General features: G+C 59.8%; 806 protein-coding genes, 22 tRNA genes, 10 rRNA genes, 1 other RNA gene, 12 pseudogenes and 11 riboswitches (1 of these 862 cut by a window edge). Of the genes and pseudogenes, 353 read left to right on the forward strand and 498 right to left on the reverse strand.

Annotated elements, in window-relative coordinates; translation table 11 throughout:
* A protein-coding gene (locus ACT7DV_RS00515) for a polyribonucleotide nucleotidyltransferase (RefSeq protein ID WP_146278028.1) crosses the window boundary here: on the reverse strand, window positions 1-937 show its 5' portion. It extends 1,295 nt beyond the left edge of the window; 937 of the gene's 2,232 nt are visible here — the first part of the coding sequence; its start codon is at window positions 935-937; its stop codon lies off the left edge, out of view.
* A 346-nt stretch (window positions 938-1,283) separates the two neighbouring features.
* Entirely contained in the window at window positions 1,284-2,183 is a 900-nt protein-coding gene (locus ACT7DV_RS00520; RefSeq protein ID WP_444660420.1) for a helix-turn-helix transcriptional regulator, read from the reverse strand.
* Window positions 2,184-2,316: 133 nt separating this feature from the next.
* Here ACT7DV_RS00520 and ACT7DV_RS00525 point away from each other — a divergent pair, with 133 nt between their 5' ends.
* The 3 genes from ACT7DV_RS00525 to ACT7DV_RS00535 all read left to right on the forward strand — a co-directional run bounded on the left by ACT7DV_RS00525 (window position 2,317) and on the right by ACT7DV_RS00535 (window position 5,261).
* Window positions 2,317-3,567: an MFS transporter gene (locus ACT7DV_RS00525; RefSeq protein ID WP_444660421.1), complete on the forward strand. Its 1,251-nt coding sequence runs from the start codon at window positions 2,317-2,319 to the stop codon at window positions 3,565-3,567.
* Window positions 3,568-3,811: 244 nt separating this feature from the next.
* Entirely contained in the window at window positions 3,812-4,858 is a 1,047-nt protein-coding gene (locus ACT7DV_RS00530) for an NAD(P)-dependent alcohol dehydrogenase (protein WP_444660422.1), read from the forward strand.
* A 100-nt stretch (window positions 4,859-4,958) separates the two neighbouring features.
* Window positions 4,959-5,261 carry a DUF1883 domain-containing protein gene (locus ACT7DV_RS00535; protein ID WP_444660423.1) on the forward strand — a complete coding sequence of 101 codons (303 nt, stop codon included), beginning with the start codon at window positions 4,959-4,961 and terminating at the stop codon, window positions 5,259-5,261.
* Window positions 5,262-5,398: 137 nt separating this feature from the next.
* On the opposite strand, the gene ACT7DV_RS00540 is transcribed toward ACT7DV_RS00535, so the two are convergent.
* The 4 genes from ACT7DV_RS00540 to ACT7DV_RS00555 all read right to left on the reverse strand — a co-directional run bounded on the left by ACT7DV_RS00540 (window position 5,399) and on the right by ACT7DV_RS00555 (window position 9,407).
* Window positions 5,399-6,061, reverse strand: coding sequence for a GntR family transcriptional regulator (locus tag ACT7DV_RS00540; protein WP_444660424.1), 663 nt, complete (start codon window positions 6,059-6,061; stop codon window positions 5,399-5,401).
* A gap of 96 nt (window positions 6,062-6,157) precedes the next feature.
* A complete protein-coding gene (locus ACT7DV_RS00545) occupies window positions 6,158-7,150 on the reverse strand; it encodes a transketolase family protein (protein ID WP_444660425.1) in 993 nt (330 codons plus the stop codon).
* Entirely contained in the window at window positions 7,150-8,037 is an 888-nt protein-coding gene (locus tag ACT7DV_RS00550; protein WP_444660426.1) for a transketolase, read from the reverse strand. The genes ACT7DV_RS00545 and ACT7DV_RS00550 overlap by 1 nt, the downstream gene beginning before the upstream one ends.
* Before the next feature lie 29 nt (window positions 8,038-8,066).
* Entirely contained in the window at window positions 8,067-9,407 is a 1,341-nt protein-coding gene (locus tag ACT7DV_RS00555; protein ID WP_444660427.1) for an MFS transporter, read from the reverse strand.
* 229 nt (window positions 9,408-9,636) lie between these two features.
* On the opposite strand from ACT7DV_RS00555, the gene ACT7DV_RS00560 reads away from it, so the two are divergent.
* From ACT7DV_RS00560 to ACT7DV_RS00580, 5 genes are all read left to right on the forward strand, one after another.
* Entirely contained in the window at window positions 9,637-10,410 is a 774-nt protein-coding gene (locus ACT7DV_RS00560) for an SDR family NAD(P)-dependent oxidoreductase (protein WP_444660428.1), read from the forward strand.
* 548 nt (window positions 10,411-10,958) lie between these two features.
* A complete protein-coding gene (locus ACT7DV_RS00565; RefSeq protein WP_444660429.1) occupies window positions 10,959-11,984 on the forward strand; it encodes a 3-oxoacyl-ACP synthase III in 1,026 nt (341 codons plus the stop codon).
* Window positions 11,981-14,569 (forward strand): alpha/beta fold hydrolase, encoded by a 2,589-nt coding sequence (locus tag ACT7DV_RS00570; RefSeq protein WP_444660430.1) that lies wholly within the window; start codon window positions 11,981-11,983, stop codon window positions 14,567-14,569. The genes ACT7DV_RS00565 and ACT7DV_RS00570 overlap by 4 nt, the downstream gene beginning before the upstream one ends.
* On the forward strand, window positions 14,566-15,582 hold the full coding sequence (locus ACT7DV_RS00575; protein WP_444660431.1) for an NAD-dependent epimerase/dehydratase family protein: 1,017 nt from the start codon (window positions 14,566-14,568) through the stop codon (window positions 15,580-15,582). The genes ACT7DV_RS00570 and ACT7DV_RS00575 overlap by 4 nt, the downstream gene beginning before the upstream one ends.
* Window positions 15,583-15,668: 86 nt before the next feature.
* Complete coding sequence (locus tag ACT7DV_RS00580) at window positions 15,669-16,529, forward strand: prephenate dehydratase (RefSeq protein ID WP_444660432.1); 861 nt, start codon at window positions 15,669-15,671, stop codon at window positions 16,527-16,529.
* Window positions 16,530-16,989: 460 nt separating this feature from the next.
* Here the strand turns inward: ACT7DV_RS00580 and ACT7DV_RS00585 are convergent, their stop codons facing one another.
* Both ACT7DV_RS00585 and ACT7DV_RS00590 read right to left on the reverse strand, forming a co-directional pair.
* Window positions 16,990-17,664, reverse strand: coding sequence for a response regulator (locus ACT7DV_RS00585; protein WP_444660433.1), 675 nt, complete (start codon window positions 17,662-17,664; stop codon window positions 16,990-16,992).
* Window positions 17,665-17,674: 10 nt separating this feature from the next.
* Window positions 17,675-19,285: a sensor histidine kinase gene (locus tag ACT7DV_RS00590; RefSeq protein ID WP_444660434.1), complete on the reverse strand. Its 1,611-nt coding sequence runs from the start codon at window positions 19,283-19,285 to the stop codon at window positions 17,675-17,677.
* Window positions 19,286-19,486: 201 nt separating this feature from the next.
* Here ACT7DV_RS00590 and ACT7DV_RS00595 point away from each other — a divergent pair, with 201 nt between their 5' ends.
* From ACT7DV_RS00595 to ACT7DV_RS00610, 4 genes are read left to right on the forward strand one after another with little or no spacing between them, the layout of a single operon-like run.
* Window positions 19,487-20,500: a Bug family tripartite tricarboxylate transporter substrate binding protein gene (locus ACT7DV_RS00595; RefSeq protein ID WP_444660435.1), complete on the forward strand. Its 1,014-nt coding sequence runs from the start codon at window positions 19,487-19,489 to the stop codon at window positions 20,498-20,500.
* Complete coding sequence (locus ACT7DV_RS00600) at window positions 20,497-21,000, forward strand: tripartite tricarboxylate transporter TctB family protein (protein WP_444660436.1); 504 nt, start codon at window positions 20,497-20,499, stop codon at window positions 20,998-21,000. The genes ACT7DV_RS00595 and ACT7DV_RS00600 overlap by 4 nt, the downstream gene beginning before the upstream one ends.
* Complete coding sequence (locus ACT7DV_RS00605; RefSeq protein ID WP_444660437.1) at window positions 21,001-22,635, forward strand: tripartite tricarboxylate transporter permease; 1,635 nt, start codon at window positions 21,001-21,003, stop codon at window positions 22,633-22,635.
* Window positions 22,632-23,033: a universal stress protein gene (locus ACT7DV_RS00610; protein WP_444660438.1), complete on the forward strand. Its 402-nt coding sequence runs from the start codon at window positions 22,632-22,634 to the stop codon at window positions 23,031-23,033. Before ACT7DV_RS00605 ends, ACT7DV_RS00610 begins: the two co-directional genes overlap by 4 nt.
* Before the next feature lie 69 nt (window positions 23,034-23,102).
* Here ACT7DV_RS00610 and ACT7DV_RS00615 read toward each other — a convergent pair whose 3' ends face one another.
* Both ACT7DV_RS00615 and ACT7DV_RS00620 read right to left on the reverse strand, forming a co-directional pair.
* On the reverse strand, window positions 23,103-23,477 hold the full coding sequence (locus ACT7DV_RS00615) for a DUF4282 domain-containing protein (RefSeq protein WP_444660439.1): 375 nt from the start codon (window positions 23,475-23,477) through the stop codon (window positions 23,103-23,105).
* Between the two features lie 352 nt (window positions 23,478-23,829).
* Window positions 23,830-24,534, reverse strand: a complete 705-nt coding sequence (locus tag ACT7DV_RS00620) for a GntR family transcriptional regulator (RefSeq protein ID WP_444660440.1) — start codon at window positions 24,532-24,534, stop codon at window positions 23,830-23,832.
* A 201-nt stretch (window positions 24,535-24,735) separates the two neighbouring features.
* Between ACT7DV_RS00620 and ACT7DV_RS00625 the strand changes: the two genes are divergently transcribed.
* Genes ACT7DV_RS00625 through ACT7DV_RS00640 form a run of 4 tightly spaced genes read left to right on the forward strand, consistent with a single transcriptional unit; the run spans window position 24,736 to window position 28,568 of the window.
* A complete protein-coding gene (locus ACT7DV_RS00625; RefSeq protein WP_444660441.1) occupies window positions 24,736-25,650 on the forward strand; it encodes an ABC transporter substrate-binding protein in 915 nt (304 codons plus the stop codon).
* A 6-nt stretch (window positions 25,651-25,656) separates the two neighbouring features.
* Entirely contained in the window at window positions 25,657-26,616 is a 960-nt protein-coding gene (locus ACT7DV_RS00630) for an amino acid ABC transporter permease (RefSeq protein WP_444660442.1), read from the forward strand.
* Window positions 26,613-27,377: an amino acid ABC transporter ATP-binding protein gene (locus ACT7DV_RS00635; RefSeq protein WP_444660443.1), complete on the forward strand. Its 765-nt coding sequence runs from the start codon at window positions 26,613-26,615 to the stop codon at window positions 27,375-27,377. Before ACT7DV_RS00630 ends, ACT7DV_RS00635 begins: the two co-directional genes overlap by 4 nt.
* Window positions 27,378-27,404: 27 nt before the next feature.
* Window positions 27,405-28,568: an alpha-hydroxy acid oxidase gene (locus tag ACT7DV_RS00640; protein ID WP_444660444.1), complete on the forward strand. Its 1,164-nt coding sequence runs from the start codon at window positions 27,405-27,407 to the stop codon at window positions 28,566-28,568.
* A 120-nt stretch (window positions 28,569-28,688) separates the two neighbouring features.
* Here ACT7DV_RS00640 and ACT7DV_RS00645 read toward each other — a convergent pair whose 3' ends face one another.
* Window positions 28,689-29,786 (reverse strand): pyridoxal-phosphate-dependent aminotransferase family protein, encoded by a 1,098-nt coding sequence (locus ACT7DV_RS00645; protein ID WP_444660445.1) that lies wholly within the window; start codon window positions 29,784-29,786, stop codon window positions 28,689-28,691.
* A 362-nt stretch (window positions 29,787-30,148) separates the two neighbouring features.
* On the opposite strand from ACT7DV_RS00645, the gene ACT7DV_RS00650 reads away from it, so the two are divergent.
* The 3 genes from ACT7DV_RS00650 to ACT7DV_RS00660 all read left to right on the forward strand — a co-directional run bounded on the left by ACT7DV_RS00650 (window position 30,149) and on the right by ACT7DV_RS00660 (window position 32,683).
* Window positions 30,149-30,691 carry a Chromate resistance protein ChrB gene (locus tag ACT7DV_RS00650; RefSeq protein WP_444660446.1) on the forward strand — a complete coding sequence of 181 codons (543 nt, stop codon included), beginning with the start codon at window positions 30,149-30,151 and terminating at the stop codon, window positions 30,689-30,691.
* On the forward strand, window positions 30,691-31,860 hold the full coding sequence (locus ACT7DV_RS00655; protein WP_444660447.1) for an MFS transporter: 1,170 nt from the start codon (window positions 30,691-30,693) through the stop codon (window positions 31,858-31,860). The genes ACT7DV_RS00650 and ACT7DV_RS00655 overlap by 1 nt, the downstream gene beginning before the upstream one ends.
* A gap of 91 nt (window positions 31,861-31,951) precedes the next feature.
* Complete coding sequence (locus ACT7DV_RS00660) at window positions 31,952-32,683, forward strand: type 1 glutamine amidotransferase domain-containing protein (RefSeq protein ID WP_444660448.1); 732 nt, start codon at window positions 31,952-31,954, stop codon at window positions 32,681-32,683.
* Window positions 32,684-32,736: 53 nt separating this feature from the next.
* Here ACT7DV_RS00660 and rpsO read toward each other — a convergent pair whose 3' ends face one another.
* From rpsO to truB, 6 genes are all read right to left on the reverse strand, one after another.
* On the reverse strand, window positions 32,737-33,006 hold the full coding sequence (gene rpsO, locus ACT7DV_RS00665; protein ID WP_013348393.1) for a 30S ribosomal protein S15: 270 nt from the start codon (window positions 33,004-33,006) through the stop codon (window positions 32,737-32,739).
* Between the two features lie 107 nt (window positions 33,007-33,113).
* Window positions 33,114-33,899 carry a class I SAM-dependent methyltransferase gene (locus tag ACT7DV_RS00670; protein ID WP_444660449.1) on the reverse strand — a complete coding sequence of 262 codons (786 nt, stop codon included), beginning with the start codon at window positions 33,897-33,899 and terminating at the stop codon, window positions 33,114-33,116.
* 5 nt (window positions 33,900-33,904) lie between these two features.
* Window positions 33,905-34,858 carry a bifunctional riboflavin kinase/FAD synthetase gene (locus tag ACT7DV_RS00675; RefSeq protein ID WP_444660450.1) on the reverse strand — a complete coding sequence of 318 codons (954 nt, stop codon included), beginning with the start codon at window positions 34,856-34,858 and terminating at the stop codon, window positions 33,905-33,907.
* A gap of 64 nt (window positions 34,859-34,922) precedes the next feature.
* Window positions 34,923-35,390 carry a hypothetical protein gene (locus ACT7DV_RS00680; protein ID WP_444660451.1) on the reverse strand — a complete coding sequence of 156 codons (468 nt, stop codon included), beginning with the start codon at window positions 35,388-35,390 and terminating at the stop codon, window positions 34,923-34,925.
* A gap of 11 nt (window positions 35,391-35,401) precedes the next feature.
* Window positions 35,402-35,764 (reverse strand): hypothetical protein, encoded by a 363-nt coding sequence (locus ACT7DV_RS00685; protein ID WP_444660452.1) that lies wholly within the window; start codon window positions 35,762-35,764, stop codon window positions 35,402-35,404.
* 18 nt (window positions 35,765-35,782) lie between these two features.
* Window positions 35,783-36,706 carry a tRNA pseudouridine(55) synthase TruB gene (gene truB, locus ACT7DV_RS00690; RefSeq protein WP_444660453.1) on the reverse strand — a complete coding sequence of 308 codons (924 nt, stop codon included), beginning with the start codon at window positions 36,704-36,706 and terminating at the stop codon, window positions 35,783-35,785.
* Window positions 36,707-37,004: 298 nt separating this feature from the next.
* Between truB and ACT7DV_RS00695 the strand changes: the two genes are divergently transcribed.
* The 4 genes from ACT7DV_RS00695 to ACT7DV_RS00710 all read left to right on the forward strand — a co-directional run bounded on the left by ACT7DV_RS00695 (window position 37,005) and on the right by ACT7DV_RS00710 (window position 40,948).
* Window positions 37,005-37,667, forward strand: coding sequence for a fasciclin domain-containing protein (locus ACT7DV_RS00695; RefSeq protein ID WP_444660454.1), 663 nt, complete (start codon window positions 37,005-37,007; stop codon window positions 37,665-37,667).
* A 174-nt stretch (window positions 37,668-37,841) separates the two neighbouring features.
* Window positions 37,842-38,423, forward strand: a complete 582-nt coding sequence (gene sigK, locus ACT7DV_RS00700) for an ECF RNA polymerase sigma factor SigK (protein WP_444660455.1) — start codon at window positions 37,842-37,844, stop codon at window positions 38,421-38,423.
* Window positions 38,423-39,247: an anti-sigma factor domain-containing protein gene (locus tag ACT7DV_RS00705; RefSeq protein ID WP_444660456.1), complete on the forward strand. Its 825-nt coding sequence runs from the start codon at window positions 38,423-38,425 to the stop codon at window positions 39,245-39,247. Before sigK ends, ACT7DV_RS00705 begins: the two co-directional genes overlap by 1 nt.
* Before the next feature lie 198 nt (window positions 39,248-39,445).
* A complete protein-coding gene (locus ACT7DV_RS00710; protein WP_444664732.1) occupies window positions 39,446-40,948 on the forward strand; it encodes a molybdopterin-dependent oxidoreductase in 1,503 nt (500 codons plus the stop codon).
* 732 nt (window positions 40,949-41,680) lie between these two features.
* On the opposite strand, the gene ACT7DV_RS00715 is transcribed toward ACT7DV_RS00710, so the two are convergent.
* From ACT7DV_RS00715 to rimP, 6 genes are all read right to left on the reverse strand, one after another.
* Window positions 41,681-42,127 (reverse strand): YdeI/OmpD-associated family protein, encoded by a 447-nt coding sequence (locus ACT7DV_RS00715; protein ID WP_444660457.1) that lies wholly within the window; start codon window positions 42,125-42,127, stop codon window positions 41,681-41,683.
* Between the two features lie 188 nt (window positions 42,128-42,315).
* Window positions 42,316-42,750, reverse strand: a complete 435-nt coding sequence (rbfA, locus tag ACT7DV_RS00720; protein WP_444660458.1) for a 30S ribosome-binding factor RbfA — start codon at window positions 42,748-42,750, stop codon at window positions 42,316-42,318.
* Window positions 42,751-42,851: 101 nt separating this feature from the next.
* On the reverse strand, window positions 42,852-45,794 hold the full coding sequence (gene infB / locus ACT7DV_RS00725) for a translation initiation factor IF-2 (RefSeq protein WP_444660459.1): 2,943 nt from the start codon (window positions 45,792-45,794) through the stop codon (window positions 42,852-42,854).
* Window positions 45,795-45,969: 175 nt separating this feature from the next.
* Complete coding sequence (locus ACT7DV_RS00730; protein WP_444660460.1) at window positions 45,970-46,290, reverse strand: YlxR family protein; 321 nt, start codon at window positions 46,288-46,290, stop codon at window positions 45,970-45,972.
* A 139-nt stretch (window positions 46,291-46,429) separates the two neighbouring features.
* Window positions 46,430-47,413 (reverse strand): transcription termination factor NusA, encoded by a 984-nt coding sequence (gene nusA, locus ACT7DV_RS00735; RefSeq protein WP_195181188.1) that lies wholly within the window; start codon window positions 47,411-47,413, stop codon window positions 46,430-46,432.
* A gap of 2 nt (window positions 47,414-47,415) precedes the next feature.
* Window positions 47,416-47,982, reverse strand: a complete 567-nt coding sequence (gene rimP / locus ACT7DV_RS00740) for a ribosome maturation factor RimP (protein WP_444660461.1) — start codon at window positions 47,980-47,982, stop codon at window positions 47,416-47,418.
* 174 nt (window positions 47,983-48,156) lie between these two features.
* On the opposite strand from rimP, the gene ACT7DV_RS00745 reads away from it, so the two are divergent.
* Both ACT7DV_RS00745 and ACT7DV_RS00750 read left to right on the forward strand, forming a co-directional pair.
* Entirely contained in the window at window positions 48,157-49,224 is a 1,068-nt protein-coding gene (locus tag ACT7DV_RS00745; RefSeq protein WP_444660462.1) for a hypothetical protein, read from the forward strand.
* Window positions 49,225-49,685: 461 nt separating this feature from the next.
* The gene (locus ACT7DV_RS00750; protein ID WP_444660463.1) at window positions 49,686-50,132 is read left to right on the forward strand and encodes a hypothetical protein; all 447 of its coding nucleotides are present in this window, start codon (window positions 49,686-49,688) and stop codon (window positions 50,130-50,132) included.
* A gap of 18 nt (window positions 50,133-50,150) precedes the next feature.
* On the opposite strand, the gene ACT7DV_RS00755 is transcribed toward ACT7DV_RS00750, so the two are convergent.
* From ACT7DV_RS00755 to ACT7DV_RS00815, 13 genes are all read right to left on the reverse strand, one after another.
* Entirely contained in the window at window positions 50,151-50,942 is a 792-nt protein-coding gene (locus tag ACT7DV_RS00755) for a sulfite exporter TauE/SafE family protein (RefSeq protein WP_444664734.1), read from the reverse strand.
* Between the two features lie 56 nt (window positions 50,943-50,998).
* A complete protein-coding gene (locus ACT7DV_RS00760; RefSeq protein WP_444660464.1) occupies window positions 50,999-52,786 on the reverse strand; it encodes a proline--tRNA ligase in 1,788 nt (595 codons plus the stop codon).
* Between the two features lie 382 nt (window positions 52,787-53,168).
* Window positions 53,169-53,909 (reverse strand): hypothetical protein, encoded by a 741-nt coding sequence (locus ACT7DV_RS00765; RefSeq protein WP_444660465.1) that lies wholly within the window; start codon window positions 53,907-53,909, stop codon window positions 53,169-53,171.
* A 78-nt stretch (window positions 53,910-53,987) separates the two neighbouring features.
* Entirely contained in the window at window positions 53,988-54,779 is a 792-nt protein-coding gene (locus ACT7DV_RS00770) for a hypothetical protein (RefSeq protein WP_444660466.1), read from the reverse strand.
* Between the two features lie 13 nt (window positions 54,780-54,792).
* The gene (locus ACT7DV_RS00775; protein WP_444660467.1) at window positions 54,793-55,479 is read right to left on the reverse strand and encodes a hypothetical protein; all 687 of its coding nucleotides are present in this window, start codon (window positions 55,477-55,479) and stop codon (window positions 54,793-54,795) included.
* Between the two features lie 114 nt (window positions 55,480-55,593).
* Window positions 55,594-56,418: a GNAT family N-acetyltransferase gene (locus ACT7DV_RS00780; protein ID WP_444660468.1), complete on the reverse strand. Its 825-nt coding sequence runs from the start codon at window positions 56,416-56,418 to the stop codon at window positions 55,594-55,596.
* Between the two features lie 25 nt (window positions 56,419-56,443).
* Window positions 56,444-57,610 carry a flavodoxin-dependent (E)-4-hydroxy-3-methylbut-2-enyl-diphosphate synthase gene (gene ispG, locus ACT7DV_RS00785; RefSeq protein ID WP_060701048.1) on the reverse strand — a complete coding sequence of 389 codons (1,167 nt, stop codon included), beginning with the start codon at window positions 57,608-57,610 and terminating at the stop codon, window positions 56,444-56,446.
* Between the two features lie 142 nt (window positions 57,611-57,752).
* Window positions 57,753-58,307, reverse strand: coding sequence for an NAD(P)H-dependent oxidoreductase (locus ACT7DV_RS00790; RefSeq protein ID WP_444660469.1), 555 nt, complete (start codon window positions 58,305-58,307; stop codon window positions 57,753-57,755).
* Between the two features lie 119 nt (window positions 58,308-58,426).
* A complete protein-coding gene (arfB, locus tag ACT7DV_RS00795) occupies window positions 58,427-58,849 on the reverse strand; it encodes an alternative ribosome rescue aminoacyl-tRNA hydrolase ArfB (RefSeq protein WP_444664735.1) in 423 nt (140 codons plus the stop codon).
* A 114-nt stretch (window positions 58,850-58,963) separates the two neighbouring features.
* The gene (locus tag ACT7DV_RS00800; protein ID WP_444660470.1) at window positions 58,964-59,263 is read right to left on the reverse strand and encodes a YciI family protein; all 300 of its coding nucleotides are present in this window, start codon (window positions 59,261-59,263) and stop codon (window positions 58,964-58,966) included.
* 23 nt (window positions 59,264-59,286) lie between these two features.
* A complete protein-coding gene (locus tag ACT7DV_RS00805) occupies window positions 59,287-60,636 on the reverse strand; it encodes a M50 family metallopeptidase (protein ID WP_444660471.1) in 1,350 nt (449 codons plus the stop codon).
* On the reverse strand, window positions 60,633-61,847 hold the full coding sequence (gene dxr / locus ACT7DV_RS00810; protein WP_444660472.1) for a 1-deoxy-D-xylulose-5-phosphate reductoisomerase: 1,215 nt from the start codon (window positions 61,845-61,847) through the stop codon (window positions 60,633-60,635). The genes ACT7DV_RS00805 and dxr overlap by 4 nt, the downstream gene beginning before the upstream one ends.
* A gap of 81 nt (window positions 61,848-61,928) precedes the next feature.
* Complete coding sequence (locus ACT7DV_RS00815) at window positions 61,929-63,083, reverse strand: acyl-CoA dehydrogenase family protein (protein ID WP_444660473.1); 1,155 nt, start codon at window positions 63,081-63,083, stop codon at window positions 61,929-61,931.
* A 242-nt stretch (window positions 63,084-63,325) separates the two neighbouring features.
* On the opposite strand from ACT7DV_RS00815, the gene ACT7DV_RS00820 reads away from it, so the two are divergent.
* Complete coding sequence (locus tag ACT7DV_RS00820) at window positions 63,326-63,943, forward strand: TetR/AcrR family transcriptional regulator (RefSeq protein WP_444660474.1); 618 nt, start codon at window positions 63,326-63,328, stop codon at window positions 63,941-63,943.
* 69 nt (window positions 63,944-64,012) lie between these two features.
* A complete protein-coding gene (locus ACT7DV_RS00825; protein ID WP_444660475.1) occupies window positions 64,013-64,474 on the forward strand; it encodes a GNAT family N-acetyltransferase in 462 nt (153 codons plus the stop codon).
* 77 nt (window positions 64,475-64,551) lie between these two features.
* Here the strand turns inward: ACT7DV_RS00825 and ACT7DV_RS00830 are convergent, their stop codons facing one another.
* The 12 genes from ACT7DV_RS00830 to pdhA all read right to left on the reverse strand — a co-directional run bounded on the left by ACT7DV_RS00830 (window position 64,552) and on the right by pdhA (window position 80,526).
* Window positions 64,552-64,746 (reverse strand): hypothetical protein, encoded by a 195-nt coding sequence (locus ACT7DV_RS00830; protein ID WP_022875994.1) that lies wholly within the window; start codon window positions 64,744-64,746, stop codon window positions 64,552-64,554.
* Between the two features lie 98 nt (window positions 64,747-64,844).
* Window positions 64,845-66,536, reverse strand: coding sequence for an ABC transporter ATP-binding protein (locus ACT7DV_RS00835; protein WP_444660476.1), 1,692 nt, complete (start codon window positions 66,534-66,536; stop codon window positions 64,845-64,847).
* Complete coding sequence (locus tag ACT7DV_RS00840; protein ID WP_444660477.1) at window positions 66,533-67,591, reverse strand: ABC transporter permease; 1,059 nt, start codon at window positions 67,589-67,591, stop codon at window positions 66,533-66,535. Before ACT7DV_RS00840 ends, ACT7DV_RS00835 begins: the two co-directional genes overlap by 4 nt.
* Before the next feature lie 17 nt (window positions 67,592-67,608).
* Complete coding sequence (locus tag ACT7DV_RS00845; RefSeq protein ID WP_444660478.1) at window positions 67,609-69,126, reverse strand: ABC transporter permease; 1,518 nt, start codon at window positions 69,124-69,126, stop codon at window positions 67,609-67,611.
* A 139-nt stretch (window positions 69,127-69,265) separates the two neighbouring features.
* Window positions 69,266-71,065, reverse strand: a complete 1,800-nt coding sequence (locus ACT7DV_RS00850; protein ID WP_444660479.1) for an ABC transporter family substrate-binding protein — start codon at window positions 71,063-71,065, stop codon at window positions 69,266-69,268.
* A 439-nt stretch (window positions 71,066-71,504) separates the two neighbouring features.
* Window positions 71,505-73,148, reverse strand: coding sequence for an ABC transporter ATP-binding protein (locus ACT7DV_RS00855; RefSeq protein WP_444660480.1), 1,644 nt, complete (start codon window positions 73,146-73,148; stop codon window positions 71,505-71,507).
* A 3-nt stretch (window positions 73,149-73,151) separates the two neighbouring features.
* Complete coding sequence (locus ACT7DV_RS00860; protein WP_444660481.1) at window positions 73,152-74,165, reverse strand: ABC transporter permease; 1,014 nt, start codon at window positions 74,163-74,165, stop codon at window positions 73,152-73,154.
* Window positions 74,158-75,084, reverse strand: coding sequence for an ABC transporter permease (locus ACT7DV_RS00865; RefSeq protein WP_444660482.1), 927 nt, complete (start codon window positions 75,082-75,084; stop codon window positions 74,158-74,160). Before ACT7DV_RS00865 ends, ACT7DV_RS00860 begins: the two co-directional genes overlap by 8 nt.
* 190 nt (window positions 75,085-75,274) lie before the next feature.
* Entirely contained in the window at window positions 75,275-76,906 is a 1,632-nt protein-coding gene (locus ACT7DV_RS00870; RefSeq protein ID WP_444660483.1) for a peptide ABC transporter substrate-binding protein, read from the reverse strand.
* 196 nt (window positions 76,907-77,102) lie between these two features.
* Window positions 77,103-78,407 (reverse strand): dihydrolipoamide acetyltransferase family protein, encoded by a 1,305-nt coding sequence (locus ACT7DV_RS00875; RefSeq protein ID WP_444660484.1) that lies wholly within the window; start codon window positions 78,405-78,407, stop codon window positions 77,103-77,105.
* On the reverse strand, window positions 78,407-79,396 hold the full coding sequence (locus ACT7DV_RS00880) for an alpha-ketoacid dehydrogenase subunit beta (protein ID WP_444664737.1): 990 nt from the start codon (window positions 79,394-79,396) through the stop codon (window positions 78,407-78,409). Before ACT7DV_RS00880 ends, ACT7DV_RS00875 begins: the two co-directional genes overlap by 1 nt.
* Before the next feature lie 14 nt (window positions 79,397-79,410).
* On the reverse strand, window positions 79,411-80,526 hold the full coding sequence (pdhA, locus tag ACT7DV_RS00885; protein WP_444660485.1) for a pyruvate dehydrogenase (acetyl-transferring) E1 component subunit alpha: 1,116 nt from the start codon (window positions 80,524-80,526) through the stop codon (window positions 79,411-79,413).
* Between the two features lie 149 nt (window positions 80,527-80,675).
* Here pdhA and ACT7DV_RS00890 point away from each other — a divergent pair, with 149 nt between their 5' ends.
* Complete coding sequence (locus tag ACT7DV_RS00890; protein WP_146278282.1) at window positions 80,676-81,152, forward strand: Lrp/AsnC family transcriptional regulator; 477 nt, start codon at window positions 80,676-80,678, stop codon at window positions 81,150-81,152.
* A 77-nt stretch (window positions 81,153-81,229) separates the two neighbouring features.
* On the opposite strand, the gene ACT7DV_RS00895 is transcribed toward ACT7DV_RS00890, so the two are convergent.
* Together ACT7DV_RS00895 and ACT7DV_RS00900 are read right to left on the reverse strand one after the other, a co-directional pair.
* Window positions 81,230-82,855 (reverse strand): solute symporter family protein, encoded by a 1,626-nt coding sequence (locus ACT7DV_RS00895; RefSeq protein WP_444660486.1) that lies wholly within the window; start codon window positions 82,853-82,855, stop codon window positions 81,230-81,232.
* A complete protein-coding gene (locus tag ACT7DV_RS00900) occupies window positions 82,856-83,200 on the reverse strand; it encodes a DUF485 domain-containing protein (RefSeq protein WP_060701026.1) in 345 nt (114 codons plus the stop codon).
* 195 nt (window positions 83,201-83,395) lie between these two features.
* Between ACT7DV_RS00900 and ACT7DV_RS00905 the strand changes: the two genes are divergently transcribed.
* The 4 genes from ACT7DV_RS00905 to ACT7DV_RS00920 are packed head-to-tail and all read left to right on the forward strand — an operon-like array spanning window position 83,396 to window position 87,214.
* Window positions 83,396-84,577 carry a sensor histidine kinase gene (locus ACT7DV_RS00905; RefSeq protein WP_444660487.1) on the forward strand — a complete coding sequence of 394 codons (1,182 nt, stop codon included), beginning with the start codon at window positions 83,396-83,398 and terminating at the stop codon, window positions 84,575-84,577.
* A gap of 29 nt (window positions 84,578-84,606) precedes the next feature.
* Window positions 84,607-85,323, forward strand: a complete 717-nt coding sequence (locus ACT7DV_RS00910) for a LytR/AlgR family response regulator transcription factor (protein ID WP_444660488.1) — start codon at window positions 84,607-84,609, stop codon at window positions 85,321-85,323.
* Between the two features lie 15 nt (window positions 85,324-85,338).
* On the forward strand, window positions 85,339-85,746 hold the full coding sequence (locus ACT7DV_RS00915; protein WP_444660489.1) for a hypothetical protein: 408 nt from the start codon (window positions 85,339-85,341) through the stop codon (window positions 85,744-85,746).
* Entirely contained in the window at window positions 85,739-87,214 is a 1,476-nt protein-coding gene (locus ACT7DV_RS00920) for a sodium/solute symporter (RefSeq protein ID WP_444664740.1), read from the forward strand. Before ACT7DV_RS00915 ends, ACT7DV_RS00920 begins: the two co-directional genes overlap by 8 nt.
* Here ACT7DV_RS00920 and ACT7DV_RS00925 read toward each other — a convergent pair.
* Window positions 87,171-88,097 carry an EamA family transporter gene (locus ACT7DV_RS00925; protein ID WP_444660490.1) on the reverse strand — a complete coding sequence of 309 codons (927 nt, stop codon included), beginning with the start codon at window positions 88,095-88,097 and terminating at the stop codon, window positions 87,171-87,173. The two genes, ACT7DV_RS00920 and ACT7DV_RS00925, sit on opposite strands and share 44 nt — an antisense overlap.
* Before the next feature lie 39 nt (window positions 88,098-88,136).
* Between ACT7DV_RS00925 and ACT7DV_RS00930 the strand changes: the two genes are divergently transcribed.
* A complete protein-coding gene (locus ACT7DV_RS00930; protein WP_444660491.1) occupies window positions 88,137-88,640 on the forward strand; it encodes a MarR family winged helix-turn-helix transcriptional regulator in 504 nt (167 codons plus the stop codon).
* A 98-nt stretch (window positions 88,641-88,738) separates the two neighbouring features.
* Here the strand turns inward: ACT7DV_RS00930 and ACT7DV_RS00935 are convergent, their stop codons facing one another.
* From ACT7DV_RS00935 to rpsB, 6 genes are all read right to left on the reverse strand, one after another.
* The gene (locus ACT7DV_RS00935; RefSeq protein ID WP_444664742.1) at window positions 88,739-89,371 is read right to left on the reverse strand and encodes a DivIVA domain-containing protein; all 633 of its coding nucleotides are present in this window, start codon (window positions 89,369-89,371) and stop codon (window positions 88,739-88,741) included.
* Window positions 89,372-89,435: 64 nt separating this feature from the next.
* Window positions 89,436-90,737: a phosphatidate cytidylyltransferase gene (locus ACT7DV_RS00940; RefSeq protein ID WP_444660492.1), complete on the reverse strand. Its 1,302-nt coding sequence runs from the start codon at window positions 90,735-90,737 to the stop codon at window positions 89,436-89,438.
* Window positions 90,737-91,294: a ribosome recycling factor gene (frr, locus tag ACT7DV_RS00945; protein WP_060701018.1), complete on the reverse strand. Its 558-nt coding sequence runs from the start codon at window positions 91,292-91,294 to the stop codon at window positions 90,737-90,739. The genes ACT7DV_RS00940 and frr overlap by 1 nt, the downstream gene beginning before the upstream one ends.
* Before the next feature lie 78 nt (window positions 91,295-91,372).
* A complete protein-coding gene (gene pyrH / locus ACT7DV_RS00950) occupies window positions 91,373-92,095 on the reverse strand; it encodes a UMP kinase (RefSeq protein ID WP_444660493.1) in 723 nt (240 codons plus the stop codon).
* A gap of 204 nt (window positions 92,096-92,299) precedes the next feature.
* On the reverse strand, window positions 92,300-93,136 hold the full coding sequence (tsf, locus tag ACT7DV_RS00955; RefSeq protein ID WP_444660494.1) for a translation elongation factor Ts: 837 nt from the start codon (window positions 93,134-93,136) through the stop codon (window positions 92,300-92,302).
* A 145-nt stretch (window positions 93,137-93,281) separates the two neighbouring features.
* Window positions 93,282-94,106 (reverse strand): 30S ribosomal protein S2, encoded by an 825-nt coding sequence (rpsB, locus tag ACT7DV_RS00960; protein ID WP_444660495.1) that lies wholly within the window; start codon window positions 94,104-94,106, stop codon window positions 93,282-93,284.
* 394 nt (window positions 94,107-94,500) lie between these two features.
* Between rpsB and ACT7DV_RS00965 the strand changes: the two genes are divergently transcribed.
* Together ACT7DV_RS00965 and ACT7DV_RS00970 are read left to right on the forward strand one after the other, a co-directional pair.
* A complete protein-coding gene (locus tag ACT7DV_RS00965; RefSeq protein WP_444660496.1) occupies window positions 94,501-95,040 on the forward strand; it encodes a M23 family metallopeptidase in 540 nt (179 codons plus the stop codon).
* Window positions 95,041-95,124: 84 nt separating this feature from the next.
* Window positions 95,125-95,436, forward strand: a complete 312-nt coding sequence (locus ACT7DV_RS00970; protein WP_444660497.1) for a hypothetical protein — start codon at window positions 95,125-95,127, stop codon at window positions 95,434-95,436.
* A 54-nt stretch (window positions 95,437-95,490) separates the two neighbouring features.
* Here the strand turns inward: ACT7DV_RS00970 and ACT7DV_RS00975 are convergent.
* The 7 genes from ACT7DV_RS00975 to ACT7DV_RS01005 all read right to left on the reverse strand — a co-directional run bounded on the left by ACT7DV_RS00975 (window position 95,491) and on the right by ACT7DV_RS01005 (window position 101,594).
* Window positions 95,491-95,564: transfer RNA gene (locus tag ACT7DV_RS00975), tRNA-Ile, on the reverse strand.
* Between the two features lie 98 nt (window positions 95,565-95,662).
* Entirely contained in the window at window positions 95,663-96,850 is a 1,188-nt protein-coding gene (locus ACT7DV_RS00980; RefSeq protein WP_444660498.1) for a glycosyltransferase, read from the reverse strand.
* 51 nt (window positions 96,851-96,901) lie between these two features.
* On the reverse strand, window positions 96,902-97,813 hold the full coding sequence (locus ACT7DV_RS00985) for a DMT family transporter (protein WP_444660499.1): 912 nt from the start codon (window positions 97,811-97,813) through the stop codon (window positions 96,902-96,904).
* A 90-nt stretch (window positions 97,814-97,903) separates the two neighbouring features.
* Complete coding sequence (locus ACT7DV_RS00990; RefSeq protein WP_444660500.1) at window positions 97,904-98,743, reverse strand: phage holin family protein; 840 nt, start codon at window positions 98,741-98,743, stop codon at window positions 97,904-97,906.
* A 271-nt stretch (window positions 98,744-99,014) separates the two neighbouring features.
* Window positions 99,015-99,090: transfer RNA gene (locus ACT7DV_RS00995), tRNA-Asn, on the reverse strand.
* A 139-nt stretch (window positions 99,091-99,229) separates the two neighbouring features.
* The gene (locus ACT7DV_RS01000) at window positions 99,230-100,303 is read right to left on the reverse strand and encodes a glycosyltransferase family 4 protein (RefSeq protein WP_444660501.1); all 1,074 of its coding nucleotides are present in this window, start codon (window positions 100,301-100,303) and stop codon (window positions 99,230-99,232) included.
* Between the two features lie 43 nt (window positions 100,304-100,346).
* Window positions 100,347-101,594, reverse strand: a complete 1,248-nt coding sequence (locus ACT7DV_RS01005; protein WP_444660502.1) for an MFS transporter — start codon at window positions 101,592-101,594, stop codon at window positions 100,347-100,349.
* A gap of 326 nt (window positions 101,595-101,920) precedes the next feature.
* On the opposite strand from ACT7DV_RS01005, the gene ACT7DV_RS01010 reads away from it, so the two are divergent.
* From ACT7DV_RS01010 to ACT7DV_RS01020, 3 genes are read left to right on the forward strand one after another with little or no spacing between them, the layout of a single operon-like run.
* On the forward strand, window positions 101,921-103,444 hold the full coding sequence (locus tag ACT7DV_RS01010; RefSeq protein WP_444660503.1) for a pyridoxal phosphate-dependent decarboxylase family protein: 1,524 nt from the start codon (window positions 101,921-101,923) through the stop codon (window positions 103,442-103,444).
* Entirely contained in the window at window positions 103,444-104,787 is a 1,344-nt protein-coding gene (locus ACT7DV_RS01015; protein WP_444660504.1) for a lysine N(6)-hydroxylase/L-ornithine N(5)-oxygenase family protein, read from the forward strand. Before ACT7DV_RS01010 ends, ACT7DV_RS01015 begins: the two co-directional genes overlap by 1 nt.
* A gap of 13 nt (window positions 104,788-104,800) precedes the next feature.
* Window positions 104,801-107,149 carry a GNAT family N-acetyltransferase gene (locus tag ACT7DV_RS01020; RefSeq protein WP_444660505.1) on the forward strand — a complete coding sequence of 783 codons (2,349 nt, stop codon included), beginning with the start codon at window positions 104,801-104,803 and terminating at the stop codon, window positions 107,147-107,149.
* Window positions 107,150-107,216: 67 nt separating this feature from the next.
* On the opposite strand, the gene ACT7DV_RS01025 is transcribed toward ACT7DV_RS01020, so the two are convergent.
* Complete coding sequence (locus ACT7DV_RS01025; RefSeq protein ID WP_444660506.1) at window positions 107,217-107,846, reverse strand: maleylpyruvate isomerase family mycothiol-dependent enzyme; 630 nt, start codon at window positions 107,844-107,846, stop codon at window positions 107,217-107,219.
* A gap of 212 nt (window positions 107,847-108,058) precedes the next feature.
* Here ACT7DV_RS01025 and ACT7DV_RS01030 point away from each other — a divergent pair, with 212 nt between their 5' ends.
* The 4 genes from ACT7DV_RS01030 to ACT7DV_RS01045 are packed head-to-tail and all read left to right on the forward strand — an operon-like array spanning window position 108,059 to window position 110,335.
* Entirely contained in the window at window positions 108,059-108,403 is a 345-nt protein-coding gene (locus tag ACT7DV_RS01030) for a PadR family transcriptional regulator (RefSeq protein WP_444660507.1), read from the forward strand.
* 2 nt (window positions 108,404-108,405) lie between these two features.
* On the forward strand, window positions 108,406-108,768 hold the full coding sequence (locus tag ACT7DV_RS01035) for a DUF1048 domain-containing protein (protein ID WP_444660508.1): 363 nt from the start codon (window positions 108,406-108,408) through the stop codon (window positions 108,766-108,768).
* Window positions 108,769-108,779: 11 nt separating this feature from the next.
* The gene (locus tag ACT7DV_RS01040; RefSeq protein ID WP_444660509.1) at window positions 108,780-109,571 is read left to right on the forward strand and encodes an ABC transporter ATP-binding protein; all 792 of its coding nucleotides are present in this window, start codon (window positions 108,780-108,782) and stop codon (window positions 109,569-109,571) included.
* Window positions 109,568-110,335, forward strand: coding sequence for an ABC transporter permease (locus tag ACT7DV_RS01045; protein WP_444660510.1), 768 nt, complete (start codon window positions 109,568-109,570; stop codon window positions 110,333-110,335). Before ACT7DV_RS01040 ends, ACT7DV_RS01045 begins: the two co-directional genes overlap by 4 nt.
* A 298-nt stretch (window positions 110,336-110,633) precedes the next feature.
* Here the strand turns inward: ACT7DV_RS01045 and map are convergent, their stop codons facing one another.
* On the reverse strand, window positions 110,634-111,407 hold the full coding sequence (map, locus tag ACT7DV_RS01050; RefSeq protein ID WP_146277960.1) for a type I methionyl aminopeptidase: 774 nt from the start codon (window positions 111,405-111,407) through the stop codon (window positions 110,634-110,636).
* A gap of 46 nt (window positions 111,408-111,453) precedes the next feature.
* Between map and ACT7DV_RS01055 the strand changes: the two genes are divergently transcribed.
* From ACT7DV_RS01055 to ACT7DV_RS01075, 5 genes are all read left to right on the forward strand, one after another.
* Complete coding sequence (locus ACT7DV_RS01055; protein ID WP_444660511.1) at window positions 111,454-111,723, forward strand: helix-turn-helix domain-containing protein; 270 nt, start codon at window positions 111,454-111,456, stop codon at window positions 111,721-111,723.
* A gap of 745 nt (window positions 111,724-112,468) precedes the next feature.
* Complete coding sequence (locus tag ACT7DV_RS01060) at window positions 112,469-113,890, forward strand: MFS transporter (protein ID WP_444660512.1); 1,422 nt, start codon at window positions 112,469-112,471, stop codon at window positions 113,888-113,890.
* Between the two features lie 40 nt (window positions 113,891-113,930).
* Window positions 113,931-114,260 (forward strand): carboxymuconolactone decarboxylase family protein, encoded by a 330-nt coding sequence (locus ACT7DV_RS01065; protein ID WP_444660513.1) that lies wholly within the window; start codon window positions 113,931-113,933, stop codon window positions 114,258-114,260.
* A gap of 77 nt (window positions 114,261-114,337) precedes the next feature.
* A complete protein-coding gene (locus ACT7DV_RS01070) occupies window positions 114,338-115,360 on the forward strand; it encodes an LLM class flavin-dependent oxidoreductase (RefSeq protein ID WP_444660514.1) in 1,023 nt (340 codons plus the stop codon).
* Window positions 115,361-115,469: 109 nt separating this feature from the next.
* Window positions 115,470-115,907 carry a 6,7-dimethyl-8-ribityllumazine synthase gene (locus ACT7DV_RS01075; protein WP_444660515.1) on the forward strand — a complete coding sequence of 146 codons (438 nt, stop codon included), beginning with the start codon at window positions 115,470-115,472 and terminating at the stop codon, window positions 115,905-115,907.
* 75 nt (window positions 115,908-115,982) lie between these two features.
* On the opposite strand, the gene ACT7DV_RS01080 is transcribed toward ACT7DV_RS01075, so the two are convergent.
* The 5 genes from ACT7DV_RS01080 to ACT7DV_RS01100 form a co-directional block, all read right to left on the reverse strand.
* A complete protein-coding gene (locus tag ACT7DV_RS01080; protein ID WP_444660516.1) occupies window positions 115,983-117,209 on the reverse strand; it encodes a glycerate kinase family protein in 1,227 nt (408 codons plus the stop codon).
* A gap of 46 nt (window positions 117,210-117,255) precedes the next feature.
* Window positions 117,256-118,815 (reverse strand): SLC13 family permease, encoded by a 1,560-nt coding sequence (locus ACT7DV_RS01085; RefSeq protein WP_444660517.1) that lies wholly within the window; start codon window positions 118,813-118,815, stop codon window positions 117,256-117,258.
* Window positions 118,812-120,335 (reverse strand): ATP-binding protein, encoded by a 1,524-nt coding sequence (locus ACT7DV_RS01090; protein ID WP_444660518.1) that lies wholly within the window; start codon window positions 120,333-120,335, stop codon window positions 118,812-118,814. The genes ACT7DV_RS01085 and ACT7DV_RS01090 overlap by 4 nt, the downstream gene beginning before the upstream one ends.
* Window positions 120,325-120,516: a hypothetical protein gene (locus ACT7DV_RS01095; RefSeq protein ID WP_444660519.1), complete on the reverse strand. Its 192-nt coding sequence runs from the start codon at window positions 120,514-120,516 to the stop codon at window positions 120,325-120,327. Before ACT7DV_RS01095 ends, ACT7DV_RS01090 begins: the two co-directional genes overlap by 11 nt.
* 257 nt (window positions 120,517-120,773) lie before the next feature.
* Window positions 120,774-121,583 (reverse strand): hypothetical protein, encoded by an 810-nt coding sequence (locus ACT7DV_RS01100; RefSeq protein ID WP_444660520.1) that lies wholly within the window; start codon window positions 121,581-121,583, stop codon window positions 120,774-120,776.
* 289 nt (window positions 121,584-121,872) lie between these two features.
* Between ACT7DV_RS01100 and ACT7DV_RS01105 the strand changes: the two genes are divergently transcribed.
* Complete coding sequence (locus tag ACT7DV_RS01105) at window positions 121,873-122,700, forward strand: hypothetical protein (protein WP_444660521.1); 828 nt, start codon at window positions 121,873-121,875, stop codon at window positions 122,698-122,700.
* 49 nt (window positions 122,701-122,749) lie between these two features.
* Here ACT7DV_RS01105 and ACT7DV_RS01110 read toward each other — a convergent pair.
* The 4 genes from ACT7DV_RS01110 to dusB form a co-directional block, all read right to left on the reverse strand.
* Window positions 122,750-122,822 (reverse strand) — tRNA-Asn (locus tag ACT7DV_RS01110).
* A gap of 53 nt (window positions 122,823-122,875) precedes the next feature.
* Window positions 122,876-124,753 carry a DNA primase gene (dnaG, locus tag ACT7DV_RS01115; RefSeq protein ID WP_444660522.1) on the reverse strand — a complete coding sequence of 626 codons (1,878 nt, stop codon included), beginning with the start codon at window positions 124,751-124,753 and terminating at the stop codon, window positions 122,876-122,878.
* Between the two features lie 9 nt (window positions 124,754-124,762).
* A complete protein-coding gene (locus tag ACT7DV_RS01120) occupies window positions 124,763-126,046 on the reverse strand; it encodes a deoxyguanosinetriphosphate triphosphohydrolase (protein ID WP_444660523.1) in 1,284 nt (427 codons plus the stop codon).
* 54 nt (window positions 126,047-126,100) lie between these two features.
* Window positions 126,101-127,303, reverse strand: a complete 1,203-nt coding sequence (gene dusB, locus ACT7DV_RS01125; protein ID WP_444660524.1) for a tRNA dihydrouridine synthase DusB — start codon at window positions 127,301-127,303, stop codon at window positions 126,101-126,103.
* Window positions 127,304-127,388: 85 nt separating this feature from the next.
* Here dusB and ACT7DV_RS01130 point away from each other — a divergent pair, with 85 nt between their 5' ends.
* Both ACT7DV_RS01130 and ACT7DV_RS01135 read left to right on the forward strand, forming a co-directional pair.
* Window positions 127,389-127,853: a hypothetical protein gene (locus ACT7DV_RS01130; protein WP_444660525.1), complete on the forward strand. Its 465-nt coding sequence runs from the start codon at window positions 127,389-127,391 to the stop codon at window positions 127,851-127,853.
* Window positions 127,853-129,502 carry a DUF5671 domain-containing protein gene (locus ACT7DV_RS01135; protein ID WP_444660526.1) on the forward strand — a complete coding sequence of 550 codons (1,650 nt, stop codon included), beginning with the start codon at window positions 127,853-127,855 and terminating at the stop codon, window positions 129,500-129,502. The genes ACT7DV_RS01130 and ACT7DV_RS01135 overlap by 1 nt, the downstream gene beginning before the upstream one ends.
* Window positions 129,503-129,518: 16 nt before the next feature.
* Here ACT7DV_RS01135 and chrA read toward each other — a convergent pair whose 3' ends face one another.
* The 4 genes from chrA to ACT7DV_RS01155 form a co-directional block, all read right to left on the reverse strand.
* On the reverse strand, window positions 129,519-130,724 hold the full coding sequence (chrA, locus tag ACT7DV_RS01140) for a chromate efflux transporter (protein WP_444660527.1): 1,206 nt from the start codon (window positions 130,722-130,724) through the stop codon (window positions 129,519-129,521).
* A gap of 60 nt (window positions 130,725-130,784) precedes the next feature.
* Entirely contained in the window at window positions 130,785-131,807 is a 1,023-nt protein-coding gene (locus ACT7DV_RS01145) for a DMT family transporter (protein WP_444660528.1), read from the reverse strand.
* An 86-nt stretch (window positions 131,808-131,893) separates the two neighbouring features.
* On the reverse strand, window positions 131,894-132,823 hold the full coding sequence (locus ACT7DV_RS01150; protein WP_060700984.1) for a GNAT family N-acetyltransferase: 930 nt from the start codon (window positions 132,821-132,823) through the stop codon (window positions 131,894-131,896).
* Between the two features lie 6 nt (window positions 132,824-132,829).
* Complete coding sequence (locus ACT7DV_RS01155; protein ID WP_444660529.1) at window positions 132,830-134,215, reverse strand: glycine--tRNA ligase; 1,386 nt, start codon at window positions 134,213-134,215, stop codon at window positions 132,830-132,832.
* A 180-nt stretch (window positions 134,216-134,395) separates the two neighbouring features.
* On the opposite strand from ACT7DV_RS01155, the gene ACT7DV_RS01160 reads away from it, so the two are divergent.
* The gene (locus ACT7DV_RS01160; RefSeq protein WP_060703304.1) at window positions 134,396-134,626 is read left to right on the forward strand and encodes an RNA-binding S4 domain-containing protein; all 231 of its coding nucleotides are present in this window, start codon (window positions 134,396-134,398) and stop codon (window positions 134,624-134,626) included.
* On the opposite strand, the gene ACT7DV_RS01165 is transcribed toward ACT7DV_RS01160, so the two are convergent.
* Together ACT7DV_RS01165 and ACT7DV_RS01170 are read right to left on the reverse strand one after the other, a co-directional pair.
* On the reverse strand, window positions 134,627-135,277 hold the full coding sequence (locus tag ACT7DV_RS01165; RefSeq protein ID WP_444660530.1) for an alpha/beta hydrolase: 651 nt from the start codon (window positions 135,275-135,277) through the stop codon (window positions 134,627-134,629).
* A gap of 430 nt (window positions 135,278-135,707) precedes the next feature.
* A complete protein-coding gene (locus tag ACT7DV_RS01170; RefSeq protein WP_444660531.1) occupies window positions 135,708-137,267 on the reverse strand; it encodes a DUF222 domain-containing protein in 1,560 nt (519 codons plus the stop codon).
* A gap of 285 nt (window positions 137,268-137,552) precedes the next feature.
* Here ACT7DV_RS01170 and ACT7DV_RS01175 point away from each other — a divergent pair, with 285 nt between their 5' ends.
* The 3 genes from ACT7DV_RS01175 to ACT7DV_RS01185 are packed head-to-tail and all read left to right on the forward strand — an operon-like array spanning window position 137,553 to window position 138,880.
* Window positions 137,553-137,864 (forward strand): hypothetical protein, encoded by a 312-nt coding sequence (locus ACT7DV_RS01175; RefSeq protein ID WP_444660532.1) that lies wholly within the window; start codon window positions 137,553-137,555, stop codon window positions 137,862-137,864.
* Between the two features lies 1 nt (window position 137,865).
* Window positions 137,866-137,964, forward strand: a complete 99-nt coding sequence (locus tag ACT7DV_RS01180) for an SHOCT domain-containing protein (RefSeq protein ID WP_444664744.1) — start codon at window positions 137,866-137,868, stop codon at window positions 137,962-137,964.
* A gap of 58 nt (window positions 137,965-138,022) precedes the next feature.
* Window positions 138,023-138,880: an SGNH/GDSL hydrolase family protein gene (locus ACT7DV_RS01185; RefSeq protein WP_444660533.1), complete on the forward strand. Its 858-nt coding sequence runs from the start codon at window positions 138,023-138,025 to the stop codon at window positions 138,878-138,880.
* Between the two features lie 69 nt (window positions 138,881-138,949).
* On the opposite strand, the gene metX is transcribed toward ACT7DV_RS01185, so the two are convergent.
* Together metX and ACT7DV_RS01195 are read right to left on the reverse strand one after the other, a co-directional pair.
* Complete coding sequence (gene metX, locus ACT7DV_RS01190; protein ID WP_444660534.1) at window positions 138,950-140,083, reverse strand: homoserine O-acetyltransferase MetX; 1,134 nt, start codon at window positions 140,081-140,083, stop codon at window positions 138,950-138,952.
* A gap of 2 nt (window positions 140,084-140,085) precedes the next feature.
* A complete protein-coding gene (locus tag ACT7DV_RS01195) occupies window positions 140,086-141,444 on the reverse strand; it encodes a bifunctional o-acetylhomoserine/o-acetylserine sulfhydrylase (protein WP_444660535.1) in 1,359 nt (452 codons plus the stop codon).
* Between the two features lie 90 nt (window positions 141,445-141,534).
* A riboswitch (SAM riboswitch) is annotated at window positions 141,535-141,655 on the reverse strand.
* A 172-nt stretch (window positions 141,656-141,827) separates the two neighbouring features.
* Between ACT7DV_RS01195 and ACT7DV_RS01200 the strand changes: the two genes are divergently transcribed.
* A complete protein-coding gene (locus ACT7DV_RS01200) occupies window positions 141,828-142,472 on the forward strand; it encodes a VOC family protein (protein WP_146277937.1) in 645 nt (214 codons plus the stop codon).
* Window positions 142,473-142,529: 57 nt separating this feature from the next.
* On the opposite strand, the gene ACT7DV_RS01205 is transcribed toward ACT7DV_RS01200, so the two are convergent.
* A complete protein-coding gene (locus ACT7DV_RS01205; protein WP_444660536.1) occupies window positions 142,530-142,949 on the reverse strand; it encodes a GNAT family acetyltransferase in 420 nt (139 codons plus the stop codon).
* 18 nt (window positions 142,950-142,967) lie between these two features.
* The gene (locus tag ACT7DV_RS01210) at window positions 142,968-143,723 is read right to left on the reverse strand and encodes a CPBP family intramembrane glutamic endopeptidase (protein ID WP_444660537.1); all 756 of its coding nucleotides are present in this window, start codon (window positions 143,721-143,723) and stop codon (window positions 142,968-142,970) included.
* Window positions 143,724-143,784: 61 nt separating this feature from the next.
* Between ACT7DV_RS01210 and ACT7DV_RS01215 the strand changes: the two genes are divergently transcribed.
* Window positions 143,785-144,630 (forward strand): phosphotransferase family protein, encoded by an 846-nt coding sequence (locus ACT7DV_RS01215; protein WP_444660538.1) that lies wholly within the window; start codon window positions 143,785-143,787, stop codon window positions 144,628-144,630.
* Between the two features lie 100 nt (window positions 144,631-144,730).
* Here the strand turns inward: ACT7DV_RS01215 and tpx are convergent, their stop codons facing one another.
* The 8 genes from tpx to tdh all read right to left on the reverse strand — a co-directional run bounded on the left by tpx (window position 144,731) and on the right by tdh (window position 153,698).
* Complete coding sequence (tpx, locus tag ACT7DV_RS01220) at window positions 144,731-145,228, reverse strand: thiol peroxidase (RefSeq protein ID WP_444660539.1); 498 nt, start codon at window positions 145,226-145,228, stop codon at window positions 144,731-144,733.
* An 81-nt stretch (window positions 145,229-145,309) separates the two neighbouring features.
* A complete protein-coding gene (gene hutI, locus ACT7DV_RS01225; RefSeq protein ID WP_444660540.1) occupies window positions 145,310-146,500 on the reverse strand; it encodes an imidazolonepropionase in 1,191 nt (396 codons plus the stop codon).
* Window positions 146,501-146,685: 185 nt separating this feature from the next.
* Window positions 146,686-147,633 carry a carbohydrate ABC transporter permease gene (locus ACT7DV_RS01230; RefSeq protein ID WP_444660541.1) on the reverse strand — a complete coding sequence of 316 codons (948 nt, stop codon included), beginning with the start codon at window positions 147,631-147,633 and terminating at the stop codon, window positions 146,686-146,688.
* Window positions 147,630-148,769 (reverse strand): carbohydrate ABC transporter permease, encoded by a 1,140-nt coding sequence (locus ACT7DV_RS01235; protein ID WP_444660542.1) that lies wholly within the window; start codon window positions 148,767-148,769, stop codon window positions 147,630-147,632. The genes ACT7DV_RS01230 and ACT7DV_RS01235 overlap by 4 nt, the downstream gene beginning before the upstream one ends.
* 68 nt (window positions 148,770-148,837) lie before the next feature.
* The gene (locus ACT7DV_RS01240) at window positions 148,838-150,196 is read right to left on the reverse strand and encodes an ABC transporter substrate-binding protein (protein WP_444660543.1); all 1,359 of its coding nucleotides are present in this window, start codon (window positions 150,194-150,196) and stop codon (window positions 148,838-148,840) included.
* A 132-nt stretch (window positions 150,197-150,328) separates the two neighbouring features.
* Window positions 150,329-151,345, reverse strand: coding sequence for a LacI family DNA-binding transcriptional regulator (locus ACT7DV_RS01245; protein ID WP_444660544.1), 1,017 nt, complete (start codon window positions 151,343-151,345; stop codon window positions 150,329-150,331).
* Window positions 151,346-151,414: 69 nt separating this feature from the next.
* Window positions 151,415-152,614, reverse strand: a complete 1,200-nt coding sequence (locus tag ACT7DV_RS01250; RefSeq protein WP_444660545.1) for a glycine C-acetyltransferase — start codon at window positions 152,612-152,614, stop codon at window positions 151,415-151,417.
* A gap of 31 nt (window positions 152,615-152,645) precedes the next feature.
* Window positions 152,646-153,698, reverse strand: a complete 1,053-nt coding sequence (gene tdh / locus ACT7DV_RS01255) for an L-threonine 3-dehydrogenase (protein ID WP_444660546.1) — start codon at window positions 153,696-153,698, stop codon at window positions 152,646-152,648.
* Between the two features lie 133 nt (window positions 153,699-153,831).
* Here tdh and ACT7DV_RS01260 point away from each other — a divergent pair, with 133 nt between their 5' ends.
* The 9 genes from ACT7DV_RS01260 to ACT7DV_RS01300 all read left to right on the forward strand — a co-directional run bounded on the left by ACT7DV_RS01260 (window position 153,832) and on the right by ACT7DV_RS01300 (window position 161,032).
* Window positions 153,832-154,737 (forward strand): LysR family transcriptional regulator, encoded by a 906-nt coding sequence (locus tag ACT7DV_RS01260; RefSeq protein WP_444660547.1) that lies wholly within the window; start codon window positions 153,832-153,834, stop codon window positions 154,735-154,737.
* A 209-nt stretch (window positions 154,738-154,946) separates the two neighbouring features.
* Complete coding sequence (locus ACT7DV_RS01265) at window positions 154,947-155,450, forward strand: hypothetical protein (RefSeq protein WP_444660548.1); 504 nt, start codon at window positions 154,947-154,949, stop codon at window positions 155,448-155,450.
* 104 nt (window positions 155,451-155,554) lie between these two features.
* Window positions 155,555-155,923: a hypothetical protein gene (locus ACT7DV_RS01270; protein ID WP_444660549.1), complete on the forward strand. Its 369-nt coding sequence runs from the start codon at window positions 155,555-155,557 to the stop codon at window positions 155,921-155,923.
* Between the two features lie 71 nt (window positions 155,924-155,994).
* A complete protein-coding gene (locus tag ACT7DV_RS01275; RefSeq protein WP_444660550.1) occupies window positions 155,995-156,414 on the forward strand; it encodes a hypothetical protein in 420 nt (139 codons plus the stop codon).
* Between the two features lie 17 nt (window positions 156,415-156,431).
* Complete coding sequence (locus ACT7DV_RS01280; RefSeq protein WP_444660551.1) at window positions 156,432-157,262, forward strand: MFS transporter; 831 nt, start codon at window positions 156,432-156,434, stop codon at window positions 157,260-157,262.
* 221 nt (window positions 157,263-157,483) lie between these two features.
* The gene (locus ACT7DV_RS01285; RefSeq protein ID WP_444660552.1) at window positions 157,484-157,804 is read left to right on the forward strand and encodes a hypothetical protein; all 321 of its coding nucleotides are present in this window, start codon (window positions 157,484-157,486) and stop codon (window positions 157,802-157,804) included.
* Window positions 157,805-157,993: 189 nt separating this feature from the next.
* Window positions 157,994-158,791: a DUF4240 domain-containing protein gene (locus ACT7DV_RS01290; RefSeq protein WP_444660553.1), complete on the forward strand. Its 798-nt coding sequence runs from the start codon at window positions 157,994-157,996 to the stop codon at window positions 158,789-158,791.
* Between the two features lie 305 nt (window positions 158,792-159,096).
* Window positions 159,097-159,411 (forward strand): YybH family protein, encoded by a 315-nt coding sequence (locus tag ACT7DV_RS01295; RefSeq protein ID WP_444664746.1) that lies wholly within the window; start codon window positions 159,097-159,099, stop codon window positions 159,409-159,411.
* 352 nt (window positions 159,412-159,763) lie between these two features.
* Window positions 159,764-161,032 carry an amidase domain-containing protein gene (locus ACT7DV_RS01300; RefSeq protein ID WP_444660554.1) on the forward strand — a complete coding sequence of 423 codons (1,269 nt, stop codon included), beginning with the start codon at window positions 159,764-159,766 and terminating at the stop codon, window positions 161,030-161,032.
* A 1,638-nt stretch (window positions 161,033-162,670) separates the two neighbouring features.
* Here the strand turns inward: ACT7DV_RS01300 and ACT7DV_RS01305 are convergent.
* Window positions 162,671-163,501, reverse strand: coding sequence for an aldo/keto reductase (locus ACT7DV_RS01305; protein WP_444660555.1), 831 nt, complete (start codon window positions 163,499-163,501; stop codon window positions 162,671-162,673).
* A 44-nt stretch (window positions 163,502-163,545) separates the two neighbouring features.
* The gene (locus ACT7DV_RS01310) at window positions 163,546-164,724 is read right to left on the reverse strand and encodes an MFS transporter (protein WP_444660556.1); all 1,179 of its coding nucleotides are present in this window, start codon (window positions 164,722-164,724) and stop codon (window positions 163,546-163,548) included.
* 114 nt (window positions 164,725-164,838) lie between these two features.
* Here ACT7DV_RS01310 and ACT7DV_RS01315 point away from each other — a divergent pair, with 114 nt between their 5' ends.
* Together ACT7DV_RS01315 and ACT7DV_RS01320 are read left to right on the forward strand one after the other, a co-directional pair.
* Complete coding sequence (locus ACT7DV_RS01315; RefSeq protein WP_146277908.1) at window positions 164,839-165,285, forward strand: MarR family winged helix-turn-helix transcriptional regulator; 447 nt, start codon at window positions 164,839-164,841, stop codon at window positions 165,283-165,285.
* A 31-nt stretch (window positions 165,286-165,316) separates the two neighbouring features.
* Window positions 165,317-165,994 carry an HAD family hydrolase gene (locus ACT7DV_RS01320; protein ID WP_444660557.1) on the forward strand — a complete coding sequence of 226 codons (678 nt, stop codon included), beginning with the start codon at window positions 165,317-165,319 and terminating at the stop codon, window positions 165,992-165,994.
* A gap of 39 nt (window positions 165,995-166,033) precedes the next feature.
* On the opposite strand, the gene ACT7DV_RS01325 is transcribed toward ACT7DV_RS01320, so the two are convergent.
* On the reverse strand, window positions 166,034-166,636 hold the full coding sequence (locus ACT7DV_RS01325) for a maleylpyruvate isomerase N-terminal domain-containing protein (protein WP_444660558.1): 603 nt from the start codon (window positions 166,634-166,636) through the stop codon (window positions 166,034-166,036).
* A gap of 108 nt (window positions 166,637-166,744) precedes the next feature.
* The gene (locus tag ACT7DV_RS01330) at window positions 166,745-167,662 is read right to left on the reverse strand and encodes an aminoglycoside phosphotransferase family protein (RefSeq protein ID WP_444660559.1); all 918 of its coding nucleotides are present in this window, start codon (window positions 167,660-167,662) and stop codon (window positions 166,745-166,747) included.
* Between the two features lie 159 nt (window positions 167,663-167,821).
* On the opposite strand from ACT7DV_RS01330, the gene ACT7DV_RS01335 reads away from it, so the two are divergent.
* Window positions 167,822-168,379: a HutD/Ves family protein gene (locus tag ACT7DV_RS01335; protein ID WP_444660560.1), complete on the forward strand. Its 558-nt coding sequence runs from the start codon at window positions 167,822-167,824 to the stop codon at window positions 168,377-168,379.
* Window positions 168,380-168,544: 165 nt separating this feature from the next.
* A complete protein-coding gene (locus ACT7DV_RS01340; RefSeq protein WP_444660561.1) occupies window positions 168,545-169,018 on the forward strand; it encodes a mycothiol transferase in 474 nt (157 codons plus the stop codon).
* Window positions 169,019-169,035: 17 nt separating this feature from the next.
* On the opposite strand, the gene ACT7DV_RS01345 is transcribed toward ACT7DV_RS01340, so the two are convergent.
* Both ACT7DV_RS01345 and ACT7DV_RS01350 read right to left on the reverse strand, forming a co-directional pair.
* Complete coding sequence (locus tag ACT7DV_RS01345) at window positions 169,036-169,575, reverse strand: GNAT family N-acetyltransferase (RefSeq protein ID WP_444660562.1); 540 nt, start codon at window positions 169,573-169,575, stop codon at window positions 169,036-169,038.
* Window positions 169,576-169,664: 89 nt separating this feature from the next.
* The gene (locus ACT7DV_RS01350) at window positions 169,665-170,240 is read right to left on the reverse strand and encodes a cysteine hydrolase family protein (RefSeq protein ID WP_444660563.1); all 576 of its coding nucleotides are present in this window, start codon (window positions 170,238-170,240) and stop codon (window positions 169,665-169,667) included.
* A gap of 70 nt (window positions 170,241-170,310) precedes the next feature.
* Between ACT7DV_RS01350 and ACT7DV_RS01355 the strand changes: the two genes are divergently transcribed.
* Together ACT7DV_RS01355 and ACT7DV_RS01360 are read left to right on the forward strand one after the other, a co-directional pair.
* On the forward strand, window positions 170,311-171,258 hold the full coding sequence (locus ACT7DV_RS01355; protein WP_444660564.1) for a GlxA family transcriptional regulator: 948 nt from the start codon (window positions 170,311-170,313) through the stop codon (window positions 171,256-171,258).
* A 345-nt stretch (window positions 171,259-171,603) separates the two neighbouring features.
* Window positions 171,604-172,149, forward strand: a complete 546-nt coding sequence (locus tag ACT7DV_RS01360) for a HutD/Ves family protein (RefSeq protein WP_444660565.1) — start codon at window positions 171,604-171,606, stop codon at window positions 172,147-172,149.
* A 159-nt stretch (window positions 172,150-172,308) separates the two neighbouring features.
* Here ACT7DV_RS01360 and gatB read toward each other — a convergent pair whose 3' ends face one another.
* The 4 genes from gatB to ACT7DV_RS01380 all read right to left on the reverse strand — a co-directional run bounded on the left by gatB (window position 172,309) and on the right by ACT7DV_RS01380 (window position 176,299).
* Window positions 172,309-173,817 (reverse strand): Asp-tRNA(Asn)/Glu-tRNA(Gln) amidotransferase subunit GatB, encoded by a 1,509-nt coding sequence (gene gatB, locus ACT7DV_RS01365; RefSeq protein ID WP_444660566.1) that lies wholly within the window; start codon window positions 173,815-173,817, stop codon window positions 172,309-172,311.
* A gap of 5 nt (window positions 173,818-173,822) precedes the next feature.
* On the reverse strand, window positions 173,823-175,361 hold the full coding sequence (gene gatA / locus ACT7DV_RS01370) for an Asp-tRNA(Asn)/Glu-tRNA(Gln) amidotransferase subunit GatA (RefSeq protein ID WP_444660567.1): 1,539 nt from the start codon (window positions 175,359-175,361) through the stop codon (window positions 173,823-173,825).
* A gap of 4 nt (window positions 175,362-175,365) precedes the next feature.
* Window positions 175,366-175,662, reverse strand: a complete 297-nt coding sequence (gene gatC / locus ACT7DV_RS01375) for an Asp-tRNA(Asn)/Glu-tRNA(Gln) amidotransferase subunit GatC (protein ID WP_022875011.1) — start codon at window positions 175,660-175,662, stop codon at window positions 175,366-175,368.
* An 85-nt stretch (window positions 175,663-175,747) separates the two neighbouring features.
* Window positions 175,748-176,299, reverse strand: a complete 552-nt coding sequence (locus tag ACT7DV_RS01380; RefSeq protein ID WP_444660568.1) for a maltokinase N-terminal cap-like domain-containing protein — start codon at window positions 176,297-176,299, stop codon at window positions 175,748-175,750.
* Window positions 176,300-176,382: 83 nt separating this feature from the next.
* Between ACT7DV_RS01380 and ACT7DV_RS01385 the strand changes: the two genes are divergently transcribed.
* The gene (locus ACT7DV_RS01385) at window positions 176,383-176,979 is read left to right on the forward strand and encodes a GNAT family N-acetyltransferase (protein ID WP_444660569.1); all 597 of its coding nucleotides are present in this window, start codon (window positions 176,383-176,385) and stop codon (window positions 176,977-176,979) included.
* On the opposite strand, the gene ACT7DV_RS01390 is transcribed toward ACT7DV_RS01385, so the two are convergent.
* Both ACT7DV_RS01390 and ACT7DV_RS01395 read right to left on the reverse strand, forming a co-directional pair.
* Window positions 176,961-178,874, reverse strand: coding sequence for a penicillin-binding transpeptidase domain-containing protein (locus ACT7DV_RS01390; protein ID WP_444660570.1), 1,914 nt, complete (start codon window positions 178,872-178,874; stop codon window positions 176,961-176,963). The two genes, ACT7DV_RS01385 and ACT7DV_RS01390, sit on opposite strands and share 19 nt — an antisense overlap.
* Before the next feature lie 91 nt (window positions 178,875-178,965).
* Window positions 178,966-179,496 (reverse strand): GNAT family N-acetyltransferase, encoded by a 531-nt coding sequence (locus ACT7DV_RS01395; RefSeq protein ID WP_444660571.1) that lies wholly within the window; start codon window positions 179,494-179,496, stop codon window positions 178,966-178,968.
* A 187-nt stretch (window positions 179,497-179,683) separates the two neighbouring features.
* On the opposite strand from ACT7DV_RS01395, the gene ACT7DV_RS01400 reads away from it, so the two are divergent.
* A complete protein-coding gene (locus ACT7DV_RS01400; RefSeq protein WP_444660572.1) occupies window positions 179,684-181,036 on the forward strand; it encodes an amidohydrolase family protein in 1,353 nt (450 codons plus the stop codon).
* 17 nt (window positions 181,037-181,053) lie between these two features.
* Complete coding sequence (locus ACT7DV_RS01405; protein WP_444660573.1) at window positions 181,054-181,347, forward strand: hypothetical protein; 294 nt, start codon at window positions 181,054-181,056, stop codon at window positions 181,345-181,347.
* 98 nt (window positions 181,348-181,445) lie between these two features.
* On the opposite strand, the gene ACT7DV_RS01410 is transcribed toward ACT7DV_RS01405, so the two are convergent.
* Complete coding sequence (locus tag ACT7DV_RS01410) at window positions 181,446-182,468, reverse strand: YdcF family protein (protein ID WP_444660574.1); 1,023 nt, start codon at window positions 182,466-182,468, stop codon at window positions 181,446-181,448.
* Here ACT7DV_RS01410 and ACT7DV_RS01415 point away from each other — a divergent pair.
* The 6 genes from ACT7DV_RS01415 to ACT7DV_RS01440 all read left to right on the forward strand — a co-directional run bounded on the left by ACT7DV_RS01415 (window position 182,467) and on the right by ACT7DV_RS01440 (window position 185,636).
* Window positions 182,467-182,622, forward strand: coding sequence for a hypothetical protein (locus tag ACT7DV_RS01415; protein ID WP_444660575.1), 156 nt, complete (start codon window positions 182,467-182,469; stop codon window positions 182,620-182,622). The genes ACT7DV_RS01410 and ACT7DV_RS01415 overlap by 2 nt on opposite strands.
* 126 nt (window positions 182,623-182,748) lie before the next feature.
* Entirely contained in the window at window positions 182,749-183,168 is a 420-nt protein-coding gene (locus tag ACT7DV_RS01420; RefSeq protein ID WP_444660576.1) for an AAA family ATPase, read from the forward strand.
* A gap of 260 nt (window positions 183,169-183,428) precedes the next feature.
* Window positions 183,429-184,016: an NADPH-dependent FMN reductase gene (locus tag ACT7DV_RS01425; protein ID WP_444660577.1), complete on the forward strand. Its 588-nt coding sequence runs from the start codon at window positions 183,429-183,431 to the stop codon at window positions 184,014-184,016.
* Window positions 184,017-184,145: 129 nt separating this feature from the next.
* Complete coding sequence (locus tag ACT7DV_RS01430) at window positions 184,146-184,598, forward strand: SRPBCC family protein (protein WP_444660578.1); 453 nt, start codon at window positions 184,146-184,148, stop codon at window positions 184,596-184,598.
* A 155-nt stretch (window positions 184,599-184,753) separates the two neighbouring features.
* Window positions 184,754-184,972 (forward strand): hypothetical protein, encoded by a 219-nt coding sequence (locus tag ACT7DV_RS01435; protein WP_444660579.1) that lies wholly within the window; start codon window positions 184,754-184,756, stop codon window positions 184,970-184,972.
* Window positions 184,962-185,636 (forward strand): aspartate/glutamate racemase family protein, encoded by a 675-nt coding sequence (locus ACT7DV_RS01440; protein ID WP_444660580.1) that lies wholly within the window; start codon window positions 184,962-184,964, stop codon window positions 185,634-185,636. The genes ACT7DV_RS01435 and ACT7DV_RS01440 overlap by 11 nt, the downstream gene beginning before the upstream one ends.
* Before the next feature lie 95 nt (window positions 185,637-185,731).
* Here ACT7DV_RS01440 and ACT7DV_RS01445 read toward each other — a convergent pair whose 3' ends face one another.
* Complete coding sequence (locus ACT7DV_RS01445) at window positions 185,732-187,198, reverse strand: chlorohydrolase family protein (protein ID WP_444660581.1); 1,467 nt, start codon at window positions 187,196-187,198, stop codon at window positions 185,732-185,734.
* 320 nt (window positions 187,199-187,518) lie between these two features.
* Here ACT7DV_RS01445 and ACT7DV_RS01450 point away from each other — a divergent pair, with 320 nt between their 5' ends.
* Window positions 187,519-187,884, forward strand: a complete 366-nt coding sequence (locus ACT7DV_RS01450) for a hypothetical protein (RefSeq protein WP_444660582.1) — start codon at window positions 187,519-187,521, stop codon at window positions 187,882-187,884.
* A gap of 25 nt (window positions 187,885-187,909) precedes the next feature.
* Here the strand turns inward: ACT7DV_RS01450 and ACT7DV_RS01455 are convergent, their stop codons facing one another.
* A complete protein-coding gene (locus tag ACT7DV_RS01455; RefSeq protein WP_444660583.1) occupies window positions 187,910-189,232 on the reverse strand; it encodes a YjiH family protein in 1,323 nt (440 codons plus the stop codon).
* Window positions 189,233-189,574: 342 nt separating this feature from the next.
* Entirely contained in the window at window positions 189,575-189,814 is a 240-nt protein-coding gene (locus ACT7DV_RS01460; RefSeq protein ID WP_444660584.1) for a MerR family transcriptional regulator, read from the reverse strand.
* Between the two features lie 181 nt (window positions 189,815-189,995).
* Here ACT7DV_RS01460 and ACT7DV_RS01465 point away from each other — a divergent pair, with 181 nt between their 5' ends.
* Together ACT7DV_RS01465 and ACT7DV_RS01470 are read left to right on the forward strand one after the other, a co-directional pair.
* On the forward strand, window positions 189,996-190,430 hold the full coding sequence (locus tag ACT7DV_RS01465; RefSeq protein ID WP_444660585.1) for an Hsp20/alpha crystallin family protein: 435 nt from the start codon (window positions 189,996-189,998) through the stop codon (window positions 190,428-190,430).
* A 396-nt stretch (window positions 190,431-190,826) separates the two neighbouring features.
* Window positions 190,827-191,063, forward strand: a complete 237-nt coding sequence (locus ACT7DV_RS01470; protein ID WP_444660586.1) for a hypothetical protein — start codon at window positions 190,827-190,829, stop codon at window positions 191,061-191,063.
* 635 nt (window positions 191,064-191,698) lie between these two features.
* On the opposite strand, the gene ACT7DV_RS01475 is transcribed toward ACT7DV_RS01470, so the two are convergent.
* From ACT7DV_RS01475 to ACT7DV_RS01525, 11 genes are all read right to left on the reverse strand, one after another.
* On the reverse strand, window positions 191,699-192,922 hold the full coding sequence (locus ACT7DV_RS01475) for an amidohydrolase family protein (protein WP_444660587.1): 1,224 nt from the start codon (window positions 192,920-192,922) through the stop codon (window positions 191,699-191,701).
* A 40-nt stretch (window positions 192,923-192,962) separates the two neighbouring features.
* Window positions 192,963-193,961 carry an ABC transporter ATP-binding protein gene (locus tag ACT7DV_RS01480; protein ID WP_444660588.1) on the reverse strand — a complete coding sequence of 333 codons (999 nt, stop codon included), beginning with the start codon at window positions 193,959-193,961 and terminating at the stop codon, window positions 192,963-192,965.
* A complete protein-coding gene (locus ACT7DV_RS01485) occupies window positions 193,958-194,965 on the reverse strand; it encodes an ABC transporter ATP-binding protein (protein WP_444660589.1) in 1,008 nt (335 codons plus the stop codon). Before ACT7DV_RS01485 ends, ACT7DV_RS01480 begins: the two co-directional genes overlap by 4 nt.
* A gap of 2 nt (window positions 194,966-194,967) precedes the next feature.
* Entirely contained in the window at window positions 194,968-195,969 is a 1,002-nt protein-coding gene (locus ACT7DV_RS01490) for an ABC transporter permease (RefSeq protein WP_444660590.1), read from the reverse strand.
* A gap of 10 nt (window positions 195,970-195,979) precedes the next feature.
* The gene (locus ACT7DV_RS01495) at window positions 195,980-197,695 is read right to left on the reverse strand and encodes an ABC transporter substrate-binding protein (RefSeq protein WP_444660591.1); all 1,716 of its coding nucleotides are present in this window, start codon (window positions 197,693-197,695) and stop codon (window positions 195,980-195,982) included.
* Window positions 197,696-197,749: 54 nt separating this feature from the next.
* A complete protein-coding gene (locus ACT7DV_RS01500) occupies window positions 197,750-198,748 on the reverse strand; it encodes an ABC transporter permease (protein WP_444660592.1) in 999 nt (332 codons plus the stop codon).
* Window positions 198,749-198,942: 194 nt separating this feature from the next.
* Window positions 198,943-199,245, reverse strand: a complete 303-nt coding sequence (locus tag ACT7DV_RS01505; RefSeq protein ID WP_444664747.1) for an FCD domain-containing protein — start codon at window positions 199,243-199,245, stop codon at window positions 198,943-198,945.
* The gene (locus ACT7DV_RS01510; protein ID WP_444660593.1) at window positions 199,230-199,427 is read right to left on the reverse strand and encodes a GntR family transcriptional regulator; all 198 of its coding nucleotides are present in this window, start codon (window positions 199,425-199,427) and stop codon (window positions 199,230-199,232) included. The genes ACT7DV_RS01505 and ACT7DV_RS01510 overlap by 16 nt, the downstream gene beginning before the upstream one ends.
* Before the next feature lie 11 nt (window positions 199,428-199,438).
* A complete protein-coding gene (locus ACT7DV_RS01515) occupies window positions 199,439-200,425 on the reverse strand; it encodes an ornithine cyclodeaminase family protein (RefSeq protein ID WP_444660594.1) in 987 nt (328 codons plus the stop codon).
* A 243-nt stretch (window positions 200,426-200,668) separates the two neighbouring features.
* Window positions 200,669-202,174 (reverse strand): amino acid permease, encoded by a 1,506-nt coding sequence (locus tag ACT7DV_RS01520; protein ID WP_444664749.1) that lies wholly within the window; start codon window positions 202,172-202,174, stop codon window positions 200,669-200,671.
* An 86-nt stretch (window positions 202,175-202,260) separates the two neighbouring features.
* Window positions 202,261-202,959, reverse strand: a complete 699-nt coding sequence (locus tag ACT7DV_RS01525) for a GntR family transcriptional regulator (protein ID WP_444660595.1) — start codon at window positions 202,957-202,959, stop codon at window positions 202,261-202,263.
* 308 nt (window positions 202,960-203,267) lie between these two features.
* On the opposite strand from ACT7DV_RS01525, the gene ACT7DV_RS01530 reads away from it, so the two are divergent.
* A complete protein-coding gene (locus ACT7DV_RS01530; RefSeq protein WP_444660596.1) occupies window positions 203,268-203,879 on the forward strand; it encodes a hypothetical protein in 612 nt (203 codons plus the stop codon).
* On the opposite strand, the gene ACT7DV_RS01535 is transcribed toward ACT7DV_RS01530, so the two are convergent.
* The 7 genes from ACT7DV_RS01535 to ACT7DV_RS01565 form a co-directional block, all read right to left on the reverse strand.
* On the reverse strand, window positions 203,876-204,676 hold the full coding sequence (locus tag ACT7DV_RS01535) for an inositol monophosphatase family protein (RefSeq protein WP_444660597.1): 801 nt from the start codon (window positions 204,674-204,676) through the stop codon (window positions 203,876-203,878). The two genes, ACT7DV_RS01530 and ACT7DV_RS01535, sit on opposite strands and share 4 nt — an antisense overlap.
* 3 nt (window positions 204,677-204,679) lie before the next feature.
* On the reverse strand, window positions 204,680-206,956 hold the full coding sequence (ligA, locus tag ACT7DV_RS01540; protein WP_444660598.1) for an NAD-dependent DNA ligase LigA: 2,277 nt from the start codon (window positions 206,954-206,956) through the stop codon (window positions 204,680-204,682).
* A 47-nt stretch (window positions 206,957-207,003) separates the two neighbouring features.
* Entirely contained in the window at window positions 207,004-207,960 is a 957-nt protein-coding gene (locus ACT7DV_RS01545; RefSeq protein ID WP_444660599.1) for a PP2C family protein-serine/threonine phosphatase, read from the reverse strand.
* Window positions 207,960-209,171 (reverse strand): adenylate/guanylate cyclase domain-containing protein, encoded by a 1,212-nt coding sequence (locus tag ACT7DV_RS01550; protein ID WP_444660600.1) that lies wholly within the window; start codon window positions 209,169-209,171, stop codon window positions 207,960-207,962. Before ACT7DV_RS01550 ends, ACT7DV_RS01545 begins: the two co-directional genes overlap by 1 nt.
* A complete protein-coding gene (locus tag ACT7DV_RS01555) occupies window positions 209,168-209,716 on the reverse strand; it encodes a hypothetical protein (protein WP_444660601.1) in 549 nt (182 codons plus the stop codon). The genes ACT7DV_RS01550 and ACT7DV_RS01555 overlap by 4 nt, the downstream gene beginning before the upstream one ends.
* Before the next feature lie 85 nt (window positions 209,717-209,801).
* Window positions 209,802-210,668, reverse strand: a complete 867-nt coding sequence (locus tag ACT7DV_RS01560; protein WP_444660602.1) for a biotin--[acetyl-CoA-carboxylase] ligase — start codon at window positions 210,666-210,668, stop codon at window positions 209,802-209,804.
* A 51-nt stretch (window positions 210,669-210,719) separates the two neighbouring features.
* On the reverse strand, window positions 210,720-211,577 hold the full coding sequence (locus tag ACT7DV_RS01565; RefSeq protein WP_444660603.1) for an SDR family oxidoreductase: 858 nt from the start codon (window positions 211,575-211,577) through the stop codon (window positions 210,720-210,722).
* Between the two features lie 195 nt (window positions 211,578-211,772).
* Between ACT7DV_RS01565 and ACT7DV_RS01570 the strand changes: the two genes are divergently transcribed.
* Window positions 211,773-213,383: an acyl-CoA carboxylase subunit beta gene (locus tag ACT7DV_RS01570; protein WP_444660604.1), complete on the forward strand. Its 1,611-nt coding sequence runs from the start codon at window positions 211,773-211,775 to the stop codon at window positions 213,381-213,383.
* A gap of 46 nt (window positions 213,384-213,429) precedes the next feature.
* On the forward strand, window positions 213,430-213,651 hold the full coding sequence (locus tag ACT7DV_RS01575; RefSeq protein ID WP_146277876.1) for an acyl-CoA carboxylase subunit epsilon: 222 nt from the start codon (window positions 213,430-213,432) through the stop codon (window positions 213,649-213,651).
* A 92-nt stretch (window positions 213,652-213,743) separates the two neighbouring features.
* Here the strand turns inward: ACT7DV_RS01575 and ACT7DV_RS01580 are convergent, their stop codons facing one another.
* Genes ACT7DV_RS01580 through ACT7DV_RS01620 form a run of 9 tightly spaced genes read right to left on the reverse strand, consistent with a single transcriptional unit; the run spans window position 213,744 to window position 230,719 of the window.
* A complete protein-coding gene (locus ACT7DV_RS01580; RefSeq protein ID WP_444660605.1) occupies window positions 213,744-214,445 on the reverse strand; it encodes a hypothetical protein in 702 nt (233 codons plus the stop codon).
* 24 nt (window positions 214,446-214,469) lie between these two features.
* On the reverse strand, window positions 214,470-216,017 hold the full coding sequence (locus ACT7DV_RS01585; RefSeq protein ID WP_444660606.1) for a serine/threonine-protein kinase: 1,548 nt from the start codon (window positions 216,015-216,017) through the stop codon (window positions 214,470-214,472).
* On the reverse strand, window positions 216,014-217,810 hold the full coding sequence (locus ACT7DV_RS01590; RefSeq protein WP_444660607.1) for an FHA domain-containing protein: 1,797 nt from the start codon (window positions 217,808-217,810) through the stop codon (window positions 216,014-216,016). Before ACT7DV_RS01590 ends, ACT7DV_RS01585 begins: the two co-directional genes overlap by 4 nt.
* On the reverse strand, window positions 217,807-218,628 hold the full coding sequence (locus ACT7DV_RS01595; protein ID WP_444660608.1) for a PP2C family protein-serine/threonine phosphatase: 822 nt from the start codon (window positions 218,626-218,628) through the stop codon (window positions 217,807-217,809). The genes ACT7DV_RS01590 and ACT7DV_RS01595 overlap by 4 nt, the downstream gene beginning before the upstream one ends.
* Window positions 218,625-219,800, reverse strand: a complete 1,176-nt coding sequence (locus ACT7DV_RS01600; RefSeq protein WP_444660609.1) for an RDD family protein — start codon at window positions 219,798-219,800, stop codon at window positions 218,625-218,627. The genes ACT7DV_RS01595 and ACT7DV_RS01600 overlap by 4 nt, the downstream gene beginning before the upstream one ends.
* Window positions 219,791-222,142 (reverse strand): transglutaminaseTgpA domain-containing protein, encoded by a 2,352-nt coding sequence (locus tag ACT7DV_RS01605; protein WP_444660610.1) that lies wholly within the window; start codon window positions 222,140-222,142, stop codon window positions 219,791-219,793. The genes ACT7DV_RS01600 and ACT7DV_RS01605 overlap by 10 nt, the downstream gene beginning before the upstream one ends.
* Complete coding sequence (locus tag ACT7DV_RS01610; RefSeq protein WP_444660611.1) at window positions 222,139-223,458, reverse strand: DUF58 domain-containing protein; 1,320 nt, start codon at window positions 223,456-223,458, stop codon at window positions 222,139-222,141. Before ACT7DV_RS01610 ends, ACT7DV_RS01605 begins: the two co-directional genes overlap by 4 nt.
* Complete coding sequence (locus ACT7DV_RS01615; protein WP_444660612.1) at window positions 223,458-224,477, reverse strand: AAA family ATPase; 1,020 nt, start codon at window positions 224,475-224,477, stop codon at window positions 223,458-223,460. The genes ACT7DV_RS01610 and ACT7DV_RS01615 overlap by 1 nt, the downstream gene beginning before the upstream one ends.
* Before the next feature lie 53 nt (window positions 224,478-224,530).
* Complete coding sequence (locus ACT7DV_RS01620) at window positions 224,531-230,719, reverse strand: Ig-like domain-containing protein (protein ID WP_444660613.1); 6,189 nt, start codon at window positions 230,717-230,719, stop codon at window positions 224,531-224,533.
* A gap of 246 nt (window positions 230,720-230,965) precedes the next feature.
* Here ACT7DV_RS01620 and ACT7DV_RS01625 point away from each other — a divergent pair, with 246 nt between their 5' ends.
* A complete protein-coding gene (locus ACT7DV_RS01625) occupies window positions 230,966-232,633 on the forward strand; it encodes a DUF885 domain-containing protein (protein ID WP_444660614.1) in 1,668 nt (555 codons plus the stop codon).
* A gap of 46 nt (window positions 232,634-232,679) precedes the next feature.
* On the opposite strand, the gene ACT7DV_RS01630 is transcribed toward ACT7DV_RS01625, so the two are convergent.
* Window positions 232,680-233,069 carry a VOC family protein gene (locus ACT7DV_RS01630; protein ID WP_444664751.1) on the reverse strand — a complete coding sequence of 130 codons (390 nt, stop codon included), beginning with the start codon at window positions 233,067-233,069 and terminating at the stop codon, window positions 232,680-232,682.
* 193 nt (window positions 233,070-233,262) lie between these two features.
* On the opposite strand from ACT7DV_RS01630, the gene ACT7DV_RS01635 reads away from it, so the two are divergent.
* From ACT7DV_RS01635 to ACT7DV_RS01660, 6 genes are all read left to right on the forward strand, one after another.
* Complete coding sequence (locus tag ACT7DV_RS01635; protein WP_444660615.1) at window positions 233,263-233,568, forward strand: DUF2975 domain-containing protein; 306 nt, start codon at window positions 233,263-233,265, stop codon at window positions 233,566-233,568.
* Window positions 233,568-233,741 (forward strand): hypothetical protein, encoded by a 174-nt coding sequence (locus ACT7DV_RS01640; protein ID WP_444660616.1) that lies wholly within the window; start codon window positions 233,568-233,570, stop codon window positions 233,739-233,741. Before ACT7DV_RS01635 ends, ACT7DV_RS01640 begins: the two co-directional genes overlap by 1 nt.
* Before the next feature lie 256 nt (window positions 233,742-233,997).
* On the forward strand, window positions 233,998-235,377 hold the full coding sequence (locus ACT7DV_RS01645) for a dicarboxylate/amino acid:cation symporter (RefSeq protein ID WP_444660617.1): 1,380 nt from the start codon (window positions 233,998-234,000) through the stop codon (window positions 235,375-235,377).
* A 132-nt stretch (window positions 235,378-235,509) separates the two neighbouring features.
* Complete coding sequence (locus tag ACT7DV_RS01650) at window positions 235,510-236,187, forward strand: TetR/AcrR family transcriptional regulator (protein WP_444660618.1); 678 nt, start codon at window positions 235,510-235,512, stop codon at window positions 236,185-236,187.
* 4 nt (window positions 236,188-236,191) lie between these two features.
* On the forward strand, window positions 236,192-239,695 hold the full coding sequence (locus ACT7DV_RS01655) for an MMPL family transporter (RefSeq protein WP_444660619.1): 3,504 nt from the start codon (window positions 236,192-236,194) through the stop codon (window positions 239,693-239,695).
* Window positions 239,692-240,333: a Maf family protein gene (locus ACT7DV_RS01660; RefSeq protein ID WP_444660620.1), complete on the forward strand. Its 642-nt coding sequence runs from the start codon at window positions 239,692-239,694 to the stop codon at window positions 240,331-240,333. The genes ACT7DV_RS01655 and ACT7DV_RS01660 overlap by 4 nt, the downstream gene beginning before the upstream one ends.
* A 30-nt stretch (window positions 240,334-240,363) precedes the next feature.
* Here ACT7DV_RS01660 and ACT7DV_RS01665 read toward each other — a convergent pair whose 3' ends face one another.
* Window positions 240,364-240,567 carry a hypothetical protein gene (locus ACT7DV_RS01665; RefSeq protein WP_444660621.1) on the reverse strand — a complete coding sequence of 68 codons (204 nt, stop codon included), beginning with the start codon at window positions 240,565-240,567 and terminating at the stop codon, window positions 240,364-240,366.
* Window positions 240,568-240,592: 25 nt separating this feature from the next.
* On the opposite strand from ACT7DV_RS01665, the gene ACT7DV_RS01670 reads away from it, so the two are divergent.
* On the forward strand, window positions 240,593-241,111 hold the full coding sequence (locus tag ACT7DV_RS01670; protein ID WP_444660622.1) for a CGNR zinc finger domain-containing protein: 519 nt from the start codon (window positions 240,593-240,595) through the stop codon (window positions 241,109-241,111).
* 3 nt (window positions 241,112-241,114) lie between these two features.
* On the opposite strand, the gene ACT7DV_RS01675 is transcribed toward ACT7DV_RS01670, so the two are convergent.
* Window positions 241,115-241,333, reverse strand: a complete 219-nt coding sequence (locus ACT7DV_RS01675; protein ID WP_444660623.1) for a hypothetical protein — start codon at window positions 241,331-241,333, stop codon at window positions 241,115-241,117.
* Window positions 241,330-241,539: a hypothetical protein gene (locus tag ACT7DV_RS01680; protein WP_444660624.1), complete on the reverse strand. Its 210-nt coding sequence runs from the start codon at window positions 241,537-241,539 to the stop codon at window positions 241,330-241,332. The genes ACT7DV_RS01675 and ACT7DV_RS01680 overlap by 4 nt, the downstream gene beginning before the upstream one ends.
* Before the next feature lie 215 nt (window positions 241,540-241,754).
* On the opposite strand from ACT7DV_RS01680, the gene ACT7DV_RS01685 reads away from it, so the two are divergent.
* Window positions 241,755-243,536 carry an acetyl/propionyl/methylcrotonyl-CoA carboxylase subunit alpha gene (locus tag ACT7DV_RS01685; protein ID WP_444664753.1) on the forward strand — a complete coding sequence of 594 codons (1,782 nt, stop codon included), beginning with the start codon at window positions 241,755-241,757 and terminating at the stop codon, window positions 243,534-243,536.
* A gap of 86 nt (window positions 243,537-243,622) precedes the next feature.
* Here the strand turns inward: ACT7DV_RS01685 and ACT7DV_RS01690 are convergent, their stop codons facing one another.
* The 4 genes from ACT7DV_RS01690 to ACT7DV_RS01705 all read right to left on the reverse strand — a co-directional run bounded on the left by ACT7DV_RS01690 (window position 243,623) and on the right by ACT7DV_RS01705 (window position 248,126).
* A complete protein-coding gene (locus ACT7DV_RS01690; RefSeq protein ID WP_444660625.1) occupies window positions 243,623-244,078 on the reverse strand; it encodes a DUF6176 family protein in 456 nt (151 codons plus the stop codon).
* Between the two features lie 42 nt (window positions 244,079-244,120).
* Window positions 244,121-244,861 carry an SDR family oxidoreductase gene (locus tag ACT7DV_RS01695; RefSeq protein ID WP_444660626.1) on the reverse strand — a complete coding sequence of 247 codons (741 nt, stop codon included), beginning with the start codon at window positions 244,859-244,861 and terminating at the stop codon, window positions 244,121-244,123.
* 130 nt (window positions 244,862-244,991) lie between these two features.
* Entirely contained in the window at window positions 244,992-246,380 is a 1,389-nt protein-coding gene (locus tag ACT7DV_RS01700) for an MFS transporter (protein WP_444660627.1), read from the reverse strand.
* Window positions 246,381-246,713: 333 nt separating this feature from the next.
* Window positions 246,714-248,126 (reverse strand): NAD(P)H-quinone dehydrogenase, encoded by a 1,413-nt coding sequence (locus ACT7DV_RS01705; RefSeq protein ID WP_444664755.1) that lies wholly within the window; start codon window positions 248,124-248,126, stop codon window positions 246,714-246,716.
* Between the two features lie 123 nt (window positions 248,127-248,249).
* Here ACT7DV_RS01705 and ACT7DV_RS01710 point away from each other — a divergent pair, with 123 nt between their 5' ends.
* The 5 genes from ACT7DV_RS01710 (at window position 248,250) to ACT7DV_RS01730 (ending at window position 252,470) form a co-directional block, all read left to right on the forward strand.
* Complete coding sequence (locus ACT7DV_RS01710; protein ID WP_060700899.1) at window positions 248,250-249,050, forward strand: purine-nucleoside phosphorylase; 801 nt, start codon at window positions 248,250-248,252, stop codon at window positions 249,048-249,050.
* Window positions 249,051-249,103: 53 nt separating this feature from the next.
* Window positions 249,104-250,834 (forward strand): phospho-sugar mutase, encoded by a 1,731-nt coding sequence (locus ACT7DV_RS01715; protein WP_444660628.1) that lies wholly within the window; start codon window positions 249,104-249,106, stop codon window positions 250,832-250,834.
* 59 nt (window positions 250,835-250,893) lie between these two features.
* Window positions 250,894-251,580 carry a deoxyribose-phosphate aldolase gene (deoC, locus tag ACT7DV_RS01720; protein WP_444660629.1) on the forward strand — a complete coding sequence of 229 codons (687 nt, stop codon included), beginning with the start codon at window positions 250,894-250,896 and terminating at the stop codon, window positions 251,578-251,580.
* Between the two features lie 34 nt (window positions 251,581-251,614).
* Window positions 251,615-251,872, forward strand: coding sequence for a hypothetical protein (locus ACT7DV_RS01725; RefSeq protein WP_444660630.1), 258 nt, complete (start codon window positions 251,615-251,617; stop codon window positions 251,870-251,872).
* 103 nt (window positions 251,873-251,975) lie between these two features.
* Entirely contained in the window at window positions 251,976-252,470 is a 495-nt protein-coding gene (locus tag ACT7DV_RS01730) for a tetratricopeptide repeat protein (protein ID WP_444660631.1), read from the forward strand.
* Window positions 252,471-252,482: 12 nt separating this feature from the next.
* Here ACT7DV_RS01730 and mfd read toward each other — a convergent pair whose 3' ends face one another.
* Window positions 252,483-256,094, reverse strand: coding sequence for a transcription-repair coupling factor (mfd, locus tag ACT7DV_RS01735; RefSeq protein ID WP_444660632.1), 3,612 nt, complete (start codon window positions 256,092-256,094; stop codon window positions 252,483-252,485).
* Between the two features lie 246 nt (window positions 256,095-256,340).
* Here mfd and ACT7DV_RS01740 point away from each other — a divergent pair, with 246 nt between their 5' ends.
* A complete protein-coding gene (locus tag ACT7DV_RS01740) occupies window positions 256,341-256,835 on the forward strand; it encodes a DUF2505 domain-containing protein (RefSeq protein ID WP_060700894.1) in 495 nt (164 codons plus the stop codon).
* Window positions 256,836-257,004: 169 nt separating this feature from the next.
* Window positions 257,005-258,354, forward strand: a complete 1,350-nt coding sequence (gene nhaA, locus ACT7DV_RS01745; RefSeq protein ID WP_171918726.1) for a Na+/H+ antiporter NhaA — start codon at window positions 257,005-257,007, stop codon at window positions 258,352-258,354.
* A gap of 86 nt (window positions 258,355-258,440) precedes the next feature.
* Here nhaA and sufU read toward each other — a convergent pair whose 3' ends face one another.
* The 8 genes and pseudogenes from sufU to ACT7DV_RS01785 all read right to left on the reverse strand — a co-directional run bounded on the left by sufU (window position 258,441) and on the right by ACT7DV_RS01785 (window position 264,863).
* Window positions 258,441-258,893, reverse strand: coding sequence for a Fe-S cluster assembly sulfur transfer protein SufU (gene sufU, locus ACT7DV_RS01750; RefSeq protein ID WP_171918727.1), 453 nt, complete (start codon window positions 258,891-258,893; stop codon window positions 258,441-258,443).
* A complete protein-coding gene (locus ACT7DV_RS01755) occupies window positions 258,894-260,186 on the reverse strand; it encodes a SufS family cysteine desulfurase (RefSeq protein ID WP_444664757.1) in 1,293 nt (430 codons plus the stop codon).
* Window positions 260,187-260,440: 254 nt separating this feature from the next.
* Window positions 260,441-261,022 (reverse strand): aminoacyl-tRNA hydrolase, encoded by a 582-nt coding sequence (pth, locus tag ACT7DV_RS01760; RefSeq protein WP_444660633.1) that lies wholly within the window; start codon window positions 261,020-261,022, stop codon window positions 260,441-260,443.
* Window positions 261,023-261,064: 42 nt separating this feature from the next.
* Window positions 261,065-261,337: pseudogene (locus ACT7DV_RS01765) on the reverse strand (50S ribosomal protein L25); the annotation flags it as partial.
* Between the two features lie 214 nt (window positions 261,338-261,551).
* Complete coding sequence (locus tag ACT7DV_RS01770; RefSeq protein WP_444660634.1) at window positions 261,552-262,052, reverse strand: hypothetical protein; 501 nt, start codon at window positions 262,050-262,052, stop codon at window positions 261,552-261,554.
* Between the two features lie 100 nt (window positions 262,053-262,152).
* Window positions 262,153-263,133 (reverse strand): ribose-phosphate diphosphokinase, encoded by a 981-nt coding sequence (locus ACT7DV_RS01775; RefSeq protein WP_146277848.1) that lies wholly within the window; start codon window positions 263,131-263,133, stop codon window positions 262,153-262,155.
* Window positions 263,134-263,205: 72 nt separating this feature from the next.
* Entirely contained in the window at window positions 263,206-264,657 is a 1,452-nt protein-coding gene (gene glmU, locus ACT7DV_RS01780; RefSeq protein WP_444660635.1) for a bifunctional UDP-N-acetylglucosamine diphosphorylase/glucosamine-1-phosphate N-acetyltransferase GlmU, read from the reverse strand.
* A 134-nt stretch (window positions 264,658-264,791) separates the two neighbouring features.
* A tRNA-Gln gene (locus tag ACT7DV_RS01785) sits at window positions 264,792-264,863 on the reverse strand.
* A gap of 163 nt (window positions 264,864-265,026) precedes the next feature.
* Between ACT7DV_RS01785 and ACT7DV_RS01790 the strand changes: the two genes are divergently transcribed.
* Both ACT7DV_RS01790 and ACT7DV_RS01795 read left to right on the forward strand, forming a co-directional pair.
* Window positions 265,027-266,820, forward strand: coding sequence for an ABC-F family ATP-binding cassette domain-containing protein (locus ACT7DV_RS01790; protein ID WP_444660636.1), 1,794 nt, complete (start codon window positions 265,027-265,029; stop codon window positions 266,818-266,820).
* A 116-nt stretch (window positions 266,821-266,936) separates the two neighbouring features.
* Window positions 266,937-267,233 carry a putative quinol monooxygenase gene (locus ACT7DV_RS01795; protein ID WP_444660637.1) on the forward strand — a complete coding sequence of 99 codons (297 nt, stop codon included), beginning with the start codon at window positions 266,937-266,939 and terminating at the stop codon, window positions 267,231-267,233.
* Between the two features lie 9 nt (window positions 267,234-267,242).
* Here ACT7DV_RS01795 and ACT7DV_RS01800 read toward each other — a convergent pair whose 3' ends face one another.
* The 5 genes from ACT7DV_RS01800 to ACT7DV_RS01820 form a co-directional block, all read right to left on the reverse strand.
* Complete coding sequence (locus ACT7DV_RS01800) at window positions 267,243-268,613, reverse strand: NAD(P)/FAD-dependent oxidoreductase (RefSeq protein ID WP_444664759.1); 1,371 nt, start codon at window positions 268,611-268,613, stop codon at window positions 267,243-267,245.
* A 152-nt stretch (window positions 268,614-268,765) separates the two neighbouring features.
* On the reverse strand, window positions 268,766-269,698 hold the full coding sequence (locus ACT7DV_RS01805; protein WP_444660638.1) for a 4-(cytidine 5'-diphospho)-2-C-methyl-D-erythritol kinase: 933 nt from the start codon (window positions 269,696-269,698) through the stop codon (window positions 268,766-268,768).
* Window positions 269,699-269,700: 2 nt separating this feature from the next.
* The gene (gene rsmA / locus ACT7DV_RS01810) at window positions 269,701-270,585 is read right to left on the reverse strand and encodes a 16S rRNA (adenine(1518)-N(6)/adenine(1519)-N(6))-dimethyltransferase RsmA (RefSeq protein ID WP_060700882.1); all 885 of its coding nucleotides are present in this window, start codon (window positions 270,583-270,585) and stop codon (window positions 269,701-269,703) included.
* Window positions 270,586-270,685: 100 nt separating this feature from the next.
* A complete protein-coding gene (locus tag ACT7DV_RS01815) occupies window positions 270,686-271,852 on the reverse strand; it encodes a transglycosylase family protein (RefSeq protein ID WP_444660639.1) in 1,167 nt (388 codons plus the stop codon).
* 261 nt (window positions 271,853-272,113) lie between these two features.
* The gene (locus ACT7DV_RS01820; RefSeq protein WP_444660640.1) at window positions 272,114-273,073 is read right to left on the reverse strand and encodes a TatD family hydrolase; all 960 of its coding nucleotides are present in this window, start codon (window positions 273,071-273,073) and stop codon (window positions 272,114-272,116) included.
* A 209-nt stretch (window positions 273,074-273,282) separates the two neighbouring features.
* Between ACT7DV_RS01820 and ACT7DV_RS01825 the strand changes: the two genes are divergently transcribed.
* The 3 genes from ACT7DV_RS01825 to ACT7DV_RS01835 all read left to right on the forward strand — a co-directional run bounded on the left by ACT7DV_RS01825 (window position 273,283) and on the right by ACT7DV_RS01835 (window position 278,004).
* On the forward strand, window positions 273,283-274,245 hold the full coding sequence (locus tag ACT7DV_RS01825) for an AAA family ATPase (protein ID WP_444660641.1): 963 nt from the start codon (window positions 273,283-273,285) through the stop codon (window positions 274,243-274,245).
* 94 nt (window positions 274,246-274,339) lie between these two features.
* Complete coding sequence (locus tag ACT7DV_RS01830; protein WP_444660642.1) at window positions 274,340-275,578, forward strand: DUF58 domain-containing protein; 1,239 nt, start codon at window positions 274,340-274,342, stop codon at window positions 275,576-275,578.
* The gene (locus ACT7DV_RS01835; RefSeq protein WP_444660643.1) at window positions 275,578-278,004 is read left to right on the forward strand and encodes a transglutaminase TgpA family protein; all 2,427 of its coding nucleotides are present in this window, start codon (window positions 275,578-275,580) and stop codon (window positions 278,002-278,004) included. The genes ACT7DV_RS01830 and ACT7DV_RS01835 overlap by 1 nt, the downstream gene beginning before the upstream one ends.
* Before the next feature lie 72 nt (window positions 278,005-278,076).
* Here the strand turns inward: ACT7DV_RS01835 and ACT7DV_RS01840 are convergent, their stop codons facing one another.
* Both ACT7DV_RS01840 and rsmI read right to left on the reverse strand, forming a co-directional pair.
* Window positions 278,077-279,564 carry an NAD-dependent succinate-semialdehyde dehydrogenase gene (locus ACT7DV_RS01840; protein WP_444660644.1) on the reverse strand — a complete coding sequence of 496 codons (1,488 nt, stop codon included), beginning with the start codon at window positions 279,562-279,564 and terminating at the stop codon, window positions 278,077-278,079.
* 136 nt (window positions 279,565-279,700) lie between these two features.
* Window positions 279,701-280,561: a 16S rRNA (cytidine(1402)-2'-O)-methyltransferase gene (gene rsmI, locus ACT7DV_RS01845; protein ID WP_444660645.1), complete on the reverse strand. Its 861-nt coding sequence runs from the start codon at window positions 280,559-280,561 to the stop codon at window positions 279,701-279,703.
* Window positions 280,562-280,629: 68 nt separating this feature from the next.
* Here rsmI and ACT7DV_RS01850 point away from each other — a divergent pair, with 68 nt between their 5' ends.
* Both ACT7DV_RS01850 and ACT7DV_RS01855 read left to right on the forward strand, forming a co-directional pair.
* Entirely contained in the window at window positions 280,630-282,240 is a 1,611-nt protein-coding gene (locus ACT7DV_RS01850; RefSeq protein ID WP_444660646.1) for a dolichyl-phosphate-mannose--protein mannosyltransferase, read from the forward strand.
* Window positions 282,241-282,318: 78 nt separating this feature from the next.
* Window positions 282,319-284,160 (forward strand): AMP-dependent synthetase/ligase, encoded by a 1,842-nt coding sequence (locus ACT7DV_RS01855; protein ID WP_444660647.1) that lies wholly within the window; start codon window positions 282,319-282,321, stop codon window positions 284,158-284,160.
* A 64-nt stretch (window positions 284,161-284,224) separates the two neighbouring features.
* Here the strand turns inward: ACT7DV_RS01855 and ACT7DV_RS01860 are convergent, their stop codons facing one another.
* Complete coding sequence (locus tag ACT7DV_RS01860; RefSeq protein ID WP_444660648.1) at window positions 284,225-285,685, reverse strand: TIGR01906 family membrane protein; 1,461 nt, start codon at window positions 285,683-285,685, stop codon at window positions 284,225-284,227.
* 181 nt (window positions 285,686-285,866) lie between these two features.
* Window positions 285,867-286,253, reverse strand: a complete 387-nt coding sequence (locus ACT7DV_RS01865; RefSeq protein ID WP_444660649.1) for a DUF3499 domain-containing protein — start codon at window positions 286,251-286,253, stop codon at window positions 285,867-285,869.
* Window positions 286,254-286,353: 100 nt separating this feature from the next.
* Between ACT7DV_RS01865 and ACT7DV_RS01870 the strand changes: the two genes are divergently transcribed.
* Window positions 286,354-286,815, forward strand: a complete 462-nt coding sequence (locus ACT7DV_RS01870; protein ID WP_444660650.1) for a metallopeptidase family protein — start codon at window positions 286,354-286,356, stop codon at window positions 286,813-286,815.
* Here ACT7DV_RS01870 and ACT7DV_RS01875 read toward each other — a convergent pair.
* Genes ACT7DV_RS01875 through ACT7DV_RS01890 form a run of 4 tightly spaced genes read right to left on the reverse strand, consistent with a single transcriptional unit; the run spans window position 286,806 to window position 294,364 of the window.
* Window positions 286,806-287,735: a COX15/CtaA family protein gene (locus tag ACT7DV_RS01875; protein ID WP_444660651.1), complete on the reverse strand. Its 930-nt coding sequence runs from the start codon at window positions 287,733-287,735 to the stop codon at window positions 286,806-286,808. The genes ACT7DV_RS01870 and ACT7DV_RS01875 overlap by 10 nt on opposite strands.
* 25 nt (window positions 287,736-287,760) lie before the next feature.
* Complete coding sequence (locus tag ACT7DV_RS01880) at window positions 287,761-290,364, reverse strand: DUF5719 family protein (RefSeq protein ID WP_444660652.1); 2,604 nt, start codon at window positions 290,362-290,364, stop codon at window positions 287,761-287,763.
* Window positions 290,364-293,894 carry a glycosyltransferase gene (locus ACT7DV_RS01885; protein WP_444660653.1) on the reverse strand — a complete coding sequence of 1,177 codons (3,531 nt, stop codon included), beginning with the start codon at window positions 293,892-293,894 and terminating at the stop codon, window positions 290,364-290,366. The genes ACT7DV_RS01880 and ACT7DV_RS01885 overlap by 1 nt, the downstream gene beginning before the upstream one ends.
* The gene (locus ACT7DV_RS01890) at window positions 293,840-294,364 is read right to left on the reverse strand and encodes a WhiB family transcriptional regulator (protein ID WP_075972560.1); all 525 of its coding nucleotides are present in this window, start codon (window positions 294,362-294,364) and stop codon (window positions 293,840-293,842) included. The genes ACT7DV_RS01885 and ACT7DV_RS01890 overlap by 55 nt, the downstream gene beginning before the upstream one ends.
* Window positions 294,365-294,652: 288 nt before the next feature.
* Between ACT7DV_RS01890 and ACT7DV_RS01895 the strand changes: the two genes are divergently transcribed.
* On the forward strand, window positions 294,653-295,381 hold the full coding sequence (locus tag ACT7DV_RS01895; RefSeq protein ID WP_444660654.1) for a TIGR03089 family protein: 729 nt from the start codon (window positions 294,653-294,655) through the stop codon (window positions 295,379-295,381).
* Here ACT7DV_RS01895 and ACT7DV_RS01900 read toward each other — a convergent pair.
* Window positions 295,378-295,947 (reverse strand): GtrA family protein, encoded by a 570-nt coding sequence (locus ACT7DV_RS01900; RefSeq protein WP_444660655.1) that lies wholly within the window; start codon window positions 295,945-295,947, stop codon window positions 295,378-295,380. The two genes, ACT7DV_RS01895 and ACT7DV_RS01900, sit on opposite strands and share 4 nt — an antisense overlap.
* 176 nt (window positions 295,948-296,123) lie before the next feature.
* On the opposite strand from ACT7DV_RS01900, the gene ACT7DV_RS01905 reads away from it, so the two are divergent.
* From ACT7DV_RS01905 to manA, 4 genes are all read left to right on the forward strand, one after another.
* Window positions 296,124-297,284 carry a 5-(carboxyamino)imidazole ribonucleotide synthase gene (locus ACT7DV_RS01905; protein WP_444660656.1) on the forward strand — a complete coding sequence of 387 codons (1,161 nt, stop codon included), beginning with the start codon at window positions 296,124-296,126 and terminating at the stop codon, window positions 297,282-297,284.
* 76 nt (window positions 297,285-297,360) lie between these two features.
* Window positions 297,361-297,891 (forward strand): 5-(carboxyamino)imidazole ribonucleotide mutase, encoded by a 531-nt coding sequence (gene purE / locus ACT7DV_RS01910; protein WP_171918595.1) that lies wholly within the window; start codon window positions 297,361-297,363, stop codon window positions 297,889-297,891.
* An 18-nt stretch (window positions 297,892-297,909) separates the two neighbouring features.
* Window positions 297,910-299,547: an LCP family glycopolymer transferase gene (locus ACT7DV_RS01915; protein ID WP_444660657.1), complete on the forward strand. Its 1,638-nt coding sequence runs from the start codon at window positions 297,910-297,912 to the stop codon at window positions 299,545-299,547.
* A gap of 65 nt (window positions 299,548-299,612) precedes the next feature.
* Window positions 299,613-300,821, forward strand: a complete 1,209-nt coding sequence (gene manA, locus ACT7DV_RS01920) for a mannose-6-phosphate isomerase, class I (RefSeq protein WP_444660658.1) — start codon at window positions 299,613-299,615, stop codon at window positions 300,819-300,821.
* 93 nt (window positions 300,822-300,914) lie between these two features.
* Here manA and glpX read toward each other — a convergent pair whose 3' ends face one another.
* Window positions 300,915-301,949 (reverse strand): class II fructose-bisphosphatase, encoded by a 1,035-nt coding sequence (glpX, locus tag ACT7DV_RS01925; protein ID WP_060703296.1) that lies wholly within the window; start codon window positions 301,947-301,949, stop codon window positions 300,915-300,917.
* A gap of 184 nt (window positions 301,950-302,133) precedes the next feature.
* Here glpX and ACT7DV_RS01930 point away from each other — a divergent pair, with 184 nt between their 5' ends.
* The 3 genes from ACT7DV_RS01930 (at window position 302,134) to ACT7DV_RS01940 (ending at window position 305,011) form a co-directional block, all read left to right on the forward strand.
* Window positions 302,134-302,769, forward strand: a complete 636-nt coding sequence (locus ACT7DV_RS01930; RefSeq protein ID WP_444660659.1) for a DUF4245 domain-containing protein — start codon at window positions 302,134-302,136, stop codon at window positions 302,767-302,769.
* Window positions 302,770-302,837: 68 nt separating this feature from the next.
* Window positions 302,838-303,467 (forward strand): carbonic anhydrase, encoded by a 630-nt coding sequence (locus ACT7DV_RS01935; RefSeq protein WP_444660660.1) that lies wholly within the window; start codon window positions 302,838-302,840, stop codon window positions 303,465-303,467.
* 131 nt (window positions 303,468-303,598) lie between these two features.
* On the forward strand, window positions 303,599-305,011 hold the full coding sequence (locus ACT7DV_RS01940) for a class II fumarate hydratase (protein ID WP_444660661.1): 1,413 nt from the start codon (window positions 303,599-303,601) through the stop codon (window positions 305,009-305,011).
* Window positions 305,012-305,159: 148 nt separating this feature from the next.
* Here ACT7DV_RS01940 and ACT7DV_RS01945 read toward each other — a convergent pair whose 3' ends face one another.
* On the reverse strand, window positions 305,160-305,729 hold the full coding sequence (locus ACT7DV_RS01945) for a GNAT family N-acetyltransferase (RefSeq protein ID WP_444660662.1): 570 nt from the start codon (window positions 305,727-305,729) through the stop codon (window positions 305,160-305,162).
* A gap of 113 nt (window positions 305,730-305,842) precedes the next feature.
* Here ACT7DV_RS01945 and ACT7DV_RS01950 point away from each other — a divergent pair, with 113 nt between their 5' ends.
* Both ACT7DV_RS01950 and ACT7DV_RS01955 read left to right on the forward strand, forming a co-directional pair.
* On the forward strand, window positions 305,843-306,508 hold the full coding sequence (locus tag ACT7DV_RS01950; RefSeq protein ID WP_444660663.1) for a TetR/AcrR family transcriptional regulator: 666 nt from the start codon (window positions 305,843-305,845) through the stop codon (window positions 306,506-306,508).
* A gap of 33 nt (window positions 306,509-306,541) precedes the next feature.
* Entirely contained in the window at window positions 306,542-308,251 is a 1,710-nt protein-coding gene (locus tag ACT7DV_RS01955) for an MDR family MFS transporter (RefSeq protein ID WP_444660664.1), read from the forward strand.
* Window positions 308,252-308,338: 87 nt separating this feature from the next.
* Here the strand turns inward: ACT7DV_RS01955 and ACT7DV_RS01960 are convergent, their stop codons facing one another.
* Together ACT7DV_RS01960 and ACT7DV_RS01965 are read right to left on the reverse strand one after the other, a co-directional pair.
* Entirely contained in the window at window positions 308,339-308,803 is a 465-nt protein-coding gene (locus tag ACT7DV_RS01960) for an NUDIX hydrolase (RefSeq protein WP_060700854.1), read from the reverse strand.
* Window positions 308,804-308,807: 4 nt separating this feature from the next.
* Window positions 308,808-309,311, reverse strand: a complete 504-nt coding sequence (locus ACT7DV_RS01965; protein WP_444660665.1) for a prepilin peptidase — start codon at window positions 309,309-309,311, stop codon at window positions 308,808-308,810.
* An 83-nt stretch (window positions 309,312-309,394) separates the two neighbouring features.
* Here ACT7DV_RS01965 and ACT7DV_RS01970 point away from each other — a divergent pair, with 83 nt between their 5' ends.
* Window positions 309,395-310,174, forward strand: coding sequence for a hypothetical protein (locus tag ACT7DV_RS01970; protein WP_444660666.1), 780 nt, complete (start codon window positions 309,395-309,397; stop codon window positions 310,172-310,174).
* Between the two features lie 92 nt (window positions 310,175-310,266).
* Here the strand turns inward: ACT7DV_RS01970 and ACT7DV_RS01975 are convergent, their stop codons facing one another.
* From ACT7DV_RS01975 to mca, 5 genes are all read right to left on the reverse strand, one after another.
* Window positions 310,267-311,583 (reverse strand): PhoH family protein, encoded by a 1,317-nt coding sequence (locus ACT7DV_RS01975; protein WP_444660667.1) that lies wholly within the window; start codon window positions 311,581-311,583, stop codon window positions 310,267-310,269.
* Window positions 311,584-311,832: 249 nt separating this feature from the next.
* Window positions 311,833-312,594 (reverse strand): isoprenyl transferase, encoded by a 762-nt coding sequence (locus tag ACT7DV_RS01980; RefSeq protein ID WP_444660668.1) that lies wholly within the window; start codon window positions 312,592-312,594, stop codon window positions 311,833-311,835.
* Window positions 312,595-312,705: 111 nt separating this feature from the next.
* Window positions 312,706-314,835 (reverse strand): thioredoxin domain-containing protein, encoded by a 2,130-nt coding sequence (locus ACT7DV_RS01985; protein ID WP_444660669.1) that lies wholly within the window; start codon window positions 314,833-314,835, stop codon window positions 312,706-312,708.
* Between the two features lie 32 nt (window positions 314,836-314,867).
* Window positions 314,868-315,149: a hypothetical protein gene (locus ACT7DV_RS01990; RefSeq protein WP_444660670.1), complete on the reverse strand. Its 282-nt coding sequence runs from the start codon at window positions 315,147-315,149 to the stop codon at window positions 314,868-314,870.
* 43 nt (window positions 315,150-315,192) lie between these two features.
* On the reverse strand, window positions 315,193-316,059 hold the full coding sequence (gene mca, locus ACT7DV_RS01995) for a mycothiol conjugate amidase Mca (protein ID WP_195181314.1): 867 nt from the start codon (window positions 316,057-316,059) through the stop codon (window positions 315,193-315,195).
* A 241-nt stretch (window positions 316,060-316,300) separates the two neighbouring features.
* Between mca and ACT7DV_RS02000 the strand changes: the two genes are divergently transcribed.
* Complete coding sequence (locus tag ACT7DV_RS02000) at window positions 316,301-316,720, forward strand: DUF4307 domain-containing protein (RefSeq protein ID WP_444660671.1); 420 nt, start codon at window positions 316,301-316,303, stop codon at window positions 316,718-316,720.
* Between the two features lie 291 nt (window positions 316,721-317,011).
* Complete coding sequence (gene greA, locus ACT7DV_RS02005) at window positions 317,012-317,506, forward strand: transcription elongation factor GreA (RefSeq protein ID WP_444660672.1); 495 nt, start codon at window positions 317,012-317,014, stop codon at window positions 317,504-317,506.
* 81 nt (window positions 317,507-317,587) lie between these two features.
* Here the strand turns inward: greA and ilvA are convergent, their stop codons facing one another.
* The 24 genes and pseudogenes from ilvA to ACT7DV_RS02125 form a co-directional block, all read right to left on the reverse strand.
* Complete coding sequence (gene ilvA, locus ACT7DV_RS02010) at window positions 317,588-318,859, reverse strand: threonine ammonia-lyase (RefSeq protein ID WP_444660673.1); 1,272 nt, start codon at window positions 318,857-318,859, stop codon at window positions 317,588-317,590.
* A gap of 3 nt (window positions 318,860-318,862) precedes the next feature.
* Entirely contained in the window at window positions 318,863-320,170 is a 1,308-nt protein-coding gene (locus ACT7DV_RS02015) for an AI-2E family transporter (RefSeq protein WP_444660674.1), read from the reverse strand.
* A 115-nt stretch (window positions 320,171-320,285) separates the two neighbouring features.
* A complete protein-coding gene (locus ACT7DV_RS02020) occupies window positions 320,286-321,092 on the reverse strand; it encodes a Bax inhibitor-1/YccA family protein (protein ID WP_444660675.1) in 807 nt (268 codons plus the stop codon).
* A gap of 267 nt (window positions 321,093-321,359) precedes the next feature.
* Window positions 321,360-321,444, reverse strand: a tRNA-Leu gene (locus ACT7DV_RS02025).
* A 117-nt stretch (window positions 321,445-321,561) separates the two neighbouring features.
* On the reverse strand, window positions 321,562-322,929 hold the full coding sequence (locus tag ACT7DV_RS02030) for an NAD(P)/FAD-dependent oxidoreductase (protein ID WP_444660676.1): 1,368 nt from the start codon (window positions 322,927-322,929) through the stop codon (window positions 321,562-321,564).
* A gap of 191 nt (window positions 322,930-323,120) precedes the next feature.
* Window positions 323,121-324,653, reverse strand: coding sequence for a S8 family serine peptidase (locus tag ACT7DV_RS02035; RefSeq protein WP_444660677.1), 1,533 nt, complete (start codon window positions 324,651-324,653; stop codon window positions 323,121-323,123).
* Window positions 324,654-324,685: 32 nt separating this feature from the next.
* Window positions 324,686-325,624, reverse strand: coding sequence for a Ppx/GppA phosphatase family protein (locus ACT7DV_RS02040; protein WP_444660678.1), 939 nt, complete (start codon window positions 325,622-325,624; stop codon window positions 324,686-324,688).
* Window positions 325,624-326,325, reverse strand: a complete 702-nt coding sequence (locus ACT7DV_RS02045; protein WP_444660679.1) for a DUF501 domain-containing protein — start codon at window positions 326,323-326,325, stop codon at window positions 325,624-325,626. Before ACT7DV_RS02045 ends, ACT7DV_RS02040 begins: the two co-directional genes overlap by 1 nt.
* A gap of 30 nt (window positions 326,326-326,355) precedes the next feature.
* On the reverse strand, window positions 326,356-327,195 hold the full coding sequence (locus ACT7DV_RS02050; RefSeq protein ID WP_444660680.1) for a septum formation initiator family protein: 840 nt from the start codon (window positions 327,193-327,195) through the stop codon (window positions 326,356-326,358).
* Window positions 327,196-327,319: 124 nt separating this feature from the next.
* Window positions 327,320-328,600 (reverse strand): phosphopyruvate hydratase, encoded by a 1,281-nt coding sequence (gene eno / locus ACT7DV_RS02055; RefSeq protein ID WP_146277811.1) that lies wholly within the window; start codon window positions 328,598-328,600, stop codon window positions 327,320-327,322.
* Window positions 328,601-328,690: 90 nt separating this feature from the next.
* A complete protein-coding gene (locus ACT7DV_RS02060; RefSeq protein WP_444660681.1) occupies window positions 328,691-329,389 on the reverse strand; it encodes a MazG nucleotide pyrophosphohydrolase domain-containing protein in 699 nt (232 codons plus the stop codon).
* Window positions 329,390-329,497: 108 nt separating this feature from the next.
* The gene (locus ACT7DV_RS02065; protein WP_444660682.1) at window positions 329,498-330,700 is read right to left on the reverse strand and encodes an adenosine deaminase; all 1,203 of its coding nucleotides are present in this window, start codon (window positions 330,698-330,700) and stop codon (window positions 329,498-329,500) included.
* Window positions 330,701-330,791: 91 nt separating this feature from the next.
* Window positions 330,792-331,466 carry a DedA family protein gene (locus tag ACT7DV_RS02070; protein ID WP_444660683.1) on the reverse strand — a complete coding sequence of 225 codons (675 nt, stop codon included), beginning with the start codon at window positions 331,464-331,466 and terminating at the stop codon, window positions 330,792-330,794.
* A gap of 286 nt (window positions 331,467-331,752) precedes the next feature.
* Window positions 331,753-333,066: a thymidine phosphorylase gene (locus ACT7DV_RS02075; protein ID WP_444660684.1), complete on the reverse strand. Its 1,314-nt coding sequence runs from the start codon at window positions 333,064-333,066 to the stop codon at window positions 331,753-331,755.
* A gap of 43 nt (window positions 333,067-333,109) precedes the next feature.
* A complete protein-coding gene (locus ACT7DV_RS02080) occupies window positions 333,110-333,520 on the reverse strand; it encodes a cytidine deaminase (protein WP_444660685.1) in 411 nt (136 codons plus the stop codon).
* A 9-nt stretch (window positions 333,521-333,529) separates the two neighbouring features.
* Window positions 333,530-334,774 (reverse strand): ABC transporter permease, encoded by a 1,245-nt coding sequence (locus ACT7DV_RS02085; protein WP_444664761.1) that lies wholly within the window; start codon window positions 334,772-334,774, stop codon window positions 333,530-333,532.
* 23 nt (window positions 334,775-334,797) lie between these two features.
* Window positions 334,798-336,009, reverse strand: coding sequence for an ABC transporter permease (locus tag ACT7DV_RS02090; RefSeq protein WP_444660686.1), 1,212 nt, complete (start codon window positions 336,007-336,009; stop codon window positions 334,798-334,800).
* Complete coding sequence (locus tag ACT7DV_RS02095; RefSeq protein ID WP_444660687.1) at window positions 336,006-337,607, reverse strand: ABC transporter ATP-binding protein; 1,602 nt, start codon at window positions 337,605-337,607, stop codon at window positions 336,006-336,008. The genes ACT7DV_RS02090 and ACT7DV_RS02095 overlap by 4 nt, the downstream gene beginning before the upstream one ends.
* 140 nt (window positions 337,608-337,747) lie before the next feature.
* Window positions 337,748-338,836: a BMP family lipoprotein gene (locus tag ACT7DV_RS02100; RefSeq protein WP_444660688.1), complete on the reverse strand. Its 1,089-nt coding sequence runs from the start codon at window positions 338,834-338,836 to the stop codon at window positions 337,748-337,750.
* Window positions 338,837-339,122: 286 nt separating this feature from the next.
* The gene (locus ACT7DV_RS02105) at window positions 339,123-340,319 is read right to left on the reverse strand and encodes an amidohydrolase (protein ID WP_444660689.1); all 1,197 of its coding nucleotides are present in this window, start codon (window positions 340,317-340,319) and stop codon (window positions 339,123-339,125) included.
* Between the two features lie 142 nt (window positions 340,320-340,461).
* Complete coding sequence (locus ACT7DV_RS02110) at window positions 340,462-342,033, reverse strand: GMC family oxidoreductase (RefSeq protein ID WP_444660690.1); 1,572 nt, start codon at window positions 342,031-342,033, stop codon at window positions 340,462-340,464.
* A gap of 16 nt (window positions 342,034-342,049) precedes the next feature.
* On the reverse strand, window positions 342,050-343,600 hold the full coding sequence (locus tag ACT7DV_RS02115; protein ID WP_444660691.1) for an aldehyde dehydrogenase family protein: 1,551 nt from the start codon (window positions 343,598-343,600) through the stop codon (window positions 342,050-342,052).
* Window positions 343,593-345,898, reverse strand: a pseudogene (gene betT / locus ACT7DV_RS02120) (choline BCCT transporter BetT). Before betT ends, ACT7DV_RS02115 begins: the two are co-directional and overlap by 8 nt.
* A gap of 79 nt (window positions 345,899-345,977) precedes the next feature.
* Entirely contained in the window at window positions 345,978-347,093 is a 1,116-nt protein-coding gene (locus tag ACT7DV_RS02125; RefSeq protein WP_444660692.1) for a mannose-1-phosphate guanylyltransferase, read from the reverse strand.
* A 246-nt stretch (window positions 347,094-347,339) separates the two neighbouring features.
* Here ACT7DV_RS02125 and sdhC point away from each other — a divergent pair, with 246 nt between their 5' ends.
* The 4 genes from sdhC to ACT7DV_RS02145 are packed head-to-tail and all read left to right on the forward strand — an operon-like array spanning window position 347,340 to window position 350,829.
* Window positions 347,340-347,753, forward strand: a complete 414-nt coding sequence (sdhC, locus tag ACT7DV_RS02130) for a succinate dehydrogenase, cytochrome b556 subunit (RefSeq protein ID WP_206693663.1) — start codon at window positions 347,340-347,342, stop codon at window positions 347,751-347,753.
* Between the two features lie 3 nt (window positions 347,754-347,756).
* Window positions 347,757-348,203 carry a succinate dehydrogenase hydrophobic membrane anchor subunit gene (locus ACT7DV_RS02135; protein ID WP_264277013.1) on the forward strand — a complete coding sequence of 149 codons (447 nt, stop codon included), beginning with the start codon at window positions 347,757-347,759 and terminating at the stop codon, window positions 348,201-348,203.
* Between the two features lie 56 nt (window positions 348,204-348,259).
* A complete protein-coding gene (sdhA, locus tag ACT7DV_RS02140; protein WP_444660693.1) occupies window positions 348,260-350,047 on the forward strand; it encodes a succinate dehydrogenase flavoprotein subunit in 1,788 nt (595 codons plus the stop codon).
* Window positions 350,047-350,829, forward strand: a complete 783-nt coding sequence (locus tag ACT7DV_RS02145) for a succinate dehydrogenase iron-sulfur subunit (RefSeq protein ID WP_060700823.1) — start codon at window positions 350,047-350,049, stop codon at window positions 350,827-350,829. Before sdhA ends, ACT7DV_RS02145 begins: the two co-directional genes overlap by 1 nt.
* A 65-nt stretch (window positions 350,830-350,894) precedes the next feature.
* On the opposite strand, the gene dctA is transcribed toward ACT7DV_RS02145, so the two are convergent.
* The 8 genes from dctA to ACT7DV_RS02185 form a co-directional block, all read right to left on the reverse strand.
* Entirely contained in the window at window positions 350,895-352,316 is a 1,422-nt protein-coding gene (dctA, locus tag ACT7DV_RS02150) for a C4-dicarboxylate transporter DctA (RefSeq protein ID WP_444660694.1), read from the reverse strand.
* Window positions 352,317-352,416: 100 nt separating this feature from the next.
* Window positions 352,417-353,514 carry a tartrate dehydrogenase gene (locus ACT7DV_RS02155; protein WP_146277798.1) on the reverse strand — a complete coding sequence of 366 codons (1,098 nt, stop codon included), beginning with the start codon at window positions 353,512-353,514 and terminating at the stop codon, window positions 352,417-352,419.
* Window positions 353,515-353,628: 114 nt separating this feature from the next.
* Window positions 353,629-354,534: a LysR family transcriptional regulator gene (locus tag ACT7DV_RS02160; RefSeq protein ID WP_444660695.1), complete on the reverse strand. Its 906-nt coding sequence runs from the start codon at window positions 354,532-354,534 to the stop codon at window positions 353,629-353,631.
* A 7-nt stretch (window positions 354,535-354,541) separates the two neighbouring features.
* Window positions 354,542-355,045: a 2'-5' RNA ligase family protein gene (locus ACT7DV_RS02165; RefSeq protein WP_444660696.1), complete on the reverse strand. Its 504-nt coding sequence runs from the start codon at window positions 355,043-355,045 to the stop codon at window positions 354,542-354,544.
* A complete protein-coding gene (gene trpS, locus ACT7DV_RS02170; protein ID WP_444660697.1) occupies window positions 355,045-356,061 on the reverse strand; it encodes a tryptophan--tRNA ligase in 1,017 nt (338 codons plus the stop codon). The genes ACT7DV_RS02165 and trpS overlap by 1 nt, the downstream gene beginning before the upstream one ends.
* 8 nt (window positions 356,062-356,069) lie before the next feature.
* Window positions 356,070-356,909 (reverse strand): exodeoxyribonuclease III, encoded by an 840-nt coding sequence (locus ACT7DV_RS02175; protein ID WP_444660698.1) that lies wholly within the window; start codon window positions 356,907-356,909, stop codon window positions 356,070-356,072.
* A 90-nt stretch (window positions 356,910-356,999) separates the two neighbouring features.
* On the reverse strand, window positions 357,000-357,497 hold the full coding sequence (locus ACT7DV_RS02180; RefSeq protein ID WP_060700817.1) for a hypothetical protein: 498 nt from the start codon (window positions 357,495-357,497) through the stop codon (window positions 357,000-357,002).
* A 69-nt stretch (window positions 357,498-357,566) separates the two neighbouring features.
* Entirely contained in the window at window positions 357,567-358,355 is a 789-nt protein-coding gene (locus ACT7DV_RS02185) for a GAP family protein (RefSeq protein WP_444660699.1), read from the reverse strand.
* Between the two features lie 110 nt (window positions 358,356-358,465).
* Here ACT7DV_RS02185 and ACT7DV_RS02190 point away from each other — a divergent pair, with 110 nt between their 5' ends.
* Together ACT7DV_RS02190 and ACT7DV_RS02195 are read left to right on the forward strand one after the other, a co-directional pair.
* Window positions 358,466-359,632, forward strand: a complete 1,167-nt coding sequence (locus ACT7DV_RS02190) for a sensor histidine kinase (protein WP_444660700.1) — start codon at window positions 358,466-358,468, stop codon at window positions 359,630-359,632.
* Window positions 359,629-360,294 (forward strand): response regulator, encoded by a 666-nt coding sequence (locus ACT7DV_RS02195; RefSeq protein ID WP_444660701.1) that lies wholly within the window; start codon window positions 359,629-359,631, stop codon window positions 360,292-360,294. Before ACT7DV_RS02190 ends, ACT7DV_RS02195 begins: the two co-directional genes overlap by 4 nt.
* On the opposite strand, the gene ACT7DV_RS02200 is transcribed toward ACT7DV_RS02195, so the two are convergent.
* Both ACT7DV_RS02200 and ACT7DV_RS02205 read right to left on the reverse strand, forming a co-directional pair.
* Window positions 360,242-360,598: a VOC family protein gene (locus tag ACT7DV_RS02200; RefSeq protein WP_444660702.1), complete on the reverse strand. Its 357-nt coding sequence runs from the start codon at window positions 360,596-360,598 to the stop codon at window positions 360,242-360,244. The genes ACT7DV_RS02195 and ACT7DV_RS02200 overlap by 53 nt on opposite strands.
* Window positions 360,599-360,630: 32 nt before the next feature.
* Window positions 360,631-361,530: a LysR family transcriptional regulator gene (locus ACT7DV_RS02205; protein WP_444660703.1), complete on the reverse strand. Its 900-nt coding sequence runs from the start codon at window positions 361,528-361,530 to the stop codon at window positions 360,631-360,633.
* A 116-nt stretch (window positions 361,531-361,646) separates the two neighbouring features.
* On the opposite strand from ACT7DV_RS02205, the gene ACT7DV_RS02210 reads away from it, so the two are divergent.
* Complete coding sequence (locus ACT7DV_RS02210) at window positions 361,647-363,032, forward strand: MFS transporter (protein WP_444660704.1); 1,386 nt, start codon at window positions 361,647-361,649, stop codon at window positions 363,030-363,032.
* Window positions 363,033-363,078: 46 nt separating this feature from the next.
* On the opposite strand, the gene ACT7DV_RS02215 is transcribed toward ACT7DV_RS02210, so the two are convergent.
* The 5 genes from ACT7DV_RS02215 to ACT7DV_RS02235 form a co-directional block, all read right to left on the reverse strand.
* A complete protein-coding gene (locus ACT7DV_RS02215; protein ID WP_444660705.1) occupies window positions 363,079-363,309 on the reverse strand; it encodes an SHOCT domain-containing protein in 231 nt (76 codons plus the stop codon).
* A 121-nt stretch (window positions 363,310-363,430) separates the two neighbouring features.
* The gene (locus ACT7DV_RS02220; protein WP_444660706.1) at window positions 363,431-363,769 is read right to left on the reverse strand and encodes a TM2 domain-containing protein; all 339 of its coding nucleotides are present in this window, start codon (window positions 363,767-363,769) and stop codon (window positions 363,431-363,433) included.
* Between the two features lie 90 nt (window positions 363,770-363,859).
* On the reverse strand, window positions 363,860-364,531 hold the full coding sequence (locus ACT7DV_RS02225) for a response regulator (RefSeq protein WP_444660707.1): 672 nt from the start codon (window positions 364,529-364,531) through the stop codon (window positions 363,860-363,862).
* Window positions 364,528-365,631 carry a sensor histidine kinase gene (locus tag ACT7DV_RS02230; RefSeq protein WP_444660708.1) on the reverse strand — a complete coding sequence of 368 codons (1,104 nt, stop codon included), beginning with the start codon at window positions 365,629-365,631 and terminating at the stop codon, window positions 364,528-364,530. The genes ACT7DV_RS02225 and ACT7DV_RS02230 overlap by 4 nt, the downstream gene beginning before the upstream one ends.
* 120 nt (window positions 365,632-365,751) lie before the next feature.
* Complete coding sequence (locus ACT7DV_RS02235) at window positions 365,752-366,615, reverse strand: bifunctional methylenetetrahydrofolate dehydrogenase/methenyltetrahydrofolate cyclohydrolase (RefSeq protein WP_444660709.1); 864 nt, start codon at window positions 366,613-366,615, stop codon at window positions 365,752-365,754.
* A gap of 40 nt (window positions 366,616-366,655) precedes the next feature.
* Window positions 366,656-366,732: riboswitch (ZMP/ZTP riboswitch) on the reverse strand.
* A gap of 32 nt (window positions 366,733-366,764) precedes the next feature.
* On the opposite strand from ACT7DV_RS02235, the gene ACT7DV_RS02240 reads away from it, so the two are divergent.
* Genes ACT7DV_RS02240 through ACT7DV_RS02250 form a run of 3 tightly spaced genes read left to right on the forward strand, consistent with a single transcriptional unit; the run spans window position 366,765 to window position 369,264 of the window.
* A complete protein-coding gene (locus ACT7DV_RS02240; RefSeq protein WP_444660710.1) occupies window positions 366,765-367,826 on the forward strand; it encodes an FAD-dependent oxidoreductase in 1,062 nt (353 codons plus the stop codon).
* Window positions 367,827-367,865: 39 nt separating this feature from the next.
* Window positions 367,866-368,708, forward strand: a complete 843-nt coding sequence (gene purU, locus ACT7DV_RS02245; protein ID WP_444660711.1) for a formyltetrahydrofolate deformylase — start codon at window positions 367,866-367,868, stop codon at window positions 368,706-368,708.
* Window positions 368,709-368,745: 37 nt separating this feature from the next.
* Window positions 368,746-369,264 carry a gamma carbonic anhydrase family protein gene (locus tag ACT7DV_RS02250; protein ID WP_444660712.1) on the forward strand — a complete coding sequence of 173 codons (519 nt, stop codon included), beginning with the start codon at window positions 368,746-368,748 and terminating at the stop codon, window positions 369,262-369,264.
* On the opposite strand, the gene ACT7DV_RS02255 is transcribed toward ACT7DV_RS02250, so the two are convergent.
* The 5 genes from ACT7DV_RS02255 to ACT7DV_RS02275 all read right to left on the reverse strand — a co-directional run bounded on the left by ACT7DV_RS02255 (window position 369,261) and on the right by ACT7DV_RS02275 (window position 375,780).
* Window positions 369,261-370,910 (reverse strand): HNH endonuclease signature motif containing protein, encoded by a 1,650-nt coding sequence (locus tag ACT7DV_RS02255; RefSeq protein WP_444660713.1) that lies wholly within the window; start codon window positions 370,908-370,910, stop codon window positions 369,261-369,263. The two genes, ACT7DV_RS02250 and ACT7DV_RS02255, sit on opposite strands and share 4 nt — an antisense overlap.
* 63 nt (window positions 370,911-370,973) lie before the next feature.
* Window positions 370,974-371,843: an AraC family transcriptional regulator gene (locus tag ACT7DV_RS02260; RefSeq protein ID WP_444660714.1), complete on the reverse strand. Its 870-nt coding sequence runs from the start codon at window positions 371,841-371,843 to the stop codon at window positions 370,974-370,976.
* Between the two features lie 71 nt (window positions 371,844-371,914).
* Window positions 371,915-373,129 carry a cystathionine gamma-synthase gene (locus ACT7DV_RS02265; protein WP_444664762.1) on the reverse strand — a complete coding sequence of 405 codons (1,215 nt, stop codon included), beginning with the start codon at window positions 373,127-373,129 and terminating at the stop codon, window positions 371,915-371,917.
* Window positions 373,129-374,430, reverse strand: a complete 1,302-nt coding sequence (locus tag ACT7DV_RS02270) for an O-acetylhomoserine aminocarboxypropyltransferase/cysteine synthase family protein (protein ID WP_444660715.1) — start codon at window positions 374,428-374,430, stop codon at window positions 373,129-373,131. Before ACT7DV_RS02270 ends, ACT7DV_RS02265 begins: the two co-directional genes overlap by 1 nt.
* Window positions 374,431-374,515: 85 nt before the next feature.
* A riboswitch (SAM riboswitch) is annotated at window positions 374,516-374,606 on the reverse strand.
* Between the two features lie 232 nt (window positions 374,607-374,838).
* Window positions 374,839-375,780 carry a LysR family transcriptional regulator gene (locus ACT7DV_RS02275; protein WP_444660716.1) on the reverse strand — a complete coding sequence of 314 codons (942 nt, stop codon included), beginning with the start codon at window positions 375,778-375,780 and terminating at the stop codon, window positions 374,839-374,841.
* Between the two features lie 122 nt (window positions 375,781-375,902).
* On the opposite strand from ACT7DV_RS02275, the gene ACT7DV_RS02280 reads away from it, so the two are divergent.
* The 3 genes from ACT7DV_RS02280 to ACT7DV_RS02290 are packed head-to-tail and all read left to right on the forward strand — an operon-like array spanning window position 375,903 to window position 378,490.
* On the forward strand, window positions 375,903-376,895 hold the full coding sequence (locus tag ACT7DV_RS02280) for a DUF1852 domain-containing protein (RefSeq protein ID WP_444660717.1): 993 nt from the start codon (window positions 375,903-375,905) through the stop codon (window positions 376,893-376,895).
* A 19-nt stretch (window positions 376,896-376,914) separates the two neighbouring features.
* On the forward strand, window positions 376,915-377,955 hold the full coding sequence (locus ACT7DV_RS02285; protein ID WP_444660718.1) for a methionine synthase: 1,041 nt from the start codon (window positions 376,915-376,917) through the stop codon (window positions 377,953-377,955).
* Complete coding sequence (locus tag ACT7DV_RS02290; RefSeq protein ID WP_444660719.1) at window positions 377,942-378,490, forward strand: flavin reductase family protein; 549 nt, start codon at window positions 377,942-377,944, stop codon at window positions 378,488-378,490. The genes ACT7DV_RS02285 and ACT7DV_RS02290 overlap by 14 nt, the downstream gene beginning before the upstream one ends.
* 76 nt (window positions 378,491-378,566) lie before the next feature.
* On the opposite strand, the gene ACT7DV_RS02295 is transcribed toward ACT7DV_RS02290, so the two are convergent.
* Window positions 378,567-379,733, reverse strand: coding sequence for a hypothetical protein (locus ACT7DV_RS02295; protein WP_444660720.1), 1,167 nt, complete (start codon window positions 379,731-379,733; stop codon window positions 378,567-378,569).
* Between the two features lie 380 nt (window positions 379,734-380,113).
* Here ACT7DV_RS02295 and ACT7DV_RS02300 point away from each other — a divergent pair.
* The 3 genes and pseudogenes from ACT7DV_RS02300 (at window position 380,114) to ACT7DV_RS02310 (ending at window position 383,568) form a co-directional block, all read left to right on the forward strand.
* A pseudogene (locus ACT7DV_RS02300) lies at window positions 380,114-381,055 on the forward strand (methionine synthase).
* Window positions 381,042-381,320, forward strand: a complete 279-nt coding sequence (locus tag ACT7DV_RS02305; RefSeq protein ID WP_444660721.1) for a hypothetical protein — start codon at window positions 381,042-381,044, stop codon at window positions 381,318-381,320. Before ACT7DV_RS02300 ends, ACT7DV_RS02305 begins: the two are co-directional and overlap by 14 nt.
* Before the next feature lie 331 nt (window positions 381,321-381,651).
* Complete coding sequence (locus ACT7DV_RS02310) at window positions 381,652-383,568, forward strand: hypothetical protein (RefSeq protein ID WP_444660722.1); 1,917 nt, start codon at window positions 381,652-381,654, stop codon at window positions 383,566-383,568.
* A gap of 87 nt (window positions 383,569-383,655) precedes the next feature.
* On the opposite strand, the gene ACT7DV_RS02315 is transcribed toward ACT7DV_RS02310, so the two are convergent.
* Complete coding sequence (locus ACT7DV_RS02315) at window positions 383,656-384,540, reverse strand: IS3 family transposase (protein ID WP_444664763.1); 885 nt, start codon at window positions 384,538-384,540, stop codon at window positions 383,656-383,658.
* Complete coding sequence (locus ACT7DV_RS02320; protein WP_444660723.1) at window positions 384,507-384,989, reverse strand: helix-turn-helix domain-containing protein; 483 nt, start codon at window positions 384,987-384,989, stop codon at window positions 384,507-384,509. The genes ACT7DV_RS02315 and ACT7DV_RS02320 overlap by 34 nt, the downstream gene beginning before the upstream one ends.
* Window positions 384,990-385,122: 133 nt before the next feature.
* Between ACT7DV_RS02320 and ACT7DV_RS02325 the strand changes: the two are divergent.
* Together ACT7DV_RS02325 and ACT7DV_RS02330 are read left to right on the forward strand one after the other, a co-directional pair.
* Window positions 385,123-385,434 (forward strand): annotated as a pseudogene (locus ACT7DV_RS02325) (IS5/IS1182 family transposase); the annotation flags it as partial.
* An 825-nt stretch (window positions 385,435-386,259) separates the two neighbouring features.
* On the forward strand, window positions 386,260-387,153 hold the full coding sequence (locus tag ACT7DV_RS02330) for a hypothetical protein (RefSeq protein WP_444660724.1): 894 nt from the start codon (window positions 386,260-386,262) through the stop codon (window positions 387,151-387,153).
* Window positions 387,154-387,277: 124 nt separating this feature from the next.
* Here the strand turns inward: ACT7DV_RS02330 and ACT7DV_RS02335 are convergent, their stop codons facing one another.
* Complete coding sequence (locus tag ACT7DV_RS02335; protein ID WP_444660725.1) at window positions 387,278-390,970, reverse strand: YobI family P-loop NTPase; 3,693 nt, start codon at window positions 390,968-390,970, stop codon at window positions 387,278-387,280.
* A 471-nt stretch (window positions 390,971-391,441) separates the two neighbouring features.
* Between ACT7DV_RS02335 and ACT7DV_RS02340 the strand changes: the two genes are divergently transcribed.
* The 9 genes from ACT7DV_RS02340 (at window position 391,442) to ACT7DV_RS02380 (ending at window position 404,442) form a co-directional block, all read left to right on the forward strand.
* Window positions 391,442-393,043 carry an ATP-dependent nuclease gene (locus ACT7DV_RS02340; protein ID WP_444660726.1) on the forward strand — a complete coding sequence of 534 codons (1,602 nt, stop codon included), beginning with the start codon at window positions 391,442-391,444 and terminating at the stop codon, window positions 393,041-393,043.
* Window positions 393,040-394,143, forward strand: a complete 1,104-nt coding sequence (locus ACT7DV_RS02345) for a UvrD-helicase domain-containing protein (protein WP_444660727.1) — start codon at window positions 393,040-393,042, stop codon at window positions 394,141-394,143. The genes ACT7DV_RS02340 and ACT7DV_RS02345 overlap by 4 nt, the downstream gene beginning before the upstream one ends.
* Before the next feature lie 334 nt (window positions 394,144-394,477).
* Window positions 394,478-396,439, forward strand: a complete 1,962-nt coding sequence (locus ACT7DV_RS02350) for a type I restriction-modification system subunit M (protein WP_444660728.1) — start codon at window positions 394,478-394,480, stop codon at window positions 396,437-396,439.
* On the forward strand, window positions 396,436-397,776 hold the full coding sequence (locus ACT7DV_RS02355; protein ID WP_444660729.1) for a restriction endonuclease subunit S: 1,341 nt from the start codon (window positions 396,436-396,438) through the stop codon (window positions 397,774-397,776). The genes ACT7DV_RS02350 and ACT7DV_RS02355 overlap by 4 nt, the downstream gene beginning before the upstream one ends.
* A complete protein-coding gene (locus tag ACT7DV_RS02360) occupies window positions 397,763-400,846 on the forward strand; it encodes a type I restriction endonuclease subunit R (RefSeq protein WP_444660730.1) in 3,084 nt (1,027 codons plus the stop codon). Before ACT7DV_RS02355 ends, ACT7DV_RS02360 begins: the two co-directional genes overlap by 14 nt.
* Window positions 400,847-401,007: 161 nt before the next feature.
* A complete protein-coding gene (locus ACT7DV_RS02365; protein WP_444660731.1) occupies window positions 401,008-401,613 on the forward strand; it encodes a hypothetical protein in 606 nt (201 codons plus the stop codon).
* A 1,435-nt stretch (window positions 401,614-403,048) separates the two neighbouring features.
* Window positions 403,049-403,459, forward strand: coding sequence for a hypothetical protein (locus tag ACT7DV_RS02370; RefSeq protein ID WP_443444750.1), 411 nt, complete (start codon window positions 403,049-403,051; stop codon window positions 403,457-403,459).
* Between the two features lie 200 nt (window positions 403,460-403,659).
* The gene (locus ACT7DV_RS02375) at window positions 403,660-403,827 is read left to right on the forward strand and encodes a hypothetical protein (protein ID WP_444660732.1); all 168 of its coding nucleotides are present in this window, start codon (window positions 403,660-403,662) and stop codon (window positions 403,825-403,827) included.
* A gap of 48 nt (window positions 403,828-403,875) precedes the next feature.
* Window positions 403,876-404,442, forward strand: coding sequence for a YdeI/OmpD-associated family protein (locus ACT7DV_RS02380; RefSeq protein WP_443439096.1), 567 nt, complete (start codon window positions 403,876-403,878; stop codon window positions 404,440-404,442).
* A gap of 280 nt (window positions 404,443-404,722) precedes the next feature.
* Here ACT7DV_RS02380 and ACT7DV_RS02385 read toward each other — a convergent pair whose 3' ends face one another.
* Window positions 404,723-404,956 carry a hypothetical protein gene (locus ACT7DV_RS02385; protein WP_444660733.1) on the reverse strand — a complete coding sequence of 78 codons (234 nt, stop codon included), beginning with the start codon at window positions 404,954-404,956 and terminating at the stop codon, window positions 404,723-404,725.
* A gap of 132 nt (window positions 404,957-405,088) precedes the next feature.
* On the opposite strand from ACT7DV_RS02385, the gene ACT7DV_RS02390 reads away from it, so the two are divergent.
* Together ACT7DV_RS02390 and ACT7DV_RS02395 are read left to right on the forward strand one after the other, a co-directional pair.
* Complete coding sequence (locus tag ACT7DV_RS02390; protein WP_444660734.1) at window positions 405,089-406,009, forward strand: 2-hydroxyacid dehydrogenase; 921 nt, start codon at window positions 405,089-405,091, stop codon at window positions 406,007-406,009.
* Window positions 406,010-406,049: 40 nt separating this feature from the next.
* Window positions 406,050-407,582: a deoxyguanosinetriphosphate triphosphohydrolase family protein gene (locus ACT7DV_RS02395; protein ID WP_444660735.1), complete on the forward strand. Its 1,533-nt coding sequence runs from the start codon at window positions 406,050-406,052 to the stop codon at window positions 407,580-407,582.
* A 31-nt stretch (window positions 407,583-407,613) separates the two neighbouring features.
* Here the strand turns inward: ACT7DV_RS02395 and ACT7DV_RS02400 are convergent, their stop codons facing one another.
* From ACT7DV_RS02400 to ACT7DV_RS02420, 5 genes and pseudogenes are all read right to left on the reverse strand, one after another.
* On the reverse strand, window positions 407,614-408,645 hold the full coding sequence (locus ACT7DV_RS02400; protein WP_444660736.1) for an RNase H family protein: 1,032 nt from the start codon (window positions 408,643-408,645) through the stop codon (window positions 407,614-407,616).
* 739 nt (window positions 408,646-409,384) lie between these two features.
* A pseudogene (locus ACT7DV_RS02405) lies at window positions 409,385-410,567 on the reverse strand (IS3 family transposase).
* A gap of 246 nt (window positions 410,568-410,813) precedes the next feature.
* Window positions 410,814-412,274, reverse strand: coding sequence for a hypothetical protein (locus ACT7DV_RS02410; protein WP_444660737.1), 1,461 nt, complete (start codon window positions 412,272-412,274; stop codon window positions 410,814-410,816).
* Window positions 412,275-413,135: 861 nt separating this feature from the next.
* Window positions 413,136-415,358, reverse strand: coding sequence for an NADP-dependent isocitrate dehydrogenase (locus ACT7DV_RS02415; protein WP_444660738.1), 2,223 nt, complete (start codon window positions 415,356-415,358; stop codon window positions 413,136-413,138).
* Window positions 415,359-415,578: 220 nt separating this feature from the next.
* Window positions 415,579-416,178 (reverse strand): TetR/AcrR family transcriptional regulator, encoded by a 600-nt coding sequence (locus ACT7DV_RS02420; RefSeq protein ID WP_257745949.1) that lies wholly within the window; start codon window positions 416,176-416,178, stop codon window positions 415,579-415,581.
* Window positions 416,179-416,325: 147 nt separating this feature from the next.
* Between ACT7DV_RS02420 and ACT7DV_RS02425 the strand changes: the two genes are divergently transcribed.
* The 7 genes from ACT7DV_RS02425 to ACT7DV_RS02455 all read left to right on the forward strand — a co-directional run bounded on the left by ACT7DV_RS02425 (window position 416,326) and on the right by ACT7DV_RS02455 (window position 425,996).
* Window positions 416,326-417,792 (forward strand): DHA2 family efflux MFS transporter permease subunit, encoded by a 1,467-nt coding sequence (locus tag ACT7DV_RS02425; protein WP_444660739.1) that lies wholly within the window; start codon window positions 416,326-416,328, stop codon window positions 417,790-417,792.
* A 158-nt stretch (window positions 417,793-417,950) separates the two neighbouring features.
* On the forward strand, window positions 417,951-419,636 hold the full coding sequence (locus ACT7DV_RS02430) for a formate--tetrahydrofolate ligase (RefSeq protein WP_444660740.1): 1,686 nt from the start codon (window positions 417,951-417,953) through the stop codon (window positions 419,634-419,636).
* Window positions 419,637-419,746: 110 nt separating this feature from the next.
* Entirely contained in the window at window positions 419,747-420,505 is a 759-nt protein-coding gene (locus tag ACT7DV_RS02435) for a LamB/YcsF family protein (protein WP_444660741.1), read from the forward strand.
* The gene (locus ACT7DV_RS02440) at window positions 420,502-422,136 is read left to right on the forward strand and encodes a carboxyltransferase domain-containing protein (RefSeq protein WP_444660742.1); all 1,635 of its coding nucleotides are present in this window, start codon (window positions 420,502-420,504) and stop codon (window positions 422,134-422,136) included. Before ACT7DV_RS02435 ends, ACT7DV_RS02440 begins: the two co-directional genes overlap by 4 nt.
* 15 nt (window positions 422,137-422,151) lie before the next feature.
* Complete coding sequence (locus tag ACT7DV_RS02445) at window positions 422,152-423,891, forward strand: acetyl/propionyl/methylcrotonyl-CoA carboxylase subunit alpha (RefSeq protein ID WP_444660743.1); 1,740 nt, start codon at window positions 422,152-422,154, stop codon at window positions 423,889-423,891.
* A 52-nt stretch (window positions 423,892-423,943) separates the two neighbouring features.
* Window positions 423,944-424,621 carry a GntR family transcriptional regulator gene (locus tag ACT7DV_RS02450; protein ID WP_444660744.1) on the forward strand — a complete coding sequence of 226 codons (678 nt, stop codon included), beginning with the start codon at window positions 423,944-423,946 and terminating at the stop codon, window positions 424,619-424,621.
* Between the two features lie 385 nt (window positions 424,622-425,006).
* Complete coding sequence (locus ACT7DV_RS02455) at window positions 425,007-425,996, forward strand: adenosine deaminase (protein ID WP_444660745.1); 990 nt, start codon at window positions 425,007-425,009, stop codon at window positions 425,994-425,996.
* 72 nt (window positions 425,997-426,068) lie between these two features.
* Here the strand turns inward: ACT7DV_RS02455 and ACT7DV_RS02460 are convergent, their stop codons facing one another.
* The 4 genes from ACT7DV_RS02460 to ACT7DV_RS02475 all read right to left on the reverse strand — a co-directional run bounded on the left by ACT7DV_RS02460 (window position 426,069) and on the right by ACT7DV_RS02475 (window position 430,952).
* Window positions 426,069-426,878 carry a putative hydro-lyase gene (locus ACT7DV_RS02460; protein ID WP_444660746.1) on the reverse strand — a complete coding sequence of 270 codons (810 nt, stop codon included), beginning with the start codon at window positions 426,876-426,878 and terminating at the stop codon, window positions 426,069-426,071.
* 12 nt (window positions 426,879-426,890) lie between these two features.
* Complete coding sequence (locus ACT7DV_RS02465; protein WP_444660747.1) at window positions 426,891-428,111, reverse strand: NRAMP family divalent metal transporter; 1,221 nt, start codon at window positions 428,109-428,111, stop codon at window positions 426,891-426,893.
* A 296-nt stretch (window positions 428,112-428,407) separates the two neighbouring features.
* Window positions 428,408-430,078, reverse strand: a complete 1,671-nt coding sequence (gene purH / locus ACT7DV_RS02470) for a bifunctional phosphoribosylaminoimidazolecarboxamide formyltransferase/IMP cyclohydrolase (RefSeq protein WP_444660748.1) — start codon at window positions 430,076-430,078, stop codon at window positions 428,408-428,410.
* 97 nt (window positions 430,079-430,175) lie between these two features.
* Window positions 430,176-430,952 carry a hypothetical protein gene (locus ACT7DV_RS02475; RefSeq protein WP_444660749.1) on the reverse strand — a complete coding sequence of 259 codons (777 nt, stop codon included), beginning with the start codon at window positions 430,950-430,952 and terminating at the stop codon, window positions 430,176-430,178.
* Window positions 430,953-431,101: 149 nt separating this feature from the next.
* Here ACT7DV_RS02475 and ACT7DV_RS02480 point away from each other — a divergent pair, with 149 nt between their 5' ends.
* The 8 genes from ACT7DV_RS02480 (at window position 431,102) to ACT7DV_RS02515 (ending at window position 447,896) form a co-directional block, all read left to right on the forward strand.
* Entirely contained in the window at window positions 431,102-432,439 is a 1,338-nt protein-coding gene (locus tag ACT7DV_RS02480; protein ID WP_444660750.1) for an MFS transporter, read from the forward strand.
* 131 nt (window positions 432,440-432,570) lie between these two features.
* Entirely contained in the window at window positions 432,571-433,068 is a 498-nt protein-coding gene (locus tag ACT7DV_RS02485; protein ID WP_444660751.1) for a hypothetical protein, read from the forward strand.
* A gap of 732 nt (window positions 433,069-433,800) precedes the next feature.
* On the forward strand, window positions 433,801-440,796 hold the full coding sequence (locus ACT7DV_RS02490) for a DNRLRE domain-containing protein (protein WP_444660752.1): 6,996 nt from the start codon (window positions 433,801-433,803) through the stop codon (window positions 440,794-440,796).
* A gap of 1 nt (window position 440,797) precedes the next feature.
* Window positions 440,798-441,073 carry a hypothetical protein gene (locus ACT7DV_RS02495; protein ID WP_444660753.1) on the forward strand — a complete coding sequence of 92 codons (276 nt, stop codon included), beginning with the start codon at window positions 440,798-440,800 and terminating at the stop codon, window positions 441,071-441,073.
* A 433-nt stretch (window positions 441,074-441,506) separates the two neighbouring features.
* Entirely contained in the window at window positions 441,507-442,511 is a 1,005-nt protein-coding gene (locus tag ACT7DV_RS02500; protein ID WP_444660754.1) for an RHS repeat-associated core domain-containing protein, read from the forward strand.
* Window positions 442,512-442,769 (forward strand): hypothetical protein, encoded by a 258-nt coding sequence (locus tag ACT7DV_RS02505; protein ID WP_444660755.1) that lies wholly within the window; start codon window positions 442,512-442,514, stop codon window positions 442,767-442,769.
* A 957-nt stretch (window positions 442,770-443,726) separates the two neighbouring features.
* The gene (locus tag ACT7DV_RS02510; RefSeq protein ID WP_444660756.1) at window positions 443,727-444,449 is read left to right on the forward strand and encodes a hypothetical protein; all 723 of its coding nucleotides are present in this window, start codon (window positions 443,727-443,729) and stop codon (window positions 444,447-444,449) included.
* Window positions 444,450-444,875: 426 nt separating this feature from the next.
* Entirely contained in the window at window positions 444,876-447,896 is a 3,021-nt protein-coding gene (locus tag ACT7DV_RS02515; RefSeq protein WP_444660757.1) for an alpha-mannosidase, read from the forward strand.
* 83 nt (window positions 447,897-447,979) lie between these two features.
* On the opposite strand, the gene ACT7DV_RS02520 is transcribed toward ACT7DV_RS02515, so the two are convergent.
* A complete protein-coding gene (locus tag ACT7DV_RS02520; protein WP_444660758.1) occupies window positions 447,980-448,498 on the reverse strand; it encodes a COG4315 family predicted lipoprotein in 519 nt (172 codons plus the stop codon).
* 170 nt (window positions 448,499-448,668) lie between these two features.
* Between ACT7DV_RS02520 and ACT7DV_RS02525 the strand changes: the two genes are divergently transcribed.
* Complete coding sequence (locus ACT7DV_RS02525) at window positions 448,669-449,202, forward strand: sigma-70 family RNA polymerase sigma factor (RefSeq protein ID WP_444660759.1); 534 nt, start codon at window positions 448,669-448,671, stop codon at window positions 449,200-449,202.
* A 9-nt stretch (window positions 449,203-449,211) separates the two neighbouring features.
* On the opposite strand, the gene ACT7DV_RS02530 is transcribed toward ACT7DV_RS02525, so the two are convergent.
* Window positions 449,212-450,726 (reverse strand): SDR family NAD(P)-dependent oxidoreductase, encoded by a 1,515-nt coding sequence (locus ACT7DV_RS02530; protein ID WP_444660760.1) that lies wholly within the window; start codon window positions 450,724-450,726, stop codon window positions 449,212-449,214.
* Window positions 450,727-450,789: 63 nt separating this feature from the next.
* A complete protein-coding gene (gene purN, locus ACT7DV_RS02535; protein WP_444660761.1) occupies window positions 450,790-451,359 on the reverse strand; it encodes a phosphoribosylglycinamide formyltransferase in 570 nt (189 codons plus the stop codon).
* A 108-nt stretch (window positions 451,360-451,467) separates the two neighbouring features.
* Between purN and ACT7DV_RS02540 the strand changes: the two genes are divergently transcribed.
* A complete protein-coding gene (locus ACT7DV_RS02540; protein ID WP_444660762.1) occupies window positions 451,468-451,998 on the forward strand; it encodes a DinB family protein in 531 nt (176 codons plus the stop codon).
* Between the two features lie 89 nt (window positions 451,999-452,087).
* Here ACT7DV_RS02540 and ACT7DV_RS02545 read toward each other — a convergent pair whose 3' ends face one another.
* The 4 genes from ACT7DV_RS02545 to ACT7DV_RS02560 form a co-directional block, all read right to left on the reverse strand.
* Window positions 452,088-453,398, reverse strand: coding sequence for a cell division protein PerM (locus ACT7DV_RS02545; protein WP_444660763.1), 1,311 nt, complete (start codon window positions 453,396-453,398; stop codon window positions 452,088-452,090).
* Window positions 453,399-453,482: 84 nt separating this feature from the next.
* Window positions 453,483-454,292, reverse strand: a complete 810-nt coding sequence (locus ACT7DV_RS02550) for an aldolase/citrate lyase family protein (RefSeq protein WP_444660764.1) — start codon at window positions 454,290-454,292, stop codon at window positions 453,483-453,485.
* On the reverse strand, window positions 454,277-455,062 hold the full coding sequence (gene hpaH / locus ACT7DV_RS02555) for a 2-oxo-hept-4-ene-1,7-dioate hydratase (RefSeq protein WP_257745923.1): 786 nt from the start codon (window positions 455,060-455,062) through the stop codon (window positions 454,277-454,279). The genes ACT7DV_RS02550 and hpaH overlap by 16 nt, the downstream gene beginning before the upstream one ends.
* A gap of 132 nt (window positions 455,063-455,194) precedes the next feature.
* Window positions 455,195-455,881, reverse strand: coding sequence for a CE1759 family FMN reductase (locus tag ACT7DV_RS02560; RefSeq protein WP_444660765.1), 687 nt, complete (start codon window positions 455,879-455,881; stop codon window positions 455,195-455,197).
* Window positions 455,882-456,002: 121 nt separating this feature from the next.
* On the opposite strand from ACT7DV_RS02560, the gene kynA reads away from it, so the two are divergent.
* Together kynA and ACT7DV_RS02570 are read left to right on the forward strand one after the other, a co-directional pair.
* Window positions 456,003-456,869 (forward strand): tryptophan 2,3-dioxygenase, encoded by an 867-nt coding sequence (gene kynA / locus ACT7DV_RS02565; RefSeq protein WP_146277729.1) that lies wholly within the window; start codon window positions 456,003-456,005, stop codon window positions 456,867-456,869.
* Window positions 456,859-457,737, forward strand: a complete 879-nt coding sequence (locus ACT7DV_RS02570; protein WP_444660766.1) for a PaaX family transcriptional regulator — start codon at window positions 456,859-456,861, stop codon at window positions 457,735-457,737. The genes kynA and ACT7DV_RS02570 overlap by 11 nt, the downstream gene beginning before the upstream one ends.
* Here the strand turns inward: ACT7DV_RS02570 and ACT7DV_RS02575 are convergent.
* Both ACT7DV_RS02575 and ACT7DV_RS02580 read right to left on the reverse strand, forming a co-directional pair.
* Entirely contained in the window at window positions 457,699-459,066 is a 1,368-nt protein-coding gene (locus ACT7DV_RS02575; RefSeq protein ID WP_444660767.1) for a CoA transferase, read from the reverse strand. The genes ACT7DV_RS02570 and ACT7DV_RS02575 overlap by 39 nt on opposite strands.
* Before the next feature lie 111 nt (window positions 459,067-459,177).
* Window positions 459,178-459,924 (reverse strand): transglycosylase family protein, encoded by a 747-nt coding sequence (locus ACT7DV_RS02580; protein WP_444660768.1) that lies wholly within the window; start codon window positions 459,922-459,924, stop codon window positions 459,178-459,180.
* A gap of 674 nt (window positions 459,925-460,598) precedes the next feature.
* Between ACT7DV_RS02580 and ACT7DV_RS02585 the strand changes: the two genes are divergently transcribed.
* Window positions 460,599-461,756 (forward strand): YihY/virulence factor BrkB family protein, encoded by a 1,158-nt coding sequence (locus tag ACT7DV_RS02585; RefSeq protein WP_444660769.1) that lies wholly within the window; start codon window positions 460,599-460,601, stop codon window positions 461,754-461,756.
* Here the strand turns inward: ACT7DV_RS02585 and ACT7DV_RS02590 are convergent.
* Window positions 461,739-462,458, reverse strand: coding sequence for a M50 family metallopeptidase (locus ACT7DV_RS02590; RefSeq protein WP_444660770.1), 720 nt, complete (start codon window positions 462,456-462,458; stop codon window positions 461,739-461,741). The genes ACT7DV_RS02585 and ACT7DV_RS02590 overlap by 18 nt on opposite strands.
* Before the next feature lie 159 nt (window positions 462,459-462,617).
* Between ACT7DV_RS02590 and ACT7DV_RS02595 the strand changes: the two genes are divergently transcribed.
* Together ACT7DV_RS02595 and ACT7DV_RS02600 are read left to right on the forward strand one after the other, a co-directional pair.
* Window positions 462,618-462,938, forward strand: coding sequence for a hypothetical protein (locus ACT7DV_RS02595; RefSeq protein WP_146277725.1), 321 nt, complete (start codon window positions 462,618-462,620; stop codon window positions 462,936-462,938).
* Window positions 462,939-463,047: 109 nt separating this feature from the next.
* Window positions 463,048-466,503, forward strand: a complete 3,456-nt coding sequence (locus ACT7DV_RS02600) for a TM0106 family RecB-like putative nuclease (protein ID WP_444660771.1) — start codon at window positions 463,048-463,050, stop codon at window positions 466,501-466,503.
* Window positions 466,504-466,523: 20 nt separating this feature from the next.
* Here the strand turns inward: ACT7DV_RS02600 and ACT7DV_RS02605 are convergent, their stop codons facing one another.
* Window positions 466,524-467,780 carry a polysaccharide deacetylase gene (locus ACT7DV_RS02605; RefSeq protein ID WP_444660772.1) on the reverse strand — a complete coding sequence of 419 codons (1,257 nt, stop codon included), beginning with the start codon at window positions 467,778-467,780 and terminating at the stop codon, window positions 466,524-466,526.
* A gap of 224 nt (window positions 467,781-468,004) precedes the next feature.
* Here ACT7DV_RS02605 and ACT7DV_RS02610 point away from each other — a divergent pair, with 224 nt between their 5' ends.
* The 3 genes from ACT7DV_RS02610 to ACT7DV_RS02620 are packed head-to-tail and all read left to right on the forward strand — an operon-like array spanning window position 468,005 to window position 473,478.
* Complete coding sequence (locus ACT7DV_RS02610; RefSeq protein WP_444660773.1) at window positions 468,005-469,465, forward strand: DUF3375 domain-containing protein; 1,461 nt, start codon at window positions 468,005-468,007, stop codon at window positions 469,463-469,465.
* Complete coding sequence (locus ACT7DV_RS02615; protein ID WP_444660774.1) at window positions 469,462-470,148, forward strand: DUF4194 domain-containing protein; 687 nt, start codon at window positions 469,462-469,464, stop codon at window positions 470,146-470,148. Before ACT7DV_RS02610 ends, ACT7DV_RS02615 begins: the two co-directional genes overlap by 4 nt.
* A gap of 3 nt (window positions 470,149-470,151) precedes the next feature.
* Window positions 470,152-473,478, forward strand: a complete 3,327-nt coding sequence (locus ACT7DV_RS02620) for an ATP-binding protein (RefSeq protein WP_444660775.1) — start codon at window positions 470,152-470,154, stop codon at window positions 473,476-473,478.
* Between the two features lie 66 nt (window positions 473,479-473,544).
* On the opposite strand, the gene ACT7DV_RS02625 is transcribed toward ACT7DV_RS02620, so the two are convergent.
* The 5 genes from ACT7DV_RS02625 to ACT7DV_RS02645 all read right to left on the reverse strand — a co-directional run bounded on the left by ACT7DV_RS02625 (window position 473,545) and on the right by ACT7DV_RS02645 (window position 478,683).
* The gene (locus ACT7DV_RS02625; RefSeq protein WP_444660776.1) at window positions 473,545-473,889 is read right to left on the reverse strand and encodes a DUF6176 family protein; all 345 of its coding nucleotides are present in this window, start codon (window positions 473,887-473,889) and stop codon (window positions 473,545-473,547) included.
* A gap of 101 nt (window positions 473,890-473,990) precedes the next feature.
* Complete coding sequence (locus tag ACT7DV_RS02630) at window positions 473,991-476,486, reverse strand: FtsX-like permease family protein (protein ID WP_444660777.1); 2,496 nt, start codon at window positions 476,484-476,486, stop codon at window positions 473,991-473,993.
* A gap of 3 nt (window positions 476,487-476,489) precedes the next feature.
* Window positions 476,490-477,239, reverse strand: coding sequence for an ABC transporter ATP-binding protein (locus ACT7DV_RS02635; protein ID WP_060700735.1), 750 nt, complete (start codon window positions 477,237-477,239; stop codon window positions 476,490-476,492).
* Window positions 477,240-477,382: 143 nt separating this feature from the next.
* Entirely contained in the window at window positions 477,383-478,309 is a 927-nt protein-coding gene (locus ACT7DV_RS02640) for a cation diffusion facilitator family transporter (protein WP_444660778.1), read from the reverse strand.
* 2 nt (window positions 478,310-478,311) lie between these two features.
* Window positions 478,312-478,683 (reverse strand): ArsR/SmtB family transcription factor, encoded by a 372-nt coding sequence (locus ACT7DV_RS02645; RefSeq protein ID WP_444660779.1) that lies wholly within the window; start codon window positions 478,681-478,683, stop codon window positions 478,312-478,314.
* A 319-nt stretch (window positions 478,684-479,002) separates the two neighbouring features.
* On the opposite strand from ACT7DV_RS02645, the gene ACT7DV_RS02650 reads away from it, so the two are divergent.
* Both ACT7DV_RS02650 and ACT7DV_RS02655 read left to right on the forward strand, forming a co-directional pair.
* Window positions 479,003-479,596, forward strand: coding sequence for a DNA-3-methyladenine glycosylase I (locus ACT7DV_RS02650; protein WP_444660780.1), 594 nt, complete (start codon window positions 479,003-479,005; stop codon window positions 479,594-479,596).
* A 5-nt stretch (window positions 479,597-479,601) separates the two neighbouring features.
* A complete protein-coding gene (locus ACT7DV_RS02655) occupies window positions 479,602-480,453 on the forward strand; it encodes a DNA-3-methyladenine glycosylase family protein (protein ID WP_444660781.1) in 852 nt (283 codons plus the stop codon).
* 354 nt (window positions 480,454-480,807) lie between these two features.
* Here ACT7DV_RS02655 and ACT7DV_RS02660 read toward each other — a convergent pair whose 3' ends face one another.
* The 8 genes from ACT7DV_RS02660 to ACT7DV_RS02695 form a co-directional block, all read right to left on the reverse strand.
* Complete coding sequence (locus ACT7DV_RS02660; protein WP_444660782.1) at window positions 480,808-481,662, reverse strand: siderophore-interacting protein; 855 nt, start codon at window positions 481,660-481,662, stop codon at window positions 480,808-480,810.
* A gap of 63 nt (window positions 481,663-481,725) precedes the next feature.
* The gene (locus ACT7DV_RS02665) at window positions 481,726-482,193 is read right to left on the reverse strand and encodes an acyl-CoA thioesterase (RefSeq protein WP_444660783.1); all 468 of its coding nucleotides are present in this window, start codon (window positions 482,191-482,193) and stop codon (window positions 481,726-481,728) included.
* A 14-nt stretch (window positions 482,194-482,207) separates the two neighbouring features.
* The gene (locus tag ACT7DV_RS02670) at window positions 482,208-483,281 is read right to left on the reverse strand and encodes an App1 family protein (protein ID WP_444660784.1); all 1,074 of its coding nucleotides are present in this window, start codon (window positions 483,279-483,281) and stop codon (window positions 482,208-482,210) included.
* Window positions 483,282-483,372: 91 nt separating this feature from the next.
* On the reverse strand, window positions 483,373-484,230 hold the full coding sequence (locus tag ACT7DV_RS02675) for a 3-hydroxyacyl-CoA dehydrogenase family protein (protein WP_444660785.1): 858 nt from the start codon (window positions 484,228-484,230) through the stop codon (window positions 483,373-483,375).
* A 35-nt stretch (window positions 484,231-484,265) separates the two neighbouring features.
* Window positions 484,266-485,729 carry an aldehyde dehydrogenase family protein gene (locus ACT7DV_RS02680; RefSeq protein WP_444660786.1) on the reverse strand — a complete coding sequence of 488 codons (1,464 nt, stop codon included), beginning with the start codon at window positions 485,727-485,729 and terminating at the stop codon, window positions 484,266-484,268.
* 31 nt (window positions 485,730-485,760) lie between these two features.
* Window positions 485,761-486,939, reverse strand: coding sequence for an acyl-CoA dehydrogenase family protein (locus ACT7DV_RS02685; protein ID WP_444660787.1), 1,179 nt, complete (start codon window positions 486,937-486,939; stop codon window positions 485,761-485,763).
* A 49-nt stretch (window positions 486,940-486,988) separates the two neighbouring features.
* Entirely contained in the window at window positions 486,989-488,182 is a 1,194-nt protein-coding gene (locus tag ACT7DV_RS02690; RefSeq protein ID WP_444660788.1) for a CaiB/BaiF CoA transferase family protein, read from the reverse strand.
* Window positions 488,183-488,242: 60 nt separating this feature from the next.
* Window positions 488,243-488,962 (reverse strand): GntR family transcriptional regulator, encoded by a 720-nt coding sequence (locus ACT7DV_RS02695; protein WP_444660789.1) that lies wholly within the window; start codon window positions 488,960-488,962, stop codon window positions 488,243-488,245.
* A 170-nt stretch (window positions 488,963-489,132) separates the two neighbouring features.
* Here ACT7DV_RS02695 and ACT7DV_RS02700 point away from each other — a divergent pair, with 170 nt between their 5' ends.
* On the forward strand, window positions 489,133-489,999 hold the full coding sequence (locus ACT7DV_RS02700) for an inositol monophosphatase family protein (RefSeq protein ID WP_444660790.1): 867 nt from the start codon (window positions 489,133-489,135) through the stop codon (window positions 489,997-489,999).
* 70 nt (window positions 490,000-490,069) lie between these two features.
* Window positions 490,070-490,282 (forward strand): hypothetical protein, encoded by a 213-nt coding sequence (locus tag ACT7DV_RS02705; protein WP_146277706.1) that lies wholly within the window; start codon window positions 490,070-490,072, stop codon window positions 490,280-490,282.
* A gap of 95 nt (window positions 490,283-490,377) precedes the next feature.
* On the opposite strand, the gene ACT7DV_RS02710 is transcribed toward ACT7DV_RS02705, so the two are convergent.
* The 4 genes from ACT7DV_RS02710 to ACT7DV_RS02725 form a co-directional block, all read right to left on the reverse strand.
* Window positions 490,378-492,021 (reverse strand): thiamine pyrophosphate-binding protein, encoded by a 1,644-nt coding sequence (locus ACT7DV_RS02710; RefSeq protein ID WP_444660791.1) that lies wholly within the window; start codon window positions 492,019-492,021, stop codon window positions 490,378-490,380.
* Window positions 492,021-493,007 (reverse strand): agmatinase, encoded by a 987-nt coding sequence (gene speB, locus ACT7DV_RS02715; protein WP_444660792.1) that lies wholly within the window; start codon window positions 493,005-493,007, stop codon window positions 492,021-492,023. The genes ACT7DV_RS02710 and speB overlap by 1 nt, the downstream gene beginning before the upstream one ends.
* A gap of 306 nt (window positions 493,008-493,313) precedes the next feature.
* Complete coding sequence (locus ACT7DV_RS02720; RefSeq protein WP_444660793.1) at window positions 493,314-493,730, reverse strand: hypothetical protein; 417 nt, start codon at window positions 493,728-493,730, stop codon at window positions 493,314-493,316.
* 96 nt (window positions 493,731-493,826) lie between these two features.
* The gene (locus ACT7DV_RS02725; RefSeq protein ID WP_444660794.1) at window positions 493,827-494,390 is read right to left on the reverse strand and encodes a helix-turn-helix domain-containing protein; all 564 of its coding nucleotides are present in this window, start codon (window positions 494,388-494,390) and stop codon (window positions 493,827-493,829) included.
* A 175-nt stretch (window positions 494,391-494,565) separates the two neighbouring features.
* On the opposite strand from ACT7DV_RS02725, the gene ACT7DV_RS02730 reads away from it, so the two are divergent.
* The 3 genes from ACT7DV_RS02730 (at window position 494,566) to ACT7DV_RS02740 (ending at window position 496,774) form a co-directional block, all read left to right on the forward strand.
* Entirely contained in the window at window positions 494,566-495,150 is a 585-nt protein-coding gene (locus ACT7DV_RS02730) for a DinB family protein (RefSeq protein WP_444660795.1), read from the forward strand.
* A gap of 72 nt (window positions 495,151-495,222) precedes the next feature.
* Window positions 495,223-495,335, forward strand: a riboswitch (SAM riboswitch).
* Window positions 495,336-495,348: 13 nt separating this feature from the next.
* On the forward strand, window positions 495,349-495,615 hold the full coding sequence (locus ACT7DV_RS02735) for a hypothetical protein (protein ID WP_444660796.1): 267 nt from the start codon (window positions 495,349-495,351) through the stop codon (window positions 495,613-495,615).
* Between the two features lie 55 nt (window positions 495,616-495,670).
* The gene (locus tag ACT7DV_RS02740) at window positions 495,671-496,774 is read left to right on the forward strand and encodes a VIT1/CCC1 transporter family protein (protein WP_146277701.1); all 1,104 of its coding nucleotides are present in this window, start codon (window positions 495,671-495,673) and stop codon (window positions 496,772-496,774) included.
* On the opposite strand, the gene ACT7DV_RS02745 is transcribed toward ACT7DV_RS02740, so the two are convergent.
* On the reverse strand, window positions 496,771-497,589 hold the full coding sequence (locus ACT7DV_RS02745) for a 5'-nucleotidase, lipoprotein e(P4) family (protein ID WP_444660797.1): 819 nt from the start codon (window positions 497,587-497,589) through the stop codon (window positions 496,771-496,773). The two genes, ACT7DV_RS02740 and ACT7DV_RS02745, sit on opposite strands and share 4 nt — an antisense overlap.
* A 145-nt stretch (window positions 497,590-497,734) precedes the next feature.
* Window positions 497,735-498,922: an LOG family protein gene (locus tag ACT7DV_RS02750; protein ID WP_444660798.1), complete on the reverse strand. Its 1,188-nt coding sequence runs from the start codon at window positions 498,920-498,922 to the stop codon at window positions 497,735-497,737.
* Between the two features lie 86 nt (window positions 498,923-499,008).
* Here ACT7DV_RS02750 and ACT7DV_RS02755 point away from each other — a divergent pair, with 86 nt between their 5' ends.
* The 3 genes from ACT7DV_RS02755 (at window position 499,009) to ACT7DV_RS02765 (ending at window position 504,910) form a co-directional block, all read left to right on the forward strand.
* Window positions 499,009-502,356, forward strand: a complete 3,348-nt coding sequence (locus ACT7DV_RS02755; RefSeq protein WP_444660799.1) for a DEAD/DEAH box helicase — start codon at window positions 499,009-499,011, stop codon at window positions 502,354-502,356.
* Window positions 502,357-502,518: 162 nt separating this feature from the next.
* The gene (locus tag ACT7DV_RS02760; RefSeq protein ID WP_444660800.1) at window positions 502,519-502,803 is read left to right on the forward strand and encodes a hypothetical protein; all 285 of its coding nucleotides are present in this window, start codon (window positions 502,519-502,521) and stop codon (window positions 502,801-502,803) included.
* A gap of 556 nt (window positions 502,804-503,359) precedes the next feature.
* Entirely contained in the window at window positions 503,360-504,910 is a 1,551-nt protein-coding gene (locus ACT7DV_RS02765; protein ID WP_444660801.1) for an MFS transporter, read from the forward strand.
* Window positions 504,911-505,048: 138 nt separating this feature from the next.
* Here ACT7DV_RS02765 and ACT7DV_RS02770 read toward each other — a convergent pair.
* From ACT7DV_RS02770 to pcrA, 6 genes and pseudogenes are all read right to left on the reverse strand, one after another.
* Window positions 505,049-505,582 (reverse strand): annotated as a pseudogene (locus ACT7DV_RS02770) (IS3 family transposase); the annotation flags it as partial.
* Complete coding sequence (locus tag ACT7DV_RS02775) at window positions 505,507-505,962, reverse strand: IS3 family transposase (protein ID WP_444664764.1); 456 nt, start codon at window positions 505,960-505,962, stop codon at window positions 505,507-505,509. The gene ACT7DV_RS02775 and the pseudogene ACT7DV_RS02770, both read right to left, overlap by 76 nt.
* Window positions 505,899-506,219 (reverse strand): helix-turn-helix domain-containing protein, encoded by a 321-nt coding sequence (locus tag ACT7DV_RS02780; RefSeq protein ID WP_444660802.1) that lies wholly within the window; start codon window positions 506,217-506,219, stop codon window positions 505,899-505,901. The genes ACT7DV_RS02775 and ACT7DV_RS02780 overlap by 64 nt, the downstream gene beginning before the upstream one ends.
* A 336-nt stretch (window positions 506,220-506,555) precedes the next feature.
* The gene (gene sucD / locus ACT7DV_RS02785; protein WP_060700714.1) at window positions 506,556-507,458 is read right to left on the reverse strand and encodes a succinate--CoA ligase subunit alpha; all 903 of its coding nucleotides are present in this window, start codon (window positions 507,456-507,458) and stop codon (window positions 506,556-506,558) included.
* A 16-nt stretch (window positions 507,459-507,474) separates the two neighbouring features.
* On the reverse strand, window positions 507,475-508,647 hold the full coding sequence (gene sucC / locus ACT7DV_RS02790; RefSeq protein WP_060700713.1) for an ADP-forming succinate--CoA ligase subunit beta: 1,173 nt from the start codon (window positions 508,645-508,647) through the stop codon (window positions 507,475-507,477).
* A 241-nt stretch (window positions 508,648-508,888) separates the two neighbouring features.
* Window positions 508,889-511,267: a DNA helicase PcrA gene (pcrA, locus tag ACT7DV_RS02795; RefSeq protein WP_444660803.1), complete on the reverse strand. Its 2,379-nt coding sequence runs from the start codon at window positions 511,265-511,267 to the stop codon at window positions 508,889-508,891.
* An 83-nt stretch (window positions 511,268-511,350) separates the two neighbouring features.
* Here pcrA and ACT7DV_RS02800 point away from each other — a divergent pair, with 83 nt between their 5' ends.
* Together ACT7DV_RS02800 and ACT7DV_RS02805 are read left to right on the forward strand one after the other, a co-directional pair.
* Window positions 511,351-512,013: a hypothetical protein gene (locus tag ACT7DV_RS02800; protein ID WP_444660804.1), complete on the forward strand. Its 663-nt coding sequence runs from the start codon at window positions 511,351-511,353 to the stop codon at window positions 512,011-512,013.
* A gap of 65 nt (window positions 512,014-512,078) precedes the next feature.
* Window positions 512,079-512,152: transfer RNA gene (locus ACT7DV_RS02805), tRNA-Arg, on the forward strand.
* A 139-nt stretch (window positions 512,153-512,291) separates the two neighbouring features.
* Here ACT7DV_RS02805 and ACT7DV_RS02810 read toward each other — a convergent pair.
* On the reverse strand, window positions 512,292-513,521 hold the full coding sequence (locus ACT7DV_RS02810; protein WP_060700703.1) for an ROK family transcriptional regulator: 1,230 nt from the start codon (window positions 513,519-513,521) through the stop codon (window positions 512,292-512,294).
* A 187-nt stretch (window positions 513,522-513,708) separates the two neighbouring features.
* Between ACT7DV_RS02810 and ACT7DV_RS02815 the strand changes: the two genes are divergently transcribed.
* Complete coding sequence (locus ACT7DV_RS02815) at window positions 513,709-514,119, forward strand: NUDIX hydrolase (RefSeq protein ID WP_146277695.1); 411 nt, start codon at window positions 513,709-513,711, stop codon at window positions 514,117-514,119.
* Between the two features lie 45 nt (window positions 514,120-514,164).
* On the opposite strand, the gene ACT7DV_RS02820 is transcribed toward ACT7DV_RS02815, so the two are convergent.
* The 4 genes from ACT7DV_RS02820 to ACT7DV_RS02835 all read right to left on the reverse strand — a co-directional run bounded on the left by ACT7DV_RS02820 (window position 514,165) and on the right by ACT7DV_RS02835 (window position 518,034).
* The gene (locus ACT7DV_RS02820) at window positions 514,165-514,659 is read right to left on the reverse strand and encodes an HNH endonuclease (RefSeq protein ID WP_060700701.1); all 495 of its coding nucleotides are present in this window, start codon (window positions 514,657-514,659) and stop codon (window positions 514,165-514,167) included.
* A gap of 239 nt (window positions 514,660-514,898) precedes the next feature.
* Window positions 514,899-515,729, reverse strand: coding sequence for a C40 family peptidase (locus tag ACT7DV_RS02825; protein WP_444660805.1), 831 nt, complete (start codon window positions 515,727-515,729; stop codon window positions 514,899-514,901).
* 4 nt (window positions 515,730-515,733) lie between these two features.
* A riboswitch (cyclic di-AMP (ydaO/yuaA leader) is annotated at window positions 515,734-515,904 on the reverse strand.
* A gap of 123 nt (window positions 515,905-516,027) precedes the next feature.
* The gene (locus ACT7DV_RS02830) at window positions 516,028-517,074 is read right to left on the reverse strand and encodes a M23 family metallopeptidase (RefSeq protein WP_444660806.1); all 1,047 of its coding nucleotides are present in this window, start codon (window positions 517,072-517,074) and stop codon (window positions 516,028-516,030) included.
* 4 nt (window positions 517,075-517,078) lie between these two features.
* Window positions 517,079-517,244, reverse strand: a riboswitch (cyclic di-AMP (ydaO/yuaA leader).
* Window positions 517,245-517,335: 91 nt separating this feature from the next.
* Window positions 517,336-518,034 (reverse strand): metal-dependent transcriptional regulator, encoded by a 699-nt coding sequence (locus ACT7DV_RS02835; RefSeq protein ID WP_060700698.1) that lies wholly within the window; start codon window positions 518,032-518,034, stop codon window positions 517,336-517,338.
* Window positions 518,035-518,295: 261 nt separating this feature from the next.
* Here ACT7DV_RS02835 and serC point away from each other — a divergent pair, with 261 nt between their 5' ends.
* The gene (serC, locus tag ACT7DV_RS02840; RefSeq protein WP_444660807.1) at window positions 518,296-519,417 is read left to right on the forward strand and encodes a phosphoserine transaminase; all 1,122 of its coding nucleotides are present in this window, start codon (window positions 518,296-518,298) and stop codon (window positions 519,415-519,417) included.
* A 68-nt stretch (window positions 519,418-519,485) separates the two neighbouring features.
* On the opposite strand, the gene ACT7DV_RS02845 is transcribed toward serC, so the two are convergent.
* Both ACT7DV_RS02845 and ACT7DV_RS02850 read right to left on the reverse strand, forming a co-directional pair.
* Complete coding sequence (locus ACT7DV_RS02845) at window positions 519,486-520,085, reverse strand: DUF3027 domain-containing protein (protein WP_444660808.1); 600 nt, start codon at window positions 520,083-520,085, stop codon at window positions 519,486-519,488.
* A 3-nt stretch (window positions 520,086-520,088) separates the two neighbouring features.
* On the reverse strand, window positions 520,089-520,472 hold the full coding sequence (locus ACT7DV_RS02850; RefSeq protein ID WP_060703278.1) for a cold-shock protein: 384 nt from the start codon (window positions 520,470-520,472) through the stop codon (window positions 520,089-520,091).
* A 253-nt stretch (window positions 520,473-520,725) separates the two neighbouring features.
* Between ACT7DV_RS02850 and ACT7DV_RS02855 the strand changes: the two genes are divergently transcribed.
* From ACT7DV_RS02855 to ACT7DV_RS02875, 5 genes and pseudogenes are all read left to right on the forward strand, one after another.
* Window positions 520,726-520,944, forward strand: a complete 219-nt coding sequence (locus ACT7DV_RS02855; protein WP_444660809.1) for a hypothetical protein — start codon at window positions 520,726-520,728, stop codon at window positions 520,942-520,944.
* 59 nt (window positions 520,945-521,003) lie between these two features.
* Window positions 521,004-521,715 (forward strand): annotated as a pseudogene (locus ACT7DV_RS02860) (response regulator transcription factor).
* A gap of 73 nt (window positions 521,716-521,788) precedes the next feature.
* Window positions 521,789-523,282: a sensor histidine kinase gene (locus ACT7DV_RS02865; RefSeq protein ID WP_253917386.1), complete on the forward strand. Its 1,494-nt coding sequence runs from the start codon at window positions 521,789-521,791 to the stop codon at window positions 523,280-523,282.
* A gap of 124 nt (window positions 523,283-523,406) precedes the next feature.
* Window positions 523,407-523,697 carry a WXG100 family type VII secretion target gene (locus ACT7DV_RS02870; RefSeq protein WP_022874761.1) on the forward strand — a complete coding sequence of 97 codons (291 nt, stop codon included), beginning with the start codon at window positions 523,407-523,409 and terminating at the stop codon, window positions 523,695-523,697.
* 42 nt (window positions 523,698-523,739) lie between these two features.
* The gene (locus ACT7DV_RS02875; protein ID WP_444660810.1) at window positions 523,740-524,630 is read left to right on the forward strand and encodes a DUF4031 domain-containing protein; all 891 of its coding nucleotides are present in this window, start codon (window positions 523,740-523,742) and stop codon (window positions 524,628-524,630) included.
* A 90-nt stretch (window positions 524,631-524,720) separates the two neighbouring features.
* On the opposite strand, the gene groL is transcribed toward ACT7DV_RS02875, so the two are convergent.
* The 3 genes from groL to ACT7DV_RS02890 form a co-directional block, all read right to left on the reverse strand.
* On the reverse strand, window positions 524,721-526,358 hold the full coding sequence (groL, locus tag ACT7DV_RS02880) for a chaperonin GroEL (protein WP_444660811.1): 1,638 nt from the start codon (window positions 526,356-526,358) through the stop codon (window positions 524,721-524,723).
* A gap of 295 nt (window positions 526,359-526,653) precedes the next feature.
* Entirely contained in the window at window positions 526,654-527,265 is a 612-nt protein-coding gene (locus tag ACT7DV_RS02885) for a LytR C-terminal domain-containing protein (protein WP_444660812.1), read from the reverse strand.
* A gap of 42 nt (window positions 527,266-527,307) precedes the next feature.
* Window positions 527,308-527,598, reverse strand: coding sequence for a DUF3263 domain-containing protein (locus ACT7DV_RS02890; protein ID WP_060700690.1), 291 nt, complete (start codon window positions 527,596-527,598; stop codon window positions 527,308-527,310).
* Window positions 527,599-527,754: 156 nt separating this feature from the next.
* Between ACT7DV_RS02890 and ACT7DV_RS02895 the strand changes: the two genes are divergently transcribed.
* Window positions 527,755-528,528 (forward strand): uracil-DNA glycosylase, encoded by a 774-nt coding sequence (locus ACT7DV_RS02895; RefSeq protein WP_444660813.1) that lies wholly within the window; start codon window positions 527,755-527,757, stop codon window positions 528,526-528,528.
* Here ACT7DV_RS02895 and ACT7DV_RS02900 read toward each other — a convergent pair.
* Window positions 528,525-530,162 carry a threonine/serine ThrE exporter family protein gene (locus ACT7DV_RS02900; protein WP_444660814.1) on the reverse strand — a complete coding sequence of 546 codons (1,638 nt, stop codon included), beginning with the start codon at window positions 530,160-530,162 and terminating at the stop codon, window positions 528,525-528,527. The genes ACT7DV_RS02895 and ACT7DV_RS02900 overlap by 4 nt on opposite strands.
* A 234-nt stretch (window positions 530,163-530,396) precedes the next feature.
* Here ACT7DV_RS02900 and ACT7DV_RS02905 point away from each other — a divergent pair, with 234 nt between their 5' ends.
* A complete protein-coding gene (locus ACT7DV_RS02905) occupies window positions 530,397-531,443 on the forward strand; it encodes an Atu2307/SP_0267 family LLM class monooxygenase (RefSeq protein ID WP_444660815.1) in 1,047 nt (348 codons plus the stop codon).
* 66 nt (window positions 531,444-531,509) lie between these two features.
* On the opposite strand, the gene ACT7DV_RS02910 is transcribed toward ACT7DV_RS02905, so the two are convergent.
* Window positions 531,510-531,583: transfer RNA gene (locus ACT7DV_RS02910), tRNA-Val, on the reverse strand.
* A gap of 413 nt (window positions 531,584-531,996) precedes the next feature.
* Between ACT7DV_RS02910 and ACT7DV_RS02915 the strand changes: the two genes are divergently transcribed.
* Entirely contained in the window at window positions 531,997-532,614 is a 618-nt protein-coding gene (locus ACT7DV_RS02915; RefSeq protein WP_444660816.1) for a GNAT family N-acetyltransferase, read from the forward strand.
* A 3-nt stretch (window positions 532,615-532,617) separates the two neighbouring features.
* Here the strand turns inward: ACT7DV_RS02915 and ACT7DV_RS02920 are convergent, their stop codons facing one another.
* The 5 genes from ACT7DV_RS02920 to ACT7DV_RS02940 all read right to left on the reverse strand — a co-directional run bounded on the left by ACT7DV_RS02920 (window position 532,618) and on the right by ACT7DV_RS02940 (window position 537,573).
* Window positions 532,618-533,544, reverse strand: a complete 927-nt coding sequence (locus ACT7DV_RS02920; RefSeq protein WP_444660817.1) for a hypothetical protein — start codon at window positions 533,542-533,544, stop codon at window positions 532,618-532,620.
* 2 nt (window positions 533,545-533,546) lie between these two features.
* Entirely contained in the window at window positions 533,547-535,196 is a 1,650-nt protein-coding gene (locus tag ACT7DV_RS02925; protein ID WP_444660818.1) for an HsdM family class I SAM-dependent methyltransferase, read from the reverse strand.
* A 112-nt stretch (window positions 535,197-535,308) separates the two neighbouring features.
* A complete protein-coding gene (locus ACT7DV_RS02930) occupies window positions 535,309-536,259 on the reverse strand; it encodes a DUF808 domain-containing protein (protein WP_444660819.1) in 951 nt (316 codons plus the stop codon).
* A 200-nt stretch (window positions 536,260-536,459) separates the two neighbouring features.
* Window positions 536,460-536,536, reverse strand: a tRNA-Thr gene (locus ACT7DV_RS02935).
* 170 nt (window positions 536,537-536,706) lie between these two features.
* The gene (locus tag ACT7DV_RS02940) at window positions 536,707-537,573 is read right to left on the reverse strand and encodes a DsbA family protein (protein ID WP_444660820.1); all 867 of its coding nucleotides are present in this window, start codon (window positions 537,571-537,573) and stop codon (window positions 536,707-536,709) included.
* Window positions 537,574-537,975: 402 nt separating this feature from the next.
* On the opposite strand from ACT7DV_RS02940, the gene ACT7DV_RS02945 reads away from it, so the two are divergent.
* The 3 genes from ACT7DV_RS02945 to ACT7DV_RS02955 all read left to right on the forward strand — a co-directional run bounded on the left by ACT7DV_RS02945 (window position 537,976) and on the right by ACT7DV_RS02955 (window position 541,392).
* On the forward strand, window positions 537,976-539,439 hold the full coding sequence (locus tag ACT7DV_RS02945) for an alpha,alpha-trehalose-phosphate synthase (UDP-forming) (protein ID WP_444660821.1): 1,464 nt from the start codon (window positions 537,976-537,978) through the stop codon (window positions 539,437-539,439).
* A gap of 40 nt (window positions 539,440-539,479) precedes the next feature.
* Complete coding sequence (otsB, locus tag ACT7DV_RS02950) at window positions 539,480-540,259, forward strand: trehalose-phosphatase (RefSeq protein ID WP_444660822.1); 780 nt, start codon at window positions 539,480-539,482, stop codon at window positions 540,257-540,259.
* A 65-nt stretch (window positions 540,260-540,324) separates the two neighbouring features.
* Window positions 540,325-541,392, forward strand: coding sequence for an ABC transporter ATP-binding protein (locus ACT7DV_RS02955; protein ID WP_444660823.1), 1,068 nt, complete (start codon window positions 540,325-540,327; stop codon window positions 541,390-541,392).
* 118 nt (window positions 541,393-541,510) lie between these two features.
* Here the strand turns inward: ACT7DV_RS02955 and rrf (ACT7DV_RS02960) are convergent.
* The 16 genes from rrf (ACT7DV_RS02960) to ACT7DV_RS03035 form a co-directional block, all read right to left on the reverse strand.
* Window positions 541,511-541,627: ribosomal RNA gene (rrf, locus tag ACT7DV_RS02960) — 5S ribosomal RNA — on the reverse strand.
* A gap of 226 nt (window positions 541,628-541,853) precedes the next feature.
* A complete protein-coding gene (locus ACT7DV_RS02965; protein ID WP_444660824.1) occupies window positions 541,854-542,483 on the reverse strand; it encodes an IclR family transcriptional regulator in 630 nt (209 codons plus the stop codon).
* Window positions 542,484-542,647: 164 nt separating this feature from the next.
* Window positions 542,648-542,764, reverse strand: a 5S ribosomal RNA gene (gene rrf / locus ACT7DV_RS02970).
* Window positions 542,765-542,928: 164 nt separating this feature from the next.
* Window positions 542,929-546,061 (reverse strand): 23S ribosomal RNA (locus ACT7DV_RS02975).
* Between the two features lie 642 nt (window positions 546,062-546,703).
* Window positions 546,704-548,229: ribosomal RNA gene (locus tag ACT7DV_RS02980) — 16S ribosomal RNA — on the reverse strand.
* Together the 16S, 23S and 5S rRNA genes form the textbook arrangement of a ribosomal RNA operon.
* 1,837 nt (window positions 548,230-550,066) lie before the next feature.
* Window positions 550,067-550,139, reverse strand: a tRNA-Glu gene (locus ACT7DV_RS02985).
* Window positions 550,140-550,187: 48 nt separating this feature from the next.
* Window positions 550,188-550,259, reverse strand: a tRNA-Gln gene (locus ACT7DV_RS02990).
* A 276-nt stretch (window positions 550,260-550,535) separates the two neighbouring features.
* A tRNA-Pro gene (locus ACT7DV_RS02995) sits at window positions 550,536-550,612 on the reverse strand.
* A 104-nt stretch (window positions 550,613-550,716) separates the two neighbouring features.
* A complete protein-coding gene (locus ACT7DV_RS03000) occupies window positions 550,717-552,078 on the reverse strand; it encodes an FAD-binding oxidoreductase (protein WP_444660825.1) in 1,362 nt (453 codons plus the stop codon).
* Between the two features lie 297 nt (window positions 552,079-552,375).
* Window positions 552,376-552,492 (reverse strand): 5S ribosomal RNA (gene rrf / locus ACT7DV_RS03005).
* A gap of 164 nt (window positions 552,493-552,656) precedes the next feature.
* Window positions 552,657-555,789, reverse strand: a 23S ribosomal RNA gene (locus ACT7DV_RS03010).
* 642 nt (window positions 555,790-556,431) lie between these two features.
* Window positions 556,432-557,957, reverse strand: a 16S ribosomal RNA gene (locus tag ACT7DV_RS03015).
* A 559-nt stretch (window positions 557,958-558,516) separates the two neighbouring features.
* The gene (gene rlmB, locus ACT7DV_RS03020; protein ID WP_060700607.1) at window positions 558,517-559,464 is read right to left on the reverse strand and encodes a 23S rRNA (guanosine(2251)-2'-O)-methyltransferase RlmB; all 948 of its coding nucleotides are present in this window, start codon (window positions 559,462-559,464) and stop codon (window positions 558,517-558,519) included.
* Between the two features lie 44 nt (window positions 559,465-559,508).
* The gene (cysS, locus tag ACT7DV_RS03025; protein ID WP_444660826.1) at window positions 559,509-560,960 is read right to left on the reverse strand and encodes a cysteine--tRNA ligase; all 1,452 of its coding nucleotides are present in this window, start codon (window positions 560,958-560,960) and stop codon (window positions 559,509-559,511) included.
* 86 nt (window positions 560,961-561,046) lie between these two features.
* Window positions 561,047-562,285, reverse strand: coding sequence for a 2-C-methyl-D-erythritol 4-phosphate cytidylyltransferase (ispD, locus tag ACT7DV_RS03030; RefSeq protein WP_444660827.1), 1,239 nt, complete (start codon window positions 562,283-562,285; stop codon window positions 561,047-561,049).
* Window positions 562,286-562,390: 105 nt separating this feature from the next.
* Window positions 562,391-562,876 (reverse strand): CarD family transcriptional regulator, encoded by a 486-nt coding sequence (locus ACT7DV_RS03035; protein ID WP_022877089.1) that lies wholly within the window; start codon window positions 562,874-562,876, stop codon window positions 562,391-562,393.
* A 353-nt stretch (window positions 562,877-563,229) separates the two neighbouring features.
* On the opposite strand from ACT7DV_RS03035, the gene ACT7DV_RS03040 reads away from it, so the two are divergent.
* The gene (locus ACT7DV_RS03040) at window positions 563,230-563,769 is read left to right on the forward strand and encodes a DNA modification methylase (protein ID WP_444660828.1); all 540 of its coding nucleotides are present in this window, start codon (window positions 563,230-563,232) and stop codon (window positions 563,767-563,769) included.
* 79 nt (window positions 563,770-563,848) lie between these two features.
* On the opposite strand, the gene ACT7DV_RS03045 is transcribed toward ACT7DV_RS03040, so the two are convergent.
* Window positions 563,849-564,529, reverse strand: a complete 681-nt coding sequence (locus tag ACT7DV_RS03045; protein WP_060700604.1) for a response regulator transcription factor — start codon at window positions 564,527-564,529, stop codon at window positions 563,849-563,851.
* Window positions 564,526-565,731, reverse strand: a complete 1,206-nt coding sequence (locus ACT7DV_RS03050; RefSeq protein WP_444664766.1) for a sensor histidine kinase — start codon at window positions 565,729-565,731, stop codon at window positions 564,526-564,528. The genes ACT7DV_RS03045 and ACT7DV_RS03050 overlap by 4 nt, the downstream gene beginning before the upstream one ends.
* Window positions 565,732-565,966: 235 nt before the next feature.
* Here ACT7DV_RS03050 and phoU point away from each other — a divergent pair, with 235 nt between their 5' ends.
* Complete coding sequence (gene phoU / locus ACT7DV_RS03055; protein ID WP_060700603.1) at window positions 565,967-566,620, forward strand: phosphate signaling complex protein PhoU; 654 nt, start codon at window positions 565,967-565,969, stop codon at window positions 566,618-566,620.
* Between the two features lie 176 nt (window positions 566,621-566,796).
* Here the strand turns inward: phoU and ACT7DV_RS03060 are convergent.
* From ACT7DV_RS03060 to ACT7DV_RS03075, 4 genes and pseudogenes are all read right to left on the reverse strand, one after another.
* Window positions 566,797-567,100: pseudogene (locus ACT7DV_RS03060) on the reverse strand (DUF4193 domain-containing protein).
* A 198-nt stretch (window positions 567,101-567,298) separates the two neighbouring features.
* Complete coding sequence (locus tag ACT7DV_RS03065; protein ID WP_444660829.1) at window positions 567,299-568,045, reverse strand: phosphoglyceromutase; 747 nt, start codon at window positions 568,043-568,045, stop codon at window positions 567,299-567,301.
* 130 nt (window positions 568,046-568,175) lie between these two features.
* On the reverse strand, window positions 568,176-568,493 hold the full coding sequence (locus ACT7DV_RS03070; RefSeq protein ID WP_146277670.1) for a DUF2516 family protein: 318 nt from the start codon (window positions 568,491-568,493) through the stop codon (window positions 568,176-568,178).
* Window positions 568,494-568,541: 48 nt separating this feature from the next.
* Entirely contained in the window at window positions 568,542-569,699 is a 1,158-nt protein-coding gene (locus ACT7DV_RS03075; RefSeq protein WP_444660830.1) for a trans-sulfuration enzyme family protein, read from the reverse strand.
* 146 nt (window positions 569,700-569,845) lie between these two features.
* Between ACT7DV_RS03075 and tmk the strand changes: the two genes are divergently transcribed.
* The 4 genes from tmk to ACT7DV_RS03095 all read left to right on the forward strand — a co-directional run bounded on the left by tmk (window position 569,846) and on the right by ACT7DV_RS03095 (window position 573,365).
* Window positions 569,846-570,499: a dTMP kinase gene (tmk, locus tag ACT7DV_RS03080; protein WP_444660831.1), complete on the forward strand. Its 654-nt coding sequence runs from the start codon at window positions 569,846-569,848 to the stop codon at window positions 570,497-570,499.
* Window positions 570,496-571,650 carry a DNA polymerase III subunit delta' gene (locus tag ACT7DV_RS03085; RefSeq protein ID WP_444660832.1) on the forward strand — a complete coding sequence of 385 codons (1,155 nt, stop codon included), beginning with the start codon at window positions 570,496-570,498 and terminating at the stop codon, window positions 571,648-571,650. The genes tmk and ACT7DV_RS03085 overlap by 4 nt, the downstream gene beginning before the upstream one ends.
* Before the next feature lie 22 nt (window positions 571,651-571,672).
* Entirely contained in the window at window positions 571,673-573,211 is a 1,539-nt protein-coding gene (locus ACT7DV_RS03090) for an alpha/beta hydrolase (protein ID WP_444660833.1), read from the forward strand.
* Between the two features lie 82 nt (window positions 573,212-573,293).
* Window positions 573,294-573,365: transfer RNA gene (locus ACT7DV_RS03095), tRNA-Thr, on the forward strand.
* A 65-nt stretch (window positions 573,366-573,430) separates the two neighbouring features.
* Here ACT7DV_RS03095 and ACT7DV_RS03100 read toward each other — a convergent pair.
* The 6 genes from ACT7DV_RS03100 to ACT7DV_RS03125 all read right to left on the reverse strand — a co-directional run bounded on the left by ACT7DV_RS03100 (window position 573,431) and on the right by ACT7DV_RS03125 (window position 578,861).
* On the reverse strand, window positions 573,431-573,745 hold the full coding sequence (locus ACT7DV_RS03100) for an EthD family reductase (protein ID WP_444660834.1): 315 nt from the start codon (window positions 573,743-573,745) through the stop codon (window positions 573,431-573,433).
* A gap of 90 nt (window positions 573,746-573,835) precedes the next feature.
* Window positions 573,836-574,678, reverse strand: coding sequence for an aldo/keto reductase (locus ACT7DV_RS03105; protein ID WP_444660835.1), 843 nt, complete (start codon window positions 574,676-574,678; stop codon window positions 573,836-573,838).
* Between the two features lie 68 nt (window positions 574,679-574,746).
* Window positions 574,747-575,196 carry a hypothetical protein gene (locus ACT7DV_RS03110; protein WP_444660836.1) on the reverse strand — a complete coding sequence of 150 codons (450 nt, stop codon included), beginning with the start codon at window positions 575,194-575,196 and terminating at the stop codon, window positions 574,747-574,749.
* Window positions 575,197-575,344: 148 nt separating this feature from the next.
* Window positions 575,345-575,536 carry a YbdD/YjiX family protein gene (locus ACT7DV_RS03115; protein ID WP_444660837.1) on the reverse strand — a complete coding sequence of 64 codons (192 nt, stop codon included), beginning with the start codon at window positions 575,534-575,536 and terminating at the stop codon, window positions 575,345-575,347.
* A gap of 2 nt (window positions 575,537-575,538) precedes the next feature.
* Entirely contained in the window at window positions 575,539-577,782 is a 2,244-nt protein-coding gene (locus ACT7DV_RS03120; RefSeq protein WP_060700594.1) for a carbon starvation CstA family protein, read from the reverse strand.
* A 101-nt stretch (window positions 577,783-577,883) separates the two neighbouring features.
* Entirely contained in the window at window positions 577,884-578,861 is a 978-nt protein-coding gene (locus ACT7DV_RS03125; protein WP_444664767.1) for an NAD(P)H-quinone oxidoreductase, read from the reverse strand.
* 62 nt (window positions 578,862-578,923) lie between these two features.
* Between ACT7DV_RS03125 and ACT7DV_RS03130 the strand changes: the two genes are divergently transcribed.
* Window positions 578,924-579,011: transfer RNA gene (locus ACT7DV_RS03130), tRNA-Ser, on the forward strand.
* Between the two features lie 47 nt (window positions 579,012-579,058).
* Here ACT7DV_RS03130 and ACT7DV_RS03135 read toward each other — a convergent pair.
* On the reverse strand, window positions 579,059-581,062 hold the full coding sequence (locus ACT7DV_RS03135; RefSeq protein WP_444664769.1) for an FAD/NAD(P)-binding protein: 2,004 nt from the start codon (window positions 581,060-581,062) through the stop codon (window positions 579,059-579,061).
* 69 nt (window positions 581,063-581,131) lie between these two features.
* Here ACT7DV_RS03135 and ACT7DV_RS03140 point away from each other — a divergent pair, with 69 nt between their 5' ends.
* Together ACT7DV_RS03140 and ACT7DV_RS03145 are read left to right on the forward strand one after the other, a co-directional pair.
* On the forward strand, window positions 581,132-583,219 hold the full coding sequence (locus ACT7DV_RS03140; protein WP_444660838.1) for a prolyl oligopeptidase family serine peptidase: 2,088 nt from the start codon (window positions 581,132-581,134) through the stop codon (window positions 583,217-583,219).
* A gap of 63 nt (window positions 583,220-583,282) precedes the next feature.
* Window positions 583,283-583,374: transfer RNA gene (locus ACT7DV_RS03145), tRNA-Ser, on the forward strand.
* 214 nt (window positions 583,375-583,588) lie between these two features.
* Here ACT7DV_RS03145 and ACT7DV_RS03150 read toward each other — a convergent pair.
* Entirely contained in the window at window positions 583,589-584,503 is a 915-nt protein-coding gene (locus tag ACT7DV_RS03150; RefSeq protein WP_444660839.1) for a hypothetical protein, read from the reverse strand.
* 30 nt (window positions 584,504-584,533) lie between these two features.
* Complete coding sequence (locus tag ACT7DV_RS03155) at window positions 584,534-586,654, reverse strand: RecQ family ATP-dependent DNA helicase (protein ID WP_444660840.1); 2,121 nt, start codon at window positions 586,652-586,654, stop codon at window positions 584,534-584,536.
* Between the two features lie 176 nt (window positions 586,655-586,830).
* Here ACT7DV_RS03155 and ACT7DV_RS03160 point away from each other — a divergent pair, with 176 nt between their 5' ends.
* The 4 genes from ACT7DV_RS03160 (at window position 586,831) to ACT7DV_RS03175 (ending at window position 590,590) form a co-directional block, all read left to right on the forward strand.
* A complete protein-coding gene (locus ACT7DV_RS03160; RefSeq protein ID WP_444660841.1) occupies window positions 586,831-588,255 on the forward strand; it encodes a phosphomannomutase/phosphoglucomutase in 1,425 nt (474 codons plus the stop codon).
* A gap of 12 nt (window positions 588,256-588,267) precedes the next feature.
* Window positions 588,268-588,738, forward strand: a complete 471-nt coding sequence (locus ACT7DV_RS03165) for a hypothetical protein (protein ID WP_444660842.1) — start codon at window positions 588,268-588,270, stop codon at window positions 588,736-588,738.
* A 77-nt stretch (window positions 588,739-588,815) separates the two neighbouring features.
* Window positions 588,816-589,274 carry an RrF2 family transcriptional regulator gene (locus ACT7DV_RS03170; protein WP_444660843.1) on the forward strand — a complete coding sequence of 153 codons (459 nt, stop codon included), beginning with the start codon at window positions 588,816-588,818 and terminating at the stop codon, window positions 589,272-589,274.
* A gap of 143 nt (window positions 589,275-589,417) precedes the next feature.
* Window positions 589,418-590,590 carry a globin domain-containing protein gene (locus tag ACT7DV_RS03175; protein ID WP_444660844.1) on the forward strand — a complete coding sequence of 391 codons (1,173 nt, stop codon included), beginning with the start codon at window positions 589,418-589,420 and terminating at the stop codon, window positions 590,588-590,590.
* A 66-nt stretch (window positions 590,591-590,656) separates the two neighbouring features.
* Here ACT7DV_RS03175 and ACT7DV_RS03180 read toward each other — a convergent pair whose 3' ends face one another.
* The 3 genes from ACT7DV_RS03180 to ACT7DV_RS03190 form a co-directional block, all read right to left on the reverse strand.
* The gene (locus ACT7DV_RS03180) at window positions 590,657-591,697 is read right to left on the reverse strand and encodes an alpha/beta fold hydrolase (RefSeq protein ID WP_444660845.1); all 1,041 of its coding nucleotides are present in this window, start codon (window positions 591,695-591,697) and stop codon (window positions 590,657-590,659) included.
* Window positions 591,694-592,221, reverse strand: coding sequence for a PadR family transcriptional regulator (locus ACT7DV_RS03185; RefSeq protein ID WP_060700584.1), 528 nt, complete (start codon window positions 592,219-592,221; stop codon window positions 591,694-591,696). Before ACT7DV_RS03185 ends, ACT7DV_RS03180 begins: the two co-directional genes overlap by 4 nt.
* A gap of 177 nt (window positions 592,222-592,398) precedes the next feature.
* Window positions 592,399-594,231, reverse strand: a complete 1,833-nt coding sequence (locus ACT7DV_RS03190; RefSeq protein WP_444660846.1) for a phosphoenolpyruvate carboxykinase (GTP) — start codon at window positions 594,229-594,231, stop codon at window positions 592,399-592,401.
* 315 nt (window positions 594,232-594,546) lie between these two features.
* Between ACT7DV_RS03190 and ACT7DV_RS03195 the strand changes: the two genes are divergently transcribed.
* From ACT7DV_RS03195 to ACT7DV_RS03205, 3 genes are all read left to right on the forward strand, one after another.
* Window positions 594,547-594,620, forward strand: a tRNA-Arg gene (locus tag ACT7DV_RS03195).
* Window positions 594,621-594,677: 57 nt separating this feature from the next.
* Complete coding sequence (locus ACT7DV_RS03200) at window positions 594,678-595,223, forward strand: GNAT family N-acetyltransferase (protein ID WP_444660847.1); 546 nt, start codon at window positions 594,678-594,680, stop codon at window positions 595,221-595,223.
* Window positions 595,224-595,384: 161 nt separating this feature from the next.
* Window positions 595,385-595,458 (forward strand) — tRNA-Arg (locus tag ACT7DV_RS03205).
* A 68-nt stretch (window positions 595,459-595,526) separates the two neighbouring features.
* Here ACT7DV_RS03205 and ACT7DV_RS03210 read toward each other — a convergent pair.
* From ACT7DV_RS03210 to ACT7DV_RS03235, 6 genes are all read right to left on the reverse strand, one after another.
* The gene (locus ACT7DV_RS03210) at window positions 595,527-596,540 is read right to left on the reverse strand and encodes a LacI family DNA-binding transcriptional regulator (protein ID WP_444660848.1); all 1,014 of its coding nucleotides are present in this window, start codon (window positions 596,538-596,540) and stop codon (window positions 595,527-595,529) included.
* A gap of 104 nt (window positions 596,541-596,644) precedes the next feature.
* Window positions 596,645-598,063 carry a GH1 family beta-glucosidase gene (locus ACT7DV_RS03215; protein WP_444660849.1) on the reverse strand — a complete coding sequence of 473 codons (1,419 nt, stop codon included), beginning with the start codon at window positions 598,061-598,063 and terminating at the stop codon, window positions 596,645-596,647.
* Window positions 598,063-598,950 (reverse strand): carbohydrate ABC transporter permease, encoded by an 888-nt coding sequence (locus tag ACT7DV_RS03220; protein ID WP_444660850.1) that lies wholly within the window; start codon window positions 598,948-598,950, stop codon window positions 598,063-598,065. The genes ACT7DV_RS03215 and ACT7DV_RS03220 overlap by 1 nt, the downstream gene beginning before the upstream one ends.
* The gene (locus ACT7DV_RS03225; protein ID WP_444660851.1) at window positions 598,943-600,043 is read right to left on the reverse strand and encodes a carbohydrate ABC transporter permease; all 1,101 of its coding nucleotides are present in this window, start codon (window positions 600,041-600,043) and stop codon (window positions 598,943-598,945) included. Before ACT7DV_RS03225 ends, ACT7DV_RS03220 begins: the two co-directional genes overlap by 8 nt.
* Before the next feature lie 90 nt (window positions 600,044-600,133).
* The gene (locus tag ACT7DV_RS03230; protein ID WP_444660852.1) at window positions 600,134-601,465 is read right to left on the reverse strand and encodes an ABC transporter substrate-binding protein; all 1,332 of its coding nucleotides are present in this window, start codon (window positions 601,463-601,465) and stop codon (window positions 600,134-600,136) included.
* 267 nt (window positions 601,466-601,732) lie between these two features.
* Window positions 601,733-603,649 carry an ExeM/NucH family extracellular endonuclease gene (locus tag ACT7DV_RS03235; protein ID WP_444660853.1) on the reverse strand — a complete coding sequence of 639 codons (1,917 nt, stop codon included), beginning with the start codon at window positions 603,647-603,649 and terminating at the stop codon, window positions 601,733-601,735.
* A 198-nt stretch (window positions 603,650-603,847) separates the two neighbouring features.
* Between ACT7DV_RS03235 and ACT7DV_RS03240 the strand changes: the two genes are divergently transcribed.
* Genes ACT7DV_RS03240 through ACT7DV_RS03250 form a run of 3 tightly spaced genes read left to right on the forward strand, consistent with a single transcriptional unit; the run spans window position 603,848 to window position 607,565 of the window.
* On the forward strand, window positions 603,848-604,627 hold the full coding sequence (locus ACT7DV_RS03240) for an ABC transporter ATP-binding protein (protein ID WP_444660854.1): 780 nt from the start codon (window positions 603,848-603,850) through the stop codon (window positions 604,625-604,627).
* Window positions 604,627-606,957: a YhgE/Pip family protein gene (locus ACT7DV_RS03245; RefSeq protein WP_444660855.1), complete on the forward strand. Its 2,331-nt coding sequence runs from the start codon at window positions 604,627-604,629 to the stop codon at window positions 606,955-606,957. The genes ACT7DV_RS03240 and ACT7DV_RS03245 overlap by 1 nt, the downstream gene beginning before the upstream one ends.
* The gene (locus ACT7DV_RS03250) at window positions 606,954-607,565 is read left to right on the forward strand and encodes a TetR/AcrR family transcriptional regulator (protein WP_444660856.1); all 612 of its coding nucleotides are present in this window, start codon (window positions 606,954-606,956) and stop codon (window positions 607,563-607,565) included. Before ACT7DV_RS03245 ends, ACT7DV_RS03250 begins: the two co-directional genes overlap by 4 nt.
* Here ACT7DV_RS03250 and ACT7DV_RS03255 read toward each other — a convergent pair.
* From ACT7DV_RS03255 to ACT7DV_RS03270, 4 genes are all read right to left on the reverse strand, one after another.
* Entirely contained in the window at window positions 607,519-609,123 is a 1,605-nt protein-coding gene (locus ACT7DV_RS03255; protein WP_444660857.1) for an ABC transporter transmembrane domain-containing protein, read from the reverse strand. The two genes, ACT7DV_RS03250 and ACT7DV_RS03255, sit on opposite strands and share 47 nt — an antisense overlap.
* Before the next feature lie 8 nt (window positions 609,124-609,131).
* Window positions 609,132-610,259 carry a DUF1611 domain-containing protein gene (locus ACT7DV_RS03260; RefSeq protein ID WP_444660858.1) on the reverse strand — a complete coding sequence of 376 codons (1,128 nt, stop codon included), beginning with the start codon at window positions 610,257-610,259 and terminating at the stop codon, window positions 609,132-609,134.
* Window positions 610,260-610,487: 228 nt separating this feature from the next.
* Window positions 610,488-611,015, reverse strand: a complete 528-nt coding sequence (locus tag ACT7DV_RS03265) for a SixA phosphatase family protein (protein WP_444660859.1) — start codon at window positions 611,013-611,015, stop codon at window positions 610,488-610,490.
* Window positions 611,016-611,084: 69 nt separating this feature from the next.
* The gene (locus ACT7DV_RS03270; protein ID WP_444660860.1) at window positions 611,085-611,870 is read right to left on the reverse strand and encodes a winged helix-turn-helix domain-containing protein; all 786 of its coding nucleotides are present in this window, start codon (window positions 611,868-611,870) and stop codon (window positions 611,085-611,087) included.
* A 616-nt stretch (window positions 611,871-612,486) separates the two neighbouring features.
* On the opposite strand from ACT7DV_RS03270, the gene ACT7DV_RS03275 reads away from it, so the two are divergent.
* On the forward strand, window positions 612,487-613,227 hold the full coding sequence (locus ACT7DV_RS03275) for a response regulator transcription factor (RefSeq protein WP_022875560.1): 741 nt from the start codon (window positions 612,487-612,489) through the stop codon (window positions 613,225-613,227).
* Window positions 613,224-614,741, forward strand: coding sequence for a sensor histidine kinase (locus tag ACT7DV_RS03280; protein WP_444660861.1), 1,518 nt, complete (start codon window positions 613,224-613,226; stop codon window positions 614,739-614,741). Before ACT7DV_RS03275 ends, ACT7DV_RS03280 begins: the two co-directional genes overlap by 4 nt.
* Before the next feature lie 31 nt (window positions 614,742-614,772).
* Here the strand turns inward: ACT7DV_RS03280 and upp are convergent, their stop codons facing one another.
* On the reverse strand, window positions 614,773-615,420 hold the full coding sequence (gene upp / locus ACT7DV_RS03285; protein WP_060700568.1) for a uracil phosphoribosyltransferase: 648 nt from the start codon (window positions 615,418-615,420) through the stop codon (window positions 614,773-614,775).
* Between the two features lie 147 nt (window positions 615,421-615,567).
* Between upp and tadA the strand changes: the two genes are divergently transcribed.
* From tadA to ACT7DV_RS03300, 3 genes are all read left to right on the forward strand, one after another.
* Complete coding sequence (gene tadA / locus ACT7DV_RS03290; RefSeq protein WP_444660862.1) at window positions 615,568-616,044, forward strand: tRNA adenosine(34) deaminase TadA; 477 nt, start codon at window positions 615,568-615,570, stop codon at window positions 616,042-616,044.
* 94 nt (window positions 616,045-616,138) lie between these two features.
* Window positions 616,139-616,226, forward strand: a tRNA-Ser gene (locus ACT7DV_RS03295).
* A gap of 125 nt (window positions 616,227-616,351) precedes the next feature.
* Entirely contained in the window at window positions 616,352-616,561 is a 210-nt protein-coding gene (locus ACT7DV_RS03300) for a hypothetical protein (protein ID WP_444660863.1), read from the forward strand.
* 119 nt (window positions 616,562-616,680) lie between these two features.
* Here the strand turns inward: ACT7DV_RS03300 and ACT7DV_RS03305 are convergent, their stop codons facing one another.
* The 9 genes from ACT7DV_RS03305 to modA form a co-directional block, all read right to left on the reverse strand.
* Window positions 616,681-617,883, reverse strand: coding sequence for a glycerophosphodiester phosphodiesterase family protein (locus tag ACT7DV_RS03305; protein WP_444660864.1), 1,203 nt, complete (start codon window positions 617,881-617,883; stop codon window positions 616,681-616,683).
* 97 nt (window positions 617,884-617,980) lie between these two features.
* Entirely contained in the window at window positions 617,981-618,523 is a 543-nt protein-coding gene (locus tag ACT7DV_RS03310; protein ID WP_444660865.1) for a YaeQ family protein, read from the reverse strand.
* A gap of 58 nt (window positions 618,524-618,581) precedes the next feature.
* The gene (locus ACT7DV_RS03315; protein WP_444660866.1) at window positions 618,582-620,036 is read right to left on the reverse strand and encodes an HNH endonuclease; all 1,455 of its coding nucleotides are present in this window, start codon (window positions 620,034-620,036) and stop codon (window positions 618,582-618,584) included.
* Between the two features lie 94 nt (window positions 620,037-620,130).
* Window positions 620,131-620,403 carry a DUF6457 domain-containing protein gene (locus ACT7DV_RS03320; RefSeq protein ID WP_444660867.1) on the reverse strand — a complete coding sequence of 91 codons (273 nt, stop codon included), beginning with the start codon at window positions 620,401-620,403 and terminating at the stop codon, window positions 620,131-620,133.
* A 1-nt stretch (window position 620,404) separates the two neighbouring features.
* Window positions 620,405-620,986 (reverse strand): molybdenum cofactor guanylyltransferase, encoded by a 582-nt coding sequence (gene mobA, locus ACT7DV_RS03325; RefSeq protein WP_444660868.1) that lies wholly within the window; start codon window positions 620,984-620,986, stop codon window positions 620,405-620,407.
* Window positions 620,983-622,230, reverse strand: a complete 1,248-nt coding sequence (locus ACT7DV_RS03330; protein WP_444660869.1) for a molybdopterin molybdotransferase MoeA — start codon at window positions 622,228-622,230, stop codon at window positions 620,983-620,985. The genes mobA and ACT7DV_RS03330 overlap by 4 nt, the downstream gene beginning before the upstream one ends.
* A complete protein-coding gene (locus ACT7DV_RS03335) occupies window positions 622,227-622,979 on the reverse strand; it encodes an ATP-binding cassette domain-containing protein (RefSeq protein WP_444664771.1) in 753 nt (250 codons plus the stop codon). The genes ACT7DV_RS03330 and ACT7DV_RS03335 overlap by 4 nt, the downstream gene beginning before the upstream one ends.
* Window positions 622,976-623,782 (reverse strand): ABC transporter permease, encoded by an 807-nt coding sequence (locus ACT7DV_RS03340; RefSeq protein ID WP_444660870.1) that lies wholly within the window; start codon window positions 623,780-623,782, stop codon window positions 622,976-622,978. Before ACT7DV_RS03340 ends, ACT7DV_RS03335 begins: the two co-directional genes overlap by 4 nt.
* Window positions 623,775-624,545, reverse strand: a complete 771-nt coding sequence (modA, locus tag ACT7DV_RS03345; protein ID WP_444660871.1) for a molybdate ABC transporter substrate-binding protein — start codon at window positions 624,543-624,545, stop codon at window positions 623,775-623,777. Before modA ends, ACT7DV_RS03340 begins: the two co-directional genes overlap by 8 nt.
* Window positions 624,546-624,677: 132 nt before the next feature.
* Here modA and moaA point away from each other — a divergent pair, with 132 nt between their 5' ends.
* The gene (gene moaA, locus ACT7DV_RS03350) at window positions 624,678-625,718 is read left to right on the forward strand and encodes a GTP 3',8-cyclase MoaA (RefSeq protein ID WP_444660872.1); all 1,041 of its coding nucleotides are present in this window, start codon (window positions 624,678-624,680) and stop codon (window positions 625,716-625,718) included.
* On the opposite strand, the gene ACT7DV_RS03355 is transcribed toward moaA, so the two are convergent.
* The gene (locus ACT7DV_RS03355) at window positions 625,715-626,260 is read right to left on the reverse strand and encodes a DinB family protein (protein ID WP_444660873.1); all 546 of its coding nucleotides are present in this window, start codon (window positions 626,258-626,260) and stop codon (window positions 625,715-625,717) included. The genes moaA and ACT7DV_RS03355 overlap by 4 nt on opposite strands.
* 104 nt (window positions 626,261-626,364) lie before the next feature.
* On the opposite strand from ACT7DV_RS03355, the gene ACT7DV_RS03360 reads away from it, so the two are divergent.
* The gene (locus ACT7DV_RS03360; protein ID WP_444660874.1) at window positions 626,365-627,321 is read left to right on the forward strand and encodes a helix-turn-helix transcriptional regulator; all 957 of its coding nucleotides are present in this window, start codon (window positions 626,365-626,367) and stop codon (window positions 627,319-627,321) included.
* 470 nt (window positions 627,322-627,791) lie between these two features.
* Here ACT7DV_RS03360 and ACT7DV_RS03365 read toward each other — a convergent pair whose 3' ends face one another.
* A complete protein-coding gene (locus tag ACT7DV_RS03365; RefSeq protein ID WP_444660875.1) occupies window positions 627,792-631,514 on the reverse strand; it encodes a YobI family P-loop NTPase in 3,723 nt (1,240 codons plus the stop codon).
* 729 nt (window positions 631,515-632,243) lie between these two features.
* Window positions 632,244-632,651 carry a molybdenum cofactor biosynthesis protein MoaE gene (locus ACT7DV_RS03370; RefSeq protein WP_444660876.1) on the reverse strand — a complete coding sequence of 136 codons (408 nt, stop codon included), beginning with the start codon at window positions 632,649-632,651 and terminating at the stop codon, window positions 632,244-632,246.
* A 612-nt stretch (window positions 632,652-633,263) separates the two neighbouring features.
* Here ACT7DV_RS03370 and ACT7DV_RS03375 point away from each other — a divergent pair.
* On the forward strand, window positions 633,264-634,457 hold the full coding sequence (locus tag ACT7DV_RS03375; protein WP_444660877.1) for a M20 metallopeptidase family protein: 1,194 nt from the start codon (window positions 633,264-633,266) through the stop codon (window positions 634,455-634,457).
* Between the two features lie 16 nt (window positions 634,458-634,473).
* On the opposite strand, the gene ACT7DV_RS03380 is transcribed toward ACT7DV_RS03375, so the two are convergent.
* The 6 genes from ACT7DV_RS03380 to ACT7DV_RS03405 all read right to left on the reverse strand — a co-directional run bounded on the left by ACT7DV_RS03380 (window position 634,474) and on the right by ACT7DV_RS03405 (window position 638,308).
* Window positions 634,474-635,181 (reverse strand): GNAT family N-acetyltransferase, encoded by a 708-nt coding sequence (locus tag ACT7DV_RS03380; RefSeq protein WP_444660878.1) that lies wholly within the window; start codon window positions 635,179-635,181, stop codon window positions 634,474-634,476.
* A gap of 372 nt (window positions 635,182-635,553) precedes the next feature.
* Complete coding sequence (locus ACT7DV_RS03385; protein WP_444660879.1) at window positions 635,554-635,856, reverse strand: hypothetical protein; 303 nt, start codon at window positions 635,854-635,856, stop codon at window positions 635,554-635,556.
* Between the two features lie 93 nt (window positions 635,857-635,949).
* Window positions 635,950-636,264, reverse strand: coding sequence for a hypothetical protein (locus tag ACT7DV_RS03390; RefSeq protein WP_444660880.1), 315 nt, complete (start codon window positions 636,262-636,264; stop codon window positions 635,950-635,952).
* Entirely contained in the window at window positions 636,258-636,674 is a 417-nt protein-coding gene (locus ACT7DV_RS03395; protein ID WP_444660881.1) for a hypothetical protein, read from the reverse strand. Before ACT7DV_RS03395 ends, ACT7DV_RS03390 begins: the two co-directional genes overlap by 7 nt.
* Window positions 636,675-636,722: 48 nt before the next feature.
* Window positions 636,723-637,130, reverse strand: coding sequence for a molybdenum cofactor biosynthesis protein MoaE (locus ACT7DV_RS03400; RefSeq protein WP_444660882.1), 408 nt, complete (start codon window positions 637,128-637,130; stop codon window positions 636,723-636,725).
* Window positions 637,127-638,308: a ThiF family adenylyltransferase gene (locus tag ACT7DV_RS03405; protein WP_444660883.1), complete on the reverse strand. Its 1,182-nt coding sequence runs from the start codon at window positions 638,306-638,308 to the stop codon at window positions 637,127-637,129. The genes ACT7DV_RS03400 and ACT7DV_RS03405 overlap by 4 nt, the downstream gene beginning before the upstream one ends.
* A gap of 37 nt (window positions 638,309-638,345) precedes the next feature.
* On the opposite strand from ACT7DV_RS03405, the gene ACT7DV_RS03410 reads away from it, so the two are divergent.
* From ACT7DV_RS03410 to ACT7DV_RS03430, 5 genes are read left to right on the forward strand one after another with little or no spacing between them, the layout of a single operon-like run.
* Entirely contained in the window at window positions 638,346-638,597 is a 252-nt protein-coding gene (locus tag ACT7DV_RS03410) for a MoaD/ThiS family protein (protein WP_444660884.1), read from the forward strand.
* Between the two features lie 3 nt (window positions 638,598-638,600).
* Window positions 638,601-639,833, forward strand: a complete 1,233-nt coding sequence (locus ACT7DV_RS03415) for a molybdopterin molybdotransferase MoeA (RefSeq protein ID WP_444660885.1) — start codon at window positions 638,601-638,603, stop codon at window positions 639,831-639,833.
* Complete coding sequence (gene moaC / locus ACT7DV_RS03420; RefSeq protein ID WP_060700544.1) at window positions 639,826-640,302, forward strand: cyclic pyranopterin monophosphate synthase MoaC; 477 nt, start codon at window positions 639,826-639,828, stop codon at window positions 640,300-640,302. Before ACT7DV_RS03415 ends, moaC begins: the two co-directional genes overlap by 8 nt.
* Window positions 640,292-640,783 carry a MogA/MoaB family molybdenum cofactor biosynthesis protein gene (locus ACT7DV_RS03425; RefSeq protein ID WP_444660886.1) on the forward strand — a complete coding sequence of 164 codons (492 nt, stop codon included), beginning with the start codon at window positions 640,292-640,294 and terminating at the stop codon, window positions 640,781-640,783. Before moaC ends, ACT7DV_RS03425 begins: the two co-directional genes overlap by 11 nt.
* A gap of 35 nt (window positions 640,784-640,818) precedes the next feature.
* Window positions 640,819-641,028: a DUF1653 domain-containing protein gene (locus tag ACT7DV_RS03430; RefSeq protein WP_444660887.1), complete on the forward strand. Its 210-nt coding sequence runs from the start codon at window positions 640,819-640,821 to the stop codon at window positions 641,026-641,028.
* 322 nt (window positions 641,029-641,350) lie between these two features.
* Here ACT7DV_RS03430 and ACT7DV_RS03435 read toward each other — a convergent pair whose 3' ends face one another.
* Window positions 641,351-641,782 (reverse strand): MarR family winged helix-turn-helix transcriptional regulator, encoded by a 432-nt coding sequence (locus ACT7DV_RS03435; RefSeq protein ID WP_444660888.1) that lies wholly within the window; start codon window positions 641,780-641,782, stop codon window positions 641,351-641,353.
* 78 nt (window positions 641,783-641,860) lie between these two features.
* On the opposite strand from ACT7DV_RS03435, the gene ACT7DV_RS03440 reads away from it, so the two are divergent.
* The gene (locus ACT7DV_RS03440) at window positions 641,861-642,958 is read left to right on the forward strand and encodes a hypothetical protein (RefSeq protein WP_444660889.1); all 1,098 of its coding nucleotides are present in this window, start codon (window positions 641,861-641,863) and stop codon (window positions 642,956-642,958) included.
* Between the two features lie 41 nt (window positions 642,959-642,999).
* On the opposite strand, the gene ACT7DV_RS03445 is transcribed toward ACT7DV_RS03440, so the two are convergent.
* The 4 genes from ACT7DV_RS03445 to ACT7DV_RS03460 form a co-directional block, all read right to left on the reverse strand.
* Window positions 643,000-643,782, reverse strand: coding sequence for an IclR family transcriptional regulator domain-containing protein (locus ACT7DV_RS03445; RefSeq protein WP_444660890.1), 783 nt, complete (start codon window positions 643,780-643,782; stop codon window positions 643,000-643,002).
* 79 nt (window positions 643,783-643,861) lie between these two features.
* Window positions 643,862-644,518 (reverse strand): 3-oxoacid CoA-transferase subunit B, encoded by a 657-nt coding sequence (locus tag ACT7DV_RS03450; protein WP_444660891.1) that lies wholly within the window; start codon window positions 644,516-644,518, stop codon window positions 643,862-643,864.
* Complete coding sequence (locus tag ACT7DV_RS03455; RefSeq protein ID WP_444660892.1) at window positions 644,518-645,189, reverse strand: 3-oxoacid CoA-transferase subunit A; 672 nt, start codon at window positions 645,187-645,189, stop codon at window positions 644,518-644,520. The genes ACT7DV_RS03450 and ACT7DV_RS03455 overlap by 1 nt, the downstream gene beginning before the upstream one ends.
* A gap of 18 nt (window positions 645,190-645,207) precedes the next feature.
* Complete coding sequence (locus ACT7DV_RS03460; RefSeq protein ID WP_444660893.1) at window positions 645,208-646,419, reverse strand: thiolase family protein; 1,212 nt, start codon at window positions 646,417-646,419, stop codon at window positions 645,208-645,210.
* Between the two features lie 206 nt (window positions 646,420-646,625).
* Here ACT7DV_RS03460 and ACT7DV_RS03465 point away from each other — a divergent pair, with 206 nt between their 5' ends.
* The 8 genes from ACT7DV_RS03465 to pcaC all read left to right on the forward strand — a co-directional run bounded on the left by ACT7DV_RS03465 (window position 646,626) and on the right by pcaC (window position 654,112).
* Entirely contained in the window at window positions 646,626-647,819 is a 1,194-nt protein-coding gene (locus ACT7DV_RS03465) for an MFS transporter (RefSeq protein WP_444660894.1), read from the forward strand.
* A 9-nt stretch (window positions 647,820-647,828) separates the two neighbouring features.
* Entirely contained in the window at window positions 647,829-648,578 is a 750-nt protein-coding gene (locus tag ACT7DV_RS03470; protein ID WP_444660895.1) for an IclR family transcriptional regulator, read from the forward strand.
* 181 nt (window positions 648,579-648,759) lie between these two features.
* Window positions 648,760-649,956, forward strand: a complete 1,197-nt coding sequence (locus ACT7DV_RS03475) for a 4-hydroxybenzoate 3-monooxygenase (RefSeq protein ID WP_444660896.1) — start codon at window positions 648,760-648,762, stop codon at window positions 649,954-649,956.
* Between the two features lie 32 nt (window positions 649,957-649,988).
* The gene (gene pcaH, locus ACT7DV_RS03480; protein ID WP_444660897.1) at window positions 649,989-650,795 is read left to right on the forward strand and encodes a protocatechuate 3,4-dioxygenase subunit beta; all 807 of its coding nucleotides are present in this window, start codon (window positions 649,989-649,991) and stop codon (window positions 650,793-650,795) included.
* A complete protein-coding gene (gene pcaG / locus ACT7DV_RS03485) occupies window positions 650,795-651,373 on the forward strand; it encodes a protocatechuate 3,4-dioxygenase subunit alpha (protein ID WP_444660898.1) in 579 nt (192 codons plus the stop codon). The genes pcaH and pcaG overlap by 1 nt, the downstream gene beginning before the upstream one ends.
* 138 nt (window positions 651,374-651,511) lie before the next feature.
* Window positions 651,512-652,918: a lyase family protein gene (locus ACT7DV_RS03490; RefSeq protein WP_444664773.1), complete on the forward strand. Its 1,407-nt coding sequence runs from the start codon at window positions 651,512-651,514 to the stop codon at window positions 652,916-652,918.
* A complete protein-coding gene (locus ACT7DV_RS03495; protein WP_444660899.1) occupies window positions 652,900-653,697 on the forward strand; it encodes an alpha/beta fold hydrolase in 798 nt (265 codons plus the stop codon). Before ACT7DV_RS03490 ends, ACT7DV_RS03495 begins: the two co-directional genes overlap by 19 nt.
* Window positions 653,698-653,713: 16 nt before the next feature.
* Window positions 653,714-654,112, forward strand: a complete 399-nt coding sequence (gene pcaC, locus ACT7DV_RS03500; protein ID WP_444660900.1) for a 4-carboxymuconolactone decarboxylase — start codon at window positions 653,714-653,716, stop codon at window positions 654,110-654,112.
* A 62-nt stretch (window positions 654,113-654,174) separates the two neighbouring features.
* On the opposite strand, the gene ACT7DV_RS03505 is transcribed toward pcaC, so the two are convergent.
* Together ACT7DV_RS03505 and ACT7DV_RS03510 are read right to left on the reverse strand one after the other, a co-directional pair.
* Window positions 654,175-654,621, reverse strand: a complete 447-nt coding sequence (locus tag ACT7DV_RS03505; protein ID WP_444660901.1) for an acyl-CoA thioesterase — start codon at window positions 654,619-654,621, stop codon at window positions 654,175-654,177.
* A gap of 49 nt (window positions 654,622-654,670) precedes the next feature.
* Window positions 654,671-655,804, reverse strand: coding sequence for a hypothetical protein (locus tag ACT7DV_RS03510; RefSeq protein ID WP_444660902.1), 1,134 nt, complete (start codon window positions 655,802-655,804; stop codon window positions 654,671-654,673).
* Between the two features lie 173 nt (window positions 655,805-655,977).
* Between ACT7DV_RS03510 and ACT7DV_RS03515 the strand changes: the two genes are divergently transcribed.
* Both ACT7DV_RS03515 and ACT7DV_RS03520 read left to right on the forward strand, forming a co-directional pair.
* Entirely contained in the window at window positions 655,978-657,825 is a 1,848-nt protein-coding gene (locus tag ACT7DV_RS03515; RefSeq protein ID WP_444660903.1) for a calcineurin-like phosphoesterase C-terminal domain-containing protein, read from the forward strand.
* A 126-nt stretch (window positions 657,826-657,951) separates the two neighbouring features.
* Window positions 657,952-658,923 (forward strand): D-2-hydroxyacid dehydrogenase family protein, encoded by a 972-nt coding sequence (locus ACT7DV_RS03520; protein ID WP_444660904.1) that lies wholly within the window; start codon window positions 657,952-657,954, stop codon window positions 658,921-658,923.
* Here ACT7DV_RS03520 and ACT7DV_RS03525 read toward each other — a convergent pair.
* Window positions 658,892-659,605, reverse strand: coding sequence for a phosphatase PAP2 family protein (locus ACT7DV_RS03525; RefSeq protein ID WP_444660905.1), 714 nt, complete (start codon window positions 659,603-659,605; stop codon window positions 658,892-658,894). The two genes, ACT7DV_RS03520 and ACT7DV_RS03525, sit on opposite strands and share 32 nt — an antisense overlap.
* Before the next feature lie 63 nt (window positions 659,606-659,668).
* Here ACT7DV_RS03525 and rlmH point away from each other — a divergent pair, with 63 nt between their 5' ends.
* The 5 genes from rlmH to ACT7DV_RS03550 all read left to right on the forward strand — a co-directional run bounded on the left by rlmH (window position 659,669) and on the right by ACT7DV_RS03550 (window position 662,550).
* Window positions 659,669-660,127: a 23S rRNA (pseudouridine(1915)-N(3))-methyltransferase RlmH gene (rlmH, locus tag ACT7DV_RS03530; protein ID WP_444660906.1), complete on the forward strand. Its 459-nt coding sequence runs from the start codon at window positions 659,669-659,671 to the stop codon at window positions 660,125-660,127.
* A gap of 61 nt (window positions 660,128-660,188) precedes the next feature.
* Window positions 660,189-660,662, forward strand: coding sequence for a hypothetical protein (locus ACT7DV_RS03535; protein WP_444660907.1), 474 nt, complete (start codon window positions 660,189-660,191; stop codon window positions 660,660-660,662).
* A complete protein-coding gene (locus ACT7DV_RS03540; protein ID WP_444660908.1) occupies window positions 660,646-660,945 on the forward strand; it encodes a transcriptional regulator in 300 nt (99 codons plus the stop codon). The genes ACT7DV_RS03535 and ACT7DV_RS03540 overlap by 17 nt, the downstream gene beginning before the upstream one ends.
* 222 nt (window positions 660,946-661,167) lie before the next feature.
* The gene (locus ACT7DV_RS03545; RefSeq protein ID WP_444660909.1) at window positions 661,168-661,776 is read left to right on the forward strand and encodes a GNAT family N-acetyltransferase; all 609 of its coding nucleotides are present in this window, start codon (window positions 661,168-661,170) and stop codon (window positions 661,774-661,776) included.
* Window positions 661,777-661,977: 201 nt separating this feature from the next.
* On the forward strand, window positions 661,978-662,550 hold the full coding sequence (locus tag ACT7DV_RS03550; RefSeq protein WP_444660910.1) for a nitroreductase family protein: 573 nt from the start codon (window positions 661,978-661,980) through the stop codon (window positions 662,548-662,550).
* Between the two features lie 235 nt (window positions 662,551-662,785).
* Here ACT7DV_RS03550 and ACT7DV_RS03555 read toward each other — a convergent pair whose 3' ends face one another.
* Window positions 662,786-663,241 (reverse strand): GNAT family N-acetyltransferase, encoded by a 456-nt coding sequence (locus ACT7DV_RS03555; protein ID WP_444660911.1) that lies wholly within the window; start codon window positions 663,239-663,241, stop codon window positions 662,786-662,788.
* Window positions 663,242-663,502: 261 nt separating this feature from the next.
* On the opposite strand from ACT7DV_RS03555, the gene ACT7DV_RS03560 reads away from it, so the two are divergent.
* The 4 genes from ACT7DV_RS03560 to ACT7DV_RS03575 all read left to right on the forward strand — a co-directional run bounded on the left by ACT7DV_RS03560 (window position 663,503) and on the right by ACT7DV_RS03575 (window position 671,044).
* Window positions 663,503-668,167 (forward strand): ATP-dependent helicase, encoded by a 4,665-nt coding sequence (locus ACT7DV_RS03560; protein ID WP_444660912.1) that lies wholly within the window; start codon window positions 663,503-663,505, stop codon window positions 668,165-668,167.
* Between the two features lie 25 nt (window positions 668,168-668,192).
* Window positions 668,193-669,017 carry a DNA-formamidopyrimidine glycosylase family protein gene (locus ACT7DV_RS03565; RefSeq protein ID WP_444660913.1) on the forward strand — a complete coding sequence of 275 codons (825 nt, stop codon included), beginning with the start codon at window positions 668,193-668,195 and terminating at the stop codon, window positions 669,015-669,017.
* Window positions 669,018-669,055: 38 nt separating this feature from the next.
* Complete coding sequence (locus ACT7DV_RS03570; RefSeq protein WP_444664775.1) at window positions 669,056-670,069, forward strand: pseudouridine synthase; 1,014 nt, start codon at window positions 669,056-669,058, stop codon at window positions 670,067-670,069.
* Between the two features lie 75 nt (window positions 670,070-670,144).
* On the forward strand, window positions 670,145-671,044 hold the full coding sequence (locus ACT7DV_RS03575) for a hypothetical protein (RefSeq protein ID WP_444660914.1): 900 nt from the start codon (window positions 670,145-670,147) through the stop codon (window positions 671,042-671,044).
* A 20-nt stretch (window positions 671,045-671,064) separates the two neighbouring features.
* Here the strand turns inward: ACT7DV_RS03575 and ACT7DV_RS03580 are convergent, their stop codons facing one another.
* Together ACT7DV_RS03580 and ACT7DV_RS03585 are read right to left on the reverse strand one after the other, a co-directional pair.
* A complete protein-coding gene (locus ACT7DV_RS03580; RefSeq protein WP_444660915.1) occupies window positions 671,065-671,841 on the reverse strand; it encodes an SDR family NAD(P)-dependent oxidoreductase in 777 nt (258 codons plus the stop codon).
* 141 nt (window positions 671,842-671,982) lie between these two features.
* The gene (locus ACT7DV_RS03585; protein ID WP_444660916.1) at window positions 671,983-673,431 is read right to left on the reverse strand and encodes an MDR family MFS transporter; all 1,449 of its coding nucleotides are present in this window, start codon (window positions 673,429-673,431) and stop codon (window positions 671,983-671,985) included.
* Window positions 673,432-673,639: 208 nt separating this feature from the next.
* On the opposite strand from ACT7DV_RS03585, the gene ACT7DV_RS03590 reads away from it, so the two are divergent.
* The gene (locus ACT7DV_RS03590) at window positions 673,640-674,179 is read left to right on the forward strand and encodes an NUDIX hydrolase family protein (protein WP_060700512.1); all 540 of its coding nucleotides are present in this window, start codon (window positions 673,640-673,642) and stop codon (window positions 674,177-674,179) included.
* Window positions 674,180-674,181: 2 nt separating this feature from the next.
* Here ACT7DV_RS03590 and ACT7DV_RS03595 read toward each other — a convergent pair whose 3' ends face one another.
* Complete coding sequence (locus ACT7DV_RS03595) at window positions 674,182-675,273, reverse strand: FUSC family protein (protein ID WP_444660917.1); 1,092 nt, start codon at window positions 675,271-675,273, stop codon at window positions 674,182-674,184.
* Between the two features lie 133 nt (window positions 675,274-675,406).
* Here ACT7DV_RS03595 and tgt point away from each other — a divergent pair, with 133 nt between their 5' ends.
* Window positions 675,407-676,705 (forward strand): tRNA guanosine(34) transglycosylase Tgt, encoded by a 1,299-nt coding sequence (gene tgt / locus ACT7DV_RS03600; protein WP_444660918.1) that lies wholly within the window; start codon window positions 675,407-675,409, stop codon window positions 676,703-676,705.
* 69 nt (window positions 676,706-676,774) lie between these two features.
* On the opposite strand, the gene ACT7DV_RS03605 is transcribed toward tgt, so the two are convergent.
* From ACT7DV_RS03605 to ACT7DV_RS03620, 4 genes are all read right to left on the reverse strand, one after another.
* On the reverse strand, window positions 676,775-677,230 hold the full coding sequence (locus ACT7DV_RS03605; protein WP_444660919.1) for a GNAT family N-acetyltransferase: 456 nt from the start codon (window positions 677,228-677,230) through the stop codon (window positions 676,775-676,777).
* A 9-nt stretch (window positions 677,231-677,239) separates the two neighbouring features.
* On the reverse strand, window positions 677,240-678,841 hold the full coding sequence (locus ACT7DV_RS03610) for a hypothetical protein (RefSeq protein ID WP_444660920.1): 1,602 nt from the start codon (window positions 678,839-678,841) through the stop codon (window positions 677,240-677,242).
* Complete coding sequence (locus ACT7DV_RS03615) at window positions 678,831-679,526, reverse strand: ABC transporter ATP-binding protein (RefSeq protein ID WP_444660921.1); 696 nt, start codon at window positions 679,524-679,526, stop codon at window positions 678,831-678,833. Before ACT7DV_RS03615 ends, ACT7DV_RS03610 begins: the two co-directional genes overlap by 11 nt.
* 66 nt (window positions 679,527-679,592) lie before the next feature.
* On the reverse strand, window positions 679,593-680,303 hold the full coding sequence (locus ACT7DV_RS03620; protein ID WP_060700507.1) for a queuosine precursor transporter: 711 nt from the start codon (window positions 680,301-680,303) through the stop codon (window positions 679,593-679,595).
* A 351-nt stretch (window positions 680,304-680,654) separates the two neighbouring features.
* Between ACT7DV_RS03620 and ACT7DV_RS03625 the strand changes: the two genes are divergently transcribed.
* The 5 genes from ACT7DV_RS03625 to ACT7DV_RS03645 all read left to right on the forward strand — a co-directional run bounded on the left by ACT7DV_RS03625 (window position 680,655) and on the right by ACT7DV_RS03645 (window position 687,467).
* Window positions 680,655-681,362, forward strand: a complete 708-nt coding sequence (locus tag ACT7DV_RS03625) for a TetR/AcrR family transcriptional regulator (protein ID WP_444660922.1) — start codon at window positions 680,655-680,657, stop codon at window positions 681,360-681,362.
* Window positions 681,363-681,488: 126 nt separating this feature from the next.
* Entirely contained in the window at window positions 681,489-682,103 is a 615-nt protein-coding gene (locus ACT7DV_RS03630) for a hypothetical protein (RefSeq protein WP_444660923.1), read from the forward strand.
* Window positions 682,104-682,138: 35 nt separating this feature from the next.
* The gene (gene thiD / locus ACT7DV_RS03635; protein ID WP_444660924.1) at window positions 682,139-682,960 is read left to right on the forward strand and encodes a bifunctional hydroxymethylpyrimidine kinase/phosphomethylpyrimidine kinase; all 822 of its coding nucleotides are present in this window, start codon (window positions 682,139-682,141) and stop codon (window positions 682,958-682,960) included.
* A gap of 370 nt (window positions 682,961-683,330) precedes the next feature.
* A complete protein-coding gene (locus ACT7DV_RS03640; protein ID WP_444660925.1) occupies window positions 683,331-683,819 on the forward strand; it encodes an FBP domain-containing protein in 489 nt (162 codons plus the stop codon).
* 360 nt (window positions 683,820-684,179) lie between these two features.
* Window positions 684,180-687,467, forward strand: coding sequence for a S8 family serine peptidase (locus ACT7DV_RS03645; RefSeq protein WP_444660926.1), 3,288 nt, complete (start codon window positions 684,180-684,182; stop codon window positions 687,465-687,467).
* Window positions 687,468-687,558: 91 nt separating this feature from the next.
* On the opposite strand, the gene ACT7DV_RS03650 is transcribed toward ACT7DV_RS03645, so the two are convergent.
* A complete protein-coding gene (locus ACT7DV_RS03650; protein ID WP_444660927.1) occupies window positions 687,559-688,599 on the reverse strand; it encodes a glycoside hydrolase family 3 N-terminal domain-containing protein in 1,041 nt (346 codons plus the stop codon).
* Between the two features lie 19 nt (window positions 688,600-688,618).
* Between ACT7DV_RS03650 and ACT7DV_RS03655 the strand changes: the two genes are divergently transcribed.
* The gene (locus ACT7DV_RS03655; RefSeq protein ID WP_444660928.1) at window positions 688,619-688,792 is read left to right on the forward strand and encodes a hypothetical protein; all 174 of its coding nucleotides are present in this window, start codon (window positions 688,619-688,621) and stop codon (window positions 688,790-688,792) included.
* Window positions 688,793-688,868: 76 nt separating this feature from the next.
* Here the strand turns inward: ACT7DV_RS03655 and ACT7DV_RS03660 are convergent, their stop codons facing one another.
* The 3 genes from ACT7DV_RS03660 to ACT7DV_RS03670 all read right to left on the reverse strand — a co-directional run bounded on the left by ACT7DV_RS03660 (window position 688,869) and on the right by ACT7DV_RS03670 (window position 691,781).
* Window positions 688,869-690,161 (reverse strand): Y-family DNA polymerase, encoded by a 1,293-nt coding sequence (locus ACT7DV_RS03660; protein WP_444660929.1) that lies wholly within the window; start codon window positions 690,159-690,161, stop codon window positions 688,869-688,871.
* The gene (locus tag ACT7DV_RS03665) at window positions 690,151-690,567 is read right to left on the reverse strand and encodes a LexA family protein (protein ID WP_444660930.1); all 417 of its coding nucleotides are present in this window, start codon (window positions 690,565-690,567) and stop codon (window positions 690,151-690,153) included. The genes ACT7DV_RS03660 and ACT7DV_RS03665 overlap by 11 nt, the downstream gene beginning before the upstream one ends.
* A 71-nt stretch (window positions 690,568-690,638) precedes the next feature.
* Window positions 690,639-691,781, reverse strand: a complete 1,143-nt coding sequence (locus tag ACT7DV_RS03670; RefSeq protein ID WP_444660931.1) for a glycosyltransferase 87 family protein — start codon at window positions 691,779-691,781, stop codon at window positions 690,639-690,641.
* A 443-nt stretch (window positions 691,782-692,224) separates the two neighbouring features.
* Here ACT7DV_RS03670 and ACT7DV_RS03675 point away from each other — a divergent pair, with 443 nt between their 5' ends.
* Window positions 692,225-693,079, forward strand: coding sequence for an NAD-dependent epimerase/dehydratase family protein (locus ACT7DV_RS03675; protein WP_444660932.1), 855 nt, complete (start codon window positions 692,225-692,227; stop codon window positions 693,077-693,079).
* A 67-nt stretch (window positions 693,080-693,146) separates the two neighbouring features.
* Here ACT7DV_RS03675 and ACT7DV_RS03680 read toward each other — a convergent pair.
* Window positions 693,147-694,451: pseudogene (locus tag ACT7DV_RS03680) on the reverse strand (NAD(P)/FAD-dependent oxidoreductase); the annotation flags it as partial.
* A 296-nt stretch (window positions 694,452-694,747) separates the two neighbouring features.
* On the opposite strand from ACT7DV_RS03680, the gene ACT7DV_RS03685 reads away from it, so the two are divergent.
* The gene (locus tag ACT7DV_RS03685) at window positions 694,748-695,953 is read left to right on the forward strand and encodes a hypothetical protein (protein ID WP_444660933.1); all 1,206 of its coding nucleotides are present in this window, start codon (window positions 694,748-694,750) and stop codon (window positions 695,951-695,953) included.
* Between the two features lie 323 nt (window positions 695,954-696,276).
* Here the strand turns inward: ACT7DV_RS03685 and ACT7DV_RS03690 are convergent, their stop codons facing one another.
* On the reverse strand, window positions 696,277-697,479 hold the full coding sequence (locus ACT7DV_RS03690; RefSeq protein ID WP_444660934.1) for a sensor histidine kinase: 1,203 nt from the start codon (window positions 697,477-697,479) through the stop codon (window positions 696,277-696,279).
* 312 nt (window positions 697,480-697,791) lie between these two features.
* Between ACT7DV_RS03690 and ACT7DV_RS03695 the strand changes: the two genes are divergently transcribed.
* Together ACT7DV_RS03695 and ACT7DV_RS03700 are read left to right on the forward strand one after the other, a co-directional pair.
* A complete protein-coding gene (locus tag ACT7DV_RS03695) occupies window positions 697,792-698,466 on the forward strand; it encodes a response regulator (RefSeq protein ID WP_444660935.1) in 675 nt (224 codons plus the stop codon).
* Window positions 698,467-698,591: 125 nt separating this feature from the next.
* Window positions 698,592-701,150 (forward strand): ATP-dependent Clp protease ATP-binding subunit, encoded by a 2,559-nt coding sequence (locus tag ACT7DV_RS03700; RefSeq protein WP_444660936.1) that lies wholly within the window; start codon window positions 698,592-698,594, stop codon window positions 701,148-701,150.
* 120 nt (window positions 701,151-701,270) lie between these two features.
* On the opposite strand, the gene ACT7DV_RS03705 is transcribed toward ACT7DV_RS03700, so the two are convergent.
* On the reverse strand, window positions 701,271-701,912 hold the full coding sequence (locus tag ACT7DV_RS03705; protein ID WP_444660937.1) for a hypothetical protein: 642 nt from the start codon (window positions 701,910-701,912) through the stop codon (window positions 701,271-701,273).
* A 245-nt stretch (window positions 701,913-702,157) separates the two neighbouring features.
* On the opposite strand from ACT7DV_RS03705, the gene ACT7DV_RS03710 reads away from it, so the two are divergent.
* From ACT7DV_RS03710 to ACT7DV_RS03720, 3 genes are all read left to right on the forward strand, one after another.
* Complete coding sequence (locus tag ACT7DV_RS03710) at window positions 702,158-702,613, forward strand: GNAT family N-acetyltransferase (protein ID WP_444660938.1); 456 nt, start codon at window positions 702,158-702,160, stop codon at window positions 702,611-702,613.
* 64 nt (window positions 702,614-702,677) lie between these two features.
* A complete protein-coding gene (locus ACT7DV_RS03715) occupies window positions 702,678-703,589 on the forward strand; it encodes a hypothetical protein (protein ID WP_444660939.1) in 912 nt (303 codons plus the stop codon).
* Window positions 703,590-703,650: 61 nt separating this feature from the next.
* Window positions 703,651-704,313, forward strand: a complete 663-nt coding sequence (locus ACT7DV_RS03720; RefSeq protein ID WP_444660940.1) for an alpha/beta hydrolase family protein — start codon at window positions 703,651-703,653, stop codon at window positions 704,311-704,313.
* On the opposite strand, the gene ACT7DV_RS03725 is transcribed toward ACT7DV_RS03720, so the two are convergent.
* Both ACT7DV_RS03725 and ACT7DV_RS03730 read right to left on the reverse strand, forming a co-directional pair.
* Window positions 704,310-705,035, reverse strand: coding sequence for an AAA family ATPase (locus ACT7DV_RS03725; RefSeq protein ID WP_444660941.1), 726 nt, complete (start codon window positions 705,033-705,035; stop codon window positions 704,310-704,312). The two genes, ACT7DV_RS03720 and ACT7DV_RS03725, sit on opposite strands and share 4 nt — an antisense overlap.
* Window positions 705,036-705,039: 4 nt before the next feature.
* Window positions 705,040-706,593 carry a helix-turn-helix domain-containing protein gene (locus ACT7DV_RS03730; protein WP_444660942.1) on the reverse strand — a complete coding sequence of 518 codons (1,554 nt, stop codon included), beginning with the start codon at window positions 706,591-706,593 and terminating at the stop codon, window positions 705,040-705,042.
* Window positions 706,594-706,746: 153 nt separating this feature from the next.
* Here ACT7DV_RS03730 and ACT7DV_RS03735 point away from each other — a divergent pair, with 153 nt between their 5' ends.
* The 5 genes from ACT7DV_RS03735 (at window position 706,747) to ACT7DV_RS03755 (ending at window position 712,754) form a co-directional block, all read left to right on the forward strand.
* On the forward strand, window positions 706,747-707,367 hold the full coding sequence (locus ACT7DV_RS03735; protein ID WP_444660943.1) for a thymidylate kinase: 621 nt from the start codon (window positions 706,747-706,749) through the stop codon (window positions 707,365-707,367).
* A 9-nt stretch (window positions 707,368-707,376) separates the two neighbouring features.
* Entirely contained in the window at window positions 707,377-707,979 is a 603-nt protein-coding gene (locus tag ACT7DV_RS03740; RefSeq protein WP_444660944.1) for a HutD family protein, read from the forward strand.
* Window positions 707,980-708,513: 534 nt separating this feature from the next.
* Complete coding sequence (gene aceA / locus ACT7DV_RS03745) at window positions 708,514-709,827, forward strand: isocitrate lyase (protein WP_444660945.1); 1,314 nt, start codon at window positions 708,514-708,516, stop codon at window positions 709,825-709,827.
* Window positions 709,828-709,906: 79 nt separating this feature from the next.
* Window positions 709,907-711,544, forward strand: coding sequence for a malate synthase A (gene aceB, locus ACT7DV_RS03750; protein ID WP_444660946.1), 1,638 nt, complete (start codon window positions 709,907-709,909; stop codon window positions 711,542-711,544).
* Between the two features lie 130 nt (window positions 711,545-711,674).
* Window positions 711,675-712,754, forward strand: coding sequence for an alpha/beta hydrolase (locus ACT7DV_RS03755; protein WP_444660947.1), 1,080 nt, complete (start codon window positions 711,675-711,677; stop codon window positions 712,752-712,754).
* Here the strand turns inward: ACT7DV_RS03755 and ACT7DV_RS03760 are convergent.
* On the reverse strand, window positions 712,751-713,320 hold the full coding sequence (locus tag ACT7DV_RS03760) for a histidine phosphatase family protein (RefSeq protein ID WP_444660948.1): 570 nt from the start codon (window positions 713,318-713,320) through the stop codon (window positions 712,751-712,753). The two genes, ACT7DV_RS03755 and ACT7DV_RS03760, sit on opposite strands and share 4 nt — an antisense overlap.
* Window positions 713,321-713,562: 242 nt before the next feature.
* Here ACT7DV_RS03760 and ACT7DV_RS03765 point away from each other — a divergent pair, with 242 nt between their 5' ends.
* A complete protein-coding gene (locus ACT7DV_RS03765; protein ID WP_444664776.1) occupies window positions 713,563-714,912 on the forward strand; it encodes an amino acid permease in 1,350 nt (449 codons plus the stop codon).
* 70 nt (window positions 714,913-714,982) lie between these two features.
* Here the strand turns inward: ACT7DV_RS03765 and ACT7DV_RS03770 are convergent, their stop codons facing one another.
* Window positions 714,983-715,705: a YoaK family protein gene (locus tag ACT7DV_RS03770; RefSeq protein WP_444660949.1), complete on the reverse strand. Its 723-nt coding sequence runs from the start codon at window positions 715,703-715,705 to the stop codon at window positions 714,983-714,985.
* Between the two features lie 129 nt (window positions 715,706-715,834).
* On the opposite strand from ACT7DV_RS03770, the gene ACT7DV_RS03775 reads away from it, so the two are divergent.
* Window positions 715,835-716,524 (forward strand): DsbA family oxidoreductase, encoded by a 690-nt coding sequence (locus ACT7DV_RS03775; RefSeq protein ID WP_444660950.1) that lies wholly within the window; start codon window positions 715,835-715,837, stop codon window positions 716,522-716,524.
* A gap of 19 nt (window positions 716,525-716,543) precedes the next feature.
* Here ACT7DV_RS03775 and ACT7DV_RS03780 read toward each other — a convergent pair whose 3' ends face one another.
* Complete coding sequence (locus ACT7DV_RS03780; protein WP_444660951.1) at window positions 716,544-717,170, reverse strand: LytR C-terminal domain-containing protein; 627 nt, start codon at window positions 717,168-717,170, stop codon at window positions 716,544-716,546.
* Between the two features lie 72 nt (window positions 717,171-717,242).
* Window positions 717,243-717,554: a type II toxin-antitoxin system VapB family antitoxin gene (locus tag ACT7DV_RS03785; RefSeq protein WP_075972394.1), complete on the reverse strand. Its 312-nt coding sequence runs from the start codon at window positions 717,552-717,554 to the stop codon at window positions 717,243-717,245.
* 555 nt (window positions 717,555-718,109) lie between these two features.
* Between ACT7DV_RS03785 and ACT7DV_RS03790 the strand changes: the two genes are divergently transcribed.
* Window positions 718,110-719,150 (forward strand): isopenicillin N synthase family dioxygenase, encoded by a 1,041-nt coding sequence (locus tag ACT7DV_RS03790; protein ID WP_444660952.1) that lies wholly within the window; start codon window positions 718,110-718,112, stop codon window positions 719,148-719,150.
* Between the two features lie 108 nt (window positions 719,151-719,258).
* On the opposite strand, the gene ACT7DV_RS03795 is transcribed toward ACT7DV_RS03790, so the two are convergent.
* Window positions 719,259-719,624, reverse strand: a complete 366-nt coding sequence (locus ACT7DV_RS03795) for a VOC family protein (protein ID WP_444660953.1) — start codon at window positions 719,622-719,624, stop codon at window positions 719,259-719,261.
* A 129-nt stretch (window positions 719,625-719,753) separates the two neighbouring features.
* Window positions 719,754-719,841 (reverse strand) — tRNA-Ser (locus ACT7DV_RS03800).
* Between the two features lie 188 nt (window positions 719,842-720,029).
* Between ACT7DV_RS03800 and ACT7DV_RS03805 the strand changes: the two genes are divergently transcribed.
* From ACT7DV_RS03805 to ACT7DV_RS03850, 10 genes and pseudogenes are all read left to right on the forward strand, one after another.
* On the forward strand, window positions 720,030-721,562 hold the full coding sequence (locus tag ACT7DV_RS03805) for a DUF222 domain-containing protein (RefSeq protein WP_444660954.1): 1,533 nt from the start codon (window positions 720,030-720,032) through the stop codon (window positions 721,560-721,562).
* Window positions 721,563-721,671: 109 nt separating this feature from the next.
* Window positions 721,672-721,768: signal recognition particle sRNA small type (gene ffs / locus ACT7DV_RS03810), an RNA gene on the forward strand.
* A gap of 28 nt (window positions 721,769-721,796) precedes the next feature.
* Window positions 721,797-722,717 carry a tRNA glutamyl-Q(34) synthetase GluQRS gene (gene gluQRS, locus ACT7DV_RS03815; RefSeq protein ID WP_444660955.1) on the forward strand — a complete coding sequence of 307 codons (921 nt, stop codon included), beginning with the start codon at window positions 721,797-721,799 and terminating at the stop codon, window positions 722,715-722,717.
* 9 nt (window positions 722,718-722,726) lie between these two features.
* Window positions 722,727-726,302, forward strand: a complete 3,576-nt coding sequence (locus ACT7DV_RS03820) for a DNA polymerase III subunit gamma and tau (RefSeq protein WP_444660956.1) — start codon at window positions 722,727-722,729, stop codon at window positions 726,300-726,302.
* 80 nt (window positions 726,303-726,382) lie between these two features.
* A pseudogene (gene recR / locus ACT7DV_RS03825) lies at window positions 726,383-726,973 on the forward strand (recombination mediator RecR); the annotation flags it as partial.
* A 399-nt stretch (window positions 726,974-727,372) separates the two neighbouring features.
* Entirely contained in the window at window positions 727,373-729,073 is a 1,701-nt protein-coding gene (locus ACT7DV_RS03830) for a DHA2 family efflux MFS transporter permease subunit (protein ID WP_444660957.1), read from the forward strand.
* A 10-nt stretch (window positions 729,074-729,083) separates the two neighbouring features.
* Complete coding sequence (locus ACT7DV_RS03835; protein ID WP_444660958.1) at window positions 729,084-729,560, forward strand: MarR family winged helix-turn-helix transcriptional regulator; 477 nt, start codon at window positions 729,084-729,086, stop codon at window positions 729,558-729,560.
* Between the two features lie 104 nt (window positions 729,561-729,664).
* Complete coding sequence (locus tag ACT7DV_RS03840; protein ID WP_444660959.1) at window positions 729,665-730,216, forward strand: hypothetical protein; 552 nt, start codon at window positions 729,665-729,667, stop codon at window positions 730,214-730,216.
* 172 nt (window positions 730,217-730,388) lie between these two features.
* Entirely contained in the window at window positions 730,389-731,675 is a 1,287-nt protein-coding gene (locus ACT7DV_RS03845) for an aspartate kinase (protein WP_444660960.1), read from the forward strand.
* Between the two features lie 655 nt (window positions 731,676-732,330).
* Complete coding sequence (locus tag ACT7DV_RS03850) at window positions 732,331-732,681, forward strand: hypothetical protein (RefSeq protein ID WP_444660961.1); 351 nt, start codon at window positions 732,331-732,333, stop codon at window positions 732,679-732,681.
* Between the two features lie 628 nt (window positions 732,682-733,309).
* Here ACT7DV_RS03850 and ACT7DV_RS03855 read toward each other — a convergent pair.
* Window positions 733,310-734,263 (reverse strand): hypothetical protein, encoded by a 954-nt coding sequence (locus tag ACT7DV_RS03855; RefSeq protein ID WP_444660962.1) that lies wholly within the window; start codon window positions 734,261-734,263, stop codon window positions 733,310-733,312.
* A gap of 671 nt (window positions 734,264-734,934) precedes the next feature.
* Window positions 734,935-736,545, reverse strand: coding sequence for an alkaline phosphatase D family protein (locus tag ACT7DV_RS03860; protein WP_444660963.1), 1,611 nt, complete (start codon window positions 736,543-736,545; stop codon window positions 734,935-734,937).
* A 115-nt stretch (window positions 736,546-736,660) separates the two neighbouring features.
* On the opposite strand from ACT7DV_RS03860, the gene ACT7DV_RS03865 reads away from it, so the two are divergent.
* The gene (locus tag ACT7DV_RS03865) at window positions 736,661-737,416 is read left to right on the forward strand and encodes a phosphotransferase (protein WP_444660964.1); all 756 of its coding nucleotides are present in this window, start codon (window positions 736,661-736,663) and stop codon (window positions 737,414-737,416) included.
* A 10-nt stretch (window positions 737,417-737,426) separates the two neighbouring features.
* On the opposite strand, the gene ACT7DV_RS03870 is transcribed toward ACT7DV_RS03865, so the two are convergent.
* Both ACT7DV_RS03870 and ACT7DV_RS03875 read right to left on the reverse strand, forming a co-directional pair.
* Complete coding sequence (locus ACT7DV_RS03870; protein WP_444660965.1) at window positions 737,427-738,098, reverse strand: response regulator; 672 nt, start codon at window positions 738,096-738,098, stop codon at window positions 737,427-737,429.
* Window positions 738,095-739,789: an ATP-binding protein gene (locus tag ACT7DV_RS03875; RefSeq protein ID WP_444660966.1), complete on the reverse strand. Its 1,695-nt coding sequence runs from the start codon at window positions 739,787-739,789 to the stop codon at window positions 738,095-738,097. Before ACT7DV_RS03875 ends, ACT7DV_RS03870 begins: the two co-directional genes overlap by 4 nt.
* A gap of 186 nt (window positions 739,790-739,975) precedes the next feature.
* Here ACT7DV_RS03875 and ACT7DV_RS03880 point away from each other — a divergent pair, with 186 nt between their 5' ends.
* On the forward strand, window positions 739,976-741,400 hold the full coding sequence (locus ACT7DV_RS03880; RefSeq protein ID WP_444660967.1) for a CitMHS family transporter: 1,425 nt from the start codon (window positions 739,976-739,978) through the stop codon (window positions 741,398-741,400).
* Between the two features lie 138 nt (window positions 741,401-741,538).
* Here ACT7DV_RS03880 and ACT7DV_RS03885 read toward each other — a convergent pair whose 3' ends face one another.
* The 3 genes from ACT7DV_RS03885 to ACT7DV_RS03895 all read right to left on the reverse strand — a co-directional run bounded on the left by ACT7DV_RS03885 (window position 741,539) and on the right by ACT7DV_RS03895 (window position 745,113).
* A complete protein-coding gene (locus tag ACT7DV_RS03885) occupies window positions 741,539-742,678 on the reverse strand; it encodes a ferrochelatase (RefSeq protein WP_444660968.1) in 1,140 nt (379 codons plus the stop codon).
* A 215-nt stretch (window positions 742,679-742,893) separates the two neighbouring features.
* Window positions 742,894-744,243, reverse strand: coding sequence for a TIGR01777 family oxidoreductase (locus tag ACT7DV_RS03890; RefSeq protein ID WP_444660969.1), 1,350 nt, complete (start codon window positions 744,241-744,243; stop codon window positions 742,894-742,896).
* 312 nt (window positions 744,244-744,555) lie between these two features.
* On the reverse strand, window positions 744,556-745,113 hold the full coding sequence (locus ACT7DV_RS03895; RefSeq protein WP_444660970.1) for a mycothiol transferase: 558 nt from the start codon (window positions 745,111-745,113) through the stop codon (window positions 744,556-744,558).
* A 69-nt stretch (window positions 745,114-745,182) separates the two neighbouring features.
* On the opposite strand from ACT7DV_RS03895, the gene ACT7DV_RS03900 reads away from it, so the two are divergent.
* Genes ACT7DV_RS03900 through ACT7DV_RS03910 form a run of 3 tightly spaced genes read left to right on the forward strand, consistent with a single transcriptional unit; the run spans window position 745,183 to window position 748,180 of the window.
* Window positions 745,183-746,091, forward strand: coding sequence for a 3-methyladenine DNA glycosylase (locus ACT7DV_RS03900; RefSeq protein WP_444660971.1), 909 nt, complete (start codon window positions 745,183-745,185; stop codon window positions 746,089-746,091).
* A gap of 32 nt (window positions 746,092-746,123) precedes the next feature.
* Window positions 746,124-746,552: a hypothetical protein gene (locus tag ACT7DV_RS03905; RefSeq protein WP_444660972.1), complete on the forward strand. Its 429-nt coding sequence runs from the start codon at window positions 746,124-746,126 to the stop codon at window positions 746,550-746,552.
* Between the two features lie 50 nt (window positions 746,553-746,602).
* Window positions 746,603-748,180, forward strand: a complete 1,578-nt coding sequence (locus ACT7DV_RS03910; RefSeq protein ID WP_444660973.1) for a cation:proton antiporter — start codon at window positions 746,603-746,605, stop codon at window positions 748,178-748,180.
* Here the strand turns inward: ACT7DV_RS03910 and ACT7DV_RS03915 are convergent.
* Window positions 748,177-749,307 carry a methyltransferase domain-containing protein gene (locus ACT7DV_RS03915; RefSeq protein WP_444660974.1) on the reverse strand — a complete coding sequence of 377 codons (1,131 nt, stop codon included), beginning with the start codon at window positions 749,305-749,307 and terminating at the stop codon, window positions 748,177-748,179. The genes ACT7DV_RS03910 and ACT7DV_RS03915 overlap by 4 nt on opposite strands.
* Window positions 749,308-749,487: 180 nt before the next feature.
* On the opposite strand from ACT7DV_RS03915, the gene ACT7DV_RS03920 reads away from it, so the two are divergent.
* Window positions 749,488-750,483, forward strand: coding sequence for an ankyrin repeat domain-containing protein (locus ACT7DV_RS03920; protein ID WP_444660975.1), 996 nt, complete (start codon window positions 749,488-749,490; stop codon window positions 750,481-750,483).
* Between the two features lie 3 nt (window positions 750,484-750,486).
* Here the strand turns inward: ACT7DV_RS03920 and ACT7DV_RS03925 are convergent, their stop codons facing one another.
* On the reverse strand, window positions 750,487-750,897 hold the full coding sequence (locus ACT7DV_RS03925; RefSeq protein WP_444660976.1) for a YchJ family protein: 411 nt from the start codon (window positions 750,895-750,897) through the stop codon (window positions 750,487-750,489).
* A gap of 221 nt (window positions 750,898-751,118) precedes the next feature.
* Between ACT7DV_RS03925 and purS the strand changes: the two genes are divergently transcribed.
* The 3 genes from purS to purL are packed head-to-tail and all read left to right on the forward strand — an operon-like array spanning window position 751,119 to window position 754,434.
* Window positions 751,119-751,370, forward strand: a complete 252-nt coding sequence (purS, locus tag ACT7DV_RS03930) for a phosphoribosylformylglycinamidine synthase subunit PurS (RefSeq protein ID WP_038991933.1) — start codon at window positions 751,119-751,121, stop codon at window positions 751,368-751,370.
* Window positions 751,370-752,122 carry a phosphoribosylformylglycinamidine synthase subunit PurQ gene (gene purQ / locus ACT7DV_RS03935; protein WP_060700452.1) on the forward strand — a complete coding sequence of 251 codons (753 nt, stop codon included), beginning with the start codon at window positions 751,370-751,372 and terminating at the stop codon, window positions 752,120-752,122. The genes purS and purQ overlap by 1 nt, the downstream gene beginning before the upstream one ends.
* The gene (gene purL / locus ACT7DV_RS03940; protein WP_444660977.1) at window positions 752,119-754,434 is read left to right on the forward strand and encodes a phosphoribosylformylglycinamidine synthase subunit PurL; all 2,316 of its coding nucleotides are present in this window, start codon (window positions 752,119-752,121) and stop codon (window positions 754,432-754,434) included. The genes purQ and purL overlap by 4 nt, the downstream gene beginning before the upstream one ends.
* Before the next feature lie 68 nt (window positions 754,435-754,502).
* Here purL and ACT7DV_RS03945 read toward each other — a convergent pair whose 3' ends face one another.
* On the reverse strand, window positions 754,503-754,952 hold the full coding sequence (locus ACT7DV_RS03945) for a GerMN domain-containing protein (RefSeq protein WP_444660978.1): 450 nt from the start codon (window positions 754,950-754,952) through the stop codon (window positions 754,503-754,505).
* A gap of 386 nt (window positions 754,953-755,338) precedes the next feature.
* On the opposite strand from ACT7DV_RS03945, the gene ACT7DV_RS03950 reads away from it, so the two are divergent.
* The gene (locus ACT7DV_RS03950) at window positions 755,339-756,400 is read left to right on the forward strand and encodes an LLM class flavin-dependent oxidoreductase (RefSeq protein WP_444660979.1); all 1,062 of its coding nucleotides are present in this window, start codon (window positions 755,339-755,341) and stop codon (window positions 756,398-756,400) included.
* Window positions 756,401-756,420: 20 nt separating this feature from the next.
* Window positions 756,421-757,071: an NADPH-dependent F420 reductase gene (locus ACT7DV_RS03955; protein WP_444660980.1), complete on the forward strand. Its 651-nt coding sequence runs from the start codon at window positions 756,421-756,423 to the stop codon at window positions 757,069-757,071.
* 46 nt (window positions 757,072-757,117) lie between these two features.
* Here ACT7DV_RS03955 and ACT7DV_RS03960 read toward each other — a convergent pair whose 3' ends face one another.
* Both ACT7DV_RS03960 and ACT7DV_RS03965 read right to left on the reverse strand, forming a co-directional pair.
* Window positions 757,118-757,747: a cysteine hydrolase family protein gene (locus ACT7DV_RS03960; protein WP_444660981.1), complete on the reverse strand. Its 630-nt coding sequence runs from the start codon at window positions 757,745-757,747 to the stop codon at window positions 757,118-757,120.
* 51 nt (window positions 757,748-757,798) lie between these two features.
* Window positions 757,799-758,869 carry an LLM class flavin-dependent oxidoreductase gene (locus ACT7DV_RS03965; protein ID WP_444660982.1) on the reverse strand — a complete coding sequence of 357 codons (1,071 nt, stop codon included), beginning with the start codon at window positions 758,867-758,869 and terminating at the stop codon, window positions 757,799-757,801.
* An 81-nt stretch (window positions 758,870-758,950) separates the two neighbouring features.
* Between ACT7DV_RS03965 and ACT7DV_RS03970 the strand changes: the two genes are divergently transcribed.
* On the forward strand, window positions 758,951-759,535 hold the full coding sequence (locus ACT7DV_RS03970) for a CGNR zinc finger domain-containing protein (protein WP_444660983.1): 585 nt from the start codon (window positions 758,951-758,953) through the stop codon (window positions 759,533-759,535).
* A gap of 210 nt (window positions 759,536-759,745) precedes the next feature.
* On the opposite strand, the gene ACT7DV_RS03975 is transcribed toward ACT7DV_RS03970, so the two are convergent.
* Window positions 759,746-760,093, reverse strand: coding sequence for a zinc ribbon domain-containing protein YjdM (locus tag ACT7DV_RS03975; RefSeq protein ID WP_060700445.1), 348 nt, complete (start codon window positions 760,091-760,093; stop codon window positions 759,746-759,748).
* A gap of 206 nt (window positions 760,094-760,299) precedes the next feature.
* Between ACT7DV_RS03975 and ACT7DV_RS03980 the strand changes: the two genes are divergently transcribed.
* The 3 genes from ACT7DV_RS03980 to fepB all read left to right on the forward strand — a co-directional run bounded on the left by ACT7DV_RS03980 (window position 760,300) and on the right by fepB (window position 762,836).
* Window positions 760,300-761,469 carry a siderophore-interacting protein gene (locus ACT7DV_RS03980; RefSeq protein WP_444660984.1) on the forward strand — a complete coding sequence of 390 codons (1,170 nt, stop codon included), beginning with the start codon at window positions 760,300-760,302 and terminating at the stop codon, window positions 761,467-761,469.
* A 335-nt stretch (window positions 761,470-761,804) separates the two neighbouring features.
* A complete protein-coding gene (locus ACT7DV_RS03985) occupies window positions 761,805-762,014 on the forward strand; it encodes a hypothetical protein (RefSeq protein WP_444660985.1) in 210 nt (69 codons plus the stop codon).
* A 6-nt stretch (window positions 762,015-762,020) separates the two neighbouring features.
* A complete protein-coding gene (gene fepB, locus ACT7DV_RS03990) occupies window positions 762,021-762,836 on the forward strand; it encodes a Fe2+-enterobactin ABC transporter substrate-binding protein (protein WP_444660986.1) in 816 nt (271 codons plus the stop codon).
* Here fepB and ACT7DV_RS03995 read toward each other — a convergent pair.
* The 3 genes from ACT7DV_RS03995 to ACT7DV_RS04005 form a co-directional block, all read right to left on the reverse strand.
* The gene (locus ACT7DV_RS03995) at window positions 762,833-764,161 is read right to left on the reverse strand and encodes an NtaA/DmoA family FMN-dependent monooxygenase (RefSeq protein ID WP_444660987.1); all 1,329 of its coding nucleotides are present in this window, start codon (window positions 764,159-764,161) and stop codon (window positions 762,833-762,835) included. The genes fepB and ACT7DV_RS03995 overlap by 4 nt on opposite strands.
* Entirely contained in the window at window positions 764,158-764,958 is an 801-nt protein-coding gene (locus tag ACT7DV_RS04000) for a 3-oxoacyl-ACP reductase (protein WP_444660988.1), read from the reverse strand. Before ACT7DV_RS04000 ends, ACT7DV_RS03995 begins: the two co-directional genes overlap by 4 nt.
* An 85-nt stretch (window positions 764,959-765,043) precedes the next feature.
* Window positions 765,044-765,137: riboswitch (TPP riboswitch) on the reverse strand.
* Window positions 765,138-765,160: 23 nt separating this feature from the next.
* Window positions 765,161-765,745, reverse strand: coding sequence for a hypothetical protein (locus ACT7DV_RS04005; protein WP_444660989.1), 585 nt, complete (start codon window positions 765,743-765,745; stop codon window positions 765,161-765,163).
* 251 nt (window positions 765,746-765,996) lie between these two features.
* Between ACT7DV_RS04005 and ACT7DV_RS04010 the strand changes: the two genes are divergently transcribed.
* From ACT7DV_RS04010 to ACT7DV_RS04020, 3 genes are all read left to right on the forward strand, one after another.
* Window positions 765,997-766,704, forward strand: a complete 708-nt coding sequence (locus tag ACT7DV_RS04010; protein WP_444660990.1) for an HNH endonuclease family protein — start codon at window positions 765,997-765,999, stop codon at window positions 766,702-766,704.
* Between the two features lie 137 nt (window positions 766,705-766,841).
* Window positions 766,842-767,054, forward strand: coding sequence for a hypothetical protein (locus tag ACT7DV_RS04015; RefSeq protein ID WP_444660991.1), 213 nt, complete (start codon window positions 766,842-766,844; stop codon window positions 767,052-767,054).
* Between the two features lie 173 nt (window positions 767,055-767,227).
* Window positions 767,228-769,513: a 5'-nucleotidase C-terminal domain-containing protein gene (locus tag ACT7DV_RS04020; RefSeq protein ID WP_444660992.1), complete on the forward strand. Its 2,286-nt coding sequence runs from the start codon at window positions 767,228-767,230 to the stop codon at window positions 769,511-769,513.
* Between the two features lie 72 nt (window positions 769,514-769,585).
* On the opposite strand, the gene ACT7DV_RS04025 is transcribed toward ACT7DV_RS04020, so the two are convergent.
* The 8 genes from ACT7DV_RS04025 to ACT7DV_RS04060 all read right to left on the reverse strand — a co-directional run bounded on the left by ACT7DV_RS04025 (window position 769,586) and on the right by ACT7DV_RS04060 (window position 776,049).
* Complete coding sequence (locus ACT7DV_RS04025) at window positions 769,586-769,909, reverse strand: putative quinol monooxygenase (RefSeq protein ID WP_444660993.1); 324 nt, start codon at window positions 769,907-769,909, stop codon at window positions 769,586-769,588.
* 4 nt (window positions 769,910-769,913) lie between these two features.
* A complete protein-coding gene (locus tag ACT7DV_RS04030; protein ID WP_444660994.1) occupies window positions 769,914-770,333 on the reverse strand; it encodes an MmcQ/YjbR family DNA-binding protein in 420 nt (139 codons plus the stop codon).
* A gap of 11 nt (window positions 770,334-770,344) precedes the next feature.
* A complete protein-coding gene (locus tag ACT7DV_RS04035; protein ID WP_444660995.1) occupies window positions 770,345-770,761 on the reverse strand; it encodes a CoA-binding protein in 417 nt (138 codons plus the stop codon).
* 101 nt (window positions 770,762-770,862) lie between these two features.
* A complete protein-coding gene (locus ACT7DV_RS04040) occupies window positions 770,863-772,281 on the reverse strand; it encodes an NtaA/DmoA family FMN-dependent monooxygenase (protein ID WP_444660996.1) in 1,419 nt (472 codons plus the stop codon).
* 2 nt (window positions 772,282-772,283) lie between these two features.
* Window positions 772,284-773,501, reverse strand: coding sequence for an acyl-CoA dehydrogenase family protein (locus ACT7DV_RS04045; protein WP_444660997.1), 1,218 nt, complete (start codon window positions 773,499-773,501; stop codon window positions 772,284-772,286).
* A 93-nt stretch (window positions 773,502-773,594) separates the two neighbouring features.
* On the reverse strand, window positions 773,595-774,467 hold the full coding sequence (locus ACT7DV_RS04050) for a MetQ/NlpA family ABC transporter substrate-binding protein (RefSeq protein ID WP_444660998.1): 873 nt from the start codon (window positions 774,465-774,467) through the stop codon (window positions 773,595-773,597).
* Window positions 774,468-774,509: 42 nt separating this feature from the next.
* Window positions 774,510-775,226 (reverse strand): methionine ABC transporter permease, encoded by a 717-nt coding sequence (locus ACT7DV_RS04055; protein WP_444660999.1) that lies wholly within the window; start codon window positions 775,224-775,226, stop codon window positions 774,510-774,512.
* A gap of 16 nt (window positions 775,227-775,242) precedes the next feature.
* Window positions 775,243-776,049, reverse strand: coding sequence for a methionine ABC transporter ATP-binding protein (locus tag ACT7DV_RS04060; RefSeq protein WP_444661000.1), 807 nt, complete (start codon window positions 776,047-776,049; stop codon window positions 775,243-775,245).
* An 85-nt stretch (window positions 776,050-776,134) separates the two neighbouring features.
* Window positions 776,135-776,224, reverse strand: a riboswitch (SAM riboswitch).
* 284 nt (window positions 776,225-776,508) lie between these two features.
* Between ACT7DV_RS04060 and ACT7DV_RS04065 the strand changes: the two genes are divergently transcribed.
* Together ACT7DV_RS04065 and ggt are read left to right on the forward strand one after the other, a co-directional pair.
* Complete coding sequence (locus ACT7DV_RS04065) at window positions 776,509-777,372, forward strand: SDR family oxidoreductase (RefSeq protein ID WP_444661001.1); 864 nt, start codon at window positions 776,509-776,511, stop codon at window positions 777,370-777,372.
* A gap of 216 nt (window positions 777,373-777,588) precedes the next feature.
* The gene (ggt, locus tag ACT7DV_RS04070) at window positions 777,589-779,412 is read left to right on the forward strand and encodes a gamma-glutamyltransferase (RefSeq protein ID WP_444661002.1); all 1,824 of its coding nucleotides are present in this window, start codon (window positions 777,589-777,591) and stop codon (window positions 779,410-779,412) included.
* An 85-nt stretch (window positions 779,413-779,497) separates the two neighbouring features.
* Here ggt and ACT7DV_RS04075 read toward each other — a convergent pair whose 3' ends face one another.
* Window positions 779,498-780,898, reverse strand: coding sequence for an LLM class flavin-dependent oxidoreductase (locus tag ACT7DV_RS04075; RefSeq protein ID WP_444661003.1), 1,401 nt, complete (start codon window positions 780,896-780,898; stop codon window positions 779,498-779,500).
* A gap of 48 nt (window positions 780,899-780,946) precedes the next feature.
* Complete coding sequence (locus ACT7DV_RS04080; protein ID WP_444661004.1) at window positions 780,947-782,287, reverse strand: acyl-CoA dehydrogenase family protein; 1,341 nt, start codon at window positions 782,285-782,287, stop codon at window positions 780,947-780,949.
* A gap of 16 nt (window positions 782,288-782,303) precedes the next feature.
* Window positions 782,304-782,395: riboswitch (SAM riboswitch) on the reverse strand.
* 267 nt (window positions 782,396-782,662) lie between these two features.
* A riboswitch (SAM riboswitch) is annotated at window positions 782,663-782,765 on the forward strand.
* 18 nt (window positions 782,766-782,783) lie between these two features.
* On the opposite strand from ACT7DV_RS04080, the gene ACT7DV_RS04085 reads away from it, so the two are divergent.
* Together ACT7DV_RS04085 and acs are read left to right on the forward strand one after the other, a co-directional pair.
* Window positions 782,784-783,035, forward strand: a complete 252-nt coding sequence (locus ACT7DV_RS04085; RefSeq protein WP_444664889.1) for a hypothetical protein — start codon at window positions 782,784-782,786, stop codon at window positions 783,033-783,035.
* Between the two features lie 52 nt (window positions 783,036-783,087).
* A pseudogene (gene acs, locus ACT7DV_RS04090) lies at window positions 783,088-785,073 on the forward strand (acetate--CoA ligase); the annotation flags it as partial.
* Between the two features lie 74 nt (window positions 785,074-785,147).
* Here the strand turns inward: acs and ACT7DV_RS04095 are convergent.
* On the reverse strand, window positions 785,148-787,004 hold the full coding sequence (locus ACT7DV_RS04095; protein ID WP_444661005.1) for a BCCT family transporter: 1,857 nt from the start codon (window positions 787,002-787,004) through the stop codon (window positions 785,148-785,150).
* 662 nt (window positions 787,005-787,666) lie between these two features.
* Between ACT7DV_RS04095 and ACT7DV_RS04100 the strand changes: the two genes are divergently transcribed.
* Window positions 787,667-788,101: a Fur family transcriptional regulator gene (locus ACT7DV_RS04100; protein ID WP_444661006.1), complete on the forward strand. Its 435-nt coding sequence runs from the start codon at window positions 787,667-787,669 to the stop codon at window positions 788,099-788,101.
* A gap of 88 nt (window positions 788,102-788,189) precedes the next feature.
* Window positions 788,190-790,370 (forward strand): catalase/peroxidase HPI, encoded by a 2,181-nt coding sequence (katG, locus tag ACT7DV_RS04105; protein WP_444661007.1) that lies wholly within the window; start codon window positions 788,190-788,192, stop codon window positions 790,368-790,370.
* A gap of 93 nt (window positions 790,371-790,463) precedes the next feature.
* Here the strand turns inward: katG and ACT7DV_RS04110 are convergent, their stop codons facing one another.
* Window positions 790,464-791,801 (reverse strand): MFS transporter, encoded by a 1,338-nt coding sequence (locus ACT7DV_RS04110; protein ID WP_444661008.1) that lies wholly within the window; start codon window positions 791,799-791,801, stop codon window positions 790,464-790,466.
* Between the two features lie 179 nt (window positions 791,802-791,980).
* Here ACT7DV_RS04110 and ACT7DV_RS04115 point away from each other — a divergent pair, with 179 nt between their 5' ends.
* On the forward strand, window positions 791,981-792,838 hold the full coding sequence (locus ACT7DV_RS04115; protein WP_444661009.1) for a shikimate dehydrogenase family protein: 858 nt from the start codon (window positions 791,981-791,983) through the stop codon (window positions 792,836-792,838).
* On the opposite strand, the gene ACT7DV_RS04120 is transcribed toward ACT7DV_RS04115, so the two are convergent.
* From ACT7DV_RS04120 to ACT7DV_RS04130, 3 genes are all read right to left on the reverse strand, one after another.
* Window positions 792,835-793,464, reverse strand: a complete 630-nt coding sequence (locus ACT7DV_RS04120) for a methylated-DNA--[protein]-cysteine S-methyltransferase (protein WP_444661010.1) — start codon at window positions 793,462-793,464, stop codon at window positions 792,835-792,837. The genes ACT7DV_RS04115 and ACT7DV_RS04120 overlap by 4 nt on opposite strands.
* Entirely contained in the window at window positions 793,461-793,958 is a 498-nt protein-coding gene (locus tag ACT7DV_RS04125) for an RNA polymerase sigma factor (RefSeq protein ID WP_444661011.1), read from the reverse strand. Before ACT7DV_RS04125 ends, ACT7DV_RS04120 begins: the two co-directional genes overlap by 4 nt.
* Before the next feature lie 95 nt (window positions 793,959-794,053).
* Window positions 794,054-794,614: a histidine phosphatase family protein gene (locus ACT7DV_RS04130; protein WP_444661012.1), complete on the reverse strand. Its 561-nt coding sequence runs from the start codon at window positions 794,612-794,614 to the stop codon at window positions 794,054-794,056.
* A 111-nt stretch (window positions 794,615-794,725) separates the two neighbouring features.
* Window positions 794,726-794,820, forward strand: a riboswitch (SAM riboswitch).
* Between the two features lie 118 nt (window positions 794,821-794,938).
* Between ACT7DV_RS04130 and ACT7DV_RS04135 the strand changes: the two genes are divergently transcribed.
* The 7 genes from ACT7DV_RS04135 (at window position 794,939) to ACT7DV_RS04165 (ending at window position 802,985) form a co-directional block, all read left to right on the forward strand.
* A complete protein-coding gene (locus tag ACT7DV_RS04135; protein WP_444661013.1) occupies window positions 794,939-796,312 on the forward strand; it encodes an O-acetylhomoserine aminocarboxypropyltransferase/cysteine synthase family protein in 1,374 nt (457 codons plus the stop codon).
* The gene (locus tag ACT7DV_RS04140) at window positions 796,312-796,806 is read left to right on the forward strand and encodes a CoA-binding protein (protein ID WP_444661014.1); all 495 of its coding nucleotides are present in this window, start codon (window positions 796,312-796,314) and stop codon (window positions 796,804-796,806) included. Before ACT7DV_RS04135 ends, ACT7DV_RS04140 begins: the two co-directional genes overlap by 1 nt.
* 369 nt (window positions 796,807-797,175) lie before the next feature.
* The gene (locus ACT7DV_RS04145) at window positions 797,176-797,952 is read left to right on the forward strand and encodes a DeoR/GlpR family DNA-binding transcription regulator (RefSeq protein WP_195181628.1); all 777 of its coding nucleotides are present in this window, start codon (window positions 797,176-797,178) and stop codon (window positions 797,950-797,952) included.
* Window positions 797,949-798,929, forward strand: a complete 981-nt coding sequence (locus tag ACT7DV_RS04150; RefSeq protein WP_444661015.1) for a 1-phosphofructokinase family hexose kinase — start codon at window positions 797,949-797,951, stop codon at window positions 798,927-798,929. The genes ACT7DV_RS04145 and ACT7DV_RS04150 overlap by 4 nt, the downstream gene beginning before the upstream one ends.
* The gene (locus ACT7DV_RS04155) at window positions 798,926-800,974 is read left to right on the forward strand and encodes a PTS fructose transporter subunit IIABC (protein ID WP_444661016.1); all 2,049 of its coding nucleotides are present in this window, start codon (window positions 798,926-798,928) and stop codon (window positions 800,972-800,974) included. Before ACT7DV_RS04150 ends, ACT7DV_RS04155 begins: the two co-directional genes overlap by 4 nt.
* Window positions 800,971-802,653 (forward strand): phosphoenolpyruvate--protein phosphotransferase, encoded by a 1,683-nt coding sequence (gene ptsP, locus ACT7DV_RS04160; RefSeq protein ID WP_444661017.1) that lies wholly within the window; start codon window positions 800,971-800,973, stop codon window positions 802,651-802,653. Before ACT7DV_RS04155 ends, ptsP begins: the two co-directional genes overlap by 4 nt.
* A 53-nt stretch (window positions 802,654-802,706) precedes the next feature.
* Window positions 802,707-802,985 carry an HPr family phosphocarrier protein gene (locus ACT7DV_RS04165; RefSeq protein WP_195181632.1) on the forward strand — a complete coding sequence of 93 codons (279 nt, stop codon included), beginning with the start codon at window positions 802,707-802,709 and terminating at the stop codon, window positions 802,983-802,985.
* Window positions 802,986-803,131: 146 nt separating this feature from the next.
* Here the strand turns inward: ACT7DV_RS04165 and ACT7DV_RS04170 are convergent, their stop codons facing one another.
* The 10 genes from ACT7DV_RS04170 to ACT7DV_RS04215 all read right to left on the reverse strand — a co-directional run bounded on the left by ACT7DV_RS04170 (window position 803,132) and on the right by ACT7DV_RS04215 (window position 814,399).
* Entirely contained in the window at window positions 803,132-804,118 is a 987-nt protein-coding gene (locus ACT7DV_RS04170) for a LysR family transcriptional regulator (RefSeq protein WP_444661018.1), read from the reverse strand.
* 100 nt (window positions 804,119-804,218) lie between these two features.
* Complete coding sequence (locus ACT7DV_RS04175; protein WP_444661019.1) at window positions 804,219-804,998, reverse strand: SDR family NAD(P)-dependent oxidoreductase; 780 nt, start codon at window positions 804,996-804,998, stop codon at window positions 804,219-804,221.
* Window positions 804,970-805,965 (reverse strand): fumarylacetoacetate hydrolase family protein, encoded by a 996-nt coding sequence (locus ACT7DV_RS04180; protein WP_444661020.1) that lies wholly within the window; start codon window positions 805,963-805,965, stop codon window positions 804,970-804,972. The genes ACT7DV_RS04175 and ACT7DV_RS04180 overlap by 29 nt, the downstream gene beginning before the upstream one ends.
* Entirely contained in the window at window positions 805,965-807,032 is a 1,068-nt protein-coding gene (locus ACT7DV_RS04185; RefSeq protein ID WP_444661021.1) for an amidohydrolase family protein, read from the reverse strand. Before ACT7DV_RS04185 ends, ACT7DV_RS04180 begins: the two co-directional genes overlap by 1 nt.
* Window positions 807,029-808,153 carry an FAD-dependent monooxygenase gene (locus ACT7DV_RS04190; protein WP_444661022.1) on the reverse strand — a complete coding sequence of 375 codons (1,125 nt, stop codon included), beginning with the start codon at window positions 808,151-808,153 and terminating at the stop codon, window positions 807,029-807,031. The genes ACT7DV_RS04185 and ACT7DV_RS04190 overlap by 4 nt, the downstream gene beginning before the upstream one ends.
* A gap of 36 nt (window positions 808,154-808,189) precedes the next feature.
* A complete protein-coding gene (locus ACT7DV_RS04195) occupies window positions 808,190-809,173 on the reverse strand; it encodes a cyclase family protein (protein WP_444661023.1) in 984 nt (327 codons plus the stop codon).
* On the reverse strand, window positions 809,170-810,108 hold the full coding sequence (locus ACT7DV_RS04200; protein WP_444661024.1) for a fumarylacetoacetate hydrolase family protein: 939 nt from the start codon (window positions 810,106-810,108) through the stop codon (window positions 809,170-809,172). The genes ACT7DV_RS04195 and ACT7DV_RS04200 overlap by 4 nt, the downstream gene beginning before the upstream one ends.
* A 4-nt stretch (window positions 810,109-810,112) precedes the next feature.
* On the reverse strand, window positions 810,113-811,132 hold the full coding sequence (locus ACT7DV_RS04205; protein WP_444661025.1) for a VOC family protein: 1,020 nt from the start codon (window positions 811,130-811,132) through the stop codon (window positions 810,113-810,115).
* A 154-nt stretch (window positions 811,133-811,286) separates the two neighbouring features.
* Window positions 811,287-812,897 (reverse strand): GMC oxidoreductase, encoded by a 1,611-nt coding sequence (locus tag ACT7DV_RS04210; RefSeq protein WP_444661026.1) that lies wholly within the window; start codon window positions 812,895-812,897, stop codon window positions 811,287-811,289.
* Window positions 812,898-812,911: 14 nt separating this feature from the next.
* Window positions 812,912-814,399: an MFS transporter gene (locus tag ACT7DV_RS04215; RefSeq protein WP_444661027.1), complete on the reverse strand. Its 1,488-nt coding sequence runs from the start codon at window positions 814,397-814,399 to the stop codon at window positions 812,912-812,914.
* Window positions 814,400-814,780: 381 nt separating this feature from the next.
* On the opposite strand from ACT7DV_RS04215, the gene ACT7DV_RS04220 reads away from it, so the two are divergent.
* Window positions 814,781-816,040 carry an ROK family protein gene (locus ACT7DV_RS04220; RefSeq protein WP_444661028.1) on the forward strand — a complete coding sequence of 420 codons (1,260 nt, stop codon included), beginning with the start codon at window positions 814,781-814,783 and terminating at the stop codon, window positions 816,038-816,040.
* 88 nt (window positions 816,041-816,128) lie between these two features.
* Here the strand turns inward: ACT7DV_RS04220 and ACT7DV_RS04225 are convergent, their stop codons facing one another.
* The 13 genes from ACT7DV_RS04225 to ACT7DV_RS04285 form a co-directional block, all read right to left on the reverse strand.
* Complete coding sequence (locus ACT7DV_RS04225) at window positions 816,129-817,133, reverse strand: sugar phosphate isomerase/epimerase family protein (RefSeq protein WP_444661029.1); 1,005 nt, start codon at window positions 817,131-817,133, stop codon at window positions 816,129-816,131.
* An 11-nt stretch (window positions 817,134-817,144) separates the two neighbouring features.
* Entirely contained in the window at window positions 817,145-818,305 is a 1,161-nt protein-coding gene (locus tag ACT7DV_RS04230; RefSeq protein WP_444661030.1) for a Gfo/Idh/MocA family protein, read from the reverse strand.
* Complete coding sequence (locus ACT7DV_RS04235) at window positions 818,302-818,700, reverse strand: C-glycoside deglycosidase beta subunit domain-containing protein (RefSeq protein ID WP_444661031.1); 399 nt, start codon at window positions 818,698-818,700, stop codon at window positions 818,302-818,304. The genes ACT7DV_RS04230 and ACT7DV_RS04235 overlap by 4 nt, the downstream gene beginning before the upstream one ends.
* 34 nt (window positions 818,701-818,734) lie before the next feature.
* Window positions 818,735-819,760 carry a sugar phosphate isomerase/epimerase family protein gene (locus ACT7DV_RS04240; protein WP_444661032.1) on the reverse strand — a complete coding sequence of 342 codons (1,026 nt, stop codon included), beginning with the start codon at window positions 819,758-819,760 and terminating at the stop codon, window positions 818,735-818,737.
* 20 nt (window positions 819,761-819,780) lie between these two features.
* Window positions 819,781-820,884, reverse strand: a complete 1,104-nt coding sequence (locus ACT7DV_RS04245) for a sugar phosphate isomerase/epimerase family protein (RefSeq protein ID WP_444661033.1) — start codon at window positions 820,882-820,884, stop codon at window positions 819,781-819,783.
* The gene (locus ACT7DV_RS04250) at window positions 820,881-821,276 is read right to left on the reverse strand and encodes a C-glycoside deglycosidase beta subunit domain-containing protein (RefSeq protein ID WP_444661034.1); all 396 of its coding nucleotides are present in this window, start codon (window positions 821,274-821,276) and stop codon (window positions 820,881-820,883) included. The genes ACT7DV_RS04245 and ACT7DV_RS04250 overlap by 4 nt, the downstream gene beginning before the upstream one ends.
* A 40-nt stretch (window positions 821,277-821,316) precedes the next feature.
* Window positions 821,317-822,876 (reverse strand): GMC oxidoreductase, encoded by a 1,560-nt coding sequence (locus ACT7DV_RS04255; RefSeq protein ID WP_444661035.1) that lies wholly within the window; start codon window positions 822,874-822,876, stop codon window positions 821,317-821,319.
* Window positions 822,873-823,649 (reverse strand): TIM barrel protein, encoded by a 777-nt coding sequence (locus tag ACT7DV_RS04260; protein WP_444661036.1) that lies wholly within the window; start codon window positions 823,647-823,649, stop codon window positions 822,873-822,875. Before ACT7DV_RS04260 ends, ACT7DV_RS04255 begins: the two co-directional genes overlap by 4 nt.
* Window positions 823,650-823,762: 113 nt before the next feature.
* Window positions 823,763-824,599, reverse strand: coding sequence for a carbohydrate ABC transporter permease (locus ACT7DV_RS04265; protein ID WP_444661037.1), 837 nt, complete (start codon window positions 824,597-824,599; stop codon window positions 823,763-823,765).
* 3 nt (window positions 824,600-824,602) lie between these two features.
* Entirely contained in the window at window positions 824,603-825,601 is a 999-nt protein-coding gene (locus ACT7DV_RS04270) for a carbohydrate ABC transporter permease (RefSeq protein ID WP_444661038.1), read from the reverse strand.
* 49 nt (window positions 825,602-825,650) lie between these two features.
* Window positions 825,651-826,943, reverse strand: coding sequence for an ABC transporter substrate-binding protein (locus ACT7DV_RS04275; protein ID WP_444661039.1), 1,293 nt, complete (start codon window positions 826,941-826,943; stop codon window positions 825,651-825,653).
* Window positions 826,944-827,182: 239 nt separating this feature from the next.
* Window positions 827,183-828,661, reverse strand: a complete 1,479-nt coding sequence (locus ACT7DV_RS04280) for a TIM barrel protein (RefSeq protein ID WP_444661040.1) — start codon at window positions 828,659-828,661, stop codon at window positions 827,183-827,185.
* The gene (locus tag ACT7DV_RS04285) at window positions 828,654-829,979 is read right to left on the reverse strand and encodes a C-glycoside deglycosidase beta subunit domain-containing protein (RefSeq protein WP_444661041.1); all 1,326 of its coding nucleotides are present in this window, start codon (window positions 829,977-829,979) and stop codon (window positions 828,654-828,656) included. The genes ACT7DV_RS04280 and ACT7DV_RS04285 overlap by 8 nt, the downstream gene beginning before the upstream one ends.
* Before the next feature lie 329 nt (window positions 829,980-830,308).
* On the opposite strand from ACT7DV_RS04285, the gene ACT7DV_RS04290 reads away from it, so the two are divergent.
* Window positions 830,309-831,613, forward strand: coding sequence for an MFS transporter (locus tag ACT7DV_RS04290; protein ID WP_444661042.1), 1,305 nt, complete (start codon window positions 830,309-830,311; stop codon window positions 831,611-831,613).
* An 87-nt stretch (window positions 831,614-831,700) separates the two neighbouring features.
* On the opposite strand, the gene ACT7DV_RS04295 is transcribed toward ACT7DV_RS04290, so the two are convergent.
* The 5 genes from ACT7DV_RS04295 to ACT7DV_RS04315 form a co-directional block, all read right to left on the reverse strand.
* On the reverse strand, window positions 831,701-832,132 hold the full coding sequence (locus tag ACT7DV_RS04295) for an SRPBCC family protein (protein WP_146277483.1): 432 nt from the start codon (window positions 832,130-832,132) through the stop codon (window positions 831,701-831,703).
* Between the two features lie 116 nt (window positions 832,133-832,248).
* A complete protein-coding gene (locus tag ACT7DV_RS04300) occupies window positions 832,249-832,617 on the reverse strand; it encodes a hypothetical protein (RefSeq protein ID WP_444661043.1) in 369 nt (122 codons plus the stop codon).
* Between the two features lie 139 nt (window positions 832,618-832,756).
* Complete coding sequence (locus ACT7DV_RS04305) at window positions 832,757-834,373, reverse strand: tetratricopeptide repeat protein (protein ID WP_444661044.1); 1,617 nt, start codon at window positions 834,371-834,373, stop codon at window positions 832,757-832,759.
* 21 nt (window positions 834,374-834,394) lie between these two features.
* A complete protein-coding gene (locus tag ACT7DV_RS04310) occupies window positions 834,395-835,711 on the reverse strand; it encodes a tetratricopeptide repeat protein (RefSeq protein ID WP_444661045.1) in 1,317 nt (438 codons plus the stop codon).
* A 105-nt stretch (window positions 835,712-835,816) separates the two neighbouring features.
* Window positions 835,817-837,472, reverse strand: coding sequence for a thiamine pyrophosphate-dependent enzyme (locus ACT7DV_RS04315; protein ID WP_444661046.1), 1,656 nt, complete (start codon window positions 837,470-837,472; stop codon window positions 835,817-835,819).
* A 355-nt stretch (window positions 837,473-837,827) separates the two neighbouring features.
* Here ACT7DV_RS04315 and ACT7DV_RS04320 point away from each other — a divergent pair, with 355 nt between their 5' ends.
* Window positions 837,828-839,357, forward strand: a complete 1,530-nt coding sequence (locus ACT7DV_RS04320) for a sodium:solute symporter (protein ID WP_444661047.1) — start codon at window positions 837,828-837,830, stop codon at window positions 839,355-839,357.
* A gap of 92 nt (window positions 839,358-839,449) precedes the next feature.
* Here the strand turns inward: ACT7DV_RS04320 and ACT7DV_RS04325 are convergent, their stop codons facing one another.
* Together ACT7DV_RS04325 and ACT7DV_RS04330 are read right to left on the reverse strand one after the other, a co-directional pair.
* The gene (locus ACT7DV_RS04325) at window positions 839,450-839,980 is read right to left on the reverse strand and encodes an LOG family protein (RefSeq protein WP_444664778.1); all 531 of its coding nucleotides are present in this window, start codon (window positions 839,978-839,980) and stop codon (window positions 839,450-839,452) included.
* Window positions 839,893-840,429, reverse strand: a complete 537-nt coding sequence (locus tag ACT7DV_RS04330) for an NUDIX hydrolase (protein ID WP_444661048.1) — start codon at window positions 840,427-840,429, stop codon at window positions 839,893-839,895. The genes ACT7DV_RS04325 and ACT7DV_RS04330 overlap by 88 nt, the downstream gene beginning before the upstream one ends.
* 545 nt (window positions 840,430-840,974) lie before the next feature.
* On the opposite strand from ACT7DV_RS04330, the gene ACT7DV_RS04335 reads away from it, so the two are divergent.
* The gene (locus ACT7DV_RS04335; protein WP_257745801.1) at window positions 840,975-841,235 is read left to right on the forward strand and encodes a hypothetical protein; all 261 of its coding nucleotides are present in this window, start codon (window positions 840,975-840,977) and stop codon (window positions 841,233-841,235) included.
* Window positions 841,236-841,272: 37 nt separating this feature from the next.
* On the opposite strand, the gene ACT7DV_RS04340 is transcribed toward ACT7DV_RS04335, so the two are convergent.
* Window positions 841,273-841,944, reverse strand: a complete 672-nt coding sequence (locus ACT7DV_RS04340; protein ID WP_257745800.1) for a hypothetical protein — start codon at window positions 841,942-841,944, stop codon at window positions 841,273-841,275.
* A 459-nt stretch (window positions 841,945-842,403) separates the two neighbouring features.
* Here ACT7DV_RS04340 and ACT7DV_RS04345 point away from each other — a divergent pair, with 459 nt between their 5' ends.
* Window positions 842,404-842,607, forward strand: a complete 204-nt coding sequence (locus ACT7DV_RS04345; RefSeq protein WP_444612545.1) for a hypothetical protein — start codon at window positions 842,404-842,406, stop codon at window positions 842,605-842,607.
* 296 nt (window positions 842,608-842,903) lie between these two features.
* Here the strand turns inward: ACT7DV_RS04345 and ACT7DV_RS04350 are convergent, their stop codons facing one another.
* Window positions 842,904-844,193 carry an adenylosuccinate synthase gene (locus ACT7DV_RS04350; RefSeq protein ID WP_444661049.1) on the reverse strand — a complete coding sequence of 430 codons (1,290 nt, stop codon included), beginning with the start codon at window positions 844,191-844,193 and terminating at the stop codon, window positions 842,904-842,906.
* Window positions 844,194-844,347: 154 nt separating this feature from the next.
* The gene (locus ACT7DV_RS04355) at window positions 844,348-845,001 is read right to left on the reverse strand and encodes a Pr6Pr family membrane protein (protein WP_444661050.1); all 654 of its coding nucleotides are present in this window, start codon (window positions 844,999-845,001) and stop codon (window positions 844,348-844,350) included.
* Between the two features lie 186 nt (window positions 845,002-845,187).
* On the opposite strand from ACT7DV_RS04355, the gene ACT7DV_RS04360 reads away from it, so the two are divergent.
* Entirely contained in the window at window positions 845,188-845,970 is a 783-nt protein-coding gene (locus ACT7DV_RS04360) for a MerR family transcriptional regulator (RefSeq protein WP_444661051.1), read from the forward strand.
* Here ACT7DV_RS04360 and ACT7DV_RS04365 read toward each other — a convergent pair.
* A complete protein-coding gene (locus ACT7DV_RS04365) occupies window positions 845,967-847,202 on the reverse strand; it encodes an ROK family transcriptional regulator (RefSeq protein ID WP_444661052.1) in 1,236 nt (411 codons plus the stop codon). The two genes, ACT7DV_RS04360 and ACT7DV_RS04365, sit on opposite strands and share 4 nt — an antisense overlap.
* 132 nt (window positions 847,203-847,334) lie before the next feature.
* Here ACT7DV_RS04365 and xylA point away from each other — a divergent pair, with 132 nt between their 5' ends.
* Genes xylA through ACT7DV_RS04380 form a run of 3 tightly spaced genes read left to right on the forward strand, consistent with a single transcriptional unit; the run spans window position 847,335 to window position 851,266 of the window.
* Window positions 847,335-848,522 (forward strand): xylose isomerase, encoded by a 1,188-nt coding sequence (gene xylA, locus ACT7DV_RS04370; protein WP_444661053.1) that lies wholly within the window; start codon window positions 847,335-847,337, stop codon window positions 848,520-848,522.
* Window positions 848,523-848,560: 38 nt separating this feature from the next.
* Window positions 848,561-849,988, forward strand: coding sequence for a xylulokinase (xylB, locus tag ACT7DV_RS04375; RefSeq protein WP_444661054.1), 1,428 nt, complete (start codon window positions 848,561-848,563; stop codon window positions 849,986-849,988).
* 9 nt (window positions 849,989-849,997) lie between these two features.
* Complete coding sequence (locus ACT7DV_RS04380; RefSeq protein ID WP_444661055.1) at window positions 849,998-851,266, forward strand: FAD-binding protein; 1,269 nt, start codon at window positions 849,998-850,000, stop codon at window positions 851,264-851,266.
* On the opposite strand, the gene ACT7DV_RS04385 is transcribed toward ACT7DV_RS04380, so the two are convergent.
* The 3 genes from ACT7DV_RS04385 to ACT7DV_RS04395 all read right to left on the reverse strand — a co-directional run bounded on the left by ACT7DV_RS04385 (window position 851,187) and on the right by ACT7DV_RS04395 (window position 853,702).
* Complete coding sequence (locus ACT7DV_RS04385) at window positions 851,187-852,188, reverse strand: DMT family transporter (protein WP_444661056.1); 1,002 nt, start codon at window positions 852,186-852,188, stop codon at window positions 851,187-851,189. The genes ACT7DV_RS04380 and ACT7DV_RS04385 overlap by 80 nt on opposite strands.
* Window positions 852,185-852,754: a TetR/AcrR family transcriptional regulator gene (locus tag ACT7DV_RS04390; RefSeq protein WP_444661057.1), complete on the reverse strand. Its 570-nt coding sequence runs from the start codon at window positions 852,752-852,754 to the stop codon at window positions 852,185-852,187. The genes ACT7DV_RS04385 and ACT7DV_RS04390 overlap by 4 nt, the downstream gene beginning before the upstream one ends.
* A 66-nt stretch (window positions 852,755-852,820) precedes the next feature.
* The gene (locus ACT7DV_RS04395; RefSeq protein ID WP_444661058.1) at window positions 852,821-853,702 is read right to left on the reverse strand and encodes a LysR family transcriptional regulator; all 882 of its coding nucleotides are present in this window, start codon (window positions 853,700-853,702) and stop codon (window positions 852,821-852,823) included.
* Window positions 853,703-853,819: 117 nt separating this feature from the next.
* Here ACT7DV_RS04395 and ACT7DV_RS04400 point away from each other — a divergent pair, with 117 nt between their 5' ends.
* The gene (locus ACT7DV_RS04400) at window positions 853,820-854,986 is read left to right on the forward strand and encodes an FAD-dependent oxidoreductase (RefSeq protein WP_444661059.1); all 1,167 of its coding nucleotides are present in this window, start codon (window positions 853,820-853,822) and stop codon (window positions 854,984-854,986) included.
* A 22-nt stretch (window positions 854,987-855,008) separates the two neighbouring features.
* Complete coding sequence (locus ACT7DV_RS04405) at window positions 855,009-856,259, forward strand: allantoate amidohydrolase (RefSeq protein ID WP_444661060.1); 1,251 nt, start codon at window positions 855,009-855,011, stop codon at window positions 856,257-856,259.
* Window positions 856,260-856,699: 440 nt separating this feature from the next.
* Here ACT7DV_RS04405 and ACT7DV_RS04410 read toward each other — a convergent pair whose 3' ends face one another.
* From ACT7DV_RS04410 to ACT7DV_RS04420, 3 genes are read right to left on the reverse strand one after another with little or no spacing between them, the layout of a single operon-like run.
* On the reverse strand, window positions 856,700-857,830 hold the full coding sequence (locus tag ACT7DV_RS04410) for a tyramine oxidase subunit B (protein ID WP_444661061.1): 1,131 nt from the start codon (window positions 857,828-857,830) through the stop codon (window positions 856,700-856,702).
* A gap of 38 nt (window positions 857,831-857,868) precedes the next feature.
* A complete protein-coding gene (locus tag ACT7DV_RS04415) occupies window positions 857,869-858,216 on the reverse strand; it encodes a P-II family nitrogen regulator (protein WP_444661062.1) in 348 nt (115 codons plus the stop codon).
* Between the two features lie 24 nt (window positions 858,217-858,240).
* Window positions 858,241-859,479 (reverse strand): ammonium transporter, encoded by a 1,239-nt coding sequence (locus ACT7DV_RS04420; protein WP_444661063.1) that lies wholly within the window; start codon window positions 859,477-859,479, stop codon window positions 858,241-858,243.
* Between the two features lie 377 nt (window positions 859,480-859,856).
* Here ACT7DV_RS04420 and ACT7DV_RS04425 point away from each other — a divergent pair, with 377 nt between their 5' ends.
* Together ACT7DV_RS04425 and ACT7DV_RS04430 are read left to right on the forward strand one after the other, a co-directional pair.
* Complete coding sequence (locus tag ACT7DV_RS04425; RefSeq protein WP_444661064.1) at window positions 859,857-860,603, forward strand: gamma-glutamyl-gamma-aminobutyrate hydrolase family protein; 747 nt, start codon at window positions 859,857-859,859, stop codon at window positions 860,601-860,603.
* A 40-nt stretch (window positions 860,604-860,643) separates the two neighbouring features.
* Window positions 860,644-861,177 (forward strand): TetR/AcrR family transcriptional regulator, encoded by a 534-nt coding sequence (locus tag ACT7DV_RS04430; protein WP_444661065.1) that lies wholly within the window; start codon window positions 860,644-860,646, stop codon window positions 861,175-861,177.
* 231 nt (window positions 861,178-861,408) lie between these two features.
* Here ACT7DV_RS04430 and ACT7DV_RS04435 read toward each other — a convergent pair whose 3' ends face one another.
* From ACT7DV_RS04435 to kynU, 5 genes are all read right to left on the reverse strand, one after another.
* Window positions 861,409-861,591 (reverse strand): hypothetical protein, encoded by a 183-nt coding sequence (locus ACT7DV_RS04435; protein WP_444661066.1) that lies wholly within the window; start codon window positions 861,589-861,591, stop codon window positions 861,409-861,411.
* 68 nt (window positions 861,592-861,659) lie between these two features.
* On the reverse strand, window positions 861,660-862,103 hold the full coding sequence (locus ACT7DV_RS04440; protein WP_444661067.1) for a hypothetical protein: 444 nt from the start codon (window positions 862,101-862,103) through the stop codon (window positions 861,660-861,662).
* A gap of 73 nt (window positions 862,104-862,176) precedes the next feature.
* Window positions 862,177-862,800 carry a thymidine kinase gene (locus ACT7DV_RS04445; RefSeq protein WP_444661068.1) on the reverse strand — a complete coding sequence of 208 codons (624 nt, stop codon included), beginning with the start codon at window positions 862,798-862,800 and terminating at the stop codon, window positions 862,177-862,179.
* 138 nt (window positions 862,801-862,938) lie between these two features.
* Window positions 862,939-864,354, reverse strand: coding sequence for an amino acid permease (locus ACT7DV_RS04450; RefSeq protein WP_444661069.1), 1,416 nt, complete (start codon window positions 864,352-864,354; stop codon window positions 862,939-862,941).
* A gap of 104 nt (window positions 864,355-864,458) precedes the next feature.
* Complete coding sequence (gene kynU, locus ACT7DV_RS04455; protein WP_444661070.1) at window positions 864,459-865,739, reverse strand: kynureninase; 1,281 nt, start codon at window positions 865,737-865,739, stop codon at window positions 864,459-864,461.
* A 104-nt stretch (window positions 865,740-865,843) separates the two neighbouring features.
* Here kynU and ACT7DV_RS04460 point away from each other — a divergent pair, with 104 nt between their 5' ends.
* The 4 genes from ACT7DV_RS04460 to ACT7DV_RS04475 all read left to right on the forward strand — a co-directional run bounded on the left by ACT7DV_RS04460 (window position 865,844) and on the right by ACT7DV_RS04475 (window position 868,945).
* The gene (locus ACT7DV_RS04460) at window positions 865,844-866,329 is read left to right on the forward strand and encodes an Lrp/AsnC family transcriptional regulator (RefSeq protein ID WP_444661071.1); all 486 of its coding nucleotides are present in this window, start codon (window positions 865,844-865,846) and stop codon (window positions 866,327-866,329) included.
* A gap of 69 nt (window positions 866,330-866,398) precedes the next feature.
* On the forward strand, window positions 866,399-866,839 hold the full coding sequence (locus tag ACT7DV_RS04465; RefSeq protein ID WP_444661072.1) for a hypothetical protein: 441 nt from the start codon (window positions 866,399-866,401) through the stop codon (window positions 866,837-866,839).
* Window positions 866,832-868,280 carry a sensor histidine kinase gene (locus ACT7DV_RS04470; protein WP_444661073.1) on the forward strand — a complete coding sequence of 483 codons (1,449 nt, stop codon included), beginning with the start codon at window positions 866,832-866,834 and terminating at the stop codon, window positions 868,278-868,280. The genes ACT7DV_RS04465 and ACT7DV_RS04470 overlap by 8 nt, the downstream gene beginning before the upstream one ends.
* Window positions 868,277-868,945, forward strand: a complete 669-nt coding sequence (locus tag ACT7DV_RS04475; protein WP_444661074.1) for a response regulator transcription factor — start codon at window positions 868,277-868,279, stop codon at window positions 868,943-868,945. The genes ACT7DV_RS04470 and ACT7DV_RS04475 overlap by 4 nt, the downstream gene beginning before the upstream one ends.
* A 16-nt stretch (window positions 868,946-868,961) precedes the next feature.
* Here the strand turns inward: ACT7DV_RS04475 and ACT7DV_RS04480 are convergent, their stop codons facing one another.
* The 6 genes from ACT7DV_RS04480 to ACT7DV_RS04505 all read right to left on the reverse strand — a co-directional run bounded on the left by ACT7DV_RS04480 (window position 868,962) and on the right by ACT7DV_RS04505 (window position 874,531).
* The gene (locus tag ACT7DV_RS04480) at window positions 868,962-869,780 is read right to left on the reverse strand and encodes a polyphosphate polymerase domain-containing protein (protein WP_444661075.1); all 819 of its coding nucleotides are present in this window, start codon (window positions 869,778-869,780) and stop codon (window positions 868,962-868,964) included.
* Window positions 869,777-870,448 (reverse strand): DUF4956 domain-containing protein, encoded by a 672-nt coding sequence (locus ACT7DV_RS04485; protein WP_444661076.1) that lies wholly within the window; start codon window positions 870,446-870,448, stop codon window positions 869,777-869,779. The genes ACT7DV_RS04480 and ACT7DV_RS04485 overlap by 4 nt, the downstream gene beginning before the upstream one ends.
* 253 nt (window positions 870,449-870,701) lie before the next feature.
* A complete protein-coding gene (locus tag ACT7DV_RS04490) occupies window positions 870,702-871,118 on the reverse strand; it encodes a DUF3151 domain-containing protein (protein WP_060700319.1) in 417 nt (138 codons plus the stop codon).
* Between the two features lie 2 nt (window positions 871,119-871,120).
* Window positions 871,121-872,143: a class II fructose-bisphosphate aldolase gene (gene fbaA, locus ACT7DV_RS04495; RefSeq protein WP_060700318.1), complete on the reverse strand. Its 1,023-nt coding sequence runs from the start codon at window positions 872,141-872,143 to the stop codon at window positions 871,121-871,123.
* Between the two features lie 197 nt (window positions 872,144-872,340).
* Entirely contained in the window at window positions 872,341-873,768 is a 1,428-nt protein-coding gene (locus ACT7DV_RS04500) for a peptidoglycan DD-metalloendopeptidase family protein (RefSeq protein WP_444661077.1), read from the reverse strand.
* Window positions 873,769-873,874: 106 nt separating this feature from the next.
* On the reverse strand, window positions 873,875-874,531 hold the full coding sequence (locus tag ACT7DV_RS04505; RefSeq protein ID WP_444661078.1) for a TrmH family RNA methyltransferase: 657 nt from the start codon (window positions 874,529-874,531) through the stop codon (window positions 873,875-873,877).
* Window positions 874,532-874,669: 138 nt separating this feature from the next.
* Between ACT7DV_RS04505 and ACT7DV_RS04510 the strand changes: the two genes are divergently transcribed.
* The 4 genes from ACT7DV_RS04510 to ACT7DV_RS04525 all read left to right on the forward strand — a co-directional run bounded on the left by ACT7DV_RS04510 (window position 874,670) and on the right by ACT7DV_RS04525 (window position 877,795).
* Window positions 874,670-875,512 carry an HAD-IIA family hydrolase gene (locus ACT7DV_RS04510; RefSeq protein WP_060700315.1) on the forward strand — a complete coding sequence of 281 codons (843 nt, stop codon included), beginning with the start codon at window positions 874,670-874,672 and terminating at the stop codon, window positions 875,510-875,512.
* A 92-nt stretch (window positions 875,513-875,604) separates the two neighbouring features.
* Window positions 875,605-876,243, forward strand: a complete 639-nt coding sequence (locus tag ACT7DV_RS04515; RefSeq protein WP_444661079.1) for a TetR/AcrR family transcriptional regulator — start codon at window positions 875,605-875,607, stop codon at window positions 876,241-876,243.
* 35 nt (window positions 876,244-876,278) lie between these two features.
* On the forward strand, window positions 876,279-877,070 hold the full coding sequence (locus tag ACT7DV_RS04520) for an ABC transporter ATP-binding protein (protein ID WP_444661080.1): 792 nt from the start codon (window positions 876,279-876,281) through the stop codon (window positions 877,068-877,070).
* On the forward strand, window positions 877,070-877,795 hold the full coding sequence (locus tag ACT7DV_RS04525) for an ABC transporter permease (RefSeq protein ID WP_444661081.1): 726 nt from the start codon (window positions 877,070-877,072) through the stop codon (window positions 877,793-877,795). Before ACT7DV_RS04520 ends, ACT7DV_RS04525 begins: the two co-directional genes overlap by 1 nt.
* A gap of 3 nt (window positions 877,796-877,798) precedes the next feature.
* Here the strand turns inward: ACT7DV_RS04525 and ACT7DV_RS04530 are convergent, their stop codons facing one another.
* The 4 genes from ACT7DV_RS04530 to ACT7DV_RS04545 are packed head-to-tail and all read right to left on the reverse strand — an operon-like array spanning window position 877,799 to window position 883,410.
* Window positions 877,799-880,129, reverse strand: coding sequence for a glycoside hydrolase family 3 N-terminal domain-containing protein (locus ACT7DV_RS04530; protein ID WP_444661082.1), 2,331 nt, complete (start codon window positions 880,127-880,129; stop codon window positions 877,799-877,801).
* A 49-nt stretch (window positions 880,130-880,178) separates the two neighbouring features.
* Complete coding sequence (locus ACT7DV_RS04535) at window positions 880,179-881,066, reverse strand: carbohydrate ABC transporter permease (RefSeq protein WP_444661083.1); 888 nt, start codon at window positions 881,064-881,066, stop codon at window positions 880,179-880,181.
* Entirely contained in the window at window positions 881,063-882,103 is a 1,041-nt protein-coding gene (locus ACT7DV_RS04540) for a carbohydrate ABC transporter permease (protein ID WP_444661084.1), read from the reverse strand. Before ACT7DV_RS04540 ends, ACT7DV_RS04535 begins: the two co-directional genes overlap by 4 nt.
* A gap of 8 nt (window positions 882,104-882,111) precedes the next feature.
* Entirely contained in the window at window positions 882,112-883,410 is a 1,299-nt protein-coding gene (locus tag ACT7DV_RS04545) for an extracellular solute-binding protein (RefSeq protein ID WP_444661085.1), read from the reverse strand.
* Between the two features lie 223 nt (window positions 883,411-883,633).
* Between ACT7DV_RS04545 and ACT7DV_RS04550 the strand changes: the two genes are divergently transcribed.
* On the forward strand, window positions 883,634-884,707 hold the full coding sequence (locus tag ACT7DV_RS04550; RefSeq protein ID WP_444661086.1) for a LacI family DNA-binding transcriptional regulator: 1,074 nt from the start codon (window positions 883,634-883,636) through the stop codon (window positions 884,705-884,707).
* 65 nt (window positions 884,708-884,772) lie between these two features.
* Here ACT7DV_RS04550 and pyrE read toward each other — a convergent pair whose 3' ends face one another.
* Window positions 884,773-885,330, reverse strand: coding sequence for an orotate phosphoribosyltransferase (pyrE, locus tag ACT7DV_RS04555; protein WP_171919695.1), 558 nt, complete (start codon window positions 885,328-885,330; stop codon window positions 884,773-884,775).
* Window positions 885,331-885,369: 39 nt separating this feature from the next.
* On the opposite strand from pyrE, the gene ACT7DV_RS04560 reads away from it, so the two are divergent.
* Window positions 885,370-885,807 (forward strand): MarR family winged helix-turn-helix transcriptional regulator, encoded by a 438-nt coding sequence (locus ACT7DV_RS04560; protein ID WP_146277380.1) that lies wholly within the window; start codon window positions 885,370-885,372, stop codon window positions 885,805-885,807.
* A 99-nt stretch (window positions 885,808-885,906) separates the two neighbouring features.
* Window positions 885,907-886,731 carry an ammonia-dependent NAD(+) synthetase gene (nadE, locus tag ACT7DV_RS04565; RefSeq protein ID WP_444661087.1) on the forward strand — a complete coding sequence of 275 codons (825 nt, stop codon included), beginning with the start codon at window positions 885,907-885,909 and terminating at the stop codon, window positions 886,729-886,731.
* Between the two features lie 3 nt (window positions 886,732-886,734).
* Here the strand turns inward: nadE and ACT7DV_RS04570 are convergent, their stop codons facing one another.
* The 4 genes from ACT7DV_RS04570 to ACT7DV_RS04585 form a co-directional block, all read right to left on the reverse strand.
* Window positions 886,735-887,034, reverse strand: a complete 300-nt coding sequence (locus ACT7DV_RS04570) for a winged helix-turn-helix domain-containing protein (RefSeq protein ID WP_444661088.1) — start codon at window positions 887,032-887,034, stop codon at window positions 886,735-886,737.
* On the reverse strand, window positions 887,031-887,471 hold the full coding sequence (locus tag ACT7DV_RS04575; RefSeq protein WP_444661089.1) for a hypothetical protein: 441 nt from the start codon (window positions 887,469-887,471) through the stop codon (window positions 887,031-887,033). Before ACT7DV_RS04575 ends, ACT7DV_RS04570 begins: the two co-directional genes overlap by 4 nt.
* Window positions 887,468-887,671 (reverse strand): hypothetical protein, encoded by a 204-nt coding sequence (locus ACT7DV_RS04580; protein ID WP_444661090.1) that lies wholly within the window; start codon window positions 887,669-887,671, stop codon window positions 887,468-887,470. Before ACT7DV_RS04580 ends, ACT7DV_RS04575 begins: the two co-directional genes overlap by 4 nt.
* A 111-nt stretch (window positions 887,672-887,782) precedes the next feature.
* A complete protein-coding gene (locus ACT7DV_RS04585; RefSeq protein WP_444661091.1) occupies window positions 887,783-888,925 on the reverse strand; it encodes an acyl-CoA dehydrogenase family protein in 1,143 nt (380 codons plus the stop codon).
* Between the two features lie 72 nt (window positions 888,926-888,997).
* Between ACT7DV_RS04585 and ACT7DV_RS04590 the strand changes: the two genes are divergently transcribed.
* Window positions 888,998-889,501, forward strand: coding sequence for a MarR family winged helix-turn-helix transcriptional regulator (locus tag ACT7DV_RS04590; protein WP_060700301.1), 504 nt, complete (start codon window positions 888,998-889,000; stop codon window positions 889,499-889,501).
* On the opposite strand, the gene mmsB is transcribed toward ACT7DV_RS04590, so the two are convergent.
* The gene (gene mmsB, locus ACT7DV_RS04595; protein WP_444661092.1) at window positions 889,496-890,392 is read right to left on the reverse strand and encodes a 3-hydroxyisobutyrate dehydrogenase; all 897 of its coding nucleotides are present in this window, start codon (window positions 890,390-890,392) and stop codon (window positions 889,496-889,498) included. The two genes, ACT7DV_RS04590 and mmsB, sit on opposite strands and share 6 nt — an antisense overlap.
* A complete protein-coding gene (locus ACT7DV_RS04600; protein ID WP_444661093.1) occupies window positions 890,389-891,444 on the reverse strand; it encodes a 3-hydroxyisobutyryl-CoA hydrolase in 1,056 nt (351 codons plus the stop codon). The genes mmsB and ACT7DV_RS04600 overlap by 4 nt, the downstream gene beginning before the upstream one ends.
* Before the next feature lie 102 nt (window positions 891,445-891,546).
* Here ACT7DV_RS04600 and ACT7DV_RS04605 point away from each other — a divergent pair, with 102 nt between their 5' ends.
* On the forward strand, window positions 891,547-892,347 hold the full coding sequence (locus ACT7DV_RS04605) for an exodeoxyribonuclease III (RefSeq protein ID WP_444661094.1): 801 nt from the start codon (window positions 891,547-891,549) through the stop codon (window positions 892,345-892,347).
* Between the two features lie 2 nt (window positions 892,348-892,349).
* The gene (locus tag ACT7DV_RS04610; RefSeq protein ID WP_444661095.1) at window positions 892,350-893,204 is read left to right on the forward strand and encodes a hypothetical protein; all 855 of its coding nucleotides are present in this window, start codon (window positions 892,350-892,352) and stop codon (window positions 893,202-893,204) included.
* A gap of 49 nt (window positions 893,205-893,253) precedes the next feature.
* Here ACT7DV_RS04610 and ACT7DV_RS04615 read toward each other — a convergent pair.
* The 4 genes from ACT7DV_RS04615 to ACT7DV_RS04630 all read right to left on the reverse strand — a co-directional run bounded on the left by ACT7DV_RS04615 (window position 893,254) and on the right by ACT7DV_RS04630 (window position 893,716).
* A tRNA-Asp gene (locus ACT7DV_RS04615) sits at window positions 893,254-893,330 on the reverse strand.
* 60 nt (window positions 893,331-893,390) lie between these two features.
* A tRNA-Phe gene (locus ACT7DV_RS04620) sits at window positions 893,391-893,463 on the reverse strand.
* A gap of 49 nt (window positions 893,464-893,512) precedes the next feature.
* Window positions 893,513-893,586 (reverse strand) — tRNA-Asp (locus tag ACT7DV_RS04625).
* 57 nt (window positions 893,587-893,643) lie between these two features.
* A tRNA-Glu gene (locus ACT7DV_RS04630) sits at window positions 893,644-893,716 on the reverse strand.
* 133 nt (window positions 893,717-893,849) lie between these two features.
* On the opposite strand from ACT7DV_RS04630, the gene ACT7DV_RS04635 reads away from it, so the two are divergent.
* Entirely contained in the window at window positions 893,850-894,221 is a 372-nt protein-coding gene (locus ACT7DV_RS04635) for a metallopeptidase family protein (protein ID WP_444661096.1), read from the forward strand.
* A 539-nt stretch (window positions 894,222-894,760) separates the two neighbouring features.
* Window positions 894,761-896,425, forward strand: a complete 1,665-nt coding sequence (locus ACT7DV_RS04640; protein ID WP_444661097.1) for an NlpC/P60 family protein — start codon at window positions 894,761-894,763, stop codon at window positions 896,423-896,425.
* A gap of 80 nt (window positions 896,426-896,505) precedes the next feature.
* Here ACT7DV_RS04640 and ACT7DV_RS04645 read toward each other — a convergent pair whose 3' ends face one another.
* Entirely contained in the window at window positions 896,506-897,480 is a 975-nt protein-coding gene (locus ACT7DV_RS04645; protein WP_444661098.1) for a universal stress protein, read from the reverse strand.
* Between the two features lie 169 nt (window positions 897,481-897,649).
* On the opposite strand from ACT7DV_RS04645, the gene ACT7DV_RS04650 reads away from it, so the two are divergent.
* A complete protein-coding gene (locus ACT7DV_RS04650; RefSeq protein ID WP_444661099.1) occupies window positions 897,650-899,101 on the forward strand; it encodes an NCS2 family permease in 1,452 nt (483 codons plus the stop codon).
* Between the two features lie 91 nt (window positions 899,102-899,192).
* On the forward strand, window positions 899,193-899,702 hold the full coding sequence (locus ACT7DV_RS04655; protein WP_444661100.1) for a DUF2087 domain-containing protein: 510 nt from the start codon (window positions 899,193-899,195) through the stop codon (window positions 899,700-899,702).
* A 3-nt stretch (window positions 899,703-899,705) separates the two neighbouring features.
* On the opposite strand, the gene ACT7DV_RS04660 is transcribed toward ACT7DV_RS04655, so the two are convergent.
* Both ACT7DV_RS04660 and ACT7DV_RS04665 read right to left on the reverse strand, forming a co-directional pair.
* Entirely contained in the window at window positions 899,706-900,539 is an 834-nt protein-coding gene (locus tag ACT7DV_RS04660) for a spermidine synthase (protein WP_444661101.1), read from the reverse strand.
* Window positions 900,532-901,038 (reverse strand): GNAT family N-acetyltransferase, encoded by a 507-nt coding sequence (locus ACT7DV_RS04665; RefSeq protein ID WP_444661102.1) that lies wholly within the window; start codon window positions 901,036-901,038, stop codon window positions 900,532-900,534. The genes ACT7DV_RS04660 and ACT7DV_RS04665 overlap by 8 nt, the downstream gene beginning before the upstream one ends.
* A gap of 181 nt (window positions 901,039-901,219) precedes the next feature.
* Here ACT7DV_RS04665 and ACT7DV_RS04670 point away from each other — a divergent pair, with 181 nt between their 5' ends.
* Complete coding sequence (locus ACT7DV_RS04670; RefSeq protein WP_444661103.1) at window positions 901,220-901,573, forward strand: hypothetical protein; 354 nt, start codon at window positions 901,220-901,222, stop codon at window positions 901,571-901,573.
* A gap of 16 nt (window positions 901,574-901,589) precedes the next feature.
* On the opposite strand, the gene ACT7DV_RS04675 is transcribed toward ACT7DV_RS04670, so the two are convergent.
* The 6 genes from ACT7DV_RS04675 to ACT7DV_RS04700 are packed head-to-tail and all read right to left on the reverse strand — an operon-like array spanning window position 901,590 to window position 905,241.
* The gene (locus tag ACT7DV_RS04675; RefSeq protein WP_444661104.1) at window positions 901,590-902,279 is read right to left on the reverse strand and encodes an O-methyltransferase; all 690 of its coding nucleotides are present in this window, start codon (window positions 902,277-902,279) and stop codon (window positions 901,590-901,592) included.
* On the reverse strand, window positions 902,276-902,602 hold the full coding sequence (locus ACT7DV_RS04680; protein ID WP_444661105.1) for a thiamine-binding protein: 327 nt from the start codon (window positions 902,600-902,602) through the stop codon (window positions 902,276-902,278). The genes ACT7DV_RS04675 and ACT7DV_RS04680 overlap by 4 nt, the downstream gene beginning before the upstream one ends.
* Before the next feature lie 52 nt (window positions 902,603-902,654).
* Window positions 902,655-902,972, reverse strand: a complete 318-nt coding sequence (locus tag ACT7DV_RS04685) for an AzlD domain-containing protein (protein WP_444661106.1) — start codon at window positions 902,970-902,972, stop codon at window positions 902,655-902,657.
* Window positions 902,969-903,691, reverse strand: coding sequence for an AzlC family ABC transporter permease (locus ACT7DV_RS04690; protein WP_444661107.1), 723 nt, complete (start codon window positions 903,689-903,691; stop codon window positions 902,969-902,971). The genes ACT7DV_RS04685 and ACT7DV_RS04690 overlap by 4 nt, the downstream gene beginning before the upstream one ends.
* Window positions 903,681-904,367 (reverse strand): hypothetical protein, encoded by a 687-nt coding sequence (locus tag ACT7DV_RS04695; protein WP_444661108.1) that lies wholly within the window; start codon window positions 904,365-904,367, stop codon window positions 903,681-903,683. The genes ACT7DV_RS04690 and ACT7DV_RS04695 overlap by 11 nt, the downstream gene beginning before the upstream one ends.
* Window positions 904,368-904,371: 4 nt before the next feature.
* Window positions 904,372-905,241 carry a glycerophosphodiester phosphodiesterase gene (locus ACT7DV_RS04700; RefSeq protein ID WP_444661109.1) on the reverse strand — a complete coding sequence of 290 codons (870 nt, stop codon included), beginning with the start codon at window positions 905,239-905,241 and terminating at the stop codon, window positions 904,372-904,374.
* Between the two features lie 186 nt (window positions 905,242-905,427).
* On the opposite strand from ACT7DV_RS04700, the pseudogene ACT7DV_RS04705 reads away from it, so the two are divergent.
* A pseudogene (locus ACT7DV_RS04705) lies at window positions 905,428-905,817 on the forward strand (hypothetical protein).
* A gap of 58 nt (window positions 905,818-905,875) precedes the next feature.
* Here ACT7DV_RS04705 and ACT7DV_RS04710 read toward each other — a convergent pair.
* From ACT7DV_RS04710 to ACT7DV_RS04760, 11 genes are all read right to left on the reverse strand, one after another.
* Window positions 905,876-906,433, reverse strand: a complete 558-nt coding sequence (locus ACT7DV_RS04710) for a dihydrofolate reductase family protein (RefSeq protein WP_444661110.1) — start codon at window positions 906,431-906,433, stop codon at window positions 905,876-905,878.
* Window positions 906,434-906,658: 225 nt separating this feature from the next.
* Window positions 906,659-906,775 (reverse strand): 5S ribosomal RNA (gene rrf / locus ACT7DV_RS04715).
* Between the two features lie 164 nt (window positions 906,776-906,939).
* Window positions 906,940-910,072: ribosomal RNA gene (locus ACT7DV_RS04720) — 23S ribosomal RNA — on the reverse strand.
* Between the two features lie 642 nt (window positions 910,073-910,714).
* Window positions 910,715-912,240, reverse strand: a 16S ribosomal RNA gene (locus ACT7DV_RS04725).
* A gap of 626 nt (window positions 912,241-912,866) precedes the next feature.
* Entirely contained in the window at window positions 912,867-913,631 is a 765-nt protein-coding gene (locus ACT7DV_RS04730) for a hypothetical protein (protein ID WP_444661111.1), read from the reverse strand.
* Between the two features lie 256 nt (window positions 913,632-913,887).
* Window positions 913,888-914,964, reverse strand: coding sequence for a hypothetical protein (locus ACT7DV_RS04735; RefSeq protein WP_444661112.1), 1,077 nt, complete (start codon window positions 914,962-914,964; stop codon window positions 913,888-913,890).
* Window positions 914,965-915,005: 41 nt separating this feature from the next.
* Complete coding sequence (locus ACT7DV_RS04740) at window positions 915,006-916,658, reverse strand: thiamine pyrophosphate-binding protein (protein ID WP_444661113.1); 1,653 nt, start codon at window positions 916,656-916,658, stop codon at window positions 915,006-915,008.
* A 224-nt stretch (window positions 916,659-916,882) separates the two neighbouring features.
* Window positions 916,883-918,082, reverse strand: a complete 1,200-nt coding sequence (locus ACT7DV_RS04745) for an RtcB family protein (RefSeq protein ID WP_444661114.1) — start codon at window positions 918,080-918,082, stop codon at window positions 916,883-916,885.
* Window positions 918,083-918,702: 620 nt separating this feature from the next.
* On the reverse strand, window positions 918,703-919,698 hold the full coding sequence (locus ACT7DV_RS04750; protein ID WP_444661115.1) for a tripartite tricarboxylate transporter substrate binding protein: 996 nt from the start codon (window positions 919,696-919,698) through the stop codon (window positions 918,703-918,705).
* Window positions 919,699-919,737: 39 nt separating this feature from the next.
* The gene (locus tag ACT7DV_RS04755) at window positions 919,738-921,243 is read right to left on the reverse strand and encodes a tripartite tricarboxylate transporter permease (protein ID WP_444661116.1); all 1,506 of its coding nucleotides are present in this window, start codon (window positions 921,241-921,243) and stop codon (window positions 919,738-919,740) included.
* A 1-nt stretch (window position 921,244) separates the two neighbouring features.
* Window positions 921,245-921,745 (reverse strand): tripartite tricarboxylate transporter TctB family protein, encoded by a 501-nt coding sequence (locus ACT7DV_RS04760; RefSeq protein WP_444661117.1) that lies wholly within the window; start codon window positions 921,743-921,745, stop codon window positions 921,245-921,247.
* Between the two features lie 138 nt (window positions 921,746-921,883).
* On the opposite strand from ACT7DV_RS04760, the gene ACT7DV_RS04765 reads away from it, so the two are divergent.
* Window positions 921,884-922,663, forward strand: a complete 780-nt coding sequence (locus ACT7DV_RS04765; protein WP_444661118.1) for an IclR family transcriptional regulator — start codon at window positions 921,884-921,886, stop codon at window positions 922,661-922,663.
* The last annotated feature ends 83 nt before the right edge of the window (window positions 922,664-922,746 follow it).

Raw genomic sequence — 922,746 nt, forward strand, 5'->3', positions numbered from 1 at the left:
CAGCCAGCGAAGCAAGGACCTCGTCCTTGTAGGCGCCGGCAGCGTTGTCGCGCTCCTGCTTGTCAGCGATGGTGTAGATCTCTGCCAGGCGGGTCGAAGCAGCAGCCTCGACAGCGGCGAAGGCATCTTCTTCGTAATCGCGGAAGACTGGGAACTCAACGGTTTCCTTGGCAGCGCGGGAAGCCAGGTCAGCCTGGGCCTCGCACAGGACCTTGATGAATGGCTTGGCAGCCTCAAGGCCTTCGGCAACAACCTCTTCGGTTGGTGCCTGGGCGCCGCGTTCCTTGATCAGTTCCCAAGCGTTGTCGGTAGCTTCGGCTTCCACCATCATGATGGCAACGTCGTCGCCAGCGATGCGGCCGGCAACAACCATGTTGAAGACAGCGTTCTTCAGCTCGGAGTGGCGTGGGAAGGCAACCCACTGCGCGCCGTTTCCGTCGTCAACCAGTGCAACGCGAACGCCGCCGATTGGCCCGGAGAATGGCAGGCCCGAAAGCTGGGTGGACATCGAGGAAGCGTTGATTGCTACGACGTCGTACAGCTCATCTGGCTCGATGGACAGGACGGTGACGACAACCTGGACCTCGTTGCGCAGGCCCTTGACGAAGGCTGGGCGCAGCGGGCGGTCCATCAGGCGGCAAGCCAGGATGGCTTCGGTCGATGGGCGGCCTTCGCGGCGGAAGAAGCTGCCCGGGATGCGGCCGGCTGCGTACATGCGCTCTTCGACGTCCACGGTCAGTGGGAAGAAGTCGAAGCCCTCGCGCGGGTGCTTGCCTGCGGTGGTTGCCGAGAGCAGTGCGGTCTCGTCGTCGATGTAGACCATGGCCGAGCCAGCAGCCTGCTTGGCAAGGCGGCCGGTTTCGAAGCGGATGGTGCGGGTGCCGTAGCGACCGTTGTCGATCTGCGCTTCGGCGAATTGGATTTCTGGACCCTCCATTAAGGGGGTGCTCCTTTCGATCGCTCCCAGCTAGGTGGATGAGCGAACCGCGTGGCCCTACCCAGATCTGGTCTTCGATCGAGACCCGCGCTGGAACCCTGGATGGTCCTAGCGAAAGCCACTACCGAGGACCGCGAAACTGGCGGTCGGGACCAACGGTCAGTCAGCCCTGGGAGTTATTTTCATTCGGGACCGGCATAGAACATGCAGGCCCAGGTACTAGCCTACCGGGAATTGGCCAAAGGTGCAGATCCCGACCGGGCGGCGCTTGGCTGTGTCCTTCGGAATCTGCTGTTTTCGCCGCTCCTCACCGAAAGCGGAAAACCCGCCGGCAGCGGGCCTGCACCTAGGATTTGGCGGTTGGCTCGGTGCTGGTTGTCAGCGCCCAGCTGGAGAGCATCTTGAGTCTTTCTTCACTCGGGCTTCCTGGCTGAGCAACATAGATGCTCATTTCGTGGGTAGCGCGCGGCACCTGGGTAATGTCGAAGGAACGATAGGCCAGATCAAGCTGGCCGACCACAGGATGCTGAATTCGCTTGGTGCCTTCATGGGTGAATCTGATGTTGTGGGTGGCCCACAGGGCACGAAAGTCTTCGCTGAGCGTGGAGAGCTCCCCGATCAGATCATGCAGCGCCTTGTCATTCGGTTCGCGCCCTGCCTCTGCACGCAAGAGTGCCGCGGTAGCCGCCGCTCCGCCTTCCCAGTCAAGGAAGAAGTCCTTGGCTGCCGGATCTAAAAAGTGGAAGCGCGCAAAATTTGCGTACCCATTGGCAACCGTCGTCGCGCTATTAAACATCGGCGCATGCAGTGCCCGGCCCAGCTCGTTCGACGCAACCACATCAAGGCGGCCATTGCGCACAAAACCGGCCGAGAGCGTCGCCGAATCCAAGAACCATTGAACCGGCTCTGCAATGGGTCCGGTTTTCTTCCGCCGTGCCGGCTTTCGTGCACTGCCTTTGGCCGTGTGCGCCAGTTCGAAGAGATAGATGCGTTCTTCTTCATTCAGCTGGAGCGCAGAGGCCACTGCTGTCAGGACATCTTCCGAGACACCGGCGATATTGCCCTTTTCCAACCGGGCGTACCATTCGGGGCTGACCCCGGCGAGCACAGCCACTTCTTCCCGGCGCAGTCCCGGCACTCTTCTGCGGTTGCCGGCCGGCAATCCGGCTTCCTCCGGACGCAGCCTCGCTCGGCGGCTGGTCAAGAAATCTTTAATATTGCTGCGCTGGGCATCGGGTTCGGTCATGCTTCCACGGTAAACGACGTTCACGGTTTTTCGGGGGTACAGATAATACCCCTATAAGCTCGCCCTTCTTAGCAGCTGGCAACCACGATGTACTTGAATTACATCCAAGGCGAGTCCAGAGAACAGGAACTTGATGAACGTCGACGAACGTCGTCCTTTGGTGCCAACCGGCACCAGTACACGAGGCACCACCGGCCGGCCGATCCCGCTGGTGGTCTATATCCTTGCTGTTGGCACTTTTACGATGCTGACTACCGAGTTCATCGTTGCTGGAATCCTGACGCAGCTAGCGGCGGATTTGGAAGTCAGCGTTTCGCAGGCTGGCCTGCTCATCACCATATTTGCCGCGGGCATGGTTATTGGCGCTCCGCTAATGGCGCTGCTCACCTTGCGTCTGCCCCAACGCCTGACGCTCATCCTGGCATTGGCAGTTTTTGCTGCCGGGCACGTCGTCGTTGCTTTGGGCACGAGCCTTCAGTTGTTGCTCGCGGCACGCTTCGCCACGGCTCTTGCCACGGGAGCTTTCTGGGCCATCGCAGGAGTCGTGGCTGCCAAAAGCGCAGGCCCTGGAATGGCTTCGCGAGCCTTGGGGATCATCAATGCTGGTGGCATGCTCGCCACCGTTCTGGGGGTGCCTTTGGGTGCCTTTGCTTCCCAATACTTTGGATGGCGCGGATCGTTCTGGGGCTTGGCGGGGCTAGCGGTCCTCTCCGCATTCCTCATTGCCCGGCATGTGCCTCACAACTTGGCACCGCATTCCGCCGTATCAATACGCAAAGAAATTTCCGCGCTTCGTTCTGCGCGATTGTGGCTAGTCTTGGCAGCCTGCGCCACCACAACCGGCGGTGTATTAGCTGCCTATTCCTATATTTCTCCGTTGCTCATTGACGGCACAGGATTCAGCGAGCCAGTGATTCCGCTGGTGCTGATCGGATTTGGCGTCGGTTCCCTGATTGGTTCCCTGGTAGGCGGCAGGCTAGGAGATGCGCACCCGCATCTGCTCACCTTGATTGCCCCCGCTGCTTCAACAGTGATCCTGCTGGCCGTGTGCCTGCTCTCGGATCTGCAGTTGCCGATGATCATCTTGATTGCGCTGCTGGGGTTCTTCGGGCTCGGCGCCAACCCGATTCTTGCGTCCTTGGCCATTGCCTATGGCAAGAATGCTCCAACACTGGCATCTTCGCTAACTGTCGCCGGCTTCAACGCTGGCACAGTGGTTGCATCATGGGCTGGTGGCAAGGCTTTGGAGTCGTCATTGGGCAGCATTGGTCCAGTCCTGCTCGGAGCCAGCGTCGCAGTACTGACCTTGATCCCGGTGATCGCCCTGTCCGTTATTGCTAAGCGCGGCGCCCGCCAAGATTTGCTGCCAGCATCCAGCAGTTAACCTGCCAGCTGCCTGCCTGCTGAAAATAAAAGGCACAAATCTCGTCCAGATGGGATTATTTGCTAATCGACCGCTGTTGTCGCTAGAGGGAATAAGTCATATTTCTCCCGCTGGACGTCAGATCCCACAAGGCCAGCCAGCGGCAATGCGCGAAAATCTGGATTCGCCAGCAACTGAATACCTCCGTGAACCGACATCGGTGAACGGTAACAAGTAAACAGAAAAACAAAGGAAGAACACTCCTATGACAACTATGGCCAACGCCTACGCAGCCCCATCAGCAACTGAGCCACTGGCTCCGATCCAGATCGAACGTCGCGACGTCGGCCCGCACGATGTCTTGATTGACATCAAGTTCGCAGGCATCTGCCACTCCGACATCCATACCGTCCGCGGCGACTGGGGACCACAGTCATACCCGCTGGCTCCAGGCCATGAAATTGCCGGCATCGTGGCGGAAGTTGGTTCCGAAGTCACCAAGCACAAGGTCGGCGACCGCGTCGGCGTGGGCTGCATGGTCAATTCCTGCGGCAAGTGCGAGCAGTGCCTCGACGGCCTGGAACAGTTCTGCGTTGAGGGCATGGTCGGCACCTACGGCGCCATCGACCGCGACGGCACCGTAACCCAGGGCGGCTACACCACCAACGTGGTTGTGACCGAGGATTTCGTGTTGAGCATCCCGGATGGCCTCGACCTTGACGTTGCCGCTCCCCTGCTCTGCGCCGGAATCACCACCTACTCGCCATTGCAGCACTGGGGCGCAGGTCCAGGCAAGAAGGTGGCCGTGATCGGCCTTGGCGGCTTGGGCCACATGGCAGTAAAGATTGCCAACGCGATGGGTGCCGACGTGACTGTACTGTCGCAGTCTCTCAAGAAGAAGGAAGATGGCCTGAAGCTCGGTGCCAGCGACTACCGTGCCACCAGCGATGAGAGCACTTTCAAGGATCTGCACAAGAAGTTCGACCTGATCATCAACACGGTCAGCGCGTCAATCGATATCAGTGCCTTCCTGCAGCTGCTGCGCATTGACGGCACTTTGGTCAACGTTGGCGCACCAGCCGAGCCGCTTCCAGTCAACGCTTTTGCCCTCATCGGTGGCCGCCGCTCCTTCGCTGGATCACAAATTGGTGGAATTCAGGAAACCCAGGACATGCTGGACTTCTGTGGCGAGCACGGCCTCGGTTCAGAAATTGAAGTCATCTCCGCAGATCAGATCAACGAGGCTTACGAGCGCGTCCTGAAGTCGGATGTTCGCTACCGCTTCGTCATCGATACCGCGACGATGGCCTAAGCTTCAATGCGCTAACGGCGTCCGATTCATCAGCTGATATGTTGGTGTTTCGGACGCCGTTCGCTTATCCGATAATTCTTTTTCGCCGGAAAGTTTCCACGTGGCTGAATCAAATTTTGCAGAACATTCATGGGACTACTTGGAACGCGGAAGCGTCCTGGTGGTGACACTCAGCGGACCGGCCAATGTGCGGTTGATGGATCCGGAGAATTTCGCTGCGTTTGAAGATGGTGAAAAATACGAATTCCACGGTGGAATCGCTCGCCGGGCACCCTATCGGCTAAAGGTTCCCCATTCCGGTCCTTGGTTTCTAGCCATTGATCTTGATGGCTTGCCTGGCCGAGGCGTGCGCCATGAAGTCAGCATCGTTCCACCGCAGAAACTCGAAGAACGCAGATCCTAGGGACCGGCTCCGAGCTCCAGCATTAAAAGTCCACCCCAAGAAAAGCAACGCGCAAGAACCAATTAAAACTACTGGTACTTGCGCGTTGCCTTGGATCGGAGCTTGTGGTGCCGGCCTGGTCGATCAGGCCGCTGATGCTACGAAGTTACGAGTACTTCCGCCGCGGTATCCATGTGGGCACTGATGACCGTGGCAGCCAAGGCAACATCCGCCGAGTCAATTGCATCGACTATTTCTGCATGTCGCGAGACGCTCATATTCTTGACGCCGCGCTCTTTGCCCGCCCACATGATGGACATGCGAATGCTTCCTTCGAGCTGTTCCCATGCATGGAGCAAGGACTCGTTGTTGGTCAGCCGACAAAGCACTCGGTGAAAATCGAGGTCTGCTTCGATTCCGCGCTCAATGCTGTGCTTGACCTCTTGATCCATGATCTTCAGAGCAGAGCGCAGTTGGGCAACAGCCTCGCTTCGGTCATCGAGCCGGCACAGCGTCTGCGCGGCCAGGATTTCCAAGGCGGCACGAACTGCAAAGATATCCCTGATCTCTTTTACGTCTAGGCTGCGTACGGCCAGCCGGCCTCGCGGGCCAGGTGCAACCAGGCCCTCCTGCTGCAGCTGGCGCAAGGCTTCGCGCAAGGTGCCACGGGAAATGTTCAGCATTTCGGACAGCTCGGTTTCAACCAAGTGTTTTCCTGGCGCCAGTTGACCGGTGGTGATGGCTTGGCGCAAAGCGGTCAGGGTCTGTTCCCTCAGGCTCGTTTTTGCAAGCCCCAACAAAGCCATTGGTTCAGCAGCCATGGTTCCACCCTCTTTTATGAGTCAACAGTCGACAGTTGCACGTCTGGTTCCATAGTAGTCCCCGGGAACCGCTAATAATGCAGTTCCCGGCAATTGCTACAGCGCGGAGAGCACCTTCTGGACAATGCGGCCCACCGACAGGCCGTAACGATCATGCAGGGTTGGCAAGGCGCCAGCATGCAAGAACTCATCAGGAAGTCCAACGGGGAGCACCTGCCTGCTGACTCCTGCCTGGACCATCGCCGAAGCCACCGTTTCAAAGAGCCCGCCGACCACCGTGTGGTTTTCCAAGGTCAATGCCAAGCGATCAGTATTCAGCTCGCGCAGCACGGTCTTAGCATCGAACGGCTTGATGGTTGGCGTGTGCACTACCGAAACGTCGACGTTGTGCTTCTCCAATTCCTTGGCAGCGCTCAAAGCTCGCATGGTCATCAATCCGCTGGAGACCATGACAACGTCGTTGCCGGGACGCAGCACCTTGGCCTTGCCCAGTTCAAAGGTGTAGTCGTACTCGTCGAGCACCGTGGGAACATTGCCTCGCAGCAATCGCAGGTAGGTTGGGCCATCGCTGGCGGCCAGCTGAGGCACAGCCTGTTCGATGTCCACCGAGTCGCACGGATCAACGATGGTCAGGTTTGGCATCCCGCGGAAGATTGCCATGTCCTCGGTGGCCTGATGGCTCGGGCCGTAGCCCGTAGTCAGCCCGGGCAGGCCGCCGACGATGTTCACGTTCAGATTCGGTTCGGCAGCGTCGAGGCACAGGAAGTCGTAGGCGCGACGGGCAGCGAACACCGAGTAGGTCGAGGCAAAAGGCACCAGGCCAGTTTGCGCCATGCCGGTTGCCGCCCCAATGAGCAGCTGTTCTGCCATGCCCATCTGGAAGAAGCGTTCCGGGAAGGCCTTCGCGAAGATGTGCATGTCCGTGTATTTGCCAAGGTCCGCGGTCAACCCGACGATTGCCGGGTTTTGCTCAGCGGCCGCGGCAAGCGCATGGCCAAAGGGCGCCGGAGCGGTCTTCTGGCCCGGATCCGCAAAGGAGGCGATCATGGCCGAGGTTTTCAGCCGGGTCTTTGCCGGGGTGCTGGTCATTACTTCTCTCCTTCATAGCCCGCAGTGAGTTGCTCACGGCAGATCTTCCATTCGTGTTCTTCGATCCGCATGAAGTGCGCTTTCTCGCGCTGCTCCAGCAGCGGCACTCCGCGCCCGATGCGGGTGTCGCAGAGGATGACCGACGGGCGCGCGGCGTTCTTTGCTTCGACTGCCACTGCGTCAAATGCGGCGAGCAGGGCACCGGCGTCATTGCCGTCGATCCGCTGGACGAACCAGCCGCTGGCCGCCCATTTGTCAGCCACCGGTTCCGTACGCAAAACGGTGTCCGTTTTGCCATCCGCTTGCAGGGCGTTGATATCCACCAGCACGGTCAGGTTTCCGAGGCCATGGTGATGAGCGCCCATCACCGCTTCCCATGTCGACCCTTCATCAAGTTCGCCGTCTGACATGAAGTTGATGACCCGCGCCGAGGAACCCTGGTGGCGCAGGCCCAAGGCTGTTCCAATGGCGACGGGAAGCCCGTGGCCCAGTGACCCTCCGGAGATTTCCATGCCCGGGGTGTAGGTGGACATTCCGGACATTGGCAATCGGGAGTCATCCGAGCCGTATGTTTCCAGCTCCTGGACGGGAACGATCCCTGCCTGGGCAAGTGCCGCATAGTGTCCGATGGCGTAATGGCCGGTGGAGAGCAAGAACCGATCGCGCTGCTCCCATTCCGGGTCTTGCGCGCGATAGTTCAATTGGTCAGCGTATACCGCTGCAAACATATCGGCCGATCCCAGCGCCTGGCCCACATAGCCCTGGCCCTGGACCTCGCCCATATTCAGCGCATGGTGACGAGCTTGGTAAGCGAATTCTTCAACCTTTTGACGGCGCTCGGTGCTCACCGCCGCGGAAGTGGTGGTGGCAACTACTGGTGCATTCATGTCTGTTCCTTCAGTAATTCTGAGCCTGCTCAGGCTTCGATCGTGTGTGCTGGAGTGGCGTGCTCTGCTTCATCAGCCAGTTGGCGCTCGGTCTTGCCCCAGGTTTCGCGGGTTACCAACGCGGCCCAGAGGCCGATGGCTCCGTAGAAGCTGAAGAGCAACGCCGGGCCGACCCAGCCGAAGCCGACAAAGAGCAAGGTGGTGATGAATGGAGTGAACCCGGAGACCATAGCGGAGATCTGGTAGGCAAGGGAGGCGCCCGAGGAACGCGTCTTTGCCTGGAACAGTTCCGGGAACCAGGCTCCCTGCACGCCGGCCAGGGAATTCTGGCAGACCGCGTAGGAGATGACGACGGTGGCAATGACCAGGACGAACAGTCCGGTGTTGACCAGGAGGAACATCGGAATACCGAAAAGCACTGCAAAGACTGTGGATGCCAGATACAGCGGACGGCGGCCAATCTTGTCGGTCAGCGAACCCCAGAACATGGTGGCAAAGATGCCAATCGCCGCTGCGATGCACAGCGCCACCAGCGTCTGGGTCTTGTCAGCCAGTTCGCTGTCATGCAGGTAGGAAATCATGTAGGTGATAGATACTGCGTAGCCGGCGGTTTCCGCTACCCGCAGCCCGATGCCCCGCAAGATATTGCGCCAGTCGTCGCGAACAACCTCGATGATGGGTGAACGAGAAATGTTTCCCGAGTTCTTCACTTCCTCGAATACGGGAGATTCCGGCACCTTGGAGCGAATCAGCAGCCCAACGAATACCAGCAGCAAGCTGGCAAGGAATGGAACTCGCCACGCCCAATCGCCGTCCAGATTCACGCTATAGAGGAAAACGATGTTGGCCAGCAACAACCCAACGGGGAATCCCGCTTGGACTATTCCGGTGTACTTTCCTTTTTTCTTCCACGGCGCATGCTCGTAGCTCATCAAGATTGCGCCGCCCCATTCAGCGCCGAAGGCCAGGCCCTGGATAATGCGGATCAGCACCAGCAGCGCGGGTGCCAGCATGCCCGCTTGGGCGAAGGTCGGAAGCAGCCCGATGGCGAAGGTGGATAGCCCCATCAGCACCAGCGAAGCAACCAGCACAGGCTTGCGGCCCAGCCTATCCCCCAGATGTCCGCCGAGGATGCCGCCCAATGGGCGGGCAGCAAAGCCGACACCCAAGGTTGCGAAGGCTGCCAGGGTTCCGGTGACAGCATTGTCACTTGGGAAGAACGCCGTACCGAAATACAGCGCGGCGGCGGTGCCGAAGCCGATGAAGTCATAAGTCTCAATGACGGCTCCAACGCTGGAACCGATAGCGACGCGTTTAGCATCCTTCGTGCCGTGGACGTGTCCACGCATCGCAAGTCCTTGGTTCGTCATGTCACTAACCTTTCAGGATGACAGCCCTTCATTGGACGGTCATTGTCAACAGTCAACAGGATACGTCCACAAGTGTGTTCCATGCCACTCACCATTGTCAACAGTCGACATTAGATTATTTTAAATAGTTGACTGTTGACAGTCAACAATAATAAAGTTGCTTCCATCACAGAACGAGACGATGGTGTCGCGGTGAAGCGCGAGCCGTCCAAATTCCAAGGAGTCCACCATGGGCAACGTTTCACGTACCGCAATCATCACTGGTGCGGCATCACCGCAAGGCATCGGCATGGCAACTGCAGAGCGCTATGCCAAAGAGGGTTGGGCTGTTGTAATCCTCGATCTTGATGGAGCCAAGGCTTCTGAAGTAGCTCAGGAAATCGGCGCAGCTCACAACGTTCCAGCTTTCGGCTTCAGCGTTGATGTCGCTGATGAAAATTCCGTCACCTCGGCCCAGCAGGCGGTTAAAGCTGAAGTAGCCGCCGGCAAGCTTCCGGCAGTCGGCGCCGTTGCCAACATTGCAGGTATCACCTCGCCGGTCGCCTTTCTGGACACCACCCGCGAGCTATGGGACAAGATCATTGCCGTGAACGCCACCGGAACCTACCTCGTAACCAAGGCCTTCCTGCCGGATATGCTTGAGAACGGATGGGGGCGAATCGTCAATATGTCCTCGGTGTCTGCGCAGCGCGGCGGTGGCGTTTTTGGAAAAGTTCCCTACTCAGCAGCCAAGGCTGCGGTGCTTGGATTCACCAAGGCCCTGGCCCGCGAACTTGGAGACAGCGGCGTTACGGTCAATGCTGTAACGCCAGGTGCCGTCGACACGAACATCCGCGTTGGCTCAACACCTGAAACCGAGGCAGCAATCGCCCGGGACATCCCTATCGGCCGCACTGCGACGACAGAAGAGGTGGCATCAATCATCACTTTCCTATCCAGCGAGTCCGCTTCCTACCTCACCGGCACCACTCTCGACATCAATGGCGGAAGCCACATGCACTAGGCATGTAAGCGCGACAAATATTCACCGGCGCGCCATTCGCACCTGTGAAATTGTTCCCGAAAGCTGGACTGGCCGAATAATGGTCCTGTATTAGGCTGCAAGGGTATGGCATCGATCTTCCATCGGTGCCATGCCCTTCAGTCGTTCCTGGCACCGGCTCAGGCCATCGCACCCCTGCCTTCTTGCGCAGATGTTCCGGCATGGCGCTCAGGCATTGCGGGCTCTCGCCGCGGTGCCCACAGCGCCAGAACAGGTCCGTCGGATTTTCCCGGGTTCGCGATACACCGCGGAATTATTCACAATTGCCGGATGTGAGATGAGGATCTTTCCATGAATCTCAAAGGACAACTCTGTAGGATCGACTTAGTCTACGTTGTTTCCATTTCGTGCCCTCGGCTGAAATTGGCTGCTCAAGTTCTTCTCACAGCCGGTCAAGGAATAATGTAGAAGAGCAAACTTACCGTCGGCGCTACCCGCGCCCACTCGGTCAAGACGTTTCATCGCAGAATGCAACACACAGATAGTCCAGCAGAAACGAAGGCAACACTTTGAACGGCAATGCCACCTTTAAACACCACAACGTTGCGCTTTTATCAGTGAACAGCGTACTCGCGCCAGAGGTGGTGAGCTCAGCAGAATTTGATGAGCGGCTGGCTCCAAGTTTGAAGCGGCTGAGGCTTTCCAAGAAACTCCTCGAACGCGTTTCCGGTGTCAAGGAACGCCGCTGGTGGGCTGATGGCGTCGAGTTCGACGATGCGGCAATCCTCGCCGGCAAAAAGGCTTTGGCCCAGGCTGGTGTTGATGCCAGTGAAATCGGCCTGCTTATTAATACGTCGGTGACCCGGCGCAACCTCGAACCATCTGTCGCGTCCAAAGTGCACAACGGCCTGGGCCTGCCGTCCTCGGCAATGAACTTCGACGTGGCCAACGCATGCCTCGGGTTTGTCAACGGCATGAGCCTGGCTGCAAACATGATCGACTCCAGGCAGATCAAATACGCGCTGATCGTCGCCGGCGAGGACGCCAAGGCCACACAGGAAACCACTTTTGAGCGCCTGAATGCCGAAACTTCCACCCGCGATGACTACATGCGCGAATTTGCCACCCTGACCCTGGGTTCTGGTGCCGCAGCAGCGGTGATCGGCCCAGCCGACGCCCATCCAGAGGCCCACCGCATTCTCGGTGGCGTTTCCCGTGCGGGAACCGAGCACCATGAACTGTGCGTTGGCGGACCGAACGGCATGTACACCGATACCAAGGGCTTGCTGGACAACGGCCTGGACTTGGTGGTCAACGCCTGGGACGAAGCGCACCGCACCGGATGGAACTGGAAGAGCATGGACCGCTATGTCACCCACCAGGTCTCCAAGTCGTACACCAATGCCATCATCAAGGCGGTCGGCCTGATCAAGGACCGGGTCCCCATCACCTTCTCGAAGTGGGGCAATGTTGGCCCGGCTTCGCTGCCCATGACCCTCTCGCAGGAGGCTGAATCCCTCAAGCCAGGCGATCGCGTACTGTGCATGGGCGTGGGATCCGGATTGAACACCGCGATGATGGAGATTGTCTGGTGACCGAGATTTTCCCCGGCGTCAAGGAAATCTACTCAAAATATCTGTCCGTTCCATCAACTTCCGCAGTTGACGGACAAGGCGCCAGCAACCGTTGGCATGTGCTGGATAACCAGGAAGAACTGGCACAACGAGGCATCACGCCGGTGGGTACGCTGGTCTGCGTCCATGGCAATCCCACCTGGTCCTACCTATGGCGAAGCCTGTTCAACCACGTCTCGGATCACCATCTGGCGTGGCGCATCGTCGCAGTCGACCAGCTGGATATGGGCTTCTCTGAACGCACCGGAAAGTTCCGCCGCCTCGCCGACCGCGTCAACGACCTCGGCGATCTGATTGATGCCCTGGATCTTGGCGATAGCATCACGACCGTCGGCCACGACTGGGGCGGGGTCATCTCCCTTGGCTGGGCAACAGCTCATCAGGAGCGGCTGGATCATGTGGTGCTGACAAACACCGCGATCCATCCTGCAGGCTTCCAATTGCCCTCCGCCTTGAAGCTGGCCTCGCATCCTGCAGTCCACACCTGGGGCACCAAAACCACTCGCGCATTCCTGCAGGTAACCCATTCGCTGGCCCAGCCTGCCTTGGCGCCAGAGGTGCGCAAGGCGTTTATGGCGCCGTATGCCAGCGCAGAAAAGCGTGACGGCGTAGCCAACTTCGTCGCTGATATTCCCTTTGACCCCCAGCACCCCAGCAGAGCGGCGCTGGATGGGATTTCCGAAGCGGTCCGCTCACTCACGGTCCCTGCGCTGATGCTTTGGGGCCCGAAGGATCCGGTATTCTCTGATCGTTATCTGCGCGATCTGATGGGCCGGCTGCCCCAGGCCCAGGTGCACCGATTCGAAGGTGCCAGCCACCTCGTGGGCGAAGACCGGGATATCGCATCCCCGATTTTCAGCTGGCTGGACAGCCAGCCCGAATCCGCTGGATCCTCCCGGGTCAAGGGTCCCGGCGAATACCGTCCGATGCTAGCCGAATTGGATTCGCGCCAGACAGACCAGAGCACCGCGGTAGTCGACATCCATCCTCCCCGCTCGTTGTCCTGGGCAGAGCTCGGCGAACAGGTCAACGCCCTTGCCGCCGGGCTGCAGCAGATCGGCGTGAAGGCCGGGGACCGGGTGAACCTCCTGGTTCCGCCGGGCATCGAGCTGACTTCCCTGATCTATGCGTGCCTGCGTCTTGGCGCGGTGATTGTTGTTGCCGATGCAGGATTGGGCACCAAGGGCCTGGGCCGCGCCATTAAGGGTGCGGGTCCCAGCTTCCTCGTCGGAATTGACCGGGCCTTGGCCGGTGCACGGGTGCTGGGATGGCCGGGCACCCGGATTGCGGCAGGACACCTGTCCGCTGCCAGGCGCAAGGTGTTGGGCGTGGTCCATACCCTGGATGAGCTGCTGGGGGCCGGAAGCAAGATCGCGGCCGATGGGCCGAACTTTGCTCCGGCCGACCCCGACGCCGATGCAGCGGTGCTGTTCACTTCCGGGTCCACCGGTCCTGCCAAGGGGGTCGTGTACACCCACCGGCAGCTGGCCGCCATGCGCGATACGCTGCGTGAAACCTACAATTTGAAAGCCGGATCGGCCCTCGTCGCCGGGTTTGCCCCCTTTGCCTTGCTGGGCCCTGCGCTGGGTGCCACCTCGGTGACCCCTGACATGGATGTCACGGCACCACGCACGCTCACCGCCAGCGCCTTGGCCGATGCCGCCGTCGCGGTTAATGCAACCACGGTCTTCGCCTCCCCGGCAGCCCTGGCCAATGTCTTGGCCACAAAGGCAGAGCTGAACACCGCGCAGCGCAAGACCCTGACCGGCGTCGAGCTGATGCTCTCGGCCGGTGCCCCGATTGCCGAACCGCTCTTGGCCCAGGTCCAGGAGCTGGTTCCCAACGCCAAGGTGCATACCCCCTATGGCATGACCGAGGCCTTGCCGGTGACCGATATCGATCTGGATGGCATCCGCGCGGCCGGGCACGGCAACGGCGTCTGCGTTGGCACTGCCGTAGCCGGTGCCACCGTGGCCATCGCGCCGATTGACGAGCTGGGCGTGGCCGGGGATCAGCCGCAATACACCCCGAATGTCACCGGAGAAATACTGGTCCGCGCTCCGCATGTCAAGGACCGCTACGACCGCTTGTGGATCACCGAGCAGGCCAGCAGTTCCATCCCGGGCTGGCATCGCACCGGCGATGTCGGACACCTCGATGATGAAGGGCTGCTCTGGGTTGAAGGCCGGCTGGGCCATGTCCTGAGCACCCCTTCCGGGGCGATCACTCCGGTGGCAGCCGAGCATGCGGTGCAGTCAGTCATCGGTGCCGGACGCGCTGCGCTCGTGGGAGTTGGACCAGCCGGGACCCAGGCCGCTGTGGTGGTGATGGAAACCGTGCCCGCTGCTCGCAAGGCCGAACCGGCATCCAGTGAATTGGCCAGCAAGGTCAGGGCCGCGGTCGCCTCCACCGGCACCGATGTCGCCGCCGTGCTGGTGCTGCCCACCCTGCCCACCGACATCCGCCATAATTCCAAGATCGACCGTGCGGCATTGGCCCAGTGGGCCAGCGCAACGCTTGCCGGTGGAAGGATCCACACCCCATGAGCGCAACCGAGACCTCGCACAGCGCCCGCAGGGTCCTGGTCACCGGTGCCAGCGGCATGCTCGGCGGTGCCGTGGCCCAGCTGCTGCGCGACCAGGGCCACCACGTTCGCACATTCCAACGCCGCGCTTCGGCCGGCGCCGTGGACGAAGTCCAGGGTTCGCTGACGGATCAGAAAGCCGTGGAACAAGCCGTCGGCTCCATGGATGCAGTGATTCACCTTGCGGCCAAGGTGTCCTTCACGGGCCATTGGCAAGAGTTTGTCGATACCAACATCACCGGCACCAGCAATCTGCTCAAGGCTGCACGCAACGCCGGGATCAAGGACTTCGTTTTTGTTTCCTCGCCTTCGGTGGCGCACTTCGGGGATTCCTTGGCTGGAGCGGCAGCCGGGACCGCCAACCCGCAGCTGGCCCACGGCAATTATGCCCGCTCCAAAGCGGCAGCAGAGCTGGATGCATTGGCCGCTGATTCTGCGGATTTCCGGGTGGCGGCCATCCGCCCGCATGTGGTGTGGGGCCCCGGGGACACCCAGCTCGTGGAGCGGGTCATCCAGCGTGCCAAGGCCGGACGCCTTCCGCTGCTTGACCACGGTGCGGCGCTGATCGACACAACCTATATCGATAACGCCGCGTCGGCGATTGTCCGCGGCCTGGAGCGCATGGACCACGCGCACGGACGCGCCTTGGTGGTCACCAATGGCGAGCCTCGTCCCGTGGGCGAGCTGATGGCCGGGATCTGCCGGGCTGGGGGCGCACCAGCTCCCAAGCTCAATCTCCCGGGCTGGATGGCCCGTGGCGCTGGATCGGTCATTGAAAAGATCTGGTTGGCCGCAGGCTCCCGGGGCCTGGTCCACGATGAGCCGCCAATGACACGCTTCCTGGCTGAGCAGCTTTCCACCGCGCATTGGTTTGACCAGCGCGAAACCCATGAGGTTCTGGATTGGAAACCTGCAGTGGGCATCGATGAAGGCCTGCGCAAGCTCTCCGCCCACTATTCGAAGGATCATGCCTAGCCACCCGCAGTGCCTTGCTGCCTAACGCGATGTCATGAAGCGGCGCCAATAAGGCGCTTGGGGCCAAACAGCGGTACCTTGAAATGATGGGCAACAAGATTTCTTACCAAGGTGAAGCCGGCTCCAACTCGAATATGGCCTGCACCCAGCGATTCCCCGACATGCAGGCAGTTCCTTGTGCCAGCTTCGAGGACGCCTTCGCCATGGTCGAAACCGGTGAAGCCGAGCTGGCCATGATCCCCATTGAAAATTCATTGGCGGGACGAGTCGCCGACATTCACGTTTTGCTGCCCGAATCGAACCTCCAGATTGTGGGCGAGCACTATCTGCGGATCCGCTTTGACCTTTTAGGACTGCCCGGCAGTTCCGTTGGCGAAGCAACTGAAGTGCACAGCCACATCCATGCCCTGGGCCAGTGCCGCAAAATCATCCGTGAACACCAGCTGACCCCGGTTATTGCCGGTGACACCGCCGGGTCTGCCCGCGAAGTCAGGGACTGGAACGACCCGACAAAGCTCTCCCTGGCCCCGCCTTTGGCGGCCGAACTGTACGGGCTGGAAGTCCTAGCCTCGTCGGTGGAGGACGATCCCACCAACACCACGCGATTCGTGGTCCTTGCGCGCAAGCAGGAACTGCCGACTCGCAGCGAGCTTCCCGAAACGGCTGTCACCACCTTGGTTTTCCAGGTCCGAAACGTTCCCAGTGCGCTGTACAAGGCGCTGGGCGGCTTCGCAACCAATGGAGTGAATATCACCCGGCTGGAGAGCTACATGGTTGGCTCCTCATTCGCCGCGACGACTTTCATGATCGATATCGAGGGGCATCCAGAAGATCTGCCCGTGCGCTTGGCCTTGGAAGAGCTGGAGTTCTTCACCTGGGAAATCAAGATTCTCGGCACCTACGCGGCCAGTGAGCACCGCAACAGCGTTTCAGCGGCATTCGTCTAGGAGCTCAGCGGGCAAAAGCGATTCGAAAAAGTGCTGGCCAGGATTCAACTTGGGAAGCGCTAGGTCTGCTGCGTGGCGGTATGTGTTGCACTCCACCAGTACGCTGGTCACCGGCATCCGATGAGCATAGCCGACTACAACTCCCCATTTCGGATGATCCGCGTCCCCGATGACCGCCTTGGTCCAAACTGCATTACCCCTGCTGAGGATATCTTCTTCGTGCAGGGCAGCTAGTTCTCTTGCTCATCTTGCTCGCGCCACCATAAAACCGCGGCCGCAAGTACGGCACCGCCAGCTATCAACCAGTTGGAGATGGTTCCCAAGACTATGAACAGTGCATCCCAATCCATGCCAGCAGATTTTCAAGCGATCCGCCGAATAGGACAGGAGCCTAACTGAGTCATGCGAACGAGCGCATCAGCGCACAGTTCAGGACAATGAGCCAATTCCACGGCGCTGCTCACTTCTTCCAGGAATAGCGGCGCTCAGGCCGGCCCACTCCCCCGTAGCGAAGGTTCACCTGGGCCAAGTTTTCCTCAGCCAAGTACTCCAAATACCGGCGAGCGCTCACCCGCGACGTCCCGAGCTTTTCAGCAGTTTCAGTTGCGGAGATCGGCTCGTTTGCGTCCTTCACGATGTTTTCCACCAGCGTCATGGTTTCAGCGCTGCAGCCCTTGGGCAGCGGACGCCGCTGCTGTCCCCCGAGGCCGAAAAGGCGGTTCACATCTGCCTGTTCCAGTTCTTGGTCCGCCGCAGCTTGCAGCGGCTGGTAGGTCTTGGCGTAGTGCTTCAATCGTTCACTCAGGTCGTCCCATGAAAATGGTTTCATCAGGTAGTGGACAATTCCACCACGAAGCGCCTTGCGAACGGTATCCATTTCCCGGGCTGCGCTAATGACAATGACATCCAGCTCTGGCTGGACTTCGCGTAGTCGCTGCAGCAAGTCAAGCCCGTTCATATCAGGCAGGTGAATGTCGAGCAGGGCAAGATCCGGAGATAGTTCGGTAGCAGCCTTGATGGCGTCACCGGCAGTATGCGCTATCCCTACCACGGTGAAACCCGGCTCTTTGCTGACGAATCCGGCATGCACCTTTGCCACCATGAAGTCGTCATCGATTACCAAAACTTGGATCACGAGTCTTGCCCTACTTTCTGAGTGTGGCAGTAAATTGTGCGCCCTGGTCATTTACTGCTGTGATATCCCCGCTGCGGCGACGGCAGACCAGCCTGCTCAACGCCAGGCCGAACCCCCGGCCTCCGGAGACCGTTGCATCCTTGGTCGAAAAGCCTTGGGTAAAAATTTCCTTCATCGCGTCATCAGCAATCCCGGGTCCATTGTCGCTGACTCTTACGGTAATGAGGTTATCGGCTTCTTGAACTGAAAGCATGATTTTCGGCTTCGGCACCTCAGCGACGGCATCCATGGCATTATCAATGAGATTGCCGACGACCGTGGTCAAGTCCCTTGCAGTCTGCTCATCGCCACGGCCCAGCTGGGAATCTTTTGAAACTTCGAGCAGGATTCCGCGCTCGGTGGCGACGCTTGCCTTGGCAATCAGTAGCGCTGCGATGGTCGGCTCTTCAATGTGCGCCGATACGTCTTCGAATACCTTGCTGCGGCTGAAGCTAACTCCGTCGATAAATCGGATGACTTCCTCATACTCCTGCAACTGGATCAGACCGGAAATGGCATGCAGGTGATTGGCAAACTCGTGGGTCTGTGCCCTGAGCATGTCGGCTGTAGCTTTGCTGTCGCCCAGTTCCTGCTCCAACAGTGTCAGCTCAGTGCGATCCCTGAAGGTGGTCACTGATCCGAGGTCCTTTCGGGCCGTTTTCACGGGCATGCGGTTGAAGACAACAACTCGTTCGCCAATGAGGAACTGGCGGTCGGGTTGCTGTTGTTGCGTTGTAAGCGCCCGGGTGACTTGTGGTGCCAGATCCAATTCGGTCAAGGTCTGGCCCACACAGCTCAGGGGAAGCTGAAGCAGTTCAATGGCAACGTCATTGGCCAGCATGATCCGGCTATCCGGGGAGACAGAAATAATGCCTTCTTTGACACCATGCAACAAAGCTTCGCGGTGTTCAAATAGTTCTGCGATTTCACGCGGCTCCATGCCTCGGGTTTGGTGCCTGACCCTGCGCGAGAGCAGCACCGACCCGGTAGCGCCCAGAACCACAGCAATAATCAGGGTGCTCAGCGCGCTGGGCGCAATTTCCTGGATCAACTCCCGCGTGCTGGGATAGCTTTGCCCTGCGCTGACTATTCCGACCATTTGCCCTGTGTCATCCAGGACTGGAACTTGGGCGATGAGCACATGGCTGCCGTTACGGGTGATTTCGCCCGTCCATCCCCTGCCTTCCTCCACTTTTGATTCCGGGTGCAGGATCGAGGAACCGACATCGTCGGGGTACGTAGAAGTAATAACCGTTCCGTATCGGTCAGCCAGGATAACAAACTGCAAGCCGGAGATGCTTCGAGTTGTTTCTGCCATCGCTGGCAGAGCGGAGCCCATTTCCGGGGCCGCACTGGGTATCAGTGCCCTGAGCAGCGGGTTGGACGCCAGCGATTCCGCAGCGGACAAGCTGCGGCGTCCTTCAATTTTTTCGAAGTTATTGGTGGACTGGGTCAAGGAAACAACCACCACACCGGCCAAGACGACAGCAATAATCAGCAATTGGAGAATCAGGTACTGCCCAGCCAAAGAAAACCGGTGAGCAAAAACGGCGCCTAGCCGTGATGCCTTTATTTCCACCACTGCGCTCCTTGCCGCTGAATCCCCGATAGCCCATCTTTGGGGCACTGGGCAACCTTACCGAACTTTTAGATGATCGAAATCACTGTTATTGGTTACACAATGAACAGTATTTTCTTTGAGTACGCAAGCGTGACCCAGTTCACAACATTGCCTACTGTGGAGTTACTCGCAACTCCGATGAAAGCAACGAGGCTGAAATCAATGAAAAACTTCAAATCCTTCCGTGCGCTGACGGCCCTGGCAGCCACCGCCGCTCTCGCTTTGGGGGCGACCGGCTGTGGCGTCACCTCCGAATCCTCCAACGATGACGCCACCAAGTCAGAGGGTCCCATTGCCAACCTGCGCATCATGGTTCCAAACACCCCTGGTGGCGGCTACGACACCACCGCACGTGTTGCCGCCAAGGTCATGGATGATGCCAGCCTCGCCAGCAACCCGGAAGTCTTCAACCTTGCCGGTGCCGGCGGCACCGTGGGGCTGGCCCGCCTGATCAATGAAAAGGACAATGGCGACTTGGCCATGCTGATGGGCCTTGGCGTGGTCGGCGCCAGCTACACCAACGACACCGATGCCAAGCTGACCGAAGCCACTCCCATCGCCAAGCTCATCGAAGAGCCGGGTGCGATCATGGTTTCCAAGGATTCCCCATACAAGACCATTGACGATCTGGTGAAGGCTTGGAAGGAAGACCCAAGCAAGCTCTCGGTCGGCGGCGGTTCCTCGCCGGGCGGTCCGGACCACCTGCTGCCGATGCAGCTGGCCGAAGCCGTAGGCGTTGATCCCAAGGAAGTGAACTTCGTTTCCTACGATGGTGGTGGCGATCTGCTTCCGGCCATCCTGGGCAACAAGCTGGCATTTGCCGCTTCCGGCGCTGGCGAGTACATGCAGCAGATCGAAGAGGGCTCGGTTCGCGTACTGGCCACCAGCGGCGAAGAACGCCTCGAGGGCGTTGACGCGCCAACCCTGAAGGAATCAGGAATCGACCTGGTCTTCTCGAACTGGCGCGGCCTGGTTGCCCCGCCTGAGATCTCCGACGAAGACAAGGCCAAGTGGGTCGAGCTGGTCACCAAGATGCATGATTCCGCGGAATGGAAGGAAGCACTGGAGACCAATGCTTGGACCGATGCGTTCATGACCGGCGACGAGTTTTCCAGCTTCCTCACCGATCAGGACGAGCGCGTAGCCAGCGTCCTGAAGACCCTGGGTCTGGCGTGAGCGAAGTAAGCACCGCAAAGAAGAAACGCGTCGAGCTCCTGTTCGCCGCGTTTCTTCTTATCGTCGGAATCATCGTGTTCATTGATGCGTCACAGCTGCATGTGACGTACTCCCAGGCGGATGCCGTCGGCCCTAAGGCCGTTCCCTACGCCGTCTCGGGCATTCTCATCGCGTCATCAATCGCTCTGGGCATTACCATTCTCCGCGGAAACCTGGCCGAAGGAGAAGAAGGCGAAGATGTGGACCTCAGCCAGCCATCGGACTGGAAAGTCCTGCTGCCACTGCTGGGCGTTTTCGTTTTGAATCTATTGCTGGTCAATTGGGCGGGCTGGGTCGTTTCCGGAACGATCATGTTCTTCGGTGCCGCCACGTGTCTGGGCGCCCGGCGCTGGGTGCTGACCCTGGTCATCTCTCTGGCGTTGGCCCTCGGGTCCTTCTACGGCTTCTACATGGGCCTGGGCATCAAGCTCCCAGCCGGAATACTCTCGGGGGTGCTGTAAGTGGATACGCTCAGTCTGTTGATGGATGGCTTCGCTGCGGCGCTGACTCCAGTCAACCTCCTCTTCGCGTTGGCAGGTGTCATCCTGGGCACCGCCGTCGGCGTGCTGCCCGGCATCGGACCGGCCATGGCCGTGGCCCTGCTGCTGCCGCTGACCTTCGGCATGGAGACTTCCAGCGCGCTGATCATGTTCGCCGGAATCTACTACGGCGGCATGTACGGCGGTTCAACCACCTCCATCCTGCTCAATACGCCGGGGGAATCGGCCACGGTGATCACAGCCATCGAGGGACACAAGATGGCCAAGGCCGGACGTGCCGCCCAGGCATTGGCCACTGCAGCCATTGGTTCCTTCGTGGCTGGCACCATCGGCACCGCGCTGCTGGTAACCGTGGCCCCGATCGTGGTGAAGTTCGCGGTCAGCCTCGGCGCACCGAGCTACTTTGCCATCATGGTGCTCGCCCTGGTCACTGTCACCGCTGTTTTGGGTTCCTCCAAGATTCGCGGCTTCGCGGCCCTGGGGCTGGGACTGGCCATCGGGTTGGTCGGCATGGATCCGGTTTCCGGGCAGCAGCGGCTGACCTTCGGTTTCGCGCCGCTGGTTGACGGGCTGGATATCGTCGTGGTGGCTGTGGCCATCTTCGCCATCGGCGAAGCGCTGTGGATTGCCGCGCACCTGCGCAGGAATCCTGCGCGGACCATTCCAGTGGGCGCTCCGTGGATGGGCAAGGAAGATTGGAAGCGTTCGTGGAAGCCTTGGCTGCGCGGCACGGCTTTCGGCTTCCCATTCGGCGCCCTGCCAGCTGGCGGTGCCGAGGTGCCAACCTTCCTTTCCTACGTCACGGAAAAGAAGTTGTCCAAGCATCCCGAAGAATTCGGCCATGGAGCCATTGAGGGTGTTGCCGGTCCTGAAGCAGCCAACAATGCGTCGGCTGCAGGAACCTTGACCCCGATGCTGGCCTTGGGGCTGCCGACCAACGCGACTGCCGCCGTGATGCTGGCCTTCCTGACAATGAAGGGCATCCAGCCAGGTCCGTTGCTCTTCGAGAACGAGCCGGATTTGGTGTGGGCGCTGATTGCCAGCCTGTTCATTGGCAACACGTTGCTGTTGTTGATCAACCTTCCCCTGGCTCCGCTGTGGGCCAAGCTGCTGAAGATCCCGCGTCCTTACTTGTACGCAGGAATCTTGTTCTTTGCGACTCTGGGCGCCTTCTCGGTGAACATGCAGGTGGCTGACCTCTGGCTGCTGCTGCTCATAGGCTTGCTGGGCTTCGCCCTGCGCCGTTTCGGCTTGCCGGTGTTGCCATTGATTCTTGGCGTCATCATCGGCCCGATGGCCGAGGAGCAGTTGCGAAAGACTTTCCAGCTCTCTGCAGGCAGCATCAACGGTTTGTGGAGCGAACCTCTCGCAGTGGGAATCTACATCCTCATCGCAATCCTGTTGCTGCTGCCCGTGCTGATTTCCGTAGTCCGCCGTGCCCGTGGCAAGGATTCGATCCTGACCGCCGGGTTATCCGAAGGCGGGGGAATCACCGAAGACGAGGTGGTTCAGTTCGATGCTGCTGCCACCGCGGCAAGGCACAAGGCCGAAGGCAAGCACGATCGTAGCAGCGGTACCGAAAGGGATGAATCATGACCATAGTAGTGGGCTACATTCCCTCGCCTGAGGGTGAAGCCGCCCTGGAACGGGCCATCGTCGAGGCGAGTCGCAATGATTCAAAGTTGGTCGTGGTGAATTCCTCGAAGGGCGATCAGCTGGTGGATGACCGTCTGATCGATGCGAAGCAGTTCCACGAGCTGGAGGCCAGGCTGAGTGCTGCCGGGATCAATTATTGGATCGAGCGCCGTTCCCAGGGGGCCGATGCGGCTGACCAGATCCTCCAGGTGGCACAGGCGCAGCGGGCCGAGCTGATCGTGATCGGGCTGCGCAAGCGCAGCGCCATGGGCAAGTTCCTCATGGGGAGCAACGCGCAGCGCATCCTGCTCCAAGCCGAATGCCCGGTGCTTTCCCTGAAAGCGTCTGCCGACTGGTAAGCACGAAGTACTTGAACCGATACCGACAGCGGGCCTGCACCAACTGGTGCAGGCCCGCTGTCGTTTCATTTACTGCTGGTAGGGATTTGCCGGTGGCCTATTTCCGCCGTCGGGCTTGGGCGTGTTGCCTGGGACCGGCAAGTTGCCGGCCTCCGCTGGCGGTGTTCCACCAGCCAGGCGAACCAGCTCGGCGGTATTCTGCGCAGTGCGAATCTGGGCGATCAGCGATTCAAGGCCAGCACGAGCCAGTGCCAGGTAAACCAGCGCAAACAGCGGGCCGACGATGAGCAGCATCAAGAAACCAACGGCAGTGTTAAATTGGAAACCGGTCACGACTATTCCGATATAGCCAAAGGCCAGGAAAATCATGATCAATATATAGACAATCTTGATGATTGACGGCGTGACAAACTTCCTGAATTCGAAATCAAAGAGGGCCTTCATCGCTATTCCTTACTTTCGGCCGACGAAATGAATGGCAAAGCTGACGTTACCCAATTCTTCGTCTCAGGGATAGTGGATCTAGAAAATACTCCCTACTCGCCGTGCCGAATTAGCGGATCTGTTACGGATATTTTGATACCTGGCCGGGCCCCTGGATATTCATGAAACCGATCGGAACTTGGCCTGCCTGTTGCCGGTGCGCGGCGCACCGGAAAGCCCGGCGGCAGCAGTCCGGAGAATTCCGTTCGCCCCTGGGCCCATTGCGGGCTTCGCACGTGAACAAATAATTGCCAAAAATCTCCAAGAACGGTGAGTGCGGACTGAGCAGAGGCGCCGTTTGGGCGCGGAGGGCTTACTCGGGATTCTGCTGGCTGGCAAAGCTGTGCTCTGCGCGCTGAGCGATGCCTGAGATATGCGCTTGCATGGCCTCTTGGGCAGCCGAAGGATCATCGGACCGGAAGGCCTCAATGATCTTGGTATGTTCCTCAATGGTGTGCTCGCCGCTCATGACGTTCTGCACCACCAGCCGGAAGCGCTGGATGTGCCCCTCGATGGATGAGTAGGCCCTGTCGAGGAATTCGTTGTCCGCGGCCTCGACGATTGTTCGGTGGAATAATTCGTCAGCTTTCCAGTAGGCCCGGTAGTCCGCGAAAGCTTGTCCCCCACGCGCTGCGTTGAGCTCCGAGTTGCACGCTTCAAGCTTGCTGATCAGCTCGTCGTCCTGGTGCGCGCAAGCCAGCGCGGCGATGCCCGGTTCCAGCATGGACCGTGCCACGTGCAGTTTCTGGATGTCATCTGCCGTCGGCTCGGGAGCGACGCGGTAACCGCGCAAGGCTTCGCGCCGCACCATGCCTGTTGATTCCAGGCGTGCCAGGGCTTCGCGAACCGGGGTTGAGGAAACCTGGAACTTCTTCGCCAGGCCGTCAATGCCAAGCTGCGACCCAGTAGGCAATTTGTCATCCAGCAGCAGCATCAAGATGGCGTCGAATACCTGATCTGCCAGCATCGGGCGTGCGGCAATCAGAGGTGTTGACTCTTCTGACGGCATTGCGTTCATGTTGAAATCCTATCCAACGTAAGCTCCGGACCAATCTTGCGCAACGAATCAGCGGTCAAGCTTCATAAGGCGCTCAAGCTATTGAAACTAAATCGTGCACGATGTACGGTACATGATATCGGAAAACATGACCTTCCTCACTAAATGACCACGGTCATTGTTCTGACGTTCGGACCATTTCCCCATAAAAACAGAGAGGGCATGATCATGCACTCGCACTTCAAGATCTCGTCACTGGCCGTAGCCGGACTTCTGGCACTGACACTGGCCAGCTGCTCGAACCCCGAAGCGCCGACCAGCGAATCAGGCGCCGCAACCGATGGCAAAGACGCCATCGGGGTGGAGGTCAACCAGGCTGCCCACGACGCCCTCCCCCAGAAGTACAAGGACAGCGGCAAGATGGTTGTCACCATGAGCGAAAGCTCCCCGCCTCTGCATTTCATCTCCGATGACGGGCACACCACAGTCGGCGTCGACCCGGAGCTGGCCAAATCCCTCGGTGAGGCAATGGGAGTTGAAGTCACCATTGAAAGCGGCAGTTTCGATGCCATCATTCCAGGAATATCTGCCGGAAAATTTGATCTTGTCGTCTCCCAGATGTCGCCTTCCAAGGAGCGCATGAAGGTGCTGGACTTCGTTGACTATTACCAGTCGGGCAGCGGCATCGGCGTCGCACCTGGCAATCCCAAGAAGCTTGCGGTTGATGAGCTGTGCGGCGTGAAGGTCGGCGTACTGAAAGGTTCATTCCAGGATCTCAAGCGGGTTCCGGAAGCCTCGAAAAAGTGCGTCACTGATTCCAAGCCGGCTGTCGACGTCATGACCTACCCGGACATGCAAGCCCCCATCCTCGCCTTGTCATCCGGGCGCATCGACGCAGTCTACGTTGATGGCCCGACCTTGGGCTACGCCATCAAGCAGGGAGGGAAAGTCGAACTGCTCGGCGAGAAGGATGTCACGCCCGTCAGCATCGCCTTTGCCAAGGACGCCGGGCTTGAGAAAGCCGTGCAGCTGGGTCTGGAATCCTTGACCGAAAGCGGCCGTTACCAGCAGGTCCTCGACGACTGGGGCGTAGGCAGCGGCGCTGTCACCGACTTCGCCTTCAACAAGGCCCAGTAGTTTCCGATGACTAGCATTTCAAGGTATCCGGATTCTGCCGCGGCTTCAGTCGACGAGCAGCACGAACTGCTGATGAGCCGCCCGCGGACCAGCCACAAGATGATGTGGCTGACCGCGGGGATTGTACTCGTGGCAGTGGCCCTCATAGCCACCTCGCTGATCACCAATCCCCGGTATGAGTGGGACGTGGTCTTCAGCTGGTTCGCTTCAGAAAGATTATTTTCAGGACTCGTCAATACGCTGATCCTGACTGTGATCTCCATGGCGGTCGGCATTGTGGTCGGCGTCCTGCTCGCGCTCGCCCGGCTGGCGCCGAACTACGTCATCGCATCGGTAGCTGCCTTCATGATCTGGTTCTTCCGCGGCGTGCCCGTATTTGTTCAGCTGTTGTTCTGGGGATTCATTGCAGCAATTTATCCCCGCATCGAAATGGGAATTCCGTTCGGCCCCGAATTTTTCTCGGTCGACGCAAATGCTGTAATCACCCCCTTCCTGGCCGCGATTCTCGGACTTGGCCTGAACGAGGGTGCCTACATGTCCGAGATCGTCCGGGCAGGATTGCTCAGCGTTCACAAGGGCCAGACCGAAGCCGCCAAGGCGCTTGGGATGAAGCGTGGTTTGATTCTTTGGCGCATCGTGCTGCCGCAAGCCATGAAAATCATCATCCCTCCCACGGGCAATCAGACGATTTCCATGCTCAAGACGACGTCGCTGGTCAGCGTCTTGGCCTTCCCGGAACTCTTGTACTCGGCGCAAATGGTCTACAGCTCGAATTTCAAAACCATCCCCCTGCTGATCGCTGCAAGCTTGTGGTACTTGGCTATCACCAGCCTGCTGAGCCTGGGACAGTTCTACATTGAACGCCATTTCAATCGCGGCTCGGGAAACAGGACTGAGCAAAAGCTGTCCTCGCGATTCAACCCGCTGAAAAGAAGCCAGCCAACGGTCCAGAAAGTCCAATTATGAGTGACGTCATTGCCGAAGCACGCGAAGTGCGCAAGCACTTCGGGCACCTGGAAGTGCTCAAGGGAATCAATCTCACCGTCAAGCGAGGTGAAGTCACCTGCATCCTGGGACCGTCCGGCTCGGGGAAATCCACCTTCCTGCGTTGCTTCAACCAGTTGGAAACCATGGACGGCGGATACATCAAGATCGATGGCCAACCGCTGGGTGTCCGAATCAAGAACGGCATCCTGCGCAAGCAGGCCGAAACAGAGATTGCCAAGTCGCGCGAAAACATCGGCATGGTATTCCAGGGCTTTAATCTCTTTCCGCACATGACCGTTCTGGAGAATATCTGCGAAGCCCCCATTCGCGTCAGGAAGGAAGAGCGCAAGACGGTGACCGCCCGGGCACACGAGCTATTGAAACGAGTGGGACTGTCTGAAAAAGCTCATTCCTACCCGGTGTCCCTCTCTGGCGGCCAGCAGCAACGTGTCGCCATAGCCCGTGCGCTGGCCATGGAGCCCAAGCTCATGCTGTTTGACGAGCCGACGTCAGCCTTGGACCCCGAGCTTGTCGGCGAAGTACTCGATGTCATGCGGGACTTGGCCAAAGCCGGCATGACCATGATCGTGGTGACCCATGAAATCGGCTTTGCCCGCGAGGTCGGGGACAACCTGGTCTTCATGGACGGCGGCTACGTGATCGAACAGGGCGATCCGCGCGAGGTCTTGAGCAATCCGCAGCATGAACGCACCCAGCAATTCCTCGCCAAAGTCCTCTAAACCATTCCAAATTGGAGTCTTCTCACCATGCGTAACAAATGGATTGTCAGTATCGATGACTACCGTCGAGCATCACGTTGGCATCTTCCAAAAATGATCACCGACTATTTGGATGGTGGCGCTCTCGATGAGATCACCACACGGGCCAACCGCGAAAGCCTCGACGCACTGATGCTGCGACAGCGGTCCATGGTGGACCTCAGCGACCTGCGCACCGATGCCACCGTCTTGGGCCAGCAGATCGATCTGCCATTGATCGTTGCACCCATGGGCATGCTGACCATTTTCCATCCGGGATCGGACCCAGCGGTCGCCCGTGCGGCGGTGAACGCCGGTTCGATTTTCATCCACAGCGCTTGGGCAGGGTGCGCCTTGGAAGAGGTAGCGCCCATCGCCGGCGACAAGCTCTGGGCACAGGTCGCCTTCTGGAAAGACCCCGAGGAAACCGAAAGCTACATCAAGCGCGCCCGGAATACCGGCGTCAAGACCCTGGTCGTGGCCGGCGACGTCGGATCCTCGAGCAAACGCGAAAGGGACCTGCACCACGGGCTGTCCATGCCACCGAGGCCTCCGATGGTCGACTACCTGACCACCGCCATGCGCCCGCAATGGATCTACCGCTGGCTCACCGGACGCAAAATGACCTACGGCAACTACTCCATCGACGGCCAACCGCTGCGCATGGACGAAATGAACCAGTGGATGGCCAAGAACAAGAACCCTGGAGCCAACTGGGCCGATTTCGCTCGGCTTCGCGAGCAGTGGGATGGAAATTTGGTCATCAAGGGAATCATGGATCCCGAGGATGCCGCGCGGGCCGTCGATGAGGGCGCCGATGGAATTTTCATTTCCAACCACGGCGGCCGCCAATTCGATGCCCAGCCTGCCACCATCGATGTCCTCCCCTCGATCGTTTCGGCGGTCAACGGCCGGGCGGAAATCTACCTCGATGGCGGGATCCGCCGGGGCCACGACATGGTCAAGGCCATCGGACTGGGAGCGACCGCAGTGATGGCTGGACGACCCTTCGCCTATGCCCTGGCCACCGGTGGCGAGCCAGCTGTCAGCAAGGCGTTCAAGATCCTGCACGACGAGTTCAAGGGCGCCATGGGATTTGTCGGGAAAACACGTGTTTCCGAGATTGACGAGTCCGTCTTCGCCCAGTGCAACCGCATCACCGATTACGTCTAGAATCACCGCAATACCTACAACGCCAACGGCCCGGATTCCCCGCAAAGGAAATCCGGGCCGTTGGCGCATGCTCAATGCGTCTAGTTGGCAACAAATTCTTACTGCACCCAGAACATCCGGCTACGCCTTGGCAATCGCTTCTTTCAAGGCCGCCAGCAGCAGGGCTACCGAACCCGGATTGGCGTTCGGCCCCATCATCCCGATGCGCCACACGGTGCTGGCATACTGGCCCACGCCACCGCCGATTTCAATATTGAATCGCTCCAGCAGGTAGCCTCGAACCTTCGACGAATCCACTGCCTCAGGTACATAAACGGTAGTCAGCTGCGGCAAACGGCTGCCTTCCTGGGCAAACAGTTCCAGCCCCATCTCCTGCAGGCCCTGTTGCAACAGGCTGCCGGCTTCCTGATGCCGAGCGGTTACCGCGTCCAGGCCTTCGGCGAGAATCCGGTCAATGCCAGCTTCAAGCGAAGCAACCATCGCCACCGGTGCAGTGTGGTGGTAGGTGCGCCCGCCTCCTGTGGCACCAGTGGCATACCCGCCCAGCAAGCCCAAATCCAGGTACCAGGACTGCGGCTTCTGGACCCTGCGCTCGAACGCGCGGTCCGAAATGGTGAACGGTGCCAAGCCGGGTGCCACGCCGACGCATTTCTGGGTTCCGGCGTAGCCCACATCGATCCCCCACTCGTCTGCCAGCACCGGCATGCCGCCAATGGAGGTCACGGCGTCGGTGATCAGCAGGGCATCGCCCTTGATAGCGCCCAGAGCGGCAATATCCGAAACCACGCCGGTGCTCGTCTCGGCGTGCACACCGGCAATCACGGTCGGGTTGGGGTGGGCGTCAGCCACGCGCTGGGCGTCAATCGGCGTGCCGTATTCATGTTCAACGCGCACCACCTCGGCGCCCACACGCGAGGCTACTTCGCACATGCGTTCGCCGAACAGCCCGTTGATCGCAATGACGGCGACATCACCTGGGTTGATGGTGTTGACAAAAGCTGCCTCCATGCCCGCCGAGCCGGTGGCGCTCAAGGGCAGGGTGCGCACGTTCTTCGTTCCCCACAGAGTGCGCAGTCCCTCGCCCACGCGATCCATGCGGGCAATGAATTCAGGGTCAAGGTGGCCGAGCAGCGGCAGGCCAAGGGCGGAAGTGGCTTCCGGGTACGGGTTGCATGGACCCGGACCAAAAAGGTGGCGCTGAAGAACGGTCTTGCTCATGACGGCTCGCTTTCATCTCATAGGGTTATCCCAACTGCGCTTCAGCTTATCCCGCCTCCAACTGCATGGCGAAAGGACCGATCTGAATGACATCATGTTCAGCTCCGTTCCGCGATTCCGCCGCGTTTGCCCAACTGGCAGGCAGGCCTGGTCGCGTGGACGCGCCAGCTGCGCACTTCACGGTGCTGGTTCGACGCCCTTGGTGTGAGGGAGCCCAAGATGGGACAAGGCCAGCGCCACTGGCTCATGGATTGCGGCGGCAGCCCAAACGGTGGCCCGGACTCATCCGGGATTCAGCAGGACTATCCGAGAGTCCTAACCTGAAACAATTTGCAGATGTAACAACTGTTACTCTAGAAACTGTGACTGACACCATTAAATGGCTGGTACTGCTAGTGCAGGTGCCCGCCGAACCATCCCGGCATCGCGTGGCAGTCTGGCGCCAGTTGCGCAAAACTGGTGCGGCTCCGATCCACTCCGGCTCCTGGGTCATCCCCGATGCGCCTGCCTTCACCGAGGGCATCGAGCGAGCCAAGGAGCTGTGCCGGAATGCCGGCGGAAGTTTCACCATCCTGCACGCCTCGCCTGACGATGCCCAGTCCACCCACGCCCTGGATAGTGCCTTCCGCGCGGCACGCGTTGATGAATGGAATGAATTCCTGGGCGACTGCAACAAACTCATGCAGGAAATCGCCAAGGAAATATCTATCGAGAAGTTCACCTATGCCGAGCTGGAAGAAGAAGACCAGAGCTTGGAACGGCTGCGCCGATGGTACCGGGAACTGAAGAAACGCGATGTGCTCTGGCTGGAAGAAGCCGTCCAGGCCGATGAAGCGCTGCGCGCTGGATCGCTCGCGTTGGAAGAGTACGCCCGTCTGGTCTATGCAGCCGAAAACGAAATCTGATGGCCACGAATACACTGGGAAATTCCAGAATTGCGCCACTGTATGCCGCCGGGTTCACCACCGCTTTTGGCGCCCACAGCATCGCGGCGGGCCTCGGCTCCGAATTTGAATCGCTGGGCAGCAGCCTGCTTGCCTTGGGCATCCTACTGGCGGTCTATGATGTCGCCGAGGTCATCCTCAAGCCGGTCTTCGGCTCCTGGAGCGACCGCATCGGTGCCAAGCCGATCATTCTCGGCGGTCTCGCCGCGTTCACCCTGTTCTCGTTCCTCGGGGTCTTTGCGCATGGTCCTCTCGCTTTGGGGCTGGTTCGACTGGGCCAAGGAGCCGCGGCTTCGGCCTTCTCGCCGGCAGCTTCCGCCGCCGTGGCCAAGTTGTCCGGCAAAAGCACCGGACGCTATTTCGGCCGCTACGGAGCGTGGAAAACCCTTGGCTATGTCTGCGGTCCGCTGCTCGGAGCGGTGTTGATCTGGTGGGGAGGATTCCCGGCCTTGTTCATGTGCATGACCGCGATTTCGCTGGCAACCGCTGTCTGGGTCGGCGTGAGCATGCCGAAGCTGCCTGTGCTTCCCAAGGTCCGCTACACCCTCAAGGACCTGGCGCGCCAAATCTTGGAGCCCGGCTTCCTGGTGCCCACGATGGTTCTGGCTGCATCGACCGGAGCGCTGGGGACCGCCGTGGGATTCCTTCCGTTGATGGGCACCAACGTGGGGTTGAACAGCGTGCAGAGCATGGGCGTGGTTTCCCTGCTGGCGATCAGCTCGGCATTGATCCAGCCGTGGGTGGGCAAGCTGAAGGACCAGTCGCGCCTGTCTTCTCTCACCGGCATGGTGTCTGGGCTTGTGCTGATCGCTGCCGGGCTTGCCCGCGCAGCCCTCTGGCCTGCTTTCCTCTCCCTGCTGGCCTGCGCTGTGCTGTCCGGGGCAGGAATCGGAATCACCACGCCACTGGGCTTTGCCCATTTGGCCGCTTCGACCCGCCACGACCGCATGGGAAGGACCATGGGTTCCGCGGAGCTGGGAAGGGAGCTGGGCGATGCCGGCGGCCCCCTCCTGGTCGGTGCCATCGCTGCCGCCATCAGCCTGTCGGCAGGATTATGGACGCTGGCTTCGGCAGTTCTGGCCGTTGCGCTCCTAGCCCTCGGGCTGCTCCGAGCCCCTAAAGCGCTGTGAACCGTGGCACTTGCTGGCAACGGGCTGCAATGGCTTGCGGCTTCGCATTGAATGTACAAGGGTGGGAGGACGAGTCTGAAAGGAGAATCCCGTGAAGAAAATCCTCATGGTTCTGACCAGTGTTTCAGAGATGGGCGAAAGCAAGGAACCCACCGGCTACAACGTCGCAGAAGCCTCGCATCCTTGGAAGGTGTTTCGTGATTCCGGCCATTTTGTCGACTTCGCCTCCATCAAGGGCGGCCAGCCGCCGCGTGACACCGTGGATCAGGACGATCCGATCCAGGTCCAGTTCACCACGGATGAAACGACCCGTGCCGGCTTGTACAACACAGCCAGGGTCGGAGTAATTGATCCCGAACAATATGATGCCGTGTATCTGGTGGGCGGCCACGGAACGATGTGGGATTTCCCGAACAACGAAGGCCTGCAAAAGCTGGTCGGCGCAATTTACAACAAGGGCGGGGTGGTCGGCGCGGTCTGCCATGGTCCGGCCGGGCTGCTTGACGTCGAATTGCATCACGGCCTGAAACTGCTCAGCGGCAAGGATGTTGCGGCATTCACCAACGACGAGGAAGTCGCGGTGGGCAAGGACAAGATCATCCCGTTTTTCCTCGCCGACAAATTGGCAGAGCAAGGGGCCAACCACATTGCGGCAGAAAATTTCGCGGAGAACGTCCAAGTCTCCGAACGCCTGGTGACCGGGCAGAACCCGGCCTCTGCGGCGGGCGTTGCCAAGGAAATGGAAAAGCTGCTGGCCGAGGCGATCCACCAGGAAAAGGCAGCCGAGGCGCGGGCTGCTGCTGAAGCCGAAGATTCCGAATAAAGAAGATCCCGGTTCCTTCAGAAGGAACCGGGATCAACTTGAACTGCTGGGGACTACTTGCGCAGGCCCAGACGCTCGATCAGCGAACGGTAACGCTCGATGTCGGTGTTCTTCAGGTAGCCGAGCATGCGACGACGACGACCAACCAGGGCCATTAGGCCACGGCGGGTGTGGTGGTCATGCTTGTGCATCTTCAGGTGCTCGGTCAGGTCCGAAATACGGCGGGACATGACGGCAATCTGAACCTCAGGTGAACCGGTGTCACCCTCGTGGGTAGCGTAAGCCTTGATGATTTCGTTCTTGATAGTGGCATCCAATGCCATAACAAACTCCTAGAGTTGGACCGCGTTCATAAGTCGGTGCAAACGCCGAAGCGTTCACGGTGGATGCTCGCAACCGCGGACTGCAGCGAGAACCATCGTCAATCATATCACTGACGGGTGCGCCGGCGGGACCTCCAGGCATGGGTGAGATAGGGCACCTGCACCTTCTCGGACCGCTCGTATCCGAGGTGCTCGGTCCAGTACCACGCGAGATTTGCCTCAACCCTGGCTCGGGTTGTTCCTGTCGCCTTGCGGTAATAGCTGCGCGATTTGGTCAGTTCGATGATCTCCTGAAAATCCAACGGCATCGACCAATGCCATATGCCGTGCTCCGGCTTGCCGAATTCCTGCCCCAAGGGAGGTTCGAGCTCCGGGCGGTGGACATCACCGGCATGCATGATCCGGGCCAACCGGTGAACCCATGGAATGGACACATCAAGCTGGTTCCACAATAGCGTTAGCCAGCCATGGCCATGCAACAGCCTGGCAGCTTCCGCGCTGGCTTTGGGATGATCGACCCAGTGCCAAGCCTGGGCATAGGTGACCAAGTCAAAATGGTTTTCAGCCAGGCCCGTGTCCTCTCCGGAGGCACAGAGCGTAGCAATGTCCGGCAGGCGCTTTGCCAGGACCGAAAGCATGTCCTGGGAAGGGTCAACAGCGGTGGTCTCCACGCCGCGGGCCACAAGCTGTTCGGTGAAAATTCCCGAGCCGCACCCGATATCTACCGCAGTGGCCGGATGATGCTGCAGTGCAAAATCCAGTGCGGCTTCAGGATAGGACGGACGGATCCTGTCATAGCTTTCGGCATCCGACAGGAATGCTGAGGCCAACTCATCACGCCGCTGAGCGCTCACCACGAAGGCCCGCTGCGGCAGGGAAGGAATTTCTGCCATGGCTACTAATGGCGTTCGGAAGCCAAGACTGTCCGAGCCTGGTCGACGTCTTCGGTCATTTGCTCAATCAGTGCTTCGATGCCGCGGTAGGCAACCATGGGGCGCAGGTGTGCAATGAATTCCACCACGATCTGCTGGCCGTACAGGTCGAAATCTTCCACGCCCTCTTCAGGACGGTCGATCACGTGGGCCTCGACAACTCTCGAAACCCCTTCAAAGGTTGGGTTTGAGCCCACGGAAATGGCCGCAGGCCACCGAACATCAGCCTCGTCGATGACCCAGCCGGCATATACCCCGTCAGCCGGGATGATGCCGGTGGCTTCAGGATCCAGATTGGCGGTGGGGAATCCCAATTCACGCCCGCGGGCGTGGCCATGGACCACCTCGCCGCGCATCCGGTGTGGCCTGCCAAGAATCCCGGCGGCGGCTTCGACGTTGCCGGCGGCAAGTTCTTCACGGACCCAAGTCGATGAGAGGCGGCGCTTGTCCCCCACGTCTTCAACACCAATCACGTCAAAATCGTATTTCTTGCCCAGCTCTTGCATGTAGCCGAAGTCGCCGGAATTGTTCTTGCCAAAGCGTACATCGTGGCCAACCACTACGGCCACTGCATGCAGTTTCTCCACGATGATGGAGCGGACAAATTCTTCGGCGCTTTGCTCAGCAAAATCCAGCGTGTAATGGATCATCAACGTGGCGTCCAAGCCAACGCCCGCCAGGGTATCAATCCGGTCGGCTATGCCCATGATCAGTTCCGGGGCATTATCCGGACGGTGGACCAATGCGGGATGCGGGTCGAAAGTAATGGCCACCGATAGGGCAGAGCGTGCTTTTGCCTGCGTCACCGCGGCATCCAGGACTTCGCAGTGCCCCAAATGAACACCATCAAAGTTGCCAATGGTCACGACAGTGGGAGCCATATCCGCGGGGACGGCGTCCAAGCCCTTCCAATAGTGCACTTTGCTCCTTTAGAAATTCTTCTGTGGCAGGCGGGAAACCCGCCGAGGCAATTCTTACACGTCTTTAGGCGCGACGCTCACTGCGGTTACGGTAAAGCCACCACAAGCCGACCATCGGAAGTACCAGCGGAATGTACCCGTAGCCTTCCCCGAATCCGCTCCACACCGAGGGGTGGGCAAAGATTTCCGGGTGCGTCAGCGACAAGATACCCACGACGATCACGCCGGCAAGCTCGATGCTCACTGCCCACAAGGACAGCAGCCAGGCTTTCGGCTTGGCCGACGACAAGGAGAAGGTCGCCAAAATGTAGATCAATCCCGAAATCAATGACAGCGTATACGCCGCGGGAGCTTCATCGAATTTGCTCGCGATCTGATACACGCCGCGGACCGTGGCGGCCAGGGCCAAGATGCCATACACGGCAATGATGACCCGCCCCAGTCCGGTGGACCGGCTTGGCTTGGGTGCTTTGCCTCCGGAGCGCGCTTCTGCGGCTTGAAGGATGCGCGAGTTGCGTGGCTTGTCGCCCATGGCTTTAACTCCTAGTGCCAGATCTGTTCCATGCGGAACAGCATGATGAAAGTGACCAGTGCCGAAGCGCCAAGAACCGCATTGGACCAGCGGCTCTTTTCGCTGATTGCCCAGAAGAAAGCCACCGGTGGCATGACCAATGCAGTGATCAGATACCCCCAGAATTCCCACGGATCACCCTGCACCGCATTGCCGGCCGCTTGCCTGGTCGCCGCGGCAATGCCGTAGGCCACCAGAAAAACCTCGGTGCAGGCGGCACCGATCAGTGCCCAATCATCGGGATGCTTCCGGATCGCCGTAGCTACCACGGCAACCACAAGGGCCAGCGCGCAGATCACTGCGCCAGCAATAAAAAATCCGTTCAAGGCAAACAACGGCTCGTCCTTTCGGGATTACTTCGCGGTGAATACGAGGGCAGTGCGAGCTTTATCGCCCTTGTCCTCCAGCAAGGCCACGAGTACGCCGTTGGGTGCGAACGCCGCTACGGTCTGTCCCGGCTCAATATCCATGTCCAGGTGCGACGCTGGGATGGTCCGGCCAAATGACAGCTCAATTGCTTCATCCACGCTGACCGTCCGGTTGGGGAACAAGGCGGCGGCGGCCTTCTCGATAGGCAGCATGGCAAATTCCTCCGCCAGCTGTTCGAGCGTACGGGTGAGCTCGATCTTATATGGGCCCACCTCGGTCCGGCGCAGAGCAGTCAGGTGGCCGCCCACGTCCAGGGCTTCGCCCAGGTCGCGTGCCAGAGCCCGAATGTAGGTGCCGGATGAGCATGAAACAGTGACGTCCACATCGAGAATCTTGCCGCCGTTCTCGCGGCGGATTTCGTGGATGTCGAAGCGCGAGATGGTGACCGGACGGGACTTGAGCTCAACCTGCTCGCCGGCGCGCACCCGCGCGTAGGAGCGCTTGCCGTCCACCTTGATGGCCGAGACCTGGCTTGGGATCTGCTCGATTTCACCGCGCAGCTTGGCCACTTCGCGTTCAATGTCTTCGTCCGAGACGGCGGCGGCAATGCGCTCGGAAATGATCTCGCCTTCGGCATCGTCGGTGACGGTGTTCTGGCCCAGTCGGATTGTCGCGGTGTAAGTCTTGTCGTGGCCGACAATGTAGGTCAGCAGCCGGGTCGCCTTGTTGACGCCGATCACCAGAACGCCTGTGGCCATCGGATCCAGAGTCCCGGCGTGGCCCACCTTGCGGGTGCCAGCAAGCCGCCGGATGCGTCCTACCACATCGTGGGAGGTCATTCCCTGGTCTTTGTCGACTAATACGAGGCCCGAGGCCTGCTCTTCAGTGTTCTGCCCGGCTTTACTCACGCTTTCCAGTATATGGCTTCGGCCGGAAATTAGCCTGCCACTGGTTGCAAGCGTGGCCGATCCCACGTGCTGTCCGCTGCCTTGGCACCGGGTGCGCCAGGGCTGTGCTCAGGGGGGAAACTCATCGCAGCTGTGCTCCTGCCACCTGGCTATGAGCGTTTCAGGGAATACTTTTCATAAATAATTTCCGAGATTCCCATCCGCTTGGAGCTGTGCCCCGAATGCTTCATGAGAACCCGCTCCGCACGGACGGGAGAAGGACCCTCGACGACAGTCGCGGCGAAGCAAGGAGAATATCATGAAGCGCACATATAGCAAGGTCGCTGGGGCATTCGGGATCATCGCGGCCGCCGCCATGGGACTCAGCGGCTGCTCGACCGGTTCGGAAACCATGGAATCGCCAATGGCGTCCACCTCGGAATCCAGCTCCCCGATGGCCAGCGAATCAGCTATGGATCCAGCCGGCAATCTCGTTGGATCCGGCTGCGCCGCTTACGCCGAAGCCGTCCCGACAGGTGATGGTTCGGTCGCCGGAATGGCACAGGACCCCGTGGCCGTGGCAGCATCGAACAACCCGCTGCTGACCACCTTGACCGCAGCCGTCTCCGGCAAGCTCAACCCGGATGTGGATCTGGTGGACACCCTTAACGGTGGCGAATTCACTGTTTTCGCACCGGTTGATGATGCGTTCGCCGCGATCCCCAAGGATGATCTTGCTGCCGTCGCCAAGGATGCCGACACCCTGACCAGCATCTTGACCTACCACGTTGTCCCCGGCCAGATTGCTCCAGAGGATCTATCCGGAAAGCTCGCCACCGTCCAGGGCGGGGATGTTGAAGTCACTGGCAGCGGTGATGATCTCGAAGTCAACGGTGCTTCGGTTATCTGCGGTGGAGTGCAGACGGCCAACGCGACCGTGTACCTGGTGGACACCGTCCTGATGCCTCCGGCAAAGAAGTAGCTTCCACACAAGGAAGGCCGCGGGCAACCGGCACGAAGGTGATGCATGGAGTCCACTCCAGGCATCACCTTTGGCGGTGAAGCGGGCTCTTCGTGCCTTGGCCATTGCGATACGCAAAACGCCACGCCACAGGAGACAAGCAGAATGATACAAATGCGTGAGACTCTTAGATTCATGAGTTCAAATAGGCTCGATGCGAAGGAAGACGACACCGTGCAGACGCCAGACGCCCTGATGCAACAGGTCGCGCTGGGGCACGAATCCGCCTTCGAGTTGCTCTACGACGCCATGGCATCCCGGGTTTTCGGACTGGTTTTGCGGGTGCTCAGGGACAATGCGCAGAGCGAAGAGGTCACCCAGGAAGTATTCGTCGAGGCGTGGCAACAGGCACGGCGCTTTGATCCAGTGCGTGGCAGCGCGGCTTCCTGGCTGCTGACCATTGCCCATCGCCGGGCGGTGGATCGGGTCCGTTCCAGCCAAGCGAGCCAGGACCGGGATTTGCGCATTGGAATCAAGGAATTCCAGGACAGCTACGACGATGTGGAAGAAAACGCCATCTTGCATGATGAGTCCCTCCGCGTAGCCCAGGCGTTGCAGCGTCTCACCCAGGCCCAGCGCGAAGCCATACATCTTGCATACTTTGGCGGGTATACGCACATGGAAGTCGCGGAGCTGCTGAAGATCCCGGTGGGAACAGCTAAAACGCGAATACGCGACGGAATGAACAAACTTCGAGAACTGATGGGAGTAGCGTGATGGATAAGCATGAGAATGAGCTGGCCAACAGCTTCGCCCTGGACGCTCTGGGAGACAAAGAGCGCGAAGAGCTCCTGCACGGCCAAGAGCCTTCCCCGCAAGCACGCGGGGAACTGGACGCCCTGCAGGAAACCGCCGGGCTGCTCGGCCTTGCGGCCACGCCCGTCGCTCCCCCGGCACGGCTCAAGAACAGCGTCATGGATGCCATTCGCCAAACCAAGCAGCTGGAACCGGTTGAGGATATTTCCTCCGTCGCGGACAGCACGTCAGCAGCGGATTCCTCTCCGGCGGCTGAACAGGAATCCGAGCCCTCTGATCCACCGGCCTCAGTTGAACATGGCGGGGGCCGCGGAACTCAACGGTTCTTCGCACTGGCCGCCGGCGTCCTGCTGTTGGCTGCGGTGGCTCTGGGTGGCTTGGCCATCAACCAGAATTCCGAGCAGCGCGAACTGGAAAGCCAGATGGCAGCCATGGCTGCTCATCAAGAAGCGCTGGCCAGGATCATCAGTGCCCCCGACGCGCAGTCCAAGACGCAGACCCTGGAAGACGGTGCCCGGATCACTCTTTCCTACTCGGCGGGTGAAGGGCTCATGGCGGTGTCGACCTCCGGGATGCCGAGCCTGCCCAGCGACAAGGGGTACGAGCTGTGGCTGATTTCTTCTGACGGGGCGGTTTCGGCAGGAATGCTGGACGGCAGCAATGCCAACGGCATGATGCTGGTTTCTGACCCCATGAAGGGAATGACCCATTTCGGGATTTCCGTGGAGCCAGCGACGGGCTCGCCCGCCCCGACCACAGATCCGATCATGGTCCAGTCTCTATGATCCGGCGGGAATTCTTGTAGCCGAATCCAATCCATTTCATTGGCTGTTCCGAAAACACTGTGAGTGGTTGTTCCCCTGCACACCGCAGGGGAACATGGATCGCAACGCATGAGGTGAGCAGCAGTGGGTATTCCGAAGAAGGCCAGCAGCAAGGTTCTTGTTTTTCACGCAATTGCCGGGTTCTGTTCGGCAGCAGTCATGTTTGCCGTTGCACAGTTTGCCTCGGCGTTCGTCAGCAGCGCTTCTTCGCCGTTCTTCGCGCTGGGCTCGGCCATTATCGATTTGACTCCGCCATGGCTCAAGGACTTCGCCATCGCGACCTTCGGCACCAATGACAAGCTCGCGTTGTTCGTCTCCATCGGCATCGTGGCAACTTTCTTGGCTGCCCTGATCGGAGTGCTGGCCAAACGGAGTTTTGCCTGGGCCTGCACCGTCATCGTGGCCCTCGCCGTCTTGTTGGGCAGCGCTGTGGCAGCTCGTGCGTCAACCGGCATCCTCGATATTGTTCCGACAGTGCTCGGTGCCATTGCCGGCATCGGGATTCTGCGTTGGCTTACCAATCTGGCCGGGTCCGCGGCCCCGGGAGTGCCAGCCGGTGCAAGCTCCCACAACAGTGCCTCTGCCGCTGGCACCAGCCGCAGGAACTTCCTGCTGGGCTCGGCAGCGTCCCTGGCTGCTGCTGCCCTGGCCACCGGCGTTTCCACGTCGCTGTCGGCAACCCGCAATATGGCTGCTGCTGCCCGCATGGCGCTGCGGCTGCCAGCGGCCCGCACCAAGGTCATGGATCTGCCCCAAGGCGTCCAGATTGACGAGCCTGGCATGCCGCGCTTCATCACTCCCAACCAGGATTTCTACCGGATCGACACCGCGCTGTCGGTACCCCAGATTGATCCATCCCAGTGGTCCCTGCGCATCCACGGCATGGTGGAGAACGAATTCACGATGAGCTTCGACGAGCTGCTGGGCGAAGAACTCGTGGAAACCTATCTCACGTTGACCTGCGTTTCCAACCCGGTGGGCGGCGACTTGGTCGGCAATGCCAAGTGGCTGGGCTATCCGCTGCGCAAGCTCTTGGAGCGGGCAGTTCCGCAAGCCGGCGCCGACATGGTCCTGTCCACCTCCCATGACGGATTCAGTGCCTCCACCCCGCTGGAAGTCCTGACCGATGAACGGATGGCCTTGCTGGCCGTTGGCATGAACGGCGAGCCGTTGCCCTTCGATCATGGTTTCCCGGTGCGCATGGTGGTTCCTGGACTCTACGGCTACGTCTCAGCCACCAAATGGGTGATCGATTTGGAAGTAACGAGGTTCCAGGACAAAACCGCCTACTGGACCACGCGCGGTTGGTCAGAACGCGGCCCCATCAAGATGTCCTCGCGGATCGATACCCCGCGCCCCTTTGCCAAGGTCCCTTCGGGAGAGGTTGTGCTTGGTGGAACAGCCTGGGCGCAAACCCGGGGCATTTCGCGAGTACAGGTGCAGATCGATGACGGGCCGTGGGAAGATGCCGAATTGGCGTCCGAAGCTTCCTTGGATACATGGCGGCAGTGGCGCCATGTCTGGTCCGGGGCACGCCCCGGAATGCATACCGGACGGGTTCGGGCCTACGACGCCTCCGGAGAACTGCAGACCAGCGACAGGGCCAATCCCGTCCCCAATGGTGCCAGCGGCTGGCACCAGGTGCAGTTCTCGGTGGAATGACCCACCGATACTCCGGGTCGTTCCTCCAGCGCCAGCAGTCTGCGGACTTCCCGAGGCTGCGGACGGACGACGAGCCAGCCGCATTTCACGGGCCGATTCAACGCCTGCTCCGCGCAGCGGCTCGCAGCCCGGTACCCGCCCAGCCCGAATCACGACAAGTTCGGCGAAGGGACCGGAGATTTCCTCGTCGCCACCCTGGCTGTAATCTATGCCAGTTGCCACCATGCGCAGGGATTTGAGCATGGGGCGGCTTCCGAGCACGAGTCCCGTGTGCGCCCCCGAAGATCAACCTCCACTTCGGCCAGCAACGTACATTGCCCAACAGGGCAGCCTGTTGATCAATCGCGCCTATTGCGCACAGCGGGGCGCTCGCAGTATTGGACGAGACATCGAGCACCGCTGGTCGCAGTTGATCGGCGCCACAGACTTCGCGGAAGAGTCTTCTGGAATATTTTCGCCCGCACTTGGAGCGGCATCAGGCAGGATCAGTCTAGGATCCCGTGCTTCACGAGTTCCATCCTGGCTGGCTGCATCTCTGCAGCGGGGCTCCACTGACTTGTAGTTGCCCGGTACTCTTGCAGCTCCCGAGCAGCGCACACGAACCGGTTTTCATCCGCCCCAGCGCATTGTCCACCAGCAATTCTTACACTGCGGCAATTTTCCGAAGATAAAACTGCACTGCACTGGCTCTTTGGGCTTGGTGGCCGTGGGACTACAACTTCGTGTTGCAGGCTACTGGCTGCGCAGCGCCTTGATGACCTTCTCGACCCGGCGCGTCCTGGTGTCCTCGCCGCGGGCTGCCACGATGGGATCCACGTGGCCTCGCTGCTTGCTGTAGGACAGCTTGTTCCAGGCTTCAAGCAGCTCTGGCTCCGCGGAGAGCAGCACGGCCAGCGGTTCAGGTACTTCGACGGTCCGCGGCTCTTCGTCCAGTTCGAGGTTGACCCTGACTTCGTCGCCGGCGCCCTTGCCCGTGGCCGCCCTGGTTTCAGCGTTGAAGGAAATAAGGAACTGCCCGTGCATGGAAGAAATGCTGTTCAGGTAGGTGTAGTCCCCGTCAATGCACACAACGACCGGGACGCGTTTGCCACGGCCGAATCCGAGCACGATGTCATCGGGAACGACGATGCCCACGTTTTTCCCGCCAGTGGCGCTGAGCGTTGTAGTGAATTCTGGCATGTGCGGCACCTTTGGTCGGATCCGGCGGTTTCTGACCACGCTATCCCACGGCCTGCCCGGCGACCAGCCCCCTGCCGGGATTCCTGCTTCGCTATGAGGGGAACCGGGCTTAAAGCACAACGCCCCGGCCAGCACGCGATGCGTGTTGTCCGGAGCGCTTGCCCAGGAAGGGCCCAGCCCAGAAGCCCTTAGGCTTCTTCGGCGTCCTCGTCCTTCTTGTACGGGTCCTGGTCGCCGGCGAAGTCCTTGCCTTCGCGCAGCGCCGCAACCTCGGCGTCCTTTTCGCGGGCCTTGGCCAGCAGCTCCTCCAGGTGCGAGGCACCCTCGGGGATTTCGTCAGCAACGAAAGCCAGCGTCGGGGTCAGGCGAATGGTCAGATTGCGGCCCAATTCCTTGCGCAGTGCACCGCCACGCTTCTCGAGCATGGCAGCGACGTCTTTCTTCATCTCGCCATCGCCGAAGACGGTGTAGTACACCGTGGCGTGCTGCAGGTCGTTGGTGACGCGGGCGTCGGTCACGGTGACATTGTCAATGCGCTCGTCCTTGATGACATTGCGCAGCGACTGGGCCATGAGGACCTGCACGCGCTTGGCCAGGCGTGCGGCGCGGGCTGAATCAGCCATGGTTTTCTCCTAATGGTTCAAAACTCGTGGGCGCTTGACCAAAGCCTATCGGTCAAACGCCCACGAATCTGTGAGTCACACTGCTAATTGCTGGTGAGCAATTAGTCGCGTGGCTTTTCGCGCATCTCGAAGGTCTCGATGATGTCGCCTTCCTTGATGTCGTTGAACGACCCCAGGCCGATACCGCATTCGAAGCCCTCGCGCACCTCGGTGACATCGTCCTTTTCGCGGCGCAGCGAGTCAATCGACAGGTTGTCGCCCACGACGTTGCCGTCGCGTACCAGGCGTGCCTTGGAATTGCGCTTGATGCTGCCCGAGCGGATGATCGAACCGGCAATGTTGCCGAACTTCGAGGAACGGAAGACCATGCGGATCTCGGCGGTACCGAGGGCCACTTCTTCGTATTCCGGCTTGAGCATGCCCTTGAGCGCAGCTTCGATGTCGTCGATTGCGGAGTAGATGACCGAGTAGAAGCGCATATCCACGCCTTCTTTGTCGGCCAGTTCAGACACGCGCTCGGCTGGGCGGACGTTGAAGCCAATGATGATGGCGTTGTCCACGGTAGCCAGGTTGACGTCGTTCTGGGTGATAGCACCCACGCCGCGGTGGATAACGCGCAGCTGAACGTCGTCGCCGACCTCGATCTTCATCAGCGAGTCTTCCAGTGCTTCAACAGCACCCGAAGCGTCACCCTTGAGGATCAGGTTCAGGGTATCGATCTTGCCATCTGCAACGGCCTTATCGAAGTCTTCCAGCGTGATGCGCTTGCGGCGCTTGGCCAGCATGGCATTGCGCTCTGCGGTTTCGCGCTTGTCAGCGATCTGACGGGCGGTGCGCTCGTCTTCGGTGATCAGGAAGCCGTCACCGGCGCGAGGCACCGAGGACATGCCCAGGACCTGAACCGGACGCGAAGGCAGTGCCACGTCCAGGTTCTCGCCGTTTTCGTTGAACATTGCACGCACGCGGCCGTGGGCGGTGCCCACCACCATGGTGTCGCCAACGCACAGGGTACCGGACTGAACCAGAACGGTAACCACCGAGCCGCGGCCCTTGTCCAGGTTCGCTTCAATGGCTACACCACGAGCGGACTTGTCCGGGTTGGCCTTCAGTTCCAGCACGTCGGAAGTCAGCAGGACAGCGTCGAGCAGATCGTCGATACCCTGCTTCTGCAGTGCCGAAACCTTCACGAACATGGTGTCGCCACCGTATTCCTCGGGAACCAGGCCGTACTCGGTCAGCTGGCCCATGACCTTGTCGGGGTTGGCGCCTTCCTTGTCGATCTTGTTCACCGCGACGATGATCGGCACGCCAGCAGCCTGTGCGTGGTTCAGTGCTTCAACGGTCTGCGGCATAACCCCGTCGTCCGCTGCAACAACCAGCACGGCCACGTCGGTGACCTCGGCACCACGGGCACGCATGGCGGTGAACGCCTCGTGGCCCGGGGTATCGATGAAGGTCATCGCGCGATCGCGGCCCTCATGCTGGTGGTTGATCTGGTAGGCACCGATGTGCTGGGTGATGCCGCCGTGCTCGCCCTCGATAACGTTCGACTTGCGGATAGCATCCAGCAGTCGGGTCTTACCGTGGTCGACGTGGCCCATGATGGTGATGACCGGGGCGCGCTCTTCGAGCACGTCTTCGCCTTCAGCCTCAAGTTCGGCATCCAGGTCCAGGCCGAAGCCTTCGAGCAGTTCCTTGTCCTCGTCCTCCGGGGAGACCACCGAAACCTTGTAGCCCAGCTCTTCGCCGAGCACTTCGAAGGTTGCCTCGTCCAGGGACTGGGTGGCCGTAGCCATTTCGCCGAGGTGGAACAGCACGGTGACCAGTGCTGCCGGGTTGGCGCCAATCTTGTCAGCGAAGTCGGTGATCGAAGCACCGCGACGCAGACGGATCTCGGTGTCTCCGGTACCTCGAGGTACGTTCACACCGCCCAGGCTTGGAACACTCATCTGCTCCAATTCCTGGCGCTTTGCGCGCTTGGACTTGCGCTGCTTGCCGCGACCGGCGCCTCCCTTGCCGAAAGCACCGCCAACGCCACCGCGACCACGTGGTGCACCTGGGCGGAAGCCGCCACCGGTACCGCCACCATTGCCGCCGCCGCCACCTGGGCGACCGCGTCCGCCGCCACCGGCACCTGGACGTCCGCCACCGGCTGGTGCTGGACGATCAGTGCGGTTAGGCATCATGCGCGGGGTGGCAGTGGTTCCTGCGCCAGCGCCTGCGCCTGGGCGTGGACCGCCGGCACCTGCACCCGCTGGGCGCGGACCACCCTGGCCGGCTGGGCGTGGGCCGCCCTGGCCTGCCGGACGCGGGCTGCGCTGGCCGTCGCGTGCTGGACGTGGACCGCCCTGGGCATCGCGTGGTGGACGCGGACCGCCCTGGCCCTGTCCTGCTGGACGCGGGCCGCGCTGGCCGTCACGCGGTGGGCGCGGGCCACCCTGGCCGCCTTCGCCGCGCATTCCCTGCTGGGAGGAGAACGGGTTGTTGCCTGGGCGTGGGCCACCTGGGCGCGGAGCGCCCGGACGTGGTGCGCGGTTGCCATCGCGGTTCTGGCCACGACGTTCGCCGGAGTCAGTCGAACGCATGCCCTGCTGGGATGAGAACGGGTTGTTGCCTGGACGTGGTGCCCCTGGCTTTGGTGCTGGCTTGCTGCCTGGCTTTGGTGCTGCGCCGGGCAGTGGTGCACCCGGGGTAGCCTTCGCTGCCGGTGCCGCCGGTGCTGCAGGGGCGGCCGGCTGGGCCGGTGCCGGGGTTGCTGCTGCTGGCTTGGCGGCAGGCTTTGCAGCAGAGCTAGCAGCCGGGGTTGCAGCTGGCTTGGAAGCCGGCTTTGCAGCACCCGGGGTTGCTGGCTTTGCGGATGCCGGCTTGGCAGCTGCCGCATTGTTCGAACCTGGGAAAGCATCGCGCAGCTTGCGCGCTACTGGAGGCTCAACGGTCGAGGATGCCGAGCGAACGAATTCGCCCATGTCCTGCAATTTGGTTAGTGCTTCTTTTGAAGTGATTCCGAGCTCTTTAGCGAGCTCGTGAACGCGGGGTTTAGCCACATCTCTCCTGTATTGATGTGATCTGCTCAAACCCCAGCTTCAAAGAAAAATCTTTAATCAGGAGGTCTGGCAAATCAGCTGTGTAATTCGTGAAATTCTTCCGTCGCACGGTGGATCACGCAGAACTGATAATTCATCGTTGTGCGCTCAACATTGCCGACTCATCGGGTTGCCATCAGATTTCTGACCCGCTTTCATCATGTTTGCCAGATTGCTGGCGTGCTGCCAGCTGATCTTCGTATGCGGCGAATTCCTGCACAACCTGCGAATCGTCCACGGCGGACCGGAAGGTCCTCGCGAACGCTTTTCGCTGTACAGCTTGCCGCACACACTTTTCTGTACCGTGAGTCCAGGTTCCTCGCCCAAAGGCAGAACCCTGCAGATCCAGGCCCACCACACGCGGTGATGCGCCCTCCTTGAGGACCCAACGGAGCAGCTCGTTTTTACCGGTAACAGTTCGACAGCCAATGCACGTTCGTTGCTGATGCAGCTTCATGCGAGCGCCGTCGCCACCTTCCCTAGTTATGCGAGCCAACTACTAGTCTAGCGCGTTTGGCAGCCATAGCGCGCATGAGTTGTGGCTCACACAGCGCCAGGCTGCCGACGCTCGACCAAGTTTTCCTGGAACAGCGTCTTTAGAGCTGTGGCTCCTTGCCACCGGAGGCCGCCAGGATGTCAATGCGCCAGCCGGTCAGCTTGGCGGCCAGGCGGGCGTTCTGCCCTTCCTTGCCGATAGCCAGCGACAGCTGGGAGTCGGGAACCACTACGCGGGCACGGCGTTCGGCCTCATCCAGGATCTCCACCGAGACAACCTTGGACGGCGACAGGGCCGCTGCGATGAACTTCGCTGGATCCTCGTTGTAGTCAACGATGTCGATCTTCTCGTCGTTCAGCTCGTTCATCACGGCGCGCACTCGGGTGCCCATTTCGCCAATGCAAGCGCCCTTGGCGTTAACGCCAGGCTTGGTGGCCTGCACGGCGATCTTGGTGCGGTGGCCGGCCTCGCGTGCCAGCGCCTCGACAACAACGGTGCCGTCGGCGATTTCTGGAACTTCCATTTCGAACAGCAGTCGAACCATACCCGGGTGCGAACGCGACAGCGTTACTGCCGGACCCTTGTTGCCGCGCTCAGCGGAGACCACGAAGGCACGAAGGCGATTGCCGTGAATGTACTTCTCGCCTGGGGACTGCTCTACCGGTGGCAGCAGCGCCTCCAGGTCGCCGATCTTCACCTGCACCATATGCGCCGAGTAGCCCTGCTGGATCACGCCGGAGATCAAGGTACCCACGCGTGCGGAGAATTCCCCGACAACCTGTGCATCCTCGGCTTCGCGCAGTCGTTGCATGATGACCTGGCGTGCGGTCGAGGCGGCAATGCGGCCAAAACCGTGTGGAGTGTCATCGAATTCGCCGAGCAGAACACCAGCGTTGTCGCGGTCCTCCACCATGATGGCTACATGGCCGGTGCTGCGCTCAATGTGGGCGCGAGCCCCCGGCATGGCGCCTTCGGTCTTGTTGTAAGCCAGCAGCAACGCCGACTCGATGGTCGGAATCAGGACATCCATGGGGATGTCGCGGTCTTTTTCCAGAATGCGCAGTGCGTTGAGATCAATATCCACGCTTAGCCCTCCAAATCTTCAGAATCAACGGTGTCTAATAGTGCGTCATCGAAGTTCAGTTCTGGATCGACAACAGCTTTACGGATATTTTCAAAAGCATGGAGGGCCGGGTCAAGAACCTTAGACTTCATGCCTTTTTTGGCCGGCTCGCGGTGCTCGGCTACCAGGACATCAGCATCGTTGACTTCAAGCAGGCGTCCGCGGAGTTTGGTTCCATCGCTGAGCGAGATTTTGACCATGCGGTTGATGGCTCGCACCCAGTGGCGATGCGCCGTCAGTGGGCGGGAGAGGCCAGGCGAGCTCACTTCAAGCTCATATGGATCTGCAGATGCGTAGGCAGCATCTTTGTCCAGTGCATTTGAGATGGTGGTGGTAACTTCACCGAGTTCATCGAGATTCACCGAATCGCGGCCGTCGGCCTTGTCGACGATGATCTGAACGATCATTTGCTTGCCGGAAGGGCGCAAAGCGACTTCTTCTAAGAGAAGCCCGTGGGGTTCTACTTCCTTGGAAAGCAATGCAGTCAGTCGCTGCGCTTCCTGTTCGGTATCGGCCGGCATTCCGGTCATGGATATCCTCCCACGCTATTCGATGTTGTCCTTTAAGCCTATAGTGCCTTTCGCTCGTTGAGAACTGCCAAACCGTCTCAGGTGAAAGAACTCACGCACTTTTTCTTTCAGTGGTGGCGCGCAACACCACTATTGCCTGAAATCGCCGGCCGATCATGGCATGATCGAATCGCTATGACTGAAAATTCTCCTCATAATTCCCGCCGCAGGAAGACAACAGCACACCGCGCACCGGGCTGGATCGCTCCTGCGCTGGCTGGAGCAGTGGCGGTTGCCGTGACGTGGGGAATCGGCAGTACCTTGTTCCACGGCGCGTTGGTCGAACAAGGGCTGCCGGAACAAGTCAAAGATGCATCTGACGACGAACGCACCATGTGGGTTCAAGGTGCCGCGTTGGCCGATCTGGCTGCGCGGGCCAACAAGTTGGCCGAACTGGCCCAAGGCCAGGAATCCGAAGCGCTCGCGATTCTGGGGACCTCCTTGTCCCAGGGCGCTGCCCTGCTTGGTGAATTGCAATTCGAAGAAGAGTCTCCCGCGCCGGTTGCGCAAAGCTACTCCCCCGAACTGGTTGTTGCCCTGGTGCAGGACGTGGCGAATTTCTCCGCTTCGATGCCCGGTTTTGAGGATCCCTCCATGGAACGCAATGAGTTGCTGGCGCAGATCGCGTTCCAAACCAACTTTGACGCGCGCGATGCCTTGCAAGCCCTCGACGAGAAAGACGCTCCCAAACTCGCCAAGCCCCTGAGCAGATCAGCAGAGGCGGGCAATTCCGAACAGGTCGGCTGCTTGCCATCCCCGGATTTGCTTGATCCGGCCGCCAAGGCAGGTGAACCGGACGACTTTGAACCGGTCGCCGTTGCCCGCGCATTAGATCGTGGCTACGCATTGGACTTTGTTCTCCAGCTGCACGCGGCCCGTGGCACGTCCTCGCAAGTTGACGGAATCGAAGAACAACGCACCGCGCTGGGCAAGCAGCTAAACACCCTTCGATCGGTGGTTGACCAGAAATGCGGCGATCTGCGCCAGCCAGCCTACGCCCTGCCCGAAAACGGGCTTGAGGCCCTGGACAAAGTCGTTGCCAACGCGCAAGAAGACTTTGACCGGGCTCTGGTCACCGCAGCGGGCAACGCCGATGGAGAAGCTGGAAAGCGCATCGCAACGCTGGCGTATGAAGTACTCAGCGGCCTCTCAACTGCTCATTCGGATCAGCGCATCTTGGAATCCGGAACGGGCGTTAACTGACCCTGTGAGCATGCGGGATTCCTTGCACACTGGCACTGATGTCCGTATTACAAAATAATCACAACGATATTTTCTGCTTCATACGTCGAGGAATGAACAGGATTAAATCTGGAGGCAATCGACCACCTGCGTGATGATCATTTACATCTGCTCGCATACCTGGCGCGGCAGGATTTCCCACGTGAACAACCATGCCAATGTACGTTTTCCATTGCACACAGGGTCGCATTACGTATCGATTAGGACAGCGCATTGCCGATTCATGGGGAAAAAGAAATAATGTGAATTCTTTCCTGGCATTCGCCCTCTCGCATTTCATCCCATTAACGGCTATGGTGAATTAAAGGGCCGGCGGTTCGTGATTTGACTCCCGCATTAGCTACGGAGAAGCAATCCGCATCGAGGGCGCCAGCATGGGGATCCAGACACTCGTTACAACTTCGTAAACAGGAGGATGGATAATGCCAGGTCGATTTGTGCGATCAAAAATTGCGCAATTAGTCAGCGAAATCATCAATTCAAGGCAAGGCCGCGCCCAGCTCAGCGCTCACGGTTGGGTACACGGAATGCCTATCGTCATCGCGCAGCAAGACGAACAGCTCAGCGATGTCATGTCCCTCGTCGCCGCGCACCAGCCACCGGTACTGGTAGCCACCACCGACCCAGAGAATGGCGATCTGTGGTTCATGTATGTGTCCATCGGCTGCGTTACCTTGCAAGTTGTAGAGCCACTGCCGCAGAACACCAGCATTGGAGAGCTGTACCGCTTGGCATCGCAGTCGAGTTTCTTGACATTCCGCATTGACCAGATGACAGCCAGCTCGGTAGTCCACGCCATTGCGCCACAGCATGTGAGGCACCACGCAGGTTATACGACGGTCGAGGCCTCTACCTCACGCACCGTCTAGAGCGGGTGCCTTCCCGGCTCACTGTCCGGCAAAAATCATGTCTGCTCCGAGCTTGACGATAAGCGCGCTGACTACGACGACAAATACGATGCGGATAAATGCGCTTCCCTTGGAAATAGCCATGCGTGCTCCAAGGTAGCCGCCGATCATGTTCATCACGCCCATGGCCACCCCTAAGCCGACCAGCACATGTCCGGTAGGGACGAACAACAGCAGGGCGCCGAGATTCGTGCACAGGTTGACAATTTTGGCCTTTGCTGAGGATTGCAAGAAGTTGTAGCCAAGAACGGTCACCATGGCAATGATCAGGAAAGAGCCAGTGCCCGGGCCAACCATTCCGTCATAGCCGCCGATAATCAGGCCGATCAAGATGGCCCTGAGATAATGCTGGTGCCCGGTGTAGCGAAGGCGGGAAAGCTCTCCGGCCTTAGGTTTAAAAATCGTGAACAGCAGAACCGCGATCAACGCGGCGATAATGATCGGCTTGATTGCTTCGGAAGGCAGCAGCGTAGCTAGGGCCGCCCCGCCAAAAGCACCGATCAGTGCTGTCAGCGCCATCGGTATCGCGGTTTTCAAATCCGGGCTGGTCCGCCGGTAGTAGGTAATGGCACTGGTAGTGGTGCCAAAGATCGATCCTAGTTTATTGGTGGCCAGCGCTTGAACCGGAGTGATGCCGGGAAAAAGAAGCAGCGCGGGCAATTGAATGAGGCCTCCGCCGCCAACGACCGCGTCGATCCATCCGGCCCCCAAGGCTGCCAGTAAAAGCAGGACCAAGGGCCAGAAGGATACGGGTTCACCGTTGACGGACAGGAATTCCACTATCTCTTGCACCGCGCTACTCCCCTATTCAGTTATCTTCAAGGCGCTCAGGCAGTCAGCTCTTGAACAACGTCCTCGACCTTGACGTCGCGGCGTTCGCCGGTGGCCCGATCCTTGACCTCAACCACGCCATCGGCCAAGCCGCGGCCAACTACGACGATGGTTGGAATGCCGATCAGCTCGGCATCCGAGAACTTCACACCAGCCGAAATCTTTGGACGGTCGTCAAGGATGACGTCCTGGCCCGAAGCTTCAAGCTCGGCAGCCAGCTTTTCAGCGGCCTCGAGCATCTCTGCCCCCTTGCCGGTGACAACAATGTGCACGTCGGCAGGCGCAATCTGCTTAGGCCAGGCCAGACCGTTCTCGTCGTGGTAAGCCTCAGCCAGGGCGGCAACAGCGCGGGTGACACCGATGCCGTAGGAACCCATGGTGACAACCTGCAGCTTTCCGTTCTGGTCCAGCACCTTCAGATCCAGTGCCTTGGCATACTTGCGGCCAAGCTGGAAGATGTGTCCCATTTCAATACCGCGCTCGGTGCGCAGCGGGCCGGAGCCATCCGGTGCCGGATCGCCTTCGAGGACATTGACTGCTTCGATGGTTCCATCAAAAGCGAAGTCGCGGCTGGCTACCAGACCGAAGACGTGCTTGCCGTGCTCGTTGGCGCCGGTGATCCAGGTGCTGCCGGAAACCACGCGTGGATCAACCAAGTAGGTGATTCCGCCTTCGGTCTCCTTGCCTAACAGCTGCTGGTCCAGTCCAAGAGCGGGGCCCAGGTAACCGGTGACGATCTCCGGGTGGCTCTTGAGGTCTTCGGCGGTGGCCTGCTCAACGGAAACCTCGCCGTTGATGCCCAGGGCGACACCGATGGTTGCTTCCAGACGCTTCTCGTCCACCTGGCGGTCGCCTGGCACGCCAAGAACGACCAAGTGGCGGTTGCCCTCTGGATCGATGACAGCCAGCACCACGTTCTTCAGGGTGTCCTTGGCTTCCCACGCACGATCCTGGCGAGGGCGTAGTTCATTGGCGGCCGCAACCAGGGTATCGATGGTCGGGGTGTTAGGCGTCTCGACGACTTCGAAGGCAGGAGCAGCGGTGTAGTCGATGGCGTCTGGCACCACAGTGGTGACAGCTTCAACGTTGGCCGCGTAGCCACCGGGCGAGCGAACAAAGGTGTCCTCGCCGATGGCGGTTGGGTGCAAGAACTCTTCGGACTTCGAACCGCCCATGGCACCTGCCTGGGCGAAAACAGGAACAACTTCCAGGCCAAGGCGCTGGAAAATCTTCAGGTAGGCACCGCGGTGAGCCATGTAGGCCTCGTCCAGTCCGGCATCATCAATGTTGAAGGAGTAGGAGTCCTTCATGATGAATTCGCGGCCGCGCAGCAGGCCCGCGCGCGGGCGAGCTTCGTCGCGGTACTTGTTCTGGATCTGGTAGAGATAGACCGGCAGGTCCTTGTAGGAGTTGTACAGGTCCTTGACCAGAAGGGTGAACATTTCCTCGTGGGTCGGTGCCAAGAGGTAGTCGGCGTCTTTGCGGTCCTTCAGACGGAACAGGCCATCACCGTACTCAGTCCAACGGCCGGTCTGCTCATATGGTTCGCGCGGCAGCAGTGCAGGGAAATGCACTTCCTGGCCGCCGATGGCGTTCATTTCCTCGCGCACAATAGCTTCAACGCGCGCAAGGACTTTCAAACCCAGCGGCAACCAGGTGTAGATGCCCGGGGCCGCACGGCGGATATAACCGGCGCGTACCAACAGCTTGTGGCTGGCGACTTCGGCGTCAACCGGATCTTCACGCAAGGTGCGCAAGAAGGTAGTGGAAAGCTTCAAAACCACTCGGGGGCGTCCTATTCCGTCCGTCGACGACCGAAAAGTATTTTCGGTGTCGACTAGCTATGCAAAATCAATGGGTTTTCGGCCGTAAAGTCGACCGATTCCAATGCTACCGCTTCGGGCCACTTCCCAATAAATTCAAGGGCTACGAGCTGGCTCGTGTTGCGAAAAGCGCCGCTAGGAATCGGGACCGGGACGATCCAAAAAACGGTTTTTCCGATCCAGATGGCAATCGAGGGCCGCACTACCGTAATTCACGGTTAGGATGACAGGTCTCGGCGAACGCGTCCACCGATGCACAGGGGCGGTGAAGTGGCCAATAAAGCCGAAAGGCTCCCACCGGTCCCATGAAGGAAACCGGAGAGAGCCAAACGAATTGGGCTTCCTACTTGGCTGCCGACTTAACTTCAGCAACAGCCTTGTTCAATTCACCCGTGAGCTTGTCCAGCACTTCTGCTTCAGGTTTGTCTCCGCCACCTGAGTAAACGACCATCACAGCATTAGCCCCGACCAGGCCCTGCATCTGGTAAGAACCGCCCGGGACCTCGGTACCGTTCACGGTCATGCTGGTCTGGGTGGCAATGGTGGTATCGGCATCAGAGCTGGCGTCGAGGACCTTGGCCGAAGCTGAAATCTCCTGGCCCGACATGGACATCGTGAACTTGTCGCAGCCCTGCAAATCCTTGTTTTCCGCCATGGACTTTGCTTGCTCAAGCTTGGCTGAATCCTCGTAGCCGAGCACCGAGTACGTCGTGGACTCCATGCCCTCGCCAGGGACGACCGCGACAGCCATGTTGGTGCCTTCAAGATCCTGCGTCCCCTGCTGTGCCACGAATTCGGCGCACTTTTCGGGGCTTATGTTCATTTGCTCAATCAATTTCTTCGATTCAGGCAATGACGCCTTAATAGTGTCGCCATCCAGAACCTGCGCCTTGGAGTTATCACCCACTAGCGACTTGACCACCGCAGAGACCTGTTCAGCGGTCAGCGCCGCGGTTTCGCTTGCCTGTTCTTGCGCAGCACCCGAACCGTCGGAGCTACCCGAAGATTCGTTACCCGAGCTGCCGCAACCGCTCAAAGCGAGTGCTGCCGCCATCGGCAGCACCCAGAAAGCTTGCTTCTTCATGGTGTAATCCTCACGTTGATGGTGAAAAGCCATCTCTAGTATTACACAACACGTTCGAAATAAAACCACATACCGGAACTATTGCGCCGCTTTGATTTCATCAAACGCTTGATCTGCAAGCTCCACTGCCTGAGTCGCCAATTCTGCAGGTTGCATCGAACCCGTTTGCAAGGTGACTAGAACAAAATTGTTTCCGTCTAACGCTTGAACGGCGGCCGAACTCAATGTTTGCCCACCGCCGGCATCCATAATGGTCGACATGCTCAACGATCTCTCGGCTTTGACAGCCAGCGGCAAGATCTGGCGCTGGGCCTTGATTTCTTGTCCGCCCTGTTCAATGGTGACCGTTTCACAGCCCTCAAGGTCATCCAGTGCCAGTGCATCGTGCACGTTTTTTCGCGTGGCTTCGTCAGTCAACGAAAAAACCTGCACGACTTTACCCATTTGCTCGGAGCTGCTCGTCGAAGTGGCAGCCACTGAGCCGGTCAGGTCAGTGACCGTATATTTGGCGTTGAGTTCTGCGCATTTCTCCGGCTTGATTCCGTCAGGCACCTTGGCGTTCTTGGCTGCGGAAAGCTGCGGTTGCATCTGTTCGTTGCCGATCACCTGCACCGCGGGGTCGCCTTCAAGCAATTTGGAGGCGATGTTTTCGACTTGCGTTGCGTCTAGTGTTTTACCCGTAGTCGGTTCTTCGGCACTACTTTGTTGGTCCGATGGGCTCGTGGACTCGGATGAATTCGGCCTCTGATCAGATGAGCCGGCGGAGCAACCTGCCAGGGCCAATGATGTCGCCAGCGGCAATGCCCAAAATACCAATCGCTTGGTCATGAAGTTTTCCTTTGTTGTCCTTGCAGAGAAAGTTGAGAGCACGCCGCTAATTTCTCTAGTTCAGCTCGCTCAGCAATTCGTTGATCGTCGCTGCTGCGCCGTGGACTTGCTGTTGTGTTTGCCCTTGGGTCGTGGGTTGCTGGATGCCGATCAACACGTTAGACGTGGCGGCACGAACCATGAGCTGTTGCTGGGTGATTTTCCCATCACTGCTGGTAACCACGTAGCTTTCATCTTGTTCGGCTTCAGAGTCCATTGGTTGCTTTGCCAGATGGTAGGCGATAGATTCATTGCCCGAGGTGACAGAGTAGCGAGAGCATTGCTCATTGGCCGACGCATTTGCATCCCACTGCTTTTTCAAAACTTGTGGATCTTTGTAGATGGCCACTGTGAGATAGCGGTCCTCGAATTCAATGGCACCCATCGTGGAATTCTGCAGTTGGTCCGCTACTGGCTCAGCAAAGGCAACTCCGCATTTGCTCGGATTGACCTTGACGCTTTCAATCCATTCTTGGGCTTTCGGGATAGTCGCTCGCAACTTCTTATCGGTGATGACCACGGCGTTTGCATCTGCCTTAGAAAAGTCTTCAAGAATTTTCTGCAACTGGTCAGCGTTGACCTTCACTGGCGCTTGAGGAGTCGGCTCAGGAGCAGGTTGAGCAGCGCTGCAGCTTGCCAATGCCATCGTTGCAAGGCAAAAAGCAACGGCCAGATACGACTTGAAACCATTGGCTTGGGGCACAAAATTTCCTATCCCATTTAGCTTTACCCTCTAGAGTCTAGAAGATCGTCGGCAAATGCGACGAGATTGCGACTTAACCGGTCCCACGCGTCAACAAGTTCAAGTTGCCATTGCCTAGAACAAGATCGTTGCAAAGGTGCCAACCTGCTCAAACCCAATACGTTGATAGGTCTTAAAAGCTGGCACATTAAAATCATTCACGTACAGGCTGGCGATCGGAGCGAATTGCATGGCGTAATCCACCGTTGCGCTCATATACCCAGAGGCTAAGCCGAGCCCCCGATATTTGGGATTAACCCACACTCCCTGGATCTGGACAACTTCGTCAGTCACGGTGCCCAAATCGGCTTTGAAGACGACCTCGCCGTTGTCATCGCAGTCGATGAGGGTATGTGCTTCGCGGATCAGTTGTCGGACTCGGCTTCGATAAAAACTTCCGCCGTTTTCCAGTGGGGAATAACCCAGTTCTTCTTCAAACATTGCGGCACTGGCTGGGAGCACCAGATCAAATTCGTGAATTCGTGCAGGACGAAGCTTGTTGCGCCGGATACCAGCAGGCCGCTGCGAAATAGTCAGCAGAGGTTGGTTCTCCCGGACATCGAAGATTTCTTGCGGGCCCTCGAGTAGTACCTCATGCATGGCCAGCACAGATTGCGCCGGACCAAAAACGGAGGCGAATCGCTGCCGAGATTCCAAGGCATACTGCGCATATTTTTTAGCCTCGTCCTCGGTCATGAGGGTTGGTGCCACATTGGCACCTACCCAACATGCCGATTCGAGACCGGCGTCACCGTCGAGCCCGACGATACGGGCGTAGCCATCCGGCGCAGCTGAACGGTGCAAGTTCACCTGAGAACGGGTGAAAATATTAGCGACGGGGTCGCGGTCGAGCAGCTCGATGAGCGCCGTCGTGTCACGGCGGTTCAGTGTCCGCGGCACCCTTTTGTCGCTTCGCCGGCTGTCTTTAGCTGACGGAGACCACGGGAGAACCCGAGGCAGGATTCTCGTCATCGTTCAGTCCCATTTCGTCAGCCAAACGGTTGGCTTCTTCAATCAGCGTCTCAACAATCTGGTCTTCTGGCACTGTCTTGATGACTTCGCCCTTGACAAAAATCTGGCCCTTGCCATTGCCTGAAGCCACTCCAAGGTCAGCGTCGCGAGCCTCGCCGGGCCCGTTGACAACACAGCCCATAACGGCCACACGCAACGGAGCCTTCATGCCTTCAAGGCCCTCGGTGACCTGTTCAGCCAAGGTGTAAACGTCTACCTGGGCACGTCCGCAGGATGGGCAAGAGACGATGTCCAGTTTACGAGGACGCAGATTCAGCGATTCAAGAATCTGGTTACCGACTTTAACTTCCTCAACCGGAGGAGCAGAAAGCGAAACGCGAATAGTGTCGCCGATGCCTTTGGAAAGTAGTGCACCGAAAGCAGTGGCGGACTTGATGGTTCCCTGGAACGCCGGACCTGCTTCGGTCACGCCCAGGTGCAGCGGCCAGTCGCCGCGCTCAGCCAGTAGTTCGTAGGCACGAACCATGATGACCGGGTCGTTGTGCTTCACCGAGATCTTGAAGTCATGGAATCCGTGCTCTTCAAACAGCGATGCTTCCCAAACTGCCGATTCGACCAATGCCTCAGGCGTCGCCTTGCCGTACTTCTGCAGCAAACGCCGGTCCAGCGAACCCGCATTAACACCGATTCGAATCGAGGTGCCGTGGTCCTTGGCCGCCTGGGCGATTTCCTTGACCTGGTCATCGAACTGGCGGATATTGCCCGGATTCACCCGAACGGCGCCGCAACCAGCTTCAATGGCCGCAAAGACGTACTTTGGCTGGAAGTGGATATCGGCAATGACTGGGATCTGCGACTTCATCGCAATAATGCTCAGAGCCTCCGCATCCTTGTCGGTGGGGCAGGCTACACGCACGATGTCACAACCGGCAGCGGTCAGCTCAGCGATTTGCTGCAGCGTCGCGTTGATGTCGTGAGTCTTGGTGGTGGTCATCGACTGGACCGAAATCGGCGATTCAGAGCCGACCCCGACCGACCCAACCTGAAATTGGCGGGTCTTGCGACGTGGTGCGAGTACCGGCGGTGGGCCTGCCGGCATACCTAGGCTGACCGAAGTCAATGGACGCCTCCGAATAAATTGTGGGTAAATCTCTTAGTCCAAGTATGTCACCGTATCGAGGTGAGCGGGTACTCATGCGAGAAAGGCCACGGGGTCGCCGTGGCCTTTCTCGCAAATTCAAAGCCGTTGAGCCAGTATGCGCCTAGTTTGCTTCAGCAATTTCCTTGATGCTGTTGAGCACCGTAGTAACCTGCTCAACGACTTCAGCGTCATCCTTCGGGTGCAGTTCGGCGAAGCGAACGACCGAGTTCGGAATGGCCAGCTTGACGTCGTCCAGAACGTTCGCGCCTGCGATGTTCAGTGCCTTGCGAGCTTCGTCCTGAGCCCATACGCCACCGTACTGGCCGAATGCGGTGCCAACAACAACGGTTGGCATACCCGAAACCGCACCAGCTCCGAACGGGCGGGACAGCCAATCAATTGCGTTCTTCAATACAGCTGGCATGGTGCCGTTGTACTCCGGGGTGACCAGCATCAGCGCGTCTGCCTCGGCTGCTGCGTCGCGCAATGCCTGAGCGGCGGCTGGAACGCCACCTTCAACGTCGTTGTCCTCGTTGTAAAAAGGAATGTTCTCCAGGCCACTGAATACGGAAACTTCCATGCCTTCAGGGGCGTTATGCGAAGTTGCTTCTGCCAACTGCTGGTTGGTCGAACCGTTACGCAGGGATCCGACGAGGGTGAGGACCTTAGTGGCCATGGGATGTACTCCTAAATCAGAAAATCAAAACAAGCTGACGCTTCATCTACTTTCAACTATCGGTGATTCCCATCAATTCCGCGAATTAAAGTGATCTAGAACACGATTGCCAATTTCGTCTACTCTTGCCCCGGTTTTCTCCGAAGTTGCTTGGTGATGGATCGGCTGGATTTCGCATTTAGCCGTCTGCGTTGCGATCCCCTGGTTGGCTTGGTGGCCTTTCGCTGCGGAGCGTCCTCGGCAAGCCCCTGGTCGACTAGTCGTCGCAGCTTCTCCATGGCAATCTGCCGGTTTCGCCACTGGGACCGTTCTTCCGAAGCCGTCACCACTATGGATCCGGCGACTAGTCGGGCTGCATATTTGTCGAGCAACCGCTGACGCTGCCATGCAGATAGCGAGCCCGATGCACTGATGGACCAAGATAATTCGACCCTGGAATCCGAAGTATTCACGTGTTGGCCACCGGGACCTGAGGAACGCGTGAAATGCCAAGCAAGCTCGGCAGAAGGAATGCTCAGACTGTCGTTGACGTGCAAATCCATAATTCCCCCTCCCGGATCCTTGGTGCCTGTCACGTGATCATTTCAAAGAATTCTTAAATTGATAAGCTCCCGCCCTTCTGCAAAAGAAGCGCGGGAGCTTAGCTCGCTGACGTGCTAGGCCGAGAATTCCTGCAGCAACCCGATGACCGGGTTCCATTCGGAGATATTGGCCTGAGCAATCGCACCGACCTTGTTGAACGGATCATTGGCCAGCAGCTCGTTCAACGCAGCTTCGGATTCAGCTGCAATGATCAACAAGGCGCCATCGGTAGCAGGAGTCGGTCCCGATGCCAGGACTCGGGCCGGGCCCTCGTTGACGAATCCGACGAGGTATTCGCGGTGTGCCGGACGGTGTTCATTACGCAGCTCAACAGAGTCCTCGGCGTAAACGTATTCAACAGCAAAAACAGTCATAGCTACACCCTATTTCCCTAGGCTCAGAACAGTTGTATTGGCTTAAAGATGTCTGCGTATATTAAGAGGCCACCCATAACCAACATGGCCACCACAACAACATAAGTCAGTGGCAACAGCTTGACCGTGTCCACCGGCTTAACATTTTTCATCTTGAAGATCCGGGCAAACATTCGTTTGATGCCGTCGTAGAGGGCGCCAATCACATGTCCGCCATCCAATGGCAGCAGCGGGATCAAGTTGAATGCGAACAAGGCGAGGTTCAATCCCCCGACCAGCGAAAGCAAAGTCGCGAATTTATCGCCAACTGAAATGGAATCTTCCGCGCTGATTTCCCCGGCAATTCGTCCCACGCCAACAATTGACACAGGACCATTTGGATCACGCTGGCCATCGCCAAACGCTGCCTGGGCCACATCCACCATGCGCTGCGGCAGGTGCAAGATGACGTTTCCAATGGTCAGCAACTGGTTGCCGATAACGCCAGGCACGGCGCTCAGCGGCTGCGTCAAGTCCTGCTGCAACGAGCTCATCCCAACAAACCCGACCTTGGTCAGGATGTAATTGCCTTGGTCATCGGTGAGCACATAGCCATTTTCATCAGTAGCTGGCCGATCAGTAAGGTACGGGGTCAACGTGGTGGTGCGGTTTTGACCGTGTCGCTGATAATCGAGCGTAATCGATTGCCCTGGATTCACCCGGATTACGTCGGTTAGCTTGTTCCACTCGCCCTGCTCAACGGCATTGCCGTTGACTGCAGTGATGGTATCGCCTGGGCGCAGTCCAGCTTCATAGGCCGGCGCCGGAACATCCTTATCCGTGCATTCGGTCTGCTCGGCATTCTGCGCGCTGGCGATGCACTGATACACCTCGGAAACGGTTGTCGTCGGTGTAGCCTGCCCGAAGCTGGTGAGAACAATGGCAATGACAACAAAACCGATCACCAAGTTCATCAACGGTCCGCCAAGCATGATGATCACGCGTTTGTAGACCGGAAGCTGGTAGAACAGGCGGCCTTCATCGCTCGGCCGGACATTTTCATTGGCTTGAGAACGAGCATCATCGACCATCTGCCCGAAGACTTTTTGGAACAGTCCCGGCTTCTTGGCTGGCTGCTCCCCTGCGGCTTCCGGGCGTGGCGGATACATACCCACCATCGAGATGTAGCCGCCCAGTGGTAGCGCCTTGATCCCGTATTGGGTTTCCCCTCGCTTGAAGGAAACCAGTGTCTTGCCAAAGCCGATCATGTACTGCGGTACTCGCAACTTGAAGAGCTTTGCCGGGACGAGGTGCCCAATTTCGTGCAGCGCGATGGAAAGGCCCACGGCGACCACCATGAAAAGTACGCCGGCAATGAACAGAATTACGCTCATGCTTTTGCCTCCACAATCTTCGCAGCGTACGCCCTCGCCCAGCGGTCGGTTTCCAGAACGGTCTCGACGCTGAGTGCAGCGTTCACCGGAGTGTAGTCGTCGAGCACGTGCTCGATGGTTTCGACGATGTCGGTGAATCGAATCTTTCCATCGTGGAAGGCATCGACGGCAACTTCATTGGATGCGTTGTAGACGGCCATGTGGGTACCCGAAGCCGCCGCGGCTTGCTTCGCCAGTTTGACGGCCGAGAACACTTCTTCGTCCAACGGCTCGAAGGTCCAGTTGGAGGACTTGGAGAAATCACAGGCCTTGGCGGCGCCGCTAACGCGATGCGGCCAATTGATGCCCAAGGCAATCGGCAGACGCATATCTGGCGGAGAAGCCTGGGCAATCACCGAACCGTCAATGAATTCCACCATGGAATGAATGATTGATTGGCGGTGAACCACCGGCTCTATTCGCTCCAACGGAACGTCGAAGAGCAAATGCGCTTCGATTACTTCCAATGCCTTGTTGACCATGGTCGCTGAGTTCGTCGTCACCACGCGGCCCATGTCCCAGATGGGGTGCGCTAGCGCCTGGGCAGGGGTCACCTCGCGCAATTGATCGTAGGTGTAACCGAAGAAAGGTCCTCCCGATGCGGTCACCAATAGTTTGGATACTTCCTCTGGCGTACCTGATCGAAGGGCCTGAGCCAAGGCCGAGTGTTCAGAATCAACGGGGGAAATTTGCCCGGGCGCAGCGATCTGCTTCACGACCTGCCCGCCGATAATCAAGGATTCCTTGTTGGCCAGAGCCAGCAGGTGTCCAGCTTCCAACGCGGCAATGGTAGGAGCCAGCCCGATGGCACCGGTGATGCCATTGAGCACCACGTCTGCTTCGCTGAACGCGGCAACTGTTGTCGCCGCCTGCGCCCCCGCAACCAGTTCTGGCTCGTAGCCGCTGACCGAGGCTTGGCTGGCTGCACGTTTTATGGCGGTTGCAAGTTCATCCACAGAGTCACTGGCACATCCAACCAATGCCGGGCGGTATTTGACCGCTTGCTGCGCGAGCAATTCCAAGTTGTATCCGCCAGAAAGGGCGGCCACCGAGAATTTTTCCGGTGCCTGGCTAATGACGTCCAAGCCTTGGGTGCCGATTGATCCTGTAGAACCGATCAGGGAGATCCTGCGGGGGTGTCCGGCCGGGGTAAAAGTTTTTTGGAAGCTCACCCATCCATTATGGTTCGTCTAACTGTGAGCGCCCAAAGCGCGCCACGCCTTGTGCATGGCATGGCGCGCTCTGCGGCAAAACTACAGCCCCAAGCTGCGGGCAATGAGCATCTGCTGAACCTGGGTTGTCCCTTCTCCGATTTCCAGGATCTTGGAGTCGCGGTAATGACGGGCCACCAGGGATTCGTTCATGAATCCATATCCACCGAAGATCTGTGTCGCGTCGCGGGCGTTGTCCATGGCAGCTTCGCTGGCAATCAGTTTGGCGTGGGCGGCCTCAATTTTAAAGTCCTTCCCAGCGAGCATTTTGGCAGCGGCTGCGTAGTAGGCCAAGCGCGCGGTATATGCACGAGAAGCCATGCGGGCAATCATGAATGAAACACCCTGGTTCTTGCCGATGACAGTGCCAAAGGTCGTGCGCGTCTTGGCATACTTGACGGCTTCATCGAGGCAGCCTTGCGCTGCGCCGGTAGCCAACGCGGCAATGGCGATGCGTCCCTCGTCCAGGATTTCAAGGAAGTAGGCATAACCGCGTCCACGCTCCCCCAAAAGATTTTCCTCGGGTACCCGCGCAGAATTAAAACTCAACGGATGGGTGTCGCTGGCGCGCCACCCCACCTTGTCGTAGGCCTTCTCGGCGGTAAACCCCTCGGTTCCCGTAGGCACGATGATGGCCGAGATTTCCTTCTTCCCTGTCGCCTCATCGACCCCCGTGACGGCCGTAGCCGTGACATGCGAGGTGATATCGGTGCCGGAGTTGGTGATGAATTCTTTTGCTCCGTCAATCACCCACTGTCCATCTTCCAGCTTTGCTTTGGTGAGCGCAGCCGAGGCATCCGAACCGGCGCCCGGTTCAGTAAGTCCAAATCCAGCAATGCGTTCGCCGGTGGCCAGCGGCTCTAGCCACTGCCGTTTTTGGGCTTCGCTGCCAAACCGGTAAATGGGCATGGCGCCAAGAGAAACGCCGGCTTCCAGGGTGATGGCTACGGACTGGTCAACCTTGCCCAGTTCTTCCAACGCGAGCGCCAGGTGGAAATAGTCGCCTCCTGAGCCGCCATATTCCTCGGAGATCGGCAGGCCGAAAAGCCCCATCTGCCCCATTTGCTTGACGATGTCATAGGGGAAGGAATGATTGGCATCATTGGCAGCGCTTTGTGGCGCGACTACTTCTTGAGCGAATTCTCGGACCATGTTGACCAGGTCTTGGTACTGTTCATCGAGTTCGAGGTTAATCATCAGGCTCTCTCTTCGTTGAGGGATGGACCGATATCGAATTACTGGATCTGCAATATGTCGATATGGGAATTTTTCTGAGACCAGCGCGCGAGCGTCTTGGAAGCAAGAGTCACGGCGCGTATGGTTAATTATTATTAACTGATTACCGCCTACTGGTGGGTAAACAGCTTCATTTTTGACAGTAGTGGCACCCGTCACACTTGTCCAGAGTTCAACTTGGCAATCGTAAGGAGACGATGGTGATGGCGAGCAGGTATCAACCCCTCAACGAACCAACTGACCGCGAACGCGCCAAGGCAGAACGGCGTGACGCGCTGTTACGGGAAGCCACCCGGCTCTTCGCGCTCCACGGTTATGCAGGGGTGTCTCTGGAAGATCTCGGCGCTGCCTGCGGCATATCCGGTCCAGCGGTCTACCGCCACTTTGCAGGCAAGCAGGCAGTGCTTATCGCTTTGCTGGTTGACATGTCCAAGGACATCTATGCCGGTGGCCAGAAGGCCTCCGAAGCCGGCGGGTCACCGCTCGACGTCCTCTCGCGCCTGGTTGATTTCCACACCGACTTTTCGCTTTCGCGCCCGGACATCCTGCAGGTTCAAGACCGCGATCTAAAGTCGCTGCCTAAAGCCGAATTGTCATTGGTCCGTAAACTACAGAACTCCTACATCGAGTTATGGACCAATGAACTGGCGAAATTGCATCCCACCGGCGGCAAGCAGTCCCACCGTTTCCGGGCCCACGCCGTCTTCGGCTTGCTCAACTCAACCGCTCACTCGGCGCACTCGCCCAGAACAAAAAAATCAGGCTTGAAACCACTATTGTCCAATATGGCACTTGCCGCGTTGACTTCCCCGGTAGTGTAGATCCCAAGCCATTGTTCCGCAGCGTTCCGAAACCGGCATGCTGACCCACCCGATTGAAAGGCCTTTATCGTGCAGCTACGTGAAGTCCGCCCTTCCGACTTGGACTCATTCTTTGCTCACCAGCAAGAACCCGAGGCGAACCTCATGGCCGCTTATCAGGCGCGTAACCCAGCCGACCGCGCGGTATTCGACCACCACTGGAACTCGATCTTGAACGATCCAACTGTTCTGGTTCGCACCATCGAGCACGAAGGCGACGTGGTTGGTTCCATCTTGGTATTTGACGGTGAAACCCCAGAGATCAATTTCTGGACTTCCACCAAGTACTGGGGCAAGGGAATTACCACCAGCGCTGTGGATGCCTTCCTGGCCGAGTACACCAAGCGCCCGCTGACGGCACACGTTGTCCAGGACAATCTGGGATCCATCAAGGTCCTGGAGCGCCGCGGATTCAAGACCATCGGCACCGAGCAGATCTTCTCAAACGCCCGTGCAGAAGTAGTGACCGAAAACGTAATGCAGCTGGACTAGGGAACGCACGCCCTATTCACCCTGAGACCGCAGGAGCTGGCCCGTGAGGGCCAGCTCCTGCGGTCGTTTACCCGTGGTTATTGCCGAGGTCCGTAATACCCCTTGCCGCGGTCAATATCTTCACGTGCTTTGCGCAATGCTTTCGACGTTTCTGGGTCACGGCTTTCCAACTCGTCGGCCTTTCGATCGAGTCCCCTGAATGCGCCGATGATAAAAGGAAACGCGCACAGCACAATCAACGCTGCGACGATGAAAATGGAAGCTAAATCCATAAGATCTCCCGGAGAGTGAGTGCGGTCCAAGGCAAAACTACTCAAGAAACAGGCAAGGAGCCAGAAATAATCCCGGCTCCTTGCTTGTATGCACGTAGTTACTTGCTGTTATTCAGCAAGCGCCATGCCTCGCGTCGAACAGCCTGCTCATGGGGATCAGGCACCGGCGCAGCGGCTAGCAAACGCTTGGTGTAGTCGTGGGTTGGCGAGTGCAGCACGGTCTCAACCATGCCCTGCTCGACGGCCTTGCCCGAGCGCATCACAACCACCGCGTCGGCCAGCATGTCAACCACGGCCAAATCGTGGCTGACGAACAAGCAGGCGAAGTTGAAGTCACGCTGCAAGTCCTGGAGCATTTCCAGCACGACGGCCTGCACCGAAACGTCCAACGCGCTGGTCGGCTCGTCGGCAATCAGCAGTTCCGGGTTCAAAGTCAGCGCACGGGCGATGCAGATGCGCTGGCGCTGGCCGCCCGAGAGCTCGTGCGGGTAGCGGTTGATGACGTTGCGCGGCAACTTGACCGCATCCAGCAGTTCCTCGGCACGCTTGATGCGAGAAGCCTTGGTGCCCACCTTGTGCACCACCATCGGCTCGGTGATGCACTCGCCAATCGGGAAGCGGGGGTTCAGCGAAGCCGCCGGGTCCTGGAAGATGACGCCGATCTGCTTGCGCACCGCGCGAGCTTCCTTGGGCGAGAGCTTTGGCAAGTTGTGCCCCTTGACCGAGAGCGTGCCTTCGGCTACGGGAAGAAGGCCGATCACCGCCTTGGCGATGGTGGACTTGCCCGAACCGGACTCGCCCACGATGCCAAGCACTTCGCCCTTGGCGATATCGAAGCTCACTCCTTCAACGGCGCGGAAGATCTTGCCGCGCATGTTGTATTCCAGCACTAGATCCTTGGCTTCAAGTACCAGTTCACGCCCGGCAGGAGCGGTCCTGCTGCTGTGCGGCGCGTTTTCGGTGATGATCGCAGGCGCGGATAGCCGTGGAACGGCGGCCAGAAGCCGCTGGGTGTATGCATGCTGCGGGTTCAGCAATACCTGATCCACGCTGCCGGTCTCCACCAGGTTGCCTTGGAACATCACTGCCACCTGATCAGCCATGTCGGCCACCACACCCATATTGTGGGTGATCAGCAGGATGCCGGTGTTCAGGCGGTCCTTCAGCTCGCGCAGCAGGTCCAGGATCTCGGCCTGCACGGTCACATCCAGCGCGGTGGTCGGCTCATCGGCGATGATGACCTTCGGGTCGCAGGAAATCGCCATGGCGATCACGATGCGCTGGCGCTGGCCGCCGGAGAACTGGTGCGGGTACTGCTTGATGCGCTTATCGGGCTCCGGTATTCCGACCATGTCTAGCAATTCGATGGCCCGGTCGGTAGCGGCTTTGCCGTATGCAATGCCATGCAGTTCCAGGGCCTCGGTCAACTGGCGTTCGATGGTCAGCACCGGGTTCAGTGCGGTCATCGGTTCCTGGAAGACCATGGCAATGTCGGTGGCTCGCATCTTTCGCATCTTGCCCTGTTCAAGGCCCACCACATTGACGTTGCCGATCTTCGCTTCGCCGGAAATGTTCGCGTTCTCCGGCAGCAGGCCCATGGCCGCGGTGGATGTCACCGATTTGCCCGAGCCCGATTCGCCCACGAGGGCTACGACTTCGCCTGGACGCACTGCCAGGGACAGGCCCTTGACCGCGTGGACCAGAGGCCCAGAGGTTTCAAAGGTGACTTTGAGGTCGTTGAAGCTCAGTGCGTATTCACCGGCGGTATCTTCTGGAGCGACGTGGCTCATGGCTTCTCCTTACGGGTTGGCAGGGCAAACAGTCCTGCGCGCCGGCGGCGGCGTTTGCCCGTCTGGCGTGGGTCGAAGGCATCGCGCAGGCCATCACCGAGGAAGTTCACCGCGAGCGCGATGACCACGATGATCATGCCCGGCCACCAGAACAGCCACGGGCGGGTGACAAAAGCATTCTGGTATTGGCTGATCAGCAGGCCAAGGGAAGATTCCGGTGGCTGAACGCCGAAGCCAAGGAAAGACAGCGAAGATTCGAGCAGGATCGCGCCGGCGATCGCAAAAGTCGCGTTCACGACGATCACGCCAATGGTGTTGGGCAGCAGGTGCTTGAAGATCACGCGTGACGTGCGCGATCCCATGGCCTGCGCGGCGGAGACGTATTCGCGTTCGCGCAGGGAAAGGATCTCGCCTCGCACCAGTCGGGCCAAGCCGGTCCAGGTGACCAAACCGAGCACCAGAGCCAGAGCGAAAATCGACCCTGAGCTTCGTCCCGCGATCTGTCCGAGCACCGCGGCCAGTACCAGCAGCGGGATCACGATGAACAGATCGGTGATGCGCATCAGCACTTCATCAACCCAGCCGCGGAAGTAGCCGGCAACTGCGCCGATGACGGCGCCGAGGAAGGTGGCAACCAAGCCCACGACAAGGCCAATAATAATGGACTTCTGCGTGCCATTCATGACCAAGGCGAAATAGTCCTTGCCTACCGAGTCCTGGCCAAATGGATGCTCGCCGATGGCGATGCCGGATCCGCCAAGCCAAGTCGGCAGCAGGGAGAAGGTCGGCTTGCCGCTGTTGACGACGGTGCCGGCATCCAGGTAGCTCTGCTTCCACCAGCCCGGCAGTGGTCCTATTCCAATAGAAGTGAAAGCGACCACCGTGATGACCACCAGAACTACAGCGGAGATCATTGCGGGCTTGTGCTTGATAAATCGCCCGAAGACAATTTGCGACTGGCTCTTGGACTGTTCAGTCGAGGCTGCGAGTTTCGCGTCTTCGACTTCTGCAATAGAGGTCAAGTTTTTCGGAGTTTGTCCGTTTAAGTTAGTCATCGATTGTCCTAAATTCCCTAGACCCGGATCCGCGGATCAAGCAGCGCGTAGACGATGTCAGCCAGCAGGTTGAACAGGATTGCAGCGCTACCGGTGACCAAGAAGAATGCCATCACAGGGGCCGGGTCCACGGAATGCAGACCGGTGTTGAACATATCGCCCATGCCCTTCCAGCCGAACACCGTCTCGGTGACGACTGCGCCGCCGATCAGTCCAGCGAAGTCGAATGCCGCGATGGTGGCGATGGGAATCAACGCGTTGCGGAATGCATGGCGGAAGATCACGGTGCGTTCGCTCAAGCCCTTGGAACGTGCGGTGCGGATGTAGTCCTGCTGTTGCACCTCCAGCATCGAGGAGCGCGTGTAGCGCGAGTAGCTTGCCAGGGAGATTATGGCCAGCACGATCGTTGGAAGAAGCAGCTGCGTTGCGTTGTCCAGGAAGGTATCCCAGAAGCCGCCACCAAGGTTTGCGGTGGAGGAACCAATCGTTCCGATGGGCCGGCCCTTCAGCTGCAGGAATCCAGGCCATGCGCGGAAGATATGATCCAGCACTGTGAGACCGGCACCAACGACGCCAACGAGGACCGATACGCCGGCAGCATTCCGGGCGAGACGGCCACCCATGAATTTGCCGATCAGGCCAGGAATGACCACTGCCAAGATGGCGCCGAAAAGCAGGATCCAAGCATTCGCGTCTTTCAACAGCCAGAAGGTTGCGTAGTACATGACCAGCACCAGTACCACGGTGATCAGCGCAGGGTACAGGACTTTCTTCTCCTTGAGGCCAACGCTCATGGCGGTGGCAGACAGGGCAAGCAACAAGGTCAGGACAACGATGATTGCTGGGCCCATCTGAGGGTAGCGGTAGAAGTTCAGCCAGAGGCTGTACTGCAGCATCAGCGGAACAAAAACCGCCGTGACGATGAACGTCAGCCCACGGCGTTTGAGCGATCCTGCCAGCAGCATTTGCAGCACGATTCCGGCAACCACACCTATGAGGATGCTCGTGCCGATCGATATCTGCGGATTTTCAAGCCAGTCGTTGTAACCGATGGCCATGTATTCCTTGAGCAGCACGGCAGCCCAGAAAACAGGAAGGGAGAAGAAGAGGAAGGTCAGGAAGGTGACGAGGTAGTCCAGCCCGGAATATTGGCGTACCGCGGTCAGCACACCAATCGCGATGCCGAGAATGGCCGCGATGATGGTAGCCAGCAAAACAAGCCGGAGAGTCGAAGAAGCGGCGTTGGCGAGCAAGCCGCTGACTTCGACACCATTTATGTTCCGACCTAGGTCGCAGGCGCCTCCGAAGCATTTGCCGACTCCCCCCAGCCAGGTCAGGTACCGCAGGTACCAAGGCTGTTCCAGATTCATGTATTCGATGCGTTGCTGCATCAGATACTCGCGATTTTCAGCGTTGCTTTCGCGTAAATCGCCCAGCGGGTCGCCGGAGTTGATGACCAAGATATAGAGCAGCAACGAGGCGCCAAACAGCACACCGACGGCCGATCCTAATCTCTTGAGAATGAACTTCAACACGGTTCTAATGTCCTCTTTCTTCTCACCGTAAAGCGCAGGTGTCACCCGGTGATGGTGGCAGACACACCACGGGGCCCGATGGTGATCGGGCCCCGCAGGCGCTCACAGTTGGTGTTAGCAGCTAGTTTGCCCTCGGGACTTACTCAGCTCGCTGCCACTGCTCGGCGTTCCACACGATGCCATTCTGGGTAGCGGTGTGGCGAACATTCTGAACATCGGAGCCCGAAGCGCTCAGGCCTGGGTGCGCGAAGACCGGAATGCCGAACAGGTCATCCCACAACAGCTTTTCGATGACCTTGGTCTGCTCGGCGTGAACTGCCGGGTCAAGCGAGGTTGCCAGCTTGGTCCATGCTTCGTCCACTGCCTTGTTGGAGTACTTGCCGTAGTTCTGTGGCTTACCCGTGGCGTAGATGTTCTGGCCCGAAGTGATCTGGCCCGAACCTGCCCAAGCGAACAGTGCAACTTCGTAGTCGCCACGTTCCTGGGTGCCGCCCGGTGCGAAGAACTTGGCATCGCCAGCGTCTTCAACCTTGAAGCCTGCCTTGTCGCAGGAGGACTTGATGGCAGCAACCTCGTTGGTACGACGCTCGTTTGGAGCGGAGTAGCCGATGCGGATCTTGGTGCCTACAGCGTCCTGCTCCTCAAGGATCTTCTTGGCACCATCGATGTCTACCTGGTCGTAGCGACCGTCGTAGGAGGCATCAACGACTTCCTGGTAGTTGTCCTGGAACGGGAAGACTTCGCGGGCGTTCATCACGGTGGCTTCTGGGTTCAGAGGCTTGACCAGGTTGTCGACAATTTCCTGACGTGGAACACACATGGCGAATGCCTTGCGCAGCTCCAGGTTGGTCATCTCGTTACCCTTGGCGAAGTTGAAGTCCAGATGCTCCCAGGTCAAGGTGTCACCCTGCTGGATGTTCACCGACTTGCCCAAGCCTTCTAGCTGAGCGAGGGTGTCAACGGTGGGCTGAGGAGCAATGACGTCAACGTCCTTGTTCTGCAGCGCCTGGACCATGCCGGTGTCAGCCAAGAAACGGAAGGTCAGCTTCTTGGTAGCAGCCGGGGTGCCGTAGTACTTGTCGTTTGCGGTCAGGGTGACCGACTCGCCGGCCTTCCACGATTCCAGCTTGTACGGTCCGGAAACTGGCATTTCAGCTTCATCAGGAAGGGAGCCTGGCTTGGTCATCCAGCCTTCGTTCCAGAACTTGGCAGCCTTCTCCAGCTTCTTGGAATCGCCGTCCTGGATGGCCTTGACCAGCTCCTCGGTGCTCAGGCCACCCTTCTTGGCAACAACGTGTGCTGGGTGCGACATCCAAGTCTGCAGCTGCCAGTCTGGATCTGGATCCTTGAACGTGACGGTGAATTCCTTGCCGTCAGCAGCGCCTTCTGGCCCCTTAGGCACGGTATCGCCCAAGTCGGTGGAGACCGAGTTGAACAGCGGCTTGTCCTTGGAACCGTTGTTGAGATTCAGGTTCTGCGTGCCCCACGCCAAAACGGCATCTGCCACGGTGATCGGAGTTCCATCAGACCACTGTGCATTGTCGTTGATCTTGTACTTGATGGTCAGTGGATCATCGCTGACCTTCTCGTAAGATCCCAGATCATTGTTCTGGTAGATGGTTCCATCGGTACCCATGTAGTAGAAGCTGGCGAACATGCGATCCACGATGGACGAGTTATAGGTCGAGTAGGTCTGTGGAGTCAAGCCGTTGTAGCTGATGAATTCTGGGGCACCAACGGTGACGTTGAAGGTACCGTCCTTGGTGGTGACATCGCCCAGATCGGCGAGGCCGGAGTTGGTGACCTCTGCGCCACCATTTGACTCGGCGCTCTTGCTTGCCTCCGGAGCAGCGTCGCCGCCGCCCGGCGCACATGCCGAAAGTGCCAATGCCAGGGCAGCGCCTACAGCTACTGCTTTCGAAACGCGCTGAATCCGCATTTCGCCTCCTTGAGATCGTGATGATACGAGTTGTGAATCGGTGAGATTCAATGTGGACCAAATCACATGACCGATCCATTGAGGAATACACTAACCTGAATTTTCTGGCTTGGATAGAGAAAGATTCGTTTCACATCTCCCCCTTCGAACAGTTCTTGAGAGCGATTTGCAACGAGCTTGTTACCAGCGAGTTCATGCGATCCATGCCACATCCGCGAGATTTCAAGGGTTTCTTTCAGATTGGGAAAATTCAATCAGAACACCCACGTTACGAGTATGTTTCATGGATGGCTTTATAACGGTTTTGCAACATTTGCTTCAGTTTGAAAAAATCTGAAATATTCGTTGAATATGACGAAGCACGAGGCTTTCTTTAACGAGCAAGGGGACGTCGAAACCAATGGTTTCGACGTCCCCTTGAGGCGTCTTCGGCGACCGATTAGATCAGTGAAGCACCTGGAATCGCACCCAGCAGGTTACGGGTGTATTCGCTCTTGGGAGCATTGAAAATCTCGTCGGCAGTTCCCTGCTCGACGATCTTTCCATGTTCCATCACGCAGACATTGTCCGCAATCTGCCGAACCACTGCCAGGTCGTGGGTGATGAACAAGTAGGTCAGTCCCATATCCCGTTGCAGTTCATCCAGAAGCTCCAGGACCTGCGCCTGGACCAAGACGTCCAAAGCAGATACCGCCTCGTCGCAGACGATCATCTCAGGCTGCAAAGCCAGTGCACGGGCGATAGCAATACGCTGGCGCTGGCCACCGGAGAGCTCATTCGGGAATCTGTGCATGGTCGAAGCCGGCATGGATACCTGCTCCAGCAGTTCCTTGACCTTTTTCTGGCGCGACGCGCTGTTGCCAATCCCGTGGATGCGCAGGGGCTCCTCGATCGTTCGATAAATCGAATACATCGGATCAAGCGAACCATAGGGATCCTGGAAAATCGGCTGCACGCGGCGACGGTACTTGAACAATTTCCTCTCGCTCAAATTCCCGATCTGTTCGCCGTCGAAGACGATCTCACCCTCGGTTTTGTCCAAGAGATTCAGTACCATCTGGGCGATGGTGGACTTGCCGGAACCGGATTCGCCCACCACTGCCGTGGTGGTGCCCTTCGGAATTTCGAAGGATACGTTGTCCACCGCGGTGAACTGTTCCTTCTTGCCGAAGCCCTTGCGGATGTCATAGACCTTGGTCAGGTTGCTGACCTTCAGCAGTGGCTCGGCCTTGCCCGGAACGATTTCGTCAACAATGGCCTCATGCTTGTCGCCGCGCTGTGCAGACAAGGATGGAGCAGAGTTGATCAGCCGCTTGGTGTATGGATGCTGCGGGTTGCGCAGGATGTCCAGTGCTGGGCCGTATTCAACGACTCGGCCCTTGTACATCACTACAACTTTTTCCGCGCGCTCTGCAGCCAGTCCGAGGTCGTGGGTGATCAACAGGACTGCGGTGCCCAGCTCGGTGGTCATCGTATCCAGATGATCCAGAATCTGCTGCTGGACGGTCACGTCCAAGGCACTGGTGGGCTCATCGGCAATCAGCAGGCGCGGACGGCATGCCAGGCCAATAGCAATCAATGCACGCTGGCGCATGCCACCGGAGAACTCGTGGGGGTATTGTCCTGCGCGAACCTCCGGGTTGGGCAAGCCTGCATCAGCAAGGACCTGGGCGACGCGTTCCTTGGGGTTATCCCCCGCAAGGCCGTTCGCCTTCAGAGTTTCCTTGACCTGGAAGCCAATCTTCCACACCGGGTTCAAGTTGGACATTGGATCTTGGGGAACCATGCCAATGTGATTGCCACGCAGTTCAACGAATCGCTTTTCGCTGGCGTGCGAAATGTCTTCGCCATCGAACAGGATCTGGCCCGAAGAAACCGAACCGTTGCCGGCCAGCAGACCGATAGCGGCCAGTGCCGAGGTTGACTTGCCGGAACCGGACTCGCCCACAATGGCCACGGTCTCCCCTGGCATCACGGTGAAGTTTGCATCGCGCACGGCGTGTACTGGTCCATCAGGAGTGGAGAAGGTAATCGCCAAGTCCTTGATTTCCAGCAACGGCTTTGGTGTTGCGGTTTCAGTCATCGTCTAGGCTCCCTTCCGGGCCTTGGGATCCAGCGCGTCTCGCACTGCATCGCCGAGCATGATGAAGCTCAAGACTGTCACCGACAGGAACAGAGCAGGCCACATCAGCATCATCGGGTTGTTGCGAAGCTGCTGTTGGGCAGTCGAGATGTCGTTGCCCCAGCTCATGATTTCAGGCGGCAAACCGACACCAAGGAAGGACAGCGTCGCTTCGGCAACGATGTACACGCCCAGGTTCACGGTCGCCACAACAATGATCGGTGCCAACGAGTTGGGAATGACGTGCTTGAGCAGCGAATTGAACTTGGAGAGCCCCAAAGCGCGCGATGCTTTCACATAATCGGCGCTCCGCGCTTCAATCACAGCACCACGGGTAATTCGTGCCAGCTGCGGCCAGCCGAAAATCGCCAGCGTGACAATAACGGTCCACACGCTTCGGTTGTCTCGGAATGCAGGAAGCTGCATCACGATGATGGCTCCAAGGATCAGTGGCAGCGCGAAGAAGATATCGCCCAAACGTGCCAGAACAGCATCAATCCATCCGCCATAGAAGCCGGCCAGTGCACCCAGCGCGCCGCCGACGATGACAACGATCAGGGTGGTGAAGACGCCGACCAGCAGCGATGCGCGCGTGCCGTAGATGACGCGTGAATAGATATCGCAGCCCTGGAGGTTGAAGCCCATGATATGGCCAGCCCGGCCAGGTTCATTCGAGTTCTCTAGGGCGCAATAGGTTGGGTCCTGCGAGCTGAACAGCTGCGGGAAAGCCGCAACGACAATGATCGCAAGAATCAGAATCGCGGAAATGATGAACAGCGGCTGCTTGCGCAGTGAACGCCAAGCCTCTGCCCACATGGACAGCGGCTTGCCGGTTTCCTTGACGGAGTCGACTGCTTGCAATGGCGTCTCGTCCAAGGGAGCAACAAAATGCTCGATCTTGTACTTGGAAACTTTGCCGGCGCGGACCTTGCTGATGGGCAGTCCGTCTTCCGGATTAAAATTCTGGTTCTCAGGCATAACGGATCCTTGGGTCAAGCAGTGCGTACAGCATATCCACGATCAGGTTGGCGACGACGAAGACGATCACCAGCACACCGACGATGGCGACAACGGTCGGGGTTTCGCCCTTTTGAATTGCCTGGTACAGCAGGTGTCCAACACCGGGCACGTTGAAGATGCCTTCGGTGACAATTGCGCCACCCATCAGCGAGCCGAGGTCCGCTCCGAGGAACGTCACGACAGGAATCAGCGAGTTGCGAAGGATGTGCACGGTGACAACGCGATTGCGGCTCAAGCCCTTGGCAGTGGCAGTGCGCACGAAGTCCGCGGACTTGTTTTCGATCACCGAGGTCCGAGTCAAGCGAACCACGTAGGCCAGCGAAACCAGGCCTAGCACGAGGGCCGGCAAGAAGAGTTCGCCCCAGGTTGCCGCGCCGGAAACAGTGGGCTTGGCCCATTCGAGTTTCACGCCAACGACGAACTGCAGAACGAAGCCGAGCACGAAGGTTGGCACAGCGATCACGATCAGCGAAGCAACCAGAATGGTCGAGTCGAACCACTTGCCCTTGCGCATACCCGCGATGACACCGAAGATGATGCCGAAAATGCCTTCAATCAGCAGGGCCAGAATCGCAAGGCGTGCGGTGACTGGGAAGGCGCGGCCCAGCAGGGCGCTGACTTCCTGACCTGAGAACGAGGTTCCAAGATCGAAGGTCACCAGGTTCTTCAAGTACAGGCCATACTGAACCCAGAATGGCTTGTCCAAATTGTATTGGGCTTCGAGGGCTGCACGAGTCGCATCGGACATCGGCTTGCCACCGGAAAGCGCGGCGATAGGATCACCGGGCGTGGCAAAAACCAAGAAGTACACCAGCAGTGTTGCACCGATAAATACCGGGATCAGCTGGGCAATTCTCTTGAGCATGAAACTTAACATGCGTGCACCTCACCTCGAGATGCTGGACGGCACTTGGCCATTATTTCCCTCTTCCCGTCGATAAGTATCTCGACGTTTATTTTTGGGAGGCAGATCAAACATGCCAAAGGGAGACCCTTTGTACCTTGGGTCTCCCTTGACATGCCTTTCAGCCAATTTCGGACTTGAACAGTCCGAATGCTGAAATTACTTACTTACCAGTGATTTCGTTGTACATTGGAACGCCGTTCCAACCGAACTCAACGTTGGCGACGTTCTCGCTCCAACCACCCTGGACTGCTTGGTACCACAGTGGGATGGCAGGAAGATCCTTGAACAGGATCTCCTGGGATTCGTTGAAGATCTTTGCGCCTTCAACTGGGTCGGTTGCAGCTAGACCCTTGGCCAGCGACTCGTCAAATTCCTTGCTGGAGTACTTGCCATCGTTCGAACCTGCACCTGTACCAAACAGCGGGCCCAGGAAGTTGTAGAGCGATGGGTAGTCGGCCTGCCAGCCCGTGCGGAAGCCACCGGTCATGGTGTAGGCGGTAACCTTGGCGCGCAGTTCCTTGAAGGAGCTGAACGACTTTGCGGTTGCGTTGATGCCGAGGTTGTTCTTCAGCTGGTTGACAATTGCCTCAACGAATTCCTTGTTGCCGGCGCCATCAACGTTGTAGCCGATGGAGAATTCCTTGTCAGCGTCCCACTTGCTGATCTTGTCGGCGTCAGCCCAAAGCTTCTTGGCTTCGGCATCATCGAATTCGAGGACTTCGCTGCCAGGCAGCTTGTCGTCGTAGCCTTCGAGCACTGGAGCGGTGAAGTCCTTGGCGATAACCTTGCCGCCCTGGTACACCTTGTCGATGATCAGCTGGCGGTCAATTGCACGCGAGATCGCTGCACGGCGGAGGTTGCCCTCTTCGTCCTGCTTGAAGTGATCCAGGTAGCCGGGAATGGTGATGGTCGCGTTACCGGCGTATGGCGAGTTGACCGAGCGGTCGCCCAGGTCAGACTGGTAGGAAGCAAGCTGGCTCGGTGGAATCTGGTCCAGCACGTCCAGGTTGCCGGAAACCAGGTCCTGGTAGGCCGAGTCGGTGGACTGGTAGACCTTGAAGTCGATGCCGCCGTTCGCAGCCTTGCGTGGACCGTCGTACTTCTCGTTGATGTCCATCTTCAAGTTGACGTCGTGGTTCCACTCGGTCAGCTTGTACGGACCGTTGCCAACTGGCTTTTCGCCGAAGGCCTTGGGATCCTCGAAGGCTGCCTCTGGCAATGGCATGAAGGCAGTGTAGCCCAGACGCAGCGGGAAGTCGGATTCCGGCTGGGAAAGCTCGACGGTGAAGGTAGTGTCATCGACAACCTTCAGGCCTTCCATCTTGTCTTCCTTGGACTTCTCGGCGTTGACCTTGTCGAAGCCCTTGATGGACTCGAAGAAGTAGGAGTTCAGCTGGGCGTTCTTGGCTGCGGCACCGAAGTTCCAGGCATCCACGAACGAAGCAGCGGTTACTGGGGATCCATCGGAGAAAGTCTGGCCCGACTTGATCTTGATGGTGTAGTTCTGGGAATCCTTGGTCTCGATGGACTCTGCGAGTTCATTGACCGGAGCACCCTTTGCGTCATAGCTGACCAGGCCCGTGAAGAGCAGGTCCATAACGCGACCGCCACCAACTTCGTTGGTGTTGGCCGGCAGTAGGCCGTTTTGTGGTTCGGTGGTGTTTGCGGTGACGACGTACGAGCCGTCTGCTTCGCCGCCTGCGGAATCATTCGAACCGCCGCCACAAGCCGACAGGGTCAGTGCCAAGGCTGCTGATAGAACGACAGCCTTAGATGCGTGCGAGTATCGCATCCTATTTCTCCTCAACATAAGGTTGCTGCTTCTGCATTTCGCAGAGCCGTGCAGGCAAGCGTGAGCTGTAGCACGTAGTGAATGAGATTACATCAAATATTGCGAAACAACCAATGAATATTCATGAAAGCAATGCTTGAAATCCATTTTGTCATTCGTTCAAAATTATTTTGAGCTAGTCAAAATCTCTAGATTCTCAAATAAAAATATTCATCAATCCTGGGTCCTCCAAAACCGAACCGACACCTGCGAGGAACTCGCTTGCTTCCTTGCCGTCAACGACTCTGTGATCAAATGACAAAGCCAAAGTCATGGTATGGCGAAGGGCTACTTCGCCCTGGTACTCCCAAGGGCGCCGCTTCACCTGGCCCAGGGCCAAGATCCCGGCCTGCCCGGGCGGCAGGATCGGCGTTCCAGCATCCACGCCAAAAACGCCGACGTTCGTGATTGAGAAGGTGCCTCCCGACAACTGAGCTGGAGCAAGAGTTCCGGCACGCCCCTGGACAATAATCCCGCTCAACGCCGTGGCCAACTGGGGCAGCGGCAAGTCCTGGGCATTCTTCACCACTGGCACAAGCAAACCCCGGTCAGTAGCTACTGCCATTCCCAGATTCACCGAACCGAATTCTATAATTTCGTCGGCTTTTTCGTCCCACATCGAATTCAACGCTGGATAGGTACGCAACAGGCGGGTCACGACCAAGGCAGCCAGCGTCGTGATATTCAGCTTGATGTCCTTCAACAGAGGATGGGAACGCAACCGCTCAACCAGGGCCATCGATTCCGTGACATCCACGGTCAAAAATTCGGTGGCATGCGGGGCGGTGAACGCCGACTGCACCATCGCCTTGGCTGTGGCGCGACGCACCGCAGTGATCTTTACATGCCTGTCCCCTAGGCCGCCCGGCCGGACCGGCGCATCAAGAGCGGCAGGAGATGCAGTGGCCCTTGGCCCATTCCCGGCATCAATCGCCTGCTGGACATCGCGGCGAAGCACTAGCCCATCTTCGCCACTGCCGGTGAGCATCGAAATATCCACACCGTGATCACGGGCGAGCTTGCGAACCGGCGGAGTGCATCGAGTCACCGCCCGACGCTGTTCTTCATGGCGCTCGGCCACAGCTGCACCCGAGGTGCGCGCCGAACGGGACTTGCGCTGGGGCCGGGCACCAGTTGCCGCTGGTGCGCCATAGCCTACAAGAGTAGGCGTGCGCTCCCCCGCGCTGGGTTGCGGTTCTGGATCTTTTCCTCGTGCTGGTTCGTCATCTCCAAAGGTGACGAGCGGGCCGCCAACCTGGACGACCTGGCCTTGGGCGGCATGAATCTGCTGGACTACCCCGGCATAAGGTGAAGGCAGTTCAACTACAGCCTTGGCGGTTTCCACCTCGGCGATCACCTGGTTCAGCGCCACGTGCTCGCCGACCTTGATTTTCCAGTTCAGCACCTCGGATTCGGTCAGCCCCTCGCCAAGATCCGGAAGCTTAAAAGTTTGATCCGTCATCACTGGGCAGTTCCTTTGCTTGCCTCATGGTGTCGCATCACGGTATCCACCGCGTGCATCACTCGATCCAGGTCGGGTAAATGGTGGCTTTCAAGCCGTGACGGTGGATAGGGAACATCGAACCCTGTCACGCGCAGCGGCGCATGTTCCAAATAGTCGAAGCAGCGCTCGGTGATCTCGGCACAAATTTCCGCGCCCAAACCGCTGGTGCGGCTGGCCTCATGGACCACGACAAGCTTCCCGGTGCGCTGCACCGACTGGGCGACAGTGTCGATATCCAGCGGGTCCAGGCTGCGCAGATCAATGACCTCCAGGCTGGTGCCTTCATCTTCGGCAGCCAGGGCCACATCTATCAGCGTGTAGGTGGTTGGGCCATAACCGACCATGGTGACATCGGTACCGGCGCGGATGATCTTCGCCTTGGGCGAGGCATCGGGCTGAACTGCGCCCAGTTCCGCCTCGGTCTTCTCGTGGTAACGGCGTTTTGGCTCAAAGAAGATCACCGGGTCATCGCAGGTGATTGCCTGGCGCAGCATCGCGTAGGCATCTTCAACGCTGGAGGGCGCAAACACGCGAAGCCCGGCGGTATGCGCGAAGTAGGCTTCTGGCGACTCGGAATGGTGCTCCGGAGAACCGATGCCGCCGCCGTACGGGATGCGGACGGTCACCGGCATCTTCACTCGCCCGCGGGACCGGTAGTGCAACTTGGCCAGCTGCGAAACCAGCTGGTCAAAAGCGGGATAGGTGAAGCCGTCGAATTGGATCTCGACCACCGGGCGGTAGCCGCGGTAGGCCAGGCCGATGGCCGTGCCGACGATTCCAGATTCGGCCAGCGGGGTATCAACGACTCGATGCTCCCCGAATTCGGCCTTCAGCCCGTCGGTCACGCGGAAGACTCCGCCAAGTGTTCCGATATCTTCGCCGAGCAGGATGACCTTGTCATCCTCGCTCAGGGCATCATGCAGCGACTTGTTCAGTGCTTTGAGCATGGTGGTAGCCACGGCTATTCACCACCCTCGAAGCCGGCCAGGTAATCGAGGTAGCTCTTCGCTGCCCGCTCGGTGGGTTCATGCGGCTGGGCATAAACGTTGGAGAACAGTTCTTCCACCTTCGGATCTTCCATCGTGGTGATCGCGGCACGCAGCTTGGCAGCCATGTCATCGGCTGCGTTCTGGGCGCGCTGTTCATAGGACTGCACATCGGCGCCCATTTCGTGCAGGTATTTCACCAAGCGATCGATCGGGTCCTTGGCTTTCCATTCTTCGAGCTGCTCGGCCTTGCGGTAGCGGGTGGGGTCATCGGCAGTGGTGTGCGAACCCATGCGGTAGGTGACAGCTTCGATGAACGTCGGCCCCAGGCCGTGCCGGGCGTGGGCCAGGGCCGCCTTGGTTGCCGCGTACACTGCGAGGATGTCGTTGCCATCAACCCGCCAGGTCTTCAGACCGAAGCCGTGGGCCCGGTCAGCGATATGGGTGCGGCTTTGCAGGGCCACCGGTTCCGAGATGGCCCATTGGTTGTTCTGGCAGAAGAACAGGACGGGTGCCTGATAGCTGGCCGCGAAAACCATGGCCTCACTAACGTCGCCCTGGCTGGTGGCGCCATCGCCAAAGTACGCCACGGAGACTTGCCCGCCTCCATCGAATTTGATGCCCATGCCATAGCCGGCCGCATGCAAGGCCTGCGAACCGATGACAATTTGCTGGCAGGCGATATTCACTTCATTCGGGTCCCAGCCGCTGGCCTGGGCTCCGCGCCAAACGCTGAGCAGGTCCTCGGCCTGGACTCCCCTGGCCCACGCCACTCCATGCTCGCGATAGGAAGGGAAAATGAAATCATCGTCCTCGGTAGCCCGCACCGATCCGATTTGCGCGGCCTCCTGGCCAAGCAATGGCGCCCAGAGGCCCAGTTGCCCCTGGCGTTGCAGGGCGGTGGCCTCATTGTCCATGCGCCGAAGCACGACCATATCGCGCAGAAAATCTGCAAGGTCCGCTTCCTTGAGGTCCTTGAGGTAGTGGTCAAGTTCTTCGTCCGGAATTCGTTTCCCGTCGACGTTCAGCAGCTGATGCGTTGGTAGGCTTCCAGCGGCTACGTCCATGTGCTGTGTGGACACGATCGGCATCCTTACTCTCACGTAGTCTGTGGCGGAATTCTTCGTCGAACCCCGCTTAATGTGATGCTACTCACGCAACGCAATACGCACAATGGTGATTCGAAAATTAGCGCAAAACGCCCTATTTATCCTTTTCGTCCAGTGCTAACGTGCTCATTATGCACCTCTTGGACATCACAGATCGGCGAATCCTGCTAGCCATGGCCAGCGCCAAAAAACGCACCGGCTCAGCCATCGCCACGGCACTGAACCTGGGGCGCAATACGGTGCAATCTCGGATGACCCGATTGGAGAATGAAATCCTGGAATCCCCGGACCGCCGGATTCCACCAGCCGCCCTGGGCTACGGACTGCTGTCATTTATCGAGCTTCACGTTGACCAGCGATACCTCGAAGAAATTTCGGCCAAGCTGGCCACCATCCCCGAAGTCCTCGAAGCCCACGGGCTGACCGGCAATGCCGATATCCTGGTGCGCGTGGCCGCCAAGGATGCCGAACAGCTCTTCAGGGTCCACGGCCAGCTCTTGCATATCGATGGGGTGAACCGCGCGGATTCAGCGCTGTCCATGGCACAGCTGGTCCCCTACCGGACCACCGCCCTGCTGCGGCATTCGCTGAAATCCCCCGCACAGTAGAAGCCAATGGCAAGGCCCTGAGGACCAACGATAGTTGTTCCCCAGGGCCTTGCCTGTTCAGTTCTTGCCTGCCGTCCCTAGTGGTCGACGGCCTTTTCCGCACCGACTCCGGTCAGCGAGCGGACTTCCATTTCTGCCTGCTTGGCTGGATCTTCGGTGCCCTGATCGGTCACCGAACCCAACCAGCCCAGGAAGAAGGCCAGTGGAATCGAAACGATGCCCGGGTTGGCCAGCGGGAAGATCGACATGTCGATGCTCGGGATCATCGCCGTCTCCGATCCGGAGAACACCGGCGAGAAGATGATCAGCAGCAGCGCGGAGCCCAAACCGCCGTACATGGACCAGACGGCACCGCGGGTTTTGAAGCCCTTCCAGAACAGCGAGTACAGGATGGTTGGCAGGTTGGCCGAGGCGGCGACCGCGAAGGCCAGTGCCACCAGGAAGGCCACATTCTGGCCCTGGGCGCCGATGCCGCCGGCGATGGCGAAGACGCCGATCACCAGCACGGTGCGCCGGGCCACCTTCATTTCCTTCTCCGGGGTGGACTTGCCCTTGGCGATCACCGAAGCGTACACGTCGTGGGCGAAGGAAGCCGCCGCGGTGATGGTCAGGCCGGCGACCACCGCGAGGATGGTTGCGAAGGCCACGGCCGAGATCAGCCCCAGCAGCACGGTGCCGCCCAATTCGTAGGCCAGCAGCGGGGCAGCCGAGTTCACCCCGCCGGGAGCCGCCTTGATCTTATCCGGGCCGATCAGTGCGCCGGCACCGAAGCCCAGGACCAGGGTGAACAGGTAGAAGGCCCCGATCAGCCAGATCGCCCAAACCACAGACTTGCGAGCTTCCTTGGCGGTGGGCACCGTGTAGAAGCGCATCAGCACGTGCGGCAGGCCCGCGGTGCCGAGGACCAGGGCCAGGGCCAGCGAGATGAAGTCCAGCTTGGATGTTTCGGACTTGCCGTACTGCAGGCCTGGATTCAGGATCTCGGGGTTGCCGGCCACCTCGGCTGCCTTGCCCAGCAGTTCGGAGAAATTGAAGCCGAAGATCGCCAGGGTCCACACAGTCATGATCAGCGCACCGGCAATCAGCAGGCAGGCCTTGATGATCTGCACCCAGGTGGTTCCCTTCATGCCGCCGACCAGCACGTAGAGGATCATCAGCGCGCCGACGATCACGATCACCAGCGATTGGCCGAGCTTCTCGTCAATGCCCAGCAGCAGCGAAACCAGCGCGCCGGCGCCAGCCATCTGCGCCAGCAGGTAGAACACGCAGACAGCCAGGGTGGAGATGGCCGCGGCGATGCGCACCGGGCGCTGCTTGAGCCGGAAGGAGAGCACGTCGGCCATGGTGAACTTGCCGGTATTGCGCAGCAGCTCGGCGACCAGCAGCAGGGCCACCAGCCAGGCGACCAGGAAGCCGATGGAGTAGAGGAAGCCGTCATAGCCGTTGATGGCGATGGCACCGACAATGCCCAGGAAGGAGGCCGCCGAAAGGTAGTCGCCGGCGATGGCGGTGCCGTTCTGCGTTCCGGTGAAGGAACGGCCACCGGCATAGTAGTCGGCCGCGGTCTTGTTGTTCTTCGAAGCGCGCAGCACGATCACCAGGGTGATGCCCACGAAGGCGATGAAGATGCCGATATTCACCAGCGGGTTGCCGACCTGGGTCGATTCTCCGGCGGCCTGGGCCACAATCGAGAGCTGATTCATTTACTTCACTCCCTTTTGCTCGAGGCGTTCGCGGATGGCGGTGGCCTTCGGGTCCAGCTTCTTGTTGGAGAAGCTGACGTAGGCTGCGGTAATCAGGAAGGTCGAGACAAACTGCAGCAGCCCAAGGAGGATGCCCATGTTGATATTGCCCAAGACCTTGATCGACATGAAGTCATGGAAGTAGTCGGCCAGCAAGACGTAGGCGAAATACCAGACGAGGAAGAAGATGGCCATCGGGAAAACGAAACTGCGGTGGGTTCTGCGCAGCTCCTGGAATTCCCCGGATTGGCTCTCCGTAACAAAATCGACGTCTTCGGTGACGTCGCGTTCCGGGTTGGCACTCATTGATGCCCTCCTTGAGCGAGTTGGTGATGTGATCGAGCACACATCTGTTGCGTGACTAAGTTCACTATTGGGGAAGAATTCTTTCGCGACTAGGGGTATCCGGCGGCTAGTGGCCCAACGGGGCGAATTCTGCGCTCAACGGCGCACTGGCCGGCGTTGAGCGGTCGGCCCGAATCGGGGCCCTAAGATGGGAGCATGTCTCCAGCGCTGCAAGCCACCCTGATCGCGGCCATCGTGGTGCTTGGCATTGCCGTCGTTGGCTATTTCGGTTTCAGGATCTCGCGCTCGACCCGGGAGATGGGCACCGATGCCGAAGAAGCCACCTACAAAACGCTGCACCACATGTCGGTGGCGGTCCCCCACCTGGAGCGCGGGCTCACCGAAGAAGGCGCGGCAAAGAGCGCCAAGGCGCTGCGCCGGCTGCTGAACTGCCAGGTGCTGCTGATCAGCGATACCTCGCGGGTCCTGGCCGCAGATGCCGGGATCGAGTTCACCGCGCAGCTCGAAGAGGACGCCTCCGAGGCTTCGGCCAGCACCCTGGCCAGCGGCAAAACCCAGGTGAGGCATTCGGCCGGAATGGATATCGTGGCCGCACCCATCACCGTGGGAGACCAGAGCGTGGGCACCGTGGTGGCCCTGTCCGTGCGCGCCGGGGCGGGCTTTGTCCGCGCGGTGTCCGAGGTGGCGGTTTTTGTCTCCGCCCAGGTCTCCACCGCGCAGCTCGATGAGTCCAAGGCGATGCTGCTCGAAGCCCAAATGCGGGCCCTTCGCGCGCAGATCTCCCCGCACTTCATCTACAACTCGTTGAACGCCATCGCCTCCTTCATCAATACCGACCCGGCCCGCGCCCGCGAATTGGTGATCGAGTTCGCCGATTTCACCCGCTACTCCTTCCGGCGCCGCGGGGAATTCACCACCGTAGCCGAAGAGCTGGAAGCAATCGACCGATACCTGCTGCTGGAGAAGGCCCGCTTCGGCGACCGCATCAAGGTGTCCTTGCAGATTGCGCCCGAGGTGCTCCCGACCCAGATTCCCTTTTTGGCCCTCCAGCCGCTGGTGGAAAATGCGGTGCGCCATGGCTTGGAAGCGCGTCCCGATGGCGGCGTCATCTCGATTACCGCCACCGAGGATGGCCTGCATGCGGTGATTTCGGTGGAGGATGACGGCATGGGCATGGATCCCGAGCAGCTGGCCAGCGTCCTGGCGGGCACCACCACCACCATGCATGTGGGGCTGCGCAATGTCGACCTGCGCCTGCGCCAGCTCTACGGGAACTCCAACGGGCTGGTGGTCGAGACCGCTCCGGGGGCCGGAACGCTGGTCACCCTGCGTGTTCCCAAATTCCGCGCGCCAGACACCAGCGGCCCGGATATCTAGAAAAGCCGGGGAAACGGTAGAATTTTTGCATGATCAATGTGGTGGTGGCCGATGATGAACTCCCTGCAGTAGAAGAGATCTCCTTTCTGCTGAGCCAAGATTCGCGGATTGGCAAAATCCACCGGGCCACCTCCGGGGCCGCGGCCCTGAAGGCGCTGGAAGAAAATGATGTTGATGCGCTGTTCCTCGACATCCACATGCCGGCGCTCTCCGGCCTGGACATCGCCCGGGTCATTTCCCGCTTCACCCATCCGCCGCTGATTGTTTTTGTCACCGCCGACGAGGACCAGGCCCTGCAGGCTTTCGAGCTGGCCGCCATCGACTACGTGCTCAAGCCCATTCGCCCCCAGCGCCTGGCCGAATCCGTGCGCCGCATCTGCGAACTGGTGGAGGAAACCCCCGCCAAGCCGGAAATGATCACCGTTGACCAGGGCGGCATCACCAAGCTGATCCCGCTCAGCGATATCGCCTACGTGCAGGCCCAGGGCGACTACGCCCGGCTGCACACCCAGGATTCGAGCTACCTGATCCGCGTACCGCTCAACGACCTGGAACAGCAGTGGGGAGAATCCGGCTTTGTCCGCATCCACCGCTCCTATTTGGTGTGCATGGACAAAATCGAAACGGTCCGCCTGCAGACCGGCAAGGCTGCCGTGGTCGTCCACGGAGCGGAGCTGCCAATTTCCCGGCGCGCCCTGCCCTACCTGCGCGAGCGCCTGGCCGCCAATCGCGTTCGCCCGCTGTAGGAACCCGGGCCTGAAGTGCAGTTACCCGATGCCGGCCAGCAGCGCCAGCCTCCAGAGCCTCCCGGGCGTTTTGCCCAGCAGCGTCCGCAACGCGTGCGCGTGCAAGCGCCCCAGGACGCGTCGCTGGCGCCCCCGAACCAGCGCCCCGAGCATACCGCCGAAGAGTTCTACGTCCGCCAGCTGATCCGTTCCCAGCTGCGCCTGGCCTGTGCGGTGGCCGCCGGGCTTTTGGCCCTGCTGGTGGGCATCTGCTCGCTGCTGGTGCTCTGGCCGGTGGTCTCGAATATCCAGCTGTTCGGCATTCCGCTGCCATGGTGGGTTTTGGGGGTGGGCATGTACCCGCTGATCATTGTCGCCGGCATGCTGTACAACCGGGCCGCGGCACGCAATGAGCAACGCTACCGGAGCATCAGCCGTGGATAGCCTGCTTTCTGTTTCCGCGCTTGTTGCGGTCTGCCTGGCCACCATGCTGATCGCCTTTCATGGATTGCGCATCTCGCGCACCACCTCCGACTTCTACGTGGCTTCGCGCACCGTGCGCCCGTGGTGGAATGCCTCGGCCATTGGCGGCGAATACCTCTCCGCGGCCTCCTTCCTCGGTGTGGCCGGGCTCATCGTGCTGTCGGGGCAATCCGGCTTGTGGTTCCCGATCGGCTACACCGCCGGCTACCTGATGCTGCTGCTCTTCGTGGCCGCGCCCTTGCGCCGCTCGCGCGCCTACACGATCCCGGATTTTGCGCAGATACGCTTCGAGAATTCTCCGGTGCTGCGCAAGCTGACCACCTATCTCGTGGTGGTGATCTGCTGGTTGTACATCGTCCCGCAGATGCACGGGGCCGCGCTCACCTTGTCCATCGCCACCGGTCTTCCCAGCTGGGTCGGTCCGGTCGTGGTGGCAGCGGTCGTCTGCGTCACGGTGCTTTCGGGCGGAATGCGTTCGGTGACCTTTGTCCAGGCCTTCCAATACTGGTTCAAGCTCGCCGCCCTGGTGGTGCCAACGATTTTCCTCTTGGTGCGCGCCATCCCCGAGCAGCCCGCCGGCGAACGCGCCCAGAACCTCTTCGCGCAGCTGGAATCGGTTGCGACCATGAACCTGTACGAGACCGTGTCGATTATCCTCGCGCTGCTCTTCGGCACCTTGGGCCTGCCCCATGTGCTGGTGCGCTTCTACACCAACCCCACCGGCCAGACCGCGCGGACCACCACGGTGATCGTGCTCTGCCTGCTCTCCGTGTTCTACCTTTTGCCCACCACCTTGGGCGTTCTGGGGATTTTGTATACCCCGGAGCTCGGTGCCAGCAATGAAACCGATGCCACCATCTTGCTATTGCCGGCCCGGCTTTTTGACGGCTTCCTCGCTGATGCGCTGACCGCCATCGTGGTCGGCGGCGCCTTTGCCGCGTTCCTGTCCACCACCTCGGGCCTGGTGGTATCGCTGGCCGGTGCGATCTCCCAGGAGTTCTTCTCTGGAACGGTGCGCGGATTCCGGATCTCGACGGTGCTGGCCACCGCCCTGCCAGTGCTGATCGCGGTGCTCACCAGCTCGCTGGCCCTGGCCGGGGCCATCGGCAATGTTTTCGCCTTCACCGCCTCAACGATCTGCCCGCTGCTGTTGCTGGGGATATGGTGGCGTTCGCTCACCGCCCGGGGCGCCATCGCGGGCCTGCTGGTGGGGGCGATCAGCTGCGGCACGTCCCTGGCGATCGGGATCTTCCTGCCCGCGATGGATCTCTGGTGGATCCACCTCTTGCGCCAGCCAGCCGCGTGGAGCGTGCCGCTGGCCTTTGTCGTGATGGTCGCGGTCTCGCGCGGCACCCAAAGGGCGGTTCCAGGCAACGTGGACCGGGTTATGGCGTTGCTGCATGTACCCGATCGCGAGGCGAAGTTCTAGGCTGGGCCCGATTGGCCAGCAGCCCCAGCAGCAGCCCGCAGAGCACCAGGGCCATGCCGCCCAGGCTTTGGATGCCAAGGCTCTCGGCGGCCAGCAAGGTTCCCAGGATCACCCCGGCCACCGGGTTCAGCAGCCCCAGCAGCCCCACCGTGCCCGAAGGCAGATGCCGCAGGCCGCTGAACCAGGCCAGGAACGCTATCGCCGTGGCTATGACGCTCAGGTAGCCGAATCCCAGCACCGCCTGGCTGTCCAGGGCCGGCGGCGGTCCCTGGATCAGCCAAGCGAAGGGCAGGAGCAGCAGCCCGCCAGCGACCAGCTGCCAGGCAGTGGTATCCACGATCGGCTGCCCGCTGGACCATTTTTTGGCCAGGATGAAGCCCAGGCTCGAGATGCCCATGGCGGTGAGCGACAAGAGAATTCCGAGCATGCTGATCCGGCTTTGCCCGTCGAAGACCATGATGGCCACGCCCAAAAAGCCCAATGCTGCTCCGATCAGCGGCCAGCGTTTCGGCCGCTCCCCCAGCAGCGGCCAGGCCAGGAGCATCAGCACCCCCGCGGAAATGGCCATGGTGGTCGACGCAATGCTGGAGGGCAGCAGCTGCGCCACCGCGTAGACCAATGCGAAGAAGGCGCCGATGTTCAAGGTGCCAAGCACCAGGGATTTCCACCACCAGCTGCCTCGCGGAAGCCTGCGGCAGATCAGCAGCAAGATGAGACCCGCCGGCAGCGCCCGGAAAACCCCGCCCCATAGTGCCGCATCGCCAGGCAGATACTCCCGGGTGACGTAGTAGGTTGATCCCCATGCGACGGGGGCAATGGCGGTGAGGGCCACCCTGCCCAGCGGGAGGCCATGAGCGCGCCCGGGCATGAAATTAGTTTCCATGGAAACTATATTAGCTTCCGTGGAAACTATAATAAAGTCATGGAGCATTTAGACCACGTCGCACGCATCCAGCAGCAGTGGGCCGCCGAGCGCCCCGATCTGGATCCACGGCCCCAGGGAATCATCGGAAGGCTGCATCGGCTAGCACTTTTCCTGCGGGAAGAAGTCTGCGCCGTGTACGCCGAGCACGGGCTGACCGAGGCCGAGTTCGATGTCCTGGCGACCCTGCGCCGCAGCGGAGCGCCCTATTCGCTGGCACCTGGCGAACTGGCCGCCCAGACCATGGTCACTTCTGGAGCCACTACCAAGCGGCTGGATCGGCTGGTTTCGGCCGGCTACGTCTCGCGCCACAGCGAGGATGGCGATCAGCGCCGGCGGCGCATCTCGCTAAGTCCCGAGGGCAAGAAGAAGATTGATGAGGTCATGACGGACCACCTGGCCAATGAGGCCCGCCTGATCGCCCAGCTTTCGGCCGCGGAGCAATCCGCGCTCGAAGGCGCCCTGAAGAGCTGGCTGAGGCACTACGAGCCGCCGCAAGGCTGACCGGCAAGGTGTTGCGCCTGCGGCACACGCAGAAAGGGCGGGCAGGAAATATTTCCTGCCCGCCCTCGCGGCTAGAATCCAGCGAACCTTGCGGCACGCTAGTCGATGGAAGCCATCAGCTCGACCACGCGATCGAGGAAGGCGTCGACCTGGGACTCTTCGTATCCATCGGTACCCTGGGCCGAGCGGAATTCGACGCGGCGCACAGCATCCACGGCCATCGGCACATCATTTTCGAAGTAGTCGATGAGCTGGTCGCAGAGCCGATCAACATCTTCAACGTTGTAGCTTGAGGCATTGGTGCGCGACGGGCGGCGGAAGCGCTCGCCCTGGGCACGGTGCAGTCGGCCACGCAGAATAGCGGCCAGGCGCCCGACCTGCTGCAGCCAGACTTCCTCGCCCTGGTGGGAAATGAGGTCATCGCGTTCCCGCTTGGCGAAAACATCCTCAAGCCGATCCAGCGCACCGTCAACTTCGCGGGCCTGGTAGCCGCCCTTCTGCGGGGCGAAGGTCGTTCGGCGGATCAGGTGGCTGGTGACCACGCTGTCGTCGTTTCCGCCGTCGTTAAAGGTTGCCCGGGCCCGGCTGAGGAACGCATCGACCTGCTTTGCGTTGTAGCCGAATTCCGAATCCGGTACGCGGGAAAACGGAGCATCTTGCTGCTGCGACACGACAGTTCCTTTTTCTCTAGAGAGATGTCTGTGGCGTGCCGCCCGACGGCGGCACCCCATCCATTCTATTTGCTCGAGCCCCACTTGGCTCAATGGCCACACCAGCGGCGATGCCGTGGGCGGATCACAAGACCGCGACACTCCAGGCCAGCAGGTGCGAAATCAGGTATCCCAGGGGGATCACGAAGAGCACCGAATCCAATCGATCCATGATTCCACCGTGGCCCGGGAGCAGGTTGCTCATGTCCTTGATGCCCAGTTCACGCTTAACCATCGACTCCGCGAAGTCACCGGTGGTGGCCGCAATGGTGGTGAACAAGGCCAGGATGACACCGGTCCACCAAGGCATGTCGAGCCAGAACACCATGGCGCATGCGCCGATAGCCATGGAACCGGCCATCGATCCGACAAAGCCCTCCCAGGACTTCTTGGGCGAGATCTTTGGCGCCATGGGGTGCTTGCCGATCAGCACTCCCACGATGTACCCGAAGGTATCGTTGGCCACTGCCAGCAACAGGACGGTGGCAATCAGCCACTGGCCGTTCTCCCCTTCGAGCATCAGCAGCGCGAAGGACAAGAGCAACGGGATCCAGCTGATGATGAAGACGCTGCTCATCACCGAGGCAACCGCGCCCTTGAGCCCCTCCATGAGCCTGAAGAGCAGGGCTACGAGGATGCAGGCCACAAAGCTGAAGCCCAGGGCCTCGACATCACCGAGCACGGCGCTGACCGGAAGCAGCAGCGAGGCAAGGTACAACGGCACCTGGGGAACCGCGGTTTTGGCGTGGGTCGTGGCCCGGGCAACTTCCCAGCAGCCGATGCCGCTGAGCGCAACAACCGCAAAGACCAGCAGCGGCTCGTAAAGGAACAATCCCGCGAGCACCACACCGAGCAGCACCACACCCACGCCGATAGCTGCCGGCAGGTTGCGTCCTGCGCGCGAGGCCTTTGGCTCCGGGTTGCCGACCAAAAGCTCGGGCGGGATCGCTGCTTCCTGCGCATCCGGCTCGCCGGTTTCAGCCAGGTCCTCGGAATCGCTGTGCGGCGGCGCCGGCTGGGCCGGTGTCTCCTGTTCGTCCGCCGGTTTCGGGCGCACCGTGTCGGCTTCGAAAACTATTCTGGCGCGCCGCTTGGCATGGGCGGCATGAGCCTTGTCCTCGGCCTCATGCGCCGTGCCGGCGGCGGGCTGGAGCTTGGCAACGCCGGGCTTCGATGCTCCTGCCGAATCCGATGCAGGCTCGTTGCCGCCGGTCGTGGCTGGCTCCTGGCTGGCATCGCGACGGGTCTTGCCGGCGCGCTTTGAGGCCTTGGCCTCGGCTTCACGCAGTGCGCGAGCCTCACGCCGAGTCATCGGCTGGGGATTACCGGATGCCACTGAGGGCACCGCCGAAGCGTTGCCCTCAGTGTTCTCTGTCGAGCCTGGCATTAGACGTCCAGCAGCTCGGCTTCTTTTTTCTTCACGATCTCGTCGACTGAATCAACGTGCTTCTTGGTCAGCGCGTCGAGGTCCTTTTCTGCACGGGTGCCTTCGTCTTCGCCGATTTCGCCATCCTTGACCAGCTTGTCGATGGCGTCCTTGGCCTTGCGACGGTGGTTGCGCAGCGCAACTCGAGCGTCCTCGCCCTTGGCCTTGGCCAGCTTGACGTATTCCTTGCGGCGTTCCTCGGTCAAGACCGGAAGGGTCACGCGGATCATCTTGCCGTCGGAGGATGGGTTGGCGCCAACCTCGGGATCGCCCAGCGCCTTTTCGATTTCACGCATGGCGGTGACGTCAAATGGGGTGATGGTGATGGTGCGTGCTTCGGGAACAGCGAAGGATGCCAGCTGCTGCAGCGGGGTTGGCGAACCGTAGTAGTCGACCATGACCTTCGAGTACATGCCTGGGTGGGCGCGACCGGTACGAATCGTCGCGAAGTCCTCCTTGGCGGCGTCAATGGTGCGTTCCATCTTTTCGGCGGTTTCCGCCAGCGTTTCCTCAATCACCGGTACTCCTCAAGTACTTCATCTGTGCTTCCGCAACGGGAAATTAAATCTACTTCAATCCTAGGCCACGATCACCGATTAAACGGTGACGGTGGTGCCGATCCGCTCGCCGCGAATAGCCGCTGCGACGTTTCCTTCGCCTTCCATGCCGAAGACGAGCATGTCCAGTTTGTTGTCCTGGCACATGGTCATGGCGGTCTGGTCCATCACGCGGATGTTCTTCAGCAGGGCCTCGTTGTAGGTCAGGGTGTCCAGCTTGGTGGCGGTTGGATCGGTCTTCGGGTCGGCGGTGTATACGCCGTCAACACCCGATTTGGCCATCAGCACCTCGTCGGCGTCCACTTCCAGCGCACGCTGAGCGGCGACGGTGTCGGTGGAGAAGTATGGCAAGCCTGCGCCTGCGCCGAAGATGACGACGCGGTCCTTCTCCATGTGGCGGATGGCCCGGCGCGGAATGTAGTTCTCGGCAACCTGAGCCATGGCGATAGCCGACTGCACGCGGGTTTCAACGCCGCACTGCTCCAGGAAGTCCTGCAAGGCCAGGCAGTTCATGACCGTGCCGAGCATGCCCATGTAGTCTGCGCGGGAGCGGTCCATTCCAGCTGCTGACAGCTCGGCGCCGCGGAAGAAGTTGCCGCCGCCAACAACGATGGCTACTTCTACTTCGCCTACTGTCTGGGCGATCTGCTGGGCAACGCCACGCACGGTGTCCGGGTCAACGCCGACCTTGCCACCGCCGAACACCTCACCGGAAAGCTTGAGCAGGACGCGACGACGTTTGGTTTCTGGGATGGCTGGCATAAGTTGTCTTACTCCTGGAGGTCGGAATCAAGCTGGGGGTAGTACGTCCCGGTTCCCAAGTTATCTTGTGATCCGGGCTCAAGAAAAGGGAGGCGAGCCACCGAGTTATTTCTCGGTGCCCACCTCCCTTTGATCCTGGGCACTCAGATTCCTCTGAGCGCGTGCCGCTTAGTGCGTGTTATTCAGTGCCTGAAGCTAAAAAGCTTAGGCGCCGACGCGGAAGCGAGCGAAGGCAACTGGCTTGGTGCCAGCTTCTTCGAAGACCTTGGCAACGGACTTCTTGGCGTCCTTGGCGAAAGCCTGGTCAACCAGGACGATCTCCTTGAAGAAGCCGGTCAGGCGGCCTTCTACGATCTTGGTCAAGGCAGCTTCTGGCTTGCCCTCTGCGCGAGCGGTTTCGTCAGCGATACGGCGCTCGTCGGCGACCTTATCTGCTGGAACCTCTTCGCGGGACAAGTAGGTTGGAGCCATTGCAGCGGTGTGCACAGCAACGTCGTGCGCAACGGTTGCAGCAGCTTCGCTGTCTGCATCCACAGCCATCAGAACGCCAACCTGGGCTGGCAGGTCCTTGCTGGTCTTGTGCAGGTAAGCGGCAACCTTGGCACCCTCGATGCGGGCAACGCGGCGGACAACGATCTTCTCGCCGAGGATTGCGCCCTCTTCGATGACGGTGTCGCCGATGGTCTTGCCGTCCAGCTCGTAAGCCAGCAGTGCTTCTGCATCTGCAGCGCCGGAAGCCACAGCGGCATCCAGGACCTTGGCAGCCAGAGCGATGAACTTCTCGTTCTTTGCGACGAAGTCGGTCTCGCAGTTGATCTCGACCATGACGCCGACGTTGCCTTCGACCTTGGCAGCAACCAGGCCTTCAGCGGTCGAACGGCCTTCGCGCTTGGTAGCGCCTTTCAGGCCCTTGACGCGAATGATCTCGATGGCCTTCTCGGCGTCGCCGTTTGCCTCGTCCAGAGCCTTCTTAACGTCCATCATGCCGGCGCCAGTGCGCTCGCGCAGTGCCTTGATATCAGCAGCGGTGTAGTTTGCCACGTGCAATCCCATTCAGCTAGGAGTTTCAAGTTTGATTTGCTTGTGGGACGGGTCGGTTCTCCGGCCCGTCCCACAAGACTTGGCGGAGCTTGCCTCAATCAACACGCTAGTGTCCCGAGGCAAACTCCTAGAGTCACGCAGGTGACTACTTGGCTTCGTCAGCCTCGGTTGCAGCTTCTTCTGCAGGAGCCTCAGCCTTGGCCTTTTCGCCCTCAAGCAGTTCGCGCTCCCACTCAGCCAGTGGCTCAGCGGCACCCTCGGTCTTGCCTGCAGCCTTGTTGTTCTTGGCGATGAGGCCTTCGGCCACAGCGTCAGCAACAACGCGGGTCAGCAGGTTGACGGAGCGGATAGCGTCGTCGTTGCCTGGGATTGGGTAGGTAACTTCGTCAGGATCGCAGTTGGTGTCCAGGATGGCCACAACTGGGATGCCCAGCTTCTGGGCTTCGTCGATAGCCAAGTGTTCCTTCTTGGTGTCAACGATCCAGATAGCGGAAGGGGTGCGGGTCAGGTTGCGGATACCACCGAGGTTGTTCTGCAGCTTGGTCAGCTCGCGCTTGAGCAGCAGCAGTTCCTTCTTGGTGTGGCCGGAGCCAGCAACGTCCTCGAAGTTGATCTCTTCCAGTTCCTTCATGCGCTGAACGCGCTTGGAGACGGTCTGGAAGTTGGTCAGCATACCGCCGAGCCAACGCTGGTTCACGTATGGCTGGCCAACGCGGTTAGCCTGCTCGGCGATGGATTCCTGAGCCTGCTTCTTGGTACCAACGAACAGTACGGTGCCGCCGTGGGCAACAGTCTGCTTCACGAACTCGTAAGCGCGGTCGATGAACGACAGCGACTGCTGCAGGTCGATGATGTAGATGCCGTTGCGCTCGGTGAAGATGAAGCGCTTCATCTTTGGGTTCCAGCGACGGGTCTGGTGGCCGAAGTGGACGCCGCTGTCAAGCAGCTCTCGCATGGTTACGACTGGCATGTCGCAACTCCTTTCAGCAGTGGCGGACCGGGCACACGTGCGCCCGCGGTAACTGCTCTTGTTTGTTCGGGTTGATGCAGATAGCCATTGTGGTTATCCGCCCTAGTATGAGAGCCGAAGATGCTTGGCATCTCGCCTTCGGTCCACCGATTCTCTCGGACCACTGGAGCCTCAGGCCACAGCCCTAGTTGGCCATGGAACCTCATACGCGAAGTCAATCTCATGCCTGCTGCATCCAATTTTGGACACACCTATGACAGGAAACTGCTGTTTAAAGTGTACTACACCCCGCGCTTCGCACAGCACGCAGAACCGTGATCTAGAGCCCATCGGATTACCCACAATTCGGTTCGACTTCTTATCCACCCGGTGGATGCCGCCGGACGCTGAATAGATGAAAACCCAAGCCGCACTGAAACAAGCAAAATTCCTGTTGCTCGCCATCAGCTTCGCGCTCGCTGCCAGCGGTGCCCCGTTGCCAGAACAACTCCCGCCACTGCCTCATGCTTCGCTAGCAACAGCCAACGGCTGGCGGTGGCCGTTAGCGGGTGAGCCAAAGATCGCTGAACCCTTCGATAAGCCAGCGGAAAATTGGCTGCCCGGACATCGTGGCGTTGATCTGGCGGCAAGTGAAGGCGATAAGGTTTTTGCTCCACAGCGAGGACAAGTCACCTTCGCATCAACTGTGGTGGATCGCCCCGTGATGGTTATCGATCATGGAAACGGATTCAAAACCAGCCTCGAACCGGTCCAAGCAATCGCCAAAGTGGGCGATTGGGTTGATGCCGGAGCGCAGGTAGGCGCCGTGGCCACCGGAGCCCACTGCTCGGCACGATGCATCCATTGGGGTGTGCGCTTGAATGGCGAATACATTGATCCGGTCCTGCTCATCCGCGATATGCGACCGTCAATCCTGTTGCCGCTGCACCAATAGGCAGCAATTTTCCTGTTGTTTTCCAAGACGAGCGCCGTACGATGGAAGGAATCCATGCAGAGGCGAGGAGGAGTCGGGCGGGCCATGAAAAAAGCGCTGATCATCACCGGGTGCGCCATCGCCGTGCTCCTTGGCGTTATCTATGGCTTGCGGCAACACGGGGACAAACCCGATTTCGGGATGATTGCCTGGATACTTTTCGGCCTGGCGCTGGTAGCCGGCTTCACCCGCAGGCTCATCGTTGCACGCCGCGCAGGCAAACCTCGGGAAGGCTTCGAACCGCTGCGCGATGCCAGCACGGCTTTTGAGAACATGGCTATGGGCAGGGCCCCAGACGACCGCCCTGATTTTTCTGCACACCAGGGCCAGCACCTTCCCAAAAGTCCCGGGGACTGAAATGCAAATCGCCCGACAACTCGTTGACACGAATTACCGGGCGACTTTCATCGGTAGGGAGTATGGGACTTGAACCCATGACCAAGGGATTATGAGTCCCCTGCTCTAACCAACTGAGCTAACTCCCCACATGTGCTCGCAACGCGTAGCTACAACCACACTCGAAATATTCTAGGGCATCACCAGCCCAAACACCGATTTGGCTCACCGCAACCGGTCACACGCGTCAGTGCGTTGAGACTTCTTGGCCTCGATATAGCTCTTCGAAGGAGTCCATGGTTTTCTTTTGCGCGTGGTTCAGCACCTTGCGGTGTCCGGCCTCGCCGAACTTCATGCGCTGCGCATCATCCATGGACAGGACCTTGTCCAGCTTCTCCGCCAGGTCCTGCCGATCCCCTGGCTTGAACATGTAGCCGTTGACACCTTCATCAACGAGATGCGGCAGGGCCATCGCGTTGGCCAACACAACGGGCTTGGAAGCCGAGAGCGCTTCAAGTGTCACCAGCGACTGCAGTTCAGCTGTGCCTGGCTGGCAGAAAACGTCGCAGCGCAGGTAAGCCTGGCGCAGCTCTTCATCACTGACATGCCCCAGAAAGCGCACCCGGTCGCGAACCTTGAGCTCATCAGCGATCTTTTCAAGGATGCTCCGCTGCTCGCCACCACCAACGATCTCGATGATTGCATTGGGCACTTCGCGCATCAGAGGCAATGCCTCAATCAGTTCGTTAATATTCTTCTCAACCGCTAGCCGCCCAGCGAAGAGGATCGTTGGAAAATCATTCTTCATGATCTCCTCCCCGGGGGCCAGCTCATAATTGCCGACTTCAATGCCGTTGGACAGCGGCAAAACATTCATCAGCTTCGCCCGCTCGCGCATCGCTTTGGCGGCCAAGGGAGTCGGAGTGGTGACTGCATTGGCCCGGCCGAAAATCTTGCCCATGTCCTTCCAGGAATTATGGGCCACGATGCGTTTGAACCAGCGCGGGAAAGGCAGGAATGGATCAAGGTTCTCCGGCATGAAGTGATTGGTCGCCACCGAGCGAACCTTGTTTTTTCGAGCCCATCCGATGGCGCGCTGGCCGATCATGTAGTGGCTTTGCGCGTGGATAACATCCGGCTTGATCTCGGAAAGAAGCTTGTCGATCTGCTTGTTCACTTCCCATGGGAAGGCGATACGGAAATACTCATGGGTCGGCACCGAATGGGATTCCAACCGGTGCACGATGGCCTCGTCACGGATTTCCGTGAAGGTTTTGCCCTTGTTTCCGCGTACCGCAAGCACGTGTACCCGGTGACCTCGTGCATGCATCTCGGTGGCGAGACGGTAGCAAAACATCGCTGCGCCATTCACATCCGGAGGATAGGTGTCAGCTGCAATGACAATGGTCAGTGGTTTTTCCTTGGCCACGGGCATCCTTAGTCGTTCACAAGAATTTGGGTTTGATGAAAAGTCTGGATCTTCAGTCTATTTCGACTCTGGCAGTTGTTTATCAGCTTCAGCCCGGTTGCGCCGCTCGATAACGTCCGGGTGGTGGCGGGACAAGGCAGCCACACCCACAATGGCAAGAGCCGCGGCAACGAGCATCAGCACCGTGACAAGCACTGGGACATCGGGGCGCAATTCGCCGAGGATGCTGGCTCCAATAGCAATGCCAATGATCGGGTCAATAACGGTCAAACCCGCAATCACCAATTCGGGAGGGCCCTTTGAGTAGGCCTTTTGAACAAAATAGGAACCGAGCAGACCTGCTACGACAACGGCTAAACCTGCGATCCATGGCAACTGCAGGAAGCTGCTATTGCCAATTCCCAGAACCGCGATGGCGATGGTTCGCACCAGGACTGCGACGAATCCAAAGAGCACGCCTGCACCCACGATAAAGAAGATTGCGCCGAGCTTTCGGTGGAAGAGGATCGTGGCCAATCCCACGATTGCCACCACCCCAGCGAGGATCATTTCGATCAGGTGCGATTGCTCTTCGGTGACTGCATGATTGCTATTGGTTGCGGTCACTGCCAGCAGGACGAATCCGACTGAACCAAGCATGCAGCTGATGATCGCCATCACCGTTGGGCGATTCATCGTAATGCCTGTTTCCCTGGCATTGACCATCGCCGTAATGACCAGGGCGATGGCACCAATTGGCTGCACCACCGTCAGTGGCGCGCTGGCCAAGGCGAAGACGTTCAATGCCATGCCCAGAATCATCAGAAGCAGTCCGCCCATCCAGCCTTTATTGGTGGCGAGATTTCCAGCGTTCTTGAGGGTCAGTTCCAGCCCATCAACGGAATTGCGCACCGCGATGGATTGGAAGTGGGCGCCAAAGGCCAGACAAAAGGCACTGCATAGTGCCGCTGCAATAGCGATCCAGACCATGTCAGTGCCTTTCTAGCCTAAATTCTTCGTACATGACGGGGGCAACTCAGTTCCAGTAATCGCCGTAGCGCTGCCCCGTCAGTCGAAAACTCAGGAGCGCTTGAATAGAGCGCGAATAACTGCACCCAGTGCCAGCGTTGAACCGGCCATCACCAGGTACGGCCGTGCCTGTTCTAAGCGTTGGCCATTGGCTCTGTCAGCCTCCGATTGATCTTCGGAAGACGAAGACGCAGGTCGGACGAATCCACGAGCCTTGGCGGCCGCACCGGAAACTTTGTCTCCGGCGCTTTGCGTAAAGGAGCGTACTTTATCGATTTTGGCCAGAGGCGCCTGAACGCTCTCGCCAAGGTTGTCACGCAGTGCCTGAATCTGGCGGCGACGACGACGGGTCCGGAGGATCAGTTCGTCAGCACTTGGTGCCGGCGGCTTTGGTTCCTTCTTCTTGGCGCTATCTTCAGCTTCTTCAGGCTTCTTCTTCAGCGGTTCATCGAGCGTGCTGACGTCGAACTCGCTGCCATCCTTGAGCACGCCCAAGTCATGGCGAATACCTCTAATTGCTGCTTCTGGCTTAAGCGGCAACGCCTTCTTGACCTTGGCGTATCCAACCAAGCCCAAAATGGCTGCAACTAGCAGGAAGAAGCCAGCAACGATCAACGCCGCAGCCCATCCAGGCAGCCAGATAGCCAAAACATTTACCAAGGTCACTACGACGGCAACGACAAAAAGCGAAACTACGACGAGTGCAGCGCCAGCGAATGCTGCCGCCATGCCAAGGCTGATTCCCTTGCCCTTGAGCACAGTCGTCGCGAGCTTGATTTCATCCGAGAGCTGTTGCGGAACAAGCTCCTTGAGTCCTTCAACCTGCGCCTTAGCACTCTTGACGCTCGACTTCAGGCTTTCGTCAGCTTGCGTCGATTCAGCTTCAGTCATGGTTTCTCCATATTCTCGATCGCGCAGCAACCGGTGTATCTCACGCTAACACCCCGGCTACCTCAATCGACTCAGTCTTCAGGCGTAAAACCCATAGCCCGAACTCATGCTATGGGTGTAACTGTTAACGATTCGAAAGTCTATCGTCTAATCACCTGAGGTTATAGGAGATCCAGCCTGTGACGAGATTTCAGTTTAAATACGTCAGCCGCACTCAACGCGGGGAAAACAAAAAACTTCCCAGCTACCTAAGTAGCTGGGAAGTTTTTCTTGGCTCCTCCAACTGGACTTGAACCAGTAACCCTTCGATTAACAGTCGAATGCTCTGCCAATTGAGCTATGGAGGAATGCAACGAGTAATACTTTAGCACTGGCCAAGTCAGGTTTTCAAATCGAGAGGCCCCCGGACCACAGAGCCTGAATTAACGCCAATTTTCCGCGCTTCACTCTGCCTGAATCCTTTGCCGCACGGGTTGAGTCAAGAATCTATTTCCTGTGATCTGACACATACTTCGCGAGATCCAGCAATTGTTGTGCAGAGCGTTCCCACGAGTAGTGCTCGGCGCGTTGAACTGCGCGCTGAGAGTACTCCATCCAGGTGGCGGACTCATCCAATGTGCGCACCTGTTCTGCGAATCCTCCCGCATCATCTGGCGAGGCATAAAGCGCCGCGCCTTCGGCAACTTCCCTGAAGATCGGCATGTCGGTGACAACCACAGGTGTTCCCATGCTCATGGCTTCCACCAACGGCAGCCCATAGCCTTCTTCGCGCGAGAGCGTGACCAACGCGGTGCACTCGCTGAGCATCTGCTCATATTCCTGGTCGCTAACTCCATCGTGGAACACGACAGCCGCTCCATCTGGAATCAGTTCCATTAGCTCCTGGCGACGCGGTTCTTTGATCCCGCTGAGCAAGTGCAGCTCATGCTCCGGCAGGTAGGCCATGGCCCGCACCAAAGTCTCGACGTTCTTGTATTCCATGAAGGACCCCATATAGAGCAGGGTCTTCTTGGGTTTCGCGCTTGGATCCCGCCGCGCGAAGTCACCCGTCGGCGCATTGGACACCAGGCCGATGCGCTGCCTGGTCAGACGATGCTTGCGCATGAGACCAGCAGTCGTATTCGAGACGGTCGCCACCGCGTCGGCTCGATTCAACAGAAGCCGCTGCGGCCAGTAGACCTGGTGAAACAGGAACCATCCGATACGGATCGGCAAAGGCAGGAATTTTGGCGCGTGCGGATGCGCGTAGTAAATCAAGTCATGAAGCGTCAAGATGACCGGGAATTTTCGACCCAGGGTCCCCATGGTTTGCATGGGCGAAAACACCACGTCGGCATCGAGCTTGTTGATCTGCAAGGCGACAAATGGCTCGAGGACACTGGTCGGAGCTGAGATCTTCAGGTAGGGCACATCGGGAAGCATGGCCAGCTGGCGGGTGTCGTTTATGAGCATGGTGACATCGGCCAACTTGCTGGTGGCTGCAATCAGCCCAGCCGTATAGCGGCTGATTCCGTCATGGTGGGTAATGCGGGTATATCGTGCGTCGATAACAAGTTTCACGTGCGCAGTTGCCTTAGGTTTCTCGGATCCAATACCTTCCAGCCTAGCCGTTCGATGCGTCGCGCAGGATCGCAAAACCGAGCACCGCGAGCACGCTCGCGATCACCCAGGCGGCCAGCGCAGCTTGTGTTCCTGCGGCGGTTCCCAAGGCCCCACCGAGCATGCTGCCGACGGGAACCGTGCCGAAGGTCAAAAGCCGGCGAGCGCTGAGCACCCGTCCCAGCACGTGTTCGGGCACAATTTCAACTAGCCATGACGAAGCAGAGACGTTGAGGATCAGAGCAGCACTCCCCCACCCCAACGCATGAACACCCAGCAATCCGATGCTCCACGCGTCGCTCGTAAACGACGCGGCCAGCACCATCGAGGCCAACACTATTTGGGCAAGTCCGGTGCACAGCAGCAGGGCAGGTGATGCAAACTTTCCGCTGATCCTGCTGGCCACGAGCGCTCCGATGAGCCCGCCTGCACCCGAGATCGAAGCATAAAGCCCGAACCCCGCTTCGCCATAGCCGAGGTCGTTGATGACAAAGATCGCTTCCACGGATGACCCGATGGCCAGGCCGAGATTAGACAAGGCCACGGCAACAGTGGCGGCGAGCAGTTGCCGGTTCGCGACCAGGTAGCGAAGGCCAGCCAGCATTGAGCCGGAACTGGCACTTTCGCCTCGAACCGAATCGGCCCTTTGATTGTCGCGATAGTCGCGAATTCTCCACGCCATCATCAACGCCAAGGCGCACAGGGCCGCGGCGGCACTGAGCAGTGCTGGCGCACCAAATAGGGCAAAGCCGGTACCGGCGAGCGCTGGAATAATCACCGTCATGCTTTGGTCCGCGGCGCTCAGCCGGGCGATGAGCTTGCTGATGCCCAGGGTCCGCGATTCGGAGTCGTCGCCAATCATTCTGGGCACTGCCGAAGTTTGCGCCGTCTCCGAAAAGACGTTGCAGATTCCCAATAGCGTGCACAGCACCAGTCCCATGGCAATGTTCAATGCGCCACTGATCGCGAGCACCGCGAGACATGACAGGACAGCAAGTTTTCCCGTCATGCCGATGCGCAATACCTTCAGCGCCGAGCTTTTATCAACAAGGTGACCGGCCGGGATGCTGGCAAAAACGAAAGCGAACGATCCGAGCGTGTTCAGCAGCCCCATCTGCATGGCTGTTGCGCCCAAGGCTCCGACAAAGAGCAGGTCAATGGTGATGTCGGTCAGCGTGCGCCCAGCAGCGTCGGTGGCATTCGAGCCCACCAGATAACGCTGGCTCTGCACATGCTGTTCGGGCTCATCCATTGCGGCTTATTCTCCCTTGCTCTAACTGCTTGAGCATATAGAATTGCCCGCAATTTGCAATCGAACGATTAGCGTTACTTCACAAATTGGCAAACCAGAGGATTTCACTCCGCTTCGCCGCGCTCGCCAATAAAATTTGAACCTTCAAACTTCAGGTCAGCAGGCAATCTACCACAAGAGCTGCAGGGCGTACCGCAAAATGTCTAAAAAATCTCATCCATTCAAAAGTTGAGTTTCTCGGCTTGCATTAACTAATTGCTTTGTGTTGTTAATAGATTCTTGTTAGGTGAGCCTGACCAAATATCTATTGACTCTATCTGAGGAGCATGCTCTTGGGTGCCTCACTACCTACCCTGCAAATCCCTGATGTCCCACTCCCGCTCTACGACGATGCGCTGCTCTGCGCGGACACCGCAGGCGCCTACGAAGAGGCTTCATATCGCGCGGTGTCCCTCGTTGCCGACAAGTTCGCAACCGTCAACGCCCCCACTACCGGGCCGAGCCCGCAGCAGATGGCGGCCAAGATCATCCACGTCGATCTGCGCTCGCCGCTGGGTTCAACGGAACAGTCCTTCAGTGAACTCAATGATCTCTACCTCAGCGACGCGGTCTACTTCCACGACACGAAGTACGCAGCTCACCTGAACTGCCCCGTTGCCATCCCCGCCGTCGTTGCCGAAAACTTCGTCACCAGCGTCAATACGTCGATGGACACCTTCGACCAGAGCGCCGGCGCCACCTTGATCGAACGCAAACTTATCGGCTTCACTGCCGAGCTCATTGGTTTTGATCCTGGCAAGGCCGACGGGATCTTCACATCCGGTGGCACCCAGTCAAACTTGCAGGCCATGCTCATCGCGCGGAACACTGCGACGGCCAAGCTCCAGGGTTCCCTGCCCGAACGCCTGGCCAAGCTGCGGATCTACTGCTCCGAAGACGCGCACTTCTCGATCCGCAACGCCGCCATGCTTCTGGGAATGGGCTACGAAGCGGCTGTTGCCATCCCTACCGATGCCCAGCACCGCATGGATGCCCAGGAGCTGCGCAGCCGACTGGCCGAAGACCTCAACGCAGGCCTTGTCCCCATGGCCATATCGGCCACCAGCGGCACCACCGACTTCGGCGCCATCGATCCGCTGAACCAGCTGCGGGCAATCGCCACCGAGGTCGGGGCCTGGCTGCATGTTGATGCGGCCTACGGCTGCGGATTGCTCGTTTCGAACCGGCACCGCCACCGCCTTGATGGAATTGAGCAGGCTGACTCGGTCACCGTGGACTACCACAAGTCCTTCTTCCAGCCCATCGGCTCCAGCGCCCTGGTCGTCCGTTCAGGTTCAAGCTTCGAGTCCATCGCGCACTACGCCGAATACCTGAACCCGGCCGCCGAGGCCGCCGCCACCCCCAATCAGGTATCAAAATCCCTGCAGACCACGCGCCGATTCGACGCGCTGAAATTGTGGGTCACGCTGCGCACGCTCGGAGCCTCTCGGCTGGGCGAAATGTTCGATCAGGTCATCGCACTGGCCGAAGATGCACAACAAGAAGTGGCGATGCGCGCCCAGCTCCATTTGGTGGCAGATGTCCAGCTAAGCACCCTGGTCTTCTCATTCGAGGACCCAGAGCACCGGTTGGAGCTGGCCGAGCATAACGCCCTGGCCAACCAGATCCGCCACCGCCTGTACTCCAGTGGCGAAGCAATGATCGCGGCCACCACGGTGGCCGGAAAGCGCCTGCTCAAGCTCACCCTGCTCAACCCGAACACGACGCTGGCCGACATCAGCGAAATCCTCGATGCCATCTGCCGCATCGGGACCGAAATTCTTGCCGAACGCACCACCGGAGACAAATAATGAATCAACCTAGCGAGCACTTCGACGTCATCGCCATCGGGGCAGGCCCCTTCAACCTGGGTTTTGCCGCCCTGACCGAGGGCATCGAGGACCTGAAGGTCGCGGTCCTCGACGCGGCTGAAAAGTTCGTCTGGCACCCGGGGATGATGCTTCCCGGAACGCATCTGCAGGTCCCCTTCATGGCGGACCTGGTCACCCTGGCCGACCCCACCAACAAGTATTCGTTCCTGAATTACTTGAAGCGCCAGCAGCGCATCTACCCGTTTTACATCCGCGAAGACTTCTACGCGCTGCGCCAGGAGTACTCCAACTACTTGGCCTGGGCTGCCGAAAGCATTCAGAGCGTGCGTTTTGGGCACCGGGTGCTCGAGGCCGAATACCGCGAGGGCCTGTACCACCTCTCGGTGCTCACCGAGGCCGGAATGAGCCACTTCACCGCGCAGAAACTGGTGCTTGGCACCGGCACCCAGCCCTACCTCCCTCCGGTCATCAGCGACGAGGCCATGAACACCGGCAAGGTGGTGCATTCGAGCAACTACCTCTTCCAGCGTGATGCGCTCTTGGCTTCGAGCGAGGCCACCCGGGCAAAGGTCACCTGCGTTCTAGGCAGCGGGCAAAGCGCCGCTGAAATCTTCCTGGATCTGCTGCGCAGCCTGGAGGCGGAAGACCACCTGATCTGGGCTACCCGCTCGGAGCGCTACTTCCCGCTGGAATACACCAAACTCACCTTGGAAATGACGTCACCAGAATATATCGACCACTTCCACGCACTGCCGATGGCCAAGCGCGACGAGCTCTCCGCCGACCAAAAGGGCCTGTACAAGGGCATTAATGCGGATTTGATCAACGAGATCCACGAGGAACTCTACGAACGCAGCATCAGCCAGGCCGCCAACGTCCACCTGCGCACCGGTTGCGCGGCCACCAGCATCACCGCTGCAGACCAGGGCATCTCGGTCAGCCTGCGCCATGACCGCACCGAACAGGACTTGGACTTCGTCGTCGATGATCTGGTGATGGCCACCGGTTACCGGGCAGGTGTTCCGGACTTCCTCGGCGGGATCGCCCAGCGCATCGACTACCTGGCCGATGGCCGGTTCAACGTGGACCGCGAATACTCGATCGGCCTGGGCCAGGACATCTTCGTGCAAAACGCCGAACTGCATACCCATGGCTTCACCGCACCGGACCTTGGCATGGGCGCCTACCGCAATTCGGTGATCATCAACCGGATTGCCGGGCGCGAAATCTACCCCGTTGAAGAACGCATCGCCTTCCAGGAATTCGGCGCCGCGGAACTGACCGGGCTGCCTACCGCTATCCCTGCCACCTCGCATGCCTAAGGACACACACTTAATGAGCACCTTTACCTTCCGTTCTGTCGAACTGCCACAGGACACCGCTTTGCTGCACTCCTGGATCGCCACCGAGCACGCCGCTTTCTGGGGCATGCCCACCGCGACCGAAACAGAAATTGCCGCCGAATACAGCTCGTTGCTGGCCACCGAAGACTACGAAGTCCTCCTCGGACTCGATGGCTCCGGGGCCGCCCGCTTCCTGGTCGAGCTGTACAACCCGGCCACCTCGCCACTGGCCGCGGCCTACAATTACGTCCGCGGTGATCGCGGCCTGCATTTCCTCGCCCCGGCCAGCGATCACCCGCAGCCAGGATTCACCCTTGAAGCGATGACCGCCGCGGTGAATCATGCATTCGCCCGGCCCGGCATCGAGCGGATCATCGTTGAACCAGATCTGCGCAACAAGGCCATCCATGCGCTCAACGCCCGCGTCGGTTTCACCCCAATCCGCCCAATTGAGCTAGCCGAGCACGATGGATCGATCAAGCAGGCGCTGCTCTCGATCTGCACCCGCAATGATTTTGAGACCGCGACCGGCCAGCGCCTTGAGTCCTCCTTCCTCTCCCCCCAGCGCTGGGACATCGCCAATCGCCATGTGCTGGCCAAAGCACTGGGCGAGTTCTCCCACGAACGCTTGCTGGAGCCCGCCGATCTGGGCGAGGGCAGCTACTTGGTGCAGAAGGATGGACACCGCTATCTCTTTGCCGCACGCAAGTTCCAGCTCAATCACTGGCTGGTGGATCCAGGCAGCCTGGAGCACCAGGAACTCATCGACGGGCACTGGCAGCCAGCAGAAGTGGATGCCATCGACTTCGTGACGCGCTTCTATCGCGAGCTGACGCTCTCCGAGACTCAGTTGCCCACCTACTTGGAAGAGCTGTCTTCAACACTCTCCAGCCATTGCTACAAGCAGGTTCATGCCACTCACGACTCCGCCGCCCTGGCGCAGTTCCCAGGCACCGCGGCACAGTCCTTCCAGCTCGTCGAATCCTCCATGACCGAAGGCCACCCGTGCTTCGTGGCGAATAATGGACGCATGGGCGTGGGCCGCAGCGACTACCTGCGCTATGCGCCGGAAACCGGCGCGGCCCTGAACCTCGGGTGGGCGGCCGCGCACAAATCCCGTGCCCAGTTCGACTCCATCGACACCCTGGATTACGATTCGCTGCTTGACAGCCAGCTGCACGCCGGCGAACGCGAACAGCTGGAGCAGGCGCTGGACCGGGCATTGTTCGGCACTGGCTACTGCGCCGAAGACTACCTGTTCATCCCGGTGCACCCATGGCAATGGGAAAACCGCCTATCCATCACCTTCGCCAACGACATTGCCCGCAAGCAGCTGATCTGGCTTGGCACCAGCGACGACGAATACCAGGCGCAGCAGTCGATCCGCACCTTCTTCAATCTTTCCGATCCGACGCGCCACTACGTCAAGACCGCGATGTCCATATTGAATATGGGCTTCATGCGCGGCCTGAGCGCTGAATACATGAAGGTCACTCCGGCCATCAACCAGTGGCTGGGCGAACTGTTCGAGAGCGATCCGGTGCTCTCTACCCAGCCGGTTGCCCTGCTGCGGGAAATTGCGGCCGTTGGCTACCGCAATCCGCAGTTCGAAGCGGCGACCGACAAGAGCGCAGCGCAACGCAAAATGCTCGCTGCCCTTTGGCGTGAATCGCCGATCAACCTACTGGAAGAGGACCAGACCCTGGCCACCATGGCCAGCCTCTTGCATGTGGATTCACAGGGCAAGTCCTTCGCCGCGGCGCTGATCCGGCGCAGCGGTTTGGACCCTGCCCAATGGCTGGCCCAATACTTCGACGCCTATCTGGTGCCTTTGGTGCACTGCTTGGCCGCCTACGATCTGGTCTTCATGCCGCACGGCGAGAACGTGATCATGATCCTGGAGAACGGCGCAGTGAAGAAGGTGCTGCTCAAGGATCTCGGCGAAGAAATTGCGGTGCTTTCCGACCGGGTCCAGTTGCCAGAAGAAATCCGCCGGGTACGCACCGGTGGAGATCCGGTTCTCTCGGTCTTCACCGACGTATTCGATTCCTTCTTCCGCTTCCTGGCACCGCTGCTGGATATCGAAGGCATCCTGCCCGAACAGGACTTCTGGAAGATCGTGGTTGAACGACTGCTGGATTACCGTGCCGAGCATCCTGAATTTGCGCAGCGCTTTGACGAGCTGGGGCTCTTTGAAAAATCGTTCCCGCTCTCTTGCCTGAACCGATTGCAGCTTCGCAACAACCAGCAAATGCTGGATCTGACCGACCAGTCCGGCGGCCTGCTCTACGCCGGCGACCTGGAGAACCCGTTGGCGTTTGCAGTGCTCGCCGCCAACTAGCGCTCATCAAAATTTGCATCGCGTCGCACAGTATTCGTGCGGCGCGATGCCTTTTGCGCTCCCGACCTCATTGAAGCCTCAAGCGGAGTTCTTCAACTGCCTCGCCGTCCAGCTGCTGCAGGAATGCTGGCCTGCCTGCCATAACCATCACCAGGTCCAATAGCTTGCCGCGCACTACCGCTCCGTGCCCGGCAGTAAAGGAGTCGTCCGTGGCGACGAGCTTGAGGCCTTTGATCAAAGTTCTGCTGTTAACGGCAAAATCCTTCGTGGAATAGAACCGGGCAACTTCACGAACCGCGGCAGGGTCTGGTTCCAGATTCAGGCCCAGCGCGACGGCAATGTCCTGGCCGTGGACCACGATTTCTCCCAGCAAGCCCGGCACCGAATTGAAAACCGCCCTGGATTGAACGCAAGATCTATCGAAGTTTTCCAGGGTTTGCCTTGCCGAGGTTCCCCAATATTTTTTCAAGAGCCGATCGTTGTGCCGATCAGTATTAAATCCGCTGAGCACCATATTCAGCAGCCATTGGCCCGTCCCGGTTGAACCTGCCGCCGCGAGGTGCGCGGTTACATGGCGAACGCCCCAGGCCTGGCTCAACGTTGTGGTTTGCCACTGGTCCGGGTCGAGGTCATTCAAGAGCAGCGAAAGCCTCTGGCGCTCGCTTCTCACCAATTCCCAAAGCTGTGTGGATTGCATGCGGTGGCTTTCTCCTCGGTGGTTGCCTGTTTCCCTACCCTACCGACCGGGTTGTTCTTGCAGCGTTTTTGATTTGCGCCTGTCACGCCGGTCTTTGGAGGCGCGCTCCAGGCAGTTGCAAAAAATTCTTGGTACTAAGTGTTGCTATATACTGCTACTTAGTTCTACTATCTACTTGTACTCAATAACACTAAGTAGATAGGAGGTTCGCAATGGCATCACAAATGACCGAGATGCTCAAAGGAACCCTGGAAGGGATCGTCTTGGCCATCTTGGCCGAACGTCCGGCCTACGGCTACGAGATCACCACCGGATTGCGGGATCGCGGTTTCACAGATCTCGCTGAAGGAACCATTTATGCGCTCCTGGTGCGCATCGAGCAGAAGAAATTGGTTTCAGTTGAAAAGGTGCCCTCCGAAAAGGGGCCGCCACGCAAGGTCTTCACCTTGAACGACACCGGCCAACAGCAGCTCTCCGACTTTTGGGCTACCTGGAACGAATTAGTCTCCCGCATCAATGCCCTGCCCCAACCCGACAGCAACGACGAAAGTAAATAATCATGACCGCCAAATGGATTGAAAACATCACCGGCTCCCTGGATCAAAAGAAGCAGTACAAGGAACAGAGCACTCGCCTCAAGTCATTGCCCCAGCCCTATGCCAAGGCTGCTCTGGGCATCCATCGATACCTGCTGGCCCAAAGCGGGATCACCGATGGGGACACCATGGTCACGATGTTCACCGACCTCGCGGATCTATTTGAACAGGCGGCCGCAAATGGCACCGCCTTGCGTGAAATCACAGGAAGCGAGCCTGCTGATTTTGCCGACGATTTCGCATCTGCCTACGGCGGCCAGCGCTGGACCGACAAGGAACGCAAGCGTTTGGCAGAAACCATCAACGAAGCCGAACAAGACACCTGAGGTGAATGATCATGAACGCAACCCTCGCGGAGAATCCCGCTGTCGAGGTCCATGGATTGGCCAAATCATTCAAGGACCACCAGGTCCTTGAGGGAGTTGAATTTTCCGTCCCAACAGGCAGCATTTTTGCCTTGCTAGGTTCCAACGGCGCCGGGAAAACCACTCTTGTACGCATTCTCGCGACCCTGCTTCCCGCAGATTCAGGGTCGATCAAAGTCTGCGGGAACGATATTTCCAAATCCCCGGGGAAAGTACGCAAGTCCATCAGCCTGACCGGGCAGTTCGCAGCGGTCGATGATGTTCTTACAGGTCGCGAAAACCTCATCCTCATCGCCCGGCTGCGTCGGGTACCAGACGCGACGGCCGCCGCCGACGCGCTGCTGGAACGCTTTGGCCTCACCGAGGCCTCGAACCGGCCAGCTGGCACCTACTCTGGTGGCATGCGGCGAAGGCTGGATATCGCCATGAGCCTTATCGGCTCCCCCGATCTCATCCTCCTCGATGAGCCAACCACCGGGCTGGATCCGCAGGCACGTCGCGAAACCTGGGAATCCATCCGCAACTTGGCGGCGGGCGGAACAACCATCCTGCTCACCACGCAGTACCTCGATGAAGCCGAGGCCCTGGCGGACTGGATTGCAATCCTGCACGAGGGATCGATCATCCATCAAGGAACACTCCCCCAGCTTCAAGCACTGCTTCCGCCAGCACCAACGGAGCTGATCACCAAAAAACCCACGCTTGAGGAGATTTTCCTCGAGCTCATCAGCCGCGCACCGCGGCCAGAGCGGAGCGCATCATGAGCATCGCGTCCTTGTACGAAACCCGAATTCTCACCGGCCGCTCAATGCGCCACATCTTGCGCAGCCCCGACACCATCATCACCACCGCGGTGACACCGATTGCCATGCTGCTGCTGTTTGTCTACGTCTTCGGCGGTGCTATTAACACGCAAACCACCGAGCCCTACGTGAATTACCTGCTGCCTGGAATCCTGATTATCACGATCGCCTCAGGTGTTGCCTACACTTCATACCGGCTATTTCTCGACGTGCGTGACGGGTTGGTCCAGCGACTGCGCGCCATGCCCATCTCGCGCTCAAGCGTATTGTGGAGCCATGTGGCTACGTCCTTGATATCCAACTTGGTCTCGATGGCTTTGGTTCTGGCCGTAGCTCTCATCATGGGGTTTCGCACGAGCGCCTCGTTCGCCCAGTGGCTGGCGGTCATTGGATTGCTGTGCCTCGTCACTTTGTCGATGACTTGGATTGCAGTCCTTGCAGGGCTCAGTGCAAAATCCGTTGATGGAGCAAGTGCCTTCAGCTATCCGCTCATCTTCCTGCCCTTTATCTCATCAGCATTCGTGCCCACCGATTCCATGCCAGCTCCGGGGGCATGGTTTGCCGAGCATCAGCCGATCACCGCAATCGTCGAGTCCCTCCGAGCCCTGCTGGCGCAGGAGGCAGTGGGAACCAATCTCCCGATCGCCTTGGCTTGGCTCATTGCCATCGCATTACTGAGCTGGGGCGCAGCGACGCGTGCCTTTCGAACCAAAATCTCCAGCTAAGGAAATTCAATAGCCGGTGGAACGCCAACCCGCCGGTCGAGGGCGCAATAAGGGCCGCTGAATGGGGCAATGCTGTGCACAGTGGCTCTTCGCGAACATTGCCGCTCGCACCGGTCCGGTGCTTGCTCATGGCCTGCCAGCCCCATATAGGCGCAGCGCCATCCGACATCAGCTGCAAAGGCCAACAGCTAAGAGGTTCCCGCACAGATGCCCATGGGCACAATCCGACTAGCGACAAGCGAAGCGGCACTGCGTCCCGCGCGGCAAGTACACCCCAGGACCCTAAGGCCTGGTGGATCTAGGCGCGAGGCAGGGTCAGAATTTCTGCGCCGGTTTCGGTGATGGCGATAGTGTGTTCGGTATGTGCGGTCCGGCATCCAGTGGAGCTGCGCAATGTCCATCCATCCTTGTCCATGATGAGCTTGTTGGTATTCGTCATGACCCATGGTTCCAATGCCAGCAACAGCCCGGCACGCAGCTTGTAGCCTCGGCCAGGGCGGCCGTCGTTGGAAACATGCGGGTCCTGGTGCATGGTCGAACCAATGCCATGACCGCCGAATTCGAGGTTCACCTTGTAGCCAGCGGCTTTGAGCACCGCCCCCATTGCGTAGGAAAGATCGCCGATCTTTGCCTCCGGTGAAGCCGCTGCAATGCCTGCCGCCAGTGCGCGCTGGGTGGTTTCGATCAGTTTCCGGTCTTCGGCAGTTCCCTCGGAACCCACAACAAAGCTGATCGCTGCATCCGCCGCAAATCCGCGCAGCTTGATGGCCAAGTCCAAGCTCAGCAGATCTCCCTCCGCCAAGGCGTAGTCGCGGGGCAGGCCGTGCAGCACAGCATCATTGACTCCGGTGCAGATATAGTGCCCGAACGGGCCGTTGCCGAAGGAGGGAGCGTAATCCACGTAGCAGGACTCGGCGCCTGCTTCCAGGATCATCTCCTTGGTCCAGGCATCAATCTCCAACAGGTTCGTACCGACTTTGACTCGCTGCTTGAGCGTCGCAAGTATGGTTCCGACCAGCGCCCCGGTATCCCGGGCCCGGTCAACTTCTGCAGGTGTGAGAATTTCAATCATGCCAATAACTATACCGGTCATATAGTACCGGTACTATAATTTTCTCATGGTCAGATTACCGCTCACCGCCAAAGAACTTGAACAAGGGAAGGTCCTTGGATCCATCCTGCGACGCGCGCGCGGCGAGCGCACCATCCTCGATGTTGCCCTCGCGGCCGGACTTTCCCCTGAAACCCTGAGGAAAATCGAAACCGGACGCGTGGCCACCCCGGCATTCCCGACCATCGCGGCTGTCGCCTGCGTGCTTGGCCTTTCCCTTGATTCACTCTGGTCAGAAGTGGCCACCAAGAGATCCTCGAACCTGGTGCAGCACTAGCAGCAGCACCGCCCCACCCAAGGGCCCTGCGCAATCAGGCGGACGGCGAATCATCGTTAGCCACCCGCCCGGTGAGGGCTGTACCCCGGTCGCAGTGGGCCTGCACCCGCGCGTTGTCCGCGGCAGTGATCCATCTGCACACCCATGCCCCTTCAGCGCGGGCCAGTTCCACGAAGCTGGCGAAGATGGCTGTGGTTGCATCCTGGCCTCAGGGCTGGCGAATAGGCCATCCAGCCACAGCCCCACGTTGCCCTTCGACGGGCAGGCAAAGCGCCGGTAGTCACCCAAAGCCACGATCCGTCCGCCGTTCCCGGCCACCAGTGCCCGGCATTCACGCTCCGGATCCATGAGCCAGCCCCAGGCGCGGGAAACCGCCTCCTCGGATTCCGGCAAGCAGTAGAACTCCCGATAGCCCCGGAACAGTTCCTTCCAGCGCACCTCATCCGATGCGGCGGATGAGGACGGCTGCGCCCGGTGCCAGGGACAGCCCCTTTCCGGGCAGGAACAAGTGCGGCACTGCCGCCATGCAGGGCAACCATGGACCATCGCCAACTCCACCTGGCACATCAGGCAATATCCGGAATAAGCAGTCTCGCCCTAGCCCGACATTCGATGCTGCGGGCGGCATCCACGAGCCCAACTTTGCACCCCATACCCCCATGGGGTATATTGAAAATACCCCATAGGGGTATATGATCCGGTGGGCGCGCCCGCTGGCAGAGTGCGCAGGATGAAGGAGGGCCGCATGGCATCAAGGAAGAATTCCCGACGGGCGGCGGTGCCGCTGGTGGTGATTGCCACGGCGCAACTGATGCTCGTGCTCGACGACTCGATCGTCAACATCGCCCTGCCGAGCATCCAGCGCGAGCTCAAGGTCCCGGCGACTTTGCTGCCCTGGGCGGTCAACGCGTACCTGCTCGCCTTCGGCGCGCTGCTGCTGCTGGGCGGACGCATCGGCGACCTGTGGGGACGCCGGCGCGCTTTCCAGGCCGGAATCGTCATCTTCACCGCCGCCTCGCTGGCCGGAGGCCTCGCCTCCTCGATCGAGATGCTCATCGCCGCCCGCGCCATGCAGGGCATCGGGGCCGCCCTGGCCGCGCCGAACGCCTTGGCGCTCATTGCGACCACCTTCGCCGAACGGACCCTTCGCGACAAGGCGCTCTCGCTGTATGGCGCGATGTCCGGGTTGGGCATCGTCCTGGGTCTGCTACTGGGCGGCGTGCTCACCGACCTGCTTGGCTGGCGCTGGGTCTTCTTCATCAACGTCCCCATCGGCCTGCTCGTCCTTGCCGGTACGCGGACGCTGGTGCCAGCGCAGCGGCGTCCGGGCCGGCCCGGGGCCCTCGGCGCGGTCCTCGGCACCGCCGGCATGGTCCTGCTTGTCTATGCAATCACCCGCTTCGGAGAACATGGCCTGGCCGACCCAGCGGCCTATGCGATTATCGGAACCGCCCTGGCACTGCTGCTGACCTTCGTGCTCACCCAGCGAACGAGCCGCAACCCGCTGGTGCCGCTGGGGCTGTTCAAGGATCGCGGCCGGTCCAGCGCCTATCTGGCGATGCTGGGCCTGGCGGTCGGACCCATGGGCACCTTCTACATCATCACCCTGTACCTCCAGGAGGTCCGCGGGCTCAGTCCGCTGGCCACCGGCCTGTCCTGGCTGCCCTTCGCCGTGGGCATCGTGCTTGGTGCAGGCGTCGCGCCGAAGCTGCTGCTGGGGATCGCACCGCGCTGGATCGCCGCTGTCGGAGCGCTGCTCGGCGCCGGCGGCACCCTCTGGTTCTCGCGAATCGATGTCGACACCCCCTACTGGTCGGGCTTGGCCCCTGCCATGCTCGCTATCGCCGTCGGCTTCGGACTGGGCACCATCGCCCTGACTCAAGCCACCGTCTACGGAGTCGCCGAAGACCGGGCAGGGATTGCCTCGGCACTGCTCAATTCGGCGCAGCAGCTGGGCGTCGCCCTGGGCCTTGCGGTGCTCGCCGGGATTGCCGCCTCGACCACGGCAGGATCCGGCGGCACAGGTGAGCAGGCACTGGTCCAGGGCTACAGCACGGCGCTGCTCGTCGGTGCCTGCGTCCTTCTCGCCGCCGCATTGATCGCCGTACTCCCGCTCGGCACGCGTCCTGCTGTTGCGCAGGACGGACGGAAAATCTCCGCCAGGTAGCACCCGCTGCCCGCGCACCATCTCATGGAAAGGAAATCCCATGCACAATCACCACGAGGAAGCCGCCTTCATGGCCGACATCAAAGAGGCCGCCCCTGAAATGGTCAGCGCCTTCTTCGGCTTCGACAAAGCGGTATTCAAGAAGGACACCGGCAATCTCGACCTCGCTACCCGGGAGCTGATCGCCGTCGGCGTCGCGGTAACCACCCAATGCCCATACTGCATCGAGGACCACGCCAAGCGCGCCATCGATGCCGGCGCGTCCAAGGCAGATGTCGCCGAGGCGGTCATGGTCGCCGCCGCACTGCGCGCGGGAGGCGGCGTGACCCACGGATGGAAGGCGATGCGGGCCATTGCCGGGCACGACTGAGCGGCTCCGCACAATTGCAAGGCGCGCGCCGAGCCGCGGTGTGGAATAACCTCCCGAAACTACTTGTTGGCTCAAGTATGAAGAACATCGGATTCTTGTCCTTCGGCCACTGGACCGACCATCCCCAGTCCGGCACGCGCAGCGCCTCGGACGCGCTGCTGCAGGCCATCGACCTCGCGGTCGCCGCCGAAGAGCTCGGCGCGGATGGGGCCTATTTCCGGGTGCACCACTTCGCTCAGCAATATGCCTCGCCGTTCCCGCTATTAGCCGCCATCGGCGCCCGGACCAATCGCATTGAAATTGGCACCGGCGTGATCGACATGCGCTACGAGAATCCCCTGTACATGGCCGAAGACGCCGGATCAGCCGACCTGATTTCCAATCGCCGATTGCAGCTGGGCATCAGCCGCGGATCGCCCGAGCAGGTCATCGACGGGTGGCGCCACTTCGGATTCGAACCGGACGACGGCGAGTCCGATGCGGATATGGGCCGACGCCACACCGAGCGCCTGCTCCAAGTCCTCTCCGGCGAAGGGTTCGCCCAGCCTAGCCCCAATCCGATGTTCCCCAACCCGCCGGGCCTGTTGCGCATCGAACCGCATTCGGAGACTTTGCGTGAAAGGATCTGGTGGGGTTCGGGGTCCAACGCCACCGCCGTCTGGGCCGCCAAACTGGGCATGAACCTGCAAAGCTCCACGCTGAAGGATGACGAATCCGGAAAGCCCTTCCATGTCCAGCAGGCCGAGCAGATCCAGCTCTACCGCGATGCCTGGAAAGAAGCCGGCCACGAGCGCGAACCGCGCGTTTCGGTGAGCCGAAGCATCTTTGCGCTCACCGACGAGCGCGACTGGCAGTATTTTGGCCGCGACCGATACAGCTCGGATCAAATCGGCAACATCGACGAGAAAACTCGTGCGATCTTCGGCAAGTCCTATGCCGGCGAACCCGATCAACTGGCCAAGAAGCTGGCCGAAGATGAAGCCATCGCTGAGGCCGACACCTTATTGCTGACCGTTCCCAACCAACTGGGTGTCGAGTACAACGCCCACGTCATCGAGTCGATTCTCACCCACGTCGCCCCGAAACTCGGCTGGCGCTAAATACGGTAATAGTTACGCCGTTTCGCCGGGCTATTAAGCCAGCTGGTCGCTGGTCACTAGGCTAGAGCCATAGGAACTGAACTTTCAGACTAGGAATAGAGAGAAATTCATGAGCAACCCATTGAAAGTCGCCTTCATCAAGGCAAGCTGGCACGCAGATATCGTCGATCAGGCGCTGGCCGGATTCACCGCAGACATGGACGACTCCGGGACCGAGTACACCATCGATACCATCAGCGTTCCAGGTGCCTACGAAATGCCATTGCAGGCGCAGCGACTGGCCAAGACTGGAGAATATGATGCAATTGTCGCTGCGGCGCTGGTCGTCGATGGCGGCATCTACCGCCACGACTTTGTTGCCCAAGCAGTGGTCGATGGACTGATGCGCGTCCAGCTCGATACCGATGTGCCAACCTTCTCGGTCAGCCTGACCCCGCATCACTTCCACTCCAACGATGAGCACCAGAACTTCTACTTCGAGCACTTCCTCAAAAAGGGTGCCGAGGCTGCACGTGCCGTTCGAGCAGTAGCCGCCATTCAGCTCTAGTCTCCGGCGGAAAACCGCCAGGCGTGGTGATCGACCCACTGAACGGGCGAGCAGCACGCCTGAACTGCAATTCGGCTACCACGCAGCCCGCGGGCTCAGCCGGGCCGCTGCCATCGAGGCTCCCAGGATAATCGTGCGCATAAACCGTTCGGCAGCTTCGATGAGCAGGCGCTCCCCGTCATCCACTGCTTCCTGCAAAGTCATCGGAATCGGCATGATCGAGGCAATCGCATCAATACCGATATCGTGCACGTCGCGGCATCCCCGCCCCAGCGTTCCGGCGAGCGCCACCACCGGAACCCCATGAAGTGATGCCCGGCGTGCAATCTCGGCTGGAACCTTGCCCTTGGGTGTTTGAAAATCGATGGCGCCCTCGGCAGTAATCACCAAGTCTGCCCCGCGCAAAATCGAATCCAGATCGATCCCGGCCAGACCAGAGTCCAAGATCGCTTCAAAACGGGGCATGAGGATCGCGCCGATTGCTGCCAGGCCAGCGCCCAGTCCGCCTGAGGCACCGGTGCCCGGCCCCGTGGCGAAATCCGTGGAGCGTGCAGGTTCCACGCAGTCTCTGCGGAGCACCGAGGCCCACCGTTCAAAGCCGGCCGACATTTCTTCCACCTGCTGCGGTGTAGCGCCTTTCTGTGGTCCGAAGACCCTGGCAACTCCGCGAGCGCCGGTCAGCACATTGTGCTGGTTCAGTGCCATGGTGATCTGAATTTTCCCCTCAGCCAACATTGGGTGCAATCCGTCTAGATCCAGTCGGTCAATGCGCCCGAGGTGATTGCCGCCAGCAGGTACTTCCCGTCCCTGGGCATCAATAATCCTGGCGCCCAATGCCTGCAGTGCTCCCATTCCCCCATCAGAGGTTCCCGAGTCGCCGCAGCCAACCAGGATTTTTGTTGCTCCTGCGTTTATGGCAGCAACGATCAGTTCACCCACCCCGTAACTAGTGGTGGTGCCTGGGTCGCGTTGATCTCGTGGAACCAGCCGCAAACCGGCAGCCGCTGCCATTTCGACCACGGCCGTTCCAGTTGCTTCCCCACCGAGCATCGCGTAATGCGAATCCACTTTTTGTCCCACTGGGCCGGTCACACACACCGGCACCACGTGGCCACCTGTCGCGCTGGCCAGGGTTTCGGCGGTTCCTTCGCCGCCATCGGCGATGGGCACCGCTTTGACTGTGGCTCCGGGCAGCGCACGGCGGACGCCAGCCCCGATCGCTGCGGCCACTGCGGCGGCATCCAGTGATTCTTTGAATCCGGAAGGTGCAACCAAGATCCGTTGTGGAAGTGCGTGTGCCATGATGTTTTTTCCTTTGCAGAGAGGTGGTGTGGAACCCGAACGGGTTTTATACGAACAGCGGGAGGCCCATAAACGGCCAAATCCAGAAGGCAAAGACAAGGACCAGCAGAATGATCAGCGGTCCAAGCGCTGCGCTCAATCGCAAGAGATCCGCAGGCTGATAGGTATCGATGCCTTCAATGTCGGAGAAGAGGTTCACGGGCTTTGCACTGCTGGTCAGAGTGTGGCAGAAACCGGCCGCAGCCGTTGATGCCAGCGCAATGGCCACAGCGTTCACCCCAATCCCTGGCGCCAGCGAAACCACTAGCGGAATCAATACGGCTGAACGGGCCGAGCGCGACTGGATGACGAGGTGGGCTCCAGCGGAAATCACCACAACGAGGACGGCAAAGATCCAGGCGGCGAAAGGGCCCAGCTGCGTTACCGGACCGAGAGCGCTGTTGGCCAGCCATTCGGCGGCGCCTGACTCGATCAGCGACGTTCCCAAGGCCAGTGTTGCCGCCATGAAAATCAGCATCGACCACGGCACCGACTTCAATGCCTTCGCCAAGGACACCGATCCGAAACCGGGACTTGCGACCAACAGCGAGCCAAGCAGTGCCACCACAGCTGGATGCAGATGATGCAACGGTTCTGTGCACCACAGCACCACCACCACGCCAACGAGCAACGCGGCCCGGCTTTGGGCCACACTCAACGGGCCGGTCAGCGGCACCGGAGAATGCTCCTGCATCTGCTCGATGCGAACGCTCAGCGGCTGCTTCCGGTCCTCGCTGCGAGTGAACAGCAGCAACACCAGCTCTGCGCATAAGTGCGAGGAGATGAACGCAAGCGGCAATCCGTACAACAGCCAGCTAGCAAAGGAGAATCCTTCATAACCGGAGGACGCCAAGATTTGGCTGGTAATCAGGTGGGCGCCGGCCCCCAGATAGGAAGCCACGGCCGAAAGGAGGATAACCGAAGGAAACAGCAACGACAACGCCAGCACCACCCTCGGCCTTGAGCAAAGCGCCCTTGCCAGAGCGATGAATACCGGAATGGCCAATGCGGCTCGCCCCGAGGTCGAGGGCACCGCAAACGCTGTAGCCACCAGCACACCGGTACTAAGATGGGCCAGTTGGCGCGGCGTTCGCGCCCCGATGACAATCCACGCGGCGGCTCGCGTGGCGAGCCCGGTAGCGGTGATTCCTGCTGCGATGACAAACGCTGCCAACAGCAACCAGATGGTGTCTTCCCCCAATGAGGAGAACAGCTGGGCTTCGGGTAGAACTCCCATGAGAACCAGCACCAGGCAGGCGCCCAGGGCAACATAGGTGTCGGAAACCGGCGAGAAAATCCACAGCCAGACGGCCACGGCAAAGACCAGAAGGGTCAATGCCCCCTGGGCCGGCAGCGAGCCTGGTGTCCCAGCCGAGGGGCCAAATGCTGCATAGCCACAGCCGCCGATCACGGCCGCCAGCACGATGGCCGCAATGAGTGCCAGAGAATGCTGGCGTTTCCATCTGGCCTGAGGTTGGCTTTTGACCTGAATACCGGCGTTCGATGCCTCTGGCGGCTGAGTGGTGTAGCGGAATGAGGTCTTGTCATTGCTGGTCGACAGACTCATGATTCACTCCCCAGTGTGCCGGTCATATGTTGCGCGAATTGGGCTTCGCCACGCGCCGCTGTTCCCTGGCCCTGAATCGGCAGCGAGAAACCGAAACGCGTCCCAACGCCATCTCCGGATTCGACCCACGCAGTGCCGCCATGTGCCTGGGCGACAGCTTTGACCACAGCTAGCCCTAATCCCATGCCCGATGCCCGCTCATCATGTGCAAAGGCACTTCGATAGGTTTCAAACATCGCCCTGGCCTGATCGGGATCCAGCGCGGGTCCATCGTTGGCCACCCAGAAGCTCACATGGTCTCCGTCTATCGTTGAGCCGATGCGGATGCATTCAGCAGCTTGGGTATGGGTGACGGCATTGTGAATCAGCTGGTGCATGGCTTCGGAGACTCGGATCGGATCCAGCCAGGCTTGAGCTCGCGCCGACTCCTGGATCCGGAATCGTCGATCCAGATAGGCCCCTGGGCGTGCGGCTGCCGCGGCTACGTCGGCGGTCACTTCACCGACCGCCACGTAACTGGGCTGGACGAAGTCAGGATTGCTGCTTTGGGCAAGAATTTCCAGATCCAGCAAGGTCTGACCCATTTTTTCGATCAGTTCTTGGGCCTTGGCTATCACCAGCTGTCGACGCTGCGCGGATAATCCTTGGCGGTTCAGCTCCGAGAGCGCAAGTGCCAGTTCACGCTGTGGTTCATTCAAGTGCTCACGGGCTTCGGCAATGAAGTGGCGCTGGGCCAGATGAGCGGCTTCGACTCGATCGAGCATGGCGTTAAAGGTTTGTGCCAGTCGTGCGAGATCGTCCCGTCCGAGCACAGGCACACGGGCCGACAGATCATTGGCGCTGATCTGGGCGGCCGTTACGCCCATGGTGTGAATTGGCCGCATGATCTGCCGAGACACCAGCCACGCGATACCGGCCGTCAGAGCCAGTCCCCCGGCCGCGATGCCAAAGAGCAGCACCGCCTGCTGGTCAACTTTTTCCTGGGCACCAGCGGTATAGTGCGCGACGACCAGTTGTGCCTGGTGCTCGGGACCCCGTTGGCCATTGGCGTTCTGGGCAACGGCCTTAGCCCAGCGCACCGTGCCATGGCTGCTTTGTGCCACGCCAGAAGTTTTTTCATTTGCAAGGATGCGGCCCAGCAAGACGGGGTCCTCTGCCAGGACCTGGCCCATCTGATCAGCAGTATTCTGGATGGTCAGTACCTTGCCACCTGCCTTGGCAAGAATTGCTTCGCCGGCCATGGGCTGTTGCCGGGCGAGGTAGCGCTCCATCAGCGAGTGCATCGAGGAGAACGGCTTGGCCGTCGTAGGATCAACTGCCTCTGCCGCAAAGGTTCGGAATTCTTCAATCTCCTGGGCAATGCCGATGTTGGCAGAGTCGGCGATTTGGGCCAACATGATCGATCGCATGGTCGCGGTGACTGCTAGCAATGCCACTGCGGTGGTCAGCACGATCCAGCCCACGATACGCAATCGGGCTGAGACCGAGGAACCTTGGTGGTTTGGAGGGTCAGGCAGCATCTTCCTGGGCCTCCTGACCTTGCTTCTCCGCGGCTGATTCAGGAACAGGGCTGAGCTTGACCAGCACGGGCGGCTGATGCCCCATTGCCGGGTCAGCGCTATCGGCCAGAGCTTGGCTAGCGCTGGCTAGGCCCGCTGGGACAGCGAGCACGAGCAGAATGAGAAGTATGCGGCGAATCATGGTTTGAACACTAAAAGACCCATGTGAGCCGCGCATTAGGCAGTCATGAGAATTCCATGATGCATCGATGAGAACTACGCGAGACGCGCATTTATCCGCAGATTCTAGCGGTTTTTACCTCATGTACACGGGGAAGAAACTCTTGAAAATACCCATCCTTCACCAATTCCTCCGCTGGCAGGGTTCATTCAAAGCCCGGGCCCCATCATCCGCCAACGGGTAATGGGGCCTGGGCTGTGGTGGACTGCTGGGCTAAATTATCTAGTTGCCCAGAGCACCGATTCATCGACGAAGAACATGGTTTCGGTCATTCTGATCTTCGCATCGGACAAGGCTTCTGCCGGAGCATCGAAGACCACCTGGTAACTGGCTTTGCCGCCCTTGGACAAGGTAGGCGCATCCGTTGCCGGCTCGGCCAGGATCACCATAGCGGTACTGGTGCCGTAAATACTCGCGTCCGAACCGACAAGTTCCGGGTTCAAATCAATACACGCGTCGCCTTCTTCATCGCCGTTGTAGACCACCGAAATATCAACAAGCACGTATTGGCCATTGGCCTTCTCGTTGAACTCATTGAACTTGGCAATCGCCTTGCCAGCGTCAAGGTTCACTGTGCTGACATTGACCGAGTAGCCTCCGACCATCGCGGCCTCTCCCAGCGCAAGAACTTGAGTTTCATCCTCGGCCTGTTCCACCACTTCAGCCGGAGCGGCAACTTCGCCATCGGCAGCATCCTCGATGCCACTGGCGACCTCGACAATGGCCCTGGCATGGAAAGACTGGGTGGCCAACACCAAGACGATGGCCGCGATCGCGATCACGCTTGATGCGATGCCCAGCCCCTTGCTGCCCTTCCGCTTGAACGCGATAACCAAGGACACGATGCCCAAGACGAGTGCGACAACGCCCAAGATGGCTGCAACATTGTTCACGATCGGGACCCAGTACAAGACGAGCGCAACAATAGCTATCACCAGGGCCGCGATGCCCAGGCCTCTTCCTGCGGCGGACTTCGGGGATGGGGACGGAATCGGCGTTCCCGGATCCGTCGGTGTATGAATGCTCATGAGTTCTTCCTTCGAGTGACGGCAGAACTCAATGTTCTGCGATAAAGACTGACCTGTACGGATGACAGTCCCAGATACAACCAGAACCTTTATTAACTCTTCAATGATCATGTCAATCGATACCGGCAATTTGGCTTGCTGCGATATTCGCTACGGATGGAGATGCCGGTTTCCATTAGCCAGGTCAGCGGATTATGGCCGAGTCCTAAACCATCGGATTCGCTGGAAATCTGTCCTGACTGGGCAAGCCTCTTTCTCAAAATCGATGCCCACGTTACAGAATGCTGATATGACCCCACCTGCTGAACGCTTCCAAGGTCGCGATACCCTGCGCTACGTGCGCCTCATGCTGCTCGTCGTTCCCCTGCTTTTGGTGGTGGCCATCGTCATTTACGGAATCGTCAATCAGCGGATTGAAGACTCGCTCAGCTCCTACTATTTGGGACCTGCCAGGGACCTGTTTGTCGCCATGCTGGTAACTACCGGAGCATTGCTGGTGGTGTACAGCGGCGAAGCCCTGGAGGACTATGCGCTGAATTTGGCCGGGTTCTACGCCATGTTTGTCGCGCTGGTTCCCACGAAGCTGGGCGAAACCCTAGCCACGCTCGCACCGGCAGAACAGGGCAAGCTGATCCTTTCGGTCCGCGTAGCCATCATTGCCGTATTGATCGTTAGCGCCTCATTCGTCTGGCTGGGCATCAGGACCAGCAGTTGGCCGCACAAAGCGCTGATGCACAGCACGTTGACCAAGGCCCTGGGATGGATCAGCACCGGCCTGCTCGCGTCATTCATCCTGTTATTGATCTGGCGTGCCGTCGAAGGAAAAACCTTCGCCTGGGTACATGCCAGCGCTGCATTCTTGCTCATCTTTTCCATGGGCATCGCCATCGCCAGCCATCTGGGCCACGCACCGATGTGCCATGAAGACACCAGCGGCGGTTCCCCGAACCGCTATCGGGTCATCCTGGGACTGATGGCGCTGGGCCTGATCGCCTGGCCGATTCTGCTTGTCGCTGGCGTTGACGAAGCCCTGTTCATCGTCGAGTGGTTCCAGATCGGGCTATTCGCCTACTTCTGGTACCTGGAATCCCGGCGCCTCTGGGACCCGGTTGCATGAAAAACAAAAAATCCCGGCTCGCAACTGCGAGCCGGGATTCTCATGAAAGCTCCTCCAACTGGACTTGAACCAGTAACCCTTCGATTAACAGTCGAATGCTCTGCCAATTGAGCTATGGAGGAATGCAACGAGATATAACTTTACCGAAGATTTCCGCTAATGCAAAATCGATGCCCTAGGTGCCCCGCAGGATCCTCCGGCGCATCTCCAGCTCCATCAATTCCCTATTGATCTGGGCATATTCCTCGCCTTCCGGCTCCATCTCGGCGCGCTGCAGGCGCCCGATCAGCTCTGCTTTCCGGTGTGTGATTTGAAGCTCAATCAAGCCATTGATGATGTCGGCGCAATAGCGGTTCAGGCTGTGCTCATCCGAAGCCGGAATGCTGGTCACCGCCAGCTCTGAAACGAAGCTGCGCAACTGCTCTGGCACCTCATCGCGGATCACCTCGACCCACGAGGTGGCAGAAGCGCCGGCGCTCGAAGCGGCAACGATTCCGTCATGCACCGCGGCGTGCGCCGGAGCCATGAAACGGGCCTCGTAAAATGCCTGCCACTGCTCATCCTGCAAGCGCTGCGGCTGCTGGATCACCACTTCCAGCGCTTGGCGTTCCAGGCGCATCACCGGGTCGCGATGATCCGGACGTTCAAAAGCTGGTGCAGCCACGGGTTGTTCAGCGCCCTGGGCCGGGGCCGGCAGCTGCTGCTCGGCGTTCTTCGGCAGCCGGGCGCGCTTGATCGATGCACCCACCGACCGGTTGACGTCCTCGTTGTTCATGCCGAGCCAGCCGGCCAATTCACGGGCATAGGCCGGGCGGATGGCCGAGTCCTTGATCTGGGCGACAATCGGAGCGGTCTGGCGCAACGCCTGCACGCGGCCCTCCACCGTGTTGAGGTTGAACTTCTTCAGCTCGGCCCGGATCGCGAATTCGAACAGCGGGCGCTTGAGCTCGATCAGCTCGCGCACCGCTTCATCCCCTCGATGCAGGCGCAGATCGCAGGGGTCAGCACCGCTGGGCTCCACGCAGACATAGGTCTGGGCAATAAAACGCTGGTCTTCCTCGAAGGCGCGCAGGGCCGCTTTCTGTCCGGCGGCATCGCCGTCGAAGGTGAAAATCACTTCTCCCCCGGTGCCGTCATCCTGCAGCAGCCGGCGGGCGATCTTGATGTGGTCGGTGCCAAAGGCGGTGCCGCAGGTGGCCACCGCGGTGGTGATCCCGGCCAGGTGGCAGGCCATCACGTCGGTGTACCCTTCCACCACCACGATCTGCCGGCTCTTGGAAATATGCTTCTTGGCCAAATCCAGCCCGTAGAGCACCTGCGACTTCTTGTAGAGCCCGGTTTCAGGGGTGTTCAGGTACTTCGGGCCCTGGTCGTCTTCGTAGAGCTTGCGGGCGCCGAATCCGATGGTCGCCCCGGACAGGTCGCGGATCGGCCACATCACCCGTCCGCGGAAGCGGTCGTAGATCCCGCGGTTGCCCTCGGAGAACATGCCGGTCAGCTTCAGCTCGTCATCGGCGAAGCCCTTGGAACGCAGGTGCTTGAGCAGCGCGTCCCACCCCTTGGGCGCATAGCCGACGGAGAATTGCGCGGTGACTTCCGGGTCGAAGCCGCGGCCGGCCAGGAACTCGCGTCCGGCCGCCCCTTCATCGGTGGCCAGCTGCGCGCGGAAGAATTCTTCGGCGATCTTATGCGCGTCGACCAGGCGCTGGCGCTTGCCGTAGTCCTCGCGCCGCGGGCCCGGGCCCCCGTCCTCATAGTGCAGCTCGTAGTTGATCCGGGCCGCGAGCAGTTCCACGGTCTCGGTGAACGAGGAGTGGTCCATCTTCTGGATGAAGGCGATCACGTCGCCGGATTCGCCGCAGCCGAAGCAGTGGAAGGTGCCCAGCTGCGGGCGGATGTGGAAGGAAGGGCTGCGCTCGTCGTGGAAAGGGCACAGGCCCTTGTACGAGCCGATGCCCGCGGATTTGAGCGTGACATAGGATTCGACGACCTCGCGCAGGTCGGTGCGGTTGCGCACCTCGTCGATATCTTCGCGCTTGATCAGCCCTGCCATGATTCCCTTCTAGAACAGTTGTGCTTCAGGGGCTTCGCCCTTGACCAGATATGAATGCCACTCGGTCGCCGAGACGTCGGTGAGCGAGGCGACCTGGTCGATCACCACGCGCAGCTGGCCTGCCTCATCGGCGGCGTCTTCCCAGTCCGCGGCAAAGATCGGCTCCAGGTTGTCCCGGCCGGTCTCCACCAGCAGCTGAACCAGCTCGGTCAGCAGCGTGCGCTGGTCCAGATACAGCGGCTGGCGCACCTCGGAGGTCATCACATAGCTGGCGGCGATTCCCTTCATCACCGCGATTTCATGCTCGGTCTGCTCGGGCACGATCAGGCTCGCGTTGTAGCGGGTCAGCTTGCCGGTGCCATAGCGGGCGCGCGTGGCATCCATGGCCGCAGCCGCAAAGCGGCCGATGAACTGGCTGGTCATGTCCTTAAGGCCGGCCATCGAACGGCGCGACCCGTCAAAGTGCGAAACCCATTCGTCGCTGGCTTCCAGCCGGCGCAGGGCCGCCTCGATATCGGCCTCGTCGGTGGCCGGCAGGTACCAGTCCTTCGTGACCTGCAGGGCCCTTTCGCGCTGCAGATCCTGCTTCAGCCAGCGCAGCTGCAGCTGGCCGCCGACAATCGCGTCTTCCACGTCGTGCACGGAGTACGAGATGTCATCGGCCAGGTCCATGACCTGGCCTTCCATGCAGACCACTCCGGCTCTCGCCTCCGGGACATTGCGCAGCCAGTTGAAGATCGGGGCATCGTCCTGGTACACGCCGAACTTCTTGGTCTTCTTGCCGTTGACCTCGGGCGCATCGGCCTTGAGCCACGGGTATTTGCAGGCCGCATCCAGCGAGGCGCGCGAGAGATTCAGCCCGGCCGAGTGCCCATTGTGCCTGAAGGTCTTGGTTTCCAGCCGGGTGAGCAGGCGCAGGGTCTGGGCGTTGCCCTCGAATCCGCCGATATCCGCAGCGATTTTGTCCAGCGCCTTTTCCCCATTGTGGCCAAAGGGCGGGTGGCCCAGGTCGTGGGCCAGGCAGGCGGTATCCACGACATCCGGATCGCAGCCCAGGGCCGCCCCGAGCTCGCGGCCCACCTGGGCCACTTCCAGCGAGTGGGTGAGCCGGTTGCGCACAAAGTCGTTCTGGTTGGGCGCCACCACCTGGGTCTTGGCGCTCAGCCGGCGCAGGGCCGAGGAGTGCAGCACCCGGGCGCGGTCGCGCTCAAAGGCGGTGCGGTAGGACTTCTTGGCTGGCTCGGGCACCCACCGTTGCGTATCGGCTTCGGTATATCCGGGGATCTGAGTCATGATGCCTAGTCTAGTGATATTTTGGGGTGCTCGGCGGTTATCCACTTCGAGCGCTTAGCCTCCGGAAATATCCAGCTCAGCGGCCTTGATCATTTCGCGGTGGGCATCGCTCATTTCGCGGTTGTCCAGCCATCCGTCGGGCACATGGGTTTTCTTCGGATGGCCGGCTCGCCCGCGGGTGCCTTCGGCGGCCTCGCCGGGGTACGGCAAATCCAGGTCCAGCTGGTCAAGCAGTTCGCGCAGCACGGCCAAGGATGGCACCTGGGCCAGCTGCGAGCGGATTTCCCCGCCGACCGGGTAGCCCTTGAAGTACCAGGCGATGTGCTTGCGGATATCGCGCATCCCCTTGCCCTCGTCCTCGAAGAACTCGGTGAGCAGTTCGCCGTGGCGGTACACGGTGTCGGCCACCTTGCGCACGCCGGGGCGGAAGCGGTCCGCGCGGCCTTCGAAGGCCGCCTGCAGGTCGCCGAAGATCCACGGGCGGCCCTGGCAGCCGCGGCCGACCATGACCCCGGCGGCTCCGGTCTGCTCGACCATGCTGATCGCATCTTCAGCGCTGAAAATATCGCCGTTGCCCAGCACCGGCAGGTCGTCCATGGCCTCGCGCAGGGTGGTGATGGCCTCCCAATCCGAGTGGCCGGCGTAGTACTGGCCCGCGGTGCGGGCGTGCAGGGTCACTGCCGCGGCCCCGTGATCGCGGGCGATCTTGGCCGATTCCAGGTAGGTCAGGTGGTCCTTGTCGATGCCGGTGCGGACCTTCACGGTCAGCGGGATATCGCCCTTGGCCGCCTCTGAGGTCGCTGCCGCGATGATCGAGGTGAACAGGTCGGTCTTCCAGGGCAGAGCCGAGCCGCCGCCCTTGCGGGTCACCTTGGGGACCGGGCAGCCGAAGTTCAAATCCACGTGATCGGCCAGGTTCTCGTCAACCACCATGCGCACCGCGGCGCGCACGGTGCCCGGGTCCACGCCGTAGATCTGGATCGAGCGGATCTCTTCGTCGGGGTCGTGCGAGATGATGCGCAGGGATTCCGGGTTGCGTTCCACCAGGGCGCGGGCGGTGACCATTTCGGTGACGAACAGCCCGCCGCCGTATTCGCGGCACAGCCGGCGGAAGGCGCGGTTGGTCACCCCGGCCATGGGCGCAAGAACCACCGGGGTATCGATGGTGAGCTTGCCCAGCTGCAAGGGCGGCAACTTCAAGGTGGGGGTGTTATTCGGCGCATCAGTCAGGGTCGTCACCTGTCCATTATCGCGCATGCAGGCAAATCGGTAACTGAGATCTTGATCAAATCGTGCCCTGCAGCATCTGGCTTCTGCCCTGCTGCAGGCGGAAAATAGGGCAATGACAAGTAATTTTTCGGTCGCCAGGGTGGTGCTTGTGGTGGTGGCCGCCGCCTGTGTGGCCTTGGTTATAGCCGCGTTGCTGGTGGTTGCCCTGCGGCCTTCGGCACCCTTGCACGAAGAATCAACCCCCGAAGGCGTGGTGCAGCGCTATCTGCTGGCCTATGAGGCCGGGGACCTGTCAGCCGTGCGGGATTACACCGTGGACGGCGAATCCCGCCAGCTGTGCAATCCCGAGTCCCTGGGCAGCGGGCAGCTGGACATCCAACTGATCCGCTCCACGGCCAGCGGCTCCCGGGCCAGCGTCCAGGCCAGGATCGAAGGCGGCGATTCCACGATTCTTCCGCTGCTCGATGGCTCCAGCTACGAGGATGTGTTCGAGCTGCGCATGCTCCAGGACCGGTGGCTGATCGATCGCATGCCCTGGCAGGTCGGACTGTGCACCGAAAAGGAGCTGGGATACTGATGGGCTCCACGACTTCGGCCAGCAAGGCACCGGCCACCAGCGTGCTGCGCCCGCTGATCATGCACGGCCTGCTGTTTGTGCTGCTGATGCTTTTCCCGGCGGGCCTGTCCACGCTGCTGGAGGCGCTGTTCAATGGGTTTGACGGCGAACGGGTTTCCGCCCAGCAGCTGGCGGTGGCCTATTCCTACACCTTGGTCGCCGGGCCTCTGGCCTGGCTGCTGTGGCGCGCGATCCGCAGGAAATTGGCCCGGCCATCCGCCGCCGACTCCGCGATCTGGTCCCTGCAAGCCTGCGGGGTCTACCTGGTTTCGCTGATTGCTGCCAGCTGCTCAGTCCTGGGCCTGCTGGCCGGGCTGGTCAACCGGGCGCCGGAGGGCGCTTGGCAATCCTCGCTGGGCGCCGCGCTGGGCTGGGGTGCCCTCTGCGCCTGGCAGCACCAGCAGCTGGCCTCCCCGAAGACAGCGCCGCAGCTGCTGGGGCAGCTGGCCGGCACGCTGGGCAATGCCTTCAGCATGCTGCTGTTCACCCTGTCCCTGGTCTGGACGCTGCACGTCGCGCTGCTGATCCTGATCCGCCCGGACACCACGCTGGCCGGCCCTTCCGACCTGGATCGGCTGCTTGCCGCGGTCATCTGGCTGGCCGGTTCCGGGGCCCTGTGGTTCTGGCATTGGAAGTTGCGCCGCGTGCAGGAGCAGGCCGATGGCTTCAGCTCCCTGGCCTTGGTGGTGCTGGCCATCGCGGCCCCCGCGGCCGCCTGTTTGCTGGCCACCGCGGCGCTGGTGTCCTGGGTCCTGCCGCTGCCCTGGGATCCGGCGGCCCAAGCCGAAGAATTCCGGTCCGAAGTCCCGATGCAGGGCGCGATCATGCTGGCAGCCGGGCTCGTCTGGCTCTATCACCAGATTCAACTGCGCTCCGGGATGCATGTGCCCGCCACGGCCAGCGCGGCCCGGTTGGCGGTCAGCGGCATCAGCCTGGCGCTGCTGGCCACCGGACTGGGCATGGTGGTCAACGCGTTGCTGGCATCCATCTCCGCCCTTCCAGGCAGCGATGCTTCGGCCGAGGTGCTCGGCGAGGGCCTAGGCCTGCTGCTGGTCGGTGGCGTCAGCTGGTTCGCTTTCTTCCGCCCGCTGCAACCTGCCTGGCAGGACTCGCGCGGTGCCTACCTGGTGTTGTTCTTCGGGACCAGCTCGGTGGTGGCGCTGGTTGCGCTGCTGGTGCTGGGCTACCGGATCTTCGCCTACTTCCTGGAACCGGGCACCAGCTACGGGACGATGCTCGATGCCGTGCGCGGACCGCTGGGCTGGCTGGTGGCCACCGCCGCGGTCGCCGCCTACCACTATGCGCTGTGGCGTTCGGGCAGGTCGCAGCGGGCCCAGTCCGCCGCGCAGGATCCAGCCCGATCGCACGCGACGCCACAGCTGAGGACGCTGGTGCTGCTCGCCCCGGCCGGATCTGAACTCCTCTTCGCGCAGCTCAGGGCCCTCGGGGACCTGAAGGTGCAATGGATCCGCACGGCCGGCCCGGCACTGGATGACGAGTCCGACGCGGCCGTGTTCGCACGGATCGTTGAACGCCTGGCCACCGAGCCAAGCCCATTCTTGGCCATCGCCGGATCGGACGGAGCCGTCCAATTCACCGAGCTGGCCTAGGCCAGCTGCCATGGCCTCAGGGCAGCAGGCCCAGCAGCACCCCGCCGGCGGCGGCAATCAAGACTACTATCCAGGGGGCCGTTTTCCAGGCCGTCAGCAGCACCAGGCACAGCAGTGCCAGCATGAAGGAAGCCGCCGAGGTGATGGCCGAGGTGAAGACCGGATCATAGAGGGCCGCGGCGAGCACGCCCACCACTGCGGCATTCGCCCCGCGCATCGCCGCGCGGGCCTTGGGCCAGCCGCTGATCCGGTTCCAGAACGGCAGCACCCCCAGCAGCAGAAGGAATCCGGGCAGGAAAACCGCCAGCAGCGCCAGGGCCGATCCCAGCAGCCCGCCCGGGCCGGAATCGGCCAGCACTCCAAGGAAGGCGGCGAAGGTGAACAGCGGTCCGGGCACAGCCTGGGCCGCCCCGTAGCCGGTGAGGAACTGCTGTTCGCTGACCCATCCGGGTTCCACCAGCGCGCTTTGCAGCAGCGGCAGCACCACGTGCCCGCCGCCGAAGACCAGGGCACCGGAGCGGTAGAAGGCGTCGAGGAAGGAGAGCAGATCGGAGCCGGTGGCCAGGGCCAGCATCGGCAGGCCCACCAGCAGCAGGGCAAAGGCGCACAGGCAAGTGATGCCCAGCGCCCGGGTGACCGGCAGGCTGAGCCCTGCCCCGGCGGCCCCGTCCTTCTCGCGGCAGAAGTAGTACCCCGCCACCGCGCCGAAGGCAATCGCCGCGATCTGCCCGAGGGATCCGGCCAGCAGCAACGCCGAACCGGCCGCGACCACCGCGATCGAAGCCCTGGACCGGTCCGGTGCCAGGGACTTGGCCATGCCCATCACCGCCTGGGCGATAATGGCCACCGCCACGATCTTCAGCCCGGTGAGCAGGCCGGTGCCCAGCTGCCCGGTGAACAGCGACGCGCCGTAGGCGAAGACCGCCAGCAGCATCGCTGAGGGAAGGGTGAAAGCCAGGAATGCGGCCAGCGCCCCACGCAGCCCGGCACGATGCAGGCCCAGACCGAAGCCGACCTGGCTGGAGGCGGGTCCGGGCAAGAATTGGCTCAGCGCCACCAATTGCGCATACTGCTGGTCATCGAGCCAGCGACGGCGGTCGACAAGTTCTGCGCGGAAATACCCCAGATGGGCAATCGGTCCGCCGAAGGAGGTGACCCCGAGCTTGAGGAAGACCCGGAAGACTTCGCTCGCCGATCCCTGGGTGAGGTGCTGTGGTTCCATGGATTCCAGCATAGGGGCAGCAGGAAAACGGCAGGTAAACGCGTGACCTGCCGCGAAACCTCAGTTCAGGGCCGGGTCTTTTTCCCTAGTCCCTGCCGTCGCCTTTCGGTGGCCTGCCAGCGAAGCCAGTGCCACGGCCAGCAGCGTCAGGATCGTGCCCATGACGGTCGCCGGGGAAACCGAGGAACCTGAGGCCGGAGCGAAGATGTCCAGCAGCAGCGAGCCGATCAGCTGCCCGCCCACGGCCGCCAGGCTGGTGACCAGCACGCCCAGGCGCTTGATCGCCATGACGGTGAGACCCACAAACAGGCAGCCCAGCAGCCCGCCGCTGTAGTACCACCAGTGCATTGGGAAGGGGTTCAGCCCGATCCCTGCCGGCAGGCGCAGCAGCATCAGCGCAACCAGCACGAGGAAGCCGGTGGCGAAGTTCACCAGCGCCGCCGCGGCGGCCGTGCCGTAGGCCGCAGCCTGCACCCCGTTGGAGGCCGACTGGAAGCCCATGAGCACGCCCACAACCGCCGAAAGGATCATCGGCAGCAGCAGGGCCAAGATGTCGGCGCCTGCACCACGCGGACTGGCCGCCCAGATCACCCCGGCGATGGTCAGCACGGCGCCCAGCAGGCGCAGGGCGCTGATCTTGCGCGGTGGCGCCCCGCCAATGCCGATCCGGTCCATGGCCATGGAGCCGATGCACTGCCCGGTGACCAGACAGACGGTGAACAGCGCCACGCCAACCAGCGCAATCGCGGTGGCCTGGCTGAACACGACCAGCGCGCCCACGGCTCCCGCCGCCAGGTACCAGCGAGGAAAGTCGCCCCGGGCCAGCGCGCCGGGCACCTGTGCCACCGAAGCACGCACCGGCGGGATCAGCAGCGCCAGCAGGACAAGGGCCGCCAAGCCCACCCCGAAGCTGATGGCGGATGCGGTGATCGCATCCCCGAGCGCCGCGCCCAGCGCCCCGTTGATGCGCGATTGCGTCGAAAGCAGCAGGCCGGCAGCGATGGAGAGCAGCACGAAGAAGAACGTGCCGCCGGTGCGCCGCTGCGGTGCGGTGCCGGGTTTCGGAAGGATGCTGGGCTTCACGCAAGCTGCTTTCGTGCCGGAGGGCGGAAGGGGCCGGGAGGAGGCAAAAGCGGGACCCGGCGAACCGGGTCCCGCTTGAGCTGGCACTACTTGGCTGCGTCGCTGGCCAGGATGTGCGTGGTCGAAATGACTGTGGCCTGCTCAACGCCGGCCAAGGCATCAATCAGCGACGCCAGGATGAACATCGAGGAGTCAACCTCCAGTTTCACCGGGTACTGGTGGATCAGCATCGCGACCATATCGCGCACCGCCTCGGCCACCTCGTCATCGCTGAAGGCCGGATTGTGGCCCACCAGCACATCCGAGGGGGCGTCCTCGCGGGCCGGGACATAACTGACCGCAAAGGCCAGCGGAACCCCGCCCTGGCTCTTGGGCTTATCGCGCAGCACCAGCGCCGCCTGGGCGCCGGTGTGCTCGTCGAGCAGCATGCGCTGGGCCGAACCCACCGTCATCTTGGCTGGATCCCACTGCTCATGGACCTTGTTGTAGAAGTCCATGACAAGCTTGGTCAGCTCGACACTGCCCGTGGACAGCTCCTCGATCACCCGGTCGTTGGTGTCGAACACCGGCTCGGCCAAGGCGCCGGGCTCCAGGATGACATCGCGCGAGACCTGGATTTCGCCCAGGCCCAGTGCCTTGCAGAAGCCGGCTGCCGCGGTGGCCGGATCGCCCGGGGTGACCGTGTAGCGGGCCTTGAGCTGCTGCGCCTGATCGGCCGGAATCTGCTGGCGCAGCTTGGCGACCAGCGCGGTGCCCACGCCGGAACGGCGCTGCTCGGCGGCTACCTCGACATACAGCCACAGGCGCTGCGGGTGCAGCGAAGATGCGAAGACCACGCCGGCGCCGATGGCCACGCCATCAACGCTGGCCACCAGCGTGCGGGAGAACGGCGCATCGCTATTCTCCCGCAGCATGGTGCGATCCTGATGGGCCTGCGGCGAGCGCGGATCACCAAAAACCTGCAGCAGCTCCAGGTCGTCCCCGGAGCGCCAATCGCGGAATTCCAGTTCGTTCATCGGGCTCTAGGCTCCGTTCAGGCGCTCGGAAAGGTAGGCGGTGACCTGGTCCAGGGACACGCGTTCCTGGGCCATGGTGTCGCGCTCGCGGATGGTCACTGCCTGGTCTTCGAGGGTGTCGAAGTCCACGGTGATGCAGAACGGGGTGCCGATCTCATCCTGGCGACGGTAGCGGCGGCCGATGGCGCCGGCATCATCGAAGTCGATGTTCCAGCGCTTGCGCAGCTCGTTGGCCAGTTCCTTGGCCTTCGGCGAGAGGTTCTCGTTGCGCGAGAGCGGCAGCACGGCGGCCTTGACCGGAGCCAGGCGCGGATCGAGCTTGAGCACGGTGCGCTTGTCCACGCCGCCCTTGGTGTTCGGCGCCTCGTCCTCGGTGTAGGCATCGACCAGGAAAGCCATCATGGAACGGGTCAGGCCGAAGGAAGGCTCGATCACGTATGGGGTGTAGCGCTCGCCGGTGGCCTGGTTGAAGTAGGACAGCTCGGCGCCCGAAGCCTTGGCATGGCTGGACAGGTCGTAGTCGGTGCGGTTGGCAACACCCATGAGCTCGCCCCACTCCGAGCCCTGGAAGCCGAAGCGGTACTCGAAGTCGATAGTGCCGGCCGAGTAATGCGCGCGCTCGTCTTCTGGCACGTCGAACTGGCGCAGGTTTTCTTCCTTGATGCCCAGATCCAGGAACCATGCCCAGCAGTCCTTGACCCACTGGTCGAAGAACTTCGGCGCATCTTCCGGCGCGGTGAAGAACTCGATTTCCATCTGCTCGAACTCGCGGGTGCGGAAGATGAAGTTGCCCGGGGTGATTTCGTTGCGGAAGGCCTTGCCGACCTGGCCGATGCCGAATGGCGGCTTCTTGCGGCTCGCGGTGAGCACGTTGGCGAAGTTCACGAAAATGCCCTGCGCGGTTTCTGGGCGCATGAAGGCCAAGCCCGCTTCAGAATCCACTGGACCCAGGAAGGTCTTCATCAGACCGGAGAACATCTGCGGTTCGGTGAACTGGCCCTTGGTTCCGCAATCTGGGCAAGCGATCTCGCTCATGCCGTCCTTGGCCGGACGGCCCTTCTTCGCTTCGAAGGCCTCGATCAGGTGATCCTGGCGGTGGCGCTTGTGGCACTGGATGCACTCGACCAGCGGGTCGGTGAAGGTCGCAACGTGTCCGGATGCTTCCCAAACTGCCTTTGGCAGGATGATCGACGAGTCCAGGCCAACCATGTCTTCGCGGCCGCGAACGAAGTTCTGCCACCACTCGCGCTTGATGTTTTCCTTCAGCTCGGTTCCCAGGGGTCCGTAATCCCATGCGGAACGGGAACCACCGTAAATCTCACCAGCCTGGAAAACGAAGCCTCGACGCTTTGCGAGGGAAATTACCTGATCTAGCTTGGACTGTGGCGCCATATCAACTCCATTGGAAATTACGAGGCCGCTGGTTGCGGTCCGTAGAAAAATACATACCGTTCAAGGGTATCGTTTCCACGGCTCTGAGACTAAGCGGATGCGGGTAACGCGAAAGTGAACTTCCCCGCTCTTAACTGCATCATGGCACCGTACTCTCCCGGATAGGGAAGAATGGAAGCCATGAGTGCCAATGAAGCTTTTGATCTAGAAATCCGCGACGAATCCATCCGCTTGGGCCAGCTGCTAAAACTGGCGTCTCTCGCAGAGGACGGAATCCATGCCAAGGAGCTCATTTCCGAGGGCATCGTCACCGTTAATGGCAAGGTCGACACCCGCCGCGGAGCTCAGATTCGCCCGGGCGACGTCGTCTGCGTCAATGGCGAGTGCGTGAAGGTCGCGTCGCAACAGTAGTCACTGCTGCCCGAGAACGACCTTCTTGAGAAACGCCTCGACGTCTTCAAGTTCTTCCATGCTGACCGAGTGCCCAATTTGCGGATAAGTTTCGCTGGTCAGCTCGGCGTGCTTGGACACCCATCCAAGGGTGTACTCAATCTTGTCCCGGGTGATCACCGGATCTGCCAGATCCCTGCCCCAGAACAGTGGAATGGGATTGCGTTGCACTGCAGCGTCGTCGAAAATCTCTAGATCGCGCGGTTCAACGGCAAAACCGGAAAGTCCCACCACCGCGGTGATAGCGTCGCGCTGGAATCGGGCCAACGAAGTTGCCATCGCCATGCCTTGCGAGAACCCCAGCAGCGTCACCGACGAATGTTGCTTGCTCAGTGGTTCCAGCAGCTCCCATAGCGCCACCACGCTTTGTGAGACGGCCTCGGCCGAGTAATCAATTTCTTGGGTCAGCGGGAACCAGCAGTATCCCGGACCGGTTTGCAAGGGTGCGCGCACCGATAGATAAGTGAATTCTTCCGGAAGGTAGCGCGAGAGCCCCATCAGATCTTGTTCATTTGATCCGTACCCGTGCAGGAACACCAGAAGCGGCGTGCCCAATCGAGAATCGTCGTTGCGGGAAATGATGGCGACCGGCGCGGTCTCGGATGAAGTCATGTGCTCAAGATTAGCGAATACCGCAGTCGGCGGTCGGCCGTATTGCCCGGTAATCACCGGCAGATGAAAGAATCTTTCTTTCAACGAACATCGTGAACGACGTTTTTCATTCGGGCAGCATTGAACTTGTTGGCTGAATTGCGCGCACAAAGAGCGCCCGAGATTTGCAGCGACTGAAAAATCTTGTCACTTCGGATATGTTGGTGGCTTTTAAGTTGGCCTCTGCGCAATTCAGTAGGAAATGACTGAGAAAAATTTTCATTCCCGGACGCTGCAGGTGTCCTACGTGCCGAAGAAGACGGACAGAAGTCGCGTTGGGCTTAGGCAATCAGCTTCGATGCTGTCACCGTTCCGTGGTTATGGGTGGTTTGAATTTCCGTAGTGACAGAAAAATTTTGTCACTCAACGATTCACAAATGATCCGTGCCGGTCAGGCAGAGTCAGCTAATGGGTCCGGTTCTGCCGGATAGCCGAGAACTCTCCTCACATCTGAGTTCAACTGAACCTGTGGAATAGAGCGCGGATCAGGTCTCTGCGGGCAATGATCATTCACGTGATCCAGGCTCTCCACAACATCAACGCTCTCTGGAGTAACAATTACATGCAGCCCATGTGGCGTTAGCCAGGATCTAGTTCCATCGGGCCGAGCCTGAATTTTCCAACCTAATGCATGCTTGAACATTTGATGCTGCTTGCACAACAGGTGCATATTGTCTCGATCGGTTTTGCCACCATGGGCCCAATCGTCAATATGATCCATTTCTGAACGGTCAGCACTGCGACGGCAGCCGGGGAAACAACAATGAACGTCCCTGTGCCGAAGCAAATCCTTCATTCCCTGAGTGGGTTTGTACTTTTTGCGTTCAACATCAATAACTGCGCCTGTCCATGGGTCAGTGAGCACGCGCTGGAAAGACGGCGCGTCCTGGGCCAATTGCAGCGCCAGGCCCGCAGGGATAGGTCCTACGCCTTCCAAATCAGCAAGGGCTCTGGTGGGATCTACCAACATGTCCAGCGCCGGAATAGTAATCGACAAACGCGGCTTCAGTGGAGTTCCTTCGCTGCCTGGCCAACCGTTGATCAATGCGTCAGCGTACAAATCCGCCATCAACTGGTCGCTAGTGCGCTCGTCTTCGGGGTCAATAACCTGGTCCGCCGCCCAACGAAGGGTGCTTGCTATTGACTTGATTATGTCTGCACGGTGAGTGAGCTTGATGGTGCCCATTCCGCTGTCATCATCTATCCAGTACGATACTTTGCGCGAAGCTTCTGATTTCCTATGGCGTTCTTCAGCTGACTCCGGGTTCATCCGATCGTGAAATCGACGGGCCCTTTGATAAATAGAATCATCACTAGCCGTTTTTGCGGCGGGCAGCAGGATGTGCTCCATGATCTCTATTTGTTCTGGAGTGAGGTCCTGCGCGTTCTTTACCAAGAAGCGAGCGGCTTTCAAGGTAATCTCCCCAGCAGCTAACGCCATCAGGGTGTCTTTGCAGACGTAGCGCAATCCCTTTGCATAGAACATTCGCTTGCTAACCATCTGCGGAGTTTCCCTCAAGGCAATGGCTGCTTCAGCAATGAAGTTGGAGTTGATCATCTGGTCATCGCCGGGGTCGACACGATAGTATTCGGCGCTGCGCTCAGCTTCGCGAGCCTCCTCAGGCGAGTCGGATCGCAATTCAGCAAGGGTGTCGGAGAATCCTTCACCAATCTGTTCAACTGTGTCAGCCAACAATGTGGCAGTTAGCCCTTCAAGATGGCTGTGCATCCGCTGAATCTTCTTCAACCGATCCAGGGCATCAGCAGCCCCGGATACCGGGCCGGCATTAAAAAGCTCGGCCGCTGTATTCATCATCGGTCCATTAAACAGATGGTGCTCAATATGGCTGGCAAAGAATGAATCCGCGTGCGATTCCTTGCGTGTGCCCGGAGGCCGCAACGGCAGACGATGTTCATCGTCATAATCTTCTGTAAATTCTGGATTTCCCATATTCAATTTTCCCGCTAGGCACCGACAGTTTGGTCCGTATTATCGCGGAATGTGGACAGCGATCAGAAATTTTTTCTTGAATTTCACGTCACGAATACGGGCGTTGCAACGGCTAGCCAGTCGGTAGGTTTCCAGTGCCTAGTAGTGTGTGATTGCGAAATGGTAAATCTTTCAGCCATCGAGTGTTCGAAGCAGGTTTTCATGTTTGGCTAGCAATAAGATGCAATTAGTCACGCCGATGACTTTTCCTCAGCAGAGTGTTGGTTATCTACGAATGAAGGTGCAATGAAAAATAGTGAGACCCTCAACAACTTCGATGAGTCGATTCCTCATGATGATATCAATTTTGGATATATCGAGGATGAATTTTCCACCGGATCCAATTTTATTGATACGACCTTCTCAGTAATGCCGATCCTCCTGGGCTTGTTTGTGGTGGTCTTCGTCGCCGCGGTGATATTCATCGTCTACGTTCAGACGAGAAATTACCGCAAGATCAAAAGCGCTGGAATGGATCCGATTACTTTCGAATCCGACCTGAAGACTAAAATTGGCCCAATCCAACCTGTTGGCACCCAAGCAGTCCTTGGAAGCTAAATTGGAGGAGCTCTCCGGTCTCCGGTCCCGTGGCGTGATCACGGCCGACGAATACGCGCAGGCTCGCCAGGATCTACTTAGGGACTGGCGCGAAGGGTGAAGTAGATCATCCCGGAGGCTGATTGACGGACAGTTACCATGGGGTAACAATGTAGATTGTGCCTAAAGATCTAGACCTTGAAACTCCCGATTCCTCAACAGAGACACTTCATCCATGGCGTCGCTTCGTCGCTTTGGGCGACTCTTTCACCGAGGGAATCGGTGACCCCGATCCATCAAATCCCGGCCGGCATTTGGGCTGGGCCGACCGTCTGGCGCAGGAGCTGAGCAGCACGGTTCCGGATTTTTCCTACGCAAATCTGGCGATCCGCGGCCGGTTGATCGGGCAGATCGTCTCGGAGCAGGTTGCGCCGGCCATTGATTTGAAGCCAGATCTTATTTCACTGTGCGCAGGCGGCAATGACGTGCTGCGCCCGGGCGGGGATCCGGACAAGATTGCCGATATTCTCGACGGAGCGGTGGCCGAGCTGAGCGCGACGGGTGCGACGCTGCTGATCGTCACCGGTCCGGATATTCGCGATACACCGGTGCTGGGCAGCATTCGCGGCAAGGTGGCGATCTACAATGAGAATATTCGCACCGTGGCCGCGCGCTACGACGCGATTGTGGCCGACATGTGGGCCTTGCGCGAACTGCACCAGTCGCAGATGTGGGCACCGGATCGCCTGCACTTCTCCCCCTTGGGCCACCAGCGGATTGCGGCCATGGCGCTGGATTCCCTGAACGTGCCCCACTCGATCGACACCGAGGTGGCACCCGTGGCGGATGTTCGAAGCTGGCGGGAGGCGCGGATCGAAGACCTGCAGTGGGCACGCGAGCACTTGGCTCCGTGGGTCTTGCGCCGGTTGCGCCATCAGTCCTCGGGCGACGGAATCACCCCGAAGCGCCCCTCCGCGGTGCCGTTCACCGCGCCAAAACCCAACGATTCCCTGGGCGCCGGCGACAGCGCGCAGTAGCGCAGCAGCACAGCGCGAAGGGACAGCGTCCACCGAAAACTGGTGGGGCTGTCCCTTCGCGGCGCCGATCTAGCGGCTGAATACCAGGCCTCGCAAAACGCCATCGAGCTGGCTTGCATCGGTGAGGAAGCCGTCGTGGCCGATCGGCGAATCGATGTAGTGCACCGGCGTGGGAGCGGCCAGGGAGGCGGCCAGCTGTTCGGATTGCTCCGGGAAGTACAGGCGGTCCGAGCTCACGGCAGCCACCACCACGTTGACCTTCTCAAGCCGAGCCAGTGCGGCACCCAGCGATTCGTAGCCACGAGCCACGTCATGGCTCATCAGCGCCTCGGTGAGCAGCAGGTAGCTGTTGGCGTCAAAACGATTCACCAGCTTGGCCGCTTGGTGATCCAGATAGCTTTCCACCTGGTAGCGGCCGCGCGGGCCGTCAAACTGGCCAGCAGGCTGCTCGCCGGGCTGCGCGGCCCGGCCAAAGCGGGCCTGGAGCTCGGCCTCGGAACGATAGGTGATGTGCGCCAGGCGCCTGGCCAGGCCCAGGCCTTCATCCGGCCGCGCACCGCTGGAGTAGTAATCGCCGCCATTGAAGTTCGGATCCAGTCGGATGGACTGGGTCTGCACCTGGGCAAAGGCGATTTGTTCCGCGGTAGCTTGGGCGCACGAAGCCATTACCACCAGGTTCTTGACCTGTTCGGGGAACTCGACGGCGTATTCCAGAGCTCGCGCCCCGCCCATCGACCCGCCAATCACCGCATGCCAGGACGTGATGCCCAGCTGCTGCGCGAGGCGCGCTTCGAGGCGCACCGCGTCCTTGATGGTGACAAAGGGGAAGCGCGATCCATAGGGCACGCCATGCTCGTCGGGCGACGACGGGCCGGTGGAACCATTGCAGCCGCCGATCATGTTCACGGCGAGAACGAAGTACTTGCTGGTATCGATGGTGGCCCCGGGGCCGACAAACCCGTCCCACCAGCCGGCGCTGCGCGAATCGCCCTGGGCGACGTGGGCGTCGCCGGTCAGCGCATGCATCACCAGCACGGCGTTGGAGCCGTCGGCGTCGAGGGTTCCCCAGCTTTCGTAGGCCAGCTCTACCTGTGGCAGGTAGCCGCCGAATTCGAAGTGGTGCCCGCCGACGGCCCTGCGGCGCATCATGCCGTCCCGGCCCTCGGCGAGCTGTGGTGCTTCGGTGGTTGCAATGGATGCCATGCCTAGAGGGTTTCCTGCAATTCCTTGTTCGACCCGGCCAAGTCGCCCAAGGCGGCAACAGCGTTGAAGCCCAGTTCCAAGTCGGCCAGGATGTCCTTGATATTTTCCAGGCCCACGCTGATGCGGACCAGTCCCGGGCTCACTCCGGCAGCGATCTGGTCGGCTTCGGAAAGCTGCGCATGGGTGGTGGAGGCCGGGTGGATGGCCAGCGAGCGGACATCGCCGATGTTGGCCACGTGGGAGTGCAGCTCAAGCGCGTCCACAAACGCCTGGCCGGCCGCCGCGCCGCCTGCCAGTTCGAAGGCGATGATCGAGCCGGCGCCGTGATCGCTGTACTTCTTGGCGCGCTCGAACCATGGCGAGGAGGCCAGGCCGGCATAGGCGACCTTCTGCACCTCGGCGCGGGCTTCGAGCCAGCTGGCGGCCTCGCGCGCATTTTCGCCATGGCGCTGGATGCGCAGGGACAGGGTTTCCAGCCCCTGGGCGATCAGGAAGGCATTGAATGGGGAGACCGAGGCGCCCAGGTCGCGCAGCAGCTGCACGCGCGCCTTGAGGATGTAGGCCAGATTGGCGCCGAGAATGCCGTTCACGCCCAGATCGCGGGCGAACACCAGGCCGTTGTAGGACTCGTCCGGGGTGTTGAAGCCCGGGAAGCGCTGCGGGTCCTGGGCGAAGTCGAAGTTGCCCGAGTCCACGATCACCCCGGCGATCGCATTGCCGTGCCCGCCCAGGAACTTGGTGGCCGAGTGGATGACGATGTCGGCGCCGAATTCGATCGGGCGGATCAGGTACGGGGTGGCCAGGGTGTTGTCCACCAGCAGCGGCACGCCATTTTCGTGGGCGATCTTGGCGACTTCCTCGATGTCCAGCACGTCCTGGCGCGGGTTGGAAATGGTTTCGCCGAAGAAGGCCTTGGTGTTCGGGCGGACCGCGTCGCGCCAGTCCTGCAGGTTATCCGGGTCGGCCACGAAGGTGACCTCGATGCCCAGGCGCTTGAGCGTGTGCTTGAGCAGGTTCTGGGTTCCGCCATAGAGGCTGGGGCTGGCCACCAGGTGGTCGCCGGCTTCGGCCAGGTTCAGGATCGCGAAGGTGGTGGCGGCCTGGCCCGAGGAGAGCAGCAGGGCACCCACGCCGCCCTCCAGATCGGCGATCCGGGTTTCCACCGCGTCGGTGGTCGGGTTGCCGATGCGGGTGTAGATCGGTTCCAGTTCCTGCAGCGCGAAGCGCGCGGCAGCGCTCTGCGCGGTCGGGAAGACAAAGGAAGTGGTCTGGAAGATCGGCAAGGCCCGCGCGCCGGTGGCGGGATCCGGGGTCTGCCCGGAGTGGATCTGACGGGTTTCAAATGACCAATTGCTGCTCATGGTTTCCTCCAAAATAGTTCATGCGACTTTGGGGGTAGACCACTGAGAAGACACCGAGAGGAAAGACCTCGCCAAGAAGCCTTCCAGGGTTACCCGCGCTTGTCCCCAGCTGCCTTGTGCATCTGGGGGCCAGGTCTTCACCCGGGGCACCCCACCGCGGTTGGAGGGTTGCCGCCCAGTAAGCCGGGGCTTGTTACTGGGACTCATGACCTGTTTCCAGTGTGCCCGAAAACCGAATATTTTTGCAATGCGGGCACCTCAAAATGGTCGCAATCGGTCATATTTCACATCCATGGCGCTTTTGCCGCATGGAATTCGATTCCGCCAAAAACCTTAGGGTCTCCTAAGTAGAGACTGCGGTCACATGTTGTCATGATGGGCACATGATGAGGCTAGATCACGTTAGTTATGCCTGTGGCCCGGATGGGCTGCTGCCAACCGCGCAAAGAATCTCCGAGTCGCTCGGCCTGGAATTCGTCAAGGGAGGCGTGCATCCCAGGTTCGGGACACGCAATGTCATCTTCCCGCTCAAGCATGGCCAGTACCTCGAAGTGGTCGAGGTGCTGAATCACCCGGCCAGCGACAAGGCCCCCTTCGGCCAGGCGGTGCGGGCCCGTTCGGAACTCGGCGGCGGCTGGATGGGCTGGTGCGTTTCGGTGGACGATCTATCCAGCGCCGAAGACCGCCTGGGTCGCAAGTCGGTTCCGGGCAACCGCAAATTCCCCGATGGCCGCGAGCTGACCTGGCAGCAGATCGGCATCAAGGGCCTGATCGCCGACCCGCAGTGCCCCTACCTGATCTCGTGGGACGAGGAAGCCAAGGACCTGCATCCTTCCAAGGCCCTGGAGCCGACCGGGGAGATCAGCGGGATCTCGATCGCCGGGTCGCGCGATCGGGTCCTGGAATGGCTGGGCCAGCCCCAGAACGTGCACCTCGGCGCGGTGACCATGGACTACCAGGCGCCCAATGGCACCCCGGGCATCTTGTCGGTGACCTTTGAAACGCAGAACGGACCGGTAGTGTTGTAGCCGGTTCGCAGCAAGCTGCTGGCAGGCGGGGACAATGGCGTCCCCGTCTGCCTCTTTTTATGCGCCTGCATCCAGTCGCCGGCCCAGGACCACGACGTGCTGGTCTTCAAATCCCAGCCGCTCATAAAAGCCGCGCACCGCGGTATTTTCATTGCGCACCATCAGCTGCACCTTGGGCACGCCGCGCTGGGCGAGCCACTCGCTCGCGGCCTGGACCATCTTGGCGCCCAGTCCGGTGCCCTGCCGCCGCGGGTCCACGGCCAGATAATAGAGCCAGCCGCGGTGCCCATCATGGCCAACCATCACGGTGGCGATGACTTCTTCATCCTCGATCATGGCCAGCACTGTTGAAGCCGGGGTTTCCAGGGCGCGCCGGGCGTCGGCGCAGGGGTCGTTCCACGGCCGGGTCAGCCCGGTGGCCTCCCAGAGCGCAACGGCTTGGGGAATCTGCTGCGCAGCCAGCTGAGAAATCTTCATTCCTGCAGTCTAGCCGCGCTAGCTTCCGATCCCGATCGCCGGCCCGATCAGGGCATATCCGACAAAGCCGATGGCGTCGAGCAGGAAGTGCGCGATCACCAGCGGCATCACCCGCCCATACTTGTGGTAGGCCCAGCCGAAGACCACTCCCATGAGCATATTACCGATCATCGGCCCCGCGCCCTGGTACAGGTGGTAGCTGCCGCGGATCACCGCCGAGGCAATGATGGTGGTCCACAACCCCAGCTGCAATTTCCTGGCATAGCTGAACAGGAAGCCGAGCATCAGCACTTCTTCTAGCACCGCATGGCGCACCGCGGAGAGCAGCAGCACCGGCAGGCTCCACCAGTAGTCCCCCAGGTTGGCCGCGGAAATCGCTGTGGTGATGCCCAGCGCCCGGCCTGCGGCGTAGACGCCCAGGGTGCCAAGCCCCATGGCCAAAAACAGCCCGGCGCCGAACAGGGCATCCTTGCCCGGCGCGCGCAGGTCAAAGCCGATCTCCCTCGCGCCGGCGCCTAGGCTGCGCTTCATCAGATACAGGGCCAGCACCACCGGAACCAGCGCAAAGACAATGTCCAGCAGCTGATAGGAGAAGTCGAAAAATTCGCGGGTGCTCAACGTGTTGTTCAGCGAAGTCGTCTGTTCGCGCAGCGGGGCCCTGGTGGCCTTGTCGGCAAAACTCAGGATCGAATAGGCCGCGCTTTGCCCCAAGGACAGGGCGAGCACCAGAGCGACCTCGAATTTCAGGATCTTGGCATTCACGTTCTCGATCATAGGCTGATCAGGCTGTGTGCGAGCTTTGGTAGCCTGAAGACAGCGAATTAAAGGAGCATCAGTGTCCCGTCCTGCCACCATGGAAGAACTGTCCATTGCCCGCCAGCTATGTCCAGAGCTGTCCTGGGAAAATGCCGGAGTCAACGAGGGCGGGCAGTTCCACAAGGTGGTGATCGCCAACGGGCAGTCGGTGATCCGCATGGCCCGCACCGAAGAAGCCACCGAGCAGATGCCGCGCTCCATCAAGCTGCTTGGGCTTGTGGCCGATCAGCTGGACTACCAGGTCCCGGTGGCGACCTCGCAGATCTTGATGGTGGATGGGCTGAGCTCGGTAGCCATGTCCTTCATCCCGGGCAGCGCCCATGAACCGCACTACGGCGACCCCAAAATCTTGGGCAAGCTGGTTCGCGACCTGGCGCAGGTCGATCTCGAACCGCTGCGCGAGCATCTGGCTTCGCCATTTGCCTTCCGCGGCCCGTGGATCGAAGAGCGCCAACGGCAGTGTTTTGATGCCTTGCCCGATCAGCTGCGTGGCGCAGCCGCAACCCTTTGGGCCCAGCTTGATTCGCTGGCCCAGGTGCCCCCGGGGCTGGTCCACGGAGATCTGGCCGGACACAATATGCACTGGGTGGATGAAGAGCTGATCGGCATCCTGGACTGGGATCTGGCCGCCGCCTGGGATCCGGCGCTGAACACCGCGTACCTGAGCCTGTGGCACGGGTTGGAGATGGTGGATTTGATTGCGCCGAGCCCTGATGAAGCCCATCGGGCAAAGATCTGGCTTGGGCTGATGAGCCTAGAGCGGCTCTCCGATACCCTGTCGCGCACCGACAATCCCAGAATCGACAAGCTCATGCGCAAGATCGGGCCGCGGATCTTGAACGCCGCGCAGGCTGCCGGGAACTGATGCCCGATCGTTGGCACCCCTCCCCGGGGACGGCAAAGGCCCATCCAAGCTCAATGCTCGGATGGGCCTTGGCAAGCATCACCAGTGATGCAAAAAGCGATTAGCTCAGGGCTGCGATAGCTGCATCGTAGTCTGGCTCGGTGGTGATTTCCGGAACGACCTGGGTGTAGGTCACCTTTCCGGTCTCATCCAGGACGATCACCGAACGGGCCAGCAGGCCAGCCAGTGGGCCGTCGATCTGGGTGACGCCGTAGTCCGAACCGAAGTCCGAACGGAAGACCGAAGCGGCGGTGACGTTCTCGATGTCCTCAGCACCGCAGAAGCGGCCCAGCGCGAATGGCAGGTCAGCGGATACGCACACAACGGTGGTGTTCTCCAGGCCGGCAGCCAGTTCGTTGAAGCGGCGAACGCTGGCAGCGCATACGCCGGTATCTACCGATGGGAAAATATTCAGGACTACGCGGCGGCCAGCCAGCGACTCGCTGGTGACATCTGCAAGGCCGGTGTCGGTGACGGTGAATGATGGTGCCTGCGAGCCTACGGCTGGCAGTTCACCAATGGTCTGTACGGGAGTTCCCTTAAAAGCAGTATTAGCCATGGTTCTTGTTTATCACGAATGCCTATTTGACTGCCAGATTTTCGGCGAACCGGCGTGAACAAGTCGAAGGCCACCAGTTCCTCAGCTAACCAGCTGCCCGGCCCGGTAGACGCTATGGGTGAGGTTCATTCCCGGACGGTAGGCCAGATGCGCAGCTGCCGGCGCATCAAGAACGTGCAGGTCTGCGCGTTTGCCCACCTCGATGGAGCCCACCTGGTCGGCGATGCCCAGCGCGAGCGCTCCGCCGTAGGTAGCGGCTTCGATGGCCTCGGCCAAAGACAGATTCATTTGCAACACCGCGGTGGCCACGCAGAAATTCATGTTGCTGGTGTAGCTGGTTCCGGGATTGCAATTGCTGGCCAGCGCGATGCCCACCCCAGCATCCAGCAGCTCGCGCCCTGGCGCCAGCGGTTGCCGGGTCGACAAGTCGCAGGCCGGCAGGCAGGTGGCGACGGTGCCGGGCTTTCCGGAACGAGTCGTGCGGTCCCAATTGGCCCAGCTTCCGGCGAGCGCCTGGATATCCGAGTCCTCAAGGTAATTGACGTGGTCCACCGAGTGGCTGCCGAATTCAACGGCAAGTTTGACTCCCGGGCCTGGACCCAGCTGGTTTCCGTGGACCTTGGTTGCCAGATTCCGGTCTTGCGCTGCTTGCAGGACGCGGCGGGTTTGGTCTTCATTGAAGGCACCGCGCTCGCAGAAGATATCCACAAAGTCGATGTCCTGTGCGACGGCCTCAAGCATGGGGCCGGCGACAAGGTCGGTATATTCATCGGCATCAGCGCCAGCGGGGACCAGATGGGCGCCGAGGAAGGTCAGGGTATCGACGATGGGTCCGCCCAAACGCGTATGGCGGCTTTCCTCGGATAGCTCCAAGCCATAGCCGGTCTTGGTTTCCATCCACGTGGTCCCCATGGAGAGAGCCTCGGCGCGGCGTGCGGCCACCAGCCCGGCCAGTTCCTCATCGCTGAGGCTTCTGGTGGCCGAAGTGGTCACCGCGATGCCGCCGGCTGCGTAGGATTGGCCGGCCATGCGGGCAACAAACTCTTCGGCGCGGTCTCCCCCGAAAATCAGGTGGCTGTGCGAGTCGACCCAGCCTGGCAGCACGGTTCGCCCCGACAGGTCGTGGACGGTGTCGGCCGCTGGTGCATCGGTTGCCGCGCCGATCCATTCAATCCGGTCCTCGCGGATCAGCACGGCGGCATGCTCCAGCACACTGCCCGCGGCATCAACGGTGACCAGTTGCGCGATATTCGTCAGCAATGTCGTACCCATATGGCGACCTCTCTTGTTCAGCGCAGCCCGTTGCGAGGGCTCGCAAAATCCGTGGATGTTCTCCTTTGACGAGCCTACTGGCCCGAGCCTTGGCTGCGGCCTCGGCGATGGCTATTGAGATCCGGGATTTCAGACAGAACGAGGGCCCCGGGGATCCGGGGCCCTCGCTGCAGCTGCGGTTTCGGCTAGCCCTTGGTGGCCCCTGCCAGCAGTCCACGCACGAAGTAGCGCTGCAAGGCGAAGAAGACCACCAGCGGAATGATCATCGAGATGAACGCACCGGCGGTGAGCAGCTCCCAGGATTGCCCATAGGTTCCCGAGAGATCCTGGAGCGCCTTGGTGATCGGCAGTCCCCCGCCCGAGGTGAACACCGTTGCCACCAGCAGGTCATTCCACACCCAGAGGAACTGGAAGATGCCGAAAGAAGCGATCGCCGGCATCGACAGCGGTAGGACGATCTTCGAGAAGATCTTTCCGTGACCGGCACCGTCCACGCGAGCCGCCTCGATCACCTCGTCGGGGATCTCCGAGATGAAGTTGTGCAGCATGAAGATCGCCAAGGGCAGCGCGAAGATCGTGTGCGCGATCCACACCTTCGCATAGGCGCCATCCAATCCGTTGACCCCCAGCCCCGGCAGGATATACAGCCCGCCGATTTTCACGCCGTCCGAGAACAGCTGGAGCAGCGGAACCAGGGCCATCTGGATCGGAACAATCTGCAGGGCAAATACCAGGACGAACAGCGTATTGCGCCCCTTGAAATTGATCCAGGCAAAAGCGTAGGCCGCCAGGCTGGCGATGATGATCGGAACGATCGCCGCTGGAATGGTGATGACCAGCGAATTCAAAAACGCCTTGGACAGCGGAAGGCTGTCGCCCGAGGAGAAGGCCTGCGCGTAGTTGTCCAGCGTGAATGACGGGTTGGACAGGGCCGTCCACCAGCCCGAGGTCTTGATATCATCAGCCTGCCTGAAGGAAGAGACAAAGAGGCCGAAGGTGGGGATGGTCCAGATGGCGGCGATGATGAATGCCGCAATGGTGGCCCCGCGGGACGTGGTCGCCTTGCGCAGCTTCCCGCTGGTTTTTTCGGTAGCCGCCAAGAGGCGGCGAGAGGATTCGCCCACGGCGCTCATCGGATGCCCCTTTGCTTCTTATGCTGGCGGACGTTGTAGATGATGATCGGCAGCACCAGGATGAACAGGATGACTGCCAGGGCCGAACTGTAGCCGGTGCGCGCCCCGAGCTGGAACTGGCGCACCATTTCGAATGCGAGGACCGTTGTATCCGAGCGGCCGCCGGTCAATGATGAAACGATGTCGAAGACCTTGAGCGAGGCAATGGAAATGGTGGTCAAGACGACGACTACCGAGGAACGAATCCCTGGCAGCGTGACATTGGCGAAGCGCTGCCACGGGCTGGCCCCATCGAGGGCTGCCGCTTCCAGCTGCTCGGCCGGCACGCCCTTGATGGCCGCGGAAAGAATGACCATGGCGAACCCTGCCTGGGTCCAGATCAGGATGATAACCAGGAACAGCGTGTTCCATGGTTCGAGCCCGAGCCAGTCGACCGGCTTGGCGCCGAAGGCCGTGATGATCGCGTTGAGCACGCCAATCTGATCGCCCTGGCGGGTGTCGTAGAAGAACTTGAAGATGATCGATGCGCCAACGAAGGAAATCGCCATGGGCATGAACACCAGGAGCTTGAAGAATTTCTCGCCGCGGCTCTTGTCGATGAACACCGCATAGGCCAAGCCAATGATGGTGGAAACCACGGGGGCCACCAGCACCCACACCAGGGTATTGAGCAGGGCGGTCACCCCGTCAGGGCTGGTGAACACCCAGGCGAAGTTCCCCAGCCCGACAAATCCTGATCCATCATTGGACATGAACGCGGCGATAGCGGTTTTCACCGTGGGGTAGATCAAGCCGATGGCCAGCAATAACAGCGCTGGAACCAGGAAACCGGAGAGCTGCAGCAGCGAGCCGGCGCCCTCGCGGGAACGGCGGTCGGCAAAAAACAGCACGGCACCGAGCGCTGCGGCAATCACTGCCACCCACATGACCGAGTTATACAGGCCCAGGATCAGCAAGATGACCACTGGAACTACCACGGCGGCGGCAAAACGCACCACGGTGAATCCGCGCCCGGCCTTGGTGGCTGTTTCAACAAAGGCAAGGATCGCCGCAATCAGGATTGCGAAGGCAATCAAGACGATCGGCACCTGGACTAGCGGCGGCACGCCCGCCAGCCACTGGAAAAATTGGGACATGGCCTCAGGCTCCTACAATCCCGCCAACGGCCGGGAGTCCCGGCCGTTGGCGACGAACAAGGCAGTGACTAGGAGTCATAACCGGACTGGATATTTTCAAGCACTTCCTTGGTTGGCTTGCCATCGATCCAATCCACCAGACCCTTCCAGAAGGAGTCGGAACCGACGCTCTTGGGCATCAGATCAGATCCGTCAAAGCGGAAGGTGGTGTTCGGGTCCTGCAGCAGTTCAACGGCGGAGCGCAACAGGTCGCTGCTGGCGTTCTTCGGATCAAGGCCGGAGTTGGCCGAGATCACGCCGCCGAGTCCGACGCGGCTGTTGGCCCAATCCGCGCTGGCCAGGTATTCCTGGACCTTGGCGGTGTCTCCATCGTTGGAGAAGGCGGCAACAAATTCGCCGCCGCCCACGACGGACACGGGGTCATCTGCCTTGGCCGGCGGGGCGACAAAGGCCCAGACATCTCCGTCAGGGGCGACGGTGGCCTTTTTGCCATCGGCATTCTTGGAGTCAAGCACGTAGCCTTCGAGGAAGGAAGCCTGGTGGGTCAGTGGGCAGGTGCCCTTGGCTACGGCGGTTCCCACATCGCCGAAGGCGGTGGCGTTGATCGACTTCACGTCGCCGTAGCCGGCGTTGACCTGCTGGGGATCGAGCAGGATTTTTCCGACGGATTCAAAGGCGCTGGTGACCTCGGGCGAGGTGAAGTCCAGATCGCCGGCAACCCACTTGTCGTAGGCTTCGGTTCCGGCCTGGCGCAACACGGCGTCTTCAATCCAGTCCGTGCCCGGCCACCCCGAGGCCTCGCCGGATGCGAATCCGGCGCACCAGGCTGGTTCCTTGGTCTTCTTCGAGATTTCGGTGCCCAGGCTGATCATGTCATCCCAGGTCTCAGGCACGCTCACGCCCCATTCTTCGAACTGCTTGGGCGAGTACCAGATGTAGCCCTTGACGCTGGCCATCAATGGCACGCCGTACTGCACGCCATCGACCTTGCCGTAGTTCTGCCAGTCTTCGGACCAGTTGGCCTGAAGCTGGGTCTGCACTGCTTCTGGGAGCTTTTGCACCTTGCCCTGGGCCACGGTGGCCTGCAGCAGGCCGGGCTGCGGAAAGACCGCCAGATCCGGGGTGTCGCCACCCTGGACCTTGATGCCGATCTGGGATTCGAAGTTCTTGTCGCCGGTGTAGCGGATCTTGATGTCGTTTTCCTCGGACCACTTGGCCCAGGACTTCTCGAGCAGTTCCGCTTCGATGCCGGTGACCGGGCCGTAGATGTCGACGACGCCGTCGGCCTTGCCTACCTGGGCTTCGCCGCCGCCGGAAGCGTTGGGGTCATTGGGGTCTGCCCCGCCGGAGCAGCCGGCCAGGAGCATGCTGATTGCTGCCACCGAGATCACCGGCGCGAGCTTCAGCCCGCGTTTTGCTTTTTTCATGTTGCCCTCCACGTTGAGTGGTGCCCTGCCAGTTGAGGTGGCTCGGCACGAACGATCCCCTCCATAGTGACGCAGGTCATCGACGCGCGTCAACAGTTGGTGGCGAACCACTCAACAAATTGCCACTTCCGGTCAGTGCGGGGCTGGGCCCGAGCTGCCCCGGACCACCATCAGAGGGGCGATCAGCTCTTGCACCGCCGCATGGGCACGCCCCTCGATTTTCTGCACCAGCGCGTCCACCGCTGCATGGGAAATGCGCTCCCCCGAAGGGGCCACGGTGGTCAGTGCCGGAGCGACCATCTCGGCCGAACGATCCCCGACGCCCAGCGCTATCACTGAGAGATCCTCAGGAATCCGCAGCGACGCCATGCCCGCGGCGTTGACAAAACCTGCGGTGGCAAATTCCTTCAGGGCGAGCACCGCCGTGGGCCGCTGGCCCATTTTCAGGTACTCGTCCAGGGCCTGGCGGCCGCCACGGGCATTGTTCTCCACGGGGACTTCCTGCAGGATCATGCCGCGTCCGCGCACCGCATCCGAGATCGCCCGGGCCGTGCGGATGGCCGGGCCATTTCCGGCCATCTGGTCTTCGACCGACACGTTGATGTACATGATCGACTGGTGCCCGAGGCTGGCCAGGTAATCCACCGCGATACGCCCGGCCTCGGCAAAATCATTATCGACGTAGGACAGGTCATCGCTGTCATCGGGGCGCCCGATGGAAGCGAAGGGGATGTTGGCACGGCGCAATACGTCAAAGCGCGGATCGTTGATCGACACTTCCATGAGCAGCACCCCGGCCACCAGCTTCTGGCCGACCAGGCTTTCCAAACCCATCACGTCGGTCATCGGGTTGGACCACAAAAGCATGTGATAGCCCAGCGCGCGGGCACGCTCCATGGCCGCGGTGACGTACTCGAATTCGGTGGAGGAATAGCCGTCTACGCTGGTGGGAAAGTGCAGGGCCAGGATGCCGCGACGCGACCCGGCCAGGCCTTGGGCAAAGGCATCCGGGGTGTAATTCAGCTCCCGCATGGCCGCCAGGACCTTGGCCTTGGTCGCATCGGATATCGTGCGCCGGCCGCTGATCACGTAGGAGACGGTACTGGGAGATACGCCGGCCAAGCGCGCCACATCATCCCTGGTAGCCATGAGTCCTCCGCCGTTGGTAGTGCCGAAACGTAATTCCTATTGAAACACGCCGTCAGGCAACTTTCCCGGTCAGCGGCTGGCGACGAAAGCTTCCACGCAGGCCTCGATATCCTGTGCCGAGTGGGCTGCGGAGAGCTGCACGCGGATGCGGGCGGCCCCCTTGGGAACCACCGGGTAGCTGAAGGCGGTGACGAAGACGCCGCGTTCGAGCATGTTCGCTGCCACCTGGGCCGCCTTGATGGCGTCGCCGAACATCACCGGGATGATGGCGTGCTCGCCCTCCAGCAGCTCGAAGCCTTCCTCGCTCATCCGGCGGCGGAAGTGCGCCGCGTTCTCGAAGAGCTTTTCGCGCAGGTCCCCTGAGTCCACCACAAGTTCCAGCGCCTTGAGGGTTGCGGCCACGATCGACGGGGCCAGCGAGTTGGAGAACAGGTAGGGGCGGGCCTTCTGGCGCAGCATCGCCACGATTTCGCCGCGTCCCGAGACGTAGCCGCCCGAGGCGCCGCCCAGGGCCTTGCCGAAGGTGCCGGTGTAGATGTCCACGCGGTCAGAGACTCCGGCGTGCTCCGGGGTGCCGGCACCGGTGGCGCCCATGAAGCCCACCGCGTGCGAGTCATCGACCATCACCAGCGCGTTGTACTTGTCGGCCAGATCGCAGATGGCTTCAAGCGGAGCCAGGTAGCCGTCCATGGAGAACACGCCGTCGGTGACGATGATGGTGCGGCGGGCACCCGCCCCGTCGTTCAGCTGCGCGGCAGCCTGCAGCTGTGTCTCCAGATCCGCCATGTCCTGGTTGGCGTAGCGGAAGCGGGCCGCCTTGGATAAGCGGATGCCGTCGATGATCGAGGCGTGGTTCAGCGCGTCGGAGATGATGGCATCTTCCTTGCCGAACAGCGACTCGAAAACACCGCCGTTGGCATCGAAGCAGCTGGAGAACAGAATGGTGTCCTCGGTGCCCAGGAATTCGGAGAGCTTGGCCTCCAGTTCCAGGTGCGTATCCTGGGTGCCGCAGATGAAGCGCACCGAGGCCATGCCGAAACCGCGATCATCCATGGCGGTCTTGGCGGCGTCGATGATCTGCTGGTTATCGGCCAGGCCCAGGTAGTTGTTGGCGCAGAAGTTCAGCACCTGGCGTGCTTCGGCGCCCAGCGAGCCGGCCATGATCGAGGCTGACTGCGCGGAGTCGATGTGGCGTTCGGCCTTGAACAGCCCGGAGGTCTTCAGCTCGTCAAGCTCGGCGGCCAGCTGGTCTTTGAGGTCGGTATACATGGGGATTGCTCCTTGTTGGTGCGGGGAATTCTTAGTCTGCGAAAACGGTCCAGTCGAGCACGACCTTGCCGCCGTGGCCGCTGCGGGCGGCTTCGAAGCCCTGCTGCCATTCGGTAGCCGGAAGGAAGTCGGTGACCACCGAGGAGATGCGCTCGCGCATCACGTCCGAAGAGGTGAGCATGGCGCTCATGGCGTACCAGGTTTCGAACATTTCCCGGCCGTAGATGCCGCGCAGGGTGAGCATGTGGGTGACTACCTTGCCCCAGTTGATATCGATCGAGGTGCTTGGCAGTCCGAGCATGCAGATCTTGCCGCCGTGGTTCATGTTTTCGATCATTTCCGGCAGGGCGGTCTTGTGGCCGGACATTTCCATGCCGTAGTCGAAGCCCTCGACCATGCCCAGCTGCTGCTGGGCTTCCTTGATCCGGGTGGTGGCCACATTCACGGCCAGGTCGATGCCCATGGACTGTGCCAGTTCCAGGCGCTGTTCGGAGACGTCGGTGATGGCGATATTGCGGGCACCGACGTGGCGAGCCACCGCGGCGGCCATCAGGCCGATGGGGCCGGCCCCGGTGATCAGCACGTCTTCACCGACCATGGGGAACTGCAAGGCGGTGTGCACGGCGTTGCCGAAGGGGTCAAAGATGGCGCCGAGCAGCGGGGTGATGCGCTCATCGCGATGGATGTAGACGTTGCTTTCGGGGATCGATACATATTCGGCGAAGGCGCCATCACGCTGGACGCCGACGGAATCAACGTTGATGCACATCTGCTTGCGACCAGCACGGCAGTTGCGGCACATTCCGCACACCACGTGGCCTTCGCCGGAGACCCGGTCCCCGACCTTGACGCCGTGCACGAAGTCGCCGATCTCCACGACTTCGCCGTAGAACTCGTGCCCTGGGACCAGCGGGGTGTTGATCATGGCCTTGGCTGCATCGTCATAGGCCTCGATGTGCAGGTCGGTGCCGCAGATGCCGGCAGTCATGACACGGATTTTTACATCGTGCACGCCTACTTCTGGTTCTGGGCGGTCCACGAGTTCCAGCCCAGCGTGCGGCCCGGACTTGTACAGTGCTTTCATGCGTGATCCTTTTCAGATGGCCGTCGGGTTCACACGCGACGGACTGTGTTGCTTCCAGTGTCGCACCACACTCCCGGGGAAAACATGTTAGAAGAAGCACGATTTGCTGATCTATTGATTTAGCATTTACTTCATGGAATTACATCAGCTGCGGATCCTGCGCGAACTTGCGGATCTGGGGAGCGTCAATGCCGTGGCCAAGGCGCTGTTCGTCTCCCCCTCGGCCGTTTCCCAGCACTTGGCCCAGTTGCAGCGCGGGTTCCCGGCGCCCCTGACCCGAAAGGAAGGCCGGCGCCTGGTGCTCACTTCCGAGGGCAAGCTGCTTGCTTCCGCAGCCGCGTCGGTGGCTTCGACACTGGCCGAAGCCTCGGCAAGAATACGCACGGTGGAGCAGGACAAGAATGTTCCCATCAACGTCGCCGGATTCCATTCCATCGGGCAGACCATTTTTGCGCCGCTGCTATCCCTGCCCGAAGGCCAGTTGCCGCCCCTGCATTTTTCTGATGAGGATGTTTCGCAGCAGGATTTCCCGGCACTGACCTCGACCTACGATTTGGTCCTGGCCCACCGCATGCCGCATACGGCACCGTGGCCCGAAGAGCGCATCACGGTGATCCCGCTGGCCTTCGAACCTCTGGATATCGCCATCCACAAGGATCACCGGTTGGCCGAATTCGATCAGCTCTCCCCCGAGCAGGTCATCGATGAACGCTGGGTCGTTTCCCGCTCCGGATATTCGCCGGCCGATGTCTTGGAAACCATCGCCGCGCTGGCGGGCAAGGCTCCGCAAATCGAGCACCGGGTCAATGACTATGCAACAGCTGGTGCACTCGTCGAAGCCAGCGATTGCCTGGGGATATTGCCTCGATTCACGGCGCGGAAAACCCTGGATGAATCGGTGGCTTTACGACCGATTAAAGGCATAAACTCCGGTCGACAAATCGACCTTTTATTGAGGGCGGAACACCTGCACCGAAAGACCGTCAATGACGTCATCGAGGCAATCAGAAGCACTGTAAAACGCTTGGTGATCAGCTGATTCCGAGATTAGGGAAAACGGGCTTTTTGCCGGGCAGTATATACGGGAATTCAAAATATTTGAGAGCTCGGAGTTTCTATCAGTTTCCGAAGTCCTCATTACTTTTGTGAATAGTTCTCATCACTGCGCTGCTCCGCCCGCAAAGGACCCCGTATGTGCAACAAAAGCACAGCCTAGTTCTGATTGGAGCGTATCGGTATGATCGCGATATGAATTCATCGCGTGAGATTCTACCTTCAACGGTCCGCATGTTTCCAGACTATGCAGACACAGTGTTGTGGTTTAACGAGCCTATTGACTATGCCACGGCCCAGCTATCTGCTGCGCTGACTCACGAACTCTCACAGTGGGAACAGTCTTACTATGACGGTTTGAACCGGGATTATGAGTGGAAATCTCCAGATTTGGCCCGACAGTTCGGTGCTGCGGGTGAACGATTAGCACAGCGTGTCGCTGATGAACTTGGCGATAGGTTTGAAATTGAATTGGTCGCAAGCGACGGTGATGTGCCGGAACGCAAGTTTCGGTCAAACGGGCCCGCTCTTAACCCTCAAGCTGCACAAGTGTTTGATGCTTTAGCCATCGAGATCAAAGCACTAGAAGAAGAGGTAGCGCATGCGCTGGAGGCAACGCGGCGTGGAGAAAGCACTGGGTGGTACGCCTATGCGCCACGATCCAATACCGTATTTACACCTCGACAACCAAAAGATTGATAATCGGCTTTTAAGCACAATGAGCCAGCACTCAAGTTGGCGATAGGCGGCGTCGCACTCGGGGTTGGCTCCTTGGACACAAAGTGTGGGTTACAGCGACGCTATTGTCGGGCATCCAGGCACAACGAAACGAAGCCACCTTGGCGACGAAATGCAAGACGGCCTCCGGGCTGTTCTGGAGCACGGAAACAATAAACGTTAACCTGGTTGCTGGCAGTCGCGAACGTCTCAAGTTCGCCAACATCAAGCAACTACCGGAGTCGGGACTGTTCGCCGCGGAATTAGCCGCGCTGGATCCAGGTATCCTGGCCGTTGCAATCGATGTTGAAGGCAATGTGGATCTCACTGGCATTGAGTCTATGCCCTGTCTTGTTCATCTGCTGATTCATGGATCCGAGAACGCCGAGTCAAGAACAATTTCTTGTCTCGTAGAGTGCCCATGCGGAGCCAATTTATGGATGAAGCCGCGCTAAACTGGCAGCGTTGCACGCAAATTCCCTGAGTCCACCAATCCGCAACCCAGCAGACCGGGCACAACGAACACATGAACAGTACCCCAAAGTTCCGGCGCACGTCAGCCCTGCCACTGATCGCCCTGGTTGTCATCTCCTCACTGGCCATCGTTGGGGACGAAGCCGCCTCCATGTCCATGGTGCTCACCGCTGTCCACCAAGGCCAAACCTGGATGGTCACGTGGTTTTCTCTCGCTCTGGCCATCCCGGCGATGATTCTGGCCCCTTTTGGAGGGGCAATTGTCGATCGATATGACCCTCGGAAGATCTGGGGCGTATGCCTTGCGCTGCAAAGCCTCTGTATCGGTATCGCTGCGCTGCAAGATGACTTCTGGTCCCGTCTAGCACTGTTAGCAGCATCAAATGTCATCAACATCCTCTCCAGCAGCGCCGCGTTCGCCTTGCTGCCCAAGTTGACTGCCCTATCCGCATCGAACGTGCCAACTCCTTAATGGCCATTGGATCGTCCTTGGCCTACTTAGTTGGGCCCGCACTATCTGCCGGGCTATTCGGCATAGTCGGTGCATCGCTGATGTTGGGTGTGAATGCCGGAACCACCGCGGTGCTCGCCGCCACGGCCCTGGTCCTGGTGCTGCGCGTGGAACGCCCTGAATCCGCCGAACCCGACTCTTGGAACCTCTTTAATGGCGTGCGCGATGGCTGGCGTGCCATACGATCCTCCGCCATTGTCGCGGCCACGATGCCGCTGCTGATCCTCATCATGATCAGCACCTCGATTGAAGCCGTCGCGGGCGTATTCTGGCTAAGGCAAATCTCCGGAAGCGACATGCTCTACGGTTTGGTCCTGTCCTGCTGGGCCGTGGGATCAATCATCGGTGCATATTTGGCCGGCACCAAGCGCCTCGCTCCTCGCACCATGCTGCTCATCGTGGGTGGCGGGCTATGCATGGCACTAGCGATATTGGCCGAAGGCCTGGCCCCGATCGCCATTATCATCGGCATTGCCTTCGTCATTGGCGGCATGGGCAACGGAACGCACAACGTCGGGGTCCGAAACATGTTCTTCCAAGATATCTCCCAAGCCCACACGGGCAGCGCCTGGGCCTACTATCGGATGCTCACTAGCACTTCCGTGGCCATAGGCTACATCGTCGGCACCCCACGTACACCGGGAGAGGCTCAAAGCATGGTGATTGTCGCCGGAGTCTGTGCGTTGGTCGGTGTCCTGGTCGCCTTTGTCGCCCTGCGTTTACTCCGGCTCCACAGAAGAAACCCCAGGTCACATGCAACGCCTGCCCCGAGAGACGAAGCCGATCCGTCCACGGTAGTTTCCAACTAACCAAAAGCCTCGTCAACCATGAAAAACACGATGGCTGGTTCGCAGGAAATCCTGTTTTCCGTCATCGATGGAAATTCGAAAACACTGTCCCGCAGAGCGTTCCCATGTGAACCGAAATTCATATCGGGCACCAGCAGGATCTTCCGCAAATCGCCAACGATTCACAAAATGACCGGAAACAAGCCAGCCTAAACCGGATACAGACTGATTATCATGGCCTCATGGCCGAACGTATTATGTATATTCAACTCAAGTCTGGATACAACACAGATCGTGGACCTGCATGGATTAGTCGTGTCCGGTTCTCCAAATCTTGGAGGACAGCGTACTTCCAAGATCTTGCTCTGCGTCAAGTCTCGGGACTTTTTGACGCAAATTTCGTTGACCCCGCTACTGGCGACGAGTATTGGGTTTCTGGCCCTAAGCGAGACCGTACTGATGGACGTTATACCAACGAGCAGCCGTCCGTCGATGCTGATGTAATCGATGAATACAAGGCGTTTCTCGCTGGTGCTCCATTGCCAGGAAAAGAAAAAGGCTGAACGAAAACAAGACTCCCAATGAGCTTTACCGAATCGGAACGGGGTAAATTGCCTGTTGCGCAATTTGCTGCCAAGGGCCTGCCCCTGAAAGAGGACTCGGGCAGAATCACCTGAAGGCGACGAATCGTGCCGGTAGAGTTCCCCATAGCGCGAGTTAGTCGCAATTGCACTTACATAACCGGGGGAACCATGAAAACGCCTAACCACGCCAGAAGCGAAGCGGGACATCGACCTCATTCGGCTGGCGCCCACGCGCTCACGCCAAAAACCAAGCCCAGCGCAGTCGCAGCAGTGATAGCACTGGCGATGGCGCTGGCCGGGTGCGCTCAGCAGCCCGCAACCGGAAGTTCCGACCCGGTCCCCGTGGAAACATCAACTACTTCCTCGATATCAGCAGAGGCCGATTCCCCGACAACTGGAACAGCGACGATATCCCCGCCCTCGACAAAAGTCGCGCCGGGGATGCAGCTAATGGAGCAAGGCCAGTTCTGGGACATCATTAGCCGTTCGCTGGAAGTCTCAGATGGAAGCATCGAGCACCAAGCGGCTGAGCTGGAGGACATCCTTGCGGACTTGCCACCTGCTCAGGTCGCATCCTTTAATGCAAGGTTCGTTTCTAAGAATCTAGAGCTCTACTCGTGGGAGTTGTGGGGTGCTGCCTATGTGCTCTACGGCGGGTGTTCCGACGACTGCTTCGAGTACCTCCGCAGCTGGGTGGTCGGCCAGGGCCAAGACTACTTCAAGGCCGTGCTGCGGGATCCGCAGACGTTGGACAATGGTCGTCTAAGCTTCGCTTTCGAGAGCGATGAAGCGGAGTGGCTGTCCTACGTCGGTGAGGATGCGTACCTGAGAGCCAGTGATGGCCGGGATCTATACGAGGACTACCCGCAGAGTCCATCGACTATTGCAGTCGGTGAGCCTTCGGGGACGGCATGGGACGAAGAAACAGTCGAGAGTCTCTACCCGGATCTCTCGCCCCTTCCATGATTCGAGGAATGTAGGGTGCTGATTGCCGCGCGATCCAGACGTGCAGCAATTCACCGCTTGCAGCGGAAAGGGATAGGCATTCAGATCGTCCTGCAGAGAGTTCCTCGTGCGTAAAACGTTGTCGATACGTTCCTAAGTCGCACGGCATCCACGGGCATTTTCGGAAATCTAGAACGAGAGAAGTACCATTTTGGTTGGTTCAACTAGTACTACCGACCAAACTGGATACTATGACCTCCACCAAAGATTCCGTACTTGAATTGACTCGAATGATGCGCTAGTACGAAGTAGCAAATAACTCACGCATACTCGATCGAGTGCTTGCACATATCGCGCCAGAGGCTAGCTTTTGGTTCTCCGATGGGTCCTATTACGGACACGAGGAAATCCGACCTGCACTGCAGAATACCTTCGATACGATCCAGAATGAGGTTTATTCAATCCATGATTTGGCTTGGGTAACAGTGAAGAGTGATATTGCTGTCTGCCGATACCATTTTTCATGGACTGGACTAGTAAACGGTCAACCGCGATCTGGAACCGGTAGAGGGACTAATGTTCTTGTCAGGCACAAGTCTGGTTGGCTTATACAGCACGAGCAACTGACATCCGATGGATAGAGACCCGTAGAGCGTTCCTCAACGGATAGCCCGGCTCAAATCTATGGTCCATGGACAGAATTGCTAGGGACTTCACGGAACCAAAAAGTTTGCTGCTCGTTTCAATAACCGTCAGTTTGTGTCAACGGATATGGATCTGTCCAATCGACCTGCCCGTAGGATCACGCCCATTCCTGAGCAGCCATCAAAGTCGAACCTGTCAAGACTTTTCTAATTTATTTATTACTTCAGAAAGTAATGGATTCAAAAGCGATACCGGTAAAAAATTTCTTGGCTTTTCAAGTTTCTCTACAAATAATAATCAATACGCATAAATAATGCGTATCCCAGCTTATAGAGTGTGGAGGATCTTGTGAATCCTTTTCAAGACCGACACAAAGGCAAAATGCTTTTGTGCGGAGCTGTAACCCTGTCATTGGTGGTACTGCCCTCATTTTCCGCAGTAGCTCAGCCAAATCTCGTTCCTAGTGTTTCTTCATCAAAGTCTGCGGCTTCTAGTTCGCATGAAGAAACAGTGGTTCAGCTTGGCGCAATCGAGGCTTATGGCGAGGCCGCGGAACTGGTGCTAGATGCGCCAGGAGCATCTTCGTCATCGCTCGCTAGAATGGCCCGGCCCCTTTCTGATACGGCCGAAGAGTCTGTTTCAGTCGCACGAGAAGAATTGGGTGAAATTTCACTCACCTTAGGCGAACCTGCCGACGGTGGTTACAACTCAAGCGTAGAAATTGAGTCTCCAAAATTGGTGTCCTCAACTGAGACCCAGCAAAAAGTAAGTGCGACGGTGACTTTTAGCTACTATCTTCAGCCGGATGACAATGGATACTCTGGCCCGTCTTCTTGGACAGATGAACATCTGTTGACCTTGGAGGAAGGTAATGAAGGTTGGGCTGTCGTTGCTGACGAAGTGGTTCCTTATGAAGTGAGCAGCCTGGCTGCCGATGAGAGCGACCCTACCCCCGAGCCAGGGGAAATTCCGGTGTCTCCTGATCTGAAGTCGATTGATGACAAGCCCGGCATTCCGATTGAAGACATTTTGCAACCAGGTGATGGAACAATCGGAGTACCAGCCGCAGGATACTCAATGCAGAACAGCATTAATGTTCAAAAGTTCGTCTCTTATGCGATTAGCCGCACTTCCGGAAGCTACGCAAAAGACGGCACGGCCTATGTCAACGGTACATATCCGAAGTACAACAACAACTGCGCTAATTTCGTTTCTCAGGTGCTGGACCAGGCGGGATGGTACCTGACCGGAGGCAATTCTACTCAGATTCATGAAAAGACGAAGTGGACTTTCAACCTTGCCGGTATTGCAGGGGCAACGAGAACTTGGACGAAGGCCAGCAATCTCTATTCTTACTCGCTGAACACCGGTAGGTACAAGTTCCTATCGAACGTCTGGAATGCACGTTCAGGAGACTTGATCTTTGTAGATTGGGATCCAAATGGTTACCCAGACGGGTACATTGATCACGTAATGGCTGTCACAGGACGAGCAAACTATGCCCCAAGAATTTCACAAAAGTCATCGAACCGTTCGAATATTTCCCTCGAAACAACGGTAGCCTTGGCCAAGCAGCAGGGTAAGAAATACACGTGGTATGGACTGGATCTACGGTAGAAAGCGGTCAGAATGAGCGATTTGTGGAATAGCCAGCCGCTCTCTTTTTGGGTTCTCGCTGGAGTGTGCGGAATAGGGTTGCTTTCAGTCGGGCCGCTACTTTGGTCTTTCTCTAAGTCGAATCGCAACGGCAAAATACTCGCGGTTGTGGGGACTCTTCTCGTTGCAGCTTCTCTAGTGGTGTTGGTTTACCCTGTCACCATTAATGGTGCGATGTGCGGTCGGGGAGCTGGTGCTACAGGCTGGGTTAATCCTCCTTCCTATGGTGGATACGAATGCAGGGACGCACAGTGGAGGGTGTTTTGGGCTGGAATGGTGTTGCTCGTACTGGGGGTTGGATCTTCAGTTGTTTCACTATTTCCACATTTCAAATCACGTTCACGTGATTCTTCGTTGAACCACTAAGCTCGTAGTTTTTTGCATTTGTGAGAACCGCTGCGGTGATTGGTATTCCTGGATGGATGCTAATTACGGCAGCGGTTTTCTATGTCAGTCTGAATGCGTGTTGTCCTTACGATTGGGTCTGTATGCGCATCTTTCCAAAAATGGTCGTTTTTGATTTTTCTGTTTACCGCCTGATGGGGGATACTATGAAATTCTTTAGGGCTTCTTGTCTGAGGCCATTTCCACGCGCAGTCAATACAATATTGTGAGGTTCAAATGCCGTCTGAAATCCGTGCGAGATGCGCGTCTTGTAGGGTTGCTTTACGTCAGGGAGACGATAAGGCTTGGTTCGGACCAGCCGGATACTCGCTGTGCTCAAAGTGCCGTTTCCACGACGCCAGGTATGAAGCAAAAGAAACGCGATAACGTTGTTTGCACTCGCGAAAAACTGGTCCATTAGTCTAGGCCGAGTTCTTTTGGCCGGCTGAAACTGCGAGTGTGGCTTGATCTTGGGTTGACTTATTGCTCCAGACGATCATGCGACCTTTTACCGTTACACGTGAACGCGCTGAAGAGTCATAATCGATCAATAATGCATTATCGAGAGGATTGTCTTGCTATTGCATTTAGAGGTACGGATATTCGTGCAAAAGTGGCACCCTTGGATTCGAAGAGATACTTTCGCCCATGAAATGATGCGCAATCGGGGTTGCACCCCGTCCGCGTGCAGTTGCCCATCAGCCCACTTATCTGGGCGAAAAGGCTGGTTTCAGTTGAGCCGTCGAGGACTCCTGCGCCATGGCGCCTGCATCACACAACGATCCAGGAGGAATGCCACGCGCTGAAGTGAAGATATCGGTGGCATAAGAATCCTAGCGAAGCACACTGACCAGAACCTGGCCGTCGTCCGGCCAAAGGACGGCCACAACGACTTATCCCAAATCTGTCGGCCCGCGAGTGATGCTGTCAGAAATTCCGCAACGGTTGACGTTGTGGACGGTGTTGCTCACTTAGTACTCAGCAAAAGCCTGGTCGCACCGATGACGCGCGAGTCAAGCATAAATCTGTATCACAGCTAGGCATAGCCGCGTAGCTTTGAACGTCTTAAAGGCGAATTTGAGCTTGACCTGAAATGCAAGTCAGCGCACGCCAACGGGGGCGTACTCCAATTTCAATTCATTGGAGAGGCCAAACCAGAGATGCTGCCCGCAGCTGGCTAAGCGTAAGGGCAGCATTCTAGTCGGTGTTTTGAAATCAGCCGTTGAAGGTGTCCGGATTTGGACCCGTACGGCCATCGCGGTCTAGAGCATCGATGTTTGCCAGTTCATCGCTGGTCAGTTCGAAATCGAACAGATCCAGGTTGGCGATGATCCGGGATTCGGTCACCGACTTCGGGATGATCACGCGACCCTGCTGCAGGTGCCACCGCAGGATGACCTGAGCTGCAGTGACCTCGTGCGCGTTGGCAATTGCCTCGATGGTTTCATCGGTGAGCATGGCACCCTGGGCCAGCGGGCTCCACGCTTCGGTGACGATGCCATGTCCGTTGTTCACGGTAATGACTTCGCGGTTCTGCAAAGCGGGGTGGAGTTCAACCTGGTTCACGGCCGGGACGATGCTTCCCCCGGCGGTCAGCTTGTCCAGGTGCTCTGGCTGGAAGTTCGAAACGCCGATGGCGCGGATCTTCTTGTCGGCGTACAACTTCTCCAGTGCCTTCCACGTCTCAACGTAGAGATCCTTTTCCGGAGCTGGCCAGTGAATCAGGAACAGATCCAGGTAGTCCAGGCCCAAACGCTGCAAGCTCGCCTCGAACGCTTCCAAGGTCTGCTCGTAGCCCATGTCCGCAATCCAGATCTTGGAAGTGATGAACAGCTCTTCGCGGGCAACACCGGACTGGACAAGTGCCTTGCCCACGCCTTCTTCATTGCCGTAGATCGCAGCGGTATCGATGCTGCGGTACCCGGCCTTCAGGGCTGCAGCCACGGCGGCGGTGGTTTCCTCGTTGGGAACCTGGAAGACTCCGAAACCGACCTGCGGCATTTCAACGCCATTGTTCAGGGTGATGGTGGGAATTGCGGTAGTCATAACTAACTCCTTGAAATTGTTGGTGGTTTGGAAAATCATTGAGCCTAGGTGGCTGGAGCCAATTCGGGCGCAGTGGCCGACTTCTTGGCCAGTGACATGGCGACCAATACCAGCAGCAATGCGGCGACAGTAATGGCGGCACCGATCCAGATGGGCGAGGTGTAGCCCAGGCCTGCGGCGATGCCCAGTCCACCGGCCCATGCGCCCAGTGCGTTGCCGACGTTGAAGGCACCGATGTTGGCACCTGACGCCAAAGTCGGGGCCGAACCAGCGAATTGCATGATGCGGCTCTGCAGGCCTGGAACGGTGCCGAAGCCGAAGCCGCCCATGAGGAACAAGGCCACAATGGTGGCAACAGGGCTGCTTGCCAGTGCTCCGAAGGCGATCAGCACTACCAGGAGGGCTGCGATGAAGAACAGCAGGGTGCGGTCGATGCTCTTGTCGGCCATGCGGCCACCGAGCCAGTTGCCCACGAACAGGCCCACGCCGAAGAGCATCAGCAGCCATGGGACGGTGGACTCATTGAATCCGGTGACCTCGGTCAGGGTGTAGGCGATGTAGGTGAAGGCGCCAAACATTCCGCCGTAGCCAAGGATGGTGACACCCAGGGAGAGCCAAACCTGCAAGGAGGTAAAGGCGCCGAGTTCTTTGCGCAGCGAGATGCCTTCTGCGGCGTGCTTGATGACTGGTACCAGTACGAGGATGCCGATCAGGGCAAGGACTCCAATGCCGGAGATGGCCCAGAAGGTCGAGCGCCAGCCGGAGTGCTGTCCGAGCAGGGTTCCAAACGGGACGCCCAAGACATTGGCGGCGGTCAGGCCGGTGAACATAATGGCGATGGCGCCGGCCTTCTTGTTGGCTGGGACCAGATCGGATGCCACGACCGAGCCGATGCCGAAGAAGGCACCGTGGCACAGGGCTGCGACAACGCGGCCGATCATGGCCACTTCATAGGTCGAGGCCATGGCGGTGAGCGAGTTGCCGAGAATGAACAGAACCAGCAAGCCAACCAGCACTGGCTTGCGTGGAAGGCGGACGGTGCCTGCAGTCAGCCCAAGAGCCCCGACCACAACGCTCAGTGCGTATCCGGAAATGAGCCAGCCAGCGGCTGCCTCGCTGACAGCGAAGTCGGTGGCCACGTCCGGCAACAAGCCCATGATGACGAACTCAGTAAGCCCAATGCCAAAGGCACCGATGGCCAACGCAATAAGACCGAGCGGCATAGCTTTACTCCTGATAGACTAGATAAATTAGTTGCACACGCTTGTTATTGCGCGATGAATACTATCGTTGCACACGCAACTAACCAGCGCAAGCAAGTATTTTTGGAGGAACCCATGGGAATCGCAGATGATGCTGTCGAAATCCGTGCTCGTGGATGGCGCACTTTGGCGTCATTGCACGGATTAATCGATGCCGCACTAGAAAAGGACCTGACCGCCCAGGTCGGGCTTTCTGTGGTCGAGTACACATTATTGGACGCCTTGAACCGGCAGGACGGCTGGCACATGCGCATGGCGCAGCTGGCCCGCGCAACCGCACTGAGCCCCAGCGCAACGACGCGCCTGGTCACGAGGCTCGAAGATCGTAATCTGCTCTCGCGCGTGCTGTGCGCGGATGACCGCAGGGGCATCTACACCGAACTCACCGCCGCTGGGCACGAGCTATATCAAAAGGCCAAGCCCATCCACGATGCCACGCTGGAACGCGTGTTGAAGCAGGCCGAGGAGCAACCCGAACTGGCGCCGCTGGCCCGCATTCTCCACGAGTTCTCTGCCGCTTAGCCAATCGATGATTCCGCAGGAAGGATCAATCTTGCCGCGTCCAAAATTCTCCGCCGTGCTCTTTGATTGCGATGGCGTACTGGTGGATTCCGAGTCCATCACGAACGCAGTGCTCCGGGATATGCTCATTGAATTGGGATGGGACATCAGCCAGGAAGAATGCATCAGCATCTTCATCGGCAAGGCCCTCAAGGACCAATGGGAGCCCATCCTTGCACATACCGGTGTGCGGATTGACGAGCAGTGGATTGCCGGTTTCAGGCAACGGCGCGATGTGGCCTTGCGTGAAAACTTGCAAGCCGTGCCCGGTGCCTTGGAAGCCGTCAAGCAGATATCTGCCTTCTACGGCGAAAAGATCGCCTGCGCCACGGGAGCCGACCGGGCCAAGGTCGAGATGCAGCTATCGATAGCCCAGATGGCGCCATTCTTCGGCAACCGGGTTTATAGCGGCATGGAGTATGCACAGAGCAAGCCTGCGCCCGATGTCTATCTGGCAGCTGCTTCTGGCCTGGATATTGATCCGAGCCAAGCAGCAGTTGTCGAAGATACAGTCACCGGAGTGAGCGCCGGAGTTGCGGCAGGAGCTACGGTCTTCGGCTACTGCCCGGGTGGACCCATCAGCAGCACCGAGGAAAAGCTCTTGGCGGCAGGCGCTGCAGAAGTATTTACCAACATGGATCAGCTACCGGGGCTTCTCACGCAAAAATAGCTGAGGCCAGGGGCATTTGGATGCCACAAGCATTGCAGCTCAGCCCCAGGGATCCAAGGTGAATTCCTTGCCTAGCGGACCGCGCCCGGCCAACCACGCAACCAACTCGGTGCGCGCTTCCGGGTTCGCCAAGCGTTCGGGAACCGTGGCCAGCAGGTTGCCCAGATCCCACATTGTGTATTCTTCGGGCCACTGGCTTGGCGAGTATCCCAGCCCAAGATCTACAAGATGCATCTGGACTTCGCGCAGGCGATGAGCTGGACAACCACCAACTCCGTAGTGCCCGCCGCCCATGAAATCGGCGTTAGGCCAGTGAGCCTGTTCGCTTTGCTCAAGAAGACCGTCTAAACGACGAACGCTCGATTCAAGATCCGCCAAGATTTCAGATGCTGCATTCCGCGCACCGTCCTCAATTTCTCGGCGACGCTGTTCTGCACCGTTGGCGTATTTGGGAACGTCCTCGCCGTTCAAGGCTCCTTCCAGACGCCGTGCATGTGCATCGGCATTTCTCGCAAGATGCGTCAGCACATGGCCTACGGACCAACCAGGCAATTTGCTGCCCTGTTGCATGCTCTCGTCGCTGAGACCAACCACATGTTCCAATAGCTCCGCGTGGGATTCGAGGCATAAACGTGCAGCCACGCTCGAATTCTTCTCAAGATCCATAGTGGTCCTCTCGCTGGCCAAGACACTCAATACTCGGGTGATTGAGTTCAGCTTACGGTCTGCAGCAGCTCAAGTGGTGCTCTTTCAAAGCTGCTCGGAGGAGGCAAGGAGCAGTTCCAAGGTCTCCCGCCCAACAATGCCCAGGAGATCATCGGTGCCAAGATTTGCTGTGAGCATGGCATACCGCAGTGCCCAACCACGCGCTCGTTTCCACGTTGGGCTGCCGACTGCGATGCCATAGCTCTCGAAGGCTCGGCCAATGCCAGTGGGGGTGAAATGCATCCAGAACATGCCCAGATCCGAGGCGGGGTCGCCAACGCATAGATCCCCGTAATCAACCAGGGAGACTGCGGGATGCGGCACCTCGTCGCTAACAATGGTGTTGTGCGGATGCGGATCACCATGCATCCACACTGGAGCGCCCTGATAGTCTTCTGCCTCCACGGCTTCCTCCCATAGCGCTAGGGCGCCGGGCCGCAAGGACGAATCCAAGTTCGAAATTTGCTCGCGAGTCCGTGCGTCCAATTGCGCCAATGCACAACCTCGAAAGCCGCTTCGTGGTTCCGGCGAACTTGAAGGTTGATGAAGAGCTCGCAGCAGTCCAGAAAATTCTTCCGCGTATCCATCGCGGTCCGGCCGCTTGAACCGAGCCGCACTGGTACCAGGAACGTAGCGGCAAATCGAAAAGGTAAATGGGTAGTCGGACGTGGGCTGGCCTTCAAAAATCGCCAGGCCAAGATCAATCCCGCAGTCCCTTGCCAGTTGCGGAAGCCAGCGGCGCTCCTTGATGCCAATCTCCTCCCCCAGTTGTCTTCGGGGCAAGCGAATCATCAGGGAATCTCCAAGGCGATAGACCTCGTTGTCCCAGCCAGTAGCAAGGTATTTGACCTCTTCATGAGCCCACTGTGGCGCTTGTGCGGCGATCAGCTGGCGGACCATTGCCAAATCGATGTCGACTTCAGCGTCGGGCATGACGGACTTCTTGGTTGATGGCTGGCTCATCGCTCAATACTAATCTTCCGCATTGAGCTGACTGCAATTTAGCCTTTTGAAATGAACCCCGTAAAACGCCGCACGTGCTGTCACGAATTGAAGCGGGCCAGAACTGTGATGGCAAGATGACAATCAAAGCCACTTGAATCCTTGAGGAAGCTGACCGCCATGCATGCACTGCCCGTTATTCGCTATGCAGACCTGTCTGCTCAGCCCTGGAAGAACGGCAAGGGAGTGTCCCGCACCGTCCTCAGTGATTCGGATGCCCTTGGTGCGTGGTCTTGGAAAGTCAGCGTTGCTGAAATTTCCCAGCCCCAGCCCTACAGCCAATATCCTGGAATTCAGCGGATTCAGGTGGCCTTGGGTCCTGGCGAGATCGACTTGACCGTTAGTGGCCAGACGCGCCGTCTGCGTACAGGTGAACAAGCAGCGTTTGCCGGCGACGACGATGTTTCAGTTGTACCCCTGGGCTCTGGATTCCTGGCCCTGAACCTGATGTTCCTCGGCGAAAAATGGGAGGCCAGCGTTTCCACGGTTGACTCGACCACCGGGATTTCGCCGCACAACGAAGTGAGAATCCTCGTCGCACTGGACAATACCTGTCGAGTTGGAAATGCGGAACTCGCACGCTTGGATGCACTCATCATTCCTGGAGATACCTCTGTAACCGCTGTGGGGCATTTTCATCTTGCAACTTTTATCCCCCGGAGCACAGACACCAAATAGATGCAATTGGGGTTGCCGAGAACGCAGTGGTTGTTCCTCCTGCTGAAACAGCCAGTCATTGACTCTGCCGCTACTCTGCACGCAGTCGCCCTTCATGTGGCCGATGCGCCTTTCGGCTCTTGCCCGCGGCTCATGCCAAAGCCTACTTTCGTCTAGACTCGGGGCATGAATTCACTGTCAAGCAGCGAGCAGATCCTCGCCACACTTCTACTCGACAAGTTCGACCAGCTCTTCGAAACCGTCAACGAAATTCCAGACGAATTGATCAACAGCTGCTTGCCGATGAAAGGCAGCAACTCGCCGGTGCAGATTCTGTTGCACTGTTGCGGCATGATGCGTCGCTGGTCCTCAACGGTGAATCTCGGCATCGCAGTCCCCCGCGATCGGGATGCCGAGTTCAGCGCAAAAATGGACAAGCCCGGCGTATTGACGTTGGCTTCCGAAACCAGAACGGCATTCGCCGCAGATATTTCGCGCACCGAAATGCAGCAAGCTCCCGCTGTTTTGCCACCGGGACGGGAGGCCGAATATTGGATGTCCACCTGCGAAGGCATCCTCCTGCACGTGTACGAAGAGCTCTGCCAGCACCTGGGCCACCTGGAAATTACTCGCGATTTCTTGTGCCGCCCTGCTCAATGAAATCGTGAACGGCGACGTCAGATTTTCAGGTCATCCCAGTCGAAGCTGGTCGTTTCGCCACTCTCCCAATCCTGGCGGAGAATGGCATAGGCGACCGATGCCAATCTTGTGCCATCATCGGCGGGCCAGCTCATCCGGTAGTGGGCTTCCTTGAGGAAGCCAGCCTTCAGGAACACCTTGCGCATCGCAATATTGTCTCCTCTGGTTTGGCCCTCCAACCTTACGGCTTCCGGCATGTTGTTGAAGACCATGGCACTTAATTCCTTCAGTATCACTACGCCCAGTCCTTGTCCCCGAAAGGTCTCGGCCAAGAGCAGGTCAAACATTGGCGTGTCGTCTTCCAGATCTTCTAGAACTGCCATTCCCAGGCATTGGCCATCGCCAATGATCCAGAATCCTTGGCTCTCGCTGTTCCAATATCTTCCGCCATCGACCAATTCTCTGAGTTCCGGCTTTGTCCAGTCCCGGCGAACATGAAACGGGAACTTGTTGCTCGACAAGAACGCGACGATGGCTTCGCTGTCTTCCGGCCTCATCGACGTGAACGAGATATTCATGGCGCAAGCCTATACAAACTATGTCAATTGCGGTCTGCCTGGACATGAGTTTGGCTGCATTCGCAAGCTGCCAGATACCCGCTGTCATTTCAGTCTTCTTTTAATGACTCCAAAACCTCTAGCGTCGAAACGACCTGCGCAAAGCCATCTCCGTGAAGATTTGTCGCTGTCACCTGCATCAAGGTGGCAGCTGGAATGACGGTGCCATCGGGCCCTGCCAGATCGAAAGTTCGTGTGGCATCCAGAGGAACAATGACATCAAACCCGAGGTTTCCGCCCATGCGGGCGGTCGTCTCCACACATAAATTTGTTTGGATTCCGCAGACTACAATCTGCTTGATCTGCCGCGATACAAGCCAACTTTCCAGATCCGGCGAGCCATAAAATGATGAGTTCACTGTTTTAGTCACCAGCAGATCAGCTCTGACCGCTTGCACCGATTCGTGAAGATCATTGCCGGCTCCGTCCGCGAACAACGGCGAATTCGGATTCCGGCTATCGTGCCGGACGACCACTATCGGCATTCGCCTGGCGGACCATTCCGCAAGAAGCCGATCAACGTTGTTCTCGCATTCTGGGTAGTTGGTCGTCGGCCCCCATGAGGCGTCGTAAAAACCCTGCTGCATGTCGACCACGATTAAAGCCGTCTTGTTGTTTGCGATCATGCTTCTACTTCATCATCGAAAGAAGGAGGCAACCAGTGGCATGAATGACATGGTTCGATAAGATTACGCCATGACCATTGTGGGAATTCTTGTGGGCCCGGGACGCCGCGCCTTTGATATCGAAGTTGCGCGCGAGGTTTACGATGACCGCTCGGATCGGGGGCTGCCCCAGCCGGAGGTCCGCATCCTCGCGGCCAGAGCCGTCACCGATCTTGATCCGCTCCATTCGATGCGGCGCACCCACGCGCTCTCCACGGCAGACCAGCTCGACATCCTCGTAGTCCCGGGCTGTGTCGACCCGCTCGCAGCCCCTAGAGCCGAGGAAGTCTCCGCCGTAGCACGAGCAGCGGCTGCCGGAGCGCTTGTTGCCTCGTTGTGCACCGGAGCATTCACGCTGGCCGCCGCTGGCCTGCTTGATGGACGGGCAGCGACGACCCACTGGCGCTTCGCCGAAGAGCTTGCCCTGCGGCATCCGAAGGTCGAGGTCCGGTCCCGGGATTTGTACTGTGGCCGGGACAAGGTTTGGACATCTGCCGGTGTCACGGCAGGAGTTGATCTCCTGTTGCATTTGCTCCGGCTGGATTGGGGATCCAGCGCCGCGGAAACGGTCGCGAAGGCAATGGTCACCCCTGTATGCAGGCCAGGAACGCAAGCCCAATATGCGGATACCAGCCTCCCCATCAAGGCTTTGCCCTCCGTCGAGCAACTGCATTTGACGGTCAGTAAGGACCTCCGGCGGCCCTGGAACATCAAGGAACTCGCAGCTGCCTGCACAATGTCCCCGCGCACCTTTCACCGCTGGTTCGCCGCCAATCTCGGAACAACGCCTCTTGCTTGGCTCAACGACCTTCGCGTGCGCGAGGCCCAGCGTCTCCTGGAACAAACTGACCTGCCCGTGGGCGCCATTGCCCGCGAAGTCGGCTTCGCTTCTGATGATCTGCTGCGAAAGCATTTCACCGCCCGGCTGGGGGTCGCACCTACGCACCACGCAGCAGCGTTCCGCCAACAACGTCCTTGAACATCGGGGATTTTCTCTGCCAAGCCATCTTCGCCAGTGCAGGCGGTCTCGGCTCGCCGAACAGCGCTTGACCGGCAGGCTCTCGACCGGCACAGCCCTATAGGCATATTGCGCCGCTGGTTTTGAAGCGACCGTTCATGTTCTGGGCCGCGGAGCGACAGCAACTCCTGCTGCTGTGCCAGGCAGGCCAGAACGTGAGCCACCGCCCTTTGGCACTTCAATCCGCGTTTGGGTGGCCAGGAAGAATATGCCGTATCAGACAGGGAGCTGCAAGCAGCCGATGATTGGATCGGTACGAGGTGAAAGGATGAACTATTCGATCCCCACCACGAAAGCATGGATTCAATGGCACCCGTTCCCATCACCCGCTACGCGCAACTGGCAGCTCAGCCTTGGAAGAACGGACAAGGAATCACCCGCACGCTCTGCAGCGACGGCACTGGAATCGATGACGGCTGGACCTGGAAGATCAGCATTGCCGAAATCAGCGGCACCCAGCCTTACAGCCGCTATCCGGGAGTGCGGCGCGGTCAAGTGGCGCTCGGCCCAGGCCCCGTTGACCTGGTGGTAAATGGCCGCAATGTCCTGTTGCCGGTCGAGGGCACCATCGTATTCGAGGGCGAAGACGATGTATCTGCTACTCCCGCCAGCGAAGGCTTCCTGGACCTGAACGTCATGGGACAACGGAGCAAGTGGGAACCATCGGTGGAAATCGTGGACTCTCCAACCGCCAGCTTCCGCGAATCGAGGATCCAAGTGCTGGTGGCGCTGGAGGATTCCTGCTCAATCGGCGGACAGCCGTTGGCCCGGCTGGATGCAGTTTTCCTCTCAAGCCCGGAAGAGCAGCATTTTTCTGGACGATTTGTGCTGGCCACCCTGGCGAGGCACTAGGAGGGCAGGCGGGCAGTGCACGGCGTGATGCCGGACTGCGGGAGTCATCGGCGCCGTTCCTTCCCGTCGACGGCCTGGAGGATGACAGTGCACGGATAAAACGCAGATGGCCCGCACTCGGAATGAGTGCGGGCCATCTGCGTCGTATTCAGCGAAAGGCTAGAGGCCCAGCTTCTCCATCACGATCTCGCGAACCCGGCCGGCGTCGGCCTGTCCGCGGGTAGCCTTCATGACAGGGCCCATCAGCGCGCCGATGGCCTGCATCTTGCCACCCTTGATCTTCTCGACCACATCAGGCATGGCGGCCATGGCATCATCCACGGCCTTGCCCAGTGCGTCGTCGTCGTTCACAACTGCCAGCGAGCGCTTCTCCACGATTTCGCTCGGGGTGCCTTCACCGGCGATGGCGAATTCCAGGACCTGGCGGGCGATCTTGTCGTTGATCTTCTTGCCCTCGATCAACGAGTTCAACTCGACGATGGTCGCAGGTGTGACGCCCAGATCGGCGATGTCCTTCTCCGCGGCCTTGGCCAGGCGGGCGATCTCGCCCATCCACCACTTGCGGGCTACCGCAGCGGTGGCACCGGCGGCAATGGTTGCCTCGATCTCGTCAAGCACGCCGGCGTTGACCACGTCGCGGAATTCCTTGTCCGCGTAGCCCCACTCGGCCTTCAGGCGCTTGCGGCGCTCTGCTGGCGGTTCCGGCAGGCGGCCGCGCAGCTCTTCGATCCACTCGGCGGTGGTGACGATCGGCACCAGGTCGGGCTCCGGGAAGTAGCGGTAGTCATCGGCATCCGACTTCGGGCGGCCCGAGGTGGTGGAACGGGTGTCCTCATGCCAGTGGCGGGTTTCCTGGACGATCTTCGCCCCGGAATCCAGTACCGCTGCGTGGCGCTCGATCTCGAAGCGCACCGCGTGCTCCACGGCGCGCAGGGAGTTCACGTTCTTGGTTTCGGTACGGGTGCCGAACTTCTCGGCGTCCTTTGGCATCAGCGAAACGTTGGCATCGCAGCGCACGTTGCCGCGTTCCATCTTGGCATCCGAAACGCCCAGGTTCTTCACGATTTCGCGCACCGCGGCCACGTAGGCCTTGGCCAGCTCGGGGGCGCGCTTGCCGGCGCCAACGATTGGCTTGGTGACGATCTCCACCAGCGGCACGCCGGCACGGTTGTAGTCCACCAGCGAGTAGTCGGCACCCTGGATGCGGCCCGCGGCGCCACCCATGTGGGTCAGCTTGCCGGCGTCTTCTTCCATGTGGGCGCGCTCGATCTCGACGCGGAAGACCTCGCCGTCCTCCAGCTCGATGTCCAGGTAGCCGTCGTAGGCAATCGGATCATCGTACTGGGAGGTCTGGAAGTTCTTCGGGGTGTCCGGGTAGAAGTAGTTCTTCCGGGCGAAGCCGCACTTTTCGGCGATCTGGCAGTTCAGGGCCAGGCCGATCAGGATGGAGTACTCCACGGCGGTCTTGTTGACCACCGGCAGCACGCCGGGCAGGCCCAGGTCCACCGGGGTGACGTTGGTGTTCGGGGCATCGCCGAAGGCGTTGGGCGCATCGGAGAACATCTTGGTCTTGGTGTTCAGCTCAACGTGGACCTCGAAGCCCAGGACCGGGTCGTAGCGATCCAGTGCCTCGTCGAAGTCGACCAGTTCATCGGTGTAGTTGCTCATGGTGCCTAGGCCTCCTGCGCGATCGAAGCGGTGTCTATGGCTGGTGCCTGCGAGATCAGCGACTGGCCCCACTGCTTTTCCAGCAGGGTTTCCAGTGCCGCGCCGGCGCGGTACAGCCGGGCGTCCTCGAAGGCCGGAGCCAGGAACTGGATGCCCACCGGCAGGTTCTCGGACAGGCCGCCGGGCACCGTGATGCCTGGAACGCCAGCGAGGTTGGCCGGGATGGTGGCCACGTCGTTGAGGTACATGGCCAGCGGGTCGTTGTCATTCGCGCCCAGCTCGAAGGCCACGGTCGGCGCGGTTGGGGATACCAGCACGTCAGCCTGCTCGAATGCGGCGTCGAAGTCGCGCTGGATCAGCGTGCGGACCTTCTGGGCCGAACCGTAGTAGGCGTCGTAGTAGCCAGCGGACAGCGCGTAGGTGCCCAGGATGATGCGGCGCTTGACCTCATCACCAAAACCAGCGGCACGGGTTGCGGCCATGACGCGCTCGATGGTCATCGGGCCCTCGCCTGGCAGCACGCGGTTGCCGTAGCGGACGCCGTCGAACTTGGCCAGGTTGGAGGAAACCTCCGAAGGCATGATCAGGTAGTAGGCGCCCAGCGCGTACTTGAAGTTCGGGCAGGAAACCTCGACGATTTCAGCACCAGCGGCCTTGAGCAGTTCCAGCGACTCGTTGAAGCGCGCCTGGACGCCCTCCTGGTAGCCCTCGCCGGTCAGTTCCTTGATGACGCCAACGCGCAGGCCCGACAGGTCCCCTGCGGCGCCGGCCTCGGCGGCAGCCACCAGGCCTTCGAGGGAGTTCGGCAGCGAGGTGGAATCCTTCGGGTCGTGCCCGCCGATCAGTTCCTGCAGGTAGGCCGAGTCCAGCACGGTGCGGGAGACCGGGCCGATCTGGTCCAGCGAGGAGGCCATGGCTATCGCGCCGTAGCGCGAGACCGCGCCGTAGGTCGGCTTCACGCCCACTGTGCCGGTGACCGCACCGGGCTGGCGGATGGAGCCACCGGTGTCAGTGCCCAGCGCCAGCGGAGCTTCGAAGGAAGCCACGGCAGCGGCCGAACCGCCGCCGGAACCGCCAGGAATGCGGTTCAGGTTCCACGGGTTGCGGGTCACGCCGTAGGCGGAGTGCTCGGTGGAGGAACCCATGGCGAATTCATCCAGGTTGGTCTTGCCCAGCATTGGCAGCTTGGCAGCGCGGATCTTCTCGATCACGGTGGCGTCGTAAGGGCTCATCCAGCCTTCGAGCATCTTCGATGCCGCGGTGGTTGGCTGTCCCTTCGTGACGATCAGGTCCTTGATGGCGATGGGCACGCCAGCCAGGGGGTGCAGCGCTTCGGCCTCGGCGCCGCCGGCGGCACGGATGGCGTCAACTTCTGCGGCCACCGCGAGCGCTTCTTCGGCATTCACATGCAGGAAGGCGTTCAGTGCGCCGTCCACCTCGGCGATGCGGTCCAGGTGGGCCTGGACTGCTTCAACGGAGGTGGCTTCGCCGGCGCGCAGCTTGGCGGCCAGCTCGGTGCCGGAAAGCTTGATCAATTCGTTCATGGAATTATTCACCGTCCAGAATTGCAGGGACCTTGAAACGGTCCGAATCCGAATCCGGGGCGTTGAGCAGAACTTCGTCAATGCTCAGCGTCTGCCCCACCGTGTCTTCGCGCAACACATTGGTCAGCGGGATCGGGTGGCTGGTGGCTGGGACGTCGGAGGAGGCGACTTCGCTGACCGACGCGATGGCACCGACGATAGCGTCGAGCTCACCGGTCATTTTGTCCAGCTCCGCGCCGCTCATCTCGATGTGGGCAAGGTGTGCCAGATGCACAACGTCCTCACGGCTGATGGCAGACATGTATCTCCCTTTGAATGGCGGTTGGGTTTCATAGACAAGTCTATCCCGTGCATGCCCGCCATCAGACCTTTATGTGGTGCAGCAGTTACGCTGTTCGCAATACCAGGCCGGCCAGGTCCTGGCCCAGCGCGTTTTCCCAGCAGCCGATGACCCCGTCAACGCCCGATGGGCTGGAAACCGGCTTGCGGATGATCACCGCGTCCTTGCCAGCTGGGTTGCCATTGACCTTGATCCGCGGATCATCGGTGAAGGACTGGGAATGGTGCTGCGCTGTGGTGTTGCCGGCCAAAAGCTGGCGAGCCTGGGCGGTGAACACCGGGTCGCCCGCGGCGTCATAGATGTAGCGCTTGCCCAGAATGGCATGCTCGCTGGTGCCGATCAGGTATTTTTCGCCACCGGGCAAAGGGGCGTCCCGGTAGGTCAGCGGCAGGTGGTACACCACATCAGAGGTATCCGAATGATCGGCGTAGATGCGCAGCTCCACCCCCACCTGGCCCTCGGGGTCTTCCAAGCGGAAGCCGCCGATGTGCTGGAGCTTCGGGGTGCCTTTACCGGTATAGAACTCCTGCTTGGGCAGCCAAGCGGAGACCAGCTCGTTTTTGCTTGGCGACATACTGGTGTTGTAGACAATTCCCATGGGCTTAGTCTGTCAACTGCGCCATTGGCGCACAAGTCCTCAGGGAAGTTCCGCCTTGCTTGCCCGCACCATAGGATGAATTCATGATGAATTCAGGGCAGTGGGACAGCGTGGAATCGGCACAGCATTACGGTCATGCCCTGTTGCGGGACGAAGCGATTGAACTGCGTGAATCCGAGCATCCGGACTTCGCTGCGATGGCCCAGTGGTGGAATGATCCTCAATGGGCAGTGCTGCAGCAACGAACCATCAAGCCGCGCCCCGAAGCGCCCCTGTTGGAGATGTTTGCCCAATGGAGCGAGAACAAGCCCTCTTCGGGCGACGCAGGATTCAGCATTTTTGAGCTGGCTACCGGTGGATTCATCGGGCACATCACGCTTTTCGGAGGGGCGCTGCCCCACCGAGCCGCGGAAATGGCCGTCATGATCGGTCCAGATTTTGTTGGCCGCGGCTTTGGAACTCGGGCGAGCAAGCTGATGGCCGGCTACGGATTCCGCGAAATGGGCTTGCATCGCATTGGCCTGTGTGTCGCTGCTTTTAATCAGCGGGCGACTCGAGCCTATGAAAAAGCCGGATTTGTCCAGGAAGGACGCCAACGCGAGGTGTACTTCCACAACGGGCAATTCCACGACCAGATACTGCTCAGTTTGCTATCCAGCGACTACTTTGCGGCAGCCTGAAGCATTGCCTTGACCAGCGGTCCTGCACTTTGCGCTCCGCCATCGCCATCCTCGACAAATGCCGCCACGGCGAGGTCGCCCTGGGCGACGATGGCCCAGGCGTGGGCGTTGCGCTCGCTGTCGTATTCCGCGGTGCCGCTCTTGCCGATAATCTTGGCGCCGGGCAGCGAGTTCAGGTCCTTGAGCGTTCCATGGTCAATGACTTCACCCATCATCGAGGCCAATTGCTCGGCCTCGTTTTCGGTGAGCTCGGACTTCGGCTTGGCTGGAGCTTGGGGCTCCGGGGAGAGCACGAGCTTGGGCTGAACGGTCGACTTGGCCTGGACCGAGGCGGCCACGGTGGCCATGCCCAGCGGGGAGGCCTGCACCACGCCTTGGCCGATCATGTTCGCGGCCTGGGTGGTTCCCTCAGAATCATCGGGCACCGAGCCAAGCACCGCACCGATACCGGTTCCGTCTTCGCCGGTCAGGCCGAGTGCGGCAGCGGCTTCAGCCAGCTTCTTGCCGCCAATTTCGGCGCCCTGATTCACGAAGACCGTGTTGCAGGATTGGGCAATGGCTTCAGACAGCGGAATCGTGCCCAGCTGGGCGGCTGGGTACCCGTCGTAGTTCTTGAAGGTCTTGCCATCAACCACGGTGGTGGCCGGGCACTTGACCTCCGATTCCGGGGTGGAGCCATCACGGAGCATCGCTAGCGCGCTGATCACCTTGAACGAGGACCCCGGGGCGTAGGCGCCCTGCAAGGCGGTATTCAGCCCGGAGTCCACGGGGCCCGAGGAGGCCGCCAGCACACTTCCGTCCGAGGGGCGGATGGCGACAATGGCCGAGTTGGAATCGGCATCTTCCAGCAGTTCGTCGGCACTTTGCTGCAGGTCCATGTCCAAGGTCGTTTCAACGTCCTTGCCGGTTACCGGTTCAGCGGTGAAAAGCTCAGCTTCAGCCTTGTTCTCGGTGTTGTACCTGGAAACCACAACACCGTCGGTGCCCGAAAGCGTGTCGTTGTAGGCCGACTGCAATCCAGACATGCCGACCTGGTCGCCGCTCTTGATCTTGCCTTCAGACTTCTTGATGATTTCCTCGGTGGCTTCGCCGACTGATCCCAGCAGCGGGCGGGCGAAGGAGCGCGTGGGCGCCAGGGGAATTTCGTCCTCTTGGAAGGTGGCTCCAGGGATCTTGTTGATTTCCGCGTCGGTGACTTCCCGGGTGGCATCATCGCGCAGCACAATGGCCTGGACCCATGCTTTCTCGCCGGCAGCGAGCACGGTTTTTGCGTACTGCTCTTCATCGATGTCCACCAGCTCGGCCAATTGGGCCGCCGATTTTTCCCAATTGGCTTTTTCGGTACGGGTCTTGTCGATGCCGACGCGAATCACCGGACGGTTGGTGACAATTTTTTTGCCGCCGGCGGCCGTGATGCTGCCCCGTTGCGCCATCTGGTAGCTCGCCTTGAGGTAGCCGCCGGTTTCCAGATCCGGCGCAAGCACGGATGGATCAAAGCGCAGCTTCCACTGCTCGGCGTCCTTGTCATATTCCCAAACGGCCTTGGTGGTGTAGCTCAGGTCCTTATCCGTTTCGTCGACATCCCAGACCGTGGTGATGTCGGCCGTGGCGGTTTTGACGCCGTCGGCTTCTTCCTCGTCCTCGGCCACCGAGCTCACGGTGCTGCTGTGCTTGATATCGCCCATGGGGCCGAAGGCCGTTTCCTGGGCCTTGGCCACTGCCTGGGCATCGGAGCTGGCGAACTGCACCTTGGAGAAGTCGCCGGAGTTGATGGCCGAAACCAGCTCGTCGGCCACCGGGGCGGGATCGGGTGCGCCAGCGCTGCAGGCGCTCAGCGATCCCAGGGCCAGGGCAGCGACGGATAGGGCAACGGCAGAACGGCGAAGGGCACTCATAGCGCCATTCTATTCACGCGGGGAGGACAGTTGGCAAAAAACTCCTGGACGACACCTCATTATTTCCTGCGTTTGGGCTTTGACGCCCATTTCAGAGTTCCAGCGTGTACACCACTAGCTTGATGCCGGTCCCGGGAACGGTCCAGTCGCGCTGTGGCATATGGGCGAAGTTCATGGACTCATAGAGGGATCTGGCCGAATGCCAGGTGGCCCCGGTGGTCAGGCTGACCGAATGAATTCCGGGCAGCCGGCGAGCGCGTTCGATGCTGGCGTTGACCAGGGCGCGGCCGACGCCAGCGCGCTGCGCGGCCGGATCGACGCTGAGCATCCGGATCTCCAGTTCGCCCGGCAGAGCAATATCCGCATAGTCGCTGCCTATCTGGATCAGGGTCATTGACCCAATGATCTCCCCTTGGCGCCGTGCAACGTAAATCTCGGATTGCTCGGCACGTTCCTGGACTTTGCGCACAAACTGCAGGTAGTCATGCTCGGGGGTCTCGAAGTGCCCTGCGGCGAAGTATGACTGCGCGGTCAGCTCCCCCACCCGCCCATAGTCCTCGGGTGTGGCCAGCTCGATGAGCAGATCTGCGGTGCGGAAGGTGAAAGTTTCTGCCTCATTCATGATGATCCGATTCTGCCATGGTTGGCCTGCTGCGAGCGCCGGCCGTGGCCACCAAGAGGTTACCTGAATACCAAATTTTCCATATATGCAGGAATCAGGGGGTAATCCTTGAATTGAAGGTAATATTTGGTATTCCATTTGTGGAATTGTGATGCGTTCCCGCGTAGGATGGGTCACACTCCGCTCCATGAAAGGCGTATCAACCATGTGCGAACACGACCACAGCACCGGCCCGGTGCCCACCGCAAAACTCGAACGCCGGCAGGTCCTGGCCGGAGCCGCCGCCCTGGCTGGCCTGGGCCTGGCCGGCATGGTCCCCGGGATCGCCCAGGGGGCCGAACCCACGGGCCGGAACACCGCGGCCCACCGGCCTTCCAAGGCGAAGAGCGCTCCGGTCATTGTCGAGGGCGGCTCGCTCATCGACCCGGCCACCGGCCACCTGGTCGAAGACGCGGTGGTGGTGCTCGCCGGCGGCATCGTGCAGTCGGTGGGCAGCCGGGACGAGACCCGCAAGGCGGTTGCCGAGTACGCTGCCAGCGCCACCCGCATCAACGCCCATGGGAAGTTCATCCTTCCCGGATTCGTCGATGCCCATGTCCATGCCCAGGCCTTCGAGGACGCGGCGCTGATCCTGAGCCACGGCGCCACCACGGTGCGCAGCGGCTCGTCGAGCTTCTACCAGGACATCGCGCTGGCCAGGGTGCCGGACTTCGCGCCGGGCCTGGCACCGCGGATGCACGCCGCGGGCCTGTTCGTCTCCCCCGACCAGTCCGACTCCATCCTGGCCGATCCGGACCTAGCCCCGCTGGCTGCGCTGCGCCACCAGATCACCGACCCCACGGACCTGGCGTATCTGACCGGCGTGAACATCACCCGCGGCGCCACCGTGATCAAGACCCGCGCCAACCCTCGCGCCGGGCTGGCCGAGCAGGATCCGCTGGAGCTGGTCTACGGGCGCGAGCAGCTGGCCGCCATCGTGAAGGCGGCCAAGGGCGCGGGCGTGCTCTGCCACAGCTACAGCACCGAGGGCATCGCCGGGGCCGTGGCCGCCGGCGTGAAGAGCATCGAGCATGGGGTGTTCATGGACGAGAAGACCATGGTGCGCATGGCCAAGCAGGGCACCTACTTCACCCCGACCCTGTTCGGCATTGCCGGCATGGCCAATTCCAGCGATCCGGTGCTCTCCGAACGCGGGCGCGAATACGGCCCGGTGCTGGCCGAGGCTGCCAGGGCCGCTAACGAGCTGGGCGTGAGCGTGATCGGCGGCACCGACTCCTTCGGCACCGATGTCACCCCGATCGGGGCCGAGGCCAAGGCCCTGTCCGATGCGGGACTGGGCAAGCTCAAGGCGCTTCAGTCCATCACCACAGCCCCGGCCAAGCTGCTGGGTGTGGATCAACGCGGCGTGGGCAGGCTGGTCCGCCACGGCGTGGCCGATCTGGTGCTGCTCGGCTCCAACCCGCTGGAGAACGCCTCGGCGCTGTCCGACGTGAACACGGTGGTGGCCCAGGGCGCGATCGTGCGCGGCGCGGCGGCCTGACACGCCAACGCGCCGGTTTGCGCGGCGATCTCCCGCGCGCCGTCCAGCAGGATCCGGCAGGCGGCCTTGGCGGCGTTGCCGGCGGTATGGGTGGTCGCCGCCTCGCCCACTGGCACATTGCTCGAGGATTCGCCGCGGGAAGGGGCATCGAGGTAGCTGACCTCGGCAAGCTTGCTATTGCCGCGGCCCTCGAGCGTGACCTCGTAGGTGACCGGCCAGGCACCGGCGGTCTGCTTCTTGAAGCACTCCGAGCCGCCGCAGGAGGTCAGGCCCAGCGGCTCGGGCAAGGCTTCTCACGCCTGGAACCGTGACCGGACTTCCCGGAACGAGAACGCCTTCGGCTTCGAAACGGTCGCGAACGGCACATGCGCGGCGGGGCCTTCGGGCACGGCTTCCGGAAGGCCCTGGACTAGGCGCCGATGGCGTAGCCCATGGAGTTGACGATGAGCAGCAGCCCGCCGAGCAGCACCGCGGTGAAGGGCAGGGCCATCATCGCGAAAAAGCCCCAGCGGTCGCGCATGATGGCGATGAATTCGCGCAGGAAGGCGCTCGGCCGGTAGTAGGCGGCCGTCTTGCTGCCGAAGGTGCGGGCGCTGTAGCCCATGGCGCGCGAGGCCAGGCCAGCTCGCAGGTTGTGGTAGTCGCTGGTGACGATCCACAGCTGGCCGTCGGGACGGTGCGCGCGGACAAGGCCGGCGGAGAAGCGCAGGTTCTCCGCCGTGTCCTTCGCGCGGTCCTCGATAAGGATGTCGCCCTCGGCCACGCCCTGCTCGCGCAGGTAGCGGGCCATGGACTCTCCCTCGGGCTCGATCTCATCGGCGCCCTGGCCCCCGGAGGGCACCATGAGCGGGGCCGGGTCCTGGGGCAGCCGGTAAAGCTCGATGCCGCGGTCCAGTCGGCTGCGCAGCAGCGGGGTCACCCTGCCGTTGATCGCGCGGGAGCCGAGCACGATAATCGCGGCCGCCTCCCTGCGGATCGGGAAGAGCCCGTAGAACCAGGCGTAGAGCAGCAGCATCGCGAACATCGAGGCCACATAGCCCGAGGCCACGAAGAGCACGAAGGCCAGCGACACGGCCCACCACTGGTTCACGCCCACCAGCACCACGGCGATCGCCGGCAGTCCCAGCACCAGCAGGCCGAAGATCATCGAGAGCAAATTGGACAGGCGCCGCCCCTCGCGCTTGAGCATGAGCACGCCGTTGTAGATCAGCACGAAGCCGAAGACCAGCACCGCGAAGGGGACGGCCAAGATGAGCATCGCGGCGATGACCGTGCCGTCGGGCCAGGCGGTCTCAAGGACGGTCAGGCCCAGTGCCAGAGTGGAGAGCACCGCCAGGCTGAGCACCACTGCATTGCGCAGCCTCCGCGGCTCGCGTCGGTACAGCCAGGCCAGCAGCAGCCAGAGGAAAATCGTCGTCAGCAGGGAGCCCATGGCTCGATCGTATCAATGCCTTCCCCTGCCAGGCGCCGGGCGGGCCGGCGAACTGACCGACCAGGCCGTCACCCGCGTGGGCCTGGACCTACTGCTGTGCCTGAGCGATGAGCTGGGGCCGAGCCTGGTGGCCATCCCCACGGCTTGTAGGTGATCGGGCATGTGGCGGTCTTCGGGGCCGTCCGGATGCTCGCGCTCTCGCGCGCGTGGCTGGCGGCGCGCCGCGGCGGGTGCGCGACGGGATGCGCGCAACTCCGCGCCCTCGCGTACCGTGGGACTTATGAGCGCCGACGCATTGATCCTGACCGGTCCGCCCGGAGCCGGGAAGACGACCACCGCCCGTGCGCTGGCACGGACCTACCCGCGCTGCGTGCACCTGCGCACGGACGATTTCTGGCACTGCATCGCATCCGGTGCGATCCCGCCGTATCTCCCGGAGGCGGACGAGCAGAACCAGACGGTGATGCGGGTGATCAGGCAGGCTGCGTTCGGCTACACAGCCGGTGGTTTCACGACGGTCATCGACGGCATCATCGGGCCCTGGATGCTGGAGCACTTCGACGCCTCCAACGACGTCGCCGAGCTGCCGCGCCTCCACTACGTAGTGCTGCGCCCGGACAGGGAGGAAGCCCTGCGCCGGGCACAGGCCAGGACGGCCGCGGACGCGCTGGTCGATGAGGCACCGATCCGCTCGATGTGAGACCAGTTCGCCGCGCTGGGAGCGCTGGAATCGCATGTGATCGATACGACCGGCCACGCGCCAGGGGACACGCTGCGGGCCGTTGCGGATGCCATCGCCGGCGGCCGTTTCCTGCTGGGCACGGCGGGGCCCTAGGTCATCGGGGCGCTCCCGCGGGCCGCTGCGCCCATTCATCCACGCTGAGCGGTCCCGTCTCCTGTCAGGGAACCACTGCGGCTCCGTCCCTAGACAGCGCTTCAAAGGACGTGTTGAATGCAACCATGGCAACCTACAGCATCGGCTACATCGTCGGATCCCTGGCCAAGAACTCCATCAACCGCACGCTGGCGAACGCGCTGATCTCCCTGGCTCCGCCCGAGCTCGAGTTCACGGAGATCCCCATCAAGGATCTGCCGCTCTACAGCTACGACTACGACGAGAACTACCCGCCCGAGGGCACTGCGCTGAAACAGGCCATCGAAGGCTCGGATGGGCTGCTGATCGTCTCCCCCGAATACAACCGCTCCATTCCTGGCGGGCTGAAGAACGCCATCGACTGGGCCTCGCGCCCCTGGGGCACGAATTCCTTTGCCCGCAAGCCCACCGGCATCATCGGCGCCTCCCCCGGTGCCATCGGCACCGCAGTCATGCAGTCCTCCATGCGCAGCGTGCTCAGCTTCCTGAACGTGCCGCAGCTCAACGCCCCGGAGGCCTATGTGCACTATGACGCCGGCGCCTTCGATGCGGAGGGAAACGTCACCGACGCGCGCACCCGCGAGTTCCTGCAGCACTACATCGACGAATACGCGGCCTTTGTCGAACGCGTGCTGGATACCGGCGCGGCCGGGCACATCGGCGACATGGCGTAGCGTGCCCCGTGACGGAGCGAGTGGCGCAGGCCCCCGCTCCGGCACCGCGCGGCGCCCGTGGCCAAACCCGTTGACGCCCTGCATGCCGGCGCGTGCGAGGCAAGGCCAGGACTGTGGCACACTGATGCCATGGCCGTCTACTTCGAATGCTTCACCAGGACCACGATGCCCCGCCAGGAGCTCTTCGATAAGTCGCTGAGCATCGACGCGCATGCCTCTTCGATGGCGGATTCCGGTGAGCAGGCCATCGGCGGGGTCACCAGCGGGCAGATTTCCCTCGGCGAACAGGTCACCTGGCGCGCCAGGCATTTTGGCATCCCGGTGCGCATGACCTCGGAAATCAGTGAACTGGAACCTGCCGTATCCTTCACCGATCAGCAGCTGCGGGGCCCCTTCAAGAAGTTCCACCATGTGCACGAGTTCTACGACAGCGCGGATGCCACCATCATGGTGGACAAGATCCATTTCGAGGCCCCGCTGGGCCCGCTGGGCTGGCTGGTTGAGCGTCTGGTGCTCGGCTGGTACATGCCGCGGTTGATCCGGGCGCGAAATGCCTACCTGGTGGGCACCACGGCGCTCTAGCGCGGGCCGAGGGTACCATCCCATCGCGGCCTTGGCTGCGGCTAGCCTAGACCCCTGGTCGATGGCATCGTACGCTGAGCCACCTGCTCTTATGATCCATAAAGTGAAATCGGCGCTCGCCTCGGGCGCGCGTCCGCCATCGAAAGCCCGGTCCCATGTCCACCCCACTTTCGGAAGTCAATTGCTCCACGTCCCGCGGCAGCATGCCCGAGGCGGTGCAGAACAACACCACGCGTCAACGCAGTGGCGTCAGCGGCGCGATGTTCTCGATGGTGGCCGGGCTGTTCGTGATCCTGGCCATCAGCGTCCAGTTCCTTCGCGAAACCTTCGGCAAGCCGCTCCAGGAGGATGACGATGCCGTCTATGGGCACTGATCGCCGCACGGTCAGGATCGTTCTGGTCAATCCGAACACCAATGAGGCCACAACTGCCATGATGGCCAAGCCGGGTTCTTCGAGCCTGGCCGGGCATCCCGCGGCCAGCGTGCACGGGGCCACCGTGCACCGCGGGCCGTCGATGATCATCGAGCCGGTGGCGCTGGCCGACTCCGCGCAGGCGGTCGTGGAACTGGTCTCGGAATTGGCCCCCGAAACTCTCGATGCCGTGGTCGTCTCGGCGATCGGCGACCCGGGCCGTGATGAGCTCGATCAGCTGCTCGAAATCCCGGTGGTCGGGATCGGCCAGGCCGCTATCCTGGAGGCCGCGGCCGGCGGGCGGAAGTTCGCGATGGCCACCACCACCCACGAGTTGGCCGGGTCGCTGACCGCCCTGGTGGAGCACTATGGGTGCTCTGCGGAATTCCTGGGGGTCTTCCTCACCCGCAGCGCCCCATTGGAGTTGGCTGCTGATCCCGACGAGCAGGAGGCCCAGCTGCGCGAGGCCACCGGGGCCGCGGTGGCGGCCGGGGCCGAGGCGGTAATCATCGCCGGCGGGCCGTTGAGCGAGACCGCCCGCCGGTTGCGGGAGACCGGCAGCGCCGCGATCATCGAACCGATCCCGGCGGCCATCGCCCGCGTCCAGCGGCTTCTGGCCCGCTGAGCAGCCCCGGGCAAGCCGCTTCCGCCTTCGCGCTGCTCCGCGCTTTGTTTGCGGCTTGCTTTCGCCCTGCAGCCAACATGTCCGCAGCACTGGACCTAGAGCACTGGGAAGCTCGGCGGGAACAGCTCGCTGGCAGGACGGCGCTTGTAGTCGCTGTTGCTGAACGCCGCCATGTACTTTTCGAGGAAGGCCTGGGCCCGCTGCTGGTAATCGCTGGTATCCACGGTCTGGATCTGCTTGTCCTCGACGATGGTACGTCCGGCCACCACCACGCGGGTGATATCGCGGCCATCGCAATTCATGATGAGCGTGCGGATCGGGTCGGCATGCGGGCCGATGTGGGTGCCGTCGAGGTCCAGGACGAAGTAGTCCGCCTGCGCACCCGGTGCCAACCGGCCCAGGTCCTCGCGGCCCAACGCCTCGGACGGCTCCAGGGTGGCTGCGCGGAAAAGGTCCCGCCCCTGCGCGCTGGTGACCGAGCCGGTGTGCGCCTTGGTCATCCCCATGGCCAGGTCCATGGCGCGAATCATGTTCGGCGGGGCGGAGTCGGTGCCCAGCACCACCCGCACACCTTGCTCGCGGTAGGAATCAAAGTCCTCGAGGCAGACACCGTAATGGGCGGTGGGGATCGGGCAGAAGATTACCGAGGCGCCGGACTGCGCCAGCAATGCCAAGTCGCCACCTTGCCCGTACTCCTCGGGCATATGCCGGTTGCCCGGCACCGTCCAGGCATGCGGGATGAAGGTGCGCTCGGTGAGGAATCCGAGCGAATGCAGGTAGGGCAGCGGCCGCATGCCGGTGCGCTCGAACAGGGTCTGCACCTCGAAAAGCCCCTGCGCTGCGTGCAGGCGCACCGGAACTCCGAGCTCGTCGGCGGCCTGGCGGGTGAGCCTCAAGGTTCGCTCGGTCTGGGTCTCGATGCGGGCCGGCAGCAGAGCGGTGCGGATCAGCCCGTTCGCTGTGTTCTCGAAGTCCCGGCAGAAGGCGATCGCCTGCTCCAGCCCGTCCAGGCCCTTGGCCTCGTCTTCGTGCAGCAGCGGGCCGGCACCATCGGTGTAGGGCACATGGGTGCGGTAGCTGGGCCCGAGGTAGGCGCGCAGTCCCAGCTCCTCGACGGCCCGGGCCATCTGGGCCATGTCCGCGTAGTCCTCGCACCACGGCTTGTAGGTCTCCGCGGCGATGGGCATGATCGTCGTGATGCCGTTGCGCACCAGTTGGCTGATGGCAAAGCGGCGGCGGAAGGCCTCTTCTTCCTCGGTGAAAACCGCCGCATGGTCGTGCAGATACTCCTCGGACCAGGCAAGGCCGCGGCGCAGGTCGCCGCCGGTGAAGGAGTCGAAGATCGCATGGTCGATATCCGAAAGCGCATTCAGGTCGATGAATCCCGGCGAGACGATGGCGTTGCCTGCATCCACTTCGATGTCCACGCTCCCGGCGTAGCCGCGGCCGACAAAGAGCACGGTGCCGTCCTCGTGCACCAGCTCGCCCCCCGGCCAGATGCAGTGGTCGCCGTCCTGGTATCCGATGACAAATGCCGCGCGGACGCGGGTTATCTGGCCCATATCTGAGACTCCTTGGAACACGTGGGATGGCGGGGCCCTGAACTGGCCCTCGCTGATCCAGCTTATCGACGTTCCACGAATTTTGGTATACCGCGTTTGCGGCTAATTCGCCGGCGTCCTCCCAGGGGTTTCTCGCCCTGCCCCCTTTTATCACGATACTTCTAATGATGCCCGCCGGCCGCAATCTGGCCCCTTGTGAATGCTCTGATTGGCAGAAGCCTCAACATCGCGTTTATTTGGTATACCTAATGGTTGATGCCTGGAAGCACGCGCCGGACCTGGATCCTTGCTGCTACTTGGTGATCGCCTAGGCTAGGTGCATGTCGACTTCCCTGTACTACACCGCAACCCGCGCCACCGCGCTGAGCGAGGACGAGCACCAGCAGTTGATGGCCCTCGCCCGAAGCCATAACGACGCCTTCGAATTCGATGGCGAGACGTTGTATTTCTATCCGGCCCAGCGCGGCAACGAGGTGCTCAACGGCTCCACCAAGATCTCCCCGGACCCCGTAGAAATGGCCCCCTGCCTGCTGCATTGGCTGGCGGCGCTGACCGCGCTGCGCCAAGCCCTTCCCGAGGCCCAATGGGACGTCTCCCTCGACGAGATCGATGTCCCCTGGGATGAGCACCGCGGCTACCACCTGCCGGGCCTGGAAGACATGGCGGCGATGCACGAAGGCTACTAGGGGGCCAGCTTCCCGCAGGACACCGCTAGAGGACCAGGTTCACCAGCGGGGTGGCAATCAGGATGCTCAATGCCACGCGCTGGAACCAGATCACCACCATCTGCCACAGCTTCACCGGGATGCTGGTGGCCAGGATGCACGGCACCAGGGCGGAGAAGAAGATGATCGCCGAGACGCAGATAATGGCGATGACCATGCGAAGTTCCAAGGACTCGTGACCCGCGGCCAGGGTGGCAGGAAGGAACATTTCGGCGATGCCGGTGGCCGAGGCCTTGCCGGCCAGCAACGGGTCATCCAGTCCTACCACCCAGGCAAACGGTGCGAACAGGTAGCCCAGCCAGGTGAAGACGGGGGTGAAACGGGCCAGCACCAGTCCCAGCAGGCCGATGGAGAGGATCGAGGGCAGGATCGCCATCGCCATCTTCAACCCGTCCAGGATGTTCTCGCCGATGTTGCGCCACAGTCCCGGCGCCCGGTGCAAAGCCAGCATGGCTTCGTCGAAGGCCTTGGCAAAGCGGTTGCCGGTGACCTTTTCTTCCTGGATGTGCTCGATGTTCTGGTAGGTATCATCCGGGATGCGCGAGAGCGGCGGGATCCGCACCGAGATCGCGGTGACCGCGAAGGTAACCACCAAGGCGAGCCAGAAGTAGGTACTCCAGTGCTCCATCAAATCCAGCGCCTTGGCCACGATCACCATGAAGCTGGCGGACACCGTGGAGAAACCGGTGGCGATAATGGCCGCCTCGCGCCCGGTGTAGCGCCCCGAGCGGTACATGCGGTCGGTCAGCAGCAGGCCCAGCGAGTAGCTGCCGACGAAGGAAGCTACCGCGTCAACCGCGGAACGGCCGGGCGTGCGCCACAGCGGTTTCATGATCGGCTGGCAGAAGACCCCGATGAATTCCATCAGCCCGTAGCTGACCAGCATGGCCAGGAAAATTGCGCCGATCGGCACAATCAGTCCCACCGGAACCACCAAGGAATTAAGCAGGAACGGGCCCATGTCCTTTTCCATGAGCCAGGCCGGAGCGACCCCGAAGACCAGCCCTGCGCCGACGGCCAAGCCCACCACATTGGCGAAGGCAAAGAAGCCGCGCAGAGGCGACTTGCGCCAGCCGCCGGTGGCGAAGGGCAAGATGGTGCCGGCGGCCAGCAGTGCCAGGATGTAATAGGGCACGCCGGCGCCAATGGCTTCGCGGACCCAAGAAACAATGTGGTCCAGCGCTATGGTGCTCTTGCCGTTGAGGGTGACCGGAAGGAAGAATACGACAATGCCGATCCCGCTATAGAGGACAAACCTCAGCACATCCCACGGCTTGGTCGGTTCTCTGGTTTCTACGGTGCTCGGCATGGTGCAACCCCTTTGTGCATAGTGACTTCGAACTATCTAAGCCGATGCTCCGGGGTTGATGTGGGCCACAACGCACCTATTGTCCGGGATGCCGGATTGATGCACTTCTACCCCAGGATTTCCCCTCCGAGAGTCGGCGATTTGCCAATAACTTGGGATCTGATTGCCCGAGGTCCGGCAACTGGCCGCGCAGGGCCGCCAGCAAACGCCAAGGCCCTGGCAGGTTCGGCAGGCGGGCCCTACTTGGCCCGATGGGCTTTCCGCAGTCATCGAATTCCGCAGTTGAAAGAGATGGGAGGCGCACTGTTCCTCCGGGATTATTGTTCAGCCTGCGGCCTTGCCCTAGGGCCGGGCATCCAACCGGTTTCTCAGCGCATCGTTTTCAGCTTCCAGTTCCAGAATGATGCCAATACCAGCCAAATTCACTCCGCGATCGGTCAGCACAGTAATCTGTTTCAGCCTTGCCAAATCTTCCTCGCGGTATCTTCGGGTACCGCCAGCGGTACGCCACGGGGAGATCAAGCCACGTAGCTCATAGAGCCTCACTGTCTGCACGCTCACCCCCACGCTCCTAGCTGCCATGGCGATTGAATACGAAGGAATAACACTGCCAACAGCCGTAGAATTTTTTGCCACTTTTTCCCCTCAAGTTGCTTGCCTGCCCATGAACTCCATGCTATAAAATCTACATCGCTAGACATAGATCTAGCGGAAAGTGAATTGCACCATCACAAACCGCCAAGCGAGAAAGGAATGAGTTCAGATGATGCAGACCGAGGTACTTCGCGATTTCGACCGCCTGGTACAGCGTGCTTTCAACACCCAGCTCAGCACCGAGCCAGTCCATCCGATGCCCATGGAGGCGTGGAGGGACAACGAAGGCTTCCATGCTGAATTCGACCTCCCGGGAGTCGACGCTGACCAGATCGACATGGCAGTGGAAAAGAACATCCTGACGATCCGCGCTGAACGTGCCAAGCCCGAAGGCCGGCAGCACCTCACCGGCTCGGAACGCTTGTGGGGCCACTTCACCCGAGAGCTCGTGCTCGGCGACCATCTGGATACCGAAAGCATCCAGGCCACCTACGTTGATGGGGTGCTGCGCCTGGACATCGCCCTCGCCGAGAGCGCCAAGCCCCGCCGCATCCAAGTCGCCGCAGCCAAGCGCCCCGAGGATCCGAAAGAAATCACCAGCTAGCCCTGCAGGCTCCCTGTGAACATGTATGGAGATGATGCGCCATGCCTGACCTCACACACCCGGCGTTCCACCCGTTGGCTATTGATGACGAACTGCTTTTGGCCATGTACGAGCTCGAGCTATCCACCGCAGTCCGTCAAGGCCAACCGCCTCGGACGCGCCAATGCAGTGCGATCGACGGTGTTCCGCGACCCAGTCAGCGGTGTCCGGAAGAAACGAGCCATTCCAGGGCCAGTGAACAGACATTGGGCAGATCCAAGCCGCTCAGGGTCTACTCCCGCTCACCTCCAGCACACCGTGCCTGATGAGCGAAACTCACCAGTGGTCATTCAGGGGGGGTGCGCCCGAACAGCGCCGGGCGCACCCCTGATGGTACAACCAGAAAGGAGCCATGCTGTGCTTCAAAGGTGGCTGCACGTCCAGCTTGATGACGATCAGCTCGATGACCTGTTTACGTCCCTCTGCACGTACCGGGATCACTTCATTGAGCTCATCGAATCGAACGCCAGCGCGGATACCCCACAGATTCACGAGGGTACTAAATACTGGCAAGACAAAGCCCATCGGGTTCAAGGACTCATTGACCAGATCAGCGACGAGCTCTACGGAACAGGTCAAAGAAAAGGCGCCTAGAACCCGCACGCTCAGAGCGCCCCGATCGCTGAACATCGGGAACGAAGTGCTGCGGCGCGGCAAGGCTCCGCACTCCTTGGGAAGCACGAAGGCCGCAATTAAAGGGGACGTGCCACTACAGACGCGCCACGTGTAACCAGGTTCTGTCCTTCGAAATCCGAAGCGCACGGAATCAGCGGACCTGCCGCCAGCAGCTCAAGGAAAGGTCCGGCTGAAAGAATGGCGCTTGGCCCAAAAGCAGGCACCTGTGGCGGCAGGTTCGGCTTCAGGGCTTGTGTGCGGTGGCATGTTCCCTCGGTCTGGTTGCAACATTTCCCGTCTGCAACCGGAAGGCTGTGCGCGGGCCACCTTTGCCAATGTTTGCGAGCGTCAAAATGATGACGTTGCGAACAAGCGGCAAACGGCTCTCCCTCACTCCTTAGGGCTTCCAGCTCAGGCAATTTTCCCTGGTGCTTATGGATCAAAAAGCCGGGAACCTGGCACACGCACTAGCGCAAAATCTACACCACAGGGCCGATGCCGAAGGACTGCTCCGGCAGCGGCCAGATAGTATCGGCGGTATCGAAATCGACCATAGGCAACGGCCGGCGGGACTCGCATTCCCGCCCGGCCGTTGGCATTGAGCTGCCTATTTTCTAGTAGCTGTCCGCCACCGAGAGCACCTTCAGCCCGTCGGCGACAACGCGCCCGTCGTGGATGACGGTGCGGTCGGTGCCGCGGTCCATCACGGTGGAGGCGATGCTCTCGCCGTCCACCAGCACCAGCTCGGCTCGGTCGCCCACGGCCACGCCCGGGCGGTCGGCCACCGATGCCAGGCGCGGCACCTCATGGCTCATGATCGAGGCGCCGCCGATGGTGGCCACGGCCAGGGCGTGCTCGATCAGCTCGTCCTTGCGGAAGCCGTTGACGAAGGCCAGCTGCCAGGTCCGATCCAGCAGGTCGCAGTTGCCGTAGGGGCTCCAATAGTCGCGCTGGCCGTCTTCGCCCAGGCCGAAGCGCACCCCGGCCTCGGTGAGCTGCACCAGCGGCAGGTGGTTCGAGGTGCTCGGGGCCACCGAGGTCAACGAGATATCCAGCTCGGCGAAGGTTTCGACCAGCCGCCGGCTGGTGGCCTCGTTGACGCTGCCCAGCTCATAGGCGTGCGACAGGTTGACCTTGCCCTGCATGCCCAGCGCTCGGGTGCGCTCGGCGATCAACTCCGCTGAGAAGACCCCCTGGGTGCCGTGCTCGTGCAGGTGGATATCCACCTCCACCTGGTACTTCTCGGCCAGGCCGAAGACCACGTCGAGGTGCCGGACCGGGTCGCGGTCAAGCTCGCAGGGGTCGATGCCGCCCATCACGTCGGCGCCGGCCTTCAGCGCGTCTTCCAGGTACCTTTCGGTGCCCGGCTCGCGCAGGATGCCGGCCTGCGGGAAGACCATGATCTGCACCTCGGCCTCGTTCGCGAACTTCTCTTTCGCCGCGACGACGGCCTCGTACTTTTCCAGTTTGGTATCCACATCCACCTGGGCGAAGGAACGCACGCGGGTGGTGCCGCGAGCGATCATCCGTTCCAGGGTGCCGGCCACGCGCTCGGTGATCCCGATTTCGGCATCGCGCCAATTCTCCCGGTCATTGCTCATCATCCCCCAGACACCCGGCCGGCCGGTGTGCTCGCGGAAGGGCAGGCCAATGCGGGTGGAATCCAGGTGGACGTGCACGTCCGAGAAAGCCGGGATCAGGATCCGGCCGCGGCCGTCCACATCGCCCGCGTCCAGCTGGCGCGATGGGTCGTGGGCGGTGATCGAGGCGATCTTCCTCTCCTCGACCAGGATATCGCTGGGGTCGCCGGCCCACGGGCGGGCATTGCTGATGAGCACTGTTCAGGTTCCTTTCAATGGTGTGGTGTTCTTCTAGAGGCTAGCCGCGCGCGGCCGGCACGGCCAGCGGGGCGGCCGGGAAATGGCAGGCCACTTCTCCGGCCGGCACCTCGGAGGCGCAGCGCGACTGCTGAGCTGCCGGCAGCAGCGCATGCGCTGGGCACCGGGTGCGGAAGACGCAGCCAGAGGGCGGGTTGCTGGGGCTGGGCAGATCCCCGCCCAGCCGGATGCGCTCGGTCAGCGCCGCGTCGAGATCGATGCTGGGCACCGCGGAGAGCAGCGCTCGGGTGTAGGGATGGCGGGGATCTGCGAAGATCCGCTTATTGGGTCCCTGTTCCATGATCTTGCCCAGGTACATCACCGCTACCTCGTCGGCCATGTGCTTGACCACGGCCAAGTCGTGGGCGATGAAGATGTAGGAGATCCCGGTGTCGCGCTGAATGTCCTTGAGCAGGTTGACCACCTGCGCCTGGACCGAGACATCCAGGGCGGAAACCGGCTCGTCGCAGATCACCACGTCCGGGTCCAAGGCCAGGGCGCGGGCGATGCCGATGCGCTGGCGCTGCCCGCCGGAGAATTCATGCGGAAAGCGGTTGGCATGCTCGGGGCGCAGGCCGACCCGATCCATCAGGTCGTGGACCTTGGCCTTGACCCCGCCCGGCGGCCTGATCCCCTGTTCCACCATCGGCGAGGCAATCGCCGCACCGATGGACATGCGCGGATTCAGCGAAGAGGCCGGGTTCTGGAACACCATCTGCACCCGGCGCCGGAAGGCGTTCAGCTCCTTTCCCTTGAAGGAGGAGATCTCCTGGCCATCGAGCTTGATGCTGCCGCTGGTGGGATCCAGCAGACGCATCAGCACCTTGCCGGTGGTGGATTTGCCGCAGCCGGATTCGCCGACCAGGCCCAGGGTGGTGCCGCGTTGCAGGGTGAAGCTCACCGAGTCCACGGCCTTCACCGCGCCCGCGGTGCGCCCGAAGGCGCCCTTGATCGGGAAGTGCTTGCGCAGTTCGCTCACTTCGAGCAGTGGTGTGTTCATGCCTTCGCCTTGATCGTTGCGGGCAGCAAGCCCATTTCATGTGCATGGCAGCGGGCCGCGTGCTCGCCGGTGGACAACAGCTGCGGGCGCTCGGTTTGGCAGCGGTTGCCCGGAACCAGGGCAGCAACGTCGCAGCGGTCCGCGAAGATGCAGCCCGGCGGCAGGTCCAGCAGCGCCGGCGGCGAGCCGGGGATCGGGGTGAGCCGGTCGTCTTCCCCGGTCAGGTGCGGCATCGAGGCCATCAGCCCGCGGGTGTAGGGGTGCGAGGGCGAGGTGAAGATCTCGCGCACGCTGGCCTGCTCCACGCACTGCCCGCCGTACATCACCACGACCCGCTGGCACAGCTGGGCCACCACGCCCAGGTCATGGGTGACGAAGATGACCGCGGAATTCGTCTCGGCCTGCAGCCCGGAGATCAAATCCAGGATCTGCGCCTGCACGGTCACGTCCAGGGCTGTGGTTGGTTCATCGGCGATCAACAGCTCCGGTTCGCAGACCAAGGCCATGGCGATCATCGCGCGCTGGCGCATGCCGCCGGAGAATTCGTGCGGGTAGCTATTGGCGCGGTTCTTCGGGTCCGGGATGCCCACGCGCCCGAGCATGTCGATGGCCACCTGCTTGGCTGCCTTCCTCGAGACCGTGTTGTGCACCCGGTAGGCTTCGCCGATCTGCGAGCCCACGGTATAGAAGGGGTGCATGGCCGAGAGCGGGTCCTGGAAGATCATGCCGATCTTCTTGCCGCGGAAGGCGCGCATCCGGTCCTCGCCCAGGGCGAGCAGGTCCGTGCCCTCGAAGCTGATCTGCCCGGAGACCTCCGCCTTGGATTCCTTGAACAGGCCCATGATGGCCTGGCTGGTCACGGACTTGCCGGAGCCGGACTCGCCGACCAGGCCGACGGTTTCCCCGCGATGCAGCTGCAGGTCCATGCCGTTCAGGGCAGCTACCATTCCGTCGTCGGTGGGGAATCGCACCGAGAGGTTCTTGACGCTGAGCATTGGCTCCATAGCTAGTTCACCCGCACTCGGGGATCAATGAATGCGTAGGACACGTCCACGATCACGTTGAAAAGAATGATGAAGAAGGCCGCCAGCATCGTGATGGCCATGGTCACCGGCAGGTCTCCGCTGGTCGCCGCGCGCACGGCGGTGAATCCGAGCCCCGGGACGGAGAAGATCTGCTCGGTCAGCACCGCACCGCCGAGCATGGCGCCCAGGTCCAGTCCCAGCATGGTCACGATCGGGGTGATGCCCGCGCGCACCCCGTGCTTGAAGACGATGGTGCCGCGGCCCAGGCCCTTAGCCCGGGCGGTGCGCATGAAGTCCTCGGAGAAGGTCTCGATCATGTTGTTGCGGGTGATGCGCACATACTGCGCCGAGAAGAGCACCGCCAGGGCGACCCAGGCCAGCAGGTAGTTGCTAATCCAGGCGAGGAACCCGGCCGGGCCGAAGGGCGAGCGGATTTCATTGGTGGTGAAGGGCAGCCAGCCCAGGATGCCGACGAAAACCAGCAGCAGCACCAGTCCGGTGACCGGGATCGGTAGCGACACCCCGAAGGAGGAGGCCCCCACGATGAGCCGGTCGGCCAGTTTCCCCTTGCGCAGGGCCGCGAACAGCCCCAGCCCCACGCCCACCGCGGTCCACAGCACTACCGCGCCCACGGTGAGCGACACCGTGTAGGGCAGCGCGTTGGCGATCATGTCGGTGACATTTTCGTTGGTCTGGAAGCTCTTGCCCAGGCAGGGCCACGCACAGACCTGCTCGGCTCCCGGCGCCCCGAGCATCCGGGGACCAATGAGGCCGGAGAGGAAGGCCGCGTACTGCACGAAGAAGGGCTGATCCAGTCCCAGCGCGATGCGTGCTTGCTCGACACGCTCCGGGGTGCACTCCTGGCCGCAGGAAGCCGCCGCCGGGTCGGCGGGACCGAACTGGAACAGGGTGAAGGTGATGAAGCTGACGACGAGCAGCAAGATGAGCATCGCGCCGAGCCTGCGCAAGAGGAAACCGGTCATGATCGAAGCCCTACTGCTCGACGCCCACGGAGTTCAGGTCGATGGCCCCGAAGAAGTAGCCGACCTGCGCGTTGCGGATCTTGGATCCGACCACCGAGTTGGTGTAGCTGTGGATGGTCGGGATCAGCGGATAGGTGGCCATCACCTCGTTGTAGACCTGCGACCACTGGGCACCGAGCTCTTCGGCGGTGCCGCTGGCCCCGCGCAGCTCGTACATGCGCTGGGACAAATCCTCGTCGTAGAAGCGCGGGATGTTGCTGAATCCGTAGGTCTTGCCATCCAGGGATGGCCCCAGGTTCGGGTCCACCGTCATGCGTGCCGAGGAGGAGTCGGCGCCGCCGCACCATCCGGCGCGGGCAATGTCGGGCATGCCCTTGCCAGCCAGCGTGGTGTAGTAGTTGGCCGCGGGAATCGGGCGCAGCTCCAGCTCGATGCCCAGTTCCTTCAGGTTCTGCTGCAGCACGGTGCCGACGTTCTTGTAGCGCTCGGTGGCGTTCGAGTAGCCGTAGACAAGCTTCTTCGGCGCTTCCTTGCCCTCCAGCAGGGCCTTAGCTTCCTCGAGCTTGGGCTTGCCTGACGGGTCCAGATCCGATTTCTGCTCGGTGATCCCGGCCATCTTCTCGGTCAGCTGGCTGTTGACCAGCTGGCCGAAGCGGGCTCCGCCGTATTGCACCTGGATGGAGCTGCGGTCGATGGACAGCGCGATGGCCTTGCGGATCTCGGGGTCTGTGATGGTCTCGGTGTTCAGGTTCAGCGTGTCGATGCAGCCCAGGAAGCCGCCGGCGGTGCGCGCGGCGATCTTCTCGTCGTTCAGCCGCGCGGCATCGGAGGCTTGCAGGGCCCCGTTGGAGTCCAGCGTGATTGCGTTGGGATCCGCGTCAGAGATCAGCTTCTGCGAGATCGTCGATTGGGAGGTGGAGAGCGAGAATTGGAACTCGTCGGGCAGCGCGGGGCGGTTCGGATCAGTGGCCGGATCCCAGTTCTTGTTGCGCTCCAGGACCAGTTCGCGGCCACGGTCGTAGCTCTTGATCTTGTAGGGGCCCGAGGAGACCGGGTGGTTGCTGTAGTCCTGCTTGGTATCTTTTTCCTCGGGCACCGGTGCGGTGTTCGAGCGCGAGACCAGCGCCGGGAATTCGGCGAATGGCTGCTTGAGGTGGAAGACGACGGTTTTCTCATCCGGGGTCTCGATGGCCTTGAAGTCCCCTCCCTTGTAGGGGCCCTTGTAATCATCGTGGGTCAGTGCGGAGTTCAACTCCTGGGGCGCCTGGGTGTAGACGTCTCGGGCGTAGGTGCGCTCCACGCCGTATTTGATGTCCTGCGCGGTGATCGATGTCCCGTCCTCGTACTTCAACCCGTCCTTAAGGGTGAAAGTCCAGGTCAAGCCGTCCTTGGACACTTTTCCAGTGTCCGTGGCCAGATCCGGGACGATTTCCGGCGGCTGGCCCGCGGTCTCCTTGGCCATGGTCAGCGTGCGGTAGTAGAGCTGTCCCACATTGGCGGTCTGGACGTAGTTCGAGTTGCCCGGGTCAAGGGTGGCGAAGTCCGAGGACATCAGCACGTTCACCGTGCCGCCCTTCTGCGAGAATCCCTGCTCCACAACGACCGGGGCGTAGGGATCGGCTTGGGATCCAGCGGGATTCTTGGATGTTCCTGCGCCTGAGCAGGCGGTGAGGCCGAACGCGACCACAGCGGCCGCGGCCAGCATTTTTGTTGCTCGCATCTTCATTTGGGTTCCTCCTGGGAAATGCGCGAGTTGATCTTTGGACGGTTGCGCAGGGCGCTATCGAGAGGATTTGGGGTCGAGGGCATCGCGCAGGGCGTCGCCGAGCAGATTGAAGGACAGCACCGTGATGATCAGCGCGATGCTGGGCACCGCGAGGAACCAGGGATCGCTCAGATACCAGTTGCCCGCCTGGGCGGCGTTGAGCATCTGCCCCCAGGAGGGGGTCGGGTCCTTGACCCCGACGCCGAGGAAGGACAGGGCGGCCTCGGCGGTGATGTTCGTGGGGATCATCATCGTGGCGTAGACCAAGACCACGCCGGTGACGTTGGGGATCACCTGCTTGAAGATCATCGAGCGGTGCGAGCTGCCGTAGGACTGCGCGGCGTCGATGAACTCCTGCTGGCGGATGGTCAGCACCTGGCCCCGCACCACTCGGGCCAAGTAGGCCCAGCCGAAGAATCCGAGCACGATCACCAAGGAGGCGATCGGGACGAAGGATCCGCTGCCCAGGGCCGTGCCGGCCAGCCGCGACTGCAGGATCGGCGCGATCGAGAGCACCAGCAGCAGGTGCGGGAAGGCCAGGAACAGGTCCATGATGCGGCTGATGACCATGTCGATCTTGCCGCCGAAGTAGCCTGCGGCCGCACCGAGCACGGTTCCCAGCACTACTGAGACCAGCGTGGCCAGCAGCGCGATCACCAGGGAGACCCGTGCTCCGTAGGCCAGGCGTGCGAACAGGTCGCGGCCCAGTCCAGGCTCGACGCCCAGCCAGTGCTCGGCACTGGGGTACATGTACTGCGGCAGTGGAAGGCCCGGAGTGTAGAAGTTGTCCAGCACTTCGGGGCCGGTGTTCGTGGTATTCGGGTCCTGCCCCTCGATGGCCACGAGCACCGGGGCGAGGATGGCGAACAACACCATGGCCACCACCACCGCCAGGCTGGCCATGGCGATCTTGCTGCGTCGAATTCGCATCCATGCGGTAGCCAGCAGGGATCGCCCCGTGGCCACGGTCTTGGCTGTGGCGGGCGTCGAGTTCGTCGAGGCCATGGCGGTCATGTCCCATCCCCTTTGCATTTGCGAGTGATCCAGCTAACACCAAAACCGTATACCAAAATGACAACATTTGGAATACCAAAATGGGAATTCTTTGACAGCGCGACCTTCGGAGCAAGGTACCGCTCACGCTTCAGTAGCGCCTGAAGGTAATCGCCGGCGCCCCAGGGCACTAGTGCAAAGACCGCTTGAGCTAGTCATTTACAACAGAAAATCAACAAAGACAGCAACACGGAACAGCATTCAGGAGTTCCGCAAGGCAACCGGGGCAGCTGCCAGCCGTGTGATGCTTCGGCGACTGGTGGCGCGATGATGGGATACCAATAAAGCGATTTCTCCTCATCCCGCGCCACGAGGGCCGCAAAGAGTTCCGCATGCTCACGCCCAATAGACTGCGGGTCATCATGCTGCACAAGCAGCCAGCGCATCCGGGCGGAGAGCGCCGAGTGCAATTCAAGCAGGAGGCCATTGCCGGCAAGTTGGTTCACGCATTCATGGATAGAAGCACCTGCCTGGCGGACAGCCGCCCCGTTGCCGGATCGGGCAGGCGGCTCATGCCGAGCTCCTCGGCGATGCCCCCTTCCACCAGCCTGCTGCCTGGCGGGCAGGTGCCATCAAGGATCCTGGCGCGGATCGCTTCAGCGATCCTCGCCGGCTCCGGCTCAAAGCCGTGCCCGGGCATAGTTCCACTCCTTAGAGCGAAAGGTCCACGTCCTGGCCCAGGCGTTGCTCCACGGCCCGGTCGTAGGCCAGGCGGCCGATCGCCAAATCCAGTGCGCCGATGCCCACCGAATTGAACAGGGTGATCTCCTGGCGGTCGCGTCGGCCGGCCAGCTTGCCTGCGACCACCTGCCCCAGCTCCCCCGCGATTGCATCGGCGGCGATCGCGCCTTCGGCGAGCGCCACCAGATAGTCGCCCGACTTGGCCTGGGCGGTGCCCACATGGTCGACGAAGACCCTGGATCGGGCCATGCCGATTCCATCGATCTCGCGTTCGCCCGGACGCGGCCGGGCACCGACGGCATTGATATGTTGGCCAGGCTGGAACCATTGTCCCTGCACAATCGGTTCCACCGATGGAGTGAGCGTGCACAGCACATCACAGAAGGCCACCACGGCTTCGGGGCTCGGCGCTGCCACCACCTCCAGGCCATGGCCGGCCACGGCCTGGCTGAATTCTGCAATGCGCTGTTCGGTCCGCGACCACACCACAACCTTGGTGAAGGGCAGCACGCACAGCATGGCCTCGACATGGGCCACCGCGAGGGCGCCGGCGCCAATCAGCCCCAGCACCGTGCTGTCCGGGCGGGCCAGGTATTTCGTGGCCACCGCGGTGGCCGCGGCGGTGCGGATCCGGGTGGGGACCTTGCCATCGAGGATGGCCAGCGGGCCGCCGGTGACGTGGTCGGCCAGCATGATCAGCGAACGCTGCGAGGGAAGGCCGCGCTGGGCATTGGAGGGGATATCGGCAAGCAGCTTGACGCTGGCCAGCCCCTGTTCGGAGGCCACGCTGGGCATGACTATGAAGCTCGAATCCGCGCTCGGCACTGCCATGGCCGATGGCGTCGGCTGAGCCGCGGTGCCCCTTGCCAGATCTCCGAAGATCCGGTCGACAGCTTGGACCGTGGAACGCATATCGAGCACAGCCTGGAGCGTCGAGGCGTTAAGCATGAGGGTCATTGGTTGCTTCTTTCAAACAGTGTGATGCTTTCACGATCACACTGTAGCCTATTTGGTATTCCAAAAGGTAGCCATTTGGGCAAGTAACCGCAAGGATCCCTTGACCCTATCGAATCCACGTTTCATTGCAGGTATACCAAACATCTGGGCGCATCCAAGAAACCCAACGGCTGGCGCAAAAGCAAAGGGGCCACGGGTACGGCGCAATGCCGTACCCGTGGCCCCTGCAAGGACCTGGCGCTCTTAGGAACGCTGCCCATCGGCCTGCTGGCCGACACTGTCTCCGTGCTCGGGCACCCCATCCGAGTCCGCATCGAATTCGTCGATTTCCGGTACGCGCTTGCCGCGCACGAAGAACCAGTAGCAAGCACCGAGCGCCGCGACCCAGATGGCTCCGGTGACCAGCGCGCTGCGGGTATCGGGCACCACGCCGATCATGACAATCACGAAGACCATGAAGGCCACCGCGATGTAGCTGCCCAGCGGCCAGAAAGGAATCTGGAAGCCCGCGGAGGCCAGGCCCTTGCGCGCCAGCTCGCGCTTCATGCCGATATGGGAGAGCAGGATCATCAGCCACACCACGACTGTGGCGAAAGTGGCCAGGGCCGCGATCAGGAAGAAAATCTGGTCCTCGAACCAGATATTGAGCACCACGCCGATCAGCAGGGCCACGATCATCGACAGCGAGGTCACCCACGGCACGCCGTTAGCGGTGGTCTTGGTGAAGACCATCGGGGCCTGGCCCTGCCGGGCCATGCCGTGGATCATGCGGCCGGCGCCGAAGATATCCGCATTGATCGCCGAGAGCGCTGCGGTGATCACGATGAAGTTCAGCACGTGGGCAGCCGAAGAAAGGCCGATGCTGGAGAAGATCGAGACGAAGGGGCTTTCCTCGCCGTTGATGGTATTCCATGGCTGGATCGACATGATCACGCCCAGTGTCAGCACGTAGAAGAGCAGGATGCGCACCGGCACCGAGTTGATGGCCTCGGGAATAACCTTGCGCGGATTCTTTGCCTCTCCCGCGGTGATGCCGATGACCTCGGTGCCGCCGAAAGCGAACATCACAATGGTGAAGCACATGAGCACGCCCATCACGCCGTGCGGCATGAAGCCGTCATGGGAGAACAGGTTGGAGATGCCTGCGGCACCCTCGGACTGGTTGCCCAGGCCGAAGACGATCACCGCGATGCCGCCAGCGATCATCGCGATGATCGCCACGACCTTGATCAGCGAGAACCAGAACTCCAGCTCGCCGAAGACCTTCACGGAGAGCAGGTTGACCGCGGCGATGAAGAAGACCACCGCAAGGATCCAGATCCACCGCTCCACATTGGGGAACCAGAAGCCCATATACACCCCGAAAGCCGTCACATCGGCCAGGGCCACGACGAACATCTCGAAGGTATAGGTCCACCCGGTGACAAAACCGGCAAAGCGCCCCACGTAGCGCGTGGCGTAGGAGCCGAAGGACCCCGCGATCGGGTTGCGCACGGCCATCTCGCCCAAGGCGCGCATCACCATGAAGACCACCGCGCCGCCGACGATATAGGCCAGCAGCACCGCAGGTCCGGCCATCTGGATGGCTCCGGCGGAACCGTAGAACAGCCCGGTGCCGATGGCGGATCCGAGGGCTATGAAACGGATATGCCTGGTACTGAGGCCTCGCTTGAGGCTCTGGGCGGGTTGGCTGGTTCTCACGACACTCCTCGGATTGCGGACGCTGGCAGACGGCCCTTGGCAGACCATCCTCTCCATGTAACCCTGCTCACAGGCTTGCCGCAGCGAGGAAATTGCACCGATCGTCCGAGATCCCGGACTAACCGATTGATTTTCTACGGCTGCTGAAGTTCCGTCGTGGAATCCGCGCCGTCTTCGCGGGCCCGCTTGTCGGCCAGGCTTCCGCGGCTCGTGTCCAAATGCTGTTCGGCCAAGCGCTTGACCAGCCCGACATTGCGTTCCGCGATGGCGTTATAAAGCAGCTCGTGCTCGTGGGCCATCTTCTCCAGGTCGTCGTGCTGCGCCAGCACCCAGCGCATCCGCGGGGCCAGGGAGGTCTGGAGCTCCAAGAGCAGGTCATTGCCCGCCATGCTGATAACCACCTCATGGAAGTTCGCCCCGGCGCGGCGGGCCGTGGTGAAGTCCTGCGCCGCGGCGGCCGCGATTTCCACCTCGAGCACCTCGCGCAATTGTGCCAGTCCTTCGCGGGTATGGCGTTGCGCGGCCAAAGCAAAAGACATCGTTTCCAGCGCGCCACGCACCTCGTGCAGGTCGGCTACATCCGAGGCGGTGAATTCGCGCACCGTGGCCCAGCTGCGCGGGCGCGGCGTCACGAGCCCCTCGGCCACCAGGACGCGCAGGGCGTCGCGGATCGGCAACCGGCTGACTCCCAGATCCTCCGCAAGGTCGCGCTCGACCAGACGGCTGCCCGGTTTGCGCACCCCATCGATGATCTCGTTCCGAATCTGCTCGATGACGCGCACCGACTCCGGTTCGAAGTCCTTATCTGCCAAGCCATTCACCCGCTTTCCCACATGCTTTCCACTGCAATTGTCGCTTAAAAGAAGCCGGCCTAGCGGGAACAGTCAACGGAGTCGCTCATAAAACTCTGCTGCGCTCCGGTTGACGGCGAACTGGCTGGCAGATGAAATCATCGAATTGCGCAATGAACGACGGCGTCTGGGATTTCACTGCCCTCGGAAATGCCTGCGGCGATGCCAGTTGTTATTGACCTGGCGTTCTGGAAGCGCCCTTGAAGGCACGTGCCGCAAGCAGCTCTTGCTAGTGTGGAAGGGGCGAGTCACCGATCGTCAAACCCTATCGAGCAAGGCTATCAACCTCCATGCAGCAGGTTTCAGCACCAAGCCAATCAGCCGCGGCGAAGAATGCTGCGCTGCTGGTTTCGCACATCTTGTCGCCTATTATCCTGGGCACGCTCTTGCTGGCGCTCTCGCCCTTGCGCGATGCAAGCATAAGCTGGGCCGGGGCGATAGTGGCCGCCCTCTTCACCACGGTAATCCCGTGGTTGCTGCTGGTGATGGCAAAACTGCGCGGCAGGGTCACGGATTTGCATGTCACCGTGCGCCGCCAGCGCCACGGTATTTACGCGATGACTTCCGGCTTGATCCTCGGCGGCTTGCTGGTGTTGTGGCTGATGGACGCCGGCGCCGGCATTTTCCGCGAGGTCCTGTGCATGTTGTTGGGACTGCTGGTGGTGGCCATCATCAACATCTGGTGGAAAGTCTCGGTGCATCTGGCTGTGGGTACGTATGCCATCTTGCAAGTTGCCGGGCAGAGCCCGCAACTGACGCCGTGGCTGCTCTTGTTCATCGCGGTGCTTTCCTGGTCCCGCATTCGAAGCTTCCAGCACACCGCCACCCAGGTGTGTGGCGGTGTTGCCGTAGGCGTGGCCATCCACTACGCGCATGAAGCGATGGCCTTGGTGCTGTACTAGTTACCCGGTACGCTCAGCTTTGCGGTGTCCACAAGCCCGGCATACTGCCATCCGGGATTTGCTGCCGGACGGCCCACTTGGCATCCGGCTTCCTCGGCAATCAACGCGCCGGCTGCCCAGTCGTACTCCTGGGTGCCGTATTCGGCGTAGGCGTCCAATGCGCCCTCGGCAACGAGGCACAGGTCCAAGGCGGCAGAGCCGATTCGGCGAACGTTGACGTAGTCTTCGAGCATGCCTTCCAAGACGCGGGCTTGGAACTGGCGGCGTTCGGCATCGTAGCCGAACCCGGTGCCAAGAATTTTGGTTGCCGAGTCGACTGGGCCGGTGAGCTGGGTCAGTTTTCCGGTGCGCAGGTCGTGCTTCCATGCACCCAGGGATTTGCCCGCGAAATACTCCACTTGCAAGGCCGGGGCAACAATAGCGGCGGCCACCCAGGTTTCGGTGCCATCTTCTTCCAGCTGGCAGGCTCCTACCGAAGAACAGTAGTAGGCGATATTGCGGACGAAGTTGGTCGTTCCGTCCAAGGGATCGATGCTCCAGCGCACACCGCTGGGGTGGCTCGGCTTGGCGCTGGGGAACTCCTCGCCGGTCAATTCGTCGTTGGGGCGCGAGGTCAAAATGGTGGCTCGGATGGCTTCTTCCGAGGCACGGTCAAAATCGGTGACCCAGTCCCCCGCTGCCGACTTGTCGTTGAGGTTGAATTGCGATTCGTCGCGTCGAGAAAGCACCTCGGCGCCGGCAGCGGCGGCGCGGCGCGCCACCAGTACCAGCGGGTCGTGGCTGATTGACTTGTCCATGTATTAGCCTTCCGTAGGTGCGGCGAGGGCTGCCTCGCGCGCGGCGTCTGGTCCTTGTTCTAGAAGCACTCCAAAGCCGGCTTCGTCGAGCACCGGAACTCCCAGTGATTGCGCCTTGTCCAGTTTCGAGCCTGCGGCTTCGCCGGCGACCAGGAAGTCCGTCTTCTTCGAAACGCTGCCGGTGGCTTTGCCGCCCCGCACGATAATTGCTTCCTTGGCGGTGTCCCGCGAATAATTCTCCAGCGTCCCGGTCACGACGATGGCAAGGTTTTCCAGATTTTTCGGGATGTTCTCGTCCTGCTCATCTTTCATCTTCACGCCGGCGGCTTGCCATGCGGAGACGATCTCGCGATGCCAGTCCACCTTGAACCATTCCACCAGCGCCTCGGCAATGATGGACCCGACCGAATCGATTTCGCTCAATTCGGCCACGGCATCGCCCGAGTCCAGGACGGCAAGCAACGCATCCATGGACCCATAGCGGGTGGCGATGGCCCGTGATGCGTTGGGGCCGACGTGGCGGATGGACAGCGCCACCAGCACGCGCCACAGCGGGTTCTCCTTGGCCTTCTCCAGCTCGTCAAGCAGCTTTAGCGTGCTGCGGGTCGGTGCAGATGGCTTTTTCGCGGTGGCCTTGGAATAGAAATACGGGACCAGCTCGAATTTTCCGGTGCCCTCGCCCTTGGAGCGTTTTTCACGCCAGACCTTGACCTCGCCCAGTTCTTCCAGCTTGTCCTTGAGGTTGAACAGTTCTGCTTCGTTATGCAGGGGGCCGGGACCTGCTGGAAGGATGACGCCGCCTTGGGTCTGCGGGTCCTGCCCGGGGCCACTGGTCAATGCGGCGGCGGCTTCATAGCCCAGGGCTTCGATATCCAGCGCGCTGCGCCCGCCAAGGTAGGCCACGCGTTCGGTGAGCTGCGCCGGGCAGGATTCGGCGTTGAGGCAGCGGATGTCCACATCCCCTTCCTTCGCCGGCGCCAATGGCTGGCCGCAGGACGGGCAGTGGGTGGGCATGACAAAATCGCGCAGGCCGGTGTTGCCGTCGCGCAGCGGCAAGACCGGGCCGACGATTTCCGGAATGACGTCGCCGGCCTTGCGCAGGATAATGGTGTCGCCGATTTTTACGTTCTTGGCCTTGACCACTTCCTGGTTGTGCAAGGTGGCACGGGCTACGGTGGAGCCGGCCACGAGCACCGGTTCCATCACGCCAAAGGGGGTGACACGTCCGGTGCGGCCAACCTGGACCTGGATGTCCAGGAGCTTGGTGTGGACCTCTTCCGGCGGGTACTTGTAGGCGACCGCCCAGCGTGGAACGCGCGAGGTGTACCCCAGTTGTTCCTGGGTTGCCAGATCATTGACCTTGATGACGATGCCGTCGATGTCATGGATGAGGTCATGGCGCTTTTCGCCATGCTCCGAAATGTAGTCCTTGGCTTCGGCCCGGCTGCCCACAACCCTGCCGTAGGGGGACACCGGAAGACCCCAGCCGCGCATGAGCTCATAGGCCTCGGACTGCTCGGTCATCTGGAAGTCGCGGCTTCGGCCCAGGCCGTGGACAAACATGCGTAGCGGGCGCTTGGCGGTCTGTTCGGGATCCTTTTGCCGCAGGCTGCCAGCGGCAGCGTTGCGCGGGTTCGCCAAGGGTGCCTTGCCCTGGGCAATCAGCGCTTCGTTGTAGGCATTAAAATCATCGGTGGCAATGAAGACTTCACCGCGCACCTCGAATTCTGCAGGCCAGCCCGAGCCGGTCAATTCCTGCGGAATGTCGCTGATGGTCAAGGCGTTGTGGGTGACGTCTTCGCCGGTGGTGCCGTCTCCCCGGGTGGCGGCGCGCACCAGTTTGCCTTCGCGATAGGTCAGGTTGAGGGCCAGGCCATCGATCTTGACCTCGCACAGCCACTTGACCGGTGTCTGCGGATGCAGGCGCTCGGCGTTGGCCTGTGCCCGTTCCAGCCACGCGTCGAGTTCTTCGAGCGAGAAAACATCTTCCAGCGAGTACATTCGGCTGGCGTGAGTGACCGAGGCGAAGGCAGCGGAGACCTCGCCACCCACCTCTTGCGTGGGTGAATCCTGCCCGGCCAGGATCGGATATTGGGCTTCGAGCAACCGCAATTCATGGAACAGCGCATCGTATTCGACGTCGGAAACCAGCGGGGCGTCATTTTGGTAGTACGCGTCGCGATGGGTGCGGATCTGTTCGACCAGCTGTTCATAGCGGGCCTTGTCAGCTTCCGGCGGAGCATTGGTGGTCTCAACGGGGGTTACGGCATTTTCACTCACGTATCCAATTGTGCCCCACCAGCTGCCAGAATCGCAGGCTTGAAAGCTCAGTTCTCCTCTGCGTCCGGCTCCGGATTTCCTGCAGCCACCACGTCGATCACGATCACCGCGATATTGTCCCGGCCACCGGCTTCCAGGGCCGCCCCGGTCAGTACCCGCACTGCTTCGCTGCGGTCCTTGAAGTTCACCAAGATGGTCTGCAGGATGTCTTCGGTCAGCTCGCCGGATAACCCATCGCTGCACAACAGGTAGCGGTCGCCGATGCGAGGCTGCAGCACCGTGACATCTGGCTGGCTCTCGGCACCTGCACCCAGGGCACGGGTGATCAGGTTGCGATGCGGATGATTGCGGGCCTCGGATTCGGTGATTTGCCCGGCATCCACCATTTCCTGGACAGCCGAGTGGTCCCGGGTCAGCTGCTGCAGGGCGCCATCGCGCAACCGGTAGCCGCGGGAGTCGCCCACGTTGACGAGCAGCAGGTTGGGTATCTCTTCGGCAACCACCGGCAGGGGCGCCGTGCCCGGAGTTGCCGAATCCTGGTGGTCCTTGAGCATTTCCGGGGTGATCTTGGCGATCACGTCGGTGTTGACCTTCATGGAAAAGCTGGAGGTCCAAGGTGGCACTGCGGAGATCGGCGCGGTGACATTGTCCCGGCCTTGGTCAGGGGCCTTGATCTGCAGCAGCGCGCACAAGGTGGTGCCGCCGCGGGCTTCCAGGGCTTCGCGAATCCGGTCATCGGCCAATTGAACCTGGCGCTGGACCTCGGCGACGGTTGGCAGCTTGCGTACCGAGGTCTTGTTTGCGAAGGTGCAGATTTCTTGCATGGTTTCGACCGCGAGCTGGCTGGCTACTTCCCCGGCCTCGTGCCCGCCCATTCCGTCGGCCACTGCATAAACGATGTCATGCAGCAAGATGCGGTCCTGGTTCTCGGTGCGGCGCCGTCCAACGTCGGTCATTCCGGCGGCAGCCAGGTTGAACGGCACGGGTGTCGGTTCATTATTCATTAGTCAATCACCAGTCCGGCTCCCTCGCCTGGCGAGAGTTCGTAAGGTTGGATGTCGCCAAAGCCGCGCACGGCCGTAATTTCTTGGGCGGTCAGCACAAAGCGGGCATCATTGCGCAGGGTGTTTGCGGTCAGGGCATCGGTGAGCACCGTTCCGGGTTCGGCCAGCGAGGTGAGACGGGCGGCCATGTTGACCGTCGGCCCGTAAATGTCGCCGAGCCGGGACAGCACCCGGCCCCAGACCACGGCTCCCCGGGTTTGCGGGAACAGCTCGTCCTTGGCCAGTTCGCGGGAGAGCGACAAGGCAATGAGCGAGCCGGCCTGCGGGGTTTCCGCCACGTAGAGCACTTCATCGCCGATGGTCTTGACCAGGCGCCCGCCGCCAACGGAAATGATTTCCGCGCATTTTGCTTCGAAGCGCTGCACCAGCTGGGCGAGGGTTCTCTCGTTCATGCGGCGCGAGAGCGAAGTGTAGGAGACCAGATCCGCGAAGCCCACGGCTCGGGCCAAGGGCAGCGGCGTCCCGCCGTCCGCCTCGGGGCTGTCCTGCTTGTAGGCGGCGACACCGGTTTCCACGCGCAATGCCATCCGGTGCACTGCCGAGTTCAGTTGCCGGCGCCAGGAGTAGAGGAGCAAATCCTCAATGGCCGGAATGATGTCGGGCAGCATGCTGAACAGCTGGCGGCGGGCCTGGCGGTCGGACATGTTCTGGTTGGCGATCATGTCCTCGACCAGGGCCTCGATTTGCCAGACGACCATGCGGTCGGTCATCTGCCCAACCGAGCGCATCAGCGAGATCGCCGTTTCCTCGGTGAGCTTGCCTTCGCGCACCATGTCCACCATGGTGCCCAGCGCGGCTTTGTCGGCCTTGGTGAAGAAAACCTCGTCGTCGCCGAGCTCTGGGAAGCCGATGGCGCGCCAGAGCTTGCGGGCGGAGTGCAGGGAAATTCCGGCTTCGGCGGCCACCTCGCGGCGGCGGAACTCGCGCTGGCCGCCGATAAGCCGGTGTTCCAGCGAGGCGACGTTATCGCGCACGGCATCCGGGGTGCGGGCCGGGATGCGCAGCGGGCCCTCCATGGCCTGGGCCAGTTCGAAAATTGGATCGGACTGGTCTGGGCTGTCGACGGCAGGATGCTGACGAGCTTCGCGGGCGGCCTGCGCGGCCGACTGCGGGGAGTCGGCCCGGGGTGGATTGTTGTGCTCGGTGCTCATGCCCCCATGCCCTCACTGTTCGTCGTTTCGGTGTGTGCCGCGTCCCGGCTTCCGCGCAGATTCGCCATGGCTTCCATGGCCAGCGAACGGAAATACGGGACGGATGGAACGTGCGCGATTCGCACATATCCCTGGTTCAAGACGATATCCAAGGTTCCCGCGCGCGTCATCGCATTGTGCTGCTTAGCGTAGGCGACCAGATCGCGAACCGTAAATAATCCTACAGATTGCAGCTGTCCCTGGCTGTAGGCGGACCTGTACATGATCCGTTCGCTGGTCAGCACGATCAGGCTGCGCGTCCAGCGGATCCACGGAACGATGCTCCAGATCAGCACCAAGGCGGCCCATAGGACCACGGCCACGATCATCCAGACGTCGGCGTTGTCGGCCAGCCAATCGGAGAGGTTGTCACGCGAGAGGTAGCCAATGGCGAACGTGCACAAGGCGGTGAGGATGAGAAAGGCGCTGATTGGCTGTCGCAGTACTCGGGAGTGCTCACGAGTTTTGATAATCACTCGCTCCCGTTCATGCAGCGGCAACTTCATCGTTTAGGTCCTCGCCCCTCCTGTCTGGACACAGTTCTTCGGTCTGTGTATTCAATAATAGTCCCGGTGCTAGGCACGATGCTGGTTAGGCATACTTTCCATCGGCGCGCCGCACATGGTGCACGTCCCCGGCCAGCACATTGGTCCGCTGCCCCGTCCGGTCCTCCAAAACCAGTGCTCCGTCAGGCGCCAGCTGGACTGCGGTGGCTTCCAGGGTTGAGCCGTCGGGGAATTCGACCCGAACTTCGTGGCCCAGGGTGGCCAGTTTTTCGCTGACCATTTCGCGCAAGGACCGGCCCTCGAATCCCGGCAGCGGCACCTGCACGGACCCGGAGACCTGGCGGAAACCGCGATCGAGGTTCACCAGTTCCTTGAGGTACTCGGCCAGCAATTGGGTGCGGTCGATGGCGTGCGAACTGGCCAGCCGCAGCGAAGTGGCCGTGGGGACCGGAAGTTCTTCGCGGCTCTGGTCCACGTTCATCCCGGTGCCAACAACCACCCCGTATCCGGAGCCGGCCGGAACCATCTGAGCCAGGATGCCGCAAATCTTGAACTCCCCGGCCAGCAAGTCATTGGGCCATTTGATGCGGACCGGGACATTGGCGACGCGTTCTGCAGCTCGGCTCCAAGCCAACGCGGCCAGCATGGTGTACCAGGACAGCGCTTCGGTGGGGACGCTCGCTCCGGGGGCCATCATCACGCTCACGGTGATCGAAGAGCCAGACGGCGTCACCCAGGCGCGGCCGAGCCGGCCTTTCCCTGCTTGCTGGTGCTCCGTGAAGTACACGCTCAGATGGCCAGCCAGACCCTGGCTGGCCAGATCCGCCAAGTCGGCATTCGTTGACCCCGAGGTCTCTTTGAATTCCACCGCTCCGAGCGAAAGCTGCTCAGTGAGCTGGGCAAAACGCGTGGGGTCGATGGCTGCGCGGGCGGCGCCCTGGGAAGTGTCCATAGCTAAAACCCTATGTCACCGGCACGCCGCTCCGCTCTTGGCGAAGTTTCCTTAAAGGAATATGTCCTCGACCAGCGGCACGTCGGGGTTGAGCGAATATTTCTCCAGATCCGCTACGCCAGCCAAGTTCAGCACCTGCGAGTCGGTGAAGAAGTTGCCGCTGAGCTTTTGGGGATCGCTGCTCAAAATGGCCATGGCGGCATCGGCAACAATTTGCGCATCGCGGGCGCCCTGGATCATTTTTTGCCCACCGGGCAGATTGCGGATTGCCGCGGTATCGATCAAGGTTTCTGGCCACAGCGAATTCACTCCAACGCCTTGGTCCTTGAGTTCTTCGGCCAATCCAAGGGTGGTCAGGGACATGCCGTATTTGGCCATCGTGTAGGCCAGGTGCTCCCCTGCCCAGCGTGGGTCCAGATTCAGCGGTGGCGACAGCGTCAGAATATGGGCATGCTGCGAGGCACGAAGGTAAGGCAGCGCGGTTTTGGATAGCAGGAAGGTTCCGCGCACGTTGATGTCCTGCATCAAGTCATAGCGCTTCATGTCCACTTGCTCGGTCTTGGCCAGGTTAATCGCCGAGGCGTTGTTCACCACGATGTCGATGCCGCCGAAGGCGGCCACGGCTTCGGCCACTGCGCGTTGCACGTCCTCGTCGATGCGCACGTCGCCCACGACGGCCAGGCCGCGTCCGCCGGCCTGGTTGATTTCTTCAACTGCGGTGTGAATGGTGCCTTCGAGGCTGGGATGCGGGTCGCTGGTTTTCGAGAGCAGCACGACGTTGGCTCCGAGTGCTCCGGCTGCTTTGGCTATGGCCAATCCGATGCCGCGGCTTCCGCCGCTCATCAAGATGGTGCGGTTCTTGAGGCTCGCCTCGACCGGGGCGAGTTCAGTGCGGGGTTCACTAGTCATGTGATACAGGTTACGCGAACTCTCCCGGCCAAGCTACTCTTCAGTAACTTATTCTGGCGTGCCACCCACTGGATATTGACCCATTTTGTAAGTTTCCTACAACCAGAAGTCCTGTTTACCCAGCTAGACTGACTTGGATGGCATTTTTCTTGTGCCATTCCTACACATTGAAAACTACTCGAGGGAGTCGAAGGCATGACGCAGGGCAGAACCGAGGCAGACGAAGCAATCGACCTGTCCACCACCGCCGGCAAGCTTGCTGAATTCCGCCGCCGCCAGAAGCTCTCCGAAGCACCTAGCGGCCAGGCAGCAATCGAAAAACAGCACTCCCGCGGAAAGCACACCGCCCGTGAACGCATCGAAATGCTCATGGACGAAGACTCCTTCGTGGAATTCGATGCCCTCGCTGTTCACCGTTCCACCGCCTTCGGCATGGAAAAGAAGAAGCCAATGGGCGATGGCCTGGTTTCAGGCTACGGCACCGTTGATGGCCGCCTTGTCGCCGTCTACTCCCAGGACTTCACCGTCTACGGCGGCTCGTTGTCCCAGGTCAACGGCGAGAAGATCGTCAAGGTCCAGGAATTCGCACTGCGCAATGGCTGCCCGGTAGTAGGCATCCTCGACGGCGGCGGCGCCCGCATCCAGGAAGGCGTGGCCTCCCTAGCCATGTTCGCCGACATCTTCCGCAACAACGTCCACGCCTCGGGCGTGGTCCCGCAGATCTCGCTGATCATGGGCCCATCGGCCGGTGGAGCCGCCTACTCCCCTGCGCTGACCGACTACGTGATCATGGTTGACAAGACCAGCCACATGTTCATCACCGGGCCAGATGTCATCAAGACCGTCACCGGCGAAGAAATCGACATGGAAACCCTCGGCGGCGCTCGCCAGCACAATGCCAACACCGGTACGGCAACGTACCTGGCCAGCGACGAGGAAGACGCTGTGGAGTTCTGCAAGGAATTGCTGGACTTCCTCCCCTCCTCCAACCTTTCCGATGCCTTGATCGCCGAGTTCGATGAAGAGCTGGAAATCACCGCGGATGACCTGGCACTGGATACCTTGATTCCGGATTCCGCAAACCAGCCTTATGACATGCGCAAGATCATCGAATCCGTCGTCGATGACGCGCACTTCTTTGAAATGCAGTCGCTGTACGCGCCGAACGTGATGATCGGCTACGCCCGCGTCGAGGGACGCACCGTGGGCATCGTGGCCAACCAGCCAATGCAGTTCGCCGGCACTTTGGACATTGCCGCCTCGGAAAAGGCAGCCCGCTTTGTGCGCAACTGCGATGCCTTCAACATCCCGATCCTCACCTTCGTGGACGTGCCCGGCTTCCTGCCCGGCAAGGACCAGGAATTCCAGGGCATCATCCGCCGCGGCGCGAAGCTGCTCTACGCCTACGCCGAAGCCACCGTGCCGAAGCTGACCGTGATCACCCGCAAGGCCTACGGCGGAGCGTACATCGTGATGGGCTCCAAGAAGCTCGGCGCGGATTTGAACCTGGCCTGGCCTACCGCGCAGATCGGCGTGATGGGCGCGCAGGGCGCAGTGAACATCCTGTACCGCCGCGATCTTGCGGCAGTTCAAGCCGAGGGCGGAGACGTTGAAGCCCGCCGGAAGCAGATCATCGACGACTACGAGGCCGAGCTGCTCAACCCGTACCAGGCCGCCGAGCTGGGCTACGTGGATGCGGTCATCGCCCCGAGCGACACCCGTGTGCAGCTGGTTCGCGGATTGCGCGCACTGCGTGAAAAGCATGCAGTGCTGCCACCGAAGAAGCACGGCAATATCCCGCTGTAACTAGGGCCCGCACCGCCTATTCGAGTACTTACGAGGAGCAAAGCCAATGGAACAGGACACCGCGACGCCTGCCGCCCCGCAGATCCAGGTGACCAAGGGCAATCCCAGCGCCGAGGAACTGGCAGCAGTCACCGCATTGCTGTGTGCCTTGGGCAATGCACCTGCCGAGCAGCCCGACGAAGCGGCACCAGCCAAGAAGCGCGTAACGCGCCTGCGTAAACGCCGCGCGCTCACCCCGCGCCTAGGCTGGACCGTCGGACGCCGCTAAAGGCCCATTGCCGATGCAGCAGATCAGAAGTGATGGCTTGTGGTTCCCCGAGGGAACAACAAGCCATCACTTTTTCAATCGCTGCCCGCTGCCTATTCGTCGTCCGGGATCCCGGCTTCAAGCATGTCCAAGTCTGCCCGGGTGACCAAATGCGAACTCACCGCATGCTCAACGAGCCGCGCCTTGCGATTGGTGGCCAGTTTTCCTGGCCCGCCACGCAATCCGGCAATGCCAGCTCGATCCAATTTGTCGCAGACATTATCGAGCTTGCGATTGAACTTGGTGATGCCCCAGCCAAGGCGCTCGGCCGCCGCGGCGCTGGTGGGGATGGCACTGAGCCCAGTCCCATCGCGTTTCAGCATCGGCTCGCAGAGGGCAACGATCAAGGCCCGTTGCGCTTGGGTCAAAATCACCGGCCCGATGGTGGTCTCCCCATCGCTGTCGCTATCAACATGATCTTGCCGGAACGCCGGCTGGGCCACATGGATGGACAGCTCATAGGTGGTCGGTCCGGCGGTAAAAACCACCGATACCCGGTTCAGCACCAGGGGCAGGCTGGACTGCGGGGAAAGCCAGGCTTGCAATCCACCGGTCCTATCCGCAATCGTGGCGGTCAAGCGGGTGCCAATATTGTTCAGCCACCACAGGCCAGCATGTTTTGAAATGGTCAGGAACTGGCGGTGAAGGTAGGGGTTTTCATCAATTGCCAAGTCGCCTTCGCGCCCGATGACAAAGGTCTTATCCTCAACTACTGGATAGTACTGGCCGCAATACTCAACGTAGAGCTCATTCAAGGATTTCGCCTTCTCTCCCGATCATTAACCCGTACAGAACTTTGAGGCATCCGAGATGCGGCCGTCATCGCGAACCAGCTTGACTTCAATGCACGTCTGTCCGCCTTCAGCAATAGCGGTCGTCGCGCTGGTTGACTTGGTCTGCTGGACTTCGCCCTTATCCGTTGCCGTGATGGGCGCCCACCGGTAGAAATCACCCTGGTTAGGTTCCGGGTTTTCCCAGCGGAAGGTCACTGTCTCACCCACCGTAGAGTACTTGAAATTCTCCACCATCGGCACGGTGCCGCCCAGCAGGGGATCTTTTGGATCGCCGGAGGCGGTAATGGGAAGTCCGCCTTCAGTGGTTCCTTCATCCTGCGGCAGCAGCCGATTTACCGCCACTGCACCGCCAATCAGCAAAACCAGGATGATCCCGACAACAATAAATATTTTCGGGAAACTCCTAGCTTCATTTTCCGCCACTGGCGCGTCGGCCTGGTCCCCAGCAGGCGATTGCGAGGAATCCGCGGCGTTGCTGGGGGCAGCAACAAACCGCTCGGCAACCTTGGGCTTGGCGGGCCTGTTGCTGCCCGAATCCTTGGGACGCTGCCCCGGAACGAAGGAAATCATCGGGCCTGCCGACAGCGGGCGCTGGGCGTCGCTGATCGACGTAACGCTACGAACGCGGGTTGCTTCCCCTTCCTCTTCAGGAGCCGCCTCAGCAGCGGGATCTTCCATCACCTCGAACTCGGTGACGGAAAAACCCAACTCCATTTGGATCCGTTGCAAGGTCCGCGCAAGTTCTGCGGCCGTGCCAAATCGGCTTTCTGGATCCTTGGCCATGGCTACCGCCAGGGCCTGATTCAGCGAATCCGGGATGTCGGCCCGGGTCAACGCCCGCAGCTGGGTGTTGCAGATTCGCTCGATGAGAACTGCTTGCGAATTGTCCTGTCCGGGATGCACAAAAGGCGAGTGCCCGGCCAGCACCGTATAGATGGTGGCGCCGAGCGAGTAGACATCCATGCGCACCCCCGGCGGGAGGCCCTCTTCAAAGGCCTCAGGTGCCGACCATGGCACGGACATCCCGGCAGCATGGGATCCCACGGTGCCCGAAATGCCAAAGTCGGTCAACGCCGGACGGTTGTAATCGGTGGTCAATACGTTGGCCGGCTTGATATCGCGATGCACAATGCCCGCCAAGTGCGCGGTGTGCACAGCGGAGCAAAGCTGGATTGCCAGGGTCAGCGCCTCATCAACGCTGAGCACGCCGCGGCGGTACCGGGCATCAAGGGAAGGACGGGAGCAATACTCCATCGCCAGGTACGAGCGGCCGTCCTCGGTGGTCTCCGCCTGATAAATGGTCACAATGTACGGATGCGACGAGAGCTGGGCCATCAAGTTGGCTTCGGTTTCAAAGAGCTTCCGGGCATCGTCCTTGCTGACATCAGCCAGGAGCACCTTGATGGCCACCTTGCGTTGGGGCCGATGCTGTTCGTAGAGGTACACGTCGGAAAAGCCTCCGGTACCCAGTGGCTTGACCAGGGTGAAACCGGGGATCTGCGGCGCGGGCGACGAGGGGCGCCGTGGGCTCACGGCAGATCCTCGAATCGCAGGCTGACACCATCGCCGAGGTCCGCCACATCGCCGCTTTTCAGCATGACTTCCTGGTTCTTGGAGAGGCGTCGCGGTGCCTGGCCCTCACGCAAGAGCATCGTTCCATTGGTCGCGCCCAGGTCAACGAGCTGCACATGCCAGCCTTCCAAGCGCACCAGCAGGTGCGAGCGGGAAATGTCGCCGCTCGGGCTGTCAATCTGCAGCAGGCGCGGTGGATTCGGTTCGTTGACCGCCGACGCGCTGGGCTGGCGGCCCAGCACCACGGAGCGGTTCAGTTCATGCGAATACTCGCGAATGCCCCCGCGGTCGCGCACCGTCATGCGGCCCATGGCTGGCTTGCGAACCTGGCGCGCGGGACCGGACAGGGTTGCCCCGCAGGTATGGCAGGTGGAGGCCGTCGGCGGGTTGGGGTGGCGCTGTTCGCAGGAGCGCGCCAAGATGTACTCGGTGGGGCCGGAATGGCTGTCATCGCCGGCCTCTGGTTCCGGTCGCGGCGGAGCTTGCGGCTTCATGGCCTTGATCCCGCGAATGATCGTGTGCTCATCCGCCGCAGAAGCCGAGGTGGCGGCAGCACGAGATTTGATGATCGTATCCAGATCGTCGCCGTCACCGGTTTCGTATTCGGTGCCGGTTGCTCCTCGGATGCCCAGCAGCTGGCTAGCCAGCGAGAATTCGGCGGAGTGCAGGTGCTGCTCGTAGTCCTCCGGGTCCTGGGTCTGTTCGTTCACCCCGGAAGAGCTGTGCCCGCGATCCGAAGAAGGAATGAAGGTGTCTTCGTTGTCGGCGTCCTGCGCGGCAACCTTCTTGGCCTTGGCTTCCGTATGCTCTGCGGCAAGCGGCCCCTGGGCAGCGGGCGCCGCTGGCTTTGGAGCCTGGCTCGGGCTCGCGCCCTTGGCAGGTGCCTGGACGGGCGCAGGCTTTTGAGCTGCGACGGGAGCGCTGGGCGCATCAGGTGCTTCAGGCTTTGGCTCTTGTGCAGCTATTTCTTCCGTGGCCGGATCAGGATCTGCTGCTGCCGCTGGGGCCGGCTTGCTGTCCGCCACCGGAGCACTGGCAGGCGCCGGAGCTTCCGGCACCTCGGGCTTCGGAACCTCGGCAACGCGCTTCTCCTCGGACGCCGCAGGAGCGGCCGTTGGGGCGGGCTTGCTGTCGGCCACCGGAGCACTGGCAGGCGCCGGAGCTTCCGGCACCTCGGGCTTTGGAGCCTCGGCAACGCTCTTCTGTTCGGATTGCGCGGGAGTCTTGAGCGCGCTCGAGGCAGCAGCAGAAGTGGAAGCCGATGCATTTGCTGCTTGCTTGGCACGTTCCGCTGCAGCTGGGGACGGGCCTTGGCCGCTATCCCACGACAGTGCTGAAACACGAACAATGCCTTCTTGGATTGGCAACGCCGCGGCCTGGGTGGAAGTTTCGGCAGCAGCGCCCAGCGTCCAGCCTTGCGAGTCAGCCAGTTGGCGCTCAGCCCAGGTGGCAATGCCGGCGCCACTAACCAATTCTTCGCCCTTCAGGCTACGCGAGCGCAATTCGAGGCTGCCGCGCAATACAGTGTGCGGTGCGGCTTCCCGAGAGACCAGGGCAAAATTTGGCAGGGATGCGATATTCATCTGGTAAATGGACAGCAGCTCGGAGAGCAACGACTCGACGGTTACGGCATCTTGGAGCTTGTCCCAGAAGTCGGTAACTTGCTCGGTGCTGGTGTCAGCAGGCAGAAGTACGGCATGCTCGTCATTGACCAGGGCGTACCATTCGCCGGGGATGTAACGCAGGCTGTTCATGATGTCTCCTCTGTGTGGCTCATGGTCGATAGTCGCGGGACGGTCACTTCGACGTCGTCTGGATGCCCGTATTGAACATCGGCTACGATCACGCTGATATTATCGCGTCCTCCGGCGGTGAGGGCTGCTTGGACCAATTCTTCGGCAGCCTGTTGCGGGTCCGGGAAGTACGCCAGAATCTCTCCTATTTTTTCATCGCCCACTTCGCTGCTCAAGCCATCTGAGCACACCAGGATCCTTTCCGTGCCCGCAACGGGCAATAGCCAGAAGTCCGGATGGCTATCGGCATTGATGCCAAGGGCACGGGTAATAACGTGGCGGCGCGGGTAATTGGCAGCTTCGTCCGGGCTCAGCTGGCCGCTGTCGACCATTTCCTGGACTTCCGAGTGATCGATGCTGACCTGTTGCAGCTGGTCATGCGACCACAGATAGGTACGCGAGTCGCCGACATTAAAGACCAGGAGCTGGGGCTGCGCCGCTGCTGTGCTGGCCTTTTCATCCACCAGCACCGCCCCGGTGAGGGTCGTTCCGGCCCGGCCAGCTCCCACCTCAATGATCTGCTGATCGGTGCGCTCAAGCAGCGCCCCGAGCTGGTCCGGATCAATGCGCTCAGGCACGGTGCCCAGCCCCTCGCCAAGCAGCTTCAGGCACAAGGCGCTGGCTACTTCGCCGGCTTCATGCCCGCCCATGCCATCGGCGATGGCGACCAGCCGGTCGGAGGCCAGCACGCTGTCTTCATTCAGCGCACGGCGCAGCCCGCGATCGGTGGCATAGCCGTATCTGAAGCTCGGGACAGTGCTGGGCGCCGGGCCGTTCAAGGTTGCTCCACGTGGAAGTACCTGTCGCCCAGGTAGACGGTCTGCCCGGCCAGGGCCTGTTCGGGTTTGCCCGGTTCCAGTGCGCGAACCGCGCCCTGTGCGTCAACAATGGATGAGCCATTGGCCGAACCGCGGTCGGTGACCCAAATGCAGCCGGCACCGGGCTGAACAAGCAGGTGGGTTTTGGACACGCTGCGCTCGAGATCATCCAGGACAACCCGTCGCACACCGATGTCGCCCTCGCCATGCGAGGGGTTGCGACCGAGCAGAATAGTGCCATCGAGCTCGATGCACTTCTGGTCATCAAATTCCAGGTGCAGGCCCGCAGGCGCTGCGGAACGAATTCGGGTGTAGCCTTCTTCTTCATCCGCGTCTGCGCCCGAAACGTGCTGGTCAGAGAGCTCGGCCTGCGGTTGTGGTTCTGGTTGTTGCGCTGGCTGCGCTTCTGGTTGTTGCGCTGGCTGCGCTTCTGGCTGTTGCTCTGGTTCTGGCTGTCGAGCCCGGACCGCTCCTGGAACCGAATCGATGACGGCCACTTCCTGCTCCACCGGACCGTCGGCCTTATGGACCGGGACGTTGGTGACGGCCGGAGCCTGCTCGGCCGCTGGCTGTCGGACATTGGCCACCGCCGAATCCTGCTCTCCTGCCGGCTGCGGGGCAAATGATTCTGGCCCTTGTTTGCCGCCAGTGCTCAGTGGGTCACGTCCGGCCTTGATATCCAGAACCAATGTGCCTGCGGCCTTGTCGTGCCATCCCTGCTTTTTTCCATTGGAATCGAACTGGTTGGAAATGACCATCAGGATGGAACCGGCCAGGGGAATGATGCCGGCGACAGCAATCAGCAAGCGGCGGCCAATGGTTTTGCCCCAACCGGGGGCACCGCCTTCGAGGTTCGTGGTGCGCACGCCCAGAACAAGGTTGCCCAGGGTCTTGCCAGCGGTTGCTTCCCACCACCACACGAACACCGTGTAGGCCAAAGCGAGCAAGGCATACGTGGCATAGATTCCCATGATGTCGCCCATGACTTCTGGGACAGTGAGGGCTTGGAGCATCTTGGCTGAGATCATCGGCAAGAAAATCACCGAGAGGATCAGCACCGGCACCATGTCCACCAGCCATGACAGCAGCCGTTGGGTGGTCGTGGCATCCACCAAGTTCATTTTCACTGCCATGGGAATTTCCTACTCTTCCGTTTGAATGTTCTTGCTGTGATGACCGTCTTGGCCGCCAATTCATGGATCAGCGAACGCGGCGAGAAGTTCACCCGCATCCGCCTAAAGAAGCTCAGCGGCTCTTGCATCTTGCGGGTATGCGCCATGACTTCATCCCAGTACTTCTGCACCTGTTCCTCGGTTGGTAGCTCGCGAGAGAAGTTCGCGGCGTCGGCCTGTTGGGACAAGGTGGCTACCGATGATGCCAGAGCGGGGAATCCGGTGGCAAGCACCGCAGCATTTTCCCTGCGGGTCGCACCGTTGGCCGTGGCTATCCGGTGGTCGGTGGCGTAGCTCAGCAGTTCCTGCCAGCCCCCGCTCATGCGTTCAGCCCGGTTTCCGGTACCTGAGCGTTTTTTGCGGCGTTGAAGTTTCAACAGCGCAATCAGCGCCAGCGGCGAGAGCAGTATCAGCAGGGAGCCAAGCGAAATGCCTGCCACCTTGATCACCATGCCCCAGCGTTCCCAGAAGCTCTTGGGTTCTTCCTCGATTTCCTGGGGCTCGGGCGCAGTCTGCGGAGGCAGATCCGCTTCATCCTGGGCCGGCGGAGGCGGCTGCAGCACCTGGGGCTGCGGCACCGACTTCGGCTCCTGCTCTGGCGGGGTAGGCTGCTCATCCTCATTGGGCGTGGGGTTGAACGCTACCCAGCCCTCCCCCTCGAAGGCGATCTCCACCCAGGCGTGCACATCGGAACCGGTCAGGTTCACCGCTTGGTCAGGACGGTATTCTTCGGGATAGAAGCCCATGACCACACGCGCTGGCATGCCCTGCTCGCGCGCCATCAAGGCCATGGCCACCGCATACTGCTCATCGTCGCCAATCATCTGGTCGGCATCCAGCAGGCTGGTGATACGACCGGCACCGTGTCCGGAAAGGGAAGGGACCTGGTCCTCGGTTCCATTGGAGAAGAATCCGGTTCCTGACAGCGTCGCTTCCAGGCCGCGTGCCCGCTCCAGGTCGCTGCGTGCGGACCCGGTAAAGTCCGCAGCCTTGGCTCCAGCTATCGCTGGGACGTTGGCCAATTCCGGCATGCGCAATTGCGCAAAGTCCAGCTCGGCAAGCTGTTCATCCGTTGGCTGGGCCGGGAATTGCACCTTGGCCGTGTAGGAGTCGCCCTTGCGCAGTCCGGTGGAACTCAGCACGCTCTCGGAGGTATCGGAGTAGAACAGCGATCGTGCCAGTACGTCCTCGCGGGCTCCGGTGATGTCCATGCCCAGCAATTTTCCGCCGGCAGGAACCCACACTCCGTCATAGTCTTCGATTTCAATGTCCAGATCGGCCGTTTCGCGCCCATCGGCTGAATCTGTGGAACGGATATCGCTGGCATCGCCTACCGGGGAGAAGCTTCCGCCGGCGGCCGGGTCCACGTTCGACACCATGCCGTTATAGGAATCCAGCGCCGCCAAGCGGATGCGCTGGCCTTTGGGAAGGCCTTTAACGGTCAAGAGGGTGTCATCGGCCATGGTTTTCACATATTTGCGGAAACGGGTCAGCGGGCTGGGGTAATCGTAGAGATCCACCGGTGGTTCCAGCGCATCGCGCAGCACTTGGCGGGGGGTTTCCGGGGCCAGGATCGGGGTGGCTGCCGCGGTGATGGTTCCCGCGCCGGCCAGTACCAGTGCCCCGGCGACCACACGGCGCACCAGCAGCTGCTGGCCGCCGCGTGATTCTCCGTGCCCGGCCTCCAGCCCATTAAAAGCGCCGGTAATCCGCGAAGACATGAAGGTTCGCCACGCCAGCCAGCCCACCAGCACGGCAATCAAGGCCACGCCGCGGGCAATCGGCAACGGCACGTCGCGGGTGCCGAAGGCAATTCCCAGGACGAACATGACCAAAAGCGGGATCAGCGTCCAGTACGGCGAGCGCAGCCGCCAGGCAACGAGTCCGGCCAGCACTGCGGTGAGCAAGGTGGAGAAGAACGCCACAATGAGCACCCCGCCGTAGGTTCCGACCGGCGGGGCGACGGTGAGCATGTCCTTCCAGCTGAAGACCAGTCCGGCCAGCAAGGTGCGCAGCGACGATGCGGTGGGCAGAACGCCGAAGGCCGCTTCACGCGGTGTTGCCAGCGGGGTGCCCAACAGCAGGTAGAGCAGCGCAAAGATTCCGACGGTGCGCCAGGTGCCCCAGCGGAAATAGACATTCGCCCAGGCCAAGGCAAGGCCTGCGAGGATGCCGCCGGCAGCAGCCAGCATGAAATTGGGGCTGGCGCCGTAGGCATCAAGCAGACCTAGGGCGCCGAGCAGCAGCGCCAATGCCAGGCAGGCAGCATCGACGCCAAAACGCCACAGCGGGAGCTTATTCATGCCACCGCCTTTCGCAGCATCAAGCCCAGTTCATCAAGTTTTCCCAGGCTGAGAACGGTCAATTCACCAATATTCGAACGGGTCGGCTCGATCCCCGACTCGCAGCGGATCGCGATGGCCCGCACCCCGACGGGCACGTGCATCCAGGCCGCGCGCAGGGCCTTGGCGCTGGTGCGGGTGCCGGTCAGGAAAAACACCACCGAGGCGCCTGGCACGGTATCGGCGGTATGGCGTACAACGTCCACGAGATTCTCGCGCAGTACCGGGGCGGCTTCAATGCGGGTCAGCCCGTCCATCATCATCCGGCCGCTGTCGGTGCGCACCGGCCCTTCCTGGGTCAGGATGGCCAATTTGCGCTGCTCGGCGACAGCCTGCTGGCCGATGGAGGCAGCCACCGAAACCGCCAGCTCGAAGTCTTCTTCGGCGTGCGCTTCGGAGTACTCCTCCAAATTGGTAGAAAGGCTCAAGGCCAGGTGGGAGCGGCGGGTTTCCTCGAACTGCCGCACCATCAGCTGGCCGGTGCGCGCCGTGGATTTCCAGTGAATGTGCCGGCGGTCATCGCCGGGCTGGTAGTCGCGCAGTGCATGGAAGGAGACGTCCGAGTTGGACAGATCCGAGGTGGGCATGCCTTCCAGGTCGCGGATGAAGCCTGAGGAGGAACCATCGAGCCCGGTGGTTTTCGGATGGATGAACAGCTCGTAGGTTTCGGTCCACTTCACCTGGCGGCGCAGAATCGCGAAGGGGTCCTGGCGCACCGAGCGCACCGGTCCGACGTTGAGCACCTGGCGCCGTTGGGTGGGAATGGTGAAGAGTTCTTCGTGCTCCTGCGCAGTAGCCAGGCGCGGGATCCGGAAGGCGGTGGCGCCATGGCCCACCGGCAGTTCCATCATCACGGGGGCTGCGCTGCGCGATGCCTTGTTGGTGACCTGCAGGGCGCCGACGGCGCGGTCCCCGACCGCAACACGGGTGCGGTGGAGATCCAGCTGGACGCTGAAGTCGTTGCGTCCGAGAATGAACCCGACGGCGGCCAGCAGCAAAATGGTGGCCATGAATGCGCCGAGGACCGCTTCCTGCCAGCCGAAGACGGCGCCGAGGATCCATAGGAGAATCGTGGTTCCCAGCACGGCGAAGCCCAAAGGCGAAATCACCGAACCCAGCGGGCCGAGGAACCGGTCGCTGTAGGTGCGCGCCTTGCTGGCGGCGGGGCGCAGATATTCGCGCAGGACCTGCAGCGCTTCGCTGGCCATGCTCAGCGATTGGCCTGCCCTGCGGTTCAGTGCGCTGCGCCGGGAGGAACGCCTGGCTTTTCGGTTCATTAATGCGCTTCCTGGCCTGAGCCGGAGTCCTGGTTTTCCGCTGCCGCCACCGAGTCTTCGCTTCCGCGGCGGGTCGGGGCAGGAACCTTGGCGAGCACCGAGGTGATGACCTGGGATGCGGTGGTGCCGGTGAACTCGGCTTCCGGATCCAGGACCAGGCGGTGGGTGAAGATGTGCGGGGCCAGTTCCTTGATGTCATCCGGGAGCACGTAGTTGCGCCCCTGGCTGGCGGCCCAGACCTTGGACGCGCGCACCATGGCCAGCGCGCCACGCACCGAGACGCCCAGGCGGGTTTCGGGTACCTCGCGGGTCAGCTCGCACAGCGCTGCCACATAGTCGAGCACCGCGGCATCCACGTGCACGGTGGTGGCCAGCTGCGCCATTTCCACGACGGCTTCGGTGGTGATCACCGGGCGCAGGTTGGCCGAACGGTCGCGCTGGGCGCTGCCCGAAAGCAGGGCCACGGTGGCGGCGCGATCCGGGTAGCCGATGGAGGTCTTGATCAAGAAGCGGTCCAGCTGGGCTTCGGGCAGCCGGTAGGTGCCGGCCTGCTCGATCGGGTTCTGGGTGGCGATCACCATGAAGGGGCGGGCCTGCGGGTAGGTCACGCCATCGACGGTGACTCGTCCTTCTTCCATGACCTCCAGCAGCGCCGACTGGGTCTTTGGCGAGGCGCGGTTGATTTCATCGGCCAGCACGAGGTTGGCGAAGATCGGGCCATGGTGGAATTCGAACTGGCCGGTGCGCTGGTCGTAGATGGTAATGCCGGTGACATCCGAAGGCAGCAGGTCGGGGGTGAACTGGATGCGCGAGTTGCTGCCCTTCACGGTGGCGGCCAGCGAGCGGGCCAGCATCGTCTTGCCGGTGCCCGGGGCATCTTCGAGCAGCACGTGCCCCTCGGAAAGCATGGCGGCCAGCACCAGCTTGATGGTCTGGTCCTTGCCCAAGACGGACTGGCCCACATTGGAGACCAGGGTGGAGAAGGTATCGCAGAACCAGCTGGCCTGCTCGGTGCTCATGGTCGTTGGCATAGTGCCCTTTCAGTGCATTGCGCTGCGCTCGCCGCGCGTGGCTAGAAGGTGGTCTTGTTGGATTCGGTTCCGTCAATGACTGCGTAGTACGGTTCGGACCAGCCCGGCTCGATCACGCAAGGCAGGTCCGCGGAGGCCCGGCCCTCGCCATTGACGTTGAAGGTCACATTGTTATCGGAGAACATTCCTCCGGAGTGGTAGCACTTGGCCAGGTAGGTATGTGTTCCGGGCGCGAAGTTGTAGAGCTCCACGTGGTACTTGTAGCAATCAGGATCGCAGGTGGAATTCGAGTAGCCGTTGTAGTTTGGCCCCTTGGACAGGGTCACCGAACGGGCCGGCTTCGGGTTGGTCGTCTCCGTCTTGGACCAGGAGCGCGACTGGCCCTCGGTATCCGTAGCTGTGACCTGGATGGTGCGGTCGGTCGAGTAGCCCAGCCCGTTCACCTGCTGCGTGCCATCGTTTTCAGTGCCATTCCCGCCAATGGTGACGGTGTGGCTGACCTTGCGGCCATTGTTCCGGCCGGCGTCCGGATTCCAGTTGAAGGTGATCCAGTCGTTGCCATGCGATGCGGTGATATTCGCGTTATCGCGCAACGGGCCATAGGCGCTTTCCTTGTTGCTGGCCGGGCTCGGCGACGCCGCGCCGGCTGCGTTGAGCGCCCGGACCCGCCAGGTGTGGGCGTTGCCGTTCGATCCGGTGTCGATCACCGCCCCCGGACCGCCAAAGGACTTCCATGCTCCGCCGTCGGTGGAGTACTGGTATCCGGTGATCTTCGAGCCGTTGGATCCAGGAGCCTGGAAGTTCAGCTGCACCATCCGGTAGGCGCCGGTGGCCTTGGCGGCCACCGACGAGATCGTCTTGGGCCGCCCGTAGGGGGTGACCGCAGCCGAAGGCGAGCTCTGCGCAGAGGCGCCGACCCGGTTGCCCGCGGCAATGGTGAAGGTGTAGGAGCCGGAGGTGCTCAAGCCGGTGACGCTCTGGCTGCGCTGGTCGGCCGAGATCGATCCCACGGTCTTGACCAGGGCGCCCGACTTGAACACGCGCAGGGTGTACCCGGTGATCGGCGCACCGTTGTTTCCCGGTGCAGTCCACGCCACGTTGACCACGCCGCCGTCCACCGCGGATTCCTTGCGGGCCGCGGTCGGCGCCGATGGCTTGAACGGTTTTCCGGCCGGGGTGACCGCCGCAGAGTAGGCGCTGAAGACCGAGGGCTTTGCTGCCTTGTTGACCGCGCGCACCCGGACTTGGTAGTCGGTGCCGTTTTTCAGGCCCTTCCAGACGTAAGAGGTTCCGGTGATTCCGGTGACCTGGGTGATCCCGTTGCCGGGGGCCGGGGAGATCTCCAGCGTGTAGCTCTGGATTGCCGAACCGCGGCTGACCGGAGCGGTCCACTTGAACGCGGCCTGCGTATCGCCGCTGGTGCCGGTCGGCGCAGCAGGCTGCTCCGGCTCGACATCCGGGCGCGCATCGGCGGACTGGGCGGAGGCCGGGGATTCGCCGACCGCATTGGTGGCGGTCACGGTGAAGTTGTACACCTTGTCGTTGGTCAAGCCGGTGATGGTGCAGGTGGTGGTGGCGCACTGCTGGGTGTGCCCGCCGCCGGTGACGGTGTAGTGCGTGATGGCCGAGCCGTTGTTGGCTGGCGGATCCCACTGCAGCACGACCTTTTCATCGCCGGTGGATTGCACGCGCGGCAGGCCCGGTGCTTCCGGAGCGCCCTTGACGTTCAAGGTCACGGTGCCGATGACATTGCGGGCCACATCCTCGGTGACATCGCCAATGGTGTATTCCACGCGCATCGTTCCCACGAAGTCGTCCTTCGGGGTGATCGCTACCTTGTCCCCCTTGACCTCGACATTCCCGGTGTCCTGCAGCGCGCGGGCATTGATCAGGCGCAACGGGCCCTGGTCGGCGTACGGGTTGTGGTCATTGGCCAGGACGTCAACCACTTCGGTTTTGCCCTGTGCCGCATCGGCGACGTTATCGGCCACTGCCACCGGCAATTCGCGGTTGGAGCCGGTGACGGTCACCCTCATATTTGCTGCCACCGGCGGGTTCACCCCGTCGCTGACCGTGACCGAGACGGTGCCGCTGGTGCCCTTGGGCGTGGACGCGTCGGCGCTGACCTTCAACGTGTGGCCATCCACCAGTTGGGCGTCAACACCTTGGATATCCACCGAGCCGACAGCGAACTTCAGCTTCGGGACATCTTCTTCATTGGCGTCGTTGGCGGCCATGCGAAGATCGAGCAGGGCCGGTTCCTCCCCCTGTCCGACGGACAGCGAGTTGGACTGCAGCGTTGGCGCGAAGTTCTTCTCGTCGGGTTGCTTTTCTTCCTCTTCTTCCTCTTCTTCCTTGCTCTTGCCGTCCTCGTTCTGGTCTTGTTCTTCGTCGCTATTGTCCTGGCCCGGGGCCGGGGTGACGTTGACCGGTACGGTGAGCTTGGACTTCAGGCCCTTTTCATCGTCAGGTCCTTCGCCATCGGTCACCTCGAAGCTCACAGTGGCCGAACCGTCGAAATCCAGTGGCGCGCGGAAGGAGAGCTCGGTGGCGGATTTGACCAATTCGCCATCGTTTTCCGGCATGGAGGTCACCGATTCCTCGGTGGTCAACCGCGGGCTGCGCCCCTCGCGGACCAGAACCAGGTCTTCGAGGTTCAGTGGCAGGGTTTCACCTGCCTGCACTTCGAGCTTCAGGCCGCTGCGCAGGATCGGCCGGGCGCCAGCGGTTCCCGGCACATGCACGAAGGCGGTGGAGGTCAAGCCATCGGCGTCTTCCAATGAGTAGGCGATGACCTGGGGCTGTTCACCGGCGGTGACAGCCAGTCCGTCATCGGTCACCCGGGCACTGTCCGGGTTATCCGGCAGGCTGACCTTGAGTTCATCCGCGCTGCCATCGGGGTCCTCGTCATTGCGCAGGATATCCACGGTGATCTCATCGTTTTCGATGACTTGCTCCAAGGACACGCGGTCGTCGCGGGCTATGGGAGCGAGCAGCTGGGCTTGCGGATCGGATTTGATGCTCAGTGTTCCGGCCGCAGTGCCGCCACGGCCATCGGAAATCATGTAGCGCACCGAAATGCTGCCGTCATCCGGTGGCGAGGTCAGCAGCACACGGCCATCGGCAACGCTCACATCGGCGCCTGCTTCACTGGAAACCTCGCTCATCAGGGCGAGCGGATCCCCATCGGGGTCGGTGTCGTTGTCCATGACGTCCACGGCCACGGGGCGGTCCGGGCGCACGGTGAGGAAGTCGTTGACCGCTACCGGGGAGTTATTGGTTTCGGCCAGCGGGGCCACGCCGATCTTGATGGTTCCGGTGGCGCGGGCGCCGAGTCGGTCTTCCACGACGTAGCTGAACTCATCGGTGCCCGAAGCATCGGGGTTGGCGGTGTAGTCGATGGAGCCATCGCGGATCTTGGCGGTTCCCAGGCGCGGCGAGTCGCCGAACTGCACCAGGGACACCGAGTCGCCGTCGGGATCGATGTCGTCGATTGGCACCTGCACGTTGGTGCTGGAGCCGGCAAATACGCGGCCGGTGACCGGTTCCGGATTGGGCGGGCTGTTCTTTTCCAGGTCGCTGGCTTCGGCCGCGGGCTGGATATTGAAGGTCACGGTGGCGCTGGTTTCCTGCCCATCGGGGCCAGCGACCGTATATACGGCAGAAACCTGCTTGGCCTTGCCGCCGAAGTCGCCTGCGCGGAAGCGGACGGTATCATCGGCGACGGAGATGATGGACTCTTCGCCCAGGCCCTCGGTTTCTTGCAGCTTCGGGCGCAGGGTGAGTTCTCCGCCGTTGGGGTGGATGTCATTTTCCAGCACCTTGACGGTGGCCACGTCGTTTTCACGAACGGTGACGGTATCCGGGTTGGCCTGCGGCGGGTCCATGCGCGGCGGTGCGGGAATCGGGATGACCCGGATGGAACCGGTGGCTTCGTGGCTGCCGTTGGACACGGTGTAGCTGATGGTGGTGGGGTCGGTCAGGCCGCGCACGTCGGTAATGCGCACAAAGGTGTTGCGTTCAATGCTCGTGGAGAACGGCTTGTCCGTAGCGCTTTGCACGCCGGTGGCCACCAGCACGCCGCCGGCCGGGTCGGTATCGTTGCCCAGGACGTTGACCAGCACGTCTTGGCCTGCCGGCAGCAGGGCGACATCGCGCACGGCGATCGGGTCGGCTGCCTGCTCTTCGGGTTTCTTCACGTCGATACGGGCCAGGCCCGGAGCGCTGGCCGGGCCGTTGGTGGCCATGTATTCGACGTAGTAGGTTCCGGCACGCTCGGCCTTGACCGTGACCGCTCCGGTTTGGGCGTTGGAGGTCAATTCCAATCCGGGAACGTCATCAACGCCGGCCAGGCGCAGTCCATCCCCGGTGGGGTCGGTGTCGTTCTCCAGCGGGCTGAAGCTTGCCGATTCGCCGATATTGGTGACCACGTGGTCGGTGGCGGTCACCGGCTTGATGGTGGATTCCGCCATCACCTCCACCAGGACACGGCCCTTGGTGCTTTCCTGGCCGTCGGAGACCTGGATGGCGACTTCCTTTTGTCCCAGCTTCTTGCCATCGTCCTGGAAGGTCATGGTGCCATCGGGCTGGACGCGGATCACGTCGTCGCCCTCGGAGGTTCCGCCCAGCAATCGCAGGTCATCGCCTTCTGCATCGGTCCAGTCGGTGAGCAGGTTGTGGCTCACCGATTCGCCCTGCTGCACGCGCAGCACCGTAGTGCGCTGCTGTTCCGGTGCCTTGTTGGTGTCATCGCCGACCACGTTGAGCTTCACGGTGGCGGTGTCCTGCCCGCCGCGGCCATCTTTGGTGGTGTAGTTGAAGCTGGCCGATCCCTTGGCATCGTCGGGAACCACAATCTGGAAGCCGGTGCCATCATGCACTGGCTGGATGGAGCCCAGGGACGGGGAGGATCCTTCAATGGCCGCGGTCAGCAAATCGCCGTCCGGGTCCACATCGTTGTAGAGCACCGGCAGCAAGGTGGTGCGCCCGGGGCGCACCGAATACTGGTCGTTTTCGGCGATCGGCTTCTTGTTTTCCTCGGTGCGGTTGGGCAGCTCGATGGCGTCGGTGATTTCCTTGGTTTCTTCTTCCTTGGCTTCGCCTTCGCCGGCCGGTGGTTCCAGGTCGCTCCAGTTGCTGACGATTTCCATGCCCTCGTTGGCCAGCCACACCTGGCCCGAGTGAACATCGTTGAGCACAACAACATCGCGGTTGACGCGGAAGGCCAGTTCGGCGCCCTCGGTCATTTCTGGGATGAGGGTGCGCTGGTTTCCAGCGGGATCATCGCAGAATCGCACGTATTCGCCGCTGGTCTGCCATGCGGCGTAGGTGCACGAGCCAACGCGCACTGGTGCAATCGGGGTGCCTGCGGTGTCGACCTGTTCGTAGTTGGTGTCCTTGCCGGACAGGGAGACGGTGGCCAGCGATTGGTCCAGGGCAATTGCGACGTTATCGGAGTCCGGTCCCGGGGCCTGGATGCGGGCATTGGCTGCATTCTCCAAGGTGGCCTTGCCGCCCTCGGAGGTGACCAGCTCGCCGCTGGCGTCGTCGAAGACCACAGCGGTGTCTCCCACGGCGGAAAGCTGCGGCTTCTTCATGGACGTCAGCTCGGAGATCTCAAACTGCTCGCCGGCGACGGCCGTGCCGTCGTTGTCCAGGGTGAAGCTGGAAAGGATGCCGGCGGCATAATCTGCCGCCCAAATGGTGTCGTCGGCGCCCACCACGGCTCCGACATCGCCTTCGGAGTCGATCAGGGGTTCAGCGCCTTCGCCTTTGAAGTCGCCGATATGTTCCAGGGAGCTGGCTTGCACCGTGCCGTGTTCAGCATCGGTGACCGCGACGACGGATGAGCCGAAGGAGAAGGTCGAGTTCGCGGGCAGGTTGTTGTCGCCGGCAAATTGAACCATGGATGGGTCAATGGTGGTCAGTGATGCCTGCTCCAGATTGCGGACCATCACGTTTTCTTCGTGCTGGACCAGGTCGTAGCTGGCCAGTGGCGTAGCTACGCCGCCATCGATGGTGCGCGACTGGTAATTGACGTGGCCAATTTTGCCTTCGGACTGGTTAACCACCCAGACGCCGCCGTCGTTGAGTTCAACGTCAGCGGTTTCGAATCCGGGGTAGATAATGGCCCCGGTGACGGCGAGGGCCGCAGCTACTGGTATGGCAGTTGCTTTGAAACCGGTGCTTTTCAGCATGCCGGTCCAACCGGTTGAGGCAGTTCTGGCCATTAAAGGTCATTCCTTGAATTGCTGGTACGAGTGCGCGCCGGCTGATGACTTTTAATCACCGATTGCATAGTCAACGCCAACCAATTCTATCGATGCGATAAAAAGCGCGCCATGGTGACTTCTCCCCATGCGGGTGACTAGGCCGTTCGCTCACGAAATATTTTAACGGAACCTACGAATATCCGGCTTTGGGGTTCCATGGCAAAACTCTTCAACAAATCTTTCATATCAACTACTCTTAGCTACATGACATCTTCCGCACCGCACCGCGAGCCATCTGCGATCGACAAAATCGCCGAAGAGTTCTACCGCAAAAGCCTCGAGCTCACCCCTGAATGGGGTGTCTCCCTTGGCCTTCCCGGCTATGAATCCGCCTATGGCGATTACTCCCCCGCTGGCACTACCGGGCAGATCCGGCTCCTGAGCGACACCCTCAGTTCCCTGGCCAATGCCGCACCTGTTGATTCCGTGGACGAGGTCACCCTCGATGCCATGACCGAGCGCCTCGGGCTTGAATTGGAAATCCTGTTCACCGGCCGCACGGAACTGAATAACATTGCCAGTCCGGCCCAGGAGATCCGCTCGATCATCGATTTGATGCCTCAAGAGTCAGCGGAGGATTTCGCCTTTATCGCCCAGCGGCTCGAAAACCTGCCGGCAGCCATTGACGGCTATATTGCATCATTACGTGATTCGGCAGCCAATTCGATGGTTCCTGCCAAGCGCCAGGTCCGGATCGTCACCACTCAATCAATTGACTACGCCAAGGACGGCGGATACTTTGATCAGCTCGCTATCGCTGGCAGTGCCGTTGATCCCGCCTTGGCCCAGCGCCTGGAACGCGGTTCCGAAGGCTCGAAACTCGCCTATCGACGTTTAGCCGAATATCTGGATGCCGAGCTTCTGGTTCAGGCTCCGGAACAAGACGCAGTGGGGCGCGAATACTATGCCCTCATGTCCCGGCGATTCCTTGGCGCAACCGTCGACTTGGAAGAGACCTACGCCTGGGGCATTGCCGAGCTCGATGGCATCATCGCTGAACAGCAGCGTGTCGCCCAGCAAATCAAGCCGGGCTCGACCATCGACGAGGCGAAGCGCGTACTGAACGAGGATCCGGCCCGGAAGCTCAACGGTACCGATGCCTTGCGCGAGTGGATGCAGAGCAAGGCTGACCAAGCCATCGCCGATTTAGCGGGAACGCACTTCGAAATCCCGGCGCCGATGGACCGCATAGAATGCATGATCGCCCCGACTCAGGACGGAGGGGTCTACTACACCGGACCGTCCGAGGATTTCACCCGTCCCGGGCGCATGTGGTGGTCGGTGCCACCAGGAGAGGACCAGTTCACCACTTGGGCCGAGCTGACGACGGTGTACCACGAAGGCGTGCCAGGACATCACTTGCAGATTGGCACGGCGCAGCTGCAAGCCGCGACCTTGAACAGCTGGCGCCGGTTGATGTGCTGGGTTTCGGGCCAAGGCGAAGGGTGGGCGCTGTATTCAGAACGGCTCATGCACCAGCTCGGCTATCTCGATGACCCGGGCGACTACATGGGAATGCTCGATGCGCAGCGCCTGCGCGCAGCTCGAGTTGTTTTTGATATCGGCGTGCACCTCGGATTGCAGATGCCGCCCCAGTGGGGCAAAGGCGCCTGGGACGCAGTGAAGGGCTACGAATTCCTGGAGCGGAACCTGGATCTTTCCAAGGGCCAGCTAGACTTCGAATACAACCGCTATCTGGGTTGGCCGGGGCAGGCCCCCTCATACAAAATTGGCCAGAGGCTGTGGGAACAAATCCGCGATGAGTACGCAGCCACGGAAGGCGATGCCTTCTCGCTCAAGGAATTCCACACCGCCGCCCTGAAATTGGGATCGGTTGGATTGGATACCCTCAAACGCGCACTGCTGAAATAACCCGGATGGCAAAAACTGGGCCCGACTCACATCGGGCCCAGTTTTTTTATCCCTGATAGCTGGAAATCTGGATCAGGTTGCCACAGGTATCGTCGAATGTCGCGACAGTGACCGGGCCAGCCTCGGTAGGGTTCTGGGTAAATTCCACTCCCAAGCCGATCAGGCGCTCATATTCAGCCTGGACATCATCAACTGCAAAAGACGTCACCGGTATCCCGTCGGCTTTTAGCGCTTCGCGATACGGGGCAACTGCTCGGTGTTCAGCCGGCTCAAGCAGAAGCTCTGTTCCGCCTTCTTCCTCGGGCGAAACAAGTGTCAGCCAGCTGAAGGGTCCCATGGGGATGTCATGCTTGACCTTGAAACCTAGAACGCCTGTGTAGAACTCTTTGGCTTTCTCTTGGTCGGAGACAAAAACGCTGGTGATATATACACGCATTGGCAAAGGTCCTTTAGGTTGTTGACGCGCCAGCGGGGCGCAGCCAATCGGATTGCTTGTGACTACATCCAACTCTTCCATATCAATTCCGAAGGTCAAGTGGACTCGGGCTGGGGTTTTAGCAGGAGAAGCACAGGTGGGACCCGTATAATTATCTATTGAAAAACGATAGAAATTGATTGAGAATCAATCCATGTCAAGTTTCGCTATTCCCTTGCTTCGAATAGCCCTAGCCATCACGATCTGTGGATCGGTGCTCGTTCAGCTGATTGCGCTCCCCATTTACATCGGCGAAGTTGTAGCCCAGCACCCCGAGGCTTCCACCCTGGCTACGCCATACAGATGGGTCGTCACATTGGGCATCGCATGCATCCAGGTTTCCCTCGTTGCAATCTGGGCACTGCTGAATAAAGTTCAGAAACAGGAAATTTTCTCCCGGAAGGCACTGCCATGGGTCGATACATTCATCTGGGCCACCACAACGACAGTCTTCTGGTGATGGCACTGGGTTTCCATCTCTTGAATATGGTCAAGGCTGGCGGACCGGGCGTGGTGCTGGCGGTTGCTGGCGGCGCGGTGATCATGGCTACCTTGGCCTTGCTCATGCTGGCCATGCGCGGACTCCTGGTGTCTGCAATCACGTTTTACGCGCAATCATCGAAGCCGGCCTGACTGCACAGCTGGGGCGGCGAGCCGCATGCCACATGTTGCACCCGAGAATCCACTTGAAGCGCAGGATCGTATCTTCGCTCTGTTCGCCAGCGCGTTTCTTATTAGTGTCGGGCCATGACGATTCTTTGCGGAATATCACTGAAATCCAGCGCTGCCCCGCGGTAACTCGGTGCTCAAAAACACATTCGGGCCAGATTTGTCATTTTGCGTAACATCGACTGCGCTCGGCAAAGAAACCCCGCCTAGCCTTGAAAGCATGTCAAATGCCGCACCTTCATCTAAACTTCCCCGTTGGATGACCAGCTTCGGGCCGCAAATCATTGCCGCGCTGATTGCAGGTCTCATCCTGGGACTCGTAGCCAAGTACACCGGCAGCACCGCCGAAGAACCCAATGGCTTGGGCCGCGCCCTGTCGATTATCGGATCCAGCTATGTTTCGTTGCTGCGCACTGCTGTCATCCCGCTGATTTTCTTTGCGGTAGTTGCCTCGATTGCCAACCTTTCGAAGGTCACCAATGCAGCCCGGCTGGCCTGGCAGACCCTCCTGTGGTTCGGCATTACCGCGCTGGTCTCGGTCACCATTGGCATGATTCTGGGCGTTGCCTTCCAGCCCGGAGCAAATACCGGGCAGGAAGCCCCAGCGGACTATGAAGGCAAGACCGGCGACTGGCTCGGATTCTTGACAGGCCTGGTTCCTTCGAATTTCCTCGGCCTCGGTGCCAGCACTTCACTTGACGACGGAGCAGCCACGACGTCGGTCAGCTTCAACGTATTGCAGATCCTCGTAGTGGCAATCGCCGTTGGCGTTGCAGCTCTGAAGGTTGGCAAGGCCGCCGAACCATTCCTGGCATTCTCCGCCTCAGCCCTGGCAATTATCCAAAAGATCCTTTGGTGGATCATCCGTGTTGCCCCAATCGGCACCGTTGGCCTGATCGGCAACGCAGTAGCCACCTACGGCTGGGACACCATCGGCGCGCTGGGCAAGTTCACGGTGGCCATCTACATTGGCCTGGCGCTGGTCCTCTTTGCCCTTTACCCGGTCCTGGTACGCAGCCACGGCCTGTCGATCAAGCAGTACTTCTCCGGCGTCTGGCCAGCCGTTCAGTTGGGCTTCGTTTCCCGCTCCTCCATCGGCACCCTGCCGCTCACCCAGCGAGTGACCGAACGAAACCTGGGTGTTCCGTCGGGATATGCTTCGTTTGCCGTTCCACTGGGAGCCACCACGAAGATGGATGGCTGCGCAGCAATCTACCCGGCAATTTCCGCCGTATTTGTCGCCCAGTTCTTCAACATTGATCTGAGCATCACCGACTACATCTTGATCGCTATCGTTTCGGTGCTCGGCTCCGCAGCTACCGCCGGCACCACCGGTGCTGTAGTCATGCTGACCCTGACGCTTTCCACTCTGGGCCTTCCGCTTGCTGGCGTTGGCCTGTTGATGGCCGTTGATCCGATCATCGACATGGGCCGCACTGCGGTGAACGTTGCCGGACAGGCGCTGGTTCCAACCATTGTGGCCAAGCGCGAAGGCATCTTGGATCTTGACATGTACAACGCCCCTCGCAATGGCAACCCATTTGCCGACGAGTCCGCGTTGGCCGAAAAATCAATCGCGGAACCTGCCACCGCTCAGTAGCCTTGATTCAAGGCCAGCAGGCGTCCGAGCTCCTTGGCTCGGGCGCCTGCTTGTTTAACTGAACCAGCCAATTCCCGTCGACAAGAAAACATCACCTTGCACAGTGTGCAAGTTTGCACGTAGTGTAAGTATGTGACTTCTCTCAGCACCGGTACCCGCCGAGAACAAAATAAACGGGCGACAAAACAGGCGATCGTCGACGCTGTTGCGCAGCTTTTGCGCCAAGGCACCGAATCCGCGCTGACAGCCAATCAAATCGCCGACGCCGCGGGGATTTCACGGCGCACCCTGTTCAACTACTTCCCCACTGTGGATGCCATCTATTCCTATCCCCTGCATCAGGTGCTCGACTCCATGGTGGAGTCCATGGGCATGGCTTCCAATTCAATTCCGCTGCTTGAGTCGATCATCCAAGCGCTGAAATCAGATGAAGTTACACAGCAGCTTGGCCAGGTGGCGCACTTTGGCGCTTACGTCATTGGGAGTGAAGCCAATGGCTGCATAACAGCGAATGTGAACGAGTGGCAGCAAGCCACCATGGACGTTCTTGAGAAGCTTGGGCACAGATATCCCCAAGCCGACAGCTTCTCCATCCGGGTTCTCACCCATGCACTTCTGGGAGCCGGCCAAGCCGCCTTTGATGAATGGATGGAACACATCCCAGCCAATCAAAACCAGAGCATGGACATCTCGCCGGAACTCCTTGCCACCTTCCATACGCTGGTCACCAAGGCCATGCACACCCTGGAACTAGGCTTCAACCATTTCCCGCTGACCAGCACCTGCACTAGCACCTCGAAGGACATCTAAGCTCATGGCATCAATCCTTTACCGCCTGGCACGGTGGGCACACCGCCACCGTTTGCGCGTCATTTCGATGTGGCTCGCGGCATTCATCTTCATCGGCGTCTGTGCCAGCTTGTTCATGGGGCAGCTTTCAAATACGTTCACCCTGCCTGGCACGGAAACCCAGCGCACGCTGGACCGCATGAAGCAAGAACTTCCGGATCTGGCCGGTGGTTCAGGGTCGATCGTGTTCCGCGAGAGCAGCGACAAGCCATTAAGCGAAGGACAGCAAAAGTCCATCGCCGAATCCCTGGAACAGCTCTCCATGCATCCCCAGGTCGTCGATGCAATGAGCCCGTTCGACCTGCAAAAGCAGCTCGACAAGGCGCAACCAGAAATCGACAAGAATGAGAAGAAACTGGTCGATGGCCAGAAGGAACTCGATTATGCCAAAAAGCAGATTGCCGATGGCAAGGTCCAGCTCGAAGACGGACGCGAGGACCTGACCAACGGTTGGGCGCAGTACTTTGACGGCGAGAAGAAGATCAAGGATGCCGAGCCGCAAATCGCGGCTGGCGAAAAGCAGCTGGCCGACAGCCGCGCACAATTGGATTCCGGCCAGAAGAAGCTTGACTCGGGCGCCTCGCAGCTGGCAGCCGGCGAAGCCAAGTACAACGATGGCCTTGCCAAGTACAAGTCAGGCAAGAAGACCTACGACTCCGGCCAGGCTCAATACAACGCCGGTGAGCAAAAGCTTGATGCTGCGCAAAAGGAAATCACCAACGGAGAGCAAGAGTACAAGTCCGGCATGCAGCAGCTGCTCGGCGGGGCATCTCGCTCGGACTTCGAGTCCTCGCTTTCCTCGGGCAAGGCCAAGGCGACGACTGGCCTGGAAGAAGCAGAGGACGGCATAGCGCAGGCCAAAGCTGCGATCGCCCAGGCAGAATCTGCCATAGCCGCGCTGGGCCCGCAGATCCAGTCCACCGAGCAGGCCCTTGAAAAAGCTGAAGCCGAGGGTGATGAGGAAGCTGCAAGCAGGCACACCAAAACCCTGAACCAGCTCAAGACCTCGCTGGCCGAAGCGGAAAAGGGCAAGGCCACCGCCGAAGCTGGACTGTCGAAAGCCCAGGCCGGCAAGGACCAGGCCACCGCCGCCCTGGCGAAGATCGCCCAGGGCGAGGCCGGGCTGAAGCAGCTGGATGCTGCGCGCAAGAAACTTGATGACGGCCAGGCCCAGGTGGATTCCGGTCGCAAGGAACTGAAAGCCAACAGCAGCAAACTCAGCGCGGCCAAGACGCAGCTCGCCGACGCCAAGAAACAGCTGGATCAGGCAAAGTCGGAGATTGATGCCAACAAGGCCAAGCTGGCACAAGGCCAAGCTGAACTGGATGCCGGACGAGCACAGCTGGATGCCGGACAGAAGGAATTCGATCAGAAGAAGGCCGAATTCCTCAAGGGCAAGGGCGACTTGGCCAAGGCCAAGGAAAAGCTCGAAACCGGCGAGAAAACCATCAAGGAAAAGACCGCTGAGCTGGAACAGGCCGAAAAGGACGTCGAGAAAGGCCAGAAGGACCTGGAAGCTGCACATGCTGAGTTGCAGTTTGCTGCGCGCCAGGTAGGCGCCAACTCCGACATGCGTTTTGTCTCCGAAGATCAGAGCACCGCTGTCTCGCAAGTGAGTTTCAAGATTCAAACCGATGCCCTGACGCCCGCTGACCGTGAGCAGATCAAGGCCATTGCCGCTGGCCCGCAAGCCAATGGCGTCGAAGTACTCTTCTCCAAAGAGATCATGCAGGACATGTCCCAGGTCTTTGGCTCATCGGAAATCATTGGCGTGGTGATCGCCGCTATCGTTCTGGTGATCATGCTCGGCACGTTGATTGCCGCCGGATTGCCGCTGCTCTTGGCCCTGCTGGGCGTGGGAGCAGGTGTTGGCACCACCATGGCCTTCTCATCATTGATCGACATGGCCTCGATTACCCCGGCCCTGGCGCTGATGCTCGGCCTGGCCGTGGGTATCGACTATGCGTTGTTCATCATCCACCGTCACCGCACCCAGTTGCTGGCCGGAATGGATGTTGGCGAATCGATCGCTCGCTCCGTGGGCACCAGCGGCAACGCGGTGGTTTTTGCCGGCTTGACCGTGATCATCGCCTTGGCTGCGCTGGCTGTGCCTGGTCTACCGTTCTTGACCGTGCTGGGACTCTCGGCAGCCTTCACCGTCTTCTGCTCGGTGCTGTTGAACATCACCTTGCTGCCGGCCTTGTTGTCGCTGGCCGGTAGCCGGCTGGTTTCCAAGCGCGCCCGCCGCAAGGCTGCGGCTCTAGTGGAGAACCCGGTCGTCAAGGAACCATTCTCGGCACGTTGGGTGCGCATGGTGACCAAGGTGGCTGTACCGGTGACCTTGCTGGTGGTCATTGTTCTTGGAGCCATTGCGCTCCCGGCGACCCAGATGCGGACCGCCCTGCCTGATGGCAGCGCGGAACCTGCGGACTCGCAGGCTTTCCAGGCCTTCGAACAGACCAGCGACAAGTTCGGCGCCGGCTACAACGGGCCGCTGCTGGTCCTGGCTGATCTGCCCGAAAACCTGACCAAGCGCCAAGCTGAATCCAAGGCGCTGGATGTCGCAGACAAGCTTCGCGACTATGACGGTGTGGTTGCCGCGATCCCGGTCGCCTTGACCGAGAACCGCCGGCTGTCAGCGATTCAGGTCATCCCTACCGATGGCCCGTCCTCGGAACAGACCGAAGCCCTGGTTCATCAATTGCGTGAAGATTACTCGGAGTTCTCCGAGGCCACCGGAGCAGACATCGCCGTAACCGGCCAGGTTGCTGCCCAGATTGATGTCTCCGAGAAGGTGACGGCCGCGCTGGTGCCCTATCTGAGCATTGTGGTTGGCCTGTCTCTGATTCTGCTGTTGCTGGTCTTCCGCTCGATCGTCGTTCCCTTGCTGGCCACTGGCGGCTTCCTGTTGTCCCTGGCAGCAGCCTTCGGCGCCAGCGTCATGGTTTACCAATTCGGCTGGTTCTCCGGCTTCTTCGACGTCAATGTTCCCGGACCGCTGCTCAGCTTCCTGCCGATCCTGCTCACCGGCATCCTCTTCGGCCTGGCGATGGACTACCAGGTATTCCTCGTGTCGGCGATGCGCGAACGCTACGCGCATGGCGAGCCAGCCAAGGATGCGGTCCGCTCCGGATTCTCCATGGCAGCCCCGGTAGTCACCGCGGCGGCGTTGATCATGATTTCGGTCTTTGCCGGATTCGTCTTCTCGCACCTGGCCATGATCCGACCGCTGGGCTTCGCGTTGGCCTTCGGCGTGCTCTTCGATGCGTTCATCATCCGCATGACGCTGATCCCGGCAGTGATGCATCTGCTGGGAGACAAGGCCTGGTACCTGCCCAAGTGGCTGGATAGGATTCTTCCGGACGTTGATGTGGAAGGATCGAAGTTGAATGAGCTGCTTGATTCCGAGGAATCAGCCTCTGACGATGACTACGACCAGGATTACACCAAGGAGAACGCCACCGTATGAGCACGCAGACCCGGACTCCCGCCCGTTTAGTACTGGCCTCCGCCTCCTGGGGACGCAAAAAAGTGCTCACCGACGCGGGCTTGCAATTCTCCACCCAGGTTTCGGCGGTAGATGAGGATGCTGTGCTGGCCACGGCCATTGCCCAGCACGGCCAGCAGTCCCCTGCGCAGACAGCCCAGCTGCTGGCCCGTGCCAAGGCAGAAGATGTCGCCCACGCCGGACATCCTGCTGGGACGTTGGTGCTCGGTTGCGATTCGGTCTTCGAGCTCGATGGCGTCGCCTACGGCAAACCGCATACCGAGCAGGTGGCCCGCGAACGCTGGCAGCAATTGAGCGGCTCGACCGGCGTGCTGCATTCGGGACATTGGCTGATTGACACGGCCAATCTGGAACAGGCACGAGGCCAGGTCTCCTCCACCGTGGTTCATTTCTCCACTGTCAGCGATGCCGAGATCGAGGCCTACGTCGCCAGCGGGGAGCCGTTGCCCTGCGCCGGGGCATTTACCATCGATGGCCTGGCTGCCGCCTTCATCGAGTCCATTGAAGGCAACTTCCAGAACGTCGTGGGCCTGGACGTTTTTGTTCTTCGCAGCCTGCTGGCCCAGGCCGGAGTCAGCATCGTGGACCTCTGGAAATAGCCGCTGGTAGCGCGCCTGGGAACCTAGTTCCTAGGCGCGCACTTCTTTGCTGGACAAAGTTGCCTCCTGGCTGAAGCCAAGCTGGCGCATCTGGTGGGTTTTGCACTGCCGGCACTGCAGATAGTGGACGATTCCGGTCGAGGTGTTGTGGCTTGATTGGATTTCCCAGCTGTGTTCATGTTCGCCGGATAAAACCGTCTGCCCGGTCATGGAAATGCATTTTGTCGTGGTCATGAAATCAGCATGATGTAATGTCCTTATGCAACTCAACCCTTACGGAGAATATGCGGTGCTCCTCGCTGCATCCTTGGCCAATAATTGGCCTGGCGATCGCGATGAGATTGAGCAACGCACCAGGGACGTGGGCATGACCATGCCTTTTCCCGAACGGCGCAACGACCATGGCGAAACCCGAGAGGTGATCGATGACTGGCTGCGCATCGTGGACGCGCCAACGGACGAGCAGCGTGCCGAACTGCTGAACCGGCAGATGGCCCGCGCCTCGGCATACCCACGCATGGTGGATCACGACGGTGAAGGCTGGCATCTGCATTATCGCGATGACGGGCAGAGCTTGCCGCAGGTTCTGCGATCAGTCATCGCCGTGGGCACGGCCTTGCATCTGACCACCCGCGGCATGCAGCGGCTGCGTCGATGCGAGGCGGAACCCTGCACCCAAGTGGTGGTGGACGTGACTCGCAACGGCCGCCAGCGCTACTGCTCAGTGCGTTGCGCCAACAGGGCCGCGGTGCGACGGCATCGAAATAGGCAGCACTAGCTTTCAGGAAACCACGATGTTTTCATGGATACGCATCCAGCCTGCTTGTTCCAGTTCAGCGGTATCCGCACCCGAGCGCACCAGCATCATATTGGTCTTCGGCGTGCTCACCTCAACAATGACATCGAAGCCGCCGGTTGCGCCGCAACCGCCTATGCTCCCTGGGCTGGAATTCTCGCCGAACTTATACAGGCAAGCGGTCAGCTGATCGGCCGACGTCACAGCAAAGTAATCGGCACTGCCTTGAGAAAAAGCAGCCGCACCGACCCGGCATCCAGGCCTTCCAGCTGCTCATCAGCACCAGGCCATTGATCGGCTTCACCGGCCGGCCTATCCACGGCAGGAATGCCCAAGGTCTGGGAACAAGCGGCGATTGGCAGCAATCCGCCGACGATGAGCGGTACGGCCATGAGTATTCGACGTTTCACTTGCAGGTCCTTTACTGGAGGCGTGCTCCCACCCTAATCCAGAGGATGCATTCGCGCGAGAGCTGGCAGCCGTGGAAGATCGACGCAGATATTTTGTAGGATTCCTCCAAACTTTTCCGGCAAACACCCGGGTTTGACCGCTTAACTACATATAGTTCCCACAAAAACGATAGGCTCCTAGGTGAGAAACCCTATTTTTGAAGACAAGGTTCATGATGAATCCATTGACGAAGGTGCTAATCGCCAACCGCGGCGAGATTGCAGTGCGCATTATCCGTGCCGCACGCGATGAAGGAATCGAGTCCGTAGCGGTCTACGCTGACTCCGACCGCGATGCACTGCATGTGCGTTTGGCTGACGAAGCCTACGCACTGGGAGGCACCACCGCCGCCGAGTCGTACCTTCGCATTGAGAAAATCCTGGATGCCGCAGAACGCTCCGGCGCAGACGCTATCCACCCGGGCTACGGCTTCCTCTCGGAAAACGCCGAATTCGCCCAGGCCGTGATTGACGCTGGCCTGACCTGGATCGGCCCATCGCCACAGTCCATCGACCAGCTTGGCGACAAGGTCAAGGCCCGCCATATTGCCGAAAAGGTTGGCGCTCCCCTGGTCCCTGGAACCAAGGATCCGGTGGCTTCGGCAGATGAGGTCTATGCCTTCGCCGATGAGCATGGCCTGCCATTGGCCATCAAGGCTGCCTACGGTGGCGGCGGGCGCGGCATCAAGGTCGTTCGCAACCGCGAAGAAATCGGCGAGCTCTACGACTCGGCCGTTCGCGAAGCAGTGGCAGCCTTCGGCCGCGGCGAATGCTTCATCGAACGCTTCCTGGATGCACCACGCCACGTGGAAACCCAGTGCCTGGCGGACGCGCACGGCAATGTCGTGGTCGTCTCCACCCGCGACTGCTCGCTGCAGCGCCGCAACCAGAAGCTGGTTGAAGAAGCACCAGCGCCATTCTTGAGCGAAGAGCAGATCACCCGCCTCTACGAGGCATCCAAGGCGATCCTGCGTGAAGCCAAGTACACCGGCGCTGGCACCTGCGAGTTCCTGGTCGGCCAGGACGGCGTGATTTCCTTCCTTGAGGTCAACACCCGCCTGCAGGTGGAGCACCCGGTGTCCGAGGAGGTCACCGGGCTGGATTTGGTCCGCGAGCAGTTCCGCATCGCCCGTGGCGAAGAGCTCGGCTACACTGACCCAGAAGTTCGCGGCCACTCCTTCGAATTCCGCATCAACGGCGAGGATGCCGGTCGCAACTTCATGCCGACCCCGGGGACCATCACCAAGATGAATCTGCCTTCCGGTCCAGGCGTTCGAGTTGACTCCGGGATCGAGCAGGGCGAAAGCGTCTCGGGGAACTTCGACTCGATGATTTCCAAACTGATCGTTACCGGCAGCACCCGCGAGGTCGCTGCCGCGCGTGCCCGTCGCGCGCTGGAAGAATTCCAGATCGAAGGCATGGCCACCGTTCTGCCATTCCACCGGGCCGTGATGAGCGACCCGGCTTTTGTTCCTGCCGAGGGCCCTTTCAAGGTGCACACCCGCTGGATCGAAACCGAATTCAATACCGCCATTGAACCTCACCCCATGCCAGGGGCAGAGGCTGAGGCCGAGGACAACGAGCGCACCAGCGTCACCGTTGAGGTTGATGGCAAGCGCTTGGAAGTGACCCTGCCGTCGTCCCTGGGCTCGATATCCTCCAATGGAGCGGAACGCGCTGCGGGCAAGAAGAAGCGCAAATCCAGCCGCAAGGCTGCTGCAAGCTCCAGCGCCAACAGCGCCGAGCTGCGCTCGCCAATGCAGGGAACCATCGTCAAGGTGGCCGTGGAAAACGGCACTGAAGTTGCCGAGGGCGACCTGATTGTCGTGCTGGAAGCCATGAAGATGGAACAGCCAATCACCGCCCACCGCGATGGCGTGGTCAACGGATTGGCAGTAGCTGCCGGCGAGACCCTGTCCTCGGGCGCTGTGATCGCCACGATCGACGACGCCAGCTAGAGGCCTTCACCAAAAGCTGCGGGTTGCTCCCAGTGCATTTGCACGGGGAGCAACCCGCAGCTTTTTTGTGCGCTACGGTGCGCCGCTCATTCGGCGATTCTTCCGTGCCGGGTCCAATGCTCCATGGAAGTTCTTAGATGGTCTGGCATTAGCAAGAATTTCGGCTCGAGTTCTTCCCACCCTGGCATCTTTGCCTTCCTCGCATAGCCCTGGTGAACAGCATCAATTTCCCGTTGTTCATTCAGTCCGCCGCCGTTCTCCCCCACCAAGCTCAAATGATAGATCCACACGGTGCCATCGGCCTCAACATGGCGGAACGTGGCCTCGAACGCTGCACGCTGCTCGGACAAGGTGGCCTCGCACTCCTCGTAGCGCTCATTCAGGGTATTCATCCATGCTCGGAACGTCTCGTCATGTCCGTCGAGAATCCGTGAGCGGCTCAATTCCAAGCGCATTCCCGGCGGCACCGAGGAAGGCATGGAAAATCCCGGGAAGCCTCGTGGCGTCGGAGTAAATTCGATGCTGGGCTGGTCCTCTTTCATGGCCTGGTCCTTTCTGCTCCTGGGATTTTCCGCCGGTGAAAGCTACTGGCGAGCAAGCCAATCAGTGAAAGTTTCTTGCCCGAGACGAGCGGAGCTATCTGGAAGGATTCCGCCATTACGCATCGCCTTGCCCATGGCTCCGGGAATCGGAACTTCAATGATCCTCGAGTTTTTCCCCTGGTGTTTCAGATACTGGGCAAAAAGCTCTGGCATTTCTTCTTTCTTCGGACCGGCAAGGTCCTGTACCACTCCCTGGGCCGGCGCGAGGGCCAGTTCAATCAGGGCGGCCGCAACTTCGGCACCTGCGATCGGCTGCAGGCTCATTTTCGGGGCCATCTGCACCGGTCCTGCGCCTAGCCGGTCGATATTCTGTCCCACGAATTCGTGGAATTGGGTGGCGCGCAAGATCGTGTAGCCGCCTTCGAGGATCTCCAGCATGCGCTCTTGCGCCGCCTTGCCGGCATAGTATCCAGAGTCGATCTGCGCAGCGCCCACGATCGAGAGCGCCACGTGGTTTTGCACGCCAGCCTCGCGCCCGACACGTATGAGGTTCGCGGTGGACTGCGTGAAATAGCGCATTGATGCGGAGGCACTTGTAGTCGAAGAGCCAGAGACGTCAATGACCGCTTCGCAGTCGACCAGCCACTGCTTCACCGAGTGGTAGTTGGTCAAATCGCAGCCTGCTGACCGTGCGAGCACCACCGGCTCATGGCCCAGGGCGGCGAGCTTTTCCACGACTTGCCGGCCGAGAACCCCGGTTCCTCCTGCAACTGCAACGCGCATGATTGCTCCCTTTCGAAAGATTCGGCTTACCCGCCCATAATTGCACACTAATTTTTAGATGCAATAGGACAAGGCCTGGCAGATCATCTGATGATCTGCCAGGCCTTGCCCAAGTCAATGCGCAATCTTTTTACTCGATGTACTCTTCCAAGTCGACATCCGAGGTGTCGCGAGTCAGGAACAGCGCGACCAAAGTCAGCGCGGCACCCAGGGCCAGGTAGATTCCTACGCCCATGGTGTTGCCGTCTCCGGCCTTCCACAGGGCCACTGCGACGAAGGAGGCAGGAGCCGCACCGATCACCGAGGACAAGTTGTAGGCCACAGCCGACCCCGTGTAGCGCACGTTCGATGGGAACAGCTCTGGAAGGTAGGCAGCCATCGGCCCGAAGGTCAGCCCCATCAGGGTGAAGCCGATGATCAGACCTGCCATGGCGGCAGCCTGTCCTGGTCCGAAGAACAGGGTCCAAGCCAGGCCGAAGACCAAGATGCCGGCCGAAACCCAGATCAGGAACTTGCGGCGTCCGAACTTCTCGGCCAACGGACCGGAAACCACGGTGAAGATGCCGAAGAAGACTACGCCGATGATCAGCATGGTCAAGAAGGTCGGGCGTTCAATGCCCAGGCCTGGAACGAACCCGGCGGCGTCGAAAGCCTTGCCCTTTGCCTCCGCTGCGGCGGTGGCCTGCTCGATGCTGGCAGGCTGGGTGCCGTAGGTCAGGGTGAAGGAGGTCATCAGGTAGAACAATACGTAGGTTGCCAGCATGATGAAGGTACCAGCTAAGGTTGGCCGCCAGTGCTTCTTCATGGTGACCGCGAATGGCGACTTGACGACCTTCTTCTGATCCAGGACCTTCTGGAAGGACGCGGATTCAACCAGCTTCAGGCGGACCCACAGGCCGATGATCACCATCACCGCGGAGAAGAAGAATGGAATGCGCCAGCCCCATGCCTGGAACTGTTCTGGGGTGCTCCAGGTTTGCAGCGCAACGAACATCAGGTTGGCAATGATGAAGCCAATCGGAGCTCCCAGCTGCGGGAAGGTGCCGTAGATGGCACGCTTGTTCTTCGGGGCGTTCTCGGTAGCCAGCAGCGCGGCTCCGGACCATTCGCCGCCCAGCGCCAGGCCCTGGGCGAAGCGCAGGAGCACCAGAGCCGTCGGGGCCAGCACCGTCCAGCTGCCGGCCGCAGGTGGCAGGAAGCCGATGAGGAAGGTGGCAATACCCATCAGCAGCAGCGATGCAACCAGGGTTCCCTTGCGTCCCAGCTTGTCGCCGTAGTGGCCGAAGATAATCGAGCCAAGCGGGCGGGCGACGAAAGCGACACCGAAGATCGCAAACGAGGAGAGGATCGCGTTGATGGCGGTGGCGTTCGGGAAGAACAGCGCCGGGAACACGAGCACCGACGCGGTGGCGTAGGCGTAGAAATCGAAGAATTCGACCGTAGTGCCAATCATGCTGGCAAACAGCACGCGTCCGCGTGAGTTCTCCTTTGGCACCACCGTCTGGTTAGCCTGCGACATTGAGGCTGCTCCTTAGGGTGGAAGTACGAGTGAGTCGTTCATTTACGAATGTCACAATCTTAAACCTCAATGACCAGTATTCGGATATTGATGTCCACTATTTGGACGCCAAGGGGTCCATTGGTGATTGCCAGCACGGCATTCCCCAACTAACTAGCGGGAAATTAAGCGTTCACATAATGAGACGTCATGAGCTTGAACGGGAATTCAACTTATACCAAATAGCGGGCCGAATGTGAATGGCATCACAATATCCCAGCAATGCGCAGTTAATACAGCAACGGCGGCATCTGGCGTGAAAACGCCAGATGCCGCCGTTGCTGAAAGGGGTGATTAGCTGTGACGGTGCAGGCGGCGCGCCGCCTCTGCCAATGAGCCAGACAGCGATGGGTACACGGTGAAGGTTTCAGCCACATCATCCACGTGCAGGCCGTTCTGGACCGCGAGGGCCAGGGAGTAGATCAGTTCACTGGCTCGTGGAGCTACTACCACGCCGCCAATAACGGTGCCCGAGCCCTTGCGCGAAACGATCTTCACGAAGCCGTGCTCCACGTTCATCATCTTTGCGCGGGCGTTGGCATTCAAATCAACCTTGATGATATTCGCCTGGTACTTGCCTTCTGCTACCGCACGCTGGGTCACGCCAACGGTTGCGATTTCAGGAGACGTGAAAACGTTGGACGCCACCAGGTCGAGGTTCAAGGGCTTGACCGAGTCACCGAGCAGGTGGGCTACGGCAATGCGGCCCTGCATCGCGGCTACAGAGGCCAGTGCAAAGACGCCGGTGCAGTCACCGGTGGCGTAGATGTTGGTGGCGGTAGTGCGTGAAACACCATCGACCTTGATATGCCCGGACTCGGTAAGCTGCACGCCAGCTTCTTCCAAGCCGAGATTTGCGGTGTTCGGGATGCCGCCGACCGCTACCAGGCAGTGGCTTCCTTCCAGCACGCGCCCGTCAGCCAGGGTTACGAAAACCTTGTCGCCCTTGCGCTCCACGCCATCCGCGCGAGCCTGGGATACAACGTTGACGCCGTTTTCCTTGAACGCGTCTTCCAGCACGCCAGCCGCGTCGGCATCCTCGCCAGGCAGCACGCGGTCGCGCGAGGAGACCAGGGTGACCTTGGCGCCGAGCAGGTTGTAGGCCGAGGCGAACTCGGCACCGGTAACACCGGAACCGACAACGATCAGGTGCTCTGGCACCTCGTTCATGTTGTAGATCTGGGTCCAGTTGAAAATGCGTTCGCCGTCAGGCTTGGCAGTGGACAGCTCGCGCGGGTGGGCGCCAACCGCAACCAGGATGGCGTCAGCATCAATGGTCTGCTCCGAGCCGTCCGGGTGCGAAACAGCCACGGTATTCTGGTCGAGCAGGCGGCCTTCGCCGATGACGATGCGAACGCCATTGCGCTCCAGGCCGGTGCGGATATCCGAGGACTGCTCCTTGGCAAGGTCCAGCAGGCGGTGGTTGACGACGGAGAAGTCGGTCACTGCCGAGTCCAGCCCATCAACATGGACGCCAAAGGCCTCGGCCTGCTTCACGCGGCGCACAGCGTCGGCGGTGGCAATCAGGGTCTTGGACGGCACGACATCGGTCAGCACAGCTGAACCGCCCATGCCGGCACGCTCTACCACGGTGACATTTGCGCCCAATTGGGCTGCGCCCATGGCAGCTTCATAGCCACCAGGTCCGCCACCGAGAATAACTAAACGGGTTGCTTCATTCGTACGATCTGCGCTCACAAATTCTATTGTTCACCATGTCGGTTCAATGCGCACATCGAAAGCCCTTTGCTGGACGTGATATTGATTCTGAAGCACTAGCTTCACCTGACAAAGAGCCCCGCTACCGGTAGCGTATTGCCCGTGACTGATATGCAAAATGACCCACAGGCCCTAGCCGCACAAGCTGCACAGGCAATTGCCGAGCAGACCAACGTCGAGAAACACGATATTGCGCTCGTGCTGGGCTCCGGATGGGGCCAGGCCGCCGAACTGATCGGCGAGACCACCCACACCCTGGATGCCGCCACCATCCCCGGCTTCCACGCCCCGGCCGTACCTGGCCACAAAGGCAGCATTTCCTCGATCCTGACCGCCACCGGCAAGCGCGTGCTGGTCCTCGGCGCGCGGACCCACTACTACGAAGGCCGCGGCGTGCGCGCTGTGGTCCACCCGATCCGCACCGCGGCGGCTACCGGCTGCCAGCAGCTGGTGCTGACCAACGGTTGCGGCGGCTTGAACGAGAACTGGGCTCCGGGCACCCCGGTCATGATCTCGGATCACATCAACCTCACGGCCACTTCCCCATTGGAAGGCGCCACCTTCGTTGACCTGACCGATCTCTACTCCTCGCGCATCCGCGAGATCGCCCGGGAGGTGGACTCGAGCCTTGACGAGGGCGTCTACGCCCAGTTCACCGGACCGCATTATGAAACCCCTGCCGAGGTCCAGTACGCCAAGACCATCGGCGCCGATCTGGTTGGCATGTCCACCGCGTTGGAGGCCATTGCCGCGCGCCACGCAGGCATGGAGATCTTCGGCATGTCCTTGGTGACCAATCTGGCAGCTGGCATTAGCCCGGTACCGCTGAGCCACGAAGAAGTCATCGAAGCCGGCCAGGCCGCTGGTCCGCGCATTTCCCAGCTGCTCGCACAAATCATCGCCAAGCTCTAAGCGGCACCGCGCAGCACCGGGAATAGCCGGCGTTCTTCTCCAAAGGAAAAACTGTGAATCACACACAAAAGATCCAGCTCCTCGATGCAGCTGGCAAATGGGCAGCCCAGGATCCGGATCCGGAAACCCAGGCCGAGCTGCAACAGCTCATCGAGCGTGTCACCCAGGGCGACGCCCGGGCTTTTGATGACATCGCCGACCGGTTCAGTGGTGTGCTCGAGTTCGGTACGGCGGGCTTGCGCGCCGAACTCGGAGCTGGCCCGATGCGCATGAACCGGGTTGTGGTCATGCGCACCGCAGCGGGCATCGCCCGTTTCCTCAGCGAGAAGGCCGCCGGCCAGTACACCCCCAAGGTGGTCATTGGCTTTGACGCGCGCTTCAACTCGGATATCTTCGCCCAGGACTCCGCAGAAGTTTTCACCGCGGCAGGATTTGACGTGCTGCTGATGCCTTCGCCATTGCCCACCCCGGTGCTGGCTTGGGCCGTGCGCGAATTCTCTGCCGAAGCAGGGGTGATGGTCACAGCCAGCCACAACCCTCCCCGCGATAACGGGTACAAGGTCTACGTGGGCGGACGAATCACCAATGACTCGGGACGTGGAGCGCAGATCGTCTCGCCTATCGACGCGCAGATCGCCGGCCTCATCGATCATCGGCAACCGATAGCCCAGATCGAGCGCGCAGCCTCCGGCTGGGAAGTTCTTCCTGCCCTCGGCACGGCAGGGGACATCGAAGCTGCCTACCTTGCAGCCATCAACCCGGTGATCGCCGCGCCAAAGAGCGAAGAGGACCCCCGCAAGAAGCTGCGCGTTGTCGTCTCGGCCATGCACGGAGTGGGCGGGCACACCATGAAGCAGGCACTGCTCAATGCCGGATTCAACGACATCCACATGGTTGCCGAGCAGGAACAGCCAGATCCGCTCTTCCCCACCGTGGCCTTCCCCAACCCGGAAGAACCCGGAGCCATCGACTTGTCGCTCCAGTTGGCGCGCACGGTCGACGCGGATCTGGTCATCGCCAATGACCCGGATGCCGACCGCTGCGCCGCCGCAATTCTTGACGGCGGATCGTGGCGGATGCTGCGCGGCGACGAAGTGGGATGGCTGCTTGGCGACCAGATTACCAAGAGCTTGCCGGAAGGCAAGAAGCTTGCCAATTCGATCGTTTCCTCGCGCATGCTGGCGGCCATCGCCAAAGATGCAGGGCGCGAGCACGAAGAAACCCTGACCGGTTTCAAATGGATTTCGCGAGTAGAGGACTTGGGCTTCGGCTACGAAGAGGCCCTGGGCTACTGCGTCGCCCCCGACTTGGTCCGAGATAAGGACGGGATTTCCACAGGAATCGTCTTGGCCGATTTGGCATCCCAGCTCAAGGCAGCAGGCACTTCGCTGGCCGGCCGCCTTGACGAGTTGGCGGCAAGGCACGGAGTGCACGTGACCGATCAGCTATCGCTTCGCTTCACCGATCTGGCCCAGATCCCTGTACTGATGGATCGATTCCGCCATCAGGCCCCCGCGTCATTGGGCGGTTCCGAGGTTTCCGAGGTCACCGACCTGTCTGCGGGCACCGAGAAGCTCCCGGCCACCAACGCCATTATTTTGCATACCTTCTCAGGTGCACGCGTGATCGTTCGCCCATCAGGCACCGAGCCAAAACTCAAGTGCTACTTGGAAACCATTGAACCGGTTGACGACATTCACGGCGTACCGGCGGCCCGCCATCGAGCCACCGAACAGATCCAATCCATCAAGAAGGAATTGGCAGCCTACCTGAATGCCAACTAGGCTTGCCCTTTCGAGACTTTCATTTGAATTGCTTGAGATCTTAATTGTTAGAGGAAAAGATGACTGAACTTACCGCCCGCGAAATCGCTGGCTACATAGATCACACCCTGCTGGCGCCAAACGCTTCGCGGGAACAGATTGTCCAAATCTGCGATGAAGCCAAGAAGTACAAATTCAAGTCGGTCTGCGTGAATCCGCTGTGGGTTTCCACCGTGGCTCGCGAGCTGGAAGGCACAGATGTCCTGACCTGCTCGGTGATCGGATTCCCGCTGGGCACCTCCGCTACGGACACCAAGGTCTTTGAAACCAATCATGCGGTGGCCGATGGCGCCAACGAAATCGATATGGTCATCGATATCGCCGCAGCATTACGCGGAGATCGTGATGCCCTGGTCAACGAGATCTTCGCCATTGCCCAAGCCGCCCACGAAGGCGGGGCCATCTTGAAGGTCATCATCGAAACCTGCCTGCTCACCGAAGAAGCCAAGGTGCTGGCCTGCGAAGCCGCCAAGGCCGCGGGTGCTGATTTCGTGAAGACCTCCACCGGTTTCTCCACCGGCGGAGCCACTGTTGAAGACGTGGCTTTGATGCGCCGCGTCGTTGGCCCGGAATTGGGTGTCAAGGCTTCCGGCGGAGTGCGCAGCGTGGAGACCGCTCGTGCCATGATTGCCGCCGGCGCTACCCGACTGGGATCCAGCTCAGGAGTTGCTATCCTAGAAGGAGAGCAAAGCGGTTCCAGCTACTAGGACATCGCCCCTATCTGTTTCCCAAGGAGAAAAAGTGTACTCGAACGGCAAGAACACTGCCCATTCCGGTGAAGGCCGCCTTGTCGGCAACATCATCAACTTTGTGATCTTCTTCGTGATCTTCGCTGCTGGCATCTACACGCTGGGCTACTGGGAACTGGACAACGCCTGGTTGCCAACTCTGGTGGGCTTCGCGCTGATGTTCCTGGCCTTTGCCATTCCGATGCACCTGATGGGCCGCTCGGAAAAGTCCGAGGACCTGGTTGCAGCCAGCACTGCAAGCCAGAAGTAGCTTTTAGGCTTCTCGAGAAAGGTTGTCGGGCCCTCTGGGCCTGGCAGCCTTTCCTGTTTAACCGCGTTCCCTGCCCGGGCCATAGCCCGCATAAACTGGGCTCATGAGTGAAACGTGGGAACAACGGGTGGAAGCCTACTGGAATACAAGTGCGGGGAAAAGCGCGGAACAGCTTCGTGAAGAGCTTGGGGAGCTGCTCCAAGGCCGTGACCCCGCGGATCCGCGGGTGCTCTTTGAAATTGCTTCACTGCATGACTTCCTGGGCGAAGAAGAACAGGCGGTTCTGCCTTATCAGCAGGCCTTGCAGGCCGGGCTAGGCGGTCAGAAGCAGGAAGAAGCGCTCATCCAGCTGGCAAGCACCCTGCGCAATTTGGGACAGCCAGGGCAGGCCATGGCCTTGCTGGGACAGATTCCGCCGTCCTCGCTTCTTCATGCAGATGCCCAGGGGTTTTTGGCTTTGGCCCTGCTGGATGCCGGCCGCAGCGCCGAAGCGGTGCGCATTGCCATCACCGCGCTGGCGCCACATGCCCGGCTCTATGGCCGGGCACTGGCTGCCTACGCCCAGGACCTTGCCGTCCCGGGCGCAGCACAGCGCTAGTGCCCGCCACAGCTAGGCAGTAGCCGGGGCCGGGGTCGGCTCAAAGATCGCGTAGAGCAGCTTTTCAGCCCATTCAAGGATCTCTTCATCCGCCAAGTCACGGCCGCCAATCGGCGAGGTCTTGGGCTTGGGCAGGAAGATCGAATTCAGCGCCGGCTTATTTGCGGCACCAGGGTACAGCCGTTCCAGGCGCACCTGTCGTGATGCCGGAAGATCCTCGATCTTCGCTGGCGACAGCTTGATATTGTTGCCGATCTGCTGGATATCGTGCAGCCCCACGGCGCGTGCGCGAATACGCAGCGCGGCAACCCGCATGAGGTTCTCCACCGGCTGCGGCAACTTGCCATAGCGATCCACAAGTTCCTCCCGCACTTCGGCGAGCGCCTCGGTGGTTTCCGCCGAGGCGATATTGCGGTAGGCCTCCAGGCGCAGCCGTTCGCCGGGCACATAGTCGTGAGGCAGGTGGGCATTGACCGGCAGGTCGATCTTCATCTCGGTGGCTTCCTCTTCGCCCTCGCCCTTGTAGTCGGCCACGGCTTCGCCCACAAGCCGCAGGTACAGGTCGAAGCCCACACCGGCAATGTGCCCGGACTGCTCGCCGCCGAGCAGGTTGCCCGCGCCACGCAGTTCCAGGTCCTTCATCGCCAGCTGATATCCGGAGCCGAGCTCGTTGTGCGCTGCGACGGCTTTCAGCCGCTCCAGGGCCACTTCGCCCAGCGGCTTCTCGACATCCCAGAGGAAGTAGGCATAGGCGCGTTCGCGGCCACGGCCCACACGGCCACGCAGCTGGTGAAGCTGCGAGAGGCCATAGTTGTTGGCCCGGTCCACGATCAGCGTATTCGCGTTGGAAATATCCAGGCCGGTTTCGATGATGGTGGTGGAGACCAGGACGTCGAACTTTTTCTCCCAGAAGTCCTGGATGATCCGCTCCAGCCGCGATTCGCTCATCTTGCCATGGGCCACTTCCACGCGTGCTTCAGGGACAAGCTCGCGAAGTTCGGCGGCCACCCGGTCGATGGAGCTCACACGGTTGTGCACAAAGAATACCTGTCCATCGCGCATGAGCTCGCGCTTGATGGCAGCGGAGATTTGCTTGTCGCTGCGCGGACCCACATAGGTGAGCACTGGATGGCGTTCTTCCGGAGGCGTTGCCAAGGTGGAAGTCTCGCGGATGCCAGTCAATGACATTTCCAAGGTACGCGGGATCGGGGTGGCGCTCATGGCCAGCACGTCCACATTGGTGCGCATCTTCTTGAGCTCTTCCTTGTGCTCGACGCCAAAGCGCTGTTCCTCATCGACTACCACCAGGCCCAAGTTCTTGAACTCGACATTTTTGGACAAGAGCCGGTGCGTGCCGATGACGATATCCACGCTGCCATCCTTCAGCCCGGCCAGGATTTCCTTGGATTCCTTGGCGGTCTGGAAACGCGAGAGGGTTTTCACGCGTACAGGGAAGCCGGAATAGCGTTCGGTGAACGTCTGGTAGTGCTGGGAAGCGAGCAACGTGGTGGGCACCAATACAGCGACCTGGCGGGAATCCTGCACCGCCTTGAAGGCAGCACGCACCGCGATTTCGGTCTTGCCAAAGCCCACGTCTCCGGAAATCAGCCGGTCCATCGGGATTTCCTTCTCCATATCGGACTTCACCTCGTTGATGGCGGTGAGCTGATCCGGGGTCTCGATGAAGGCGAAGGCCTCTTCCAGTTCATGCTGCCATGGGGTGTCCTGTCCGAAGGCGTGGCCGCGGCTGGCCATGCGCGCCGAATACAGCTTGATCAGGTCGCCAGCGATTTCCTTGACGGCTTTGCGGGCCTTGGACTTGGTGCTGGCCCAGTCCGAGCCGCCCATCTTGGACAGGGTCGGGGCTTCGCCGCCGACATAGCGGGTGACCATGTGCAACTGGTCCATCGGCACAAAGAGCCGGTCCCCCGGCGCCCCGCGCTTGGAGGACGCGTATTCCACCACAAGGTATTCGCGCTTGGCGTCCTTGCCTGAACCGTTGACCTTGCGCGCCATCAGCTCCACGAACTTGCCGATGCCGTGCTGCTCGTGGACGATGTAGTCCCCGGCTTGCAGGCTCAGCGGGTCTACGGCATTGCGCTTTCGCTTGACGGTGAGCTTGCGGCCCTTGCGATTCGGATAGGCGCTGGAACGCCCCAGCAGGTCGGCCTCGGTCAGCAATCCGAGCTTGAGCTCTTCGAAGACGAACCCGCGTCCGGCGGTTGCCTGGGTGATTTCAATCAGGCCCGGGGTTGGCGCCTGGGCGATATTCTCCACGCGATGGGCCGGGATGCTGAACTCTGCGAACAATTCAGCAAGGCGCTGTGCTGGGCCAGGACCCTCGGTAGCCACCACAAAGCGCCATTGGTCCTTGACTCGTCCTGCGATGAATTCCATCATCGCTTCGATATCGCCCTGGTAGCCGTGGGGTTCGCGGGCCGGGATGCGAATGGTCGAGGCGCCAAGATCGAGTTCTTCATCCGCGCCCATGGCCGTCAGCGCCCACCAGGAAACCTTGGCTGCCTTGGCGTGGTTCAGGGTTTCTGCCAGTGACGCAAAGTCGCCGGTGGCGAGCTTGCGTTCGGAGTTGGCGGTGTTAAGATCCAGTGGTGCGCTGGCGCCGTCAGAAGCCGAGGCCCAGGCGGCTGCCAGGAATTCCGCGTTGGTGGCGTTGAGGTCCTGGGCGCGGGCGCGAACCCTTTCAGGCTCCATGATCAGGGCGATGGATGACTCTGGCAAAAGCGAGAGCAGAGGAACCATCTTGTCCACCAGCAGCGGTGCCAGCGATTCCATGCCTTCTACAGCGATGCCGCCAGCAATTTTGGTGAGCATTTCCTCGGCGGCGGGGAAATGGTTTTTCAAATTGGCTGCCCGGCTCATCACCTGTGGCGTGATCAGCATTTCACGGCAGGGGGTGGCAATGATTTTCTGCGGCCCTGCGTCATCGGTGGAGCGCTGGTCGGCGATGGCGAAGTAGCGCATGGAGTCGATCTGATCGCCGAAGAAATCGATGCGCACCGGGTGGTCCAGGGTTGGCGGGAAGACGTCGATGATGCCGCCGCGGACCGCGAATTCTCCTCGGTGGGTCACCATGTCAACGCGCGCGTAGGCGGCGGCTGCCAGGTCCTTGATGACCTGGTCGAAACCTGGTTCGGCATCGAGTTCCAGGCTGACCGGGCGCAGTTCACCCAGGCCGGCAACCAGTGGCTGGAGCACGGCGCGGATTGGCGCGATCACAACGCTGAGGCTTTCATCCCGCTGATGCAGCCTGCGCAGCACCTCCAGCCGGCGCCCCACGGTGTCGCTGCGCGGCGAGAGGCGTTCGTGTGGCAGGGTTTCCCACGATGGGAATTCGGCAATCTGCTCTGCAGGAAGATAGGCGCTGAGCGAACTGGACACTTCTTCTGCTTCGCGTCCGGTCGCGGTGACAATGAGCGTCAGCCCAGAATGATTGCTCTCGTGCAGCGCCTGGCTGATATGGGCCGAGAGGATAGCGCGCATGCCCTGCGGGGCCGCGATCTCCAGTTCCTCGCTTCGCGTGGAGAAGCCATTGGCTGCACTGTGCTGGATGCGGCGGAAGGATGGCTCCTCGCGCAGGAAGTCATGAAGTCCGTTCAGGCTCATGGGGATTTCGTATCCTCTCGTGCAGGCGCTTGGAGCAGTGCGCCCAGTGGTGGATCTGGGCGGAAACGACACCACGAACACCGACCGCAAATGTTTTCCGCGGCCGGCTCAACGCCAATATGTTGTTTTAGGTGCAGTCCTAGCCTACCTAATACATCCCACCGGATAGGGTTAATAGTGTCCGTCCCCGGGCGAGCAATCTTTGCTTGTCCGGCCAGCCAAATTTCCAGATTGGGATTAGCTTTTATGGCATTGAATGCAAGCACTCAGATCAGCCACCCTGCACAGCAGGTTATCGCTACCTTGAGCGATCGTGGCTTCGCCGAGCATCTGACCAAGGTTGCCAACGGCACTTTGAATGAATTCACCGTGGATGGCGATATCGCTGGTGCCTTCACCTTGACGACGGTCCGCTCAGTGCCTACCGACCGAGTCCCGGATATTGCGCGAAAGTTTGTTGGCTCATCCATCGAGATCACCCAGGTGGAGAAGTGGAGCGCACCCGATGCTGCCGGCAGCCGGTCTGCGACAGTGCAGATCACCGTTGGCGGTGTTCCAGTGTCGGTCAGCGGCACCGAGCAGCTCACCGGCCAGGGGGAGGTTTCCGAGCTCGCTGTGGATGCCAAGGTCTCCTCGTCGATTCCTTTTATCGGGGGCAAGCTGGCCTCCGCCGCTGAGCCATACATTGGCAAGGCCTTGAACCTGCAGGCTGCCCAGGTCAACGCTTGGCTTTCAAAGTAAGCTGTAGCAGCTGAAGCTTGATCCCTCATAGATCCCCGGATGTGCGATTTTCGCAATACGTCCGGGGATTTGTGGTCCCCCGCACTGATCGCGATAGGGTGGAAATAGGTGTGCCGGGAAGTCTGGTCGGCGAGAAATATTCATTTAACGAAATAAGCGAGTTAAACGCATGAGCCAAACTCCGTCTTCGGGTTCCGGCAAGAACCTGTTTTCACGCCCAAGCTACAAAGAGTCAGTGCGCATCGGAGATATCCTGCGCAAGGAAACCGTCGGTGGCATGGTGCTCATCGCCGGCGCCCTGCTGGCCTTGATCTGGGCAAACACTCCCCTGCGCGAATCCTATTTTGCGCTTCGCGATTTCCACTTTGGCCCGACCCTCTTCGGCGTCGACCTGAACTTGTCCATCGGCCACTGGGCTGCCGACGCGCTGCTTGCGGTGTTCTTCTTCCTCACCGGCCTTGAGCTGAAAAAAGAATTCGTCATCGGCGACCTGCGAAATGTCAAAACTGCTGCGGTTCCTGTGGCCGCTGCCTTTGGCGGTGTGCTGGTACCAGCCCTGATTTTCATGGCTGTGGCGGCCGGTTCCGGGGGCGGTGCGGAACTGCTTCGCGGCTGGGCCATCCCGACAGCCACCGACATTGCCTTTGCGGTTGCCGTGCTCGCCGTAATTGGTTCAGCGTTGCCTGCCGCGCTGCGCATCTTCCTGCTGACGTTGGCGGTTGTGGACGACTTGATCGCCATTGTCATCATTGCTGTGGTCTTCACCGATGAGCTCAAGCTGTCCTACTTGGGTCTCGCGCTGATCCCGATCATCCTGTTTACCGTCCTAGCCCGCTACCTTGGCAAGTTCTTCGCCAAGAACGCTTGGGCCGCCTGGGTCATCTTGTTGCCGCTGGGCATCATCACCTGGATCTTCGTCTTCGGTTCCGGCATTCACGCCACGATCGCTGGCGTGGTCCTGGGCTTCTGCGTCCCGGTCAAGCGCACCGATGGACGCGAAGGCGTCGGGTTGGCAGAACAGTTTGAACACCGTTTTCGTCCGCTGTCTTCCGGTTTTTGCATCCCCATCTTCGCCTTCTTTGCCGCGGGAGTGACCGTGGTTTCCTCTGAGCCCGGCAGCGGCAATGTCCTGGCCGACCCGGTCTTCTGGGGCATTGTCCTGGGCCTGGTAATCGGCAAGCCGATAGGCATCATGGGCTCGACCTGGTTGCTGACCAAGTTCACGAAGGCTTCCTTGGACAAAGACGCCCAGTGGGGCGACCTGCTCGGCGTGACGCTGCTGGCGGGCATTGGCTTCACGGTCTCGCTCTTGGTTTCCGAATTGTCCTTCGGCTTGGAGTCGCCGCACTACGAGCATGCCAAGGTGGCCATCCTCAGCGGTTCGTTCCTCGCTGCGATCCTCGGCGCCCTCTGGCTGGTACCACGTAACCGCCGCTACAAGGTGATCAACGAGCGCGAGACGCGCGATGACAACAAGGACGGCGTTCCCGACGTATACCAGGATGGGGACAACAACTAGGTTTCGGCCCATCTGGCATGCATTAAAAGACTGTGGCGCTTGACCTCCGCGAAGGAGGGCAAGCGCCACAGTACTATGCCGGCTGGTTACTTGTTGGCACCGAGCATCGCTGCCTCAGCGGCAACCCAAGCCAGCATCGCGCACTTGACGCGTGCAGGGAACTTGGAGACTCCCACGAATGCGGCAGCATCCTCCAGCACCTCTTCATCCGGCTCGAAGTTTCCCTTGGAGCGCATCATTTCTCGGAAGATCTCCAGCTTGTCCAAGAACTCGTCCTTGGTCATCTCTGGAAGCATCTCGCTGAGCACCGAAGCGGAAGCCATGGAGATGGAGCAGCCATCGCCTTCCCAGCTCATGGATTCAAAATGGTCTTCATCGTTCAACTCCACGCGGACCCGGATCTGGTCGCCACAGATTGGGTTGTGCTGGTGCGATTCACCGTGCAGGTGTCCCGCGGTGGCGTCCACCAGCGGCGAGCCGATGCGCCGCTTGGAATGATCCAGGATGACCTGTTGGTACAGCTGATCTAATTCGTTCACTTAGACTCCAAAGTATTCGCGCACGGTGCCCAAGGCATCGATAAGCGCCTTGATGTCTTCTTCCGTGTTGTACAGATAAGTGCTTGCCCGGGTGGTGGCAGTGACGCCCAGGGCGCGGTGCAGCGGCTGGGCGCAGTGGTGGCCCACACGCACGGCGATGCCTCGCGAATCCAGGTACTGTCCGACGTCGTGCGGGTGCACGCCCAGAACTTCAAATGGCACGGTGCCGATGCGAGGGGCATCGCTCGGACCGAAAACCCGGACGCCGTCAATCTTGGACAGGCCTTCATAGAGCATTGCTCCGAGGTGCTCTTCCCACTGCGCAATGCGGTCCATGCCGATCTCCTGCAGATAGCTGACCGCGGTGGCCAGTCCGTGGGTCTGCGCGATGCGCTGGGTTCCGGCTTCGAAGCGCTGCGGAGCAGGCAGGAATTCCGCGTGTTCCATGTCTACAACGGTGATCATTGAACCGCCGGTGAGGAATGGCGGCATGGCGTTCAGCAGTTCTTCACGACCGTACAGGGCGCCGATACCGGTCGGGCCGAGCATCTTGTGGCCGGAGAAGGCCATGAAGTCCACGTCGAGTTCCTTGACGTCTACCGGCAGGTGCGGCACCGACTGGCAGCCATCGAGCACCGTCAAAGCGCCGACCTTGCGGGCCGCATCGACGAAACGCCGGGTGTCGGTGATGGTTCCCAGCACGTTGGAAACATGGGTGAATGCCACCAGCTTGGTTTTCTCGGTGACCAGTTCATCAAGCAGGTCGTATCGAAGTGCGCCATCTTCGGCGACTGGGACATAGCGCAGGGTAGCACCGGTGCGGAAGGCCAGTTCCTGCCAGGGGATCAGGTTGGCGTGGTGCTCGATTTCGGTAGTGAGGATTTCGTCGCCCGGTCCAATTCGGAAACGGGCTGCTTCTTCTCCCCCTCGCCCCAAAGAGGCATTGGACATCGAGTAGCTGATCAGGTTCAGCGCCTCGGTGGCATTGGAGGTCCACACCAGCTCGTTGGTGCGTGCTCCGATGAACTTGGCTACGGTCTCGCGCGCCTCTTCATATATTTCGGTGGCTTCAACGGCCAGGGTGTGAGCGCCACGGTGCACTGCGGCATTGGCGTTCTCGTAGAAGTGCTGCTCCGCTTCATAGACGCAGCGCGGCTTCTGGCTGGTGGCTCCTGAGTCCAAGTACACGACGTCGGTACCGTTGACTTGGTGCTCCAGAATTTCAAAATCTGCCTTGATGCGCTGAACCTCAACGGCACTGAGCGATACCTGGGCTTCTGGCTGACCGGTCATCGTATGCACGTGGTCCTCCGAATAATTGTCATGGGCTGCCCGGCAGTCTTGGCGATCAAGCGCCAATGACGGATTAGGCAAGGTGTACATTGGGTAATTATTCCACTCCGGAGCAAGAAGCACATCTAAGTTTGGCCTTAGTAAGTAACACCTCAAACGGTGCCGTTAACAGATCAAGGACCGCGGTGAGCCGGTTGGGCCTTCCCGCGATCCTCGATAATGCATCCGCACGCTGCACGGCAGCGTCCTGCGAATCAGCTGGTATGAAATTTGGTTTGTGCCGCTTCAAGCCCTGCGCTCATCAGCAGCTCAACTGCGTCAGCACAGTTATCTATCAAGAACGGGAGATCTTGCTTCTCGGTCTTGGAGAAATCCTGCAAGACCCATTGAGCCGTATCCATGCGTCCTGGTGGACGGCCAACACCCGCGCGTACGCGCAGGTAGTCTTTGGAGCCCATGGCCTTGGAGATATCGCGCAGGCCGTTATGGCCGCCTTCTCCCCCGCCGCGCTTGAGCTTGATGGTGTCAAAAGGAATATCGATTTCATCGTGCACAACGATCAGGCGGTCAACGCCGATGCCGAAGAACTTCGCGGTATTGGCTACCGGGCCGCCGGAGAGGTTCATGAAAACCATCGGCTTGGCCAGCACGATCCGCGGACCGCCAACCCCCATGCGCCCCTCGACTACCTGCGAACGGGAAGAGTGCGTTTTGAATCTAGAGCCGATCCGATTGGCCAGCTCATCGAGCACCATCTGCCCGATATTGTGTCTATTGCCAGCGTAGCCGGACCCGGGGTTCCCGAGTCCGGCTACGAGCCAAGTGCCATCACTCATGATGCTCAGCTAATGCCTATTTCGCTGGAATTAGGCAGCGATGATCAGGTCAAGGTGATCAACGGTGCGGTTCAGCGCGTGGATCTGGATGTCCTTGATGGTGGTCTTGACGGTCTTGCCGTCGACGTTCAGAACCAGCTCAACACCGCGGTCGCGAACGGCCAGGGTGGTTTCGCGGGCTGGAAGCAGTACGTGCTGTGGCTCGGAGCCTGCACCGTAAACAACTGCTGGGATCTGGCCATCGCGGCGAGCCTGGCGGGCAGCGCCCTTGCCGAAATCGCTACGTACAACGGCGTCAAGGTTGACAGATGCCATGATAATTCTCCTTAGGAAATGAATGCTTCGTTAAGGCCCTTGCGTGGACTCGGGAAGCATCCAACATCTAGGAGATGAAAGAGCTTGTCCGGCCTTGTCGATAACGGTCCCACCATCTCTGGTGTTTCCCTCGCCTGGGCACAGTCAACAATTCTACCAGCTGTGATCACCAACGAGAAAACCTGTAGCGAACGCCACTAAATCCGGCCTTTGCTCACCGATCCTGGAAAACAAAAGTATCGGCCAGCGCAAACCCGTGGGTGTCATCGCAGCGATAGCCGCGCAACCACACCGCGCCTTCCACTACACGCAGATAGAAGCCGCGCGGAAAATCCTCGTCCCCCAGTGCTGCGGAAGCGATGGTCAGCGAATCAGCCGGTTTCTTCCCAGCACTGAGCACCGAATCCTTTGAAGCCGCTTGATCGAGGAATTCCAGTCGCAGATAAGGCCCGGTAATGGCGGGGCACAGGCCTAATCCACTGCTGATCGCGCGGTCGAAGATTTCTGGCAAAGTCGCTCCGGCGTCCAGCCCCAGCTGGTGCACAGTGCGGCTAACCAGGTTCAGCGTGCGAACTGGCGCTACACGCTCGAAAATCTCATGGGCCAGCAGCATCTTGGCATAGTCATTGAGCTGCACGCCGGCTTCGGCCATTCGCCGCTGCAGGTGGGCACGTTCGAGCCCTCCGAGGGTGACCTGCCGTGTTCCGAATTCCATGCTTGGCCTTCCGGGTAATTGATCCGCCCTGGGTGATGGCTTAACCGCCTCTGGCCGGCACCCGAAGGTACCGGCCAGAGGCGTTGCGAAACGAGGGCTGCTAGGCGCGGCCGTCAAACAGGTTCGTGACCGAACCGTCGTGGAATACTTCCGAGATAGCGCGAGCGATCGTCGGTGCAATGGATAGCACCGTCAGGTTCTCAAAACGCTTCTCTTCAGGGATCGGCAGGGTGTTGGTGACAACAACCTCGCGGGCACCGCACTCAGCCAGGCGCTGGGCAGCCGGGTCCGAGAAGACCGCGTGGGTAGCGGCAATGATGACATCCTTGGCGCCAGCTTCCTTCAGCACGCGCACTGCGCCTGCGATGGTTCCGCCGGTGTCGATCATGTCGTCAATCAGGATCGCGGTGCGACCCTCGACCTGGCCAACCACGGTCTTGGACTCGGCCTGGTTGGGCACGGTCAAGTCGCGGGACTTGTGCACGAAGGCCAGCGGTGCGCCGCCCAAGCGGTCTGCCCACTGCTCGGCCACACGAACGCGTCCGGTATCCGGGGAAACCACGGTGACTTCGTTGACGTCGACCTTGGACTTGATATAGTCAGCCAGCAGCGGGAAGCCGAAGAGGTGGTCGACCGGGCCGTCGAAGAAGCCCTGGATCTGCGCGGTGTGCAGATCGCAGGAGATCACGCGATCCGCGCCTGCGGTCTTGAACAGGTCGGCAACCAGGCGGGCCGAGATCGGCTCGCGGCCACGGCCCTTCTTGTCCTGGCGTGCGTAGGGGTAGAACGGTGCCACCACGGTGATGCGGCGGGCCGAGGCACGCTTCATCGAGTCGATCATGATCAGCTGTTCCATCAGCCAGTTGTTCAGCGGTGCCGGGTAGGACTGCAGCAGGAAGACATCCTTGCCGCGAACCGACTCATCCGAGCGAACGTAGATCTCGCCATTGGCGAAGTCGTAGGCGTTCAGCGGCAGCAGTTCGGTGCCCAGTTCCTTGGCGACCTCGGCGGCTAGTTCCGGGTGTGCGCGACCGCTGGCCAGCACCAGCTTTTTGTCGACGTTATGGCTGATTTCACTCATTGGGTATGCTTTCTCGCTCGCTTCGCTATCACGTATGAGGTTGTTGTCGAGGAAATTAAGTCCGTGGCCGGATTACTCGGTGCCCGAGGAATTCAGGGAGGACTTGAATGCGGCGTCAGCCGAAGGGGTGCCCGGACGCTTTTCAAGTGTCCAGCCCTCGGTATTGCGCTGCGGAGCCACAGACAGTGCCAGGGCACCGGCCGGGACGTTCTTGCGGACGATGGCGCCTGCACCAGTGTACGCGCCATCCCCGATTTCCACCGGGGCGACAAATACCGTGTTGGAGCTGGTGCGCACATGCGAACCGATCTTGGTCCGGTGCTTCTTTTCACCATCGTAGTTCGCGGTGATATTGCCGCACCCGATGTTGGTGAATTCACCGATTTCAGCGTCCCCGGCGTAGCCGAGGTGCGAGAGCTTGGAGCCACGGCCAATCGTGACATTCTTGGTTTCGTAGAAGGCGCCGATCTTGCCATCGGTCCCCAGCTCGGTGCCCGGGCGCAGGTAGGCGAAGGGGCCAACCGAGGCGCCTTCGGAAATCCGCGAATCGGTGGCGTCGGTGCGCTTGACGGTGGCCCGCTGGCCGACGACAACATTGGTCAAGGTGGTGTCCGGGCCCACGGTGGCGTTGTCGCCAATGATGGTCCGGCCGTGCAGCTGGGTTCCCGGCTTCAGCGTGGCGTCGCGGCCGATGATCACCTCGGCGTCGATCCAGGTGGTGGCCGGATCGATGATGGTCACGCCCTCGCGCATCCAGAATTCGGCTTTGCGCTGGTTGTAGATGCGGGCCAAGTTGGAAATCTGGACGCGGTCATTCGCGCCCTCGATCTGCCAGCGGTCCGCGATCTGCGAGGAAGCCACCCGGCCGCCGCGAGCGCGGGCGATGGCCAGCACGTCGGTCAGGTACATTTCGCCCTGCGCGTTCTCGGTGGTGACCTCGGTCAGTGCCGAACGCAGCATCTTGGTGTCGAAGGCGTAGATGCCGGAGTTGATTTCCTTGATCAACAGCTCTTCAGCCGAGGCGTCCTTCTGCTCGCGGATGCCGGCGACGTCGCCGTTCTCATCGCGCAGGATGCGCCCGTACCCGTTGGGATCCTCAAGCGAGGTGGTCAGCACGGTCACCGAGTTGCGGTTGGCCTCGTGGGTGGCCACCAGATCCAGCAGCACTTCGCTGGTGAGCAATGGCACATCGCCATAGGTCACAACGGTGGTGCCTTCAAGGGCTGGATCGATAGCTTCCAGGCCCTGCTGGACTGCGCGGCCGGTGCCCGGAATCTCGTCTTGATCGGCGATGGTGATGGACGGGAACTGGCTGAGAATGTGCTCGGCAACCAGGTCGCGCTGGTGGCGGACGACGGCCACAAGGTTTTTTGGCTGCAGTGCCGAGGCAGCATGAAGCGCATGGGCAATCATGGAGCGACCTGCGATTTCGTGCATGATCTTCGGCTTGGCCGACTTCATCCGGGTACCAGCCCCGGCAGCAAGGACGATGACAGCAACTGGTGCATTGGCCTGATCGCTCAAGTGCGCTCTCCTGCAGATTAGATTCAAGGTTTTGGGCAGAGAAGAAAACCCTTGGACAAGTCTAACGTGCGCAGCGAGCCGGGCTGAACTGGTTAAAGAATAAAAGCGCCACATGCGCGACGCTTTATCTGTAGTTCCGCCCCTAGGATTCGAACCTAGAATACACAGCTCCAAAGGCTGGAGTGTTGCCATTACACCAGGGCGGAAAATGGCTTATGCAGGTCATGCCCGACAAGCACGCTAATTATTCTGCCATGTTCGCCCCCATTGAGCGAAATCGCAAAACGCCATGGCTAAATAGAGGTGCGCCATGGCGGTCGCCGGCCACCGGTCCACGCCGATTTGCACTCGGAACGTAAAATGGAAATCGTGGCTCATTTACTCGGGGGCGAAGCCCTACATCTGGAATATCCCACCCATACCGTCTTCGACTCGGTCACCATCGGCATTTCCGATGGCGACCGCATCGGCCTGGTGGGACGCAACGGCGAAGGCAAATCCTCGCTGCTCGGCATGCTCTCGGGCAAGATCGAGCCCAATTCCGGACGGGTCACCCTGCGCAACGGACTGCGCGTGGGTGTGCTGGACCAGTCCGACACCCTGGATCCGGATGCGACCGTGCACTACAGCGTGGTTGGCGAGATGGACGACCACGAGTGGGCCGGCGAAGCACGCATCCGCGACATTATTTCGGGCCTTGTTGCGGACCTTGATTGGGAGGCCACCATCGGCACCCTCTCCGGCGGCCAGCGCCGCCGTGTGGCCCTGGCGGCCTTGCTGGTGCAGGACTGGGATGTTGTCATCCTGGATGAGCCAACCAACCATTTGGATGTCGAAGGCATCTCCTGGCTGGCAGGCCACATCAACAACCGCTGGTCCAAGAATGCCGGCGGCCTGATGGTTGTCACCCACGACCGCTGGTTCCTCGACGCGGTCTGCACCACTACTTGGGAAGTGCACGACCGGCTCGTTGAGCCTTTTGAAGGCGGCTATGCCGCCTACGTGCTGCAGCGCGTGGAACGCGACCGCATTGCCGCGGTCACCGAGAACAAACGCCAGAACATGATGAAGAAGGAACTGGCCTGGTTGCGCCGCGGGGCCCCGGCCCGTACGTCCAAGCCGAAGTTCCGCATCGAGGCCGCCAACCAGCTGATCGCCGATGTTCCACCGGCACGCAACCCGCTGGAACTGCAGAAGATGGCCACCAGCCGTTTGGGCAAGGACGTCATCGACCTGCTGGATACCGAGGTGTCCTTCGGAACCAAGCAGGTGCTCAAGCCGTTCACCTGGCGGATAGGGCCTGGCGAGCGCACCGGCCTGCTCGGAGCCAATGGCGCAGGCAAGTCCACGCTGCTGGGCTTGATCACCGGCACCGTGGAGCCAACCGGCGGCAAGATCAAGCGCGGCCAGACCGTGAAGCTGGCGGTACTCGATCAGCAGTTCCGCGAGCTGGAGACCATTGGCCAGGACAAGGTCCGCGAAATCCTGGGCCGCTACCGCACCACCTTCAATGTCGACGGCAAGGACCTGACCCCGGCCCAGCTGCTGGAGCGGCTCGGTTTCTCCTCGGCGCACCTCTCCACCAAGGTCGCTGAGCTCTCCGGCGGCCAGCGCCGCCGCTTGCAGCTGCTGATGATCCTGATGGACGAGCCGAATGTGATGATCCTCGATGAGCCGACCAACGACGTCGATACCGACATGCTGGCAGCTCTGGAAGACCTCTTGGATTCCTGGCCAGGCACGTTGATCGTGGTCTCCCACGACCGCTACCTGCTGGAGCGTGTCACCGACCAGCAATACGCCATCCTTGGCGGGCATTTCCGCCATGTGCCCGGCGGCGTGGATGAATACCTCAAGTTGCGCGCTGCTGAAGGTTCAACCGGTGGCTCCAACCCATCGCAGTCGCAGGGCTCTTCTTCGGCGCCCAAGCCTGCAGGCCCATCGGGTGCCGAACTGCGCGCGGCGCAAAAGGAGCTGAACGCCAATGAGCGCAAGGTCGGCCAGCTGAACGAAAAGATCGCCAAGGTCCACGCCAAAATGGCAGGCCACGACCAGAGCGATTACGAGGGCCTGGGCAAATTCACCGCAGAAATCGATGAATACCAGAGCCAGATTGACGAACTGGAAGAGCGTTGGCTGGAACTGACGGAAATGCTTGAGTAGCCCTAGCTAGCCCCAGCGGAATTATGTGTTGGCCCGGAATCCTGAGAGGTTCCGGGTCAACGTCGCATTTGGCCATCGTTGCCACTATTTCAGCAACGTCATGGCACACTCGATTCATGGGAATTGTGAGCCTGACAGGGCGCCTTGTATGCGCCAGCCAATCAGAAGCAGATGCCGTCGTTGAGCTGTTGCCTGCCCATATGCAGCTAACCCGGGCGGAAGCCGGATGCCTGTCATTCCAGGTGACACCCACCGGCGATCCTTGGATATGGGATGTCGCTGAGCAATTCGCCACCGCTGAAGCATTTGAAGCACATCAGCAACGTGTGCGTTCAAGCCCATGGGGACAAGGAACTATGGGCATCAAGCGCGAATACCGCGTCGAAGGGCTGCAGCCGGGCACAACCAGCTAGCCCCATTCCCTAGGGTTTGCCGGTGATCTTATCGGCAATGAGGGCCAGCGGCGATGAGCTTTCCCGCCCCTTCAATTCGTTTCGGTCGGCCTGGCCATAGGCGGCATAAAGCCCCTTGGTCGCCAGCCAGCGCAGTGGTTCTGGCTCCCATTTGCGCACTTCGTGATTGACCCACGGCAAGTGGACCAGGTCAGTTTTCTGGCCCAGGATCAGATCCCGCAATGTGCGCCCCGAGAGATTTGTGGTCGCCACGCCAGTGCCGACATAGCCTCCGGCCCACCCAATGCCCGTTAGCGGATCCAAGCCAACGGTGGCCGCCCAGTCGCGCGGTACGCCGAGCACCCCGGACCACGCATGATCAATTTTTGCGTGCCTTGCCTGCGGAAACATCCGATGCAGGACTTCTTGAAGGCCGGTGATGGTGCTCTGCGGTGTCTGGCCATCGGCATCAGTGCGCGAACCGTATTTGTAAGGAACCCCTCGGCCGCCAATGGCGATGCGGTTATCAGCGGTTCGCTGGGCGTACATGTAGACATGCGCGTAATCCCCCAGCACTTCGCCCTGGCTCCAATTGAGCTCTTCCCAAAGCCTGTCTGGCAACGGCTCGGTGGCAATCATGGACGAGTTCATCGGCAGCCACAACCGCTTATGGCCAGGCAACTGGGCCGTGAATCCTTCGGTGGCCCGCACAATATATTGCGCGTTGACCGTTCCGCCATCAAGCTCCAGTTGCCTCGGGCGGATGGTTTTCACAGTGGTATCTTCAAAGATTTCCACCCCGAGCCGTTCCACTGCTTCGGCCAGCCCGCGCACGAGTTTCGCCGGATGGATCCTGGCCGCATGCGGGTGCCATAACGCTGCCCTCGTTCCAGCGACATTGATCTTGCTTCGGGCTTCATCCGCGTCCAGGAGCTTGGTGCCGGTGTGTTCCCAGGCGCTATTCGCCACGGCGTGTGCGCGCAGACGCTGCTCCTGGGCCGGGGTGCAGGCGACTTCGAATTCTCCACCACGCAGAATATCGGCATTGATGTTTTCGGCAACGCAGACGTTGATGACTTCATCAACGGTTTGGTTCATGGCCAGTTGGAAGTCATTGATCGCTTGCACCGAGTGCGACTTCAGGTAGCGTTCCCGGCCAGCGGTGATGGTGTTAGTCAGCCAACCGCCATTGCGCCCTGAAGCGCCATAGCCAACATGCCGGGCTTCCATGACCGCGATGGACAACCCCGGAATGGCTTTCGCCAGGTAATAGGCGGTCCATAACCCGGTAAATCCGGCCCCGATAATGGCGACATCCACGGTGCTGTGGCCGCGAAGTTTCGGGCGTGGTTCCGGGATGCCAATTTCTTGCCACCAATGCGATACCTGGCCGTTGAGCATGCTTGGACCACCCGTGCTTCCTAAATGAATCACTTTCACCTTGCGCTTGGAAATCAGCCTATGGCCAGTTCCATTGCACGACAAGAGCAATCAAGAAAGTCAGCTTTGCGGTTAGCTGTGGGAGCCGCGGAACCCAGTGGCTGTACTTAGGCCTACTCGCTCAGCGTGATGTGCGCACCGGCGGCCGGAGCATTCACCGGAATGGTCGCCACGCCAACTTCGTCACCAAGCTGCGCCATCACTTCTTCGGCGTGCTCATGATCGTTGACCAGCAGGGCCAGGGTTGGCCCCGAGCCGGAAACCATGGCACGCAGGGCGCCGGCTCCTTCAGCAAGGTCCCGCATGGTGCCCAGTTCCGGAGCCAGAGCCAGCGACGCTTGCGTCAGGTCATTGGCCAGCACCTGGGCCAAGGCTGGAGCGTCCGAAGCCATCAGGGCCTCAATGACCGCCGGATCGATTTCCTTCGGGACTTCGACGTCCGCACCGGATCGCAGGCGATCAAGCATTCCATACACCCGCGGTGTGGACAGCCCGTAGCTGGCAGGAATCAGCACCCAGTGCGTCTTGGCCCGGGTGAGCAAGGGAGCCAACTGGTCCCCCACGCCAAGGCCGATCGCGGCCCCGCCCATGAGTGCAAAAGGCACGTCCGCACCAAGCCGCGCGCCCAGCCGGCCAAGTTCCTCGCGGTCCAAATGGGTTTCCCACAATTCATTGCAGGCCACCAAGGTGGCCGCAGCATCCGCTGACCCGCCTCCCATGCCGCCAGCGATGGGGACACGCTTGGTGATGTGCAGGTCCGCACCCAGTGCGGTTCCGGTGTGCTCGCGCAGCAGTTGGGCCGCCTGGAAGACAAGGTTGCCTTCGCCCAATGGGAAATTCTCCGGGTCATGGACCACCGGTGAATCAGGTTCCAGGCTCAGCTGCAGCTCGCCATCGGTGCGCAGGGTGGCTTCGATCTGTTCGCTCAGAGATACCGCGACATACAGGCTTGCCACTTCGTGGTAGCCGTCCTCGCGGGGCGGGCCCACCTTGAAGTAGCAGTTGATCTTGCCTGGAGCGGTGGCGATGACTCGCTGCTTTGCCATGCCTAGGCCTCGCTGGCCGACGGTTCAGCCGGCACGCCCTGCGCTGCGCGGGCGATGTCGATGTACTGCTCGATATCCAGCTTCTCGCCGCGTTCCTTCGGGTCGATGCCTGCAGCCACCAGGATCTTTTCGGCGCGGACGCCGGAGCCAGCCCAACCTGAGAGCGCTGCGCGCAGGGTTTTGCGGCGCTGGGCAAAAGCGGCGTCAACGATGGCGAAAACTTCTTTGCGATCCGGAGCGTCGCTGCGGTCCTTGTCGCGGGTGAAGGACACCAGACCGGAATGGATCTTCGGCGCTGGCCAGAAGACGTTCATGCCGATGACCCCGGCTTTGCGCATGGTGCCATACCAGGCGCCCTTGACCGACGGGATGCCGTAGATCTTGTTGCCCGGGGTGGCGCTCATGCGGTCGGCGACTTCGTCTTGGACCATCACCAGGCCGTTGCGGATGGACGGGAAGTGCTCCAACAGGTGCAAGACGACTGGCACCGCAACGTTGTAAGGAAGGTTTGCCACCAGCGATGTCGGATTGCCTGGTAATTCGGTGACCTTCATGGCGTCGCTGAGGATGACGGTGAGGTCTTCTTCGCGCCCGGGCCGGAACTCGGCCATGGTCTGCGGCAGGCGCTGGGCCAGCGGCGGATCGATTTCCACGGCAACAACTTTGGCCGCTGCATCCATGATGCCAAGGGTCAGCGAACCGAGACCCGGACCAACCTCCAGCACGGTCTCGGCGGGGTCGACATTGGCGGCGGCGACAATGCGGCGGATGGTGTTCCCATCAATCACAAAGTTCTGCCCCAACGTCTTGGTAGGGCGGATTCCCAGCTCTTCGGCCAGACGACGGATTTCGGTGGCCCCAAGCAGCGGCAAAGATTCCTTAGACATCACAAATCCAATTCTAGTTCAGCCAGATTGATCCAAACATAACAACGCGACGCGTCCACCGTGATGGTGGACGCGTCGCGTTGTTGTAGATCTTCGGCTTTTAGCGCAGGCCCAGCTTGGACGAGCAGGCCGGCCAGTGGCCCCAGCCGCCGGAGGCTCGCAGCACCTCGGCTGCGGCGATCTGTTCTTGCGGGCTGGCCTGGTGCGGCAATGGCGCGTACTTGGTGCCGCCGACTGCTCGCCAGGAGGAGGCAGAGAACTGCAGTCCGCCGTAGTAGCCGTTACCGGAGTTGATCGACCAGTTGCCACCGGATTCGCACTTTGCCAGTGCCTTCCAGGTTGCGGAGATGTTGCCGGTGCTGGTCGAAGGCTTCGAAGAGGATTCTTCCTTCTTCTCTTCCTTGGTGCCCACGCGGATAACTTCGGCGACTGGCTGCTTGGTGACCTTGGACTTGAGGACTTCTTCCTCGCCCTTCTCGCCGTTGCGGGTTTCCTGGCGCAGGGTGAGTTCGCGTTCGCCCTTCTTGCCCTCGGTCTTGACCTTAGTTTCGCCCTTGTCCAGGGACTTGTCGTTGACCTTCTCGACATCGAAGTCGATGTCGCGGGTTTCGTCCCAGGTCTTGACGTTGACCTCGATAACTTCAACTTCTACGCCGGCCTTGATACCGGTGCTGTCCTTGACGTTCTTGTCGGTCTCGTCGTCAACCTTGACGTTGATTTCATCATTGTCATCAACTTTGACGTCCTGCTCGGCGAGCAGTTCCTTGACGGTCGAAGCGGTGGTGGCGACGGTCTTTTTCTTGTCGTCCACAATCAAGGTGAGTTCCTTGGGCGTGATTACTTCAAGCTCGTCGCTCAAAGCGCTCAATTGCATATCCTCATCGAGGGACACCTCGGAGCCTTTTTCAAGGTCGAGCTGCTTGACAACATCTGCCACGGTCATGCCGGTGGTGTGGACCACGCGCTCGGCGCCGTCAACCGTCACCTCAACAGACTTGTTGCGCTTGATATCGATCTTCTGGTCATCCGAAAGGTTCGAATCCAAAGAAGCGGAGATCTCATCGCGCTCGTCCAGCGAGATTTCCTGCTGATCCAGCAGCGCGCTGACGGTGGCAGCGCGGGTGGTGACTTCCTGGGCTTCTCCATCGACGGAGATCACTACCGACTTCTGGCCAGCAACATAGAACACGGCGCCGGCGATAACCACGGCCACGGCGAGCGCCTGAGCCAGGTATTTAACCCAGCTTTTCTTGAGCAAGTGAGTCACAGTAGTGAGATCCTCATCGTTTATTGGCTCAAACCCTGAATTCTATTCCAGGAATTCGCGTTGAGCCCAGCAGCACCCGCTGCCTGCTTATCAATCTGACTTATGCCGTCTTTCCCGGACGCAGCGAGGTGCGAGGATCAGGCTGCCGAGGCCTGTCGCTGCCCCGCAAAGGGCAGGAAGGACCTCAAACATCTCATCCACCGTAACCGAATTGTTATATTCATGGCAAGTGTCCTGTAACGAGAGGCACAGCCAGCGAGTCTAGAATTCTCCGTACACTTCTCGGGTATTCGCATCGATTCGGGCGCAGAATTCAGCGAGCTCAACACCCTTGGTTTCCGCCATGAACCTAGTCGTATAGGGAATCATGTAACTGGCATTGGGGCGTCCGCGGAATGGATGAGGAGTCAAGAACGGAGCATCGGTCTCCACCAGCAGCAATTGCGGATCGGCCAGATTCAAGGCAGCTCGCAAATCATGGGAATTCTTGAACGTGACCGTTCCTGAGAATGACATGTACCAGCCATTGTCATTGCAGATCTTTGCCAATCGCTCATCCCCGGAGAAGCAATGGAACACGACTTTCGGCGGCAGCTGGGAGCTCTTGAGAATACGCACAACGTCATCATGCGCGTCACGATCATGGATCTGGACAGCCTTGCCGAGCTCAACAGCAATGCGCAGATGTTCGCGGAATGAATGCTCCTGGGCATCCCGTCCGTCTTCACCCGTGCGGAAGTAATCAAGCCCGGTCTCCCCCAGCGCTCGCACCCGAGGGTCTGAAGCCAGCTCTTCAATGCGCTCAAGGGCGCTTCCGAGTTCCCCGGCCTCGGCTAGCCGCGCGGCGTCATTCGGGTGGATAGCCACAGCGGCCAGGATGCTGGCGTATTCATTGGCAACCTGCACGGCATATTCGGAGGATGGCACATCACAGCCCACCTGGATCAGACCTTTTACTCCGACTGCTTCAGCAGCTGCCAAGGCATCGCGCGCAGAAACGTTGACCGTGCCGTCAAGAAAGTCCAAATGGGTATGGTTGTCGACCACCGCGATTGGAAGGGCTTCAGGCGCTTCGGGATAGTGCAAGTTTCGCTTGCTGCCGCCCTGTTCATTGTGAGTCTTGCGCGCGCGGCCTTCTGGCCCTGCAGATTCCTCAGCCTCGCTGGGACGGTAGGCCTCCGGTACCCGGTTAACGTCGGTGTCCGACTTCTTCTTTGACACGCTGATCCTTTGCACTTAATTACTACAGCCCATTGCTCATTTTATTGTGTCATCACCCGGTACTTTAACCCCAACCGCCCTGCGCCCCGGGCCAGATTAGCCTCTGTTGTTGGACAAAAGATGCCCATATGATGGTGAGCAAGAGTCTATTGAATGTCTCAGGATGCGAAGTGTCTCGCGGCTGACCCATTGCGCAGGAGGAACTTCGAATGAGTGCGAACCCGACGATGCCATCGCTGGATTCAACGTTCCAAACGAATTGCCAACGAATTTTCGACGCTGTGCAGAGCGTGATCACCGGAAAACCCGAGGCCGTCATCAGCGCGCTAACGGTACTGCTGGCGCAAGGACATTTGTTGCTGGAAGACGTTCCAGGCGTTGGCAAGACCATGCTGGCTAAGTCGCTGGCCAAAAGCGTGAATGGATCTGTGCATCGCATCCAGTTCACCCCGGACCTGCTGCCCAGTGACGTCACCGGCGTTTCAGTATATTCGCCGCAGACTCACGAATTCACTTTTCACCCCGGCCCCATTTTCGCCAATATCGTCATTGCCGATGAGATCAACCGCGCCAATGCCAAAACGCAATCCGCGTTGCTTGAATGCATGGAGGAATCCCAGGTCACCGTAGATTCCATCACCCACAGCCTGGAACAGCCTTTTATGGTTATTGCTACCCAGAACCCCGTGGACTCTGAAGGAACCTTCGCGCTGCCCGAGGCGCAACGCGATCGCTTCATGGGACGGATCTCTTTGGGCTATCCGCAACGCGAAGCCGAAATATCCATGATTGCCGGCCATCACCATCATGAGCCGCTGGAAACCCTGGCCTCGGTGTTGCAGCTTGCAGACCTGCGGCAAATGATCGAACAGGTCAGCTCCATCACCGTCACCGCAAGATTAAGCTCCTATGTCGTGGATTTGGGCCGAGCATCGCGAAACCATCCGCAGGTTGAGCTAGGGGCTTCACCGCGTGCCCTGATCCAATGGGTTCGAGCCGCCAAGGCACATGCCGCCGTTAACGGCCGCGACCACGTGCTCCCGGAAGATGTGCGAAGCGTGGCGCAAATGGTGCTGAACCATCGGCTGATCCTTACTCGACGCGCTATCGCTGATGGGGTGGAAGTCCAGGACCTCATTCAAGAACTGCTCTCCAGCACCCCAGTCAGCTAGCTGGCATCGCATGGAGAAGATACCTCGTTTCGACTCCCGTAATGCATTGTCGTGGGTTCGTTCAGAAAATTCGACACCTGCAATACTGCGTAGGTTGCGGCTGGACCTGTTCACCGTGCGCGGATGGTGCGTGCTCGGCTCAGGAATCTTCCTGGTATTCCTCGCCTTCATGTTCGGACGCCATGAATTGATGGCAGTGGGCATCAGCCTCGTAGTGCTGGCCGGCATTAGTTGGGCCCTCGCGCTGGGCCTGCGAGGGCGCACGCGAATCCAGCGACAGGTGCTATCCGCGGCTCCCAGTGCTGGCGAAGTATGCAAAGTGCAATTGCATTGTCTGGAACCGGCAACCATCCAGGAACAGCTTCCAGAAGGTTTCGGGCGCGGCCCGATGCTCGACACCCCTGGCGAACTCGAATATGAATTGATCTTTGGCAGGCGCGGCAACCATCAGCTGGGCCCGGCACAGCAAATCGTCTCTGACACGTTGGGATTGGTCCGGGGAATGGTCAACACCGGCGAAACCCTGGAGGTCCCGGTCCGCTCGGAACTCATGGATCTGCACCGCTTGGCTTCCCTTGGAGAGCAGATGCTCACCGGCGATGCACGGCATTCACGCAGCACCACCGCCGATTACTACGACGTTGCCATTCGCGACTATCAGCAAGGTGATTCGATCCGGCAGGTCCACTGGAAGGCCAGCGCCCGGCAAGGCAAGCTCATGGTTCGGCAGGAGAATCATGTCGCCACCGCTCAAGCGCTCCTGATCCTGGACACAAAACTTGAGCATTGGTGCCACAGCGGAGTGGATCTTCGACTGTCCATCCCCGGCGGGTCGAACGAAGACTTGCCAAGTAGCCGCCGTTTTGAAACAGCTTTGTCCCTGGCCAGCGGCATCGGGTTGCGCTATTCGACCGGTGGCTACCAGCTGTCTTTCCGCGATCTCAGTGGAGCGCCGCTGACCAGCCAGCATCGGCAAGCAACGTCGGAGGCCGCCGCTGACTCAAACTTTGACTCATTCCACGCTGCCACGGCCGAGTTGGCCCTCGACGCCAGCGGCCTCGATACCGACGCCTCAGAGCTATTCGGCGATGGATTGCATAAAGAGCTGCTGGGATTCCGAGACGAACCAGTCATCATGATTTTTGGCGAACTCACCGTTGCACAGGCTCGATGGCTTGCCACTCTGGCCCGCACGGTACGCCTTGCCGAAGTCTTTATTCTCGTAGCGCATCCGGAACGATACGATTCCGTGCAACAAGAGCTCGCCGGCACCGGGTGGAAAGTTCATCTGCTCCCAGGAACCATGGGCGCGGCTGAGATGTGGGGCGGATAATGACCTCACAGTTGGCTGGCGCCCCATCGCCTCGCGAAACAGAAGAACAAAAGAGCCTCATGCTGGAGCAAGCTCCGGCAGTTGAGAATGTGCTCCCCCGCATCTTGGCTTCATTGTGCCTGGCTTTAGCCGTCTTGGCCGGAATGGCGTCGCTCACCGGTGTCGTTGAGGGTACCTCGTGGTTCCCCTACCTCGTCCTGCCGAACATTGCCCTGCATCTGGCTTGCGGGGCGATCCGGAGCGTACGCGTCGTTCGCTGGCTGGCCATCCCGGCTGCGGTCCTCATCGCCGTCGCTGCCATCATGCGCCACGACGTCATGACCGCAAATTCCTATGGATTTCCTGCCTTGCAATGGTTCCGCTCTTCGCTGTCCGAAGCAGGACTCCAATTGGCCACGCAAGTCCCGCCGGTAGCCAGCTCCATCCATGTAGACTTCGGCATTTTGGTTCTGTCACTGGGCGTGAGCCTTGTGGTGGAACTGCTGGCCAGTTTCCGCCGCACTGCCTTGCTGGTGATCATCCCGCTGTCTTTCGCCCCGATTGTTGCTTCGCTGTTCAAGCAGCAAGGCGCCGGGATTGGCTACCTGTCGCTTATGGTCTTAGGGATATTGGCGTACGCTGCCTTGGTGCCCCACGCCTTCGCCAAGTCTTCGCCTCGCACGGGCAGGCGCAAGCTCCTCGACCCGAAGACCTTGGGAATTTTTGGCATCACCGCTCTGGCCTGCGTTGGATCGTTGATTGCCGCGAGCCTGTGGATGCCGGGGTTCCGCACCGGCATGTTCCCCGAGGGGCAACGCCCGTCCGGGGACCTGCTGGCCAACAATGTTGACCCGCTGATCAATCTCGGACGGGATCTCCGCTCCAATGGGTCAGATCCGTTCTTGACCTATTACACCAGCGCCTCGAAGGCGCCTTATTTGCGCACCCAGGTCATCAAGGAACTGACCAATGAACGCTGGGAACCGACCGAGGACCTGTTCCATACCGATTATTCGGGCGACGTGGCGGTCAACAATAATTTTTCGCTATTATCCAGCTCCGAGGAAATTGTGCAGATGACTTGGCCGAGGGGCAATAGGAATCCGCTATTGCCGTTGCCCGACCGCAGTAATCTGGTCAGTGGAATCCAGGGAGATTGGCAATGGACCCTTGAAACCTCGGTAGCTCGGCTTAGCGGTGATGCGCTTGGCGCGACTGGCGATATTACCGTGGCCTATGCGCCATTGAATATCACCCCGGAGATGGTTGAGTACCTCGATCAGCGGCGCATTGGCACGAACGATTTCATATCGTCGGACTACACGCAACTCCCCCAGGACTCGGACAACGCCCTGCAGCCGATGCTCGAACAGGCGCTGGAGGAAGCCTACGATAAGGGAAGCACGCCGAGGACCAATTTGGAAAAAGCAGTGGCCCTCCAGGATTACTTCCGCTCCGGGAACTTCGTTTACTCCGAGCGCACTCCTTTGCGGGAAGGCTACGACGGTGCCAACGCTGAGGTAGTCAAAGCTTTCCTGAACCGTCGCCAGGGGTATTGCGTGCACTTCGCATCGGCCATGGCTCTGCTGGCGCGTGAGGCCGGGATCCCCTCGCGAATTGCCGTGGGCTACGCCCCTGGCGTGGCCACCGGCGAAACCATCACGGTTGATAATTCTGATGCTGCAACCTCGCTCGCCAGCTTGCTGGAGCCGGGCACCGAGCTCAAGGGCTATGAGGTCAGCGGGCAGCAGGCTCATGCCTGGCCGGAGTTGTATCTTGACGGGCTGGGCTGGGTGCCTTTCGAACCGACTCCGGGCCGAGGCTACACGCCAACCTATGCGCCGGAACCAACCAGTACCGCAGCGCCTCAAGAGAGTACGGCGCCTGAGGTCCCCACGTCGCGCAGCACTCCGCCTCGTTCCGAGTCTCCCGATCCAACGCCTCAGGCGACGACGGGTTCTTCTTCACGTGATGGCAATACCGCCATCTGGTTGGCGCCCTTGGCTATCTTGTTGGCGGCTGCCGGATTATGCGTTGGTCCTTGGCGCCGGCAACGCACTCGGCAAAAGCGCCTGGCCCTGGTCCGTTCCGGCGCCCCTGATGCGGCACAAGCATTGTGGGCCGAACTGCTCAGTGTTGGAATGGATGCGGGAGTTGAAGCAGGCGTCCATGAATCAGTGGGCGACTATCTCGTGCGCCTGGCCGATGACCACCCGCGGCTCGCCAAGCCACTGCAATTGCTCCAGGCCGCCATTGAGCAGAGCTTCTACGCAGGTCGGCATGTACCTGCAGATGATGCGCCTGAACTGTTGGACGCATTGCACGAGGTTCAAAGCCAGCTTCGCGGGGAACTGCCCGCAGGACGCCGGATCCTCAGTTTCCTTTTCCCGCGCTCGTTGCGTTCAACGCCAGGAAAAAGAGCCACGGCAGAAGGTGCCAGAAAATAGCCTGCAGACAGTTGATGCCCGGCCAAGTGGCCGGGCATCAATTATCTGCGACGCATCATTAGATGCGTTGGTCTACTTCTTTGCAGCGTATGGATCGGCGATGCCGATGTACTGCACGGTGGTGTATTCGCCCAATCCTTCAGCGCCGCCTTCACGGCCCAAACCGGACTGCTTCACGCCACCAAATGGTGCTGCTGCGTTGGAGATAACGCCGGCGTTGAAGCCAACCAGGCCGAACTCGATCTGCTCCGAAACGCGGAACATGCGGTTGAAGTCCTGCGAGTAGATGTAGGAGGCCAGGCCGTACTCGGTGGAGTTGGCCAGCTTGATGGCCTCTTCCTCGGAAGTGAACGTGGTCACTGGAGCAACCGGGCCGAAGATCTCCTGGGTCAGGATCTTCGCGTCGTTGGCTACGTTGGCCAGAACGGTTGGCTGGTAGAAGTAGCCTGGGCCCTCGACCGGTGCGCCACCGGTAACAGCAGTTGCGCCAGCGCTGACTGCATCCTCGACCAGTGCGTGCACTTCGTCGCGAGCCTTTTCCTCCACCAGTGGTCCCACGGTGGTGCCTGCTTCGGTGCCACGGCCTGGCTTCAGTGCCTTCATCGCTTCGGCGAACTTTGTGGTGAACTCTTCGGCAACATCAACGTGGACCAGGAAGCGGTTGGCTGCGGTGCAAGCTTCGCCCATGTTGCGCATCTTGGCAGCCATGGCGCCCTCGACTGCGGCATCCACGTCGGCATCTTCGAAAACGATGAACGGCGCGTTGCCGCCCAGTTCCATCGAAGTGCGCAGCACCTTGTCGGCGGCGTCCTTCATCAGCTGCTTGCCCACTGGGGTCGAACCGGTGAAGGAGACCTTGCGCAGGCGGTCGTCCTGCATCAATGGGCCGGAGATCTTCGAAGCCGAGGCACCGGAAACAACGTTCAGCACGCCTGCCGGAAGGCCAGCTTCCATCATCGTGGCAGCGAACAGCTGGGAAGTCAGCGGGGTCAGCTTGGCTGGCTTGAGCACCATGGTGCAACCTGCAGCAACTGCTGGGCCGACCTTGCGGGTGGCCATGGCCAATGGGAAGTTCCACGGGGTGATCAGCAGGCATGGGCCCACCGGCTTGTGGTGGACCAGAACCTTGTTCTTGCCCTCGGGGGTGGTCACGTAGCGGCCGTAGTGGCGCACGGTTTCTTCGGAGAACCAGCGCAGGAATTCGGCACCGTAGGTCACTTCGCCGTAGGCCTCGGCTAGTGGCTTGCCCATTTCCAGGCTCATCAGCAGGGCGAAGTCATCCTTGCGCTCGGTGACCAGATCGAAGGCGCGGCGCAGAATCTCAGCCCGTTCGCGTGGTGCCGTCAAGGCCCATTCGGCCTGCACGGCATCCGCTGCGTCCAAAGCGGCCATGGCATCTTCGCTCGTGGCGCTGGCAAGGGTCAGCAGCTTTTCTCCTGTGGCTGGATCCAGCACGTCGAAGGTGCCGCCGTCCGAGGCATCGCGCCATTCGCCATTGATCAAAAGACCGGTTGGAACCTTTGCAAGCAGTTCTGCTTCGCGCTGGGCAGTGATCGACATACGCGCATCTCCTGAAACTATAAATGAAACTAATCGTCGTTGATGCCTACGCTATTCTCGGCACAAGTGAACTGTAAATCGCCCTGTGCACTATAAAAGCGCAGATTCATTGTGCAATCAGCCTATGGGAATTCAGCTATTTATCCGCATCGTGACGTTCGGCCAGGACAGCCTCATAAAGATCGCGTTTCTTCACGCCAAATTTCTCGGCAACTTCAGCCACGGCTTGTTTCATTCGAGTGCCCTGTTCCACGAGTACCGCAACCTTGGGCAACAACTCTACAATCGTGGCCGGTTCGGCTTCTTCAGCGCCGTGGATCACCACGACGATTTCGCCACGCACACCATCCTCGGACCACTGCTTCAAGGCACCGAGCGAGTCACGACGGACTTCCTCAAATTTTTTGGTCAATTCCCGGGCCACGGCTGCCTGGCGGTTTTCCCCAAAGGCTTCGACTGCTGCCTCCAGGAAATCGCCCAGGCGATGCGGCGCTTCAAAGAAGACCATGGTGCGTTCTTCGGCCAGCAATGATTCCAGCCTTTTGCGCCGCTCCCCTGCCTTGCGTGGCAAGAACCCTTCGAAGGTGAAGCGCCCAGTCGGCAGGCCCGAAAGCGAGAGCGCGGTTAATACGGCTGAAGGGCCAGGCACGGCGGTGACGCGAATGCCTGCGCTGAGCGCGGCCGCCACCAGCGGGTAGCCCGGATCCGAAACAGCTGGCATTCCCGCGTCGGAGACCACCAGGATTGTTGCCCCCTGGGCGGCCAAGGCGATGACTTCAGAAAGCTTGTGGGCTTCGTTGTGCTCATGAAGGCTCATCACCTTGGCGGTGATCTTGATTCCCAGCGCATGGGCGAGGTGGTGGAAGTTTCTCGTGTCCTCCGCGGCGATGATATCCGCGGTCGCCATCATTTCCCGCAACCGCGGGGAAGCATCGGATAAATTGCCAATTGGCGTAGCGCCGAGGACGATTACGCCCTCATTCTCTGAGATCTGCACATTCTTAAGCCTACGCGAAGTACGAAAAGCCCACATTCCTCCCTTCACGCCGGTAGCATGATCTGGTGATGGGCATCTCGACTCCTAACTCCGCGATTATTGGCCACGTCCGTTCAACGCGGCAGGCCTTCACTTTCGAGAGCCTGAAACAGCGGCTCCTCCCCACGGAAGCGCTCAGCGGACCGCTGCTGTGGATCATTCCGCTGGCGGTGACGTTGCTTGCCGGTTTGCTGCGTTTCATCAACCTTGCTCATCCGCACGTGTTGATCTTTGACGAAACCTACTATGTCAAAGACGCGTTTTCACTGTTGCAGAGCGGCTATGAACGTGAATGGGCCGATGACAGCGACGCGCAATTCATAGCCGGGGATCCCCAGCTCACCACGGATTCTTCCTTCGTGGTCCATCCGCCACTGGGCAAATGGCTCATCGGCTTTGGAATGCTGCTCTTTGGCGATTTCAACGGCTTCGGTTGGCGTTTCAGCACGGCGCTGTTCGGCACCCTTTCGGTGCTGCTGGTCACCCTCTGCGCCCGGCTGCTCTTCGGTTCCCATACCCTGGCTGGGATCGCCGGACTGTTGATGGCCATCGACGGCCATTCCATCGTGATGTCACGCACCGCGCTTCTGGATATCTTCCTCATGTTCTTCGTCCTGGCCGCGTTTTACGCGTTGCTCAAGGATCGAATCCACGGGCGGACCCAACTGGCTCGAAAACTCAGTGTTCCCCGGGGCAACAGGCCCGATGAATTCCTTCTGGGGTACGGGCCGATGCTGTGGTGGCGCCCGTGGCGCCTGGTTGCGGCGGTCATGCTCGGCGGGGCGGTCGGCATCAAGTGGTCAGCGCTGTCCTTTGTGGCTGTTTCCTGCATCATGGCCGTGCTGTGGGACTTCGCCGCGCGTCGCACCGCAGGCATTCATCACTGGCAGCGTGCCGCTTTCACCCGCGACGGCATCTACTCGTTCTTCACGATGATCCCGCTCGCGCTGCTCACCTACCTGTCCACGTGGACTGGTTGGCTGATCACTGCCGGCGGGCGCTACCGGCAATGGGCTGAAGAGAATCCCGGCGACGGCGTCAGCTGGTTGCCCGCTCCGCTGCGCTCGCTCTGGCACTACCACCAGGCTGGCTACGAATTCCACACGGGACTCAGTTCAGAACACGGATGGCAATCCTCGCCATGGACGTGGCCTTTCGCTGGCCGCCCGGTGCTGTTCTACTTCGAAGGCTACGACCAGGGCGTCAACGGTTGCGATCTGAAGCGCTGCACCGAAGTCATCACCGATCTGCCCAATCCGCTGCTGTGGTGGGCCTGCTCGATCAGCATGTTCCTATTGATCCTGTGGTGGATCGGAGCCCGCGACTGGCGTGCCGGGGCCATTCTTTCCTCGGCCGTGGCCGGTTTCCTGCCATGGCTGATGTACCCGGAACGCACGATGTTCTTCTTCTACACCCTGCCGCTGGTTCCGTTCATGATCCTTTCATTGACGTATATGATTGGCAGGTTCATTCCGCGTGAGCCGAATTCCGGACTCGTGTACCGCTCACGCATTATCGTGGTCACCCTGGTTATTGCGTTATTCCTGGTCACATCAGCCTTCTTCTGGTCGATTTGGTCTGGGGAAATGATTGCAGATGAGCTCTGGCGCCTGCACGTGTGGATCCCCAGCTGGGGCTAGGCACCGGGGCAGATCGGCGCTTGATGCCATGAACCAGGCCACGTTGACGATTATCGATTCCCGAAGGGTTCAGCTTCCATGCACGAAGTAACCGTCGAGCTGCTTACTGAATTAGCACCAGAAGTTAATACGACGAATCTTCTCCTCGACCGCGTCGCCCGCGGTTCGGACCAGCCGTTGTTCAGCGTGCAGCGCGAGGGCTCTTGGCGCGATGTGAGCGCGGGAGATTTCCTCGCCGATGTGAAGCGCCTGGCAACCACCTTGATCAATGATGGGCTTCAGCCAGGCGACAAGGTCGCGATCGTCTCGAGAACGCGCTACGAGTGGGCGCTGGCGGAAGAGGCCATCTGGTTTGCCGGCGGCGTCTCGGTTCCCATCTACGAGACCTCCAGCCCATTTCAGATCGAATGGATCCTCCGCGATTCAGGCGCCCGCGTCGTCTTCGCCGAAGACCACGCGCTGCGGGCCAATGTGCGGCAGGCCGCCGCGCAGCTGGGCGACGAGATCCGCATCCACATTTTCGAGGGTTCGGACCAGTCCGACAAGGCGCTGATACCTTCAGCAGGATTGCACCGGCTGCTCGTGGAGCCTGGCGAAGTCAATGAGCAGGCCATCGAGTCCCGCCGCTCATCCATGAAGCTCGAAGACGTAGCCACCATGGTGTACACCTCGGGCACGACCGGCCGCCCCAAGGGCTGCAATATGACCCACGCCAATTTCGCCATGGTCGCCCACAACCTGGCCGGGCACATGCGCGAAGTTCTCGGCGACCAGCGACGCACCCTGATGTTCCTGCCGCTGGCCCACGTGCTCGCCCGCGCCGTCCAGCAGACCTGCATCCACGGCGGCTCCATCATCGCCCATTCAAGTTCCATGGCTAATCTGGTCCAGGACATGGCAGCCGTGAAGCCCGGCTTCCTGTTGGCCGTTCCACGCGTCTTCGAGAAGATTCGCACCACCGCGCTGGCAACAGCTGAGAGCAGCGGCAAGGCCGGCCTGTTCTTGAAGGCCGAGCAGACTGCCATCGACGTTTCCAAGATCCGCGATGCGCGTGCTCGGGGCCTCAAGGCACGCCTGCCCCTGGGCCTGCGTGCTCGGCATGCGCTGTTCAACAAGGTGCTCTATCCAAAACTGCGCGGCATTTTTGGCGGCGAATGCGGCTACGCAATTTCGGGGGCCAGCGCGCTCAACCAGGATCTGGCGCATTTCTTCCGGGGCGCCGGCATCCAGCTGGTGGAAGGCTACGGATTGACCGAGACCACCGCGCCGGCCACCGTGAACCAGGCCTCGCATACCCGCGTAGGCACGGTGGGGCGTCCCATCCCCGGAACCAGCGTCAGGATCGCAGACGATGGCGAGATCCTGGTCAAGGGCATCGGCGTCTTCTCCGGCTACCACAACAATCCCCAGGCCACCGCGGAAGCCTTCGACGCTGGCGGCTACTTCAAGACCGGTGATACCGGCATCCTGGATGAGGCCGGGTACTTGAAGGTCACCGGGCGCAAGAAGGAACTGATTGTCACGGCCGGCGGCAAAAACGTCTCCCCCGGCCCCTTGGAGGAGATGGTTCGTGCCGGGCGCATTGTGGCCCAGTGCGTCCTGGCCGGCGAACAGCGTCCGTTTATTTCAGCCTTGGTGACCTTGGATCATGAGGAACTCGTCCTGTGGGGCAAAGCCAAGGGGCTGGGCGAATTGTCCCTTGCGCAAGCGGCAGTTCATCCCGAGGTCATTGCCGAAATCCAGCAATATGTGGACACTGCGAACCTGACGGTGTCCAAGGCCGAATCGATTCGAAAGTTCCTGGTCCTCGATGCGGAATTCACCGAGGCCTCAGGCCACCTGACCAGCTCGCTGAAACTCAAGCGGCAGAGCGTCCTCGACCAGTTTGATGACCGGATCCAGGAGTTCTACTCCAAGTAGGAAGCCAGTTAAACAGTTCAGGCGCCGCAGATGCGGCGCCTGAATCAGTTTGCTGCGCTTGTGCCTAGTTGCCGATGCCGAAGGCGCGGGCTTCCTGGCGCAGCCGGGAGGACTCGCGGCGGCGTCCGGTCGGCCAGCAGCTGACCAGAACCGCGAGAACAGTTGCCAGCACCAGGGCGGCAATGCCAATGGCGCTATCAACCCAGAATTGCTCGGGGTACAGGCGGATGAGGGTGTCCCTGACGCTGAAGGTCCAAGTTCCTTCGGAGAAGAACAGCGCGTGGAACTGGGTGAAGAAGGTTTCCCACCCCATCAGCGCTGCCACAGCGAGCACCGCAATCATTGCCAGGGTCACGATGGCACCGGAGAACAGGGCCCTGCGCACACCGCCGGCATAGCGCTTGGCGAGGTACCAGACGCCGATGACCAGGATGATTGCCAAGACCACGCCAAGCACGTAGGCGAAGCCAATCAGGTGCTTCACATCGACCATATGCTGCACCTCGCCTTCGGTGAACATGCTCGAACCCGTGGAGAGCTTGAGCCCGGCCAGATACTCTCGTCCGGCAAAGTTGTTCAGGTAGTCCACGCCGTAGCTGCCGTAGGTCAGGCGTTCGGCCTCGGTGAATCCGAAGCTGTCGCTTGGGAATCCGGGGCGTGCGTAGGACAGCGCCAAGAAGGCCGGGGTGGCGATCAGGCGGATGGCAGCGATCAGGGTCAGCAGCGGGAAGACCAGGGCTACTATCACCTGCGCGGTGCGGCCCAGGGGCGGTTTGGAGTTCAAGGCGCGTTCGCGGGCGACACGGCGCTTGACGGCCGCCTCCGAAGGTTCTGGCTCCGGCTCGTAGCTGCCGAAGACGCGATTGCGGGCCTGTGCCACAGCGGCTTTCGTGGTGGGCAGCGATCCAGTTTTCGGAGCGACCGAAACGGGTGGAACCTGCTGGGCGGTGCTCGTGGCCGGTTCCTCTGCCTGAAGCTGCACGCTCGTTGCCGGTGCCGCCGGCTGGCTCTCAGTCTTCTTTTCGGCCTCAAGTTCATGGGGAAGCTTGATAGCGCGAATCACGTCTTCAACTGGCTCTTTGGCCTGCGGCTTGGCCGCTGGCTTCGACACTGCGGGCTTGGCTGGAGCGCTTTTAGCAGCCACGGCTTTCCCCTCCGCCGGCTTTTTCGCGGCGGCAGGAGCTGTTGGCTTGGTTGCGGCAGGCTTCTGCGCCGGCGGGGCCGCGGCTGGCTTGGCAGGCTCTGCTTTCTGGGCTGCAGGCTTGTTGGCTTCGGGCTGCGCAGGAGTCTCGGATTTGCCTGACATGGCCAAGCGAACTGCTTCCTTGCGGGCAGCTTCCCGTGCAACGGTTTCCTTGGCCGCTTCAGCCTGCGCCTGGTTCTTGTGGGCTTCCAAACGCGCTGCCAGCTCCTCGGCCTTTTGGCTCAGGGATGCCTTTGGACTTGGCGCGCCTTCCGGGCCAGCCGATGCGGGCTGGCCCGCATTTCCTTGCCCTCCGGAAGGGTTTTTCGCCGCCTCAGCCATGAGCAGACCTCCTGCAATTCGCGCGATGGTGTGATGTTTTGGGGTAATTGGCAAGCCGCTGAGGGCTCACGCGCCTTCAGCATATCCACCCGAAAGGCTCTTGCGACGGATTACCACACCTAAAACATGTTTCGGCTAAGACACAAGCACGAAGTGCTGGGAAAAGTTCTTCGAACGGAACTTACTGTTCCTTATCCGGCAAAACAGCCAAGCGCACACGAGAGTCAAAGCGCTGGCCGCGGTTTTCGCGAGCGCGCACCGAGTCCACCGGGGACGTTGAGGCGTGCCGCGGCTCGCGGGCCGCCGGCTGCTTGTCGCGCACCGCATCCACCAGCGCGTTCAGTTCGTCTTCGGGCTCCAGCACATCCGGCATGGCTCCGCGAATCAGGTTCCAGCCGCTGGGAACGGTCAGGCGATTGGCGTGCCGCGCGCACAGGTCGTAGCAGTGCGGCTCCGGATAGGTCGCTAGCGGACCCAGTACAGCAGTTGAATCCGCGTATACGTAGGTGAGGGTTGCACGAGCTGCTTCACGGCAAGCTGGGCGAGAACAAAGACGAAGACCTTCCACGGTTCCCATTCTACTCGTGCCATTGGCGCTAACCGGGGATCTAGCGGTGTTTACGGGCCGATGCGCGGCCAGAGGCCATCCAGGGCGATAGGCTGGGATGATGAACTCCAAGGTGCCGAATCAGCCCAGCGGGCCGCGGCGCAATCGCCACGGCCGGGGGCGCCGCGGGCCGTTGCTGCCAATGCATCTTCCTGCCTACCGAGGCAGGCAGGAGCGGTTCGATGACGCAGTGATGGCCAGTGCCCAGCGGCTTTCCGAGCGCTGGCCGCAGAAGATTGAGCTTATCGACTTCTTGATCGAGCCGGTTCCCAGCGACAATCTCATCAACCAGGCCCAGGCCGTTGGCGACCGGATCCCGCTGGCGTCCTCCGTGGCGGCCACCGCCAGCGAGCGGGCAAAAATCATCATTTTCCGCCTGCCCATCGAGCAAATTGCCGACAGCCCTGGCGAGTTGCTGGACCTGGTCCATCAATGCGTGGTCCACGAGGTGTCCCAGCTGTGGGTCAAGCCAATCAGCGAGATTGACCCGTCGTATTTCCCCGACGACCCTGATTACGAGTGAGCCGCGGCGGCGCTGCGCTGCGGTGCATGGCTGGCCAGCAGCAGGCGTATCGCGCCAATCCAGACCAGCGCAGAACCGACCAGGTGGCAGACCACCAGTAGCTCGGGAAGGTGCGTGAGCGCCTGGACGATGCCGATCAGGCCCTGCCCGGCGAAGACCAGCACATACATTTTCGCCTTGCGGGACACGCTGGCTATTTGTTGCTGATTCGCCGTGCGCCACATGACCACCACCGTTGCCAAGGCCAGCACCGCCACCAAGGCGTGGAAAACAGTGATGCCCAGCCAGTCAAAGCCCATGCGCGGCACATCGGCCGAGTCCCCGGCGTGCGGTCCGGAGCCGGTTACGGCGGTGCCTGCGATGACCAATACGGCGTTGGCTGCAAGCATGATGGTGCCAAGGGCCTTGAGCTTGCCGGTGCTGGCCGGATGTTCCCCGGCTATCAGGTTCTGCGTCTTGTCCCAGGTGATGGCCGCGGCCGTGAGCAGCAATGTAGCAGCCAGGAAATGCCCTGCCACCATGAAGGGATTGAGCTTCACCCACACCGTGACCCCGCCGATCACGGCGTTGAGCACCACGAGCCAAAACTGCACCCAAGCCCAGCGGGTAATGGCTGGCACCGGTTCGCGCTGCAGACGAGCGGCAATGATCACCCATCCCACCGCAGCGCAGAGCACCGTGGTGAGCAACCGGTTGGCGAATTCGATGGTCGCATGAATGCCCATCTGCGCCGTGGGTGCCAATGACCCGTCGGTGCAGGCCGGCCAGTCGGGACAGCCCAAGCCCGAACCGGTCACGCGCACGACACCGCCGCCAACGATGATCAGGATGGCGGCGATCATTGCGGTCAGGCTGGCCGCGCGCAAGCTGCGGCGCTCCAGTGAGATTCGGCTGGCGAGCCAGCCGAAGGGGGTAACCATAAAACTATTCCTTGGTGGCGGGAGGCTACCCGCCGATATTCACCACGATGCCGTCGCGACCGGCATTGGCCTGGGGCATGGCAGCCCAGGCAATAGAACGTTCAGAACCCAGGGTCAGCTGACCAATATACGTGTTCGCGTCAGTTGAGAAAATCACAGCCTGCGCGTCATCCGCAACGGTTCTCGGGTCGAAAACTATGCTTGAGCCAGCGTTGATCGCCAGCTTCTTGCCCTTGTTCAGCTTGCCATTTTTGCTCACCACGGTGGCTTCAACGGTGGAGTCGGAATCAACAGCGGCCAAAGCGAATTTTCCAGCTCCATTGGCAGAGAGCGGCATGGCCTGGGTCCCGGCCAACACGTTGGAACTGGCGGCCCATGCGGTATCCGAGGAATCCTTCGGATCGCTGCCGCGGACCATGCGCACCGCTGCGGTCACCGGAGCGTCCGATTCAACCACAATGGTGTAATAGCCGCTCGCGAGCTGCTTCAGGCTCTGCACGTCGGTGGCATTGGAGGATACGGCAAGGTTGTCATCGAAGCTGGCAGCTACTTCGCCGTCCTTGCCGAGAACCTTGACCTTGTAACCGGCTCCGGAAGAACCCGTGGCCGAGACGTGCAGTTGCGGAACCAAAGTGCCATCGTCCTTGCTCAGCGCATCGGAATTTGATTTCTCATCAATCCAAACACCCGGAATCACCTGGGTGTTCGAGGCCGAGGCGTTGGCTGCCACGAGGTCGACACCCGATGGGGTCAGCCCACGCAGGGCAGCCTGCTGCACCGAAGCGGTGATCTTGCCGCCAAGGCTGGTGACCTCGGCAGAGACCGAGTCCATATCCTGGGCGTAGCCGCCAAGAACAAGAGCGCGGCTCTCCCCTGGCGCCAACACGATGCTCTGCAGGGTCGGGGTGTCGATCAGGCCTTCGGGCCCGCGCAGGCGCAAGGAAACCTGGGCCGTGGTATGCGTTGGATTGGCCAGGTTCATCACGCTGGTGGACCCAGTGCTGGTTTGCAGGCCGGTGAACCTCCAGGTTGATGCCGGCGCCTGGCAGGTGCCCGTCGCCAAGCCCGCCAGGTCGCCGTCCTTGGCCTGGTAGCTGCGCAGGGCGCTGCCTTCAGAGGCCAGGCCGCCCAACGGCTGCAGCGAGTACATCTGGGCGTCGTCGACGCCATTGACGGTCGAGACCTTGCTGGTGCGCCCGGTCTGGCCATCATCATCCGATCCGCGGGCTTCAAGCGCCTGGGCTTCTGCGATGCGCTCGGTCAGTGGCCGTTCCGAGGTTCCGTCAAGTTTGGCGAAGGATGATCCCGGGATGCGCTTTGCCAAGTCGGAGACGGCAATGCTGCGCAGGTTGCTGGAGATTTCCTTTCCTCCCGCGGCAAATTGCGGATCTGTACCGTCAACGCCCTTCAGTAATTTCGGGGTGGGCGCGCAGACGCTGCTGGCATCGCCGGCTGGCAGGTTGGTCACCGCGGCCGGCAGGGTCTTTTCGGCAGCCTTCGGGGCAACCAGGGATCCTGCGCCCACTGCAGCGCTGGCGGCAAGCACAGCGGCCAGGCTCAACAGCACTGCACCAGTTTTCTTGCGGGTGGATGCGGTGGCAGCATCCTTGCTGGCAGCAGCTCGCGCCTTGTCCAGCTTTTTGCGGCGTGCATTCACGCTGCCGGCTGCGGATTCGCTGGCAATGCCAGCTTCGGTGGCCTGGGCTTGTTGAGCCTGCTCTTCCTTAGCCGCCTCTGCGGCGCGAATCTTTTCCAGCTTGCGGCGGCGCTTGGCCGCCTTGGCGTTTTCCGGTTCCTGGGCTACTGGCGCAGGTTCCTTCGAAGCAGCCTCCGTCGATGGCGAAGCCGAAGCTGCTGCCGTTCCAGTGTCTGCGGCAGCACCGGTGGCGGCCGATGCCCCTGCTGCAGCTTTTGCAGACGGGCTGTTGCCGGCCGCGTCCTTGCTGCTTTCCGCCGGATTTTGCTTCTCCGGCGCCGCATCCTGTTCGGGCTCGGCCTTATGGGCGGCCTTGGGCTCGTGAGCCGCCGCTGGCGCAGCCGGTGCTGCTGGATCGGTGCTCTTATGGGCCGGATGCGCGCCAGCAGAATTTTGCTGGGCGGATTGGGCCGTCTGGTCTTTTGCTTCCGGCTTGGCTTCGGGTGCACCGGCCGCTGCCGTGGTGGCGTTTGGCTGGCTGTTGCCCGATGGCTCGGATTTCTCTTCGGCTACGGCCTTGCTGCCCTGCTCGGACTGGCCGGTTTTTGCCGAGTCAGCAGTGGCTGGCTCAACTGCCGGTGCCGGCGCGGTCTCAGGTTTGGCAGATGCTGCGGATGTGTTCTTCTTCTGGGCCTTTGCCTCGGCCTTGGCGGCTGATTCCTGCTCAGCTTCCAGGGACTTCTGTTCTTTGGCCGCATTCTTGGCGTCGGCCTTGGCACGCAGTTGCGCTTCCCTGGCTCGTGCTTTCTCGAGCTTGGCGTCAACCTTGGCTTTGGCCTTGGCAGCTTTTTGCTCGGCACGCGAGAGCGCCGCGGATATCTGTTCCTGGGATCCTGCCGCGCCTTGGGAGCTGGCCGCTGGCTTTGGCGCGGGTACCTGTTCGGCCGGCTTGTCAGCAGAATCCGCTGAGTTCACGTTCTTCTCGTCGCTCACTACTTCTTCTCCTGCTCGGCGTCATCGCCCGAAATCCGGTCGTTGAGCTTCGGGGTCAAGTTGTCTCGGATCTCGCTGGCCCGTTCACGGGCTTCGCGTCGGCTCTGTGGAAGCATGCCAGTGGCCGCAGGGGGACTGTGCACTTCGGCCGCGGCGAGAACCTCAGAGGCGTCAGCCAGTGCTTCGTCCTCCGCACGGGGTTCGCGGAACCGGTACTCGCTATTGCGGTAGTTCGCGAAACGCCGCGAGCTTGGCACCGGAATGGCCAACAACACGGTAATCAGCAGGACGACGCAAGCCAAAATCAAGAAAGGCATTGCCATGGCTTCCTTGTGCGACAGCGACAGTTCGCCGCCACCTGCAGGAATCTCGAAGGCTTGTGCCCAGCGTGTCTCCGAATCCTCCGGGTAAGCCACGGAGCGCAGTTGCTCGCCGTTGATGCTTGCCCGCAGTTTCGGATCGGCTGCCGTTGCCAGAACCAGGGTGCGCTCCGAATCAGAAGCCGGGATCTGCACCTTGCTGATCTTGCCGCGGTTGGCAGGAAGCACGGTGACCGCGCCGTCCTCACCGACGATGCGGGCAAAGCCGGTGCCTTCGGCGTCAGCTGAGGTTCCATAGTCCACACGCCAGAGCCATCCGCTGTCGGTTTGTCCCACGGAGGCCAATCCGGTAGCCGAGTCAAGGGCGCGTACGGTTGCTGGAACCGATTCGCCGGTTTCGTTCAACACGATGTAGCCGATGCCCAATTCACGCAGGGACTTGCGGGAATCCAGTGCCGATTCGGAGAGCAGCATGGCTACTGCTTTGCTCTGCACCGATGCGGTAATGGAGCTTTCGTTGCGTTCTGGATCCAGTATGCTTCCCCGAAGCTGCTTGACCTGCGAATAGCGGCTGATGCTATCGAGAGTTTCTCCGGAACCGGAGACCAGCTGGCTATCGATTTCGCCGGAAGACCGCGGACTGAGCACCAGGGTGCGCTCCTGGAATTCCGAACGACCCGCATCCGCTGCTGTAGCCGGCAAGGTGCGCGGCTGCGAGGAGCCAACCTGCTGGGTGTTCACCAGCTTGGCCATGGATTCCGATGCGGCTGCTGGATTCAGCTGAGTCGCCAGGAGCACCGAGCCGGAGGCCAGTACGGCCACCACGCTGAGCGCAGCTGTCAAGGCCAAGGCCAGGCGGGGTGCGCCTGCGCGGACAGCGCGCGGCTTGTCCTCGTGCCGCAATGCGGCCAAAGCGTTCGCGGCGGCTGCGATCAACGCGAAAACCGCAAAGGAAACAAACGGACCGGTGTAGGCGGTGACCGCAGTGTGCGAATCCATGGTGACCGGGACGAAGCCGACAGCCCATCCAGCGGCCACAGCGATCACGGCGCCCCACAGCAGTCGCCGCGAGTTCCGGCGCATGACGGCATTGACGCTGAATGCAGAGCTCAGCGTGCCAAAAACGGCCATGAAAATGACCGGGGCGCCGACCAGCAGGGCCGCCACGAGCGCCCATGGACCGGCGGGCAGGATGTCCCAGCCCACCAGGCCTACGGCCGGGTTAAATGCTTCCGGGAAGCCCAGCAGCATCTGCCACGGCGACGCAGGCGAAAACGCTGTAGCAGCACCGGGCTCGGTGAACAACAGGCGCGGGTCGCCCAGTGCGGCAACCAGCAGCGGAAGGTTCCATACCACAGCTGGCAACGGGATCCACCACAGGCTGCGAGCTCGGCGCAGCGAGGAGAGAGCCAGCGCGTAGACCAGCACGGTTGCGGTCAGGAAGAATGCCATTGAGCCGGCGGAAATCGCCCAGAGCAGCAAGGCAGCCGACGCTGATGCGGTCCATGCGGATACGGACTGCTGATTGGGGGTTTTGGGCTTGGCGCCTTCAACGGCTACCTGAGCGTTGACAGAACGCAAGACGGCCAGCACAAAGACCGGAATAAGGATGTGCACCATGGCTGAGCCAATTCGGCCCGAGGCCAAGGACGAGGCCAGCGAAGGAAGGAACGCCCAAATAAGAGCGGCGAAGAATCGCACGGCGCGCGAACGGCTCACCGCGCCGATCCCCCACCAGGCGGCCAGCGCGGCAAGCGGCATGGCGGCGAGGAACAGGTAGGGCGATGCTTGATTCGCGTGGCCAAAAGTGACCAGCGAGAAGAGCCAGAACAGCACGTCCGAATTATCTGGCGGCGCGCCCGCACCAGTAGAGATGCTTTGCCACCACGACAGCGCATTGGCACCGATTTCCTCGGTGCTCTGCGAGAACGGGCGCAAGGCGCCGCCGGAGAGGGCCGAAGCTCCGAGCACATTGCGCCAGGCAATCAGCGAGGCAGCTGCCGAAAGCAACAGGGCAAGGATCAAGGAGAGCACCGCGGTGGTGCGCGGCGGACGGGCGATGCGGACGAAGTCCGAGAAGTTGTCGCCGCTTGGCTCAACCATGGCGTCGGCGCCGCTGCCGTCGCCATAAACTTCAGTGTCGTCGCGACCGGTATTCAGGTTGCGGCGGTATTCGCGAACTTGGGCCGCCGAGGTCATCAGCTTGCGCACCTGCCGGCGCGGGATCTGGCGAATCTGTGCGACGTTGCGGCGCGAGGCCGCCAGCTTGCCTGGAGTAAACAGGCCACGCAGGACTGCACCGAGGTGGCTGAATCCATGGCCAGGATCCTTGGCGAGCAAGGCCAGCAAGAAGTGGCCAATGCCTCCAAGGAGCAGGCCGACCCACAAGAACGGCAATGCCAGCGGCGAGGCGAACTTCAAGCGCTGGAAAACTTCTGAACGCTTCGCTTCGCGCGGTCCAGCCAGGGTGTCGACAACCTCGACCTGGTGGTACATCTTTGCTGTCGGAACCACTACTACGCGGTGTCCGGCCAGGCGGTTTCGCCAGCACAAATCCACGTCGTCGCCACGGCCCGGAATGGCAGGATCAAATCCGCCGAGGTCCTCGAATACTTCGCGCCGGATGAACATGCCTGCCGAGGAAACGGCAAAGTAATCGCTGCGGCCGTCGTACTGCCCTTGATCGACTTCGTCGATATCGATCATGGTCAGCCGCTGGGCCTTGCGGTCGACGCTCAGGCCAACTTCGGCCAAGTGCCGGGGGTTGTCGATATCCAACAACTTGCATCCGGCGATGGACACGGACTCGGATGCTTCAACGGCACGAGTCAGGTGTTCAAGTGCATCGGGCGCCGGCATGGAGTCATCGTGGATGATCCAAAGCCATTCGTCACGGTCTTGCCGAGCTTCTGGCAGTTGTGAAACGGCCACTTCCAGAGACAGGCCCAAGGACCCTTCCTCGGCTACCAGCAGGGCTGCATTGGAAGGGAGATTAGCTTGGAGTACCTGCAGGGAAGCATCGGAGGAAGAAGCATCGACTCCGACAAATCGTTCAATAGGCCGGGACTGGTTGCGCAGCGCGGCTAAAGTGCGTGGTAAAAAGTCAGCGCCATCGTGCGAGGCAACGATGGCGGTGACGTGAATTGGCGGACGAATTAGATTGCTCGTTTCCGTAGACGGCGACGTTCGCGCTCTGAGAGCCCTCCCCATATGCCGAAGCGCTCATCATTGCTCAAGGCATATTCTAGACATTCAGAACGGACAACACATGCGCCGCAGACACGTTTCGCGTCGCGAGTCGAGCCGCCCTTTTCAGGGAAAAACGCTTCAGGGTCAGTTTGCGCGCACAGCGCGCGGGCCTGCCAGCCCAGTTCGCCTTCATCAACTTCGCCGCCAACACCGAGCCATACTGCCTTGATGGTGTCGCGTACTTCATCGTCCTCATCGAGCTCCGGCGCCCACGAACCAACTGAAGGAATTTCTTCAGCATCCAGTTCCGCGTCGTGCTCTTTAAGATAGTTGTCGGCCGCGGTCTCCAGATCGGCTGCTACTGCAACACGTGCGGACTCACCGGCTTGAGGGTCGACAAACCAGTCAGACGGTGCGTCTTCGAGCCCGTACTGAGCGGACGCAACAGCCGAGGTCGAAAATTCGGAGTACCCCTGCTCCAGATTCGCCATGGTGATGTTGACCTTTCGATTGGTTTGAGTGGATTGGGCCATCTATGGTCCCTACCCATCCGGCAGCATTTATTCCATCAATCTAGAGAATGTGATGAATCCTGCCGGACTCACACTCTAATTACATCCGTGTAACTCCGCTAGAGTCAAGTGGGGAGGTCATTCTAAGAAGACTTCTCAGGAAACTCCCGGCACAACACGCCGTCAAAACAGGCAGATGAGACGGGCGAGTCTTCACTTGCTTGAATTCTCGGTGAATTCTCAGCATCTAATTTCAAAGGACGTTCAATGAGCAGCATTCAACCACAGGGAACTTTCGTGGAGGAACTACTTGCACCGCGACGGGCCTCGGCCTCGCCGTGGCTGACCTGGCATTCACTGAGCGGTGAGCGCATCGAGCTCTCCGGTCGAGTGTTTGACAATTGGGTAGCTAAAAGCGCCAATCTGCTCAGTGATCTTTTTGACCTTGCTGAAGGGTCCACCGTCGTAATCGATCTCGCCCCGCACTGGAAATCCCTGGTGCTCGCTCTGGCAACTCTGCACCATGGAGCTACCCTCGTTGACGCCGAACACGGCGACGCAGCTTATGCCACACTGTGGATCAGCTCCGAACCCAATGATGAACGCATTCCCGCAAGCAGTGAAATCCTCGCCGTGAACCCGGCAGCTCTCGCGCTGTCCTTCGGCTCGGATCTCGGCCCCGTCGCAGAAGACTTTAATGCTTCGGTGCGTTCCTATGGCGACCAGTTCTACCCCTCAGCTGTTGCTTCTTCCGCAACGGCACTGGCCGCCACTGGCGGTTCTGCTATGACGCTCAATGAGCTTTTTGGGAGTTCCGTTCCAGCACGGGGCACCATTCTGGTGCGCGCACAGCAACCGCTGCTGATCCTCCTCCCCTATCTGGTGAGCCAGTGGGCGTCCGGTGATGCAGTGGTTCTTGTGGAAGACGGCGTGGAAGTCACTGAGCGCCTGCGTGAAGGCGAACGCATCAGCTTCGACTATGAGCCTGCCAGCTAGCGCAAGACCTTTGGCGTAGAACCGGTATCGGTTGGACCAGTGGATCCATTCGCAGCCGCACCGATATCGGTTCTAGGCCGTCCGAGAAGTTCGTGATCGTGAGCGAACTCTTCCTCCTGGTCCATTTCCTTGCCAAAGACCCAGAACCGGTAGGCGAAGAAGCGGAATATGGTGCCCAGGATCAAACCGACCACCGAACCGGCGATGAACACCGAGGTCGGGTCGGTCAGGCCCATCCAGTATTTGGTGACCCACACACAGGCTGCGGCAATGCCCAGGCCGATGGCATTCATGATGATGAACATCACCAGCTCGCGCACCACGTTGGCCTGGCGGCGATGGCGGAAGGTCCAATAGCGATTGGCCACCCACGAGAAAATGGTTGCCACGACACCGGCAATAATTTTTGCCTTGACCTGCGAGTCGCTCATTGAGCCATGCAGCAGCCAGACATAGATGCCCGAGTCAATGATGAACGCGACTCCACCAACGACGCCGAACTTCGCAACTTCACGCCAGAACAGCGAGATGAGTCCGGCAATTTTTGATTTGATGCGTTCGAGCAAGGGTCCTCCAGGGAATGAGATTCCCGTCTGGCTAGCAGTAACAGGGCGCACAAAGTACAACTTGAAGCACGCGATCTAGCTATTTTATCGCCAATTTCTGAGGATTGTCCGAATTGTGAGAGTAATCAGACATCTCGCATGCGAATCTGATCCGCGCTTTCGATACCCTAGATAACGTGAGCTTTCCAAAAATTGGCGTGATTGGTGGCGGGCAGCTAGCCCGAATGATGGCCCCTGAGGCCCTGAACCTAGGATTCGAACTTCATATTCTGGCCGAAGGGCCTGAAGTCTCGGCTGCCCGAAGTGTTCCAGACGCACCGGTAGGTGACTACAAGGACCTCGATACCCTGCGCGCTTTTGCCAAGGGCAAGGACGTAGTCACCTTTGACCACGAGCATGTCCCCAACGAATTCTTGACCACGCTGATCAACGAGGGTGTCAATATCCAGCCTCGTCCCGCGGCACTGATCCATGCCCAGGACAAGCTGGTGATGCGCGAGGCCATTGAACGCTTGGGCCTTCCCAACCCGGCCTGGGCCAAGGTGGAGAACGTCGAGGAGCTGATCAGCTTCGGCGAACAGACCGGCTGGCCCATTGTGCTCAAGACCCCGAGGGGCGGCTACGACGGCAAGGGCGTGCGCATGCTCGATAGCATCCAAGATGCCAAAGACGCCGTCGACTGGTTTGCCAACGGCCCATTGCTGGCCGAGGACAAGGTCGATTTTTCCCGTGAGCTCTCCGCCCTGGTGGCGCGCACCCCTTCCGGCGAAGCCAAAGCCTGGCCAGTAGTCCACACCATTCAAGTTGACGGGGTCTGCGACGAAGTGATCGCCCCGGCCCAGGACCTTGACGAGGCCACCGCACGCAGCGCCGCCGAGGCGGCCCTGCGGATCGCCAACGAATTCGGCGTGACCGGCGTCATGGCCGCGGAGCTGTTCGAGACTCCCGGCCAGGGAGCCGGATATGTCATAAATGAATTGGCGATGCGCCCGCACAATACCGGGCACTGGACCATGAATGGTTCGGTCACCAGCCAGTTCGAGCAGCACCTGCGTGCCGTCCTTGATATTCCGCTGGGCGACACCCGCGAGCTGGGTGTCACCGTCATGAAGAACTACCTCGGCGGCGCCAACCAAGACCTCTACTCGGCATTCAGCGCTGCACTGGCCGCGGCCCCCGAGGTCAAGGTGCATGCCTACGGCAAGTCCGTTCGCCCGGGCCGAAAGATCGGGCATGTAAACGTGGTGGCAAATGCCGGGCAAACCGTAGATGAACTTCGCGTGCAGGCAAACAAAGTTGCCGCGCTGATCCGCGACGGCGTCGACGCCAAGAACTAACCTGATATTCCGGCAAGAGCCACTGCGCGCAACGGCGCAGTGGCTCTTGCCTATGACACAACCAAGGAAAAATCTGATGTCTGAAGCACCTCTTGTCGGTCTGGTCATGGGTTCGGATTCCGATTGGCCAGTAATGCGCCTGGCTGCCCAGGCCCTGGCCGAGTTCGGAATTCCATTTGAAGCCGACGTGGTCTCCGCCCACCGGATGCCAACCGAGATGATCGAGTACGGCAAAAAGGCACATGAGCGCGGGCTGCGCGTAATCATTGCTGGAGCCGGCGGCGCGGCCCACCTGCCCGGCATGCTCGCAGCTGTTACTCCGCTGCCTGTCATCGGAGTTCCAGTTCCACTGGCTAAACTTGATGGAATGGATTCCCTGTTGTCCATCGTCCAGATGCCAGCAGGAGTCCCCGTCGCAACGGTTTCCATTGGCGGTGCACGCAACGCAGGCTTGCTCGCGGTGCGCACCCTTGCCGCGGGAACGGATGAGCTTGCACAGTCGTTGCAGGTAAAGTTGCTTCAGTTCGCAGATTCACTGCGCGAGTCAGCCCACGCTAAGGGCGCTGCACTGCGCGATGAAGTAGCCAACGAGAATTTCGCTTCCTAGGGAAAGTCAAACAAGTACATGGGTTCTGCCAGTCACCGCGCACCAAGTCCGTTGCGCCAGCCGGAGACAATTAGCGCTCCGCAACGCAGCAAACGTGCGCTGATCTTGGTTCTTCTGACCATCTTCTTCCCGGGCAGCGCTCAGCTGGTTGCCGGCAATCGAAAGCTCGGAAGGCTTGCGGTCTCCATTACGATGCTGTGCTGGGTCGCCATTCTTGGCATCCTGGCAATCTACTTCATCAACCGGTCGGTCATCCTCGGCTGGGTAGCGCACCCGAACTTCCAGCTGTTCCTGATCATCGTGCTCGGCAGCTTGGCTGTCGGCTGGTTCATCATGTTCATCAATACCCTGGTGATCATTCGGCCCGGAATGCTGGCTCCTGGCATGCGCGCCATCGTTACCGTTTTCACCCTGGCCGCGGTGGTCGCCACCAGTGGCGTGTTCATCTACGGTGCGTCCTTGTTGAACACCGGACGCGAGACCATTGTCTCGGTCTTCGATGAAGGGCCGGCTTTTGACCCGATCGACGGCCGATACAACATCGCGGTATTCGGCGCTGACTCGGGCTCCAACCGAGAGGGTGTGCGCACCGACTCGGTGGCACTGCTTTCGGTCGATGCCAAGACCGGCAAGACCCTGCTGATCTCGGTGCCGCGTAACTTCCAAGGAGCGCGCTTTGCCGATGACTCGCCAATGAAGAAGATTTGGCCCGAAGGCTACAACTGCGGTGACGAGTGCATCTTCAATGCCATTTACCGCAACGCGGCCGACGAGCATGCTGATGCTTTCCCGGCCTCCGTAAAGAATGTTGGCGCGCAGGCCGCCATGGATGCCCTGGAAGGAACTACCGGACTGCCCGTGCAGGGCTACGTCATGGTGGACATGGCAGGATTCGAGCAGTTTGTCGACGCCCTGGGCGGCGTCACCATCAATTCCGGCGGTTGGGTTCCATACAACGGCAAACGCTACCCCAACAGCACCGTGCGCACCCACTGGTTCGCCCCCGGCACTCAGACCTTCAATGGCAAGCATGCCCTGTGGTTTGCCCGCTCGCGCGACTTCACCGACGACTACCACCGCATTAAGCGCCAACAGTGCCTGCAGCAGGCCATCATCAAGCAATTCACTCCTCAGACCATTCTGAAGAACTTCACCGGCATCATGTCCGCTGGAGAGCAGCTGGTGGAGACCAACATTCCTGCCGGCCAGCTCGGCTCCTTCGTCTCCTTGGCCGAGAAGGTCTCTTCACAGCCGATGGCACGCCTGACCTTGGGCGCACCGGACTTTGAGCGAACCTTCTCCACGTACCCGGACTTTGACGAGCTCCAGGAGCGAATCCGCACCCTGATTGCCAAGCAATCGGAGAGCGAGAAGAAGAAGAAGACCGAGAAGTCCGATTCTCCTAAGAAGAGCGAAGATTCTTCCAAGGCTTCCGAGTCCTCCAAGAGCTCGGAAAGTGAAGAAAGCACTGAAGAGAGCGAAGATACCACGGATATCAATAACGCTCCCAAGCTTTCCAACGGCGGAGATCAGGAATTCACCCAGCCTGATGGTAGCCCAATCACCGAGGAGTACTTGGTGCAGTTGGAAATGGCTGGATACGACACCCTCATTTCACAGATCGCCGCTAACAACGACGAATGCTCTGTTCCGTAAACGGTTAAACCCCCCGACCGCGATGCAACCCAATCACTGTTCTTGAAAGGCTATGGTCAAATAACGTGTTCGAGTTGAAAAACGCGATGAGGGATTACCACTGGGGTTCTGATTCTCAGATCTCTGATTTGCTGGATCTGCCTGCGGATATTTCCCCGCAGGCAGAGATGTGGCTTGGCGCCCACCCGGGCTGCCCAAGCCGGCTGGCTGATGAAGACATTGCGCTGAACGACTTCATCGCCCATGACCCGCAGCAAGTACTGGGGGCAACCGTTGCTCAGCGGTTTGGCCGCCTGCCGTACCTGTTCAAGGTGCTCTCGGCGACCCAGCCTCTGTCGATACAGACTCACCCGACGCTCAAGCAGGCCCAGGAGCGTTTTGCCCTGGAAAACTCCAGTGGCAAGCCTCTTGATGCGGCCGACCGCAACTATCGGGATGACAACCACAAGCCAGAGATGCTTTATGCGCTGACTGATTTTGTGGCGTTATCCGGATTCCGACAACCTGCCCAAATCATCAAGGATCTGCGGTTGTTGTCCGCCGGGCTGCCGGAAGACAAGCTGGGCGAGATTGAGACGATCATCCGTTCATTGCAGGGGCAGGATCCACTGGCTGCCGCTTTCAGCCATGTGCTGACCGCCGGGGAACCTGTTGCCCAAACCGTGGAGCTGATCTGCTCGGCCATTGAGTCCTCGGATCAGTTGAAGGCCAACGTCCACTTTGCCGAGCTGGTGTCGATCAACAAGATCTACCCTTCGGATCCTGGCGTGCTGGTCGCACTGCTGCTGAATCTGGTGTTCTTGGAGCCAGGCCAGGCCATCAGCCTGGGCGCTGGAAATGTTCATGCCTATTTGCGTGGACTAGGAATCGAAGTCATGGCCAACTCGGATAACGTTCTGCGAGGTGGGTTGACCAGCAAGCATATCGATGTTCCCGAACTTCTGGATGTCACCATCAGCCAGCCCTCCCCTGCACCGATCCTTGCACCGGTTGCGCTGGGCTCGCACGACCGCCTGTACAAGCCGGACTTCGAAGAGTTCCAGCTGCAGGTGCTGGATCCGCAGGCTGCAGGCCTGGCTTCCGAACTTCAGCTGCACGGTGCTGGAGTGGTCTTGTGCACCGCGGGCGAGTTCTTGATCAAAACCCAAGAAGGCCAGCGAAGCATCAAGCGCGGACAGTCCCTCTTCATTACCGCCGCTGAGCTACCCGCGACAGCGACATTGCAGGGAAATACAGCTGGCCAGCTCTTTGCCGCCAGCGCACAGATCGATTAAAGCAGTCTGCTTGTTGGACCGAATCCAGCTCCAATACTCCGATGGCCATGAACCTTGAAAAGGTTCATGGCCATCGGAGTATGCTCGAAAGATTTAGCGGGTGTAGGCTTCCCACTTATCCTGGTGGTGCTCGCCTTCAACGAAGCGGATGGTTCCGGACTTCGCGCGCATCACGATCGACTGCGTGCTGATGCGGTTGCCCTTGTAACGTACGCCGCGCAGCAGGTCGCCATCGGTGATGCCGGTCGCTGCGAAGTAGCAGTTATCGGAGGTCACCAGATCGTTGGTGGTCAATACGCGGTCCAGCTGGTGGCCAGCGTCCAGTGCCTTCTGTTTTTCGTCGTCATCAGTTGGCCACAAGCGCCCCTGGATGACGCCGCCCAGCGCCTTGATGGCGCAGGCGGTCACGATGCCCTCCGGCGTGCCACCGATACCCATCAGCGCGTCAACGCCAGTACCTTCACGAGTTGCGGCGATGGCGCCGGCGACGTCGCCGTCCATGATCAGCTTGGTACGAGCACCAGCGGCACGGATTTCCTCGATCAGTCCGGCATGGCGCGGACGGTCCAAGATAGTCACGGTGATCTGGCTCAGCTTCTTGCCCTTGGCCTTGGCGATCAAGTGCAGGTTCTGCTTCACCGGCAAACGCAGGTCAACTAGGTCAGCGGCTTCTGGGCCGGTGACCAGCTTTTCCATGTAGAAAACAGCCGAGGGATCAAACATGGATCCGCGGTCAGCCACTGCCAATACGGACAGCGCATTGTTCAAGCCGAGGGCTGTCAAGCGGGTTCCGTCGATCGGGTCAACAGCTACGTCGCATTCGGCACCGGTGCCGTTGCCGACTTGCTCGCCGTTGAAGAGCATTGGGGCTTCATCTTTTTCACCCTCACCGATGACAACAACGCCATTGAAGTTGACGGTGGAGAGCAGACCTCGCATAGCATCTACTGCAGCGCCGTCGGCCGCGTTCTTGTCACCGAATCCAACCCATGGCGTGGACGCGATGGCGGCAGCTTCAGTAGCGCGCACCAGTTCCAGTGCTAAGTTGCGGTCCGGCTCCGAGTCGGTTACCGACAGTCGCGAGGAAAGGTGGGCATAATTGTTCTTTTCGGTCACGAAAGATCCCATCACTGAGTCGTAGTCATTGCGCCTATGCAAACATATTCATTCTATCTCTTTAGAATTTGCAGTGACAGTTCGTGTCGCCAAGGCTTTCAAATCCCAACGTGGGGTTGGGCACGCTAGTTCCGATTACACAGAATCTTCGGGGAGAATAGAAGACGTGCAACTTGAGAACAACAGTGGGAACACCATGCCTGTGAACGAGCCGTCGGATCAGTCGGCACCGGAGCCTCGTCGCGATTTGAATGATCCTGAGGCGACCTTTGAGGACCTGCCATTCAAGCCGCAGCTCACCGAGAAGCAGGCCAAGCGTGCCAACCAGACTTTTAAGGGCATGGTGCTCTCGGTTGGCTTCACCCTCGCTGTTGTTATTCCGCTGGTTTTGCTCAACCCGGCTCCGAAAGATGAAGCATTCGAGAGCAAGGTGAACTTGCAGCAGACCGCGGAGCAAACCGAACAAATTGCAGGTTTCGAGGTCTTCGCGCCAAGCCTGGGCGATGGACAGTATGCCAACTTCGCCCGCTGGCAGGCCAATACCGCTCAGGGTGTCCCCTACTGGGAATTTGGCATCGTGGCCAAGAACAAGGATTTTGTCTGGGTACGCCAGGCCGCTGAAGCAAACGCCACGTGGATCGCCTTGACTACCGATACCGCCGTTCCGACCGGCACCAGGACCATTGGTGGCTGGGAATGGGAAGTCCGGGTGAAGGATGGAACCACGTATTTGATTTCGGAGCGAAAAGACTCAACGCTGATCCTCTCCACGGACACTTCCGAGCAGCAGCTTGAGGATGTGGCCGAGCTGGCAGAATCCACGCTTAGCTAGTCAGTGTTGTGACTTCACCCTGACCGCAAATATTCGATATTCGAACATCTTCCCGTAGACTTTGGCTTATGCGATCTGAATCAACCACTCATTCCTTGTCCCCCAAAGAGGCTTGGGAGAAGCTTAGCGCCGGCAACCTGCGTTTCGTCAATGAAGAAACCGAACACCCTAATCAGGACAGTGCCCGGCGCCAGTCGCTGATTTCAGGACAAGAGCCGTTTGCGGTGATCTTCGGTTGCTCAGATTCCCGGCTCGCAGCAGAAATCATCTTCGACGTCGGCCTGGGCGACATGTTCGTGGTGCGCACCGCCGGCCACGTGATCGACCCGGCCAGCCTCGGTTCGCTGGAGTTCGCGGTCGACGAGCTCAACGTGCCTTTGATTGTCATTCTGGGCCACAATTCTTGCGGCGCAGTCACGAGCGCCATCAAGGTCAAGGAGTCCGGGGATATGCCCAAGGGCTTCGTGAGGGATCTGGTCGAGCACATCACTCCATCGGTGCTGGCCGCCGAGCGCAAGGGCATCACCGATGTCAACGGCACGGTCGTTGAGCACGTAAAGCAAACCACGGACCGCCTTGTGGATCTGTCCACCATCATCGCGCACGCTATCGAAGAGGGCCGCACAGCCGTAGCTGGCGTGGCCTACCACCTCGACGATGGCCGGGCGCAGCTCGTCTCAAGCTTGGGCCTGGACTAGGCACCATCCGCACTGCAGTAATTGCCTTGCAGCGCGGGTTTTATTCCCGTATCGGCGCAGCGTCACCAGCGGTTGTGATGTTTGCTTCAGAGTCCTGTCCTTCCATTGCATTCGAGGCGTAATCTGGGCGCATGACTAACAGTGACGATTTCCGCATTGAACATGACACCATGGGTGAAGTCCGAGTTCCAGCTCAGGCTTTGTATCGCGCACAAACTCAGCGTGCGGTCGAGAACTTTCCAATCTCAGGCAAAACGCTGGAGTCATCGCATATCAAGGCCCTCGCCCAGGTGAAAAAGGCCGCAGCCCAGGCAAACCTCGCATTGGGTGTGCTGGATGCCGAGCGCGCCGGGGCTATCACCGATGCGGCCGAAGAGGTGGCCAGCGGAAAGTACGACGAGCACTTCCCCATCGACGTTTTCCAGACCGGTTCGGGAACCAGCTCAAATATGAATACCAATGAGGTCCTTGCCGAATTGGCTACCCGCGCTTTGAAGGCAAAACAGAGCGCCACCGAAGTTCACCCCAATGACCACGTGAACGCTTCGCAGTCCTCCAATGACGTATTCCCTACTTCGGTCCACGTGGCTGCCACCGGCGCCCTGATCAATAACCTGGTCCCTGCCTTGGGCCAGCTGGCCACCGCACTGGAAGCAAAATCGACCGAATTCAAGGATGTCGTCAAGTCCGGCCGCACCCACCTGATGGATGCCACCCCGGTCACCTTGGGACAGGAGTTCGGCGGTTATGCTGCACAGGTGCGCTACGGCATCGAGCGAGTCGAGGCAGCTCTGCCACGAGTTGCCGAAGTCCCGCTGGGCGGCACCGCAGTTGGCACCGGCATCAACACTCCTGAAGGCTTCCCGCAGAAGGTGATCGAGTTCCTTCGCGAGGACACCGGCCTGCCTATTACCGAAGCACGCAATCATTTTGAAGCCCAGGCCAACCGCGATGGCCTTGTCGAGGCGTCGGCTGCGCTGCGGACCATCGCCATATCGCTCATCAAAATCGCCAACGACTTGCGTTGGATGGGCTCTGGCCCGAACACCGGCTTGGGCGAAATCTCCATTCCTGATCTGCAGCCAGGCTCTTCGATCATGCCTGGCAAGGTCAACCCGGTGATCTCCGAAGCGACTATCCAGGTTGCCGCCCAGGTCATCGGCAACGACACCACCATAGCGTGGGCAGGTACCAATGGAGCCTTTGAATTGAACGTGGGCATCCCGGTCATGGCCTCGAATTTGCTTGAATCAATTCGATTGCTGTCCAATACGGCCACCGTGATGGCAGAGAAGATGATCGATGGAATCAAGGCCAACGTTGAACGCGCCCGCTTCCTCGCCGAGGCATCGCCATCCATCGTCACCCCGTTGAACAAGTTGATCGGCTACGAGAACGCTGCCAAGATTGCCAAGAAAGCCGTTGCCGAAGGACTGACCGTCCGCGAGGCCACCATCGCGCTGGGATTCGTCGAGCGCGGCGAAGTCACCGAAGCCCAGCTTGATGAACTGCTTGACGTCTCCACCATGGTGGGCAAGCACTAGAGCCTTCATAACCCACGCAGCGACCCCTTGCCATCCCGATCAATGATCACCGAAGGCAAGGGGTCGTCGCTATTTCGGGACTGCAAGCATCCGGGCCACCAAAGAAACCGAACAGCTCGCATCGGATAGCAGTTGCATGAAGCGCCAATTAAACCAGCGTGATCCAGTAGCGGCGCACATTGTCGAGTGAACCGAATATCGGACCAACCTCGCTTTGCGGCTTAATGCTTTCAAGCACACCGCCGCATGATTCGATAGTGCGAGCGGATCCGATGTTGGAGTCGTTGCACGTGATCAGGACTTTTGGCAGCCCCAGGCCCCGCGCCTGGTGCAGCGATCCGGCGAGCGCCAGCTTGGCCAGGCCTCTCCGTCGCGCGCTGGGTCGGATGCCGTAGCCTATATGGCCGCCGACCTCCGCCAGATAGCCGTTGCCAAGATCATGCCTCAGGCTCACGGCGCCTAAGTACTTGCCGTTTTCCACTACCCAGAGCGTGCTTTGCGAAACGAAGCCTGGCTCTGGCGTGAATTCTGGTCTTGCCAGGTCATTGAGAAGTTTCACCCAGCGCTCAAAATCCTTGGGGTCAGCCAAGTCCCAACCGTATTTATCGGCGAAGAACATCGAGGCGCCGTCTTGTTCTGCGCCGTTCCATTCTGCGGTGCTCTGCATAAATGATTGGTGCAGGTCAGCGGTTGGTTCACGGAGGACTATCTGGCTCATGTGGACAGCCTAGTACAGATGCCCGTCCAGCATTCCGCTCAGGCTCGGCAGTGGTGGAATGCCGCAGATCACTTAAGTTGCACCCTTGAATCCATAGTGCAATACTGCACTATATGAAAGATAGTGCAAAAGATGCAATGGGGGTGCCCACCGAGGCACCGACGTTGAGCGGACGCATGCAAAAAACCCGGACTTCCATCACTCGCCATTGCCGCGAGCTAACGGCCGAGTTGGGCTTCAACGGTTTCACCATTGAACAGGTGTGCGAACGGGTGGGCATCTCCCGGAGAACTTTCTTCAACTACTTCCCCAGCAAAATCGACGCTGTCTTCGGGCACGACTCGGACGCTATGCCAGAAGGCGTCATCGAGCGTTTCATGGCGGCTCGGCCTGAGGGCATCACCGGGATTTCCCCCACCCTTCTGGCAGACTTGGTGGATATGGTCATTGAACGGCTGAGTTTTGATGAAACCGAAATCGTGAGCACCCATGGGTTCTTCTCCGTGGCACACCGCGAACCGGAACTCCTTCAGCACATGGTCCAGGCCGGACCCAGGAAAGACGCGGAGTTCCGTGAACTCATTGCATCGCGCGAAGGAGTCGATCCGCAGGATCCACTGCTCTCAAGCCTTTTGCACATTCTCAGGCACACCACTCTCCAAGCCATCGAGGCTTATGTCGAAGGTTCTGGGAAACGCTCGCTCACCGAGGAATTCCTGGAACTGATGGGCCGGATCCAAAACATCATGGGCCAGCCCCTGAGACGCAGCAACGACTAAATAATTCCTTCAACACCTCTCGCAAGGATTGCAATGACCGCAACTACCGGTTCCCGGAAAACCCCGGGCGATGCACCCCTGGTACTGACCCAGCGGCGCATCTGGATCATCTTCTCCGCCTTGATCGCAGGAATGCTCCTGTCATCACTGGACCAAACCATCGTCTCCACTGCCATGCCAACCATTGTCGGCAAGCTCGGCGGCGTTGAGCACCAGGCCTGGATCACCACGGCCTACCTTTTGGCCACCACCATCGTGATGCCCATCTATGGCAAGTTTGGCGATGTCCTCGGACGCCGCAACCTGTTCATGATTGCCATCGCGTTGTTCACCTTGGCCTCTGTCGGCGCCGCCTTCTCCACCACCTTCTGGATGTTCGTGGTCTTCCGCGCCATCCAGGGCCTGGGTGGCGGCGGCTTGATGATCCTCTCGCAGGCCATCATCGCCGACATCGTCCCGGCTTCCGAGCGCGGCAAGTACATGGGGCCCCTGGGCGGCATCTTCGGTTTGTCCGCTGTCGCCGGCCCGCTGCTCGGTGGATTCTTCGTTGACCACATGACCTGGGAATGGGCGTTCTACATCAACATCCCAGTTGGTATTGCCGCTTTTGCCATCGCATGGTTCGCGCTGACCCTGCCAAACAAGAAGGCAGAAAAGAAGATCGACATCCTGGGTGTGCTGTTGCTGTCGATTGCCACAACCTGCCTGATCTTCTTCACCGACTTCGGCGGCTCCGCCGCTCACGGCTGGGGAGCTCTGGAAACTTGGGCCTGGGGTGCCGGTCTGGTGATCGCCGCTTCGCTGTTCATCCTGGCCGAGGCCAGGGCCGAAGACCCGATCATCCCGCTGAGCCTGTTCAAGAACAAGGTCTTCATCAACGCCACCGCCATCGGTTTCACCCTGGGCATCGGAATGTTCTCCGCGATCGCTTTCGTGCCAACCTTCCTGCAGATGTCCTCGGGCACCTCAGCCGCCGTTTCCGGCCTGCTTATGGTTCCAATGATGGTCGGCATGATGGGTACTTCCATTTACTCGGGCATGGCGATCTCCAAGTCCGGACGCTACAAGGGCTACCCGATCGCCGGAACCATCGTCACCGTTGCCGCCATGCTGGCATTCACCACCCTGACCGCGCAGACCCCGCTGTGGCTGATCTGCGCCTACCTGTTTGTCCTCGGCGCCGGCATGGGCTTGATCATGCAGGTTGTCGTCCTGGTAGTTCAAAACGCTGTTGGACCAGAGATGGTCGGCACCGCCACCTCCACCAACAACTACTTCCGTGAAGTCGGTGCATCGCTGGGTGTGGCCATCTTCGGCGCCTTGTTCACCAACCGCCTCTCCGAGAAGCTCCTGGATGTCTTCTCCGGCGCTGGAGCCAGCGCTGCTGATGCCGGCCAGGCGGCATCCACCTTGGATCCGCAGACGCTGTCATCACTGCCGGATGCTTTGCGTGATGGCATCGTGGACGCCTACGCCAGCTCCTTGGCGCCGGTGTTCTGGTACCTGATTCCGTTCCTGGTAGTGGCGTTCGCACTGGCCTTGTTCCTCAAGCAGGTTCCGCTCTCCGACACCGCAGGCATGGTTGCCCGCGGCGAGGCCATCGGCGGAGAGGAAGCAATAGCTTTCGAAGAAGCCCAGCGCGCCCAGCAGGCTGCGCCTGCGGAGAATGCAATGGAGCCCGCGGGCAACGTTTTAATCGCTGAGCGCCCAAGCGACAAGAGCACCCCGCCGGAAGCCAAGTAGGGTTTCGGCAGCCACTAATTCTATTGGCTCAAGAGCATCGGGGTGCGGACCAGCTGGTCCGCACCCCGATGCTCTTTCCATTTTCAATTAGGCGAAGTAGCCACCTGGACGGGGTTCCAGCGCCCATGACAAAGCTCGTTCATGCAAGGGCGGCAGCTTCGGACGGTCCTGCAGATCAAAGTAGCCGACTTCGAGATTTTCGTCATCGTTAATCCTCGCCTGCCCGGAAAGGTGCCGGGCCTTGAAGACGATGTCGAGATATTGGGCATGGTCCCCATTGGGATAAACGGTTGGCGCGGTCACTCCCACCCCCACCAAATCGGTGACTTCGCAGGACACCCCGGTCTCTTCCTGGACCTCGCGCTGGGCAGTATGCGATGGCTCTTCTCCCGGATCGATGATGCCGGCAGGCAAAGTCCACAGTCCGTTATCGGCACGGCGCACCAGTAGCACTCGATCACCGTGGAATACAACAACTTTTACCCCGGAGAGCCACAGCATCTCATGCCCTATATGTGTTCGCAGCTTGGTTATGAATTCCGGAGTTGCCATAAATTCATCGTGCCACAAGCAGCACCGCAAATGCCCCAATGACCATGAATGGCCCAAAAGGCACAGCCGACTTCAAAGTCAGCTTGCGCACGATCACTCCCCCGATCACCCAGAATGTGGCCAAGACAAAAGTCAATAACGAGGCAAGAAACAGCGCAGGCAGAGAATAGTAACCAAGATTTAGGCCAAGGACACCGGCCAGCTTTACATCGCCCATTCCCATGGCCCCAGCCGAAATCAGGCTGATCAGCAAATATCCGCCACCGAGGAGCAGCATCCCCAGGGACCCTTGCAGGATTCCCGGCAGGCCACCACTGCTGGTGCCCAAGCAAATCACCAGGGCCAGGCTGGCCAGGAGCCACGAGCCCACAAGCCGATTCGGCAGTCGATGGTTGGCGATGTCGGCCTTGGACAGCAGAACACCGAAAACACCAAAGCACAGCAATTGGAGCGCCACCAGGGCACCCTCGACCGGCCCTTCTTGGGCAACGCTCCATATCTGCGACATGTATAGAGCATAGGCATCTTCCCATTGCCATGGGATGGACAGCTCGCCCTTGTGAATAATTCAGGCACTTATACAATTAGATTATGGACGTGCCCTCAGCTCCGTTGTACTTCCCCGGCTCCCCTGAGCCGGATTCCACCGCGCGGCGAAGATTTCGCGCCTTGGCTCGGTCCGCGCCTTGGCTGAGCACGTCGCTCAAAGTTGAAATCGACATTCCCGATGAGCTGGGCGATCCCGGGCGTGGCCTGACCGGTACAGTGACTGCCAAAATTCGACAGCGCGAAGGAATCGCCGTGCATAATGCCGCGGGCGGGCTGGTCTTCCAGAAAGAGACTTTCACCGCCCAGCGCAGTCGTGGCTATGTCGCCGCCACCAATGCGTCATGGAAGTTGCCATCAGCGCTGATCACACCGGTTTATACGTCGGATCATCTAGTGCTCCGCCGCCCGGAAATCGCAGGATTTGATGGGTTGCTGCCGCTGGAATACTGGGTGGCGGTTTTGGATCCGGTGGAAATTGCAGGTACTGAGCCCGCAGCGCAGGACTTGGCCTTTGACCATCCCACCTATATCCATGAACTCAGCGAGATCATGCATGAGGGACGTCCAGCCTTAGCAGCGGTGCTCAGTTCCGGGCACACGTATCAAGCCGCCCTTGCCGATTTCGCGTTGGTTCCCGCTGGCACGCGCACGCTGCTGGTTTTGGATCTGGGCACCGGCGTTTGCCTTCTGCGCCAGAGACTTTCAGGCCCTGCTCCAGCCGCACCTGATCTGCGACTTCGGATTCTGGCCCAGGATGAGTATTACATCAATTCGCACTTCCAGAAGGTTCATTGGCTTGATCAGCCGATAGTGCGCTCGTAGCCCTCTTTCCATTGGTTCCGCACGCAGTTCCGGCTCCCGTGTCGCTGGTGGTTGATCACCCGCGCCACGAGAGCCGGCGCATGTGCCGGAAGCTAGCGCAGCATCGGCGCATCGAGCATCTCGGTCACCAAAGCGGCAATCGCTGAACGCTCGGAACGAGTCAGCGTCACATGGCCAAACAGCGAATGCCCCTTGAGCTGTTCCACCACTGCTGCAATGCCATCATGGCGTCCAACGTGCAGGTTATCCCGCTGGGCCACGTCGTGGGTGAGCACCACCTTGGAGTTCTGGCCGATGCGCGAGAGCACCGTGAGCAGCACGTTGCGTTCCAAGGACTGCGCTTCATCAACAATGACAAATGAGTCATGCAGGGAACGTCCGCGGATGTGGGTCAGCGGCAAGACCTCGAGCATCCCGCGCTCCAGCACTTCGTCGATGGCGTTCTTCGACACGATGGATCCCAGGGTGTCGAACACGGCCTGGGCCCACGGGCCCATCTTTTCGCCTTCCGAGCCCGGCAGGTAGCCCAGCTCTTGGCCACCCACGGCATACAACGGTCGAAACACGGTGATCTTGCGGTGCTCACGGCGCTCCAGCACCGCTTCCATCCCGGCGCACAGCGCCAGAGCCGACTTGCCGGTACCGGCGTTGCCGCCAAGCGAAACGATGCCCACCGAAGGATCCATCAGCAAGTCCAAGGCGATTCGCTGCTCGGCGCTGCGGCCGTGCAAGCCAAAAGCCTGCTGATCTCCACGCACCAGCTTGAGGGTAGTGTCATCGGTTTTTCGGGCCAGCGCGCTGCCGCGGGGCGAGGTGATGACAAAGCCGGTATTGACAGGCGCTTCGGCCGCCGCTGGCAAATTCAAGAGCTGCTCGCGCTCATACAGCGCGGCCATCGATTCCTCGTCCAGGTCCAGTTGCTGTATTCCGGTCCAGCCGGTGGAGGTGATCAGCTCGTTGCGGTACACCTCGGCGTGGATCCCCATCGCTGACGCCTTAATGCGCATCGGCAGGTCCTTGGTCACCAGGGCAACATCGAGTCCTGAATCCAGCAGATGCTTGGCGACGGCGAGGATGCGCGCGTCGTTGTCGCCCGAGCGCATGCCCACAGGAAGAACATCAGGAGCTATGTGGTTGAGTTCTATGCGCAATGTGCCGCCGGCCGATGACACGGGAACCGCCTGGGCAAGTCCCCCGTGGCTGGCGATCAGGTCATCGAGCAGGCGCAGGGCCTGGCGTGCAAAGTATCCGAGGTCGGGATCCTTGCGCTTGTGTTCCAGCTCGGTGACCACTGTCAATGGAATCACCACATGATGCTCTTCAAAGTGGAACATCGCTTTCGGATCGGAAAGCAATACCGAGGTATCAATGACGTAGGTTCGTACGTCCTGTTCGGCAGTTCGGCTCATGGCAGCGCACCCATTCTCGAATCCGGCGTGGGGACTCTCCCCACGCGTTAGTGGGGAAGCCCAACACCGGATGTCCAAGGCGTGTCCGGTAGCTGTACCGGCTGGCGCTGCTTTTGGTCATCTAGTGCGGAACCCTTCGATCAGCTGGAGCTTGATGCCCCTGCCTTATGATCACCATAGTCCTTGCACGGCCACGGGTAAGCAACTTCTGGGTAACGATTTTTTAAACTCTGTTCGCCCAATCGGGCGCTAGGCGCCGAACCTGCGTTGGCGATCGGCAAAGTCGCGCAGGGCTCGCAAGAAATCAACACGCCGGAAGTCAGGCCACAGCGCTTCGCAGAAGTAGAACTCTGAATAGGCGCTCTGCCAGGTCAAGAATCCACTCAGGCGCTGTTCGCCACTGGTGCGGATGACCAGGTCGGGGTCCGGCTGGCCCTTGGTGTACAAGGCCGATTCGATGTCATCCGTGGAGAGGTTTTCAGCCAGCTCTTCGAGCGTGCGTCCGTCGTGTGCGGCCTGCCCCAAAAGCGCCTTGAAGGCATCCAGGATTTCCCGGCGGCCCCCATAGCCGATTGCCACATTCACGTGGACCCCGGCGCGGTTTTCGGTAGCGGTCTCCAAAGCCGCCAATTTCTGCGCCAAATCCTCTGGAAGCAAATCCTTGGCACCGACCTGCTGGACCTTGACCCGATTGGTTTCGCCCAAGCGGTCCAGGGTTCCGCCGATGACCTCCAAGAGGTCGCGCAGTTCGCTCGCCTCGCGATTCAAGTTGTCCGTGGAGAGCATGTAGAGCGTGACCATCTTGATGTTCAGGTCTTCGCACCAGTCCAGGAATTCAAGGATCTTGTCCGCCCCAGCCTGATGGCCGGCCATGGTTGGCGAACCTGCGAGCTTGGCCCAACGGCGGTTGCCGTCAACCATGACTCCGATGTGGTGCGGAAGCCTGTCGGCTGGCAGTGACTTCGCCAAGCGCCGTTCGTAGTAACGGTACGCAAGGTTGGGAAGCTGCACCGTGGCACTGCCTTTCAATCGAATCCAAAAAGTCTAGGTTCTAAATCTACCGCGATTCCCCCGGCCCTTTGCTGATCTGCCAGCCGCAGCGGCAAAAATGCCGGGCTATTCTCAGTTTCCCGATCCCCCTGCCTGGTCATTGATCTGCAGGAAATCCATTAATTTATCGAAGCCCTCAACCGGCATCTGGCATAGTTCCTCGCGGCACGGCTGGATTTTGAGCCCCGCTGCTTCACCAGCTAATTCGGGCGAGTAATGAACATTCAATCCCAGCGCCCAGGCAAGCTTGCGAACCCGCTGGGCTTCGGCAGAGTCCCAGGAGCCCAATGCCAGATAATGCACGGGAGCAAAAATGATGCTCTGCACTTCCAGGGCGGTAGCCACTTGGGTAGCGGCTTCGGATGCCAGCGCCACCGCATGGGCCGAAAGCGCCCGTGCACTTTCGAGGCTCGCCGCAAGGGAATCGGAATAGTTTCCTTCGGCCATGCCCTGCAGTGCGCGCAGTGCCAGGGCCTTTGCATAGAGCGCGCCGGCAGCCGGAAGGGCATCATCAAGCACGCTGACCGCAGCGACGTCGCTGCGCTGCGCGGCAATACGTGCATCGACCTGAATAGCATCGCGGGGCACCCCGGTATCCGGATCGACAAAGCCCTCGGCCCTGAGCAGCAGCTGGCTGGCGCGGTGGCCCCACTTCGCCTCACCGGTAGCCTGCTTCAAGGCCAGGAAGGCCAGGGCCAACGCGGCATAGTCCTGCAAGGTTCCTTCATTATTCGCCGCAGGACGACCGGCAAAGCTCACCCTGGCCAAGCGACGTGTCTCTTCATCCCAGTGCGTGGCCCACAGCGAGGCCGCAACACGCTCGGCGAGCTCCAGCGCCCTGGGCTCCTCAAGCAGCATGAAGGCATCGCAGAGCGCTTCGACAGCCAGGGCATTCCAACCCGCAACCACCTTTTCATCACGCACCGGCCGGATGCGCGAGCTGCGCAACTGGCGCAAAGCGCTGATCAGATCATCGATCGCGTCTTGTTCCGCGGGCTCAGGCATCCGGGCGAGCGAGAAGCAAAAGTACTGCGGATCCTCGGCAATGGGCGCGAAGCGGATCAGCCCCTGTGCCAAGCGGGAACGCAGTTGTTCGGTCGCCTGGGTAATCTGCTCGCGGTTGTAGCTGTAATAGGCGCCTTCGATCTGTGCACCATCGCGTGCTGAATCCGCGTCGAGGGATGCGGCAAAGGCCGGGTGGGCCCCGGATTCGATCAGCAGTTCTTCATGGAGGAAGTCAATGATGCCCAAGGCGCTGCTTCTGGCCAGCTGCGCCAAGTTCTGCGCCCGTGCTGCAGCCTCGCCGCTGGTGCTTGCGGCAACTTCGGATGCCAGCACCGCGCTGCGCGCAGCCAGCGAAAGCAGCCCGGCATTGTCATAGAGCATCTTTTCAAAATGCGGCACCGACCAGTTTTCATCCACGCAGTACCGCGCGAATCCACCGTCGACATGGTCCTGCAACCCTCCCAGGAACATCGCTTCCAGGCTGGTTGCGGCGGCATTGAAGGCTTCCCGGGCGCTGTCCGGGCGGGTGATGATCGAATGCCACAGCGTCTTCAGCGCCCAAGTGGGAGGGAATTTGGGGGCCGGGGTGAAGCCGCCCTCGGCCCTGGTCGTGAGGATCCAGCGTTCGGTGGCCGTGGCCAGAGCCGACTGGGCCGGTTCCCGGGAGTCCAGGGCCAGCAGCGCGCTCTGCCTGCTGCCGAGTTCTGCCAGGTGATCGGCGAGCATTGAGGCCTGCTCTTCAAGCCCTTCGCGCTTGGTCTCCCAGGCTTCATGCACGGCCTGGAGCACTTGGCTGAACCCCGGGGTGCGTCCGCGGGGTTCTTTGGGGTAATAGGTTCCCGCGTGCACGGTGCGTCCATCGGGCAGGGCAAAGATGGTCATGGGCCAGCCGCCGGCACCGGTGAGCGCCTGGGTGGCCATCATGTATGTATCGTCAACCAGCGGGTGTTCTTCGCGGTCGACCTTGATGGCCACAAAATTCTCGTTGAGCAGCTGGGCGATCTGCGGATCGTCGAATGACTCGTGGCTCATGACATGGCACCAGTGGCAGGCGGCGTAGCCGATGGACAGCATCACCGGCACATCTCGCAGGCGGGCCTGTTCGAAGGCTTCATCCCCATAGGGAAACCAGTCGACTAGTTGGTGCGCATGCTGTCTGAGATATTGGCTGGCAGCGCCAGCGAGTCGTTGAGCCACGCTTTCATGCTATCGCGTGGCTCACACCTCAGCTACCGGGCTTCGTCAGTCTTCGGGTCGACCGGGCCCTCGGGTTCTTGCAAGTTGCGCTGCTCGCCCTTGGCCACCATATCCTGCTGCTTGGATTCCGCTTCCGAGGTGTAGCGCACGCGGCGCACACGACGGACCATGTCGCGGATCAGGAAGATCACGGCGATGACCATGACCGCGGTGAAAATGAAGCCGAGGAATCCGGGACCGTAGTCGCTGCTGGTCTCCGTGCCCAACTTGGTGGTCTGAGAAGCTACGGCCAAGGACGCGAAGATCGTACTCACGATGTACAGACAACTCTTTTCTGGAACGAGGAAGTGCTTATTGCTATCTTAGTCCGGCGAAGAGGTCGGACTCGGGCAAATCGGTGGATACCTTGGATGAGATCAAGGTGTAGTCCTCCCATGGCCAGTGCTCAGCGTAGACGTGCTCCGGCACCGCGAAGAAGAAACCTTCCGGGTCAATTTGGGTTCGGTGGGCCAGCAGCGCCTGATCACGCTGCGAGAAAAAGTCTGCGCAGTGAATCTGGGTGGTCGTGGTATGTGGCGAAACCCACTTGAACATCTGGTTGTCTTCGTCCGCTTCCCATTGCGCGACACGTTCCGCATACGGCGAATCGTAGCCGGCTTCGATCATCGCGTAGTGCAGGGCGCGGAAGCGGTCCGGCGCGAAGGCGCGGTCGTAGTACAGCTTGCTGACCGACCATGGCTCGCCCAGCTCCGGGTACATCTCAGGGTTCGCGGCATGCTCGAAGGCGAAGGTCGCCACCTTGTGGCTGTGGATGTGGTCCGGGTGCGGATAGCCGCCATTCTCGTCGTACGTCGTGATGACATGCGGACGGAATTCGCGGATCAGCTTGATGATGCCGGCAGCGGCAACCTCGACCGGCTGCAGGGCAAAAGCGCCAAAAGGCAGGTCGGGCAGCGGGTCGCCTTCGGGCAATCCGGAGTCCACATAGCCTAGCCAGCGGTGCTTAATGCCGAGCACCGCGGCCGCCTCGGCCATCTCGGTGCGGCGCACGCCGGGCAGATCGCGGTGCGCGTGCGCCAGTTCTCCGGCCGCCGCGTTGAGAATGTCTCCACGTTCGCCGCCGGTGCAGGAAACCACCATCACTTCTGCGCCTGCGTCGACATAGGCAGCCATGGTGGCAGCGCCCTTCGAAGATTCATCATCGGGGTGCGCGTGAATAGCCATGAGCCGGAGCCCCTGCGATGGGCCAATTTTCTTCACGTCGTGAATCTCCACTGATCTACTTTCCTTCGCCACGATGCTGAACAGCGGATTTTTGAGAATACTGTTCACCATTGATATCAACTGATACTCGACTGCCGGTTATTCCCAATTCGGCTCAGGCGGTAAACTTGTTGAAGGAACCAACTTACGGCATTCCCAGTTCAAATGCCGCCCAGGCACAGAGAGTGGTGCAAGACAAGTAATGTCTGATCCAAGCTTAACGGCTCGCTACAACAACCCCAAGAAACGCAGCCTGAGTAAATCCTCGCGCAATTGGCTGATCACTTCGGCCATCGCCCTTGGCGTGGCCGGCGCCGCGTACGTCGGGTTCAACAACTACAGCGCCATTACCGCCCAGGACATCCATTACGAGGTAGTTTCGCCGACCTTGACCAAGACGACCATCGCCGTGGAATACAACGCCAAGGATCGTGTCCAATGCGATATCCGCGCGATGAACGAGTCCAAGGCTGTCGTTGGCTACAAGACGATCCTGCTTGATCCGGGAGAGGCTACCGGCTTGATCAATCAGCAGATCGATGTCGATCTGCACACAGATAACCTCGCGGTGACCTCTGGCGTCGAGACTTGCTACGTGGTTCCCCAGGACTACAAGGGTTAATATTTCGGCCCGTTCATTCCCTAATAGCTGAATCTATTGGGCTTAAAGCGTTTTGGCGACTACTATCGTTGAAAAGATACGTTTCGCCCCGCATCCGCGATTGGTCCAGGTTTAAACCAGATCATGAAGCTGGCGGGGTCTTTGCTTGCATCAATAGAACAACGTAAGCCCGCAGATCCGTACCGAATCCGACTTCGTCGACGCCACCGTTCAGGTGGCGTTCGGCTTTGAGGGGCTCTTTGCAGCCAATCAGGCCACAGCGAAGTCCTAACTGACCAAAGGAAGTACAACGTGAGCACCAACAGCAACGAACCTGTCGTTTGGCTGACTCAGGAAGCCTTCGACCGGCTCCAGAACGAACTGACTTTCCTCTCAGGCCCGGGACGCGCCGAGATCGTTGCCCGTATCGAGCAGGCCCGTTCCGAAGGTGACCTGAAGGAGAACGGTGGCTACCACGCTGCCCGTGAAGAGCAGGGCAAAGCAGAAGCCCGCATCCTGTACTTGAAGGACCTGCTGCGCCGAGCCAACGTTGGCGAAGCGCCTGCAGATGACGGAATTGTCGAACCGGGCATGATGGTTGTCGCGAGCATCGCTGGCGATGAGACCACCTTCCTGTTTGGCTCCCGCGAAGTCGCTGGCGATACCGATTTGGAAGTTTACTCCGAGCAGTCGCCGATCGGCGTTGCCGTGCACGGCGCCAAGGTTGGCGACAAGCTTTCCTACGTCGCTCCCAACGGCCGCGACATCAAGGTTGAAATCATTTCTGCCAAGCCATACCAGGCGTAGCAATACGGCCTTGCGGCTTAAAGTCCTCGCCGGCTGCCAGCTCATTGAGCTAGCAGCCGGCGAGGACTTTTTTATTATTTTTTAGGCGACAGAGCCGCCAGCGTTATTGGTGATCTGCGGGTCGAAGCCCTCAGCCCGCAGATTGTTAAGCACCAACTTGGAATGCTCATGACCCTTCGTTTCCAAATCGATGGTGATCGCGACGTCGCCCATCGACAGCGAACCACCGATGCGTGTGTGGTCCAGGCGGGTGACATTCGCATCTGATTCGGCGATGATGCGGGAGATCTGGGCCAGGGCGCCGGGGCGGTCTGGCAGCATCATGCGGACGGTCAGGAATCGTCCGGCAGCTGACAGGCCACGCTGGATCACCTTGAGCATCAGCAGCGGGTCGATGTTTCCGCCCGAAAGGATCACCGCGGTGGTCGCCGGGTTGATGCCATGCTCTTCCAGCCGGTTTTCCAGCAGAGCGGCGACACCCACTGCACCGGCTGGCTCGACTACCAGCTTGTTGCGCTCCAAAAGCACCACCAGTGCGCGCGCCAGAGCATCTTCGGAAACGGTCACCACGTCATCTACAAGTTCCTTGATGATGGCGAAGGGCAGCTGACCTGGCTTGCCGACAGCGATACCGTCGGCGATGGTGTGCACAGTATCCAGTGGCACCAAGGCATCGGCGGCTAGGGATGGCGGATAGGCTGCCGCGTTTTCAGCCTGGACGCCAATGACCTTGATTTCGCGGCCCAGCTCGCGGGCCTTTTCTTTCAGTGCTATAGCAACGCCTGCAAGCAGTCCGCCACCGCCCACGCCCATCAGAACCGTTTCAACTTCTGGAAGCTGCTCCAGGAGTTCCAGTCCGATGGTGCCCTGACCGGCAATGATGTCCGGGTGGTCAAAGGGGTGCACAAAGACGGCACCGGTTTCGTCGGCGTAGCGCTGGGCTTCGGCCAAGGCCTCGTCAACGGTATCGCCAAAGAGCACAACTTCCGCACCGTGGTCGCGGGTCGCGGTGAGCTTGGGAAGTGCGACGCCACGCGGCATGTAGATGCGCGCCTTGATCCCCAGCTGGCTGGAAGCTTGTGCGACGCCCTGGGCGTGGTTGCCCGCCGAGGCCGCGACCACGCCGCGTGCCTTCTCTTCAGCGCTGAGCTTGGACATGCGCACATAGGCTCCGCGGACTTTGAAGGAACCGGCACGCTGCATGTTTTCGCACTTCAGGAAGACCTCGGCACCAATGTGCTGGGAGAGCACTCGCGAGTGCTCCACAGGAGTCAACGCAATAACGGGTTTCAAGACCTGTGCAGCTGACTCGATATCTGCCAGGGTTACCGGCAACGTAGTTTCTGTGGTCATGGGTTATTCCTCATCTGCTGTTGTCTCAGGTTGCCGGTTCTCTGGCGAGGTGTGGGTTTCAGGGGCGCCCGGGCTGGCCGGCGTTTGCGCCGCCACGGTTTTTGCTGGTTGTTCCGAGGCCAGCTGGATGCCATATTGCTTGAGCACGAATTCGTCGCTCTCCCAGGCCCTGCCGGAGAGGTATTTAACCACCGCGTTGAGCACCGCCAGCAGTGGCACTGCAAATAGCGCACCGGGGATTCCGGCGAGCATGGTTCCGCCCGCGACGGCCAGCACGACGGCCAGCGGGTGCAGGCTGACGGCCTTGCCCATGATCAGCGGCTGGAGAATATTGGATTCCGCCTGCTGGACGAGGAGTACAACGGCCAGCATGATCAACGCATTGACCCAGCCGTTGGCGACCAAGGCGAGCAGGACGGCCAGGGCTCCGGTAAGCAATGCACCCACCACAGGGATGAATGAGCCGATGAATACCAAAACGCCCAACGGCATGGCCAGCGGGACACCGAGGAAGAAGGCGCCAAATCCAATGCCAATGGCATCGATGAAGGCGACAAGCATCTGCACTCGCACGTAGCTGAGCAAGGATGCCCATCCACGAGTGAGTGCCCCGTCCATGGCGGGACGGGCACGGCGCGGCAGGAGGTTCACCAGGAACAGCCCGATTTTCCGCCCGTCAAGCAGCAGGAAGATCAAGACGAAGAGGGCCAGCAATGTTCCGGTGAGGAACTGGCCAATGAACGAGGTCCAGCTAATGGCTTCGCTCAGGATATTGGTGGCGTTGCCGCGCAGCTGGGCCAGAGCATCATCCAAAACGCCCTGCAGGTCATCGTTGGTGAGCTTCAGCGGGCCGTTGAACAGCCAGTCCTGGACCTGCTCGATGCCAAAGAGGGCTTGGCTCCACAAAGCGGTAAACCCAGCTGACAAGCGTTGCCCAGCCAGCGACAGTCCGGCAATGACCAACACCAGAAAGCCGATGAGCGTAATGCCCACTGCGAGGCCGCGGGGTACCGCCAGCTTGCGATTCAGGGCATTGACCACGGGAGAAAGAAGTCCGGACAGCAGCGCTGCAACAAGTACCGGAATCACCAAGAGGGATATCTTGGACAGTGCCCAGACCAGCACGCCCAGCGCGGCTACGATGATCAGGAATCGCCAGGCCCAGCTGGCCGCGAGGCGCACTGCATAGGGCATATCCTCGGCGCTTTTGAAGTCGACAACTTCGGCGCGGGGCGCTGCGGATTTTTCTGCGGACTTGCCCGGAAGGGAGACGCGAATACGTCGCAAACGTTCCAACCGGCTACTCTTCATGCAACTACGCTACCGCGTTTGATTCCTTGCTACTTGATCCATGTCGGAAATGTGACAAAAAACAAGGAGCAGTGCCCGATTTGGGCACTGCTCCTTGATTTCTAGTTCAATATGTTTAGTCGTCGCCACGCAGGATGGCCAGAATGCGCAGGATCTCGGTGTACAGCCAGATCAGGGTCATGGTCAGGCCGAAGGCACCGCGCCACGCCATGATGGCTGGAGCACCCTGGTTGGAGAGTTCCTCGATCATGGTGAAGTCGGAGACCAATGCGTAGGTGGCCAGCAAGACCGCCACAACACCGATAACCAGGCCGAGTACGCCGCCGCGCATGCCGAACATTCCGTCGATGACGCCGGTCATCATCAGGACCATGTTCAGAAGCGAGAAGACGACCAGGCCGATCATGCCGACCATGAAGATCTTGTTCAGCTTCGGAGTCATCCGATACTTGCCTGAGCGGTACAGCGCCAGGGTTACACCGGCAACGCAGAAGGTTGCCAGTACGGCCTGGATAGCGATGCCCTGCATTCCTGGGCGCGATTCCAGGAAACCGGACAGCCCTCCGAGGAAGAGGCCCTGCGCTGCGGAGTACAGCAAAATCAGGGCTGGCGATGGGCGCTTCTTGAAGACGTTGACCAAGCCAAGGACAAAACCGACCAGTGCCCCTGGGAGCATCAGTGCGGGCATGATCCAACCGGCAGCTGCACCAATCACAACGAGGGCGAGGCAGAACACGGTCTTGTTGATCGTGTCGCCGATGGTCATGCGGCCCATGTCGGTACCGGTAGCAGCAGGCTGCTGGTACATGTGCTGCAACTGGTCGGCGCTCATATTGGCATTGTCACGGAATCCGACAGGACTTCCGGGCTTGGTCCCCCAAGCCTCTGATTGGCTGTTGGAACCAAAAATCGGGTTGCTCAACGTCATTCCCCCATAGGTAGCGATTGTGCAGCTCGCGGCTCGCGAGAGTTCGTTGCTGTCAATCCTATTGAGCATCGCTGTGAATTCACTCAGTCGGAAGGATGATATTGGCCTATTTTCCGGGGAAAAACTACTCTCTGAGCGATATTCTTGAAAGTTTTACCAAGCATGGGGTCGCCACGGCTGTCTTGGGTCCTACGACGCGGCGACGCCAGCAAAAATTATGCCCCTGCTCCCCGACAATCGGGACAGCAGGAGCCTGAATAGTGGTACCCCCAGTGGGACTCGAACCCACAAGCCTTGCGGCAGCTGATTTTAAGTCAGCCGTGTATGCCAATTCCACCATGGGGGCAAGACTCTCAAATCTTACGTGATCGTGAAAGCAAATAAAAAATCCGCTCTACGCAAGTGTGCGAGGGGCTGATTAGCTCAGCCCCTCGCCACTTAGTCGATCACCTAAGCCTTGCGCCTACTTCTTTGGCTTTGCCGACTCTTCGAAAGCAGTGCGTGGTGCTTCGAGGTTGTTCAGCTGCAGTGCATCGCGCTTGAAGAACAGCGCAACCAGCCAGTCGCCGACAACGCGGAACTTGCGCTCGAAGGTTGGCATGGCCATACCGTGGTAGCCGCGGTGTGCCATCCATGCTGGCCAGCCCTTGAGCTTGATGCCAACAACCTTGGCTACACCCTTGTTGCGGCCGAAGCCGGCAACTGCGCCGAGGTTTGCATGCTTGTATTCCTTGATCGTGCCAACACCGTAGCGGGCAGCGTAAAGGTTCTTTGCCAACAGCTTTGCCTGGCGCACAGCGTGCTGGGCGTTTGGAACGCATGTACCATCTGGCAAGCCACCGGTAACGTCCTTGACGGCCGAGATATCGCCGGCAGCCCAAGCGCCTTCCAGTGGTTCGCCGTTGGCGTCCTTGATGCGCAGGTCGGTGCGGGTCTCAATACGGCCGCGCTGCTCGATTGGGAAGTCGGTGGAGCGAACCATTGGGTTGGCCATAACGCCTGCACACCAGATCAGGGTGTCTGCGCCGAATTCGCCCGCTGAGGACTTGTCAGCCATGTTGATCAGCTCGAGGTTGCCATCCACTGCGCTATTGAGCGAGGTGTTCAGCAGAACCTCTACGCCGCGGCTGCGCAGGTGCTCAACGACCCACTCGGCCTGCTGCTCGGTAACTTCTGGCATGATGCGGCCCATAGCTTCAACAAGAACGAAGCGAGCTTCCTTCTCATCGATGCGGTCGTTGAGCTTGATCAGGTGGCGAGCCATGTCTTCAAGCTCGGCAATGGTTTCGATACCGGCGAAGCCGCCACCGACAACCACGAAGGTCAGTGCGCGCTTGCGAGCTACTGGGTCGGTCATATTCGAAGCGGACTCGATGCGCTCGGCAACCTTGTTGCGCAGGGCGACAGCCTCTTCGATGGTCTTCAGGCCAATGCCGGTTTCAGCCAGGCCGGTGATTGGGAAGGTACGGGTGATCGCACCAGCCGACATAACAATGTCGGTGTATTCCAGCTCGAACTGCTCGCCGTTCTCTGGAGCGACGACAGCCTTCTTGTTGGCGTGGTCGATGCTCAGCACGCGGCCGTTAACCAGTTCGGAGTGCTTCAGGTGCTGGCGGTGGGAAACCACTACGTGGCGTGGTTCAATCTGGCCACCTGCAACTTCTGGCAGGAATGGCTGGTAAGTCATGTATGGGTTCGGGTCGACAACGGTGACGATGCCGCCGTGTGCCTTGACCTTCTTCTGCAACTTCATCGCGACGTACAGGCCAACATAGCCACCGCCAACGATAAGAATGCGCGGACGCTTCTGAGAGGATTCAATGATCGACATACTCTTGATTCTACGCGGATTTTCCGAGTTAGTGAAAACATTCACTAACTATTTACGTCAGATGTGTCACGTGGAGCTAACCGGCCGGTTTTCGGGTGTGAATACCGGCTATGACCGCATCGCTTCGCGGTTGGCGGGCACAACAAAAACTGGGGCGAAACCCGTAGGTTTCGCCCCAGCCTGGAGATGAATTATCTGTCTTCTTCCGGAATGTCATCGAAGAGATCATGTTTGCCCGCGGCCTTGCCGACCTTCAGCGAACTCAACGATGCCGACGCCACGCTCTGCGTCAGCCGCTCACGCCGGCGGCGCATCAGGGTCTGGGCACTTCCGGCAGCAATGACCAGCAGCAATAGCACCCCGGCCCCAATGACCAGCAGCGGCTGTAGCGCTGGAGTCGACTGATCAGGCTGGATGGGTTCAGGAGCTGCCACCTGCTTGAGGTCCGATTTTTCCATCGAGACGCCCGGAGCCGGGGCCTCGGTGGATTTGGCATTGTTCCGTCGGTGCACCCGAATCCATTCTTCGATGGTTCCCAGCGGGTTTTCGGAGACCGATGGCACGTTGTTGTTCACCGCGGCATTGGCATTGATGATTCCGTAGCCATAGAGGTTGTCAACACCGGCAGCACCAGTGTCGCGTGCAGTCTGCAGGATCCGGTTGATGACATCGGGAGCCTTCATATCCGGGTACTTGGAACGAATCAGCGCAGCCACGCCGGCAACCAATGGCGCGGCTCCCGAAGTTCCGGACCAGCGCGCGTAACCGTTATCCGGCAGCCCGCCAACCAGCTGTTCGGCTGGCGCGGCAACGCCTATGGAAATGCCCTCGGTGGACGAGTCCTGCGAGGCCTTGCCGCCTTCATCAACACCTGCCACGGTGAGCACGCCGGGGATGGTAGCCGGGGCACCGACCTGGCTCATGCCACCAGAACGGTTGCCGGCGGCAGCCACGATTACGACATCGTGATTTTCCGCGTACTTGAATGCGTCGTCCCAGCTTTCGGGCCATGCAGGGCTGGTCGAGCCCAAGGACATGTTGATCACCTTGGCACCGGAATCCACGGCCCACTTCACGGCGCGGGGAATCTGTTCTTCCACGGGGATGTTGGCGGGATTGCCTTCGCCCATCCACAGCGAGACGGAAAGCAGCTGCGCGGCCGGGGCTACGCCGAGCACTCCGTCGCTGCCAGCGGAAAGCTTGGGGACTTCCTCGTATTCAGGTTCCTTGGGGACTTCAACGTCCTTGTCGTCGTCCTTCTGCTTTTCGTTTTCTTCCTCGGCTTCAGACTTGGCCTTTTCCCACGCGGCCTTGAGCCGTTCGTTTTCGGATTTAACCCGATTGATCTCGCCCTTGTTGTTGCCGCGGCCAGCCAACAGGGTAGCCACCAAGGTGCCGTGTTCGCTCATGACGCCAATGGGCTTATTGCCGCCGGTTTCGCCGGCACCGGACATGTCCGCACCGCCAACAACGGCACCCTTCAGATCAGGGTGCGAGGTATCAATGCCGGTATCAATGATTGCGACTTTAACGCCTTCGCCCTTGGTGCTCTGGTGCGCCTGGGTTATTCCCAATGAATCCAGCCAGTACTCCGACTCGCGCATGTTGTCAGCATGCGCCGGGGTCACCACGCTGAGCATAGCCAGCGCGAGGATCGCAACGACAAGCAACGAGCCGTACTGTTTCAGGCCCATCGCTTTCTTAGCGCGCAGAGCTGTGCTCAAGAGATCTCCTTGGTCGGTTCCGAATAAACGGACTAGGCGTTGGCGGCTGCCGTAGCAGCGATTCCGTCGAGAATATCGTGTTCCGATGCAATTAGCCGCATCGGGCGCTGGCAGCTTGCTGTCTCCAGATAATGGAGAATGCGCTGGACGATCGCTGCGCCGGCGCGAATGACATCAACCCGGCCAGGGTGCATGAAGCCCAATGCCGCCCGCTCTTCACGCGAGTAGGAGAGCATGGCGCTGGTAGCTTCGCGCATCTGGTCGAAGCTCAACTGCGCGCCGTGGATCTTCTCGGACTCGTATTTCTCCAAGCCCAGCGCCTGTGCAGTGAGCGTGGTGAAAGTTCCTGCCACCAGTATCACCGCGTCAACTTCCGAGACGTCAACGGAGCCATCCAAGGACTGCAACATGCTGTCCATGAACGCAACGGCTTCCGGCGATTCCAGGCCCTGCTGTTCGAAGCGTTCGGTAACGCGCACGCAACCCATGTCAAGGCTCTTGGCGGCCACCGGGCCTGAAGCATCGCCCAGGACAAACTCCGTGGAGCCGCCGCCCAGATCGATTACCAAGCTTCGGCCAGGCTGCCCGGCACGCACTGAAGCGGCACCGTTGAAGGACAGCGATGCTTCCTCGTCACCACTGATGACTTCCGGTGCAACACCGATGATCTTGGTGATTTCTTCGGCAAAAACCTCGCGGTTGGATACGTCGCGGGCCGCTGACGTTGCCACAAAGCGGATGGCCTCCACCTGATGCTCGTCGCACAGTGCCCGGTACTCGCGGGCGGCCGCAAAGGTCCGCTCCAGCGCTTCCGGAGCAAAGGCACCGGTTGCATCAACACCCTGTCCCAGGCGAACGACGCGCATGGTGCGCAGGACATCGACAAGCCGAGTCCCGTTCCCATCCTGTTGCACATCAGCGATCAACAGGCGAATGGAGTTCGTTCCGCAGTCAATTCCGGCGACGCGCATTAGGCATCATCCTGGGCTGCTCGTTCTTGGGCTTCACGGGCTGCGCGCTTGGCTGCACGCTCGGCTCGCTTGGCCGCGGGGTCTTGCAGTTCCTGGGTCTTCACGTGACGTGAACGGTCGCGGCTAGGAGCTTCCGATTCCGTATCCCAAGCCCCTACGCAGTAGCACTTGTCCTTGGTCCACCACTCGGCAATTGCTTCCAGGGCCTCATCGCCCAACGGGTTCACGCCTTCACCGGCAGCCAGCGAATGGCCGACCAGCACGTGCAGGCATTTCACGCGGGTTGGCATGCCGCCAGCGGACACGCCATCGATTTCAGGCACCGCCCCGGTCCCGGAACGCGCACCGATGGCATCGCGGTTGGCGAGGTACGACTCGTGGGCCGCCACATAGGCCTGGGCCAAAACGGAATCGCCGCCCAGGCGTTCGTTCATCTCGTTCATCAGCCCGGCCGCTTCAAGGCGCGAGACAGCGGCGGTGATCACCGGGTGGGCCAGGTAATACGTAGTCGGGAATGGAATTCCCGAGGAAAGCCGTGGCGCGGTGGTGGCGACCAGCGGGTTTCCGCAGACGCAGCGTGCACCGATTTCCACCACATCGCGCACTGGTCGGTTCAGCTGGCGGGACAGGGTGTCAAGGTCGGCTTCGCTTGGTACTCGTCCGGCAGCGTCAAGGGCTTCGCGGATTGGCTGTTCAGTCACGGGTATTGGTTCTCTTCATGTTCAAAGTGGTTAGTCAGTGGCGGAACGCCGGACCGAGTCAAGCAATGCGTCGACCCACGGAAGCTCTTGGCGCACCTCGAAGGTGCTGCCATTGGCTTCGGCGTCCGCCTCATTTTCTTCCGGCCGGTCGCCGACGACCATGTATAGCTTTTCGCCAGGCATGACCAAGTTTATCCGCTCGCGCGCTTGCTGCTTGATGTAGAGCGGGTCATCCCAGCGGGCAATCTCGGCCTTCAAATCGTCGCGCTGCGCTTCCAGGGAATCGATGGAGGCGTTGAGCTCATTGAGTTCGGCCATCTGGGTCCGGTAGTAATTCACCGTTGGCACCAGCATCACGGCGAAGAACGCGAGCACCACGATCAGCGCGGCAATGCGGCCTGAAAAACGGTGTGCCGCTACCGGTTCGCCCTCGGGCGTCGGCTTGCTCTCAACCGGTTTTTCCCCTGGCTTGCGGCGTACGGCAGCGGAGAATTTCATCCGGTCATCACGGCGGCGTTCGCTCTGCTTTTCCTTGGCCCGCTCGCGCAGCGGCACCTTGGGCTTGGCAGCATAATTGCCCGCAAATTTTTTTGGCTCACGTGACGAATCTGACGCTCGGCGTGCCTGCGCTGAGGGTCCCGGCGCGGTGCGCGGCGCAGTTTTCCGCGAGCTGCCGGCAGGCTTAGGGCGCGGCACTGAAGGAGCCTTTTTTGCTCGGGGTTGCGGTGCCACTACATGCAATGCGTCGGTGGGCGGATCTGCAATTGTTCCTGGATCAGTGTATTCAGACTGGTCAACAAGGTTTTGCTGAGACAGTTCTTCCGGATCCGGAGTATTACGCCGAGGCATGCGTGGTGGTCGCTGTGCCATACTCCCCCAATTCCCCATAAAGCTCTACGCGCTGTGCTGCCGTGGAAACGGCGCATATGTCCATTAAATAACGAAAAGCTCGCCGGTATCCACTACCGACGAGCTTATTCGCTACAACTGGTAATTAGCTGTTGAAACGCGGGAAAGCGTCGCGACCAGCGTAAACCGCCGAAGCGCCCAGGTCTTCCTCGATGCGCAGCAGCTGGTTGTACTTGGCTACGCGCTCGGAGCGAGCTGGAGCACCGGTCTTGATCTGGCCAGCGTTGGTTGCCACGCAGATGTCGGCAATCGTGACATCTTCGGTTTCACCCGAACGGTGCGAGGTGATGGTGGTGTAGCCAGCGCGCTGGGCCATGGTCACAGCGTCGATGGTCTCGGTCAGCGAACCGATCTGGTTGACCTTCACCAGCAGCGAGTTGGCGGTGCCCTTGGCGATGCCGTCGGCCAGGCGCTCCGGGTTGGTCACGAACAGGTCGTCGCCGACCAGCTGGACCTTGTCGCCGATGGCGTCGGTCAGGGTCTTCCAGCCATCCCAGTCGTTCTCATCCAGTGGATCCTCGATGGAGACCAGCGGGAAGTCGGCAACCAGGGCAGCGTAGTAGTCGCTCATTTCCTGGGCGGACAGTGCCTTGCCTTCGAATTGGTAAGCGCCGTTCTCGAAGAATTCCGAGGAAGCAACGTCCAGAGCCAGTGCGATGTCTTCACCCGGGGTGTAGCCAGCGCGCTTGATGGCTTCGGTGATCAGTTCCAGTGCTGCACGGTTGCTCGGCAGGTTCGGAGCGAAGCCGCCCTCGTCGCCCAGGCCGGTGGACAGGCCCTTTTCCTTCAGCACGGACTTGAGGTTGTGGTACACCTCAACACCCCAGCGCAGGCCCTCGGAGAAGGTCTCGGCGCCCAGTGGCACGATCATGAATTCCTGGATGTCGACATCCGAGTCGGCGTGCGAGCCGCCGTTGAGGATGTTCATCAGCGGCACTGGCAGCACGTGGGCGTTCGGGCCGCCCAGGTACTTGTACAGCGGCAGGTTGGAGCTCACGGCCGCGGCGTTGGCCACGGCCAGCGAAACACCGAGGATGGCGTTTGCGCCCAGCTTGGACTTGTTGCTGGTGCCGTCCAGGTCAAGCATGGCCTGGTCGATAGCGCGCTGGTCGGTAGCGTCCAGGCCTTCGAGCTCGTCAGCGATCTCGTCGATCACGGACTCCACGGCTCCAAGCACACCCTTGCCAAGGTAACGGTCCTTGTCGCCGTCGCGACGCTCAACTGCTTCGAACTGGCCGGTGGAAGCACCGGATGGAACTGCTGCACGGCCGTGCGATCCGTCAGATAGCAGGACCTCAACCTCAACGGTTGGGTTACCGCGGGAATCAAGAATTTCGCGCGCGTGAATGGCGTCAATCAATGCCATGAGTATGGACTCCTTGTAGAAAGGGGTGGTCTAGGGGAAGGTCCGCCAGCGGTGCTGAAAAGACCGTCGGCGCCTTTGCCAGTCTCTAGCCTAGCGCTTCGAAGGTGATTTAGGCGATATCGTGGCAGTGAATTCCGAGCCGTACTGTTTCGACAAGGTTGCGCGCAAAACAGATTCTGCATCTAATCCCAGCTCTTCTGCCCGTGCAGAGACCTCCAAGAGGGCAGCAGCCAAACTCTGTTCATCGGTAATTTTCGTACGGGTTGCCTCAGAAACTTGATGTCTCCCGGCCTTATCAGAGCCGGCTCGGGTATGGCGGTCCAGCAGCTTCTGGGCCAAGGCCAGGGCCGGCAGGCCTGCAGGCAGCCCGGCATTTTTGCGTGGCTGCGGCCTGCCTTGGCGCTCGGCCTGCTTGGCCGCATCCCAGACCCGGATAATTTCCTCAACGTCCGTGATGATCTCTTCGCGCACCACGCCTTGTTCGTCAAAAATGTGCCGGTTTCGCCTCAGCAGCTTTTCATTCAGCGTCTGCGAAACATCGTCAAGATCGAAGTGTCCCCGCTCGGCTGCAATCAGCGCGTGCAGCAGGATTTGGAAGTACAGGTCCCCGAGTTCTTCCTTGAGCAGCTGGGGATTCTGTTCGGAGATCGCGTCCAGAACCTCATAGCTTTCCTCGATCAGGTAGGTCCGCAGGGATTCATGGGTCAGGGCCTGGGTCCAGGCGCATTTATCACGCAGGATCCTCACCGTAGTGATCAGCTGCTGGGTCTGCGTTGGGTTCTGCGCCATGCTCCCATGCTAGCGAAGGCGGAGCCAGCCTCGGCGCAAACGCGGCTGTAGGCCGGTTCCCCAAGGGGAACCGGCCTACAGTTGCTTGCAGCCTGGCTGCGCGGAGAACTAGTCGGCGACGTTTTCGTATTCGTCTTCTTCGTAGTCCTCGTCGTCGTCATCGTCGAGCAGGTTGTCGTAGTAGTCGTTGATGTATTCAACGAGCAGCTCGCGCATTTCCAGCGGAACGAATGCGGCTTCAGCAGCGTTCAGCGTCAGGTCCAGCAGGTCTTCCAGGTCATAGTCGAAAGCTTCGACCAGCAACTCGAATTCCTCGGACAGGCTGGTGCCGGACATCAACCGATTATCTGGCGAAATCGTGACGTTGAATCCGGTCTGGACCAGCAGGTCAATCGGGTGATTGCGGATACCTTCGCCAAATTTGGCGGTGGCACCGGTCTGCAAGTTGGAGGACGGGCAGACTTCCAGCGGGATACCGCGTTCGCGCACCCAGTTGGCCACTGGGCCCAGGGAAACCAAGCCGGTGTCGTCGCTGAGTTCTTCACCGTTTTCGTCGATGGCGCCGAACTCGATCTCGATGTCTTCGGCAACACGCACGCCATGGCCTAGGCGCTGGGCACGGCCAACCAGGATTGCTTCCTTTATCGATGCCAGTCCAGCGGCCTCGCCGGCGTGGACAGTTGTCGGGAAGAGGTTTTCGGCCAGCAGGTCGAAGGCTTCCTTCATATTCGATGGCGGGAAGCCGTCTTCCGGTCCGGCAATGTCGAAAGCTACAACGCCGTGGCCGCGGTGGCGCAATGCCAGCTTGGCAATTTCCACGCCCTGATCCGATTGGCGCATGGCGCTGAGCACCTGGCCGACCTGCATTGGATGGCCTTCGCTGTTCAGCTGCTCGCAGGCCTGGTCCAGGCCTTCCTGGACTGCGTCAACGACGTCGTCCAGGCTCAAGCCTTCACGGCGATGCTGTTCCGGGGCGTAGCGGACTTCACCGTAGATCACGCCGTCTTCAGCGAGGTCCTCGACAAATTCGCGGGCAACACGGATCAGCGCTTCGCGGGTTTGCATCACCGCTAGGGTGTGCTCAAAAGTTTCCAGGTAGCGTGGCAATGAGCCTGAATCTGCAGATTCACGGAACCAGTCGCCCAAAGCTTCAGCTTCGGTCTCGGGCAGCTCGTGGCCAATTTCGGCTGCCAGTTCGATGATCGTTTGAGGGCGCAGTCCACCGTCAAGGTGGTCATGTAGCGAAACTTTAGGCAGATCCCGGAAGTCGAACTCGGGATCGTAGTCAGGATGAATCAATTCTTCAGTCACACCACTGAGCCTAGTCGCAATCCCGCGGAACTGACAGCTCCAGGAGGTAAAGATCTGCGAGCCACAATGTGACCCTGCTCAATACCGCGGGTTAACTCTCGTCGGTGCTTGGCGGCACCGTCGCGCGTGCTGCTTGCGCACCGCGCTGTGCGGCCTTCTCAACGCGCAGGTGGTAGCGATTCAGCGCCCAGCTGACGATTCGGTCAATGATGAATCCGAGCACCACGGCGATCACAATCGACAGGCCGATGCCCAGCAGCTTGTTGTCATGCATCCAGTTGCCGGCCAAAGCGCCGATGCCCACCGAATAGGCGGCCCACGTCAGCACGCCGATGGTGTCGAAGAGCGTGAAGCGCTTGTGGCTGAATCCGGTGGCCCCGGCGGTGAGGTTCACCGCGACGCGGCCGATCGGAATGTAGCGCGCGGTAAAAATCAGCAGCGCGCCGGAGGTTTCAAGCTTCTTTTCTGCGTAGTGCAGTACTCGTTGCGCCCGTTTGCCGCGCATCCACTTGAATCCGTGCGAACCGATGCTCCGGCCAATGGCGTAGGTGATCTGGTCCCCCAGCAGCGCTCCGGCGGCACCGAGGGCGCCGACCAGGAAGAGGTTCGGGGATCCGGAGTGGATGCCTACTGCGGCCAGGGAAACCAGGAAGGATTCGCTGGGCACGATCGGGAAAAATGCGTCAATCAGGCAAAACAGGAACAAGAGAGGCAGCACCCACCATGCGCTGGCTGCCTGCGTAATGGCCTCGTTAACTAGTTCCATGTGGACTTGCATCTTCTTTCCCCCAAGCGCGTAGCGCGCTGCCTGTCCAACCATTTTCGCTCGAGCAGTTGCAGGGGCGCATCCTACTGATGTGGCAATGTGGACTTCTTTCTACCCCGACCTAGGTAGGAGCCAATCGTCCAACGATTGAACCGGGCCAGTTGGTTCCCGGGGCTCGTCCCGCGGACCTTTATGCTTGTCCGGTTTCCTTCGCTTTCAAGGGCCGGAAATACGAAAAGAACCGGGGCCACCAGCGGTGATTCCCGGTTCTTCCTTGGAACATCAATTACGAAGCGGCGATGCGATCGAGGATCAAGCGCATGTCCGGGCGGTCATTCTCGGAGCCGATCATGATGGCCCGCTCTGCCAGTTCGGTGGCGCGCGGCAGCTTGTCCGGGGTATCGGTCAGCAAGGTGGCGATAGGTTGGCCTCGGCGCACCAAGGCGCCCGGCTTGACGTGCAGGCGCACCCCGGCCCCGGCCTGGACGCTGTCTTCCTTGCGGGCCCGTCCTGCTCCCAGGGTCCAGGCCGCCAGCCCGATATCCATGGCATCCAGCTTGATCAGGACGCCATCAGCTTCAGCCACCACGGTGTGCGATTCCTTGGCCACCGGCAGCTTGGCATCCGGGTCGCCGCCCTGGGCGGCGATCATGGCCCGCCAGCTGTCCATGGCCCGGCCGTTCTTCAGCGCTGCACGCACATCGACGCCGTGAACGCCAGCGCCAGCCAGCATTTCAATGGCCAGGGCCACGGTCAGGTCGACTACGTCCTCGGGTCCGCCACCGGCAAGGACCTCCACCGATTCCTCGACTTCGATGGCGTTGCCAGCGGTCAGGCCCAGTGGCGTTTCCATATTGGTCAGCAGGGCGACGGTGTTCACCCCGGCATCGGTGCCGAGGTTTACCATGGTCTCGGCCAGTTCCCTCGCCATGGCTTCGTCCTTCATGAACGCCCCGGATCCCACCTTCACGTCAAGCACCAGGCTGCCGGTGCCTTCGGCGATCTTCTTGCTCATGATCGAGGAGGCAATCAGCGGGATGGCCTCCACCGTGGCGGTGACATCGCGCAGCGCATAGAGCTTCTTGTCTGCGGGTGCCAGCCCGGCACCGGCCGCGCAGATGACCGCGCCGACCGAGGAGAGCTGCGAGAAGAGTTCTTCGTTGGACAGGTTGGCCCGCCATCCGGGAATGGCTTCCAGCTTGTCCAGGGTGCCGCCGGTGTGCCCCAAGCCGCGGCCGGACAGCTGTGGCACCGCGACACCGAAACTGGCCACCAGCGGGGCCAGCGGCAAGGTGATCTTGTCCCCCACCCCTCCGGTGGAATGCTTGTCGGTGGTCGCCAGCTTCTGGCCCGACGGGTTGGCCAGGGTGGAGAAGTCCATGCGTTCGCCGGAATTGATCATCGCGGTGGTCCATCGCGAAATCTCGCTGCGGTTCATGCCCTGGAAGTAGATCGCCATATTCAGCGCGGACATCTGCTCTTCGGCAATGACTCCGCGGGTATAGGCGTCGATGGTCCAGTCGATCATCTCGTTGCTCAGCTCGGCGCCATCGCGCTTGGCGCGAATGACTTCCACGGCGCTGAATTGTTCGGTAGCCATTAGCGGCACCATCCGTTCTGCTTGTGGCCGGTGGTCGCCGGCACTAGGCGTTAAGGTTTTGCGGCCCGAAAGCGTCAGGCAAAAGATCTTCGATGCCAACGATTCCACGGGCGGTCTTGATCAACAGGTTGGCTCCGCGGTGCTCGAAGAGGATCTGGCGGCAGCGCCCGCACGGGGTGATCAGTTCCAGTTCACCCTCGGCAAGCTGGCCGAAGCACAGGAAGTACTCCAGGGTTCCGCCGCCGGTGGCGAAAAGCTGGCCGATCATGGAGCATTCGGCACAGAGGGTGACGCCATAGGCGGCGTTTTCGACATTGCATCCGGAAATCATGCGGCCGTCGCTGGTCTGGGCTGCAGACCCTACACGGAACGTCGAGTAGGGTGCGTAGGCCTGAGACAGCGCGGCCGCAGCCGCAGCTTCAAGCTGCAACCACGGCGCGGTGTTGGTAGTCATCTGTACCGGTTATTCCTTCACGTAGGGTTCGCCCGCAGCTGCCGGCCCGCGGGAGCGTCCCACGAGTCCAGCCACCGCGAAGATGGTCACCAGGTACGGCATCATGGCCATGAACTGGCTCGGCACGGGGGTGCCGATGATGGTCAGGATGACCTGCAGGTTATCGGCAAAGCCGAAGAGCAGGGCGGCCAGGAAGGCGCCGATCGGGTTCCAGCGGCCGAAGATCACCGCAGCCAGGGCGATGAAGCCGCGGCCTCCGGAGATTTCCTTGGTGAAGGAGTCGATGGCCACCAGAGTGAAGAAGGAGCCGCCGATGCCTGCCACGATGCCGCCGAGGGTGACATTCCAGAAGCGGGTACGGTTGACCTTGATGCCCAGGGTGTCTGCAGCCTTGGGGTGCTCGCCAACGGCACGCACCCGCAGGCCCCACTTGGTTTTGAACAGCCCGAACCAGACGATGAACACCGCCAGGTACATCAGATAGCCGATGACCGACTGCTTGAACAGGATCGGTCCGATCACCGGAATGGCTGAGAGCAGGGGAATCTCGATGACCGGCAGGTGCACCGGCGAGTTGAAGAGCTCTGGATCTTCCTGCATCACGGTGGTGAACAGGAATCCGGTGATCCCGGAGACCAGCACGTTGAGCACCACACCGACAATGATCTGGTTGACCACGTACTTGATGGAGAACAGCGCCAGCACCAGGGAGACCAGGGCGCCGGCAATGCCGGCGGCGATCAGGCCCAGGAACGCGTTCTTGGTCAAGGAGGAAACCAGTGCCGCGGTGAACGCGCCGCCCAGCAGCTGGCCTTCGATGGCGATGTTGACCACGCCGGCTCGTTCGCAGAGCACGCCCGAGAGGGAGCCGAACACCAGGGGGACAGCCAGCACCACGGCACCAGCCAGCAGGCTGGCCAGCGAAATGGTGCTGATATCAGCGCCGGAGACCACCCAGATCAGGAAGGAGAGCACAAAGAGGACTGCGGCGATGGCAACCATCCAGGTCGCCAGGGTTTGGCCCTTTTTGCGCTGCATCCAGGAGTAGGCAGCGATGCCTACGAGCAGCAGCCCGATCACGATGTTGCTGGCTCTGCCCGGGAACACCAGTTCCGGCAGCTCAAAAGCATCGCCGGGGCTGTTCAGCTGGAAGTGCGCGCTTTCGCTGTTGCCCAGCAGGCCGAAGCACAAGAAGACGATGACGGCGATCGCCGAGAGGATGATCGAGGTCTTCTTGCTAGGCAATACGCTCATTGCCGGTTGCAAGGTGGAAGAGGTCACTTGGCACCTGCCTGGGTAGTTTCTAGCTTGGGGCTGCGCTTTTTCTTCTTGCGGTTCATGCCGAAGATCGCCTTGACCAGTGGTGGAGCGGCGATGAACAGGACGATCAGCGACTGCACCACCGAAACGATGTCGATCGGGGTGCCGGTGGTGATCTGCATGTTCACCGCACCAGCCTGGAATGCGCCAAAGAGCAAGCCGGCAAAGAAGGTTCCCCATGGAGTGGAACGGCCCAGCAGCGCAACGGTAATCGCGTCGAAGCCAAGGGATCCGGCGATTCCGCTGGTCAGCACCTTCTCGGTGCCGGCAACCTGGGCGACACCGGCGGCGCCGGCCAAGGCGCCAGCCAGGGCCATGGCGATGATGGTGCTGCGGGCGACGTTGATGCCAGCGGTCTGCGCGGCGTCAGGGTTGTGCCCCACGGCGCGGAATTCAAAGCCCACGGTGGAGCGCTTGAACATCCAGGAGACCAGGATGACCAGCAGGAGGGCCATCACGAAGCCCAGGTGCAGACGGGATCCGGGGATGGAGGGGAAAACCGCCGTCGAGTCGAGGATCGGGGAAATCGGGTTGGTTTCGCCCGGACGGCGGAAGGCCTGGGTGTTCATCAGGAAGTCGATGAAGTACACGGCCACGTAGTTGAACATGATCGTCAGGATCACTTCGTGGGCGCCGGTCTTCGCCTTGAGCAGCCCGACCAGCCCGCCCCAGATCGCGCCGCCGATCAGGCCGAAGACGATCACCAGCAGCAGGTGCAGTCCCAAAGGCAGGTGCCAGGCGAACCCCACGTATGCGGCCAGCACCGAACCGATGATGATCTGGCCCTGGGCACCAATATTGAACAGGCCCGCGCGGAAGGCGACGGCCACGCCGAGGCCTGCGCAGATCAGCGGGGTGGAGACCGTCAGGGTTTCCAGGAAGGGCTTAAAACCCTGGGCCGAGTTGTAGATGGCGCCGTTGAACAGCGCCACATAGCTTTCGGTCGCCGCGCGCCAAAGCTCGGAGAGGAAGTCGGCAGGACGGGCGAAGAAGTAGCCGGCGGTTTCTGCGACTTTTTCGTCGGTGATGGCAATGAGCAATCCGCCGATCACCAGTGCCACGATCACGCCGAGCACCGAGACCAGTCCCGGTCCCTGGGTGATTTGCTTGAAGAGGTCGTTGCCCGGTTTGCCGGGGTCGGGAATGACCGGTGATTTTTTCTCGCTCACTGGCCTTCTCCTTCCTGGTTTTCGCTGCGCTCGCCAGCCGGTGCTGCTTCCACGGGCTCGTTATCTGACTTGGTAAATTCCGCTTGTTCCGCGGCTTCTTCGGCTGAAACGCCGGCCATCATCAGGCCGAGGACCTCGCGCGAGGTATCCCCCGGCACGATCCCGTTGATCCTGCCCTTGTAGAGCACGGCGATGCGGTCGGCCAGCTCCATGACTTCATCGAGCTCGGTGGAAACGATCATCACCGGGGTGCCCTTGTCGCGTTCGGCGACGATGCGGCGGTGCAGGAATTCGATGGACCCCACATCCACGCCGCGCGTTGGCTGCGAAGCGATGAACAGCTTCAGCTCGCGGCTCAGCTCGCGGGCCATGACGACCTTCTGCTGGTTGCCGCCAGAGAGGCTGGAGGCCGGATTCAGCGCATTGCCGGTGCGCACGTCAAAGTCCTTGATCTGCACGGCCGCGTTCTTCTTGATGGCATCCAGGTTCATCGAGATGCCCTTGCCGAAGGGCGCGCGGTCGTAGAGATCCAAGACCAGGTTCTCCTCAATGGAGAATTCGGTGACCAGTCCGTGCACAGAGCGGTCTTCGGGAACAAAGCCGACGCCGGTGCGCAGCACCTGCTTGACGGATTTGCCCACCAGTTCTTCGCCGGCCAGCTTGACCGAGCCGCCGGTCACGGCCTGGGTGCCCAGGATGGCTTCGGTCAGTTCGGTCTGCCCGTTGCCCTGCACGCCGGCCACGGCCAGGATCTCGCCTTCGTGGATATCGAAGGTGACCGAGTTCAGCGTGGTCGTGCCTGCATGGTCAACGACCGTCAGGTCCTTGACCTGGAGCACTGCCTCGCCCGGTGTGGCTGGGGCCTTGTTCAGATTCAGTTCCACGGCGCGGCCCACCATCAGGTTGGCCAGCTCGGTGGTGGAGGATTCCGGGGAGACCGAGTCGATGACTTCGCCGCGGCGGATCACGGTGATCACGTCGGAGACGGCGCGCACCTCGCGCAGCTTGTGCGAGATGAAGACGATGGAGGTGCCGTTGGCCTTGAGCTGGCGCATGATTTCAAGCAGCTCGTCGGTCTCCTGCGGGGTCAGCACGGCGGTTGGCTCATCCAGAATCAGGATCTTGGCTTCGCGCACCAGGGCCTTGATGATTTCAACACGCTGCTGCACGCCGACCGGCAGGTCTTCGACAATGGCGTCCGGATCCACGTCAAACCCGTAGCGGTCCGAGATTTCGCGGATTTTCTTGCGCGTGACCTGGAGGTCCAGGACGCCGCCGGCCTTGGTGGTTTCAGCGCCGAGGGCAATATTTTCTGCCACGGTGAAGACCGGGACCAGCATGAAGTGCTGGTGCACCATGCCAATGCCGGCGGCCATGGCGTCGCCCGGACCGGAGAACTCGACGGGGTTTCCATCAAGCAGGATTTCGCCCTCGGTCGGCTGATATAGACCGTAGAGCACGTTCATAAGCGTGGATTTTCCAGCACCGTTTTCGCCGAGCAGACAGTGGATCTGGGCGTCATCAACCAGCAGGTCAATATTTTTATTGGCGTAGAAAGAACCGAAGGCTTTCGAGATTCCCCGTAGTTCGAGTTTCACGATTCCACCATCTTCATAGTTCGTTGTGCGAGGTAGTTTAGCCCGATAGCCGCTTTGGCCTCTAGGCATTCATAAAGCGCGTCACCGACCCACCGGATGACGGCAGGCGGTGACGCGCTGAATAAATTAGGTGCCAAAGCCTACTTTGGGCTTGCTGCCGATTCGACCTTCAGGTCACCGGAGATGATCTGGGCCTTCAGGGCTTCGATCTCCTTCTTGGTGTCCTCGCCGATGGCCGAGTCGAAATCGTGGAACGGTGCCAGCGCGACACCTTCGTTTTCCAAGGTGCCGACATAAGGAGTGGCGTCGAATTTGCCTTCGGCATCAGCCTTGATGACGTCTTCTACAGCCTTGTCCATGGTCTTGACGACCGAGGTCAGCATGTATTCCTTGTAGTCAGGTGCGGTCAAGTAGCCATCGGAGTCGACCCAGATGAGCTTGGCCTTTTCGCCGCCCTTGTTGGCTTCGGCTACCGCAGCGCCAGCGCCCTTGCCCACTGGACCAGCAACCGGCATGATCACGTCAGCCCCTGCGGAGATGAAGTTCTTGGTGATCTGCTTGCCCTTGTCCTGCTTCTCGAAGTCACCGGAGAAGGTGCCGTTCTGCTTCTTCTTGTCCCAGCCCAGCAGCTTCACGTTCTCGCCCTTGTCCTCGTTGAACTTGGCAACGCCGTCGGCGAAGCCGTCCATGAAGATGGTGACGGTAGGAATCTGGATGCCGCCGAAGGTGGCAACGGTGCCGGTCTCGGAAGCAGCTGCCGCTGCGTAGCCAGCGAGGAACGCTGCCTGAGCCGTGTCGTAAATGATCGGCTTGACGTTGTCGATGTTCTTTTCGTACTGGTTATCGACGATGGCGAAGTGCGAATCCGGGTTCTTTGCCGCTGCATCAGCAGTAGCGTCGGCCAGCAGGAAGCCCACGGTGACGGTCAGGTTGCAGCTAGCGCCCATCATGCCTTGGAGATTGGTGGCGAAGTCTGCGTTGGACTTCGACTCGGCTTCCTTGATGGTGATGCCCAGGTCCTTTTCCGCATTCTTCAGGCCGCGGTAGGAAGACTCATTGAAGGACTGGTCGTCGAATCCACCGGAGTCGGAAACGATGCAGCCAACGTAATCGGGGTATTTGCCAGCTGAGCTGGACTCTTCCGGTGCAGCGCCGCAGGCGCTCAAAGCCAAAGCCGAGATGCCGAGCATGGCCGCGGCCACACCGGTCTTGCGCGATACGAAGCGCATCTATTCCTCCAAAAGTCGTGCGAGATCATGTGGGAGTTCAGACACCAGCTACCCTTGTAAAGCATCGTTGCCTAGGCCTTACGCGAGCGCACCTAAAGTCGTAGCTTCCCCATCGTTTCCATAGCCTATCGGAGATATGTCACAGGTAAAGACGATAAAGATTACAAACGGATAACTAAGCGGCTTCAAAACGGCAAGCGCTTAACGTCAAAGCCCAAGTCACTCGAAGAATTGGGAAAGTATCAAAGACTAGTTAAAAAGTTTTGGGTCTACTGCGACCAATACGCTATTTGGCGCTTGCTTCGCGAACGGCCTGCATGGCGGCCGCGGTCATAATACGCACGCCGATGCCAATGCAGGATTCATCAGGCATGTAATCCCCGCGATGCAGGTCGTAAGTCTTCCCGCCCGGGGTTCGCGTGCCCAAGCGCAACATGGCCCCGGGAACCTTCTGCGTCATCCATGCGAAGTCCTCCCCGCCCATGGACTGCGGGGTCAGTTCAATCGCTTCCGCGCCGAACTCACGACGTGCGGCATCCTCAATCAGCGCCGTCTCTGCGGGCGCATTCACGACCGGTGGAACGCCGCGGGTATGCTGCAACTTGATTTCCACGCCGTACGGAGCGGCAATCTGGCGCACCACGTTGTCCAGAAGCTCACCGGCCTCGTACCAGATATCCCCATCCAGGCAACGCATGGTTCCGGCGAGGTAGCCGGTGGCAGGGATCGCGTTCGGGGCGCTGCCGGCATGAATCTGGCCCCACACCACGGAGACCGCCGAGCGAACGTCGACCTTGCGGCCGAGCACTGCGGGCACCTGGGTGGCGATCTGGCTCATCGCAAAAACGATATCTTCAGTCAGGTGTGGTCGGGAGGTATGCCCGCCGTGGCCGTTGACCTCGATACGGATGGTGTCGCTGGCAGAAGTGATGGCACCGATACGGGTGCCGATATGCCCTGCATCGATCCGCGGGTCGCAGTGAAGGGCCAATACCCGTGGCACCTCATCGAGCAGCCCCTGCTCAATGACCGAGAGCGCTCCGCCAGGGAGCTTCTCCTCGGCTGGCTGGAAGATGACGCGTACCCGGCCGTTGAGCAGGCCAGCCTCGTTGAACCTGCCCAGCGACAAGGCAACTCCCAGCATCACCGTGGTGTGGATGTCGTGGCCGCAAGCGTGCGCCACTCCCTCAACCATCGAGCAGTACTCCAGGTCGGTTTCCTCAATGACCGGCAGCGCATCAATATCGGCGCGGAAGGCAATCCGGATCGGCCCCTGCCCGATATCGACGAAGGCGCCGGTGTCGGTCATCTTCTGCGGCGAGAGCCCAGCGGCCTGCAGCGTTTCGAGGATGCGTTCAGTCGTCTGGTGTTCCGCAAAGGACAGTTCCGGGTTCCGGTGCAGCTCGCGCCGAAAGTCGATCAGCTGATCGATTAATGGCTCGGTGAAGTCGCTGACGGAGGCAACATTGTCATAATCATTCACGGTGGACACCTTTCGAAGATACTCGTCCAACAGCTGCAGATAACAGTTCTTCGTAATGTTTGGCCACAGCGCGAAACAGTTCGGGCCACGCAACCGGTGGTGGCCACCGGTTTCCCGATGGCCACCACCTTTGTCTTGCGCCCTAGTTTTCGCGGATCAGCTCGGCACAACGCTCGCCGATCATCATGACCGTGATATTCGGGTTCACGGTCACCAGCTCCGGCATCACCGACGCATCGGCAACACGCAAGCCACTGACGCCCTTGACCCGCAGCTGCGGATCCAGCGGGCTCATCACATCATCCTCGGCGCCCATGCGCACCGACCCTGCAGGGTGGTAGACGGTGTTGTGGGTGCGCCTGAGGTAGTCGAAGATCTCCTCATCGCTCTGCACATCCTGTCCCGGGAACTGCTCAACGCCGGCCCAATCAGCCATCGGGGACTGGGCGACGATCTCGCGGGCCTTGCGGATGCCGAAGGTCATCACCCGGGCGTCGTGGCCCTCTGGATCGGTGAAGTAGCGCGGGTCGACCTTCGGCTTGTCGCGGAAATCGCAGCTGCGCAGCCGCACGGTGCCCCGCGACTTCGCATGCGTGACATTCGGAGTCAGGCAGAAAGTGTTCTCGCTGGTCGGATAGCCCTGGCGCAGGGTATGCATGTCAAAAGGCACCGAACCGTAATGCATCATCAGATCCGGGCGATCCAGCCCTTCCTCTGTGGGCGTGAAGATGCCGATCTCCCACCACTGGGTGGAGGATTCCACCATTGGCTTCTTCGCCTCCCACTGGATCACGCCTTCCGGGTGGTCCTGCAGGTGCTCGCCCACGCCCGGGGAGTCGACCAGCACCTCGACGCCGACCTCCTTCAGATGCTCGGCCGGCCCGATGCCCGAAAGCATCAGCAGCTTCGGCGAATCGATGGCGCCGGCCGAAACGATGACCTCCTTGGCGGCATTCAGGGTCACAGTGCGGCCGAAAGCGCCATCCACCACATCCACGCCGGTGCAGCGCTTGTGCTGATCGAAGTTCAGCTTGCGCGCCTGCAGCCCGGTGAGCAGGAAGAAGTTCTCCCGGCCCTCGATCGGGTGGATGTAGGAGACCGAGGAAGAGGAACGGGTGCCATCTGGCAGGCGGTTGATCTGGAAGAAATTCGCGCCGTTGATCACCGTCTCGTTGTTGTTGAACTTGGCCCGCGGAATGCCCGCCTGCTGCGCGGCATCCAGGATCGCCACGCCGCAAGGGTCATTGGCCGGCACGTTCATCAGCTTGACCGGGCCCGAATCGCCGTGGTGCGGCGCATCCGGTCCGGCGTCCTCATTGGTTTCCAGCTTCTTGTACAGGCGGTAGGCCATCTCGGCGTTCCATCCGGTGGCACCGAATTTCGACTCCCACTCGTCGATGTCCTCGCGCGGAGCCCAGAAGGCGATGCACGAGTTGTGGCTGGAGCAGCCGCCCATGACCTTGGCCCGTGCGTGGCGCATGAAGGAGTTGCCATTCTCCTGCGGCTCGATCGGGTAATCCCAATCAAGGCCCGATTCGAGCAGCTCCATCCACCGGTCAAGCTGCAGCACCTCGTCATAGCCGCGGTCATCCGGACCGGCCTCAACCAGTGCAACGGAAACGGCGGGATCCTCGCTCAATCGCGATGCTACCGCGGCGCCTGCTGAACCGCCGCCAACGACAATGTAATCAAAGTCTTTTTTGCCAATGCTCATTTTTCTCCCTTTCCCGTTACTTCTCGGCAAACCAGCCGGTAACCTGCGGGTTCAGATTCTGGTAGATGTGCTTTGCTTCCTGGTACTCGCCAAGCCCGGTAGGGCCAAGCTCGCGGCCGTTGCCGGACTGGCCAAAACCTCCCCATTCCGCCTGCGGCAGGTACGGATGGTAGTCGTTGATCCAGATGGTGCCGTGGCGCAGGCGATTGGCAACGCGCTGGGCCTTGCCGGCGTCCTGGCTCCATACCGCGCCGGCCAAGCCGTAGACGGTGTCGTTGGCAATCTTGATGGCCTCTTCTTCGGTGCTGAAGGTTTCCACCGTCACGGTCGGGCCGAAGGCCTCGTCCTGGGCCACGCTCATGGAGCCGGTGACCTGGTCGATCACGGTCGGCAGGTAGAAGTGGCCGGTGCCCAGGCCCGAGCCGTCCTCCTCGGTGGCCTTGCGCCCGCCGCAGCGTACCCGGGCGCCCTCTGCGATGCCGCCCTGCACATAGGCGTCAACCTTGGCCAGGTGCTCGGCGGAAATCAGCGGACCGGTTTCGGCCTGCTCGTCGAACGGGCCGCCCAAGGTGATCTGCTCCGCCTTGCGCACCAGCGCATCCACGAACTTTTCGGCAATGCTTGCTTCGACCAGCAAGCGGGAACCTGCCGAGCAGACCTGGCCCGAGTGGACAAACGCACCGTTCAGCGCATTGTCCACGGCGGCGTCGAAGTCCGCATCGGCGAAGATCACATTCGGGTTCTTGCCGCCCAGCTCCAGGGCCACCTTCTTGACCGTCCCGGCGGCAGCCGCGGCGATCTTCCGCCCGGTCACCAGCCCGCCGGTAAAGGACACCAGATCCACATCCGGGTGCTCCGAAAGCACCGCGCCTGCTTCGGAACCTCGTCCGGTGACCAGGTTGGCCACGCCGTCGGGCAGGCCTTCCTGGCGCAGCACATCCATCATGAGCACCGCGGTGGACGGGGTCAGCTCGGCAGGCTTGAGCACGAAGGAGCAACCAGCGGCCAGTGCCGGGGCGATCTTCCAGGCCGCCTGCAGCAGCGGGTAGTTCCACGGGGTGATCATGGTGGCGACGCCCACCGGCTCGTAGACGATGCGGCTGAGCACATTGGCGTCATCCGCGTCGACGATCCGCCCGGCATCCTGCCCGGCAAGCCTTCCGAAATATTCGAAGCAGGCGATGATGTCGTCCATGTCGATCCGGGACTCGATAATCCGCTTTCCGCTGTCCAGGGTTTCGGCAAGGGCGAACTCCTCCTTGCGCTCGGCCAGCCGGGCCGCGACACGCAGCAGGAAGCGTCCGCGTTCCGGTGCTTGCACCGAGCTCCACACTCCGGAGTCGAAGGATTCGCGCGCCGCCTCGATGGCCCGGATGGAATCCGCTTCAGTCCCCTCGGAGGCCAGGGCGACCTGTTCTCCGTTGGCCGGGCAATGGATGGCCCGGGTGCCCCCGGAAGCCGAGGGGCCGAAGCTGCCGTTGATGAAAATGGTCTCCCCGCTGGCCAGCAATTGCGGGTTGGGGCTGCTCTTGAGCTGCACCGAGCCCGAATCGAGAGTATTAGTCATTGAGGTTCTCCTTGATTTTTTCTTCGTCTTCGATTGCTTCTAGTTCCTTATCCAGCTCATCGGAATCCGATCGCGGCTGGATCCTCGGCAGCATGCCGGTGTCAAAATCGCGCTCCCAGTCCGTTTTCGCACACCCGTCGTCGTTGATCTGGCTCTTGGAATCGTGCAGGTTCTGGTGATGGATGAATTCCATATGCGTCTCGTACTGGTCCAGGACATCGGCGATGACCTGTTCCTGGGACAACGACATCAGGTCGAACCCGTGGCTGCCTTCCTGGTTGAAGGCTTCGAGCCGGAAGTAGACGTCCGTGCTGCTGGAGACGCGGGAATAGGTGGGCAGATCCATGCGCACCGGATAGACCTGGTACTTGAACGGCCGCTGGTCGGCATGGGTCACCGCGACCAGGTCGATGGAATTGAGCCTCAGCCCGCCCACCGGCTTGATCTCCAATTCGACCTCAACGCCCTGGGCTACAAATTCGTCATGGACATCGCGCAGGGCCGGCTCGATCACTTCCTGGATGTAGCGGGCGGTCTGCCGGCGGCCTGGATAGACCATCGTGCGCGACAAGCGCTGGCGCCAATTGCGCTTGTCCCCTGCCGAGCTGCTGCGGCTGGTGAGCATCGCGTGCAGCGACTTGTCGTAGCTGTCGGCCAAGGCGGTCTCGACCCTCAGCGATTTGTACAGGCCCAGCATCACGAATATCAGGACCACTGAGAACGGCAGCCCCATGATCACCGTGGCGCCTTGCAAGGTGGGCACTCCGCCGACCAGCAGCATGGCCAGCGTCAGGATGCCGATGGCCAGGGACCAGAACAGCCGGACCGGCTTGGAGCCATCTGCCTCGGAATCCTTCAGATGCGAGGTGAAGTTCGCCATCACCAGCGCGCCCGAGTCGGCGCTGGTGACGTAGAACAGCAGGCCGGTGAAGGTGGCGATGCCCGCCACCAGAGGCACAGCGGGATACTGCTCGAGCAGCGCGTAGAAGGCGCGCTCCGGGGTATTCATGGCGATTTCGCCGAATTCGGTGTTGCCATTGATGATGAGCGCCAGCGCGCTGTTGCCGAAGATGGAGATCCAGATCAGGATGAAGGCCATCGGTACTACCAGCACGCCGGTGACGAACTGGCGGATGGTGCGTCCGCGGGAAATGCGGGCGAGGAACAGGCCGACAAAAGGTGCCCAGGCGATCCACCAGGCCCAGAAGAACAGCGTCCAGCTGTTCAGCCAAGCGTCAGGGCGGTCATAGGCGAAGGTATCGAGCGCCATGAACGGGAACTGCGCGAGCATGTCTCCCACGTTGCCCACCAGCGCGTCCATCAGGAATGCGGTATTCCCGGTCACCAGGATGTACCCCAGCAAGACAATGCACATGACCACATTCAATTCGGAGAGCCGCCGGATGCCCTTTTCAACGCCGGTGAGCACCGAGATGGTGGCCATGACCACCGAAAGGCCGATCAGGGCGATCTTCCACGTATTGTTCTCCGGGATGCCGAAGATGAAGTGCAAGCCGTAGTTCAGCTGGGCGACGCCGATGCCCAGCGAGGTGGCGATGCCGAAGATCGTTCCCATGACCGCTGCGATGTCCACGCCGTGGCCGATGGCGCCGTTGATCTTCTTCCCGAAGATCGGATACAGGGCTGAGCGGATGCTCAGCGGCATGTTGTGGCGGTAGGCGAAATATCCAAGCGCCATTCCAACCAGCGCATACAATCCCCAGCCGATGAGCCCGTAGTGGAACAGCGTCCATACGAGCGCCTGGCGAGCGGCCTCGGCGGTGGCTCCGTCCCCGCGTGGCGGAGCCAGATACTGGTCACCGGTTCCGAAACCGAGAAGAACATCAGGTCGATGCCGATGCCGGCGGCAAAGAGCATCGAAGCCCAGGTGAAGAAGCTGAAGGTCGGACGGGCGTGGTCCGGTCCCAACCGCGTCTTGCCGACCTTGCTGATGGCCACGAAAATGACGAAAACCAGGACCGAAACGACTACCAGGGTGTAGAACCAGCCCAGGTTCTTTCCGACCCAGCCGACCAGGGCGTTGATCGCCAGATCGGCCGATTCCTTGTCGAGAATGGCCCACAGGGCGATGGCCAGCACACCGGCCGCCGAGCCATAGAAAACTACCTTGTTGATCCGCGTGCGAGGTTCGACTTCATCCGACGAACTCTCGAGCGTCGGCCCATTGCGATCGCTTGACTCGTGTTTGACTGTCATGCCGCTTGACCCTAGCAACGACAACTGACCACATTCAAGGTATTGATATATCAATAATATATGTGCTTCATATGCGGTCATTATTTTTCAGAATAGAAAAACCACATGTCAGATCGGCATTATCCGTTTGGGGGATTCGGCGGACCTCGGAAGAAAATCTCTACAAAACGTCTTCGCGGCCCTGTTCTTTAAGCCTTTCGACCGTCTGTTTCACCCGCTGCGCGTGTTCTTTTGTGGTCACCAGCAGCGCGTCAGCGGTATCCACCACCACCACGTCCTCGATCCCCACCAGGGCGATGACCCGCGGGCGATCCGAGTAGACCACGCCGGTGGCGTTATCGGCATAGACGCGCACCTGCTTGTCGCCGAGGTTGATGATCCCCTCCTCGGCGCTGGCCTTGTTCAGGCGGCCGATCGCGGCAAAATCTCCAACGTCATCCCAGTTGAAGACACCGGGGATCACAGCTACATCGCCGGCAGCGGCGGCAGGCTCCGCCACCGCGTAGTCGATCGCGATCTTCGGCAGCCCCGGCCAGACTTCGCGCATGACCTGATCGCGGCGCCCGGTCTCCCACGCGTCGGCGATCTTCACCAGGCCCGCGTAAAGCTCCGGCTCATTGGACTCGAGGTGCTTGAGCATCAAGCTGACCGGGGCCACAAACATGCCGGCATTCCAGAAGAAGCCCCCGGAGGCCAGGTACTTGCGGGCAGTATCTTCGTCGGGCTTCTCCACGAACTCCACCACGCCGCGCGCGGTCGGCGCATTGGGCACATCCAGAGGTTCGCCGGTACGGATGTAGCCGAACCCTGTGGACGGATGGGTGGGGTGAATGCCGATGGTGACGATCTTGCCGGTAGCGGCAGTATGAATCGCTTCGCTCAGCGCAGCCTGGAACACTTCCACCGGCTCGATCACCTGGTCCGCGGCGAAGGAGCCCATGATGATATTGGGATCGCGGCGGTAGAGGATGGCGGCGGCCAAGCCGATGGCCGCGGCCGAGTCGCGGGGCTCCGGCTCGAGCACCAGGTCCTCGTCGCACAGTTCCGGAAGCTGGCTCACCACGGCTCCCCGGTGGGCGCGTCCGGTGACCACCATGATGCGCTCGCCTGCCAGCGGCACCAGCCGGTCGTAGGTGGCACGGATCAGGGTTGAACCGGACCCGGTCAGATCGTGCAAAAACTTGGGAGCGGATGCCCTGGACAGGGGCCACAATCGGGTACCGACGCCTCCGGCGGGGATCACGCCGTGGAATCTGGATAATAGGTCTGCATTCACGCATTCCAGACTAATTCATCCGGTGGATAATCCGTTCCATTGAAACTGGGCAACCAGTGGAAATAGGGAATGGATCCATGCGGTATTACGGGCGAAAATTCAGCCTTTCAGCGCTTTTTCACTACTATTCGGTGAACCTCCTCACAGGAGTTCGACACGAAATAGATTGCAGTGCGCCAAGTGGTTTAGACTCGCACAAGGAACGCTCGCACAAGTGCGTCAAATCTCATTGTGTGCAATATACACATGCGCCGTTGCGAGCCTTGGAGGTTTAGTTCAGTGTCGAAGACTTCGTCAGGCACCCTATACCGCGGCCATGAAGGCATGTGGTCCTGGGTGGGACACCGAGTCACCGGTGTCGTTATTTTTCTCTATCTGCTGGTGCACGTGCTGGACACGGCGATGGTCCGCGTTGATGCCAACGCATACAACGCCATCATCAGCACCTATCAGACCCCGTGGATGGCATTGGGTGAAACCGGTCTGGTTGCAGCAATCCTCTTCCACGCATTCAATGGCCTGCGCTTGATCCTGGTCGACTTCTGGAAGCAGGGCACCAAGTACCAGCGCCAGATGCTCTGGGGCGTTTTGATCCTCTGGGTTATCGTCTTCGCGGGCTTCGCCATCCGCCACCTGTCGATCGCATTTGGGAGCCACTAAGCCATGAGCGTTTCTATTCCTGCTCCGCGCAGCCAGCGCATTGATCCTAAGTACAAGCGCGGCCCCAAGTCCCGCGGCAGCTTCGAAATGCTGGCATGGCTGTTCATGCGCCTGTCCGGTGTTGTGCTGATCGTCCTGATCTTCGGCCACCTCTTCGCAAACCTCATGGTCGGAGAAGGCATTTCCGGCATCAGCTTCGGCTTTGTTGCCGGCAAGTGGGCTTCGCCAATCTGGCAGTTCTGGGATCTGGCCCTGCTGTGGCTGGCCATGCTGCACGGCACCAACGGCGTGCGCACCATCATCAACGACTACGCAGAGAAGCACGCAACCCGCGCTTGGCTCAAGGGCATCCTGTACGTCGCAACGATCTTCATCATCGTGCTCGGTTCCCTGGTGATCTTCACCTTCGATCCTTGCGTAGCTGGCAGCCAGCTGCAGCAGTGCTTGTGAAACTCCCCCGTTTCAGCCGATAGCCAGATAGATTTTTAGAAAAGAGAGCATCAAGAATGCAGGTACATAAGTACGACGTAGTCATCGTCGGTGCCGGTGGTGCGGGCATGCGTGCAGCGATCGAATCCGGTCAGCGCGCACGCACCGCAGTGCTAACCAAGCTTTACCCAACCCGCTCGCACACCGGTGCAGCCCAGGGCGGCATGTGCGCGGCACTTGCCAACGTCGAGGAAGACAACTGGGAATGGCACACCTTCGACACCATCAAGGGTGGCGACTACCTGGTTGACCAGGACGCAGCCGAGGTCATGGCCAAGGAAGCCATCGACGCCGTGCTCGACCTGGAAAAGATGGGTCTGCCTTTCAACCGCACCCCAGAAGGCAAGATCGACCAGCGCCGTTTCGGTGGCCACACCCGCGACCACGGCAAGGCCGCCGTGCGCCGCGCCTGCTACGCCGCCGACCGCACCGGCCACATGATCCTGCAGACCCTGTACCAAAACTGCGTCAAGCACAACGTCGAGTTCTACAACGAGTACTACGTGCTGGACCTGCTGATGGTTGAAGAGGATGCCTACCGCGAGGACGGCACCGCCTACAAGCAGAAGCGCGTAGCCGGCGTGGTCTCCTACGACCTGGCCACCGGCGAGCTGCACGTCTTCCAGGCCAAGTCCGTGGTCTTCGCTTCGGGCGGCGCCGGCAAGGTCTTCAAGACCACTTCCAATGCGCACACCCTGACCGGCGACGGCATGTCCATCGCCTTCCGTTCGGGCCTGCCGCTGGAGGACATGGAATTCTTCCAGTTCCATCCAACAGGCCTTGCAGGCCTGGGCATTCTGCTCACCGAGGGTGCACGTGGCGAAGGCGCCATCCTGCGCAACTCGGATGGCGAGCGCTTCATGGAGCGCTACGCTCCAACCATCAAGGACCTGGCACCTCGTGACATCGTGGCCCGCGCCATGGCCAACGAGGTTCGCGAAGGCCGCGGTTGCGGTCCAAACAAGGACTACGTGCTCCTTGACCTGACCCACTTGGAACCAGAGCACATCGAATCCAAGCTGCCTGACATCACCGAATTCGCCCGCACCTACCTGGGCGTGGAGCCATTCACCGATCCAGTGCCGGTGTACCCCACCGCTCACTACGCCATGGGCGGCGTGCCAACCAACATCAACACCGAGGTGCTGCAGGACAACGACACCGTCGTTCCCGGCCTGTTCGCTGCCGGCGAGGTTGCCTGCGTTTCGGTGCACGGCTCCAACCGCCTGGGCACCAACTCGCTGCTGGACATCAACGTGTTCGGCAAGCGCGCCGGTGTGGCAGCTGCCGAGTACTCCAAGACCGCAGACTTCGTCGAGCTGCCGGAGAACCCGGAAGCATTTGTCATCGACCAGATCGAAGGAGTGCTCACCGGCAACGGCACCGAGCGCGTCTCCGACCTGCGCTCGACCCTGCAGGAGACCATGGACGCCAACGTCCAGGTGTTCCGCGACGAGCGTTCGCTGAAGGAAGCGCGCGACGTGATCGAGGATCTGCGCCGCCGCTACAAGAACATCAGCGTCCAGGACAAGGGCAAGCGCTTCAACCTGGATCTGCTCGAAGCCATCGAACTGGGCTTCCTGCTCGACTTGGCCGAGGTCATCACGGTTGCTGCTCTGCACCGCAAGGAATCCCGCGGCGGCCACTACCGCGAAGACTTCCCGAACCGCGACGACGAGAACTTCATGAAGCACTCGATGTCCTACCGCGATGGCGAAGCCGTCACCGAGGACATCAAGGGCATCCGCATGGAGACCAAGCCAGTGGTCTTTACCCGTTACCAGCCAATGGAGCGTAAGTACTAATGAGCACCGAACTGCCAGAACCAGCGTCAAAGATCGAGCTGAAGCCAGGTGTTGGCGGCGGCGGAGAAATCCCAAGCTTCGACATCACCTTGCGCGTTCGCCGCTATCTGCCAGAGGCCACCGCGGATGCCTACTGGGAAGACTTCAAGCTGACCATGTACGGCACCGACCGCGTGCTCGACGCCCTGCACAAGGTCAAGTGGGAGCAGGATGGCACGCTGTCCTTCCGCCGCTCCTGTGCCCACGGCGTCTGCGGCTCCGATGCCATGCGCATCAACGGCCGCAACCGCCTGGCTTGCAAGACCCTGCTCAAGGACTTGGACACCTCCAAGCCGATCACCGTTGAAGCCATCAAGGGCCTGCCCCTTGAAAAGGACCTCATCGTCGACATGGAACCGTTCTTCCAGTCCTACCGCGAGATCATGCCATTCCTGATCTCCAAGGACCACGAGCCGACCAAGGAGCGCTACCAGTCCGCCGAGGACCGCGAGCGCTTCGACGACACCACCAAGTGCATCCTGTGCGCCGCGTGCACCAGCTCCTGCCCGGTGTTCTGGACCGATGGCCAGTACTTCGGCCCGGCGGCGATCGTGAACGCGCACCGCTTCATCTTCGACTCCCGCGATGATGCCGGCGACATGCGCCTGGAGATCCTGAACGACAAGGAAGGCGTGTGGCGCTGCCGCACCACCTTCAACTGCTCCGAAGCATGCCCACGCGGCATCCAGGTGACCAAGGCCATCGCCGAGGTCAAGCAGGCAATCCTCTCGCGCACCATCTAGGAACGCAGAGCTAAGGCCCGAACCAGTTCATCTGGTTCGGGCCTTTATTGCATCCTCCGGGCTGCCTAGCGGATAACGGCTCCGGTCAAGGCTCCGGGTTGTGCCGGCTCTTCCCGCAGGCTCCCCCTGGCAGGCTCCGGCTCAGATTCGTCAGGACCGGTGTGGACTTCGGTAGCTTCGGCAGTATCCAGCTGCGGAACGTCTTCGCCATTAAAAACTGCCCGAACGCGATCGATGTCCAAGGACTTGTCCCACCAGGCGATGAATAATGTCGCCACCGCATTGCCGCAGAAGTTCACCAATGCGCGGCATTCAGACATGAACTTGTCAATGCCGAAGATCAGCATGATCCCGGCTGCCGGAATCGTTCCCAGGGTGCTCAGGGTGGCGGTCAGCGCAATGAATCCGCCGCCGGCCACACCGGCCGCCCCCTTTGAGGTCAAGAGCATCACAGCCAGCATTCCCAGTTGCTGCCCAATGCTCAAATCCGTATTTGTTGCCTGGGCGATATAAACCGCGGCCAACGAGAGGTAGATTGCTGCCCCGTCCAGGTTGAAGCTGTATCCGGTTGGAACAACGAGGCCGACGGTTTCCTTCTTTACCCCGGCATGTTGCAGCTTTTTCATCAGCCCGGGCAAAGCCGGTTCTGCCGTCGAGGTCCCGAGGATGAGCAGCAATTCCTCCCGGAAGTGATGCAGCATCTTGAAGATATTCAGCCCCAGGAAGGCCATGATGCCGCCGAGGAAGAACACGACAAATACCAGCGAGGTTCCATAGAACAAGAGAATCAGCCAGCCGAGGCTGGAGAGTGTCTCCACCCCGTACTTGCCCACCGCAAAGGCCATTGCGCCGAAGGCACCCAGTGGAGCGGCTTTCATGATGAAGTTCAAAACCTTGAAGATCACCGCTGTCAGCCGCTGCACCATCTCCAGCACCGGTTCCCCGATTTTCCCCACGGCGTTGATGGCAATACCCACCACCACGGCCATGAAGATGATCTGCAAGATATCCCCCTCCACGAATGGCGAGACCATGGACCCCGGAATGATGTGGACGATGAATTCCCACCACTGCAGGTTCTGCCCCTGGTTGATCAGGTCGGCGGCTTGGCCGGACGTTTCAATCTTTGCCGGATCCGCGTTCACCCCATCGCCCAGGCGGAAGATGTTGATGGCCACCAAGCCCAGCACCATGGCGCAGATCGTACCGATCTGGAAATATCCCAGAGCCTTGAGGCCCGTAGCCCCGACCTTTTTCAGGTCTGCGACACCGGCGATGCCTCCAACGATGGTCAGGAACACAATCGGACCAATGAGCATTTTCATCGCCTCGACGAAGGTGGTGCCTATCGGCGCCATGGCTTGCCCGGTGTCCGGCGCGAGCCAGCCAACGATAATTCCGGCGATAATCGCCATCAAGACCCAAAAATACAATTGCTTGTACCAGCGCTTGCGCACCGGCACAATGTGCTCAGTGGTGTTCTGCATTATTCCTACCTCGTTGTTGGAAAGAGCTCGGCGTGGCTGTTCTATGGCGTGGCAGCCGGCCTCGACATGCCGCGGAGGGCCGGCGCCCGCGCCGGTGCTTCTAGACGGCGGCCAGGGTGCTGCTCAGCGCCTCGACAATCGCTTCGGTGACTTCGCTGGTGACCGAGGTGCCGCCGATGTCTGCAGTGAGCCTGCCCGCAGCAGTGGCCGCTTCGATGGCTGCTTCCAGGCGGCGGGCTTCATCGGCCAGGCCGAAATGCTCCAGCATCAGCGCGGCACTGGCAATGGCGCCGATCGGGTTGCAGATTCCCTTGCCGGCAATGTCCGGGGCGGTCCCATGCACCGGTTCGAACATCGAGGGGAAACGGCGTTCGGGGTTCAGATTTGCGCTCGCTGCCAGCCCCAGGCTTCCGGACAGGGCCGAACCCAGATCGGACAGGATATCGGCGTTGAGGTTCGAAGCGACCACCACGGAGAGATCCTCCGGGTTCAGGATGAACTTGGCGCTCATCGCATCGACCAGCACGCTTTCGGTGCGCACGTCCGGGTAGTCGAGCGCCACGCGCTGGAAGACTTCGTCCCAGAGCACCATTCCGTACTGCTGGGCATTGGACTTGGTCACCGACGAGACCTTCTTGACCGTGCGGGTGCGGGCCAGATCAAAGGCGAAACGAATGATGCGCTCGCATCCCTTGTCGCTGAACAGGGCGGTCTGCAGGGCGATCTCGTTGCCCGGGCCGCGCCCTGACAGGTTGCGCCCGCCCAGCCCGGCATATTCGCCTTCGCTGTTTTCGCGCACGACGATCCAATCCAGCTCCGTGTCATCGGCCTTGCGCAGCGGGGAGGTCACCCCGGGCAGGAATTTCACCGGGCGGATATTCGCCCACTGGTCGAAGTTCTGCGTGATGTTCAGTCGCAGGCCCCAGAGGCTGATGTGGTCGGGAACGTTCTCCCAGCCCACGGCCCCGAAATAGATGGAGTCGAAGTCCTTCAAGGTATCCAGGCCTGCCGGGTCCATCATCACCCCGTGCTCTGCGTAGTACTCGCAGCCCCAGGGGAATTCTGTCCATTCAAAGGCGAACTTTCCCGCGGATTGCCCGGCCATGGCGTCCAGCACTCGACGCCCAGCGGCAACAACTTCCTTGCCTACGCCGTCAGCCGGAATTGAAGCAATCTTAAAGGTCCTGGTCGAGCCCATCGGTCTTTCCTCCTGATACAAAGTGTTCCGCGTCACAAGCGGCTTGGTATCAATTAGACCGGCGTGCTTCGAGTACGTCTAAGACCAGGATTGCATCCGCTGGATAGGCAAAACCTATATGTGCTGTTCAGACACGGTATCGGCATAGGCGCCGGCAACACCGAGAAACGCTTGCGCCGCGGGAGTCAGGTCGCTCTTCCTGCTGACCAGCGCAACATGCAGTTCAGTGGCCGGCTCCAGGCGCGCAATGCGCAACCCCAATTTGCGAGCCAGGGGCGCCCACGAAATAGGCAGGATGGCATGCCCCGCTCCTGCCAGCACCAGTGGCAGGACGGAGCTTCGATGGGCCACTTCGGCGGCGATTTCAACATCAATCCCGTCGGCCCGCAAATCGTCGACCAGCGCGCGCATGAGCGAGCCACGCTGCGAAATGACAATCCGCTGGCCGCCCAAATCCGCGCCGGCAAGGACCTCCCGGTCGCCAAAATCATCAATTTCGGGGTTGATCACCAATACCAATGGCTGGCGCTCGAGCTGCACAACATCCACCTCGGGCGCCGAGATGGGCTTGTCGGAACCGAGCAAGCCGATCTCGGCGCCGCCGCTTCGAACCGCGCTGATGACATCTTCCGCGGTGAAGGCCGCCGAGGTGCTCAGCGCGATCCGCGGATGCTGCCGGGAGTAGCTGGCAATCAACGTGGTCAGCGGTTCAACAGCCGGCGACGGCATGGCGATGAGTTCCAGCCGGCCGTGGCGCACGCCCTTGAGCGAAGCCATCGTTGACTGGGCCGCTTCCAGATCGCGCACTACCAGCCGTGCCGGGCCCACCAGTTCCTTGCCGGCGTCGCTGAGCAGCGAGCGCCGGCCCACCCGGTGGAAAAGCGGGACACCGACTTCGTGCTCCAGGGCCTTGATGGTCTGCGACAGCGAGGGCTGGGCGATCATCAATTGCTCGGCAGCCCTGCTGAAGCCTTCGTAATCCACGACCGCCAGAAAATAGCGCAGCTGCCGAACGTCCATGTTCCTCCTAGCCCAGCGCGATGTCCTCGCTGAGGTTCCAATCGCCGCCGCGCGTATCAAAAAGCTGTACCTGGTCGGCCTCGAAGGCCAGCTGCACCTGGGCCAATGCAGCTTGCGCGGCATCCAGCTGCTGCGCTGGCACGTTCTGCGCGATGGTCAGGTGCGGATGGTAGGCGAAACCCGACTCGTGGCGCAGCGCATCGCCGAGCAGCTGCCGATGCAGCGCCCAGCATTGATCGGCCCCGGAGAGCAATGGCAAATACACCACGTCGCTGGCCGGGCGGAAAGTGCGCGCCGCGCCCAGCTCGATGGTGAACGGCTTCATGCCCGAAGCCACCTGGCGCACCTGCGCGGCGGCCTTCTCCCAGGTATTGAGGTAGGAGCCGGACACCAGGGTGATATGCGGGGCGATCGGCTCGGTGGCCGCTCCCCCGAACTCCTGGCGCCACGCGCGCAAGGCATCCCGGTGCGGCTGCGGCACCGGGATGACTACGCCTAGGGTGTATTCCATCAGATTCCCAGCGGCGGCAGGAAGCCGACCTTCTGGTAGACATCGGCCACGGTCTTCGAGGCCACCTCCCGCGCCTTGGCCGCACCGGCCAGCAGCAGGCGGTCAAGCTCCGCCGGGTCATCGAGCAGCTCCAGGGTGCGGGTGCGGATCGGGGTCAGCCGCTCGACCACGGCGTCGGCCACAGCCACCTTCAGGTGCCCGTACATCTTGCCTTCGAACTCGTTGACCAGTTCTGGCACATGCTTGCCGCTCACCGCAGCCAGGATATCGAGCAGGTTCGAAACGCCCGGCTTCTCGGCCTTGTCATAGGCCACCACGGACCCGGCATCGGTGACCGCGGACTTGATGCGCTTGGCAATCAGCTTCGGCTCGTCGAGCACGTTGATCAATCCTGCCGGGGATTCGGCGGACTTGGACATCTTGGAGGTCGGGTTCTGCAGGTCGTAGATCCGCGCGCCCTCCTTGGGAATGAACGCCTCAGGCACCACGAAGGTCTCCCCAAAGCGGTGGTTGAAGCGCTTGGCCAGGTCGCGAGCCAGCTCCACGTGCTGGCGCTGGTCATCGCCCACCGGGACGCCTTGCGGCTGGTAGAGCAGGATGTCCGCGGCCATCAGGACCGGGTAGGTGAACAGCCCGACGCTGGCGGCATCCGCACCGCCCTTGGAGGACTTGTCCTTGAACTGGGTCATGCGGCTGGCTTCGCCGAACCCGGTGATGCAGTTGAGCACCCAGGCCAGCTGCGCGTGCTCGGGCACCTGCGACTGGACAAAAAGCGTGGACTTGTCCAGGTCGATGCCGCCGGCGATGAACTGGGCGGCGGTTTTGCGGGTGCGCGCCCGCAGGTCATCGGGGTCCTGCGTGACCGTGATCGCGTGCATGTCGGGGATGAAGAAGAACGCGTCGTACTCGTCCTGGGTCTTGACCCAGTTGACCAGTGCGCCCAGATAGTTGCCAAGGTGCAGCGAATCGCCCGATGGCTGCATGCCGGACAGGACGCGGGGACGGGAATTTTCCATGGATTTCCTTAGAACTGGTAATCGACGACCAGCGGTGCGTGGTCGGAGAAGCGCAAATCGTAGGCCGAGGCACGGTCTACGTGGGACTTGATGGCCTTGCCGGCAAGGGCGGGGGTGGCCATATGGTAGTCAATGCGCCAACCGGCATCGTTGTCGAAGGCCTGCCCGCGGAAGGACCACCAGGTGTAGGGTCCCTGGGCGTCGCCAGCCAGTTCGCGCGCCACATCCTTGTAGCCGATTTCCGGGCCGAAGAAGCCGTCGAAGTAGGCGATCTCCTCGTCCATCACGCCGGCGCGCTTATTGTGGTTCGGCTTCCAGTTCTTGATGTCCTTTTCGGTGTGCACCACGTTCAGGTCGCCCACCACCAGCACATGATCCTTCTCGTTCTTCAGCTCGACCAGGCGCACGTTCATGCGCTGCAGGAAGCGGTACTTGTCTTCCTGCTTCTGGGTGCCCAGTTCGCCGGAGTGCACATAGGCGGAGACCACGGTGAAGATCTCGCCGTTGATATCGAAGTCCGCTTCCACCCAGCGTCCGGATTCGGCAAAGTAGTCCTCGCCGATATTTCCGCGCACGGCCACCGGCTGCGTGCGCGAGAGCACGGCCACCCCGGCGCGGCCCTTGTCCTTGGCCTCGGCATGCAGAATATGCCAGCCTTCGCCGATCAGCTCGCGCACGATCGCATCCGGTGCGCGGACCTCCTGCAGGCAGAGGATGTCCACGTCGCGGGCGGCGATCCAGTCGGCCATATTGCGCTTGTAGGCGGCGCGAATGCCGTTGACGTTGACCGACGCGACGCGCAGTGCGCCTGCGTCCTTGCTCAGAATTTCCACGCTGGTAGGTATCACCCCTCCAGCTTACAAAACTCTGCGCCCGATTACGCGCTGATCAGTCCCGGGGCAAGCAAAAAGGGCAACGCATGTGCGTTGCCCTTGAAGCTAGTCGATGATTTCGCCATCCATCGGCGTGGCCGGCTTGATCATGTCGCGCGCGTTGGCCGCGGTCATCTGGATTGTCTCCAGCGCCCGATCGATCATCGCCTCGGACTCGGGTCCCTTGGCCTCGCGCTGCTCGGAGACCACCCGGGCCTGGACCTGCACGATCTTGAACGAGTGGTCCAGCTTCATATCGCGCTGGCTGGTGGATTCGTCAACCACCACCGTGCCGGACTGCGCCCGCGGGGTGGCCGCGGCGGTGGCCTCGCGCAGCGAGTTGTTGATCTTCTCGGCCCCGCGCTTGAGGCCGAACATCATGAATGCGGCCAGCAGCAGCCAACCGGCGGAGATGACGACGACAAACCAGCCGACGATCTCATTGGAGTTGGCGGCGAAGACTACCGCCACCAGAAGAACGATGACCATGACGGACATTGCCAAAGTTGAGGCGTTGAGGGTGACTTTTTTGCCCTGCTTCGCGCTGCTGCCTAGAGGTTCCATAGCACCAATTCTCGCACCACCTGCCCACCGCAAGCCAATTGGCGGTCCGCGCTTTCGCCCACAGCGTGGCTAGCCGAACAAGCTGTGCAGGTCCTGCCCGGAAAGCGATGCGCGAATCAGCAAGAATCCGCCGATGCCCACCACCCAGCCCAGGGTTTCCTGGGCATAGGCACCTGCTTTGTCCCCGAGCTTTTGCATCCAGATCTCGATCCGTGCGCCGGCCAGCGCGCGGGCGGCCACCAGCAGCAACGCCGGGACGATCATGACCAGGCAGTAGCCACCCAGCGCCACCAGCTGCAGGCCAGTACTCCAGCCGGTGCCCTGCATGACGCCCACCGCGGCCAGGTAGGGCAGCATCGTGGGAAGTTCCAAGAGGCCCGCGAACAGGGCCAGCGCCACCAACCCGGTGCGGGTATCCAGGGCCGTGCCCACCCGGCCGCGCAAGCGGCGCGGCACCTGCTCGGTGGCCACCGCGCCGGCTGCCTCTGAAGCCTCATGGGCCCCGGCGAATCCCGCGGTGCTCTGCGTTTTCTTCCGTGCGCTGGCCGCCTTCTGCGCGTCGGTGCGGTAGGACAGCGCCCAGATGATCATCAGCGCGCCAACCGCCATGCCTGCCAGCCGGAAGAACCGGTGCTCGAAGATTCCCGGATCGATCAGCAGCAGCCCGCTGCGCAGCAGCACCCCGACGACCCAGTAGAAGGCCGCGATCACCCCCAGATAGACAAGAACCTTGACGATGGCCTCGCGCCGCCCACGCAGCAGCAGCCACAGCGGAATGACCAGGGTGCCGATGCTGGTCGAATCCACCAGCGCCAGGATGACCAGGGATAGTTCCGGATTGCTCGCCATAATGTCCATGGCTTCCACTGTTCCGCAGCCGAGTGCCTCGCGGTATCGGCCAGCAGCCTCGGTCTTCTCCGCCTTAAGGGGGATACCCGGAGGCGTGGGGATCGGGGATGCTTGAAAGCATGAACTTCATTCGGCGGATGGGCAGCGGCGACAAGGAACCGGAGGTCGCCGGCACCTACCTGGTTCTGGTCGTCATCCTGCATCTAGCCGGTGTGGCCAATAGGCCGATATTCCCGGCCAGCGGCGTTGAATGGATCCTTCTGCTGCTGCTTGGCGTGGGCGCGATCCTCATTCGCCGCCGCTGGCTGCTGCCCAGCGCAGTGGTCTTGGCGCTGTGCGGGCTCGGGATGCTCGGGGTGGGAAGCATCGGCGGCTATTTCCTGATCTTTGAATGCATTTTCGGGTCGTTCCTCCTCGGGTCGGCCAGGGTTCGAACCGTGATGTTCTTCATCTTGGCAGTAGTGGCCCTGGGGCTGGCGATCGCCAGCTGGCTGGCGACGCAGAACCTGCAGGAGGTGGTGCTGAGCCTGTTCATGGCCGGCTTCATTCTCTTCATCCCGATGCTCTGGGCCGAAAATGTGCGCACCGCCAAGGAACTGGCCAGAGCTGAAACCCAGCGGGCGCACGCCCTGCAAACCGCGGCCACGTCGCGTGAAGACCGCCTGGTGGCCGAGCATCATGCTGCACGGATCGAAGAACGCACCGCCTTGGCCCGCGAGATGCATGACGTGCTTTCGGCCAGGTTCTCTTCCATTGCCTTGCTTTCCGGGGCGCTCTTGCCCGAAGCCTCCCACAACGCGCGGGGACCCTTGCAGAGCATCCGCGACGAGTCGGTTTCAGGCCTTGAGGACATGGCGGGCATGGTGCGCATGCTGCATCAAGGCGGCCAGGCATTGCAGGCGCGCATCGAGGATCTGCCAGCAGTGGCAGCGGGCTTTGGCGAGCCGGTGCGCTGGGAGTACCGAGTCGAGGATCCAGAACGCTTCAGCCCGGCGGTGCATACCGCCGCGCACCGCACGGTGTCCGAGCTGCTGGTCAATCATGCCAAGCATGCCCCCGATACCTTCTTGGAACTCAGCGTCGTGCAGCACCACGGGTTGAGCATCGTGGCCAGGAACAGGATGCCCGGTGCGCCGCACTCGGATGCGCCGGGGGCCGGGATCGGACTGCGCAATATCCGTACCCGCGTGGCAGCCCTGGATGGGCGGTTCGCGCTGCGCACCGGCGAAATGTTTGAAGCGCGGGTCGAATTCCCCGAGATCGCACGAGGAGCGGAGACGCCATGAAGGTACTGATTGTTGACGACCACGCCACCGTCCGCATGGGCATCCGGCTGGTTTTGCAGGCCGCGGAGGACCTGGAAGTGATCGGCGAGGCGGCCGATGGGCGATCGGCCATTTCCATGGCCCGGGCTTTGGCGCCAGACGTGGTCCTGATGGACCTGCGCATGCCCGTGCTCGATGGCATCGAGGCGACGAAGGCGCTGCATGGATCCTGCTCCGTGGTGGTGCTGACAACCTTCGACGACGATGAGTATCTTTTTGGCGCCCTGCAGGCCGGGGCCCACGGATTCCTGCTCAAAAGCGCGCAGCCGCAGGCGATCATCATGGCCGTGCGCGCGGCCGGCCGGGGCGAATCCATGCTGGACCCCCAGGTGACCTCCCGAGTCCTGGCCCGCGCCCTGGCCCCGGAACCCGCCGGGGCCCTGCCCGATGGGCTGACGACGCGCGAACGCGAAGTGCTCGACGGGTTGGCTCAGGGATTGAGCAACCCGCAGCTGGCCCGGCGCCTGGGCATCGGGCACAGCACGGTGAAGACGCACGTTTCGCAGGTGCTGGCCAAGCTAGGGGTGTCCTCCCGGCTTCAGGCGGCAAGAATCGCCTTTGCCGCCGGTGCTACCAGCTCACCAGGCAGAAGGGATGATCCTGCGGATCCAGGTAGACCCTGAAGGTCTTGGTGCCCTCGCCGGTGGCCTTCGCCCCCAGGCGCAGCACCTGTTCCTCGGCCAGATCCAGATCGGCGACCTTCACGTCGATATGGGCCTGCTGCGGGTGGATATGCCCGGGCCATTGCGGCGCAACATACGGGCTGACGGCTTGGAATGCGAGCGCCGGGTGGTCCGGGGCGTCGCCGATCGACACCCAGTCCGGCTCGTTGTCGATGCGTACCATTCCAAGGAGCTGTTCGTAGAATTCGGCCAGTGCATCGGGGTCCTCGCAGTCGAAGACCATGGCCTGCCATGTGCCAATCATGGCCCCATTATGCGCCTGGGTTCCACCCGCGTCTACCAGGACTCAGCCATTGCGCAGATACAGTGGTCGATCAGCGCCTGCACCCGGGCGGGAATGCGCACCGAGCGCGGGGTGATGGCCACCACCGCGTTGGAATAGTTCGGCGCTTTCAGATCCCGGTAGGCCAGCGGCCGGCCCTCCACGGAGACCGCGGCGTTATTCGGCCGGCGCATCAGCAGCCCGTAGCCCAGCCCCCGCCCGACCATGGCGGAGACCAGGATCATCTGCGGGACGGCCGCGGCGATCGTGGGTGACAGGCCCTGGGAGGCGAAGAGCTGCATCTGGTGATCGGTGCTCGGCTCCGACTCGTACATGATCAGCGGTTCTGGCGCGAGGTCCGCCAGTTCCAGCGGCCGCTTCAGCTGGGCCAGCCGGTGTTCGGGGTGCAGCACCACCTGCATTTCGGTGCGGTAGACCTGCTGCTTGTCCAGGTCCGCGGGCAGCGAGAGATCGTAGACGAAGGCGACGTCCAGCTCCCCGTTGCGCAGGGCGGGCAGCAGCTCGTCATGGGTGCCCACGCGCACTTCGAGCTGCACCTCGGGATGGTTGAATCCCTGGAGCGTTGCCGGGATCAGGTGCGGGGAGAGGGAGGCAAAGCATCCGAAGCGCACCGGCCCGCGCAGGCTGCCGCCGGCCTGCGGGAAGGTGGCGCCCAGTTCCCCCACGTCGACCATGATTTTCCGGGCCATCTGCGCGAAGTGATGCCCGGAGGCGGTGAGCGAAAAGCCGTGGGCCTTGCGGCGCAGGCACAGGCTCTCCCCGGCGAGGCGCTCGATCGCGGTAATCGCCTGCGACAGGGCCGATTCGGAGATCCGCAATTCGCTGGCAGCCGAGCCGAGCGTGCTGTGCCCGGGCAGCTCGGCCATGATTTCCAGATGGCGCATCGAATACATAAGCCTGCCTTCAGAAGTTCTGCAGATATTTGAAGTTTACCTTACCTGTATCGGCTGTCACACTGAAGTGACCCAGGGGCGAGCGGCAAGTGAGCCCCGCTCGCAAGGGAAGCTTCATGAGAACAGCACACGCCGCCAAGGCGAACCAACGACGCGTCGCCTTCGCCACCGTCATCGGCACCACCGTGGAGTGGTACGACTTCTTCATCTATGCCACCGCCGCCGGCCTGGTCTTTTCCAAGCTCTTCTTCGAGCCCGCCGGCCAGGAGATTGCGCTGCTGATCTCCTTCGCCTCGGTAGGCCTGTCCTTCCTCTTCCGGCCGCTCGGCGCGTTTTTGGCCGGGCACTTTGGCGACAAGATCGGCCGCCGGGCCATGCTGGTGCTCACCCTGGCCCTGATGGGCGCTTCCACCACCTTGATCGGCGTGCTGCCGACCTATGAAACCGCCGGCCTGTGGGCGCCGGTGCTGCTTTTGCTGCTGCGCATCCTGCAGGGCATTTCGGCCGGCGGCGAATGGGGCGGCGCCGTGCTGATGGCCGTCGAACACGCACCCGAAGGCCACCGCGGCCGCGCCGGCTCCTACCCGCAGGTGGGCGTGCCGTTGGGCATGCTGCTCGCCTCGGGCACCATGGCGCTGATGACCGGCGTGATCTCCCCCGGCGAGGCCTTCATGGCTTGGGGCTGGCGTGTGCCATTCCTCGTCTCGATCGTGCTGATCCTGGTCGGCTACTTCGTCCGCCGCTCCGTGGACGAGTCCCCGGTCTTCGAAGAGATCGCCGAGCACAAGGCGCAGACCAATGTGCCGATCCTGGTGCTGTTCAAGAAGCACTGGCCGCTGGTCATCATCGCGGCTCTGGTGTTCGCTGGCAACAATGCCGCCGGGTACATGACCACCGGCGGGTTCTTCCAGTCCTACACCACCAACCCCGAGGGCCCGGTCGGCCTGGAACGCACCGACGTGCTGGTCGCGGTCGCCTTCGGCGCGGCCATCTGGCTGGCCATGACGCTGGTGGCCGGGCTGCTGGCGGACAAGATCGGCCGCAAGCGCACCTACCAGCTGGGCTTCATCATCCTGGCGCTCTCGCTGTTCCCGGTGTTCGCCCTGGTGAACTCCGGCTCGCTGGGCCTGCTCTACGTGGCCTTCGGCCTGTTCTCCATCGGTCTGGGCCTGACCTACGGCCCGCAGGCGGCCCTGTACTCCGAGCTCTTCCCCGCCTCGGTGCGCTTCTCCGGGGTCTCGATCTCCTACGCGATCGGCGCGATTGTCGGCGGCGCCTTCGCCCCGACCATTGCCCAGGCGCTGGTGCAGGCCACCGGCGGCACCACCGCGGTGGCCGTGTACCTGCTGATCGTCGTGGCAGTGTCCTTCATCGCGGTCAGCCTGATTCGCGATCGCTCCGGCATCGACTTGTCCTTCCGCAACCAGGCCGAACAGGAAGTCGGCGCGCTGGTCTTCGACAAGCGCCGCGCGGAAGCGGCCAAAACCACCCAGGACGCCTAATAAACCGCAGCAGGCCCGCACTTGGCGGGCCTGCTGCGGTTAATGGCTATTTCTTGGTGCGCAAGACCTCAAGACGCTGCCGGTACTCGGTGTCGTCGATCTCCCCTCGGGCGAAGCGTTCGCGCAACACCCCTTCTGCACTGGCCTGGCCTTGGCGCTGCCAGCGGCTGCGCTTGAAGGTGAAGATCAGCAAGCCGATCACCAGGAACCAGAAAATCGGGAAGAACCAGAACGGGCCTGGTCCGTAGCTTGCGGCGTGGGCGAGAGTCGTGATCATGATGCTCCTTGGGTCGTGGGAACTGATGCATCCACTCTCCCTCGATCCGCCCACCGGCACATCCGCCTACGGAAGACACTGTGCATTGATCGTGTACTCCCGTGGGCAGTCTGCCGGTACGCTATGCCATGTATCGGGTGGTGCCGCGCTGGTTGATGCGTTGCACCGTGCCCGGGATGGTGAAAATGTCGATAATCAGCAAGATCCACAGCACGCCCAAAGGCACCCAGCCGATCAGGATGAAGGTCGTGGCCCAGCCGACGACGCCCAGCGCCAGGTACACGATGCCCGCCACTACCTGGCCGAGGTAGAACTTGTGAATGCCCAACTGGCCGAGGAAGAACCACAGCACATAGGCCAGCAGCATGCTCTTCTGGTTCACGATCACGATGTGGTTGTTGATCTGGATGGGCTGCTGCTCGTAGGGGTGCTGTGGCTGGCCGCCAGTATTTTCCGTCATGGGTACCTCGCTAAAGCTCGTTGCGTGTGATGATTCGTTCACCACCACTTTATTCGACAACTTGAGAATTCACGCCCAACCGGGCGCAGGTTACGCGTCGCCTAGCGCTTCGCCGGGGGTGATCAGGCCGGATTCGTAGGCCAGCACCACCAGCGAGGTGCGATCGCGCACCCCGAGCTTGCCGATGATCCGCGAAACATGGGTCTTGGCGGTCAGCGGGGTGATGAAAAGTTCCGCTGCGATCTCCGCGTTGGTTTTCCCGGTGCCGATCTGCACGAGCACTTCGCGCTCCCGGACGGTCAGTTCGGCCAGGCGCGGGTCGTCGGGAAGCTTCTTTTGGATGCCGGCGGCCACTTGGCTCAGCAGGGTGCGGGTGACACTGGGCGAGAGCAGCGAATCGCCTGCCGCCACAAGGCGAACCGCCTCGATCAGCTGCGCCGGCTCGGTGTCCTTGACCAGGAATCCGCTGGCGCCGGCGCGGATCGAGTCCAGGATGTAGTCCTCTAGCTCGAACGTGGTCAGCATGATCACGCGGGTGGGCAGATCGGCGGTGATCTGCGCGGTGGCAGAAATGCCATCGCCATGGGGCATGCGGATATCCATCAGCACGATATCCGGCTTCGTGGCGCGCGCCAGCTGCACTGCCTCGGTGCCACTGCCTGCGGTGCCGAGCACCAACATGTCGGCTTCGGCCTCCAGCAGCGCGCTGAAGCCGGCGCGAATCAGCGACTGGTCGTCAACGATCAATACCCCGATGCTCATGATGCCTCCTGGGACGCCCGCGGTGCCGGAATGAGGGCGGTAATGCAGGTTCCCGGGGTGGAGCCGGGAAGGTTTCCGGGGCCCAAGTCAACGGTACCGCCCAGGGCCTGAACCCGCTCGCGCAGGCCGCGCAGGCCGTTGCCTTCTAGTGCACCGCGCAGGCCTATCCCGTCATCGGCCACGCTCACCTGCGCCCGCGTTTCGGTGAGCTGCACGGCCACCTCCACCCGACTGGCCTTGGCATGGCGCACCACATTGGTCAGCGACTCCTGCACCACCCGGTAGATGGTGTTTTCCACCTTTTCATCCACCCAGACAGGTTCGCCCTGCGGCGCCGAGTAGTGCGTTTGGAGGGAGGTCAGCCGCGCGAGCAATTCAGGAAGCTGCTCCAGGCGTTGGCTGGGGATGCGCGGGGCGTCCTGGCGGAGCACCGAGAGGACCTGGCGCACCTCGCTCAGCGACTGCGCGGACCCGGCTTTGATGTTGGCCAGGGTTTCGAGCAGCTTGGCCGGATCGGGATCCCTTTCGGCCAGGTGCAAAGCGACCGAGGCCTGCACATTAATCATCGACAGGGAATGGGCCACCACGTCGTGAATGTCGCGGGCGATCACCAGCCGTTCCTGGTCGGCCTGGTGCTTGAGCTGCTCAGCTTCGGCGCGGTGGCGCTCAACGCGGCGCATCCTGCCGGCCCGGGCCAGTTCGCCGCCGAGCAGCACCACGGCCAGCCAGAGCAGCCCGATCAGTTGCGGTTCGCCGCGCAGCAGGAAAAGGATCGCTGCCCCGGCGGCAAAAGCTGCCGCCGATCCCCACGCCCACCACCTTGCCCCGGAAACCAGGGCCAGCACCAGGGCGATTGCCATCGACACGGCGAAGGGGCCTGCCGGGAAACCGGCGGCCACGTAGCCCAGGGCGACCGCTGCACATCCGGCCGCCGTCAGCCCGGGCGCGCGCCGGCGGAAAACCAGGATCGCCGGCCCGGCCAGCAATAGCAGCACCGCCGCGGCACTGAGTTCTGCGCCCTGGCGCCACGAAGCCATATGCGTGCCCATGACCTGGATGACGGCGACGGCCACGGGGAGGAACAGCGGTCGTCTTCTCATAGAACCGAGAATACTCCGGCGGGCCGGGCCGGGACATGCAGCCGGCGGGGCAAGGGCGATACTCCCGCGGGAGTACGCCAAGCCCGCGTCCACAGAGCAGACGCGGGCTTGGCGTACGGGCTAGCGGGCGTTGCGCTCGGCAGCCTCGACCACATTGTTCAGCAGCATGGCGCGGGTCATCGGGCCCACGCCGCCCGGGTTAGGCGAAATCCAGGAAGCTACCTCGGCGGCAGCCGGATCCACGTCGCCGGTGACCTTGCCATCAACGCGGGAAACGCCCACGTCGAGCACGATGGCGCCAGGCTTGATGGCGTCTGCCTTCACGATATGCGGCACACCGGCGGCTGCGATGATGACATCGGCCTGGGCTAGGAGTTCTGGCAGGTTGGTGGTTCCGGTGTGCGCCAGGGTCACGGTGGCGTTCACGCTGCGGCGGGTGAGCAGCAGGCCGACCGGGCGGCCGATGGTCACGCCGCGGCCCAGGACCAGCACGTGCTTGCCGTTCAGGTCGATATCGTGGCGGGCCAGCAGGTCCACGCAACCCAGCGGGGTGCACGGCAGCGGCGAGGTCATCGGGCGGTTCACGTTGGCCACCAGGCGGCCGAGGTTCATCGGGTGCAGGCCGTCGGCATCCTTGGACGGATCCATCGCCTCGAGGATCACGTCCTGGTCGATGTGCTTTGGCAGGGGCAGCTGCACGATGTAGCCGGTGCAGTCCGGGTTCTCGTTCAGTTCGCGGACCTTGGCGAGCAGCTCATCCTGGGTGGTTTCCTCCGGCAGATCCACACGGATCGACTCGATGCCCACCTCGGCGCAGTCCTTGTGTTTGCCGCCAACGTACCAGGCCGAGCCCGGATCGTTGCCGACCAGGATGGTGCCCAGACCGGTGCTGTGACCTTCAGCCTTCAGCTTGGCCACACGTTCAGCAAGTTCCTGCTTGATGGTGGCCGCGGTGGCCTTTCCGTCGAGAATGCGTGCGCTCACGCGTATCCTTCCGTAGGCGCCTCGTTGCCAAGGCGGGTGGTGTGCGGACCCAGGCGCGCGGCTCGCACAATTAGCTCCCCGGTGGTTACCCACCTAACGCCAGTCACGCGTTCCAGTGTAGCGAAAATCGGTGCGGGAATGAGAGCGCAGTGCGCAGGGTTACCTTGTATGTGTACTCGACAATTGTGATCGGCGCAGGGCAGGCCGGCTTGTCCGCTGCCTACCATCTGGCCAAGCGCGGTGTGGACTTCCTGGTGCTCGACGCGAACCCCGGACCAGGCGGAGCGTGGCAGAACCGCTGGGATTCCCTCACCCTCGGCGCCACCCACCATATCCACCCGTTGCCCGGCTTCCCGCTGGCAGACCAGGACTCCACAAGGCCTGCCTCGGTAGTTGTCAAGGAGTACTACGGCGAGTATGAGCGGCGCTTTGCGCTGCCGGTGCGGCATTCGGCCACGGTTACCTCGGTGCAGCGGGTGGACGATCACTTCGAGGTGCACGCCGATCAGCTGTACACCGCGCGCACCATTATTAACGCGACCGGGACCTGGACCAATCCGTTCTGGCCGGTGTACCCCGGGCATTTTGACGGCCCGCAGGTGCATACCAACGGATTTGTTTCGCCTTCGCAGTTTGATGGGAAGCGGGTACTGGTGGTCGGTGCCGGGGCCAGCGCCACGCAATTCATCGTGCAGCTGCGCGAGGCCGGCGTCGATACCCTCTGGTCTACTCGGCGAGCGCCGGATTGGCGGGAGTTCACCGGGGCGGAGTGGGGTCTGGATGTGGAGCGCCAGGTCAACGAGCGCACCCGGGCAGGATTGCCGCCCAAATCGGTGGTCGGAACCACCGGTCTGCTGCTGAACGAGAAGATGCGCGCCGGGATCGCTTCCGGGGCGCTGGTCTCGCGCGGGAAGATCGCCCGGCTGGAGTCCGACGCGGTGGTCTTTGCCGACGGTTCGCGGGAGAAGATCGACGCGATCCTCTGGGCGACCGGTTTCCGCCATGCCCACCGGCACCTGCGCGATCTGAAACTGCATACCGAAGCCGGCGGCATCATGATGGAGGAGGACGGGGTCTCCGCGACAGCGATGCCCGGGATCTTTTTTGTCGGCTACGGGGCGTCGGCCTCCACGCTCGGGGCGACGCGCGCCGGACGTAAGGCAGCGCTGGCTGCGTCGAAATACCTTGCGCCGGTTAACGTAGCTCACTGAATTGGCAGAAAAAGACTGACGGGGGCTACCTTAGACTCCATGAACCAGTACATCGTCACCCTCTCCTGCATCGATCGTCCCGGCATCGTCCACGCCATTTCGGGAGGTCTTTTGGGTGCCGGTTGCAATATCACCGAGTCCCAGCAGTTCCTCTCGCCTGAGACCGGCACGTTCTTCATGCGTATCGAAGTTGAGACCGAGCAGTCGCTGGAACAAGCCCGCGCGTCGCTGGCACCGATTCGCGACCAGTTCGCGATGACGCTGAAGGTAGCCGACGCAACTGATCGGGTGCGCACCATGATCATGTGCTCCAAGGCCGGGCACGCGCTCAACGACCTGCTCTTCGCCCAGCGGGCGGGCACGTTAGCGATCGATGTACCGGTGATCGTTTCCAACCATCTGGATTTGAAGCCGATGGCAGACTTCTACGGGGTGGACTTCGTTCACCTGCCAGTGACCAAGGAGAACAAGTCGCAGGCCGAAGCCGAGCTGCTAAAGCTCGCCGGGGACTACAACATCGAGCTGGTGGTGCTGGCGCGCTATATGCAGATCCTCTCCGACTCGCTGTGCGAACGGATGGAAGGCCGCGTCATCAACATCCACCATTCTTTTCTCCCGTCGTTCAAGGGTGCCAAGCCGTACCACCAGGCCTACGCACGCGGCGTGAAGCTGATCGGCGCCACCGCGCACTACGTGACCGCCGATCTGGATGAGGGCCCGATCATCGACCAGGAAGTCACCCACGTTTCGCACACCCGCACTGCCGAGCAGCTGGTGGAGCTGGGACGCAGCGTGGAGGGCCGCACGCTGACCCGCGCCGTGCAATGGCATGCCGAGCACCGCGTGATGCTCGACGGCCAGCGGACCATCGTCTTCTCATAACTCGCACCGTGCCCCCTCGGCAATTAGAGTGGGTGGCATGAGCCACATTATTACTATTGACGGGTCGACCCCGCAGGTCGCCGAGGATGTTTTTGTCGCCCCTACGGCCGTGCTGAGCGGGGACGTGGTGCTGGCGACTCGGGCCAGCGCCTTCTACGGGGTTTCCGTGCGCGGGGATTCCGCTCCGATCCGAGTTGGTGAACGCACCAATTTGCAGGACAACGTGGTGCTTCACGCAGATGCCGGCTTCCCCTGCACCCTGGGCGCGGGAGTGTCGGTCGGCCACTCGGCAGTAGTGCATGGCGCCACCGTGGGTGATGGCTGCCTTGTCGGGATGAGCGCGACCATCATGAATGGTGCGGTAATCGGTGAGCAGTCGCTCGTGGCGGCCGGTGCGCTGGTGCTGGAAGGCACCAAGGTTCCACCGCGCTCGCTGGTGGCCGGCGTTCCGGCCAAGGTGCGCCGTGAACTCAGCGATGAAGAGGTTGCAGGGTTGAACGTCAACGCCGAGCATTACCTCGAATTGGCGGCCAAGCATTTGGCTGCGAACTCCTAAGCCGCAGCGAACTCTACGGCCAGTAGCCCCGAACGCCATTGGGTTGTCATCCGCTCAGCCAGGGCTTCGGCGGCCAGCGCTTCAGCTGGGGTCATGAAATAGGTATTGATCCTTAAGCGTTGTTCCGGGTCGAGCTCCCTAGACAGTAGTACCAGGGGCCGACTTCCGGAGACCTTGACGGTCCTAAAGAGTCCGCAGTGCCGACTGATGTGGTGGATCGGGCAGTTCAGGTCCGCTGAGGCGATGTCGGTACGGCCACCCTTCTCCCACGGATCTAGGTGGTCCAGTTCGCAGCGTTCGGCGGGCATGGAGCAGCCAGGGTAGGAACAGCCTCGATAGGCGGCGCGGACGGCTCGACCTTGGGCCTTAGAAAAAAGCCGTTGGGTTCGGCCAAGGTCCAAGGGCAGAGAAATGCCATTGAGTACCAGCGGGTAAACGCCGGCGGTACAGAGTGCGGCTCGTGCTTCACCGGGGGTGAGGGGCAATCCGCTGGAAGTGACAGCAAAGTCCTTGAGCTGCTGTTGCATCTTTTCCCAGTTCAACACGATGCTGACCTGCGCTGCGGGCGGTGTTGATATACCGGAACCGGTGGGAGAACTTCCCATCAACAGGGTTAGCAGTCCCAGTAGCCGGCGGCGTTCGGGCTTCATGTCTTCCCACGGTTTGTGTTCATCCGGTCTCGGCGAACTTTGCAATGTTTCCGGTGGTGCTGATTGCTTCGGCTCGGCGGGTCCGGAATGGTTCCCGCCCTTGGCCCAGTCTGGCATCGACTCCTCATCGTCGCAGCCGCTCCCCGGTTCCCCGGTGAAATGAGCTTCGGCGTCCTTCAAGTGCTCGCGATTACCGGCCACGGTAGCCGGATTGTCCATCTTGGCGAGGTAGGCCTCGATAAAAGCCGCCTGCGAAGGAAGTAAGCGCAGCACATATTCGACCAGGCCTTGGCGCATGCCGCGTCTAAAAATACCGATGCACTCAAGCAGGGCCTTGATCGGGCGTTCGCCGGATTTCACCTCGGCTATGAGCGCGTTAATGTGTTTGCGTGCGGACTTCGGTTCGGTGCGCAGGAAAGCCAGTGCGTCGGCTTGGAGTTGTTCTTTCTTTTTACGCCCGGCTTTGCCCTCGCCCAGATCCTTGCGGGCTGAATGCAGTTTCGTGGCCGTGGCAGCGACCGGGCGTGGGTCGACGTCAGGATCCATGAATTGTTCGGCGAGCTGAGGCAACCACGGGGCGATGGGTTGACCTGCCTCATTCACCCCACCAATCAAGCAGTCGGCTTGGATCAGGCGGGCCGAAGCGGTGGCCCGTGGAATATCCAACCAGTCCTGCAGCAACCCGGAGGCACTATTAAAGTGGGTGCGTCCGGTGGTGGTGTGGCCGGGGGCTGCTTCGATCTGCTCGAGAGTGGGATTGGTGCCGGCATCGGAGATAGCTTGGAAGGAATCCCGGTCGAGTTTATGCGCGCCGGTGCGGCGCACCGCGTGGGCCGCTTCGATCTGCGCACGGGCCTGCTGCTGGCCCAAGTGCTCGGTGAGCAGCGCGAAGTAGGCGGCGTGGCCGGCGGGCAGGTCACCGGAGAGCACAGCCGTGGCTGAGGCGATCAGTTCGCTCGCCTCAGCCAGATTCTTCAGTGCCTGCGCTGTATCCATAGACACGAGCATGCCCCGCGGGAGTTGATCCGCGGGGCATGCAATGACGGTGTGTGGATAAGCTCAGCGGTCGGCTTCCACCGGTAGCCAAAGCTCGCAGGTTGCGGTGCTGAAATCCGCGGCCCGATCGAGCACTGCGACAATGGACGGGCCGGGGCGCAAGCGCCACGGATTGGATGGGAACCACGAGGTGGCCGTGGAGGCCCAGAGCTCCTGCAAGGCTGATGGGTAGGGGCCGGCCACGCTGAATACGACCCAGTGGCCAGCGGGCACCTGGATGGAATCCAGGTCGTCAGGCACCGTGGCATCGGCTGGCACCGCGACCCCGTGCAGGTAGGTCAGCTCGGTCCCTTCCTGATAGTCCGCATCAACCTGGTCGCTGACCTGCAGCAGCCCTGCAGGCTCGACGGCCGACAATTCCTTGAGCCGGGCGTGCTCGGTGACTGGGATCGAAGCAATGTGCGCTTGGATGTGCGGGTTTGCTCCCTGATGGATCAGCGGCACTTGTGCGGCGTATCCGATGAGCTGGAAGTTTTCTCGTTCAATTATTCGTGCATCCATGGGGCTATTCCCTTCGACTTTCAGGCTGAACCTGATGATTGGCTGGCTTCGAAGGGGGCCACCATTCTCGCGGACCTCGCCCGCGCTCGCACCGTGCACGGACCGGAAAGCCCGGCCGAAAGCTTCGGCCGAACCGTAGCCGTAGCGGATCGCGATGCCCAGCAGGTCCTCGCCGGAGAGCAGGTCCGCTGCGGCCTGGGTCATGCGGCGACGGCGGATGTACTCGGAGACCGGCATGCCGGCCAGCGAGGAGAACATCCTCCGCACGTGGTATTCGGTCGTGCCTTCGGCGCGCACCACGTCAGCGAGGTTGATCTGCGTGCGCAGCTGAGCCTCGATATGCCCGACGAGCCGATTGAGAATTCCGATCATGATTCCACCCTTCCCCAACTACTATTCTCCAGGGAAGGGGCGCGCCGCCCGATCTTTGCGGTTCGAAGTTATCAGGCGTTTTCCAGGGCCTTCTCGCGCACCGTGGCAGGTTGGCGTGCAGGCTGGGTCGCGCGGGCAGCCGCCAGCCCGCGCTGCAGATCGGCGATCAGATCCTCGGCCTCCTCGATGCCCACCGAGAGCCGGACCAGGTTGGCCGGGATTTCCAACTCGGTGCCGATCAGCGAGGCGTGGGTCATTTCGCGCGGATAGCAGACCAGGGATTCCACCCCGCCCAAGGAGACCGACAGCTGGAAGTACTCCATGGACTGGGCGAAGGCGCGGGCGGAAGCCTCATCTTCCAGGGCCAGTGAGACGATGCCTCCAAATCCGCGCTGCTGGCGAGCGGCCAGCTCGTGGCCGGGGTGGTTCTCCAGTCCCGGGTAGTAGACGCGGGTGACCTCGGGCTGTGCATCGAGCCAGCGGGCCAGCGTGGAAGCGGTGGCGCAGTGGCGTTCCATGCGCAGGCCCAGGGTTTTCAGCCCGCGGGCGGCCAGGTAGGAATCCTGCGGGCCGGCCACCGCGCCGCCGGCGAACTGCTGGTAGCCCACGGCTTCGGCCAGGGTTTGGCCGCGGAAGAGCTGGTCGGCCACGATGACCGCGCCGCCGAGCACATCGGAGTGCCCGCCGATGTATTTAGTGGTGGAGTGGACCACCGCGTGGGCGCCGAAATCCAGCGGGCGCTGCAGATAAGGGGTGGCGAAGGTGTTGTCCACCACCAGCAGGGCGCCGTGCTCGCGGGCGATGGCAGCCCATCCGGCCAGATCGGCGATGCCCAGCAGCGGGTTGGAGGGGGTCTCCACCCATAGCAGCGCGGTGTTCGGGCGCACCGCGGCGCGCACCGAGTCAAGGCTGGTGATCTCCACTGCGGAAGAGGTGATCCCCCATTTGCTGTGCAGCTTGGAGATCAGCCGGTTGGTGCCGCCGTAGCCGTCGGCACCGAGGATGATGTGGTCGCCCGGTTCGAGCACCGCGCGCAGCAGCGCGTCTTCGGCGGCGATGCCCGAGGCGAAGGCGAATCCGGCGGCCCCGCCTTCCAGCGCGGTGAGCTGGTCCTGGAACCTGTCGCGGGTGGGATTCGAGCCGCGGGAGTATTCGTGCCCGGAGCGCAGCACGTTGATGCCGTCCTGGATGAAGGTGCTGGTCTGGTAGATCGGGGAGACGACCGCCCCGGTGTGCGGGTCCTTGTGCTGGCCGGCGTGGACGGCCTGGGTGTTGAAGCCAGTCATCATGCTCCTTGGGTTTGCGGGGCCAGGGCCTGGTCCAATGCCAGATCCAGGGCCTGGGTGAGGTCTGCGAGCAGGTCGGCCGGGTCTTCCAAGCCGACCGAGAGGCGCAGGGTGGAAGTGTTCAGCCCGGCGGCGGCCAGCTGCTGCTCGGAGAGCCGGCAGTGGGTCATGGTGGCCGGGTGCGAAATCATGGTGCGGGTATCCCCCACATTGGCGGCCAGCGAGATCAATTTGAGCCCATCGATCACCGGGGAAACCAAAGTCGGGTGGGCCAGTTCGATGGCCACCACGCAGCCGGTGCCCTTCGGCGTGATCTTCTGGGCCAGCTCGTAGCTTGGGTGGGTGGGCAACGACGGGTGGTGGATGGCCACGATGCCCGGGTGCGCCAGGAGTTCACCGATCAGCGTGGTGACGCTGCGCTGCACATGGGCGGCGCGCACCGGCAGGGTTTCGATTCCGGCGAGGATCCCCTGGGCACTGGCCGGGGCCAGGGTCGGGCCCAGGTCGTGCAGGAATTTGGAGCGGACCAGCATCGCGTAGGCGGCCGATCCGTGGCGTTCGAGCAGCGAAGTGTTGTTCAGGCGCACTCGCGGGGCGGCGATTTGCGGCCAGCGCGCGGTGTCGGAGAAATCGAATTTCCCCGAGTCCACGACGATCCCACCGAGTACCGAACCGTGTCCGGCCAGGCCCTTGGTGGCTGAGTGGACCACGATGTCGGCGCCGAAGTCCAGAGGGCGCACGTTCAGCGGGGTGGCCAGGGTGTTATCCACGACCACCGGGATGTTGTGTTCGTGGGCGATGGCCGCGATGGCAGGAAGATCGGCCACGGTGCACAGCGGGTTGGAGACGGACTCCAGGAAGAATGCGCGGGTGTCATCCTCGATGGCCGCAGCCCAAGCCAAAGGATCGGCCTGGTCGACAAAGCTGATGCGGATGCCGAAGTCGGCGAAGGTGTCGGTGAACAGATCCACGGTGCCTCCGTAGAGCGAGGAAGAAGCCACGATGTGCTTGGGTCCCTGGGTCAGGGCCAGCAAGGACAATGCCACCGCGGCCTGGCCGGTGGCGGTGGCCACCGCGTGGGCTCCGCCTTCCAGTGCTGCCACGCGCTGTTCGAGGATCGAGACGGTGGGGTTGCCGGTGCGCGAGTAGGTGAAGCCGGCCTGGCGCAGCGCGAACTTCTCGATCGCCTCGGCATGCGATTGGAATTGGTAGGCGGCGGAATTGTGCAGCGGCGGCAGCATCGGGCGGAATTCTCCGCTCGGGCGGTATCCGGCGTGGACCGCGTCGGTTCCTTGGCTCATGGCTCCTCCTCGTTCTCTGCGAGGGAGTGCACCGATAGGCATCGTGCAAAGGCACGAGGCACAGCGCGAAAGCGCGTTCGGAACTGCTCCATCGTTCCTGGCATTAGCACCTTTCGGTTTCCCGATGGTTGCTGCGACGTCAACGAGCCAGATCTCTTAGTCGCTCTTGATGGTTTGTTGTTCCTCCATGGTTGGCCATGGCTCGCAGACGGCGCAAGCGGCCAACAGCCCTGCGCTTCATACAAGGCCGCCGGGCTTCATATGACCTCTAGTTGTCATGATGACGCGGTGGCTGGCACCACTTTGTGACGCGAGCTTTTGAGCGGAATCGGTGTGATGTAGGGGTTTTGCCTGAAGTTTATGACGATGGACCGGCGCTCGATGACCGAGAGTTACGCCTAGGGCGGCTCAGCCGAGCACCTCGACGCCGAAGCTGGCGACCACGGTGCGGACTTCTTGCAGATAGCGCTGGGCCTGGTCGGTGAGCGGGATCGCGGCGTGGCCGATCCATCCGATCTCGATGCGCTCCTCGATCGCCAGCGGGATGGCGACGATGGAGGGATCAAGCTCGTCGCTGATGATGCCGGTGGAGATCGTGTACCCGCCCAGGCCGATCATGAGGTTGAAGATGGTAGCGCGATCAGAGACCTGGATTTCGCGTTGGCTGGAGCGGGTGGAGAGCACCTCCTCGGCGAAGTAGAAGGAATTATTCGCGCCCTGGTCGAAGGTTAGCCGCGGCAGGTCTTCGAGGTCTTCGAGCGTGACCTGGTCCCGGGTGGCCAGCGGGTTGCTGCGCGAGATGAAGATGTGCGGATCGGCGAGGAACAGCGGGTGGAAAACCAGCCGGGATTCGCGCAGCAGCTTGTCGATGACCTTCCGGTTGAAATCGTTGCGGTACAGGATCCCGATGTCGCTGCGCAGGGTGCGCACGTCCTCGATGATTTCTTCGGTGCGCGTCTCGCGGAGCGAAAACTGGTATTCCTCGGCCCCGCTGGCCTGGACCATCCGGACAAAGGCGTCCACCGAAAATGAGTAGTGCTGGGTGGAGACGCCCAGCAGCCGCCTGGCGGAGGGACGTCCGAGGTATCGGTGCTCCAGCAACTCCACTTGCTCCAGGACCTGCCGGGCGTAGCCAAGGAATTCTGCGCCTTCGGCGGTGAGCGTCACTCCCCTGGCCGAGCGCACAAGCAAGGTGCGCCCCACCCGTGATTCGAGCTCCTTCATCGCCGCCGACATGCTGGGCTGCGCGACGTAAATGAGGTCGGCGGCAGCCGAAATCGACCCCTCGGAGGCTACCGCCACAAAATAGCGTAGCTGCTGCAGTGTCAAGCCATTCGTTCCCTGAACCATAGCCAGAGTCTATATGGATCCATAGTTATATCGAGTTACCTGATATCAAGAATCACCCTGCATGATTGACGCAACGACTTCCCCTCGGCCTGCCCAGGCCTCCCAAATACAGATTGGCCATCATGGCAGACGCATTAAATTTCAGCATTGGCACCACTAGATTCGACGAGAATTACTCCCCTTCGACAAATTCGCGCACCACGACAAACTTCGCTAATTTGGCACGTGGAGAGCGCCGCGAAGAGAACCTTCGCAATGCCCTGACGATGATCAACCGCCGGTTCAATTCCCTTGCTCACTGGGACAATCCCCAAGGCGACCGCTATTGTCTTGAATTGGAAATCATTTCCGCAAATGTGCATTTTTCTGCCGATAATACCGACCAGCAATTTCCTCTTTTAGAAGTGCTTGAAACCACGATCGTGGATAAACTCACCGGCACTCGGTCCCAGGGCATGGTCGGCAATAATTTTTCTTCTTATGTCCGCGATTACGACTTCAGCGTTGTGCTTCCAGCTTCGTGTAATGACAGCGGAGCTCCGGTGCTTCCCGAAGATTTTGGCGATCTCCATGGACGGCTCTTCCAGCACTTCTTGAACTCACAGGCGTACCGTGAGCGTTTTGCCCAGCTGCCTGTGGTTTGCATCAGCGTCTCGACTTCCAAGACCTATTTCCGCACTGGCAACAGCCATCCGGTGCTCGGCTTGGAATACCAGCAGGACGAGAACTCGCTCACCGATGCGTACTTCGGAAAGATGGGCTTGAGCGTGCGCTACTTCATGCCGCAGGGTGCTGTCGCACCGCTGGCTTTCTACTTCCGTGGCGACCTGCTCAACGACTACACGAACCTGCAGCTGATCAGCCTGATCAGCACCATGGAGACGTTCCAGAAGATCTACCGCCCGGAGATCTACAACGCCAATTCGGCGGCTCCGGCTGTGTACCACCCGAGCCTTGGCGCCGAGGATTTTTCCCCCACCCGCGTCTTCTATGACCGCGAAGAGCGAACCCAACTGGGCAAGATCCAAGGCAAGTTCACCGAAGAGCATTTCATCATCCCAAATCGCCAACTGCTCGATCAGTGGTCCGCTTCCTGCCCGACACCCGTCGCCTAAGATCCAGAAAGATTCCCTTATGACTTCCCCGCTTATCCCCACGTCGATTGTAGGCAGCCTGCCCAAGCCGTCATGGCTTGCCGAGCCTGAAAAGCTCTGGTCCCCTTGGAAGCTTGAAGGCGAGCAATTGCGCGAAGGGCAGCAAGACGCCATGCGCGCAGCGGTGCTCGAGCAGACCCAGCGCGGCATCGACATCATTTCCGACGGCGAGCAGTCCCGCCAGCACTTCGTTACCACCTTCATCGAGCACCTGAGCGGTGTCGATTTCGAGAAGCGCGAGACCGTGCGCATCCGCAACCGCTATGACGCCAGTGTCCCCACCGTCGTCGGTGCAGTTGAACGTGAAAATCCCGTCTTTGTCCAGGACGCAAAGTTCCTGCGTTCCTGCACCGACAAGCAGATCAAGTGGACCCTGCCAGGCCCGATGACCATGGTTGATACCTTGTACGATGCGCACTACCGCAGCCGGGAGAAGCTGGCGTGGGAATTCGCGACCATCCTGAACCAGGAAGCCCGCGAGCTCGAGGCCGCCGGAGTGGATGTCATCCAGTTCGATGAGCCTGCCTTCAACGTCTTTTTTGATGAGGTCTCCGACTGGGGCATCGCTGCCCTGGAGCGCGCCTGCGAGGGGCTCAAAGCCGAGACCGTGGTCCACATCTGCTTTGGCTACGGCATCAAGGCGAATAATGACTGGAAAGCGACTCTCGGTGCCCAGTGGCGCCACTACGAGAAGTCCTTCCCGCTGTTGCAGGCTTCCTCCATCGATACAGTTTCGCTGGAATCCCACCACTCGAATGTCCCGCTGGAGGTCGTCGAAATGGTGCGCGGCAAGCGAGTGATGCTTGGAGCCATCGACGTGGCCAATGACGCCGTGGAGACTGCCGAGGAAGTGGCGCAGACTCTGCGCAATGCTCTCGAATTTGTCGATGCGGACAAGCTGATTGCCAGCACCAACTGCGGCATGGCCCCGTTCCGCCGCGATGTGGCCCTGGCCAAGCTCAGCGCGCTCAGCGCAGGGGCTGGCATCCTGCGTGAGGAGCTTGTTGGTGCCCGCGTCTGAAGTGACAGAATCGGCGACACCATCGTTGCCCGCGGATGACTTCAAAGCGATCTTCCGCGGGCACCCCGGTGGCGTCAGCCTGATAACCGCCGATGCCGGCGACGGACCGGTTGCCCTCACGGCAACGTCCGTGGCCTCGATCAGCGTTGATCCGCCATTGCTCGTCTTCTCGATTTCTGCGCTGTCCTCGGCGGCCAAAGTGCTCACCCGCGCAACATCTCTTGTCGTTCACAGCTTGGATGAGCACGACATCGAGGTGGCTAAATTGGGAGCGACCAGTGGCATTGACCGCTTCGCACAGAAGCAAACGTGGTCACGACTGAGCACCGGTGAAGCGGTATTTGATGAAGTCCGTGCTTGGGTGCGCTGCGAGGTCGTTGAACGAGTCCAGGCTGGCACGTCCACGGTTTTTGTGGCCCGTGCGCTTCAGTCGCATATTGAACGAGATAGCGAACCCGGTCAACCCAGCAACGGACTGGTTTACCATAACCGCGCCTGGCATCGGCTGGATGAAAACTCGCAGTTAACCAGTTGAGGCTGTTTGGCCGCTGTCCCTTGGGACAGCGGCCAAACAGCCTCAGATTGCACTAGCGGTCTTGTGCCGCAGCGAGTTAGTGCTTGGCGGACTTCCTGCGTCCACGGGCCACAAACACCGCACCAACAAGGGCCATGAGAAGTCCTAGCCCTGCAGCTGAAAAACCGTCAAGGCCGGTGTTTGCCAGTACTGGCGCGGTTGAACCGGCAGCCTTCGTGACGGCCTGCTTATCGGATGCAGGCGCCTTGCTAACTTCACCTGCTGGCTTGATTTCGGCGCTAGCCGTTGGAGACTCGCTCTGAGACGGAACCACTTCTTCTTCAGTTACGGTTCCGTCTGAACCGTTATCCTCGGGAGCTGCATCGATGCCGAAGTACAGCTCAAGGTAGTACGCTCGCAGTTCGGGATCATGGGCAAATACTTCTTCGAGGAACGCCTGGAACTCAGCGGCGTCTTCATCGCTTTCGATGCTTTCGGCGATGAATGGCAGCATCAGGTCAAGGAGTTCGAGGCCTTGGTCGGTGCTGAAGTAAGCTTCCCACTCCGCTTCATCCCAGTCGAAGCTTTCCTCGGGAAGAAGCTCGGTAATGGACTCCCAGAAAGCCAGCTCTTCATCCGAAAGCTCGAATTCTTCGTCCCAGAAGTCATCTTCAGCAAGCAATTCATCAAGAAGCCGGTTCATCTCCTGCCCTGCTTCGGTCTGCTCGAAAGCTTCCCACTGAGCTTCGTCCCAGTCCTCACTTCCTTCGGGCATCAGCGCGTCAATTTGAGCCCAGCGAGGATCTTCGTCCTCAACCGCGACGTCCGTTGACGTTTCGGTGGGATTGGCCGACTCACTAACTTCAGCAGTGAGGCCAGATGCAGCGTCAGATTCTGCCGAAGAAGCTGATTCTGTCACTGTGGATTCAGATTCTGCGGCCACGTCAGACTCGCCAGTTTGATCTTCCAAGGATTCAGTTACCGGGTCGATGGCGGGTTCTGATGTCTCGGCCACGACGGTTTCTTCCGCATCGAGCATCGTCTCTGGCCCAACTGAAGTGATGCCTTCTTCGGATTCTGCGACGTCCGATACGGGTGACTGAGACGCAACTGGTTCCGTCTGCGCGTCCACTGACGTTGACGATTCCGTTGGGGTAGAGACGACCTCATCCGAAATCACTTCTGCAGTTGCTGCCGGGCCGCTAATCACCAATCCCGTGATCAGTGCCGTCGACATTGCCACCGCGCTTAATTTAGTTTTCAATTATCCTGCTTCAAAGAGTGCGAATCGGCACAAGAACCTCACAACAGAATAAATTAGCGATTATTGCTAAAGCCGTTCTGTCCCATGCCGAGGAATTGATGATTAGGCTAAATGTAGCTCATTACCCAAAGATTCAGCAAGAAATTTTTGTCTCGTAAGAATCATTTCCTGCGATCCTAGTCAACCAAGGAATATTCGAGATCACCCTTGCCTCCTACTATTGCCAAGCGACCCACCAACAAGTCGTCACCAACGACTAAGTAACTGCTGGAATCCGAGGCTCAATAGAAGCCTTTCAACGCTGGAATATCGACTTGTTCAGAAGTCTTGTCCAAGTCGCCCTAAACGACATTTCAACTTGCCACTGGTCGTGATAAGAACTGATTGTCGGGACCTGGTTATCGCGTTGGAAGCTGGAAGGCGCGGCGTTGATCGAGGGCAAGCAAGTAGCCATTCGTGCAGCAATGCTGGAGCAGTCCCGCCAGCACTTTATCACCACGTTCATCGAGCACCTGAGTGGTGTTGACTTCGAAAAGTGCGAGACCGTGCGCATTCGAAACCGCTATGACGCCAGCGCTCCTACCGTTGTTAGTGCTGTTGAACGCGCTAAGCCAGTCTTTGTTGAGGATGCGAAGTTCCTGCGCTCCTGTACCGACCGCCAGATCAAGTGTTCCCTTCCTGGCCCGATGACCATGGTTGATACCTTGTAGGATGCGCACTACCGCAGCCGCGAGAAGCTCGACTGGGAGTTCGCGACCATCTTGAACCAAGAAGCCCGCGAGCTGGAAGCCGCCGGAGTGGACGTCATCCAGTTCGCTGAGTCAGCGTTCAACGTCTTCTTCGACGAAGTCGCCGACTGGGGCATCACCGCTCTGGAGCGTGCCAGCGAAGGACGTGAATCCGAGACCGTCGTGCACAACTGCTTCGGCTACGGCATCAAGGCAAACAACGATTGGAAAGCCACTCTGGGCACCCAGTGGCGCCACTACGAAGAGTCTTTCCCGCTGCTGCAGGCTTCCACCATCGATGCCGTATCGCTGGAGTCCCACCACTCGAATGTCCCACTTGAGGTCGTCGAAATGGTCCGCGGCAAACGAGTGATGCTCAGCGCGATCGACGTGGCCAATGACGCCGTGGAGACTGCCGAAGAAGTAGCGCAGACCCTGCGCAATGCTCTCGAATATGTAGATGCTGACAAGCTGATTGCCAGCACCAACTGCGGCATGTCCCCGTTCCGCCGCGACGTGGCTCTGGCCAAGCTCGGCGCGCTCAGCGCTGGCGCAGGCATCCTGCGCGAGGAGCTTGTTGGTGCACGCGTCTAAAGTGACGGATTCTTCGACGCCATCGTTGCCCGCAGATGATTTCAAAGCGATCTTCCGCGGGCACCCTGGCGGCGTCAGCCTGTTTACCGCGACACCTGTGGCTTCGATTAGCGTTGATCCGCCATTGCTCGTTTTCTCGATTTCGGCGCTGTCTTCAGCAGCAGAAGTGCTGACCAAGGCAACAACGCTGGTCGCTCTCAACCTTGACGTGCACTACATCGAGGCAGCGAAATTGGGGTGCATCGTAACTACCACTCCTGATTAGGCCAAGTCCGGTTTCTGGACAAGAGCCCGCATGATGGGTGCGAGCATCGTCGATGCGGCTACCATCGTCGATACGGTAATTGCAGTGATTCAGTGCCCGTCCAGGTCCAACCGTATGCTACAAGACGAGCATCGTTCGAACACAGCAACTTCAACATCATCGACTGAGCACCTTCTGCTCTAGTGACCTCCAGTGGCCGTGATCTATTTCTGGCTACTGAGACCTAACTCTGTGCGAAACATCCGAACTTCCAACTCGACACTCGATTTACAATGGTCGATGAGGATATGAAGATGACCAACTCACCCTGGAACTGCGAGCGAGGCCGCTGATGATGATCGACTACAATGTCAGTGACCACTGGGCACAGAACACACCTGCTTGGGTGAAGTCGCTGGTATCGTCACTAGATCTGCGCCATCAATCGACAACGACCTTGCCGCTTACTGCGGTAGCCGAAGAGATTCTACATTGGGTGGAGTTAGCGAGCGGGGTGGATGCATGGAAGAAGACAGCCAACCGTAACTCGCTCGACGAGGACATCGCGCAGTCGGCTGGATCGCTCGGCATGCACCTCCGCTCGCACATCGCGAACGAGCTGGAAGCGTTCAAAGCCAGCTTTGCCGCGTTATCTGTCAGTGGCCCTGCAGTGCTTTCGCAACCACCCGGAGCCACGCGTGTTGCACCCGAATGGGTAGCCATGCTGACGGCGACCCAAAATCTTCTCACCGCGCTTAAGTCCGACGATGCCGTGGTCGCAAGTTGGGACGACTTAGTAGACGTCGCGCAGAACCGCGCGCTGGACGGCCGGAATTACAGGCCGGTCGCCGGCCTTCTCACAGAGCAGCTGCAACACCGAGGACTCGATGCTGAGTCAATGGTCCGAGGACTCGTGTCGATCATGGCGTTCGGTCGGGATCCAGAAGAGATGCTCCTTGACGAAGCGGACACGTCATACACTGACCGCCTCGATCAGGCGCGGACCTATGTCGTGACGCCTGCGACTATCGAACCGGTCACGGTCTGGCTTGGGTACAAGGGTCGTGTACGCGTAGAAATGACGGCTGAGCGAGTGTCGTTCTACGACCCGCTCTGGGCAGTCCCAAATGCGCAACCGGGTCGGCAAGAGTTCGACCACAAGGAAGAACTCTGGAAGATCGTCGAAGACGGCTTCAGCTTCCGTGTCCCGGAGCTGGCAGACGAGAAGGACAACGTCGAGACCCTAGTGCGCGTCGATCTTGGTAGCACCACGGCTGCCAGAGCAGTTGAACACGCGGTCGCCATCGTGGACATCATCATCAACGTAGCGCTGCACCGCTCCGGAGGCATCCGCCCGCAGCTCACCGAGTATGTAGTCGTGCGATCCGGCGTTCCCTCCGGCTTTGGACGCGAAGCCGGCTGGGATCGCGCTGGCTTCCCCGACGACATCTACGGTGGGGGTATGACGTCGGATGCGATTAATAAACACGGCCCCCGCATTGCCAACGCCCTCGCTCGACAGCAGTTGCCGCGCTTTCTCGCGGCAGCGATTGCGGTGCAGACGGCGCTTGACCTTCCGTTCAGCCGGGACATGGCACTTCGCAAACCTTCAGAAGCAGACATCAGCAGCGTAATTCCGCTTTCCGACAGGATCGTGCAACACATTGCCGCTCACGCAGCAACGGATCCGAACAACCTTTTCCAGCTACTCGGCGAAAAGTGGGCGCATGCGCGCTGGTTGAGCGACCTTGAGGTGGCAGCCAGGATGTGCCTCCTTGGTGGCGCGTTGGACCATGTATTGCATCATAGCCTGACCGTGGAGTGGCATTCGAGTCATCCCAAGCAGCCATGGATCCTGTTCCTTGACGATCGGCGGGACGACTTTCTTTCCCTATGTCGCCTCGAGCACGAACGCGCTTGGATTCAGCGCATGTTCGACAGCATCAGCAACCACGCAAAATACAGCACTCTCATTGCAGAATACGAGGATGAAGGCGCCGTGCTCGAGGCACGTCGACGTCGCCTCCGTAACGCACTCGTACATGGCAATCCGGCAACCTTCCCTATGGTGGAGTCCGTCCGTTCCTTCGCAGAGTTCATTAGCGGGACGGCCTTGTATTTTGCACTGAAGGCCTTCGTAGATGAGAGCGACCCTCAAATCGCGCTCGCCGAGCGGACCGATGAGTTCATCGCTTTGCAAGGCGGAACAACTGCGGCTACCTACTGGCGCGAACGGGTCAAGAATGAGGGCTGGCCGTTCCCTGCTTAGTCCTCGGAGCACGCTACTTTCACTATAAAGGCCCCCGCCCGTCTGAACTGGGTCCCGAAAGTTGGACTAACTAAATAATAGTCCTGCTCAGGCTGCAAGGGTATGACACCGATATTCCATCGGAGTCATACCCTTCAGCCGTTCCTTACGACGACTGCTGTTGTACCAATCGATATACACCTCAACCTCCACCTTGAGCTCCTCATAATCCGCGAAATGCTCTCCATGAAACATCTCTGACTTGAGATGTCCAAAGAAATTCTCCATGACCGAGTTGTCGAAGCAATTGCCTTTACGAGACATGGACTGCACCGCGCCATGCTCCTCCAGCAATCGTTTCCACGATTGATGCTGATACTGGAAACCTTGATCCGTATGCACCAACAGCTTCTTGTTGAAGTCCCGGGAACCTAAAGCCAGTGCCAAGCTTTGACTGGTGAACGCCGTAGTAGGTGACGAGGCGATCGTGTAGCTCCGGATGCTGTGGTCAAACAGATCCATAATCGGTGACAAATACAGTTTTCTCTGATCAACTCTGAACTCAGTCACGTCACTGACGTAAACGGTATCCGGAGCTTCAACATCAAACTGTCGTTGCAACAGATTCTCAGCGATCTTGCTCTGCTCACCCTGATACGAGTTATAACGCCGCTTCGGGCGCGCTTTGGATTGGAATCCGAGGAGCCGCATGAGCTTGCGGACCAGCTTCCTACCAACATTCCAGCCTTCAGCGCGAAGGTCCATGTGAACTCTTCGGTACCCGTAGCGCCGTTTGCTGGTCTCAAAGGACGTGGTGATGGCTGTTTTGAGTTCCGCGTGCGGATCCGCCTGGTCCATCAGTTTCAGATGGTAGTAATAGGTTGACCTGGCCAATCCTGCCGCGGCAAGCAGGTCTGTGAGGTCGTGTTCTGACTTGAGAGTGACAATCGCCTTGGTTTTTAGCGGTGCCCCTGCTCCCTCAAGTCCCGCAATTTTTTCAGGTAGGCCACCTCGGCGAGCAGTCGCTTGTTCTCCCGACGAAGCTTCTCTTCTTCGCTCAAAGGTTCAGGCCGAGCGGCGCCTTTAGGCCGTCCTTTGGGTTTGGGCATGAGCGCTTCGTCCCCACCTTGGCGCCATGCTCGCGCCCAACTCTTCACCAATTCCTTAGAACTGATATGGAACTCGGCCGCGAGATCCATACCAGTTTCACCGGCGAGGTACCGCTGAACGACTTCCTTCTTGATCTCAAAGGAATATACAGTCTTGGTTGGCTTTTCCATAAGACAAAGCCTGCCATGTAATCGCCACCGATCGTAAAGCTTCTCCGTGGCGGTGTAACGAACGTTCAGTTGGCTGGCAGCAGCTTTCGATCCCATGCCGGCTTCAAAAAGATCAACGAGTCGTTCTCGTTGGCCCTCGGTTAATGTGCTGCGTGTTCGCATGAAGATGCTCCCCAGAAGTAGTTCTGATTTCTCAGTCCAACTTTTGGGGAGCAGTTCAGTCTCGGGGAGGCCTTCCAAAAGAGTTGTGGACCCATAGGTGATGAGCTACTTCACCAACTTGCGGTGAAATGTTTGGTCAGAGGCGGTAGACTCGATCATCGTCCGTGCGCATCAGCACGCGCGGCAAACACGACTCGTGCCCCGGTGTGCCAGGTGGAAGTACACGAATCCGCGATTCGAGCCACCTGATCACGGCATCCGTCAATCCGGAGGTGGGTTGTCGACGAAGATCCATTAACTCGTTGATGGGAAATGGTTGCCGCTGATCGCCTTGGGACAGGCGCGGGACTCCCGGAGGTTCTTGCCATTGACGGCGCAACTGCGCGTCGGCCGCAACATCGAACGCGCACGTACTCGGCCGGATGCGATCCGTGGTGACAGGGCGTAGTCCTCTCGCGGGGTTCACGGCGACATCCGCTCCCACGGGAGAAAGGCAGTGCCCCGGGGCTTGGGCGCCGGTGGCCGCCAGCACTGCGGAGAGCTTCCGCTTAGCCATGTCGCCTCCTCTATTGCGGTACACAACGGCTCGGTTGCGTGCCCGCAGATAGATATCTTCCGCCAACATGGTGTTCTATCTTTTTGCGCGCCCGCTACAGTTCATTCTCTGACAGCCAAGGGGCCTCATCACCAGGCAAGAGAGGGCCCAAGGCCGCCCACGCGATACACTGCGTCCAAAGCCGCCCCGATCGCCTGCCCACCCGGTGCACCGAACCAGTATCGATCAGAATCGCGCGTCCAGCGCCCCCGGTTTGTTCTAACCGGCCGGATTTAGGCATTTTTCGACCCGCTTCGTAGCTCACTCCGAAGAGTTTGACTGTTTCGACCGTGGTCACTGAGCCCATCACACGACGGCACCGATAAGCCAAAGTTTGTGACAAGATGTGCGTTTGGCTGAGCATATCTGAGACTCAGTGAAACGAGAAAACCACCGATCATCCACTTTTCAACTAGCAGATCATGATCCCGATGGTGCGTTTTGTACGCAAAGGGGAGCGCTTAATGTACGTTCTGAAACCCACCCCTACACCAATCGACATTGGCCTCTTACCGTGTTGTAATAGTTTGCCGAATAAACCCAAAGGATGTTTGGTAAAAATATCGGTTTGACCAAGGCCGCAGATAAAGATTTTCCTTTGAGCGCGGGCTGGCCCTGAACCAACGTCATTTAACTTCTACGTTCTAGGGTTGTTGGAAAGAAGGTTTTTAATCAATGAGTGACGAAGCTAGCGTAGCCGTAGAACTGTGGGGAACAGCTCCAGCTCTACTCACTTCACTGGCAGCTGTCGTCATTGCGCTCAAAAGCCAACGGACGGACCGTCAAGCATTTCTAGCCGACATGCGCAGACAATGGGACTCACTGGAAAAAGAATGGGCGACATCCCTGCTCTATACGAACGGTTCCGACTACTTCTACTCACCGGCATCGGAAGAAGACCGTAATCGAGTTGGCCGTATTATCGAGGAAACGAACGAGACCGGAGACGTTCCCCTAGGAACGATGGGTTTCGAACGCGGAAATCTACGCAAAGTAGTCCGCTTTTTCGTTTACGCCGCAGACTCCTTGATAAGTGGCAAATGGACTCTTGCTGAAGCATATTTACTGTTCGGGCCAGATGTAGCAAGACATTTCAAAACAATCTTGTGGATGTCCAGCCGGTCCCGCATTCGCCCTAAAGGACGCCGAGACCCAGAACTGACTGAGTGGCAAGATCGCGTTGACGACCTGACCGAGTTCAATTTCTACGATGAGCAAGAAGCAGTCTACTTATTTGCTTTTCTCCTGCGCGCAGAGCAGTGTCGTCGTGGCGACACCTATCCCCATTTTATAGTGGATTTGGCTCAACGCCTCAACGCTGGAGAGTATCAAAAACTAAGGACATATCTTGCTCGTGCTTCGCGGAACAGAGGCCGCTGGAGCGCAAAATACCGCCTTATTCGGACACTTCGAGATGCACGGCGGCCACGCGTTGCATCAGCCTTCACGCACTCACAAGATCCTCTCGTGGGTCCTGAGGAAATGCATCTATTCCGCAGGACAATATTTTCTCGGCGGGCTACCATACGCAAGGCCAGAAAACTTCAATCCAAAGCGGAAATGGACTAGACCGCTTGCAGGTTACTAAGCACTCAGCAAAGACGGTAAACTACCGTATCCTTTGAATATATATATATATATATATCAGGTCCCGGCGCCCGTCTAAGGTTGAGCCTCCCGAATAAGTTCCATTTCAAGACAGCTCCTTGCGTCGCTTACTTACTATGATCGGGTTTTTACTGTCATTGAAGCTCGCAACAACCCCTCGACTGCGCAAAGCTTCTAGTAGTTCGGTAGTTCCTACGGTATTAGCAACCTTAGGTTTGTCTCGGCCAACAATCGTCAGTTCCGAATACGGTGACCCCAATGCGCGAAGCAGGTCGAATAGCTGCTCGTCCAATATTGACCCGAGATGCGGGCTTAGTAACGCGATCACATCGGGGATTTTGATACGATTTTCTGCCATCTTTGCAACGACGTCGAAGCTCATTGGGAGACCATATAGCAGTGCAAGCCGAGCAACTTCGGTGAGTTCTTCTCGTCCTGCTGCAGATGTATACTCGCTTGCTCGATTCAAAATAGCGCGCTTCGCTTGCTCAGAAACCGACGGGCTCGCGAGAATCACGGTAAGGTCATCATTAACGAGCGCTGGAGTAATCCACTCATGGAATTCAGGCATAACCGTGATCACCCGTTCACGTGTGTCCCAGTTTGCCGCAAGCAGATGCTCATACGTTTCTGCCTCTCCAGAAATGACACGTCGCGTAATTAGCTGCGTATAAAGCTCACCATCCTCGACGTTCACGTTACTTAAAGGGATCCATTCAGTTAGCTTTAAGCTCTCTGCCAAAGTTGCGCGCAAAATCGGCCCGAGTTTTGTATTGGCACCGATCAGCTTCACGGCCAGATCTTGCTTCTCGTTCTCAGCGACGTCTTCGTGAGCTGTAACAGCCTGCGACTTTTTCAGGACGAAGGCTAGATGTTCGTCAATTTTGCCAACCTGCTCGATGTAAGCCGTTATATTTGAGAAAGTCGGGGAAAAACGATTGTGTGCCGCTAAGATACTCCAGGCTTCTTGCGGTACCGTCTCAAGATCCTCGACACGACTCTCATCTGATGCTCCTCCGACGACGCAGTCGAGCAAGTCGGGTGCAGCTTTGAGTACATCCTTTATCACCGGAACGAATCCCCCCACAGAGTTATTCGTCGAGGAATGTCCGTCGACTGCGTCTAGATAGATCGAAAGCTCAGAAAGCGCCTTCGTATACACATCCTCAAGACCTGATACTCTAAGTTCATCGAGCGAGAGGCCACGGTCGTCTCCCACAGCGGCACGCAAGTTATCCAAACTCATCTCGTATAATCCGTATTTCACAAAGGCCGGACGTACCGAATCACTTGTAGTCGCAAGGTCAGGAAGCAACACACCGGCTTCCTTAAATAGGAGCGCTATGAGATCCGCTTGACCTGTCGTAAGCCGTTCAGATCGTATAGATGCAAGTTGCCCGTAATTAGTATGCAAGTAATCCTTCGTTAGATTGGTTACGGTCTGATTCATCTTTTCGGTAAGACTCAACAATGCAACACTGACTAGAGACTTTTGAGTCTCATCGTCAAGCTCGACGCCGCCAACAAGGTACTCAAGAATATTGGGGCTCCGGGCTGTCAGTTTCTTTGCAAGCAACTCCTTGAAGGCTCCGCTGCTGAAGTAGGCCTGCAAAAAACGCTTACCCTCATTATTAAGGTGGGCAAGTGCATCAACCATCAGTTCAGCGTCTGGATCATTCGAACGAAGCAGATGGTCGAGGATCGCAATGTTAAACATTGCCGATTCGGCTAGTGAGCGAACTCCCCGCTCACGGATTACTGCTTCTACGTCTTCTGGTGTCAAGACGAATTGCTCGTCCATCAGATCCCGTTCAACATGATGAATGATGAAGTTTGTCGCAGCGGGGCTTACACGGTTGCCATGGAATGTCGACGTATAGAGCGTGAAATTACGGTCGATGTATCCGTCCTGAATGAGACTGTATACCAGCCCCTTAGTGAATAGGCTCTCTGCGACTTTCGAGAACGGATACTTCTCATTCTCGAAATCCATCCGGAATTCTGGCCGGTGCATTAGGTCATTCATATCCGCCGAGCGAAGGAATTTCAGTTCATCCTCAATCTTACGAACACGTACGGCGTGGGCTTTCTCGTCGGCTTGGCGCCAGGTAGTTACGTCCAACGTTTCTCCTACCAACCCTGCAACATCGGCGCGAGATAGTTGGACTTCTTGTCCATAACGAGGGTTGTACCAGCCGACAGTGGGGTTGCCATCTTGACTGCCAAAGACCTCCCAAAATTCGACCGTCTCAAAGTCATTGGCTTGCGCAGCGCTGCCACCCTGTCGGTACTGCCCCTGCTGCCGTTGAAGCCTAGCCGTCCGGACTATCAGGTCGATACCTGAAACTAATCGTTTTCCGAGCCGTACAGCCTTCTCCGAGGCCACCCTTCGACTCGCCACGGCTGCTCTGGCCGCGCGTAGCTCACTTTCGCGTTCTCGAATGTTGGCCACGATCAGCGCCCGGCTTGCCTTATACAATTGGTCCAGCTTACTTTCACCGAGACGGACCACTTCAAAGTCGCTCAGATGAGTACTTTTGTAGAGCATCATGGCGAAGAGGTGGGTCTCGCTGAGATTGAGATGCTTGCCATCTCCGGAAAAGATTCGATCTCGAAAAACCACAAATTCATTCCGTACATTCTTTAGCAGGCGCATGTCAGGAACGAACCGGGCGGCCAAATCAATCAGGTCATTTGATATTTTATGTTCAATATCCTTGAGTATCTGTGCCGTGAGGTTTCGTGCACTTCGATGGGTGATGAATGGGACCACTGGGATCACAAGGTCAAAGAACTTCGTGCGATTAGCGCGAATGATTTCAGCTTGGGCCGGATCAGCTATGCCGGCATGTGCTGCGTCACCCTTCCTCCCCTCCTGTTGGAGACCATCGCTATCGAAAATGCTGTCCTTGATCGCGTAGATGAATCGAATTGGTTTCTTAATTTTTGGCGATGCATTCAGAAGCGCGTTTAGAGAACGAAGTGTCTCGAAAATATGAGAATCGTTGAAGCGGTCGATGTCCTCGAAGATAACGATGTCGCGAGATGATGTCTCGAAGAAATAGACGATCTCGTCAAGATACTGATCGAAATAGGATACTGACTTTTCGTCTAAGGTGACCGCTGCGGGACCGGCGGAAAATTGCTTAATGTGGATACGACCATGAAGAAGAACCCTGGTTGCAAGGATTGCGGCAGAAGCGAGCAGTATGAGGATCGGATAGATCCAGAGTCCAAGTTCAAAGAGGGGTCGAAAGGTGTGCTCAATTTTCGATGCCCACCCTAGGATCAGAAATGCCACCGTAACCCCGACACTCATAACTACGGACAGCGCAAGCTCTCTCCACCATCTGAAATGTTCTATCCTTCGAAAGCGTGAAGCACGCGCTGACTTTGGCTCAGCACGATACAAAAGCTGCTTAACAATTTCTTGCTGGATGCGGTTTGTCGGTGTCGTCGCTTGAACGGGGACAGATTCGTCCAGCTGCGAGGCCTCGATCGGTGAAAGCGTCGATAGCGAGAGTTCAACAACGCGGCCCTTGTGGTCTTCCGAAACTCGACGCAAAATGCTGCTCTTGCCCACGCCATAATTTCCAGAGAGGGCGATGTTTCGAACGTCTTCATTCTTAATGTTTTTGGCTATGGTTGCCGCATATTGCGCATGTTCAGACTCAATAAACTCCGGTGTTAGAGCCGTGAGTTCCCAGGCAGGCGAAACCTGTTCAGGCGAATTCGCTGTCTTTAGTTTTAGTTTAAGCGCTTTTATCGGATTCTTCATGGCACATTCGATTATGGCAGAGGTCAGACACTGCTATGTGAAAAATGTTGCTTAAAGGGTTCGCCCATACGTCTTAGAGCCGGTACCCGCCGTCCTGACTATGTCATAGTGCAGTGTAGATATCTCGCACAACCCGGTAATCAGGCAACTTACGACTTACAAGATTAACCCCCTGTCCACCTGTGATATGTCTGATTTGACGTTGCTTTCTTCTCGCATTCCTCATAGTCGAATTCTGACACACCTTAGACAACTCGGATGCATTCAAAGAAGAGTCCACAAGGCCTCAATATTCACGAAGAGGCGACGAATTTCCGTTATTGACATATGGTTATTGGGAGGAATGACAGGGGTTTGCTGAGCGAATCGAAAACTGGTCATATCTTGGGACGGCGAGGCTGAGTTCGTTGCGGGCGACAAACCCAAAATTTCACTAGCATATAGATTGAATTAGGTTGAGGACGCTGAGAATTGATAGAGCGAATAGTTATCCGAGGGTACCGTTTATTCCGAAACTTTGAGATGGAGCCTAAACCGGGTCTCAATATCATAGTTGGAGGAAACGAAGCCGGAAAATCTACGTTATTGGAGGCCATTGCACTCGGGTTAACAGGCCGGATCAATGGACGGCGCGCCGAGGAAGAGATAAGCCCTTACTGGTTCAACAAAGATATGGTTGCTGAATATTTTGCTGCCGTTGCTGCCGGTGAGTCGCCTGAGCCACCCGAGATCCTCATCGAGCTGTATTTGAACGATACGTCACCAGATATACAGACGTTACGCGCTGTATACAACTCCCGCGCTCAAGACGCTCCGGGGGTGAGCGTGCGTATCGCTCTTTCCCAGGACTACGCGCAAGAGTTTGAGGTCTACATGCAGGCTGCGCATCGTCCCAATATCATTCCGGTGGAATACTACGAGATGGTCTGGAAGGACTTCGCGGGAGGGCTGCTCCAGCGTCGGCCCAAAGGCTTGGGTGTCTCGTTTATCGATGCACGAACCATTCGCTCAAGTTGGGGATTGGACTATCACACGCGAGAAATGCTGGGTGAATTCGTGGAAGCGAAAGAGAGGGCAGCTATTTCTGTTGCGCACCGGAGTGCGCGCCATGAAATTTCGGCGACAGCATTGTCTGAGGTCAACAAGCGCATTGCAGCCGAGGGGACCAGGTTACATGATAGGGACCTAGCGCTGCATATGGATCAATCAGCTGGCTCCTCGTGGGAAGCCGGTGTCGTACCTTACGTGGGTGAGGTCCCGTTCGCTCTTTCAGGTCAAGGCCAACAGGCCGCGATCAAAGTTGCTTTAGCCATGAACCGTTCAGCTGCTCACACTTCTTACGTGTTGGTGGAGGAACCAGAGAACCATCTCTCGCACACCAGCCTCACTCGTCTTGTTGCTCGCATCGAGACACTCGCGGGCGACCGACAGGTGTTCATCACTACCCACAGCTCGTACGTTCTGAACCGCCTCGGACTGGATAAACTTTGTCTTCTCCATACCGGATACCCGACGTCATTCTCCGCTATCGCTGCGGAGACTATCCGTTATTTTAAACGGTTGTCTGGATTTGATACGTTACGTATCGTCCTAGCAGACAAACTCGTGCTCGTTGAAGGACCATCCGATGAAATACTCTTCGAGCGTGCGTTTTCAGACAAACATGGAAGGACACCAACTGATTCAGGCATAGATGTAATGTCAATGTCCGGAGTTGCATTGGGCAGGGCATTGGAACTATCTGCGGCATTGCGACGGCAGGTAGCTGGCATCCGAGATAACGACGGCAAACCATCCGCGCACTGGGAAAGCAAGGTGAACCAGCACCTTGAACTAGCGAAACGTCAGCTTTTTATCGGTGATCCTGCACTCGGTACGACCCTTGAACCGCAATTGCTTCATTTCAATGGTGATTCGACTCTGCGAACGCTTTTAAACATCGAAGACGAGACGAAGACCACCCTAGAGTGGATGACGGATCACAAGACTGAAAGCGCGCTATTGCTCGCCGAGTCACGGTCATCAATCACCTTCCCGGACTACTTAATGAATGCCATCGAGTTCATCGAATGAACCGTCTCACTCTCTCAGTCGCTGGTTCACGCAAGACGCAATCGATTGTCGACGCCTGCGCACACGGGGCGCCAGAGAAGCGCCGTCTCGTAGTAACTTTTACCCAGACAGGTCAGGCCGAGCTTGAACGTCGCCTCCGCGCCGAGTGCGCGCCCGGTTCCGTCCCCGAAGTGATGGGTTGGTTCGCGTTCCTTCTGCGTCATTGCGTCCGCCCTTACCTACCACTGCTATTTCCAAATCAGCAATTAAAAGGTCTCAATTTTGACGGAGTACCTGTTGGCGGCCGATACGCAACAGGCGTCGAACGCTATTTCGATGTTGGAGGTTGTACATACAAACTACACCTGTCGAAACTGGCCTTCGAAGTCATCAAGAAAAGCGCAGGCTCAGCGATTGACCGGATCACTCATATCTACGATGAGATTTATATCGATGAAGTTCAGGATCTAACCGGGTGCGACCTCCATGTACTTGAACAACTCATGCGCGCCGATCAAATGGACGTTTATATGGTGGGCGACGTTCGACAATCGGTGTTCGATACCAACCCACAGGATCCGAACCTCAAGAAATACCGAGGGGTCGCGATGTTGAATTGGTTCGAGTTGCACGAAAAGAAGGGGATACTGGATGTCTCACACAAGGTCGAAACTTGGCGTTCTAACCAAGACATAGCCGATTTCTCTGACCAACTCTTTCCACCTGAATTCACTTTTTCTCCAACCATCTCACGGCAAGACGCAGTAACGGGACACGACGGTGTGTTTGCCATCGCCGATGCCGACGTGAGCGCATATATTAGCCAGTTCCAAGTGCAGCCGCTAAGGGAGAGTAAGACAACGGCCCGGACCTCTGAACTGCTGTTTCAGAACTTCGGCAAAGTCAAAGGGCTCACCTTTGACCGTGTCCTTATCTACCCAACAGGTCCAATTCTCAAGTACTTGACTGAAGGTATAGTTCTAAAGCCGAAAACCGCATGCGGATTGTATGTGGCAGTCACACGGGCAAAACATTCCGTGGCTTTCGTCGTTCCAGACCCAGCGAAAACAGAACTCGCTCAGTGGAGCGTCGATCCGAATGAGAACGAACTAAAAACCTAAACTCCAGACTCGCAAATAGAAAGATAGGGCAACGAGAAATGCTGAGAGGAGATTTTCCTTGTTCAGCAAATTTTATCGAATGTTCTAGTTTGCAGAGGAGGTGTCTGCTTGTCCATGTTGTCACTCTGACGTGCTTAGATGAAGATATAAGAAACAACTACCGCAGATCATCCAGCACATTTGTTGTATTTCTGCACCAGAAAAGCGGCACGGTGTACAAAACATGAAGTGAATGCAGTCTTCCCGGCGGACACAGCCAGCATTGCTGCAAGCATAGAACCCGGAGCACTTTCAGCCCTTCCCGCTATTACCTTTCGTCAAGGACCTTTTGAGCATGAGCAACCACGCAACATTCATCTGGAGCATCGCCGACCTGCTCCGAGGCAACTTCAAAGCCCACCAATACGGCGACTTCATCCTGCCCTTCACCGTCCTGCGCCGCCTCGACGCAGTCCTGGCAGACACCAAGCCAAAAGTCCTGGAAGTCGTCGCTGAAGCTGAAGCCAAAGGCTTGCCCATCCGCCCGGTCTTGCTCAAAACCCGCGCCGGGCACCAGCACTCCTTCTACAACACCAGCCGCTACGACCTGACCACCCTGGTCGGCGACCCTGAAAACCTACGCGAAAACCTGCTCGCCTACCTCAACGCCTTCTCCGAAAACGTGCGAGACATCTTCACCAAGTACAAAATTGAAGACCGCATCGAAGAACTCGAAGACAGCAACCTGCTCCTGCTGGTCATCCAGCAGTTCGCCGACGTCGATCTGCACCCCGACAGCGTCTCCAACGCCGAAATGGGCCACATCTTCGAAGAACTCATCCGCAAGTTCGCCGAAGCATCCAACGAAACCGCCGGTGAGCATTTCACTCCGCGCGAAGTCATTGAACTCATGGTCGACCTGCTCTTTACCAACGACGATGAAGCGCTGCGCGACGGGGACATCGTCCGCTCCGTCTACGACCCGACCGCTGGCACCGGCGGCATGCTCTCGGTAGCCGAAGACCACCTCAAGGACATGAACCCCCGCGCTCGTCTCACCTTGGCCGGCCAGGAGCTCAACGCCCAGTCTTACGCAATCTGCAAGGCAGACATGGTCATCAAGGGCCAGGCCGTCGACGCGATCGTCAACGACGACACCCTGCTCAACGACGGCCACACCGGCTCCACCTTCAACTATTGCCTATCCAACCCGCCCTTCGGCGTGGACTGGAAGAAACAGGAAAAGACCGTCCGTGAAGAACACGAAGAGAAGGGCTTCGCCGGACGCTTCGGTCCTGGCCTGCCCCGCGTGTCTGACGGTTCCATGCTGTTCTTGCTGCATCTGATCTCCAAGATGCGCGAACCCGGCGAAGACACCACGGGCGGGCGCGCGGCCATCGTCCTGAACGGCTCCCCGCTGTTTACGGGCGGCGCAGGCTCGGGCGAATCAAATATCCGCAAGTGGCTGCTCGAACGCGACTACCTCGAAGCGATCATCGCCCTCCCTACCGACATGTTCTACAACACCGGCATCAGCACCTACGTCTGGGTGCTGTCTAAGGAAAAACCTGCCGAACGCAAGAACAAGGTCCAGTTGGTCGACGGGTCCAAGATGTTCCGCAAGATGCGCAAGGGTCTGGGCTCCAAGCGCAACGAACTGGGGCCAGAAGACATCCGGAAGATCGTGAGCCTCTACGGTGACTTCGCCGAAACCGAGCAGTCCAAGATCTTCAATACCACTGATTTCTTCTACCGCACCATCACCGTCGAACGTCCGCTGAAGCTGAACTTCGCCACCACTCCTGACCGCATCGACACCGCTCTGACTGCAAAGACTCTGGCCAAGCTCAACGTCGAAACCCAGAACACCCTGCGTACCGCGCTGGAAACCATGGATGCAGACCAGTTGTGGAAGAACCGGGATGAGTTCACCAAAGCACTGAAAAAGCAGCTGAAGACCAGCGGCATTGACCTGAACGCGCCTCAGTTCAAGACACTCGTTGCTGGCCTGTCTGAGCGGGATGAGACTGCAGATGTGTGCACAGGTACTAAGGGCAAGGTTGAAGCTGACGCTGACCTGCGTGATACCGAGAACGTGCCATGGGACGAAGACATCCACGCCTACCTAGCGCGAGAAGTGAAACCTTTCGTTCCTGACGCGTGGATCGACGAGGCCAAGACGAAGGAAGGCTGCGAGATCCCGTTCACCCGCCACTTCTACCAGTACGTCCCGCCACGCCCACTGGAAGAGATTGATGCTGACCTCGACGCGGTACTGGGTCGTATCCGTGCACGCCTTCAGCAGGTGAAAGCATGAGCATGAAGCCATACCCGGCGTACAAAGACAGCGGTGTTATGTGGTTGGGCGACGTCCCAGAACATTGGAACATCTCTCCACTCGGACAACATTTCATGCTTCGAAATACGAATGTGAGTGATAAGGATTTTCAACCATTATCAGTCACAATGTCTGGTGTTTTGCCACAGATGGAACATGTAACAAAAACGGAAAACGGCGAATCTCGAAAATTGGTACTAAGTGGCGATTTTGTTATTAATAGCAGATCCGATCGCAAAGGATCTTCGGGGATCGCAGATCGTGATGGTAGCGTATCGCAGATTTCGATTGTCCTTGAACCCTTGGATGTAGAACCAAGATTCGTGCATCATCTTCTACGCAGCGTGCCTTTCCAAGAAGAGTTCTACCGTTTTGGAACAGGGATCGTTGCTGACCTATGGAGCACCAGATTCTCATCTATGAAAACGATACGTCTCGCTGTTCCGCCAACTTCGGAACAGAAATGTATCGTCGCGTACCTCGATCGTGAACTTGATGAGATTGATGCGTTTATCGCGGATCAGGAAGAACTCATTGAGTTGTTGTCCGAGCGCCGTACAGCAACGATCACCAGCGCCGTCACCAAGGGCCTCGACCCGAACGCACCATTGAAAAACAGTGGAGTGGAATGGTTAGGCAAAGTACCGGAGCACTGGTCGATCGGATTATGTAAAAACACGAGCATGATCACGCTGGGAAAAATGTTGCAACCAGCCCGCAAGAGCACGGATGATACGTATGCACCGTATCTTCGTGCCGCGAATGTCCAGCCTCAGGGGCGACTTGATCTTCAAAGCACCAAATCCATGTGGTTCACAAACTCCGAGCTCAGTAGGCTCGATCTGCGTGCCGGCGACACAGTTATAGTCGAGGGTGGCGTCGGAGGATTCGGCAGAGCTGCGTTCATCGACAGAGATTTAATCGGTTGGGGTTTCCAAAACTCGATTGTCCGGCTTCGTCCCTACAAAGGCTTCAGCAGCAAGTTCCTCACTTTTGCTTTTCTCCACCTTCGAGAAGCCGGATACATCTCCATGGCAGCGAGCGTTACCTCCATGCCTCACTTCACCGCCGAAAAGGTCGCAGCCACGGTCCTTGTCTGGCCCAGGGAAGCTGAACAAGCAGAAATTGCAGCCTACCTCGACCGTGAGACCGCCGCGATTGACGCGGCGATCGCTGACGCTCGTGAAGCGATCGCGTTGTCCAAGGAACGTCGTGCAGCGGTCATCAGTGCTGCGGTCACCGGGAAGATCGACGTCCGCGGTCTAATAGACCCAGCAACCAGCATTGTGGAAGGAGCGCCTGTTGGCGCTGCATAACGAAATCGAATTCGAAAACGAAATCTGCGAGCATCTTGCCGCCCACGGCTGGCACTACTCCCCTACCGATGAGGGGTACGACCGTGAACGTGCCTTGTTCCCCGAGGACGTGTTCGGCTGGCTGGAAGACACGTCCCCGGATGAACTGGCCAAAGTGCTGAAGCCAGACATGGCCCCGGCCATGCTCGCCAAAGCCAAGATCCGTCTATCGGACCGCCTGTCCACCGTCATTGGCATGGACCCGTTCAACGGCGGCGGTACCCTGAACGCCATCAAGAAGGGCTTCGCCGTCACCCCGGCATCTTTCCGCATGTTCCAGCCCAAGCCTGCCGACGGGCTGAACCCCGTCACTGTCAACCGGTACGGCCAGAACCGGTTGCGCGTGATGCGGCAAGTGCACTACTCCACCAGCAACGACAAGTCCCTGGACTTGGTCTTTTTCCTCAACGGCATCCCCGTGGCCACCGTTGAGCTGAAAACCGACCTGACCCAAGATGCCCAGGCAGCACTGAAGCAATACAAGCAGGACCGCAACCCCAAGGACGAGCCGCTGCTGACCTACGGGCGCGGCGCCCTGGTGCACTTCGTCGTGTCCAATCAAGAAGTGCATATGACCACGAAACTGGAAGGAACCTCCACCCGGTTCCTTCCCTTCAACGCCGGTAACAACAACGGTGCAGGCAACGCACCGCGCGAAGGGACCAGTCCCACTGCGTACTTCTGGGAAGACCTGCTCGAACGCGATGCGTGGCTGACCGTGCTGGGCAAGTTCATTCACTACCGCTTCGAAGAAGACACCCACCCGATCACCGGGAAGAAGACCTTCAAAGCCTCCACCCGGTTCCCCCGCTACCACCAGTGGCGCGCCGTCAACACCCTGTCCGCAGCCGCGTTGGCTGAAGGGCCGGGGCATAACTACCTGATCCAGCACTCAGCCGGGTCCGGCAAGACCGACTCCATCGCATGGACCGCCTACCGGCTCGCGTCCCTGCACCGCGAGGACGGCTCGAAGGTCTTTGACGGTGTCCTGGTCATCTCTGACCGCACCGTGCTGGACGGTCAGCTGCAAAAAGCCATCGAACAGCTCGAAACCGTTGCTGGGGTCTTTGCACCGATCACCCGAGGTTCTGAAGGATCCAAATCAGCCCAGCTGGCCGACGCTCTGCTGAAGGGACGTCAGATCATCGGAGTCACTTTGCAGACTTTCCCGCACGCGCTGGAAGAGATCCGTAAGAACAAGGGGTTGGCCGGGCGTAACTACGCAATCATCGCCGATGAGGCTCACTCCTCTCAGTCCGGCGATGCAGCTAAGTTACTGAAGAAGGTCCTGACCAGCAGCGGACTGGACGAGAACGAAGAAATCAGTACCGAAGACGTGCTCGCCGCGGAAATGGCCGCCCGCGCCGGTGGTACGGGGAACCTGTCCTTCTTCGCGTTCACTGCCACGCCTAAGGCGAAAACCATTGAACTGTTCGGCCGCCCCAATGAGAACGGCATACCGCAGGTCTACGACCTGTATTCGATGAAGCAAGCCATCGAAGAAGGCTTCATCCTTGACGTGCTGCAGAACTATACGACCTACCAGATGGCTGCGCGGATCGCCCATGCCAACGAGAAGTCAGCCGAGCAGGAAGTCGACCGGGACCAGGGCGCCAAGGCGCTGATGCAGTGGGTGAAGCTACACCCGCACAACATCGCCCAGAAGGTTGCGGTCATCGTCGAGCACTTCCGGCAGAACGTCGCCCACCATCTGGCTGGCCGAGCCAAGGGCATGGTCGTCACCTCGTCTCGCAAGGAAGCCGTGCGCTACAAGCTGGCCATTGACGACTACCTGAGCGCCAAGGGTCTCCAATCCGAACTGGCTGCCCTGGTCGCGTTCTCCGGGGACGTCAACGACCCTGAATCCGGGACCGAGCCGTTCAACGAGCACAACATGAACCCCGGGCTGAAGGGCCGCACACTGCCCAAGGCGTTCGGCACCGACGAGTACCAAATCATGCTGGTGGCCAATAAGTTTCAGACCGGCTTTGACCAGCCTCTGCTGGTCGGCATGTATGTAGACAAGAAGCTCTCCGGCATCGCCGCCGTGCAGACTCTGTCCCGGTTGAACCGTGTCATCCCAGGCAAGGACCGGACGTTTGTCCTGGACTTCGTCAACGACCCTGGGACCATTCTTGAAGCGTTCCAGACGTACTACGAGGACGCGTCCATCGAGCAGGAATCCAACCCGGACATCATTCACGACATGATCATGAAGCTTGATGCCATGGGGATCTATAACGACAGGGACGTGGACCTAGTCGCACAGAAGTGGGTGGCCCAACGCAACCACAACGGCCTGGTCTCGCACTTGCAGCCGGCCATTGACGTGTTCAAGCACGGGCACAAGACCGCAGTGTTCAACAATGACAAGCTGGAGTTGGAAAAACTCGAAGAGTTCCGCAAGACCGCCGGCGCGTTCAACAAGTCCTATGATTTCTTCTCCCAGATCATCGATTACGGCGATACCCGGGTGGAGAAACTGGCCATCTATCTGAAACTGCTCTCCAAGGCCCTGCAGACCACCGCGACCGGCAACAGGATTGACCTGACCGACGTGGTGCTCACCCACTATGCATTGAAAAAGCAGGAAACTGCGGACTTGAAGCTCGCCGCTGGAGAGGGCAAGGGGCTAAAGGGCATAACCGATGCTGGATCCGGTGTGCCGCGGGAGAAGACGTCCGAGACTTTCGGCGGGTTGATCGAACAAATCAACAAGATCTTCGAAGGTACCGGCGTCAGTGATGAAGACAGAGTAAACGTATTTGAGTCCATCCTGCGACACGCTTTGTCCCACGAACAGCTGCAACGCGAAGCCGTGGCCAATGGCCCATCTGATTTCAGTACTTCACCGACACTGGTAGAGGTCATCGAGGAACTGATTTATACCGCAGGTGAAGGACATCAGAACGCAATCAATGTCCTGCTAACTTTGGGTAGTCCAGAGAAAATTGTCGATGTCCTACTCGCAGCCGGACTACAGAAGCGCTTGCGAGAGCAAGCACAGAAAGACGCCCAAGACAACGAATAGGTCGTCCACCACTCATGTGGGAGTTGCACTACTCGATGTAACTCCCACATTAAGCAAATAACGCCACCGATGAGGCTCTAGTGGCCATTCTGAGGTGGTTCCGATGAAACCTGACCTCTGAAATCATATGGAAACTAGACAGGCCAGAATGGGGAAAGACAGTGGACCAGGTGTGGACTGATGGAGCTGCGGCAGCTGCATTACTCGCAGGGCTTATCGCGGGTGTCAGCGCTATCGTAGCGAGCTTAGTTTCTCTGCTCAGCGGGATTCTAAACCGTCATGCTGAGGCCAGATATCGCGTTCGGGAGCTTGCAGCAGAAATTTCAACGGCATCTCATATCCTTGAGACGGCCATGACTCAATTACACGGCCCAAAAGCTGATTTCCTCCCGACTGGCGTGCGAGAGGCTCTCATTGAGGAGATCAATGTCCAAGCGCCTCGGTTAACGGCGCAATGTCTTCTCCTTCATTCACTCGGCAACCGCCATATGGCTGCGGCAGCGATCTACGTGGGTAATGCAATGACGAACACAACAGGTTACCTGCACCCAGTCGAAGGCTTCGGGCTGCGTGAAGATTTCGTTGCGAAACAAGAGCGTCTGCAGGAGTCTGAAGAAGCCCGTGCAGTGCTGTCCCAATTGGCTCGGAGAACTTGGCTTGGTCAGGCTAGATATATGCGGAAAAATTCTGCTGCAAAGAAGATGAAGAAACGCGAAGATCGCGGTGGGACTCCGCTCTTCCGCGAAGGAGCCCAGAAAATTCGCTAAGGTGCTCTCCGCCTATTTGTGCCCCCTGCCGAGGGTTGGAAGTCCACCAGACACCACCGAAACAAAGGTGGCTGGTTTGAGACTGTATGTAGACAAACTTGAATGCAACCCCCTACTAGCCGAACGCGTTCGTACTTGTGGCGATTGCTGTTTTGCTAGGTGAGCGAGTTGCCTGCGAAGCAAATCGTAGTCCATGGCGCTAATTGTGGGGCCTTGTTTCCCCTTGTTCGCGACATGAATTCGAATCTGCCCGCAAATGTGATCAATCTTCTGCGAATTAATCTCGTATGCAGTTGCAATCGAGTCCAGCCTAAGCCTTGACCGAGTGCTCCGCAGTAGCCTGCCCATCGTGGCTACGTCCGCCTTCTTAACAAAAGTTTGGTCTCGATGCTTGTACATGGGCACGCTAGCGACCAAGGCTTGCTCTTTAACTTCGGCGTAGCTCAGGCCAAGCTCTTTGCGGGCTTGCTTTAGCGGCATATACAGAGACAGATCATCACTGGCTATTCTCGGAAGAACGATTTCTTGGTCTGCCAGTTTCCTGATGCCACCGTTGTGAGGAGCAGGCGGTTCTATTTTCGTTGCAGATTTCTCTGGCGAACCAATTGCAGCAAGCTTGGCCAGGACTTCTGGAGCCAGATGGGTAGAGAGTCGCAACGTTATTCACACCTTCAACTTTCAAGTTTTCCCAGCTTTCTAATGACCATACCGAACGCCTGGACCAAAATCGAAATATTCCGGCAGCAGTTCAGAACGGATTCAATTTCTAACTCAGGAAGTACAATTCGTGGCTATCAAAGTCTCTTTTTCTCAATATGTGGTCAGAATTAACATTATGTAGTTTGTTCAAGTTTGTGAGAATTTCCCGACCGGTAACAGTCCATTTTTGAAAAATTGGAAAATAGTTTGTAAGGGGCAAAGCTGACATTTCTGGATGGCCAGGGGGCAGGACTAGAAGATCCGAAATGGGTTGCCTCGGTTGCTCCGCTCTACGTTGCATGGGACGGAAAGAGTATTCGTGCAAGGTGTGAGTGCATTGGGTCCCAGAGTGGCAAAGTCAGGTACCGCTGGCGAAATCGCATATGGCCATATTCGCTCGTCTGCGCCATACGAAGTCACCGAACACGACGTACTGCCAGCGGGGTTCGGCATAGCCTAGGTATCCCACTACCGCACTTACACTCGGCAAGGGGAACGCTCCCAGCTCGTGCCCTGAGCGAAAGATATTGAAACGGCGGGCCGGTGCGGACTAGAACGGAGCTATGGCACGCAATATGGTATTGGCCGCAACTCGTGACTGGGCTCCGAGATTGCTCGACAGTACCTTCTAGCAGGCAACAGCGTCACTGCGCTGCCCCGAGGTGACAGCCGGACGGTGCCCGATGGTGTTCATTTCATCCGCGCGGATGGGACGCCTCCAGGAGCCTATGACGTTGTGACCGGCGAGTTCGACCAGGTGGTGGAACTCGCCTATGCGCCAGCGCTGCTTCAGGGTGCGTTTCAGGCGCTGGCCCCCCGAGCCGCGCAGTGGACGCTGATTTCCAGCATCTCCGCCTACACGCCACCATGGCGCGCCGGTGGTACCGAATACGACCCACTGGTGGCGGTCCAAGACCTAAACCAATACCCGGACGTGAAAGACGCCGCAGAGCTCAGCAGCACGCAAGCGCTTGGTAAACGGCTGAGGATCGTTCGCCCGGGCCTAATCGCCCGCCTGGGTGATGGCAGCGACCGGCTCGACTACTGGATGAACCGGATGGCCGTAGACGGTCCGATTCTCTGGTCCCCGAGGGTCTTTCCCGCCTGGTGCAGTTCATTGACGTCCGAGTCCTGGCAGGCGCCGTAGTTACCGGTGGACTTCCACCCGTGCTCGATGCCGTGCGACCGGCAATGAGTTTCGAGCAGTTTCTTCACGCAGCGGCACAGTTGGCAGATTTTGGTGGCGCGCTTCACCCTGCTTCGGGTTGGTGGCTGCTGGAGCACGGTGTGACCTATTGGTCTGGAGAGCAGTCCCTGCCACTCTGGCTGCCTAAAGACGACTAAAATATGCCTAATCGGGCGGGCAAACCCTTCCCCACCCCACTGCGCTCGATGGAGCAGACGCTCGCTGCGGCGCTGGAGGATGAACGGCCTCGTGGCCTGCAGCATGAGCGCCGCGCCGGACTGAGCCATGAGTTCGAACGCTCGCTCGTCGAGCAGCTTGGTCGCAAGTGATGCCGGTTGTGCTCGTCTCCGACCCGATTATTTAGCACAATAGTTGCCATGGACTATGACAACCCGCTGATCCTCAAGGACGTCCAAGCATGGCGTGTTTGGCTCGATGAGAACGAAGAAACCAGCGACGGGGTCTGGCTGCTCGTAGCAAAGAAGGGCACCACCGAGCCGACTACGCTTATGGTTGCCGACGCACTACAGGAAGCATTGTGCAGTGGGTGGATCGATGGCCAGCGGCGCAGCAACGACGAGAAGACGTTCCTGCAGCGATACACGCCTCGGCGCAGGGCCTCGGTCTGGTCGGAAAAGAACGCGCAGTTCGTGGCAGTACTGATTGAGCAGGGCAGGATGCGTCCTCGGGGGCTAGCGGAAATCGATAAGGCCAAAGTCGATGGCCGGTGGGACCGAGCCTACCAAGGGCAGGCCACTGCACAAGTGCCCGAAGCCTTACAGCGCGCTCTAGACGCGAACCCGACTGCCAAAGCCGCTTTCGAAGCGCTGAAGTCCCAGCCGCGATATCACATTCTGCACCAGCTGATGATTGCCAAGACTGAGAAGACCCGGTCGGCAAGACTGGAGAAATTCGTTCGGCAGCTGTCCGAAACCTCAGACTAAGGTGAATAAGCCAGATTCTCCCTAGATCTTTTCTGCAACCAAAAAGCGCGAACGGCTATGCACGACGAAACAGATACAAGAAACGCATCACAACCATTTCGCCTGCAAAAATCAAGGTCTAGCTCACAGGAAAGCGACGATCTGCTGTCCCGGTCAAAAGACAGTTGCCGATCCCGTTGGCCCCAGCTTCGTAAGTAAGCAGCTTCTAATCAGAGATTCGCCTGCCTGCTGCTTGCCTCTAACATGGCCACTCTCAGAGACGGCAGAGTGCGGCGGGCAGCTACGAATCGATTGCGGGCACTTCTGATGCTCTGCTGTTTTGCAGTACTTCGGACGCCTCTCGCTTCCTATTTATTGCCTCTGTGATCATGCCGCCGCTGACCTGTACCGCGCCGGCGATTGCCAACAGCGCGCCGACCAGCGGGTCGAAGAACAGCCTGGCGACGCCGAGGACGAACACCGTCCAGCCAAGCGTCATCAGCGTGGTAGTTCCAACGATCCCTTTATGCGCCATGGGTTCAGCCTACTAGTTATTTGATCTTCAATCTGGAATAACTGATGTGGAGTAATGAATCGGTCAGCAGATTCTTCATCTCAGCCAGCCAACGGACACAATGGTCATAGCACCCGAAAGGACATTCTTCTTATGGCATTACGTGTATTGCTCCCCTGGCAAGATCTCGTCGACCGGCTGCAGCTTCCGGGAATCGAACCGATCCTCTGGCAAATCGATGATGGCCCCAATGACGCCCCGCCGGCCGACGTGCTGGTTACCGAACGTCCGAGCAATCCTGAGCTGCGTTCGAGGGTCTCCCGCATCAAGGGGCTGAAGCATGTCCACCTGCTCTCTATCGGCTATGAGTGGGTTCTGGAGCATCTTCCTGGACAAGTGTCATTGACCAATTCCAAAGGCGCCGTGGAAGATGCCACTGCCGAACACTGCCTCGCCCTGGTTCTGGCATCCCTTCGCCAGCTGCCGCAGGTCGGACAGCAGCAGCGCGAACGGCAGTGGAGCAGGACGTGGACCGGCTCGCTGCGCGGGTCAAATGTGGTGCTTCTCGGGGCCGGCGGAGTAAGCAGCGAGATCCGCGCGCGTCTATTGCCCTTCAAGCCTGCCGAGCTAACGTCATTTGCCCGCACCGAACGAGTCCATGAGCAGGGCTATCCCATTTATTCTCTCGACCCGCTCTTGGCTTTTCTTCCCACAGCGGACGTGGTGATCGTTGCCCTGCCGCATACCCGGGAAACCGAGCAGCTCATCGACGCCAAATTCCTCTCAGCAATGAAGGACGGCTCGCTGCTGGTCAATGTGGGACGCGGGCCCATCGTCGACACCGAAGCCCTGTTACCGGAACTGCAATCCGGCAGGCTGCATGCGGCCTTGGATGTCACCGATCCTGAGCCGCTGCCGGCAAATCACGCACTGTGGAGCGCACCAAATTGCATCATTACTCCGCACATGGCCGGAGACACTGGACAGTTCATCTCGCTGGTCTCTGAAATGGCCGTCAACCAGGTCATCGCCTTTGCGCACGGTGAAGAACTCGCCAACCGAATCATCAATTGACACGGCGTTAAGCAGGTGATCATCTAGGCTGGTTTCTACCATGGAATATAGGGCCAAGACACACCAAAGCGGCGGGCGGGATCGCGCCATTGCCGAGCCGAGCCTGAACGATGAGGACGAGTTCCGCGTCGATATCGAGCGCATCCGCTTCTCCCCCTACTTCTCCCGGCTGTCCTCGGTCACCCAGGTGATCCCACAGGCAGGCTCCGGCACCCTGGTGCACAACCGGCTGACCCATTCGCTGAAGGTCTCAGCAGTGGCCCGCTCCATCGCGATCCGGCTGGGTAACGCTGATGAATCAACTAGAAGACTCGTCGACCATTTGGGTGGCTGCGATCCGGTGGTCGTGCAGGCCGCCGCGGCGGCCCACGACCTGGGGCACCCGCCCTTCGGGCACCTCGGCGAGCTGGAGTTGGATCGCGTGGCCCGGGGAACGCTGAACCTGCCCGACGGCTTCGAGGGCAATGCCCAGACCTTCAGGATCCTCACCGCGCTGGACAGCTGCGACGCCACCGCCCGCGGCATGAACCTCACCCGCGCGGTGCGCGCCGCCGTGCTGAAGTACCCGTGGACCCGCAATGAGTGGCGCGCTCTGGCCCCGCTGGCCCCGGAGATGCTGCCGCGCGGCGTGGGGACCGACCCGGCGGCAGGGGCATTGAAATATTCGGCCTATGATGTCGACGCCCATGAGATGGCCGATGTGCTCTCGGTGTTCCCCAACATCGGCCAGCACCAGCAGACCCTCGAAAGCTCCGTCATGGACATCGCCGATGACATTGCCTACGCCGTGCATGATCTGGACGACTTCTACCGGGCTGGGGTGCTGCAATACACCAGCGTTTCTGCTGAATTGCGTGCCTGGCTGGAGCATTCGGCGAGCCTGGGACAGTTGAAGCAGGCCGAGCTCGATGCCCGGCGCCCGGGGCACGCCTTGGAGCAGACCTGGCGGCGGGCGCTGGCCAAGGATCCATGGATCGCCGATGCGCAGGCATTCCGGGAATCCGTGGAACGGGTGGGCCATGACCTGGTCGACGGGCTGCTGGGTGTCCCCTACGACGGCGGACTGGAAGCGGATCGCGCGGTCACCGCGTTCACCCGACGTTGGATCGAACGGCTCCAGACCTCGGTGACCGTGGAGCAGACCCCCACTGTGCGCAGCGGCCACGTCCGGTTGGGCGATGAAGCCTGGCACGACGTAATCGTGCTGAAATTCGTCCACTCGCGCTTCGTGCTCGAGCGCCCGGACTTGGCTGTGTACCAGCGCGGGCAGACCCGGATCATCCGCTCGCTGGCCGAAGGGTTCCACAACTGGCTCAATGATCCCGATGATGCCGGCCGCGCCCCGCGTCGGCTGCTTGATTCGGTCGAAGCGGCCACGCAGGAGTACCGGAACCTGCGCGAGCTATCCCCCGAGCTATTCCGCCAAGCAGGACCAGACGAGGTGCAGCGTCTGGGCCAGTCCCGGGCCATCGTGGATTACATCGCTTCGTTCACCGATGCCCAGGCCGTCTCGCTCAATGCCCTGCTGACCGGCACCGCCGACAATTTGTGGGAAGCTGGCCGCGGGCTTTAGGAATCTTGGAATGGAGCCAACGAACAACAGGTCATACAGCCATGGCAAGCTCCGCCAGTTCTTCGGCAATGATCATTTGCATCAGCGAGTGAGTCTGAGCGGGATCAATCCCAGCGTTGAAGTGGCGTGCCATGAGGACAGCTATCCGGTCCGCAGCCTCGTTATAGCAATTTCCGTTGTGCCCACGCACCCAGACAGCTCGGGTACGTCCTCTACGGCGGGCTATCGCAATTTCGAGTGCCACATGGTGCGCTTGTCTGGTCCGAAGTCGTCCGGCCACAATGTCATTTATTGAGTTCACCAAGGCTCGGCTGTCGCTGAAAATTGCGAGATCGGAATCGACCGGGGTATACCGCAAAGCTAATAACGCGCCGGTGGTCTCCGCCATCAATGAACTACGCGAGAAATTCTTTGGTGAAATCTGAGAGGCCCAGTGCCCCTGCATGGTCACCATTGCCCCTGCTCCACGGTCTCTTCCGTGGTGCGGTAGCGAACCGTCTGTATAGGCAACGACTGAAGACCGCGAGCGATACCCTTCGATGCGTGGCGTTAGCGCATCTTGGTTTGCTTGCGTCGCTTGTTCTAAGTTGATTCCGAATAGCCAGGAAGGATTCAGACAGAAAACAGGATTAGCCGACAAATCGTTCAGCCCAAGACCATCGCGATTTGAAATCAGAAGATCTATGGAGGCAGGACTAACGATCCGACTAGTTCCTGTAAATTCGGCAATTGAATCCAGAATTGCTGCTCCAAGCTCACCATTTCCGCATGCTCCGGAGAGCGTAACCACAGGATGGTGATTGGTGTCGCAGAGAGTCACAGCGAAGTCGAAATGCAAACCACGTTCGCTGCGTTGCGCTAAATGCCCATCAAGAACTACTGCAGCAGAAAAAGGCACATAAACGTGCTTAGCCCCTGAAGGATCGCGGGTATAGGGCACGCGATCAACAACAGCAAGGATCCGAGTTGGCTGGACCTGACGTTCCGCCGAAGTAAACCGCCGCACTCCATCGGCGTCCCGAACAATGGAGATTTGAGATCCTGGGAAATGGGCATGCATCATTCCTCCTCGCGCGACCGAAAGACTTGAGAACGATACTACTGACAACTTCCCACAAAATGGTTTCTCACGCGTTAATTAATGGATTGCTTTATCGAATAGTTACCTTCTTCGTCGAGCAATTCTCAAAAATCTACATCACACTTCCCGGACTTTCCGTTGGCATCACATTTATTCGGAACTTAAAATCATTGGCCGCCGCTCATTTTCATGAGCGGCGGCCAACGGCATCCGTTCGATGCCTGCGGTCTAAAGCTTAGAGACCCAGGCTACGGATTAGTTCTACCAAGGTTGCAAGGAGATCACTCAACATCAAATTACCTCATTCGTTCTAGTCATATAGTTAATTCACATCAGCACTAACAGCTCGTCCTGACATTTAAGACACTAGTGCAAAAACGACCTGACAATGGGTGATTTACGAAAAATTAGACACTTTTTACATGGAAGTAATAAGTCCTTTACACGGTTAATACCCAAGGCAGGCGAATTACTGGGGCGATCGAAAACGAATCCATCATCCTCCTGTCTAGAGTGCCACAGCTGAAGAAACCTCCAACTAGTCCCAACGCCCTGGCAAGCAAGCGCACGGGTCAGGTCCCTCCAACATAGCTTCCATGTCGCACCGAGCTTTGACGCAACCACATCAGCCTGCGTCTTTGCATGGTCCGACTGGCGATGTCGGTCCGAGGTGAGCTGGTCAAGTTTTTGAGACACGACCTTTGATCTTTTCTAACTGTTCTCAAGCCGCCAAAGCTAAAGAATTTCTTTCCTGGTACGAGTCCAGAACTGCCTGAGGACTGACCCCACCATTAGCTGTATACGGGCGCTTCCGGTTATACCAAACCTCGATGTATTCCATCACCGCAGTACGCGTTGCCACCCTGCTGGTGAACGCCCGATGATGATACATTTCGTTCTTGATCGTCGAGAACGTTGACTCGGCGACGGAATTATCCCAGCACACCCCGTGCTCAGCACACCACTCCTGGAACGCGTCCGAGGTGTATTGCGTGCCTCGGTCCGAGTGGAACACGCTGCCAGGCTGTATAAAGCCCCGCGACGCGGCAAGCTCCATCGCATCAATGACCAGCTGAGTTTGCATGTTCTCTCCCATTGACCAGCCCACGATCTGACGCGAATACAAATCAATGACCGTCGCTAGATACAACCAGCCTTCGCCGGTGCGCAGGTAGGTGATATCGCCAACGAGTTTCGCCCCAGGCCGCGAAGAGCGGAAGTCGCGCCGGCCGAGCTTATCGACCATATGGTTCTTGATATGCGCTGTCCGGGCCTGGTGGTCACGCACCGTCGTGGTTTTGAACGCGCTCATCCGTTTGGCCTGGATTCCCAGGTCCTTCATGATCGAGAGCACCGTGGATTTCGGAATCTGTATGTTCTGGTTGTTGCGGAGCAGGTCCACCAGTTGGCCGGCCCCAGCAACCTGGTTGGATGCTTCGAACTCGGTGTGGACCAGTTCGGTGCGGCGTATGCGCAGTGCTTTGGCCTCGCTCAGCTCCTCGCAAGGGTTCAGCCACCGGTAATAGGATGCCCTGGATACCTGCAGGTTCTGGCGCATCCATCTCACCGGGTACTGGCCGGTATGTTCTTTGATGAAGGTGAAGATTGCGCTTATTTCTTGCTGTTCGAGGCGAAATAGGCTCTGACATCTTTTAAAAAGTCGTTCTCCCGTTTCACCTCCAGCAGTTCCTTGCGCAGCTTTTCGTATTGGGCCCATTGCACTGGTCCGCGTTCCTCGGTTTCCGCTTCGGGGTGCTCGGTGCGGTAAACGCGGACCCAGTTGCCCAGGGTCCCTTCGTTGATGTCTAGAAGCTGCGACGTCGACCAGGCTCTTTTGGGGAGGAGATCACCAGTTCGACTGCTTCAGCACGGAACTCCGGGTTGAACTTCTGACGTTGGGACATGCACTCATTCTCCTACGAACGCGTGTCTCACAACATCATGACAGCTCAATGAATAAGCCCCAGCCCGTTAGGGCTGGGGTTAGTCTTGGGATTCTTCAGCGTCCGCTAACGTGTACGCTCCAGCAGGTAATCCACGCGACAATTTGGCTTATTCGCTCAGGTTAGCCAATGGGTATGTGTCAGCCTCGTTCCCCGGAATCACTAATCCGCCATCTCAACGCCTGATAAGACTAAGGTTGAAGACTGCTATTTTAGTAGGTCCCAGTCCTCGAATCCGTCATCAGAATCACCGGATTCGTCAGAAATGTCGTTCACCGCAACGACCGTTGACGCCGCGGTATCCTCAAAAATCAATCGAAGACGGGCTAGTTCATCTTCATTAGCGTCAACAAGGATTGGCAGTGCAGAGAGTGCTAGTTCACTCAGCTCAAACTTCGCATTCGCCTGACCGTGAGCCGTCGATGTGGCTAAGTTGCAGATGATTTTTCGCGCGCTTTTGCCAGCGGCAACTGAAGCTGAAACAACCTCAGCCGTGGTTCCTAGAGAATCCCCAATTTCCGCCAACTTTTGGTCGTTGGCAATATCCGATTCCGACGTAGTTTCATACGCAATTCTTGTCTCGTTAGCTGAAATGGAAAGTGAACGAATAGAAATATCAGCATTACGGGCACGGGAAGTCACAGTGTTAACGTCTGTTGCCCCGTCAATTCCTTCTACTGGCACGTCACTGATCTTAGTATTAGAGAAAACGACCGCAGATCCGGACAGGTGAAGTCCCAACAGTCCATTTTTCAAGAACCAGTTAGATGATTCTTTCGAATCTTCATCTTTACTTACCTCTATCACGCGGCACATGCGCGCACTGAGCACACGTGCCCCTTGGCTCATTAGTCTATCGAGGTTGGCCGGCGAGCCCGTCAATCCAGTTGCCACCAGCGCGTTAAGGCCTACATTTGAACTCATCCGAGTCCAGAATTCAGGGTTGTCAACCCCCTCAACCTCAAGGAGGAATCTCAATGCTGAACTAGAGAGCTTCGGAAGCGCTACAACATCTGCCGGGAACTCTGCATCCGATCCAGATGCCAACCACATGGCTTGCAGAAAGCTAGTTATCGACGTTGACCGAAAGTCATCTAAGAAATTCGATGCAGTACTCACCGCACCTCGGATATGCTCGGGCTTAGCCTCGCTCGCATCCTGAAAACCAGCAGATATGTCGTCAACAATATCTTTAGCTTTGTTCCGCCGGACAAGACCTTTTCCGCCCTGCAACACTGCCTTTGAGATCAGTCCAGCGAACGTTTTAGATTCGTGCCCCGTTCCGAGCTCCTGAATGCTATCGGCCGGTGCCACCAGTGTCTTAAACTTTTCTGCACTGGTTTCGAGTAGTGAAACTTCCTTTGAGGCGGGCCCTGCTACCTCTGTTATTTTTGAGCTCGATAGCGGCAACAAGATTGAACGCTCTGATGAGAGAATTTCGACGTCTTCCGCCAAGTATCTAGGATCACTGTTAGTACGAAGGAAGACAGCTCTATCCTCTTGATCGCTAGGCCACGAAAGGATGACGTCAGGCGAATACGTATTATTGAAATATTCAGTGAATTTGATTCTCACCGAAGAATCGGCTGTCCTGAATTGTTCGGCGACCTGCTGCTTGATTGCTTCGATCGTCTGATTATTAAGGTCAATTCCGTTTGAAAGCGTCATCTTATTGTCCCCGATTCATTTGGATTCGCGATAGTTCCGCCCTGTCCTCTCGGGATATTACGAGAGTCTCCTGTTTCTTATCTAGAACAACCATCCAGATTGAAGCGGCTACCCGATCGACTACTTCATCGTCGATCATTGATCGTGCTTTGTCTTCGTCCACATCACCAAAGACGTTCTTGCGGTGTTTAAGGACAGCATCGACGATCGCATCCTTCGCGTAATTGCTTTTCCAAGTTGAAACACGAAAAGGAGACCACGTTATCCACATAAAGTGTTGGATCATGCGTGAATATCGATCCAAAGTGCAATAAGTTTGCGCTAAGAACTTGTCAAAATGAGTGCCTTGGTCCCTTGGCTCATCGTACATCTTGCACTCCGCCGCGAAAACATCATGCTCGTACGGATGCCCTTTTAGCGTCCCGCCCAGATCGTACGAGTATGGAGTGCCACCCTTTGGCCATTCGAAAGCGAGATTTCTCGGACCAGCGTCATCGACATTGGTATAGCAAATACCCACTCTGGTTGTTGATTCCAACCATAACTTTGCGCGCCTTGTCCCATCTTCGCCTTTTACGTGGTTCGCTTCACCGGGGACAGGTATCACTTCAATCGGCATAACTCATGTTATCCAGAAATTCTCAAATTCTGATTCAACGTCTTGTTTATGTCATCAAGCCCGTGAACGTCCATGAAGCATTTATGGTGAACCCACCTCGTCTAAAGGTTAGGTTGGGCGCCCCACTTTTCGTTTGAGCGCTGCGGGACGTCGGAACATGCGAACAGTCCGTCTTTGCCCTCGTCCGCAAAAAACAGGCGCCACCCCAACGGGGCGGCGCCTGCCTGTTCAACTCGGGAGGACTACTTGGTCAGCAGTTCCAGAGCCTTGTTCAGGGTTGCGCTCGGGCGCATAACAGCCGAGGTCTTGGCTTCGTCTGGACGGTAGTAGCCAGCGATATCCACGGCCTTGCCCTGGACCTCGGCGAGCTCGGAAACAATGGTTTCCTCGTTCTCATCCAGTGCCTTGGCGACTGCGGAGAAGGCCTCGGCCAGCTGGGCGTCCTTGTCCTGCTTGGCCAATTCTTCTGCCCAGAACTTGGCTAGGTAGAAGTGGCTGCCGCGGTTGTCCAACTCGCCAACCTTGCGCTTAGGCGACTTGTCTTCCAGCAGGAAGGTGCCGGTTGCTGCATCCAAGGTGTCAGCCAGGACCTGGGCACGAGCGTTGTCGTTGTTCACTGCCAGGTGCTCGAAGGAAGCGCCCAGGGCCATGAACTCGCCCAGCGAATCCCAGCGCAGGTGGTTTTCGTTCACCAGCTGCTGCACGTGCTTCGGAGCCGAACCACCGGCACCGGTCTCGAACAGGCCGCCGCCAGCCAGCAGCGGAACGATCGAGAGCATCTTGGCCGAGGTGCCCAGTTCCAGGATCGGGAACAGGTCGGTCAGGTAGTCGCGCAGCACGTTGCCGGTCACCGAGATGGTGTCCTCGCCCTTGCGGATGCGGTCGATGGAGTACTGGGTAGCCTCGACCGGGGACAGGATTTCGATGGTCAGGCCATCGGTGTCGTGTTCCTTCAGGTATTCGTTGACCTTGGTGATCAGCACGGCGTCGTGGGCGCGCTTCTCATCGAGCCAGAACACTGCAGGGGTGGCCGAAGCGCGAGCGCGGTTCACGGCCAGCTTGACCCAGTCGCGGATGGCAACGTCCTTGGTCTGGCAGGCACGCCAGATGTCGCCGGCGAAGACCTGGTGCTCGATGAGCACGGTGTCGTTCTCGTCGACGATCTGCACGTGGCCGTTGGCCGCCAGTTCGAAGGTCTTGTCGTGCGAGCCGTATTCCTCGGCCTTCTGGGCCATCAGGCCGACATTTGGCACGGTGCCCATGGTGGTCGGGTCGTAGGCGCCGTTGGCACGGCAATCATCGATGACCACCTGGTAGATGCCTGCGTAGGAGGAATCCGGCAGAACGGCCAGGGTATCTCCGGTGTTCCCCTTGGCATCCCACATCTTGCCGCCCAGGCGGATCATTGCCGGCATGGAAGCGTCAACGATGACATCCGATGGGACGTGCAGGTTGGTGATGCCCTTGTCGGAATCGACCATGGCAACTGCCGGGCCTTCTTCCAGGCCCTTGGCGATCAGCTTCTCGACGCCGGCGCGAACATCGTCGGACAGCTCGTCGAGGCCGCCGAGGATGGCAGCAAGACCGTTGTTGGCGTTCAAGCCGGCTGCAGCCAGCTCGTCGCCGTAGGTCTCGAACAGCTCGGAGAAGTAGGCCTTGACCACTTGGCCGAAGATGATCGGGTCGGAAACCTTCATCATGGTGGCCTTCAGATGGGCCGAGAACAGCACGCCCTCTTCCTTGGCACGGGCCACGGAGGCCTTCAGGAATTCCGAGAGTGCAGCTACATGCATCACAGTGCCGTCGATGACTTCGTCCTTGAGGACGTCGAATGGCTTCTTCAGAACCTTGACTTCGCCGTCTTCGCCAACGAAGCGGATGGAGATCTTCTTGTCTGCATCGATGACAACGGACTTCTCGTTCGAAGCGAAATCGTCAGCGCCCATGGTGGCGACGTTGGTCTTCGAATCTGCAGACCATGCGCCCATGGAGTGCGGGTACTTGCGAGCGTAGTTCTTGACGCTCAATGGTGCACGGCGGTCCGAGTTGCCCTCGCGCAGCACCGGGTTCACGGCGGAGCCCTTGATCTTGTCGTAGCGCGCGCGGACGTCGGTCTCTTCATCCGAAGATGGGTTGTCCGGGTAGTCAGGCAGTGCGTAGCCGGCGGCCTGCAGTTCGGCAATAGCGGCCTTGAGCTGCGGGATGGATGCCGAGATGTTTGGCAGCTTGATGATGTTCGCTTCTGGGGACTTGGCCAGATCGCCAAGTTCGGCCAGGGCATCGGAAATGCGCTGCTCTTCGGTGACATAGTCAGGGAAGGTAGCGATGATGCGGCCGGCGAGCGAGATGTCGCGGGTCTCGAGCTCCACGCCTGCGGTCGACGCGAAGGCCTCCACGATTGGCAGGAACGAGTGAGTCGCCAGCATTGGCGCTTCGTCGGTGTGGGTGTAAATAATCTTGGCCATAGGTGTGGCGTCTCCCTGAACGTCGTGCGGAAGCGGGGTTAACCGCCCTGAACTCAACGTTCCAAATCTACCCGATTTTGCCCTGCACCACACTCTCGAGGCATGCGAATAGTTCTTGGGAACCCCAATTTTTCCCCGAAATGCCGGGATGAATAGCGTGGGAGCAGTTTGTCACATTTAAAGTTAATCTGCCATAACTCAATCTAGTTTTCCCTGCCGCTCAAGGTCCCGGGGTGCCGGTAGCGGAAATCTGCTGCATTTCCGTGACCGACTGCTCAAAGAATTCGGAAGGCGCCACAGCGCTGCCGGCCCTTTCGGCCTGGGTGAAGCACTGCCAGGCAACGCGCCAGGTTGACGCGACCATCTCGGCAATCAATGACGCCTGCATCTGCGAAACGACCCCACGCTCAGCCAGCGACCGTCCCAGCTCTACGACGAGCTCCTGTTCCCTGCTGGTGGCGATCAACAGCAGCTTGGGATCAGAGAACATCAGCCTGGTCACCCGGCGGTACTCATGCTGTTCAACTTCTGCATGCAAATGCTCCCTGCACCCCTGCAACAGAACCTGGAATACCTCCGAGGGCGCAGCGCCCTGGGGAAACTCGAGGCCTGTCAGGGCCGCGGCCAGCTCACCCTGGCCAGGAACGATGGCCGACTCCTTGGAATCAAAATAACGGAAGAACGTTCGATCTGAAATGCCAACGCGCTGCGCAATGCGCGCCACGGTGGTGGACTCCAGCCCGAGCTCCTCGACGAGATCCAGAGCTGCCGCCTGAATCCTGCGCGAGGTCTCGGCCTTGCGCTCATCTCGAATCCCCATGCATTCCTCCATACCCGTTAACTTCTAGCGATCGTCTCATAAGCCGGCAGAAAAGTAGTTTCCTGTCACACTCTGACAGTTTCCCTTACAAAATTGTGTCACTCTATGACACTATTTGACAGTTGAGAACTCCGAGAAAGAGGAACAGTGACGTCAGAACAGACGAAAACCGAGGCCCAAGCTTCACCACCACAGGCTCGCACAGCAGCCTTGAGCACCAAGCAGCTCACCGGCATTATTGCAGCGCTGGCTTTGGCAGCGTTCATGATGATCCTGAACGAAACGGTGTTGACCGTGGCGTTGCCAGGAATCATGGCTGAAATGAGCATCACCGCGGCGACCGGCCAGTGGCTCACCACCGGCTTCTTGCTGACCATGTCGGTCGTCATCCCAACCACCGGATTTTTGCTGCAGCGCTTCAACCACCGTTCGCTCTTCATGTTCGCCATCATCAGCTTCCTGGTGGGCACGGTCATCGCGGTTATTGCGCCGAGCTTCGTCTTCCTGCTCCTGGCTCGCATCATTCAGGCTTTGGGAACCGCCATCATCCTTCCACTGCTCATGACCACGACGCTCACGCTGGTGCCGGTCCACAAGCGCGGCACCATCATGGGCTTGAACTCCATCGTCATTGGCGTGGGACCGGCCATCGGCCCTACCGTTTCAGGTGCCGTAGTGCATGCCTTGGGATGGCACTACATCTTTGCGATGATGCTCCCTATCGCAGCGGTGGTCCTGGTGCTGGGCATCATTTTCTTCAAGGTCCCATCCAGCGCGCGCAGTATCCGTGTGGATGGCGCTTCGGTGGCTCTCTCGGCGCTGGCTTTCGGCTTCCTGGTGTACGGCATTTCCAGCATCGAGCACGCGTCGACCAATCCGGCATTGACCATTATCAGCTTTGCCATTGGCTTGGTATCGCTGGCAATTTTCATCAAGCGCCAGTTGTCGCTGACCGGCCAAGGCCGCGAGCTGCTCAACCTTTCCGCGTTCAGCTCACGTGGATTCACCTTCTCGATCATCATGATCATGATCGCTTTTGGCACCATGCTGGGGTCGTTGATGATCGTTCCGCTCTTGCTGGAATCGGGCAAGGGCATTGATTCATTGAAGATCGGCATGATGCTGCTTCCTGGCGGTGTTGCCCAGGCGATTGTCTCGCCAATTTTCGGGCGCATCTATGACAAGCATGGCCCTCGTCCGGTCCTGATTCCCGGCGCGATCATGCTCGCTGCTGGCCAGTGGCTGTACACGACGATCAGCGCCGAGACCGAATTGTGGATGTTCATGATCACCCACATCGTCTTCTCCATCGGCCTGGCATTGCTGATGACCGGATTGATGTCCTCGGCCATGGCTACGCTGGAACCACGGCTCTTCGGCCACGGTTCGGCCATCTTCAACACCGGACAGCAACTAGGCGGAGCCATCGGCACCACCATCTTCGTCACGGTGATGTCCGTTGTCTCGAAGTCGAGAATCGGCTCCGGCACTGGGGCCGCCGAGGCTCTGTTCTCGGGTGCTCATGTGGCGTTCATGATCGGCGCAGTGCTGGCAACGATCGGGATCTTCTTCGCTTGGTCAATCAAGGGCTCGGCCCCCGCACAGCGTCGATAGAACCCGTTGGGCTTGGGCAGTTTATCCGCCTCTGCGCAGGCCACGTTGCCCGGGCAGCGGAACCTCTGATGATAGCTTGAAGGCATATCGAGGAATACCAGATCCCTTGGTCTTCCTCAGCACCCCGGATTCCCCGGAGTCAGCAGAGAGGACGCAGCATGGCAACGACGCCAGAAGCCGACATGAGCGATCTAGCGATCGCCTCGCGAACAGTGCTCAAGCCCATTTCGGAAATTGCGGCGGCCGCGGGGATCCCCGAGAGCGCGGTGGAACCCTACGGCCGCTACAAGGCCAAGGTTGATCCTTCGCTGCTGCCGGGAAATAGCGCACGCCACGGGCAAGTAGTTCTGGTCAGCGGGATGTCCCCGACTCCTGCAGGAGAAGGGAAAACCACCATGGTGGTGGGCCTGGCCGATGCCTTGGCCGCCACCGGGGCGAAGACAATGATCGCCCTGCGAGAGCCTTCCGTTGGCCCCAGCTTCGGCATGAAGGGCGGGGCCACGGGCGGAGGCCAGTCGCAGGTGCTGCCCATGGACGAAATCAACCTGCATTTCACCGGGGACTTCCACGCCATCACCAGCGCCAATAACTTGCTCATGGCACTGGTGGACAATCACCTGCACCACGGAAATCAGCTGGGCATCGACCCGCAACGCATTACCTTCAAGCGCGTCTTGGACATGAATGATCGCGCCTTGCGCACGGTGGTGATCGGCTTGGGCGGATCCACCGACGGTGTTCCCCGCGAAACCGGATTCGAGATCACCGCGGCGTCGGAAGTCATGGCGGTCTTCTGCCTGGCCACCGGGCTTGAGGATTTGCGTGACCGGCTCGGCCGCATGACCATCGGCTACTCCTACTCGAAAAAGCCGGTGACAGTCGATGACCTGGGGGCCGCGGGAGCATTGGCCCTATTGCTCAAGGATGCCATCAAGCCAAATCTCGTCCAGAGCATTGCAGGAACCCCCGCGTTTATCCATGGCGGGCCGTTTGCCAACATTGCCCACGGTTGCAACTCCGCCATTGCCACCAACACCGCTCGATCGCTGGCTGACATCGTAGTGACCGAAGCAGGCTTTGGCACCGATCTCGGGGCCGAAAAGTTCATGGACATCAAGGCCCGCTACGCCGACTGCGCCCCGGCCGCCGTGGTCATCACTGCGACGATTCGTGCGCTGAAAATGCACGGTGGAGTATCCAAGGAAGAGCTGGGCGACGAGAACGTCGACGCCGTGCGCGCCGGATTGCCAAACCTCGCCCGCCATGCCGCGATCATCAAGAAATTCGGCATCCCGCCGGTCATCGGCATCAATCAATTCGCCAAGGACACCCAGGCCGAGCTCGAGGTTGTCACCGACTGGGCTGCCGAGAACGGCATCGCCTGCGCGGTAGCGGATGTCTGGGGCCAAGGCGGCGCAGGGGCCGGGGCGCTGGCCGAGGCAGTGCTGCGGGCCATCGAGTCGCCTGCCGATTTTGACTACTTGTACTCGCTTGATCAAAAAGTTGAAGAGAAGATTCTGGCCCTCGCGCGAGAAATCTACGGCGGCGAGGGCGTTGAGTACTCAGTCAAGGCCCACCGCATGCTGGAGCAGATCCACGCCAATGGCTGGGACCGCCTGCCGGTCTGCATTGCGAAAACGCAGTATTCCTTCTCTGATGATCCCCAGCTGCTTGGCGCTCCGAGTGGATTCAGGCTGCAGATCCGCGAACTGATTCCCAAAACTGGCGCTGGCTTCATTGTTGCCATTACCGGAGCGCTGACCACGATGCCGGGCCTGCCCAAAGTCCCGGCTGCTTTGCGCATGGAAGTCGACGAGGAGGGGAAGGCCGTAGGCCTCTCCTAGGCAAAGTCTCACAAGGCTTGGAATCTTTCGAAACCTTCCCCAGATTGTTGAACAATTATCGAAAGTAGGGCATTCTTTTACCAAGACATGTTCACGAGACGGGGATCACAATGCCATTCATAGACTTGAATTCCGACGTAGGCGAATCATTCGGCAACTGGAAAATGGGCGATGACGCCGCCATCTTCACCTCCGTCTCCTCTGCAAATATCGCTTGCGGTTTCCACGCCGGCGACCCGAGCACCATCGCGCAAACCTGTCGCGATGCCGTCAGCGCGAACGTCACCATCGGCGCGCACGTAGGGTACCGGGATCTGGCCGGCTTCGGCCGTCGATTCCTGGATTGCTCGGCGACCGAGCTGGCTGACGATGTCCTGTATCAGCTCGGAGCATTGCAGGCTTTGGCTCGCAGCGCCGGTGCAGAAATCAAGTACGTCAAGCCCCACGGCGCCCTGTACAACACGATCGTGCACCACGAGGTACACGCCCAGGCTGTCATCGATGCGATCAAGGCCTTCGGCACGGACCTTCCGGTGTTGCTGTTGCCTGGATCGGTGGCCTTGCACAAAGCCGAGGCCGCCGGGCTGCGCGGTGTTGCAGAAGCTTTTGCCGATCGCAATTACAACCCCGATGGAACATTGGTATCCCGCCGCGAAGCCAACGCAGTTCTGCATGACGCCGAAGAAGTCACCGCCAACATGATCCGCTTGGCCACCGAAGGAACCATCGTCGCGGTCGATGGCAGCACCATCACCATGCCGGCCGAAAGCATCTGCCTTCACGGCGATACCGCCGGAGCAGTTGCCATGGCTCGTGCCGTGCGCAACGGCTTGGAAAGCGCCGGCGTGCAGATCCGGAGCTTCGCGTGAGCATCCGCGCCATCCGCGCCATCCGCGCCATCCGCGCCATCCGCGCCATCCGCCGTGCAGGATCCCATGATCTGCTCATCGACCTCGACTCGCTTGACGCAGTCTTGGCGCTCAATGCCGCTTTGGAAGCTTCTCCCCTGCCCGGACAGCTCGATCTATTGGCTGCCGCCCAGACGGTGCTGCTGAAGTTCGATTCGGGGCACAGCGCCGAACGCGCCATCAAGGCCTTGCCAGAACTTGAAACAGCTTCCGCAGTTCGCACCGCTGGCAAGCTGGTTGAAGTTCCGGTGCACTACGACGGCGAAGATCTGGCGGCGGTCGCCGCACTGACCGGGCTGAGTGTCGAAGCAGTGGTCACTGCCCATACAAGGCAGAAATGGCGCGCGGTATTCGGCGGATTTGCTCCCGGCTTCGCCTACCTGCTCGGCGAAAACCAGGAATTGAATGTCCCGCGCCGGGACACCCCGCGAACCAAGGTCCCGGCTGGAGCTGTGGCCCTCGCAGGCGAGTACTCGGCTGTTTATCCCCGCCAATCCCCTGGCGGCTGGCAGTTGATCGGACATACCGACCTGGAAATGTGGGACCTGCAGCGCGAAAATCCTGCATTGATCCGGCCGCAAGATAGCGTGCAGTTCGTCCCTGCCACACAGAAGTTGTCGGTGACCCAGCCATTCGCGGCATTGGATAAGCCTTCGGAGCAGGCACAAGGCGGAGGCCTGAAAATCATCGATGCCGGTCTGCAATCCCTGCTTCAGGATGCCGGGCGCATCGGCTACGGAAACCTCGGAGTTGGCGTGGCCGGAGCCGCGGACCCCGCGGCATTCCGCCAGGCCAATCGGCTCGTCGGCAACCAGATAGACCGGGCGGTCATTGAAAACCTGGGCAGCCGCATCACCGTCGAGGCCTGCGGGGACCAAGTCCTGGCGCATGCCGGGGCACAGGCGAAGCTGTGGATCACCCCGGCGGAAGATGACCAGGTGCGCACCAAACGGCAAGTGGCCAGCAACGCGCCTTTTGCATTGCTTCACGGCGAGCGCCTGAGCGTGGAGCCCGACGGCCAAGGCTTGCGCAGCTACCTCGCGGTGCGTGGCGAAATCACGCTCAAGCCGGTGCTCGGCTCGCTGTCGACGGATACGCTGTCCGGAGTCGGTCCCGATCCCCTGGTTTCCGGATCCGTCATTCCGGTCAAGCAGCCAACCATCGGGCATATAGTCAGTGATCCCCAGCCGAGCACCCTGCCGGTTCCCGATGACCAGGGCGTGTATCGGCTCAGGGTTCTGCCCGGTCCGCGCACCGAGTGGTTCGGCCCCTCCGGGTTGAAGCAGTTGGCAGAACAGCTCTGGGACGTCACCAGCGAGTCGAACCGGGTAGGCATCAGGTTGTCTACCGGGGAACAGCCTTTGCAGCGCGTCCTATCCGGCGAACTGGCCAGCGAGGGGGTCGCCCGAGGCTCGTTGCAGGTACCGCCGTCCGGCCTTCCAGTGATCTTCCTCGCTGATCATCCGGTCACCGGCGGCTACCCGGTGATTGCCACGGTCATCGCCGAAGATCTCAGCGCCGCCGCCCAGCTTCCGCCGGGAAGCAAGATTCGATTTGTCCTCCAGTCCCCCGCCGTTCAGCCGGCCACGTAACTACTTAGGATTGTCATGAAAAAAGTCCTCATCGCTAACCGCGGCGAAATCGCAGTCCGCATTGCCCGGGCGGCCACCGACGCTAATATCGCCTCGGTAGCTATCTACTCCGACCCGGACGCCGACGCGTTGCATGTGCGGCGTGCCGACGAGGCCTATCCGCTGCACGGTTCCACCGGGGCGGACACCTACTTGAATATCGGGAAGATCATCGCCATCGCGAAGCGCTCCGGGGCCGACGCGGTCCACCCGGGTTATGGCTTCCTCTCGGAAAACGCCAGCTTTGCGCAGGCGGTCATTGACGCCGGGATGAAGTGGATCGGTCCCTCGCCCCAGGCCATTGAGGATCTGGGCAATAAGGTCACGGCTCGGCAGATCGCTGTGCGCGCCGGCGCACCATTGGCTCCGGGCACCGATGGCCCTGCCGAAAATGCCGAAGAGGTTCGCGCCTTCGCCGAGGAATACGGTGTCCCTGTAGCCATCAAGGCCGCGTTTGGCGGTGGCGGCCGTGGCATCAAGATCGCGTATTCGCTCGATGAGATCACCGAGGCCTTCGAGTCGGCCACTCGCGAGGCCACGGTGGCCTTTGGCCGTGGCGAGTGCTTTGTGGAGCGTTTTCTCTCCAAGCCACGTCACGTCGAGGCCCAGGTCCTGGCTGATGCCCACGGCAATGTTGTGGTTGTTGGCACCCGCGATTGCTCGCTGCAGCGCCGGCATCAGAAGCTGGTGGAAGAAGCCCCAGCGCCGTTCCTCAGCGACGAACAGCGAACGCGCATCCATGAGTCCGCCAAGGCGATCTGCAAGGAAGCTGGCTACGTCGGAGCCGGCACCGTCGAATATCTGGTTGCCCAAGACGGCCTGATTTCCTTCTTGGAGGTCAATACCCGATTGCAGGTGGAACACCCGATCACCGAGGAGACTGCTGGTGTGGATTTGGTGGCGGAGCAGTTCCGCATCGCCGATGGCCTGCCGCTGTCTTTGGACGAAGATCCCACGCCCCAGGGCCATGCCTTTGAATTCCGGATCAACGCCGAGGATCCAGCCCGCGGATTCCTCCCTGCCCCTGGCACGGTAGAGCGTTTCGAGGCTCCAACGGGCGCCGGGGTGCGTATCGATTCCGGCGTTCGCAGCGGTTCGGTCATTCCGCCGTTCTACGACTCGATGATGGCGAAATTGATTGTCCGCGGTGAGGACCGCAATCAGGCGCTGCGCCGGGCACGCACGGCCTTGGATGAGATCACCATTGCTGGCGTGCCGACAGTCTTGCCTTTCCATCGCGCAGTCATCGAGCATGAGGATTTCAACGGCGATCAGCTGAAGGTCTACACCACGTGGATTGAGGATGAATTCCTGAACGAGGTCGAGGCCAGCGATGACATGGATCTCGACCAGATGGATACCAGCCGCGAAACGATCACCATTGAGCTGGATGGCAAGGCTGTGCAGCTTGGCTTGCCTGCAGCGCTGACCAACGCTTTGCGCAACCCGCCGGGTGCTGGCGCCACCCCTGCGGCGCAGGCAGAGCCGGCTTCCGAACTCGATGAGGCCGCGGTGCCCAGCCCGATGGATGGCAACCTCGTCCGGTTCGCTGTCGAAGATGGCCAGGCCGTTTCCAAGGGGCAGACGGTGGCCGTAGTTGAAGCAATGAAGATGGAGTCTGTCGTAGCGGCTCATCGCGATGGTGTTTTCACTGCGGCGAACCTTGAAATCGGGGCTGCGGTTCGTCGTTCCGACGCGTTGGGCAGCATCCGGTAACCGAGTTGGCGCTTGTTCCTTTTCCAGCATCGAGTTGGGATAAATTGGACTAATGAACTCCAGCAGCAGTGTCTCCGCGCTTCCGGCCAAAGCACCCCATGCGCATAGCAGTGTTTGGGCCGCGAATCTTCTGCGCACACGAATCGCTGAAGGCGAGTTGTTGCCCGGAGACAAGCTGTCTGAGCAGTCCTTGGCGGAGTCGCTGGGGCTTTCGCGCAATACCTTGCGTGAAAGCTTCACCCTGCTGGACAGCGAATTGATCATCACCAGAATCCCCAACCGCGGGGTTTTTGTTGCGTCGCCGGATGCTGATGATGTGCGGGAAATATACGCCGTGCGCCGTACCATTGAGCCGGCTTGCCTGGCTTGGGGCCCGGAACTGGATTTGGCGCAGCTGGGCACAATCATCGATGAAGCGCGGGCGGCCTTGGCCGCCGGGGATATACCTCGGATGGCCAGCGCCAATCAGGCCTTCCACCAGCAATTGGTTCGCTCCTCAGATAGCAGCTTGGTCCAAGAACTCATGGGGCGGGTGCTGGCCCGGATGCGCCTGGTCTTCCACGCGATGAGCGATGCCCCGGATTTCCACTCGCACTATGTTGAGCAAAATGCCCGCTTGGTAGAACTGCTGCGTGAAGGTCTACGCGATGAAGCGGCCGCAGCCCTGCGAGGGTACCTGGACAAGGCTGAAGCCGAGTTGCTCGAACACATCAACGGGGCATCGAAATAGCGCCAGTGCCCCCATTCCTACAGCGGATGTCCTGCGATTTCTGTCTCACCGATAAGGCGGTCGCTCAGGCTCTGAAGTTTGGCTTCATGCAGTGCACCGGCGTTGCCCGTTGCCGCGGGGAGCATGGCTGGCTCAGTTCAACGAGGCGAGTCATTTCCTGCCTCTCCGCGATTTTCAGCGTCGTCGGCCCTTGTCGATGGCTCCGTTTCGCCAAGGCCGATCATGATCGGATTGCATCGGAATTCACCTGAAAAATTGACTGCAGATTCCAAACCCCAACCTGCAAGCACCTTGCCTGCCAGCGTATGGTTTAAGGCAATCTTGCGGGTTCCCCTCTAGTCCAGTGAGCCCGCACTCAATAGTCGTTGCTGAAAGGTTCCGCCCCGTGAACTTGCCCGTTGCCGAATTGCATATCCATCTCGAGGGAACGCTGGAACCCGAGATGATCATGTCGCTGGCTGCAAAGCACTCCATAGAACTGCCCTACAGCTCAATTGGCGAGCTGCGCGCACAGTATGATTTCAACAACTTGCAGTCGTTCCTGGATCTGTTCTATGCCAACATGCTGGTGCTTCGTACCCGTGAGGATTTCTACGAAATCACCATGGCCTACCTGCAGCGCGCGCATGCTTCAGGCGTGCGCCATGTGGAATTGTTCTTCGATCCCCAGGCGCACGTTGAACGCGGGATGGACCTGCGCGATGTCATCGCGGGAATTCGCAACGCACTGGGCGAAGCGCAGGATCGCTGGGGAATCTCGCATAAGCTCATCGCCTGCTTCTGGCGCCATGCACCGGCCAGCGATGCCTTGGAGCTGCTTCGCCTGATGATCGCCCAGAAGCATGACATCGACGGTATTGGCCTTGACTCTTCCGAGCTGGGTTTCCCGCCAGAACTTTTCGTTGAAGTCTTCGATTTGGCTCGCGAAAGCGGTTTGCACGTGGTCGCCCACGCCGGCGAAGAAGGCCCGGCCGACTACATCTGGCAGGCACTGGACCTGCTCAAGGTGGAGCGCGTGGATCACGGAATTCGTTGCTTGGATGACGAGAAACTGGTGCAGCGGCTCGTTGCAGAACAGATGCCGTTGACAGTCTGCCCGCTCTCGAATATCCGGCTGCGCGCGGTGGACACGATGGCGGATCACCCGCTGCCATCCATGCTTGAATCGGGGCTGAAGGTTTCGGTGCATTCCGACGATCCTGCGTATTTCGGCGGTTACATGGACGCCAACTTCGCTTCCCTCATGGAGGCCTTCAATTTCAGCACCGGGCAATTGGCGCAGTTGGCTCGAAACTCCTTTGAATCATCATTCATTGACGAGACTGCGAAACGAGAGCGTCTGGCCGAAGTAGAAGCCTGGGTTAGTCAACGCTAGGCAAGGCTTGCGGTTTAAATGAGTGTTGCGGTGTTCCTCCGGGAGGAGACGAACACCGCAGCACTCATTTTGTTATGGCACTTGATACTGCGAATCCTTGATGTCGGTGATCAGCATGTAGCCCGGCGCATGACCGATGGCAAGCGTCGGCTTCGACTCCATCACGGCCGCTTGCGGCGTGACGCCACAAGCCCAGAACACCGGGACACTGCCTTTTGGAATCTGGACAGCGTCGCCAAAGTCCGGCTTCGACAGGTCCGCAATTCCCAGCTCTTCCGGGTTGCCGATATGCACCGGTGCTCCATGCACCGCCGGATATCTCGAGGTAATCCGAACGGCATCGGCTACTTGCGAAGCCGGAATAGGGCGCATCGAAACCACCATTGGTCCGGAAATAACGCCGGCAGTGGTGCTCCGCTTAGTGGTCTTGTACATGGGAACATTGACGCCTTGGTCAATGTGGGCGACTGATATTCCGTTATCCATCAGGGCTGATTCAAAGGTGAATGAACAGCCAATGACGAAGGTGACCAGATCATCGCGCCAGTACTCGGATAAGTCGGTCGGCTCAGCGATCTTGGTGCCATTTTCATACACCACGTACTTCGGGACATCGGTTCTGATGTCGCCTCCAGCTAGCAGTTCGCTGGACACTTCACCGGCTTCGAGCACGCCGAGGATCGGGCAGGACTTGGGATTGCGCTGAGCGAAGAGCAGTACGTCGAAGGCCAGCTCTCGTGGCACGATCATCAGGTTCGCCTGCGCGTACCCTGCGCTGATTCCCGCCGTGGGCAACATCTGCCCTTGGCGGAAGAACTCCCGCGCTTGCTTCGGGGCCAATGCGGCTCGCTGGCCCAAATCCAGGTCTTTGATCTTATTCATCGGTTGTTCTCCTTAGCCCTGCCAGAGCGCTGCTAGTCCGGTCAACGAGTTCCATCCGAGGAATACGCTCAACAGCCATGCGAGCACGCCCACGAGAAGCAGGAACTTGGGGTACTTGTAGCCGCCCATGAGGTCCCGGCGGCGCCAGGCGACCCACAGCAATACTGCGAAACCGACAGGCAGGATCAGGCCATTGAATGCTCCGGCGAAGATCAGCAGGGTGGCTGGTGCCTTGCCCAGGAACAGGTAGATGATGCCGCAGACCGCGATGAAGGCCACGGTGATCATATTGCGGGTACGTTCCGAGGTGGTTCGCTTGGTAATAAAGGAGACCGATGTGTACGCCGCACCGATGACACTGGTCAACGCCGCAGCCCAGAGGATGATGCCGAAGGCGCGGATGCCGATATCGCCTGCCGCGTGGCCGAAGGCTTCGGCGGCCTTGTTGTCGCTGGCCAGCACCACGCCGCCGGCGACGACGCCTAGGATCGCCAGGAACAAGAGCACGCGCATGATGCCGGTGACGATGATGGCCAGGATTGAGATGTTGGAAATTGATTTGACGTGCTCGATGCCGCTGGTGCCCGAATCGATCATGCGGTGCGCGCCGGCGTAGGTGATGTAGCCTCCGACGGTGCCGCCGATCAAGGTGGTGATGATCAGGAAGTCGATCTTCTCAGGCAGTACGACGTTCTTCAGCGCCTCGCCAACAGGTGGTGCGGCAACGATGGCTACGTAGAGCATCAGCAGGATCATGATGGCGCCGAGCAGCACCACGATGCGGTCCAGGGCCATGCCGGCTTTCTTGGACAGGAAGATCAGGATGGCGATAACGGCAGAAATCGCACCACCGATTTTGGCATCCACACCGAGCATCGCGTTGACGCCGAGTCCGGTGCCGGCGATATTGCCGATGTTGAAGACCATGCCTCCGATGAATACGAGAACTGCCAGGAACCAGCCCACACCGGGCAGGACCTTGTTGCCAAGTTCCTGGGCCCGCATCCCGGTGACGCCAATGACGCGCCAGACGTTCAGCTGCACCGCGATATCGACGAGGATCGAGACGACAATGGCGAAGGCGAAGGCAGCGCCGATTTGCACCGTGAATTCGGTGGTCTGGGTGATGAATCCGGGGCCGATGGCGCTCGTGGCCATCAAGAACATGGCCCCAAGCAGGGCGGTGCGCCGCGCTTTGGGGCTCATTTCAGTCTTTGACTCAGGAAGTGCCATGGTGACGTTCCAATGCGATAGTGGTGACAGCTGTCACAGAATCAATGTAACGCACAAGACATTACAGGTTGTTGAACAACCTTGGCAAGATGTTGTTGAACAATTTTCTGTTTCGTGAAAATCACGCCATCGGCCCAAGCACGCCGCACCTACTTCCAGCCTTGCGAAAGCCATATGATGACCTGATAAAACATCACCTTTCGGCGCCTTGGGCATCAGCTGCGATCCGAATTAAAAAAGCCACGATCCACGCGAAAAGATTCGCGTGGATCGTGGCGGAAAAGCGCTATTACTTCCTAGTGGAAGAAGTGGCGTGCACCGGTGAAGTACATCGTGATGCCGGCTTCGTTCGCGGCTGCGATCACTTCCTCATCGCGTACCGAACCGCCAGGCTGCACAACAGCCTTGACGCCGGCATCGATCAGGATCTGCAGGCCATCAGCGAATGGGAAGAACGCATCCGAAGCGGCAACGGAGCCCACGGCACGCTGCTCGGAAGCAGCGGCGTCAGCGTTCTCCGCGCCACCGGCAGCGTCTGCGCCGGATTCGACCTTCACGCCTAGGGTGTTGGCGCGCTCGACGGCCAGCTTGCAGGAGTCGATGCGGTTGACCTGGCCCATGCCGATACCCGTTGCCGCACCGTTCTTGGCCAGCAGGATCGCGTTGGACTTCGCTGCGCGCACCGCGCTCCATGCGAACTCCAAATCAGCAAGGGTCACTGCATCAGCAGCCTCGCCCGCAGCAAGGGTCCAGTTCTCCGGCTTGTCGCCTTCTGCGTCAATCTTGTCGCCAGCCTGGACCAGCATGCCGCCAGAAACCTGGCGGAACTCGTTCTTGTTCCGGTCATAGCCTTCTGGCATCGCCAGCAAACGAATGTTCTTCTTCGCCGAAAGGATCTCGACAGCTTCAGCTTCGAAGTCCGGCGCGATAACGACCTCGGTGAAGATGCCCTTGACGGTCTCGGCCATTTCCTTGGTCACCGTGCGGTTGGCAGCAATCACGCCGCCAAAAGCGGAGACAGGGTCGGTAGCGTGCGCCTTGCGGTGCGCGTCGGCAATCGGATCGGCAGCGTCGTCGGAAGCCACGGCAACGCCGCAGGGGTTGGCGTGCTTGACCACAGCCACCGCCGGCTTCTCGAAATCGAAAGCGGCACGCAATGCAGCGTCGGCATCAACGTAGTTGTTGTAGCTCATTGGCTTGCCATGCAGCTGGTCGGCCTGCGCGATACCTGCTGGCGCGGCTTCGTCAACGTAGAGGGCAGCCTGCTGGTGCGGGTTTTCGCCGTAACGCAGGACAGCTGAGCGCTGCAGGGCGACGCCTGCGTAGGCTGGCCAGTCAATGACGCCGTCGCCATCTTCGTCCAGGAACTGGCTGGCGGTCCACGAAGCCACCGCGGTGTCATAGGCTGCGGTGTGGGCATAGGCCTTGGCAGCAAGACGCTGGCGGGTCTTCAAGTCGAAGCCGCCATCACCGGCCGCGGAAATCACCTGCGGGTAGAAGGCCGGGTCGACAACGATCGATACCGCTGCATGGTTCTTGGCAGCCGAGCGGACCATGGCTGGCCCGCCAATGTCGATCTGCTCGACAACTTCATCCTGGGATGCGCCGGAAGCAACGGTCTGCACGAAGGGGTAGAGGTTGACGACCACCAGGTCGATCTGCTCGATGTCCATCGAGGACAGGGTGTCCATGTGCTCGGAAACGCGGCGGTCGGCAAGGATGCCGCCGTGGATGCGCGGGTGCAGGGTCTTGACGCGGCCGTCGAGCATTTCAGGCGAACCGGTCACCTGCTCGACCTCGGTCACTGGAATTCCAGCAGCGGCGATCTTCTTGGCGGTGGAACCGGTGGATACCAGCTGGACGCCTGCAGCGTGCAGTCCGGCGGCCAGCTCCTCCAGGCCGGTCTTGTCGTAGACGGAAATCAGTGCGCGGCGGATGGCGACTTTGTCCAGGACGGTCTTACTCACGAAATTTTTCTCCCGGCGGTGAGAATGAATGGGGCGGGCAGCACACAGGCCACCGCCCTCATTCTAGCCAAGTCCTTGCCCGATTTTTCAGTTCGTGTCATTCCCCTTCAACGAGCGCGGAGAGCTGCGGGAAATACTTGGAAAGCTGCTGGTCAGTGAGGCAAAGCCGCAAGAGCTTCTCGGCATGGTCTTCATCGGCAACGTAGCAAACCAGGTCGGCGGTGGTGCGTTGCTGGAGCTCTTCGCGCAACGAGTTCGCCACGGCCACCAGCGTGCCATAGTAGCGCTTGATGGTCGCTTCCCATCCCTCGCGTGATGCCAGGTCAGTCATCGCATCAGACCACAGCGTCGCCGCCGGATCCTCGCATAAATCAATAGCTGACCAGTGCCAATCGCTAGGCTCCCACTTATCCGAGTAGAAGCTTTCGGCGTCATCGGCCTCCAAGCCTTCTTCGAGCGAGGCAAGAACCTGGTCAAGATCGTCTTCTTCGACGCCCTCTTGATCTTCGTCGTCGAGGTCCTCGTCATCAGCGTCGGAAATCACAATGGAGTTTTCTTCCAATGTGACTTCTTCGGATTCCAACGGACTATCCACCCGGGCATCCGGGCGGTCCTCGTAATCGGCTGGTTCATCGGCGTCCTCGCCGCGTTCCACCAATTCTTCGCGGGATGCCGTGGCACGGTCTCTTTCGAGAGCCTGTACTGAGTTCAGCGCGAGCAGCGGCATCGCGATGCTCTCGCTTTCCTCCGTGCTGACCCCGTGCAGGGCAATGGCATAGAAGTCTTGGTCCGGGTGTCCAGCAATCACTTCCGCCGCGTGCCGAAGGGCGGTCACCCGTATCGCCTCTTCGAGAGCGGCCCAATCTACTCCCATGCCCAGAGATTACTCCCTCCCCCGCGCTGACAACAGGTCTTGACGTGGCAAGCAAAGAAGCGTAGAGAGCTACGGACCTGAAATGGTTTTCGGCTATGCTTCGACGCGGTACACACTACATTTGCTCGCACTGAGAAAGGCGCCGCACCGTGTCTTCTGCACTCCCGCCCTCGGGCACGACCATCGTGCAAGAACTACCCTTCAAGTGGAAGGTCCAAGGTGCCATTTTCATCATTGGCGGCCTGGGGTTCATGTTCGATGCCTGGGATGTGACATTGAACGGGGCATTGATCCCGCTGGTTGCCCAGGAATGGGGCCTGGAACGTCCCACCGCGGCGCTGCTGGGCACCTCCAACTTGGTGGGCATGGCCGTGGGCGCCTTCCTCTGGGGTGGCATCGCCGACAGGTTCGGACGAAAAAACGCTTTCAGCATGACGCTGCTGATGTTCGCGGTATTCACCGTCTTGGGCGCGCTGTCTCCGAACTTCGGGTTCTTCGTCGCATTCCGTTTCCTCGCCGGCGTCGGTCTGGGCGGTTGCATTCCGGTGGACTATGCCCTGGTCGGCGAATTCACGCCGGCCAAGTTGCGCGGGCGGGTTCTTACCGCCATGGACGGTTGGTGGCCGATTGGCGCTGCGCTGTCCTTCTTCGTCTCGGGCTGGGTCATGGCCACCGCCGATAACTGGCGGCTGATCCTGGCCGTGATGATCCTTCCGGCGTTCATGGTGTTCCTGGTCCGGCGTTCCGTACCTGAATCCCCGTTGTATTTGGCGGCCAAGGGACGAGAGGTCCACGCGCGTGCCGTCATTGACCAGCTGGTCGAGCGCACCGGCGCCACGCCGCGCGAGTACATCATTGATCAGCCTGTCGCCGAGCGCCCGGCGCGATGGTGGGAGCAGGTTGTGGCGCTATGGCGCTACTCCTGGAAAATCACCGCGACCAGCTGGCTACTGTTTGTCACCGTGCTGCTGGTGTACTACCTGGCGTTGACGTGGCTGCCATCAATTCTCACCGAGGCCGGCATGGCCCAGTCGGCCTCCTTCTTCGCCACCGCTGTCATGGCGCTGATGGGCTTGGTTGGCGTGGTGGCCGCTGCCTTGCTGGTGGAACGCGTGGGCCGCAAATGGCTCTTGGCGATTTCGGCCCCGCTCTCCGGAATTGTGCTGATCCTGGTGGCGCTGAACTTGCAGGTTCCTTCGGCGGCCGTGGGATGGGTACTGGTCTTCGGCGTCATCGTCCAGGTGGCCATCCCGGTGCTGTATGCCTATGTTTCCGAGCTGTATCCGACCGAGCTGCGGGCTAGCGGATTCGGCTGGGCGTCGACCATGTCGCGCTTTGCTGCAGGCTTCGGCCCGCTGCTCTTTGCCACGCTGTGGCCAGTGATTGGCTTGCCCGGGCTCTTTGCCGGAGCAACGGTTCTGGTCGTCATCGCCATGATTTTCATGGCCAAGTTCGCCCCCGAGACTAGGGGCCGGGAACTCGGCTAGGCTGCCGCGGCGCAAAGCGGCCACAGTATCCTCTCGCCCATACAATTGGAGGACTGCACCTCTTCAGCAGTTAAATCGTCGCAGCACCTTTTGGCGGTAAGCATGGCGAAGCACAGCGACGGGAACAAACAATGACCTTTGACCAGAAGCACCTCAAAAGCGATGGATTCACTGGGTTCCGTTCCATCGCCTCCCTGGAAATCAATCGCATCCCGCAGCGCCAGGGGATATTCGCCGTGCTGGCACCCAAAGGCTTTGAGCCTCGATTCCTCAATCGCAGCACCGCTGGCACGTTCAAGAAGAAGAATCCGTCGCTCAAGGCGGACCAGCTGGCGAGCGAATGGGTCGATGGCACCGAGGTTCTGTATATCGGCAAGGCTGGCGCCGGGAGCCAGGGAAACCGCGGCTTGCGCCGGCAGATCCAGGAATTTGTCGATTTTGGGCAAGGCAAACCGCCGGGACATTGGGATGGCCGCTTGATCTGGCAGCTGGCTGGCTCTGCAAAGCTCTTGATCGCCTGGAAAGAGCTGCCCGCTGAAGAGCTGAACGCGGCGTTGGCGGCGTACCACGAGAATTTTCACGCCAACTTCAACAAACTGCCCTACGCCAATCTGGTGCGGGCGCGATAAAACCGGCATCACCTAAGCAACATCGAGGCCTGCATCTAGGCAAGCGGCAACGCCAAGCCCGTGCTGCCAGGGCATGACCCTACGCGGATTGTCTGGCCTGCGTCCCCACGAAGTTGTTTACTCCACTGTTCATATCAAACTCAGATGTCTGTGCATCCGGCGCGACACAGGTCAACAAGCGTCTGTCAAAGCCAAGGACCCTTATCGCCCATGTCGCGAAAGATGCTCCCCACTTATCGACACGTCATTATCCATTAAACCTGGTTATCTAAATCTGGGCTGTTATGGGTATCTCGAACGAAGCCTTCCATAATTAGTATGCCTTCCCATAAATCTTCCGTGGCATTCGTTGAAAGTGTTATCCCTGTCCTGGTTTCCAGCATGGCGCTTGCCACATCTATTCAATCTCTGCCCCTCCCAGCAGCCTCCCGTGTTCTTCGGGTCACGGCCCGCATGTATATGCCCCACAACCCCACGACCTGACGCGGATGGATGTCCTGATGAGAGAGTGACGATGCAATGCATGCAGTCCGAAAGTTCCCAAGCAGCTCGAAGAAAGCGAAACATGTCCTACGGGTCACATCGAAGCGTATAGCCGAGGGATTGATTAAATAACGTTTCAGATACTTTTTTCCCAGGGCGATCTTTTCGTCATGATCCACCTCAGAACTGTAGAAGAATTTATGTGTTGACTATGTGCCAGCTTTAAGTTTTATCGAAAATGAGGTCAAAGTGAACCTTCTCAGAGGGGATACCTCTGCGCGCCTGTGGACAGATTTCACAGTACGCAAGAGAAAAATCCTGTCCACTATCGCGATTGCCAGCACCAGCGCCTTGCTGGCCTCAGGCTTAGTCGCCCCTCCCGCGTTCGCAGAAGACGAACCGCAAGACACCGCACAAACCGTTGAAGACGTTGCCGAACGTCCTGACGGGGTGTCTGCCCAAATTACTGCCAAGGTAACCGGGCACCGCGTCGAAGATCTTTCCCTGCGCACGGCCACAGAGCAGGTGTTTGCCAACCCTGACGGGACGTGGACCTCGGAAACTACTTCTGCGGCCCGGTTCAAAGAAGAAGATGGCACGTTCGTTTCAATTGGCAATGCCAACGAGCTCACAGATGCCCACGAACCTGTGGTCGGCGACGGCACGGAGCTGACCGTCGCTGATGGAGAACAAGCGGTCGGGGACGGGCCGACCAAAGATTCCGTGGTTCTCGCTGAGCTGGAATCTACTGGCGAAAACAAAGGCGCCAAGCTGAAGCTTGGGTGGGAAGGGGCACTACCGGCCCCTGAGATTGACGACAACCAGGCCAAGTACGTGGACCAGGTTGAGATCCCTGTGTTTGAGGATTCCATTGGTGAAGTAGTTCCACAAACTTCCACGGTGACGCCGATCCCGTCCGAATCCTCTAAGCCCGCCGAGGAATCAGAAGAAGCTGAAGCACCGAACCCTGACGAAACCCCATCAGAAACTCAAACAGCAACCCCTGACGAGACTCCGTCAGAGGCTCCGACTGAACCGACTGAAGTTCCGGGATCATCTGCACCTAGCGAAGATTCGCAAGAATCCGAAAGCGCCGAGTCCGAGAACGGAGCTTCAGAAGCAACAGAAGAAACACCCTCTGAAGAAACTCCACAGCAGAAATCTGCTGAAGCTGACGTCATCGTTCAGCCCCTGCAGTCGGGCTTCTCGCACCGGACCGTATTGGAGCAAGCCCCTGAAGGCGACGTTTCCCTGCGGTTCCCAGTCAGCCTGTCAAAGGGACTCAAATTGGAAAAAGATGAGAGAACCGGGGATCTGCGCGCCGTGAACAGCAAGGGCGAGACGGTGTTCTTCGCCCCGGCACCGACGATGTGGGATGCCAAGATCGATGAGGCTTCTGGCCTTCCGGCTGCTGAACGTTTCGTCGACACCGAGCTCACCGAAGAAGACGGCGTTCCCGTCCTCATCTTGAATGTTAAAGCTGAATGGCTGCAGGATCCAGACCGCCAGTATCCAGTCACAATTGACCCGACGTGGACTTCCGGCGTGTCTGATACGTGGGTTCAGGCCGATGTTCCCGGCTCCAAAGCCGGCGACCCTGAACTTCGAGTTGGCACTTTCAATGGTGGTTCGCTGAAGTCTCGTTCGTTCTTGCAGTTCGCCTCCACCGCCTTGAACGGCAAGAAGATCACCAAAGCTGAGCTGCGGATGCACAACTACCACTCCTATTCGTGCACTTCGTCGCCGATCAAGGTGCAACGGGTGACGACATCGTGGATTGCGTCTGATGTTCGTTGGACCGCCCAGCCCAGCGTGACCACCAGCGGCGAAGGTTCAAACAACGTTTCCAAAGGCTACTCCTCCAGTTGCGCAGCCGGATACGTTTACTACCCGATCACGCCGATTGCCCAGTACTGGGCAGACAACCCCACCAAGAACTTTGGTGTTCGACTGATTGCCGCCGACGAGAAGAGCAATTACTCGTGGAAACGGTACCGCTCCGCAAACTACATCACTGGGTCTAATGATCCAGTTGAACCTCAGTTCGTCGTCACCTACAACTCCTACCCCGGCACCCCGTCAGGTGTCTCCTTCAACTCTGGCCAGTCGGTGAAAGACGCTGCTGGCAAACTATGGGTGAAGACCAAGACTCCCACGTTCCGTTCGACGGTGACGGACCCGGATGGCGGTAACGTCAAAGCCGAGTTCGACATGTCCGGAACCAGCACGTTGACCAAGCAGGCTGGCTCGACCGTTGCTTCCAAGCAGGTCTCCACGTACAAGGCCTCTTTGGCTGAGAACGGCACCTACACGGTCAAGGCCTGGGCCAATGACGGTTCGCTGCGTTCCAAGGCAGCCGGTTCGTCAACAACTTTCACCGTTGACTCGGTAGCGCCTTCGGCTCCTTCGATCACCTCCTCAGGAGGAATTACGAACAACGGGTGGAAAGCATCAAAACCAAGTTCGAATACTTTCACGTTCTCTTCCAGCGCTGATACCGACAAGTTCTCGTACCAGTTGAACAATGATCCTTGGAAGACTGCCACGGCGACCTCAGGCAAGGCGACATTGTCATGGAACCCTACCGGAGCGAATATCCTGAGGGTGAAGGCGAACGACAAGGCGACCAACACTTCGGGCACGACCACCTGGACCTTCGGCAACGGCGTTGCTTCATTGACTTCTCCCGCAGGTGGTTCCACTACTTCGGACTCATTCAAGGTCACTGGCCAAGGACCGAGTTCATCGACCGGCGTGGTGACCCCGAAGGTGTATTGGCGTGAAGCAAACAGCGTGAGTGCTGATACGAGCACCTATGGTTCGAATAGCGGATGGTATGAAGCCGCCACTTTGCCTGCTATCGCGGCTGGGCAACCAGTCAAGATCAACACCATGGTCAACGTCGCGGCCTCTCCGGCAGGCAAGCTCAAGGAACTGGGCAAAGACCGCCTGGCTACATTAGTAGAGCTCCAGGTCTGCTTCGACTACGCAGGTGCCCCGGCCTCGTCGAAGTTGCAGTGCACCACGAACAAATCCAAGAAACCAGTGCAGGTCACCAAGCTGCCGCACGCTTTCGGGGATAACTACCCTGTTGCCGAAGCAGGCGACGGACAGGTAGCACTGGCCACCGGCGAGCTGAACCTTTCGGAAACCGACGTCGAAGTCGACGCGGGCAACACCGGTTTGTCCGTGAACCGCTCCTACTCCTCCTATTCCGGAATTGGCGCGAACTCGAAGATCTTCGGCAAGGGCTGGCGCGTGAATATCGAAGGTCCTGATGAGGGGCTTTCAGGGCTGATGGTCGCTGAATCCACTGCCCTGGATGGCACCGTCACGCTGATCAATGATGACGAAACAGCCGCGGTCTTCCGCCAGCCAGGCAACGGCCGTGTCTCCTTGAAGACCGGCACCTATGTGGCGGCCAATGACGACGCGAGCGCTTCAGGATGGAAACTCGCTCTCTCCGGCACGGGTAACTCCGCGCGGATCAAGATCACCGAGGAAGACGGCACGGTGACCACGTTCAAGCGTGGTGCGATCCTGGAAGGCAACTCCAAGATCTATGAATGGATCACTGAAACCGTCACCGGCGGCAACGGCACGGGCACAGCCAAGTTCGTCTCCAATACTGCCGGGCAGACCACCATGGTCGTCGCCGGTACTGAGACAAACCTGACGTGCGACACGGCCACCCCCGTCAAGGGCTGCCGGCGCATCAACCTGGCCTATGACACCTCAGGCAAGGTCACGAAAGTTACCTACACCGCCTGGGATCCAGCCGCCAGCGCCATGAAAACCGTGAACATCGCCGAGTACGGGTATGACGGAACGACCGCTGACGCACGACTGGTCAGCGTGAAGGATTCCCGCACCGGGGATGTCACTTCCTACACCTACGCTGCTGACTCTGCCGCTGGCGTGCCGCTGATCGCGTCCACCGAGGAAAAGACCAGCAGCGGAGCACGTGTTGATGCCCCAACCTACTATTCCTACGGGCTCGGGAACACCGGATCCGGGCGTGCTGACTGGCTGGAAAAGGTCGAGCGAGGCAACGCCACCGACGGAAATACGCGAGTGCAAACAGCACGCTTTGTCTACGGGATCAACCCCGTCGGGGATGGAAACAACCTGCCGGATCTGCGTGAAGAACGAGTCAAGCTCTGGGAGCAAGAAGGTTCCAAGCGTCCCGTTACCGGTTACGCGGTGTTCGGTGCCGGGAAGAACATCGCATCTTCCAAGGCCGGATCCGTTGCAGCCAGCGACTTCAAGTATGCGGATCTGCAGTATGTGGATTCGCAGAACCGGGTAGTGAACACATCCTCGTACGCTGCCGGCGCCTGGCAGAGCACCGCGAGCGTGTTCAACGAGGACGGCAATGTCGAACGCGCCTACGATGAGCGTGCCCTGCGTATGATCCAGGCCTCGGCCGCAACCCCTGAGAATGTGGTCGGCGGCATCGTCAATGGACATATGGACCAGGCCTCCCTGTCCTTCTACTGGTCGGCCCTGTCGGCCTATGTAGATGAGAACGGCGACGGCATTTCCACCGCCACCGACCCCGTGATCAAAGCAGATGAGATCGCCAAGAATGAGGCCACCGCGGAATTCTTGCGCGGGTATGTCACTGACTCCTATTCACCGGTGACCACCGATGAGAATGATGAGCCAGCCCGCGTCCACACCAAAACGACCTACACCGAGCTGACTGACGTCGATGCTGGCGGCATGCCACGGATGCTTCCGACAACGGTGGTGACATCGAAGTCGAATTCTGGCGACGTTGACAAGTCGGCCACGAATGAGCCGATCATTACCCAGGTGGAGAACGGCTACAACGCCTACACCGTCGATAAGAATGGAAAGGCGATTACCGACAAGAACAACCTGCGCTCAGGCTGGGTCATCGGTTCACCGACCAAGGTCACTCAGGTCCTGTCTCCCACGACAAACAACATCGTCACGGAAACCAGGTACGACGACCAGGGCCGGGTCATCGAGACCCGGCAACCGAAGTCGGCAGGAGCCGACGCCGGAACAACCCAGAGCATCTACTACACAGCCGGCGCCAACGCCGCGGATGCTGCTTGTGGCAGCAAGCCTGAATTTGCGGGATACCTGTGCAAGAACACCCCTAAGGGCGCTGGCTCGGTGTCGAAGCATCAGACCGGGTTCAACATCTATGGCCAGCCGGCGACGTTCACCGAAGCATCGACCGGAACTGACGGGGCCAAGCGCACGACAACCCAGACCTACCGCGCTGACGGGCAGGAGCTGAAAACCACGGTCACTACCAGTGGCATCACTACTACTGCGGTGCCGCCGGTGGAGAAGCTCTATGACGCTACCGGTGTACAGAACGGCGTACGGGCACTAGCCTCGGGCACGTTGCCGCAGTCAGAGGTGAAATGGACCCAGGATTTGTGGGGACGTACCACCTCCTACACGAACTCCCTGGGTGAAACGACCACCACCGAGTACGACGGATTCGGCAACGTGTCCAAGACCGTTTCGCCCGTGTCAACCTCTACCTACAAGTACGGGGCACTCTCAGGAGACGGCACCGCGGAGTACCAGGGCGTGGTCACCAGCATGACCGTGTCCAAGCATGGTGGAACGGAAACCGGCACCTACAAGGCGTCCTACGATGGCGACGGCAACATCCTGACCCAGAGCATCCCCGGCGGCTTCACCCAGAAAATGGACTACGACGAATCCGGCAAGCAGGTTCGCCTGGCTTATGACGGCCCGCTGAAAGCCGAAGACGGCACGAGCTCAACCGGAACCTGGATCGCGTGGGAACAGAACCGGGACACCACCGGTCGGATTGTCGGCGAGACGACTCCGGAGGGTGATGTCCTTGCGGGTACTTCCACAGCGGGTGATCGGGGTGCAGCTTATGACCGGTCGTTCACCTATGACCGGGCCGGACGCCTGACCGAAGTCAAGGATGTCACCGCGCAGCCAGGGGAAACCGTCAACACCGACCCTGTTGAAGGGGCAGTGACTCCGACGACGGTGCGGAAGTATGCGTTTGATAAGAACGGCAACCGCACCGCACTGACCACCACCGTCAACGGCACCCAGACCGCGAAGCGGTCCTGGGCCTATGATGCGGCTGACCGCGTCGGTGTAGGCGCCGGGTACGCGTACGACGGATTAGGACGCCAGACCACGATTCCAGCAGCGGATGCGCCAGCAGCAGGCGGTGGAGTCAAGGCTGGGGCTGGGCCGATCACGGTGAAGTACTTCGCTGATGATGCTGCAGCAGCCATCACCCGCAACGGCACCACCGCCACGATCAGCCGGGACCCTGCAGGCCGCCGACAATCGGTAACCTCCACAGGAACGAACGCTGCCGGGACCGAAACCAAGCACTACGCCGACAGTTCGGATAACCCTGCATGGAGCAGCCGTAAACAAGGAACGCAAACGATCACGACTCGGTATGAATCCACGATCGGAGGCGACCTCGCACTGACGATCACCGATAACAACGTTGAACTGGCGCTGAGCAACCCCCATGGCGATGTCGTTGCCACCGTGCCAGTCACCGGCACCGGAGCAGGGCAAGGCATCACTGGGTGGGCGCAGTACGACGAGTATGGCAACCAGCCGTCCGAACCAGTGAACACCGGCGCCACTTCGTATGGCTGGCACGGAGCAGATCAACGAGCTGTTGACACCAGCGGGCTGATCCTGATGGGCGCGAGGCTCTACAACTCGGTCACCGGGCTGTTCACCAGCCGAGACCCAGTAGAAGGTGGCAACACCACTAGCTATGCCTATCCGCAGGATCCGGTGGGGATGAGTGACATCACCGGCCTATGGAGTTTAAAAAGAGCTTGGGGTACGGCAAAACGAATATGGCGAAACCCGTGGTTCCAAGTCGGACTTGGGATTGGTCTAGCGTTTATCCCCGGTGGTTTAGCTGTTCGAGCAGGAATAGGTATTGTTTCTAAGATAGGAGGAATGCATCGGGCAGCGAGGGTTGCTAGAACTGCAATACGTTTCCGGTCGGTAAAAGGTTTCACCAGGCACGGCCTTAATCAGACTGTATCTCGTGGAGTTTCACCTCGAATAATAAGAAATACAGTTAATCACCCAATTGCAATGAAACCTCAATATCACGGAACCCTATACTTTGGAAGAAAAGGCAATGTGGTTCTCAATAAATCCAGAAAAGTCGTAACGGCATACAGATCATCCAAACTCTGGAAAAAAATGAAGAGAATGGGAAGGAAATAAAATGAGGAATCAGCACAAGCAACTCTTACGCCTCATTAGAAATGAATTGCGATCGGTTCGGCTTCCCATGCCGATGAACGACGTACCGGATGACGAGTACGAAAAACTTGAGTCAAAAATCCTATCAGCCTCTATGAAGCTGGGGAAAAATGAGGCCAGCATCGAAATATCAAAATTCATGGAAGATGAATTCAATACTTTCATAGATGAAAAACAGATGCGTGGATTTACAGAAATAATTGAAAAAGTTCAAGAAAGATTAAATTTAGAATCTTAGTAAGACGTCACGCAAAACACTCGGATGAATTTCCGTTCGAGTGTTTTGTGTGATATTGACCGACCGACAATAAGACTCATTCACGAACTGGTAGGTCCGATAGATTCCAGTTGCCCGCAAGCATCGACTACATGATAAGCACAGGAAACCAAGCGCACCGCTTCGTACAGCAAAAGGCCTCCCAACAAGCTCTGATTCTGGGAATTCGCATGTAACATTCCAGTTCTTCATTCACCGGAAACATACCCGGTAGCTCCGGTGCATCACCTTGTCATACGCGTGGAACACGCGGTCCTGGGCCTATGATGCGGCTGACCGCGTCGGTGTAGGCGCCGGGTACGCGTACGACGGATTAGGACGCCAGACCACGATTCCAGCAGCGGATGCGCCAGCAGCAGGCGGTGGAGTCAAGGCTGGGGCTGGGCCGATCACGGTGAAGTACTTCGCTGATGATGCTGCAGCAGCCATCACCCGCAACGGCACCACCGCCACGATCAGCCGGGACCCTGCAGGCCGCCGACAATCGGTAACCTCCACAGGAACGAACGCTGCCGGGACCGAAACCAAGCACTACGCCGACAGTTCGGATAACCCTGCATGGAGCAGCCGTAAACAAGGAACGCAAACGATCACGACTCGGTATGAATCCACGATCGGAGGCGACCTCGCACTGACGATCACCGATAACAACGTTGAACTGGCGCTGAGCAACCCCCATGGCGATGTCGTTGCCACCGTGCCAGTCACCGGCACCGGAGCAGGGCAAGGCATCACTGGGTGGGCGCAGTACGACGAGTATGGCAACCAGCCGTCCGAACCAGTGAACACCGGCGCCACTTCGTATGGCTGGCACGGAGCAGATCAACGAGCTGTTGACACCAGCGGGCTGATCCTGATGGGCGCGAGGCTCTACAACTCGGTCAACAGGTTGTTCACCAGCCGCGACCCCGTCCAGGGAGGAAATAGCACTAGCTATGCGTATCTTCAAGATCCTGTGGGGATGAGTGACATCACAGGATTGTGGAACTGGGGAAAAGCGCTCGGAATAGCAAGTACTATCTCAGGTTTCATTCCGGGCCCAGCCGGCATCATATCCTCCGCTGCATTCGGCTACAGCTCTGCCATTGCCTATAGGCTCAGCGGGAACCGTGCTGCAGCAAGGAGAATGGCAATCTCTACTACCATAGGATTAGTCGTACCTAAATATGCGAGCGCATTCACCAAATTGCGTAAGATAAAGAAAGTACGCAGAATTGGTAAGCGCACCGTCACTACCCGCCGCACAGTTTCCATACGGCGGGGGCATGCGATAACTAAGAAAAATTACAAACGCATGAAACGCGTGGATACGGTACGAATGAATGCATATAAATTTGCATACAATAGAGATCACTATGTAAATAGATATCGCTATTACAAGAGAAAGTACTACCGGTAAATGCAGGAAGAAGCAGATCCGCCAGAAATGCGGCGTGAAAAAATTGAAAAAAGAGAATCTACAATTAGCGTTCTACTTCTCACAGCGTTCGCCATTGGTGCAATTTTCTTGATGATTGTCCTTCTTATTGTGGGCGAAGGCAAATTTTCTTCCAAATTTGTCGATTTCCTTTTCATCTACACTGGTGCAACTTTCATTGTGTGGGCTGGACATAAATGGATTCCTCGCATTCAAATCACAAAAGACTCCGACCATTGATTCAATAATTCAGTAGCAAAAACTTCATCAAAAATAAGCGTAGTTCGGAATGATCTGCGCCGCGCTTATTTTTTTGAATTCTGATACATGTTTCGGAACTTATTTGTATCCAGTACGACAGTTCGATTCTAAATACTACGGAAGTATCCGTCCGGTGCTTCGAGCACCGAGGATGCAGTCGCCACCGCGCCAGTCACCGGTACCGGTGCAGGGCAAGGTATCACCGGGTGGGCGCAATACGACGAATATGGCAACCACCAGACGGAACCAGTGAATACCGGTGCGACGGCTTATGGCTGGCATGGAGCAGATCAACGAGCGGTCGATACCAGCAGACTGATCTCGATGGGCGCTAGGCTGTATAACTCAGTGACGGGGTTGTTCACCATTCGCGACCCAGTGGAGGGAGAAAACAGCACCAGCTATGCGTATCCACTAAATCCGGTGGGTGCGCCGGTGGGTGCGAGTGACATCTCCGGCGAATGGAGTTGGCGGGACACTGCTGATGTAGCACTTACCGCAGCTTCCTTCATTCCTGGAGTGAACACGGTAGCAATTCCATTGCGAATTGCGTCTATAGGCGTGAGAAGTTACCAGGTTGCCCGTGATGCGTATCATGCCACGAAAATCTTGCGGAGGACCAAAAGATTTATGCGGTCTACTCGAAGGGGCTACTACGTGACCCACCACCGGAGCTACTCTCCACGAGCCTCAAACTGGGCAGGTCGAATGTATGTGGGACGAGGGTACAAAACCACGCGAGGAGGCAGAACTTGGACGAGCCGAAATGGCCTGCACGAATACCGGAAACCTTCGGTTAAATACAACAAAAAGATCAAGCGAGGGCACGCTTACCAGTCGAACTTTAGTTCGAAATCAAAAGGATCAAGCCGTCGATCGGGGTGGCAGAAGAATTACCACGTTTCCATTTCTCCAAAACATAGGAGAATGTACTAAATGGCTAGGTTTAAACTGAAAGACATAAGCTGGGGAAGCGGGTTTGATAGTGCAAACCCAGTACCTGGAGCTTTGACGCTTGCTATCGGCTACGAAGGTACGGAATTCGAGGATTACTTCACTGCACTTCATTGCGGCCCTAATTCTTTGAAACAGCTCTTTGGGTCGAGAACCGTCGCTTTTGGGTATGGCTGTTTGTTCACAGACATCATTGACCAAAATGAAGCGGAAGAGCGGTTAGAGATTGCGATAGGCAAGATTCCGTGCACTGGAAGTTGGCAAACCGATGTTCTCCGGTTAGGAGCGCTCGGGCGTTGGGAAGATGACCCACAGGCTGACAGATATCGAGACGACGAACCCTGGGCCACTGAGGGGAACCCCGCGCCATCTCATTACTTGCCTGGATACGAAGTGAGAGAGCAAGGAGTAGAAGTTGCTTCCGAGCTGGATTTGCTTGTAGGTGTTGAAAGCGAATTATTCTCAACCAGGCTATCAATTCCTGTAGTCAGCATAGAGCAGATGCTTCGTATGATCGGTAGGCGACGGTTGGTTCTAGGTGCGGGGCTGTTGCTCTCGCGAGGGCCTGGCCCCGTGGACAAGCAGGCCGTAGCTTCTTTGATCGAGTTCGTTTCTGCACAAGGTGGTAAGTCTGACAACCTTGTGAAGCTTTCAAGATTCGGCCGAGTCGGTTCTCAATGGGATTGGTTTCAACTAAGTGGTTAGCAAACCGGGATACCACCGGTCGGATTGTTGGCGAAACAATTCCCGGGGGCGACGTCCTTGCTGGTACTTTCACCCCCGGTGACCGGGATGCAGCCTACGACCGAGCAAGACGCCTCACCGAGGTCAAGGACAGCACCGCCGCCTCGGGAAAAACTGCCATCCCCTGATTACCGTACTCGTCATACTGCGGCCAACCCGTGATCCCTTGCTCCGTTCCGGTTCCGGTGATCAGAACGATTGCAGCGTTTCGCCAAGTCTAGGTTGTCATTTCTCGATTCATCGGTGGCAATTCCGTATCACCACATCGGTGACGCTTGATCTATCGAGACATCACACGAATAAATAGCTGATCATCAGTGATTTTTAGGTAGTCTGGCAGGGAACCGCCCCGCTGAGTACCGGGGTAGCACCCTGGGAAAGGCAGCAATGCACGACGACACCTCACTGACCACCGGTCGAGTCAAACGAGTACTGCAGGAGCGTGTCCTGCCTGCCATCTACTCCCAGTCGGTTCCCCTGAAGGTGTCGTGGCATGAGCTTCCCGGCGAACCTGTCACCCCGGGCGAGGGGCTGGCATTGGAATTCTCGCCAACACAGGTGGGCACTTCATGGGGTGCCGCGTGGGGCACCACGTGGTTCCACCTCGAGGGCACGGTTCCCGCCAGCTGGGCTGGGCGCCGCGTCGAAGCAGTCATCGACCTCGGGTTCGATGTGAACATGACCGGCTTCCAATGCGAGGGACTGGTTTATCGCCCGGACGGCATCACCATCAAGGCGCTGAACCCGCGCAACCAGTGGGTGCCGATCGCGGAATCTGCCGCTGGCGATGAAGTGGTCGATTTGTACCTTGAAGCCGCATCCAATCCGGTGCTGCTGGACCACCACCCGTTCTTGCCAACTGAGCAGGGCGATATTCTCACCTCCTCGAGCCGCAAGCTCTACACCACCCGCCGCATGGATCTGGCAGTCTTCGAACCAGCTGTCCATGACCTGGCGCTGGATCTCGAAGTGCTGTTGGACCTTCAGGAGCAGGTGCCCCAGGGCCCTCGAAAGATGCAGATTCTCCAGGCCCTGGATAACGCCCTGGATGTTCTGGACCTGCAAGACATCACCGCCACGGCGCAGCGGGCCCGCGGCGAACTCTCCGGGGTGCTTTCCGCACCCGCTGAGCACAGCGCGCATCAGATCTCGGCGATCGGGCACTCGCATATTGACTCCGCATGGTTGTGGCCGTTGCGGGAAACCATCCGCAAGGTTTCGCGCACCTGCTCGTCCATGGTTGAGCTGCTCGGCGATGAACCCGAATTCCTCTACGGCATGTCCAGCGCCCAGCAGTACAAGTGGCTGAAGACCCACCGTCCCGAGGTGTGGGACCGGGTCAAGCAGTCTGTTGCCGACGAGCGCTTCCTGCCCTTAGGAGGCATGTGGGTCGAGTCGGATACCGTCATGCCCTCCGGCGAATCGCTGGTTCGCCAATTCCTGTACGGCCAGAAGTTCTTCCGCGACGAATTCGGCGTGAGTTCCAAGGGCGTGTGGCTGCCTGATTCCTTTGGCTACTCCCCCGCCCTGCCGCAGCTGATGCGCCGCGCTGGCTTCGAGTGGTTCTTCACCCAGAAGATCTCCTGGAACCAGCAGAACAAATTCCCGCATCACTCCTTCGATTGGGAAGGCATTGACGGCTCGCGCATCTTCAGCCATTTCCCGTCGATGGACACCTACAATTCGCAGCTTTCCGGCGAGGAAGTGGCCAAGGCGTCCCGCCAGTTCCGTGAAGCGCGCGTCGCCAATAATTCCATCGCCCCGGTGGGCTGGGGCGACGGCGGCGGCGGCACCACGCGCGAGATGACTGGGAAGGCCAAGCGCTTGGCCAGCCTTGAAGGCAGTGCCCAGGTCAAGTGGGAGCACCCCAATGACTTCTTCGACCGCGCCAAGGCCGAGCTTCCGAATCCACCGGTCTGGGTGGGCGAGCTCTACCTGGAACTGCACCGTGCCACGCTGACCAGCCAGCACCAGACCAAGCAAGGGAACCGCCGCACCGAGCAATTGCTGGTCGAAGCCGAATTGTGGGCCGCCACGGCCACCGCATACACCGGCGCCGAGTACCCGTACGAGCAGCTGGACGATCTCTGGGAAACCGTGCTCCTGCATCAGTTCCATGACATCCTGCCCGGCACATCCATCGCGTGGGTGCACCGCGAAGTCGTGGCACGCTATGCCCAGGTCGTCGAGCAAGCCGAGCAGCTGATCCGCGAGGCCCAGCAGCGCCTTGCCGGAACCGGTTCGACTCCCATCACCTTCAACGGTGCCGCGTTCACCCGCAACATGCTGGCCTTCGGCGAAGCCAAGGCGCTGGACTCTGCCGCCGCGGCCCAGGTACAGGCAACGGCCGCCGACGGCGGCTACGTCCTTGATAACGGCGTGATCCGCGTGGTGATTAATGCCCAGGGCCTGATCACCTCGGCGGTGGATCTGGCGACCGGACGCGAGGCCATCGCCTCGGGCCAGGAAGCCAACCTCTTGCAGCTGCACCAGGACTTCCCGAATATGTGGGATGCCTGGGACGTGGACAAGTATTACCGCAACCAGGTCACCGATCTGCGCGATTGCGACTCATTGGAGCTGGCCTCGCGCGAGGACGGCAGCCAGGTCGTCACCATCAAGCGCAGATTCTCCAAGTCCGCCGTGGTGCAGGAATTGTCCTTGGCTCCCGGTGAGCGCACCGTGCAGATCTTCCAGAGCACCGATTGGCACGAGGCAGAGAAGTTCCTCAAGGTTGCCTTCCCGCTGGATGTGCGCGCCGAGCAGATTGCCGCTGAAACCCAATTCGGCTATCACAAGCGCGTGACCCACGTGAACACCAGCTGGGAGGCCGCGAAGTTCGAGACCTCCATGCACCGTTTCGCCCTGGCTGAGGAACCCGGCTTCGGGGTCGGGGTGATCAATGATTCCATTTACGGTTTTGACGTTACCCGCGACGCCAAGGACGCCCAGGTCACCACCACGATGCGCCTGTCCTTGCTGCGTGCTCCGCGCTTCCCCGATCCGCAAACGGACCAGGGCCTGCAGACCCACCGCTATGGCCTGGTCATTGGCGCGGATATTGCCGCGGTGACCAAGGCCGGAGCCTTGCTGAACAGCGCCGAGCGCACTGTCAATGGTTCCCGGCCCGTGGCTCCTTTGGTGAGGATCACGGGCGAGGGGCTGGTGGTCTCCAGCGTGAAGCTGGCCGCCGACCGTTCCGGCGACCTGCTGGTACGAGTCTACGAGTCGCTGGGCCGTCGTGCCCGCGGCGAACTGCAGCTCAACGTCCCGGTGGCCACAGCGGCTACGGCGAGCCTGCTCGAAGATCCGTTGGATGACGGCGCGATCGACCTCGCCGACGGCATGCTGCCGTTGGCGCTGGGACCCTTCGAGGTGCGCACCTTGCGCTTCAGCCTGGCGCAGTAGCCCGCAGGCTTGAGGGGCCAGGATCGGCACGCAGCTGCGTGTTGGTCCCGGCCCCGATCTTTGCTTGGGCAGGCTCCCGCTGTCTACTGGATCATCGTGCCGTCCGGGGCCACCGCGTACCAGACCCCGCCCACGCCCTGTCCGGTGGTGTCCCCGGGCTTGGCATCCTGGGCGAAGGTGTACAGCGGCATGCCGTTGAGCGTCAGCTGCTTTTGCCCGTCGGGGCTTTCGATGGAGTTCACCTCGCCGGAAACGCCCTCCAGCGTCGGGTCATCGCTCGTGGTGGTGGCTATCGGCCACTTGGCCAGGCAATCCCCGGTGCAGGCGCTGGTCGTGGTGCCTGGCTCATCCTTGGTGAAGTAGTACAGGGTCATCCCCTTCGAATCCACCACAACGTCGCCCAATTCTGTGGTCGCCACCCCGAGATCCAACCCTGAGGATGATTTCTGAGGGGCTTGGCTGGTGCTTTCCCCGCCTCCTCCGTACATGCCGCCGGTTCCGCCCTCCGATCCCCCATCTCCCGAGCAGCCTGCCAGCAGCAACGCGGCGCCGAACAGCGCGGCCGCCCCGGCCGCGCATTTTTTGCCATTCTTGATACCCATGATCCGATCCCCTCTCGAAAGCTGGACCCACCTCAAGCGGTGGGCATTCAGCCCCTACCTTGTAGGACGCAGGGAATCCCCGCCAGGTTCACCGCCGGGAAAGAATCTTGCCCATACTTGGGCCATGGATGAACCACGTGCCGCCTTGGCGTGTTCCAGGACCTAGTGCCTTGCCCCAGCCGAGACCAGGCGGAGCCAAGGCGCCCCGGGATGCCCAGCTGGTGTCCAAGATCTACCGCGAGCATGCAGATGCCCTGCGCCGCTTCGCGCTGCGCGGGTACTGCAGCCGGGAAGAAGCCGATGACGTGGTGCAGGAAACCGTGCTGAAAGTTTGGAAGGCCGCACCGGAAATCACCGGATCGCTGCGCGGCTACCTGTTTGCAACGGCACGGCATGTCATCATCGATGAGCATCGCCGGGCCGCGGCGCGCATTCATGCAAACCTGCTGGGCGATGCGGATCCCGCAGCTTCCGGAGCCGCGGATGGCAATGCCCAGGTTCTGGATCGGATGCTGATGCAGCAGGCGCTGATGCGCTTGAGCGCCGAGCATCGGCTGGTGGTGCTGCATTTGCACTTTTTCGGTTCCACGGTGGCCCAGGCAGCCCATGACCTGCACATTCCGGAAGGCACGGTGAAGTCCCGGGAGCACTATGCCCTGCGCAACCTGCGCGGGATCCTGGCAGAAATGGGCGAAGAACCGTGAATCGGCGCCCTACCAGGGCGACGGTTCGTAGTCCTTGAGGAAGCAGCCGTAGAGATCGATTCCGCGTTCTCCGTCGACAATTGGCTGGTAGACCCTGGCTGCCCCGTCGATCAGGTCCAGTGGTGCGTGCCAGCCTTCGGCGACCATGCGGACCTTGGAGTCATGCGGCCGTTCATCGGTGATCCAGCCGGTGTCCACCGCGGTCATCAGGATTCGGTCGGTTGACAGCATTTCTTCGGCGCTGGTGCGGGTGAGCATATTCAGCGAGGCTTTGGCCATATTGGTGTGCGGATGGCCGGCACCCTTGTAGCGGCGGGAGAACTGGCCTTCCATGGCGGAGACGTTCACGATGTATTTGCGCCGCGCGTCGCTGGCTGCCAAGGCAGGGCGCAAGCGCGAGGCCAGCAGGAAGGGCGCGGTGACATTGCACAGCTGCACTTCAAGCATCTCCAGCGCGTCCACGTCCCCCAGGATCTGGGTCCAGGAATTCTCGGTGACCACATCGGGAACCAGGCCTCCGGCGTCGATGGCGGTGCCTGCGGTAATTCGTTGAAGCGAGGCCGATCCGGCTTTCATGGCCAGTTCAGCCAGCTTCTGCGCGTCAAAACTGCCCAGCGGTGCCGGAGCCAGCAACGCGGAGTCCTCCAGCCTGAACGCGCTGGCCAGGGCCTTGGGATGCTCGGCAGGCGGATTGGCTTCGCCCCAGAGCTCCGGGCCGCCATGGCCGGCGAGCAACCCGCGGCTCAGCGGCTGCTGCTCGGATTCGATCAGGTGCTGGTAGGAGTTGGTGGTGCGCCGCACGGTCTGGGCGGCGTTGTTGATCAAGATATCCAGCGGGCCTTCGGCGGCCACGCGATCCGCCAATGAGATCACTTGTGCCGGATCGCGCAGGTCGATGCCGACAATCCGCAACCGATGCAGCCATTGGCCGCTGTCCTCGATGGAGGCGAAGCGCCGGGCCGCGTCCTTGGGAAAGCGCGTGGTGATGGTGGTGTGCGCCCCGTCGCGCAACAGGCGAAGGGCAATATGCATCCCGATTTTTGCGCGTCCGCCGGTGAGCAGCGCGCGCTTGCCGCTCAGGTCGGCGCGGGCCTCGCGGCGATCGCGTCCGGCTGCCGCGCAGTCTGGGCAGAGGTAGTGGTGGAAGGCATCAACAGTGGTGTAGCGCTGCTTGCAGATGTAGCAGCCACGGGGCTTGCGGAATTCTCCGGCGCTCTCGCCCTGGGTTGGCGTGCTCAGGTCCAGGCCCAGTGTTTCATCATCCAGGCGCTGCGGCGAACCGGTGGCGGTGCTCTCGATCAGTGCACGGTCCGCGGCGCTGATTTCAGCGCGCCTCTGCGACTTGCGGTAGCGCTTGGCGGCTTTGAACATGTTGCTGGTTGCACGGCGCACCGCGATATGGCGCTGGTCGTCGGAATCCAGCTGGTGCACCACCGACAGCACCTTCAGCGCGGTGGCCAGTTCCGCGTCGGTGAACAGTTCGGTGGGTGCATCCGTTTCGGCCTGGGGTGTTTGCTCAGTCATCTCGACATCAATTTTACCCACCTTGGCGGCTCGTCCTCGGGCGCCCCAGGACCAGCGGGAAGGCTACTTGCCCTGTGCCAGATCCGCGAGGGTGGCAATCAGCAGTCGGCGCTCCACAATCTTGATGCGCTCATGCAGGGTCTCTTCGGTGTCATCATCGTCGATGGCCACCGCTTCTTGGCGCAGGATCGGGCCGGTGTCTACGCCGGCATCGGCAATGTGCACGGTGCATCCGGTGACCTTCACGCCGTAGGCCAGCGCATCGCGCACTCCGTGGGCGCCCGGGAAGGACGGAAGCAGGGCGGGGTGGGTGTTGATATAGGTGCCGTCGAAGGCATTGATGAATTCTTCGCCGACAATGCGCATGAAGCCGGAGGACACCACATAGTCCGGCGTGTAGGAAAGGCACTTTTCGGTCAGCGCGTGGTTCCAGTCCTTGCGATCCTCGTAATCCTTGAAGTTCACCACAAAGGTTTCGATTCCGGCTTGGGCCGAGCGTTCCACGCCGAAGGTATCGTGCTTATCGGCGCCGACAGCGGCGATCTCGACGTTGGGCAGTTCGCCGGCCTGCACCGCGTCGATGACTGCCTGGAGATTAGAACCGGTGCCTGAAACCAAAACCACAATGCGCATGGGCTCAATTCTACGGTTCACGGCGACTAGTTATTCATTCGGCACCAGTTTGTTGCCTGCCGCGGTCGCAAAGTGGCAGGGCCATCATCCGCAGTGCAAGATGATCTCATGAGCGAAATTGTTCCGGACCAGAAGAATTGGACCTTTGTCTTGGACTCGGTCTGCCCGCAGTGCCGATATGACGTGCGCACGGTGACTCCCGGAGATGTCATCGGGCAATTGCCAGATGGCGTGGAGCGTTATCTTGCCGTCCTGTCCAGGCCCAAGGCCCGTGTGAGGACCAACCCTGCGCGGTGGAGCGATCAAGAGTACGCCGCTCACGTGGCGCAGATGCTGGTGATCATGGATGGCCGGTTGGACCTGATGCTGGAGCATGACGAGCCGGTCTTCCCCAATTGGGATCAGGATCAGGCGGCGGAGGAAGGCAACTACAACGCGTTGGAACCAGAAGAGGTTGCGGCACAGCTTCGTGGCGCGGCCACGAAGTACGCAGAAAAATTGCGCAGCATCGACGAGTCCTCCTATTCCCGGCGTGGCCTGCGCTCGAACGGCTCGGCGTTTACCGTGGAATCCCTGAACCAGTATGCGTGGCACGATTTTGTGCATCACTTGTGGGATTTGGATTCCAGCGCCAGCTGAATCCGCCAGCTAGCGATTGGATCCACGGCGCGGTCGCCAGTCCGCTGTGGCGTGGCAGCCATCGACCAGCAGAACATGCTCCGCCGGCGCTACCCCTCGAGTACCGGGTCGGTTTCAAAGAGCGGGGCAATCAGGTATCCGATGGCAGTGCCCACGCCAACCTGCAAGACCAGGGCGCCCGCGGTGAGCCAGAGGTTGGGGCCGAGGTCGACCAGCCGGCCAATAGCCAGGGAACCGGAAGCCAGCCACGAGCCAATCAGGCTCAGGGCAGCGGCAACAATACCGGTGAACAGCGACAGGCAGGCCGTTGACAGGCCCAAGGAGACCATGTTGAACGGGATGCGGCGGGCAAACCAGTCTTCCAGGTGGTTCTCTCCCCCGCGCAAGAAGTACCAGCCGGCCATGATGCCCGCAGCCACCGGCAAAAGCAGGAACAGCCATTGATGAGACATCTCGCCCGTCGGAAGGGAAGCCAGCATGGGAATCGAAGGCAGCGGGCCAACAGTGGTTTCCAGCGTCGACAGGGTGCTCCCAGTGCCAAGGGTGAAGCCGCCACCGCTAATCCAGGACAGGACCCAGAAGACCGCGTTGGGAATCAGGGACAGCTGCACCAGGGTCAGCGCAGCGGAGCCAATCGGCCCCGGCCGCAGTTCCTGGTAGACGTTGGCGACCTCGGTCCAGTGCAATCCCAGATTGATGGTCAGTAGCAGGCCGCTGATGCCAACGGCAGCGACATAGCCCAGGAACCCGGCCACGATCACGTGCCAGACATAGGACCCGGCCCAGCGGCGGTGCGGGGAAATCCGCTGGATATAGGCGGCCATGTCGACGCCGAAGAGCCGGGCCCAGGACCCTGCCTCGCGTCGCGCTCCGATGATCAGCCCCAGCGCCGCAATGACCAGCGGGATGAAAGTTGCGGCCAGCACGTTGACTCGCCCGTAGCTGTTATTGGACAAGGAACCCACCGCCGCGCCGATCCCGCCATAGGCAATGAAGGCGCCGAGCAGCCCCTGCCACAACTGGTCAGTGTAGGAGGCACGGGCAATGCGCCGTCCGGCACGCAGGCAGAACAAGAACGGCAATAGCGACAGTCCCAGCGGAATGAGCGTGATCCACCCGGACACGGAAGCCGGGTCGGCTTCCGGCCCGAGGTTCAGCAACTCTACCGGGACCCCATGAATCAGCAGCCAGGCAAATCCGGCAAACTGCAAGATGATGTTGAAGGAATCTTCCAAGAACCCGCCGCTGAAGTACACAGCGACCAGGGGCAGCATGATCAAGGCTAGGCAAAACACGACGGACTGCAGGATCTCGAACACGCCCTGCAACGCCAGGGGCATTGGCCAGCCGTTGCGCAGACGCAACATCACGGCCTTCATGGGTTTCTTTTCGCGACTCATCACTGTCAATGTTGCCACCATTCAGCGCGCCCTGTGCCCTTCGACGCGCAACCTTACCCTGGGCGATTGCCCAGAACCAGCGCTTTAGTAGCTCTTCGGTGCTGGTGCCTGTTCTCCGGAATTGAAGCTCGCGGCCAGCGCCTCGGTGGCACGGGCCAGCAACGCCACATCTGCGCCGACTCCGACAAAATCAGCTCCCGCATCCATGTACTTGCGGGCGCTGTTCTGGTCGAAGGCATTGACCCCTGCGTATTTGCCGGCGGACTTCGCGGCGTTGATGGACGTGATCACGGCGGCCACCACGTCGGGGTGGTTTTGCTGGCCGATGACACCCATCGAGGCTGCCAGGTCGGAAGGCCCGATGAATATGCCGTCGACGCCGTCGGTTTCGACAATTTCCTGGACGTTGCGCACGGCTTCGTCGGCTTCGATCTGCACCATCAGGGTGATGGTTTCATCGGCACGGGCCAGGTAGCCGTCAATGCGGTTCCAGCGTGCCGAACGTGCCAGCGCCGAGCCGACACCGCGCACCCCCTTTGGCGGGTACTGGCAGGCAGCCACAGCCGCTGAGGCCTGTTGCGCATCATTAACCATGGGAATAATCAGCGACTGCGCGCCGAGATCCAGGAACTGCTTGATGACAACCGGGTCGTTGACCGCCGGGCGCACCACTGGCACCACAGGGTAGCTGCGCACGGCTTGGAGCTGCGCCAGAATGTTCTGCAGGTCGTTCGGAGAATGCTCGGCGTCGATGAAAACCCAATCGAATCCGGCTCCGGCGCAAATTTCGGCGATCAAGGGCGAGGCGGAGCACACCCAGATGCCGGCCAGCGGGCGGGCGGCATCTTTCAGCGCATCCTTGAGCGATGGATCGGGTTCTACTCGAAATGGCATGTCACAGTTCCCAGCGGTCCGTAGTCGGCAAAAACAGTGTCGTTGGCGTCCACCCACATTGGGCGGGTGAAGGATCCGGCAAGGATCAGTTCTCCTGCCTTGAGCTTGTCGCCGTGCGGCGCGATCTTGTTGGCCAGCCAGTACACGCCAGCGGCGGGGTGATTGAGCACGCCGGCAGCCACGCCCGTTTCTTCCACGGTCTGGTTCTTGAACAAGATGCCCGAAACCCAGCGCAGGTCCACGGCGTCGGGCTTCACGGGGTTGCCGCCAATGACCATGGCGCCCATGGCGGCGTTGTCGCTGATCGTGTCCACGATGGTGCGCCCTTCCATCTCGATGCGGGCATCGAGTATTTCGAGGGCGGGAATCACGTATTCGGTAGCTTCCAGCACATCAAAAATGTTGGCGCGGGGGCCTTCGATGTCCTTCTTGAGCTTGAAAGCCAGTTCCATTTCCACGCGGGCACCGGTGAATTCGGAGAAGTTGAACGTGGCCCCGGAGTCGTGGACCATGTCGTCAAAAATGATTCCGTAGTCAGGTTCGGTGATGCCGGTAGCCATCTGCATCGCCCGCGAGGTCAACCCGATTTTGCGGCCCACCAGTACCCGGCCGGCGGCCTCGGAGCGCTGGCGCCAGAGGTTTTGCACGCGATAGGAGTCTTCTACGGTCATTTCCGGGTAGCGCGCGGTGAGACGCGGCACCGGAGTCCGCGTTTGGCCGGCCTGGACCAGCTCATCGGCAATGGCCGTGATTGTTTCCTCGGATAGCATCGGCGCTGCACCTTTCACTTCAGTTCAAACCAAGGTGAGCACCCACCGACCGACTCAATGAGATGGCTCACGTTTCTTGATCGTACCCAGCTTCTGGGTGCAGGGCACATCGTACTAACATTTCCGGCCCTGCTAGCTGCCCGATGCCTTCACATTGGCCAGCAGCTCTTCAAAGGGAAGCGAGGTCATCTCGTCGTTCGGATCCGCAAATTCGCTGACCGACGGGGCGATCGATCGGGTATCGCCCAGAGCAGCATCAGCCTCGAAGCGCCCGTCAAAAGCGCCGAGGGCCAGTAGCACTTCGCCGGCTGCCCGGCGAGCGCGTTCAGCCAGGGTTCCGGCGATGCCTTGTCCGCCGAAGTCCTCAGAGGCCGCGAAGACCGACGTGGGCATGACGTTGGCCCTCAGGTAGCTGAATATCGGGCGCATTGCATAGTCGATCGCCAGCTGGTGGCGCTGGGTTCCTGCCGTTGCCGCGAGCACCACCGGCTTTCCATCCAGCGATTTGGGATCGAGGATGTCAAGGAATGACTTGAACAGGCCAGAAATCGATGCGGTGAATACCGGGGTGACAGCAACCAGGACGTCTGCATTGATGACGGCATCAATCACGCGCTGCAAGCCGGGGGCGGCGAACCCGGTGAGCATGTTGTTGGTGATGTCGCTGGCATGCTCGCGCAGTTCAATGTTGCTGACATCAGCCTGGACGCCTTCCGATGAAAGCTTTGCTGCGATGCTTTCGCCAATTTGCCGCCCCAGCAAGGAAGAGCTGGAGGGAGAACCCAAACCACCGCTGATCACTACAACCGACTTGCTCATTGCTGCCGCCCTTTCAATTTTTATATGCGTATGCATGTATCAACCCAGTGGCCGCCAATTGTATTCCCGATCCATATTTTCAATACTGTGACGATGGTAAGAATATTGATATGCTGATGCCATGAGCAGCCAGAAGCCACAGACCGAAAACCAGCGCGACATCGAAGAGGGCGTCCGCACCGATTTCAGAAACACCATGTCCTATGGCAGCTATCTGGACCTGGACCGCGTGCTCTCCGCGCAGCACCCGGTCAGCGTGCCCGAGCATCACGATGAAATGCTGTTCATCATCCAGCATCAGGCCAGCGAGCTATGGCTCAAGCTCATGCTCCACGAGCTGCTCGAAGCCCGGCGGCTTTTGGGCCTCGACGACATCGGCAAAGCACTAAAGTGCCTGGCCCGTGTGAAGCACATCCAGAAAACCCTGACCGAGCAATGGTCGGTCCTGGCTACCTTGACGCCCCGGGAATACGCGCAGTTCCGCGGCTTCCTCGGCTCCTCCTCCGGATTCCAGTCCTTCCAATACCGCGCTGTTGAATTCATCCTGGGCAATAAGCACGAAGGGATGCTCAAAGTCCACGAAGCAGATCCCAAGGCCCACGAGCTGCTGGCAAAGCTGCTCCACGAACCAAGCCTCTATGACGTTTTCCTGGCGGCGCTGGCCCGCCGCGGATACCAGATCCCCGTGGAGATCCTGTCGCGGGACCTCACCAAGCCGTGGACCTTCCAAGAAGCACTGGTGCCAGTGTTCAAGGAAATCTACGAATCCGAAGAAACCGCGTGGAGCCTTTACCAGGCTTGCGAAGACCTGGTGGACGTTGAAGACAATTTCCAGGCCTGGCGCTTCCGCCATCTGCGCGTTGTCCAGCGCACCATCGGCTTCAAGCGCGGCACCGGCGGTTCCTCGGGGGTCGATTTCCTCAAGCGCGCCCTGGATCTGACCTTCTTCCCCGAGCTTTTTGCGGTGCGCACCGAAATTGGCAACTAGCACCCCGATATCGGCGTTCAGCCTCGACGACTTCGAGGCTCGCACAGGCAGTGCCACATCCATCATCCGAACCATTACCGGGCTATACCTGCGCCACCAGCTAGCCCCGATACCGCGAACGCACGTTGTCGAGCTGGCTACAGCGGCGGGAATTTCCACGGCAGCAGCGCAGACTGCCATTTCCCGCCTGATCGACAAGCAGGTGCTGGAGAACGGCACCGATTCGGCCCTGCGCGTACCGCAGATGGCCCAGGCGATGTTCGAACGCGGCAGCCGCCGCATTTTCACTCCCCGGCAGATGTCCGCAATGGACCCGTGGTGCCTGGTGGCCTATTCCCTGCCGGAAACGCTGCGCCCGCTGCGCCATCAGATACGCAAACATTTCCTGCAGCTCGGCGGCGGACTGGTGGCTGCAGGCTTATGGATCTTTCCGGAATATCTGCGTGAAGAGGTCGACGCGGCCTTGGAGGCGTTGCATGCTAGAGCGCAGGCAACGATCTTCACAGTCCAGCAACCGCACTTCCCCGCCACGGCCCGCGAAGCCGCCGCGCAATGGTGGGACCTGGAACAGCTTGGCTCAAGGCATCAGCAATTCCTTGAAGCTACCGCCGGGCTCAGCGCGGATCAGGCAGATCCGGCCGAGGCCTACCGGGGCTACGTGGGCATGATTGACGCTTGGCGCGCCCTGCCCTACCTTGATCCGGGACTTCCTGATGGCATGCTGCCAGAGGCTTGGCCAGGCAGGCGAAGCAGGCAGCGATTCCTGGCTTTGTCGAGCGCCTTGAGGCACCCCGCCGAGCAATTTGCTGCTTCAGTGCTCGGCCATGGGCTAAAGCCAGATCGGTTCGTCCTGCCCGTAGGCCGGTGACGCTGCGCGGTAGCCAAGCAGATGCCCATCGATGAGAAAAGGCGTCAGCGCGTACTCCAGCTCGCCATAAGAGCTTGCCATCCGCCCGGTACGAGGATCTTCCAGTTCCTTGTCCGGGATTTCCGGTGCCCCTAGCGCGACGAGCGCCTCTGCCGTGCGCGCGAGGGAAAAGCGCACCAGGCCAACGCCACGGCGCTCTGATCGAGCCTGAACCATGGCGATGACAGCCGCAGCCAGGCCGTATCCCGTTGCGTGGTCCAAGGCTTGTACCGGCAAAGCGCCAGGTTCACCACGCTCGGTGCGATAGGCATCGGAAATTCCGCAGGCAGCTTGCACAATGCTGTCGAAGCCCCGGCGGCTGGCCCACGGGCCCTCATAGCCCCAGGCATCAAGTTCAGCAATGATCAGCTCTGGATACTTCTCCTGAAGGCTCTGCGGGTCCAGGCCAAAACGGCTCAGTGCCCCTTGCCGGTACCCGGTAATCAGCACGTCGGCCCCCTCCAGCAGGCGAGCCATGCGCTCACTATCAACTGGTGAGGACAAATCCAGCAAGGTGCTGCGCTTGCCGAAGCCGGTATCAACATGCTGCGCCTGCAGCTCCGGCAGCTGCGGGGCGTCTACGCGTAATACTTCTGCGCCAAAGGCGGCCAGCGTCCGGCTCGCGGTCGGCCCGGCAATAACGCGCGTCAGGTCCAGGACCCGCAGCCCTTCCAGTGGCCGGTTGGCACCAGGAGCGTAGCTCCAGGTCTTGCTTCCGTTCGCCTCATGAAGCGTGAATTGTGCCCATGCACCGCGCTTGGCCGCCTGGCCTGCAGCTGATCCAGCCCATTCGGCACGAGTCTGCACTGCCGCGGCCACACCGCCCGAAGCCACGATAAGCTCTTGGGCTTGAATTGACGAGAGCCCTGCCAGGGATTCGCGAAGGTCGCCCGCCGAAGCCCCCACAGAATGCAATAGCCTTTGTTCATGATGCGGGTAATTCGCGTGGGTTCTTATCCAGCCATCACCCGTGCGGTAAAAGCCCGAGTGCTCGGCGAAGCCCTGGGATTGTTCGCCATTAATCCGCAGAAGGCTTGAGGAGCCGAAGGCGGCGGCCACTTGATCCGACTGGATGCCCGCATCCAGTCGGCCTGCACTGAGCGAGCGCAGCGCTGCAGCTACTAGGCCAACCGATCCCAGCGCGAGCTGCTCGACATTCAGCGGTCCGTTCCACCACGATCGAGGCCCTTGCATCTTGACCGCCGCCGGAAATTCAAGCACCCCGGATTCCGCAAAACCGCCACCGAGGATCTTTTCAGTGGATTGCCCAGCATCATCGGTTGTTCGCATGCCACCAGCGTACTGCGCATTTTTGCTCCCATGCACAGGTGCGTTAAATGCAGCTAGGTCCGCAGAGCGCCAATTGGCATTCTGCGGACCTAGCTTGCTGGTCTAGCGAAATTAGTTCGCTGGAACGTTCAGAGTCTGGCCAACCATGATCAGATCTGGGTTGGTCAGCTGATCGTCGTTCAGAACGAACAGGCCGCGCCAGTCGTCAACACCAAGCTGGTCAGCAATCTTGGCCAGGGTGTCGCCGGACTTGACGGTGTAGTTCTTGCCCGAGTCGGTGACATCAATGTTGAACACTGGAGCCTGTGGAGCCGGAGCCGCGTGCTTGCCCGAGCTGCTTGGAGCAGCCTGCTTGGTGGACTTGACCGAGTTGCTGCTCTCGGAAACCTGTGGAGCGGCCTGCTTGGTCTGGGTGGCCTTAGGAGCAGCCTTCTTGGTTTCGGCAACCTTTGGAGCGGCCTGCTTGGTCTGGGTGCTCGACGAGGAATCGCTCGAGGATCCACCGGTTGGGGTTCCGCTGATGCCTAGCTTCGCGGTACATGCTGGCCATGCGCCCCAGCCCTGCGAAGCCTGGACCTTGGTTGCGATGCGGATCTGCTCGGCCTTCGATGCCTGGTTTGGCATGCCGGAGCCGCCGAATGCCTTCCAGGTCGACAGCGAGAACTGCAGGCCACCGTAGTAGCCGTTACCGGTGTTGATGGACCAGTTTCCGCCGGACTCGCACTGAGCCAGCTTGTCCCAGGTGCTTGCAGCATTTGCTGGTGCAGTGGTGGCAACGATTGCACCACCGGCTACTGCTACTGCTGCCAAGGAGGCTCCGCCGCGGCGGATCAATTTCTTAGTCTTCTGCTGGATCATGATTCTCCAGTGCTCTTCCCGCGCTCAGGTCGTCCAAGACCATCTTCGTGCACCGCTCAGCGTCGCATTTCGACGTTGTATGAAGCACTACCCTGGCGAGCGGTTTGGAAGTCCCGGTAGTACCTGTTTCCCCAATAACACAGCGAGTGTTATCGAAACGTTATAAAGACCCTAACCCAGACCCCCGCCCCCTTCGCAACTCAGGAAACGTCCAGATTCCGCGTAATTACAGGTCACCATCTCGGAAAAAAATTAAATTTGGGCGGCACGAAGATCCTTAAACTCCTTGTGAACCGGCGAGAATGTTACAAATCTGAACTGGATATCAAACAAGTTTCTGTGATATAGCTTTCAATCCGTTCCCGTCCCCTGAAAAGCGCCAGAATCGCGTGTCAAGAGCGCCGCTTCGCACGCTCCATAGCGAGGTCCTTGGCAATCAGCAATCACCAATTTCGGCGCCTTGAGCATGAACATTTCTTCGAGGCGCCTCGGCCTCCCTGCGAGGACACTTGGATGCTCGCTCGGGAAGAAGACGCGACGCTGATCTAAATGACCTAGTCACCAGAGAGATGGTTAGGTAGTGTGATGTGCGAAAGCAGATCGTCGCACTGATGAATTCATTAGCCAGACAGGGGAAGCACATGCCAGACAAAGGCAGATTCACCAAAGAGCACATGAAAGAGTCTCTCAACTGCTTCCCCCGCGCATTGCGTGAATTCTTCAGAAACGATGGCTTGGATGTCGCAGCGTCCCTCTCGTACTTCATGGTTTTGGCCATGTTCCCGGGACTGTTGGCACTGATCTCGCTGCTGTCATTGGCAGGCGCCAGCGATAGCGGGACCAATTGGATCATGGAGATCCTGGAACAGGGTCTGGCTCCGAATGGCCAAGCATCGAATGGCGATTCGCAACAGCTGCTAGACACCACCGAGCAGCTGCTTGAAGGATTGGCATCGCAAGCCAGCGGAACCTTTTGGGCCATCCTCGCCGGTTCCCTCGGTGCTCTTTGGAGCACCTCTGGATATGTCACAGCGTTCGGCCGCAGCATGAATCGGCTCCATGGCGTGCCCGAAGGACGCCCGCAGTGGAAACGCCGTCCGCAGATGTTCCTCATCACCGTATTGATCATGCTGGTTGCAGTTCTCACGCTTGTCCTGCTGGTCACTTCAGGATCCATTGCCCGCGGTATCGGCAACGTCGTCGGCCTGGGCGATAGTTTCGTGTTGATGCTCAACATCGCCAAGCCGCCGATCATGCTGGTGATGATTCTTCTCGTGTTGGCATTGCTCTACTACTTCACCCCGAACGTCAAGCGTCCACGATTCCGCTGGTTCTCTGCCGGAACCCTTACCGCCCTCGTCATTTTGGGACTGTCCCTCGTTGGATTTGGAATCTATCTCTCGCAGTTCGCCAGCTATTCAGCTACCTACGGGACTATCGGCGGTGTCATTATCCTGGTGCTGGCCTGCTGGATCAGCAACATCGCGCTGCTGCTCGGCGCGCTGGTTGATATTGAGTTCATCCGCCTGCGCCGTCTGCGCGCCGGCTTGCCCGCGACCGACGACATCCTGCTCCCCCTGCGCGATGACACCCTGGTGGCCAAGCAAGAGCTGGCAAATTACAAGGACCTAGTCCAAGCGCAAGAAGTCCGCATCAATCATGGTGGCGACCCGCTCCAGGACATGGAAATGGATCCGCAGAGAACCGGCAAACGCAAGATGAAACTTCTGCCGATAGGAGCAGCTGCCACCGCCGCTTGGGTAATTTCCCGGGCCACGACGCGCCGAACGCTGCGCAAGGACATGAAAAACCGCTCAGAACAACGTCAATAGGCTGCTGCTTGCCCACCACAGCGCGCCCGCCCCAAGGGCAAGAATCGCCAAGAGCCACAGGCCAGCAAAGGTGTGCGTTGCCCGGGCAATCAAGTAGGCGTCGGACTGGGCCACGTCGCGGCGCCGCCAAGTATGTACTGCCAAGAGCTTCGCGTAGTCACGCAATCCTGCAATCAGCAAGAATCCTGCGATGAGCAGGGAGAGATAAAGGTAGGCCTCCACCGGGGCGAAGAAGACGACGCCCAAGGCGATGAGGGCACTGACCGTGCACACCACAAATGCCGGCCAGTTGCGGACAAAAACCAGTGCAAGCAGGAAGAAGAGCGCGTAGATCCCCAGCGCCTGGCCTGCGTAGCCGATGGAAATTGCCCAGAACATCAAAGCTGAAACCCACAACGGCGCGGGATATCCGAATATCCCTGAAACAATCACCGAGAATTTTCCGCGCCCGCGGCTCACGACTTCGCCGGAATGATCCCACCCCAACCGCAGTCCAGTGACAAATCTTCCGGTGAACAGCGCGGAGACGATATGGCCGAGTTCGTGGACCAGCGTTGAGTACAGTCCGGTAATGCGCCATGCTGGGGCCGGAATCACCATCGCCAGCACCACAGCAGCAATAATCAGCCATTGCCATGAGTTCAGATCGACAACCACCGGCTGTGCCAGGCGATGCCAGGCTTCAGCAATATCCAAATTCATTCGAGCTCCTCAATCGCCCATCGATGTTCCCCATTCTCGCAAGCACCTCCGGACTGCAGCAGATCCGACCCAGCCTTTCCCCTGCCTTCAGGGAAACATCACAGGTGCAAGGCATAATCTGCATAGCGAGATGTTGTGCAAAATATTTGGAGGATCTTCATGTCTCGCTTAGCTTCAACCGCATTGGCCGTCACCGGCTTGGCTGGCGGATACGCTACCGGCCGCGCCACCAAAAAACGCCCACTGGCCGCCGTGGTGCTCGGTGCAGCTGGCGTTGGCTCGTTCCTCATCTGGAAAAAGGATGCAGGCACAGCCAAGGCAATCGCACTGATTAGCGCTTATGTTGGCGGCTTCGGTGCTTCGCACCCATTGGCAAAGAAGATCGGTGCATGGCCAGCGGTCAACAGCGTCACTGCTGGCGTCGCACTGCTCTCCCTCTTGCTCGGCGGTTCCAAGAAGTCGAAGGACGAAATTTCCTGAGAACCAACAGGCAGTGAACCACGTCGTCCACGCTGCAGAACAATGATTCTGTCCGGGGCCGGTGCTACGTTGGCTAGGTAGATACCAGTCAGCGAAAGGCGCCGGCCCCGTGTTCTTTTTAGAGGATCAGTTCATCTTCTCGGCCAGTGACCTTGCCGTGTCTGTCGATTGCAATTTTCAGTCGTTATTTCTCCTGGACGTGAAACTTGGCCGCCGTCCAGCAGCAGAAAATGCCAGGGACGAAATGCTGGAACGCACCGCCATCCTCGGTGATGTCCACGAACACAATGTCCTGGAAGAACTGGTGCAAGCCTACGGCGACTATGATCCGGTCCAAGGCACCGGAGTCAAGCAATTCCATGACCGCCCAACGATGACTCCCGAAGGCTTGCGCGCAGCCCACGAGCAAACAATGCAAGTCTTGCGCAATGGAGCCGATGTCATTTTCCAAGCCACATTCTTTGATGGTTCCTTCATTGGATTCGCCGACTTCTTGGTGCGCCAGCCAGATGGTTCCTGGGCTGTTTGGGATACGAAGTTGGCTCGCCACGCGCGGGTCAGCGCCCTGTTGCAAGTTGCCGCCTACGCGGATCAGATGATCGCGGAAGGCATCAAAGTATCTGCCAAGACCACTCTCGTCCTCGGAGACGGCACGCATTCCGTTCACCGCGTGGATGAGGTGCTTCCGGTCTTCCAAGCCCAACGCGCACGCTTCTTGTCGATGATCCAGCAGCATCGCAAGTCCTCGGAGCCAGTTGCATGGAACTCGGATTTGATGCGCATTTGCGGCCGCTGCGATTACTGCGCTGAGCAAGCCCAGGCAACCCGAGACGTGTTGCTGGTGGCGGGAATGTCCATGGTGCAACGTGAAAAACTGCGAAAACGCGGCGTATTCACCATCGACCAATTAGCTGCCCTGGAAGCACCGCCTGAATCCTCGCTGGCTCGAATAATCGATCAGGCGCAAATGCAGCTTGGGTTGGGCCGCGTTGATGGAGAGGTCCAAGGCGTCAGTTTCAGGATCAAATCCAGCCAAACCATTTCGCAGCTTCCTGCTCCCGACACCGGCGATATTTTCTTTGATTTTGAAGGCGACCCGCTATATCAGGATCGTACCGACGGCTCGTGGGGTTTGGAATACCTGTTCGGAGTCATCGAACATGACACCGGGGAACCGGTGTTCAAGCCCTTCTGGGCGCACAGCCGCGCCGAGGAACGCCAGGCGTTCCTGGATTTCATCAGCTACGTTCAGCAACGCCGGCAGCGGTATCCGAACATGAAGATCTACCACTACGCCGCTTACGAAAAGAGCGCCCTGCGCAAGCTCTCGCAGGTGCACATCGCGGGTGAAGAAGAAGTCGATACCTGGCTGCGCGAGAACCTCCTCGTGGACCTGTATGAAACCGTCCGAAATTCCTTAGTGGTCTCCACCCGTTCATACTCCATCAAGAAACTTGAGCCGCTATACATGGGCCAGCATCTGCGCGCCGGAGACGTCACCGATGCCGGCGCCTCAGTAGTTGCCTACGCACAGTACATGCAGGCACGCGATGCGCACGATACTCCCACAGCCAACGAGATACTGGCCTCGATTGCCGACTACAACGAGTACGACTGCCTCTCGACCCTGCGCTTGCGCGACTGGCTGCTTTCCCTCGAAGAACACCAGCCTCAAAGCCTTCCTGCTATTCCATTGCAGGAGGAATCCAAAGAACAGTACGAGCCCAGCGCGGAAGAACTGCGTTTGCAGGACTACCTGGCAAACCTTCCCCAGGGACAGGCACTTAGTGATGACGACCGCGCCATCGCCATGGTGGCTGCCGCTACCGGCTATAACCGCCGGGAGAAAAAGCAGTTTTGGTGGGAGCACTTCGACCGGCTCTCCGCACCAATTGATGACTGGAGCGATGTCCGCGGAGTTTTCTCGGTGGATAGCGCCGAAGTCCTCGAAGAATGGCACAAGCCCACCGAACGGGCCCGGACCTTCACGCGGATCACCAAGCTCAATGGCGCGCTGGCCGAAGGTTCGCTGCTCTCCCCCGGGTCATCGGTATTTGCCATGTTTACGGCCCCTCTGCCTGAGGGCATGGAAGTCGACCAGTCGCTTCGTGGAGGAGCATTTAACGCAACCGTGGTGGAAGTTGGTGAAGGATGGATTATCGTCTCTGAAAAATCGAGCGGCAAGATCCCTCCCTACGGTTCACTTCCCATGGCGTTGACCCCCGATAAGCCGTTGATGACCAAGAGCATCGATGATGCCCTGCTGGAGATTGCCCAAAAAGTCGGATCCACTGTCCCGGTTCTGCCGCAACAGCCGGGAATCGATATCTTGCGCCGTACCGCCCCGCGATTCAAAACGCTCACGGCACCCGCAGCACCGATGATGGCCGACGGCCAGCCCCAGATCTATCAAGCGGTCGTGGAGTCGTTGAAAGATCTTGACCATTCATACCTTGCCGTCCAAGGTCCTCCCGGCACTGGAAAAACCTTCGTGGCTTCCCACGTGATCCGCGAGCTGATCAATGAAGGATGGAAAATCGGGGTCGTGGCCCAGTCCCACGCAGTGGTTGAAAATGTGTTGCGCAAAGCAGTCGAGGCGGGAGTAGACCCGGAAGTAGTCGCCAAGGAGGTCAAGCACAAGGATCCAGTACCGTGGGCCGGAACCTCCAAGGACTCGATCTCTGAAGTTCTGGGTTCGGCCGATGGCGCGCTCATTGGCGGCACGGCTTGGACCCTCACCGGGTCCAAGGTGCCCGCTGGCAGTCTCGACTTGCTGGTCATCGACGAGGCCGGCCAGTTCTCGCTGGCCAATACCTTGGCCGTCTCTCGAGCTGCGCGCAACCTTTTGCTGCTCGGCGATCCGCAACAGCTGCCCCAGGTTACCCAGGGATCGCATCCGCAGCCCGTTGACGAATCGGCCTTGGGGTGGCTCTCTGCTGGCGAACCCGTGCTGCCGCCACAGCTGGGCTATTTCCTGGCTGCTTCATGGCGCATGCACCCGGAACTATGTGCCAAGGTTTCGGCCTTGAGCTATGACCACCAGCTGTTTTCGGCCCCGGCTGCGGGTCAGCGTGTGCTTGAAGGCACGCCTGCGGGAGTGAGCACTACGCTGGTCGCGCACCGTGGCAACACCGTTAGCTCAGTCGAGGAAGCCGAAACCATCGCCCAGCTAGTTCGCGATCATCTTGGCATGCTGTGGACTCCCGGCCCCAGTAAACCCCAACGAGCGTTGGAACCCACCGACATGCTGGTAGTCGCCGCATACAACGCCCAGGTCAATCTGGTTCGCGAGGTACTGGCCTCGAAGGGGCTGGACGCGGTCAAAGTCGGGACTGTGGACAAGTTCCAGGGCCAAGAAGCGCCGATTGTCTTGATGACCATGGCCTGCTCCAGCGCGGACGATGCTTCTCGAGGCATCGAGTTCCTCTTGAATCGAAACCGGGTTAACGTCGCCGTCTCCCGAGGACAGTGGAAAGCGATTATCGTGCGCAGCGAGCGGCTCACCGATTATCTGCCGTCTTCCCCGCAGGCACTGTCACAACTCGGTGCGTTCATGGCGTTGTAGGTTGGTGCTCATCGATCCGCTCATTTCCTGGCCGGGTCGATGACTTTTTCAACGTCGAAGAAGGAACCCAGGACCGGGCGGTCGCCCCTTTCTTCCTTGGCAAATTGCAGCCCGTCAACGTTGATGCGCATTTGGCGCTGATAATCTGAGCGCTGCTGCATCCAGGATTCTGTGGTGCCATCCACGCCATAGAAGTACCTGAACCCTTGTTTCTTCAGGTACTCATAGCGGGGACCCGAATATTCGCTGGTGTGCGCTATGTCAGAGCCAAAAGGATAAATGAACTGGTCTGTCGCTCCAACGATCGGTTCAACCTCTTTTTTCCAAAGCTTGGTATCGCGTTCCAGCCGACCCATGCTGACCGTTCCGGTCTGGATGTGGCCCCATGAATGCGACGCGAAGACCCAACCGGTTTCCTTCATGGATTTTGCGATCGCAGTAGCCTTTTCCTGATCTTCTTTCAGATTCTTGTTATTCGGATACTGGCTCGCAGAGGTGCGGTAGCCGAACACGCCGTTATAGCCGGTCATTGCTACCAAACCTCGTGCTCCGCGATAGGTGAAGTCCGGGTGCTTGTTGATGAAGTCGTCAACCATCGTGGTCACGTCGTAGGCACCGATGTGTTTTTTACCGGTAGCATCGACATATTCGTTGCGGACTTTGCCATCTTCATCGAGCACCAGCTTGCTGGCGAAGCCATCGCCTTCCATATATTCGTAGTAGCTGACATCATCAACGGAAAGCACCAGGGGCTTTTTGCCTTTGGGGAGCATGATCTTTCGATATTCCATCTTCTTCTGCTTATTGAGGCCAGCGAAGTCATGCGGATTGACCAGTACATAGTCTTTTGCATAAAGAGATGAAAGGATCGCGGAAAATTCCTTTTGGGTCACCATGTAGTCTTCGTATCCAGCAGAACTGCTTTCCTTGTCGAAGGCGCGGTCGGTGTCCACAATGAGCGAGTGGAAAAACAAGTGCGGAATTTTATCCGGCTGATCCCACGCCGTGGTGTGTTCTTTCTCGTCTTCGAGTCCGGCGACCATTGAAGACAGGCTGTCGTCACTGTCTTTTTTGGCAAGTTTTATCGCGGCGTCATAGTCATAGCCATCAGCGAGCCTGTTGATTTCGGCTTTAACGCTGCTGACGCGCTGTTGTTCCTGTTGTGATTGCTCCAGTGCGGCAGAATCCGAGCTCGGGGTTTCCGGGGTGGTTTGCGCGCTACAGGCTGCCAACGCCATGGCAAGGCCGACGGATACTGCTAAGCGCAAGGACTTCATTGATTGCCCCCTCCGTGCATTCTGTCTTGGCTATGAGCTGACAGAAAACAGGTTGTCATCTTCATAATTCGACCCTACACAGAATGAGGTTTTGGCAACACCCCCGGCAACTGATTCTTTCCCAAGGCCCGGGATTAACGGGCAGGAGCAATGGATTCACATTTACTGTTGAGGCCGATGATTTAGAATTGTTTAGTTAGGCGTCCTAAAGATCAAGGAAGTACATGCAGCCCTCGCACCGCGCGAATAGTTTGTGGCTTCAAGCTCAACAGTTCAAAGGCTCGGCAGCATATCGTCTTCTGACGGCCCAACCATGGGCGGTTGCCTTCATCCGAGCCGAGTTCACCGCCGATCGCTCCCGCGTAGCGCTAGAGCTGTTCCATGCTTCATTGGATTCGTTCTTGAAGCAGGCGCGTCAAAGCGACGAGCAAATTCCGCAGTCATACTGTGCCCAGGATTTTGCCGAGACCTGGGTCAAGCAAGGAATTCTCGCGCGGCCGCTGATCGATGGGCGTTTCGTTTACGAGCCCAGCGCGCAGACCCTGCGCACATTGCGCTTCCTCTCAGACTTTTCCACCGACGATTCCCACCTGAACTCCTCGCGCTTGAACACCTTGCTTTCATCGCTGGAATCCCTGGTGCATGAAACGGACCCGGATCCTGAAGCCCGAATCCGCGCCTTGGAATCCCAGATCGCCCAGCGCCAGGCGCAAATTGAGCAGTTGCGCAGCGGGGATGATCCCGCGGTGCTCTCGCGCACAACAGCCTTGTCCGCAACGCGTTCGCTGTTGGACCTCGCCTCCAGCCTTCCTGCGGACTTCCGCCGCATGCGCGATGGTGTCCAAGACATGCTGCACTCCCTTCGCGAAGGCATCCTCGATGCTTCTACCGCCAAGGGCGTCGCGGTGGGCCAGGTGCTCGAAGCCGATCGCCAATTGCGCTCAACCGCTGAAGGCGAAACGTTCAGCGGATTCACCGAATTCCTGAATTCTCCCGATGCCCAGCAGCGCTTCCGTTCAGCATTGGCAGAAGTGCTCGAACGCGAATTTGTTGACGACCTCGATGCCACCGAGCGCCAGATCCTCACCAACCTGCTGCGCGAGCTGCGCCGGCAGGCGGCCGAAGTCCATGCGTCCTACGGCAAGCTTTCCGAATCCCTGCATGCGTTCGTCCAGTCCGAGGACTACAAGCAGGCGGAGCTTCTGCGCCAGGCTGTCAGGGAAGCCGAGCTGGCCATCACCAAGTCGTCGGCGCTCAAGCCGCGCAGCGGCCTGGCCCCGATGGATTTGTACACTCCACAGCTGATGACGCTCTCCGGCTTGGGGATCTACGATCCGTCCGAACATGTTGCGCCTCCCCCGCTGGCCCAGGCACCGGAATTCAGCGAGGCCGACATTGTCCGCAGTCCCGCGACGCCACAAGCCAATATGCCATTGCTGCGCGAGTCGATTACCCGGCAGTTGAATCACGCGCCAGCCGGAGCGGTGGGCATGGATGAAGTATTCGCCGCTTTGGACGATGAGCATCGGCATTTGAATACCATCCGCGCACTAGTTGAGATCGGGCGCACCAATGGCGAATCGCTCAACGAGGCTGAATTGGTCAACATCGATTTCCAGCAACTTGATGGTTCCATGAGAACCGCCATCCTGCCCGCTTTAAGCTTCACGAAGGAGCCGCTATGACCACGAGCGATGCCTGTGCCGCACCGATCGCCGAACCGCTGTTCGACGGTGATACCGGAAAATACTCCCTGCCTTTGCGCCAATTGCTGGTTCGCCTCTTGCGGGGACCCTACCTTGATGGCTCGGTGGATGCCTCCGCTTGGCAGCTCTTGCTTGATCAGCAGCAGACGATCACCGATTACTTCTCGGAGATCTTCTTGGCGTTGACCATGGATATGGACCGCAAAATTGCGATGCTGTCTCCGGTCCAGATTGACCAGGTCCACACCGCGCCGATCGCGCCTCGCCGTCCGCTGAAACGCGATGAAACCCTCTTGGCACTGCGCCTGCGGCTTTTGCTGGAGCAGCAGTCCGGCAACGGCAGCGACGCGGTGGCCTCACGGGCCACCATGCACGAGATCCTGGCCGAGCACCGTCAGGCCACTGACCGTGATGACAAGAGATTTGCCGAATCCTGTGATGCCGCCATCTCCCGTCTGCAATCCCTGCGATTGCTGACCAGCACCGAGCTGGAGAACGAATTCCGCATCTCTCCGGCGTTGGCCATGGCACTGCCGCTGAGCAGCATTCAAGACATTCCGCGCTACATCGCGGCGATTGATGCCAACGAGCCGGCTTTTAACCTTTCGCCCGACGACAACGATGAACTTGCTGAACAGTCCCCCGAGTTGGTGCAGGAGTAACCGATGAGCATTGAAATGACTCTTCCGCTGGGCGGCGCGATCAACCCCGGCCAGCATCGCCTCAGCCGGGTGCAGATTGTCAACTGGGGCACCTTCCACGGGCTGCACGACCTGTCCGTGGACCGGGCCGGGACACTGGTCACCGGGCATCCTGGTGTTGGTAAATCCACACTGTTCGATGCCATGGGCCACGTATTTTTCGCGACTCCCCGCCTCAATGAATCAGCTAACGACGCGGCCACCCGCGAAGACCGGCGCACCACCTTCTCCTATATGCGCGGACGCCAATTCAAGACCAGCGAAGGCACCGTTTACCAGCGTCCGGGGGCCACCTGGAGCGCCATCATCCTCAGCTACGAGGACGGCATGGGCAATACGGTGACTGCCGGGGCCGTTTTTGATCTGCCTGATGCCGGGCTGGAAGGCCAAGTTTCCAAGCACTACCTGTTGTGCGAAGGCAAGGTGGATATTGCTGAGCTGGAAAACCACGGACCGCGTCGCTTCACCGTCTCCTCGCTGTCCAAGGCGCTAGCTCCCACCGAAGCCTTCGATACCCACAAGGCGTTTATTGAGCGTCTTCGCCGCCGCCTTGGGGTGGAAAGCGATAAGGCCTTTGCCTTGTTGCGCACCCTGCAAAACGGCAAGGGCCTGGCCAAAGGCGTCAACCAGTTCTTCCGCCATGAAGTTCTCGAAGAACCGGCAACACTCAAAGCCGCCGCCGCGGCAGTTGAGGACTTCGCGCACCTTCGTGGCATCTATCGCCAATTGGACACCGCCCGTGCCCAGCGTGACGCGCTGGCCGAAGTTCCCCAGCAGGATCTGGCCTACCGCCAGTTGGCCGAGAAAATCACCGAAACCCGCCACCTGCTGGACAGCGACGTGCAGGCCCTGGAAGCCCAGGTCCGCCAGCTGGTCATGCGCAATGATCTCTCCGCCCACCAGAGCGAACTAGCTGCACTGCAGGCCGAAGAAGGGGAACTTCGAGCGCGCAAGGAGCAGCTCGATGACCAGCTGCAGTCCTTGGAAGCGGCGCACGATTCGGCCGGCTCCGCCTCGCTCATGCTTCTGGAGCGCGAGGCCGATGTTGCTCGAAAAGCGCTGAGCGAAAAGGAAAATTCCCTCCGCGCGCTGCAGCAACAGGCGACAGAAGCTGGATTGAGCTTTGAGTTCTCCGCCACCGGCTTGGATGAGTTGCGTGCCAATGCGGCCCGCACTTTGCAACAGCTGTCATCGATCACCCACGACGCGCAAACCGTGGAATATGAAGCCATGGCATCGTTGGTCAATTTGCGCAAGCGCGCCGAGACGCTGGCCGAGCAGATCCGCTCCTATCAACGCCGCGCCAGCAACATTGATGACCGGTCCATCGCAGCACGCCGGGCAATCGCTTCGGCGTGTTCGCTGAGCGAAGACCAGCTGCCTTTTGCCGGCGAGCTGATGGATGTTTCCGCTGACTCCTCGACCTGGCGCCTGGCTGCCGAGAAGGCCCTGCATTCCTTGGCCCGCACCCTGCTGGTACCGGGCGACCTGCTGGGGCAGGTGACCCATGCCATCGACCAGCTTGATGGCCTAGGACGTGTTCGATGGATCGATATTTCCCAGCAGCCCAAGGCGGGTGCGGCGGGCCCGGCAGATCTGGTCACCAAACTCGACTTTGCGCCAGGCGATGCGGGCAACTGGCTGAAGTCGAAGATCACCGCGGATTATCCGCTGGCTTGCGTAGATAACGATGCCGCCATGCATGTGCATCCCAAAGCCATTACCCCTGCAGGCACCATGAAAACCGGTGCCGGAACCTTTGAACGCGATACTCGCGGACTTCCGGCCTCCGAATACTTGCTCGGCTTCACCAACGAATCAAAGATCTCCGAGCTGCAATCCAAGGCTGTGCGACTGGAGGAAAAAATCGCGCAGGCTCAAGCGTCTGCCGATGAACGCAGCGCCGCCAAGAATAAGGTGGTTGCCAAGTCGCTGCTGCTCAAGGCAATCATTGCCGACGAGCGCAGCTTCAGCCAATTGGATTCTTCCCCGGCTTTGGAAGCGTTGCGGCGTGGCGAACAGAAGCTTGGCGATGCCCTGTCGCTCTCGGGTGATTCCTCACGAGTGCGCCAGCAGATTGAAGCAGCCAAGGCCGAAGCGGAAAAGCTTGTCGGCGACCTTGCACTTGTCCGTTCCCGCATCCAGGATCTGCAGCTCCAGGTAGAGCGTGCTCAGCAGGTCCTGGCCACGGCACAGGAGCCGGCTGGCGATTGGGAGCAATCGATTCCGGCGTCATTGCGCCAGCATCAGTTGCTGGGCCCGGTCCTTGACCAGGCCATTTCAGGCAAGTGCCCGCCCAGTGAGCAAATCAGCGAGGCCTTCGCCGAGGTCAAGCTGCAGCTGGGAAGCCAGATGAACTCGCTGAACAGCCAGCACCAGGAAATTGGTAGCGCCCTGAGTGAAACTTTCCGTCGCTTTGCCCGTGATTTTGGCACCTCGCACGCCCAAACCCACGGTACTTCCGCGGAGGCAGCCGAGCACTACACGCAGCTGCACGATCAGATTGTTGCCGATGGCCTGCCGCACCACGAAGCACAGTTCCGTGAATACTTCGCCAACCGCTCCTACGAGCGCTTCAGCGATCTGTTGCAGTTGCTTGATGAAGAGCGGCGCATGATCTCCGAACGCATCAAGCCGTTGAACCAGATTCTGGCCGAAGTGACCTTCGAGCATGGATCCATCCTGCGCCTGGAGGTCGAGAATTCGATTCCTGTGGAGGCCGGGAACTTCCGCAAGGAGTTGAAGGATGCCTTGCAGGAGGCCTACACGACCAAGGATGAAACGACCTTGGCCACGTCCTATCAGGCGCTGGAATCCCTCGTTACCGCCTTGAGCGATCCTTCACTAAATGCGTGGCGCTCCACTGTGTTGGATGTTCGTCAACATGTGATTATTAGCTGCAATGAGCACAAGACCAATGGTGAAATCGAAACCGGCTTGGAACCTGGAACCCTGTCCGGTGGCGAGGGTCAGCGTTTTACTTCCTTCATCATGGGTGCTGCTTTGGCCTACCAGCTGGGCTTCGCTTCGGCAGGCTTCACTTCCTTCGGCACGGTGATGATCGATGAAGCGTTCATTCAGGCCAATTCGGAGTATGCCGCTGCCGGTATACGCGCCCTGCAGGAATTCGGCTTCCACCTCGTGCTTGCCGCGCCGGAAGACAAGATCGACCTGAGCCGGCATCTGGGGTCGATTACCGACATCATCAAGCACCCGGGATCCAATATCTCTGGCTTCGTGACCACCGGCCGTTCACCGGCCATGGCCACCACCATCACGCTGCGCAGCTAGCGCCCCACCCGCCATTAAAGGTCCAGTTCCTCTGTGAACTGGACCTTTAATTTCGTGGTGCTGCATTCACTTCATGAGGGACTGAATGCGTTCAGGGATCATATTCACTCGAGGGTGCAGATCCTGCGGTGCGTAGTCGGGGTCAATGCATTCTTTCCAATACCTCAAGTGGGCCTTGTCGATCTCGTGGTTCGAGTCCTTGACATCGACACCGTTCTTGCCTTGGATGCTGTACCAGTACAGGTACTCGACCCCGTCGATGCTTTCGCTAAAGATCGTTTCTACGTACATCTCTTCTTGCTCCAAGGTCTCAAGTACCGCAGGCAAGCTGGAGTTAAGCAGTTCCATCCATTCGTTGACCGAGGCAGTCTTTCCGGGAAGCACTCGGAACCGGGTGAGTTCTATGTTCATAGGGCCAATTTATATCTGCAGCTGCAATTGCAACGAAAAGGCCGAGCCCGGAAAACAGGATTGCTGTTATTCCGGGCCCGGCCTTGAGCGCTACGCGGCTATTACTCGGTTGCCAAGCCTTCTACTGGTGAAAGTCTTGCAGCCCGTCGTCCTGGGGTGATGGATGCCAGGAGCGCAGCGATCACGCTCACGGCAAGGACTGCTGCCAGCTGCCACCACGGGATGGAGTAGGTCAAGGTTCCCATGGATGCCAATGCCGACTGGGCACCCAGCAAGCCGTAGGCAACTCCGAGGACCATGCCGAGCAAGGCCGCGACACCACCGATAAGGACCGCTTCGGTAGCCAGCATGCTTTGCAGCTGCTTCTTCTTCAGTCCCAATGCCCGAAGCAGCGAGTTCTCGCGGGTGCGTTCAAGCACCGAGAGGCTGAGCGTATTGGCGACGCCAATCAATGCGATGAGCACCGCGACGGCAAGGAGCGCCGAAACAATGGTCAGAAGCACATCAATGATCTGCGTGAACATCGACTTCATGACTACGCCGCCGTCAATCATCGAGGATTCGACGCCGGTGATGTCCGAAATTTCGGTCACCAGCTCATTGATCTGCGAGCCTGCGATACTGGAATCCACCTTGACGATGATTCCGGGGTATGAACTCGGGTCCTTGATGTCCAAGGTTTTGAAGGTCTCATTGGTGATCAGGTTTCCTGAGAGCAGCGCGCCTGATTTTTTGACCTTGAGCGACTGTCCGGCGACCTCGATGGATTTCTGGTCGGTCTCCCACTGGGACAAGATCAGCTCGCCGTTCTCGGGCACGACCTTCTGGTCCAGAACTGTCTTGGCGTACTGCTGCGGATCAACAGCAATCAGCTGAATGTTGACCGGTTCGCCCATGTCCAGATCCGCATCGGCATAGGAACTGGTGAAAGTCGAAGTTGCGCTGACGCCGTCAACGCCATCGATCGTCTTGGCCAGCTCTTCCGCTTTGGCTTTGCTGGTCGCTCCATCGTAGAACGAGACCATCATGTCCACGGGGTACTCGGCAGCCACCGAATTGTTCAGGCTGGCTTTGGCGGTCTGGCCGCCAACCATGATCATCGAAACCAATGTCACGCCGATCAGCAAGGCAGTAGCCGTGGCAGTGGTGCGCCCTGGATTACGCACCGCGTTCAATGCAGCCAGGCGGCGGGAAGTCGACTTGCCGGCAATTGCCTTGCCGATACCGGCGACGCTGCTCGGTACGAACAGCGAGGCGAGCATCAAGATCCCCGGGAACGACACCAAACCGCCCAGGAAGGCTACGACCAGATTCCCCTTGACTGCGCCGAAGACCAATAGGCCAACACCGATGAGGGCCAACGCCGATCCAAAGACGATGCGCACAATGCCCGCGCGGTTCTTCACGCTGGCAGCATCAAACGGGCGCAGAGCGGCCAGTGGCGCCAGCTTCATGGCCCGGCGAGCAGGCAAGCTTGCAGCAACAACCGTCATCAAGATGCCGACAGCAATTGGAACCGCGAGACCGATAGGGGTCATCGAGAGCGTTGCGTAAGACATGGCAGGCACCAGGGTGTGCAGCAGCTGGATCAAACCAGCCATCAACGCGATGGCCAGCAAGACGCCAATCACTGATGCCACGATGCCAATCACGAGGGCTTCAATCAGTACCGAGCTGCGGATCTGCTTGCGCTTGGCGCCCAGGGTGCGAAGCAGCGCCAATTCCCGGGTTCGCTGTGCAATCACCACAGAGAACGTGTTGACTACAACCAGGCCGGTAACCACGAGCGCGATCAAAGCGAAAATAATCAGGATGATGCTCAGCTGGTCGGTGCCACCGGTCATCTGGGCCACTTCGTCAATAACCTTTTGATCCGCAGTGACCACTGCGACGTCAATTTTCTTCTGGTCTGCAAAGTAGTCTTGCAGGTCCTGCCGAACAGCATCAATGGAACCATCGCTATTGATGACGATGTCGCGGAATATGGCGCTGTCGCCGGCGAAGTGGTTCCATGCCTTTTCGCTCATGCCGCCCAGGGCGTAGGCGGAAGTCTGCGGGTTAGCCGACGAACGCTGAATGCCGACAATGTTGATGTTCTGGGTCTTCCCCTGGTCGTCGCTCAGGGCCACAACATCGCCGACGGAGATGCCCATGTCCTTGGCATGCGAATCATCGATGATCATCTCGTTGTTGGCCAGCGGAGCGCGGCCTTCGAGAAGTTCCATTCCGCCCAACCCCTGATTCGGGTCGACCGGCTGGGTTTGAATGGTGTATCCGTTATCCGCAGTATGCAATTGGCCATAGGCGTAGCCCAATCCATAGGCGGTAGACACTCCGGGGAGATTGCGAACGCCATTGATTTCTTTGGCGGTGAGCTCGGTTGTCTGGTCAGGGTCGGCGCTTGGGCTTGGATCCCAGTAGGCCACCAAGTCGGCGGACTTGTAAGAATCCCCCAAGGAATTCTTCAAGGTCGCCTGTGTTGACGAATTCACTGCCAGCGTTGCCGCGAGGAACGCGGTGCCGATGGCTACGGCAAGCACGACGGCGATATAGCGCCGGGCGTAGGTCTTGATATTAGAAAGTGCTACGTGCAGCATCGTTTACTCCGCCAATGAGGCGAGTGCCTCGGACACGGTAGCCACGGTTGGCTCCTCGATGGTACCGACGATCGCGCCGTCTTTCATGAGCAGCACGGTGTCTGCGTAGGATGCTGCCACGGGATCATGGGTCACCATGATGATGGTCTGGCCCATTTCGCGAGTGGAAGTACGCATCAGAGACAGGACTTCGGCGCCGGTTCGGGAATCCAGGTTGCCAGTTGGCTCATCGCCAAAGACAACTTCAGGGCGAGTGAGCAGCGCACGGGCTACGGCCACGCGCTGCTGTTGGCCACCGGAGAGCTCATGTGGTTTGTGGGTGAGACGGTCGCGCAAGCCCAATGCATTGATGACCGTGTCGAACCAGGCCTTGTCGTGCTTCTTGCCAGCCAGGGACAGGGGCAGCAAAATGTTGTCTTGCGCGTTGATGGTGGGGACCAGGTTGAATGACTGGAAAACGAAACCAATCTGTTCGCGGCGCATCTCAGTGAGCTGATCGTCGCTGAGCGAGAGCAAGTTCTTGCCGCCGATGATGATTTCGCCGCTGTCTGCCGAGTCCAGGCCAGCCAGGCAATGCATCAGGGTTGATTTGCCGGATCCGGAAGGACCCATGATGGCAGTGAAACGAGAACGTGCGAACGAGACATCGACGCTGCGAAGAGCCTCAACCCGAGTGGTGTCATGTCCGTAGGTTTTGGTCAGCCCACGAGCGGCGACCGCATGGTCAGTTTTTGGCAGGGTTTCAGAAGTCATACCAAAAGAATATAAATTCCCTAGCCAGATGGGCATCCACCAGCAGGCTTGACTTGATTAGGCGGGACATCATACTCAAGTATGACCCAGCCCCGGCAAAACTAAACCACAGGTTATCCGCCGGGTAATTCTAGGCGCTCTTGCTAGCAGCCGTGCTGGTGCTCGGTGCTTTGATGCGAGGATGGCTCGATCTGAAACGTCGAATGCTCAATGCTGATCGCGAAGTGGTCGGCCACGCAATTTTGCAGGTTCTTCAGGAGGTCTCCCGCGACTCCAGCCGAGAACATCGAATCCTCGACCACCACATGGGCGGTGAGCACCGGCAGGTTCGAGGCTATCTGGCTAGCGTGCAGGTCATGCACGGCAATGACACCGGGCTGGTTCTCCAGGTGCTCGCGCACCGCAATGAGATCCAGCCCTCGCGGCGTGGATTCCAGAAGAATATGAGTCGTTTCGCTCAACAGCTTCATGGCACGTGGAACGATCAGGGCGCTGATGACCAGGGCAGCAATCGAGTCTGCCGCCATCCATCCGGTAGTTGCGATGACAACGGCAGCAACGATAACTGCCACCGAGCCCAGTGCGTCATTAACAACTTCAAGGAACGCTGCGCGCATATTCAAGTTGTTCTTGCGTCCCGCGGAGATGATCCACATGGAAATGACATTTCCCAGCAAACCGATCACGCCAAAAACGAGCAGGCCTGTTGGCTGGATTTCTGTTGGCGTGAATAGCCGGCGAACAGCATCGATGGCGGCGTAGATGCCGACTGCGAGCAGCAGCGCTGATTGCATTGTTGCCGAGAGCACTTCGGCGCGCCGGAACCCCCAAGTTCGCTTGGTGGTGGGCTTGCGCGCAATCAAATTGGCCGCGGTGAGCGCCAGCAGCAGTCCGAGGGTATCGGTCAGCATGTGTGCCGCATCGACAAGCAAGGCTAGCGAGCTAGTGACAATGGCCCCGACGATTTCGGCAATGAGAATGCCTGCCGTAATGCCAAAGGCCCAGGCAAGTCGCGACCGATTGGCCTCCGAATGATCATGGGAGTGACCGTGCGAATGATCGTGGCCCATGGCTACACCTCCAATTGCTGGCTTGAGTGCGCTTCCTGCCAGTGATGCGCCTGCGATTGGTTTGGAACGAGTTGCTGCGCCAAGGAGAGCAACTGGTCCAAGTACTCGGCCTGCCCCAGCGTGTAGATGCTCGCTCGTCCCTGGCTCCGAACGGTGACCAAATCAGTATCCCGAAGGCAGGCAAGATGGGCACTCACAGTGCTTTGGGCCAGCCCGAGATGATCGGTCAGTTCCCTGACCTTGTGTTCACCGGTTTTCAGATGTTCAAGGATCAGCAACCTTGTCGGGTCAGCGAGGGCATGGAAGAGCGCCGCTTGTCGCATTTTGCCGTCGCGATCCAACACATCATCGCTTCTAGACTCTATCATCGCCATATAACGATGATAGACGGTTGAACCGGAAAATTGAACCCCTCGAGAAAGCCAGCCAGCGCCAGAGCATGACGCACGCCAGCTGAACTCCGCGACAACGTCCGATTGTTACGCGAACGCTCCGACAGGCCACGCATATGCTGATCGCGAAAGCGCAACTTTTTCACCTCGTCGATGTTCTTCGTCAGCGGTGGAAAATCAAGGATGGGACGCCCAGGACGCTGCCAGCGCGCGGATGCCCAAGCACCACCGGGGATTTACTAAATTCTGAAGCATTTCTTCAGTACATGCCCTTGACCTCATATAATGCGAAGATAGATTCATGACTGAAGATCTTGTTATCGGCGAAGATGGCCTTGCCCGTCCGCACTGGGCCGCCACCAGCGATATGCTCCGCACCTACTACGATTCCGAGTGGGGCATGCCGGTGAACACCGAAGCAGGAGTCTTCGAACGGTTGAGCCTGGAATGTTTCCAATCCGGGCTCTCATGGGCCATCATTCTCTCCAAGCGGGAAGCCTTCCGGGAGGCGTTTGCCAACTTCGACCCTGAAAAGGTTGCGCTGTTCACCGAGAACGACTTTGATAGCCTCATGGATAACCCCGCCATCGTGCGCAATAAACTGAAAATTCGCGCCACCATCGCCAACGCGGAAGCTACGCTCATGATGCGCGAAGAGGGAGGGCTGGCCAATTTCATCTGGTCCTTCAAGCCAGAGGAAACTCCAGCTCCACGGACCGCTGCAGAAATCCCGACCCAGAGCGCCGAATCCAGAGAGCTGGCCAGGGAATTGAAGAAACGCGGGTTCAAATTTGTGGGGCCCACGACAATGTTCGCGCTCATGGAAGCCATCGGGATGGTGGATACCCATTTGGTGGGATCCCATCGCCGCAGCAGCTCAGGAATCTGGGCCTGAAGCCCATGAAATTGCGCCTGGAGGCAGTGGGAACACTGGACATTGCCCATGCTTTGTCCGTGTTGCGGCTCCATTCCCTTCCAGCCCAGGAAAAAATCGAGCCGTCCGCTGCGAAAGTTCGCCGGGTCCTGCGCGTTGGCGGACACCTCGTCGAGGTCCATCTGGCTTTGGACCCGTCAGGAATATCCGTAGATCATGACGCGCCTGCCGCACTAGTCCCCCACCTGCAAACCATAATCAATCACTGGTTCGGGTTGCAGCAAGATACCTCGCCAGCCTATGCATCCCTTGCGAAGCTGCCGGGGCTCGACGCGATGGCTGCGTCATTTCCGAATCTGAGGCTCATCAGCTACCCGGACCCGTTCGAGGCTCTGGCGACAACGGTCATTGGCCAGCAGGTTTCCGTGGCCGCCGCGCGAACGCTCGCAGGAAGGTATGTCGAACACCTGGGCGAGGCACATGCATCAGGGCTTCACGCGTTTCCGACTGCCGAAGCAACGTCAGCACTGGGCGCGCCCGAAATTCAATCCATCATTCGGTGCCCATTGGCGCGAGCAGCAACACTGCATACCGTGTCGCAGTGGTATCTGGAGTCCGGGGAATCCCTAGTTCACCGGCCAGCCGAATTCCTGACGCAACTGCTGTCCTTACGCGGGGTAGGACCTTGGACCAGGGACTACATGGCACTGCGTGGGCTACGGGATTCACAGATCTTCCTGGATTCTGATCTTGTCGTCAGGCGCGCGCTCAAGAATTCAAGCACTCCGCCGGTCATCAGAGAATCGCTTCCCGCCTGCGCGGGATATCTGGCCACACTGCTCTTATGGGCTTATGACTCCGAGCATCGCGAGCAATGAAAAAGGAACTTACCAAGGTGTGCAATCCTGGTAAGTTCCTTTTTCTGCGATCCGGATGACTGAGCAGGTCACCCGATTCCCTATTCCCCTTATTCAAGCCGGCTAAGCCGACCACTAGGTCGAGATGAGCAACCTCGAACCGTAGTGAACTGGCCGATGATATCGGTCAAGTTAGTCGCTTCTCCCGACCACACACGGGAGAAGCTCTGGAATAAGCATAACCTAACTAGCCCTAATAACGTCAAGTCCTAATCACCTAATATCTTCTTTTTTTAATTAGGTACATCTAACTTAAGCCGTTGGGCTGCTCGCAGCACTCAATGGGCACCCCGAAGAATGAGCGTGGGTCCCGCTTTAGTCGGCGAAGATCTTGCCAACCTCGGTGCGCTTTTCGGCTTGGAACGCATCTTCTGCCCGGCCAAACGCCCAGTAGGCGGACAGTGACATATCGCGGCGATCGACCCCGCGCTCATCGTAGAAGTAGAGGCGAAGTCGCTTCATGACTTCGCGCTCGCCATGGGCAAAGACCTGCACTCGGCCACCGGGCCATGAGTACTCGCGCACGGCGTTTTCCAGAACAGTGTTCTGCGGGGTGAAGGGTGCGTTGCGGTGCAGCCATCGAACTTCAACGCCTTCCGGGTGCACAAGCTCCAGTTCATCGGCTCGGTCGGCGACCTCGATGACGGCCAGCCCCTTCATTTGCGGGGACATGGCTTCCAAAGCCGCGGATATGGCAGGAATAGCTGTCTCATCACCGGCAAAGAAATGGAAATCGAATTCTTCGCGCGGCACGAACAGCCCGGCAGGTCCAGCGAAGCAGATCGAGGAACCGATCTCGGTATCCCGCGCCCACGGGCCGGCCAATCCCTCGTCGCCGTGAACAACAAAATCAATTTCGATCGTTCGTGCTTCGAGATCGCTGCGGCGCACGGTGTAGGTACGTCGCACCGGCATGTCTTCGGGGGCCAGCTTGCTGCGCAGCTCCTCCATGTCGTAAGGCATCTCCAGGCCAAGCTCCGGCTTGGCAAACAAGAATTTGACGTAGCGATCCGTCACGTCCTTGTCGACATAGTTGTCGAACCCAGGACCGCCGAGAGTCAGCCGCACCAAATGCGGAGCAATGTGCTCGCGCTTGAGTACCTGCAAGACAACTTGAGGACGTGCAGGTCGAGCCTCGCTTTGCAGACGTCCGCCAGCTGGCTGAGACATAACATCACTTCCTGTCTGAATAAGAGTAGATAGATCAATCCTAATTGACAGAAGCGCTAGAGCTTACTTCGGGAAGGTTGAAACACCTTCAAAAGCGCTCAGTCCCTCGCGTTCTTCAGGGCTAAGCCTTTGAACCCGCGAAGTCGCCGGGTCAAAATACGCCAGCGTGGTGGCCGCTTTAACACATAGGTAATCCTCAATTGGGTCCCGGAATTCGTAGCAGATCTCAAAACTGGCTGGCTTGATGTTTGCCACCCACAAATCCACATTCACCGGAACATTGCGGTATTCCAAAGGCCTGGAGTACCGCACGCGATGCTCAACGACCAGGATCTGGATTCCCGGCGGCACCGCCGAAAAAATATCTGCCTGCGGTTCAACTCCGGGAGCACCAGTTCCGCCAGGAACTCCAAAGCCAGCAATACGCGCTTCTTCCATCAGCCTGATCAGGTTGACATTATTGACATGCCCATAGGCATCCATGTCGCCCCAACGCATGGGCACCTGCACACGAAGCGTTGATTCAGCCATTACCGTACTTTCCTCTACAAATTCTCGGCGTCAAAATCAACCAGGCCAAGCTTCACCAGCTGGTCGAGGATTCGCGCGCCATCAGGCTCATATACCCAGCGCACGCCCGGGGTCGTGCGCCGCAACTCGTTGGAACGTCCGCCAGCCAGTACGGCCTCAGACGGCGTAAGCTGCCGGATCACTATCGCCCGGACTAGCTCGGGATAGCGGCGCGCGAATTCTGCGTAGATCGCCGGGTCGTGCTGGCCATCGTCGCCGACCAGGATCCAGGAGATATGTGGAAACTCCTGAGCCAGCCGCCGCAGCTGGTCCACCTTGTGCTGCATGCCGCTGCGGAACCAGGAACGGTCCGTAGGTCCCCAGTCCGTGAGCAACAGCGGGCCTTCGGGGTAAAGATTGCGGGAGATGAAGCGCTGCAGAGTTTGCGCAACATTCCATGCGCCCGTGGAAAGGTAGACCATCGGTCCACCAGGGTGTTCTTGCCGCACTTGCTGCAACATGACAGCCATGCCCGGAGTTGCAACGCGTGCGTGCTCTGAGAGCACAAATGAGTTCCACGCTGCCAGCAAGGGGCGCGGCAGTGCCGTGACCACGACGGTGTCGTCCACGTCGCTGATCACGCCGAACTTCTGGGCCTGGTCAATGACCATGATGCGGGCTGTCGCCTCGTCGCCGTCGTGGGCTTGAAGGTGTATCTCGTTCCAGCCCGCCGGCAGGTCAACGGCCAGCTTTGCATCGATGACGCCGCCGCGGTCCGCTTGCACCTCGAAGCGCTGCTCTCCTACGACGATGCTGACCTTGCCAAAAGGAAGGATCGGTGAAATGAAATTTCGAAAACCCCTGATCCCGTCGGCGATCACCTGCGCCTGATGCTGACCGAATTCGAAGGCTCCGGGGCCGGCAAGCACGACTCGGGCTAGTACGCGAATCCAGCCCCCTTCGGGTCCCGTCGAGCCGTAGCCGGTGTAAGGCAGGATGACCGCCCCTTGCCCCTTGGCTTGTGCCCGCTTGGCACGCCAGTTGTGGAATTTGTCTTCCACCCGCGAAGCAACGTGACGAGCTCGTTGCTCAGTCGAAATGTGACTCATGCTCACAGTCTTTCATGTTCTCGCCAAACCCTGGAAAACGACTGGCATTCGAAACCCGGCACGCGATTCAACCTCCAGGCCCGCGGATTGGCTACGAGTAAGGGTAGAACCCTTCCCCGCTCTTGCGGCCCAGGAGACCGGCTTGGACCTTTTCGGTAATGAGCGGATGCGGCTTATCGGCTTCATTACCCGTTTCGGCGAAGGTCGCCTGGGCTATGAAATCGATGACGTCCAGGCCAACCATGTCCATCAGCTCAAAGGGGCCCATTGGGTGCCCGAGTGCTGTTTTGGCGGTGGTGTCGATATCTTCAATGCTGGCGATTCCTGCGTGGGCAAGGTTCAATGCCTCGGCGTTGATAGCTCCCATCATGCGGTTCGCGATGAATCCCGGGATCTCCTTGTTCACCAGCACCGGCTGCTTGCCCAGCCGCGTGGCCACCGCCTTCACGGCTTCCACCGTTTCATCGCTGGTCTGCTCATTGCGGACCACTTCAACGCACTTCATCACCAGTGCAGGGTTGAAGAAGTGCATATTGCATACCTGTTGGGGGCGCCCACTGGCCGCGGCCACGCGCGAAGAGGGCAAGGTCGAGGAATTGGTGGCAAGGATCGCGTGGGCTGGGGCATGTTCACCCAAAGTGGCGAAGATCTGCTCCTTGATATCCAGCCGCTCCACGGCTGCTTCGATCACCAGATCGGCCGTACTGGCGCTATCTGCCAGATCCGTGCTCTGGGCCAGCCGGCTTAATGCCGCGTCCGCGTCCTGCTGTTCCAGTTTGCCCTTGGAAATCCTGGACGCGGCCCACGCTTCGAGGTCTGTGCGCGCAGCGGTCAAGGCCTGCTCGGAGATGTCTTGCAGGAGAGTTTCGTAGCCGCTCAAGGCGCAGCTCATGGCGATTTGCCGGCCCATGGTTCCGGCACCAATAACCAAAATACGTTCAATCATCATTGATCTTTCCTTCTTCGGCACTTGAACTGGAGCAATCAGCCCCGCAAATAAGTGGTGGTCGTGTGCGTGTAGAACTCGCGGGCCGCTGCTCCTTGTTCCTTCGGCCCATAGCCAGATGCCTTGGCACCTCCAAATGGTACGTGGGGATCCGCGCCTGCTGACTCCGAATTTACATGCAATATGCCAACATCCAGTGTTTGTTCAGCAGCTAGTGCCACGGAAAGATTGCTGGTGAACAGGGCCAGGCTCAACCCAAACTCGGAGTCTTCGGCCGCTTCAAAAGCCTGATCTGCGCCGCTGACGGTGCACACCGCAAGAATCGGGGCAAAAAATTCCTCGCGCCAGGCACAGTTCTCCCGGCCGGCTTCACCTGCTGGCAGCTCCAAGATGGTGGGTGCCAGATAGCTTCCAGTTTCTGGAGCCTTGCCTTGGAAGCGCAGCAGCGCTCCTTGGCTCAGGGCACGGTCAATTCCTTCGCGCGCCGAGGCCGCTGCTTTGGCATCAACTAGTGGTCCCATGTGGACGTCGGGATCCAGCGGGTTGCCGGTAGTCCACTGTTCCAGGCGCGTGATGAGCCTGGCCAGGAAATCCTCGGCAATCTCGTCGTCCAGGATGAGCCGACTGGTTGCAGTGCACTTCTGCCCGGTAGAGCGGAAGGCTCCCAAAAGCACCTGTTCGCTGGCTAAATCCAGGTCGGCATCGGCGAGCACCACCGCGGCGTTCTTGCCTCCCATCTCGGCCTGGACCAGAACACCGCGCGCAGCGCCGGCGGCACAGAGCCGGCGGCCTACCGCGGTTGATCCGGTGAAGGACAGGCCGTTGAGGTGCTCATTGGCAATGAATCGGTCTCCCAGCGCCCCTGGGCCAATGACGAGGTTGAGCACTCCTGCGGGCAGTCCGGCATATTCCAAGGCCTGGACAAGGCGCAGCGCCAGAATCGGAACCAGGCTGGCTGGCTTGAAAACGACGGTATTTCCGAAGACAAGTGCCGGCGCGATTTTCCACGCTGGAATGCCGATGGGAAAGTTGAACGGCGTAATAATGCCCACCACGCCCAGCGGCTTGCTGGTCACCAGAATCTGCTCTCCGGGGCGAGGAGACTGGAATACTGTCCCGGCAGCGCGTTCCGCTTCGCCTGCGTAATAGGTGAAAATTTGGGCTGCTCGCAGTACTTCGCCAATTCCTTCGGCCCGTGTTTTGCCTTCTTCGCCGGCAAGTTCCTCTCCGAACTGCTCAGCATGCTCCTTGAGGTAGCTTGCGGCCACGATCAGGTAGGCTGCGCGTGCAGCCATCGGGATGGCCGCCCAGCTTTTCTTCGCTTGGTGCGCGGCGGCGAAAGCAGCATCGACTTGCTCTTCACTGGCCGCGCGGCCTCGGGCAAGTACCTGCGAGTTATCAGCAGCAGCTCTCGAATCGATTTCGCGTCCCTGGCCCTCGGCCCACGAGCCGTTGAGGTACTGGTGCAGGGCCACCGGGGTCGAAGCTAATTCCATCATCATGTTCCTCTGGATTCTTTTTGCGTTGCGCGGTTTAGCGGAAGGCGGGGACACCGGTGAGCTTATGGCCCAGGATCAGGGTGTGGACTTCGTCAGTGCCTTCATAGGTGCGCACTGACTCCAAGTTGTTGGCGTGGCGCAGTGGCGAGTAGTCCAGGGTGATGCCGTTGCCGCCAAGGATGGTCCGCGCCTCGCGGCAGATCTTGATGGCCTCGCGGCAGTTATTCAGCTTGCCCGCCGAGATCATGTGCAGATCCAGATTTCCTGCATCTTTGAGCCGGCCGATGTGCAAGGCCAGCAGGAAACCCTTGTTGATCTCCAGAGCCATGTCCACCAGCTTCTGCTGGGTCATCTGGTAGCCAGCTAGCGGCTTGTCGAACTGAAGACGTTGCTGCGAGTAGGCTAAGGCATCTTCAAATGCATCGCGGGCTGCTCCCATGGATCCCCAGAGAATTCCGTAGCGCGCTTCGTTCAGGCAGGAAAATGGCCCCTTCAAGCCCTTGGCGTTTGGCAGTACGGCCGAGCCCGGCAAGCGCACATCAACCAGGTCGATGTCGCACTGGATGGAAGCACGCATGGACAGCTTCTGCTCAATCGGGGTTGCGGTGAATCCCGGGGTGTTAGTCGGTACTACAAAACCGCGGATCCCTTCGTCGGTTTGCGCCCAGATGACTGCTACCTGTGCCACATTGGCCAGGCCGATCCAGCGCTTGGACCCGTTGATCAGCCAGTCATCACCGTCGCGGCGGGCGAAGGTTTTCATGCTTGACGGGTCGGATCCGGCAGTTGGCTCGGTCAGCCCGAAGCATCCGATGGCCTGACCGGCGGCCATTTTCGGCAGCCATTCTTGTTTCTGCTCTTCGGAACCGTGCTTGTGGATGGCGCTCATGGCCAGGGATCCCTGCACGGAAACAAAGGTGCGCAGTCCCGAGTCGCCGGCTTCCAATTCTGCTCCGGCGATGCCGTATTCCACCGCGGAGCGGCCGCCACAGCCATAACCGTTCAGGTGCATGCCCAACAGGCCCAGCTTGGCCATTTCCGGGACGATCTCCAACGGGAAGACCGCGTCGTTGTACCACTGGGCAATATTCGGTTTGATGTGTTCTTTAACGAAGCCACGCACGGTATCGCGCAGGGCCAGTTCTTCACTGCCAAGCAGCGAATCGAAGTTGATCAGATCAGCGGGGTCGAGGACGTGTTCAGTGGTGTCCATATTCGCTCCTTGGAGGTTGCGTTGGTTGGCGGTTGCGCGCACTGTCCGGCTAAGTGCGAGCTGCTTGTTCGAAGAGCTCTTGATGCTGGCCGTGGGCCGGCGGGTTGCTTCGGTATTGAGCTGGTGTGCGGGAGAGCCCTATGGGGCTGGCAAGGTGCGTGGTGGTTTCACCGGTGTCCGGATCGCTGATGGCCGCTACCGGATCCAGGCCCAGCTCCTGGGCAAAGCCGATGGCTTGGGCGATCGTGTTGACCTTGCCCGCGGGCACCCCGGACTCCATCAGGCAGCTGGCCCAGCTAGCCGCGCTGTGTTCAGCGGCAGCGGCCTCAATCAGCGTCTTGAGCTCGGCACGGTGCGCGACCCGGTCGGTGTTGGTGATGAACCGGGGGTCCTCGGCGAGCGCGGGATCGCCCAGATGCTGGCATAGCGCGGCAAATTGCCGGTCGTTGCCTACCGCGATCGCGATGACGCCGTCGCCGGTATTAAAAGTTTCGTAGGGCGCGATGCTCGGGTGGGCGTTGCCCAGGCGCGCCGGTGATGTTCCGGTAGCCAGGGTGCTGCTTGTTTGGTTGGTCATTCCGGCCAGCACCGAAGAGAGCAGGTTGATGCTCACCCGCTGCCCCAGGCCGCTGTTCTCCCTTTCCCGAAGGGCCAGCAGGATCCCGGTGACGGCGTTGTGCGCAGCGAGCACGTCAACCAGGGCAACCCCCACCTTGCTGGGGGCGCCATCGGGTTCCCCCGTAATGCTCATCAGTCCGCCCACCGCTTGGACCAGAAGGTCAAAGCCGGGGAAAGCTGCGCCTTGTTGTTCGCCGAATCCTGAAATGGAGCAATAGACCAGTTCCGGGTTCAGCTCTTTCAACCGGGAGTAGTCCAGTCCGAATTTGGCCAGGACGCCGGGCCGGAAATTTTCCACCAGAACATCAGCGTCCTGGATCAATTCCAGGAGCCTCGCCAGGTGTTCGGGATTGCTGAAGTCGGCGATGACCGCCAGCTTGTTCCGGTTCACCGACCAGTAGTAGGTGCTCACGCCCTGGGCATTGACCGGCGGGATCCACCCGCGGGTTTCATCCCCGGCCTTGCTTTCCACTTTCAGCACCTGGGCGCCGAAGTCGGCCAAGGTCATGGTGCATAGCGGACCGGCAAGAATGCGCGAGAGGTCGACGACTTTGATACCGTCCAGCGGTTGGCCCATCTTTGCCACCTCGTTGTCATTGCCACCTGAGTTAGTTACATGTTGCATGCTACTCTATGTTGCGCAGCTCACGCATGGCAAGACCCGGTGGAAAGTATCCAGGCGCGGCTAGGAAATCAGGTCGTCAAGACGGTCCAGGAAGGGCTGGGACACCAGCGTCTCGGTCCGCGAACAGATGGAACGAATCAGCATCTGCGCGGTGCGCGTGATGTGGCCCCGCACCGCCATGGCCGCCGCCGGCGCATCCTTGGCGAGAATCGCGGCCATGAGTTCTTCACGGTCCTCCGCCAGTTCCTGGCTGCTGCGGGCATAGGGCACCGTTGTCTGCCCATGCGCGAGCACCAGGTTGCGCAGCTCCCCCACCACGGAGTCAAGCTTCTTATTGCTGGCCAGCCCCAGCAGGTACAAGTGGAATTCCTTATCGGCTTCCAGGGTCGCGCGCCCATCGCCAGTTTGCCCGGCCTGCAGCAACTGCTCGTGCAGCTGCACCAGCCGGGCGCGGTCGGCGTCGCTGGCGTTGATGACCCCGCGGGCCGCTGCTGGCGGTTCAATGGCCAGCCGCAGCTGGAAGACCTCGACGATGTCCTCCAGGGAAATCTGGTTGACCCGGACGCCGCGGTTTTTGGCGACGGTCACGATGCCTTCTTTTTCCAGCAGCTGCAGCGCTTCACGCACCGGGGTGCGCGAGACACCGAGCTTCTCGGAAATGCCGATGGCCGAATAGTGCTGCCCAGGTTCCATCTCGCCTGCAACGATGGCCGCCCGAATCATCGTAGTGACCTGCTCGGTCAACGAGGCCTTGGGCGCGATCGGTTGCATGCTGCTCATGTGCAGAAGCTTATCCTGATTCGCACTCGCGGCACCCGGTAGCCACTCGAATCGCGCTGCGCTGCAGAACTTCCCGGCGGGCACCGGCATGCCAGGTCCGCCCTGCGGGTCGTGCGCAAGGCTCATGGCCGCTGCCTGTCGATGGCCCGGCCGCACGATAAGCTGGCACGGTGAGCGAACAATCAGCAATCTGTGAAAAAACCCGCGCCGAAGAACTGCGCGTGGCCGCCCTGGACGCGGCGCGCAGCGCTGCGAGCCTGCTGCGTGCCACCTTCCGCACCTCGGTGGATGCCGAGATCAAGACCAATGCCCACGATCTGGTGACCGAGATTGACCGGCGCAGCCAGCAGATTATCACCGAGTCCTTGTTGGCCGCGGTTCCTGGTTCGTGGGTGCTCGGCGAGGAGAACATTTCCACGCAATCGGGCAACGCCGCGCCAGGCTCAGTCCAATGGATTGTCGACCCCATTGACGGAACCAGCAACTTTGTCCACGGCATCGCATTCTTCTGCATTTCCATTGCCGCCGCCATCGATGGCCAGCTGGCCGCGGCGGTGATCATCGATCCCATTGCCGGCGACGAATTCACCGCCAATGCCGAATCAGCGCTGCTCAACGGCGCAGTCCTGAACCCCGCACGGCGCCCCGAACAGGCCCGGGCCAATTTGATGACTGACTATCCCGGTGCGGAGTCCCTGTTGCATGACGGGGATCTGGCACTGCAGCTCTTCGGACAGTGGATCCAGGACTTCGCCACCGTGCGGCGCAAGGTCAGTGCCGCACTGGCCTTGGCCCATGTGGCCGCTGGCTGGTGCGATGCCACCATCGGCTTTGATACCAAGGTGTGGGATGTGGCAGCCGGAGCACACCTGGTGCGCATGGCCCACGGGACCTTCCGCGGCTTGGCCTACGGGCAGGAGGGCCTGGCCGACCATGAGTGCCCCGGATTCATTGCCCAGGGACCGGGAGCGGACTACCGCTCGCTGAACTTGGCGGCGCAGAAAATCCATGAGCTGCGCACCGGCAAGGACGCTTAAGAAGTCTGACAATATCCAGATTCTTGCCCAGGACCTCGGATCCGCGTCGAATCGGACGTATCATGGCGGCATGGAAACACTATTCCACCGGACCGCACACTCCGCCGTGCGGCACCATGGAGGCGGAGGAGTGATCCTGGGAGGTATCGGAGCGATAGTTCTCTTCGGTGCCTTCGCAGTGATGTTGGCGGCCCAGTCCTTGGACTGGGAGCCACTGCTCATCGGAATCAGCATGGGCGTTTCCGCAGTGCTCTTTGGCGTGGTTTACCACTTCACGCATTAGTCGCTGACGGTTCTGGATAAGGCTGTGGCCCCGGACGCTGGCAATTGCCAACGCTCCGAGGCCACCATATTTTTGCCTGCAATCGGCACTGCCTCTTACAGGTGCGTTGGAGCGAACATCTTGAGCAGGGTTTTGACCACGATGACATTCGGCCCTTGCCCGGCCAGCGCCTCCTTCAGCGCGTCGCCGATCTGCTCGACGGCCACCTCGCGGGCAGGAACGCCAAAGGATTGGGCCAGCGCCACAAAATCTGGCCGCGCCAGTTCGGTGGCCGTCGCCTTGCCAAAGGCGCCTTCCATATATTCGCGCAGGATGCCGTAGCCGCCGTCGTCAACGATCAGCCAGGTCACCGGAGCCTGATGCTGCTTGGCGGTAGCCAGCTCGGCGATCGAATACATCGATGAGCCATCGCCGCTCACCGCGAGCACTCGTTGGCCGGTGCCGATGGCCCCGCCAATGGCCGAGGGGAAGCCGAAGCCCAGGCCGCCGGCACCCTGTGCCGAGTGGAACTGGCCTTCCTTGGCGTCCCAGCAGCTCCAGCCCCAATAGGCCGCGATGGTCATATCCCAGAAGGTCTGCATCCGGGCCGGAACCGCTGCACGGATATCAGCCATGAACTTTCGCTCCTTGGCCAAATCCTGCCCGTCAAGACGAGCCTGGATCTTCTCGAGGGTCTGCGCCACCACCTGCACTGGGCTCTGGCCATGCCAGGAGGCCCGCGAGGCGAACCCGGCGGCGTGCAACTGACGATCGAGGAATTTCAAGGCTTCGCGGGCATCGGCGCGGATTCCCAGCGCCGGGGTATTGGATTCCAGCACTCGCGGCTCGGCATCGATCTGGATCATCTTGCCGCGCGGTTCCAGGGTGAAGTAATTGCTGGTCACTTCCCCCAGGGCCGAGCCGATGACCAGCAAGACGTCTGCATCTTCCATGATCTGCGTGGCATGGCGATCCTCAACCCACGACTGCAAGGACAATTCATGATTCCAGGGGAACGCTCCATTGCCGCCGGGGCTGGAGAGCACCGGCGCCTGCAGGGTTTCGGCCACCGCAAGCAATTCGGCCTGGCCACCGGCACGACGCACCCCACCACCGGCGATAATCGCCGGGCGGTCGGCGAGGGAAAGCCAGTTGACCGCTTCGCGGATCAATTCCTCGCGCGGCGGGTGCTCATAGGCTTCGGCCAAGGCATCCTGCACCGGCGGGACCATCACCTGGGCCAAGAGCACATCCTGCGGGACTTCCACCCAGACCGGGCCCATGGGCACGGTGATGGCGCGCGCCCAGGCGTCCTGGATGGCCGAGGGAATGCCCGAGGCATGGTGCACGGTCTGCTGGAATTTGGTGACGTTGGCCGCCGAGGCCTTCTGGTCATCGAGCTGGTGCAGCATGCCCTTGCGGCGTGCGCCCAGGCCGTCGAGCGGAATCTGGCTGGCGATGACGACCATGGGCACGCCGGTGGCGTAGGCTTCCTGCAGCCCGGCCAGCGAGGTCAGCGCTCCGGGACCGGTGGACAGGAAGAGCACGCCCACCTCTCCGGTGGCGCGGGAGTAGCCGTCGGCCGCGAAGGCGGAGTTGTTTTCCACGCGCGAGGAGACAAACTCCAAGGTGGAACGCGAGAGCGCGTCGAACAGCCCCAAGGCGTGCTGTCCGGGAATGCCGAACACGGTTTTGGCGCCCAGCGCGGTGAGGGTCTCAATGACCAGGTCGCCGCCGTTGCGTTGGGGCTGTTCGCTCATTACTTGTTCAGCCCCTGGTTAGCCCGGAAGTCGCTGATCAGGCTGATCAGGTCGTAGGTGACATGGCTGGCAGCCACGCCGGTCAGTTCCGCGTGGTCGTAGGCCGGAGCGACCTCGACGATGTCGGCGCCCACGATGTTCAGCCCGCGCAGGCCGCGCAGGATCTCGAGCAGTTCGCGGCTGGTGATGCCGCCGGCCTCGGGGGTGCCGGTGCCCGGGGCGTGGGCCGGATCCAGCACGTCGATGTCCACCGAGATGTACAGCGGGCGGTTGCCAATGCGATCGCGCAGCTTGTCGACGATCTCGCGCACGCCCTGGTAGTACACATCCGAGCTGGTTACGATGCCGAAGCCGAAGCGCTTGTCGTCTTCCAGGTCCTTCTTGCCGTACAGCGGGCCGCGGGTTCCCACGTGGCAAATGGCTTCGGTGTCCAGGATGCCCTCCTCCACCGCGCGGCGGAAGGGGGTGCCGTGGGTGTATTCGGCGCCGAAGTAGGTGTCCCAGGTGTCCAGGTGGGCGTCGAAGTGCAGCATGGCTACCGGTGCGCCGGCACGCTGGGAGGCGGCGCGCAGCAGCGGCAGGGCGATGGTGTGGTCGCCGCCGATGGTGACCAGGCTCGAACCGTCCGCGGTCAGCTCCAGTGCCTCGTCCTGGATGGTTTCAATGGCTTCGTTGATGTTGAACGGGTTCACCGCGAGGTCGCCGGCGTCCACCACCTGGCTCTGCGCGAACGGCGAGGTGTCGGTGGCAGGGTTGTACGGGCGGATCAGGCGCGAGGATTCGCGCACGTGGTTGGCGCCGAAGCGCGCCCCGGGCCGGTAGGAGACACCGGTGTCAAAAGGCACGCCGATGATCTTGATGTCCGCGTTCTGCACCTGGTCCAGGCGTGGCAGGCGGGCGTAGGTTCCAGCGCCGGCGTAGCGCGGAATCATTGCAGCATTGATCGGCCCCAGATTGCCGTTTTCCTCGATGCGGACTTCTTTCATGTTCTTGCCCTCCTGGCACTATCCAGCAACTACCATAGTTGCCTAATATGAAACTTCAGTTTCCTATTATGCTATTTTGTTGGCGCGGTCACGTCAAGGCTTAAACCATGGAACTGGGAGATGGGGCGTGCAAAATGGCGGAATGCCGCCGGCAGGGCATTCAGGGCAGGGTTCTGCACTGCGGCTATTGGCAAGCTGGCCCACCCGGGCAAGAGCAGCTTGAGTGTTGGCCCCGGGGCCCGGTGCAAGATAGGGAGCTAGACCACTGGACCAGCTGGCTGGCGCAGCGGCATGGTCGCCGGGACCCTAGGCGTCGCGGAAGTCCTTTTTGCTGGCATTGACCAGCGAACGATCGATTTCATGGATCGCCACGCAGAATCCGGCGGACAGGATCAGTGACTTGAGCATGAGCTCGGAGAGGTCATCGGCTACGTAGACCAGTTGCAGTGGCCCGACCAGGATCATGAGAATGATGGCCCAGAGGGCGTATAGCCACGAAACGCGCGCCTGCGCCATTTGCGGAAAGCGGGCCCGCCGCCGAATGGTCCGCAGGCCGAGCACCACAATCACCACCGCGATAATGACCGCTCCGATGAAAAAGAAATTGCGCTGCGTGCGGATCCACGTCAGGGTTGTGCCGGCAAGAAGGCCGACAAGCACCGAAGCCCACCAGCTGATGCAGCGAAGCTGATCCCGTGCGCCAGTATCCTCGCTAGTCCTCACGCCACTCCCATCGATCACCGCACTGTGTGCGCACACCGAGCACACCATTTTAGAATACGCGCTCCACAGCACCGCAACGAAAAGGAGCGCTTGAAGCTAGAGGATCAAGGTCCAGGTCACCAGGGCGGCCTCATCGGACTCGTTTTCCCAGCTGTGCGGCTCGCGCCCAGGAAAGCTCATGGTGTCCCCGGCCTGGAGCTCAACACGCTGCTCGGGCAGCACGAGGGTGAATTTTCCGGCGATCACATGGAGCACTTCCAACTCGCAGTCCACCGAATACAACTCGGCTTCGCCAGAGCCCTTGGGAGCGATTTCGGCTCGGATCATCTGCACGCGCTTCTCGCCGCGCGGCGTCACCAGCTGCTCGGTGATCCCCTCCCCGCCCAGCGACACCCGCGGCGCTTCTTCCAGCCGCACCAGCATGGTTTCGGGCACTTCAAATAGCGTGCCCACCTCGATGCCGAGCACCTCGCACAATTTCAGCAGCGTCGAGACCGAGGGGCTGGTGAGATCGCGCTCAACACGCGAGAGGAAGCCCTTGGTCAGCCCAGACAGCTCAGCGACCTGGTCGATGGTCATTCGCTGCCGCTGGCGCACCCCGCGCAACCGCGATCCGATATTGATCGCAGCACCGCTTGATTCCACGGGCAGGGTCTTCATGCTTTCGCTCCATCACTTCGCTTGTTGTGGCACGCCAGCAGCCAAACGGGCGTACCGAAAAGGCTCCGGCGGCAAGTTTACCAATAGTAAACAGAGCATAGCGCGAGTCCTGCAAATATGCCGTGTCCCGCACGTTCCGCGCTCCGGATCCCTGCACGCTGGCTAGACTCTGATCATGGATCACAGCAAGGAACTGCTCCACGAATATCTCTCCGACGCGCGCGAAGCAGTCATCTACAAGGCCCAGGGGCTGAGCGGCCTGCTGGCACGCAAGCCGCTGACGCCCACCGGAACGCACATCCTCGGCGTCGTCCACCACCTGGCCATCACCGAGTACGGGTATTTTGCCCAATGCCTCGGCCGTGCAGTGGATGACCCCTATATCCAAGAGCTTCTGGATGCCGATGATCCGCAGGCCGACTTCCTGCCGCCGGCCCGCTTCAGCGCCAGCGAAATTATCGAGTTATACCGGGAGTCAACTGCCTTCTCGGATGCTGGCATCAGGGCTTTGCCGCTCAGCGCACCGGTTGAAGTGCCCTGGTGGATCCGCCGCCGGCACACCACGCTGGAACATCTCATGGTGCACATGATCGCGGAAACCTCCCGGCACGCCGGCCACCTCGACATCGTGCGCGAACAGCTTGATGGCTTCACCGGCTTGCGCCCCGAAGCGCCCAACCTCCCGGACTATTCCGCAGCGCAATGGGCCCAGCAGTTCGACTCGATCAACCGCCTCGCCATGGGTGATGACCACCGGTAGCCAGGGGGCCAGGTCATATTACGGAACGGGTCTTCATCGCGGGGAGCGCAGGCGGTAGTATCGCAAGTGTTGCTTCACGAGACACGGCGCCAAGCTCCGACTGGCCGTGCACCAACCCCAGATTCATGGGTGGTTCGGATGAGGAAGCGGTCCGTTCACACAATGTGCTCGGGCAAGAACACAGCGAGAGCGCATCACATGGCCTATTCCGTCCTGCCCATCGTCGACCGCCGAACCGGCCAAGTGCAATTCAAGGTCCGAGGACTCTGGCATATTTGCTACGTCGGCGATCCAATTCTGCTGGAACAGCTCCTGGCCCGCTGCGCACGCCGCCCGGTCTTCGATCCGGAAACTTCCGAGCTGCTCCTGGGCGTTGCCGCCGCAGGGGAACTGCAGGGGCGCAACGTCGCTTTTAGCCTTGCCAAATTCCCAACGCTCCATCCCCTTACTAAAATCGGTAGCTGACCCGTTCACCGAGTTTCGCCAAGAAATTCGACCTGCCAAGAGAGCTGTTTTCGTGATGTCGAACCAGTCAGCAACCGAACCTACCCGTGCCCAAGTCCAGCGCTGGCGAAAGTACCTGGCCGATGAAGTCGCCGAAGGCGCCATCTACCGCACCCTGGCCCAGAAGAAATCAGGGCAGGAAAAGCAGATCCTGCTGGGACTTGCCGAAGCCGAAGCGCGGCATGAGGCGCACTGGCGGGCCAAGCTGGGAGAACACGCCAAGCCTGTCCGCCCATCATTGCGCCGCACGATCTTGCGCTTCTTGGCCCGCAATTTCGGCTCGGTCTTCGTGCTGGCCATGGCACAGCGTTCCGAGAGCAATTCGCCGTACCGCGACGACAAGGACGCGACCGCGCAAATGGCCGCCGACGAACAGGTGCATGAAGAAGTAGTCCGCGCGCTGGCCACCGCCGGCCGGGCTCAGCTCTCGGGCAACTTCCGCGCCGCAGTTTTTGGCGCGAATGACGGCTTGGTCTCCAACCTCGCCCTGATCATGGGCATCGGCGCCACCGGGGTATCCTCCACCTTCGTGCTCTTTTCCGGCATCGCCGGGCTCTTGGCCGGAGCGCTATCCATGGCGGCCGGCGAATTCGTCTCCGTGCGTTCCCAGCGCGAGCTTCTCACCGCGTCGCGGCCCACCCAGGTGACGCTGACGGCAGCACCCAACCTCGATTTGGCGTCCAACGAGCTGGTGCTGATCTACAAGGCCCGCGGCATGAGCGATGAAGATGCAGAACACCGCGCCGCAGAACGCATGGGGCTTTTCACCTGTGATTGCAACCCTGCCTTCTCGCTGAACCCCGAGGAACGCGCAGAGGAACTGGAAAGCGAACACGAAGAGCTCGGCTCGGCCACCGGCGCGGCAGCCACTTCCTTCTGCCTCTTCGCTTCCGGCGCCATCATCCCGATCCTGCCCTATATCTTCGGTCTTGGCGGCTTGGCGGCCGTGGCCATCTCCGTGATCCTGGTGGGTATCGCCTTGATGATCACCGGAGCCATCGTCGGCCTGCTCTCCGGAGCCTCGCCGCTCAAGCGCGGCCTGCGCCAGCTGGCCATCGGATGGGGCGCCGCAGCGGTCACCTACTGCCTGGGCCTGCTCTTCGACGTACAGGTCGCCTAGTCCCACACCTCTGGATCGGCCTCCCAGGCATCCAGCGTTGCCGTGGACCACGATCCGTACGTCGGGTTCGGCAGGATGATCCACTCGTCGCCGAACTTCCGCGAGTTCTGCTCCACCAGGCCCCGTTGCTGCTCCAACGGAGTACCGGCGAAATCCTCGTCGAAATCGTGCAGCGTGTCGCCCAGCTGCATCAGCACCTTGTGGCCGCTTTGCACTTCGGCCCGGCGCTCCTGCTTAGGCGGACCCAGAAGCAAGACCTGCTCCTTGCTGGCCTGTGGCAACCCCAGCTGTTTTAGGCTGTCCAGCGTAGCATCCAGATTCTCGGCTCCACGGTCTGAAATGTAGAAGATATCCACGCCCAGCTGGTCTGCGCGGTCCAAGAATTCCTTAGCGCCGTTGATCAGCGAGGGATGCCCCTCCGTTTCCCAGGAGCCCCAGGTATCCCAAGTGGTGTAGTCATGGCATTGCTCCATGTCCCGGGCCAGCAGCGCGGTATTGTCGATGACTGTTTCATCAAGGTCGGTGATTATGGCCAGATCCTGCCCCTTCGGCGCGGACTTGCCCTTGCCGCTGTTGCTCTTGGCACGGGCTTCCTTGACCTTCTGCTCAAGATTCACTGTGGCCATCGCATAGGTCTGTCCCTGCAGCGCCTGGGCTTCTGCGGATTGCTGCTGCCATCGAAGCGCCATTGCATACTGGCTGACAGCGCACGTGCCAGAGGTCTCGGCGGCGGCAGGAGCCTGTGCAGCAGCCGCTGCATAACCTCCGCCCGAGCCGACGGCCAAGGCCGCGGCAATAGCAATAATTTTCCTCATTCTGGCCCCTTTGCGTCCATCCAAGAGCCTGCTGCAAGATTAGGCAGCGGCCGTGCAAGTCAGGCTAGCAAGAAAAGTGACCCAAGTCACCACTGATATATCTGTATTTCATATGTTGAACATCAGACTGAAAGGAGGATCGGTACTACTTCGCCGGGAACCTGCTCCGCCGCCGCAGGGGTTGCACGGCGCCAAGGAATGCAACCGCTTCTTCCGCGCTATCCACCAGTGCGATCTTTTCCTCCATGACCTTTTGGGCTGCCAGGGCTTGGAGCAGCGGCCATGCAGGAAGTGTCTTGGTCCAATACTCTTGGCCGATCAGCACCAGTGGAACCACCCGGGCTCCGGTGGCATAGTAGTTCTCGCAAGCATCCTGAAAGATCTCCTGCACCGTTCCGGCGGCACCGGGAAGCACGACGATGCCGCCGTTCGCTTGTTCGAGCAGCGTGGCTTCCCTGATGGAATTGCTGAAGAACTTCGCGATATGCGTCGCGAACAAGTTCGGCGGCTCATGTCCATAGAACCAGGTAGGGACGCCCAGGGACTTCCGCTGTGAAGGGAAGCGTTCCTTCACGGCGAGCGCCACTCGCGCCCAACCTGTGCGGTGGTGAATCGCATCGGGTTCGGCGGCCAGCATCTGCAGCGCCGTTCCAATCTCTTGGTGATCTCGGTCCGCCAGCCATGCACCGGCATTGGCAGCTTCCATCGCGCCAGGTCCTCCCCCAGTAGCCACCGCATACCCGGATCTGGCCAGCAACGCGCCGAGTTCGAGCGCCTGAGCGTACTGAGGAGTCCCGCGATCCATGGAATGCCCGCCCATGACCCCGATAATCGGAGTGTCCTTGAAAGCGCCGTCGTAGATTTCCGCGATCATCGCCTGGCCGATGTGGTGGTCATGCAGGGTCGTCGCCAGGGCATCGGCATCGTCCAGGCCCCGTCCCGGAATGCGCTGTTGTGAGTATGCGTAGATCTGCGCGTCGAGCACCTTGTCATAGGTTTGAGCGCCAATCGCGTCGTAGAGCTCCTCGGGGGTATAAAGCTGCCGGTCGCTGGTGCGAAAGGGCAGCTGATGCCCCGAATCCATGCAAAGCCCACCCGTGCGTTCAACCAGTGCCCGTCCCTGTGGCGAGAATTGGCAGTCAATGAACAGCGCTTCAGCTAAATCCAGCGCCGACAGCAACGCATCGCGTCCGCTCAAGTCCACACGGTGCACACGCCAGCTATGTCCGCGCGCACGATGCGAAGCCAGCGCTTCGGCAGCCAAACGATCAAACTCGACGAGCGAGGTGATATTCACTGCCCTCGCTGGCAGGTAGGGCCAGATGTGTGACATGCGTCAACGCTACGTCATAGATAGTGATTATTCACAGACAGGCCCTTCAACTTTCACCGCGGGCCGGAACGTGAAACGATGAGAGGATGAGTGATTCTGTTCCCCCAACCATCGACGCGCGCCACTTGCTGCGCTATCTGGGCGATGTCCCTTTCTTTTATGGAAAGAGCATAGCGACTGAAGAAAATTCTGTGGTTGACGTGGAATTTGATGAATCAACCCGGCAGATCGAGGGCACCGTGCGTGCTAATGGCGAAGAATTTTCGCCGATGATCCAGGTTCAAATGGTCGGCGACGATTGGCAAATCGAACTCTGCGAGTGCACTTGCGACAAGCCAGGCATCTGCGCGCACATTGCCGCCTTGGCCATCGTCTCGAACAAAATTGCTTCGCAGCCACGCCTTGTGGCCGTGCCGGAAGAAAAAAACCCGGCCGCTTGGGCGCAGCAAATCGACTCGTGGTTTGAGCCTTCTGAACCTGGCCCAGCCGACGGGCTGCTCGGCTCGCAGCACGACCCAGTAGTAGCCATGGGTTTGCAGTTCATGCTCTTCGATGCGAAGAACACCACGCAGCAACAACAGTGGATGCCGACCGGCACCATTCCGCATCCCACCCGCAATAAGCGCTTCCGACTGGGCGTGCGGCCGATGGTCCGCAATACCGAAGGCCGCTGGGTTCGCGGACAGCTGCGCTGGACCACCCTGGGCTTCAAGACCTATGGCTGGAATTTGTTGCGCTCGCAGCACCACTGGTTCACCCGTTTTGCGTCCATGGCCCGCAGCGACACCCAGTTGCAGTTCAAGGTGGATGAAGACTGGCTATTCATGGACGAATACGCTTCCGACCTGCTGTGGCCACTGCTTCAGCAGGCTCAGGAGCTGGGCATTGATCTCATCTCCACACGCTCCGAACAGCGCATTCGAATTGTTGACCCGGCCAGCTTCAGCATGCAGGCGACGCTCGATGACCAGTTGATGCAGCTGAGCGGCATTTTGCATGTCAACGGCCAGGCCCTGGAGCTGGATTCCGAGTCGCCTAGCGGCGTTATTGCAGATCATGGGTTCTATGCCCAGTTGGGCCAGCCCGACGAAATCTGGTTGGCTCCGAGCAAGGAGCCGGTGGCAGAGGCACACCGCCGCTGGTACGTTGACCGCCGCCCGGTGGCCGTCCCGGTCGCGGAAATCGGCAGCTTCTTTGATTCGGTCTACCCCCGTCTAGCGCGCCGCTTTGATCTGCGCAGTGCCAGCGAGGAACTGGTGCTCCCGGACTTGAAGCCCCCATATGTGCAGGCTACGGTCACCTACAAGCGCGATGAGAACGACAAGGGCGAGCCGAATGACTCGGCAACCTTGGAATTCCAGGTCCGCTATCCCGGGGTTCCGGATCAGCACGAGGTCTACGATCTTGAAATCGAAGAACAGCTTCGCGCAGCTATTGATGAGGTCTTCCTGCAGACTACAGAAACAGGGAATCCTGATCTTTCACCCAAGTTCTACTCGGGCGAAAGCGTCATTACCTTTGTCTCCGAAATCTTGCCTGCCATCGAGAGCCTGCCAATAGTGAAGCTGAGCGAAAAGGGCACCCGGCCGGTATTCCGGCAGCTGCGCGAGCTTCCCCAGCTGAAGATCAACGCGGTCAACCACGAGCGCACTGACTGGCTGGATCTGGGATTGTTGATCACCGTTGGCGACCACGAGGTTCCTTTTTCACAAATCGTTGAGGCCATGAGCAATGGCCAGATGAAGATCAAGCTTCCGGATAATACGTGGTTCTCCTTGAATCAGCCGCTATTCGCCAAGCTCAAGGCCCTTGTTGATGAAGCCCAAGCACTCAACGACAAGCCAAAAGAAGGCGATCTGAAGCTTACGGTTTTCCAGATTTCCATTTTCGAGGAGCTCGATGAGCTCGCCGAAGGCATCGACGGCGCAGATTTGTTCATTGCGCGAATGCGTTCCCTGCTGAAGGTCGCCGAAGGCGAGCAGGCGTCCGTGCCTGAAACGTTGAACGCGCAATTGCGTCCGTATCAGATTGACGGCTTCCGCTGGCTGAGCCGGCTGTATCAGGGCGGCTTTGGCGGCATCTTGGCTGATGATATGGGCTTGGGTAAAACCCTGCAGACCATCGCATTGATCTTGCATGCGCACGGGCTGTGGAACGACAGCGAGGCTTGCGCCAAGCTTCCGGCAGCCCAGCGTACTCCTGCCCCATTCCTTGTGGTTGCGCCAAGCTCGGTCGTCTCAAACTGGGAAACCGAAGTCAAGCGATTCGCTCCAAGCTTGCGCGTGACCAGCATTGAAGGAACGTTGAGTTCACCGCGGCAGCTCAGCGAGCTGGCGGAAAACTACGACGTCATCCTCACCACCTACACGCTGTTGCGCTTGAATGATGAAATTTATGAGGCGCAGCGCTTTGCCGGCCTGATCCTTGATGAGGCCCAATTCGTGAAGAACCGCTCCACCAAGGCCCACCGCACTGCTGTGAATCTGCAGACCAATTTCAAGCTGGCCGTTACCGGTACCCCGATGGAGAACAATCTCTCTGAACTCGGTGCGCTGTTGTCGCTGGTGGCACCGGCCCTGTTCTTGAACACGAGCCGTTTCAATCGCCAATTCGCCCGCCCTATTGAAGTCCTGGGCGACAAGGAAACCCTGGCGTTGCTCCAGCGCCGGATCAAGCCGTTTATGCTGCGACGCACCAAGGAATCGGTGGTGCTCGATCTGCCGGCCAAGCAGGAACAGCAATTGCTCGTCCGGCTCTCCGATGAGCATCAGCATGTTTATGACACCCATCTGAACCGTGAACGCCAGAAGATCCTGCACCTGGTGGAGGACTTGGATCGCAACCGCTTTACGATTTTCCAGTCCCTGACGCATCTGCGCATGCTTGCGCTGGAGCCTTCGCTGGTGGATCCCGAGTTATCGGATGTTCCGGGTTCGAAACTGGAAGCCTTATTTGATCAGCTTGATGATGTTCTGGGCGAGGGCCACCGCGCTCTGGTCTTCAGCCAGTTCACTTCCTATCTGAAAGTGCTGGCCGAGAAGCTGACCGAGCGAGGCGTGAATTTCGTGTACCTCGACGGAAATACGCGTAATCGTTCCAAGGTCATCGAGCAGTTCAAGGAAGGCGAAGCTCCGCTGTTCTTGATCTCGCTGAAAGCTGGCGGCTTCGGATTGAACCTGACTGAGGCAGATTACTGCTTCCTGCTGGACCCCTGGTGGAATCCTGCAGTTGAGGCGCAGGCTATTGACCGCACGCACCGCATCGGCCAAACTCGTCAGGTGATGGTTTACCGGATGATCTCCCAGGGCACCATCGAAGAGAAGGTTGTTGCGCTGCAGGAAAGCAAGCGCAAGCTGATCTCGACCGTTATGGACGAAGCTGATGGGTTCTCCAAGGCGCTCACTGCACAAGACATCAGAGGACTTCTCGAGTAACAGGTTGATTAATTCTCTGGGAATAAGAGACGACTGCTGGCCAGACGCGATATATTCAGTATGTCAGTTGGTATGCGCTAAACCACACATAGTGCGCCCATCGGTCACTGGCCTGAGCGGATCCTCGCTGAGGCGAAACGAACGATAAAGGCGGTAATAACCGTGTCCCTGATTAAGTCGGAGACTATCAGTACCCCCGATGACGACTGGATGCGCGCGTCGGTAAGTACAAAAAAAGATCGTGTGGTCATCGAAACTGGGCAGGAACTCTTGTCCTTGGAGAACGACCGCCTGCTGGAAAAAGTCCATCGGGTTCTGGCTTCTCCACTCGAAGAGATATTTTACAATCCCAAGCACAGGATGCTTTTGATCCCTGGCGCTTTCGCCGTCATCGGTTCTTCATTCCTGAGAATCGATGCAGAAGCGACTGTCGGCCTTCGAAACTAGCACTCGCGCACCAGATGCCCCAAGATGCCGCTCCGGCAGCCTTGGGGCGTTTTTGTATCTGCTCCGATCCACCTATCAGTTGCTCCATGGCATCGCTAATCGAGGCCGAACAGCATTCCCTCCCGACGACTCGTCGGGATGAGAAATTTTTGCGTTTCGAGCAATTTCTCGCCGTGTCGCACAGAGTCCTTCGCCACATATTTATCGCTTCAAAGCCACCCTCGAAACTTCTCATGAATTCTTCTCGATGCCTATCGCTTTCGACTGTTTTGGCCAGTTCGAGCACCTCTCCGTCGGCATCAAAAGCACCCTGCACAAGAAGCGGGGAAGGGCCAAGTTTGGGGGATCTGGTCAATTTTTTGCTAGGCTAGATAACTATGCACTCAAGCGTTTCATCACTCGAGGCCCGCAATTAGGCGGTTTTCGAGTAGGAATCTATCGATTTCGATGAGTCGCCCGGCGTCCAAATATGACTTTAGCGAGTAATTTCTGACTCAGTCGCGATGGAGGATGTCGGTTCCACGACAAGATCCAGAAAGATACGAGGAGTGAAACTATGGAAGCAGCAAATCCACGTAAACAACGATTTTTTAGAAAACGTCGCCTGAAAGTAGAAGACGTCAACGTGGTTGACGACTCAATGCTGAAGAAGGCTATCGGCGGAACCGTCGTCGGTAACCTCATGGAGTGGTACGACGTTGGTGTCTATGGCTACTTGGCCGTCATTATCGGCAAGCTGTTCATGCCGGACACCGTTGACCCCGCAATCCAGACTTTGTTCAGTCTCGGCGTATTCGCTGTGACCTTCGTAGCTCGACCCATGGGTGGCGTGATCCTTGGACAGCTCGGAGACCGAGTTGGCCGCCAGAAGATCCTGGTTTTCACCTTGCTCATGATGGCACTGGCCACGTTCGGCATCGGCGTCCTTCCGGATTACTCGGTATGGGGCGTAGCAGCACCAATTCTGCTCGTCGCGTTGAAGCTCATTCAGGGTTTCTCCACTGGCGGCGAGTACGCGGGTGCTACTACGTTCATTACCGAGTATGCCCCTGACAAGCGACGCGGTTTCTACGCCTCGCTCTTGGACCTTGGCTCCTACATGGGCTTCGCGATAGGTGCGGCCTTTGTATCGATCCTGCAGCTGACCCTCACTGAAGATGTGATGGAAGGATTTGCCTGGCGCATTCCATTCCTGGTCGCCCTGCCCTTGGGCGTCATTGCGTTGTGGTTCCGTTCGAAGATCGAGGATACCCCCGCGTTCAGGGAGGCACAGGAAACAGCCAACCGCGCAAGTGAAGACGCCAAGAACGCGCCTGATGCTCCCAAGGGTGTCTTCGCCTTGGTCAAGTCCTACTGGCGTGAGCTTCTGACCGGCTTCGTCCTGGTTTCTGCGGCTAACACCGCTGGCTACGCACTGACCAGCTACATGCCGACCTACCTGACAGAAACCCTGCATTATGACCCGGTCCACGGTAACCTTCTGACCCTGCCAATCCTTGTGGGCATGTCCTTGTGCATTCCGCTGGGTGGCAAGCTCTCAGATAACATTGGCCGACGCAAGGTACTGTTCATCGGTTCAGTCTCCGCGATTGTTCTGGCGATCCCTGCTTTCTTGTTCATGATGCACGGCGCAATCTGGTCCACGTTGGTTGGTCTGGCTCTGCTGGCCTTCCCTGTGACCTTCTACGTGGCTAATCTAGCCTCGTCGCTGCCAGCCTTGTTCCCGACCGCTTCTCGTTATGGCGGCATGGGGATCTCGTACAACTTCGCTGTAGCGATCTTTGGCGGGTTTGCACCATTTATCATGCAAGCTTTGGTGACCATGACTTCGTCGTCGCTGGCGCCAGCATTCTGGGTGATGGGCACGTCAGTAGCCGGGTTCATCGCGGTGTGCTTCCTGAAGGAATCCGCGCGCAAGCCCCTGCCGGGTTCGCTGCCTTCGGTTGCCACTGAAGAAGAAGCCCTTGAATTGGTGAAGACCCAGGAAGAGAATCCTGATCTTGATGTTGAGGAGCTGTTCGAGCAGGTTCCGGCCTTGGAGGAAAGCTACCAGCAGGAACTAGCTGAGCAAGGCAAATCCGGCAAGAACTTGTCTGCACAGCCGTAGGACGCTTTCGGCGCCTTAGCCGCCAACTCTGCTGCGCCAGACTTGCGCCTGCTGGCGTCACTGGCTGGATATCAAAGGAGAAGACTGCTAATCCTGAACTGGGTCCCGAAAGTTGGACCAGCTAAATAATAGTCCTGCTCAGGCTGCAAGGGTATGGCATCGACATTCCATCGGTGTCATACCCTTCAGTCGTTCCTGACGGCGATTCGTGTTGTACCAATCGATATACGCCTCAATTTCCACCTTGAGCTCTTCAAGATCCTTAAAGCACTCACCGTGGAACATCTCCGACTTGAGACGACCAAAGAAATTCTCCATGACCGCATTGTCATAGCAATTTCCCTTACGAGACATGGACTGCACCGCACCATGCTCCTCCAGCAGCTTCCTCCAGGACCAATGCTGATAATGAAACCCCTGATCCGTATGAACCAACAGCTTCTTCCCGAAGTCCCGGGAACCTAAAGCCTGGGCCAAGCTCCCATTGGTGAACGCCGTGGTCGGTGACGAAGCGATCGTGAAGCTCAAGATACTGTGGTCAAACAGATCCATGATGGGAGACAAATACAGTTTGCCCTGCTCAACCCGGAACTCAGTCACGTCGCTGACGTAAACAGCGTCCGGGGTATCCACGTCGAAGTGCCGGGCAAGCAGGTTTTCAGCGATCTTCCCCTGTTCCCCCGGTACGAGTTATAACGTCGCTTCGGACGTGCTTTGGACTGAAACCCCAGGAGCCGCATGAGCTTGCGGACCAGCTTCCTACCCACGTTCCATCCTTGAGCGCGAAGCTCCAGATGGACCTTTCGGTACCCGTAGCGCCGCTTGCTGTCCTCAAACGACGCGGTGATCGCTGCTTTGAGTTCCGCATGCGGATCAGGCTGCTCAAGGCGTTTGAGGTGGTAATAATAAGTGGATCTGGCCAGGCCTGCTACCGCCAGCAGGTCTATGAGGTCGTGCTCGGACTTGAGAGTGAGAATCGCTTGGGTCTTTACCGATGCCCCTGATCCCTCAAGTCTCGGAGTTTTTCCAGATAAGCCACCTTGGCTAACAATCGTTTATTTTCCAGGCGGAGTTTTTCTTCCTCGCTCAACGGCGGCTTCGATGCTGATCCCTTGGGACCTCCCTTAGGCTTGGGCATCAGTGCTTCGTCGCCATCTCTTCGCCAGGCCCTCACCCAACTCTCGACTAGAAATTTTGAACTGAGGTGGAACTCCAACGCAAGTTCCATGGCAGTTTCACCCGCAAGGAACCGGTCAACGACTTCCTTCTTGGTCTCGAAGGAATACTGCCCATTAGTTGGTTTCTCCATGAGACAAAGCCTGCCATGCAATCGCCACCGATTGTAGAGACGAGTGATCGCATGCAAACCCACCGAGACCCTTAATGCCGCAGACTTACATCCATGTCCTTGCTCGAAGAGGTCAACGAGTTGCTCGCGTTGGTACTCGGATAGTGTGCTTCGTGCATGCATGAAAATGCTCCCCGAAAGTTGTTGACTTTTATCGTCCAACTTTCGGGGAGCAGTTCATCCCAGCGGTCTTCCCCTTTCAGTGCTCTCAGGCCGGCTTGCCGGTGATGACGCCATATGGGTAAAGAAATGCCCCGGACCAAGGATCCGGGGCAGAACTTCTAGCTCAGTATCAGCCTAGAGAGCTGCGAAAACTTCGCGCAGCAGCACAGCAGTCTCCGAAGGAGTCTTGCCGACCTTCACGCCAGCAGCTTCCAGTGCTTCCTTCTTGGCCTGGGCGGTGCCAGCCGATCCGGAAACGATGGCGCCTGCGTGGCCCATGGTCTTGCCCTCAGGAGCGGTGAAGCCGGCCACGTAGCCAACAACTGGCTTGGTGACGTTGGCCTTGATGTAATCAGCTGCTCGCTCTTCAGCGTCGCCACCGATTTCACCGATCATGACGATGGCCTTGGTCTCTGGGTCAGCTTCGAAAGCAGCCAGTGCGTCGATGTGGGTGGTGCCGATCACCGGGTCACCGCCGATGCCGATTGCGGTCGAGAAGCCCAGATCGCGCAGTTCGTACATCATCTGGTAGGTCAGGGTGCCGGACTTGGAAACCAAGCCGATTGGGCCCTTGCCGGTGATGTTGTTCGGGGTGATACCGACCAGCGCTTCACCTGGGGTGATGATGCCTGGGCAGTTAGGGCCGATGATGCGGGTGATCTGGTTGCCGTCGGCGTCAACCTTCGACTGTGCCAGAGCCCAGAACTCAGCGGAGTCCTGTACTGGAACACCTTCGGTGATGACAACAACGAGACCGATTTCAGCCTCGATAGCCTCAACGACTGCGTCCTTGGTGAACTTTGGTGGCACGAAGACGATCGATACGTCAGCGCCGGTCTCGGCCTTGGCTTCCGCCACGGTGCCGAACACCTTGATGTCCTGGTCACCGTGGGTGACGGTGGTGCCAGCCTTGCGGGCGTTAACGCCGCCAACAATATTGGTGCCAGCCTTGAGCATCAGGGCGGTGTGCTTGGTGCCTTCGCCGCCGGTGATGCCCTGGACGATGACCTTGGAGTCCTTGTTCAGGTAAATGCTCATTGTTCGCTTATCCCTCTTACTTCGCTGCGTTGGCGAGCTCGGCAGCCTTGTCGGCGCCCTCATCCATGGTTGCTGCCAGGGTGACCAACGGGTGGTTGGCCTGGGCCAAAATGGCACGACCCTCTTCAACGTTGTTGCCGTCCAGGCGGACAACCAGTGGCTTGTTCGCCGAGTCGCCCAGGGTGTTCAGCGCGCCAACGATGCCGTTTGCGACAGCGTCACAAGCGGTGATGCCACCGAAGACGTTGACGAAGACCGACTTGACCTGTGGGTCGTTCAGGATGACGTCCAGGCCGTTGGCCATGACCTCAGCCGAAGCTCCACCACCGATGTCAAGGAAGTTGGCAGGCTTGACCGAACCGTGGTTCTCGCCAGCGTAGGCAACGACGTCCAAAGTGGACATAACCAGGCCAGCACCGTTTCCGATGATGCCTACTTCGCCGTCCAGCTTGACGTAGTTCAGGCCAGCAGCCTTTGCCTTGGCTTCCAGTGGATCGGCTGCGCCCTTGTCTTCCAGCTCTTCGTGAGCTGGGTGGCGAACCTCGGAAGCGTTGTCATCCAGGGAGACCTTGCCGTCCAGCGCAACGATGTCGCCGGCGCCGGTCTTCACCAGTGGGTTGACCTCAACGAGGGTTGCGTCTTCTTCCTTGAAAACAACCCAAAGCTTCTGGATGGTTTCCGCAACCTTGGCACGCAGCTCTTCTGGGAAGTTTGCAGTCTCAACGATCTCGGCAGCCTTGGCTGCGTCAATGCCAACGATTGGGTCCACTGCGACCTTGGCCAGAGCCTCTGGGCGCTCAACTGCGAGCACCTCGATCTCCATGCCGCCTTCAACCGAGCACATTGCAAGGTAGTTGCGGTTTGCACGGTCCAGCAGCACCGAGAAGTAGAACTCCTCAGCGATGTCGGCGCCCTGGGCGATCATGACCTTGTTAACGGTGTGGCCCTTGATGTCCATACCGAGAATGTTGGATGCGTGCTCAAAAGCCTCATCGGCGGTCTTAGCGACCTTAACGCCGCCAGCCTTGCCACGGCCACCGACCTTGACCTGTGCCTTTACTACAACAACGCCGCCGATCTTCTCAGCTGCGGCTTTGGCTTCTTCCGGGGTGTAAGCGACGATACCGGCAAGCACGGGAACGCCGTGTGCCTCGAATAGATCGCGCGCCTGGTACTCATACAGGTCCACGGGTTTGTGTCCTTCGTTCGAAGTTCATGCTGACTCGCGGCATGGCCATGGACCGAAATCCATCCCATACCTAAGAGAGCGCACCGCAACAAACGGACGTCATAAGGCGCCGTAGCCCGTGCGCACCTCTCAGACTATCCCGACTTCCGCAAAGTTCCCACTTTTACAACATGTAGAGAAACCGCGGGATTACGCCGAGAACCAAGTAAATGTGACGAAGAAAACTCGGTATTCCGGTTGACTATTCGACTATTTCAAGAGGCGCGTAGCGCAGCAGCAACCGCTTTTCAGAATCAGGGAACTGGACCTTGGCCACGGTCTTGTCGCCGGCGCCTTCCAAAGCTATAACAGTTCCCAAGCCAAAGGCGGAATGCTTGACCGATTGGCCGACCTTCGGAACGGTGATGTCCTTATTTTGCACCACGCGTTGCTTGGAAACCGGGGCCGCGTTAGGCCCGCGCTGTGGTGTGCTGCCAGAAGTTCCGGCGCCCCAGTGGCTTCCACGCTCATATCTGCTCGTGGCGAAATTCACCGCTGCGTTACCAAAGCCGAAGCCCATTCCGCCGCCAGATCCTTCACGCTTCCAGTCGATCAGCTCGCTGGGAACCTCTTCTAGGAACTGGCTCGCAGGGTTGTATTGGGCCTGCCCCCAGAGGCTGCGCTGTTCTGCGCGGGTCAGGTACAGGCGTTCGCGGGCACGGGTCAGCCCCACATAGGCCAGGCGGCGCTCTTCTGCCAGTTCTTTTTCATCGGTCATTGAACGCTGATGCGGGAATACACCGTGCTCCATACCGGTAAGGAACACGACAGGGAATTCCAAGCCCTTGGCTGTATGCAGGGTCATCAACGTGACCATGCCTTCTTGAGCGGCCATGGCAGCGCCTTCGTCATCGCTCGGAGCCTCGGGAATCTGATCAGCGTCGGCGACCAGGGCCACCCGTTCCAAGAATCCAGCCAGTCCGCCTTCAGGATCTTCGTTGACGAAGTCCCGGACCACGGCGACCAGCTCGGCCAAGTTCTCGACCCGGGATTCATCCTGGGGGTCTGTCGACAACCGCAGGTTCTCCAGGTAGCCGGTCTGTTCCAGCACCGCTTCGAGCGCTTCAGCCGGTCCGGATCCTTCGGCAACGGTTTGCAGGTCATCAATCAGCGAAACAAAAGCAGCGGTCATCTTGATGCCGCGGGTACCCAAGCCGGGTGCTTCATCCGAACGGCGCAGGGCATCCATAAAGGAAATGCGTTCCCGGTCCGCCAGCGCTGCAACTGCGCCTTCAGCGCGATCCCCGATGCCACGCTTTGGCTCGTTGAGGATACGCCGGACGTTAATGTCGTCCTCAGGGTTTACCAGAACGCGCAGGTAGGCCAACGCGTCCTTGATTTCCTTGCGGTCGTAGAACCTGGTTCCGCCAACAACGCGGTATTTGAGGTCAACGCGCATCAGTTGTTCCTCCAACGCGCGCGATTGGGCGTTAGTGCGGTAGAAGATCGCCACATCGCCGGGGCGAACGTCGTTTTCGTCATTGAGCCGCAGGATCTCCTCAGCGATCCACCGCGCCTCGTCGGATTCCGATTCACCGACGTAGCCCGTGATCTGTTCGCCGTCACCGCTCGCAGTCCACAACCTCTTGTCGTTCCGGTCCGGGTTGCGCTTGATGACTTCGTTGGCCGCGGAAAGGATCGTCTGCGTAGAGCGGTAATTTTGCTCCAGCTTGATCGTCGCAGCGTTGGGATAGTCTTTTTCAAATTCGATGATGTTGCGGATATCTGCGCCACGGAATGCGTAAATAGACTGGTCAGAGTCACCAACTACCGTCAGCTCACTAGGTGTCGTCTCCCCTTCGATCCCGGTCAGCTCGCGGATCAGCGAATACTGGGCGTGGTTTGTATCTTGGTATTCGTCAATCAGCACGTGGCGGAATCGACGCCGGTAGTTGTCGGCGACCCTTGGGAAGGCCCTGAACATGAAGACCACCTGGCCGATAAGGTCGTCGAAGTCGAGCGCATTGGCCGAACGCATCCGCCGGGTGTAGCCGCGGTAGACCTCGGCGACGGCCCGGGAAAACGGGTCGTTGGTGTTAATGGTCGATGCATAGTCTTCGTCGTCGATGAGTTCGTTCTTCAACGAGGAAATTTTGTGCGCGATGGCCTTGGGAGTGAATCGCTTCGGGTCGATTTCCAAGGACTTGGCCACCAGGGTGATCAACCGGAGGGAATCGGTTGAATCATAGATGGAAAAGTTCGACTTAAGGCCAATGGTTGCGGCTTCACGACGGAGGATGCGAACGCACGAAGAGTGGAACGTTGAGATCCACATTTTTTTGGCTTGCTCTTCCCCGATCAGCTCCGCAGCTCGCTCGCGCATTTCTGCGGCGGCCTTGTTGGTGAAGGTAATTGCCAGGATCTCATGGGGGCGTGCACGACCCGTGGCCAATAGATAGGCAATACGGTGCGTGAGAACACGGGTTTTTCCCGATCCGGCTCCTGCCACGATCAGCAAGGGACCGCCGGCGTAGCGGACGGCTTCTTCCTGCTGCGGATTCATGCCCTGCAGTAGGTCCTCTGCAATGGGCATTACCTGCGGTGTGGTGTCGGCGGCGAAGTCATCAAAAAGAAAATCCATGATGTAGCCAGTCTACGTGGCGCTGCAGACACTTTCAGTGCTTGCAGAAAAGTACCGGTCCAGGCACAGGCATAATGGACTATATGGCAAAGCAGGTCAAAAAAACCAAAGAGTATCGCAAGCCTGGTCACTTCAATAACCAGCAACCCGCGTCGTCCGACGCTGCGGTAGCGCGACCCACGACCAAGATTGACTCACAGGAAAACAAGTCAAACCCGATGATCCTCATCTCGGTTGGTCTGGTTGTCTGTTTGGCGCTCTTCACGTACTACCACTTGCTCACCATGTTCCAGATGAAGGATTTGAGTGATGCGTTGTCCATGCCTGATCAGCGGATCTTCGGATACACCGTGGCAGATATCGAGGCGCTGCGAGGTGCAATGGATCCGGATGCCGTGGGGCAGTTGAATTACATGCACAAGACCGCAGGTTTCCTCTTTCCGATGTTCACAGCCGTCTTCTCGATGCTGCTGTTCATCCGCTGGATTCCTAATCGACAAACGCGTTGGCTGGCGTGGTTGGCCCCACTAGGCTTCGCTGTTGCTGATATTTGGGAGAACTTCGCCATCGACGCACTGTTCAACCATGATCTCAGCGCAGGTGCAGTCTTGCTCGCTTCAATTTTGACTACGGTCCGCTGGGCGCTGCTGATTATTACCGCTGGTCTCGTCATCGGGCTGGGTGCTGTCCGAGCGAATCGAGGGCTGAAGCGCAAGATGCTGGCAATTCGTGAGGGCACTAGCTAGGTGGCTACGTGAAATTTACCCTCAGCATCCTTGTAGGATAGTGTTGTTGGTGTTTTCACGCCCATGCCTCTGTAGCTCAGTAGGATAGAGCGACCCTCTCCTAAAGGGTAGGCCGTCGGTTCGATTCCGGCCAGGGGCACAAATGGAGCTTTGCTCCCAGATTCATTCTGGCAGCAAAGCTCTTTTGGTATCTACATACTTTTTCGCTACTTGCTCGTGACACCAAATAAGGGCACGTCCGATAGAAACGTACCCTTACTTGGTTATGACTAAGCGGTTTAGCGAAGTAGCAATGCTGTTGCTTTTGGCGACAACGAAGCATCCATAACTACGCAAGCGCCACCGACGGCACCAACATTCGAACGAAGTTCGGAAGTGCGAGTCTCAATCTCGTGAACTCCTCGTAGCGCAAAGCGGCGCTCGATAGCCTCCCGGACCTCGTCCTCGACTAGTTCGCGTACCTTGTCCCACTGCGGGCCACCGAAAACGACCTCGCGGACGTCGAGCGAATTGGCAAGCTGTCCTGCAACTTCGGCAACCATGGTCATGGTTTCAGAAACCAGTTCCTTGGCGACCTTGTTGCCTTCATGGGCCAATTCGTACAGGCGGTTCATGCCTTCAGCGCGCTGTTCCGGGCCAACGATTTCGTATGTTGGCAGTTCCAGACCGCGTTCCTTGGCCTGGTTGGAAATGTATTCGTACGAAGTGCCTGCTGCCAAGCAGTCATCAGCGCCGCATTCTTCACACGTGAACGATTTGTGGCCGGTGGAGTAATGTCCGATTTCACCTGCGTTGTTGCTGGCGCCGTGGTGCACGTCGTTGTTCAAGACAAGGCCAGCGCCAAAGCCATGGCCGCAGTAGATGAAGACGAAGTCGTTGTTCTTCTCTTCCTTGGATTGCCACAGCTCGCCCACGGCCGATGCAATGGTGTCCTTTTCGATGATGACCTGCAGACGCAGAAGCTTGCGCAGCGGGTTGACCAGTTCAACGTCGGCCCAACCGTCCAGTAGCGGCGGGTTGAGAACCACGCCGTCTTCGACGTTGACTGGACCTGGCACGGCGATGCCGACGCCAACGATGTGCTTCTTTGGAATGCGGATTTCAGCGATCAGTTCCTTGACCGTGGTGGCCATCAGCTGGATGGTCTCCGCTGCAACTTCCAAGTTGGGAACTTCGATGCGGCGTTCGCGCAAGACCTCGCCGCGGAGGTTCATTGCTACGAAGCTCAGAACGCTGGGGTCAAGGTGGATGCCAATGGAGACCAAGCGGTTGCCTTCAAGCTCCAGAACGGTGCGAGGCTTACCTGGGCCGGATACAATCGTGCGGTCTTCTCGAACGATTCCGTCATCCAACAGACGTCGCACAACGTTCGAAATGGTCTGTGGAGACAGACCGGTAGATCCTGCCAGCTCGACACGGCTGATTCCCTCAGGCGCGCGTCGAATCGATTCAAGAATGACCGCTTGGTTGAAGTCTCCCAAACGGCCTAGATTTGTACCCCGTCGCATTATTGCTCCATTGTTCTGTAAATTAGATGGATCGATCTTCCTGTTCCAATATTCTTGGTAGCTACGAGCCTGTGGTCTAATTACTGCGAGTAAGGCGACCGCGCATAAACTACAACTAAAAACGTTGGAGATCCATTTAAGCACGTTACCACCAATGTCGTTTGGATACACACGATATTGTGTTTTGGTGAAGAAAAATTTGACGATATCAGCGGTATGTTTAATCAACAACCAAGGACAAATCCTCTTGGTGCGGAAACGCGGCACTTCGAAATTCATGCAGCCTGGCGGAAAACCGGAGTTTGGAGAATCGCCGTTACAAACTGTCATTCGAGAAATTCATGAAGAGCTGGGCATCCAATTTGCAGCCGAGGATCTGGACTTCAACGGCGTCTGGGTTGGTCCGGCGGCCAATGAGGATCAGACCTCTATTCACGCATCGTTATTTACTGCGCACTACGACGGCACGCTGTCGCCTCTAGCGGAGCTCGAAGAACTGTTGTGGATCATGCCGGAAGATGCCATGAAGCGAGATGATTTGGCACCGCTGCTGCGTGAGCACGTACTCCCCCAGCTCATCAAGCGAGCCAGCAGTTGATCAATGGCGCGTTCTGGCCCTACAGCAGCATGTGGCCCGACGGCTCTAGCTTGCTTGCAGGAATTCGTCCCACGCGGCATCGATATGTTGGAGCCCGGATACAAGATGGCCGCCCATCCGCGGCCGATGCGGTGTAATGCGCAACTGCCAGCCCAGCTGGGAGAGCATCTTGTCAGCCTTGCGGCTGTTGCAGTGCAGGCATGCAGCAACGAGGTTTTCCCAAGTGTTCTTGCCTCCCCTGCTCCGTGGAATGACATGGTCGATCGTATTGGCGGACTTTCCGCAGTAGGCACAGGTGTAGGCATCACGACGCAAAACGCCCCTACGCGTGACATGAAGCATGTCGCGGTAGGGGCGTCGTACATAGCGTTTTAAGACAATGACGGTTGGTCTGGGTAACTGTCCGTGTGAGCTGCGAACAGGCGAGCCTTCGTCCTGGAGAACGATGGTCGCCTTGTCGGCCATGACCATCAACAGTGCTCGTCGGAAAGTCACGACGGCTAAGGGCTCGTATCCTGCGTTTAAAACCAGTGTTCGCATGCTTGGTACTTCCTTCTTGAACCGATAGCTACCATCTGGCATTGATGGAGCTCGCGTTCTAATCGGAGTGTCTCTACTCGCTAGCCTATTCGATTACTTTGCTAGTTAGTGAGCATCCGAGAAAGAAATCAAGCGTTTTTCACTTCCCAGCCTTGTGCAGTTCACCTGTTTTGACGTTTAAACGAACATAGGCCACCGAACGATTGATTCGTTCGATGGCCTATGAAAAGCTGTGAAAATTAGCCAGCCAAGGTGTAGTAGCCGTACAGCGGGTTGCGGGTTACCGAACCGACAATGGTGTCCACGGTTGGGTTCTGCGCGCCGATCATCTGGCCTCCGCCCAGGTAGATGCCGACGTGGCCGCCACCGTTCTGGAAGACCAGGTCGCCTGGCTTAGGGTTGCTGGTGCGCTTGAACTGGCCGGATCCGAGGATGGCCGAAGTTCCGCGGGCAATGTTGATGCCGTGCTGCGCGTATACATACTTGACGAAGCCGGAGCAGTCCCAGCCGCCAGGAGTGTTGCCGCCCCAAACGTATGGAACGCCAACATACTTGGCAGCAGTTGCTGCGATGCCGGAAAGGTTCGAGGTCTGTACCGGAGTTTCGGTTTTCACCTCGGCCTTTGGCTGAGTTGCTTCGCTTGGCTGGGTACGGCCGGCGCGGCTATCGCGGGTCATAGGAGCCATCGGGTCCGTAGTAGCGGAGTCGCTGCTGGTGGTTGGCTCAACGTTGTTGGCCACGGCGATGACGACTGGCTTTGGCTTCTCCTTAGCGGTGAAGCTTGCACGCTCGATGTCGACCGAAGCGTCCTTGTCAGCAGAAACGCTAACCGACTTGACTGCAACGCGCTCGGGGTTGATGGTGTCAACTGGCGATGCCGAAACATCGCGTGGGGCAGAAGCCTGACCTGGAACACCCAGGGCAACGATCAAACCCGATGCTGCAGCAACTACTGCCGCCTGACGGCCCACTGAACCAGCGTTCGAAGATACAGCCTGCGAAATCGCTTCTAGCGAGTTAGTGCGTGGTACGTCAGCACGGCGACGCCCATGAGTATGACTCTTGGTCACTATTATTGCCTCTCCTTGATACCTACGAGGTAAGCTGTCGGGTTCGAAGTGGAGTTACCTCGGTGGATTCGAAGTTTCCTTCTCTATCCACTTCACCCCTAGGGTTATTAGCCAAAGCTAAAGACCCGATGATGGTTCCCCCGCCACTGCCGTACGAGTTGTGTATAACTGCTCATTGCGTGTTGGCAGTGCTCGGTTCTCACGCAAAGTTGCCCAGGGTTTCCCATGGCACGGATATAAGCCTATAGGATGATTTTTGAAATGTCACGTTTTGATCACGGAATAGTGACGAACGTCGTTATAACCATCCGGCTGGGTCTTTGAACTGCCCGTCGACGATCACTTCAAAGTGCACGTGGGGCCCAGTTGAGTTTCCCGTGGTGCCGGCCAACGCAATGACGTCGCCACGCTTAACGTGGTCGCCAACCTTAACCAGTACCTTGCTGTTGTGGCTGTAGCCGGTCTCTAGTCCGCTTCCGTGATCCAGAGTGACTCGGTTGCCCGAATGTCCAGCCCAACCAGCAACTTCAACAACACCATCTGCTGCAGCGTAGACCTTGGTTCCGCTGGGAACACCGTAGTCGGTCCCACTGTGGATCATGTACCCAGCCCCGGTTGGGTTCTTGCGATGCCCGAAGGTCGAGGTAATTCGCTGAGTGGTCACCGGCGCGGAAAGCAAACCAGCAGTTTCCTTGATGCTCGTGATGTCGCCACCCGAGGCAGTCATGATGTCCGAGAACTTCTCTTCGCTCTTGACCTCTGGGCTCAGCTTCGAGGACAACGCGGCACGTTCCACGGACAGCTCCGCAGCGTTGCCCGGAGCCTTCACGTCAACAACGGCCGAGGTCGCAGTGCGCTCAGCGGCGGCAACTGCCTTGTCCTCTTCGCCAGTATTACCTGACAGCTGTGGCGCAACAGCAGCCAAGGCCAAACCGGAAACCGCAGCGACCGCAGCGACCTTGTGGGTAAACCCAAGGCGGCTGGTCTTGCGGGCTTTCGCCTTGACACTGGCGATGAATTCAACGTTGCTCGATGCCTGGACCGGAGCCGGGCTGGAAGCCTGGACCTCTACAGCGCCAGGCAGAGCGACAACATTGCCGTCCGTGGCCTTATGCGCCAGCTCTTTTTGGGTTGGGGCAACACCGTAGCGCTGTAGCGAGTCGAAACGTCGACCCACGAAATCTGCATGAACCGGCTTAGCCGGGCTAATAGTTGGGACAGCTTCAGCGGCGCGTGACGCGCGGCGTCCACTCGTGCGCTGGGTTGCCGAAGCAGCGATCTCGGTGATCACATCAGCCTCGGCGACAGCAGCGCGACGTCGTCCCGCAGTTCTGGTTTCTACCAAAACATTCCTCTCACTGTTGCGCCTACGAAGTTAGCTGTCGGGTTCGGTTCTGGAGAATGAACCGGCCTGCATCAAGCAGAGCTTCACCCCAAGGCGCTTGCACGCCGAAGTAGTGGGTCCCCCGTTGTTGCCCTCAAATACTGGTAACCGACTTCCGGCGCAGGGCAACACTAGGCGGTCGCGACGGAGTCGGGCGATGCCGGTCAGATCGACGGCATCAATCATTAACGTTACCGGTCATCCGGGAAAGTTACAATTTCGTTATCTTTTTTGAGCCCGCACAAATACGTGTCCGCTAACCTCGACTGGCAGCTCCAAGGCACCTTCAATACCCTGCACGCGGACCACTACGTAATCATCTGCTCGTTCCAAAGTGACAATTGCTCCAGGCCGAATTCCGCCTTCGTTCAGTTGTCCGAGCAGGATTGGGTCTGTTTGGATCGGCTCAGCCAAGCGCTCAATGGCCACCGGGCCGATATTCCCCGCGAGCAGCGCGTCATCCAGATTCTGGACTTCATATGAGATTTCAGCCACACTAGGCCCGCCAAGGACCTCCAGGCCTGGGATCGGGTTGCCATAAGGAGACACCGTCGGCTTGCCCAGCAGGTCATAGAGACGGCGCTCCACACGCTCGCTCATGACGTGCTCCCAGCGGCAAGCCTCATCATGAACATATTCCCAGTCCAAGCCGATCATGTCCGAGAGCAAGCGCTCCGCTAACCGATGCTTACGCATCACGCTCGTTGCCAATTCGTGACCTTTTTCAGTCAGCGCAAGGTGGCGGTCTGAAGATACGACCACCAAGCCATCGCGTTCCATGCGGGCTACAGTCTGGGACACGGTTGGACCCGAGTGGCCAAGACGTTCTGCAATTCGGGCGCGCAAAGCCACGATCTCCTCTTCTTGAAGTTCAAGAATGGTACGCAGATACATCTCAGTTGTATCAATAAGATCAGACACAGCAGCCGCTCCTGGAAGTCACAACAGTTAAGTTCGCTCGAATAATACGTGGCGTCGATACCCCACTCTACTTGGTTTATCGGACAGAAAGCGGATCTAACCCGCCCAGCAGATTTCGTAACCGACGGTCGCGTTTTTCTCACGTGCCCTTGCTATTTGCAAAGATGTTTATTGAAACGCCACGGCCACCCTTGAATATTCCGAACTACGGGCATCGGTGGCCTGTTAGGCACTTCAATCTATCGCTACAAGAGGAGCGCGATGAGCACGGACATCAAAATTCCACAAAACCTTCTGCCCGCCGACGGTCGATTCGGTGCGGGACCTTCCAAGGTACGCGCAGAACAGGTTCAGGCCATCGCCGACGCAGGATCCAAGTTGCTGGGCACCTCCCACCGCCAGGCACCGGTCAAAAACCTCGTAGCTTCGGTTCAGGACGGCCTCAAGGAAATGTTCAACGCACCTGAGGGCTACGAAGTCCTGTTGGGCGTCGGCGGCTCCACCGCATTCTGGGATGCAGCAGCATTCAGCCTGGTCCGCTCCAAGGCGCAGCACTTGTCCTTCGGTGAATTTGGCTCGAAGTTCGCCAAGGCCACCGACAAGGCTCCATTCTTGGAATCTTCCACGATTATCGTTGGCGAGCCCGGCACCGTTCCGGAACCGGTCGCTGAAGCCGGCGTCGACGTGTACGCCTGGCCGCACAACGAGACCTCGACCGGTGCCGCGGCACCGATCAAGCGTGTTGCCGGAGCCAGCGAAGATGCCCTGATCGTCATTGACGCCACCAGCGCAGCAGGCGGCCTCGACGTGGATCTAGCCGAGACCGACGTTTACTACTTCGCTCCGCAGAAGAACTTCGCATCGGACGGAGGCCTGTGGCTGGCTTTCGTTTCCCCGGCAGCCATCGCGCGCATTGAGGAAATTGCCGCTACCGACCGCTGGATCCCAGACTTCTTGAACTTGAAGACGGCTCTGGATAACTCGCTGAAAAACCAGACGTACAACACTCCGTCGTTGACGACTCTGGTTGGCCTGGACGCCCAGATCAAGTGGATCAATTCCAACGGCGGCCTGAAGTGGGCTGCGGATCGCACCGCACAGTCCGCAGGCCTGATTCAGGCCTGGGCAGAGGCCTCCTCGATCGCCTCGCTCTATGTAGCCAACCCGGCTCACCGCTCCAACGTGATTTCCACGGTGGATTTCGATGACTCGGTAGATGCTTCGGCGATTGCCAAGGCCTTGCGCGCCAATGGCGTGGTTGACGTAGAACCGTACCGCAAGCTGGGACGCAACCAGCTGCGCATTGCCACCTTTGTGGCCATCGAGCCAAGCGATGTTGCTGCGCTGCTCAAGTGCATCGACTTTGTCATCGAACAGCTCTAGCTCGTAAAACAGCGGGAGGGGCTCCGAAGAACAGATGTTCTTCGGAGCCCCTCTCGCTGTTCAAGCTACTAGTTTTCTTTGCGCGTGCGGTTGCGCTGCGCTGCCCGGCGACGGGCCGCGGTGCGCTGCGCGGTGCGACGGCGTCGAACTTGGCGTCGCGCTGGCGACTTGTGAGGCGCGTCCTCTGATTCGGCGTCATCCAGCTCTTCGGCGTCTTGCTCCGGAGCAGGCGATGCATCACCGGCGGCTTGGCCGGATTCGGAATCCGAGTCCGAATCGGCTTCCTGTGGCTGATCAGTTTCTGACTCGCCGGTTTCCTCCGCGGCTTCCGCGGCCTTGGCGGCTTCGATTTCTTCCTTGGCCAGCCGGTCTGCCCACGGCACCCAGGCAGGAGCCAAAAGCGAATCGTCACCAGCAATGATGCCGACTTCGCAGACGGTGAGATCCTTTACCTTGGCCCGAGGAACCCGTGCGAGGGTAGCGAACCAAGTCCATCCTTGATACCCCTTTTTATGGGAGACAAAACGATGGGTGACAAGTCGCTCACCTTCCGCCATGACCCCGAGGTGGTCGCCGACTTCTTGCGCGCTGGCGATATCGGCGAGCGCGCCGCGTGCAGCGTCCACTGCGTCGGCGAGGATGGTGTCCAACTTGGGTTTACGGGCCATTATTTATGCGTCCAGATCGTCGGCTACCGCACGAAGCACGGTAGCTACCTTCTTGCCATATGCCTGTTCAGGATAACGCCCCTTGTGCAAGCTATTGGAAACGTTGTCGAGTAACTTGATGAGATCTTCAATGAGAACTGCTTCGGCTTCGGGCTTTTTGCGCTTGGCGCGCGCCACCGAAGGAGCTTGTTCCAGCAGGCGCAAACTCAGTGCTTGAGGTCCACGGCGGCCTTCAGCGACACCAAATTCCAATCGGGTGCCAGGGCGCAAGTCATGAACGCCCTCGGGCAGCGCAGCCGCATTGACGTAAATCTCTTTGCCATCCTCTGCGGTAATAAAACCGAAGCCCTTGGCCTTTTCGTACCATTTAACCTTGCCGCTAGGCATGATCATTTACCTCGTTCGTTCTTTAGCCCAGTGCACCGCCGTGGCCTGCTCAGTGCGATGCATATTCATATGTACGATTTCGCGGAGTCACAGCCGGGGTTCTTCTTAGCTTCTTGCCGGGTACTCGACGTACGAAATCGCTTCAAGTCGTTTATCTAAGATTATGTCATCCCTGAAGCACTGAATTCATCTTTGCGCACCGAGGGTCGGCAAGACACTCTGGGCACCCCTGGTCGAGGCTAAGCTAGAAACCGTGAGCACAACATCAAAAACCATGACCCTTATTTCCCGGTTGGCAATCATCATTGCCGTCATTTCGGCTCTCGCTTTGATTGCCACGCTGGTTCTCTACTTCCAGCACATCACAATTCCGCCAGTGGTCATGGCCTTTGCTGTCTGGGGACTTCCGGTGGCCTTTCTCCTCGCCGCGGCCGTTGTCATCAGCAACATCGCCAAGCGCCGCAACATCTGAAGAACCAGAATCAGCAATCATTCAGCAGACTCCCAGACTTCTTGTGCAGACTGGGGTTCATGAGTGCAAAACCCACTGAAGCAAAACTTCTCGTTGTTGACGACGAACCGAATATCCGCGAATTGCTCTCCACGTCGCTGCGTTTCGCCGGCTTCGAGGTTGTTGCAGCTGCCAACGGACGCGAGGCACTGGCCGCGGTCGAAGCAGACGAACCGGATCTGGCGGTCCTGGATGTCATGCTCCCGGACATGGATGGCTTCACCATTACCCGCAAGCTCCGCGCGGCAGGACGCCATTTCCCGGTTCTGTTCCTCACCGCGCGTGATGACACCAGCGACAAGGTCACCGGCCTGACCGTCGGCGGCGATGACTACGTCACCAAGCCATTCAGCCTCGACGAGGTTGTGGCGCGCATCCGTGCCGTTCTGCGTCGCACCGCGAGCGGCGAAGAGGAGAATGCCACGATCGTCGTCGCCGATCTTGAGCTTGATGACGATGCCCATGAGGTGCGCCGTGCCGGAGAGATCATCGACCTGTCCCCCCACGGAGTTCAAGCTGCTTCGCTACCTGATGATGAACCCCAACCGGGTGCTCTCCAAGTCGCAGATCCTGGATCATGTGTGGGAATACGACTTCAATGGCGACGCGTCAATCGTCGAGTCCTACATCTCCTACCTGCGCCGCAAGGTGGACCGTCCGGAATGGCCGGCCTTGATCCAGACCAAGCGTGGTGTCGGCTACCTGATGCGCACCCCGGATCGCCGCCAGTAATTCACGGAGGAACACGAAGGCCTTGTAAAGTCTGCATATGAAGTCGATTCGAGCCAAATGGCGCCGAACCTCTATGAGGACCAAGCTCGTCACCGTCATGCTGGGGCTGATGATCATCGCGATCTTCGCGACCGCGCTCAGTTCTTCGCATACGCTGAAGATCTCGATGACCAACCAGATCGATGATCAGCTCAATGCTTCATGGCCCACGATGGCCTACGGGCTTAACAAGGCATACGTGAATTCCCTCGACGACAACGACGGCTCCGACGGGAACGGGGACTTCGACCCGACCTTGCTGGGCCTCAATAGCTCCTACGCCGACATCCGTGATGAAGAAGGCAAGATCGTCTACATCATGCCGCGTTCGCGGGTGAGCCCCAGCAGCACCTCGGATCTGCCGTTGCTCAATCCCCAGCAAATCGAGCAGCTGGCAGCCAACCCCCTGGTTCCTTCCACCGTGCCCGGCAGTTTCCCCACGTCCTCCGGCTGGCGAACCATGATGGTGCCGCTGGAAAGCAGCAACCTCAACCTGTTCCTGGCTCTGCCGCTGGATACCGTGAACTCCACGGTGCGCCAGACCGCAGTGCTGGTGCTTTCTACCGGGTTGCTCGCCGCACTGGTCATGTCCATGATCGCCTACGGCCTTACCGGCAGGTCGCTGCAGCCGTTGAATAACGTGGAGCGCACCGCCTCGATGATTGCCGCCGGAGACCTGTCCCAGCGCGTGAAGGACTATCCTTCGGAGACCGAGGTCGGCCGGCTCTCCCGTTCGCTGAACGCCATGCTGGCCCAGATTGAAAAGGCCTTCCATGACCGGGAGGCCTCTGAACGCAAGATGCGCCGCTTCATCCAGGATGCCTCTCATGAACTGCGCACTCCCCTGGTCACCATCCAGGGATACTCCGAGTTCTACCGCTACGGCGGCCTGGCGGACCCCGAAGCCATGGACTCGGCCATGGGGCGCATCGAAGCCGAATCCAAGCGCATGGCCCGCCTGGTGGAGGACCTGCTCATGCTTGCTCGCCTGGATGAGCAGCGCCCAATGGAGAAGCAACCGGTGGATCTGCTGGTCCTGGGCCAGGACGCCGTGGAAGACACCAAGGTGCGGGCGCCAGACCGTGCCGTCAAGCTCGTCGGGTTGACCAGCGATCGCCCCAGCCCGGCAAGCACCGTGGGCGATGACGCTCGGATCCGCCAGATCATCGCCAATCTCCTGACCAATGCGCTGCGCTACACTCCCGAGGGCACGCCCCTGGAGATTGCCGTCGGGGTGCGTTCGCTGGTGGCTGGCGCCATGGACGCGGTCATTGAAATCAGGGACCACGGGCCCGGCATCCCAGAAGAAGATGCCAAGCGGATCTTCGAGCGCTTCTACCGCGCAGATAGCTCTCGACAGCGGGAAACCGGCGGTTCGGGCCTCGGGCTGGCCATCGTTGCTGCCATCGTCCAGCAGCATGGCGGATCGGTCGCCTTGGCTGAAACTGCCGGTGGCGGTGCCACCATGTCCATTTCCCTGCCATACGTGCCACTGATCGAACGGCCAGAGCCGGAGATCGAAGACTGAGCGCCGGGCCGCACCGCGCGGAATTATCCACATTCAGCGCTCGCTCCCCTCGACGGCGCTGGACGGCTTTCTAGATTGGTTGCATCGAGCTTTCGATACAGCCACCAAGGAAAGGACCAGGTCCGTGAGCACGTTCTCCACAAATACCGGCGAGATGCAGGTTAAGTCCCAGGCAGTCATGAATACCATTGATCGATTGCGCCACGAGGTCTCGACCATGCAGATGAATCTTGACCAGTTGCAAAGCACCTGGCAGGGTTCAGCAGCCGCTTCATTCCAGTCCATCGTTGCCGAATGGCGTTCCACGCACGTGCAGATCGAAGAGGCGCTCAGCAGCATCGCCAGCGCCTTGAATCATGCCTCGATGCAGTACGAGGAAGTTGAACAGGTCAACACGTCGCTGTTCCGATACTGATCGGCAACTGCGCTGCGGTTGGTTGATCAGTAGGCTTGGCTCATGAGCATTCTGATCGACCCGCCGCGTTGGCCTGCGCATGGCACCGTCTTTGCCCATTTGGTCTCGGACACGTCCCTGGAGGAACTCCATCAATTCGCCGCACAGCAGGGAATCTCGCCGCGGGCGTTCGACAAGGACCACTACGACGTCCCCGCAGAACGCTATGAACAGTTTGTCCAGGCCGGTGCGCAGGAAGTCACCGGCGGCGAACTGGTGCGCGCGCTGATCGCCTCGGGCTTGAGAATCCCCGCCAAATACCGCCCTGAAAAGCTCGACGCCATATTGCGCCGGCGGTGGTCGCGGACGTTGCCGACCGAGCCGCAGCTGGGCCAGGAGCTGCTCGAGATGTGGTCCCAGGACCACCGTTATTATCATGACCGCGTCCATCTGCTTTCGGTGCTCGAAGCGGTGGATCGCCTCGGTGAAAAGCTTTCACCTGGAGAACTCCTGCTGGTGCAGCTGGCGGCGTGGTTCCACGACGCGGTATATGAAGGGAGCAGCGAGGACGAAATCAAATCTGCGGTGCTGGCACGTGAAAGACTCGACGGAGTGCTCTCCCCGGCCGCTGTTGGTTCGATCAGCGACCTGATCTTGCTGACCGCGGGACATAACCCGGGCGAAACGGACCGCCTGGGACGGATCTTGTGCGATGCGGATCTGGAAGTATTGGCCCGCCCCGAAGCGGCCTATCAACGTTATGCCCATGCGATCTATCAAGAGTATGCCCACCTTCCCCGCCACGTTTTGGCTGAAGGACGCAGCAAGATACTCTCGGCCCTGCTGGCCAAGGTCTCGATTTACGCTACGGCAGCTGGACGCGAACGGTGGGAATCGGCTGCGCGAACCAACTTGGGTCGAGAGCTGGAACATCTGCAGAGCTGGATGCCCTAGCCCGTATTCGCCGCGTTAACTACTGATGGCCTGGTACCCGAAGGTACCAGGCCATCAGCGCAGGTGATGCACTAGATCAGCATGGAGGGCTTAGAAGCCGCCCATTCCGCCCATGCCGCCCATGTCATCGCCACCGGCTGGGGCAGCGCCAGCAGGAGCTGGCTTCTCTGCAACAACAGCTTCGGTGGTCAAGAACAGGCCAGCGATCGAAGCTGCGTTCTGCAGTGCCGAACGGGTCACCTTCACTGGGTCATTCACGCCAGCTTCCAGCAGGTCAACGTACTGACCGGTGGCAGCGTTCAGGCCGTGGCCAGCAGGCAGGCCCTTGACCTTGTCGGCGACAACGCCTGGCTCCATGCCAGCGTTCAGTGCGATCTGCTTCAGTGGAGCTTCGATGCCAACGCGAACGATGTTCGCGCCGGTTGCTTCGTCGCCTTCCAGCTCAAGCTTTGCGAATGCAGCAGCGCCAGCCTGGATCAGTGCAACGCCACCACCGGCGACGATGCCTTCTTCAACGGCTGCCTTGGCGTTGCGCACGGCATCTTCGATGCGGTGCTTGCGCTCTTTGAGCTCCACCTCGGTAGCAGCGCCGGCCTTCAGCACAGCGACACCGCCAGAGAGCTTTGCGTGGCGCTCCTGCAGCTTCTCGCGGTCGTAGTCCGAGTCGGTATTCTTGATCTCGGCTGCGATCTGGGCCTTGCGGCCGTCGATCGCGTCGGCTTCGCCGCCGCCTTCAACGATGGTGGTCTCGTCCTTGGTGATAACGACCTTGCGGGCGGTACCCAGAACTTCGAGGCCAACGTTGTCCAGGGACAGGCCGATTTCCTCGGAAACAACCTGGCCACCGGTCAGGATGGCGATGTCGGTCAGCATGGCCTTGCGGCGGTCGCCGAAGCCCGGAGCCTTGACGGCAACGGACTTGAACAGGCCACGGATCTTGTTCAGGATCAGGGTGGCCAGGGCTTCGCCCTCGACGTCTTCGGCGATGATCAGCAGCGACTTGTTCGACTGCATGACCTTCTCCAGCAAGGTAACCATGTCCTTGACCGAGGAGATCTTCGAGTTGACGATCAGGATGTATGGGTCTTCCAGGACGGTTTCCTGGCGCTCTGCGTCGGTGACGAAGTAAGCGGAGATGTAGCCCTTGTCGAAGCGCATGCCCTCGGCCAGCTCCAGCTCCAGGCCGAAGGTGTTGGACTCTTCAACGGTGATAACGCCCTGCTCGCCGACCTTGTCGAGAGCTTCAGCGATCAGGCCACCGATTTCCTTGTCGCCAGCGGAGATCGAAGCGGTAGCAGCGATCTGCTCCTTGGATTCGATCTTCTTCGCTGCGGCGAACAGTTCTGCGGTGACGGCTTCTACAGCCTTGTCGATACCGCGGCGCAGTGCGATCGGATCGGCACCTGCAGCAACGTTGCGCAGGCCTTCCTTGACCAGTGCCTGTGCGAGCACGGTAGCGGTGGTGGTACCGTCGCCAGCGACGTCGTCAGTCTTCTTGGCAACTTCCTTGACCAGCTCGGCGCCGATCTTCTCGTAAGGATCTTCGAGGTCGATCTCCTTAGCGATGGACACGCCGTCGTTGGTGATAGTAGGAGCGCCCCACTTCTTCTCCAGAACAACGTTGCGGCCGCGTGGGCCCAAGGTCACCTTTACCGCGTCAGCAAGGGTGTTCAGTCCGCGCTCGAGTCCGCGGCGTGCTTCCTCGTCAAATGCAATCATCTTGGCCATAGTGGCTTTCGGTCCTTTCGGGACGATTTTGCGAAAATGCAACCGACAGACAGCGCCCGCGACGGACGAGTGGACCGGTGCGGCATCGGGCCGGCAACCGTTTCAGCTCTCGCTATCTGAGGTATTTTCCACGCTCCATCCGCCGTGGCGCTAACCGGTGCGTTCACGTTCCGCAGGGAACGCAAAAACCGACCGGCGTTAGCAGTCGCAGCGTAAGAGTGCTAATACAAATATTGGCACTCTCGCATGGCGAGTGCAAGCCGGTCGGCTCTGAGCGAAGGGAATTATGAACGAATTATTCGTTCAGCCCCAGCGGGTCATCGGTGCCCAGCACGATGGTGACCCGATCGGGAATGTTATTGGTCTGCAAAACTTCGTCAATATTAAGGACTTCAGCAGCTTTTTCCGCGGTGGTGCGGTAGGCCTCTGACATGTAGTACACAGCGGAAACATCCGCCGGCTTGCTCCAGTTATCGGCGACGATGTTGGTGAACCCGGCTTCTGCCATGGCCTCTTCGCCAGCACCCGCGACGCCTGCAACATTTGCGCCGTTGTACACGCCGATCTTCTGGCCAAAGAGCACGTCTGCTTCATCGATGGTGCTGGATGGCGATGCGGATTCGCTGGGTGAAGCCTCCTGCGAACTATCGGCAGACTCCCCGCCGTCTTGGGACTGCAAGCTCTCATCGCTCGAAGGGCCCGCGAGGCTGTCTTTGAGCTGGGGGCCAAAGATGAAGGATGCTACACCGATGGCCAGGACGATCACGGCCGTCAGCACTACCCACAGCAATTTGCCACCGGTTGACTTTGAGGCCGCGGACTGCGCCCATCCGTGCGCATGGTGTGAACCGACACGGGTGTTGAACTCCGGAACGCGATCAAATTCGTCACGCGGGTAGTTGGTCATTCTTGTCCTTGCTCGAGGTCTGACTGGTCACGGCAGGCTGGGTTATCGTCCCGAGCCGACCTTACCGCCCACACGACGTTTTGTTGAACGTGTTCTGCGCAGTCGCTTAACCAGCATCGGGTCGTAGGCCATCGCCGCATCCGTCTCAATCAGCTGGTTCAGCAGCTGATAGTAATTTGTTGGAGACATGGAGAACTGCTTGGTAATCGCTTGTTCCTTGGCTCCGGCATACTTCCACCACAATTTTTCCAAGCTCAGGATCTGTTGCGAACGTTCGTCGAGTTCCGAGTCTGGGTTCATCACAAAATCCACCAACAACTCTTTCTCAGCCATCCGTTCTCACCTCTGTCCTCGGCTCAGTTTTTGCGCATTTCATTCACGCATGTACTCCACTACTGGTAGACATACCACCGACATTCTAACCAATCTCTTTAGCTATCGCCGTGTGGCCTGGCACAGGCACGCCAGAAAAACGGAACAATAGCGTCTATGGATGAAATGCAAGAACCCCTGTTCGAGGCTCCTGGGCCACCGCCGGCACCCGTGTATGAACCAGCAGAATTCCCGTTCTTCCACGGCGCGCAATCCATGGCCGACCACGGATTTATTGCTCAAGATTGGGTTCCAGCGCTCAGCAAGCAAGATGAAAATCTTCGCCAGCTTGCCCTCGAATTAACCGAACGTTCATCACAAGGCGAAACATTGCTCCCCGATCCCGAGGTGATGTTCCGCGCACTATCTTTGCCTTTAGCTGAGGTCAAGGTCCTGATCATCGGCCAAGACCCCTACCCGACACCGGGGCATCCCAACGGATTGGCCTTTGCGGCCAACAAGCATGTCCGCCCATTGCCACGCTCGTTGAATAACATCTACAAGGAGCTCGAAGCCGACTTGGGAATCACCCCAGCGTCGCATCCTGATCTGAGTGCCTGGCAGCAACGCGGGGTACTGCTGCTCAACCAGGTGCTTTCGGTCACCGCAGGCCAGGCCGGTTCACATCAAAAGATCGGGTGGGAACCAATCATCGCGGCCCTGCTGTCCGCTCTGAACGAGCGTTCCGCGCCCCCGGTCGCCATTCTCTGGGGCAATCATGCACAGAAGTTCTCGCCTGCCCTGGGGAATCTGCCGCAATTGTGCAGCGCCCATCCATCGCCGCTCTCGGCTTCGAGGGGCTTTTTCGGCTCAAAACCCTTTTCAGAAGCCAATCGGCTCCTGTCCGCACAGGGACAAGAGCCGATTGACTGGACTTTGCCGGTCGCCTAGCGGCGGCGGATGCGTCGCCGTTCGCGCCGGGCGTTAGAAGTGAGCGGGCGGCAAAGGGTTTCACCGAAGACGACTCCTCCGGCGATGGAGAGCATGATGGCCATCGCGTTAAACATCTCGACGAGACCTGTAGCCATGTCATCGACGTTGATCACGATGCCGTACATCGCCCGGAAGATCATGAGGCCTGGAAGCAGGAACATGACCGCCGGTGCTGCCAGAACTAGCTGCGGCGTGCGCAATTTGTCTGACGCGAAGCGAGCCGCAAAACCGACGACCGTGGCGACAAGTGCTGGAACCGCACGGTCGCCCAGGCCCATGTTCTCGGCGAGCAGCTGCACGAGGTAGCCGCCCACCGCAATGCCAGCGGTAGGCAGCAGCAAGCGGAGCGCACTTTGCTCCGTAATGGCACCGGCCACAATGGCGACAGCAACCAGCACGACCAAGAGCCATGCGGGGTACTCGGTAGTCACGATCTGGTGTACATCGACTTCCCCGCCGCCGAGCACATCGGAGACCACCAATGCCGCGGCAATGCCGCTCAAGATCGCGCCGTAGGTCAGGCTGGCGGAGAACAAGCGCCCCACCGCAGTCACCGGGAAACCGTTGATCGCATCTTGCAGCGCCGAGACAAACCGCCCCGAAGGCAGCAAGAGCAGGATACCGCCGGAAACCACCAGCGCCGGATCCAACGGGGCATGCAGCTGATGCCCAATCAATGCGATTCCGGTGATGACCATCGTCGATGCGGCAATAGTGAAGAATTCGGGGACCCGCCAGCGCGAGCCGTATCGGCCAATCTGGGTGACTAGGCTGGAGGAGAACATGGCCACCAGCGCGCCGGCCCATGAGCCGCCAATGAAAAGCACAAATGCCGCTGCGAACAGGGCACGCCCGCAAGCGACAATCCACCGGGGAAAGGGCTTTGGCCGGCGCGTAATTTCTTTCAGGCGCTTGGCCGAAGCGCTGCGCGACACGCCGCCCGCGATGATGTCCGAGACCAGCTCATGCACCAGGACGAGCCCTGCGTAGTTGGAGGTATAGGAACGGACCACGCGCAATACCGAATAGCTTTCGGCATCAGGCGGGCTGTAGTTCAAGTGCAAGGACTGGTTGGTAATGTCCACGTCCAAATGGCTCAAACCCAGCGCTGCGGTCACCGCGATGATGCTGGTTTCCACTTCCAACGCGCCAGCGCCATAGCGGATCAGGGTCTCCCCCAAGTCCAAGGCGAATTCCATGGTGCGACGCGATGAAGCGTCCTGCTGGTCGTTGACCTTGGGATTGGCGTAAGGGGTTCCCTGCAGACGCTCGACAATGTTCAGCGCCTGGGTTGGCGGGGTGTCCGAGATCCACATTTTTGCCAGCAGCCGGCGCGCCACCGGGTTGGCGCGCGTTGGCATCAGGGTGATGCCTTCATCGGTGGTGTGGACCTGGCCGGTGCGCCACTCGATATCCGAGGCGTCGGCAGCGGCCACGTTGGCGCTGACTGCCGTGTTCAGCGGGAGCTCAGAAGCAGTGGGCGGCTCTTCTAGCGGTACTTCCGGATGAAAGCCCATGTTGATTTCACTGGTGGAAATACGAGGTAGTGCACCGGCCGATGGCGCTGGATCTTCGCCGATCTGTGGTGGCACAGCACCATGCTCTTCGTCAGATCGATGCGCCACTAATTTTGCCCCCTCAGCCAATGCTTTCCCATGCAATTTACGATACAACCCACGGGCAATAAGTTCGCGTGAACGTGCGTAAGTCACTAGGTAGCGCCGAACACATTTCCCGGCAATTCCTGCCTGCGGAATATCGCCGGCTCGATTGTGGTTGCAAGTATTTGAATTTAGATGCTTTTGCATACATATCGGAGGTCATTGATGAGCAGCAAACTTCTCTTGCCGGAGATCGGCGCCGAAACCTTTGGCGACATCAGCGAGGACGCTCAGGGCGATCCTCTGACCCATGCGCAGGTGATTCGCAACGTCATCGCCCAGGGCCAGGCGGCCGAAGCAGCGAATCTGGACTTCTTTGGCGTCGGCGAACACCATCGCGATGATTATGCCGTATCCGCCCCGGAGATCGTGTTGGCTGCATTGGCCAGCACCACCAAGCAGATCAAGTTGGGCACCGCCGTGACGGTCCTTTCCAGCGATGATCCGGTCAGGGTGTACCAGCGCTTTGCAACCCTCGACGCCATTTCCCAGGGGCGCACCGAAATCGTGGCCGGGCGCGGATCTTTTATTGAATCTTTCCCGTTGTTCGGCTTCGAGCTTGATGACTATGAAGAGCTCTACGAGGAGAAGCTGGATCTCTTGGCCAGATTGCGCCATGGAAATCCGGTGGTCTGGCACGGGAAGCACCGCTCCGCACTTCGCAACCAGCAGGTTTATCCCCTGCTGGAGAACCAGCCGCTGACCACTTGGGTGGGCGTCGGTGGCAGCCCGCAGTCTGTTGTTCGCGCCGCGCGCCACGGGCTTCCGCTGTTCCTGGCCATCATCGGGGGCCAGCCCTCGGGCTTTGAAGGACTGGTGCATTTGTACCAACGTTCCCTCAAGGAATTCGGGCACGATGAACAACCGGTGGCCGCGCACTTCCACGGGTTGGTGGCCGGCAGCGACGAGGAAGCGCTGGAAACCCTCTGGCCTCATTACCAGCGGACCATGAACCGGCTGGGCGCCGAGCGCGGATGGCCGCCAGCGAGCAAGATGCGATTGCAGGCCGCCATGGGGCAGGAGGGGGCAATGATGGCCGGCAGCGCGCAAACCGTAGCCTCGAAGCTCGCCTCGGCCACCAGGAAACTCGGGCTATCCCGCGCTGACATCAAGTACTCAGCCGGATCATTGCCGCATGAGGCCATGATGAACAGCATTAGGCTGCTGGGCGAAGAAGTGAAGCCCCGCGTCCACGAATTGCTCGGGGCCTAGAGCCCGCTTTGCATGGCGAAGCTCCATGAACGCAAAAATGCCACCATCTCTGGTGGCATTTTTTCGTGGATCTTACTGGACTCGAACCAGCGACCTTTCGCGTGTGAGGCGAACGCTCTAACCAACTGAGCTAAAGATCCATACTTGCGCTTTGACCGCAGGGCCAAGCACCTAAATGATCTTAGCTGGTGATAACTCGCGCACCAAATCGGCAGCCGGCTTCAAGCGGCAGGCCGCACCGCGGCAGACGCGCTCAAACCCAAGCGCACGGTGATCTTTCAGCCTCCGGATATGCCACATGATCAGCCCGGAAAAACCGCGCCAAATAGTTTATTTTCATGTCACCTAAAAGTAGCTGTTTCCACTTGTCAAAACGGGACTTTAGACTCCATAATTTTTCTAGCTCATCGAGCTCAAACTGGACCCTACAAGGATGTTGCCGGAAGCCGCCGGCATCGGTCCCCTCAAGGCCAACGAAACCGCACGGCAGGTCAGACCTGGTCGCGCAAAAGCCTCATTTTTCGTTCGTTCTTTTTCTCTAGGACCGTACCCAGTGTTTGAAAACCTGAACTTTTCCTTGTCACCGCTCTGCGTTCTGCCAGAGCAGCGTGAAGAATTGGCACAGCTCTACCCTGTCATCGACCAGCGCTGGCACCAGAAATTCGACCGGCTCAGCCTGCTGGTCACGGTGCGCGACCGTGGCACGCTCGTTGCTGCCGGGTTGGTTCACGACTCGATCGTCGCACCCACCGACTCGATGAACGCCGTGGAGCTGGGCTGCATGGCTGTGCGTCCCGAGTACCGCCGGTTGGGCATCCGCCAGCATGTGACCTCATTGCGCCTGGAGCACGCAGTGCGCTCGGGCAAAACGCCCATCATCGTGATCGATGCGCAAAATCCTGCTTCCTGGGCCTTTTACGAACGCTCCGAGCTGTGGGACCGCGAACGCAGCTTCGAACAGGATGGCCGGCTGAAGTTCATCTACCGTGCTACCCAGGCCGCCTGGGAGTGGGTGGAGAACTTGCCGCAGGCCTCGGAAGACTGCGTGGAGATCATCGCGCCGCCAGCCGCGATTCCTGCGCCATGTTTTGCCGCGGCTGGAACAATCGGGCCATCATTGGGCATTCAGCTGCCCTGCGGCGACCAGATGCCGGCACTTGGAATGATCTAGGGCCTAGAAGAGGGCGTCCTGCTGCTCGTCGGCCCATTCATGACCGGGCAGCGGCGCCACTTCACCGGCTCGGCGAGCGCGGGCCGCTTCGTGGAGGTCGATGGGGGTGACTTTAAGGACGGTGTCGACCATGGCATTAAGGAACTGTGCCGTGGCGATGTCCTGGGGCACCGGAGGGTGCACGCACCTGACTTCCGGGTTATCCGCGGCATCGTCCCAGTCGACCAGCAGCAGGCCGGTCGCGGTATAGCCAAACCCATCGCCGAAGTCCCGCAGCTTGCGGATCATGTCCACGGTGCGGCGGAAGGCCGCCGGTTCCGATTCAAGGATGGTGGCGCGTTGCACGAAGAAGAACCCGACCGCTGCCAGCGGATACCGCGCGCGAAGATTCGCTGCGTCTCCATAGGCTTCTTCATAGCGGTTGGCGAGGTTCTTGCCGAACGATGACGTCATGGCCTTGGTGCTCAGCAGCAGCTCGGGGCCGGTGGACCAATGGGTCATCACCACATCGGTCTGTTTCATGTAGGCGCGGCCCAGGATCCTCGCATCGGTGCTCCCCGCCTTTCCGGCCATGATCGACTCGTGGACCTCGTCGGCCAATCGCTCGGGCAATCGGCGCAACAGGTCCAAGATGTCGCTGGAGAGCACCCGCGGTGCCTCGGGCCGCGGCCAGACAAGGTCTGCGTCAAATCCGGCACGACGCAGTTCGTGGGCCAGCCAGGCGTCCACGCCTTGGGCAAAGCGCCCGGATCGGGTGACGGCCTTATTGCGCACCGGAATGCTCAACAGCCGTTCCAGCACGGAATAGGACGGGTTGAATTCTTCGGTGACCGCGCCGTTGCTCAGCCACGGCGAGTCTTTGGCCGCTGACATCAAAGTGATATCAAATTCCGCAAAGGCCAGGGTTTTCTCAACCACAGGATTAGCCACGTTTATCCCTTCACCGCTTTGCTTCGCGCCTTGCGGCGATCGAGCATGTTCCTGCGTGCTGCGCGCAGGGTTTCCACCGCTGCCAGATCCAGCTCGAGCATTTGTTCCAGAACGATCCGGTCTACCGCTTCGGTGGCTTCTTGCTTATGCCCGGCCGCCAGCATTTCGCGCACCTGCGGCTTGATGGCGTGCAGTTCCTGTGCGAAGCGCTGCACCATGGGGATGGAAGGCACCGGAAGCACATCGGCCTCGCGCGGTTCAAGCTTGAGGATCCCGCCGCCATAGGATCGCCCGACCATTTCGGCGCCCAGCATGGTCAGCGTGTTCAGCGAGGCCAAGGGCAATAGGCCGCGGCCCAGCTCGCGCACGTCCGCGCCGAGGTAAACGCCGTGGATCGAGTTGATGTGGTGCACGCCGGCTTCGTTAGCTGTAAGCCTCGGCGTATCAGCGTTCATATAGGTCATGAACAGATCCGGCACCGAAAGCACCGGCACCCGCCACCACGGCGAGCGCACCTTGCACTTGTAGGCCTGGTCCACGTTGGACAGCTCGCCGCTGGCCACAAGATGTTCTCCGGCGGCGCTCGGTTCGCCCGAGGGCCTGAACAGATAGGCCGCTGCTCCGTGATCCCGCAGCTGTTCCCACCCGGCCTGGTCAAGCTCCAGTCCGCGAAGGTGCCTGGAGCCAGGCGGTGAAATGCGAATCAGGTCCGCTTCTGGCAATCCGAGCTCATGGATCTCATCGCTGCTGAAGGTGAACCACTTGTTATTGCCGGTGACCGCGCCGAGCGAGGTTTCGCCCCAGGACTTGAGTGGGGCGAAATGGCCCTGGGCGCTGGCGGCGGCGAGAATGCCCTGGGCTTCGAGCCCGACCAGCGAACCGGTCCAGCGATCCGCGGCACGCTGCGGTTCGTGGCGGGTGCCGGATCCCAACTGGGCCAGGTCCTGGGCATTGCGGAATTGATGCAGCTGGAAATGGCCGCTGGGGCCCTGCTGGTAGCCCTCGGCCAGCAGCAGCACCACCTCTTCCTGGGCGTCGGCAAAGAGCCGTTCTTCAAAGACTGCCAGGTGGACGGTGGCAAAGCGCTCGAGCAGCATCGCCCGCACCACGCCGGCGTAGTTGACGAACATCAGTTCCGCGGGCAGCACCAGGGCCATCCGCCCGCCCGGAGCCAGGAAGCTGGTCGCGTGAACCACGAAGGCCGCCCAGATGCTGGCCAGCTCGTTCAGTTCCACCCCGGCTGCTTTGGCCGCCAGCCGCGAACGCTGGCGATCCGCTCCCCGGTGCAGCTGGTAGCGCACATAGGGAGGGTTGCCGATCACCACGTCCATGTCCGCGGTGCCGTCGATATCAAAAAAGTTCGCTTGTTCAATCCGCGCGTTGATTCCCTGGGCGGCCAGTCGCTTGCGGGCCTGGGCCACGGTGGGCTCGTGCAATTCGTAGCCCAGCAGCTGCACACCGCCCTGTCGCTCCCCCAGCTCGCGATGCACGGCTTCAAGGAATTGAGCGTCACCGCACGAGGGTTCCAGGACGCTCGCGGCCTGGCCATCAAGGGCCCATTGCGCCATGAAGGCGGCGACGGGTTCCGGGGTGAAATAGGCTCCGCGCGCATGACGGGCAGCAGCCTGCTCTTTTTGTTCTTTACTCAACACGCATCGATCTTTCCATGGCGGCCAGACAGTTTGGCTGGACGCGGATGACCGCGCCTGGGGCGGCAACTTATCCATTGTACGCGGGGTGCCGGCCCGGGCTTGGGCCTTGGCCTTAGTGGGCGGCCTCGACCTTGCCCTTGTTCCGCAGCTTTTGAATCCCCAGGACGATCACCGTAATGATCGCGCCCATGATGAATCCGGCCACGCAGGAGAATGCGGTGTTGACGCACCATCCCAGCACCGCGCCTGCTGAACCGGTTGCGTGATGCACCAGCTCTTCGACATGGTGCACAAAGCCGTACGGGGCGTGCCAGCCAAGTTCGTCCATGCCCACCAGCAACAGGTGGCCACCGACCCACAGCATCGCAACCACGCCGACCTTGCTGAGCACGGACATGATGATCGGCATGGCTTTGACCAGGCCGCGGCCAATTTTTTGCGATAGCTTGCGCGGCTTCGCGGCCATGTGCAGGCCGATATCGTCCATCTTCACGATCAGTGCCACCGCGCCGTAAACCACCACGGTCATCATGACGGCAACAACAACCAGGATCAGCGCACGGGTAAGGAACGGTTCGTGGGCTACCTCGTTGAGCGAAATCACCAGGATTTCCGCCGAGAGCACCAAGTCGGTGCGCACCGCTGAGTTGATGATGGACTTTTCATCACGCTCCTTGCCTGCTTCGCCGGCGCCGTGATGCTTGATCCAGCCGAAGGCTTCAAGAAGTTTTTCCGCACCCTCGAAGACCAGGTAGGCGCCACCGAGCATCAGGATCGGGGTCAGCGCCCACGGGGCGAAGTAGGACAGCAGCAGGGCGACTGGCAGGATGAAGACCAGCTTGTTGCGGATGGAGCCCACCGCGATTTTCCAGATGATCGGCAGTTCCCTTTTGGGCGAAATGCCTTCCACGTACTGCGGCGTTACCGCAGCGTCGTCGACCACCACGCCCATGGCCTTGGTGCTCGCCTTGGCGGCGCCCAGTGCTATGTCGTCAAGGGATGCCGCAGTCACTTTCACCAGGGCAGCTACGTCGTCCAAAAGTGCTACAAGGCCTCCGGCCATGGTCGGCTCCTCCAAATGGTGATGAACATCGGGCCGATCCGCCCTGGCTCAAGGATTGTGGTCTCGCTAGGAATTCTACCTGTGCGGTGCTCATCCGGTTTGCAGGCACGGCTTCAGCACCATGATGCTGGTGGCAGAAATGAAAGAAACCGCGTCATGGGAGATCATGAACACGGTTCTCATCTGGGCTACGTCCAGTGTGGAGCCCCCTACCGGATTCGAACCGGTGACCTTCAGTTTACAAGACAGACGCTCTGGCCAGCTGAGCTAAGGGGGCGTACCGGATAAGAATATCTGAAAACACCGCTGGTCTGCGAATCGGCAGGGGTTGCGGACAAGACAAAGGGGAAGAAAACCACGGATGGCTTTCTTCCCCTTTGTCTTGGTGCGAGATCAATAAGAAATTTTACCGGATCGCGCCTCGTTGTCTAGGGCTAGGCTTTGGACTTACTTGTTTGCCTTGATCGCTTCTTCAACCTTGGTCGGGAAGTCATCGGTGCCCAAAACGAGTTCCTTGCCCTGGATGAAGATCGAAGGGGTTCCCTTCACGCCATCGTACTGGCCTGCGGTGGTCGCATACTGGACGAATGGGCGGAACTTGTCGCCTTCGATGCAGTCGCTGACGGATTCGCTGGCTCCATTGTCCACTGCCATCTGGGCCAGTTCAGCGTTCTTCATTTCGCCCTCTGGGTAGTGGCCCCACAGTGCCTTCACGAACTTCATGTAGGCAGCCGGGCTCTCATCGGCGACGCAAGCAAGAGCGTTGGCGCCACGCGAGGAGAAGTTGGTTGGCGAACCACCATCGAGGTATCCAACGTTGCGGTACTCGACGTTAACGTCGCCATTGGCCAGCCATTTTTCGATCTGGTCGCCGTAGGTGGCTTCGAAGTCGGCGCAGTGCACGCAATTGGCATCCACGTACATGGTGATGTTGATTGGTTCGCCCTTCTTGGCGACAATCAGGTCACGCGGTTTAGGAGCAGCCAGCGGCTCTTCGGGAGCTGCCAGCTTCGTAACGTCTACCCGGTCGGTAGTTTTCTCAGCAACCGAGTCAGCGGAAGTTACCATGATGCCGCCGGCAGCCGTCGCGCCCTGAGGAGTGGCACCGCTGTCTTCAATCTTCGCATTGTTGTTTCGGACGATCAGCGTAACTACCAGTGCGATAACAATAATGACGGCGACAAGAACGCCAAGCTTCACGAAAAGTGACTTGCGTTTTTGAGCGGCTTCTTGGCTGGCTCGTAGCTGGGCAGCTTTTTCGCGAGCGCTCGCGTTGCGCTGCGCCTTAGTTGGGCGCGGATTATTCGTAGACATAAATTTGGTGGTTCCTCAGTCAGCAGCGAACAGTCATCTGGGTCAAGCTTAGCCAACTCTTTGCGCAAATATCCCGGAAAACCCCAGATTGCCCACCCTTCACAGGACACGCATATCTTGTGCATACAGCGCCCAAAGCGGGACCCAGGCCTGTACTTGATCATTCAACCAAGTCATGAGCGCAAGGCATCCGATTCAGGCCAGGGCCCGCTGTGACGCACCGCTTAGCGTGCGGAACCTCACATGGCAAGAGAAAAAATTCAGTATGATTTCAATAGGAGCGGCTTTTCACCAAGGCCTTCCGCAAAGCGCAACAGAAAAAATCGAATACAAAGTCATTCACTCAGAACCGACGAATCCGCACCCCGCCGGTGCACAGTTTGATCAAACCAGGAGGTTTAAGTGGGTACCCCAGCACCAAGCCAAAATACCGAGCAATCTTACGATTTGGTAGTCGTAGCCAACAGGCTGCCCGTTGACCGGATCACGAATCCCGACGGGACACAAGGCTTCCGGCGTTCTCCCGGCGGCCTGGTGACTGCTCTGGCGCCGATCATGGCAGCTTCGGACGGTGCTTGGGTTGGATGGCATGGTGGTATTGACGAAGAATTGGAGAGCTTCGACAAGGATGACATCCATCTGGTCCCAGTGCCGCTGAGCGAAGACGATCTGGAGCTGTACTACGAAGGATTCTCGAACTCCACCTTGTGGCCGCTCTATCACGATGTGATCGTGCCCCCGGAATACCACCGCACATGGTGGGACCGCTACAAGAAGATCAATCAGCGATTTGCCGACGCGGTGCTGAAAATTGCCGCCCCGAATGCCACCGTATGGGTCCATGACTACCAGCTGCAGCTCGTGCCCCAGATGATCCGCTTGGCGCGGCCGGATCTGAAGATCGGCTTTTTCCTGCACATCCCGTTCCCGGCAGCCAGCCTCTTCTCGCAGCTGCCGTGGCGCACCCAGATCCTGCAAGGCCTAGCCGGCGCCGATCTTGTTGGTTTCCAGCGCGAAGCCGATGCCTCCAATTTCCTGCGCTGCCTGCGCCGCTTTACCGACTACTCCACCAAGGGCGACGTCGCCACGCCCCCTGCTGACAATCAAATGCAAAATCTCTGCCGGGCCAAGGCCCACCCGATCTCCATTGATACCGAGCAGATCGCAAAGCTTTCCCGCGACCCGCAGATCATTGCCCGCGCCGCGCAGATTCGCAATGAACTGGGCAATCCAAAAACCGTGATTCTCGGTGTGGATCGTCTCGACTACACCAAGGGCATTCGCCACCGGCTCAAGGCCTACGGCGAGTTGCTTGCAGACGAGCAACTGCGCGCCGGTGATGTGTGCCTGATCCAGGTGGCCAGCCCGAGCCGTGAAAACGTCGATACCTACATGGAGCTGCGCGACCAGGTCGAACTGATGGTTGGGCAAATTACCGGACAGCACGACACCCTGAGCCACACCACCCTGCGCTATCTGCACCAGTCCTATCCGCTGCGCGAGATGATTTCCCTCTACCTGGCAGCCGATGTTTTACTGGTGACCGCGCTGCGTGATGGCATGAACCTCGTCGCCAAGGAATTTGTCGCAGCCCATCAGGATGGGCGTGGCGTACTGGTGCTTTCCGAATACACGGGCGCCGCTGACCAGCTGACCCAAGCCGTGCTGGTGAACCCGCACGACATCGACGGCATGAAGGACAAGATCATCCAGGCCGTCAATATGAACGAGGCTGAGCAAGAGAAGCGCATGCGACGGATGAATCGGCACCTGAAGGTGAATACCGTGGCCCGCTGGTCAGAGGTATTCCTCGCGGAACTTGCTGAGATCAGCGCCGCTTCCTCGACAGATGCCATCGTCCGCTAGCCCGGCACCAGGATCCGCACACTCTCGATGGGATACAAACGTGTCTGACCTAGACCCAGAACTGCACGCCGCGCTGAGCAGGTTTGCAGCTCATCAGAATATTCTTGTGGCCTTGGACTTTGACGGGACAATGTCGCCAATCGTCGACCGCCCCGAAGACGCCCGGCCTCTTCCGGAGTCGGCTGAGGTTTTTGAAAGGCTTAGGCAGCTGCCTGGCGTTTTTGCCGCCTTGGTTTCCGGCCGCAATTTAGCGTCCCTGGCGCAGGTTTACCCCGAGCCCCTGCCGGAAATCTGCATTGGCTCCCACGGTGCTGAGCGCCTGCTGCCAGAGCCCTTCAAAGGGCAATGGATCGAAAAGCCGCTGAGCAGCGAACAGCAGGATTTGCTGGCTCGCATCACCAAGGAACTCGCGGCCGTCGCCGATTCCTACGAGGATGTCAGCCTGGAATACAAGCCTTCGGCAACCGTGCTGCATGTGCGCCGCGCAACACCCGCGGCCGCCGACGCCGCGCTCAGCGAGGCCAAGGCCGCTTTGAACGCCATGGGCGGAGTCAAGCTCCTCGAGGGCAAGGCGGTCCTTGAAGCCTCGGTGCATCAAGGAGACAAGGGCGAGAGCTTAACGTGGCTTAAAGATTTGTTACTGGTTGATGCGGTGCTTTTCATCGGTGACGATGTCACCGACGAAAACGGATTCAAGGTACTGGAACCCAAGGATCTTGGGATAAAAGTAGGTTCCGGGCCGACTTTGGCCACGCATAATATAGCTTCTCCGCAACAGTTGCCAGAGCTTTTGCAAATTCTGGTTTCCATGCGAGACTAAAGTGTCCTATTTCACTTTCACTATGGATCGTCGGGCACGTACCTGCCCGTGAAAGGATTGTCATCATGGCAACTGTGACCTTTGATAAGGCCACCCGTATCTACCCAGGCGCTCTCGTGCCTTCCGTGGATGCAATCGACCTGGAAATCCAAGACGGAGAATTCCTCGTGCTTGTGGGCCCGTCAGGTTGTGGCAAGTCCACCACCTTGCGCATGCTCGCAGGCTTGGAAGAGGTCGATTCCGGTCGCATCCTCATCGGCGACAAAGACGTGACCAACGTTCCGCCAAAGGACCGCGACATCGCAATGGTCTTCCAGAACTACGCGCTGTACCCTCATATGACCGTTGCCGAGAACATGGGCTTCGCGTTGAAGATCGCAGGCGTTGACAAGGAAGAGCGCAACCGCCGCGTTCTGGAAGCAGCCAAGCTGCTCGACTTGGAGCAGTACCTGAACCGCAAGCCAAAGGCTCTTTCCGGCGGCCAGCGCCAGCGTGTGGCCATGGGCCGCGCAATTGTCCGTTCGCCCCAGGTCTTCTTGATGGATGAGCCGCTGTCCAACTTGGACGCAAAGCTGCGTGTGCAGACTCGTACCCAGATCGCTTCGTTGACTCGCCGCCTTGGCGTCACCACCGTATACGTGACTCACGACCAGGTTGAGGCATTGACCATGGGCGATCGCGTTGCGGTGCTCAAGGATGGCGAACTGCAGCAGGTCGGTACTCCCCGCGAGCTCTATGACCGTCCGCGCAACGTCTTCGTTGCCGGCTTCATCGGCTCCCCGGCCATGAACCTGGTCAAGCTGGAATCTGCTCATGGGCAGGTGGCCTTCGGCTCTACCCTGATCCAGGCTCCGGGCGCCCAGGGTGGAACCACGCTGGGCTTCCGCCCGGAAGACATCGAGATCGTGGGTGCCGGCGAGGGCGTAGAGATCGTCGTTGACGTAGTCGAAGAACTCGGCGCCGACGCGTACATCTACGGTTCTGCTGAGCTTGCTGGCGAAACCCAGATGGTTGTGGTTCGCGTTGATGGCCGCACGCCACCTGCACGAGGCCAGAAGCTGAACATTGCTCCTCGCCTGCAGCACGTGCATCTGTTTGATACAGAGAGCGGCCTGCGTCTAAGCGAAGCCTAAACCGCGCGAAGCCGAGGGCCAGAAAGGCTGTCTTTTCTGGCCCTCGGCTTTTTCGCATTAACGCGTCGGTTAAACATCGAAGGCCCCGAACTTTCGTTCGGGGCCTTCGGCAAATTATGCCCGGCGATGACCTACTCTCCCACACCCTCCCGAGTGCAGTACCATCGGCGCTGTGGGTCTTAGCTTCCGGGTTCGGTATGGGACCGGGCGTTTCCCCCACGCTATGATCGCCGTAACTCTATACCTCATGGCTAACCATGGGAAAACTACGGTGTCATCCGCGATTGCGACAACTCCATAACTATATCAGGCCTGCCGGCAGGGTGCCAATCCAGGGGCAAGTCCATAGGGTGTCCTTCGGCACACGCCGGCGCATGTTCACCACCCGTGTAGCGGCCTCCCGCTTTCGGCAAGCTGGCGGTTCCCCTCGGCATCCACGGTGCCCGACGGCTTTGCCCGGGCTAGAGGGCGCCTGGTAGGAGGCGCGAGTCCAGTTGCGCAGAAAGCTCTTCGGCCGCTGAGCACACCGCGGCACCGAGGGCCGCTACCGCCTGCTCGCCCATCCGGAAGCTCGGTCCTGCAATGCTCAGGGCCGCGATGATCCTGCCCTGCGCATTGCGCACGGGGGCACCGATCACCGTCGCGTCGGAGTCCTCGACGGCCACCATCACCACATAGCCCGGATCCGGGACCCGCCCCTCCAGGACTTCTCCGGTCACCGATCCGCCCATGGGAACCGTTCGCCCCTCCCAGCCATCGAATCCGACATACCGGATGGGCAGCGAGCTTTGCACCTCGCGCAAGAAGGTGCAGGTGTTGGCCGGGCTGGGCACTGCCAGATAGCTGGACTCCGAGGTCTGCTCCGTCAACAGGCCCATAATCGGCCCGGAAGCGTCGATCAGGTCCTCGACGCTGGTCTGGTCATTGACCACCCGGGACTGGACGAAACGCTGCCCGAGGGAATATTGCCCATCACTGGCCCGGGAGACGTAGCCCCAGTGCTCGAGAACGCGCAGCATCCGCGATGTGATGCTGCGGGGCAGGTTGCTGGCAATGGCGCTAAGGCTCAGCGGTTCCCGGTCAGCGCCCAAAGGCTCGTTAAACAGGAAAAAAAAGGGGGGCCAGGCACCCACCCGAACCCCCACCAACCAACCAACACCAACCAGCCATCCCGCCAACCAACCTGCAATGCTGGTTAAACAAGTAAGGGCCCCGACACACGATCGTGTCAGGGCCCAAACCATATTCAAGTTAAGTCCGGCGGTGACCTACTCTCCCACACCCTCACGAGTGCAGTACCATCGGCGCAATGGGCCTTAGCTTCCGGGTTCGGTATGGGACCGGGCGTTTCCCCCACGCTATGACCGCCGTAACAATCACGAAGCACACAAACCAATCCCTGGTCGTGTTTCCAGTGCCAGGGCCAAAGCCCTGCACCTGCAAAAAGTTTCATGGTTTCAGAGGTTGTTGTCTCGTAACCGCATAGTGAACGCGAGCAGCATTGAAAACTTCATTAGTTCAATATTGCATTATTGTGTGTTGAAAGTCATCGGCCTATTAGTACAGGTCAGCTACACAAGTCTTCAGTCCTTGCTTCCACATCCTGCCTATCAACCCAGTGGTCTAGCTGGGGGCCTCACACACTCAAGGTGCATGGAAATCTCATCTCGAAGCAGGCTTCCCGCTTAGATGCTTTCAGCGGTTATCCCTTCCCAACGTAGCTAATCAGCGATGCACTTGGCAGTACAACTGACACACCAGAGGTTAGTCCGTCCCGGTCCTCTCGTACTAAGGACAGCCCTTCTCAAATTTCCAACGCGCGCAGCGGATAGGGACCGAACTGTCTCACGACGTTCTAAACCCAGCTCGCGTACCGCTTTAATGGGCGAACAGCCCAACCCTTGGGACCTACTCCAGCCCCAGGATGCGACGAGCCGACATCGAGGTGCCAAACCATGCCGTCGATATGGACTCTTGGGCAAGATCAGCCTGTTATCCCCGAGGTACCTTTTATCCGTTGAGCGACGGCCCTTCCACGAGGTGCCGCCGGATCACTAGTCCCGACTTTCGTCCCTGCTCGAGCTGTCACTCTCACAGTCAAGCTCCCTTGTGCACTTACACTCGACACCTGATTGCCAACCAGGCTGAGGGAACCTTTGGGCGCCTCCGTTACATTTTAGGAGGCAACCGCCCCAGTTAAACTACCCATCAGGCACTGTCCCTGAACCAGATCATGGTCCGAAGTTAGGTGACCGATACAGCCAGAGTGGTATTTCAACGATGACTCCACCTGAACTAGCGTCCAAGCTTCACAGTCTCCCACCTATCCTACACAAGCTGCACCGAACACCAATACCAAACTATAGTAAAGGTCTCGGGGTCTTTCCGTCCTGCTGCGCGTAACGAGCATCTTTACTCGTACTGCAATTTCGCCGAGTTCATGGTTGAGACAGCGGGGAAGTCGTTACTCCATTCGTGCAGGTCGGAACTTACCCGACAAGGAATTTCGCTACCTTAGGATGGTTATAGTTACCACCGCCGTTTACTGGGGCTTAAATTCTCAGCTTCGCCTCACGGCTAACCAGTCCTCTTAACCTTCCAGCACCGGGCAGGAGTCAGTCCGTATACATCGTCTTGCGACTTCGCACGGACCTGTGTTTTTAGTAAACAGTCGCTTCCCCCTGGTCTCTGCGGCCCACACCCGCATCAGAGGAGCAAGTCCTCATCACGGGGCAGGCCCCCCTTCTTCCGAAGTTACGGGGGCATTTTGCCGAGTTCCTTAACCATGATTCTCTCGATCGCCTTAGTATTCTCTACCTGATCACCTGTGTCGGTTTGGGGTACGGGCGGACTGGGACCTCGCGCCGATGCTTTTCTAGGCAGCATAGGATCACCGAATCACCCGCCAAAGCGGGCGCCTATCAGGTCTCAGAATCAATGAGCGGCGGATTTGCCAACCACTCTTCCTACACCCTTGGACCAGGTCAATTCCATTGCCTGGCTCGGCTACCTTCCTGCGTCACACCTGTTAATACGCTGACCTCACTGCATCGGTTCCCACCACATCACACAACCAGCAACCCGAAGGCCGCAACAGCCATGATCCATCATGGTTAGCATCCACAGCTCAGTATGGGCGGTCCTTCGCCGGTACGGGAATATCAACCCGTTATCCATCGACTACGCCTGTCGGCCTCGCCTTAGGCCCCGACTAACCCAGGGCAGATTAGCTTAACCCTGGAACCCTTGATCATTCGGCGGACGGGTTTCTCACCCGTCATTCGCTACTCATGCCTGCATTCTCACTCGTATAGCGTCCACCGCTGGTTTCCACCGCGACTTCACCCGCTATACGACGCTCCCCTACCCATCCAAACACCCAATCGAAACCAGGTTAATATTTGAATGACGCAACTTCGGCGGTGTGCTTGAGCCCCGCTACATTATCGGCGCGGAATCACTTGACCAGTGAGCTATTACGCACTCTTTCAAGGGTGGCTGCTTCTAAGCCAACCTCCTGGTTGTCACAGCAACTCCACATCCTTTCCCACTTAGCACACGCTTAGGGGCCTTAGTTGGCGTTCTGGGCTGTTTCCCTCTCGACTATGAAGCTTATCCCCCACAGTCTCACTGCTGCGCTCTCACTTACCGGCATTCGGAGTTTGGCTAAGGTCAGTAACCTTGTAGGGCCCATCGCCTATCCAGTAGCTCTACCTCCAGCAAGAAACACGCAACGCTGCACCTAAATGCATTTCGGGGAGAACCAGCTATCACGAAGTTTGATTGGCCTTTCACCCCTACCCACAGCTCATCCCCTCCATTTTCAACTGAAGTGGGTTCGGTCCTCCACACGCTCTTACACGCGCTTCAACCTGGCCATGGGTAGATCACTTCGCTTCGGGTCTAGACCGTGCCACTCAAACGCCCTATTCAGACTCGCTTTCGCTACGGCTACCCCACACGGGTTAACCTCGCGACACAGCACTAACTCGCAGGCTCATTCTTCAAAAGGCACGCCATCACCCAGGAACAAGTCCCAGGCTCTAACGGATTGTAAGCGCACGGTTTCAGGTACTATTTCACTCCCCTCCCGGGGTACTTTTCACCATTCCCTCACGGTACTGATTCACTATCGGTCATCAAGTAGTATTCAGGCTTACCAGGTGGTCCTGGCAGATTCACACAAGGTTTCACGGGCCCCGTGCTACTCGGGTATCAACACTAGAACGGCAGACACGCATTACACCTACGGGACTATCACCCTCTATGGTCCGGCATTCCAACCGATTCACCTATACGCCTGCACCTCATCCCACCAGCAAGATAGCACTGGTACATGTTGACCCCACAACCCCGACGATGCAACGCCTATCCGCTATCACACACCAACCGGTTTAGCCCCATCCGCGTTCGCTCGCCACTACTAACGGAATCACTATTGTTTTCTCTTCCTGCGGGTACTGAGATGTTTCACTTCCCCGCGTTCCCTCCACACAGCCTATACATTCAGCTGCAGGTCACACCACATAACATGGTGCGGGGTTCCCCCATTCGGAAATCCTGGTATCAACGTCCGGTTATCGACTCCACCAGGCTTATCGCAGATTCCCACGTCCTTCATCGGCTCTTGATGCCAAGGCATCCACCGTGCGCCCTTAAAAACTTCAACACAAAACAAAGTTCTCAGAATTGAGCAATAAAACAATCTAACAAAATCACGCAGACAAGACTCAAACACCCAAGAATCCAAGGAAAAGGACCCCAGAGCTCATCTCATCTGCAAGATGCTCGCGTTCACTATACAGTTCCCAAACAACAACCCCGCACCCCCGCAAACACACCCGCAGCAACAACCCGCAACCCCCACCCCAAAGGATGAAAACCACAAACCATCACCGCCCAGGCACGCCCACGGCAAACACAGGACAAACACCGAAACACCAAGAACCCCTCAAAACCCCAGCCAACAACCACCACCAACCCCCAACACGCACCAAAGCGCATCAAAAGCCAGCAGCCAATCATCAACCAGGCAAGGAGGCTTGTTGCCTCAAAACCCAACAGCATGCCAAACCATACAAGCCGCACAACACCACCACCATCTTTCCAGCACCCCAAAGGATGCGTACTCGACAACGGCAACGCCGCACAGCCACAGCCAGTACCCCGCCCGCACCACACAACCCCACAAAGGGCCGATCAGGCACACGCGCTTTCCAGTACTGAGTTCATTGATATTCCACCCATGAGCAACCCACCCGGACAACACTCGTGTCCAGCATGGGCAACCAAAAAATGGTTAGCTCCTTAGAAAGGAGGTGATCCAGCCGCACCTTCCGGTACGGCTACCTTGTTACGACTTAGTCCCAATCGCCAGTCCCACCTTCGACGACTCCCCCCACACAAGGTGGTTAGGCCATCGGCTTCGGGTGTTACCAACTTTCGTGACTTGACGGGCGGTGTGTACAAGGCCCGGGAACGTATTCACCGCAGCGTTGCTGATCTGCGATTACTAGCGACTCCGACTTCATGGGGTCGAGTTGCAGACCCCAATCCGAACTGAGACCGGCTTTTAGGGATTAGCTCCACCTCACAGTATCGCAACCCATTGTACCGGCCATTGTAGCATGCGTGAAGCCCAAGACATAAGGGGCATGATGATTTGACGTCATCCCCACCTTCCTCCGAGTTGACCCCGGCAGTCTCCCATGAGTCCCCACCACTACGTGCTGGCAACATGGAACGAGGGTTGCGCTCGTTGCGGGACTTAACCCAACATCTCACGACACGAGCTGACGACAACCATGCACCACCTGTGAACCAGCCCCGAAGGGAAACCCCATCTCTGGAGCGGTCTGGCACATGTCAAGCCTTGGTAAGGTTCTTCGCGTTGCATCGAATTAATCCGCATGCTCCGCCGCTTGTGCGGGCCCCCGTCAATTCCTTTGAGTTTTAGCCTTGCGGCCGTACTCCCCAGGCGGGGCACTTAATGCGTTAGCTACGGCGCGGAAAACGTGGAATGTCCCCCACACCTAGTGCCCAACGTTTACGGCATGGACTACCAGGGTATCTAATCCTGTTCGCTCCCCATGCTTTCGCTCCTCAGCGTCAGTAAATGCCCAGAGACCTGCCTTCGCCATCGGTGTTCCTCCTGATATCTGCGCATTTCACCGCTACACCAGGAATTCCAGTCTCCCCTACATCACTCTAGTCTGCCCGTACCCACCGCAGATCCGAGGTTGAGCCTCGGACTTTCACGGCAGACGCGACAAACCGCCTACGAGCTCTTTACGCCCAATAAATCCGGATAACGCTTGCGCCCTACGTATTACCGCGGCTGCTGGCACGTAGTTAGCCGGCGCTTCTTCTGCAGGTACCGTCACTTTCGCTTCTTCCCTACTGAAAGAGGTTTACAACCCGAAGGCCGTCATCCCTCACGCGGCGTCGCTGCATCAGGCTTCCGCCCATTGTGCAATATTCCCCACTGCTGCCTCCCGTAGGAGTCTGGGCCGTGTCTCAGTCCCAGTGTGGCCGGTCACCCTCTCAGGCCGGCTACCCGTCGTCGCCTTGGTGAGCCATTACCTCACCAACAAGCTGATAGGCCGCGAGTCCATCCCCCACCGATAAATCTTTCAACAAACCACCATGCGGTGAAAAGTCATATCCGGTATTAGACCCAGTTTCCCGGGCTTATCCCAAAGTCGGGGGCAGGTTACTCACGTGTTACTCACCCGTTCGCCACTAATCCACCCAGCAAGCTGGGCTTCATCGTTCGACTTGCATGTGTTAAGCACGCCGCCAGCGTTCATCCTGAGCCAGGATCAAACTCTCCATAAAAAACAAAAAGCCACCGAAACCCCTCGGAAAATAAGGGAGAATCAATGAAAAAATCCTGGCGAATAAAAAACACTCAAGAACACTGCACGGGGGTGCAATGCCTCAAGCAAATGTTATGTATTCACCAAATAAAAATATTCGGTATCAACAAACTTGGCACACTATTGAGTTCTCAAACAACAAACACTTACCGGTTCTCCACAACCCGTCAATCCGGGCCATGATTTCGTCCAGCGTTATATTTCTCAGATATTCATTCCGCTCAAATTTACTTGAGTTTTTCTGAGTGATTGTCACCGGATTTGGTATCAGCTTCAAGCTGACCTCGTTGCGGCGACAGATAAAAACTATACACAGGTTTTGGGGGTGGTGCAAATCGGATGGGTGCTTTTAGAGGTGACTGTGGTTACACCTGCAGTTTCCGCTCCTAAAGCAAGCTTGCTGGTCATCGGTAGTGACAACCCTGGCGCCCATGCGCGTTCCGGTACCCGCGAAATTCGTTGCTGCACTTTGGCAACCAACACAGGAACTTACAACCACAGCCACTACACCCGGGGTGCCATCCGAACTCCTTGCTTGATTCTCCGATGTTGAACGACTTCGGCTTGCTACGAGAGCGGGAACGAGTCATTGTTGCTGTCGCTTGTATTCGTTTTCCAGTTTCGAAGTCGACTGCGACTCCGCCATTCACCAGGCGCTGTTGAGCTACCTCCGTCTTACCCAAGCATGGCCATGGAATGCGTCGCTGTCAGTCGCCTCGGATTGACCACAGTTCTGGAAGCACTTGCAACGATGACAAGATGGCAATCCATCAATCCCACCCACTCATAAATGGACGGCCAAATTCAGGCAGGAAGTTGGTCCGGGGTACTCCTCACACAACTTGGCGTTGTTAGCTATCCGAAACAGCGCAGCCTAATCTGCCGCCAATCTTGTCCTCGTAGGCTTCGCGCTGGAATTGGCCCCTCCTCGATTCACATATTTGGATCACAGCACATTGTCCAGAAACGCAGACGCGACCGTCTGAAACATCATTCGATACCTGCGCTACGCGAAGTGAACATATAAGGGCCGCAAAGACGCCTGCGCTTACCACTCGAAACCAGTTCAGCAGATCCTGCCATTCCAGGGTTCGGATGCATGGAAAACTCCGCGGCGAATGATGACCAGGGCATTCCGTTTCTCAGAGTAGAGCACATAGCGTTTTGCAAGGTGGTAAGAATTGGGTGTTCCCGATTCCAGCGTTACCGTACGTATACAAATCGCAGTCAAAACACCTCTGGATGCTGTTCGACAGTTAGTGGCCCAACTAAGTTCGCACCTAGGATGTTGTTCCGCCACTGAGCTCGTAAGATTCGAAAATTCCTACTAGCGATTCTTATAAATTTCGTCTCCGTCGACTTGCGACGAGCGCGAGGCTCGTTAATAGCGGGCTTCCCGTGAAGACTCACTGCACCAGCTCAGGCTCCATGCGGTGGATCCGCCTATCTGGTTAGCAATGGATTCCCTAAATACTTTCCAACGCTGATTGGCCACTCAAGTACGTAGACAGAAATGGTTGGCACGGCTGTACACCCCAAAGAATGTCTGGGGCCGGCAAATCCCAGATTTCCTCATCTTTCGCAGATGTTGGATGGGATCTACGATTAGCATGCCCACCGCGGCGCAATATTCTTTGCTAGCTGACATGCAGCCAACCGAGGTTTCCGGGCTAGGGATCCTTTATGTCTGCAGGCGTACAGCACTGGACACATGAGAACAGGATTCGGGTCAATGGCTATTCACGGAACTTGTTTGGGAATAAAAAAATCGCGGAACCGAAGTTCCGCGATATTTGTGACCCCAACGGGATTCGAACCCGTGTTGCCGCCGTGAGAGGGCGGAGTACTAGGCCGCTATACGATGGGGCCGTATGCTGAAGATAAATCTTCAGCTCACCAAATTGCTTTGGTGAAGCGCTGGGATACCAGGACTCGAACCTAGAATGACGGAACCAGAAACCGTTGTGTTGCCAATTACACCATATCCCAATATGACTTGCTATTCATTTGCTTGATCAGATATCCGATCAGCAATGAATGCCTTAGCACGAGATATAACTATACCTAAAAAGTTCCCTGAACGCACATCCAAAGACGCCATCCTCGAGTGATCTACAGCTCGTTACTCATGTGAAAGGCAGAGCTACGCGATGTTCACGTTACCTGGAGCCGATATCGGGGCTAGGGATTTCCCTCGGCCGATCCCGATTGTCTCAAGAATAAGAAAAAGGGACCCAGTTGAACTGGGTCCCTCTTAATCGTTATTGGTCGGGATAACAGGATTTGAACCTGCGACCTCGTCGTCCCGAACGACGCGCGCTACCAAGCTGCGCCATATCCCGTGATCAAGAACGTTTTTACTCTACACCCTGAGCATTCTGATCACATAATCCTTTTCCGATAGACCGGTAGGGCCAAGGTCCGGCATCGGCCAACAGCGTTACAGCTATATAGCTTTACCCGGGTTCAGGATATTCAATGGATCCAGTAGCGACTTGATGCTGCGTTGGAGCTGCAACACATCTGCCGATTGTTCCCATGGCAACCAGTCCTTCTTAATCAGGCCAACACCGTGCTCACCCGTAATCGTTCCTCCCATTTCCAAAGCGATGCGCACGGAACTCTCAACAGCTCGGTGCAATCGGGCCAACGGATCGCCAACATCGTCAGGTTCTACAGAAAATGTGGGATGCAAATTGCCGTCGCCAACATGGGAGATCATTCGCAAGTCGACGCGCTCTTGCTTTGCAGCCGCCTGTAGCCGGTGAACGTACTCCATCATTTTGCTCTTTGGAATTGCTACGTCTTCACCAGTCCTATAGGCATCATCTTTGGTGTCTCCCCTGCTGGTGCGTCGCATTTCGATGAGTTGAGTAGCCTCGCTGCTTCCTGCCGAGCTGAGTACGACATTGCGATTAGCAAATACCTCGCGGATGGCTTCCTCTTCACGAGCTGCTCCATATCCGTCTAGCCTGGCCAACAACATGGCCCCACCTGCCGCAGATAAATTGGTCGAATACTGTTTGTCCAAGACCTGGATGGTTGCGTGGTCGATCAGTTCCAGAATCGCTGGCTGGACCCTGGCTTTCGCGATGAGCTGCACACCGTGGACCGCTTCTTCGAGTGAAGGGAAAAGCAAAGAGATGTCACGTTCGTCTACAGGCAGATAACGCAATCGAAGCACTGCTCGCACTACAACGCCCAAGGTTCCCTCGGATCCTGTGAATAGCGCGGTTAGGTCGTAGCCGGCTACACCCTTGAAGGTATTCTTTCCTACGCGTATCAGGCGCCCGTCAGCAAGGACTACGTCCAGGGACAGAACTGATTCGCGCGTAACTCCATACTTTGCGCAGCGTAGACCACCCGCATTCGTAGCGACGTTGCCGCCTAGGGTGGACATCTTGTAGCTAGCCGGATCAGGGGCATACATCAAACCAAATTCGGCGACTGCCACATTGAGGTCGTGATTAATAACCCCAGGCTCGACAACAGCAATTTCATCATCGGGACGAATATCGAGGATCCGGTTCATCCTGCTCAGATTGAGAATAACGGCTTCGCCTAAGACATGGACACCGCCAGAAACACCTGTGCCGGCCCCTCGGCTAATCACCGGCATTCCAAATTCGGTAGCCAGTTGCATAAGCTGCTGGACCTGTTGCGCTTCTGTAGGAAAGACGACTGCAATGGGATTAATCGGCATCTCGGATAGCTGTCCGAAGTCCCTAGAATTTTCCGATAAAACGAATTCATCCTGGACTACCGATTCATCAGGAAGAACCTTCTTAAGATTTTCAAGAAAAGACACTTGCTTACTAGACACCTTTGTCTCCACGGTCGCTGGGAATCCGAACTTACTTTAGACACTACGACCAAAGAAGTGCCATCGAAAGTTCATGACCGCTTTCCGCTCGGCTCAGCGGTTCCCGGTCAGCGCCCAAAGGCTCGTTAAACAGGAAAAAAAAGGGGGGCCAGGCACCCACCCGAACCCCCACCAACCAACCAACACCAACCAGCCATCCCGCCAACCAACCTGCAATGCTGGTTAAACAAGTAAGGGCCCCGACACACGATCGTGTCAGGGCCCAAACCATATTCAAGTTAAGTCCGGCGGTGACCTACTCTCCCACACCCTCACGAGTGCAGTACCATCGGCGCAATGGGCCTTAGCTTCCGGGTTCGGTATGGGACCGGGCGTTTCCCCCACGCTATGACCGCCGTAACAATCACGAAGCACACAAACCAATCCCTGGTCGTGTTTCCAGTGCCAGGGCCAAAGCCCTGCACCTGCAAAAAGTTTCATGGTTTCAGAGGTTGTTGTCTCGTAACCGCATAGTGAACGCGAGCAGCATTGAAAACTTCATTAGTTCAATATTGCATTATTGTGTGTTGAAAGTCATCGGCCTATTAGTACAGGTCAGCTACACAAGTCTTCAGTCCTTGCTTCCACATCCTGCCTATCAACCCAGTGGTCTAGCTGGGGGCCTCACACACTCAAGGTGCATGGAAATCTCATCTCGAAGCAGGCTTCCCGCTTAGATGCTTTCAGCGGTTATCCCTTCCCAACGTAGCTAATCAGCGATGCACTTGGCAGTACAACTGACACACCAGAGGTTAGTCCGTCCCGGTCCTCTCGTACTAAGGACAGCCCTTCTCAAATTTCCAACGCGCGCAGCGGATAGGGACCGAACTGTCTCACGACGTTCTAAACCCAGCTCGCGTACCGCTTTAATGGGCGAACAGCCCAACCCTTGGGACCTACTCCAGCCCCAGGATGCGACGAGCCGACATCGAGGTGCCAAACCATGCCGTCGATATGGACTCTTGGGCAAGATCAGCCTGTTATCCCCGAGGTACCTTTTATCCGTTGAGCGACGGCCCTTCCACGAGGTGCCGCCGGATCACTAGTCCCGACTTTCGTCCCTGCTCGAGCTGTCACTCTCACAGTCAAGCTCCCTTGTGCACTTACACTCGACACCTGATTGCCAACCAGGCTGAGGGAACCTTTGGGCGCCTCCGTTACATTTTAGGAGGCAACCGCCCCAGTTAAACTACCCATCAGGCACTGTCCCTGAACCAGATCATGGTCCGAAGTTAGGTGACCGATACAGCCAGAGTGGTATTTCAACGATGACTCCACCTGAACTAGCGTCCAAGCTTCACAGTCTCCCACCTATCCTACACAAGCTGCACCGAACACCAATACCAAACTATAGTAAAGGTCTCGGGGTCTTTCCGTCCTGCTGCGCGTAACGAGCATCTTTACTCGTACTGCAATTTCGCCGAGTTCATGGTTGAGACAGCGGGGAAGTCGTTACTCCATTCGTGCAGGTCGGAACTTACCCGACAAGGAATTTCGCTACCTTAGGATGGTTATAGTTACCACCGCCGTTTACTGGGGCTTAAATTCTCAGCTTCGCCTCACGGCTAACCAGTCCTCTTAACCTTCCAGCACCGGGCAGGAGTCAGTCCGTATACATCGTCTTGCGACTTCGCACGGACCTGTGTTTTTAGTAAACAGTCGCTTCCCCCTGGTCTCTGCGGCCCACACCCGCATCAGAGGAGCAAGTCCTCATCACGGGGCAGGCCCCCCTTCTTCCGAAGTTACGGGGGCATTTTGCCGAGTTCCTTAACCATGATTCTCTCGATCGCCTTAGTATTCTCTACCTGATCACCTGTGTCGGTTTGGGGTACGGGCGGACTGGGACCTCGCGCCGATGCTTTTCTAGGCAGCATAGGATCACCGAATCACCCGCCAAAGCGGGCGCCTATCAGGTCTCAGAATCAATGAGCGGCGGATTTGCCAACCACTCTTCCTACACCCTTGGACCAGGTCAATTCCATTGCCTGGCTCGGCTACCTTCCTGCGTCACACCTGTTAATACGCTGACCTCACTGCATCGGTTCCCACCACATCACACAACCAGCAACCCGAAGGCCGCAACAGCCATGATCCATCATGGTTAGCATCCACAGCTCAGTATGGGCGGTCCTTCGCCGGTACGGGAATATCAACCCGTTATCCATCGACTACGCCTGTCGGCCTCGCCTTAGGCCCCGACTAACCCAGGGCAGATTAGCTTAACCCTGGAACCCTTGATCATTCGGCGGACGGGTTTCTCACCCGTCATTCGCTACTCATGCCTGCATTCTCACTCGTATAGCGTCCACCGCTGGTTTCCACCGCGACTTCACCCGCTATACGACGCTCCCCTACCCATCCAAACACCCAATCGAAACCAGGTTAATATTTGAATGACGCAACTTCGGCGGTGTGCTTGAGCCCCGCTACATTATCGGCGCGGAATCACTTGACCAGTGAGCTATTACGCACTCTTTCAAGGGTGGCTGCTTCTAAGCCAACCTCCTGGTTGTCACAGCAACTCCACATCCTTTCCCACTTAGCACACGCTTAGGGGCCTTAGTTGGCGTTCTGGGCTGTTTCCCTCTCGACTATGAAGCTTATCCCCCACAGTCTCACTGCTGCGCTCTCACTTACCGGCATTCGGAGTTTGGCTAAGGTCAGTAACCTTGTAGGGCCCATCGCCTATCCAGTAGCTCTACCTCCAGCAAGAAACACGCAACGCTGCACCTAAATGCATTTCGGGGAGAACCAGCTATCACGAAGTTTGATTGGCCTTTCACCCCTACCCACAGCTCATCCCCTCCATTTTCAACTGAAGTGGGTTCGGTCCTCCACACGCTCTTACACGCGCTTCAACCTGGCCATGGGTAGATCACTTCGCTTCGGGTCTAGACCGTGCCACTCAAACGCCCTATTCAGACTCGCTTTCGCTACGGCTACCCCACACGGGTTAACCTCGCGACACAGCACTAACTCGCAGGCTCATTCTTCAAAAGGCACGCCATCACCCAGGAACAAGTCCCAGGCTCTAACGGATTGTAAGCGCACGGTTTCAGGTACTATTTCACTCCCCTCCCGGGGTACTTTTCACCATTCCCTCACGGTACTGATTCACTATCGGTCATCAAGTAGTATTCAGGCTTACCAGGTGGTCCTGGCAGATTCACACAAGGTTTCACGGGCCCCGTGCTACTCGGGTATCAACACTAGAACGGCAGACACGCATTACACCTACGGGACTATCACCCTCTATGGTCCGGCATTCCAACCGATTCACCTATACGCCTGCACCTCATCCCACCAGCAAGATAGCACTGGTACATGTTGACCCCACAACCCCGATGATGCAACGCCTATCCGCTATCACACACCAACCGGTTTAGCCCCATCCGCGTTCGCTCGCCACTACTAACGGAATCACTATTGTTTTCTCTTCCTGCGGGTACTGAGATGTTTCACTTCCCCGCGTTCCCTCCACACAGCCTATACATTCAGCTGCAGGTCACACCACATAACATGGTGCGGGGTTCCCCCATTCGGAAATCCTGGTATCAACGTCCGGTTATCGACTCCACCAGGCTTATCGCAGATTCCCACGTCCTTCATCGGCTCTTGATGCCAAGGCATCCACCGTGCGCCCTTAAAAACTTCAACACAAAACAAAGTTCTCAGAATTGAGCAATAAAACAATCTAACAAAATCACGCAGACAAGACTCAAACACCCAAGAATCCAAGGAAAAGGACCCCAGAGCTCATCTCATCTGCAAGATGCTCGCGTTCACTATACAGTTCCCAAACAACAACCCCGCACCCCCGCAAACACACCCGCAGCAACAACCCGCAACCCCCACCCCAAAGGATGAAAACCACAAACCATCACCGCCCAGGCACGCCCACGGCAAACACAGGACAAACACCGAAACACCAAGAACCCCTCAAAACCCCAGCCAACAACCACCACCAACCCCCAACACGCACCAAAGCGCATCAAAAGCCAGCAGCCAATCATCAACCAGGCAAGGAGGCTTGTTGCCTCAAAACCCAACAGCATGCCAAACCATACAAGCCGCACAACACCACCACCATCTTTCCAGCACCCCAAAGGATGCGTACTCGACAACGGCAACGCCGCACAGCCACAGCCAGTACCCCGCCCGCACCACACAACCCCACAAAGGGCCGATCAGGCACACGCGCTTTCCAGTACTGAGTTCATTGATATTCCACCCATGAGCAACCCACCCGGACAACACTCGTGTCCAGCATGGGCAACCAAAAAATGGTTAGCTCCTTAGAAAGGAGGTGATCCAGCCGCACCTTCCGGTACGGCTACCTTGTTACGACTTAGTCCCAATCGCCAGTCCCACCTTCGACGACTCCCCCCACACAAGGTGGTTAGGCCATCGGCTTCGGGTGTTACCAACTTTCGTGACTTGACGGGCGGTGTGTACAAGGCCCGGGAACGTATTCACCGCAGCGTTGCTGATCTGCGATTACTAGCGACTCCGACTTCATGGGGTCGAGTTGCAGACCCCAATCCGAACTGAGACCGGCTTTTAGGGATTAGCTCCACCTCACAGTATCGCAACCCATTGTACCGGCCATTGTAGCATGCGTGAAGCCCAAGACATAAGGGGCATGATGATTTGACGTCATCCCCACCTTCCTCCGAGTTGACCCCGGCAGTCTCCCATGAGTCCCCACCACTACGTGCTGGCAACATGGAACGAGGGTTGCGCTCGTTGCGGGACTTAACCCAACATCTCACGACACGAGCTGACGACAACCATGCACCACCTGTGAACCAGCCCCGAAGGGAAACCCCATCTCTGGAGCGGTCTGGCACATGTCAAGCCTTGGTAAGGTTCTTCGCGTTGCATCGAATTAATCCGCATGCTCCGCCGCTTGTGCGGGCCCCCGTCAATTCCTTTGAGTTTTAGCCTTGCGGCCGTACTCCCCAGGCGGGGCACTTAATGCGTTAGCTACGGCGCGGAAAACGTGGAATGTCCCCCACACCTAGTGCCCAACGTTTACGGCATGGACTACCAGGGTATCTAATCCTGTTCGCTCCCCATGCTTTCGCTCCTCAGCGTCAGTAAATGCCCAGAGACCTGCCTTCGCCATCGGTGTTCCTCCTGATATCTGCGCATTTCACCGCTACACCAGGAATTCCAGTCTCCCCTACATCACTCTAGTCTGCCCGTACCCACCGCAGATCCGAGGTTGAGCCTCGGACTTTCACGGCAGACGCGACAAACCGCCTACGAGCTCTTTACGCCCAATAAATCCGGATAACGCTTGCGCCCTACGTATTACCGCGGCTGCTGGCACGTAGTTAGCCGGCGCTTCTTCTGCAGGTACCGTCACTTTCGCTTCTTCCCTACTGAAAGAGGTTTACAACCCGAAGGCCGTCATCCCTCACGCGGCGTCGCTGCATCAGGCTTCCGCCCATTGTGCAATATTCCCCACTGCTGCCTCCCGTAGGAGTCTGGGCCGTGTCTCAGTCCCAGTGTGGCCGGTCACCCTCTCAGGCCGGCTACCCGTCGTCGCCTTGGTGAGCCATTACCTCACCAACAAGCTGATAGGCCGCGAGTCCATCCCCCACCGATAAATCTTTCAACAAACCACCATGCGGTGAAAAGTCATATCCGGTATTAGACCCAGTTTCCCGGGCTTATCCCAAAGTCGGGGGCAGGTTACTCACGTGTTACTCACCCGTTCGCCACTAATCCACCCAGCAAGCTGGGCTTCATCGTTCGACTTGCATGTGTTAAGCACGCCGCCAGCGTTCATCCTGAGCCAGGATCAAACTCTCCATAAAAAACAAAAAGCCACCGAAACCCCTCGGAAAATAAGGGAGAATCAATGAAAAAATCCTGGCGAATAAAAAACACTCAAGAACACTGCACGGGGGTGCAATGCCTCAAGCAAATGTTATGTATTCACCAAATAAAAATATTCGGTATCAACAAACTTGGCACACTATTGAGTTCTCAAACAACAAACACTCTCGACACCACAACCACCACAAACTCGGCGGCTGCTTCGCTCCGGAGCAACTTTTCAAGCTTACCACCACGTTGACCAAAGTCAACTCGATGTTTCCAGCTTGTTCACCCCGCTGTTTCCTGCAGGCCTTTTCGGCCCGTCCGGATCAGCGGCGCGAGATAAGACTCTACACGGATTCCCACCAGACGCAAAATCGGCCTGTGCGCTCATCCTTGGCTTCAAAAACCACGAATTCTCGCGATTCCTGAGCGAGCGGGAGTGAATTCTGCCCAAAAACAACTGAAATTTGTTGTTATGAAGCGGGTCACTCTACGAAAAAGGGTTGCCACCTGTCTCTCGACAAGTGGCAACCCTTTGAAGAACGCTCAGTGCTACTTGGTGCCCTGATTACGCAGACGGGAAACTTCGTACAGCGAAATGCCGACGGCCATCGACGCGTTCAGCGATTCCATGGCGGAGTCGATTGGGATCGAGACAATGGCGTCGCAGTTTTCGCGGACCAGGCGGGACAGGCCCTTGCCTTCCGAGCCAACCACGATGCACAGTGGACCGGTTGCCAGTTCAAAGTTTGGCAATTCCATGTCGCCACCGGCGTCAAGGCCGATGACGAAGATACCAGCGGCCTTGATTTCCTTCAGCGCACTGGTCAGGTTGCTGCACTTGGCAACCGGAACGCGCACAGCAGCGCCGGCGCTGGTTTTCCATGCCGAGGCAGTCATGCCAACGCTTCGACGCTCAGGGATGATGACGCCGTCTGCGCCAAATGCGGAGGCCGAGCGAACGATCGCGCCAAGGTTGCGCGGGTCGGTGATGCCGTCCAAGGCAAGGAACAGCGGCTGGGAGTTGGTGTACCCGCGGTCGTAGTCCTTGATCGTCTTGGTCGCCAACTGAACGGCGTCCTTGTATTCGTAGGGCGGAATCTGCAGGGCAAGGCCCTGGTGGATCGCGCCATCGGTCATCCGGTCGAGTTCCTGCTTGGAAGCTTCCATCAACGGAATGCCCTGGGCCGCAGAAAGCTTGAGGGACTCGCGCACGCGGTCGTCAACATCAACGCGGATGGCTACATGCAGCGCCTTGGCAGGGATGCCAGCGCGCAATGCTTCAACCACCGAGTTGCGGCCGGTGACAAATTCCGCGTTGACCTTGATGCGGTCGGTGCGATTGCCGGTGCTGCGCTTGGCTGCCGAGCGCTCGGAAAGCTGCTTGGCGCGGTAAGCCTTGTGGTACGGGCGGTCTTCTGCCTTCGGGGTCGGGCCCTTGCCCTCGAGGGAACGTCGTCCCTTGCCGCCACTGCCCTTGGTTGGGCCCTTTTTGCTCATGGTATGTGTCCTTAAAGTTGAGTTTGTTGTAGCCGCTAGGTCGGCTAGTTGTTCAGTGTCCAGCGGGCGCCATCGGCCGAGTCGAGCACCGTGATTCCAGCGGCGGCCAAGGCATCGCGGATCGCATCCGAGCGGGCCCAGTCCTTGGCGGCTCGCGCCTGGGCGCGTTCAGCCAGCTGCGCCTGGACTAACTGATCCAGGACATCGTGCTCGGCAGTTGCCTTGGAATTCTGCTGATTGCCCGCATCGTCCAATCCGAGGACCCGAGTCATCGCCAAAACCTGGCCCAGTGCGGTGGCCGTGGCTGCGTCGTCGTGCTTGTCCAGTGAAGCATTGCCGTGGCGCACGGTTTCGTGCAACGCCGCCAGGGCCATCGGGACGTTCAGGTCGTCATCCATCGCACTGGCGAATGCCTCCGGCACTTGCGTGGCAACGATCGAATCTGCTACAGCACCCAAGCGGTAGCGGGCGTTCGAGATGAAGGTGTCGATGCGTTCCACCGCGGCACCGGCTTCGGTCAGCGAGTCCGGACGGTAGTCCAGCATGGAGCGGTACTGGGCCTGGCCCAGGAAGTAGCGCACCACTCGGGCGTCGGCCAGGGCGAGCATTTCCTCGGGGGAAATGGTGTTGCCAATGGACTTGGACATCTTCTCGCCCTCGTAGGTGACCATGCCATTGTGCATCCAGAAGTTGGCGAACCCGTGGCCGGCCGCATTGGACTGCGCCATCTCGTTTTCGTGATGCGGGAAACGCAGGTCCAGTCCGCCACCGTGGATGTCGAACTCGCTGCCCAGGTACTTGCCGGCCATCGCCGAGCACTCAAGGTGCCAGCCTGGGCGGCCACGGCCCCATGGGCTTGGCCAGGAAGCGGTGCCCGGATCGGAGTCCTTCTGCCCCTTCCACAGGGCGAAGTCGCGGGCGTCCTTTTTGCCTCGCGGATCAGAGTCCGCGGCGTCCTGCATGTCCTCGATCTTCTGCCGGGTCAAGGCACCGTACTGCTCGTACGAGCGCACGTCGAAGTACACATCGCCGGAGCCATCGGCGGCCGGGTAAGCGTGGCTGCGCTCGATCAGCTCCGCGATCAGCTCATGCATTTCGGTGATGTGCCCGGTAGCGCGTGGCTCATAGGTCGGCCGGCGTACACCCAGCGCTTCATAGGCGCGGGCGAATTCCTGCTCGAAGCGGTAGGCCAGGGCAAACCATTCTTCGCGCGGCTTGTAGTGCTGGTCGGCCTCGAAATCTGCGGCAAAGGAGTTGGCAGACTTCTCCAGGATCTTGTCATCGATATCGGTCACGTTGCGTACCGTGGTGACCGCAAACCCGCGGTATTCCAGCCAGCGAACCAGGACATCGAAAACGATGGCGCTGCGCACATGGCCTACATGCGGCATGCCCTGTACGGTGGCGCCGCAGTAGTACAGCTTGACTTCGCCTTCGGCTAGCGGCTGGAAGTCGCGTACAGATGCTGTTTTGGTGTCATAGAATCGCAGGCTCACGCCTTTAAGGTTATCCGATGGACACGGCCTTTGTACTTCACTTGTGATGCGCTCGCTGATCTGGGCTTTTCACCGGGCCTGCGAGCTCACCGCTGCCGGGGGAAGACCAGGGCGGTGGCGTAGGCGGTAATTCCGGTGCCTTCGCCCTCGTACCCCAGGCCATCGCTGGTGGTTGCGATGACGCTGACTGGGGCGCCTATCGCATCGCTGAGCACCTGGCTGGCCTCTTCGCGGCGGGCCGAGAAGCGCGGGCGCCGTCCCACAAACTGCACGGCGACATTCCCGATTTCGAACCCTGCCTCGCGTACCAGGCGGGCCGCTTCTGCAAGCAGGCTCACACCGCTGGCCCCGGAGAATTCCGGCCGGCCCACCCCGAAGTGGGTTCCCAGATCGCCGATCCCGGCAGCGCTAAAGAGCGCATCGCAGGCAGCATGGGCCACCGCGTCGCCGTCCGAATGCCCCGAAAGGCCAATATCGTCCGGGAAGTGCAGGCCAGCCAGCCACATTGGCCGGGCGGGGTCCTGGCTGACGGCGTGGACGTCGATGCCGTTGCCGATGCGTGGCAGAATCATTGTTTCCCTGGCTGTGTTGTCGGAGCTGTTCTGGTCGGTGGCCAGCTGGTTGGCGGTTTCCAGGTCCTCGGGGTGCGTGACCTTCAGAGCCTGCTGCGCTCCGGCGACAACCTGTACCTTTTCTCCCTGCGCGCTCACGATCGAAGCGTCATCGGTAACTTTTTCCAGTTCAGCTTCGGTGCAGTGGTCGAGCTGGGCATGGGCCTGGCGCAGCACCGCTGCGTTGAATCCCTGCGGAGTTTGCACCGCGCGCAGGGTGGATCGCGGCGGTGTGTGATCGATGAATTCAGCACCCGCCGCTCCTCCCGGCCCCACGACTGAGATCGTGTCGGTTACCGACAGCGCGGGGATGACCGCATTGGCTTGTCCCTGTTCCAGGGCGTCGAGGACCCGATCGTAAAGCTCTGCAGGGGCAAAGGCGCGGGCGGCGTCATGAACCAAGATGGCCGAGGCCCCGGGATTGACCGCTTCGAGCCCGCGGCGTACCGAATCGGCGCGGCTGCTTCCGCCGGGCACGGTGCGCAGCATGGAACCAAAGGCGGCTAGCGTCTCGGCCATGCGGTGGTCGCCAGCGGGTGTGACCACGATGATTTCGGTGATCCGCTTAACCTGGAGGATTCGGTCGATGGCGTGCTCCACCAAAGTTTTGCCGGCCACCTGGACCAGCGCTTTGGGGATTCCGGCACCGAGCCGCGTGCCCATTCCGGCAGCAACCAGGATCAGGCTCGAAGAATGCGATGGGGTTTGCTTCACAGCGTCCAGCTTATCGTGTTCATCGGCAAGTGATTGGGCTTTTAACGGCAACAGCCGTGAAACGCTTTACAGCGCTCCACGGCAAGATGCAATCGGGAGTTTTGCCTAGGCCGAAGCCAAGACCTCATCCAACAGGCCCTCGGCCTTGGTCTCATCCAGGTCCTTGGCCAAAGCCAATTCGCTAATCAAAACCTGACGGGCCTTGGCCAGCATGCGCTTTTCGCCAGCCGACAGACCACGATCATTTTCACGGCGCCAAAGGTCACGCACGACCTCGGCAACTTTGATGACATCGCCGGAAGCCAGCTTCTCGACGTTTGCCTTGTAGCGGCGCGACCAGTTGGTCGGCTCTTCAGTAAATTCAGCACGAAGGACATCGAACACATGGTCCAAGCCTTCCTGACCTACCACGTCACGCACGCCAACCAAATCAACGTTCTCTGCAGGAACTTCGATGGTCAAATCGCCCTGAGCCACCTTGAGCTTGAGATACATTTTCTCTTCGCCCTTGATCTTGCGCATCTTGATCTCTTCGATCATTGCGGCGCCGTGGTGCGGGTAGACAACAGTCTCGCCAACCTCAAAAACCATGTGGATAAACCCCTTTCCCACAAACTAGTCTAACATGTTTACCATCAACGATCCCTCGTTTGTGCCCCATATAACCGCGAATTCACGCGGAATCGCCTCTTCCATTCGCAAGAGAAACATGGTAAGAAGAAAATACGCTGAACAGGGTTTTATACCTCTTCATCCCTTTCCCGGTTCTCTACCACTTGTCGAAAAGCGTGTGTTGCACGTCGCTAAATCGCGTCTTTGCGTTAAAAACAGCTAGGCTTAGAGGTAATCGTGGTCTAAATCTTGGGCTGCCCCTGCTCTGGGCGCAGCCAGGCCGATAGCCTCGAACCGAAGCAACTCATTATTCTCACCGAGGAGTTAGTGTCGTGATCACCGCACGCATGACCGCTGGACGCCGCATTGCCGCGTCCCTCGCTGTGGCTGCCCTGGCATTCGGTGTCACCAGCTGTGGCGCCATCAACGAGCAGTCCACCAACACCGACTACGCTGCCAGCGATGGCGTGCATGTCGACGTTGCCGACGCACAGGTCCGCAACCTGATGTTCGTTACCAACAGCGACGGCTCCAAGGCGCGCCTGATCGGCACCGTTGTCAATGACAGCGATTCCTCGCTGACCCTGACCGTTAAGGCAGCCAGCACCCAGCCGGTAACCATCTCGGTTCCAGCCGACGAAAGCGTCAAGCTGGAAGACGATGCAAACCAGAAGGTCATCTCTGGCCTGAACATTGCAGCTGGCGAGCACGCAAAGACCGCTTTCACCGCAGCTGGTGAGACCGTGGACTTCAGCGTTCCAGTTGTAGACGGCACCTTGGCTGAATACCGCGATTTCGTACCAGGCGGATCCGATGACTCGGTCACCGACCACCTGAAGAAGACCGAGAGCCACTCTACTTCGGGTCACTAGGGCTCAACAGAACTGGGAGCCTGGGAACGAATCCTTTGATTCGTTCCCAGGCTCCCTGTCGTTTAAGCGTTGTTGCCGGCTAGACCACGAACTTGTAGCCCAAGCCGCGTACCGTCACCAAGTGCTCTGGCGTGGCCGGGTCAGGTTCAATCTTCGAGCGCAGGCGCTTGACGTGAACATCGAGGGTCTTCGTGTCCCCCACATAGTCGCTGCCCCAGACGCGGTCAATCAATTGGCCGCGAGTGAGCACACGGCCGGCATTGCGCAAGAGCATCTCAAGCAGTTCGAACTCCTTGAGCGGCATGGACACCTCGGTATTGTCCACCGAGACCATGTGGCGTTCAACGTCCATTCGCACCGGGCCGGCGGTGACCACATTGCTGATGAGCTCCTCGCCCTCGCCCTGGCGGCGCAATACGGCACGGATGCGGGCCAGTAACTCGCGCGATGAGTAGGGCTTGGTGACGTAGTCGTCGGCGCCGAGCTCCAGGCCTACCACCTTGTCGATTTCCGAATCCTTGGCGGTGAGCATGATGACCGGGACCTGGCTATTGAGTCGGATCTGGCGAATCACCTCGGTGCCCGGCTGGCCCGGCAGCATCAGGTCCAAGAGCACCAGATCGGCGCCGTGGCGTTCGAACTCGGTGACGGCAACCAGCCCGTCCTCGGCGATCCGTACTTCAAAACCTTCGCGCTCCAGCAGGAAAGACAGCGGGTCAGAGAGCGATTCCTCATCCTCTACGATCAATATGCGGGTCATCGTCGTCCTCCTTCGCGATCGGAGGTTCTAGCCTCGACCGCTCGTTCCTTCATCATCTCGTCGGCGGCACCATCGGCGCCCGTCCGTTCTTCATCCGCTAGGGGAAGTCTTAGGGTAAAAGTGGAGCCCTGGCCGGGCTGCGACCACAGGGATACTTCGCCACCGTGGTTGGCCAGCACGTGCTTGACAATGCTCAGTCCCAGTCCGGTGCCACCTGTTTGCCGCGAGCGTGCCGAGTCCACCCGGTAGAAGCGCTCGAAGACGCGTTCTTGCTCTTCGGGTGAAATGCCCGGCCCCTGGTCGGTAACCGAAATCTGTGCGTAGCCATCACGCTGGCGGATCCCCACGCCCACCTTCGTGTTCGCCGGCGAGTAGCGGATCGCGTTATCGATGAGGTTGCGCACCGCGGTCATCAGCAGGTCGGGATCACCCAGGATCGGTTCCTGAAGATGTCCGCCCACGGTGATGCTGATGCCCTTTTCCTCGGCAAGCAAGTGGCTGCGGTCCACCGCTTCGGCCACCACGTTGTGGATGTTCACTTCCTTGCCCTGCACAATGGCGTCACTGGCTTGCAGCCGGGAGAGCTCGATAATGTCCTGGACCAGCGCGGCAAGCCGCCGCGATTCCTTGTCCATCCGGGTGGAGAAGCGGCGCACAGCTGTCGGATCGTCGGCGGCTTCGGTAATGGCCTCGGCCAGCAAGGAAATCGCGCCGACCGGTGTTTTCAATTCGTGGGACACGTTGGCCACGAAGTCATTGCGCATGGCTTCGGTGCGCGTGATCTCGGTGCGGTCATCGGCCAGCAGCAGAATGTATTCATCACCCAGAGGCGCAACGCGCACGTGCACAATCAGCTGGCCGGCCCCGAGCGTTGAGCGTTGCAATTCGTACTGGCTTTCAGCGATCACGCCGTCCGCCCGGACCTGGCGCACCAGGGCCAGCAGTTCGTTGTGCACGAGCGTATGTCCACGCACCAGCCCGTAGGCATAGGATGCCGGATTGGCCCGCACCACGCCGTCGACATCATCGAGGATCACGAAGGCGCGTCCGATAACGGACAGGACAGCGGCTGCACCTTCAGGGAGCAGGGGCTCGTCAACCTGCGGCAGTCGGGCGGTCCTGCGCTGCGACATCCTGAAAGCGATCACGCCAACGATGCCCAAGGCCAGACCGAGGACACCGGCTATCAGAGTCGAGATCACATCGTTCACCCTTTTAGCCTAGCTTCCCCACTGGGTTCCTTCGTTCCTAAATGACGCGAAAACGGCCAAATCGGCGCGCTGTTCACCAAACGTTCACGTTTCGTGGCATATTCGTTAATCACCCGCTGACAGGCTGGAGTAAGACCCTCCACCATGCCATAAATCTGTTTGGGGTGGTTCGCTGCGAAGACAGGGAACCCGCTGGCATGGGAACCGACACTCGAAAGGAACTGCTGTGCGTAAGGTTTTTCAGGCAGATCTACAACAAATTGGCGAAGAACTTATTGAGATGGCCAACCAGGTCGCGACCGCAATGGATCGCGCGTGGGATTCATTGGCGAATGCCGATGTGGAGCTAGCCCAGGAAGTTATCGCGGCGGACGCGAAAATTGATTTCCTGCAGAACCAGCTGGATGAACGAGCTATCGACACCCTGGCACTCCAGGGCCCCGTGGCCAGCGACCTGCGCATGATCGTCGGTTCGCTACGCATGAGCGCTTCCCTGGAACGCATGGGCGACCTAGCACGCCACCTGGCGCAGCTAGCCCGCCTGCGTTTCCCGCAGCCGGCAATTCCAGAAAGGATCTCGGCAACCTTTTCTGAAATGGCCAGGATCGATATCCAGATTGCCCAGGCGGTAGCCCGCCTGCTCGATACCCGTGATCTGAAGATCGCCGCGGAAATTATTGAATTGAACCACGAAGTCGACCGCCTGCACTCCAGCGTGTTTGCGCGAATTGCGGAAGCGGATTGGGACGCTTCGGCGCCAACTACCGTTGATGTTTCATTGACCAGCCGCTACCTGGAGCGCTTCGGCGATCATGGCGTTTCGGTAGCACGCAAGGTGACCTACCTGGTCACCGGCGAGTGGGACCCATCCGACGCCTGAGCCAGTGAGCGCGTGCTGAATTCTTGACGTAGTGCCTGTTGCCGGAGAACTCCGGCAGCAGGCACTACTTTTTTGGCCATGTGCGCAAAGAGCCGCTGAGGCGAAGGGCAACCCGCCAATTGGCGGGTTGCCCTAGAAATTTTCGACGCACTAATAGCGCCAGCGTAAAGCGGGTTTTAGCCTTCGCACTCTACGCAGAAACCTACATTGCCTTCTTCGCGAACCAGCTGTGAGCGGTGGCGAATCAAGAAGCACGAGCCACAAATGAACTCGTCGTCTTTCTGTGGAATGACGGTAACCGTCAGTTCCTCGTTGGACAAATCTGCACCTGGCAGATCCATTCCATCAGTGTGATCGGCTTCGTTCGAGCTCGCGCACGACGGACTTGGCGTCCGGTGCGTTTGCGGACTTAACCGCATCCAGAGAAGCCTTACGTGCCTCAGCAACGTCTGGGCGGACTTCATCGTAATCAGTTGCCACGAATTGCATTCCTAACGTGAGCCATTGAGCCTATTCGAAATAGGAGATTACAGCATACTAATGCCAAAAATACAATCGTGCGCAGTAGTTTCGCTCACAGCCATATAGCCAGCCAATATTCCAGCTTAAAGCCGAAACGGCGGCACCAGAATTTCCAAGCTCAGGGCCTGGGGTTCTGGTGCCGCCGAATAGTGGGTCTTACTTGCGTCCCTGGTTTGCGACAGCCTTGATGGCATCGGCCGCAGCTGCAGGATCCAAGTAGGTTCCTCCGGCGGTGATCGGCTGGAAATTGTCGTCCAACTCATAGACCAGCGGGATGCCGGTTGGGATGTTCAGGTTGGCGATGTCTTCATCGCTGATGCCGTCAAGGTGCTTGACCAACGCACGCAGCGAATTGCCGTGGGCGGTGACCATAACGGTCTTGCCTGCGGACAAATCTGCCTTGATATTGTTTTCCCAGTAGGGAAGCATGCGGTCAAGCACGTCCTTGAGGCACTCAGTGCGTGGTGCGGAATCGCCCAGGGCGGCGTAGCGCTCGTCGTTGATCTGGCTGAATTCCGAAGCGTCGTCCAGGGCTGGCGGCGGGGTGTCGTAGCTGCGGCGCCATTCCATGAACTGCTCTTCGCCGAACTCGGCCAAGGTCTGGGCCTTGTCCTTGCCCTGCAGTGCGCCGTAGTGGCGTTCGTTCAGGCGCCAGTCGCGGTTCACTGGGATCCACGAGCGGCCTGAGGCCTCCAATGCCAGGTTGGCGGTGACAATCGCACGGGTCAACAGCGAGGTATGCAGCACCTCTGGCTTGTATCCGGCTTCTGCCAGCAACTGGCCACCGCGTGATGCTTCAGCACGGCCCTGTTCGGTCAGCGATACGTCGTACCAGCCGGTGAACAGATTTTTTTCATTCCATTCGCTCTGCCCGTGGCGAAGCAAGATCAAAGTGTGACTCATATAAGCCATCCTATCCAATGCTCCAGCGCAGACGCGCCAAAGTTAAGGAGTGTTCATTAATTGAGAAGGCCCGCCCCTCCATCTGCAGGAGAGTGCGGGTCATCAAAAGATTTATGTTCTTTGCCGGGGCCTAGTAGTTGTACCAGCCGCCGCCTTGGCCGCTGACTGCTGGTTTCACATCGGCCAGGTAGACGCAGGCGATGCAGGCGCCAATCAGCTGCAAGAAGCCGATTCCGCCCCCGCTGAGGATGCCCAGCAACGAAACAACGGCACTGGCAGCCGTCAAGCCGGTCCAGAAGCCTTTGGTGCGCTTGCCTTCCTGCGCAAAGCGCTGTGCACCATGGCGCAAGCAGTCAATTACCGCCCAGACCGCGAGCACCAGAATGATCACGCTCAGAGCCAGCATCAAGTAGTACTCGATCAGATGGGCTACATACATCATGGACATATCTTCACTCTACCTATGGGCGTTGGTATTTTTTGGTACTGCCACGCGCTAGAGCTGTTCCAGCGCCTGCTTCAGATCCGACCACAAGTCCTCGACATCTTCGATCCCGACCGAGAGGCGGATCAGGTTCTCGGGAACGGTCTGCGGTTCCGACGCGTGGCGTGCCCGGCGCTCGGCCAGGGTTTCCACCCCGCCCAGGGACGTCGCTCCGGTAATGAGGCTGAAGGCAGCGACAACCTGGTCGGCATGCTCGGCGCTCTGCCCCGCCTGGAAGGCGATCACCGAACCGAAGCCATCCATCAGTTGCGCAGCCCGCTCATGTCCTGGATCCTGTGCCAGGCCGGGGTAGCGCACCGCCTGCACCTTGGGGTGTTCGGCCAGGCGCTGTGCCAGCACCTGGCTGTTGCTCTGCGAACGATCGATGCGCACCGACATGGTGCGTACACCACGCAAGGCCAAGAAGGTATCCATCGGGGAGGCGATGGCGCCATGCAATGTCCGGTAGCCGTGCAGCTTCTGGCGCAGCGACTCATCGCTGGTCACCAGCGCGCCCATGATGACATCGGAGTGCCCTGAGAGGTACTTGGTGACAGAGTGCACCACTACGTCGGCTCCCGAAGTCAATGGACGCTGCAGCAAGGGGGTGGCGAAGGTGTTGTCCACAATGCTCAGCACGTCGCGGGCCTGGGCTTCTGCCAGCAGCACTGGCAGGTCTGCGACCTCCAGCATCGGGTTGGTCGGCGATTCCACCCACAGCACGTCAGCACCCTGCAAGGCGGCGACTACTTCATCGGTGTCGGCAATATCCACCGGGCGGATGTCCAGCCGGCCGGCAGCTTGCAATTCCGAGCTCAGGGCCAGCGAACCGTTATAGGAATGCCTTGGCATTACCAGCACGCCCCCAGCGGGAACCAAGCTCAACGCCGCAGCAATGGCAGCCATGCCCGAGGAGAACACCAGCGCCGGCAACGCGGCAACTTCCAGCTGGCCCAGGACCTCTTCAAATGGGTCCCAGGTCGGATTGGAGAAGCGCGCATAAACGCGTTCATCGGCAGCTGCTTGCCCGTGGGAGTGATAGGTCGAGGTGAAGGTCACCGGATGGTTCACCGGTGCATCGATGGCGTGGGCCGGACGGCCACCTGCAACGACAAGGGTCTTCGGATCCCACTCGGGGTGTGGAGCTGATGGCATGCTGCTGGAGTTCATGGAAAAAACTTTACGCGCAGCCGCCGCACAGCGTTGGATGGATTTCAGTACATTTCATCTGACGAATCCACCACACTGGGCGATTAGTTGCGTACGGCCGAGGGGTTGCGCAGTTGTTTTGCCGGCTCCTTGGATAGGCTAGAGGGGTGAATAACGAATCGAGCGCGCCGGCCCCAGGCTTGTTCATAGTCTTTGAAGGCGGCGACGGCGCAGGCAAGTCCACGCAGGTCGCCCTCGCCCAGCAATGGCTGGAAACACGTGGGTCCAAGGTCATTACCACCCGCGAGCCAGGCGGAACCCAAATCAGCGAGGCACTGCGTTCGCTGGTACTTGAACACGGCCACGGCGATATCGATTCACGCACCGAAGCCCTGATCTACTCCGCGGCCCGGGCCGCCCACGTCCAGCAGGTCATCACCCCGGCTTTGGCCGCTGGCACCCATGTCATTTGTGACCGCTTTGTTGATTCCTCACTGGCTTATCAGGGAATTGGACGCGCCCTGGGAATTGATGCGGTCGCGGGGATCAACCATTTCGCCACTAACGGGTTGAAGCCAGATGCCACCATCATTTTGGACATTTCGGCAGCCGACGGCCGGGCCCGGCGCATCGCTGCTGGTGGCGGTGTGGAAGCGGCCGACCGGCTGGAGGCCGAGCCCGACGATTTCCACGAACGCATCCGCCAGGCCTTCTTGGAACTGGCTTCCCTGGATCCGGACCGCTATCTCGTCTTGGATGCCAGCAACAGCGTCGAAGACCTGCACCACTCTGTCACCACGCACCTGGCTGGACTGCTGTGAGCCGCCCGGTCTTTGGCGATCTGGCTGGCCAGCAGCGCGTCATCGATACGCTGTGCGCCGAAGTTGACCGCGGCAATCCAACCCATGCGTGGCTGGTCACCGGCCCTCCTGGCTCGGGACGAACTACGGCGGCCCGCGCCTTTGCGGCAGCCTTGCAGTGCACCACCAGCCCAGCCGGCTGTGGCGAATGCGAGAACTGCAAGCTGGTGCTCGCTTCCTCGCACCCGGACGTTTCCTTTGTCTCCACCGACAAATTCGAATACCAGATTGCCGATGTCCGCCACCTGATCACCCGCGCGCAGGAAAGCGCCAGCACCGGGCGTTGGCGGATCATCATCATTGAAGACGCGGACCGCATGTCTGAACGCAGCACCAATGTGCTGCTCAAGGCCATCGAGGAACCGCCAGCGCGGATGATCTGGATCCTCTGCGCTCCCTCCCCGGCCGACGTCTTGGTCACCATCCGTTCTCGTTGCCGTGCGGTGAATCTTTCGGTGCCTTCCACCGCAGACGTGGCGGACCTCTTGGTGCGCCGCGACGGCCTTGATCCGCAGCAGGCCCTCTTCGCTGCCCGGGTTTCGCAGTCGCATATTGGCGTGGCCCGGCTGCTGGCCCGCGATGAGCAGGCTCGAATCCAGCGTGAAAAGGTTGTTACCCTGCCACTGCGCACCACCACTTTGCCCCAGGCCATGGCGGCCGCCGCGGAAATCTCCAAGCTGGCCACGGAACGCGCGGAAAACATCACCGGCACCGATCTGCAGAAGAAGACCGAACAACTGCGCCATGCCAACGGCCTAAGCCCTGAAGAAACCATTCCTCCTGGGTTGCGCGGCCAGTTCAAGGCCTTGGAAGAGGATGCGAAGCGATTCGCGCGACGCGCCAGCTTTGATGCCTTGGACCGGACTTTAACCGACTTGACCACGTTTTTCCGTGATGTCCTGAGCCTTCAGCTGGGAACCGGGATCGAGCTGATCAACGAGCATTTGCGCGAGAAGCTCGAAGCTTATTCACAAGGCCAGAGCAAAGAAAAGTCGTTGGCCCAGTTGGACGCCATCAACCAGACGAGAAGTCGCTTGGCCGCCAACGTCAATCAGCTCATGGCTTTGGAAGCATTGATGACTCGCCTCCTTCCGAACCCGGGTCGCCGCTAACCAACGCAAGGAGACACTCAACGTGCCTGTACGCTCATCCAAACTGCGTTTAATTGCGGTGGCGACCCTGCTGGCCTTTGCCGGGCTGACCAGTTGCTCCGCTGGATCGACGCTCCCTGACTCCGAAGGGACCGACGCCGCCCCGAGCGCTAGCAGCGTCGAAGCTCCGCAAGGACTGGAGAGCTACTACTCCCAGCAGGTCGATTGGGAGAAATGCGGCGATGTTATTGAATGCGCCACGATCAAGGTGCCGCTGGACTATGCAGACCCAACCGGTGAAAGCATCGACCTTGCACTGAACCGGCGCGTTTCGGAGGGAGCCAGCCGAAACCTGCTCGTGAATCCTGGCGGTCCCGGTGGTTCTGGGCTGGATATGGTCGAATCTTCGGTGCAAGCCATGTTCAGTGCCGACCTGCAAAAGGCCTACAACGTGATCGGCTTTGACCCGCGTGGCGTGGGCGAAAGCACCCCGGTCACTTGCCAGAGCGATGCCGAGACCGACGAAGGAAGACAGGAGAACCTGCGCGCCTGGTTGCCTGAAGATCAAGAACAGATCGTCGAGGAAACCGAGCACTATGCGGCCGATTGCGCGGCCAACACCGGGGAGCTCCTTGGCCACGTTGATACGGTCTCGGCTGCCAAGGACATGGATGTCATCCGCGCGGTGCTCGGGGACAAGCAATTGGACTATCTCGGGTTCTCCTACGGAACCTTCCTGGGGGCAACCTATGCGGACCTGTTCCCGCACAAGGTGGGTCGCTTTGTCCTCGACGGAGCCATGGATCCAAAAAGCCAGGCCACTGACCTGACCAAGGCGCAGGCTGTTGGTTTTGAGCATGAGATTGAAGCTTGGCTAGCCCAGTGCGTTGAATCCGAAGGCTGCCCTTTCAGCGGAACGGAGGAATCCGCCAAGGTGCAGTTGCAGCAGTTCTTCGCCCAGGTCGAAAACGAGCCCATGACCTCCAGCGATGGCCGCGCCGTGCCAATCATCGATTTTGTCAACGGCTTCATCTTGCCGCTGTACGACAATTCAAATTGGCCGTACCTGACCCAGGCCATGGCATCAGCGGTGAATGACGGGAATGTCGATGCCATTCTCGGATTTGCCGACCTCGCCGCCGATCGGCAGGGCGATGGAACTTATGGCTCGAATTCCAGCGATGCGTTTACTGCCATCAATTGCTTGGATCGTCCGATGAATGCCGATGCTGAGGCAATGGGGAAGGAAGCTACCGAGCTGATGCGCGTAGCTCCGACGCTGGGCAAGTATCTGTCCTACGGCGAGATCGCCTGTGATGCATGGGATCACAAGCCCACCGGCAAGGCCGGAGCGCTGGACGCCAAGGGTTCCAGCGAGATCCTCGTCGTTGGTACGACTTCGGATCCTGCGACCCCGTACCAGTGGTCGCAGTCGCTGGCCAAGCAGTTGGATAACGCCACGCTATTGACCTATCAAGGACATGGGCACACGGCCTATGGCCGTTCCAATGACTGCATCACCGAAGCGGTCGATGGCTACCTGATTGACGGGAAGGCCCCGGCACCGGACACACAGTGCTGAGCGGGGGCATTCATGTCTTCCTCGTTTTGACGATCAGACAATTCCTCGGATAAAGTGACGTGGTGCCTGTTTGCAGGTACAGGCCTCCTTAGCTCAGGGGTAGAGCAGCTCCCTCGTAAAGAGCAGGTCGCCGGTTCAAATCCGGCAGGGGGCTCGGTTGTGAAGAAAACCCCGGAATCATGTGTTGCATGATTCCGGGGTTTTTCGCGTTCCTGGCCCTTAGCTTCCACCGGTGATTTCATAGTCGAGCGTCATGGCTCCCCCGGTAGCGTAGTTGGGAACATCAGCGGCGACAGCTTGCCCTTCGGGTGAGCCCATCGCAGTGCGGTAGGCTTCAACATCGCTGAATTCGGCCTCGAAAATGGCGAAGTACCCAGCTGCCTGGCCTTGCGCGTCCGGGGAAATATCGGTCGAGTAGCGCCACGCACGAAGCCCTGGAAGCTTGGCCGCGAGCGGCAAGTGGGTCTCTTCGTAGTATTTGATGAAGGCGTCGCGATCAACTGGTTCTGGATATAGGACGATGAGCTTGTGCATGGCGAAGTCTCCTCATGGATTGCCGGTTATCGGGAGCGCAACGGCCCCTCGAATTCTTGGCAATCCGAGGGGCCGCGCAGGTTTAATGACTTATTCGAAGTCGGCAGTGGCGGGGTCAGCCGCGATTCGCCCTTCGGGTCCACGATCCAGGGTAGCGATCGCTTCGATATCTTCAGCGTCAAGGGCTACCTTCAAGGACTCGAAGTTCTCGACGATGCGCGCATCGGTCACGGACTTCGGGATCACGACGTTGCCCAGGGCCAGATGCCAGGCGATGACAACCTGTGCCATCGAGGCGCCATGCTTCTTGGCGATGCCTTCGAGCACTGGGTCCTTGAGCAGGTCCCCGCCCTGGCCCAGTGGCGACCACGACTCATGCAGGATGCCGTGTTCCGCTTCGTAGGCGCGCAGTTCGGCCTGCGGGAAGTACGGATGGGTTTCCACCTGGTTGATCACCGGGCGCACACCGGTTTCGGTGTAGAGCTCTTCAAGGGCTTCTACGGTGAAGTTGCAGACGCCGATGGACTTGGCTTTGCCGTCCTTCTGCAGCTGGATCAGGGCCTTCCAGGTGTCCACGTAGGTGCCGCGCTTTGGCTGCAGCCAGTGGATGAGGTAGAGGTCGACATAGTCCAAGCCAAGACGTACCAGCGATGCCTGGGCAGCTGCGATGGTCTTCTCATAGCCCTGGTCCGCATTCCAGACCTTGGTGGTGATGAAGAGGTCTTCACGGGCGATGCCGCTTGCGGCAACTGCGCGGCCGACGCCTGCCTCATTGCCGTAGATCTTTGCGGTGTCGATGTGGCGGTAGCCAGCCTTCAGCGCCTTGCCAACAGCTACTTCCGCTTCGTCGTCCTTGACCTGCCAGACGCCGTAACCCAGCTGGTCAATGGTGTTTCCGTCGAGGAACTTACTTGTGGGTATTGTTTGGGTCATGCAACCAATTTAGTGCACGGCTTGCTCCGATTTCTAGGACCACCACGCAACTGATCGGGAAAAGTCAATTATTCGCTGTCAGCGAGCAGCTGCATGGCCCGGCCAACGTCTTCCTTGACCAGCTGCGCGCGATGGCGGACCGATTCAATATCGATCGACTCCCCCGCTTCAGCCTGCATCCGCATCATCGCAATGACCTGTGCGGTGGTCGCAAGGTCGTTGGCCGACTTGGTGAGGCTGCGGTGCACTCCTGCGGTGGATTGCGGAATATGCTCGTCGTTGCTCGGCGTGATCCGGTGGGCCATGCAGCAAAGCTGACGCACCGCGGGCAACAGATCCGCCATCTCGTTGGCTTCCTTCACCAGCAGGTTGTACACCTGGTCATCGGCAATGCCTTCGACCACCTGGAAGACGCGATCCAAGGACCGCTGGAAGCGGTCGTGGGCGCGGCGCCAGACGCCCTCGCCAAGTTCGCGAGTGGCTGCGCGCTCAGCGCGAAGTCGTGAAAAGAACGCCATGACACTTCTTTGCTGGTGATGTACAAGGATCGATAGCTCTAGCCTACCGGTGACCAGGCACCGCTTAGACCTCAAGCACGACACAAAACGAAACCGGTCCCGGAGCCTGCCGCAGGTGCGGCGGGTCCAGGACCGGTTATTGATGCTTCTAGCAGCAACGCCCTTCAGGATTCTTCTCTTGCCAGTCGGTGTAGTCCTTCCAGAACTCCCGTTCACTCATCGGTTTCTGGTCCGGATGGGTGCGGGCCTGGTGTTCCAGATAGTGCTGGTATTTATCCGCACCCAGCACACCGTCCACAAACTTCTTGGCCTGCGAGAGGCGTTCCATCAGCGAAGCCATGGCTAGTGGCCGCCACGCTGAATTTGTGATGCCGCCGGAACCTGCTTCCATTCCTTCTCCAGCTGCTTTTCGGCAGGAGTGGAAATCAGCCCCGAGGGTGCGTACATCTTGGAAGGAACAGCGGGATCCTCTGTGTCGTTACCGCCACCGTTCTTCTTGGCCTTGATGGTCGCCATGACAGCGGTGACAATCACCACCGCGGTCAGCAGCAAGAAGAGCACCGACAGCCAACCCTGGACTCCGGTATTGCGGACCACTGCTTCCATCGCTTCAACTGTCTTGGCCGAACCGAGGGAAGTTTCGCCGTTGGCCAGCGCCTCCTTGTAAGCATTATGGTTGGCGAAATAGCCGACCTTGGCATTGGTTGAGAAGATCTTCTGCCAGCTGGCGACGAAGGTGACCACCACCGTGAAGGCCAGCGGCAGCGCGACAACCCACAGGTATTTGAAGTTGTTCCGCTTGGCGATGATCGTCATCACCACGGCCAAGGCGATTGCCGCCAACAGCTGGTTGGCAATGCCGAAGAGCGGGAAGAAGGTGTTGATGCCGCCGAGCGGGTCGGTCACGCCCAGGATGAGGATGTATCCCCATCCAGCCACCATGACCAGGGTGCAGATCCACACCCCGGGACGCCATGAGGTGTCCTTGAACTTCGGGAAGAAGTTACCGATGGTGTCCTGAAGCATGAAGCGGGCCACGCGGGTGCCAGCATCAACTGCGGTGAGGATGAACAGTGCCTCGAACATGATGGCGAAGTGGTACCAGAAGCCCATCATCGCGGTGCCGCCGAACCATTGGTGCATGATGTGGGCGATGCCCACAGCCAGGGTCGGCGCGCCACCGGTACGCGAAACCACACTGGTCTCGCCCACATTGGCCGCCAGCTCGGTGAGGGTATTCGGTTCCAGATTCACGCCGGCAAGGCCCAGCGAGTTCACAAACGCTACCGCGGTTTCCACGGTGCCGCCGGTAGCTGCCGCCGACGAGTTCATGGCAAAGTACACGCCACGGTCAATCGAGATCGCTGCAACCAGCGCCATGATGGCCACCATGGATTCCATCAGCATGCCGCCGTACCCCAGGAAGCGGGTCTGCTTTTCCTTTTCAACCAGCTTCGGGGTGGTACCCGAGGAGATCAAGGCGTGGAAGCCCGAGAGCGCACCACAGGCAATGGTCACGAAGAGGAACGGGAAAATATGCCCGGAAACCACCGGGCCATCAGCGCGTCCGGCGAACTCGGAGAACGCCGGAACCGTGATTTCCGGGCGCACAATAATGATGGCTACGGCCAGCAAGCCGATGACGCCGATCTTCATGAACGTGGACAGGTAATCACGCGGAGCCAGCAACAGCCAGACCGGAAGTACGGCGGCGATGATGCCGTAGATGATGATGGCCCAGGCGATGGTGGTGCGATCCAGATGGAAGAATTCAGCACCCCACGGCGATTCGGCGATCCAGCGCCCTGAGATGATCGCGAACATCAACAGGACAAAGCCGATGATGGAGATTTCCAGAACCTTGCCCGGGCGGATGAAGCGCAGGTAAATGCCCATGAACAAGGCGATCGGAATGGTCAGGCCCACCGAGTACACGCCCCATGCTGATTCGCCCAAGGCGTTGACCACAACCAGCGCCAGGATGGCGGTAATGATGATCATGATGGTCAGCGTGGCGATCAGGGCGGCGGTGCCGCCGATCAAGCCGAGTTCCTCGCGGGCCATCTGGCCCAGCGAACGCCCGCCACGGCGCATCGAGAAGAACATCACCAGATAGTCCTGGACCGCGCCGGCCAAAACTACACCGACAATAATCCAGATCGTTCCCGGCAGGTAGCCCATCTGGGCTGCCAGAATCGGGCCAACCAGCGGACCGGCACCAGCGATAGCCGCGAAGTGGTGCCCGAAGAGCACACGGCGGTCGGTGGGCACGAAGTCACGCCCGTTGTTCACCGACTCAGCCGGGGTTGCGCGGAAATCATCGGGCTTGACGATCTTGCGTTCGATGAACTTCGAGTAGAACCGGTAGGCGATCAGGTAGGTGGCCACGGCCGCGAAGACAAACCAAATCGCATTGATGGTTTCTCCTCGCGAAAAGGCAAGGAAAGACCAGGCAATGCCACCAATCAGGGCGATGGCGATCCAGACGGCGATCCGCAAAGGCGTCCAACGCTTTTCTTCGCGTTGGGCGACTTCAGGATCAACGCCGGCTGGGGGCAGCGTATTTTGGGCACTCAAGGTGAGCATCCTCCTCAGGGCGTGACAAGTGATGTGCACGACCGGCCTCTATAAGGTCGGTCACGTGGTTAAGACTACTGTGTCACTTTACGCGCCTGAAACATTTCCGGCTAAACCCTCACGACGATCTTTCCCGTGTGCTCACCTGAATCAAAATACTCATGAGCACTAGTCAGGTTCGGAAATTCGAAGACTTTGGAGACGTTGATGGACAGTTTGCCTTCATCGACCAACGGCATCACTCGTGCGACGGCCTGCTTGATGATCTCGCTCTTCTGCGCCAGCGGCCTGGACCGGAGAGTCGTGGCGATCACCCGCGACCGCTTTCCGAGCATCACGCCCATATTCAGCTCAGCTTTCGTTCCTCCCTGCAGGCCAATAACTACCAAACGCCCATCCACGGCGAGCGCATTGATATTGCTCTGCAGGTACTTTGCTCCGATAACGTCAAGGATCAGGTTCACCCCCTGTCCATCGGTCAGTTCCTTGACGCGCTGCTCAAAATCCTCTTCGCGGTAGTTGATGCCTTCATCTGCTCCCAGCTGCTGGCAGTACGCAAGCTTCTGGGCCGATGACGCTGTGACAAGCACCCGTGCACCGGCCGCCTTGGCCAGTTGAATCGCCATGGAACCGATGCCGCCAGCGCCACCGTGAATCAAGATTGCCTGGCCTTCTTGCAGCCCGCCCTCGATGAACAGGTTGGAGACTACCGTTGCGGAAACTTCTGGCAGCGCGGCGGCTTCCACGCTGGAGAGTACATCGGGGATTCTGATGAGTAGTTCGGCCGGCACGTTGACGTATTGCGCATAGCCGCCTCCGGCCAGCAGGGCTGCTACGCGAGTTCCAATGCTCCACTCGGTCACCCCGGCACCAACCGCGGCAATGCTTCCGGATACTTCCAGCCCTGGAATGTCGCTGGCGCCTGGAGGAGGTGGATACACGCCCTTTCGCTGTTGGACATCTGCCCGGTTCAATCCAAAAGCTTCGACCTTGACTAGTACTTCTCCGGGTCCGGCAGCAGGGATTGGCCGTTCGGTAAGTTCAATAACTTCTGGCCCGCCACCAGCGTTGTAGATGTAGGCATTCATTGTTTGGCTCATGGGGCCCAATTCCTTTCATTCAGGGTTCATGCCGTATACTTTTTCGGGTTGGATGGTTGTCCGAGCGGCCGAAGGAGCTGGTCTTGAAAACCAGTAGGCGGCAACCCCGTCTCATGGGTTCAAATCCCATACCATCCGCGTTATGAGCTTGGCGGGCTGATCTTCAGATCGGCCCGCCAAGCAGTTTAATGCCGTTCGGCCGGCAGCCCTTCGCCCACCAGGAAACCGGCCAGGCGCGCCACTTCGTTGGCTACGTGGGTAGCGTCCTTGAGTGTTCGTGCCGCGGGACTGTTCAGGTCACCGGCTTGCGCAGCAATGGCAGTCCCCCATTGGGCTGAGGATAGCTGCAGTCCCATTACAAAAATGCCGCGGTGGGCCAGACCCTCGCTGTTGACCAATCGGTAGGGTTCGCCAACAACATCAAATCCCGAGCCCGGGAGACTTTCACCTTCAGAATTGCGCCACGTGTGCGCCCGGCCAACGTGGTCCTTGAGCAATTGCTTGATCAGCGTTGTGTCATTCTGCAGTACGCGGTTGCTGGGCATCATTGCTTCGCACATGGTCTTGGCTGTGTGCACTTCTGCGTCCACCCATGGCGATGAAGCCGTGAACTGGCCAGAAACTTCATCAAAGGCGAACTCGGGCTCCGGGCCGATGAAGGTCACGATGCCAGCGCGGGACAGCGCCAGCAGCTGTTCAATGCGTTCCAAGGGCGGCCCGGAAGCCAGCCCCTCGACCAGCGGCTCGAAGTGCGCCTGGATCTCTTCTATTCGAGATTGCTCGTCGATAGCGCCTGCGACTATCAGTTCCTTGACCAGCATGCGACCGGCGTTCATGGTCATGATTGCGCAGGACAGCGGGTCATCGAGTCCCGCAGAGCTGTGCCGGGCATTGCTGACCAGATAATCCTGCACTGCCAGTTGGTAGTCCCCGTTGGAGGCAAAACCGAGCTCTTCAAAGGGGCGTGCGAGCTTGGGAACATCCAGCCAATGAATCTCCGGGAATTGCGAGATGAATTTGCGCAGCTCTCCCAACCACACCTGGCTGCCTTCACGGTGTTCGGCTACGAGGATTGCCTCCAGCCGATCAATGAATTCTTCTACTGCGAACCCTGCAGGCGCACCGCTCATTTGGACGCACTGCCGATAATAGGCAAAGAGCACATCACGATGCAGCTTGGGCCAAATATGCCGCGAGAATTCTAGAGTGGCGTTTGAATTTGTCGCCCGGATCTCGGCCAAGTGGCCGATCAGATCCTGGACATCAAGAAAGCGCAGTTGAATCTCATCAGGAATAAACTGGTCAACCACCGGCTTGCCCCAGTACGGAGTTCCGCGGCGCGAGGCGACAATGAGTTCCGGCTCCCTCCCTGAAGCAACGTACTCAAAGCGCTGCCCTGGCTCGGTACCGACTTCCCGGAATATGCCGCCTCGGCCCAAGGTCAGTTCTGCCATGCAGTCAAAGAAGTTCAATCCCAGTCCGCGAATCAGAGCTGGCTGTCCCCCTGCAAATTTATTGAAATCCAGGTCCGCCGGGATATTCGGGGGCAGATAGGTAGCACCAGAATTAGTCGCGGCTTCCTGAAGCTGCTTTTGCCACGGATTCAGCTCTGCACTTTGATGCCCCAGAGCCAGCACCACAGCGTCCACCGGCAAATGCTGCACCTCGGAGCCGTGAGCCGCCGCCTGGTATTCCAACTGGTAGCCGTTGCCCTGCGTCCGCAGCGCCAGGACCTCGGCGGCAACATGCTGGATGCTGAAGGAATCATGCTCATGCAATACCTCGCAGCTTCGGTCAAAAACATGCTCCAGATATTCGCCGTAGATGGCCCGTGAGGGATAGGTTCCCGCGTCAATGCGCTCAATGGTTCTTGCGTGGTCTTCGCTGAGCTGCCGCCCATCGCCCTTCAGCTGCACAAACTGCCTGAAACTCAGGCCAGGTTCATCGGTGACCCGTTCCGGCGCGACCGTAGGAAATGAAGCGGGGGTGTTCATCCAGAAGTTCTCGGACTGGCGTGGATTCCAGACATGCCCCGATCCGGGACGGTACGGGTCAAAAACCACAATATTCAGCCGGCTGCCTTTGGGCGTCAGCTTTAGTGCCAAGTCAGCAAATCTTTCGACCACACTGGTGCCGCGCGGGCCCGCCCCGACAATGGCCAGGCTGTACTCATTCTTGGGGTTCTCCATCACGGTGCTCACTCCTATAGGTTATTACCTTCAACGCAGGCCACGAGCCCCAACGCATAGACTATGCCCATGACTGAGCAAGTTTCTAAGGCGAAGAACACCGATCCATATTCATGGCTGGAAGGGACCCGCGACGAAGCTGCCCTGAATTGGGTACGCCAGCAGACGCTGCGGACTGAAGACGAACTCTACGATGACTCGTTCCGCGGACAGGTCCAGCGCATCAAGTCTGTTCTCGATGCCCAGGACCGCATCCCCATGGTCACCAAACGCGGCGAGCACTACTACAACTTCTGGCGCGACTCGGAACACCGTCTGGGGCTTTGGCGGCGCACAACCTGGCAGTCCTATCTCACCGATGCTCCTGAGTGGGAGGTTCTGCTCGATCTGGATGCTTTAGCGATCGCCGAAGGACAAGAATGGCATTTTGCTGGATCCTCGCTGCTTCGTCCACAGAAGTCAGAACCCTACGAACGGGCGCTGATTCGGCTGAGCCCTGACGGTGGCGATCAGGTGCGCGTTCGCGAGTTTGACCTGGCCAGCAAGCGTTTTGTCGTAAACGGCTTCGACTTGCCGGTGGCCAAGACCCAGGCCTCCTGGATTGACCGGGACACCTTGCTCGTCGGCTCTGCCAGTAGCGGGCAATTCACCACGCGATCCACCTACTCGAGCACGCTGCGCCGCGTCGGTCGGGGCATTGGAATTGAAGAGGCACCGATACTGTTCGAGGTCGACAAGGAGCACGTGGCTGCCTTCGGCTACTACGATTCCACCCCGGGTTTCGAGCGCGTAGTGACCACTGACGCCATTGATTTCTATCATTCAATCACCGGAGTCTTCCTCGATGGAGAGCATCATGCCATTGATGTGCCCACCGACGTTCAGGTCAGCCTTCACCGGCAATGGGTGCTGTTCGCCCCGCAGACCGATTGGAAGCATCAAGGCCAGATCATCGCAGCCGGCTCATTGGCGATCACCCCGCTCGACGTGTTCCTAGCCCATGGAACTATCGAAAGAGTGCTCTTTACCCCCGATGACAGCACTGCTTTGGAGTCTTTGAGCTTCACCGCCAACTATCTGCTTCTCACTGTTTTGCATCACGTCGCCGCTCAGGTGCGCGTCATTAACTTGCGCGAGAATTTCACCGAATCGCAAATGCCGCTGGAAGACCCGATGCTGAGCATTTCGGTGGGTGCCGTCGACGATGAAGACGACCTCAGTGGCGATGACTATTGGATGACAGTCACCGGTTTCACCACTCCGACGACGTTGTTGAGAGGTGCTGTCGGTTCCAAGGCCGCCGCGGTGAAGAAATCACCAGAACGCTTCGCCGCCGATGGACTTGTTGTCACCCAGCATTTCGCAACCTCAGCTGATGGCACTCGGGTTCCCTACTTCCAGGTGGCACCCGAAGACGTGGTCCTTGATGGGCAGAACCCGGTACTGATGGATGGCTATGGCGGATTCCAACACAGTATGACCCCTGGCTATGCCGCGGCGATGGGCGTGGGGTGGCTGTCTCGCCACAACGATAGCGGCCGACGAGCAATTTACGTGATGGCCAACATTCGAGGTGGTGGCGAATATGGTCCGGCTTGGCACCGTGCAGCCCTGCGCGAAAATCGCCACCGGGCATACGAGGATTTTGCGGCGATCGCCGAAGACCTGGTGCAACGTGCTGTGACCTCGCGCGAGCATTTGGCCGCTACCGGCCGATCCAATGGCGGCCTGCTCATGGGCAACATGATTGCCGGGTACCCCGAGCTGTTCGGCGCCATCTCCTGCGGAGTCCCGCTGCTTGACATGCAGCGCTACACCCAGCTCGCCGCGGGGCATTCATGGATCGCCGAATACGGGGATCCTGAAATCCCCGGGGATTGGAAGTTCCTTCGGACGTTTTCTCCCGTTCATCGCCTCAGCGACCAGCCACATCCAGTGGATGACTATCCTGCGTCGTTGATTTGGACCACAACCTCCGATGACCGGGTCGGTCCCTCGCAAGCACGCATCATGGCGGCCAAGATGATGGATCTGGGTATTGATAATGTGCGGTATCACGAGCCAGAAGGTGGCGGCCATGCGGGTTCGACTGACAACGAGTCAACCGCGAAAATGCTGGCTACGAGTTACGAATTCCTCTGGCGACATGTGCAGTAGCCGACTCGTTTTGGAACACGCGCCTATCTTCAGGTAGGCTAGATTCTGCTGGAAACAGCGGATGGACACGTGCCAGAGCGGCCGAATGGACTTCACTGCTAATGAAGGGTCGGGCTAAAACTCGACCGGGGGTTCAAATCCCCCCGTGTCCGCCATAAAACCCCTACTCAGGTAGGGGTTTTCTTTTTAATCAACAGGTTCATGCGAGGCGCAGAAGCGGCCTGCACCGCGAACGCCCAAGAAAGCCTCGAAGATAGCTTTGCTGATGCTATCGGCGCCCGATTCCCGGCAAGTGAAATCAAAAAAGGCGCCCCGAGCTTGAAGCTCGGAGCGCCGATCAGGATCCAGCCAACGGATCGAGGGTCTGCATTAGTCCTTGCGCTTAACAAAGGTCTGCAACATGTTCTGCACGATGTCTTCCGGCAACGACGTATGACGCACGATAATCTCTGACATGCGGTCCAGGTCAGTATCGGCGATCGCTTCAAAGAGTGCTTCACGGTCGACTTCAGGCAGCTCCGCCGCGTCGAAGTGCACAGGCCCGTCAGGTCCTTGGCCCTCAAAACGGAAATCAGCGACACTGCCATCGGTTGCTCCACCGGACATTGGCGAGGTCGCGATCATCCGTTCCAGGTCTTCCACCGGCAGACCGGTGTAGCCATGCAAAATTTTTGCCGCTTCTTCAAAGTTGGAATCGCGCAGCATGGAGAACAGCTGGTCGTATTCATTTGCTGGCAATTGCTCGCTGGAGAATTCGCGGCTCTCGCCATCGAGCTCAAAGGCCATCTTGAAGTGGGTAGCGCTCGGCTCATTTTCCAGGCCGAACTGCTCGCTCCATTCCTGCGGAACCACCCAAAGGTCATCAGCGGATTCCGGATGGGAGTCCTCTGCCTTATCCGTGGATGCCTCGCGGTCTTCACGCTCGACCTGGGCTTCCAGCTTGTCGCTCAAGGCCTTGATCTCAGCATCATCAATTGGAAGTTCCTTGGCCGGAGCAACCTGCGGGTACTTATCGAGGCTGCGCACCGCGATGACGCAGTTCTTCACCGAATCGCCGGTAGCCGCACGGTAGATCTGCACGGCACCCATGACATCGCCCTTGGCCAAGTTGCGGTAGACCGAATTGCGCGAGGAATCATCTAGTTTCGCGTTAGCTGCTTCGGCCGCTTCGCGGGAGATCGCCTGCGCAACTTGCGCAGTGTTCTTCTTCCGCAATGCCTGCAGACCGAAGTAGCCCAGGGCAATCACGGCAATGACGACGACGAGCCAGATGATAATTTCCATACATCCAGACTACTTCGTTTAACTGTGCAATCACCCTGCTACGCCCAAAGTGAAAGGCAGGACACCCGGCGCCCCGGCAATCCGCAAAGCACGGCCGGCCATCGCCAGCGACCACCGCGAATCTGCAAGGTCGTCAACCAGCAAAATCGGACCGGGAGCCCCCGAAACCAGTTGTTCCAGGGCCATCGGAAGTTCGAAGGCGTCAGCTACCGCGGCCACGCGGAACGCCGAGTTGCCTCCGGAGCCGTTTTGCGGCCCCGCACCCCGGTACTCCAGCTGCCCCAGGTAGCGAAGCCGCCCCACCTCAGCCAAGTTCTGGGCCAGCGAGGTGATCAGTTGCGGGCGCTTATTCGAAGGCATGGCAACAACACCCACCGGGCGTTCTTCCCAGTTCCATTCGGCCAGAACCTTGACGCAGGCATCAAGCATCGCCTTGTCGATGGGGTGATCGGCCGGGTCGGCAAACAGCTGGCGCAAGCGATTGCCCCACCCGAGATCGGTCAGCCTGGCCAGTGCGCGGCCATTGGCCAGCTGCTCATCAACAGGAATTTTCCCCTTGAGCGAATAACCCAATCGGTCCAGTCCCGAGGGGTAGAGCTTGCGCGGTTCGATCGGGATACCGACCCGCCCCAACGCAGCCTGGGCGCTGTCCTTGGAATTTTCTGGAATGTGGTCATCGAACCAGACCCCGGCACAGTTATCGCAACGGCCACAGGCCACCGAGCGCGGGTCATCCAGCGCCTCGGTCAGAAACTGCATGCGGCAGCCCCGGGTGTTCTCGTAGCTGACCATCAGGGTTTGCTCGTGAATGCGGCTTTGCGCCACGCGCTTGTACCGATCAGCGTCATAGGTCCACGGCATATCGGTGCGCATCCAGCCACCGGCTACGCGTTCCACGGCCCCGTCCACGGCCAGCACCTTCAGCAATAGCTCCAATGGGGAGCGGCGCAAATTCACCGCGCTCTCCAAGGCAGGAACGCTCATCGCGCCATCGGTGCTGGCCAAGGCGTCAAGCACCTGGGTAGCGCGGAGCTGATCCGGCATCGAACTGGTGGCGAAATACTCCCAGATTTCCGAATCGTCCGGGCCAGGAAGCAGCAATACGTCGGCATTCACACTGCCACGGCCGGCACGGCCAACCTGCTGGTAGTACGCTACCGGCGAGCTCGGTGCGCCAACGTGAAGCACAAATCCCAGGTCTGGCTTATCGAAGCCCATGCCCAGCGCGCTGGTTGCAATCAGTGCTTTGACCTCATTGTTTTTGAGGGCTTGCTCTAGCCGCTCGCGCTCCTCCAAGTCGGTGCGCCCGGTGTAGGCGGCCACTTCATGCCCGGCTTCACGCAATAATCTGGCGATATCCTCGGCCGCGGACACGGTGAGGGTGTAGATAATGCCAGAGCCCTTGAAGTCGTTGATGTGGCTGAGCAGCCACGCCAGCTGCATGCGCGGAGATGGCAGGCGCAGCACGCCAAGGCGCAGCGAATCACGGGCCAGGGTGCCGCGCAGCGTGAATACCTGCTCGGTCCCGCCTGCCAGTTGTTCAGCGACGTCCTCAACCACGCGGCTATTGGCTGTTGCGGTGGTGGCCAGCACTGGCAGGCCTTGGGGCAAGCGGGCGATCAGGTCGCGAATGCGGCGATAGTCCGGGCGGAAGTCATGGCCCCAGTCGGAAATGCAGTGCGCTTCATCGATTACCAGCAAGCCCAAACGCTGCATGAGCATAGGCAATTGCTGTTCGCGGAAGGACGGATTGTTCAGCCGCTCGGGCGAGACCAGCAGCACATCAAGTTCATTGCGATGCAGCTTGTCAAGAATTTCACGCCATTCGAGCACATTGGCCGAGTTGATGGCCGCGGCACGGACCCCCGCGCGTTCTGCGGCGGCCACCTGGTCGCGCATCAACGCCAGTAGCGGGGAGACGATCAGAGTCGGGCCATAGCCTTGCTCCCGAAGCAACAACGACGCGATGAAGTACACCGCGGATTTTCCCCAGCCAGTACGCTGGACCACCAGCGCGCGGCGGCGTTCAGCAACCAGTGCTTCGATCGCTTCATACTGTCCGTCGTGGAACTGGGCTTCCGGGTTTTGCACCAGGGCGCGCAATTTCTGCAGCGCCAGTGTTTTCAGATCCACCTGCATTGAGCCATCCATGGCTCAAGTATTTCAGTTTCCTCCCCTGTTTTAGTCCCGGGGCGGGACGATTTGTGCAAGAAGCGGGAAACAGAGGGTGACGGGAACCCGTATCTAGCGGAAGTGTTAGGCATTTCCCATGCACAATAGCGCCATTCTCGATGATTTGAATCAGTCAAACCGGTAGGCTGAAAGGTGTGAGTGAAGAAATTGATCTTAATCAGAGCTTTAAGGCCTACGACGTTCGCGGCGTAGTCGGCGAGAGCCTGAATGCCGAAGCGATCGAAGCTATCGGCGCTGCCTTTGTCGATGTCTTGTCCCTGGCCGGCAAGGACGTCTTGGTCGGTGGCGACATGCGCCCGTCCTCGGCAGAATTTGCCCAGGCCTTTGCCCGCGGTGCGACCTACCGGGGCGCCAACGTCATCATGCTCGGATTGATTTCCACTGACGAGCTGTACTTCGCCTCCGGCAAGCTGGACGCAGCCGGCGTCGTTTTCACCGCCAGCCACAACCCTGCCCAGTACAACGGCATCAAGATGTCCACGGCTGGGGCTCGCCCGATCTCCTCGGCCACCGGCCTGTTCGACATCCGCGACCTCGCGCAGCAGTACCTGGGCGAGGGCCTGCCGGTCTCCGGCGATGCCCCGCAAGGAACCATCTCCGAGCGCGATGTCCTGGCAGACTACGCCGCCTACCTGCGCGAACTGGTTGATCTCTCGGCCATCCGCCCATTGAAGATGGTGGTGGACGCTGGCAACGGCATGGGCGGCATGACCACCCCGGCGGTCCTCGGCGATACCGTGCTTTCGGCGCTGCCTTTGGAAATCGTCCCGCTGTACTTCGAGCTGGACGGCACCTTCCCCAATCACCCGGCCAACCCGCTGGAACCGGAAAACCTCAAGGATCTTCAGGCCGCGGTGCTGGAGCACTCCGCCGATCTGGGACTGGCCTTCGACGGGGATGCCGACCGCTGCTTCGTGATCGATGAGCGCGGCCTGCCGCTCTCCCCGTCGGCCATCACCGCGTTGGTTGCTGTCCGCGAAATCGCGCGTGTGCAGGCCGCCGGCGAAGCGAACCCGGTGATCATCCACAACCTGATCACCTCCAAGGCAGTTCCTGAATTTGTCGCCAAGTCTGGCGGCACCCCGGTAATGACCCGCGTGGGCCACTCCTTCATCAAGGCCGAGATGGCGACCCAGGGCGCAGTTTTCGGCGGCGAGCACTCCGCCCACTACTACTTCCGCGATTTCTACAATGCCGACACCGGCATGCTCGCTGCCATGCATGTTTTGGCGGCGCTGGGCGAGCAGGACCTTCCGCTCTCCGAACTGGGCGCCGAGTATGAGCCCTATGTTGCCACCGGCGAGATCAATTCGCAGGTTGAGGACAAGGAGGCCGCCACCGCTTCGGTGCTCGCGCACTTTGACGGGCAGCCGGTGGATGTGATGACCATGGATGGCACGACCATTTCTGCTGCCGACGGCAGCTGGTGGATTAACCTGCGCCCTTCCAACACCGAACCATACCTTCGCTTCAACGGCGAGGGCCGCACCGCAGAAATCATCGAGCCTGTGCGCGATGCCGTATTGTCGATCGTGCGCGGAGAAAACGCCACCAACTAGCAAAGGGAAGACATGAATCTCGAATCATTGGATGAGGGCGTCAAGGACGCGCTGAACAAGGTTCTGGGCACCGCGCTGGGCGTGGCTCGCGAACAGCTTGAAGAGCAGGGCGTGTTCCTCCCCTTCGCCATCGCCTTGGAGCCGAAGGAAGGCGAAGACGAGCCTGAGCTGCGCCTGATCGCCGTCCCGCCAACGGACGATCCCGAGGATCCGGACGCCGACATCGACACCGAAGCCATGGCCTCCGAACTGGTCCAGGTCCTGAACCAGCAGGGCACCCACTTCGAATCCATCGCCATCGCCTCGGACGTACTGCTCCAGGAAAACGATCGCGACGCCATCCACGTGGTGGCCGAGCACCGCGTGGGCGCGGCCCTGGCGATCGTCCAGCCGTACACCATGCCGGCCGAGCCAGGCGGCGAGTGGATCTTCGACGAGCCTGCTGCAGAATCCGCGGAGACAGTCTGGGCCAACGCGCTCTAGAACCCGCCTTGCAGTTTTGGGGTCAGCATAGTCACTATGCTGACCCCAAAATGCTTTCTCCGCGTAAAGTAATCAGCATGAAACTCAGTGCCTTCACCGACGTGTGCCTGCGAACCATCATGGTCCTGGCAACACCCGGAACTGGGCAACTGACCAGCCGCGAGATCTCCGATTCGGTTGGAGTCCCCTATAACCACGTCGCCAAGGCTGTGCTGGAATTGCGCAGGCTGGGAATATTGCAAGTCACTCGCGGCCGCAACGGTGGCGCGGCCTTGGGCGATAACGCGTTGCATACCTCGCTCGGCGGGCTGTTGCGCCAGTTGGACAAGCGCACCGATATTGTCGATTGCTCCGAGCATGACGCCCAAACGGCTTGCCCGTTGTCGGGCAATTGCCGATTGCGGGCCGTCTTCCGCCAGGCTCGTGAAGCTTTCTACGCTTCATTGGATCCCTTGACCATCCAGGACATCTGCCCTTCATCATCCGCGTCGCCGATCAAGTCGCTTCCGTTCCCGATGGTGCGCGATTTTTCCTAGCTTCCCCTCGCCGCTGAATTGATTTCGCTTGCTCTTCGCGGGTGGGCTCCAGGTGAATTTGCAATCTTCTTCTACGAGGCGTAGAAATGAATTATAAATCTTGCATTTCATATACGAGTTATTTCTACTCCCAAGGAGACCCGATGCTGTCCCCCAAGTCCTTCCCTGTCATTGAGGCCACTTTGCCGATCATCGCAGAGCGCATCTCCAGCATTACCCCGAACTTCTACAACCGCCTGTTCGCAGCCCACCCGGAACTGCTCGACGGAACGTTCTCCCGCTCGAACCAGAAGAACGGCACCCAGCAGCAGGCCTTGGCCGGGTCGATCGCAGTTTTTGCCACCTACCTGGTCAAGCACCCTGGCACGGCTCCTGAAACGATGCTCGCCCGCGTAGCCCACAAGCACACGTCCCTTGGGGTCGCCGAGGAACAATACCCCATCGTCTACAAGCACCTTTTTGATGCCATTGCCGAAGACCTGGGCGACGCGCTGACCCCGGAGACCGCCGACGCCTGGACAGAGGTCTACTGGCTGATGGCCCACGCGCTGATCAAGATCGAGAAGGACCTGTACGCGCAGCAGGCCAATGCCGGGATCTACGCCCCGTGGAAGCTCGTCGAGCGTGCTGAAACCGGCGTTGATTCGGTAATCCTCAGTTTTGAACCGGCTGACGGCACCCCAGTCACCGTGGCCAAGCCGGGCCAGTTCGTTTCGGTGCGCATGCCGATGGCCGACGGTCTGCGACAGGTGCGCCAGTACACCCTGAGCAACGATGTCGAGCATGCCCGCCGCACCATCACCGTGAAGCTGGATGTGAACGGCGAATTCTCCCCGGTAATCCACAACAATATGGAGATCGGCGGCGTCATTGAGCTATCGAATCCCTACGGCGACCTGGTCATCGACAACGACGGCTCGCCCCTGGTGATCGCCACCGCCGGCATCGGCTGCACTCCTAGCGCCGCCGCATTGCAGACCTTGGCTGTCCACGGCTCCACTCGCAAGATCACCGTGCTGCACGCAGACCAGGAAATCACCACGTGGCCATTGCGCGAGCAGATGCTTGAATCCATCGGCAAGCTGCCAGGAGCCACCCTCAGCACCTGGTTCGAACGCGGGGAATTGCCCGAGGGGCTGAACGCCCATTCCGGCTATATGGACCTCACCGCGGCGCTGTCCGAGGATGCCCAGGTCTATCTTTGCGGTCCCCTGCCATTCATGAACGCCGTGCGCACCCAGGCGCTGGAGGCCGGTATTCCAGCCGAGCGCATCCACTATGAGGTCTTCGGTCCCGACGTGTGGCTCGCCGCCTGATATCAAGGGTGCAAATAAGCGCTGCCGGCGGATTCAGGGAGAATTCGCCGGCAGCGCCTTGTGCCACTACTTTTCGTTATCCGCAGGATCTTCCCGGCGATCGCCTTGCTGCGGCTGCTTCTTCTTGAAATCGAGTTTCGCGGTGAACCTGCCCGTCTTCTTCTGCCCGGCTTCATCTGCCGCCCCCATCGATTCCTCGGCTGCCTGGCTTTGATCTGCCGGTGCTTCAGCCGGAGCCGGCTTGGCGCCGCGTGCCGGTTTCACCGCCTGCGGGTCAACGAGGATCTGGTGCAGGCCACCATCGGCAATCCACTTGCGCAGCACCGAGTTGAAGAGGATCGGATTCTCGATATTCCACTGGTGATGCATTCCCGGAACCACGCGGGTGATCGCCTGCGGAAGCTTCTCGTGCAATGCCGCGAAGGACTTCTGCACGATTTTCGGCTCTTTGGCGCCCACCAGCGCGAGCACCGGTCCTTGATAGGCCTCGAGGTTCCCAGGCAGTCCGCCAGGATCCAGGTCGTTCATGATGGCACGCATATTTTCGGGCTTCAGCTTGACCCCGTGTTCGGCGAACAGCTCGCGCTCGTCGTCAACCATGCCGTAGGCCCCGGCTTGGAAACGCCAGTACCATTCGCTGCCGATCAGTTTCAGCTGCATCCGGTGGAAAGCACGGGCTGTGGCGCTGGCCCCGGTCACCGGCGCACCGGTAATCAGCACCGAGTCCACCAGTTCGGGATGCCGTGCAGCCACGTGCAGCGCGATGACCCCACCGAGTGAAATGCCAACGAGGTGCACGCCGCCTTCGGAGACTTCGTCGGCGATCAGCGCCGCTACATCGTCGGCTGCCGATTCCAAGCCCTCCCAGGTTTCCTCGAAGCGGGCCCCGAAGGCCGGCAGGTGCAGGGTCAGGATGTTGAAGTCGCCGAAGGCCAGAACCTGGGGGTCCCAGCTCCAGTTGCCGACGTTGCCTCCGTGCAAGAAGACCAAGGTTGGCACCTGGCGTCGGCCCTCAGCCGCCCGCCCCGGGTGGACCTCGGGGTAGTCGGTGGCGTCACGCGCTGTGCCTTGAGCTGGCTTGGGCCCGGAATCTTTGGCGGAAGTCATGGCAGGTACTCCAATACCGCGTCGAGCCATTCCAGCTCGGCGGCTTGTTGTCGGATCGCATGGTCAAGGGTGGCGGCCATCAAGAAGCTTCGCCGGTCGGCAGCCGCGCGCATATCGATGCCTTCGCGCTGGGAGAGGTAGTCATCGAGGATGAACTGGGTAGCTTCGCGACGCTGCACCAGCAATGCTTCGATATCTTCGCGCTCCAATTCGGCGGCGAAGAACACCTGCCCCATGAAGGGATCACGTTCTGGAGATTGCACGGCTCCTGCCGACAGCCACCCGGTGAGGACTTCGCGTCCCGCGTCGGTGATGTGGTGTTCTTGGCGGTCAGGGTAATTGCTTTGCGCTACGGTGCGCACGGTGGCATAGCCCTTATCAACCAGCTGAGCCAAGGTGCGATAAATCTGTGCCTTGTCCGCATTCCAGAAGTGGTTAATAGAGGAGTCAAAGTGCTTTTTGAGCTCATAGCCAGTCATCGGCGACAAGCACAGCAGCCCAAGAATCAAACGTGCCAAAACCATAGGGTTATCTTTTCACAGTTAGTTGATTTTGCACCCACTTTGGCTCGGTGTGGGAAAACTGTGCCCGGATTGTGACAATTGCGCGCCACGGTTGCTTCTTGCGCAGGCAAAAGGCTCCTCGCCTCTGGAATTCCAGAGGCGAGGAGCCTGTCATCGCTTATTGATCAGCGTTCCAGCCTAGGCGTTCAGGCGCGACTTCAAGCCATCAAGCTCGGCCCGCAGCGAAGCTGGCAGCGCTTCGCCGAAGTTTGCGTACCATTCTTCGATGCCCTCGACCTCGGTGGCCCATTCGTCCTTGTTCACAGCTACGGCAGCCTCGACGTCGGCCGGGGTGAAGCCTTCCAGGCCGGTCAGGTCGATGGACTCGCCGGTTGGCACGTTGCCGATGATGGTTTCCGTGGCATCGGCGGTGCCTTCGATGCGCTCGATAGCCCACTTGAGCACACGCGAGTTGTCGCCGAAGCCTGGCCATGCGAAGCCGCCATCGGCGGTGCGGCGGAACCAGTTGACCAGGAAGATCTTCGGCATCTGCTCAGGGTTGAGCTTGGCCGAGATGTTATCCCAGTGGTTCAGGTAGTCACCTGCGTTGTAGCCGATGAATGGCAGCATGGCCATTGGATCGCGGCGGATCACGCCGGTGGCGCCTGCGGCTGCCGCGGTGGTTTCCGAGGACAGGGTGGAGCCCATGAAGATGCCGTTGGTCCAGCTGCGCGCTTCGGTCACCAATGGGATGGTGGTCTTGCGGCGGCCGCCGAAGAGGATCGCGTCAATCTTCACGCCATTTGGCGAGTAGTAGTCTTCCGAGAGCATGTCGACCTGCGAGATCGGGGTGCAGAAGCGCGAGTTAGGGTGCGCTGCCGGGCGTCCGGACTCCGGGGTCCAGTCATTGCCCAACCAGTCGGTCAGGTGTGCTGGAGTCTCGTCGGTCATGCCTTCCCACCACACGCCGCCTTCATCAGTGAGGGCCACATTGGTGAAAATGTTGTTGCCCTTGGCAATAGCGCGCATGGCGTTCGGGTTGGTGGACCAGCCGGTGCCTGGCGCTACGCCGAACAGTCCGTATTCCGGGTTCACGCCGCGCAGTTCGCCGTCCTTGCCGATGCGCATCCAGTTGATGTCATCGCCCAGGGTCTCTGCCTTCCATCCTTCGATGGTTGGATCCAGCAAAGCGAGGTTGGTCTTGCCGCAGGCCGATGGGAAGGCAGCTGCGATATGGTAGGCCTTGTTCTGCGGGCTGGTCAGCTTCAGAATCAGCATGTGCTCTGCAAGCCAGCCCTCATCGCGGGCCATGGCCGAGGCAATGCGCAGCGAGTAGCACTTCTTGCCCAGCAACGCGTTGCCGCCGTAGCCCGAACCGAAGGACATGATGGAGCGCTCTTCCGGGAAGTGCACAATCCACTTGTTCTCATTGCATGGCCACGCAACGTCTTCCTGGCCTGGCTTCAATGGTGCGCCGACCGAGTGCAATGCCGGTACGAAGAAAGCATTCTCCGCTTCCATCTTGCGCAGAACTTCAGTTCCGATCTTGGCCATGATGCGCATGGAAGCCACGACGTAGGCGGAGTCGGTGATTTCTACGCCGTAGGCAGGAGTTTCTGCATCCAGCGGCCCCATGACGAAAGGAATAACGTACATGGTGCGTCCGCGCATCGACCCGTCAAACAGGCCATTGAGCATGGACTTCATCTTCTCCGGGTCTTCCCAGTTATTGGTGAAGCCGGCGTCTTCCTTCTTCTTGGAGCAGATGAAGGTGCGCTCTTCTACTCGCGCAACGTCCTTGGGGTCCGAAAATCCTGCGTAGGAGTTAGGGAAATTTGGATCGGTCAGCTTAACCAGGGTTCCGGCCTCGACCAACTCGGCGGTCAGTCGATCTGCTTCTTCAGCTGATCCGTCTACCCAATAAACACGATCCGGCTTCGTCAGGGCGGCCACTTCTTCAACCCAGCTTGCCAACGCCTTGTGCGAAGTAGCGGCTGCGTCGATAACGGTCTGATCCGAGCTCGTGCTCATTATTTGTTCCCTCCATTGGGCTCAACTAGCAATGAATCAAGGCTATGGGGAGCATGCGAAGCCGACCGTGTGATTGAGACCTCAGAATTCTCACACGCGTTAATTAGAATGCACAAAATTCCCGAAATTCCGGGGAAGAGGGAAGCTCGAAGTTTAAAAATATGTGACGAAGGTCACGTAGACCGGTACCCTTTCGTCCGCTTCATATATCTTTTGTTCACCTCAGCACGGTAGCTTTGCCCGCCAATTTGTACATGCCGAAAACGACCTGTATAGTAATTCGAGGTTCGTGAGAACGAATCTACAACAGAATATGCGCCCATAGCTCAGCTGGATAGAGCGTCTGTCTACGGAACAGAAGGTCAGGGGTTCGAATCCCTTTGGGCGCACAAATTGAAAATTCCCGCTCAACCGAGTGGGAATTTTTTGTTCCCACGGAGAAGTTGATGCGCCAGCTCACCCTTGATTCGCAAACCGCCCTTCGAATGCTCAGAGTCAGCGACGCCTCGCAGGTTGCCCAGGCTTACCTGCGCAACAGAGAGCACCTGCGCGAATGGGAACCAGAGCGCGCAGACGAATATTTCACCGAAGCTTGGCAGGCCGAGAATATTTCACAAGTCCTCGATGCACATCAAAATGGACTGGCCTACCCCTATGGACTCTTCCGAGGCGATGCGCTGGTCGGCCGTTTTAATATCGCTTCAGTCGTCCGCGGTCCTTTCCAGAGCGGCAGCCTCGGCTACTGGGTCGATCACAACTTCACCGGCCAGGGCCTCGCCTCGCACGCCGTGGCCGCGCTGCGCACCGAAGCCACCGATTCCCTTGGCTTGCACCGGCTAGAAGCCAGCACCCTCTTGCACAATCACGCTTCACAACAAGTGCTCCTCAAAAATGGCTTTGGCAAAATCGGCATGGCACCGAATTACCTGAAAATCGCTGGCATATGGCAAGACCACAACCTCTATCAGGCGATACTCCACAACCGAGCCTGATTTCCCTTGCACAGGACCTGGATTCTGTGGCAATCAAGCCATTCAATGCGGTCTCCACTAGATATTTTGTGAATCACGGCACTTTTTCCCATTTCGGTTTTTTCTCCGCCTCAAACTCGTGTACAGTTATTCAAGTCGTCAAGACGACAACAAATAAATATGCGCCCATAGCTCAGCTGGATAGAGCGTCTGTCTACGGAACAGAAGGTCAGGGGTTCGAATCCCTTTGGGCGCACAAATTGAAAATTCCCACTCAACTGAGTGGGAATTTTTTTATGTTCTTACCAGAATTCGACCTGCCAGCTAGTGGGAATCACGCAGCACAAGTTTGGTGTCCATGATGCTCCACTCGGGCACCTGCTCGCCCTGGATCCTTTTGATCAGCAATTCAGCCATGATCTCGCCCTGGCGTTCAGGGAACTGCGCAATCGTGGTCAGGGGCGGGGTGGAACTGCGCGCAAACGAGTCGTCGTCCACCGCAGTCACCGATACATCCGCGGGCACTTTGAATCCTGCTTCGGCCAGCGCCTGCAATGCTCCGAAACCCATCTGCGCACTGGCGGCAAACAAGCCATCAAAATCGGCCTTGCTTTCAATCAGCTGCTGCATGATCTGGTGTCCGCTGGCGGGTGTGAAATCACCAATCCTTATGACAGTCGGTTCTAGTCCGGCGTTGTGGACGGCCTGCCGGAATCCGGTCAAGCGGTCCAAACCGGCGCCCATGTCCTGCGGCCCGGCGATCATCGCCAACCTGGTGCGCCCCTGGGCAATGATGACTTCCGTTGCTTGGCGGGCGGCGGCAATATTGTCGATGTCTACTACGTAGATTTCATTCTGGTCGGTGCTCATGGTGCGTCCGCCGTAAACCAGCGGCAGCAGGGAGCCCAGGTCCGCATAAGAGCGGTCCGCCGCATGATGCGACAGCACCAAAGCGCCATCAACGTTTCCGCCTTGAAGATAGCGGGTGGTTTTTGCTGGATCCGATTCGGTCGAAAGCAACAGGGTCAGCATGAATTCGGTGCCCGCCACATATTGAGCGGCCCCCTGAACCACCTTGGCAAAATAGGGATCGGCGAAGAACTTCGCCGTATTTTCGGGAACCACGAGCGCAATCGAGTTGGTCCTCCCCTGGGCCAGCGAACGAGCTGCCCGGTTGGGGACATAGTTCAGGTCCCGGATCGCCTGTTCAACAGCCTTCCTGGCATCAGCCTTCACCCGGTCCGAACCGTTGACCACACGAGATACCGTGGCGCGCGAAACCCCGGCTCGCTCTGCGACCAATTCCAGTGTTGCCTGCGGCTTGCGTGGTTCTTGCATGCTCATTCCTGTGCGCCTGGCTCCGGGTAGTTTGCTGGCCACCCAAGCATGCAAGATGGTCCGCAACGCCCCTAGCCGGGGCCGCGGACCATCTTGCTCAGGTGTTATGCCATTGTACGATTAGCGGCAATCAGGCTTGCGTAGGCCCGACCACTATTCTTGATGATTCGTTCCTGGCTCTGATAATCGACATAGATGATGCCGAAGCGCTTGTCATAGCCCCAGGCCCACTCGAAGTTATCCAGCAATGACCAAACGAAATAGCCACGGACATCTACGCCGTCCTCGATGGAACGGGCAACTTCATCCAGATGGTCCAAGATGTATTCGCTGCGCTCGCGGTCCTCGACGGTTCCCACCTCGCTCACCTCATCGGTGTACGAGGCACCGTTTTCGGTGATGTAGAGCGCCGGCAGGTTCTCGTAGTCCTGCCGCAAACGGTTAAGCAGAACCCGCAAGCCCTGCGGGTTCACTTCCCACCCCATGGCGGTGCGAGGCAAGTCGCGCGCCGGGAAGGTCACGTACTCGCTGCCCACGAATGGAGAAGACTTGGCAGAATCCGTGGGAACCACCGCAGCTGGCTGGCCTTCTGGAAGCGGGTGGCCGGACACATTGTCATCATGGTAGTGGTTGACGCCAAGGAAATTGATGGGCTGGTGGATGATTTCCAGATCCCCGGGATGAATCACGCCGGACAGCCCCAGGTGGCCGACATCCTCCAAGAGGTCTTCCGGGTAGGAGCCCTTCAGGATCGGGTCCAGATACATCCGATTCCACAACGCATCGATGCGGCGGGATGCTTCAAGGTCCACCGGATCGGCAGGGTCATTGGGCACTGCATTGGTCAGGTTCAAGGTGATGCCAAGTTCTTGCGCACCCAATTCGCGCAGCCGCCGGGTGGCAAGCCCGTGGGCCAGATGCTGATGGTGCATGGCGGCCAGCGCGGCCGCAGGTTCTTGACGTCCCGGCGCATGCTCGCCGGCGGCGTAGCCGATCAGCGACGAGCACAGCGGCTCGTTGAAGGTGGTCCAGTGCTGCACGCGGTCGCCGAGTTTGCCGTAGACCGCCTCGGCGTACTCGACAAATTGGTAGGCGGTGTCGCGGTTGGCCCAGCCACCGCGTTCTTCCAGTGCCTGGGGCAGGTCCCAGTGGTAGAGGGTCAGCCATGGCAGGATCCCGTTCTCCAGCAGCTCGTCAACGAGGCGTGAATAAAAATCCAGCCCCTGCTCATTGACCGCGCGGCCGCCGGGCACCACTCGGGCCCAGCTGGTGGAGAAACGATAGGAATCCAACCCCAGTTCCCGCATCAGCCCTACGTCTTCGCGGTAGCGATGATAGTGGTCTACCGCCACCTCGAGGTTTTCTCCCCCGGCGATGGCTCCTTCCTTGCGGGCAAAGGCGTCCCAGACGGAGTCTTCCTTGCCATATGAATGGCCTGCGCCCTCAATTTGAGCCGCCGCGGTGGCCGAGCCAAAGAGGAAGTGCTTGGGCCACGAAAATTCTTGGGATAGGTGATGAGTCATTAGCCCTTTACAGCTCCTGCCATAATTCCGGATACAAGTTGTTTTCCTGCCACGGCGAAGAGCAGCAGCAGGGGAATCGTGGCCATTAGCGCGCCAGTCATCACGATGGTGTAGTCGACATATCGGGCAGATTGCAGCTGGCTCAGGGCCACCTGCAGGGTGGGTGTTTGCGGGGCCACGAGCATGGGCCACAGGTAGTCGGTCCACGCGGTCATGAAGGTGAACAGCGACAGGATCGCCATGGCCGGACGGGCCGCCGGCACACCAACGTGCCAGAAGGTGCCAATCATCGAGGCTCCGTCAACGCGGGCAGCTTCAATCAGTTCGTCCGGGATGCTGTCCACCAGATACTGGCGCATGAAGAAGACTCCAAAGGCGGTGACCAGGGTCGGGATCATGATGGCTCCGAGGGAGCCAGTCCAGCCCAGCTGCTTCATCATCATGAACATCGGGATGATGCCCAGCTGGGTAGGCACCGCCAATGTGGCGATCACGAAGATCAGCAGCCCCTGGCGCCCGCGGAATCGCAGCTTGGCAAAAGCATAGCCCGCCAAGGTGGAGAAGCCGACAACCGAGAAGGTGATCACCGAGGAGACGACCAGGCTGTTGCCCAGCGCCGCCCAGAAGTCGACCGAATCGAATACCTCGGCCACGTTGACCCAAAATTGCCCGCCGGGCAACAGCGGTGGCCAGGCCATGGAGAAGACGGCCCCGGTGGAGGAACCAATGACGAAGGAATACCACAGCGGGTAGGTGCTGCCGATGAGGAATGCCAGCAGGATGCCGTAGGTGAGGAATCCGGGGCGCCGGTCGGCGGAAAAGTTCTTTCCTCGACCCGGGCGCACGACTTTGGGCGCCGAGGTCCGTTGCACGGTGGCGTTACTCATCTTTGGCACTTCCTGTCTGCAAGCTGGCGAAGCGATTCCTGGCACGTTTGGCGGAGCGGTTGACTGCTCGGCGATGTTTCTTCTGCTCCGATGACGAGGCGATGGTGCCGGAGATCAAGAAGTTGATCACGCCAATGACGATGATGATCAGGAACAGGATCCAGGCCACGGCCGAGGCACGGCCGAAGTCTCCGCGGTTGAAGGCCAGGTCCCACAGGTAGAGCACGGTGGTTTGGTATTGCCGATCTGGCCCGCCAGGGACCGAGCTGCTGGGGTTGAAGAGCTTTGGCTCGGTGAAGATCTGCAGGCCGCCGATGGTCGCAGTGATGATCACGAAGATCATCGTGGGGCGGATGCTGGGCAGCGTGATGGAGAAGAAGCGGCGAATCGCCCCAGCCCCGTCAATGGCTGCCGATTCATGCAGTTCACGCGGCACCGCCTGCATGGCCGCGAGCAGGATCAGCGCGTTGTAGCCGGTCCACCGCCAGTTCACCATGGTCGCGATGGCCATATGCGAGGGCAACACCTCGGTCTTCCAGGCGATCGCATCCAGGTTCAGGGCACCGAGCAGGTTGTTGATCAGGCCGTACTTCTCGTCGAAAGCGGTGGAGAAGATCAGCGTCACCGCCACCGGGGTGACCACATAGGGCACCAGCACGCTCATCCGCCAGAAGGTCTTGGCGCGAATGTTCTGATCGAGCATCGCGGCGATGAACGTGGCCACCGCCAGCTGCGGGATGGCTGAGAGCAGGAAGATGCTGAAGGTGTTAAACAGCGAGTTCCAGAACAGCGGGGACGCCAGCTCGGCTTTGTAGTTATCCAGGCCCACCCAGTCACCGGCTCCGCCCAGCAGGTCCCAGTCGTTGATCGACACCACAAAGGTATAGATCAGCGGGAAGAGCCCGACCAGTGCAAAGAGGATGAAAAAGGGCGAGATGTAAAGGTACGGGGAGTACTTATGGTCCAGCCGCCCGCGCAGGTGCCGTCGGCGCATGGTGCGCTCGGCCTTGGATCTCTCCAGTTTTTCGGCGGTGGGAGTGCTTGGTTTTTCGGTCGCGGGTTTCGGCCGCGACATAGGCGTCGTGGTGCTCATCAGTGTCATCTTTTCTGCTGCAGTTGCGTTGTGCGGGGCCAGGCCCGTGGTTGCTGTCTAGCCCCGCACCATGCGGTGGTGGCTATCGGATTACTTGATGTCCAGTTCCTGCAGCGTTGACAGGGCGCTGTTCCAGGCGGCTTCGCCGTCGGTGCCCTGATCGATGGCGATGGTTGCTGGCCCGAAGACCTGCTCCTGGATGACCGAATCCCCGGCGCCCTTGAACTGGGCCTTCACTCCTTCGGCACGATGGCCGAGGATTTCGCCGATGGGTGCGCCGTTGAAGAACTTGGTCAGCTCGTTCTCGCCGGTGACGGCCTTGGAATTCTGGGCTTCAAGGTTGCTCGGGAAGGCTCCCGCTTCTTCGAAGGAAGTGGCCTGGGAGGTGGCGCTGGTCAGGTACTGGGCCAGCTTTGCTGCTTCGGCAGGGTGCTTGGAGGTGCTCGGAACGGTCAAGAATGCGCCACCCCAGTTAGCCGGGCCGCCCGGGAAGACATCGGCAAAGTCCCAGCCGTCCTTCGCATCGCCACCGGCGCCTTGGACTTGGCCCTTGACGTTGCCCAGCATCCAGCCCGGGCACGGCATCACGGCGAAGGAGCCATCAACGAAGGCCTGGCCCTTGCCCCAGTCCCATTGGGTCTGTCCTGAAGACAGTCCCTTGGACGCCGCAGCGGACAGCTGGTCCCAGCGCTGGCGCAGTTCGGTGTTCGAGTCGATGTTCAAGGTGCCATCGGCCTTGTAGTAGCCTTCATCGAGCTGGTTGACCATGGCATTCCAGACGAAACCGGACTGGTCGTAGAAGGCCTTGCCGGATTTCTTCACATAGTCCTCGCCGACAGAGAAGAAATCCTCCCAGGTGGCGTCGTCGCCGCCGAAGAGTTCGGCCACCTTGTCGCGATCGCTGGGCAGGCCGGCATCCTTGAAGAGCCTGCTGTTGAAGCACAGGCCCATGGGGCCGATATCGGTGCCGTAGCCGATGATTCGCCCGTCGGCATCGGTGGCCTGCTTGACCTTCCAGTCCACCCAGTCGCCCGAGATTTCGCCCGCGCCATATTCGTTGAGGTCGGTGAAGCTGTCGGAGACGGTCATGACCTGGCCGAGCCAGCCTTCTTCCACGGCCTGGACATCCGGCAGGCCCGCACCGGCGGCCTGCTTGGTCTTCCAGTCGGTCAGCGCGTTGCCGCCGGTGTCGATATTGGTGGCTTCGATGGTGACGCCCGGGTTCTCTTGTTCGTACTTCTTGTACAGGGGATCCAGCCCCTGGGTGCCGAAGGTGGTGACCGCCAGGGTCACGGGATTCTCGGCCGAGGCTGGCTGGGCGGCATCTTTGCTTTCGCCCGATGCGCAGCCTGCGGCAAGCAGTGCAATGCTTGAGGCCAGAACTGCTGCCTTGGCAAGCCGGGATGTTCGCGAGGGGTTCACGGTGACTCCATTCAAGTTCGGTTCGTGCGAGTTGGTGGGTCCAGCATCTTTTGAGAGCGCTCTCAAAATTGGGCAAAAACAATAGGGCTCATCCCTGAACCCTGCTGGCCGTGGCAATGAAAGCGGATCTGCCTGGTTATTTTGTGAGCGCTCTCACAAAACTCCTTCACCAATTCTCCACGATGGAACTTTCTTGTCAACCCCTGAGGGAAAATCGGCCGGGCACCCTTCAAGCTGAAGGCGCCCGGCCGATAGAACTGGCTGAATCTAGCCCTTTTTGGCCAGTTCCAGCCCTACAAGCACCGGGTCGTGATCCGATGAGCGGTATTGGTTCTGGCTAAACAGATTGGTGATGTTGTAGTTGAAGCGGCTGTATTCATAGCCCACGGATTCGATGGCGTTGATATTCCAGATATCCTGCCCGGTCACCTTGGTGGCCAATTCTGGCGAGGCCAGAATATGGTCCAGGGAACCGCTCAGTCCGTCATAGATGTAGCTCTGCGAATCCGCCGTGGCACCCAGATCAACGTAGCCCGCATCAGCGAGCACCCGGATTGGATCCTCGGCGGCGTAGGAGTTGAAGTCGCCAGCCAGCAGCACCTTGCGGGTATTGCGCGACTGCTTGAGCTGATCGGCAAAGCCAACCAGGGCCTTGGCCTGCTCAACGCGGTCGGCATTCCAGGCTCCCTGGCCGTCGCCGGAGTCGGCATTGCCCGAACCGTCATCGGGGTTGGATCCCTTGGACTTGAAGTGGTTGGCCACCACGACAAAACGGGTGTTCTGGTTGCCGCCGACCTTCTGGAAAGCCTGGCCCAGTGGATCGCGGGCATTGCCAAAGGCCTCGTCGTCGAGGATGACCGATTCGTCAATCGGCTTCACCGTCTTGGCGCGGTAGATGATCGCGGTGCGAATCACATCTTCGTCAGCCGGAATAGCCGCCGGGCTTGGCACGTAGCTCCAGATCTTCTGGCCGGCAGCCGAGTTCAGCTGCTCCACGAGGTGAGCGAGGGCGGCATCGCGGTCCTGTCCGAAGCGGGCCGAGTTTTCGATTTCTTCAAGCACCACCACATCGGCGGTGAACTTGCCCAGCGCCGCAACAATCTTGGACTGCTGGCGCGCGAAGCTCTCCGCGTTGGCAGCTCCGCGGGCATCACAGCCCTGGCGCACGGTCAGCGGGTTTCCCTCGCGGTCCCGGTAGTAGCTGCAGCCTTCGAGCTCTTCGCCGGTGGTGGTGAAGTAGTTCAGCACGTTGAAGCTGCCGACACTCACATTGCCGCCAACTTCTTGCGGTGCTTCGTTGTCGATCTGCTCAAATGCCAGCGCAATATCCGCATCGTCGGCGCCGGTCACCTGGCCCTGGGGCTGCAGCCGCCACAAATCGTAGCGGTAGTCCAGGATCATCGGCCCGGTGAAGGCGGCGTTGGCGCCAACGCTGACCCGCTGTTCGGCGTCAATGTAGGGCAGGGCCACCGTGGTGTTCTTGGCGGTGCTGAAGTTCAGCGTGGCGCCGTCGTCAACCACGATGGAGCGCTGCGCATTTTCTTCGGCGAGCGCGGCAGCCTGGCCACTGCCCGGGGCAAAAACATCGGTGGGCTGGCGGAGCAATTTTTCACCTGGCAGGATCGAGCTGGTTCCCATGGCCAGGCTCAGTTCGCCGTACTGGTTCAGCGAGTAATTATCCGAGACGGTGAACTCGCCCTGTGGTTCTACGAGCATGGATTCGATCTGCTCGCGCCCGGCCTCGTCGCTGGGCAGGGAGATGGCCAGCGGCTTGATGGCTTCGGCTGCTTCCTCCAGACCCTGGACGCTTTCGGCTTTGATCTGGGTGAGCCCGTAGTACTCGCTGACGGTCCCGGAGACCTGCAGGTGATCCCCCACCTGCACGGAGGACACCTCGTCGGGAGCGTAAACGAATACCGCCGGGCTGCCGCCGGTTGGCAGCTGGGCCCCGGTGCCGGCGCTTTGCAGGTAAAAACCGCGGATCCCGCCCTCGGCGTAGGCGCCGGTGACCACCCCGCGCACGGTGGCTTGCTGGCCAACCAGCGGAGAGCTGCCGCCGGTGCCCTGCACCTGCTCGATCGGGATGATCTCGATGGTGTCGGCCTGGGCGGCGCTGAAGCTGGTTGCGGCAACCGCCCCTGACAGCAATACTGCTGCAATGCGCGTAGTTCGTCTTTTGCTCATGATGTCCCTCAGTTGATGATCAATGGTGTCCAGGCCTGAAGGTAATCAAAGTCCGGTGAACGACTCATGAATTTCACCCGGTCTTTGCGAGGCCTATCCAAGAACCATCCAAAAGCATCAAGCGGTTTACGTCCAGAGGTGATTAAAGGAATATTCGCACTAATTGAACTGACCGGTCAGTTCAATTAGTCTATAACTGTGCTTATCGCAGATTCAGTCACCGTCAACGGACGCCACGACCAGCTGGTTCCGCCTACCTCGCTGCAGGTCATGCCCGGCGAGGTCCACCTCGTGGTTGCCGACCCGCAAATTTCGCGCACCGCACTGGCCCTCGCGCTCAGCGGACGGATGAAGCCCACCACCGGCGCGGTGTCCTGGGGCCACGCCGACTCGCTGAAAACCCTGCGCCAGCACACCGCCCTGCTCGATTCCCCCGAGGTCAACGAGCCCGAATCCCATATGAAGGTCCGCGATGTCATCGTCGAGGATCTCGCCTTGATCCCCGGCCCGATCTGGCGCAAGCCGCGGCCCAAGAAGTGGATGGAACAGCACGGATTCAGTGATGTCGCCACGCAATGGGCCGATGCCATCGACCCGGTCCGGCGCCTTGAATTGCTGTTGCTGCTGGCCGCCGAGAATCCGAAAATCCAATCGCTGGTCCTTGACTCCCCTGACCGCCACGACATGCATGACGAGATGTGGCTGGGCCTGCTGCTGGACTTTGCCGAATCGCACCGCGAATTCGCGGTGGTCGCCATCGTCGCCAATGTCCCCTACGACTGGGATGGGCCGGTCAGCCACCTGGGCTCCAGCTGGCAAGAACCCCTTGAAATTTCCGGGCCGGAAACCGGCCTGCTCGATACGGCACTGCTGATCGACGAGGCGCCGGAGGAAGAAGAGCCGGCAGCCGAAGAATTTGTGCAGGAAGAACTGGATCTGGATCTTCCCGAACCAGCCAGCGAAGCGAAGGACAACTAATGACGACGTTGCAGCTCGCGCTCTCCGAACTCAAGCGCATGACCCGCGGCACCCTGCCAAAGCTGGCGCTGATCGCCCTGACCTGCGTGCCGCTGCTCTACGGAGCGCTCTACCTCTATGCCAACTGGAACCCGCAGGGAAACCTCGACAAGGTCACCGCGGCCGTGGTCAACCTCGATGACGGAGCCAAAAAGGACGGCGAGTTCACCCGCGTCGGCGATGACGTGGTGGAGAACCTCGAAGAGGACGGCACCTTCAGCTGGGCCCACCTCGACACCCGGAAAGAAGCCGAAGACGCGGTAGCCAGCGGCGAATACGCGTTCGCCCTGGTGCTGCCCGATGACTTCTCGGCAGCACTGGTCTCCCCCGGCGACTTCAAGGATGCCGACCAGGCCGACCTTGAGCTGTTGACCAACGATGCGAACAACTTCATGGTCTCCAATTTTGCGCGCACCCTCGCCGGCGAGGTGCGCACCTCGGTCTCCGAAGAGGTCGGCACGGAAACCGCCTCGGCAATGATCGCCGGCTTTGTGGACATCCACAGCTCCATGGGCGATGCCGCCGACGGCGCGAAGAAGCTCTACGACGGAACCCTGAGCCTCGGCGACGGCGTGCTCACCCTGGCCGATGGCACCACCAAGCTGGTCGACGGCAGCAGCGAGCTCTCCGAGGGCAGCGTGAAGCTCAAGGACGGCACCTCCCAGCTCTCGGGAGGACTGCAGGATTTACTGGCAGGACAGAAAAAGCTGAGCGATGGGGCCAGCGATTTGGCCGACGGCACTGGCGAATTGGCCAACGGCGCGGACAAGCTCAGCAAGGGGCTGCAGACCATGCAGGCCAAGACCAAGACCCTCCCTGACTCGGTCAGCCAGCTCAACGACGGCACACAGAGCGCCAAGCGCGCTGCCGATCAGCTGGCCACCGGCTCGCGCCAGGTCGCCGACGGCAACCAGCAGCTGGCCACCACCGCCGATGAGGCGATCTCGGTGATCAACCAGCTGCAGGCCGACACCGACAAGCGGCTGGAAAACGTCAAAACCGATGCCCAGGCACAGCTGGATCAACTGGTCGCCGAGGGCACGCTGAGCGCCGAACAGGCCAAGACCATCAAGTCCACGATCAGCCAGAGCGTCGAGGAATCCACCTTGCCCAACGCCCTGGATTCCAAGGTGGATCAGGTGAACAGCGGCTTGTCGTCAATGCAGTCGAAATTGCACACGCTTGCCGATGGCTCCGAAAAGGTCGCCGACGGCAACCAGCAGCTGGCCACTGGCCTGGGCACCCTGGCCGAGGGCACCAAGAAGCTGGACGCCGCAGTGCCAAGCCTGGTGGATGGCATTTCCAGTGCCGCCGATGGATCGTCCGCACTGGCCACCGGCTCCCACAGCGCCAACGACGGAGCCAAGAAACTGGCCGCCGGGGAAAAATCGGCGCTGGCCGGAACCTCCCAGGCTGCCAACGGCGCCGCAGCCCTCGATGAAGGCGCCGGAACCCTGGTGCAGGGAACCGATGCGCTGCACGGCGGACTGGTCAAGCTCTCCGACGGCGTCGGCGACCTGTCCAAGGGCGCCGGGCAGCTCGAAGACGGATCCTCGCAGCTCTCCAGCGGCCTGGATGACGGGGTCAAGCAGGTCCCGAACCCGGATCAGAAGACCAGCGACCAGCTGGCCGACGTCATCGGCTCCCCGGTGGCGCTGGATAACGTCAAGCAGGCCGAAGCCCAGTCCTATGGCGCCGGCTTGGCCCCCTTCTTCATGACCCTGGCCACCTACATCGGCGTTTTGGTCCTCACCCAGGTCATGCGCCCGATCACCAAGCGCGCGCTGCTCTCCAATGGAAGCAACTGGAAGATCTCCATCGGCGGGTGGCTGCCCTTCGCCGCCATCGCGGTGGTGCAAACCAGCCTGCTCTACGCGGCCGTGCACTTCGGCCTGGGCCTGACCACCGCCCACCCATGGATGGCCTGGCTCCTGCTGGTCTGCGCCGCCCTGTGCTTCAGCGCCCTGATCCAGGGGTTCTTCGCCCTGCTGGGCACCGCAGGAAAGTTCCTGGTGCTGGTGCTCATGGTCCTGCAGCTGATCACCGCCGGCGGCACCTTCCCCTGGGAGACCCTGCCGGAGCCGTTGCAGTTCCTGCACCAGATCCTGCCGATGGGCAACGTGGTGATCGGCATGCGCCATTTGGTGTACGGGGCCGATCTGAGCGTGCTTTCCACCGTGCTCGGCTCGCTGCTGATCTACACCGCCCTGGGCTTGCTGCTGAGCATGCTCGCGGTGCGGAAGAACAAGACCTGGACCCTGAAGGTCCTGCAACCGGAGCTCAAGGAATGACCACGCCAGCCAGCCAACGCCAACGGGTGCGCGCCACCGATTCCAAAGAACGGATTTTCGAGGCCGCCATGACCTTGCTGGGCACCCGAGCACCGGAGGCCGTCTCGGTGGACCAGATCGCCGCCGCAGCCGGGGTGTCCAAGGGCACCGTCTACTACAACTTCGGGTCCAAGGACGAGCTGATCAGCCAGATCCTCGACTTCGGCGCGCAGAAGCTGATGGACGAGCTTTCCCGCGCAGCCGCCGGGCCGCAGCCCTACCTGGCGCTGAAGCACATGGTGGAATTCGCCATGGACTTCGTGGCCAGCTACCCGGCCTTTGTCCAGCTGTGGATGCAGGAGCAATTGCGCGCCGATGACAATAGCGACTTCAGCACCACGACGCTGCACCGCCAGGTCACCGATGTGCTGCTCCAGGTCCTGGAACGCCTGGTCCGGCTCGACGAGGCTGAAAAATTCCCGGTGGCCACCACCATCTTTGGCGCCGCCCTGTTCACCGCCCGGATGCGGGCCACCGGCCGCGCGGAATTGGCGCGCGATCAGGTCATCAGCGCCGTGATGCTCACGGTTGACGGGCTGCTGGCCACCCGTCCGCACGCCACGAGCTAGTCGGTTCAATCCCCGGCAGCTGCCCGGAGTAGATCACCACGCCCGGGTAGCGCTCCAGCCACTCCAGCAGCTGGGCATAGCCCCGTGCCGGCAGCCGGGTGGCCAGCTCATCGAGCACCAGCACCGGCGGTTCGCGCAGCAGGGCGCGGGCCACCAGCAGCGCCGCCTGCTGGCCGCGTCCCAACGGTTCCCCGCCTCGGCGCAGCCTGGTCTCCTCCGCCTGCGGCAGCGCTGCCAGATCCAGCCCGCACTGCGCGGCCAGCGCCAGCGCCTTGCCCATCGAGGCTCCGGGGTGACGGTAGCGCAGGGCCCGCCCCAGTCTGCCGCGTTCTGGCACCATCGATTCCAGCGCCGCGCCCACCAGCTTGCGCCGGGAGGCCTCAGGCAGGTCCTCGCTGCGCCCCTCGGCGATCCACACACCGGCTTCGCTCTGGCCGCACTGGCCATAGCGCCCGGTGGCGATCGCCGCCAACAGCCTGGAGCACTGCTCCTGGGTCCCCAGCACTTCAACGCGTTCGCCCGGCTGGGCGCGCAGCACCGGGAAGCGGTCCGGATCCTGCGCCGGCGGATGGATCCGCACCGCCGAAGGCTGGCCCAGCAGCTCCCTGGCGTCCCGGGTACTGGCCTGCCGCGCGTCGCTGACTCTCCATTGCTCTTCCTGGGCCAGCAGCGGGGCCAGGATCCGGCGCCCGGCCTTGTAGTTCTGCCGGTATTCCACAGCCTTGCCCCATTCGCCCAGGCTCCCGGCGCAAATCCCCATCAGCGTCAGCGCCGTAGCCACTGCGGAGCCAGGCAAGCCAGCCGACGCGCAGATGCCCACCACCAGAGCTGTGCCCAGCAGCGGCACGGCCAATGCCGAGCCGCGCAGGGCGGCGGCATAGCGGGCCCGCTGCACCGACGCGTCGATCACCTTCTGCGCCGAGCCCTGCACCCGCGCCACTTCACGGTCGATCCCTCCCCCGGCGGCGATCGCGGTTCGCGCGGCCACGGTGTCGGAGATCCGGGCAGCCAAATTCCCCCGATGCCGGCGCAGGCTCCTCGCGCTGGCAAAAGTCCCGCCGGCCAGCCCCGCCAAAAGCGCTGCCTCGAGCAATAGCGTCAGCCCCAGGCTCGCGGCCAGCAAGGGATGCAAGAGCCATAACCCGGCACCGCTGACCAGCAGCAACGGCAGCCCCGCCACCAGCGGCACCAGGCCCTGCACAATCCAGTTGCGGATCGAGGACAGGTCATTGGTGGAGCGGGCGATGGTGATCCCGGCCGAAGGCCCGCGCGCGCTGCGCAGCGCATGGGCGATCAGCCCGCGCCGCAATTGCGCCACATAGTGCTGCCCGAGTTTCTCGGCGAGCACCCGTTCCAGGTACTTCACCGCAAAAAACCCGATCACCAGCCCAATCACGGCGCACAGCGCAGCGGTGGCATAACCAGCGGAAAGCTGCCCGATCAACCAGCCAATGGCGATCGAAAGCAGGCCGGCAAGAATGCCCAGGCCCAAGAGCCCTGCCAGCAGCCTGCGCCGCCCTGGCGCAACCAGCCGGGGCAAGTGGTTCCCGGTTGCCAATGGCTGCACTACTTGGCACGCAGCAGGCTGGTGGCTACCTCGGCCTGGCACAGCTCAAAGGTGCCGATCACCGGGGTGGACAGCCGGCTCTGGGCTTCCTGCGCGGCCAGCGGCGAAGCGGTCACCACCCCGCTGACCGCAGCCAGATCCAGCCCGGCTTCCAGCAAAATGCGCTCCCCGGCCTGCGCCCCGAGCGCGTCCTGGGCGCTGAACAGCACCCGGTCCACATGTTCGGCAAACATCGGGTCGGCCAGCAATCGGGAAGTTTCCCCCTGGAACAGCCCGTCGGCGATCTCGATGATCACCGCATCGGCTCCGCCGGCGCACTGCTCCCGGATCATCGCCACGAGCAGCGAGCGCAGCGTCTCATAGTCCAGCCGGTAGGTGGTCGGGTAGCCGAAGTCGGTGAAGTCGCACACGCTGAACGCTCCGGCATCGATGAACAGGTTGGGGTCATTGCCGGCCCCGGTGCCGGTCGCCTTGCCCGCGGCCACGCTCATCCCAGCGTTGACCAGCCCATTGACCAGGCAGCCCAGGGTGGTGGACTTCCCGGAGTTCATCGAGGTGCCCAGCACCGCGATGACCGGCGGGCGCACCGCGCCGGTGTCCGCTGTGCGGGGCGAATCGTTGTTGATGTCCAGCGGCGCGAAGTCCAGGAGGTTCACCACCTTGCCATGGCGCACCAGCAGCCCCACCGGCTCCAGCTGCGTGGCCTGGTCGATGGATGCATGCTGCTCGATCACTTCGCTGGCCACGCCGCCTCCGGCCACCAGCTGGCAGGGCCCCAGATCCTGGGGAACGTGCGCCAGGAACTGGTCCGGCGCATAGCGGTGGCCGTAGGCCACCATGATTTCCTGGCCAGCAAATATCAGCTGGCGGCGCGAGGCCGGGGACTGCAAATGCTTATGCTTGCCCAGCTCGGTCACCGTCGCGATCACCACGTCGCCGGGTACTGGAACCATCTGCGCCCGGCGCACGATCTGGAAGTCCTGCGGATTGCGCTGCAGTTCCGCGGCGACGAAGCGGGTGGTGTAGGCGGCCCGGATGGCCCGGGCACGTGCAGCGTCGATGCGCTGCTGCACGTCTCGGCGTGCGGCGGTGCTCTGAACTGGAAGTGTTTCTGCGATGACGGCCATGGTCCCATTCCTCTTTCACGCAAGGCCCGGTGCACCTGATGGTGTTCCGGTGCTGGCTGCGGTGCCAACAGTCCTCAGTGAATAGAGCAATGGTTAAGAGAAGATGAACGAGGCCTGAGGCCTTCCGGTGCAATCGATGAGAGGGTTTTCATCTGCCTCTCATAACCGCAGATCATCCATATAACGCGGGTTGACTAGTAGATAAGAAAAAACTTGGTGAGAGTTTTCTCATTCGGGTCGCGGCGCAAGGAAATGCGTGACGCGGGCATCGCGAACATCCAGATGCGAGAACGGGTGGCTGGTTTCCAGCACCGCGGTCCCGAGCGTTGGATAGTTCATCGCCAGCTCGTACACGGCTTCTTCATCGGAGTCGACCGAGGCCAGCCGCAGGGCCAGTTCCTGGAGCACCGGCTGGTGCCCGATCACCAGCAGGTTGCTCACCGTATCAGGCACCTCGTTGATGATGGAGCACAGCTGCGCGACGCCCGCGCCATAGATTCGCGAGTCCAGGTAGGGCGTTGGCCCTTTTTCGCCCAGTTCCGAGAGCACCCACGCGCAGGTGGAGCGGGCCCGCAACGCGTCCGAGCACAGGATGTAGTCGGGAACAAGATCCTGTTCCACCAGCCAGGCGCCGGCCGATGGGGCCTCGCGGTGCCCTCGGGCAGCCAGCGGCCGATCGTGATCCGCGACGCCCAGCGGGTAGTCGGCCTTGGCGTGGCGCATCAAGATGAGCTTGCGCGAATGCATGGTGTTCATCTTCCCAGCTTAAGACAGCAGTGGCGGGCAAACCGAATATGGTTTGCCCGCCACTGCCAGGTGATGAATCTAGATCGAGTATTCAGGAGCTGCCCAGACGACAACTTCCGGGTGCTCGTAGAAGCGGTAGCCCTGGCCGCGCACGGTTCGCACGGTGTTGGCCAGGCGGCCCAGCTTGGAGCGCAGGCGGCGGATGTGCACGTCGATGGTGCGCTCATTGGGCACCTCTTCGGCATTGCGCCACAGGTTTTCCAGCAGCTCTTCGCGTCCGACGGTGCGGGTGCCGTTCTCCACGAGGAAGTTCAGCAGCTCGAATTCCTTGAAGGTCAGGTTCAGGGTCTCGCCGTCCAGGTAAACCTCGCGGCGGGACAGGTCGATCAGCACACCCGATGGGCGCGGGGTACTTGGACGGGCTTCGGTCCGTGGACGGCGCGAGACGGTTGGGTCTCCCAGCGCCTGGCGGACAACATCAATAGGCTCGCCCTGGGCGCTGGTTGGCGCCAAGGCTACCGCCGCGTGGGTCTGCGCCTGCGGCGAGAGGGTAGCCAGGAATGCGCGAACCTGGGTAGCCAGCTTGCCCAGCGAGGTGCCCTGCGCCTGGGCAGCGGTTTCATCCAGGCCTACATACAGCACGAAGCCGCGGGCTGAAGTGTCAGCGCCTGCCTGGCCCACTGGCTGTACCGGGGTGCTGGTCGGCTGATGCGCGGCTTCACGAGTTTCCTGGACGTTGGAAACAGCGCGCAGTGGGCGATAGCCCGCTGGTGCATAGTTGCCAGCTGCCTGGCGCTGTGCAGCAGCTGCGCGGTTCTGCGCGTTGCGAATTGAAACGTGGACGTATCCGGATCCAGCCGACATGATGATTTCCTCTTTTAGTGCGAAGGCCAAGTGGCTTGGCGCTCGTGCTTCGGGTTTTGCTTGCGCTGTTCGCGGCCTTCGTCCACGTCCAGCAGTTGGGTTTCCCGTCAACGACCAGCAAAATCTCGATTATGAAAGGCTCATAATTCTGTTTTTGCGCCGTTGACGCCGAGCATTCGATTGCAACATGCATCGGCAAACCTCGGCCGCCCGCCGGGATGCTTTTTGCTGTTCTGCGCCGTACTCACACATCTAGTTTCCTCGTAACATTGTCAACTTGCAAGTAACAAACCAGGTGGCCGTCCATATAGTGAGATGAAAATGCCCAAAGGTGATGCACGACACTTTAGGCATATCTAGGAAAACTAAGCGCTTAACTACTCAATATGCTCAAGCTTTCCGAGCAGATCATGCATACCGACCAGTCCATTCATTCCCCTGAATATCCATTCACCCCATAGCGTTGTCCACACTCCAATCATTCGCCGAACGCAAGCCTTGACCAAATTAAGCACTATCGTTCAGCAAAATTCCTGCATAAACTCGATATGCAGTCATAGCTCGCGCACAGCAAAATCATATTCTTACCCCAAGGCAATAGGAGAGGCTGTTAAACATGAATGAATCCCGGTTTTCACCTTCGCAGTTGCCCCGCCTCACCCATCCCGATGGCACCCCCATCAAAGTCCTCGTCGTTGACGACGAACCCTCGCTGGCCGAACTGGTAGCCATGGGAACTCGCATGCTCGGATGGGAAGCCACCATGGCTCACGACGGCCCGGAAGCTGTAGCCACCGCGCGCTCGCTGGCACCGGACGTCCTCGTTTTGGACTGGATGCTGCCAGGCTTTGATGGCCCAGAGGTGCTGCGCAAGGTCCGCACGCATTTCCCCGAGATCCCGGTCCTCTTCCTCACCGCCAAGGATGCGGTGGAAGATCGCATCGAAGGGCTCGGCGCCGGGGCCGACGACTACGTGGCCAAGCCATTCAGCCTCGAAGAAGTCCTGATCCGCTTGCACCGCCTGGTTGAGCGCTCCGGGGCTGCCGCCGCGGATACCGCCGAACTGGTAGTAGGCGATCTGGTGCTGAATATGGATTCGCATGATGTCTCCCGGGCAGGCCGCGATATCTCGCTGACCGCCACCGAATTCGACCTGCTCAGCTACCTGATGAGCAACGCCCGGCGCGTGGTGTCCAAATCGCAGATCCTCGATAACGTCTGGCACTACGACTTCGACGGCCAGGCGAATATCGTCGAACTCTACATTTCCTATTTGCGCAAGAAGATCGACGTTGATGCAGAGCCAATGATCCATACCGTGCGTGGCGTCGGCTACGTGCTCAAGCCGGCGGCATGAGCTTTTTCTCCCCCAGCACTAAGGTCAGTTCACCGCATTCCTTGCAGCGCAAGCTCCTGCTCATCCTGTTGACCTCGCTCACCGCGGTCTCCGTGCTCCTCGGTGTGCTGTACAACGCCGGCATGCGCCAGACCCTGATGGACCAGCTAAATAGCCAACTGCGGCTGACCACCGAGCGCGCGCTGAATTATTCTCAAGGTGCTCCCGCGGTGAACTCCCGCTTGGATGCCCCAGGTCAGGCTGCCGGCACCCTGACCGCGCGCTTTGTCGACAAATATGTCTTCAACGGCGGTGTGCTCGATGAGCGCACCGGCGAGCGGCAGCAGCTGAGCCAAGAAGATGCCATCCCGATGGTGGACCTTGAACTCAGCGACCTGCATCCCGATAAGGATAATTTCAATCCGGTACGGGCCCATCTAACAGTGGGCGACTACTATCTGGTCGCAGTCAAGGACTCGGGCTCCAACGGGATCCTGATCGTCGGCTTGCCGCTGCATGGCACAGACCTGGCCCTGCGCGGCATGGCCTGGCTGACCCTGTTTATCGCCCTGATCCTGATTGCCGGCGCGGGATTGGCCGGCTCGTGGCTGATTTCCCGCTCGCTGGCCTCGCTCAAGCGCGTGGCCTCCGTGGCCGCGTCCGTGGCTGCCGAGGACCTGGATTCGGGCAAGGTGGCACTGACCCAGCGGGTCCCTTCCGCGGATGCGATCCCGGGAACCGAGGTCGGCAATGTAGGCAACGCGCTGAACGCCATGATCAGCAACGTCTCCACGGCGCTGACCGCCCGCGAAAAGTCGCAGGCCCAGATGCGCCAATTTGTCGCCGATGCCTCGCATGAATTGCGCACCCCGTTGTCCTCAATTCGCGGCTACACCGAACTGCTCTCCGCTACCGAGCATTTTTCCCCCGACGGCCAGCGCTCGATCGACCGGGTCTTGCAGCAAAGCAGCCGGATGGGGTCGCTGGTGGAGAATCTTTTGCTGTTGGCACGACTGGACGAAGAAAATTCGTTCAAGCGCAGCAGGCTTGATTTGGGCATGCTCACCGCCGACATCACCGAGGACTTCAAGCTGACCGCCAGCGACCATCACTGGGATTTCGAGTGCTGCGCCGAGCAGACCATGGTTTTCGGCGACTCAGCCTCGCTGCGCCGGGTGATCACCAACCTGCTGGCCAACGCGCGCAAGCACACTTCTGCTGGCAATACGGTCACCGTGACGGTGGACCAGGATGACGAGACCGATGAGGCGGTGCTTGAGGTGCACGACACCGGCGAAGGCATTGCCCCAGAGTTCCTGCCGAAGGTTTTCGAGCGCTTCACCCGCGCGGACAAGGCCCGCTCCGGTTCCGATGGAACAACGGGGCTGGGACTGCCGATCGCCAAGAGCATCGTCGAAGCGCACGGTGGCAGCATTTCCGTGAGCTCCGAGCCCGGCAATACCGTCTTCGAGGTTCGCCTGCCGCTAGCCGGCGAGGAAACGGAGCCGAAACCGCCAGAGGCCGCGGTCAAGTAACCGCGGCCTCTGGGCTATTGCCTGGTGCTTGCTAGGCGATAGGCGGGGTGACACCGTACAGGCGGTCACCGGCATCGCCCAAGCCTGGAATGATGTAGGACTTCTCGTTCAGCTTCTCATCCAGCGAAGCGAGCACTACGTGCACGCGGTTGTCGTCGCCGTGGATTTCTTCCAGACGGGCGACGCCTTCAGGGGCCGCGATCAGGCAGATGCAGGTTACGGACTCGGCGCCGCGATCGAAAATGAACTTGATCGCCTCGGCCAGGGTGCCGCCGGTAGCCAGCATCGGGTCCAGCACGAAGACCTGGCGGCCGGTCAGGTCGTTAGGCACGCGATCGGCGTAGGTGATGATGTCCAGGGTTTCCTCATTGCGGGCCATGCCCAGGAAGCCGACCTCTGCGGTGGGGACCAGGCGCGTCATGCCTTCGAGCATGCCCAGTCCGGCACGCAGGATGGGGACAACCAGCGGGGTTGGCTTGGCAATGGCAGTGCCGATGGTGGTGGCGACCGGGGTCTGGACCTGGACGCTTTCGGTTTTCACCTCGCGGGTGGCCTCATAAGCCAGCAGTGTGACCAGTTCATCGGTCAGCTGGCGGAAGATCGAAGACGGGGTGTTCTTATCTCGAAGAACCGATACCTTGTGTGCCACCAGCGGGTGGTCGACTACCTGTACGCGCATAAGTAGAAATCTATCAGCACACCGGCGGGCGAATCGAGGAAAGCGCCCGAAATTCCGCTGTCCAACGAGTTTGGTGTGCCCAAGGAAACAGGAATTGAGCACCACGGCCAGCCCTGGACTCCCGAAAGCACGTAGAGTAAAAGAACTATGGTGCACGAATACGATGCCTGGATGGACCTCGCTTTGGATGAGGCGCGCGCGGCGCTTGACACCGACGACGTGCCGATCGGCGCGGTGGTCATCTCCCCCGAGGGCCGCGTGCTGGCCACCGGGCGCAATGAGCGCGAAGCGATCAAAGACCCCACCGCCCATGCCGAAGTGGTCGCCATTCGCAATGCGGTGCGGGCTTTGGAAGAACGCGGCCAAGACGACGGTTGGCGCCTGGCCGACTGCACATTGGTGGTCACATTGGAGCCCTGTGCCATGTGCGCCGGCGCAATCGTCCTGTCTCGCATCCCCAAACTTGTTTTTGGTGCCTGGGATGAAAAGGCCGGAGCCTGCGGATCGGTGTTCGATATCGTGCGCGAACCGCGCTTGAACCACTGGGTCGAAGTCTATTCGAGGGTCAAAGAGCAGGAATGCGCTGATCTCTTGCGCGAATTTTTCAAGGCAAAACGCTGCTAATCGCCCCCATTTGTGTGTTTCGAACCACTTCAGTGCGATTATCCCGCTCTCGTTTTTGTATTCACCTTTGGTTCGGTATAGAGTTATCTGGTCTGGTGACGTGTCCGAGCGGCCGAAGGTGCAACACTCGAAATGTTGTGTACGGTAACCCCGTACCGTGGGTTCAAATCCCACCGTCACCGCGTAGAATAGCCCCGGGATCCTTGAGATCCCGGGGTTTTTCAATTCCCCAACTCGGCTTCCTGCCTGCTTTGACGTGCCCGCAGTCCCCCTTGATAAACACCCGGCACAGGGCGATACTTTGCTCATGGATATCGATATTGAGGTAAGGGTCGTGGACGGAGGGGACATCTGGGCGTCCACTGTTCCCGAAGTTCCCAGCGCCCCGTTGGAGATCCAAGGCTTTGCGGAAGCCCCGGATATCGAGCGAGCCAAGACGGCGGAGATCACTGGCACGGACCCTGAATCCGTGTTCATCGCAAACCTTTTCGACTCAGGCGACGGCGACGGGGATTAGCCCGCTGCGGCTGCTTGCGCAGCACCAAGGCCGCTCGCCAACCCGGCTGCCACCAAATAGGAATCCCGGGAACCAATCGGATCCCCGGGATTCAACTTGGCCCTGAACCTGCTGAATGCTTAGTTCGCGAAAAGGTCTGTGAGCTTGCCCTTGGCATTCCACAGCGCCAGCGAGTCGCCGTCGTTGTTCAGCACGCCAGCTCCGTCAACGTAGAACGCTTCATCGCTGTTGGTGCCTGGTCCGGAGTACACACGCAGCTTCGCACCCGGTGCCAGCTCGTAGCCTTCGCCGATCTGCAGCTTGTTATTGGCCGCATCGCGAATCAGGTAGCCGCTGACGTCAATGGTGCGCCGACTGGTGTTCTCCACAATGACGTGTTCACCGTTTTCCGGGGTGACGTCGCTGCCAGGCACATCGTTGACGGCATCCGATATCAGCACGCCGTTGTTTGCGGGGAAGACCTTCTGCCCTTCGAGGTGTCGATCAATCTGCTGCGGGAAGTCCCCGGTGATGCGCTCGACGCCCAGGGCCAGAGCTTCGTCGGCCGCTTCAGGAGCGTTGACCGTGTAAACGCCAAGCCCCAGGCCGGCATCCTTCACGCGTTGCGCCCCGGCCGCGTCAAGAGTGCGGTAGCTGGTGCCGAAAGCATCAGCATAGGTTGCGTAGTGCTCCAGTTCCTGAGCCGAGGGAACGGTACCGGTCAGCTGCTGCAATGGCACCTCAGGGGCCAACTGGGCGAAACGTTCGTTGGAGGCCGCATCAAAACCAAGAACTTCAATCTTTCCGGACTCCAGCAAGGACTTCCACTGGCCGTTCTTAGCCAGAGCGTCAGCAACCACCTGTTCGACTCCAGGAGATTTCGCTGGGTCCTTGATCTCGATGAACACGCCGGTCTCGCCAGCCAATGCGCCGGGAACATCATCGAAGTGCGGAATCTTGGCGCCGGAAAACTTGGCTGAGAAGTACGAGCCTGCATCCAGCTGCTGCAATTCATCCCAGGTGAACGAAGTAATCGGATCGTTGGCACGTTCTGGGAACACGTCTTCAACATTTGTGGTTCGGGCCGGAGTTCCGTCATGGAAGATGAACGGGACGCCGTCTTTGGAAAGCTGGACGTCGATTTCGATGAATTCGGCACCCGACTGGCTTCCGGCCTTGATGGCTTCCAAGGTGTTCTCCGGCGCCACACCTGCAGCGCCACGGTGCCCAATGACCAAAGGGCCGGAATCCGATGACTCAATCTCCGTTGCTGCTGCCGGTGCGCTAACTCCGGCAACCAGGCAGAGAGCTGCTGCTCCGAGGGTGATGTTGCGCAGTTTCATGGTGGATTTCCTTTGGTGTTGTTGATGAACACCAGCCATGCTTCCGCGCGCGCATGACCTCCACCTCAAGGTCAGTTGAAGCAGAGATTAATGTTTACTACTCAATAACGTGTTCGCTGAATTGCGTCTCCAAATTTGTTCCATTCAGCTCAAGATAGATCTGGCCTTCGGTCACCGAAACGGACATTGTGTTTCTGCGGGTTAGGCAGCGCACCGCCTCATCAATGAAAACGGAATCAAAAGATCGAAAGCGAATATCTTCAGCTTGGTGGATGGTTTTGCCCCGCCATGCCGAAAGCAGCTTGGCAGGATCCCGGTGAGTGTAGATAGCCGCGCGGTCTGCTCGTTTGCTGCCAAGGTGAAGCCTCTGTGCGTCCGGCGCACCTACTTCAATCCATGCCGTGATCAACCCAGTCAGATCCTTGACCAGGATCGCTGGCTCTTCGCCCGTGGATACGCCACCGGCCGAGAAGGTGATCCCTTCTTCGTATTCCAAGCAGTAAGCCAGAACGCGCGTGATCATGTAGGCATCGGTTTCCGAAGGATGCTGCGCCACGCGCAGAGACAGATCCTCGTAAACCCCGCGATCTACATCAGCAAGTTGAACTTCAAAAGTGTGCATAGTCGCGCCGATAGCCATAGTTCTCGAGTTTACAGCGCGTGCGGCACCGCGAAGTGACACCCTCCGCTTTACGGAATCAGGATGCTTCAGGGAAGATTCGAATGATGCGAACGTTCCGAGGGGTTTCCGGGATCCTCGTTTGCTTTTGGATCTGCTTGGTCAGCAATTCATCCATTCTCGCCAATCCAATTATTGGAGGAGGCGAAGAATCATAGGTGACTTCTCCGGGAGGATGAATTCTGATCTTGTGCGGATTTTCCTGAATGACTTCTTCAGTCCAGCCAGGCGCTTCCTTAGCCAAATTGCAGAAAGCGCACTTCATGCATCCATTGATGCTACAGGTTTTTCCGCCCTTGCTGTGCTGATGCACATGATCTGCGTGGCGGGGTTTGTTATTGCAATAAGGCGTGCGGCAGTAAGGGTCCCTCAGTTGCAATAGCTTGCGCAATGAGCCTTTGAAAAGCCGATCCTTGGAATCCATAGCCACCAAATCCTGGCCGCCGGGCAGTGTATAGAGCCGTCGGATCATCGGGTAAGTCCTGATCCTGCGGCGCAATTGATCAAGCTCTTCAACCGGAGAGCAGTCGTCAACCTCTCCGTAGGCTTCAAACAGCCGGCGGGCATATTCCGCTGGCACGGAGCCGTAGCCCTGAATGGAGGCCGGTTCTTTTCCGTCCATCAGCAGAGCCATATCCGTCATCACGAGATTCACGTGCAGCTTGATTGGAAGTGGCTTGTCTGCTGGATGGCCCGTCAGCCGTGAAACCACGAGATCGGCCTTGATTTGGGAGATGGGACGCTGGTCTCCAGCCTTCTTCAGTTGCTGTGCCTCGTGCTCCAGCGATGCCTCCACAGCGATACCCACTTCAATGGGAAGGCTGGCGCTCAACCGGACACAGTCTTTGCCCCTGAAGAAGGATGCGCCACGATGCCCTGCTTTGCTTTCGATGTCTTGGTCGCGGCTTTCACCGTGCACTTCATCAACAGCTTTTTGTGCAATGTCGCGAGCTTCCTTGTCCGATGCCGTGTCAAACATGGTCGGGGCGCTGGCAATGAAGTTATCAAATTCCCGTCGCTCCGACCGGCTCATATCTTCTAGCGGAGCAAGGATGGCCATGATCAATTTCTCGCTGAAGTCGCCATGCTGAAAACGGGAAAAAAGATATGGCATGTCGGCTATCAAGAATCGCATGCGGCGCACGTAGGCGATTGAAGCGTTCTGCGAACGCCTGCGGGCCATGGCTACATGGTGGGCCGTCCCGCGCTGCTTGGCCGTCACCGGCCCGCCAATGGTTCCGCCCTGTGTGGCATCCAAATGCGAAGTCAAGAGGGCCTGAACCGAAGCAAGGAACGCATTCTGAGATTCAATTTTCTGAAGCGCAATGATGCTTGAAGTCGGATCATCATCCGCGAGTGCGGCGCTGATAAAAGACTGATCGCTCTCGGAAAGACATGGAGTATCAGCGAAGGTGGTTCCGATTGGAAGCACATCTTCGAAGTTACTACCGAATACCCCATTGTCTTCGAACATACATCCAGTATACGCCGAATAACCCCGGGACAATAGGGTTTGTCCACAACGAAAAATCGAAATCGGACGTGGGAAATTCGAAAACTCGTGTGTATTAGGCTTCGCTGTCCGGATGGTCGTCTGACCATTGATGGGCGCGGGAGACCAGCTGCTGCGCGAGACCGGGGAGATCGCCCTTTGCACTGCCCAAAGCGACGCCGAGCAGGAACGTGCTCAAGGGTGCCGCCGGGCGGGCGACTTCGTGGGCCACGTGCTTGGCGACGTCCAAGACCGTGGCGATGTCGATCTCGGTCGCGTCCAGGCCCAGCTCCCGGGTCGCCGCTTCAAGCCATTCGTTCAGTGCCTCGGGAGGCAAATGCACAGCCATGTCAGTTCCTTTCGTCGCGGCGGGCGCGTTCTAGCGCCTGCAGGGTATCGATGTCGTTGGTGGTCTCATCATCCACCGGCAGGTCGGCTAAATCCAGTTGGCCCAGCGCGGCGCGCACCGGGGCATTGACCAGCCGATCGCCAAGTTCGGAGCAGACGCGGGCAACGGAGGCCGTGCGATAGAAGCCGGCGAGCCATTGCGTATAGCCGTGGGCATCGCGCAGCACCAATCCGTCGGAGGCCCGGTGATCGAGGTGGTCGCGCAGGACTTGGACGACCGCTTCGGGATGCTCCAGATCGCAGGCCAGGACCAGGCACCAGGGGCTTTGCACCGCCCCGATCCCGGCGGCGATGCCTGCCAGCGGACCGGCAAAGGGCGGATTCTCGCGCAGCACCGTATCGGCCAGGGCTCCGCTGGCCTTTTCGCCGGCCACGACCACGCGGACAGCACCTGCGTCGCGGGCGGCATGGATGACGCGGTCGACCAGGCGCTGCCCGTGCAGCAGCAGTTCCGGCTTGTTCACCCCGCCCAGCCGGGTGCCGCGTCCGCCGGCGAGGATGAGCGCATCGAAGTCGGTGCTCACGGAATCATCCTCAGAACCTCGACTTGATCGCCGGGGTTGATCTCGGTGATTCCGGCGGGCACCAGTGCGTAGCCTTCAGCCGCCCCAAAGCCGCCGACCGAGTGGGAAATGCTGCTGGCTTGAACCGCCGGGGCGCAACGCAGCGTCGGCCCGTGCTGGAAAACTACGGGGATGACCTGCATGCGCCCGGCCGCGGCTTTCCACCCCACGGCGGCCACCGCCCGCAGGGTGGGGCGCAGCACGTCGCGGTGGCCCTGCATGGCGCGCAGGCATGGGCGCACGAACAATTCGAAGCTGACCGCTGCGCTGACCGGGTTGCCGGGCAGCGCGAAGACCATCGCGCCGGATTCCAATCGTCCGGCGCATTGCGGCTGCCCCGGCCGGATCTTCACCCGGGCCGCCTGGACCCCCGGTTCGGCCTCCAGCACCTGGCGCATCACGTCATAGGCGCCGGGGCCAACGCCTCCGGTGCTCAGCACGGCATCATGGGTGGCACCGAGGATATCGAGCTGTTCGCGGACCGCGCAGATGTCGTCCACGCAGTGCACCACCGTGGCTGCCTGGATGCCTGCTTCGGCCAGCAGGCCGGCCATGAGCAGCGAATTGGTTTCCGGGATCTGCCCGCGCGCAAGATCTTCACCGGGGGCACGCAATTCCGCCCCGGTGACCAGCACGGCCACCCTGGGCGCGGTGCGCACTACGAGCGTGCTGGCGCCGGCGGCGGCCAGGGCCGAAAGCCTGGCTGCGCTCAGCGTCTCGCCGGCGTAGGCCATCAGGTCCCCTGCGTCCTTGTCCTCGCCGCTTCGCCGGATGTCCTTGCCCCGCGGCACCTGCACGTTGACCTGCACGGTGTCCACATCCCAGCCGTCAATGGCTGCCGAGGTATCCTCGATGCGCGCCACGGCATCGGCATCCGAGGGAATCGGGGCACCGGTCATGATCTTCACGCACTGGCCCGGTTCGAGCTTCGGGTCCCAGCCGCTGCCGGCCGGAACTTCGCCGATCACCTCCAAGGCAATCGGCGCTGCCTCGGTATCGACCGAGCGCACCGCATAGCCGTCCATGGCGGAGTTGTCCCACAGCGGCAGCGGGTGCGCGGAGGCGACATCTTCAGCGAGCACCGCGCCGTGCAGGGCGGCAAAGCCGCCAGAGACCTCGATGCCCTGCGGGGCCAGCGGCACAATCTGCGCAAGCAGCCGCGCACGATGGGTTTCGAGGTCTACGGGTTCATTGCCGGTGCTCATGGTTGTCCCTCCTGGATGCTTCGTGGATGACGGGCGGGCAGCGTGGCCACCACTGCGCGCACAAAGCGGTTGGCCGGGTCGGCGAAGACCTGCTCGACGGTGCCCCGCTGGATCACCTGTCCCCGCTCCAGCACCAGCAGGTCATCGGCGAGGGCCAGGGCGTCGGTGGCCGAATGCGAGATGACGATGGCGCTGGTCGCGGTGCGCTCCAGCTCCTCGCGCACCAGCGCGCGCATGTCCATGGCCGCTTCGACATCCAGCGAGGCGAAGGGCTCGTCGATCAGCAGCAGCTTGGGCCGGGCGGCCAGGGCGCGGGCCAGGGCGATGCGCTGGCGCTGCCCGCCGGACAGCGCCGCCGGACGCTGTCCGGCCAGCTCCTCCAGCCCCAGCCGCGCGAGCCATTCGCGGGCGGTGGCCAGCGCCGCGGCTTTGCCCGCCCCCGAGGCGTGCGCCCCGAAGGCAATGTTCTTGGCCGCGTCCAGATGCGGGAAAAGGTGCGATTCCTGCCCCAGCAGCCCCACCCCGCGCAGGTGCGGGGCCAGATGACGGCGACCATCGGCCAGGATGGCGCCATCGAGTTCGATCCGCCCGCCAGCGATTTTCTGGGTTCCGGCAATGGCGTTGACGATGGTGGACTTGCCGGCGCCGCTGGGCCCCATGATGGCCAGCGTGCTGCCGGAGCGCACCTCGAATTCCACGTTGACCTCGAAGCCGGTGCGCTCCACCCGCAGGTCGGCGAGCAGCCTCATTTGATGGCCCCCGGGCGCCAGGCGCGCACGCACAACAGCACCAGCACCGCGGTGGCCAGCAGCAGCAGGGACAGCGCCACGGCGGTATCCCGGCCCGCGCCGGCGCCATTGAACGCGGTGTAGATCGCCAGCGGCATGGTCTGGGTGACCCCCGGCGCGTTGCCGGCAAAGAGCGCGGTGGCCCCGAATTCGCCGATCGCCCTGGCGAAGCACAGGATCACCCCGGCCACCAGCCCCGGCGCGGCCAGCGGCAGGGTGATGCGGGTGAGCACCATCCAGCGACCGGCGCCAAGGGTGGCGGCGGCCTGCTCGTAGCCGGTGCCGGCCGCGCGCAGCGAGCCCTCCACCGAGAGCACCAGGAAGGGCAGGGCCACAAAGCCTTGCGCGATCACCACGGCGGCGGTGGAAAAGGGCAGGGTGATCCCCCACAGCGAATCGATCAGCTGGCCGATCGGGCTGGTGCGCCCGAAGAGGAAGAGCAGCGCCACCCCGCCGACCATCGGCGGCAGCACCAGCGGCACGGCAATCAGCGCCCGCAGCAATTGCGCGATCTTCGGTCCGCTGCGGGCGATCACCAGGGCCAGCGGCACCCCGAGCAGCACGCATAGCGCAGTGGCCGCCACCCCGGTGCGCACCGAAAGCCACAGGGCTGCCACGGCCTGTTCGCTGGTGGCATCGGCCAGCAGGGTGGACCAGCTGGCGCGGCCCAGCAACGCCAGCAGCGGCAGGATCAGCAAGGCCAGGCCCAGCACCGCCGGGGCGAAGGTGAAGGCCGGGACGCGCAGCCCGGTATCGCTAGCCATTGCCCTGCGCAGCCCCGCTGCCAAAACCGTACTCGGCAAGGATCTCTTGGCCGCGCTCGCCGATCACGAAGTCCAGGAATTCCTGGGCGGCCGGGTTCTCGTCCAGGGTGGCGATCGGGTAGCTGTTGGCCACCTCGTCGGCCCCCTCGGGCACGATGGCGGCCAGATCCGGTTCGTCCTGCACGTCGCTGGCGTAGACCAGCCCGGCATCGGCTTCCCCGGCGGCCACCTTCTGCACCACCGCGGTGACATTCTGCTCTTCGCTCACCGGCTTCAGGTCCACTCCGGCATTCTCCAGCAGCTGCCGCGAGGCATTGCCGCAGGGCACCTGCGCTGCGCACAGCACCGTGCTGGCCCCGGCCAGGTCGGATAGCGAGCTGATGTTGGCGGGGTTGGCCTTGGGCACCGCGATCACCAGGGTATTGCTGGCAAAAATCACCGGTTCGTGGCCGAACCCTGCCTCGGTCACCTCGGCCATGGTGCGTTCATCGGCGGAGGCAAAAACGTCCACGTCGGCGCCTTCCACGATCTGGGTGGCCAAGGTGGAGGAGCCGTCATAGTTGATGCCGGCGATCTGAACCTCGGGGTGCTCGGCCTGGAATTCCTTGGCGATCTGGTCGAACGCCTCATGCAGCGAAGCCGCGGCGGAAACCGTAATGACCTGCTGGCCAGCGGGCTTGTCGCTGGTGCACGAAGTCAGCGCAAGGGTGGCAGCGGTGCCTGCCAGCAGGATTCGGGCAGCCAGCGGCCAGGTTACGCGCATGAGTTCTCCAGTACTTGGGCTTTGTGCCCATGCTACAACCGGGCAGCGGGCAAGCGCGGTATTTTACGTGCTGATTTGCTGTTTTACCCGCCCATCTTCCGCCTCCTGCCTGCGCCAGTTACGCTGGTAGCTATGACAGTTCTACCGGCCGGGGATATCGCCGACGCCCGCGGGCGGCCCTTGCATGATTTGCGGATCTCGGTGACCGACCGCTGCAATTTCCGCTGCGTCTACTGCATGCCCAAGGAGATTTTCGGCCGCGACTTCGCCTTCCGCGAGCGTTCGGAGCTGCTGAGTTTCGAGGAGATCGAACGGCTCGCCCGCATCAGCGTCTCGCTCGGCGTGACCAAGCTGCGGCTGACCGGTGGCGAGCCCCTGCTGCGCCGGGGCATTACCGAACTGGTCTCGATGCTCGCACAGTTGCGCACCCCCCAGGGCGCGCCGGTGGATCTGGCGATGACCACCAATGGCTCGGCCCTGCCCAAGATGGCGCAGTCGCTGAAGGACGCCGGGCTGAACCGCGTGACCATCTCGCTGGATTCGCTCGATGATGCCAAGTTCAAGGCCATCAACGACGTGAACTTCCCGGTCGCCCGCGTGCTGGAGGCCATCGAGGTGGCCCGCGAGGTCGGCCTGGGTCCGGTGAAGATCAATACCGTTCTCAAGCGTGGGGTCAATGACGATGAAATCCTGGAACTGGCCCAGCATTTCCGCGGCACCGGGGCGATCCTGCGCTTCATCGAGTACATGGATGTGGGCACCACCAACGGCTGGAAGCTGGACGAGGTCTTGCCCTCGGCCGAGGTGGTCTCGATGATCAACGAGCGCTGGGCGCTTGAGCCGGCGGCCAAAACCGAGCCGGGCGAAACCGCCAACCGCTGGCGCTACGCCGATGGGGCCGGGGAAATCGGCGTGATCTCCAGCGTCACCAATGCCTTCTGCGGCAATTGCTCGCGCTCGCGGGTTTCGGCGGAGGGGCGGCTCTACACCTGCCTGTTCGCCGGCTCCGGCTATGACCTGCGCAAGCTGATGCGCGATGGGATCAGCGACGAGGATTTGGCCAAGGCGCTGACCGGCCACTGGCGCAAGCGCGATGACAATTATTCCGAGCTGCGCGCCGCGCTGACTCCGGGAAACCGCAAGCGCATCGAGATGTCCTACATCGGGGGCTAGCCCATGCTTTTCTGCCCATCCAGGGATTCGCGGATGATGTCCGCATGCCCTGAGTGCTGGGTGGTCTCGGCGATGATGTGCATCAGGGTGCGGCGCACCGACCAGTGGGTGTCGACAAACCACGGAGCCGAGGGCAATTCGTGCACGGCATCCAGATCCACTTCGGCCAGCAGCGCGTCGGTGCGCTCGGCAATCAGCGCATAGTTTTCCAGCAGCTTTTCCAAGCTGTCCCCGTCCTGCATGCGGAATTCGTTGAGGAAGGCCTCGATCGCCTCGGGTGGCATCTGGCCGAAATCCGCTCCGTCCCAGGCCATGGCGGCCCGGCCCTTCACCATGAATTCCTGCCACTGCTTTTCCACGGCGCTCACATGCTTGATCAACCCGCCGAGGGTCAATTCGCTGACTGTGGTGCGCTGCGCAGCCTGCTCGTCGTTCAGGCCCTGTACGGTGAAACGCAGGAAATGCCGCGCGTTGGCCAGCGCTTGGAACAAATCGGCACGTTCGCCGCTCAGCGTGGTGTTGGTGATGGCCATGGTGCTCATGATTGCCTCCTGGCATAAGCTGCAGCCGGTATTTCCAGCTGGCAATAACCAGAGTAGAAGTGAAAAGTGCCAGTTTCTGTCCTAAATCAAGGCAGACTTGTTGCATGAGTACCAGCACCAGATTCTTGCGGCTGCTCTCGCTCTTGCAGACCCATCGGTATTGGTCCGGGGACGAACTGGCCGACCGCCTGGACGTCAGCTTGCGCACCGTGCGCCGGGACATCGAGCGGCTGCGCGATCTCGGTTATCCGGTGCAGGCTGATCGCGGCGTAGGCGGAGGCTATCAGCTGGCGTCCGGCACCGCGCTGCCTCCCTTGGTGCTCGACGACGAGGAAGCCGTGGCGCTGGTGGCCGCATTGCAGTCCACGGTGCACGGCGGATCCTCCGCGCTGGCCGAGGCGGCACTGCGGGCGATGGGCAAGGTTCTGCCCGTGCTTCCAGCCAGGTTAAGGAAGCGGGCGCAGGCGCTGACCGCGAGCACCGTCCCGCTCAATTCCCGGTCCTCGGCTGTGGATCCCGTGGACCCTGCAGTGCTGGTGGCTTTTGCCCAGGCCTGCCGCGACCACGAGCGAATCGCCTTCGACTACAAGGATGCCAAGGGAACCAAGAGCTCGCGCCGCGTAGAGCCGGTCCAGCTGGTGAATGTGGGCAACCGCTATTACCTGGTGGCTTTCGATCTGGACCGCGATGATTGGCGCAGCTTCCGCGTGGACCGCGCGCAGAACGCCTCGCCCAGGGCGTTGCGCTTCATCCCCCGGCCGGTGCCTGGTGGCGATGCGGCGGGGTTTGTCCGCGCAGGATTGCGTGGCAGCGGGCAGCCAGGAGTGAGCGCGCGAGTTTACGCCAATGCCGAAAAGCTGGAGCCGCTCATTGGCCGCTGGTTCGAGATCCAGCAGATCGATGGGGACAGTTGCCTGGTGCGCACCGAAAATATGGATCTTCGCTGGGCCGCGTTCGGACTGGCCATGAGCGAGGCAAAGGTCAGCGAGGTGCACCCAACGGAACTGCGAGCGCTTCTGGATTCCTGGATTTCGAACCTCTCAGATGTGTACGGTGGATAATGAAACGCGAAGCGGGTAGTCGAGCCCGTCGCGCACCCACTAAGTTCTTGACTCCCATGGTCATGACTCGAATTATCGAAACCTTCGGCAGTCTGGGGATGATCATCGCCATCCGTATTCTTCAGCAGTCGATTGCTCGGAATCTCAGAAGGCGGCTGCACTGGAATTTCAAGTTCGCTAGCAGACCCTCAGCGAAGGCCTTCTGGCTGCGGGATGCGCATGGTGGCGTCCGACCTCGGTTGCCGAAATCATCACCGCTACGCAGGTATCACGCTTCAAACTGGTGTTGCTCATTTCTTGTCGGCCCGGCTCTATGCGACAGTATTGAGGCCCAAGGCGGTCAAAACCTGCAAGAGGCGTGCCAACGTTGAAGCAGGAAAACAAGTGCCTCTCGAAAGCTGATGCAAGTTGACTCCGGCCGTGGCCACAACTTGCTGGACTCTACACAGTCTTCGAACAAAAAGAATCGGTTACTTTGACTTGGCTTTCTTGAAAAGGTTGACCCGAAGTGTGCCGGGTTTCTTCGGGTCGGGGTTGCATGTTGAGACGACAGTTCCTTTAAGAGCATTGAGGATTCTGCGATGGGCACTGTCGTCAGGGAGATTGTACGGACGGGTGCCGATGTCAGCAATCGCCGAGTATGGCTTGTCCATGGACCGCAGTAGATCCCTAAGAGTTTGAAGCGGGAGCTTTTCGTTACGAGCAAGGAATTGAACTATTTCTGCGGTAGGTGCTCCCTTATCAATCAGTAGTTGAATCCGAGGTGCACTAATCGTCCACTTCTTTACGATGAGAGCGCGGGAAACTTGCTCGATATTTTGCCGGGTTGCATTTTGAAGATAACTGCCCAAGTCCCCAACTACCTTCTTCTTAATGTCACTTGAGACCAGTGCGCTTTCAATCAATTGGGGTACCTGCTCCGGAGGTATTGTCTCAGGAGATACAAGTGTTTCGAAGTCCTTTGATGCGGAAATTGCAGCTTCGCGAGTCGTCCAATCGACCATCAGGTGACTCCTATAAGTTTCCTCGTCGTCTGGGATCAGCCCTTTGCTGATAAGCAGACCAGCGAAAGAGCCGGAGAGCGGTTGTATCTCGTCGACGGGGAGGCAACCTGGATCTAATTGCAGGGATAGATCTATCCGGATGTTTGAATCCTCCATAACTTCGATGGCGTTGAGGATCGCAATGGCGAGCTCCCGCCTGTCATCAATCGGAGCGGTGTCCTGGTCCCAGACGATAGTGCTGTTGCGGGTATGGAAAACGCCCAGAAATTCATCGAACGACCCGAATTTGGTGAAGTATGAGTAGGTATTGGTAAACGTCGAATCTATGCGGTCCTGCGCGACTAGGCTCGGCCATGCAAGTGAAGGAACATCGTCGAGCTTTTCCAGCCGGCATTGCGTGCTGGCACCAGAGATCAACCGATTTATTTCCGCTGGCGAGGCATGTTCGGCGGCGGACACAACAATTTGTTTGAACAAAGAGGGGGTATCGATGGTGTGTATAGTCGCATCAGAATCATCGAAGGCGTCGAGATAGTCGCTGAGATGATTGAGAACGTGGCGATAGACGTAAGCGCTTGAATTTCCAAGCTCATCTATGGAAATTGGTGCCTCGTTAGTGATAACACGCAGGTTGGTTTCGTTGACTGGATAGAGAGCACGCTCAACAACGGCATTTCGGGCTATTTCGTTCAGCCGCGAGAGATCAGCGATCTCGACCTGGCATTCCTTAAGGAGATCCATGACTATCGTTGCCCGTCGGGGCGACGAAGGTGAGGTGATCGAAGTGAGGCCAGCGAATTCTGTTTCGAGGCGTTCACGCACTTGTTCGTCCACGATGTACCCCTGAGCATGCGGAAGAGCATTGAGAACGGCGTCTAGGGCACGGAGACGCTTCTCCGTGGATAGCGAGGCTTCCACGGCAGTGTACTGGACGACACCCGTCCAGTCAGGGGCCATTCCGGCCAGTAGTTGTTCGGGCGATTCCCCTCGGGAGCAATATGTATTCACGAACTCAGCTTCGAGATCTCCCCAAGAGGAGAGTTTTTTTGTAACGATCGCCGCCGCTTCGGGGCGTTCTGCGAATAGGTAATTCAAGATCGATACGTTTAGGATGCTGGAGTCCTGGAAGATCTCGGCTTTGTCGTTCCTTTCGGCTCCTTGCTCAATGAATATTTGTTTGATCGAAGGTACGTCGAGATCGAAGAGCATGTCAGGCTCACCTGGTTCCACGCAACGCCGGACATATTCAAGTGCTTCGGGTCCAAGGTGAGTGCCGTAGTAGGTAGAGGTATAGAGAGCGAAGTGGGATGTGATATGACCCCGCCTAACCAACTCGCGGGATAGGGGCGAAGTCAGTATCGCACCTATCAGTTGACCAAAATCCCGATTCTCTCCCGCATGCAGCATCGTGAATTCTGGGCGGTTCAACAGATCAAGCCACGTGTGATGACGGAGGAACCGTATACGTTCTTCGGAAGCGTAAATTTCGGTTGCAATCTCGTCGAGATCAAGATCATTCCAGTGAGCGGGATCAATTTCGATACCGAGCATCGAGCTGAGACGCTCAGCATCGAAACGCATCTCCACCAGTTGACTTCTCGGAGTCCGACCCGCTATATCGATCGAAGCTCCCTCAGCAATGGCTTGCCAAGTGGATCGCTGTTTAATGACGCTTTCCTCAAAGGGGGGCGAGAAAGTGATCGAGGTTGAACCGCCCGTGAATGCGACCAAGGACTTTCGAAAATCCGCTATGTACTTAGAGAGCCGCTCCCCACACTGTCGAGCTCTTGCATCGGCGCGCTCATCGAGTTCGGTCGACCTCTTTAGCTGATTGAGATGGTTGATCTCCGCCGCGAGGTTCTCACGAACGAGCTGACGCCATGCCTTGTAAAGATGGTCAAGCGTACTGTTCTTATGCCGGATCTCTTCGAAGTCGCCCAGATGCGCATTCTTGAAAACGACCATAGCGAACACCAGATCATCGGTGATTCCATAGACACCTTTACCAGGCACTATGAGTCGGCTGCGGTAAACCTCAAATTCGTTGCGGATGTTGTGGATCAGGCGCATGTCGGCTGTATGTCTTGCCGCGATGCGAATGAGCGCTTGATCGATCGAGAATTCTGAGCTTTTCATGGTCCGGCTCATCAGATCGCGGGCGTTGTCTGCGCTTACAAACGGGACAACCGGGATTATCACATCAAAGAACTTGGCACGGTTGGCAATCTCGAGCGTTCTGCGAGCGGGGTCATCACGGGGTGCGCCTTCGTCTGTGCCCTCAATTTGTTCGAAAATGCTGTCTCGTATTGCGTATACAAAGACAATACGTCCAAGGATACTAGTGCTGTTCAACAAAACATTCAAGGCACGTAAGGTATCGAAAACCATGATGTCCTTGAACCGGTCAATATCTTCGATAAGCACAACCTTGGTCTTGCTGGCCTGGAAGAAGTAGACGATTTCATCGAGGTATTCATCGAAGTAGGTGTCGGCGTTGCTTGATAGCGTCACGCTGGTCAATGCTGTTCCTACAGAGGCAGTCATTGACGGACCTCCTGCGATCAATCGCCTGATCAACCACGTGGCGCATGTTCCCGCGGCCACAAGAATGAGATAGGCCAGAAGATAACGCACCCATGGACCTGGAACGAAATGTTCTACTACTGGTGCCAGTAGACCGAGCGCAAAGGCCAACACGGTGAGAAGAGATCCAATACAACTGGCGATAAGCCAATCGCGTTTGCTCTGCGGGGCACTCGTTCGGCGGAATCGAGAGCGAGGGGTCATATGAGCAGGCAGTCGGTACAGAAGCTGTTTGACGATTTCTTTCTGTATAAGATTGGTTTTCGACTTATTAGTTTCCGGAGTGTCCTGATCATCAGCATTGTGCACCTGCTGCGAAGCAATGGTCGACAGTGACAGCTCGATAATTTCGCCGCTGTACTTCTTACGCAATTCTTCCAGAACACTGCTCTTACCTGTTCCATATGCTCCGGTAAGAGCGATATTTTGCACTGCCTTAGCATCAATAGAGCGAACCAACAAATCGTAATAGACACGGTGACTATTCTCGTCGAAACTTGGTCTCAAACTTGCAAGTTTGACGTCTCTGCCATCCTTTTCTTCAGTACCACTTTCGATCCAGTTCACGGGAATTCCTGGATCATTTTCTGCAGCTGTTCCTGCCACCGTGCAACCACCTTTTCCAAGATCTAGAATGCCACGTCACGCGACGTCTGTATATATGTTTTGTCAGTCTTCATCAAATCGCAAATAGGCAAAATAGAAAAATTGGGACTTAACACGAAGTCTAGCCGGTGGTCGTTTTACTCCTCATAGGGATAAAAAACTTCCGACTTGGGAATATACCTCAGATCTAAATACCCTCTGACAATCCTTAGTAATCCGATTTCTACGGATCGCAGGCCGGGATTCACGTTTAGCTTTAGATCGATTCTCAGACCAATCTCATCAGTTCACTCGGTGTATCGACTTCAATTTTCAACGCTTAGAACCAAGTATCTCTATGACACCAACACGAGATTCCGATATATTTCGTAACTGATAAGTTGCAAGAAGTCTCGATACCAACCCCATGTTTAGATGCAAATTATTGAAACTTTGACGCCCAAATTTTCTTGCAATCACGCTGCAACAATCCTCTTCGAGAAAAGACCCAACTATCAGCTACAAGAAACCTTCGGCGATCTCGCCACGGACCGCCCCGCGTCCCTACCGTCAATAGTCACGTTGATACTTCTCCAAGGCTCCCACCATCCCCCGCCAACTTCAGTTGCAAGCCGGGGGATCATGAAATCAAGATTCCTTCGCTGACCCTTACGTTCTCCAGCCAGAAGGAACTACATTTGCTCCACCCAATCAAGAATCTCCCAATAGTCCTTGATCAACTACAGAAACTTAGGGTCCGAACCATTCGGAGCTGCCGGAAGTGAAGTGCTGCTTCTTCCAGATGGGAACCTCGGCTTTTATGCGCTCCACTAGGAGCTCATTGGCATCGAATGCTTCCTTGCAGTGCGCTGCCATCCAGGCGGCGACCAATGCGGCATCGCCGATTTTCAACGGACCCATGCGGTGCACGGCCGATAGCTTCAGCCCCGTGCGCTCTTCTTCCTCCGCGATGATCTTCTCCAGAAAATCCTGCGCTTGCGGATGGTGGGAGTAATCCAAGGAGTTCACCGGTCGCCCACCGTCGTGGTTGCGAATGATTCCGTGGAAGAGAGCAATGGCGCCAGCGGTATCGGACTGAGAGGCATCGCGAACCGCGGCTTCGTCGATTGGTTCTTCGGTGATCAGCGCGTAGCACATGAGCTATGTCCATCTTGACGCTGGCACCCGCTACTACCTGGTGACACTTGATCTGGAACGTACACAGAAACCCCATTGCGAGGGCATTCCTATCTACATCTCTTCCAGCGCCAGACAAGGATGCAGCAGAGTTTGCACGGGCTGGATTACACGACAGCGGAGAACCTGAAGTAAGCGCACGAGTTCATACCCGCGCCAAAGAACAGCAGCCGCGGATTCCGGATCCAACTGATTGACGCCAGTAGCTACGTCGTGCGCGCCGAGAATATGGATCTGCACTGGGCAGCGTACGGGCCGGCTATGCACTGGGCCAATGTCAGCGATGTTCAACCGAAAGACCCTAGACAACTGCCCGGCTCATAGTCGTTTAGTCATTTCTCTCAACCACGAAAGTTGTGAGATGCAACAATAACGGCCTTGAGAATTGCCCGCAAGGCAATCCCGGGGAGTATAGTCGCTGGCGTGCTGATTGGATTCAAATCATGCGGATTAAAGCTCTCACTAGAGAATACTTAAAGATATAACCATCAGCATGGTCATACTCATTATCACTGAGGTCCTTCCTAAGGCCCTTGCAATCGCGCCGAGCACTCCCCCATGAAAGGCTGATTCATGACCACTGCCGACTTTACCGCCGATGCGCAAACGATACTTCCCGAGCTGGTTGAACTGCGCCGTGCACTGCACGCGGACCCGGAGCTCGGACTGGATCTGCCCCGCACCCAGCAAAAAGTACTTAACGCCCTCCAAGGGCTCCCTCTGGAAATCACCACCGGAACGCGCACCAGCTCGGTGACCGCAGTGCTTCGAGGCGAGCTGCCCGGCCCGACGGTCCTGCTTCGCGGCGACATGGACGCATTGCCGATTCTCGAAGAGACCAATCTGGACTTCGCCTCTGCTAATGGCAACATGCACGCCTGCGGCCACGATCTGCATACTGCGGGACTTGTTGGCGCAGCCAAGTTGCTCTCGGCTCGGCAAAGTGAGCTTCATGGCTCGGTCATCTTCATGTTCCAGCCAGGCGAAGAAGGCCACGGCGGCGCCAAGATCATGCTTGATGAGGGGCTGCTTTCGGCTGCCGGAGAACGTCCGGTTGCCGCCTACGCGATCCATGTGGGTCCCGGTCCGCGAGGAGTCTTCGCAACTCGGGGCGGCCCGGTAGCCGCCGGGTCAAACCAGCTAACAGTGAAGCTGAAGGGACGCGGCGGACATGGCTCGCAACCCCACCAGACCCTGGATCCGGTACCGGCTGCCGCGGAGCTCGTCCTGGCCTTGCAGAGTTTTGTAACTCGACGGTTCAATGCCTTCGATCCGGTGGTTCTCTCGATCACGCGGCTGTCCACCGGAGACGGAGCAATCAATGTCATCCCGGAAAGCGTCGAACTGGCTGCCACCATCCGCACCATGTCCCACGACTCCCTGGCAGTCCTCGAAGAAGGACTGCCGCGCGTCGTCCACGGCGTGGCAGCAGCCCATGAGCTCACCGCAGACGTAAGTTTTGACACGCTCTACCCGGTGACCGTGAATGATGCCGCCGAGACCGAGGCAGCGCTGGAAACAATGCGCGAAATTTACGGTGAACAGCGTGTGGCGATCATGCCATCACCAATGATGGGATCCGAGGATTTCGCTTTTGTGCTCGATGAAGTTCCGGGTACCTTTATTGGCCTGTTGACGTCTCCACCCGACTTGGCTGCCGAAGAAACCGAGTGGAACCACTCGCCACGGGTGGTTTTTGACGACACAGTGCTCGCAGATCAGGCCGCAGCCCTGGCAGCCATCGCGTTTAAGCGAACCGCCCGGTGAGCTGTGGAGCTGCGCGCTAATTCTTGAGAATTACGGTGGTTTGGGCCCCTGCATATTCAAACCCTGCGCGCAGCGCCGTTTTGATCGACGCAGCATTGTCGACGTGCACGCGCCACTGAGGAATCAGGCCGGCGTCCACTGCATGCTTTTGGGCAATAGCGACAGCTTGAGAACCGAGTCCGCTTCGCCGACTGGCTGGTGATACGAGCGCGCCGAGGTGGGCCAGTTTTTCTTCCCACACGTCGTAGCCCGCCCCTGCCAAAGGCAGCGACTCGGTCTCAGCTTCGTTGAGCAAGACAAAGGTATTGTCCATCTCGCTCAAGCCGACTTCTGCGGCGTCTTCGGCTGGGCAGGCTGTTTCGAGAGCAACGGCGTGCGCTCGCGCACGGCTCGCCTGTGCGTTTGGGCTTGGCAACATTGGTGCTGAATCATTGAAGTACAACTTCGCTTCTCCGAGGGCCCGCCCACCATAGGGAGCGCTGAGTTCTAAAAGTTTCGCGTGGCTGACTAGTTCCGAATCGGGCAGCTCTCGGCCAGCCTCCATTGCCCATGAGGGGCCAACAAGAATCCCCGTTCCGAACAATGAAACGAACATGAGCACGGCACTATCGTTCTTTTCGCGATAAACCCTTTCCGCTCCCCGCGCCAAGGCTTCCGCCGAAACGCCGAGAATCGATGCCCAGGATTGTCGGATAGTCGCGATGGTGTCGGCTTGAAGCGTCATGCCGACAGACTAGCGGATTTCACGACGGAGCTATTGTATGGAGGACCGAATTGAATGACGGGAACACCCAAGACTTTTATCAGGATTCGAACTGGCAGATACTCGATGCTTAGGTTACAAATAAAGTCATGGTCTGGTTGCGCTTCAGGAAAACTCGGGAGGAAACAGAACGAACTGATAGACGGGATCTGTGAACTTCGAAGCTCACTCAGACGCATCCTGCAAGGAATCGGCGTCGCAACTTCCGTTCCAGCCACAAATTTTCGTCTGTCCATTTCTCGTCCGGACAACGCAAATCGAGCGTGCAGCAACTAATGACGCGTCGCTGGTATGTTGAATGAAAGAGTGGCCTTGGCACTTCCTTGACACGCTTTAGCCTTCAGTTTCGATCCTCATGCTTGCCCCGTGCATGGTTCCTCGTGAACCAGTAAAAGTATGAAGGGCCGCTATCAATTCCGAGAACGCATACTGCTCACCACCAGTAAATCCGCGTGGCATCCGAATCCCGTTCAAGCTGGCAATGTCTTTTTCTGTAACTCGCCATTTAACGATCGCTAGGCTGTTCCCGTCAAAGTTTGGAAATTCAATATAGATTCCCCACGGCGTTACGCGAGCTTCATACCCATATTCATTCGCCAAGTAATCAACGTAGACTTGACGCTTGAAAGACTCCATGTGTCAACCCTAATACGAATGGTTAGACATAAAATAGCGCTGACCACTATGTTTCCTACTGCCGGATAGTCGAGGTGGTGTCGGGTTGAAGCGTCATGCCGACAGACTAGCGGATTTCACTTCAGCGATGTCATTCCGATGGAAGGCAGAGAATGCCGTGGCAGCAAAAAGGATCGACAGGATGTCCAAGGCCAACATGGCCAGTAATGAACCTTGAGCCGCGCCCCACATTAAATTTGCGTTCTCGAGCACTTGCCCTGGTTGAACCGCGGAGCCGGATTCCATTCGGCTAATCGCTGCACTGTCCGCGTTCTGCCACAGTGCGTAGAACATAAAGAAGCAAATATTCATTGATAGCAGTACCAAAGCGACGATGGTCGCAAAAGCTTTTCGAATCGGTACTAGCATTCAAAACTTTCCAACAGTGCTTCGGCAGATATATTTTCGAGCCAAAAATACGCATGAATCGCAAGCAAGACGTCGTCTATTGTCTGCACTGTTCGCGGTGCATCACGAAGAGAAAGGACCACACTCGCGACATTCGATATCGCGGAGTTCAGGCTGGTCCTGTCGAACTCAACGCCGAGCAAAGCCAACAGAAAGTCGTGTGTCAGTTTGCGTAGTTCTCGCTTGGAAAGCCTCTTCTGCGTCGAAAATTCCAGAGCGTGTTGCATCGACAAAGTCGCGGTTCCCACTTCCGGAAGCGGCAGACATTGTTGTCGAAGCCTGGACACCAGGAATTCATCGCGAGGAATTTCTCCCGGCATGATTTCCCTATAGTCGGTCTTGCTACCTACGCCAGGAGGATAGTCACTCACAGGCAAGCCCGGCCTTCCATTAGTTGCATAAGATAAGCAGTATCGAGTCTAAAGCCCTACCCATTCGGAACTACCTGAAGTGAAATGCTGCTTCTTCCAGATCGGGACCTCGGCCTTTATGCGTTCCACCAGGTTCTCAATGGCATCGAATGCTTCCTTGCGGTGTGCCGCCGCCGAAGCAGCGACCAGCGCGGCGTCGCCAATCTTCAGGGGACCCACGCGGTGCACTGCGGAAAGCTTCAGCCCGGTGCGTCCTTCTTCCTCAGCAATGATTTTCTCCAGGAAATCCTGCGCCTGCGGGTGATGCGAGTAGTCCAAGGAGTTCACCGACTGGCCGCCGTCGTGATTACGAATGATTCCGTGGAAGAGCACCACTGCGCCTGCAGTATCGGACTGCACGGCATCGCGCACTGCGGCCTCGTCGATAGGTTCTTCGGTGATCAAAGCGTAGCTCATGAGCGGGCTCCTTCGGTGTGTGCATGATCGGCCAGCAGCTGCGGGGCCACTTCAGCCAGTGCGGGAAGCCCGCCTTCAAGGTAGTTTGTTTTGATGCCCCGGCCAGCGAGCAAGGCGGCCGCGCGTTGCGAGCGCGGACCGCGTGCGCAATACACCGTTACCTGTGCCGGGATCTGCTTCAGATCTGTGCCGGATTCAATAGCTGCTTCCAGCTCAGGAAGGGGCAGATGCAAGGAACCGGCGATGTGCTGTTGCGCGCGTTCGTCATCATTGCGCACATCCAGCAAGACGGGGGCAGCCGACCCCTCCAGCGACTGGGCGAGTGCCTTGGCATCAACGCCCTGGACCTCTGGCAGAGAACCGGAGCAGAAGAGCACGTAGTCAATCAGCTCGGTTACTTCAGCACCTTGGGGGTCCCGGGAGAATTCGAGGGTACGCGTGCTGGCTGCCAGCGCATCGTAGATCAGCACCTTGCCCACCAGCGGGGTGCCGATTCCGGCGATCAGCTTCAGCGCTTCGGTGGCCAGCAGCGCGCCGACGGTGCCGCACAATCCGGGCAGCACTCCCCCGGCTGCGCAGTCCGGCACGGTGCCCGGGGCCGGCGGAATCGGGAACAGGTCGCGGTAGCCCGGGCCATGCTCATGCCAGGCCACGGAGACTTGTCCGTGGTGCTGCAGGATGGAGCCCCAGATCAGCGGAATGCCCGAAAGCTGCGCTGCGTCATTGGACAGGTAGCGGGTCGGGAAGTTGTCGCTGCCATCGATAACCAAGTCATATTTCGCAAAGATCTCTAGTGCGTTGGATGAATCCAAGCGCAGATTATGCTCGATGAATTCCACATTGGGGTCCAGCGCCTTGGCGGCCTGGGCCAGGGAAGCGGTCTTGGCCAGGCCGATATTTGCGGTGGTGTGCGTGACCTGGCGGTGCAAGTTGGATAGTTCCACCACATCATCATCAACGATGCCGATGGTGCCTACCCCCGCTCCGACAAGATACGGAACGCTGGCGCTGCCTAGCCCTCCGGCGCCGATCACCAATACCCGGGCGGCAGCCAGCTTGCGCTGCGCCGTGTCATCAAATCCGGGCAGGGTCAGTTGGCGTGCGGCGCGAGCAGCCTGTTCCTCGCTTAGCGACGGCCCGGGGGCCACCAGCGCGGGAAAGTCGCGTTCACTTTTCATCGTGCTCCTTATCGCGTTGGCGCGATAGCATGAAGTCATGTCGAAGATTACGATACGCTACTTCGCTGCCGCGGCGGCAGCAGCGGGCTGTGAGCAGGAGAGCTGGGAACGCCCGCAAACGCTCGCCGGGCTGCGTAGCGAACTGATCGATTCCTACGGGCCAGAAATGGCACAGGTTTTGCGTGCCGGAAGTTTCCTGATCAACGGCGTGGTACGCCGCGATGCCGGGGAACTGGGCTCGGCCGAAAATCTGACGGTGGACGTGCTGCCGCCGTTTGCCGGCGGATAGCCGATGACCTGCACCCTGGAGAATCATCGCGCAGAACTTGAAGCGCTGTTGTCCCCGGTCTTTGCTTCCCTGGACAGCGAAAAGCTGTTGGCTGATAGCCCCGAGGCAAACGGCCGCATCCTCAGCGAGGATCTGTACGCCCTGTTGCCAATCCCCGCATTCACCAATTCGCAGATGGACGGCTACGCTGCACGCAGCGCGGACTTGGCCACTGCAACGCCGCAGTCCCCTGTCACCTTGCCATTGGGTTTTACGGCGGCCGCCGGCGACCGGCAAATCACATTGGCTGAAGGAACTGCCAGCCCGGTGATGACCGGTGCGATGATCCCGCTGGGGGCCGATACCGTGATCCCCATAGAGGAAAGCAGCTCCGGGGCTTTCCCGGACTTGGTTCGGGCAGGCCGTGGCACCCCGAGTGGAAACGCGGAGTTCACTGCTCCCAGCGAATCAGGCCGTTTCATCCGCCTCGCCGGCGTCGACCTTGAAGCCGGCGCCCTGGTGGCCCAGGCCGGAACCCGGCTGACCCCCACCATGATTGCCGCATTGGTTTCCAGTGGACTGCGTGAAGTACCGGTACGCCGCGCATTGAAGGTGGCCGTGTGCACTACCGGTGACGAGCTCAGTGATGATCAGCCTTCCCAGGGCCAGATCCCGGACTCGAATTCCCCCATGCTCACCGCCTGGCTGCACCAATATCAGGTGCAGGTGCGCACCTTGCAATTACCTGATGATCCCAAGCGCTTCGCGCTGGCTATTGATGCGCTGCAGGAACAAGTTGACCTGATTCTGACCGTAGGCGGAATCAGCGCCGGAGCTTATGAAGTGGTCCGACAGGCTCTTGCGCCGCTGGGCGGTGCATTCCACAACGTGGCGATCCAGCCTGGTGGTCCGCAAGGCTTCGCCCAGCTGCCTCAGGCAGCGGTGCTGTGCTTCCCCGGCAACCCGGTCAGCGCACTGTTATCGGCTGAACTATTTTTGGCCCCGCTGCTGCGCAAGCTCAACGCCTTGCCCGAGCCGGTGTCGCAACACTACCCATTGGCCGCCGATGTCACCTCGCCCGGGCATAAGCACCAGGTGCGCCGGGCTGTGATCCGTGGTGGCCTGGTGGAAATCCTGGATCCGGGCTCGCATCTGGTCCACGATCTGGCCCGCGCCGATGCGCTGGTGCATATCCCTGCAGGCATCAGCCAGCTGATAGCTGGGCAGCAAATTGAAACTTGGAGCATGAATGTCTGAAAAACTTACCCACCTGCGTGAAGACGGCAGCGCCCACATGGTCGACGTCAGCGATAAGGCTGTCACCAAGCGTGTTGCTACCGCGGAGGCCATCTTTGCCACCCGCGAAGATGTCGTCCCGATGCTGATGACCGGCAACCTGCCCAAGGGCGAAGCACTGGGCACCGCCCGCGTCGCGGGCATCATGGCAGCCAAGCGCACCTGGGAGCTGATTCCGCTGTGCCACCCGCTGCCGATCTCCAAGGTCTCCATTGATTTCGAGGCGCAGGATTCCGCGGTGCGCGTGATCGCCCAGGTGACCACCAAGGGTGTCACGGGGGTGGAGATGGAAGCGCTGACCGCAGCGAGCGTGGCCGCGTTGACCCTCTATGACATGGTCAAGGCCGTGGACAAGCACGCCGAGGTTCGCTCCGTGAAAGTCTTGGCGAAGTCCGGCGGCAAGAGTGGCGACTGGGCTCGTGAAGACTAGCCGCCACGCGGCAGTCGTGGTCGCCTCGACCAGCGCTGCGGCGGGAACTGCCCAGGACAAGACCGGCCCGATGATCGTCCAGTGGCTGGCCGAGCGCGGGTTCGAGGTCCCGGGCCCGGTGGTGGTTGCCGATGGCCAGCCGGTGCGTTTCGCCGTGGATGGCCTGCTGGCCGATGACGCGCAGGTGATCATCGTGACCGGCGGGACAGGGGTCAGCCCGGATGACCAGTCCCCCGAAATGGTTGCTCCGCTGCTGGATGTGCAGTTGCCTGGAATCATCGAGGCCATTCGCCGCCGCGGCGAGCCGAACACACCGCTCTCGATCATCACTCGCGGGGTGGCCGGGTTCGCCGGCAGCAGCTTCGTGATCACCTTGCCCGGTTCTACCGGCGGGGTCAAAGACGGACTGGCCGTGCTGGACACCGTCCTGGAACATTTGCTGACCCAGCGCAGTTCAGGCACCGGCCACGGGCCACGCTGAGAAACACCAAGTACTTTGATCTGAAAGGCTGAAGAATGAGCGTCGAAGCTGGAATCTACGAACACTTCAAAGGACAGCGCTACGAAGTGCTGGCCGTAGGCAAGCACAGCGAAACCGAAGAACCACTGGTCTTCTATCGCAAACTCTATGACGACTACAGCTTCTGGGCGCGGCCGCTGGCGATGTTCGAGGAAGCCGTTGACCGCGATGGCTACAGCGGCCCGCGGTTTGCGAGGATTGTTTAGGAACTCCGAATCTGTCGCTTGCCAAAATGTCGGTAGTTCTCGGTAATTTGGAGACATGGATTACTTCGAGGGGCCTCGCATTTGCCAGCTATGCACTTTTGACGAGTCGGTAATTGAGTTTGACACGATTCCAGATGGAATCGGCATCGATTTGAACACCTACGAGTCAAAAGTTGTCATTCCAAAACACCTACGCCGTTTGATGTACTGCACGAATTGCGACGCGGTTTACGACAAGTCAGGCGCGTTTAGCCGCGAACTAACAGATCAATATCGAGCCTTATTAGAGCAGAATTCTTAGGCAAACTTGAAACGCTGAAAGCTATTGCGAGTCAGCCTCGTTATAGCGCTCAAGAGCTTCCGCGAAGTCGCTGATTTGTTCTTCGCTCCAGCCTTCCAGCCGCTCGATCACCGCGGACCGGTGCACGGCAGCTGAAGCATTCAGCCGTTCTTGCCCCAGTTTGGTCAGTTCAAGCACACGGCCCCGTCCGGCTTCGGAATCGTCGTATGCCGCATACCCCAGATCAAGCAGAGTTCCGACTTGCCGGGAGACCGTTGAACGATTCAGCGAGAAGGCCTCGGCGATATCGGTCGCCCGTGCCCCGGGCGTATCGGCAATAAATCGCAATAGCGAATGCTCCACCATGCTCAGGGGCTCGGCTAGTTGCCGTGAGCGCGAGTTGGCTCGTCGAGTGATCAGTTGCATGTGATGGTAGACCGACTCGATGTCTGCCTCCCGTTGTTCCCTGCCCATGGTTTCGAGTCTAGTACGTGTCGGACAACTCAAGATATTCTGTTGCATAATGCAACATTAGCGGTATTCTTAATACATATGACTGCCACCGACACCACCGCACCCAGTACCCCCACTGCCAAGCATTCCAACTCCGCACCACCAAAACCGGCCACCGCCCAACGCGCACCGAAGGGATGGGGAAAGCTGGCACGAACCATGCTGATCCCGTTCTTCCTCTGCGCCATCATGGGCCTGTTCTACCTCGGAGCCTTCCATCAGCCAACGCCGCACAACGTACAGGTAGCTGTGGTTGGAGATTCAGCTGCAACCAAGGTCTTCGCCCAGACTTTGCAGGATGAATCGGATGGGGCATTGACCGTGCGCACTGTCAACAATGGGGAATCCGCCCGGCAACTGGTTGAAGATCGCGAAATCGTCGCCGCCTACGAATCGACCAAGGACTCTGCAACGCTCTACGCTTCCAGCGCAGCATCGGAAACCTCGGCGAACATCGCCCAGAAGGTCTTCATGAATGTGGCCTACAAGCAGGGCCAGCCGTTCCATGTGGAGGACGTTGTCCCCGCCGGAGAACATGACAGCACCGGGCAGGGCCTGTTCTTCCTGCTCGTCGCGCTGAGCATTGGCGGCTACGCCAGCGCCGTGCCGCTGGCAGGGTTCATGGGCAAGGTCAAGCTGCCAGTCCGCTTCGCGATGGCCGCAGTTGCTGCCGCGGTGATCGCATCGATTGCCGTGATCGTTTCCGGTCCGGTTTACCAGATCATTCAAAACCACTACGCCAGCATTTGGCTGATTTCGTGGGCCTACGCTGTTTCGATCATCATGCTGGGCATGGGGCTGCACCCAATGCTGCGCCATTGGACCACGCCGGTCTTGACCTTGTGCTTTGTTGCCTTGAACTTCACCAGCTCCGGCGGCATCTTCCAGCCTGCCATGCAGCCTGGATTCTTCGGCGCACTGAACACCTTCTGGAACGGCGCCGGATGGCTCCACGCGGTTCAGACGCTGGTCTACTTCCCAGGCCAGGGCATCGGCATGGATATCCTGCGGCTGATCGTGTGGCTGGTTCCCGGTGCGGCACTGATATTCGCAACCCACGCATGGAGCGTGCACAAGACCCGCCTGGCCAATGAAAACGCGGCCATCCAGGAAGTGGAAGAGGCCGTCGCAGCATAGCGGTTCCTCCGGGCATCCAGTGGGCCGAGGCCGCCATTCTGCTAGCGGCTGGAAGCCAGCGCTTCGCGCACCTGCTGCGCCGCCTGAAGCAGCCGAGGCAGAATCTTCTGGGCCGCTTCGTCGGCGCTTTGCTCGCTGGCCGGGTGCACGCTCATGGACACATTCATGGCTGCCGCCACGGTGGAATCGGCATTGAAGACCGGCACCGCGACCGAGCGCAACCCGATCTCCAGCTCCTGGTCAACCACCGCGTAGCCCTGCGCACGGATCTTTTCCAGTTCCTTGCGCAGGGCTGCTGGCGTTTTGATTCCCATGCCGGTGCGCGATTCGAAACCTCCGGCGAACACAGATTCACGAAGCTCCTCTGGCCCGAAAGCCAAAAGCACGCGGCCCATGGAGGTGTGCACCGCAGGGAATCGGGTGCCCACGGAGATGCCGACACGCATGATCGAGCGGGTATGCACGCGGGCGATGTACACGATGTCGGTGCCATCGAGCACGGAGGCCGAGGCGGACTCGTGGACCTGCGCCGAGAGCTCCTCAAGCACCGGCTCGATCAGCTGCGGCAAGGTAGCGCTGGAGAGATAGGCATAGCCCAGCTGCAGGACCTTGGAAGTCAGCTCGAAATACTTGCCATCAGAGCGCACGTAGCCCAGTTCTTGCAAGGTGAGCAGAAAACGCCGGGCGGTGGCGCGCGAGAGCCCGGTGCGCGCTGCAACCTCGGAGAGCGTCATCGAGATATGCTCGGCATCAAAGCAGCTGATGACGGCCAAGCCGCGGGCCAGCGACTGGACCGACGTTGAAGGTGTTGCCTGCTCGCTCACCGTACTCCTTGCACCTGCTGAAAACTGTGATGGGGCGCCTCCCAAAAGTTGGAAGGCACCCCACTAATCTACTGCGTCTCTAGGCCCAGGTCAGTTCCACCGGGACCTTGGCCTGCAATTCGTCAAAGCTGATGCCGTGCACCGAGCGCACAAAGACCTTCGCATCGCGCAGTTCGAAGATGGCCACTTCGGTATAGATCCGCGAGACGCAGCCCAATCCGGTGACCGGGTAGCTCAGTGTTTCAACCAGCTTGGATTCGCCGGTCTTGGTGAACAGGCTCATCATCACCCAGGTCGCCTTGGCCCCGATGGCCAGGTCCATGGCGCCGCCGACCGCGGGAATCGCGCCTTCGGCCCCGGTATGCCAGTTGGCCAGATCGCCGGCCTGCGAGATCTGGAAGGCCCCGAGCACGCAGACATCCAGGTGCCCGCCGCGCATCATGGCGAAGGAGTCGGCATGGTGGAAGTAGGCGGCGCCGGGCAGTTCGGTCACCGGGATCTTGCCGGCGTTGATCAAGTCCTCGTCGATGTCCTCGCCGGTGGCTACCGGGCCCATGCCGAGCATGCCGTTTTCGGTATGCAGGGTGACACCCTGGTCGGCGGTGAGGAAGTTGGAGACGTTGGTCGGCTGGCCAATGCCCAGGTTCACGAAGGCCCCGGCAGGAATATCGCGGGCTACCAGCTGCGCCATCTCATCACGGGTCAGTTTTTCTTCGGTGGTTCGCACGTCAGCCATTACTTTTCTCCTCCAAGAGCTACCACGGTGTCGACATAGATCCCCGGAGTGATCACGTGCTCCGGATCGATGCTTCCGATCTCGACGACCTCGTCAACCTGCACGATCGCGGCCTTGGCGGCCGTGGCCATGATCGGGCCGAAGTTTCTCGCGGTCTTGCGGTAGACCAGGTTGCCAAAGGTATCGGCTTTCAGCGCCTTGATCAGCGCGAAGTCGGCGTGGATGGGCGTCTCCAGGACGTAGCCCTTGCCGTCGATGACTCGGGTTTCCTTGCCCTCGGCCAGCAGCGTGCCGTAGCCGGTGGGGGTGAAGAATCCGCCGATTCCAGCTCCGGCGGCGCGGATGCGTTCGGCCAGGTTGCCCTGCGGGACCAGTTCCAGCTCGATTTCCCCGGCGCGGTAGGCCGCATCAAAGTGCCAGGAGTCGGACTGGCGCGGGAAGGAGCAGATGATCTTCTTGACCCGGCGTTCCTTGATCAGCAGGGCCAGGCCGGCGTCGGCCTGCCCGGCGTTGTTGTTCACTACCGTCAGGTCCTTGGCGCCGCAGTCCATGAGTGCGTCGATCAATTCCATCGGCTGGCCGGCGTTGCCGAAGCCGCCAATCAGGACTGTGGAGCCGTCGGTGATTTCGGCGACGGCGTCAGCGGCCGAGGTGGCAATACGTGGTGCCATGCTGGGTTCCTCTCGAGACTACTTGGTGGCGTGGACGTTTTCGATGACTACGGCGAGGCCCTGGCCCACGCCAATGCAAATGGCGGCTAGCCCATAGCGCTCGCCGGAGTCCTGCAGGCGGCGGGCCAGGGTACCCAGGATGCGCAGGCCGGAGGCGCCCAACGGGTGGCCGATAGCGATGGCCCCTCCCCACGCGTTAAGGATGCCTGGGTCGATATCCCAGGCGCGGATGCAGGCCAGGGACTGCGCGGCGAAGGCTTCATTGAGTTCGACGGCGGCGATATCCGACCAATTCAGGCCGGCCTTGCCCAGGGCCTTGTTGGCGGCTTCCACCGGGGCAAAGCCGAAGAATTGCGGTTCCAAGGCGAAGGAGCCATTGGAAACGATGCGCGCTATGGGATCCTGGCCCAGCAGGGCGCCGCCCTTTTCGGAACCGATGAAAGCGGCCGAAGCGCCATCGTTCATCGGTGACGCGTTGCCTGCGGTGACAGTGGCGTTTTCTCCGGTGCGGAAAACGGTGCGGAGCTGGGCAAGGGTCTGGGATGTGGAGTCGGCACGGATGGTTTCATCACGGGTGACTTCGGTGCCGCGCTTGTTGGCCGGCGGCACAGGAACCACCAGGCTCTCGTACTTTCCGGCATCCCAGGCAGCTGCTGCCTGCTGGTGCGAGAGGGCGGAGAATTCATCCTGGTCTTCGCGGGAGATATTGTGCTTTTCGCGCAGCTGCTCGGTGGCTTCGCCCAGTGATACGGTCCATTCACCCGGCATGGAGGGGTTGACCAGGCGCCAGCCCAGGGTGGTGTTGGCCAGTTCCAGGTTGCTCATCGGGAAGGGGCGTTCGGTTTTCGGCAGTACCCATGGGGCTCGGGACATGGATTCCACACCGCCCACCAGCACCAGATCGGCATCGCCAACGGCCACCTGGCGGGAGGCCGCGATCGAGGCATCCAGCGAGGAACCGCATAGGCGGTTCATGGTGGTGCCCGGCAGCGTGGTGGGCAGGCCAGCGAGCAATGTGGCCATGCGGGCGACATTGCGGTTCTCTTCGCCGGCGCCGTTGGCGTTCCCGAAGATCGATTCATCGATGGTGTTGGCGTCGAGCTTCGGGGACCGTGCGACAAGTTCGCGCACCACATGCGCGGCGAGGTCGTCGGGGCGATGGCCCGATAGCGCGCCGCCGATCTTGCCGAAGGGGGTGCGAATTGCGTCGTAGAGGTACGCCTGCTGCATGGTCTCACTGCTCCATTGCTGAAAGATGTTCACAATGTGAACTTAAGTTCGTACAATGAACTTTACCAGCCCCCACTCGCCTCTTCAAGGTGCATCGATAAGTTCGCTTGATGAACATTAGTACGCACTGTGAAAATAGTGCTAGGATCACAACGCCGTGACACCCATCACGCGCAATGCACTGAGAGATCACAAAGGGGCGCCTCATGTCTTCACCGCAAACCGATACCCAGAAATTCAAGCTTGGTGGCTGGATAGCCCTGCTCTGCTTCTTCATCGTCGTTTTCGAGGGCTACGACATCGTTGCCCTGGGCGCCACCATTCCGATGCTCACCGATCCTAACGTCGGCGGGTTCAGCGTGAGCGAGATGAACTGGGTCAATACCTTCTCGCTGATCGGTGTCGGCGTCGGGGCAGCCACGATGGGGCGCATGGCCGACCGGTTCGGGCGGCGCCGCCCGCTGCTGATCGCAGTTCTCGTCTTTTCGGTGTTCACCTTGCTTTTCCCGTTCCTCCCGAGCGCCGTCTTGATGGGTGCATTCCGCTTCATCGCGGGCCTGGGACTCGGCGGCTGCATGCCCGTAGCCCTAGCATTGATGCAGGAGAATGCCCCGGTGGGGCGGCGCGCATTGGCCAACAACTTGCCGATGGTCGGCTACCATCTGGGCGCTGTCCTGGCATCCCTGGCAGGCAAGGCAGCCGGTGTTCATTGGGCGGCGCTGTACTTCCTTGGAGGCGGGCTGGGTCTGGCCCTTTTGGCGCTGCTCTGGTTCAAGCTTCCCGAAAGCGACGTTGTCGCCAGCAACGAGCGCACCTCGATCTCCGATGTGCTCAAGCCCAAATACCTGCGCACCTCGATCGGCTTGTGGATTGCCGCATTCATGGGACTGGTGCTGGTCTACGGCCTGAATGCCTGGCTTCCCAAGATCATGGGCGCCGCTGGCTACCCGGTGGCCGATTCGCTGACGATGCTCTTCGTACTGAACTTGGGCGCTATCGCGGGCCTATTCATTAGCGCCTATGCGGCCGACACCAAGGGCATCAAGCTCGTCTCGCTGATCTGGTTCGCGGCTTCGGCAGCATTATTGCTGCTGCTGGCGGCGCCTTTTGGCAGCCAAGTCCTTTTGACCGCGGTTCTCTTTGTCACCGGCATTTTCGTCTTCAGCGCACAGTGCCTGATGTATGCCTATGCTGGCCACGTCTATCCACGCAACCTGGTCGCCACCGGCATTGGGCTAGCTTCGGGCATCGGACGCTTTGGCGCCATCATCGGCCCCTACATCACCGGCTTGATGGTCGCCGCCGGAACGGCGTACCCGGGTGCGTTTTTCCTTTACGGCGGAGCAGCGTTGCTGGCTGTATTGGTCATCGCGCAGATCCCGAAGCCACAGCGTGGCTAGAGTTGCACCATGGCCAATTCTCCTAGCGGGGATTCAATGCTGGACCGTTTGGTGCGGATCCTTGATTCCTTCGACGCGAAAAACCAGTCGCTCAGCGTCAGCGTTCTGGCGCGCCGGGCCGATATCCCGGTAGCAAGCATGTACCGGCTGCTGGATTCGCTGGTGGAACATGATTTGCTCAGCCGCGATGCCTCGGGCCAGGTACGGCTGGGCCTGCGGTTATGGGAGCTGGCGAATCGCAGTGCAGCCACCCAGGATCTGCGCACGGCAGCGCTGCCTTTCATGGAGGACATCAACCAGCTTCTGCGGCAAAACACCCAGCTCTCGGTGCTGCACCAGGACGAGGTGCTGATCATCGAGCGGCTTTCGCGCCCTGGATCAGTCATCAACCAGGCCAATGTTGCGGGACGCATGCCGGTGCACCGCACCTCCATGGGGATGGCCTTGCTCGCCTTCTCCCGCCCCGAAGCCATCCGCGACTACCTATCTCGCCACCAGGCGATCATGGCTGCCACCTACCCGGATTTCCGGGCCGAAATGGCTGAGATCCGCCGCACCGGCTATGCCACCTTCGATGGCTTCATCGATCCGGAAACAACCGGCGTCGCGGCTCCAATCCTTGATGATGCCGGATACCAGGTGGCCGTGATCTCCGTGGTGCTCCCCCGTCAAACCCGAGCGGTGCAATCCGCCGGGCTGGCGTTGCGCACCGCCGCTCGGGGTATTTCCAGGGCGCTGCAGCCGGGCGGATCGGCCTAGGACGATCGGCAGATCAGCGTGCGGATCCCGCCTCATTTTTATCATTCAATGAGAATCAGGCTGATCGAAGGCCCGCCACACACGCATCCTTATGCGAGACCCCATTTCCCCGGCCAGCGCCGGACCCCTGCACTGCAGCTGGGAATCCGCCCGCTGGTCCCGGCACAGACAGGTAGGACCCATGGCACAGGCGCCACGCATCCTGAAGACCAAGGTCGGCATCATCGGCGGCGGTCCGGCCGGCCTGATGCTTTCGCATCTGCTAGCCACCGCAGGCATCGAGAACATCGTTGTGGAAATGCGAGACCACGAAACGATCCGCAATACCCACCGCGCCGGCATCCTCGAATCCCAAGCCGTCTCCATGCTCACCGAATCCGGGGTGGGCGGGCGGGTGCTCAGCCACGGAGACGAGCACGCGGGCATCGACCTGCGCTTCAACGGCGAGTCCCACCCGCTGGATTTCCGCGATCTGGTGGACGCCACCGTGACCCTGTACGCGCAGAACGAGGTGTTCGTGGACCTGGCCGCCGCCCGGCAGCGCGACCAGGGCGATGTGCGCTACGGCTGCGAGGTCACCGAGATCCTGGACATGGAAACTTCCACCCCGAAGTTCCGCTTCACCGATGCCGAGGGCAGCCTGTTCGAGGTGCACGCCGATGTGATCGTCGGGGCGGACGGCTCGCGCTCCTTCGCCCGCCGCCAGATGCCCGATGCCTCGCGCCAGGACTTCAAGGTTTCCTACCCGTTCGCCTGGTTCGGCATCCTGACCGAGGCGCCGAAGTCCGCGCCGGAATTGATCTATGCGAACTCGCCGCACGGCTTTGCGCTGATCTCCCAGCGCAGTGAAACCGTGCAGCGCATGTACTTCCAATGCGACCCGAACGAGGACGTGAATGCCTGGAGCGAGGACCGCATCTGGGCCGAGCTGCAAAAGCGCGTGGACGGGCCGGATGGCTTCGAGCTGAAGACCGGGCCCATTTTCGACAAGACCGTGCTCGGCTTCCGCTCATTTGTCCGCGAGCCGCTCTCGCACGGGCGGATGTTCCTGATCGGCGATGCCGGGCACACCGTCCCGCCCACCGGGGCCAAGGGCCTGAACCTGGCCTTCGCCGACGTCAAGGTGCTTTTCGAAGCACTTGATTCCTTCTTCTCCACCGGCAGCGAGAAGCTGCTGGAGGGCTACTCGGACCTGGCCCTGAAGCGAGTCTGGAAGGCGCAGAACTTCTCCTACTGGATGACCTCCATGCTGCACACCCCGGTGGGCGGCGATCCGTTCATGGCCAAGCGCGCACTGGGCGAATTGGAGACCGTCACCTCCTCGCGCTACGGACAGCAATACCTGGCCGAGTCCTACACCGGCTGGCCCCACGCCTAAGCCCACCCAATAATTTTCAGAAAGGAGCCGACATGAGCGCCAACACCAACGCACTGGATCCAGCTGCCTCCGCGGCCACGCAGGAAGATATCAGCGCAGAAATCTCCAGCATCCACGAGGACTACCGCCAGCAGCTGCGGGCCGGCAAAAAGGCCGAAACCCAGCCACGAGTGGATTTCGCCCCCTACCGCTCCTCGCTGCTGCGCCACCCCACCAAGAACCTGCGCCACGCAGACCCTGAAACCATCGAGCTGCACTCACCGGCCTTCGGCCAGCGCGACGTGCACGCGCTGGAATCGGATCTGACCATCCAGCACAACGGCGAGCCCATCGGCGAGCGCATCGTTGTCTCCGGCCGGGTGCTGGACGGAGACGGCCGCCCGGTCGCCGGCCAGCTGGTGGAAATCTGGCAGGCAAACGCCGCCGGCCGCTATGTGCACAAGCGCGATCAGCACCCCGCGCCCATTGACCCGAACTTCACCGGGGTGGGCCGGGCCATTACCGGAGCCAGCGGCGAATATTCCTTCACCACCATCAAACCGGCCCCGTACCCGTGGAAAAACCACCACAATGCCTGGCGCCCGGCGCATATCCACTTCTCGCTGTTCGGCACCGACTTCACCCAGCGCATGATCACCCAGATGTACTTCCCGGGCGATCCGCTGTTTGCCCTGGATCCGATCTACCAGTCCATCACCGATCCCGAGGCGCGCGACCGCCTGGTCGCCACCTATGACCACTCGATCACCTCCCACGAATGGGCTACGGGCTACAACTGGGACATCGTACTGACCGGATCCAACCGCACTTGGATGGAAGAGGAAGAGGGCGAGCACTAATGAAAAAAGCTCCAGAACTGAAGCTCGTCCCCACCCCGGGACAGACCGTCGGCCCGTTCTACGGCTACGCATTGCCCTACGACAAGGACAATGAGCTGGTCAACCAGGGGCACCCGAACTCGGTGCGGCTGCACGGGGTGGTTTATGACGGCAAGGGCGAGGCCATTCCCGACGCGCTGCTGGAAATCTGGCAGGCCGACGAGCAGGGCAACGTGGTCTCCCGCGAAGGCTCGCTGGTGCGCGATGGCTACACCTTCACCGGCTGGGGGCGCACCGCGGTGGACAATGCCGGCCACTACACCTTCACCACTGTCAACCCGGGAGCCACCGATCAGGGCAAGGCGCCGTTCATCATGCTCACGGTGTTCGCCCGCGGCTTGATGAACCGGCTATTCACCCGGATCTACCTGCCCGAGGATACCGAAGCGCTGGCCAGCGATCCGCTGCTGTCCTCGCTGTCCGAGGCAGAACGCAAGACCCTGATCGCCACCCGCGAGGACGACGGATCCTTGCGCTTGGATCTGCGCTTGCAGGGCGAGGATGAAACCGTCTTCCTCGCCTATCCGCGCGAAAGCTGAAGCGGTCTCGGCCGGCTGGCGGCTTGCGCGTGTGGATTATGACGGGCGCGCCAGCCGATGCCGGTGGCAACCAGCGCTCTGGCGCTAAAGTTCTAGAGCGTGGGAACAAATTGAACCAGTGAAGAATCGAGGGTCTTGATGGATGGCGCAGACTACGGCGTGCTGGCCCCGGCGTGGGCCGGCACCGCGGCGGCTTCCTTGTCCAGCGACACCGCATTTGTCCAGGCCATGCTGGATGTCGAGGCTGCCTGGGTGCAGGTCCAGGCAGATGCCGGACTGTGCAGCGCCGAGGACGCGCAGGCAGTTCATTCGGTGGCCAGCGTGGAACGCTACGACCTGGTGCTCTTGGCTTCGCGGACTCCCGATGGCGCCAACGCGTTGATCCCCCTGCTGGGCATGATGCGCGAATTGCTCGCCCGCGATGGCGCTCCGCACTCCGCAAGCACGGCCCTGCACCGCGGGGCGACCAGCCAGGACATCATCGACAGCGCGCTGATGCTGGTTCTCTCCAAGACCCTGGCCCAGACGCAGGCAGATCTGCGCAGTGCCGCCGACGGGTTGGCCGACCTCGCGCAGGCTCACCGCAAAACGGTGTGCATTGCCCGATCGCTCACCCAGCACGCGCTTCCGACCACCTTCGGGTGGAAAGCGGCCAGCTGGCTTTCGGCCATTGTTGATGCCGACCGGCAGCTGGAAGCGGCTTCGCAGCAGCTGCGTCTGCAGTGGGGCGGCGCGGTGGGAACCCTTGCCTCCCTGGAACAATTCCTAGAGGGCGGGCACGGCATCAAGACCACCAGCCAGCAGCTAATCTCCCAGCTTGCCAGCCGCTTGGGCCTGCAGGATCCGGGCGTTCCGTGGCACACCAACCGCATGCCGATCCTCCAGCTCGGCTCCGCCCTCGGCGCAGCCATTGCCGCATTGGGAACATTCGGCGCGGACGTGCTCACCTCTTCGCGTCCGGAAATCGGCGAGTTGTCCGAACCACGCGAAGCGGGCAAGGGCGGTTCCTCCGCCATGCCGCAGAAGCAGAATCCCGTGCGTTCGGTCCTGCTGCGCAATGCTGCCTTCAGTGCTCCCGGGTTGCTTTCCACGCTCTTCACTGCTGCCGGCACCGCGGTGGATGAACGCCCCGACGGCGGATGGCATGCCGAATGGAGCGCACTGCGCGAATTGGCGAGGCTGGCAGCTGGAGCAGCATTCCATGGATCCTTCCTGGCCAATGGACTGTGCGTGAATCTTCCGGCCCTCCGACGGAACCTCGCCCTTGGCGGCGACGCGGTGCTTTCCGAGCGCTTGGCCACCGTCTTGGCCCCGCTGGTGGACGGAGGCAAACCTGCCATCCAGGCCTTGGTGCGCCGCAGCCTGGGGGAAGAGCTCTCCCTGCATGGGCTTCTACGTGCAGAGATTCCCACGGATCGCCTCAGCGATGCCCAGCTGGCAGAACTTTTTGATCCCGCCGGCTACCTTGGTGCCGCGGATCGCTTCACCGCAACAGTACTGGCCGACTACTCGGCACGGAAGGAACAATGGCAGTCCCAGAACTAACTCCGTCGCTGCTGCATACCGACAGCAACCTCCCCACCCTCATCGCAGGACCCTCCCTGGGGACCGCGGCCCTGCCTCTGTGGGCCCCCACCCTGCCCTACCTCAAAGAGCACTTCCAGGTCATCGCCTGGGATCTTCCCGGGCACGGTGCCAGCAAGCCATCGGCGCAAGAGTTCACCCTGGCAGAGCTCGCCACCGGCGTCACCACCATGGTCGAAGCCTTGCGGGCTGACGGGGTCATCACCGATGGCGCCAAGCTGTTCTATGCCGGGGTATCAGTGGGCGGCGCCACCGCACTGCAGCTGGCGGTGGATCATCCAGGCTTCTTCAACGCCTTGTCCTCGATCTGCTCGGCAGCCAAGATCGGCACCCCCGAGGGATGGACCGAACGCGCCGAACTTGTTGCCAAAGCCGGAACCCCGACCATGGTCGCAGGTTCTGCCCAGCGCTGGTTCGCTCCGGGGTTCATCGAGAAGGAACCTGGAATTTCAGCCAGCTTGCTGCACAGCCTGCAGGATGCTGACCGCTTTGCCTATGCCCACGTCTGTGGCGCCTTGGCTGGCTTCGACGTGCGTGGGCAATTGCAAGGCACCACCGACCCGATTCTGGCCATCAACGGTGCCCAAGACCAGGTGTGCCCTCCGGCTGACGCGCAGTTCATCGCCGAGAACGCACCGCATGGCCAGGCTGCCATTATTGACACCGCAGGCCATCTGGCTCCCGCTGAAGCACCGGAAGAAACCGCAGCCCTGCTGGCCGATTTCTTCCTCGCCAACTAGGAAAGAGCAGTACACCATGACAGAATCCCAGCGCCTGCCGGGCGATACCTATGACGCAGGCATGGGCGTGCGACGCGAAGTCCTTGGCAACGAGCACGTCGACCGTTCCACCAAGAATTCAAACGAGTTCACCGACGAGTTCCAGGAAATGATCACCCGCTACGCGTGGGGAACCATTTGGACCCGTGACGGTTTGCCGCGCACCACCCGCAGCGCCATCACCTTGACCGCCATGATTGCCGGCGGGTACTGGGAAGAGCTGGAAATGCACGTGCATGCTGCCCTGCGCAATGGAATGACTCCGGAGGAAATCAAGGAAGTCTTCCTGCAATGCGCCATCTACTGCTCCGTGCCCGCCGCAAACGTTGCCTTCAAGATCGGCAAGAAGGTCCTGGACGAATACGCCGCGCAATAGTTGCTGCGGCCGCGGACAGTTCGACGGACCGCCCGCCAACGAGACCGAGCCAGAAGGCCAGCTCAGTTAAGCGATCGTGCTCCAGCGGCTGGAATCAGCGATGATTCCAGCCAGCTGCGTTCCTGCTCGCTGAGCGCCCGCGAGGAAACTCCGTCGGCGGCCAGCGGAACCATGACCGTGGTGGAATCGAACACCGGCTGGCCGTCCTGGTAGCCGATGCCCCGCACGGTGAACGACTTGTTGCCGACGCGACTGATCCCCATGCGGATCAGCATTTCAGGCTGGTAATGCAGTGGCCGTTTGTAGTCGATCTGGAGGGAAGCCACGACCGTTCCGAATTCGAATCGTCCTACCTTCCCATCTTGCCGGGTCCAGCGGATGCGTGCTTCTTCCATCAGCGTGACGATGCGGGCATTATTGACATGCCCCAAGGCATCCTGATCCGACCAGCGCAGCTGCAGGACTACCTCGGTAGCGGCAGCCAATTCATTGGGTAGTGCTTCATTCATGCATCCCATTGCACCAGAAATATCGGCTGGCCGCAGTGCCCATGACGGCTCATGAACTGGGGGCTTCGCCGGAAGAAACCCACCGTGAATCCTCGCTATTAGCCTCCAGACAGGTCCACTCCTGCGCAGGCTCGCAGAACCGCAGCGCGTCGGTGAACCAAAAAGTCCGGTCCGGATCCCAGCCGGCAATCACAGTGGAATATTTCTCGTCGACTGCCAGGCATTCGCCGGCGAGCGCCAGGTACGCAGCAATACTCAAATGCACTCCGTCGTAGCGACGTGCAACCGCCAACCAATCGGGGATCTTCCACGCACCATCGCGCTCGGTGACCCGGTACCAATCGTGGCGCTTATGCGAGGTGACCTCGATTCCCTGTTCTCTGCAGAGCTGTGTCCAGTCTTCCGCAGTGGAGATTTCCAGGACCTTTGCCGCGGGCGGCACGCTCAAAATCCTGGCGCTGGCACGTTCCCAGCCGAATCCGTCTTCCACGCAACTGAGTCCAACGGGTTCCCGGTTGGCAAAAACCCCGGTGCTGCTGGGCAGGGACTGGCTAGGCATGGACCACCATTCTCCGCTATGGGCAGCTGTCACCGGCACCGGCGTTTGTGCTGCAGCGCGAGCTTCCGCAATGATCAACTGCTCTTTCCAGCGAAGCAACGTGGCGATCGCTGTGCGGTCAGTCCGCTGCGGAACATCAGCTGGATCCTGCTGCTCGAATTCGATGTGGAACTGGGTGCGTTCATCCATGTCCGACGCCCACTGCGCGGCCGCCGAGGAAGCTGAGATGTGCAGTGCGACGCGTTCCAGGCCACGGGTCAACTCAGGCGCTCCCAGCAGGGTGTCGTGGCCGTCCGGTTCTTGCCAATAGCGGGCGGCTTCTACCGAACGTGCCAACGCCGCTTGAAGCAGGGTTTCGGTGACCGGGACCAGTTCGTTGCGCTCAAGCAGTCGGGCAAGGCCAGCGGGACCGACCTCGGGCACACTGCTTTGTTCCCCGCCGAGGAGCACTACTCCATCTCCCCGGGCCGATTCGATACTGTACGACGCATAGAACATCGCAGAGAGCAGAGGATGCTCTTCAAAGGTCCCCAGCTTCTGCCCTTCGCTGGCGATGGCAAATTCCCACAGCAGTCGCCGCCCGCGCTGCCCGTGTAGCAGTGCGTCAACAATCTCCATGGTCACCACCGATTTCTCTGGTCATAGATTGCTAAATACGTCCAAGACACCTAGCAAGTATTAATAGATTCGATTATCCGAGATTACCTGAGCGGGGTCCGTTATTCACCTGGGGTTGACAGCGTTGGCAAAGGCCGGCCAGAGGGCCGGCAGATTGTCACCACTCCGGAGGAACGTACGTGAAATTCTTCGCTCGACCCGGCAAAACCAATCACATCACCCCGCTGCGCATCACTGCAGGAACACTTGTTGTCCTGGCAGCTTCGGCCGCTCTCACGGCCGCCAATTCCGCACCCGATCCAGAACCAGCAGCGACGACGACTGAGGACTGGAATTCCTCAGCCTACCGGGGATCGGTCCAGGTAGTCCGCGCAGCCGGCGAAAAATCCGTGGCAGCAGGCAAGACGCTCGACGGCGTCGTTTTCGAGGATCGCAACAAGAACTCCAAGCAGGACGCCAACGAGCCAGGGCTGCCCAAGGTCACCGTTTCCAATGGCCGAGATGTTGTCACCACCGATTCGCAGGGCCGCTACGCACTGCCTGCATTTGAGAACATGACCGCCTTTGTCACCCAGCCACGCGGCTTCCAGGTGCCAGTCGACGAAAATAATGTCGCGCAATTCTCCTACATTCACTTGCCAGACGGCTCCCCCGAGCTGAAGTACGGCGGCATTGCCCCGACCGGCGATTTGCCAGACGCCGTGAACTTTCCGCTGGCTCGCAGCGAAGCCACCCAATCCCCTGACCAGAGTTGCGCCATCGGCGCCGATGTGCAGACCTATAACCAGCAGGAAGTCGAATACGCTCGAAAGGGCGCCTTCGCCGACCTTGCTGCCCGCACCGACTACACAGGGTGTGGTGTGCTGTTCATCGGCGACCTTGTCGGCAACGATCTGTCATTGTTCGCCCAGACCCGCGAGCTGACTTCCATGCTCAATGGCCCGGCTCGTTTTCTTCCCGGAAACCACGACATCGACTTCGACTCGCTCGACGGCGTACACGAATTCGATACCTACCGCGCCCAGTTCGGCCCCGAGTACTACTCATACGACACGGGCAAAACCCACGTGGTTGCCCTGAATACCATCGAGTACCCCACCAAGGTTCCTGCCAAGAGAAGCGACTACACCTACCAGCTTGGCAAGCAGCAGCTTGAATGGTTGCGCGCAGACATTGCCAAGGTGCCGAAGAACAAGGCCATCGTTCTCGCCGGCCACAGCCCATTGCTGGAATTCTTCTTCAACGATGAGCACACCACCAAAGAGGTCAAAGAAATCTACAAGATCCTCAAGGGCCGCGAAGTGGTCTCCCTGGGCGGCCACACCCACATGTCTGAAAACCTTCGCGAAGGCGATCTGATGAAGGGCTGGCTGGACGAAGTCGGCGAGGATGGTCTGCCCTTCACCCACCTGACGGTTCCGGCAGTTGCCGGCCAGTGGTATGGCGGGCGAGTCACCGAGACCGGTTACCCGACCTCCCTCCAGCAAGACGGCACACCTCCAGGGGTGCTGACCTTGGACATCAAGAACACCAAGATCACCGAGCGCTTCACCCCAACCGGCGGCGATGAGAGCAACCAGATGGCTTTAGGCCTGAACACTCCTGCCTACCGCGATTGGTACAAGGAAAATGTCGACAAGGAATACGGCACCATTGAGGCGCTGGAGAACCCGTTGTCGGTGAGCCGCAATGGCTTGGCCGAGGACACTTGGCTGACCACCAACTTCTGGATGGGGAGCACCGGTTCCACGGTGGCGGTTTCCATCGATGGAAACGACCCGGTCAAGTCAACGCGCACGCAATCGCTCACCGGCGAAACCGCGCGGACTGGTGCCAAGTACTCGGACCCGGTGGCTATCGCCGAGCAGTTTGTCCACGGTGGCGGACTGCCCGAGAAGACCAGCCATTTGTGGCGTCTTGAACTGCCAGATGATCTGGAAACCGGATCGCATACCGTTGAAGTGACGGCCACTGATGTCCACGGTCGTTCCTTCACCGACAACCTTGAATTCGAAGTCACCGACTAGCAGCCAATCTGTGAACGGTGGCTGGCGCCCTGGGTGCCAGCCACCGTTTTGCATTCCGGCTGCCCAAAGGCGAGCAACGAAGTAAATAAGGAGTCATCACGGCACAGGAACACCTAGGATGAACTCATGCGCATTGCCATTTTGGATGACTACCAGAACGTCTCTACTGACCTAGCAGATTTTGAAGGTCTGACGACCGAGCTCAACGCCGAGCTGACGGTTTTTAACGAGCACCTCGGGCATGATGATGCAACCGTCTGCGCGGCGCTGAAAGGCTTTGATGCCATCGTGGCCATGCGCGAGCGCACACCGTTTCCCGCGTCGCGGTTCGAGCTGTTGCCGCAGTTGAAACTGCTGGTCACCACCGGTCGACGCAATGGCGCCATCGATCTGGAAGCTGCCATCGAGCACGGCGTCGTGGTGTCGCACACCGGCTATGTCCCCACCGACGCGGTGGAACACACCTGGGCCTTGATCTTGGCTGCGGCCCGCAGGCTGGATGTAGAACTCTTTTCCTCAAAGTCCCCGCGCTCCGAAGCCGACCCTTGGCAAACGAGCTTCGGCATGGGCTTGTCGGGGAAAACCCTCGGCGTGTATGGACTGGGGAATTTGGGTTCCAAGGTGGCGAAGGTCGGGTTGGCTTTTGGCATGCGGGTCATTGCCTACAGCCAGAACCTCACGAAGGCTCGGGCCACCGAGGTCGGCGTGGAATTGGTCTCCGAGGCGGAGCTCTTTGCGACCAGCGACATCGTGACCATTCATCTGAAACTCTCGGAGCGCAGCACCGGTGTCATTGGCTCAAAACAGTTGGCCTGGATGCGGCCGGAATCCATTTTGGTGAATACTTCGCGCAGCCGAATCGTGCAGACTCCTGCACTTATCGAAGCCCTTGAAAACGAACGTCTCTACTTGGCGGCACTCGATGTTTTCGACACCGAGCCGTTGCCGGCCAAGGACCGGCTGCTGAGCACCCGTGGCGTAATTGCGACCCCGCATCTTGGCTACGTAACCATCGAGCAGTTCTCGATGTTCTACCGGGATGCCGTAGAAGATATTCGCGCTTGGGCTAGCGGTTCACCGATCCGCGTGCTGAGCTAGGCACGTCCCGCCACGGCACAAAGTAGTAGTGCAGGATGGCGACGACGGCGGCCCACGCTGTTCCAATCGACAAGCCCACCAGCACATCCGAAACCCAGTGGTGCCCAATGTAGATTCGCGATGCGCCCATGGCAAGAACAAACAACGTGGCGACGATGGCGATGAGATAGGCGTAGCGGCGCAGCCCGTAAATGATGGCCAGATAGCCAGAGATGCCAATCAGCGCCGCGGAATTAAGCGTATGGCCGCTGGGGAACGAATAGGACAGCGGTGGCGTCGGCCCTCCTGGAATGCCTTCCGGGCGGTGCACCTGAAGGCTGGCCTTGAGCAAAATAGTCAGTCCGACGGAAACCGCTGCGGTCAGCGCCACGGCGATAAATGGCCAGATGCTTCGTGTTTTCCAGCTCAGCAGCCCGGTAATCAGCACCATGATGATGCTCATGCCCGGCGTTGATCCCCAGAAGTACAAGAAATCGGAGATCGCGAAAAGGACTGGCGACTGGTTGTTCAAGACCCATTGATAGGCAGGTGCATCCAGGTCTGTAGCCCATCCGCCGGCGTGCAGCGAGACCAGCACTCGACGGGTGAAATAGAAGATCGCAGCAACAATGCCAAAGACCATCCAGAGCACCTGCACACCGCTTGGTCGTTGGCCTTGCACAAGTGGTCTGGGGTTTCTCATATCCTCCATCGTATCGGTGCCTGATCCAAAGCATCCAACCGGGGAATGCGGAACAATGGAAGCATGACAATAAAGGTGCTGGCAGTTGGCAAGAAACATGAGTCGTGGGTTGATGAGGGAATTTCCCGCTATGAGAAGCGGCTCAAGAAGCCGTTTAACCTCACCTGGCAGTTGCTCAACCACTCATCACGCGAGAACGACGCTGCCCGCACCGAAGAATCTGCGCGCATCCTGGCGAAGATTGATGATCGCGACTTCGTAGTCTTGCTCGATGAACGTGGCAAAAACGTGGACTCCCCGGCATTGGCAAACAAGCTACGCGCCCCCATCGATGCTTCACGCAATGTCGTGATCATTATCGGCGGAGCCTACGGCGTGGATCCCACGGTGCATTCCCGTGCCGACTTCACCTGGTCCTTGTCCAACCTCGTCTTCCCGCACCAGCTGGTGCGCTTGATATTGACCGAGCAGCTCTACCGTGCCCAGGACATATTGGCCGGCGGAAAATACCACCACGTGTAAACCGAACTGTCGACATTCCATTGCGGAAAGACAAGACTTCCCGTAACGGAAAGTGGGTGCCATGGCTCCGCCAGAGGATCGCAGGGAACAAGAGCGCGCAGCCAACCTGCTGCAATGTATCGAGCAAGATTCGGGACAGATGGTCAAGGCTTCTGGGAATCCGCGTGGATTGCTCACCAGCGTTGTCGCAGTCTCAGCTGTCGTCTTCACGTTGTTCCAGGCCTATCCGCCCCAGGCTTATTGGCTCGTGCTGCTCTATCTTCCGTTGGCCCTCTGGTATGCCTTGGCCCAGCGCGGGCGAGCTAAGCCACGCGCATTGATCAATAGCCCAAGCCTCCTGACGGGCGCTTACGCAGGATACTTCTTTCTTTGCATTCTGCTGATCAATTGCCTCAGATTCTGGGATGCAACCCAGGTGGAAGAATTTCTTGCGAAGATTCTTGTCACTTTTCTCAGTGCCGAGTTTTTGGTAACCAAGATGCAGCACGCCTATAACAGGGCACGCGTCGAGGACGGCAATGACCAAGCCCTCTAGCCAAGCCCAGTTTGATGAATTGATCCATGCGCCATTACGATTGCGGATCTGCGCGAGCCTGGCCCCGGTCGACTGGGCAGAATTCGCGCATCTCAAAAAGAACCTGGGCGTCGCTGACTCGGTGCTCAGCAAACATCTGAAGCAACTGGGCGCTGCTGGCTACGTTCACGTTGAACGCTTCACGAAGCTGGGCCGCAGCCATGTGCGAGTATCGCTAACCACGGTTGGCCGTCGGGCATATGTCGGCCACGTCGCCGCCCTTCGAGAAATTACCGCAAATTAGTTAAAGGCACCGCCATCCGCGGACAGTCGACCATATTTGACGGCAGAATCCCTCCCGAGCCAGGATCACTAAGTCCTGCCGTCTTGACGGTCGCTGAAACCTGGCTCACGGCGCTGCGGGGATATTCCGGTTGATGGGCAAGGGATAATTGCCACTGCCTACGGAGCGGGGCCCCGAAACTGCACAAGCACAGTTCGAGTACAGGGAAGCTAAAGTGAGGTTATGGCTAGGCTCAATCCAGTAACCCTGCGCGGAAAATATGTCACTCTCGAACCGCTAAGCGAGGATCATCATGACGGGCTTGTCGATGCCGCCTGCGACGGTGAACTTTGGAATCTTTGGTACACCGCTGTGCCCCGTCCCGAAGAAATGCGCAGCGAAATCCAGCGTCGCTTATCAATGCAAGAGGCCGGATCCATGCTTCCCTTCACGACACGGCTGAATGATCCAGTGACTGGTAAACCCGGAAAGATCATCGGGATGACCACGTACTGCGACATTGACGCTGAGCTGCCACGCTTGGAGATCGGCTACACCTGGAATGCAGCCAGCGTGCAAGGAACGGGAACTAATCCCGATAGCAAGCGGCTGCTGCTGGCCCACGCATTTGAAACCCTGGAATGCGTCGCCGTGGTCTTCAGCACGCACTGGATGAATATGCAGTCCAGAGCCGCAATTGCCCGTCTGGGTGCAAAACAAGATGGCGTCTTGCGTGCAACTAGCCGGATGGCCGATGGTTCACTTCGAGATACCGTCTGTTTCTCGATTATCGCCTCCGAGTGGCCCCAAGTTCGCAGCGGGTTGGATCTTCGGCTCTCGAAAAAACGCTGAACGAACACTGCGTGGCGGTCGATGATCTTGCGCGTTCGTCCTTGCTAAACACCAAGAACAAGAATCCATGCCAACGCTTACCGCTGCCAACCTCTCAGATAAATCGATGTTGACCAGATTTTGTCACTTAGGAGCCTTTCGAAGGGGGTACCCCTCGATGGCTTCGCCGCCCAGGTTATGAGCTGCTGGAGAATGAAGAACATGAATAAATGCCCCGTCCCGGCCGATCCAGCCCTGCACCCCGCGCTAGCAGGCCGTTTCAGCCCAGTGCACTTCGATTCCGAATCCACCGTGACAAGCATCGAAGTCGACGTGCTGTTGGAAGCGGCTCGACGTGCGCCGTCGGCTGGAAATTCACAGCCATGGAAATTCATTGTTGCTCGACGGGGCGATGCAAACCATGAGCAAATACTGCGCCGTTTGGCGCGCAGTTCATCCCTGTGGGCTCCGAGCGCTTCGCTGCTGGTAGTGAATCTGGCACATATCTTCGTTGAAGGCACTGAACATTGGGAGTATTCAGAGTTTGCGCGCTACGACCTTGGACAAGCAGTAGCTCATATGACAGTTCAAGGCCTGTCGATGGGCTTGGCGGCTCATCAGTTCCGCGCCTTTGACCGCGACGGAATCGTCTCGGACTTCGCCGTGCCATCTCACTGGGAGGTCACGTCGATAACTGCGTTCGGTACCGCGACCCGCTGCGCAGATGAAGTAGAAGCGCCCGGTACCAGTCGAGAACGGCTGAGTCTTGATGAGATCACCTGGTCGCGATGCTGAACGTTCTGGCCCGGACAATAATTACGTTATTCACGCAGGAATTCGCTTCCTCACAGGCATTCATGTCCGGCCATTCTTGAGCCAGCAATGCTCGCTAAGCATCCTCGCAAAAATTCCCGGCCAATTCAGTTGCGGTGCAACCGGTATCGGAACTTGAGGTACGCGGTTCATTGCCCGTAGACCGCAGACACATTGGGTTTGAGTTCGAGTGCGATTCTGTGCCGAAGTGATTCCCTTAGAGTTTCCGGCTCCAGGCAACCTCACGTTCAAGTTGGCCGGTTTCAGCAAAGAGTTGCACCTGGTGCGTCGAGGCCAGGGCCACGGCAAGATCCTTCGTGTCTGCTGAGCTGAATCCAGCTTTCTGCCAAAACGGACCGGACCTGCGGCTAAACAGCCACGCTTGTTTTGCTCCAGCCTCGACAGCTCGATCCATCGCAAATTGTGCAAGTTCCAATCCGATGCCGGCGCCGCGCAGTTCGGGAGCCACCGCGACGCTTCGGATTAGTGCATGCTGGCCGACTTCGCTGCTTTCATATCCAGTGGTGGCAATAATGCGGTCCGTTGTTGCATCCCGCAAGATCCATAAATGCACGTTGGGTGAATCAAGCCCGCTCAGCGTGAGGTCAGCGATGCGCAGGAACTCTGAAATTTCTGCACTATCGACGCCTGTTGCACGCACTAGTTCGAGCATCCTTCAACGCTACCTCTCCACGATTCGAACGCCGAAATATGACCGCTTCCCTTTAAGAAGTGATGCAGGCAGATCCCAAGGCGTCTCCGGCGAAGGACAGGCTCGGCCCGGGAAACCCAGTGCATGAACTGATGTGCCAGAAGCCAAAAAGCACTAGAACTGCCAACACCCAGCGTTTGTTCGGAAAATTCCGGCCTGCACCACTTCGCTCGCAGGAATGCCGTTCTCGAACTGTCCCGCCGAGAACGTAGTATCGATTCCATGAGTGATGTGCTTTCCCGGTTTGGCGCGGCCACCCGCAAGTGGTTCACCGATGTCTTCTCTGCGCCCACGGTCGCGCAGAGCGGAGCCTGGGAATCCATCTCCGACGGGAAGCACACCCTGGTCATTGCGCCGACCGGCTCCGGCAAAACCCTGGCCGCATTCCTCTGGGCCCTGGACCGGCTGCATCATGCAGAACTCGATGCTCCAGCCCTGCCGGGAATGGAAGCCAATGCCGATCACCCGGCCGGCAATGGCACCAAAGTCCTCTATATTTCTCCGCTGAAGGCCCTCGGTGTGGACGTTGAGCGCAACCTGCGCTCCCCGCTGGCCGGCATCCGCGCCACCGCGCACGAGATGGGACTGTCCCAGCCTTCGGTTTCGGTGGGCGTGCGCTCGGGAGACACCCCGGCTAATGACCGGCGCAAGCTGCTCAAGGACCCACCCGAAATCCTGATCACCACGCCCGAGTCCCTGTACTTGATGCTCACCAGCCAGGCACGCAAAACCTTGGCCCAGGTGCATACGGTCATCATCGACGAGGTCCACGCCATCGCCAATACCAAGCGCGGCACCCACCTGGCTCTCTCGCTCGAACGCCTCGATGCGCTGCTGCCCACCCCGGCCCAGCGCATCGGGCTCTCAGCCACGGTGGAACCGCCCGAAGAGGTCGCCCGCTTCCTGGCAGGGTCCGCCCCGGTGAATATCGTGCGCCCGCCCTCCACAAAAAAGTGGGAACTAGCAGTGCGCGTCCCGGTGGAGGACATGACCGATCTGCCTTCGGCCGCCGGCGCCCACGATCTTGGACCGGGATCCTCTCCTGCCGCCTCGGCGAGCATTTGGCCCCACGTGGAAAACCAGCTGGTGGATTTGGTGCTGGAAAACCATTCCACCATCATCTTCGCCAACTCCCGCCGGCTGGCCGAACGCCTCACCGGGCGGCTCAACGAGATATATGCCGAGCGCGAGGGATTCAGCGCCGAGGATTCTTCCACTTCGACCCCGGCGGCGATGATGGCCCAAGCCGGCTCTACCGCGGCCTCAAATCCAGACGCACCCCTGCTGGCCCGTGCCCACCACGGGTCGGTCTCCAAGGACGCGCGTGCCCAGATCGAAGAGGATCTGAAGCTGGGCAAACTGCGCGCGGTGGTGGCCACCAGCTCGCTGGAACTGGGTATCGACATGGGCCTGGTGGATCTGGTCATCCAAGTCGAATCCCCCAATTCCGTCTCCTCCGGACTGCAGCGTGTAGGCCGTGCCGGGCACCAGGTGGGTTCAGTCTCCCAAGGCATCTTCTTCCCCAAGCACCGCGCAGATCTGCTCTCCACCGCGCTGGTGGTCACGCGAATGCGCCAAGGATCCATCGAGAAGATGGTCATCCCGGCCAACCCGCTGGATGTGCTGGCCCAGCAGACCCTGGCTGCGGTGGCCATGGAAGATCTGGAAGTCGAGAAGTGGTTCGAGACGGTACGCCGGTGCGCGCCCTATCAGCAGCTTCCGCGCAGCGCCTATCTGGCCACCTTGGACATGCTCTCGGGCAAATACCCCTCGGATGAATTCGCCACCCTCAAACCACGGCTGGTCTGGGATCGCGATGCCGGCACGCTCAGCGCCCGCCCCGGGGCGCAACGCCTCGCGGTCATTTCCGGCGGCACCATCCCGGACCGCGGGCTCTTCGGCGTCTTCCTCGCCGGCGCCGAGGATGACAAGGCTCCCAAGCGCGTGGGCGAGCTGGATGAGGAAATGGTCTACGAGTCGCGGGTCGGGGACGTCTTTGCCCTGGGCGCGACCAGCTGGCGCATCGAAGACATCACCCATGACCGCGTGCTGGTCACCCCGGCCTTCGGCCAACCCGGAAAGCTGCCGTTCTGGCACGGCGATGGACTGGGCCGCCCGGTGGAACTTGGCGCGGCCCTGGGCGAATTCACCACCAGCCTGCTGGCCAGCGAACGCACCGAGGCATCGGCGGTTTTGCGCACCGGCGGATTGGATGACTTCGCCGCCAATAACCTCTTGAATTATCTGGGAGAGCAGCGCCGGGCCACCGGCCAGGTGCCCAACCACCAGAACTTCGTGATCGAGCGTTTCCACGATGAGCTCGGCGATTGGCGGGTCATCCTGCATTCGCCATTCGGCCTGGCCGTCCATGCCCCGTGGGCATTGGCCGTGGGTGCGCGGGTGCGCGAACGCTGGGGGCTGGATGCTTCGGCGATGGCCGCCGATGATGGCATTGTGCTGCGCATTCCGGCCATGGATGACCAAGCCCCGGGAGCGGATCTCTTTGCCTTTGAAGCCGATGAAATCATCGACGTGGTCACCTCGCAAGTGGCGAATTCTGCGTTGTTCGCCTCCCGTTTCCGCGAGTGCGCGGCAAGAGCCTTGCTGCTGCCCCGGATCAATCCGAGCAAGCGCACCCCCTTGTGGCAGCAACGCCAGCGGGCCAGCCAGCTGCTTGATGTCGCCAGGAATTACCCGGACTTCCCGATCATCCTTGAAACCGTGCGCGAATGCCTGAACGACGTTTATGATCTGCCGGCACTGTCTTCGATTCTGTCCAAGGTCTCGTCGCGCGCGATCCGGCTGGTGGAAGTCACCACCGAGCTGCCTTCTCCTTTCGCCCAGTCCCTGCTCTTCGGCTATGTTGCACAATTCCTCTATGAATCCGATGCACCGCTGGCTGAGCGCCGCGCGGCAGCGCTGAGCCTGGACCCGGTGCTGCTTGGTGAATTGCTGGGCCGCAATGATGTGCGTGAAATCCTGGATCCGCAGGTCATCACCGGGTTGCAGGAACAGTTGCAGTACCGGGCGGAAAACCGGCGCCTGGCCGGCATGGAAGGCGCGGCAGACCTGCTGCGCTTGTTGGGCCCGTTGACTATTGAGCAGCTGGCCGCTCGGCTGCGTGATCCGAATGATGACAGCGCGCCGCTGGACCCAGCCATGGCCCGGGAACATGCCGAGGCCCTGGTCGCCACCCGGCGTGCCTTTGCCCTGCGCCACGGCGGGTCCTTGGCCTACGCGGCGATCGAAGATGCCGGCAAGTTGCGTGATGCCCTGGGCACCCCGCTGCCCACAGGAATTCCGGCCGCATTCCTGGAGCCGGCGACGGACCCCATCCAGGACCTCATCTCGCGCTTCGCCCGCACCCATGTTCCGTTTACGCTTACTGAAATTGCCGCCGAGCTTTCGCTGGGTGTTGCGGTGCTGCGGCCAATACTCGAGCAATTGGTGGCCGCTGGCCGGCTGTCGGTCGGCGCGTTCCGTCCGGTGGAAATTGTTCCCGAAGGCATCAGCGGTGATGAATACTGCGATGTCCAGGTGCTGCGCACCATCCGCACCAGATCCTTGGCCGCCCTCCGCGCAGAAGTGGAGCCAGTTGACCAGAACACCTACGCCCGGTTCCTTCCTGCTTGGCAACAGGTGGGCTCAACGCTCAGCGGCGCCGACGGCCTCTATGAAGTCGTCACCCAGCTGGCCGGGGCCGAGGTGCCTGCCTCGGCGCTGGAATCCTTCATTCTTCCTGCCCGGCTCAAGGGGTACCAGAGCTCTTGGCTGGACGAGCTGTGCAGTTCCGGCGATGTTCTAGTGTGCGGTGCCGGTGCTGCCGGGGGCAAGGATGGCTGGTTGTCATTGCATACCGCCGAACACGCCGCGCTTTCCCTGCCAGCACCTGATTCCAGCGATTTGCAGGCACTGGATCTGCGCGTGCTCGATGCCTTTGAATCAACCGGCGCCTACTTTGCCGAGGAGCTCGCCGCCCGGATCCACGATCCCGATAAGCCTCCGGTGAGCGCCGCCGATATTGCCGAGTCATGCTGGCGGCTTTTCTGGGCGGGTTTCGTTTCTCCCGACACCCTGGCCCCGATTCGCGGTTACCTGGCGGGCGGAAGCACTGCGCACAAGATTGCCAAGCCGGCGCCGCGGGCTCGGGCTGCCAGGCTCAATCGCCTCTCGGGTCTCAACCGCTTGGCCCAGGACCACGGTGGCTCCCCCATGCGTGGTCCGCGTGGTTCCGCACGATGGTCCCTGCTCCCCCAGCCGGTGGCAGATCCAACCATTTCAGCCCATGCCACAGCCGAAATCATGCTGGAACGCTACGGAGTGCTCACCCGCGGCTCGGTCGCGGCCGAAGCAGTAGCCGGAGGTTTCGGCCAGCTCTACCGGGTCCTGTCCAAGCTGGAAGAAGCCGGTCATGCGCGGCGGGGCTATTTCGTCGAAAAACTGGGTGCCGCCCAGTTTTCCACTTCCACTACTATCGACCGTTTGCGCGCTTATCAGCTTTCCGATGACCCGCGACGGCAGCCTGTGGCCTTGGTGCTTGCGTCTACCGACCCGGCGAATCCCTACGGTGCGGCGCTGGGCTGGCCAGCCACGCAAACGGGGCACCGCCCCGGGCGCAAGGCCGGGGCCATTGTGGGCTTGCTGGATGGCCGGCTGTGCTTTTATCTGGAGCGCGGCGGTCGCACCGTGTTGACCTTTGCCCAGTTGGCTGAAGAGTCGTGGAACGCTATTGCCACGCATTTGGTGGCAGTTTTGCGCACGGCCAAGGTGGAGAAAATCGCCATCGCTACTGTGGACGGACAACCAGTCCTGGACCATCTGGTGGGAACCGCACTCTTGGCCGCGGGATTCTATTCAACGCCGCAAGGCATTCGTTTCCGGCGCTGATTGACCGGCAGAAAGAGGAGCTCTCATGCCCGAAGGGGATTCCGTCTATCGTGCCACTGGCAGGCTTCATCAGGCGCTGGCAGGGCAAACACTGTTGTCCTCGGACTTTCGAGTTCCAGCCTTGGCGACAACAGATCTCACGGATTATTCAGTGCATGAAGTAGTTCCGACCGGCAAGCATCTGTTAATGCGATTGCGTCCCCCTGCCGCTGGGTCCTCCGGGTTCGCCGCTAAGCCGCTCACCTTGCATTCGCATTTGCTCATGGAAGGCCGTTGGGACCTGTATGCGGAAAACGAACGCTGGAAGAAACCGGCTCACACCGCGCGCGTAGTGCTCAAGACCCCTGCGGTGACGGCCGTGGGCTTCGATATTGCGCAGGTGCGTTTGGTGCCCACCGAGCAAGAAAAAGACCTCATCGGCCATTTGGGCCCTGATCTGCTGGGAGCGGATTGGGACCCGGAGCTAGCCGCAGAAAATCTGCGCCGCAATCCGCGCCAAGGCATCGGCCAAGCACTATTGGATCAACGGATCATGGCCGGCGTGGGGAATGTGTACCGTTGCGAAATCCTGTTCCTCCGCCGTTTGCATCCGCTGGTTGAAGTCGGGCAGGTCGCTGATCTGCCGGCAGTGGTGAATCTGGCTCATCGGCTTCTGACAATTAATAAGGACCGGCCGCGGCGAGTCACCACCGGCCAAGAACGAACCCGGGAACCTCTGTGGGTTTATGGGCGTGCCGGAAAACCTTGCCTCCGCTGCGGCAGCCCCATCGCCATGCTCAAGATTCCTTCCACCCCAGAAGGCGCCGAGCGGGATTGCTATTGGTGCCCGCATTGCCAGCCGGCGGTCTGAAGTCCTGGCGCCGGGATGAAAGAATAGCCCTTATGGCTATGGAATCCCCGCTCCCCGTTCGCAACGGTGTTAATGCAACCCGATTGCGCCTTCCACACAATGGAGCGTGGGCCACCGTCGCCGAATATCTCCTGGAGCGCTTCGGCCATGTGGACCCCGAAGGCATCCTGCGGCGCTTCGACAACCAAGAAATTGTCGGCCTCGGAGGAGTGCCGCTAGACCGGCAGACTCCCATGGGTGAGCATGAGTTCATTTGGTACTATCGTTCGCTTCCGGTAGAAACGCCGATACCTTTTGAGGCCAAGATCCTGCATCAGGATGAGCACCTGCTGGTAGTTGATAAGCCGCATTTTTTGCCTACCACCCCCGGGGGCCGGTTCATCCAGGAATCGGCTTTGGTGCGCCTGCGCAACCAGACCGGCATCGATGATCTTGTGCCGATGCACCGGCTGGATCGGGCCACCGCTGGCGTGATTCTTTTTGCGGTGAACCCGGAAACCCGCGGCGCCTACCAAATGCTTTTTGAACGCCGTGAAATCAGCAAGCGCTACAAGGCCGTCGTTGCCTTGCAGCCCGGTCCCGGGCTGGAAACTGGCCGGGTTCTCCAGCCCAACGGCGAACACTCGCTGGTCAAGGACACAACCCAATTACATGATCTGCTTGGCCAGATGCCCCTGATTTACGAAAACCGGATGTCCAAGGTCAAAGGCCAGTTGCGGTCCATCGTCGAGGACGGCGCACCGAACGCGAAGACCTTTATTGACGTTGAATCCGTGGGCTACAGCGCCGGCCACCATGCAGGTTTGGAGGTCGCGTTGATGGATCTCAAGCCGCATTCGGGCAAGACCCACCAGTTGCGCGTTCACCTCGCCTCCCTGGGCCTGGGGATTATCAATGATGCCTTTTACCCGCGCTTGTGGGATTTGGCACCGGATGATTATCAGCGCCCGCTCCAGCTGCTGGCGCACACCATTTCCTTCACCGATCCACTGAGCGGAATTGAGCGCAGTTTCAGCTCGGAGCAGCAGCTCACCGAAGCTCCGGCGGCCTAGCCGGGGTTTCTGTTCGCCAGCGAAGTACCCTAGGCTGTTGCTGATAACTCAGCAATCGTTAGGGACTCCAGCATCATGTCCGAGCAGCATCCGACCCCACCGCTCAATTCGCTGATGGAGTCCGGCCAGCAGGCCGCGCCTGCGCACTCCGCCGAGCACGAGTCCGTGCTGCCCTACCCGGCTCCGGATCACCGCCCCAATCCAGAGGTTGAGCCATTCGACATGATTCGAGGCTGCCTACTGGCGGCTGCATCCCTGCTATTGCTCATTTCTTCACTGGTGTTTTCTTCCTCCATGAACGGGCGCGATCGCATTAGCCTGGTTGACAGCAGCGCGGTTCCGGCGGTGGTCTGGCCAGCTACAGCGGTCTTCTTGCTGGCTAGCGCCGTGTTTTCGCTCCGCAAGGATCAGCGCTCAGCCCGCCGTCAGCGAGTGGCCAGCCTCTATGCGATCAGTGCCGCTGCCTTGTGTTCCTGCGCGATCGTCCTTGCGGCTGGATTCCTTCCGACCGCTGCGGCAATAGTCGCTGCCCTCGCTTCGATCTTGTCCCTGTTAGGGGTTCACCAGTTGAATCGGCTGACGGCACGCACCAAGGCCGAGCGCTGGCTCAGTGATGCGCCCCTGAGTTTCCTTGCTGGTTTTTCCATGGCGTACACGCTGCACCTGTGGTTTGCCGTGGCAGGCTGGAACGATCTCGGCCATTCCTTGCAGGTTTCCCTGGCAACTGCTGCAGTGTCCTTGGCAGCCGCCGGATTTGCGCATACCGGGCGCGGGCGCCACGCCCTGGCCAGCGGTTTTGGCATCGCCATGATTGCCGCGGCCATCAACGGGTGGCTCTCGGAGGAGACCGCATTGTGGGTGAGCGCGATCTGCATTCTGATGTCCCTGCTGGTATTCCTGATGGCCGAAAACCGCCGGTTCCGCATCAGCCACGCAGAACACCGGGCCCTGCGCGGCAAGCCCGTGGAATTCTAGGGCCCGCCGCCGTGTAGTTCCTAGCGCGGGGCCATGCGAATGGCGCCGTCCAGGCGGATGGTTTCGCCGTTGAGCATCGGGTTGGCCACGATATGCTCCACCAGCGCCGCATACTCGTCCGGGCGTCCCAAGCGCGAGGGGTGCGGCACCTGCGCCCCGAGGGAATCCTGCGCTGCCTGGGGCAGGGAATCCATCATGGGGGTGTGGAAAATGCCCGGCGCAATGGTCATCACCCTGATCTGGTGGCTGGCCAGCTCGCGAGCCAAAGGCAGGGTCATTGCTGCCACAGCGCCCTTGGAGGCGGCATAGGCAGGTTGTCCGATCTGGCCATCGAAGGCCGCCACCGAGGCGGTATTCACGATGACTCCGCGTTCGGTTGTCCCGTTGTTGTCGGTCAGCGCTTCACTGTGCACCATGGATTCGGCGGCGAGGCGCAATACGTTGAAGGTGCCATTCACGTTGATATCCAGCACCTTGGAGAAGCGTTCCAGCGGCAAAACGCCTTCGCGGCCCAGCACCTTGCCCGGCGTAGCAACTCCGGCGCAATTTACGACAACGCGCAGCACGCCAAGTTCCTTGCACCGCTCGATCGCAGTGGCGACCTGCTGCGGGTCGGTGACGTCGGCCGGGGCATAGCGGACGTTTGATCCGATCTGCGCCGCGATTTCGTCGCCGTCATCGCGGGGAAGATCCACCACGAGAACGTGCTTGGCCGAGGCGGCGAGTTTCTGGGCGGTGGCCCGGCCCAAACCCGAAAGTCCGCCGGTGACCAGCGCGACCGAATCCTGCAACTGCATGCTTACCCCTTTGTAGTCAGTACACTTATCCGCCAGCCTACTGCCGTGCCAGCTGCGGCAAAAGCAGCCCAAGGGTCCAGAGACAAAAAATTGCCGGATGTTCGGGAAGAACATCCAGCAATTTTTGTTCCCAGAATCGAATTAGTGCTTTTCAGCAGCGGCCGGTTGGGCGTCGAGGCTCACCAGGTCCTTTTTGCCGCCAAGCAGGAACCCGATGATGAGAATGCCGACGCTGCAGCCGGCACCGATCAAGAAGCCAGGCTGGAAGCCGTCCACTGCAGCGGTCAGCTGATCGCTGCCCGAGGCCAGCCTTGAGGCGGTGGTCGATGCAACCACTCCCACGAGCAGCGCGGTGCCCATGGCGCCAGCCAGCTGCTGCAGGGTGGAAAGCAGTGCCGAACCATGCGAGTGCAGGTGGTGCGGCAGCGGGTTCAGCGCGGTGGTGAACGCCGGGGTGAAGATGAACGCCAATCCCAAGCTCATCACCAGGTGCAGCACGACCAGCAACCAGATGGGGGTGCTTTCATCCAGGATCAGCGCGTAGCCCAGCAGGGAAGCCAGCAGGATGATGGCGCCCGGAACGATCAGCGGGCGCGCACCTACGCGGTCGTACAATTTGCCAACCATCGGAGCCATGATTCCCATCAGCAAACCGCCGGGAAGCATGATCAGGCCGGTGGTCAAGGTTTCGATGCCCAGCACATTGGTGAAGAACATCGGCAGCAGGATGATGACACCGAACAGAGAGATCATCGCGAACATCATCAGCAGCAGCGAGAGCGTGAAGTCCTTGAAGTTCAGCGGCCGCAGATCCAGCAGGGCCTTGTCTTCCTTCTGCAACCGCAGTTGCAGGAAGACGAAGGCGGCCAGGCACAGAAGGGCCACTGCCAGGATGCCAATGTTGACCGGGCTGACACCCACGGACAGCCGGCTCAGGCCAAAGACCAAGCCACCGAAGGCAGGGATGGCCAGGATGACCGAAGCGGCCGACAACGGGGTGGATGCGCCGTCCACCTCGGTGGACAAGCGGGGGGTGCCGATAATCAGGGCAGCAATCGCGATCGGGATGATCACGATGAACATGAAGCGCCAGGACAGGTACTGCAGGATCAGCCCGGACAGCGTGGGCCCGATGGCCGGCGCCACCGAGATCACGATGGACACGTTGCCCATCAGCACACCACGGCGTTCGGCCGGGACAAGGTGCAAGATGGTGGTCATCAGCAACGGCATCATGATGGCGGTACCGCAGGCCTGGATCACGCGGGCGACCAGAAGGACGGTTAGTCCCGGTGCCGCAGCGGCCAGAATGGTGCCCAGGGTGAACAATCCGATGGCCAGCACAAATACATTGCGCACGCTCAGCCGTTGCAGCAGGAATCCGGTCATCGGGATGACCACTGCCATGGTGAGCATGAAGATCGTAGACAGCCACTGGATGGCGTCCGGGGTGACGTTGAATTCGTGCATCAGAACGGGCAAGGCCACGTTCATGATGGTCTCGTTCAAGATGACCACGAAGCTGGATACGATCAGCACCGCAATCGTGGTGAAGTTCTTTTTGCTCAGTCGTTCTGGAGCGTTCGTCACGGCAGAATTCTGCTTCCACGAGTAATTGAAAAGGGGATGTGCTTTCCGAGGCCCGCATTGAACGCACAGGCAAGGGATTGGGATAGCTCAATCAATTTTATCCGGAGAACTCCAGCGGCACTAGAGCGTGTTGGCAGCCAATTGGTGAGTTACGCAACACAGATACAGCTTCATGGATCAAATGGGGTTTGTGTACGAAGATAGAAGCATGAACGTGCGCACCCCAGATCCTTATCCCGGATGGCTTTCTGATGAAGATCTCTATGAGGCGCGCCAGCGCCTGCCAATGCTCTATGTTGAAGCGATTCCAGTTCGCCTTGACCCGCTGGGCTACGTGAATGAAGTAGGGCTTCTGCTGACCGGCGACGACGACGGGCGCATGCTCCGAACCTTCGTTTCCGGACGCGTGATGTACCGCGAAACGATTCGCGCTGCCCTGATCCGGCACATCGAAAAGGATCTGGGCACCTTGGTGCTGCCGCAGCTTCCTGCTTCCCCGGTTCCATTCACCGTGGCGGAGTACTTCCCTGCTCCGAGCGAAACCGGCCTGACCGATGACCGCCAGCACGCGGTGTCCATGTGCTACATCGTCCCGGTGCGAGGCGAGTCCTCTCCACGCCAAGACGCGCTTGAACTGACCTGGCTTTCGCCTGCGGAGGCGTTGAGCTCCGACATCCAGGGCGAGTTTGCCGGCGGCCGTGAAAATATACTCCGCCAGGCATTAGCCCACGTAGGCGTGAATATCTAAGTTCAGCTTCCACTCTTGGGAAGCAAGCCCTGCTTGCGTTTGAGAACCAGGCCGAACCAGCTTCCCAAGAGCACGCCGAGCATGCCCACGGCGCAGCCGATCAGGGTTTCAACCACACGGTCATACATCACCGCGCCACTGAGCCCGGTCCCCAGGGATATTCCCACCAGCGCCATCGGCGTAATGAAGATCTGTGCCAGGAAGTAATTGCGCATCACCAGCAACTCGGCCAGGAATTGGCAGACTGCGATAACGGCCAATAGGATCCAAACCTGCGGATTGAGCCAGATCAGCAGCGCCATCAAGATCATGCCTACCAGGGTGCCAAGCACACGGTGCACACCACGGCGGATTCGCAATCTGGTGGTATGTCCAACCAGTGGCACCACCGCGGCCACCATGGCCCAATAGTTGTGGCCAGCCGATAGCTGGGATCCCAGGGTATTGGCAAGAATTCCGGCCACCCCAGCGGAAAGTATGTAGAACAGCCCTTCCCACCAGATCGCCTTGCGCACGTTGTCGGACAGCGGCGGCAAGGGGGTTCTCTGCCAGAGGTTGGCCCACTGCCCCAGGGCTCCTGCCGACCCGATGACCAGGGCCAGCAAGATGGTCAGTGCGGCCACCAGCAGGGCTTCGCCCATCGGCGCCGGATGGGGAATCGAGGCAATGGCCGCAAAAGCGAAGATGTGGAACAAGGAACCGCCGGGGCGCAATCGCATTAAGCCAACAAGCACCGAGCAGATGCCGGCGACCAGGGTGGTTGCACCGACAATCTGCCACTTCATTACCTCTGGATTTTCATGGTCAATCCACCAATATGAGGCGGACAGGGCCACTGCGATGACGACAAAGAACAGGAGCCCCGAGCGAATCTGCATCCGCAGGCGGTTCCAGTAGCCATCAACTCGGCCATAGACACCGGTGAAAGCGCCGAAGACGGCGAAGACCACGAGATCCAGCCGGTCGATGGCAAAAAGGGTGATGAGGGGCGCAAAGATGCCAATACCGGTGCGCAACCCAATCCAGTGGTCCTTGCGGGCCGGGCCGAGCGTGATCAGCGCTTTGGTTGATTCCTTCAGTTTCTCCAGGCCCACAGTTTCCTTCCGTCGCGTTGGACACAACGCACATCTCCCATTATTCGCTCATTGCCTTGTGAGGGGCTAGGTATGCGGGCACATTGGCACTGTCGTTTTCCTCACCGACGCGTTAATACGGCACACTTGGTACGTGCCCGAAAAGAACTTTGACCCCAGCGCCCCACATGCCCGCCAGGAAGAATTCGGATTTGAGGTCGGAACCCGGCTCACCGCACCCGACGGCTCCCCCATGCTGGGCCGCACCGGTGTCATCCGCACGCCACACGGCGAGATCAAAACCCCTGCGTTCATCGCGGTGGGCACCAAGGCTACCGTCAAGGCAGTGACCCCGGCCCAAGTTGAAGAGCTCGGAGCCCAGGCGGTCTTGTCCAATGCCTACCACCTGTACCTGCAGCCGGGTGCGGATATTCTCGATGAGGCCGGCGGGCTGGGCAAGTTCATGGGCTGGCATGGTCCTACCTTCACCGACTCCGGAGGATTCCAGGTGATGTCTTTGGGTTCCGGTTTCAAGAAGGTCATCGATATGAAGTCCGTTGACCAGTCTGGCCCGGATGACGCGGTAGCGCCGGGCAAGGAACGCCTGGCCAACGTAGACGAGGACGGCGTCTGGTTCAAATCCCACCTTGATGGCACCAAGCATCGTTTCTCGCCAGAAATATCCATGGGGGTCCAGCACCAGATCGGCGCGGACATCATGTTCGCCTTTGACGAGCTGACCACCTTGCAGAATTCGCGTGGCTACCAGGTTGAGTCCTTGGAGCGCACCCGCCGTTGGGCTGAGCGTTGCATCGCCGAGCACTTCGCGCTGACCGATTCCCGCGAAGGCAAGGAATACCAAGCCCTTTTCGGTGTGATCCAGGGCGCGCAGTACGAGGATCTCCGTCGCAAGGCCTGCCAGGATCTTGGGGCCATGGCCTTCGATGGTTTTGGCATCGGCGGCGCCTTGGAGAAGGAAAATCTTGGAACCATCGTTGGCTGGTGCGCCGAGGAGCTTCCGGAGAACAAGCCTCGCCACCTGCTGGGCATTTCCGAGCCTGATGACATCTTTACGGCCATTGAAAACGGTGCTGACACTTTTGACTGCGTCTCCCCGACTCGCGTGGCCCGCAACTCCGCTTTCTACACCCCGTGGGGCCGTTTCAACCTTTCAGGCGCCCGCTACAAGCGCGATTTCACCCCTCTGGTGGAAGGCTGCGACTGCTACACCTGCCAGAAATTCACCCGCGCGTACATTCACCACTTGTACAAGGGCAAGGAACTGCTCAGCCACACCCTGATTTCCATCCACAACGAGCACTTCACTGTCGGCTTGGTTGAATCTGCCCGCCAGGCGCTGGAGGACGGCACTTTCTTCGAGCTCAAGGATCAGGTCTTGGCAAGCTACTACGCTGGCAAGCCGGATCCCCAGGGCCAGCCGGCCGCTAAGTAGCCAAGACTATAAAGCTGTGGGCGTCGTTGTCCCGCCGCACGGCGGGACAACGACGCCCACTCTTCGTATTTAGGCCGAAGCTGCCACTGCTTTTCTGATCATTGGCAGATGCATGATTCCGTCGTCGTCAAAGTCTTCGCCGCAGCGTTCAAAACCGAACTTTCCGTACCAGCCTTCCAGCTGGGTTTGCGCGCCAAGGTGAATCCGGGCGTCGGTTCGGCACACGTCCACCGCTCGTTCCATCAGCATTCCAGCCAGCCCGCGGCCGCGGGCTTCAAGCTTTGTGGCAACCCGTCCAATATGCGGGTCCTCCCCGTGAACGTCAAGGATGCGCACGGTGCACAACAATTCTCCGTCTTCCCATGCGCTCAAATGCACCGTACCCTCGGCAAGGTCCAAGCCATCCAAATCCGGGTAGGACGAACGCTGCTCGACAATAAAAACGTGGGTACGCAATTTGAGCAACGCGTACAGCCGCTGAGTGTCGAGATCTCCGGGGTTTTGAATTGCTATTTCTACGCTCATCGTCTCATCCTATCCACCCGATCTCCTCGGAAACTCTCCGACTACTAATCGCAAAGCAGGGAAGGTGAATAGCAGGGAAATCACCCATAGCGGCCAGGCAATTTCAGTGCTCGGGCTAAGCGCCAACGAAAACAAGGGAGCAAAGGTCGCCATAGCGCGAACCAGCGTGGAGAGTTTGCTGAACAGGACGAAGCCAATCGTCGCTTCGCTGGTGGCACTACCCAGCAGGCTCTCCCAGTCTCGTTCCTTGCGTTGTGCATGCCCGAGACTGGCCGCTGCGCTGCCTAGGGCTCCGATGACCAGCGCAGCGCACCACAACCAGAAGCGGCTCAAGTCCACAATGCCCAGCAGTCCTAGTCCCCCGGTCAATGCGCTCAGCGCTACGGCGCTGTAGAGCACGGCAAATAGGGCCGCTGTTTGGTTCAATGTGGCAGCCGATTGTCCCAGGTGTTGTGTCAGTTGAGGCTGCGTGAGCAATGGGGCAATGACTCCCGAGATGTTCAGGGCCAACAGCACGCCGAGAGCCATATAAAAGACCAAGGCGCTCAAGGGGTTCGCGACCTGGTCAACGGCCGCTGCCAGGGCCATCACGAGCAGCAAATAACCAGCGATGGTGCGCCAATAGCCGGCTCGCATCAGGCGCAACGCCAGGATCCTCCAGATCACCGGAAGACTCGCGGCGATGAGCCTTCCGTGTCGCCGTCTGCGGCCGATGGCAACCGCTGAAGGACCGGTGGCGGCCCGGCCATCGGCCTGCATTAGAGAACCGAGCGCCAGCTGTTGCTTCTCGCCTGATGAGCGGAGGGAGCGCGAGCCAATGTGCCGGTTGCGCTGCATCGCCCACCAGGTGCCAATTATGCCCAGGGCCAGCAAGATGGCCGAGGCATAAGTCCATGTGCGTAATTGCAGAATTGAAGCAGCCATGCTTTGCACTGCGCTCGTAGCCCATCGGTTTTCCACTGCCAGCAAGCCCCAGAAGATCGCAAGCACAGCAATGATTGCCATGACAGATCCTCCGAGCCAGCGTTGCGCCTGGCTTTGCAGCCCGTAGCTTTGCACGACGACTCCCGCATTGGCTAACAGGAGGCCGGCCAGGACAAAGCAAGCCAACGCACAACCAGCCAGCAGCGGGTCCAAGGCACCGGTTAGGCCGTAGAGGACGATCAGCCATAACGCCCCGGCAAAGGCAGCTGCGAGCATCCCGAACAACAGCGCCTTGCGCAGGGCACGAGCCCGGAGGGAGGCGGAACTAAGGGGCAAAGGCAACCACCAGTCGGCAGTGGCCGCATTCACGGCCACCGGGCCTAGGTGCAATAGCAATCGCAACAGGCAGATGCCCGCAAGCGCCAGCAAGATTGGAGACAGCTCTTGGAGGCTCCATACTGCAGTCGGCATTTTTGGGTGCGCTACGCCTTGCCCAAGCAGGGCGAAGATGAGACCAAAGATCGCGCTGAACAAATATGCCAGGGCCACAAGAGCGGCCAGCACCCATACGTAGGCGTCCGAAAAACTATCAAAGCGTTCTGAAAAGTTCCGCCGGCGCTTGGCTCGGAGGATAAGCTGCTGCGGATCGAATCCGGAAGCTTCGGCCAATCTTTCGCTATCGTTCAAGCCACTGCGCTCCGGCCTTGGCGCTGAGAATTTTGCCTTGATCCTCATCTAGCAGCAGGGCATGGTCCAGGCTCTGGCGAAGCAGTTGCGGGTCGTGAGTAACGACGAGCAATGTCATTGCTGAGTGCCGCAACGCAGCTAGCCGCGCATAGAGCTTCTGCCTGATCCGCAGGTCCAAACGCTGTTCTGGCTCGTCGAGAAGCACCAGCTGGGCTGGCCGAATCAAGGTTGCTGCCAATAACACCTTGCGTCTTTGGCCGGAGGACAGTTCACCGGGAAGCAGCCTTGCGACTGCTTGCAGATCGAAAAATTCAAGCTCTTCTTCAACTTTCTGTTGCCATGAAAGCAATCCGTGGCCACGAGCCACCAATTCAAGATGCTCGGCGACACTGAGTTCCTCGAAAAATGTTCCGTCGGCGACTTGGACTGCTACCTCACGGCGGAAGGCCTTCGAATCCTCATCCACGGGCAGACCCAGGAATTGAACCTCGCCGTGCACCGGTGGAAGGTGTCCGAGGATGGTGCGAATCAACGTGGATTTTCCGCTGCCGTTGGCCCCGATAATTCCCACTCCCTGTCCTGCGGACAGTTGCAGGTTCAGTGGTCCGCAGATGGTTCGTTGCGGATACCCGATGGTCAGGTCTTTTGCTTCCAGTTGGTATTCAGCGCTCTGACCTGTCTGCATGGTGACAACGTTAGCCTTCGGATACAACCGTGGGCATCGTCCTTGCGGATGATGCCCACGGGTTGCCTAGCTTGCGTTGGCGGCTTGGATATAGCCTGGCTCGCGTTTCTTGAACCATCGGATGACCAATGAGGTCACTGGCACCAGAATGATTTCAACAGCTGTCTTGTAAACGAATCCAACGACTACGTAGTTGATGAAGTTCGGAGCGTCGCTAATGCCGATGACCGGGGCTGCAATAGCGCAGAAGATCAGCGTATCCAAGAACTCGCCGACGCCGCTGGAGCCGATCAGGCGTCCAATCAGCCCCCGTTCACCAGTGCGTTCCTTGAGCTTGACCAGCACCCACGAATTGGCGAACTGGCCGACGAAGAATCCGCAGGCCGAAGCGAGGACAATCTGCCAGATTGGCCCCAAGGTCCGTTCCAAGGCTTCTTGCCCATCGTAGAATTCCGCGGAAGGCAACTGGATCATGATCCAGAACGAGATCACCGCGAAGATGGCCAGCGCGAAGGTGAGAATGATCGATCTGCGAGCTGCTTTCAGCCCGTACACTTCCGAAATGACGTCGCCGAGGATGTAGGCCATTGGAAACAGGAAGAAGCCGCCGTCGGTAATGACAGGTCCGAAGCTCACGCCTTTGGAAGCGCCGATGTTCGAGAGGATCACGATCGCGCCCATCAGGGTGAGTACCGTGGAGAAGTAGGGGGAACCGGCGGAAGCGAAGACCGCTTTTTTGGTTTTGGTCAGATTATTTGCGGCGTTGATTTCGCCCATGCTCGTTGTCCTTGTCAAAGTGGTTCGCCAGAATTTTGCGACGAAGGCATGCCCCTGCCCTGTAAAAAAGGTGGAGTTTCAGCCTGCGTGCAGTTCCGCTGTATTAGCACTTACTTAGCAAGTATCCCATGTTGGTCTCTGGTGGTTGCTGATTGCTTTAGCGCACAACCAAGTTCTAGAAATAAAAAAACCGAGAATTCGGCATCTCACTACTATTTCTTCGAAATATTAAATCGAGGAATCTAATACCGCAGTGATCACTCTCCCGTGCATCCGCATGAATTTTTTCATTTTTTGAACGCGTTCAAAAAATGCTAGACTGAACTTCACCACATTGCTTTTGAAGGGCCGATGAGTATCCAACCACGCACCGAAAAAGGTCGTCAGACGCAGGCCAAGCTCCTGTCGACCGCTTTGGACTGCTTTGCCGAAGATGGCTACCGGGCGTCGAGCATGCGAGTTATTGCCGCCAACGCCGGGGTGACGCTTTCCCACGCGTATTACTATTTCCAATCCAAGGAAGACATCGTCGCCCAGCTGCTGCTGAACTTGCGCAACGAGCAGTACGGCCTTTGCCAAGGCCGCTTGGATGAGGGCAATACCTTGGAATCCAATATCCGCGCGGTGCTGGATGCCGGGGTCCTTGCGTTGGCGCCCTATCACGAGTTCGGTCCGGTCTTCTTGAAGGTTTTGCTGTCCGACGAGTACGCCAGTGAACAGGTGTCGAAAATTGAGCTCTCGCTGTGGGAACAAGCCGTTGCTGGCGCCCGCCCGTTGCCGCCGCTGGGAATCCGCCGCGATCTGCCGAAGTTCCTTCTTCTGGTGTCCCGCCATGTCTTTTCCGCGTGGGCCTATGACCAGTCGCCGCAGCAGCGCCGCTCCCGAGCGCTGATGAAAAATATGGCACCGGTGGTCGCCAAGTTCGCGGTGCTTTGCCGCCTGCCGGTGGTCCGTTCCCTCTTTGAAGACATCTTGGCCCTGATGGATCCAAAAGCCATCGACAAAACCGAGGTGGACCTGCCGGCTCGCTCGACTTTGCGGCGCCCCAAGGCCTCCTAGTTCCTGCGCCATCCGGCGGGGACATTGCAACGGGGCAACCCAGTTGAGTATTGCCCCGTTTTTAGGCGTAAAGTCTGTGTTGCCGATAGGTGATCCCTAGCGAACCAAAAAGGAGAACGCAACACCATGAGCTCAACTGCGCGAACATTGCCAAGTTGGACCAGCGACTACGCATTACTTCGCGACCGCATTGCGTCCTTCCCCAACCAGCAGGAAATTCGGTCGGTGAACCAGGACGGCGATGACGTAGAGATCTTGCGTTATTGGCCAGAGGATTCATGGACCGCGCCGACAGATGCGCAGCGATTGATCTTTTTGGGTCCCGCCAACAACGGCATCCGAGCCAAGCTGCAGGGCGAGGGGTGGCAGCACAGCGCAACGATGCACCTGCTGGCAGGAAAGCCCGAAGACGTTGAGCAGGTCGTCAAGCTTTCCGACACGTCTGGGCTTTTCGAAGCTCCCATGGAAAACTACGATGTCGTCGAGGTAACGGACTTCGACCGTCCCGTAGCCCGTGGCCGAATGCATTTTGGCCCAACCTACGGCCTGCTCAATGATCCCGATCTGTTCTCCCCCGATGATCCGGACACGGCTCGTCGCGCAGTGCTGGCCAACTTCGCCGGCTCAGCTTTCAGCCACGGCCTGCCCTGGCTGCTCTTGGTAGCCACAGAAGAACATGCCGCGCAGCTGCCGGCCGGATGGTCCAAGGCGACCGAACTGGCCTTCTGGCAGCATAATTAATTCGATTCCATTCCGCACTACTTTTAATTGAGACTATGACTAATACAAACACTGTTGACCCAGCCATCACCTTGACCATCGCCGGATCCGAAGCCACCGGTGGCGCTGGCGCCCAGGCCGATCTGAAGACTTTCCAGGAACTGGGAACTTACGGCATCGTGGCATTGACCTGCATTGTCTCTTTTGATCCCAAGGATTCTTGGAACCACCGCTTTGTCCCAGTGGACCAGCAGGTCATTGAAGATCAGCTCGAAGCAATCCAGACCTGCTACGAAGACAAGCTGGGCACCGTCAAGCTGGGCATGATGGGCTCGCCTGCAACCATCAACACCGTCGCCACCGCCTTGAAGTCCCAGAAATGGGACAACGTGCTGCTGGATCCAGTACTGATCTGCAAGGGCCAGGAGCCTGGCCACGCACTGGATACCGACGAAGCGCTGAAGTCGGAATTGCTTCCACTGGCAACCTTCGTGACCCCAAACCACTTCGAAGCCGAGCAGCTCTCGGGCCTGAAGATCAGCACCGAAGAAGACCTGATCGCAGCAGCCAAGAAGATTCACGAAATTTCCGGCGCAGCCGTTCTGGCCAAGGGCGGCGTGCGCATCTCCGGCGAAGACGCGATCGACGTCTTCTACGACGGCACGACCCTGGAAGTGCTGCGCGAGAAGAAGATCGGCGAAGTCGCTGTTTCCGGTGCAGGTTGCTCGCTGGCCGCTGCCGTCACCGCGGAACTGGCCAAGGGAGCGACCGCCTTGGACGCAGCGCGAACCGCCAAGGCTTTCGTGACCGAAGGCATTCGCAACCGCGTCTCGGGCAACACCCCATTTGATGCCCTCTGGCAGGGCGGACGCCGCTAGACCGGGCTCCCTTCCCTGCAAGAACCATGGTGCCGGCCGTGTCCCTGATGGATGCGGCCGGCACCAGCTTTAAGCGTGATCATGCTCATTGGCATCATCTAGCGACTCTTGCTACGGTAGTTGTAGAACATCAATCATCGACGCGTGAATTAGCCACGGGAAAGGGCGGTCGGCTATGCAAGCCACTTTGACGCTCCACCCGTTCGTCTGCGCGTCGAACGGGGCTGGCAAGTAATAACCGCCCAGGGCCTTGGCCTTTGGGTTTTCCTTAGTTGCCCATTCTTTCGTTTCATTGCAGACCTCAACGTCCCTTTTTTGACTAATACCTTCGCGCGCCCTTTTTCTGCGCGCGGACTTATTGAGGATTATCATGCAGCCCTTAACCGAAAAAACCATTCGTTCTTCCTTCATTAACGCTAGCCGCCAGGAAGCCAAAAAACTGACGCTCCCCGAAGACTTCAACTCCCTCGACTGGGATTCCATCGATTACCTCGGTTGGCGGGACCCCAAGATGCAGCAGCGCGGCTACCTGTTCCACGTCGACGAAACGGGCCGGACCCGGGGCATCTTGCTGCGTCCCACCGAAAGTGGACGCAAAACGAGTAACGCCGCCATGTGCGAGATGTGCCGGGACGTCAACATCCCTGCCGCCGTGGGCATGTGGACCACTCGCCGAGCAGGACAGGCAGGTCGCGACGGGGACACCCTGGGAACGCTGATTTGCCTGAACTTCGAGTGCTCGCGCAACGTGCGCATCCCGCCTCCTAAGAATCCGATCTATCCGGATCCGATGGTAGTTGTCGCCGAGCGCATCCAACTGCTCGACGAGCGCGTGCACAGCTTCTTGAACCGCCTCTAGGAGCACCGCGGACCGAACCCATCTCCCGATCGCCAAACCCGTTCGGCGCTAGCCAACTGATGAGTAACAAAGCGACGAATTTTTCTAAAAAATCCTCGCGCTCAACGGCTAGCGCCGGGCGGGTTTGTCGCAGTGCTGCGCGGTTTTTATTGTGAAATGGCCCAACCGTCCCGAGTGCCGTTTACAGAATATTATTCAACAACCCCTTGATATATGCCGTGCGTCACCTAGGATTCCTAGCTATAGGACGACGCACCAGCGGACGTCGCCTCGGACGATCATCAAAGCTCGCACCGCTTTGCCATTTTCGCCCGCCCCGTGACGGGAGCAGTACCGCTACCCAGCCCAGCTAGGAGAACCATGGTCACTCGGCGCACGCAACGAGTACCGCGCCTGATTTTGGGGTCAGCCACTGCACTTGCAATGGCTGTCACCCTCTCAGGTCCGGCAAGTGCAGCAGGCATTCCTCAACCAGCAGATGGCGAACAGGCTTTCTCGCTGCCGATTAGCAGCTCCCAGGCGCTGTCAAAACTCAAAGTTTCAGGACCACTAGCCAAAGCCTCCGGCAAGGTATCGGTGTTCGTGCAGCTCGAGGGCGACGGCGCATTCGAGGCCGTCAAGAAGTCTGGCAAGAAAAAAGACACCGCCAAGGTCAAGAAGATGGGCAAGGACGTCAAGGCCAAGGGCAAGCAGCTCGCGGCCGAAGCGAACTCCACGATCATCTACACCACGCACAATGCTTTGCGGGGCGTGGCCCTCACCGGCGACGCTGATGATCTCCGCAAACTCGCAGAACGCAGCGACGTTGCAAAAATCAGCTCCATCGTTCCGAAGAAGCCATCAAACCGCAGTTCCGTAGTTGATACCGGAGCCCTGGAATCGTGGAAGTCCCTGGACAAGACCGGCGAAGGCATCAAGGTCGCCGTCTTGGACACGGGCGTGGACTACACCCACGCAAGCTTCGGCGGCCCCGGCACCCTGGAAGCCTACAAGGAAGCGCAAGCCTCCGAGCAGCTGCCTTCAACCGACTCCGGGCTGCGCGATGGCAACAAGTTCATCGGTGGCTGGGACCTGGTCGGCGATGACTACAACGCCGACGATGCAGATGAAAGCTACCAGCCCATTCCGCACCCGGACCCCAACCCGCTGGACTGCGAGGCTGCCGGCCACGGCTCCCACGTTGCAGGCACCACCGCCGGCTACGGCGTGAATGCCGATGGCTCCACTTTCACCGGAAACTACGCTGACTTGGATGCCAAAGCCCTCTCGGAGATGAAGGTCGGCCCCGGCTCGGCGCCCGGATCGCAGCTGATCGGCATCCGCGTCTTCGGTTGCGAAGGCTCCTCCTCCGTGGTGGGCCAGGCACTGGATTACGTCCTGGATCCCAATGGCGACGGCGACTTCTCCGACCGCGCCCAGGTAGTGAACATGTCCTTGGGCTCGGATCACTCACCGACCGAAGACCCGGAAAACGACATCGTTGATGCCCTGACCAAGGCCGGCATCCTCTCGGTAGTCGCCTCGGGCAACGCAGGCGATGTCACCGACGTCGGCGGCTCCCCCGGCAACTCGCGGTCCTCGCTGACCGTTGCCAACTCGGTTGGCTCGCACGTTACCCTGGACAAGATCCAGGTCGACGAGCCAGGCGATGTTGCAGGTACTGCTTCGGGCCAGTACTCCGCAAACTTCAACTACACCAATGCTGACCCAGCAAAGCTCTCCGGTGAAGTTGTGATGGCCCCTGCCGGCAACGAATATGGTTGCGACGCATTTGAAGCGGGTTCATTGGAAGGCAAGTGGGTTTGGCTCAAGTGGAGCGAGAACGGCGAATTCCCTTGTGGATCCGGCGCTCGTTTAAACAACGCTGAAGCCGCCGGTGCCACCGGTGTTCTCCTGGATTCCGAAGCCAACCTCTTCGATGCCGGTATCGCGGGCAACGCCACCATCCCAGGTGCCCAGTTCACCTTGGATGAGTCGCAGCGGCTGCGCCCAGCTGCAGAGGCTGGCACGCTGAAGGTGACCCTGTCTCCTGAATTTGTTGGAGGCGCTTCCAGCGGATCCGGCGCCGGAGATACCTTGAACTCCTCCTCTTCGCGCGGCGTTCATGGCACCAACGGCGTAGTCAAGCCTGACGTTGCCGCACCGGGCACGCAAATAGGCTCGGTCGGTGTCGGCACCGGCACCGGCACCGCCGTCATGTCGGGCACCTCAATGGCCACCCCGCTGGTAGCAGGCATTGCGGCACTGGTTCTTGAAGACAGCGACTACACCCCCTATGAGGCCAAGAGCGTCATCATGAACACCGCTGCCACCGACGTCAAGGCCGCCAACGGCGAGGCCTACGGGCCAAACCGCGTAGGCGCTGGCCGGGTGATGGCCGATGCCGCCATCCAGACCCCGGCCTTTGCCTACGATTCCGAGGCACCGGATCTGACCAGCGTGGTCTTCGGAGTGATCGAGCTCAACGGCACGAAGGGCTACTCCGCGCAGCGTCAGATTACCGTTCAGAACACCAGCGACAAGGCCCAGACCTACAAGGCCGGCTACGTTGCTTCCACGCAGATCCCCGGTGCTACCTACACCCTGGACCGCAAGAGCATCACCGTGGAAGCAGGCAAGAGCGCGCAGCTGACCGTGACCCTGAGTGTTGATCCGCAGAAGTGGGCCAAGACCATCGATCCAACTATGGACACCACCCAGTCCGGGCTGTCCCGTGCATGGCTGGCCGATGCTACCGGTCGCGTTGAGCTGACCAGCAGCGACGCTCCGACCCTGCGCATCCCAGTCCAGGCAGCTCCGAAGCTGGTCGCCGACATGTCCGGTTCGGCGAAGAAGCTGAAGAAGGGCTCGGATACCACGATGCTCAGCCTGAAGGGCAAGGACATCACCGCTGGGCAGGGCGCTACCGAAGTGACCTCGTTGCTCGGTGCCTTTGAACTCGGTGCTTCCAGCGAACGCGGCGACGCCTCGCTGGATTCCATCCCGGCAGCACGGTCCATGGATCTGCAGTATGTCGGCGCTTCGAGCACCGCGCCTCGCACCGGTGTGGCCGATGGACAGCTGAACATCGGCATCTCCACCTGGGATAACTGGGCCCACCTGGCCGGTGGCACCGAGTTGGATGTCGAAATCGACACCAATAACGATGGCAAGGCTGACTTCGTCACCTTCACCGCCGCCATGGATGAGGTCGACCTGGATCTGGCAGCGACCTTCGATCTGGCCACCGGCGAGCAGGTTGACCTGCAGCCAGTGAACGGCGTGCTGGGCGATGTTGACACCAACACCTTCGACACCAATACGGCAATCCTGCCGGTCTCGCTTTCGGCCCTGGGCCTGAGCGAAGACGCAGCGCAGATCTCCTACCGTGTCCTTGGCTACACCTGGTACAACACCGATGAGGCCGGCTCGATGGTTCCCGTGGACCAGACCGGCTGGATCGACTTCAACGCGGCGACGCCGCAGGTTGATTTTGGTGCAGAAGGCTCGCTGTTCACAGACCTGAAGGGCAACAAGATCCCGGTAACCGTTGCCGATAGCACCAAGGCTTCCAAGGCGCTGCTGCTGCACCTGCACAACGCCAGCGGGGAGCGTGCACAGGTGCTGGACATCGTTTCCGGCAAGACCGGAAAGCCAAAGAGCAAGTAGCCTCCGGCTTTCCCGAGACCAGGTCCGGGGCGCTTCCTAGCGAGTAGGAATGCGCCCCGGGCCTTTCTTAACCCCAAAAGCGGGGCAGTGCTCAGTTCTGGCGCAGCTTTGCTTCCAGAATCGCCGTTGCCGCCTCACGGACCTGACCTGCGAACTTCTTATCGCCCTTGGCTTCGGCAGCCAGCGCCATGGCCATGATGGCCGCCTGATCGGATTTAACGCATAGCGGCACAGTTCCGCCGGCCGCCACGAACTTCACTGCCCTTTGGCCCATGGGAACCGGGCTGACCTGCTGTGCCTCGCAAAGGTCGTCGGAAATCACCACCCCCTCATAGCCCAGGTCCTGGCGCAGCAGCCCGGTGATGATCTTCTTCGAGAAGGGCGCATCATTCTTCTCATCAAGTTTGGCGTAGCGGGCGTTGGAAATCATGACCCACGCGTTGCCTTGGCTGATCGCCTGCTTAAAAGGCTCAAGGTCGGTGGCCTCCGCGCCGATCACCGTGTCGGTGACGCCGGTTGAGGTGTCGGTATTTTTCGACACCCGGCCCAGTCCAGGGAAGTGCTTGACCACCGGTTGCACCCCGGCTTTGTCCAGGGCGTCATTCACGGTGGTGATGGCTGAGGAAACCTCGCCGGCGGTGTTGCCGTACTGCCGCCCGAAATAGCCGATCGGCGCGTTGCTGGCGCCGATCGCGGCGGGAACGACATCCGCCACCGGTGCGAGGTTCACATTGATCCCGGCCTCGGCCAGCTCCTCACCGGCTTGCTGGATGCGCGAGGACAGCTCGCCGGCGGACCATTGGCCCTGTTCGGAAGCGGTGGGCAGCTGGCTAAACCCGGCGCCCTGCAGCACCCTGACAAATCCGCCTTCCTGATCGGTGGCCACCCATACAGGCAGCCCTTCAGGAACATTGGATTTCAGGGTTTTGGTTATGCTTCCGACTTTCGCAACGGTCTGCTCGAGTGAAAGCTGCGACCGCCCGCGCAAGAATACGTTGCCGATGCCTTGCTTCTTCATGGCCTTCAGTTCGCTGCTGCCGGCTCCTGTCGCCGGGACTCCTGCCATGACCAGGCTTGCTGCCTGTTGCTCAATCGACAGCTGGTCTGCCAGTTCTTCCGCCTGCTGGCGCACCGTCGGTTTCTGGCTTGGCGTGGGCGTTGCTGAAGTGCTGGGCGCAGGACCGGACGGTTCGCCAGTGGGCGAGGTTGAAAATGAGGGCACGGCGCTCGTTGAACTGGGAGCATTGTTCTGCGAACTCGGCGTGCTGCAGCCACTGAGCAAGAGCATCGTGAGCATTCCCAACGACATGAGCTGCCTGTCGTGAGTAGTCATGATTCCATCCTCCCTCCGGTTCTGCGAAGACGCCGAAAGCTTCTTCAGGGAGGGCCTGATTCAATGTTCTAGGCCCGGACTTCCAGAAGCTCATCCCATTCGGTGGTGTAGCGCTGGGAAATATGTTCGCGCTTCATCGTCCAGGTCGGGCTCTGGGCCATCCCCGCGGGACCCAAGCCGATGGACTTCGCCCCGAAACGGGCGGAAATATCCTGCACTACCGAAGAAACGTTCTTCTTCTCTTCCTCCTCCTGCTCGTCGCCAAGCCCGAAGAGATCCAGCTGCTTTTCTCCCGGCGAATCGCTCAGCCCGGAAAGGATCACTCCCCCGCGCACGTAATCCATGCCCGGCTGCATCAGGTCCCCCATGGCGGCGATGGCCAGCTTGCTCAGCAGGATCGGATCGCGTGTTGGCCGAGGCAGGCGCACCTGCGCGCTGGGGAATGACGACTCGCCCTGGGCAAATCTGCTGGTCCCTGCGGTAACTGTCAGCAGCGAGGCATAGCGGCCTTCGCTCGCTAATCGGCTGGCGGCCTTTTGCGCGTAGATGGACATGACTTCCTCCATGGCCTCATGGGTGCGCACCGGGGTCGAGAAGGATCGAGTGAACATGACCTGCCCACGATCCGCGCGTTCTTCCACCGGGCCGATGCAGCGCTGCCCATTGAGCTCGAACACGGTGCGCTGCAGCACCACCGAAAATTTCTTGCGGATGATCAATGGGTCGGCGTCCCTCAAATCCGCGATGGTTTCAATGCCCATGCTGGCCAGCTTGGCTCCGGATTTTCGCCCGACGCCCCACACGTCGGTCACGGGAACCCGGGAAAGAATATTGCCCAGAACCTGCTGCTCCATCAGCTGCTGAACGCACACGCCGCCGAGGCCCGGATTGTGCTTGGCGATATGGTTGGCCAGCTTGGCCAGGGTTTTAGTGGAGGACACTCCGACGCAGACCGGGACACCGACGACCTTGTCGATGGCCTTGCGGATCTGCGCTGCGGTACTGCGCACCTGTTCCAGGCTTCCTTCCAAGCCGATGAACGATTCATCGATGGAATACACCTCATGCCAGGTTCCGTAGCGGCCGAGCAGTTCCATGACGCGGGCGGACATGTCGCCGTAGAGTTCATAGTTGCTTGAGCGCACGGCCAGGTGGTGGCTGTCCATGAAACGCTGGACCTTGAAGAATGGCTCGCCAGTGGCTATGCCGAGGTCTTTGGCTTCCTGCGATCGGGCGACAACGCAGCCGTCGTTATTCGAGAGCACGACTACCGGCCGGTTGCGCAGCGAGTAGTCAAAGGCCCGCTCGCAGGACACGTAGAAATTGTTCACGTCCACCAGGGATACATGGTCAGCGGACATGATGCAGGCACCTGGTTATCACGCCGAAAACTCCCACTTCATCGCCTTCGTCCAGCCAGACCGGCAGTGGCGATTCGTCGCTGAGCAATCCTACCTTGGGCCCATCGATTTGCCAGCGCCGGACCAGCATCTGGCCGTTGAGGTTCACAATGACCACCGAAGCATGGCGGACCGATAGCGAACGGTCGACGATTACTTCATCGCCATCATGAATCCCGGCGGACTGCATGGCATGCCCGCTTACCCGCATGATGAAGGTGGACACCCGATCCCGGACCAGCAGCCGGTTCAAATCCAGGCCGCTATCGAAGTAGTCGCGCGCTGGCGAGGGGAATCCCATCGCGGATACGGCTTGCACCGGGCCCTGGCTGGCGCCCGGAGGCACCAGTTCCTGTTCGTCAGCCACACCGCCACTCCCTGCCATAAGCTAGTACAAATATTCGAATACAAGAATTGTACAGCGCCCGGCAGGATGCTTCACATTGGTGATGCTTCGAGCAGTTCCCGCGGCTTGGCCCACAAGGCAATCACCAGGCACAACACCATGCCCACCACCGGGACGGCAGGCCAGATATACCACCAGGCCGACAGCTCATGATCCGGATGGATGCCAAAGAAGCGGATGGTCCATTTCGCCGAAACCATCAATTCGATGCTGAACAGCACCAATATCGCCAGCATGATCCGACGCGGCCAAGCGTCCAGGCGGAGGGCCACCACGGCCCAGGCATAGGCCATCACCGGACCCCACACCCAGTGGTGCGACCAGCTCACCGGCGATACCAGCAACGGGCACGTTGCGGCAATGCCCAACAGCACCACCGGCTCAACGGTTCCATCCAGCTTGTAGAGCAGGGCAATAAACGCCAGGCCAACGGCGAGCGCCAGCACAAACCAGATCAGCGAACCCGCGCCCAGGCGGGTCAGGAAACCCTGAAGGGAAATATTGTCGATATAGCCGACATTGCCCACGCGCGAAGGGTCGCGCACCACGTCGAACCAATAGTCCAAGGTGTTGCGCCACTGCAAGACCAGCCCGATGACTTGGGTGCCGAAAAAGGCCAGGGTGCCGATGATGACCGCTCGCCATTTGCGCATGGCCAACGGAAGAATCAGCAGGGCAATTGGGGTGAGCTTGATGCCTGCGCAAATACCCACAGCAATGACAAACGGAGTCATGGACTTTGAATTCGCCAACGCCAGATAGCAAGCGCCGAGTATCAAAATATTAATCTGCCCGAACCAAATGGTGTCCCGGAAGGGACCGGAAATCAGCATCAGGCAGGTCAGGGTCAATGGGGTGACCCAGCGGCCGAGCTGCGGCCAGCGTCGGGCAATTCGGGTGGCCAGGTCCTTGCCGACAAAGAAAGTCAGAACTATGGAGGCCAGCATCGTCACCGCCACCGAGACCCAATACGGGAAGATCGCCATGGGAAGGAAAAGCAAGGCGGCAAAGGTCGGGTAGGTGAAGGGCAACCCCGGATCGTTGATGGGCCCAACAAAAGGCCCGTACAAATCCTCAGGTTCGCGCAGCAGGGTCAGCGCGCCTTCGCGGTACACCGACAGATCCCAGCCGGTAGGTTCGATGGCGATCAACGTCCAGGCCAAGATCAAGACCATCGCTATTTCCAGGATGGCTGTTGAACGCGGAACTGGCCTGATGATTGAAGAACGGATAAATCATCACCCTAGCATTGGTGGATCTGGCGGCCCGGCAACCCAAGCGCCTGGCGGCAGTAAAGGAATTCTGAAAGCACGAACAATAAATTCAGGCGGAGCGGCTTTCATCATCGGTGCCGGTCCGCGCCAATTACACATTTGCGCCTGCCATTAACCCTAGAGCAAAAACCGAAAGCCCAATTCCGCTGCACTTTGCCTTTTATCCTGGCCAGAATTCTGGAACAGAACCGGTGGAATCAGAACAGCCAACAATATCCCTAGCCCGGCGACCCGGATAAAGATCTGTTCTGAATCCATCGCAACACCATGAGGGCAGTCGGAACTTTTCCATCGGGCTAGAAGTTCTAATCTTGAAGCAGAAGAATTGCCCACGAAGGAGCGCAGTGAAAGTTTTACTAGTCAGTTGCGGCGATGTCGCCACCGAAGCCGGACTGCGCTTCCATGCCCAGGGACATGAGGTGACCGGGTGGCGACGCAACAGCAGCAAGCTTCCCGAGCAGTTCGCCGGGCAGGACGTCGACCTGCTGGATCCTTGCCACTGGCCGGACATGGATCCAGAGACCGAAGTAGTGGTCCTTAGCCCGGTCCCGGTGACCCGCGATGTCCAAGGATACGAGCGCAGCTATCTGCAGGTGGCCCAGGAACTTTGCGCCCGGCTTCGCGAGCAGGCGCCACGACTGCGCCGCCTGGTCTACATCTCCTCCACCGCCGTGATGGGCGGCGAGGACGGCGAATGGGTCAATGAGCAGGCACCGGTGGCCGCCACCCGCGACACCGCAAAGATTTTGGCACGTACCGAAGCAGCGCTCGCCGAAAGCGGCCTGCCGGTGACCGTCTTGCGCGCCTCGGGCATCTACGGCCCGGGGCGCACCAGGCTGATTGATCTGGTTACCTCTGGCACCGCTAGAATTCCGGCAGGTTCGCACTGGACCAATCGGATTCACCGCGATGACCTGGCCGCGGCCATCGTTCATGTGGCCAGCTTGGGCGACCAGGCGGCTGATCTGTATTTGGCCTCGGACAGCGCTCCAGCCCAACTGGGCGAGGTGTACCAATTCCTTGCCACCGAACTGGGCCTGAAGCAGCCGGAGCAGGAAACGGCGCCGGCCACGCGGCGTGCCGGTGACCGGCGCTTGGACAACTCCGCGCTGCTGGGCAGCGGCCTGGCCTTGCAATTCCCGAGCTATGCCGAGGGATACCGCCAGATCCTGTCCGGCGCCTCTACCCGGCACGCCTAATTCCAAGGCATCGCTAGGCCAGCTGGATCAGCGCCCATCTCAAATGCCCGTTGCGCCTAACCCCTGCCTAGAATCCCTTGCGCAGCGGATTGAAGTGACGGGCAATGGCTGGAACTTGATCACCAGTGATCTGGGCAGCCAATATCTTCCCGGTCAGCGGGCCTAGAGCCACTCCCCACATGCCATGGCCGCCGCCTACCGACACGCGAGCCGATCCAGTTTGGCCAATGAGCGGAAGGCCATCGGCGGTGCAAGGACGCCCGCCCACCCACTCTTCCCTGCGGTGCTCCCAGTTGATGCCCTGGTAGACCGGAGCCGCAGCGGCCACGATGGCTTCGATGCGCTTTGGCTCCAGCTTGTGGTTCACATCCCGGAATTCCATGGTGCCGGCGATCCGGAAACGGTCGCCCAGCGGTGTGCAGGCCACGCGTTGGGTCGGGAAGTAGATCGGGTGCGTCGGCATATGTTCGGGCTCGATGGTGAATGAGTAGCCGCGTCCGGCCTGAACCACTACGTTGACCCCGAATTTCTTGGCCATATCGGTCATCCAGGCGCCGGTTGCCAGCACCACGTGGTCCACGGTGATTGCCCGCCCCTCGGAACCGATCACGGTCACCGAGTTCTTGTTGTCGCGAATGTCGGTGACGTTAAAGGATCCAATAATGTCGCCGCCGCGCTCAACGACTGATTCAGCGAGCGAAGCCATGAACTTCGGCGGGTTGATGTAGCGCTGGTTCTTGATAGCAACACCAGCGGCAACGTTATCCGAAAGTGTTGGCTCTATTCCGCGCAGTTGGTCGCCGGTGAGCAATTCATAGTCGACACTGCCGCCGGTTTTCTCGATCATCTCAAACTCATGCAGGAACGATTCGCGGTCCTTGAACGAGGTGAATCCGGTGAGGAAGGGGTTTGCCGGTTTGGTCAGTTCGAACACGCCAGGACCCGCTGCCGTGGCCCGGGCAATCTCGTCGAAGGCGCCAAGGCCGCTGCCTCCGATTTCCGAGAAGATGCGCATGGCTGCTTCCCACCGCTTGGGCATCGAGTGCCACGCGAAGCCGAGCAAGAAGCGCAGCAACTTTGCATCGGCCTTCAACGGAATGTACAGCGGCGAGGTCGGGTCAAGCATCATTTTCAGCCCGTTGGCAAAAATCGCCGGCTCCGCAATGGGCAGGGTCAAAGCCGGAGTCAGCCACCCGGCGTTGCCCCACGACGAGCCTGAGGCTACGCCGCCTCGATCAACAACCGTGACTTTCACGCCCGCTTCTTGCAGGTACCAAGCGGTGGACAAGCCTACGAACCCCGCACCGACAACGACAACATGATCTGGCGCAGTTACCCCTGCCATGACCCACTCTCCTTGCAATCTTTTGGCCTCTTTACACGAGGTCGCATGGGTTCACTGTCGCGCGATCCGCAGTGAAATTCAACGCGTTCTGAGGATTTAACGGTGAGCGCCACCACATCATGGTGTGACGTGTGTTTTCTGCGGAAATCTTTAACATTCGCCGCACTTTTAACAATTCTCAGACGAGAGGCGAAAACTTTAACCGCATGGCATGCAATCAAAAACATCCGGGAATCACGCCTGAACCGTGCCCTGCGTACACTGAAAGGAAGCGAAAATTGCCCTTTCTCGATCAGCCATCTCAAAGGAACACCACCACACACATGGCCTCACGCAAACCAGCCAAGAAGAAACCAGCTCAGGGACATCCAGCTCGCCGAGCAGGAGCCAGCTCCGTACCTTTTGAAACAGAGGTGCGACAGGCTCTACAGCCGTTCAAATCCCAGCTCTTCCGCCATTTCCAGGAAGAAGGCCAGCCTGCCAGCGAAACCCGCGCAGCTCTCGAAGGGTTGACCACCCTGTTGACCGTCCATGCCCAATTGCGCAGGAGCGTTGACGTACAGTCGCTGGATCCATCAATTCTTGGTGAGCAGCTCGGCCACCTGTCCTCGCTGGGCAAAGAAGTTGCTGCAACTAGTGCAGCAATCCTCAAGCACTACCTGACATTCTTGGGCACCTCCGCCAATTTTGGCGGCACCGTGGAGGACTTCAAGCAGACTTTCGAGTTCCTCTCCCGCATGGCTGGTGACTCACCGATCGTCGCGCCTTACCTAGAAGACGAGGAAGCAAATGGCGCTTTTGAATCCATGCCATTCGTCTTTGCAGCACGCGAGCTGATCCAGTGGGTTGGCGAAGGCAAGCCCACCACACCGGCCGGAGTATTGACGGCGGAAACCTTGCAGGACGCAGCCCAGGCACTGGGCCTATTCATCAAGGTCGATGAGAATGCTCCAATCCCCGAAGATGCCATCTGGGAACCAGAAGACGGGACTGCCGTTCCTTCGCTGGGAGACATCCCCCGGCTTTCGGCCTACTGGGATGCGCTGATCGGCACTGCAATGCTGACCTACCAAGCGCCTAACGCCAAGCCAACCGAGTCGCTCAGCGAAGCGCTGTTGGCTTCCAGCGGTGCCGGTGCACGCGTGGTCAAGGAACTGATCGCGGAAGTGCTGTACTCGCACATCCTGATCAACACTTTGGAGAAGCCAGGCCAGGCGCAGATCGCGGAAATGGTGGCCGGGGTCTTGAGCAACGCCGCCTCATCCACGCCTCCGCGCTCCGAATTTGCATTGCAGATTCCCACCACGGATGACCTTCCCGAAGAACAGCACCACCTGATCCCAAGCCTCGAGGAGGTTGTGCCACAGGTTGAATCGCTGCTGCGCATCTTCGAGCGCGAAGGCCTGGTAGAAATCGACGAGCACATTACCGTTCCCGTTGTGCTTCGCTCTTCATTGGAGCGGGCATTAGGCAAGGTTTCGGATCATGTGCTGAAACAGGACACGGATTCGAGCGCACCGGAAGCGTAAGACTCCAGTTGCCCAAATGCGATGTGCCCGGAGGAGCTCCGGGCACATCGCATTTCTATGTGATTCTCAGATATCGGGGAGACCACGTCGGTCTGGACTTAAATTATAAAAGGTACGCTGCATTGTAGACAGACAACGACGGGCGATGGGGGCGCAGCCGCCGATGAAAGATCAGTCCGTTTGTCCAATGCAACGTACCTTTTAATCACCCTCAGGTCCTCCATGATGCCACTCGCAAAACACCACCAAGTACCTTATTGGTGATCGGTCTTCACCGATACATATCTAACCTATCGCGTTCACAAGAATTTCGAAATCATACTTTAGTAGGAGGGTAGCGTCTTGAACGGGATGCTGGCGCGAAGTGTCCACAGTCCCTTTTCGGAGCTGGTCGAGAACTTTCCGCCAAAGGTGCGCATACGATCGGACATTCCAATCAGCCCGCTGCCACCCTCTGGCAACCCCTTTGCCTTCCTGCCTGAAATGTCTATCTGATTAGTAACTTCCAATACAGCCTCAGTGCCATTGGATATCAATTCGAGGGTGCAGACGCTTCCTGGAGCACCATGCTTTATGACATTCGTTGTAGCTTCTTGCATCACGCGATAGATCGCTGTCTGCGCTGAACGGGGAAGATCAGAGATTCTCTCGTCCGTGGTTGAGTTCACTTTAAAATTCGCGTCCTTGAGACGTTGCGCGAATAGGTCCGCCCCCTGAAGCGCGTAAACGGTCGTTGCAGCGGGCTTGTCGACACCCAACGCCGCTTCGTCCGACATAGTTCCATCAGCCCGCAAGACATTGAGCATCAGCCGCAAGTCGTGCAGAGTTTCGGAACTCAGCTTGGCAATGACATCCAAGGCGTCGAGAGCCATCTGGCCGTCGTTGGCGAATTTCGCGGCCTTCGGCTGCATGGCCACGATGGTGATGTCATGCGCAACAATGTCATGAAGGTCCCGAGCGATGTTTTTACGTTCTGTCTCGATTGCCGAACGAGTTTGCTCTTGGGCCTTGAGCATCTGCTGCACGACTTCTGCATTCTTCTCCCGCAGAATAAAAATGCTGCGGGTCAGGAAGTAGGCCAAGACTGTCAACGGGATCAGGGCCACCAGCAAAATGGCGTCCTGCTCCGCTTGGATTCCAAATTGGATCATCCAGGCGGCCGACAAGGTCAGGAATAGGGCACGAACACTTCGCGCTGCGACCGTGGCCGCAAGTGCGCCAAAAATCATGAACGATACTATCGTCCATACGAATATGGATCCTTCGTTGAGCAGGAAATATGCGACGGCAATAAAGATCCCGAGCGACACCGCAACCCAGCGCAACCCCAATGCCAGGGTCAGGCACAGCACAACCCCTACCAGTGCACCTCGCACAGATACAGCAGAGGCCCCGTTGAACCCATCTTCCAATATCGTTACGAACTCACTGCTTGACAGCAATATGAGGATTGCGATGCCAACCCAAATAATGACACCCCGACCAGCCAGTAGCTTGGTCAGGGTGTCTTTCAGTCGCTCACTCATACGCCGAATAATTCACGGCAAAGCCATTCAAGTCAAATAATCTTGCTCATGGGCAACCTACCCCGTAACGTTCGCAAACCCACTTAGAGAAATCCGAACCCCAGCCAGCTGGTGTAGCAACCGGACCGCTGCTAACCTCCTGGTCCGATGCCGCGGATGCGGGAGCAGCCACAACAATCAGTGGTCCTAATGCCAATGCGGCAACGGCCAGCATTTTCAAACCCTTCATAACAAACCCCACATCTCGTCAACTTATATACTTGCAAGTAGGCAGCCCGTCAGGTGGTGTGCAACATCGACCCAAAGGAAAAAATGGAACAAATTAAGGTCCTAATCGTCGATGATGAGCCCCTTATTCGACATGCGTTGGGCACAATCCTAGCAACGGATCACGGAATTGTAACCGTATTTTCTGCAGAAAATGGCAAGCAGGCAGTTGAGTATTGTTCAGACAATGCCGTCGACGTAGTTCTGATGGATTTGCAGATGCCTATTATGGATGGTGTTAGTGCTACACATGCCATTAAATCGATCAAAGACAGCCCGGCAGTGCTTGCAATAACAGCATTCTCATCGGATGAATATTTGGTGCCTGTTCTAACGGCTGGTGCCAGCGGCTACCTTGTCAAGGATTCTGAACCGGGCGAAATTATCAATGCAGTTCACGCGGTTCATCAGGGCACGGCAGCCATTTCTCCGTCAGTTTCTTCGGACCTAATTTCGGCGGTGCGCGAAGCTTATGCCGACAATTCCCAAGCTGTCGAAGACCTCATTTATGATCTCGGGATTACTAATAGAGAAATCCAGATTTTAAAACTACTTGCCAAGGGTTTAAATAACACTGAAATTTCAAAAACTCTGGGGATCACCGAAACCACTGTTAAGACACACATGGCCAAGATCTTCGCCAAACTGGATGTTCGAGACCGCGTACAAGCACTCGTGGCCGCTGCACGCATGGGAATTGTCGAAATCCCCAAGGGCTGAATATCGCTTCACACAAGTGTGAGCTCGAGCGCTCCGGAAGATATTTCGAGTGCCATGGGAATATCTTGGAGCCTCATGCGTTGAACATGAGCATAGACCGCTCAAGTTTCTACTAGGAGGCTCACTTGCCAGCATTTTTTGGTGCACCATCAGACGGCTCGTTTGAGGAGTTCCTCTCTCGGTTCCTCTCGTCGCGAGCACAGGCAGCACGTCCAATCGACATCACCCGCCTGCTTTCCACGCGGACCCATGAGGCAGTAGCAACGGCCGCAGGGATTTCGCATGAGCACGGGCATGACGAGATCGACTCCTTGCACCTGCTCGCGGCGCTGATACGCACAGAACCCATTGGCGAACACCTCGCCGCCATGGGCATCGACATCGAGGCGTTGAGCCAAGATGCCATCGCCCACCTGCCAAAGAGCCAAGAAAAGGGCGAAAAGCCAACGCGGCTATCTTCTGCTGCCCAGCGCAGCCTCTTTGATGCCTACCAGGTGGCACGCAACTACGGTTCGACCTACATCGATCCTGACCATCTCTTTCTCGCTTTTGTTTTCAACCCGGAATCCCCGGTCAGCCACTTGCTGGCACAGCACGGAATCACCGGCCAGTCCCTGCAGCAGGCAGCCATGGAACAGGCCCAGCGCGCCCAAAACGGCGGACAGGACCAGGGCCAAGACGAGTCCAATGCCTCGATGCTCGAACGCTACGGAACCGATCTGACGGCGCTGGCCGCCGACGGCCAGATCGATCCGGTCATCGGTCGCGACGACGAGCTGGACCAGGTCGTGGAGATCCTGGCTCGCCGCACCAAGAACAACCCTGTGCTGATCGGCGAGGCCGGCGTGGGCAAGACCGCCATCGCCGAAGGACTGGCACGGGCCATCGTTGATGACCAGGTTCCAGAGCAGATCCGCGGTTCCCGGCTGATCTCCATCGACCTGCCCGGCATGCTGGCCGGCACCCGCTACCGCGGCGACTTCGAACAGCGCCTCACCGGCCTACTCGAAGAAATCGCCGACGCCGAGGGACAGGTATTGGTGTTCATCGACGAAATGCACCTGCTGGTTGGCGCCGGTTCCGGCGAATCCGGAAATATGGATGCCGCCAACATCCTCAAGCCGCGCTTGGCTCGTGGCGAACTGCACCTGATCGGTGCCACGACGCTGGATGAGTTCCGCAAGGTGGAGAAGGACAGCGCTTTGGCCCGCCGCTTCGGCAAGGTCATGGTTGACGAGCCATCGCAGGAAGTCAGCCTGGCCATCCTTGAAGGCCTGCGCGAATCCTACGAGGATCACCACCAGGTGCAGTACACCCCGGCTGCGCTCAAGGCTGCCGTAGCGCTTTCGGCCCGATACCTCACCGACCGCCAGTTGCCAGACAAGGCCATCGACCTGATCGATATCGCTGGCGCCCGGCGTTCCATTGCCGCCGGCGATACCGAGGATGTGCAATCCCTGCGTTCCGACCTGATGGAAGCCGAACGCGAGAAGTCCCGCGCCATTGGCGAGGAACGCTTCGAGGATGCCAGTGCCTGGCGCGACCACATCGCCGAACTGACCGCCCGGATCAACGCGGCCGAGAAAGCCGGCGACGCCGGAATCACCCGTGTCGTGGATGAAATCCAGATCTCCGAGGTCATCGCCCGCTCCACCGGCATCCCGACCTCGCGGATCACCGGCGATGACAAGTCGCGGCTCGCTACGCTGGAACAGTCGCTGCATGCCTCGGTGATCGGCCAGAAGGATGCCGTCTCCGCCGTGGCCCGCGCGGTGCGGCGCAATCGTACCGGCCTGTCCCCTGCGGGACGTCCCATCGGCTCGTTCCTCTTCCTGGGCCCCACCGGTGTCGGCAAAACCGAGCTGGCCAAGGCCTTGGCAACCAACCTGTTCGGGTCGGCTGACTCGCTGGTGCGTGTGGATATGAGCGAATACGGCGAAAAGCACACAGTTGCCCGCCTGATCGGCGCCCCTCCGGGATATGTCGGCCACGACGAGCCCGGCCAGCTGACCGAGAAGGTTCGCCGCAACCCGTACTCGGTGATCCTGCTTGATGAGATCGAGAAGGCCCACCCGGACGTGTTCAACGTGCTCCTGCAGGTGCTCGATGACGGGCGCTTGACCGACTCGGCCGGACGCACCGTGGACTTCTCGAACACGCTGATCCTGATGACCAGCAACCTTGGTGGCGAGTATCTGGCCAACAAGGCCGGAAACTTCGGTTTCACCTCGGCCAAGGCCACCAGCGAGGCTGGAGAGATCCGTGCCAAGGTGATGAGCAAGGTGCGCGAGTTCATGCGCCCCGAGTTCCTGAACCGGCTGGATGAGGTTCTGCTCTTCTCGAAGCTTTCGCAGTCGGAGATCGGCCAGATCGTCAAGCTGGTCATCGCCGATACGCGGAAGCACCTGGCAGACCAGGAACTGGCTCTGGAAGTCAGCGACCCCGCCGTGAACTGGCTGGCCTCCGAGGGCTACGACCCGGAGTTCGGCGCCCGGCCGCTGCGCCGATTGGTTCAGCGCAAGGTGCAGGATGCCATCGCCGATCTGCTGATCGACGATTCGCTGGCTGCCGGCGACACCGTCTTGGTGGACTTCGCCGACGACAAGCTGGTGGTGCGCAAGAAAGTTGATGCTCCAACCCCGCCAGCACAAAACGAGCAGGTGCCCAGCTTCTTCGATAACTAGGTCGAATTAGCCGCAAAGGGGCTTGATGCGCCGAAGCTTTTGCTTCGGCGCATCAAGCCCCTTTTTGCATGCCCTGAAGACGTGCTTCCATAGCTGCGTCATGGCGATGCCAGACGATGGTCAATTGGACGGATTCGGGAACTTCGTTACGTCAACGCCACAGGTAAGAATCAAGTCAGCGTCCTGCTTCTGAAGAGTGCAATGATCCGCGACAAAATGCCTGGACTCTGCCATGCCGCTGATCCCGTCGATCCTTTCGTAGACAAAGGCGGACGCTGGAGCATAAACGGCAAAGCTCGCCGGGTCGAAACCCGGCTCTTCAACGAGGACAGACTCGCCCGTCTCCGCCGTCACCTTGTGCTGAATCGACACGATTGAATATAGCCCCGAGAGCAGCCAAAAGCATAGCCAGATCAACGATGCCGCAGTGACGAGCAGATGTCCGAGAATTCGGACAAATACACGAATGCTCTTCCGCCTGATTCCGCCGAACATCCGCGGAACAAGACACAGCGAACCCGCAACGGCTGAGAGGCCGCTAACCAGCAATCCGCAAAACACCAGCGGCCAACCCGGCAAGATGAAAAAGAAAACTTTTCCGGATGATGATAGCTGCTCCAAGCATGCCCATAACCAGCCAGCACCCAGTCCAAAAATCACTGCGACAGCAAGAAGAAAGATTCCCCAAGCCAGTTGCTTTCGATTCAGCCCCGTGCCTTGCGGCTCAAGGATTTCGCCGCTTTCAACAGCCATCTTTTCCATCTCAAGACATTCCTTCGAGATGATATGGCGTTGTTCGAGAAGCTGCCTTTGGGAGGAATTTCATCCGTTCAGTCTTTCAGTCCAAAAAGGGCAATGCGTCCTCCCTAGGTATGAATAAGTCCAAGTAAATTATGGTCCAAAATTGCAACGGTTGAAAAGCCGCTCGCAAACGATGCGCGACGGCCGAGTCCCACATCCTGGAAGTTGTTGCGCTTCAAGCTGAAGAACAGCCCCACGGTGTTAGCATGAACCAAATTCTTGGACGCTTCGGGAGAATCTTGGCAATGGAAATATCTACGACAAAAGTTCCTTCCCGGGAACAGGTCACCGCACTTTACGATTCCGTCGGCTGGAGTGCTTATACCGACCAACCTGACGTGCTTGCCAAGGCGCACGCCAACTCGGACTTTCTTGTCTACGCCTACGACAAGGATCACCAGCTCATCGGATTGGCTCGCGCAATATCTGATGACGCGACCATTTGCTTTCTCCAAGACATCTTGGTTCACCCGAAGGCCCAGCGCACCGGAGCAGGAAGAGAACTGTTCTCGGCCGTCCGAAAAAGATTCGAGCACCTACGCCAATTTGTGCTCATTACCGATGATGAACCGGGGCAACGCGCGTTTTACGAATCCATGGGTCTGACCGAAGGTTCAGATTTCGAGCACGGTCCTGTCAGAATTTTCGCCCAGTTTCTCTAATAGATGGCTTTTAGCGCATTCGTCCTAATAGACTGGGAATTCACCACTCTGCTAGGAGCAACTCTTGCGCATCCGAAGTTTCATGGCCCTGTCCATGGTGGCTCTTTTGATGAGCGGCTGCAGCACACCCCAAAGTCCGGCCCCTGCTGCTGAACCGGAAAAATCGGCAACCGCTCCAGGCGACTCCACCGTCCCGGCCAAGGCTTCTGGAACTGGACTTGCTGAAAATTCAATCGCTCCGACTCCTGCTGAGTCCACCGCAACGGCCTTGACTGGTCAGGCTTGGGCAGACTCCAAAATTCAAATGTGGAAAGACAACTCGGGCATCAAATCCACCCAAGGATTCTTGTATCCCAATAATTTGATGACCTCATGGGAGTCTCCCGAAGAAGGCGTCTTGAATATCTATTTGGACAACAGCATGATCTTCAACCGGGACGGGATGCAGGAAAGCTACCAAACGCGCGAGGACGAGCTTCGAAGCATGGGGCAAGTAATGTTCGAGAGCATCGGCGAGCAGTCGCCAGAGTTGGAAAGCGTCACTTTCGCCACCGAAGACGGAAAAAATTCAGGAACCTACTCCCGAGCCCGAACCGGAGCAGACCCCAACGATCGCAAAGCCTGGGCCAAGGAAAAATACGTGCAGTGGATTGCGGGCATGAATGACGTATATGAATCCATGTGCCACGCAGAAATCACCACCTTGGAGGTGTACCGCAATTGCCTTCCTGCTGACCCACACGCCTACGTCGACAAGGTGACATCGCCTGCATTTGGCAAACTTGTCGTCACGATCAACGATGGTCCATGGATGGACGGCATCTACGACACGCCTGCGTCCAGCTTCGTCTCCTCAAACATGATCATCAAGATCAACAACAAGGCTGCCGTGAGAGAACAAGTTGAAAAGCTGACTGTTATCGCCAGGGATGGCGAAGATACTAGCACTGCATTGCGCGAAGAGTGGATGCAATAGGCAGGTGCCGCCGCCACCACCGATTCTTCCAGCATGAACGGCACGCTCTAGGCTTGAATCCATGACACAAGAACTGTCGATTCCGTTTAAAGATTCTGAGCTCAGTGCCCTATGGTCACCTGCTGGGAGAGCCAGCGCGGTCATGATTTTGGCCCACGGCTCGGGGGCGGGCAAGGACCATGAGTTCATGACCGGCTTCGCGCAAGCTGTCGCGGATCTCGGAATCAGCGTCTTGAGCTTCAATTTCCCCTATATGGACGCTGGCAAGAAGTTCCCGGACAAGGCGCCCACGGCTATCGCTGTCTGGCAGCAGGTGCGTTCATGGGTTCAGGAGCATGTAGCCGAGGGGCTCCCAGTGGTTGTTGCTGGCAAATCCTTTGGCGGGCGCATGGCTTCGCTGGCGGTTGCCGAAGGCATGCCGGCGAACGCTCTGATCTTTTTGGGCTACCCCTTGCACGCACCGAAAAAGGAAGACAAGCTTCGCGATGAGCACCTCTACCCGTTGACGGTTCCCATGTTGTTTTTGGAAGGCACCAAGGATCCCTTCGCCAATCCAGAAAAGATGGAAACCGTCGCTGCGAAGCTCAATAAGTCGACGGAACTGGTCTGGTTTGAAGGCGGCAATCATTCCTTCAAGGTAGCCCGTTCTCAAAGAACGGTGGCGCAGGATGGTGCCTGGCTGGCCGAAGCGACCGCCAACTTCATTTCGAAGCACACCTCTTAGATACTGTCTCGGCGCCAATAGCTGTGCGGGTCATCCAGGAAGTCGTGCCATCCCCGCACCAGCTCCAGCTGTTCAAAATCATTTTCGCGAAGTCCCCATGACCCAGCCGCCAGGATCCGGGCGTCCGGGAATGCAGCCAGAATGGGCGCATGGGTGGAAATAAGCAACTGCGATCCCCCGTCAACGACGGTGTGAAGCAGTTTCATCAGCTTCGCGCAGCCCGCCAACGACAAGGCAGACTCGGGCTCATCCAAGATCCATAGGCCCTGGATAAAGGGAATTCGCTCCTCAACGAGGTCCAGGAAAGACTCGCCATGGCTCCGCTCATGCAACTTGGTCTCGAATCTGGATTCTTCGAGATAGGTGTAGAAGTTGTGCATGGTTTCTGCGCGCAGGAAGAATCCCTTCCGCGAAGCCGCGGCACCACGCTGAAGCTTGAGCTGCCGCCACAGTTCGGATTCGCTCGTCCGCGTCGTATTCATCGCGCCCGTCGAACCACCCTCAGCGTTCATGCCATAAGCCATCGCCAGCGCTTCAACGAGAGTCGACTTTCCAGTGCCGTTTTCACCGACAATGACGGTGACTTGTCCCAGGTCAAGTCCCTCATGAAGCAACTGGCGCACCGGCGGCAGGACAAAGGGCCACCGTTGATTTCCAAGCGACTCCTCAGGGTCAATAGCCTCGACTCGTCTCACCGGCATGAACATCTGCGAAAATTCCACAGGCTCAGCCCTCTTGGCGCTGCAAGAAACTATAAACCTCGGTCTCATCCACGCCAGGGAAGGCGCCGGTGGGCATCGCCGCGAGCAGGTGCGTATTGGCACGCGTGGCCGGCCAGGCATTGCCGAACCACTGATCCGACAGGTTCGCCGGCGGGCGGCGGCAACAGTTTTCATCCGGGCATGTGGACTGGCAACGTTCTTTGGTATCGCGGCCACGGAACCATTTCACGTGCTCAAATGGGACCCCGATGGACAGCGAATACAGTCCCGATGAGTGCCGTTCGGTGCGAGCCGTGCACCAATAGGTTCCGTTGACTGTATCGGTGTACTGCTCAAAGGAGCGGAACTTGTCCATCTGTTCAAAGACGACTCGGCTGGTCCAATATCGGCAAATGCTCTGCCCTTCGATGGCGCCGGTATGATCCGCCGGGAAATTCACGCGGTCGTTTTCATAGGCCTTGTGCAAGATGCCGGACTCATGCACCTTCTGGAAGTGGCAGGTCATGCCCAAGTGCTCGGTGGCCAAATTAGTGAATCGGTGTGCCGCCGATTCATAGGACACGGCAAACGCGTCGCGAAGGTCCTCAATGGCCAGCTCGCGATTGTTCTTGGCACGGCGCAGAAACTCGACTGTTGATTTCTCCGGCATCATCAGCGCTGCAGCAAAGTAGTTGGTGGCTACGCGCTGGGAGAGGAAATCGGAGTAATCCGTCGGCGTCTTATGGCCCAGGACGTGATGCCCCAAAGCCTGCAACAGTACCGACCGCGGATCGTGCTCGGTCCGGTTAGCCTGGGTCAGGTAGATCCGCATATTTTTCAGATCGGTCACCGAACGCGTGGAGTGAGGCAAGTTCCCTACGAAGCGCAGGCTGAAGCCTAGATGTTCAGCAATATCCGCTGCTCGGTGGTGAGACAGCGGACCAGAATCATGGCCGACTGCAGAAAGAACCTCGGAAGCTTCCTGCTCGATTTCCTTGTAATAGTTATTGCGGCGCCGCATCTCTTGCCGTAAAGCGGTATTGGCCCGGCGAGCCTCTTCAGGGGTCGCTGCCTGTTCGTTCAAACGGCGTTCGAGTTCGTGTTGCAGTCCCACCAATGACTCGAGCACGTCCATCGGAAGGCGGGTGCCCACGCGTACGGTCGGCAGTCCCAAAGACTCGTAGAGCGGGCCCCGCTGGGCACGTTCCAGCTCGATTTCCAAGGCTGCCCGGCGTGACGGAGGTTCGGTGCCCAGCAGGTCGTCAACGCCGACGTCGAAGGCTCCGGCCAGCGCTTTGAGCAGTGAAAGCTTGGGTTCGCGCTTGCCATTTTCAATCAGAGAAAGTTGGCTCGGCGCTGTATCGACCACGGCCGAGATATCGTCCAAGGTCATTTGCTTGCTTTTGCGAAGGAACCGAATCCTTCGCCCCAGGGCAATGGCATCCATCTCCGGAGTCTCTCCGGAGCCATGGCCATTTTCCTGCGTCTTCGCGCGGTTCCATGTGGTTGCAGTCACATGCCCAGAGTATGTGAAGAATGGCCAACTTTTCCAGAGCTTGGCGATAAAAGAAGCTTTCATGTGTCCTTGAAGCCCTCGCGCGTAGAAATATATTCAGTTCTTCCAACTTCAGCACCCCTTTCGCCATTCATACCAAATGCACAGCGCACCAGCGGAATCATGCAGACCCGCCATTCGTTGAAGTAGTCAATCAACCAAGAACGAGGAGCACGCATGACAGCCATCGCAGAAAAAGTCCTCTTCGCGAAAAACTCTGCCCACGATCCGCCACAGACTTTTGTCGTCATGGGCATCGATGGAGCAGGCAAGAGCACCGCTATCAACACCTTGGTGCAAGAATTGATCAACGAGCGGATTCCTGCACGGAGACTGGCCAATGCCGCTGGTCGACGTTGGCTCAACAACTTCTCGCACAACTCCGGCATTCAGGTTCCATGCCTCATCCAGTCACTGATCGAGACGACCATCCGGCTCGTCAACGTTGTGCGCAACTCATTCACTGCTGCGCGGGGCCCGGGACTAACGGTGATGGACCGCCACCTGTATTGCCAGCTGGTTCTACGCCGAGTCCGAGGCCAGAAGCCAGGCGTGCTCCTGCCGTGGCTGGCACGGAAAAGCACCGAACACGCAACTGTCATTCTTCTGGATCTTGATCCTCACCTTGCGTTCCAACGCATCGAAGCGCGAGCCGAAGATAAGGAACCCCTGGAATTCCTGCAGGCAGCACGCACCGAATACCTCCGCCTGGCCAAGCTGCATGGTTGGCTAGTGCTTGACGCATCCGTGCCCGCGACACACTTGGTGGAGCGATTGCGCATGATCGCAGGCAAGTAGACTCGACTCATGAGCGAAGCACAGGCTACTTTTGCACCGGAATCCATTCTTGAGCTGGCCAAGAGCGCCAAGAAGCAATGGGAACTAGGGCAGGTCCGGCTAATCGCCGCAGGTACTTTGGCCGATAACGGAACTTTGCTGCGAAGCTCCGAAGCCGAGGCTAGTTGGCAGGTATCCATTCGCTCCATTGAGAAGGAAGCTCCTTTCTCCTCTGCGCTCACAGCTCAGGTCATCACGCTGGTTGCTGGTGATTTTGTTGAGCTCACCGTCGAGGGCGAACAGCACGGACTAGAGCCACTGCGCCCGTTGAAGTTCACCACCAGCGACCCTGTTGAGGCCAGCCAGCCCGCCGAAGAACTGCTCACCGTTTATGTTGCCGCGGATCCGCAAAAGGTTCGCCCCACGGTGCGAATCATTGAGTTGTCGAAGAAGCGCGAACAGCACCTCTTCGACGGCCAGCTCGGCGTCCTGCTTCAAGGATCAGCCACTTTGCTGCTTGGCGATGAGCAGCAGCCGGTGAACCTGCGCGATACCGTCGCCGGATCGGATGCCCAAGAACCACGCATCTTAGGCCGCGGCGTCATGGCAGTTGTTTCTCTCGACCTAGCATAGCCAACATACGGTGTCGGCCCTCTTCTGAGCCCCACAGTAAGAACGGCGAATTTTCGCGCCGCTTCCCTGCTTCTGCGCGCCGCCCCAGAAGTAGAGTCGCCCTCGTTCTGCGTACCCATCACTCCCCTGGTTCAAATTCGCACTTCCCGGGACTTCACGTTTTCACCACCTGCCGCACCATCAAATCCTGGCTCGAATCCTTTGGCCATCGGCTAGTTCCCATATCAGACGGGGTCGTTGCGCTGATCGTCCGGCGACTCTGACCGCGTGCGCTTCCCCGCAAACACGCGAGGCATTCTAAAATTTCACGCTTTTTCTCATCCACTTCTCTCGATTTGCTCAATTTTTAGCGTCCAGCTCCACTCTTGCCCCAAGAAGTGCAGATCTTTCATTTTTGAGAAGAAGTGAAGATCTTAATATTGAAAACCCCTATTTCAGCCCTTGCGCTTGAGGAAAAGTAGTTCCCACGAAGAAGTTCACAAGATCATCTATCGATCAACATGAACCCGGAACTTGCGCGAAGGAGCCAAGTCAATGACTACCGAGAACACCAACGAAACCTCGATCGACAACCGCATCGCAGCCATCGAGACCGACTGGGCAAACAACCCTCGCTGGAGCGGGGTCACTCGTGATTACACTGCCGCAGACGTAGTGAAACTGCAGGGACGGTTCCAGGAGGAACACACCCTGGCCAAGCGCGGCTCGCAGAAGCTGTGGAAGCAGCTGACCGAAGAAACCCCGACCGGCGGCTACACCAACGCACTAGGCGCATTGACCGGCAACCAGGCAGTTCAGCAGGTCAAGGCCGGACTTCGAGCCATCTACCTTTCGGGCTGGCAGGTCGCGGCAGACGCCAACCTCTCGGGCCAGACCTACCCGGACCAGTCGCTCTACCCAGCGAACTCGGTACCGCAGGTGGTCCGCCGCATCAACAACGCGCTGCAGCGTGCCGACCAGATCGAGTTCTCCGAGGGCGTCCAAAGCGTCGAGGACTGGATGGTCCCGATTGTCGCTGACGCAGAGGCCGGCTTCGGCGGCCCGCTGAACGCCTACGAGCTGATGAAATCAATGATTGCGGCCGGCGCCTCGGGCGTTCACTGGGAAGACCAGCTGGCCAGCGAAAAGAAGTGCGGCCACCTCGGCGGCAAGGTGCTGATCCCAACTCAACAACATATCCGCACCCTGAACGCGGCCCGCCTGGCCGCCGACGTGGCTGGCACGCCCTCCGTGGTCATCGCCCGCACCGACGCAGAAGCAGCAACCCTGATCACCTCGGATGTTGATGAACGCGATCAGCAGTTCATCACCGGAGAGCGCACCCCGGAGGGCTTCTACAAGGTCACCAACGGCATCGAGCCATGCATCGCCCGAGCCAAGGCCTACGCACCGTATTCGGACCTGATCTGGATGGAGACCGGCACCCCTGATCTGGAGCTGGCCCGCAAGTTCGCCGAAGCGGTCAAGAAGGACTTCCCGGATCAGATGCTCTCCTACAACTGCTCGCCTTCTTTCAACTGGAAGAAGCACCTGGACGATGCGACCATCGCCAAGTTCCAGCGTGAACTCGGCGCGATGGGATTCAGCTTCCAGTTCATCACCCTGGCTGGCTTCCACGCATTGAACCACTCGATGTTCGATCTGGCCACCGGTTACGCCAAGGACGGCATGAGCGCCTACGTCGAACTGCAGGAACGGGAATTCGCTTCCGAGGCTGCCGGCTACACCGCCACCAAGCACCAGCGCGAAGTCGGCACCGGCTACTTCGACGCCATCTCCACGGCGCTGAACCCGAACGCCTCCACCCTGGCCTTGGTGGGATCCACCGAAGAAGGCCAATTCCATTAGACCCTGATGGGTCGATGGTGCTAGCCGGCAAGGACGCCGGCTAGCACCACCACCATTTTTCATCTTTAAGGACGCTGCCATGAACTCCCCGATCACCTTGAACAACATCACCATCACCGCTACCCCGGTTCGCTACCAGGAGCAGATCCTGACCAGCGACGCACTGGACTTCCTGTCCTCCCTGCACAGCGCTTTTGAATCCCGCCGTGCCGAACTGATGCAGCGCCGCCAGGTCAACCGGGCACGCATTGCCAATGGCCGCGACCCGAAGTTCCTGGAAGAGACCCGCTCCATCCGCGAAGATGATTCATGGCAGGTTGCCCCGATCGCCCCGGGGCTCGAAGATCGCCGGGTGGAAATCACCGGCCCGATCGAACGCAAGATGGCCATCAACGCGCTGAACTCCGGCGCCAACGTATGGCTGGCCGATATGGAGGATGCTTGCTCGCCGACTTGGCAGAACGTGATCAAGAACCAGGTCAACCTGATCCGCATCCTGGATGGGGAACTGGACTTCACCGCACCAGATGGCCGCGAGTACAAACTGAACAGCTACGATTTGAGCGAACTGCCCACAATAGTGGTTCGCCCCCGCGGCTGGCACCTTCCCGAAAAGCAGCTGCAGGTTTCCGGCACCCCGATCTCCGGCGCGCTGGTGGACTTCGGACTGCACTTCTTCCATAACGCCAAGCGCCTGCTGGCTGCCGGCCGCGGCCCGTACTACTACCTGCCAAAGCTGGAAAACCATCTGGAAGCACGGTTGTGGAACGACGTCTTCAACATGGCCCAGGACCTGATGGGGATCGAGCGCGGCACCATTCGCGCCACGGTGCTGATCGAGACCATCACCGCTGCCTTCGAAATGGAAGAGATCCTCTACGAATTGCGCGAGCACTCCTCGGGGCTGAACGCAGGACGCTGGGATTACATCTTCTCGATCATCAAGAACTTCCGTTCCCGCGGACCGCGCTTTGTCTTCCCGGACCGCGACACCGTGACCATGACCGCACCGTTCATGCGGGCCTACACCGAGCAGCTGGTTCGGGCCTGCCACCGCCGCGGCGCTTCGGCCATCGGCGGAATGAGCGCCTTTGTTCCCAACCGCAAGGATGCCTCGATCAACGAGATCGCCTTCGGCAAGGTGCGCGAGGACAAGGCGCGCGAGGCAGCCGATGGCTTTGACGGTTCCTGGGTGGCCCACCCGGATCTGGTTTCGGTAGCCCGCGAAGTGTACGACGAGGTGCTCGGCGGGAACCCCAACCAGCTGCGCCGCACCCGTGAGGACGTTGAGGTTTCCGATGCGGCACTGCTGAACATCCAGAGCGTCACCGGCAAGATCACCGAGCGCGGCATCCGCGACAATATCGAGATCGGCATCCGCTACATCGAGTCCTGGCTGCGCGGCAATGGCGCAGTGGCCCTGCGCAACCTGATGGAAGATGCCGCTACCGCGGAGATCTCCCGTTCCCAGCTGTGGCAGTGGATCCACCAGTCGGCCATCACCGACCAGGGCGAGATCATCACCCGTCGCTGGGTGCAGGAGCTGGCCGAGGAGACCACGGATAACCTGGAGCGTTTCGAGGGCGACCGCTTCGAAGAAGCCCTGGAGATCTTCGAAGCCTGCGCACTGCGTGACGACTTCCCGACCTTCCTGACCAAGAACGCCTACCTGCGGTACCTGGATGCACCAGCCCGCACCCTTCAAATGGCAGGCTAGGCGCGAATGAGACCCGGCCGATTCGAAAACAGTCGTCCTTAAGATCGGCCACGAAAAGCGGCATTCATCCGCTGGTAACCAGTCCAGCGGGCGGATGCCGTTTTTTGTGCGCAGTGGCTAGGCTGTAGCCATGGCATTGACGTTCAAGAGCCCCGCCGAAGACCTCTGGCAGCCCGACCTGCTCGGAGATGGCTTCTGCTTGAGGCCGCTGCCGCTGGCCGATGGTTCTACCGCGACCCTGGTGCGGCATCGCCCGCGCAAGAAGCTGCGCCTGCCCCCGCCGCTGCGCGGAATTGCGGTGCTCTATGTGCATGGCTGGTCCGACTACTTCTTCCAAAAAGAACTGGCCGAATTCCTCAGCGAGGCCGGTGCTGACTTTTACGCGTTGGACCTGCGCCATTACGGGCGCAATCTGCCCATCGACAAGGCCTGCGGCCTGGACGAAAGCATCAGCCCCGGGTTCACCACTGATTTGCAGGAGTACTTCGAGGAATTTGATGCCGCGCATCGGATTATTTCCAGTGCCCACCCGGGTACCCGATTTGTCATGCTCGCGCATTCCACCGGAGGGCTCAGCGCCTCCATGTACGCGGCAGCCAACCCGAACAAGGTGGATGCGCTGGCGCTGAACAGCCCCTGGCTGGAATTCCAGGCGAGCGAAATCGGACGCACCGCCCTGGCCCGCATCATCCAGGCGGCCAGTGCGCGCAACCCCCATCGTTTTTTGCCCACCGTTGATCCGGGATTCTACACGCGCACCGTGTCCAACCAGTTCTCCGGCGAGTGGGACTACGACCTGGGCTGGCGGCCGATCAATGGCTTCAAGCTCACCGCCGGATTCATCGCTGCGGTGTTCAACGCGCAAGCCAAGGTGAAAAAGGGCTTGGACCTGCAGATGCCCACCCTGGTGATGCTCTCGGCCGAGGACTACCTGCTGCCCCGCTGGCATGACACCGCCACCCGCGCCGATGTGGCCTTGAATGTGCAGGTGGTGGCGCAGCGCAGCCTGGATTTGGGCCGGGAATTGCATGTCCTGCGCTTGCCCGGAGCGCTGCATGACGTTTTTCTCTCCGCGCCCGTGGTGCGTGCCAAGGCCTACCGGTCCCTGGGATCATGGCTGGCGGCACTCAAAACCCGGCAGCGCGATTCGCAGCTGGCTTCCTGCATCCGCGCGGTGCTGCCCGAGGGCAGCGAAGTCCTTGATGGCTAGTGGACCAGCTTGTCCGGGACTTCGTCGTTGACCAGTTCCAGTTGCCAGGCCCCCGCCTTGTCGCGGCCCACAATGGCGACCGAGCCGTTGCGGATGGTGTCGAGCTTGTAGCCCGCCAGGTGAGAGAGGGTATAGCGGATAATCGTGCCGTGGCAGATGATGGCGACGTTTTTGCCCGGGTAGTCCGCCGCGATCTGCTCGATGGCGCGCAGTCCGCGGTCCACCACCGAGGCCAGCGGCTCGATTCCGCCGCCGTTCTTATCCGGCCACAGTGCCAGGGCTTCGGTCTCGACCATGCCCTCGCCCTGCGCGTAGTCCCGCTCGATGAGCAGGTCGTAGCTGGGGCCTAATTCCAGGCCCAGCCCCTCGGCAATGATCTGCGCGGTTTCGCGGGCCCGCGAAAGCGGGGAGGAGACAATGACATCCCAGCCTCCGGCGCCGAGGACCTGCACGGCGTCGCGGGCCTGGGACCTTCCGGTGTCGTTCAACGGAATATCGCTGGAGCCTTGCAGCCGGCCTTCGAGGTTCCATTGCGTCTGTCCGTGGCGGACGAATCCAAGTTTCATGAGCCCATTCTCCCACTTGATGTGTGCGGACCGGCAACCGCTGGTGGTCAAGCTCACGGTAGATCTGTCCCACGTTCCGCGCATCAAGGCCCAATGAGAACATAGGATTTTCTCGGCTGATTCCTGTTTTCAACGGTTTCAGGCCCAGATCGAATGCACCCGAATAGGATCCGAGCAATACTATCGTGACCGATATCAAGGCCTCCTTGGCCCGCGGGCTCACGGCCCGCCACATCCGCTTCATGGCCCTGGGCTCAGCGATCGGAACGGGCCTGTTCTACGGCTCTTCCTCCGCTATCCAGGCCGCCGGACCAGCAGTCCTCTTTGCGTACATGATCGGCGGCGCAGCCGTCTTCATCGTCATGCGCGCCATGGGCGAGATGGCCGTGAAGCATCCGGTCTCCGGATCCTTTGCGCACTATGCTTCGCGCTACCTGGGCAATTTCGCCGGCTTTGTCACCGGCTGGACCTTCAGCTTTGAAATGGCCATTGTGGCCATCGCCGACGTCACCGCCTTCGGCATCTATATGGGCTTCTGGTTCCCGCAGGTGCCGCAGTGGATCTGGGTGCTGGCCGTAGTGCTGCTGATCGCCTCCATCAATCTGATGAAGGTCAAGGTCTTCGGCGAAACCGAATTCTGGCTGGCCATCGTGAAGGTCACCGCAATTATTGCCATGATCGTCGGCGGCGCGGCCCTGATCATCTTCGGCTTCAATGCCCCGGACACCGGCACGGCCACCGGCTTCGCCACGCTGATGAGCGCAGGCACCTTGTTCCCCAACGGGTTCATGGGCCTGCTGCTGTCCTTCGCAGTGGTGATGTTTGCCTTCGGCGGCATCGAAACCATCGGCATCACTGCGGGCGAGGCCGATGATCCATCCACCTCGGTGCCCGCCGCGATCAACACCGTTCCCTGGCGCATCCTGCTGTTCTACGTGGCTTCGCTGGCTGTGGTCATGATGCTCTTCGACTGGCGCCAGATCGACGGTTCAGCTTCGCCGTTTGTGCAGATTTTTGATGGCCTGGGACTGCCTGCTGCGGCGCATGTGCTCAACGCAGTGGTCATCACCGCGGCCATTTCGGCGATCAATGCCGATACCTTTGGTGCCGGGCGCATGCTCTACGCGATGTCCGTCGCAGGCCATGCTCCGAAGTCCTTTGGCCGGGTCTCCCGCCACGGCGTGCCGTGGATGACCGTGGTCATCATGGCCATTGTGCTGCTGGCCGGAGTGGTGCTCAATGCCCTATTGCCAGAGGCGCTGTTCACCATCATTGCCTCGATCGCGACCTTCGCAACAGTCTGGGTCTGGATCATGATCCTGGCCTCGTATCTGGCCATGCGCCGGCAGGAAGCAAAGGCTGGGCGCGACGCCTCGCTGCCTCGCGAGTATGCTGTGCCGGGAGGAACCATCGCTGTGTGGGCGGCCCTGATTTTCATGGCCCTGGTTGTGGTCCTGCTGGCGCTGAGCGCCGAAACCCGCGTGGCCCTGTACACCGGCATCGTCTGGCTGCTGGTGCTGGGCGTGCTGTACAAGGTGCTGGTGGGCCCAGCTGCCGCAATCAAGCAGGATAGCGATTCGATGCAGGGCTAATCCCTCGTTTTCCCTTCGGCGTCTGGCTTCATTCATGAGGCTGGGCGCCGTTGCCGTATCTGGATGTTTCCTAGTCGACTCGCTGCCGGTTCGTGTCGGCAATTGCAGATCCTGAGCGTAGATCGGCCTTGGCCCGTAGTTCCTGGAACAAGGCCAGGGTGGCCCAAAGGAGCATCCCCGCTCCGACAATCCAAAGGCTGCCCAAGCCCAAATGGAGGTGGGCGAATACGCCACCGAGCGATCCCAGGGTGATCATGGCCCACAGCACCGCGTAGCGAAGCCATAGCAACCGATTGACCCCCTGGTTGGAACCTGTCACCAGCCCAAGGATCGCGCCGCCGAGCGCTTGGCCGAGCTTGACCAGCGTGCCGGTCATATAGGTCAGGCCCAAAGCGACTTCGCCGGAACGCGTGTAGGACACATTCACCACCCCCATGGAGGCCGACAATAAGAGTGCTGTGGCGTTCGGCTGGACGGTCCCGGTCCCAGCGGCAGCCAGGAGCAGTCCGGCACTCAGGTACATGGCTAGCGGCCTGCGCAAAGCAGCCAGAGATGAAGTCAACAGGGTCGCGATGACCACTCCAACGACAAAGCTTGCCACCAATGACATGGCGTTGATCCATCCCGTGAGATCACCGGTCATCAGCGCCGCGGAAGAACGCGTGGAGTTCCCGGACATGAACGACAAGAAATAGCCGCCAAAGTGCACAAATCCGACGCCGTCCACAAACCCGGCCATTGCGGTGATGGCTCCGGCAAAGAGGATTCCGCCCCAGCGAAGATTCTTTGCCACATGCACCGCTTTCTGTAGATGCCCGCTATCCCGGACGCCGTTGTCTCGTTCCCAGTATTCCAGCGTTTGGCAGTGGCCGGTTCGCTGGGGTTGCGGAATGCATTTCAGTACAAAGTTGTTAGCTCAAGTATGAGTGAAATTATTGGCGATCAGCCTGACGAGTCCAAGCGCCTGCGCGTCGACATCTTCTCCGATATCGCCTGCCCCTGGTGCTTCATTGGCAAGCGCCGCTTTGAGCAGGGCGTTGAATCTTTTGAGTATTCGCAGAACGTCGATGTGTACTGGCATGCCTACCAGCTGGACCCATCCTTGCCCGATAACTATGACGGCAGCGAAGCAGAATACCTGTCGAAGATGAAGGGGCTGGATCAGTCGCAGGTCCAGCAGATGCTGCAGCATGTAACCGCCCAGGCTGCAGAAGAAGGCCTGGCATACGACTTCGAGAATCTCAAGGTAGCCAATTCCTTTACCGCTTTGCGTGTTCTGGAGTACGCAAAGCAGCACGGGGCCGGCAACGAGATGAAGGAATTGCTGCTGTCGGCGCACTTTGAAAAGGGGCTGGACACAGGGAATGTTCAAACCCTGCTGGAGCTGGCTGGATCGTTGGGACTTGATACCCAAGAACTGGGTGCGCAGATCGAAGCCGGTGCTTATGCCGAGGAAGTCAACGCCGATATTTCACAGGCCCAGCAGCTTGGAATTAGCGGTGTTCCATTCTTCGTGCTCGACGGAAAGTACGGTATTTCCGGCGCACAACCGGCTGAGGTCTTCTCCAACGCATTGACCCAGGTCTACGCGGAGAACGTACAGGCCCAGTAGGTCCGGACATCCAGCCTGGCTAGTCCGCCGGCGCGCACACCAGCTTGCCGGCGGTCCTATCCAGCTTGCGGTCCTTTTGCAGGCCCTCGAATTTCTCGCCGACCGCCAGGTCTACCGTCGAACCCCACTTTTCCGGGTCGAAGATGAACACCGATCCGGGTACCTGGCGTTGGACGGTGAATGCTTGGGCGTAGCCGTCTGGCCCGGCAATGACCGCACCGATCGTGCCAGAAAGCGAAGTCCAGCCCGAGGTCAACGACGAGATCTTAAAACCGCGTTCTTCCAACGACTTTGCGGTATCACCAGCGAGTCCGGCAATATTCGTCGTATTAAGCACCCGGATCCTGAAGCTCTGCGGGTCCTGGTACGAGAAGTCCACCTCAGGGCATTTCACGTTCTCAATTTTTGCCGGAGCCGGCTCTGCGGTTTCTTCGGTCGTAGCTTCTGCTCCCGGATTCCAGTTTCCGGTAACAATGAGCAGTGCGCCCACCGTTACGGCTATGACAAGAACTGCCATCACGGAAAACACCGCATTTTGCCGTCTGCGCGCACGCTTCTTGGCCTTGCGATCCGAGCTGAAGCTCAGATCTTGCTCATCAACAATATGCGCCCCGTGCCATTCGCCCGGGTCTTCGCGTTCACGCATCTTCCCACCTAGCTCCGGGTAGCCTGTGGCTACGACTAGCTGAGGAGAACCACCTCGTCATCCTCGTGGCAGTTAGCTTATCGAATCGTCGTCCAAATCCAATATCCGCGCATGTATTACAGAGCGATGATGAAGCGCAGAACGTAATGCACGGTGCACACCGTCTTCTAGATACAAAACGCCGTCATATCGAACGACGTGAGGGAACAGGTCACCGTAGAATGTGGAATCTTCTGAGAGCAGTGCTTCCAAGTCAAGAGTGGACTTGGTAGTAACCAGCTGATCCAGCTTCACCTGTTGCGGCGGCAATTCGCTCCAGTCGCGAGAGGAGACCAACCCGTGTGCCGGGTATGGTCGGCCGTCACCTACTGCTCGAAATATCACCTTTCAAGCATAAGCTCCGAGTATTCAGATCGTTGGAATTACCTGCTGCACGGGCAGTGCGCCCTTGAACAAGTTTTAGCCGCCAGGCCTAATTGGCAGTCGGACCGAACTGCCGCAAATGAATCCACGGGCCATTGCTCGGCCATTGTTGGAGATCCGCCGGAAAGCTCCTGCCGTTCCACATTCCGATAACACGGGCAGTCCTAACATTGGCCGGGCCTGCCGCAGTGAGCCTTGGGTAACAATCACCGAACCAAGTGACCGTTGCACGACGTCAGCCACGGCTGCCTCCAGTTACAAGGATCCAGCGGCACGTCATTCTTGCACAGCCCAGGGACCCGCATCGTATGCTGTATACGCACTGGGATAGTTGCACCTTTTTGAGCGCTGGCAGGTACCCATCTCGGATGATTCAGATTCCTCGCCAATGACGGAAAAGCGAATTATGAACCTTATTTTATTTCTTCGCAAGGATTGTGACATCGCGAGAAACCTGGAGGAACCGGGCGTAACTTAGGCTGGTAACAATCCCTTCATAAGGTGCACTCTGGGGATATGAAAAACGTAGTCACCGAGATCCCAGTCCTCGACATTTCTACCTCGCGCAACGCGAACGGCACCTTCAACGAAGATTTCGTCGCTGCACTTCGTGACGCGGCCCATCGTGTTGGATTCTTCCAAATCGTTGGCTACAGCTCCCAAGAAGGCCAAGACCAAGAGCTGCTGGACACCATCGCCGAGTTCTTCAACAAGCCAGTCGAGCAGAAGATCAAGCTCGACAACCGCAATAGCGCCCAGTTCCGCGGCTACACCCGCATGGGCACCGAGATCACCCGCGGCCGCGCCGACGCCCGCGAGCAGATCGACTACGGACCTGAGCGTGAAACCCTCGCTGTAGTGCCAGCCGACAAGCCCTACCTGAACCTGCAGGGACCTAACCAGTTCCCAGAAGATTTCCCACAGCTCGAAGACCGTGCCATGGCTTGGGCCGAGCTGATGAACAAGACTGGACATGAGCTGCTTTCAGCCATTGCCGTGGGCCTGGGACTGCCCGAAGACCACTTCGATGAGCCTTTTGCCAACACCCCTTCTTGGATGGGCAAGCTGGTTCACTACGTATCCGGCGATGTTGTTCCCGAATCGGGCAACCAAGGTGTTGGCCTGCACGCCGACTACGGCTTCGTAACCCTGTTGCTGCAGGACCAGGTCGGCGGGCTGCAGGTCCAGCCTTACGGCCAGGAGGAGTGGATTGAGGTTCCACCAACTCCGGGCGCGCTGGTCGTCAACCTCGGCGAAATGCTGGAGGTCGCCACCGATGGTTACCTGATGGCCACCATTCACCGCGTGATCGCTCCACCTGCTGGCGTTGACCGCTACTCCGTGCCGTTCTTCTACTCGCCACGGCTCGACGCGGTCATCGACAAGGTTGAGCTGCCCGCAGAGCTGGCTACTCAAGCCCGTGGCGTCTCAGATGACCCGGAGAATCCAATGCTGGCTTCGTACGGCGCCAATGTACTCAAGGGCTGGTTGCGCGCTCACCCGCAGACCGCTGCAATCCACTACCCAGAAGTCGTCAAGGCCAAGAAGAGCGCATAGCTCGACCGGCTCCCTCCACGCGAGGAGGCGAACTAGAAAGACCTGTAGGTCCCGGCTCGAAATTATTCTTCGAGTTGAGGCCAACAGGTCTTTCTTGTTTTTATCGGCTCAATCGCTGCCAGCGAGGACACAAAACTCGTTGCCTTCAGGATCGGCAAGTACCACCCACGTCACGTCATCATCCTGTCCGACGTCTGCGTATGTGGCTCCCAAGGACAGCAAGCGGTCGACTTCTTGCTGCTGCTCAGTTCCACGTGGCCGGACATCGAGGTGCAGCCTGTTTTTGGTCGATTTCTGCTCTGGAACCTGGGCGAAGGTCAGAACAACGGATGCGCCGCCGTCATTTTGCGGACCAATGCTGACTAATCCAACTTCTTCTTCCCGTACCGCGTAGTCCAGCACTTCGCACCAGAAACGAGCTAGGAGCATTGGATTTGCGCAATCCACCGAAATCTCGCTCAATACACTTGCCATGGTCTTGCCTCGTCAAAAGATTGGTCGTCAATTGATTCGGATCATACCGGGAAATATTCCCCCGATCTCAGATGGCAAAAAAATAATGCCTTGGTTCATCATTTCCATGATGAACCAAGGCATTAAAATTGGCGGAGGATAGGGGATTTGAACCCCTGAGGGCGTTAACCCAACACGCGTTCCAGGCGTGCGCCATAGGCCGCTAGGCGAATCCTCCTCAGTTTGCTCCGAGGAGCAGGATCCAGCATATCTAAATTCTCGCTCAATCACGAATCGAGAGTTCTCTTGCCGTTTCCCGCACCGCCACTAAAGCCATTCTCCCCTGAAATCCAGTAATTTCAGAGGTTATACCCACCCTGCAACTTTCCAGTTCCGCCCCTCAAATGAGCCACGATACTGCTATCCATGAGCAAAAGAGAGGTATTTCACAGCAGCGATGATCCTCGACGCCTGCACATTGGCCCTCCTGGACAACGCACCACACCGGGAGATTTTGGCCTTTGGGCCGCGAATTTGGATCAGGATAACCTTTTTGCGCAGGTCGCCGCCACGGCGCGACAGCTCTACGACCGGTTGCCTGCACTCACAACCAACCAAGGCTTGGGAACGCTTAAAATCGTGTCCCGGCTACGGAGCATGCTGGACGCTGCGGAAGCAGCGGTATTGGCGGACTCGTATGAGCATGCGGTGAAAGAGTCCTCCGCCCAAGGCAGCCAAGACCCGCTTATCCAGACGCCTTCAGACGGGCTTCAAGAACAGTCATCCCAGTACTACCGCATCAGCCCTTCGGAAGAAACGGTCATTCGTTCTTCGTTTGTAGCCGAGGCTGCCATGGCCCTACGAGCCTCCGAGGCGAATGTTCGAGACCGATTATTCATCGCAGAAGGCCTACGCCATCTTTGTCCTGAAACTCTTGAAGAGCTAAGTCGCGGAGAGATCACCACCAGAACGGCTCAAGAGATCGTCAAACAGTCCCAAGATCTTGAGCCGGAAGATGTACAGCATATGGAGCAAACCCTGTTGCCTATTGCCCGGACCGCCTCGGATGCTGCCGTTGCCCACAGGGCTCGCAAGATCCACGAGCGCCTTCACCCTCGCCCAATTGAAGAACGGCATAAGAAAAGTGCTGAAGACCGAAAGGTCACCTATTGGAACGAACCCAATGGGATGTCCGTGATCCAGCTGTACATGCCTGCCGAAAATACTTTGAGCATCATCAACACCGTCAATTGGCATGCCTCGCAACACGATGATCCCGAGGATGAACGCACCGAACAGCAACGGCGCCTGGACATCATCTGTGATGCGCTCATTGACGGATGGCCAACTGGCGGGGGCACTCCGCTCAAGGCACGAGTTGCGGTGACCATTCCCGCCCTAGAGATGCTGGCCGATCCCCAGCGTGCCCTGGCCGATCTGGAAGGCTACGGGCCCATACCTATCGGTACCGCGTTACGCATTGCCAAGGATGCCCCGTCTTTCATGAGGGTACTCACCGACCCGTGGTCTGGTGCCGTGATAGATGTTGGCCGTGAGAAATACCGGCCGTCCAAGGCACTGCGCGATCTACTGCGCAGCCGGGACATTTGTTGCCGCTTCCCTGGCTGCAACCGTCCAGCGGAGACCTCTGAGATCGACCACATTGATGCTTGGGCCAACGGCGGGCACACCACTCGAACCAACACCCACCTTTTGTGCAAACGGCATCAGATGTTCAAACACGCCTTGGGGTGGCAGGCCACCTACCTGGCCGATGGATCCGTGAACTGGCGTTCCCCGCATGGCGTGGTGTGCATCGAACTTCCGGGCAGTGTCATCAATGTGCAGAATTTCGACTTTGAAAAAGAGCAAACGCCGATGCTGCCGACAGTTCAGCTCAATGACAGAGTGCGCAAGGTACTCGGATGGCTGGAGCCAGTGGACGGAGAAACAGGATGAAGTTTCACGCCCGGATTCGCCAGTCTGTTTCTTGTTTTACGTTCAGGGCCTGAGAGCAAGCGCACGCTTCCCGATTTTTATCCAAGCACCACCCTCGGGTAGTATTTTTGGTGACCCCTCGTGTGGTGTCATCCTGTTGAACTCCCCCAGGACCGGAAGGTAGCAAGGGTAGATGGGCTCTGGCAGGTGCATGAGGGGTCTTTACTTTTTCACGCAAGCCGAAGGGGAGTCCACGTGGGCGCTGGCCGTTTCGCCCCTAGCCCGTCAGGGGCACTCCACCTCGGCAATTTGCGCACGGCGGTCCTAGCTTGGCTTTTCGCTCGTTCCACGCAACGTGAATTCTTGTTGCGCATTGAAGATCTTGACCGGGTCCGCTCCGGCGCCGAAGCCATCCAAATCTCCGAGCTGGAGTCCCTGGGCCTGCAATTCGACGGTTCATTCTTGCGGCAATCCGAACGCCTGCCAATTTACTTCGAGGCCGTAGAACAGCTCAAAAAGCAGGACTTGGTGTTCCCCTGCTTCTGCTCTCGCAAGGACATCGCCGAGGCTGCCAGCGCTCCGCATGCAGCTCCCGGCGCCTACCCGGGTACCTGCAGGGACCTGAGCCCGGCCGAACGTGAAGCCAAGTCACAAGACCGTCCCGCCGCCTTGCGCCTGCGCGCCGAGGTAACTGAATTCTCGGTTCACGACCAGCTGGCTGGCGGCTATACCGGCGTAGTTGATGATTTTGTCTTGGTCCGTAATGATGGTGCTCCTGCCTACAATTTGGCCGTCGTGGTCGATGACGCGCTCTCCGGAATTGATCAAGTTGTGCGTGGCGATGATCTGCTGTCTTCCGCACCACGACAGGCGTATCTGGCAACGCTCTTGGGCTACGACGTTCCGGAGTACGCCCACGTCCCGCTCGCTCTGAATACCAAGGGCCAGCGCCTAGCCAAGCGCGATGGTGCTGTAACACTCGAAGAGATCACCGAACATGGGGTACATCCAGCCGATGTTGTGGCGATTTTGCTAGAGTCATTGGGCTTGCCCAGCACGAGTTTGCTGGCAGCCCTGGAAGCTTTCGATCCGGTGAACTTGCCACGTGAGCCGTGGATCGTAAAACCTGAAAATATCGTCCAACAGCTGATGCCTCCGGCATCACGCAACCGATAGGGAACCGGTGTGAGTACAGCGCTATATCGCAGGTATCGTCCCGATACGTTTGCCGACGTCATCGGGCAAGAGCACGTTACTGCTCCCCTGATGACGGCTCTGGAGAAAAACCGCGTTAATCACGCGTACCTCTTCTCCGGCCCACGCGGTTGCGGCAAGACGACTTCCGCACGAATCTTGGCGCGTTGCCTAAACTGCGAGCAGGGCCCAACGCCGGTACCTTGTGGCACCTGCCCTAGCTGTGTTGAGCTGGCCAATGGCGGCCCGGGCTCGCTGGATGTTATCGAAATTGACGCTGCCAGCCACGGCGGCGTGGACGACGCCCGCGACCTGCGTGAACGGGCAACTTTCGCGCCGACGCGCGACCGCTACAAGATCTTCATCATCGATGAGGCTCATATGGTGACCGCGGCAGGCTTCAACGCCCTGCTGAAAATTGTTGAAGAGCCGCCGGCGCACATCAAGTTCATCTTCGCTACGACGGAACCCGAGAAGGTTATCGGGACCATTCGCTCCCGTACCCACCATTATCCCTTCCGTCTGGTTCCGCCTGAGGCCTTGTTGGCGTACCTGCAGGTTTTGTGCGAGCGCGAAAATGTCGCGGTAGCCGAGGGAGTACTTCCGTTGGTTATCCGTGCAGGTGGCGGTTCGGTCCGCGATACCCTCTCGGTTCTTGACCAGCTGATGGCTGGTGCCCGTGAAGGAACGCTGGATTACGAAACCGCCATTGCCTTGCTGGGCTACACCCATTCGACCCTCCTGGATGAAGTGACCTTGTCGCTTCACGAAGCCGACGGCGCTGGGCTCTTCGGCGCCATTGACCGCATCATCCAGACCGGTTTGGATCCACGACGCTTTGTTGAAGATATTCTTGAACGCTTCCGCGATCTGATCATTGCCAAGGCCATGCCCGAAGGCCTGGAAAAGATTCTTCGCGGTGTTCCCGACGACCAGTTGGAGGCCCTGCACCTGCAGGCTGGCCTGGTTGGCGCCGGCGAGCTTTCGCGGTGGGCAGATGTCACCAACAAGGCGCTGAGCGAGATGACCGGCGCCACCTCTCCTCGATTGCACTTGGAATTGCTAGCAGCCCGATTGATGTTACCGGGTTCCGAGAACTCGGTGTCTTCCTTTGCCGCACGATTGGATCGCTTGGAACGCCACGCGATGAGCGGTGGCGAGCTTCCAGCACTTGACGTTGACCAGACCGACGATTCGCCGGCTTCGATGGGTGCAACGCCGAATCCTGGCGCTGCTCGCCAGGGCGCGGCCGCTGTGCGTGAGGCACTGGCCGCCGCCAAGGCCCGCCGCGAGGGCATGGCCATGCCGGCACCGGAACAAGATCCTGTCCCAGAGGCGCAAGCGCCGGCTGAACAGCCAGCGCAACCAATTGAGCAACCCCAGGCCGAACCTGTTCAGGCGCGGCAGCCAGTTCAACAGCCCCAGGTTCAGCCTGTTCAGGCCCAGCAGCCTCAACCACCTCAGGAAGCTCCGCAGACTGCAACCAAGGAACAGCCGCAACTTGCCGACGATGATCCTAATGCGCCACTGGACCCAGATGCGCAGTCCTCGCTGAACACTGGCGAAGCTGCAGATTGGGGTGCGACATGGGGTCCGAAGGACGATAGCTTCTCGGTGACCACCGAAGTTCAGCCAGGTCCAAGTGTTCCTGCAGCCCGCCCGGAAGGTGTTGCGCCTTTCAGCCTGGTTCCAGATCCTTCCAGCGGCGAAGACCTGTCATTTGGCACCGGGGTTTCCATCGATGATGTCAAGCAGAATCCGGCCATGGCCGAATTCGCTCGCAAGGCTGCCGAGTCTCGTGCCCAGCAGCCGGCTGCTCCTGCACCTCAACAGCAGGCACCCGTTGAGACTGCTTCCCCTGCCCAGGCTCCGGCTCCGGCTCCGGCACAGCAATCCAGCCAGGCAGAGCTCGATGCGCAGCGCCAGGCGGCGCAGCAAGCTCAAGCACAGCAGGAACTGGCCCAGCAAGAGCAGGCACAACGCGAAGCCCAGGAACGTGTTGCTCGCGAGCAGGCACAACGCGAGCATGCCGAGCGTGAAGCACAGGAACGTGTTGCTCGCGAGCAGGCACAACGCGAAGCCCAGGAACGGGCTGCCCGCGAGCAAGCTCAGCAACAGCAACAGCAACAGCAGGCTCAACCGGCTCAACAGCAAGCACAGCAGCCTGGTGCAGGTTCCCCTGTAGTGAAGTTCCAGCAGGCTTGGCCAATGATCCTGCAACAGTTGCAGGGAAGCTCCCGAGTTCTGCACTCCATGGTGGCAACCTATGGTTCTGTCGCTGGTTTTGACGGTCGCACGCTCACCTTGGCGTTTAGCAACACCGGTCCAATCGTGAACCTGCGCAACCGGCCGGATTTGATGAACACCCTGGCCGGGGTCGTTTCGCAATTCGCCGGCTCCCCCATAGAAATAGTACTCACCGAAGGCGGTTCCAACCCAGCTGGCGGTGGTTCCCCAAAAGGTGAGCGCCGGCCACTCCCGGCGCAAACCCCAGCACCAACCAAGTTCACCAAGGCTGCAACTTCTGCTGGGGTAGCTGCGCGTGCTGCTGCGCGCGCACAAGCCGCCGCCCCGGCGCCTGCTGCCAGCACGCCTCCGACCGCCTCGCCGGTGGTACCGCCACCAGCCGCCATGCCAGGTGCAGGAGCCACCGACGGCTACGCCAGCTCCTACGATGACGTGCCTCCACCCTACGACGAGCCGTTCATGGACGAGCCGCCGTTCCCGGATGATCCGTACTACTCGCCAGAACCGGTAGCTGCACGCGCACCTCAGCGACAGCCTGAGCCGGCCCAGCCTGCTCAAGCCACCCCACAACCCGCGCAGGCAGCTGTTGCTCCCGAGCGGCAGCAACCAAGCGCGCCACGCAGTTTTGGAGGCCCACCGGTAGCACCGAAGCCTCGGCTTACTGCTGGGCTCAGTGCCCGTCAGGCTGAAGTTGGCACGCCGAATATTCCACGTCCGGTCTCGAGCACTCCGCTGCACCCGCAGAGCACCACGGACTCGTTCCACGACTTGGCCGTTCGCGAAAGCGAAGAACCGGCGCCACAGGTTCACGCGCCGGTGGCCCCGCGGCCATCGGCTGCTCCGGCGCCCGCTGTGGAGCCGGAATCGCAAGTTCCGGCCTCCGAAGCACCACAGCAGCAAGCTCAGGTGCCTGCTCCGCCTAGAACTCCAGTGCATGATGCTCCGGTAAGGCCCGCGCCAGCTCCTGAAACCGCTCCGGGCTGGGGTACCCCGCAACAGGAGACGGCAACGGCCAGCGAGCCGGCGGCGCCAACCGCAGGCCAGCCCATGAGCCGCTATCAGCAGCTGATGAACCAGGCCAAGAGCTCGCCTAGTGCTTCGGCACCCACGCAGGCTGCCGGAGGGTGGGGTGGACCAGCTGCGGCGCCTGCCCCTGCGCAGAATCAGGAGCCCGAAGAGTTCGTCCCCAGCGACGATGACATCGAGATCGAGGATTCAGCGTTGATCGGTGTTCCCGCCGTGGAACGACTGCTCGGCGGCATGGTCATCGAGCAGCGTGATGTGAACGGGAATGTCGTGGAAATCAAGCGCAGCCTGTAGCGGAAACCACGGCATCCTGTCGGGGTGAGACACTAGGGTGTAACAGGGGAGATTCCCAGCAAAGCAGAAAGAAGGCGCACGTGTACGAAGGTGCTGTACAGGAATTGATCGACGAGCTCGGTCGTTTGCCTGGCATCGGCCCGAAGTCGGCTCAGCGCATTGCCTTTCATATTCTTGATGCCGATGCCGATGATATGACGCGGCTGGCCGCGTCCATCCAGCTGGTGAAGGAGAAGGTCAAGTTCTGCGAGATCTGCTTCAATATCTCGGAGCAGGAGATCTGCGCCATCTGCCGCGATGAACGCCGCGATGGAACCAAGATTTGCATTGTCGAGGAATCCAAAGACGTGATGGCCATTGAGCGCACCCGCGCCTTCGGCGGCAAGTACCACGTGCTCGGCGGCTCGATCAATCCGTTGGCCGGCATCGGCCCGGAGCAGCTGCACATTCGCGAATTGGTCACACGCCTGGCCGACGAGTCCATTACCGAATTGATCCTGGCCACCGACCCGAACCTCGAGGGCGAGGCCACCGCCGTGTACCTGGTGCGCGCGCTGGCTCCCTTGGGCATCCGGATCACCCGGCTGGCCTCGGGCCTGCCGGTGGGCGGAGACTTGGAATATGCCGATGAAGTCACCCTGGCACGAGCCTTTGAAGGCCGTCGCACCGCGGGGTCCAGCGCGTCGAACGCACGACGTCCGGCTCCCGCGTCCGAAGATACCGGAGCATCTGGAAAAGTCGAAAATGCTCCAAGCAAGGCTCCTGCCACCGAGCCCAAGCTTTTCAGGGCCGTTGATCCGGCGAAGTCCCCCAAGGGTGGCGACGGCAGCCCTTCGCACCCGGTAGTTCCAGAGATGGATAACCACCGCAGCCGATAAGCCTTTTCCTGGCAAACCCCGCGCTTCCTTCACCGAAGGGATGTGCGGGATTCTCTTTTAATGCCGTTTTCCCTCGTGGCATCGGTGTGCCGCGAAACACCATAGTTGATAATAATCAACTATCCTCGTATAGTTGACATCAATCAACCATTCAGGCTCTTCGAGCCTGACTTTAACTTTTTTGGAGGCTCAATGACCGCAATCGCACCGGTCGCCGGGCCCAAGATGACGCACCGTGAAATCCTCACCGCCCTTACCGGAATCCTCATGGGCATGTTCGTCTCGATCTTGGCCAGCACCGTAGTATCCAGTTCCCTTCCAGTGATCGTCTCGGACCTGAACGGCAGCCAGACCGCCTACACCTGGGTAGTGACCGCTACCCTGCTGGCGACCACCATTTCGACCCCGATCTGGGGCAAGCTCGCGGATCTGGGCAACCGCAAGCTACTGCTGCAGATCTCCTTGGCGATCTTCGTCTTGGCTTCTGCTGCCGCGGGCTTCTCGCAGACCACCAGCTTCCTGATCGCCATGCGCGTGGTCCAGGGCCTGGCTGGCGGCGGCGTTGGCGCCCTGGCCCAGATCGTCATGGCCGACTTCCTCTCGCCACGCGAACGTGGCAAGTATATGGGCCTGTTTGGCGCAGTCATGGCCATCGGCACCGTGGGCGGACCATTGATCGGCGGCTTCGTCACCGACACCATCAACTGGCGCTGGAACTTCTTCATCGCGCTGCCTTTTGCCATCGCTGCGGTCATCTTGATCCAGCGCACCTTGCACCTTCCGGCCATCGCCAAGCGCAAAGTCAAAATCGACTACTGGGGCATCCTGCTGCTCTCCGGCGGCGTTTCGCTGCTGCTGATCTGGATGTCCCTGGGCGGCTCCGAGTTCGAGTGGGCTTCCACCTCCAGCCTGATGATGGTGGTTGGCGCGGTGCTCCTGCTGGCAGCGTTCATCCTGGTCGAGATCAAGTCCTCCGAACCGCTGTTGAGCATGTCGCTGTTCAAAAACCGCACCTTCACCTTCGCCGTGATCGCTTCGCTGGCCGTGGGCGTGTCGATGTTCGGCACCTCGGTGTTCCTCAGCCAGTACATGATCATGGCCCGCGGTGCTTCAGCCACCATGGCCGGCCTGATGACCTTCCCGCTGATGGGCGGCCTGCTGGTCATCTCCACCATCGGCGGCCAGTTCATCTCCCGCACCGGCAAGTGGAAGCCGCTGGTGATCATCGGCTCGGTGCTGATCGTCATTGGACTGTTCCTGCTGGGAACCATCCACTACAACACCAACTACGCACTGGTTGCGGCCTTCATGTTCATCCTGGGCGCCGGCATGGGCTTGGTCATGCAGAACATGGTGCTGGTGGTGCAGAACTCCGTTGACATCAGGGAACTGGGTGTCGCTTCCTCCTCGGTCAACTTCTTCCGAACCCTGGGCGGCACCGCCGGCACCGCCGGATTGGGCGCCATCCTGGCAGCATCCATTCCGAACATGATTGCCGATCGCCAGGCGGATTTGATGCAGGCCATTGGGTCGCTGGGCGAGAAGGGCAAAGCGGTCGCAGAGGTCTTGTCCTCGGGCAACCTTCCAACCATCTCCACCCTGCCCGAGCCGGTGCGAGTCATCTTCGAATCCATCTACGGTGATGCGGTGCCTTCCCTGTTCACTTTCGCAGCCCCGCTGTCGCTGATCATCGTGATTGCCGTCTGCCTGATTCCCAACCAGGCCCTGACCACTCAGACCGCTTCCGAGCGCATGCAGGAAGTTGACGCCGAAGCCGCGCTTGAAGCCAACGGCATAGCTGCCGTCGACGAGAATGCAGGCGCTGAAATCCAGGAGCCACGTGCGGCCGGCAAGCAAGGAACCGAACCAGCGATGAAACCGACCGGCAACTAGGAGAAATCCAGTGGATACCACCAGCACAGATGCTTCTGCCTGCACGAAGGATCGCGCGGACCGCTATTCGTTGGCAGAGCAGGAATTATTCTCGCTGATTGCGGTCACTGCACGGTTCAAACGCGAACTTGCCCATCAGCTCAACGGCCAGCTGACGCCAGGCTATTTGCCGGTACTCGGCCTGATCCTGCGCCATGGCCGCATCACGCAATCAGAAATCTGCGAGAAGCTGCTGATCGACAAGGCGACGCTCTCACGCATGATCTCCAAGCTCGAGCAGCTTGATCTGGTTGTTCGCGAAGTCAACGCGGAAGACCGCAGGGCTTTCGACCTGCTGCCCACCGATTACGCCAAGGAGCGGTGGCACAGCGGTTTCGAAGGGTGGCGCAACGAGCTTCGTTCACGCATGAGCAACTGGGCTGACGATGATCTGGACAGGCTGGTTGAACTGCTGAGCAGATTGAATCTGGAAATTCAGGCGATCTAGCCCGCATTTGAACACCGGTGCGACAGGCCGGGCATCACGGGACGACCGTGGCGCCCGGCCATTTTTCTTTCCCTCGCGGACCCTGCATTGCCTAGACTTCAATCATGGGAACCAAGAGCAGCAATACCTCCGCCATTGCCAATGCCACCGGCATTCCATGGGATAACTGGAGCAGCCAACTTGACGACGCCAAGGCCGGCGGGCTGACGCATAAGGAAATCGCTAAGCTTGCGTTCGCCCAAATGCCACCGTCACTTGATAACCCGGGGTGGTGGGCACAATCGGTTGCCGTCGCCTACGAGCAGCAAATTGGCCGCCGGCTCCCGGGGCAAGCTCAAGACGGAACATTCCAGGGATCGGTGAGCACTACCATCGCAGCGGATTTGGATAGCGCGCTGGCTCTCTGGGAAGAGCAGGTTGACCGGCTCGAACTTTTTAATGGCCAAACTCTTGCTGAACCAGCACGGACCAGTGGATCCGAGCGCTGGCGCTATTGGCGTGCCAGCTTCAGCGACGGCACCAAGGCCCAAGTGGATATTGGGCTTAAGGGCGACAAATCCGCGATAGCCATTAACATTACTAAGGCTGAAACGCCAGATCAGGTGTCTGAATGGAAGAGGTTTTGGCGACAAATCTTGGCTGAATTCAAGCAATAGCCCATGTTTTTCAACAACAGCCACGAATATCCCTAGGCAATATGACCAATGTTTACCGTCACAAGTAGGAGAACTTGGCCCGTAGCTGTCACAATATTTATTTGGTAGATGCCTCGCATTGTGCCTTGCGCCAATAACGAGTCACAGCTTTCAACAGGTGGAGTGAGTGCCCATGGGCCTAATTGTTCAAAAATTTGGCGGTTCGTCAGTTTCAGATGCCGAAGGCATCAAGCGTGTGGCGCGTCGAATTATTGACACCAAGTCTCAGGGCCACGACGTCGTCGTAGTTGTCTCGGCAATGGGTGACACCACCGATGACCTTCTAGATCTGGCCGGCCAGCTCACCGACGATGCGCCAGCGCGCGAAATGGACATGCTGCTCTCCGCTGGAGAACGCATCTCCATGTCCCTGCTGGCCATGGCCATTGACCAGTTTGGCGAACAGGCTGCTTCCTTCACCGGATCGCAGGCCGGCGTGATCACCGATTCCACGCACGGCAAGGCCCGCATCATGGAGGTTTCCCCTCAGCGCGTTCGCCGCGCCATCGACCGCGGCTTCATCGCAATCGTTGCCGGCTTCCAGGGCATGAGCAAGGAATCGAACAACATCACCACCATGGGCCGTGGCGGCTCGGACACCACCGCAGTGGCTTTGGCTGCCGCTTTGGGCGCCGATGTCTGCGAAATCTACACCGATGTGGACGGCGTCTACACCGCTGATCCGCGTGTAGTTGCTTCGGCGAAAAAGATCGAGAGAATCACCAGCGAAGAAATGCTGGAGATGGCCGCCAGCGGATCCAAGATCCTGCACTTGCGTTGCGTGGAATACGCTCGGCGCTTTGGAGTGCCACTGCATGTGCGCTCTTCATTCAGCACTCACGAGGGCACCTGGGTGCTCCCGAACCCCGACGACAAAATCAAAATTCAAGAGGGAGAACCCTTGGAACAGCCAATCATCTCAGGTGTCGCCCACGACCACTCCGAAGCCAAGGTCACCGTCATCGGCGTGCCTGATATCCCTGGCAAGGCCGCCCAGATCTTCGGCGTGATCGCCGCGGCCCAGGCGAATATCGACATGATCGTCCAGAACATTTCGACCCACGGCTCGGGCAAAACCGACATCTCCTTCACCCTTCCCATGACCGAAACCAAGAACGTGCTTGGCGCATTGAACACCGCCAAGAGCGAGATCGGTTTTGAGGACATCGAGCACAACGACGAGGTCGGCAAGCTTTCGCTGATCGGAGCGGGCATGCGCTCGAACCCGGGCGTTTCCTTCACCTTCTTCGAAGCCCTGCATAACGCAGGAGTGAACGTGGACATGATCTCCACGTCCGAAATCCGCATTTCGGTGGTCACCGATGCCGACAAGCTCAACGACGCGGTGCGCGCCATCCACACCGCATTCGATTTGGACACCGACGTAGAAGCCACCGTCTACGGCGGCACCGGCCGCTAAGACCAGGCTCCGCTAAAGATCATGCCTGCGGCGCAGCGTATTCCAACCGTCACTGCAACGGCTGCGGGCTAGTATTCGAATATTAAATCTTGCAAACGTCCGGCTGAAATCATCCAGCCGGACGATTTGCGTAAACGCCCACTGAACAATACCGCTTCCTGCTTCAGATTCTCCGAGCCATGCTTGTTCAAATCAGAACCCTCCGTAAAATAACGGCGCAGCAACCCAGTGGTGTCTTCAATAGATAAGCGATGCCAAGGACTACGCGCGTCGCAGGACTATAAAATCCATTTCCGTCGCAGCGCTAATTGACTTACGCAACACCATCTCAACATCTGGATCCCAGGACAGAGAACCACGCAATGCGTCAGACAACAGAGTGGAATTTGAAGAGACTGGTCAAGTCATTGGAGGCTTAGCGGCTGTTAGCCCACGGGACGAAAATGCCTGTGAGTCTTTTGGCGCTGGTGTTCCAGCAGATCTTGATTCGCTGATCAATACCTTGCTAAATGGTCACCAAAACGTGACGCGTCGCAGGAGACCCTCAGGCGGAACTAAAGCCCTCTAGGTTCAGAACCCGCGTATCGACGGTGAGACAGCGTTTGCCCTTTGCGCCGCCCACCGGGCCACAGGTATTGCCGACACCATTTGGCTGGTGGATCGCAAGTACCTGATCAAGGATCAGGACACCGCCAAGAGACGTTGTGTGATTAATTTGGCACAAGCCTGTATGGACACTCCAGCATCGGCCAAATGTGAGGGCGGCTATGGATATACTGCGGGGTTCATTGATTCCTACGCCAATGAGGACCAGATCGTCTTCCTGGATCGTATGGATCTGGAGCTTGCAGGACACCTTAACAGGCTCCGAATCTCCTGCCTCTCCAGATATATCTCAGTGGCCCGGTTGAGCTGGTGGGCCGCCGGCGATAAGCGTCAAATCAAAGTTTTCGAAGCGCTGGCCCATGACGTCAGAGTTCAGGATAAACTGCCTACCGCCGAGTGATGGGTCCAGCTATTTACGAACGCTGGAGGAGGATGCCATGAGTGCAATACGCAGTGGTGCCCCCTAATGGCAGGCTTCTACTCGGTGCTCAGGCACTTTCACACGTTGCCTGAGTTGCTTACTGGGCTTTTCTAGGGTTCAGCACCGCGAAGGCTCGGTCGTATCCATCTAGATCTACCATAGTTTCTGCAACGATCCGGAAATCTGAGGCCGTAGTCATTCTTATGACGCAGATGAACAGAATGGCCACAGTTCAAGCCTGTGGCCATTCTTAATCATTCAGAAACTCTCGCAGTTTCATCAAATTTGATAGTGACGGTTTGAGCAGATCCATCACTTGTCAGGATATCGAGTTCTTTCACAAGAGTGCCCCAGCGCGCCGTCACTTGGACACTACCCACTGAGCCCAGGGTGATTGACCCAGTTCCATCCGGAGAGGGGATTTTTATTTCTTCGCCATTGACTGTCGCTGACAGTTCCGCGGGAACGGTTGCAGTGAAGCACTCATCTCGCGAGCACACATCCATAACCGCTTCCACTGAGATGGACGACTTTTCTTCGGGGGTTGCACAAGCAGCCAACAATAAAGCAAGTGAAGTTAGTACTATAGTCCGCCCCCATTTGCCTCCTAGCATCGATATGACCCGGCTTGACTTGATTTCTGCCACAGGCTTTTGCTCGTATTCCATGAGATTCCAATTGAAGACTTACCTATACTAAAACCAGTCAACTTCGTGGAGTTCCAAGAGTGGCCATATTTCGCAAATGCTTGAAGGCATTTAGTCGAACTCGTGGTTAGTGTATATGTCAAGGTTCCCTTATAAGTTGGACCGTGCCCGTAAAGGGCACCGTAGCCCCAATCCTGGAATGCCCAACCCGCACCGTAGTGACTGTTCGTTTCCAGCCATCCAGTTTTTCCGCACTTGTTATAGCTGTTGCAACCAACAAAGGAGACCCCCTTATTGGTCACAGCGCGATTGAAAGTAATTGCCAGTCCGTCAGGTCCGCCGATCTGAGCCTGGTTACGTGGGCACTCCGAAAAAGGGGCGTTCTTCCAGTTGTATCGAGCGTACGCATAAATTTTTGTTCCAGACTTCACGATCTGGGGGCGAGAAACATTCATGTCGCCCGCGCTCGACGACGGCTTCGTGACACGGCATCCAATAGCTGCCGGTTGAGCAACGTTAAGAAGTGGCTCGCTAGGTTTTGCCGTCACAGGAATTTTTGGAAGGGTTTCCTCTGGCTCCGAAAGCCCCATCTCTTTCATCTTTTCCGGAGTTAGCTGATCTAAAGTAACCAGCAGTGACAATTCTCTGCGGAAGGCTTCCTCTTCAGAGCCTGTGCGGACGTCTGCATTAAACGGCACAACTGCGCCATTTGACAATGTGATCGTCTTTGGAGGCAGCGTGACGCCGGCTGCAGGGCCCGGTTTAACCGGCGAAGTGATCGAAACAGCCGCCGCATCTTCTAAATTCATAGCTACATCTTGTGCCGCAAATGAAGGCATTGCGACCAAGGTTAGTGACAAAGCTAGTCCGTAGACGAATATCGCTTTTAGTCCTTTCAACAAGTCCTCTTTCAATAGGTGGTCTGCTTCGACTTCAGCTCGTAACCGCGAGTGCGAGTGTCGGTTTCAGACTAGAGGCTCGAATAGACAAGTTGAATAATGCGCTCTGTTTTAGAGGCATCGAACTCAATCATAACTAATAATTCCACTTTATACATCCGCGTTATCAAATTGTTAGTACGGAGGAAATGACGCCAGAATTTTAGCCGTGACATCCGAAAGCTTACTTCTTCCGTCGGCCATGGCCAGTGCAGTCGTCGTCTCGCTGCAGAAAAGCCTGCCGAGCTATATCCTCACGATTCAAAATTTAATGTCCAATCCAACCTACTTCTCAGGCCGACGATACGAAGCTTACGAGAAACCCACTACTATTGGATACTTATGCGATGGCAAAGCATAAGTCATTCGTGGTTTAGAAAGTCTAACGTTAGCTCTGTTGATTGGGAGACCCAGCAAAGTCACCCAACTCGTTCGAATGCTCTCTCGAATTCAGCAATCATGCGGGCCAACTGGACTGACCTCCTAAATCGCTCAGTGCTCTCTAGAGCGACTCATTCAGAATCCATCTGAGCAAGATTCCTGCGTCAGTTGCATGCCATAATTCATAGTTTCGAAGCCCCTCTCTAGAGCCCTCCCACAAGATTGCCAGCGCCGCAGGCATGATCTTCTTATTTGTCAGAATCGGCTTATTTTGCCGGTTCCAGGGTCTTGGAGTAGACCGTTTCACCCAGCGCGTTGCGCAAGCTGACTGTAAATAGATCCTGCTCATCAAGATCCACATGCCCGAAGAACTGGCTCTTGCCATCGCGCGGGGACTGGTTGGCAATCGTGCCAGCCAAGGCAAAATCCACCCGCGGTCCGAAGGTTCCATCCATCTCATTGGGACCAAAGGATCCGGCATTGACCGGGCCCGCAACAAACTCCCAGAACTCGTTGAAGTCGCTGAACGCTGCTCGTTCTGGCGAGTAGTGGTGCGCCGCGCAGTAGTGCACATCGGCAGTCAGGAAAACGATGTTCTTGATGCCCCGGTCCTTGATGGCCTTGAGCAGCCGCGCCAATTCAAGTTCGCGGCCCAGCGGGGCACCGTGGTCAGCGTTGGAAATGGATTCCTGCGCCTTGCCATCGGGGACGATGATGCCCAACGGCAGATCGTTGAGTATGACTTTCCAAGTGGCCTTGGACTGGCTCAACCCATCAACCAGCCAGTCCAGCTGCTCTTCACCGAGGATCGCGGTTTCCTTGGATTCCTTGCCGTCCGTGTTTTCGGACTTGAAAGTACGCATATCCAATGCGAACAAGTCCAAGGCAGGACCGCGGGAAATTTTGCGGTAGATTCGCGCCGCTTCAAAACCGGTGCCGCCACTCATCGCACGCGGATCGGCGATGGGCTGGTATTCCTGCCACGCCTGGCGGCCGCGAGCCGCCAGGGTATTGATGTCGCGCACGGTGTAGCGCTCATCGGTGATGGTTTCGCCCGGCCACCAGTTGTTGTGGGTTTCGTGATCGTCCCACTGGGCGATGACTGGAACTTCGGCATACATCGCGCGAACATTGGCATCCATCATGTTGTAGCGGTGGCGTCCACGATATTCCGCCAGAGTTTCGGCGACCTTGGAAACTTCCTCGGTCACAAGGTTGCGCCATATCTGGCCATCCGATTCTTCAACCTCGGCAAGGATCGGTCCGTCAGCGTAGATCGTGTCGCCACTGTGCACAAAGAAGTCAGGCTTGGTTGCGAGCATCGCGGCGTAGGCGCGCATGCCGCCGATTTCTTCATTGATGCCCCAGCCCTGACCGGCCGTATCACCAGACCAGACAAAACTTTGCGCTCGGTCGGCCTCATGGTTGCGGCGACCGGTGCCCGACGGTGCAGTTCTGAACCACCCGTGCTGCGTTTCGCCAACTGTTCCGTTCTCATCTTCAAAACCGATGCTGACCGAGAATCGTGTTCCGGCTGGCAGACGGGCAGCGTTGATTTTTGCGGTAAAGTCACTGCCCTCGGTAGCTTGGGCCCCTCTCAATGTGCGAACAAATGATCCGCGTCCACGAATGATCTGGCCGGCTTCATCCACGGCACGCAACTGAGCCCGCACGCGGCCTTCACCAGAACTGCGGGCCCAGAGTACTGCGCTGTTGGTGGAAACGTCTCCCATGGAGAAGCCACTGGTTAATCCCAAACGCGAACGGACCAAGCGTGGAGTACCAGAGGCCAATGCGGCGCCGGTGGGGCCAACGAGGCCCAGGGCTCCAGCGCCCAAGGCACCGGTCAATAAATTTCGTCGCGAAACATTAGTCATGGAACTAACTGTGGTGCGTCAGCCTAGCCAATTTATGGCACCAAGGTGAACACGAAGAAAAACCTGGCAGATTAAGATGCCGGGCTTCCTTGCGGCCTGCTGGCAAGCTGGTTCAATGAGCGATGAACGAGTCATCTCGGGTTCTCCCCCAACCGGATTCCCGATACCAGAAGCTGTGCGTGAAGTAGCCGGCACCCATGCGGTGAAAGGAGTGTGGCTCAACGCCCTGGGCGGGTCGACGTTCCGCATTGGGAATGGAGCAGACAGCCACTATGCGAAATGGTCGCCGGGGCAACCGGTCGACGCGGAGATTGATCTGGAATCCGAGGCCCGCCGCATGAAGTGGGCAGGGCAATTCACCAACGTGCCGGCAGTGCTTTCAGTTGAGCAGTACCCTGAAGGCCAGCTGCTGCTCACCGCGGCGCTGCCCGGGTACAGCGCCGTGAGCGAACTGGGCAAAAGCAATCCCGAGCGTTCAGCCCACGCCGTCGGCCAAGGACTTCGGCATCTGCACGATCGGCTGCCAGCAGGGCGGTGCCCCTTCAGCTGGGATCTATCCTCACGCATCGCTTCCCTGCCATTGGACCAGCAGTCCGAACTGCTCGCCGAAGCACCGCCCCTTGACGCCGTGGTCTGCCACGGCGATGCCTGCCTTCCCAACACTCAGCTGGATTCGAACGGCGGCTTCTTGGGACACCTTGACATGGGCAAATTGGGCGTCGCCGACAGATGGGCGGATCTTGCCGTTGCGGCCTGGAGCACCGAATGGAACTACGGTCCCGGCTACGAACAGCTGGTATATGCCGGTTACGGAATGGAACCAAACGAAGAAAAAATCGCCTTCTACCGAAAGATCTGGGACGCCACCTGATTCATTTCACCTAGCGTGCCACGTAGCGGTGCTCAGGACGACCGCGCGTCCCGTAGCCCAACTGGAGTTCCAAAGATTCATTGGCCACCAGGGCCGCAAGATAACGCTGTGCCGTGGCTCGCGCAACGCCTACAGCTTCCGCCACTTCGGCCACGCTCATCGGCTCCGAAGCCTCCTTGACGCAGTTGAGCACTGCCTGTTCGGTAGGAGCCGCACCGGCCGCCGGGGCAACCTCTTCACTGCCCTGCAAGGAGCGGAAGAGCCGTTCGACTCCCTGCTGATTGAATTCAGCCATGCCGCTGAGTTGCCGCCGATACCGAGCCCACCCCTTGAGCTTGGCGCTGAGTGTTTTAGCGTCAAAAGGCTTGATGATAAATGCCAGTGCCCCGTGCCGAATCGCCTTGGCGATATTCTTCGGCTCGGTGGCAGCCGAAATCATGATGGCGTCCACGTCCAGTTCCCGCAGCAGTTCGATGCCGCTGACATGTGGCAGGTACAGGTCCAAGAGCAACAGGTCTGGCTTGAGCGTGGCGACGAGCTTGGGCACCATGCGCGGATCCTGCACTGGCTCCAGGGCTTGGAAACCCGGGATGGAATTGACCATGTCTGCGTGGAGGGCACCAACACGAAAGTCATCGTCGACTATCATGACCTGGTAGTTTCCTTTGGCGCTGTCGCTCATGGCTGCGCTCCTTCGATCTCATTGTTCTCTGGGGTGGCTGGTTCAACCAGCACCGCTGGCAATCGGGCGGCAAATACCGCGCCTTCTGTGCCGGTGCCCGGATCGGCAATCCAGACGTCCCCGCTGCGAGCCTGTGCCAATCGCTTGATCAGTGGCAACCCAACCCCTCGTCCATGTTCATTGCCCAGATGGGAACCGGTACTGACGTCCCGGGCAAAAATGTCCTCGGTTGTGGTGATGCCCGGTCCGGAATCCGCCACGGCAATATGCAGTGTGGCAGCTTCGGAGAGCAGATCGATTTCCACCCACGGTTTCCCGTGGCCCCGCAAGGCGGCGGTAAAGGCGTTATCCAGCAGATTTCCGAGCACCGCGGTAGCATCCTGGGCATCATGGGCCGAGGCAATCTGCCCGAAGAGCATCGACTGGCTCGACACCCGCAGTTCGATCCCCTGCTCGTGGGCACGGACCGCCTTGGCCGAGATGAACGCCGAAAGATAGGCGTCCTGGATCGCTTCCAGCCCGGGCACCTGGGCGATTTTCGGCCCTGTTACCATGACCTCGTGCAGGTAGGCTTCGGCCTGCTTGATTTTTCCCAAGTCAATCAATCCGAGCACGGCGTGCATGCGGTTGGCGAACTCGTGGCGCTGGGCGCGCAAGGCATCTGCCATATCCTGAACGGCATCCAGCTTGGTGCCCAGCGCCTCGATGGTGGTCACGTCATGCAGCAATACCACCTGGCCAAGATCGAGTCCGTCGCGGTTCACTTCATTCACCCGGGCGATCAGGGAATGGCCGTTGGCTTCCAGGCGCACCGGAGCCGGATCCCGTTCCTTGATGGCCTTGACCAGGCGCCGATCCAGGCCGGCGGATTCAAAATGCCGTCCGACCACATCTTCCAGTTCGGTGCGGTGCGGCAGGCCCAAAAGCAGTCGAGCGGCCTTGTTGCGCACGGTAATCCGCCCGTCGGCCCCGATGCCCATGACGCCCTCGGTGACCCCGTAGAGCACCGCCTGCTGGTCACGAACCAGCTGGGCAATTTCGGTCGGTTCAAGTCCCAAAGTCTGGCGCTTGAGACGGCGCACGGTCACGCGCCCGGCCACTGTGGCCAGCCCGGCAGCCAAGAGCGCAAAGAGCGCAATCCAGCTGAAAGACTCCAGCAGGGCACCGGTCAGCGACTGCGTGGTCACGCCTACCGAAACCTCGCCGATCACTTGGCCCGACGCGCCACGGATGGGCACTTTGGCGCGCACCGATTCGCCCAGGGTTCCATGCTCCCTGGATACCGCTTCGATCCCGTCCAGAGCCACCGGGTCGGTGGAAACCATCTGTCCAATTTCTGCGGGATTCGGGTGGCTCAGCCGCAATCCCCGGTCTTCGGTGATCACCACGAAGTACGCTTGCTTCTGCTCCACTATGGCGTTGGCCAGCTGCTGCAGCTTTCCGTTGGCGAGCCCTTTTTCATCAAGTTCTTCCATGGCTGCATATCGGGTCACCTCGTCGATGACTTCCGGAAGCACCGCCACGGATCGGGCGATGGTCAGCGAGGTATCCTCGGCGCGCGAAAAGACGCGATCATAGCTGGAATACAGGGTTCCGGCGGTGACCAGCACGATCAGCACGCCAACAACGAGGAACTGCAAACGCATGATGCGCGATGCGAAATGCCTCGAGCGCGGGCCGGAACGGAACATGCCACCCAGCATAGACGCACTCCCCGGGCAACGCGATTTTAAAGAGCAAAAAGATGGCAATGAACTTAAGCCTTCAATAATCAGCACAAGGCGCGCAACGTGAGCCCCGCCACGTAATTTGAATAGGTGCCCTGAAGTTATTGGGTGACACAACGACGTACACTCACCGAAATGGAGGTCGGGGCAATGCTAGTTGCACTCGGATTCCTCATGGTCGCTACCTTTATGGCGCTGATCATGACCAAACGCATGACGCCACTTCTGGCATTGATTCTCGTCCCAACCATCTTCGGGATCTTCACCGGCGCAGGCTTCGGGCTGGGCGACATGATCATGGACGCCATCAAGGACATGTCCGGCACCGCAGCATTGCTGATGTTTGCCATCATGTACTTCGGCATCATGATCGATGTTGGACTCTTCGACCGCCTGGTCGCCGGCATTCAAAAACTTGTGGGCAATGATCCGGCAAAGGTCGTTCTGGGCACCTCGCTGCTCACCGCGGTCATCTCGCTCGATGGCGACGGCTCCACCACCTTCATCGTGGTCACCGCGGCCTTGCTGCCGATCTACCAGCGGCTGGGCATGAGCCCAGTGGTGCTGACCTGTGTGGCCGGCTTGACCAACGGAACGCTGAACATCGTCCCTTGGGGCGGTCCGACCGCCCGTGCCGCCGCAGCGCTGCATGTCGATGCCGCCGACGTCTTTGTTCCGATGCTTCCATCGCTGGGTATCGCCCTGGTAGTAATCGGCCTGTTCGCATGGCAGCTGGGCGTTTCCGAGCGCCGTCGCCTGCAGCGCGAACGCCCCGAACTTTGGGGCACCGAAATGGGTGGCGGCAACATCACCTCGCCATCCGGTGGCAAGTCCCCGGCTGGCACCTCGCCTTCCGGTGGCCACCTGGCTGTTCTGGAAGCAGTTGCCCGCAAGGGCGACGGTTCGGAACCCGCCACCATGGATGGCACTGTGCTCGACCCGAACCGCGATACCCTGCGCCCGAAGACTTTCTACTTCAACCTGGTGCTTACCGTAGCCATCATGGTGCTGCTGGTTCTCGATGTGCTGCCGCTGTCCTACCTGTTCATGGTCGGTACCGCCATCGCCTTGGTCGTGAACTTCCCGAAGGTTTCGGACCAGGTGAAGATGATCGCGGGCCACTCCAGCGAAATCATCGCCGTGGTCTCCATGGTTCTTGGCGCAGCGGTTCTCACCGGCGTGCTCTCGGGCACCGGAATGGTTGATGCAATGAGCCAGTGGCTGGTCGCAATCATCCCCGACTCCCTGGGTCCATACATGGCGGTGATCACCGGCTTGATCTCCATCCCGGCCACCTTCCTCATGAGCAACGACGCCTTCTACTTCGGAATCCTGCCGGTGCTCACCGAAGCCGGCGCGCACTTCGGGGTCCCGGCCGTGGACATGGCTCGCGCCTCGATCACCGGCCAGCCGGTGCACATGCAGTCTCCGCTCGTTCCAGCAATCCTGCTGCTGGTTTCGCTCTCCCGCGTGGACTTGGGCGATCACCACAAGAAGGTTCTGTGGCGCGCGTTGGTGGTAGCCCTGGTCATGCTCGTATCGGGCGTGCTGCTGGGCGCAATCCACATGGGCTAAGCCCCAAAGGCCTAACGGTCTGTCGTCAACTGCACCCCGCTGGTCTCGCTTCCGAGACCAGCGGGGTGCGGCGTTTAACCAGATGGCTGTCGGAATTTTCCGTGCCCCATCGCGCGCAGCGCCCGTCCAACGACAGTGCTACTCGGAGATGCTTCTGGTAGCCCAAGCGGGAAGGGCTCGTTTGCCCTTGGGCCCTTCGCAGCAGTTCATTGAACAGGCGCCGCTGCCCGGACCCAGCGGCATGCTGCCGGAAATAACGTGCGATTCCACTTGCTCTCCACGGACCTGCGCCGCCCGTTCGATGGCGAGATCCACCAAGCCACTGGCAAAAACCGGGGAGACGCCAAGGCTTTCAGCTCGCAGAAACGTGATCCCCTCCTCGCGTGCCGTTTGAGCCGCCTCGGTATCCAGATCGTATTTGACCTCCATATGGTCTGATACGAACCCGAGCGGAACCGCTAGCACCGCCTCGATCCCAGAGCGCGATAGCTCGCGCAGGCGGTCGTTGATATCGGGTTCCAGCCATGGTGTGGCCGGGGACCCGGATCTGGAGCAGTATACGAGCTCCACGTCCAGCTGTTCCGATTCATCCAGCTGGCCATTGATCCACGCAATAAGCTCCTCGTGCTGCTGTGCGTATCCTGCAGTGAATCGCTGTGAAGATTCCTGCATGGAAGTCGGAATCGAGTGGGTGACGTAGAGGATTTTGTGGCGCTTCGCATCGAGGCTTCCTGTACTCGCCGCAAGTTCGGCAAGGCCACGGCGCACGCAGTCCAATTGGGCTTTCGCGAACCCCGGATGGTTGTAGTACTGCCTAATCTTGTCGAATTCCACCGATACCCCTTCGGCTTCCATTGAAGCCACGGCAGCGGCGAAGTCTTCCCGATACTGCCGGCAAGAGGAATATGAGGAGTATGCGGAGGTGTCGATGGCCAAGAACTTCCGAGCGCCATGGTCCCGCGCTTGCTTGCGGACCACGTCGGTCAGATACGGGTGCCAGTTGCGGTTTCCCCATAGCAGGGGCACGGTGATCCCGCGGGAGTCGAATTCACGCTGAAGTGCTCGCCACAAGTCCTGGTTTTGCTCGTTGATCGGCGATTTTCCTCCGAACATGTAGTAATGCTCTCCGACCTCTTCCAAGCGCTCGTCCGGGATCCCCCTGTCCCTAGTGACATTTTGCAGAAATGGAAGAACGTCCGCCGGCTTCTCAGGGCCGCCGAAGGACATGAGCACTACGGCGTCGAAGGGCGCCAGGGGATCATTATCTGTCGTTTTCATCTGCTGCTTTCCTTTTGAGCCACTGCTGCGCCGGCCGTATCCTCGCAGGGACCGGCCGCCAACAACATCATGAGATATATAGCTTAGCAACTAGTTAGCTAAACTAGATAAATGGTTGCAGACAGGAATCAGTACATGTCCCCTTCACTGAAAACCACTGCCCCGGCGCCCCGGGTCTTCCGCTCAATCAGTCATCGGCTCTTCGCTTCCAATGCCTATCTGGCGCCCAAGCTATGGGCCAATTCAGCTTCGATGCGCTCATTGCGGAAAACATGGCCCGCATCGAGCAGCTTGCGAGGAATAACCCACTGGTCTGCCAGGGCAAGCAACCGGGCACCCTCCGACCCGAGCAGGACTTTGGGCGCGGCCTCTGGAACTGGAATAACAGCCGGGCGCTTGAGCGCATGCGCCAGCGCGTTGGTGAATTCAGCGTTGCTCGCCATATGCGGTGCCACGGCATTGACTGGACCAGACAATTGGCCATCCCACAGAGCCCGAAGGTAGATATCCAGCAGATCATCTAGTCCAATCCACGACAAACGCTGCTGTCCGCTGCCCAGCTTTCCCCCGACGCCGGCGGCGAAAAGAGGACGCAGCACCGCGAGCATGCCACCTTTGGGCGTGAGCACGACGCCGGTTCTGATTTGGACGCTGCGAAGATCAGGCCCCGCTGCGCGAGCCGCCTCTTCCCAGCCCTGGACCACTTCAACAAGAAAGTCACGAGACTGGGCTGGCTCGGCATCGGACTCTTCGACGGCCTCTGGACCGGTGCTGGCTCCATAGATTCCTATCGCCGAAGCGCTGACAAATGTGGATACCCCCGATCGCGACGCGAGCAGGGCCAACGAGCGTGTTGGCCCGATGCGGCTCTTGAGCACGGCTTGCCGGTGCTCTTGCGTGAACCGGCCGAAAATGCTGGCTCCAGCCAGATGGATGACGGAATCGCATCCTTCCAGCAGATTTTCCGCCGGATTATCCGGATCCCAGCGCCGCTCATCTGGCGATGCCGGCGCATGTCTCACCAGCTTGATGACGCGATGGCCACCTGTGGACAAGAAGGCGCACAACGCCTCGCCAACCAAGCCGCTGGATCCAGTCACGGCAATCACCTGAGGAGCCATCCCGGCTTCAGCCGCGCTGCGGTGGGCGGCAAAATCCGCTGCCAGTTGCCGATGGCGATAAACGAGCATCTGCTCAATCCGGCGCCGCGGCACATTCGATTCGATGCGATCGCTGACCGTAGTCGCAGCTGTTCCGGCAGGCTCAAAAAAGTGCTCATGCTTCCACTTGATTGCCCGGGTCGGCAAGCCGCGGAGGCCTTCGGGCTCCAGCTGGTCGACAAACTGGCGATTTTGGGAAAACTCGAGGTGCTGGTGTTTCGCAACCCACCTTAAACCGCCGGGTATTCCCAGTACGGCAGTCCCATCCTCAAGTGATGCTGCCTCGCGAATGGCCTTCAGAGGCAGCCAAGGGGGAAGAAGGCGGACAATGGCACCCGGTCGGGAGAACCAATCGAAGACAGCGGAAGGATCTGCAGGCAGCTGGCTGGAACGTTCGATGATCATGCGCCCATCATAGGTTTCATTTTCCGCTCTGCTCCATCGCAGGGCTCGGCAGCACGGGCTACTCCCAGCTTTCCTCCGGGCCGGCTGCGTGATGCCGCACCACGCACGCGGTCAAGTTCGCGGTTTTCAGAAACGCCCCGCAGGGCGCGTAGCGATTCGAGAACTCCCGCATTCCTTCAGTCTTCTGGCCAGCACCTACGATATCGACCCGTCCTCACTGGGCATCGCCATGCCTTCGCCCGTCCTGCTCGTGCCCTCCATGGCCCAGCCTCGCAGGGCTACCCGGCAAGGGGCACGTACGTGGCGCGACCCTTAGCCCTTGAACCACTTCGGAAGAAAGCCCTGCGGGGGATCTTCGCCAACGCGCCCATCGATCGCTTCTCGGATCAGATCAGAATGGCCGGTATGCCGTCCGTACTCTTCAATCAGGTCGCAGATAATCCTGCGCACCGAGGGTTGTTGCCCCTCGAATTCCAGCCCCGATGCGGTATCCAGCGTGCCATCGTCAATAATCTGCTGCTGGATCCGCCGGCTCTTTGCTACCGCGTTGTCGTAGCGTTCGTACAGTACTCGTGGGTCTTCATCGTCTTGGACGATAAAAGGATTCTTGTCCTGCTCCAGGAATTCGAGCAAAACCTCTGGGCGCTCGCGCGCAATGAAATAGCTGAATTTCTCGTCTTCCACGGTCGCCAGATGCTGCAGCAATCCGCCCACGCTCAGCTCGCTGCTGGGCAGCCGGGCTTTGAGCTGTTCCAGGTTCAAACCATCGGCTTTGTACCGGAAAGTGGCTCGAAGGCGATCAAGCATGGCGAACAGATGTTCCTGCTCGCTGGCGAAGATTGGTGGTTCCCAGATGGGAAAGTCAGCCATGTCTAGCTCCTGAGCGATGATATGTGAGTTGAGATACCAAAGTGGTCTGTTGGGCGGATGAATTGAATAATGAGAAGTATGCCCGTTACCTCCGCCGTTTTGGAAGCCTCCCAGTGGATGCCCCTGGCCCACAGCCATGAGAATCGTGCGCGAGCCTTCGGAGAACCCTTTGTCGAACGTCGCATGACCGGTCGGAAGCATCCCATAGAGGATTTTCTTTTCACCTACTACACGCAAAAGCCTGGCCAGCTTTATCGCTGGCACCCGGGCCTGAATGTTGTGCTCACGGGCAAAGAGGCCCAGGAGCGAGCGACGTGGAAGTTCTATCGCGCAGTGGAAACCGTTCAGGGCACGGGATATGAATTTGATGTCCAGGCCTTCACCCAGGCGCGAGCTCGCGCCATAGAATTTGCCCGCGTGATCTTGGCCGGGACTTCGCAGCGGCCGGGGAATTTCGCCTGCTTTGGCCTGCATGAATGGGCGATGGCGTATAAATCGGAAGTCAACGGCATTCGGCATGAGTACCTGCCCTTGAGGCTCGGGGCCAAGGGGACCGACGCAGTAGTGGAGTCCGAGAAGATCCGGTGCACGCACTTTGACGCCTTCCGCTTTTACACGCCGCAGGCTACTGAGCTCAATGAACTGCAACCCACCCGCGAAACACAACGCGATCTGGAACAGCCCGGTTGCTTGCATGCCAACATGGACCTCTACAAGTGGGCTTACAAGCTTTCCCCTGCTGTCCCCAGCAGTTTGGTGATGGATTGCTTCGAACTCGCGTGGGATATCCGCACGATGGACATGCAGGCCTCGCCTTATGACTTGGCCGGTTGGGGCCACGAACCTATTCGGATTGAGACTCCCTCCGGCAAGGCCGAATACATCCGGAGGCAAAAGGAGTTTGCGTCGCGAGCGGATCACTTGCGACTCAAATTGCTGGAGGTTGCCAACAGCCTGCAGCTTGCACCAAAAGACTAGTATTCAGCCACAGCACAACGCACAATGTCCCTGTGGGCATCACGGATATTCAACGACGGGCCGTGTCCGGCAGCTGCGTCTTGCTGCTGGCCCTTGCTGTGCCCTCCTGCGTGGCGCAGCCCCCGGCACCCTCGGAGATAAAACTGGAAATCATCGTCAAGGCCGATGGCACTAATGTGTCCGCGCAGTACACCTTGGAATGTTCTGGCGAACAAGCAATCGAATCCAGTACCTTGCCCGATGCCGCCGCTGCCTGCGCAAGGCTGAACCAGCATCCAAGCCTCGCAGCACCATCTCTCGATCCGGCGACTGCGTGCACGGAAATCTACGGTGGACCGCAGCGCGCCAAGGTCTCCGGAACAGTCCACGGACAGCTAATTGACAGTGAATTCTCCCGCTCTAATGGCTGTTTGATAAGCCAGTGGGAGGATGCGGAATTCCTTTTCAATTCCGGACTTTGAGAGCAACAATCATCAATTTAGTTGGGTAAATCAACTACTATTAGAAGACTATGGATTTTTTCCTGCTGATCATTGGATTGTTATTCGCCACTATTCTGATCGTTGGCATCGGCGAGCGCATTAAGTTGCCGTACCCGATCCTGATGCTCATTTTCGCGACGCTGGCGGGTTTTCTCCCGTTCATGCCCGAAATGCATATCGATCCAGAATTGATCCTGCCAATTTTCTTGCCGCCGCTGCTTTTTGCTACAGCGCAGCGAAGCAGTTGGTCGGTATTCCGTTTCCGATGGAAAGCCCTGATCCGCCTAGCCGTGGTCCTCATCGTGGTCACTGCGGGCGCCGTTGCCGCCACGGCGTTGGCATTCTCCCCCATCGTCTCCATCCCTTTGGCGCTGGCCCTTGGCGCCATTGTCGCGCCGCCTGACCCGGTAGCGGTGGATGCCATCGCCACCAAGGTGAACATGCCACGGCGGTTGACCTCGCTGCTGGAAACCGAAGGGCTGTTCAACGATGCCATGGCCATCGTGATCTTCCAGCTGGCCGTCCAAGCAACCGTCAACAATTCAGAAGTCGGCTTGGAGATCATCCCGCAGTTCCTCATCGGCGCCGCAGGCGCCGTGGTCCTGGGCCTGGCCATGGGCTGGGTCATCGGTGCGCTGAACCGCTTCGTCCCCAATCTTGCCGCCCGTTGCGCAGCCACCCTCGTGGCTCCATACGCGGTGTACATGCTCGCCGAGGAAATCCATGTTTCCGGCGTGATCGCGGTGGTGGTCACCGCCCTTGAAATGGTCCGGCGCGACCGCCCCCAGGACTCTGCGGAACGATTGACCCGCCAGGCCTTCTGGGAAGTGCTCGAGCTGCTGGCTACCGGCCTGGCCTTCGGCCTCATGGGCATCGAAATGAATCAAGTCATCCAGGAAGAAGGAAGCAACCTGATTGGCTACATTCCTGGCATTGCGGCAATCTGCTTTGTGGTCATCGCGGTACGTGCCCTGTGGATGCTGGTGACCTATTACCTGCCCAACCGCACCGAGACCAAGATTCCTGCCCGCAAGGACGCATTGGTTCTGACCTGGTGCGGCATGCGCGGACTGGCAACGCTGGCTTTGGCCTTGGCACTGCCTCATGCAACTGCCGATGGCACGGTTATTGAAGAGCGCAACTTCGTCGTGGTGGCCGCGTGCTCGGTGCTGCTGTGCACCTTGGTGCTGCCGGGCCTGTCCCTGCCGTCCTTGATGCGCGTCCTGAAGCTGCGCAACAACGAGCAGGATACCAAGCGTGCTCGTCGCGCGCTGGCCCGTCGCGCCGAAGCTGTTGCGATGTCCGCGCTGCGCAACAACGTTGACCTGCAGGAACTTCCGGAAAACTACCAGCAGGCGGTTCGACGTCGCATGAATTCCCTGCACTCGATCCTGGCCAAGGATCCGGACCCGCACGATGCCATTTCCGACGAGAAGTACACCCAGATTCGCGCTGTGATCGCCAAAGCCGATTCGATTCAGGCTATCGCCTTGGAGGCGGCCCGCGACGAGCTGCTCAAGGCCCGGCGCGAACCGAACATCGATCCGCATCTGGTGGATGAGATTGTCGTGCGGCTGGACCGGCGCACCGCAACCCTGGACCGCTAGGAGGCTTTGCGCTCCAGCTTCACGATGACCTCATAGTGGTCGGTCTGCGGGAACATGTCCATGACGCGCGCCAGTTGTGGCGTGTAGTTCCCCATGCGTTCCAGGTCGCGGGCCAGGGACTTGGCGTCGCAGCTGGAGTAGATCACATGCTGGATATCCGAATCGTTCAGCCACGTCGCCAGCTCGGCCGAGATTCCTCGTCGCGGTGGATTCACAATCACCGCGTCCGGAGCCCAGCCTGCGTTCAGTGCAAACTCGGTGGCATCCTGGGCGACAAAGTGGGTGTCGCCCAGCCCCAGGGAATCGGCGCTGGTCTTGGCCGCGGCCACCGCCTCGGTGCTGGTTTCGATGCCGTAGACGGCGCGGCCCTCGCCAGCGCAATGCAGTGCGAAGCCACCGACCCCGCTGTACAAATCCCAGACACTCTCGGGATCGATATCATCGATCCACTGTCGCGCTTGCCGATACAAGGCAGCGGCAATTTCGGTATTGGTCTGGAAGAAGCCCTGCGGGCGCAGGTGCATGGGCACACCGTTCAGCCCGAATTCCAAAGTGGTGCGGCGGGTCAGGATGATCTCTTCCTCGCCCTCCAGCACGGCCTTGTGTTCTGGCAGGAAATTCACCGAAACGACACTGTGGCGCGGCAGCTGCTCAAGGAACTGCGGAAGCGAATCGCGCAGAGCCACGAAGTGCTTTTTAGTGCGGAGCACCCATCGCACCATCACGGATCCGGTGTCCGACAAAGTGAGGATCACATGCTTGAGCTCGCCTTTGCGCTGCGGAACGCTATAGGGCACGAGCTTCAGCTCTTTGATGAAGTTCTCGATGACCGGGAACAGCGAACGCAAAGCCGGCGCGATAACCCCGCAATTGCGCAGGTCTATGCCGTGTCCATCGGCGTCAAGAATGCCGATGGTGGGTTGCGCGGTTGTACCGGAAATCACCATCTTCGCTTTGTTGCGAAAACCTTGTTCGCTGCTGGCTTGGGCCGGAAGGAATTTGAGCGAGTCGAAGCCCGAGAGCAGGTGCTGGCAATCTTCTACTTTTGCTTGCAATTGCTGGGCATAGGGAACCGTCATTTGGGTGCACGAACGGCAACGGGAGGCTGAAAAGTAGAGACATTCCATGATACTTATAATTTTAGCGAAGTTCTCCGTTGCCGAACGCCAAGAATTCTTGGCGCTGATTGACCGCAAATTTTCAGCTTCAAGCGCTAGGCTCGCATTTGAAAACAGAAGCTTACAAGTTGTGTCCTCAGTCAGCTGCGACAGTTGCGGGGATCGGCTGTTTAAACCGCGAAAGGACAGATGGCACTTCGAACCGGGCTCTCCACGCACCGTCGTGGCATCGCTTTATTTGCTCTTCCGCTGGCTGCGGCAATCGGTGCCTGCACTAGTTGCGCAGCTTCCGCGCCCCAGGCCCTTGAAGCTCCGAACAGCAGCCCCGTGGCCAGCGCTACGCCCAAGGCCACGTCGTCGACTCCGCAAGAAAACACTGTTCCGCAGTCTTCGACCAGTTCGGAGCCTGATTCCCATTCTTCTGCACCGTCAATGTCTGCCCCAGCGCAAAGCAGCGCACCGGAAACTATCAGCGCCAGCAGCAACGAACCGAGCGCCGCAAGTTCTCAGTCCACGCTATCGCCTTTAGCTTCCGGGGCTGCCTCTGGCGCCTCGCTGAAAGCGATGACTCCAGCCTCCCCGACTCTGCCTGCTGCTGCACGCAAGCTCTACGCTGCTATTGATTCCGGCAATCTCAACGCCGTGAAGAAGTCGTTGAAGGCCGGAGTAGATCTGAACGTCAAGGATGCTGCGGGGCGCACCCCGCTCATGCGTGCGGTCATCGTCAAGGATGAGTTGATCGCCGAGGCTCTGCTCGACGCCGGAGCTGACCCAAACGTCAAGGACGAGTACCAGGAATCGCCGTTCCTGCGCGCCAGCGCCAATGGCTTGACCGGCGCCCTCCAGGCTTTCATCAATGACGGGGCCAATGTGCACGAGCTCAGCCGCATGGGTGGAACCGCATTGACCGTCGCCAGCGAAAACAGCCAGGTTGCCGCCGTGCGCATCCTGTTGCACACCGATATCGACATCGACCACGTCAATGATCTGGGCTGGACCGCCCTGCACGAGACCATTGTGCTCGGCCAGGGCACCAACAACTCTGTGAACATTGCCCAAATGCTCATCACCAATGGCGCGAATCCACGGTTGAAAGACCGCACCGGTGCCGATGCGTTCAAGCTGGCCCGCGAACGCCAGCAGACGCAGATGCTGAATATGCTTCAGTCGGCCAGCAACCGCTAATCCCTACAGGGCGTCAAGGTAGAACCACGCCCCGTTTTCGCGCACGAAAGTGCTGACTTCATGCTGCTGGGCTTCTCGTTGGCCCTCAATATAGTGCGCCGCAAATTCCACCACGCCACGGCTCGCTTCCGCGCCACCGCTGCGCGTTGTGATGATTTCCAGCCCAGTCCAGCGCATCTGCGGATCAAGTTCCAATTCCTGGGGGCGCGTACTTACATGCCAGGTCGCCAGCAAATACGGCACCAGGCCCCTTACGAAGGCGCTATACCGTGAGCGCATCAGCTGCTCAGCGGTTTCAGGCAATGCGGATCCATCCGCCCGCCCGTCATGAAAGCGTTGGCAGCACTCTTGGTAGCTGAGCTTGAGCGAGTCCAGCTCCCGGCAAGGACACGTTGTCTGACTAGAGTTTTTCACGCTTACAGAATACGCTCATGGAACCATCTTGCACCTCGTGAGCCAAAGATCACATGGCTTTTATCCAGCGATATCGGGTGCTATGGCACACAGGCACATCTGGCCCATCACATTCACGGGTAGACTATGAAGGCAAGCTCGCGGAGCGCCAAATCCCCCTGGTGTGAGACGGCATCTCCGTGTGGCATTTAACTTAACCTCGCCAACAGGAGATATGCCGGATGCCCCGCATCGTTGTAGATGTCATGCTCAAGCCAGAAATCCTTGACCCTCAGGGCAAGGCCATCGCGGGAGCACTTCCCCGCCTAGGCTTCACCTCCTTCGAAGCTGTCCGCCAGGGCAAGCGCTTTGAACTTTCCGTGGACGGCGAGGTGACCGAAGAAATCCTCGCCCAGGCGCGCGAGGCAGCAGAAACCCTGCTCTCCAACCCGGTGATCGAAGATGTCGTCAACGTCGAGGTAGTCGAAGACTAATGAGCACCGAACTCCCCCTGATTGGCGACTACTCAACGCCAAGCACTGAACTTTCCGGAGCACGCATCGGCGTGGTGACCTTCCCGGGCACCCTCGATGACCGTGATGCCGCTCGTGCCGTGCGCGCCGCCGGTGCCGAAGCCGTGTCCCTGTGGCACGCCGACACCGATCTGCAGGACGTTGACGCCGTGGTGATCCCCGGCGGCTTCTCCTACGGCGACTACCTGCGTGCCGGCGCGATCTCGCGCTTCGCACCGATGATGGCCAAGATCGCGGACGCCGCGAACTCCGAGGCCAAGCTGCCGGTACTGGGCATTTGCAACGGCTTCCAGATCCTCACCGAGTCGCACCTGCTGCCCGGTTCAATGATCAAGAACGACCACCTGAAGTTCATCTGCCGCGACCAGCTGCTGCGCGTGGAGAACAACCAGACCGCATGGACCAACGGGTTCGAGGCTGGCCAGGAGATCACCATCGTGCTCAAGAACCAGGACGGCCAGTACGTGGCTGACGAGAAGGTGCTGGACGAGCTCGAAGCGGAAAACCGCATTGCGTTCTCCTACGTGGGCTGGAACCCGAACGGTTCGCGCCGCTCGATCGCCGGCATCAGCAACAAGGCTGGCAACGTGGTGGGCCTCATGCCGCACCCGGAGCACGCCATTGAGGTCGGCTTTGGCCCGGACGCGCGCGGCACCGACGGCCTGACCTTCTTCACCAGTGTTCTGACCCACCTTGTTGGAGGAAAAAAGTGAGCCAGGAAGTCACCAAGGAATTCAACATCGATACCGTTGAAAACGCCGCTGGCACCCCGGATGTAGAACTGCCCTGGGCAGAGCTGGGCCTGAAGGACAACGAGTTTGCCGAGATCGTCAAGATCCTGGGCCGTCGTCCGACCGCCGCGGAATTGGCCATGTACTCGGTGATGTGGTCCGAGCACTGCTCGTACAAGTCCACCAAGAACCACCTTCGCCAGTTCGGCCAGAAGGTGACGCCCGAGATGAAGAAGGACCTGATGGTCGGCATCGGCGAAAACGCCGGTGTCACCGACCTGGGCGACGGCTGGGCCGTGACCTTCAAGATCGAGTCGCACAACTCCCCTTCCTATGTCGAGCCATACCAGGGTGCCGCTACCGGCATCGGCGGCATCGTTCGCGACATCATCTCCATGGGTGCCCGCCCGATCGCCGTGATGGACCCGCTGCGCTTCGGCGCCATCGACCATGAGGACTCGCAGCGCGTGGTGCACGGCGTGGTCTCCGGCATCGGCGGCTACGGCAACTCGCTGGGCCTGCCGAACATCGGCGGCGAAACCGTGTTCGACCCGATCTACCAGGGTAACCCGCTGGTCAACGCGCTGGCTGTCGGCGCGCTGCGCCACGAGGACCTGCGCCTGGCCAACGCCTCGGGCGTGGGCAACAAGGTCGTGCTCTTCGGCGCCCGCACCGGCGGCGACGGCATCGGCGGTGCCTCGGTGCTGGCCTCGGAGTCCTTCGACGACACCAAGCCATCCAAGCGCCCTGCCGTCCAGGTTGGCGACCCGTTCGCCGAGAAGGTGCTCATCGAGTGCTGCCTGGAGCTGTTCAAGGCCTCGCTGGTCGAGGGCATCCAGGACCTGGGCGCCGCGGGCATCTCCTGCGCCACGTCCGAGCTGGCATCCAACGGCGAAGGCGGCATGCAGGTCGAACTGACCGACGTGCTGCTGCGCGACTCCACCCTGACCCCGGGCGAAATCCTTATGTCGGAGTCCCAAGAACGCATGATGGCCGTGGTCACCCCCGAGAACGTCGAGGCGTTCGAGGCCGTTATGGCCAAGTGGAACGTGGAGTACTCCTGGCTGGGCGAGGTGACCGACACCGACCGGTTGATCATCACCTGGAAGGGCGAAGTCATCGTGGACGTGGACCCGAAGACCGTCGCCCACGACGGCCCGGTCTACGACCGCCCATACGCCCGCCCGGAATGGCAGGATGCGCTGCAGGCAGATACCTTCAAGTCCTCGGAGGCCGGCAAGAACCTGCCAGCAACCGGCGAGGAGCTGAAGGCTGCCGTTCTGGAGCTGATTGCCAGCCCGAACATGTGCGACAAGTCCTGGATCACCAACCAGTACGACCGCTATGTTGGCGGCAACACCGCGCTGGCTTCCCCGGATGATTCCGGCGTGGTCCGCATCGACGAATCCACCGGCCTGGGCGTTGCCATCGCTACCGATGCCAACGGCCGCTATACCTACCTGGACCCGTACGCCGGCGCCCAGCTGGCACTGGCCGAGTCCTACCGCAACGTCGCCACCTCCGGTGCGATCCCTGCGGCTGTCTCGGACTGCCTGAACTACGGTTCCCCCGAGAACCCGGATGTCATGTGGCAGCTGGCCGAGGGCATCCGCGGCCTGTCCGACGCCTGCATGGAGCTCGGCGTTCCGGTGACCGGCGGCAACGTCTCGCTGTACAACCAGACCGGCGACAAGCCGATCCACCCGACCCCAGTGGTTGCCACCTTGGGCAAGTTCGACGACATCGCCCGCCGCACCCCTTCAGGCTGGCGCGAAGAAGCCGACGGCCAGGCGATTTACCTGATCGGTTCCACCAAGGATGAGCTCGATGGCTCCGAGTTCGCCAACCTGCGCGGCCACCTCGGCGGCCTTCCTCCCAAGGTTGACTTGGCAGCGGAGAAGGAACTGGGCGCGATCCTGATCAATGCCAGCCGCGATGGCATGATCGATTCGGCTCACGACCTGTCCGAAGGCGGCCTGGCTGCTGCCCTGTCCGAGATGGTTCTGCGCTTCGGCGTCGGCGCTCGTGTAGCACTGGACGAGATCAAGGACCGTGACGGCATCGATTCCTTCACTGCCCTGTTCTCCGAAACCCAGGCTCGTGCCGTGGTTGCAGTTCCACGGAGCGAAGAGGTTCGCTTCAACGACATGACCAGCGCTCGCGGTGTCACCGTGGCCCGTCTGGGCATTGTTGATGCACAGTCCGGTTCCTTGGAAGTCCAGGGCGAATTCACCGTGTCGGTGGACGAGCTTCGCGAGGCTAACGAAGGCACCATGAAGAAGTACTTCGGCTAGGCCTTGGCCCACGCCTGAACGGCGGTTCTCCTAATTGAGGAGAACCGCCGTTTTTTGTTCCAGCAGGACTATTTGGCGCTGAGCACTTCTTCGAGTTTTTCGCCGTTGACAAGAATCTGGGCCTGGCCGGCACCAGCGGCGGTCATTGCGGTGTATTCGAGTTGTCCGATCATTCGCGGATCGTCGCAGATGCCGCCGGAGCTCACGGTTCCGCTCAGCTCAACGCTCACCGAATCGCCTTTCACGGTTGATGAAACATAGTCTAGGTCGGAACTGGCCAAGGCATTGCGCAATCCGGAACCTCCTAGTTCTTGTTCATCATCGTCGAGGAGGGCGACCACCGAGGCTTCGATCTGGTTGGTGAATTCCACGGGCACGGTTTCAGTTGAGACCAGTGAATCGCCGCAGCCGATCTTCGGACCGGATTTTCCCTCATCGCCTACGGCAACGTAGAACAGGGTCAGCGCACCTGTCATCTGGTCAGCTGAGCTTCCAGTTGCCGCAGAAGTCGCTGGCATGCTTGCTGCGGCAGAATCTGTCGCCGGTTGTGTGCTTTGCGCAGGAGCCGAATTTTCGGCTGTCGTTGGAGAGGCCGGCCTTTCTGACGCTTCGCCGCCAGGGCTTGAACTGCAGCCGGCGATTGACAGTAGCACCCCAAGAACAAGCGCCATCGGCCCTGCAGAGGATTGTTGAGCGCGCATGATTCCCTCCTTGCGATTCCCGTACACCGGGTTTTTCTACCGTAGGTCCGCTTGGCAAGCCCAATCCAGCATGAATCCGTTGCAGTTCAACATCTTTTGCGATATCAGCGGCAACCGCCGAAGTACGCCGCCTAGAACTAGTTGACACGTCAATAATATTGGATATAATTGATGCATCAACTTATTTTGAAGAGGGAGCGGTCATGAACGCCATCGAGAATATCGAATTCGGCATCGACACTTTCGGAGATGTGCCCAGTGCGGAATCCGGCCAGCTGCTGACCCAGGCACAGGCCATCCGCGCCACGGTGCAGGAGGCCATCGTTGCCGATCAGGCAGGCGTGGATGTTATTGCCGTCGGTGAGCACCATCGTCCGGAATACACTATTTCCAGCCCGGAAACGGTGCTGGCCGGAATCGCCACCGCAACGGAAAATATTCGCCTTGGCTCCGGCGTGACCGTTTTGTCATCCGATGATCCGGTACGCGTATTCCAGCGCTTCGCTACGGTGGACGCGCTATCCAACGGACGCGCCGAAGTCATGCTGGGGCGCGGCTCCTTCACCGAATCCTTTCCGCTGTTCGGATACGACATGGCCGACTACGAAGTCCTCTTTGAGGAGAAAATCGACCTGTTCCACAAGCTGCTCGAAGAGAAGCCGGTAACCTGGCAAGGCACCAAGCGTGCACCGCTCACGGATATGGATATCTTCCCCAAGACCGAATCCGGGCGGCTGCGCACCTGGGTCGGCGTAGGCGGCTCCCCGCAATCCGTGATCCGAGCGGCGCATTACGGTTTCCGCATGATGCTGGCCGTCATCGGCGGATCTCCTGAACGCTTTGCACCTTACGTGGACCTTTACCGCCGGGCCAATGAACAGTTCGGGCACCAGAACACACCAGTGGGCTTGCACTCCCCCGGCTTCGTGGCAGACACCGATGAACTGGCCCGTGAATACATGTTTGACGCCTACAAGGCACAGCGCGACCGGATCGGCGCGACGCGCGGCTGGCCTCCGATGAGCCGCTCAGAATTTGAGCACGAAGCCAGCGAGGGCTCACTCTACATCGGATCCCCCGAAACCGTGGCCCGCAAGATCGCCAACACCGTGAAGACGCTGGACATCGGCCGCTTCGATTTGATCTACTCCGGCGGCGCCGTAGAAGCCGGTGCGCGACTTCACGCCGTGGAGCTATACGGCAACAAGGTCATCCCGCTAGTCCGGGAAATGCTCGCCGAGCAACCGGTCCCAGCTGGACGATAATCACCTGCGAGGAAATGAACATGGCACTGCAGAAAATTGGCATCCTTGGCGCCGGGAAGATCGGCACTGCATTGGCACGGCTGGCCGTAAAAGCGGGCCACGAGGTGCTTATCGCCGGATCCGGGGACCCCAGCACCATCGCCTTGACCATCGAGATCCTGACCCCGGGAGCGGTGGCTGTTGATGCGGCCACCGCTGCCAGTGAAGCTGATGTGGTTTTCCTGGCCCTGCCGCTGGGCAAGTACCAGAACATCCCTGTCCAGCAGCTGTCAGGCAAGCTGGTGGTCGATGCGATGAATTATTGGTGGGAAACCGATGGCATCCGAGAGGATCTGAACGGCCCGGACGTCTCCACCAGCGAATTGATCCAGGACTTCCTCGCCGGCGCGCGCGTGGTCAAGGCCTTCAACCACATGGGATACCACGACCTTGAGGAAGAAGCCCGGCCGGAAGGCAATGAACGCAAGGCCATCGCCATCGCCGGAAATGGTGCTGCGGATGTCAATGAGGTGGCCCAGCTGGTTGACGCCTTCGGCTTTGATCCGCTCCGCATCGGCACCTTGGCTGAAGGCGTACGCCTGCAGCCGGGCCAGCCGGCGTTTGGCGCCAATCAGCCCATGGCCCAGCTGTCCGAACTGATCAGCTCGGCCAGCTTGGCCACCTCAGCCTAGCTTTGCGGTTCCACTTCGATTGCAAAGCTTCGGATCCGCGCTGGCGCTACTGCCCAGCGCGCCCGCGCGCTGCTGACTCGATAAGGTTGTCCCCGGCCAAAGCATGGCCCTTTTCCACGGCGTTGGCCCACTCGGCGCTGGGCGCAACAGCCGCCCAGCTGGAGTTCAATACGGCCATCAGTGTTTCGTGGACCTGTTGCGCCGGAATTGCACCCGCCGCGTTGGCAATGTCGATGGCGCCGGTAGCATCAGAAAGCACTTCCACCTTAAAGCCCAGTGGTTCAGCAGCTGCGGCGGAGCCAATGACGCAGTTGTTTGTCATGTAGCCAACCAGCGTAAGCGTATCGATCTCCCGATCTCGAAGCCAGGACTCCAAACCGGTGCCCGCAAAAATACTGGCGAAATTCTTGGTGAAGCTATGCTCAACCATATTCAAGCGTTCCGAGATTTGGGGGTGCAGCGCAAAGGTTGACGATTCCGGGGCAAACACCGGGAACCCCTCCGGGGCCTGATGCTGAACCACAACTACGGGGATCTGGGCCTGTCGCGCAACGTCTATCGAGCGCGCGATGGCCGACACTGACTGTTCACGGTCGGGATACTGAATCTGCAGAAGACCTTCAAAGTACTCCTGCTGGGCGTCGATAATGATCAATGCTCGACGTGGTGTTTCCATTGTTTTCTCTCCATCTTCTAGGTGTTGTGCCGGTGGTGGCGAATGCCGGGATCAGTTTTGGTAATGCTCAGCCAGCAGCCGCAGAGTTTGTGCCGCGGTGCCTTGCGAATAGCTTGTCGTCACTAGCATCAGCTCATCGGCATCGGTCGATGCATGCAGCGCCTCGAGCCGCCGGGCCACTTGTTCAGCAGTTCCGGCAAGGGTGCGCTGGGCATACATCTGGATTATGGCCTGCTCCTGCACTGTCGCTGGATATTCGGCCACCTCTTTCGGATCCAAGAGCTTGAAAGATTCGCGCTTGAACATCCGCAACATCGCCATCGCGGTGCTGGTGGCTTCCGCCTTGGCGAATTCGGCGTCACGGCTGGCGATGGCGCTGAGACTGACCATCACGTACGGAGCGCCCAAAACCTTGGAGGGCGTAAAGTTGTCCCGATAGATGCGCAGTGCCGTATCAATATCAGCGTCCCCGAATTGCAGGGCAAAAGCGTAGGGGCGGCCAAGGCGCGCGGCCAATTGAGCGGAATACGGCGATGAGCCCAGAATCCACAACGGGGTCTGACGTCCTGGCGCAGCAATCCGATTCTCTTTGTTTTGCCAAGGTCCCGGCACGGAATGCACCTGGCTATATGGATGATGTTCGGGGAAATCATCGGCGAGGAATCCCAAGAGTTCGGCAACTTGCTCATCAAATGATTCGGCGCCTGAATTCTCCCTACGCAAAGCCGAAGCTGTGGCTCCATCGGTTCCCGGAGCGCGCCCAACTCCAAGATCAATTCGGCCTGGAGCCAGTGCTTCGAGCATGCCGAATTGCTCCGCAACGATCAGCGGCGCATGATTTGGCAGCATGATCCCGCCCGCTCCGAGTCGGATCCGCTGGGTGTCCGCGGTAAGCCGAGCCATCATCAATGGGGGCGAAGCGACGGACAGAGCTGGCATCGCGTGATGCTCCGACATCCAAAAACGGTGATAGCCCAATCGATCGGCGGTTTTGGCGGTCTCGATGGTGTCGTTCAAGCCTTCTTGTGCAGACTGGCCCACTCCCGGACCACCGCCGGCATGGGCGGACAGGCCGAAGGGAGCTGAGCCGAACAATGGCGCAGGATGCAATGCAGAACTCATTTCTCACGTTTATTGTCATTTTTACCGTGATGCTAAGACTAGCATTAAATCACGTTAAAACAATCCTGATACCATGAGGTTATGCTTCAAATGCCGCTTCCTCCGAGCCCAGGTGCACAGGAACACTGCAGTATCGACTTGGTCAACAGTGAAATCCAGCTACCCAGCAACAAGAGTTTTGATGCGCTAGCTACGCCTGAATCAACAACGCAGTGGCTCATCGAGCGGAACTTAGTCCCCCACGAGGCATCCCTGCAGGCTTATTGCCAGAACCGCCTGGCGACGTTGCGCGCCCAAATTCGCGAAGCCTTCATCGCAAGCACGTCGGGAACAGAAATTGGCCGAGAAGCATTGCGGGGCATCAATGGAGCACTGCTGGCGGCCCCCAACACTGCTCTGCTCAGGCAGGAGAACGGCAAAGGATTTTTCCGCGCTCTTGAGCACCCAGCGACGCAACTCACCGAGCACGCGCTCGCCGCTTTGGCAGAAGACGCTGCCTCGCTGCTCAGTGGCGATGAAGCGGACCAGCTGGCTCAATGCGAAGCAGAACCATGCAAGCGATTCCTCCTCAGAACCCACGGCCGCAGACAATGGTGCTCAACTCGTTGCGGAGACCGAGTTCGCGCTGCCCGTTCCTACGCACGCAAGAAGGAACAAAAGCTCTAGCCTCGCCTGTGCCTCGGGAGCGCAGAGCATCTAGAGCACCTCGTTCGAAGGTTCGGCAGGGAACGGGTGGAAATCGGTCTGCAGTCCAGTGCCCGCAGAAGCACGGGTTAATGCTTGAGGGACAAACCCTGGTCAGGAAGTGCCCCTTAAAGACCGAAGCAGCCCGCCTCCGAAAGGAGAACGGACTGCCATCAACAAGCAAACAGGCCCTTAGATCTTCTTGACGATTGACGACTTCAGTTCCATCTGGCCAAAGCCGTCAACTTTGGCAGCGATATCATGATCGCCAGAGCCAGGAGTCAACCGAATATTGCGCACCTTGGTTCCAGCTTTCAGCGCGCTCTGGGCACCCTTGACCTTCATCGTCTTGGTGATGCTGACAGTATCGCCGTCCTGCAGAACGTTGCCTACTGCGTCCTTGATGACAGTTTCAATTGACTCGGATTCCTCGGCGCTCGCGTTCCATTCATGAGCGCATTCCGGGCAGACCAGCAATGCATCAAGTTCGTAGGTGTACTCGCTGGAGCACTGGGGGCACGGTGGCAATGTATCAGGCATGCGGCTAATTTTAGTTACTCCGAACTCCCATTGTCGAACGACTCGAATATCGAATAATCCTTGCAGAAAGATGCAACGACCTTCAGGCTGGCCGCCTTCCGCGAACCCAGAGCACTGCTTTAAAACCACTTGTTTTGTTCACCTTGTTTCGCTCATACTCAGGCATACGAGCTGATTCTCGCGACAGCGAAGCTAAGGGGCACATCATGTCTAAGCACCACAAGCACCGCGGCTACGGAGCGCAGTTTTCGGTCTCCCCCAAAGAGGGCTTGACCTTGGAAGTTCTAGCCATGGCTGAAAAGGCTGGAGCCAAAGCTGGGTACGCTGTGGCCAGAGAAGAGCTTTATCGCAACATCGCTTCCAGCCAGTTCCTCAACGAGCAGGAAACCGACGAACTGCTCGCCGCAGCGCAGCGCGCCGGGTCAGCGGCAGCGCTGGCTGCAGCACGCAAAGTTCTCGACAAGACGCTTCGCACTTCCTTCAGCCACCATCACCGGTCCACAGAATCGGGCGCTTCGATGGCCACTGCACCTGAATTTCCAACTCCCGCTTATGAAGAACCCTTGGCCAAATATTCGCCACCGCTAGGACTTCTGGATACTCCGCGCACCAAAGTCGAGCAGCACGTTTTGACCATCACGCGGGTGGAATGGCTCAACGGTCAATTGGTGCGCCTCATCGCCAGCGCACCGAACCTTGATGGATACCGTTCCAATTCCGCGCTGGACGAGTACGTCAAGGTTTTTGTCGCTGATCCGTCTCTCGGTCTAATTCCTCCCTACGATTTGCGGACCCTGCGCCACCGGCTGCCGCGCGAACAGGTTCCCCGCTCAAAGTCCTACACCATTCGCTGGGTCAACCCAGCCCTCGATGAGCTGGCTATTGATTTTGTAGTTCATGGTGCGCCAGGCACCGTTGGCCACTGGGCAGGAACTGTACAGCCAGGAGATCCCTTGGTCATCTCCCCAGCCCGCAGCAAGGGGTCACTCTCGTTCAATGCCGACTACTACGTCTTAGCAGCCGATGAAGCTGGCCTGCCCGCTATTGCCAAAGTCCTAGAAGCCCTGCCGGCGCAGGCCAAGGGGACGGCGCTGATTGAAGTGGCCGACAAAAACGCAATGTTTGACGTGAAACATCCAGAAGGCGTTGTTTTACAGTGGCTTTCTCGGGATTCAATGCCCCCAGGCAAAAGCAACGTACTTCCCTCCGCATTGCAATCCCTACCGATTCCAGCGGGCCAAGTGGGCGTCATCGCCCATGCCGAACGTTCCACTATCAAAGCCATTAGCCGGATCACCGAGTATTGGCATCTGAATAAGCAATCATCGCATATCTCTTCCTATTGGACCTTGCGTGAAGGCAGGTTGCATCGGTAGGTACCCCATGCTGTTCGGCTACGTGGAAACCCGAATCTGGCCACGTGCCACTGGTCGGCGGGGCTCAGCCTTGAACCAAGCTCCCTTGAAGTTCACCCAGCCGCTCTTGGCAACAAGAACAACGTCTCCGAAGAGTGCTTCGTTGCGCCTGAATGATCTTCAGCACGCATCTGGCACCGAGCACAGCCAAATAACGTCTGATCAACGGTGGGTTCAGTTCAATCTCCAGGCCGGCAGTTCACAAGAACATCGCATAATGTGGTGGTGGATTGCGGGATTCAACCTGAGCTTCCGGATCAACATCGTTCAACGAGTCATGCCTAGGAGAAGCTTTCGTGCGTTCAAGTTTGTTCAAGGCCGCCGCTGTCATCATTACTTGCCTTCTCGTTATTTCGCTGGGCGCATGCACGTCCACGACGAAGCCCGAAGTCCGTGATGCCAGTACCGCTGATGTTGAGGCCGACGGCTGGCCACGGGTCGTCACCGACGAGACCGGAGACCTCATCAAGATTCCGTCCAAGCCCGGGCGCATCGTCTCAACCTAGGTATCAGTGACCGGAACTCTATTGTCCATCGATGCCCCGGTCGTTGCCACGTCCGTCGCGCCACAGAACCCGGCGACCGACAAGCATGGATTCTTGAGCCAGTGGGCGAACGTGGCCTCAAAACGCTCGGTAGATGCACTATATGAAATCGGGAATTTTGATCTCGAAGCTATTCGGGATCGCAAGCCTGATTTGATACTGGTCGCCGCCTCAGGCGCGGATTCCGAATTGGAGCATCTCGACAAGTTGCGGGAAATCGCCCCAACACTCCTCGTCGATTACACCGAAAAGAAATGGACCGCGCTCAGTACGGATCTAGCCAAGGCTACGGGCACGGAGGAAGCAGCGGCTCGCAACAACAGCATCATCAGCCAACGTGTTTCCAGCTTGAAACAGTCCCTGTCGATCCCCGCCGGCACCACGGCATCGATACTGTCCTACCACCGGGGAAACATCTCCCCCATAGCCCAGAGCACCGGTCCGCATGCACAGTTGTTCGAATCTCTGGGGTTCACCGTGCTGGATCCTCCAGCAGAGTTTGATACCTCCATGCAAGAACGGGAAGACTTCTCGTTCACCAGCTACGAAGGGCTGGCCAAGTCCTTGCCGGGCGATGCGACCTTTCTGCTCTCCTCGGACCCAGAGGCCACCGAGCAGTTCTCTTCCGATGAGTCCCTTGCACAATTGCCTTCCGTTCGCGGAGGCAACGTCTTTGCGCTTCAGGAGTCATTCATCTTGGATTTCTTCTCAACACAGAAAATCTTGGATTACTTTGAGAATGATTTCCCCGGCTTGGCTCCCGAAGCGCAACCGCACAACTAGCTGCGCGCCAAGACCACAGCTTCCGGAACAGCCAACCCAAGATTTCCGCGCAATGTAGCCGACTCGTAGCGGGTGCGGAATCTGCCACGGCGCTGCAATTCCGGAATCACTAGCTCAATGAAGTCCTCCAGAGATCCCGGGAGGGACGGCGGCATCAGGTTGAAGCCGTCTGCGGCCCCGCTATCGACCCAGAGTTCTATTTCATCGGCAATCATTTCCGGCGTTCCCACCATGGTGCAGTGGCCCCCGCCAGCAGCCAGCAAGCCGAGTAGTTCACGAACCGTGGGCTGGTGCAGCTCGATGAGCCGCAGTATCGTGGTGTATCGGCCGGCCGGGCCAGTGAATTCTTCCAGTGGCGGAAGGTCCGGGACAGGTCCGTCCAAAGGCCAGCGGCTGGTGTCCTGCTGCAGGAATACTCCCAGCTGGCGCAGCGCGTCCCCGGTTGGCAGCAACTCGTTCAGTGCACGCTGCTTGGCTTTGGCTTCTTCTGCTGTGCGTCCCACATAGGTCACCAGCCCGGGCATGATCAGCGCCCTGTAATCCGAGCCACGCGAAGCTCTGGTGCGTTCGGAAATGTCTTGGGCGAATTCGGATGCCATCTGGTGATCGGCTGCTACCGAGTAGATCGCTTCAGCGTGTGCTGCTGCCAGTTCGCGGCCAGCTGGCGAGGAGCCTGCTTGGAACATGACAGGCTCGCCATGAACTGAGTTGGGCATATTCAAGGGACCTCGCACCGAGAAGTGCTCGTCTTCGTGATTGATTTCTTGAAGCAATTGCGTATCGGTGAAGTTTCCGCCACGGTCAATCTGGACTGCTTGATGCGGATAGGATCCCCACAACTTGCGCAAGACATCAATGAATTCTGCGGCTCTGCCATATCGCTGCGCGTGCGCAGGCAGTTCGGCGAGCGAATGGTTCTGCGCTTCGGTATCCCACATGCTCGTCACCACATTGATGCCGGCCCGCCCGTTGGACAAATGCTGCAAGCTGCCCAGCATGCGTGCCGCGTGGAAGGGAGAGTAGAAGCTGGCCGAGATGGTGCAGACCAGTCCGATATTCGTGGTGCATTGGCTGATCGCCGACAACAGCGTCACCGGCTCAAAGAACCAGGTGGGACCGGCCTGCGCAGCTGAGGATGACACCGCTTGGCCATCGGCGAAGAACACCGCGTCCAGCAGCCCCTTCTCAGCCAGCTGAGCCAGCTTAATGTAGTACTGGGTACCGGGAAGCTCTTCGGCTGCCGAGTCCTCAGCACGCCAGGCCGCTTGGTGGTGCCCGACGCCGTAAAGGAACAGATTCAGATGTACTTGTTTCTTCTGGCTCATCCCTTCACCAGCCCGCCATCCACGATAAGGTTCTGACCTGTCACCCCACGTGAGAGCGGGGAAGCGAAAAACAGGACGGTATCGGCCAGTTCCGCTGGAGTGGTGACTCGACGCAATGGCGTTCCCGAGGCAATCAAGTCGAATACTGCCTCGGGGGTCGCAGCCGAGGCGTCGGTGGTGCGCAAGAGCCCGCCAGAAACCATGTTGATGTTGATTCCTTCAGGCCCAAGATCATCAGCGAAGGTACGGGTCAGGGACAGCAGCGCAGCTTTTGTGGCGGTGTAGTCATGGTACGGAACCACCGGGTGCTGGAATAGGTTAGTGCCGATATTGATGATGCGTCCAAACCTTGTTTGCCGCATTCCAGGCAGGACAGCCTGGATGGCAGCCACGGGAGCCAGCACCGATCCGGCGAACTGGGCGCTGAGCTCTGTTGCCGAAATCGCTTCGGCGGTGGAGCGGGCATCGCCGTTAAAGGAGAAATCCACCAAGGCATTGTTCACCAGAGTAGTCACCGGCTGCCCAAAATGATCTTCGGCTTCAACCACCATCGACTTGAGCGCAGATTCGTTGCGAACATCAGCCTTAATGGCTACTGCATCGTTCGGGTAGAGCGCAACGAGATCATTGGCTGCTTGTTCCGAAGTGCTGTAATTGATGACGACTTTCGCTCCAGCAGCTAGGAAGGCCTTGCTGATGGCGGCACCGAGCCCTCGGGCTCCGCCGGTGACAAGAATAACCTGCTCTTCAAGTGGAAGGGCAATGGGGGTTGCTGGTGATTGGGTGTCCGTGCTCATCTTGTTTGAACTCCTTGACGGCGTCTGTTGGCGAATGGATTTTGACCAAAGACGCGGACGGTTCAAGCACTTCAGGTGCACACATACGCAGAATCCAGGACATTCCCTTCGCCAGTACTAACTGGATCAGGTTCAACGGGTGTTCTCTCAGCCGCCCTGCGGCACCCCGTGTCACTGCTCCCATTAGTAGCACACGCACGGCTTAGCTGTAGAACATTACTTCATGAACCCCGCGCGTATCAGCACTTGGTTCTTGGACAATCCAAACTTCACCGCCATCTGGAACAGTGAATTCCATGCTCAAATCGTTAGCAGGGATCGCACACTGCAGGGAATCTTCGGCGACAACCTCGTCATCTTTAACAGCCTTGATACGGACGAATCCCACTCCTTGGCAAGCGAACTGGAGCAGATTTTTCTGTCCCGCCGAGGTAGAGACGATCAGAGGCTCTGTCTGAATATCCCCTGCCTCATTTAGCTGATAGGTATTCGATGATCCCGACCCAGAGCTGAACCCGTTCTCTTCAAAGAATTCCGCACCCGGATCTTCTAGTGAGCCGACTAGCCCACCTTCTCCTCTGATAGCAGCGGCAAAGGCGATCATCGGCGGGAAGAATTCCGCGATGCCATCGATACTTTCGATAGTGTCTTCCGCTATCTCTTCTTCGAGGACTCCCGGAGTAGTCTCGGGAGCAGGTTCTTCCGGGAGCCTCAATTGCGAAACTGGGGTGGTACAGGAGCAAAGCCCGAGCAGCGCAACCAGGGCCAGCGTCAGGCTCCTCTTCATGAGCGCTCCAATACGAACGAGGATGAAATAGTTTACTCGACCTTATGTTATTAATCTGATTTAAACAATGCATGTCAAACAAAAGAACCATGATTTTTATCAGATCATGAAATGGTCAACTACACAGGCCCACACGGATCTCACACTAAAACACGGCCTAGACGCGGCTAAATGGTCCACCCCACTTCATATAGTTTCCTAAGGGCCTACCCCCTTGCCAACTGTCGCTTTCCTAGGAGTCGTACTTCCGCATGCAGCTGCTGCGCCGCGCAATCTCATTTGCACTCATCGCTTCATCCCTTGCCCTCACTGGATGCTCAACTCTTGATTCCATCGAGCAGTATCGAGTTCCCGACGCACAGGCTGACACTACCTACAACAGTGCGGGGCAACGCGCCAGCTACGCTGACTCGCTTGAATTGCTCGCGGATATCGACGTGAAGGGCCGCGCCCCCAAGACTGGCTACGAACGGGAAAAGTTCAGCAAGGGATGGAAGGATCCGGACCGCAACGGTTGCGACGCCCGCAATGACATCCTGGCTCGCGACTTGGAACACGTGAAATACAAATCAGCGTCGAAGCCTTGCGTAGTGCTCAGCGGAACCTTCCACGACCCGTATACCAACACCACCATCAAATTTGTTCGGGGCCAGAAAACAAGCACCGCGGTTCAGATTGACCACGTTGTTGCTTTGTCAGATGCGTGGCAAAAGGGTGCACAGCGCTGGGACCAGGAAGCTCGTTTCGAATTCGCCAATGACCCGCTTAACCTCATGGCCTCGGATGGGCCGACCAACGCGGCTAAAGGCGACAAGGACGCCGCATCATGGCTTCCGCCCAACAAGAGTTTCCGCTGCGAATACGTCTCACGACAGACTCAGGTCAAAGCGAAATACGGGGCTTGGATGACCAAGGGCGAACACGATGCCATCGAGCGCACACTGAAGACCTGCGTGTAGTTAGCCTAAAGTCGCAGCGAAAGATCCTCCTTAAGACCTATCGTCAAATTGATGGATTTGTGACAGTATGGATATTACTCAAGCCAATAGCCATTATGTGTGGTGATTGTTGGCAAAATTTTCTGCTGCAAAGGTCAATGATGAAGACACGGTTGTCGGGAGCGCTCTTGCTGCTTGCCAGCGTGTGCCTTTTTGGTTTTGCCCTGAACGCCGCGCATCGAGACACAGCCATGGCTTGCTGGATCCTGTCCACAGTCTTCTTCATCGCGGCTGCCATGCTCATGCTCGGTGCCATCGTAGGAGCTTCCTCGGTCACAGCAACCAAAACACGCCACAACCGACGGCTCTAGCCGCATCAAGTTTTTTCGAAGCAACGCATCAACCACAGGCTGGTGCGTTGCTTCGACTATTTAACCGCTAGTTCTCATGGCCCTGCACAGCAATTTAACCCGCAGGCATCGACAGGTTCACCTAGATGCGATAGACATTAGTCTTGTCACACCCGTCACTTTTAGGAGTACCCATGTCTGCATTCACGCAGATGAGAAAACTCAGTTTCGCCTCCTTGGCCACCCTCTCGCTCATGGCCACAGGAACAGCCCTGGCGCAGGCAACGCCCACCGAGGAATCAATCAGCACTGCTTCCCCAGCAGCTGATCCTGTAACTCTGGATCTAGTTGGCATTAATGACTTCCACGGCCGCATTGCAGCCGATCGGGACTCTGCCGGCGCTGCAGTGCTCGCCGGAGCCGTTGACCAGCTGCGCGCCGAGAATGAAAACACGTTGTTCGTATCGGCCGGCGACAATATCGGGGCTTCGACCTTTGCTTCCGCATCCCAAGAGGACGCTCCAACCATTGATGCGCTGGGTGCAGCCGGGCTGGATGTTTCCGTCGTGGGCAATCACGAGTTCGACAAGGGCTTTGAAGACCTGACCACGCGAGTCGCCGAACGCTTTGCTGCAGCCACCGGCCAGTCCGGCGAGGATTTTGCACTGGGTGCCAACGTTTACCAGGCCGGCACCAAAACCCCAGCACTCAAAGAATATGCAATTCGTGAAACCGGTGGACTCTCCGTAGGGTTCATTGGCACCGTCACCGAAGATGTTCCATCACTGGTCTCCCCTAGCGGAATCTCCGGTTTGGACTTTGGCAGTGAAGTCGAGGCGGCTAATCGCGTAGCCAAGCAGCTCAGCGACGGTGACGACGCGAACGGAGAAGCGGACGTTATCGTGTTGCTGACCCACAACGGCTCGGCCAATACCGACTGTGCTGCCGTCGCTGGTGAAGCCACGTCCTACGGGGACTTGATCCGCGAGGCCAGTGGCGAGATCGACGCCATTTTCTCGGGTCACACCCACTCTTCCTATAACTGCGACATTGCCGGTCCTGACGGCGAGCGTCCAGTCATCCAGTCGCACCAGTATGGCACCACGCTAGGCAAAGTCAGCCTCGACGTTGATCCAGCCACCGGTGAGGTCGTGCAGGCTTCCAGCACCCGTTTGCCACTCGCTAGCAAATCTGCAGACGGCCAGTGGATCGCTAACTACGAAGCGAATCCAGCCGTTGCAAAGATCGTTGCCGAAGCCGAAAAAGAAGCTGAAGTTGTTGGCAGCGTAAAAGTCGGTGAAATCTCGGAAGATATCTTGCGCGGCGGTGAGGTTCCAGGTGAAGACCGCGGTGTTGAATCCACGTTGGGCAACACCGTAGCCGACGTACACCTGTGGGCTACTTCTAATGACGATTTTGCCGGTGAGCCAGCACAGATTGCCTTCATGAACCCTGGAGGCCTGCGTTCGGACCTGCTCTATGGCGAAGACGGCACGGTGACCTATCAAGAGGCAGCAGAAGTTCAGCCTTTTGCCAATACCCTGATCACTTTCGATCTGACCGGCGCGCAAATCCGTGAGGCGCTGGAACAGCAATGGCAGCCTGAAGGCTCGGAGCGCAACAAGCTGCACCTCGGCATTTCAGAGGGCCTGTCCTACACCTACATCGAGGATGCGCCTGCGGGCGAGCACGTCCAGGAGATCACCTTCAACGGTGAACTCCTGGACGAGTCGGCAACCTTCCGCGTTGCTGCCAACGCGTTCCTGGCTACCGGTGGCGATAACTTCACCGCCTTCGCTGAAGGCACTGACCACGCCGATTCGGGCCAGGTTGATCTGGAGGCGACCGTGAACTTCTTCAAGGCCCATGACGTGGTGTCCCCATCTCCGCTGGGCCGAGCAGTGCTCGCCGGCACTGATTGGGCTACCGTTGACCTGGACGCCACCGAAGTGAAGGCGGGCGAAACCGTGAACGTCACGGTATCGGGTCTGGAAGAAGGAGCCCAGATTTCGGCTTCCGCATTTGAGGGTGCCACCAAGGTCTCTGATATTCCGGCAGCTGATGCTTCGGGAACCACTTCGTTCCAGCTCCCAGTTGACAGCTCCGTGGAGCCGGGCGACTACCAGCTAGTGGTCTCGCAGGTGCAGCACGAAGATATCGCCGTGGACTTCTCAGTCGTTGCCCAGGCCCAGGAGCCAACTCCTTCGCCAAGCGATGACCCGGAACCTACTCCTTCGCCAACCGAAGACGATAGCTCTGAAACTGAATCGCCAGCACCGACCACTGATTCGGATCCGAGCGCTGAGCCAACTTCGGATTCCGAAGATGATTCCTCGGATGATTCGAAGCAGCAGGATAGCCAAGACTTGGCAGACACCGGATTCAGCGCCAGCTGGATCGGCATTGCCGCAGGCATCGTTGTCCTCGTGGGCATCGTCTTGCTGTTGATTCGCCGCTTCGGCAACAAGGCCGGACGCTAAACCGACGGAACGAAATAAGGGAAGGAACCGCGAGAATGATCTCGCGGTTCCTTCCCTTAGTTGCTGTAAAAACTAGTCAATCACTAGTTCGCCCATGGTGTCCCAGCCTTCGCCTTCAACCTTGCGCGAGACGATCTTCGGGGTAGAGACCAGCAGCGGGCGCATGGATTCAATGCCCGCTGCGAAGTGCGCGGAGTTAACGTGGGCAGAAGCTGCCTCGTCGTCGCGGAAAGCCTCGACGAGAACGAATTCGTTGGGGTCTTCCACGCTCACGGACCAGTCGAACCAGAGGTTACCTTCTTCGGCGCGGGTGGCCTGGGTGAACTCTGCAACGTGGTCCATGAAATTCTCGGTGTTTTCTGGCTTTACCTGATATTTAACAACGATGAAGTACATGGTTCTAGTCTAGGACCGATTGGCTAATGGTGTCTTGCAATTGAATGTATTCCTTATCCCGTCGTGGCATGCCGTCGACCACAAGATCGTAGGAATCTTCAATAAGTTCCTGCAGCAATTCCGGGTCCAGACCAGCGCGGATGGAATTCCAATGCTTTTTATTCATGTGATAGCCCGGAGTGATTTCAGGGTGCTCACTGCGCTGCTGATCGGCCAGAGCCGGCTCGCATTTCAGGTTAAGTACGAGGTCCCCGCGCACGTTCATCAATAGGCCGAACATCTTTGCCTTGCTTTTGTCCTTGCCTGAAACCTTGAAGACGGTGCTCTCGGGCCCGAAGGGATAGTCGGCGAAGGAGCATGGCATGCCCAGGCACAACTGCGCCCACTGTTGTTCCAGTGCTTCTTGGCTATTTTCGTTTTTCATTCCCGCCTCCGCTACCGAAAAGGGTACTCAATTTTCGGACAGGTATTCATCACTACGTCCAGCCCGGCGTCCTTGGCCCGTTGCGCCGCCTCGTGATCGATTACGCCCAGTTGCATCCAGACGGCCTTGGCCCCAACTCCAATGGCCTGATCAATAATGCTGCCTACATTCGACGAATTCACAAAGCAGTCGACCACGTCAATGGGACCGGGAATATCGGCAAGTCGCGCATACCCCTGCTCCCCCATCACGTTCTGGGCATCCAGCGAAACCGGGACGATCTGCATGGATAATTCGTCCCGCAGGAAACGGGCAATGGATGGAGCCACCCGGGATGGATTGTTGGTCAGGCCAACGACCGCCCATCGGCCTGGGGTGCCCAGAAGTCGGCGGATTACCTGCGGATCATTGACGTGGCTGTTCTCCATGCTCGATACCTTACTCGGTATGGCGACGAGATGGTTTCTTCAGCTAAAGCGGGCAGGGCGATGGAGGCCATTGGCTTCCACCGCCCTGCCGAACCGCATCTTTAGTTCTGCAGCTGCACCGCAGCCTCGGTATTGGCTGCGCTCAACTCCGAAAAAGCGCCGCGGAGCTTGGCGGCAGGATGATTTCCAGGCAGGTAGTCACCGCGGCCAAAGACCTTTTGACGCAGGCTTCCCTGGTCGTATGCGCTTTGTGCCAGGCCACGGCGGCGCAATTCGGGAATGACACCTTCAATGAAATTGTCGTAGGAGCCAGGCAGCACATGGTTCATGATGTTCAGTCCATCAATTCCCGCGTCCTGCCAACGTTCAAGTTCATCCACGATGCTCTCCGGGGTGCCAACAATTTGCTGGGCCTTCGCACGGTAGTGGGCCAGGTCCTTCAAGGTCGGGTTGCCGCCAGGCACCGAGGCCTTGACTGCTTCGAGCACTCCCTGGGCGCCCTCGGTGTGGATCTGTCCCAACGGCGTATCCAGGTCCAAACCGCCAAGGTCCACGCCGAGGCCCCCACCGATGTGGGCAACGATTGCCTCCAGGTCCAGGTACTCGTCGTATTCGGCTTCCAGTGCCTTGGCTTCGGCTTCGGTGGATCCCACGACAAAGGACAGCCCGGCGAAAACCTTGATATCTTCGCGCTGGCGGCCAGCTGCAGCGAGATTCTCGATCAGTTGCGCATTCTTCTTGGCCACATACTCTGCATGCGGGGCGAAGAGGAAGGTTGCCTCGGCATGCGTCGCAGCGAATTGGGAACCTCGGGCTGATGATCCAGCCTGGAAGAGGAATGGGGTGCGCTGGGCACTGGGCAATGCCAGATGCGGTCCGTCGATGGAGTAGAAGTCGCCGCGGTGGTTGATCTTGTTGACCTTGCTCGGATCAGCGTAAAGGCCGGATTCCTTATCGGCCAGCAGTGCATCGTCTTCCCACGAGCCCTCCCACAGCTTGTAGGCGGCTTCAACGTACTCTTCGGCCCAACCGTAGCGGTCATCGTGTGCCACCAGGTCTTGGCCGCCGAAATTGCGGTGGGCATTTTCCAGAACACTTGTCACGATATTCCACGCAACACGTCCCTGCGACAGATGGTCCAGGGTGGAAATCTGGCGTGCGAACTGGAAGGGGTGGCTCTGGATGACCGAGCTGGTCATCGCCAAGCCGATGTCCTTCGTCCCAGCTGCCAGTGCCGACAGCAGCACCAGCGGGTCGTGGCTAGGAACTTGCAGCCCCTTGCGCACGTGGGAGGCCCATCCACCTTCGTGGTCCCCATAAAGACCCACCACATCAGCGAAGAACAACGCATCGAATTTTGCGTCCTCCAGCTTTTTCGCCAGGTCCACCCACAAGCCCAGCTCATTAAAGCGGTGCTGCTGCGCTTCGGGGTGGCGCCACATTCCACCAAGAATGTGGCTCGAGGTGTTCATCAGGAATGCTGAGAGCAGCAAGCGCGGACGTTCTTGGAAAGTTGCCATGATTATTTGCCTGCCTTAGCTTCGCCGATGGAGTTCAATCCGGTCGGCACCGTGCCATTGATGAAGTAGTCGCCCACCGAGCGTGCCTTGAAGGCCACCGGATTGTGGGTAGCTACGGTACGTGCATTGCGCCAGAAACGATCCAGCGACTTGGAAGTCGATACTGATGATGCCCCGGTGACATCAAAGAGCTCGCTGGTAGCATCCAAGATCAGCTTGGGCGTTGCCACGTGGGCCTGCTGCACGGCCAGCTCAGCACGCAGATAGGCTGCGTCCGGGTCAAGCCCCAGCTGCTGGTCGACGGCTGCGTCCAGTTCCCGGGCAGCCATGGTGACAATGGATTCTGCGGCAAATACGTTGGCCGCCAGTCGTCCCACAAGTTCCTGAATCTGAGGATCATCCTTGAACAACGCACCGGAGCCGGTATTAAAGGTGCGGGTTCTGGTGGATACGATGCTGGCTGCTTCATTCCGGGCAGCCTTGCCGATGCCCACCAGTACCGAAAGCAGGCACAGCTGGAAGAAGGCTGGTTCCAGGGTGGACGCCACCTTGCGCTGGATAATGTTCTCCGGCGCGACAAGAACTTCAGAGAAAATGGCGGTACCGGTGCCGGTCAGCGGCTGGCCAAAGCCATCCCAGTCATCAAGTATTTCAACGCCTTCGGCATTCCGTTCAACGATGGCGTACTGGCGGCCCTCGACCCCTTCGGTTGTTGCCATGACCACGATCCAGTCGGCAAAAATCGACCCCGTGGTGTAGTACTTTTCGCCATGCAGAACCCAGTCGCCAGCCTTCTTCACCAGTTTGGTATTCGTGGTGCCCAGGGCATTGCCACCGCGTTCGGTAGCGGCATTGCCGAAGATCTGCCCTTGAAGCACCTTGGGGAACCAGCGGTCCTGGAATTCTGCTGGCTGCAGGGAGATGGTTTCAACGAAGGAGAAGTGGCTGCGCAATAGGTGCGCCACGTTGGAGTCCGCTGCGGCCAGCTCGATCAGCAAACGGAACAGATGCTCATGGCTAATCGGTGATCCGCCATGGCTCTCTGGCACGCGCAGCGTGGTAAATCCGGCGTCTTTGAGCCACTGCACCTGCTCAAAGGGCAGGATGCGCCTTTGTTCCCGCTCGCGGCTGCCTTCGGCGATTCGGGTGAAGACCGCGCTGAAGCGGTCGAGAATCTCCTGATATCGGCTTTCGGCAGCTGCCGTGGCGACAATCGTCATTGGTTCTCCCTGCAGGACGTCGATAATTTGAGTACTAGGTCGGAAAAGTGGCGGCCCCACGACACGGAGAAGCCGCGTCATGGGGCCAATGGCCTACTTGTTCCAGGTCGCGAAGTCTGCTTCCAGATCGCGATCCCATGGGGTGCCCAGCGCACCGTCAAGATAGCTCGCATACCATTCGCGCACCTCGTCGGAATGGTAGGCCTCTTCCAGGGCCTTGCCCTTTTCGGTATCCATGAAGCCTGGTTTCGCGGCGATGATGTTGATGTATGGAAGCGCTTCTTCTTCCTTTTCAAAGAGCAGCGCATCCTTCGGGGTGAGCCCGATTTCCGCGCCGAGGCGGGCGAAGAGGAATCCTGCATCCACGTCTGGGAGCGTCTTGGACAGCGACTGCTGATCCACTTCGACAAATTTGAAGTTCTTGGGGTTCTCCAGAATGTCGTTCTGCGACAGGTGGATCACGCTCTTGCCCTCGGTGACCTTCAAGAGCCCGGCCCTGTCCAGCAGCGCCAACGCGCGGCCGTTGTTGGCGGTATCCACAGGAAGTGCGATGGTCGAGCCGTTGGGCAGATCCTTGATGTCATCATATTTCTTCGAGTACACGCCGGCCGGCGAGCTGTACATGTAGAAGGCCGGATCCACGTCAACACTCTGGTCCTTCTTGAACTGTTCAAGGTAGGCCCCGTGCTGGAAGAAGTTGGCATCGTATTCGCCGTTGGACACCACGTGGTTTGGCTGAACGATGTCGGTGACATAGGTGGCTTCCAGGGTCCAGCCCTTTTCAGCCAGCAGCTTCTGGGCGATTTTGGTTGGTTCCTGGGATGGAGCCGATTCGGTGACAATGACTTTAATGGTCTTGTCCCCCGAGCCGGCCTCTGGGCCGCCTACCAGGCCGCAAGAAGTCAGTGCGAGGATTGCGGCCGAGCCGGCGGCGAAAGTCAAAAAGATGCGGCGGGATAAAGCCATGGTGTTGTCCTTTGATGAAATGCGAGTTGAGTGCTTCAGTGTTCAGCGCTTGTCGGCGGCGCGCGATAGCCGGGTTCCGAAAAATTGGACTGCATGGACCAGCAGGATCATCAAGACGATGGCCAGCAGCATGACTCCGGTTTCATAGCGGTAGTAGCCGTAGCGGATGGCGAAGTCGCCGATGCCGCCGCCACCAACGAGGCCGGCCATGGCCGAGTACGAGATGAAGCTGACCGTCATGATGGTGATGGAAGACAGCAGCGCCGGCTTGGCTTCGACCAGCAGCACTTCACGGATGATCTGTCCGCGCGTGGCTCCCATGGCCTGCGCGGCTTCGACCACTCCGTTGCCCAGCTGGCTGATGTTCTGCTCCACAAAGCGGGCAAAATATGGGATCGCGTTGATGGTCAGCGGCACGATAACCGCGGCGGTGCCAATGGTCGTTCCCACAACAAATCGGGTGAACGGAATAATGGCGATCAGCAAGATGAGGAATGGGAAGGAGCGGATCGTATTCACCAGCCCGTCAACAATCTTGTGCACTCGCGGACGCGGGCGCAAGCCGTTGGGAGACATCGAGTAGAGCCAGATGCCCAGCGGGGTTCCCAAAAGAATGGCGATCGGGATCGCAACCAGCAGCATCGCAAAAGTCTGTGCCATGGCCACCCAGATTTCCGGGGCCAGTTCCACAATGCGGTCAAGGCTGAATGCTGCTGCGCTGCCGTTGCTCGTGGCTAGCACTACTGAAGTGAAATTCATTGGTAATCCAGGTTCTCTATACGCGGGCTACGTTGGCGGCAAGGTCTTGGGCCTGCTTGGGCTGGCGATTCAACGTGATTTCATCGCTGATCAGGTAGCGGCCGATAGGCGTCTTTGGTTCAAAGCTTGGTTCTTGCAGCGAGCTCAGCGCGAATTCTTCCACGACCGCGGCGTCTTCCATCACCGAGACCTTGTCAGCGATGGCCTTAATGACATTCATTTCGTGGGTGACGATGACGGTGGTGATGCCAAGGCTGGCGTTAATGTCGCTGAGGTACTGGAGCACCGAGGTAGTGGTTCGCGGATCCACGGCGCTGGTGGGTTCATCGCACAACAAGACCTTGGGCTCGGTGACCAGCGCGCGAGCGATGGAGATGCGCTGCTTCTGCCCACCCGAGAGCTGTCCAGGATAGGCGGACGCCTTATCGGCGAGGTCCACGATGGACAGTGCCTCCAGGGCACGTTCGCGGCGTTGTTTCTTGGGCACACCGGCGAACTTCAGGTTCAGTTCAACGTTCTGTTGCGCGGTGCGATTGTTCAGCAGGTTAAAGTGCTGGAAAATCATCCCGATCTCATGGCGCTGCTTGCGCAATTCGCCTTCGCTCAGTCCGGTCAGTTCTACGCCGTCAACAAAGACCTGGCCCGAGGTCGGGCGCTGGAGCAAATTGATATTGCGCAACAGCGTGGATTTGCCCGCACCGGAAAAACCGATAATGCCGTGAATGCTTCCGGCTTGAATATCCAGCGAGACATCCTTGACGGCCGTGAACTGGTCGCGGCCTTTGCCGAAGGTAGTTGTTACGTTCTCAAGACGAATCATCATCGCTCCCTTGATGCTTGGTTATGCGGAGCGTACTTCACAAGAAACCATCTGCTGGAGACAGATTTTTCCGTCGCGAAGTGAAAGTACTCCATCGGTCCTGGCTGTAGCACCGCTCCCTTACGGGTGGTTGCTGCGACGTCGTTGAGCCAGATCTCTCAGTCGCTCTGGATGGTGTGTGTTCGGTTGTACCGCCCGAACAATTCAAGTCTGTCCTCCATGGATGCAAGCCGGCAAACGTTACGTCAATCAGCGTCATGAAGTCACAGTTCGGGCGGACTCGGAAAGGAATCACGCAATAATCCGCGTAGCAATACGAAATATTTCGTCACTTGCTCCCTTTAAGACGGAAGCGCTTGAAGAATTTGCACCCTTGGCCATCGATGCGCCTGCGATCATGGTGCGGGAATTCTGTGCTGGGCACCGTGGTTGTACTGGAGTGCATACCTACGAGAGGACATCATGAAGATCGCCATTACCGGTGCCACTGGACAGCTGGGCCAACTGGTCATCGACGCATTGCTGCAGCGCGGAACCGCTCCCTCCCAGTTGGTTGCCATCGGCCGTTCGGAAGAGAAGCTGGAACCTCTGGCCGGCAAAGGTCTTCAGACGCGCGTCGCCGATTACAACGTGGCGGCCAGCCTGGTCGCCGCGCTGGAGGGCGTCGACAAGCTGCTGCTGATTTCGAGCAGCGAAGTGGGCCAGCGGGCAACCCAACATGAAAATGTCATCACCGCTGCGCAACGCGTCAACGTCAAGCTCATCGCCTACACCTCCATTGCCAATGCCCTCACCGGCAACATGAAGTTGGCGCAGGAACATATTGCCACCGAACACCTGTTGGCTGGTTCCGGCATCGGCTACGTCCTCCTGCGCAACGGCTGGTACACGGAAAATTACACCGATCAGCTTCTGGGCTACCTCAACAGCAAAGTCGTGCTCGGCGCCGCGGGCGAGGGCAAGATCAGCGCTGCCGCGCGCGCGGACTATGCCGAGGCGGCTGCTGCGGTATTGCTCTCGGAAGCTGGGGAAGCCGGGAAGATCTACGAGTTGGGCGGGGACAAGCCTTTCACCCTCAGCCAGCTCGCCGGGGCTGTCGGAGCTGCCGCGGGACAAGATGTCGCCTACCAGGATATGGACCCTGAAAAACTGGTGGAGATCTACACCGAATCAGGTGTTCCCGCGGTGTTCGCTGACATTCTGGTGGATACGGACCTGCGCATCCGCGAAGGCGCCTTGGAAGTGCATTCCGGGGACTTGGCACGGCTCATTGGCCACGCGCCTACGTCCCTTGGCAAAGCGATCAAGGATGCCCTGGCCCGCTAAGGCAGGCTGGTTTTTCACCGTTGGAGGCGACCAGCCAGGATGATTTACAGTCCGCTGGTTGCCTCCGGCCTTTAACGGCTTAGCGCAAAATAATCCTTCGACCAGCGCGGAAATAGAGCATGCGATACAAAATGGCGCGTGTCACAGCGCTTGCGAATCGAGTCCTTCCCGTAAATTGACGCATACTTCATCCCCACCTTTTCAGGAGATCAGAGTATGCAACGATCAACTTTGCGCGCCCTGGCTGGCGCCGCGATTCTCTCCCTGGGCCTTGGCGCATTCAGCGCGATTCCGGCGAACGCCGATCCGCGGCACACCGACAAGAATCCCACGGCCACCGGCACCAGTGGCGCGGTCTCGTCGGTAGACCCGGAAGCATCAGCGGCAGGCATCGAGGTACTGCGCAAGGGAGGCAACGCGGTAGACGCCGCGGTCGCGACAGCAGCGGCGCTGGGCGTGACCGAACCCTACAGCGCCGGTGTCGGCGGTGGCGGCTACTTCTTGTACTACGACGCGACCTCCGGCAAGGTCAGCACCATCGACGGACGCGAAACTGCCCCAGCCGCTACCCCTCAGGACGCATTTATCGACCCGAATACCGGCGAGCCCTACAACTTCACTCCGGAGCTGGTCACCAGCGGTGCTGCCGTTGGCGTTCCGGGGACCGTAGCGACCTGGCAACGCGCCCTGGACAATTGGGGGTCGCAAAGCCTGAAGCAGGTACTGCATCCGGCAACCCAGGTGGCTTCACGCGGTTTTGTTGTTGATCAGACCTTCCGGGAACAGACCCTGGACAACAAGGAACGCTTCAAAGCCTTCGGCTCCACCAGCAAACTTTTCCTCCCCGGTGGCGATGCGCCGCAAGTGGGGACCATCTTCAAGAACCCCGAGCTGGCCGATACCTATCGCCTGCTGGCCAAGGAAGGCCCAAAGGCGTTCTACCACGGTGATCTTGCCTCCGAAATCTCCCAGACGGTCCAGGCTCCGCCCAAGGTCGAGGACACCAAGCTGCCGGTCCCTGCCGGTTTTGTCAGCACCGAGGACCTCGCCAACTATGAGGTGGCCGAGCAGAAGCCAACGACGGTGGACTATCGCGGGCTGGACATCCTCGGCATGGCTCCCTCCTCCAGCGGTGGCACCACCATTGGCGAATCGCTGAATATCCTGGACAACTACGACCTGTCCTCCATGGAACGCGCCGACGCATTGCACCACTACTTCGAGGCCACCGCGCTGGCCTATGCGGATCGCGGCAAATACGTGGGTGATCCCGCCTTTGTGGATGTGCCGACCAACACCTTGACCAGCGAGCTCTTCGGCGCCGACCGGGCTTGCGCGATCAACCCCGATCAGGCGGCCGCCAAGCCAGTGGCCCCGGGCGATATCGAGAATTTTGATGGCCAATGCCCGGCAGCTGCCGCTGAGCCGGCCGTTGAGCATGACACCGAGAACATCTCCACCACCCACCTGTCGGTGGTGGATCGCTGGGGCAACCTCGTGTCCTACACGCTGACCATCGAGCAGACCGGAGGGTCGGGCATGGTGGTGCCGGGGCGTGGCTTCCTGCTGAACAATGAGCTCACGGACTTCTCCACGGTCTATGACCCGGAAGATCCAAACCGCCTGGAGCCGGGCAAGCGCCCGCGCTCCTCGATGGCTCCAACCATCGTGCTGCGTGACGGCGAGCCGGTGATGGCCATCGGTTCCCCTGGTGGTTCAACCATCATCACCACGGTGCTGCAGACGCTGCTCAACCGCTACGACCTGGGCATGGATATCAGCGAAGCCATCGCCGCACCGCGGGCCTCGCAGCGCAATACCGCTGCGGTGACCGCAGAACCGGAATTCATCGCCCAGTACGGCTCGGCCATGGAGGCCTTCGGGCATAAGCTCACCCCGGCCGGGGACTCCTTCACCCCTCAGGCAGAGATCGGCGCGGTGGAAGCGGTTCAGCTCAATGAGGATGGAACGCTAACGGCAGCCGCTGAACCGGTGCGGCGTGGCGGAGGATCTGCCATGGTGGTGAATCCCGCCAAGTAGGCTATGGAAGCAGCATCGGCTCCGTTCACCTGCCTGGGTGGACGGAGCCGATACTACTTTGAGGCCGCGGCCTGAGGCAGGGCATCTAGCCCTGGATTGGAAGACGATTAGCGATCTTGTACTTGGCGGCGCGATGGGTCTCTTTCACCCTGTCGCCGGCGCCAAAGAGCTTGTTGCGCAGCGAGCCTTCAGTGTATTCGGTCTTGTACGCGCCGCGAGCCTGCAGCTCAGGAACAACGTACTCGACAACGTCCTCGAAGGTCGCTGGGGTGACAGCGTACGCCAGGTTGAAGCCGTCAACATCGGTGTAGTCAACCCAGTCGATGAGCTTCTGGGCAACCTCGGCGCCGGAACCGACGGTGATCGGGCCGAAGCCGCCCACGCCCACCCATTCGGCCAGCTGCCGGATAGTCCATGGGTTGCCATCGTCACCGCTGGCCTTTTGGAAGGTTTCCACGGATGACTGGATGGCGTTGGATTTCACGTTGGATCCCAGTGGCTCATCGGGATCCAGCTCGGACAAGTCCACGCCCATCCAGCCGGAGATCAGCACCTGGGCACCTTCAACGTCCGCATAGGACTTGTAGTCCTCGTACTTGGCTTGGGCCTTCTCGGAAGTCTCATCGGTGATGATGGTCTGCATCGCGAAGATCTTCACATCGTAGCGGTCACGGCCAGCAGCCTCGGCGGCATCGCGGATCTTGGTGACGGTGGCCTTGAGGATTTCCCGGGTCGGGCTGGTGACAAATACCGCTTCAGCGTTTTCCGAGGCGAACTTGATCCCGCGCGAAGAAGCGCCGGCCTGATAAATCACCGGAGTGCGCTGGGTGGATGGCTCGGTGATGGCAATGCCAGGCACCTTGAAATACTTGCCTTCGTGATCGATGCTGTGCACCTTGGACGGATCCGTGTAGATCCCGGTTTCCTTGTTGTTCTGCACGGCGTCGTCTTCCCACGAGCCTTCGAGCAGCTTGTAGACGACCTCGAGGTACTCGTCGGCGTGGTTGTAGCGCTCGTCGTGCTCCATCTGGTCCTCCTGCCCCATGTTCCGGGCAGCTGATGGCAGGTAGCCGGTCACCACATTCCAGCCGACTCGGCCGTTGGTCAAGTGGTCCAGGGTGGCCAGGCGGCGGGCGAAAGCATAAGGGTGCTCGTAGGCGGTGCCCGCGGTGACGCCGAAACCGAGGTTCTCGGTGACCGCGGCCATGGCGGAGACCAGCATCATCGGGTCATTGACCGGTGCCTGGGCGCCGGAGCGCAGCGGGGACTCATTGGTGCCGTTGAAAACATCGTAGGTGCCCAGCACATCGGCGATGAACAGGCCGTCGAACTTGCCCTTTTCCAATACCTTGGCCAGGTGGGTCCAGTAGCCGATGGTGTTGTAGGTCGAGGCCTTGTCATCCGGGTGGCGCCACAGGCCCGGCGACTGGTGCACGACGCAGTTCATGTCGAATGCATTGAAGAGAATTTCGCGCTGCTGGCTCATTGATGTTCCCCTTGCCATGGTTGGGTAGTGAAGTTAATTAGTCGGCGTTCAGGCGCCATAGGCTCTATGGTTGCTGTCCTCGCCAGTGACCGAGAGGCGTTGCGGCTGGACCGCATTGATCTCGTAGTCCCCCACAATGCGTGCCTTGTAAATGGCCGGGTTGTGGGTGGCGATGGTCCGGGCATTGCGCCAGTGGCGATCCAGGTTGCAGATGACGCTGGTCGAAGAGGCGCCCAGCCCGTCGAAGAGCTTGCTGGTGGCACCGATGACCAGCGGCTGGACGATGGTTTGCGCCCGGTTGGCGGCCAGCTCGCAAACCGCATAGCGTTCTTCGTCATTCAATCCCGGGTCTACCAGGGCTGCCTCGACTTCAAGGACGGCACCGATCACCACCGAGTCCGCGGCGAAGGACTCCGCGGAGACTTCGCCGACCAGTTGCAGGACCTGCGGCTCGCGGTGGACCGGAACACCGGTGCCTGTGGTGAAGATGCGGGTGCGATTCTGCACCGATAGGCGCAGGTCATTCAAGGCCGCCCGGGCGATACCTGCTTGCACGGCCATGAGCACCAGCTGGAAGATCGCCGCTTCGGAGTCGTTGCTCTGCTGCGGCATGAACGAGTCCACCGGAACCTGGTGGAATTCCGTGGTGCCGGTGCCGGTGAGTCCCTGGCCGAAGCCATCCCAGTCATCGAGGATCTTGACGCCGCTGTGCTGCGTGGAAACCACCGCGATCTGCCGCCCGGACAGTTCGGGATGCGCCACGGCCACAGTGGTCCAGTCGGCAAAAATGGTGCCTGTGCAGTAGTACTTTTCACCGTCCACCAGCCAGCGGCCATCGACTTGGCTGGCCTTGGTGTTCAAGGAGCCCAGGGCGTTGCCGCCGCGTTCAGTATAGGCATTGCCGACGATCTGGCCGGCTGCGATGCGCCCGATCCACTTGCTGCGCAGCTCTTGATCCTCAAGGAGCAGCACGTTTTCCACGAAGGCGATATGCGCGCGCCACAGCTGGCCGACATGCGAGTCGGCTTCAGAAAGCTCGATGAGCAAGCGGAATACGTCAACCAGGCGCGCGCCGTACCCGCCCTGGGCCACGGGGATGCGCAGTGCGCCGAAGCGTTCACGGTTGAGCAGGCCCACCTGTTCAAAGGGCAGGACGCGGTTGCGATCGCGGTCCTTGGCGGTGCTGGCGATTTGCGCGAAGACCGGGCGGAAGATTTCAGCCAGCCGGTCGTATTGCTCATCTGCGCCGGGGCCGGGAGTGACCTTGAGCAGTTGCCGGGTGGGAAGCTGCTCCTCGAAGTCGTCTAGCCCCATGGCGCTCGCCTGCGAAGGATCGCTGAGCTGGTTGAAGTCCAAACCGCTGGTGTTCGGCGACTCGCCAAATGACATTAGAAGTCCTCAATTCTTTCCATCGGTCCTGGCGGTAGCACCGTCCCGCTCTTCGGGTGGTTGCTGCGGCGTCGTCGAGCCAGATCTCTCAGCCGCTCTGGATGGGTTGTCATTCATTTGTAGCCGTAACAAACCGGTGCTTCCAAGCCGCGAAGTCACATTTCGACCTTGGGAGGCTCCGGGATGACCGGCAGGTTGAACAGCTAATGGTGCATCATGCCGAAGATGAATTGCCCATATTCGCCCATTATCGATCAAACGGGCATTCAATGAAATAAATTACGAAATATCCCGCGCATGTGGTGCAGTTATCGAAGATTTTTCATGTTACGCAAGATTTGCATTCAATTCCTTCGAAACCCTGTAATAGACGTGTAACCATCCCGGGCGGCCGAGAGATCTGGCTCAGTGACGCCGCAGCAACCACCTATGGAGGACACATCCCAAAGGCCGGTGCTACCGCCAGGACCGATGGAGATGATCATGGCACTGTGCTTTGCGCAGCCTCGAGTGCAAGACCCGGCCCCCCGCATCCATGGTGCTGGATGTCGGCCCCGTCAATTTCTGGCGCAAATTTGCCACCACGGCACAGCGCCGTTCCGCGCTTTCAGGCTCGCAGCCACAACGGGCAATGGGCAAAGACCGGCAATTCGCCTCGGCCAAGAACCTCCAGGGCACAAGCGACAGCTGGCCTTCTTCGGTCAACTTGCCGATGCCCTGCTCGCTATCGCCGAGCGCCGCGCCATAAAAGCCCCGGGCCCGATGGCGCCAACTATCAAGTACCAAATCAGCCCCCGAATAGAAACACCAAGGAATACTCTGTAATGACCATCGAATCGGCACCAACCTCTGCATTTGCCTCGGAGGAAGCACGCCAGGCATTCTGGGACGAAGCGGCACGCCTCCTTGATTGGGACACCAGTTGGCATACCACCAGCCAGATCCTCCCAGCTGACCCGGAAGCCAAGCGCGGACCGCAGATCTCCTGGTACCTGGGCGGCAAGCTCAATGCTGCTGTGAACTGCGCCGACCGGCATGTGGCCGCCGGCCGCGGAGACAAGGTCGCACTGTATTTCGAAGGCGAACCCGGCGACCGGGTGGCCGTCACCTACAAGAACCTGCAAGAACGCATCAGCCAGGCCGCCCACGCCTTGGAATCCATGGGCGTAGTCAAGGGCGACCGCGTGGTCATCTACCTGCCGGTCCTCATCGAAACCGTCGTCATTACGCTGGCCTGCGCCCGCATCGGAGCCATCCACTCGCTGGTCTTCGGCGGCTTCTCCGCCGAAGCATTGAAGTTCCGCGTGGAAGACACGAAGGCCAAGGTGCTGGTGACCACCGATGGCCAATTCCGCCGAGGCACTTCGGTTCCGGTCAAGGACAATGCCGATGAAGCCGTCTCCGGCGAGAATGAAATAGAGAAGGTGCTGGTCATCCGGCGCACCGGCGATGAGATCCCGTGGACCGAAGGCCGCGATGTCTGGTGGCACGACGTTGTCGACATCCAGCCCATCGAACATAAGGCGCAGTTCTTCGACTCCGAAACTCCGCTGTTCATCATGTACACCTCCGGAACCACCGGACAGCCCAAGGGCCTGGTGCACACCACCGGTGGCTACCTGACCCAGGCTGCCGCCAGCTACAACATGCTCTTCGCCAACCCGGATGCGTCCCAGCGCGAGAAAGACGTGCACTGGTGCACCGCGGACCTGGCATGGGTCACGGCCCACACCTATGAGATCTATGGACCGCTATCCAATGGTGTCACCCAGGTGATCTATGAAGGCGTGCCCAACGCGCCGCATCCCGGACGCCACTTCGAAGTCATCGAACGCTACAAGGTCACCAGCTACTACACCGCCCCTACCTTGGTCCGCTCGTTGATGGGTTGGTTCCCCGAGGGTATTCCGAAATCCTACGACCTGTCCTCCATCAACGTCGGCGGCACCGTTGGCGAGGCAGTTAACCCGGAGGCCTGGCGGTGGCTGCGCGAACAGATTGGCCGCGACACCCCGGCAGGCATTCCGATGGTGGATACCTGGTGGCAGTCCGAGTCAGGGGCAACGGTCCTCTCCCCGCTGCCTACCGATGAATACTTCAAGCCAGGTTGCGCCGCCCGCGCACTGCCGGGTGTTGCGGTGGACATCGTTGACGCTGCGGGACAGCGGGTTGAGCCAAATACCCAGGGCAACATCGTCATCACCCGTACCGGCCCGTCGATGGCGCGCACGGTGTGGGGCAACCCGGAACGCTACTACACCAGCTACTGGGAGAAGTACATCCAGCAAGGCTGGTTCCTCGCCGGCGATGGCGCACGTTTTGACGAGGACGGGGATATTTTCATCCTGGGCCGCACCGATGACGTGATCAATATTTCCGGGCACCGGTTATCGACCATAGAAATCGAGTCAGCGCTGGTCACCAACGCGGGAGTCGTCGAGGCCGGAGTCTGCCCCACCCCGGATGCGACGACCGGGCATGCGGCCACCGCCTTCGTGGTGCCCCTGGACAAGTCCCTGATTAGCGAAAACCCTGACGAGCAGCTCGCCGCGCGCCAAGTACAATTCATAGCCGAGCTTCGTTCCACGGTAGCCACCCAGATTGGCCCGATTGCCAAGCCGCGTGATGTGCTGCTGGTACCGGATGTTCCCAAAACCCGTTCAGGCAAGATCATGCGCCGCTTGCTCACTCAGCTATTTGAAGGAACCACGCTGGGTGATACCACCAGCCTGCAGAATGAACCGTGCATTCCCGAAATCAACGCGATCTGCCGGGCACGCCGCTAAAGCGCAACTGAAGGAGAATTCGCTCTAGATAGGTGAAGCCACGTCCCGCGGGACGTGGCTTCAACTATTTGATGCTAGGAATCCTTGGATTCGGAAGAATCCGTGGACGGTTCCACAACAGCCTCGGTAACTATCACTTGGGCTGAATCCACCGCACCATCTTCCGGCTTCCCGGCCGGCTGGATGATTGGAATCTCGGTGGTCATCAGGCTGAACTGGCTGCCCTCGTGCCGGTCGACGCCTTGGGTCACCGATTGCTCAAGCACTGTGCGGGCCACCTTGCCGCGCAGGATCAGCGGATCGCGGCTCAGGTCCTTCCACAGTGCGACGCACAACAGCAGCATCACGATCACGAACGGCAAGGCCGAGACAATCGTGATGTTCTTCAGGCCGTTGAGCGCCTCGGCCGGATGATCGCCACCCGCCAACAGCATGACTGCGGCAACAGCACCGGTGGCAACACCCCAGAAGACCACGGACTTCTTGGTCGGCTCCTCGGCCCCGCGCTCGCTCAAGGCGCCCATCACGATGGAAGCCGAGTCGGCGCCGGTGACAAAGAAGATCGCGATCAGCAAGACCGTGACGATCATCAGCACCGTGGCAATCCAGCCGGAGAGCGGAAGCTCATTAAGCAGATCGAACAGGATCAGGTCGAAGTTGATGTCCGGAGCCCCATCCACCATGTTGGCCAGTGCCTCGCCGGTGTTGCCTGCTCGCTCCGCGCGTTCCTGCAGGCCGATGGCGCCACCGCCGAAGATGGAGAACCACAGCAGGGTGACAGCCGATGGAACCAGCAACACGCCGGTGACAAACTGGCGGATGGTGCGGCCGCGGGAAATGCGGGCGATGAACAGGCCAACGAATGGGCTCCATGAGATCCACCAAGCCCAGTAGAAGACGGTCCAGGAGGACAGCCAGCTGGACATGGTGCCGTCGCCGGAAGCCGCGGTACGCGAAGCCATCTCTGGAAGGTCGCCAATGAATGCGCCCACGGCGTTCGGGACGACGTTGAGGATGAATAGCGTTGGACCGCCAATGAAGACGATCAGCGCCAAGATCACTGCCAAGACCATGTTGATGTTCGACAGCCACTGGATGCCGCGCTCGATGCCGGAAACGGCCGATGCGACAAACAATGCGGTAAGGATTGCGATGATCACCACCAGGACTCCGGAGCCAACCTTTTCAAGGATGCCAGCGGACTGAATGCCGCCACCAATCTGCAGTGCGCCCAGTCCCAGGGAACAGGCGGAACCGAAAAGAGTAGCGATAATGGCGAGGATATTAATGGTGCGGCCGCCCCAGCCGTGCACAATGCGCTCTCCGAAGACGGAGGAGAACATTGCCGAGAACAGCTGCGGGCGCCCCAGGCGGAAACTTCCATAGGCCATGCCCAAGCCGACGATGGCATACATCGCCCACGGGAACAGCGTCCAGTGGAAGAGCGTGGTGCCCATTGCGGTGCTCAAGGCAGCGTCGGTAGATCCTTCAACGGTTCCTGGTGGCGGTGACATGTAGAAGAAGAGCGGTTCTCCCACGCCGTAGAACACCAAGCCGATGCCCATGCCGGTAGCAAACATCATGGAGATCCACGAAACGGTACTGAATTGCGGTTTTTCGTCGTCCTTGCCCAGCGGGATGCGCCCGAAGTTCTTCGCGGCGACCACGATGACAAATATTGCGAATACCGAGGCTGCAATGATAAACAGCCAACCAGTGTTGGTGATGACCCAGTTAAGGGCCACGTCTGCGGCTTTACCCAAGCCTTCGGGGGTAACGAAACCCCAAATGATAAATGCCAGCGCCAAGGCGCCAGCGATTCCGAATACCCAATAGTCGGTTCCTGAAACCGAATATTTCTTTGGTCGTCGTTGTCGAGCTGAATGCAGCTCGCCGACGAGGTCTTCAAATGATTGATCCGTCTGCTTCATTGCGTTCTTCCTTCACTGGTAAGGCGCGGCGAACGAAATCCTGCCGGCGCCCGACGAGTAATCGCGTCGATGGAACGCGATTGCCCTGCAGTGTGCTTGATTGCGAATTGCTTATCGGTGTCGATTCACTGAATCCAAATCTAGCGTCAGAGGGTGCTGATTGATACAGCTGACCCTGCATATTGCCACGGGAATGTTACCGGTGACCCGACGCTATTTCTTCTCGAATTGTCACAATAAATCCTAAATAGGCCTTTTTAAGCATGGTCGACCCACACCCATTGGTCAAACCAGAGTCCCGATTTTTCGCGGGTTATGGCCTCTCAGACCCCTGCAGCCGCATAATTTGCATAGTTCATTCACAGCCGTGTGACATTGCTCGCGTACTGGCAATTTCTCGGCAAAACGAGTCGCGAGCGGAGCCACCTGGCGGGGACTTCAGGGCAGTGATTTCTCGCGGGTGCGACACGATTGCACGCCTTCCACCCGTAGCGGCGACCAGGAGCCGATGTGCTGGCGTTTATGCTATATAGCATTCCGTCAGCGGAATATCTACTAGCCATCGAGGGCTGGCTGAGCTTTCCCATAGGCCCACGAAATGTCATGTGAAATACATCTGCGTTTATCTTGACTCATTCAAAATAAGCAGTCATGCTAAAGATATGGCATCTTCGGACGGGATTGAGCAAGTGCTCAAGGCAGCATCTATGCGAGTCACGCAACCACGCGTTGCGGTACTCGCTGCGGTTGCCGCGCACCCTCACGCGGACACCGAGACAATTATTTCGGCGGTCCACAGTGAGCATCCCACGGTGTCGCACCAGGCGGTCTACGATTCACTCAAGCTGTTCACCAGTTTGGGCGTCATCCGCCAGATCCAGCCTCAAGGGCATATCGCACGCTACGAAACCCGCGTCGGCGACAACCACCATCACGTGGTGTGCCGCCAGTGCGGAAGCCTAGCCGACGTCGACTGCGCTGTCGGCGGAGCACCTTGTCTGCACGCATCGGATGACCACGGCTTCAAGATTGATGAAGCCGAAGTCATCTATTGGGGCACTTGCCCCGAGTGCCAGGCTGAAAATCTGGGCGGGTAGCCGCACTGCCCCTAACTTTGTCATCAATCGGGAACCCTCGGGCGATGAACATCGAACCACAAACCAAAAAATCCGGAAGGAAGAGCATATGTCTGAGACAACTGCAGGTCAGTGCCCGGTTGTAGGAAACACCGGCCGCGTGCACCCCACTCGTGGCAACGCCAACACCGAGTGGTGGCCAAACCAGCTGAATCTAAAGATCCTTGCAAAGAACCAGGAAGCCACCAATCCCTTGGATGCGGACTTCGATTACATCGAGGCTTTCGAAGCTCTGGATCTGGCAGCAGTCAAGGCTGATCTGGCCGAGGTTATGACCAAGTCCTACGACTGGTGGCCAGCCGACTTCGGCCACTACGGCCCCTTCCTGATTCGCATGGCTTGGCACTCCGCCGGCACCTACCGCTCGCACGACGGCCGCGGCGGTGGCTCCGCAGGCCAGCAGCGCTTCGCTCCGTTGAACTCATGGCCAGATAACGTGAACCTGGATAAGGCTCGCCGTCTGCTGTGGCCAGTGAAGAAGAAGTACGGCCAGTCCATTTCCTGGGCTGACCTTATGATCTTGGCCGGCAACGTGGCCCTGGAAGATATGGGCTTCAAGACCTTCGGCTTCGCCGGTGGACGCAAGGACGTCTGGGAACCAGACGCAGACGTGTACTGGGGCCCGGAGAAGGTCTGGCTGGAAAGCGAACGCTACACCGGCGCTCGCAACCTCGAGGCCCCACTGGCAGCAGTCCAGATGGGCCTGATCTACGTCAACCCAGAAGGTCCAGACGGCGTCGCCGACCCACTGGCATCCGCCGTTGACATCCGCGAAACCTTCCGCCGCATGGGCATGGACGACGAAGAAACCGTCGCCCTGATCGCGGGCGGCCACACCTTCGGTAAGACCCACGGTGCCAGCGCTGAATCGCACAAGAGCGGCGACCCGGAATCCGCGCCGCTGGAAATGCAGGGCCTGGGCTGGAAGTCCGATTTCGGCACCGGCCACGGCGATGACACCATCGGTTCAGGCCTCGAAGTTACCTGGACCTACCACCCAACCCGTTGGGACAACGAGTTCTTCCACATCCTCTTCGCCTACGAGTGGGAACTGTTCCACTCTGAAGCTGGCGCACAGCAATGGCGTCCAAAGGACAACGGCGGCGCCGACATGGTTCCGATGGCGCACAACGCAGCAGCACGCCGCGAACCTCGCATGCTCACCAGCGACTTGGCGCTGCGCTTCGATCCTTCCTACGAGAAGATCTCCCGCGAATTCAAGGACAACCAGGAGAAGTTCGCTGACGCCTTTGCTCGCGCATGGTTCAAGCTGACCCACCGCGACATGGGCCCGAAGTCCCGCTACTTCGGACCAGAAGTTCCAGCAGAGGACCTGTTGTGGCAGGATCCGCTGCCAGCCGCACCAGAGACCACCCTGGGCGCTGCCGAAGTTTCCGCACTCAAGGAACTGATCAAGGACTCGGGCCTGAGCGTACAGCAGCTGGTTTCCACCGCTTGGAAGGCCGCGGCGACTTTCCGCTCCTCGGACAGCCGAGGCGGCGCCAACGGCGGTCGCATCCGCCTGGAGCCACAGGTTTCCTGGACCGTGAACCAGCCAGAGCAGCTCAAGCCAGTCATCGCGAAGCTGGAAGAAATCGTTGATGCCTTCAACGCCACTTCCGCTGTCAAGACTTCCTTCGCCGACGTTGTGGTTTTGGCCGGCAACGTAGGTGTCGAGCTGGCTGCTTTGGCCGGCGGCCAGCAGATCGAGGTTCCATTCACCCCGGGTCGCGTTGACGCTACCCAGGAGCAGACTGATGTTGAGCAATTCGCATGGCTGGAGCCAGTAGCTGACGGTTTCCGCAACTACGACTCGGGCTTCTTGAACTTGCCTTCCGAGTACCTGCTGCTGGACCGCGCCAACCTGCTGGGCCTGACCGCACCCGAAACCACCGTGCTGGTTGGCGGACTGCGTGTACTGGGCAACAACTGGGATGGCTCGAACACTGGCGTGTTCACCGAGACCCCGGGCGCACTGACCAACGACTTCTTCGCTAACCTGCTGGAACTGGGCCTCGAGTGGACCCCGGATGCAGAAGAGAAGACCTACGCAACCACTGACGGCCGCTGGGTCGGCAGCCGCGTAGACCTGGTCTTCGGCTCGAACTCCGAGTTGCGCGCGCTGGCCGAGGTTTACGCTTCGGACGACGCCAAGGAGAAGTTCGTCAAGGACTTCGCTGCCGCATGGGCCAAGCTCATGGATGCCGACCGCTTCGAGCTGCGCAAGTAAGCAGCCCTCCGCGCAAAACGGTGGCCGCCACTTCCCGAGTGAATCGGGAGGTGGCGGCCACCGCTGTTTGCGAGAGCTGTCGTTGCCCTGGGCCTAGGGAACCGGGTTGCCCAGTTCCCGCAGATCCGTCTTGCTGGTTTCACGAGCCCACACGGCTCCGATTACAGCAAGGATCGATGACGCTGCCACGATCCATGCCGCAGGACCCCAATTGGCAGTTGTACCGCCCACGAGAGCCGTACCAAGCATCGGGGTGAATCCGGCGCAGAGGATACCGACCTGCAAGCCGATGGCCATTCCCGAATAGCGTACCTTCACGTTGAACAGCTCGGAGAACCACGCTGGGTACACCGAATTCGACGCAGCGTACGTTCCGGCCGTAATAAGCATGCTTGAAACAAAAATCATTGCCAGGTTTCCCGTGGAAATCGTCAAGAAGTACACGAAGATCATGATGCCGGATCCCAAGACGCCAGCGATAAAGACCTTCTTGCGTCCGAAGATGTCAGATAGCCGCGCGAAGAAGGGCTGGCTGGCAATGGCAATGATGTTGCCGGCGATACTCACCCACAACATGGTTGACGCGGAGACACCTACAGATACGGCATACGCCAATCCGAAGGACTGCATGAAGGTATTGGTGACCACCTGGAAAGACATCAGCGCGACTTGGAAGAATTGCGCCGGGTGGGTGGTGATCATCTTGGTGAATGGCAGCTTGAGAGTTGCGTCCGCCTCCTGCTTCTCCTCGAAGACTTCAGGTTCGTCCAAGGAGCGGCGCACCAGGTAGGCGGCGACGAGAACCAGCAGCGAGAGCCAGAATGGAATTCGCCAGCCCCATGCCAACCGCGCTGATTCTTCCATCGCCGCGACCGGGAGGAACGCAAGCGAGGCCAGGACGATGCCAAAGGAAATCCCGCTCATTGCAAAGCTCGCGAAGAATCCCCGGCGCCCTTCAGGCGCTTCCTCGGTAGATAGGGCCGAGGCGCCAGCAGTTTCCGCGCCCGCGGACAAGCCCTGCATCAGGCGCAGGATCACCAGAAGAGCCGGCGCCCAGTATCCGGCGGTCGAGAAATCAGGCAATACGCCGATCAGGAACGTCGCCGACCCCATCAGCACCAGGGTCATGACCAGGGTTGCCTTGCGTCCCAGCTTGTCACCGAGATGCCCGAAGAAGACCGCGCCGAAGGGCCTGGCAATATAAGCGACACCGAACGTCGCGAACGAGGCGAGCAGGGCGATGGTCGCGTCCCCGGAAGGGAAGAAGATCTTGGAAAAGATCAGCGAGGCCGCCGTCGCGTAGATGAAGAAGTCATAGTATTCCAGCGCACCGCCGAGGAATCCCGCGAGCGCCGCCTTCTTGGCGCGCTTGAGCTTGCGCCGCTGCTCCTCGTCGAGGCTGGCGCCCGGATGGCTGATGGTCTTGCTCATGGGATGTCCTTCCACAGCAGCAGGGATGCTTTCCGTCCTGCACTAATGCTAGTTGTACGTTATACGCACAAACGTGCGATATGCGACAATAGTTAAAGTACAGCAAGGTGAGGCGAGTCACAAGAGATGTGACGGTTTCCGGAATCCACGCTGGGCAAGCTCGCCTCGAAAGGACAACAATGAGCCACTCCATCAACGCAACACAGCTGTTCATCATTGGTTCCCATGCTTCGCAGACCATGTCGCCGAATCTCTGGAATCCTGTGTTCGAGGCGCTGGACAATCACTGGAGCTACGAGCCGCGGGACGTTCCCGCGCACAGCCCAATGCAGGAAATCCGCAACAGCCTGCTCTCAACGCAAGTCATAGGCGCCAACGTGACCATGCCTCATAAGCAGTGGGCAGCAGGTATCGCCGACGAACGCTCAGAACAGGTTAGCCTCAGTGGAGCAGCTAATCTATTGATCCGCCAGGGCGGAAAACTCCATGCCTACAACACCGACCTGATTGCGGTGGCAACCAAACTGGCCACCAGAATGCACGATCACGTTGTATTCCTCGGCGCCGGTGGCGCGGCTCGTGCAGCTTTGGTTGCGCTCAAAGAACACATCGGCACCGTCACCATCGCGGACCGTGATCCAGAAGCAACCAATCAGCTGCTCTCGCTGGCCACCCGCATGGGGGTCAGGGGCAAGGGCGTGGATTGGTCCCGGGCAGCGCAGGCCACAGCGCAAGCTTCCCTCGTCATTAATGCCACGCCTATCGGCAAGCATGCCGAAGACGGGGCTGCTTGGGGCACCGCGCAGCTGGCTCCTGGTACCCATATCTATGATTTCGTGTACAGCGCGCACACGACCGGAACCATCAAGGCCGCCATCGAACAAGGCCTGGAATATTGCGACGGTTGGGAGCATTTGCTGCTTCAAGCTGAAGCCATGGTCCCGCTGCTTGGCTTGCCTGAACAGAGCAAGACCCAACTCCAGCAATCGCTTCAGCGCATCCGCGCATCCGCGACAATAACTGAGCGAAAAGCCTAGAAGAGGGTGCTCGGCGGGCCACCGAAGCGGGGATTCTCCAGCGTCAAAAGTTCCGTCTTTGCTTCAAGTCCACCGAGATAGCCGCCCAGCGAACCATCGGTGCGCAGCACCCGGTGGCAGGGCAAGACAATGGGAATCGGATTGGTCGCGCAGGCCGATCCTACGGCGCGCACGGCTTTGGGATTGCCAATGCGTTCCGCCATCTGTGAGTAGCTCCACGTCTGCCCGTAGCCGATCATGCCCAGTTCCAGCTGCACTCGGCGACGGAAGTCCGTGGAAAGCTTCAGGTCCAGAGGCACATCGAAGTTGCGCCGAGTCCCCGCAAAGTACTCATCAAGTTGCCGGGCCACAGCGTCCAGGCGCGCGGGGTCCTTGAGGATGCGCGGGCTGAGCTTCTGGGCGAGCACCTGGAGAATCTTCTCATGGTCCTCTGTTTCAAAAGCTACCCGCACCAGGCCGGCTGGGGTGCTGGCCAGCAGCAAAGACCCTACCGGGCTATCAACTACGCGGTAGGAAATATCGACAAGATCTACGGCCTGCGCCTTGGCCCGCAGCTCGATCCCGAGTTGTTCCAAAATTTGGGCCTCTTCTCCGGTTGCTGAAGAGTTGGTCGGTGCATTAGTCATGATTTCTCCTGCCACAATGTGTCGTCGTCGAGCAATCGGCGAAGATTCTTGAGCCCGTCGCTGCCTGCTCTCCGCGCGGCGGCTTCAGTGCCGGACACCATTTGGGCAATCTGGGCATAGTTCAGTCCGCCCAGATATCTGTAGCCGACCACCAGCCGCTGCTTCTCGGGGAGCCTTCCTACTTCCTGCCAGAGCTGGAGATTCTCCAGTTGCAGTGCTGGTTGCGGCTCGCCATCAATCTGGTCCCACTGTTGATGGTCGAGAAGGAACTCCGGCTTGTTCTTGCGCAGCTCATCGATGGCCTTGTTCCTTGCAATGCGGACCAGCCAGGCCAGTACATTGGCGTCCTCGGCAAGCTGCGGATAGGCCTTGAGCGCGGAGAGGAAAGTCTCGGACCAGGCGTCCTGGGCGCGATGCTCATCTAGCAGGGCGCGGCAAACGCGAAGGACGTTCAGCCCGTAATCCTGGACTATCCGCTCAAACGGCACTTGCATGGCTCTCCTGAAGGTCGGCACCTTTACGGGCATTCACCATGTAAACGTATCGCGGAGCAAAAATGTGAGGTGCCGATTGGAAAAATCTTGAGCGCCTAGCAGCTCACCGGGTCCAGTCCCTCAGCCAGCTGGCGCAGGCGCTGGATATCAATCTCGATGGCTTCGCCATTGTCTACGCCGCGGGGCAGCTTGGTTCCGGCCAGGGCATCACGAATGGCGCGCATGGTGGCTCCATGGCTGACCACTGCCACCTTCCTGCCCGCATGCTCATTCGACAGGTCGATCAACGCAGGAATCGCCCTGCGCAAAATCTCGTCAATTGGCTCCAACTGGTCTTGGACCAAGGCTGATTCCTCGTCGCTCACCTGGGCCATGATCCGGCCTTCGAGCGGTCCGAAACCGCGTTCAATCAATTCCGGGACGGGACGGCCGGTCTCGATGTCCAGCTCCTGGGCAATCAGCGCGGCCGTTTCCTGCGCTCGGCCCAGCGGGGATGCCAGCACCAGGGAGAACCCCTGGCCTTGAAGGTCGCGCCCTACACCGCGAGCTTGTTCGCGTCCGGTGTCGTTCAGCGGAATGTCGGTGCGCCCCTGAAGGCGGCCGGCCAGATTCCAATCGGTCAGCCCGTGTCTGATCAATACCAGCGCAGTATCCATGGCTCAAGCGTACCGCCGTGCGCGGTGATCGAAGAATCTCCGGCATTACGTCCGATACGCAACGTTAAGACTCATAGTTAGGTCATGAACGGTCATGTTGCGAAGATTGTTACACCATCCCGAGCGGCTGAGAGATCTGGTTCGTTGACGCCGCAGCAACCTGCCACATCCGGTGGTTACGGTGCTACCGCCAGAAACGATGCAGCCGCTTATCTTGTTTAACCACAACAAGTTGCGACATTGATTCCGGGATTCCTGCCTCGATCGCACCACCGCCCGCCGGTGAAGCGCGAAAACCCCATCGACAAGGAGTCGTAAGCCAACATGGCAGATCACAAGTTTGGATTCCGCACCCGCGCATTGCACGCCGGTGGCACCCCCGATGCAGAGCACGGCGCCCGTGCAGTGCCCATCTATCAGAGCACCTCATTTGTCTTCAAGGACGCCGACGACGCGGCCAACCTCTTCGCGCTGCAGAAATACGGCAATATCTATTCGCGCATCGGCAACCCGACCGTAGCGGCTTTCGAAGAGCGCATGGCCTCCCTGGAAGGCGGCATCGGCGCTGTAGCCACCGGCTCCGGCATGGCCGCCGAGTTCGTCACCTTCGCGGCCCTGGCCCAGGCCGGCGACCACATTGTGGCCTCCTCGAAGCTCTACGGAGGAACCATTACCCAGCTTGATGTTTCACTGCGCCGCTTCGGCATCAACACCACCTTCATCGATTCCAACGACCCCGCCGACTTCGAAGCTGCCATCCAGGAAAACACCAAGGCCGTGTACACCGAAGTGGTAGCCAACCCCTCGGGTGACATCGCGGACTTGAACGGCCTGGCCGAGGTGGCCCACCGCCACCTGATTCCCCTGGTCGTCGACTCCACGCTCACTCCCCCGTATATCCTGCGTCCCATCGAGCACGGGGCGGATATCGTCATCCACTCGGCAACCAAGTTCATCGGCGGCCACGGCACCACCCTCGGCGGCGTAGTGGTCGAGTCCGGGAAGTTCGACTGGGGCAACGGCAAGTTCCCCGCGATGACTGAACCGGTGGCCAGCTACGGCAACGTTTCCTGGTGGGCCAACTTCGGCGAATACGGCTTCCTCACCAAGCTGCGCAGCGAGCAGCTGCGCGACTTCGGTCCAGCCCTGCCGGCCCAGTCGGCGTTCCAGCTCTTGCAGGGCCTGGAAACCCTGCCCCAGCGCATGGACAACCATCTGGCCAATGCCAAGCAGGTCGCTGCCTGGCTGGAGGCAGATCCACGGGTCACCTACGTGAACTACGCCGGCCTGGAATCCCACCCGCAGCATGCCCATGCCAAGGAACTTCTGCCCATGGGCGTCGGTTCAGTGTTCAGCTTTGGCGTGAAGGGCGGGCGCGAAGCCGGCTCCAAGTTCATCGAAGCCCTGCAGCTGGCCAGCCACTTGGCCAATATCGGCGATGCCCGCACCCTGGTGCTGCACCCTGCTTCCACCACCCACCAGCAGCTCAGCGCAGGCCAGTTGATCGCCGCTGGCGTACCCGAAGATCTGATCCGGCTGTCGGTAGGCCTGGAAGATGTCGAAGACATCCTCTGGGATCTGGACCAGGCGTTGGCCGCCTCCCAGGAAACGGCCTCTGGCTCCGCCAATGAATTTGCGGAACCCGCCTATGATGGCGCGGCGTGCGCCATTCCTGCAGCACCGAAGGGAGCCAACTAATGAGCACCACCGACCGCACCTGGGAAGGCCCGGGAGCCGCGCAACGGCTGAACATCCTGCGCGAAACCAAGTCCATCGCCATCGTGGGAGCCTCCAACAAGCCATCGCGGGCCAGCTACTTCGTAGCGACCTACCTGCTGTCCTCATCCAAGTACAAGGTGTACTTCATCAACCCGGTGCTCGATGAGATCCTGGGCCAGCCGGTGTACAAATCCCTCGCTGATCTGCCGGAGACACCGGATCTCGTGGAGGTCTTCCGCAAGCACGATGACCTGCCATCCGTGTTGGATGAGGCCTTGGCCGTGGGGGCGAAGACCCTCTGGCTGCAGCTGGGATCCTGGCATGAGGACGTGGCCCGCCGTGCCGAGGCTGCGGGCATGAATGTCGTGATGGACCGCTGCGTGAAGATCGAGCACGCCCGCTTCCACGGCGGCCTGCGCCTGGCCGGGTTCAACACCGGGGTGATTTCCTCAAAGCGCCAGGTGCTCGCCTAGGCGATCCCAGGCAGCTGATTCAAGTGGCGGACAACCTTTATGGTTGCCCGCTACTTGCGGTTTGCAAGGGGATTCAGCGAATTGCTCCCCATGCCGTCGGGCACGCACATCAAGTTGGGCGTTGATATGCCGTGCACCCCTTAACTGCCACTATTGAACGTCCGGGGACAGCCAAGGCAAACTATTTAAAGCTGATTTTCTCGGCGTACAGACCGTCTACTTGGCACAATGCCAACCAATCCCACGCCAATATGCCACTTAACCCAAAATTCCAACACTATTAGCTTGACGTTCCCACGCAATCGGGCATAAAGTCATGGAAACACAGATTCATGTGGTGCAGGTCATGAGGGATTGCGGAGGCACAAAATGTTCGCCGAAGAACGACACCGGCTGATCGTCGAGCAGCTTGAGACGGACGGAAAAGTTTCCGTCGCACAACTGTCCGAACGCTTCGAGATCACCCGGGAAACGGTCCGCCGCGACCTGGCCCAACTCGAATCGGAAAACTTCTTGCGCCGCGTCCACGGCGGAGCGGTCACCACCACCGAGGCAAGCACCCGCGAGGAAAGCCACCTGGTGCGCACCGCCATCCACTCCGATGCCAAGTCCCGGATCGCCCAGCGCGCCTTGAGCCTGCTGCCGGTCTCGGACGCCTCGGTCATCATCGACGCCGGCACCACCACCGAGTTCCTCGCCGAACGCATGCTGCGCACCAACGCCAGCGCCGGCTTGGTCATCATCACCCACGCCCTGCCCATTGCCTCCGTACTGGTCCAGAGCCAGGATGCCACCCTGGAACTCATCGGCGGACGCGTCCGCGGCCTGACCGGAGCCACCTCCGGGGCGCAAACCGTCGAGGAATACTCGCGGCACCGCGCAGACATCGCCTTCATCGGCACCAACGGGCTGCACGCAGGCTTTGGCTTGAGCACCCCGGATCCGCTGGAAGCCGCCGTGAAGCGCGCACTCGTCAACAGCGCACGCCGCGTGGTGCTGCTGGCCGACAGCTCCAAGTTCGACCAGGAAACCCTGGTCTGCTTTGCCCGCCTGGAATCCATTGACACCCTGGTGACCGACCAGCAGCCCGGCGAGGAACTCGCCGCTGCCCTGGAAGCCGCTGATGTAGAGGTTGTGATCGCGTGATTGTCACCCTGACCGTCAACCCGGCCTTGGACAAGACCATTGAACTGGGCGAACCGCTGTCGCACGGCGCGGTGCAGCGCGCTACCGCCAGCCACGTGCAGGCAGCGGGCAAGGGAGTGAATGTCTCGCGCGCCATCGCCGCGGCCGGCGTGCCGACCCTGGCAGTGCTGCCCGGCGCGAGCACCGATCCGCTGATCACCGCGCTGTCCAGCGACAAGCTGGCCCACCGCACCCTGTCGATCACCGAGCCGCTGCGCACCAATATCACCCTGACCGATCCCGATGGCACCACCACCAAGATCAACGAGCCCGGTCCGGCCCTGAATGCGCAGCAGCTGGCAGAGCTCGGCGGCCTGGTGGCCGACGCGGCCGCCAGCGCCGACTGGCTGGTGCTGGCCGGTTCGCTTCCGCCGTCAGTCCCCGCCGACTTCTACGCCCAGCTCACCGCCAAGCTTCGTGCCGACTTGGGCCAGAAGTGCCCGAAGATCGCGGTGGACACTTCCGGAGCGCCTTTGATCGAGCTCTTCGCCCACGGCGCGCAGCACATCCCCGATCTGATCAAGCCCAATGCCGAAGAGCTGGCTGAACTGGTCGGAGGCTGCGACGAAGCGGCGCTGGAAGGCTCGATAGAGCTGGCCGCCGACTGCGCCAAGAAGCTGCTGGAGACGGGCATCGGCGCGGTCCTGGCCACTCTGGGAGCCAAGGGCGCACTGCTGGTCACCGAGCAGGGTGTCTGGCACGGATCGCACACCCCGATCACCCCGCGCAGCACGGTAGGGGCCGGCGATTCCTCGCTGGCTGGCTACCTGCTGGCAGATGTTGCAGGGGCCAGCGCCCCTGAACGGCTGAAAAACGCCGTCGCCTACGGGGCTGCCGCCACGCAGCTGCCTGGCTCCACCATCCCTAAAGAATCCGATCTCACCGTTGACGCCGTCACCGTCGACGAACTTACTTCAACGCAAGGAACCGAGTCATGAGTGAACTAATCACCGCAGAGCTCGTGCTGCTCGATGCCGATCTGGGCAACAGCACGGGCGAGGTCATCGAAAAGCTGGCGTCACTGGTTGCCGAACAGGGCCGTGCCACCGATGCCGGCGCCCTCGCCGCCGACGGCAAGGCCCGCGAAGCCAAGACCGCCACCGGCGTTCCCGGCGGCATTGCCATTCCGCATTGCCGTTCGGCAGCGGTGACCGTGCCCACCTTGGCCATGGCCCGCCTGAACCCGAAGGTGGACTTCGGCGCCAAGGACGGCGAGGCCGACCTTGTCTTCTTCATCGCCGCCCCAGATGGCGCCGACCAGGCCCACCTCAAGCTGCTTTCCAAGCTCGCCCGCGCGCTGGTGAAGAAGTCCTTCACCGCCTCCTTGCGTGCCGCGCAAAGTGAAGCCGAGATCGTTGAACTGGTCCGCGACGTCGTTTCCGACGCCCCTGCCGCGGCGCCTGCCCCGGCGGCCGCTGCTCCGGCTCCAACCGCTGAGGCAGCCGACGGCGCTCCCAAGAAGAAGTCGATCGTTGCGGTCACCGCCTGCCCTACCGGCATCGCCCACACCTACATGGCTGCCGACTCGCTGGCCCAGACCGCCGAGGAAATGGGCGTGGACTTCGCCGTGGAAACCCAGGGCTCCTCGGGTTCCACCCCGCTGGACCCAGCGGTGATCGAGGCCGCCGACGCCGTGATCTTCGCGGTGGATGTGGACGTGCGCGACCGTGGCCGCTTCGCCGGCAAGCCGGTCATCCAGGTTCCGGTCAAGCGCGGCATCGATGAGCCGGAAAAGCTGATCAACGACGCCATCGCGGCCTCCGAGGATCCCCAGGCCCGCCGTGTTCCCGCCGGGACCACCGCAACGGCCGAGGAGAAGAACGGCTCCGAGTCCTTCGGCGCGGGCCTGAAGCGCGCCCTGCTCACCGGTGTCTCCTACATGATTCCTTTTGTTGCCGGTGGCGGCCTGCTCATCGCGCTGGGCTTCCTGCTCGGCGGCTACTCGATCACTGATGTGGCCGATGACGTGCTGGGATCCAACACCCTGTTCAACCTGCCCGGTGCCGACGTCATGTCGCAGCTTGAGACCCCATTCGGACCGCTGGGAGCCTACCTCGGCGCGGTGGCCTTCAAGATCGGTGGCCTGTCCATGGGCTTCCTGGTTCCGGCGCTGGGCGGCTACATCGCCTACGCCTACGCCGACCGCCCGGGCATCGCGCCGGGCTTCACCGCAGGCGCGGTGGCCGGCTTCATGGGAGCCGGGTTCATCGGCGGCATTGTCGGCGGCTTGATCGCCGGCCTGGCCTGCCGCTGGATCAACTCGTGGAATGTTCCACGCTGGATGCGCGGGCTGATGCCCGTGGTCATCGTGCCGCTGCTGGGCTCGATCATCGCCTCGGGCTTGATGTTCCTGTTCCTCGGTGGTCCTATCGCCAAGCTGACCGAAGCCTTGAACAACTGGCTCTCGGGCATGTCCGGCACCGCCGCAGCCGTGCTCGGCCTGGTGCTCGGCCTGATGATGGCCGTCGACCTCGGCGGACCAGTGAACAAGGTGGCGTACTCCTTCGCCGTGGCCGGACTGGGTACCGCGTCGCTGGCCGATAACCCCGCCCCAATGATGATCATGGCTGCCGTCATGGCCGCCGGCATGGTTCCGCCGCTGGCGATGGCCCTGGCCACCACCATCAGCGCCAAGCTGTTCACCGAGGCAGAACGCGAAAACGGCAAGGCCGCCTGGCTGCTGGGTGCCGCGTTCATCTCCGAAGGCGCCATTCCCTTCGCGGCTGCCGACCCGCTGCGCGTGATCCCCGCCTCGATGATCGGTGCCGGTGTCACCGGCTCGCTGATCATGAGCTTCGATGTGGTCAGCCAGGCCCCGCACGGCGGCATCTTCGTCTTCTTCGCCATGAACAACACCTGGCCGCTGTTCCTGCTGGCCACCTTGATTGGTACGGTTATCTCAGCAGCAGCAGTTATCGTTCTGAAGAAGTATGTACGCAAGGCTCCTGCGGGAGCCGCTGAACCGGCAAAGGTCGCAGCATGAGCAAGCAGTTCACCGGAGTAGGCGTGAGCGCCGGACGCGTCATCGGGCACGTGCGCCGCATGCCTGAGCCAATCGTTGCGCCGGCAGATGGCGCGCCGCTGCCGCAGGGCGTGAGTCCCGAGGAAGAAACACAGCGCCTGGCCGAGGCCTCCAAAGCCGTCGCCACCGGGCTCAAGGAGCGCGCCGCGCTCGCAACCGGAGATGCGCAGGCAGTGCTGAAGGCCACCGCTTTGATGGCCAGCGACCGCAGCCTGATCAAGTCGGCGACCAAGCTGGTTGCCGGTGGCACCTGCGCCGAATCAGCAATCTGGGAAGCTGCCGACGCTGTAGCCACCCAGCTGACCGCGCTGGGCGGCTACATGGCAGAACGCGCCGGGGACGTGCTGGACGTGCGCGCCCGCATCGTGGCAGAGCTGCGTGGAGTCCCGGCCCCGGGCATCCCGGATTCGGATCAGCCGTTCATCCTGGCCGCCGTGGATCTTGCCCCGGCGGACACCGCAACCCTGGATCCGGCCAAGGTGCTGGCCCTGGTCACCTCCGATGGCGGACCGCAGTCGCACACCGCGATCATCGCCCGCTCGCTGGGCCTGCCGGCCATCGTTGCCGCACCGGACACCACGGAGCTGGCCGACGGGGACTATGTTTTTGTCGATGGCATCGACGGCCTGGTGATCACCGACCCCAGTGCTGCCGAAGAGCACCTGGCGGCGACCTACGCCAACCGCGAAGTCCTTCCGGACTTCACCGGCACCGGCGAGCTTTCCGATGGCTACCGCGTGCCGCTGCTGTCCAATGTGGGCAGCGGCGATGACGCACAGCTGGCCGCCGCAGCCGGCGCCGAAGGCGTAGGCCTGCTGCGCACCGAGTTCTGCTTCCTGGGCAAGGAAAAGGAACCGACACATGAAGAGCAGGTTTCCGCATACGGCGCTGTGTTTGCTGCCTTCCCGGGCAAGAAGGTTGTTGTCCGCACCCTGGATGCGGGTGCCGACAAGCCGTTGCCCTTCTTGACCGACTCCAGCGAGCCGAATCCTGCGCTGGGTGTGCGCGGCTACCGCACCGACCTGTCCAGCCCCGGCGTGCTGGAACGCCAGCTCAAGGCCATCGCCCAGGCTGCGGATGAGCATGAAGCGGATGTCTGGGTGATGGCGCCGATGATCTCCACCCCGGCCGAAGCGGAAGATTTCGCAAAGATGGCCCGGGCCGCTGGCCTGGCCACCGCCGGAACCATGATCGAGGTCCCATCGGCAGCGGTACTGGCCGGCCAGATCCTGCAGCGCTGTGATTTCGTGTCCATTGGCACCAACGACTTGACCCAGTACACCATGGCTGCGGACCGGCAGTTGGGCACCTTGGCCGAGCTCAATGATCCATGGCAGCCTGCTGTGCTGCACATGGTGGCTGCCACCACCGCCGGTGCGCAAAGCGCGGGCGGCAAGCCGGTGGGCGTGTGCGGCGAAGCCGCTGCCGACCCGGCCCTGGCCGTGGTGCTGGTGGGCTTGGGTGTCACCACCTTGTCCATGAACAAGCGCGCACTGGCTCCGGTCTCGGCGGTATTGCGCACCGTGGACTTCGCCAAGGCACAGCGCCTGGCCAAGGTGGCCCTGGATGCGCCGTCGGCCGAACTGGCCCGCAGCGCCGTGCGCGCTGAGCTGAGCGAATTGGACCGCTTCGGCTTGTAGGCCACTAGAATTTATCGTCAACCACTGTTCACAAGATCCCCAAGGAGCCCATCATGGCAGAACGTAAAGCAATCATCGGCAGCCGCGTCGGCCTGCACGCCCGCCCGGCAGCTATCTTCGCCGAAGCCGCAGCAGAACTTCCGGTAGAGGTCACCATCGCGCTGGAGGGCGAACCAGCAGAAGACGCAATGGACGCATCAAGCATCCTGTCGCTGATGGGACTGGGCGCCGAGCACGGCACCACCGTGGTGCTGCGTGCCGAAGGCGACGGCGCAGATGCAGCGCTGGACCAGCTGGTCACCATCTTGGAGACCGACCACGACGCTGAGTAGTTTTCAACTTGGAAAACAGGGAGCAGGCCAGCTGGCTTGCTCCCTGTTTGTGCATGCCCGCATGGGCTTGACGTGAGGGCGGGAATCCTGGCGAACCGGGCGTGCCGTCACCGGTCGGCGAAGCTCGGCAGTCCTCTCAAGGACACTTAGCTATCGATCGCGCGGTCATCCGGCACGGTCGAAAGCCCAATTGACGCATGGCGCACCGGGGGATTCAACGTCTCGAGGATCTCGTGGAGTTTCTTGCATGCCCGTTGCACGACGGACCTGAGCCAAGAATTGGCCGGATCATCATCGCGGTTCGTATGCCAGAACATCGCTTCCACCAATGCCGCTTCATGCTCCACTGGAAAGTCGACAATTGCCAGATTGGTTCCCCGCGAGTATTTGTAGGCCAGCATGCGTGGCACCAGGGCCATCAAGTCGGTTCCTTCCACCAGCAATGGCAGGGAAAGCAGCCCCTGAACCCGGGCGGCAACAGCGGGAGACTCGCCCAAGACATCCCAGAACTGGTCACCTGGCGTCCGGATTTCGGAGCCGAAAAACCCGACAGCCTGCGGTAATTTCACCAGGTCCTTGGCGCTGAGACCCGGCTTGTCCAGCACCGGATTGCCGGCATCCAAGACCGCGACGAAGCTATCGCGGAACACCGGTTTGCCGTGCCCGGGCAGGTCATAGCCCATGGGCCCAACTATCAAATCCCATTTCCCGTAGGTACTGCGATCCCAGGATGCCGCCGAAGTCGGAGTGATCTCCACCGAAACCGCCGGTGCTTCGACCCGCAGAATCGCGCGCAACGGCTCGACCAGCATCGCCGCCACATAGTCGGATGCCACGATCACGAACTTTCGATCGCTGGTGGCTGGATTGAATTGGCTCTTGATAGTCGAGACCCGGTCAATGCCGTGCATTGCCGATTCCACCAGCGGTTGCAGGTCCTGGGCCAATGGGGTCAGCTCGTAGCCGCGCCCGGAACGCACCAGCAATTCATCGTCGAAATAGCGGCGCAGCCTGGACAGTGCTGCGCTTGTTGCCGGCTGGCTCAGCCCCAAGAAATCCGCTGCCCGCGTGACATTGCGCATGCTCAGCAGGCTTTGCAGCACCGGCAGCAGATTGATATCAAGATTCTTCATGGTGCCAGCTTAGACTTCGCTTCCCTCATAGTGCCGGTTCCACTTGTGGCAAGGTGTTTTCGGTGGTTGTCTGCACTGAAGCGAGCCGGCTCGCAGCCGATTACTTCAGTGCATCCGAGATGGATTTAGCACCTCCATGGGACGTTTGGCCCCCGTCGACCGGTATTTCGGCGCCGTTCACAAATGACGATAGATTGCTGAGCAAAAACAGCACCACATTGGCAACTTCCTCACTGCTCCCGGCGCGGCCCAACGGCGTTTCGGCAATGGCTGCCTCGCGGAAGCCCGTCTTGGCTCCGTTGGTCATCGCCGTTTCGATAAATCCCGGGTGAACCGAATTCACCCGGATCCCGGCCGGTCCCAGCTCCATGCAGGCAACCTGGTTCAAGCCCCGCAGCGCCCACTTGCTGGTAGTGTATGCCACCGGATAGTGGGCGCTCAGCCCGGCCACGGAACCGATATTGACAATGGATGATCCCCGGGTGAACAAGGAAGACAATTCCTGGATCCCTAATAGGGCCCCGGCCACGTTCACCTCATAAACCCGGTGCAGTTGCTCCAAGCTGACCTCTGCCAGGCGGTCGCGCTGGGTGATCCCGGCGTTGTTCACCAGCCCGTGCAGCGTGCCACCGTCAAGCTGCGCCGCCAGCTCTTCCCATTGGGCACGCTGCGTGACATCAAGTTGGCGGTAGATCAATTGCCCCGGTCCGCTCAGGCCAAGCAATTCGTCAAGGACCTGGGCAGACAGGGCAACGGCGAATACCCGGCAGCCGTGTTCGACGAGCAGCCGTGCTTCGGCGCTTCCCTGTCCCTGCCCGTCACCACCACGGTTTTCCCGGCTAGGCCCAGATTCATGCTTGGGACCGCTGGGAAGCTCCAAGCCGTGGGCGCGGCCTGGAAGGAACCCGGGTGATAGCCTCGCGGCGCGCTCCTACCGTATTGCTGATGATTCCGATCCCTTCCACACTCATCTCCACGGTGTCCGCCGGTTGTAGCGGCGGCGGGGTCTGCGCGCCATTTCGCCCCCACAGCTCGGCCAGGCAGCCACTGCCGCAGGTGCCTGAACCAAGCGCATCCCCCGGGCGCACTACCGAGTCGGCGGAGGCATAGGCCACCAGTTCAGCGAAGGGCCATCCCATATGCGAGAGCAAATCCAACCCGATCTGCTGTTTATTGACGCTCACCTTCATCTCCAGGGCCAAGAACCCCTGATCATCATGCAGGTGCTCGAACTCGTCTGCCGTCACGATCCATGGGCCCAGGGTGCTGGCGAAATCCTTGCCCTTGCAGGGGCCCAGGCTCACCTTCATTTCCCGGCGCTGCAGATCCCTGGCGGACCAGTCGTTGAAGATGGTGTAGCCGAAGATATGCTGATGAGCCGTCGCCGCATCCAGGTTCTCGCCATTGCTTCCGGCCACGGACCCGATCACCGCGGCAACTTCAAGCTCGAAGTCCAGCTCCACGCAGCCTGCTGGTATCGGGATGATTTCCCCGGTGCCACGCACGGTGTGCGGGTTGCCGAAGTAAAAGGTTGGAGCCTCATGCCATTGGGGTACAACCCCGGCAACACCATCCACCGAGATCCGCACCCCTTCGACGTGTTCTTCGAATGCCACAAAATCACGGATGGTTGGCGGCTTCAACGGGGCCAGCAGCTGCACCTGGTCCAGCGAGACCCACTCGCCTTCGGCTATTGCCAGTTCGGCGCGTTCCAAGGTCGCGGCCAGCCCCATTTCGCACAGGTCCTGAACGGTTCCACCATCATCCAGCGGGTAGCAGCGGCCATTGGCCACGAACCCGCTGCGTTCCTTGCCATTGGCCTGCATCCAGCGAGCGATAATCGCCATCAGCTTTCACTGCCTTCCAATACCGTTTTTCCGCTAAGCGCCAAGGATTTCAACCCGAGATCCGCAGCATTCAGACGAAGGATCGCTTCGCGTTCGCCCTGTCCCAGCGCAGCAGCTTCAACTGCCTCCACCGGATAATCGCTGCCCATATCAAATGGGAAGTCAGAGCCCAAAAGCACACGGTAGGCACCCACCGATTGCGCCAGATGGACCAGCTCCACAGAGCTGTGCACCAGCGAATCGAACCAGAGGCGGGAGAGGTAGCTCGAGGGAGCGTGTTCGCAAACCCGCGCCTCGGGGCGGACTTCCCACGCATGATCCGAACGCCCGATCACTTGCGGCAGATAGCCGCCGCCATGGGCGGCAACCAGTTTCAGCGCAGGGAAGCGGTCAAGCACCCCGGCGAAAATAAAGTGGGATAGCGCGACCGCATTCTCCGCCGGCTGCGCCACGGTATTGGCCAGGTAGAATTTGTCCAGTCGGGCTTCTAAGGGGCATCCGAAGGGATGCAGGAAGATGACCGCGCCAAGTTCTTCGGCTCGGACCCAGAACGGATCCAGCCGCGGATCAGAGAGTTCAACTGTCCCGCCCTGCGGATCCGGCGCATATGACCCGATTTCAACCCCAGCCAATCCCCGGGTGAGCACCGCATCTTCCAAGGCCGCCACCATGAGTTGCGGGTGCTGCAGCGGCGCAAGCCCCAGGCCGTGGAATCGAGCAGGGGCTTGTTCGATGTACTCGCGGACCAGGCGGTTGGCTTCTTGGTACAGCGTGGTCGCAAGCTGCGTGCCGGCAAACGCATAATAATGCGAGGGAGACGGTGAAATGATTTGCACATCCACTCGGCTCTTGCCCATATGTTCAAGCCGTGCGCCCACGTCGGTGAGCAACGGCCAGCGTTCACGGATCATCAACCCCGAATTCTGCTGCGAGGCTGCGCCATTGCGCACCAAGTCAGTCTGCTTCTGATCGGCCAGTCCTTCCGGGTTGCGCTCCTTGACCAGAGCTTCGAGCTGCGGAAGCAGCACATGTGCATGGACGTCGATGATTGGTTGCTGATCGCTCATGCCGGCACCGCCAGCTTCGAGGCGAGGCCGCCCATCAAGCCCGGAACATCGGCGTCCTTTTCGCCATCCAGGAGCCATTGGCCCAGCTGCACCGATGCGTTAACCACTGCGCTCGCCCGATCAGCACGGCGGGCATGGAACTGCTCCCACAAATCCTGGTCGAGCGCCTCGGAGGCAATCAACAATTCGGCCAGCACCGCGGCATCTTCCAGGGCCATGGCAGCACCTTGGGCAATAGTTGGAGGGCAGGAGTGCGCAGCGTCGCCAATGATGACGGAACGGCCGCGGTGCCAGTCCCCCTCCACCACATGAGCGGTGAACTGGGTGTAGTTCACCGGGGCGCCGTCAATTAGCGACTGCTGGATTTCATTCCACGGTCCTCCGTAGGCGGCGGCCAGTTCTGCCATGATCGAGGTGTCGTTCTGATCATGGCGGTCTTGGGCTCGCTCAACGAGGTAGGCATACATGTCCTGCTGCCCGGTGGGGCAGTATCCAGCGATGAAGCAGCTTCCGCCATAGGTCAGGTCGGTTCGGACCACCTCGACCGGGCGTGGGACAAACGCGCGCCATATCCCCATCCCGGTGGGCTTCGGTTCAGCGGCGAATCCGAGGAGCTGACGCACCGTCGAATGAATTCCGTCGGCACCCACCAAGAGGTCGTATTCCCTGGTGGTTCCGTTTTCGGTGGTCACTCGCGCCGTGCTGTCAAGATTTTCAACGGACTTCACTTTCTGGCCATAGCTGATCACTACCCCCGCGGCGAGCGCCCGCTCACGCATGATGGCCGCTAGCGTGGGCCTGTACATCCCGAAGGTTGCCGGGAGATCCGGTCCTCCGGTCTGAATTTCATCGAGGATGGCCACTACCGTTCCCTCGGGGTTCGGGGCGCGCAGCCCCAGGTCGTTGAAGGCGTAGCCGTTGCGCGAAACCCCCTCCCACACCCCTAGCTGGCGCAGGATTCGCAACGCATTTCCCTGCAGCGTGATCCCGGAGCCCAGGACCGACGGGGCATCGGACTTCTCCAAGATTTCGGTGCTGATTCCCGCATCAGCCAGGAATGCTGCCAGCGCCAGGCCGGCAGCTCCGGCGCCGACGATTCCCACGGTAGATACTGCGGCCATCTGATTTTCTCCTATGTTTTTCTCGTGAACCGTTGCCTATTTGATGGCTAGCGGATTAACCGGCGAGCCTACGGCCCCCACGATATGCAATGGCGCGGCGCTGAGCATGAATTCGTAGATTCCGTCCTCAGCGCAGTGCAACGCCAAGCCATCCGGATCCCACATCTCCCCGAGGAACAATCCAATGTTGGGGATCGCTACCTGGTGCAGGGGCTGGAAGGCGCCGTCGAACTCGTTGGGACGGACTTCGAATCCCCAGGTATCGGTGGCTATCGCCGCAATTTCGCTGCGGTGCAGCCACCCTGCGGTGCCGAAGGACAGCCCGGGAGCGGATCCTCCGGCATAATCCTGCCAGCCCAGGCGCTTTGCGCGGGTGTACTGCCCGGTCCGGATGATGACAATATCTCCGCGGCCCACCTGTGAATTCGGCCCCTGGACCGCGATCGTCTGTTCCAGATGTTCTTCAGTAATGGCAAAACCATCCGGCAGTTCACCATCCACTCCGCAGGCCCGGCCGACATCCAGCAGCACGCCCCTGGAGAGAATATGGGAAGCAGCGGTTTCGATTCCGGTGACCTGGTCCCCCTCGGAGGTCACCACGCTGCCGGCCCGGCGGCCGTTCCAGGCTTTGCCGCGGTCGAAAATGTGCCCTAGGCCGTCCCACTGGGTTGAGCATTGGAGCGGCATCGAAATCACGTCATCTGCGCCACCGAAGCCGTGGGGGAAACCTTGCATGTTGTGTTCAGCTTCCACCCCGGTATCGGTCATGGTGTGGACCGGATTGGTGCGGCGGCGCCACCCCTTCTGCGGGCCTTCGGAACTGAAAGGCTGCGACAGGGAAAAGGTGATGCCGCTGCGCACCAGGGATGCCGCCTGCACTCGTTTGTCCTCGGTGATGAAATTGAGGGTGCCCAGCACATCATCTTCTCCCCAACGCCCCCAGTTGCGGTAGCGTTCGGCGGCCTGATTGATGGCTTGTTCCGCAGATACCCCGGCCCGAGGGCGGGCTTCGGTGCTCATACCCGAACCTCGTCCCGGCATGCCACGCTCTGGGTGCCTAGGGAGGTGATGCTTCCCTCCATGACGTCCCCGTCTTTCAGCAGCCGTCCCCAGTGCGCCCCGTTTCCAGCCGGCGAACCGGTTAATACGAGGTCGCCGGGCAGCAGCGGCATGTTCCAGGATGCATGGGACACCAGCTGGGCCACGCTGAAGATCATGTCTGCGGTTGATTCTTGCTGCATCACCTGTCCGTTGAGCTTGAGTGTCACGGTCAATTGCTGCGGGTCTGAAATGAACTTCGAAGGAACCAGCAGCGGCCCGGTCGGAAAGAATCCCGGGGCGTTTTTGGCCCGGTACCAATCCGAGCCGATGGCTGGCATGTCCTTGCGGAAAACGAGATCACGGGTCGTGATGTCGTTAACCATGGTGTAGCCGAAGACATGCTCCAGAGCCTGTTCGACGCTGACCCGATAGGTGTATTTTCCGATGACCGCGGCAAGCTCCAATTCCCAGTCATGGGACTGGGAGTAGTACGGTAACGAAAGCTCGTCGTTGGGTGCGGCAATTGCCGCGGGCAGCCCGATGAAAAAATACGGCAAGCCCTCCTCGGAGCGCTTGTCCATCATCCGCGCGGTCTGCTCGCGGACTTCTTCTTCGCTCTGGTCATCTTTCTTGTGCGATACCGCTAGGTCGATGACGTGGGTGCGGTAGTTCGCACCGGCCTGGATGATCTGTTGCGGCTGCACCGGGGCAAGCAGGCGGACGTCGTTTTCGTTCAGCGAATCCTGGGTGGAGCCGCTGGCGAGCAGCTGTTCAACCGTAGTTTCCCAGGTAGCCCAGTTCTGGATCAGGTCGTTGATCTGAACCGGCAGCGGGTGAACTTGTCCATCCACGAGCACACCGGCCTGTTCCGTCTGCGAACCGGGCTGGGCGAATCGGATCAGCGAGTAGGCCATCGTCCTAGCCCCGTCCCTGCTCTGCGTATGGGTTCAGCAAGGCGGCCTTCATTTCTTCCGAGGCCCCCTCTTCGGTGGCGGTAAAGCCTTCGGCCGGAGGGAAGGATTCGGTCATTGAATGAGGCATGGCGCCATTGCGGTAGAAGTTGTTCGACCCTTCGGACGGGGTCCAGGTGTTGGCCTCCCAGTCCGGCACGTAGTTGCGGTAGCCGCCGGAGTTCAACTCGACACGCAGTCCGCTTGGTTCGCGGAAGTACAGGAAATTCTGCTCGCCGATGCCGTGGATGGACGGCCCGTATTCCATGGGGGTTCCGTTCTCCATCATCACGTCAGCGGTGCGCAGCAGATCCTCGTGGGTGTCGACCCAGAAGGCAATGTGGTTCACGCGTCCGGGGGAGTTGGAGGTATCCAGCACCACGCCAAGGTCGTGTGACTTTTCGTTGGTGGTCAAGACCGAGAACACGGTGATTGGCGCTTCGTCGAGTTCGGTGAAGGCCATGATGCGGAAGTCCAGTGCCTTGTTGTACCAGTCGGCGAAACCCCGCACATCCGAGCTGGCCACGGTGACGTGGTCCAGGAAGCGCGGGGCGGCAGCGTGGCTGCTGCGCTTCTCCGGGCGGTCGGGGTAGATGGAGGCGAATTCTTCGTCAGCGGCGAAGCGCTCCACGTCGTAGACCAAACGCATGTGGTGGCCATAGGGGCCAGTGAATTCATAGGCACGACCGTAGCCCAGGCCGCCTTCGCTCCAGGCACCCTGCACGCCGCTGGCTTCGACTTGTGCCGCGGCAGCTTCGAGGGCCGCCGCGCTGTTTGTCCGCCACGCCATACGGGCCAACGAGGCGACTTCGCCGGGAACAACTACCAGGCTGTAGCGGTAGTAATCGCCCCAGCAGCGCAGGTAGATCTTTCCCTCGGCTCGGTCGACGATGCGCATGCCGAACTTTTCCTCATAGAAAACCGCCGAGGCTTCGACATCGGGGCTGGTGATTTCCAGATGGGCCAGGTGGGAGAGTGGACGTTCCATGGTTATGCCTTTCAGGTTGCCGTGGCCGATGACTGTGAGCCACAACACCAGTTTGAGCCGGTTCAAGTATTTGTGGAACAGAGAAATGAATATGCTTGATATTTGTTTAACAAATACCAATGGTGCCCGCCAGCATGGCGGGCACCATTGCCAATTACACCGCGGTGGCGGGATCCGGCACGGCACTCAGCCCAGCGTCCACTGCAAGGTCATGAGCTAGTTGACGGGCGCCGCGAACAGCGATGGCAACACTCATCAACGTTGGGTTCATGGCCGTGGCAGTGGGAATCAGCGCATTGCCGCCGACCACAAGATTCGAGTGCCCCCACACCCTTGAATAGGGGTCAGCGACGCTGCTTCCGTCGTTGCGCTCCCCCATTCGCATGGTGCCCTGGTAATGCAGGCTGGAGCCGTTGGGCATCAGCCGCGGTTCTGCGACAAAGGCGCCCAGCGCCTGCCCGGCGCGTCGCAAGCGGAGCGTCGCTTGCTCGATTTCAGCTTCCTCCAGCTCGGTCAAGGAGTAGTCGATCCGCATATTGGGAAGCCCGCGGTAGTCAAGTTCTTGGTCGTCAAAACTCACCGCGTCCTCGTACCGCGGCCGCTTGCGCATCCCATAGCCCATATTGACGTAGCCCCACTTGTTGTTCGCATGCTCGGCCTGCGGCTCCATGGGGAATGGCGTGGATTCGGTGTACATCACCTGGACGGAGAACGGATGCCCGGGCTCGGAGAACGGGATCCGATTCACCGCTGCCACCGGATCCGCCGGATTTAATGCCCTGCGGGCCAACTCCGCGGCGAGGTCTTCCTCGGTGGCAAAACGCTGCATTTTATCGGCATCCAGGGCCACGGTGGAGATCACCACTGGATGCTCGGTCAGGTAGTGGCCCAGCGCCGCAGGCCGGACACCCGAGGCCCAGAGCAGCTGCGGGGAACGGAAGGCGTCAGCGGCGACTACCACCGCGTCCGCGGCGAGAAAATTTTCTTCCCCGCTGCGCAGGTCTTTGTAATGCACCCCGGTGGCACGCTGCCCATCGAGCTCCACCTTGAGCACAAGGCTTAGATCACGCAGCTCGAATCGCGCAGCCTGTTCGCTTCCGGCACTCAGCAGCGGCCCGAGCACCATGTCGGCGCCAGCCCAGCGCATGGATCCATCCGGCTGCGGATCCCCAGCCACCGGCAGGGTTCCCACCCCATATCCTTTGGGCAGTTCGCCCCCGAATTCTTCATCCAGCAGCTTGCGGATGGCCTCCCCCACAGCGGAGTCCGCAAACGCGGCGCTTTGCACATGCAGCAGCTTTCTGGCCTGCGCCACCAATGATTCCCATTCGCCGTCCGGGATAAAGGGAATCTTTTCGCTAAACGCGGGTTCCGGCGTTGCACAGGTCCAATGGGCGCCCTGTCCCCCGACGTTGGTTGCCGCCGCAGCAGCCGGAAAGCTGGCCGCGTGGGCTGCGCCGGGTCCACCAAAATCCAGGAGATGCGTTCCTTGGCGGGCAGTGAACATCCCCTCGGTGACGGTGGCTTCCGGGATCCCCAGGGATGCACGGTAGGCACCAGCTTGCGGGCCCTGGGACTTCTCCCGGGCTTCGGCCTTGACCTGGGGATCCTGGATATTGCGGACGCTCTCTCCCGGAATTTCGGTTAGTTGCGGGCCTGCTTCAAACATCACCAACCGCGCCCGGGGATGTTGCTCGATTAGCACCCGGGCGTAGGCCGAGCCGATGGGGCCGCTGCCGACAATGGCGATGGTGGGCTGAGACATGATGATCTCCTCTTCTACGATTCGGTGGTAACAGATACAGGGGTATTTTCGGCCGTCCCGGAGGGGTCATTGCTGAGCCGGCCACGGGGGAGGCAGAGCGCAACAAGGATTCCCACGGCGTACGCGAGCGCCAAGGCCGCGAAAACCGGTGAGAACACGGAGGTGTAGATCTGCGCCACCTCGGCTTGGACCTCCGCCGGGGATGCGTGCACTTGTTGCGGGGTCAACGTGGCCGCATCCAATCCCGCGGGCAGCAACCCAGCGACCGAGGCAGCAATGCCCACGCCGATCATCGCCGTGGCCACCGTGGAACCGATTTGGCGTACAAGGTTGACCGTTGCGGTAATGGTTCCGGTCTGCTTCGCCGGCACCGCGCCTTGCACCAGGGCGACAATCAGGTTCATGAACGAACCAGTGCCGATGCCGACTACCGCCATCACGGCCATCGGGACCCACAGCGGTCGACCCGCTGGAAGCAGCGCCATGGCAAACAGCCCGGCAGCTCCCAAGGCGGTGCCGATTACCGGGAACATCCAGTATCCGCCGGTGCGGCTAGCCCACCAGCCGGTGAATAGATTGCTGCACAGCATGCCGAATACGGTGGCAAACGGCACCAGCCCTGAAACCGTGATGCTGGTCTGGTACGCCATCTGGATATAGGTTGGCAAGTACGCGGTGATGGAGAACAACCCGACACCGATGATGGTGCTGAGTGCCGCTCCGGCCGCAACGGTGCGATTGGCAAAGATTTTGAGCGGAATCATAGGCTCGGGCACCCGAGTTTCGATCCACAGGAATAGCACCAAGCTGAACAGTCCAATCGCCAGCGCGAGCACCGTTGAGAGCGATGCTCCCGGTTCTCCGGCCCAGGTGATGCCAAGAATCAGGGCCACCAGGCAAATGGTGAATACCCCGGCTCCCGCCAGGTCGAACCCGCGTGGCGAAGTGTGCCCTTCCAATGCCGGGAGGGCAAACAGGGCCAGAACCAAGGCGATGAGACCAAGGGGAATATTGATCCAGAAAACCCACTGCCATCCAAGCTGGTCGGTGATGAGCCCGCCAAGCAGCGGGCCGACCAGGATCGCAACCGGGAAGGCCGCACCGATCGTGGCCAGGTAGCGGGGGCGCTCGCGCTGGGTGGTCACCCGGGCGATGATGGTTTGCGACATCAATTGCAGCCCGGCGGCACTCATGCCCTGAACCACGCGGGAGGCGATGAGCCAGCTGAAGTCCGCGGAAAGGCCGCAGCACAGCGAGGCAGCAAGGAAAACAACCAGGGCTCCGAGGAAGATTTTGCGTGGTCCCAGGATATCGTCGAGCTTGCCGAGAACCGGCAACAGAACCGTACTGGCCAAGGTATAGCCGACAACGATCCAGCTCATGTGCTGCAGGGCACCGAGCTCGCCGGCGATGGTCGCCAATGAAGTGGAAACCACCGTGTGGTCCATGGCGCCGAGAAATGAGACGGTCAGCAGGCAGGTGACCAGCAACTTGAGTCTCAAGGGTGAAAGTTTCATAGTGATCTGCCCGATCGATCGGGCCATCTACGCGACAGAATGTGCTTGCGCCGGGTTCTCCCGGCGCAAGCGGGCCTTGCAGCCCCTACGTCTTTTCCAGAATATCCCTACTTAGGTCTAAAAACAACGAAAGTTCGAAGCTTTCCAACCTTAAGGGGTTGATTCAGGATCCCCGCCGCGACCCGGCCAGCAAGCCCCTGCCCAGCCGCACCCGCAAGCCCCTTGCCGAATGGGTTCTCGGGAAGCTGCGCAAGCCCGCAGCTCCACGATGCAATAGGTGCAGAAAAGGCATAAGTTTAGTTGATTCCAGCATTAGTTGCCGGGTGAACCTGTCATTCCGCTCGAGATATGCAAGAATTACGAGTTATGGCAACAATGTCGACGCTCCACTTCGGAGCCCAAACGGACGAAGTGACGAGCCTGCTGCGCATCGTCAACCTGGTGCGCACCGGGGAAGCAACAACCCGACCCGAAATCGGCAAGGTGACCGGGCTCGGCCGCGGTGTCGTCAGCCAGCGTATCGACCAGGCAATTCAATACGGCTTCCTCAGGGACAGCGATTTTGCCGCCTCCTCCGGTGGACGCGCGCCACGCACCTTGCGATTCCATTCGGAACAGGGCGTGCTGATCATCTGCGCGCTGAGCGCCCAGCGGATCCGCGTTGGCATCACAGATCTGGATGGCACGTTGCAAAAGCATGCCCAGCGCAAATGGGATATCGCCCAGGGGCCGGAAAAGACCATCAAGGAGCTGTTCAAGCAGATCGACTCGGTCCTGGACAAGGATGCGGCACCAGCAGTGTGGGGCGTGGTCATCGGCCTTCCGGGGCCGGTGGATTTCGCCAGCGGACGCCCTGCGGCTCCCCCGCTGATGCCAGGGTGGAACGGCTTCGACATCAGGACCCCCTTCGAGCAGCGTTTCGAGTCGCCGGTCTGGGTGGATAATGACGTGAACCTGCTGGCCTTGGGCGAGCGGGCCCGCCGCCGCGAAGCGAATGCAGATCTCATTTATTGCAAGATCGGCTCCGGCATCGGGGCGGGGCTGCTTTCCCGGGGTTCGATCCACCGCGGAGCCAACGGCGCCGCCGGGGATATCGGGCACGTCCGCCTTCCAGATTCCACCGCCGCCTGCCGTTGCGGCAAGATGGGCTGCCTCGAAGCCGTCGGCGGCGGATGGGCCCTGGTGCGCGACGCCCAGCAGGCCATCGATGCCGGAAACGACGGGCCATTGGCCGCCTTGGCGAAGAAGCAACCAATCACCCTGGAGCTGATTTCCATCGCCGCGCAGGCAGGAGATCCAGTTGCCATCGCGCTGATCCAGCAATCGGCAGCGGTCGCCGGGGAGGCGGTCTCCACCTTGGTTAATCTGTTCAACCCCGGGGTGATCGTGTTCGGAGGCGCGATCGCTTCCGCCGGCGAACTGTTCCTGGCCGATGTGCGCCAGCGGATATATGAGCGATCCATGCCATTGGCCACCCGCGACATCACCATCACGCTGTCGGTGAATGACGAGCTTGAACCATTGCACGGAGGTGTCGAACTCGCCCTTGAGCAGCTCTTCGACGTCACGTTCCCCCGCTGGTTTGCCGACGGACGGCCCTCGCCAGAGCGCAGCACCGTGCGCTAGCCAACGGTTCTCGCCTAGCTGCGGCACCGACGAAACCAGCGCACCGCACCGGCCAGACCTGGCCGGTGCGGTGCGCTGGTTCAACTGCTTATTTTGTACTGAACGCGGCGTCGAATGCCGTACTTGACGGTTCGTACTTTGAGATCCGGCGGACAAAGTCCAGTGCTTCGGGGGCTCCCACCAGGCGATCCATCCCGGCGTCTTCCCACTCCACGGACAAGGGACCCTGGTAGTTGATCGAATTCAGCATTCGGAACGCGTTCTCCCACGGCACATCGCCATGGCCCGTGGAAATGAAGTCCCAGCCGCGACGCGGGTCTGCCCACGGCAGGTGCGAACCCAGGCGGCCATTGCGGCCATTGTCCAACCGCTTTTTGGTGTCTTTGCAGTGCACGTGGTAGATCCGGTCTTGGAAATCCCAAAGGAAGCCCACCGGGTCGATGTCCTGCCACACCATGTGGCTCGGGTCCCAGTTCAAGCCAAAGGCCTTGCGGTGGCCAATGGCTTCCAGCGCCCGCTGGGTGCTCCAGTAGTCGTAAGCGATTTCCGAAGGGTGCACCTCATGGGCGAAGCGCACGCCAACCTCGTCGAAAACATCAAGGATCGGATTCCAGCGGTCCGCGAAGTCCTGGTAGCCAGCGTCGATCATGGACTCGGAGGCGGGCGGGAACATGGCAACATACTTCCAAATGGATGAGCCGGTAAAGCCGGTCACCGTCTTCACCTTCAGCCGCGCCGCTAGCCGGGCGGTATTTTTCAGTTCCTCTGCGGCCCGGTTCCGGACGCCTTCCGGGTCCCCGTCGCCCCATACGGAGTCCGGGAGCATATCCCGGTGCCGCTGGTCGATCGGGTCATCACACACCGCTTGGCCCTTGAGGTGGTTGGAGATGGCCCAGGTTTCCAGCCCGTACCGCTCGAGCACCTCAAGCTTCCCTTGGATGTACTTGTCGTCGTCCCAGCGATTGGGGTCCAGATGATCACCCCAGCACGCGATTTCCAGGCCATCGTAGCCCCACTGCCCGGCGATCCGGGCCACCTCCTCGAACGGAAGATCAGCCCATTGGCCGGTGAATAGTGTGACGGGTCTGCCCATGGTATTGCCTCCTAGGCTAGGTGAATGCGCGATTCGCGGGCCACTTGCGTCCATGCTGACTCGTTGCCGGCGCTGCGGGCCACCGCGTCGAGCACACGCTGGACCTGCAGCCCCTCGGCAAATGTTGAATGCGCCGGGGTTGGCCCGCTGATGCTTTCGACCAGGTCCTTGACCTGATGGGAAAACCCGTGCTCGTAGCCGAGCATGTGCCCCGCAGGCCACCAGCCCGACAGGTACGGGTGCACCGGCTCGGTCACCAGGATATTGCGGAAGCCCTGGCGGTCCTGCTGGTCTTCGCGGTTGTAATACTGCAGGCTGTTCAGCTCCTCCAGATCGAAGGCAAGGGCTCCCCTGCTTCCTGAAACCTCGATGGACAAGGCATTCTTCCGCCCGGTCGCAACCCGGGAGGCCTCGAAGGAGGCCAAGGCCCCATTGCCCAGCCGGCCGTTGAAGAGCGCCAGGTCATCCACGCTCACTTGGCCGAAACCGCTGCCGTCGGCCAACGGCCGGTGTTCGGTGACGGTTTGCAGCACCCCGCTGACCGCCTGGATGGGCAGCCCGGTGGTGAACTGCACCAAGTCGATGGCATGCGCGCCGATATCTCCCAAGGCGCCGGATCCCGCCTGGTCCTGCTGCAGCCGCCATGACAGCGGAGCAGTGGAATCCACCAGCCAATCCTGGCGGTAGGAAGCCCGAACCTGCTGGATCTCACCGAGCACTCCTTGTGCGATGAGCTGGCGCATGAAGCTGGCGGCCGGCACCCGGCGGTAGGTGAAGCCAACCATGGTGCGTACCCCGCGCACCGCCGCGCGTTCGGCCGCTTCAGCCATCAGCTCGGCTTCCTCAACGGTATTCGCCAAGGGTTTCTCGCACAGCACGTGTTTTCCCGCCTCCAGGGCGGCGATCGCGATCTGCGCGTGCGAGGCACCCGGGGTGACAATGTCGATGATGTCGATATCGTCGCGTTCAACCACCTCTTGCCAGCTGGCGCTGCTCGATTCCCAGCCCCATTGCGCGGCCTGGGCCGCCGCCTTGGAGCTATCGCGTCCCACCAGCACCGCCATCTGCGGGTCAGCGGGCAGGTCGAAGACCCGATGCGCGCTGCGCCAGCTCTGGGAGTGCGCAGCACCCATGAAGCCGTGGCCAATCATGGCCACCTTGAGGCTGCTCATGAGAGCACCAGCTCGCGTTCGACGGCGACGCGGTTGGTGACATAGCGCATCGGAGCGATCTGCATGTAGAGCAGCCGCATGGTCAGCACCACTTCTACCTGGATCTGCGTTCCCGGGGCCGGCGGGTTATCCAGGCTGATCACCACATCGGGGCGGTCGGCGACAAACCATAACGTGTCCCACTGCTCGGGCAGCTCGTCAATGCGGTAGCTGGTTCCCTGCAGCTCAAAGCGGAGGTTTTCGGAGGGAACCGCCACCCCGTTCACGCGGGCTTCAACGTTGTCTACGGCCGAAAGCCACAAGCTCCGATACCACGGAAGCTGGACCGAGACCGCCAACCCCTCGGGACGCCGGCTGACATTCTGGTCCTGGAAAAGAGAATTATGAGTTGCCATGGGTATTCCTCAACAATCTGTGCCTTGGGTGTTGTTAAGCCGGGACGACTGCGTCTTCGATGGCCTGGCGCATCAGCGCGTGCTGCTTTTTGACCAGGTCGATGGGGTCGGATTCGCCAAGGTCGGCAAACGCATGGCCTTCCCATTCGCTGGAGAGGAATCCCCGGTATCCGCCCTTGACAAATTGGCGCACAATGCGCGGGATATCCATGGCCGGTTCGTCCCCTGCTTCGTTGATGTCGTAGAACTTGGCGTGCACATGGAAGATCTGCGGCATGATATCCAGCCATTCCTCCGGCGGAACCAGCCCATGCATGTTGAAGGCCAGACGGGTGAACGGGCCCAATCGGGCTGGATCGAAGTTGTGCGAAAGCAGGTAGTCCTCGAATTTCTGGTTGCGCTCATGCATCGGCAGCGGCTCGCGCCAAATCTGCTGCATCACCTCCAGGTGCTCATCGCCCAGTCCCATGGCACGCAGCGTGCGGAACAGGGTTGGGGACAGCGAGTGCATGGTTGAACTGAAGTCCGCGGTGAAGCCCAGGCGATCGCTGTCCAGTTCCTGGTACATTTCACGGATCTGGAGAATCTTCGGATCGTTGGGACCCTGCGGTGCATGGATCTCATATCCAAGTTTTTGATCATATTTTTCGGCCAGCGGAAGCAGGCTGCGCAGCAATTCCTTGCCGGCCGAGCGAATCACGATCCGGTTGAATCCGAGCTGGTGCGCTGTGTGCAGCTGGGCGGCGAAGAAATCGTATTCTTCGTCCGGAGTCATGTCCCGGTCCTTGCGCCGGCCCATGTCCAGATTGGTTCCCACGGCGCTGGGGACCAACTCGTAGCGGTCCATGCTGGTTCGCCACAGTTTGATGAATTCATCATCGACGTGGGGGTAAGTGCGCAGCATCTGCGCGATGTTGAATTCAACCCCCGGCCCCAGGCCGTGATCGGCCGCGGCCTTGATGAGGGTTTCCTGGGTGTACTGTCCCGCAGCAAATTCTGAAGTGAGGGAGTACAGGGTAATGCCAAGCTCGATTCCCGAGCCTGCGATTCCTTCTGCCATTTTGTTGCCTTCCAGGGTAGTCAGCCGCGTGCGGGCTGGGCTAGATGCGAGTGGAGCAGTTCTCGGGCGCTGCGCGAATCGGTGATCATGCGGGACCCGGCGTCCTTGGCCGCAGCGCGCTGCAGCGCTTGCTCACCGCGAATGATCTCGAACGGATCCTGCCAGTTATTCCAGTGCCAGCCTTCGTATTCACTGGAAATGGCACCGTGATAGCCGTTCTCCACCAGCTGGGCGACCAGACCGCGTACCGGTACCGAAGGTTCCTCGCCGTTTTCGTCGATGCCGAAGAACTTGCCATGGACATGACGGACCCATGGCATGATTTCCTGCCATGTTTCAATGGAGGCCGGACCGAACAGGCCGGTGCCGTTGATGGCGAAGTCGATCCCCAGCTCGGGTCGGCCGTAACGGGCTGCCAGCCCGATGAATGCGCCAAATCGTTCACCGTGCACCTTCTGGGTGTTAGGCGGGCCCTCGGCGTAAAAGCCGTCCCACAGCGCAACTACGGCGGCCAGCAGATCCTCGCTGGCGCCACGGCGCCGGTAGGCCTCGAGCAGCGAGGGGGCGAAGCCGGTGACTGTTGCTCCCCAGTCGGCGGTGAAGCCCAGCAGCGGCGAGTTCAGCTTCTCGTAGCGATCGCGCAATGCCAGCACCCGTTCGTGGGCACCGTGCTGGTCGGCATGGACTTCAAGGGCGAGTGTCACCCCGTACTTCTCCGCCACCGGAAGCAGGCTTTCCATGGCATCCGGGCTCAGCGAGATCTGGACCCTGGCGATGGGGAATCCTAGGCGGGCGGCGACCTCGATCTGCGCCCGCATGTACTCAACCATCTCATCTTGGGTCATCAGCCGATCCCGGCGCAGCCCGGTGTCGACGTTCACTGCCAGCGAGGTGGGAACCAGGTCGACTTCCTGCACCAGGTCCCGGAACTGGCCCACAAAATTGTCATCGATGCGGTTCGGGAAACCACGAAGGCTGGAGAATCCGATCAGCTCAAGGCCGGGGCCGAATCCTTCGGCAGCGACCTTGCGGATCAACGATTCCAAGTCGTATTCGCGCGCGTGCGAGGCCCGGGTAAAACTGTAGAGGGTAACCCCCTGGATTGGTGTTCCCAGAGTGTTCATCGCTGTTCCACCTTCATGGTCTTGGTGTCGCTTTCTTCAATGTGCAGTACCCCGTGATCGGTGATGATGTACGGGATATAAACCTTCAGCCCGACACGGACTTCGTGCTCCTGAAGATCTTGGCGCAGGGGCAGCTGGCCGGTGAGGGTGGCCGAATCCAGCGGGAACCACCATTCATCGGTTTCCTGAACCAGCTCGTCAAAGGTGAAGGTCCGGCCGTTCATGCTCCAGCGCAGGGAGTCGGCCGGCGCTTTAATTCCGTCGATGCTCAGCGTCGCGCCGGCAATGCAGGACCCCGGCAGTGCCCGGTACCAGGGGATGCGCACTTGAACTGCCGCGTGGCCCTCATGGGTGGTTAGTGTCCCCTGCTCGATAATGCGGTCGGCAATCATCGGGTCTCCTTGTATAGGTTCGTCACAGCTGACTTATTCCTTATTCGCTCATTCTAATGTCTGATTCCGACATAAGTAAAGAGTTCTTGAGTTTTTCTGCAATTCGCCGCGCACCGCGCACAGCCAGCGCAACCGAGGTCAGCGTGGGATTGCAGGCGGTCGCGGTGGGGATCACTCCGTTGCCGGCAACAAACACGCCGGGAACTTCCCAGAGCTCGCTATCAGGCGAGCACACACTGGTCCCATCATCAACCTGGCCCATCCGAGTGGTGCCCTGGTAGTGGAGGGACGAGCCTGGAGGCAGGAGGAATGGACGCTCATCCAGCGGTTCCCCCACGGCTTGCCCCCACCGGAGAATATGCTCCTTCGCCCGTTCAATTACCTGTTGGTCGGCATCGCTGAGCCGGTAGTGGATACGCATCGCGGGCATCCCGTAGAAATCCGTGGCCTGGTCGTCGAACACCACCCGGTCGTCCTTGCTCAGGTCCTTGGCACAGAACAGCCCAAGGCCGACAATCGATCCGGGGACAACCGGGTCGTCCTCGGCCAGCGGAACCGGCGAGGCGTCGAGCTGCATGATCTGCCCGTGGAAGGGCTCGCCATCGGTATAGGGAACCCAGGAGACCCCGCTGTGCTCGCTCAGCCCGACGCCCGGAGCCCCCGCGGCTTGCTGTGCATCAACACCCCGCAGGCGGCTGGCGAAGACCACCTGCGCCTGGTCATTGAGGTAGCGTCCCAGCGCTTGAGGCCGGATACCCGAGGCCCACAGCAATTGCGGAGTGCGCAAGGCGTCGGCCCCAACCACCACAAAGCGGGCAGAGACCTGGTGCAGGGTTCCGGTGCGCTGGTCCCTGACCAGCACACCGCTGGCCATCTGGCCATCGGTGAGTATCCGGAGCACCAATGAATCATCAAAAAGCGTGAAGTTCGCATTGGCGCGGGTGGGTTCGCCCATCACCACGTCGGCGCCGGACCAGACGAGTTCGCCTTCTGCGCGGCGGTGCACGGCCAGCGGCATCGGTTGCACCCGATAGGCGTCCTCACGTCCAGCATCCACGTGGGCGGCAAGCAGATCGCGGACTTTTTGCGGCAGGGCGGCCTGCTCGAAGGCCTCGGTGGTCACCTCCAGCAACCGCTCCGCTTCGGCCAGCAGGTCATCGAGGTCCGCCAGGAAATCGATCCGCTCGGCACCGCCGGGTCGTGGGCAGGCACCGGTCCAGTGCGCGCCCATGCCGCCGACATTGCTGGACATGGCAGCCACCGGCAAACCATCTTCTCCAGGAGCCGCGAAACCGCCGGCGAGCAAAAACGTGCCGGGACGGGCCCGCCGGGTTCCGGCTTTGACCTGCCCGGGAGAGTTGACGGTTTGCGCGCCAGCGCCGGGCCCTTCCGAGGCCCGCTGCGCCGCGGCCCGCTGATCCGGATCGCCGATGTTCTTGACATGGGCCCCGGGCGGATTGCTGATGCTGGGCCCCACCTCGAACATGGCAATCCGCGCTTCGGGAGCCAGCTCGCTGAGGATACGCGCATAGGCCGCCGAGGTTGGTCCGCTTCCAACCAGTGCGACGTCAACTTGAAGCGGATACGAACGCGGAGTCATCGCGCGGCCACCAGTTCCTGAATGCGCTTCACCGACTGGACCGAGCTGATGGTGGGATAGTATTCCAAACCGATTTCATCCCGGTAGCCGCTGGCGTGCAGCTGGGCGAGGCGGGCAGTCCAGTCAATCAATCCGGAACCCGGTTCCCCGCGCCCCGGGGCATCGGCGATCTGCACGTACTTGATCAGCCCTGCCGCGTTGGCCAGCTCATGTTCCACGTCCTCGCCCTCAACCGTCGAGTGGTACAAGTCGTAGAGCACGCCGAACTGGGCCGAATCGACGCCTCGGGCCACATACACCGCCTCCGAGGTGCGGTCCAGCAGCGCCCCGGGGTGATCCACGCGCACGTTGACCGGCTCCAGCACCAGCGTGATGCCCGAACCGTCAATGAGCCCAGTAGCCTTGGTGTAGATCTCGATCAGTTCATCAAGCTGGTCCTGGCGCTTGCGCCCGCCAAATCCGGTTCCCGAACCAACAACGATGCGGGCGCAGCCCAACTGCAAGGCCACCTGGACTCCCTCTTCAAGCCCGGCGTAGAACGGTGCATGGTTTTTCGGGGGAATCATGAACTGGGTGCGCGGTTCGGCCAGCTGGGCGGTCAGTTTCAGGCCAGTCTCCTGCAGCGCATCCTGCAGGGCCGGGATGTCCTTGCCTGTGGGCCCCCACATTTCAACGGCGCTGAATCCGGCGGCGGCCGCCGCGCGGACTCGGTCTTCGGCCGCCTCTCCGGCTTCAGCAAATAGCAGGTCGATATTCGGGGCAAGCTCATACATGGGAACTCCTGTCAAAGGGTGTGGAAAATGGTGGTTTGTTCGTTGCGGACCCTGTTTTCGGGCGCACAGGGTCAAGCCGCAGGATGGTTTACCCGCGCAGAGAGGGGGGAAGCCTAGCCCTTCAGGCCTCCGGAGAATCCTTGGATGAATCGCTTCTGGGCGAAAAGGAACAGCACCAGGATGGGGATCATCGACACGATGACAATGGCGAAGATGGAGTTCCATTCAGATACCAGCGAGCCTATGTAGTAGTACATCGCCACCGGCAGGGTCTGGTTCTCGGATCCGCCCAGGAAGATCAGCGAGGTGAAGAAGTCGTTCCAGACAATCAGCCCCGCGAAGATCGTGACGGTACCCGTGGCCGGGGCCATCATGGGAAGCACGATCTTGGAAAAAATCTGGAAACGGGTGGCCCCGTCGATGGTTGCTGCCTCTTCGTAGGAGGTTCCCAGGCCTCGGAAAAAATTCGAGTACAGGAAGATCGACACCGGTAGCAGCATGCCCGTGTACAGGATGACCATGCCCCACGACGAACCGGTCAAACCGAGGGTTCGCGCACCCATGTACAGCGGCACCGCGCCCAGCTGGCCGGGGAGGATGATGGCAACCAGGAACAGGTAGTAGGCCGCTTTGGTCCAGCGCCGGGTGCTGCGGGCAATCACGTACCCGGTGAGCGAACCCATGGCGACCAGCAACAGGATGCTGCCCGCGGTGATGATCACGCTATTGAGCAATCCGGAAAGGACGTTCGAGTTGCCTGTGGCGGACAAAACGTCAACAAATGCGCTGAAGTCCAGGCTTTCGGGCAGCGCCAGCGGCGAGGTCGAGTACATTTCGGTACCGGACTTCAGGGCCGTGGTGACCAGGAAATAGAAGGGCGCCAGGAAGACCAGGGCAAGGACCCAGAGCCCGATTTCTCGCAGCAGCGTGAGCTTGGTGTAGCGGAACATGGCCTAGTCCTCCGGGTTCGAACGGGTGAGCCGCTGCTGGAGCACAGCGAAGATCAGGATGATGACCGCCAGAACCAGGGCCAGCGCGGCGCCGCCGCCGAAGTTCCCGAGGGCGAATGCCTGCTTATAGACTTCCGTGGCCAGGGTTTCCGTGGCCCCCGCGGGGCCGCCGCTGGTCAACGCCATGATGGGGTCGAATACCCTCAGCCCCTGGACAATTCCCAAGGTCATCGCGATGGCCACAGCCGGTCGCAGGGCCGGCAGGGTGACGTGGCAAAAACGCTGCCAGAGATTAGCCCCGTCAATGGCGGCAGCCTCTTCGACTTCATTCGGGACGCTGGTCAGCCCTGCCATGAAAATGACCATGGCGAACCCGGTGGAAGACCAGGTCAGCACCACCAGGACAGTCCATACCGCCCACTGCGGGTCTGCCAGCCATGGCTTGGCCAGATGGCCGGCGCCAATCGAATTGAGCAGTGCATTGATCGGGCCGTCAAAGTCGAAAATGAACTTCCAGATGTATGCGGTAGCCAGCGGGCTGAGCACCACTGGCATGAAGAAGAGGGTGCGTAGCGCATAGCGGGTTTTCACCACCCGGTTCAGGCCCAGGGCAAGCAGCAGGCCCAAGACGTTGCCCAGCAGCACCGACCCAAAGGCGAAAAAGAGGGTGTTGCCCAGCGAACGGATTTTAGTGGGGTCGTTGAAGATCGCCTCGAAGTTCTTGAACCCGACAATTTCGAACGAGCCGATGCCCGACCAGTTGGTGAAGGCGAAGAATCCCCCGATGCCCGTAGCCACATAATGAACGGCGAAAACCAGCACAATCCCGGGTAGCGCCCACCACCAGTGGCCGAATTCCAGTCCCCACCGTGGGCGGGAAGATTTTTTCCGATCGCTGCCAGGCCGCCTGGGACTGCTGGCCCCGGCTTTCTGCCCGAGGGGCGCTTGGCCGCTCCGCGGCCCATTGGCTTCGCGATTGATCGGTTGAGATGTCACCGTCATGATAATTTCTGCCTATTCTTCCGAAACTATGGACTCAGGTACGCACCGGCTACTGGTCCCAGGCCGCATCCATGGCGTCAAGCACCTGGGCCGGAGTCTGCTGTCCGGTCAATAGCCCCTGGACGCCGCTGCCAAGTTCGTCGTAGACCGCGGCATTGGACCACTCGCTGTTCGGCAGTGGCGCGTAGCGCTTGTCCAGGATCAGGTCCTCCACGTTTTGGTAGGCGCTGTTCTCGAAGTCGAAATCTTCCAGTCCCGCCACGGGCAAGGCGCCATCAATCTCCGCGAAGGCCTTGGTCTGCTCGGGCTCGGCCAGCCATTCGAGGAAGGTCGTGGCAGCGTCCTTGTTCTTGGACGCGGCGTTGATCGAGTATGCGTAGTTGGCGCTGGCATAGATGAAATCTTCCGCCGCACCACCTTCGCTAGGCAGGACACGGACTTCAAAGTCCTGGTCTTCGGCGGTGGTTTTCAGCTGCATGTTGCTCGGGCCCGGGATAAAGGCCGCCAACGAGTTCCCGCTGACAAGCGCCTTGGTCACCACATCAAAGCCGGCGCCTTCGGCCCCTTTCTGGAAGCACCCCGCGTCTTTCAATGCGACCACTGCTTCCAGGGCCTGCTGCCACCCTTCGGTATCTGAGAATGTCACTTCGCCGGCGACGCGCTTGTCGTTCCAGTCGGGATCCTGGGAGTAGACGCGGGTGGCGGCCAGCTGCATGCCAAGCAGCCCGGTGTTCGGGGCCGCGGTGCCGGCCACCGCAAACATCGATTTGTTGGCTCCTGCCAACGAGCCGCACTGCTCCAGGACACCGGCGAAGTCCCCGGGGAACGGGCTGACCCCGGCGGCGGCCGCAGCGGTATCGTTGGACACCAGGCCGACCACAGTGATTTCCGGAGCGAGGCCATACACCTTGCCCTCTGGGCCGAACAACGCCTCGCTGCCCTCCGGAACCAAGGCTGCCGCAGATTCACCCAGTGGCTCGAGGAAGCCGGCCTTGACCAGTGGCAGGATGCTCCGGCCCGAAGCCGAGCCTGGTGCGGTGACCAAGACATCGGAGGCGTTGCCTGCCTGCAACTGGGTGCGTACCACCTGATCATAAGAGTCATTGGGCTGCGGGTTCAGCGTGATGTTCACGTCCGGGAACTCTTCCATGTACTTCTTGGCCAAGGCCTCATAGGGGCTCTCAACGGTGTTGGAAGTTGCGAACGTGAGCGAGAATTCCTGGTTCTTGGCGTCCGACGCACTGTCGGAGGTTCCCCCGCAGCCTGTCAGAGCGAGTGCTGCAACGGTGGGAATAGCCAGGGCTGCAAGCCTAAGGCCTGCGGGGCGTCGGTGCTGAGTCATGACCAGCCTTTCAAACATCATTGTGAGCGTAAAGCCGGAGGGTGATCCCGGTCACTCCTAATTATGAATACATGTGCCAGAAAAGTACATAAGTTTTGCAGATAGTAGACATAAGTAAGTATTTGCGCGGCTTCTGCGCACGCCTGCTAGCCTCGCTCGAACTGCCGGAACAAAGCGGCGCGCAGCGCACACCCCTCGAAAACAGGGTGTGCGCTGCGCGCCGTCAGGCAGTCCAGGTGCTAGACCCTGGCCGTCAATGAACGCATGCTGCGCCGAATCAGGTCATGCTGCTTGCGCACCAGCACCAGCGGGTCGACCTCGCCAAGTTCAGCAAAGGCATGGCCCTCCCATTCACTGGACCAATATCCGCGATACCCTCCGTCAACGAAAACACGCACGAGCTGCGGGTAATCGATGGCAGGCTCATTTCCCTGCTCGTCGATGTCGTAGAACTTGGCGTGGACATGGAAGATCTGCGGCATGATCTCGGCCCACTGACCTGGTTCGACATGGCCATGCATATTGAACGACAGGTGCGCAAAGGACCCCAAGCGCGCCGGATCGAAACCCCTGCCACGGAGATAGCCGATAAACTGGTCCTGCCTCTCGCGCATCGACGCGTCGGTAGCCCAGATCGCCTGCAGCTGCTGCACTGCGGCATCATCCAATTCAGCCCGGCGTACGGCACGCAAGAGGGTGGGCGACATGCTGTGCATGGTGGAGGAGAAATCTGCCACGAAACCCAATAGCGGCGAGTTCAGCTCCTCATAGACTTCTCGCACCCGCATGATCTCAGGCGAGTTCGGCCCCATCGGCGCATGGATCTCGTAGGCCAGCTTCAGCCCATGCTTTTCGGCTACGGGGAGCAGCCGCCGCAGCAGCTCTGGTTTGGCGCTTTGGATCCGCACCAGCGGGAACCCCAAAGCCTTGGCCCCGTCAAACAATAATTGACTGAACTCGAATTCCTCGTCAGGAGTCATGTCGCGGTCCCGTCGGCGCCCCATGTCCAGATTGGCGCCGAAGGAACTGGCGGTGAACCCGTACTTGTCCATGGCCGTCTTCCACACCTTGGTGAATTCCGGGGTGACTCGCGGATAGTCCGGCAGCATCTGCGAGGCGACCATCTCGATGCCGGGACCGATGCCCAGCTGGGCAACACGTTCAAGCAGGCTGTCGAAGTTGTACCATCCTGCCCGGTACTCCGCGCTGGCAGAATACAACGTCAGCCCAAGGTCAAAGGGATCCTCTTGCATTTTAGGTTCCGGGGGATCCACAGGTTGAATCTCGATCTGCGCCGGCCGCGGAGCATCGGTCGCTGCCAGTTCCAGTTCCTGATTCACGAAATTCGGGACATACATTCCTGGCCCGCCATCAGCCCCAGGAGCAATTTGCATATACGGCAGGCGCATCTCCCCAGAAATTCGCACCGTGCGCACGGCGCCCAGTTCATCAGGTTCGGGCAGCGCGACGATCAGCAGCGGGTGGTCCTGGAGGAACCAGAGTACCTGATCCTGATTGGGCAACTCATCCACGGCGTAGCGCACGCCGCGAAGTTCAAAGCTGAGGTCATCGGCTGGAACCTCAACGCCGTCCAGCGCCAGCTTCAGGGACGTGACCGAAGACAGCCAGAGGCTTCGATACCAAGGAATCGTCAAGGCCACAGCAATGCCTTCGGGATGGACCCGGAGGCTGGATTCGTCAATGAGGCCGTTAGGCATGGGATTCTTCTTTCTGGTTAGTCGTTGATTCTCTGCCCGAAGCGATTCCGCGAAGCAGTGCATGCTGCCGCCGGATCTGTTCAATCGCGCGCCCCGCAGTTCGTTCGCCTTCATATTCGCTGGACAGATAGCCCCGGTATCCGGCGTTCTGCAATGCATTGATGACCGGAACCCATGGGATCTGCTGATCTTCGAGTTCGTTGTTGATGTCATGGAATTTGGCTTGGATAAAGACCACGTATTCGGCAATCCCTGCGAAGTCGTCCGGGTCCACGCCGATGCCATCGAGGAAAGCCGGCCTGGTTTCGCGGCTCTCGCCTTCGCGCAGCGGGATGGGGCGGTCCTGAAAGATGCCAGTATCAATAAGCAAGCCGAAGTTTTCGGTACCCGTGCGTTCAATGAGGTTGGCGTAGGCCTGTACCACCGGATGCTTGATCGGTGTCGGAGAATGGATCTCGGGACAGATGATGATCCCCAGATCATGAGCAAGATCCAGACTTCGCTCAACAGCGCCTTGCCAGATGGGATCGGGAATCAGATCATCGGAAACCACGCCGATTTTTGGCCTGAGGAATTTGAATCCGAGCTGATGTGCGAGCTTGAGATCGCGCTGCAGAGCCAGCGCGCCTTCCTGCTCTGTCATGCCCCGCCCGGGATGCAGCCGGGTATCGATCCAGGATCCGTAGTTGGTCGGCTCTAGTCGGTAGCGCTCCAGCAAACTGAACCACCGGTCGATGAATTCCACAGAAGGGTTGGGGTAGCCGGGAAGATGTCCCTCGCCGAGAATCTCCACACCGGTGGCGCCAATGTCGCTAATGGCTGACAGCGAAGTCTCCAGGTCCATGACCGTGCCGTAGTCCCCCATGAAGCTGTAGAGCGACACCCCATATTTGAACTGTCCGCCGTCTCCCTCAGGCGCCAAGGTGACCATCCGGGTTTCGCGGAACAAAGACGGCTGGTGAATGAGCGGAATATAGGACATCCTCAACCGCAATTCGATCCTGACCTCGTGCACGCCCGGAGGCAAGCCGCCATCAAGCGGCACGGTGACAACCACGGCTTCTTCCAATGGCCACCGCAGCCCCTCGCTGCTCCAGAGCTGCTCGAGGGTATATGTACCACCATCGAAATCCCACAACGGGACTTCCGGGCCAACGCTCACCAGATTTCCCACAGAAACCGAGATGCCATCGATCAGCGACGCAGCCATCCCCCGGTACGACGGCATGCGAACCCTGAATTGGAATCCAGCGGCACGTCCGTCTTGATATACATTGCGGAATCCCACGGATTGGATCAGGCTTCTTTCCAGCAACATTGTGACCTACCCCTCATAGTGCGCTTACCCCTCCCATCTTATGTCTATTTCTTACAAAAGATAGCTCTTTTTCGAAATAAGTATTCTCCTTGGATACAGATGCAGTCGCGCAAGCCGGCACCCGACGCGTCCAAAGTCCGCTCTTCCCGCACCGCGCTCCGGGATAACCTCTGGAGTTAATTAGCGAAGACGCCGGCCACAAGCCCATGGATCGCCAAGCCGCGGGAAGCGGGGCATTGCACCTCGGCAGGCCTCCCCGCAATTTACTGATTGACAAAATTCAATCACTAGGCGGATGATGATACTTACGCACTAACGTAGGAGTTTGAATGAGCGCGCTCAAGACCTCCGCGCTGCGCCTCGTCAAGCCTTTCGCGGTCCGCGATTATGCCCTGCTGGCTAGCGCTCTTGTCCTGTCTACTTTCGCCGCGGGCATGTGGACCGTGGCCATGGTCTACCAGGTGCGCCGCTTGGGCGGCGGGCCGGTGGAACTTTCAATGGTGGCCACGGCCAATGCCGTGGGCCTGCTGTGTTTTGTACTCTTGGGCGGGATCATGGCCGACCGGCATTCCTGCCGGCGCATCGTGGTGCTGGTAGAGACCTTTTCCTTTGTGCTGATGAGCATCACCGCGGTGCTGGCCATTAGCGGGGTACTGGAACTGTGGCACCTCATGGTGGCAGGATTTCTCATCGGTTCAGGATCAGCATTTTTCTACCCTGCATACTCCGCCCTACTGCCCAAGATGTTGCCACCCGAGCAGCTCTTGGCCGCCAATGGCCTGGAAGGAACCGTGCGCCCCGTGGTCCACACTGCCTTGGGCCCGATGACCGCCGGATTCGTGGTGGCAGCCTTGTCCCCAGCGCACGCCATCATTGGCGTGGCACTGGTTCACCTGCTCGCCTTGCTGATGCTGCGCACGATCCCCAGCCGGGACGCCTATAACGCGACGGGTCCGGCGGACGGCCAGCCGCAGCCGGGCATCCTCCGGCAGCTGCGCGAGGGCGTCGGCTATACGGTGCGCACCCGGTGGCTGTTGTGGACCTTGCTGTTTTCGGTCGTTTCCGTGTTCACCTTCATTGGACCTTTTGAAGTTCTGCTGCCCTTTATCGTCAGCGATAATCTGCACGGGGACGCCAAGCTCTTCAGCTTCGCCCTGGCTTTCTTCGGCCTCGGATCAGCACTCGGCTCGCTGCTGATCGCCTCCGCTAAATTCCCGCGCCGGTACCTGAGCCTGATGACAGCCTGCTGGTGTCTGGGAACATTGCCGCTGGCATTGGTGGGCTATGCCGAAGAAGCGTGGATGCTCTTTGCCATCCTCCTGGCATTCGGCATCACCGACGCTGTGGGCATGGTCATTTGGGGAACGCTGTTGCAACGCCGAGTGCCCCGCCACCTGCTGGGCAGGATCTCCAGCTTGGACTTTTTCGTTTCGCTGGCGCTGATGCCGCTATCCATGGCAGCGGCTGGGCCACTGACCCAAGTCCTGAGCTTGCAGGCGATTTTCATCATCGCAGGTCTGGCTTCACCGGTGTTTGGCGTCATTGCGTGGTGGGCTGGAAAATTTGCACGCGACGAAGTGGAGAACCCGCTGATTGATGAGCCAGTGGCCGTGGCAGAGGGTGAGATTCGGTAGTTTCCGGATCCCATCCTCTATCACGGCCGATCTATTTTGCCATTCATGGTGCGGTACAGCGGCAATACCGCAACGGAGGAACGGGACTTACGGCGCTTGCTCTGCGTAGAGGCGCAATTGATCCAATTTGTCCCCCTCGCTTTCGCGAACGTTCGCAGCCAGCTCTTCGCACTGTTCAACGCTCAAATCAGGATTGATGATCGCCACTTGCAGCACCACCTCGGTGTACCCGGCGTCGTCTTTCAGATCGTATCGGTAGGACAGCCCGTCCGGATTCTCTGATGTGTGCATGATCAGCAGCCGGTTCTCAATCAGGTCGTGGACGCGGTAGGCCCGTTCGTGGCCTGCGACTCTATAGACCAGATTGGTTCCGACTTTTAGTTCTGGGTCATCTGAATGCATGGAACCAATTCCATGGATCCACAAAGGAGCTGCTGCCCAGTCGGTCAGCAATTCCCAGACGCGGTGCACCGGAAGATGTATGAGAACGGTGCTTTCAAAAACACTGAACTGGCTCATACCGGAATCGTTGCACTCTCGCCGGTTAATGGGAATAGTTTTCAGAAGATTTGGGTAGATAAAAACCGGCACCAGGCAATTCTCTGCCTGGCGCCGGTCAAATGCGCTACTGGTGTTTACCAGTCTTCTTCGACGTCTGCCTCGGAAATGCCCAGCTCCGGTTCCTGCTCAAGGTCGAAGTTGTACCAGGCTTCAGTGAAGTCAGCCATCGAATCCAGCGCGTCCTGCGCATCGCCGTCCAAGACCTCCAGGGCCTCAGGGCTGTTCAACACAGCAGTCACCGCAACGAATGGGTGATGCTCAAAGTAATCGGTTGGGGTGGCATCTTCGTTAAACGTCAGATTCTCGCTCTGTGCAAAGAGTTCGACGTATTGCGCCACTGCGTCGGGCAGACGGCTCAGGTTGATGCCAGTCAAGGACTCATTGTAGATCTCAGCAGTTGCGTCGGCCCACTGCTCAATGAGCTCTTCGCTCATCATTGCCATCTGATTATCCACCTCGTGGTCGGGGTTTTTGCTTCACGTGATTCGGTAGCAATTCATCTTATTTCTTCAGGCCGAGCATGCCAAGACAGAATCTTCAGTTGGATTGTGATCTTTTCGATCGTGTGAATTTCGCTGGATGCTACTGGTCCAGCGATGGGATGTCAGGCAGTTCTGGCATGGGTGAAAAACTGAATTCTTCAGGCTTCGGCACAGGGGTTCTAGTCAACCGGTCAAGTTCTTCGCGTGGCAGCTGAACTGGTCCCGAAGGCTCTTCATCCTCGGTTCCTCCAGAGCTGTCCGAGGACTGCGGGACACCAGCAAGCAATGAGAGCGACAGGACAAATGCAATGAATCCGAACACCAGATGCACCCCGATGAAGTACATCCCGCCGATGTTGCCTCGCAGCAGCGCGAAGCCTCTCGATTTTGCCGAGCTGCTCACCGCCAGCCCATAAGCGAAAGCGTTGTTCTTGAATCCCAGACGGAGCTGGCAATAGGCCAAAACCCCACCGACCATCAACAGTCCCATACCCGCCGACCACATTGGAACTGCGGCCATCTGGCTTGGTCGGGCCATGCATACTCCGAAGAAGGCCAGATGCGCGAAAACTATCAGCACACGTTTCCAGAAGCCTGCCGCGTAGCCTCCGCTCAGGCGCACCAGATGCACCCTTCGTTCTTCAGGATCCTGGCGGTTCTGCGGAGGCCCTGATATTTCTCGAAATATGAGAGCAGCGGCCACCCGGCCCGCCACAACGCCAAGAAGCATCAAGATCGCACCCGCGAGTGGAACGAAGCAGCCCGCCACAGCGCCAGCTACCGCAGCCGCCCAACTGGCCTGGTACCCGCGCATGGCTTTGGGCAGCGCCGGGAAGCGGGCGTGAATATCTTTGATGTACCCCGAAGGTAGCGTTTTCTCCGTCCTTTTATACGTGGAGATATTCCACCAAGCGAACAGGCCACCACCGCCAAGCAGCAGCACAACCACAATCAGGGTGACCGGCAAACTGGCAGCGTGCCCAAAAGCAGCGACGGCTGCGAGCGCCGGAATGGATAACCACCAGCGGTCCGCGTAAACCGCCTGCTTGGCCAGAAAGTTCTCCGCGTAGTCCTCGTGCAGCTTTTCGTTCATTGGATCGCTGGCCAGCATGCCGCGCAATAATTGGCCGTGGTCCCCCACGATCTTGCGGCCCATTTCGATGCTGCCTGCCGAACGCAATAGCCCTTGATGATGAGGGTCAATGCGCAGCCCTGCTTCCAGGAGCCTCATCGCGCCTCGGTGATCTCCGGCGATGTCGGCTGCGAGAGCTGCACCTTGATAAAAGTCGGGGTTTTCAGGTTCCAATTTCAGTGCATGCTCAGTGGCCTGGCGGGCCAAGATCCGCTCGTCATTGTTCTGGATATTGCCCAGCAAGAAGATGCCCAGCAGATAGTGTCCACGGGCATGCGCCGGCGCCACCGCGATGACCTGTTGGATGGTTGCCAGGGCCTCGTCACGACGGCGCTGGCCGGAAAGTGCCACCGCGAGCTGCTCACCAGCTACTGGATGCTCGGGATTCAGCCCCAATGCCACGCGTGCGGCGGCTTCAGCTTCGCTCCACTGCTCCAAGTTCAGATGGCAGGCCGCGTACAGGATCCAGAATTCGGCAACCTGCTGATAATCATTGAGATTGTCCTTGAGCAGGCTAATGGCTTCGGCTTCCCTACCCGTAGCCAGATGATGGGTGATCCTGGTGTAGAGGACGTCAAAATCCATGCGGTGCCTTCCGGGCTTGGATTACAACAGTTTTCTGGCGACCAGATAATCAGCCAGCTCGTCATAACGCCCATTCTCGTTGCTGAACCGCACCACATTGCGTGCAGACTCCAGCCACGGCAGGGTCGATGGCTTCACTTCTTTCATCGCCAGATGAATATGTGCCATATTCACCGGCAGCACCTCATTGCGCTCGATGGACTGCATCATGGCTTTTTCCGCGGCTGTGGTGCACAAGTGCTCCAGGTCGGCGCCCGAGAATCCATCGGTTTGCCCGGCAATCCATTTCAGGTCGATACCTGCGATGGGTCGACGCTCCAGGTGATAGCGCAGGATTGATTCGCGAGCTGGCTGGTCCGGAGCGGTGACCAGCACTGAGCGGTCCAAACGTCCTGGGCGCAACAGCGCCTCATCCAGGTCCCATGGGTGGTTGGTCGCGGCCAGGATGTAGAGTCCGTCATTGTTTGAGGAGAGCGAATCCATCTCCATAAGCAGCTGATTGACCATCTGGCGCAGCCATGACGCGCTTCCGGTTAATGAGCCTCGGCGCAGCCCCAATGCATCAACTTCATCGAGGAACAACACTGTCGGCGAGTTGCTGCGGGCCTTGTCGAAGACCGCTTTAATATTCTTCTCAGTTTCACCGATATGCGAATCAAGAATGTCGGTCATGGTGACGGCCATGAAGTTCGCTTGGAGCTCGCCGGCAACCGCGCGAGCCACAAAGGTCTTGCCGCAGCCGGGAGGACCGTACAGCAGCAGTCCGCCTCGCAGGGATTTGCCGAAGGCCTTGGCGATGGCGGCGTTGCTCATCGGTGCCAAGAATGATTCATTCAGCCGGTCTTTAACATTCTGCAGACCGCCAACATCAGCCAAGGTAATGCGCTGCCCCGCTGGTTCCACTGGGGCGACAGTTTCTGCGCTCCCGCCCATCTGGATTTCTGGCTCCGCAAATGGGGCTGGCACGGATTGGCCGAGCTGCTGGGCCGCCGCATCCCAATCAAAATCAGGTTCTTCGGCGTGCTGTGGCTTTGCTGGTTCCGGTGCGGAAGCCGGTGCGGGTGTGGCGTTGCCCAGCAGCGCAGCACTCACCTGGCCGAGCAATTGCAAGGCCGCGGTGTTGCCGGGATCTTTTTGGACCACAATGTTGATATGCGTCAGAGCTTCAGCGGCACGGTTGGCCTGGTGCAGCTGCTGGGCCAGATGGAGGCGCAACTCGTGTTCCTCTGGCGCGGCGTCGACGGCGCGCATGAGGCTGGCGATCAGGGGATCATTCATGTCTTTGAGCTCCGCTATTGCAAGTTGTAGCTGCCAAACTTCATCTGACTGCTCTGCCACTTAAGGCATCCAACGGGTACCGCATAAACGATACCCGTTGGAATTATATGCCCGCTTAGAGCCTCGCCACGGAACCGACCCGGAGCATCCGCGCCGAAGTGCAGCCTAGTAGGCTTTGACCCCTTGTTCCACGATCAAGTGGATCAAGGCGAAAGTCCCGTTCTCCTCGATTGCCTCCACCGCTGCTTCCAGCGCTGCCGGGATCTCAGCATCCTTCTCTACGCGGACTCCAAAACCGCCAAAGGACTGGGCCATCAATGCGAAGTCAGGATTCTGCAGTTGCGTGCCGGAAATTCGCTCCGGATACTGACGCTCCTGGTGGGTGCGGATGGTGCCGTATTGCTGGTTGTCCATGATGATCACCAGCGGCGTTGCCCCATATTGGGTTGCCGTGGCCAGCTCTTGGCCGTTCATCAGGAATTCGCCGTCACCCGCAATGGTCACGACGCGGCGCCCCGGGTAATTCAGGGATGCTGCCACGGCCGATGGGATCGAGTAGCCCATGGAGCCGTTGCGTGCCGAGAGCATCGAGGCATAGCCGTTGGTCGGGAAGTAGCGGTGCGCCCAGTTGGTATGCTCACCGGCGCCGAAGGTGACCATCGCATCTTCGGGCAGTGCGCTGACCAGATTCGACATCAAGGTCGCCATTTTTGCCGGTCCGTCCGCAGGCACCGGGGTTGGCAGCGCGGCGAATTTCTCCTGCTCGCCACGCATCCGCGAGGTCCATTCCTTCCAGGAATCCTTCACCGGCAAGTCCATGAGCAGAAGGTCGCGGACGAAGACATCCGGCTTGGCGACGATCTGGTGCGAGACCGGACCGGAGCGTCCGCGCAAGGACGGGTCGATGGTCACCAGGAAGTTTTTCTTCTCCCAGTTTTGGCGGACGTTAAAGCCGTCGGTAATGACGTCCCCGGGCACGGTACCGACGAAGATCAGCAGATCTGTTTCTTCCAGGAGATCGTAGGTTGGCTTGGGACGCCCGTAGCCGATGGGCCCAACGTAGGAAGGAGAGTTGAACGGAACGGTTCCTTCGCAACGCCATTCGGCAGCGGCAGGAAGATCGTGTTCTTCGAGCCAGCGGGTGAAATCGGCAGCACCCTGCTGGGACCAGTCGTTGCCGCCAAAAATAAACAGTGGCTTATCCGCTTCCTGCAAGGCATTGTTCAGCGACTTCCAGTCAGTCACGGTCATGCCGCCGGTGGCGACAGGAATTTCCGGGTGCAGCTCGGCAGAAATCTCGTTGCGGATCACGTCTTCTGGAAGTCCGACCACCACCGGACCCGGACGTCCGGACATGGCCGCGAACATCGCCTCGGCCACGACTTCGCTGGCGCGGTCCGCGTGGTCCAGGATCATCACGCGCTTGGCTCCGGTGCCAAACCACGCCTTCGGGTCAAACTCCTGGAAGGCTTCTTTTTCGCGGTGCTCGAAGGGAATCAGGCCAACAAAGAGCACCAGCGGAGTGGAGTCCTGCCATGCGGTGTGCAGGCCAACGTGCGCGTTGGCGGCACCTGGCCCACGGGTCACCATCGCGATGCCGGGGCGCTGATGCATTTTCCCTTCGGCCTCGGCCATATAGGTCGCTCCGCCTTCGTGGCGGCAAACGACGGTCTCGATGGATGAGTCGTGCAGTCCGTCGAGGACGTCCAGGTAGCTTTCGCCCGGGACGACGTAGGCTCGTTCAACGCCGTGTGCGGCAAGCGTATCGACAATGACATGTCCGGCTGACTTCTTTGTCAGACCTTGAGCATTTTCACTCATCTTCAGGCGTCTTTCTGGTTGCGAGCAATAGTTGGACGCAACGGAAATTGGGGGCGCTAAAGCCGGTGATGCAACGTTGCGTCGTCGAGAAACAGTACTAAAGAACACCCGATTGCGCACCGTGAATGCCTATTGCTACGCGACTATGACACCATGCATGCCACAATGCATATTCCTGGGCAAATTGTCTAGATTTTTTCGATCAATGGAGCAGTAACGTTCATCACTCTGCGGGGCGAGCCATTTCACAGTCATAAAGCTGCCGGCCATTGACCTGTCGTAGCTCACACAAGTAGCCTATTGAGAAATAAAAGTTTACCTACGGTAAGCATTCTCACTCGCATCGGGGAAGTCCATGGAATTCATCAATGGGGCCATTGTCGCGCTATATCTCGCGGCCATGCTCGCTTTCGGATGGTGGGGCAAGTCCCGCACCAAAAACAGCAGCGATTATCTGGTCGCAGGCCGTCGACTCGGCCCTTTCCTCTACACAGGAACCATGGCGGCGGTGGTGCTCGGTGGCGCATCCACCGTGGGCGGCGTCGGGCTGGGCTACAAGCACGGGATCTCCGGCATGTGGCTCGTGGTGGCCATTGGCGCAGGCGTCATCCTGCTTTCGCTGGCCTTCGCACCGACCTTGCAGAAGCTGAAGGTCTTCACCGTCTCCCAGATGCTGAACCTGCGCTACGGCAGCGCGGCAGCAACCAATACCTCCGGCATCGTGATGCTGGCCTATACGCTGATGCTTTGCGCAACCTCCACCAGCGCCTACGCCACCATCTTTGTTGTGCTCTTCGGCTGGGAGAAGTGGGTTGCTATCGCCATTGGCGGCGCGATCGTCGTGGTGTATTCGACCATCGGCGGCATGTGGTCCATCACCCTGGCGGACCAGGTGCAGTTCGTCATCAAGACCATCGGCATCTTCGCACTGATGCTGCCATTCTCGCTGAACGCCGCCGGCGGCCTGGATGGCATCCGCGAGCGCGTGGGCGCCGAGTTCTTCGACATCAACGGCATGGGCCTGCAGTCGATCATCACCTACTTTGTGGTCTACACCCTGGGTCTGCTCATCGGCCAGGACATCTGGCAGCGCGTCTTCACCGCGAAGACTCCAAAAGTGGCCCGCTGGGGCGGCATGACCGCCGGCATCTACTGCGTCTTCTACGGCGCCGCCGGCGCATTGATCGGCATGGCCGCGAAGGTGGCGCTGCCGAACATCACCGGTGCGGCAGAGAACAAGGACGTCGTCTACGCAGAAGTCGCCACGCAGCTGCTTCCAGTTGCCGTGGGCGGCCTGGTCATGGCCGCAGCCGTGGCCGCCATGATGTCCACCGCTTCAGGCGCGCTGATTGCCGCCGCAACGGTGGCCCGCACCGACGTGACCCCATTCGTTGCCAGCTGGTTCGGCAAGCAGATCCAGGTCAATTCGGATGAGAACCCCGAGCACGATGTCCGGGCCAACCGCATCTGGGTGATGGTGCTGGGGCTGGTCACCGTGGCCTTGGCGATCCTGGTGGACGACGTGGTTGCAGCATTGACCATCGCCTACGACATTCTGGTGGGCGGCTTGCTGGTGGCCATTATCGGTGGCCTGCTGTGGAAGCGCGGCAATGGCGTCGGGGCTACTGCCTCCATGGCCGCCGGCTCGCTGGTCACGCTCGGCACGATGATCATCCTGGAAATCCAGGCCGAGAACAAGTTCGACGGCGTCTATGCCAATGAGCCGATCTACTACGGACTCATAGCTTCGGCGGTGGCATTCATTGTTGTATCGCTACTGACCAAGTCGACAGACCGACAGGTGATTGAGCACTGGAATCTGCGCGTTGCTGGCAAGATCCAGGACGCTCCGGTCAACGCAGCGGCACAAGAGCCTACGCTGTAGTCCGCCGGAACTACCGAGTCGGACTCGTAAATTCGGGCCCTGTGCTAAGCGGCGCAACCCGCCGAGCACAGGGCCCGTTGTGTTCCCCATCCTTAGTTCTTGGAACCGGCGCCCCATTTTGCTGCCGGCGCCTCCCACAAAGACAGGGCATCCAAAAGCGCTTCCGGCTCACTGGCCACCACCAGTGAGTCGCGGAACTGCGGGGCCAAGAATCCCTGATCAGTCATGTGGTCCAGCATGTTCAGCAGCGGCTGCCAGAATCCGTCAACATCCAGGAGTGCTACTGGTTTCGCGTGGATCCCCAGCTGCTGCCAAGTCCAAACTTCAAAGAGCTCTTCCAGCGTTCCCGCACCGCCTGGGAGAGCAACAAAACCATCAGCCAGCTCCGACATGCGGTGCTTTCGCGCATGCATATTCGGAACAACTTCCAGGCTCGTTATCCCTGGATGCGCCAGTTCGCCATCAACCAGGACCTGCGGCATAACTCCGAAAACTTCTCCTCCGGCCGCTCTCGCCGCGTCAGCGATTGTTCCCATCAAACCCACGCGTCCACCGCCATACACGATGGCTCGACCTGAAGAGGCAACAGTGCGGGCGAAGTTTTCTGCCGCCTGCTCATAAATAGGTGATGCGCCTGAAGCTGAGCCGGTGAAAACTGCCAGCCTCTGAATCTTTCGCGGCTCAGCGAGCAAAACAGGGAAGACCACGTCATTGAGCAAAGGAGCAAGCTCACGTAGTTCTGCTGATGGGTCAATCCACCGCAGCTGCTCGATCTCAGCCAGAGGTTCACCAATGGGAACCAAACGATGTTCAAATACGGTGGCTTGAACGCTTTGCCCTCTTCATTGGCTGCCGGGGCCGTGAAGGTTCCGACCAGACGCAGCAAAGCTGGATCCAGGTTCACTCCCAGCTCTTCGCTCACTTCCCGCACTGCCGCATCGATAGGCGACTCCCCCAGTTCCGGCTTGCCACCCGGGAACATGAATAATGTTGTTCCTCGTTTGCGAACGGTCAGAACCTGTCCCACAACGTTTCTGATAATGACGGCGCTGACAGTGATCTGTGCTGGCATTCCGTTTCCTTCTTGTTCCGTCCATGTGCTGGTCGCGCCCGCTTTGATACATATGACAGGCGCAATTCATTCCTAGGGCTTTTCTGAGAAACGGATTGAAAGGTTTATTTGGGCGATGGGTTCTGAATGCGCAGCTAAGTCCTTTGCCGAGAGACAGAACCGACAGTCTTGGAGGAATGAGCGGGCTATCAAATGTTTCGCTGGCGGGGAAGATTATTGCATCCGCCCAGGTGGAAAGTTGTCGACCCCTTAGAGGGCCCGAAAATTACTGTTTCACGCGACAGCTGCAGGACGGATATTAAGTTCGTCGTTTCAGGGATCGCGACCCCTTGTCCTTGCCCTCTGAATGGACAGTACCTGTACGAATGTTTTTGGAAAACTACCTTGTCTTCCGGGTGCGTGGAACCTAGCACCGAGCACCTGGCGCTGGTGGTTTTATCACTTGTCCTAATAATCAGAAGGCGACTAGGACTCTAGCAAATATGATTATCAAACTGCGACTCACGACGGAGCTCACCTGATGAATCTGGGCTAGGCTATCTTGCATGATTACACATAAGCGGCAATTGCTGGTCGATTTCCTGAACGATCAGCCTGGCATTAAAGCGAGTTTGAGCCCTTGGGGTATTTACATAGAACTCCCCGCTGCACACGAAGACCATTTGGCAGTCATCGAATGGCGCCTTGCCGACCACGACGTTCCCTATGCCCCACAAGACGACCTAATATTGGGCGCCCTTTATAATTTCTCCGGAAAACGCGGACTAATTCGCGGAAATTCGTACGAAATCGAAACTCTGCAATAAATCAATAAGACGCAATACAGTCAGGCTAGATTGAAAATTATAGGCTGCACGAGTAGCGACCATCCCTCGGGTAACTAGTGATTACATTCTGATCCTTTGCGCCAACCACTACATAGACTGCAAACCTCCTGATGACCCGATCCCGGCTATCGCGAATCTGATATGGAGCAACATACTTGGCCTTGCCTTGAGACTTAAAGTATCCCTTCTTACAAGAGTGATTCAGAGCCTCGTTCGTAGCCCAGTCCGCCATTTCACGCCAGTTGGCACGGAGGAAAACGGCCTGATTCTCCCACTGGCTCATGTGACCAGCTTTAATGTGCCGAAAGCCTACGCCCGTTGCTTTCGTGCTTCCTTTTGCGTTTTTATGCCACCCGCAACGTAAGTTACCCGTTTTCCCGGAAAGCCCTTTGATTGCTTGACGGTTAAATTTCCGGACCATCTTGTTATTCTTGTCGAAAATTCCACATGGTGACCAGTAATTCGCTGGAGTGCCGACAAATTTCAACGACGCCGACAGGCGGTCCGGATAGAATCTATCGCCGCTTGGGCCAACGACATATAGTTCATCCGCCTGCGCTTCTCCGAGAATTTGACGTTCATTCGTACTAAATTCTGTAATGGTAGCCCCCGCGGGTTGACCCACAATCGTGCTGACAATGAGAATTGCGCACACGGATAGCGCAACGTTGATTTTTTTGAATTGCATTCGAATCTCTAGTCAGATCTACCGCCAATTACATCACCTGATGTCACGAAACACGCTATATCTGAGCAGCATTATTTCCAAACGCCTGAAGTAACATCACATATCAGAACGTAATTATTAGCATCCGAGTAGCTCATCAATTATATAGACCGTTGGACTAGGTATTCGAAATCAATGATCGTGCGCGTCCACCACCGAATGCAATTCTCAAACGCAATGACACTTGGTTCAAGGTCTTCACCCTGCGTGATATTTGTTGCATGCCTGCTGCCTCTTGGACTTGAGTGGCACACAACGGTTAAAGACCAAACTTCTGGGCATCAATCGCCACCGTGTACCAATGCACAAGATTCCTCGCATTAAGGCCATCAGCCGACTAAAGTTCAAAAATCAGTGCATTACACTCCTTTCAGGGGTAACGCCGGTGCGCATATCGACGACGTCAACGGAAGGCGTCTGATGGATGAAGCAGCTTCTTGGGGTGCGCCTCCGAAAATTGCCGCCAGACAGATTCGTACCACTCTGGAAGCGCTGCTGGATGCGCTCCCGGCGCTCATCGAGCAGTCGCACGCAGAAGGCTGGTTCACCCCCATGATCCTCGACGTTGCCAATGACACCAGAAAACGCATCGACCGGCTCACCCGCCAAGTGCATAGCGAATAGGGAGCTGAACCTCAGTTCCTCGCTCACTTCGCGCACGCTGGCATCAATAAGAGACTCGTCTGATTGAGACCGCCACTCTAGAACATGAATGATGCCGTATCTGGTTTGCCGACTGCCAGGATCTGCCCGCCTCTTGCACGGCAATGCCCGCTGACAAATAATCTGTTCCGGCATTCGGGTTTCTCCGTGATCCATCCACATGCTGGTTGTGCACGTCCTAGGTTCGAGCGCACGAAAAAGGAGCTATCACAGTTCATTCAATGAATGAACTGCGATAGCTCCCTAATGTCTAGGAACTAGTCCTGGATCAGATCGTGGCGCACGATGGTCTGATCGCGGTCCGGGCCCACGCCGATGGCGGAGATCCGGGTGCCGGAGATCTTCTCCAGAGCCAGGATGTAGTTCCGGGCGTTCTCCGGAAGATCTTCCATGGTCTGCGCACCAGAGATGTCCTCGGTCCAGCCAGGGAAGTACTCGAAGATCGGCTTCGCATGGTGGAAGTCGGTCTGCGTCATTGGCATTTCATCGTGGCGGACGCCGTCGACGTCATAGGCCACGCACACTGGGATCTGCTCGATATTTGTGAGCACATCCAGCTTGGTCACGAAGTAGTCGGTGAAGCCGTTCACGCGCGAAGCATGGCGAGCCAGAACAGCGTCGTACCAACCGCAACGGCGTGGGCGGCCGGTATTCACGCCGAATTCTCCGCCGGTCTTCTGCAGGTAGATGCCCATGTCATCGAAGAGCTCGGTCGGGAACGGACCGGCACCCACGCGGGTGGTGTAGGCCTTGATGATGCCGATGGAGCGGGTGATGCGGGTCGGGCCGATGCCCGAGCCCACCGACGCACCGCCAGCGGTTGGATTCGAAGAAGTCACGAACGGGTAGGTGCCGTGGTCCACGTCCAGGAAGGTGGCCTGGCCGCCTTCCATCAGCACGACCTTGTCCTCATCCAGAGCCTTGTTCAGCTCGTAGGTGGAGTCGATGACCAGCGGGCGCAGGCGCTCAGCGTAGGACAGGAAGTACGAGACGATTTCCTCGACCTCGACGCTGCGGCGGTTGTAGATCTTGACCAGCAGTTCGTTCTTCTGGCGCAGTGCGCCTTCGACCTTCTGGCGCAGGATGGACTCGTCGAAGACGTCCTGCACGCGGATGCCGAGGCGTCCAACCTTATCCATGTAGGCCGGGCCGATGCCGCGTCCGGTGGTGCCGATGGCACGCTTGCCCAGGAAGCGTTCGGTGACCTTGTCCATGGTCTGGTGGTACGGGGCCACCAGGTGCGCGTTGGCCGAGACGCGCAGCTTCGAGGTGTCGGCGCCACGCGATTCCAGGCCGTCGATTTCTTCGAAGAGGGCTTCAAGGTTCACCACGCAGCCGTTGCCGATAATCGGAGTGGCGTTGGGTGAAAGGATGCCGGCAGGAAGGAGCTTGAGCTCGTACTTCTCGCCGCCGACGACCACAGTGTGCCCGGCGTTGTTGCCGCCGTTTGGCTTCACTACGTAGTCAACCTTGCCACCGAGCAGGTCGGTAGCTTTTCCTTTACCTTCATCGCCCCATTGGGCTCCGACGATCACGATTGCTGGCATGGGATCCTCCCCCTTGCAAAAAGCAGTGGTTACGGCGTGCTTAGCGCCGTCCCGGCACGGTGCCGGGCAAAAAATATGCCCCTGTCCTGCTCACTGAACCCAAAGGTTCGTTGCAAGAGTTAGGGGCTCTTACGACCAAAGTTTACCGAAACGATTAGCGAATCTCGAGTTGCACGTCACGATGTCGCCTGCGACGTCCGTACGCGACCACAAAAACCGCGATTCCCGCGAAAACCGCCGCGATGGCTACCACGTACAGGCTGATCACGCCGTACCCCTGCTCTGGATTGAGGAATGGATAGGGAACCCATCCATCTGTGGCACCGCGCACCAGAACGACCCCGGTCCACAGCATCGGGTAAATGAGGATCAAGAATACAGCAGTGTACGGCAAGACCACGCGGTCCTTGGACAGTAGCCAATCTCCCAGGATGACCAGCGGCCCGAGAATATGCATAACCCAGTTGGCCCACGGAAGCGGGACGCCACCGGCTGCTCCCAGCGGCGCCAATAAGGTGAGGTAAATCAGCCCCACTACGGCCATGCACACGCAGACGAGTGCCCGCAAGCCAACAACCCATCTAGGCACCCGTTCCGCTTTCACCAGTCCAGCTGTCCCGGCAACAATCCACACTGCAACCAATAGTGCTTTGGACTGTATGGTGAAATATCCAAAAAAATTCATGGGCTGCACCGGCCCCCGCGAAGCGGTGTCCGAGTAGGTTGCCACGATCGCCGCCAAGGTAACCAGCGCCCAGAGTATCCGCGCAAGATTGAAATAGGGCACGATGGCTTGCGTGGTTTTCATCTTCGAAGACTATCCTCGATGGAATAAGACATTCAATGGCCTGATTGTGAACTGCAATTATTTTCCGCAGCCCGCCTTCCGGCGTTGCCACCTCAGTCACCGCTCACAGTGCAACAATAGTTTCAAGCCGGGACTTGACTCTGACACAGTGTGAGGGCGGAGAACTGAAGAATGTTATCCATCGGGATGTTTGCCCAGATTGGCCAGGTTACCCACCGCATGTTGCGGCACTGGGATACTGCCGGTTTGCTCAGACCCGCCCATGTGGACCCGTTGAGCGGCTATCGCTCCTACGACCCCTCCCAGCTTCAACGCTTGCATCAGATTGTTGCACTGCGTGATTTGGGATTTGGACTCCAAGAAATTTCTTTGATCATGGACCAAGGAGCCACCGTAGGGAAAATAGCCGAACTTTTGCACATTCGCCAGGCGCAGGTCGAGGCCGAGCACCAGCTGGCCACGCAGCGCTTGGCCGATGTGCAGCGGCGTCTGCAACTGATTTCCAAGGAGAACCTCATGTCGCGCATTGAAATCATCCACAAGCCGCTGCCCGCGGTGCGTTTGGCGGCCGGCCGCTTCACGGTGGCCGAGCAGCCTGAAATCGCCGGTCGCATCGGCCCGCTTTTCGACAGAATCGCGCAGTCCATTCAGGGCCAAAGCCTTGCCACGCCCATTGCGCAATACAACGGCACCGAGGATGGAGTGGAGGTCATTGCCGGATACGCCACCAGCGCCCAAAGCCTGGCCGATGTCGAGATCGTCGAGCTTCCTGCGGTGCCCGAAGCCATCTGCGGAGTGCACCTTGGCTCAATGGACACCATCCATGAAAGCTGGCAGGCCGTGCACGAAGAAGTCCTCGCCCGTGGATTGGTACCTGCCGGTCCGTGCCGCGAAGTCTACGTGCGTGCCGTATCAGAAGACCAGGCGGATTGGGTGACCGAACTTCAGCAGCCGGTCGGCACCCCTTAGTCCACCAGCAGGTGCGGAGCCTCCAGCAGGTCCCCCACCACGCTGCGCGCGGCCCCGGCCAGCGCACCGGTTTGGCCCAGCGGCGAGCACAGCAACCGGGCTTGGCCGGCAATGCTCGGTGCGTGAACTTTCAGGCTGGCTTCCATGGCAGGACGCAACCACTGCTCCAGGGCGGCAAAGTGCCCGCCAAAGACTACCGCCGAAACGCTGTATAGGCGCATCGCCGAGGCCACGGCAATTCCCAAGGATTTTCCGGCCTCGGCTACGGCGCCCACTGCCGGTTCAGTTCCGGTTTCCAGCGCTTGGCAGAGCTGGCTCATCCGCTCCTGCCGCGAAATTTTATCTGTTGCGGAACCGAGGTTGGCGGCGGCCAAAATGGCTTCCTGTCCGGCCACGGTTTCCAGGCATCCGCGTCCTCCGCAGCTGCAGGCCTTGCCGCCGGGGGCGATCACCACATGGCCGAGCTCGCCTGCGTGGCCCTGGGGCCCGACAAATAGTTCACCGTCGATAATCAAGCCGCCGCCGATGCCCACTTCCCCGGAGACAAAGAGAAAGTCGCGTTCCTGGGCATCCATCAAATGCTGTTGGGCCAGCGCCGAGGCGTTGGCTTCGTTGAAGAGCCGGAAGCTGGTTTTGGGTTCGGGCAGCAACGCTGAAACATCGAGTTCTTGCCCCTCCCAGCCAAGGTTCGGAGCTTGGAGAACTGTGAGCTGCTCCTCGTTGACCAGGCCCGGAACAGCCAATCCGCCGCCAAGAATCATCAGGCCCTGGGCCCGGGCAGCGCCTTGTAGGCCCTGGCTCAGTTCTCCCAGAGCATCGAGCACCTCACTGGCAGCAGAGCGATGATTGGTGCGCGGCAGGATTTCGTGCGCCAGCAGTTTGCCGTTGAGGTCAACGAGTCCGGCGGCAATGTAGTCGACGTTGATTTCCATGCCCATCACGCAGCGCGCGGGATTCAGCACCAGGCCCACCGAAGGCCGTCCGCGTTCCCCATCGCGGTGCACGCCGATTTCGATGACCAGCCCAGCGGCCAGCAAGTCCGCGACCAGGCTGGAGACCGAGGCCTTGGTCAACTGGCTGAGTTGAGCGATATCAGCGCGTGATAACCGCTGGTCATCCCCCGCGGCTGCAATCACGGACAACACCCTGGACAGGTTGGCTTTGCGCACGTCCCCGACGGTGCCCGGGGCCGAGGATGTGGCGGCTCGGGCGGCAGGGGCTGGCTGGCGCATGCTTTCTCCTTGTCGAAATTCCTGGAACGCATTTGCAGAGTTCGCTATTGACTCTAGCGCATCACCGCCCATATAGTTCAAGCCATAAACTAAATGGCTTAGGCCAGCCCTGCGATCCAAGGATGTATCTCGATGAGCGTTGCCCCGACCCCTGCAGACCATTTCACCTTCGGCCTCTGGACCGTGGGATGGACCGGCGCCGATCCCTTCGGCGTCGCCACCCGCAAGAACCTGGACCCGGTAGAAGCCGTCCACAAGCTCGCCGAGCTCGGCGCCTACGGCATCACCTTCCACGACAATGACCTGATTCCCTTCGACGCCACCGAGGCAGAACGCGAAAAGATCCTTGGCGACTTCAACCAGGCGCTGAAGGACACCGGCCTGAAGGTCCCGATGGTGACCACCAACCTGTTCAGCCACCCGGTCTTCAAAGACGGCGGCTTCACCTCCAACGACCGCTCGATCCGCCGCTTCGCCCTGGCCAAGGTGCTGCACAACATCGATCTGGCTGCGCAGATGGGTGCCGAAACCTTCGTCATGTGGGGCGGGCGCGAAGGCAGCGAATACGATGGCTCCAAGGACCTGGCTGCCGCCCTGGATCGCATGCGAGAAGGGGTGGACACCGCGGCGGGCTACATCAAGGACAAGGGCTACAACCTGCGCATCGCGCTGGAGCCAAAGCCGAATGAACCACGCGGCGACATCTTCCTGCCCACCGTCGGCCACGGCCTGGCCTTCATCGAGCAGCTGGAGCACGGCGACATCGTCGGCCTGAATCCGGAAACCGGCCACGAGCAGATGGCCGGGCTGAATTACACCCACGGCATCGCCCAGGCGCTGTGGGCCGAGAAGCTGTTCCACATCGACCTCAACGGCCAGCGCGGCATCAAGTACGACCAGGACCTGGTCTTCGGCCACGGCGACCTGACCAGCGCCTTCTTCACCGTCGACCTGCTGGAGAACGGCTTCCCCAACGGCGGGCCGAAGTACACCGGGCCGCGCCACTTCGACTACAAGCCATCGCGCACCGATGGCTACGACGGCGTCTGGGACTCGGCCAAGGCCAACATGTCCATGTACCTGCTGCTCAAGGAGCGCGCGCTGGCCTTCCGTGCAGACCCGGAAGTCCAGGAAGCCATGAAGACCTCCGGCGTCTTCGAACTGGGAGAATCCACCCTGGGCGCCGGGGAAAGCGCAACGGATCTGATGAGCGATGCGTCGAGCTTCGCAGGCTTTGACGCCGAGGCCGCAGCGCAGCGCAACTTCGCCTTCATCCGCCTGAACCAGCTGGCCATCGAGCACCTGCTCGGCTCCCGCTAGACCCTGTCAGAACCCACCGCAGAAAGCAGCCACATCCAATGACGCTTGTCGCCGGCATCGACTCCTCCACCCAGTCCTGCAAGGTTGTCATCCGCGACGGCGGCACCGGAGCCCTGGTCCGCTCCGGACGTGCCAGCCACCCGGATGGCACCGAAGTGGACCCGGAGTCCTGGTTCATCGCCCTGCAAGAAGCGATCGCCCAGGCCGGTGGCTTGGATGATGTGGCCGCGATCTCGGTGGGCGGGCAACAGCACGGCATGGTGGTGCTGGATGCCACCGGTGCCGTGATCCGGCCTGCGCTGCTGTGGAACGATACCCGCAGCGCGCAGGCGGCCGCCCAGATCATCGCCGAGGCTGGCGAGGGTGACAGCGAGGCCGGCGCTGCCTACTGGGCCGGGCGCACGGGCACCCTGCCGGTCTCCTCGATCACCCTGGCCAAGCTGCGCTGGCTCAAGGACCATGAACCGGAAAACGCCGCCAAGGTCGCGGCCATCTGCCTGCCCCACGACTGGCTGTCCTGGCGTCTGGCCGGCTATGGCCCGGGCAGCGGCGCAGAAGGCTTGGCAGCGCTGCGCACCGATCGTTCGGACGCTTCAGGCACCGGCTACTACCGCGCCTCCGAGAACGCATATGACCTCGAAGCGCTGGAGCAGCATCTGGGGCACGCCCCGATTCTTCCCACCGTGGCCGGCCCGCTGGAATCCATTGGCCGCACCACATCTGGCGCGCTGATCGGCCCGGGCGCGGGCGATAATGCCGCCGCCGGCTTGGGTGTTGGCGCTACCGTGGGCGATGTGGTCATGTCGCTGGGCACCTCCGGCACGGTCTTCGCCGTCGCCGATGCACCCAGCGCAGATGCCAGCGGGCTGGTGGCCGGGTTTGCCGATGCCACCGGAAACTACCTCCCGCTGGTGTGCACCTTGAACGCCACCCGAATCTTTGATGCCACGGCGAACCTGCTGCAGGTGAGCCTGGCAGAGTTCAACGACCTCGCGCTGTCCGCCACCCCGGGCTGCGACGGCATGGTGCTGCTGCCATACTTTGACGGCGAGCGCACCCCGAACCTGCCAGATGCCACCGGTTCGCTGCACGGAATCACCCGGGCGAATTACACCGCACCGAACTTGGCCCGCAGCGCGGTGGAAGCGGTGATCTGCTCTTTGGCCGACGGCCTGCAGGCGCTGGAAGCCCAAGGGGTTGAAGCCCAGCGCATCATCCTGGTGGGCGGCGGGGCGCAGTCCCGTGCGGTTCAGCACATTGCAGCCCAGGTGCTGGGCCTGCCGGTCGTGGTTCCGGCACCGGGCGAATACGTCGCCGACGGTGCCGCTCGCCAGGCCGCAGGCGTGCTTGCCGGGCAGTTCCCGCAGTGGGCCCAGGATTCTGCCGAAGTCCCCGCAGCAGAAGCAACCCCGCATGTTTTGGAACGTTACCGTTCGCTGGTTTCCAGCCAGTGGCTAGAGAAGTAAGGATTAGCCATGCAATTAGAGACCAAGGAACTTAACTGGGCCGGAAATCTTGAGTACCGAGCCAGCCAATTGCTTTACCCCACCAGTGTCGAGCAGCTGAAGGAACAGGTCCGCGCAGCAACCAAGGTGCGGGTCTTAGGCTCTCGCCATTCCTTTAATGGCATTGCCTATACCAGCGATACCTTGATTTCTTTGAGCCGGATGCCTGAAGTCATCGAGATCAATGCGCAGGCCATGAGCGTGCGCGTCAGTGGCGGAACCACCTATGGCGCGCTGGCTGATGCCCTTGAGCAAGCTGGTTTTGCGCTGCACAACCTCGCCTCCCTGCCGCATATCTCGGTGGCCGGGGCGGTATCCACCGGCACCCATGGCTCGGGCGAAGCCCACGGCAATCTGGCGACAGCAGTCAGCGCGGTCGAACTCGTGCTGGCCGACGGCTCGCAGCTATCCGCCAAGCGGGGCGACCCTGGGTTCAACGGCTACGTGGTGTCTCTTGGCGCCTTGGGCGTGCTGACCCATCTGACCTTGGATATTGTGCCGAGCTTTGATGTCCAGCAGACCGTGTACGAGCAGCTGTCCTGGGACAAGGTGCTCGGCAACTTTGATGGCCTCCAAGCTTCTGCCTACAGCGTCAGCCTGTTCACCGACTGGAGCGGGGAGCTGGTAGGCCAGACTTGGCTCAAGCGCCGTGTTGGCGATGGCCTGGTCGATGACATTGATCAGGGCAAGTTTGGCGGATTCCCGGCCACCGCCGCGATGCATCCGCTGCCCGGGGCCGACGGCGCGATCTGCAGCGAACAGCTCGGAGCGGCTGGGCCTTGGTCCGATCGGCTCTCCCATTTCCGCATGGACTTCATGCCCAGTGCCGGTGATGAGCTGCAGACCGAATACCTGGTCCCGCGCGAGTACGCGGTTGCGGCCATGACCGCGATGCGCCAGCTATCCCCAGCGCTCACCCCCTTGCTGCTGGTGGCCGAGGTGCGCACCGTCGCCGCCGACGATTTATGGCTCAGCGGCAACTATGGCCGAGATGGCATTGCCCTGCACTTTACGTGGAAGCCGCAGCAGCAAGCAGTCGAGGCCATCCTCCCGCAGGTTGAAGCCGCCCTCGCTCCCTACGCACCCCGCCCGCACTGGGGCAAGCTTTTTGCTGCCACCGCAGGGCAGCTGCGTGGAATGTACCCGAAGTTCAACGACTTCATCGCATTGGCTCGGCGCTTGGATCCTGACGGCAAATTCCGCAACGAGTTCCTTCAGCGCAATATTTTTGGCGTGTAGGCACCGAAACAGTTGGACCGGCATTCCGCGGGCTCCACACCAACAGGATCAATAGCGCAACAGCGATCAGTGCCATGCCCGTCCAGCCCGTGAACCCCAAATGCTCCGAGAGCAATCCGACGGCCAATGCGGCTGCAACGGCTGGCTCGCTCAGCGTTACGGTAGTGGCGGTGCTCGCTGGCACCTTGGCCAGCGCCATGCCAAATGCGAGATAGCCCAGGAACATCGGAATCAGTGCCAGATATGCAGCGACCATCAGGTTATGTGCGCTGTCCAGTAGTGGCGCGCCGGAGAAAAGCAGCACTGGCATCAGCAGCAAGCCTCCGACCCCGAAGACCGAACCCACGGCACCCTGACGGCCAATCCCAGTCCGGAGCAACCGTCCGGTAGCCCAGGAATAGCAGGCGTAACTGGCGCCGGCGACAAGCCCGAGCAGGCACCCTGCCACCACGCCAGAGGCACTGCCCCCGCTTTCCGCGGCCCGCGAGAACCCAAGCAGGGTGCTTCCCGCGATCCCCAGGACCGCAGCGGCATGCCAGCGCACCGTCAATCGTGCACCGTCAGCAAATCGTTCAAGAATTCCAGAAAAGAGCGGGGCCGTGCCCAAGGAGATCACAGTGCCCAGCGCTACTCCTCCCAAGGACATGGAACTGTAGAAGGCCAGCGGATAGATCATGACGTTCACCCCGCCGAAGATCACCAGGCCCTTGTTATCAACCAGCGCACTGCGGTCGCCCCACACCCGGCGTGCTCCCACTGCGCACTGCAGCAGCCCGCCAATTCCCAGCGAGGCAGCACCGATGGCAAGTGGCGAAACCTCTGGTGCTTGTGCCGCCACGGTGCCGGTCGTCCCCCACAAAATGGAGGCCAGCAATAAGAGCCCGATAGCTCCGCCTGCACCATTTTGGCGCGGCCTGTTCACAGTGCTTCAACCATGTCGCTGATCATCGACCTCGCTCGCAAGAGCAACGCGCTATTCCCCTCCAAACCGGCACGCGATATCGCGCCTTCCAGCAGGAAGGAAATTTGCCCAGCCAGCAGAGCAGCCCGTTTTTTCGTAGTCAGGGTTTCCAAGTGGCCGGCAAGAAGTTGTTCCACCTGGGACTTGTGAGCCGCGACAATCGCACGACCCGGATCTCCGGCCGGCAGTTCAGCGGCGGCATTAAGCAGGCCACAGCCGCGGAAACCGTGCTCATACCCGGCTTCCGCATGGTCAATGTAGGCGTCTACAACGGCGAGCACTCCACCGGCTCCAGCACTCGCCTTTTCCAGGCGCCTTTGATAGAGCTCCAGCCATTCCTGGTGACGGGCTTGAAGATAAGCGAGAACCAATCTGGTTTTTGACTCGAAGTTGTTGTAGAGGCTCATCTTGGCTACACCGGCCTTGGCGATCACCGCATCGATTCCGGTGGCAGATATCCCGTCGGCATAAAAAAGCTGGGCGGCCGCGTCGAGAAGCTTGGTGCGGACAGCGATGCGAGGTGACATGAAAGCTCCAAAGTAGACCGTTCTGTCTACTTTAAGAGAGTAGCCAACTTATACCGATCGGTCTAGCTACTGCCCGCCCTCGATATCAGCTTCAACCAAGCACTCCTGGAAAGCCGTGGCTGCAGGATTTTCAACGCCCGTGCCTGCATAGAGCCGCGTCTTCGGCTCGCCCGACAAAGGATGGAATGAGACTTCGGGCATCTGGAAGCGCGAAACCGATGCTGGCAGGATTGAGACTCCCAGCCCGGCAGCAACCAGTCCGAGGATGGTCTCCTGGTGGATCGCCCGTTCCACAATTCGAGGGGGAGTATGCCCATCAAATAATGAGTGCACCAGGGAATAGAAGCCGCTCATGTACTTGTAGGGAAACAGGACAAAGTCTTCGTCCGCTAACTCGCTAGCGTCGATCTGATCCTCGCTGCCCAGGCGATGCCCTGCAGGAAGCGCCACCACCAGCGGCTCCGAATGGATTTCCCGCAGTTCGATACCGGGCACTCGCGTTGGGTCACGCAGAATCCCAAGGTCGAGACTGCCCTCCAGCAACTTTTCTATCTGCTCGTCCGTAGTCAGCGGGTTCAGCACCAGCTCCACATTCGGACGCAGCTCACGGAACCTGCGCAGTGCTGAGGGCATGGTGGCATAGCTCGCCGAGCTGACAAATCCAACATTGAGCCGCCCGCGCAGCCCCAGCCCGGCTTCCGTGAGTTCCCGGTTGGCCTTGTCCAGGTCGGACAGCAGCGGCTTGATCCGATCCAGGTACATTCGCCCGGCCGGGGCAAGGCTCACGCTGCGGGTAGTTCGATCAAAAAGCTGGACCCCCAGCTCTTGCTCCAGCTTTTTCACAGCCACCGTCAGGGGTGGCTGGGACATGCGGAGTTCTTCGGCGGCGCGGCCGAAATGCAAATGTTCTGCAACAACGAGGAAGTAGTGGAGGTGGCGCAGTTCCATGCAGTCTATTTTTGCACAAAAACTAATAATGTCTAGGAAAATAGTATTGGACTACCTAATAATTCGCGTGAGTTACTAGAGGTAGAACAACAAAGATGCCCAGATCAGGAGCAAGCCATGAGCACCTCGTCCCAGTCCCCCTCCGCAGAATACGTCGTAATTGGGGCAGGTCTGGCCGGCTCTTCAACAGCCTGGCGACTAGCTCAGCGAGGCTACGAAGTCGCATTGCTTGAACGCACGGTTCCAGCGGCAGCCGATGCCAGTTCGCATGGCTCCGCACGAATTTTCCGCTACGCCTACCCCGACCAGTTCTACACGGATCTTGTTGTCCGCGCCCGTACCGCCTGGAACGAGCTGGAAGAAGCCAGCGGCAGCCAGCTGATCGCCCCGTATGGCTCCGTCGACTACGGCCCTTTGCGCAACCCCCGGCACCTCGCCGAGATTCTCGCAAACTCCGGCGTGGAGCATGAACTGCTCTCGGCCGCTGAGGCGCGCAACCGCTTTAACGGAATCAACTTCGATACCGAGGTTCTCTGGCACCCAGGGGCCGGGGTGTTGGATTCCGAACGCTCCGTCCAAGCGATGGTCGCACAGGCAAAGATCCATGGAGCCAAGGTTGAAACCCAATGGCCCGTCGCCTCAGTAAAGGCAACAGCTAATGGATACAAACTCACCTCCAGCGACGGCCGCACCTATCTCGCTTCCAAGATCATTGTCACCGCAGGTGGCTGGCTACCAGAATTGCTCGGCAATCTGCCATTGCCCTCCGGCTTCCTGCGCAGCATCCCCACGATGGACATCTATCAAGAGAACGCCTACCACTTCCCCTATCGTGACCAGGATCCCGAGGCCCGCCTGGCGTGGCCCACCTACATCCATAAGGATCCTGCTTTCAAGTCCTACGGCCTGCCCGGTGGACGCGACGCAAGCTTCCGCGGCCAAAAGGTCGCAGAGTACATGGCCGGGCACCGCATGGACACCGCCAGCCAGCAGAACGGCCAGATCGATCCGGCCAACCGCGAACACGTGATCGAGTACGTGAAAAAGTACCTTCCCGGATTGGAACCCACGCCCTACGCGGAGACCACCTGCATCTTCAGCGCAACCCCCACTGAGGATTTCATCATGGATGAAGTTGATGGCATCACCATCCTCTCCCCGTGCTCGGGGCATGGTGCCAAGTTCGGTCCACTGCTCGGCGAACTAGCGGCGGACCTCGCCACCGGGGCGCGCGAAACCCCCGAGCTTTTCCGCCTGGCATCCCACGCCAAGGCCATGGCCTAGAAGACCGAGCAGAAAGCCCCTTTTGGAGAATCCCTTGTTCAATATCCCGCTAGACCTGCCCACGACGACGGTCGCCGAGCTCATGGCCGGCATCGCTGAAACCGGCCAAGACCAGCTGCGAGGCGGCTACTCCCGCCCAGTGTATTCCAGTGCTGAAATTGATTTGCGCACCTGGTTCATCGAGCAAGCCACTCGACGGCAGCTGAGCGTTGAGGAAGACGGCAACGGTGCACTATGGGCATGGTGGGATTTGCCGACCAGCATCCGCACCAACGCTGTAGTCACCGGTAGCCACCTTGATTCGGTTCCCGGCGGCGGACCCTTTGACGGACCGTTAGGTGTAGCAAGCGCATTAATTGCCTTTGACCTGATGCAGTCACGCAATCTTGTGCGCACCCGAGCCATGGCCATCGTGGTCTTCCCGGAAGAAGAAGGCTCCCGCTTTGGCGTGGCTTGCCTGGGTTCGCGCCTGCTCACCGGAGCCATCGACCGGGACAAGGCACTGAACCTGAAGGACCCCGACGGCAACAGTTTTGCCGATATTGCTACCAGAAATGGCCTTGATCTACGCTTCATCGGCCCGGACCGCCGCCTCTTGGGACAGATTGGCGTCTTCGTCGAGCTGCATGTGGAACAGGGAATCGGCCTGGCAGACCTCGATCATCCGGTAGCCATCGGCGGATCCATCCTCGGCCACGGCCGCTGGAAGCTGAGCATGCTCGGCCAAGGCAACCACGCCGGAACAACGCTCATGTCCGACCGCAAGGACCCGATGGTGGCCGCCGCCCGGAGCATTGCCGCGGTGCAGCATATTGCCCGCTCGCGCGATAACGCACGAGCTACCGTGGGCCGGCTGCAGCCGGTGCCAGGCGGAACCAACGTCATCGCCTCGCGCGTGGACTACTGGCTGGACGTGCGGCATCCAGATGATGCGGTGACCGCCGGCGTAGTTCAAGAGATTCACGAATCAGCGCGGATCATTGCCGCCGAAGAGGGGTGTACGTTGGAATTTTCCCAGGAGTCGTTGAGCCCGACGGTAACTTTTGATGCAGGGCTTTCAGGGAAACTAGCCCTGGCGCTCCCCAAAGCTCCGGTGCTGGATACCGGTGCGGGACATGACGCCGGAGTACTGGCCGGACACGTACCGAGTGCCATGATCTTTGTCCGCAATCCCAACGGCATCTCCCACTCCCCCGAAGAATACGTGGAAGACGCTGATGCTGAACTCGGTGCGGCAGCTCTGGCCGACGCCTTGTCGTCTTTGCTGTCTTAGCCGCTCCGCAGCCAAAAGCGCAGTGCCGGATACCGGTGCTGCGCTTTTGCGTGTTTTGAAACGGATGGTGCTTGCTACCTGGGATTCAGAGGCGCACTTCCCAGAACATTGCTCATGCCTATCGCAAGAGAATAGTCGTTCCATGCAACGCTGCACTCGATGCAACCCGGCACTGATAGAGAGTGATAGCCGACAAGCCTTTCTAGCTTTCTAGCTTTCTAGCTTTCTAGCTTTCTAGCTTTCTAGCAAGCATTCTTGTCCGCAGGCACTCAATCGCTCTCCCAAATTCCACTGACGATTCCTGCTCCTGCCTCAAGCCCAGAATCTGTTGGAAACGCCCACGCAATCTACTCCGGACATGGCAAATCCCCGGAAAGCGGCCACACTCCGCTTTCCGGGGATCTGCGTTTATCCAGGTCCGGCAAGCCGGACCTAAAACTCTAGGCGAGGGCCGGGGCGTCCCACAGGTTCAGGACCTGGCCAATGTTCTTCTCCTCGGCCGACTGGTACAAATCGGTAGCCCATGCCACATCTTCAATCGGCATGCCGCCCACCGAGTAGAGGATGATTTCTTCATCATTGCGGCGAGCCGGGATCTTGCCGGTAGCAACGTCCGCAATCTCTTCCAGCTTGGATTCGGGCAGCTTGCCCTCACGCATCAAATCGTGGAAGTGAGTGCCGGGAATGCCCAGCAGCTGATAGGCCTGGGTGCCGTACTCCTCAGCCCACGCATCGTACAGGCCGCGGGCATCGAGGATGAGTCGAGCCTCGTTGATGACAAAGTCATCATCAAAACGTGCAGCCGCGGGCAGCAGCAAGAGGGCTCCGGGCTTGATGGCTGCGGTTGGGAAGTAGGGGAACGCCTCGGATCCCTTGATGTCGGTGCTGGTGGTCGCCATAATGACATCCGCATCCTTGATCGCTTCCTCAACGGTGTCAGCGGCCACAATCGACTTCACCTGCGGGAAATTGTCACGAATGTACTGCGCAAAGGTCTCCACGCCAGCGGCCGAACGGCCCTTGACGGTCACGGTGTCGATGCTCGGACGCAGCGACAGGGTCGCGTCAATGACGGACTTGGCAATGACCCCTGGGCCAACTACGGCAGCAACCTTGGCTTCCTGCTTGGCCAGGTGCTTCACGCCAACCCCCGGTACGGCTCCGGTGCGGTAGGCACTGAGCAGGTTTGCGCTCATTACTGCCATCGGGGCGCCGGTGTCGGTGTCGTTAAGGGTGAACAGGTGAATGGACCGAGGCTGGCCCTTGTCCCGGTTCGCAGTGTTCGAGCCATACCACTTCACGCCCGTGGTCCCGAATCGTCCACCGAGATAGGCCGGCATGGCCATGAAACGGCGGTCAGGGCCATCGCTTGGCATGCCTTCATGGACCGGGTGCTGCGGGAAGGTGATCATCGCTCCGTGCGAGTTTCCGTTCTCGCCGGCCATCCGGTAGTCCCCATTGCGCAACAGGATCAGCGCTTCTTCCATCACGTCCGTGCAACGGGTGATGTCCGTGACTCCTGCTGCGATCATGTCCTGTTCGCTGAGGTAGCGGAAGTTGATAGTAGTCATGTAGTGCTCCTTTGCGGGATTTCCTAATCGATCAATGCTCAAATGGCTGCTTCGCCGGTCTCGCCGGTTCGAACGCGGATGATCTGTTCAAGCGAAGAAACCCAGACCTTGCCATCTCCGATTTCGCCGTTTTCACCGGTTTTTGCAGCGCTGACAATAATGTCCAGGGCGCGTTCCAAATCCGATTCTGCAACCAGCAGCTCCAGGCGGATCTTTGTCCGGAACTTCACTGAGAATTCTTGGCCTCGGTAGTACTCGGTGCGCCCGCCCTGGACGCCCCGGCCCTGGACTTCGGTTGCGGTCACTCCCGAGAAGCCGGCCTTCTCCAATTCGGAACAGATGGATTCAAGCCTGATGGGCTTGATAACTGCGGTGATAAGTTTCATGGCAGAGCCTTTCTATGCAGGCGGCTAGAGCTGACGGCTGTCGTAGGCGGATTCGGCATGGATGGAATTGTCCAAGCCAGCCTCTTCTTCCGCCTCGCTGACGCGGATTGGGGAAATCTTGTTCATCACCCAGGCAATGGCAAAGGTCATGGCGAAGCTGTAAACCAAGGTGGCGGCAATCGCGATCAGCTCGTGGCCCAACTCGGCGAAGTGGCCACCGAAGAAGATGCCAGCCATTTCGCCCGGCGCTTTTGGATTGGCGAAGAAGGTCGCGAACAGCGAACCGGTGATACCGGCGATGCCATGCACCGCAAAAACATCCAGCGAGTCATCAATCTGGTGACGACGCTTCCAGGTGATGGCCCACGCGGCAGCTGCTGCGGCGAGGAAACCGACCATCAGTGCGCCAATGGGACCCACCACGTCGGCCACCGGGGTGATGCCGACCATTCCGGCAATAGCTCCGGTACCCAAACCCAGCATGGTGGCATGCCCATCACGAACACGCTCGATCGTGATGAACCCCAGCATGCCACCGCACAGGGCCAGCAAAGTGGTGAGGATTACGTATTGGGCCATGAAATTCGCCCCGCCGGCGGTGCCGCCGTTGAACCCCATCCAGCCAGTAGCAAGCAAGCCCACGCCGATCATCATGAGCGGCAGGTTATGCGGACGTCCCGGGTGCATTTTTCGCTTACCCAAGACCACGGCCAGTGCCAGACCCGCAGCACCGGCATTCATGTGCACCGCGGTGCCACCGGCAAAGTCGTGGAAGCCCAGCTTGTTGCGCAGCCAGCCGCCGACGGCGCCGGTCTCGGGATTATCAAGAGCAAAGACCCAGTGTCCCAGCGGGCAGTAGACTAAAATGATCCACAGGGCCACGAAGACCAGCCATGCACCGAATTTCATGCGCCCGGCAGCACCGGAAGCTACCAGCGCCACGGAGATTGCGGCGAAGAGGATGTAGAACGCACCCCAGAAGGTGCCGCCCGCCTCGTCGTCGGACATGAAGTCGGAGAAGAAGGTGTAGTCGAACGGATTGCCGATGATTCCTGCGCCCCCGAGCGAATCACCGAGAACCAGTCCATGGCCGATAACCACGTAGACAACGCCGGTCACCGCCAATGCACTGAGCACCATCAGCATCATGTTCAGGACGTTGCGTCCGTTGAGCATGCCACCGTACAGCATTGCCAGTCCTGGGAACATCAGCAGGACCATGGCGAATGCCGCCAAGAGCCATGCCATGTCAGCGGCTTCCATGATGGGCGCCCCTTTCGAAGTTTGAGTTTGCGAGCAATTTCAAACTATCGATGCAACATTCCGCTTCGCTTTCGAATCCGTTTCCAGCAAGCAACATAATGTTTCGTTTCACAGCCCAAATATCGACCGTGTGAATTCTTTGTAAAAGGCCGGTCATCAGCGGACTTCTTGTAGGTTGACGGGCACCCCGAAGATATTCTGGTAGGCAATTATTAGCGGTCGACATGGCTTTATTAGCCAGTCGCTATAGATGAACTTGGGGAAACATGCAGGAAACATCCGCGATTCCACTACGAAATCCGGGACTTGTAGCTTAGATTTCATCAACCCTTATCGGCCATTTTCATAGGCCCGAAATGCATTAGTTGGAGCTGGTCTTGGCACCTTTGAATTTCACGGTTCTGCACATACGCGAATCCCGACCGCACAACCCCCTATTCCAGCAGGAACTTGATGAGCTCAACGAAAACACCGTCGGCCAGATCATCGATGCCGGGCACAACGCAGCACTGGTTCCATGCAATGATCTAAGCCTCGAGCAGGTGCTGCAGATTGTTGACGCGGCAGACGCAGTGCTGGTCATGGGCGGCGAAGACGTCGAGCCATCGCTCTACGGACGCACCTCGGCCTACCCCGGAGGTGGCCAACACGAGCTTGCTGCGGACCGGAACCACATCGCGGCCATCCAACATGCCATCGCCACCAAGACGCCTTTGCTCGGAATCTGCCGTGGCCTGCAGCTGTTAAACGTTGCCTTGGGCGGCACCTTGATTCAGCATCTGGAGCATGCCGATGCCCACCGCAGCACGGGCAGCGATCCTTTTGTCGAGACCCGTTTCGACTCCATCGCTTCCGGGCTAGAAGAAGACCTGTCTGCCAAGGCCACCCACAAGTGCACACATCACCAAGCCATACACGAGCTGGGCAAGGGCCTGCAGATCGCAGCCATGTCTACCGACGACATTATCGAGGCGGTCGTGCACGAGTCAGCTCCAGTGACCGCAGTGCAATGGCACCCGGAACACCCCCACACTGCTTCCAGCCAGCTCCGCGCACTGATCCAGCGCTTGGCAATGCAATGCCAGGAAGCATCAGGTGTAGCTCCCGAACTCATCAACGGCTAGCACGCCGGAGAGCTGCCCGCCTGAGGCTAGACTTGGTCTTATGGCATTGACTCAGTTAACGGTCGTGGATACCGCGGTCGACATCCTGCAACAGTTCGGGTTGGCTGACTTGTCGATGCGCCGTCTGGCCAAGGAGCTGGATGTTCAAGTTGGCGCTCTCTACTGGCATGTGAAGAACAAGCAGGAATTGCTAGCCCAGGTGGCCGCCAAGCTGCTCAATACTCCGCAGCTCTCGGTCAATGCCGATGACTTCAGCACTCCTGCCGATGCCATTCTTCACCTTTCTCGGCGGCTGTACCTCGCGTTGTTGCCGATTCAAGACAGCCCTGAAGTCATTGAAGTTGCCACCGCAATGCAGGCCACTGAATTGTCCCCAGTTCTGCAATTGCGCGAACTTTTGGAATCTTCAGGGCTGTCTGCAGAGAACGCCCGCCACGGACAGCAACTTCTGCTCAACCACATCCTCGGGTCTGTCGCCTTCCGGCAGAATCTCGTGCAATTGGACGTGGACGCGCCATTAGCGGATGGCTTCGATTGGGGACTGCAACGGGCTGTTGCAGGGCTGACTAGCTGACGGCTCAAAACCTAGGCCTGCACTGAGCCCTGGAGGAACCGAACTGGTACCAGCCTCGGCCCGTCAAGGTACCAAGCTCCCGGCAGCTGCCGTGCCGCTAGGAAGCTTTTCCACTGATATCGCAATACGACTACCAGTTACGTGCAAGGGGAATAATAGCGGTATTTGCACGGTTGGATCAGCTAGTCACTTTTGCGTGGCTCAAAATAAAGGGTGCAATCGCAAGCACTTTCAGAACGCGCCAAGCGCAAAAACAATAAAGAAGAATGCGCAGATCCAGAAGGCCACCAGTGCCCAATTGCCAAAGAACTTGTCCTCCGTGGAACCGGTATTCATCCTGTCTCTGCGTTCCCACTCGAAGACCCCGATGAATGCCAGTGCCAACAGCAAGGAAATGATTGCTGCGACGATCAATTAGCACCAGCTTTCCACTTGTAGAGGCACCTGCTTATCAAGATCCCTCCGGCTCTTGACGACAGGCTCTAATCTTGGCAACCCTCAAGCACTAGGAGTGCCATCGTTTTGGTGCACATGGCGTGCCACCAGTCTCTTGAACCGAGTTTGTCGTATTCACCATTGGAGAACATCTCAATGCCAGAGGTATCAGCGCTCGTTCGGTAATACGTGATGATCGGATCCCCTTCAGTAGTTGGCGATGCGACAGTCAACTCGACATTGCGCTTAGCCACCGCTGAATCCATGCATTCAACAACATCTGAGGGGATTTCTTCCGCTGGGGAAAGGGTTATCTCCCCACAGGACGCACGTTGAACATCATCATGGAATGCCGAGGGCGCACGATCGGAATTTCGGGATTTTTCGAATATGTCCTGGGGCCCCGGATGCCCACCAGGTGTCGCCCCAGCACACCCGGATAGCATCAGCAGCGCAACAGCAACGAGAAGCAAACCCACCGGAGTCTTCATCTACAGAGTCTTGCACACGACGCTTCGCCTGAAAACAGGCGTAATCGAAACGTGACTTGGGAATGTTTGAGGACTAGCTCAGTTTCCCGCCGGAGGCTTCGAGATAGCACGAGGCACAAAGTGATTCGTACCAAACGTCTTCGCCGTCAATGGCAACCTGATCCCCGTCGAAGACAACTGCATCGCCAACGCGTCGGGTATTGAACATGGCTTTGCGTCCACAACGGCAAATGGTCTTCAGCTCTTCCAAAGAATGGGCGAGCTCCATCAGGCGAGCTGAGCCCGGGAAGGCATGAGTGCGGAAGTCAGTGCGGATGCCATAGGCCAACACCGGCACGTTATCCAGCACAGCAATACGCAACAGATCATCAACCTGTTCGCGGGAGAGGAATTGCGCCTCATCCACCAGAAGGCAGGCCACCGGTGGGGCATCGACATGCGTCAACAACGCATCGGGGTCATCTCCCGAGCTCTGTGCAGTGAATTGCTCCCTGACATTATCTTCAGGGCTAATGGTGAAGTCGGTGATGCGCTTGATTCCCAGTCTCGAAACGATCGAGTTCTCGCCTTTGGTATCCACACCGGGCTTGGCAAGCAGGATTCGCTGGCCCCGTTCTTCATAGTTGAAAGCAGCCTGAAGCAAACTCGTGGACTTGCCAGAATTCATTGCTCCGTAGCGGAAATACAACTTGGCCACTATCGCTCCTCGAAGAATCGTCGCATCCGCCAACTAGCAGACACCCTACGATCTTAGTGCCAGCTCCATTATTCTGCGGCGGCTACACTCGGCGCAGCACCCAATCCGGCTCAACTCACAGCTGGTGTTGACCATTTGCTATTCCGAGAACTGGACAGCTGGCTTCTGCGGTTTTCTGGCAAAAAATAGCCAATAAATTACCGACATCACCAAGACGAAGGGCACGCCAAAGATCAGGGTGTACTTGAACTGGGGAACAAAGAACGAGGTCACCAGAAGGGCGGCGAGCAGGAGCGCACCAAGGATGGACGCGGCAGGATACCCGAACAACTTGAAGTCCAGGGACTCTTGTTGCTGCTTCACTTTGCGGCGGAAAGACACGTGGGTTAGCAGAATCATGCACCAGGTTGCCAGCGCGCCGAAGGTGGCCAAAGACAGCATGATGCCGAACCCTCCTTCGGGAACCAACGCATAAACCACGGCAGCGACGGCAATGCCGCCGGCAGACATCCACACTGCATGAATCGGCGCTCCAGCACGGTTGGTCCGATGCGCAATGCGTGGCGCATGACCTGAATCAGCCAGAGAATGCAGCATGCGAGTCGCGGCATATAGTTGTGCGTTCATGGCCGAGAGCGCTGCAATAATCAGCACAAAATTCAACATGGAATCAGCAAAGGGTATACCCACCTGGGACATCACCGTCACGAAGGGCGAGCCCCCAGAAATCAGTTCGCTGGTTGGCGCGACTGCCAGGATTAGAGCCATGGTGAATACGTAGAAGAGCAAGAGCCGGAGGAAGGAAACCTTGAAGGACTTGCGCACCGCAATCTTCGGGTTTCGGGCCTCGGCGGCAGCAATTGAGATAGCTTCAATGCCCATATAGGAGAAGATCGCAACAATCACCGCGCTCCATGTGCCAAACAACCCGTTGGCGAAGAAACCGCCTTCAGCGCTGTAGTTATGCACGCCAAACTGGTCTTGCGGATTATGGAAAACCAGCCACAGGGCGATGATGATGAAGGCAATAACCGCAAAAACCTTGATTGCCGAGAACCAGTATTCGGTGGTTCCGAAGATCTTCACGCTGCAGAAGTTCACGGCCAAGAGGACGGCGGAGAAAATAGCCACCCACCACAGTCCGGGAATTTGCGGGAACCAGTACTGCATATATTCGCCGACGGCACTGACCTCGGTACCGACCGCGAAGATCAGCGCGGACCAATACAGGTATTTGGTGAGGTATCCGGCAAAACGGCCCAGATACCGTTCGGCGTAAACGCCAAAGGATCCTGCCACCGGTTGCTTGACCGTCATTTCGGCGAGCGCCCCCATCACCAGCAGGGCCGCCACCCCACCGATCACGTAGCTGAGGATCACCGATGGCCCAGCCATCATGATGGCCAGCTTGCTGCCGGCAAAAAGCCCGGTGCCAATGGCACTGCCCAGGGCAATCATGGACATTTGCGCAGGGGTCAGTGATTTCTTCAGGCCCGACCCGACGTCAGTGGCGCGTACCGGCTGCTTGCCCAACGATGCTCCCTTGAAACTCATACGAACAGCACGGCATCAGAACATGCCGTGCTGCGTATAAGCGTACTCTGGCCATCGCAGGCCATCGGTGGAGCAATCGCAAATTGCCGCCGCTGGTTTCCCAGCTACGTCACGGCATTTCGTACGGCGTACTCTTCACGCTGCCATGCGCCGGTGTGCAGAATTTCACGCAGTTTCTCCACGGCATCCCAGATATCGGTGCGCGTCAGGTACAACGGGGTGATTCCAAAGCGCAGGACTTCAGGCTCGCGGTAATCACCGATGACACCGTGGTCGATCAGCGCGGTGATGATTTCGTAGCCATGCTCGTGGCGGAAGCTCACGTGGCTGCCCCGGGCTGCATGCTCTCGTGGAGTCACCAGTTCCAGGCCGTATCCCGCGCACCGAGTCTCAACCAGGGTGATGAACAGGTCTACCAGCTCGAGCGACTTGGCCCGCACCTGAACCATATCGGCTTCCAATGCGATATCGAGTCCTACCTCGACCATGGCCAGCGAGGTCATTGGCTGGGTGCCGCACATGAATCGGCGGATGTCATTGGCTGGCGTGTAGCTTTGCGACATTTCGAATGGCTTGTTGTGGGACCACCATCCTGACAGGGGCTGCCAGAAGCGTTCGTGATGGCGGGCGTTGACCCAAATGAAGGCCGGTGAGCCCGGTCCACCGTTGAGGTATTTGTAGGTGCACCCCACCGCGTAGTCTGCATCTGCGAGATTCAAGTCGACCGGCACCGCACCTGCGGCATGGGCCAGGTCCCAAATAACCAGCGCGCCGGCACCGTGAACCGCGGCGGTGATTCCATCCATATTCCACATGGCGCCGGTCCGGTAATTCACGTGTGACAGTGCCACGACTGCGACGCTGTCATCCAAAGCCGCGCGCAGTGAATCTTCGTCATCAATCAGCTTCACTTCATAGGCGACACCGGTTTCCAGTGACAGCGAGTTGACGAGGTCGGCCAGGCCTTCAGCGATGTAAATGTCGGTAGGGAAATTATCGCGTTCGGTCAGGATCACTCGACGTTCAGGTGCATCGGCCTTTTGCGTACGCAGAGCGGACGCCAGAGCTTTAAAAAGGTTCAGCGTGGTGGTGTCAGTGATTGCAGTTTCGTTCGGCTTCCCGCCGATCATGCTGCCGAGCTTGTCCCCCAGCTTCAGCGGCAGGTCGAACCAGCCTGCGGTATTCCATGAACGGATCAGCCCTTGGCCCCATTCTTCGCTGACCACCTGGGCTGCGCGTTCGGCAGCACCCTTGGGCAAAGCCCCGAGCGAGTTTCCATCGAGGTAGATGATATTTTCGGGCAAGATGAAACGGTCCGCGAAAGCGGTAAGAGGATCCGCAGCATCCAGCTGGGCCAAGGAATGGCGAGTCAACTCGGTAGGCATTTTGCTCCTAAGATTTCGGTTCTCTGCGTTGTAGACATCGTAGAATCGAATACGAGATTATGCGACCGAATCCGAACTCTAATAAAGAATGAAATGAGATATCCGTGGAAAATTCCCTCTGGGAAGCACAAAGCGAAGCCGTTCCGAATCCTGTTCGCGTTGATGCCACCGATCTGGCGATCCTCTCGGAGCTGAGCCATGACGCCCGGATCCCCAACAACATTCTCGCCGCGAAAGTTGGCGTGGCTCCATCAACCTGTCTCGGACGGGTCAAAGCCTTGTCTTCCGCCGGAATCATTACCGGGTACCACGCTGCTATCAATGAAAAACTGCTTGGTGTCACGGTCAATGCAATGATTTCAGTACTCGTATCGCCTTCAGCCCGGGACCGGTTGCTCTCCTCCGCAAAATCCTTGCAACAGTTGCCCGAGGTAAAAGAAGTCTTCGTATTGGGAGGATCGCCCGATCTGCTGGTGCGGGTAGCTACCCGGAGCATCGATGATCTGCGGACCTTTGTCGCTACGCATCTGGGGTCTAACAGGGCATTTTCTTCAACCCAAACAGTGATCATTTTTGAGCATCTGCGCTAGTTGAGCCCGCACCGTCATCTATCAGCATCTCTCATCTAGATCTCATGTGCATCCGGAACAATGGGTGGCATGGGAAAGGAAACGTTGCGCCGCATTGTGGCTTTATTCGCCGTGGTGGCGGTAATCGGCTTAGGCATCTTTGGAATCAGCCGCGCCATGGGCGGGCCTTCGGACCAGGATCTAGGCGAAGGGTTCATCTTCAAAGAAGATTCTCCTTCTCACACCAGTGGTGTACCTAACGGACCAACGCAGTCACCGAGTCCGTCAGAGTCTACAACTGCCAAGCCAACGCCTACTCCGTCCACAACGACTAAACCAAGCAGGTCAACGAAAAATCCGTCGCCAAAACCCACCGCAACGGTTAAGCCCAAACCAACAGCGCCCGCTCCGCCTAAGAAAACCGTCACGCCATTGCCTCCCTCAGGTAGCCAAAACTACGATGACGACGACGATGATGATTACGAAGCTGATGACGACGATGCGGCCGACGACGTAGGCGACGATGACTAAAGCACCCGAACGCAGATGGTCCATCCGCGCTCGCGTGCTTACTGGCATGTTGCTCCTGGTCGGCCTGGCTCTTGTTGCTGCTGGTGCTGCAAGCTTCGCTGTGCAACGCCATGAACTCAATGAACGACTTGATGAATCCCTCTCACGGTCCGTCAAAGAATTCGGCGTGCTAACCGAAACGGGTGTTGACCCACGGACCATGAAACGATTCGAACATGCCGAGGACCTGCTCTACATCGCAATGCAGCGCACCCTCCCCTCCCCTAAGCAAGGAATGGTCTCCTTGGTTGGCAAGGAGGTGCGTTGGACTGCGCCGGATATAGTAGGCATCCGGCTGGAAGACGACCCCGAATTCATCGAATGGGCCTACCAGGTTCAAGACAGCAACCATATTCGGCTCGGCACCGTAAAGACTGACGTCGCCACCTACCGTGCCGTAGTGGTCCCGGTAAGCTTGCCTGCCGACCACGAGCGCGGCTCCTTTGTCTTGGCCTATGACTACTCGGCCGAGGCTATAGCAAATGACCGGAACTTCATGATCTACAGTGCCGTGGGTGCTTCGGTCATGTTGTTGTCGGCCCTGGCTGCGTGGCTGGTTGTGGGACGAATGCTGGAGCCGATTCGCAGATTGCAGACCACCGCGCAGCAGATCTCCGAAACCGATGTTTCCCAGCGCATTGAGGTCTCCGGCAATGACGAGTTCGCGGACCTGACCGTCACGGTTAATGAAATGCTGGACCGCCTCGATGGCGCGTTGAAAGCCCAACGCCAGCTTCTGGACGATGTGGGACATGAACTTCGCACTCCGGTGACGATCATCAATGGCCACCTGGAGCTCATGGATCCCCATGACTCGCAGGATGTGGAGCAGAGCCGCGATATCGCCATGGACGAGTTGGGTCGCATGTCCCTGCTCATCAATGACCTGGTGACACTCGCCAAGACCAACCGCACAGACTTCCTGCAAATTGAGCCGGTCCAGGTAGGCAAGCTGCTTGACGACATCCTGGATAAGGCCCGCGGGCTGGGCCAGCGCCAATGGCGCATCGACTACCGCACCGAGGCTACGGTCCGATTGGACCCGGCACGCCTGACCCAGGCCATGCTGCAGCTATGCGCCAACGCGGTGAAATTCTCGGAAGAGAATAGCCGTATTGCTCTGGGAAACGAGATCTTGCGGAACGGCCATGGAGAGACCACCCTGCGCTGGTGGGTATCCGATGCCGGTATCGGCATTCGCTCTGATGATTTGGAACGCATCTTTGAACGCTTTGGCCGCGGGCAGAATTCTGCGCGCTCATCGGGCTCCGGTTTGGGCCTGAATATTGTGCAAGCTATCGCCGAAACTCACGGTGGACGCGTCTGGGTAAACTCGGAGCCAAAAAACGGTTCCACGTTCTATATTGATCTGCCGCTGTCGACAGGAAGCAAGGAAGAATGAGCCAAATATTGATCGTAGAAGACGAACCTCGCATCAGCTCTTTTGTCGCAAAAGGACTGCGTGCCGCCGGACTGACCTCCTCGATTGCCCAGACCGGCCACGACGGATTCAGCCAAGCGCTCGACGGCGATCACGAATTGATCATCTTGGATTTGGGCTTGCCGGACGAAGACGGCTTCTCTGTCCTGCGCCGGCTGCGGGCAGCGCACATCACCATCCCGGTCATCATTCTCACCGCTCGCGGAAGCGTTGAGGATACTGTCGCCGGACTGCAAAATGGCGCCGATGACTACATGGCCAAGCCATTCCATTTTGATGAGCTGCTTGCCCGGGTTCGGCTGCGATTGCGGACCGACGACCACGCCCCTGAAGCTTCTTCCTTGACTCATGAAAACCTGCACATGGATCTGCTACGCAGACGAGTTACGGTGGATTCAACAGAAGTAGATCTCTCCGCCCGTGAATTCGCACTTACCGAGGCCTTCTTGCGCAACCCTGGCCAGGTGCTCAGCCGTGAACAACTGCTCTCACGGGTTTGGGGCTACGATTTTGATCCCGGTTCCAACGTCGTAGATGTTTACGTCCGCTACCTTCGCAACAAACTCGGCTCGTCACGCTTCGAGACCGTCCGCGGATTCGGCTACCGGCTAGCGGCCTCAAAATAACTGGACGGAGCACGGGTTAGCCCAGCGTTGGATCCGGGACAAAATTCTGTTGCAACAACCTGCTCCAGCGGTTCGCAGGAAGATGCGGATTCAGCAGAGCCACGCCGATGCAGTACTTGGACATGGATACTTCGCGAATGCCCAGCTCTGCCAGGGCCCGGTCTGAGGCTCCGCGACCATTAGCGGACTTCGTCTCGACAACAACCAGGTCCGGCCCGTTGATCTGCTTATTGGCGTTGGCGTATTCCAATTCGACATCGCAGGTCAGGCGTTCAGAATCGATCGGGTTCACGAAGGTGGCGCGCGTGTAGGCACTGTCTAGCACCGGATGCAGTTCGGGGACTTGTTGGCCGTATTCGTTGTGCAGCACCGAGCCCAGGAACTGCAGGTTATCCACGGTCAGTTTTCCAGCCTCGTGCATCTCCTGCTGGATCCGGTGTTTCACGGTGGCCCCGCGCAATCCCTTGGTCTTGATTTCAAACATCGACAATCCGGTATCGGCATAGGTTCGTGAACGAACTTTGTAGCGTCTGCGCCGGCCCTGCCGGTGAGCCCGATATTGCTCGAAGTCCTCGGTATCGAAGTACACGGATTCATACCGGAAAGTTCGCAGGCCATCGATCTGCATGATCTTGAACTTCTCGCCTAGTCGTTCCGATAATGCAGTGAACTGCTGGGGCGTGAGCACGAATTTCTTATCAACACGCGTCTGCAACGCAGCTTCAGAAACGACTTCTTGCAAGCTGATTGGTTCGCGATGCGCGACAGCTTCTTCCAGCGCAATGCGGGCGCCAGCCGAGATAGCACTTCGAGTGCTGCTGTCCAGCGCGGTCATCGGGACCACGTATCCTGCTTGGTTCCGTTCTGCGAAGAAGAATTCCTTGCTGTGCTTTGTCCATTGGCCAGTTCGAATGTTCCCGCGTGGGCGAAGCTGCTATCCGATTTGGCCGCTGAAGTGGCATTTGTGCGGAACCGGACATCTACGATGGTCAGATCGCGAACCATGTCCAGCTCGACCACCACGGTGCGCAGAACCTTGGCATCCAGCAGTTCTTCGAGCGCTGCTTGAAGTTCAGGCTTTTTCGGGTAGGCCTTTTCCAAGGTGACCGTCTGGCGTTCGGTACGTGGGGCGAAACTTGGGTGATCGGCGAGGAACATGACAAGCACCAGAGCCGCGGTGGCCGAAGGGGCCAACCACGCTGGATCTGGGTGCAGCCCGTTGACCAGTCCGATGGCCAGCGATATGAAGTAGTAGGCAACTTCTTCCTGGGTCAGCGTGTCTGACCGAAGGCGAATGATGGAAAGGATGCCGAAGAGTCCGAGCCCCAGCCCCATGCCTGCCCCGCTGCCAGAAAGCAGCAGGGTCACCGCGAAAATTCCCATGCTCAATGCGATGTACGCAAGCACCAAATCGCGGCGGAAATGGCGACGGAAGTATACGAAGTACACCAGCACGGTAATGCCAATGACGTTTGAGGCTAGACCTGTCCAGAAAGACAACATTCTTATCCCTTTCAATGATGTGAAGCGATGATCCCTTCTAAGTGAACTTTAGGTGAATAGAATGAAGACAAATGTAGAACAGGATGAGAAAGTCCTCATATTACTGAATGCTTCATGACCTGCAGTTTTAAGTTTTCAGCCGTTGAAATGCGATGATTCGCCGCTCACGCTGCATGTAGATAGTGTCCGATTAAGACAAACGGCGGCTCGTCCCGTAATGAGACGAGCCGCCGTTTGGCGATATTGCGGTTGCTTACTTGCCAGCTTCGATTTCAGCCTTGGCCGAAGCATCCGAATCGTTCAGGAATTTGCCGATCCGATCAACTTCTTCAGCTTCGCCGATGGCTGCGGCCGCACGACCCAGCGCGTAGAGCGAGCGGAGGAAGCCGCGGTTAGGCTCGTGGCTCCAAGGAACGGGTCCCTGGCCGCGCCATCCGGCCTTGCGCAACGAGTCGAGGCCGCGGTGGTAGCCCACGCGAGCGAACGCGTAGGACTCCACGGTGCGGCCTTCGCCATGTGCTTCGTCGGCCAGCAGCGCCCACACCAGGGAAGATGATGGGAAGTTAGCGGCCAAATCAACTGGCTCATCGCCAGCTTCGAGGCGTGCCAAGACCTCGGACTCTTCGGGGAGCAGCGTTTCTGGAATGCCCAGCAGGTTCTCTCCTGCCATCTTTACTTCAGCGACTTTCCGGCCGAGCCCAGCTGCTGAGCAGCTTCTACGATGCGAGCTGCCATGGACTCTTCAGCCTTGGCACCCCAAACGCGCGGGTCATAGGTCTTCTTGTTGCCAACTTCGCCGTCGATCTTCAGCACGCCGTCGTAGTTGCTCAGCATGTGGCCGGCGACCGGACGGGTGAATGCGTACTGGGTATCGGTATCGATGTTCATCTTGATGACACCGTAGGCAACAGCGTCAGCGATTTCCTGCTCGGAGGAGCCCGAACCACCGTGGAATACGAGGTCGAAAGGGTTTTCCTTGCCGATCTTGGCGCCAACCTGAGCCTGGATGTCCTTCAGGATCTCCGGACGCAGCTTCACGTTGCCTGGCTTGTAAACGCCGTGGACGTTGCCGAAGGTCAGCGCGGTGATGTAGCGGCCCTTTTCGCCAGCACCCAGGGCATCGATGGTTGCCAGCGCATCCTCAACGGTGGAGTACAGCTTGTCGTTGATGGCGTTTTCCACGCCGTCTTCTTCGCCGCCCACTGCGCCAATTTCAACTTCGAGGATCTGCTTGGCAGCTGCGGTGCGTGGAAGCAGTTCTGCAGCGATGCGCAGGTTTTCTTCGAGGGTTTCAGCCGAACCATCCCACATGTGGGAGTTGAAGAATGGGTCGCGGCCGGCCGCAACTTCTGCTTCCGATGCAGCCAGCAGTGGCAGCACGAAGCTGTCCAGCTTGTCTGCTGGGCAGTGGTCGGTATGCAAGGCGATGTTGACGCCGTAGTTCTTGGCTACTTCGCGGGCGAAGGCCGCGAAGCCCAACGAGCCTGCGACCATGTCCTTGATGGAGGCGCCGGACCAGTAGGCGGCACCGCCAGTGGAGACCTGGATAATGCCGTCAGACTCGGCTTCGGCGAAGCCACGGATTGCGGCGTTCAGGGTCTGCGAGCTGGTCACGTTCACTGCTGGGAAGGCGTAGCCGCCTGCCTTGGCAGCATCAATCATGGCATTGTACTTATCGGGGGTTGCGATAGGCATGCTTCACTCCTGGTGGTTAGCGAGGTTTCGCGTCTCCATTGACGGCGGTTCGCCATCCATCCTATCGCCTAGGTCACTATCTCTACCTAAAATCTCATATCGTGACACGGTAAAGAACCACGTATCTGCAAAGACAGCGGCCGCCGGGAACGAGTGGAACACTCGCCTCCGACGGCCGCCGTCTAGACAGTGATTGGCTATTCGGTAATGGATTCTGACAAGCTTGCACCTTCGCTCGGATCAATTGAGACCTCAAGGCTCAAGGAATTCGATCCTGAAGGTTCCGACGTCGTGGCTGGCGAACTGCTCGTTGCACCGGTACGGGTTGTAGGGCTGCCAGAAGTCTGTTCAGACGACGATTCCTCGATGGCCTCGAACGAACTTTTATTAGTCTCAGCCGATCCCTCAGGTGTCACCGTCGTCGATGGTTTCGGCGATGGAGAATCAGGGGATTTCGGAGGAAGCGATGACCCGTCTGGCGATTTGGTGCCTGTTGTCGGTTCCGTCGTCGGAGCGGTAGAGGACGGCGGCTCGCTAGTAGTCGGGGCCTCGGTCTCGCTCTTGGACGGCGAGGTGGATTCGCTCGGGCTCTTCGATCCCGTAGGGCTCTTGCTCTCGTCATCGCTCTGGCTTGGCGTCGGCTTGGCCGACTTGGTTGGCGTAGGACGCGGCTTCGGAGAAGGAACGTATGGAGTGTCGTTCTCTGGAACTACGATGTCCGGATCTGGGGCATGGTTGGACTGGCCAGAATTCTGCGAACCGTTTCCTTTCGGCGCGGTGTTCGCATTGACGGTCAGCCGCTGGGAATCGATCATTGCATTACGCTGGCCCGGGATCAGAGGCAGGTAATTGCGCGGGTCGTGCCAGCGTCCATCGATGATGACTTCAAAGTGCACGTGGCAGCCGGTGGAGTTGCCTGTGGTTCCGGCGAGCGCGATCAATTCACCCTGCTTCACGCTCTGGCCAACCTTGGCGATCAGTTTTGAGTTATGGCTGTAACCGGTTTGGACGTTGAACCCATGGTCAATGGTCACGCGCATGCCGGAGTGCCCAGCCCACGCCGAGACCGAGACGGTGCCGTCTTCGGCAGCGTAAACCGGCGAACCGCAAGAAATTGGGTAGTCCTGGCCGATATGGATCTGGTTGCCCGGGCCGGTGGGGTTCGCGCGCCAACCGTAAGGGCTGGAAATGCGACGGGTCGTCACCGGGTGCATCAGCTGCAAGTCCCCGGGAAGCTTGCCAAGTTCACCAACGGTTCCGGCCAGCAACGCGGTGGAATCTTCGCTGGCGCTGCTCGATTCAGACGTCTCGGTGGCACCCTCAATCATGCCAACTGGACGCCCATCAATGGCCAGTTCCTTGCCGGAAGCTCCGAAGGCATTCAGTGGAGCATCACCACTGACAAAAACGGGACCATCGCCGACCGAGTAGTCAACGATAGCTTCCATCGATACCGGAACGTCGCCCTGACGCGAATCGGCGGGCTGCGCCACGAGAGGAATAGCCAACGCTCCCGTCAGCGCGAAGGCAGCAGCTATAGAGGTCGTCCAGATGACCACAGGTTTCTTGCGTCGGGGTAATCCGGGCAGCAATAGATCATGGTTCACTTGATGACGACGATTCACAGCCACTCACTCCCAGATCACATTTTCATAACCGATTAACAGCGTATGCGCAAAAATGCAACTAATCCAGATGCTCGACTAAAACTCTTCAGTAATAATTCCTGCGTTAGCTGACCCGCTGCCCAAATACGTGCCGGCGGACCCATGCATGCATGGCTATTCCAGCTGCAGAGGCGGCATTGATTGATCGTGTTGAGCCGAATTGTTCAATTGACAGGGTGTCCTTGGCAGCAGCGTGAACTTCCGGGCTCAAACCGGGCCCCTCTTGGCCAAAGACCATGACGCAATTCTTAGGAATATCGTAGGTTTCCAGCGGCACGGAGTCTGGGAAAATGTCGATTCCCAATATCGTGAGCCCCTCAGATTCGGCCCAGATAACAAAATCCTCGACGGTCGGGTGATGACGCACATGTTGGTAACGATCTGTCACCATTGCACCCCTTCGATTCCAACGGCGACGGCCAATAATATGGACTTCCTTGGCCAGGAACGCGTTGGCACTGCGCACCACCGTGCCGATATTCATGTCATGCTGCCAATTTTCAATGGCAATATGGAAGTCATGGCGGCGCTCGTCTAGATCCGCAATGATGGCATCCATTTTCCAGTAACGATATTTGTCAGCGACATTGCGCCGGTCGCCCAGTTCCAGCAACTCAGGATCATACTTTTCATCTAATGGGAGCTCCCCTTCCCAGGGGCCCACTCCGATGACATGCTGCTCGCTGGGGTCGTTGACCGGGTCATGCAATTCTTGATTCACGTTATTAAGCGTAGTTCTTTCTGATCGTGCCCTTGTTCACGGCGCAATTCCCCAAGGCTGTGTAGTCTTTTTAGTAGCAGGGGAATCTTTCAACGCAGATAGCTCCCACCACAATTTCATCAGGGAGGACTTCACCTCGTGACGACTACCAACCGCGCCGCACGCACTGTCCATGACATCAAGTGCTGGCTCACTGATATGGACGGCGTTCTTGTCCACGAAAATCAGGCCGTTAAGGGTGCCGCAGAGTTGATGGGGTACTGGCGTGAGAACAATCTGCGTTTCCTGGTTTTGACCAATAACTCCATCTTCACCCCGCGCGACCTTCGTGCGCGCCTGCTCGCTTCGGGACTGGACGTTCCAGAGGAGAACATCTGGACCTCGGCTATGGCCACGGCAGAGTTCTTGGCTCGCCAGCGCCCAGGTGGCCGCACCTTTGTGATCGGTGAAGCGGGTTTGACCACGGCCTTGCACGATGCAGGGTTCATCATGACCGACCAGAACCCGGACTACGTGGTGCTGGGCGAGACCCGCACCTACTCTTTCGAAGCTATCACCAAGGCAATCCGGCTCATTGAAGGTGGCGCCAAGTTCATCGCCACCAATCCGGACGCCACCGGTCCATCAGCCGAAGGCCTCTTGCCTGCAACGGGCGCCATCGCCGCATTGATCTCTCGAGCAACGAATCGCGAACCATACGTGGTGGGCAAGCCGAACCCAATGATGTTTCGTTCCGCGTTGAACCGCATCGATGCGCATTCGGAAACCACGGCCATGATTGGCGACCGCATGGACACCGACATTGTCGCTGGCATGGAAGCTGGCCTGCTGACCGCTTTGGTCTTTACCGGCATCACAGCCCGCGAAGATATGGACACCTTCCCGTTCCGCCCGGACCTGCAGTACCCCTCTGTAGCGAACCTGCATGCAGAACTGGCCAAGGGCGCGCAACCAACTGAAACTCCTGCAACGAAGAAGTAGTTCTCGATGCATGCTGAAGGCCGGGCTTTGCCCGGCCTTCAGCGTTTCCCGGGACATCAGCGAATCTGCGCCCCGCGACGTATCCTGAAGCAGTGAGTGAGCCAGTACCCGACGAAGTCCCCGGTGCCCGCAAACGCGGACGCCCCAAAGGAAGTACCACCGGATCAACAAAGTCCAAGATCCTCAAAGCCGCATCCAAGGAATTCGCCCATGCCGGCTTCGAGGGGGCGAGCCTGCGTTCCGTAGCCCGCCGAGCCTCAGTGGATCCAGCTTTGGTGCACCACTATTTCAAGGACAAGAGCGAGCTCTTCATCCAGACCATGCACCTCCCGGCCAACCCGGCAGCCATCATTGGGCAGGCGGTGACCGCACCGCTGGAAGAATTGGGCTACGCGCTGACCAGTGCCCTGATCAGCACCTGGCGAAAACCAGCATTTCGGCCGCCTGCGATAGCCATGGTTCGAGGACTGATCTCCAGCAACAACGCCACAAAAATTTTAAAGCCGTTCATCCAGAAAGAGATCTTCTCCCGGGTGGGCGCTCGCCTGCCCCAGGAAACGGCAGAAGCGCGTGTTGCACTGGTGGCCAGCCAGTTCATCGGCCTGATTATCGCCCGGTATGTTGTTGCCTTAGAGCCCTTGGCCTCCATGGACGATGATGAGCTCATCGAACTTGTCGCTCCAACAATTCAGCGCTACCTCACCGGGGATCTTCCTATCCAAAAGCATTGACTTGTCCGCCAAACGGGTCTCTAATTCATTATGTGATGAATAAAACGGCTTGTATCGACGTGCAAGAACTCAAGGTCAAGAGGGGCAAGAATCTGGTCCTGGACCAGCTGAGCTTCCAGCTTGAAGCGGGCAAGATCATCGGGCTGCTTGGTCCCAGCGGAAGCGGTAAGAGCACACTGCTGCGCAGCATCGTTGGCAACCAGATCATCACCAGCGGCACCGTCACCGTCCTGGGCCTGCCATCGGGCAGCAAGGCCTTGCGGCACAAAGTCGGCTACATGACCCAGGCAGCAAGTGTCTATGACGATCTGACGGTAAGGCAGAACGTCGCCTATTTCGCCAAAATTCTTGGGCTCCCCGATGAAGAGGTGGACCGCGTCATCCACGGCACTGACCTCTCTGGGCAGGCTTCCCGCCTCGTCATTGACCTCTCGGGTGGCCAACGCAATCGCGTCTCACTTGCCATCGCGCTACTGGGCAGCCCTGACATTGTCATCCTTGACGAGCCAACGGTCGGACTTGATCCGGTGCTTCGCGCAGATTTGTGGGACCTATTCGCCCGGCTGGCCGCCACCGGCTTGTGCTTGGTGGTTTCCAGCCACGTTATGGATGAGGCCATGCGTTGCGATCAAATCCTGCTGCTCCGAGAAGGAAAAATACTCGCTCAACTGACACCGTACGAACTCATGGAACGCACCGGAGCCACCGATCCGGAGACCGCATTTTTGAAACTCATTGATACCGGCGCCTCGATTTCGCATGACAATGCCACCCCTGCCCCTGATTCGGCACCTCGGCACCGCGCCAGCGCAGATGGGAGCAAATAATGCGCAGAACGTTAGCCACCGCCGGCAGGGTGCTGAACCAAGTCCGCCACGACCCCCGGACCATTGCCTTGATGCTCGTGGTCCCCAGCCTGCTGATCGGATTAATCGCTTGGATATTCACCGATACGCCTGCATTCCAGCGCATCGGCCCCGCCATGATTGCCCTGTTCCCCTTTGTCGTGATGTTCCTGGTCACCAGCATCGCCACCCTGCGCGAACGGCGCAGTGGCACGCTTGAACGGCTTCTGAGCATGCCGCTAGCCAAGGGGGAATTCATCTTTGGCTACGCACTGGCTTTCACCCTGATCGCCATCGTCCAAACCATCATTGCCTCGAGCTTTGCCGTCTGGGTTTGCGGTCTGGAAATCTCAGGCAGTTTCTGGTTGATGTTCGCGGTGGCAGCGCTGGATGCACTGCTGGGAATCAGTCTTGGACTCATGGCCAGCGCCTTCGCCCGCACGGAATTCCAGGTCGTGCAGTTCATGCCGGCCTTGGTCGTCCCCCAATTCTTGCTGGCGGGAATCATCCTTCCCCGAGACCAGCTTCCCGGAGTCCTCGAATCCATCGGCGATTGGCTGCCGCTGTCCCATGCCATCGACGCCCTTTCTGACGTCGCGGCAGGGACCACGGACTCGGACACAGCATTCAGCATGCTGGTGATCGTTGCGTGGATCGTCGTGGCTCTGCTTGTCGGATCGCTGACCCTGCGCCGGCGTACCGCGTAGCTACTAGCTAACAACCACCGGAGTATCCATCACCCGGCCTTCATCGACTTCGCGGATCTCGCCCACGATGTCGAACGCGTCCTGCTGGCCCAGATCTTCACTGTCCGCACCAATGAACGCGGTGAACCTGCCTGGCTCCACGATCCGGCGTCCGGCCAGTCCGGTAAACGACGTTCGGTCAGCATGCACGCTGAAGCACACCCGCTTCGATTCCCCCGCTTCGAGCTTGATCTTCGCAAAACCGGCCAGCCACCGTCGCGGACGAACTACTTGCGAGATCTCATCGGAGAGATACAGCTGAACGGCTTCGGCACCCTGGCGCCCCCCGGTATTAGTCACGGTGGCGCTAACTTCCAATGTCCCTTCTGTCGAGATTTCCGTGGCTGATAACTCAAGCGCGGAGATTTCGAAGCTCGTGTAGGACAGTCCGTAGCCGAAGGGATAGAGCGGGCGCGGATCCAGGTTCGAGACGCCATCCGAATGCCAACCGAGCTTGGGCGCCAGATACGTTCCGGGTTGTCCGCCAGTATGGTCGGGAATCTGCACCGGCAGTTTGCCCGAGGGATTCACCTCACCGGTCAGCACTCTGGCCACGGCGGGTCCACCTTCAACGCCGGGCATGAAGCACTGGAGAATGCCCGCCGCCCGGTCGGCGAATTGTCCCAGCGAATAGGGGCGCCCGGTGACCAATACCAGGACGGTCGGCGTACCGGTTTCCAGCACGGCCTCAACCAGTTCCGCCTGGCGTCCAGGCAGTTTCAGATCCACCGCGTCACAGCCCTCGCCGGAGGTTCCCCGGCCAAAGAGACCAGCCAAATCCCCCACGGTCACCACCGCCACTTCGGCATTGCGCGCCGTCTCGACAGCCTGCTCGATGCCCGCCTCATCAAGGTCGGTGAAGTCCACTCCTCGGGCGTATTCGATCTGGCTTCCGGCGAGCGCCGGAGCTTCACGCAAGGCTTCGAGTATGGAGGTCATCTCCACGCCATGGTCTTCTTGCTCGGCGAAGCGCGAGTACACGTGGTTGGTAAAGGAATAGCAGCCCAGATGGGTGCGCGGCTGGGTGGCGCTCGGTCCGATCACCGCAAGGCGGGCTGGAGACTTCAGTGGCAGGATCTGATCATTGCGCAACAAGATGATGGATTCTTCGGCCATGATGCGGGCATGTTCCCGGTTCTGCTCGGAATCCAGTTCCACATCGTCACCATGCCAGGCTTGTTCGGGGCTGTAGTCCGAGTCCAGCAGGCCGGCCTCGATTTTCTGGGTGAGCACCCGGCTGACCGCGGTATCCAGGACTGACTCTTCCAAACGGCCGGAGCGTACCGCTTCTGCGAGGCGGGCGTAGGCAATCGTCTCCGGCAGTTCCACATCCATGCCGGCGTTCAGTGCCAGCAGGCCTGCGCTGTCTTCGCTGTCGGCGATTTCATGCATGCTGTGCAGAAAGCTCACGGCCCAGTAATCTGCCACCACGGTGCCGGTGAAGCCCCAGCGTTCACGCAGCACTTCGGTGAGCAGCCGGCGGCTGGCCGCCGGCGCTTCGCCGTCGATATCCGCGTAGGAATTCATCACCGACTGCACCTTGGCTTCGCGCACAGCTCGTTCAAAGGGCGGGAAGACAGTGTCCTCCAGCGCGCGCTGGCCAATGGAGACCGGTGCATGGTTGCGCCCGGCTTGCGAGGCAGCGTATCCGGCGAAATGCTTCAAGGTGGCGTTGACGCCAGAACCCTGCAAGCCTTTCACATAGGCGACTGCGAGCTCTCCGACCAGGTGAGGGTCTTCTCCGATGGTCTCTTCCACGCGTCCCCAGCGGTAATCGCGCACCACATCCAGCACCGGGGACAGTCCCTGGTGCACACCCATCTTTTTCATGTCGGCCCCGATGCGCGCAGCCATGGATTGCACCAGTTCCGGATTGAAGGTCGCTCCCCAGGCAATGGATGCCGGGTAGCAGGTGGCGCCCAGGGCGGTGAAGCCGGTCAGGCATTCTTCGTGGGCGATGGCCGGGATGCCGAAACGGTTGGAGGCCATGACCTGTTCTTGCAGTTCAGCCAGCTTGGTGCGGCCCTCGGCAGGGTCCAGCGGAACGGTGCCGAAGGCCCGGGTGATGTGTCCCAGCCCGTTGGCGATAGCTGTTTCGAAGCTCGGGCCGCCACCGAAGGTATCAGCCATCGGCGCCACATTGCTTTCGCCGTCATGTTGTTCTTCCTCCGGACGGATCCAGTAGGAGCCCAGCTGCCCAGCTTTTTCTTCGAGCGTCATCTGCGCTAGAAGGGCTGCCACGCGCTGGTCTGTTGGGAGGCTGGCATCGCGCCAGGTCTGCTCGGCAGTTTTCATGAAAATCCTATTCTCAAAAGTAGGTCGGGTGCTTTCAGGACCTTGGTCCCTAGCCCTTGACTGCACCCTGCAGTCCGTTGACGATGCGCTTTTGCATGGCGAGGAAGAAGATCAGCGCCGGAATCATCGCCAAGGCGGTGAAGGCGAAAACTCCAGCGGTATCCGCGGAGTGCTCGCTGGAATAATCGGCGACGCCCAGAGGCAGGGTGCGCATATCCCCTTGCAGCAGAAGCAGCGGCAGCAAGTAGGCATTCCATGAACCGACGAAGGCCAGGACGCCGACGGTAACCATGCCCGGGCCGGAGAGCGGCAGCAGGATGCGCCAGAAGAAACCAATCCGGCTGGCACCATCCAATTGGGCTGCCTCTTCCAATTCCTGGGGCAGCGCCATGAGGAAGGGGCGCAGGATGACCACGGTCATGGGCAGCGCGAAGGCTGCCTGCGGCAGGGCCACGCCCCACCAGGTGTTGCCCATGTGCAGGTCGCGGGTGATCAGGATGAACAGCGGAACGATGGCCACGGTGGCAGGGAAGAGCAGTCCCAGCACGAAGACCATGAAGATCGGTTCGCGCATCCTGAACTGGTAGCGGGCCAGCGGGTAGGCGGCCATGATGCCCAGGACCACGACGATCACCGTGGTGATCACCGCGATCATGGTGGAGTTCAGCGCGTAGTGCCAGAAGTCCGGGTTTTTCAGCACACCCAGATAGTTATCCAGCACCCAGGGTGCCGGCAGGCCCGCCGGGTTCTCGGCGAGCTGCGCATTGCTGCGGAACCCGCCCAGGACGCCGTAGAGCACCGGGCCGAGGGTCAGCGCCACCACTGCGAGGGCGATGGCGTAGACGACAACGTTTCCGCCTTGGTTCCGCGCGCGCTTCTTGGCGCGCAATGCCTGTGCCGGGGTCTGCTGCGGGCCGGTGGCCACTGTGGCGCTCATGCTTTGACCTTCTTCGCCTTGGTTCGTTCGTCATCTGGCTGCGAGTCCCGCTTGAGGACAAACTGCTGGTAGGACACCGCGAGGATCAGGGCGACGATGAACAGCACCACCGAGGCGGCGGCTGCCACGCCGAAGTTCTGCCGCTTGGTTCCTTCAGATACCAGGAAGCTGGCCATGGTGGTGGTGGAGTTGGCCGGCCCGCCGCCGGTGAGGATCCACACCATATCGAACAGCTGCAGCGAGCCGATCATCGAGAGGAATCCCCACGTGCGCAGGGTAGGCCCGAGCAGCGGAATGGTGATCTTGCGCTGGATTTGCCACCAGGATGCCCCGTCGATCTCCGCTGCTTCGTAGAGCTCGGAGGGCACGCCCTGCAGCCCGGCCAAGAACAAGATGACGGCCAGGCCAAGGTACTTCCAGGTCAGCACCACCAGTACAGTCCACAGTGCCAGCTCGGGTGTACCCAGCCAGCCCTGGGCCGGGCCCTGGATTCCCAGCTTGGACAGGATGGTGTCGATGACCCCGTACTGCGGCTGCAGCAGCTGGAACCAGATGACGCCGGCGATGACCTCGGAGAGCACGTAGGGAACAAAGATGATGGTGCGCAGCAGCGACTGGATCTTCATCTTCCGATTCAGCAGCAGGGCGATTCCCAGGCCGATGGGCAGCTGCAGCGCAATGGACCCGCCGATGATGATCAGGTTGTGGATCATCGCATCGGTGAAAACCTCGTTTTGCAGCACCCGCGCGTAGTTTTTCAGCCCGACAAAGTCCACTAGCGGGCCGAAGCCTTTCCAGTTGTACACCGAGAAGCGCACAGCTTGGACGATGGGCAGCAGCATGAACACAGCGATTAGCACGAGCGCTGGGCTGACAAAGAACAGGATCTCCAGCGTCTTGCGCCGATCCGCTGGCTTGCGCCGGCGGCGCTCGGCTTTCGCCACCGCGGCTTCAGCTGGCTCCTGCACGGCGGCTGCAGCCTGTGCTGCCGGGCCTTCACCCGCCGGGCTTGATGCATAAGTCACTTCTTGAGACACGGCCAGGATCACTTCTCCTGGTCAGCGGCATCTTGACTGGCGTCAACGATCTTCTGCGCGTCGGACTTGCCAGCGAAGAGCAGGGCGATTTCATCGTTCATGGCGCCGCCGACGGAGGCACCGAAGGCGGTGTCGAAGTACAACTGGAAGTATGGCGCATAATCACGCACGTCCAGCATGGAAGCCAGGGCCGGATCAGCCACGGCGTCGACGGCTTTCGGGTTGGTGGGCAGGCCCATATCCAGTTCGGCGAATCCGCGCTGGACCTTTTCGGAGAGCATGTACTTGGCGAATTCCACGGCCGCATCCGGTGCGTCCTGGGCTACCGCCCAGGCATCGCCGCCACCGAGCTGCGCATCAGGATTGCCTGCACCGCCTTCAATGGCGGGGAAGGAGAACCAGCCGGTGTCCTTGCCCAGGCCCTTGCCGTCTTCGGTCAGTCCCTGCAAGATCCCTGGTTCCCAGTGTCCGGCCAGTTCCATGGCGGCCTTGCCGGTGGCCAGCAGGCCCGAGGCCGAGGTCGGTCCGGACTGTGCCGGGGTGGAGAGGAAGCCCGGGTTGAATGGCTCGGCCTTGATCAGCCGGTCCACATCCTCTCCGGCCTTCACGAAGCACTGGTCGCTGAAGTCGAGGTTGGCGACCGAGTCGGCCAAGGTCTGCTCGGCGCATTCGCGCACCGCGGCGTAGTACCAGTAGTGCGCTGCCGGCCATTTGTCGCCGGCTCCCACGGAGATCGGGGTGATGCCGGCGTCCTTGAGTTTCTTGCTCGCATCGAGCAGCTCCTGCCAGGTTTCCGGGGCCTTGACGATGCCGGCTTTTTTGAACAGGGCCTTGTTGTACCAGAAGCCTGCTGCTCCTAGCGAGTAGGGCAGGGCGTAGGTTTTGCCCTCGATCTGCCAGCCGCCGGCGGTATCGCCGAGGAAGCCGATTTCCTCGCTGGCCACGTCGCTGAGGTCTTTGGTCAGCCCGGCAGCCACGTGGGCGGCGAGTTCTCCACCGCCGCGTTCCATGTAGACATCCGGCGCATCCCCGCTTTGGAATGCGGCGTCGAGCTTGGTGAGCATGTCTTCGTGCTGCATGGCGTGGACTTCGATGTCCACGCCTTCGTGTTCCGCTTCAAAGTCCTTGGCGACCTTTTCGTAGTAGGCCTTGCCTTCGCCGTTGTTGGAGTTGTGCCACCAGGTCACAGTGGTGGTGCCGCCAGTGGATCCGCTGGCGTTGGAGGAACCGGAGGCGCATCCGGAGAAGAGCAGCGAGCCAGTGGCTGCCAGCGCCAGAAATTTTGCCGTGCGGGACGTGGATATCATGCGTGTGCTCCTGAGCAGTGGTGATGAAATGGCCCTGTCGGCAATGGCGCGGCAGGCACTTGGCTTCACCAAGAATTGCACTGTGACGCGCATCATGTCAATCGTTTTCGATAACGTTTTCGAAATCCTTGGCGAAAACGTTATCGAAAATTCGCTGCTGCCATGCCACAGGCCTGCAAACTCCGCTGTTTTCGCGGAAATATGCGCTACTGTTAGTCGAGTGATGAGCCCAGAGACCGAGAACACCGTGAATGCCACCCCCACATGGCTGCCCACGCCTGCCGAAAACCAGGTCGCCACCCGGGTCACCATCAACGACGTGGCCCGCGTCGCCGAGGTCTCGGTCTCCACGGTGTCCAAGGTGGTCAACGGACGCTACGGAGTCTCCCCCGCCACCATTGCCCGCGTTCACCAGGTCATCAACGAGCTCGGCTATGAGACCTCGCTGGTCGCTTCCTCCATGCGCAACTCGCGCACCAACATCATCGGCATCCTGGTCGCCGAATTCGAGCCCTTCGCCCTGGAGCTGTTGAACGGCATTTCCGCCACCTTGCGCGGCACCAAATACGACCTGATGGCCTACGCCGGCAACCTCAGCCCCGAAGGGCATATCGGGTGGGAGCGCCGCTCCCTCTCGCGCTTGGGCGGCACGCTGATCGACGGCGCCATCATCGTGACCCCCACCGTTGAGATCCCGCACAGCTCCGTCCCGGTGGTGGCCATCGACCCGCAAGCGGGCACCGATACGCCCATGACCGTGGACGTGGATAATTCCGGTGGCGCGCAAAGAGCCACCGAGCACCTGTTGGAATTAGGCCACCAGCGCATCGGGCATATCCGCGGCCGCGAAGACCTCAAATCGGCGCACCTGCGCGAGGCCGGCTACCGCCAAGCGCTGGAGAACGCCGGCATCGACTTCGATGAACAGCTCATCGAAGAAGGCGACTACCAGCACAAGTCCGCGGTGGCCGCCACCGTACGGCTCCTTGACCTGCCCCAGCCGCCCACCGCCATTTTCGCGGCCAATGACATCTCCGCCCTGGCCGCCTTGAGCGTGGCAACCGGCCGCGGACTGGCCGTGCCCGGCGACCTGTCGATCATCGGCTTCGATGATATCCCGGCCGCCGCGCAAAGCACCCCTGCCTTGAGCACCGTGCGCCAGCCCCTGCACGAAATGGGGGCTCACGCGGTGCGCCTGCTGCTCTCCCTGCTGGACGGCGAAGAAGCCAGCGCGCCGCAGCAGCTGCCCGCTGTACTGGTTCCCCGCGATACCACCGCGCCGCCGCGCGCCCGTTAAGGCAGGAAACCCGCCATCCCGGAAGATCCGGAATGGCGGGTGTCAGGCAGGAATATTCGCGCTGGCTACAGCCCCAGCTCATCCTTGCCGTAGGCGAACAGGTAAGGAACGCCAGCTTCTGCCTCGATGCGTTCCTTGGCGCCGGTATCGCGGTCAACGATCACAGCTACAGCGATCACATTGCCTCCGGCCTTGCGCACGCCTTCAACGGCGGTCAGCGCCGAGCCACCGGTGGTGGAAGTATCTTCCAGCACGATGACATCGCGTCCCTCGACGCTTGGCCCCTCGACCTGGCGGCCCATGCCGTAGGACTTCTGCGCCTTGCGAACCACGAAGGCATCCACGGCGCGATCATTGGCGCGCGCGGTGTGCATGATTGCGGTGCCCACCGGGTCTGCGCCCATGGTCAAGCCGCCAACGTTGGTGAACTCAAGCTTCGCTTCATCCAGCAGATCAAGCATGACTTCGCCCACCAGGCCCGAAGCCTCCTGATGCAGGGTGACTCGGCGCAAATCGATGTAGTAGTCAGCTTCCTTGCCGGAAGACAAGATGACCTTGCCGCGCACAATGGCAAGTTCTTGGATCAGTTCTTTTAGCCGCTCTCGGGCGCTGGTTTTGCTCATACTCTCGATTCTAGTCGGCATCATCGCTAGGCTGATTTTATGAACGCACAACGCCCCTTGGGATACTGGCTAAAATTGGTGGATTCGCTGATTGACGAGCAGTTTGCAGCGACCTTGGAAGAACACGGTGTGACACGCCGGCAGTGGCAGGTGCTCAACTTGCTGGAGCAGCAACCGGCCACCGAGGCGCAGCTGAATGCCGGGCTCTCGCCCTTCTTCGCTTCCGAGGATGAGCCGCAATCATTGAACGAGCATCTGGCCGAACTGGTGGAATCGGGCTGGGTCACCGTCCACGACGGCGAGTATTCGATCACCGACCGCGGCCACATCTCCCTGCTGAAGCTCAGCGAGCTGGTGGAAAAGATCCGCACGCAGTTCGGGCAAGATCTGGACGGCTCGGAATATGATGCGGTGGTGCAGACTCTGGAAAAGATTGCACGCAGCCTCGGCTGGGATCCGGAGCAAGCCCAGCAGTAGCCGGTTGCCGTTGCAGCGTATGTTGAGAACAGATTAATTTTCGAGGCAAACGCGGCCCCTGGCCTCCTATAGCCGTGCCGACTGCCTAGGATTGAAGACATGCGTGAATTGCAAGCAGAGATCATTGAAGAGCTGGGCGTACGCCCGGAAATCGACGCCGCGCAGGAGATCAGGCGTCGCGTCGATTTCCTCAAGGACTACCTCGCCGCGACCGGTGCCAAGGGCTTTGTGCTGGGGATTTCTGGCGGAATTGATTCCACCTTGGCCGGACGCCTGGCCCAGCTGGCGGTTCAGGAAGTGCGCGAAGCTTCAGGCGAGGCTCGCTTCGTTTCGGTACGCCTCCCGCACGGGGTGCAGCAAGATGCCGACGATGCCGCCGCGGCCATGGACTTCATTGCCGCCGATGAGCAGTTCGAGGTTAATATCGCCAAGCCGGTGGCTGCCCTGGATGAAGCGATCGCCGATGCCGGCCACCCGAAGATCAGCGACTTCAACCGCGGCAACGCAAAAGCCCGCACCCGCATGATCGTGCAGTACGCCATCGCAGGCGATCGCGGCATGCTGGTTTTGGGCACCGACCACGCCGCCGAATCGGTGACCGGCTTCTTCACCAAGTTTGGCGATGGAGGTGCTGACCTGCTGCCGCTGGCCGGCCTGAACAAGCGGCAAAACCAGGCCTTGCTGCGTGAATTGCAGGCTCCTGAATTGCTCTGGTCCAAGAAGCCCACCGCCGACCTGCTTGATGGCCAGCCACAGCGCGCCGACGAGGAAGAGCTCGGCCTGACCTACGATCAGATCGATGACTACCTCGAGGGGCGCGAAGTTGCCGAATCGGCCGCCGAGGCCATCGAGAAGCGCTTTGTGGCCTCGCGCCATAAGCGTGCGGTGCCGGCCACCTACTGGGATCAGTGGTGGCGCGCCTAGGGATTACATCAAACCGGTAATCTCTTTCAGCGCTTGAATATGTTGCGCAAAGGCCTTGCGCCCGGTCGAAGTGAGCTTCGCCCAGGTGCGGGGCCTTTTGCCTACATACCCTTTTTTGATCTGCACGTAGCCGCCAGCCTCAAGCGCGCTCAAATGCCGCGAAAGCACCGAATCGGAGACGCCAAGGGCTTCTTTCAGGGACTTGAAATCAGCCTCGTCCACGGCCTGCAGCGACCCCATGACCGACAGCCGCAGGGGGTTCGAGAAATCTCCATTCAGCCGATCCCGGGCATGGTCGCTCATCGCCGCACCATCGCAATTCCAGTCGCGCACAATGGCGCAGCAACCACAACGCCAATGAGCGCCATTGCCGGCCAATTCAGCGGTCCTGCACCAATCAATGCCACTGCCAGCGTGTAGAGCACCATGCTGGCAATAAATCCGCGCAGGTACATTTTCGAGTATCCCCTCGGAAGCGAACGGTAGAGCTTCCCATAGGCCAAGGACATCGCGAGAACGGCTACGGCAAACAGCACCATGATGACGATAAATCCGGCGAATTTCTCATCAGGGCGATAGATCTGCAAGAGCGCCGCGAGGCCGCCGATCAGCAGGCCCAGGGCTATGCAATAGGATCCCAGCAATCTGGCGCCGTACCCGGAGGCACGATCCATGCCCTGCTGTGCCTTGCCCAGCGCGGCCAATTGCTCTTCGGGGCCCAGTTCCTGTTCCGAGCTCATTTGCTGTCCAATGCCAGGGCCTTGCGCTGCCGCTGCGCAAACAACGAGGCCATTGTCATGGTGGTAACCGTGAAGATCCCCATGCCGATGAAAATCATGGCCTGTTGACCGGTGGCGTACGCGCTGAGTGCAAGAGCAAAAAAGGCCAATCCCGCCACGATGATCGCGGTGAGGTACCAAGTGCTGAACGTCGCTTTCATGATCCTGCTCCTTTGCCTGCGAACCTTCGAATACCCCAACACTGACAAGTACTTTCCGAAACGGAAAGTACTTGTTAGTGTTTTATTTGTTTTCGATCCGCTCAACGCCCGCTATACAAACGCGCTGATGCCTGTCAACGCCCGCCCAACAATGAGCGAATTGATTTCGTAGGTGCCTTCATAGGTGTGCAGGATTTCCACGTCGCAGAACACCTTGGCCATCTCAAAGTCGCTCACCACTCCATTTCCGCCCATTAATGCCCTGCCCAGCGCCGCGGATTCCCGTGCCAGCCGGGTGGCAGTGGACTTTGCCATGGCCGCATCAACCATCTGCAGATCTCCGCGCTCCTGCTTGCGGGCAATATCGCCCATCATCGACAGGCAGAGGCTCAAATTGCCGGCGATCTGCGCCAGCGACTGCTGTATCAGCTGGAAGGACGCAATGGGCTGACCAAATTGCTGTCGCTCAAGGGCGTAGGCCTGGCAGATATCCAGGGTTGCCATCATCGCGCCAACCGCCTGCCAGCCCACCCAGGCCCGGGATTGCATCAGCAACCCGTTGGCGGAGGCAAAACTGCTCGCCCCGGGAAGCTTGTTGGCCACCGGGATGCGCACCTGCTCAAAAGCGATGTCCGCATTTTGCATGATCCGCAGCCCGATTTTATGTTCAATCTTGGTGGCGGCGTAGCCCGGGCGGTCGGATTCCACAAGGTACGCGCCAAGATCTCCGGTGCCTTCGTCCTTGGCCCAGATCAGTGCGAAGTCGCTTATGGTTCCCATGCCGATCCAGCGCTTGGCTCCGGAAATAACGTATGCGTCCCCGTCGCGCCGGGCGGTGCATTGCACTCCCCCAGCGATATCAGAGCCGTGCTCGGGTTCGGTCAGGGCAAAGGCGCCGAAGGCTTCAAAGGCCATGAGCTTGGGCAGCCACAGGTCCCGCTGCTCCTGGGAACCAAGTTCATGAATCATCCCGACCACCAGCTCATTGTGGATGCCCACCACCGAGGACAGCGAGATATCCGCCCTGGCGATTTCCGCATGAATCAGGCCGCGCAGCAGGTGCGAGCATTCTTCTAATTGCATTCCGGCTAGTCCATGCTGCGCCAGCAGTGCCACCAGATCCTTGGGGAATTCTTCGCGGTTCCAGTAGCCGATGGACTGCTTGCGGATTTTGTCCTGCACCAGTTCTCGCACTTCCAGCAGGCGTTCATGTTCGTGATCGCCAAGCTGTTGCGCCACACCCAATAGGTCCATGGGGGTTCTCCTTCCAAACCTTAGGAAGTCCAAGTATATTGTTGGACTAGGTCTTCTTATGGGGGTATTCAAATGACTTCTCCGTTGCCACGCGACCCGATTGCCCAGGCCCGGGAACAGTGGATTTCACATGGATGGACAGCCCAAGCTGATTCCATGGCCGCGATTACCGCGGTAATGCGTACTGCGTCGATCTTCTTGCAGCGCGCCGATGCGATCCTCAAGCCGCACGGGCTGACCTTTGCGCGTTTTGAGGTCCTGGCCCTGCTGGGATTCTCCAAGCGGGGATCGCTGCCCATGAGCCAGGCCAGCGACCTGCTCCAGGTGCACGCCACCAGCCTGACCAACTCGGTAGACCGCTTGGAATCCACCGGCCTGGTGCGCCGCATTGCGCACCCGACCGATGGCCGCACCCGGCTGCTGGAACTCACCACTCAAGGGCAGAAGGTCCTCGGCGCGGCCCGGGACGATCTCAACGAGCAGCTTTTTGCCCAGAGCAAGCTCTCCGGCATGGACGCCATCGAGCTATTCGAAATCCTTGCCCGCTTTCGCAAGGCCTCCGGGGATTTCCTATAGCGATCCATCGCGAATGGCGTTGATGATGCCGGAGAAATCCGTTCCCGCATTGCCCTCGTCGCTGAACTTCCGATACAAGCCAGCTGCAAGGGAACCGAGCTGGGCATCTGTGGTGGTATGCTCCAACGCGCTGGTCGCCAGCCCAAGATCCTTGGCCATCAAGGCCGCGGCAAACCCTGGCTGATAATCCCGGTTTGCCGGCGAGGTCGGCACCGGACCAGGCACCGGGCAGTTGGTGGTCACCGCCCAGCATTGGCCTGAAGCCGAGGAAATCACGTCATAGAGCGCCTGATGCTCCAGGCCCAATCGCTCGCCGAGCACAAAGGCCTCGGCCGCCCCGATCATGGAGATGCCCAACAGCATGTTGTTGCAGACCTTGGCCGCCTGGCCTGCGCCATAGCCACCGCAGTGCACGATTCTCTTGCCCATGTGCTCAAGGACCGCGGTAATCTCTTCCAAGTCCTCACCCTGCGCGCCGAGCATAAAGGTCAAGGTCCCAGCTTCGGCGCCCACTACGCCGCCAGACACCGGGGCATCGGCGCTGCGGTGGCCAGCTGCCACCGCAAGCTCCGCGGCTTGCCGGGCCTGGGCAACATCGATGGTGGAGCATTCCAGAAACAGCGTATTGGGCTTGGCGCTTTTCAATAGATATTGCGCATAGGCGTCAAGAACATGCTGCCCGGAAGGGAACATGGTCAGCACTATGTCTACGTCGACGGCGGCTTCAGCGCCGTTGCCCACGGTTTCGATCCCGGCTTCCTGCGCGGCCTGCACCGCAGCAGGTACCACGTCGAATCCCTTCAGCTGATAGCCGGCACGATGCAGATTGATGGCCATCGGCAAACCCATATGGCCCAGACCCAAAAAGCCGATGACTGGCTTGTCGCTCATGATGTGCTCTTTTCTCCTTGGCTTGCACCCAGCAAGGCGTAGTTCAGTTCGGCACCCGGAAGCGGGCCGAGGTGCCGTTCGGTTCGTTGTTCATGGCTCATCCCGGGCAGCGATTCGACCCAGTGCGGCATCCGGTCTTTTTCGATCACCGCGGCCCGGACGCCTTCTGCGAAGTCCGGGTCATCCAGCCGATGCAATGCGGCCCGGAATTCCCGCTTGAGATCCGTGCGCAGATCATTGCCGGCCTGCCGCATGAGTTCACTGGTCAGCCGCACTGAACTGGGGCAAGCAGCACGAAGCGCTTCGGCCATCTCTTGCGCTCGAGGTGCATCGCTGCCTTGCAGCGAGAGAAGCACAGCGCGGAGATTGTCCTCGTCAAAGGCATGCACCCACGGCTCGTGCATGAAGCCCTGTGGCGGCCGTTCCGCATAGCGCTCGATAGCGATTTGGGCAGCCTCGGTTTCCAGCGCTGCCAGTAACGATGGCAGTTTTGCCTGCGGCACATAGCTGTCAGCCAGCCCAAGGAGGATGGCATCGGCCGCGCCAAATTTAGTTCCGGTCAATGCGGCCAGCCGTCCGGCTGCTCGCGGGGCCTTGCCCAGCAGATGCGTTCCGCCAACGTCAGGGAAGAATCCGATGCCGACTTCCGGCATGCCGCACTTGCTGGCATCGGTAACGATTCGATGGCTTCCGTGTGCAGAGATGCCGATTCCGCCACCGAGCACGATGCCGTCCATCAAGGCAACGTAGGGCTTGGGATACTCATTGATCAAAACGTTGAGCTGGTATTCGATACGCCAGAAGTTCTCGGAGGATCCGGTGCGCTCCTTGATGTCCTGGTATATGGCGACAATGTCGCCACCGGCGCATAGCCCGCGCTCCCCCGCGCCCTGGACGGCGACCTGGCTTATATCGGGGTCATCACGCCAACCGAGCAAGGCATCAAGAAATATCTGGCACATTTGAGTATTCAAAGCGTTGAGGGCTTTGGGTCGGTTAAGCGTGATGAGGCCTAAGTGGCCTCGACGTTCCGTCAGGATTTCAGGCAACATTGCCTCCTTGGAGTGATTGGCGTCACCTTCTGCACTCGAATATACTCGGACTTCCAAGTAAATTGAAGTGGCACAGGTCAGCAAACTTGATAGGTTGAACTTGTGAAGATTGCAACTTGGAATGTGAACTCGCTGCGAGCCCGCGCCGACCGTGTTGAGGACTGGCTGCGACGCACCGACGTAGATGTCCTGGCTATTCAGGAAACGAAATGCAAAGACGAGAATTTTCCGTGGGAATTGTTCGAGAACAATGACTACGAGGTAGCGCACTTTGGCGTTAACCAATGGAATGGCGTGGCCATCGCGTCACGTGTAGGCCTTGAAGATGTACAGCGCACCTTCCCGGGCCAGCCTGAATTCGGCAAGGGCGGCAAGAACCCGATTCAGGAGCCGCGCGCCCTGGCCGCGACCTGCGGCGGCGTTCGCATCTGGAGCTTGTACGTCCCCAACGGCCGGGCCCTGGACGATGAGCACATGGCCTACAAGCTGAATTGGCTCAACGAGCTCAAGGAACGCTCCGGGCAATGGCTGGCCGAGAACCCGGAGGCTCAGATCGCCCTGATGGGCGACTGGAATATCGCACCGAAGGATGAAGATGTCTGGGACATTGATTTCTTCCTGGAAAATAAGCTCACGCACGTTTCGGCTCCCGAGCGCGCGGCGTTCACCGCTTTTGAGGATCTGGGCTTCAGCGACGTCGTTCGCGGCTACACCGCGGGCCAGTACACCTACTGGGATTACACCCAGCTGCGCTTCCCCAAGGGCGAAGGCATGCGCATCGACTTCTCCTTGACCTCCCCCGCGCTCACCGCACGAGTCACCGCGGCAAGCATTGACCGCGAGGAACGCAAGGGCAAGGGCGCTAGCGACCACGCGCCGGTGATCGTGGAGCTCTCGGACTAACCATGACTTCCAAATTGACTGGGCCCACCAATGAGCTCACTTCGGCCACGGCGCACCTGCGTGTTTATGAACCGCTGGACACCTTTGAAGACTGGGCCCAGTCAATCATTCTGCGCACGCCACAGCGGACTGCCCAGCAATGGGACGAGTTTGAGAACGAACGCCTCTGGCAGCGCACCCTGCGCAGGGTTTCCGACCCCTTCCCGCACAATGAGCCAGAATTCTTCCGGGCCATCAAGACCCTGGACTATCAGGGCACGGAGCACACCCGCTACTGCCCAGGACAGTTGCAGGCGCGCAGCCTGCTAGCGGCCGAACAGGCTGAAGAAGCCATCCGGCCTGAAGTTTTCGACCTTCTCGTTCCGCCAGTTTCCCGGCAGGCTAATGCACAGCGCGTTAATCCCGACCGGCTCGCAGGAGATCTGACGCACCTTCACACCCGCACGTCTTCATGGGGCATTCCGCTGAGCTGGTTCGCCCTGTTCCGCGAGGATGACGAGCATGAAGTGATCCATGAGGGCGACCGCCTGAAGACCGTGCGCATGTACATTGGCTTCGATCAGGCAGTGGAACGACTTGCGTGGGCAGTCCAGACCTTGGTGACCCACGCGCCGCAGTCGCAGCTCTTCGAGGAGCTGGGCGCCCTGGGCAGCTGGCTGGAGACCTTTGATAGCCGTGCAGTGATTGAGCTGGACTACGGGCTGCTGGCTGAAATAGTTTGGCCCGACGATTCAGCCGGTGATCTCCTGGATGGCTTGCAGGCATTGGATGACGGGGATATGACTGGAGCCGCTGCGGCCTATCGCAGGCTGAGCAACCGCTGGCTCGGTCCACGCCATTTGGGACGCGCCAATTAATTAACAGCGGATACAGCAAATGCTCCGGAAAACCGGAGCATCTGTTTATTGGCGACCCTGACGGGACTTGAACCCGCGACCTCCGCCGTGACAGGGCGGCGCGCTAACCAACTGCGCTACAGGGCCTAGTGTGTTGAATTACTTTCAATACACACAGTAAAACCCTCGGTAAACCGAGGGCCTGCGTGGCTCCGACCGGCGTCGATCCGGTGACCTTTCGATTTTCAGTCGAACGCTCTACCAACTGAGCTACAGAGCCTGGTACCACTAAGTGGACACCAAATTTACTAATAGATTAGTAAATCGAGCGACCCTGACGGGACTTGAACCCGCGACCTCCGCCGTGACAGGGCGGCGCGCTAACCAACTGCGCTACAGGGCCTTGCTTTCGCAAGCCAATGGATTTTATCCATCTGACAACTAATGAATTAGTTGTTTGTACCCCCAACGGGATTCGAACCCGTGCCGCCGCCGTGAAAGGGCGGTGTCCTAGGCCGCTAGACGATGGGGGCCTAAGTCGCTTCGGTTTCTTGCGTCTCCGTAGCGGACTCCAATAACTATACGTGGGGTTTTTTGATTTCGCAAAATCGGCTCCCGAGCCGTTTTTTCGATGCCAATTCCGAGGTTCGCAACTAGGCTGAAAACATGGCTTTAGAGATGAGTGATGACGAGTTTGAACAGCTGGTTGAGCAGGCGATCGACGCCATTCCAAAGGCAGCTTTCGCCATGATGGATAACGTCATTTTCTTTATCGAAGACGAATACTCCCCTCGGCCAGGCGAGCCAAAAAACATTGAAATTCTGGGGCAATACGAGGGCGTCGCCCTTACCGAAAGGGACTTGGGCTGGAGCGCAGGCGCACTTCCCGACCAGATTACGATCTTCAAAAATCCGACTCTTCGAGCCTGCAAAACCCGGGAAGATGTCGTTCGCGAAATAGGCGTCACGGTCATGCACGAGGTGGCCCACCACTTTGGAATCGATGACCACAGATTGCATGCTTTGGGGTGGTCCTGAGCCCAAATTCGCCAAAACATCTTTTGAGATCTGCCTCACAAATTTTCCCGAATCCGGTGGCCAGAGGGGATTGCAAAGAGAGTCAGAACACATTGGATCTTCCCGTGCAAGAGCAGCTCCTCCCCGATCTTCGGAGAACGCCGTTCCGAGCTCTCCGAAAACCCTCCCTTTTAAAGGCGGCTTTTTGGTGGCGGAATTCGGATCAGCTTTGCCACAGCCCTTCTAGCGCATCCGCAGCGTTACCGAAGCTTCATGATGCGAGCATTCAGATAACACTTTCCTGCAGGCCTCTAAAAAAATTTCCAAGGTTTCTTTCAGGAAAATCCGCCCGCACTGCCTTGCGTTCCCGCAGATCACACCCCATAACCGCAAGTAAATTACACGTTTGGGATTCATGTGACTGATGTGAACAGTGTTGCCAAGGATGTTGCAGTTGGCCTAATGTGCTATTTGGAGCCTTGTCCTATTCGTGACCTTTCCTCCTCAGGAAGTCACGGTTTGAACGCTCCATGTCATCCATGAACTTAGTGAGGAACGATATGGCTACTCGCCACACGCTCGGTGTTGCTGCTAGCACACTGGCCTTAGCAGCATCCTGCCTTGCAGGTGCCTTGCCCGCGTCCGCATCTACTTCAGCTACGTTCCCAGCATCTGTCTCCATAGCAGCTGCACCAAGCACTTCGGCTCTGCCAACGGATGCAGAAATCCAAGAAGCCAAGAAGAGCAAAGACTCCACGAACGCCATGATCGCTCGCATCGAGGCTTCCCTGGCTTCAAGCCGCGCTGAACTGCAACGGGTTGAAACCGAAGCTGCCGAGGCGCAGGAATCCCTGCTTTCCGCTGGTGAAGAGCGCGACCAGCGCACTGCCGAAGCCGAGAAGGCCGTCAAGCAGCTCGATTACGCAAAGACCTATCTAGCCCAGAGCCGCAAGGACCTGGGCGCTATCGCCTCGGACATCTACCGCAATGGCGCTGGCACCTCCACTTTGGGCCTCCTGCTGGATGACAACAAGGAAGGCGACCTCTTCTACAAGGCCGCCACCATCGACGCACTGAGCGAACAGCAGGTCCAGTCGGTCAACACCGCCTCCGAGGCAGAAGCACTAGTTTCAGCCTGGCAGGAATATGCTGACGCGGCCCAGAGCGCAGCCGAAGATGCAGCAGCCAACTACGACTCGGCTGCTGCCACCGCCAACAGCACCCTCAACACCTACGAATCAGCCGTGGAGCCAGAGAAGAAGCTCCGCAATGAGCTCATCGGCAACCTCGCTGCCCTGCAGCAGAAGGAAGAAGCTGAAGTTCGCAAGGCAGTAGAGAAAAAGGAAGCCCAGGAACAGGAAGCAGCCCTCGAAGCGGCCATCGCTACCGAAGACACCACCGAGGTTCCTGCAGAAAAGCCTGCGGCAATTAAGCCACTGGCAGTAGCTGAGCCCCAGGAACTGGAACCTACCGATTCCGACGATGAGCCAACGATCAAGCCAAAAGCAGTTGACCTCGAAACCCTGACTCCAACGGCAGTGCCAAAGCCTCCTAAGGCCGAGCCAACCAAGACTGCCGAGCCACAGCCGGAACCAACCAAGACCGCTGAGCCCAAGCCAACCAAGAGCGCGGAACCGAAGCCGACTCCGAAGCCTGAGCCAAAGCCGACCAAGACCGCGGAGCCAAAGCCGACCAAAACGGCTGAGCCTAAACCAACGCCGAAGCCTGAGCCCAAGCCGACCAAGACCGCGGAGCCCAAGCCGACTCCAACGCCGAAGCCGACCCCTAAGCCAACTCCAAAGCCTGAGCCAACCAAGACCGCGGAGCCACAGCCGGAGCCGGACACTGGCCGCAGCTACTCGGCCGCCATCGCCTGGGCCTTGAAGACCGCTGACGATCCAAGCAAGTACTACGTCTACGGCGGCAACGGCCCTAACGCCTTTGACTGCTCGAGCTTCTCGCAGCGCGCCTTCAGCCAGTCGGGCATCAGCCTGCCACGCACCTCGACCCAGCAGTTCTTCAGCGCACCGCAGTATGTGTCGCTGAGCAACCTGCGCCCGGGCGACCTGGTGTTCTCCTCTTCCAACGGCGGATCCTCGTTCTATCACGTAGCCATCTACATCGGGAACGGCAATGTCGTCCACGCCCGCAACCCAAGTGTCGGCATTTCGGTGACGCCATTGAGCTGGGTCAACAACCTGTACTCAAAGGCAGCTCGCTACTAGAAGCAGCCGCCGAATAGCGGAAGGCCACGCACCCGATGGGTGCGTGGCCTTCCGCTATTCGGCTTCGGCAGTGGCCGCAGCTACTGCTCCTGGGCTCGGGTATCGAAGTTCTTGCGATCGTCCAGCCGCGGATCCTCGGAATCGGGAACCACCATGACCGGACCCTTGGAGTGGTGCAGCACGCCCTGCGAAGTGGACCCCAGCAGCATGCCGGTGAATCCACCGCGGCCTCGCGAACCGGTCACGGTCAACACCGCATGCTCGGACTCGCGGATCAGCACCTCGACCGGAGGCCCGGAGACCACGTCGGTTTCCATCTTCAGCTCAGGGTAGTGCGAACGCAGCCACTTCGTGCCCACGCCCATCTGATAGCGGACATCTTCGAGCACCGCTTCCTGGTCAATGGTCGCCGGCATCCATGCCAGCGCCGCACCCACCGGTGGCACCGCGCAGATCAGGCGCAGCGTCAGATCGCTGGCCATCGCCGCGTCAGCGGCCGCGAGCACCGCGGAGCGAGCCCGGTCAGAACCATCCACGCCAACCACAATGCACTTGCGATCAGCGGCCACATCTCCGGTGGCGTCCTGCTCCTTGGACATGCATAAAGGCACGACCACGGTCGGGCACTTGGAGTGGGCTGGCAGGGCCGAGGACACGGAGCCGAGCAGGCGGCCCACAAAACCGCCACGTCCACGGGTACCGACCACGACCAGCTCAGCGTCCTGGCTCAAATCCAGGAGCACCCCGGCCGGGTCCCCCGACTCGATGTACGTGCGGATCTGCGCCGCACTGCCTTCAAGGTCGATCCGCGCCTGGCGCACGATTTCTTCGGCGCCACCGCGAATCAGGTCATCATCCAGGGTCGAATAGCCGGCATCCATGGAGGATGCGGCAAAGACCGGGATGGTGTAGGCAGACACGATATTCAGCACGCTGCCGCGGCGCACCGCCTCGCGTTCGGCCCAGCGCAGCGCGCACTTGCTTTGCTGCGAACCGTCGACACCGACAACAATTCCTTCGATCTTTTCTGCTGCGACTGGCGCTTCGTCACTCATCTGAATCGCTCCTTCATAGTCTCAGATCAACATGGGTGTGATTTCCCTTACCTCCAATGTACTTGCTTTGATAGTTCTTGGTGTGAGTTGGGTCTAAAGATTTTTGATTGCGCCTAGTTAGCCGTGAATTAGGTATCATTCCGCAACTAAAACGACATAGAATTTTTGCATGTCCTCCTCCACAAACACCGCGTCCGGGACTTCTATGGCCGCGCGCATCGACCGATACTTCAAGATTTCGGAACGGCGTTCAACGTTCTCCACCGAAGTTCGCGGCGGCATCGCCACATTCTTCGCGATGAGCTACATCGTCGTCCTCAACCCGCTGGTGCTCTCCGGCGCCGACTCCTCGGGCGGTGAGCTGGGCATCCAGCGCGTTGCCGCTGTGACCGCTTTCGTGGCTGGCATCCTGACCATCCTCATGGGCATTTGGGCCCGCCATCCCTTTGCCATGGCCACCGGCCTGGGCGTCAATGCTTTTGTGGCCATCACCGTAGCCACCAACCCGGAACTGACCTGGGCCGACGTCATGGGACTGGTGCTCATCGCCGGTGTGGTCATGTTCGTCCTGGTGCTCACCGGCTTCAGAACCGCGGTGTTCAACGCCGTTCCGGCCGGGCTGAAAACGGCCATCGTGGTGGGCATCGGCATGTTCATTGCCTTGATCGGCCTGGTGAACGCCGGGTTCGTGCAGCGCATCCCGGATGCAGCGAATACCACCGTGCCGGTGGGGCTGGGCTTTGACGGCGAGCTGATGGGCTGGCCAATCCTGGTCTTCATCATCGGCCTGCTGCTGACCATGGCACTGGTGGTGCGCAAGGTCAAGGGGGCGATCCTGATCGGCATCGTCGTCTCCGCCATCCTGGCCAACATCCTCGAAGCCGTCTTCCACATCGGCGAATTCGAGACCGGCGGCTGGTCCCTGGTAGTTCCATCCCTGCCGGAGTGGACCCTGCCCGACCTCTCGTTGATCGGCCAGGTGAGCATCTTCGGCGCGTTCAGCAAGATCGGCTTCACCGCGGCATCGCTGCTGGCCTTCGTCATCCTGCTCTCGATTTTCTTCGACGCCATGGGCACCATGGTAGGCCTGGCCTCCGAAGCCGGCACCATGGACGAGAACGGGCAGATCCCCGACGTGGACAAGGTGCTGATGGTTGATGCAGCCGGCGCCATCGTAGGCGGCGGAACCTCCAGCTCCTCGGCCCAGATCTTCGTGGAGTCCGGTGCCGGCATCGGCGAAGGCGCACGCACCGGCCTGGCCTCGGTGGTCACCGGCCTGCTGATGATCGTCGCGATGTTCCTGAGCCCGCTGATCTACCTGGTGCCTTTCGAGGCTGTGGCTCCGGCCCTGGTGGTCGTTGGCTTCATGATGATCACCCAGGTCTCCAAGATCGACTGGAACGACTGGGGCATTGCGCTGCCAGCCTTCCTGACCTTCACCCTGATGCCGTTCACCTATTCGATCGCCAACGGCATCGGCGCCGGCTTCATCTCCTACGTGTTCATCCGCGCCACCCAGGGCCGCGCCAAGGAAATCCACCCGCTGATGTGGGTTGTCTCCGCGGCCTTCGTGCTGTTCTTCGGCATCGGCCTGATCGAAATGTGGGTCGGGGTCAAGTAATCCCGCGCTTCGTGCTGCAGCCCGCCATGGCCTGTCCATGGCGGGCTGTTGTGCACCTTCATCCAGGTGCCTATTGGCTAGGATAAAGAGCATGAGCGAAGAGCACCCGATTGCCGGGCAATGGATCCAAGTCGCTGCCGGGTTGAAGAATCCGGGCATGCGCCAGCTGCTCGGGGCAGTGCTTGCCGGAACCGGGATGCCCGCAGAGCCCAGTAAGTCCCAGCTCAAGGACCTGGCGCGCTGGGAAAAGATCGGCTTGCTCCGCCATGACGGGGAAAGCTGGCAGGTCAACGAACGGCTGCTGGAGCGGACCCTGTCTTCGGCGAGCGCGCAGAAGGCCGATCGCAGCGGCATCCAGCGCTTTTTCGACGGTCCCCGCCTGGCGGCTCTTCCGGCCAAGCCCGGGGACCGGCACGAGGTGCTGGTGCATATCCGCGACGCGGTCATCAGCCCGGCGGAGCAGCTGCGCGAAGAGCAGCTGAACGAGCGGCTGCGGGTCTTCCACCCCGATACCGCCCTGCTGCGCCGCTATATGGTCGATCATGCCCTGCTGCTGCGCGCAGCCGATGGCTCCAGCTACCGGATCGGTTCCGAAGCCTAGGGCCTAGACCTGGGGAAGGATCGGGCTGGCCCCCGCGGCAAAGCGCTGCACCGAAGCCCCGGACACCAGTTGCGCTGGCAGCGGGGCGGTGCGCAGGTTGCGCTCAAAAGCGGCGCCGAGCGTGAGCGGCTCATCGCTGGCGAGGAAGACGATATTGCCGTAGCGCCGGCCCTTGAGCATCGGCGGGTCGGCAATCATGGCCACGTGCTCGAAAACTTCAAGCAGGGTGGCTGCTTCGGCCTTGGCCCCGGCCAGATCGGCGGTGTCCCCGCAGTTCATGATGTACACCCCGCCGCCGTCCAGCACCCGCTGGGCATGGCGGGCATAGTCCACCGTGGTCAGTTCGCGCGGGGTGGTGCTTCCGGCAAAAACGTCGCGGATGATCACGTCGCGGCTATCATCGCTCAAGGTGGGCAGCACCTGGCCGGCATCGCCCACGCGCAGCCGCACCAGCGGCGCACGGGGCACGTCGAACGAGGTGCGCACCAGTTCCGCCAGCTTGGCATCCAGTTCCACTACTACCTGGCGGGCGTTCTCGTAGCTTGCCGCGACCCAGCGGGCCATGGAGCAGCCGCCTCCGCCCAGATGCAGCACACGCAGCTTGCGGGCGCGCCCGTCGAAGTCGCTGGCCGGGAAACCGCAGGTGAAAATCGGTTCCATCCAGCGCATGTACTCGAAGTCGAGGTACGTCGGATCATCCAGGTCCACGTGCGAGGACGGGACGCCGTTGACCTTCAGGATGTAGCGGTTGCCGCCATAGGGGTCGGCCTCGATCATGGCGCTTCCGGTATCAATGGGGAATTCGCCAAGCAACGAGTCCCCGGTGTCCCTAGCCATGTGCGCGCACCATCCGTCGTTCTACGAGTCCTTGCCAGGTGCCTACCAGTGCTTCGGTGGTTCCATCGGCGGTGAACCCTTGTTTTTCAAAAAATGCCTGCGCCCGGTGGTTGCCTTCCAGCACCCAGACCAGGGCGTCGCGCTGCCCGAGCACCACTTGCATCAGGTGGGCGCCCAGTCCGCTGCCGTAGTACTGCTCGAGCACGTAGAGCATGCCCAGCTCAATATCGACGCCGGCATCCTGGTCTTCATCGATGCTCGGGGTTGCCCCGGCCAAGCCGATGATCGTCCCCTGGGGGTCTTCGGCGATGAAAAACTGCGCGCCGGAGGCCAGCCCGCGTTCCCACCACGCAACCTGCCCGTCGAGCTCTTGCTCATGATGGGCGAAAAAGGATGGTTCGCGCAGTCCGGCATAGGCTTCGCGCCAGCATTGCAGCTTCATCTCCAGCGCCTTGCGCACGTCATTCTCGGTCGCCATGCGGATTCGGTAGTCGTTCATATGTGGCACATTTATACCCTACGGCAGTGCCCTGGCCTATTTCAGCCAACGCTCCCTGAGCCCCTCCTACTTAAGTAGGATTGCAGACAGTCCAAGTGTTTGAAAAAATACTAGTCGAGGCTCAATCCACCGGGAGCAGAAAAAGAGGCAAGGTTTGCATCAAAATACGAAGTACGCGTGTTTGACTGCAGGACTTGTCGGCTCGCTCACCCTGGCCATCAGCCTCTCTGCGACGCTGTGGGTGATCCTGCTCGGATCCATCATCCTCGCCGCCGGATTCAGCCTCTTGTCCAAGCTGGAGCGATTGTGGGGCCCAGCCACCCCGGAACATTACTACTACATCATCCCGATGCTGGTGGGCCCGGTCGTCGCCGGCCTGGTTCGCAATACCGAATACGCGCTGTGGGTGGGAGCCCCGGTGTCCGTGATCTGTGCGCTCGCGGTGCATTACCTGATCATCAAGTCCCCGCCGTTCAGGCATGACCCTGATGAAGAATTCGACCGCGAGTTCCACGATCACCACTCAGCGCGCTAGCCATGGGCTTTTGCCCCTACAGCACCCGCGCGAGCGCGAATCCGTCCCAGCCCTTGGAGCCCAGCGTCTGCAAAGCGGTCACCGAGATCCGCGGATGATCGCGCAGCCACAGCAGCGACTCCTGGACTCCGCGCACGTCGGCTTCCTGGCTGCCCAGTTGGCCCGGATCATCCAAGATGGCGCCACCACGCACCACATTGTCCACGACCAGCACCGTGCCCGGATGCGAGAGCTTCAGCGCACGCTCCAAATAGACCACGTTGTTGCGCTTGTCGGCATCGATGAAGATCAGGTCAAAGGCTTCGCTGCGCTTGGCAATCAAGGTGTCCAGGGCTCCGCGGGCGGCTCCCAGCTTGATTTCCACCCGGTCCGCGAGCCCGGAGCGTTCCAAATTCTCCCGGGCTACTGAGGCGTGCAACGGCTCGAATTCGCAGGTGATCACCTTGCCGGCCGAACCGACACCGAGGGCCAGCCAGCTGGTCGAATAGCCGCCGAGCGTGCCAATCTCCAAGACCCTCCGGGCGCCGATCATCTCTGCGAGCAGCTGCAGGAATTTGCCCTGGCCCGCGCTGACTTCAATGGGCGGCAAGCCGGCGGCTCGGCCGTGCTCGCGCCCTTTCTCCAGGGACTCGACCTGGAGACCGAGGGATTCTTCCAGATATTGCTCAACCGCACCGGCCTCGCGGTCAGTTGAATGGTGAATCATGACGATGCACTCCCCTCACTATCCTTAATTGCCTGCTCCAGCCGCTGGATCTTTCCATCCAGTTCACCTTCGCGTCCAGGACGGATATCGGCTTTGATGACCAGCGAAATGCGCGAGCCAAAGGGCGCTACGGCCTCGGTGGCCCGTTTGACGACGTCGAAAACCTCATCCCATTCGCCTTCGATTTCGGTGAACATGGAACTGGTGCGGTTGGGCAGCCCGGAATCGCGCACGACTCTCACGGCTTCGGCGACGGCGTCATGCACCGATCCGTCGGGCTTGCTGCCAGTACCGGATGGGGCTACAGAAAAAGCTACGATCATGCATCTACTTTCCCACCCCGGCCCCGGCTTGTCATCTGTATTGAGCAGGTGCTCAGGCGGCCAGCCCGGTGGCGCGCAGCAGAATCGCGGCCAGCGCCCCAGCCAATACCACCACCAGGTAGGGAGCTTTGAAGAACAGCGCGATCATCGCGGCCGCCAAGGCACCGATGCGTGCATCGATCACCAGCTCCTGGCCGGAAGTGAACGCGTTGACGGTGACCAGGGAGGCCAGCAGCGCTATGGTCAGTGTCGAGGCCACGCGGGTCATGATCGGCGAATCCAGGACCTTGCGCGGCACGAAGTAGCCGCACAGCTTGATGGCATAGGCGGCAAGGCAAGCGCCCAGAACCCACCAGCTCAGTTCGCTCATTTTTGCTCCTCGTCCACGCTGCGCAGCCCGCCATGCTCCGTTGCCGCCGGCGCCTTGCGCACCGTGCATAGGGCATAGATCGCGGCACAGACCGCGGTGATCAAAATGGGCAGGCCAGGGGCGCTGATCGGCACAGCCAGTGCGGTCAGCACCGCGGCGGCCACGGCGATGAGCACCGGCTGCATGGATTTCAGCCGCGGCCACAACAGGCCGACAAAGGCCGCGACCGCAGCACCGTCAAGACCCCAGGCTGCCGGATCCCCCATCTGCTCGCCGAGCAGGGCGCCGGCCAGCGTGAACAGGTTCCACAGCACGTAGACCCCTGCGCCCGCGGTCAAGAATCCCCGGCGTTTTTCACCGATCTGGGCCTGCCCCAGGCTCACGGCCGTTGATTCATCGATGGTCACCTGGGCCATCCACGGCACCTGCTTGCCCAGCGGCCGCAAGGCCTGCTTGATCTGCATTCCGTAGACGGCGTTGCGCACGCCCAGCAGCGTGGCAGCAGAAAATGCGGCCGAGGCCGCGCCGCCGCCGGAGATCACTCCGATGAAGGCGAACTGCGACCCGCCGGTGAACATCAAGGCGCTCAATGCCACCGTCTGCCACAGGTCCAGGCCCGCGGCGATGGACAGGGCGCCAAAGGAAATTCCGTACAACCCGGTGGCGATCGAGATGGACAGGCCCATTTTTGTCGCCGGGGTCAAGAATCTAGCCACCATGGCTGGCCTCGTAGCGCACCTTGCAGACTCCGCGCTTGACCTTGGCCTCAAGAATAGTGAACCCGCTGAGCTGATCGACGTTGCCCACGTGGGTGCCGCCGCAGGGTTCGGCGTTGATCCCGGCGATGGTGACGGTGCGATGCCCGTCGGCGTCCATGGCGCTGCTGATTGCTCCGCCCTGGGCTACCAGCTGCTCAACCCGCTGCTGCAGCCATTGCCTGGCGGCTGCGCGTTGCGCCTCGTCAGCCAGCGGCATGTCGATGCTGTCCGGGTCGAAGTCCAGGCGCGCCTGTCCCGGGAAGTGCGAGTGGCCCCGGTGCTGCCAGCCGCGCTGTTCGCCGGCGAATCCCAGCACGTGCCCGGCGGTGTGCAAGGCTGCGTGCTTGAGGCGCAGTTCGCGGTCGATCGCCGTGTGCACCACGGCGCCGGCGTCCTTGGCTTCTGCGCCGCGCAGGATCACCAGCCCTTCCTCATTGCGTTGCACGGTGACCTGCTGCCCGTCAACCGTGCCCGAGTCCTCGGGCTGCCCGCCTCCGCGCGGATGGAAAATATTGGGGCTCACCGCCACCCAGCGGCCCTCTTCATCATTGCCGGTGGCGATGACGGTTGCCACGGTGCTGAAAACATAGGTGTCCTGCAGATACAGGTTGACCTGGTCGATAGTATTGCCGCTCATGTTCCTAGTGCTGTTCCAATTCCCTGCGTAGTTCCACCGGTCGGTTGCTGGTCAGCTCCCCGACTCCGAGCCCAATCAAATACTGCGCGTCGGCCGGACGGTCCACAGTCCAGATCCGAGCCTGCCGCCCTTCATCCAGCCAGCGGCGCACGATCACCTCATTGGCCCGCGTCCAGGCGACTCCGGAACCGATAATGCCGGCCCCGCCGGCGTTGATCAGCTCGATGCCCTCGGCCACCGAGCGGTAGAGCACCGAGTACACCCCGGCCCGCCCGACCTGGCCGGAATCCAGGAGCTCCTGGATGTACTCGGGGTTCACCTCGGTCATCAGCTGGCACAGCAGGCTGGAATCCACCGTGCGTCCCAGGTAGCGCAGCGAGTCCGGCTCAAAGCTCATCAGGGTCACCGCGATCTGCCCCCGGCTGCCGGCCTTCCCGGTCCCGGGATCAAAGCCATGGGTTTCGAGCACCTGCAGCACCCGGTCTTCGAGCAAGTGCCCGTAGGGGCTGGGGTGCTTGATTTCCACGGCCAGTCCCACCGGCGTGCCACGCTCCTCGATCAGCTCCATCAGTTCGCCCAGGCTCAGCAACTGCTCATTTTCAGTGCCGTACTCTGCCGGCACCTCCGCGGGCACGACCCCGGTGAAGTCCATGGCCTTGAGCTGCTCGAGGGTGAAGGCGGAAACCAGGCCCGAGGCGTCGGAGGTGCGATCCACGGTGGGGTCATGGTGGCACACCACTTCCCCGTCCATGCTCAAATGGACATCGCACTCTATTCCGTCCGCGCCCTCGTCAATGGCCTGCAGGTAGGCGGCCCGGGTATTCTCCGAGTATTTGTGCGAACTGCCGCGGTGGGCGAAAAAGAGCGTATCCATGGTTCCTACGCTACGCGATATCGGCCCTAATTCCAGCCTTCGGTCGCATCGCGCAGCTTCGCGTAGCTGGCATAGATTTCCGGCCGGGGCCGGGCCTGGTAGCGGGTTGGCTCGGCGATATCCCAGACCGGCGTGGATCTGGATGCGTACCAGCACAAGCTCATCGAGCGCTACGGCAATGAATATGTGGCCGACACCGTGGCACGGCTGTGCGCTGATTCCTCGGGCCGCATCGCTAAGTAGCTCATGACCGTGGTCCGCGAGAATCTCGCCGCCGATCGGGACGTCACCCTATCGGCCGCCATCGTGACCAGCTGGGCACGTCATGACGCGGGCACCGATGAATCCGGCGAAGCAATCGCCATCGTCGACAGGCTGGCCGAAGAAGTGCATGCTGCCGCGTCCAATCACGGCGACGACCCGTTGGCCTTCCTGCGCCAGCGCGACCTTTTCGGGGACGTGGTTGATGATGAGCGTTTCACCAACCCGTACCTGAGGACGCTAGCTTCCCTGCGTGAGCACGGATCCCTTGCGAACCTGGCTGAGCTCATGGGCCAGCAGGCCGCCGCCCGCTAAACAAGAACCCACGCCAAAGCCGGCCTGCTTGTGAACTAATTGCACGAGCGGGCCGGCTCTATTGCGCGCGGCGATAGTGGGCGGCAATAACCCCGTTGCTTAGGCTCATTGTTTCGCGTAGCGCCAGTCGGCGCGAAGTCGGCAACCCCGCCTCGTACAGCCGCGGTCCATGCCCGGCAATGATGGGGTGAACCAGAAAGCGGTACTCGTCGATCAGTCCCAGCTGGTCCAATGCTGTTGCCAGCTTGCCGCTGCCCAAAAGCACGCCGTCCGGCACACGCCCTATCAGCGCTTGAACCGACGTGCGCAGGTCGCCAATGAGATGGTGGCTGTTATTCCACGGAAAGTCGGCCCGCTGAGTGGAAACCACATATTTGGACTTGTCCTGCAGTTTCAATGCCCAATCGCGCAGCGCCTGGGGCGCCTCGACTTCTCCGCTGGCCACAAGCGGCCAGTACTCTTCCATCATTTCGTAGGTAGTCCGGCCCCACAGCATTGCTCCATGCTGGTCCATCAAGCCGGTGAAGTACTCGTGAGTCTCATCGTCAGCGATCCCCACTCTATGATCAATACAGCCATCAAGGGTGACATTGATAGCGAAGGTTAGATGCCCCATCTGCGGATTCTCCTCGGTCAACGACCAGTGCGTGGGTCGACTCTAGAGCCGCCACGACTCGAGCGTCAAGGGACACCCCGCTAGTTATTGCTCCCTTAAACAGGAAAAAAGGGGGGCCAGGCACCACCCCGAACCCCCACCAAACGCCAACCTGTTTTGCTGGTTAAACAAGTTTGGGCCCCGACACACGATCGTGTCAGGGCCCAAACCATATATTCAAGTTAAGTCCGGCGGTGACCTACTCTCCCACACCCTCACGAGTGCAGTACCATCGGCGCAATGGGCCTTAGCTTCCGGGTTCGGTATGGGACCGGGCGTTTCCCCCACGCTATGACCGCCGTAACAATCACGAAGCACACAAACCAATCCCTGGTCGTGTTTCCAGTGCCAGGGCCAAAGCCCTGCACCTGCAAAAAGTTTCATGGTTTCAGAGGTTGTTGTCTCGTAACCGCATAGTGAACGCGAGCAGCATTGAAAACTTCATTAGTTCAATATTGCATTATTGTGTGTTGAAAGTCATCGGCCTATTAGTACAGGTCAGCTACACAAGTCTTCAGTCCTTGCTTCCACATCCTGCCTATCAACCCAGTGGTCTAGCTGGGGGCCTCACACACTCAAGGTGCATGGAAATCTCATCTCGAAGCAGGCTTCCCGCTTAGATGCTTTCAGCGGTTATCCCTTCCCAACGTAGCTAATCAGCGATGCACTTGGCAGTACAACTGACACACCAGAGGTTAGTCCGTCCCGGTCCTCTCGTACTAAGGACAGCCCTTCTCAAATTTCCAACGCGCGCAGCGGATAGGGACCGAACTGTCTCACGACGTTCTAAACCCAGCTCGCGTACCGCTTTAATGGGCGAACAGCCCAACCCTTGGGACCTACTCCAGCCCCAGGATGCGACGAGCCGACATCGAGGTGCCAAACCATGCCGTCGATATGGACTCTTGGGCAAGATCAGCCTGTTATCCCCGAGGTACCTTTTATCCGTTGAGCGACGGCCCTTCCACGAGGTGCCGCCGGATCACTAGTCCCGACTTTCGTCCCTGCTCGAGCTGTCACTCTCACAGTCAAGCTCCCTTGTGCACTTACACTCGACACCTGATTGCCAACCAGGCTGAGGGAACCTTTGGGCGCCTCCGTTACATTTTAGGAGGCAACCGCCCCAGTTAAACTACCCATCAGGCACTGTCCCTGAACCAGATCATGGTCCGAAGTTAGGTGACCGATACAGCCAGAGTGGTATTTCAACGATGACTCCACCTGAACTAGCGTCCAAGCTTCACAGTCTCCCACCTATCCTACACAAGCTGCACCGAACACCAATACCAAACTATAGTAAAGGTCTCGGGGTCTTTCCGTCCTGCTGCGCGTAACGAGCATCTTTACTCGTACTGCAATTTCGCCGAGTTCATGGTTGAGACAGCGGGGAAGTCGTTACTCCATTCGTGCAGGTCGGAACTTACCCGACAAGGAATTTCGCTACCTTAGGATGGTTATAGTTACCACCGCCGTTTACTGGGGCTTAAATTCTCAGCTTCGCCTCACGGCTAACCAGTCCTCTTAACCTTCCAGCACCGGGCAGGAGTCAGTCCGTATACATCGTCTTGCGACTTCGCACGGACCTGTGTTTTTAGTAAACAGTCGCTTCCCCCTGGTCTCTGCGGCCCACACCCGCATCAGAGGAGCAAGTCCTCATCACGGGGCAGGCCCCCCTTCTTCCGAAGTTACGGGGGCATTTTGCCGAGTTCCTTAACCATGATTCTCTCGATCGCCTTAGTATTCTCTACCTGATCACCTGTGTCGGTTTGGGGTACGGGCGGACTGGGACCTCGCGCCGATGCTTTTCTAGGCAGCATAGGATCACCGAATCACCCGCCAAAGCGGGCGCCTATCAGGTCTCAGAATCAATGAGCGGCGGATTTGCCAACCACTCTTCCTACACCCTTGGACCAGGTCAATTCCATTGCCTGGCTCGGCTACCTTCCTGCGTCACACCTGTTAATACGCTGACCTCACTGCATCGGTTCCCACCACATCACACAACCAGCAACCCGAAGGCCGCAACAGCCATGATCCATCATGGTTAGCATCCACAGCTCAGTATGGGCGGTCCTTCGCCGGTACGGGAATATCAACCCGTTATCCATCGACTACGCCTGTCGGCCTCGCCTTAGGCCCCGACTAACCCAGGGCAGATTAGCTTAACCCTGGAACCCTTGATCATTCGGCGGACGGGTTTCTCACCCGTCATTCGCTACTCATGCCTGCATTCTCACTCGTATAGCGTCCACCGCTGGTTTCCACCGCGACTTCACCCGCTATACGACGCTCCCCTACCCATCCAAACACCCAATCGAAACCAGGTTAATATTTGAATGACGCAACTTCGGCGGTGTGCTTGAGCCCCGCTACATTATCGGCGCGGAATCACTTGACCAGTGAGCTATTACGCACTCTTTCAAGGGTGGCTGCTTCTAAGCCAACCTCCTGGTTGTCACAGCAACTCCACATCCTTTCCCACTTAGCACACGCTTAGGGGCCTTAGTTGGCGTTCTGGGCTGTTTCCCTCTCGACTATGAAGCTTATCCCCCACAGTCTCACTGCTGCGCTCTCACTTACCGGCATTCGGAGTTTGGCTAAGGTCAGTAACCTTGTAGGGCCCATCGCCTATCCAGTAGCTCTACCTCCAGCAAGAAACACGCAACGCTGCACCTAAATGCATTTCGGGGAGAACCAGCTATCACGAAGTTTGATTGGCCTTTCACCCCTACCCACAGCTCATCCCCTCCATTTTCAACTGAAGTGGGTTCGGTCCTCCACACGCTCTTACACGCGCTTCAACCTGGCCATGGGTAGATCACTTCGCTTCGGGTCTAGACCGTGCCACTCAAACGCCCTATTCAGACTCGCTTTCGCTACGGCTACCCCACACGGGTTAACCTCGCGACACAGCACTAACTCGCAGGCTCATTCTTCAAAAGGCACGCCATCACCCAGGAACAAGTCCCAGGCTCTAACGGATTGTAAGCGCACGGTTTCAGGTACTATTTCACTCCCCTCCCGGGGTACTTTTCACCATTCCCTCACGGTACTGATTCACTATCGGTCATCAAGTAGTATTCAGGCTTACCAGGTGGTCCTGGCAGATTCACACAAGGTTTCACGGGCCCCGTGCTACTCGGGTATCAACACTAGAACGGCAGACACGCATTACACCTACGGGACTATCACCCTCTATGGTCCGGCATTCCAACCGATTCACCTATACGCCTGCACCTCATCCCACCAGCAAGATAGCACTGGTACATGTTGACCCCACAACCCCGACGATGCAACGCCTATCCGCTATCACACACCAACCGGTTTAGCCCCATCCGCGTTCGCTCGCCACTACTAACGGAATCACTATTGTTTTCTCTTCCTGCGGGTACTGAGATGTTTCACTTCCCCGCGTTCCCTCCACACAGCCTATACATTCAGCTGCAGGTCACACCACATAACATGGTGCGGGGTTCCCCCATTCGGAAATCCTGGTATCAACGTCCGGTTATCGACTCCACCAGGCTTATCGCAGATTCCCACGTCCTTCATCGGCTCTTGATGCCAAGGCATCCACCGTGCGCCCTTAAAAACTTCAACACAAAACAAAGTTCTCAGAATTGAGCAATAAAACAATCTAACAAAATCACGCAGACAAGACTCAAACACCCAAGAATCCAAGGAAAAGGACCCCAGAGCTCATCTCATCTGCAAGATGCTCGCGTTCACTATACAGTTCCCAAACAACAACCCCGCACCCCCGCAAACACACCCGCAGCAACAACCCGCAACCCCCACCCCAAAGGATGAAAACCACAAACCATCACCGCCCAGGCACGCCCACGGCAAACACAGGACAAACACCGAAACACCAAGAACCCCTCAAAACCCCAGCCAACAACCACCACCAACCCCCAACACGCACCAAAGCGCATCAAAAGCCAGCAGCCAATCATCAACCAGGCAAGGAGGCTTGTTGCCTCAAAACCCAACAGCATGCCAAACCATACAAGCCGCACAACACCACCACCATCTTTCCAGCACCCCAAAGGATGCGTACTCGACAACGGCAACGCCGCACAGCCACAGCCAGTACCCCGCCCGCACCACACAACCCCACAAAGGGCCGATCAGGCACACGCGCTTTCCAGTACTGAGTTCATTGATATTCCACCCATGAGCAACCCACCCGGACAACACTCGTGTCCAGCATGGGCAACCAAAAAATGGTTAGCTCCTTAGAAAGGAGGTGATCCAGCCGCACCTTCCGGTACGGCTACCTTGTTACGACTTAGTCCCAATCGCCAGTCCCACCTTCGACGACTCCCCCCACACAAGGTGGTTAGGCCATCGGCTTCGGGTGTTACCAACTTTCGTGACTTGACGGGCGGTGTGTACAAGGCCCGGGAACGTATTCACCGCAGCGTTGCTGATCTGCGATTACTAGCGACTCCGACTTCATGGGGTCGAGTTGCAGACCCCAATCCGAACTGAGACCGGCTTTTAGGGATTAGCTCCACCTCACAGTATCGCAACCCATTGTACCGGCCATTGTAGCATGCGTGAAGCCCAAGACATAAGGGGCATGATGATTTGACGTCATCCCCACCTTCCTCCGAGTTGACCCCGGCAGTCTCCCATGAGTCCCCACCACTACGTGCTGGCAACATGGAACGAGGGTTGCGCTCGTTGCGGGACTTAACCCAACATCTCACGACACGAGCTGACGACAACCATGCACCACCTGTGAACCAGCCCCGAAGGGAAACCCCATCTCTGGAGCGGTCTGGCACATGTCAAGCCTTGGTAAGGTTCTTCGCGTTGCATCGAATTAATCCGCATGCTCCGCCGCTTGTGCGGGCCCCCGTCAATTCCTTTGAGTTTTAGCCTTGCGGCCGTACTCCCCAGGCGGGGCACTTAATGCGTTAGCTACGGCGCGGAAAACGTGGAATGTCCCCCACACCTAGTGCCCAACGTTTACGGCATGGACTACCAGGGTATCTAATCCTGTTCGCTCCCCATGCTTTCGCTCCTCAGCGTCAGTAAATGCCCAGAGACCTGCCTTCGCCATCGGTGTTCCTCCTGATATCTGCGCATTTCACCGCTACACCAGGAATTCCAGTCTCCCCTACATCACTCTAGTCTGCCCGTACCCACCGCAGATCCGAGGTTGAGCCTCGGACTTTCACGGCAGACGCGACAAACCGCCTACGAGCTCTTTACGCCCAATAAATCCGGATAACGCTTGCGCCCTACGTATTACCGCGGCTGCTGGCACGTAGTTAGCCGGCGCTTCTTCTGCAGGTACCGTCACTTTCGCTTCTTCCCTACTGAAAGAGGTTTACAACCCGAAGGCCGTCATCCCTCACGCGGCGTCGCTGCATCAGGCTTCCGCCCATTGTGCAATATTCCCCACTGCTGCCTCCCGTAGGAGTCTGGGCCGTGTCTCAGTCCCAGTGTGGCCGGTCACCCTCTCAGGCCGGCTACCCGTCGTCGCCTTGGTGAGCCATTACCTCACCAACAAGCTGATAGGCCGCGAGTCCATCCCCCACCGATAAATCTTTCAACAAACCACCATGCGGTGAAAAGTCATATCCGGTATTAGACCCAGTTTCCCGGGCTTATCCCAAAGTCGGGGGCAGGTTACTCACGTGTTACTCACCCGTTCGCCACTAATCCACCCAGCAAGCTGGGCTTCATCGTTCGACTTGCATGTGTTAAGCACGCCGCCAGCGTTCATCCTGAGCCAGGATCAAACTCTCCATAAAAAACAAAAAGCCACCGAAACCCCTCGGAAAATAAGGGAGAATCAATGAAAAAATCCTGGCGAATAAAAAACACTCAAGAACACTGCACGGGGGTGCAATGCCTCAAGCAAATGTTATGTATTCACCAAATAAAAATATTCGGTATCAACAAACTTGGCACACTATTGAGTTCTCAAACAACAAACACTTACCGGTTCTCCACAACCCGTCAATTCGGGCCATGATTTCGTCCAGCGTTATATTCAAATCTTATCACCGTGAATTTCTGAAAGTCAAATCAATTGTTTGTGATTTGAAAAAGTATTCACGATTCCCATTTATCAATGAATTCCGACAGTGACCTGTGCGAAATCCGTTGATTTTCTGGGGTTTTGCCTCCGTTTTGCATCCGGTTATTTCTTCCGTTTTGCTCTCGGCGACAAGGAAAAACTATACACAGGTTTTGGGGGTGGTGCAAATCGGGTGGGTGGTTTGCGGCGGTGACCGTGGACACTTAATCGATTGCATGCGTCCATATCCCCGGATTGACGCGGTTTAAACCGAAGAAAACGCCCCGTAAAACAGCTAAAGCTGTATTACGGGGCGTTCCGTCGACGTCCTCAGAGACGCCAAACGCGGTTAGCCATCTAGTCCTCTACGATTTCGGATTCCAAAATCCGCGGATCATCCAGCGGCAGAGCACTGGGCACCACCGTCGGGATGCCGTCGAAAGCCTCCTTGGCATTCTCGATCACTCGCTTGGCCATGTATCGGTTGCCTGCTCCACCGATCACCGCACCGACGCCGAAGGGAACCAGGCGTCCCACAACGCTAGCCGCCTGCGTGCCGATGATCTTGTGCAAGAACTTCTTCTGCAAGGTGCGCTGCACGCTCGAGTAGAAGCTGGTGCTCTTATTCGCGCCGAAAGCCTGGGCCCAGCCCTTAACAGGTCCACCGCCACGGCCGGCCGCCTGCGACGTAAGTCCAGCAATCATGGAACTGCCTTCCTCGCCCATCAAGATTCCCATGACCAAAACGCGCGAATGATCAGGATTCTCGATGGCGATGCCATGCAGTTCCGCCAGGCTCTGGGCGTAGAGGGCCGAAGCCTCCAGGAAGCCCAGGGTAGCGGCGACCGAAAGGCCTAAAGCGACACCGGTGCCAACAGCCGGCACCGCCGCGGTGCCGCCAACTGCCGCTCCGGATCCGGTGACAATACGAAGGTAATCCCGTTCAACGATAGCGGCCAGCTCGGGGGTATCGGCTTGGGGATTCTTCTTGCGAAGACGATTAATATACGCGAGCACCAGAGGCCGTTGCACTCCGATGCCCTTCAAGATGGCCTGCTGCACGCTGGAGCGCGGCTTGCCATCTTTGCCAATGAAAGTCATCGAGATTGGATCGTTTTTCATGATGCCCCCAGCTTATCTGCATGACCCTGAGAGTTGCCTTGGGACTGCCGGGTCTTGCGCGGTTCTTCTGACAATGATTGGAACGTGTGGCATCTGCGTGCATCGACTGCCCTGCACAAACCATCAGACCAGCGGGCTGTTGCCTGCAGAACGAGTCCAGCTTCGATGCCTTGCAGGCAACAGCAGGCAGGGTCGATCGCCCTGCGCGAACGGATCCACCTGGCTGCAGTCCTGGCCCTGGGCAGCCATGCCGAGCCTAGAACTCGATGTCGGTCCAGATCAGGGATCCGGGTTCCTCGACGTCATTTGGCACCGCTTCTTCAAGCAGGGGTTCACGCTGCTCGATGCGCCCCTGGCCCGTAACCTCCCATGAGGAATCCGGGACCAGGTAGCTACCTGCATCGTTCAGGGCATCTTCGCGAGCTAATCCCTGGAGGAACGGTTCCAGCCGATCCGCGGAAGAATCCTGGAGATCCAAGGCGCCAACTACGACGAACTTCTCAGCGCCCAGGCCTTCGGCGTGGCCGTCGCTGTCGGTGTGGACGTAGTCCTTGCCGGCCACGTAGTCCGAAATGACCTTCAGTTCATCACTGTGCCGAGCTTGGGAGAATTCTCGATTCCGGCCTTTGGGCTCGGTCTGGGTCGCGACAACATGGACCTGCTGGCCGCGATAGTCAATCGGGATATCCCAGAGGCCGGTGCTCATCACCGGGATGGAGGCTGCCAGCACGCCGGACAAGCCGCTGTGGTGCAGCTGGTCGTTCTCGACTTCCTGCCACTTGAGCTTCGAAACGGCGGTGATCTTTCCTTCGTCCACCGGGTACTTGGAGAGCACTACTATCGAGCCCTGCTCTTCGAAGGCCCCCTGCCCCCAGGCGTCTTCGGCACTGCCGATCACGCCGTCTGCGTTCAAGTCGGCACCGCTCTGCAATCCCTTGGAGCCAACCGCCAGATAGGAATACGGGTAGTCGACATCCGTGCGATCGTCCGCGATGTTGTTCAGGTATAGATTCTTGAAGGTGTCGACGGCGCCTTGCTCGGCATCCATATTGGTCAGCACAACCACGTCGGCATCGGCGGCGGAAAGGCTGTCGGCCACCTGGGCCGCCTGCGAATTGGTTCCGCCCATGAGCTTCTCTTCCAACCCGTCGGCGGTATCGCCTGTGAGGTTGGCCTGGATGGTGGCCACCCGCAGGGAGGATCCGGAAAACAGCTGGGTCGGCTCGTCGGCCTGGTTGCCAAAACTAGTTGGTACAGCAAAGGCGGCAGTCGCCGGGAGGAGGCAAAGCGCTCCCAGGCTCAGGCTGGCTGTTCCTACTAAGATCTTGCGCACGAGTCAACCCTACGCCGTACCCAAGCTGTTTTTCCAGCGTCTTAATCGGATTGTAATGCCAGTGCCGCGGCGGCTTTCTTGTTGGCCGCGAGCACCTCTTCCATATAGGGGGCGCGAACTCGCGCGGAAATGCGGGCATCGACCAGGCATACGCCACGCGCGCCATCGGCCACCCATTGCCTGACCCCGGCCAGATCCGCGAGCTCCTCTACCCGCACCCCGGTCGCGCCCATGGACCGGGCGATGCCGGCAAAATCGACGGTCGGGATCAGCATCGGGTCTTCATGCAGGCCGATCGAGCCGTACTGGTGAACCTCGGCACCGTAGGCAGAGTCGTTGTAGATCACGATCACCCCGCTGTCGATGGTGCGGATAATGGATTCGAGATCGGCAAGGCCCATCAGGAACCCGCCGTCACCGGCGGCCAGGACAACCGTGCGTCCTTCGGCCGCGGCGCCGGCACCCACCATTGAAGCGATTCCCAGGCCAATGGACTGGTAGGCGGTGCCGACGCAGGCCAGCGAACGCGCGCCGGTGGTTGACCAGTACATCGGGCCCCAGCCGATGAAATGCCCGCCATCTTGGACCAGGACTCGATCGGCCGGCAAGATCTTCTCCAGCTCGCTGGCTACACGGCGCGGATCCAGCAACCCGTCTTCGGCCTTTTCATCGCCAGCCGGGCGGCTGCGCAAATCGCTCAGATCAAGGCCCGAGCACCAGCTGCTTTCGGCAAGCTGGACTGCATCCAGCAAATCCCGGGCAGCGCTCTGGGCATCAGCGGTGGCAAAGCAGTCCACGCGGGAATTGGTGGCAGCTGGCCCAAGATCGATCTGGATCAGCGTCGCCGACTCATTAATCAGCTCGCCGAAGCGCGTGGTGAATTGGTTCAGGGAAGCGCCCAGGACCAGCACGGTATCCGCCTGGGCGATGATGCCCGCATTGGACTCGGTGGAGAAACCTCCGGTGATGCCCAAGTCGAATTCGTAGTCCAGCAGGTCGCGTGCCAGCAGCGTGCCCGAGGTGGTGGCGTCCAGCTTCTGCGCCAGTTCCTTGAGTTGCTCGGCGGCATCAATGGCACCGCGGCCATAGAGAATATGGGTGCGCTTTGAGGCATTCAGCTTCGTTGCGATCTGCTGCAGCGCAGCAGGCTCAAGACGCGGCTTCGGCGGCAGGCAAGCCAGCGAGGCGAAATCGGGAAGTTCTTCCCCCGCGCATTCGGCGGCTGCCAGGTCATAGGGAATGGCGAGGACCACCGGGGCCTGTTCGCGCAGCGCATGCGCGGCGGCCTGCAGCGCGGTGCTCCCCGGAGTTTGCCGGTCCACGACATAGCGGGGTGCTCGCACTCCAGCGTCGATGGCCGCCTGGTCCACGTCCCAGCCGCGCAATCCGGTGCTGGGTGCATCACCGGTGACAAATAGCAATGGGGTTCGGGCCGCTGCGGCTTCAGCCAGTGCGGTCACGGCGTTGGTGTAGCCGGCACCGTAGGTGGTGGTGGCGATGGCCAGCTGATTCGAAATCCGGAAATACGCGTCGGCGGCCGAAACAGCTGCGGATTCATGGCGCACTGCGGTGTAGTCGAAGCCCGCGCGAATGGCGGCATCAAGGAAGTGGGCGTTGCCATTTCCCATCAATCCGAAGATCTGCGGGGCAACTGGTTTCAGGGCATGGGCAATGGCTGCGGAAACGCTAGACATTATGGACTCTTTTCAAGAAATGATGCTGAAGAAAATTCCATATATGTCTGCCGTTACCAGTTGCTTGACGGCAACGGGTATCGCCCCTTTTGAGAGCGCCGGAAACCACAAGGCTGTGGCTCCTGACTCAATGATGATAGGGCAATGGGACCGTTTTGCGCTAGATGGTGCGCGGCGTCGGCTTTCCCCGCATGCTGCGGTTCCAGCCAACGCCGCTACCCGTCCTATCCCTTGACGCACAGGATGATGCGCAGGTGGCCGACGACTTCCACGAGATCCTTCTGTGCTTCAATCACCTGGTGGATGTCCTTGTAGGCCGCGGGGATCTCATCCACGACCCCGGCATCCTTGCGGCACTCGATGCCCAGCGTCTGCTGGGCGAGGTCATCCGCCGAGTACAACTTCTTCGCCCGGGTGCGGCTCATCCTGCGACCGGCACCGTGGGAGGCCGAGAAGTACGATCCTGGGTTGCCGCGCCCACGCACGACATAGGATCCGGTGCCCATGGATCCCGGTATCAGGGCGAGATCGCCGGCACCGGCGCGGATGGCGCCCTTGCGGGTCACCAGCAGCGCCTGCCCATCGATCATCTCCTCGTTCACGTAGTTGTGGTGGACGTTGATCGGCGCATCAAACCGGACGTCAAGGGTTTCGAAGTGCCGGACTACGGCCTCCTTGAACAGCGCGAGCATCAGGGCCCTCGACGCGGCCGCGTACTCCTGCGCCCACCACAGATCGTGCTTATAGGCATCCATCTGCGGTGTGCCCTCGATAAAGACCGCCAGTTCCTTGTCGACCAAGCCCTGGTTGTGCCCCAGCGACTTCGCGATGCCGATGTGCCTGTCAGCCAGGGTCTTGCCGATATTGCGCGAACCGGAATGCAGGGTAATCCACACCCGATCATCCTGATCGAGGCACAGCTCCAGGAAGTGGTTGCCGCCTCCCAAGGTCCCCAACTGACCGATGGCCTTGCTCTTGAGCTTCTGCACCTTCCCATCCAGGGTTTCGAACCTGCTGAAGAGCTGATCCACCCCTGGTTCCAGGCCGAAACGGCGCAACAGGGGCAGCTCGTCGTGAGCATGGAATCCCACGGGGATCGCCGCTTCAATACTGGCCCGCAGCAGCTCCAAGCCAGCTAGCTGGCCTGCACGGATGCTGGTGCGCACGGCGGCGACGCCGCAACCGATGTCAACGCCCACCGCTGAAGGCGAGACGGCCTGGTTCATGGCGATGACGCTGCCGATCGTCGCCCCCTTGCCGACATGGACGTCGGGCATCACTCGTACACCATGGACCCATGGCAGCTGAGCCACGCGGCGCAGCTGCTCAAGTGCTTCGTGTTCCACTTCGGCTTCTGCGGCCCACATTTTTACGCGGTCATTGCTGCCGGTCAGCGCTACGGGGAACGCTGCTGGACGATTCATTATTCTTCCTTCTGCTAGGAACTTAAAGCGGATAAATTTTTCGCCTATTTCAATTTTCGGGCACGACAATTAAACCCATGCAAAACAATTGAATGGAAAATAGAAAAGGAGCCAATGAACTTAGTTCATCGACTCCCAAGGGAATTGCTGACCGCGCCTCCAGCTTTCACCCAACTGGGCGGCAACTGGCACTAAAATATTAGATCTGGCAGGTCAAAGCGTGATTCATTCACCATTTCCGGCGAGTAAGAGTCGATGCGCACGTGGCTTCAGAAACCCGAACTGATGAGGTTGGCGGGGTTCACCTGTGCCGCTAAACAAGTCCTGGAAGCTGACGGCTTGCAGCTGATACTGCTCACGTTGAGCATTATTATTCAACATCGCCATCCTCCTTCAAGATTTCAGCGGTCGACAATTACTCTATTTACGATAATGGACTTTTCGCAGAATATCCACTCGAAACCACAACATTCTTTAATGAATACTGTTTCCGGCGCATCTATTATCGGTGCTGGACCAGAGCCAAGCACTCAATGCCAAAGGACCTTGAACAGCAGTTGGCACTCCTGTTCAAGGTCCTTGAATAGATGGCGGAGCGTCCCTCGTTGCGCTCGCGCGCTCTACTTCGCCTGGACCAGAGGCAGAACTGCCTTGTAGTCGGCTTCCTGCTTGGCCCAGAACTCGCCGTACTCCGCGGAATCCTGATAGCTGGTAGTTAGCCCCAGATTGTCCATCTTCGAAACCACGGACTCATCTTCGATAGCAGCCTGCAATGCAGATTCCAATTTCTTGGCCACTTCTTCAGGCAGTCCTGCTGGCGAGGCATAACCGCGGGCGGTTGCGGCCACCACGTCGTATCCTTCTTCAGCGAAGGTTGGCACATCCGGCAAGACATCAGTGCGTTCCGATTCCATCACGCCGAGCACCTTCGCCTTGCCCTGCTTTTGAAGATCAATCACCTCGCTGACATTTCCAACCAGTACGTCAACGTGCTTGCCCAAGAAAGCGGTAGAGGCCTGCGAGGCTCCCTCCGAGAAATGCACCGGGCTCAGTTCAGCGCCAGTGGCCTCGTTGATCTGCGCGATGGCAAAGTGCTCGCCGCCCATTTGCCCTGTTGTCGTGGCGTTGATGGTCCCTGGCTTGGCCTTGCTGTCCTCGAGCAGGTCTTTGAGGTTCTTGTATTCGCTGTCGGGCTGGACCGCAATCACCATTGGATCAACAACCTGGCGTGCCAGAGGCTGCAGATCTTCTCGTGTGAACGCCGCTCCTCGGGCCTCGTCCAAGGGGATGACCACAATCGACGGTGAACCCACAGCGCCAATGGTGTAGCCATCGGGTTTGGCGTTGGCCAGCGAGGTATAGCCGATCTGCCCGCCAGCACCGGGCTTGTTGACCACTTCAACGTTGGTTCCCAGCTCCTTTTCCAGCACTGGCTGGATCAATCGGGCCGCGGTGTCTACGGGACCGCCGGGAGAAAATGCCACCAGCAGTTCGACGGGTTTACCATTTTTCGGAAAGTCCGCTCCGGCATTAGAGGCGGTTCCGCCGTTAGCCGAGCAACCAGCAGCGGCCAGAGCGAGAGCACCTGCAGCGACGGCGGTGATGATGCGTTTCATGGTGAGTTCCTTTTTGGGTTCGGTTCTTATTGCAAGTGTCTAGCTTTCGGGATCTTCGGCCGCCAGCGCCGCTGGCTTGCGCAATTTCAGCAGGGGGCTGCAGACAATCACCAAGGCGATGAGCAAAAGCACAATGGTGATGGGGCGGTCGAAGAAGATAGAGAAGCTACCGTGCGAAATATCCAGGGATTCACGCAGCGAGCGTTCCATCAGCGGGCCCAGAACCAGGGTCAGGACCATAGGCGCCAGAGGAATGTCCAGGCGGCGCAGGCCGAGGCCGACCAGGCCGAAGATGATCATGACGAAGACATCAAAGACCGAGAAATTAATGGTGTAGGCGCCAACAACCATGAACATCAAGATCAGGCCGGCGAGGATTGGGTACGGCACTTTCAGGATCGATGTCCACAGGCCGACCAACGGGACATTTAGCACGAGCAGGAGCACGTTGCCTATGAACAAGCTGGCGATGATCGTCCACGCTAGCGTGCTGTGCTCGGCGAACAGCGTCGGACCTGGGGTAAGTCCTTGCTGCAAGAAAGCGCCCATGAGTACTGCAATGGTCGGCGAGGCTGGGATTCCCAAGGTGAAAAGCGGGATCAATGCGCCATTTGCGTGCGCATTATTCGCAGTCTCCGGTCCGGCAACGCCTTCGATGGCTCCATGGCCCAGTTCATTGCGTTGCTTGGAGAATTTCTTTTCCGCGCCGTAGGAAAGCAGCGAGGACACCGATCCGGTCATACCGGGGATCAGCCCCATGGCAAATCCAATGCCGGTACCTCGGGCGAAGGCCGGGGTGCTGCGTTTCCAGTCGGTTCGAGTCGGAAGCAGTGCCCGCATTCCTGGCGCCTGTGCCACCGCCTGGTTCTTCCCCGGGCGGTAGGACAAGATTTCCGACAGACCGAAAATGCCGACGATGACGGCAACGAATGAGACGCCGTCGAGCAATCGTTCCATGCCGAAGGTGAAGCGTGGCGCCCCCATGACCGGATCGATACCGACCATTGAAATCAATAGGCCCAGGGCACCAGAAATCAGCGCCCTGACCATCGAGCGTCCAGCCAAGGCGACGAGCAGGGAAATACCGACGACCACGAGAGCGAAGAATTCTGGCGGCCCAATGAGCAAGCCCAGACTGCCCAGCGGCTTGGCAGCCATGACCAGGCCGACGGTGGCGATGGTTCCCCCGATGAACGAGCCCACCGCGGCAATGGTCAGCGCTACGCCCGCCCGCCCGACTTTGGTCATTTGATAACCATCGATGGCGGTAATGGCCGAGGCTGCCTCGCCGGGCGTATTGAGCAGGACACTGGTGATGGTTCCGCCATAGGTTGTGCCATAAAAAATTGCGCACAGCATGATGATGGATCCGGCAGGATCAAGATTCAGGGTGAGCGGAATCAGCAAGGCGATACCGGCGACGGGCCCAATGCCAGGCAGGACGCCAATGACGGTGCCCAGCAGGCAGCCGACGAAAGCGAAGAGGAGGTTTTGCCACGTCATTGCCTCGGCAAAACCCATCATGAGTTCATTGAGAACATCCATATCAAAGTCCAATCATGCTCAACGGCGGCACCGTTGCCACCGGGAGTGAGATGTGCAGGACGGTCGTGAACAGGTAAAACACACCGACGCTCCCGCAAAGAGAAATAACTACGGCCCGCACCCACTTGATCCGGGCCCGGAAGCCGAGGTGATACATCAGGAAGGCAAATACGCTCAGCTGGAATCCGAGGAATGGCAGGGCCGCTGCCAGAATCACCATGCTGAGAATGACGGCCGCTATTTGAGCCCGGTCGAACGACTCGCCGGCGGCTTCTCCTGTCGGCCTTGCGCGTTCCTGCAGAAACCACAGGACGACGAGAACCATCAGGAAAATGCCAAGCACCGCGGGAAAGAAACCGGCTCCCGGGCCCAGGTCGCTCCAGAGCCCGAGGCCCAGTGAGCCCAGCAGCGCATACAGGCCGACGAGCGCGATGACTGCTTGGCCAATGAGGATTGGCCATCGTCCAGCTGGACTCTGCCTCCCTGTTGCATCATTCGACACAGCATTCTCCAATTGCATAGTTTGTTCGTAAATTTCATACAGTAAAATTATCTAGCGTTCCATGAAATGGTGACATGGGGCACAGGCCATCGTCAAGCAAGTGCATCAAATTACAAATTAATTGCATAGAATGAAATCATGGCGGCAGATAAAGAGAAGTCCGAGACACCTAACGGCATGAGGTCACTGACCCGGGCTATTGCCGTATTCGAGCAGATCCAACGCTATGAGCATCCGCGGCGCCTGAGCACCATCGCTGCCGACATGGGCATGAGTTCGCCGACAACACTTCGCATCTTGCGAGTGCTCCAAGAAGCAGGCCTTGTCAGCCAGACCGACAAGAGCTATCGCCTGGGCCCAGCGGTGCTGCCCGCAGCCCGCGTCTTTCTGGAAAACGACCCCTTGCCTCGAGTGGCCCAGCCGATCCTCCAGCAGCTTTCCCAGGCGACGAAGCTGACGGCTTCGCTGTATACCCGGCTAGGCAGCGAGCGAGTTTTGGTGGAACGCGTCGTGGGCGAAAGCTCGCTGGGCTACAACCTCCCGCAGGGCCGCCGCCTGCCCTTGACTGCCGGCGCAGCCGGACGCATCTTCCTGCTCGGCATGGACGACGATGAGCTGGCGCAGATTGCCGAATCATCCCGGCGCTTGCATTACGAAAACGAAGACTTCGACCTCGAATCCATCAAGATCCGCGCGCCCAAGGCGGATGCCAGCTACGCTATCTCCGAGGATGAGCGCGCCCTTGGCATTATTTCGATTGCCGCCGCTATCCCATCGCGCCAAGGACCGCCGACCGAGGCGCTCTCGCTCACTGGCCCCATCCATACGGTCACCCGCGAAGCCCTGGAAACCAGGGCTCCCGAACTCCTCCACGCCGCTCGCCGCTTGTCCGAACTCCTGGCGAGCAGCGTCTACTAAGGCCATGGCCATCCCATCCCGGGCGCGTGGACCACGCGCCTAAATTCGCGCGCCCTGAATTACTGCCGCCGCTGGCATTCCTG

This window comes from Glutamicibacter sp. TV12E, assembly GCF_052441935.1.
Taxonomy (GTDB): domain Bacteria; phylum Actinomycetota; class Actinomycetes; order Actinomycetales; family Micrococcaceae; genus Glutamicibacter.

Bases quoted from the DNA above. Each gene is read 5' to 3' on its own strand.
- ACT7DV_RS00520 (WP_444660420.1), bottom strand. From the start codon at position 2,183: ATGACCGAACCCGATGCCCAGCGCAGCAATATTAAAGATTTCTTGACC.
- ACT7DV_RS00525 (WP_444660421.1), top strand. From the start codon at position 2,317: ATGAACGTCGACGAACGTCGTCCTTTGGTGCCAACCGGCACCAGTACA.
- ACT7DV_RS00530 (WP_444660422.1), top strand. From the start codon at position 3,812: ATGACAACTATGGCCAACGCCTACGCAGCCCCATCAGCAACTGAGCCA.
- ACT7DV_RS00540 (WP_444660424.1), bottom strand. From the start codon at position 6,061: ATGGCTGCTGAACCAATGGCTTTGTTGGGGCTTGCAAAAACGAGCCTG.
- ACT7DV_RS00545 (WP_444660425.1), bottom strand. From the start codon at position 7,150: ATGACCAGCACCCCGGCAAAGACCCGGCTGAAAACCTCGGCCATGATC.
- ACT7DV_RS00550 (WP_444660426.1), bottom strand. From the start codon at position 8,037: ATGAATGCACCAGTAGTTGCCACCACCACTTCCGCGGCGGTGAGCACC.
- ACT7DV_RS00555 (WP_444660427.1), bottom strand. From the start codon at position 9,407: ATGACGAACCAAGGACTTGCGATGCGTGGACACGTCCACGGCACGAAG.
- ACT7DV_RS00560 (WP_444660428.1), top strand. From the start codon at position 9,637: ATGGGCAACGTTTCACGTACCGCAATCATCACTGGTGCGGCATCACCG.
- ACT7DV_RS00575 (WP_444660431.1), top strand. From the start codon at position 14,566: ATGAGCGCAACCGAGACCTCGCACAGCGCCCGCAGGGTCCTGGTCACC.
- ACT7DV_RS00580 (WP_444660432.1), top strand. From the start codon at position 15,669: ATGGGCAACAAGATTTCTTACCAAGGTGAAGCCGGCTCCAACTCGAAT.
- ACT7DV_RS00595 (WP_444660435.1), top strand. From the start codon at position 19,487: ATGAAAAACTTCAAATCCTTCCGTGCGCTGACGGCCCTGGCAGCCACC.
- ACT7DV_RS00610 (WP_444660438.1), top strand. From the start codon at position 22,632: ATGACCATAGTAGTGGGCTACATTCCCTCGCCTGAGGGTGAAGCCGCC.
- ACT7DV_RS00615 (WP_444660439.1), bottom strand. From the start codon at position 23,477: ATGAAGGCCCTCTTTGATTTCGAATTCAGGAAGTTTGTCACGCCGTCA.
- ACT7DV_RS00620 (WP_444660440.1), bottom strand. From the start codon at position 24,534: ATGAACGCAATGCCGTCAGAAGAGTCAACACCTCTGATTGCCGCACGC.
- ACT7DV_RS00625 (WP_444660441.1), top strand. From the start codon at position 24,736: ATGATCATGCACTCGCACTTCAAGATCTCGTCACTGGCCGTAGCCGGA.
- ACT7DV_RS00630 (WP_444660442.1), top strand. From the start codon at position 25,657: ATGACTAGCATTTCAAGGTATCCGGATTCTGCCGCGGCTTCAGTCGAC.
- ACT7DV_RS00635 (WP_444660443.1), top strand. From the start codon at position 26,613: ATGAGTGACGTCATTGCCGAAGCACGCGAAGTGCGCAAGCACTTCGGG.
- ACT7DV_RS00640 (WP_444660444.1), top strand. From the start codon at position 27,405: ATGCGTAACAAATGGATTGTCAGTATCGATGACTACCGTCGAGCATCA.
- ACT7DV_RS00645 (WP_444660445.1), bottom strand. From the start codon at position 29,786: ATGAGCAAGACCGTTCTTCAGCGCCACCTTTTTGGTCCGGGTCCATGC.
- ACT7DV_RS00655 (WP_444660447.1), top strand. From the start codon at position 30,691: ATGGCCACGAATACACTGGGAAATTCCAGAATTGCGCCACTGTATGCC.
- rpsO (WP_013348393.1), bottom strand. From the start codon at position 33,006: ATGGCATTGGATGCCACTATCAAGAACGAAATCATCAAGGCTTACGCT.
- ACT7DV_RS00670 (WP_444660449.1), bottom strand. From the start codon at position 33,899: ATGGCAGAAATTCCTTCCCTGCCGCAGCGGGCCTTCGTGGTGAGCGCT.
- ACT7DV_RS00680 (WP_444660451.1), bottom strand. From the start codon at position 35,390: ATGGGCGACAAGCCACGCAACTCGCGCATCCTTCAAGCCGCAGAAGCG.
- ACT7DV_RS00695 (WP_444660454.1), top strand. From the start codon at position 37,005: ATGAAGCGCACATATAGCAAGGTCGCTGGGGCATTCGGGATCATCGCG.
- sigK (WP_444660455.1), top strand. From the start codon at position 37,842: ATGAGTTCAAATAGGCTCGATGCGAAGGAAGACGACACCGTGCAGACG.
- ACT7DV_RS00705 (WP_444660456.1), top strand. From the start codon at position 38,423: ATGGATAAGCATGAGAATGAGCTGGCCAACAGCTTCGCCCTGGACGCT.
- ACT7DV_RS00710 (WP_444664732.1), top strand. From the start codon at position 39,446: ATGTTTGCCGTTGCACAGTTTGCCTCGGCGTTCGTCAGCAGCGCTTCT.
- ACT7DV_RS00715 (WP_444660457.1), bottom strand. From the start codon at position 42,127: ATGCCAGAATTCACTACAACGCTCAGCGCCACTGGCGGGAAAAACGTG.
- rbfA (WP_444660458.1), bottom strand. From the start codon at position 42,750: ATGGCTGATTCAGCCCGCGCCGCACGCCTGGCCAAGCGCGTGCAGGTC.
- ACT7DV_RS00730 (WP_444660460.1), bottom strand. From the start codon at position 46,290: ATGAAGCTGCATCAGCAACGAACGTGCATTGGCTGTCGAACTGTTACC.
- rimP (WP_444660461.1), bottom strand. From the start codon at position 47,982: ATGACCGGAATGCCGGCCGATACCGAACAGGAAGCGCAGCGACTGACT.
- ACT7DV_RS00745 (WP_444660462.1), top strand. From the start codon at position 48,157: ATGACTGAAAATTCTCCTCATAATTCCCGCCGCAGGAAGACAACAGCA.
- ACT7DV_RS00750 (WP_444660463.1), top strand. From the start codon at position 49,686: ATGCCAGGTCGATTTGTGCGATCAAAAATTGCGCAATTAGTCAGCGAA.
- ACT7DV_RS00765 (WP_444660465.1), bottom strand. From the start codon at position 53,909: ATGAAGAAGCAAGCTTTCTGGGTGCTGCCGATGGCGGCAGCACTCGCT.
- ACT7DV_RS00790 (WP_444660469.1), bottom strand. From the start codon at position 58,307: ATGGCCACTAAGGTCCTCACCCTCGTCGGATCCCTGCGTAACGGTTCG.
- arfB (WP_444664735.1), bottom strand. From the start codon at position 58,849: ATGGATTTGCACGTCAACGACAGTCTGAGCATTCCTTCTGCCGAGCTT.
- ACT7DV_RS00800 (WP_444660470.1), bottom strand. From the start codon at position 59,263: ATGACTGTTTTTGCTGTTGAATACGTTTACGCCGAGGACTCTGTTGAG.
- ACT7DV_RS00805 (WP_444660471.1), bottom strand. From the start codon at position 60,636: ATGAGCGTAATTCTGTTCATTGCCGGCGTACTTTTCATGGTGGTCGCC.
- ACT7DV_RS00815 (WP_444660473.1), bottom strand. From the start codon at position 63,083: ATGATTAACCTCGAACTCGATGAACAGTACCAAGACCTGGTCAACATG.
- ACT7DV_RS00820 (WP_444660474.1), top strand. From the start codon at position 63,326: ATGGCGAGCAGGTATCAACCCCTCAACGAACCAACTGACCGCGAACGC.
- ACT7DV_RS00830 (WP_022875994.1), bottom strand. From the start codon at position 64,746: ATGGATTTAGCTTCCATTTTCATCGTCGCAGCGTTGATTGTGCTGTGC.
- ACT7DV_RS00835 (WP_444660476.1), bottom strand. From the start codon at position 66,536: ATGAGCCACGTCGCTCCAGAAGATACCGCCGGTGAATACGCACTGAGC.
- ACT7DV_RS00840 (WP_444660477.1), bottom strand. From the start codon at position 67,591: ATGACTAACTTAAACGGACAAACTCCGAAAAACTTGACCTCTATTGCA.
- ACT7DV_RS00850 (WP_444660479.1), bottom strand. From the start codon at position 71,065: ATGCGGATTCAGCGCGTTTCGAAAGCAGTAGCTGTAGGCGCTGCCCTG.
- ACT7DV_RS00855 (WP_444660480.1), bottom strand. From the start codon at position 73,148: ATGACTGAAACCGCAACACCAAAGCCGTTGCTGGAAATCAAGGACTTG.
- ACT7DV_RS00860 (WP_444660481.1), bottom strand. From the start codon at position 74,165: ATGCCTGAGAACCAGAATTTTAATCCGGAAGACGGACTGCCCATCAGC.
- ACT7DV_RS00865 (WP_444660482.1), bottom strand. From the start codon at position 75,084: ATGTTAAGTTTCATGCTCAAGAGAATTGCCCAGCTGATCCCGGTATTT.
- ACT7DV_RS00870 (WP_444660483.1), bottom strand. From the start codon at position 76,906: ATGCGATACTCGCACGCATCTAAGGCTGTCGTTCTATCAGCAGCCTTG.
- ACT7DV_RS00875 (WP_444660484.1), bottom strand. From the start codon at position 78,407: ATGACGGATCAAACTTTTAAGCTTCCGGATCTTGGCGAGGGGCTGACC.
- ACT7DV_RS00880 (WP_444664737.1), bottom strand. From the start codon at position 79,396: ATGCTCAAAGCACTGAACAAGTCGCTGCATGATGCCCTGAGCGAGGAT.
- pdhA (WP_444660485.1), bottom strand. From the start codon at position 80,526: ATGCCGATCGTGTCCACACAGCACATGGACGTAGCCGCTGGAAGCCTA.
- ACT7DV_RS00890 (WP_146278282.1), top strand. From the start codon at position 80,676: ATGCACCTCTTGGACATCACAGATCGGCGAATCCTGCTAGCCATGGCC.
- ACT7DV_RS00895 (WP_444660486.1), bottom strand. From the start codon at position 82,855: ATGAATCAGCTCTCGATTGTGGCCCAGGCCGCCGGAGAATCGACCCAG.
- ACT7DV_RS00900 (WP_060701026.1), bottom strand. From the start codon at position 83,200: ATGAGTGCCAACCCGGAACGCGACGTCACCGAAGACGTCGATTTTGTT.
- ACT7DV_RS00905 (WP_444660487.1), top strand. From the start codon at position 83,396: ATGTCTCCAGCGCTGCAAGCCACCCTGATCGCGGCCATCGTGGTGCTT.
- ACT7DV_RS00910 (WP_444660488.1), top strand. From the start codon at position 84,607: ATGATCAATGTGGTGGTGGCCGATGATGAACTCCCTGCAGTAGAAGAG.
- ACT7DV_RS00925 (WP_444660490.1), bottom strand. From the start codon at position 88,097: ATGGAAACTAATTTCATGCCCGGGCGCGCTCATGGCCTCCCGCTGGGC.
- ACT7DV_RS00930 (WP_444660491.1), top strand. From the start codon at position 88,137: ATGGAGCATTTAGACCACGTCGCACGCATCCAGCAGCAGTGGGCCGCC.
- ACT7DV_RS00935 (WP_444664742.1), bottom strand. From the start codon at position 89,371: ATGGGGTGCCGCCGTCGGGCGGCACGCCACAGACATCTCTCTAGAGAA.
- ACT7DV_RS00940 (WP_444660492.1), bottom strand. From the start codon at position 90,737: ATGCCAGGCTCGACAGAGAACACTGAGGGCAACGCTTCGGCGGTGCCC.
- pyrH (WP_444660493.1), bottom strand. From the start codon at position 92,095: ATGCCAGCCATCCCAGAAACCAAACGTCGTCGCGTCCTGCTCAAGCTT.
- rpsB (WP_444660495.1), bottom strand. From the start codon at position 94,106: ATGCCAGTCGTAACCATGCGAGAGCTGCTTGACAGCGGCGTCCACTTC.
- ACT7DV_RS00965 (WP_444660496.1), top strand. From the start codon at position 94,501: ATGAAAACCCAAGCCGCACTGAAACAAGCAAAATTCCTGTTGCTCGCC.
- ACT7DV_RS00970 (WP_444660497.1), top strand. From the start codon at position 95,125: ATGAAAAAAGCGCTGATCATCACCGGGTGCGCCATCGCCGTGCTCCTT.
- ACT7DV_RS00980 (WP_444660498.1), bottom strand. From the start codon at position 96,850: ATGCCCGTGGCCAAGGAAAAACCACTGACCATTGTCATTGCAGCTGAC.
- ACT7DV_RS00985 (WP_444660499.1), bottom strand. From the start codon at position 97,813: ATGGTCTGGATCGCTATTGCAGCGGCACTATGCAGTGCCTTTTGTCTG.
- ACT7DV_RS00990 (WP_444660500.1), bottom strand. From the start codon at position 98,743: ATGACTGAAGCTGAATCGACGCAAGCTGACGAAAGCCTGAAGTCGAGC.
- ACT7DV_RS01005 (WP_444660502.1), bottom strand. From the start codon at position 101,594: ATGGATGAGCCCGAACAGCATGTGCAGAGCCAGCGTTATCTGGTGGGC.
- ACT7DV_RS01010 (WP_444660503.1), top strand. From the start codon at position 101,921: ATGCTCTTGGGTGCCTCACTACCTACCCTGCAAATCCCTGATGTCCCA.
- ACT7DV_RS01015 (WP_444660504.1), top strand. From the start codon at position 103,444: ATGAATCAACCTAGCGAGCACTTCGACGTCATCGCCATCGGGGCAGGC.
- ACT7DV_RS01020 (WP_444660505.1), top strand. From the start codon at position 104,801: ATGAGCACCTTTACCTTCCGTTCTGTCGAACTGCCACAGGACACCGCT.
- ACT7DV_RS01025 (WP_444660506.1), bottom strand. From the start codon at position 107,846: ATGCAATCCACACAGCTTTGGGAATTGGTGAGAAGCGAGCGCCAGAGG.
- ACT7DV_RS01030 (WP_444660507.1), top strand. From the start codon at position 108,059: ATGGCATCACAAATGACCGAGATGCTCAAAGGAACCCTGGAAGGGATC.
- ACT7DV_RS01035 (WP_444660508.1), top strand. From the start codon at position 108,406: ATGACCGCCAAATGGATTGAAAACATCACCGGCTCCCTGGATCAAAAG.
- ACT7DV_RS01040 (WP_444660509.1), top strand. From the start codon at position 108,780: ATGAACGCAACCCTCGCGGAGAATCCCGCTGTCGAGGTCCATGGATTG.
- ACT7DV_RS01045 (WP_444660510.1), top strand. From the start codon at position 109,568: ATGAGCATCGCGTCCTTGTACGAAACCCGAATTCTCACCGGCCGCTCA.
- map (WP_146277960.1), bottom strand. From the start codon at position 111,407: ATGATTGAAATTCTCACACCTGCAGAAGTTGACCGGGCCCGGGATACC.
- ACT7DV_RS01055 (WP_444660511.1), top strand. From the start codon at position 111,454: ATGGTCAGATTACCGCTCACCGCCAAAGAACTTGAACAAGGGAAGGTC.
- ACT7DV_RS01060 (WP_444660512.1), top strand. From the start codon at position 112,469: ATGGCATCAAGGAAGAATTCCCGACGGGCGGCGGTGCCGCTGGTGGTG.
- ACT7DV_RS01065 (WP_444660513.1), top strand. From the start codon at position 113,931: ATGCACAATCACCACGAGGAAGCCGCCTTCATGGCCGACATCAAAGAG.
- ACT7DV_RS01070 (WP_444660514.1), top strand. From the start codon at position 114,338: ATGAAGAACATCGGATTCTTGTCCTTCGGCCACTGGACCGACCATCCC.
- ACT7DV_RS01075 (WP_444660515.1), top strand. From the start codon at position 115,470: ATGAGCAACCCATTGAAAGTCGCCTTCATCAAGGCAAGCTGGCACGCA.
- ACT7DV_RS01080 (WP_444660516.1), bottom strand. From the start codon at position 117,209: ATGGCACACGCACTTCCACAACGGATCTTGGTTGCACCTTCCGGATTC.
- ACT7DV_RS01085 (WP_444660517.1), bottom strand. From the start codon at position 118,815: ATGAGTCTGTCGACCAGCAATGACAAGACCTCATTCCGCTACACCACT.
- ACT7DV_RS01090 (WP_444660518.1), bottom strand. From the start codon at position 120,335: ATGCTGCCTGACCCTCCAAACCACCAAGGTTCCTCGGTCTCAGCCCGA.
- ACT7DV_RS01095 (WP_444660519.1), bottom strand. From the start codon at position 120,516: ATGATTCGCCGCATACTTCTCATTCTGCTCGTGCTCGCTGTCCCAGCG.
- ACT7DV_RS01100 (WP_444660520.1), bottom strand. From the start codon at position 121,583: ATGAGCATTCATACACCGACGGATCCGGGAACGCCGATTCCGTCCCCA.
- ACT7DV_RS01105 (WP_444660521.1), top strand. From the start codon at position 121,873: ATGACCCCACCTGCTGAACGCTTCCAAGGTCGCGATACCCTGCGCTAC.
- dnaG (WP_444660522.1), bottom strand. From the start codon at position 124,753: ATGGCAGGGCTGATCAAGCGCGAAGATATCGACGAGGTGCGCAACCGC.
- ACT7DV_RS01120 (WP_444660523.1), bottom strand. From the start codon at position 126,046: ATGACTCAGATCCCCGGATATACCGAAGCCGATACGCAACGGTGGGTG.
- dusB (WP_444660524.1), bottom strand. From the start codon at position 127,303: ATGCGCGATAATGGACAGGTGACGACCCTGACTGATGCGCCGAATAAC.
- ACT7DV_RS01130 (WP_444660525.1), top strand. From the start codon at position 127,389: ATGACAAGTAATTTTTCGGTCGCCAGGGTGGTGCTTGTGGTGGTGGCC.
- ACT7DV_RS01135 (WP_444660526.1), top strand. From the start codon at position 127,853: ATGGGCTCCACGACTTCGGCCAGCAAGGCACCGGCCACCAGCGTGCTG.
- chrA (WP_444660527.1), bottom strand. From the start codon at position 130,724: ATGGAACCACAGCACCTCACCCAGGGATCGGCGAGCGAAGTCTTCCGG.
- ACT7DV_RS01150 (WP_060700984.1), bottom strand. From the start codon at position 132,823: ATGAACGAACTGGAATTCCGCGATTGGCGCTCCGGGGACGACCTGGAG.
- ACT7DV_RS01155 (WP_444660529.1), bottom strand. From the start codon at position 134,215: ATGGCGCCACAGTCCAAGCTAGATCAGGTAATTTCCCTCGCAAAGCGT.
- ACT7DV_RS01160 (WP_060703304.1), top strand. From the start codon at position 134,396: ATGAGTGCCAATGAAGCTTTTGATCTAGAAATCCGCGACGAATCCATC.
- ACT7DV_RS01165 (WP_444660530.1), bottom strand. From the start codon at position 135,277: ATGACTTCATCCGAGACCGCGCCGGTCGCCATCATTTCCCGCAACGAC.
- ACT7DV_RS01170 (WP_444660531.1), bottom strand. From the start codon at position 137,267: ATGGGAAATCCAGAATTTACAGAAGATTATGACGATGAACATCGTCTG.
- ACT7DV_RS01175 (WP_444660532.1), top strand. From the start codon at position 137,553: ATGAAAAATAGTGAGACCCTCAACAACTTCGATGAGTCGATTCCTCAT.
- metX (WP_444660534.1), bottom strand. From the start codon at position 140,083: ATGGCATCCATTGCAACCACCGAAGCACCACAGCTCGCCGAGGGCCGG.
- ACT7DV_RS01195 (WP_444660535.1), bottom strand. From the start codon at position 141,444: ATGAGCAGCAATTGGTCATTTGAAACCCGTCAGATCCACTCCGGGCAG.
- ACT7DV_RS01200 (WP_146277937.1), top strand. From the start codon at position 141,828: ATGATGAGGCTAGATCACGTTAGTTATGCCTGTGGCCCGGATGGGCTG.
- ACT7DV_RS01205 (WP_444660536.1), bottom strand. From the start codon at position 142,949: ATGAAGATTTCTCAGCTGGCTGCGCAGCAGATTCCCCAAGCCGTTGCG.
- ACT7DV_RS01210 (WP_444660537.1), bottom strand. From the start codon at position 143,723: ATGATCGAGAACGTGAATGCCAAGATCCTGAAATTCGAGGTCGCTCTG.
- tpx (WP_444660539.1), bottom strand. From the start codon at position 145,228: ATGGCTAATACTGCTTTTAAGGGAACTCCCGTACAGACCATTGGTGAA.
- hutI (WP_444660540.1), bottom strand. From the start codon at position 146,500: ATGGGTACGACATTGCTGACGAATATCGCGCAACTGGTCACCGTTGAT.
- ACT7DV_RS01230 (WP_444660541.1), bottom strand. From the start codon at position 147,633: ATGAGCGCCGTGGGCGAATCCTCTCGCCGCCTCTTGGCGGCTACCGAA.
- ACT7DV_RS01235 (WP_444660542.1), bottom strand. From the start codon at position 148,769: ATGTCCCAATTTTTCCAGTGGCTGGCGGGCGTGCCGCCGCTAGTCCAG.
- ACT7DV_RS01240 (WP_444660543.1), bottom strand. From the start codon at position 150,196: ATGAAAAAAGCAAAACGCGGGCTGAAGCTCGCGCCGGTGATCTCGGTG.
- ACT7DV_RS01245 (WP_444660544.1), bottom strand. From the start codon at position 151,345: ATGGCTACCAGGGATGATGTGGCGCGCTTGGCCGGCGTATCTCCCAGT.
- ACT7DV_RS01250 (WP_444660545.1), bottom strand. From the start codon at position 152,614: ATGTATACCGACCTCAAAGACCAGCTGGCCGCCGAGCTTGACGAGCTG.
- tdh (WP_444660546.1), bottom strand. From the start codon at position 153,698: ATGAAAGCACTGTACAAGTCCGGGCCGCACGCTGGGCTGGAACTCGTG.
- ACT7DV_RS01260 (WP_444660547.1), top strand. From the start codon at position 153,832: ATGGAATTACATCAGCTGCGGATCCTGCGCGAACTTGCGGATCTGGGG.
- ACT7DV_RS01265 (WP_444660548.1), top strand. From the start codon at position 154,947: ATGAATTCATCGCGTGAGATTCTACCTTCAACGGTCCGCATGTTTCCA.
- ACT7DV_RS01275 (WP_444660550.1), top strand. From the start codon at position 155,995: ATGAACAGTACCCCAAAGTTCCGGCGCACGTCAGCCCTGCCACTGATC.
- ACT7DV_RS01285 (WP_444660552.1), top strand. From the start codon at position 157,484: ATGGCCGAACGTATTATGTATATTCAACTCAAGTCTGGATACAACACA.
- ACT7DV_RS01290 (WP_444660553.1), top strand. From the start codon at position 157,994: ATGAAAACGCCTAACCACGCCAGAAGCGAAGCGGGACATCGACCTCAT.
- ACT7DV_RS01305 (WP_444660555.1), bottom strand. From the start codon at position 163,501: ATGACTACCGCAATTCCCACCATCACCCTGAACAATGGCGTTGAAATG.
- ACT7DV_RS01310 (WP_444660556.1), bottom strand. From the start codon at position 164,724: ATGCCGCTCGGTCTTATTGCGTTGGCCATCGGTGCCTTTGGCATTGGG.
- ACT7DV_RS01315 (WP_146277908.1), top strand. From the start codon at position 164,839: ATGGGAATCGCAGATGATGCTGTCGAAATCCGTGCTCGTGGATGGCGC.
- ACT7DV_RS01330 (WP_444660559.1), bottom strand. From the start codon at position 167,662: ATGAGCCAGCCATCAACCAAGAAGTCCGTCATGCCCGACGCTGAAGTC.
- ACT7DV_RS01335 (WP_444660560.1), top strand. From the start codon at position 167,822: ATGCATGCACTGCCCGTTATTCGCTATGCAGACCTGTCTGCTCAGCCC.
- ACT7DV_RS01340 (WP_444660561.1), top strand. From the start codon at position 168,545: ATGAATTCACTGTCAAGCAGCGAGCAGATCCTCGCCACACTTCTACTC.
- ACT7DV_RS01345 (WP_444660562.1), bottom strand. From the start codon at position 169,575: ATGAATATCTCGTTCACGTCGATGAGGCCGGAAGACAGCGAAGCCATC.
- ACT7DV_RS01350 (WP_444660563.1), bottom strand. From the start codon at position 170,240: ATGATCGCAAACAACAAGACGGCTTTAATCGTGGTCGACATGCAGCAG.
- ACT7DV_RS01355 (WP_444660564.1), top strand. From the start codon at position 170,311: ATGACCATTGTGGGAATTCTTGTGGGCCCGGGACGCCGCGCCTTTGAT.
- ACT7DV_RS01360 (WP_444660565.1), top strand. From the start codon at position 171,604: ATGGCACCCGTTCCCATCACCCGCTACGCGCAACTGGCAGCTCAGCCT.
- gatB (WP_444660566.1), bottom strand. From the start codon at position 173,817: ATGAGCAACTACACCGATGAACTGGTCGACTTCGACGAGGCACTGGAT.
- gatA (WP_444660567.1), bottom strand. From the start codon at position 175,361: ATGAACGAATTGATCAAGCTTTCCGGCACCGAGCTGGCCGCCAAGCTG.
- gatC (WP_022875011.1), bottom strand. From the start codon at position 175,662: ATGTCTGCCATCAGCCGTGAGGACGTTGTGCATCTGGCACACCTTGCC.
- ACT7DV_RS01380 (WP_444660568.1), bottom strand. From the start codon at position 176,299: ATGGGAATTGTCTACAACACCAGTATGTCGCCAAGCAAAAACGAGCTG.
- ACT7DV_RS01385 (WP_444660569.1), top strand. From the start codon at position 176,383: ATGATGAATTCAGGGCAGTGGGACAGCGTGGAATCGGCACAGCATTAC.
- ACT7DV_RS01390 (WP_444660570.1), bottom strand. From the start codon at position 178,874: ATGAGTGCCCTTCGCCGTTCTGCCGTTGCCCTATCCGTCGCTGCCCTG.
- ACT7DV_RS01395 (WP_444660571.1), bottom strand. From the start codon at position 179,496: ATGAATGAGGCAGAAACTTTCACCTTCCGCACCGCAGATCTGCTCATC.
- ACT7DV_RS01400 (WP_444660572.1), top strand. From the start codon at position 179,684: ATGAAAGGCGTATCAACCATGTGCGAACACGACCACAGCACCGGCCCG.
- ACT7DV_RS01415 (WP_444660575.1), top strand. From the start codon at position 182,467: ATGGCTCGATCGTATCAATGCCTTCCCCTGCCAGGCGCCGGGCGGGCC.
- ACT7DV_RS01410 (WP_444660574.1), bottom strand. From the start codon at position 182,468: ATGGGCTCCCTGCTGACGACGATTTTCCTCTGGCTGCTGCTGGCCTGG.
- ACT7DV_RS01420 (WP_444660576.1), top strand. From the start codon at position 182,749: ATGAGCGCCGACGCATTGATCCTGACCGGTCCGCCCGGAGCCGGGAAG.
- ACT7DV_RS01425 (WP_444660577.1), top strand. From the start codon at position 183,429: ATGGCAACCTACAGCATCGGCTACATCGTCGGATCCCTGGCCAAGAAC.
- ACT7DV_RS01430 (WP_444660578.1), top strand. From the start codon at position 184,146: ATGGCCGTCTACTTCGAATGCTTCACCAGGACCACGATGCCCCGCCAG.
- ACT7DV_RS01435 (WP_444660579.1), top strand. From the start codon at position 184,754: ATGTCCACCCCACTTTCGGAAGTCAATTGCTCCACGTCCCGCGGCAGC.
- ACT7DV_RS01440 (WP_444660580.1), top strand. From the start codon at position 184,962: ATGGGCACTGATCGCCGCACGGTCAGGATCGTTCTGGTCAATCCGAAC.
- ACT7DV_RS01445 (WP_444660581.1), bottom strand. From the start codon at position 187,198: ATGGGCCAGATAACCCGCGTCCGCGCGGCATTTGTCATCGGATACCAG.
- ACT7DV_RS01450 (WP_444660582.1), top strand. From the start codon at position 187,519: ATGTCGACTTCCCTGTACTACACCGCAACCCGCGCCACCGCGCTGAGC.
- ACT7DV_RS01455 (WP_444660583.1), bottom strand. From the start codon at position 189,232: ATGCCGAGCACCGTAGAAACCAGAGAACCGACCAAGCCGTGGGATGTG.
- ACT7DV_RS01460 (WP_444660584.1), bottom strand. From the start codon at position 189,814: ATGGCAGCTAGGAGCGTGGGGGTGAGCGTGCAGACAGTGAGGCTCTAT.
- ACT7DV_RS01465 (WP_444660585.1), top strand. From the start codon at position 189,996: ATGATGCAGACCGAGGTACTTCGCGATTTCGACCGCCTGGTACAGCGT.
- ACT7DV_RS01480 (WP_444660588.1), bottom strand. From the start codon at position 193,961: ATGAACACACCACTGCTCGAAGTGAGCGAACTGCGCAAGCACTTCCCG.
- ACT7DV_RS01485 (WP_444660589.1), bottom strand. From the start codon at position 194,965: ATGGAGCCAATGCTCAGCGTCAAGAACCTCTCGGTGCGATTCCCCACC.
- ACT7DV_RS01490 (WP_444660590.1), bottom strand. From the start codon at position 195,969: ATGACCGGTTTCCTCTTGCGCAGGCTCGGCGCGATGCTCATCTTGCTG.
- ACT7DV_RS01495 (WP_444660591.1), bottom strand. From the start codon at position 197,695: ATGAAGATGCGAGCAACAAAAATGCTGGCCGCGGCCGCTGTGGTCGCG.
- ACT7DV_RS01500 (WP_444660592.1), bottom strand. From the start codon at position 198,748: ATGACCGCCATGGCCTCGACGAACTCGACGCCCGCCACAGCCAAGACC.
- ACT7DV_RS01510 (WP_444660593.1), bottom strand. From the start codon at position 199,427: ATGCCCGGGCACGGCTTTGAGCCGGAGCCGGCGAGGATCGCTGAAGCG.
- ACT7DV_RS01515 (WP_444660594.1), bottom strand. From the start codon at position 200,425: ATGACCCTCATGCTTAACGCCTCGACGCTCCAGGCTGTGCTCGATATG.
- ACT7DV_RS01520 (WP_444664749.1), bottom strand. From the start codon at position 202,174: ATGGTCTGCCAAGGGCCGTCTGCCAGCGTCCGCAATCCGAGGAGTGTC.
- ACT7DV_RS01530 (WP_444660596.1), top strand. From the start codon at position 203,268: ATGCAGCAGGTTTCAGCACCAAGCCAATCAGCCGCGGCGAAGAATGCT.
- ACT7DV_RS01535 (WP_444660597.1), bottom strand. From the start codon at position 204,676: ATGGACAAGTCAATCAGCCACGACCCGCTGGTACTGGTGGCGCGCCGC.
- ACT7DV_RS01545 (WP_444660599.1), bottom strand. From the start codon at position 207,960: ATGAATAATGAACCGACACCCGTGCCGTTCAACCTGGCTGCCGCCGGA.
- ACT7DV_RS01550 (WP_444660600.1), bottom strand. From the start codon at position 209,171: ATGAGCACCGAGCACAACAATCCACCCCGGGCCGACTCCCCGCAGTCG.
- ACT7DV_RS01555 (WP_444660601.1), bottom strand. From the start codon at position 209,716: ATGAAGTTGCCGCTGCATGAACGGGAGCGAGTGATTATCAAAACTCGT.
- ACT7DV_RS01560 (WP_444660602.1), bottom strand. From the start codon at position 210,668: ATGGACACTTCCCAGGGCGCCGCCCGCGCAGCCATCGACCCCACGCGT.
- ACT7DV_RS01565 (WP_444660603.1), bottom strand. From the start codon at position 211,577: ATGACTAGTGAACCCCGCACTGAACTCGCCCCGGTCGAGGCGAGCCTC.
- ACT7DV_RS01570 (WP_444660604.1), top strand. From the start codon at position 211,773: ATGACGCAGGGCAGAACCGAGGCAGACGAAGCAATCGACCTGTCCACC.
- ACT7DV_RS01575 (WP_146277876.1), top strand. From the start codon at position 213,430: ATGGAACAGGACACCGCGACGCCTGCCGCCCCGCAGATCCAGGTGACC.
- ACT7DV_RS01590 (WP_444660607.1), bottom strand. From the start codon at position 217,810: ATGAACAGCCTGCGTTACATCCCCGGCGAATGGTACGCCCTGGTCAAT.
- ACT7DV_RS01600 (WP_444660609.1), bottom strand. From the start codon at position 219,800: ATGGCAGTGAAAATGAACTTGGTGGATGCCACGACCACCCAACGGCTG.
- ACT7DV_RS01605 (WP_444660610.1), bottom strand. From the start codon at position 222,142: ATGAATAAGCTCCCGCTGTGGCGTTTTGGCGTCGATGCTGCCTGCCTG.
- ACT7DV_RS01610 (WP_444660611.1), bottom strand. From the start codon at position 223,458: ATGAACCGAAAAGCCAGGCGTTCCTCCCGGCGCAGCGCACTGAACCGC.
- ACT7DV_RS01615 (WP_444660612.1), bottom strand. From the start codon at position 224,477: ATGAGCACCGAGCAGGCCAGCTGGTTCTGCGATACCTTCTCCACCCTG.
- ACT7DV_RS01620 (WP_444660613.1), bottom strand. From the start codon at position 230,719: ATGGCCAGAACTGCCTCAACCGGTTGGACCGGCATGCTGAAAAGCACC.
- ACT7DV_RS01625 (WP_444660614.1), top strand. From the start codon at position 230,966: ATGACATCTTCCGCACCGCACCGCGAGCCATCTGCGATCGACAAAATC.
- ACT7DV_RS01630 (WP_444664751.1), bottom strand. From the start codon at position 233,069: ATGCGTGTATATATCACCAGCGTTTTTGTCTCCGACCAAGAGAAAGCC.
- ACT7DV_RS01635 (WP_444660615.1), top strand. From the start codon at position 233,263: ATGTCAAGTTTCGCTATTCCCTTGCTTCGAATAGCCCTAGCCATCACG.
- ACT7DV_RS01640 (WP_444660616.1), top strand. From the start codon at position 233,568: ATGGCACTGGGTTTCCATCTCTTGAATATGGTCAAGGCTGGCGGACCG.
- ACT7DV_RS01645 (WP_444660617.1), top strand. From the start codon at position 233,998: ATGTCAAATGCCGCACCTTCATCTAAACTTCCCCGTTGGATGACCAGC.
- ACT7DV_RS01655 (WP_444660619.1), top strand. From the start codon at position 236,192: ATGGCATCAATCCTTTACCGCCTGGCACGGTGGGCACACCGCCACCGT.
- ACT7DV_RS01660 (WP_444660620.1), top strand. From the start codon at position 239,692: ATGAGCACGCAGACCCGGACTCCCGCCCGTTTAGTACTGGCCTCCGCC.
- ACT7DV_RS01665 (WP_444660621.1), bottom strand. From the start codon at position 240,567: ATGACCACGACAAAATGCATTTCCATGACCGGGCAGACGGTTTTATCC.
- ACT7DV_RS01670 (WP_444660622.1), top strand. From the start codon at position 240,593: ATGCAACTCAACCCTTACGGAGAATATGCGGTGCTCCTCGCTGCATCC.
- ACT7DV_RS01685 (WP_444664753.1), top strand. From the start codon at position 241,755: ATGAATCCATTGACGAAGGTGCTAATCGCCAACCGCGGCGAGATTGCA.
- ACT7DV_RS01690 (WP_444660625.1), bottom strand. From the start codon at position 244,078: ATGAAAGAGGACCAGCCCAGCATCGAATTTACTCCGACGCCACGAGGC.
- ACT7DV_RS01695 (WP_444660626.1), bottom strand. From the start codon at position 244,861: ATGCGCGTTGCAGTTGCAGGAGGAACCGGGGTTCTCGGCCGGCAAGTC.
- ACT7DV_RS01700 (WP_444660627.1), bottom strand. From the start codon at position 246,380: ATGTCGCAGGCTAACCAGACGGTGGTGCCAAAGGAGAACTCACGCGGA.
- ACT7DV_RS01710 (WP_060700899.1), top strand. From the start codon at position 248,250: ATGCAAAATGACCCACAGGCCCTAGCCGCACAAGCTGCACAGGCAATT.
- deoC (WP_444660629.1), top strand. From the start codon at position 250,894: ATGACTGAACTTACCGCCCGCGAAATCGCTGGCTACATAGATCACACC.
- ACT7DV_RS01730 (WP_444660631.1), top strand. From the start codon at position 251,976: ATGAGTGAAACGTGGGAACAACGGGTGGAAGCCTACTGGAATACAAGT.
- mfd (WP_444660632.1), bottom strand. From the start codon at position 256,094: ATGAGCCTGAACGGACTTCATGACTTCCTGCGCGAGGAGCCATCCTTC.
- ACT7DV_RS01740 (WP_060700894.1), top strand. From the start codon at position 256,341: ATGGCATTGAATGCAAGCACTCAGATCAGCCACCCTGCACAGCAGGTT.
- nhaA (WP_171918726.1), top strand. From the start codon at position 257,005: ATGAGCCAAACTCCGTCTTCGGGTTCCGGCAAGAACCTGTTTTCACGC.
- ACT7DV_RS01755 (WP_444664757.1), bottom strand. From the start codon at position 260,186: ATGACCGGTCAGCCAGAAGCCCAGGTATCGCTCAGTGCCGTTGAGGTT.
- pth (WP_444660633.1), bottom strand. From the start codon at position 261,022: ATGAGTGATGGCACTTGGCTCGTAGCCGGACTCGGGAACCCCGGGTCC.
- ACT7DV_RS01770 (WP_444660634.1), bottom strand. From the start codon at position 262,052: ATGGAATTCGGAACACGGCAGGTCACCCTCGGAGGGCTCGAACGTGCC.
- ACT7DV_RS01775 (WP_146277848.1), bottom strand. From the start codon at position 263,133: ATGAGTGAAATCAGCCATAACGTCGACAAAAAGCTGGTGCTGGCCAGC.
- ACT7DV_RS01795 (WP_444660637.1), top strand. From the start codon at position 266,937: ATGGGAATTGTGAGCCTGACAGGGCGCCTTGTATGCGCCAGCCAATCA.
- ACT7DV_RS01800 (WP_444664759.1), bottom strand. From the start codon at position 268,613: ATGCTCAACGGCCAGGTATCGCATTGGTGGCAAGAAATTGGCATCCCG.
- ACT7DV_RS01805 (WP_444660638.1), bottom strand. From the start codon at position 269,698: ATGGCAAAGCAGCGAGTCATCGCCACCGCTCCAGGCAAGATCAACTGC.
- rsmA (WP_060700882.1), bottom strand. From the start codon at position 270,585: ATGTCTAAGGAATCTTTGCCGCTGCTTGGGGCCACCGAAATCCGTCGT.
- ACT7DV_RS01825 (WP_444660641.1), top strand. From the start codon at position 273,283: ATGAGTGCGAACCCGACGATGCCATCGCTGGATTCAACGTTCCAAACG.
- ACT7DV_RS01835 (WP_444660643.1), top strand. From the start codon at position 275,578: ATGACCTCACAGTTGGCTGGCGCCCCATCGCCTCGCGAAACAGAAGAA.
- ACT7DV_RS01840 (WP_444660644.1), bottom strand. From the start codon at position 279,564: ATGTCGATCACTGCCCAGCGCGAAGCAGAACTGCTTGCAAAGGTTCCA.
- ACT7DV_RS01850 (WP_444660646.1), top strand. From the start codon at position 280,630: ATGGGCATCTCGACTCCTAACTCCGCGATTATTGGCCACGTCCGTTCA.
- ACT7DV_RS01855 (WP_444660647.1), top strand. From the start codon at position 282,319: ATGCACGAAGTAACCGTCGAGCTGCTTACTGAATTAGCACCAGAAGTT.
- ACT7DV_RS01860 (WP_444660648.1), bottom strand. From the start codon at position 285,685: ATGGCTGAGGCGGCGAAAAACCCTTCCGGAGGGCAAGGAAATGCGGGC.
- ACT7DV_RS01870 (WP_444660650.1), top strand. From the start codon at position 286,354: ATGAACTCCAAGGTGCCGAATCAGCCCAGCGGGCCGCGGCGCAATCGC.
- ACT7DV_RS01875 (WP_444660651.1), bottom strand. From the start codon at position 287,735: ATGGTTACCCCCTTCGGCTGGCTCGCCAGCCGAATCTCACTGGAGCGC.
- ACT7DV_RS01885 (WP_444660653.1), bottom strand. From the start codon at position 293,894: ATGGGGAGGGCTCTCAGAGCGCGAACGTCGCCGTCTACGGAAACGAGC.
- ACT7DV_RS01890 (WP_075972560.1), bottom strand. From the start codon at position 294,364: ATGGCGAATCTGGAGCAGGGGTACTCCGAATTTTCGACCTCGGCTGTT.
- ACT7DV_RS01895 (WP_444660654.1), top strand. From the start codon at position 294,653: ATGAGCAGCATTCAACCACAGGGAACTTTCGTGGAGGAACTACTTGCA.
- purE (WP_171918595.1), top strand. From the start codon at position 297,361: ATGTCTGAAGCACCTCTTGTCGGTCTGGTCATGGGTTCGGATTCCGAT.
- ACT7DV_RS01915 (WP_444660657.1), top strand. From the start codon at position 297,910: ATGGGTTCTGCCAGTCACCGCGCACCAAGTCCGTTGCGCCAGCCGGAG.
- glpX (WP_060703296.1), bottom strand. From the start codon at position 301,949: ATGGGATCTTTCGTGACCGAAAAGAACAATTATGCCCACCTTTCCTCG.
- ACT7DV_RS01930 (WP_444660659.1), top strand. From the start codon at position 302,134: ATGCCTGTGAACGAGCCGTCGGATCAGTCGGCACCGGAGCCTCGTCGC.
- ACT7DV_RS01935 (WP_444660660.1), top strand. From the start codon at position 302,838: ATGCGATCTGAATCAACCACTCATTCCTTGTCCCCCAAAGAGGCTTGG.
- ACT7DV_RS01940 (WP_444660661.1), top strand. From the start codon at position 303,599: ATGACTAACAGTGACGATTTCCGCATTGAACATGACACCATGGGTGAA.
- ACT7DV_RS01945 (WP_444660662.1), bottom strand. From the start codon at position 305,729: ATGAGCCAGATAGTCCTCCGTGAACCAACCGCTGACCTGCACCAATCA.
- ACT7DV_RS01950 (WP_444660663.1), top strand. From the start codon at position 305,843: ATGAAAGATAGTGCAAAAGATGCAATGGGGGTGCCCACCGAGGCACCG.
- ACT7DV_RS01955 (WP_444660664.1), top strand. From the start codon at position 306,542: ATGACCGCAACTACCGGTTCCCGGAAAACCCCGGGCGATGCACCCCTG.
- ACT7DV_RS01960 (WP_060700854.1), bottom strand. From the start codon at position 308,803: ATGGCAACTCCGGAATTCATAACCAAGCTGCGAACACATATAGGGCAT.
- ACT7DV_RS01965 (WP_444660665.1), bottom strand. From the start codon at position 309,311: ATGTCGCAGATATGGAGCGTTGCCCAAGAAGGGCCGGTCGAGGGTGCC.
- ACT7DV_RS01970 (WP_444660666.1), top strand. From the start codon at position 309,395: ATGGACGTGCCCTCAGCTCCGTTGTACTTCCCCGGCTCCCCTGAGCCG.
- ACT7DV_RS01975 (WP_444660667.1), bottom strand. From the start codon at position 311,583: ATGAGCCGAACTGCCGAACAGGACGTACGAACCTACGTCATTGATACC.
- mca (WP_195181314.1), bottom strand. From the start codon at position 316,059: ATGGCTATTCACGCGCACCCCGATGATGAATCTTCGAAGGGCGCTGCC.
- ACT7DV_RS02000 (WP_444660671.1), top strand. From the start codon at position 316,301: ATGTCTGATCCAAGCTTAACGGCTCGCTACAACAACCCCAAGAAACGC.
- ilvA (WP_444660673.1), bottom strand. From the start codon at position 318,859: ATGACCACAGAAACTACGTTGCCGGTAACCCTGGCAGATATCGAGTCA.
- ACT7DV_RS02015 (WP_444660674.1), bottom strand. From the start codon at position 320,170: ATGAAGAGTAGCCGGTTGGAACGTTTGCGACGTATTCGCGTCTCCCTT.
- ACT7DV_RS02030 (WP_444660676.1), bottom strand. From the start codon at position 322,929: ATGTCGATCATTGAATCCTCTCAGAAGCGTCCGCGCATTCTTATCGTT.
- ACT7DV_RS02040 (WP_444660678.1), bottom strand. From the start codon at position 325,624: ATGCGCGTCGCCGGAATTGACTGCGGAACGAACTCCATTCGCCTGTTG.
- ACT7DV_RS02050 (WP_444660680.1), bottom strand. From the start codon at position 327,195: ATGGCACAGCGACCACCACGCATGCCTCGGCGTAATACTCCGGATCCG.
- eno (WP_146277811.1), bottom strand. From the start codon at position 328,600: ATGGCATTGATTGACGCCATTCACGCGCGCGAAATTCTTGATTCCCGC.
- ACT7DV_RS02060 (WP_444660681.1), bottom strand. From the start codon at position 329,389: ATGGCGCAGAACCCAACGCAGACCCAGCAGCTGATCACTACGGTGAGG.
- ACT7DV_RS02070 (WP_444660683.1), bottom strand. From the start codon at position 331,466: ATGGAACTAGTTAACGAGGCCATTACGCAGGCAGCCAGCGCATGGTGG.
- ACT7DV_RS02075 (WP_444660684.1), bottom strand. From the start codon at position 333,066: ATGGCTACCGAACAATTCAGCGCCGTGGAAGTCATTCGCGCCAAGCGC.
- ACT7DV_RS02080 (WP_444660685.1), bottom strand. From the start codon at position 333,520: ATGACTACCAACACCGCGCCGTGGTTGCAGCTTGAAGCTGCGGCTGCG.
- ACT7DV_RS02085 (WP_444664761.1), bottom strand. From the start codon at position 334,774: ATGAGCGTATTGCCTAGCAAGAAGACCTCGATCATCCTCTCGGCGATC.
- ACT7DV_RS02100 (WP_444660688.1), bottom strand. From the start codon at position 338,836: ATGCGCTTCGTATCGCGCAAGACCGGTGTGGCCGCGGCCATGCTCGGC.
- ACT7DV_RS02110 (WP_444660690.1), bottom strand. From the start codon at position 342,033: ATGAGCATTGGCAAAAAAGACTTTGATTACATTGTCGTTGGCGGCGGT.
- ACT7DV_RS02115 (WP_444660691.1), bottom strand. From the start codon at position 343,600: ATGACTAATACTCTCGATTCGGGCTCGGTGCAGCTCAAGAGCAGCCCC.
- sdhC (WP_206693663.1), top strand. From the start codon at position 347,340: ATGCGCCGTTGCGAGCCTTGGAGGTTTAGTTCAGTGTCGAAGACTTCG.
- ACT7DV_RS02135 (WP_264277013.1), top strand. From the start codon at position 347,757: ATGAGCGTTTCTATTCCTGCTCCGCGCAGCCAGCGCATTGATCCTAAG.
- sdhA (WP_444660693.1), top strand. From the start codon at position 348,260: ATGCAGGTACATAAGTACGACGTAGTCATCGTCGGTGCCGGTGGTGCG.
- ACT7DV_RS02145 (WP_060700823.1), top strand. From the start codon at position 350,047: ATGAGCACCGAACTGCCAGAACCAGCGTCAAAGATCGAGCTGAAGCCA.
- dctA (WP_444660694.1), bottom strand. From the start codon at position 352,316: ATGCAGAACACCACTGAGCACATTGTGCCGGTGCGCAAGCGCTGGTAC.
- ACT7DV_RS02155 (WP_146277798.1), bottom strand. From the start codon at position 353,514: ATGGGCTCGACCAGGACCTTTAAGATTGCTTCAATTCCGGCTGACGGC.
- ACT7DV_RS02160 (WP_444660695.1), bottom strand. From the start codon at position 354,534: ATGGACGTTCGGCAGCTGCGCTATTTTCTGGCGGTCGTGGATTACGAA.
- ACT7DV_RS02165 (WP_444660696.1), bottom strand. From the start codon at position 355,045: ATGGAATACACCCTAGGCGTAGTCATCCCGGTGCCGCAGCCGCACCGG.
- trpS (WP_444660697.1), bottom strand. From the start codon at position 356,061: ATGGAAAATTCCCGTCCCCGCGTCCTGTCCGGCATGCAGCCATCGGGC.
- ACT7DV_RS02180 (WP_060700817.1), bottom strand. From the start codon at position 357,497: ATGGAACCTCTAGGCAGCAGCGCGAAGCAGGGCAAAAAAGTCACCCTC.
- ACT7DV_RS02185 (WP_444660699.1), bottom strand. From the start codon at position 358,355: ATGGACATTATGGCGAGCAATCCGGAACTATCCCTGGTCATCCTGGCG.
- ACT7DV_RS02190 (WP_444660700.1), top strand. From the start codon at position 358,466: ATGAACTTCATTCGGCGGATGGGCAGCGGCGACAAGGAACCGGAGGTC.
- ACT7DV_RS02195 (WP_444660701.1), top strand. From the start codon at position 359,629: ATGAAGGTACTGATTGTTGACGACCACGCCACCGTCCGCATGGGCATC.
- ACT7DV_RS02200 (WP_444660702.1), bottom strand. From the start codon at position 360,598: ATGATTGGCACATGGCAGGCCATGGTCTTCGACTGCGAGGACCCCGAT.
- ACT7DV_RS02205 (WP_444660703.1), bottom strand. From the start codon at position 361,530: ATGTATTCGATGCGCCATCTGGAAATCATGGCCGAGCTGCCCGGGCAC.
- ACT7DV_RS02210 (WP_444660704.1), top strand. From the start codon at position 361,647: ATGAGAACAGCACACGCCGCCAAGGCGAACCAACGACGCGTCGCCTTC.
- ACT7DV_RS02215 (WP_444660705.1), bottom strand. From the start codon at position 363,309: ATGATCACGACTCTCGCCCACGCCGCAAGCTACGGACCAGGCCCGTTC.
- ACT7DV_RS02220 (WP_444660706.1), bottom strand. From the start codon at position 363,769: ATGACGGAAAATACTGGCGGCCAGCCACAGCACCCCTACGAGCAGCAG.
- ACT7DV_RS02225 (WP_444660707.1), bottom strand. From the start codon at position 364,531: ATGAGCATCGGGGTATTGATCGTTGACGACCAGTCGCTGATTCGCGCC.
- ACT7DV_RS02230 (WP_444660708.1), bottom strand. From the start codon at position 365,631: ATGAGAAGACGACCGCTGTTCCTCCCCGTGGCCGTCGCCGTCATCCAG.
- purU (WP_444660711.1), top strand. From the start codon at position 367,866: ATGAACCAGTACATCGTCACCCTCTCCTGCATCGATCGTCCCGGCATC.
- ACT7DV_RS02250 (WP_444660712.1), top strand. From the start codon at position 368,746: ATGAGCCACATTATTACTATTGACGGGTCGACCCCGCAGGTCGCCGAG.
- ACT7DV_RS02255 (WP_444660713.1), bottom strand. From the start codon at position 370,910: ATGGATACAGCGCAGGCACTGAAGAATCTGGCTGAGGCGAGCGAACTG.
- ACT7DV_RS02260 (WP_444660714.1), bottom strand. From the start codon at position 371,843: ATGATCGGAATTCTCAATCGGCTCGTCGGGCATATCGAGGCTCAGCTG.
- ACT7DV_RS02265 (WP_444664762.1), bottom strand. From the start codon at position 373,129: ATGACTGGCTTCAACACCCAGGCCGTCCACGCCGGCCAGCACAAGGAC.
- ACT7DV_RS02270 (WP_444660715.1), bottom strand. From the start codon at position 374,430: ATGAGCCAAGGAACCGACGCGGTCCACGCCGGATACCGCCCGAGCGGA.
- ACT7DV_RS02275 (WP_444660716.1), bottom strand. From the start codon at position 375,780: ATGGTTCAGGGAACGAATGGCTTGACACTGCAGCAGCTACGCTATTTT.
- ACT7DV_RS02280 (WP_444660717.1), top strand. From the start codon at position 375,903: ATGGCAGACGCATTAAATTTCAGCATTGGCACCACTAGATTCGACGAG.
- ACT7DV_RS02285 (WP_444660718.1), top strand. From the start codon at position 376,915: ATGACTTCCCCGCTTATCCCCACGTCGATTGTAGGCAGCCTGCCCAAG.
- ACT7DV_RS02310 (WP_444660722.1), top strand. From the start codon at position 381,652: ATGATGATCGACTACAATGTCAGTGACCACTGGGCACAGAACACACCT.
- ACT7DV_RS02320 (WP_444660723.1), bottom strand. From the start codon at position 384,989: ATGCGAACACGCAGCACATTAACCGAGGGCCAACGAGAACGACTCGTT.
- ACT7DV_RS02330 (WP_444660724.1), top strand. From the start codon at position 386,260: ATGAGTGACGAAGCTAGCGTAGCCGTAGAACTGTGGGGAACAGCTCCA.
- ACT7DV_RS02335 (WP_444660725.1), bottom strand. From the start codon at position 390,970: ATGAAGAATCCGATAAAAGCGCTTAAACTAAAACTAAAGACAGCGAAT.
- ACT7DV_RS02345 (WP_444660727.1), top strand. From the start codon at position 393,040: ATGAACCGTCTCACTCTCTCAGTCGCTGGTTCACGCAAGACGCAATCG.
- ACT7DV_RS02350 (WP_444660728.1), top strand. From the start codon at position 394,478: ATGAGCAACCACGCAACATTCATCTGGAGCATCGCCGACCTGCTCCGA.
- ACT7DV_RS02355 (WP_444660729.1), top strand. From the start codon at position 396,436: ATGAGCATGAAGCCATACCCGGCGTACAAAGACAGCGGTGTTATGTGG.
- ACT7DV_RS02375 (WP_444660732.1), top strand. From the start codon at position 403,660: ATGCCTAATCGGGCGGGCAAACCCTTCCCCACCCCACTGCGCTCGATG.
- ACT7DV_RS02380 (WP_443439096.1), top strand. From the start codon at position 403,876: ATGGACTATGACAACCCGCTGATCCTCAAGGACGTCCAAGCATGGCGT.
- ACT7DV_RS02385 (WP_444660733.1), bottom strand. From the start codon at position 404,956: ATGGCGCATAAAGGGATCGTTGGAACTACCACGCTGATGACGCTTGGC.
- ACT7DV_RS02390 (WP_444660734.1), top strand. From the start codon at position 405,089: ATGGCATTACGTGTATTGCTCCCCTGGCAAGATCTCGTCGACCGGCTG.
- ACT7DV_RS02395 (WP_444660735.1), top strand. From the start codon at position 406,050: ATGGAATATAGGGCCAAGACACACCAAAGCGGCGGGCGGGATCGCGCC.
- ACT7DV_RS02400 (WP_444660736.1), bottom strand. From the start codon at position 408,645: ATGATGCATGCCCATTTCCCAGGATCTCAAATCTCCATTGTTCGGGAC.
- ACT7DV_RS02410 (WP_444660737.1), bottom strand. From the start codon at position 412,274: ATGACGCTTTCAAACGGAATTGACCTTAATAATCAGACGATCGAAGCA.
- ACT7DV_RS02415 (WP_444660738.1), bottom strand. From the start codon at position 415,358: ATGGCCAAGATTATTTACACCCACACCGACGAAGCGCCAATGCTGGCG.
- ACT7DV_RS02420 (WP_257745949.1), bottom strand. From the start codon at position 416,178: ATGGGGATTCGAGATGAGCGCAAGGCCGAGACCTCGCGCAGGATTCAG.
- ACT7DV_RS02430 (WP_444660740.1), top strand. From the start codon at position 417,951: ATGGCAACGACGCCAGAAGCCGACATGAGCGATCTAGCGATCGCCTCG.
- ACT7DV_RS02435 (WP_444660741.1), top strand. From the start codon at position 419,747: ATGCCATTCATAGACTTGAATTCCGACGTAGGCGAATCATTCGGCAAC.
- ACT7DV_RS02445 (WP_444660743.1), top strand. From the start codon at position 422,152: ATGAAAAAAGTCCTCATCGCTAACCGCGGCGAAATCGCAGTCCGCATT.
- ACT7DV_RS02450 (WP_444660744.1), top strand. From the start codon at position 423,944: ATGAACTCCAGCAGCAGTGTCTCCGCGCTTCCGGCCAAAGCACCCCAT.
- ACT7DV_RS02460 (WP_444660746.1), bottom strand. From the start codon at position 426,878: ATGAATAAGATCAAAGACCTGGATTTGGGCCAGCGAGCCGCATTGGCC.
- ACT7DV_RS02465 (WP_444660747.1), bottom strand. From the start codon at position 428,111: ATGGCACTTCCTGAGTCAAAGACTGAAATGAGCCCCAAAGCGCGGCGC.
- ACT7DV_RS02475 (WP_444660749.1), bottom strand. From the start codon at position 430,952: ATGGGAGTAGATTGGGCCGCTCTCGAAGAGGCGATACGGGTGACCGCC.
- ACT7DV_RS02485 (WP_444660751.1), top strand. From the start codon at position 432,571: ATGACCTTTGACCAGAAGCACCTCAAAAGCGATGGATTCACTGGGTTC.
- ACT7DV_RS02495 (WP_444660753.1), top strand. From the start codon at position 440,798: ATGAGGAATCAGCACAAGCAACTCTTACGCCTCATTAGAAATGAATTG.
- ACT7DV_RS02505 (WP_444660755.1), top strand. From the start codon at position 442,512: ATGCAGGAAGAAGCAGATCCGCCAGAAATGCGGCGTGAAAAAATTGAA.
- ACT7DV_RS02510 (WP_444660756.1), top strand. From the start codon at position 443,727: ATGGCTAGGTTTAAACTGAAAGACATAAGCTGGGGAAGCGGGTTTGAT.
- ACT7DV_RS02515 (WP_444660757.1), top strand. From the start codon at position 444,876: ATGCACGACGACACCTCACTGACCACCGGTCGAGTCAAACGAGTACTG.
- ACT7DV_RS02520 (WP_444660758.1), bottom strand. From the start codon at position 448,498: ATGGGTATCAAGAATGGCAAAAAATGCGCGGCCGGGGCGGCCGCGCTG.
- ACT7DV_RS02530 (WP_444660760.1), bottom strand. From the start codon at position 450,726: ATGACTGAGCAAACACCCCAGGCCGAAACGGATGCACCCACCGAACTG.
- purN (WP_444660761.1), bottom strand. From the start codon at position 451,359: ATGCGCATTGTGGTTTTGGTTTCAGGCACCGGTTCTAATCTCCAGGCA.
- ACT7DV_RS02540 (WP_444660762.1), top strand. From the start codon at position 451,468: ATGAGCGAAATTGTTCCGGACCAGAAGAATTGGACCTTTGTCTTGGAC.
- ACT7DV_RS02545 (WP_444660763.1), bottom strand. From the start codon at position 453,398: ATGAGTCGCGAAAAGAAACCCATGAAGGCCGTGATGTTGCGTCTGCGC.
- ACT7DV_RS02550 (WP_444660764.1), bottom strand. From the start codon at position 454,292: ATGCCATTTCGAGTAGAACCCGATCCATCGCTCAAGGATGCGCTGAAA.
- hpaH (WP_257745923.1), bottom strand. From the start codon at position 455,062: ATGCTATCCGAGGAAACAATCACGGCCATTGCCGATGAGCTGGTCCAG.
- ACT7DV_RS02560 (WP_444660765.1), bottom strand. From the start codon at position 455,881: ATGAGCAAGTCGGTTGTAGTGATCAGCGGTGGTTTGGGTTCTCCCTCC.
- kynA (WP_146277729.1), top strand. From the start codon at position 456,003: ATGAGCAGCCAGAAGCCACAGACCGAAAACCAGCGCGACATCGAAGAG.
- ACT7DV_RS02575 (WP_444660767.1), bottom strand. From the start codon at position 459,066: ATGCGAACAACCGATGATGCTGGGCAATCCACTGAAAAGATCCTCGGT.
- ACT7DV_RS02580 (WP_444660768.1), bottom strand. From the start codon at position 459,924: ATGATCCAGCAGAAGACTAAGAAATTGATCCGCCGCGGCGGAGCCTCC.
- ACT7DV_RS02585 (WP_444660769.1), top strand. From the start codon at position 460,599: ATGAAAGAGTCTCTCAACTGCTTCCCCCGCGCATTGCGTGAATTCTTC.
- ACT7DV_RS02590 (WP_444660770.1), bottom strand. From the start codon at position 462,458: ATGAATTTGGATATTGCTGAAGCCTGGCATCGCCTGGCACAGCCGGTG.
- ACT7DV_RS02595 (WP_146277725.1), top strand. From the start codon at position 462,618: ATGTCTCGCTTAGCTTCAACCGCATTGGCCGTCACCGGCTTGGCTGGC.
- ACT7DV_RS02605 (WP_444660772.1), bottom strand. From the start codon at position 467,780: ATGAAGTCCTTGCGCTTAGCAGTATCCGTCGGCCTTGCCATGGCGTTG.
- ACT7DV_RS02610 (WP_444660773.1), top strand. From the start codon at position 468,005: ATGCAGCCCTCGCACCGCGCGAATAGTTTGTGGCTTCAAGCTCAACAG.
- ACT7DV_RS02615 (WP_444660774.1), top strand. From the start codon at position 469,462: ATGACCACGAGCGATGCCTGTGCCGCACCGATCGCCGAACCGCTGTTC.
- ACT7DV_RS02620 (WP_444660775.1), top strand. From the start codon at position 470,152: ATGAGCATTGAAATGACTCTTCCGCTGGGCGGCGCGATCAACCCCGGC.
- ACT7DV_RS02625 (WP_444660776.1), bottom strand. From the start codon at position 473,889: ATGAACATAGAACTCACCCGGTTCCGAGTGCTTCCCGGAAAGACTGCC.
- ACT7DV_RS02630 (WP_444660777.1), bottom strand. From the start codon at position 476,486: ATGCTGCACGTAGCACTTTCTAATATCAAGACCTACGCCCGGCGCTAT.
- ACT7DV_RS02635 (WP_060700735.1), bottom strand. From the start codon at position 477,239: ATGACTTCTGAAACCCTGCCAAAAACTGACCATGCGGTCGCCGCTCGT.
- ACT7DV_RS02640 (WP_444660778.1), bottom strand. From the start codon at position 478,309: ATGGGCCACGATCATTCGCACGGTCACTCCCATGATCATTCGGAGGCC.
- ACT7DV_RS02645 (WP_444660779.1), bottom strand. From the start codon at position 478,683: ATGGCGATGATAGAGTCTAGAAGCGATGATGTGTTGGATCGCGACGGC.
- ACT7DV_RS02650 (WP_444660780.1), top strand. From the start codon at position 479,003: ATGACTGAAGATCTTGTTATCGGCGAAGATGGCCTTGCCCGTCCGCAC.
- ACT7DV_RS02655 (WP_444660781.1), top strand. From the start codon at position 479,602: ATGAAATTGCGCCTGGAGGCAGTGGGAACACTGGACATTGCCCATGCT.
- ACT7DV_RS02660 (WP_444660782.1), bottom strand. From the start codon at position 481,662: ATGTCTCAGCCAGCTGGCGGACGTCTGCAAAGCGAGGCTCGACCTGCA.
- ACT7DV_RS02665 (WP_444660783.1), bottom strand. From the start codon at position 482,193: ATGGCTGAATCAACGCTTCGTGTGCAGGTGCCCATGCGTTGGGGCGAC.
- ACT7DV_RS02670 (WP_444660784.1), bottom strand. From the start codon at position 483,281: ATGAGTCACATTTCGACTGAGCAACGAGCTCGTCACGTTGCTTCGCGG.
- ACT7DV_RS02675 (WP_444660785.1), bottom strand. From the start codon at position 484,230: ATGATGATTGAACGTATTTTGGTTATTGGTGCCGGAACCATGGGCCGG.
- ACT7DV_RS02680 (WP_444660786.1), bottom strand. From the start codon at position 485,729: ATGATGATGGAATTAGCTTCGACCCCGGTGGCCCTGCACCAGTACCTC.
- ACT7DV_RS02685 (WP_444660787.1), bottom strand. From the start codon at position 486,939: ATGGACACCACTGAACACGTCCTCGACCCCGCTGATCTGATCAACTTC.
- ACT7DV_RS02690 (WP_444660788.1), bottom strand. From the start codon at position 488,182: ATGCAACATGTAACTAACTCAGGTGGCAATGACAACGAGGTGGCAAAG.
- ACT7DV_RS02695 (WP_444660789.1), bottom strand. From the start codon at position 488,962: ATGAGCAGCATGCAACCGATCGCGCCCAAGGCCTCGTTGACCGAGCAG.
- ACT7DV_RS02705 (WP_146277706.1), top strand. From the start codon at position 490,070: ATGGAAACACTATTCCACCGGACCGCACACTCCGCCGTGCGGCACCAT.
- ACT7DV_RS02710 (WP_444660791.1), bottom strand. From the start codon at position 492,021: ATGAGCGAACAGCCCCAACGCAACGGCGGCGACCTGGTCATTGAGACC.
- speB (WP_444660792.1), bottom strand. From the start codon at position 493,007: ATGAAAGAAGTCCGCATCGAGGAAAACGGCAATCTGGGGCCGATCAAT.
- ACT7DV_RS02725 (WP_444660794.1), bottom strand. From the start codon at position 494,390: ATGAAGACCCTGCCCGTGGAATCAAGCGGTGCTGCGATCAATATCGGA.
- ACT7DV_RS02730 (WP_444660795.1), top strand. From the start codon at position 494,566: ATGGATCACAGCAAGGAACTGCTCCACGAATATCTCTCCGACGCGCGC.
- ACT7DV_RS02735 (WP_444660796.1), top strand. From the start codon at position 495,349: ATGGCCTATTCCGTCCTGCCCATCGTCGACCGCCGAACCGGCCAAGTG.
- ACT7DV_RS02740 (WP_146277701.1), top strand. From the start codon at position 495,671: ATGTCGAACCAGTCAGCAACCGAACCTACCCGTGCCCAAGTCCAGCGC.
- ACT7DV_RS02745 (WP_444660797.1), bottom strand. From the start codon at position 497,589: ATGAGGAAAATTATTGCTATTGCCGCGGCCTTGGCCGTCGGCTCGGGC.
- ACT7DV_RS02750 (WP_444660798.1), bottom strand. From the start codon at position 498,922: ATGTCACACATCTGGCCCTACCTGCCAGCGAGGGCAGTGAATATCACC.
- ACT7DV_RS02755 (WP_444660799.1), top strand. From the start codon at position 499,009: ATGAGTGATTCTGTTCCCCCAACCATCGACGCGCGCCACTTGCTGCGC.
- ACT7DV_RS02765 (WP_444660801.1), top strand. From the start codon at position 503,360: ATGGAAGCAGCAAATCCACGTAAACAACGATTTTTTAGAAAACGTCGC.
- ACT7DV_RS02780 (WP_444660802.1), bottom strand. From the start codon at position 506,219: ATGGAGAAACCAACTAATGGGCAGTATTCCTTCGAGACCAAGAAGGAA.
- sucD (WP_060700714.1), bottom strand. From the start codon at position 507,458: ATGAGCATTTACCTGAACAAGGACTCCAAGGTCATCGTCCAGGGCATC.
- pcrA (WP_444660803.1), bottom strand. From the start codon at position 511,267: ATGGATTTTCTTTTTGATGACTTCGCCGCCGACACCACACCGCAGGTA.
- ACT7DV_RS02800 (WP_444660804.1), top strand. From the start codon at position 511,351: ATGGCAAAGCAGGTCAAAAAAACCAAAGAGTATCGCAAGCCTGGTCAC.
- ACT7DV_RS02810 (WP_060700703.1), bottom strand. From the start codon at position 513,521: ATGCGACGGGGTACAAATCTAGGCCGTTTGGGAGACTTCAACCAAGCG.
- ACT7DV_RS02820 (WP_060700701.1), bottom strand. From the start codon at position 514,659: ATGCGAACACTGGTTTTAAACGCAGGATACGAGCCCTTAGCCGTCGTG.
- serC (WP_444660807.1), top strand. From the start codon at position 518,296: ATGAGCACGGACATCAAAATTCCACAAAACCTTCTGCCCGCCGACGGT.
- ACT7DV_RS02845 (WP_444660808.1), bottom strand. From the start codon at position 520,085: ATGGCCCGTAAACCCAAGTTGGACACCATCCTCGCCGACGCAGTGGAC.
- ACT7DV_RS02850 (WP_060703278.1), bottom strand. From the start codon at position 520,472: ATGCCTAGCGGCAAGGTTAAATGGTACGAAAAGGCCAAGGGCTTCGGT.
- ACT7DV_RS02865 (WP_253917386.1), top strand. From the start codon at position 521,789: ATGAGGACCAAGCTCGTCACCGTCATGCTGGGGCTGATGATCATCGCG.
- ACT7DV_RS02875 (WP_444660810.1), top strand. From the start codon at position 523,740: ATGAGCATTCTGATCGACCCGCCGCGTTGGCCTGCGCATGGCACCGTC.
- groL (WP_444660811.1), bottom strand. From the start codon at position 526,358: ATGGCCAAGATGATTGCATTTGACGAGGAAGCACGCCGCGGACTCGAG.
- ACT7DV_RS02885 (WP_444660812.1), bottom strand. From the start codon at position 527,265: ATGACCAACTACCCGCGTGACGAATTTGATCGCGTTCCGGAGTTCAAC.
- ACT7DV_RS02890 (WP_060700690.1), bottom strand. From the start codon at position 527,598: ATGGCTGAGAAAGAGTTGTTGGTGGATTTTGTGATGAACCCAGACTCG.
- ACT7DV_RS02895 (WP_444660813.1), top strand. From the start codon at position 527,755: ATGGATGAAATGCAAGAACCCCTGTTCGAGGCTCCTGGGCCACCGCCG.
- ACT7DV_RS02905 (WP_444660815.1), top strand. From the start codon at position 530,397: ATGAGCAGCAAACTTCTCTTGCCGGAGATCGGCGCCGAAACCTTTGGC.
- ACT7DV_RS02930 (WP_444660819.1), bottom strand. From the start codon at position 536,259: ATGGCCGGAGGCCTTGTAGCACTTTTGGACGACGTAGCTGCCCTGGTG.
- ACT7DV_RS02940 (WP_444660820.1), bottom strand. From the start codon at position 537,573: ATGTCTACGAATAATCCGCGCCCAACTAAGGCGCAGCGCAACGCGAGC.
- ACT7DV_RS02955 (WP_444660823.1), top strand. From the start codon at position 540,325: ATGGCAACTGTGACCTTTGATAAGGCCACCCGTATCTACCCAGGCGCT.
- rlmB (WP_060700607.1), bottom strand. From the start codon at position 559,464: ATGAGCAAAAAGGGCCCAACCAAGGGCAGTGGCGGCAAGGGACGACGT.
- ACT7DV_RS03035 (WP_022877089.1), bottom strand. From the start codon at position 562,876: ATGGTTTTTGAGGTTGGCGAGACTGTTGTCTACCCGCACCACGGCGCC.
- ACT7DV_RS03045 (WP_060700604.1), bottom strand. From the start codon at position 564,529: ATGACCCGCATATTGATCGTAGAGGATGAGGAATCGCTCTCTGACCCG.
- ACT7DV_RS03065 (WP_444660829.1), bottom strand. From the start codon at position 568,045: ATGAGTCACACTTTGATCTTGCTTCGCCACGGGCAGAGCGAATGGAAT.
- ACT7DV_RS03070 (WP_146277670.1), bottom strand. From the start codon at position 568,493: ATGTCCATGATGTATGTAGCCCATCTGATCGAGTACTACTTGATGCTG.
- ACT7DV_RS03075 (WP_444660830.1), bottom strand. From the start codon at position 569,699: ATGAACTCCAGCAGCATGCCATCAGCTCCACACCCCGAGTGGGATCCG.
- ACT7DV_RS03100 (WP_444660834.1), bottom strand. From the start codon at position 573,745: ATGCACAAGCTCATCGTCCTATATCCAGAACCAGTTGATCGCGACGCC.
- ACT7DV_RS03105 (WP_444660835.1), bottom strand. From the start codon at position 574,678: ATGACCCAAACAATACCCACAAGTAAGTTCCTCGACGGAAACACCATT.
- ACT7DV_RS03110 (WP_444660836.1), bottom strand. From the start codon at position 575,196: ATGGCGTTCTTTTCACGACTTCGCGCTGAGCGCGCAGCCACTCGCGAA.
- ACT7DV_RS03115 (WP_444660837.1), bottom strand. From the start codon at position 575,536: ATGGCTTCGCTGATGGAACGCCTCTCGCAGGCCAAGAAGTTTGTGGAC.
- ACT7DV_RS03120 (WP_060700594.1), bottom strand. From the start codon at position 577,782: ATGCTCACCTTGAGTGCCCAAAATACGCTGCCCCCAGCCGGCGTTGAT.
- ACT7DV_RS03125 (WP_444664767.1), bottom strand. From the start codon at position 578,861: ATGAATGCCTACATCTACAACGCTGGTGGCGGGCCAGAAGTTATTGAA.
- ACT7DV_RS03135 (WP_444664769.1), bottom strand. From the start codon at position 581,062: ATGGAGAACCCCAAGAATGAGTACAGCCTGGCCATTGTCGGGGCGGGC.
- ACT7DV_RS03140 (WP_444660838.1), top strand. From the start codon at position 581,132: ATGACTGAGCAAGTTTCTAAGGCGAAGAACACCGATCCATATTCATGG.
- ACT7DV_RS03150 (WP_444660839.1), bottom strand. From the start codon at position 584,503: ATGGAAATTATCATCTGGCTCGTCGTCGTCATTGCCGTGATTGCCCTG.
- ACT7DV_RS03155 (WP_444660840.1), bottom strand. From the start codon at position 586,654: ATGGATGGCTCAATGCAGGTGGATCTGAAAACACTGGCGCTGCAGAAA.
- ACT7DV_RS03165 (WP_444660842.1), top strand. From the start codon at position 588,268: ATGAATCTCGAATCATTGGATGAGGGCGTCAAGGACGCGCTGAACAAG.
- ACT7DV_RS03170 (WP_444660843.1), top strand. From the start codon at position 588,816: ATGAAACTCAGTGCCTTCACCGACGTGTGCCTGCGAACCATCATGGTC.
- ACT7DV_RS03175 (WP_444660844.1), top strand. From the start codon at position 589,418: ATGCTGTCCCCCAAGTCCTTCCCTGTCATTGAGGCCACTTTGCCGATC.
- ACT7DV_RS03180 (WP_444660845.1), bottom strand. From the start codon at position 591,697: ATGACTTCCGCCAAAGATTCCGGGCCCAAGCCAGCTCAAGGCACAGCG.
- ACT7DV_RS03185 (WP_060700584.1), bottom strand. From the start codon at position 592,221: ATGGTTTTGGCACGTTTGATTCTTGGGCTGCTGTGCTTGTCGCCGATG.
- ACT7DV_RS03190 (WP_444660846.1), bottom strand. From the start codon at position 594,231: ATGAGCACGAGCTCGGATCAGACCGTTATCGACGCAGCCGCTACTTCG.
- ACT7DV_RS03200 (WP_444660847.1), top strand. From the start codon at position 594,678: ATGCGCCAGCTCACCCTTGATTCGCAAACCGCCCTTCGAATGCTCAGA.
- ACT7DV_RS03210 (WP_444660848.1), bottom strand. From the start codon at position 596,540: ATGCAAGAACCACGCAAGCCGCAGGCAACACTGGAATTGGTCGCAGAG.
- ACT7DV_RS03215 (WP_444660849.1), bottom strand. From the start codon at position 598,063: ATGACTCATCACCTATCCCAAGAATTTTCGTGGCCCAAGCACTTCCTC.
- ACT7DV_RS03220 (WP_444660850.1), bottom strand. From the start codon at position 598,950: ATGAGTAACGCCACCGTGCAACGGACCTCGGCGCCCAAAGTCGTGCGC.
- ACT7DV_RS03225 (WP_444660851.1), bottom strand. From the start codon at position 600,043: ATGAGCACCACGACGCCTATGTCGCGGCCGAAACCCGCGACCGAAAAA.
- ACT7DV_RS03235 (WP_444660853.1), bottom strand. From the start codon at position 603,649: ATGAGCAAAAGACGAACTACGCGCATTGCAGCAGTATTGCTGTCAGGG.
- ACT7DV_RS03245 (WP_444660855.1), top strand. From the start codon at position 604,627: ATGACGACGTTGCAGCTCGCGCTCTCCGAACTCAAGCGCATGACCCGC.
- ACT7DV_RS03250 (WP_444660856.1), top strand. From the start codon at position 606,954: ATGACCACGCCAGCCAGCCAACGCCAACGGGTGCGCGCCACCGATTCC.
- ACT7DV_RS03260 (WP_444660858.1), bottom strand. From the start codon at position 610,259: ATGGCCGTCATCGCAGAAACACTTCCAGTTCAGAGCACCGCCGCACGC.
- ACT7DV_RS03265 (WP_444660859.1), bottom strand. From the start codon at position 611,015: ATGAACACCATGCATTCGCGCAAGCTCATCTTGATGCGCCACGCCAAG.
- ACT7DV_RS03270 (WP_444660860.1), bottom strand. From the start codon at position 611,870: ATGTCGGCTGGATCCGGATACGTCCACGTTTCAATTCGCAACGCGCAG.
- ACT7DV_RS03275 (WP_022875560.1), top strand. From the start codon at position 612,487: ATGAATGAATCCCGGTTTTCACCTTCGCAGTTGCCCCGCCTCACCCAT.
- ACT7DV_RS03280 (WP_444660861.1), top strand. From the start codon at position 613,224: ATGAGCTTTTTCTCCCCCAGCACTAAGGTCAGTTCACCGCATTCCTTG.
- upp (WP_060700568.1), bottom strand. From the start codon at position 615,420: ATGCGCGTACAGGTAGTCGACCACCCGCTGGTGGCACACAAGGTATCG.
- tadA (WP_444660862.1), top strand. From the start codon at position 615,568: ATGGTGCACGAATACGATGCCTGGATGGACCTCGCTTTGGATGAGGCG.
- ACT7DV_RS03300 (WP_444660863.1), top strand. From the start codon at position 616,352: ATGGATATCGATATTGAGGTAAGGGTCGTGGACGGAGGGGACATCTGG.
- ACT7DV_RS03305 (WP_444660864.1), bottom strand. From the start codon at position 617,883: ATGAAACTGCGCAACATCACCCTCGGAGCAGCAGCTCTCTGCCTGGTT.
- ACT7DV_RS03310 (WP_444660865.1), bottom strand. From the start codon at position 618,523: ATGGCTATCGGCGCGACTATGCACACTTTTGAAGTTCAACTTGCTGAT.
- ACT7DV_RS03315 (WP_444660866.1), bottom strand. From the start codon at position 620,036: ATGTTCGAAGACAATGGGGTATTCGGTAGTAACTTCGAAGATGTGCTT.
- ACT7DV_RS03320 (WP_444660867.1), bottom strand. From the start codon at position 620,403: ATGGCTGTGCATTTGCCTCCCGAGGCACTGAACGAATGGCTTGAAGCG.
- ACT7DV_RS03330 (WP_444660869.1), bottom strand. From the start codon at position 622,230: ATGAGCACCGGCAATGAACCCGTAGACCTCGAAACCCATCGTGCGCGG.
- ACT7DV_RS03335 (WP_444664771.1), bottom strand. From the start codon at position 622,979: ATGAGGCTGCTCGCCGACCTGCGGGTGGAGCGCACCGGCTTCGAGGTC.
- ACT7DV_RS03340 (WP_444660870.1), bottom strand. From the start codon at position 623,782: ATGGCTAGCGATACCGGGCTGCGCGTCCCGGCCTTCACCTTCGCCCCG.
- modA (WP_444660871.1), bottom strand. From the start codon at position 624,545: ATGCGCGTAACCTGGCCGCTGGCTGCCCGAATCCTGCTGGCAGGCACC.
- moaA (WP_444660872.1), top strand. From the start codon at position 624,678: ATGACAGTTCTACCGGCCGGGGATATCGCCGACGCCCGCGGGCGGCCC.
- ACT7DV_RS03355 (WP_444660873.1), bottom strand. From the start codon at position 626,260: ATGAGCACCATGGCCATCACCAACACCACGCTGAGCGGCGAACGTGCC.
- ACT7DV_RS03360 (WP_444660874.1), top strand. From the start codon at position 626,365: ATGAGTACCAGCACCAGATTCTTGCGGCTGCTCTCGCTCTTGCAGACC.
- ACT7DV_RS03370 (WP_444660876.1), bottom strand. From the start codon at position 632,651: ATGTGCTACGCGCTGATCACCGAAGAACCAATCGACGAAGCCGCGGTT.
- ACT7DV_RS03375 (WP_444660877.1), top strand. From the start codon at position 633,264: ATGACCACTGCCGACTTTACCGCCGATGCGCAAACGATACTTCCCGAG.
- ACT7DV_RS03380 (WP_444660878.1), bottom strand. From the start codon at position 635,181: ATGACGCTTCAAGCCGACACCATCGCGACTATCCGACAATCCTGGGCA.
- ACT7DV_RS03385 (WP_444660879.1), bottom strand. From the start codon at position 635,856: ATGGAGTCTTTCAAGCGTCAAGTCTACGTTGATTACTTGGCGAATGAA.
- ACT7DV_RS03390 (WP_444660880.1), bottom strand. From the start codon at position 636,264: ATGCTAGTACCGATTCGAAAAGCTTTTGCGACCATCGTCGCTTTGGTA.
- ACT7DV_RS03400 (WP_444660882.1), bottom strand. From the start codon at position 637,130: ATGAGCTACGCTTTGATCACCGAAGAACCTATCGACGAGGCCGCAGTG.
- ACT7DV_RS03405 (WP_444660883.1), bottom strand. From the start codon at position 638,308: ATGAAAAGTGAACGCGACTTTCCCGCGCTGGTGGCCCCCGGGCCGTCG.
- ACT7DV_RS03410 (WP_444660884.1), top strand. From the start codon at position 638,346: ATGTCGAAGATTACGATACGCTACTTCGCTGCCGCGGCGGCAGCAGCG.
- ACT7DV_RS03415 (WP_444660885.1), top strand. From the start codon at position 638,601: ATGACCTGCACCCTGGAGAATCATCGCGCAGAACTTGAAGCGCTGTTG.
- moaC (WP_060700544.1), top strand. From the start codon at position 639,826: ATGTCTGAAAAACTTACCCACCTGCGTGAAGACGGCAGCGCCCACATG.
- ACT7DV_RS03430 (WP_444660887.1), top strand. From the start codon at position 640,819: ATGAGCGTCGAAGCTGGAATCTACGAACACTTCAAAGGACAGCGCTAC.
- ACT7DV_RS03435 (WP_444660888.1), bottom strand. From the start codon at position 641,782: ATGGGCAGGGAACAACGGGAGGCAGACATCGAGTCGGTCTACCATCAC.
- ACT7DV_RS03440 (WP_444660889.1), top strand. From the start codon at position 641,861: ATGACTGCCACCGACACCACCGCACCCAGTACCCCCACTGCCAAGCAT.
- ACT7DV_RS03450 (WP_444660891.1), bottom strand. From the start codon at position 644,518: ATGGCTGACGTGCGAACCACCGAAGAAAAACTGACCCGTGATGAGATG.
- ACT7DV_RS03455 (WP_444660892.1), bottom strand. From the start codon at position 645,189: ATGGCACCACGTATTGCCACCTCGGCCGCTGACGCCGTCGCCGAAATC.
- ACT7DV_RS03460 (WP_444660893.1), bottom strand. From the start codon at position 646,419: ATGCAGCAGGCGTACCTCTACGACGCAATTCGCACCCCCTTCGGCAAG.
- ACT7DV_RS03465 (WP_444660894.1), top strand. From the start codon at position 646,626: ATGTCTTCACCGCAAACCGATACCCAGAAATTCAAGCTTGGTGGCTGG.
- ACT7DV_RS03470 (WP_444660895.1), top strand. From the start codon at position 647,829: ATGGCCAATTCTCCTAGCGGGGATTCAATGCTGGACCGTTTGGTGCGG.
- ACT7DV_RS03475 (WP_444660896.1), top strand. From the start codon at position 648,760: ATGGCACAGGCGCCACGCATCCTGAAGACCAAGGTCGGCATCATCGGC.
- pcaH (WP_444660897.1), top strand. From the start codon at position 649,989: ATGAGCGCCAACACCAACGCACTGGATCCAGCTGCCTCCGCGGCCACG.
- pcaG (WP_444660898.1), top strand. From the start codon at position 650,795: ATGAAAAAAGCTCCAGAACTGAAGCTCGTCCCCACCCCGGGACAGACC.
- ACT7DV_RS03490 (WP_444664773.1), top strand. From the start codon at position 651,512: ATGGATGGCGCAGACTACGGCGTGCTGGCCCCGGCGTGGGCCGGCACC.
- ACT7DV_RS03495 (WP_444660899.1), top strand. From the start codon at position 652,900: ATGGCAGTCCCAGAACTAACTCCGTCGCTGCTGCATACCGACAGCAAC.
- pcaC (WP_444660900.1), top strand. From the start codon at position 653,714: ATGACAGAATCCCAGCGCCTGCCGGGCGATACCTATGACGCAGGCATG.
- ACT7DV_RS03505 (WP_444660901.1), bottom strand. From the start codon at position 654,621: ATGAATGAAGCACTACCCAATGAATTGGCTGCCGCTACCGAGGTAGTC.
- ACT7DV_RS03520 (WP_444660904.1), top strand. From the start codon at position 657,952: ATGCGCATTGCCATTTTGGATGACTACCAGAACGTCTCTACTGACCTA.
- ACT7DV_RS03525 (WP_444660905.1), bottom strand. From the start codon at position 659,605: ATGAGAAACCCCAGACCACTTGTGCAAGGCCAACGACCAAGCGGTGTG.
- rlmH (WP_444660906.1), top strand. From the start codon at position 659,669: ATGACAATAAAGGTGCTGGCAGTTGGCAAGAAACATGAGTCGTGGGTT.
- ACT7DV_RS03535 (WP_444660907.1), top strand. From the start codon at position 660,189: ATGGCTCCGCCAGAGGATCGCAGGGAACAAGAGCGCGCAGCCAACCTG.
- ACT7DV_RS03540 (WP_444660908.1), top strand. From the start codon at position 660,646: ATGACCAAGCCCTCTAGCCAAGCCCAGTTTGATGAATTGATCCATGCG.
- ACT7DV_RS03545 (WP_444660909.1), top strand. From the start codon at position 661,168: ATGGCTAGGCTCAATCCAGTAACCCTGCGCGGAAAATATGTCACTCTC.
- ACT7DV_RS03550 (WP_444660910.1), top strand. From the start codon at position 661,978: ATGAATAAATGCCCCGTCCCGGCCGATCCAGCCCTGCACCCCGCGCTA.
- ACT7DV_RS03555 (WP_444660911.1), bottom strand. From the start codon at position 663,241: ATGCTCGAACTAGTGCGTGCAACAGGCGTCGATAGTGCAGAAATTTCA.
- ACT7DV_RS03560 (WP_444660912.1), top strand. From the start codon at position 663,503: ATGAGTGATGTGCTTTCCCGGTTTGGCGCGGCCACCCGCAAGTGGTTC.
- ACT7DV_RS03565 (WP_444660913.1), top strand. From the start codon at position 668,193: ATGCCCGAAGGGGATTCCGTCTATCGTGCCACTGGCAGGCTTCATCAG.
- ACT7DV_RS03570 (WP_444664775.1), top strand. From the start codon at position 669,056: ATGGAATCCCCGCTCCCCGTTCGCAACGGTGTTAATGCAACCCGATTG.
- ACT7DV_RS03575 (WP_444660914.1), top strand. From the start codon at position 670,145: ATGTCCGAGCAGCATCCGACCCCACCGCTCAATTCGCTGATGGAGTCC.
- ACT7DV_RS03580 (WP_444660915.1), bottom strand. From the start codon at position 671,841: ATGCAGTTGCAGGATTCGGTCGCGCTGGTCACCGGCGGACTTTCGGGT.
- ACT7DV_RS03590 (WP_060700512.1), top strand. From the start codon at position 673,640: ATGAACGTGCGCACCCCAGATCCTTATCCCGGATGGCTTTCTGATGAA.
- ACT7DV_RS03605 (WP_444660919.1), bottom strand. From the start codon at position 677,230: ATGAGCGTAGAAATAGCAATTCAAAACCCCGGAGATCTCGACACTCAG.
- ACT7DV_RS03615 (WP_444660921.1), bottom strand. From the start codon at position 679,526: ATGCAGACAGGTCAGAGCGCTGAATACCAACTGGAAGCAAAAGACCTG.
- ACT7DV_RS03620 (WP_060700507.1), bottom strand. From the start codon at position 680,303: ATGGGCGAAATCAACGCCGCAAATAATCTGACCAAAACCAAAAAAGCG.
- ACT7DV_RS03625 (WP_444660922.1), top strand. From the start codon at position 680,655: ATGAGTATCCAACCACGCACCGAAAAAGGTCGTCAGACGCAGGCCAAG.
- ACT7DV_RS03630 (WP_444660923.1), top strand. From the start codon at position 681,489: ATGAGCTCAACTGCGCGAACATTGCCAAGTTGGACCAGCGACTACGCA.
- thiD (WP_444660924.1), top strand. From the start codon at position 682,139: ATGACTAATACAAACACTGTTGACCCAGCCATCACCTTGACCATCGCC.
- ACT7DV_RS03640 (WP_444660925.1), top strand. From the start codon at position 683,331: ATGCAGCCCTTAACCGAAAAAACCATTCGTTCTTCCTTCATTAACGCT.
- ACT7DV_RS03645 (WP_444660926.1), top strand. From the start codon at position 684,180: ATGGTCACTCGGCGCACGCAACGAGTACCGCGCCTGATTTTGGGGTCA.
- ACT7DV_RS03660 (WP_444660929.1), bottom strand. From the start codon at position 690,161: ATGTCCGCTGACCATGTATCCCTGGTGGACGTGAACAATTTCTACGTG.
- ACT7DV_RS03670 (WP_444660931.1), bottom strand. From the start codon at position 691,781: ATGGTCTTGATCTTGGCCTGGACGTTGATCGCCATCGAACCTACCGGC.
- ACT7DV_RS03685 (WP_444660933.1), top strand. From the start codon at position 694,748: ATGGCCTCACGCAAACCAGCCAAGAAGAAACCAGCTCAGGGACATCCA.
- ACT7DV_RS03690 (WP_444660934.1), bottom strand. From the start codon at position 697,479: ATGAGTGAGCGACTGAAAGACACCCTGACCAAGCTACTGGCTGGTCGG.
- ACT7DV_RS03695 (WP_444660935.1), top strand. From the start codon at position 697,792: ATGGAACAAATTAAGGTCCTAATCGTCGATGATGAGCCCCTTATTCGA.
- ACT7DV_RS03705 (WP_444660937.1), bottom strand. From the start codon at position 701,912: ATGGAAAAGATGGCTGTTGAAAGCGGCGAAATCCTTGAGCCGCAAGGC.
- ACT7DV_RS03710 (WP_444660938.1), top strand. From the start codon at position 702,158: ATGAACCAAATTCTTGGACGCTTCGGGAGAATCTTGGCAATGGAAATA.
- ACT7DV_RS03720 (WP_444660940.1), top strand. From the start codon at position 703,651: ATGACACAAGAACTGTCGATTCCGTTTAAAGATTCTGAGCTCAGTGCC.
- ACT7DV_RS03730 (WP_444660942.1), bottom strand. From the start codon at position 706,593: ATGAAAGCTTCTTTTATCGCCAAGCTCTGGAAAAGTTGGCCATTCTTC.
- ACT7DV_RS03735 (WP_444660943.1), top strand. From the start codon at position 706,747: ATGACAGCCATCGCAGAAAAAGTCCTCTTCGCGAAAAACTCTGCCCAC.
- ACT7DV_RS03740 (WP_444660944.1), top strand. From the start codon at position 707,377: ATGAGCGAAGCACAGGCTACTTTTGCACCGGAATCCATTCTTGAGCTG.
- aceA (WP_444660945.1), top strand. From the start codon at position 708,514: ATGACTACCGAGAACACCAACGAAACCTCGATCGACAACCGCATCGCA.
- aceB (WP_444660946.1), top strand. From the start codon at position 709,907: ATGAACTCCCCGATCACCTTGAACAACATCACCATCACCGCTACCCCG.
- ACT7DV_RS03755 (WP_444660947.1), top strand. From the start codon at position 711,675: ATGGCATTGACGTTCAAGAGCCCCGCCGAAGACCTCTGGCAGCCCGAC.
- ACT7DV_RS03760 (WP_444660948.1), bottom strand. From the start codon at position 713,320: ATGAAACTTGGATTCGTCCGCCACGGACAGACGCAATGGAACCTCGAA.
- ACT7DV_RS03765 (WP_444664776.1), top strand. From the start codon at position 713,563: ATGGCCCTGGGCTCAGCGATCGGAACGGGCCTGTTCTACGGCTCTTCC.
- ACT7DV_RS03775 (WP_444660950.1), top strand. From the start codon at position 715,835: ATGAGTGAAATTATTGGCGATCAGCCTGACGAGTCCAAGCGCCTGCGC.
- ACT7DV_RS03780 (WP_444660951.1), bottom strand. From the start codon at position 717,170: ATGCGTGAACGCGAAGACCCGGGCGAATGGCACGGGGCGCATATTGTT.
- ACT7DV_RS03790 (WP_444660952.1), top strand. From the start codon at position 718,110: ATGAAAAACGTAGTCACCGAGATCCCAGTCCTCGACATTTCTACCTCG.
- ACT7DV_RS03795 (WP_444660953.1), bottom strand. From the start codon at position 719,624: ATGGCAAGTGTATTGAGCGAGATTTCGGTGGATTGCGCAAATCCAATG.
- ACT7DV_RS03805 (WP_444660954.1), top strand. From the start codon at position 720,030: ATGAGCAAAAGAGAGGTATTTCACAGCAGCGATGATCCTCGACGCCTG.
- ACT7DV_RS03830 (WP_444660957.1), top strand. From the start codon at position 727,373: ATGACCGCAATCGCACCGGTCGCCGGGCCCAAGATGACGCACCGTGAA.
- ACT7DV_RS03840 (WP_444660959.1), top strand. From the start codon at position 729,665: ATGGGAACCAAGAGCAGCAATACCTCCGCCATTGCCAATGCCACCGGC.
- ACT7DV_RS03845 (WP_444660960.1), top strand. From the start codon at position 730,389: ATGGGCCTAATTGTTCAAAAATTTGGCGGTTCGTCAGTTTCAGATGCC.
- ACT7DV_RS03860 (WP_444660963.1), bottom strand. From the start codon at position 736,545: ATGACTAATGTTTCGCGACGAAATTTATTGACCGGTGCCTTGGGCGCT.
- ACT7DV_RS03865 (WP_444660964.1), top strand. From the start codon at position 736,661: ATGAGCGATGAACGAGTCATCTCGGGTTCTCCCCCAACCGGATTCCCG.
- ACT7DV_RS03870 (WP_444660965.1), bottom strand. From the start codon at position 738,098: ATGAGCGACAGCGCCAAAGGAAACTACCAGGTCATGATAGTCGACGAT.
- ACT7DV_RS03875 (WP_444660966.1), bottom strand. From the start codon at position 739,789: ATGTTCCGTTCCGGCCCGCGCTCGAGGCATTTCGCATCGCGCATCATG.
- ACT7DV_RS03880 (WP_444660967.1), top strand. From the start codon at position 739,976: ATGCTAGTTGCACTCGGATTCCTCATGGTCGCTACCTTTATGGCGCTG.
- ACT7DV_RS03885 (WP_444660968.1), bottom strand. From the start codon at position 742,678: ATGAAAACGACAGATAATGATCCCCTGGCGCCCTTCGACGCCGTAGTG.
- ACT7DV_RS03890 (WP_444660969.1), bottom strand. From the start codon at position 744,243: ATGATCATCGAACGTTCCAGCCAGCTGCCTGCAGATCCTTCCGCTGTC.
- ACT7DV_RS03895 (WP_444660970.1), bottom strand. From the start codon at position 745,113: ATGGCTGACTTTCCCATCTGGGAACCACCAATCTTCGCCAGCGAGCAG.
- ACT7DV_RS03900 (WP_444660971.1), top strand. From the start codon at position 745,183: ATGAGAAGTATGCCCGTTACCTCCGCCGTTTTGGAAGCCTCCCAGTGG.
- ACT7DV_RS03910 (WP_444660973.1), top strand. From the start codon at position 746,603: ATGGATTTTTTCCTGCTGATCATTGGATTGTTATTCGCCACTATTCTG.
- ACT7DV_RS03915 (WP_444660974.1), bottom strand. From the start codon at position 749,307: ATGGAATGTCTCTACTTTTCAGCCTCCCGTTGCCGTTCGTGCACCCAA.
- ACT7DV_RS03920 (WP_444660975.1), top strand. From the start codon at position 749,488: ATGGCACTTCGAACCGGGCTCTCCACGCACCGTCGTGGCATCGCTTTA.
- purS (WP_038991933.1), top strand. From the start codon at position 751,119: ATGCCCCGCATCGTTGTAGATGTCATGCTCAAGCCAGAAATCCTTGAC.
- purQ (WP_060700452.1), top strand. From the start codon at position 751,370: ATGAGCACCGAACTCCCCCTGATTGGCGACTACTCAACGCCAAGCACT.
- ACT7DV_RS03945 (WP_444660978.1), bottom strand. From the start codon at position 754,952: ATGCCAGCGACTTCTGCGGCAACTGGAAGCTCAGCTGACCAGATGACA.
- ACT7DV_RS03950 (WP_444660979.1), top strand. From the start codon at position 755,339: ATGAACGCCATCGAGAATATCGAATTCGGCATCGACACTTTCGGAGAT.
- ACT7DV_RS03955 (WP_444660980.1), top strand. From the start codon at position 756,421: ATGGCACTGCAGAAAATTGGCATCCTTGGCGCCGGGAAGATCGGCACT.
- ACT7DV_RS03960 (WP_444660981.1), bottom strand. From the start codon at position 757,747: ATGGAAACACCACGTCGAGCATTGATCATTATCGACGCCCAGCAGGAG.
- ACT7DV_RS03965 (WP_444660982.1), bottom strand. From the start codon at position 758,869: ATGAGTTCTGCATTGCATCCTGCGCCATTGTTCGGCTCAGCTCCCTTC.
- ACT7DV_RS03970 (WP_444660983.1), top strand. From the start codon at position 758,951: ATGCTTCAAATGCCGCTTCCTCCGAGCCCAGGTGCACAGGAACACTGC.
- ACT7DV_RS03975 (WP_060700445.1), bottom strand. From the start codon at position 760,093: ATGCCTGATACATTGCCACCGTGCCCCCAGTGCTCCAGCGAGTACACC.
- ACT7DV_RS03980 (WP_444660984.1), top strand. From the start codon at position 760,300: ATGTCTAAGCACCACAAGCACCGCGGCTACGGAGCGCAGTTTTCGGTC.
- ACT7DV_RS03995 (WP_444660987.1), bottom strand. From the start codon at position 764,161: ATGAGCCAGAAGAAACAAGTACATCTGAATCTGTTCCTTTACGGCGTC.
- ACT7DV_RS04000 (WP_444660988.1), bottom strand. From the start codon at position 764,958: ATGAGCACGGACACCCAATCACCAGCAACCCCCATTGCCCTTCCACTT.
- ACT7DV_RS04005 (WP_444660989.1), bottom strand. From the start codon at position 765,745: ATGAAGAGGAGCCTGACGCTGGCCCTGGTTGCGCTGCTCGGGCTTTGC.
- ACT7DV_RS04010 (WP_444660990.1), top strand. From the start codon at position 765,997: ATGCAGCTGCTGCGCCGCGCAATCTCATTTGCACTCATCGCTTCATCC.
- ACT7DV_RS04015 (WP_444660991.1), top strand. From the start codon at position 766,842: ATGATGAAGACACGGTTGTCGGGAGCGCTCTTGCTGCTTGCCAGCGTG.
- ACT7DV_RS04020 (WP_444660992.1), top strand. From the start codon at position 767,228: ATGTCTGCATTCACGCAGATGAGAAAACTCAGTTTCGCCTCCTTGGCC.
- ACT7DV_RS04025 (WP_444660993.1), bottom strand. From the start codon at position 769,909: ATGTACTTCATCGTTGTTAAATATCAGGTAAAGCCAGAAAACACCGAG.
- ACT7DV_RS04030 (WP_444660994.1), bottom strand. From the start codon at position 770,333: ATGAAAAACGAAAATAGCCAAGAAGCACTGGAACAACAGTGGGCGCAG.
- ACT7DV_RS04035 (WP_444660995.1), bottom strand. From the start codon at position 770,761: ATGGAGAACAGCCACGTCAATGATCCGCAGGTAATCCGCCGACTTCTG.
- ACT7DV_RS04040 (WP_444660996.1), bottom strand. From the start codon at position 772,281: ATGGCAACTTTCCAAGAACGTCCGCGCTTGCTGCTCTCAGCATTCCTG.
- ACT7DV_RS04045 (WP_444660997.1), bottom strand. From the start codon at position 773,501: ATGACGATTGTCGCCACGGCAGCTGCCGAAAGCCGATATCAGGAGATT.
- ACT7DV_RS04050 (WP_444660998.1), bottom strand. From the start codon at position 774,467: ATGGCTTTATCCCGCCGCATCTTTTTGACTTTCGCCGCCGGCTCGGCC.
- ACT7DV_RS04055 (WP_444660999.1), bottom strand. From the start codon at position 775,226: ATGAATTTCACTTCAGTAGTGCTAGCCACGAGCAACGGCAGCGCAGCA.
- ACT7DV_RS04060 (WP_444661000.1), bottom strand. From the start codon at position 776,049: ATGATGATTCGTCTTGAGAACGTAACAACTACCTTCGGCAAAGGCCGC.
- ACT7DV_RS04065 (WP_444661001.1), top strand. From the start codon at position 776,509: ATGAAGATCGCCATTACCGGTGCCACTGGACAGCTGGGCCAACTGGTC.
- ggt (WP_444661002.1), top strand. From the start codon at position 777,589: ATGCAACGATCAACTTTGCGCGCCCTGGCTGGCGCCGCGATTCTCTCC.
- ACT7DV_RS04075 (WP_444661003.1), bottom strand. From the start codon at position 780,898: ATGAGCCAGCAGCGCGAAATTCTCTTCAATGCATTCGACATGAACTGC.
- ACT7DV_RS04080 (WP_444661004.1), bottom strand. From the start codon at position 782,287: ATGTCATTTGGCGAGTCGCCGAACACCAGCGGTTTGGACTTCAACCAG.
- ACT7DV_RS04095 (WP_444661005.1), bottom strand. From the start codon at position 787,004: ATGAAGCAGACGGATCAATCATTTGAAGACCTCGTCGGCGAGCTGCAT.
- ACT7DV_RS04100 (WP_444661006.1), top strand. From the start codon at position 787,667: ATGGCATCTTCGGACGGGATTGAGCAAGTGCTCAAGGCAGCATCTATG.
- katG (WP_444661007.1), top strand. From the start codon at position 788,190: ATGTCTGAGACAACTGCAGGTCAGTGCCCGGTTGTAGGAAACACCGGC.
- ACT7DV_RS04110 (WP_444661008.1), bottom strand. From the start codon at position 791,801: ATGAGCAAGACCATCAGCCATCCGGGCGCCAGCCTCGACGAGGAGCAG.
- ACT7DV_RS04115 (WP_444661009.1), top strand. From the start codon at position 791,981: ATGAGCCACTCCATCAACGCAACACAGCTGTTCATCATTGGTTCCCAT.
- ACT7DV_RS04120 (WP_444661010.1), bottom strand. From the start codon at position 793,464: ATGACTAATGCACCGACCAACTCTTCAGCAACCGGAGAAGAGGCCCAA.
- ACT7DV_RS04125 (WP_444661011.1), bottom strand. From the start codon at position 793,958: ATGCAAGTGCCGTTTGAGCGGATAGTCCAGGATTACGGGCTGAACGTC.
- ACT7DV_RS04130 (WP_444661012.1), bottom strand. From the start codon at position 794,614: ATGGATACTGCGCTGGTATTGATCAGACACGGGCTGACCGATTGGAAT.
- ACT7DV_RS04135 (WP_444661013.1), top strand. From the start codon at position 794,939: ATGGCAGATCACAAGTTTGGATTCCGCACCCGCGCATTGCACGCCGGT.
- ACT7DV_RS04140 (WP_444661014.1), top strand. From the start codon at position 796,312: ATGAGCACCACCGACCGCACCTGGGAAGGCCCGGGAGCCGCGCAACGG.
- ACT7DV_RS04145 (WP_195181628.1), top strand. From the start codon at position 797,176: ATGTTCGCCGAAGAACGACACCGGCTGATCGTCGAGCAGCTTGAGACG.
- ACT7DV_RS04155 (WP_444661016.1), top strand. From the start codon at position 798,926: ATGAGTGAACTAATCACCGCAGAGCTCGTGCTGCTCGATGCCGATCTG.
- ptsP (WP_444661017.1), top strand. From the start codon at position 800,971: ATGAGCAAGCAGTTCACCGGAGTAGGCGTGAGCGCCGGACGCGTCATC.
- ACT7DV_RS04165 (WP_195181632.1), top strand. From the start codon at position 802,707: ATGGCAGAACGTAAAGCAATCATCGGCAGCCGCGTCGGCCTGCACGCC.
- ACT7DV_RS04170 (WP_444661018.1), bottom strand. From the start codon at position 804,118: ATGAAGAATCTTGATATCAATCTGCTGCCGGTGCTGCAAAGCCTGCTG.
- ACT7DV_RS04180 (WP_444661020.1), bottom strand. From the start codon at position 805,965: ATGGCGATTATCGCTCGCTGGATGCAGGCCAATGGCAAGGAACGCAGC.
- ACT7DV_RS04185 (WP_444661021.1), bottom strand. From the start codon at position 807,032: ATGAGCGATCAGCAACCAATCATCGACGTCCATGCACATGTGCTGCTT.
- ACT7DV_RS04190 (WP_444661022.1), bottom strand. From the start codon at position 808,153: ATGGCCGCAGTATCTACCGTGGGAATCGTCGGCGCCGGAGCTGCCGGC.
- ACT7DV_RS04195 (WP_444661023.1), bottom strand. From the start codon at position 809,173: ATGAGCACCGAAGCCCGCCCTCGGGCCGGGGTATCTGCGGAACAAGCC.
- ACT7DV_RS04200 (WP_444661024.1), bottom strand. From the start codon at position 810,108: ATGGCCTACTCGCTGATCCGATTCGCCCAGCCCGGTTCGCAGACGGAA.
- ACT7DV_RS04205 (WP_444661025.1), bottom strand. From the start codon at position 811,132: ATGGAACGTCCACTCTCCCACCTGGCCCATCTGGAAATCACCAGCCCC.
- ACT7DV_RS04210 (WP_444661026.1), bottom strand. From the start codon at position 812,897: ATGTCTCAGCCCACCATCGCCATTGTCGGCAGCGGCCCCATCGGCTCG.
- ACT7DV_RS04220 (WP_444661028.1), top strand. From the start codon at position 814,781: ATGGCAACAATGTCGACGCTCCACTTCGGAGCCCAAACGGACGAAGTG.
- ACT7DV_RS04225 (WP_444661029.1), bottom strand. From the start codon at position 817,133: ATGGGCAGACCCGTCACACTATTCACCGGCCAATGGGCTGATCTTCCG.
- ACT7DV_RS04230 (WP_444661030.1), bottom strand. From the start codon at position 818,305: ATGAGCAGCCTCAAGGTGGCCATGATTGGCCACGGCTTCATGGGTGCT.
- ACT7DV_RS04235 (WP_444661031.1), bottom strand. From the start codon at position 818,700: ATGGCAACTCATAATTCTCTTTTCCAGGACCAGAATGTCAGCCGGCGT.
- ACT7DV_RS04240 (WP_444661032.1), bottom strand. From the start codon at position 819,760: ATGGCAGAAGGAATCGCAGGCTCGGGAATCGAGCTTGGCATTACCCTG.
- ACT7DV_RS04245 (WP_444661033.1), bottom strand. From the start codon at position 820,884: ATGAACACTCTGGGAACACCAATCCAGGGGGTTACCCTCTACAGTTTT.
- ACT7DV_RS04250 (WP_444661034.1), bottom strand. From the start codon at position 821,276: ATGATTGCCGACCGCATTATCGAGCAGGGGACACTAACCACCCATGAG.
- ACT7DV_RS04255 (WP_444661035.1), bottom strand. From the start codon at position 822,876: ATGACTCCGCGTTCGTATCCGCTTCAAGTTGACGTCGCACTGGTTGGA.
- ACT7DV_RS04260 (WP_444661036.1), bottom strand. From the start codon at position 823,649: ATGTATGAGCTTGCCCCGAATATCGACCTGCTATTTGCTGAAGCCGGA.
- ACT7DV_RS04265 (WP_444661037.1), bottom strand. From the start codon at position 824,599: ATGTTCCGCTACACCAAGCTCACGCTGCTGCGAGAAATCGGGCTCTGG.
- ACT7DV_RS04270 (WP_444661038.1), bottom strand. From the start codon at position 825,601: ATGACGGTGACATCTCAACCGATCAATCGCGAAGCCAATGGGCCGCGG.
- ACT7DV_RS04275 (WP_444661039.1), bottom strand. From the start codon at position 826,943: ATGACTCAGCACCGACGCCCCGCAGGCCTTAGGCTTGCAGCCCTGGCT.
- ACT7DV_RS04280 (WP_444661040.1), bottom strand. From the start codon at position 828,661: ATGCCTAACGGCCTCATTGACGAATCCAGCCTCCGGGTCCATCCCGAA.
- ACT7DV_RS04285 (WP_444661041.1), bottom strand. From the start codon at position 829,979: ATGTTGCTGGAAAGAAGCCTGATCCAATCCGTGGGATTCCGCAATGTA.
- ACT7DV_RS04290 (WP_444661042.1), top strand. From the start codon at position 830,309: ATGAGCGCGCTCAAGACCTCCGCGCTGCGCCTCGTCAAGCCTTTCGCG.
- ACT7DV_RS04295 (WP_146277483.1), bottom strand. From the start codon at position 832,132: ATGAGCCAGTTCAGTGTTTTTGAAAGCACCGTTCTCATACATCTTCCG.
- ACT7DV_RS04300 (WP_444661043.1), bottom strand. From the start codon at position 832,617: ATGGCAATGATGAGCGAAGAGCTCATTGAGCAGTGGGCCGACGCAACT.
- ACT7DV_RS04305 (WP_444661044.1), bottom strand. From the start codon at position 834,373: ATGGATTTTGACGTCCTCTACACCAGGATCACCCATCATCTGGCTACG.
- ACT7DV_RS04315 (WP_444661046.1), bottom strand. From the start codon at position 837,472: ATGAGTGAAAATGCTCAAGGTCTGACAAAGAAGTCAGCCGGACATGTC.
- ACT7DV_RS04320 (WP_444661047.1), top strand. From the start codon at position 837,828: ATGGAATTCATCAATGGGGCCATTGTCGCGCTATATCTCGCGGCCATG.
- ACT7DV_RS04330 (WP_444661048.1), bottom strand. From the start codon at position 840,429: ATGCCAGCACAGATCACTGTCAGCGCCGTCATTATCAGAAACGTTGTG.
- ACT7DV_RS04335 (WP_257745801.1), top strand. From the start codon at position 840,975: ATGATTACACATAAGCGGCAATTGCTGGTCGATTTCCTGAACGATCAG.
- ACT7DV_RS04340 (WP_257745800.1), bottom strand. From the start codon at position 841,944: ATGCAATTCAAAAAAATCAACGTTGCGCTATCCGTGTGCGCAATTCTC.
- ACT7DV_RS04345 (WP_444612545.1), top strand. From the start codon at position 842,404: ATGGATGAAGCAGCTTCTTGGGGTGCGCCTCCGAAAATTGCCGCCAGA.
- ACT7DV_RS04350 (WP_444661049.1), bottom strand. From the start codon at position 844,193: ATGCCAGCAATCGTGATCGTCGGAGCCCAATGGGGCGATGAAGGTAAA.
- ACT7DV_RS04355 (WP_444661050.1), bottom strand. From the start codon at position 845,001: ATGAAAACCACGCAAGCCATCGTGCCCTATTTCAATCTTGCGCGGATA.
- ACT7DV_RS04360 (WP_444661051.1), top strand. From the start codon at position 845,188: ATGTTTGCCCAGATTGGCCAGGTTACCCACCGCATGTTGCGGCACTGG.
- ACT7DV_RS04365 (WP_444661052.1), bottom strand. From the start codon at position 847,202: ATGCGCCAGCCAGCCCCTGCCGCCCGAGCCGCCACATCCTCGGCCCCG.
- xylA (WP_444661053.1), top strand. From the start codon at position 847,335: ATGAGCGTTGCCCCGACCCCTGCAGACCATTTCACCTTCGGCCTCTGG.
- xylB (WP_444661054.1), top strand. From the start codon at position 848,561: ATGACGCTTGTCGCCGGCATCGACTCCTCCACCCAGTCCTGCAAGGTT.
- ACT7DV_RS04380 (WP_444661055.1), top strand. From the start codon at position 849,998: ATGCAATTAGAGACCAAGGAACTTAACTGGGCCGGAAATCTTGAGTAC.
- ACT7DV_RS04390 (WP_444661057.1), bottom strand. From the start codon at position 852,754: ATGTCACCTCGCATCGCTGTCCGCACCAAGCTTCTCGACGCGGCCGCC.
- ACT7DV_RS04395 (WP_444661058.1), bottom strand. From the start codon at position 853,702: ATGGAACTGCGCCACCTCCACTACTTCCTCGTTGTTGCAGAACATTTG.
- ACT7DV_RS04400 (WP_444661059.1), top strand. From the start codon at position 853,820: ATGAGCACCTCGTCCCAGTCCCCCTCCGCAGAATACGTCGTAATTGGG.
- ACT7DV_RS04410 (WP_444661061.1), bottom strand. From the start codon at position 857,830: ATGACTACTATCAACTTCCGCTACCTCAGCGAACAGGACATGATCGCA.
- ACT7DV_RS04415 (WP_444661062.1), bottom strand. From the start codon at position 858,216: ATGAAACTTATCACCGCAGTTATCAAGCCCATCAGGCTTGAATCCATC.
- ACT7DV_RS04420 (WP_444661063.1), bottom strand. From the start codon at position 859,479: ATGGAAGCCGCTGACATGGCATGGCTCTTGGCGGCATTCGCCATGGTC.
- ACT7DV_RS04430 (WP_444661065.1), top strand. From the start codon at position 860,644: ATGGCATTGACTCAGTTAACGGTCGTGGATACCGCGGTCGACATCCTG.
- ACT7DV_RS04440 (WP_444661067.1), bottom strand. From the start codon at position 862,103: ATGAAGACTCCGGTGGGTTTGCTTCTCGTTGCTGTTGCGCTGCTGATG.
- ACT7DV_RS04450 (WP_444661069.1), bottom strand. From the start codon at position 864,354: ATGAGTTTCAAGGGAGCATCGTTGGGCAAGCAGCCGGTACGCGCCACT.
- kynU (WP_444661070.1), bottom strand. From the start codon at position 865,739: ATGCCTACCGAGTTGACTCGCCATTCCTTGGCCCAGCTGGATGCTGCG.
- ACT7DV_RS04465 (WP_444661072.1), top strand. From the start codon at position 866,399: ATGGGAAAGGAAACGTTGCGCCGCATTGTGGCTTTATTCGCCGTGGTG.
- ACT7DV_RS04470 (WP_444661073.1), top strand. From the start codon at position 866,832: ATGACTAAAGCACCCGAACGCAGATGGTCCATCCGCGCTCGCGTGCTT.
- ACT7DV_RS04475 (WP_444661074.1), top strand. From the start codon at position 868,277: ATGAGCCAAATATTGATCGTAGAAGACGAACCTCGCATCAGCTCTTTT.
- ACT7DV_RS04480 (WP_444661075.1), bottom strand. From the start codon at position 869,780: ATGACCGCGCTGGACAGCAGCACTCGAAGTGCTATCTCGGCTGGCGCC.
- ACT7DV_RS04485 (WP_444661076.1), bottom strand. From the start codon at position 870,448: ATGTTGTCTTTCTGGACAGGTCTAGCCTCAAACGTCATTGGCATTACC.
- ACT7DV_RS04490 (WP_060700319.1), bottom strand. From the start codon at position 871,118: ATGGCAGGAGAGAACCTGCTGGGCATTCCAGAAACGCTGCTCCCCGAA.
- fbaA (WP_060700318.1), bottom strand. From the start codon at position 872,143: ATGCCTATCGCAACCCCCGATAAGTACAATGCCATGATTGATGCTGCC.
- ACT7DV_RS04520 (WP_444661080.1), top strand. From the start codon at position 876,279: ATGAATAAAACGGCTTGTATCGACGTGCAAGAACTCAAGGTCAAGAGG.
- ACT7DV_RS04525 (WP_444661081.1), top strand. From the start codon at position 877,070: ATGCGCAGAACGTTAGCCACCGCCGGCAGGGTGCTGAACCAAGTCCGC.
- ACT7DV_RS04530 (WP_444661082.1), bottom strand. From the start codon at position 880,129: ATGAAAACTGCCGAGCAGACCTGGCGCGATGCCAGCCTCCCAACAGAC.
- ACT7DV_RS04535 (WP_444661083.1), bottom strand. From the start codon at position 881,066: ATGAGCGCCACAGTGGCCACCGGCCCGCAGCAGACCCCGGCACAGGCA.
- ACT7DV_RS04545 (WP_444661085.1), bottom strand. From the start codon at position 883,410: ATGATATCCACGTCCCGCACGGCAAAATTTCTGGCGCTGGCAGCCACT.
- ACT7DV_RS04550 (WP_444661086.1), top strand. From the start codon at position 883,634: ATGAGCCCAGAGACCGAGAACACCGTGAATGCCACCCCCACATGGCTG.
- pyrE (WP_171919695.1), bottom strand. From the start codon at position 885,330: ATGAGCAAAACCAGCGCCCGAGAGCGGCTAAAAGAACTGATCCAAGAA.
- ACT7DV_RS04560 (WP_146277380.1), top strand. From the start codon at position 885,370: ATGAACGCACAACGCCCCTTGGGATACTGGCTAAAATTGGTGGATTCG.
- nadE (WP_444661087.1), top strand. From the start codon at position 885,907: ATGCGTGAATTGCAAGCAGAGATCATTGAAGAGCTGGGCGTACGCCCG.
- ACT7DV_RS04570 (WP_444661088.1), bottom strand. From the start codon at position 887,034: ATGAGCGACCATGCCCGGGATCGGCTGAATGGAGATTTCTCGAACCCC.
- ACT7DV_RS04575 (WP_444661089.1), bottom strand. From the start codon at position 887,471: ATGAGCTCGGAACAGGAACTGGGCCCCGAAGAGCAATTGGCCGCGCTG.
- ACT7DV_RS04580 (WP_444661090.1), bottom strand. From the start codon at position 887,671: ATGAAAGCGACGTTCAGCACTTGGTACCTCACCGCGATCATCGTGGCG.
- ACT7DV_RS04585 (WP_444661091.1), bottom strand. From the start codon at position 888,925: ATGGACCTATTGGGTGTGGCGCAACAGCTTGGCGATCACGAACATGAA.
- ACT7DV_RS04590 (WP_060700301.1), top strand. From the start codon at position 888,998: ATGACTTCTCCGTTGCCACGCGACCCGATTGCCCAGGCCCGGGAACAG.
- mmsB (WP_444661092.1), bottom strand. From the start codon at position 890,392: ATGAGCGACAAGCCAGTCATCGGCTTTTTGGGTCTGGGCCATATGGGT.
- ACT7DV_RS04600 (WP_444661093.1), bottom strand. From the start codon at position 891,444: ATGTTGCCTGAAATCCTGACGGAACGTCGAGGCCACTTAGGCCTCATC.
- ACT7DV_RS04610 (WP_444661095.1), top strand. From the start codon at position 892,350: ATGACTTCCAAATTGACTGGGCCCACCAATGAGCTCACTTCGGCCACG.
- ACT7DV_RS04635 (WP_444661096.1), top strand. From the start codon at position 893,850: ATGGCTTTAGAGATGAGTGATGACGAGTTTGAACAGCTGGTTGAGCAG.
- ACT7DV_RS04640 (WP_444661097.1), top strand. From the start codon at position 894,761: ATGGCTACTCGCCACACGCTCGGTGTTGCTGCTAGCACACTGGCCTTA.
- ACT7DV_RS04645 (WP_444661098.1), bottom strand. From the start codon at position 897,480: ATGAGTGACGAAGCGCCAGTCGCAGCAGAAAAGATCGAAGGAATTGTT.
- ACT7DV_RS04650 (WP_444661099.1), top strand. From the start codon at position 897,650: ATGTCCTCCTCCACAAACACCGCGTCCGGGACTTCTATGGCCGCGCGC.
- ACT7DV_RS04655 (WP_444661100.1), top strand. From the start codon at position 899,193: ATGAGCGAAGAGCACCCGATTGCCGGGCAATGGATCCAAGTCGCTGCC.
- ACT7DV_RS04660 (WP_444661101.1), bottom strand. From the start codon at position 900,539: ATGGCTAGGGACACCGGGGACTCGTTGCTTGGCGAATTCCCCATTGAT.
- ACT7DV_RS04665 (WP_444661102.1), bottom strand. From the start codon at position 901,038: ATGAACGACTACCGAATCCGCATGGCGACCGAGAATGACGTGCGCAAG.
- ACT7DV_RS04675 (WP_444661104.1), bottom strand. From the start codon at position 902,279: ATGATTCACCATTCAACTGACCGCGAGGCCGGTGCGGTTGAGCAATAT.
- ACT7DV_RS04680 (WP_444661105.1), bottom strand. From the start codon at position 902,602: ATGATCGTAGCTTTTTCTGTAGCCCCATCCGGTACTGGCAGCAAGCCC.
- ACT7DV_RS04685 (WP_444661106.1), bottom strand. From the start codon at position 902,972: ATGAGCGAACTGAGCTGGTGGGTTCTGGGCGCTTGCCTTGCCGCCTAT.
- ACT7DV_RS04690 (WP_444661107.1), bottom strand. From the start codon at position 903,691: ATGGTGGCTAGATTCTTGACCCCGGCGACAAAAATGGGCCTGTCCATC.
- ACT7DV_RS04695 (WP_444661108.1), bottom strand. From the start codon at position 904,367: ATGAGCGGCAATACTATCGACCAGGTCAACCTGTATCTGCAGGACACC.
- ACT7DV_RS04700 (WP_444661109.1), bottom strand. From the start codon at position 905,241: ATGGATACGCTCTTTTTCGCCCACCGCGGCAGTTCGCACAAATACTCG.
- ACT7DV_RS04710 (WP_444661110.1), bottom strand. From the start codon at position 906,433: ATGGGGCATCTAACCTTCGCTATCAATGTCACCCTTGATGGCTGTATT.
- ACT7DV_RS04730 (WP_444661111.1), bottom strand. From the start codon at position 913,631: ATGAAAAACGATCCAATCTCGATGACTTTCATTGGCAAAGATGGCAAG.
- ACT7DV_RS04740 (WP_444661113.1), bottom strand. From the start codon at position 916,658: ATGTCTAGCGTTTCCGCAGCCATTGCCCATGCCCTGAAACCAGTTGCC.
- ACT7DV_RS04745 (WP_444661114.1), bottom strand. From the start codon at position 918,082: ATGAATCGTCCAGCAGCGTTCCCCGTAGCGCTGACCGGCAGCAATGAC.
- ACT7DV_RS04750 (WP_444661115.1), bottom strand. From the start codon at position 919,698: ATGAAACGCATCATCACCGCCGTCGCTGCAGGTGCTCTCGCTCTGGCC.
- ACT7DV_RS04755 (WP_444661116.1), bottom strand. From the start codon at position 921,243: ATGGATGTTCTCAATGAACTCATGATGGGTTTTGCCGAGGCAATGACG.
- ACT7DV_RS04765 (WP_444661118.1), top strand. From the start codon at position 921,884: ATGGCGGCAGATAAAGAGAAGTCCGAGACACCTAACGGCATGAGGTCA.